At 70.3% G+C, this 911355-nt stretch carries 820 protein-coding genes, 11 tRNA genes, 3 rRNA genes, 1 other RNA gene, 25 pseudogenes and 3 riboswitches (2 of these 863 only partly in view); of the genes and pseudogenes, 477 read left to right on the top strand and 383 right to left on the bottom strand.

Going from position 1 to position 911355, the window contains the following annotated elements; all coding sequences use genetic code 11:
• From N8I87_RS18885 to mshD, 7 genes are all read right to left on the bottom strand, one after another.
• Nucleotides 1–68, bottom strand: partial view of an SCO4651 family lipoprotein gene (locus tag N8I87_RS18885; protein WP_263210299.1) — the 5' end (the start) only. The gene continues 787 nt to the left of window position 1, outside the view; 68 of the gene's 855 nt are visible here — the first part of the coding sequence; its start codon is at nucleotides 66–68; its stop codon lies off the left edge, out of view.
• A 341-nt stretch (nucleotides 69–409) separates the two neighbouring features.
• Nucleotides 410–844, bottom strand: a complete 435-nt coding sequence (locus N8I87_RS18880) for an NUDIX hydrolase (protein WP_411577252.1) — start codon at nucleotides 842–844, stop codon at nucleotides 410–412.
• Between the two features lie 16 nt (nucleotides 845–860).
• A complete protein-coding gene (locus N8I87_RS18875; protein WP_263210298.1) occupies nucleotides 861–1961 on the bottom strand; it encodes a CHAD domain-containing protein in 1101 nt (366 codons plus the stop codon).
• Entirely contained in the window at nucleotides 1942–4296 is a 2355-nt protein-coding gene (locus N8I87_RS18870) for an RNA degradosome polyphosphate kinase (RefSeq protein ID WP_411577251.1), read from the bottom strand. The genes N8I87_RS18875 and N8I87_RS18870 overlap by 20 nt, the downstream gene beginning before the upstream one ends.
• 200 nt (nucleotides 4297–4496) lie before the next feature.
• Entirely contained in the window at nucleotides 4497–4631 is a 135-nt protein-coding gene (locus N8I87_RS18865; protein WP_263210295.1) for a hypothetical protein, read from the bottom strand.
• Nucleotides 4628–4897 carry a hypothetical protein gene (locus N8I87_RS18860; protein WP_263210293.1) on the bottom strand — a complete coding sequence of 90 codons (270 nt, stop codon included), beginning with the start codon at nucleotides 4895–4897 and terminating at the stop codon, nucleotides 4628–4630. The genes N8I87_RS18865 and N8I87_RS18860 overlap by 4 nt, the downstream gene beginning before the upstream one ends.
• Nucleotides 4898–4933: 36 nt before the next feature.
• Nucleotides 4934–5863, bottom strand: a complete 930-nt coding sequence (gene mshD, locus N8I87_RS18855) for a mycothiol synthase (protein ID WP_263210291.1) — start codon at nucleotides 5861–5863, stop codon at nucleotides 4934–4936.
• 156 nt (nucleotides 5864–6019) lie between these two features.
• Between mshD and N8I87_RS18850 the strand changes: the two genes are divergently transcribed.
• On the top strand, nucleotides 6020–7825 hold the full coding sequence (locus N8I87_RS18850) for a bifunctional metallophosphatase/5'-nucleotidase (protein ID WP_263210289.1): 1806 nt from the start codon (nucleotides 6020–6022) through the stop codon (nucleotides 7823–7825).
• Nucleotides 7826–7902: 77 nt separating this feature from the next.
• On the opposite strand, the gene N8I87_RS18845 is transcribed toward N8I87_RS18850, so the two are convergent.
• Entirely contained in the window at nucleotides 7903–9975 is a 2073-nt protein-coding gene (locus tag N8I87_RS18845; protein ID WP_263216538.1) for a pectinesterase family protein, read from the bottom strand.
• Nucleotides 9976–10206: 231 nt separating this feature from the next.
• On the opposite strand from N8I87_RS18845, the gene N8I87_RS18840 reads away from it, so the two are divergent.
• A complete protein-coding gene (locus tag N8I87_RS18840; RefSeq protein WP_263210288.1) occupies nucleotides 10207–10557 on the top strand; it encodes a DUF6247 family protein in 351 nt (116 codons plus the stop codon).
• An 82-nt stretch (nucleotides 10558–10639) separates the two neighbouring features.
• Nucleotides 10640–10906 carry a hypothetical protein gene (locus N8I87_RS18835; RefSeq protein ID WP_263210286.1) on the top strand — a complete coding sequence of 89 codons (267 nt, stop codon included), beginning with the start codon at nucleotides 10640–10642 and terminating at the stop codon, nucleotides 10904–10906.
• Here the strand turns inward: N8I87_RS18835 and N8I87_RS18830 are convergent.
• The 6 genes from N8I87_RS18830 to N8I87_RS18805 all read right to left on the bottom strand — a co-directional run bounded on the left by N8I87_RS18830 (nucleotide 10881) and on the right by N8I87_RS18805 (nucleotide 16669).
• Nucleotides 10881–12350, bottom strand: coding sequence for a sensor histidine kinase (locus N8I87_RS18830; RefSeq protein ID WP_263210285.1), 1470 nt, complete (start codon nucleotides 12348–12350; stop codon nucleotides 10881–10883). The two genes, N8I87_RS18835 and N8I87_RS18830, sit on opposite strands and share 26 nt — an antisense overlap.
• 2 nt (nucleotides 12351–12352) lie before the next feature.
• Nucleotides 12353–13087, bottom strand: coding sequence for a response regulator transcription factor (locus N8I87_RS18825; RefSeq protein WP_263210284.1), 735 nt, complete (start codon nucleotides 13085–13087; stop codon nucleotides 12353–12355).
• Nucleotides 13088–13227: 140 nt separating this feature from the next.
• Nucleotides 13228–13440, bottom strand: coding sequence for a hypothetical protein (locus N8I87_RS18820; protein WP_263210282.1), 213 nt, complete (start codon nucleotides 13438–13440; stop codon nucleotides 13228–13230).
• A gap of 32 nt (nucleotides 13441–13472) precedes the next feature.
• A complete protein-coding gene (locus tag N8I87_RS18815) occupies nucleotides 13473–14624 on the bottom strand; it encodes a S1C family serine protease (RefSeq protein WP_263210281.1) in 1152 nt (383 codons plus the stop codon).
• 156 nt (nucleotides 14625–14780) lie between these two features.
• Nucleotides 14781–15803: a LacI family DNA-binding transcriptional regulator gene (locus N8I87_RS18810; protein ID WP_263210279.1), complete on the bottom strand. Its 1023-nt coding sequence runs from the start codon at nucleotides 15801–15803 to the stop codon at nucleotides 14781–14783.
• Nucleotides 15804–15889: 86 nt separating this feature from the next.
• Nucleotides 15890–16669 carry a winged helix-turn-helix transcriptional regulator gene (locus N8I87_RS18805; protein ID WP_263210277.1) on the bottom strand — a complete coding sequence of 260 codons (780 nt, stop codon included), beginning with the start codon at nucleotides 16667–16669 and terminating at the stop codon, nucleotides 15890–15892.
• Between the two features lie 166 nt (nucleotides 16670–16835).
• Here N8I87_RS18805 and N8I87_RS18800 point away from each other — a divergent pair, with 166 nt between their 5' ends.
• The 8 genes from N8I87_RS18800 to N8I87_RS18770 all read left to right on the top strand — a co-directional run bounded on the left by N8I87_RS18800 (nucleotide 16836) and on the right by N8I87_RS18770 (nucleotide 22015).
• Complete coding sequence (locus tag N8I87_RS18800) at nucleotides 16836–17672, top strand: alpha/beta hydrolase (RefSeq protein WP_263210275.1); 837 nt, start codon at nucleotides 16836–16838, stop codon at nucleotides 17670–17672.
• Between the two features lie 52 nt (nucleotides 17673–17724).
• Nucleotides 17725–17979: a MoaD/ThiS family protein gene (locus tag N8I87_RS18795; protein WP_263210273.1), complete on the top strand. Its 255-nt coding sequence runs from the start codon at nucleotides 17725–17727 to the stop codon at nucleotides 17977–17979.
• Between the two features lie 3 nt (nucleotides 17980–17982).
• Complete coding sequence (locus N8I87_RS18790) at nucleotides 17983–19227, top strand: hypothetical protein (protein WP_263210272.1); 1245 nt, start codon at nucleotides 17983–17985, stop codon at nucleotides 19225–19227.
• A gap of 109 nt (nucleotides 19228–19336) precedes the next feature.
• Nucleotides 19337–20032: an LmeA family phospholipid-binding protein gene (locus N8I87_RS18785; protein ID WP_263210271.1), complete on the top strand. Its 696-nt coding sequence runs from the start codon at nucleotides 19337–19339 to the stop codon at nucleotides 20030–20032.
• Nucleotides 20033–20245: 213 nt separating this feature from the next.
• The gene (locus N8I87_RS44380; protein WP_350751515.1) at nucleotides 20246–20326 is read left to right on the top strand and encodes an Ms5788A family Cys-rich leader peptide; all 81 of its coding nucleotides are present in this window, start codon (nucleotides 20246–20248) and stop codon (nucleotides 20324–20326) included.
• Nucleotides 20327–20459: 133 nt separating this feature from the next.
• Nucleotides 20460–21305 (top strand): sulfurtransferase, encoded by an 846-nt coding sequence (locus tag N8I87_RS18780; RefSeq protein WP_263210270.1) that lies wholly within the window; start codon nucleotides 20460–20462, stop codon nucleotides 21303–21305.
• A 42-nt stretch (nucleotides 21306–21347) separates the two neighbouring features.
• Nucleotides 21348–21635, top strand: coding sequence for a DUF1416 domain-containing protein (locus N8I87_RS18775; RefSeq protein ID WP_150956794.1), 288 nt, complete (start codon nucleotides 21348–21350; stop codon nucleotides 21633–21635).
• Between the two features lie 122 nt (nucleotides 21636–21757).
• On the top strand, nucleotides 21758–22015 hold the full coding sequence (locus tag N8I87_RS18770) for a DUF3099 domain-containing protein (protein ID WP_263210269.1): 258 nt from the start codon (nucleotides 21758–21760) through the stop codon (nucleotides 22013–22015).
• Between the two features lie 43 nt (nucleotides 22016–22058).
• On the opposite strand, the gene N8I87_RS18765 is transcribed toward N8I87_RS18770, so the two are convergent.
• Together N8I87_RS18765 and N8I87_RS18760 are read right to left on the bottom strand one after the other, a co-directional pair.
• Nucleotides 22059–22421, bottom strand: a complete 363-nt coding sequence (locus N8I87_RS18765) for a DsrE family protein (RefSeq protein ID WP_263210268.1) — start codon at nucleotides 22419–22421, stop codon at nucleotides 22059–22061.
• A 217-nt stretch (nucleotides 22422–22638) separates the two neighbouring features.
• Nucleotides 22639–23037 (bottom strand): hypothetical protein, encoded by a 399-nt coding sequence (locus N8I87_RS18760; RefSeq protein WP_263210267.1) that lies wholly within the window; start codon nucleotides 23035–23037, stop codon nucleotides 22639–22641.
• Nucleotides 23038–23215: 178 nt separating this feature from the next.
• Here N8I87_RS18760 and N8I87_RS18755 point away from each other — a divergent pair, with 178 nt between their 5' ends.
• From N8I87_RS18755 to ygfZ, 8 genes are all read left to right on the top strand, one after another.
• Nucleotides 23216–24058: a helix-turn-helix domain-containing protein gene (locus N8I87_RS18755; RefSeq protein ID WP_263210266.1), complete on the top strand. Its 843-nt coding sequence runs from the start codon at nucleotides 23216–23218 to the stop codon at nucleotides 24056–24058.
• On the top strand, nucleotides 24040–24309 hold the full coding sequence (locus tag N8I87_RS18750) for a DUF397 domain-containing protein (RefSeq protein ID WP_263210264.1): 270 nt from the start codon (nucleotides 24040–24042) through the stop codon (nucleotides 24307–24309). The genes N8I87_RS18755 and N8I87_RS18750 overlap by 19 nt, the downstream gene beginning before the upstream one ends.
• A gap of 123 nt (nucleotides 24310–24432) precedes the next feature.
• On the top strand, nucleotides 24433–25137 hold the full coding sequence (locus N8I87_RS18745) for a hypothetical protein (protein ID WP_263210263.1): 705 nt from the start codon (nucleotides 24433–24435) through the stop codon (nucleotides 25135–25137).
• Nucleotides 25138–25169: 32 nt separating this feature from the next.
• Nucleotides 25170–25985: a hypothetical protein gene (locus tag N8I87_RS18740; RefSeq protein ID WP_263210262.1), complete on the top strand. Its 816-nt coding sequence runs from the start codon at nucleotides 25170–25172 to the stop codon at nucleotides 25983–25985.
• Nucleotides 25982–27265 (top strand): hypothetical protein, encoded by a 1284-nt coding sequence (locus tag N8I87_RS18735; protein WP_411577250.1) that lies wholly within the window; start codon nucleotides 25982–25984, stop codon nucleotides 27263–27265. The genes N8I87_RS18740 and N8I87_RS18735 overlap by 4 nt, the downstream gene beginning before the upstream one ends.
• A 230-nt stretch (nucleotides 27266–27495) precedes the next feature.
• A complete protein-coding gene (locus tag N8I87_RS18730) occupies nucleotides 27496–28071 on the top strand; it encodes a heme-binding beta-barrel domain-containing protein (RefSeq protein WP_263210261.1) in 576 nt (191 codons plus the stop codon).
• A gap of 16 nt (nucleotides 28072–28087) precedes the next feature.
• Complete coding sequence (locus N8I87_RS18725) at nucleotides 28088–28525, top strand: Fur family transcriptional regulator (RefSeq protein ID WP_263210260.1); 438 nt, start codon at nucleotides 28088–28090, stop codon at nucleotides 28523–28525.
• A 10-nt stretch (nucleotides 28526–28535) separates the two neighbouring features.
• Nucleotides 28536–29501 (top strand): CAF17-like 4Fe-4S cluster assembly/insertion protein YgfZ, encoded by a 966-nt coding sequence (ygfZ, locus tag N8I87_RS18720; protein ID WP_263210259.1) that lies wholly within the window; start codon nucleotides 28536–28538, stop codon nucleotides 29499–29501.
• A 19-nt stretch (nucleotides 29502–29520) separates the two neighbouring features.
• Here the strand turns inward: ygfZ and dtd are convergent, their stop codons facing one another.
• The gene (gene dtd / locus N8I87_RS18715; RefSeq protein WP_263210258.1) at nucleotides 29521–29946 is read right to left on the bottom strand and encodes a D-aminoacyl-tRNA deacylase; all 426 of its coding nucleotides are present in this window, start codon (nucleotides 29944–29946) and stop codon (nucleotides 29521–29523) included.
• Nucleotides 29947–30103: 157 nt separating this feature from the next.
• Between dtd and N8I87_RS18710 the strand changes: the two genes are divergently transcribed.
• From N8I87_RS18710 to N8I87_RS18700, 3 genes are all read left to right on the top strand, one after another.
• The gene (locus N8I87_RS18710) at nucleotides 30104–30751 is read left to right on the top strand and encodes an RsiG family protein (protein ID WP_263210256.1); all 648 of its coding nucleotides are present in this window, start codon (nucleotides 30104–30106) and stop codon (nucleotides 30749–30751) included.
• 83 nt (nucleotides 30752–30834) lie between these two features.
• Nucleotides 30835–32088 (top strand): GNAT family N-acetyltransferase, encoded by a 1254-nt coding sequence (locus N8I87_RS18705; protein ID WP_263210255.1) that lies wholly within the window; start codon nucleotides 30835–30837, stop codon nucleotides 32086–32088.
• 335 nt (nucleotides 32089–32423) lie between these two features.
• Nucleotides 32424–33341, top strand: a complete 918-nt coding sequence (locus tag N8I87_RS18700) for a winged helix-turn-helix domain-containing protein (protein ID WP_263210253.1) — start codon at nucleotides 32424–32426, stop codon at nucleotides 33339–33341.
• Here N8I87_RS18700 and N8I87_RS18695 read toward each other — a convergent pair.
• Nucleotides 33336–33524 carry a hypothetical protein gene (locus N8I87_RS18695; protein ID WP_263210251.1) on the bottom strand — a complete coding sequence of 63 codons (189 nt, stop codon included), beginning with the start codon at nucleotides 33522–33524 and terminating at the stop codon, nucleotides 33336–33338. The two genes, N8I87_RS18700 and N8I87_RS18695, sit on opposite strands and share 6 nt — an antisense overlap.
• A 163-nt stretch (nucleotides 33525–33687) precedes the next feature.
• Between N8I87_RS18695 and N8I87_RS18690 the strand changes: the two genes are divergently transcribed.
• The 5 genes from N8I87_RS18690 (at nucleotide 33688) to N8I87_RS44860 (ending at nucleotide 37915) form a co-directional block, all read left to right on the top strand.
• Entirely contained in the window at nucleotides 33688–34566 is an 879-nt protein-coding gene (locus tag N8I87_RS18690) for a FadR/GntR family transcriptional regulator (RefSeq protein ID WP_263210250.1), read from the top strand.
• Nucleotides 34567–34595: 29 nt separating this feature from the next.
• Entirely contained in the window at nucleotides 34596–35339 is a 744-nt protein-coding gene (locus N8I87_RS18685) for an HAD family hydrolase (protein WP_263210249.1), read from the top strand.
• Between the two features lie 138 nt (nucleotides 35340–35477).
• On the top strand, nucleotides 35478–36545 hold the full coding sequence (locus tag N8I87_RS18680) for an aminoglycoside phosphotransferase family protein (protein WP_263210247.1): 1068 nt from the start codon (nucleotides 35478–35480) through the stop codon (nucleotides 36543–36545).
• 53 nt (nucleotides 36546–36598) lie between these two features.
• Nucleotides 36599–37210, top strand: coding sequence for a TetR/AcrR family transcriptional regulator (locus N8I87_RS18675; protein ID WP_263210245.1), 612 nt, complete (start codon nucleotides 36599–36601; stop codon nucleotides 37208–37210).
• A gap of 42 nt (nucleotides 37211–37252) precedes the next feature.
• Nucleotides 37253–37915, top strand: a complete 663-nt coding sequence (locus tag N8I87_RS44860) for a hypothetical protein (RefSeq protein ID WP_491743938.1) — start codon at nucleotides 37253–37255, stop codon at nucleotides 37913–37915.
• Between the two features lie 21 nt (nucleotides 37916–37936).
• Here N8I87_RS44860 and N8I87_RS18665 read toward each other — a convergent pair whose 3' ends face one another.
• Nucleotides 37937–38776: a nitroreductase/quinone reductase family protein gene (locus N8I87_RS18665; protein WP_263210243.1), complete on the bottom strand. Its 840-nt coding sequence runs from the start codon at nucleotides 38774–38776 to the stop codon at nucleotides 37937–37939.
• Nucleotides 38777–38938: 162 nt separating this feature from the next.
• Between N8I87_RS18665 and N8I87_RS18660 the strand changes: the two genes are divergently transcribed.
• Together N8I87_RS18660 and N8I87_RS18655 are read left to right on the top strand one after the other, a co-directional pair.
• Nucleotides 38939–39562, top strand: coding sequence for an RraA family protein (locus tag N8I87_RS18660; RefSeq protein ID WP_263210241.1), 624 nt, complete (start codon nucleotides 38939–38941; stop codon nucleotides 39560–39562).
• A gap of 12 nt (nucleotides 39563–39574) precedes the next feature.
• Nucleotides 39575–40072, top strand: coding sequence for an HAD domain-containing protein (locus N8I87_RS18655; protein ID WP_263210239.1), 498 nt, complete (start codon nucleotides 39575–39577; stop codon nucleotides 40070–40072).
• Here the strand turns inward: N8I87_RS18655 and N8I87_RS18650 are convergent.
• From N8I87_RS18650 to N8I87_RS18640, 3 genes and pseudogenes are all read right to left on the bottom strand, one after another.
• Entirely contained in the window at nucleotides 40035–40229 is a 195-nt protein-coding gene (locus tag N8I87_RS18650; RefSeq protein WP_263216984.1) for a hypothetical protein, read from the bottom strand. The two genes, N8I87_RS18655 and N8I87_RS18650, sit on opposite strands and share 38 nt — an antisense overlap.
• A gap of 85 nt (nucleotides 40230–40314) precedes the next feature.
• Nucleotides 40315–40815 carry an NUDIX hydrolase gene (locus tag N8I87_RS18645; RefSeq protein WP_411577249.1) on the bottom strand — a complete coding sequence of 167 codons (501 nt, stop codon included), beginning with the start codon at nucleotides 40813–40815 and terminating at the stop codon, nucleotides 40315–40317.
• 425 nt (nucleotides 40816–41240) lie between these two features.
• Nucleotides 41241–42478: pseudogene (locus tag N8I87_RS18640) on the bottom strand (IS256 family transposase).
• A gap of 296 nt (nucleotides 42479–42774) precedes the next feature.
• Between N8I87_RS18640 and N8I87_RS18635 the strand changes: the two are divergent.
• Together N8I87_RS18635 and N8I87_RS18630 are read left to right on the top strand one after the other, a co-directional pair.
• A complete protein-coding gene (locus tag N8I87_RS18635; RefSeq protein WP_181801051.1) occupies nucleotides 42775–42996 on the top strand; it encodes a type II toxin-antitoxin system VapB family antitoxin in 222 nt (73 codons plus the stop codon).
• Nucleotides 42993–43412, top strand: coding sequence for a PIN domain-containing protein (locus N8I87_RS18630; RefSeq protein WP_263210236.1), 420 nt, complete (start codon nucleotides 42993–42995; stop codon nucleotides 43410–43412). Before N8I87_RS18635 ends, N8I87_RS18630 begins: the two co-directional genes overlap by 4 nt.
• Before the next feature lie 378 nt (nucleotides 43413–43790).
• Here the strand turns inward: N8I87_RS18630 and N8I87_RS18625 are convergent, their stop codons facing one another.
• Nucleotides 43791–44483, bottom strand: coding sequence for a hypothetical protein (locus N8I87_RS18625; RefSeq protein WP_411577381.1), 693 nt, complete (start codon nucleotides 44481–44483; stop codon nucleotides 43791–43793).
• Nucleotides 44484–44750: 267 nt separating this feature from the next.
• Between N8I87_RS18625 and N8I87_RS18620 the strand changes: the two genes are divergently transcribed.
• The 3 genes from N8I87_RS18620 (at nucleotide 44751) to N8I87_RS18610 (ending at nucleotide 46396) form a co-directional block, all read left to right on the top strand.
• Nucleotides 44751–45215 carry a helix-turn-helix domain-containing protein gene (locus N8I87_RS18620; RefSeq protein ID WP_263210232.1) on the top strand — a complete coding sequence of 155 codons (465 nt, stop codon included), beginning with the start codon at nucleotides 44751–44753 and terminating at the stop codon, nucleotides 45213–45215.
• 77 nt (nucleotides 45216–45292) lie between these two features.
• Complete coding sequence (locus N8I87_RS18615) at nucleotides 45293–45940, top strand: hypothetical protein (protein WP_263210230.1); 648 nt, start codon at nucleotides 45293–45295, stop codon at nucleotides 45938–45940.
• Between the two features lie 108 nt (nucleotides 45941–46048).
• The gene (locus N8I87_RS18610) at nucleotides 46049–46396 is read left to right on the top strand and encodes a DUF2516 family protein (protein ID WP_263210228.1); all 348 of its coding nucleotides are present in this window, start codon (nucleotides 46049–46051) and stop codon (nucleotides 46394–46396) included.
• A gap of 143 nt (nucleotides 46397–46539) precedes the next feature.
• Here N8I87_RS18610 and N8I87_RS18605 read toward each other — a convergent pair whose 3' ends face one another.
• The 3 genes from N8I87_RS18605 to N8I87_RS18595 all read right to left on the bottom strand — a co-directional run bounded on the left by N8I87_RS18605 (nucleotide 46540) and on the right by N8I87_RS18595 (nucleotide 50235).
• Nucleotides 46540–47847: a PP2C family protein-serine/threonine phosphatase gene (locus N8I87_RS18605; protein WP_263210226.1), complete on the bottom strand. Its 1308-nt coding sequence runs from the start codon at nucleotides 47845–47847 to the stop codon at nucleotides 46540–46542.
• A 249-nt stretch (nucleotides 47848–48096) separates the two neighbouring features.
• A complete protein-coding gene (locus tag N8I87_RS18600) occupies nucleotides 48097–49194 on the bottom strand; it encodes a C40 family peptidase (RefSeq protein ID WP_263210224.1) in 1098 nt (365 codons plus the stop codon).
• A gap of 192 nt (nucleotides 49195–49386) precedes the next feature.
• Nucleotides 49387–50235 (bottom strand): class I SAM-dependent methyltransferase, encoded by an 849-nt coding sequence (locus N8I87_RS18595; RefSeq protein WP_411577248.1) that lies wholly within the window; start codon nucleotides 50233–50235, stop codon nucleotides 49387–49389.
• 183 nt (nucleotides 50236–50418) lie between these two features.
• Here N8I87_RS18595 and mshA point away from each other — a divergent pair, with 183 nt between their 5' ends.
• From mshA to N8I87_RS18575, 4 genes are all read left to right on the top strand, one after another.
• Entirely contained in the window at nucleotides 50419–51795 is a 1377-nt protein-coding gene (gene mshA / locus N8I87_RS18590) for a D-inositol-3-phosphate glycosyltransferase (protein ID WP_263210223.1), read from the top strand.
• Entirely contained in the window at nucleotides 51788–52300 is a 513-nt protein-coding gene (locus N8I87_RS18585) for a type III secretion system chaperone family protein (RefSeq protein ID WP_263210222.1), read from the top strand. The genes mshA and N8I87_RS18585 overlap by 8 nt, the downstream gene beginning before the upstream one ends.
• Nucleotides 52301–52401: 101 nt before the next feature.
• Nucleotides 52402–54081 carry a glycosyl hydrolase family 28-related protein gene (locus N8I87_RS18580; protein WP_411577247.1) on the top strand — a complete coding sequence of 560 codons (1680 nt, stop codon included), beginning with the start codon at nucleotides 52402–52404 and terminating at the stop codon, nucleotides 54079–54081.
• A gap of 87 nt (nucleotides 54082–54168) precedes the next feature.
• Entirely contained in the window at nucleotides 54169–54972 is an 804-nt protein-coding gene (locus N8I87_RS18575) for a hypothetical protein (RefSeq protein WP_263210220.1), read from the top strand.
• A 62-nt stretch (nucleotides 54973–55034) separates the two neighbouring features.
• On the opposite strand, the gene N8I87_RS18570 is transcribed toward N8I87_RS18575, so the two are convergent.
• Nucleotides 55035–56288 (bottom strand): MDR family MFS transporter, encoded by a 1254-nt coding sequence (locus tag N8I87_RS18570; RefSeq protein WP_263210219.1) that lies wholly within the window; start codon nucleotides 56286–56288, stop codon nucleotides 55035–55037.
• Between the two features lie 189 nt (nucleotides 56289–56477).
• On the opposite strand from N8I87_RS18570, the gene N8I87_RS18565 reads away from it, so the two are divergent.
• On the top strand, nucleotides 56478–57239 hold the full coding sequence (locus N8I87_RS18565; protein WP_263210218.1) for a phosphoglyceromutase: 762 nt from the start codon (nucleotides 56478–56480) through the stop codon (nucleotides 57237–57239).
• A 79-nt stretch (nucleotides 57240–57318) separates the two neighbouring features.
• On the opposite strand, the gene N8I87_RS18560 is transcribed toward N8I87_RS18565, so the two are convergent.
• A complete protein-coding gene (locus tag N8I87_RS18560; RefSeq protein WP_263210217.1) occupies nucleotides 57319–57567 on the bottom strand; it encodes a hypothetical protein in 249 nt (82 codons plus the stop codon).
• Nucleotides 57568–57749: 182 nt separating this feature from the next.
• Between N8I87_RS18560 and N8I87_RS18555 the strand changes: the two genes are divergently transcribed.
• Both N8I87_RS18555 and N8I87_RS18550 read left to right on the top strand, forming a co-directional pair.
• Nucleotides 57750–58097 carry a hypothetical protein gene (locus tag N8I87_RS18555; protein WP_263210215.1) on the top strand — a complete coding sequence of 116 codons (348 nt, stop codon included), beginning with the start codon at nucleotides 57750–57752 and terminating at the stop codon, nucleotides 58095–58097.
• A 118-nt stretch (nucleotides 58098–58215) separates the two neighbouring features.
• Nucleotides 58216–58374, top strand: coding sequence for a hypothetical protein (locus N8I87_RS18550; RefSeq protein WP_263210213.1), 159 nt, complete (start codon nucleotides 58216–58218; stop codon nucleotides 58372–58374).
• 37 nt (nucleotides 58375–58411) lie between these two features.
• On the opposite strand, the gene N8I87_RS18545 is transcribed toward N8I87_RS18550, so the two are convergent.
• The 3 genes from N8I87_RS18545 to phoU form a co-directional block, all read right to left on the bottom strand.
• Nucleotides 58412–58663, bottom strand: a complete 252-nt coding sequence (locus N8I87_RS18545) for an SCO4226 family nickel-binding protein (RefSeq protein WP_263210212.1) — start codon at nucleotides 58661–58663, stop codon at nucleotides 58412–58414.
• Nucleotides 58664–58812: 149 nt separating this feature from the next.
• On the bottom strand, nucleotides 58813–58968 hold the full coding sequence (locus N8I87_RS18540) for a hypothetical protein (protein ID WP_263210210.1): 156 nt from the start codon (nucleotides 58966–58968) through the stop codon (nucleotides 58813–58815).
• A gap of 156 nt (nucleotides 58969–59124) precedes the next feature.
• Nucleotides 59125–59814, bottom strand: a complete 690-nt coding sequence (phoU, locus tag N8I87_RS18535; protein ID WP_263210208.1) for a phosphate signaling complex protein PhoU — start codon at nucleotides 59812–59814, stop codon at nucleotides 59125–59127.
• A 223-nt stretch (nucleotides 59815–60037) separates the two neighbouring features.
• Here phoU and phoR point away from each other — a divergent pair, with 223 nt between their 5' ends.
• Both phoR and phoP read left to right on the top strand, forming a co-directional pair.
• Nucleotides 60038–61339 carry a two-component system sensor histidine kinase PhoR gene (gene phoR / locus N8I87_RS18530; RefSeq protein ID WP_263210206.1) on the top strand — a complete coding sequence of 434 codons (1302 nt, stop codon included), beginning with the start codon at nucleotides 60038–60040 and terminating at the stop codon, nucleotides 61337–61339.
• A 5-nt stretch (nucleotides 61340–61344) separates the two neighbouring features.
• Nucleotides 61345–62016: a two-component system response regulator PhoP gene (gene phoP, locus N8I87_RS18525; RefSeq protein ID WP_018568744.1), complete on the top strand. Its 672-nt coding sequence runs from the start codon at nucleotides 61345–61347 to the stop codon at nucleotides 62014–62016.
• A gap of 115 nt (nucleotides 62017–62131) precedes the next feature.
• Here phoP and N8I87_RS18520 read toward each other — a convergent pair whose 3' ends face one another.
• Nucleotides 62132–62806 (bottom strand): DUF461 domain-containing protein, encoded by a 675-nt coding sequence (locus N8I87_RS18520; protein WP_263210203.1) that lies wholly within the window; start codon nucleotides 62804–62806, stop codon nucleotides 62132–62134.
• A 605-nt stretch (nucleotides 62807–63411) separates the two neighbouring features.
• Between N8I87_RS18520 and N8I87_RS18515 the strand changes: the two genes are divergently transcribed.
• From N8I87_RS18515 to N8I87_RS18490, 6 genes are all read left to right on the top strand, one after another.
• Nucleotides 63412–63894: a CarD family transcriptional regulator gene (locus N8I87_RS18515; protein WP_003953493.1), complete on the top strand. Its 483-nt coding sequence runs from the start codon at nucleotides 63412–63414 to the stop codon at nucleotides 63892–63894.
• Between the two features lie 346 nt (nucleotides 63895–64240).
• The gene (ispD, locus tag N8I87_RS18510; protein ID WP_263210201.1) at nucleotides 64241–64993 is read left to right on the top strand and encodes a 2-C-methyl-D-erythritol 4-phosphate cytidylyltransferase; all 753 of its coding nucleotides are present in this window, start codon (nucleotides 64241–64243) and stop codon (nucleotides 64991–64993) included.
• Nucleotides 64983–65489, top strand: a complete 507-nt coding sequence (gene ispF, locus N8I87_RS18505) for a 2-C-methyl-D-erythritol 2,4-cyclodiphosphate synthase (RefSeq protein WP_263210200.1) — start codon at nucleotides 64983–64985, stop codon at nucleotides 65487–65489. Before ispD ends, ispF begins: the two co-directional genes overlap by 11 nt.
• Before the next feature lie 282 nt (nucleotides 65490–65771).
• Nucleotides 65772–67175 carry a cysteine--tRNA ligase gene (cysS, locus tag N8I87_RS18500; RefSeq protein ID WP_263210198.1) on the top strand — a complete coding sequence of 468 codons (1404 nt, stop codon included), beginning with the start codon at nucleotides 65772–65774 and terminating at the stop codon, nucleotides 67173–67175.
• 98 nt (nucleotides 67176–67273) lie between these two features.
• Nucleotides 67274–68215 carry a 23S rRNA (guanosine(2251)-2'-O)-methyltransferase RlmB gene (rlmB, locus tag N8I87_RS18495; RefSeq protein WP_263210197.1) on the top strand — a complete coding sequence of 314 codons (942 nt, stop codon included), beginning with the start codon at nucleotides 67274–67276 and terminating at the stop codon, nucleotides 68213–68215.
• A 183-nt stretch (nucleotides 68216–68398) separates the two neighbouring features.
• On the top strand, nucleotides 68399–70075 hold the full coding sequence (locus tag N8I87_RS18490) for a DoxX family protein (RefSeq protein WP_263210196.1): 1677 nt from the start codon (nucleotides 68399–68401) through the stop codon (nucleotides 70073–70075).
• An 88-nt stretch (nucleotides 70076–70163) separates the two neighbouring features.
• Here the strand turns inward: N8I87_RS18490 and N8I87_RS18485 are convergent, their stop codons facing one another.
• From N8I87_RS18485 to N8I87_RS18475, 3 genes are all read right to left on the bottom strand, one after another.
• The gene (locus N8I87_RS18485; RefSeq protein WP_263210195.1) at nucleotides 70164–70895 is read right to left on the bottom strand and encodes a nucleotidyltransferase family protein; all 732 of its coding nucleotides are present in this window, start codon (nucleotides 70893–70895) and stop codon (nucleotides 70164–70166) included.
• A gap of 86 nt (nucleotides 70896–70981) precedes the next feature.
• On the bottom strand, nucleotides 70982–71449 hold the full coding sequence (locus N8I87_RS18480) for a hypothetical protein (protein WP_263210194.1): 468 nt from the start codon (nucleotides 71447–71449) through the stop codon (nucleotides 70982–70984).
• Between the two features lie 200 nt (nucleotides 71450–71649).
• On the bottom strand, nucleotides 71650–72786 hold the full coding sequence (locus N8I87_RS18475) for an ABC transporter ATP-binding protein (RefSeq protein WP_263210193.1): 1137 nt from the start codon (nucleotides 72784–72786) through the stop codon (nucleotides 71650–71652).
• A 217-nt stretch (nucleotides 72787–73003) separates the two neighbouring features.
• Here N8I87_RS18475 and N8I87_RS18470 point away from each other — a divergent pair.
• Nucleotides 73004–73077 (top strand) — tRNA-Thr (locus N8I87_RS18470).
• A 63-nt stretch (nucleotides 73078–73140) separates the two neighbouring features.
• Here N8I87_RS18470 and N8I87_RS18465 read toward each other — a convergent pair.
• Nucleotides 73141–74778, bottom strand: a complete 1638-nt coding sequence (locus N8I87_RS18465; RefSeq protein WP_263210191.1) for an FAD-dependent oxidoreductase — start codon at nucleotides 74776–74778, stop codon at nucleotides 73141–73143.
• Between the two features lie 211 nt (nucleotides 74779–74989).
• On the opposite strand from N8I87_RS18465, the gene N8I87_RS18460 reads away from it, so the two are divergent.
• From N8I87_RS18460 to N8I87_RS18430, 7 genes are read left to right on the top strand one after another with little or no spacing between them, the layout of a single operon-like run.
• The gene (locus tag N8I87_RS18460) at nucleotides 74990–76069 is read left to right on the top strand and encodes a SchA/CurD-like domain-containing protein (RefSeq protein WP_263210189.1); all 1080 of its coding nucleotides are present in this window, start codon (nucleotides 74990–74992) and stop codon (nucleotides 76067–76069) included.
• Between the two features lie 51 nt (nucleotides 76070–76120).
• The gene (locus N8I87_RS18455; RefSeq protein WP_263210188.1) at nucleotides 76121–76591 is read left to right on the top strand and encodes a cupin domain-containing protein; all 471 of its coding nucleotides are present in this window, start codon (nucleotides 76121–76123) and stop codon (nucleotides 76589–76591) included.
• Entirely contained in the window at nucleotides 76588–77856 is a 1269-nt protein-coding gene (locus N8I87_RS18450) for a beta-ketoacyl-[acyl-carrier-protein] synthase family protein (RefSeq protein WP_263210187.1), read from the top strand. The genes N8I87_RS18455 and N8I87_RS18450 overlap by 4 nt, the downstream gene beginning before the upstream one ends.
• Nucleotides 77853–79103 carry a ketosynthase chain-length factor gene (locus tag N8I87_RS18445; protein ID WP_263210186.1) on the top strand — a complete coding sequence of 417 codons (1251 nt, stop codon included), beginning with the start codon at nucleotides 77853–77855 and terminating at the stop codon, nucleotides 79101–79103. The genes N8I87_RS18450 and N8I87_RS18445 overlap by 4 nt, the downstream gene beginning before the upstream one ends.
• A gap of 60 nt (nucleotides 79104–79163) precedes the next feature.
• Nucleotides 79164–79421, top strand: coding sequence for an acyl carrier protein (locus tag N8I87_RS18440; RefSeq protein ID WP_263210185.1), 258 nt, complete (start codon nucleotides 79164–79166; stop codon nucleotides 79419–79421).
• A 1-nt stretch (nucleotide 79422) separates the two neighbouring features.
• Nucleotides 79423–79902, top strand: coding sequence for an SRPBCC family protein (locus tag N8I87_RS18435; protein WP_263210184.1), 480 nt, complete (start codon nucleotides 79423–79425; stop codon nucleotides 79900–79902).
• Nucleotides 79903–79924: 22 nt separating this feature from the next.
• Complete coding sequence (locus N8I87_RS18430) at nucleotides 79925–80248, top strand: TcmI family type II polyketide cyclase (protein WP_263210182.1); 324 nt, start codon at nucleotides 79925–79927, stop codon at nucleotides 80246–80248.
• Between the two features lie 85 nt (nucleotides 80249–80333).
• Here the strand turns inward: N8I87_RS18430 and N8I87_RS18425 are convergent, their stop codons facing one another.
• Genes N8I87_RS18425 through N8I87_RS18415 form a run of 3 tightly spaced genes read right to left on the bottom strand, consistent with a single transcriptional unit; the run spans nucleotide 80334 to nucleotide 83450 of the window.
• Nucleotides 80334–81362, bottom strand: a complete 1029-nt coding sequence (locus N8I87_RS18425; RefSeq protein ID WP_263210181.1) for a methyltransferase — start codon at nucleotides 81360–81362, stop codon at nucleotides 80334–80336.
• A 42-nt stretch (nucleotides 81363–81404) separates the two neighbouring features.
• Nucleotides 81405–82463 carry a right-handed parallel beta-helix repeat-containing protein gene (locus tag N8I87_RS18420; RefSeq protein ID WP_263210179.1) on the bottom strand — a complete coding sequence of 353 codons (1059 nt, stop codon included), beginning with the start codon at nucleotides 82461–82463 and terminating at the stop codon, nucleotides 81405–81407.
• A gap of 60 nt (nucleotides 82464–82523) precedes the next feature.
• Entirely contained in the window at nucleotides 82524–83450 is a 927-nt protein-coding gene (locus N8I87_RS18415) for an aminoglycoside phosphotransferase family protein (protein ID WP_411577246.1), read from the bottom strand.
• A 25-nt stretch (nucleotides 83451–83475) separates the two neighbouring features.
• On the opposite strand from N8I87_RS18415, the gene N8I87_RS18410 reads away from it, so the two are divergent.
• From N8I87_RS18410 to N8I87_RS18400, 3 genes are read left to right on the top strand one after another with little or no spacing between them, the layout of a single operon-like run.
• Complete coding sequence (locus N8I87_RS18410; protein WP_263210176.1) at nucleotides 83476–84102, top strand: rhomboid-like protein; 627 nt, start codon at nucleotides 83476–83478, stop codon at nucleotides 84100–84102.
• A 9-nt stretch (nucleotides 84103–84111) separates the two neighbouring features.
• Nucleotides 84112–85518, top strand: coding sequence for an NAD(P)/FAD-dependent oxidoreductase (locus N8I87_RS18405; protein ID WP_263210174.1), 1407 nt, complete (start codon nucleotides 84112–84114; stop codon nucleotides 85516–85518).
• A gap of 2 nt (nucleotides 85519–85520) precedes the next feature.
• Nucleotides 85521–86003, top strand: coding sequence for a GNAT family N-acetyltransferase (locus tag N8I87_RS18400; RefSeq protein ID WP_263210172.1), 483 nt, complete (start codon nucleotides 85521–85523; stop codon nucleotides 86001–86003).
• On the opposite strand, the pseudogene N8I87_RS18395 reads toward N8I87_RS18400, so the two are convergent.
• A pseudogene (locus tag N8I87_RS18395) lies at nucleotides 85992–86459 on the bottom strand (MFS transporter); the annotation flags it as partial. The gene N8I87_RS18400 and the pseudogene N8I87_RS18395 overlap by 12 nt on opposite strands.
• Before the next feature lie 30 nt (nucleotides 86460–86489).
• Nucleotides 86490–87725: an FAD-dependent oxidoreductase gene (locus N8I87_RS18390; RefSeq protein ID WP_411577245.1), complete on the bottom strand. Its 1236-nt coding sequence runs from the start codon at nucleotides 87723–87725 to the stop codon at nucleotides 86490–86492.
• Nucleotides 87726–87781: 56 nt separating this feature from the next.
• Here N8I87_RS18390 and N8I87_RS18385 point away from each other — a divergent pair, with 56 nt between their 5' ends.
• Nucleotides 87782–88456, top strand: a complete 675-nt coding sequence (locus N8I87_RS18385) for a pentapeptide repeat-containing protein (protein ID WP_263210168.1) — start codon at nucleotides 87782–87784, stop codon at nucleotides 88454–88456.
• Between the two features lie 111 nt (nucleotides 88457–88567).
• Here N8I87_RS18385 and N8I87_RS18380 read toward each other — a convergent pair whose 3' ends face one another.
• A complete protein-coding gene (locus N8I87_RS18380; protein WP_263216533.1) occupies nucleotides 88568–89068 on the bottom strand; it encodes a hypothetical protein in 501 nt (166 codons plus the stop codon).
• A gap of 76 nt (nucleotides 89069–89144) precedes the next feature.
• Here N8I87_RS18380 and N8I87_RS18375 point away from each other — a divergent pair, with 76 nt between their 5' ends.
• Nucleotides 89145–90560: a M1 family metallopeptidase gene (locus N8I87_RS18375; protein WP_263210167.1), complete on the top strand. Its 1416-nt coding sequence runs from the start codon at nucleotides 89145–89147 to the stop codon at nucleotides 90558–90560.
• On the opposite strand, the gene N8I87_RS18370 is transcribed toward N8I87_RS18375, so the two are convergent.
• The 3 genes from N8I87_RS18370 to N8I87_RS18360 all read right to left on the bottom strand — a co-directional run bounded on the left by N8I87_RS18370 (nucleotide 90557) and on the right by N8I87_RS18360 (nucleotide 94033).
• The gene (locus N8I87_RS18370; RefSeq protein ID WP_263210165.1) at nucleotides 90557–92191 is read right to left on the bottom strand and encodes an IS200/IS605 family accessory protein TnpB-related protein; all 1635 of its coding nucleotides are present in this window, start codon (nucleotides 92189–92191) and stop codon (nucleotides 90557–90559) included. The genes N8I87_RS18375 and N8I87_RS18370 overlap by 4 nt on opposite strands.
• A gap of 223 nt (nucleotides 92192–92414) precedes the next feature.
• Entirely contained in the window at nucleotides 92415–93377 is a 963-nt protein-coding gene (locus tag N8I87_RS18365) for a bifunctional GNAT family N-acetyltransferase/NUDIX hydrolase (RefSeq protein WP_263210163.1), read from the bottom strand.
• A gap of 80 nt (nucleotides 93378–93457) precedes the next feature.
• A complete protein-coding gene (locus N8I87_RS18360) occupies nucleotides 93458–94033 on the bottom strand; it encodes a TerD family protein (RefSeq protein WP_263210162.1) in 576 nt (191 codons plus the stop codon).
• Between the two features lie 161 nt (nucleotides 94034–94194).
• Between N8I87_RS18360 and arfB the strand changes: the two genes are divergently transcribed.
• Nucleotides 94195–94632, top strand: a complete 438-nt coding sequence (gene arfB, locus N8I87_RS18355) for an alternative ribosome rescue aminoacyl-tRNA hydrolase ArfB (RefSeq protein WP_263210160.1) — start codon at nucleotides 94195–94197, stop codon at nucleotides 94630–94632.
• A gap of 176 nt (nucleotides 94633–94808) precedes the next feature.
• On the opposite strand, the gene N8I87_RS18350 is transcribed toward arfB, so the two are convergent.
• Nucleotides 94809–95393 carry a flavin reductase family protein gene (locus N8I87_RS18350; protein ID WP_263210159.1) on the bottom strand — a complete coding sequence of 195 codons (585 nt, stop codon included), beginning with the start codon at nucleotides 95391–95393 and terminating at the stop codon, nucleotides 94809–94811.
• A gap of 319 nt (nucleotides 95394–95712) precedes the next feature.
• Between N8I87_RS18350 and cdgB the strand changes: the two genes are divergently transcribed.
• Nucleotides 95713–97365 carry a diguanylate cyclase CdgB gene (gene cdgB, locus N8I87_RS18345; protein ID WP_263210157.1) on the top strand — a complete coding sequence of 551 codons (1653 nt, stop codon included), beginning with the start codon at nucleotides 95713–95715 and terminating at the stop codon, nucleotides 97363–97365.
• Between the two features lie 118 nt (nucleotides 97366–97483).
• A complete protein-coding gene (locus N8I87_RS18340; RefSeq protein ID WP_263210155.1) occupies nucleotides 97484–98413 on the top strand; it encodes a carbohydrate-binding protein in 930 nt (309 codons plus the stop codon).
• Between the two features lie 359 nt (nucleotides 98414–98772).
• On the opposite strand, the gene N8I87_RS18335 is transcribed toward N8I87_RS18340, so the two are convergent.
• From N8I87_RS18335 to N8I87_RS18325, 3 genes are all read right to left on the bottom strand, one after another.
• Nucleotides 98773–99702, bottom strand: coding sequence for a 1-phosphofructokinase family hexose kinase (locus N8I87_RS18335; protein WP_263210154.1), 930 nt, complete (start codon nucleotides 99700–99702; stop codon nucleotides 98773–98775).
• 119 nt (nucleotides 99703–99821) lie between these two features.
• Nucleotides 99822–100964 (bottom strand): N-acetylglucosamine-6-phosphate deacetylase, encoded by a 1143-nt coding sequence (gene nagA / locus N8I87_RS18330; RefSeq protein ID WP_263210152.1) that lies wholly within the window; start codon nucleotides 100962–100964, stop codon nucleotides 99822–99824.
• Entirely contained in the window at nucleotides 100964–101905 is a 942-nt protein-coding gene (locus tag N8I87_RS18325; protein ID WP_263210150.1) for an ROK family protein, read from the bottom strand. The genes nagA and N8I87_RS18325 overlap by 1 nt, the downstream gene beginning before the upstream one ends.
• Nucleotides 101906–102025: 120 nt before the next feature.
• Between N8I87_RS18325 and N8I87_RS18320 the strand changes: the two genes are divergently transcribed.
• The 3 genes from N8I87_RS18320 (at nucleotide 102026) to otsB (ending at nucleotide 104517) form a co-directional block, all read left to right on the top strand.
• Nucleotides 102026–103294, top strand: a complete 1269-nt coding sequence (locus N8I87_RS18320; RefSeq protein WP_491743937.1) for an extracellular solute-binding protein — start codon at nucleotides 102026–102028, stop codon at nucleotides 103292–103294.
• A 50-nt stretch (nucleotides 103295–103344) separates the two neighbouring features.
• A complete protein-coding gene (locus N8I87_RS18315; protein WP_263210146.1) occupies nucleotides 103345–103578 on the top strand; it encodes a DUF3263 domain-containing protein in 234 nt (77 codons plus the stop codon).
• A 72-nt stretch (nucleotides 103579–103650) separates the two neighbouring features.
• Nucleotides 103651–104517 carry a trehalose-phosphatase gene (gene otsB / locus N8I87_RS18310; RefSeq protein WP_263210144.1) on the top strand — a complete coding sequence of 289 codons (867 nt, stop codon included), beginning with the start codon at nucleotides 103651–103653 and terminating at the stop codon, nucleotides 104515–104517.
• Here otsB and N8I87_RS18305 read toward each other — a convergent pair.
• Nucleotides 104505–105941, bottom strand: a complete 1437-nt coding sequence (locus N8I87_RS18305; protein ID WP_263210142.1) for an alpha,alpha-trehalose-phosphate synthase (UDP-forming) — start codon at nucleotides 105939–105941, stop codon at nucleotides 104505–104507. The genes otsB and N8I87_RS18305 overlap by 13 nt on opposite strands.
• 83 nt (nucleotides 105942–106024) lie before the next feature.
• Nucleotides 106025–106969, bottom strand: coding sequence for a glucosyl-3-phosphoglycerate synthase (locus N8I87_RS18300; RefSeq protein ID WP_263210141.1), 945 nt, complete (start codon nucleotides 106967–106969; stop codon nucleotides 106025–106027).
• Between the two features lie 130 nt (nucleotides 106970–107099).
• Nucleotides 107100–107251: riboswitch (SAM riboswitch) on the top strand.
• Between the two features lie 17 nt (nucleotides 107252–107268).
• Between N8I87_RS18300 and thrC the strand changes: the two genes are divergently transcribed.
• From thrC to groL, 4 genes are all read left to right on the top strand, one after another.
• The gene (gene thrC / locus N8I87_RS18295; RefSeq protein ID WP_263210139.1) at nucleotides 107269–108552 is read left to right on the top strand and encodes a threonine synthase; all 1284 of its coding nucleotides are present in this window, start codon (nucleotides 107269–107271) and stop codon (nucleotides 108550–108552) included.
• A gap of 175 nt (nucleotides 108553–108727) precedes the next feature.
• Entirely contained in the window at nucleotides 108728–109003 is a 276-nt protein-coding gene (locus N8I87_RS18290; RefSeq protein ID WP_263210138.1) for a MoaD/ThiS family protein, read from the top strand.
• Between the two features lie 431 nt (nucleotides 109004–109434).
• Nucleotides 109435–109641, top strand: a complete 207-nt coding sequence (locus tag N8I87_RS18285; RefSeq protein WP_019057200.1) for a cold-shock protein — start codon at nucleotides 109435–109437, stop codon at nucleotides 109639–109641.
• A gap of 389 nt (nucleotides 109642–110030) precedes the next feature.
• Complete coding sequence (gene groL / locus N8I87_RS18280; protein ID WP_263210135.1) at nucleotides 110031–111653, top strand: chaperonin GroEL; 1623 nt, start codon at nucleotides 110031–110033, stop codon at nucleotides 111651–111653.
• An 88-nt stretch (nucleotides 111654–111741) separates the two neighbouring features.
• Here the strand turns inward: groL and N8I87_RS18275 are convergent, their stop codons facing one another.
• Entirely contained in the window at nucleotides 111742–112452 is a 711-nt protein-coding gene (locus N8I87_RS18275; RefSeq protein WP_263210133.1) for a class I SAM-dependent methyltransferase, read from the bottom strand.
• Between the two features lie 85 nt (nucleotides 112453–112537).
• Nucleotides 112538–112762 (bottom strand): annotated as a pseudogene (locus N8I87_RS18270) (Uma2 family endonuclease); the annotation flags it as partial.
• 512 nt (nucleotides 112763–113274) lie between these two features.
• Between N8I87_RS18270 and N8I87_RS18260 the strand changes: the two are divergent.
• Nucleotides 113275–114402: an NADH:flavin oxidoreductase gene (locus tag N8I87_RS18260; RefSeq protein WP_263210131.1), complete on the top strand. Its 1128-nt coding sequence runs from the start codon at nucleotides 113275–113277 to the stop codon at nucleotides 114400–114402.
• Nucleotides 114403–114442: 40 nt separating this feature from the next.
• Here the strand turns inward: N8I87_RS18260 and N8I87_RS18255 are convergent, their stop codons facing one another.
• The 4 genes from N8I87_RS18255 to N8I87_RS18240 form a co-directional block, all read right to left on the bottom strand.
• A complete protein-coding gene (locus tag N8I87_RS18255) occupies nucleotides 114443–115012 on the bottom strand; it encodes a hypothetical protein (protein WP_263210130.1) in 570 nt (189 codons plus the stop codon).
• Nucleotides 115013–115117: 105 nt separating this feature from the next.
• A complete protein-coding gene (locus N8I87_RS18250) occupies nucleotides 115118–116542 on the bottom strand; it encodes a PTS transporter subunit EIIC (protein ID WP_263210128.1) in 1425 nt (474 codons plus the stop codon).
• Between the two features lie 16 nt (nucleotides 116543–116558).
• Nucleotides 116559–117494 (bottom strand): N-acetylmuramic acid 6-phosphate etherase, encoded by a 936-nt coding sequence (murQ, locus tag N8I87_RS18245; RefSeq protein ID WP_263210127.1) that lies wholly within the window; start codon nucleotides 117492–117494, stop codon nucleotides 116559–116561.
• A 139-nt stretch (nucleotides 117495–117633) separates the two neighbouring features.
• A complete protein-coding gene (locus N8I87_RS18240) occupies nucleotides 117634–118566 on the bottom strand; it encodes a MurR/RpiR family transcriptional regulator (RefSeq protein ID WP_263210125.1) in 933 nt (310 codons plus the stop codon).
• 55 nt (nucleotides 118567–118621) lie between these two features.
• Here N8I87_RS18240 and N8I87_RS18235 point away from each other — a divergent pair, with 55 nt between their 5' ends.
• Both N8I87_RS18235 and N8I87_RS18230 read left to right on the top strand, forming a co-directional pair.
• Nucleotides 118622–119005, top strand: a complete 384-nt coding sequence (locus N8I87_RS18235) for a DUF8819 family protein (RefSeq protein WP_263210123.1) — start codon at nucleotides 118622–118624, stop codon at nucleotides 119003–119005.
• Nucleotides 119002–119295: a DUF4031 domain-containing protein gene (locus N8I87_RS18230; protein WP_263210121.1), complete on the top strand. Its 294-nt coding sequence runs from the start codon at nucleotides 119002–119004 to the stop codon at nucleotides 119293–119295. The genes N8I87_RS18235 and N8I87_RS18230 overlap by 4 nt, the downstream gene beginning before the upstream one ends.
• Before the next feature lie 6 nt (nucleotides 119296–119301).
• Here the strand turns inward: N8I87_RS18230 and N8I87_RS18225 are convergent, their stop codons facing one another.
• The gene (locus N8I87_RS18225; RefSeq protein ID WP_263210119.1) at nucleotides 119302–120375 is read right to left on the bottom strand and encodes a GNAT family N-acetyltransferase; all 1074 of its coding nucleotides are present in this window, start codon (nucleotides 120373–120375) and stop codon (nucleotides 119302–119304) included.
• Between the two features lie 10 nt (nucleotides 120376–120385).
• On the bottom strand, nucleotides 120386–121048 hold the full coding sequence (locus tag N8I87_RS18220) for an HD domain-containing protein (protein WP_263210118.1): 663 nt from the start codon (nucleotides 121046–121048) through the stop codon (nucleotides 120386–120388).
• A gap of 48 nt (nucleotides 121049–121096) precedes the next feature.
• Here N8I87_RS18220 and N8I87_RS18215 point away from each other — a divergent pair, with 48 nt between their 5' ends.
• Nucleotides 121097–121765 (top strand): maleylpyruvate isomerase family mycothiol-dependent enzyme, encoded by a 669-nt coding sequence (locus N8I87_RS18215; RefSeq protein ID WP_263210116.1) that lies wholly within the window; start codon nucleotides 121097–121099, stop codon nucleotides 121763–121765.
• A gap of 95 nt (nucleotides 121766–121860) precedes the next feature.
• Nucleotides 121861–122583: a copper homeostasis protein CutC gene (locus N8I87_RS18210; RefSeq protein ID WP_263210115.1), complete on the top strand. Its 723-nt coding sequence runs from the start codon at nucleotides 121861–121863 to the stop codon at nucleotides 122581–122583.
• Nucleotides 122584–122593: 10 nt separating this feature from the next.
• Here the strand turns inward: N8I87_RS18210 and N8I87_RS18205 are convergent, their stop codons facing one another.
• Together N8I87_RS18205 and N8I87_RS18200 are read right to left on the bottom strand one after the other, a co-directional pair.
• The gene (locus N8I87_RS18205; RefSeq protein WP_263206714.1) at nucleotides 122594–123562 is read right to left on the bottom strand and encodes an IS481 family transposase; all 969 of its coding nucleotides are present in this window, start codon (nucleotides 123560–123562) and stop codon (nucleotides 122594–122596) included.
• A gap of 106 nt (nucleotides 123563–123668) precedes the next feature.
• Nucleotides 123669–125717 carry a HelD family protein gene (locus tag N8I87_RS18200; protein WP_263210114.1) on the bottom strand — a complete coding sequence of 683 codons (2049 nt, stop codon included), beginning with the start codon at nucleotides 125715–125717 and terminating at the stop codon, nucleotides 123669–123671.
• A 346-nt stretch (nucleotides 125718–126063) separates the two neighbouring features.
• Here N8I87_RS18200 and N8I87_RS18195 point away from each other — a divergent pair, with 346 nt between their 5' ends.
• Nucleotides 126064–126243: a hypothetical protein gene (locus N8I87_RS18195; RefSeq protein ID WP_263210113.1), complete on the top strand. Its 180-nt coding sequence runs from the start codon at nucleotides 126064–126066 to the stop codon at nucleotides 126241–126243.
• A gap of 126 nt (nucleotides 126244–126369) precedes the next feature.
• Entirely contained in the window at nucleotides 126370–127455 is a 1086-nt protein-coding gene (locus N8I87_RS18190) for a glycosyltransferase 87 family protein (RefSeq protein ID WP_263216532.1), read from the top strand.
• Here N8I87_RS18190 and N8I87_RS18185 read toward each other — a convergent pair.
• Both N8I87_RS18185 and N8I87_RS18180 read right to left on the bottom strand, forming a co-directional pair.
• Nucleotides 127413–129056: a DNA repair helicase XPB gene (locus N8I87_RS18185; RefSeq protein WP_263210112.1), complete on the bottom strand. Its 1644-nt coding sequence runs from the start codon at nucleotides 129054–129056 to the stop codon at nucleotides 127413–127415. The genes N8I87_RS18190 and N8I87_RS18185 overlap by 43 nt on opposite strands.
• 117 nt (nucleotides 129057–129173) lie before the next feature.
• A complete protein-coding gene (locus N8I87_RS18180; RefSeq protein ID WP_263210110.1) occupies nucleotides 129174–131729 on the bottom strand; it encodes a helicase C-terminal domain-containing protein in 2556 nt (851 codons plus the stop codon).
• Nucleotides 131730–131885: 156 nt separating this feature from the next.
• On the opposite strand from N8I87_RS18180, the pseudogene N8I87_RS18175 reads away from it, so the two are divergent.
• Nucleotides 131886–132891, top strand: a pseudogene (locus N8I87_RS18175) (hypothetical protein).
• A 71-nt stretch (nucleotides 132892–132962) separates the two neighbouring features.
• Nucleotides 132963–133613 carry an HAD family hydrolase gene (locus tag N8I87_RS18170; protein ID WP_411577244.1) on the top strand — a complete coding sequence of 217 codons (651 nt, stop codon included), beginning with the start codon at nucleotides 132963–132965 and terminating at the stop codon, nucleotides 133611–133613.
• Nucleotides 133614–133866: 253 nt separating this feature from the next.
• Here the strand turns inward: N8I87_RS18170 and N8I87_RS18165 are convergent, their stop codons facing one another.
• The gene (locus N8I87_RS18165) at nucleotides 133867–134118 is read right to left on the bottom strand and encodes a hypothetical protein (RefSeq protein ID WP_263210106.1); all 252 of its coding nucleotides are present in this window, start codon (nucleotides 134116–134118) and stop codon (nucleotides 133867–133869) included.
• 165 nt (nucleotides 134119–134283) lie between these two features.
• On the opposite strand from N8I87_RS18165, the gene N8I87_RS44030 reads away from it, so the two are divergent.
• Complete coding sequence (locus N8I87_RS44030) at nucleotides 134284–134667, top strand: cold-shock protein (protein ID WP_317633475.1); 384 nt, start codon at nucleotides 134284–134286, stop codon at nucleotides 134665–134667.
• Nucleotides 134668–134672: 5 nt separating this feature from the next.
• On the opposite strand, the gene N8I87_RS18155 is transcribed toward N8I87_RS44030, so the two are convergent.
• The 4 genes from N8I87_RS18155 to N8I87_RS18140 form a co-directional block, all read right to left on the bottom strand.
• Nucleotides 134673–135527: a 1,4-dihydroxy-6-naphtoate synthase gene (locus N8I87_RS18155; protein WP_263210104.1), complete on the bottom strand. Its 855-nt coding sequence runs from the start codon at nucleotides 135525–135527 to the stop codon at nucleotides 134673–134675.
• Nucleotides 135517–136281, bottom strand: a complete 765-nt coding sequence (locus N8I87_RS18150; protein WP_263210102.1) for a futalosine hydrolase — start codon at nucleotides 136279–136281, stop codon at nucleotides 135517–135519. The genes N8I87_RS18155 and N8I87_RS18150 overlap by 11 nt, the downstream gene beginning before the upstream one ends.
• Nucleotides 136251–136724, bottom strand: a complete 474-nt coding sequence (locus tag N8I87_RS18145; RefSeq protein ID WP_263210100.1) for a DUF2771 domain-containing protein — start codon at nucleotides 136722–136724, stop codon at nucleotides 136251–136253. The genes N8I87_RS18150 and N8I87_RS18145 overlap by 31 nt, the downstream gene beginning before the upstream one ends.
• A 61-nt stretch (nucleotides 136725–136785) precedes the next feature.
• Nucleotides 136786–138129: an MFS transporter gene (locus N8I87_RS18140; protein WP_411577380.1), complete on the bottom strand. Its 1344-nt coding sequence runs from the start codon at nucleotides 138127–138129 to the stop codon at nucleotides 136786–136788.
• A 358-nt stretch (nucleotides 138130–138487) separates the two neighbouring features.
• Here N8I87_RS18140 and N8I87_RS18135 point away from each other — a divergent pair, with 358 nt between their 5' ends.
• The 5 genes from N8I87_RS18135 to N8I87_RS18115 all read left to right on the top strand — a co-directional run bounded on the left by N8I87_RS18135 (nucleotide 138488) and on the right by N8I87_RS18115 (nucleotide 145843).
• Nucleotides 138488–139414 (top strand): DUF3027 domain-containing protein, encoded by a 927-nt coding sequence (locus N8I87_RS18135; RefSeq protein ID WP_263210097.1) that lies wholly within the window; start codon nucleotides 138488–138490, stop codon nucleotides 139412–139414.
• A 428-nt stretch (nucleotides 139415–139842) separates the two neighbouring features.
• Nucleotides 139843–142974, top strand: a complete 3132-nt coding sequence (locus N8I87_RS18130; protein ID WP_263210095.1) for a sacsin N-terminal ATP-binding-like domain-containing protein — start codon at nucleotides 139843–139845, stop codon at nucleotides 142972–142974.
• Nucleotides 142975–143112: 138 nt separating this feature from the next.
• Nucleotides 143113–143871 carry a calcium-binding protein gene (locus N8I87_RS18125; protein WP_263210094.1) on the top strand — a complete coding sequence of 253 codons (759 nt, stop codon included), beginning with the start codon at nucleotides 143113–143115 and terminating at the stop codon, nucleotides 143869–143871.
• Nucleotides 143872–143934: 63 nt separating this feature from the next.
• A complete protein-coding gene (locus N8I87_RS18120) occupies nucleotides 143935–144819 on the top strand; it encodes a hypothetical protein (RefSeq protein WP_263210092.1) in 885 nt (294 codons plus the stop codon).
• Between the two features lie 193 nt (nucleotides 144820–145012).
• Nucleotides 145013–145843 carry a hypothetical protein gene (locus N8I87_RS18115; RefSeq protein ID WP_263210090.1) on the top strand — a complete coding sequence of 277 codons (831 nt, stop codon included), beginning with the start codon at nucleotides 145013–145015 and terminating at the stop codon, nucleotides 145841–145843.
• A 6-nt stretch (nucleotides 145844–145849) separates the two neighbouring features.
• Here the strand turns inward: N8I87_RS18115 and N8I87_RS18110 are convergent, their stop codons facing one another.
• Together N8I87_RS18110 and N8I87_RS18105 are read right to left on the bottom strand one after the other, a co-directional pair.
• Nucleotides 145850–148249 carry an HAD-IC family P-type ATPase gene (locus tag N8I87_RS18110; RefSeq protein WP_263210088.1) on the bottom strand — a complete coding sequence of 800 codons (2400 nt, stop codon included), beginning with the start codon at nucleotides 148247–148249 and terminating at the stop codon, nucleotides 145850–145852.
• A gap of 124 nt (nucleotides 148250–148373) precedes the next feature.
• On the bottom strand, nucleotides 148374–148640 hold the full coding sequence (locus tag N8I87_RS18105; protein ID WP_263210087.1) for a DUF2530 domain-containing protein: 267 nt from the start codon (nucleotides 148638–148640) through the stop codon (nucleotides 148374–148376).
• Between the two features lie 161 nt (nucleotides 148641–148801).
• Here N8I87_RS18105 and N8I87_RS18100 point away from each other — a divergent pair, with 161 nt between their 5' ends.
• On the top strand, nucleotides 148802–150253 hold the full coding sequence (locus tag N8I87_RS18100; protein WP_263210085.1) for an NCS2 family permease: 1452 nt from the start codon (nucleotides 148802–148804) through the stop codon (nucleotides 150251–150253).
• 7 nt (nucleotides 150254–150260) lie between these two features.
• On the opposite strand, the gene N8I87_RS18095 is transcribed toward N8I87_RS18100, so the two are convergent.
• On the bottom strand, nucleotides 150261–150443 hold the full coding sequence (locus N8I87_RS18095; RefSeq protein ID WP_263210083.1) for a ribbon-helix-helix protein, CopG family: 183 nt from the start codon (nucleotides 150441–150443) through the stop codon (nucleotides 150261–150263).
• A 155-nt stretch (nucleotides 150444–150598) separates the two neighbouring features.
• Between N8I87_RS18095 and N8I87_RS18090 the strand changes: the two genes are divergently transcribed.
• Nucleotides 150599–151036 carry a MarR family winged helix-turn-helix transcriptional regulator gene (locus N8I87_RS18090; RefSeq protein ID WP_263210081.1) on the top strand — a complete coding sequence of 146 codons (438 nt, stop codon included), beginning with the start codon at nucleotides 150599–150601 and terminating at the stop codon, nucleotides 151034–151036.
• Nucleotides 151037–151141: 105 nt separating this feature from the next.
• Nucleotides 151142–152410, top strand: coding sequence for an MFS transporter (locus tag N8I87_RS18085; protein ID WP_263210080.1), 1269 nt, complete (start codon nucleotides 151142–151144; stop codon nucleotides 152408–152410).
• Between the two features lie 4 nt (nucleotides 152411–152414).
• Here N8I87_RS18085 and N8I87_RS18080 read toward each other — a convergent pair whose 3' ends face one another.
• Nucleotides 152415–152930: a GNAT family N-acetyltransferase gene (locus N8I87_RS18080; protein ID WP_263210078.1), complete on the bottom strand. Its 516-nt coding sequence runs from the start codon at nucleotides 152928–152930 to the stop codon at nucleotides 152415–152417.
• A 38-nt stretch (nucleotides 152931–152968) separates the two neighbouring features.
• Here N8I87_RS18080 and thpR point away from each other — a divergent pair, with 38 nt between their 5' ends.
• Nucleotides 152969–153541, top strand: coding sequence for an RNA 2',3'-cyclic phosphodiesterase (gene thpR / locus N8I87_RS18075; RefSeq protein ID WP_263210076.1), 573 nt, complete (start codon nucleotides 152969–152971; stop codon nucleotides 153539–153541).
• Nucleotides 153542–153674: 133 nt separating this feature from the next.
• Here thpR and N8I87_RS18070 read toward each other — a convergent pair whose 3' ends face one another.
• Nucleotides 153675–154667, bottom strand: a complete 993-nt coding sequence (locus N8I87_RS18070; protein ID WP_263210074.1) for an aldo/keto reductase — start codon at nucleotides 154665–154667, stop codon at nucleotides 153675–153677.
• Nucleotides 154668–154841: 174 nt separating this feature from the next.
• Between N8I87_RS18070 and N8I87_RS18065 the strand changes: the two genes are divergently transcribed.
• Nucleotides 154842–155459, top strand: coding sequence for a hypothetical protein (locus tag N8I87_RS18065; RefSeq protein ID WP_263210072.1), 618 nt, complete (start codon nucleotides 154842–154844; stop codon nucleotides 155457–155459).
• Nucleotides 155460–155474: 15 nt separating this feature from the next.
• Here N8I87_RS18065 and N8I87_RS18060 read toward each other — a convergent pair whose 3' ends face one another.
• Nucleotides 155475–156062: a Uma2 family endonuclease gene (locus N8I87_RS18060; RefSeq protein ID WP_263210071.1), complete on the bottom strand. Its 588-nt coding sequence runs from the start codon at nucleotides 156060–156062 to the stop codon at nucleotides 155475–155477.
• A gap of 87 nt (nucleotides 156063–156149) precedes the next feature.
• Nucleotides 156150–156833 (bottom strand): SGNH/GDSL hydrolase family protein, encoded by a 684-nt coding sequence (locus N8I87_RS18055; RefSeq protein WP_263210070.1) that lies wholly within the window; start codon nucleotides 156831–156833, stop codon nucleotides 156150–156152.
• A 110-nt stretch (nucleotides 156834–156943) separates the two neighbouring features.
• Between N8I87_RS18055 and N8I87_RS18050 the strand changes: the two genes are divergently transcribed.
• On the top strand, nucleotides 156944–157930 hold the full coding sequence (locus N8I87_RS18050) for a WD40 repeat domain-containing protein (protein ID WP_263210069.1): 987 nt from the start codon (nucleotides 156944–156946) through the stop codon (nucleotides 157928–157930).
• 4 nt (nucleotides 157931–157934) lie between these two features.
• Here N8I87_RS18050 and N8I87_RS18045 read toward each other — a convergent pair whose 3' ends face one another.
• Nucleotides 157935–158684 (bottom strand): hypothetical protein, encoded by a 750-nt coding sequence (locus N8I87_RS18045; protein WP_263210068.1) that lies wholly within the window; start codon nucleotides 158682–158684, stop codon nucleotides 157935–157937.
• A 133-nt stretch (nucleotides 158685–158817) separates the two neighbouring features.
• Nucleotides 158818–159936, bottom strand: a complete 1119-nt coding sequence (serC, locus tag N8I87_RS18040) for a phosphoserine transaminase (protein WP_263210067.1) — start codon at nucleotides 159934–159936, stop codon at nucleotides 158818–158820.
• 143 nt (nucleotides 159937–160079) lie between these two features.
• Here serC and N8I87_RS18035 point away from each other — a divergent pair, with 143 nt between their 5' ends.
• Entirely contained in the window at nucleotides 160080–163016 is a 2937-nt protein-coding gene (locus N8I87_RS18035) for an FAD-binding and (Fe-S)-binding domain-containing protein (RefSeq protein WP_263210066.1), read from the top strand.
• A 17-nt stretch (nucleotides 163017–163033) separates the two neighbouring features.
• Here the strand turns inward: N8I87_RS18035 and N8I87_RS18030 are convergent, their stop codons facing one another.
• The gene (locus N8I87_RS18030; RefSeq protein WP_263210065.1) at nucleotides 163034–163744 is read right to left on the bottom strand and encodes a MerR family transcriptional regulator; all 711 of its coding nucleotides are present in this window, start codon (nucleotides 163742–163744) and stop codon (nucleotides 163034–163036) included.
• Between the two features lie 128 nt (nucleotides 163745–163872).
• Between N8I87_RS18030 and N8I87_RS18025 the strand changes: the two genes are divergently transcribed.
• The 5 genes from N8I87_RS18025 (at nucleotide 163873) to N8I87_RS18005 (ending at nucleotide 168015) form a co-directional block, all read left to right on the top strand.
• Nucleotides 163873–164061, top strand: a complete 189-nt coding sequence (locus N8I87_RS18025) for a hypothetical protein (protein ID WP_263210064.1) — start codon at nucleotides 163873–163875, stop codon at nucleotides 164059–164061.
• Nucleotides 164062–164284: 223 nt separating this feature from the next.
• Entirely contained in the window at nucleotides 164285–164416 is a 132-nt protein-coding gene (locus tag N8I87_RS18020; protein ID WP_263210063.1) for a hypothetical protein, read from the top strand.
• Nucleotides 164417–164525: 109 nt separating this feature from the next.
• The gene (locus N8I87_RS18015) at nucleotides 164526–166547 is read left to right on the top strand and encodes an ABC transporter ATP-binding protein (RefSeq protein ID WP_263210061.1); all 2022 of its coding nucleotides are present in this window, start codon (nucleotides 164526–164528) and stop codon (nucleotides 166545–166547) included.
• Nucleotides 166548–166666: 119 nt separating this feature from the next.
• On the top strand, nucleotides 166667–167632 hold the full coding sequence (locus N8I87_RS18010) for an EamA family transporter (RefSeq protein ID WP_263210059.1): 966 nt from the start codon (nucleotides 166667–166669) through the stop codon (nucleotides 167630–167632).
• 44 nt (nucleotides 167633–167676) lie between these two features.
• The gene (locus N8I87_RS18005; protein ID WP_263210058.1) at nucleotides 167677–168015 is read left to right on the top strand and encodes a DUF6247 family protein; all 339 of its coding nucleotides are present in this window, start codon (nucleotides 167677–167679) and stop codon (nucleotides 168013–168015) included.
• A 101-nt stretch (nucleotides 168016–168116) separates the two neighbouring features.
• Here the strand turns inward: N8I87_RS18005 and N8I87_RS18000 are convergent, their stop codons facing one another.
• The 3 genes from N8I87_RS18000 to N8I87_RS17985 form a co-directional block, all read right to left on the bottom strand.
• Nucleotides 168117–168887 carry an SDR family oxidoreductase gene (locus tag N8I87_RS18000; protein ID WP_263210057.1) on the bottom strand — a complete coding sequence of 257 codons (771 nt, stop codon included), beginning with the start codon at nucleotides 168885–168887 and terminating at the stop codon, nucleotides 168117–168119.
• Nucleotides 168888–170621: 1734 nt separating this feature from the next.
• Complete coding sequence (locus N8I87_RS17990) at nucleotides 170622–170888, bottom strand: DUF397 domain-containing protein (RefSeq protein ID WP_263210056.1); 267 nt, start codon at nucleotides 170886–170888, stop codon at nucleotides 170622–170624.
• Nucleotides 170848–171693, bottom strand: coding sequence for a helix-turn-helix domain-containing protein (locus N8I87_RS17985; RefSeq protein ID WP_263210055.1), 846 nt, complete (start codon nucleotides 171691–171693; stop codon nucleotides 170848–170850). The genes N8I87_RS17990 and N8I87_RS17985 overlap by 41 nt, the downstream gene beginning before the upstream one ends.
• A 126-nt stretch (nucleotides 171694–171819) precedes the next feature.
• Here N8I87_RS17985 and N8I87_RS17980 point away from each other — a divergent pair, with 126 nt between their 5' ends.
• From N8I87_RS17980 to N8I87_RS17940, 9 genes are all read left to right on the top strand, one after another.
• Nucleotides 171820–172614, top strand: a complete 795-nt coding sequence (locus N8I87_RS17980) for a TIGR03084 family metal-binding protein (RefSeq protein WP_263210053.1) — start codon at nucleotides 171820–171822, stop codon at nucleotides 172612–172614.
• Entirely contained in the window at nucleotides 172611–174284 is a 1674-nt protein-coding gene (locus N8I87_RS17975) for an acyclic terpene utilization AtuA family protein (RefSeq protein ID WP_263210052.1), read from the top strand. The genes N8I87_RS17980 and N8I87_RS17975 overlap by 4 nt, the downstream gene beginning before the upstream one ends.
• Nucleotides 174281–175879: an acyl-CoA carboxylase subunit beta gene (locus N8I87_RS17970; RefSeq protein WP_263210050.1), complete on the top strand. Its 1599-nt coding sequence runs from the start codon at nucleotides 174281–174283 to the stop codon at nucleotides 175877–175879. Before N8I87_RS17975 ends, N8I87_RS17970 begins: the two co-directional genes overlap by 4 nt.
• A 5-nt stretch (nucleotides 175880–175884) precedes the next feature.
• A complete protein-coding gene (locus N8I87_RS17965; protein WP_263210049.1) occupies nucleotides 175885–177726 on the top strand; it encodes an acetyl/propionyl/methylcrotonyl-CoA carboxylase subunit alpha in 1842 nt (613 codons plus the stop codon).
• An 80-nt stretch (nucleotides 177727–177806) separates the two neighbouring features.
• Entirely contained in the window at nucleotides 177807–178973 is a 1167-nt protein-coding gene (locus tag N8I87_RS17960; RefSeq protein WP_263210047.1) for an acyl-CoA dehydrogenase family protein, read from the top strand.
• A gap of 36 nt (nucleotides 178974–179009) precedes the next feature.
• Entirely contained in the window at nucleotides 179010–180614 is a 1605-nt protein-coding gene (locus N8I87_RS17955) for a 4-coumarate--CoA ligase family protein (RefSeq protein ID WP_263210045.1), read from the top strand.
• The gene (locus tag N8I87_RS17950) at nucleotides 180611–181345 is read left to right on the top strand and encodes an enoyl-CoA hydratase family protein (protein ID WP_263210043.1); all 735 of its coding nucleotides are present in this window, start codon (nucleotides 180611–180613) and stop codon (nucleotides 181343–181345) included. Before N8I87_RS17955 ends, N8I87_RS17950 begins: the two co-directional genes overlap by 4 nt.
• Nucleotides 181346–181352: 7 nt before the next feature.
• Entirely contained in the window at nucleotides 181353–181955 is a 603-nt protein-coding gene (locus N8I87_RS17945; RefSeq protein WP_263210042.1) for a TetR/AcrR family transcriptional regulator, read from the top strand.
• 423 nt (nucleotides 181956–182378) lie between these two features.
• Nucleotides 182379–183410 carry an isopenicillin N synthase family dioxygenase gene (locus tag N8I87_RS17940; protein WP_263210041.1) on the top strand — a complete coding sequence of 344 codons (1032 nt, stop codon included), beginning with the start codon at nucleotides 182379–182381 and terminating at the stop codon, nucleotides 183408–183410.
• Nucleotides 183411–183432: 22 nt separating this feature from the next.
• Here N8I87_RS17940 and N8I87_RS17935 read toward each other — a convergent pair whose 3' ends face one another.
• Nucleotides 183433–184533, bottom strand: coding sequence for a citrate synthase 2 (locus N8I87_RS17935; protein ID WP_263210040.1), 1101 nt, complete (start codon nucleotides 184531–184533; stop codon nucleotides 183433–183435).
• A gap of 278 nt (nucleotides 184534–184811) precedes the next feature.
• Between N8I87_RS17935 and pdxH the strand changes: the two genes are divergently transcribed.
• The 4 genes from pdxH (at nucleotide 184812) to N8I87_RS17915 (ending at nucleotide 188182) form a co-directional block, all read left to right on the top strand.
• Nucleotides 184812–185450 carry a pyridoxamine 5'-phosphate oxidase gene (pdxH, locus tag N8I87_RS17930; protein ID WP_263216530.1) on the top strand — a complete coding sequence of 213 codons (639 nt, stop codon included), beginning with the start codon at nucleotides 184812–184814 and terminating at the stop codon, nucleotides 185448–185450.
• A gap of 301 nt (nucleotides 185451–185751) precedes the next feature.
• A complete protein-coding gene (locus N8I87_RS17925; protein WP_263210039.1) occupies nucleotides 185752–186156 on the top strand; it encodes a RidA family protein in 405 nt (134 codons plus the stop codon).
• A 9-nt stretch (nucleotides 186157–186165) separates the two neighbouring features.
• Nucleotides 186166–186618: a GNAT family N-acetyltransferase gene (locus tag N8I87_RS17920; RefSeq protein WP_263210038.1), complete on the top strand. Its 453-nt coding sequence runs from the start codon at nucleotides 186166–186168 to the stop codon at nucleotides 186616–186618.
• Between the two features lie 136 nt (nucleotides 186619–186754).
• Entirely contained in the window at nucleotides 186755–188182 is a 1428-nt protein-coding gene (locus N8I87_RS17915) for a PAS domain-containing protein (protein WP_263210036.1), read from the top strand.
• Between the two features lie 36 nt (nucleotides 188183–188218).
• Here N8I87_RS17915 and N8I87_RS17910 read toward each other — a convergent pair whose 3' ends face one another.
• Nucleotides 188219–188974 carry an SIS domain-containing protein gene (locus tag N8I87_RS17910; RefSeq protein WP_263210034.1) on the bottom strand — a complete coding sequence of 252 codons (756 nt, stop codon included), beginning with the start codon at nucleotides 188972–188974 and terminating at the stop codon, nucleotides 188219–188221.
• Nucleotides 188975–189353: 379 nt separating this feature from the next.
• Here N8I87_RS17910 and N8I87_RS17905 point away from each other — a divergent pair, with 379 nt between their 5' ends.
• Complete coding sequence (locus N8I87_RS17905; protein WP_067120881.1) at nucleotides 189354–190046, top strand: iron-dependent transcriptional repressor DtxR; 693 nt, start codon at nucleotides 189354–189356, stop codon at nucleotides 190044–190046.
• Between the two features lie 511 nt (nucleotides 190047–190557).
• Nucleotides 190558–191418 (top strand): alpha/beta fold hydrolase, encoded by an 861-nt coding sequence (locus tag N8I87_RS17900; RefSeq protein ID WP_263210030.1) that lies wholly within the window; start codon nucleotides 190558–190560, stop codon nucleotides 191416–191418.
• 10 nt (nucleotides 191419–191428) lie between these two features.
• Here N8I87_RS17900 and N8I87_RS17895 read toward each other — a convergent pair whose 3' ends face one another.
• The 3 genes from N8I87_RS17895 to N8I87_RS17885 all read right to left on the bottom strand — a co-directional run bounded on the left by N8I87_RS17895 (nucleotide 191429) and on the right by N8I87_RS17885 (nucleotide 194526).
• Nucleotides 191429–193015, bottom strand: a complete 1587-nt coding sequence (locus N8I87_RS17895; protein WP_263210029.1) for a transporter — start codon at nucleotides 193013–193015, stop codon at nucleotides 191429–191431.
• Nucleotides 193012–193806: an ABC transporter ATP-binding protein gene (locus tag N8I87_RS17890; RefSeq protein ID WP_263210028.1), complete on the bottom strand. Its 795-nt coding sequence runs from the start codon at nucleotides 193804–193806 to the stop codon at nucleotides 193012–193014. The genes N8I87_RS17895 and N8I87_RS17890 overlap by 4 nt, the downstream gene beginning before the upstream one ends.
• A 66-nt stretch (nucleotides 193807–193872) precedes the next feature.
• Nucleotides 193873–194526: a bifunctional DNA primase/polymerase gene (locus N8I87_RS17885; protein ID WP_263210027.1), complete on the bottom strand. Its 654-nt coding sequence runs from the start codon at nucleotides 194524–194526 to the stop codon at nucleotides 193873–193875.
• A gap of 264 nt (nucleotides 194527–194790) precedes the next feature.
• On the opposite strand from N8I87_RS17885, the gene N8I87_RS17880 reads away from it, so the two are divergent.
• A complete protein-coding gene (locus N8I87_RS17880; RefSeq protein WP_263210026.1) occupies nucleotides 194791–196176 on the top strand; it encodes an NsdA family TPR-like regulatory protein in 1386 nt (461 codons plus the stop codon).
• Nucleotides 196177–196632: 456 nt separating this feature from the next.
• Entirely contained in the window at nucleotides 196633–198006 is a 1374-nt protein-coding gene (locus N8I87_RS17875; protein WP_411577243.1) for a hypothetical protein, read from the top strand.
• Between the two features lie 54 nt (nucleotides 198007–198060).
• On the opposite strand, the gene N8I87_RS17870 is transcribed toward N8I87_RS17875, so the two are convergent.
• Entirely contained in the window at nucleotides 198061–199377 is a 1317-nt protein-coding gene (locus N8I87_RS17870; protein ID WP_263210024.1) for an ABC transporter substrate-binding protein, read from the bottom strand.
• Nucleotides 199378–199494: 117 nt separating this feature from the next.
• Between N8I87_RS17870 and N8I87_RS17865 the strand changes: the two genes are divergently transcribed.
• Nucleotides 199495–199995 carry an SCO4402 family protein gene (locus N8I87_RS17865; protein WP_263210022.1) on the top strand — a complete coding sequence of 167 codons (501 nt, stop codon included), beginning with the start codon at nucleotides 199495–199497 and terminating at the stop codon, nucleotides 199993–199995.
• A 46-nt stretch (nucleotides 199996–200041) separates the two neighbouring features.
• Complete coding sequence (purU, locus tag N8I87_RS17860) at nucleotides 200042–200923, top strand: formyltetrahydrofolate deformylase (RefSeq protein WP_263210020.1); 882 nt, start codon at nucleotides 200042–200044, stop codon at nucleotides 200921–200923.
• Nucleotides 200924–201105: 182 nt separating this feature from the next.
• Here purU and N8I87_RS17855 read toward each other — a convergent pair whose 3' ends face one another.
• Nucleotides 201106–202536 (bottom strand): maleylpyruvate isomerase N-terminal domain-containing protein, encoded by a 1431-nt coding sequence (locus tag N8I87_RS17855; protein ID WP_263210019.1) that lies wholly within the window; start codon nucleotides 202534–202536, stop codon nucleotides 201106–201108.
• Nucleotides 202533–203105 (bottom strand): sigma-70 family RNA polymerase sigma factor, encoded by a 573-nt coding sequence (locus N8I87_RS17850; protein WP_263210018.1) that lies wholly within the window; start codon nucleotides 203103–203105, stop codon nucleotides 202533–202535. The genes N8I87_RS17855 and N8I87_RS17850 overlap by 4 nt, the downstream gene beginning before the upstream one ends.
• A gap of 322 nt (nucleotides 203106–203427) precedes the next feature.
• Between N8I87_RS17850 and N8I87_RS17845 the strand changes: the two genes are divergently transcribed.
• Both N8I87_RS17845 and N8I87_RS17840 read left to right on the top strand, forming a co-directional pair.
• Complete coding sequence (locus N8I87_RS17845) at nucleotides 203428–203802, top strand: STAS domain-containing protein (protein WP_263210016.1); 375 nt, start codon at nucleotides 203428–203430, stop codon at nucleotides 203800–203802.
• Between the two features lie 155 nt (nucleotides 203803–203957).
• A complete protein-coding gene (locus N8I87_RS17840) occupies nucleotides 203958–204467 on the top strand; it encodes an EF-hand domain-containing protein (RefSeq protein ID WP_263210015.1) in 510 nt (169 codons plus the stop codon).
• Here N8I87_RS17840 and N8I87_RS17835 read toward each other — a convergent pair.
• The gene (locus N8I87_RS17835) at nucleotides 204446–205966 is read right to left on the bottom strand and encodes an AMP-binding protein (RefSeq protein ID WP_263210014.1); all 1521 of its coding nucleotides are present in this window, start codon (nucleotides 205964–205966) and stop codon (nucleotides 204446–204448) included. The genes N8I87_RS17840 and N8I87_RS17835 overlap by 22 nt on opposite strands.
• Nucleotides 205967–206101: 135 nt before the next feature.
• On the opposite strand from N8I87_RS17835, the gene N8I87_RS17830 reads away from it, so the two are divergent.
• The 4 genes from N8I87_RS17830 (at nucleotide 206102) to N8I87_RS17815 (ending at nucleotide 209129) form a co-directional block, all read left to right on the top strand.
• Nucleotides 206102–207235, top strand: a complete 1134-nt coding sequence (locus N8I87_RS17830; RefSeq protein ID WP_263216529.1) for an acyl-CoA dehydrogenase family protein — start codon at nucleotides 206102–206104, stop codon at nucleotides 207233–207235.
• An 8-nt stretch (nucleotides 207236–207243) separates the two neighbouring features.
• Nucleotides 207244–208113, top strand: a complete 870-nt coding sequence (locus N8I87_RS17825; protein ID WP_263216527.1) for an acyl-CoA dehydrogenase family protein — start codon at nucleotides 207244–207246, stop codon at nucleotides 208111–208113.
• 398 nt (nucleotides 208114–208511) lie between these two features.
• Nucleotides 208512–208649, top strand: a complete 138-nt coding sequence (locus N8I87_RS17820; RefSeq protein WP_263210012.1) for a hypothetical protein — start codon at nucleotides 208512–208514, stop codon at nucleotides 208647–208649.
• Nucleotides 208650–208667: 18 nt separating this feature from the next.
• Nucleotides 208668–209129 carry an ATP-binding protein gene (locus N8I87_RS17815; RefSeq protein ID WP_263216526.1) on the top strand — a complete coding sequence of 154 codons (462 nt, stop codon included), beginning with the start codon at nucleotides 208668–208670 and terminating at the stop codon, nucleotides 209127–209129.
• A gap of 282 nt (nucleotides 209130–209411) precedes the next feature.
• Here the strand turns inward: N8I87_RS17815 and N8I87_RS17810 are convergent, their stop codons facing one another.
• Nucleotides 209412–210338, bottom strand: coding sequence for a cyclase family protein (locus N8I87_RS17810; RefSeq protein ID WP_263210010.1), 927 nt, complete (start codon nucleotides 210336–210338; stop codon nucleotides 209412–209414).
• Between the two features lie 85 nt (nucleotides 210339–210423).
• On the opposite strand from N8I87_RS17810, the gene N8I87_RS17805 reads away from it, so the two are divergent.
• From N8I87_RS17805 to N8I87_RS17790, 4 genes are all read left to right on the top strand, one after another.
• Complete coding sequence (locus tag N8I87_RS17805) at nucleotides 210424–211338, top strand: SDR family NAD(P)-dependent oxidoreductase (protein WP_263210008.1); 915 nt, start codon at nucleotides 210424–210426, stop codon at nucleotides 211336–211338.
• Nucleotides 211339–211448: 110 nt separating this feature from the next.
• Nucleotides 211449–212603, top strand: a complete 1155-nt coding sequence (locus tag N8I87_RS17800) for an acyl-CoA dehydrogenase family protein (RefSeq protein WP_263210007.1) — start codon at nucleotides 211449–211451, stop codon at nucleotides 212601–212603.
• Nucleotides 212603–213652 carry a Zn-dependent alcohol dehydrogenase gene (locus N8I87_RS17795; RefSeq protein WP_263210005.1) on the top strand — a complete coding sequence of 350 codons (1050 nt, stop codon included), beginning with the start codon at nucleotides 212603–212605 and terminating at the stop codon, nucleotides 213650–213652. The genes N8I87_RS17800 and N8I87_RS17795 overlap by 1 nt, the downstream gene beginning before the upstream one ends.
• Before the next feature lie 92 nt (nucleotides 213653–213744).
• Complete coding sequence (locus N8I87_RS17790) at nucleotides 213745–215052, top strand: MFS transporter (RefSeq protein ID WP_263210002.1); 1308 nt, start codon at nucleotides 213745–213747, stop codon at nucleotides 215050–215052.
• Here N8I87_RS17790 and N8I87_RS17785 read toward each other — a convergent pair.
• Nucleotides 215049–215669 carry a flavin reductase family protein gene (locus N8I87_RS17785; protein ID WP_263209999.1) on the bottom strand — a complete coding sequence of 207 codons (621 nt, stop codon included), beginning with the start codon at nucleotides 215667–215669 and terminating at the stop codon, nucleotides 215049–215051. The genes N8I87_RS17790 and N8I87_RS17785 overlap by 4 nt on opposite strands.
• Nucleotides 215670–215772: 103 nt before the next feature.
• On the opposite strand from N8I87_RS17785, the gene N8I87_RS17780 reads away from it, so the two are divergent.
• On the top strand, nucleotides 215773–216657 hold the full coding sequence (locus N8I87_RS17780) for a hypothetical protein (RefSeq protein ID WP_263209997.1): 885 nt from the start codon (nucleotides 215773–215775) through the stop codon (nucleotides 216655–216657).
• Between the two features lie 3 nt (nucleotides 216658–216660).
• On the opposite strand, the gene N8I87_RS17775 is transcribed toward N8I87_RS17780, so the two are convergent.
• The 5 genes from N8I87_RS17775 to N8I87_RS17755 all read right to left on the bottom strand — a co-directional run bounded on the left by N8I87_RS17775 (nucleotide 216661) and on the right by N8I87_RS17755 (nucleotide 222965).
• Nucleotides 216661–217452, bottom strand: coding sequence for an enoyl-CoA hydratase/isomerase family protein (locus N8I87_RS17775; protein ID WP_263209995.1), 792 nt, complete (start codon nucleotides 217450–217452; stop codon nucleotides 216661–216663).
• Nucleotides 217449–219677, bottom strand: coding sequence for an acetate--CoA ligase family protein (locus tag N8I87_RS17770; protein ID WP_263209992.1), 2229 nt, complete (start codon nucleotides 219675–219677; stop codon nucleotides 217449–217451). Before N8I87_RS17770 ends, N8I87_RS17775 begins: the two co-directional genes overlap by 4 nt.
• Before the next feature lie 119 nt (nucleotides 219678–219796).
• Nucleotides 219797–220543: a response regulator transcription factor gene (locus tag N8I87_RS17765; RefSeq protein ID WP_263216524.1), complete on the bottom strand. Its 747-nt coding sequence runs from the start codon at nucleotides 220541–220543 to the stop codon at nucleotides 219797–219799.
• Between the two features lie 167 nt (nucleotides 220544–220710).
• The gene (locus N8I87_RS17760; RefSeq protein ID WP_263209989.1) at nucleotides 220711–222198 is read right to left on the bottom strand and encodes a sensor histidine kinase; all 1488 of its coding nucleotides are present in this window, start codon (nucleotides 222196–222198) and stop codon (nucleotides 220711–220713) included.
• On the bottom strand, nucleotides 222195–222965 hold the full coding sequence (locus N8I87_RS17755) for a response regulator transcription factor (protein ID WP_263209986.1): 771 nt from the start codon (nucleotides 222963–222965) through the stop codon (nucleotides 222195–222197). Before N8I87_RS17755 ends, N8I87_RS17760 begins: the two co-directional genes overlap by 4 nt.
• A 401-nt stretch (nucleotides 222966–223366) precedes the next feature.
• On the opposite strand from N8I87_RS17755, the gene N8I87_RS17750 reads away from it, so the two are divergent.
• The 8 genes from N8I87_RS17750 (at nucleotide 223367) to N8I87_RS17715 (ending at nucleotide 232978) form a co-directional block, all read left to right on the top strand.
• Complete coding sequence (locus tag N8I87_RS17750) at nucleotides 223367–224953, top strand: IucA/IucC family protein (RefSeq protein ID WP_263209983.1); 1587 nt, start codon at nucleotides 223367–223369, stop codon at nucleotides 224951–224953.
• A 72-nt stretch (nucleotides 224954–225025) separates the two neighbouring features.
• Entirely contained in the window at nucleotides 225026–226720 is a 1695-nt protein-coding gene (locus N8I87_RS17745; RefSeq protein WP_263209981.1) for an IucA/IucC family protein, read from the top strand.
• Nucleotides 226717–227913, top strand: a complete 1197-nt coding sequence (locus N8I87_RS17740) for a type III PLP-dependent enzyme (protein WP_263209978.1) — start codon at nucleotides 226717–226719, stop codon at nucleotides 227911–227913. Before N8I87_RS17745 ends, N8I87_RS17740 begins: the two co-directional genes overlap by 4 nt.
• 6 nt (nucleotides 227914–227919) lie before the next feature.
• Entirely contained in the window at nucleotides 227920–229389 is a 1470-nt protein-coding gene (locus N8I87_RS17735; protein ID WP_263209976.1) for an MFS transporter, read from the top strand.
• Nucleotides 229390–229583: 194 nt separating this feature from the next.
• Nucleotides 229584–229997, top strand: coding sequence for a peptidase (locus N8I87_RS17730; protein WP_263209974.1), 414 nt, complete (start codon nucleotides 229584–229586; stop codon nucleotides 229995–229997).
• A gap of 41 nt (nucleotides 229998–230038) precedes the next feature.
• Nucleotides 230039–230632, top strand: a complete 594-nt coding sequence (locus N8I87_RS17725) for a hypothetical protein (RefSeq protein WP_263209972.1) — start codon at nucleotides 230039–230041, stop codon at nucleotides 230630–230632.
• A gap of 178 nt (nucleotides 230633–230810) precedes the next feature.
• Entirely contained in the window at nucleotides 230811–231563 is a 753-nt protein-coding gene (locus tag N8I87_RS17720; protein WP_263209970.1) for a response regulator transcription factor, read from the top strand.
• Nucleotides 231560–232978 (top strand): sensor histidine kinase, encoded by a 1419-nt coding sequence (locus N8I87_RS17715; RefSeq protein WP_263209969.1) that lies wholly within the window; start codon nucleotides 231560–231562, stop codon nucleotides 232976–232978. Before N8I87_RS17720 ends, N8I87_RS17715 begins: the two co-directional genes overlap by 4 nt.
• A gap of 25 nt (nucleotides 232979–233003) precedes the next feature.
• On the opposite strand, the gene N8I87_RS17710 is transcribed toward N8I87_RS17715, so the two are convergent.
• A complete protein-coding gene (locus N8I87_RS17710) occupies nucleotides 233004–234530 on the bottom strand; it encodes a flavin monoamine oxidase family protein (RefSeq protein ID WP_263209966.1) in 1527 nt (508 codons plus the stop codon).
• A 151-nt stretch (nucleotides 234531–234681) separates the two neighbouring features.
• The gene (locus N8I87_RS17705; RefSeq protein WP_263209965.1) at nucleotides 234682–235902 is read right to left on the bottom strand and encodes a flavin-containing monooxygenase; all 1221 of its coding nucleotides are present in this window, start codon (nucleotides 235900–235902) and stop codon (nucleotides 234682–234684) included.
• A gap of 218 nt (nucleotides 235903–236120) precedes the next feature.
• Here N8I87_RS17705 and N8I87_RS17700 point away from each other — a divergent pair, with 218 nt between their 5' ends.
• The 4 genes from N8I87_RS17700 (at nucleotide 236121) to N8I87_RS17685 (ending at nucleotide 238656) form a co-directional block, all read left to right on the top strand.
• On the top strand, nucleotides 236121–236567 hold the full coding sequence (locus tag N8I87_RS17700) for a DoxX family membrane protein (RefSeq protein ID WP_263209964.1): 447 nt from the start codon (nucleotides 236121–236123) through the stop codon (nucleotides 236565–236567).
• 71 nt (nucleotides 236568–236638) lie between these two features.
• Complete coding sequence (locus N8I87_RS17695; RefSeq protein WP_263216521.1) at nucleotides 236639–237043, top strand: Zn-ribbon domain-containing OB-fold protein; 405 nt, start codon at nucleotides 236639–236641, stop codon at nucleotides 237041–237043.
• Nucleotides 237044–237131: 88 nt separating this feature from the next.
• Nucleotides 237132–237734: a GNAT family N-acetyltransferase gene (locus N8I87_RS17690; RefSeq protein WP_263209962.1), complete on the top strand. Its 603-nt coding sequence runs from the start codon at nucleotides 237132–237134 to the stop codon at nucleotides 237732–237734.
• Nucleotides 237735–237780: 46 nt separating this feature from the next.
• Nucleotides 237781–238656: a GNAT family N-acetyltransferase gene (locus tag N8I87_RS17685; protein ID WP_263209960.1), complete on the top strand. Its 876-nt coding sequence runs from the start codon at nucleotides 237781–237783 to the stop codon at nucleotides 238654–238656.
• 845 nt (nucleotides 238657–239501) lie between these two features.
• On the opposite strand, the gene N8I87_RS17680 is transcribed toward N8I87_RS17685, so the two are convergent.
• Nucleotides 239502–239987, bottom strand: a complete 486-nt coding sequence (locus tag N8I87_RS17680; protein ID WP_263209957.1) for an HIT family protein — start codon at nucleotides 239985–239987, stop codon at nucleotides 239502–239504.
• Between the two features lie 163 nt (nucleotides 239988–240150).
• Between N8I87_RS17680 and N8I87_RS17675 the strand changes: the two genes are divergently transcribed.
• Nucleotides 240151–240558 carry a hypothetical protein gene (locus N8I87_RS17675; RefSeq protein WP_263209955.1) on the top strand — a complete coding sequence of 136 codons (408 nt, stop codon included), beginning with the start codon at nucleotides 240151–240153 and terminating at the stop codon, nucleotides 240556–240558.
• A gap of 503 nt (nucleotides 240559–241061) precedes the next feature.
• Here N8I87_RS17675 and N8I87_RS17670 read toward each other — a convergent pair.
• The gene (locus N8I87_RS17670; RefSeq protein ID WP_263209953.1) at nucleotides 241062–241730 is read right to left on the bottom strand and encodes a pyridoxine/pyridoxamine 5'-phosphate oxidase; all 669 of its coding nucleotides are present in this window, start codon (nucleotides 241728–241730) and stop codon (nucleotides 241062–241064) included.
• Between the two features lie 229 nt (nucleotides 241731–241959).
• On the opposite strand from N8I87_RS17670, the gene N8I87_RS17665 reads away from it, so the two are divergent.
• Complete coding sequence (locus N8I87_RS17665) at nucleotides 241960–243498, top strand: WD40 repeat domain-containing protein (protein WP_263209951.1); 1539 nt, start codon at nucleotides 241960–241962, stop codon at nucleotides 243496–243498.
• Between the two features lie 48 nt (nucleotides 243499–243546).
• Here the strand turns inward: N8I87_RS17665 and N8I87_RS17660 are convergent, their stop codons facing one another.
• Nucleotides 243547–244722, bottom strand: a complete 1176-nt coding sequence (locus N8I87_RS17660; protein ID WP_263209949.1) for a thiolase C-terminal domain-containing protein — start codon at nucleotides 244720–244722, stop codon at nucleotides 243547–243549.
• A gap of 126 nt (nucleotides 244723–244848) precedes the next feature.
• Between N8I87_RS17660 and N8I87_RS17655 the strand changes: the two genes are divergently transcribed.
• Together N8I87_RS17655 and N8I87_RS17650 are read left to right on the top strand one after the other, a co-directional pair.
• Nucleotides 244849–246039, top strand: coding sequence for an acyl-CoA dehydrogenase family protein (locus N8I87_RS17655; protein ID WP_263209948.1), 1191 nt, complete (start codon nucleotides 244849–244851; stop codon nucleotides 246037–246039).
• A complete protein-coding gene (locus N8I87_RS17650) occupies nucleotides 246039–246515 on the top strand; it encodes a nitroreductase family deazaflavin-dependent oxidoreductase (RefSeq protein WP_263209947.1) in 477 nt (158 codons plus the stop codon). Before N8I87_RS17655 ends, N8I87_RS17650 begins: the two co-directional genes overlap by 1 nt.
• 12 nt (nucleotides 246516–246527) lie before the next feature.
• Here N8I87_RS17650 and N8I87_RS17645 read toward each other — a convergent pair whose 3' ends face one another.
• Nucleotides 246528–247154 carry a LysE family translocator gene (locus tag N8I87_RS17645; RefSeq protein ID WP_263209945.1) on the bottom strand — a complete coding sequence of 209 codons (627 nt, stop codon included), beginning with the start codon at nucleotides 247152–247154 and terminating at the stop codon, nucleotides 246528–246530.
• A gap of 82 nt (nucleotides 247155–247236) precedes the next feature.
• Here N8I87_RS17645 and N8I87_RS17640 point away from each other — a divergent pair, with 82 nt between their 5' ends.
• Nucleotides 247237–247689: an Lrp/AsnC family transcriptional regulator gene (locus N8I87_RS17640; protein ID WP_263209944.1), complete on the top strand. Its 453-nt coding sequence runs from the start codon at nucleotides 247237–247239 to the stop codon at nucleotides 247687–247689.
• Between the two features lie 96 nt (nucleotides 247690–247785).
• On the opposite strand, the gene N8I87_RS17635 is transcribed toward N8I87_RS17640, so the two are convergent.
• A complete protein-coding gene (locus N8I87_RS17635) occupies nucleotides 247786–248421 on the bottom strand; it encodes a TetR/AcrR family transcriptional regulator (RefSeq protein WP_263216520.1) in 636 nt (211 codons plus the stop codon).
• Between the two features lie 134 nt (nucleotides 248422–248555).
• Between N8I87_RS17635 and kbpA the strand changes: the two genes are divergently transcribed.
• The 3 genes from kbpA (at nucleotide 248556) to N8I87_RS17620 (ending at nucleotide 252464) form a co-directional block, all read left to right on the top strand.
• Nucleotides 248556–249287, top strand: coding sequence for an AfsK-binding protein KbpA (gene kbpA / locus N8I87_RS17630; RefSeq protein WP_263209942.1), 732 nt, complete (start codon nucleotides 248556–248558; stop codon nucleotides 249285–249287).
• Nucleotides 249288–249455: 168 nt separating this feature from the next.
• Entirely contained in the window at nucleotides 249456–251837 is a 2382-nt protein-coding gene (afsK, locus tag N8I87_RS17625; RefSeq protein ID WP_491743936.1) for a protein serine/threonine kinase AfsK, read from the top strand.
• A 60-nt stretch (nucleotides 251838–251897) separates the two neighbouring features.
• Nucleotides 251898–252464 carry a hypothetical protein gene (locus N8I87_RS17620; RefSeq protein ID WP_317633474.1) on the top strand — a complete coding sequence of 189 codons (567 nt, stop codon included), beginning with the start codon at nucleotides 251898–251900 and terminating at the stop codon, nucleotides 252462–252464.
• A 12-nt stretch (nucleotides 252465–252476) separates the two neighbouring features.
• Here the strand turns inward: N8I87_RS17620 and N8I87_RS17615 are convergent, their stop codons facing one another.
• The 3 genes from N8I87_RS17615 to N8I87_RS17605 are packed head-to-tail and all read right to left on the bottom strand — an operon-like array spanning nucleotide 252477 to nucleotide 254884.
• Nucleotides 252477–253259: an enoyl-CoA hydratase/isomerase family protein gene (locus tag N8I87_RS17615; protein ID WP_263209937.1), complete on the bottom strand. Its 783-nt coding sequence runs from the start codon at nucleotides 253257–253259 to the stop codon at nucleotides 252477–252479.
• The gene (locus N8I87_RS17610; protein ID WP_263209934.1) at nucleotides 253256–253675 is read right to left on the bottom strand and encodes a Zn-ribbon domain-containing OB-fold protein; all 420 of its coding nucleotides are present in this window, start codon (nucleotides 253673–253675) and stop codon (nucleotides 253256–253258) included. The genes N8I87_RS17615 and N8I87_RS17610 overlap by 4 nt, the downstream gene beginning before the upstream one ends.
• Before the next feature lie 6 nt (nucleotides 253676–253681).
• Nucleotides 253682–254884, bottom strand: coding sequence for a lipid-transfer protein (locus N8I87_RS17605; RefSeq protein ID WP_263209931.1), 1203 nt, complete (start codon nucleotides 254882–254884; stop codon nucleotides 253682–253684).
• A 95-nt stretch (nucleotides 254885–254979) separates the two neighbouring features.
• Between N8I87_RS17605 and N8I87_RS17600 the strand changes: the two genes are divergently transcribed.
• Entirely contained in the window at nucleotides 254980–256587 is a 1608-nt protein-coding gene (locus N8I87_RS17600; RefSeq protein ID WP_263209928.1) for a FadD3 family acyl-CoA ligase, read from the top strand.
• Nucleotides 256588–257424: 837 nt separating this feature from the next.
• Here the strand turns inward: N8I87_RS17600 and N8I87_RS17595 are convergent.
• The 5 genes from N8I87_RS17595 to N8I87_RS17575 all read right to left on the bottom strand — a co-directional run bounded on the left by N8I87_RS17595 (nucleotide 257425) and on the right by N8I87_RS17575 (nucleotide 261131).
• A complete protein-coding gene (locus tag N8I87_RS17595) occupies nucleotides 257425–257946 on the bottom strand; it encodes a hypothetical protein (protein WP_263209926.1) in 522 nt (173 codons plus the stop codon).
• Nucleotides 257947–258003: 57 nt separating this feature from the next.
• Complete coding sequence (locus N8I87_RS17590) at nucleotides 258004–258522, bottom strand: YqxI family protein (protein ID WP_263209924.1); 519 nt, start codon at nucleotides 258520–258522, stop codon at nucleotides 258004–258006.
• Between the two features lie 416 nt (nucleotides 258523–258938).
• Nucleotides 258939–259922, bottom strand: a complete 984-nt coding sequence (locus N8I87_RS17585; protein ID WP_263209921.1) for a hypothetical protein — start codon at nucleotides 259920–259922, stop codon at nucleotides 258939–258941.
• A gap of 170 nt (nucleotides 259923–260092) precedes the next feature.
• The gene (locus N8I87_RS17580; RefSeq protein ID WP_263209919.1) at nucleotides 260093–260299 is read right to left on the bottom strand and encodes a DUF397 domain-containing protein; all 207 of its coding nucleotides are present in this window, start codon (nucleotides 260297–260299) and stop codon (nucleotides 260093–260095) included.
• Complete coding sequence (locus N8I87_RS17575) at nucleotides 260280–261131, bottom strand: helix-turn-helix domain-containing protein (RefSeq protein ID WP_263209916.1); 852 nt, start codon at nucleotides 261129–261131, stop codon at nucleotides 260280–260282. The genes N8I87_RS17580 and N8I87_RS17575 overlap by 20 nt, the downstream gene beginning before the upstream one ends.
• A gap of 119 nt (nucleotides 261132–261250) precedes the next feature.
• Here N8I87_RS17575 and N8I87_RS44025 point away from each other — a divergent pair, with 119 nt between their 5' ends.
• On the top strand, nucleotides 261251–261895 hold the full coding sequence (locus tag N8I87_RS44025; RefSeq protein WP_317633473.1) for an ATP-binding protein: 645 nt from the start codon (nucleotides 261251–261253) through the stop codon (nucleotides 261893–261895).
• Between the two features lie 102 nt (nucleotides 261896–261997).
• Here N8I87_RS44025 and N8I87_RS17565 read toward each other — a convergent pair whose 3' ends face one another.
• Entirely contained in the window at nucleotides 261998–262174 is a 177-nt protein-coding gene (locus N8I87_RS17565) for a hypothetical protein (RefSeq protein WP_263209914.1), read from the bottom strand.
• 253 nt (nucleotides 262175–262427) lie between these two features.
• Nucleotides 262428–265379 (bottom strand): SARP-family global regulator AfsR, encoded by a 2952-nt coding sequence (gene afsR / locus N8I87_RS17560; protein ID WP_263209911.1) that lies wholly within the window; start codon nucleotides 265377–265379, stop codon nucleotides 262428–262430.
• A gap of 208 nt (nucleotides 265380–265587) precedes the next feature.
• Here afsR and N8I87_RS17555 point away from each other — a divergent pair, with 208 nt between their 5' ends.
• The 6 genes from N8I87_RS17555 to N8I87_RS17530 all read left to right on the top strand — a co-directional run bounded on the left by N8I87_RS17555 (nucleotide 265588) and on the right by N8I87_RS17530 (nucleotide 273128).
• The gene (locus tag N8I87_RS17555; RefSeq protein WP_263209909.1) at nucleotides 265588–266820 is read left to right on the top strand and encodes an amidohydrolase family protein; all 1233 of its coding nucleotides are present in this window, start codon (nucleotides 265588–265590) and stop codon (nucleotides 266818–266820) included.
• A complete protein-coding gene (locus tag N8I87_RS17550) occupies nucleotides 266817–267746 on the top strand; it encodes an LLM class F420-dependent oxidoreductase (RefSeq protein WP_263209907.1) in 930 nt (309 codons plus the stop codon). The genes N8I87_RS17555 and N8I87_RS17550 overlap by 4 nt, the downstream gene beginning before the upstream one ends.
• Nucleotides 267747–267755: 9 nt before the next feature.
• Nucleotides 267756–268526, top strand: a complete 771-nt coding sequence (locus N8I87_RS17545) for an SDR family NAD(P)-dependent oxidoreductase (protein ID WP_263209905.1) — start codon at nucleotides 267756–267758, stop codon at nucleotides 268524–268526.
• A 139-nt stretch (nucleotides 268527–268665) separates the two neighbouring features.
• A complete protein-coding gene (locus tag N8I87_RS17540) occupies nucleotides 268666–269784 on the top strand; it encodes an LLM class flavin-dependent oxidoreductase (protein ID WP_411577242.1) in 1119 nt (372 codons plus the stop codon).
• A 126-nt stretch (nucleotides 269785–269910) separates the two neighbouring features.
• Nucleotides 269911–271641: an N-acyl-D-amino-acid deacylase family protein gene (locus tag N8I87_RS17535; RefSeq protein WP_263209901.1), complete on the top strand. Its 1731-nt coding sequence runs from the start codon at nucleotides 269911–269913 to the stop codon at nucleotides 271639–271641.
• Nucleotides 271638–273128 (top strand): aldehyde dehydrogenase family protein, encoded by a 1491-nt coding sequence (locus N8I87_RS17530; RefSeq protein ID WP_263209899.1) that lies wholly within the window; start codon nucleotides 271638–271640, stop codon nucleotides 273126–273128. The genes N8I87_RS17535 and N8I87_RS17530 overlap by 4 nt, the downstream gene beginning before the upstream one ends.
• Before the next feature lie 3 nt (nucleotides 273129–273131).
• Here the strand turns inward: N8I87_RS17530 and N8I87_RS17525 are convergent, their stop codons facing one another.
• The gene (locus N8I87_RS17525) at nucleotides 273132–273527 is read right to left on the bottom strand and encodes a nitroreductase family deazaflavin-dependent oxidoreductase (RefSeq protein ID WP_263209896.1); all 396 of its coding nucleotides are present in this window, start codon (nucleotides 273525–273527) and stop codon (nucleotides 273132–273134) included.
• Between the two features lie 55 nt (nucleotides 273528–273582).
• Here N8I87_RS17525 and N8I87_RS17520 point away from each other — a divergent pair, with 55 nt between their 5' ends.
• Complete coding sequence (locus N8I87_RS17520; RefSeq protein WP_263209894.1) at nucleotides 273583–273759, top strand: hypothetical protein; 177 nt, start codon at nucleotides 273583–273585, stop codon at nucleotides 273757–273759.
• On the opposite strand, the gene N8I87_RS17515 is transcribed toward N8I87_RS17520, so the two are convergent.
• Complete coding sequence (locus N8I87_RS17515) at nucleotides 273728–275233, bottom strand: CehA/McbA family metallohydrolase (protein WP_263209891.1); 1506 nt, start codon at nucleotides 275231–275233, stop codon at nucleotides 273728–273730. The genes N8I87_RS17520 and N8I87_RS17515 overlap by 32 nt on opposite strands.
• Nucleotides 275234–275412: 179 nt before the next feature.
• Between N8I87_RS17515 and N8I87_RS17510 the strand changes: the two genes are divergently transcribed.
• The 3 genes from N8I87_RS17510 (at nucleotide 275413) to N8I87_RS17500 (ending at nucleotide 279609) form a co-directional block, all read left to right on the top strand.
• Nucleotides 275413–276279: an LLM class F420-dependent oxidoreductase gene (locus N8I87_RS17510; protein WP_263209890.1), complete on the top strand. Its 867-nt coding sequence runs from the start codon at nucleotides 275413–275415 to the stop codon at nucleotides 276277–276279.
• Between the two features lie 69 nt (nucleotides 276280–276348).
• Nucleotides 276349–278934 (top strand): bifunctional FO biosynthesis protein CofGH, encoded by a 2586-nt coding sequence (locus tag N8I87_RS17505; protein WP_263209888.1) that lies wholly within the window; start codon nucleotides 276349–276351, stop codon nucleotides 278932–278934.
• 90 nt (nucleotides 278935–279024) lie between these two features.
• Nucleotides 279025–279609, top strand: a complete 585-nt coding sequence (locus tag N8I87_RS17500; RefSeq protein WP_263209887.1) for a hypothetical protein — start codon at nucleotides 279025–279027, stop codon at nucleotides 279607–279609.
• On the opposite strand, the gene N8I87_RS17495 is transcribed toward N8I87_RS17500, so the two are convergent.
• Nucleotides 279602–280105, bottom strand: a complete 504-nt coding sequence (locus tag N8I87_RS17495) for a DUF2165 domain-containing protein (protein ID WP_263209885.1) — start codon at nucleotides 280103–280105, stop codon at nucleotides 279602–279604. The genes N8I87_RS17500 and N8I87_RS17495 overlap by 8 nt on opposite strands.
• A 90-nt stretch (nucleotides 280106–280195) precedes the next feature.
• Here N8I87_RS17495 and N8I87_RS17490 point away from each other — a divergent pair, with 90 nt between their 5' ends.
• On the top strand, nucleotides 280196–282676 hold the full coding sequence (locus N8I87_RS17490; RefSeq protein ID WP_263209883.1) for a tetratricopeptide repeat protein: 2481 nt from the start codon (nucleotides 280196–280198) through the stop codon (nucleotides 282674–282676).
• Between the two features lie 3 nt (nucleotides 282677–282679).
• Here N8I87_RS17490 and N8I87_RS17485 read toward each other — a convergent pair whose 3' ends face one another.
• Complete coding sequence (locus tag N8I87_RS17485; RefSeq protein ID WP_263209881.1) at nucleotides 282680–282868, bottom strand: DUF397 domain-containing protein; 189 nt, start codon at nucleotides 282866–282868, stop codon at nucleotides 282680–282682.
• The gene (locus N8I87_RS17480; protein ID WP_263209878.1) at nucleotides 282865–283677 is read right to left on the bottom strand and encodes a helix-turn-helix domain-containing protein; all 813 of its coding nucleotides are present in this window, start codon (nucleotides 283675–283677) and stop codon (nucleotides 282865–282867) included. The genes N8I87_RS17485 and N8I87_RS17480 overlap by 4 nt, the downstream gene beginning before the upstream one ends.
• Before the next feature lie 111 nt (nucleotides 283678–283788).
• Between N8I87_RS17480 and N8I87_RS17475 the strand changes: the two genes are divergently transcribed.
• From N8I87_RS17475 to N8I87_RS17455, 5 genes are all read left to right on the top strand, one after another.
• On the top strand, nucleotides 283789–284196 hold the full coding sequence (locus tag N8I87_RS17475; RefSeq protein WP_263209876.1) for an ATP-binding protein: 408 nt from the start codon (nucleotides 283789–283791) through the stop codon (nucleotides 284194–284196).
• Between the two features lie 200 nt (nucleotides 284197–284396).
• Entirely contained in the window at nucleotides 284397–285956 is a 1560-nt protein-coding gene (locus tag N8I87_RS17470; RefSeq protein ID WP_411577241.1) for an RNA-guided endonuclease InsQ/TnpB family protein, read from the top strand.
• Nucleotides 285928–286155: a hypothetical protein gene (locus N8I87_RS44375; RefSeq protein ID WP_411577240.1), complete on the top strand. Its 228-nt coding sequence runs from the start codon at nucleotides 285928–285930 to the stop codon at nucleotides 286153–286155. The genes N8I87_RS17470 and N8I87_RS44375 overlap by 29 nt, the downstream gene beginning before the upstream one ends.
• Entirely contained in the window at nucleotides 286143–286334 is a 192-nt protein-coding gene (locus N8I87_RS17460) for a hypothetical protein (protein ID WP_263209874.1), read from the top strand. The genes N8I87_RS44375 and N8I87_RS17460 overlap by 13 nt, the downstream gene beginning before the upstream one ends.
• Nucleotides 286335–286508: 174 nt before the next feature.
• The gene (locus tag N8I87_RS17455; protein ID WP_263209872.1) at nucleotides 286509–287627 is read left to right on the top strand and encodes an ADP-ribosylglycohydrolase family protein; all 1119 of its coding nucleotides are present in this window, start codon (nucleotides 286509–286511) and stop codon (nucleotides 287625–287627) included.
• Nucleotides 287628–287651: 24 nt separating this feature from the next.
• On the opposite strand, the gene N8I87_RS17450 is transcribed toward N8I87_RS17455, so the two are convergent.
• Nucleotides 287652–289199, bottom strand: coding sequence for a sodium:solute symporter family protein (locus N8I87_RS17450; protein ID WP_263209869.1), 1548 nt, complete (start codon nucleotides 289197–289199; stop codon nucleotides 287652–287654).
• 229 nt (nucleotides 289200–289428) lie between these two features.
• The gene (locus N8I87_RS17445; RefSeq protein ID WP_263216518.1) at nucleotides 289429–290214 is read right to left on the bottom strand and encodes an SDR family oxidoreductase; all 786 of its coding nucleotides are present in this window, start codon (nucleotides 290212–290214) and stop codon (nucleotides 289429–289431) included.
• Nucleotides 290215–290311: 97 nt separating this feature from the next.
• On the opposite strand from N8I87_RS17445, the gene N8I87_RS17440 reads away from it, so the two are divergent.
• Nucleotides 290312–291151 carry a hypothetical protein gene (locus tag N8I87_RS17440; RefSeq protein WP_263209867.1) on the top strand — a complete coding sequence of 280 codons (840 nt, stop codon included), beginning with the start codon at nucleotides 290312–290314 and terminating at the stop codon, nucleotides 291149–291151.
• A 142-nt stretch (nucleotides 291152–291293) separates the two neighbouring features.
• Entirely contained in the window at nucleotides 291294–291923 is a 630-nt protein-coding gene (locus tag N8I87_RS17435) for a glycosyltransferase (RefSeq protein WP_263209865.1), read from the top strand.
• Between the two features lie 58 nt (nucleotides 291924–291981).
• On the opposite strand, the gene N8I87_RS17430 is transcribed toward N8I87_RS17435, so the two are convergent.
• Nucleotides 291982–293928, bottom strand: coding sequence for a DUF8823 domain-containing protein (locus N8I87_RS17430; protein ID WP_263209863.1), 1947 nt, complete (start codon nucleotides 293926–293928; stop codon nucleotides 291982–291984).
• 197 nt (nucleotides 293929–294125) lie between these two features.
• Nucleotides 294126–296420 (bottom strand): D-alanyl-D-alanine carboxypeptidase, encoded by a 2295-nt coding sequence (locus tag N8I87_RS44370; RefSeq protein WP_411577379.1) that lies wholly within the window; start codon nucleotides 296418–296420, stop codon nucleotides 294126–294128.
• Between the two features lie 1630 nt (nucleotides 296421–298050).
• Between N8I87_RS44370 and N8I87_RS17420 the strand changes: the two genes are divergently transcribed.
• The 3 genes from N8I87_RS17420 to N8I87_RS17410 all read left to right on the top strand — a co-directional run bounded on the left by N8I87_RS17420 (nucleotide 298051) and on the right by N8I87_RS17410 (nucleotide 300309).
• Entirely contained in the window at nucleotides 298051–298806 is a 756-nt protein-coding gene (locus N8I87_RS17420) for a GOLPH3/VPS74 family protein (RefSeq protein WP_263209861.1), read from the top strand.
• 263 nt (nucleotides 298807–299069) lie between these two features.
• A complete protein-coding gene (locus N8I87_RS17415) occupies nucleotides 299070–299927 on the top strand; it encodes a helix-turn-helix domain-containing protein (protein ID WP_263209858.1) in 858 nt (285 codons plus the stop codon).
• 190 nt (nucleotides 299928–300117) lie between these two features.
• Complete coding sequence (locus tag N8I87_RS17410) at nucleotides 300118–300309, top strand: DUF397 domain-containing protein (protein WP_263209855.1); 192 nt, start codon at nucleotides 300118–300120, stop codon at nucleotides 300307–300309.
• A gap of 334 nt (nucleotides 300310–300643) precedes the next feature.
• On the opposite strand, the pseudogene N8I87_RS17405 reads toward N8I87_RS17410, so the two are convergent.
• From N8I87_RS17405 to N8I87_RS17395, 3 genes and pseudogenes are all read right to left on the bottom strand, one after another.
• Nucleotides 300644–300888: pseudogene (locus N8I87_RS17405) on the bottom strand (GyrI-like domain-containing protein); the annotation flags it as partial.
• Nucleotides 300889–300977: 89 nt separating this feature from the next.
• Nucleotides 300978–301484, bottom strand: a complete 507-nt coding sequence (locus N8I87_RS17400; protein WP_263209852.1) for a glutathione peroxidase — start codon at nucleotides 301482–301484, stop codon at nucleotides 300978–300980.
• A complete protein-coding gene (locus N8I87_RS17395) occupies nucleotides 301471–302511 on the bottom strand; it encodes an ArsR/SmtB family transcription factor (RefSeq protein ID WP_263209851.1) in 1041 nt (346 codons plus the stop codon). Before N8I87_RS17395 ends, N8I87_RS17400 begins: the two co-directional genes overlap by 14 nt.
• A 102-nt stretch (nucleotides 302512–302613) precedes the next feature.
• On the opposite strand from N8I87_RS17395, the gene N8I87_RS17390 reads away from it, so the two are divergent.
• Complete coding sequence (locus N8I87_RS17390) at nucleotides 302614–303825, top strand: MFS transporter (protein WP_263209849.1); 1212 nt, start codon at nucleotides 302614–302616, stop codon at nucleotides 303823–303825.
• Here the strand turns inward: N8I87_RS17390 and N8I87_RS17385 are convergent.
• Nucleotides 303749–304597 (bottom strand): slipin family protein, encoded by an 849-nt coding sequence (locus N8I87_RS17385; protein WP_263209847.1) that lies wholly within the window; start codon nucleotides 304595–304597, stop codon nucleotides 303749–303751. The genes N8I87_RS17390 and N8I87_RS17385 overlap by 77 nt on opposite strands.
• A 150-nt stretch (nucleotides 304598–304747) precedes the next feature.
• On the opposite strand from N8I87_RS17385, the gene N8I87_RS17380 reads away from it, so the two are divergent.
• From N8I87_RS17380 to N8I87_RS17365, 4 genes are all read left to right on the top strand, one after another.
• Nucleotides 304748–305098 (top strand): PadR family transcriptional regulator, encoded by a 351-nt coding sequence (locus N8I87_RS17380; protein WP_263209845.1) that lies wholly within the window; start codon nucleotides 304748–304750, stop codon nucleotides 305096–305098.
• A gap of 8 nt (nucleotides 305099–305106) precedes the next feature.
• Nucleotides 305107–305379, top strand: a complete 273-nt coding sequence (locus N8I87_RS17375; RefSeq protein ID WP_263209843.1) for a DUF8825 domain-containing protein — start codon at nucleotides 305107–305109, stop codon at nucleotides 305377–305379.
• Between the two features lie 396 nt (nucleotides 305380–305775).
• Complete coding sequence (locus tag N8I87_RS17370; protein WP_263209842.1) at nucleotides 305776–306636, top strand: hypothetical protein; 861 nt, start codon at nucleotides 305776–305778, stop codon at nucleotides 306634–306636.
• Nucleotides 306637–306892: 256 nt separating this feature from the next.
• On the top strand, nucleotides 306893–307036 hold the full coding sequence (locus tag N8I87_RS17365; protein WP_263209841.1) for a DUF6233 domain-containing protein: 144 nt from the start codon (nucleotides 306893–306895) through the stop codon (nucleotides 307034–307036).
• A 17-nt stretch (nucleotides 307037–307053) separates the two neighbouring features.
• Here the strand turns inward: N8I87_RS17365 and N8I87_RS17360 are convergent, their stop codons facing one another.
• The 4 genes from N8I87_RS17360 to N8I87_RS17345 form a co-directional block, all read right to left on the bottom strand.
• Entirely contained in the window at nucleotides 307054–308526 is a 1473-nt protein-coding gene (locus tag N8I87_RS17360; protein ID WP_411577378.1) for a sugar transferase, read from the bottom strand.
• A 206-nt stretch (nucleotides 308527–308732) separates the two neighbouring features.
• Nucleotides 308733–309524 carry a glutaminyl-peptide cyclotransferase gene (locus tag N8I87_RS17355; RefSeq protein ID WP_263209837.1) on the bottom strand — a complete coding sequence of 264 codons (792 nt, stop codon included), beginning with the start codon at nucleotides 309522–309524 and terminating at the stop codon, nucleotides 308733–308735.
• On the bottom strand, nucleotides 309517–311394 hold the full coding sequence (locus tag N8I87_RS17350; RefSeq protein WP_263209836.1) for a DUF4012 domain-containing protein: 1878 nt from the start codon (nucleotides 311392–311394) through the stop codon (nucleotides 309517–309519). Before N8I87_RS17350 ends, N8I87_RS17355 begins: the two co-directional genes overlap by 8 nt.
• A 76-nt stretch (nucleotides 311395–311470) precedes the next feature.
• Entirely contained in the window at nucleotides 311471–312043 is a 573-nt protein-coding gene (locus N8I87_RS17345) for a hypothetical protein (RefSeq protein WP_263209834.1), read from the bottom strand.
• Nucleotides 312044–312508: 465 nt separating this feature from the next.
• On the opposite strand from N8I87_RS17345, the gene N8I87_RS17340 reads away from it, so the two are divergent.
• From N8I87_RS17340 to N8I87_RS17330, 3 genes are all read left to right on the top strand, one after another.
• Nucleotides 312509–313960 carry a tyrosine-protein kinase domain-containing protein gene (locus tag N8I87_RS17340; protein ID WP_263209832.1) on the top strand — a complete coding sequence of 484 codons (1452 nt, stop codon included), beginning with the start codon at nucleotides 312509–312511 and terminating at the stop codon, nucleotides 313958–313960.
• Between the two features lies 1 nt (nucleotide 313961).
• Entirely contained in the window at nucleotides 313962–314543 is a 582-nt protein-coding gene (locus N8I87_RS17335) for an arsenate reductase/protein-tyrosine-phosphatase family protein (protein ID WP_263209830.1), read from the top strand.
• A gap of 65 nt (nucleotides 314544–314608) precedes the next feature.
• The gene (locus N8I87_RS17330; RefSeq protein WP_263209829.1) at nucleotides 314609–314818 is read left to right on the top strand and encodes a hypothetical protein; all 210 of its coding nucleotides are present in this window, start codon (nucleotides 314609–314611) and stop codon (nucleotides 314816–314818) included.
• Nucleotides 314819–315176: 358 nt separating this feature from the next.
• Here N8I87_RS17330 and N8I87_RS17325 read toward each other — a convergent pair whose 3' ends face one another.
• Together N8I87_RS17325 and N8I87_RS17320 are read right to left on the bottom strand one after the other, a co-directional pair.
• Nucleotides 315177–316367: a flotillin family protein gene (locus tag N8I87_RS17325; RefSeq protein ID WP_263209828.1), complete on the bottom strand. Its 1191-nt coding sequence runs from the start codon at nucleotides 316365–316367 to the stop codon at nucleotides 315177–315179.
• Between the two features lie 12 nt (nucleotides 316368–316379).
• Complete coding sequence (locus tag N8I87_RS17320; RefSeq protein WP_263209826.1) at nucleotides 316380–316628, bottom strand: NfeD C-terminal domain-containing protein; 249 nt, start codon at nucleotides 316626–316628, stop codon at nucleotides 316380–316382.
• Between the two features lie 331 nt (nucleotides 316629–316959).
• Between N8I87_RS17320 and N8I87_RS17315 the strand changes: the two genes are divergently transcribed.
• Nucleotides 316960–317445 carry a DUF3592 domain-containing protein gene (locus tag N8I87_RS17315; RefSeq protein ID WP_263209825.1) on the top strand — a complete coding sequence of 162 codons (486 nt, stop codon included), beginning with the start codon at nucleotides 316960–316962 and terminating at the stop codon, nucleotides 317443–317445.
• Between the two features lie 88 nt (nucleotides 317446–317533).
• Nucleotides 317534–318220: a hypothetical protein gene (locus tag N8I87_RS17310; RefSeq protein ID WP_317633560.1), complete on the top strand. Its 687-nt coding sequence runs from the start codon at nucleotides 317534–317536 to the stop codon at nucleotides 318218–318220.
• Between the two features lie 317 nt (nucleotides 318221–318537).
• On the opposite strand, the gene N8I87_RS17305 is transcribed toward N8I87_RS17310, so the two are convergent.
• Nucleotides 318538–318759: a CarD family transcriptional regulator gene (locus N8I87_RS17305; protein WP_263209822.1), complete on the bottom strand. Its 222-nt coding sequence runs from the start codon at nucleotides 318757–318759 to the stop codon at nucleotides 318538–318540.
• Between the two features lie 733 nt (nucleotides 318760–319492).
• Here N8I87_RS17305 and N8I87_RS17300 point away from each other — a divergent pair.
• On the top strand, nucleotides 319493–321499 hold the full coding sequence (locus N8I87_RS17300; RefSeq protein ID WP_317633471.1) for a YncE family protein: 2007 nt from the start codon (nucleotides 319493–319495) through the stop codon (nucleotides 321497–321499).
• 526 nt (nucleotides 321500–322025) lie between these two features.
• On the opposite strand, the gene N8I87_RS17295 is transcribed toward N8I87_RS17300, so the two are convergent.
• Complete coding sequence (locus tag N8I87_RS17295) at nucleotides 322026–322427, bottom strand: amidohydrolase family protein (RefSeq protein WP_263209818.1); 402 nt, start codon at nucleotides 322425–322427, stop codon at nucleotides 322026–322028.
• Between the two features lie 855 nt (nucleotides 322428–323282).
• On the opposite strand from N8I87_RS17295, the gene N8I87_RS17290 reads away from it, so the two are divergent.
• A complete protein-coding gene (locus tag N8I87_RS17290) occupies nucleotides 323283–323765 on the top strand; it encodes a DUF5994 family protein (RefSeq protein ID WP_263209816.1) in 483 nt (160 codons plus the stop codon).
• Between the two features lie 47 nt (nucleotides 323766–323812).
• Here the strand turns inward: N8I87_RS17290 and N8I87_RS17285 are convergent.
• The 3 genes and pseudogenes from N8I87_RS17285 to N8I87_RS17275 all read right to left on the bottom strand — a co-directional run.
• A pseudogene (locus tag N8I87_RS17285) lies at nucleotides 323813–324817 on the bottom strand (GAF domain-containing SpoIIE family protein phosphatase); the annotation flags it as partial.
• A 339-nt stretch (nucleotides 324818–325156) separates the two neighbouring features.
• The gene (locus N8I87_RS17280; protein WP_263209814.1) at nucleotides 325157–326248 is read right to left on the bottom strand and encodes a fatty acid desaturase family protein; all 1092 of its coding nucleotides are present in this window, start codon (nucleotides 326246–326248) and stop codon (nucleotides 325157–325159) included.
• 133 nt (nucleotides 326249–326381) lie between these two features.
• Nucleotides 326382–326585 (bottom strand): cold-shock protein, encoded by a 204-nt coding sequence (locus N8I87_RS17275; RefSeq protein ID WP_263209812.1) that lies wholly within the window; start codon nucleotides 326583–326585, stop codon nucleotides 326382–326384.
• 570 nt (nucleotides 326586–327155) lie between these two features.
• Here N8I87_RS17275 and N8I87_RS17270 point away from each other — a divergent pair.
• Complete coding sequence (locus N8I87_RS17270) at nucleotides 327156–327428, top strand: hypothetical protein (protein WP_263209810.1); 273 nt, start codon at nucleotides 327156–327158, stop codon at nucleotides 327426–327428.
• A gap of 65 nt (nucleotides 327429–327493) precedes the next feature.
• Complete coding sequence (locus N8I87_RS17265) at nucleotides 327494–328687, top strand: N(5)-(carboxyethyl)ornithine synthase (RefSeq protein WP_263209808.1); 1194 nt, start codon at nucleotides 327494–327496, stop codon at nucleotides 328685–328687.
• A gap of 6 nt (nucleotides 328688–328693) precedes the next feature.
• Here N8I87_RS17265 and N8I87_RS17260 read toward each other — a convergent pair.
• Nucleotides 328694–329236: pseudogene (locus N8I87_RS17260) on the bottom strand (PP2C family protein-serine/threonine phosphatase); the annotation flags it as partial.
• Between the two features lie 177 nt (nucleotides 329237–329413).
• Between N8I87_RS17260 and N8I87_RS17255 the strand changes: the two are divergent.
• A complete protein-coding gene (locus N8I87_RS17255; protein WP_263216515.1) occupies nucleotides 329414–330334 on the top strand; it encodes an NADP-dependent oxidoreductase in 921 nt (306 codons plus the stop codon).
• Nucleotides 330335–330840: 506 nt separating this feature from the next.
• Here the strand turns inward: N8I87_RS17255 and N8I87_RS17250 are convergent.
• Complete coding sequence (locus N8I87_RS17250) at nucleotides 330841–331548, bottom strand: GAF and ANTAR domain-containing protein (RefSeq protein WP_263209806.1); 708 nt, start codon at nucleotides 331546–331548, stop codon at nucleotides 330841–330843.
• 473 nt (nucleotides 331549–332021) lie between these two features.
• Nucleotides 332022–332474 (bottom strand): STAS domain-containing protein, encoded by a 453-nt coding sequence (locus tag N8I87_RS17245; RefSeq protein WP_263216514.1) that lies wholly within the window; start codon nucleotides 332472–332474, stop codon nucleotides 332022–332024.
• Between the two features lie 782 nt (nucleotides 332475–333256).
• On the opposite strand from N8I87_RS17245, the gene N8I87_RS17240 reads away from it, so the two are divergent.
• Nucleotides 333257–333601 carry a GreA/GreB family elongation factor gene (locus tag N8I87_RS17240; RefSeq protein ID WP_263209804.1) on the top strand — a complete coding sequence of 115 codons (345 nt, stop codon included), beginning with the start codon at nucleotides 333257–333259 and terminating at the stop codon, nucleotides 333599–333601.
• A gap of 722 nt (nucleotides 333602–334323) precedes the next feature.
• On the opposite strand, the gene N8I87_RS17235 is transcribed toward N8I87_RS17240, so the two are convergent.
• From N8I87_RS17235 to N8I87_RS17225, 3 genes are all read right to left on the bottom strand, one after another.
• Complete coding sequence (locus N8I87_RS17235) at nucleotides 334324–336063, bottom strand: SpoIIE family protein phosphatase (RefSeq protein ID WP_263209802.1); 1740 nt, start codon at nucleotides 336061–336063, stop codon at nucleotides 334324–334326.
• A gap of 1142 nt (nucleotides 336064–337205) precedes the next feature.
• Nucleotides 337206–337406 carry a dehydrogenase gene (locus N8I87_RS17230; protein ID WP_263209800.1) on the bottom strand — a complete coding sequence of 67 codons (201 nt, stop codon included), beginning with the start codon at nucleotides 337404–337406 and terminating at the stop codon, nucleotides 337206–337208.
• 20 nt (nucleotides 337407–337426) lie between these two features.
• A complete protein-coding gene (locus N8I87_RS17225) occupies nucleotides 337427–338182 on the bottom strand; it encodes a GntR family transcriptional regulator (RefSeq protein ID WP_263209798.1) in 756 nt (251 codons plus the stop codon).
• A 77-nt stretch (nucleotides 338183–338259) separates the two neighbouring features.
• Here N8I87_RS17225 and N8I87_RS17220 point away from each other — a divergent pair, with 77 nt between their 5' ends.
• From N8I87_RS17220 to N8I87_RS17180, 9 genes are all read left to right on the top strand, one after another.
• The gene (locus N8I87_RS17220; RefSeq protein WP_263209797.1) at nucleotides 338260–338538 is read left to right on the top strand and encodes a hypothetical protein; all 279 of its coding nucleotides are present in this window, start codon (nucleotides 338260–338262) and stop codon (nucleotides 338536–338538) included.
• A gap of 323 nt (nucleotides 338539–338861) precedes the next feature.
• Complete coding sequence (locus tag N8I87_RS17215; RefSeq protein ID WP_263209795.1) at nucleotides 338862–339065, top strand: hypothetical protein; 204 nt, start codon at nucleotides 338862–338864, stop codon at nucleotides 339063–339065.
• Complete coding sequence (locus N8I87_RS17210) at nucleotides 339062–339286, top strand: hypothetical protein (RefSeq protein WP_263209793.1); 225 nt, start codon at nucleotides 339062–339064, stop codon at nucleotides 339284–339286. The genes N8I87_RS17215 and N8I87_RS17210 overlap by 4 nt, the downstream gene beginning before the upstream one ends.
• Nucleotides 339283–340026 carry a GntR family transcriptional regulator gene (locus N8I87_RS17205; protein WP_263209791.1) on the top strand — a complete coding sequence of 248 codons (744 nt, stop codon included), beginning with the start codon at nucleotides 339283–339285 and terminating at the stop codon, nucleotides 340024–340026. Before N8I87_RS17210 ends, N8I87_RS17205 begins: the two co-directional genes overlap by 4 nt.
• A complete protein-coding gene (locus tag N8I87_RS17200) occupies nucleotides 340023–340313 on the top strand; it encodes a hypothetical protein (RefSeq protein ID WP_263209790.1) in 291 nt (96 codons plus the stop codon). The genes N8I87_RS17205 and N8I87_RS17200 overlap by 4 nt, the downstream gene beginning before the upstream one ends.
• Nucleotides 340314–341431: 1118 nt before the next feature.
• A complete protein-coding gene (locus tag N8I87_RS17195; RefSeq protein WP_263209788.1) occupies nucleotides 341432–342736 on the top strand; it encodes an HsdM family class I SAM-dependent methyltransferase in 1305 nt (434 codons plus the stop codon).
• Nucleotides 342733–344355, top strand: a complete 1623-nt coding sequence (locus tag N8I87_RS17190; protein WP_263209786.1) for a restriction endonuclease subunit S — start codon at nucleotides 342733–342735, stop codon at nucleotides 344353–344355. The genes N8I87_RS17195 and N8I87_RS17190 overlap by 4 nt, the downstream gene beginning before the upstream one ends.
• 50 nt (nucleotides 344356–344405) lie before the next feature.
• Entirely contained in the window at nucleotides 344406–345914 is a 1509-nt protein-coding gene (locus N8I87_RS17185) for an AAA family ATPase (RefSeq protein ID WP_263209785.1), read from the top strand.
• Between the two features lies 1 nt (nucleotide 345915).
• Nucleotides 345916–346770: an HNH endonuclease family protein gene (locus N8I87_RS17180; protein WP_263209783.1), complete on the top strand. Its 855-nt coding sequence runs from the start codon at nucleotides 345916–345918 to the stop codon at nucleotides 346768–346770.
• A gap of 367 nt (nucleotides 346771–347137) precedes the next feature.
• Here N8I87_RS17180 and N8I87_RS17175 read toward each other — a convergent pair whose 3' ends face one another.
• The gene (locus tag N8I87_RS17175) at nucleotides 347138–347602 is read right to left on the bottom strand and encodes an NUDIX hydrolase (protein WP_263209781.1); all 465 of its coding nucleotides are present in this window, start codon (nucleotides 347600–347602) and stop codon (nucleotides 347138–347140) included.
• 18 nt (nucleotides 347603–347620) lie between these two features.
• On the opposite strand from N8I87_RS17175, the gene N8I87_RS17170 reads away from it, so the two are divergent.
• The 12 genes from N8I87_RS17170 (at nucleotide 347621) to N8I87_RS17115 (ending at nucleotide 355002) form a co-directional block, all read left to right on the top strand.
• Nucleotides 347621–348400 (top strand): GntR family transcriptional regulator, encoded by a 780-nt coding sequence (locus tag N8I87_RS17170; RefSeq protein ID WP_263209779.1) that lies wholly within the window; start codon nucleotides 347621–347623, stop codon nucleotides 348398–348400.
• Between the two features lie 138 nt (nucleotides 348401–348538).
• The gene (locus N8I87_RS17165; protein ID WP_263209777.1) at nucleotides 348539–348895 is read left to right on the top strand and encodes an SCO3933 family regulatory protein; all 357 of its coding nucleotides are present in this window, start codon (nucleotides 348539–348541) and stop codon (nucleotides 348893–348895) included.
• A gap of 2 nt (nucleotides 348896–348897) precedes the next feature.
• A complete protein-coding gene (locus N8I87_RS17160; protein ID WP_263209775.1) occupies nucleotides 348898–350253 on the top strand; it encodes an FtsK/SpoIIIE domain-containing protein in 1356 nt (451 codons plus the stop codon).
• Nucleotides 350254–350336: 83 nt separating this feature from the next.
• Entirely contained in the window at nucleotides 350337–350540 is a 204-nt protein-coding gene (locus tag N8I87_RS17155; RefSeq protein WP_263209774.1) for a hypothetical protein, read from the top strand.
• Entirely contained in the window at nucleotides 350540–351199 is a 660-nt protein-coding gene (locus tag N8I87_RS17150; RefSeq protein WP_263209772.1) for a DUF2637 domain-containing protein, read from the top strand. The genes N8I87_RS17155 and N8I87_RS17150 overlap by 1 nt, the downstream gene beginning before the upstream one ends.
• A gap of 31 nt (nucleotides 351200–351230) precedes the next feature.
• Complete coding sequence (locus tag N8I87_RS17145; RefSeq protein ID WP_263209770.1) at nucleotides 351231–351425, top strand: hypothetical protein; 195 nt, start codon at nucleotides 351231–351233, stop codon at nucleotides 351423–351425.
• A 1-nt stretch (nucleotide 351426) separates the two neighbouring features.
• Complete coding sequence (locus N8I87_RS17140; RefSeq protein WP_089102147.1) at nucleotides 351427–351618, top strand: mobile element transfer protein; 192 nt, start codon at nucleotides 351427–351429, stop codon at nucleotides 351616–351618.
• Nucleotides 351619–351631: 13 nt separating this feature from the next.
• Nucleotides 351632–351787, top strand: a complete 156-nt coding sequence (locus tag N8I87_RS17135) for a hypothetical protein (RefSeq protein WP_263209767.1) — start codon at nucleotides 351632–351634, stop codon at nucleotides 351785–351787.
• Nucleotides 351788–351811: 24 nt separating this feature from the next.
• Complete coding sequence (locus tag N8I87_RS17130) at nucleotides 351812–352141, top strand: SpdD-like protein (RefSeq protein WP_263209766.1); 330 nt, start codon at nucleotides 351812–351814, stop codon at nucleotides 352139–352141.
• Between the two features lie 91 nt (nucleotides 352142–352232).
• Nucleotides 352233–353657: a replication initiator protein RepSA gene (repSA, locus tag N8I87_RS17125; protein WP_263209764.1), complete on the top strand. Its 1425-nt coding sequence runs from the start codon at nucleotides 352233–352235 to the stop codon at nucleotides 353655–353657.
• Entirely contained in the window at nucleotides 353654–353842 is a 189-nt protein-coding gene (locus tag N8I87_RS17120) for a helix-turn-helix domain-containing protein (protein WP_263209762.1), read from the top strand. Before repSA ends, N8I87_RS17120 begins: the two co-directional genes overlap by 4 nt.
• A complete protein-coding gene (locus N8I87_RS17115) occupies nucleotides 353842–355002 on the top strand; it encodes a tyrosine-type recombinase/integrase (RefSeq protein WP_263209760.1) in 1161 nt (386 codons plus the stop codon). The genes N8I87_RS17120 and N8I87_RS17115 overlap by 1 nt, the downstream gene beginning before the upstream one ends.
• 78 nt (nucleotides 355003–355080) lie before the next feature.
• On the opposite strand, the gene N8I87_RS17110 is transcribed toward N8I87_RS17115, so the two are convergent.
• A tRNA-Arg gene (locus N8I87_RS17110) sits at nucleotides 355081–355156 on the bottom strand.
• A 150-nt stretch (nucleotides 355157–355306) separates the two neighbouring features.
• Entirely contained in the window at nucleotides 355307–356608 is a 1302-nt protein-coding gene (locus tag N8I87_RS17105; RefSeq protein ID WP_263209759.1) for a M6 family metalloprotease domain-containing protein, read from the bottom strand.
• Nucleotides 356609–356955: 347 nt separating this feature from the next.
• Here N8I87_RS17105 and N8I87_RS17100 point away from each other — a divergent pair, with 347 nt between their 5' ends.
• Nucleotides 356956–357609, top strand: coding sequence for a TetR/AcrR family transcriptional regulator (locus tag N8I87_RS17100; RefSeq protein WP_263209758.1), 654 nt, complete (start codon nucleotides 356956–356958; stop codon nucleotides 357607–357609).
• A 234-nt stretch (nucleotides 357610–357843) separates the two neighbouring features.
• Nucleotides 357844–359382: an MFS transporter gene (locus N8I87_RS17095; protein ID WP_263209756.1), complete on the top strand. Its 1539-nt coding sequence runs from the start codon at nucleotides 357844–357846 to the stop codon at nucleotides 359380–359382.
• Nucleotides 359383–359483: 101 nt separating this feature from the next.
• Here the strand turns inward: N8I87_RS17095 and N8I87_RS17090 are convergent, their stop codons facing one another.
• Nucleotides 359484–359993, bottom strand: coding sequence for a MarR family winged helix-turn-helix transcriptional regulator (locus N8I87_RS17090; protein ID WP_263209754.1), 510 nt, complete (start codon nucleotides 359991–359993; stop codon nucleotides 359484–359486).
• A 117-nt stretch (nucleotides 359994–360110) separates the two neighbouring features.
• On the opposite strand from N8I87_RS17090, the gene N8I87_RS17085 reads away from it, so the two are divergent.
• A complete protein-coding gene (locus tag N8I87_RS17085) occupies nucleotides 360111–360902 on the top strand; it encodes a dioxygenase family protein (RefSeq protein WP_263209752.1) in 792 nt (263 codons plus the stop codon).
• 38 nt (nucleotides 360903–360940) lie between these two features.
• Here the strand turns inward: N8I87_RS17085 and N8I87_RS17080 are convergent, their stop codons facing one another.
• Nucleotides 360941–361459, bottom strand: a complete 519-nt coding sequence (locus tag N8I87_RS17080) for a GNAT family N-acetyltransferase (protein ID WP_263209750.1) — start codon at nucleotides 361457–361459, stop codon at nucleotides 360941–360943.
• A 199-nt stretch (nucleotides 361460–361658) separates the two neighbouring features.
• Here N8I87_RS17080 and N8I87_RS17075 point away from each other — a divergent pair, with 199 nt between their 5' ends.
• Both N8I87_RS17075 and N8I87_RS17070 read left to right on the top strand, forming a co-directional pair.
• Nucleotides 361659–362657, top strand: a complete 999-nt coding sequence (locus tag N8I87_RS17075; RefSeq protein WP_263209749.1) for a sigma-70 family RNA polymerase sigma factor — start codon at nucleotides 361659–361661, stop codon at nucleotides 362655–362657.
• Nucleotides 362658–363164: 507 nt separating this feature from the next.
• Entirely contained in the window at nucleotides 363165–363917 is a 753-nt protein-coding gene (locus N8I87_RS17070; RefSeq protein ID WP_317633470.1) for a TetR/AcrR family transcriptional regulator, read from the top strand.
• 39 nt (nucleotides 363918–363956) lie between these two features.
• On the opposite strand, the gene N8I87_RS17065 is transcribed toward N8I87_RS17070, so the two are convergent.
• Entirely contained in the window at nucleotides 363957–364922 is a 966-nt protein-coding gene (locus tag N8I87_RS17065; RefSeq protein WP_263209747.1) for a helix-turn-helix transcriptional regulator, read from the bottom strand.
• A gap of 62 nt (nucleotides 364923–364984) precedes the next feature.
• Here N8I87_RS17065 and N8I87_RS17060 point away from each other — a divergent pair, with 62 nt between their 5' ends.
• The 5 genes from N8I87_RS17060 to N8I87_RS17040 all read left to right on the top strand — a co-directional run bounded on the left by N8I87_RS17060 (nucleotide 364985) and on the right by N8I87_RS17040 (nucleotide 371030).
• The gene (locus tag N8I87_RS17060; RefSeq protein WP_263209745.1) at nucleotides 364985–366529 is read left to right on the top strand and encodes an MFS transporter; all 1545 of its coding nucleotides are present in this window, start codon (nucleotides 364985–364987) and stop codon (nucleotides 366527–366529) included.
• 177 nt (nucleotides 366530–366706) lie between these two features.
• A complete protein-coding gene (locus N8I87_RS17055) occupies nucleotides 366707–367468 on the top strand; it encodes a DeoR/GlpR family DNA-binding transcription regulator (RefSeq protein WP_263209743.1) in 762 nt (253 codons plus the stop codon).
• Entirely contained in the window at nucleotides 367465–368412 is a 948-nt protein-coding gene (pfkB, locus tag N8I87_RS17050) for a 1-phosphofructokinase (RefSeq protein ID WP_263209741.1), read from the top strand. The genes N8I87_RS17055 and pfkB overlap by 4 nt, the downstream gene beginning before the upstream one ends.
• Before the next feature lie 178 nt (nucleotides 368413–368590).
• Entirely contained in the window at nucleotides 368591–370660 is a 2070-nt protein-coding gene (locus tag N8I87_RS17045) for a PTS fructose transporter subunit IIABC (RefSeq protein WP_263209739.1), read from the top strand.
• Nucleotides 370661–370781: 121 nt separating this feature from the next.
• Nucleotides 370782–371030 (top strand): hypothetical protein, encoded by a 249-nt coding sequence (locus tag N8I87_RS17040; RefSeq protein ID WP_263209737.1) that lies wholly within the window; start codon nucleotides 370782–370784, stop codon nucleotides 371028–371030.
• A gap of 35 nt (nucleotides 371031–371065) precedes the next feature.
• On the opposite strand, the gene N8I87_RS17035 is transcribed toward N8I87_RS17040, so the two are convergent.
• The 4 genes from N8I87_RS17035 to N8I87_RS17020 all read right to left on the bottom strand — a co-directional run bounded on the left by N8I87_RS17035 (nucleotide 371066) and on the right by N8I87_RS17020 (nucleotide 375705).
• Complete coding sequence (locus tag N8I87_RS17035) at nucleotides 371066–371812, bottom strand: DUF6227 family protein (protein WP_263209735.1); 747 nt, start codon at nucleotides 371810–371812, stop codon at nucleotides 371066–371068.
• 175 nt (nucleotides 371813–371987) lie between these two features.
• The gene (locus tag N8I87_RS17030) at nucleotides 371988–373208 is read right to left on the bottom strand and encodes a L,D-transpeptidase (protein WP_263209733.1); all 1221 of its coding nucleotides are present in this window, start codon (nucleotides 373206–373208) and stop codon (nucleotides 371988–371990) included.
• Between the two features lie 186 nt (nucleotides 373209–373394).
• Complete coding sequence (locus N8I87_RS17025; RefSeq protein ID WP_263209732.1) at nucleotides 373395–374423, bottom strand: P1 family peptidase; 1029 nt, start codon at nucleotides 374421–374423, stop codon at nucleotides 373395–373397.
• Between the two features lie 40 nt (nucleotides 374424–374463).
• Complete coding sequence (locus tag N8I87_RS17020) at nucleotides 374464–375705, bottom strand: low temperature requirement protein A (RefSeq protein ID WP_263209730.1); 1242 nt, start codon at nucleotides 375703–375705, stop codon at nucleotides 374464–374466.
• A 136-nt stretch (nucleotides 375706–375841) separates the two neighbouring features.
• Here N8I87_RS17020 and N8I87_RS17015 point away from each other — a divergent pair, with 136 nt between their 5' ends.
• A complete protein-coding gene (locus N8I87_RS17015) occupies nucleotides 375842–376018 on the top strand; it encodes a hypothetical protein (protein WP_263209729.1) in 177 nt (58 codons plus the stop codon).
• 28 nt (nucleotides 376019–376046) lie between these two features.
• On the opposite strand, the gene mscL is transcribed toward N8I87_RS17015, so the two are convergent.
• The 6 genes from mscL to N8I87_RS16985 all read right to left on the bottom strand — a co-directional run bounded on the left by mscL (nucleotide 376047) and on the right by N8I87_RS16985 (nucleotide 381780).
• Entirely contained in the window at nucleotides 376047–376508 is a 462-nt protein-coding gene (mscL, locus tag N8I87_RS17010; protein WP_263209727.1) for a large conductance mechanosensitive channel protein MscL, read from the bottom strand.
• A gap of 99 nt (nucleotides 376509–376607) precedes the next feature.
• Nucleotides 376608–377180 (bottom strand): CpaB family protein, encoded by a 573-nt coding sequence (locus N8I87_RS17005; RefSeq protein ID WP_263209725.1) that lies wholly within the window; start codon nucleotides 377178–377180, stop codon nucleotides 376608–376610.
• 155 nt (nucleotides 377181–377335) lie between these two features.
• Nucleotides 377336–378169, bottom strand: a complete 834-nt coding sequence (locus N8I87_RS17000) for an S-methyl-5'-thioadenosine phosphorylase (RefSeq protein ID WP_263209723.1) — start codon at nucleotides 378167–378169, stop codon at nucleotides 377336–377338.
• A 99-nt stretch (nucleotides 378170–378268) separates the two neighbouring features.
• Nucleotides 378269–378574: an FmdB family zinc ribbon protein gene (locus tag N8I87_RS16995; protein WP_263209721.1), complete on the bottom strand. Its 306-nt coding sequence runs from the start codon at nucleotides 378572–378574 to the stop codon at nucleotides 378269–378271.
• Nucleotides 378575–378641: 67 nt separating this feature from the next.
• Nucleotides 378642–379934, bottom strand: a complete 1293-nt coding sequence (locus tag N8I87_RS16990) for an MFS transporter (protein ID WP_263209720.1) — start codon at nucleotides 379932–379934, stop codon at nucleotides 378642–378644.
• 292 nt (nucleotides 379935–380226) lie between these two features.
• Nucleotides 380227–381780, bottom strand: a complete 1554-nt coding sequence (locus tag N8I87_RS16985; protein ID WP_263209718.1) for a potassium/proton antiporter — start codon at nucleotides 381778–381780, stop codon at nucleotides 380227–380229.
• 226 nt (nucleotides 381781–382006) lie between these two features.
• Between N8I87_RS16985 and N8I87_RS16980 the strand changes: the two genes are divergently transcribed.
• On the top strand, nucleotides 382007–384766 hold the full coding sequence (locus tag N8I87_RS16980) for a penicillin acylase family protein (RefSeq protein ID WP_263209716.1): 2760 nt from the start codon (nucleotides 382007–382009) through the stop codon (nucleotides 384764–384766).
• An 85-nt stretch (nucleotides 384767–384851) separates the two neighbouring features.
• Here the strand turns inward: N8I87_RS16980 and N8I87_RS16975 are convergent, their stop codons facing one another.
• Nucleotides 384852–385433 (bottom strand): 5-formyltetrahydrofolate cyclo-ligase, encoded by a 582-nt coding sequence (locus N8I87_RS16975; protein ID WP_411577239.1) that lies wholly within the window; start codon nucleotides 385431–385433, stop codon nucleotides 384852–384854.
• Between the two features lie 133 nt (nucleotides 385434–385566).
• On the opposite strand from N8I87_RS16975, the gene galU reads away from it, so the two are divergent.
• From galU to N8I87_RS16940, 7 genes are all read left to right on the top strand, one after another.
• Nucleotides 385567–386478: a UTP--glucose-1-phosphate uridylyltransferase GalU gene (gene galU, locus N8I87_RS16970; RefSeq protein WP_263209712.1), complete on the top strand. Its 912-nt coding sequence runs from the start codon at nucleotides 385567–385569 to the stop codon at nucleotides 386476–386478.
• The gene (gene glp / locus N8I87_RS16965; protein ID WP_263209710.1) at nucleotides 386475–387797 is read left to right on the top strand and encodes a molybdotransferase-like divisome protein Glp; all 1323 of its coding nucleotides are present in this window, start codon (nucleotides 386475–386477) and stop codon (nucleotides 387795–387797) included. Before galU ends, glp begins: the two co-directional genes overlap by 4 nt.
• A 114-nt stretch (nucleotides 387798–387911) precedes the next feature.
• Entirely contained in the window at nucleotides 387912–388424 is a 513-nt protein-coding gene (gene moaC / locus N8I87_RS16960; RefSeq protein ID WP_263209709.1) for a cyclic pyranopterin monophosphate synthase MoaC, read from the top strand.
• Entirely contained in the window at nucleotides 388421–388921 is a 501-nt protein-coding gene (locus N8I87_RS16955; RefSeq protein ID WP_263209707.1) for a MogA/MoaB family molybdenum cofactor biosynthesis protein, read from the top strand. Before moaC ends, N8I87_RS16955 begins: the two co-directional genes overlap by 4 nt.
• A 20-nt stretch (nucleotides 388922–388941) precedes the next feature.
• A complete protein-coding gene (locus N8I87_RS16950) occupies nucleotides 388942–389592 on the top strand; it encodes a GNAT family N-acetyltransferase (RefSeq protein WP_263209706.1) in 651 nt (216 codons plus the stop codon).
• 185 nt (nucleotides 389593–389777) lie between these two features.
• Entirely contained in the window at nucleotides 389778–391070 is a 1293-nt protein-coding gene (gene sepX / locus N8I87_RS16945; protein ID WP_263209704.1) for a divisome protein SepX/GlpR, read from the top strand.
• A 105-nt stretch (nucleotides 391071–391175) separates the two neighbouring features.
• Nucleotides 391176–391249: transfer RNA gene (locus tag N8I87_RS16940), tRNA-Ala, on the top strand.
• Nucleotides 391250–391298: 49 nt separating this feature from the next.
• Here the strand turns inward: N8I87_RS16940 and N8I87_RS16935 are convergent.
• On the bottom strand, nucleotides 391299–391775 hold the full coding sequence (locus N8I87_RS16935; protein WP_263209703.1) for a GNAT family N-acetyltransferase: 477 nt from the start codon (nucleotides 391773–391775) through the stop codon (nucleotides 391299–391301).
• Between the two features lie 78 nt (nucleotides 391776–391853).
• On the opposite strand from N8I87_RS16935, the gene N8I87_RS16930 reads away from it, so the two are divergent.
• On the top strand, nucleotides 391854–392657 hold the full coding sequence (locus N8I87_RS16930; protein ID WP_263209701.1) for an exodeoxyribonuclease III: 804 nt from the start codon (nucleotides 391854–391856) through the stop codon (nucleotides 392655–392657).
• Nucleotides 392658–392809: 152 nt separating this feature from the next.
• On the opposite strand, the gene N8I87_RS16925 is transcribed toward N8I87_RS16930, so the two are convergent.
• The 3 genes from N8I87_RS16925 to N8I87_RS16920 form a co-directional block, all read right to left on the bottom strand.
• Nucleotides 392810–393202 carry a recombinase family protein gene (locus tag N8I87_RS16925; protein ID WP_263209700.1) on the bottom strand — a complete coding sequence of 131 codons (393 nt, stop codon included), beginning with the start codon at nucleotides 393200–393202 and terminating at the stop codon, nucleotides 392810–392812.
• The gene (locus tag N8I87_RS44365; RefSeq protein ID WP_411577238.1) at nucleotides 393186–393668 is read right to left on the bottom strand and encodes a recombinase family protein; all 483 of its coding nucleotides are present in this window, start codon (nucleotides 393666–393668) and stop codon (nucleotides 393186–393188) included. The genes N8I87_RS16925 and N8I87_RS44365 overlap by 17 nt, the downstream gene beginning before the upstream one ends.
• A gap of 144 nt (nucleotides 393669–393812) precedes the next feature.
• On the bottom strand, nucleotides 393813–394433 hold the full coding sequence (locus tag N8I87_RS16920; RefSeq protein ID WP_263216512.1) for a MerR family transcriptional regulator: 621 nt from the start codon (nucleotides 394431–394433) through the stop codon (nucleotides 393813–393815).
• Between the two features lie 185 nt (nucleotides 394434–394618).
• On the opposite strand from N8I87_RS16920, the gene N8I87_RS16915 reads away from it, so the two are divergent.
• The 4 genes from N8I87_RS16915 to N8I87_RS16900 all read left to right on the top strand — a co-directional run bounded on the left by N8I87_RS16915 (nucleotide 394619) and on the right by N8I87_RS16900 (nucleotide 398303).
• Nucleotides 394619–396151, top strand: coding sequence for a flavin-containing monooxygenase (locus N8I87_RS16915; RefSeq protein WP_263209699.1), 1533 nt, complete (start codon nucleotides 394619–394621; stop codon nucleotides 396149–396151).
• Complete coding sequence (locus N8I87_RS16910; RefSeq protein WP_263209698.1) at nucleotides 396148–397065, top strand: alpha/beta fold hydrolase; 918 nt, start codon at nucleotides 396148–396150, stop codon at nucleotides 397063–397065. Before N8I87_RS16915 ends, N8I87_RS16910 begins: the two co-directional genes overlap by 4 nt.
• Nucleotides 397062–397946 carry an SDR family oxidoreductase gene (locus N8I87_RS16905; RefSeq protein ID WP_263209697.1) on the top strand — a complete coding sequence of 295 codons (885 nt, stop codon included), beginning with the start codon at nucleotides 397062–397064 and terminating at the stop codon, nucleotides 397944–397946. The genes N8I87_RS16910 and N8I87_RS16905 overlap by 4 nt, the downstream gene beginning before the upstream one ends.
• A gap of 135 nt (nucleotides 397947–398081) precedes the next feature.
• Nucleotides 398082–398303, top strand: a complete 222-nt coding sequence (locus tag N8I87_RS16900; protein ID WP_263209696.1) for a hypothetical protein — start codon at nucleotides 398082–398084, stop codon at nucleotides 398301–398303.
• 64 nt (nucleotides 398304–398367) lie between these two features.
• Here the strand turns inward: N8I87_RS16900 and N8I87_RS16895 are convergent, their stop codons facing one another.
• Entirely contained in the window at nucleotides 398368–401670 is a 3303-nt protein-coding gene (locus N8I87_RS16895; protein WP_263209694.1) for a S41 family peptidase, read from the bottom strand.
• A gap of 167 nt (nucleotides 401671–401837) precedes the next feature.
• On the opposite strand from N8I87_RS16895, the gene N8I87_RS16890 reads away from it, so the two are divergent.
• The 8 genes and pseudogenes from N8I87_RS16890 to N8I87_RS16855 all read left to right on the top strand — a co-directional run bounded on the left by N8I87_RS16890 (nucleotide 401838) and on the right by N8I87_RS16855 (nucleotide 408313).
• Nucleotides 401838–402440: a TetR/AcrR family transcriptional regulator gene (locus N8I87_RS16890; RefSeq protein ID WP_263209693.1), complete on the top strand. Its 603-nt coding sequence runs from the start codon at nucleotides 401838–401840 to the stop codon at nucleotides 402438–402440.
• Nucleotides 402441–402560: 120 nt separating this feature from the next.
• Complete coding sequence (locus tag N8I87_RS16885; RefSeq protein WP_263209692.1) at nucleotides 402561–404789, top strand: MMPL family transporter; 2229 nt, start codon at nucleotides 402561–402563, stop codon at nucleotides 404787–404789.
• 161 nt (nucleotides 404790–404950) lie between these two features.
• Nucleotides 404951–405290, top strand: a pseudogene (locus tag N8I87_RS16880) (YbaK/EbsC family protein); the annotation flags it as partial.
• A 270-nt stretch (nucleotides 405291–405560) separates the two neighbouring features.
• Nucleotides 405561–406214 carry a hypothetical protein gene (locus tag N8I87_RS16875; RefSeq protein WP_263209690.1) on the top strand — a complete coding sequence of 218 codons (654 nt, stop codon included), beginning with the start codon at nucleotides 405561–405563 and terminating at the stop codon, nucleotides 406212–406214.
• Between the two features lie 166 nt (nucleotides 406215–406380).
• Complete coding sequence (locus N8I87_RS16870) at nucleotides 406381–406728, top strand: hypothetical protein (protein ID WP_263209689.1); 348 nt, start codon at nucleotides 406381–406383, stop codon at nucleotides 406726–406728.
• 13 nt (nucleotides 406729–406741) lie between these two features.
• Nucleotides 406742–406868 (top strand): annotated as a pseudogene (locus N8I87_RS16865) (EamA family transporter); the annotation flags it as partial.
• Nucleotides 406869–407020: 152 nt separating this feature from the next.
• Nucleotides 407021–407911, top strand: a complete 891-nt coding sequence (locus N8I87_RS16860; RefSeq protein WP_263209687.1) for an NAD(P)-dependent oxidoreductase — start codon at nucleotides 407021–407023, stop codon at nucleotides 407909–407911.
• A gap of 126 nt (nucleotides 407912–408037) precedes the next feature.
• Nucleotides 408038–408313: a DUF1876 domain-containing protein gene (locus tag N8I87_RS16855; protein ID WP_263209685.1), complete on the top strand. Its 276-nt coding sequence runs from the start codon at nucleotides 408038–408040 to the stop codon at nucleotides 408311–408313.
• On the opposite strand, the gene N8I87_RS16850 is transcribed toward N8I87_RS16855, so the two are convergent.
• The 6 genes from N8I87_RS16850 to N8I87_RS16825 all read right to left on the bottom strand — a co-directional run bounded on the left by N8I87_RS16850 (nucleotide 408303) and on the right by N8I87_RS16825 (nucleotide 413314).
• Entirely contained in the window at nucleotides 408303–409475 is a 1173-nt protein-coding gene (locus N8I87_RS16850; RefSeq protein ID WP_263216511.1) for a serine hydrolase domain-containing protein, read from the bottom strand. The two genes, N8I87_RS16855 and N8I87_RS16850, sit on opposite strands and share 11 nt — an antisense overlap.
• Before the next feature lie 141 nt (nucleotides 409476–409616).
• Entirely contained in the window at nucleotides 409617–410081 is a 465-nt protein-coding gene (locus N8I87_RS16845) for an organic hydroperoxide resistance protein (RefSeq protein ID WP_263209683.1), read from the bottom strand.
• Nucleotides 410082–410184: 103 nt separating this feature from the next.
• On the bottom strand, nucleotides 410185–410643 hold the full coding sequence (locus N8I87_RS16840; RefSeq protein ID WP_263209681.1) for a MarR family winged helix-turn-helix transcriptional regulator: 459 nt from the start codon (nucleotides 410641–410643) through the stop codon (nucleotides 410185–410187).
• 46 nt (nucleotides 410644–410689) lie between these two features.
• Nucleotides 410690–411457, bottom strand: a complete 768-nt coding sequence (locus tag N8I87_RS16835) for an energy-coupling factor ABC transporter ATP-binding protein (RefSeq protein ID WP_263209679.1) — start codon at nucleotides 411455–411457, stop codon at nucleotides 410690–410692.
• Nucleotides 411445–412236 carry a cobalt ECF transporter T component CbiQ gene (gene cbiQ, locus N8I87_RS16830; protein ID WP_263209677.1) on the bottom strand — a complete coding sequence of 264 codons (792 nt, stop codon included), beginning with the start codon at nucleotides 412234–412236 and terminating at the stop codon, nucleotides 411445–411447. Before cbiQ ends, N8I87_RS16835 begins: the two co-directional genes overlap by 13 nt.
• A 1-nt stretch (nucleotide 412237) precedes the next feature.
• On the bottom strand, nucleotides 412238–413314 hold the full coding sequence (locus tag N8I87_RS16825; protein ID WP_263209675.1) for an energy-coupling factor ABC transporter permease: 1077 nt from the start codon (nucleotides 413312–413314) through the stop codon (nucleotides 412238–412240).
• Between the two features lie 174 nt (nucleotides 413315–413488).
• Here N8I87_RS16825 and N8I87_RS16820 point away from each other — a divergent pair, with 174 nt between their 5' ends.
• Nucleotides 413489–413842, top strand: coding sequence for an SsgA family sporulation/cell division regulator (locus N8I87_RS16820; RefSeq protein ID WP_263209673.1), 354 nt, complete (start codon nucleotides 413489–413491; stop codon nucleotides 413840–413842).
• Nucleotides 413843–413864: 22 nt separating this feature from the next.
• On the opposite strand, the gene N8I87_RS16815 is transcribed toward N8I87_RS16820, so the two are convergent.
• The 3 genes from N8I87_RS16815 to N8I87_RS16805 form a co-directional block, all read right to left on the bottom strand.
• Entirely contained in the window at nucleotides 413865–415529 is a 1665-nt protein-coding gene (locus N8I87_RS16815; RefSeq protein ID WP_263209671.1) for a penicillin-binding transpeptidase domain-containing protein, read from the bottom strand.
• 105 nt (nucleotides 415530–415634) lie between these two features.
• A complete protein-coding gene (locus N8I87_RS16810; protein ID WP_263209669.1) occupies nucleotides 415635–417254 on the bottom strand; it encodes a penicillin-binding transpeptidase domain-containing protein in 1620 nt (539 codons plus the stop codon).
• A 112-nt stretch (nucleotides 417255–417366) separates the two neighbouring features.
• A complete protein-coding gene (locus tag N8I87_RS16805; RefSeq protein ID WP_263209667.1) occupies nucleotides 417367–419109 on the bottom strand; it encodes a dolichyl-phosphate-mannose--protein mannosyltransferase in 1743 nt (580 codons plus the stop codon).
• Nucleotides 419110–419205: 96 nt separating this feature from the next.
• On the opposite strand from N8I87_RS16805, the gene rsmI reads away from it, so the two are divergent.
• The 6 genes from rsmI to N8I87_RS16775 all read left to right on the top strand — a co-directional run bounded on the left by rsmI (nucleotide 419206) and on the right by N8I87_RS16775 (nucleotide 424858).
• Nucleotides 419206–420057 carry a 16S rRNA (cytidine(1402)-2'-O)-methyltransferase gene (rsmI, locus tag N8I87_RS16800; protein WP_263209665.1) on the top strand — a complete coding sequence of 284 codons (852 nt, stop codon included), beginning with the start codon at nucleotides 419206–419208 and terminating at the stop codon, nucleotides 420055–420057.
• 245 nt (nucleotides 420058–420302) lie between these two features.
• On the top strand, nucleotides 420303–420707 hold the full coding sequence (locus N8I87_RS16795) for a hypothetical protein (RefSeq protein WP_263209663.1): 405 nt from the start codon (nucleotides 420303–420305) through the stop codon (nucleotides 420705–420707).
• A gap of 47 nt (nucleotides 420708–420754) precedes the next feature.
• On the top strand, nucleotides 420755–421633 hold the full coding sequence (locus N8I87_RS16790; RefSeq protein WP_263209661.1) for a TatD family hydrolase: 879 nt from the start codon (nucleotides 420755–420757) through the stop codon (nucleotides 421631–421633).
• A 110-nt stretch (nucleotides 421634–421743) separates the two neighbouring features.
• Nucleotides 421744–423039, top strand: a complete 1296-nt coding sequence (locus tag N8I87_RS16785; RefSeq protein ID WP_263209659.1) for a resuscitation-promoting factor — start codon at nucleotides 421744–421746, stop codon at nucleotides 423037–423039.
• 59 nt (nucleotides 423040–423098) lie between these two features.
• Nucleotides 423099–423968, top strand: coding sequence for a 16S rRNA (adenine(1518)-N(6)/adenine(1519)-N(6))-dimethyltransferase RsmA (rsmA, locus tag N8I87_RS16780; RefSeq protein ID WP_263209658.1), 870 nt, complete (start codon nucleotides 423099–423101; stop codon nucleotides 423966–423968).
• Nucleotides 423965–424858, top strand: a complete 894-nt coding sequence (locus N8I87_RS16775) for a 4-(cytidine 5'-diphospho)-2-C-methyl-D-erythritol kinase (protein WP_263209657.1) — start codon at nucleotides 423965–423967, stop codon at nucleotides 424856–424858. The genes rsmA and N8I87_RS16775 overlap by 4 nt, the downstream gene beginning before the upstream one ends.
• A 13-nt stretch (nucleotides 424859–424871) precedes the next feature.
• Here the strand turns inward: N8I87_RS16775 and N8I87_RS16770 are convergent, their stop codons facing one another.
• Complete coding sequence (locus N8I87_RS16770) at nucleotides 424872–425468, bottom strand: Uma2 family endonuclease (RefSeq protein WP_263209655.1); 597 nt, start codon at nucleotides 425466–425468, stop codon at nucleotides 424872–424874.
• A gap of 157 nt (nucleotides 425469–425625) precedes the next feature.
• On the opposite strand from N8I87_RS16770, the gene N8I87_RS16765 reads away from it, so the two are divergent.
• The 4 genes from N8I87_RS16765 (at nucleotide 425626) to N8I87_RS16750 (ending at nucleotide 432396) form a co-directional block, all read left to right on the top strand.
• Nucleotides 425626–427434, top strand: coding sequence for an ABC-F family ATP-binding cassette domain-containing protein (locus tag N8I87_RS16765; RefSeq protein WP_263209653.1), 1809 nt, complete (start codon nucleotides 425626–425628; stop codon nucleotides 427432–427434).
• 233 nt (nucleotides 427435–427667) lie between these two features.
• The gene (locus N8I87_RS16760) at nucleotides 427668–429479 is read left to right on the top strand and encodes an outer membrane protein assembly factor BamB family protein (RefSeq protein WP_263209651.1); all 1812 of its coding nucleotides are present in this window, start codon (nucleotides 427668–427670) and stop codon (nucleotides 429477–429479) included.
• A gap of 55 nt (nucleotides 429480–429534) precedes the next feature.
• The gene (locus N8I87_RS16755) at nucleotides 429535–431448 is read left to right on the top strand and encodes an outer membrane protein assembly factor BamB family protein (protein WP_263209650.1); all 1914 of its coding nucleotides are present in this window, start codon (nucleotides 429535–429537) and stop codon (nucleotides 431446–431448) included.
• Between the two features lie 249 nt (nucleotides 431449–431697).
• Complete coding sequence (locus N8I87_RS16750) at nucleotides 431698–432396, top strand: helix-turn-helix transcriptional regulator (protein ID WP_263209648.1); 699 nt, start codon at nucleotides 431698–431700, stop codon at nucleotides 432394–432396.
• 60 nt (nucleotides 432397–432456) lie between these two features.
• Here N8I87_RS16750 and N8I87_RS16745 read toward each other — a convergent pair whose 3' ends face one another.
• Both N8I87_RS16745 and N8I87_RS16740 read right to left on the bottom strand, forming a co-directional pair.
• Nucleotides 432457–432786, bottom strand: a complete 330-nt coding sequence (locus N8I87_RS16745; protein ID WP_263209646.1) for a hypothetical protein — start codon at nucleotides 432784–432786, stop codon at nucleotides 432457–432459.
• A gap of 21 nt (nucleotides 432787–432807) precedes the next feature.
• Nucleotides 432808–434511 carry a sodium:solute symporter family protein gene (locus N8I87_RS16740; RefSeq protein WP_263209644.1) on the bottom strand — a complete coding sequence of 568 codons (1704 nt, stop codon included), beginning with the start codon at nucleotides 434509–434511 and terminating at the stop codon, nucleotides 432808–432810.
• A 125-nt stretch (nucleotides 434512–434636) separates the two neighbouring features.
• On the opposite strand from N8I87_RS16740, the gene galT reads away from it, so the two are divergent.
• From galT to galK, 3 genes are read left to right on the top strand one after another with little or no spacing between them, the layout of a single operon-like run.
• Nucleotides 434637–435722 (top strand): galactose-1-phosphate uridylyltransferase, encoded by a 1086-nt coding sequence (galT, locus tag N8I87_RS16735; protein ID WP_263209643.1) that lies wholly within the window; start codon nucleotides 434637–434639, stop codon nucleotides 435720–435722.
• Nucleotides 435719–436687, top strand: a complete 969-nt coding sequence (gene galE / locus N8I87_RS16730) for a UDP-glucose 4-epimerase GalE (protein WP_263209641.1) — start codon at nucleotides 435719–435721, stop codon at nucleotides 436685–436687. The genes galT and galE (N8I87_RS16730) overlap by 4 nt, the downstream gene beginning before the upstream one ends.
• The gene (gene galK, locus N8I87_RS16725; RefSeq protein WP_263209639.1) at nucleotides 436687–437841 is read left to right on the top strand and encodes a galactokinase; all 1155 of its coding nucleotides are present in this window, start codon (nucleotides 436687–436689) and stop codon (nucleotides 437839–437841) included. The genes galE (N8I87_RS16730) and galK overlap by 1 nt, the downstream gene beginning before the upstream one ends.
• Nucleotides 437842–438150: 309 nt before the next feature.
• Here galK and N8I87_RS16720 read toward each other — a convergent pair whose 3' ends face one another.
• On the bottom strand, nucleotides 438151–438606 hold the full coding sequence (locus N8I87_RS16720) for a GNAT family N-acetyltransferase (RefSeq protein WP_263216510.1): 456 nt from the start codon (nucleotides 438604–438606) through the stop codon (nucleotides 438151–438153).
• Between the two features lie 265 nt (nucleotides 438607–438871).
• Here N8I87_RS16720 and N8I87_RS16715 point away from each other — a divergent pair, with 265 nt between their 5' ends.
• Nucleotides 438872–439645 (top strand): LuxR C-terminal-related transcriptional regulator, encoded by a 774-nt coding sequence (locus N8I87_RS16715; protein ID WP_263209638.1) that lies wholly within the window; start codon nucleotides 438872–438874, stop codon nucleotides 439643–439645.
• A gap of 141 nt (nucleotides 439646–439786) precedes the next feature.
• Here N8I87_RS16715 and tamR read toward each other — a convergent pair whose 3' ends face one another.
• On the bottom strand, nucleotides 439787–440284 hold the full coding sequence (gene tamR, locus N8I87_RS16710; protein WP_263209636.1) for a MarR family transcriptional regulator TamR: 498 nt from the start codon (nucleotides 440282–440284) through the stop codon (nucleotides 439787–439789).
• Nucleotides 440285–440373: 89 nt separating this feature from the next.
• Between tamR and N8I87_RS16705 the strand changes: the two genes are divergently transcribed.
• The gene (locus N8I87_RS16705) at nucleotides 440374–441186 is read left to right on the top strand and encodes a trans-aconitate 2-methyltransferase (protein WP_263209634.1); all 813 of its coding nucleotides are present in this window, start codon (nucleotides 440374–440376) and stop codon (nucleotides 441184–441186) included.
• The gene (locus N8I87_RS16700) at nucleotides 441186–441569 is read left to right on the top strand and encodes a VOC family protein (protein ID WP_263209632.1); all 384 of its coding nucleotides are present in this window, start codon (nucleotides 441186–441188) and stop codon (nucleotides 441567–441569) included. Before N8I87_RS16705 ends, N8I87_RS16700 begins: the two co-directional genes overlap by 1 nt.
• On the opposite strand, the gene N8I87_RS16695 is transcribed toward N8I87_RS16700, so the two are convergent.
• From N8I87_RS16695 to N8I87_RS16685, 3 genes are all read right to left on the bottom strand, one after another.
• Entirely contained in the window at nucleotides 441541–442155 is a 615-nt protein-coding gene (locus N8I87_RS16695; protein ID WP_263209631.1) for a Uma2 family endonuclease, read from the bottom strand. The genes N8I87_RS16700 and N8I87_RS16695 overlap by 29 nt on opposite strands.
• Before the next feature lie 98 nt (nucleotides 442156–442253).
• Nucleotides 442254–442928, bottom strand: coding sequence for a TetR/AcrR family transcriptional regulator (locus N8I87_RS16690; RefSeq protein WP_263209629.1), 675 nt, complete (start codon nucleotides 442926–442928; stop codon nucleotides 442254–442256).
• A complete protein-coding gene (locus N8I87_RS16685) occupies nucleotides 442925–443929 on the bottom strand; it encodes an acyl-CoA desaturase (RefSeq protein WP_263209627.1) in 1005 nt (334 codons plus the stop codon). Before N8I87_RS16685 ends, N8I87_RS16690 begins: the two co-directional genes overlap by 4 nt.
• A 300-nt stretch (nucleotides 443930–444229) precedes the next feature.
• Between N8I87_RS16685 and ppc the strand changes: the two genes are divergently transcribed.
• Nucleotides 444230–446962: a phosphoenolpyruvate carboxylase gene (ppc, locus tag N8I87_RS16680; RefSeq protein ID WP_263209626.1), complete on the top strand. Its 2733-nt coding sequence runs from the start codon at nucleotides 444230–444232 to the stop codon at nucleotides 446960–446962.
• A gap of 85 nt (nucleotides 446963–447047) precedes the next feature.
• Here the strand turns inward: ppc and N8I87_RS16675 are convergent, their stop codons facing one another.
• The 8 genes from N8I87_RS16675 to N8I87_RS16640 all read right to left on the bottom strand — a co-directional run bounded on the left by N8I87_RS16675 (nucleotide 447048) and on the right by N8I87_RS16640 (nucleotide 453597).
• Nucleotides 447048–447749 carry an LPXTG cell wall anchor domain-containing protein gene (locus tag N8I87_RS16675; RefSeq protein WP_263209624.1) on the bottom strand — a complete coding sequence of 234 codons (702 nt, stop codon included), beginning with the start codon at nucleotides 447747–447749 and terminating at the stop codon, nucleotides 447048–447050.
• 123 nt (nucleotides 447750–447872) lie between these two features.
• The gene (locus N8I87_RS16670) at nucleotides 447873–448376 is read right to left on the bottom strand and encodes a hypothetical protein (RefSeq protein WP_263209623.1); all 504 of its coding nucleotides are present in this window, start codon (nucleotides 448374–448376) and stop codon (nucleotides 447873–447875) included.
• Between the two features lie 52 nt (nucleotides 448377–448428).
• Complete coding sequence (gene pth, locus N8I87_RS16665) at nucleotides 448429–449031, bottom strand: aminoacyl-tRNA hydrolase (RefSeq protein ID WP_263209621.1); 603 nt, start codon at nucleotides 449029–449031, stop codon at nucleotides 448429–448431.
• 105 nt (nucleotides 449032–449136) lie between these two features.
• Nucleotides 449137–449736 (bottom strand): 50S ribosomal protein L25/general stress protein Ctc, encoded by a 600-nt coding sequence (locus N8I87_RS16660; protein ID WP_263209619.1) that lies wholly within the window; start codon nucleotides 449734–449736, stop codon nucleotides 449137–449139.
• A gap of 233 nt (nucleotides 449737–449969) precedes the next feature.
• Nucleotides 449970–450950, bottom strand: a complete 981-nt coding sequence (locus N8I87_RS16655) for a ribose-phosphate diphosphokinase (RefSeq protein ID WP_263209617.1) — start codon at nucleotides 450948–450950, stop codon at nucleotides 449970–449972.
• Between the two features lie 135 nt (nucleotides 450951–451085).
• Entirely contained in the window at nucleotides 451086–452534 is a 1449-nt protein-coding gene (gene glmU, locus N8I87_RS16650) for a bifunctional UDP-N-acetylglucosamine diphosphorylase/glucosamine-1-phosphate N-acetyltransferase GlmU (RefSeq protein ID WP_263209616.1), read from the bottom strand.
• A gap of 116 nt (nucleotides 452535–452650) precedes the next feature.
• Nucleotides 452651–452722, bottom strand: a tRNA-Gln gene (locus tag N8I87_RS16645).
• Nucleotides 452723–452736: 14 nt separating this feature from the next.
• Entirely contained in the window at nucleotides 452737–453597 is an 861-nt protein-coding gene (locus N8I87_RS16640; protein WP_263209614.1) for a helix-turn-helix domain-containing protein, read from the bottom strand.
• Between the two features lie 166 nt (nucleotides 453598–453763).
• On the opposite strand from N8I87_RS16640, the gene N8I87_RS16635 reads away from it, so the two are divergent.
• Nucleotides 453764–455083 carry a sensor histidine kinase gene (locus N8I87_RS16635; protein WP_263209612.1) on the top strand — a complete coding sequence of 440 codons (1320 nt, stop codon included), beginning with the start codon at nucleotides 453764–453766 and terminating at the stop codon, nucleotides 455081–455083.
• 42 nt (nucleotides 455084–455125) lie between these two features.
• On the opposite strand, the gene N8I87_RS16630 is transcribed toward N8I87_RS16635, so the two are convergent.
• Together N8I87_RS16630 and N8I87_RS16625 are read right to left on the bottom strand one after the other, a co-directional pair.
• On the bottom strand, nucleotides 455126–455620 hold the full coding sequence (locus N8I87_RS16630; protein ID WP_263209610.1) for an SUKH-3 domain-containing protein: 495 nt from the start codon (nucleotides 455618–455620) through the stop codon (nucleotides 455126–455128).
• 95 nt (nucleotides 455621–455715) lie between these two features.
• Nucleotides 455716–456267: a YwqJ-related putative deaminase gene (locus N8I87_RS16625; protein ID WP_263209608.1), complete on the bottom strand. Its 552-nt coding sequence runs from the start codon at nucleotides 456265–456267 to the stop codon at nucleotides 455716–455718.
• Nucleotides 456268–456555: 288 nt separating this feature from the next.
• Here N8I87_RS16625 and N8I87_RS16620 point away from each other — a divergent pair, with 288 nt between their 5' ends.
• The 3 genes and pseudogenes from N8I87_RS16620 to N8I87_RS16610 all read left to right on the top strand — a co-directional run bounded on the left by N8I87_RS16620 (nucleotide 456556) and on the right by N8I87_RS16610 (nucleotide 461422).
• Nucleotides 456556–457545: an SMI1/KNR4 family protein gene (locus N8I87_RS16620; RefSeq protein WP_263209606.1), complete on the top strand. Its 990-nt coding sequence runs from the start codon at nucleotides 456556–456558 to the stop codon at nucleotides 457543–457545.
• A gap of 8 nt (nucleotides 457546–457553) precedes the next feature.
• Nucleotides 457554–460329 (top strand): annotated as a pseudogene (locus tag N8I87_RS16615) (SUKH-4 family immunity protein).
• A 205-nt stretch (nucleotides 460330–460534) separates the two neighbouring features.
• On the top strand, nucleotides 460535–461422 hold the full coding sequence (locus tag N8I87_RS16610) for a cellulose-binding protein (protein WP_263209604.1): 888 nt from the start codon (nucleotides 460535–460537) through the stop codon (nucleotides 461420–461422).
• Nucleotides 461423–461465: 43 nt separating this feature from the next.
• Here the strand turns inward: N8I87_RS16610 and N8I87_RS16605 are convergent, their stop codons facing one another.
• The 3 genes from N8I87_RS16605 to N8I87_RS16595 all read right to left on the bottom strand — a co-directional run bounded on the left by N8I87_RS16605 (nucleotide 461466) and on the right by N8I87_RS16595 (nucleotide 465325).
• The gene (locus N8I87_RS16605; protein ID WP_263209602.1) at nucleotides 461466–463085 is read right to left on the bottom strand and encodes a sodium/solute symporter; all 1620 of its coding nucleotides are present in this window, start codon (nucleotides 463083–463085) and stop codon (nucleotides 461466–461468) included.
• Nucleotides 463086–463088: 3 nt separating this feature from the next.
• Nucleotides 463089–463634 carry a DUF485 domain-containing protein gene (locus N8I87_RS44360; protein ID WP_411577237.1) on the bottom strand — a complete coding sequence of 182 codons (546 nt, stop codon included), beginning with the start codon at nucleotides 463632–463634 and terminating at the stop codon, nucleotides 463089–463091.
• Between the two features lie 197 nt (nucleotides 463635–463831).
• Nucleotides 463832–465325 (bottom strand): MFS transporter, encoded by a 1494-nt coding sequence (locus N8I87_RS16595; RefSeq protein WP_263209600.1) that lies wholly within the window; start codon nucleotides 465323–465325, stop codon nucleotides 463832–463834.
• A 435-nt stretch (nucleotides 465326–465760) separates the two neighbouring features.
• On the opposite strand from N8I87_RS16595, the gene N8I87_RS16590 reads away from it, so the two are divergent.
• Both N8I87_RS16590 and N8I87_RS16585 read left to right on the top strand, forming a co-directional pair.
• Nucleotides 465761–466549: an ABC transporter ATP-binding protein gene (locus N8I87_RS16590; RefSeq protein WP_263209598.1), complete on the top strand. Its 789-nt coding sequence runs from the start codon at nucleotides 465761–465763 to the stop codon at nucleotides 466547–466549.
• The gene (locus N8I87_RS16585; RefSeq protein ID WP_263209596.1) at nucleotides 466546–469122 is read left to right on the top strand and encodes an ABC transporter permease; all 2577 of its coding nucleotides are present in this window, start codon (nucleotides 466546–466548) and stop codon (nucleotides 469120–469122) included. Before N8I87_RS16590 ends, N8I87_RS16585 begins: the two co-directional genes overlap by 4 nt.
• 142 nt (nucleotides 469123–469264) lie before the next feature.
• Here N8I87_RS16585 and N8I87_RS16580 read toward each other — a convergent pair whose 3' ends face one another.
• Nucleotides 469265–469696, bottom strand: coding sequence for a phospholipase (locus N8I87_RS16580; RefSeq protein WP_263209594.1), 432 nt, complete (start codon nucleotides 469694–469696; stop codon nucleotides 469265–469267).
• A 418-nt stretch (nucleotides 469697–470114) separates the two neighbouring features.
• Here N8I87_RS16580 and N8I87_RS16575 point away from each other — a divergent pair, with 418 nt between their 5' ends.
• The 4 genes from N8I87_RS16575 (at nucleotide 470115) to N8I87_RS16560 (ending at nucleotide 475793) form a co-directional block, all read left to right on the top strand.
• A complete protein-coding gene (locus N8I87_RS16575) occupies nucleotides 470115–470525 on the top strand; it encodes a helix-turn-helix domain-containing protein (protein ID WP_317633469.1) in 411 nt (136 codons plus the stop codon).
• A gap of 68 nt (nucleotides 470526–470593) precedes the next feature.
• Nucleotides 470594–474127: a transcription-repair coupling factor gene (mfd, locus tag N8I87_RS16570; protein ID WP_263209592.1), complete on the top strand. Its 3534-nt coding sequence runs from the start codon at nucleotides 470594–470596 to the stop codon at nucleotides 474125–474127.
• A 126-nt stretch (nucleotides 474128–474253) separates the two neighbouring features.
• Entirely contained in the window at nucleotides 474254–474967 is a 714-nt protein-coding gene (locus N8I87_RS16565) for an HNH endonuclease family protein (protein ID WP_411577377.1), read from the top strand.
• 73 nt (nucleotides 474968–475040) lie between these two features.
• Entirely contained in the window at nucleotides 475041–475793 is a 753-nt protein-coding gene (locus N8I87_RS16560; RefSeq protein ID WP_263209588.1) for a GNAT family N-acetyltransferase, read from the top strand.
• Nucleotides 475794–475835: 42 nt separating this feature from the next.
• On the opposite strand, the gene N8I87_RS16555 is transcribed toward N8I87_RS16560, so the two are convergent.
• The 3 genes from N8I87_RS16555 to N8I87_RS16545 form a co-directional block, all read right to left on the bottom strand.
• Complete coding sequence (locus N8I87_RS16555; RefSeq protein WP_263209586.1) at nucleotides 475836–476525, bottom strand: hypothetical protein; 690 nt, start codon at nucleotides 476523–476525, stop codon at nucleotides 475836–475838.
• Nucleotides 476526–476608: 83 nt separating this feature from the next.
• Nucleotides 476609–477358, bottom strand: a complete 750-nt coding sequence (locus N8I87_RS16550) for a hypothetical protein (protein ID WP_263209585.1) — start codon at nucleotides 477356–477358, stop codon at nucleotides 476609–476611.
• A 156-nt stretch (nucleotides 477359–477514) separates the two neighbouring features.
• On the bottom strand, nucleotides 477515–478225 hold the full coding sequence (locus N8I87_RS16545) for an Rv1352/Rv1906c domain-containing protein (protein WP_263209583.1): 711 nt from the start codon (nucleotides 478223–478225) through the stop codon (nucleotides 477515–477517).
• Between the two features lie 151 nt (nucleotides 478226–478376).
• Between N8I87_RS16545 and N8I87_RS16540 the strand changes: the two genes are divergently transcribed.
• The 15 genes from N8I87_RS16540 to N8I87_RS16470 all read left to right on the top strand — a co-directional run bounded on the left by N8I87_RS16540 (nucleotide 478377) and on the right by N8I87_RS16470 (nucleotide 497087).
• Entirely contained in the window at nucleotides 478377–480923 is a 2547-nt protein-coding gene (locus N8I87_RS16540) for an N-6 DNA methylase (RefSeq protein ID WP_411577236.1), read from the top strand.
• A 254-nt stretch (nucleotides 480924–481177) separates the two neighbouring features.
• Nucleotides 481178–481816, top strand: a complete 639-nt coding sequence (locus tag N8I87_RS16535) for a hypothetical protein (RefSeq protein ID WP_263209579.1) — start codon at nucleotides 481178–481180, stop codon at nucleotides 481814–481816.
• Nucleotides 481817–481854: 38 nt separating this feature from the next.
• Complete coding sequence (locus N8I87_RS16530) at nucleotides 481855–483339, top strand: serine/threonine-protein kinase (RefSeq protein ID WP_263216506.1); 1485 nt, start codon at nucleotides 481855–481857, stop codon at nucleotides 483337–483339.
• 140 nt (nucleotides 483340–483479) lie between these two features.
• Nucleotides 483480–484310: a glycoside hydrolase domain-containing protein gene (locus N8I87_RS16525; protein ID WP_263209577.1), complete on the top strand. Its 831-nt coding sequence runs from the start codon at nucleotides 483480–483482 to the stop codon at nucleotides 484308–484310.
• A 144-nt stretch (nucleotides 484311–484454) separates the two neighbouring features.
• On the top strand, nucleotides 484455–485102 hold the full coding sequence (locus tag N8I87_RS16520; protein ID WP_263209575.1) for a SurA N-terminal domain-containing protein: 648 nt from the start codon (nucleotides 484455–484457) through the stop codon (nucleotides 485100–485102).
• A gap of 104 nt (nucleotides 485103–485206) precedes the next feature.
• Nucleotides 485207–486235 carry a nucleoside triphosphate pyrophosphohydrolase gene (locus tag N8I87_RS16515; RefSeq protein ID WP_263209574.1) on the top strand — a complete coding sequence of 343 codons (1029 nt, stop codon included), beginning with the start codon at nucleotides 485207–485209 and terminating at the stop codon, nucleotides 486233–486235.
• Nucleotides 486236–486407: 172 nt separating this feature from the next.
• Nucleotides 486408–487691, top strand: a complete 1284-nt coding sequence (locus tag N8I87_RS16510; protein ID WP_263209573.1) for a cytochrome P450 family protein — start codon at nucleotides 486408–486410, stop codon at nucleotides 487689–487691.
• 181 nt (nucleotides 487692–487872) lie between these two features.
• On the top strand, nucleotides 487873–488889 hold the full coding sequence (locus N8I87_RS16505; protein ID WP_263209571.1) for a LysM peptidoglycan-binding domain-containing protein: 1017 nt from the start codon (nucleotides 487873–487875) through the stop codon (nucleotides 488887–488889).
• 183 nt (nucleotides 488890–489072) lie between these two features.
• Nucleotides 489073–489241, top strand: a riboswitch (cyclic di-AMP (ydaO/yuaA leader).
• 4 nt (nucleotides 489242–489245) lie between these two features.
• Nucleotides 489246–489908, top strand: a complete 663-nt coding sequence (locus tag N8I87_RS16500; RefSeq protein ID WP_263209569.1) for a LysM peptidoglycan-binding domain-containing protein — start codon at nucleotides 489246–489248, stop codon at nucleotides 489906–489908.
• A 302-nt stretch (nucleotides 489909–490210) separates the two neighbouring features.
• Nucleotides 490211–491515, top strand: coding sequence for a phosphopyruvate hydratase (gene eno / locus N8I87_RS16495; RefSeq protein WP_263216505.1), 1305 nt, complete (start codon nucleotides 490211–490213; stop codon nucleotides 491513–491515).
• Between the two features lie 98 nt (nucleotides 491516–491613).
• Nucleotides 491614–492090 (top strand): FtsB family cell division protein, encoded by a 477-nt coding sequence (locus N8I87_RS16490; RefSeq protein ID WP_263209568.1) that lies wholly within the window; start codon nucleotides 491614–491616, stop codon nucleotides 492088–492090.
• Nucleotides 492091–492157: 67 nt separating this feature from the next.
• Entirely contained in the window at nucleotides 492158–492688 is a 531-nt protein-coding gene (locus N8I87_RS16485; protein WP_263209566.1) for a DUF501 domain-containing protein, read from the top strand.
• Nucleotides 492685–493650 carry a Ppx/GppA phosphatase family protein gene (locus N8I87_RS16480; RefSeq protein WP_263209564.1) on the top strand — a complete coding sequence of 322 codons (966 nt, stop codon included), beginning with the start codon at nucleotides 492685–492687 and terminating at the stop codon, nucleotides 493648–493650. The genes N8I87_RS16485 and N8I87_RS16480 overlap by 4 nt, the downstream gene beginning before the upstream one ends.
• A 469-nt stretch (nucleotides 493651–494119) precedes the next feature.
• Complete coding sequence (locus N8I87_RS16475) at nucleotides 494120–495499, top strand: NAD(P)/FAD-dependent oxidoreductase (protein ID WP_263209562.1); 1380 nt, start codon at nucleotides 494120–494122, stop codon at nucleotides 495497–495499.
• Between the two features lie 295 nt (nucleotides 495500–495794).
• Nucleotides 495795–497087 (top strand): SAM-dependent methyltransferase, encoded by a 1293-nt coding sequence (locus N8I87_RS16470; protein ID WP_263209560.1) that lies wholly within the window; start codon nucleotides 495795–495797, stop codon nucleotides 497085–497087.
• Nucleotides 497088–497171: 84 nt separating this feature from the next.
• Here the strand turns inward: N8I87_RS16470 and N8I87_RS16465 are convergent, their stop codons facing one another.
• Nucleotides 497172–499700 carry an ABC transporter permease gene (locus N8I87_RS16465; RefSeq protein ID WP_263209559.1) on the bottom strand — a complete coding sequence of 843 codons (2529 nt, stop codon included), beginning with the start codon at nucleotides 499698–499700 and terminating at the stop codon, nucleotides 497172–497174.
• 32 nt (nucleotides 499701–499732) lie between these two features.
• On the bottom strand, nucleotides 499733–500533 hold the full coding sequence (locus N8I87_RS16460) for an ABC transporter ATP-binding protein (RefSeq protein WP_263209557.1): 801 nt from the start codon (nucleotides 500531–500533) through the stop codon (nucleotides 499733–499735).
• A 398-nt stretch (nucleotides 500534–500931) separates the two neighbouring features.
• On the opposite strand from N8I87_RS16460, the gene N8I87_RS16455 reads away from it, so the two are divergent.
• Nucleotides 500932–501014: transfer RNA gene (locus tag N8I87_RS16455), tRNA-Leu, on the top strand.
• Nucleotides 501015–501349: 335 nt separating this feature from the next.
• Entirely contained in the window at nucleotides 501350–502234 is an 885-nt protein-coding gene (locus N8I87_RS16450; RefSeq protein ID WP_263209555.1) for a Bax inhibitor-1/YccA family protein, read from the top strand.
• Between the two features lie 87 nt (nucleotides 502235–502321).
• Here N8I87_RS16450 and N8I87_RS16445 read toward each other — a convergent pair whose 3' ends face one another.
• Nucleotides 502322–502552, bottom strand: coding sequence for a DUF4287 domain-containing protein (locus N8I87_RS16445; RefSeq protein ID WP_263209554.1), 231 nt, complete (start codon nucleotides 502550–502552; stop codon nucleotides 502322–502324).
• A 101-nt stretch (nucleotides 502553–502653) separates the two neighbouring features.
• Here N8I87_RS16445 and N8I87_RS16440 point away from each other — a divergent pair, with 101 nt between their 5' ends.
• Nucleotides 502654–502965, top strand: a complete 312-nt coding sequence (locus N8I87_RS16440; RefSeq protein ID WP_263209552.1) for a hypothetical protein — start codon at nucleotides 502654–502656, stop codon at nucleotides 502963–502965.
• A gap of 42 nt (nucleotides 502966–503007) precedes the next feature.
• On the opposite strand, the gene N8I87_RS16435 is transcribed toward N8I87_RS16440, so the two are convergent.
• The 3 genes from N8I87_RS16435 to N8I87_RS16425 form a co-directional block, all read right to left on the bottom strand.
• Nucleotides 503008–503811, bottom strand: a complete 804-nt coding sequence (locus tag N8I87_RS16435; RefSeq protein ID WP_263209550.1) for a hypothetical protein — start codon at nucleotides 503809–503811, stop codon at nucleotides 503008–503010.
• Nucleotides 503812–504111: 300 nt separating this feature from the next.
• Nucleotides 504112–505332, bottom strand: a complete 1221-nt coding sequence (locus N8I87_RS16430) for an acetyl-CoA C-acetyltransferase (protein WP_263209549.1) — start codon at nucleotides 505330–505332, stop codon at nucleotides 504112–504114.
• A gap of 170 nt (nucleotides 505333–505502) precedes the next feature.
• Nucleotides 505503–506588 (bottom strand): SGNH/GDSL hydrolase family protein, encoded by a 1086-nt coding sequence (locus N8I87_RS16425; protein WP_263209547.1) that lies wholly within the window; start codon nucleotides 506586–506588, stop codon nucleotides 505503–505505.
• 147 nt (nucleotides 506589–506735) lie between these two features.
• Here N8I87_RS16425 and N8I87_RS16420 point away from each other — a divergent pair, with 147 nt between their 5' ends.
• Nucleotides 506736–508127, top strand: coding sequence for a cystathionine beta-synthase (locus N8I87_RS16420; RefSeq protein WP_263209546.1), 1392 nt, complete (start codon nucleotides 506736–506738; stop codon nucleotides 508125–508127).
• A 504-nt stretch (nucleotides 508128–508631) separates the two neighbouring features.
• On the opposite strand, the gene N8I87_RS16415 is transcribed toward N8I87_RS16420, so the two are convergent.
• Nucleotides 508632–509045, bottom strand: a complete 414-nt coding sequence (locus N8I87_RS16415) for a hypothetical protein (protein WP_263209544.1) — start codon at nucleotides 509043–509045, stop codon at nucleotides 508632–508634.
• Nucleotides 509046–509113: 68 nt separating this feature from the next.
• Complete coding sequence (locus N8I87_RS16410) at nucleotides 509114–509782, bottom strand: carbonic anhydrase (protein WP_263209543.1); 669 nt, start codon at nucleotides 509780–509782, stop codon at nucleotides 509114–509116.
• Between the two features lie 160 nt (nucleotides 509783–509942).
• Between N8I87_RS16410 and N8I87_RS16405 the strand changes: the two genes are divergently transcribed.
• The 3 genes from N8I87_RS16405 to N8I87_RS16395 all read left to right on the top strand — a co-directional run bounded on the left by N8I87_RS16405 (nucleotide 509943) and on the right by N8I87_RS16395 (nucleotide 513017).
• On the top strand, nucleotides 509943–511439 hold the full coding sequence (locus N8I87_RS16405) for an aromatic amino acid ammonia-lyase (RefSeq protein WP_263209540.1): 1497 nt from the start codon (nucleotides 509943–509945) through the stop codon (nucleotides 511437–511439).
• Nucleotides 511436–512296, top strand: coding sequence for a MurR/RpiR family transcriptional regulator (locus N8I87_RS16400; protein WP_263209538.1), 861 nt, complete (start codon nucleotides 511436–511438; stop codon nucleotides 512294–512296). The genes N8I87_RS16405 and N8I87_RS16400 overlap by 4 nt, the downstream gene beginning before the upstream one ends.
• Before the next feature lie 127 nt (nucleotides 512297–512423).
• A complete protein-coding gene (locus N8I87_RS16395) occupies nucleotides 512424–513017 on the top strand; it encodes a hypothetical protein (protein WP_263209536.1) in 594 nt (197 codons plus the stop codon).
• Between the two features lie 130 nt (nucleotides 513018–513147).
• Here the strand turns inward: N8I87_RS16395 and N8I87_RS16390 are convergent, their stop codons facing one another.
• The 5 genes and pseudogenes from N8I87_RS16390 to N8I87_RS16370 form a co-directional block, all read right to left on the bottom strand.
• On the bottom strand, nucleotides 513148–513522 hold the full coding sequence (locus tag N8I87_RS16390) for a roadblock/LC7 domain-containing protein (protein WP_263209534.1): 375 nt from the start codon (nucleotides 513520–513522) through the stop codon (nucleotides 513148–513150).
• Between the two features lie 28 nt (nucleotides 513523–513550).
• Nucleotides 513551–514062: pseudogene (locus N8I87_RS16385) on the bottom strand (roadblock/LC7 domain-containing protein).
• Between the two features lie 31 nt (nucleotides 514063–514093).
• A pseudogene (locus N8I87_RS16380) lies at nucleotides 514094–514902 on the bottom strand (transcriptional regulator).
• Nucleotides 514899–515288 (bottom strand): hypothetical protein, encoded by a 390-nt coding sequence (locus N8I87_RS16375; RefSeq protein WP_263209533.1) that lies wholly within the window; start codon nucleotides 515286–515288, stop codon nucleotides 514899–514901. The pseudogene N8I87_RS16380 and the gene N8I87_RS16375 overlap by 4 nt, the downstream one beginning before the upstream one ends.
• A 170-nt stretch (nucleotides 515289–515458) precedes the next feature.
• On the bottom strand, nucleotides 515459–516853 hold the full coding sequence (locus N8I87_RS16370) for a type III PLP-dependent enzyme domain-containing protein (protein WP_263216503.1): 1395 nt from the start codon (nucleotides 516851–516853) through the stop codon (nucleotides 515459–515461).
• A 162-nt stretch (nucleotides 516854–517015) separates the two neighbouring features.
• On the opposite strand from N8I87_RS16370, the gene hutU reads away from it, so the two are divergent.
• Genes hutU through hutI form a run of 4 tightly spaced genes read left to right on the top strand, consistent with a single transcriptional unit; the run spans nucleotide 517016 to nucleotide 522466 of the window.
• Nucleotides 517016–518680, top strand: coding sequence for a urocanate hydratase (hutU, locus tag N8I87_RS16365; RefSeq protein ID WP_263209531.1), 1665 nt, complete (start codon nucleotides 517016–517018; stop codon nucleotides 518678–518680).
• Entirely contained in the window at nucleotides 518677–519894 is a 1218-nt protein-coding gene (locus N8I87_RS16360; RefSeq protein WP_263209529.1) for an allantoate amidohydrolase, read from the top strand. Before hutU ends, N8I87_RS16360 begins: the two co-directional genes overlap by 4 nt.
• A complete protein-coding gene (locus N8I87_RS16355) occupies nucleotides 519891–521228 on the top strand; it encodes a formimidoylglutamate deiminase (protein ID WP_263209528.1) in 1338 nt (445 codons plus the stop codon). The genes N8I87_RS16360 and N8I87_RS16355 overlap by 4 nt, the downstream gene beginning before the upstream one ends.
• Before the next feature lie 26 nt (nucleotides 521229–521254).
• Entirely contained in the window at nucleotides 521255–522466 is a 1212-nt protein-coding gene (gene hutI / locus N8I87_RS16350) for an imidazolonepropionase (protein ID WP_263209527.1), read from the top strand.
• Between the two features lie 37 nt (nucleotides 522467–522503).
• Here the strand turns inward: hutI and N8I87_RS16345 are convergent, their stop codons facing one another.
• Both N8I87_RS16345 and N8I87_RS16340 read right to left on the bottom strand, forming a co-directional pair.
• A complete protein-coding gene (locus tag N8I87_RS16345; RefSeq protein WP_263209525.1) occupies nucleotides 522504–524054 on the bottom strand; it encodes an RICIN domain-containing protein in 1551 nt (516 codons plus the stop codon).
• 219 nt (nucleotides 524055–524273) lie between these two features.
• Nucleotides 524274–525149, bottom strand: coding sequence for an RNA polymerase sigma factor SigF (locus N8I87_RS16340; protein WP_263209523.1), 876 nt, complete (start codon nucleotides 525147–525149; stop codon nucleotides 524274–524276).
• Nucleotides 525150–525454: 305 nt separating this feature from the next.
• On the opposite strand from N8I87_RS16340, the gene N8I87_RS16335 reads away from it, so the two are divergent.
• The 6 genes from N8I87_RS16335 (at nucleotide 525455) to N8I87_RS16310 (ending at nucleotide 530986) form a co-directional block, all read left to right on the top strand.
• The gene (locus N8I87_RS16335; RefSeq protein WP_263209521.1) at nucleotides 525455–525832 is read left to right on the top strand and encodes an STAS domain-containing protein; all 378 of its coding nucleotides are present in this window, start codon (nucleotides 525455–525457) and stop codon (nucleotides 525830–525832) included.
• Between the two features lie 237 nt (nucleotides 525833–526069).
• Entirely contained in the window at nucleotides 526070–526684 is a 615-nt protein-coding gene (locus N8I87_RS16330; protein WP_263209519.1) for an ATP-binding protein, read from the top strand.
• A gap of 150 nt (nucleotides 526685–526834) precedes the next feature.
• Entirely contained in the window at nucleotides 526835–527527 is a 693-nt protein-coding gene (locus N8I87_RS16325) for an LPXTG cell wall anchor domain-containing protein (RefSeq protein ID WP_263209517.1), read from the top strand.
• A gap of 94 nt (nucleotides 527528–527621) precedes the next feature.
• Nucleotides 527622–528485 (top strand): hypothetical protein, encoded by an 864-nt coding sequence (locus tag N8I87_RS16320; protein ID WP_263209516.1) that lies wholly within the window; start codon nucleotides 527622–527624, stop codon nucleotides 528483–528485.
• Entirely contained in the window at nucleotides 528482–529498 is a 1017-nt protein-coding gene (locus tag N8I87_RS16315; RefSeq protein ID WP_263209514.1) for a hypothetical protein, read from the top strand. Before N8I87_RS16320 ends, N8I87_RS16315 begins: the two co-directional genes overlap by 4 nt.
• A gap of 201 nt (nucleotides 529499–529699) precedes the next feature.
• Entirely contained in the window at nucleotides 529700–530986 is a 1287-nt protein-coding gene (locus tag N8I87_RS16310; protein ID WP_263209512.1) for a hypothetical protein, read from the top strand.
• A 106-nt stretch (nucleotides 530987–531092) separates the two neighbouring features.
• Here N8I87_RS16310 and N8I87_RS16305 read toward each other — a convergent pair whose 3' ends face one another.
• Nucleotides 531093–532631 carry a peptide MFS transporter gene (locus N8I87_RS16305; protein ID WP_263209510.1) on the bottom strand — a complete coding sequence of 513 codons (1539 nt, stop codon included), beginning with the start codon at nucleotides 532629–532631 and terminating at the stop codon, nucleotides 531093–531095.
• 493 nt (nucleotides 532632–533124) lie between these two features.
• On the opposite strand from N8I87_RS16305, the gene N8I87_RS16300 reads away from it, so the two are divergent.
• Nucleotides 533125–533802, top strand: coding sequence for a response regulator transcription factor (locus N8I87_RS16300; protein ID WP_235457590.1), 678 nt, complete (start codon nucleotides 533125–533127; stop codon nucleotides 533800–533802).
• Nucleotides 533803–533911: 109 nt separating this feature from the next.
• On the top strand, nucleotides 533912–535183 hold the full coding sequence (locus N8I87_RS16295; RefSeq protein ID WP_263209506.1) for a sensor histidine kinase: 1272 nt from the start codon (nucleotides 533912–533914) through the stop codon (nucleotides 535181–535183).
• Between the two features lie 18 nt (nucleotides 535184–535201).
• Here the strand turns inward: N8I87_RS16295 and N8I87_RS16290 are convergent, their stop codons facing one another.
• On the bottom strand, nucleotides 535202–535705 hold the full coding sequence (locus N8I87_RS16290; RefSeq protein WP_263209504.1) for a GtrA family protein: 504 nt from the start codon (nucleotides 535703–535705) through the stop codon (nucleotides 535202–535204).
• A gap of 208 nt (nucleotides 535706–535913) precedes the next feature.
• Between N8I87_RS16290 and N8I87_RS16285 the strand changes: the two genes are divergently transcribed.
• The 3 genes from N8I87_RS16285 to N8I87_RS16275 are packed head-to-tail and all read left to right on the top strand — an operon-like array spanning nucleotide 535914 to nucleotide 538761.
• Nucleotides 535914–537053 (top strand): 5-(carboxyamino)imidazole ribonucleotide synthase, encoded by a 1140-nt coding sequence (locus N8I87_RS16285; RefSeq protein WP_263209502.1) that lies wholly within the window; start codon nucleotides 535914–535916, stop codon nucleotides 537051–537053.
• Nucleotides 537050–537577 carry a 5-(carboxyamino)imidazole ribonucleotide mutase gene (gene purE, locus N8I87_RS16280; RefSeq protein ID WP_263209500.1) on the top strand — a complete coding sequence of 176 codons (528 nt, stop codon included), beginning with the start codon at nucleotides 537050–537052 and terminating at the stop codon, nucleotides 537575–537577. The genes N8I87_RS16285 and purE overlap by 4 nt, the downstream gene beginning before the upstream one ends.
• A 5-nt stretch (nucleotides 537578–537582) precedes the next feature.
• Nucleotides 537583–538761 carry a dipeptidase gene (locus tag N8I87_RS16275; protein WP_263209498.1) on the top strand — a complete coding sequence of 393 codons (1179 nt, stop codon included), beginning with the start codon at nucleotides 537583–537585 and terminating at the stop codon, nucleotides 538759–538761.
• Between the two features lie 160 nt (nucleotides 538762–538921).
• Here N8I87_RS16275 and N8I87_RS16265 read toward each other — a convergent pair whose 3' ends face one another.
• Nucleotides 538922–539281, bottom strand: a complete 360-nt coding sequence (locus tag N8I87_RS16265) for a VOC family protein (RefSeq protein ID WP_263209496.1) — start codon at nucleotides 539279–539281, stop codon at nucleotides 538922–538924.
• Nucleotides 539282–539422: 141 nt separating this feature from the next.
• Here N8I87_RS16265 and N8I87_RS16260 point away from each other — a divergent pair, with 141 nt between their 5' ends.
• Nucleotides 539423–539929 carry a CGNR zinc finger domain-containing protein gene (locus N8I87_RS16260; protein WP_263209495.1) on the top strand — a complete coding sequence of 169 codons (507 nt, stop codon included), beginning with the start codon at nucleotides 539423–539425 and terminating at the stop codon, nucleotides 539927–539929.
• A gap of 156 nt (nucleotides 539930–540085) precedes the next feature.
• Here N8I87_RS16260 and N8I87_RS16255 read toward each other — a convergent pair whose 3' ends face one another.
• Entirely contained in the window at nucleotides 540086–541429 is a 1344-nt protein-coding gene (locus N8I87_RS16255) for a UDP-glucose dehydrogenase family protein (protein ID WP_263209493.1), read from the bottom strand.
• A gap of 178 nt (nucleotides 541430–541607) precedes the next feature.
• Here N8I87_RS16255 and N8I87_RS16250 point away from each other — a divergent pair, with 178 nt between their 5' ends.
• Together N8I87_RS16250 and N8I87_RS16245 are read left to right on the top strand one after the other, a co-directional pair.
• Entirely contained in the window at nucleotides 541608–542765 is a 1158-nt protein-coding gene (locus N8I87_RS16250; RefSeq protein WP_263209491.1) for an acyl-CoA dehydrogenase, read from the top strand.
• A 168-nt stretch (nucleotides 542766–542933) separates the two neighbouring features.
• On the top strand, nucleotides 542934–543296 hold the full coding sequence (locus N8I87_RS16245; protein ID WP_263209489.1) for a four-helix bundle copper-binding protein: 363 nt from the start codon (nucleotides 542934–542936) through the stop codon (nucleotides 543294–543296).
• Between the two features lie 81 nt (nucleotides 543297–543377).
• Here N8I87_RS16245 and N8I87_RS16240 read toward each other — a convergent pair whose 3' ends face one another.
• A complete protein-coding gene (locus tag N8I87_RS16240) occupies nucleotides 543378–544658 on the bottom strand; it encodes an LCP family protein (RefSeq protein ID WP_263209487.1) in 1281 nt (426 codons plus the stop codon).
• Between the two features lie 119 nt (nucleotides 544659–544777).
• On the opposite strand from N8I87_RS16240, the gene N8I87_RS16235 reads away from it, so the two are divergent.
• Nucleotides 544778–545335, top strand: a complete 558-nt coding sequence (locus N8I87_RS16235; RefSeq protein ID WP_263209486.1) for an acyl-CoA thioesterase — start codon at nucleotides 544778–544780, stop codon at nucleotides 545333–545335.
• Between the two features lie 18 nt (nucleotides 545336–545353).
• On the opposite strand, the gene N8I87_RS16230 is transcribed toward N8I87_RS16235, so the two are convergent.
• Nucleotides 545354–546835, bottom strand: coding sequence for an LCP family protein (locus N8I87_RS16230; RefSeq protein WP_263209485.1), 1482 nt, complete (start codon nucleotides 546833–546835; stop codon nucleotides 545354–545356).
• 139 nt (nucleotides 546836–546974) lie between these two features.
• Between N8I87_RS16230 and N8I87_RS16225 the strand changes: the two genes are divergently transcribed.
• Nucleotides 546975–548003: a glycosyltransferase family 2 protein gene (locus tag N8I87_RS16225; RefSeq protein WP_263209483.1), complete on the top strand. Its 1029-nt coding sequence runs from the start codon at nucleotides 546975–546977 to the stop codon at nucleotides 548001–548003.
• Nucleotides 548004–548044: 41 nt separating this feature from the next.
• Here the strand turns inward: N8I87_RS16225 and N8I87_RS16220 are convergent, their stop codons facing one another.
• From N8I87_RS16220 to N8I87_RS16200, 5 genes are all read right to left on the bottom strand, one after another.
• Nucleotides 548045–549589, bottom strand: coding sequence for an LCP family protein (locus tag N8I87_RS16220; RefSeq protein WP_263216502.1), 1545 nt, complete (start codon nucleotides 549587–549589; stop codon nucleotides 548045–548047).
• 196 nt (nucleotides 549590–549785) lie between these two features.
• Nucleotides 549786–551387 (bottom strand): LCP family protein, encoded by a 1602-nt coding sequence (locus N8I87_RS16215; RefSeq protein WP_263209481.1) that lies wholly within the window; start codon nucleotides 551385–551387, stop codon nucleotides 549786–549788.
• A 128-nt stretch (nucleotides 551388–551515) separates the two neighbouring features.
• On the bottom strand, nucleotides 551516–553255 hold the full coding sequence (locus N8I87_RS16210) for an LCP family protein (RefSeq protein WP_263209479.1): 1740 nt from the start codon (nucleotides 553253–553255) through the stop codon (nucleotides 551516–551518).
• 232 nt (nucleotides 553256–553487) lie between these two features.
• Entirely contained in the window at nucleotides 553488–554681 is a 1194-nt protein-coding gene (locus N8I87_RS16205) for an LCP family protein (protein ID WP_263209477.1), read from the bottom strand.
• A 505-nt stretch (nucleotides 554682–555186) separates the two neighbouring features.
• Nucleotides 555187–555942, bottom strand: coding sequence for a TIGR03089 family protein (locus tag N8I87_RS16200; RefSeq protein WP_263209475.1), 756 nt, complete (start codon nucleotides 555940–555942; stop codon nucleotides 555187–555189).
• A 129-nt stretch (nucleotides 555943–556071) separates the two neighbouring features.
• On the opposite strand from N8I87_RS16200, the gene N8I87_RS16195 reads away from it, so the two are divergent.
• Entirely contained in the window at nucleotides 556072–557490 is a 1419-nt protein-coding gene (locus N8I87_RS16195; protein ID WP_263209474.1) for a peptidoglycan recognition protein family protein, read from the top strand.
• Between the two features lie 160 nt (nucleotides 557491–557650).
• Entirely contained in the window at nucleotides 557651–558733 is a 1083-nt protein-coding gene (gene manB / locus N8I87_RS16190; protein WP_263209472.1) for a mannose-1-phosphate guanylyltransferase, read from the top strand.
• A gap of 84 nt (nucleotides 558734–558817) precedes the next feature.
• On the opposite strand, the gene N8I87_RS16185 is transcribed toward manB, so the two are convergent.
• The 4 genes from N8I87_RS16185 to N8I87_RS16170 form a co-directional block, all read right to left on the bottom strand.
• The gene (locus N8I87_RS16185) at nucleotides 558818–559828 is read right to left on the bottom strand and encodes a DNA-3-methyladenine glycosylase family protein (protein WP_263209470.1); all 1011 of its coding nucleotides are present in this window, start codon (nucleotides 559826–559828) and stop codon (nucleotides 558818–558820) included.
• Between the two features lie 69 nt (nucleotides 559829–559897).
• A complete protein-coding gene (locus tag N8I87_RS16180) occupies nucleotides 559898–561205 on the bottom strand; it encodes a coenzyme F420-0:L-glutamate ligase (RefSeq protein ID WP_263209468.1) in 1308 nt (435 codons plus the stop codon).
• Complete coding sequence (cofD, locus tag N8I87_RS16175) at nucleotides 561202–562161, bottom strand: 2-phospho-L-lactate transferase (RefSeq protein ID WP_263209466.1); 960 nt, start codon at nucleotides 562159–562161, stop codon at nucleotides 561202–561204. Before cofD ends, N8I87_RS16180 begins: the two co-directional genes overlap by 4 nt.
• A gap of 79 nt (nucleotides 562162–562240) precedes the next feature.
• Entirely contained in the window at nucleotides 562241–562783 is a 543-nt protein-coding gene (locus N8I87_RS16170) for a cysteine dioxygenase (RefSeq protein WP_263209464.1), read from the bottom strand.
• A gap of 673 nt (nucleotides 562784–563456) precedes the next feature.
• Here N8I87_RS16170 and N8I87_RS16165 point away from each other — a divergent pair.
• From N8I87_RS16165 to N8I87_RS16155, 3 genes are all read left to right on the top strand, one after another.
• Nucleotides 563457–563720 (top strand): WhiB family transcriptional regulator, encoded by a 264-nt coding sequence (locus N8I87_RS16165; protein WP_003975777.1) that lies wholly within the window; start codon nucleotides 563457–563459, stop codon nucleotides 563718–563720.
• A gap of 193 nt (nucleotides 563721–563913) precedes the next feature.
• On the top strand, nucleotides 563914–567591 hold the full coding sequence (locus N8I87_RS16160) for a glycosyltransferase family 2 protein (RefSeq protein ID WP_263209439.1): 3678 nt from the start codon (nucleotides 563914–563916) through the stop codon (nucleotides 567589–567591).
• Nucleotides 567588–569093, top strand: a complete 1506-nt coding sequence (locus tag N8I87_RS16155) for a DUF5719 family protein (RefSeq protein ID WP_263209437.1) — start codon at nucleotides 567588–567590, stop codon at nucleotides 569091–569093. Before N8I87_RS16160 ends, N8I87_RS16155 begins: the two co-directional genes overlap by 4 nt.
• Before the next feature lie 62 nt (nucleotides 569094–569155).
• Here N8I87_RS16155 and N8I87_RS16150 read toward each other — a convergent pair whose 3' ends face one another.
• The gene (locus N8I87_RS16150) at nucleotides 569156–569608 is read right to left on the bottom strand and encodes a metallopeptidase family protein (RefSeq protein WP_263216500.1); all 453 of its coding nucleotides are present in this window, start codon (nucleotides 569606–569608) and stop codon (nucleotides 569156–569158) included.
• Between the two features lie 306 nt (nucleotides 569609–569914).
• On the opposite strand from N8I87_RS16150, the gene N8I87_RS16145 reads away from it, so the two are divergent.
• The 6 genes from N8I87_RS16145 to N8I87_RS16120 all read left to right on the top strand — a co-directional run bounded on the left by N8I87_RS16145 (nucleotide 569915) and on the right by N8I87_RS16120 (nucleotide 575803).
• Entirely contained in the window at nucleotides 569915–570340 is a 426-nt protein-coding gene (locus N8I87_RS16145) for a DUF3499 domain-containing protein (protein WP_263209435.1), read from the top strand.
• Between the two features lie 163 nt (nucleotides 570341–570503).
• The gene (locus N8I87_RS16140) at nucleotides 570504–571868 is read left to right on the top strand and encodes a phosphomannomutase/phosphoglucomutase (RefSeq protein WP_263209433.1); all 1365 of its coding nucleotides are present in this window, start codon (nucleotides 570504–570506) and stop codon (nucleotides 571866–571868) included.
• Between the two features lie 132 nt (nucleotides 571869–572000).
• The gene (locus tag N8I87_RS16135) at nucleotides 572001–572171 is read left to right on the top strand and encodes a Trm112 family protein (RefSeq protein ID WP_263209431.1); all 171 of its coding nucleotides are present in this window, start codon (nucleotides 572001–572003) and stop codon (nucleotides 572169–572171) included.
• A 133-nt stretch (nucleotides 572172–572304) separates the two neighbouring features.
• On the top strand, nucleotides 572305–573432 hold the full coding sequence (locus N8I87_RS16130) for an SIS domain-containing protein (RefSeq protein ID WP_263209430.1): 1128 nt from the start codon (nucleotides 572305–572307) through the stop codon (nucleotides 573430–573432).
• 103 nt (nucleotides 573433–573535) lie between these two features.
• A complete protein-coding gene (gene manA / locus N8I87_RS16125; protein WP_263209428.1) occupies nucleotides 573536–574687 on the top strand; it encodes a mannose-6-phosphate isomerase, class I in 1152 nt (383 codons plus the stop codon).
• A gap of 135 nt (nucleotides 574688–574822) precedes the next feature.
• Nucleotides 574823–575803, top strand: a complete 981-nt coding sequence (locus N8I87_RS16120) for a cation diffusion facilitator family transporter (RefSeq protein ID WP_263209426.1) — start codon at nucleotides 574823–574825, stop codon at nucleotides 575801–575803.
• 16 nt (nucleotides 575804–575819) lie between these two features.
• Here N8I87_RS16120 and lepB read toward each other — a convergent pair whose 3' ends face one another.
• Entirely contained in the window at nucleotides 575820–576503 is a 684-nt protein-coding gene (lepB, locus tag N8I87_RS16115; RefSeq protein ID WP_263209424.1) for a signal peptidase I, read from the bottom strand.
• Between the two features lie 342 nt (nucleotides 576504–576845).
• Between lepB and ahcY the strand changes: the two genes are divergently transcribed.
• Both ahcY and N8I87_RS16105 read left to right on the top strand, forming a co-directional pair.
• On the top strand, nucleotides 576846–578303 hold the full coding sequence (gene ahcY / locus N8I87_RS16110) for an adenosylhomocysteinase (RefSeq protein WP_263209422.1): 1458 nt from the start codon (nucleotides 576846–576848) through the stop codon (nucleotides 578301–578303).
• A gap of 189 nt (nucleotides 578304–578492) precedes the next feature.
• The gene (locus N8I87_RS16105) at nucleotides 578493–579107 is read left to right on the top strand and encodes a hypothetical protein (protein WP_263209420.1); all 615 of its coding nucleotides are present in this window, start codon (nucleotides 578493–578495) and stop codon (nucleotides 579105–579107) included.
• A gap of 33 nt (nucleotides 579108–579140) precedes the next feature.
• On the opposite strand, the pseudogene N8I87_RS16100 reads toward N8I87_RS16105, so the two are convergent.
• Nucleotides 579141–580173, bottom strand: a pseudogene (locus N8I87_RS16100) (RDD family protein).
• 131 nt (nucleotides 580174–580304) lie between these two features.
• On the opposite strand from N8I87_RS16100, the gene N8I87_RS16095 reads away from it, so the two are divergent.
• The 4 genes from N8I87_RS16095 (at nucleotide 580305) to rrf (ending at nucleotide 587039) form a co-directional block, all read left to right on the top strand.
• Nucleotides 580305–581312 (top strand): stage II sporulation protein M, encoded by a 1008-nt coding sequence (locus N8I87_RS16095; RefSeq protein WP_263209418.1) that lies wholly within the window; start codon nucleotides 580305–580307, stop codon nucleotides 581310–581312.
• Between the two features lie 573 nt (nucleotides 581313–581885).
• Nucleotides 581886–583412 (top strand): 16S ribosomal RNA (locus N8I87_RS16090).
• Nucleotides 583413–583715: 303 nt separating this feature from the next.
• Nucleotides 583716–586835 (top strand): 23S ribosomal RNA (locus N8I87_RS16085).
• Nucleotides 586836–586922: 87 nt separating this feature from the next.
• Nucleotides 586923–587039: ribosomal RNA gene (rrf, locus tag N8I87_RS16080) — 5S ribosomal RNA — on the top strand.
• The 16S, 23S and 5S rRNA genes sit together here, the layout of an rRNA operon.
• Nucleotides 587040–587162: 123 nt before the next feature.
• On the opposite strand, the gene N8I87_RS16075 is transcribed toward rrf, so the two are convergent.
• From N8I87_RS16075 to N8I87_RS16055, 5 genes and pseudogenes are all read right to left on the bottom strand, one after another.
• A complete protein-coding gene (locus N8I87_RS16075; RefSeq protein ID WP_263209416.1) occupies nucleotides 587163–588473 on the bottom strand; it encodes a DUF58 domain-containing protein in 1311 nt (436 codons plus the stop codon).
• Nucleotides 588473–589462, bottom strand: coding sequence for an AAA family ATPase (locus N8I87_RS16070; protein WP_263209414.1), 990 nt, complete (start codon nucleotides 589460–589462; stop codon nucleotides 588473–588475). Before N8I87_RS16070 ends, N8I87_RS16075 begins: the two co-directional genes overlap by 1 nt.
• Complete coding sequence (locus tag N8I87_RS16065; protein ID WP_263209412.1) at nucleotides 589462–590661, bottom strand: DUF4350 domain-containing protein; 1200 nt, start codon at nucleotides 590659–590661, stop codon at nucleotides 589462–589464. The genes N8I87_RS16070 and N8I87_RS16065 overlap by 1 nt, the downstream gene beginning before the upstream one ends.
• The gene (locus N8I87_RS16060; RefSeq protein WP_263209410.1) at nucleotides 590658–591440 is read right to left on the bottom strand and encodes a DUF4129 domain-containing protein; all 783 of its coding nucleotides are present in this window, start codon (nucleotides 591438–591440) and stop codon (nucleotides 590658–590660) included. The genes N8I87_RS16065 and N8I87_RS16060 overlap by 4 nt, the downstream gene beginning before the upstream one ends.
• A 7-nt stretch (nucleotides 591441–591447) precedes the next feature.
• A pseudogene (locus N8I87_RS16055) lies at nucleotides 591448–592832 on the bottom strand (DUF7847 domain-containing protein).
• Between the two features lie 140 nt (nucleotides 592833–592972).
• Between N8I87_RS16055 and mtnA the strand changes: the two are divergent.
• The 7 genes from mtnA (at nucleotide 592973) to N8I87_RS16020 (ending at nucleotide 602064) form a co-directional block, all read left to right on the top strand.
• Nucleotides 592973–594115, top strand: coding sequence for an S-methyl-5-thioribose-1-phosphate isomerase (mtnA, locus tag N8I87_RS16050; RefSeq protein WP_263209408.1), 1143 nt, complete (start codon nucleotides 592973–592975; stop codon nucleotides 594113–594115).
• A gap of 155 nt (nucleotides 594116–594270) precedes the next feature.
• Nucleotides 594271–594960, top strand: coding sequence for a two-component system response regulator MtrA (gene mtrA, locus N8I87_RS16045; RefSeq protein ID WP_015659998.1), 690 nt, complete (start codon nucleotides 594271–594273; stop codon nucleotides 594958–594960).
• A 1-nt stretch (nucleotide 594961) separates the two neighbouring features.
• Entirely contained in the window at nucleotides 594962–597046 is a 2085-nt protein-coding gene (gene mtrB, locus N8I87_RS16040) for an MtrAB system histidine kinase MtrB (protein ID WP_263209401.1), read from the top strand.
• Nucleotides 597036–598862 (top strand): LpqB family beta-propeller domain-containing protein, encoded by a 1827-nt coding sequence (locus tag N8I87_RS16035; RefSeq protein ID WP_263209399.1) that lies wholly within the window; start codon nucleotides 597036–597038, stop codon nucleotides 598860–598862. The genes mtrB and N8I87_RS16035 overlap by 11 nt, the downstream gene beginning before the upstream one ends.
• Nucleotides 598863–599077: 215 nt before the next feature.
• Nucleotides 599078–600106 carry a ComF family protein gene (locus tag N8I87_RS16030; protein ID WP_263209397.1) on the top strand — a complete coding sequence of 343 codons (1029 nt, stop codon included), beginning with the start codon at nucleotides 599078–599080 and terminating at the stop codon, nucleotides 600104–600106.
• A gap of 314 nt (nucleotides 600107–600420) precedes the next feature.
• Nucleotides 600421–601113 (top strand): ribosome hibernation-promoting factor, HPF/YfiA family, encoded by a 693-nt coding sequence (hpf, locus tag N8I87_RS16025; RefSeq protein WP_390706936.1) that lies wholly within the window; start codon nucleotides 600421–600423, stop codon nucleotides 601111–601113.
• A gap of 204 nt (nucleotides 601114–601317) precedes the next feature.
• On the top strand, nucleotides 601318–602064 hold the full coding sequence (locus N8I87_RS16020; protein ID WP_263209395.1) for a response regulator: 747 nt from the start codon (nucleotides 601318–601320) through the stop codon (nucleotides 602062–602064).
• A gap of 20 nt (nucleotides 602065–602084) precedes the next feature.
• Here the strand turns inward: N8I87_RS16020 and N8I87_RS16015 are convergent, their stop codons facing one another.
• Entirely contained in the window at nucleotides 602085–603287 is a 1203-nt protein-coding gene (locus tag N8I87_RS16015) for a winged helix-turn-helix domain-containing protein (protein ID WP_263209394.1), read from the bottom strand.
• Nucleotides 603288–603350: 63 nt separating this feature from the next.
• Entirely contained in the window at nucleotides 603351–603932 is a 582-nt protein-coding gene (locus N8I87_RS16010; protein ID WP_263209392.1) for a GNAT family N-acetyltransferase, read from the bottom strand.
• Between the two features lie 292 nt (nucleotides 603933–604224).
• Here N8I87_RS16010 and secA point away from each other — a divergent pair, with 292 nt between their 5' ends.
• On the top strand, nucleotides 604225–607041 hold the full coding sequence (secA, locus tag N8I87_RS16005) for a preprotein translocase subunit SecA (RefSeq protein WP_263209390.1): 2817 nt from the start codon (nucleotides 604225–604227) through the stop codon (nucleotides 607039–607041).
• Between the two features lie 304 nt (nucleotides 607042–607345).
• Here secA and N8I87_RS16000 read toward each other — a convergent pair whose 3' ends face one another.
• Nucleotides 607346–607900, bottom strand: a complete 555-nt coding sequence (locus N8I87_RS16000) for an Rv3235 family protein (protein WP_263209389.1) — start codon at nucleotides 607898–607900, stop codon at nucleotides 607346–607348.
• A gap of 331 nt (nucleotides 607901–608231) precedes the next feature.
• Between N8I87_RS16000 and N8I87_RS15995 the strand changes: the two genes are divergently transcribed.
• The 5 genes from N8I87_RS15995 to N8I87_RS15975 all read left to right on the top strand — a co-directional run bounded on the left by N8I87_RS15995 (nucleotide 608232) and on the right by N8I87_RS15975 (nucleotide 617249).
• Entirely contained in the window at nucleotides 608232–608744 is a 513-nt protein-coding gene (locus tag N8I87_RS15995) for a DUF6912 family protein (RefSeq protein WP_263209387.1), read from the top strand.
• 93 nt (nucleotides 608745–608837) lie between these two features.
• Complete coding sequence (locus tag N8I87_RS15990) at nucleotides 608838–609503, top strand: HAD family hydrolase (protein WP_263216497.1); 666 nt, start codon at nucleotides 608838–608840, stop codon at nucleotides 609501–609503.
• A 666-nt stretch (nucleotides 609504–610169) separates the two neighbouring features.
• Nucleotides 610170–615119 carry an NAD-glutamate dehydrogenase gene (locus N8I87_RS15985; protein ID WP_263209385.1) on the top strand — a complete coding sequence of 1650 codons (4950 nt, stop codon included), beginning with the start codon at nucleotides 610170–610172 and terminating at the stop codon, nucleotides 615117–615119.
• 155 nt (nucleotides 615120–615274) lie between these two features.
• Entirely contained in the window at nucleotides 615275–615781 is a 507-nt protein-coding gene (locus N8I87_RS15980) for a GtrA family protein (protein ID WP_263209384.1), read from the top strand.
• Nucleotides 615762–617249, top strand: coding sequence for a hypothetical protein (locus tag N8I87_RS15975; protein ID WP_263209382.1), 1488 nt, complete (start codon nucleotides 615762–615764; stop codon nucleotides 617247–617249). Before N8I87_RS15980 ends, N8I87_RS15975 begins: the two co-directional genes overlap by 20 nt.
• A 50-nt stretch (nucleotides 617250–617299) precedes the next feature.
• Here N8I87_RS15975 and N8I87_RS15970 read toward each other — a convergent pair whose 3' ends face one another.
• The 4 genes from N8I87_RS15970 to N8I87_RS15955 all read right to left on the bottom strand — a co-directional run bounded on the left by N8I87_RS15970 (nucleotide 617300) and on the right by N8I87_RS15955 (nucleotide 623054).
• Nucleotides 617300–618964 (bottom strand): glycosyltransferase family 2 protein, encoded by a 1665-nt coding sequence (locus N8I87_RS15970; RefSeq protein ID WP_263209380.1) that lies wholly within the window; start codon nucleotides 618962–618964, stop codon nucleotides 617300–617302.
• The gene (locus N8I87_RS15965) at nucleotides 618961–621153 is read right to left on the bottom strand and encodes a CDP-glycerol glycerophosphotransferase family protein (protein WP_263209379.1); all 2193 of its coding nucleotides are present in this window, start codon (nucleotides 621151–621153) and stop codon (nucleotides 618961–618963) included. Before N8I87_RS15965 ends, N8I87_RS15970 begins: the two co-directional genes overlap by 4 nt.
• Before the next feature lie 121 nt (nucleotides 621154–621274).
• Nucleotides 621275–622150, bottom strand: coding sequence for an ABC transporter ATP-binding protein (locus N8I87_RS15960; protein ID WP_263209377.1), 876 nt, complete (start codon nucleotides 622148–622150; stop codon nucleotides 621275–621277).
• Entirely contained in the window at nucleotides 622143–623054 is a 912-nt protein-coding gene (locus N8I87_RS15955) for an ABC transporter permease (protein WP_263209375.1), read from the bottom strand. The genes N8I87_RS15960 and N8I87_RS15955 overlap by 8 nt, the downstream gene beginning before the upstream one ends.
• Before the next feature lie 188 nt (nucleotides 623055–623242).
• Between N8I87_RS15955 and N8I87_RS15950 the strand changes: the two genes are divergently transcribed.
• Entirely contained in the window at nucleotides 623243–623869 is a 627-nt protein-coding gene (locus tag N8I87_RS15950) for a TetR/AcrR family transcriptional regulator (RefSeq protein WP_263209373.1), read from the top strand.
• Between the two features lie 453 nt (nucleotides 623870–624322).
• On the opposite strand, the gene N8I87_RS15945 is transcribed toward N8I87_RS15950, so the two are convergent.
• From N8I87_RS15945 to N8I87_RS15930, 4 genes are read right to left on the bottom strand one after another with little or no spacing between them, the layout of a single operon-like run.
• Nucleotides 624323–625261 carry an ADP-ribosylglycohydrolase family protein gene (locus N8I87_RS15945; protein WP_263209371.1) on the bottom strand — a complete coding sequence of 313 codons (939 nt, stop codon included), beginning with the start codon at nucleotides 625259–625261 and terminating at the stop codon, nucleotides 624323–624325.
• A gap of 29 nt (nucleotides 625262–625290) precedes the next feature.
• Nucleotides 625291–626271, bottom strand: a complete 981-nt coding sequence (galE, locus tag N8I87_RS15940) for a UDP-glucose 4-epimerase GalE (protein ID WP_263209369.1) — start codon at nucleotides 626269–626271, stop codon at nucleotides 625291–625293.
• Between the two features lie 37 nt (nucleotides 626272–626308).
• Complete coding sequence (locus tag N8I87_RS15935; RefSeq protein ID WP_263209367.1) at nucleotides 626309–627919, bottom strand: glycosyltransferase family 2 protein; 1611 nt, start codon at nucleotides 627917–627919, stop codon at nucleotides 626309–626311.
• Nucleotides 627920–627934: 15 nt separating this feature from the next.
• The gene (locus N8I87_RS15930) at nucleotides 627935–629197 is read right to left on the bottom strand and encodes a glycosyltransferase family 87 protein (RefSeq protein ID WP_263209365.1); all 1263 of its coding nucleotides are present in this window, start codon (nucleotides 629195–629197) and stop codon (nucleotides 627935–627937) included.
• Nucleotides 629198–629438: 241 nt separating this feature from the next.
• Between N8I87_RS15930 and N8I87_RS15925 the strand changes: the two genes are divergently transcribed.
• A complete protein-coding gene (locus N8I87_RS15925) occupies nucleotides 629439–630935 on the top strand; it encodes a glycosyltransferase family 39 protein (protein WP_263209363.1) in 1497 nt (498 codons plus the stop codon).
• On the opposite strand, the gene N8I87_RS15920 is transcribed toward N8I87_RS15925, so the two are convergent.
• Nucleotides 630883–631368 carry a MarR family winged helix-turn-helix transcriptional regulator gene (locus tag N8I87_RS15920; RefSeq protein WP_263209361.1) on the bottom strand — a complete coding sequence of 162 codons (486 nt, stop codon included), beginning with the start codon at nucleotides 631366–631368 and terminating at the stop codon, nucleotides 630883–630885. The genes N8I87_RS15925 and N8I87_RS15920 overlap by 53 nt on opposite strands.
• A 125-nt stretch (nucleotides 631369–631493) precedes the next feature.
• On the opposite strand from N8I87_RS15920, the gene N8I87_RS15915 reads away from it, so the two are divergent.
• Nucleotides 631494–631907: an organic hydroperoxide resistance protein gene (locus N8I87_RS15915; RefSeq protein ID WP_263209359.1), complete on the top strand. Its 414-nt coding sequence runs from the start codon at nucleotides 631494–631496 to the stop codon at nucleotides 631905–631907.
• A 161-nt stretch (nucleotides 631908–632068) separates the two neighbouring features.
• On the opposite strand, the gene N8I87_RS15910 is transcribed toward N8I87_RS15915, so the two are convergent.
• The 8 genes and pseudogenes from N8I87_RS15910 to N8I87_RS15875 form a co-directional block, all read right to left on the bottom strand.
• Nucleotides 632069–633343 carry a hypothetical protein gene (locus N8I87_RS15910; RefSeq protein ID WP_263209358.1) on the bottom strand — a complete coding sequence of 425 codons (1275 nt, stop codon included), beginning with the start codon at nucleotides 633341–633343 and terminating at the stop codon, nucleotides 632069–632071.
• Complete coding sequence (locus N8I87_RS15905; protein WP_263209357.1) at nucleotides 633340–635556, bottom strand: bifunctional glycosyltransferase/CDP-glycerol:glycerophosphate glycerophosphotransferase; 2217 nt, start codon at nucleotides 635554–635556, stop codon at nucleotides 633340–633342. The genes N8I87_RS15910 and N8I87_RS15905 overlap by 4 nt, the downstream gene beginning before the upstream one ends.
• A 7-nt stretch (nucleotides 635557–635563) precedes the next feature.
• Complete coding sequence (locus N8I87_RS15900) at nucleotides 635564–637765, bottom strand: bifunctional glycosyltransferase/CDP-glycerol:glycerophosphate glycerophosphotransferase (protein WP_263209355.1); 2202 nt, start codon at nucleotides 637763–637765, stop codon at nucleotides 635564–635566.
• 125 nt (nucleotides 637766–637890) lie between these two features.
• Nucleotides 637891–640155 (bottom strand): bifunctional glycosyltransferase/CDP-glycerol:glycerophosphate glycerophosphotransferase, encoded by a 2265-nt coding sequence (locus tag N8I87_RS15895; protein ID WP_263209353.1) that lies wholly within the window; start codon nucleotides 640153–640155, stop codon nucleotides 637891–637893.
• 165 nt (nucleotides 640156–640320) lie between these two features.
• A complete protein-coding gene (locus tag N8I87_RS15890; RefSeq protein WP_263209351.1) occupies nucleotides 640321–641229 on the bottom strand; it encodes a carbohydrate ABC transporter permease in 909 nt (302 codons plus the stop codon).
• Complete coding sequence (locus N8I87_RS15885) at nucleotides 641226–642569, bottom strand: carbohydrate ABC transporter permease (RefSeq protein WP_263209349.1); 1344 nt, start codon at nucleotides 642567–642569, stop codon at nucleotides 641226–641228. Before N8I87_RS15885 ends, N8I87_RS15890 begins: the two co-directional genes overlap by 4 nt.
• Nucleotides 642570–642575: 6 nt before the next feature.
• Entirely contained in the window at nucleotides 642576–643955 is a 1380-nt protein-coding gene (locus tag N8I87_RS15880; protein ID WP_263209347.1) for an ABC transporter substrate-binding protein, read from the bottom strand.
• A 175-nt stretch (nucleotides 643956–644130) separates the two neighbouring features.
• A pseudogene (locus N8I87_RS15875) lies at nucleotides 644131–647488 on the bottom strand (FHA domain-containing protein).
• A 327-nt stretch (nucleotides 647489–647815) separates the two neighbouring features.
• Between N8I87_RS15875 and N8I87_RS15870 the strand changes: the two are divergent.
• The 4 genes and pseudogenes from N8I87_RS15870 to N8I87_RS15855 all read left to right on the top strand — a co-directional run bounded on the left by N8I87_RS15870 (nucleotide 647816) and on the right by N8I87_RS15855 (nucleotide 652969).
• Nucleotides 647816–649473 (top strand): annotated as a pseudogene (locus N8I87_RS15870) (serine/threonine-protein kinase).
• Between the two features lie 111 nt (nucleotides 649474–649584).
• Nucleotides 649585–650817 (top strand): serine/threonine-protein kinase, encoded by a 1233-nt coding sequence (locus N8I87_RS15865; protein ID WP_263209345.1) that lies wholly within the window; start codon nucleotides 649585–649587, stop codon nucleotides 650815–650817.
• 105 nt (nucleotides 650818–650922) lie between these two features.
• Nucleotides 650923–652029: a peptide chain release factor 2 gene (prfB, locus tag N8I87_RS15860; RefSeq protein ID WP_263209344.1), complete on the top strand. Its 1107-nt coding sequence runs from the start codon at nucleotides 650923–650925 to the stop codon at nucleotides 652027–652029.
• Nucleotides 652030–652345: 316 nt separating this feature from the next.
• Nucleotides 652346–652969, top strand: a complete 624-nt coding sequence (locus N8I87_RS15855; protein WP_263209342.1) for a hypothetical protein — start codon at nucleotides 652346–652348, stop codon at nucleotides 652967–652969.
• A 92-nt stretch (nucleotides 652970–653061) separates the two neighbouring features.
• Here N8I87_RS15855 and N8I87_RS15850 read toward each other — a convergent pair whose 3' ends face one another.
• Complete coding sequence (locus tag N8I87_RS15850; protein ID WP_263209340.1) at nucleotides 653062–653253, bottom strand: hypothetical protein; 192 nt, start codon at nucleotides 653251–653253, stop codon at nucleotides 653062–653064.
• A 225-nt stretch (nucleotides 653254–653478) separates the two neighbouring features.
• On the opposite strand from N8I87_RS15850, the gene ftsE reads away from it, so the two are divergent.
• The 5 genes from ftsE (at nucleotide 653479) to ssrA (ending at nucleotide 657493) form a co-directional block, all read left to right on the top strand.
• Nucleotides 653479–654168, top strand: coding sequence for a cell division ATP-binding protein FtsE (gene ftsE / locus N8I87_RS15845; protein WP_194045450.1), 690 nt, complete (start codon nucleotides 653479–653481; stop codon nucleotides 654166–654168).
• A 41-nt stretch (nucleotides 654169–654209) separates the two neighbouring features.
• Nucleotides 654210–655127: a permease-like cell division protein FtsX gene (gene ftsX, locus N8I87_RS15840; RefSeq protein ID WP_263209336.1), complete on the top strand. Its 918-nt coding sequence runs from the start codon at nucleotides 654210–654212 to the stop codon at nucleotides 655125–655127.
• Nucleotides 655128–655194: 67 nt separating this feature from the next.
• Entirely contained in the window at nucleotides 655195–656361 is a 1167-nt protein-coding gene (locus N8I87_RS15835; protein ID WP_263209334.1) for a S41 family peptidase, read from the top strand.
• Between the two features lie 77 nt (nucleotides 656362–656438).
• The gene (gene smpB / locus N8I87_RS15830; protein WP_263216495.1) at nucleotides 656439–656978 is read left to right on the top strand and encodes an SsrA-binding protein SmpB; all 540 of its coding nucleotides are present in this window, start codon (nucleotides 656439–656441) and stop codon (nucleotides 656976–656978) included.
• Nucleotides 656979–657096: 118 nt separating this feature from the next.
• Nucleotides 657097–657493: a transfer-messenger RNA gene (gene ssrA / locus N8I87_RS15825) on the top strand.
• Nucleotides 657494–657563: 70 nt separating this feature from the next.
• Here ssrA and N8I87_RS15820 read toward each other — a convergent pair.
• Nucleotides 657564–657989 (bottom strand): ATP-binding protein, encoded by a 426-nt coding sequence (locus N8I87_RS15820; protein ID WP_263209332.1) that lies wholly within the window; start codon nucleotides 657987–657989, stop codon nucleotides 657564–657566.
• Between the two features lie 135 nt (nucleotides 657990–658124).
• Between N8I87_RS15820 and N8I87_RS15815 the strand changes: the two genes are divergently transcribed.
• Nucleotides 658125–658937: a helix-turn-helix domain-containing protein gene (locus N8I87_RS15815; protein ID WP_263209331.1), complete on the top strand. Its 813-nt coding sequence runs from the start codon at nucleotides 658125–658127 to the stop codon at nucleotides 658935–658937.
• The gene (locus tag N8I87_RS15810; protein WP_263209329.1) at nucleotides 658934–659185 is read left to right on the top strand and encodes a DUF397 domain-containing protein; all 252 of its coding nucleotides are present in this window, start codon (nucleotides 658934–658936) and stop codon (nucleotides 659183–659185) included. The genes N8I87_RS15815 and N8I87_RS15810 overlap by 4 nt, the downstream gene beginning before the upstream one ends.
• On the opposite strand, the gene N8I87_RS15805 is transcribed toward N8I87_RS15810, so the two are convergent.
• Complete coding sequence (locus N8I87_RS15805) at nucleotides 659102–660379, bottom strand: MFS transporter (RefSeq protein ID WP_263209327.1); 1278 nt, start codon at nucleotides 660377–660379, stop codon at nucleotides 659102–659104. The two genes, N8I87_RS15810 and N8I87_RS15805, sit on opposite strands and share 84 nt — an antisense overlap.
• A gap of 83 nt (nucleotides 660380–660462) precedes the next feature.
• Here N8I87_RS15805 and N8I87_RS15800 point away from each other — a divergent pair, with 83 nt between their 5' ends.
• The 5 genes from N8I87_RS15800 to N8I87_RS15780 all read left to right on the top strand — a co-directional run bounded on the left by N8I87_RS15800 (nucleotide 660463) and on the right by N8I87_RS15780 (nucleotide 666504).
• Nucleotides 660463–661434, top strand: a complete 972-nt coding sequence (locus N8I87_RS15800) for a LysR family transcriptional regulator (RefSeq protein WP_263209325.1) — start codon at nucleotides 660463–660465, stop codon at nucleotides 661432–661434.
• Between the two features lie 639 nt (nucleotides 661435–662073).
• On the top strand, nucleotides 662074–662523 hold the full coding sequence (locus N8I87_RS15795) for a hypothetical protein (RefSeq protein WP_317633468.1): 450 nt from the start codon (nucleotides 662074–662076) through the stop codon (nucleotides 662521–662523).
• 225 nt (nucleotides 662524–662748) lie between these two features.
• Entirely contained in the window at nucleotides 662749–663213 is a 465-nt protein-coding gene (locus tag N8I87_RS15790) for a hypothetical protein (protein ID WP_263209323.1), read from the top strand.
• Between the two features lie 604 nt (nucleotides 663214–663817).
• A complete protein-coding gene (locus N8I87_RS15785) occupies nucleotides 663818–665197 on the top strand; it encodes a nitrate/nitrite transporter (RefSeq protein ID WP_263209322.1) in 1380 nt (459 codons plus the stop codon).
• A 155-nt stretch (nucleotides 665198–665352) separates the two neighbouring features.
• Complete coding sequence (locus N8I87_RS15780) at nucleotides 665353–666504, top strand: uroporphyrinogen-III synthase (protein WP_263209321.1); 1152 nt, start codon at nucleotides 665353–665355, stop codon at nucleotides 666502–666504.
• A gap of 95 nt (nucleotides 666505–666599) precedes the next feature.
• On the opposite strand, the gene N8I87_RS15775 is transcribed toward N8I87_RS15780, so the two are convergent.
• Complete coding sequence (locus N8I87_RS15775) at nucleotides 666600–667121, bottom strand: anthrone oxygenase family protein (protein WP_411577376.1); 522 nt, start codon at nucleotides 667119–667121, stop codon at nucleotides 666600–666602.
• A 181-nt stretch (nucleotides 667122–667302) separates the two neighbouring features.
• On the opposite strand from N8I87_RS15775, the gene N8I87_RS15770 reads away from it, so the two are divergent.
• The 6 genes from N8I87_RS15770 to N8I87_RS15745 all read left to right on the top strand — a co-directional run bounded on the left by N8I87_RS15770 (nucleotide 667303) and on the right by N8I87_RS15745 (nucleotide 674395).
• Complete coding sequence (locus N8I87_RS15770) at nucleotides 667303–667896, top strand: CGNR zinc finger domain-containing protein (protein WP_263209320.1); 594 nt, start codon at nucleotides 667303–667305, stop codon at nucleotides 667894–667896.
• 329 nt (nucleotides 667897–668225) lie between these two features.
• Nucleotides 668226–668747 carry a sigma-70 family RNA polymerase sigma factor gene (locus N8I87_RS15765; protein ID WP_010039908.1) on the top strand — a complete coding sequence of 174 codons (522 nt, stop codon included), beginning with the start codon at nucleotides 668226–668228 and terminating at the stop codon, nucleotides 668745–668747.
• A complete protein-coding gene (locus N8I87_RS15760) occupies nucleotides 668747–669580 on the top strand; it encodes an anti-sigma factor family protein (protein ID WP_317633466.1) in 834 nt (277 codons plus the stop codon). The genes N8I87_RS15765 and N8I87_RS15760 overlap by 1 nt, the downstream gene beginning before the upstream one ends.
• 60 nt (nucleotides 669581–669640) lie before the next feature.
• Entirely contained in the window at nucleotides 669641–672049 is a 2409-nt protein-coding gene (locus N8I87_RS15755) for a HelD family protein (protein ID WP_263209298.1), read from the top strand.
• Between the two features lie 357 nt (nucleotides 672050–672406).
• Nucleotides 672407–673837, top strand: coding sequence for an NAD-dependent malic enzyme (locus N8I87_RS15750; RefSeq protein WP_263209296.1), 1431 nt, complete (start codon nucleotides 672407–672409; stop codon nucleotides 673835–673837).
• A gap of 276 nt (nucleotides 673838–674113) precedes the next feature.
• Nucleotides 674114–674395: an HU family DNA-binding protein gene (locus N8I87_RS15745; RefSeq protein WP_263209294.1), complete on the top strand. Its 282-nt coding sequence runs from the start codon at nucleotides 674114–674116 to the stop codon at nucleotides 674393–674395.
• Between the two features lie 852 nt (nucleotides 674396–675247).
• Here the strand turns inward: N8I87_RS15745 and murA are convergent.
• Nucleotides 675248–676588 carry a UDP-N-acetylglucosamine 1-carboxyvinyltransferase gene (gene murA, locus N8I87_RS15740; RefSeq protein ID WP_263209292.1) on the bottom strand — a complete coding sequence of 447 codons (1341 nt, stop codon included), beginning with the start codon at nucleotides 676586–676588 and terminating at the stop codon, nucleotides 675248–675250.
• Between the two features lie 251 nt (nucleotides 676589–676839).
• On the opposite strand from murA, the gene N8I87_RS15735 reads away from it, so the two are divergent.
• From N8I87_RS15735 to N8I87_RS15700, 8 genes and pseudogenes are all read left to right on the top strand, one after another.
• Complete coding sequence (locus tag N8I87_RS15735; RefSeq protein ID WP_263216488.1) at nucleotides 676840–677412, top strand: YqgE/AlgH family protein; 573 nt, start codon at nucleotides 676840–676842, stop codon at nucleotides 677410–677412.
• Nucleotides 677413–677441: 29 nt separating this feature from the next.
• Nucleotides 677442–677723, top strand: a complete 282-nt coding sequence (locus N8I87_RS15730) for a DUF3039 domain-containing protein (protein ID WP_263209290.1) — start codon at nucleotides 677442–677444, stop codon at nucleotides 677721–677723.
• 263 nt (nucleotides 677724–677986) lie between these two features.
• Nucleotides 677987–679630, top strand: a complete 1644-nt coding sequence (locus N8I87_RS15725; protein ID WP_411577235.1) for a beta-N-acetylhexosaminidase — start codon at nucleotides 677987–677989, stop codon at nucleotides 679628–679630.
• Between the two features lie 222 nt (nucleotides 679631–679852).
• A pseudogene (locus tag N8I87_RS15720) lies at nucleotides 679853–680744 on the top strand (FAD binding domain-containing protein).
• The gene (locus N8I87_RS15715; protein WP_263209286.1) at nucleotides 680741–682591 is read left to right on the top strand and encodes a 2Fe-2S iron-sulfur cluster-binding protein; all 1851 of its coding nucleotides are present in this window, start codon (nucleotides 680741–680743) and stop codon (nucleotides 682589–682591) included. The pseudogene N8I87_RS15720 and the gene N8I87_RS15715 overlap by 4 nt, the downstream one beginning before the upstream one ends.
• Nucleotides 682588–684897: a xanthine dehydrogenase family protein molybdopterin-binding subunit gene (locus N8I87_RS15710; RefSeq protein WP_263209284.1), complete on the top strand. Its 2310-nt coding sequence runs from the start codon at nucleotides 682588–682590 to the stop codon at nucleotides 684895–684897. Before N8I87_RS15715 ends, N8I87_RS15710 begins: the two co-directional genes overlap by 4 nt.
• On the top strand, nucleotides 684894–685031 hold the full coding sequence (locus N8I87_RS15705) for a hypothetical protein (protein ID WP_263209282.1): 138 nt from the start codon (nucleotides 684894–684896) through the stop codon (nucleotides 685029–685031). Before N8I87_RS15710 ends, N8I87_RS15705 begins: the two co-directional genes overlap by 4 nt.
• A 128-nt stretch (nucleotides 685032–685159) precedes the next feature.
• Nucleotides 685160–686320 (top strand): SUKH-4 family immunity protein, encoded by a 1161-nt coding sequence (locus N8I87_RS15700; RefSeq protein WP_263209280.1) that lies wholly within the window; start codon nucleotides 685160–685162, stop codon nucleotides 686318–686320.
• Here the strand turns inward: N8I87_RS15700 and N8I87_RS15695 are convergent.
• On the bottom strand, nucleotides 686275–686676 hold the full coding sequence (locus N8I87_RS15695; protein ID WP_263209279.1) for a MerR family transcriptional regulator: 402 nt from the start codon (nucleotides 686674–686676) through the stop codon (nucleotides 686275–686277). The genes N8I87_RS15700 and N8I87_RS15695 overlap by 46 nt on opposite strands.
• A 99-nt stretch (nucleotides 686677–686775) precedes the next feature.
• On the opposite strand from N8I87_RS15695, the gene N8I87_RS15690 reads away from it, so the two are divergent.
• Entirely contained in the window at nucleotides 686776–687240 is a 465-nt protein-coding gene (locus tag N8I87_RS15690) for a hypothetical protein (RefSeq protein WP_263209277.1), read from the top strand.
• Here N8I87_RS15690 and N8I87_RS15685 read toward each other — a convergent pair.
• A tRNA-OTHER gene (locus N8I87_RS15685) sits at nucleotides 687212–687309 on the bottom strand. The genes N8I87_RS15690 and N8I87_RS15685 overlap by 29 nt on opposite strands.
• Before the next feature lie 173 nt (nucleotides 687310–687482).
• On the opposite strand from N8I87_RS15685, the gene N8I87_RS15680 reads away from it, so the two are divergent.
• The 7 genes from N8I87_RS15680 to N8I87_RS15650 all read left to right on the top strand — a co-directional run bounded on the left by N8I87_RS15680 (nucleotide 687483) and on the right by N8I87_RS15650 (nucleotide 694400).
• On the top strand, nucleotides 687483–688931 hold the full coding sequence (locus N8I87_RS15680; protein ID WP_263209275.1) for an MFS transporter: 1449 nt from the start codon (nucleotides 687483–687485) through the stop codon (nucleotides 688929–688931).
• On the top strand, nucleotides 688932–689105 hold the full coding sequence (locus N8I87_RS15675) for a hypothetical protein (RefSeq protein WP_263216982.1): 174 nt from the start codon (nucleotides 688932–688934) through the stop codon (nucleotides 689103–689105).
• Nucleotides 689106–689233: 128 nt separating this feature from the next.
• Complete coding sequence (locus N8I87_RS15670; RefSeq protein WP_263209273.1) at nucleotides 689234–689440, top strand: hypothetical protein; 207 nt, start codon at nucleotides 689234–689236, stop codon at nucleotides 689438–689440.
• Nucleotides 689437–689811 (top strand): type II toxin-antitoxin system death-on-curing family toxin, encoded by a 375-nt coding sequence (locus tag N8I87_RS15665; RefSeq protein ID WP_263209271.1) that lies wholly within the window; start codon nucleotides 689437–689439, stop codon nucleotides 689809–689811. Before N8I87_RS15670 ends, N8I87_RS15665 begins: the two co-directional genes overlap by 4 nt.
• 116 nt (nucleotides 689812–689927) lie before the next feature.
• Entirely contained in the window at nucleotides 689928–691721 is a 1794-nt protein-coding gene (locus N8I87_RS15660) for a DEAD/DEAH box helicase (RefSeq protein WP_263209269.1), read from the top strand.
• A gap of 384 nt (nucleotides 691722–692105) precedes the next feature.
• Nucleotides 692106–692747, top strand: coding sequence for an IclR family transcriptional regulator (locus N8I87_RS15655; protein ID WP_263209267.1), 642 nt, complete (start codon nucleotides 692106–692108; stop codon nucleotides 692745–692747).
• 147 nt (nucleotides 692748–692894) lie between these two features.
• A complete protein-coding gene (locus tag N8I87_RS15650; protein ID WP_263209265.1) occupies nucleotides 692895–694400 on the top strand; it encodes an amino acid permease in 1506 nt (501 codons plus the stop codon).
• On the opposite strand, the pseudogene N8I87_RS15645 reads toward N8I87_RS15650, so the two are convergent.
• Nucleotides 694374–695562, bottom strand: a pseudogene (locus tag N8I87_RS15645) (IS110 family RNA-guided transposase). The gene N8I87_RS15650 and the pseudogene N8I87_RS15645 sit on opposite strands and share 27 nt — an antisense overlap.
• Nucleotides 695563–695798: 236 nt before the next feature.
• On the opposite strand from N8I87_RS15645, the gene dapE reads away from it, so the two are divergent.
• Nucleotides 695799–696854, top strand: coding sequence for a succinyl-diaminopimelate desuccinylase (dapE, locus tag N8I87_RS15640; protein ID WP_263209263.1), 1056 nt, complete (start codon nucleotides 695799–695801; stop codon nucleotides 696852–696854).
• On the opposite strand, the gene N8I87_RS15635 is transcribed toward dapE, so the two are convergent.
• Nucleotides 696835–698496 (bottom strand): PucR family transcriptional regulator, encoded by a 1662-nt coding sequence (locus N8I87_RS15635; RefSeq protein WP_263209261.1) that lies wholly within the window; start codon nucleotides 698494–698496, stop codon nucleotides 696835–696837. The two genes, dapE and N8I87_RS15635, sit on opposite strands and share 20 nt — an antisense overlap.
• Nucleotides 698497–698669: 173 nt before the next feature.
• On the opposite strand from N8I87_RS15635, the gene N8I87_RS15630 reads away from it, so the two are divergent.
• The 3 genes from N8I87_RS15630 to N8I87_RS15620 all read left to right on the top strand — a co-directional run bounded on the left by N8I87_RS15630 (nucleotide 698670) and on the right by N8I87_RS15620 (nucleotide 701444).
• Complete coding sequence (locus tag N8I87_RS15630) at nucleotides 698670–699470, top strand: chorismate synthase (protein WP_263209260.1); 801 nt, start codon at nucleotides 698670–698672, stop codon at nucleotides 699468–699470.
• Complete coding sequence (gene menC, locus N8I87_RS15625) at nucleotides 699467–700585, top strand: o-succinylbenzoate synthase (RefSeq protein ID WP_263209258.1); 1119 nt, start codon at nucleotides 699467–699469, stop codon at nucleotides 700583–700585. The genes N8I87_RS15630 and menC overlap by 4 nt, the downstream gene beginning before the upstream one ends.
• Nucleotides 700586–700652: 67 nt before the next feature.
• Nucleotides 700653–701444, top strand: coding sequence for a S16 family serine protease (locus tag N8I87_RS15620; protein ID WP_263209256.1), 792 nt, complete (start codon nucleotides 700653–700655; stop codon nucleotides 701442–701444).
• 22 nt (nucleotides 701445–701466) lie between these two features.
• Here the strand turns inward: N8I87_RS15620 and N8I87_RS15615 are convergent, their stop codons facing one another.
• Genes N8I87_RS15615 through N8I87_RS15595 form a run of 5 tightly spaced genes read right to left on the bottom strand, consistent with a single transcriptional unit; the run spans nucleotide 701467 to nucleotide 705617 of the window.
• Nucleotides 701467–702426 (bottom strand): glycine betaine ABC transporter substrate-binding protein, encoded by a 960-nt coding sequence (locus tag N8I87_RS15615; protein ID WP_263209254.1) that lies wholly within the window; start codon nucleotides 702424–702426, stop codon nucleotides 701467–701469.
• A complete protein-coding gene (locus N8I87_RS15610) occupies nucleotides 702423–703286 on the bottom strand; it encodes an ABC transporter permease (protein ID WP_411577234.1) in 864 nt (287 codons plus the stop codon). Before N8I87_RS15610 ends, N8I87_RS15615 begins: the two co-directional genes overlap by 4 nt.
• Nucleotides 703283–704470: an ATP-binding cassette domain-containing protein gene (locus N8I87_RS15605; protein ID WP_263209250.1), complete on the bottom strand. Its 1188-nt coding sequence runs from the start codon at nucleotides 704468–704470 to the stop codon at nucleotides 703283–703285. Before N8I87_RS15605 ends, N8I87_RS15610 begins: the two co-directional genes overlap by 4 nt.
• Complete coding sequence (locus tag N8I87_RS15600; protein WP_263209248.1) at nucleotides 704463–705110, bottom strand: ABC transporter permease; 648 nt, start codon at nucleotides 705108–705110, stop codon at nucleotides 704463–704465. The genes N8I87_RS15605 and N8I87_RS15600 overlap by 8 nt, the downstream gene beginning before the upstream one ends.
• Nucleotides 705111–705137: 27 nt before the next feature.
• The gene (locus N8I87_RS15595) at nucleotides 705138–705617 is read right to left on the bottom strand and encodes an Lrp/AsnC family transcriptional regulator (RefSeq protein WP_263209246.1); all 480 of its coding nucleotides are present in this window, start codon (nucleotides 705615–705617) and stop codon (nucleotides 705138–705140) included.
• 121 nt (nucleotides 705618–705738) lie between these two features.
• Between N8I87_RS15595 and hppD the strand changes: the two genes are divergently transcribed.
• Nucleotides 705739–706884 (top strand): 4-hydroxyphenylpyruvate dioxygenase, encoded by a 1146-nt coding sequence (gene hppD / locus N8I87_RS15590; RefSeq protein ID WP_263209244.1) that lies wholly within the window; start codon nucleotides 705739–705741, stop codon nucleotides 706882–706884.
• Between the two features lie 75 nt (nucleotides 706885–706959).
• On the opposite strand, the gene N8I87_RS15585 is transcribed toward hppD, so the two are convergent.
• Nucleotides 706960–708444: a tetratricopeptide repeat protein gene (locus N8I87_RS15585; RefSeq protein ID WP_263209242.1), complete on the bottom strand. Its 1485-nt coding sequence runs from the start codon at nucleotides 708442–708444 to the stop codon at nucleotides 706960–706962.
• Nucleotides 708445–708536: 92 nt separating this feature from the next.
• Between N8I87_RS15585 and N8I87_RS15580 the strand changes: the two genes are divergently transcribed.
• Nucleotides 708537–709943: an FAD-binding oxidoreductase gene (locus tag N8I87_RS15580; RefSeq protein ID WP_263209240.1), complete on the top strand. Its 1407-nt coding sequence runs from the start codon at nucleotides 708537–708539 to the stop codon at nucleotides 709941–709943.
• Between the two features lie 16 nt (nucleotides 709944–709959).
• Here N8I87_RS15580 and N8I87_RS15575 read toward each other — a convergent pair whose 3' ends face one another.
• Nucleotides 709960–710373 carry an SsgA family sporulation/cell division regulator gene (locus N8I87_RS15575; protein WP_263209239.1) on the bottom strand — a complete coding sequence of 138 codons (414 nt, stop codon included), beginning with the start codon at nucleotides 710371–710373 and terminating at the stop codon, nucleotides 709960–709962.
• A 241-nt stretch (nucleotides 710374–710614) separates the two neighbouring features.
• On the opposite strand from N8I87_RS15575, the gene N8I87_RS15570 reads away from it, so the two are divergent.
• Together N8I87_RS15570 and N8I87_RS15565 are read left to right on the top strand one after the other, a co-directional pair.
• Nucleotides 710615–712033, top strand: a complete 1419-nt coding sequence (locus N8I87_RS15570; RefSeq protein WP_263209237.1) for an RDD family protein — start codon at nucleotides 710615–710617, stop codon at nucleotides 712031–712033.
• Nucleotides 712034–712096: 63 nt separating this feature from the next.
• Nucleotides 712097–712849 (top strand): RDD family protein, encoded by a 753-nt coding sequence (locus N8I87_RS15565; RefSeq protein ID WP_263209235.1) that lies wholly within the window; start codon nucleotides 712097–712099, stop codon nucleotides 712847–712849.
• A 60-nt stretch (nucleotides 712850–712909) separates the two neighbouring features.
• Here N8I87_RS15565 and N8I87_RS15560 read toward each other — a convergent pair whose 3' ends face one another.
• Nucleotides 712910–713194, bottom strand: a complete 285-nt coding sequence (locus N8I87_RS15560; RefSeq protein WP_263209233.1) for a hypothetical protein — start codon at nucleotides 713192–713194, stop codon at nucleotides 712910–712912.
• Between the two features lie 400 nt (nucleotides 713195–713594).
• Here N8I87_RS15560 and N8I87_RS15555 point away from each other — a divergent pair, with 400 nt between their 5' ends.
• Nucleotides 713595–713780, top strand: coding sequence for a hypothetical protein (locus tag N8I87_RS15555; protein ID WP_263216981.1), 186 nt, complete (start codon nucleotides 713595–713597; stop codon nucleotides 713778–713780).
• Nucleotides 713735–714432 (top strand): annotated as a pseudogene (locus N8I87_RS15550) (transposase); the annotation flags it as partial. The gene N8I87_RS15555 and the pseudogene N8I87_RS15550, both read left to right, overlap by 46 nt.
• On the opposite strand, the gene N8I87_RS15545 reads toward N8I87_RS15550, so the two are convergent.
• Nucleotides 714356–715621, bottom strand: a complete 1266-nt coding sequence (locus N8I87_RS15545; RefSeq protein WP_263209231.1) for an RNA-guided endonuclease InsQ/TnpB family protein — start codon at nucleotides 715619–715621, stop codon at nucleotides 714356–714358. The pseudogene N8I87_RS15550 and the gene N8I87_RS15545 sit on opposite strands and share 77 nt — an antisense overlap.
• 26 nt (nucleotides 715622–715647) lie before the next feature.
• Here N8I87_RS15545 and tnpA point away from each other — a divergent pair, with 26 nt between their 5' ends.
• The gene (gene tnpA / locus N8I87_RS15540; RefSeq protein WP_263209229.1) at nucleotides 715648–716064 is read left to right on the top strand and encodes an IS200/IS605 family transposase; all 417 of its coding nucleotides are present in this window, start codon (nucleotides 715648–715650) and stop codon (nucleotides 716062–716064) included.
• 266 nt (nucleotides 716065–716330) lie between these two features.
• On the opposite strand, the gene N8I87_RS15535 is transcribed toward tnpA, so the two are convergent.
• The 7 genes from N8I87_RS15535 to clpS all read right to left on the bottom strand — a co-directional run bounded on the left by N8I87_RS15535 (nucleotide 716331) and on the right by clpS (nucleotide 721119).
• A complete protein-coding gene (locus N8I87_RS15535) occupies nucleotides 716331–717281 on the bottom strand; it encodes a PLP-dependent cysteine synthase family protein (protein ID WP_263209227.1) in 951 nt (316 codons plus the stop codon).
• Between the two features lie 17 nt (nucleotides 717282–717298).
• A complete protein-coding gene (locus tag N8I87_RS15530; protein WP_263209226.1) occupies nucleotides 717299–717577 on the bottom strand; it encodes a MoaD/ThiS family protein in 279 nt (92 codons plus the stop codon).
• A 121-nt stretch (nucleotides 717578–717698) separates the two neighbouring features.
• Complete coding sequence (locus N8I87_RS44020) at nucleotides 717699–717794, bottom strand: putative leader peptide (RefSeq protein ID WP_317633465.1); 96 nt, start codon at nucleotides 717792–717794, stop codon at nucleotides 717699–717701.
• A gap of 87 nt (nucleotides 717795–717881) precedes the next feature.
• A complete protein-coding gene (locus N8I87_RS15525; protein ID WP_263209224.1) occupies nucleotides 717882–718304 on the bottom strand; it encodes a M67 family metallopeptidase in 423 nt (140 codons plus the stop codon).
• A 133-nt stretch (nucleotides 718305–718437) separates the two neighbouring features.
• Nucleotides 718438–719862 (bottom strand): amino acid permease, encoded by a 1425-nt coding sequence (locus N8I87_RS15520; RefSeq protein ID WP_263209223.1) that lies wholly within the window; start codon nucleotides 719860–719862, stop codon nucleotides 718438–718440.
• A 321-nt stretch (nucleotides 719863–720183) separates the two neighbouring features.
• Nucleotides 720184–720789, bottom strand: coding sequence for a DUF2017 domain-containing protein (locus tag N8I87_RS15515; RefSeq protein ID WP_263209221.1), 606 nt, complete (start codon nucleotides 720787–720789; stop codon nucleotides 720184–720186).
• Nucleotides 720790–720801: 12 nt separating this feature from the next.
• Nucleotides 720802–721119: an ATP-dependent Clp protease adapter ClpS gene (gene clpS / locus N8I87_RS15510; RefSeq protein ID WP_263216486.1), complete on the bottom strand. Its 318-nt coding sequence runs from the start codon at nucleotides 721117–721119 to the stop codon at nucleotides 720802–720804.
• Nucleotides 721120–721176: 57 nt separating this feature from the next.
• Between clpS and N8I87_RS15505 the strand changes: the two genes are divergently transcribed.
• The gene (locus N8I87_RS15505; RefSeq protein WP_411577233.1) at nucleotides 721177–722571 is read left to right on the top strand and encodes a nicotinate phosphoribosyltransferase; all 1395 of its coding nucleotides are present in this window, start codon (nucleotides 721177–721179) and stop codon (nucleotides 722569–722571) included.
• 103 nt (nucleotides 722572–722674) lie between these two features.
• The gene (locus N8I87_RS15500; RefSeq protein ID WP_263209218.1) at nucleotides 722675–723262 is read left to right on the top strand and encodes an isochorismatase family protein; all 588 of its coding nucleotides are present in this window, start codon (nucleotides 722675–722677) and stop codon (nucleotides 723260–723262) included.
• Here N8I87_RS15500 and N8I87_RS15495 read toward each other — a convergent pair.
• The 3 genes and pseudogenes from N8I87_RS15495 to N8I87_RS15485 form a co-directional block, all read right to left on the bottom strand.
• Nucleotides 723259–723657, bottom strand: coding sequence for a hypothetical protein (locus N8I87_RS15495; protein ID WP_263209216.1), 399 nt, complete (start codon nucleotides 723655–723657; stop codon nucleotides 723259–723261). The genes N8I87_RS15500 and N8I87_RS15495 overlap by 4 nt on opposite strands.
• A gap of 121 nt (nucleotides 723658–723778) precedes the next feature.
• Nucleotides 723779–725986 carry an immune inhibitor A gene (locus N8I87_RS15490; protein WP_263209215.1) on the bottom strand — a complete coding sequence of 736 codons (2208 nt, stop codon included), beginning with the start codon at nucleotides 725984–725986 and terminating at the stop codon, nucleotides 723779–723781.
• Nucleotides 725976–726536, bottom strand: a pseudogene (locus N8I87_RS15485) (IS110 family transposase); the annotation flags it as partial. The gene N8I87_RS15490 and the pseudogene N8I87_RS15485, both read right to left, overlap by 11 nt.
• An 867-nt stretch (nucleotides 726537–727403) precedes the next feature.
• Here N8I87_RS15485 and N8I87_RS15480 point away from each other — a divergent pair.
• Nucleotides 727404–727856 (top strand): hypothetical protein, encoded by a 453-nt coding sequence (locus tag N8I87_RS15480; RefSeq protein WP_263209213.1) that lies wholly within the window; start codon nucleotides 727404–727406, stop codon nucleotides 727854–727856.
• Between the two features lie 8 nt (nucleotides 727857–727864).
• Here N8I87_RS15480 and N8I87_RS15475 read toward each other — a convergent pair whose 3' ends face one another.
• Entirely contained in the window at nucleotides 727865–728323 is a 459-nt protein-coding gene (locus N8I87_RS15475; RefSeq protein ID WP_263209212.1) for a type II toxin-antitoxin system PemK/MazF family toxin, read from the bottom strand.
• Nucleotides 728324–728562: 239 nt separating this feature from the next.
• Between N8I87_RS15475 and N8I87_RS15470 the strand changes: the two genes are divergently transcribed.
• The 3 genes from N8I87_RS15470 to N8I87_RS15460 all read left to right on the top strand — a co-directional run bounded on the left by N8I87_RS15470 (nucleotide 728563) and on the right by N8I87_RS15460 (nucleotide 731378).
• Complete coding sequence (locus N8I87_RS15470) at nucleotides 728563–729225, top strand: hypothetical protein (RefSeq protein WP_263209210.1); 663 nt, start codon at nucleotides 728563–728565, stop codon at nucleotides 729223–729225.
• Nucleotides 729213–730268, top strand: a complete 1056-nt coding sequence (locus N8I87_RS15465; RefSeq protein WP_411577232.1) for a hypothetical protein — start codon at nucleotides 729213–729215, stop codon at nucleotides 730266–730268. The genes N8I87_RS15470 and N8I87_RS15465 overlap by 13 nt, the downstream gene beginning before the upstream one ends.
• 357 nt (nucleotides 730269–730625) lie before the next feature.
• Entirely contained in the window at nucleotides 730626–731378 is a 753-nt protein-coding gene (locus tag N8I87_RS15460; protein ID WP_263209207.1) for an MBL fold metallo-hydrolase, read from the top strand.
• Nucleotides 731379–731449: 71 nt separating this feature from the next.
• On the opposite strand, the gene N8I87_RS15455 is transcribed toward N8I87_RS15460, so the two are convergent.
• Together N8I87_RS15455 and N8I87_RS15450 are read right to left on the bottom strand one after the other, a co-directional pair.
• Nucleotides 731450–732703: a PTS transporter subunit EIIC gene (locus N8I87_RS15455; RefSeq protein ID WP_263209205.1), complete on the bottom strand. Its 1254-nt coding sequence runs from the start codon at nucleotides 732701–732703 to the stop codon at nucleotides 731450–731452.
• A gap of 114 nt (nucleotides 732704–732817) precedes the next feature.
• The gene (locus N8I87_RS15450) at nucleotides 732818–734116 is read right to left on the bottom strand and encodes a PTS transporter subunit EIIC (RefSeq protein WP_263209203.1); all 1299 of its coding nucleotides are present in this window, start codon (nucleotides 734114–734116) and stop codon (nucleotides 732818–732820) included.
• A gap of 186 nt (nucleotides 734117–734302) precedes the next feature.
• Between N8I87_RS15450 and N8I87_RS15445 the strand changes: the two genes are divergently transcribed.
• The 4 genes from N8I87_RS15445 to rdgB all read left to right on the top strand — a co-directional run bounded on the left by N8I87_RS15445 (nucleotide 734303) and on the right by rdgB (nucleotide 736625).
• On the top strand, nucleotides 734303–734536 hold the full coding sequence (locus N8I87_RS15445) for a PTS sugar transporter subunit IIB (RefSeq protein ID WP_263209201.1): 234 nt from the start codon (nucleotides 734303–734305) through the stop codon (nucleotides 734534–734536).
• Nucleotides 734537–734613: 77 nt separating this feature from the next.
• Complete coding sequence (rph, locus tag N8I87_RS15440; RefSeq protein WP_263209199.1) at nucleotides 734614–735354, top strand: ribonuclease PH; 741 nt, start codon at nucleotides 734614–734616, stop codon at nucleotides 735352–735354.
• 176 nt (nucleotides 735355–735530) lie between these two features.
• Nucleotides 735531–735938, top strand: a complete 408-nt coding sequence (locus tag N8I87_RS15435; RefSeq protein ID WP_263209197.1) for a methyl-accepting chemotaxis protein — start codon at nucleotides 735531–735533, stop codon at nucleotides 735936–735938.
• Nucleotides 735939–736019: 81 nt separating this feature from the next.
• Nucleotides 736020–736625, top strand: coding sequence for an RdgB/HAM1 family non-canonical purine NTP pyrophosphatase (gene rdgB, locus N8I87_RS15430; RefSeq protein ID WP_263209195.1), 606 nt, complete (start codon nucleotides 736020–736022; stop codon nucleotides 736623–736625).
• Nucleotides 736626–736630: 5 nt separating this feature from the next.
• On the opposite strand, the gene N8I87_RS15425 is transcribed toward rdgB, so the two are convergent.
• Together N8I87_RS15425 and bcp are read right to left on the bottom strand one after the other, a co-directional pair.
• Nucleotides 736631–736717, bottom strand: a tRNA-Leu gene (locus N8I87_RS15425).
• Nucleotides 736718–736756: 39 nt separating this feature from the next.
• Entirely contained in the window at nucleotides 736757–737224 is a 468-nt protein-coding gene (bcp, locus tag N8I87_RS15420; protein WP_263209193.1) for a thioredoxin-dependent thiol peroxidase, read from the bottom strand.
• Between the two features lie 106 nt (nucleotides 737225–737330).
• Here bcp and N8I87_RS15415 point away from each other — a divergent pair, with 106 nt between their 5' ends.
• The 3 genes from N8I87_RS15415 to N8I87_RS15405 all read left to right on the top strand — a co-directional run bounded on the left by N8I87_RS15415 (nucleotide 737331) and on the right by N8I87_RS15405 (nucleotide 738541).
• On the top strand, nucleotides 737331–737660 hold the full coding sequence (locus tag N8I87_RS15415) for a DUF3618 domain-containing protein (protein ID WP_263209192.1): 330 nt from the start codon (nucleotides 737331–737333) through the stop codon (nucleotides 737658–737660).
• 98 nt (nucleotides 737661–737758) lie between these two features.
• A complete protein-coding gene (locus N8I87_RS15410) occupies nucleotides 737759–738061 on the top strand; it encodes a GroES family chaperonin (RefSeq protein WP_203634995.1) in 303 nt (100 codons plus the stop codon).
• A 45-nt stretch (nucleotides 738062–738106) separates the two neighbouring features.
• Nucleotides 738107–738183: riboswitch (guanidine-III (ykkC-III) riboswitch) on the top strand.
• A gap of 37 nt (nucleotides 738184–738220) precedes the next feature.
• Nucleotides 738221–738541 (top strand): DMT family transporter, encoded by a 321-nt coding sequence (locus N8I87_RS15405; protein ID WP_263209190.1) that lies wholly within the window; start codon nucleotides 738221–738223, stop codon nucleotides 738539–738541.
• A gap of 21 nt (nucleotides 738542–738562) precedes the next feature.
• On the opposite strand, the gene N8I87_RS15400 is transcribed toward N8I87_RS15405, so the two are convergent.
• On the bottom strand, nucleotides 738563–740908 hold the full coding sequence (locus N8I87_RS15400; RefSeq protein WP_263216484.1) for a transglycosylase domain-containing protein: 2346 nt from the start codon (nucleotides 740906–740908) through the stop codon (nucleotides 738563–738565).
• 1494 nt (nucleotides 740909–742402) lie between these two features.
• Here N8I87_RS15400 and N8I87_RS15395 point away from each other — a divergent pair.
• Genes N8I87_RS15395 through N8I87_RS15380 form a run of 4 tightly spaced genes read left to right on the top strand, consistent with a single transcriptional unit; the run spans nucleotide 742403 to nucleotide 745979 of the window.
• On the top strand, nucleotides 742403–743203 hold the full coding sequence (locus tag N8I87_RS15395; RefSeq protein ID WP_263209188.1) for an ABC transporter permease: 801 nt from the start codon (nucleotides 742403–742405) through the stop codon (nucleotides 743201–743203).
• 22 nt (nucleotides 743204–743225) lie between these two features.
• On the top strand, nucleotides 743226–744017 hold the full coding sequence (locus tag N8I87_RS15390; RefSeq protein WP_263216483.1) for an ABC transporter permease: 792 nt from the start codon (nucleotides 743226–743228) through the stop codon (nucleotides 744015–744017).
• Between the two features lie 6 nt (nucleotides 744018–744023).
• A complete protein-coding gene (locus tag N8I87_RS15385) occupies nucleotides 744024–745079 on the top strand; it encodes an ABC transporter ATP-binding protein (RefSeq protein ID WP_263209186.1) in 1056 nt (351 codons plus the stop codon).
• Between the two features lie 33 nt (nucleotides 745080–745112).
• Entirely contained in the window at nucleotides 745113–745979 is an 867-nt protein-coding gene (locus N8I87_RS15380) for a DUF1707 SHOCT-like domain-containing protein (RefSeq protein ID WP_263209184.1), read from the top strand.
• A gap of 91 nt (nucleotides 745980–746070) precedes the next feature.
• On the opposite strand, the gene N8I87_RS15375 is transcribed toward N8I87_RS15380, so the two are convergent.
• Entirely contained in the window at nucleotides 746071–747408 is a 1338-nt protein-coding gene (locus tag N8I87_RS15375) for an SGNH/GDSL hydrolase family protein (RefSeq protein WP_263209182.1), read from the bottom strand.
• Between the two features lie 266 nt (nucleotides 747409–747674).
• Between N8I87_RS15375 and N8I87_RS15370 the strand changes: the two genes are divergently transcribed.
• Nucleotides 747675–748937, top strand: a complete 1263-nt coding sequence (locus N8I87_RS15370; protein WP_411577231.1) for a DUF445 domain-containing protein — start codon at nucleotides 747675–747677, stop codon at nucleotides 748935–748937.
• 254 nt (nucleotides 748938–749191) lie between these two features.
• Here N8I87_RS15370 and N8I87_RS15365 read toward each other — a convergent pair whose 3' ends face one another.
• Both N8I87_RS15365 and N8I87_RS15360 read right to left on the bottom strand, forming a co-directional pair.
• Nucleotides 749192–749494: a hypothetical protein gene (locus N8I87_RS15365; protein WP_263209179.1), complete on the bottom strand. Its 303-nt coding sequence runs from the start codon at nucleotides 749492–749494 to the stop codon at nucleotides 749192–749194.
• Nucleotides 749495–749546: 52 nt separating this feature from the next.
• The gene (locus tag N8I87_RS15360; RefSeq protein WP_263209177.1) at nucleotides 749547–749669 is read right to left on the bottom strand and encodes a hypothetical protein; all 123 of its coding nucleotides are present in this window, start codon (nucleotides 749667–749669) and stop codon (nucleotides 749547–749549) included.
• A 155-nt stretch (nucleotides 749670–749824) separates the two neighbouring features.
• Here N8I87_RS15360 and N8I87_RS15355 point away from each other — a divergent pair, with 155 nt between their 5' ends.
• A complete protein-coding gene (locus tag N8I87_RS15355; RefSeq protein ID WP_263209175.1) occupies nucleotides 749825–750520 on the top strand; it encodes an SMI1/KNR4 family protein in 696 nt (231 codons plus the stop codon).
• Between the two features lie 69 nt (nucleotides 750521–750589).
• Here N8I87_RS15355 and N8I87_RS15350 read toward each other — a convergent pair whose 3' ends face one another.
• From N8I87_RS15350 to N8I87_RS15305, 10 genes are all read right to left on the bottom strand, one after another.
• On the bottom strand, nucleotides 750590–751627 hold the full coding sequence (locus tag N8I87_RS15350) for a NucA/NucB deoxyribonuclease domain-containing protein (RefSeq protein WP_263209173.1): 1038 nt from the start codon (nucleotides 751625–751627) through the stop codon (nucleotides 750590–750592).
• 278 nt (nucleotides 751628–751905) lie between these two features.
• Nucleotides 751906–752061: a hypothetical protein gene (locus N8I87_RS15345; protein ID WP_263209171.1), complete on the bottom strand. Its 156-nt coding sequence runs from the start codon at nucleotides 752059–752061 to the stop codon at nucleotides 751906–751908.
• 29 nt (nucleotides 752062–752090) lie between these two features.
• Nucleotides 752091–752627: a DUF6879 family protein gene (locus N8I87_RS15340; RefSeq protein WP_263209169.1), complete on the bottom strand. Its 537-nt coding sequence runs from the start codon at nucleotides 752625–752627 to the stop codon at nucleotides 752091–752093.
• Nucleotides 752628–752724: 97 nt separating this feature from the next.
• The gene (locus tag N8I87_RS15335; RefSeq protein ID WP_263209167.1) at nucleotides 752725–753345 is read right to left on the bottom strand and encodes a DUF5753 domain-containing protein; all 621 of its coding nucleotides are present in this window, start codon (nucleotides 753343–753345) and stop codon (nucleotides 752725–752727) included.
• 111 nt (nucleotides 753346–753456) lie between these two features.
• Entirely contained in the window at nucleotides 753457–753978 is a 522-nt protein-coding gene (locus N8I87_RS15330) for a DUF6879 family protein (protein ID WP_263216481.1), read from the bottom strand.
• Nucleotides 753979–754046: 68 nt separating this feature from the next.
• Complete coding sequence (locus tag N8I87_RS15325) at nucleotides 754047–754562, bottom strand: DUF6879 family protein (protein ID WP_263209165.1); 516 nt, start codon at nucleotides 754560–754562, stop codon at nucleotides 754047–754049.
• Between the two features lie 27 nt (nucleotides 754563–754589).
• Nucleotides 754590–755057 carry a hypothetical protein gene (locus tag N8I87_RS15320; protein WP_263209164.1) on the bottom strand — a complete coding sequence of 156 codons (468 nt, stop codon included), beginning with the start codon at nucleotides 755055–755057 and terminating at the stop codon, nucleotides 754590–754592.
• Nucleotides 755058–755145: 88 nt separating this feature from the next.
• On the bottom strand, nucleotides 755146–755370 hold the full coding sequence (locus tag N8I87_RS15315) for a DUF397 domain-containing protein (protein WP_263209162.1): 225 nt from the start codon (nucleotides 755368–755370) through the stop codon (nucleotides 755146–755148).
• 410 nt (nucleotides 755371–755780) lie between these two features.
• Nucleotides 755781–756629 carry a helix-turn-helix domain-containing protein gene (locus N8I87_RS15310; RefSeq protein WP_263209160.1) on the bottom strand — a complete coding sequence of 283 codons (849 nt, stop codon included), beginning with the start codon at nucleotides 756627–756629 and terminating at the stop codon, nucleotides 755781–755783.
• Nucleotides 756626–757366: a DUF6879 family protein gene (locus N8I87_RS15305; RefSeq protein ID WP_263209158.1), complete on the bottom strand. Its 741-nt coding sequence runs from the start codon at nucleotides 757364–757366 to the stop codon at nucleotides 756626–756628. The genes N8I87_RS15310 and N8I87_RS15305 overlap by 4 nt, the downstream gene beginning before the upstream one ends.
• Before the next feature lie 201 nt (nucleotides 757367–757567).
• On the opposite strand from N8I87_RS15305, the gene cyaB reads away from it, so the two are divergent.
• Nucleotides 757568–758146, top strand: a complete 579-nt coding sequence (cyaB, locus tag N8I87_RS15300; protein WP_263209156.1) for a class IV adenylate cyclase — start codon at nucleotides 757568–757570, stop codon at nucleotides 758144–758146.
• Between the two features lie 168 nt (nucleotides 758147–758314).
• Here the strand turns inward: cyaB and N8I87_RS15295 are convergent, their stop codons facing one another.
• From N8I87_RS15295 to N8I87_RS15285, 3 genes are read right to left on the bottom strand one after another with little or no spacing between them, the layout of a single operon-like run.
• Complete coding sequence (locus N8I87_RS15295) at nucleotides 758315–758515, bottom strand: DUF397 domain-containing protein (protein ID WP_263209154.1); 201 nt, start codon at nucleotides 758513–758515, stop codon at nucleotides 758315–758317.
• Complete coding sequence (locus N8I87_RS15290) at nucleotides 758515–758721, bottom strand: DUF397 domain-containing protein (protein WP_263209153.1); 207 nt, start codon at nucleotides 758719–758721, stop codon at nucleotides 758515–758517. Before N8I87_RS15290 ends, N8I87_RS15295 begins: the two co-directional genes overlap by 1 nt.
• The gene (locus N8I87_RS15285; protein ID WP_263209151.1) at nucleotides 758722–759567 is read right to left on the bottom strand and encodes a helix-turn-helix domain-containing protein; all 846 of its coding nucleotides are present in this window, start codon (nucleotides 759565–759567) and stop codon (nucleotides 758722–758724) included.
• A 220-nt stretch (nucleotides 759568–759787) separates the two neighbouring features.
• On the opposite strand from N8I87_RS15285, the gene N8I87_RS15280 reads away from it, so the two are divergent.
• Complete coding sequence (locus N8I87_RS15280) at nucleotides 759788–760420, top strand: ATP-binding protein (RefSeq protein ID WP_263209149.1); 633 nt, start codon at nucleotides 759788–759790, stop codon at nucleotides 760418–760420.
• A 317-nt stretch (nucleotides 760421–760737) separates the two neighbouring features.
• Here the strand turns inward: N8I87_RS15280 and N8I87_RS15275 are convergent, their stop codons facing one another.
• The gene (locus N8I87_RS15275; protein ID WP_263209147.1) at nucleotides 760738–761199 is read right to left on the bottom strand and encodes a hypothetical protein; all 462 of its coding nucleotides are present in this window, start codon (nucleotides 761197–761199) and stop codon (nucleotides 760738–760740) included.
• Between the two features lie 75 nt (nucleotides 761200–761274).
• On the opposite strand from N8I87_RS15275, the gene N8I87_RS15270 reads away from it, so the two are divergent.
• A complete protein-coding gene (locus N8I87_RS15270; protein WP_263209146.1) occupies nucleotides 761275–762405 on the top strand; it encodes a DNA cytosine methyltransferase in 1131 nt (376 codons plus the stop codon).
• 57 nt (nucleotides 762406–762462) lie between these two features.
• On the opposite strand, the gene N8I87_RS15265 is transcribed toward N8I87_RS15270, so the two are convergent.
• From N8I87_RS15265 to N8I87_RS15255, 3 genes are read right to left on the bottom strand one after another with little or no spacing between them, the layout of a single operon-like run.
• Nucleotides 762463–764292 (bottom strand): DEAD/DEAH box helicase, encoded by a 1830-nt coding sequence (locus N8I87_RS15265; protein ID WP_263209144.1) that lies wholly within the window; start codon nucleotides 764290–764292, stop codon nucleotides 762463–762465.
• Nucleotides 764289–765704: a ParB/RepB/Spo0J family partition protein gene (locus N8I87_RS15260; RefSeq protein ID WP_263209142.1), complete on the bottom strand. Its 1416-nt coding sequence runs from the start codon at nucleotides 765702–765704 to the stop codon at nucleotides 764289–764291. Before N8I87_RS15260 ends, N8I87_RS15265 begins: the two co-directional genes overlap by 4 nt.
• 57 nt (nucleotides 765705–765761) lie before the next feature.
• The gene (locus N8I87_RS15255) at nucleotides 765762–766439 is read right to left on the bottom strand and encodes a KpnI family restriction enzyme N-terminal domain-containing protein (RefSeq protein WP_263209140.1); all 678 of its coding nucleotides are present in this window, start codon (nucleotides 766437–766439) and stop codon (nucleotides 765762–765764) included.
• A 226-nt stretch (nucleotides 766440–766665) separates the two neighbouring features.
• On the opposite strand from N8I87_RS15255, the gene N8I87_RS15250 reads away from it, so the two are divergent.
• Nucleotides 766666–767355, top strand: a complete 690-nt coding sequence (locus N8I87_RS15250; protein WP_263209138.1) for a hypothetical protein — start codon at nucleotides 766666–766668, stop codon at nucleotides 767353–767355.
• Here the strand turns inward: N8I87_RS15250 and N8I87_RS15245 are convergent.
• From N8I87_RS15245 to N8I87_RS15220, 6 genes are all read right to left on the bottom strand, one after another.
• On the bottom strand, nucleotides 767333–767758 hold the full coding sequence (locus N8I87_RS15245) for a very short patch repair endonuclease (RefSeq protein ID WP_411577230.1): 426 nt from the start codon (nucleotides 767756–767758) through the stop codon (nucleotides 767333–767335). The two genes, N8I87_RS15250 and N8I87_RS15245, sit on opposite strands and share 23 nt — an antisense overlap.
• 106 nt (nucleotides 767759–767864) lie before the next feature.
• Nucleotides 767865–768623: an NgoMIV family type II restriction endonuclease gene (locus tag N8I87_RS15240; protein ID WP_263209135.1), complete on the bottom strand. Its 759-nt coding sequence runs from the start codon at nucleotides 768621–768623 to the stop codon at nucleotides 767865–767867.
• 2 nt (nucleotides 768624–768625) lie between these two features.
• Nucleotides 768626–769636, bottom strand: coding sequence for a NaeI family type II restriction endonuclease (locus N8I87_RS15235; protein WP_411577229.1), 1011 nt, complete (start codon nucleotides 769634–769636; stop codon nucleotides 768626–768628).
• Nucleotides 769637–769654: 18 nt separating this feature from the next.
• Nucleotides 769655–772567, bottom strand: coding sequence for a Z1 domain-containing protein (locus tag N8I87_RS15230; protein ID WP_263216478.1), 2913 nt, complete (start codon nucleotides 772565–772567; stop codon nucleotides 769655–769657).
• 119 nt (nucleotides 772568–772686) lie between these two features.
• Nucleotides 772687–774267 (bottom strand): ATP-binding protein, encoded by a 1581-nt coding sequence (locus tag N8I87_RS15225; protein WP_263216476.1) that lies wholly within the window; start codon nucleotides 774265–774267, stop codon nucleotides 772687–772689.
• A gap of 179 nt (nucleotides 774268–774446) precedes the next feature.
• Nucleotides 774447–775466, bottom strand: coding sequence for an SEC-C domain-containing protein (locus tag N8I87_RS15220; RefSeq protein ID WP_263209134.1), 1020 nt, complete (start codon nucleotides 775464–775466; stop codon nucleotides 774447–774449).
• Nucleotides 775467–775692: 226 nt separating this feature from the next.
• Here N8I87_RS15220 and N8I87_RS15215 point away from each other — a divergent pair, with 226 nt between their 5' ends.
• Nucleotides 775693–776514, top strand: coding sequence for a class E sortase (locus N8I87_RS15215; protein WP_263209132.1), 822 nt, complete (start codon nucleotides 775693–775695; stop codon nucleotides 776512–776514).
• Nucleotides 776515–776563: 49 nt separating this feature from the next.
• Here the strand turns inward: N8I87_RS15215 and N8I87_RS15210 are convergent, their stop codons facing one another.
• Nucleotides 776564–777976: an MFS transporter gene (locus tag N8I87_RS15210; protein WP_263209131.1), complete on the bottom strand. Its 1413-nt coding sequence runs from the start codon at nucleotides 777974–777976 to the stop codon at nucleotides 776564–776566.
• 68 nt (nucleotides 777977–778044) lie between these two features.
• Between N8I87_RS15210 and N8I87_RS15205 the strand changes: the two genes are divergently transcribed.
• From N8I87_RS15205 to N8I87_RS15190, 4 genes are all read left to right on the top strand, one after another.
• Entirely contained in the window at nucleotides 778045–778572 is a 528-nt protein-coding gene (locus tag N8I87_RS15205; RefSeq protein ID WP_263209129.1) for a winged helix-turn-helix transcriptional regulator, read from the top strand.
• Nucleotides 778573–778620: 48 nt separating this feature from the next.
• On the top strand, nucleotides 778621–778932 hold the full coding sequence (locus tag N8I87_RS15200) for a DUF6412 domain-containing protein (RefSeq protein ID WP_263209128.1): 312 nt from the start codon (nucleotides 778621–778623) through the stop codon (nucleotides 778930–778932).
• A 106-nt stretch (nucleotides 778933–779038) separates the two neighbouring features.
• A complete protein-coding gene (locus N8I87_RS15195; protein WP_263209126.1) occupies nucleotides 779039–779755 on the top strand; it encodes a YidC/Oxa1 family membrane protein insertase in 717 nt (238 codons plus the stop codon).
• 129 nt (nucleotides 779756–779884) lie between these two features.
• A complete protein-coding gene (locus tag N8I87_RS15190) occupies nucleotides 779885–780742 on the top strand; it encodes a fumarylacetoacetate hydrolase family protein (RefSeq protein WP_263209125.1) in 858 nt (285 codons plus the stop codon).
• 124 nt (nucleotides 780743–780866) lie between these two features.
• Here the strand turns inward: N8I87_RS15190 and N8I87_RS15185 are convergent, their stop codons facing one another.
• From N8I87_RS15185 to N8I87_RS15175, 3 genes are all read right to left on the bottom strand, one after another.
• Complete coding sequence (locus tag N8I87_RS15185; RefSeq protein WP_263209123.1) at nucleotides 780867–781733, bottom strand: LLM class F420-dependent oxidoreductase; 867 nt, start codon at nucleotides 781731–781733, stop codon at nucleotides 780867–780869.
• A gap of 76 nt (nucleotides 781734–781809) precedes the next feature.
• Nucleotides 781810–782319 (bottom strand): heme-degrading domain-containing protein, encoded by a 510-nt coding sequence (locus N8I87_RS15180; protein ID WP_263209122.1) that lies wholly within the window; start codon nucleotides 782317–782319, stop codon nucleotides 781810–781812.
• Nucleotides 782319–783389, bottom strand: coding sequence for a Gfo/Idh/MocA family protein (locus tag N8I87_RS15175; RefSeq protein ID WP_263209121.1), 1071 nt, complete (start codon nucleotides 783387–783389; stop codon nucleotides 782319–782321). The genes N8I87_RS15180 and N8I87_RS15175 overlap by 1 nt, the downstream gene beginning before the upstream one ends.
• A 48-nt stretch (nucleotides 783390–783437) precedes the next feature.
• Here N8I87_RS15175 and N8I87_RS15170 point away from each other — a divergent pair, with 48 nt between their 5' ends.
• From N8I87_RS15170 to N8I87_RS15140, 7 genes and pseudogenes are all read left to right on the top strand, one after another.
• On the top strand, nucleotides 783438–784586 hold the full coding sequence (locus N8I87_RS15170) for an ROK family transcriptional regulator (protein ID WP_263209119.1): 1149 nt from the start codon (nucleotides 783438–783440) through the stop codon (nucleotides 784584–784586).
• Nucleotides 784587–784662: 76 nt separating this feature from the next.
• On the top strand, nucleotides 784663–785604 hold the full coding sequence (locus N8I87_RS15165; protein ID WP_263209118.1) for a hypothetical protein: 942 nt from the start codon (nucleotides 784663–784665) through the stop codon (nucleotides 785602–785604).
• A gap of 55 nt (nucleotides 785605–785659) precedes the next feature.
• A pseudogene (locus tag N8I87_RS44355) lies at nucleotides 785660–785743 on the top strand (GntR family transcriptional regulator); the annotation flags it as partial.
• Nucleotides 785744–786126: 383 nt separating this feature from the next.
• A complete protein-coding gene (locus N8I87_RS15155) occupies nucleotides 786127–786906 on the top strand; it encodes an HAD-IIA family hydrolase (RefSeq protein ID WP_263209117.1) in 780 nt (259 codons plus the stop codon).
• A 107-nt stretch (nucleotides 786907–787013) separates the two neighbouring features.
• The gene (locus tag N8I87_RS15150) at nucleotides 787014–787562 is read left to right on the top strand and encodes a hypothetical protein (protein WP_263209116.1); all 549 of its coding nucleotides are present in this window, start codon (nucleotides 787014–787016) and stop codon (nucleotides 787560–787562) included.
• 14 nt (nucleotides 787563–787576) lie between these two features.
• Nucleotides 787577–788242, top strand: coding sequence for a class F sortase (locus N8I87_RS15145; RefSeq protein ID WP_263209115.1), 666 nt, complete (start codon nucleotides 787577–787579; stop codon nucleotides 788240–788242).
• A 393-nt stretch (nucleotides 788243–788635) separates the two neighbouring features.
• Nucleotides 788636–789634, top strand: coding sequence for a glycoside hydrolase family 6 protein (locus N8I87_RS15140; protein ID WP_263209114.1), 999 nt, complete (start codon nucleotides 788636–788638; stop codon nucleotides 789632–789634).
• Nucleotides 789635–789693: 59 nt separating this feature from the next.
• Here N8I87_RS15140 and glxA read toward each other — a convergent pair whose 3' ends face one another.
• The 4 genes from glxA to N8I87_RS15120 form a co-directional block, all read right to left on the bottom strand.
• Nucleotides 789694–791631: a radical copper oxidase GlxA gene (glxA, locus tag N8I87_RS15135; protein ID WP_263209112.1), complete on the bottom strand. Its 1938-nt coding sequence runs from the start codon at nucleotides 791629–791631 to the stop codon at nucleotides 789694–789696.
• On the bottom strand, nucleotides 791628–793583 hold the full coding sequence (locus N8I87_RS15130) for a glycosyltransferase family 2 protein (protein WP_263209111.1): 1956 nt from the start codon (nucleotides 793581–793583) through the stop codon (nucleotides 791628–791630). Before N8I87_RS15130 ends, glxA begins: the two co-directional genes overlap by 4 nt.
• A 305-nt stretch (nucleotides 793584–793888) precedes the next feature.
• Entirely contained in the window at nucleotides 793889–794611 is a 723-nt protein-coding gene (locus tag N8I87_RS15125; RefSeq protein ID WP_263209110.1) for a FadR/GntR family transcriptional regulator, read from the bottom strand.
• A gap of 120 nt (nucleotides 794612–794731) precedes the next feature.
• Nucleotides 794732–794805, bottom strand: a tRNA-Lys gene (locus N8I87_RS15120).
• Nucleotides 794806–795010: 205 nt separating this feature from the next.
• Here N8I87_RS15120 and N8I87_RS15115 point away from each other — a divergent pair.
• The 5 genes from N8I87_RS15115 (at nucleotide 795011) to N8I87_RS15095 (ending at nucleotide 800709) form a co-directional block, all read left to right on the top strand.
• Nucleotides 795011–796387: a peptidoglycan-binding protein gene (locus tag N8I87_RS15115; protein WP_263209109.1), complete on the top strand. Its 1377-nt coding sequence runs from the start codon at nucleotides 795011–795013 to the stop codon at nucleotides 796385–796387.
• Nucleotides 796388–796531: 144 nt separating this feature from the next.
• Nucleotides 796532–797653, top strand: coding sequence for an SPFH domain-containing protein (locus N8I87_RS15110; protein WP_263209107.1), 1122 nt, complete (start codon nucleotides 796532–796534; stop codon nucleotides 797651–797653).
• A 97-nt stretch (nucleotides 797654–797750) separates the two neighbouring features.
• Nucleotides 797751–798356 (top strand): lytic polysaccharide monooxygenase auxiliary activity family 9 protein, encoded by a 606-nt coding sequence (locus N8I87_RS15105; RefSeq protein WP_263209106.1) that lies wholly within the window; start codon nucleotides 797751–797753, stop codon nucleotides 798354–798356.
• Between the two features lie 165 nt (nucleotides 798357–798521).
• Nucleotides 798522–798962 carry a DUF3592 domain-containing protein gene (locus tag N8I87_RS15100; protein WP_263209105.1) on the top strand — a complete coding sequence of 147 codons (441 nt, stop codon included), beginning with the start codon at nucleotides 798522–798524 and terminating at the stop codon, nucleotides 798960–798962.
• 40 nt (nucleotides 798963–799002) lie between these two features.
• A complete protein-coding gene (locus N8I87_RS15095; protein WP_263209103.1) occupies nucleotides 799003–800709 on the top strand; it encodes an AMP-binding protein in 1707 nt (568 codons plus the stop codon).
• 56 nt (nucleotides 800710–800765) lie between these two features.
• Here N8I87_RS15095 and N8I87_RS15090 read toward each other — a convergent pair.
• The 7 genes from N8I87_RS15090 to N8I87_RS15060 form a co-directional block, all read right to left on the bottom strand.
• A tRNA-Lys gene (locus tag N8I87_RS15090) sits at nucleotides 800766–800839 on the bottom strand.
• A gap of 88 nt (nucleotides 800840–800927) precedes the next feature.
• Nucleotides 800928–801686 (bottom strand): IclR family transcriptional regulator, encoded by a 759-nt coding sequence (locus N8I87_RS15085; RefSeq protein ID WP_263209101.1) that lies wholly within the window; start codon nucleotides 801684–801686, stop codon nucleotides 800928–800930.
• A 196-nt stretch (nucleotides 801687–801882) separates the two neighbouring features.
• The gene (gene ehuA / locus N8I87_RS15080) at nucleotides 801883–802665 is read right to left on the bottom strand and encodes an ectoine/hydroxyectoine ABC transporter ATP-binding protein EhuA (protein ID WP_263209099.1); all 783 of its coding nucleotides are present in this window, start codon (nucleotides 802663–802665) and stop codon (nucleotides 801883–801885) included.
• Nucleotides 802655–803305, bottom strand: coding sequence for an ectoine/hydroxyectoine ABC transporter permease subunit EhuD (gene ehuD, locus N8I87_RS15075; protein WP_263209097.1), 651 nt, complete (start codon nucleotides 803303–803305; stop codon nucleotides 802655–802657). Before ehuD ends, ehuA begins: the two co-directional genes overlap by 11 nt.
• Nucleotides 803302–804030 carry an ectoine/hydroxyectoine ABC transporter permease subunit EhuC gene (gene ehuC / locus N8I87_RS15070; RefSeq protein WP_263209095.1) on the bottom strand — a complete coding sequence of 243 codons (729 nt, stop codon included), beginning with the start codon at nucleotides 804028–804030 and terminating at the stop codon, nucleotides 803302–803304. The genes ehuD and ehuC overlap by 4 nt, the downstream gene beginning before the upstream one ends.
• Complete coding sequence (ehuB, locus tag N8I87_RS15065) at nucleotides 804027–804950, bottom strand: ectoine/hydroxyectoine ABC transporter substrate-binding protein EhuB (protein ID WP_263209093.1); 924 nt, start codon at nucleotides 804948–804950, stop codon at nucleotides 804027–804029. Before ehuB ends, ehuC begins: the two co-directional genes overlap by 4 nt.
• Before the next feature lie 85 nt (nucleotides 804951–805035).
• A complete protein-coding gene (locus N8I87_RS15060; protein WP_263209091.1) occupies nucleotides 805036–805989 on the bottom strand; it encodes a D-2-hydroxyacid dehydrogenase in 954 nt (317 codons plus the stop codon).
• A 228-nt stretch (nucleotides 805990–806217) separates the two neighbouring features.
• On the opposite strand from N8I87_RS15060, the gene N8I87_RS15055 reads away from it, so the two are divergent.
• Together N8I87_RS15055 and N8I87_RS15050 are read left to right on the top strand one after the other, a co-directional pair.
• Entirely contained in the window at nucleotides 806218–806949 is a 732-nt protein-coding gene (locus tag N8I87_RS15055; RefSeq protein ID WP_263209089.1) for a maleate cis-trans isomerase family protein, read from the top strand.
• Nucleotides 806950–807044: 95 nt separating this feature from the next.
• On the top strand, nucleotides 807045–808133 hold the full coding sequence (locus tag N8I87_RS15050; RefSeq protein WP_263209087.1) for an LLM class flavin-dependent oxidoreductase: 1089 nt from the start codon (nucleotides 807045–807047) through the stop codon (nucleotides 808131–808133).
• On the opposite strand, the gene N8I87_RS15045 is transcribed toward N8I87_RS15050, so the two are convergent.
• Nucleotides 808112–809953 (bottom strand): putative bifunctional diguanylate cyclase/phosphodiesterase, encoded by a 1842-nt coding sequence (locus tag N8I87_RS15045; RefSeq protein WP_263209085.1) that lies wholly within the window; start codon nucleotides 809951–809953, stop codon nucleotides 808112–808114. The two genes, N8I87_RS15050 and N8I87_RS15045, sit on opposite strands and share 22 nt — an antisense overlap.
• Before the next feature lie 361 nt (nucleotides 809954–810314).
• On the opposite strand from N8I87_RS15045, the gene N8I87_RS15040 reads away from it, so the two are divergent.
• Complete coding sequence (locus N8I87_RS15040; RefSeq protein ID WP_263216475.1) at nucleotides 810315–811529, top strand: M6 family metalloprotease domain-containing protein; 1215 nt, start codon at nucleotides 810315–810317, stop codon at nucleotides 811527–811529.
• 105 nt (nucleotides 811530–811634) lie between these two features.
• Here the strand turns inward: N8I87_RS15040 and N8I87_RS15035 are convergent.
• The 7 genes from N8I87_RS15035 to N8I87_RS15005 all read right to left on the bottom strand — a co-directional run bounded on the left by N8I87_RS15035 (nucleotide 811635) and on the right by N8I87_RS15005 (nucleotide 818501).
• Nucleotides 811635–811708: transfer RNA gene (locus N8I87_RS15035), tRNA-Lys, on the bottom strand.
• A complete protein-coding gene (locus N8I87_RS15030) occupies nucleotides 811699–812280 on the bottom strand; it encodes a bifunctional DNA primase/polymerase (RefSeq protein ID WP_263209083.1) in 582 nt (193 codons plus the stop codon). Before N8I87_RS15030 ends, N8I87_RS15035 begins: the two co-directional genes overlap by 10 nt.
• 168 nt (nucleotides 812281–812448) lie before the next feature.
• Nucleotides 812449–812820, bottom strand: a complete 372-nt coding sequence (locus tag N8I87_RS15025) for a DUF8844 domain-containing protein (RefSeq protein ID WP_263209082.1) — start codon at nucleotides 812818–812820, stop codon at nucleotides 812449–812451.
• A gap of 454 nt (nucleotides 812821–813274) precedes the next feature.
• Nucleotides 813275–814636 carry an AAA domain-containing protein gene (locus N8I87_RS15020; protein ID WP_263209080.1) on the bottom strand — a complete coding sequence of 454 codons (1362 nt, stop codon included), beginning with the start codon at nucleotides 814634–814636 and terminating at the stop codon, nucleotides 813275–813277.
• A 184-nt stretch (nucleotides 814637–814820) separates the two neighbouring features.
• Nucleotides 814821–816416: a hypothetical protein gene (locus tag N8I87_RS15015; protein WP_263209078.1), complete on the bottom strand. Its 1596-nt coding sequence runs from the start codon at nucleotides 816414–816416 to the stop codon at nucleotides 814821–814823.
• On the bottom strand, nucleotides 816407–817630 hold the full coding sequence (locus N8I87_RS15010; protein WP_411577228.1) for a hypothetical protein: 1224 nt from the start codon (nucleotides 817628–817630) through the stop codon (nucleotides 816407–816409). The genes N8I87_RS15015 and N8I87_RS15010 overlap by 10 nt, the downstream gene beginning before the upstream one ends.
• Nucleotides 817527–818501 (bottom strand): phosphatase PAP2 family protein, encoded by a 975-nt coding sequence (locus N8I87_RS15005; protein ID WP_263209076.1) that lies wholly within the window; start codon nucleotides 818499–818501, stop codon nucleotides 817527–817529. The genes N8I87_RS15010 and N8I87_RS15005 overlap by 104 nt, the downstream gene beginning before the upstream one ends.
• A 191-nt stretch (nucleotides 818502–818692) precedes the next feature.
• On the opposite strand from N8I87_RS15005, the gene N8I87_RS15000 reads away from it, so the two are divergent.
• Nucleotides 818693–819289, top strand: a complete 597-nt coding sequence (locus tag N8I87_RS15000) for a histidine phosphatase family protein (protein WP_263209074.1) — start codon at nucleotides 818693–818695, stop codon at nucleotides 819287–819289.
• Nucleotides 819290–819515: 226 nt separating this feature from the next.
• Here the strand turns inward: N8I87_RS15000 and N8I87_RS14995 are convergent.
• Nucleotides 819516–820954: pseudogene (locus tag N8I87_RS14995) on the bottom strand (NsdA family TPR-like regulatory protein).
• 249 nt (nucleotides 820955–821203) lie between these two features.
• On the opposite strand from N8I87_RS14995, the gene N8I87_RS14990 reads away from it, so the two are divergent.
• A complete protein-coding gene (locus N8I87_RS14990) occupies nucleotides 821204–821623 on the top strand; it encodes a hypothetical protein (RefSeq protein WP_263209072.1) in 420 nt (139 codons plus the stop codon).
• A gap of 44 nt (nucleotides 821624–821667) precedes the next feature.
• Nucleotides 821668–822537 carry a spermidine synthase gene (locus N8I87_RS14985; RefSeq protein WP_263209071.1) on the top strand — a complete coding sequence of 290 codons (870 nt, stop codon included), beginning with the start codon at nucleotides 821668–821670 and terminating at the stop codon, nucleotides 822535–822537.
• Between the two features lie 49 nt (nucleotides 822538–822586).
• On the opposite strand, the gene N8I87_RS14980 is transcribed toward N8I87_RS14985, so the two are convergent.
• On the bottom strand, nucleotides 822587–823099 hold the full coding sequence (locus N8I87_RS14980; protein WP_263209069.1) for a hypothetical protein: 513 nt from the start codon (nucleotides 823097–823099) through the stop codon (nucleotides 822587–822589).
• Nucleotides 823100–823241: 142 nt separating this feature from the next.
• Between N8I87_RS14980 and N8I87_RS14975 the strand changes: the two genes are divergently transcribed.
• From N8I87_RS14975 to N8I87_RS14960, 4 genes are all read left to right on the top strand, one after another.
• Complete coding sequence (locus N8I87_RS14975; protein ID WP_263209067.1) at nucleotides 823242–823949, top strand: response regulator transcription factor; 708 nt, start codon at nucleotides 823242–823244, stop codon at nucleotides 823947–823949.
• Nucleotides 823946–825349, top strand: coding sequence for a sensor histidine kinase (locus N8I87_RS14970; RefSeq protein ID WP_263209066.1), 1404 nt, complete (start codon nucleotides 823946–823948; stop codon nucleotides 825347–825349). Before N8I87_RS14975 ends, N8I87_RS14970 begins: the two co-directional genes overlap by 4 nt.
• A gap of 109 nt (nucleotides 825350–825458) precedes the next feature.
• Nucleotides 825459–826925 carry a glycoside hydrolase family 18 protein gene (locus tag N8I87_RS14965; protein ID WP_263209064.1) on the top strand — a complete coding sequence of 489 codons (1467 nt, stop codon included), beginning with the start codon at nucleotides 825459–825461 and terminating at the stop codon, nucleotides 826923–826925.
• 184 nt (nucleotides 826926–827109) lie between these two features.
• Nucleotides 827110–828000, top strand: coding sequence for a hypothetical protein (locus N8I87_RS14960; protein WP_263209062.1), 891 nt, complete (start codon nucleotides 827110–827112; stop codon nucleotides 827998–828000).
• A 122-nt stretch (nucleotides 828001–828122) separates the two neighbouring features.
• Here N8I87_RS14960 and N8I87_RS14955 read toward each other — a convergent pair whose 3' ends face one another.
• The 4 genes from N8I87_RS14955 to N8I87_RS14940 form a co-directional block, all read right to left on the bottom strand.
• Complete coding sequence (locus N8I87_RS14955; RefSeq protein ID WP_263209060.1) at nucleotides 828123–829556, bottom strand: GH1 family beta-glucosidase; 1434 nt, start codon at nucleotides 829554–829556, stop codon at nucleotides 828123–828125.
• 147 nt (nucleotides 829557–829703) lie between these two features.
• On the bottom strand, nucleotides 829704–830609 hold the full coding sequence (locus tag N8I87_RS14950) for a carbohydrate ABC transporter permease (protein WP_263209058.1): 906 nt from the start codon (nucleotides 830607–830609) through the stop codon (nucleotides 829704–829706).
• The gene (locus N8I87_RS14945; RefSeq protein ID WP_263209056.1) at nucleotides 830606–831631 is read right to left on the bottom strand and encodes a carbohydrate ABC transporter permease; all 1026 of its coding nucleotides are present in this window, start codon (nucleotides 831629–831631) and stop codon (nucleotides 830606–830608) included. Before N8I87_RS14945 ends, N8I87_RS14950 begins: the two co-directional genes overlap by 4 nt.
• Nucleotides 831628–832956 carry an ABC transporter substrate-binding protein gene (locus tag N8I87_RS14940; protein WP_263209054.1) on the bottom strand — a complete coding sequence of 443 codons (1329 nt, stop codon included), beginning with the start codon at nucleotides 832954–832956 and terminating at the stop codon, nucleotides 831628–831630. The genes N8I87_RS14945 and N8I87_RS14940 overlap by 4 nt, the downstream gene beginning before the upstream one ends.
• A 392-nt stretch (nucleotides 832957–833348) precedes the next feature.
• On the opposite strand from N8I87_RS14940, the gene N8I87_RS14935 reads away from it, so the two are divergent.
• A complete protein-coding gene (locus N8I87_RS14935) occupies nucleotides 833349–834404 on the top strand; it encodes a LacI family DNA-binding transcriptional regulator (protein WP_263209053.1) in 1056 nt (351 codons plus the stop codon).
• 45 nt (nucleotides 834405–834449) lie between these two features.
• Here the strand turns inward: N8I87_RS14935 and N8I87_RS14930 are convergent, their stop codons facing one another.
• From N8I87_RS14930 to N8I87_RS14920, 3 genes are read right to left on the bottom strand one after another with little or no spacing between them, the layout of a single operon-like run.
• Nucleotides 834450–835076, bottom strand: a complete 627-nt coding sequence (locus N8I87_RS14930) for a hypothetical protein (RefSeq protein WP_263209052.1) — start codon at nucleotides 835074–835076, stop codon at nucleotides 834450–834452.
• 30 nt (nucleotides 835077–835106) lie between these two features.
• Nucleotides 835107–835799, bottom strand: coding sequence for a hypothetical protein (locus tag N8I87_RS14925; protein ID WP_263209050.1), 693 nt, complete (start codon nucleotides 835797–835799; stop codon nucleotides 835107–835109).
• The gene (locus N8I87_RS14920) at nucleotides 835796–836317 is read right to left on the bottom strand and encodes a SigE family RNA polymerase sigma factor (protein ID WP_263209048.1); all 522 of its coding nucleotides are present in this window, start codon (nucleotides 836315–836317) and stop codon (nucleotides 835796–835798) included. The genes N8I87_RS14925 and N8I87_RS14920 overlap by 4 nt, the downstream gene beginning before the upstream one ends.
• A gap of 95 nt (nucleotides 836318–836412) precedes the next feature.
• Here N8I87_RS14920 and N8I87_RS14915 point away from each other — a divergent pair.
• Nucleotides 836413–836790, top strand: a pseudogene (locus N8I87_RS14915) (NsdA family TPR-like regulatory protein); the annotation flags it as partial.
• Between the two features lie 168 nt (nucleotides 836791–836958).
• Here N8I87_RS14915 and N8I87_RS14910 read toward each other — a convergent pair.
• On the bottom strand, nucleotides 836959–837477 hold the full coding sequence (locus N8I87_RS14910) for a hypothetical protein (protein WP_263209046.1): 519 nt from the start codon (nucleotides 837475–837477) through the stop codon (nucleotides 836959–836961).
• Here N8I87_RS14910 and N8I87_RS14905 point away from each other — a divergent pair.
• Nucleotides 837439–837945: an HD domain-containing protein gene (locus N8I87_RS14905; RefSeq protein ID WP_263209044.1), complete on the top strand. Its 507-nt coding sequence runs from the start codon at nucleotides 837439–837441 to the stop codon at nucleotides 837943–837945. The genes N8I87_RS14910 and N8I87_RS14905 overlap by 39 nt on opposite strands.
• Here the strand turns inward: N8I87_RS14905 and N8I87_RS14900 are convergent.
• From N8I87_RS14900 to N8I87_RS14880, 5 genes are all read right to left on the bottom strand, one after another.
• Nucleotides 837926–838867, bottom strand: coding sequence for a site-specific integrase (locus tag N8I87_RS14900; protein WP_263209043.1), 942 nt, complete (start codon nucleotides 838865–838867; stop codon nucleotides 837926–837928). The two genes, N8I87_RS14905 and N8I87_RS14900, sit on opposite strands and share 20 nt — an antisense overlap.
• A gap of 98 nt (nucleotides 838868–838965) precedes the next feature.
• Nucleotides 838966–839038, bottom strand: a tRNA-His gene (locus N8I87_RS14895).
• 116 nt (nucleotides 839039–839154) lie between these two features.
• Entirely contained in the window at nucleotides 839155–839757 is a 603-nt protein-coding gene (orn, locus tag N8I87_RS14890; RefSeq protein WP_263209041.1) for an oligoribonuclease, read from the bottom strand.
• Nucleotides 839758–839908: 151 nt separating this feature from the next.
• On the bottom strand, nucleotides 839909–841114 hold the full coding sequence (locus N8I87_RS14885) for a helix-turn-helix domain-containing protein (RefSeq protein ID WP_263209039.1): 1206 nt from the start codon (nucleotides 841112–841114) through the stop codon (nucleotides 839909–839911).
• Between the two features lie 380 nt (nucleotides 841115–841494).
• Nucleotides 841495–841752: a hypothetical protein gene (locus N8I87_RS14880; protein WP_263209037.1), complete on the bottom strand. Its 258-nt coding sequence runs from the start codon at nucleotides 841750–841752 to the stop codon at nucleotides 841495–841497.
• Nucleotides 841753–842105: 353 nt separating this feature from the next.
• On the opposite strand from N8I87_RS14880, the gene N8I87_RS14875 reads away from it, so the two are divergent.
• Nucleotides 842106–842633 carry a universal stress protein gene (locus N8I87_RS14875; RefSeq protein WP_263209035.1) on the top strand — a complete coding sequence of 176 codons (528 nt, stop codon included), beginning with the start codon at nucleotides 842106–842108 and terminating at the stop codon, nucleotides 842631–842633.
• A 128-nt stretch (nucleotides 842634–842761) separates the two neighbouring features.
• Nucleotides 842762–843325: a GPR1/FUN34/YaaH family transporter gene (locus N8I87_RS14870; protein WP_263209033.1), complete on the top strand. Its 564-nt coding sequence runs from the start codon at nucleotides 842762–842764 to the stop codon at nucleotides 843323–843325.
• Between the two features lie 178 nt (nucleotides 843326–843503).
• Here N8I87_RS14870 and glmS read toward each other — a convergent pair whose 3' ends face one another.
• Together glmS and N8I87_RS14860 are read right to left on the bottom strand one after the other, a co-directional pair.
• Nucleotides 843504–845321 (bottom strand): glutamine--fructose-6-phosphate transaminase (isomerizing), encoded by a 1818-nt coding sequence (gene glmS / locus N8I87_RS14865; RefSeq protein ID WP_263209031.1) that lies wholly within the window; start codon nucleotides 845319–845321, stop codon nucleotides 843504–843506.
• A gap of 45 nt (nucleotides 845322–845366) precedes the next feature.
• Nucleotides 845367–845624, bottom strand: a complete 258-nt coding sequence (locus tag N8I87_RS14860; RefSeq protein WP_263209029.1) for a hypothetical protein — start codon at nucleotides 845622–845624, stop codon at nucleotides 845367–845369.
• A 186-nt stretch (nucleotides 845625–845810) separates the two neighbouring features.
• Between N8I87_RS14860 and N8I87_RS14855 the strand changes: the two genes are divergently transcribed.
• On the top strand, nucleotides 845811–847376 hold the full coding sequence (locus N8I87_RS14855; RefSeq protein WP_263209027.1) for a purple acid phosphatase family protein: 1566 nt from the start codon (nucleotides 845811–845813) through the stop codon (nucleotides 847374–847376).
• A gap of 50 nt (nucleotides 847377–847426) precedes the next feature.
• On the opposite strand, the pseudogene N8I87_RS14850 reads toward N8I87_RS14855, so the two are convergent.
• Nucleotides 847427–848313 (bottom strand): annotated as a pseudogene (locus N8I87_RS14850) (DUF4429 domain-containing protein).
• 92 nt (nucleotides 848314–848405) lie between these two features.
• Here N8I87_RS14850 and N8I87_RS14845 point away from each other — a divergent pair.
• Complete coding sequence (locus N8I87_RS14845; RefSeq protein WP_263209025.1) at nucleotides 848406–849974, top strand: beta-N-acetylhexosaminidase; 1569 nt, start codon at nucleotides 848406–848408, stop codon at nucleotides 849972–849974.
• A gap of 69 nt (nucleotides 849975–850043) precedes the next feature.
• Here N8I87_RS14845 and N8I87_RS14840 read toward each other — a convergent pair whose 3' ends face one another.
• The 11 genes from N8I87_RS14840 to N8I87_RS14790 form a co-directional block, all read right to left on the bottom strand.
• Nucleotides 850044–851813: an IucA/IucC family protein gene (locus N8I87_RS14840; RefSeq protein ID WP_263209024.1), complete on the bottom strand. Its 1770-nt coding sequence runs from the start codon at nucleotides 851811–851813 to the stop codon at nucleotides 850044–850046.
• Nucleotides 851810–852334, bottom strand: a complete 525-nt coding sequence (locus tag N8I87_RS14835) for a GNAT family N-acetyltransferase (protein WP_263209022.1) — start codon at nucleotides 852332–852334, stop codon at nucleotides 851810–851812. The genes N8I87_RS14840 and N8I87_RS14835 overlap by 4 nt, the downstream gene beginning before the upstream one ends.
• Complete coding sequence (locus N8I87_RS14830; RefSeq protein ID WP_263209020.1) at nucleotides 852331–853617, bottom strand: lysine N(6)-hydroxylase/L-ornithine N(5)-oxygenase family protein; 1287 nt, start codon at nucleotides 853615–853617, stop codon at nucleotides 852331–852333. Before N8I87_RS14830 ends, N8I87_RS14835 begins: the two co-directional genes overlap by 4 nt.
• Nucleotides 853601–855067: a lysine decarboxylase DesA gene (desA, locus tag N8I87_RS14825; protein ID WP_263209018.1), complete on the bottom strand. Its 1467-nt coding sequence runs from the start codon at nucleotides 855065–855067 to the stop codon at nucleotides 853601–853603. Before desA ends, N8I87_RS14830 begins: the two co-directional genes overlap by 17 nt.
• 110 nt (nucleotides 855068–855177) lie before the next feature.
• On the bottom strand, nucleotides 855178–855999 hold the full coding sequence (locus N8I87_RS14820; protein ID WP_263209016.1) for a siderophore-interacting protein: 822 nt from the start codon (nucleotides 855997–855999) through the stop codon (nucleotides 855178–855180).
• 55 nt (nucleotides 856000–856054) lie between these two features.
• On the bottom strand, nucleotides 856055–857101 hold the full coding sequence (locus N8I87_RS14815; RefSeq protein ID WP_263209014.1) for an ABC transporter substrate-binding protein: 1047 nt from the start codon (nucleotides 857099–857101) through the stop codon (nucleotides 856055–856057).
• A 154-nt stretch (nucleotides 857102–857255) separates the two neighbouring features.
• Complete coding sequence (locus tag N8I87_RS14810) at nucleotides 857256–857702, bottom strand: hypothetical protein (RefSeq protein ID WP_263209013.1); 447 nt, start codon at nucleotides 857700–857702, stop codon at nucleotides 857256–857258.
• Nucleotides 857703–857793: 91 nt separating this feature from the next.
• A complete protein-coding gene (locus N8I87_RS14805) occupies nucleotides 857794–858957 on the bottom strand; it encodes an acyl-CoA dehydrogenase family protein (RefSeq protein WP_263209012.1) in 1164 nt (387 codons plus the stop codon).
• 5 nt (nucleotides 858958–858962) lie between these two features.
• Nucleotides 858963–859913 carry a hydroxymethylglutaryl-CoA lyase gene (locus N8I87_RS14800; protein ID WP_263209010.1) on the bottom strand — a complete coding sequence of 317 codons (951 nt, stop codon included), beginning with the start codon at nucleotides 859911–859913 and terminating at the stop codon, nucleotides 858963–858965.
• Nucleotides 859910–861850, bottom strand: a complete 1941-nt coding sequence (locus tag N8I87_RS14795) for an acetyl/propionyl/methylcrotonyl-CoA carboxylase subunit alpha (RefSeq protein WP_263209009.1) — start codon at nucleotides 861848–861850, stop codon at nucleotides 859910–859912. The genes N8I87_RS14800 and N8I87_RS14795 overlap by 4 nt, the downstream gene beginning before the upstream one ends.
• Nucleotides 861851–861861: 11 nt before the next feature.
• Nucleotides 861862–863478: a carboxyl transferase domain-containing protein gene (locus N8I87_RS14790; protein WP_263209007.1), complete on the bottom strand. Its 1617-nt coding sequence runs from the start codon at nucleotides 863476–863478 to the stop codon at nucleotides 861862–861864.
• Nucleotides 863479–863573: 95 nt separating this feature from the next.
• On the opposite strand from N8I87_RS14790, the gene N8I87_RS14785 reads away from it, so the two are divergent.
• The 5 genes from N8I87_RS14785 (at nucleotide 863574) to N8I87_RS14765 (ending at nucleotide 867675) form a co-directional block, all read left to right on the top strand.
• A complete protein-coding gene (locus N8I87_RS14785; RefSeq protein WP_263209006.1) occupies nucleotides 863574–864176 on the top strand; it encodes an SACE_7040 family transcriptional regulator in 603 nt (200 codons plus the stop codon).
• A 50-nt stretch (nucleotides 864177–864226) separates the two neighbouring features.
• Entirely contained in the window at nucleotides 864227–864802 is a 576-nt protein-coding gene (locus tag N8I87_RS14780; RefSeq protein WP_263216472.1) for a Uma2 family endonuclease, read from the top strand.
• 105 nt (nucleotides 864803–864907) lie between these two features.
• Entirely contained in the window at nucleotides 864908–866065 is a 1158-nt protein-coding gene (locus tag N8I87_RS14775; RefSeq protein ID WP_263209004.1) for an acyl-CoA dehydrogenase family protein, read from the top strand.
• A 36-nt stretch (nucleotides 866066–866101) separates the two neighbouring features.
• The gene (gene tesB / locus N8I87_RS14770) at nucleotides 866102–866968 is read left to right on the top strand and encodes an acyl-CoA thioesterase II (RefSeq protein WP_263209002.1); all 867 of its coding nucleotides are present in this window, start codon (nucleotides 866102–866104) and stop codon (nucleotides 866966–866968) included.
• 350 nt (nucleotides 866969–867318) lie between these two features.
• The gene (locus N8I87_RS14765; protein WP_263209000.1) at nucleotides 867319–867675 is read left to right on the top strand and encodes a hypothetical protein; all 357 of its coding nucleotides are present in this window, start codon (nucleotides 867319–867321) and stop codon (nucleotides 867673–867675) included.
• Between the two features lie 104 nt (nucleotides 867676–867779).
• Here the strand turns inward: N8I87_RS14765 and N8I87_RS14760 are convergent, their stop codons facing one another.
• A complete protein-coding gene (locus N8I87_RS14760; RefSeq protein WP_263208998.1) occupies nucleotides 867780–868568 on the bottom strand; it encodes a phosphatase in 789 nt (262 codons plus the stop codon).
• Nucleotides 868569–868633: 65 nt separating this feature from the next.
• On the bottom strand, nucleotides 868634–870115 hold the full coding sequence (locus N8I87_RS14755; protein WP_263208997.1) for a PucR family transcriptional regulator: 1482 nt from the start codon (nucleotides 870113–870115) through the stop codon (nucleotides 868634–868636).
• Nucleotides 870116–870325: 210 nt separating this feature from the next.
• On the opposite strand from N8I87_RS14755, the gene speB reads away from it, so the two are divergent.
• The 6 genes from speB to N8I87_RS14725 all read left to right on the top strand — a co-directional run bounded on the left by speB (nucleotide 870326) and on the right by N8I87_RS14725 (nucleotide 879010).
• Nucleotides 870326–871297 carry an agmatinase gene (gene speB / locus N8I87_RS14750; RefSeq protein ID WP_263208995.1) on the top strand — a complete coding sequence of 324 codons (972 nt, stop codon included), beginning with the start codon at nucleotides 870326–870328 and terminating at the stop codon, nucleotides 871295–871297.
• A 5-nt stretch (nucleotides 871298–871302) separates the two neighbouring features.
• Nucleotides 871303–872994: a thiamine pyrophosphate-binding protein gene (locus N8I87_RS14745; RefSeq protein ID WP_263208993.1), complete on the top strand. Its 1692-nt coding sequence runs from the start codon at nucleotides 871303–871305 to the stop codon at nucleotides 872992–872994.
• Nucleotides 872995–873111: 117 nt separating this feature from the next.
• Nucleotides 873112–874389, top strand: a complete 1278-nt coding sequence (locus tag N8I87_RS14740) for an AAA family ATPase (RefSeq protein ID WP_263208991.1) — start codon at nucleotides 873112–873114, stop codon at nucleotides 874387–874389.
• On the top strand, nucleotides 874389–875069 hold the full coding sequence (locus N8I87_RS14735) for an RloB family protein (RefSeq protein WP_263208989.1): 681 nt from the start codon (nucleotides 874389–874391) through the stop codon (nucleotides 875067–875069). Before N8I87_RS14740 ends, N8I87_RS14735 begins: the two co-directional genes overlap by 1 nt.
• Before the next feature lie 97 nt (nucleotides 875070–875166).
• On the top strand, nucleotides 875167–877788 hold the full coding sequence (locus tag N8I87_RS14730) for a type I restriction-modification system subunit M (protein WP_263208987.1): 2622 nt from the start codon (nucleotides 875167–875169) through the stop codon (nucleotides 877786–877788).
• Nucleotides 877778–879010 carry a restriction endonuclease subunit S gene (locus N8I87_RS14725; protein ID WP_263208985.1) on the top strand — a complete coding sequence of 411 codons (1233 nt, stop codon included), beginning with the start codon at nucleotides 877778–877780 and terminating at the stop codon, nucleotides 879008–879010. The genes N8I87_RS14730 and N8I87_RS14725 overlap by 11 nt, the downstream gene beginning before the upstream one ends.
• A 59-nt stretch (nucleotides 879011–879069) precedes the next feature.
• On the opposite strand, the gene N8I87_RS14720 is transcribed toward N8I87_RS14725, so the two are convergent.
• Together N8I87_RS14720 and N8I87_RS14715 are read right to left on the bottom strand one after the other, a co-directional pair.
• Nucleotides 879070–879291, bottom strand: a complete 222-nt coding sequence (locus N8I87_RS14720; protein ID WP_263208983.1) for a DUF397 domain-containing protein — start codon at nucleotides 879289–879291, stop codon at nucleotides 879070–879072.
• A 64-nt stretch (nucleotides 879292–879355) separates the two neighbouring features.
• Nucleotides 879356–880705, bottom strand: a complete 1350-nt coding sequence (locus N8I87_RS14715; protein WP_263208982.1) for an NsdA family TPR-like regulatory protein — start codon at nucleotides 880703–880705, stop codon at nucleotides 879356–879358.
• Nucleotides 880706–880912: 207 nt separating this feature from the next.
• Here N8I87_RS14715 and N8I87_RS14710 point away from each other — a divergent pair, with 207 nt between their 5' ends.
• The 5 genes and pseudogenes from N8I87_RS14710 to N8I87_RS14690 all read left to right on the top strand — a co-directional run.
• Nucleotides 880913–881266, top strand: coding sequence for a hypothetical protein (locus tag N8I87_RS14710; protein ID WP_263208980.1), 354 nt, complete (start codon nucleotides 880913–880915; stop codon nucleotides 881264–881266).
• On the top strand, nucleotides 881263–881628 hold the full coding sequence (locus tag N8I87_RS14705; RefSeq protein ID WP_263208978.1) for a hypothetical protein: 366 nt from the start codon (nucleotides 881263–881265) through the stop codon (nucleotides 881626–881628). Before N8I87_RS14710 ends, N8I87_RS14705 begins: the two co-directional genes overlap by 4 nt.
• Nucleotides 881629–881782: 154 nt before the next feature.
• Entirely contained in the window at nucleotides 881783–885367 is a 3585-nt protein-coding gene (locus N8I87_RS14700) for a type I restriction endonuclease subunit R (protein WP_263208976.1), read from the top strand.
• Nucleotides 885368–885371: 4 nt separating this feature from the next.
• Entirely contained in the window at nucleotides 885372–886151 is a 780-nt protein-coding gene (locus N8I87_RS14695) for a M48 family metallopeptidase (protein ID WP_263208975.1), read from the top strand.
• Nucleotides 886135–886586: pseudogene (locus tag N8I87_RS14690) on the top strand (thiamine pyrophosphate-dependent enzyme); the annotation flags it as partial. The gene N8I87_RS14695 and the pseudogene N8I87_RS14690, both read left to right, overlap by 17 nt.
• A 12-nt stretch (nucleotides 886587–886598) precedes the next feature.
• On the opposite strand, the gene N8I87_RS14685 reads toward N8I87_RS14690, so the two are convergent.
• Nucleotides 886599–886952: a peptidase inhibitor family I36 protein gene (locus tag N8I87_RS14685; protein WP_263208973.1), complete on the bottom strand. Its 354-nt coding sequence runs from the start codon at nucleotides 886950–886952 to the stop codon at nucleotides 886599–886601.
• 257 nt (nucleotides 886953–887209) lie between these two features.
• Between N8I87_RS14685 and N8I87_RS14680 the strand changes: the two genes are divergently transcribed.
• The 5 genes from N8I87_RS14680 (at nucleotide 887210) to N8I87_RS14660 (ending at nucleotide 895209) form a co-directional block, all read left to right on the top strand.
• Nucleotides 887210–888133 (top strand): class A beta-lactamase-related serine hydrolase, encoded by a 924-nt coding sequence (locus N8I87_RS14680; RefSeq protein ID WP_263208971.1) that lies wholly within the window; start codon nucleotides 887210–887212, stop codon nucleotides 888131–888133.
• Nucleotides 888134–888186: 53 nt separating this feature from the next.
• Nucleotides 888187–889239, top strand: a complete 1053-nt coding sequence (locus tag N8I87_RS14675) for an esterase-like activity of phytase family protein (RefSeq protein ID WP_263208970.1) — start codon at nucleotides 888187–888189, stop codon at nucleotides 889237–889239.
• Nucleotides 889240–889299: 60 nt separating this feature from the next.
• Nucleotides 889300–893094, top strand: coding sequence for an ABC transporter ATP-binding protein (locus tag N8I87_RS14670; protein ID WP_263208969.1), 3795 nt, complete (start codon nucleotides 889300–889302; stop codon nucleotides 893092–893094).
• 176 nt (nucleotides 893095–893270) lie between these two features.
• On the top strand, nucleotides 893271–893660 hold the full coding sequence (locus N8I87_RS14665; protein WP_263216471.1) for a hypothetical protein: 390 nt from the start codon (nucleotides 893271–893273) through the stop codon (nucleotides 893658–893660).
• Between the two features lie 115 nt (nucleotides 893661–893775).
• Complete coding sequence (locus N8I87_RS14660) at nucleotides 893776–895209, top strand: alpha/beta hydrolase family protein (RefSeq protein ID WP_263208968.1); 1434 nt, start codon at nucleotides 893776–893778, stop codon at nucleotides 895207–895209.
• A 30-nt stretch (nucleotides 895210–895239) separates the two neighbouring features.
• Here the strand turns inward: N8I87_RS14660 and N8I87_RS14655 are convergent, their stop codons facing one another.
• Together N8I87_RS14655 and N8I87_RS14650 are read right to left on the bottom strand one after the other, a co-directional pair.
• On the bottom strand, nucleotides 895240–895881 hold the full coding sequence (locus tag N8I87_RS14655) for a hypothetical protein (RefSeq protein WP_263208967.1): 642 nt from the start codon (nucleotides 895879–895881) through the stop codon (nucleotides 895240–895242).
• A gap of 113 nt (nucleotides 895882–895994) precedes the next feature.
• Nucleotides 895995–897845, bottom strand: a complete 1851-nt coding sequence (locus N8I87_RS14650) for a glycoside hydrolase family 3 protein (RefSeq protein WP_263208965.1) — start codon at nucleotides 897843–897845, stop codon at nucleotides 895995–895997.
• Nucleotides 897846–898280: 435 nt separating this feature from the next.
• On the opposite strand from N8I87_RS14650, the gene aroA reads away from it, so the two are divergent.
• Nucleotides 898281–899531, top strand: a complete 1251-nt coding sequence (gene aroA / locus N8I87_RS14645; protein WP_263208963.1) for a 3-phosphoshikimate 1-carboxyvinyltransferase — start codon at nucleotides 898281–898283, stop codon at nucleotides 899529–899531.
• A 23-nt stretch (nucleotides 899532–899554) separates the two neighbouring features.
• Nucleotides 899555–900157 carry an RBBP9/YdeN family alpha/beta hydrolase gene (locus N8I87_RS14640; RefSeq protein WP_263216470.1) on the top strand — a complete coding sequence of 201 codons (603 nt, stop codon included), beginning with the start codon at nucleotides 899555–899557 and terminating at the stop codon, nucleotides 900155–900157.
• Nucleotides 900158–900187: 30 nt separating this feature from the next.
• Here N8I87_RS14640 and N8I87_RS14635 read toward each other — a convergent pair whose 3' ends face one another.
• From N8I87_RS14635 to N8I87_RS14620, 4 genes are all read right to left on the bottom strand, one after another.
• Nucleotides 900188–901429: an MFS transporter gene (locus N8I87_RS14635; RefSeq protein ID WP_263208962.1), complete on the bottom strand. Its 1242-nt coding sequence runs from the start codon at nucleotides 901427–901429 to the stop codon at nucleotides 900188–900190.
• A 273-nt stretch (nucleotides 901430–901702) separates the two neighbouring features.
• Nucleotides 901703–902503: a sugar phosphate isomerase/epimerase family protein gene (locus tag N8I87_RS14630; protein ID WP_263208960.1), complete on the bottom strand. Its 801-nt coding sequence runs from the start codon at nucleotides 902501–902503 to the stop codon at nucleotides 901703–901705.
• 25 nt (nucleotides 902504–902528) lie between these two features.
• Nucleotides 902529–903488, bottom strand: a complete 960-nt coding sequence (locus N8I87_RS14625) for a bifunctional helix-turn-helix transcriptional regulator/GNAT family N-acetyltransferase (protein ID WP_263208958.1) — start codon at nucleotides 903486–903488, stop codon at nucleotides 902529–902531.
• A gap of 343 nt (nucleotides 903489–903831) precedes the next feature.
• On the bottom strand, nucleotides 903832–904878 hold the full coding sequence (locus N8I87_RS14620; RefSeq protein WP_263208956.1) for a LacI family DNA-binding transcriptional regulator: 1047 nt from the start codon (nucleotides 904876–904878) through the stop codon (nucleotides 903832–903834).
• Between the two features lie 308 nt (nucleotides 904879–905186).
• On the opposite strand from N8I87_RS14620, the gene N8I87_RS14615 reads away from it, so the two are divergent.
• Genes N8I87_RS14615 through N8I87_RS14600 form a run of 4 tightly spaced genes read left to right on the top strand, consistent with a single transcriptional unit; the run spans nucleotide 905187 to nucleotide 908847 of the window.
• A complete protein-coding gene (locus N8I87_RS14615; protein WP_263208955.1) occupies nucleotides 905187–906338 on the top strand; it encodes a Gfo/Idh/MocA family protein in 1152 nt (383 codons plus the stop codon).
• Nucleotides 906335–907495, top strand: coding sequence for a dihydrodipicolinate synthase family protein (locus tag N8I87_RS14610; protein WP_263208954.1), 1161 nt, complete (start codon nucleotides 906335–906337; stop codon nucleotides 907493–907495). The genes N8I87_RS14615 and N8I87_RS14610 overlap by 4 nt, the downstream gene beginning before the upstream one ends.
• 19 nt (nucleotides 907496–907514) lie before the next feature.
• Complete coding sequence (locus tag N8I87_RS14605; protein WP_263208952.1) at nucleotides 907515–908315, top strand: sugar phosphate isomerase/epimerase family protein; 801 nt, start codon at nucleotides 907515–907517, stop codon at nucleotides 908313–908315.
• A gap of 13 nt (nucleotides 908316–908328) precedes the next feature.
• Nucleotides 908329–908847, top strand: coding sequence for a hypothetical protein (locus N8I87_RS14600; protein ID WP_263216469.1), 519 nt, complete (start codon nucleotides 908329–908331; stop codon nucleotides 908845–908847).
• A 76-nt stretch (nucleotides 908848–908923) separates the two neighbouring features.
• On the opposite strand, the gene N8I87_RS14595 is transcribed toward N8I87_RS14600, so the two are convergent.
• Nucleotides 908924–910324, bottom strand: coding sequence for a DUF6177 family protein (locus N8I87_RS14595; protein WP_263208951.1), 1401 nt, complete (start codon nucleotides 910322–910324; stop codon nucleotides 908924–908926).
• Nucleotides 910321–911355, bottom strand: the 3' portion of a protein-coding gene (gene eccCa / locus N8I87_RS14590) for a type VII secretion protein EccCa (protein WP_263208950.1). Its footprint extends 2940 nt past the window's final position; only the last 1035 of its 3975 coding nucleotides appear in the window; its start codon lies off the right edge, out of view; the stop codon is at nucleotides 910321–910323. The genes N8I87_RS14595 and eccCa overlap by 4 nt, the downstream gene beginning before the upstream one ends.

The raw sequence follows: 911355 nt of genomic DNA, 5'->3' as shown, positions 1-911355 counted from the left end.
CCCAGCACGAGTGTGATCCCCGCCGCGACGACCGCGCCTTTCGAGCGCCTGTGCTGCCGCCGATCCATCGCCTGCCTACCCCCAGCCGGTACGTCCGTCACGGGCCCCCTGTCGCTTCGGCTAACGACGAGCAGGGGCCCGCCGTCACGCGCTGCAGAGGGCGTACCGCGGGCATGGGAGCGCTTTACCCTCAGGCCGGTAACGTTGTCGCCGTGACACAGCAGGACGGTCCGGATCGGGTCCGACAGGGGCAGGAACACCACACGACGACCTACGAACAGGGCCGCTTCTGCGTGGCCCGCTGCACCTGCGGCTGGCGTGGCCCGGCCCGCCGGGCCAGAAGCCAGGCCCGGACGGACGCGGAAGGTCACGCAAGGGACCGCTGACCGCTACGGGCTCCAGGCGTGTTCTACGTGTGTTCGAACTGCCGCAGCAGCACATCGACCAGGTCCCGGTCGCGCGGCTGGGTCAGACGGCCGCGGGCCGCGACGGGGGAGAGCCACAGGATGCGGTCCACCTCGTCGTTCGGGACGAAGCGCCCGGAGCCGGCCTCCGCCGCCCAGTAACGGACCTGTTTGGGGCGGCCGTTGGCCAGATAGCGCAGGGTGGGCAGCTCGGCTCCGAGCACGGCGCCGTAGCCGGTCTCCTCCGCGACCTCGCGCAGCGCACCGGCCCTCGGGTCCTCGCCGCGCTTGAGCTTGCCCTTGGGGTGGGACCAGTCGTCGTACTTGGGCCGGTGGACGAGACAGACCTCCAGGTCGCCGTCCACCGGAGAGCGGCGCCACAGAACGCAGCCCGCGGCCTGGACGAGGGTTTCCTTCGCGTGCGTCACCGGTGCTCTCACCGCCTCCTCGGGAGGGTCAGGGTGCGCTGACCACCTGTTTCTGCCACGACTGCTGGAACGCGAACCGCGCCGCCTCCACCTCGTGCCGCTGGTCGGCGTGCAGCACACCGAGGGCGTAGGCCGTCGCCGGGGCGATGCGCGGGGTGCGCGCCGCCTGGGCCGCCGCCGCGGCCGCCTCCGAGGCGTCCCGGTGCCGGTTCAGGGCCTGGCCCGCCGCGAGGAGCCGTACGTCCACGGGCGCACCGGGCCCGAGGAGGACCTCGCGGGCGTAGCGGTGCAGCCGCAGCAGCAGGCGGACCTGGTGCCAGGGGCCGTCCTGGGGGTGCGGGGACAGGTCCGGGGACAGGCCGTGGATCAGGGCCTCCGCGTTGTACGGATGGCCGGCGGTGACCAGGGGCAGACCGGCGATCGCGGCGGTGAGCCGCTCCTCGGCCGCGGCGGCCGCCGGGCGCAGATCGGTGGTGGCCGCCGCGGGGGTGAGCGGGACCTCGCTGGCGAGTACGGCGACCTTGTCGGCGACCGCGTGGAAGCGGGAGGAGCCGAGGGCCTGCAGGGCCGTGGAGTGGGCGCGGGTCCGGGCAAGGGTGAGCTGGCGTTCGAGCAGGGCACCGGCCTTCGCGGCGCCCACGGTGAGGTTGCCGCGTTCCGGGACGGCCGTGCCCGGGACGCCACGGACGCTCGCGCCCGGAGAGGTCGGGGCGACGGTCTGTGCGGGGAACGCCGTCGACCCCGACAGCCGGTGCAGCGCGAGCAGCAGCCGCTCCAGCCGGGCCTCGTAGGCGTGCTCGAGCCCCAACGTCCCCGAGAGCCAGGCCAGTTCGGGGCGCATCTCCTCGGACCAGTCGGAATCGAGGAGCGGGCGGAAGGTGTGCAGGCTGCCGCTGATGCGGCGGGCCGAGCGGCGCAGGGCGCGTGCCGCGTCGACGGTCTCCTCCGCGGTCGCGGCGGCTCCGGTCTCCCGGTGCAGCCGCAGGGCACGCAGGAACTCCGTGGCCCGGGCGCGCAGATAGCTCGCGAGCGCGTCCCCGTTGGGGGCCCCTCCCTGCCCGAGCGCGGTCGAGAGCTTGGGGGACACCCCGGCCGTGGGGTCCGTCGGGTCAAGGTGTTGCTGTGCCACGCCGGCGCCTCCGGGCGTCTATGAGCATCTCCTGGACGTTGCGCAGGGGCTGGCCGTCCGCGTCGGTCGCGTGCCGGGTCCAGTCGCCGTCCGGGCCGAGGTGCCAGGAGGACGTGGTGTCGGACATGCCGGTGTCGAGCAGTCGGTTCAGGGCCGCCCGGTGGGCCGGGTCGGTGACCCGTACCAGGGCCTCTATCCGGCGGTCGAGGTTGCGGTGCATCATGTCCGCGCTGCCGATCCACACTTCGGGCTCGCCGCCATTGCCGAAGGCGAAGATCCTTGAGTGCTCCAGGAAGCGGCCGAGGATGGACCGTACGCGCATGTTCTCGGACAGGCCGGGGACGCCCGGGCGCACCGCGCAGATGCCGCGCACCCACACGTCGACCGGCACACCCGCCTGCGACGCGCGGTAGAGCGAGTCGATGAGCGCCTCGTCGACGATCGAGTTGACCTTGATGCGGATGAACGCCGGACGGCCCGCACGGTGGTGCTGGACCTCCTTGTTGATCCGCGAGATCAGGCCGTCGCGCAGGGACTTGGGCGCGACCAGCAGACGGCGGTACGTCTCCCGGCGCGAGTAGCCCGACAGCCGGTTGAACAGGTCGGACAGGTCCGCGCCGACCTGCGGGTCCGCCGTCAGCACGCCCAGGTCCTCGTAGAGCCGGGCCGTCTTCGGGTGGTAGTTGCCGGTGCCGACATGGCTGTACCGGCGCAGCGTGTCGCCCTCCTGACGGACCACCAGGGACAGCTTGCAGTGGGTCTTCAGACCGACCAGGCCGTACACGACGTGGCAGCCGGCCTCCTCCAGCTTGCGTGCCCACTTGATGTTGGCGTGCTCGTCGAAGCGGGCCTTGATCTCCACCAGGACGAGGACCTGCTTGCCGGACTCGGCGGCGTCGATGAGCGCGTCCACGATCGGGGAGTCGCCGGAGGTCCGGTACAGGGTCTGCTTGATCGCGAGGACGTCCGGGTCGCCGGCCGCCTGCTCCAGGAAGGCCTGCACGGACGTGGAGAAGGAGTCGTACGGGTGGTGCAGCAGGACGTCCCGGCTGCGCAGCGCCGCGAATATGTCGGGCGCCGAGGCCGACTCGACCTCCGCCAGGTCGCGGTGGGTGCCCGCGACGAACTTCGGGTACTTCAGCTCGGGGCGGTCCAGGCCATGGATGCGGAACAGACCCGTGAGGTCCAGCGGGCCGGGCAGCGGATAGACCTCGGCCTCGCTGATCTTCAGCTCGCGCACCAGCAGGTCGAGCACCTCGCGGTCGATGGACTCCTCTACCTCCAGGCGCACCGGCGGCCCGAAGCGGCGCCGCATGAGCTCCTTCTCCAGAGCCTGGAGCAGGTTCTCGGCGTCGTCCTCCTCCACCTCCAGGTCCTCGTTCCGGGTGAGCCGGAAGGCGTGGTGCTCCAGCACCTCCATGCCCGGGAAGAGCTCCTCCAGGTGCGCGGCGATGACGTCCTCGAGGGGGACGTACCGGCCGGGGGCGGCCTCCAGGAAGCGGGACAGCAGCGGCGGCACCTTCACGCGGGCGAAGTGCTTGTGGCCGCTGACCGGGTTCCGTACGACCACGGCCAGGTTCAGCGACAGACCGGAGATGTACGGGAAGGGGTGCGCCGGGTCGACCGCGAGAGGCGTGAGGACCGGGAAGATCTGGTGTCTGAAGAGCGTGAAGAGGCGCGCCTGCTCCTTCTCGGTCAGCTCGTTCCAGCGGACCAGGTGGATGCCCTCCTCCGCGAGGGCGGGGGCGACGTCCTCGTGGTAGCAGGCGGCGTGCCGGGCCATGAGCTCGCGGGAGCGGGCCCAGATCATCTCCAGCACTTCACGGGGCTGGAGCCCGGAGGCGGAGCGGGTGGCGACGCCCGTCGCGATACGACGCTTCAGACCGGCCACCCGGACCATGAAGAACTCGTCCAGGTTGCTGGCGAAGATCGCCAGGAAATTCGCCCGTTCGAGAAGGGGCGTATTCGGGTCCTCGGCCAGTTCGAGGACCCGCTCGTTGAAGGCGAGCCAGCTGCGCTCCCGGTCGAGGAAACGACCCTGCGGCAACTGGGCCCCTTCAACCTTCGACTCCTCGTACGCGTCGAGGTCGGCATCGATGTCGGGTTCCAGGTCGGAGACCGCGCCGGCCACGGCATGCGGGCGGTGCGCGGCTATGGAGCCCACGGAGGGCTGCGCGTGCTGGACCTGTGCCTGGGTGTCTGACTGGCTCATAAACCCATTGTTCCGCGCCACGAGCGAGACGGGCGCGTCGGAACGTGCGAGTGGGAGCGTGACTGCCCCGTTTCCCGCGGACCCCTCGGGAGGCGGGGAAGGCTCTGGCACGGCGGGCTTCATTGGCTGAGCGTCGCAAGTTCGTCTGAACCGATGGTTACGGAGACATGGCGTGCGGGATATGTGGGAGCGGCTCCCGGGCATCTACGCCGACCGGGTTGGCGTACGACGCCGAAGGTGGCGGACGGCCCGGCGGCGCAGCAGCAGCGCGGCGAGTGTGCCGACCGCGAGGGCGTACAGGGCGCACAGGGCGTACGCCACCGTCAGCGGGCCGGGGTGACGCTCTGTGTCCAGGCCGGCCGCGCGGTGCCGGCGACGAACGCGGCCCGGATGAGCAGGGCCGACCGGTGCAGGCGCAGGACGGCCCGGGGCAGGCTCTGCAAGGCGGCGTAGCTCATGCGGTGGCCTCCCTGCGGGTGCGCGCTGTGGCGGTCCGGCGTCTGAGCAGGAGGAACGCGGCCACGGTCAGCAGGGCGGTGACGGCGTGGAGCCGGGCGTACGCGACGTCGCAGCTCGCCTCGTCGACGCAGCCGGGGGCCTTGAGACGGGTGCCGTCGGCGAGGCCCTGACCCGCCGACCAGGCCAGTCGGTGCAGCAGCACCAGAAGGCCGGTACCGGCGGTGACCGGCGCGGCGGGCAGGGCGAGCCGGGCCGTGCGTGCCATCCCTTGATATGCCGAGAATGAGAGATGGAGGGTGTGTCAGGTCTCGGTCCGGTACATCAGGTCGGTCTCGTGCGTCACGAACCCGAGCCGCTCGTACACCGACACCGCGGACTTGTTGTCGGCGTCGACATAGAGCATCGCCGTGGACAGCCCCCGCGCGGCCAGGTGGCGCAGGCCGATCGTGGTGAGGGACTTGCCGAGCCCGCCGCCCTGCGCGCCCGGGGCCACCCCGAGGACGTACACCTCGCCGATGCCCTCCGTGGCGTGCACCTTGGTCCAGTGGAAGCCGACCAGCTCGCCCTCCCGCTCGGCGAGGAAGAAGCCGGCCGGGTCGAACCACGGCTCGGACATACGGTCGTCCAGGTCGCGCTGGGTGAGGGAGCCCTGCTCCGGGTGGTGCGCGAAGGCGGCGGCGTTCACCGTGAGCCAGGCCGCGTCGTCCCGCCCCGGCACGAATGTGCGTACGGTCACGCCGTCCGGCAGCTTCGGCTCGGGCAGCTCCAGATCGGTCAACGGCCGCCGCATCTGCCGTAGTTCACGGAACAGGGTCAGCCCCAGGACCTGCGCGAGATGCCGGGCCGCGGAGTGCCCGCCGTGCGCCCACACCCGCAGCCGCTTGCCGGACGCGGCCAGCAGGGCCGAGCCGAGCGCCCGCCCGTGTCCGTGTCCGCGGTGCGAGGGATGTACGACCAGTTCGGCGGCCGGCGCCTCCACCGGATCGGTGTCCTCCAGTTGGGCGTAGCCGACGAGTTCGCCGTCCACGGTCAGCAGCAGATGGGAGACGCCCTCGCGCGCGCCTCCGCGCAGTCGCAGCCGCCCTTGCTCGGACACCGGATGCTGACCGTCGGACCGGGCAGCCTCCGCGAGCAGCCCGACCACGGCCTCGGCCTGGTCCGGGGAGAGCGCGGAGTAGGTCTCGATGGAACGGGAGTGGAAGGGCCGTACGGTGTCGTCGTCGCTGGTCATGCGTATGAGGGTACGGCGCGGTCCCCGCAAAGTGGCGGCAAGGAACAGGCAAAGGGAAACCTGGACGTAACCCTGAACCCCCTGTCGCGCTACGCGCGTTGACCCTAGGCTGCGCCCGATCGGACACTCACCACAGCCGACCCACAGGGGGGTCCCATGCCGGCCACGTCCCAATCGCCACGCCCTGCCAGACGCCGTACCTACGCGTTGCTGGCGGCCGCGGCGAGCCTCGCCACCGCCGCCGCACTGGCCGCCGCGCTGCCCGCGAACGCCCACGACAACAAGGGCGGCGGACATCATCTGCCGAGCCGTTACCAGGACGTCCAGCTCCTCTCCTTCAACGATCTGCACGGCAACCTCGAACCGCCGGCCGGTTCCTCCGGCCGGGTCGCCGAACTCCAGGAGGACGGCACGACGAAGAACATCGACGCGGGCGGTGTCGAGTACCTCGCCACCCATCTGCGCCGGGCCCGCCAGGGCCACCCGTACTCCATCACCGCGGCCGGCGGCGACATGGTCGGTGCCTCCCCGCTCATCTCCGGCCTGTTCCACGACGAGCCCACCATCGAGGCGCTCAACAAGCTGGACCTGGACGTCACATCCGTCGGCAACCACGAGTTCGACGAGGGCGCCAAGGAACTGGCCCGGCTGCAGAACGGCGGCTGCCACCCGACGGACGGCTGCTACTCGAACGAGGGGTTCTCGGGCGCGGACTTCCCCTACCTCGCCGCGAACGTCCTCGACGAGAAGACCGGCAAGCCGATCCTCAAGCCGTACTGGGTCTGGAAGAAGAAGGACGTCAAGATCGGCTTCATCGGCGTCACGCTGGAGGGCACCCCGGACATCGTCTCCGCCGACGGGGTCAAGGGCCTCAAGTTCAAGGACGAGGTCGAGACGATCAACAAGTACGCCAAGGTGCTCCAGCGCCAGGGCGTGAAGTCGATCGTGGCGCTGATCCACGAGGGCGGCTTCCCGGCCTCCTCCTCGTACAACTACAACTGCGACTCGCCCGGCGCCGGTGACGGCATCTCCGGCCCGATCGTCGACATCGCCAAGAACGTCACCCCGGCCGTGGACGCGCTCGTCACCGGCCACACCCACACGGCGTACGTGTGCACCATCAAGGACCCGTCGGGCAAGCCGCGCATGGTCACCTCGGCCGCGTCCTTCGGCCGCCTGTACACGGACACCACGCTGACGTACGACCGTCGCACGGGTGACATCGCCCGTACGGCCGTGAAGTCGGCGAACCACGTGGTCACCCGGGACGTCCCCAAGGCGCCCGACATGACCGCGCTGATCGGCAGGTGGAACACCCTGGCCGCCCCGATCGGCAACCGTGCCATCGGCTACATCTCCGCCGACATCAACAACACCGGCACCGAGTCCCCGATGGGCGACCTGATCGCGGACGCGCAGCTGGCGTACGGCAAGGAGCTGGACCCTGAGACCGACCTCGCGCTGATGAACCCGGGCGGCGTCCGGGCGGGCCTGACCTACGCGGCCAAGGGCGCCGAGGGCGACGGTGTCGTCACCTACGCCGAGGGCTTCACCGTCCAGCCCTTCTCCAACACGGTGAACCTGCAGAGCTTCACCGGGGCCCAGCTGATCCAGGTGCTCAAGGAGCAGGTGAGCGGCGCGAACACGGCCGCCCCGAAGATCCTCCAGCCCTCCGCCGACCTGACCTACACGCTGGACCTGACGAAGACGGGCGCGGACCGGGTGGTCACCGACTCGATCCGGCTGAACGGCGCCGCCGTCGACCCCGCCGCCACCTACCGCGTCGCCACCAACAGCTTCCTCGCGGGCGGCGGCGACGGCTTCCCCACCCTCGGACAGGGCACGGGCGACCTCGTCGGCACGGACGATCTGACCGCCCTGGAGAAGTACCTGACGGCCAACTCCTCCGCCACCGCGCCGATCGCGCCTCCGGCCGCCGACCGGATCACGATCGTGCAGTAGCGCTCAGCGCTCGCTGAAGGGGCCGTGAGCCGGGGGACACACCCGCGGCTCACGGCCCCCGATCCCGGTAGACGCGTTCAGGAAGCCGTAGGCGTCCAGTCGCCCAGCCAGTCCGCGAGTTCCTGGTTCGCGGCCTGGGCGTCGGTCAGCTGCGGGCGGTTGCTGCTCGCCGCGCCCGCACCGGCGCCGGTGTTCTTGTACTCGGCGAACCGGTCGTCCTTCCAGCTGAAGCCGCCCATGTCCGACCACGGGGTGGACTTGACCGCGGCGCTCAGGGTGCTGTTGCGGACGGTGGCCTGCGGGTCGACGGTCGTGTCGCCGCCGGGGTGCCAGTTGCGGCCGAGGAAGAAGCTCGCGGCGGAGACGTCGCCGCCGACGGTCGAGCGGTTGATGAGGATGCCCTTGCGGCCGGCGGGAGTCGACGGGGCCGTGACATAGCCGGCCGAGGTGCCGTTCCAGCGCTTCTTGAGCGTGATGACGGACTTGTCGATCACGGCCGTCGCCCGGCCGAAGACGAAGTCGACGTTGCCGGTGACGCAGGAGTTGGTGACATAGACGCGGCCGGTCCTGTCCTTGGCGGCCGTCTCCATCTCCAGGGTGTCCTGGTCGCCGTCGATGATCACCGAGTCCAGCATGACCTTGTCGGCCGACGTCAGCAGCGCGACCGCCTGATTGGCGATGTCCTGGTGCCTGGCCTCGTCGAAGTCGTTGGTGACGGTGAGATTGCGCAGCTGCGAGTCGTCGGCCTGGAGGGAGACGGTGGCGCTGCCCGGGGTGCCGTAGGTGCCGGAGCCGTCGGGCTTGGTGGTCCCCGCCGCGTAGTTGTGGACGATCACCGTGTCCTTACGGCTGCCGCCCGTGCCCCGGATGGTGACGTGCGGCTTGTTCGCCGGCACCTTCACGGTCTCCCGGTACGTGCCCGGCTTCACGGAGATGACGACACGGGAGGCGTTGTTCGCGGGTACGGCGTCGACGGCGGCCTGCACGGTCTTGTACTGTCCGCTGCCGTCCCGGGCGACGGTGAGCGTGGTGGCGGCCGCCTTGGTGGTGGCGGTGGCGGTCGTACCGGGGGAAGTACGGGGCCCCGCACCGGACTTGAGCAGGGCGGGCACGTCGCCGGCCTTGTCGAGGGTGTACGGGTAGTAGCGCTTCGGGTCCCAGGCCGCGCCCTTGCCCCCGCTCTCGTTCCTGCCGCTCGTACCGGAGAACTGGTTGCCGCGCTGGACGAGGGTGGCGGTGCTGTCGCGGATGACGGGGTTGTTCATGCCCTGGAAGTAGGAGTTCTCCAGCAGCATGTTGGTCCTGCCGCGCGCGTAGTTGCCGTACGAGGACTTGATGGTGGTCCCCGCCTCGTCCTCCAGGTAGTTCTTGTAGAGGTGCGCGTGGGCCACGTTGTCCGTGGAAGGGCTGCGCTGTTCGGTCTCGCGGATCCAGTTGTGGTGGACGGTGATGTCCGCGGTGACGTGGTCGGTCCAGCCGATGCCGAACGCCTTGTTCTCCTGGCTGAGCTTGTTCCAGGAGACGGTCAGGTACGTCGTGTCCTTGCGGCTGTCGATGAGCCCGTCGGCCATGTGCCGGATGTCGTTGTGATCGATCCACACATGGTGGGCGCCGTCCATCTGGATGCCGTCGTAGTCGTGCTCCTTGTCGTTCCACACCCCTTGGTACGCGTCCCGGATGGTCAGGTTCCGGGTGATCACGTTGTGGACGCCCTGGCCGAGGAAGAAGCCGCCGCCGACGATCTGCCCGGAAGTGCCGGACCCGATGATGGTCTTGTCCGACCGGACCTTGATCTCCTTGCCGACCGGGTCCATGCGGATGGCGGCCGCGACGACGATGACGTACGGGTCACTGGCGGTGGCGTACTGCTCGAGGTCGGCGAGCGTCTTGACGGTGACGACCCGCCCGCCCCGGCCGCCGTAGGTCCCGTTCTGCCCGAGAGCGTTGACGGAGGCGAACCCGTCGGCGCCGGCGGTGGCCCAGGCGGGCACGGTGGTGGCGGCGGAGGCCTGCGGCTGGGTCGCGGCACCGAAGAGGCCGTAGGTCAGGGACTCGGCCGCGGTCAGCGCGAGGGGCAGCCCGACGGCGAGGGCCTTGCAGCGCCGGCGGTGGCGGGGGTGCGGGGGTTCATGGGCGACTCCGGTCCCGATGGTCGTGTGGGGTGAACTGGAGTTGCCGCGAAGGGCGGGAAGGTTGCCGGGAGTGGGCGAAGTCGGTTCTCACACCTTCGGGTGACACTTTCGAGTGTTTCGTTTTCGATGCCGCGCTTACGCCATCGTTGATCTTCCGGCCGAGGGGACGGCCAGGTCACGAACTACTGATGCAAAGGGTGCAAGGCGGTTATGGTCGTAGACACGGCGCGTCGAAGGAGGACATCGGTCATGGCTGCTCACGCTGCGGAATCCGAGTCGGTCGTCCCTCCCATGCCCGAGCGGACGCCGAAGGCGCTGCGCGAGGCCATCGCCCAGTACACGCCCCAGCTCCTCCGCGACTTCGACGAGCACTGGAAGTGGGCGATCGCCGATACGGACGACCTGGGCCCTGTGCCGGCGTTCGTGGCCCTGTGGTGGGGCGAGTACGCCCTTGCTCGCGACCCCAAGCTGGACGCGCACGTGCATGATCTCGAACACCGGGCCGCGTACGAGTGCACCGACATCAATGAGGCCAAGGCCCTCCTCGAAGAGGCAGCGAAGATCCACCATCGCGTGCAAAAACTGGAGCCCGGCGAGTGACCGACGGGTTCATGGGACCGCCCTGGCAGATGGACTGGCGGCTCGATGCTCTTGCTGAGCGCTGCCCGTGCACGTGCGGGAAATGGTCTACGCCGCGCGCGCCGAACTGGTCACTGCCAAGGACCCATATTTCCGCGGCGTCGAGACCGATGGGGGCCTTCCCGATGGCATGACGGTGCGGCCAATCCGGTCCACTGAGCCGAAGGGCCGTCACATCTGCTTGTTCGACAACGGACAGGGCTGGCTGAGGTACGTCTTCGTCCGCCGCATGGAAGATCCCCAGATCGTGGTGGAGCAAATCTTCTGGCTCGGAACCGAACCCCCTACGGAACCTCCGGCGGAGCAGTAGCCGCCCCCGGCAGCCGTACCGTCGCCACCGTGCCGCCGCCGTCCGCCCGGGCGAGGGTGACCTCGCCACCGGCCTGCTGCACCGTGCGGGCCACGATGGACAGGCCCAGGCCCGAGCCCGGCAGGGCCCGCGCGCTGGGGGAGCGCCAGAACCGGTCGAAGACGTATGGGAGTTCGTCGGCGGGGATGCCGGGGCCGTGGTCGCGGACGGTCAGGACGCCGTCGGCCAGCTGGACGTCGATCGTGCCGCCGTCGGGGCTGAACTTCACCGCGTTGTCGAGGATGTTGACGATCGCCCGCTCCAGGGCGGAGGGCTCCGCGCGTACGAACCAGGGCTTCAGGTCTGCCGTGATCGTCAGCTCCGGGCCCCGCAGACGGGCTCGGACCATGGCCGCCTCCACCGTGTCGTGGAAGGCGACCACCTGGACGCGCTCGCCGCGCTGGCCCGCCGAGCGGGACAGCTCCTGAAGGTCGCCGATGAGTGAGGCCAGCTCCGTCATCTGCGCCTTCACCGAGGCCAGCAGCGCCTTGCGGTCCCCCGGCGGGAGGGGACGGCCCGTCTCCTCGCTCCGGGTGAGGAGTTCGATGTTCGTCCGCAGAGAGGTGAGGGGAGTGCGGAGTTCGTGGCCCGCGTCCGCGATCAGCTGCTGTTGCAGCTCGCGGGAGCTGGCCAGGGCCGTGGTCATCGAGTTGAACGAGCGGGACAGGCGGGCGATCTCGTCGTCGCTGTCCTCCTCGACCGGGATGCGGATGCCCAGGTCCTCCGTGCGGGCGACGTGTTCGACCGCCTCGGTGAGCTTGTCGACGGGGCGCAGACCCGCCCGGGCGACGGCAAGACCGGCGGCTCCGGCGCCGATGACTCCGACACCGGAGACCAGGAGCAGGATCAGGGCGAGGTCGTTGAGCGTGGACTCGGTGCTCTTGAGAGGTACGGCCGCCATGATGGCGTAGCTGGTGGTCGTGCCCGTGTTCCGGTCATTGATGGTCAAGGGCACGGTCATCACGCGCACCGCGTTGCCGTCCTGGTCCGTACCGTTGCGGAAGATCCCCTGACGGCTGCTCGCGTTCTTGATCACGTCCAGGTCGGCCTGGGTGACCTTGATCCTGCCCACCGAGGTCAGGAAGAGACAGGGCGTCCCGTCCGGCTGGACCACCTGGGAGTAGGTGTTCCGGTAGCCGCCGTTGAATATGTTCTGCGGAGTCTGCGTGCAGTTGTTGAGCGCGTCCGCGAGCTGGTTGACCTGCTGCTGGCTGATCGGCTGCTCGATGGGCCCCCTCGTGAACTGGGCCTTCTGCAGGTCGTTCTCGAGCTGGTCGTACAGCTTCCCCTGCACGATGAACCAGCAGGTGACCGCCACCGCCGCCACCGCGAACGCCACCGCCGCCGCCACCAGCATGGACAGCCGTGCCCTGATCGGCAGCGCCCGGAACCGGCGCGCGAGCATGTTCACTCCGCCCCACCCTGTCGCAGCACGTACCCCACGCCCCGCACCGTGTGCACCAGTCGCGGCTCGCCGCTCGCCTCGGTCTTGCGGCGCAGGTACATGACGTAGACGTCCAGGGAGTTGGAGGACGGCTCGAAGTCGAAGCCCCACACCGCCTTCAGGATCTGCTCCCGGGTGAGGACCTGGCGCGGGTGTGCCATGAACATCTCCAGCAGGGTGAACTCCGTGCGGGTCAGTTCCACCTGACGCCCGCCACGCGTGACCTCACGCGTCGCGAGGTCCATGCGCAGGTCGGCGAAGGTGAGCGCCTCGTCCTCCTGGGCCGCGCCCATCACGGCCGCCGCGTACGAGCTGCGCCGCAGCAGCGCGCGGATACGGGCGAACAGCTCGTCCAGTTCGAACGGCTTGACCAGGTAGTCGTCGGCGCCCGCGTCGAGCCCGGTGACCCGGTCGCCGACCGTGTCGCGGGCCGTCAGCATCAGGATCGGAGTCGTCTCGCCCGCGCCGCGGATGCGGCGGGCCGCCGTCAGGCCGTCCATCCGGGGCATCTGGATGTCCAGGACCACCAGGTCGGGCTTGTACACGGTCGCCTTCTCCAGGGCGTCCGCGCCGTCGACCGCGACCTCGGTGTCGTACCCCTCGAAGGCAAGGCTGCGCTGGAGGGCTTCGCGCACGGCCGGCTCGTCGTCGACGATCAGGATGCGCTGGGTGTCACGGTCGCCATCGGCGGGGCTCATCGCTCGCGATTCCTCGGGGTGCGGTGGGATGCGGTGGGGGTGCGAATGGGGTGGTCGTCGGTGGGGGCGGTCGCTGGGGCGTCTCTCAGCGTCGCATGTTTCGGGGCTGTGGGGCACGCGCGACCGTGGGCGCGGGATGATCAGCCGCGCATCGTGGTCAGCCGCTTCAGCGGAATCTTGTGGCGGTGCGGGCGGGCCGCGGGCAGCCGCAGGCCCATCATCTGGGGGGCCGCGACCTCCGGGGCCCGGTCCGCCGCGGCCGGTGCGTGCAGCTCGTACGCCACCTGGAGGGCCAGGGCGACGCCGGCCGGGTCCTGGGATACGGCCACGGAGTGCGAAACCTGCTTGATCATGACGTACTCCCTACTGCCCGCGCGAGGGCCTGTCAGCTGGTGGAGCCCGCCCGCAGCTTGGCCAGGTCGGACTTGACGGTGTTGATCGGGATCGCGAAGCCGAGGCCGACGCTGCCCGCGTCCGAGGCCGACGAGCCCGAACCGGACGAGTACATCGCCGAGTTGATGCCGATGATGTGGCCGGCGCCGTCGATCAGCGCGCCGCCCGAGTTGCCGGGGTTGAGGGACGCGTCGGTCTGGATCGCCTTGTAGGTCGTGGTGGCCGAGCCCGTGTCGCCGTTGAACTCCCGGCCGCCGAACTCGAACGGCCACTGGCCGTCGCCGCCCTGGCCCTGGTTCTCACCGGTCGAGACGGTCACGTCACGGTTGAGCGCGGAGACGATGCCGCTGGTGACGGTGCCGGTCAGGCCCTCGGGGGAGCCGATCGCCACGACCGAGTCGCCGACCTGGACCCCGTCGGAGTTGCCGAGGGTCGCGGGTGTGAGACCGGAGGCGTCCTTCAGCTTGATGAGGGCGAGGTCCTTTGAGCTGTCCGTGCCGACGACCTCGGCCGTGTACTGCTTGCCGTCGCTGGTCCGCACCTTGATCGACGAGGCGCCCGAGACGACGTGGTTGTTGGTGACGACCTCGCCACCGGAGGTGATGATCACGCCGGCGCCGGTGGACGAGCCGTTGCTGAGGGTCGCGACGACCTCCACCACGCTCGGGCTGACGGCGGAGGCGATCGCGGCGACGTCGCCCTTCTTGCCGGCCGGCACCACATTGGTGCTGGTGCTGCTGGAGGCGACGGTGTCCTTGCCGGTCAGCTCCTGGAAGGCGTACGCCGTGCCGCCGCCCACGGCCGCCGCGACGATCGCCACCGCGGCGAGCAGCGCCACCGGGCCCCGGGGACGCTTCTTCTTCGGCGTGGGCGGCGCGGGCGGCGCGGGCGGCGCGGCGACGGGGGAGAGGAGAGCGGTGTCGCCACCGTGGCTGCCGTGACCGGCGTGGCCGGTGTAGGCACCGGGAGCGTCGTACGTGCTGTGACCGTCGACGGCGGCCGGCGGTACGGCCTGGTACGCCGGCGGGGGCGGCCACTCGGGGTTCACGGGGGCGGAGGCGTGCTGCTGCTGGGGGTACGCGCCCTGATGGGCGTCACCCGGGGGGTTCTCGTACTCGCCGCTGCGGCGGAAGCTCTCGGTCATGGATAGAGCTTTGCCCGCAACCATGAGAGCTTCCTGAGTGCTCCCTGAGAAGCCCGGCAGAACCTCGTTTGCCCGATGTAAAGAAGCTTCTCGCAGCTCGGCGAGGGTTCTCAGCGATCCTTCATGGACGCCTGAGGCACACCGCCCACGCCCGCGTCACTCACAGCCGCAGGAACTGCGGACCACCAGCCGTGACGGGAAGGTCTTCAGCCGCTCCCGCCGGGACCCCGCCACCCGCAGACCGTCGTCGAGCACGAGGTCCACGGCGGCACGGGCCATCGCGGAGCGGTCCGAAGCAACGGTCGTCAGGGGCGGGTCGGCCAGCGCCGCTTCCTTGATGTCGTCGAAGCCTGCCACGGCCAGCTCCCCGGGAACGTCGATGCGCAGCTCGCGCGCCGCCCGCAGCAGGCCGATCGCCTGGTCGTCGGTGGAGCAGAAGACCGCGGGAGGGCGGTCGGGGCCGGAGAGGAGCTCCAGGGCGACCCGGTACGCGTCGTAGCGGTTGTACGGCGCCTCGAAGAGCCGGCCCTCGGTCGGGATCCCCGCCTCGTCCATCGCGCGCCGCCAGCCCTCGACGTGGTCGGAGACCGGGTCGCCGACGGCCGGGGTCTGTGCGGTGCCGCCCACACAGGCGACGTACTCGTAGCCGTGCTCCAGCAGGTGGCGTACGGCGAGGTGGGCGCCCCCGAGGTCGTCCGTGACGACGGCGACGTCGTCGATCGCCTCGGGCCGCTCGTGCAGCAGGACCACCCGGGCGTCCCAGGCCTCGATCTCGGCGGCGGCGAGGTCGTTGAGCGCGTGGCTGACCAGGATCAGGCCCGAGACGCGCATACCGAGGAAGGCACGCAGATAGTGGACCTCGCGCTCGCCGACGTAGTCGGTGTTGCCGACGAGAACCATCTTTCCGCGCTCGGAGGCGGCCTGCTCGACCGCGTGCGCCATCTCCCCGAAGAAGGGCTGGCGGGCGTCCGGGATGATCAGGCCTATGAGATCGGTGCGCCGTGAGGCCATGGCCTGGGCGACCCGGTCGGGCCGGTACCCCAGTTCCTTGATCGCGGCGAGGACACGCTCGCGCGTGGCCGGGGCGACCGGCCGGGGTCCGTTGTTGATGACATAGCTGACCACGGCGGTGGAAGTTCCCGCCAGCCGCGCCACATCATCCCGAGTCACCTTGGCCACGCGCGGAGTCTACGCGGATGGACCCGCTCTGGGCAGGGCGTATCGAAGCTTCCCTGTGCGGAAGCAATGCCTTGCCCGAGTGCCGGCTAGGCGTCGGCCGGGACCTCCGCGGCGCCCAGGGAGGCCGATGAGTCCGCATTCTCGGGCTTTGACCGGTCCGCCTTGGCCTTCGCCTCGTCCGAGGAGCGGTCGCCCTTCTCAGGAGTAACGAATCGATAACCGACGTTCCGGACGGTTCCGATCAGCGACTCGTGCTCCGGACCCAGCTTGGCGCGCAGCCGTCGTACGTGGACGTCCACGGTCCGGGTGCCGCCGAAGTAGTCGTAGCCCCAGACCTCCTGCAGCAGCTGCGCGCGCGTGAAGACACGGCCCGGGTGCTGGGCGAGGTACTTCAGGAGCTCGAACTCCTTGAAGGTGAGGTCCAGGACCCGGCCCTTGAGCTTGGCGGAGTAGGTCGCCTCGTCCACGGACAGGTCGCCGTTGCGGATCTCCATGGGGGAGTCGTCGTTGACGATCTGCTGCCGGCCCATGGCCAGCCGCAGCCGTGCCTCGACCTCCGCCGGACCCGCGGTGTCGAGCAGTACGTCGTCGATGCCCCAGTCGGCGGTGACGGCGGCGAGACCGCCCTCCGTCACGACGAGGACGAGAGGGCAGCCGGGGCCCGTGGAGCGCAGCAGCTGGCACAGGCTGCGGACCTGGGGGAGGTCACGGCGGCCGTCGATCAGGATGACGTCGGCGCCCGGCGTGTCGACGAGCGCCGGTCCTTCCGCCGGGGCGACCCGCACGTTGTGCAGGAGCAGGCCGAGGGCCGGAAGCACCTCCGTCGACGGCTGGAGGGCGTTGGTCAGGAGTAGCAGAGAACTCATACGTCTTGTTCCTCCTCGGTCCCTGCGAGGACGTTTGCGGTACTGCTCTGCGGTCCCGGGGCCCCGTACACCCGCGGTTTCCCGCTTCGTATACAACGCTTCCGAAAGCACAAAAGGACCCGGGGGCTACGCTGCCCGAGTCCTCATACCCAGCAGAATAGCCCACATGAGCAATGGTCCGGCAGGTCGTACGGCACGTTCCACCGTTCGTCCGAATCCCGAGACGGCTGTACGCGCCCCTATGCGGACGTTTCTGCACACGGCCGACGGGATTCCGATCGATTCCGTATACAACCCGGGCACGGTCGTATACGACGCCTCCGCGTCGCCCTCCCGTGACCTGGTGTTCGTCGTCGCACACGGCTTCACGGGCGACGTCGACCGCCCGCACGTGCGCCGTGTGGCGGCCGCGCTCGCGCGCCACGGCGCCGTCGTCACCTTCTCCTTCCGGGGCCACGGAGCCTCCGGCGGGCGCTCGACGGTGGGCGACCGGGAGGTGCTGGACCTGGCGGCCGCGGTGGAGTGGGCGCGGGAACTGGGCCACGCGCGCGTGGTCACCGTCGGCTTCTCCATGGGCGGCTCGGTGGTGCTGCGGCACGCGGCGCTGCACCGGGGTGTGGACGCGGTGGTCTCGGTCAGCTCGCCGGCCCGCTGGTACTACCGGGGCACGGCACCCATGCGCCGGCTGCACTGGCTGGTGACGCGCCCCGAGGGCCGTCTGGTGGGCCGCTACGGCCTGCGCACCCGCATCCATCACAAGGAGTGGCGTCCGGTCCCGCTGTCACCGGTGCAGGCCGTGCCGAAGATCGCCCCCACCCCACTGCTGATCGTGCACGGCGACCAGGACGGCTACTTCCCCCTGGACCACCCCCGGATGCTGGCCGCGGCCGCCGGTGACCACGGCGAACTCTGGGTGGAGCCGGGGATGGGCCACGCCGAGCACGCGGCGCCCGACGCCCTCCTGACCCGGATCGGGGACTGGGCGGCCGCACAGGCGGGCTAGCCTGAGGTGTTGACGCGCGGATGCCGATCCGCCGAGGGACTTGAGGGACGAGATGGCAAAGGTCACGGTGCGCTATTGGGCCGCCGCGAAGGCCGCGGCCGGGGTCGCCGAGGAGCCGTACGACGCGGCGACCCTCGCCGAGGCGCTGGACGCGGCGCGTGAGCGACACCCCGGCGAACTGGCGCGCGTGCTGCTGCGATGCTCGTTCCTCATCGACGGTGACCCCGTGGGCACCCGCGGACATGAGACGGTACGGCTGGCCGAGGGCGGCACGGTCGAGGTGCTCCCGCCGTTCGCAGGAGGGTGAGCGATGACCGATCAGCCGTACGAGGGCGGGCCCTACGACGGGCAGCACGGGCAGCAGGGATATCAGGGGTACCAGGGGTATCAGGGCTACGGGGGGCACGACCCGTATCAGCAGCAGGCACCGCAGGCGGCGGCTCCGCAGGCGTGGCCCGAGCAGAACGGGTACGACCAGGCGGGTCAGGGCCAGACCGGCCACGGCCAGGCCGGATACGGTCAGACGGGTTACGCCCGGGCCGGTTACGACCAGTCGGGGTACGACCAGCAGCAGTACACGCAGCAGTGGCAGGGCCAGACCTGGGAGACGCAGACGCACGCGCCGGTCCAGCAGCCGGTTCAGCCCCCGCTGTCGGCCGCGGAGACGTCGTACCTGCCGCCGCAGAGCTACGAGCAGCCGCCCGCCGCTCCTTCCGCTCCCGTTCGTCCGGAGCCCACCACCGGCCAGACCGAGGCGGATCCCGCCTACGGTCCCGCCACCCTCGCCGGCAACTCCCGCGTCACGGACGCCCAGCGCGCCCGTATGGAGGGCCGCTCCCCGATCATCGAGCCCGGTATGCAGCCCGCCGCGCTGACGGCGCTGCTCGGGGTGCTCCTCGCCGTCACGGCGCCCGTCGGCCCGTACGCGCTGGTCGTGCCGCTGGTGCTGCTCCAGGCGGTCACGGCGGCGGGCTGGTTCCGGCTGAACGGCATGTGGCCGGCGCGGCAGGGCATCGCCCTGGCGTTCGCGGGGGCGCTGACGGCGGACGTGGCTGTGCTGGCGGCGGGCCGCGACCAGGCGCCGGCCGCGATCCTCGGCCCGCTCGGCGTGTGGGTCCTGCTCTCCCTCGTCCTCCAGCTCCGCTCGCACGCCTCGCCGGACGAGCGGATGTACGGCCTGATGGCGACGGTCGCCTCGTCGGCGCTGGCGATCATCGCGACCGGTTTCCTGGGAGCCGACGCGCACGCGGCCTCGGTGGGCGCGGCCGCGGTGGCGGTGGCCGTCCTGGCCCGAGCGCTCCCGCTGCCCACTCCGGCCTCCGTGGCGGTCTCCGTCCTCGCGGCGGCGGGCGCGGGTATCGCGGTGGGCGGGATGACGGGCATGGGTGCGAAGGGCGCGCTGCTGGGAGCGGCCGCGGCGGCCTGTGCCCTGGTCGGCCACCGTGTGGCGAGCTACGACTACCCGTCCCGCTTCGTCCACTTCACCGCGGGTGTGGCCCTCCCGCTCTCGGCGGCGGCACCGGTCGTGTGGGTACTGGGCCGGGCCCTGACCTGATCCCACGTCACAGGTGATCGACAATTTCGTGGCGCCCGAGCCCCGCAGGGTTAGCGTTGAGGACCGTTCAAGTCCGTTGAAGTCCGTCGACCCGGGGGAAAACCACTCAATGCGAGCCCTGCGAATATTCCTGATCGTCGTCGTGATCCTGGGCGGCCTCTTCGTGATCGCGGACCGGGTCGCCGTGCACTTCGCCGAGGGCGAGGCCGCGGACAAGCTGAAGGCGACGGAGAGCCTCGCCGTCACCCCGGACGTGTCCATCAAGGGCTTCCCCTTCCTCACCCAGGTCGCGGGCGGCTCCCTGGACGACGTCGAGGTCGGCATCAAGGACTACGAGGCGGCCACGGGCAACGGCGCCGAGAAGATCCGTATCGACGACCTGAAGGCTCATATGAAGGGCGTCGACTTCTCCGGCGACTACAGCTCCGCCACGGCGGCCGACGCGTCCGGCACCGCGACGATCGCCTACGACCAGCTCCTGAGCGCGGTCAAGAACGACCCGGTCGACCTGCCCCTGGGCGCCACCGGCAAGGTGACCAGCCTCTCCTACGGGGGCAATGGCAAGGTCCGGGCCACGGTCGTGGTCGCGGGCGTGCCGCTCCCGGTGCTCGGCTCGGTCACGGCCCAGGGCGACACGGTGAAGGTGCATGCCGATGGCCTGCCCAAGTTCGGCAACCAGGCGCTGGACGTCTCCGAGGTGAAGATCGACCAGCTGCCCGGCGGCATCAAGCTGGACAAGGTGCGGGCGGCGAAGGACGGCGTGGAGATCACGGTGAAGGGTTCGAACGTCAAGCTGGCCGGGTAGGACGAACACCGCCCCGGCCCCGAGTCGGACCCCCCTTCCGTCCGAAAGGCGAGACGGCGGCGTCCGTACCGCAGATGTGACGACCGATACAGGCGCCTGCAGACCGTGCAACCACGGCCCGGGCGCTCATCTGTTCCCACATCGTGGACGATCGCGTCTCAAAATACGACACACCGGTGACACGCCCGGCTCTCCGTCCCTACGATCGAGCCCATGAAGCGACAGGCGGATCTCACGAAGCGGCGGGCAGTAGACCTGTGCCGCGTTGCCGCCATGCTCTGTCGCCCCTTCTGAAGCGTGAGTGGCCACCAGGCCCTCCGCATTTCCCAGCCGCCCAGCTCAGGGCACCCGTGCGTCACTCCCCGCCGAGTGCGCACACCCCTCTCACTTGCACGCCCCGCCGCAACTGCCCCGGAGGAGAAAGAGCATGAGCCGCAGCGACGTCCTCGTCGACGCCGACTGGGTCCAGGACCACCTGGACGACCCGAGCGTCGCCATCGTCGAGGTGGACGAGGACACGTCCGCCTACGAGAAGAACCACATCAAGAACGCGATCCGCATCGACTGGACCAAGGACCTGCAGGACCCGGTCCGTCGTGACTTCATCGACCAGGAGGGCTTCGAGAAGCTCCTGTCGAAGAAGGGCATCGCCAACAACACCCTCGTGATCCTCTACGGCGGCAACAACAACTGGTTCGCGTCCTACGCCTACTGGTACTTCAAGCTGTACGGCCACGAGAACGTCAAGCTCCTCGACGGCGGCCGCAAGAAGTGGGAGCTGGACGCCCGCGAGCTGGTCGACGGCTCCGAGGTGCCCGAGCGCGCCACGACCGACTACAAGGCCAAGGCGCAGGACGCCTCGATCCGCGCCTTCCGCGACGACGTGGTCGCCGCGATCGGCGCGCAGAACCTGGTCGACGTCCGCTCGCCCGACGAGTTCTCCGGCAAGCTGCTCGCCCCGGCGCACCTGCCGCAGGAGCAGTCGCAGCGTCCGGGTCACGTCCCGACCGCCCGCAACATCCCGTGGTCGAAGAACGCCAACGACGACGGCACCTTCAAGTCGGACGACGACCTCAAGGAGCTCTACGCCCAGGAGAACGTCGACCTGGCCAAGGACACCATCGCCTACTGCCGCATCGGTGAGCGCTCCGCGCTGACCTGGTTCGTCCTGCACGAGCTGCTCGGTGTCCAGAACGTCAAGAACTACGACGGCTCCTGGACCGAGTACGGCTCCCTCGTCGGCGTGCCGATCGAGCTCGGCGCCAACAAGTAGTCGACCCCGACCGACCTCTCAAGACCTCTTCAGGAGAAAGACATGTGTGGAGCGAAGGCCGGCGGCCCGGACCCCTCGACGATCAAGCCCGGTGAGACCACGATCCAGGGGCAGGTGACCCGCGACGGCGAGCCGGTGGTGGGCTACGTCCGCCTCCTCGACTCGACCGGCGAGTTCACCGCGGAGGTCCCGACCTCCGCCACCGGACAGTTCCGCTTCTACGCGGCCGAGGGCACCTGGACCGTGCGCGCCCTCGTGCCCGGCGCCACCGCAGACCGCACGGTCGTCGCCCAGCAGGGTGGCCTGGCGGAGGTCGCGATCGCGGTCTGACGAGGACCCCGTACGGCCGAGGGCCGCACCCCACCGGGTTGGACGCCCGGGGTGCGGCCCTTTGGCACGCCCGGGCCCGCGACGGCCGTGCCGGGCGGTCGTCTCCGACCTACCCTTGACGTATGTACGCACGGCGACGGCACCTCTACTTCGCCATGATGGGGACCTGTGTGGGGCTCTTCGTCCTGGCGTGGGCCGTCGTGCGCCTCTGGTCGATTCCGGCGGCGGTGGGCATGTGCGTGGTGGCCATGGTCATCCCGCCGCTCGCCGCGATCGTCGCCAACCGCCGAGGGCCCGAGGACCGCTGGTGGGACGATCCGTCGGGCGACCCGCAGTCCGACGAGTGGTGGGACGAGCTGGACGGAAAGAAGCGCCACTAGGGACCACCAGCGACCATCGGGGCCTCGGTGGTCTCACCCCGTCTCAGTAGACGAGCGCCTGCGTCTCGTCCCCGAGCGCCTCCTGCACGAAGACCTGCGCGCCGGCGATCCGTACGCCCTTGAGGACGTCCTTCTCCGTGATCTCCCGGCGGGCCGCGCACTGCGTGCACAGGGTGACGGTGCCGCCCGCCAGGATCGCGTCGAGCAGATCGGGCAGCGGAGCCGCGTGCGGCAGTTCGAACTCGGCCGCCCGCCCCGGCAGCGCGAACCACGAGGACTCACCGGTCAGCCACAGGGAGACATCGACCCCACTGGCCACGGCCACGGAGGCGACCGTGAAGGCCTGGGAGCAGCGTTCGGGAGCGTCGGCCCCGGCGGTCACCTTGATCACGAGCTTCTTCGCCATACCGGGAAGATTAGTAGGCAGGCGAGCAGACAGGCGACGCCGGTCGCGGCGAGCACGGTGCTCCAGACGGCCTCGGCCGTCGTACTGCGGCGGGGCGGGGGCGGGGGCGGGGGTGCGGGCGCCGCGGGCGGCAGCGCGTACGTGGGAAACATCGGGTACCGCCACAGGTCGTTGCCGTCGCCGCCGCAGGTGCAGCGGACGGTCCGTGCCGCCGCGGTCATGCGCGGTGCTCCCGCCGCTGGTGGTGGCGCAGCAGCACGTTCGCGTCGGCCTCCGCGCTGCGGTCGCACACGGCCCGCGCCTCCGCACGCCGGTCGGCGAGCCAGCCGCACGCGGCACAGTCGTCGACCGGCTGTGGCGGACGGTCGAGTTCGGCGGGGTCCACCAGGGCCGCGGCGGTCCGCGTCTGTGCGTACGCCGCGCGCACTCCGGCGCTCATCCGTTCGTCGGGCGTCGCCGCCCGCAGCGACTCCGGGTCGGCCTCCCATTCCCGGCCACCGCCTACGGGACGCAGCATCGCGTGCGTCCCGATGAGGTCCTGGTATTCGCCGACCTTTCGGGTGGCCGGATCGTAGACGAGCGCTCCCCGTACGAGCGGTGTCGGCTCCGTCGTCATCGCGCCATTCCTTTCCGTGAACGCCCGTACAGCACGCGAGCGCTGGATTACGCTGCGTGTTCAGGCGGTACGAGCATGACCGCTGAGCAGGGCCGAAACGCCGATGTCGGGCCGTAGCGAAACGGCACACCGCGTTACTTCAACACCTTCAACAGCCTCATTCCGGAAGGAGAGTTCGATGCCGCCGAGGCGAGTGGTCACGGGACGCAGCCAGGAGCCGAGGAGGCGCTTCGCCGAGGAGTTACGGCTCATGAGGACCGAACGTGGCCTGAGCCTGCGGGAGTTGGCGAAGAAGGTGGGGTGGGGCCCGTCCCAGTTCAGCAAGATGGAGAGCGGCGACACGGTGGGCGGCCCGGAGATCGCACAGGCCCTGGATACGTTCTACGGGACACCGGACCGGCTGCTGACGCTGTGGGAACTGGCGGTGGCGGATCCCGCGCAGTTCAAGGAGCAGTACCGGCGGTACATGCTGCTGGAGGCCGAGGCGGTGGGCTTTTGGCACTACGCCGTGAGCAGGCCGCCAGGGCTTTTGCAAACGGCCGGGTACGCACGCGAAGTTCTCGCGGCGGGCGGCGCCAAGGGCAAGGAGTTGGATCAGCAGGTGGAGGCGCGCACGGGGCGGCGCAAGCTGCTGGAGGGAGAGGACGCGCCGCCGTTCCGCGGCATCCTCTCCGAGGCGGTGCTGCGGACTCCGCTGCGGGATATGCAGGAGTGGCGGGAGCAACTGGAGCACCTGGCCCAGATGTCGCAGCGTCCGAACACCACGCTGCATGTGCTGCCGTTCAGCGCCGGACCTCACGGTCTTGGAAGCACGGCCATGATGTTCCTCCGACTGCTGGATGGCCGTACCGTGGCTTACGCCGAGAACGACGTACGTGGTGAACTCATCGAGGAATCAGGCAGGGTTGAGCACTTCCATCGCATCTATGATGCGATGCGCGACCTGGCCCTCTCCCCGGCCGAGTCAAGGAAGTTCATCCTGCGGATGTTGGAGGAAGCGGCGTGCGAGCCATCGACCTGAGCAAGGCGACATGGCGTAGAAGCAGCTACAGCAACTCGGACGGCGGCGAGTGTGTCGAGGTCTCCGACGACTTCCTGAACGCCGCCGCCTGGCACAGGAGCAGTTACAGCAACTCGGACGGCGGCAATTGCGTCGAGGTCGCCCACAACCTCCCCCTCGTCCCCGTCCGGGACAGCAAAGACACCGCCCGTACCCCCCTCGTCTTCGCCGGGACGGCCTGGGCGGTATTTGTGGAGCACATCAAGTCGTAACCGAACTCCTGTACAACCCCGGACGCCACCCATGAGTCTGCTGTGGGGCGCGGATACGGAATCCGCGCTTCACGCCCTGTGGGGGACGTCTTGGAAGTACCCGATAGACCCGAAACGCACGAAGTGCCCAGCGCGCCGCGCCGCCGCGGGCGTACGGCCCTGCTGCTCGCCTCCGCCGGCGTGCTCGGCCTCGTCGCCGGGGCCTGCACTGGCTATCTGATCCAGGCCGACCGGAAGCCCACCGCCCTGCCCTCGCTCTCGCAGCCGGTGCTCGCGCAGGCGAAGGGTGAGGGGCCCGAGCCGCTGTCCGCCGCCCAGGATCACAAGGTCAAGACGGACGGCGACCTGCGCAAGCTGCTCATCGCGCCGCCGAAGGGAGCGAAGAAGCCCCCCTTCGGGCCCGGCGAGGACGGCTGGCTGAACATGGCCGAGTACGCGTCGCAGCTCAAGAACTCCGACACGGAGTTCGTCTCACTGGCGACGTCCGAGTTCCGGCGGGCGGTCAGCACCACCTGGGCCGAGCACGGCAACCAGTTCATGGACATCCGGCTGGTGCAGTTCCACCAGGAAGAGGACCTTGGCGCCCAGGACCGGGCCAATGGATGGAATGTCGACGGCACCCACAGCTGGTCCATCCCGGGCACCGGCGACGGCATGGTCTACGTCGACACCGAGCCGGAGCGGAAGCCCGGCTACATGCCCCTCTACAAGGCACAGGCGCACGCCTGGCGGGGTGACATCGCCATGGAGATCTGGATCTACGACACGAAGCCGATCTCCAAGTCCAGGATCATGGACCTGGCGAAGCGGCAGATGGAGCGGCTGTGAGCGAGGAACCGAGAGACCAAGAAGAAGCGGTCGTGAGCGAGCAGCCCGAGCCGGAGGCCGCCCCCGCGAAGAAGCCCGTACGACGCGGCCGTATCGCCGCCGTCGTCGCCTTTGCCCTGCTCGCCGTCGCCGTTGTCGGCGGCGCGGGCTACACGGTTGTCACCGTCCAGAACGCCGACCGTGATCCGGGCGCGCCCACATGGAAGTTCCCGAAGCCCGCGAAGGCGAAAGAGGGGGCCGGGGACAAGGGCGCGAAGGGTGCCTCTTCGCTCGCCGCCATGCTCCTGCCGTTCGGCACCGACGGCTGGCGCCGGGGCCCGGACATCGCCGAGTTCGGCTCCGACGCCGCGCTCAGCGGACGAGAGGCCGCGGCCCTGCGCAAGGAGTCGCTCCGCGGTCTGCCCCGCTCCCAGCGGCGAGAGCTGGAGAAGCGGATCGACAAGCAGCACACCAGGGGCATGGCGATGCGCAGCTACATGAGCACCGACGCCTCCGGTGCCGGCGACGCCGACTTCTACAAGGACAGCACCTTCACCGTGAGCGTCGAGCTGGTCCAGATCCAGGACAAGGCGGCGGTGCGGAACATGTCCACGTTCCAGAACGGGTTCCTGGCAGCCCTCAAGATCTTCCGCAAGGGGCCGGAGATCCCGGGCCACAAGAACGCCAAGTGCTTCCTGCCGCCCGCGGAGGCGAAGAAGAAGCTTGACGTGATGCTCTGCTCCGCCTACCGGGGAGACGTCCTGGTCACCGCCACCGCGTACGGGGCCGAGCCACTGCACACCAAGGAGATCGTCGGGCTGCTGCGCGAACAGCTCGACCGCATCGCGGAGCCGGGGGAGGCGGTATGACCGAGCAGACGGAGCCGATGGAGCAGACGGAACCGGTCGAGCCGACCGGACACCCTGTACAGACCGCGGAGCCCGCGCGGACCGCGGAGCCCGCGCGGACCGCGGAGCCCGTGCAGGCCGCGGAGCCCGTGCAGGCCGCGGAGCCCGTGCAGGCCGCGGAGCCCGTGCGGACCGCGGAGCCCGTGCGGACCGCGGAGCCCGTGCGGACCGCGGAGCCCGTGCAGGCCGCGGAGCCCGTGCAGGCCGCGGAGCCCGTGCAGGCCGCGGAGCCCATGGGGACCGCGGACGCCGTGCAGACGGAGCCGATCGCGACCCTGCCGCCCGCGGCGGACGCTGGAGTGCCGATGGAACCCGTGGTGCCGATGGAACCCGTGGTGCCGATGGAACCCGTGGTGCCGGCGGAACCCGGGGTGCCGGCGGAACCCGGAGCGTCGGCCGACCCCGGCGTGCCGGCCGCCCCCGGGGACCTGCCGCCCCTTCTCCCCCCGCCCCCGCCGGAGGCACCCGCGCCGAAGAAGGACCGCCGCGTCCTGCGCGGGGTCCTGCGCTGGACCGCGGCCGTCGCCGTCTTCGCGGTGGCCGGGGCGGGCACGGCGTACGGCATCACCCGCATGGAGCGCACCGACGTACCGGGCCTTCGGACCGAGTCGGACGGACGCTGGGACTACCCGGCGATCGTCAGGGCACCGCTGCCGGCCGGCAGCCCCGCACCGTTCGCCGATGTCAACAAGGCCGGCGCCCACTACGCGGACCTGCGCAGACTGCTCCTGCCCGCGCCCGGGGGCGCCAAGGCCGACGCCGCGCTGCGCGGGACGGACGGCTGGCTGGCGACGAAGACGTTCCTGGCGCAGTACTCCGAGGAGACGGACCGGGACACGATCGCGCAGCTGCTGACCGACTACGGCCTGCGGCACATCGCCGCCCGCGGCTGGACCATGCCGGACGGCACCCGCACCCGGATCTACCTGCTGCAGTTCAACACCGCGGCGGTCGCGGACGAGGTGGCCGGCACGGAGCTGACGGAGTACAACTCCCCGGTCTTCCCGGTGCGCGGTGCCGCCACGTCCGAGCGGGACGAGGACTTCCCCCATCTCGCGGACGTCGACGACGTCGCGAACTCCCCGTACACGGAGAGCAGGCCGTACGGCGCCGAGCAGGTCCGGCAGGCGTACCTCTCGGCCGGTGACACCATCGGCGTGATCGTCCAGTCCCGTAAGGGCACCGCCCCCGCCGTCCCCTTCCAGCAGACCGTGACCCTGCAGAGTCAGCTGCTCGGCTGACCGCTGTCCCGGAGCACCCGTACGGCAGGGCCGGGCCCCGGCCGCGTAAGCTGGGGCCCGGCCCTGTGCATGCCCACCCTCGCTCAAGGAGCACCCCGTGGAGATCTTCTTCGACATCCTGTTGGCCCTGGTCTGCGTCGCAGTCCTCGCCTTCGCCGGGCTGACCGTGAAGAAGCTGTACCAGGGCCAGCACTGACCACCGTCAAGGAACTGGCTAGGAACCGCCGCTCATGATCGAGATTCCGTCCGACCTCCACAAGGACCTGGTCCCGCTCGCCTTCCTGCTGGGCAACTGGGCCGGCGCGGGTGTGCACGACTTCCCGGGCTCGCAGAAGTGCAACTTCGGGCAGGAGGTCACCTTCACCCACGACGGGCGGGACTTCCTGGAGTACCACTCCCACACCTGGGTGCTGGACAACGACGGGAACAAGGTCCGCCCGCTGGAGTCGGAGCACGGCTTCTGGCGGATCGACGCCGGCCGCAAGGTAGAGGTCACGATGACCCGCGACGACGGCGTCATCGAGATCTGGTACGGCGAGATGGCCGCCAAGAAGCCGCAGATCGACCTGGTCACGGACGCGGTGGCGCGCACGGCCGCCGCGCAGCCGTACAGCGGCGGCAAGCGCTTGTACGGCTACGTCAAGAGCGACCTCATGTGGGTCGGCGAGAAGCAGACCCCCGAGGTCGAGCTGCGCCCCTACATGTCGGCCCATCTGAAGAAGGTCGTCACCCCGGAGGACGTCGAGCGCTGGGCCAAGGCCCTGCCCGACGACATGCCGGACGACGGGATCGCTTTCTTCAAGTAGTCCTAGACTCTCTGGTGTGGTGAGCACCGACTGGAAGAGCGACCTCAGGCAGCGCGGCTACCGGCTGACGCCGCAGCGGCAACTCGTGCTCGAAGCCGTGGACACCCTTGAACACGCGACCCCCGACGACATCCTCGTGGAAGTGAGGAAGACGGCGTCGGGGGTCAACATTTCCACGGTGTACCGCACGCTGGAGCTGCTGGAGGAGCTCGGTCTCGTCTCGCACGCCCACCTCGGCCACGGCGCCCCGACCTATCACCTCGCGGACCGCCACCACCACATCCACCTGGTCTGCCGGGACTGCCAGAACGTCATCGAGGCGGATGTCGACGTGGCGGCCGACTTCACGGCCAAGCTCCGTGAGACCTTCGGCTTCGACACGGACATGAAGCACTTCGCGATCTTCGGTCGCTGCAAGGACTGCACCCTCAAGCGTTCAATTACCAAGTCGTAGGCTTACGGATATGAAGAGCCCCCTGCTGTCCCTGCCCGGCGCCGTCCCCGCCGAGGGCGTGGACGAAGGCGTCGCCGCCCACTACGGAGACCTGTTCCGTGAGCAGCGTGCCCTCGCCGACGGCACCGGCTTCGTCGACCTCTCCCACCGCGGTGTCGTCACCGTCACCGGCGAGGACCGGCTGAGCTGGCTGCACCTCCTGCTCACCCAGCACGTCAGCGAGCTGCCCGTGGGCGAGGCGACCGAGGCGCTGATCCTGTCCGCGCACGGCCACATCGAGCACGCGCTGTACCTGGTGGACGACGGCACGACGGTCTGGGCCCATGTGGAGCCCGGCACCCAGGACGAGCTGATCGCATACCTGGAGTCGATGAAGTTCTTCTACCGGGTCGAAGTGGCCGACCGGACCGACGACTTCGCGCTCGTCCACCTGCCGGCCGGTTCCATCGCCGAGGTCCCCGAGGGCGTCGTCGTACGCGAGACGGCGTACGGCCGTGATCTCTTCCTGCCCCGCGCGGACCTGGAGTCGTACGCCGAGAAGGCGGGCCCCGCGGCCGGGATCCTCGCCTACGAGGCGCTGCGCGTGGAGCACCACCGCCCGCGGGTCGGCTTCGAGACCGACCACCGTACGATCCCGCACGAGCTGGGCTGGATCGGCATCGCGGTCCATCTGCAGAAGGGCTGCTACCGCGGGCAGGAGACGGTCGCCCGCGTCCAGAACCTGGGCAAGCCCCCGCGCCGGCTGGTCTTCCTCCACCTGGACGGCAGCGACGTCCATCTGCCGGTGCACGGCACCGAGGTCCGGCGCGCGGACGAGGGCCCCGACGGCCGCAAGATCGGCTTCATCACCACGTCCGTACGCCACCACGAGCTGGGCCCGATCGCCCTGGCCCTGGTCAAGCGGAACGTACCGGTGGACGCCCCGCTGATGGCGGGGGACACGGCGGCCGCCCAGGAGACGGTCGTCGAGCCGTAGCCAGGTGTTGCGGACCGGGCTAGACCTCGATCAGGACCGTGAACGGGCCGTCGTTCGTCAGGGAGACCCGCATCAGCGCGCCGAACCGGCCCGTCGCCACCGTCGCGCCCAGCGAGCGCAGCTGTGCGACCACCTCGTCGACGAGCGGTTCGGCGACCTCGCCGGGGGCGGCCGCGTTCCAGGTGGGGCGGCGGCCCTTGCGAGCGTCTCCGTACAGGGTGAACTGGCTGATCACGAGCAACGGCGCGGCGATGTCGCTGCACGACTTCTCGTCGTGCAGCATGCGGATCGACCACAGCTTTCGGGCGAGCTGGGCCGCCTTCTCCTTGGTGTCCTCGTGGGTCACCCCGACCAGGGCGCACAGCCCCTCGCCCTCGATCGCCCCGACCGTCTCGCCGTCCACGACGACGCTCGCGCCGTCCACCCTCTGCACCACTGCACGCATGCCGACCATCATGCCGGGTGCCGCGTCCGCGTTCGCGGGGGTCGATTTCTGATCCTTAACCCCACATCTGGGGCCGTTCGGGGGCACTCGGTCACATAGCGGCCACTCGGGGTGGCACGATGCTTCCGTACGCCGGTCGAGGGGACGGTTGAGGCACATGAGCACACCGAGCACCGGGCAGCCGCCCGGGGCGGTCGCGGCCGCCCACGCGGGCGACCCGGACACGCACCGGCCGCCCGCGCAGCGCAGCGACAGCACACCGCTGCCCGCGGAGTCCTCCCCGAGTCCGTCGAGCGCGGGATACCCCCAGTCGCACGCCCTGACCCTGCTGAGCCTGCCGGAACTGCGCACCCTGCGCCGGGACGCCCAGCGCGACGAGGCGGATCTCAGTTATGTACGGCGGCTGTTGCAGGGGCGCATCGACATCCTGCGCGCGGAACTGTCCCGCCGCGGAGCGGCCTCGCTGGTGGCCCCCGACGACGCCTCCGTGGTGGCCCGGCTCCCGGAGATCCTCACCGACGCCCCGGCCCGCCACCGCTCCTCGGCCCGCCATGTGACCCTGGGCACGCCGCACAACGAGGAGTACCGGCAGCTGGCCGCCGAGATGCTCGCCGAGGTCGAGCTCTCCGATCTGCAGGCCCGCACCGACCTGGAACTGAACGCCGCGATGGGCCGCCTCGTCCGCTACGAGCAGCAGGTCTCCCGCCGCCGCCAGCACCTCCAGCGCACGACCGACGACTGCAGCGCGGAGATCGCACGGCGGTACCGGGACGGGGAGGCGCAGGTGGACGACCTGCTGACGTGAGGGGGCGTGGGGTGGTGCGGACCGGTGGGCGGGCGGTCGAAATCCCCGCGACACCCCGGCCGCCGTAGACCTACCGTGACCCCATGAGCCGCCCCGCCGCAGACATCGACGTCCGTCCCGTCACCGAAGCCGATTTCGCCGACTGGCACCGCGCGCTGAACACCGGATTCCTGCGGGAGCCGACCGTGACGCAGGAGCAACTGGAGGCCCGCCGGCACCTGTTCGTCCCCGGTCGGCTGCTCGGTGCCTTCGACGGCGACCGGTGTGTCGCGACCTTCCGTTCCTTCGCCCAGGAACTCACGGCCGTGGGCGGCGCGGCCGTCCCCGCCGACGCGATCTCCAACGTCACCGTCAGCCCCACCCACCGCCGCCGGGGCCTGCTCACCCGCATGATGAACCGGGACCTCGCCGCCGCGAAGGACCGCGGGGACGTGGTCGCCACCCTCATCGCCGCCGAGTACCCGATCTACGGCCGCTACGGCTTCGGCCCGGCCACCTCGATGACCGAGTGGACCGTGGACGTGTCACGCACCGGTCTGGACCCCCGCTGGTCGGGACCGCAGGACGGCGGCCGTATCGACCTCGTCGACGGCGAGGAGGTGCGCAAGACCGGCCCGGAACTCCACGAGCGCATACGCCGCACCCAGCCCGGTGCCGTCAGCCGCACCGAGCTGTGGTGGCGGGTGCAGACAGGCACCGTGCGCCCCACGGGCGAGTGGACCGAGCCCTTCTACGCCGCCTACCGCTCCCCGTCCGGTGAGGTCGAGGGCCTGGTGTCGTACAAGTCGGACGACAACTGGGTCGGCAAGCTGCCGAAGAACACGGCCGAGGTGAACTGGCTGCTCGCGGCGACCCCGGCGGCCGGGCGCGCCCTGTGGCACTACCTCTGCTCGATCGACTGGATCACCCGGGTCAAGACCGGCTGGCGGGCCCCCGACGATCTGCTCCCCCTCTTCCTGCCCGACCCGCGCGCGGCCGAGGTCAGCACGCAGGGCGACTGGCTGTGGGTGCGGATCCTGGACGTCGTACGGGCCCTGGAAGCGCGGACGTACGAGGCGACGGGCACGCTGGTGCTGGAGGTCGTGGACCGGCAGGGGCTGGCCGGCGGCCGCTACCGGCTCGCGGTATCGCCCTCGGGCGGATCCTGCGCGCCGAGCACCGAGGAGGCCGAACTGGTGTTGGACGTCGCCGACCTGGCCACGCTGTGGCTCGGCGACGAGTCGGCGGCTCGGCTGGTGGCATTGGGCCGGGTCCGGGAAGTACGAGAGGGCGCCGCCCGGCTGGCCGACGCCCTGCTGCACACGTCCGGGCGACCGTGGTGCCCGGACCTCTTCTGACGCCCCCTTCCTCCCGATGGCGGTGCTGAACTCGTCTCATCCGTAGCGAGCTGTTGAGTTGTGGCTGTGCGGTCGATGTGAAGTTGTCGGTGTTGAGTTGTGGCTGTGCGTTCAGTTGTGGCTGTGCCCGTGGTACCGCTGTGGTTCGTCACCGGCCGGTTCGGTCTTCCGGGCTCCCGGCTCCCCTCCGGAAGGGAGCCCGATCGGCCAACCACCGGGAAGCTTGACCATGTTGCTTAAGTTGGTGACCAACTCAACTGTACTTATCTCCGCTTGGGCGCGACTCATAACCACCTTCGCGTGAACTGCCGAAAGATGGCGGGAAGTTGTAGGGTTTGTGCGTGGACCCGGAACACGCCTCCGTCAATGGGCGGGAGAGGTCACAGCGGCCACAGAAGTCACACCGCGACGTGGCCGACGAGTTGCGCACCCGGATCAGATCCGGCGTGCTGCGGCCGGGTCAGCGCATGCCCACTCAGGCCAAGCTGGCCGACGAGTTCGGCGTGGAGCGCGGGGCCGTACGCCTGGCGCTGCGCATCCTGCAGTCGGAGCACCTGCTCACCGACATGACGAGGGGCAGCCCGGCCACGGTGGCCCCGAATCCGGTCCCGCCCCTGCTCACGGCCGGCCCCGGGGCGCCTCCGCTGCCCACCATGGTGGCCCTGGCCCCGCGGACGGCCGCCGCCTTCGCGGCCCAGCACGTCGAGATCGACGCCCTGTGCCTGACCTCCGTCTCGCTCACGCTGGCGATCGGCGAACCGCTGCGCCAGATCCACGCCGGGCGACTGAAACCGGCCAAGGTCGACGTCCGGGTCCTGCTGCCGAGCCGCGACATCGATCTCGCCTTCCCGGCGCCGGTGGACGACGCCTCGGCCGCCGGCCTGCTGCACCGGCGCTGGCTGGCCCAGCGCAACGCCCAGGGCCAGGTGCTCGAGCACAACCTGCTGGCGCTGCGCGCCACGCACGGCATGGACGTGCGCGTCTCCTTCCGCGCCCTGCCGTTCACGCCGCCGGTGAAGCTGTATCTGCTCAACGGCACGGAGGCCCTCTTCGCGTACTACACGCTGACCCGGCGTGAGCGGGAGATCGAGCACGAGCACCTGGAGATGTACGACGCGGAGGGCACCCGGTCGATGCTGTTCGCCTTCGAGCAGGGTGCCGGCCCGCGGGACGCGACGTTCGTGGAGCAGTCCCACCTGTGGTTCAACGCGCTGTGGGAGACGATCAGCACGGAACTCGTCCTGACGTCATAGGGCCGGCCCCGCGAGCAGGATCGCGAGGAGCACGGCACCGGCGGAGCTGACGGCGGGGCTCTTGGCCTTGATGCCGATACTGAACAGCAACAGGCCGACAATGCCGGTGGCACCGTACTTCCACTGGACGAGTTGCTCGAAGCCGATGACGAAGACGGCGGAGATGAGAGCGAGGGCAGGCACGATGATTCCCCCTTCGGGCTGCCGGTGTGCGGAGACAAGGGAAGCAAAACTTCCGCCAACTCAACCAAGTTGGCAACCAACTCTGATTAAGTTGTCCCCACTTGGTGGCCAGTCATAAACAACTTTCGGACAACTCCCCTTAGATGGATCAGAGTTGTAACGTTTGGTCGTGACTCAGGAGAACGTGGCAGTGAACGGCAGCAGAAGGCTCACTCCCGAGGAGATCGCCGACACCCTGCGGGAGCGCATCCGCGTCGGTGAACTCAAGGCGGGGGACCGCCTGCCCACGCAGGCCGAGCTCGCCGAGGAGTTCGGCGTGGAGCGCGGCGCCGTACGCCAGGCCCTGCGGTCGCTCCAGGCGGACGGCCTCCTCAGCAACGTCAGCAAGGGCAGCCCGCCGCGGATCGCGGAGCCGGCCCCCGCCCTGGACGAGCCCCAGCCCACGATGGTCGGCCTCGGACCCCGCCTGGCGGAGGCCTTCTCGGCACCGCGGGTCCGGGTCGACGCGGTCTGCCTCACGGCCGAGAGCCTGATCCCGGCGCTCGGTGAACCCCTGCGTCAGATCCACGAGGGCCGCATCCACCCGGAGACGATCGACGTCCGCATCCTGCTCCCGTCCCGGGACATCGATCTGGCCTTCCCGGTGCCCGTCGAGGGCCGCGGCGACGACGACCCCGTCCACCAGCGCTGGCTGGCGATGCGCAACGCCCAGGGTCAGGTCCTCCAGTACAACCTCCAGGCCCTGCGCTCCACCCACGACATCGACGTGCACGTCACGTTCCGCGCCCTGCCGTTCACCCCGCCGGTGAAGCTGTACCTGCTCAACGGCGCGGAGGCGCTCTTCGCGTACTACATGGTCACCCGCCGCGAGGAGTCGACGGACGGCGTGACCCTCGACATGTACGACGTGCTGGGCTCCAAGTCCCTCCTCTTCTCCTTCGAGAACCGCAGGGGCCCGAGGGACGAGGCGTTCGTGGAGCAATCCCAGAAGTGGTTCGACGCCCTCTGGGAAACCATCTCGACGGACCTGACACTCTCCTAGTGACTTCTGATACGCGGCAGACTGCACCGATGGTGGCGGGAACGGAGACCGAGGCGGAGATCGAGACGGCGGGGCTCCGGGAACTCGTGGCGCGCGCACGGGTGGTCCTGTGGGACTTCGACGGGCCGATCTGCCGGCTGTTCGCCGGTCACTCGGCCAACCGCGTGGCCCGCGAACTGGTGGAGTGGCTCGAAGGACGCGGCATGCGACGGCTGCTCACGGACGACGAACGCGCGGCCCCGGACCCCCATGTGGTCCTGCGCGCCGTGGACCGGCTGCATCCGCGCAGCGACCTGGTGATCGAGCTGGAGGAACGTCTCACCCAGGAGGAACTGCGCGCCGTTCCGTCCGCGATGCCCACCCCCTACGCGGACCCGCTGATCCGCACCTGGTCGGCCGTGGGCACCCGGCTGGCCGTGACGACCAACAACTCCCCGCGCACCGTCCGCACCTACCTCGCCAGCCGTGGCCTGCTCGGCTGCTTCGCCCCGCACATCTACGGCCGGACCGCGGAGCTGCACCGTCTCAAGCCGCACCCGCACTCCCTCAACCGTGCGCTGAGGGCCACGGGCGCCGATCCCGCCGCGGCCCTGATGATCGGCGACTCCCCCTCGGACCTCACCGCCGCCCAGGAGGCCGGGGTTTCGTTCCTGGGCTACGCGCGCAACGAGCGCAAGGCGAAGCTCCTGGTGGATGCCGGAGCGGAGCACGTCGTCGGATCGCTCCAGCCCGTACTGGACGCGCTCCGGCGACAGCCTCACGCTGCGCCATGACGCGAGTTCCGAAGTTCGCCCGCGGGCTCGGTCCTTCCCGTCGAATGAGCGGTTCTCCGCCACTCCTTGAGTCCCGTGGAGTAACGTGCCTCCACCCTTACCCCACTGGTTCCACCGGAAATGGCCTGAACCCAGAGAATGACTCCGAGAACGGTCTCCGACGTTCGGCTGCGGGCCGACGAGTTGAGTGGCGACGCGACCGTGGTGATCGGCCCGCTGGAGGGCTACCACCACGAGACGTACGTCTTTCCGCTGCCGGACGGGACGCGGATCGTCAAGTGCCGGGAGCCGCGCGCGCACATCCTCTGGTTCGACCGGCGCTGCTTCGTGTCGGAGGAGGAACTGCTGCGCGCCCTGGCAGGCCGCATCGCGCGCGTGCCCGAGATCGTCGACATGGAGGGCGTGGGGCTGCAGCGGTTCATCGAGGGCCGGACCCTCGGCGCATCGCGCCGGCTGTCCCGGCGGGTGCCCGAAGCGTTCTTCGGTCAAATCGTCGACCTGTTCCGGGAGATGACGCGGATCACGCCGGCCGATCTCGTCTCCGTCGAGCGCCGCTGCGCTCCCGAGGACCGTGCCGAGGACAGGGACAGTGACGGATTCCTGGAGCGTCTCGTCGTCTTCGTCGAGGAGCACGTCTACGCGAGGAACGCCGCGGAGTTCGGACCGCTGTTCCATGCCCTCGGTGTCGGCGAGGATGCGTTCACTCGCCTCAGGAAGCATGTCGCGGGACTGAAGGAACGACCCTTCTGCCTGCTGCACGCGGATCTGCACCGCGAGAACTTCATCGTCGACCCGCAGGGCCTGCTGTGGACCATCGACTGGGAACTGGCCATGCTGGGCGACCCCCTCTACGACCTGGCGACCCATCTGCACCTCATGCGCTACCCGGCGGACCAGGAACTCCGTATGACACATGAGTGGTGCCGGGCCGTGGAGCGTGTCCGGCCGGGCAGTTCCTACGGATGGGAACCGGACCTGCGGCGGATCCTCGGCTTCAAGCGGGCGCAGTCCGTCTTCACGGACGTCGTCCGGGTGTCGCTCTCGCTGTCCGGACGGGGTGAGCCCAACTGGTTCGCACTGCACGGAGCCGCGGGCAAGCTCCAGCGGGTCCTGATCGCCGCGGCCGAGCCGCTCGGGCTGGAGGAGGTGCCGAGCCGCTCGGAGATCACGGCCGCGCTCGTCCGGCACCACCGGGACCGACGCTGACCGCTCCGGCTCGACGGTCCGACCCTGGGTGCGGCAGTGCGTAGGCTCGGCGCATGGGTGAGGAGATGGGCCTGCGTGAGCGCAAGAAGATGCGGATGTACCAGGAGGTGTCCGCGGTCGCCGTACGGCTCTTCATGGAGAAGGGGTTCGACGCGGTGTCGGTCGCGGAGGTCGCCGCCGCGGCCGGGATCTCCAAGCCGACCCTCTTCCGGTACTTCCCGGCCAAGGAGGACCTCGTTCTGCAGCAGATCGCCGATCACGAGGGAGAGGCGGCACGGGTGGTGACCGGGCAGGCGCGGCCGGTCGACGCGCTGCGGCGGCACTTTCTCGACGGGCTGGACCGGTGCGATCCGATCACCGGGCTCAACGACGACCCCGGCGTGCTCGCCTTCCACTCCCTTCTGTACGGCACTCCGGCGCTGGTCGCGCGGCTGTACGGGTACCTGGAGCGGTCGGAGGACGCGCTGGCCGGGGCGCTCGGCGGGGGGCTGGACGCACGGCTCGCCGCCGCGCAGATCATCGCCGTGCAGCGGATCCTCGCGCAGGAGAACTGGCGGCGGGTGGCGGCCGGGGAGGGGGTGGAGCGGATCCGGGAGGACGCGGTGGCGGCGGCCGAGCGGGCGTTCGGGCGGCTCGAGGCTCTGATCAATATCGAGACACGGTAAAGAACGTAACTCAGTTACATAATTTCGCGTACGGTGGGGCGTATGACGTCACCCCGCCCCGCCCTCGACGACTCCCGGCACGACTCCCGGCATGACCCCCTTCGCGACTCCCTCCGCGACGAACGCGACTACCACGACGCCTGCCGCACCGCCCTCGCCGCCATGGTCGACGGCGCGGCCGAACGGGTCGTCACCGGCGAGGACGTCTCCGCCTCCGGTGCCGACGCCGAAGTCCTCGGGTACCAGCTGCGCAGCCGGGCCAAGGCGCTCACCGAACTGCCCGAAGGGCCGCTGTTCTTCGGGCGGCTGGACGTCGACGTACCGGCGGCCCGCTCGATGCGGCGGGACGGGGAACTGCGCATCCGGCACACCGACGACGTCCTGGGCGAGACCGTGGCCGCCGTACGGGACGCGCTCACCGGGGAGGGCTCCGTCGGGGTCGTCGCGGCGGACGCGGAGGCGGCCCGGGTGCGGGAGGCGCTCACGGCCGCCGGGATCGGGGCCGCGGACCCGGACGAGCTGGGCGCCCGGGTCGCGGTGGTGCCCGCGTCCCTGGCCAAGGGCCTGGAGTACGACCATGTCGTGGCCGTCGAACCGGCCGCCGTCGCGGAGGCCGAGGAACGGGGGCTGCACCGTCTGTACGTAGTACTGACCCGGGCGGTGTCACGCCTGGACGTGGTGCACGGACGGCCACTGCCCTTCTAGGTCGGCGGCCGCCCGTGAGGCTCAGACGGCGTCGAGCAGCGGGACCAACTGCTCCTCCTCGTAAGCGAGATGGGCCTCCAGCTCGTCCGTCAGCCGCTCCACCTCGGCGCGGGCGGCCGCCGGATCGGTACTCGCGCCGGACACCGCACCGCGCAGCCGCTCGACGAGGTCGGCGATGTGCTCGTGCTCCGTGCGCAGACGTTCCAGGACCGGGGCGAGCTGCGGGTGGAGGCCGGCGAGGTGCGGGAACAGGACGGTGTCCTCGCCGGTGTGGTGGTTGTGCAGGCCCTGGCAGAAGGTCAGGCAGTTGACGCGGAGCTGCGCGCCGAGCGCGGACCCGTTGCCATCCGCCATTTCATCCCGGATCAGGGCGAGTTCGCGCCGGAAGGCGTCGTGCACGAGCCGGATGGCCTCGCCCGGTGACCCGGCGGCGATGTGCGGCGGACCGCCCTTGGCGATCTCGTACAGCGCTACGACGGGAATCACCCGGTCCGTCTTCTCCTGGTACGCGGCCCAGCCCGGGTCGGCCTCGACCGCTCGCGCGAAAGCACGGTCGCGCTCCTCGCCGTCGAGCACGACGGCCCGTGCCTCGTAGGTGAACACGCCGCTCTCGACGGTCACCCGGGGATGCACGCGGAGGTTGTGGAACCAGTCCGGGTGCCTGGGGGAGCCGCCCGCCGAGGCGATGACCAGGACCCGGTCGCCGTCGGGGAGGTAGCCGACGGGGGTGGTGTGCGGGGTGCCGGTACGGGAGCCGGTGGTGGTCAGCAGGAGCAGGCGGGCGCCCTCGAAATGGCCGCCGACACGGCCGTGGTGGGCGCGGAACTCGTCGATTATCTGCTGGTTGAAGTCGTTGGGCACTCTTTCTTCTTTCTTCTTCCTCTGCGGATGGTGTGCGTGTGCGCGGAGGAAGAAGCGGCGGGCCCCTGGCCCGCCCCGGCCTCACTCGGAGGCCGGGTACCCAACTCGCTCGCGGCCCTTGGCCGACCCGGCAGTCATGACGGGGACGCTACTGTCCCTCGCATGACTGACGCCACCGACTTTCAGGGCATCCCCACGACCACCCTCGCCGACCTCCTGGGCCGCGCGCAGGTCATGGACATCGGCATACGGCCGCTGTGGGACCTCGTCCCGCGGGTCGCCGGTCCGGCGTTCACGGTCAGTTGCCCTCCGGGGGACAACCTGATGCTCCACGCGGCGATCCACCGTGCCCGGCCCGGCTCGGTGATCGTCGTGGAGTCGGGGGACCTGGACTACGCGCTGGCGGGCGGAAACGTCTGCGCGGTGGCCCAGCGCCGCGGCATCGCCGCCTTCGTCGCCGACGGGCTGATCCGCGACCTGGCCGAGGTGCGCGACATGTCCTTCCCGGTGTTCGCACGCGGTGTCATCCCGATCCCGGGCGAGAAGAAGGCCGTACGGCCGCTGAACGAGCGCGTCAGGTGCGGGGGTGTGCGCATCGGCGCCGGAGATGTGGTCGTCGCCGACGAGGAGGGTGTGGTGGTCGTGCCGGACGCCCGGCGGACGCAGGTGCTCGCGGACGCCCACGCCAAGCTCGCCGCGGAGGCCGCCGAGACGCTCGACATCTGGGAGGCGAAGCACCGGGCCCGTATCGACATGATTCTCGGCGCGAACGGCTTCGATGGCTGATCCTTACTGCTGATGCTTCTCTTCCTCGACGTCGACGGCCCGCTCATCCCGTTCGGAGCGACCGACCGCCCGTATCCGCGGTACGAGGCGGCCGCCGTCCCTCCGCAGGCCGTCACCGACCACCCGCTCCTGTCCCGGATCGACCCCGCCCTCGGCCCGCGGCTGGCGGCGCTGGGCTGCGAACTGGTGTGGGCCACCACATGGATGGACGACGCGAACGACGTCGTCTCACCCTGGCTCGGCCTGCCCCCGCTGCCGGTCGTGGAGTGGCCGGACGAGGACGAGCCGCCGCCCCTGCTGCACTGGAAGACCCGGCCCCTGGTCGACTGGGCGGGCGACCGCCCGTTCGTGTGGCTCGACGACGAGATCACCGAGGCCGACCGCGCCTGGGTCGCCGCACACCACCGCCGACCCGTGCTCCTGCACCGCGTCGAGCACTCCTACGGCATCACGGACGCCGACCTCACGGCGGTCAGGGAGTGGCTGCGGACGAACAGCCGGTCCATGTGACGTTGGGTGACCAGCGGACGGGGTTGCCGTCGGGGCCGTCGGTGAGCCAGGAGCCGTCGCCCAGGGGCACCAGTTCGTACGGGTTGGTCACCTCGACGGCGATCTCGCCGCCGATCGTGCCGGTGTGGGAGTTGCTCAACGAGCGGGAGTCGACCAAGCATCCGTACTCCCTATCACGATCAGCCGCTCTCACAAGGCGCGTTGGCCGCAAGCAGGCATCCCAGCCCGAGAGGCGAGAGAGGTCAGGACTGCGCGCTCCGGAACGCGAGATACCGGCTGAAGACCTCGTGGCTGTCGGGGGTGAAGCGCCACTCCAACAGGGCCGAGTCGAGCTCCGGCTCGGTCAGCCAGCCATGCCAGGCGACCTCATCGGGATCGGCGGTCACGGTGTCCGGCACCACGGCTTCGTGCACGCCGAGCCAGTGAGGACTCAAACCGCTGCGGTTGAGGAACGTGAACAGCAAGCGCGGCAGCACACGAATGCCCAGCTCTTCGGTCAGCTCCCGCGCGGCGGCCTGTTCATAGGACTCGCCGACATTTGCGGCGCCACCGACCTCGACCTCATAGAGTCCGGGGAAACGCGATACCTGCTCCGACCGTCGGTGGACGAGGATCCGTCCACGCTCATCACCACACACCGTCACGGCGACCCGGTGCAGCCAACCCTCCCGGATGGCCTCGCGACGGCTGACCACCTTCAGCACGCGATCTTGACCGTCGACACGCTCCACCAATTCATCCACGACGCACACCCTGGCAGAGCCCACCGACAGCGCCGTTTCTCGGCGACTCGCGGAGGCTGGCCCAAAAGCACCTGCACCAAGAGGCCGGACCCGGATGACGACAGTTGTCGTGCAAATACGACACCTATTGTCCGTTCCCAAAAGATCTGAATGGATGAGGTGTCTCCGAGCTGGGCTTTGTCAGCTCTGCTGGGACGGGCCGAAGCCGGGCGGCCCAGTGGATCTGAACGGTGTGTGCCTGCTTGTGGGTGGGCTGGTGTGGTCCCAATCGGTGACCACGAGCGGCGGACACGCCTACTGACCGACGAACCATTGAGCGCTTGGCGCCCCACCCTTTTTGGCAACTCTGGGAGGGTGCGGCGTCCGAATGGGTCACGTCCGCTGGAGTGGTGTATCGACGGCCACTCGGTGATCTCGTTTTGAGGCTATGCGGTGAGTTCGGTCGGGAGGACGGTCTCGTCGGTTTCTGACTCGATCGGGTGGAGGCGGGCCTTGGCCAGGAGGTCGAGTCCCATGTAGCGGCGGGCTTCGGTCCACTCGTCGTTCTGCTCGGCCAGCACCGCGCCGACCAGGCGGATCAGGGCGGTGCGGTCGGGGAAGATGCCGACCACATCGGTGCGGCGGCGGATCTCCTTGTTGAGTCGTTCCTGCGGGTTGTTCGACCAGATCTGCCGCCAGCTCTCGCGCGGGAACGCGGTGAACGCCAGCACGTCGCCCTGAGCGGCGTCCAAGTGGGCTGCGGCTTTGGGGAACTTGGCTTCCAGGGCATCGAGGACGTGGCGCATCTGGGCCTGGACGGCTTCGGTGTCGGGCTGTTCGAAGACGGTCCGCAGCAGGGTGGCCACCCACGGCTGGGCCGACTTGGGGACCTGGCTGAGCAGTGCGCGGGCGTAGTGAGTACGGCATCGCTGCCAGCTCGCGCCGGGCAGGGTGGCCCCGATCGCGTTGACCAGGCCCATGTGCGCGTCGGAGATGACCAGTTGGACGCCGGACAGGCCGCGGGCGATCAGTGAGCGCAGGAAGGCCAGCCAGCCGGCGCCGTCTTCGGCGGTGGCCACGTCCAGGCCGAGAATCTCGCGGTGCCCGTCGGCATTGACGCCGACCGCGATCAGCGCGTGGACGTTGATGATCCGGCCGCCCTCGCGGACCTTCTGCGTGAGCGCGTCCACCCAGACGAACGCGTAGGGCTTGCGTCCAGGGGGCGATTACGGAACGCGGCGACCTGCTCGTCGAGGTGCTTGGCCATCGCGCTGACCTGCGACTTCGATAGCTGGGTGACGCCGAGGGTCTCGGCGAGCTTCTCCACTCGGCGGGTCGAGACGCCCAGCAGGTAGGCGGTGGCGACCACCGAGATGAGGGCCTGCTCGGCCCGCCGGCGTCGCTCCAGCAGCCAGTGCGGGAAGTAACTGCCGGACCTGAGCTTGGGGATGGCGAGTTCGACGGTGCCCGCCCGGGTGTCCCACTCGCGTGGGCGGTATCCGTTGCGGTGGTTGACTCGCTCGTCGCTGACCTGCCCGTATTCGGCGTTGCAGAGGGCGTCGGCCTCGGCGGACATGAGCGCGTCGGCGAACGTTTTGACCATCGCGCGCAGCAGATCGGGACTCGCCGCAGCGAGGTTGTCCTCGGCGAGGACATGCAGGGGCAGACTGTCGGGTGCGGTCATCGTGCTGATCTCCTTCGGGCTTCGACACCTCGAAGATCAGCCGGTGGCCGTTCATCTATGCGGGCCTCATCCCAACGCCGGAGCAAACCCCCGGATCAGGTCGAACCCGTACACCATCTCCCTGGACGCAACCTCCGAAAATGAAGGTATGCAGTCCGCCCGGGGCGAAGCCGCGACCTCGTCTGTCGGCGTTCAGCGAACCACGACAGGAGGTCTGGGGGCGGAACGCGCCGGTGACAGACGTGCACCCCGCGGATACATATACTGGATATTGCCCTTGAATAAAGGAGTCCAGTATGAGCGTGACGACGATCGACCTTGATGACGATGCGCTGGAGAAGGCCATGCGTGTCGCCGGTGGTGGCACCAAGAAGGATGTGGTCAATGCCGCACTTCGCGAGTACGCCGAACGCCATGAGCGTGCCGCGCTCGTAGCCAAGCACTTCCACGCCGCCCAGCAGTGGGACTACGAGGGCTGGCAGCAGCGCCGCGTCGAGGACAAGCAGGGTGGCGCGTGATCCACTACCTGCTCGACTCCTCGGGTCTGTGGCGCCTCCTGCGCGAGGAGCAGCTGAGGGACGCGTGGCTGGAGACCACCACCCTCCGGGCCATCGGGTCGTGCGCTGCCCAGCGGGCCGAGTTCCGGCGCTCAGCGCGCAACGCGGTGGAGTACGAGGCCATGGGGGAGATGTTCACGGATCTGTACCCTGACGTACCTCTCCCGAAGAGGTTGTGGGACTGGGTCGACACAGCGCAGTACGCGCTCGCCGAGAAGGGGGCCCTCGGTGCGGCCGGGCCGCTTGACCTGATGATCTGCGCGACCGCCGTGCATCATGGACTGGTTGTACTGCACGACGACGCTGATTTCGTCACTGTGGCCCGCTTCCTGCCCGACGTCAGTGAGCGGAATGTGCGCAACGCTCCAGGCCTCTAGCGCCCTTGGCCGTCGTGGACACGCGAGTACACCGGAGCCCCGCCTTCATCACGCACCCGGCCGAGCCGACAGCGGGGTACGTCGTGGAAGACGTGGGCGACGCTTCTGACAGGCCAGGCGCGGAGTTCGTCTTCGTCGTGCGGCGCCTGCAGGACAACCTGCGAGAGACCTCGCTGCGCAGATCGACCGGGACCCGATCACATCGCCGAGCAGATTCCGTGGGAGTCCGCACAAACACTGGGAACGGACAGGACAGAGGCCGCTGTCCTGTCTCAGATAAGTGTGGGCGGGGCGATGTCCTGACCTGCGGTGCCTACGGTTGTTTGGGATGAGTTGATGGCTGGTGTCCCACTCAACCCGTAGGCAGCTCTTCTGGCGTTAGGCGGCTTCGTCGCCCAGCGGGTAGCCGATCTCGGCAGTGTCCTTTGCCAGGGCGTCCATCGCGACCTCGGGGTTCAAAGCCGCAACCACCTCGCTCGTCAGGGGACGCAGTGCAAATACGTGCTGGATGGCTGCGAGGGACACCGGGATTTCGTAGTAGTCCTCGGCGAAGCGCTGGAAGGCTTCCGGAGACCGATCGGTCAGCAGCTGGAACAAGTGCTCGGAGCCATCCGGATCGCTGGCACCGTCGTCAGGAAACTCGATCGTCCCCACATTCCAAGCTCCGTCGCCCACCTCCCGCCATGCGCAGGCGGTCACGACGGGCATTCCGTCCTCGTTGGCGAACGCGGGCTCCTCGACGCAGGAGCGGAAGGCTTCCGGGACGTCGTCCAGCACGCCGGGCCAGGGTCCGTCATTGGCATAGGGACTCATGTGTGACTCGTGGGCGAAGCCACGAATGTAGGCACCGATGGCCGAGAACACGATGGAAAACTCGTCTCCCGAACCGTCGCGCATCGAGGTCATCTCTTCCCCGGCGGACCAGTGTGTGTCGAAGGAGTAGTGCCGATCGGCCCAGTCCGGGCTGAGTATCGCTTCCAGCATCGCCATCGAGCGGCAGTGGTCGCGAAGCGCGGGAATCTCGGGCAGTCGCCGAGCGACATCGTGGATGGTCACGTCTGCATCCAACATCAGGGGTCTGACAGTCATAGCAGCGCGGAGGGTCGAGCGACTCTGCGCACGAAGGTGCCGATGCGGCTGCCGAGTCCTCCACTGGAACACCCCGGAACTTGCCTACAGATGACCGGGACAGTGGTCCGCTTGCCCACAGAAGAGCGGGACTGCCTACACATCGCTGGGACCGGACAGCCGCCGAGTAGAGCCCCCGCACAAGTGGCGTGACGCACAATTGCAAGCAGGTGCTTGCAATTGTTAGCGGGGGTGGGGCAAGGTGGGGGCATGGCATCGCTCAACGTCGGCAATCTCGGTGAGTATCTGCGCGAGCAGCGTCGCAGTGCGCAGCTGTCGCTCAGGCAGCTCGCCGATGCCGCCGGGGTGTCCAATCCGTACCTGAGCCAGATCGAGCGCGGGCTGCGCAAGCCGAGCGCGGAGGTGTTGCAGCAGGTCGCCAAGGCCCTGCGGATCTCCGCCGAGACGTTGTACGTCCGCGCCGGCATCCTCGACGCCGAGCGGGACCTGGACGAGGTGGAGACGCGCGCCGTCATCCTCGCCGATCCCACGCTCAACGAGCGGCAGAAGCAGGTGCTGCTGCAGATCTACGAGTCCTTTCGCAAGGAGAACGGATTCGCAGGCGTCGCGGACGGCGACGGTACGGAGGAGACCCGGCCCCACGACGACACCACCGTGCGCGGCACCCGCACGGCCGACACGAGCGAAGCCGATCCGCAGCAGACGGCCAGCTGAACCGGACCAGGGCGCCGGCCGCCCGACTGCGGACCACAAGACCCTCAGCCGAATGTGAATCCGGGAGGACCCTCACCATGGCCATCACCGACGATCTGCGCAAGACCTTGAGCGACCCGACCCCGCTCTACTTCGCGGCCGGCACCGCCGACCTGGCGTTCCAGCAGGCCAAGAAGGTGCCCGCGCTGGTCGAGCAGCTGCGCTCCGAGGCCCCGGCCCGTATCGAGGCCGTCCGCAACACCGACCCCAAGGCCGTGCAGGAGAAGGCGGCCGCGCGTGCCAAGGAGGCCGGTGCCAAGGCCAAGGAGGCCCAGGAGACCATCCAGGCCAGGGTCAACGAGTTCATCGGTGCCCTCGACGGTGACCTGAAGAAGCTTGGCAGCACGATCGACGCGGACCTCAAGAAGCTCGGCGAGTCCGCCCAGGACCTCGCCCTGCGCGGTGTCGGCGTCGCCGCCGAGTACGCCGTGAAGGCCCGGGAGACCTACGAGAAGGTCGCCGAGCACGGCGAGCAGACCGTGCGGGCCTGGCGCGGCGAGGCCGCCGAGGAGATCGAGGAGCTCGCCGTCGCCGTCGAGCCCAAGGGTGAGCCGGACCGGGCCAAGTCCGAGCCGAAGCCGGCCGAGGCCGCCGCCGAGGCCGCCCCGGCGAAGAAGCCGGTCGCCAAGAAGGCCCCGGCCCCGCGCAGGGCCACGGCCAAGAAGAGCACGCCGCCCGCCAAGTAAGCCGGGTGCGGGCGACCATGCGCATGGGCCGGGCACCCTTGGGGTGCCCGGCCCGTTGTACGGGTACGGTGGCCGCGTAGGAGTCGGGAGAGAACGGGCGGTGGCGGCATGTTGATGTTGGGCTTCACGGGGTTCCTGGGACTGCTGAAGATCGTCCTGATGGCCCTCGCGGCGTTCGGGCTGTTCGACGCCGCGTTCCGGCGCGAGGACGCCTTCCGCGCGGCCGACAAGCAGAACAAGATGTTCTGGCTGATCATCCTCGGCATCGCGCTCGTGGTGAGCTATCTCTTCTCGATCCTCTCGATCCTGCCCATCGCGGGCGTGATCGCGAGCATCGTCTACATCGTGGATGTGCGCCCCGCGCTGAAGCATGTCTCCGGCGGCGGCCGTGGCTGGGGCCGCCGCGGCGGAAGCAGCAGCGACGGTCCGTACGGGCCGTACAACGGCGGCCGCTGACCGGTTCTCCTACGGCAGCCACTGACCAGATCTCCTACGGCGGCCGCTGACCGGATCCCGTCACACGGGGCACCCGGTCCGGTCCCTCGCGGCCTCCGGTCCGGTGCGGTCCTTCACGGCTCCCGCTCCGGCCGGCCGACCCCTTACGGCACCCGGTCCAGCAGGACCACCGCCACGTCGTCCGTCAGCTCCCCGCCGTTGAGCTCGCGGACCTCGTGGACCGCGGAGCGCAGCAGATCCTCGCCGCGCAGCCCGGCGGCGAGCTGTCGGCGCACCATCCGCACCATGCCCTCCTGGCCCAGACGCTCCCCGCCCGTGCCGACGCGGCCCTCGATCAGGCCGTCGGTGTAGAGCATCAGGCTCCACTCCGCGCCCAGCTCCACCTGCATCCGCGGCCAGCGGGCGCCGCGGAGCAGGCCGAGGGCGGGGCCGTTGTTGTCGTACGGCAGCAGCTGCGCGGGCCGCCCGGGACGGGCGATCAGCGGAGACGGGTGGCCGGCCAGGCACAGGCCCGCGCTGCGGCCGTCGGGGGAGATGTCCACCGTGCAGAGGGTCGCGAAGATCTCCTCGTCGGACCGCTCGTGCTCCAGTACCTCCTGCAGCGTGCTCAGCAGCGCGTCACCGCACAGCCCGGCCAGCGTCAGCGCCCGCCACGCGATGCGCAGCTCCACGCCGAGCGCGGCCTCGTCCGGGCCGTGGCCGCAGACGTCACCGATCATGGCGTGCACGGTGCCGTCGGGCGTGCGCACGGTGTCGTAGAAGTCACCGCCGAGCAGCGCGCGCGAGCGGCCGGGGCGGTAGCGCGCGGCGAACCGCAGCGAGGAGCCCTCCAGCAGGGGCGTGGGCAGCAGACCGCGCTCCAGGCGGCGGTTCTCCTGGGCGCGCACCCGGCCCTCGGCGAGGCGCCGCTCGGCCGAGTCGGACCGCTTGCGCTCCACGGCGTACCGGATGGCGCGGCTGAGCAGCCGTCCGTCCAGTTCGTCCCGGAAGAGGTAGTCCTGGGCGCCCACGCGCACCGCCTCGGCGCCGCGCTCGGCGTCACCGGACGCGGTGAGCGCGAGGACGGCGTGCCGGGGCGCGAGCTCCAGCACGTGCTTGAGCACGGCCAGCTCGTCGTCGCCGGCCCGGCCGGGCGCCGGAAGCGCGAGGTCGAGCAGGATGCAGTGGACGTCGTCGGTGAGCAGCCGCCCGGCCTCGGTGAGGTTGCGGGCGGTACGCACGCGGATGGGCTTGCCGGCCGAGTCGAGCAGTTCGGGCACGATCGGCCAGCCCGCCGGATCGTCCTCGATCAGCAGCAGGGTGAGAGTGGTGCCTGCCGCGGTGCTGCCTGCTGCGGCGGACTCGGTGCGTTTGGCCTCTTCCTTGAGGGGGCCGCCGACTGTGGGCGCGGCCTGCGCCTGACCACTCTCCACGGCCGGGATCGCTCTCTGCCGCGGTACGGGTACGGGCATCTTGTTGGTTCCTTCCCTCCCCCCGAGGGCATGGTGGGTGCGAGGGACTCGACCCACCGACGGGGACCATAGCGGTACTGGCCGCCGCAGCGGAATGGTGTGAGCCCCGTCGCCCCGCCGCAGACCCCTGTCATATGCCGCGTTCCGTACCGCAGTTGGACAGGATGGCGATCAAAAGGGGATGACGAAGGTCACGTCCTGCCAGGGTTTTGAAGGTTGTTGACCGTGAATTGGGTCATATGGTGCACATCACGCATCAGGCCGCACTACGCCCAGAATGGGCATTTCGCCCGCCCCGGCGAGCGTCACCGTCCGTCCGGGGCGCGGGGCATGGATGATCGCGCCGTCGCCCACGTACATCGCCACATGGCTCGCGTCGTCGAAGTAGATGATGAGATCGCCGGGGCGCATGTCCTTGACGTCCACGTGCTTGAGCTGCTTCCACTGCTCCTGCGAGGTGCGCGGGATGGGACGGCCGGCCTTCGCCCAGGCCTGTGAGGTCAGGCCCGAGCAGTCGTACGACTTCGGGCCCGCGGCGCCCCAGACGTACGGCTTTCCGATCTGGGCCGTCGCGAACTCCACGGCCTGCTTGCCCTGCTCGGACGCCTTGCCGTTGACCTCCTTGAGGATGCCGGTGTCCAGCCAGGCGGTCTGCGCCTGGTAGGCGGCCTCCCGCTCCAGCTGGGCGAGGCGCTCCTTCTCCTTCTTCTCCAGCTGGGACTGGAGCTTCTCGGCGGCCGCGATCTGCTGCTTGATCTTCTTCTTGGCGGCGGCCTTCGTCTTCCGGTTGGCCTCCAGCTCGTCCCAGCGGTCGGAGGCGTCCGCCGCGTACCGCTGCAAGTCCTGCTGGGTGCGGGTCATTTCCCCGATCAGGCCCTTGGTCGCCCGCTGGCCCTGAAGCACCCGTCCCGCGCCGTCCAGGAACTGCTGCGGGTCGTCGCTCAGCATCAACTGGGCCGTGGGCGGCAGCCCGCCCGTGCGGTACTGGGCGCGGGCCGCGGCGCCCGCGCGGTCCTTGAGCTCGGCCAGCTTCTTCTGGCCCTCGACGATCTTCTTCGCCAGCTCGACGATCGCGGCGGACTGCTTCTGGGTCTTCTCCTGGGCCGCGTTGTACTCGTCGGTGGCGACGGCCGCGTCGTGGTAGAGCTTGTCGAGCTTCTTGCGGACGGCTTCAAGGTCCTTGTTCGGCGGGAGGGTTGGCGAGGCCGTGGGCGTCGGCGAGGCCGTGGGGGCCGCCGTGGCCGTCGGCTTCGGGGCCGCGAACGCCGTGCCTGGTGCCGCCAGCACGGTCACCGCGCAGACCACGGTCACGGCCGCCGTGATCAGGCCGCGCTTCCCCGTCCCCATACCCGTCCCCCAAACTGATTTACCGTCAGTAACTTACGGTCGCCCGGGGGATCGTGCCACGCCGAGCCGCAAAGCGACAGAGGTGGTACCCGGCGGATCCTCCCCACTTTCCCGCCCGGACATGACGATCCCCCGCCCTTGTGACGAACGCCGCATGAAGATCGTTCCCCGCAGGTCAGGGGCATGGAGAGGTCAGTTCCGGGGTGCCAACGCCCCCCAGGCCACCGTCACTTCGCCCTGCCGCCAGCGCGCCGCCGAGTCCGTCACCGGCCAGTCGGCCCTCAGGTCCCGCACCGCGCGGATCCAGCGCTGACGGGCGCCGTAGGAGGCGTAGGGTGCGGCGGCCGCCCAGGCGCGGTCGAAGTCGCGCAGGAAGGCGTGCACCGGTTCGCCCGGGACATTGCGGTGGATGAGCGCCTTGGGGAGGCGTTCCGCGAGGTCGGAGGGCCGCTCCAGGAAGCCCAGACGGGTGGCGAAGGTGACCGTGCGCGGCCCCTCGGGACCGAGCGCGACCCAGACGTGCCGCCGTCCGATCTCGTCACAGGTCCCCTCGACGAGCAGCCCGCCCCGGGAGCCCGGGCCCGCCGGTGCGAGCCGCGCGCACAGCCGCTCCCACACGGCGGCGACCTCGCCCTCGTCGTACTGTCGCAGCACGTTGGCGGCGCGGATGAGGTACGGCCGCTGGGGGACGGGGATCTCGAAGCCGCCGTGCCGGAAGGTCAGGCCCTCGCGCTCGTACGGCTCGGCCGCCGCGACCCGGGCCGGTTCGATCTCGACGCCGACCACCCGCGCGCGGGGCGCGGCGGTGCGCAGCCTGCCGAGCAGTTCGACCGCCGTCCAGGGCGCGGCCCCGTACCCCAGGTCGATCGCCACGGGGTCGGCGGCCCGGCGCAGTTCGGTGCCGTGCGCGGCCGCGATCCAGCGGTCCATGCGACGCAGGCGGTTGGGGTTGGTCGTCCCGCGCGTCACCGTGCCGACGATGGGGGTGCCCCCGCGCGAGCGAAGCCGAGCGTGGGGGAGGGCGGCTGCGCGGGCTGTCATACGTACGAGGGTATGCGGGCCCCGGCCGACTGACGCACCCCCGTATCGAACGGTTGATCGACTCATGGTAATGATTCGGTAAAGCTCCGTAATCGGGAAATGGAGCCGCCTCCTCCGATGTTGCACCCCCTTGGAGGGCCGAGGTCCTCCCGCCGGCATGCCCGCAGCAAGGAGGAACGCCACGTGAGCCAGTACGTCAGCAGGCTCGGGCGTCGCTCTTCGGCGGCACCCTCGCGGCTCAGGCTGCACCGCAGGCCCCGCCGCGTCGCCATGCTCTCCGTGCACACCTCACCGCTCCACCAGCCCGGCACCGGCGACGCGGGCGGCATGAACGTCTACATCGTGGAGCTGGCGCAGCGGCTGGCCGCCATCAACATCGAGGTCGAGATCTTCACGCGGGCCACGGCGGGCGGCCTTCCCCCCGCCGTCGAGCTCGCCCCCGGCGTCCTCGTCCGGCACGTCGACGCGGGCCCCTACGAGGGCCTGGCCAAGGAAGACCTCCCGGCCCAGCTGTGCGCCTTCACCCACGGCGTGATGCAGGCCTGGGCCGGCCACCGCCCCGGCCACTACGACCTCGTGCACTCCCACTACTGGCTCTCCGGCCACGTCGGCTGGCTCGCCGCCCAGCGCTGGGGCGTCCCCCTGGTGCACGCCATGCACACCATGGCCAAGGTCAAGAACGCCAATCTGGCCGACGGCGACACCCCCGAGCCCGCCGCCAGGGTCATCGGCGAGACCCAGATCGTCGCGGCTGCCGACCGGCTGATCGCCAACACCGCCGAGGAGGCCGACGAGCTCGTACGGCACTACGCCGCCGACCCGGCCAAGGTCGCCGTCGTCCACCCCGGCGTCAATCTCGACCGCTTCCGCCCCTTCCCCAAGGGTGTCGACACGCCTCGCCCCGGGGGACCCACGACCGCCCGCGCCGCCGCCCGCGCCCGCCTCGGCCTCCCGCAGGACGCCCTGATCCCGCTCTTCGCGGGCCGCATCCAGCCCCTCAAGGCACCCGATGTGCTTCTGCGCGCCGTGGCCGTCCTCCTGGACGAGCGTCCGGAGCTGCGCTCGAGGATGCTCGTACCGGTCGTCGGCGGTCCCAGCGGCAGTGGCCTCGCCAAGCCCGAGGGGCTGCAGAAGCTCGCCGCCCGGCTCGGCATCGCCGACGTCGTACGGTTCCGCCCGCCCGTCGGGCAGGAACAGCTCGCGGACTGGTTCCGGGCCGCGTCCGTGCTCGTCATGCCCTCCTACAGCGAGTCGTTCGGCCTGGTGGCCATAGAGGCGCAGGCGGCCGGTACGCCGGTGCTCGCCGCCTCGGTCGGCGGACTTCCGGTGGCCGTGCGCGACGGCGAGACCGGGTTCCTTGTCCGGGGCCACGATCCGGCCGACTACGCGCGCGCGCTGTGCCGCTTCGCCGACGACCCCGTGCTGCCGGACCGTATGGGCGCGGCCGCCGCCCGGCACGCCCAGTCCTTCGGCTGGGACACCGCGGCCGCCGCCACCGCCGACGTGTACACGGCCGCGACCCAGGCCCATCGCCGTCGCGTACGCTCCCACCATGGGTGAGGCTTCACAGCGGCAGCAACGGGCGGCGCAGGTCGTCGAGGGTGTCCTCAAGGACGCCGAACTCGACTGGGAGAGCCCCGAGCCCGGCAACTACATCGCCAAGCTCCCCGGCACCCGCAAGCTCTCGACGACGGTCTCGCTCCTCGTGGGCCGCCACTCCCTCTCCCTGAACGCCTTCGTCATCCGCCACCCCGACGAGAACGAGGCGGGCGTCCACCGCTGGCTCCTGGAGCGCAACCTCAAGCTGTACGGCGTCGGTTACGCCGTCGACCGGCTCGGCGACATCTACGTCACCGCCCGCCTGCCCCTGGCCTCCGTCACCGAGGACGAGATCGACCGCCTCCTCGGCCAGGTCCTCGAGGCGGCGGACGGCAGCTTCAACACCCTCCTGGAGCTCGGCTTCGCCTCAGCGATCCGCAAGGAGTACGCGTGGCGGGTGGCGCGCGGCGAGTCGACGCGGAATCTGGACGCGTTCACGAACCTGATCCAGCGTCCGGCCGACTGAGCAACTGACTCCCGGTACGACCCCTTCCCCGTCAAGGGGATCTGGTGGCATGCTCACCGCCAACGCACATCTGAACGTCGTTCATATCCATGAAAATTCACATGGGAGGGCGGACGGACATGGGCAAGGCGCATCTCACCAGACGGGCTCTGCTCGGCGGAGCCACCGCAGTGGCGCTGGGCGCGGCCACGGGCACCGCTGCGGCCGCGACGGCAGCGACGGCCGCGGAAGTCCCCTCCCTCTGGCGGGAGTTCACCCGCACCCCGTTCACCCACCCGCAGATCCCGTACATCGGCCGGGCTGGCTGCCACGCCGGGGCAACGCGCTTCCCCCGCCGCCCCGTTGTGGCCGATGTGAGGGACTTCGGCGCCGTGGCGGACGGCACCACCGACTGTGCCCCCGCGATCAACCGTGCCATCGCCGCCGCCGGAAGGGCCGGCGGTGGCACGGTCACCATCCCGCCGGGCACCTTCCGCATCGACGGCCTGATCCGGGTCGCCGACTCGAACGTGGTCCTCAGGGGCGCCGGCAGCGACCGTACGAAGCTGTACGCGACCAAGAACCTCACCGAGCTGATCGGCGTCTACGGCTCCCGCTACGGCGGCGACAAGTCGTCCTGGTCCTGGGCGGGAGGGCTCATCTGGCTGGCCCCGCACGCTCGTTGGGACTCCCTGGTCGCCGCGATCGGTGACAGGGCCTGGCCGTTCGAGGGCTGGACCGGCAACCGGCGCGACGAGTGGACGACCCTGACGACCGTCGGACCGGCCCGCCAGGGCTCCTGGACCCTGACCGTCGCGGACCCCCGGCGGCTGAGGCCGGGCCGACTGGTCCTCCTGCGTCTCGCGGACGACCCCGACCACACCCTCCTGGAGCACATGTCGGGCGGCGGCCCCGGTCCGCAGGCGTACTACTGGGCCGACAAGACCAAGCTGACCTCGTACGTCCCCTACGAGTGGCCCGTACGCATCACCCGCGTCCACGGCCGCCGCGTCACCCTCGAACGCCCGCTCCCGCTCGACGTACGCCCCGAGTGGGACCCCCGGCTGACCACCCACGTACCGGAGTTGACCGGTGCGGGCGTCGAAGGCCTGACCCTGGAGGCGGTGGAGACCCCGCAGTCCCCGCACCTCCTCGACAAGGGCTACAACGGGGTCGTCCTGCAGTGCGCCTACGACTGCTGGCTGGACGACGTCACCGTCCGGCACGTCGACAACGGCTTCGGCCTGGTCGCCGCCTCCGCCTGCACCCTGCGCGGCACCCGCGTGTCCGGCCGCGGCTCGCACCACCCGTACTTCTGCCGCGAGGGCTCGCACGACAACCTCGTCGAGGACTTCACGATCGAGGAGCGGACGGTTCCCGCCCCGCCCAACACCCAGCTGCACGGCATCAACGTCGAGGGACTGTCCTCCTACAACGTGTGGTCGTGCGGCGACATGCGTATGGGTACCTTCGACAGCCACCGCGGACTGCCCTTCGCGAACGTCCGCACCGACATCACGGTGAACAACAACGGCCGCCACGGCGGTGACGCCAGCGCCGGCCCGCTGTTCGGCGCCCGCTTCGCCCACTGGAACATCCGGGTCACCAACGGCCGCGCGGGCCTGATGAAGATCGACGGCCTGGCACCGTACTCCGCCACGGTCGGCCTCAACACGGTGACCGAGTTCGACCAGATCGACGTACCCGACTTCACGGGCGAGCTGCACTCCCGGCTGGAGCTGTACGGCACGACGGACGCGGTGCGCCCGCGCAATCTGCACGAGGCGCAGCGGAGCCTGTAGCGAGGCCTATGAGGCACGGCTGTTAACCTGCGGCGATCCGAATTCTTACCGGTCCCTTACCGGTCTCTCACCAGCAAGAGGTTGTGCATGCGCGCAGGCAGATCCGGCTTCGCGGTCGCGCTCACGGGAGCGCTCGCCCTGGGGGCGTTCACGGCGCCGTCCGCGGAGGCGGTGGACACCGGCGTCACGGTGTCGAACCTGGTCGTGAACAAGGGCAAGCCCATCATCGTGGGCACCACCGCGGAGGTGAGGCCCACCTTCACCTTCCACATGTCCCTGCCGTCCGGCGTCGGTGTCGGCGACGTGACCCCGTTCCCGTACCTGTACCACGACACCACGGCCGCCAAGGGCACCGAATCCGGCGGTATCTACACGGGCTTCACCACCTGCAACGAGGCCAGCCCGCGCGCTGCCGACTGCGAGGGTGAGCTGTACATCGATCCACGCTGGACGCTGGACTCCAACAACGACGCGACGACCTGGAAGACGGCTGTCTGGGTGCGCCTGTGGGATTCGAACGAGAAGTTCAAGGGCGAGGAGTACCTGACCGGCTTCAGCTCCGTGCAGGTCAAGCGCGCGGCGAAGGTCACCGTCAACGCCGCGCCCGAGCCGGTCACGAAGGGCAAGACGCTCACCGTGACCGGCCGGATCACCCGCGCGGACTGGGTGAAGCACGCCTACACCGGCTTCGCCGGCAAGTCGGCCAAGCTGCAGTTCCGCAAGGCGGGCACCAGCACCTACGCGACGGTCAAGACCGTGTCGGCGGACTCCGCGGGCTATCTGAAGACCACGGTCACCACGTCCGTGGACGGCTACTGGCGCTGGACCTTCGGCGCGACGACCACGACGGGCGGCGCGACGGCGACGGGTGACTACGTCGACGTGAGGTGACCCGGTGCGTGCGCCCGTCGGGCAACATCCGACGGGGGCACACCCGGTCGCTCTCCCGCGCGCTACGCCGTACGGACCTCGGGCTCGGCGTCCGCCGGGGCGGTGGCCCCCACCGCCCCGACCGTCGGCAGGCGCCGCATGACCACGCCGTACCCGATCGCCGCCGCCGTACCGACCACCGCGCACATGCCCCACAGCCACTCCGCGCCGAACCGGTCGATGACGACGCCGGACATGAGGGGCGCGACCAGGGCGGCGACCGACCAGGACAGGGTGTACACGCCCTGGTAGCGCCCGCGCCCGTGGACGGGCGACAGCCGGACGACAAGGCTGGTCTGGGTCGGGGCGTTGACGATCTCGGCGAGCGTCCACACGCACACGGTGAGCGCGAAGACGCCGACCGACCCGGCGAAGGCGGTGAGCCCGAAGCCGTACCCGGCGAGGACGGAGGAGACGACGAGGAGGCGTCGCGGATCGCGGTGCTCGATGAAGCGGGTGACGGGGATCTGCAGGGCGACGATCAGGATGCCGTTGACGGCGATGGCCATGCCGTAGTCGGCGGGCGAGAACCCTGCCGTACCCATCGCCACCGGCAGTCCGACCGAGCCCTGCTGGAAGACGACCGCGACGAGGAAGGACAGCCCGACGACGGCCATGTACCGGCCGTCCCGCAGCACGGTGCCGAGACTGACCTCGTCCCGCGCCTCCTTGGCGGTCCTCACCGGCCGTGACTCGGGCAGCTTGACGAAGACGACGACCGCGCAGACCGCCGTCATCCCCGCCTCGATCAGGAAGCCGGCGAGATAGCTGACCTCCGCGATGAAACCGGCGGCCATGGAGGAGACGGCGAAGCCGAGGTTGATCGCCCAGTAGTTGAGCGAGAAGGCCCGCACCCGGTCCTCGGGCCGGACGATGTCGGCCATCATCGCCTGTACGGCGGGCCGGGAGGCGTTGGAGGCCATGCCGACGAGGAAGGCGACGGCGGCGATGGCGACGGGGTCGGTCATGAAGCCGAGCAGCGCCACGGACGCGGCGGTGGCGGACTGGGCGACCAGCAGCGTCGGCCGCCGCCCGAGCCGGTCGGCCATCACACCGCCGCCGAGGGAGGACACGACCCCGCCGAGCCCGTGCAACGAGGCGACGAGACCGGCGTACGACGCGCTGTATCCCCGGTCCAGGGTCAGATACAGCGCCATGTACGTGGCGACGAAGGCGCCGAGCCGGTTGACGAGGGTGCTGGTCCACAGCCACCAGAAGTCGCGGGGGAGGCCGGAGACGGATTCCCGGGCGGCACGTCTCAGGGCGGCGAGTGGCATGGGTCCCCCAGGGTCGGACGGTCGGCGAAGCGGAGCCGTAAGCAAGGGGCCGGAAGTAAGTGGCCCTAAGGCTCAGTGCAACTTACTGTCGGGGGCAGTCGCCGAGCCACTCGATTAACAGATGCCGTCAACCGTCCGGCCTTCGGGCACTCGAGCGGGGGTCCGAATGCGTGGATTACGCTCTGAGGCATGGCCGACGCACCGTACAAGCTGATCCTCCTCCGCCACGGCGAGAGCGAGTGGAACGCGAAGAACCTGTTCACCGGCTGGGTGGACGTCAACCTCAACGAGAAGGGCGAGAAGGAGGCAGTCCGCGGTGGCGAGCTCCTGAAGGACGCCGATCTTCTCCCCGACGTGGTCCACACGTCCCTCCAGAAGCGAGCGATCCGCACCGCACAGCTCGCGCTGGAGTCCGCCGACCGCCACTGGATCCCGGTTCACCGCTCGTGGCGCCTGAACGAGCGCCACTACGGCGCCCTCCAGGGCAAGGACAAGGCGGCGACGCTGGCCGAGTTCGGCGAGGAGCAGTTCATGCTCTGGCGCCGCTCGTACGACACCCCGCCGCCCCCGCTCGCGGACGACTCGGAGTTCTCCCAGTCCGCCGACGCCCGCTACGCCTCCATCCCGCCGGAGCTGCGCCCGCGCACGGAGTGCCTGAAGGACGTCGTGGTCCGCATGCTCCCGTACTGGTACGACGGCATCGTCCCCGACCTCCTGGCCGGCCGCACGGTCCTGGTCGCGGCCCACGGCAACAGCCTCCGCGCCCTGGTCAAGCACCTGGACGGCATCTCCGACGCCGACATCGCGGGCCTGAACATCCCGACGGGCATCCCCCTGTACTACGAACTCGACGCCGACTTCAACCCGGTCACCCCCGGCGGCAAGTACCTCGACCCGGAGGCAGCGGCGGCGGCCATCGAGGCGGTCAAGAACCAGGGCAAGAAGAAGTAGCTTTCGTGATCATGCCCCTGAGCTGCGCATACGGCGCGACTCGGGGGCATTTTCCTGCCGTGGAACCTTGTGTGGTGAGTCAGCAGACTTCGTCCACTTTCTCCTGGAGGCTCTTGACTTCCTCCTTGGCCTCGATCCAGAGGGTTCGGGCATTCTCGACATGGATCTTCTGGTCTGCGATCTTCTGCGGGTCCGGTGGCTGGGCCGCTTCCAGCCCGGTGAGCCTTTTCTCGGCGTCATTCAGCTCAGTGAGACGGTGATCCCGTCGCTGCCTGGCCTTGGCGAGGTCCTCACGTGCCTTCTTGCACACCTGAGTGCTGATCGTCATGCGCCCTCCCTTTCCGGATGGGAACTTCAGGCTCACCGACACGCGATCGACCTGCACATCGACGTGGTCCGAACGGATCAGTGCTTTGAGGCGAGTTGCCGTGGTCCGTAGAGTCTCAGCGCCACTCAAGGTCAACATGAGGAGACTCAAGTGCACCCACTGGCAGTCGAGCAGCAGTCAGGATGCGGGCGGGCCGGCTTCAGGGTTGGGGTATCGGGGTTCTGGTCTGCGCATCCCTGTTCTGGGCCTATGCCGCATGGCAGGTGTTCACGCCGTACGACTCCACCTACAACGCGGTGGACTGCCCCGCACCGGTCAACTCCGAACCCAGGGACGTCTACTTCGAGGGCCCCGGGTATGCGCACGAGGATGCGCTGCAATGCGCCTCCGACCGGAACTGGCCGAAACCCCTGGCCGCCCTGGTGCTCTCCGTGCCTCTCTCAGCCATAGGCACCGCGCTGCTGACCGCCGGAACGGTCAGCGTCCGGCTGCGCCGCCACGACGAGATGCTGCTGCGGGCTCAGGAGTGAGGCAGGGGGCCATGCCGGCCACAACACAGAACAGGGAAGCCTGATCCGCCGCCACGACGAGCAGCTACGAGCCGTCGTCGACAGGGCTGACGTTGTCTGTCCCGAATGTGGTCGGCCCATGAAATCCGGCGGCTTCGTGCTCTCCATGCGTGAGGACGACGACCGGCGCGCCTGCCGGACGCTGTGGAGGTGTGCCGATGGGCATGTCTGGTGGTACTGGGCGGACCGGCCCGAAGAACCGCTGGAGGTCTGCCCGTTCCCGGCGCTGTTTCACTGACGGCCGACGGGGACATCGACGACCACGGACGGGGGCTTCACCAGATCGACAGTGGTACCGGGTGGATTTCGTCCGCCCGGTGGCCCGTGCGTTCGTGGATGCGTTGGACCGCTTCGGGCGAGGGGGCCTCGGACAGACAGTAGACCGTGCCGGACTCGGGGTCCGCCCAGGCGCGTTCGAAGTGCACGCCCTCTTCCTTCTCTATGGCCTGGTCGGCATCGTGGGCCTGCTGCAGTTGCTCGGCGGTGATGTCCTTCCACCCGTGGTGGACGTCCATGAACTGGGTCATGGCCCTCGCACTTCCCTCCTGCTCCCTGGTTGTGCTCCCTCCCTCCTTTCTTCCTTCCCCTCCATGCTGCGCCTCAGGGGTGTGCGCGGCGAAGGCCCCCGGTGCTGGTGATCACCGGAGGCCTTCGTCGTCGTATCGGATGTGAGGCGTCAGCCGCACTGGCAGGGATTGCCGGACTGGCATCCGCAACCACAGCCCGAGCCACAGCCGCACGCGCCGAAGAGCGGGAGGCTCCTGGTCTCGGTGGGCTGGTCGGTCTCGCGCTGCTGGGTGGGGTCGGGCGTGGTGCTGGGCGATTCGGCCATGGGTCCCCTCCTGGAGGCTAGGGCCTGGTGCCTTTGCCCATTTCATGCCCGGTCTGCCGGGCGCATCAACGGCGCACAGTGGCGTTCATGCGCCCGGAGTGGGCAACGCGCGCGGCATCGGGTGACCGGCGGGCGCCCGCAGCCCCGCCAGGAGGGCTACGCCCCCTCGACCCCCGTCACCGGCTGGATGTCGGCCTGGATGTCGTCCGCGTGCTCGCCCGTCACCAGGAACACCACGCGCTTGGCGACCGCCACCGCGTGGTCGGCGTAGCGCTCGTAGTAGCGGCCGAGCAGGGTGACGTCGACGGCGGTCTCGATGCCGTGCTTCCAGCGCTCGTCGATCAGGTGCTGGAAGAGGGTGCGGTGCAGCAGGTCCATCTCGTCGTCGTCCGTCTCCAGCTGGAGCGCGAGGTCGACGTCCTTCGTGATGATGACCTCGGCCGCCTTCGCCATCAGGCGCTGGGCGAGCTGGCCCATCTCCAGGATCGTGGCGTGCAGGTCCTGAGGGACCGCGCGCTCCGGGAAGCGGAGGCGGGCGAGCTTCGCCACGTGCTGGGCGAGGTCGCCGGAGCGCTCCAGGTCGGCGGACATACGGAGCGACGTGACGACGATCCGGAGATCGGTCGCCACCGGCTGCTGACGGGCGAGCAGGGCTATGGCCCGGCCCTCGAGGTCGTGCTGGAGCTCGTCGACCTTCTTGTCCGCCTCGATCACGCTCTCGGCCAGCTTGAGGTCGGAGTCCAGGATGGCCGTCGTGGCGCGCCCGATCGCCGACCCGACCAGCCGGGCCATCTCCACCAGTCCGTCGCCGATCGAGTCCAGTTCCTCGTGGTACGCGTCCCGCATCAGGGTTCCCTCTCGTACGTGTTCTTCGGGGGTTCCGGGGGCCGGGGCCCGTGGCGAAACCACCGGTACGAACCCCACGCTCCCACGTTCCGGCCCCCACGCGTCCGTTTCTGCCACCTCAAATGAACCATCACTGGCTCCAAGGTGAACTCTGGGCGACGAGTGTTCGAGCTCGCACCTCGACGGCTGTGGGGATGTCGTACGTCATGCCTAACCTGGATGCATGGACGTGAACGCGGCGGTCGCCGCAGCGGCAGCGATCGCCGGGGTGCTCACCGGCGTCATCGCCATGCTGGCGTTCCGCTGGAGCGAACGCGACCAGAAGCGACCGACCAGGACTTCTCTGCACACCGACCCTGTGCTGCCGCCGGGCGTGGACACCGTGCTGTCCGTGCTCCGGTCCTCGGCGGTCGTCCTCGACGAGGGCGACGCCGTCGTCAAGGCGAGCTCCGCGGCGTACGCCCTCGGGCTGGTGCGCGGCGGCAAGCTCGCCGTCGAGCCCATGCTCCAGATGGCCCGGGACACCCGGCGGGACGGGGAGATACGCCAGGTAGAGCTGGATCTGCCCAGGCGGGGCACCGGACGGGGCGAGGCCCTCGCGGTGTCCGCCCGCGTGGCGCCGCTCGGCTCCCGGCTCGTGCTGCTCCTGGTCGAGGACCTCACCGAGGCCCGCCGGATCGAGGCCGTGCGGCGTGACTTCGTCGCCAATGTCAGTCATGAGCTGAAGACACCGGTCGGCGCGCTCTCCCTGCTGTCCGAGGCCGTCATGGACGCCTCGGACGACCCGGAGGCCGTGCAGCGCTTCGCCGGTCGCATGCAGATCGAGGCCACCCGGCTGACCAACCTGGTGCAGGAGCTCATCGACCTCTCCCGGGTCCAGAACGACGACCCGCTGGAGGACGCCGAGCCCGTCCGGGTGGACGAGCTGGTCGCCGAGGCCATCGACCGCTGCCGCCACCAGGCCGGTGCGAAGCAGATCACCATGGCCGCAGGCGGCACCGCCGACCTGCACGTCTGGGGCAACCGCGGGCAGCTCGCCGCCGCCCTCGGCAACCTCGTCGAGAACGCCGTCAACTACTCCCCGGCCCGTACCCGCGTCGGCATAGCCGCCCGCCGGGTCAGCGCATCCGGCGGCGACATGATCGAGCTCGCCGTCACGGACCAGGGCATCGGCATCACCGACAAGGACAAGGAGCGCATCTTCGAGCGCTTCTACCGCGTCGACCCGGCCCGCTCCCGGGCCACCGGCGGCACCGGTCTGGGTCTCGCGATCGTCAAGCACGTGGTCGCCTCGCACGGCGGGGAGGTCACGGTGTGGAGCGCCGAAGGCCAGGGCTCCACGTTCACCCTGCGGCTACCGGAGGCGGGCGTGGCCCGTGACCGCGCCCTGCAACACCCCGACCTCGACGAAGAGGCCGGACCCACCGCACATCCGTCCCCCGCGTCCTCCCACTCAGCCGCATCCCACGAATCCCCCGACTCAACCGCGTACGAAACGCTTCCCGCCCCGGAGGTCCTTCCGTGACCCGAGTGCTCGTCGTCGAGGACGAGGAGTCCTTCTCCGACGCCCTGTCGTACATGCTCCGCAAGGAGGGCTTCGAGGTCGCCGTGGCGGCCACGGGCCCCGACGGCCTCGACGAGTTCGAGCGCAACGGCGCCGACCTCGTCCTCCTCGACCTGATGCTGCCGGGGCTGCCCGGCACGGAGGTGTGCCGCCAGCTGCGCGGCCGCTCCAACGTCCCGGTGATCATGGTGACCGCCAAGGACAGCGAGATCGACAAGGTCGTCGGCCTGGAGATAGGAGCCGACGACTACGTCACCAAGCCGTTCTCCTCGCGGGAGCTGGTCGCCCGCATCCGCGCCGTGCTGCGCCGCCGCGGTGAGCCGGAGGAAGTCACGCCTGCCGCCCTGGAGGCGGGCCCGGTCCGGATGGACGTCGACCGGCACGTGGTGACGGTCTCCGGCTCGAAGGTGGACCTCCCGCTCAAGGAGTTCGACCTTCTGGAGATGCTGCTGCGCAACGCCGGCCGCGTCCTGACCCGTATGCAGCTCATCGACCGAGTCTGGGGTGCCGACTACGTCGGTGACACCAAGACCCTCGACGTCCACGTCAAGCGCCTGCGCGCGAAGATCGAGCCGGACCCGGGCGCGCCGCGGTACCTGGTGACGGTGCGTGGGCTGGGCTACAAGTTCGAGCCGTAGATCGTCCACCCGGACCGACACGGGTGAGACTGACACGAGTGAAGGGCGGCACCCCCCGAGGGGTGCCGCCCTTCACTCGCGCGGATGGGTCGTACGGCCGGTCAGCGCCGGACGGTCAGTGGCCGGACGGCGTGGCCGACGCCGACGCGGAGTCGCTCGGGGTGGACCCGGTGGCGGACTCCGTCGCGGTCGCGGTGGCCCCCGAGTGCTTGCCCGGCTTGGCGCTCGTGGACGCCGAGGCGCCCGCGGCGGCCGTGGGCGTGGCCGAGGACGTCGGGATCTCGCTCGGGCCCCAGTCGGTGAAGTAGTGCGTGGCCGGGACGACGAACGCGCGCAGGCTCACGTCACCGGTCTTGCTGAAGGTGAAGGTGATCTTCTGGGCGTTGCCGTCCTGGACCGACTCGCGGCTGCTGGCCAGCACGGCGGAGGCGTTGTTCTTGCCGCCGAGGATGAGCCGACCGCCGGCCGGGATGGTGAGCGATCCACCCTTGGCGGGGGAGAGCTGCGCGGTCTTGCCGGTGCCGGGCAGGACCAGCGACTGCAGGGTCTGCGGGGTGGTGCCGGTGTTGAAGATGGTCGCGGAGACCACGGCCGGACCGGTGGACTGCAGATCGGGCTGCGTGATGACGGTCGCGTTCTGCACCTTGATGGTGCCGACGCTGGTCGCCGCGTTGTCCGGCTTGACCTGCAGCGTCTGAGAGTCGTTGCCGGCGGCGCAGGCGGCGAGCGAGGCGATCGAGAAGGCGATGGCGGAGGCGGCGAGGGCGCCGCGTCGAAGGCTGCTGCTCACGGCGGCGGCAACTCCTTGAACGCGCGGGCGGCCTTCTTATAAAGCCACCCTAAGTGTCTGTCAGCGGCCATAGGTTACCGAGCCGTTCCGGAGCGCTCGCACCCGACCCTCCCCCAACCCCGCACGCTTCGCTCGTGCAGGGGGTACGCCGGGTGCCACAAGTGACTCCCGAGCCCCTTTGGCTCAGGTTGACTCCGCGCTCGTACGGCATTCACATAAGGCGTCCCGCAAAATTTCCGTGAAGGAATGCGCGGCCGCCCCGGAATTGATCACCGTACCGCTCAGCCGGGCGCCCGTGATCAATTCCGGAAACGTCTCGTACCCGACTCAGGCCAACCGAACGGAGTAGCGGAAGTCGCACGCTTGCGACCGGACAAATGTGGACGTTCGACCACTTGGAGGGGCCTCCGGATGTGTGTAACGTACGCGTTTCACCTCGCCCGAAGAGCCGCTCCCACCTGCGAATACCTGCTTCCGCCGACCTCCCGAAGCACGTTCCTGTCGCTGTTGTCAAGCCCCGAGATATGCCCTGACCTGCGAAAACGCCATTCAGAAGACGCCGTATCCGTGTTACCCTGGATAGCCACGGAAGGGGTACCTGTCACATGACGTTCAAGGTTGGCGACACCGTGGTCTATCCCCATCACGGGGCCGCGCTGATCGAGGCCATCGAAACTCGCCAGATCAAAGGCGTGGACAAGACCTACTTGGTGCTGAAGGTCGCCCAGGGTGACCTGACGGTGCGTGTGCCAGCGGACAATGCTGAGTTCGTGGGCGTGCGTGATGTGGTCGGTCAGGACGGGCTGGACCGGGTCTTCGAGGTGCTGCGCGCGCCGTACGCCGAGGAGCCCACGAACTGGTCTCGTCGCTACAAGGCAAATCTGGAGAAGCTTGCCTCCGGCGATGTCATCAAGGTCGCGGAAGTCGTGCGTGACCTCTGGCGTCGTGAGCGCGAGCGTGGACTCTCCGCCGGTGAGAAGCGCATGCTCGCCAAGGCCCGCCAGATCCTGGTGAGCGAGCTCGCTCTTGCGGAGAACACGAACGAGGACAAGGCCGAGGCCCTGCTCGACGAGGTCCTCGCGTCCTGACGCGAAGCCGGCTGCGCCCGCTCTGCTCAGCACAGTGAAATGCCGCGGTGCCCGATGACGTGACTTTTGTCGCCGGGCGCTGCGGCATGTTCGTACCCGGATGCCGTACGCCTCTCACATACTCGGATCCCCATACCCGGATACTCGGACCGCCCGCTCGAAATCGAGTATCGGATCGATCGAGTATCAAGTCGAAGGGATTTCCCCCCGATACCCCGACACATGGCGTGCCGGGCCCGGGCAGCTGGCTCGACCGGTGTCACGGAAGGGTCCGGTCGGGGCGTCGCGCCCGGCACTTCCCAGGCCATACCCACGTTGGCCGAGCACACAAACCTGACAGGAACCGATGTCTGACGATTCGCGCCCTTCGCCCGCGGAGTTGCGTACGGCCGCGGTGATTCCGGCCGCCGGCCGGGGCGTACGCCTCGGTCCGGGCGCCCCCAAGGCGCTCCGCACGCTGGGCGGCACTCCCATGCTCATCCACGCCGTACGCGCGCTCGCCGCCTCCCGCGCCGTCTCCCTGGTGGTCGTCGTGGCCCCGCCGGACGGCACCGCCGAGGTCAAGTCGCTGCTCGACGCGCACGCACTGCCCGAGCGGACGGACTTCCTGGTCGTGCCCGGCGGGGACTCCCGCCAGGAGTCGGTGAAGCTGGGCCTCGACGCGCTCCCGCCCGACTACGGCATCGTCCTGGTGCATGACGCGGCCCGTCCGCTCGTGCCCGTGGACACCGTGGACGCGGTGATCGACGCGGTACGTGACGGAGCTCACGCCGTCGTCCCCGCGCTGCCGCTCGCCGACACCGTCAAGGAGGTCGAGCCCGCGGCGGTGCCCGGCGAGCCCGAGCCGGTGCTGGCCACACCCGAACGCGCCCGGCTGCGCGCCGTACAGACACCGCAGGGCTTCGACCGGGCGACGCTCGTACGGGCCCACGAGACCGTCACCGACGACGTCACCGACTGCGCAGGCATGGTCGAGCGGCTCGGCGAGCCGGTCGTGGTGGTCCCCGGCCACGAGGAGGCCTTCAAGGTCACCCGCCCGCTGGACCTGGTCCTCGCGGAGGCGGTCCTGGCCCGCCGGAGGCTGAACGATGGCTTCTGACACGGTGCTTCCCCAGGTCGGCATCGGCACCGACATCCACGCCTTCGAAGAGGGCCGCGAGCTGTGGTGCGCCGGCCTGAAGTGGGAGGGCGAGGGGCCGGGCCTGGCCGGTCACTCCGACGCGGACGTCGTCGCCCACGCCGCGTGCAACGCGCTCTTCTCGGCGGCCGGCCTCGGCGACCTGGGACAGCACTTCGGCACCGGGCGCCCGGAGTGGTCGGGCGCGTCCGGTGTCACCCTGCTCACCGAGGCGGCCCGGATCGTGCGCGAGGCGGGTTTCCGCATCGGCAACATCGCGGTCCAGGTCGTCGGCCCCCGCCCCAAGATCGGAAAGCGCCGTGACGAGGCCCAGAAACTCCTCTCGGAGGCGGCCGGCGCCCCGGTCTCCGTCTCCGGCGCCACGACCGACGGCCTTGGCTTCCCGGGCCGGGACGAGGGCCTGATGGCGGTGGCCACGGCGCTGGTCGTCCGGGTGGACCCAGCCGGCCAGTCCTGATTGAGGACGAGCCGGGGGTCCTGGCCGAGGCCGACCAGCCGGCCCGTGGGGGTACCCCCTGCTCGTAGAGCTTGGGGGAGCTTGAGGACGAGGCCGTCAACGCCGAAGCGGGGGTCTGGGGGCGGCAGCCCCCAGGGCCGTGAGCCAAAACGCACCGGCACGACCACACGCACCGGCACCCGGCGCGAAATGACCGCCGAACCGCCGGAGGCAACGTCACGAATTCGCGGTCCTTCGGCGGCAGGTCGCAAGGCACTACCCGGCGCCCACTACCCTGGAGTGGTGACTATTCGGCTGTACGACACCAACGCCCGGCAGATCCGTGACTTCACCCCGCTCACGCCGGGTTGTGTCTCGATCTACCTGTGTGGTGCCACCGTGCAGTCGGCGCCGCACATCGGGCACATCCGCTCGGGCCTCAACTTCGACATCATGCGCCGATGGTTCGCCCACCGGGGCTACGAGGTGACGTTCATCAGGAACGTCACCGACATCGACGACAAGATCATCAACAAGGCCCACGAGCAGAACCGGCCCTGGTGGTCCATCGGGTACGAGAACGAGCGCGCGTTCGACGACGGCTACACGGCACTCGGCTGCCTGCCGCCGACGTACGAGCCCCGCGCCACCGGCCACATCACCGAGATGATCGAGATGATGCAGGGCCTGATCGAGCGCGGCCACGCCTACGCGGCGGACGGCAACGTCTACTTCGACGTGCGTTCCTTCCCGCGGTACCTGGAGCTGTCCCGGCAGGAGCTCGACAACCTGCTCCAGCCCTCCGGCGAGGGCGAGACCGGCAAGCGGGACCCGCGCGACTTCGCCATGTGGAAGTCCGCCAAGCCCGGCGAGCCGACCTGGCCGACGCCGTGGGGAGACGGGCGCCCGGGCTGGCACCTGGAGTGCTCGGCCATGGCCCACAAGTACCTGGGCTCCGCCTTCGACATCCACGGCGGCGGACTCGACCTGATCTTCCCGCACCACGAGAACGAGATCGCCCAGGCCAAGGCCTACGGCGACGACTTCGCCCAGTACTGGGTGCACAACGCCTGGGTGACCATGGCCGGCGAGAAGATGGCCAAGTCGCTGGGCAACAGCGTCCTGGTCTCCGAGATGGTCAAGGCGTGGCGTCCGATCGTGCTGCGCTACTACCTCGGCACGCCGCACTACCGCTCGATGATCGAGTACAGCGAGGAGGCCCTGCGCGAGGCCGAGTCCGCGTTCGCGCGGATCGAGGGCTTCGTGCAGCGCGTCATCGAGCTGTCCGGGGGCGTCGTCGAGCCGTCCGCCGAGGTACCGCCCGCGTTCGCCGAGGCGATGGACGACGACCTCGGTGTCCCGCAGGCACTGGCCGTCGTGCACACCACGGTCCGGCAGGGCAACTCCGCACTCGCCGCCGACGACAAGGAAGCCGCCGTCGCCCGCCTCGCCGAGGTGCGCGCCATGCTCGGTGTCCTGGGTCTCGACCCGCTCGACCCGCACTGGGCCGGCGCCGGCGCCGACCGCGGCGAGGACCTGCACGGCGTGGTCGACAGCCTCGTACGACTGGTCCTCGACCAGCGCGAGGCGGCCCGCTCCCGCAAGGACTGGGCCACCGCGGACGCCATCCGCGACCAGCTCAACCAGTCCGGTCTGGTCATCGAGGACAGCCCGCAGGGGCCACGCTGGAGCCTCGGCCCACGCTGAGGCCCACCGACGGTCCGATGATCGATTGTGCCGCCCGGGTGTCCGGGCGGCACACTGCATATACACGTACGCACGCTTCCGTAGAGAACAGGTAGGTCATGGCCGCGAACAACCGCCGCATGTCCGGCAAGAAGGGCGCGCAGGTCGGCAGTGGCGGCCAGCGGCGCCGGGGCCTCGAGGGCAAGGGGCCGACCCCGCCCGCCGAGATGCGCAAGGGACACGCCAAGCAGCGCGCCGCGAACGCGAAGGTGCGCCGCGCCCAGGGGCGTCCGCAGCAGCGCCGGGGCGGCGGCAAGACGTCCTCCGAGCTGGTCGTCGGCCGCAACCCGGTCGTCGAGGCGCTGCGCGAGGGCGTGCCCGCGAACACCCTCTACGTCCAGCAGTTCATCGACAACGACGAGCGCGTCCGCGAGGCCCTGCAGCTCGCCGCCGAACGCGGGGGCATCAACCTCATGGAGGCCCCGCGCCCCGAGCTCGACCGTATGACCAACGGGCTCAACCACCAGGGTCTGGTCCTCCAGGTCCCGCCGTACGAGTACGCGCACCCCGAGGACCTCGCCGACGCCGCCTACGACGAGGGTGAGGACCCGCTGATCGTCGCCCTCGACGGGGTGACCGACCCGCGCAACCTCGGCGCCGTCGTCCGCTCCGTCTCCGCCTTCGGCGGCCACGGCGTCGTGGTGCCCGAGCGGCGCGCGGCCGGCATGACCGCCGGTGCCTGGAAGACCTCCGCCGGTACGGCGGCCCGTACGCCCGTCGCCCGCGCCACCAACCTGACGCGCGCCCTGGAGTCGTACAAGAAGGCCGGGATCGTGGTCGTCGGCCTCGCCGCCGACGGAGAGGCCGAACTCGGTGACCTGGCGGCCCTTCAGGGCCCCGTCGTCATCGTCGTCGGCAGCGAGGGCAAGGGCCTGTCCCGACTGGTCGGCGAGACCTGCGACTTCCGGGTACGGATCCCGATGCCGGGTGGCGCGGAGTCGCTCAACGCCGGTGTGGCGGCGGGGATCGTGCTGTACGAGGCCGCTCGGCGCCGGAGCTGACGGCGGGTCGGGGACACGCCGACGGCGAGTTCGCGAGCAGCCGACGACGACTGCGGGCGCGCTTGAACGCGCGTCCGTAAGTTCACCCGTACGGGCTAAATCCGGCGTCCAGGACAAGCTTGACGCGGTCCGGACAGTTCGGACCGGTCAAAGCAGTGTCCTAACACCACGTCACTCGGTTAGATGAGTGTGGACACCAGAACACCCCGCACACCCACGGGGGACCGCTCGTCGGGATTCGACGACGCTCCCGCGCTGAGCATGGTGAAGGTGCCGAGCGATCCGGCGCAGGTCATCGTCAATCACGCGAGCTTCCGCGTGCAACTGGGCGTATCGACGAGGCGTACCCAATCCCCGCGGGTCGCACGGCACTTGAGCGTCACCGAGCACACCGCCCGCGTCCCGGTCGTCGGCACGGCGGGTGGAGCGGCCCCGGCCCCGCGCCGGCGCCGCCCCGTCGTCTGGAGCGGCAGGTCCGCCCCCGACGACACCGGCGCCCACCGGCTGCTCCAGGCCGTGCGGGGCGGCAGCGTCCGCTATGCCGACGACCCGTCCGTCGACGCCGGGGCCACCCGGGTCATCCCGCGCGTCGGTCTCGGGGGCGGCTACGGCGACGTCGGTTACGACGGCTTCGACCGCACCGTCGAGACCCCCGTCGTCGGCCCGCGCGCGCCCGCCGCCGGGGAGAACCGGCTGCTGCCTCCCATGCGGACCGTGGGCAGCGCCTACGACGAACCCGCCTACGGCGAACATCCCTATGGCGACGACGAGTTCGAGGACTACGAGGACTACGAGGAGCCGGCCGAGGCGCCCCCTGCCCCCCGCACCAGGCGTCACGCCGAAGACCCGGCCCGGCACGCGTACTACCCCGGTCGCCGGTTGAACCTCGGTGTGGTCCTGCTCCCGCTGCGGATCTTCCTCGGCTTCATCTCCATCTACGCCGGCATGGGCAAGCTCTGCGACCCCGTCTACTTCGACGGCGGCAAGCGCGGCTCCATGGTGAAGTGGCTCAACACCCTGCACCCCTGGGAAGTCGCCGAGCCACTGCGGCAGTTCGCGCTGCAGCATCCGGTCGGCTCGGGGCTCGTCATCGCCTTCCTCCAGGTCGTCGTGGGCGTCCTCACGATCCTGGGCTGCTGGCAGCGGGTGGCCGCGGTCTTCGGTGCGCTGCTCTCCGCCGCGCTCATCGTCACCGTCAGCTGGAAGACCGTCCCGGCCTACGACGCCCCCGACATCATCTACCTGGCCGCCTGGTCCCCGCTGATCATCGCCGGCGCCCCCGTCTACTCCGTCGACGGCCGCCTCGCGGGCCGTGCCTGGCGCACCCTCGGACCCCGCTCGGACATCTGGGATCTGCGTCGCTACGTCCTGCGCCGCGGTGCCCTGATCACGGCCGTCACCGTCGGCATCACCCTGCTCATCGGCTCCCTGCTGGGCGGCGCCGTCCGCGACTCCAGCCGTGTGGTCGTGCCGGGCCCCGGCGAGGCCCCGCGCAACCAGCTGCCGGGCTCCCCGCTCCCGGGCGGGCCCGCCAAGCAGCGCCAGAAGGCTCCGGCGGCCTCGACCGCGCCGTCCCGGGGCGCCACGGCCTCCACCTCGCCGTCCAGCGCGGCGACGACCCCGGGCGCGGCCCACTCGTCCGGCGCCGCCACCGGCGGTGCCCCCAGCCAGACCCAGGGCACCGTGGGCCAGGCCCCGCCGCGGCACACCTCCCCGGCCGGCCGGGCCCCCAGCACCACCTCGGGCCCCACCTCCGGCGGCGCAGCGACGGGCGGCACCGGCTCGACCGGCGGCACGGGCACCGGCGGCGGCAACACGTCCTCGGGCCAGCCGGGCCTGGTGGGCGGCCTGCTGGGCTAGGAGCAGGAGCGGCATTCGGCGCCGAACGGGCCCCGCACCACGAGGTGCGGGGCCCTTCCGGCCTAGGGGACGACAGCGCGCCCCACTGTCACCGCCCCAGAGCGGCCAGCTCCTTCGCCGCCTCCGTCAGATCCTTCGCCGTGTCGATGGCCCGCCAGTACGCCCCCTGCGGGATCGGGTAGCCCGCCAGCCGCCGCTCGCGTGCCAGATGCGGGAACGTGGTCCGCTCGTGGTCGCCCCGCTCGGGAAGCAGCCCGGCGAACTCGGGCGAGAACACATAGACGCCCGCGTTGATCTCGAAGGTCGACGGCGGGGCCTCGATGAAGTCCGTGATGTGCCCGAAGCCGTCCGTCTGCACGGCGCCCCAGGGAATGCGCGGCCGCGCCAGCGCAAGGGTCGCGACGGCGTCGCGCTCGGTGTGGAAGTCCGCCATCTCGCGCAGCGAGAAACGGGTCCAGATGTCGCCGTTGGTGGCGTACCAGGGCCGGTCCGGGCGGGGCAGATGGGCAGCCGCGTACTTCAGGCCGCCGCCGCGGCCGAGGGGTTCCGTCTCCACGACGGTGGTAACGGTGACCGGCAGGTCGGCCGAGTCCAGCCACTTCTGCAGGACCTCGGCGAGGTGGCCGCAGGAGACCACCACGTCCGTCACGCCCTCCTCGGCGAGCCAGGACAGCTGGTGGCCGACGATCGGGGTGCCGGTGCCGGGGATCTCGACCATCGGCTTGGGCCGGTCGTCGGTGTAGGGACGCAGCCGTGAGCCCTGGCCACCGGCCAGGATGACAGCTTGAGTGGGGCGCGACGCGGCGTTCGGATGGGTCATGACCGAACTGTACGTGGCGCCCCGCTCGTGACTTTCGCCTGCAACCGTTCCTTAATCAGCCATTACCGGACTCTCGAACGCCGCTGTCAGCTGTGCGCGGCCAGGACGCCGGAGGCGAAGGAGGTGTCGCAGACCGGGCGGGCGTACGCCTGGGCGCGCGAGGCGCCGTACATACGGACCGCGGCGCGGCCGAGGGCACGGGCGATGGAGGTGCAGTGCTTCGCGAGCGACGGGTGGCCGTTGACCGCCTGCTGGAGGTGGGTGAGCACCTCGCCGGGGTTCTTGTCCTGCAGCTCGGTCATCAGCTGGTCGCGCAGCACGTCCTGCGGGGCACGGGAGACGGCTCCGGCCCGCGCGGACGACACCTCCGCCGAGGAGATGTCCGAGGCGGTGAGCACCGAGTTCCGGGGGCTCCCCGTCCAGTTGACTCGGGTGACCGCGAGGGTCCCGGAGAGCACCAGGACGACGGGCAGGACAAGGGCGAGGGTGCGGCCGATCCGGCGGGCAGGACCCCGGTGGCCGCGTCGTGTCTGTTGGGTGGTGGAGTGCTTCACGCGTGTGAGGGTAGCGCCCAGTGATGATTTGGCGACATTTGGTCACCGTTTCGAGGGACGAAGTCGTGCCCCCTCAAGGGTGACGGGTTGACGTACGCCGATCGAAATGAACTGTCTTGCCGGGGTATCCGGTGGCGACGCAAAGGGCCCCGCAGCGGTCTGCGGGGCCCTTGTCGTCAACCTGGGTGAATTGTCCGAGGTCAGTCGGAGAGACGCTCGCCCGTGGAGGTCGAGAACACGTGGGTCTCGCCCGGCCGCGGCACGACGTGCAGCTGCGCGCCCTTCTCCGGGACCTGACGGCCGTTGACGCGGACCACCAGGTCCTTCGTCTGGCCGCCGACCTCGGCGGTGCCGTAGACGTAGCCGTCGGCGCCCAGCTCCTCGACGACGTTCACGGAGACCGCGAGACCCGCCGGGGCGTCCTCGGTGTCCTTGGACAGGGCGGAGGCGACGCCGCCGCCCAGCTCGACCACGTCGAAGTGCTCGGGGCGGACGCCGACCGTGACAGTGCGGTCGCCCTTGTCGGAGGCGGCCTTGAGGGCCTCGCGGTTGACCGGGACGACGCTGTTGCCGAACTTCACACCGCCGTCGGTGATCGGGACCTCGACCAGGTTCATGGCGGGGGAGCCGATGAAGCCGGCGACGAAGAGGTTGGCCGGGCGGTCGTACATGTTGCGCGGCGAGTCGACCTGCTGGAGCAGACCGTCCTTGAGGACCGCCACGCGGTCGCCCATCGTCATGGCCTCGACCTGGTCGTGGGTGACGTAGACGGTGGTGATGCCGAGCCGGCGCTGCAGCGACGCGATCTGCGTACGGGTGGAGACACGGAGCTTGGCGTCCAGGTTGGACAGCGGCTCGTCCATGAGGAAGACCTGCGGCTCACGCACGATGGCGCGGCCCATGGCGACACGCTGGCGCTGACCGCCGGACAGGGCCTTCGGCTTGCGGTCCAGGTACTCGGTGAGGTCGAGGATCTTCGCGGCCTCCTCGACCTTCTGCCGGATCTCCGCCTTGTTGACGCCGGCGATCTTGAGCGCGAAGCCCATGTTGTCGGCGACCGACATGTGCGGGTAGAGCGCGTAGTTCTGGAACACCATGGCGATGTCCCGGTCCTTCGGCGGCAGGTGGGTGACGTCGCGGTCGCCGATGCGGATGGCGCCGGCGTTGACGTCCTCGAGCCCCGCGAGCATGCGGAGCGAGGTGGACTTGCCGCAGCCGGACGGACCGACCAGGACGAGGAATTCGCCGTCCTCGATCGAGATGTCGAGACCATCGACGGCGGGCTTGGTGGAACCCGGGTAGATCCGGGTCGCCTTGTCGAACGTGACAGTGGCCATGGTGAATGGACCCCTTCTACCGGCAGGAACGTGCCGGACGATCCGAGTAGGAAGGTGGTTGGTGTAGTCCACAAGAGTGCACTGGGTCAGGACGGTACCTGGCGTTCACCGGTCTGTCAGTAGCCGGAGGACTGTGAACTTCGCCGAAATTTTCGACGAGCCGCCCCGGGGACCTGGGTACACTGCACGGGCACGCACGCACCACGCACACGTGCAGGCCTCCTTAGCTCAGCTGGTCAGAGCGCCGCTCTTGTAAAGCGAAGGTCGTCGGTTCGAATCCGACAGGGGGCTCCCTACGGCGAAGGCCACCCGCGGATTTCCGTGCGGGTGGCCTTCGGTGTGTGTGGGGTGGGGTCAGCCCGTGCGCAGGAGGGTCGCGAGGATCTTGCGCAGGGCCGCCTCCGGGTCCGGTACGGCGCCCGGTGCCCGCCAGGCCACGAATCCGTCCGGGCGTACCAGGACCGCGCCGTCGGCCGTGGTGCCGTGGACCTGTGCCCAGTCGTCGGTGTCGGAGTCGTAGGTCAGGTCGGCGTCGGGGCCCGGTCCGATCCGGTACGCGTCGAGCCGTACGCCGTCCCGGTCGGCGACGCGGCGGGCGGCGGCGTGCCAGCCCGCGTCGTCCGGCGCGTCGGTGAGCAGGACCAGTGAGCGTTCGTAGAGGTCGATCGTGGAGATCCGCTCGCCGCCGCGGTGCAGCCACATGTGGGGCGCCCGGCTGCCGGGCTGCCCGGTGAGGTCCATGACCTCGGGCACCACGGGCTGCGCCGGGTCGGCGTCGATGACGGCGCCCTTCGGGTAGCGGTAGCCGAGGACGACGGGCAGGATGCCGCCCTTCTTGTCGCCCACGCCGGGGCTGGGCGAGAAGCCGGGGTGGCTGTGCTCCACGGAGCGTGCCGAGGCGCGGGCGCTGGTGGCGGCGGCCACCGGGCGGCGCTCGGTGTCGTAGGTCTCCAGCAGGTGCGGACCCGCCCAGCCCTCGAGCACGGCGGCGAGTTTCCAGGCGAGGTTGTGCGCGTCCTGGATGCCGGTGTTGGAGCCGAACGCGCCGGTCGGGGACATCTCGTGGGCGGAGTCCCCGGCGAGGAACACCCGGCCCTCGCGGTAGCGGTCGGCGACGCGTTCGGCGGCCCGCCAGGACGCCTTGCCGGTGAGCTCCACGTCGAGGTCGGGGACGCCGACCGCACGGCGGATGTGCCGGGCGAGCCGGTCCTCGGTGAACTCGTCGAGCGTCTCGCCCCGCTCGGGGTGCCAGGGCGCGTGGAAGACCCAGCGCTCCTTGTTGTCGACGGGCAGCAGGGCGCCGTCGGCCTCGGGGTCGGTGAGATAGCAGCAGATGAAACGCCGGTCGCCGACCACGTCGGCGAGGAGCTTGGACCGGAAGGTGACGCTGACGTTCGCGAACAGCTCGCCCGGCCCGGTCTGGTGGATGCCGAGCCGCTCGCGGACGGGGCTGCGCGGGCCGTCGGCGGCGACGAGGTAGTCCGCGTGGACGGTGTAGCGCTCCTCGGTCCCTCGGTCCCGGACGATCGCCGTCACCCCTTCGGCGTCGTGCTCGAAGGCCTCCATCTCATGGGAGTAGCGCAGATCGCCACCGAGTCTGCGGGCGCTGTCCACCAGCACCGGCTCCAGGTCGTTCTGGCTGCACAGGCACCACCCCGTGGGGCTGAACCTCGCCAGTCCGCCGCTGGGGTCGATGTGCCTGAACAGCCATTCCCCGGCGTCGCCGACCAGCGTCGGGGCCTGCAGGATGCCGTGGTTGACCGAGAGCAGCGAGGCCGCCGTATGGATGTCCGGTTCGATGCCGGCCACCCGGAACAGTTCCATCGTCCGGACGTTGTTGCCGCGTCCGCGTGGGTGATGCGAAGTCCCTGAGTGCCGCTCGACCAGCATGTGCCGCACACCGAGACGGCCCAGGAAAACGGACATGGACAGGCCCACCAGAGACCCGCCCACGATGAGGACGGGGACCCGGTGGTCGGCTTTTCGAAGCATCGAAGCCTCCAGAGGCAGGGGTGCGCGCATGAGGCGCCTGTGAGGTTCCATGCCCTCTTAGGCCTTGTGGGAGCGCCTCGGCGCGCCCAATCACCCACGTGGTTCATACGAGTCGCGCACTGCTGGGGACCGGCACAGGATCAAGGAACGCTGACGTCGCGTCACCCGCGGCCGACGTCCGCCCCTGCCCCGTGAAGGAGATGTGCGCAGGATGACCACAACGTCTGAGCGTGTTTCAGAAACGCTGTCGCGACAGGTGTCGAAAGTCTCCCAGTCCGTGTTCGACGGCTCCCGGCTGCGGGTCGTCCTGCTGGTCGACGTGTACGACGGAGCACAGCAGCAGTTCCTGGAGGCCTACGAGCAGCTGTGCAACCAGGTTGCGTCCGTGCCCGGCCATGTCAGTGACCAACTCTGCCAGTCGATCGAGAATCCATCCCAATGGCTCATCACGAGTGAGTGGGAAAGTGCCCCGCCGTTCCTCGCCTGGGTGAACAGCGAGGAGCACGTGCGGATGGTGCAGCCGCTGCACAGCTGCGTGCGGGACACCCGGTCACTGCGCTTCCACATCGTCCGTGAGACCGGCGGCGAGGCGGCGGGCAGGGCGTCGCAGCGCCGGCTGCAGGCCCAGCCGCGGATCGGTGACGGCGTGATCCGCCACGCCCTGACCTTCACGGTCAAGCCGGGCAGCGAGCCGGAGGTCGCGAAGATCCTCGCGAACTACGCCTCGCCCGAGGCCCGGGTCGATGCCGGCACGCGACTGTGCCGCACCTCCCTGTTCATGCACGGCAACCGGGTCGTACGGGCCATCGAGGTGCGCGGCGATCTGCTCGCGGCGCTGCGCCACGTGGCCCGGCAGCCCGAGATCCGTGCCGTGGAGGAGGCCATCAACCCGTATCTGGAGCAGGAGCGGGACCTCAACGACCAGGAGTCGGCGCGGGTCTTCTTCACCCGGGCGGCGCTGCCCGCCGTACACCATGTGACCGCGGACGAGCCGCACGACGGCCAGCGGCACGCGCTGTACTACCCGGCGAAGCCCGGCAACGGCATGCGGCTGGCCGAACTGCTCGCCCAGCACGACGAGGCGGCGGCGGAGGACCCGGCGAGCCCGGTCCTGCGCAGCACGATCTTCCAGCGCGACGACGTCGTGGTGCGGCTGGTCGATGTGCGTGGCGCCGGCGGTGCCGACCCCGCCCTGCCGGGGTTCGCACAGGCCGCCGAGCTCAAGAAGCTCCTGTACGGCGCCGCGGTCCGCATGGACCTCGTCACCGACCGCCGCTCGCCGGACGCCTGACCCGGTGGCCACTCCCCAATGCCGACGCAGCACACCCATCGGAGGAACGTCGTGATCAAATCCCGTCCGAGAATCGTGGACCTCAGCGAGGTCGAGCCCAATGTCCGGCGCGGCGGTGATCTGCGCGCCATGCTCACCCCGACCACGGTGGGATCGACCAGCGGTTTCATGGGAGTGGCCATCGTGCAGCCCGGCGACCGCATCGCTGAGCACTACCACCCCTACTCCGAGGAGTTCGTGTACGTCGTCTGCGGGCAGCTGGAGGTGGACCTGGACGGCGAGCCGCAGCCGCTGCGACCGGAGCAGGGCCTGATGATCCCCGCCCACATGCGGCACCGCTTCCGCAACGTCGGCAAGGTGGAGGCGCGCATCGTCTTCCACCTGGGTCCGCTGGCGCCGCGTCCGCAGCTGGGTCATGTCGACACCGAGGAGACCGAGGTCATCGGTGCCGCCGCGGTCGTCACGGAGGGAGCCGGGGCGGGCGCCGACCGCACGGCCGACCGAGGCCGGGTCCGGTCATGACCCGGCGCGTGGCGGTCACCGGCATAGGCATCGTGGCTCCGGGCGGGATCGGCGTACCGGCGTTCTGGGATTTGCTCGCCGACGGCCGGACCGCGACGCGGGGCATCACCTTCTTCGACCCGACAGGCCTGCGCTCGCAGATAGCCGCGGAGTGCGACTTCGACCCCGTGGCGCACGGCCTGGACGCCGAGCAGATCGAGCGGGCGGACCGGTACATCCAGTTCGCCCTGGTGGCCGGGGACGAGGCAGTCCGGGACTCCGGACTCGACCTCGCCGGGGAGAACCCCTGGCGGGTCGGGGTCTCCCTGGGGACCGCGGTCGGCGGCACCACCCGCCTGGAGCACGACTACGTCCTGGTCAGCCACCGAGGGCAGCGCTGGGACGTGGACCACCGCGAGGCGGAACCCCAGCTGCACCGGGCGTTCTCGCCCAGCACCCTGGCCTCCGCCGTGGCGGAACGCTTCGGAGCGCAGGGGCCGGTGCAGACCGTCTCCACGGGCTGCACCTCGGGCCTGGACGCGGTCGGATACGCCTTCCATACCGTCGAGGAAGGCCGTGCCGACATCTGCATAACGGGCGCGTCGGACTCGCCGATCTCACCGATCACCATGGCGTGCTTCGACGCGATCAAGGCCACGTCGCCGAACAACGACGACCCGGCACACGCCTCCCGGCCCTTCGACAACAACCGTGACGGGTTCGTCATGGGCGAGGGCGGCGCGGTGCTCGTCCTGGAGGAGCTGGAACACGCGCGGGCCCGAGGCGCGCACGTGTACTGCGAGCTCAGCGGCTACGCCACCTACGGCAACGCCTACCACATGACCGGCCTGACCAGTGAGGGCCTGGAGATGGCCCGGGCGATATCGGTCGCCCTGGACCACTCCCGGCTCGACGGCTCCGCGATCGACTACGTCAACGCGCACGGCTCGGGAACCCGGCAGAACGACCGCCACGAGACGGCGGCCGTGAAGCGGGCGCTCGGTGAGCACGCCTACGACACGCCCATGAGCTCCATCAAGTCCATGGTGGGGCACTCCCTCGGGGCGATCGGCGCGATCGAGGTCGTGGCCTGTGTGCTGGCGCTGGCCAAGCAGGTCGTGCCGCCGACCGCGAACTACGAGACCCCCGACCCCGAGTGCGACCTGGACTACGTCCCGCGCGTCGCCCGCGAACGGAAGCTGGACAGCGTGCTCTCCGTGGGCAGCGGGTTCGGCGGGTTCCAGTCCGCGGTGATCCTGACCCGTCCCAGGGAGAAGGCACGATGAGCGCACCCCATGAACGGCGCGCGGCCATTACCGGCATCGGTGTGGTCGCGCCCAACGGAACCAGCACCGACACCTTCTGGAAGTCCACCCAGGAAGGGCTCAGCGTCCTCGACCGGATCACCCGCGAGGGCTGTGGGCAGCTGCCGCTGAAGGTGGCCGGCGAGGTCCGCGCCTTCGACCCGGCGGCGGCGGTCGAGGAGCGCTACCTCGTCCAGACGGACCGGTTCACGCACTACGCAATGACCGCGGCCGACCTGGCGCTGGACGACGCCCGTCTCGGGTCGGCCGACACCGCCGACGCGCCGTTCTCCATCGGCGTGGTCACCGCGGCCGGCTCCGGCGGCGGCGAGTTCGGCCAGCGGGAGCTGCAGCGACTGTGGGGAAGGGGAAGCCGGTTCGTCGGCCCGTACCAGTCCATCGCCTGGTTCTACGCCGCCAGCACCGGCCAGATCTCCATCCGCCGCGGTTTCAAAGGCCCGTGCTCGGTCGTGGCCGCCGACGAGGCGGGCGGTCTGGACGCGGTCGCCCATGCGGCGCGGGCCGTGCGGCGCGGCACCGATGTGATCGTGGCCGGCTCGACCGAGGCGCCGCTGGCCCCGTACTCGATGGTCTGCCAGCTCGGCTACGAGGAGCTGAGCACCGTCGACGACCCGACCCGTGCCTACCGTCCGTTCACCACCGCGGCCTGCGGATTCGTGCCCGCCGAGGGCGGCGCGATGCTCGTCGTGGAGGCGGCGGACGTGGCGCGTGAGCGGGGCGCGCGAGTGCGGGCGCTCGTCGCGGGGCACGCGGCGACGTTCACCGGGGCCTCCCGCTGGGACGAGTCCCGGCAGGGGCTCGCCCAGGCCGTGCGGGGAGCCCTGGACGAGGCCGGCTGCGCCCCCGAGGAGATCGACGTCGTGTTCGCCGACGCTCTCGGGGTGCCGGCGGCGGACCGCGCCGAGGCGCTGGCCATCGCCGACGTCCTGGGCGGGCACGGCAGGCGGGTGCCGGTCACCGCGCCGAAGACCGGCATCGGCCGGGGCTACTGCGCCGCGCCCGTGCTGGACACCGCTGCGGCCGTGCTCGCGATGGAGCACGGACTGATCCCACCCACCCCCAACGTCTTCGACGTCTGTCACGACCTCGACCTCGTGACCGGCCGTGCCCGCGCCGCCGAACTGCGCACGGCGCTGGTCCTCAGCCGGGGACTCATGGGGTCCAACTCGGCGCTGGTGCTCCGGCACGGCGCCGCCGACGCCTCGTAGCGGGGCGCCTCGTCGCGGGGAGCGCCGCAGCACTGCCTCGCAGTAAAGGAGAGGAACCGCATGACTGCCCAAATCACCGTGGAAGAACTGGCCGGGCTCATGAAGAAGGCGGCCGGGGTCACCGTCGCCCCGCAGGACCTCGAGCAGCAGAGCGACGTGGGCTTCGACGTCCTCGGCATCGACTCGCTCGGCCTGCTCGGCATCGTCGGCGAACTGGAGAACCGTCACGGCACGCCGATGCCGCCCGACGCGGAGCGCTGCAAGACCCCCCGGCAGTTCCTCGACCTCATCAACAGCACTCTCATGGCAGGAGCCTGACATGGCCGGACACACACAGAACGAGATCACCATCGCCGCCCCCCTGGACCTCGTCTGGGACATGACCAACGACCTGGAGAGGTGGCCGCAGCTGTTCAGTGAGTACGCGGCCTGCGAGGTCATCTCCCGGGAGGGCGCGAAGACGACCTTCCGGCTGACCATGCACCCGGACGAGAACGGCACCGTCTGGAGTTGGGTCTCCGAGCGGGAGCCGGACCGCGACACCCTCACGGTCAGGGCCCGTCGTGTCGAGACCGGGCCCTTCGCTTACATGAACATCCACTGGCAGTACGAGGAGGTGACCGCCGGCACCCGGATGGTGTGGACGCAGGACTTCGAGATGAAGCCGGACGCCCCGGTCGACGACGACTGGATGACCGACAACATCAACCGGAACTCCAAGGTCCAGATGGCCCTGATCCGGGACAAGATCGAGAAGGCCGCCGCCGGACACCGGCCCGCGCCGGCCCTGGCCGACTGAGCCGGACGGAGGACACGGTCCGATGCACCAGGCCCTCATCGTCGCCCGCATGGCCCCCGGTTCGGCCCCCGACATCGCCAAGGTGTTCGAGGAGTCCGACCGGGGAGAACTGCCGCACCTCGTCGGCGTCGTACGGCGCAGCCTCTTCCAGTTCGGCGACGTGTACATGCACCTGGTCGAGTCCGAGCGCGAGCCCGGCCCGGCCATCGCCAAGGTGACCGAGCACCCCGAGTTCCGGGACATCAGCGAGCGGCTGTCGGCGTACGTCAGCGCGTACGACCCGCAGACCTGGCGCTCGCCGAAGGACGCCATGGCCCGCCGCTTCTACGTCTGGGAGCGCCCCTGAGCCGTCCGCCCCCCGAACGGCCACCGGTCGCCGGGCCCGCAGCGTCGCGGGCCCGGCGACCGGTGGTCTGCGGAGTGTGGCGCCCTCACCCCGGTACGTGGCAGTCGAACGCGTGCAGATACGGGTTGACCGGACGCATGTCGTCGACGACCAGGCCGGCCGCGGTCAGCCGGCCCACCATGCTGTCGGTGGTGTGCTTCGCCCCGCCTACGTTCAGGAGCAGCAGCAGGTCCATCGCGGTGCTGAACCGCATCGACGGGGTGTCGTCGACCAGGTTCTCGATCACCACGACCCGCGTTCCGGGGCCGCCGGCCCCGATGACGTTGCGCAGCGTCCGCGCCGTGCTCTCGTCGTCCCACTCCAGGATGTTCTTGATGATGTAGACGTCGGCCTTGACCGGGATCGCCGCGCGGACGTCGCCGGGCACGATCCGGGCGCGCCCGGCGAGGTCACCGCCCTTGCGCAGCCGCGGCACGGCGTTCTCCACCACGCGCGGCAGGTCGAGCAGACTGCCGTGCATCGAGGGGTACTTGTCCAGCAGACAGGCCACCACGTGCCCCTGGCCGCCGCCGATGTCCGCGACCGAGTCACTGCCCGACAGGTCCAGCAGGGCCGCCACATCGCGCGCCGACTGCTCGCTGGACGTGGTCATCGCCCGGTTGAAGACGTCGGCCGACTCCGGGGCGTCCTCGTTGAGGTACTGGAAGAACTCCTTGCCGTACAGGTCCTCGACGACGTTGCCGCCGGTGCGTACCGCCTCGTCCAGCTTGGGCCAGGCGTCCCAGGTCCACGGCTCGGTGCACCACAGCGAGATGTAGCGCAGGCTGTTCGGGTCGTCCTCGCGCAGCAGCCGGGACATCTCGGTGTGCGCGAACGTGCCGTCCGGCCGCTCGGCGAAGACGCCGTAGCAGGACAGGGCTCGCAGCAGTCGGCGCAGCGGCTTCGGCTCGGTCTTCACCGCGGCCGCGAGGTCCTCCACGGCCATCGGGGCCTGCCCCAGGGCGTCGGCGACCCCGAGGCGGGCGGCCGCGCGGACGGCGGCGGCACAGGCCGCGCCGAACACGAGCTCTCTGAGCCGCATGGACGGCGGTGGGGCGGTTTCAGCGGTCGTCATGTGCCGCCTTCCTTCCTTGGTGGTACGCGGGGGTACGGCCGTTCAGCACAGCCCCGAGGGCTTGGAGGCCGCGCAGGAGTTGCCCTGGAAGGTGTTGTTGGCCTTGGCGGTCTCCTGGTTCACCAGGTCGGCCGGGGCGTTGCCCTTCAGCGTGTTCTCGCTGATCCGGTTCCGCTCACTGGTGACGCCCACGAAGCTCTTGAACAGCACGATCCCGCCCGACAGCGGGGACTTGCCGGAGTTGCCCGTGACCAGGTTCCGGTTCACCCTGGTGTCCACGACGCCGGTCAGCACGATGCCGGAGCCCTGGAGCTTGGGCAGCCGCGGGGTCTTGGGGCAGGACTTGTTGTTGGTGGCCACCACGTTGTTCGCCACCGTCAGCGCGCCGGCCCGCGGCAGGTTCTCGTCGCCGACGACGAACACGCCCGCGCAGTTGCCGGTGACGTAGTTGCCCGTGACCGAGAGGTTCCGCAGGCGCCGGACGGTCAGGCCGATCCGGTTGCCCTCCATCCGGTTCTGCTGGACGACCGTGCCCCGGGCGTCCGTGGCGCCCTGCTCCTTCGAGATGGTGTTGGCCAGGAACAGGCCCGCGTCACCGTTGTTGCGCACGTAGTTGCTCCGGAACACACCGCGCACCGACTGCTCCTGGGCGATGCCCCAGACCCCGTTCCCGACCGCGTACACCTTGCGCACGGTCAGTGCGTCGGTCGCCCGGCCGAGCACCCCGGTCTTGGTGAAGCCCGTCACGGTCAGGTCGGAGACGGTGACGCCCTCGACGGCGCGGTTCGCTGCGCCCGTCACGCAGATGCCGTTGCCGCCCTTGGCACAGCTGCCGGAGGCCTTGGCGGCGGGCTCGATCACCGTGCTCGGGCCCATGCCGCGCAGGGTCAGCCGGGACGTGCTCACGGTGACGCTCTCGTGGTAGGTGCCGGGGGTCACCAGGACGGTGTCTCCCGACCGTGCGGCGTTCACCGCCTGCTGGATCGATTCGCCTGGGTGGACCAGGAAGGTCCTGGGGACGGCGGTCGCCGGAGTGGCGCCGAGTCCCGTTCCGATGAGCGCGGCGGCGCACGCCAGTGATGCGATATGGCATTTGGTCATATCCGGTACGCTATGGCCGATTAGTCGATAAACGTGGCGCATGGTCCGTCCGGCGGCGTGTCACCCGCGCAGCGCCCGCCCGATCTCCAGCCGCACCGCCTCCAGGGGGCGGCCGTCCACGATCTCCCACAGGCAGTTCTGCAGCACCCGCCCCAGCGTCCACGCCCGAGCCCGCTCCCGGTCCAGCGCCGGCGCGTCGGTCAGAGCGTGGAAGCGCAGGACGGTCTCTTCGGGGGCGTAGCGGTTGTAGATCGCCGGCAGCAATTCGAAGCCCGGATCGCCCGCGAGTGGCTTGGGATCGATGGCCACCCAGTCCGCCACCCAGTCCGCCCGTTCGGCCGCCAGGACGTTGTCGTAGTGCAGGTCCCAGTGCAGCAGCCGGTCCCCGGACTCGCCCACGACCTCCCGCACCGCCGCCGCACAGTCCGCGAGGAGCCGCCGGTCCGCCGGATCGGGCACCCGTTCCAGCGCCCACGGCACCCGCTCCAGCATCGCCGGAGCGATGTCCCCGAGCCGCCGCAGCCCCGGCGGGGCCGCCACGGCGGTCAGCCGGGCCAGCAGCTCGCCGATGACACGCACGGCCTCACGCGTGTCCGGCAGGTCCGTCAGCGCCCGGGTCTCGTCCAGCCGCTCCAGCAGCAGCGTGCAGCTGGGTTCGTCGTGCTCCAGCAGCCGTACGGCCCCGTCGCCGCCCCAGACCCGCAGCGCGAGCGGCTCGCCCTCGGTCTCGGCGTCCAGCGGCTGGAGCTTCAGCGCGGCCGGGCTGCCGTCGGCCCGGACCACCGGAAGGACCAGCGCGCACATCCCGTGCATGGCGGGCCCGTCGAGCCGCAGGTCCCACCGCCTCAGGAACTCCTCCGCCCGCCGGGGCAGGTTCGCGACGAACGCCCGCCCCGCCTCCCCGTTGAATTTCCGCTGTGAAGCCGCCAGCTCGCCGGGCACCTCGATCACTTTCCCGACGATACTGACGGATGTGAACCGGGCCATCGGATTTCGACGTGGGTTCCGGGCGGTGACGGCCTACGTCCGCAGCGCCCCGGGCACCTATGTCTGGCTGCTGATCCTGTTCATCTCCACCGTCGCCCTGCACCACATGTCCCCGGCCTTCGAGCAGGACTTCCTGCGGCAGCGCTCCACCAACATCCACGAGCTGTCGCAGAACCCCGTACGGGTGCTGATCACCAGCGCCATGTGGATCGACGGCGGACACTGGGTGCCGTACGCGATCCTGTACTCGGTCTTCCACGCCCAGGCCGAACGCTGGATCGGCACCGCCCGCTGGCTGGCGGTGTGCGTGGCCGCGCATGTGCTCGCGACGCTGATCAGCGAGGGCGCGCTGCTGAAGGCGGTCCGGGACGGGATCGCCCCGCACTCTGCAATCAACACCCTCGACATCGGCGTGAGTTACGCGCTGGCCGGCGTCATCGGACTGCTCACCTACCGGCTCGCCATTCCCTGGCGGCAGCTGTATCTGCTGGGCGTCCTCGTCTTCTACGGAATCCCGCTCTACACCGACCGCACCTTCACCGACTTCGGGCATTTCGTCGCCGTCCTGATCGGTCTCGCCTGCTATCCGCTGGTCAGGGGCCGGGGAAAAGCATGGAATCCGAAGGAGACACTGGCCGCCCTCAGGGGTTAACGTCCGCCCATGAGCAGCACGGCAAGCAGTGTCGTCAACGGTGGCATCTCCTTCTGGTTCGCGGACGACGGCCTCCCGGAGGTCCGGGAGCCGCTGCCCGGTGACGCGACCGCCGACGTCGTGATCGTCGGCGGTGGCTACACGGGACTGTGGACCGCGTACTACCTCAAGAAGGCCGCCCCCTTCCTCCGTATCACCGTGCTGGAGCAGAAGTTCTGCGGCTACGGCGCCTCCGGGCGCAACGGAGGCTGGCTCTACAACGGCATCGCGGGCCGCGACCGGTACGCGAAACTGCACGGCCACGAGGCCGCGGTGCGGCTGCAGAAGGCGATGAACGACACCGTCGACGAGGTCGTCGCGGTCACCGTGGCCGAAGGCATCGACGCCGACCTGCACAAGGGCGGCGTGCTGGAAGTGGCGACCACGCCCGCGCAGTTGGCGCGGCTGAAGGCGTTCCACGAGCACGAGCTGTCGTACGGCGAGAAGGACCGCGAGCTGTACGGCGCCCGCGAGACGCGCGAGCGGATCCGGGTCGCCGACGCCGTGGGCTCCAGCTGGACCCCGCACGGGGCCCGGCTGCACCCGGTGAAGCTGGTCAAGGGGCTCGCGGCGGCCGCGGAGGCGCTCGGCGTCACCATCCACGAGTCGACCCCGGTGACCGAGATCCGCCCGATGCACGCCGTGACCCCGTACGGCACCGTCCGCGCCCCCTACGTGCTGCGCTGCACCGAGGGCTTCACAGCGAACCTGAAGGGCCACCGGCGCACCTGGCTGCCGATGAACTCCTCGATGATCGCCACCGAGCCGCTCACCGACGAGCAGTGGCAGAGCGTCGGCTGGGACGGCCGGGAGACCCTGGGCGACATGGCGCACGCCTATATGTACGCCCAGCGCACCGCCGACGGCCGGATCGCGCTCGGCGGGCGCGGGGTGCCGTACCGCTTCGGCTCGCGCACGGACAACGACGGGCGGACGCAGGAGACGACGATCGAGGCGCTGCGGGAGATCCTCGTCCGGTTCTTCCCGGCCCTGGCCGGTGTCCGTGTCGAACACGCCTGGTCCGGGGTGCTCGGGGTGCCGCGCGACTGGTGCGCGACGGTCACCCTGGACCGCTCGACCGGCCTCGGCTGGGCGGGCGGATATGTCGGCTCGGGCGTCGCGACCACCCATCTCGCCGGGCGCACCCTGTGCGACCTGGTCCAGCAGGACTCCGGCCAGGGCGGCCGCACCGAGCTGACGGACCTGCCGTGGGTGGGGCACAAGGTGCGCAAATGGGAGCCCGAGCCCTTCCGCTGGCTCGGCGTGCAGGGCATGTACGCCACCTATCGCGCCGCCGACGAGCGCGAGCGCCTGCACCCGGGCTCGGAGTCGTCACGGCTGGCCCGGATCGCCGACCGGGTGGCGGGACGGAACTGACCATGATCCGCACCGCGAACCCCTCGGACATACCTGTCATCCACGCCCTGATCCGCGAGCTCGCCGAGTACGAGAAGGCCCCGCAGGAGGCGAGGGCGACCGAGGAACAGTTGCGCACCGCCCTCTTCGGCGAGCGTCCCGCCGTCTTCGCGCACGTGGCGGTGGACGAGGCGACCGGCACGACGGTCGGGTTCGCCCTGTGGTTCCTGAGCTTCTCCACCTGGCGCGGGGTCCACGGCATCTACCTGGAGGACCTCTACGTCCGCCCCTCGGCCCGCGGCGGCGGCCACGGCCGGGCACTGCTCACCGAGCTGGCCCGGATCTGTGTGGAGCGCGGATACGAGCGCCTGGAGTGGTCGGTCCTCGACTGGAACCGGCCCGCGATCGGCTTCTACGAGGCCCTCGGTGCCCGTCCGCAGGACGAGTGGACGGTGTACCGGCTGACCGACGGGCCGCTGGCCGACCTGGGCGGGTCAGAGCGCTGACTCGGGCACGGGGGCGTGCGCGGGAGCCTCGTGCGTGGGCGGCTTCGAGGTGACCATCAGGCCCGCGACCAGGCCCGCCAGGAGCATGAGGCCCGCGGCCCACCAGATGGCGACCGTGTAGCCGTGCACGACGCCCTCGGGGACCACGGTCGCCCGCCGGGCGGGGCCGTGCAGGTGCGCGGCGATGCAGGCGGCACTGCTGGTGGTGGCGATCGTGTTGAGCAGCGCCGTACCGATCGAACCGCCGACCTGCTGCGAGGTGTTGACGGTCGCCGAGGTGACCCCCGCGTCCTGCGGCGCGACCCCCGCGGTGGCCGTCGCGAAGATCGGCATGAAGGTCAGGCCCATGCCGAGGCCCACCAGGAGCAGGGCGGGCAGGATCTCGGTGTCGTACGAGGAGCCGACGGCCAGCCCGGTCAGGACGACCGGCGAAGACGCCCGGGTCATGGAGCCAGGACCGCCTCCCGCAGGGGGCCGCCCTTGACCTCAAGCACGCCTGAGGTCAAGGGCGTGCCGGCCGAGGGCCAGTGACACGGCGGTGAGGGCGCTGTTGAAGGACACCTCCGACAGCACGCCGGGGGCGGCGACCTGGTCACCGGCGAGATAGACGCCGTCGCCGCGGTCGATGGCGGGCCGGTCGCGCCAGCTGGTGCCCGGCAGGTCCACGGCACCGGTACGGCCGTTGGCGAGCGCCTCGCGCCGCCAGGTGACCCGCTCCCGCCACCCCTCGAAGGCCAGGTCGAGCAGCCGCTCGGCACGGGCGATGCCGTCGGCCCGGGACTCGCCGGGACCGATCGGGATCTGCCCCTGCACGAGCTGCTCACCGGCCGGGGCGAGCGAACGGTCCTGCGCGGTGAACCGCTCCAGCCACCCGGGCGCGTCGAGATCGGACACGGCGAACGCGTCACCGCGCCGGGTGCGCAGGGCCAGGTCGATGAGGGCACTGCGGCCACCGGTCCAGGTCAGCGAGTCGTCCTTCAGCAGGCGCCGGGCCGCGTCCAGGGAGGTGGCGACGACCACGGGTGTGCCGGTGGGCAGGGCGTCGACCCGGGACAGGGTCTCCATCCGCACCCCGAGGTTCCAGGCCCGTGCGGCCATCCGGTCGATGACGTTGGCCCAGCCGCCGCGCGGATAGTGCGCCTCCGGCGGCAACTTGGTGGCGCGGCGCAGACGTTGCTGCACGAAGGCGGCGGACAGGGCGCCCGGGTCGTGGTGGAAGAGGGCGACGGCCGAGTAGTTGGCGGCGGCACGCGCCCCTTCCTCGCCCGCCTGCCGTGTCGCCCAGCTCATGAAGTCCACGTCGACGGGCGCCTGTTGGGCGCTGCGCCGCAGCAGCTTGAGCATCGCGAAGGGCGGGGTGCGGCGCAGCACCCCGTGATGGCGCAGCCGCAGCCGGGCCGCCTCCAGGGGCGGGACCGGAGCGACCGGTCCTATGAGGTCGCGCTGTTTGAGCCAGACCCAGTGCGGGCCGCCGTTGTAGAGGGCGTGCGGGCCTTCGTTCGTGCGGTACGGGCCCTCGGTGGTCCGTGCCCGCCCGCCGAGGGTGTGGTGGGCTTCGTGCACGGTGACCTTGGCGCCCGCCTCGGCGGCGGTGATCGCCGCGGTGAGTCCGGCGAGGCCGCCGCCGACGACGGTGATTCGTTGCATGGGCGGATGTCTCCCTCTGCTCGGGGTCGCCTCTTCTTCGCAGATATGACCGCCGGCGCCGCCGAAATGTGACATCGCCGGTGTTTGTGCAGGTCGGGGCGATTGTCAGTGGCGGGGTGCAGCATAGGGGCATGGCGAGGAGAGCGACGGGTGGGGCAGGGGTGCGGTCGGCGCGGCGGCCGGAGGTGCGGCTGCCGCTGCTGGAGGCGTACACCGGGGGCGGGCTGGAGCCGGACGGGGACTACGACGGGGTGGAGTTCCGGGAGGCGGACTTCGCCGGGCAGGACGGCGGGGGCGCCCGCTTCATGGACTGCGCGCTGACGGGCTGCGCCTTCGACGAGACGCGACTGCACCACGCGCGCATCCTCGACACGGTCCTCACCGGGATAAGAGGGGTCGGCACGTACCTCGCGGAGTCGACGCTGCGTGACGTCGAACTCGTCGACGCGCGACTGGGCGGCACGCAGTTGCACGGTGCCGTGCTGGAACGTGTGCTGATCCGCGGCGGCAAGATCGACTACCTCAACCTCCGCAAGGCGAAGCTCAAGGACGTCGTCTTCGAGGGCTGCGTCCTGGTCGAACCGGACTTCGGGGGCGCACGGCTGGAGCGGGTCGAGTTCGTGGACTGCGCGCTGAAGGGGGTGGACTTCAACGGGGCGACACTGACGGACGTGGACCTGCGCGGGGTCGCTTCGCTGGACATCGCCCGAGGAGTGGGACAATTGTCCGGGGCGGTGATCAGCCCTGGCCAACTGGTGGATCTGGCGCCGGTGTTGGCGGCGGAGCTGGGAATCCGGGTGGAGTGACCGGCCGTGGGGGAACCCCCTGCTCGTAGAGCTTGGGGGAGATTGAGGACGAGGCCGTTCAGGCCGAAGAGGGGGGCTGGGGGCGCCAGCCCCCAGGGCGGTCGGCACAGCTCACGGCACTCGCGGGAAGCGCGCCTGCAGTGTCCAGATCGCCGGATTCTCGGCCAGAGCCTCGTGCAGGTCGGTCAGGTCGGCGAGCAGGTCGTGGAGGAAGTCCCGTGCCTCGCGGCGCAGTTCCGCGTGGGAGAAGGTGAGCGGCGCCTCCTCGGCCGGCATCCAGTCGGACTCGATGTCCACCCACCCGAAGCGCCGCTCGAAGAGCATCCGGTCGGTCGACTCGGTGAAGTCCAGTTCCGCCCGCTGCGGGCGCGCGGCGCGGGAGCCCGCCGGGTCCCGGTCGATCCGCTCCACGATGTCGCACAGCGCCCACGCGAAGTCCAGCACCGGCACCCATCCCCAGGCTGTGGACAGCTCCCGGTCCTTCTCGGTGTCGGCCAGATACACGTCCCCGCAGAACAGATCGTGCCGCAGTGCATGCACGTCCGCGCGCCGGTAGTCCGTCTGCGGCGGGTCGGGGAAACGGTTGGAGAGGGCATAGCCGATGTCGAGCACGTACGTGATGGTGTCACGGCCGCATCCGGTCGCCGGCACGCCCCGACCGCCACCTGCGCCCCGTAGGATCTCTGACATGTCCAGATCCGCGCGCCTTGTCCCGGTCGCCGCCGGTGCCCTCGCCCTCCAGCTCGTCCTGACCGCGTGCGACGGCGGCGTGCACGGCACCCCTGGCGGCTCCGGCGTGCACGACCCGTACTTCCCCAAGGCGGGCAACGGCGGATACGACGTCACCCACTACGACCTCACCCTCTCCTACGCCCCCGACACCCACCGCCTCACTGGCAAGGCCGTGATCACCGCCCGCGCCACGGAGGACCTGTCCGCCTTCGACCTGGACCTGAAGGGCCTGGACGTCGAGGACGTCACCGTGGAGGGCAAGGACGCCCGCGTCAACCGCACCGGCCAGGAGCTGACCGTCCGCCCCCACGACGACCTGGACAAGGGGGAGACCTTCAGCACCACGGTCCGCTACTCCGGCATCCCGAAGAAGATCACCGATCCGGACGGCTCCGAGGAGGGCTGGCTGCGCACGGCGGACGGTGCGCTCGCCCTCGGCGAACCCACCGGCTCCATGGCATGGTTCCCCGGCAACGACCACCCCTCCGACAAGGCGACGTACGACATAGCCGTCACCGTGCCGAAGGGCCTGCAGGCCGTCTCCAACGGGGAGTTGACGAGCGAGCGGACCACCGGCGGGCGTACCACCTTCACCTGGCACACCGCCCAGCCGATGGCGACCTATGTCGCCACGGTCGCCATCGGCCACTACGACATCACCCGCTACAGCACCAAGAGCGGACTGCCCGTCTACGTCGCCGTCGACCCGAAGCAGACCGGGGCGAGCCGCAAGGTGCTCGCGAAGATCCCCGAGATCATGGAGTGGGAGGAGTACAACTTCGGCCCGTACCCCTTCTCCTCCACCGGCGCGATCGTCGACCGCCCCGAGGACGTGGAGTACGCCCTGGAGACCCAGAACCGCCCGGTCTTCCCCGGCGCCCCCGACACCGGGACCCTCGTCCACGAGCTCGCCCACCAGTGGTACGGCGACTCCGTCACGCCGAAGAGCTGGCGGGACATGTGGCTCAACGAGGGCTTCGCGACGTACGCGGAGTGGCTGTGGGAGGAGGACCACGGCGGCGACACCGTGCAGCAGACCTTCGACGCGGTCTACGACGGCGACCACTTCGACAACGCCGACCAGGCCAAGGCCGTCTGGGCCTACCCGCCGGCGAAGCCGTCCGGTGCCGCGCACATCTCCGACAGCCCGGTCTACGAGCGCGGCGCGATGGTCCTGCAGAAGATCCGGCAGAAGGTCGGTGACGACACGTTCTACGACATCATCCAGGGCTGGGCGGCCGCCCACCGGCACGGCAACGCGGACACGGCCCAGTTCACGGCTTACGTCGAGAAGATGGCCCCGGACAAGGACTTCGACGCCATCTGGGAAGACTGGCTGTACGGAAACGGCAAGCCGGACCACCGTTCCTAGAGACTGAGTGGGAGTGAGTCCTGGTGCCAGGACTGCTGCTCAGCCGCGTGTCCCGAGCGGTGTTGGGCACGCTGGTCGCCCGCTTTCGTTCCGCGTCCGGGCGGCGCGCATCTTGTGCGTGGTCCGGGAATGCGGGGGCGGGTTTCCTCACGCCTGCGGGTTTCCGGTCCGGCCTGGGCGGTCCGATGCCCGTATCCATCGCTCTGGTGGGTACGGGGCGGTGTCGTCCGTCGCCGGATCGGGTGCCCGAGGGCGCGTCGTCCGATGGCCACGGCTGCCGCGTCGTGGCGCGTGGTCTGTCGGTTCTTGGCGGTCAGGGGCTGCTGCCAGTGCTGGGCGCCCCACCGGGAGGTGTAGGCCGGGTCGACCGCGACGAGTGCGATGCCCTGTTCCGCGGCCATCGCCGTCAGCCGGGCCTTGAGGCGGGCGGTGGGGAAGCGGGAGATCAGGCGGCGGAAGCGCTTGTTGCGCCCGTACTTCTCCCGGGACCTGCCGTCGGTGAAGTCGAGGTCCTCGATCGCGATCGCGGTGGCGCCGGTGCGGCGGGTGTGGTGGAGCAGCCGGGTCAGTGCGTGGCGGATCTGGGCGTCCCGGTGCGCGGTGGTGCCGGACAGGTCGTAGAAGAAGCGCCGGGGCTCGCCGACCGGGTTGCCGTGCGGGTCCAGTTGCCTGGCGGCGAGGTGGTCGTCGTTCATGTCCACCGCCACCACACCGCGCGCGAGAGCCGCATCCAGCGGCCGCACCGGAATGGGGGCGCGCTGCCAGGACGCGGTGACATACCAGCGGCCACGCACGGTGTCGTGGTGGATGCGGTAGGCCACCGCCCGGTTGGCGGTGATCCGGTCCGCCCATTCCTCGCGCCGGTGCTTGAACTCCGCGGTCGCCTCCAGTACGTACCGGCCGTGCGGGGCGTTGGCCAGACGGGCGAGGGCAGCCGGGAGCCGGATGGAGGCCTGTCCGGTGTCGGTGATGCGGATGGTCTCGTTGCCGAAGCGCTTGCCGGACTCTCCGTCAGCGGCCAGGAACATCCGCGCCGCCCGCCATCGCTCCCGCCAGGCATGCTCGGTGAGCCCCGCCTCGTCGAGATGGCGGCGCAGCCGCGCGAGGTGCTTGCCGCCGCGCACCACGTGCACCCGGCCCGCCGCCCAGTCCGCCTCCAGCCCAGCCAGCCGGTCCTTCAGCACATGCAGGCGGCGGGACTTGGCATGCCACTGCGCCCGCGAGCCGAAACCACGCGGCAGCCCCGCCCGCTTGTCCGCCTTGGCGCCCAGCGGCCGGGCCAGCCGCGCCTCGATGCGCGCGATCTCCCCCCGCAGCGATCCCATCTCGGCCACCTGGCCACGCCGGGCCAGCGCCCACTGGTCGTGCGTGGCCTTGGTGATGCTGCCCGCCCACCGCGCCGACGAGCCTCCGCTCAGCCCCCGTTTCCGCACTGCCCACGAGGCCCCATCGTGGACCAGCCCCTGACGGGAACGCACCGCGAGATCACCGGCGGCCAGCCCACCGAGGAACGTGCCGACCTCGCCGAGCACCGCCGCGTCCGTCTGCGACACCCGCAGCCGGGCCCGGATCGCCACCCCCGCCGGTCCGGGCACCACGAACGACTCCGCCACCTCCCGCAGCCCGCCCACCCCTCACCCCCACCAGCGCCAAAGAACCCGTCACGGCATCCAACGAGCCCCGCCCGCGAAGGTCACGCATTCGGAACACAAACTCCCGTTCGCTCCCGTGAAAAGCCTGACCGCGCGACCCGGGCCGGCAGACAGTAGTCACTCATGCGTGCTACAGCACACCTGAGTCCGGTCGAGCGGCAGCAGCTCCGTACCCCTGAGGGGCAGCCTCAGGCTCGGTCGTTCACGGCCGAGTGGCCGACTCCCGCTCGAACTCGGCCAGCATCCGCCCCAGCCCCGGCGGCCAGACGGGCTCGGACAGCTGGGCCAGCTCCTCCGGTGTCCACCAGCGCCACCCCAGGATCCACTCCTCGGCGTGCGTGGCGGCCAGGTCCGGGCCGGTCGGTTCCCGGCGCGGGCCGCGGGCGACGTACACGTGCTCGTGCTGACGGACGGGGATGCCGGCGCGGATGAAGTCGTGCTCCCACGTGCACAGCAGCGGGCCCAGCTCCAGGTCGGTCCAGCCCGTCTCCTCCCGCAGCTCCCGCAGGGCGCCCTCCCGCGGACCCTCGTCCGCCTCCAGGCCCCCGCCGGGCAGCGCCCAGTGGGCGCCCAGCTCAACGTTGTCGCACCGGAGCAGGAAGACGGCGCCGTCCGGGTCGACGACGGCGATCCGGGCCGCGCGGCGGGGCGTGCGCAGCACCTTGCGCAGTACGGCGCAGGGGCGGCCCAGCTGGAGGTCCTCGCGGTGGCCGATGACCTCGTACCCGAGGGCGGTCCAGAAGGCCAGCCCCTTGGGGTTGTTGTCGAGGACGGCGAGACGTACGGCCGAACGGCCCGCGGCACGGAAACGGTCCTCGACGAGCGTCGCCAGGCGGCGCCCGTATCCGCGGCGCTGCGAGAGCCCGTCGACCATCAGCAGCCCGATCCAGGGATCCGGGTCGGCCGGATCGGGGTGGTGCGCAAGGGTGATCACCAGCCCGACCAGCAGCCCCTCGCCGCGCGCCAGCAGCACCTCGATGTCCGGATTCGCCAACTCCACGGCGAGCGCCGCCGCCACCTGCTCCGGCCGGATGTCGTCCGGGTCCGGGAAGTCGCCGCTCAGGGCCTGGAAGTCGCGGTTGGAGGCGTGCAGCGCGGTGAGTTCGGTGAGCACGGGGCCCGGGATGTCCCGGTCGGGCGTGAGACGGAGAGGCTCAATGATCACAGGGTGAACCTAGCGCGGGAACCCCGGAGCCCCCAGCGGTTTACTTCGGGCTGGGGGCTCCGGTGAGGCAGGGGACCGGCTCAGACGCTGACGCCGAAGTCCTGGGCGATGCCCACCAGGCCCGAGGCGTAGCCCTGGCCGACCGCGCGGAACTTCCACTCCGCGCCGTTGCGGTAGAGCTCGCCGAAGACCATGGCCGTCTCGGTGGCGGCGTCCTCGGACAGGTCGTAGCGGGCGATCTCGGCACCGCCGGCCTGGTTGACGATGCGGATGTAGGCGTTGCGGACCTGGCCGAAGTTCTGGCCGCGGTTCTCGGCGTCGTAGATGGAGACCGGGAAGACGATCTTGTCGATGTCGGCCGGGAGGCCGGCGAGGTTGACGTTGATCGCCTCGTCGTCGCCGGCGCCCTCACCCGTGCGGTTGTCGCCCGTGTGGACGATCGTGTTGTCCGGGGTCTGCTTGTTGTTGAAGAAGACGAAGTGGGCGTCCGAGAAGACCTTGCCCTGCGTGTTGACCGCGATGGCGGAGGCGTCCAGGTCGAAGTCCGTGCCGGTGGTGGTGCGGACGTCCCAGCCGAGGCCCACGGTGACGGCGGTCAGGCCCGGAGCCTCCTTGGTGAGCGAGACGTTGCCACCCTTGGACAGGCTTACAGCCATTGTTGGGAGTCCCTTCCCTAGTTCTGTGTGCACGAAGCTACCGTCACCCCGGAGAACGCCGGGAGGGGTCCCCATGGTTCCGGTTGCCTTTACCTTTTTTACCAAGCGGGGACATTCGAGCCGCGAAATACGGATGACGTGGACCGGACAGAGGCGGGAACATGGGACGCATGTCCGGTCCTCACGTCATCCGCGGCTCCGTCCTCCTGCCCGAGGCGGAGCTCATGTGGCGTTTCTCGCGCTCGTCCGGGCCCGGCGGACAACACGTCAACACCAGTGACTCCCAGGTGGAACTGCGCTTCGACCTGGCGAACACCGAGGCCCTGCCCGAGGTGTGGAAGCGGCGGGCGTTGGAGCGGCTGTCCGGGCGGCTCGTCGACGGTGTCGTCACCGTCCGCGCCTCCGAGCACCGCTCCCAGTGGCGCAACCGCGAAACCGCCGCGGTACGCCTCGCGGCGCTGCTCGCGGAGGCCACCGCACCCCCGCCCAAGCCCCGCAAACCGACCCGCATCCCACGCGGCATCAACGAACGCCGGCTGAGGGAGAAGAAGCAGCGGTCGGAAACGAAGCGGGGGAGGACCGGCCGCGACTGGACGTGAGCCCGCCGAGGGCGGCTTGCGAATTCCCGGCGCGACTTCCGGTGCGCGACTTCTTCGAGGCGGGGTGTCGGACGGGCACCTCGAACGGGCTGTTCGCGAAGGTTCCGGAATTTCCGCGGCTTCTTCCACGGCCCCTTCCGCGCGCTTCCGTACCGCCCGTGTCTTCCGTCCCCCGATTACCCCAACTGCCGGTAGCGGCCCCGGAAATAGAGCAGTGGTCCGCCGTCCGCGCTCCGCACCCCGGCGGTCAGTACGCGGCCGATCACCAGCGTGTGGTCCCCCGCCGTCACCCGCTGCTCGGTCCGGCACTCCAGGGTCGCCAGGGCGCCGCCCATCAAGGGCGCTCCGGAGACCTCGCCGCGGACGTACGCGAGGTCCTCGAACAGGAGCCGGTCGCTGATGCGGCCCTTCATGGCGAACCGGCCCGCGATGTGGCGCTGGCTCTCGGAGAGGACGGAGACCGCCCACAGGGGCTGTTCGTCGAGCAGGTCGTCCATCCGGGAGCCGTTGCGCAGGCTGACCAGGACCAGCGGCGGGTCCAGGGAGACCGACAGGAAGGCAGTGGCGGTCATGCCGACGTCCTCGCCGCCCGGCGCCAGGGGGTCGTCCGGGTCCAGCGGCGGCTCCTGCGCCGTCACCAGGACCACGCCCGCGGCCAGCCGGGACATGGCGGCCCGGAACTCGTCGTTGCTCACCCCCTCAGCATGCCCGGGGGCGGCCGTGGCGGTGGGGGAAGGCGGGGCGGAGGGAGTGTTCAGCACTCTGGAAACGCTAATCTCCGGTCCGCGCGCGTCGCATCGGGCCCCGGTCCGAGGTGGGTCCTAGGACCAGGGTCGTGCATCATGTCCCCACACCCGCAAAGCATGCGTTCAGTAAACCCACAGGGAAAACGCAGAAACTCCACTCAATTGCTCACCTTCTCCTGTGACTTGAGTCACAAGGGCCATTAATTGTTGACCCTGTGTACCGAGTGGGCAGCGCGCTGTGATTCAGTGGCGGGGCAAGATGCAAGGGCACCACTGATAAGAAGCGCCAAAGACAACCCTTGATTCGCTGCGAGGTCTCGGGGGGAGGGCGAGCATGGAGACCGAGTCGGAGCCGTATGTCCGTCTTGCGTCCCTGCGGCAGCTGCACCAGGTCATGGCCGACATGAACACGGCACGCAGCCTGGCGGACACACTGCAGACCGTCGCCGACGGCGCGGTCACCGCCCTCGGGTACGAAATGGCATGCGTCAACCTCGTGCGCCCCGACGGCGACCTCGTCGTCGCCGCCTTCTCCGGCAACCCCGCAGCCGAGGCCCTCATCACCGGACGCGTCGGCTCGCGCGAGTCCTGGGACCGCCGGCTGACCATGGGCGAGGCATGGGGCGACCTGCGGTTCATACCGCACACCGAGGGCTGGGTGCTCGACGAGGACGACGTACCGCAGTGGTACACCGACGGCCCCGCGCCCCGCTTCGAGGACGAGTGGCACCCCTCCGACCGGCTCTTCGCGCCCATGTACACGCCCGGCGTACAGGGCGGCTCCTCCGGTGAGCTGCTCGGCGTGATCTCCGTGGACCGGCCGCGCAACGGACGGCACCCGGGCGCGTGGGGGCGCGAGGCGCTCCAGATGTACGCGTTCCAGGCGGCCATCGCGATCAGCAACGCGCGTCTCCGTTCGAACATGCAGCGCGCCCTGGTCCGCCTGGAGCGGGAGCAGCAGGCGCTGCGGGCCAGCGAGGAAAGCTTCCGGCAGGCGTTCGAGTACGCCCCCTCCGGCATGGCCATAGCCGAGATGGGCGGTGACCAGCACGGACGGATACTGCGCACCAACGACGCGCTGTGCCGGCTGCTCGGCCGCCCCGCCTCCGCGATGCGCCGCTACTCCTTCTCCGACCTCGTCCACCCCGAGGACATAGGCACGCTGCTGCGCACCTCCGCCGAGGGCGGCCGCGCGGAGCTGCGCCTGGGCCGCCGCGACGGCAGCTATGTGTGGGTGTCCCTGCGCAACAGCGTCGTCGCCGACGCGGCCGACGGGCCCCGCTTCCTGCTCACCCACGTCGAGGACATCGAGGAGCGCAAGCGCCGCGAGCTCCAGCTCGCCCACCGCGCCTCCCACGACTCGCTCACCGGCCTGCCGAACTCGGCCGAGCTGCGCTCGCGCCTGGCGTCCCGGCTCTGCCGGCGGGCCGCCCACGCCGGCGAGATCGAGTCCCTGGACGCCGCCTACGGCCATCCCGCCTTCGACGTCAACGGCCACGGCTTCGACTTCGAGGCGGTGGCGCAGTCGTACGACGGTTTCGACCACCATGTGCACACGATCGCGCCCGAGGGGGAGCGGGACGACGGCACCAAGGGCCTCGCGGTCCTTTTCTGCGACCTCGACGGCTTCAAGTCGATCAACGACCGGTTCGGGCACAACGCGGGTGACGCGGTCCTCATCGAGGTCGCCCGGCGGCTCACCCGGGGGGTGCGGGACGGGGACACGGTGGCCCGCCTCGGCGGCGACGAGTTCGTGATCCTGGCCGACGGACTGGGCAAGGCCGACGCGCAGGACCTGGCCGTACGCCTGCGCAACGAGATCATCCAGCCGATCCGGGCCGAGGGCCGGGCGGTGCGGGTGGGTGCCAGTTTCGGCATCGGGTGGGCACACTGCGGCATGACCGCGGACGAAGTGTTGAAATCCGCTGACGAACGGATGTACGTCGAGAAACGATCTCGTCCCAAACAACATCGGCGCGCCGGATGATGCGCAGGTCAGTGGGCTGATGCGGTCGGAGTCACCCGTTTGGGCCACTGGGAGCGGGTAGGCTCGGCTCTCAATACCTGTACCGCATCCGCCCGCACCTGTTGAGGAGTACCAAGGGATGACGCCCGGCGACAACGGCGCGAGCACGCCCGAGGACGAGGACCCGTTCGGCTATCTGTACGCCGACGGCCAGGCCAGAGGGGCCCAGCCGCCGTCCGGTGGCTACGGCTACCCGAACTCGGTCAGCAGGGTGCGCCCGGTCGGCGAGCGCACCTATGGCGGGCAGCAGGGCCAGACCATCCCCCAGCAGGGCACCTACGGCCAGCCGAACGCGCATTACCAGGCTCCGGAGACCCTCCCGGGCGGCGCCCCGACCACCCAGCAGCCCCTCCCGGGCAGCGGTGGCCGCGGCCGCGGCAGCGGCCCGAACACCAAGGGCCTGCTGATCGGCGCCGTCGCGGTGGTCGCCGCGGTCGTGATCGGCATCAGCATCGCCATGATCAACGGCAACGACGACGACAAGAAGGGCAACGCGGCGCAGCCCACCCAGTCCCAGTCGCAGAGCGCCTCGACCGAGCCCTCCAGCACCAGTTCGGTCTCCAGCACGGGCAAGCTCCCGAAGACCGACGCGAAGACGCTGCGCCTGGGCGGCGGAGCCACCACCGCCTCGGACGTCAAGGGAGCCCAGGCCGACGGCGGGGTCTACGTCGCGAACTTCAACAACGTCGGCGCCTCGCTCACCTGGACGGTCAACGGCATCCCGGCCGCCGGTAAGTACACCGTGTTTCTCGGGTACAGCGTCCCGGGCAAGGACGGCACCGCCACGTTGACGATCAACGGCACGCCGTCCAACCAGCCCGTCAAGTTCAGGAACTGGGCAAAGGCACCCGAGGGCAATTACGAGAGGGGCTGGACGAAGACCTACAACTGGGTCCAGCTCACCAAGGGCACGAACACCATCAAGATCTCGTGCGAGCAGGGCAACCAGTGCGACGCCTACCTCGACCAGCTGTCGCTGGCGAAGGGCTGGGTCACGTCCGAAGACTGACGAGCCAAAACAGGCCCCGTCGTCCCATGTGGAGACGACGGGGCTCCCTTCCCGGTGCCAGGCTCTGGCTTTCAGGCCCAGTCGGTACAAGAATCGAGAAGAGTGTCGCCCTCAAATCTGGCGACCTGCACACCGATTTCGAAGAGCCCCTTATCGTCTGACGCGGTGCTACTCCAAGTCTTGGATGTACCTGATCCATCCAGGTTCTTCCGCCAAGGCCAAGAGACCTGGTGACCGTTGTACTGCTTGCTGACCAAAGGGGTGACCCCAGAGGTTGGCTGGAACCTTTGTCCTGTGCGCCGTCCACTGCCTGGAGCATCCTTGCCCGGTCGTCGCATCGGGGCACAGCCGGCTCAGAGTCAGGCCGCGCTGACTTCCCCCGTCACCGCCACTCGCCCCAACAGTTCCTCGTACGTCCCCCGGTCGAACTCCCCAGCCACAGGCGCCAATACGGTCGCCGCGGACAGAGCGACCGCGCGGGACAGGCGGGTCGGCCAGGGGAGGCGTTCCACCAGCCCCGACAGCAGGCCCGCGGTTGCCGAGTCGCCGGCGCCCGTCGGGTTGCCGTGGAAGCGGGCGGGCGGGGTCGCGTGCCAGCGACCCTCGGGGGCCTGCACCAGCAGTCCGTCGGCGCCCAGGGACGCCACCACCGCGTGAGCCCCCCGCCGCCGGGCATCCTGGGTGGCGCGCAATGGCTCGTGGGAGCCGGTGAGTTCGGCCAGTTCGTCGGCGTTCGGTTTGATGATGTCGGGGCGGGCCGCCACACCGCGCCGCAGCGGCTCGCCGCTGGTGTCCAGCAGAACGGGCACGCCGGCGGTGCGTGCCGTCCGTACCAGTCCCGCGTACGCGCCCACCGGCACCCCCGGCGGCAGGCTGCCGCACAGGGCCACCGCCGACGCCTCGCCCAGCAGGTCCTCGTACGCGTCCAGGAAGGCGGACCACTCCACCGGGGTGATCTGCGGGCCCGGCTCGTTCAACTGGGTCGTGTCGCCGGTGAGTTCGTCTACGACGGCGATGGTGCGCCGGGTCGACCCGCCGACGGGGACCAGCGCGTCCACCACGCCGGGTATGGCCGAGAGGCCCTCCCGCACCGCCCGTCCGGTGCCACCTCCCGCGAACCCGGTGACCGTCGCCTCGTGTCCGAGGGCCGCGAGCACCCGGGCCACGTTCAGGCCCTTGCCGCCCGGCCGTTCGGTGACCGCCGAGACGCGGTGCGAGGCGTGCGGGCGCAGGGACCGTATGCGATAGGTGATGTCGAGAGCGGTGTTCAGTGTGACCGTGAGGATCACCCGGGCCGACCTCCCTCGAAGTCTGTGCGCCTGCCATCGGTTCCGGGCCCCGATCATGCCAAAGAGACGGCGACCGGCCCAGTCCGCGGTCGGCCACCGTCTCTCTGCCCGGGGACGGATCAGGGCAGTTGGGGAGGGACCACCCACTCACCCCGGCGCAGCACGCCCTTGAGGTCGAAGCCGGAGTCCAGCAGCACCAGGTCGGCGTCCTTGCCGGGCTCCAGGGAGCCGATGGTGTCGTACCTGCCCAGCAGCCGGGCCGGGTTGACGGACAGGGCCGTGACCACGTCCTGAACGGGGAGCTTGTCGACGGTCACCGCCCGCTTGAACGCCCGGTCCAGGGTGAGCGTGGAGCCGGCGATCGAGCCGCCCTTCACGAGCCGGGCGACGCCCTCGCTGACCTCGACCTCCAGCGGGCCGAGCATGTAGCGGCCGTCGCCGATCCCGGCCGCGTCCATCGCGTCGGTGATGAACGCGACCCGCCCGGCGCCCGCGTGACGGAACGCCAGCTCCAGGGCGGCCGGGTGCAGATGGGTGCCGTCGTTGATGAGCTCGACCGTGACCCGCTCGTCCTCCAGGAGGGCGGCGACCGGGCCGGGTGAGCGGTGCCCGAGGGCGGGCATGGCGTTGAAGAGGTGGGTGGCGACGGTGGCGCCCGCGTCGATCGCCTCGACCGTCTGCTCGTACGTCGCGTCCGTGTGGCCGACCGCCGCGATGACCCCGTGCTCCGCCAGCAGCCGTACGGAGTCGAGGCCGCCCGGCAGTTCGGTGGCGAGGGTGACCATCGCGGCCCGGCCGCGCGCCGCGTCGATCAGCTTGCGGACGTCCGCCGGGTCCGGGTCGCGCAGCAGCTCCTCGGAGTGGGCGCCCTTGCGGCACGGCGAGATGAAGGGGCCCTCGAAGTGGATGCCCGCGAGATCGCCCTGCTCGGTCAGCTCGCTCAGCAGCCCGGCCTGCTTGACCAGGAAGTCCATGTCGTCGGTGACGGTGGAGGCGACGAGGGTCGTGGTGCCATGCAGGCGGTGGGTGCGGATCGCCGTCAGGACGTCGTCGGTCGTGCCGGAGAACGACGCGCCGCCACCGCCGTGGTTGTGGATGTCGACGAAGCCGGGGACCAGCCAGTGGCCCGACACGTCGAGCGTCTCGGCGTCCTGTCCCGCGGCTGCCGCGATCTTCGTACCCTCGACGACCACGCGCCCGTCGTCCACGGTCCCGGTGGGCAGAACCACCCGGGCACCGGCGAGAACCATGCTGGGAGCCATCAGGCGGTTACCTCCGAAGGGTCAGTGGTTTCGAGGAGATCCCGGGCGAGGAGCCCCGCGCCCAGGCATCCGGCGGTGTCCCCGAGGGCGGCGGGGACGATCGACGGCAGCTTCTGGAAGGTGACGCGCCGCTCGACGGCCTCCCGCAGCGGTGTGAACAACGTTTCCCCCGCCTCGGCCAGGCCGCCACCGATGATCAGCGTGCGCGGGTCCAGCAGGGTGAGCGCGGTGACCAGACCGTCGGCCAGCGCGTCCACGGCCTCCCGCCATATCCGGACGGCGTTCGGGTCCCCGGACGCGACGGCCTTCGCGCAGTCCGCGGCGTCCGCGTCCGGGTCCTCGCAGACGGCCGCCCAGGCCTCGCTCACGGCGGCCGCGGACGCGTACCGCTCCAGACAGCCCCGCTGCCCGCACGGACAGGGGGCACCCCCGGGCCGTACGACGATGTGCCCGATCTCGCCCGCGAAGCCGTGCGCGCCCGCCTCCACCCGGCCGTCGAGGCCGATGGCACCCGCGATCCCGGTGCCGAGCGGCACGAACAGGAACCGGTCGGCGCCCTTGCCCGCCCCGATCCGGCCCTCGGCGAGCCCGCCGGTGCGCACGTCGTGGCCGAGGGCGACCGGGACGCCGAGCCGTTCGGTGAGCAGGTCGCGCAGGGGTACGTCGCGCCAGCCCAGGTTGGCCGAGTAGGCGGCGATGCCCCGCTCCTCGTCGACGATGCCGGGGACAGCCACGCCGACGGCGGCCGCGGGCTCGCCGAGGTGCCGTGCGCCGTACGCGTGCAGATCGGCGGCGAAGTCGAGGATGCCCTCGACCACCGCGTCCGGTCCGCGCTCGCGTCCGGTCGCCCGGCGGTCCTGGTGGAGCAGGTCGCCGCCGTCCCCGACCAGGGCGGCCTTCATCCCGGTGCCGCCCACGTCGAGGGCGATGACATGTCTCACGGGAACAGTGTGGACCTCCGACCTGCAAGAGGTCTAGTCCACTCACGTGGTGTAGACCTAGGTTTAGACCTCATGGTCCACATGGTGAAACGACAAGACGACAGAGTTGGGGCAGTAGTAGTGCGGCGGCGTAGGGCAGGAATGATCGCGGTGGTGTCCGCAATGGGCATGACGGCGGTTCTCGGTGGCTGTGGGAGCACGGGTTCCTCGGACGTGACCCTCAGACTGGTCGCGGCCGACTACGGCGACTCCGCCGCCAACAGCTCCACGAAGTACTGGGACAAGCTGGTCAAGGAGTACGAGGGCCGACACCCCGGGGTGAAGGTCGAGGTCAGCGTCTACTCCTGGAACGACGTCGACCGCAAGGTCAAGGAGATGGTCGACGCCGGAAAGGCGCCCGACATGGCCCAGATCGGCGCGTACGCCGACTACGCGGCCGCGGGCAAGCTGTACCAGGTCTCCGACCTGCTCTCCATACCCGTCCAGGCGTCCTTCCTCCCCCAGCTCTCCGAGGCCGGGCAGTGGAGCCACGTCCAGTACGGCATCCCGTTCGCCGCCTCCACCCGCGTGCTCTTCTACAACAAGACCCTCTTCGCCAAGGCCGGCATCTCCGCGCCCACCGACTGGAGCGAGCTCGCGGCCGACGCGAAGGCGCTGAAGGCCGAGGGGGTCAAGTACCCGTACGCGCTGCCCCTCGGGCCCGAGGAGGCGCAGGCCGAGACCATGCAGTGGCTGTTGAGCGGCGGCTCCGGCATCACCGACGACGTCGGCACCTACAGCTTCGACTCCGCCGAGAACGTGGAGACCTTCACCTGGCTCAAGGACCAGCTCGTCGGCAAGGGGCTGACCGGGCCGGTCGCGCCGGGCAAGCTCAACCGGGCCGACGCCTTCGCGGCGTTCGCGGACGGTCAGGTCGGCATGCTCAACGGGCATCCCACGCTGATGAAGCAGGCCGCCGCCAAGGGCGTGAAGTTCGGCACGGTGCCGATGCCGGGGCGGACCGGACAGTCCCGGTCCTCGATGGGCGTGGCCGACTGGATGATGGCCTTCAAACAGAACGGCCACGCCGAGCAGGTCGGCGACTTCCTCGACTTCGTCTACAGCGAGAAGAACGTCCTCGGCTTCTCCCGCGAGTACGGCCTGCTGCCGGTCACCGGCGCCGCGTCGGACGCCATGTCCCAGTCCACCAAGGACGCGAACCTCCACCCCTTCCTCAACCAGCTCCCCACGTCGGCGCTCTACCCGGTCGGCAAGACCTCCTGGGCGGGAGTGAGCGCCGACATCAAAAAGACGATCGGCCAGGCCGTCACCCCCGCAGGCAGCCCGGTGACGATCCTGAACCGCCTCCAGACGACAGCGACGACGGCGGACAGCCGCGACGTGGGGTGAGGCCTCGGCGGGTGGGGCCGCCGTCAGTGGGCCGGGCTACCGTTCCTCGTATGGAGCCGGACGAGCTGGGGGTGCGAGAGCGGGGGATCCTCGCGTTGGAGCGGCGGGGGTTCGTGGGGCCCGGGGCCAAGGAGCGGGCGATACGCGAGGAGCTGGGGCTCGCGCCCGTGCGCTACTACCAGCTGCTGAACGCCCTGCTGGACGACGAGCGGGCGCTGGCGCACGACCCCGTGACGGTGAACCGGCTGCGGCGCGTGCGGGAGGCGCGGCGCTCCGAGCGGTGAACACCGTGGCGCTTCCCTGTGCGCCCCCCTGAGCCATGGGTGCGCCCGCCCTCCCGTGGATAGGGTCGCGGTATGGGCATCCATACGACGGACTCCACCAACCCGATGGACCCGCTGCCGACCCCCGTGACCCAGGCCGGACGGGAAGGGCTCGACGCGCTGCTCGCACGGCCGCGCACCGCGCTCATCGGGCTCGACTTCGACGGCACGCTCGCCCCGATCGTCGCCGACCCCGAACAGGCCCGGGCCCACCCCGATGCCGTACCCGCACTCTCCGAGATCGCCCCCAAGGTGGCCTCCGTCGCCGTGATCACCGGCCGCCCGGCCGGGGTCGCCGTGCGGCACGGCGGCTTCGCGGGCGTACCCGGCCTGGAACACCTCGTCGTCCTCGGCCACTACGGCGCCGAACGCTGGGAGGCCGTGAGCGGGACCGTCAGCGCACCGCCCCCGCACCCCGGCGTCGCCGCCGTCCGTGCCGAACTGCCCGGGTTCCTGGACCGGATCGGCGCCTGGCGCGGAACCTGGATCGAGGAGAAAGGGCGAGCCGTCGCCGTCCACACCCGCCGAGCCGACGATCCGCAGGCCGCCTTCGACGCCCTCCGTGAACCCCTCTCCGACCTCGCCACCCGCCACGGCCTGATCGTCGAGCCCGGCCGGCTGGTCCTCGAACTGCGCCCGCCCGGCATGGACAAGGGCGTCGCCCTCCTGGAATACGTCCGCGACATCGGCGCCGAGACCGTGGTGTACGCCGGCGACGACCTCGGCGACCTCCCCGCCTACGCCGCGGTCGACAAGCTCCGCTCAGACGGCGTCCCCGGCCTGCTGGTGTGCAGCGGCAGCTCGGAGGTGACGGAGCTGGCCGAACGGGCGGACCTGGTGGTGGACGGCCCACAAGGGGTCGTACGACTGCTGCGGACGCTCGCCGCTCAGCTGGACTGACCGGCGTCCAGCGCGTGCAGCTGGTCCAGGAACCACTGGGCAGGGGGCAACGCGGTAGCCGCGGCAGCGAGCCGCTTCGTACGCTCCGCCCGTTCCTCCGGGGGCATGGTCAGCGCCTGGTGCAGGGCGCCGGCCGTGCCCACGATGTCGTACGGGTTCACGGCGATCGCGTCCTCGCCCAGCTCCTCGTACGCCCCGGCCTCCCGCGAGAGCACCAGCACGCACCCCGCGTCGGAGACGACCGGGATCTCCTTGGCGACCAGGTTCATACCGTCCCGGATGGGGTTCACCAGCGCCACGTCCGCCAGCCGGTACGCCGCCAGGGAGCGCGCGAAGTCGTCCTTGACGTGCATCTCGACCGGGGTCCAACCCGGCGTCCCGTACCGGGAGTTGATCTCCTCCGCGAGGCGCCGCACCTCCGCCGTGTAGTCCCGGTACACGGCCAGGTCCTGCCGGGAGGGGTAGGCGAAGGCCACGTGCACGACCCGCTCGCGCCACTCGGGGTGGTCGTCCAGCAGCTGCCGGTACGCCAGCAGCCCGCGCACGATGTTCTTCGACAGCTCGGTGCGGTCCACCCGGACGATCGTCCTGCGGCCCTCGCCGATCTCCGCCCGCAGCGCCGTCATCCGTTCGGCCACGTCCGCCTCGTGCGCCCGCTTGCGCAGGAAGTCCGCGTCCGCGCCGAGCCCGTGCACACCGATGCGCGTGCCGGACGGGATGCCGGGGCCGAGCACCGCATGACAGCAGTCGGTGAACGCGTCCGCCCAGCGCCGGGTGAGGAAGGCCGCGTGGTCGGCGCCGAGGATGCCGCCGAGCAGCTCGGCCGCGATGTCGTCGGGCAGGAGCCGGAAGTAGTCCGGCGGGGCCCACGGGGTGTGCGAGAAATGGCCGATCCGCAGATCGGGGCGGAGCTGCCGGAGCATCCGGGGGGCCAGGGCGAGGTGGTAGTCCTGGATCAGCACCGCGGCGCCCTCGGCGGCCTCCTCCGCCAGCGCCTCGGCGAACGCCCGGTTGTAGGCCTCGTACGACGCCCACTGGCGCCGGAACTCCGCGTCGAACACCGGCTCCAGCGGGGTCTGGTAGAGCATGTGGTGGACGAACCAGAGCACGGAGTTGGCGACGCCGTTGTACGCGTCGGAGAACACCGTCGCGTCGATGTCCAGCATGCGCACCTGCTGGCCGCCGGTCGCGTCCACGGACAGCCGCCGGCCGCCGTGCGAGCGGCGCACCGCCTCCCGGTCGGCGTCGCTCAGCGCGGCGCACACCCACACCGCGTCCGTGTGCGGCCCGATGGCCGACAGCCCCGAGACCAGCCCGCCACCGCCCCGCTTGGCATGCAGCGCACCCCCCTCGCGCACCTCGTACGAAACCGGGCCGCGATTGGACGCGACCAGCACTTCAGCAGCACCGTGCGTGGAAGCCATACGCCTCAACCTAGCCCGGCCCGGAAACGCTCAAACGTACGTTCCACCCTGCGAGGGGGCCGTATACAGCCGTTCTCCAGCGATCAGGCCACTCTGCGCGAGGCATACTCCGCGATCTCCGCCATCGGTGGCCGCTCCTCCGTGTCCACCGAGTAGGTGCGCGGCTCGAAGCCGTCCTCGCCCCGCTCGAACTGGGTGAGGGAAGGACGGATGAGGTGGCCCCGGGCCAGCCGCAGCTGCGCCGTCCGGTAGATCGCCGCCGCCATCCGGCCCAGCGCCTGCCCGTCCTGGTGCCGGTGCTTGCGCACACCCACGTCGACCTGCGCGAGCGCGTCCAGGCCCACCAGGTGCAGGGCGTCGACCAGCATGCCCAGCTCCACGCCGTAGCCGACGGGGAACGGGAGCTGTTCCAGCAGGGAGCGGCGGGCCGCGTACTCGCCGCCGAGCGGCTGCACGAAGCCGGCCAGCTGCGGCCAGTGCATGTTCAGCAGCGGGCGCGCCATCAGCTCGGTGACCCGGCCGCCCTGGCCCGTCGCCCCGCCCAGCGGGCGGTCGTACATGGCCTTGACCAGGTCGACGTCCGGGTCGGTCAGCAGCGGGCCGACGATCCCGGTGACGAAGTCGGAGGAGAACTCCCTCAGGTCGGCGTCGATGAAGCAGACGATGTCCCCGCCCGTGACCAGCAGGGAACGCCACAGCACCTCCCCCTTGCCGGGAACGGCCGGAATACGCGGCAGGATGTCGTCGCGGTGGACGACCCTGGCGCCCGCGGCGGCGGCCACCGCGGAGGTACGGTCGGTGGATCCCGAGTCGACGACCACGATCTCGTCGACGAGCGGGACCTGCTGCATGAGGTCGTGACGGATCACGGCGACGATGTCACCGACCGTCTCCTCCTCGTTGAGCGCGGGCAGCACCACGGACACCGACTGACCCGTCCGCTGCTTGGCGGCGAGGATCTTGTGGAGGGGGCGATCGGTCATGGACCAGGAGCGGGTGGCCAGCCAGCGCTCGACTTCTTCCAGCACAGTCAGCGGCTCCTCACTGTTGTCTCGCGGTTCGGACGACTATCTCAACTGTCCTGGCCTTCGGTTACAGTCTTGAACAACGCCGATGACCATCGCATGTCGAGGGTCGTGGGCGTTTACAACCACATACAGCTCATCCAGAGGGGCAGAGGGACACGGCCCGATGAAGCCCCGGCAACCCTCCAGTCGGCTCTCGTAGATCACTGATCGCTCGCGAGGCTCCCGGCTAGGGAAGGTGCCAAATCCGTCTCACGGCGAGATGCGTCGTGAGGAAGATGAGGAGAAAGGGCCTCGCCTCCATGGCTGTGCAGACAGTTGCAAGCACCAGCAATCCCACCGTAGACCTCGGCCCGGCCGCCGCTCTGAGCTGTCGCGAGTGCGGTCACCGGGTACCGCTCGGACCGGTGTTCGCCTGCGAGGAGTGTTTCGGCCCGCTCGAGATCGCGTACGACTTCTCGGCGTACGAAACCGAGGAACTCCGCAGGCGCATCGAGGCGGGCCCCGCGAACATCTGGCGCTACGCGCCGCTGCTGCCCGTCCCCGCGGACGTGGCCGACAAGCCGAACCTGAACCCCGGCTGGACCAAGCTCGTCAAGGCCGACAACCTGGCGCGCGAGCTCGGTGTGACCGGCGGCCTGTATGTGAAGGACGACTCCGGCAACCCGACGCACTCCTTCAAGGACCGCGTTGTCGCCCAGGCCCTGGAGGCCGCCCGCGCCTTCGGCTTCACCACCCTGTCCTGCTCCTCCACGGGCAACCTCGCCGGTGCCGTCGGCGCCGCGGCCGCCCGCGCCGGCCTCCGCTCCTGCGTGTTCATCCCGCACGACCTGGAGCAGGGCAAGGTCGTCATGGCCGCGATCTACGGTGGCAACCTTGTCGGCATCGAGGGCAACTACGACGACGTGAACCGCTTCTGCTCCGAGCTGATCGGCGACCCGGCCGGCGAGGGCTGGGGCTTCGTCAACGTCAACCTGCGGCCGTACTACGCGGAGGGCTCCAAGACCCTGGCGTACGAGATCTGCGAGCAACTCGGCTGGCGGCTGCCCGACCAGATCGTGGTCCCCATCGCCTCCGGCTCCCAGCTCACCAAGGTCGACAAGGGTCTGCAGGAGCTGATCAAGCTCGGGCTGGTCGAGGACCGGCCCTACAAGATCTTCGGCGCCCAGGCCGAGGGCTGCTCCCCGGTGTCCGTGGCCTTCAAGGGCGGGCACGACGTGGTCCGCCCGCAGAAGCCGAACACCATCGCCAAGTCCCTGGCCATCGGCAACCCGGCCGACGGGCCGTACGTCCTCGACATCGCGCGCCGCACCGGCGGCGCGGTGGAGGATGTGACGGACGAGCAGGTCGTGGACGCCATCAAGCTGCTGGCGCGGACCGAGGGCATCTTCGCCGAGACGGCGGGCGGTGTGACGGTGGGCGTGACACAGAAGCTCATCAAGGACGGCGTCCTCGACCCGTCCAAGACCACGGTCGTCCTCAACACGGGTGACGGCCTCAAGACGTTGGACGCGGTGGCCGGTACGGGGCTCACCGCGACCATTCGTCCCAACCTTGAGTCGTTCCGAGAGGCTGGCCTCGCTTGACCTCCTCCCCGGAGTCCCGAGGAGTCCAGCGGTCGCCCGCTGGGGTTCCTGCTTCACGGCCGACTGCCCCCGGGACGAACCCGAGCCGAGGTCTTACGTCAGCTCCACAGGCCGAAACCGCCGGCCCGGCGGTCGACACGCAACGTAGTCATATCGTCACCGGAGGTCGAATCGTATGAGCGTGACCGTTCGCATCCCCACCATCCTGCGCACCTACACGGGCGGCCAGGCCGAGGTCCAGGCCGAGGGTGCGACCCTCGCCGAGGTCATCGAGAGCCTGGAGAAGAACCACACCGGGATCGCCGCCCGCGTCCTGGACGACCAGGGCAAGCTGCGCCGCTTCGTCAATGTGTACGTCAACGACGACGACGTCCGCTTCGAGCAGGGCCTGGACACGGCGACCCCCGACGGCTCGGGTGTCTCCATCATTCCGGCCGTCGCCGGCGGCTGATTATTACCGTGGGTAACTGCAGTTACCGATTGTTCATCTGATTGCCCCCTCCGTGAGAGAAGCGGAGGGGGCAATTCAGCGTGGTTGAGCACGGTACAGTTGGGGAACTCGCTCCCGATCTCCGGGTCGGAAGCCCCGGATTCATGCCGTAGGCCCGACAAGAAGTAGCCAAAGTATGCGGGCCTTCTGAGGCTTTTACACCTTTTGCGGGGCCCGACTTGCCCTGTATTCAGGCGAATTCTCGCCACATTCCGGACCGGTCGCGTCCAGAATTCTCGTCCGATTGACCTGTTGCAGACGGCAGTTGGACAGATACATTCAGCCGCGGTCGACGCGTTCCGGCGCACGCCCCCAAGCCAATGGGGGGTGAGGTCTGACCCGGATCCGCGAGGTGTGGATCTGTGCAAGGGCCAGTAATAGGGGAGTTAGGCATGGCTCAGGGCACCGTCAAGTGGTTCAACGCGGAGAAGGGGTACGGCTTCATCGCGGTCGACGGTGGTGCGGATGTTTTCGTCCACTACAGCGCGATCCAGATGGACGGCTACCGCACCCTGGAAGAGGGACAGCGGGTCGACTTCGAGATCTCGCAGGGCCAGAAGGGCCCGCAGGCGGACATGGTCCGGCTGGCGACCAGCTGAAGCACGCGTCGACTGACACCGACGTTCTGTTCATCTTCGAAGGGCCCGTACCTCCCGGGGGACGGGCCCTTCGGTCTGCCCGGACCGCCCGCGTTGCCCAGCCGTCGTGACGCCGCCGCCCACCTGCGTATCCCCCCGAGCCGCTTGCGCCCGCCCGTCGCCCGACCACCACCCTTCAAGGAGCCCGCTTCGCGGGCGCTTCTTGCACTCGGACGGGGCGAGTGCTAATCATTGGCGTTAGCACTCTGAAGGTGAGAGTGACAAAGATGGACCGGGTCGGTGAGGCCGCGGAGCGGGTGGGGCAAGGAACCACCGGCCCGTGAGCCGTCCGTCGCGGGCGCGGGCGCGGTCCGAAGGAATCACCCCCAGTCCTGGAGGGACCACTTCACATGGCCAAGATCATCGCGTTCGACGAGGAGGCGCGGCGCGGCCTCGAGCGCGGCATGAACCAGCTCGCGGACGCCGTGAAGGTGACGCTCGGCCCCAAGGGCCGCAACGTCGTCCTCGAGAAGAAGTGGGGCGCCCCCACGATCACCAACGATGGTGTCTCCATCGCCAAGGAGATCGAGCTCGAGGACCCGTACGAGAAGATCGGCGCCGAGCTGGTCAAGGAAGTCGCCAAGAAGACGGACGACGTCGCCGGTGACGGTACGACCACCGCGACCGTGCTCGCCCAGGCCCTGGTCAAGGAAGGCCTGCGCAACGTCGCCGCCGGTGCCAACCCGATGGCCCTCAAGCGCGGTATCGAGAAGGCCGTCGAGGCCGTCTCCGCCGCCCTGCTCGAGCAGGCCAAGGACGTCGAGACCAAGGAGCAGATCGCCTCCACGGCCTCCATCTCCGCCGCCGACACCCAGATCGGCGAGCTCATCGCCGAGGCGATGGACAAGGTCGGCAAGGAAGGCGTCATCACCGTCGAGGAGTCCCAGACCTTCGGTCTGGAGCTGGAGCTCACCGAGGGTATGCGCTTCGACAAGGGCTACATCTCGGCGTACTTCGCCACCGACATGGAGCGGATGGAGGCGTCGCTCGACGACCCGTACATCCTCATCGCCAACTCCAAGATCGGCTCCGTCAAGGACCTGCTCCCGCTCCTGGAGAAGGTCATGCAGTCGGGTAAGCCGCTGCTGATCATCGCCGAGGACGTCGAGGGCGAGGCCCTGTCGACCCTGGTCGTCAACAAGATCCGCGGCACCTTCAAGTCCGTCGCCGTCAAGGCCCCGGGCTTCGGTGACCGCCGCAAGGCCATGCTCGGCGACATCGCCATCCTCACGGGCGGCGAGGTCATCTCCGAGGAGGTCGGCCTCAAGCTGGAGAACGCGACCCTGGACCTCCTGGGCCGCGCCCGCAAGGTCGTCATCACCAAGGACGAGACCACCATCGTCGACGGTGCCGGCTCCTCCGACCAGGTCAACGGCCGGGTCAACCAGATCCGCGCCGAGATCGAGAGCAGCGACTCCGACTACGACCGCGAGAAGCTGCAGGAACGCCTGGCGAAGCTCGCCGGCGGTGTCGCGGTCATCAAGGCCGGTGCCGCCACCGAGGTGGAGCTCAAGGAGCGCAAGCACCGCATCGAGGACGCCGTCCGCAACGCCAAGGCGGCCGTCGAGGAGGGCATCGTCGCCGGTGGTGGCGTGGCGCTCATCCAGGCGTCCTCCGTCTTCGAGAAGCTGGACCTGCAGGGTGACGAGGCGACCGGCGCCCAGGCCGTGAAGCTCGCGCTCGAGGCTCCGCTGAAGCAGATCGCCGTCAACGCCGGCCTCGAGGGCGGTGTCGTGGTGGAGAAGGTGCGCAACCTGACCCCGGGCCACGGCCTGAACGCCGCGACCGGCGAGTACGTCGACCTGGTCAAGGAAGGCATCATCGACCCGGCGAAGGTGACCCGTTCCGCGCTGCAGAACGCCGCCTCCATCGCCGCGCTGTTCCTGACCACCGAGGCCGTCATCGCCGACAAGCCGGAGAAGGCCGCCGCGGCCGCTCCGGGCGGCATGCCGGGCGGTGACATGGACTTCTGATCGACCGGTTCCGGTTGATCGAGCGTCCTGCTTGATCCGAGGGCGGCACTCCCTGTGCGGGGGTGCCGCCCTCGGGCGTTTTCAGGGCTCAGCCGACGCGGGTCTCCGTCAGGGGAACGCCGCTGCTTGCCTGAGAGTAGTGGGAACCCACCGCGGGCTGACCCGTGTAGTTCGGCCCGGCGGAGGGATCGGCACCCGCGTAGTGGAACGGCAGTCGGATGTCGCGGGCGCCATCGAGGGTGAGGCGGTGGTGCCGGGAGCTGTAGCGGAATCCGGCGGCGCGGAGGGTGGAGAGGGCGGCCCGCCCGGCAGGTGAGCCGTCGGCCCAGCGGATGGAGTCGGGGTCGAAGTGGGCGATGAACAGTCCGTCGGGGGTGAGCCAGGAGGCGGCCCGGCAGACAAGCCCCAGCTGATCGCCGATGTAGTGGAGACCGTGTACGCAGGTGATGAGGTCGTACGTCCGTGAGGGCGCCCAAGAGGAGATGGAGGCAATGATCTCCTCCAGGACGGGCGGCGTCGGCGTCCCGGGCACGAGCGGCCCCACGAGGTCTACGGCGGTGAGCACAGCGTCGCTCGACAGGGCACCGGCCGCTTCCCGCAGGGCCCGGCCCTCACCACTGCACAGGTCCAGCCAGGAGGGAGCGGGACGACCGGCCAGCCGGGTAAGGGGATCGAAGCCCAACTCGCGGGCGTAGCTGTTGACTCCGGTGAGCCCGCGTTGCCGGTTCATGGAGTTGTTGGCTACGACGGAGGACCGCTCCAGCTCGTCGCTCGCGGAGATCAGTGGGGGTTTCGGCATACGGTCAGTCTGCGTACTCCTTGAGCTCCTCGGTCTCCAGGGTGATGCTCACCGGCGGTGGGAGCTCGACGGTGGCGCCCCAGAGGTCCGGTAACGGCTTGACCTCTAGCTTTCCGTCGATGAGTTCGAGCTTGACGGCCTCGGGAGCCTTACGGGCCAGCTCCTCGAAGTCCTCGGCCGAGATTCGATCGCCCTTGACGTACAGCCGCCCGTTGATGAGTTCGAGCTGCACATTCTTCGGTGCCCTGCGGGCAAGCTCCTCGAAGTCCTCGACGGACATCTGCGGGCGCTGGGCGGTGCTGGGGGTCATGGCGTCGCCTCCTCCCCTCCATCCTGCCCCGGGGTGGTGTCGTCGGACCGTAGGAGCGGTCATGCGGGTGTCCTCTCTCGTCGCTTCAGGGACATCGCAGCCCGGATCTCACCCGCGCGGGCGTGGGCAGAGGGGGCGGGCAGGGGCGTACGGGGACGCGCGGGAGCGCGTTCGCCTCGGCACCCGCCGCACACGCCCCCCCCGGCAGCGCTTCCGGCCGTCCCGGCACCCCGCACTCGGCGCACTCCAGCACCCGGCGGGGCAGGCGCGGGGCGGGTGGTGGTTCCGGCGGGAGTTTGTCGGTCAACCGGCGGCGGAGCAGGGCCGCCGGACGAGGTGCTACGGGAGCGGGTGCGGCGACTGAACCGGGGCGGTGTGAGCGGCGTCACGTAGAGCTTTCCTCAGGGTCGGAATGTGGGGCAGCGCATAGGCAGTTACTTAAGGAGCTGCAACAATGCATGCTCACGTACCGGCCGGTCGGCATCCGACCCCACTCACGAGGAGCCCCCCACGTGACCGTCACCACGCCCCCCGCCTCCCGCGCGGCCCAGATCCTGTCCCGTCCGATCGCGCTCAACGGCCTCACCGTTCCCAACCGGATCGTGATGGCGCCGATGACCCGGATGTTCTCCCCGGGAGGCATCCCGGGTGAGGACGTGCGCTCGTACTACGCGCGCCGAGCCGCCGCCGGTGTCGGACTGATCGTCACCGAGGGCACGTACGTGGGCCACGAGTCGGCGGGCCAGAGCGACCGCGTCCCCCGGTTCCACGGGGAGGAGCAGCTCGCGGGCTGGGCGAAGGTCGCCGAGGACGTGCACGCGGCGGGCGGCACCATAGTCCCGCAGCTGTGGCACATCGGCATGGTCCGCAACGACGGCGACGCCCCCTTCCCGGACGCTCCCGCGATGGGCCCCTCCGGCCTCGTCACCGAGGGCGCCGAGCCCACCGGCAAGGCCATGACCCAGCAGGACCTGGATGACGTCATCGGCGCGTTCGCCGAGGCCGCGGCCGCCGCCGAGCGCATCGGCTTCGACGGCGTGGAACTGCACGGCGCCCACGGCTACCTCCTGGACCAGTTCCTGTGGGCGGGCACCAACCGCCGTACCGACGCCTACGGCGGCGACCCGGTGGCCCGCACCAAGTTCGCGGCGGAGATCGTCGCCGCGGTCCGCGAGGCCGTCTCCCCCGACTTCCCGGTCCTCTTCCGCTTCTCGCAGTGGAAGCAGCAGGACTACGGCGCCCGCCTCGCCGAGACCCCCGAGGAACTGGAGGCGATCCTCACCCCGCTGGCCGCCGCCGGCGTCGACGTCTTCCATGCCTCCACCCGCCGCTACTGGCTGCCCGAGTTCGACGGCTCCGACCTGAACCTCGCGGGCTGGACGAAGAAGCTCACCGGCAAGCAGGTCATCAGCGTCGGCTCGGTCGGCCTCGACGGCGACTTCATCAAGGCCTTCATGGGCGAGGGCTCCCCGGTCAAGGGCATCGACGACCTGCTCGACCGGCTGGAGCGCGACGAGTTCGACCTGGTCGCCATCGGCCGTGCGCTGCTCCAGGACCCCCAGTGGGCTGCGAAGGTCCTCTCCGGCCGCTTCGACGAGCTGGCGCCGTACGACGCGGCGGCGCTGAAGACGCTGAGCTGATCCCAGGCCCGGGGCCGGGGAAACGCCCTGGCCCCGGGCCCTAGAGGTTGCCCATCGGCTCGATGTCGACCTGCACGGGTGTGCCCCAGATCCGCAGCACCTCGTAGTCCGTGAACTCGTGGACGAGCCGGTAGGCCATGGCGGGCCGGGAGCCGTGCCGCTGGGCGGCGAGATACTGCTCGGCCTCGCGCCGGTCCCGTCGCGGCGTACCGCACAACTGCCACTCCCGCCCGTTCCACAGCTCCGGCAGCCAGCGCTGCTGGGGCTGGGGGCGGTCGGAGCGGACGCCGTAGCGGGAGGGGGCCGGGGCTGCGGGGTCGGACTGCGGGCGGCTGCCGTGCAGCTCGGAGCGGCGCGCGGCCCGTCGCCGTGTCTCGCACAGCAGACACAGGTCCGGCGCGCTCTCGTCGACGGGCCCGTTCGGATGCTCGGGACAACGTGTGGTGACTGCGCCCGTGGTGACGCTCTCGTCCAGCAGGTCCAGGGCCCTGCGCAGATCGGCCTTCACCTCGTGCAGCCGCGCGTCCGGGGTGTCGGTGGTGAGCGCTTCCCCGTGCTCGCCGACCAGCCGCAGGGCCCGGCCCAGGGCGGTCAGTTGGGCGTGGTTCATGAGCGCTCCCGTCTTCCGGCGGCGCGGCGGTACGCCTTCGAGTACGCCTTTGAGTACGCCCTCAGTATGGGTCCGCCAATGGATCAGCAGGGATTCGCCCTCGGATCAGCAGGGATCCGTCATATGTGCGGCCGGGACGTCACGTGGCTCGCCCGCATCTCCGCCGCCGGGCCCGACCACCGCATACGTCGCCAGGAAGCCGACGACGTAACCGGTCAGCAGGCCTCCGCCGTAGATCGCCGCCGTCAGGGCCGGGCTCCTGTTGCCCGCCAGCAACGGGAACAGGGCCCAGCCCGACGGGCCGATCGCCGTCGCCCCCACCTTGTCCCCGAGCATCGCGAAGAACCCGACGAACGCCCCGCCCGCCGCCCCGCCCGCACAGGCCGTCAGAAACGGCCGGCCGAGCGGCAGGGACACCCCGTAGATGAGCGGTTCGCCCACGCCCAGCAGCCCGGCCGGGAGCGCCGACCTGATCGTCGTACGGATGGAGGCGTCGTGGCGCAGACGGACGTACACCGCCATCGCCGCACCCACCTGACCCGCGCCCGCCATGGCCAGCAGGGGCAGCAGGACCGTGTAGCCCTGCTGCTGGATGAGAGTGGTGTGAATGGGGATCAGGGCCTGGTGCAGGCCCAGCATCACCAGCGGCAGGAACAGTCCGCCCAGGACCAGCCCGGCGAACGCGCCCGTCGTCGCCAGCAGCCGGTCCGCCGCCGTGCCGATGGCCGCCGAGACCACCCCGGCCGCGTACATGAGGCCGTACAGCGTCGCCAGACCCGACACCAGGACCGTCACCGTCGGGGTCAGCAGGACGTCCAGCGCGCCCGGCACCCGGCCCCGGCACCACCGCTCCACATACGTCCCCAGCAGCGCCGCCGCCAGCGCGCCCAGCACCCCGCCCTGCCCGGGTGCCAGATGCACGCCGAACACCGTCACCTTGGCGACGCCCGGATAGACGGTCACCGCAGCAACCGCCCCGCCCAGCACCGGTGTGCCGCCGAACTCCTTCGCCGTGGTGTACCCGACGAACACCGCGATCAGCGCCATGAAGGCGGAGGCGATCGCGGCCAGGGCGGGGGTCAGGCCCGGCAGCCAACCGGCGTTGACCAGCAGCCCGTTGAGGCCGGCCAGGATGCCGCAGCCGATCAGCGCGGGGATCAACGGGACGAACACATTGGCGATGCGGCGCAGGGCGGTCTTGACCGGGGTCGCGTTGCGCCGGCGCTGCGCCGCCCGCAACTCGGCCCCCTTCAGCGCGAGCCCGGCGGCGGTGGTCGGCGCCACCAGTGCCTCCACCTCGGCCGTGACCTCCGCCACCACCCCCGGCCCCAGCACCACCTGGTACGAGCCCCCGTCCACGACCACCCCGAGCACCCCGGGCACCGCCCGCAGGGCTTCCCCGTCGACGGCCGACGGGTCGGCGAGGCCGAGCCGCAGCCGGGTCATGCAGTGGGCGACGGAGGTGACGTTCGCGGGGCCGCCCACCAGGGGCAGGATCGCGGCGGCGGCGGAGGCGGGGTCGTTGCGCACCCACCGAGCGTGCGCGTCAGCGCCCCGCGTCCGCCAGCGCGGCACGCAGATGGCCACCGGACTCCTCCAGAAGGCGGGCGGCCGTCGGGCCGTCGACACCGGCCAGGACGGTCAGGATGGCGTTCTTCACCTCGCCGCCCGACTCCGACAGCGCCTTCTCGATCTCCTCGTCCGGCGCGCCCGTGGCCAGGGCGACGATACGGCGGGACCGGGCCCGGAGCTTGTCGTTCGAGGCGCGTACGTCGACCATCAGGTTCCCGAACGTCTTGCCCAGACGGACCATCGTGATCGTCGACAGCATGTTGAGGACCAGCTTCTGGGCCGTACCGGCCTTCAGCCGGGTGGAGCCGGTGATCAGCTCCGGCCCGACGACGACCTCGATGCCGTGCTCGGCGGCCGCCGCCAGCGCGCTGTCCCTGTTGCAGGCCAGACCCACGGTCAGGGCACCCAGGGCGCGGGCGTGTTCGACGGCGCCGATCGCGTACGGCGTCCGGCCGGAGGCGGAGACACCGACCACCGTGTCGTCGGGCGTCAGCACGAGCGCGTCGAGATCCTTGCGGGCCAGCTCCTTCGAGTCCTCGGCGCCCTCGACGGACGTCACCATCGCCTCCGGCCCGCCCGCGATCAGACCGACGACCTGGGAGGGCTCGGTGTTGAAGGTCGGCGGGCACTCGGAGGCGTCCAGCACACCGAGCCGTCCGGCGGTACCCGCGCCGGCATAGACCAGCCGGCCGCCCCGGGACATGCGCGCGGCGATGGCATCGATGGCACCGGCGATCTGCGGAAGACACTCGGCGACGGCACCGGGGACACCCGAGTCCTCATCGTTCATCAGCCGAGCGATCTCGAGGGTGGGCAACCGGTCGATACCGGCGAGTTCCGGCCGAAAGGCTTCGGTGGTCAGGGCCTCCAGCTCGGCACGGAGATCACGGGGGTCGGACGTGGAAGTCATCGGGGGCGGCTCTTTTCAGCGCTGGTCAGTGCAATTCCCAAGGGGCGCGGGGCTGTGTCATTCTGCGGCTCCGCCGCGTGGGCGCGACCAGCCACACTCGGCCCGCGCGTCCCCACAACGATCAAGTCCTACGGTCTGTCTATCGCGGCGAACTCCGATGCCGATGAGCCAACGCCTCGTACGAAGCGGCCAGCGCCGGCGCAGCCGACTCGTACGTCCGTTGCGCAACACCCACGAACAGACAGTCGACCACCAGCAGCTGACCGGTCCGCGAGGACATCGCCGCCGGCCGCAACTCACTCTCCCGGGCGGTCGACGTCGTCAGTACATGGTCCGCGTACTGAGTCACGGAAGAATCAGGCCGCCCCGTGATCGCGACGGTAGTCGCCCCGTGCTCGAACGCCACCCGCAGCGGCTCTATGACGTCCCCCGTGGAGCCCGAGTGCGTGATCGCGATCGCCACGTCCCCGGCCCGCAGTTGGACCGCGTTGGTCACGGCGAGATGCGGATCGCTGTGCGCGTGGGCTATGAGCCCTATCCGCAGCAGCTTCTGGGTGAGGTCCTGGGCGACCAGCCCCGACGCGCCTATGCCGTACACATCGGTGCGCCGTGCCCCGGCCAGCGCGGTCACGGCCGCTCCCAGTTGCGCGGTGTCCAGGCCGGCGGCCGTGTCGGCGAGGGTCTGCTGCTCGTCGTAGGCGAGCTTGGCGACGACATCGGCGATCGGGTCGTCGACCGCGATGTCGGTCGTGATGGCGGGCGCGCGGCCGGACTGCTGCTGCGCGGCGAGGCCGGCCAGCGCCAGGCGCAGGTCGCGGTAGCCCGGATAGCCCAGCAGGCGGGCCGTTCGGACGACCGTCGCCTCGCTGGTGCCGGTGAGTTCGGCCAGACCGGTGACCGTGAGGGCGGCACAGCCCGCCGGGTCACTCGCGACGGCCTCCGCGACGCGCTGCATGGAGCGGGTCATGGAGGGGGCGAGCGTGCGCACCTTGGCGGCGAGGGCGGCCGGGGCCGGTGGCGTGCTGCCGGGTTTTCCCGGGCTGCCGAAAATTTCCTTCACATCCTGGGTCACATATGAAAGATATTTTCGGCTCGGTGTCGGGGTCAAGACTGCGCACAATGGGACCATGGACCCCGTAAGCCCCCTGGAACAGGCGTTGCACGCGGCCCGCGCCCTGGTGCTCGCCGATCTGGTCGCGGGCGAGGTCGCCGAGGCGGACGTCGTCTCCCTGGTCGAGGACTCCGTCGTACAGCGCCGCTGGTGGGTCGAACAGTGGCCGGAGGGCGCGGGCTATCTGCCCGGGCTGGTGGCGCAGGACGTGCAGGACGCGCTGCTGGACCGGTACGGCCGCTGGCCGCTGTGCCCCGTCTGCGGCTCCGGTGACCCGCACGCGCTGGACGTCGAGCCGGAACTCGGGCCCGATCCGCACTGGGTGTGCCACCAGGCCGGGGTGAAGGTCGCGGCGGTCGGTTCGCTGGGGCGGGCGACCGGCGGGGCGTCCTCCTCGTGACGCTGTACATCGACCCGCCGACCTGGCCGGGACACGGGCGCCTGTGGTCGCACCTCGTGAGCGACGTATCGTACGAGGAACTGCATGTGTTCGCCGCGGAACTGGGCGTGCCCCGGCGGGCCTTCGAGCGCGACCACTACGACATTCCGTCGCACCGGTACGCGGACGTGGTGGCCGCCGGGGCGGTGGAGGTGGGCAGTCGTGAGGTGGTGCGGCTGCTGCACGCGTCCGGGCTGCGCAGACGCAAGCGGTGGGCCCCCGTGACCCGTGACATCGGGCGGGCCCGCTGACCGCCCCTACGCGCGCCGCAGTTCGTAGGCCAGCTCCTCCTCCTCGCCCTCGCTCACCTGCTTGAACCCGGCCCGGGTGACCACGCCCTGGGAGGCGGTGTTGGCCAGGTCGACGGTCGCGAACAGGGTGCGTACGTCGTCCCGTGCCAGCGCCCACCGGGACAGCGCGCGCAGGGCCTCGGTGGCGTAGCCCTGGCCGCGGGCGCCCTCGACGAGGTCGTAGCCGATCTCCGCGCGGCCGTCCTCGTCCGGGGCGCCGTGGAAGCCCATGCCGCCGATCGCGCGGCCGTCCTCCCGTCGTACGAGGACGAACAGCCCGAACTCCGGCCGGTGCACGCCCGTCTCGTACGCCTTGACCGCCATCCCGGCGGCCTCCCGTGTGCCCTCGTACGGGCCGCCCTCGATCCAGTCGAAGCCGCCGTCGCCGCCGAGGCGCAGGTCGCGGGCGGCGGCCGGGCGGACGCCGGTCAGTGTGAGGCGCTCGGCCGGAACGACGAGGTTGTTGCACCAGCGCCACTCGGTGACCGGGGCGCGGCCGGGCAGCTCACCGCGGCCGGTCGCCCACAGCAGGGTGGGCCAGGCGGCCGGGCCGGGCTGGACGTGCGGGAAGAGCCAGGTCAGGACGGACTCGGCCAGGTCCTCGGAGGGCTCGTACGGGATGCCGATTCCCTCGGCCATGTCGTGCGTGTGCAGCAGCACTTCGGCGATGCCCATCGCGGCGAAGCCCTCGCGGTCCGCGCTGCGGAAGGGGTAGGGATGCCAGGCGCGGACGTCGGGCGGGGTGACGCGGACCGTGGCGGCGAGCAGAGCGCCGGTCGTCTCGATCACATGCAGCAGGCCCGCGTTGTCGGTGCCCTCGTCGAGGGTGATGTCGAAGGGGACGTAGGCGTCCTGGGCGCGCCCCGCCAGCTGGCCGGCGTACGCGATCAGGTCCGAGGCGATGTGCAGCGCCGTCCTGTGGCAACTCCACTCCAGCCGACCGGCGTTCACCCCCGTCCAGTCCCGGTCCGCCACTGTCCGCAGTGTCGCCGTACAGCCCGCGACGGCCTCTTGCACCTGTTCCCCGCCCCATGCACGCATGGGCCGCAGACTAGGTGGTCGGGCCCGCGGGGGTCGACAGCATTTCCAGCTCGGAGCGGAGGTTGTAGCGGGCGGTGGCCTCCCACTTCGCCTCGCCGTACGGCGTCCTGAACAGGCCGGGCAGCTCCAGGAGTTGGCGCAGGACCGCCGAGCGGCCCGCGCGGAACGCGTCGCTCGGGACGAAGTGGTACTCCTCGCGGACGGCTGCGGTGTAGGCGGCGTACACGGACGGGGCCGCGGCGAGGATCGCCAGGTCGGCGTCGCACAGGACCTGGCCGTCGCGGTCGTCGTCGGCGGGGTCGTGGGTGACGGTGAGCCGGACCAGGCGGGCCACCTCGGCGGTCCGCTCCTCGGGGACCCCGGCCTCGGGCAGCGCGCGCTCGGCGAGACGGGCCGACCGCTCCTCGTTCTCGGAGCGGTCGGGCAGGTAGACGGCGTCGTGGAACCAGGCGGCCAGGCGTACGGCGTCCGGGTCCGCCGCGTACTGCTCCAGCACGTCGATGTGGTCGAGGACCGCAGTGAGGTGGGCGAGCGTGTGGTAGTGACGCTGGGGCTCCTGCCAGCGGGCGAGGAGATTGTCGGCGTACGGCACCGGGTCGGGACCGCCGCCGGGGCCACGGACTCCTTCCAGGGCACGGGTCCAGCGGGAGCGGAGGGCGTCGAGATCGGCCATGGGGTCATTCTTCCGCGTAAGGCCGGTGCGGCGCCTAGCTTGGTCGCCATGACTGACGTTCAGGACGTACGCGACCCCGAACTGCCCGGACTGCTGCTGACCGTCGAGCGCGATGCCCTGATACCCCTGCTGCGGGCCCGGCCCGACGCGGACTTCGCCCTGCCCACCGCCGCGTGTCCGGGGTGGACGGTGCGGGATGTGCTCGCGCACTGTTCCGCCGCACTGATGAGGGTGGTGGAGAGCCGTTTCGAGGAGGGCGTGTTCTCGCCCGAGTCGAACGACCGGGACATCGCCGAGCGGGCCGAGTGGACCAACGCGCTGGTCGTCGACGAGCTGGAGCGCGGGATGACCGAGGCGGGGCCGGTGATCGCCAGGGCGGGCGGGGTGCTGGACTTGATTGCCCTCGGGGAGTGGGTGCATGCCGGTGATGTGCGCGACACCTTCGGCGAGCCCGGTGCCTACTCCGGGGCCGGGGTGCCGTACGCGCTCACGCTGCTGGCCCGGGTGACCCGGGAGAAGGGGCATCTGCCGGTGCACGCCGACCTCGACGACGTGGGCGAGCCGGTGCGGCTGGGGGCGACGAGCGGTGTGCGGACCCCGGCGCGGTTCATCGGCGGCGCCGCCACGCTCGTGCGGCTGTACTCGGGGCGAACGGTCGACGGGGCGTCTTATGAGCTGGTGGGGGCGGAGATCGCGGAGATGAACATCTTCGGCTGACAGGGGGGCCTTCTCGCGGGCCGGTGCCGTCCCACGTACCCTGAGATTGGACTAGACCTGTAGTCGCTCCAGGGAACACCGACGGAAGGGGTCCTATGAGCACGCGTGCAGTCCTGGAGGTGATCGCCCTCGGCCCTGAGGACGCGGTCGCCGCCCAGGCCGGAGGCGCGGACCGCCTCGAACTGGTCACCGACATGGCGGCGGACGGCCTGACCCCGCCACCCCGGACCTACGCCGGCATCCGGGCCGCCGTCGACATCGACCTGCGCGTGATGCTGCGGCTGGCGGACGGATTCGCCGCCGGGGACGTCGAGGGCCTGGTGCGGACGGCCGGGGAGCTGCGCAGCGCCGGAGCCGACCAGTTCGTGCTCGGCTTCCTCGGCGCGGACGGCGAAGTCGACCTGGCCGCGGTGGAGCGGGTCGTCGCCGAGCTGGAGGGCTGCCGGTGGACCTTCCACCGGGCGATCGACCGGGCGGCGGACCGGGACGCGCTGCGCAAACAGCTCGCGGACCTGCCCGGCCTCGACACCTACCTCACCGCGGGCTCCGCGTCCGGAGTGGACGACGGACTCCCCACGCTGTGCGCCGAGGCGTCGCGGCGCGGGGAACCCGGGTACGAGCAGACGCTCCTCGTCGGCGGCGGCCTGCGCCTCGACCATGTGCCGGCCCTCCTCGACGCCGGCATCGACGCCTTCCACATCGGCGGGGCGGCCCGGCCGGAGGGCTGGACGGGACCGGTGTCGCCGTCGGCGGTCGCGGAGTGGCGGCGGGCGCTGGATCTCGCCTCCGCGGAGATCCCCCGGACCGCCCCGTCCTAGCTGTACTCGGTCATGAGGTTGGTGACAGTCGGCTGATCGGTGGCTGGCCGCCGAGCGCGGTGTGTCGGCGGCCAGTGTTGTAGAAGTCGAGCCAGGGCGCGAGTGCTCGCGCGCGTTGGGCATTGCTGGTGAAGACCTTCCGGTAAGCCCATTCGGTCTGCAGGGTGCGGTTGAACCGTTCGACCTTTCCGTTGGTCCACGGGCAGTGCGGGCGGGTGAACTTCTGGCGTGCTCCGAGTGCTTGGCATGCGGTCTGGAAGTCGTGCGAGAGCCGGTAGTTCTTGGCGTTGTCGGTCATGACCCGCTCGATGCGGGTGATGCCGTGAGCGTGGAAGAACGCGGCTGCGCGGGTGAGAAAGCCCGCGCAGGTGGTGCCCTTCTCGTCGGGGAGGATCTCGGCGTAGGCGAGGCGGGAGTGGTCGTCGACGGCAGCGTGGACGTAGTCGTAACCCAGTCCCCGCATCGATCCGGGTCGTTCACCGCGGCCGTGGGCGCGATGGCCGCCGCCGGCGGGGATCCTGCCGAGCTTCTTGACGTCGACATGGATCATGTCGCCGGGCCGGGAGTGTTCGTAGCGGCGGCTGCTGGCCCTGGTGGCGCGGATGACCTGGCCGGTCAGCGGGTCGCAGGCGGACAGCGCCGGCACCTGGTGGCGGCTGAGGATCCGGCTGATGGTGCGGGCGGGGACGCCGGTCTGCTCGGCCAGGGCGTCGGGACCCGTGCGCAGGGTGCGGCGGGCTTTGAGCACGCGCTGTTCGACGGCCGCGGGTGTGCGGGTGGGACGGCGGTGCGGACTGCTGCTGCGGTCCTGCAGCCCGCTCCAGCCCTCCGCGCGGTAGCGGTTCACCCAGCGATGGGCGCACTGGCGGGAGACGCCGAGTTCCTTTGCGACGTGAGCGACCGGACGCCGGTCCAGTACGACACGACGCACCAGCAGGCATCTGCCGTGAAAAGTCAGCCGGGCATTAGCGTGGGCCACCAGGACCTCCGAGGTGAGTGAAGACGGCTATCTCCACTACGCCCGGAGGTCCTTCCTTGATCAACTACCGACGGCTGCGTGTCACCAACGTGACGGCCGAGTACACCTAGCCCAGCTGCTCCGGCAGCGGAGCCGTGTGGGTCACGATCAGGCCGGAGACCGCTCGGGTCAGGGCCACGTACAGGCGGCGCAGGCCGGTGCGTTCGTCCGGTTCGCCGTCGACCACGGCCCGGGGCTCGTCCAGGACGACGTAGTCGTACTCCAGACCCTTGGCGAGCGAGGCCGGGACCAGCGTCAGCCGGGTGTCCCGGGTCGTCTCCTCACCGGGGTTGAGATGGCCGATGCCCGCGGCGGTGAGCGCCTCCGCGAGCGCCGGGACGCGGGCGTCGGCGGCGATGAGGCCGATCGAGCCCTCGTTGCCCAGCAACTCCTCGCAGGCCGCGACCACTTCGGCGGTGCCGGCGATCGTACGGACCTCGAAGAAGCCCGGGTTCTCACGGACCGACGCGACCGGGGTGAGGCCGGGCGCGATGTGCGGCAGCAGCAGGGAGGCGTACGTGATGACGTCCGTCGGCACGCGGAAACCGGCCGTCAGCTCCTCGACGACCCCGTCCGCCTTCCCCAGGTGGGTCAGCGCCTCGTTCCAACTCCGGGTCGCCCACGGGGTGGTGCCCTGCGCCAGATCGCCGAGGACGGTCGCGCTGCCGGTGGTGCAGCGGCGGCCGACGGCACGGTACTGCATGGGCGAGAGGTCCTGCGCCTCGTCGAGCACCACATGCCCGAGCGAGTGCGTGCGCTGCACGAGGTCGGCGGCCTCGTCGATCAGCACCGTGTCCGCGGGCGACCACTTGGCGGACTTGACGCTGCGCACCGGCTTCGCCCACAGGATCGTCTTCTGCTCGTCATCGCCGAGGATCCCCTCGGCGTGCTCGGCGAGGAAGTCCGCCTCGGTCAGCAGCCGCAGCACCAGCTTCGCCGGGTCGACGGGCGGCCAGATCTCCTTGACCGCGGCCTTCACCGCGCTGTTGCGGGCGACGGTGTCCTGCACCCGGTCGTCCGGGGCCTCTCCCGACCGCTCCATCTGCACCAGCACGGCGTGCGCGATGCGCTGCGGCAGGGCCTCGCGGGCGGCGCCGTAGCGGATGTCCCGGGCCAGCAGCTCCCGCACGATCTCCTCCAGCTCGTACGCGGGCACACGCCACCGCCGCGAGCCGCGCACCACCACGACCGGCTCGGTGGGCATGGCCACGTGCGCGTACACGGCCTTCCGCAGGACGTCCGCCATGCGCGCGTCGCCCTTCACGATCGCGGCGGCCGCGTCGTCCGTGCCGCGCACCTCCACATGGGCGACCAGGTCGTCGACGGTGGCCTGGCGCACCGTCAACTCACCGAGCGCGGGCAGCACCTGCTCGATGTAGTGCAGGAAGGACCTGTTCGGGCCGATGACGAGGGTGCCGGTGCGGGCGAGCCGCTCCCGGTGCGCATACAGCAGATACGCGACCCGGTGCAGGCCGACCGCGGTCTTGCCGGTGCCGGGGCCGCCCTGCACACACACGGTGCCGGACAGACCGGACCGTACGATCTCGTCCTGCTCGGGCTGGATGGTGGCCACGATGTCGCGCATCGGACCGACGCGGGGTCGCTCGATCTCCTGCTGGAGCAGCTTGCTGGTGGCCACGGCCCCCGATGGATCGGCCGGGTCGGAGAGGTGCTCGTCCTCGTACGCGGTCAGGTCGCCGCCGGTGTAACCGAAGCGGCGGCGCAGCCCGACGTCCATCGGGTCGTTCTTGGACGCCCGGTAGAACGGCTGCGAGACCGGCGCGCGCCAGTCGATGACCATCGGGTCGCCGCCGCCGTCGTGCACATGCCTGCGCCCGATGTAGAAACGCTCGCCCTCCGCGCCTTCCGCCTGGTCGGCGCCCGGAGCGTGGAGGTAGTCGAGGCGGCCGAAGAACAGCGGGGTGTCGCTGAGGTCGGCCAGCGCCTTGATGCGCTCGTCGATCTGACGGGCAAGGACCTCGGCGTTCACCCAGTTCGCGGTGACGTCGCTGATGTCGAGCGACTCGACGTCCTTGCGCATGGCGCGCAGGGCGGAGCGGGAGGACGCGAGGTGGGAGCGCTCACGCGCGAGGGGGTCGTCGGCGGATGTGGACAAGGGGGTGCCTCCGGTGGGCCTGCTGCGGCTGCTTGGTGTGTGCTGAGGGGGTGCCGTCCGGTTTCCGGCCGGGCGGCGGCACTCCGAGGGGGAGGCGGGCAAGAGCGGAGATTCTAGTGAGCGGGGCCGGGTGGGGGCCAATGGATTTCTGTCGTCCGGATTTCCGTCTCCCGCCTGTCCGCCTGGCTGTCCGTCCCCCGGATGTTGGTCCCCCGGTGTCCGTCCCCTAGGGGGCGGGGGCACCCGGCGTAGGGGGTGGGGTCCGTCTGTGGGTGGACGGGGAGGCGGTGCGGGTTGGCTCTGGAGACCGATGCCGTTCACAGGCCGGCGGAGCCACCATGGAGACATGAGCGCAGCAACCGTCCATTCAGTCCCAGCCCGACCGTCCGGTGCCACGGCCGTCGCGGGCATCCACCATCACCGCCTGGGCAGCGCCCTCCGCGCCATCAAGGTGTTCGCGGAGGCGGCGTTCAGCGTGGTCGTCCTCGGGGAGTACGGCGAGGAAGCGGGCATACGCCGTAAGTGATGGCATAGGTTCACCTCCGTGACGCCTCGGACGGTGAAGCCTGCCCTTCCGCCCTTCCTTCCGCCCCTTCTCCTCACGCTCTCCCTCTGCTCCTTCGCCGCCCTCTGCGTCCTGCAGCGCATCCCGATGGCCGACGTGCTGGTCTACCGGGCCGAGGGCGAGGCCGTCGCCCACGGCGGCGACCTCTACGGCTTCACGGTCACCGAGTGGCAGCTGCCGGCGACGTATCCGCCCTTCGCGGCGGTCCTGTTCGTCCCGACGACCTGGATCCCCGTCCCGGCCCTGAAAGTGGCGTTCCTCGCGGGCAACGCGCTCCTGCTCGCCGGTCTCGTCCACCTCTCCGCCCGCCTCGCGGGAAGAACGGCCCCGGCATCTCTCCTCTGCACCGCCACCGCCCTGTCCCTGTGGTTGGAACCGGTCTTCCAGACACTCCTGTTCGGCCAGATCAACCTGCTGATCGCCTGCCTGGTCCTGTGGGACCTCACGCGTGCTCCGGGCGCCCGGGGCAAGGGCGTGGCCCTGGGGCTGGCGGCCGGGATCAAGCTCACCCCGGCCGTCTTCATCGTCTACCTCTTCCTGACCGGGCGCCGCCGGGAGGCGGCCACGGCGACGGCGGCGTTCGGCGGCACGGCCCTGCTGGGCGCGCTGATGCTCCCCGCCGCCGGCGTGGACTTCTGGACACGGCGCCTGTATGAGACGGGCCGGGTGGGCAAGGGCTGGATCGTCGACAACCAGTCCCTGCAGGGCCTCGTCGCGCGGGTGTCGGGTGACCCGGCGCCGGGTCTCGTCTGGCTGCTCCCGGCGGCCGTGGTCGGGGCGCTGGGCCTGTGGCTGGCGGCACGGGCCGCGGAGGAACGGCACGGGATCCTGCTGACGGCGTTCACCGCCCTGCTCGTCTCGCCGATCAGTTGGTCCCACCACTGGGTGTGGTGCGTCCCGCTGACCGCCGTACTCCTGGCGGAGGGCCGTATCCGCCTGGCGGCGCTGACCGTGACGGTCTTCACCGCCCGCACGATGTGGCTGCTGCCGCACCAGGGCGACCTGGACCTGCGACTGTCCTGGTGGCAGGAGCCGCTGGCAGCGCCCTACCCACTGCTGGCGCTGGCGCTGCTCATGGGATCGGCTGTCCTCGGGCAGAGCCGGCAGAGCAGCCGGGCCCGCCTCGGCTCTCAGCCCTCGGCCAGGATCTCGTCCGCGTCGACGATCCGGTAGGCGTAGCCCTGTTCGGCCAGGAAGCGCTGGCGGTGGGCGGCGAAGTCCTGGTCGATGGTGTCGCGGGCGACCACGGAGTAGAAGTGGGCCTGGTGGCCGTCGGCCTTGGGACGGAGCACCCGGCCCAGGCGCTGGGCCTCCTCCTGGCGGGAGCCGAACGTGCCCGACACCTGGACGGCGACCGTCGCCTCCGGCAGGTCGACGGAGAAGTTGGCGACCTTGGAGACGACGAGCACGCTGATCTCGCCCTCGCGGAAGGCGTCGAAGAGCTTCTCGCGCTGGGCGTTGGACGTCTCGCCCTTGATGACGGGGGCGTTCAGATGCTCGCCCAGTTCGTCGAGCTGGTCGATGTACTGGCCGATGACGAGGATCTGCTGTCCCGCGAAGCGCTGGACGATCGCCTCCGTCACCTTCCGCTTCGTCTCCGTGGTGGCGCAGAAGCGGTACTTCTCCTCCGTCTCGGCGGTGGCGTAGGCCAGCCGCTCGGAGTCGGTGAGATTGACCCGTACCTCGACGCAGTCGGCGGGAGCGATGTACCCCTGCGCCTCGATCTCCTTCCAGGGCGCGTCGAACCGCTTGGGCCCGATGAGGGAGAACACGTCCGACTCGCGCCCGTCCTCACGCACCAGGGTCGCGGTCAGGCCGAGACGCCGGCGCGCCTGGAGGTCGGCGGTGAACTTGAAGACAGGAGCGGGCAGCAGATGCACCTCGTCGTAGACGATGAGCCCCCAGTCACGGGAGTCGAAGAGCTCCAGGTGGGGATAGATCCCCTTCCGCTTGGTGGTCAGCACCTGGTAGGTCGCGATGGTGACCGGCCGGATCTCCTTGCGCGTACCGCTGTACTCGCCGATCTCGTCCTCGGTCAGCGACGTCCGCTTCACCAGCTCGTGCTTCCACTGCCGGGCGGAGACGGTGTTGGTGACGAGGATGAGCGTGGTGGACTTGGCCTGCGCCATGGACCCGGCGCCCACCAGCGTCTTGCCGGCGCCGCAGGGCAGCACGACCACACCGCTGCCGCCGTGCCAGAAGTTCTCCACGGCCTGCTTCTGGTAGGCCCGCAGCGCCCACCCGTCCTCGTGCAGCTCGATCGGGTGCGCCTCGCCGTCCACGTACCCGGCGAGGTCCTCGGCCGGCCAGCCCAGCTTGAGCAGTATCTGCTTGATCTGCCCGCGCTCGGAGGGATGCACCACGACGGTGTCCGGATCGATCCGGGCGCCGACGAGAGGAACGATCCGCTTGGAGCGGAGGATCTCTTCGAGGACCGGGCGGTCGGTGGTCGTCAGGACCAGACCGTGGGCCGGGTGCTTGCTGAGGGTCAGCCGCCCGTACCGGTCCATGGTGTCGGCGATGTCGACGAGCAGGGCGTGCGGCACGGGGTAGCGGCTGTACTGCACGAGCGCGTCGACGACCTGCTCGGCGTCGTGCCCCGCGGCCCGCGCGTTCCACAGCCCCAGCGGCGTCACCCGGTAGGTGTGGATGTGCTCCGGCGCCCGCTCCAGTTCGGCGAACGGCGCGATGGCCCGACGGCAGTCGTCGGCGCGCTCGTGGTCGACTTCCAGGAGCAGGGTCTTGTCGGACTGGACGATCAGCGGACCGTTCACGCGGGCACCCTTTCCGTACGGCCATCGTCATGGCCCAAACGTCCAGTGTGCCCTACCGGCCGACGATCACGGCAGGCCGCAGACGGACCGGTCGGATCATCGCCACCGTGGGCCGGATCAGTCCTCGGCGAGCTCCGCGACCCCCGTCACCCGGTGCAGCGGATACGTCCGGACCTCGTCCGCCGTGTGGTCGTACGCCGTGACGAAGCCGCCCTCGACCCGGATGGGGGCGATCACGCGCTGGCTGGCGGCGCCCTCGGCGTTGACATAGCCGATCCACAGGGCCTCGCCGGTCAGGACGGCGGCCTGCATGGTGGCGAGGGTCTCGGCGGAACCGGTCCGGGGCAGGTCGCCGCCCGCGGCCGGGGCACCGGACGGCTTGCGCGGGGTCGTGGCGGCGAGGTCGCCCGCCCGGATGGCGCGGATCGCGGCCGACAGAAGCGTGGCGTCGGGCGTGGGCGGGCCGTCCGGGACCGGCTCGGGGGCCGTGCGGGGAGGGGTGCGGTGGGCGTGGGCGCGGGTGATCAGGACGTCGCCCTCCGCGGACTCTGCGGCGGGGGCGTAGCCCATCGAGCGCAGGCCGTCGAGGAGCGTCGCCGGGTCGGCCTGGGCCGCCAGCACCGTCGGGGCCAGGCGGCGCAGACGCAGCGCGGACGCCCGCTTGTCGGCGAGGATCTCGTTCAGGACGGTGTCGTCGTCGCAGCGGACATAGGCGGAGGCCGCGCCGACGCGCAGATGGCCGTGCTTGCGGGCCACGTCGTCGATCAGGTAGGCCAGCGGCTGGGGGACCGGCGTGCGGGAGTGCGCGGCCAGGAAGGCGTGCAGGTCGGAGGCGGCGCGGCCGGCGTCCAGGGCACGGCGTACGGAGGCGGGGGTGAAGCGGTAGACCGTCGCGCCGCCCTTCGACTCCACGTCCGCGAGCACACCCAGCATGTCGGCCAGCGGACGCTCCAGCGGACCGGGGGCCACCGCCGTCAGGTCCGCCTGGAGCAGCACATGGTCCAGCGGCTCGGGCAGCAGCGGGGCGAGGAGCCGGGCGGCCGCGGCGGACGCCACCGCCTGCTCCGGCGCGGACAGGGGTTCGTGGGGCGCGGGCGCGTGATGGTGGTGGTGGACGGGGAGTTTGTCGCCGGGCCCGGACGGCTCGGCGGCCGCCGGGCCATGCGCGGGACCGCCGTGCGCCGGTGCCGCTCCCAGCAGCGCCCGGCCCTGGGCGGACAGCGCCCCGCGTCCGGTGACACCCAGCAGTTCCGCCTCCGACAAGGTCCACTCCGCGAGGCGGGAGCGCAGGTCGTCGTCCCTCTGGGGGCCGCGCAGCGGACGCTCCCAGCGCAGCCGGGCCAGCACCGAGCCGGGGGCCGGGGCCGCGCCCTCCGGCAGGGCGGCCAGCAGGGACAGGACGCGATGGCGTACCTCGGGCGCGGCGGACCGGTCGAGCCCCGGCCCCAGTGCCGACAGCGCACGGTCCTTCGCGTCCCGCCCGCCGACCACGCCCGGCGTCCGGGTCGCGGTCAGCCACGCCTCGGCGAGCCGCGCCCAGCGTTCGGCCGGGGGCTGCTCCAGCCACTCGTCGTAGGCGGGGGTGGCCGCGTAACGCTCGTCGGCCTCGCCGTCCGACGCCAGCAGGCCCGCCGCATAGGCGAGTTCGACCCAGAAGGCGGCGACGGGCTCGGGCACGTCGAGTGCGACGGCGGTCCGCTTCAGGTCCCGGACGCTCAGACCGCCCGCGCGCAGCACCGCCGGGCCGCCCTCGTCCCAGTCCTTCAGCAACTCCTCGACGGTCGCGAGGGCGCCGTACGCCTGGCCGGCGGCTGTCGCGTCCACCATCCGCGGAGCGTGCGTCGCGGCCGGTTCGACGGCGGGCGGCAGGGCCTCGGCCGCGCGGTGGGCGCGGCCCTCGCGCAGATGCAGGGCGACCTCACGGGGGAGTACGACCGTGCCGGGCGCCGTCGGCAGCAGCAGGCCGCGGTCGAGCAGCCAGCGCAGCCGGGGCGCGGGGTCGGGGGTGACCTGACCGTACGGCGGGCCCCAGACCAGCCGGGTGAGGACTTCGAGGGACTCCTCGGGTGCCTCATGCAGCAGGGCGGCCATCTTCTTGCGGTGAGTGAACAGGCCGGTCAGCGAGGCCGCGGCGGAGACCGCGTCATGGGTCGAGGGCAGACCGAGGGCGGCGACGATCTCCTGGATGCGGCCCGGCGACATCCCCGCGGTCGCCTCCTGCACGGTCGGGCCCAGGCCCGTCGGGGACGGGTGCTGCGGCGACGGGGCCAGCACCTCACGGGCCGTGCGCACCAGCCGCAGCCGGTCGTCGCCGCCCCAGACCAGGGCCTGCTCGCGGAGGGTGGCCAGGGCGCGGGGAAGGGCCGCGGCCACGGCCGGATCACCCTTCTCACCGGCGTCCCCGGCCATCAGGCCGAGCAGCGCGCCGTACGTCGCCGGGTCCGCCGCCACCGCCAGCGCCTCCGCGGTCTGCAGCGCGAAGCGGTCCAGTCGTTCCAGGGCGCGCAGCACGGAGGCACGGGTGCCCGCGCGGGTGGCGAGCTGGGTGAGGTCGGTGGGGACGGGGGTGATGAGGTCGGGGCGGCTGCGCAGGAGCGCGGCCAGGGAGGTGTCGTCCCTGGCGCGGAGCGCCTCCGCGAGAGAGCGGGGCGCCGGGCGGTCCTCGGTGCTCATCTGACCCACGTTAGCGGGTCGCCCCCGGCGGTTTCGCCGATGAGGTGCGGGCCGGTGGGGGTGCCTTGTCCCCGAATGCCGGATGGAACGGTCGATGCCGACCTGCGCTACCTTCGTCCCGCCGGTTACCAACATGTCAGCCCCGGAGGGGACTTCGTGGGTATCGAAAGCGACCAGGTCGTCTACGAGTATCTGAGCCGCGTCGGCGATGTGGCGCAGCAGCGGCAGCTGTCGTCGGCCGTCCGGATGCGTCTGGTCTCGGAGCTGCGGAACGAGATCGACCGGCGCCGTGCCAAGGCCACCGTCGACAGCCCCGCCGCCGTCCGCCGCATCATCGCCCGCCTGGGCACCCCGGACGAGGTCGTCGCGGCCGCCGGGGACACCATGCCGGCGCGCCGTCGCTGCTACGGCCGCCTCCGTGCCCGTACAGCCGGCGCGCCCGGAGCCGGAGCCGAAGCGGCTGCGCCGGGTCGTACCGCGGCCGCGCCCCGCCGAACCGGAGCCGCCCGCGCGCCCGGACGCGCCGTCCCCGCCGCATCTGGCGGGGGAGCACGAGCTCGGCGACAGCGCGTTGCAGCCGGACTGGTGGCGGGTGGACAGCAGCCCGTTCGGGGAGGGCGACAGCGTGCCGGGGTTCGTCGGCGGTGTGGAGATCCCGGAGCTGCTCAAGCCGCCGCTGAAGGAGAAGCCGCCGGAGCGGGACACCAAGGACACCAAGGAGGAGGCCGCGCCGGTCGAGCAGGACGCGAATGCCGACGCCGACGCCGGGGTCGTCGCCCCCGCGCCGTCCCCGCGCCGTCGGCTCGCCCTGCCCCGGCCGGCCGCCGGCTGGACCAATCCGCTCCTCCTGCTCGCCGCCGGGCTGCTCGTCGCGGGTGCCGTCCTCGGCAACTGGTTCGGGCTCATCCTGGGCTGGCTCATCGCGTACGGCTCACGCCGGCTGACCCAGGCGGAGACCAAGTGGGCGGTCATGGGCGTGCCCGGGCTGTCGCTGGCGGCGGGAGTGGTCTGGCTGTGGGGCAGGAACGAGGGCCGCTGGGGCGCCCCCATCGCCCAGGGCCATATGAACACCGCCGTCGCCGAGACCTGGCCCTGGGTGGTGCGCGGCGCGGCCGTGGCCTCGGCCCTCTACCTGGTCTGGCGCTCCCAGCGCCGAAGCTAGCCGCATCCAGCCCCGGGGCGTCGCCCACCTCACAGTCCCGGGCGGCCTGGCCGGCGTACCGTCTGGGCACAATGGCCCATATGACTGCGGCCCATACGACTGCTCCCGCGCCGACCGTCGGCTTCGACCTCGACATGACCCTGATCGACTCCCGGCCGGGCATCCACGCCTGCTACCTGGCGCTGGCCGAGCGGACCGGGACCTTCATCGACGCCGACCTGGCGATCACCCGGCTCGGGCCGCCGCTCGCCGAGGAGCTGATCAACTGGTTCCCGGCCGAGCAGGTCGGGCCGATGAGCGATCTGTACCGGGAGATGTACCCCGACATAGCCGTGGCCGCCACGCCCGCGATGCCCGGTGCCCGGGAAGCGATCACGGCGGTCCAGGCGGCCGGCGGACGGGCGATCGTGGTCACCGCGAAGTACGAGCCGAACGCCAAGCTGCACCTGAGCCACCTCGGCCTGGAGCCCGACGTGGTCGTCGGCGACCTGTGGGCGGAACAGAAGGCGGAGGCCCTGCGCGAGCACGGGGCCGCCGTGTACGTAGGGGACCATGTCGGCGACGTCCGCGGCGCCCGCACGGCCGGAGCCCTGTCCGTCGCCGTGGCCACCGGCCCCTGCGGCGCGGGTGAGCTGCGCTCGGCGGGGGCGGACGTCGTGCTCGACGACCTGGCCGTGTTCCCGCGTTGGCTGACCGGCTACCGCGTGGCGCCGGGTGCCTGATGCCGGCCCGGTGTGTTGTCGTGGCCACTGGCCCCTGCGGCGCGGGTGAGCTGCGCTCGGCTGGGGTGGACGTCTGCTCGGCGGCCTGGCCGTGTTCCCGCGTTGGCTGACGGGCTACCGCGTGGCGCCGGGTGCCTGATGCCGGCCCGGTGTGTTGTCGTGGCCACTGGCCCCTGCGGCGCGGGTGAGCTGCGCACGGCTGGGGTGGACGTCTGCTCGGCGGCCTGGCCGTGTTCCCGCGTTGGCTGACCGGCTACCGTGAGGCGCCGCGTGCCTGGCGGCGGTCTGCCGCGATCGATCGGAGCACTCCCGCGCCCGCGACGAGGAAGCCGACGGCCATCAGCATGCTCAGGCCGAACATGTACGTCGGAAAAGGCTTCGCACCGAGGAACAGTGGTGCCACGGTGACGAGAGTGGCCACGGCACCGATGAAGAAGACGACGGCACCGGTACGGATCAGTCCGTCACCGGGCCCGGCGGAATTCGTTTGGGTTTTGTCACGCACCGGACCAGGGTAGTTCCCAGCGCGAAGGAACAACCGGGCGACGTCTTGTCACCCGCCCGAAGACCATTAGCCTTGGTACCGGCGGGTCATGGACGACCCGCCCGAGTGCTATCAAGAGCCGTTTTCAGAAGCAGTTTTCCGACGAGAACGAGGACGAGGACAGACGTGCCTACCGGCAAGGTCAAGTGGTTCAACAGCGAGAAGGGCTTCGGCTTTCTCTCCCGCGACGACGGCGGTGACGTCTTCGTCCATTCCTCGGTTCTTCCCGCCGGAGTCGATTCACTCAAGCCGGGACAGCGCGTGGAGTTCGGCGTGGTCGCCGGCCAGCGCGGCGACCAGGCGCTCTCCGTCACCGTCCTCGACCCGACGCCCTCGGTCGCGGCCGCACAGCGCAAGAAGCCGGACGAACTGGCCTCGATCGTGCAGGACCTGACGACCCTCCTGGAGAACATCACTCCGATGCTCGAGAAGGGCCGTTACCCCGACAAGGCCTCCGGCAAGAAGATCGCCGGCCTGCTGCGGGCGGTCGCCGACCAGCTGGACGTGTAGCCCGGTCAGGGGAAGTCGAGTGCGCGGGGGCCGAGGGGCGGGACGAGTCCCTCGGCCGCGGCGCGTGTCAGCAGGCCCCTGACCGCCGCGTAGCCGTCCTCGCCGAGGTCCGACGTGAATTCGTTGACGTACAGCCCGATGTGCTGGTCGGCGACGGCCGGGTCCATCTCCTGGGCGTGCTCCATGACGTACGGCCGGGAGGCCTCGGGGTCGTCCCAGGCCGCGTGCACGGACGTGTGGATGGACGCCGCGAGCCGCCGCAGCGTGTCCGCGCCCAGCGACCGCTTGGCGATGATCGCGCCCAGCGGAATCGGCAGCCCGGTCGTGTTCTCCCAGTGCTCGCCCATGTCCGCGAGCTTGTGCAGCCCGTAGTTCTGGTACGTGAAGCGCGCCTCGTGGATCACCAGCCCGGCGTCGACCTTCCCGTCCCGCACGGCCGGCATGATCTCGTGGAACGGCATGACGACGATCTCACCGACCCCGCCGGGCAGCGTGTCCGCCGCCCACAGCCGGAACAGCAGATAGGCCGTCGACTTCTCGCTCGGTACGGCGACCGTACGACCCGTCAGGTCGGTCCCCGGTTCCCGAGTGAGCACCAGCGGCCCGCAGCCCCGGCCCAGCGCGCCCCCGCAGGGCAGCAGCGCGTACTCGTCGAGGACGTACGGCAGCACCGCGTACGACACCTTCAGCACATCGAACTCGCCGCGCTCGGCCATGCCGTTCGTGATGTCGATGTCCGCGAAGGTCACGTCGAGCGCGGGCGCGCCGGGGACGCGGCCGTGGGCGAGAGCGTCGAAGACGAAGGTGTCGTTGGGGCAGGGGGAGTAGGCGATCTGCAGGGCTCGGCTCTCAGGGCTCATGGGGGTTCCAACTCTCCAGTACGGGCGCGAGCTTCCCGAAGCCCTCGGTGAGGGCCGCCAGGGCGTCGCCGATGCGCCAGGCGGCGCGGTCGCGCGGGCCGACGGGGTTGGAGACCGCGCGCAGCTCCAGGACGGGCACGCCGTGCGCGGCGGCCGCCTCGGCCACCCCGAAGCCCTCCATGGCCTCGGCGAGAGCACGCGGGTGACGGGCGTGGAGTTCGGCGGCGCGGGCGGCCGTGCCGGTCACCGTCGAGACGGTGAGTACGGCTCCCGGGCGCGCTCCGGTCGCGGCGGCGATGTCTCGTACGAGTGCTTCTGGCGGACGGTGGCTGACGGTCCCGAAGCCCAGCTCGGTGACCGGAAGGAAACCGTCGGGCGTGTCGGCGCCCAGATCGGCGGCGGTGATCTCATCGGCCACGACCAGCGAGCCGACCGGCGCCCCGGGCTGGAAACCGCCCGCGATTCCGGCGGAGACGACCAGGGCGTAGGGGGCGCCTTCGAGGGCGGCCGCGGTGAGGGCGGCGGCGGTGGAGGCGGCGGAGCGGGCCGGGCCCACCCCGGCGGCGGCCACATCGAGCCGCGGCAGCCGACGCAGGGTCACCCCCGGAAGCCGCACCTCACGCTCCGGCCCCGCGAAACGCTCCGGCCCCGTGAACGCCCGTGCCACCGCGTCCCGTTCGGCGGGTACCGCGGTGGCTACGAGAACACGTACGGAAGACGTGGTCAGGAGTCCTTCTTGAGCTTGAAGGACCACAGACCCTTGACGTCCTTCTCGCCCTCCTTGATGGAGACCAGGGTCGAATTGCCCTGGGCGCCGTACTGGGCGTTGAAGAACACACTGCCCGGGATGGTGCGGTAGGTCTTGTTGCTGGAGTCGGTGAGCGGCTGACCGTTCATCAGGATCGTCCACCCGCTGTCCGCGACCGCCGGGTCGACGCCGAAGCGCACGGTCTCGTCCGGGTCCACCTTGATCGACTTGATGTCGGTGTCCTTGAGGCAACTGGCCAGGGAGGCCGCGGTCAGGGCCTTGCCGTCGTTGTAGCAGGTGGCCTCTGAGTTGACCGAGCTCGTGCCGACGGTGATCGTCGCGATGGGCGTCGGCTTCTCGCAGGCCGACAGGACGAGCAGTCCGGCGGAAACGGCGCCGGCAGCGGCGACGGCGCGGCGGCGTCGCGAGGCGGATTGCAGCGTGGTCATGGCCGAAGGCTATCGGGCACTCGGGCCGTCGCCCCATGTGGGGTGCGGCGTGCCCGGTTCGTTACGCCACTCGCGGCCGTGTCCTGCCCCCTTGGCGTGCCGAGCCGAGCAGACCGCGCAGGGTGGTCAGCCAGCCGGCGGCCACGATCACGGCGGCCACCGTCAGGCCCAGCGTGCCGTTGAGCGGCATCACGATGCCGACCGCGCCACCGAACACCCACGCCATCTGCAGCAGCGTCTCGGAGCGCGCGAACGCCGACGTACGGACCAGTTCCGGCACGTCCCGCTGGATCAGCGCGTCCAGGGACAGCTTGGCCAGCGCCTGCGCGAACCCGGCGACCGCGGCCAGACAGGCCACCAGGAACGCGCCGAAGAACACCGCCGCGACGATCGCCGTGCCCAGCACCACCGCGACCACGGTCACGATGATGATCTCCGGCGCCCTCGACCGCAGCCACGCCCCGACCGCCGTACCGAGCGCGTTGCCCACGCCCGCCGAGACGGCCACTATCCCCATGGACACCGCCGCGCTCTCCCCGGTCAGCGGGTGCTCGCGCAGCAGGAACGCCAGGAAGAAGATCAGGAAGCCGGACAGACAGCGCAGGGCGGCGTTGGCGCCGAGGGCGTGGGTGACGGCCGGGCCGACCGTGCGCAGCCCCGGACGCTTCACCGGCTTGAGGTGCGGCCCGTGCAGATGCTCCTCGTCGGCCGCGAGCAGCGCGATGTCCTCGCCCTTGGCCGAGTCGACCTTCGGCGGCAGGGAGAAGGACAGGAACGTACCCGCGACGAAGATCACGAAGGCGCCGTACAGCGGCCAGCTCGAACCGACGGCCTGCAGCCCCGCCCCGACGGGCGCGGCGATACCGGTGGCCAGGAGCCCGCCGAGGGTGACCCGGGAGTTCGCCTTCACCAGGGAGAAGCGGGGCGGGAGAAGCCGGGGCACGACGGCGCTGCGCACCACCCCGTACGCCTTCGAGGCGACGAGGACGCCCAGCGCGGCCGGGTACAGCTGGAGACGGCCGCCGGCCACCGCCCCCGAGATGATCAGCGCGAGCAGGGCACGGGCGAACATCGCGCCGGCCATCGCGGCGCGCCGGCCGTGCGGCAGACGGTCGAGCAGGGGGCCGATCACGGGCGCGAGGACCGTGAAGGGGGCCATGGTGATGGCGAGATAGAGGGCGACACGGCCGCGGGCCTCGTCGGTCGGCACCGAGAAGAAGACGGTGGAGGCGAGGGCGACGGTGATCATGACGTCGCCGGCGCCGTTCACCGCGTGCAGCTCGATCAGCTTCCCGAGCCCCGACTCGCCCGCGCCGTGCGCATGCGTCGCCCTCCGGATGCCGCGGGCGGTTCCGGTCACCGGGAAGTGCAGGGCACGGCCGACGGAGCGGACGGCGCCGCGCATCCGGCCCGCACCGCCACCTCGACTGCTCCCTTTGACCCCACCGACCCCGGTGGCGCCCTGGGACGACTTCGCGGCTGCCACGACGTTCATAGTGCCCTGAGATGATGGTCCGTAGTGCGGTTACGGCGCGTCCGGCGGGTCAAACACCGGCTTGAAACGGCGTACTGTCCCGTCGGTGTAGGCCCAGCGCCCACGAACAGGTAGCGTGCGTATCTCAGCCATCCCGCAGAATGGATGGCAGAGGTGCGCCCGAGAGCGATCGGACGCGGACGTCGATGCGGCCCACAGGTCCGCTCCGTCCGCCCCACCGCCAAAGGCAGGCGCACCCGTGAGACGGCGTAGGAGAGAAGCGATACCTGTGAGCGCAGCGAGCACGCGAAGCCGCACCCCCGACCGCCTGTGCGCCGAGGCCGTCGACCTCGCCCGCGCCGCAGCCGAGGAGGCCGCCGCCCCGGGCGTGGTCGGCGAGCACGCCGGCCTGGTGTCCGAGGGCGACCGCGTTGTCACGCACTTCTTCGAGTGCAAGGAGCTCGGCTACCGGGGCTGGCGTTGGGCGGCGACCGTGACCCGGGCGTCCCGCGCGAAGGTTGTGACGCTGGACGAGGTCGTCCTGCTGCCCGGCCCCGACGCGCTCCTCGCCCCGGAGTGGGTGCCCTGGAGCGAGCGGCTGCGGCCCGGCGACATGGGCCCCGGCGACCTCCTTCCCACGGACGCCGAGGACCTCCGGCTGGAGCCCGGCTACTCCGGCGAGGACCAGCCCCTGCCCAGCTCCCCCGTGTCGCACGAGATGGCGGAACTCGCGGAGGCGGAGGACGCGGAGGTCACCCCCGGCGCGCCCGCCACACTGCCCACGGTCCCGTCCCGGGGCTCGATCGCCTCGGTGGCGGAGGAACTCGGCATGCGCCGGGCCCGGGTCCTGTCCCGCTACGGCCTGCACGTCGCCGCCGACCGCTGGGACGAGGCGTTCGGCGCCAAGACCCCGATGGCCCAGGCGGCCCCCGCCTCCTGTCTGACCTGTGGCTTCCTGGTCCCCCTCGGCGGCTCCCTCGGCCAGGCCTTCGGCCTCTGCGCGAACGAGTTCTCCCCGGCTGACGGGCGCGTCGTCTCGCTCACGTACGGCTGCGGCGGCCACTCGGAGGCCGCGGTCATGCCCAAGCCGCCCCAGCCGGCGGCACCGGTCATCGACGAGACGAAGGTGGACCCCTTCCCCCTGCGTCCGGCACCCGACTCGGGCTCGGTCCCGGCACTGGGCGACGAGGAGACGGCAGAACTCGGCCACTCGTAGGAGGGCGGTGCGGGTCCCTCCGGGGCTGAGCCCTGGCGGCAGCGGTGCGTGGGCCGACTCGGAGACCAGCTTCGGCCCCGCGGGTCCTTGGGCAGGGCGCAGGCGCTGGGCCCTGGCGGCAGCGGTGCGTGGGCCGACTCGGGGACGGGTCTCGGTCCCGCCGGTCGTCGGGTGGGGCGCGCAGGGGTTGAACCCGGTGGCAGTGGCACGTGGTCCTCTCGGGGACGACAGCCCACCGGGACGAGTGAGTACGGCGGCGGGTGAGGTCCAGGGGTTGAAACCCTGCCGGCAGCGGCACCCTGTGCCTCTCTGAGGCGAGCTTCGGCCCACCAGGATGAGCGAGCAGGGCTCTGGACGGAGTCCGGGCGCGGAAAGGCACGGGCAGTGGCGCGGTACCTTGCATCGTCACGCCGATGAGGAGAGTGAACGTGAGCAAGTTCGTGCGGCCCGCTGCCGAGGGTGCCGACCCCTTCGGCACCGCCCGTCTGCGCCGCGGTGTTCTCGACGCCTGGGCCACCAGCCCGGCCCGCTTCCGCGAGGACGCCAACGCCGAGGAGGACCTGGTCCTCGGCGGCTACCGGGACCGGCTCGTCGTCGAGCTCGCCCAGAACGCCGCCGACGCCGCCGCCCGGGCGAAGACACCCGGCCGCCTCCGGCTCACCCTCCGCGACGGCGTCCTGTTCGCCGCCAACACCGGCGCCCCCCTGGACACGGCCGGTGTCGAGTCGCTGGCCACCCTGCGCGCCTCCGCCAAGCGTGAGGCCCACGAAGACCAGGGCACCGTCGGCCGCTTCGGCGTCGGCTTCGCCGCCGTACTCGCCGTCACCGACGAGCCCGCGGTCGTAGGGCGCCACGGCGGAGTCCGCTGGTCCCTCGCCGAGGCCCGGGAACACGCCGCCGAAACCGCCCGCCACAGCCCCGGGCTGGGCGACGAGATCCGCCGGCGCGACGGACACGTACCCCTGCTGCGCCTCCCGTTCGCCGCCGAGGGCACCGCCCCCGACCCGTACGACACGGTCGTCATCCTCCCGCTGCGCGACACGGCCGCCACCGATCTGGCCGAACGGCTCCTGCAGGCGGTCGACGACGCCCTCCTGCTGGCCCTCCCCGGCCTGGCGGAAGTCGTCGTCGAGATCAACGGCGAGGCCCCCCGCACGCTCACCCGCCGCACCGACGGCCCCTTCACGATCGTGGAGGACTCGCGCGACGGCGTCACCCACTGGCGCACCTCCGCCACGCACGGCCCGCTCACCCCGGCCCTGCTCGCCGACCGCCCGGTGGAGGAGCGCCTGCGCCCCCACTGGTCCGTCACCTGGGCCGTACCCGTCGACGCCTACGGCAGCCCCGTCCGCCCCCGCACCACCCCCGTCGTCCACGCCCCCACCCCCAGCGACGAGCCCCTCGGCGTGCCCGCCCTGCTCATCGCCTCCTTTCCGCTGGACACCACCCGCCGGCACGCCGCCCCCGGCCCGCTGACCGACTTCCTGGTGCAGCGCGCGGCGGACGCGTACACCGAACTCCTCGCCGAATGGCGCCCGGTGGCCGAGAGCATCATCGACCTCGTGCCCGGCCCCCTCGGCAAGGGCGAGCTCGACGGCGCGCTGCGCCAGGCGATCCTCGACCGCCTCCCGCGCACCGCCTTCCTCCCGCCCGCCGTCGGGCCCGAGCCGCACGCCGAGGACCTCCCCGAGGCCCTGCGCCCCCGGGACGCCGAGGTCGTCGAGGGCGCGGGCGGCGACACCGTCCGTGTCCTGGCCGAGGTCCTGCCCACCCTGCTGCCGGCCGGCCTGGAACGCCGCGTCGAGCTGCGCACGCTGGGCGTCGCCCGCCTCCCGCTGGCCGACGCGGTCGACCGGCTGGCCGGGCTGGAAAAGGACCCGGACTGGTGGCACCGGCTCTACGACAGCCTCGCCGGGGTCGACCCGGACCGGCTCTCCGGCCTGCCCGTACCGCTCGCCGACGGGCGGACCACGATCGGCCCCCGGCAGGTCCTGCTGCCCGCACCGGACACCACCCGCATCGACCCCGAGGTCCTCGCCCGGCTCGGCCTGAAGGTCGCCCATCCTGACGCCGCCCATCCGCTCCTGGAGAAGCTCGGCGCCCTGCCCGCGACCCCCCGGGCCGTCCTCACCACGCCCCAGGTGCGTACCGCCGTCGCCGCCTCCCTGGACGACGAGGGCGGGGCGAGCTGGGAGGAGGACGCGCCGGACGCCGAGGAACTGGCCGACATCGTCCTCGCCCTCGTCCGCGACGCGGGCCTGGAGCCGGGCGACGAGCCCTGGCTGGGCGCCCTCGCCCTCCCCGACGAGGACGGCGAACTCGCCCCCGCCGGTGAGCTGGTCTTCCCCGGCAGCCCCTTCGCCCGCGTCATCCGCGAAGGCGAACTGGCCGCCGTGGATGCCGACCTGGCCGAGAAGTGGGGCGAGAGCCCGCTGGCCGCCTGCGGCGTCCTCGCCGACTTCGCCCTGGTGCGCGCCACGGACGTGGTCCTGGACCCGGACGAACTCGAGCCAAGGGAAGGGGACTTCGCCGAGCCCGACGACGCCGGCCTGCTCGACGCCGTCGACGTGTGGTGCGAGGACATCCTCGACCGCTACCCCGACAGCCCGGTGCCCCCGGTCGCCACCGAACTCGTCGCCGTACGGGACCTCGACCTGGTGGACGACGACCACTGGCCCGAGGCACTCTCCCTGCTCGCCCGGCCGCCGCTGCGCGACGCCCTCACCCAGCCGGTACGGATCCTGCTGCCCGACGGCACCCACGAGGTCGTACGCCCGTACACGGCGTGGTGGCTGCGCGGACACCCCGTCCTCGACGGGCGCCGGCCCGCCGGTCTGCTCGCGGCCGGCGGCGACCCGCTGCTGCGCGGCCTGTACGACGAGGCCGACGCGACCGGCTTCGACGACGAGCAGGTGCTGCGCGCGCTGGGCGTACGGACCTCCGTGGCCGCCCTGCTGGACGAGCCCGGCGGCGCCGCCGAACTGCTGGACCGCCTCGCCGACCCGCAGCGGCCGGTCACCCCGGCCCAACTACACGGGTTGTACGGCGCGTTGGCCGAGCTGGATCCGGAGCAGGTGACCCTGCCGGACGAGCTGCGGGCCGTGACCGACGGGCGGGTGGCGGTGGTGGACGCGGCCGACGCGGTCGTGGTCGACTCGCCCGACCTGCTGCCCTTCACCTCCAGTGTCCCGCTGCTGCCGGTCCGCCCGTCCCGGGCCGCCGAGCTGGCCGAGCTGTTCCAGGTGCGGCGGCTGAGCGAGTCCGTCACCGGCGAGGTGACCTCCGAGGGCACCGAGCACGACGTACCGGACCCGGTGCGGGTGCTGCTCGGCCCGCGCACCCCGGACACCTACGTCGAGCACGAGGAACTGGTCGTGGACGGCGTCGAGATCGACTGGCGGCTGACCGGCGACGGCGTCCTGCACGCGGCCACCCTGGAAGGTGTCGCCGCGGGCCTCGCCTGGGCGGCGGGTCAGTGGCCGCGCCGCTTCGAGGTGGCGGCCCTGCTGGAGGACCCGTCGCGGACGCAGGAGCTGGCGCGGGACCGTTGGTTCGACTGACCTCCGCGACTCCTGGTTCGACTCACCTCCGCAACTCCCACACCGATTTCTTACCAGTCGTACAACCTTTCACTTCCGTCCCCTGTCATGCCTGTGGAGTCGTGCGACTCCACAGGCAATCAAGCGTGGGGAAAACACATGCGCATTCGTGCCTCTGTCGCCGTCGTGAGTGGCGCACTGGCCCTGTCCGCCCTCGCCGTGCCGGCCGCGCACGCCGACGGCGGTTACGGCGACACCAAGATCACCAAGGTGGTCGTGGACGGTGACAACAAGGTGTCCATGGGCACCTCCAGCCCGAAGACCATCAAGGTCAGCGTGACGGCGACGGACGACTCGGGCATCAAGGGCGCCCAGGAGTTCGACCTCTACGGCCCCGGCTACGGTATTGAGTCGACCGGCAAGCCCACCTGCGCCGTGGTCAACGCCACCACCTCCACCTGCACCGCCTCGGTGACCATCGACCCGAAGACGGACTACTACAGCAACAAGAACGCCGGCACCTGGTACGTCTCCGCGTGGATCGACGCCAAGGACGACGACTACATCTGGAAGGAGAAGGCCGGCTCCTTCGCCTTCCAGCGCGCCGCGAAGCTCACCGCCAACGCCACGCCGGAGCCCGTGAAGAAGGGCAGGACCATCACGGTCACCGGCGCCCTCACCCGGGCCAACTGGGAGACGCTGAAGTACAGCGGCTACGGCTCCCAGTCGGTGAAGTTGCAGTTCCGCAAGAAGAGCTCCAGCACCTACACCACGCTGAAGACCGTCACCTCGTCCTCCACGGGCGCCCTGAAGACCACGACCACCGCCACCGCCGACGGCTACTACCGCTTCTCCTTCGCGGGCAACTCGACCACCGCCGCGGTCAGCGCCACGGGTGACTTCGTCGACGTCCAGTAGGCCCGCAGTGCAGTAGTCCGGATCCACCGGAACACCCGCACGACCACTCCTCCAAGGAAACACATGCGCATTCGTGCCACTGTGGCCGCCGCATCCGGCGCCCTGGCCCTGTCCGCCCTCGCCGTGCCGGCCGCGCACGCCGCCGACGGCAGCTCGTCCTACCGCTCCGGGTTCGCGAAGGTCTTCGCCCAGCAGGCGTCCGGCCACAGCGCGTTCAGCGCCGCCTCCAAACCGGTGGGCGACCTGGACGTCTCCTTCTCCGACTTCAAGATCGCCAAGGCGATCAAGGTCGGTACGACCGCCCACGTCTCCTCCGTGGTCAGCTACAAGCTGACCCACGGTGCCGACGTCGACGTCACCTCCGAGAACTTCGTCACCGTGCCCGCGATCTACCGTGGCTCCTCCACCGCCCCGGACAACGACCTGGGCCCCGACGAGCCCGCGACCTGTGCCGAGACCTCGGCGACCACCGCCGTGTGCAAGGCCTCGATCGAGATCTACCCGTCGGGCGCGAGCAGCTCGGAGCTGAAGAACTCCCAGGCCGGCACCTGGCACGGCGCCGCGATCGCCCTGGACTTCAAGGCCGAGAAGAGCTCCGCCCAGTTCGGCCTCGCCACCACCCTCGTCCAGCGGAACTCCAAGCTGACGGTCAACGCCGCGCCCGAGCCGGTGAAGAAGGGCAGGACCATCACGGTCACGGGCAAGCTGTCCCGCGCCAACTGGGAGACCCACAAGTACGCGGGCTACACCAACCAGCCGGTGAAGCTGCAGTTCCGCAAGAAGGGCTCCAGCACCTACACCACGCTGAAGACGATCAAGTCCAACTCCACGGGCAGCCTGAAGACGACGACCACCGCGTCGGCCGACGGCTACTACCGCTTCGCCTTCGCGGGCACCTCGACGACCCCGGCGGTCAACGCCACGGGTGACTTCGTCGACGTGCAGTAGGCGCCGGGTTGCGGCTCCGGGCGCCCGCCGTTCCGGAGCCGCAGCGCTTTCTCTCACTTCCGTCATGAGTCGGCAATGCGAGGCTCAAATCTGGCCGGTAGCCGCTCTTGACGTACAACCAGTTGCGCCCCTCACGGATCTGATCGCTCGAGTCAACCGACTCCACGATCACTTCTCCCCCAGGGGAACGCACATGCGCATTCGTGCCACCGTGGCTGCCGTCTCCGGCGCCCTGGCCCTCTCCGCCCTCGCCGTGCCGGCCGCGCAGGCCGCTCCGACCAGCGGGACGCCGTACACGCTGAACGTGAGCTTCTCGAACGTCACGATCGCCAAGGCGATCAAGGTCGGTACCACCAACAAGGTCAGCACGACCTACTCGTACACGCTGACGCACGGTGCGGACGTGGACATCACCAAGAGCGACTTCTACACGGACGCCTTCCTCTACAAGGGCAGCTACAGCGACTCGTCCCCCGAGTTGTACGGCGACAACCCGGCGACCTGCACGCCCACCTCGTCGACCACCGCCACCTGCACCGGCACGGTCGACATCTACCCGACCGACTCCGATCCGAAGAGCGCGGACGCCGGTACCTGGGGCGTGGCGGCCGAGGCGGTCGCCTTCAACGGCCAGGACCAGAGCAACCCCGACCTGAGCAAGGTCGGCTTCAAGGACCAGAGCGGCCTCGGCAGCACCCTGGTGCAGCGCTACTCCAAGCTCACGGTGAACGCCGGCCCGGAGCCGATCGCCAAGGGCAAGACCCTCACGGTGACGGGCAAGCTGTCCCGCGCCAACTGGGACGACAACCTGTACCACGGCTACACCAACCAGCCGGTCAAGCTGCAGTTCCGCAAGGCGGGCACGAGCACGTACACCACCGTCAAGACGGTGTACACGGACTCCTACGGCAACCTGAAGACCACCACCACAGCGAACTACGACGGATACTGGCGCTTCAGCTTCGCGGGCACCTCGACGACGCCGGCGGTCAACGCCACGGGTGACTTCGTCGACGTGCAGTAATCCGCGTCACGCGGGAAAGCGGCGGTCGACCCATTTCCAGAGGAACTCCAGGGCGACCGCCGCCACCACGGCGATGGCCACCGCCGTCCACGGCATCGTCACCCCGACCAGCTTCAGCGCGAAGAAGCTCTGCAGCGAGGGCACCACGAGCACGAACAGGAACGCCACGCCCATCGAGGCCACCAGGAGCACCCGCCACCAGGTGTAGGGGCGGGCGATGATCGCCAGGATCCACATCGAGATCAGGAAGAGCGTGAGCGTGGCCGCGCTGGTCTCGGCGTCCAGCGAGCCCTCGCCCGTGTAGTAGTGCCGGGCGATCAGATACGTCACGAAGGTCGCCGCCCCGGCCACCACACCGCCCGGGATCGAGTACCGCATCACCCGCCGTACGAAGTGGGGCCGAGCGCGTTCCGTGTTCGGCGCGAGGGCGAGGAAGAAGGCGGGGACGCCGATGGTGAGGGTGGACAGCAGGGTCAGATGCCGCGGCAGGAAGGGGTACTCCACCTGCCAGCACACCACCAGCAGGGCCAGCAGCACCGAGTAGACGGTCTTCACCAGGAACAGCGTGGCCACCCGGGTGATGTTGCCGATGACCCGGCGGCCCTCCGCGACCACCGAGGGCAGGGTGGCGAAGCTGTTGTTGAGCAGCACGATCTGGGCGACCGCGCGGGTGGCCTCGGAACCCGACCCCATGGACACGCCGATGTCGGCGTCCTTCAGGGCCAGCACGTCGTTCACGCCGTCGCCGGTCATCGCGACCGTGTGCCCGCGCGACTGGAGCGCGCCGACCATGTCCCGCTTCTGCTGCGGGGTGACCCGGCCGAACACGGTGCCCTCGTCGAGGGCGGCCGCCATCGCCGCCCGCTCCTCGGGCAGCCGACGCGCGTCCACCGTCGTACCGCTGAGCCCGAGCTTGGCCGCGACCGCGCCGACGGACACCGCGTTGTCGCCGGAGATGACCTTGGCGCGGACGTGCTGGTCGGCGAAGTAACGCAGGGTATCGGCGGCGTCGGGGCGCAGCCGCTGCTCCAGTACGACGAGGGCGGTGGGCCTGGCGCCCTTGGCGACGTCGGTGTCGTCGAGGTCCCGGGTGGCGCGGGCGAGCAGCAGGATGCGCAGCCCCTCCCGGTTGAGTCGTTCGGTTTCGGCCAGGGCCGGGGCGCCGTCGGTGAGGAGCACGTCGGGGGCGCCGAGGAGCCAGGTGCTGGTCTCGCCGTCGCCCTCGCTGAAGGTGGCGCCGCTGTACTTGCGGGCGGAGGAGAAGGGCAGCGACTCGACGCAGCGCCACTCGTCGCTGTCCGGGTAGGCGTCGATGACGGCCTGGAGGGAGGCGTTGGGCCGGGGGTCCGACTCGCCGAGCGCCCCGAGGACCTTGTGCACATACGTCTCGTCGCCGTCGCCCAGCATGCGCAGCTCGGTGACGTCCATCCCGCCCTCGGTCAGCGTGCCCGTCTTGTCCAGGCAGACGGTGTCGACGCGGGCGAGGCCCTCGATGGCGGGGAGCTCCTGGACGAGGCACTGCTGTCGGCCCAGGCGGATGACGCCGATCGCGAAGGCGACGGAGGTGAGGAGGACGAGCCCCTCCGGGACCATGGGGACGATGCCGCCGACGGTGCGGGCGATGGCGTCCTTGAGCTCGTTGTTCTTGACGAAGAGCTGGGTGACGACCAGGCCGATGGCGGCCGGGATCATCATCCAGGTGACGTACTTCAGGATCGTCGAGATGCCGCTGCGGAGCTCGGAGTGGACGAGCGTGAAACGGGAGGCCTCCTCGGCGAGCTGGGCGGCGTACGCCTCGCGGCCGACCCTGGTGGCCTTGAAGGCGCCGCCGCCCGCGACGACGAAGCTGCCGGACCTGACCTCGGCGCCGGGGTGTTTGACGACGGGGTCGGCCTCGCCGGTCAGGAGGGACTCGTCGATCTCCAGCCCGTCGGCCTCCGCGCACACGCCGTCGACGACGATCTTGTCGCCGGGCCCTATCTCGATGAGGTCGTCGAGAACGAGTTCCGAGGTGCTGACCTCGGTCGCGACGCCGTCACGGCGGACGGTGGGCCGGGCCTCCCCGATCACGGCCAACGAGTCGAGGGTCTGCTTCGCCCGCCACTCCTGAACGATGCCGATGCCGGTGTTGGCGAGGATCACGAAGCCGAAGAGGCTGTCCTGGATCGGGGCGACGAACAGCATGATCAGCCAGAGGACGCCGATGATCGCGTTGAAGCGGGTGAAGACGTTCGCACGGACGATCTCGGAGAGCGTGCGGCTACTGCGGACCGGGACGTCGTTCACCTGACCGCGGGCGACGCGCTCCGCGACCTCGGCGGACGTCAGCCCTCTCGACTCGGGCGCCGACGGGGCCGGCACCGGGTGCACAGGGTCCAGTTCCGCTCCCGCGTCGATGTGCGTCATGCATTCGACGGTACGTGCGTATGTACGGCTTCACCTGCCGAGTGGCGGGAAGATCCGACCTGGGGAGGAGGAGGGTCGTGCGCTGGTTGTACGGCCTGCTTGTACGGCCTGCTTGTCGCTCGGCCTACTTGGCCGTTGCCTCCTTGAGCGCCGCCGCCCTCTTGAGCGCCGCGTCACGCTTGCGGACGTACCAGATGCCGATCAGGCCCAGGCCGCCGCCGGCCAGGCAGGTCCACAGCCACCAGGTGTGGTCGTGGTCGTCGAACCAGCCGTAGAACGGCAGCTGGACCAGGAAGAGGACGAACCAGACGATCGTGCCGCCGGTGATGGTGGCGACCACGGGGCCTTCCAGGGGCTCCGGCGCCTCGTGCTTGGGGGTCCACTTCGTCATGCGCACAGCTTACGAGGCTGACAGGAACCCCTGGTGTCTACGCGCGGAGATAGCGCTCAGGTTCTCATACGTTCATACTGAAACCGTTTGTCTCTGGCCGCTTCTGATCGTATGAAAGTCCAAAGGGTCTTGGGGGAGTCCCTTCGGTGATGAGGTCCCGCATGTCCACCCCGGCACCCGCCAAGGTTCCCGCCCCCGAACAGCCGGGGAGCATGCCGTCCTACGGCGCCCTCGACCGCTTCTTCAAGATCTCCGAGCGGGGCAGCACCCTGCCGCGCGAGGTCCGCGGCGGCTTCGCCACGTTCTTCGCGATGGCCTACATCATCGTGCTGAACCCGATCATCCTGGGCAACGCCAAGGACATCTACGGGCACCAGCTCAACAACGGGCAGCTGGTCACGGCCACCGCTCTCACCGCCGCCTTCACGACCCTGCTGATGGGCGTCATCGGCAACGTGCCGATCGCGCTCGCCGCCGGTCTCGGTGTGAACTCCGTGGTCGCCCTGCAGCTCGCGCCGCGCATGTCCTGGCCCGACGCCATGGGCATGGTGGTCCTGGCCGGCTTCGTGGTCATGCTGCTCGTCGCCACCGGGCTGCGCGAACGCGTCATGAACGCGGTGCCCTACGGGCTGCGCAAGGCCATCTCCATCGGAATCGGCCTGTTCATCATGCTGATCGGCCTCGTCGACTCCGGCTTCATCAGCCGCATCCCGGACGTCGCCCACACCACCGTGCCGCTCCAACTCGGCGCCGACGGTCACCTCAACGGCTGGCCGGTCCTCGTCTTCATCCTCGGCGCGCTGCTCACGCTCGCGCTCATCGTGCGCAAGGTCCCCGGCGCGATCCTCATCTCGATCGTCGCCATGACCGTGCTCGCGCTGATCATCGAGGCCGTCGCCCATGTGCCCTCCTGGGGCCTCACCACCCCGAAGTGGCCGGGCAATCCCTTCTCCACCCCCGACTTCGGGCTCATCGGCCAGGTCAGCCTCTTCGGCGGCTTCGGCAAGGTCGGGGTCCTGACGGGCGTCCTCTTCGTCTTCACCGTCCTGCTGTCCTGCTTCTTCGACGCCATGGGCACGATCATGGGCGTCAGTGACGAGGCCAGGCTGACCGACGCCAAGGGCGAGATGCCCGGCATCAACAAGGTGCTCTTCATCGACGGTCTCGCGGTCGCCGCGGGCGGTGCCACCTCCTCCTCGGCGACCACCGCCTTCGTGGAGTCCACGGCCGGCGTCGGCGAGGGCGCCCGCACCGGTTTCGCCAACGTCGTCACCGGCGCACTGTTCGGCGTCGCCCTGTTCCTCACCCCCGTCGCCACGATGGTTCCGTCCCAGGCCGCCACCCCGGCGCTGCTCGCGGTCGGCTTCCTGATCCTGGCCGGCTCGGTCAAGGAGATCGACTGGGCCGACTACACCATCGCGATCCCGGCCTTCATCACGATGGTGATGATGCCGTTCACCTACTCGATCACGAACGGCATCGGCATGGGCTTCATCACCTTCGTGCTGATGCGGCTCGTGGTCGGGCGCGCCCGCGAGATCCCGGGCCCGATGTACGTCGTCGCCGCCGTGTTCACCTTCTACTACCTGATGCCCGCCCTCGGCCTCACGTGAGCCGCGCTCAGGTGACCCCGTAGAACTTCTCCGTCTCCTCGACGGCGGTCTGGAACCGTTCGTCGAAGTCGTCCCGAATGAGCGTCCGGACCACATAGTCCTGGACGCTCATTCCCCTTTTCGCCGCGTGGTGCCGGAGCCGGTCGAGCAGTTCCCGGTCCATCCGCACGCTGAGCACTGTGGTCCCCATGCACATGAGGGTCGCCACATCGGGTCGTCCGCCGCGTCACTTTCCGCGCTCGACTCACTCGTTCGGGTGATGAGACGGTTCAGTGGCCAGGGTCACGGCCATTCGGGCGTGTCGCCGGTGGTATTTAGCGAGAGTAATGAGTTACGCTAAAGAACATGCCGGACCTTACCCATGGCGACGATGTTGCCGCCGTGAACTCCCTGCGCTCCGCCGTGATGCGGTTGTCCCGTCGCCTCAAGCACCAGCGGGTCGACGAGTCGCTGAGCCCCACCGAGATGTCGGTGCTCGGCACCCTGTCCAACTGCGGCCAGGCCACACCGGGCGAACTCGCCCGCAAGGAGCACGTCCAGCCGCCGTCGATGACCCGCATCGTGGCGCTGCTGGAGGCCAAGGGCCTGGTCCGTCTGGAGCCACATCCCGAGGACCGACGCCAGAAGGTCGTCACCAGGACCGAGCAGGCCGAGGCGATGCTCGAGGAGAGCCGCCGCAAGCGCAACGCGTTCCTGGCCGGCCTGGTCGAGGGCCTCGACGAGGACGAGTGGGCGAAACTCCGCGCCGCCGCCCCCGTGCTGGAGAAGCTCGCACACCTGTAAGGAATCAAACAAGGAGGCGAACCCACTTTGAGTACGGGATCCGGAGCACCTTCCGCCCCCGCACCGACCACTCCCACCACCCCTGGCCGTACCCGCGGATCCTCGATGTTCAGCTCGCTGAGGATCCGGAACTACCGGCTCTTCTTCATCGGCCAGGTCGTCTCCAACACCGGCACCTGGATGCAGCGCATCGCCCAGGACTGGCTGGTGCTCAGCCTCACCGGCTCCTCCGCGGCCGTTGGCATCACGACGGCCCTGCAGTTCCTGCCGATGCTGCTGTTCGGCCTCTACGGCGGCGTCCTCGTCGACCGCCTGCCCAAGCGCCCCACGCTGCTCGTCACCCAGGCGTCCATGGCGCTCACGGGCCTCGCGCTCGCCGCGCTGACCCTCACCGGACACGTCCAGGTCTGGCACGTCTACCTCGCCGCCTTCGCCGTCGGCCTCGCCACGGTCGTCGACAACCCGGCACGCCAGTCCTTCGTCTCCGAGATGGTCGGGCCCGAGCAGTTGCAGAACGCGGTCAGCCTCAACTCCGCCAACTTCCAGTCGGCCCGGCTGGTCGGCCCCGCCGTCGCCGGTCTGCTGATCACCGGCGTGGGCACGGGCTGGGCCTTCCTCTTCAACGGCCTGTCGTTCGTCGCCCCCATCGCCGGCCTGCTGCTGATGCGAGCCCGTGAGCTGCACGTGGTCGAGCGCGCCTCGCGCGGCAAGGGCCAGCTGAGGGAAGGCCTGCGCTATGTCGCCGGCCGCCCCGAGCTGATCTGGCCGATCGTCCTGGTCGGCTTCATCGGCACCTTCGGCTTCAACTTCCCGGTGTGGCTGTCGGCCTACGCCGACGACGTCTTCCACGGCGGCGCCGGCGCCTACAGCCTCTTCAACACCCTGATGGCGGTCGGCTCCCTGGTCGGCGCGCTGCTCGCCGCCCGCCGCGGCACGGCCCGCCTCCGCATCCTGATCGCGGCCGCGGTGGCCTTCGGCGCCCTGGAGATCGTGGCCGCGCTGGCGCCCTCGTACTGGCTCTTCGCGCTGCTCATGATCCCGATCGGCATGTTCGGCCTGACGGTCAACGTCACCGCGAACACCGCGGTCCAGATGGGCACCGACCCGGCCATGCGCGGCCGGGTGATGGCCCTGTTCATGATGGTCTTCGTGGGCGGCACGCCGATCGGCGCACCGATCGTCGGCTGGGTCACCGACACCTACGGCCCCCGCATCGGCTTCGCCCTCGGCGGCGCCATCTCGGCCGCCGCGGCGGTCACCGTCGGCCTGATCCTCGCCCGCGTGGGCGGCCTCCGCCTGACGGTGGGCTGGAGCCACGGCCACCCACGGGTCCGGTTCGTCCCGCGCGAGCAGGAACTGGCGACGGCGGCGTGAGGGGCTACACGACCCTTCGGGCCAGTACCTGGCCCGGCCACTCGTCCTTGCCGAAGGTGAAGGCCTCGGTCCGGGTGAAGCCGTTGGTCTCGTAGTAGGCGACCAGCTTGCCGTCGTCGCCCGCGTAGCAGTCCACGCGGAGCAGGGAGATCCCGGCTCGGCGGGTCTCCTCGGCGGCGTGGGTGAGGAGCGCGGCGCCGACGCCCCGACCCTTGAAGCGGCGGTCGGAGGCCAGGAGGTGGATGTAGCGCTCGGGCTCGCCGGCGGGCTCCAGATACGGGCCGGGCGAGTCGGTGAGGGTGAGGGTGGCGGCCGGGACGCCGTCCACCTCTGCTATGTACGGGGAGCCCTCACCGACCGTCCGCTCGATCATGGCCACCGCGCGCGGGTTCTCCGACAACGGCTCGACGCCCCACTGCCGGGTCCTTCCCTGGGCGACCAGCCAGGCCACGGAGCTGTCGAACATGCCGAGGATCAGTGGAACGTCGTCGAGGCTGCCTTCCCGAATGGCGATCACCATGAACCCATCATGCCCGCCGCGTCTGGGAGGGTGACCGTATGAGACTCTTCGCCGCCGTACTGCCCCCGGAGGACGTGACGGACGAACTTGCCGCGGAGGTGGACGAACTGCGTCGGCTGCCCGGTGCCGACGGGCTGCGCTGGACCGGCCGGCCCGGCTGGCACTACACACTCGCCTTCTACGGCGAGGTCGACGACGAACTCGTACCGGAGCTGTCGGAGCGGCTGCAGCGCGCGGCCCACCGCACCGCGTCCTTCCCCCTCGCCGTCGCGGGCGGCGGCCAGTTCGGGCACGGGCGGGCCCTGTGGGCCGGAGCCGAGGGCGACCTGGAGACGCTGCGGCTGCTGGCGGACCGGGCGGAGGCCGCAGCGCGCAGGGCGGGGGTGCCGATGGGGGAGCACCGCCGGTACAAGGCCCATCTGACGGTGGCACGCAGCCGGGACTCGGTGGACGTACGGCCGTACGTCGAGAACCTCCGCGGCTTCACCAGCCGCACCTGGACCGTGGCCGACCTGGCCCTGGTGCGCAGCAACCTGCCCAGGTCCGGGGTGCCCGGGGAGGAGCCCCGGTACGAGGCGGTCGCCCGCTGGCCACTCGGCGGGGCCGGTTAGGCTCGAGTGCGTGGACCCGAAAACCCGGAACCGGATCATGGCCGGTGCGCTTGTGCTGATGTTCGTGGTGGTGGCGCTGGCGGCGGCCCTCGGAAAGTAGACCGCCGCCGCTTCGCCCTGCCGTCGGCAGCGGCTACCAGGCGAACGCCTCGGGGGACGGCCCCGGACCCGGGAAGATCTCGTCCAGCCCCGCCAGCAGCTCCTCCGACAGCTCCAGCTCCACGGCCCTGAGGGCCGACTCCAGCTGCTCGGCGGTGCGCGGACCCACGATCGGGCCAGTCACACCGGGCCGGGTCAGCAGCCAGGCCAGCGCCGCCTCACCCGGCTCCACCCCGTGCTTGTCGAGCAGATCCTCGTACGCCTGGACCTGCCCGCGGATGACGGTGTTGGCGAGCGAGTCGGCGGCCCGGCCGGAGGAGCGCCGCCCACCCTGCGCCTCCTTCTTGATCACGCCGCCCAGCAGTCCGCCGTGCAGCGGCGACCAGGGGATGACCCCGAGGCCGTACTCCCGCGCGGCCGGAATGACCTCCATCTCGGCGCGGCGCTCGGCGAGGTTGTACAGGCACTGCTCGCTGACGAGGCCGATGGTGCCGCCGCGCCGGGCGGCGATCTCATTGGCCTGGGCGATCTTGTAACCGGGGAAGTTGCTGGACCCGGCGTAAAGGATCTTCCCCTGCTGGACCAGGACGTCGATGGCCTGCCAGATCTCCTCGAAGGGAGTGCTGCGGTCGACGTGGTGGAACTGGTACAGATCGATGTGGTCGGTCCGCAGCCGCTTCAGGCTGGCGTCCACCGAGCGCCGGATGTTGAGCGCGGAGAGCTTGTCGTGGTTGGGCCAGGGCTCGCCGTCGGCGGCCATGTTCGCGTACACCTTGGTCGCCAGCACGACCTTGTCGCGCCGCTCGCCGCCCTTGGCGAACCAGTTCCCGATGATCTCCTCGGTACGGCCCTTGTTCTCGCCCCAGCCGTACACATTGGCGGTGTCGAAGAGGTTGATGCCCGCGTCCAGCGCCGCGTCCATGATCGCGTGACTGTCGGCTTCATCGGTCTGCGGACCGAAGTTCATGGTGCCGAGGACGAGTCGGCCGACCTTGAGTCCCGTGCGTCCTAGCTGCGTGTACTTCATGGTCCACAAGCCAACGGCTTGGAGTGCGCTCTATGCAAGCGGCTCGGTGTCAAGTCCCGGGTTCCCGTGCCACGCCATGCAGTGACATGACCCGGCGGGCGGCTCCCGGCCTAATGGACACGAGGCCGTTCGGCCGCGCTCCCCCAACCCCACCACCGCAGGAAGTGCATTCCCATGACCCTTCATACTCCTCGTACTCGATTCCACCGTCATGCGCTGCTCGCCGCTTCGGTCGCCGTCACCGGAGGTGTGCTGCTGCCCGGCAGCGCGTTCGCCGTCACGGAGGCACCGCCGCCCACCGGTGCCGTCACTGCCGATCACTGGGTGGAGGTCACCGACGCCCCGAGCGGCATCAAGGTCGAGCTGCCCGGAAAACCCAAGGTCCAGAAGTTCACCGAGGCCAAGGACGGCATGGACGGCCGCATCTACATGGCGGGCAACGACGACCAGGTCACCGGCTTCGCGGTCTTCGACGTCCACGGCGCGAAGGACCTCAAGGACAACCTTCGGGCCTTCCTGGACGGGTACAACCAGTACTCCCAGTCCCCCCGTGACATGCTCACCAGCACGGTCACCAAGAAGACCGACGTGAACGGCCGTCGTACCCTCGACGCCCGGCTTTCCGCCAAGAACGGAACCGTCGGCTCCACACGCTTCATCGACGACGGCAAGCACTACGTCCAGCTGGTGAGCATCAGCTCCCACAAGCAGGCGGCGACGCTGGCCCCGACCTACCGGCAACTCCTCGACACCCTCCACATGCCGGCCCCCACCGACACCGAGCCCTCCTGACGCCTGTGACAGCGATCAGTCCCGCGGGAACTCGTCGGTTTTGAGGGTCAGGCCGACGACCGAGCCGGTGAGGTCCACGGTGTCGCCGAAGTGGACCTTCGTCTCGGTGGCGTAGTCCCCGTCGTGGGGCTGGGTGTAGACGCGGCACATGCCCTCGTACGGATCGGCGATGAGATACACGGGGACTTCGGCGAGGGCGTAGGTGAGCTTCTTCGGGCTGTAGTCGTTGGCAGCGGTGTCCTTGGAGATGACCTCGGCCACGAACTCGATGTCCTGGTAACGCCAGCGGCCCTTGCCGTCCTTCACCGAGCGTTCGGCCATTGCCGCGACGTCACAGGCGAAACCGTTCAGGTGCCCCGGGAAGTCGATCCGCACGTCAGAGGCGAGGCGGTTGCGCGGGTACTTCGCGCGCAGCTGCTCCAGGATGCCGAAGATGATCTCCCAGTGGGTCTGACGCTGCGGCGACATGAAGATGTTTCCCCCGACGATCTCGACCTTCGTTCCCTCGGGGACGGGCATCTTCTCGAGCCACTCGAACATGACGTCCAGAGTCAGCTCGCCGCTCTCGTCGGCCATCTCGATCCTGTCTTCAAGGACGGTCATCGTGGCGCTCCTCCCCGGCTGCCCACGGACATGTGCAGCCGCGCAGTACAACGATACGCACAGTGACAAGGAGACGCCGGGATCAAGTCAACGCGTTCCAGCCACGTACACCTGTCCGACTCCCCACGCCTCCCACATCGCCCCCGCGAACGCCTCCGCGATCCGGTGCTCGCCGCTCTCGTTGGGGTGGGTCCCGTCGTAGGTGTCGGCGTGGATGTCGTACGACTCCGGTGGTGACGCCAGCAGGATCGGTGAGCGGGGCTCGTCCAGGTCGGCGACCGCCTTCGCGAGCAGGACGTTGAACCGGTCCACCTGCTCGGCGAAGGGCGCGTCCGCCGCGGCGCGGATGTTCGGGATCACCGGGAGCAGGACCATACGGATGCGCGGGTTCGCCGCACGGGCGGCCGTGACGAAGGCCCGTACGTTCCGGGCCGTCTGCTCCGCGTTCGTGTAGAAGCCCAGGTCGATCAGGCCGAGGGAGACCAGCAGGACGTCCGCCCGGCACTTCTTCACCGCGTCGCCGATCAGCGGAGCCATGTGCTGCCAGCCCTCGCCCCAGCCGGCCAGATGGGCGCGGGGGAAGTCGGGGTCGGCGTAGTAGTACGACGTGGGGGCGTCCGCCATCTTGTCGTACAGCGTCTCGCGCGGGCCGACCAGCGTGAACGGGCCGTCGTACGTCGCGCACAGGTGCTGCCACAGCCGGTATCGCCAAGTGTGTTCGCCCGCGCTTCCGATCGTCATGGAGTCACCGACGGGCATGAACCTGAGCATCCGCTCATGATGGACGATCACGGAGGCGGGTGGGGTGTGAGGCCCACCACGTCCCACCACCGGGCCACCTCGTCCGGTGAACCTCCCTGCGGGATGGCAGGCTTGGGGGCATGCGTCGATCCTTCGCCCTGCTCGCCGGAGTTCTGCTCACGGGCGCCCTCGCCCTGCCCGCCTCCGCCGCAGGCGGTGACGGTGACGAAGGGTTCACGATCAAGGACCCGCGGATCGCCGAGTCCAGCGGTCTCGCCGCCTCGCATCTGCACCGGGGCATCTACTGGACGCACAACGACAGCGACGACGGGCCATACATCTACGCCGTGGACAGCACTACCGGCAAGACGGTCGCCACGGTCACCCTCAGCGGTATCGGCTCGCCGCGCGACGTGGAGGCCATCTCCATCGGGCCCGGCAACCAGATCTACGTCGGCGACATCGGCGACAACCTCGACGGCAGCTGGCCGTACGTGTGGATCTACCGGCTGCCCGAGCCCAAGGTCCTCAAGAACCAGACGATCAAGGCCACGCAGTACGTCGTGAAGTACTCCAATGGGGCACGGAACGCCGAGTCGCTCGTCGTCCATCCGAAGACCGGCCGCGTGTACATCATCGACAAGAAGGAGAACGGCGGGCACCTGTACGAGGGCCCGGCCCAGCTGTCGTCCTCCGGCGCCAACGTCTTCAAGCCCGTCGCCGCCGTCGACCTCTGGGCCACGGACGCCGCCTTCTCCCCCGACGGCAAGCAGCTCGCGGTGCGCGGCTACCTCGGTGGCATCTACTACGACTGGAACGGCGGCAAGATCGAGCGCAAGGGGCGGCTGGACGTGCCCCTTCAGGGGCAGGGCGAGTCGATCACCTACTCCGCCGACGGCACCAAGCTCATGTACGGCAGCGAGGGCGCGGACAGCCCGGTGGAGGCGCAGAGCGTGCCGGGCGGCGGCGGGTCCGGTGCCGACAAGTCCACGTCCGGAGGCGGGAGTTCCGCGGCCACCGGGAGCGGTGGCGGCGCTACGGGCGACGGCGTCAAGTTCGGAGCCATCGCCGTGGCCGTCGTCGCGGCCGCCATGTTCGGCCTCCGGCGGCTGCGGCGACGCGGCTGAGGGATCACTTCACACAGCCGGGGGCCGGGAAGGCCGTCGTGCCCGCGGGGTGGCCGCCGCCCTCCATGTTGGTGAGCAGCTTCGGCGCCTTCCCATAGGGGTCGATGATGCGGGCGACGAAGCCCGCGCTCCTCGGCAGCGCGGGATGCGCCCGGTTGACGACACCGCCGACACGCGTGCCGTCACCTTCGTTCTTGAAGAAGGCCGACGGTCCCCCGGGGCCGTTGCTCAGCACGGCGGCGGTCCCGGCCCCGATGGAGGTCTCCTCGATGACCGTGCAGCCCCGGGCGTCGGGGGTGCCGGCCTTCGGGAGCGGGTAGGTGTGCGTTCCGCTCCTGGCGTCGGCCACCGCGCCGGCCACCTTGAGCGCGGGGGCGGAGCCCTCGGCACCGACCAGGCTCAGGGAGAGACCGCGCTGCTCGGCCGTCCCGTGTGACCGGTCGAGCTTGTCCAGTACGCGGTACATGTAGGCGTCGCCCTGCCGCCAGTCCGGCTGCACGGCGCGGATCCAGGCCTCGGGGCCGCCGGCGTCGGGGTCGTTGCGCAGGACGGCCACCATGTCCTGGCCGATGGCGACGGATTTGCCCGCGTAACGGGCGGCCGGGTTCGCGGCTGCCGGGGCGGTGGCAGCCGCGCCGGTGTCGGGGGCGGCCGAGGCGGTCGTCACCGGCAGCAGGGCGGGGGCGATCAGGGCGCCCATGAGTACCGGGGCGGCCAGGAGAGAGCGGCGGTGGCTTGCGTGCAGGACCGGCATGGAAGAGCTCCGCGCGAATCATGGCCCGATTCATGGCCCGATCCCGCAATTGTCCCACGCGCAAAGGAGATTGTCGCACGCGCAAAGGGCGCCCGGCAGGTGCCGGACGCCCTTGGAGCCGTACGAGGAACGACTACAGCTTCTCGATCACGTAGTCGACGCACTTCGTCAGCGCCTCGACGTCGGCCGGGTCGACGGCCGGGAACATCGCGATGCGCAGCTGGTTGCGGCCGAGCTTGCGGTAGGGCTCGGTGTCGACGACGCCGTTGGCGCGCAGCACCTTGGCCACTGCCGCCGCGTCGATCTCGTCCGCGAAGTCGATCGTGCCGATGACCTGGGAGCGCTTGGCCGGGTCGGCGACGAACGGGGTGGCGTACTTGGACTCCTCCGCCCAGCCGTACAGGCGGGTCGAGGAGTCCTTCGTACGGGCCGTGGACCAGGCGAGGCCGCCCTGGCCGTTGATCCACTCCAGCTGCTGGTTCAGCAGGAAGAGCGTGGCGAGGGCCGGGGTGTTGTACGTCTGGTTCTTGCGGGAGTTGTCGATCGCCGTGGGGAGCGAGAAGAACTCCGGGACGTGGCGGCCGGACGCGTGGATCCGCTCGGCGCGCTCGATCGCGGCCGGGGAGAACACGCCGATCCACAGGCCGCCGTCGGAGGCGAAGGACTTCTGCGGGGCGAAGTAGTAGACGTCGGTCTCGGCGACGTCGACCGGGAGGCCGCCGGCGCCGGAGGTGGCGTCGACCAGGACGAGGGCGCCCTCGTCGGCGCCCGCGACCCGCTTGATCGGGGTGGCGACACCGGTGGAGGTCTCGTTGTGGGTGAACGCGTACACGTCGACGCCCGCCTCGGCCTGCGGCTCCGGGTGGGTGCCCGGGTCGGAGGAGATCACGGTCGGCTCGGCGAGCCACGGGGCGAGCTTGGCGGCCTTGGCGAACTTGGAGGAGAACTCGCCGAACGTGAGGTGCTGCGACTTGTTCTCGATCAGGCCGTGGGTCGCGATGTCCCAGAACGCGGTGGACCCGCCGTTGCCCAGGACGACCTCGTAGCCCTCGGGCAGGGAGAACAGTTCGGAGATGCCTTCGCGCACCTTGCCGACCAGGCTCTTGACCGGAGCCTGGCGGTGAGAGGTGCCGAGGAGGGACGTGCCGGTGGCGGCGAGGGCGTCCAGCGCCTCCGTCCGCACCTTGGAGGGACCCGCGCCGAAACGACCGTCCGCGGGCTTGATGTCAGAGGGAATCTGGATCTCAGCCACGAGCCGGAGCGTATCCCCTCGGTGAAACCCCGCGGAAACGTGTCCGTCCGATGAGACGGCCTCCGCCGACCCGTGGACTTGTGAAGACCTACGACGTCATGGCGGGGTCCGTCACTGTCAGTGGTCGGATGCATCCTGGACGCATGACGGAACTGGCGGCGGAGCTGCGGGGAGCCGTCCGGGGCGAGGTGGGTTTCGACATCACGTCCCGGGCGCTGGTCACCATGGACGCGTCGAACTACCGGCGTGTCCCGCTGGGGGTGGTGGCGCCACGCGATGTTGACGACGTGGCGGCGGTCCTCGAGGTGTGCCGGGCGCACGGGGTGCCGGTGGTCGCGCGCGGCGGGGGCACGTCGATCGCGGGACAGGCGACGGGCACGGGCGTGGTGCTGGACTTCACCCGGCACATGAACCGGGTGCTCTCGGTGGACCCCGAGGCGCGCACCGCCGTCGTGCAGCCGGGCCTCGTCCTCGACCGGCTCCAGGAGGCCGCCGCCCCGCACGGCCTGCGCTTCGGCCCGGACCCGGCGACACACAGCCGGTGCACCCTCGGCGGGATGATCGGCAACAACTCGTGCGGCTCCCACTCGGTGGCCTGGGGGACGACCGCGGACAGCGTGCGGGAGCTGGCCGTGGTCACCGTGTGCGGCGAGCGGCTGCGACTCGGGCAGGACTGGGCCGGCGCGCCGCAGGGCCTGCGTGCCCTGGCAGAGGGCGAACTGGCCCGCCTGCGCACGGGCTTCCCCGACCTGCCCCGCCGCATCTCCGGGTACGCGCTGGACGCACTGCTCCCCGAGAAGGGCGCCGATGTCGCCCGCTCCTTCTGCGGCTCGGAGGGCACCCTGGGCATCCTCACGGAGGCGGTCGTACGACTCGTCGAGGCGCCCCGCACGCGCGCCCTGGCCGTGCTGGGGTACGCCGACGAGAGCGCGGCCGCCGAGGCCGCGGCGGGGCTGCTGCCGTACAGCCCGCTGACGGTCGAGGGCATGGCGGCCGACCTGGTGCCGTCCGCGGCCGGACTGCCCGGGGGCGGCGCCTGGCTGTTCGTGGAGACAGGCGGGGAGTCGCCGGGAGAAGCACGCGCGCGTGCGGAGGCGATCGTCCGCGCGGCCGACGTCGTGGACTCCCTGGTGGTGACGGAGGACGCCGCCCAGCGTGCCCTGTGGCGCATCCGGGAGGACGCGAGCGGCACGGCGACCCGAATGCCGGACGGGGCGGAGGCCTGGCCCGGCTGGGAGGACTGCGCGGTGCCGCCCGCGCGACTCGGCGCCTACCTGCGGGACTTCCGGGGGCTGCTGTCCGCGCACGGGCTGCGCGGCACGCCGTACGGGCACTTCGGGGACGGCTGCATCCATGTCCGCATCGACTTCGACCTGATGACCGACGCGGGCGTCGGCCGCTTCCGGCGCTTCTCCGAGGAACTGGCCGACCTCGTGGTGGCCCACGGCGGTTCGCTGTCCGGGGAGCACGGGGACGGACAGGCCCGCGCGGAGCTGCTGCCGCGGATGTACGGCGCGGAGACGGTCGCCCTCTTCGAGCGCGCCAAGGGCGTATGGGACCCGGACGACCTGCTCAACCCCGGCATGCTGGTCCGCCCCGCCCCACTGGACGCCAACCTGCGCTTCTCCGTGCTTCCCCGCCGCCCCGTCGACGTGGCCTTCGGCTACCCCGCCGACGACGGCGACTTCTCGGCCGCGGTGCGCCGGTGCGTAGGAGTCGCCAAGTGCCGTACGACCACGGCGGCCGGCCCCTCCGTCATGTGCCCGTCCTTCCGGGCGACCGGCGAAGAGGCGCACTCCACGCGCGGGCGGGCCCGGCTGCTCCACGAGATGCTCGCGGGCGAGCTGGTGACGGGCGGCTGGCGCTCGACCGAGGTCCGGGACGCCCTGGACCTGTGCCTGTCCTGCAAGGGCTGCCGCTCCGACTGCCCGGTCGAGGTCGACATGGCCACGTACAAGGCGGAGTTCCTGCACCACCACTACGAAGGACGGCGCCGCCCGGCCGCCCACTACACGATGGGGTGGCTGCCGCTCTGGCTGCGCTGGGTGGCCCGCACACGCACCGCGCCGGTGCTCAACGCGCTCGCCACCGTACGGCCGTTGGCGCTGGCGGCGAAGCGGCTGGGCGGGATCGCGCCGGAGCGGGAGATTCCGCGGGTGGCCGGGGAGACGTTCAGCCGCTGGTGGGCGCGACGGTTCGGGGCGCGGCTGCGTGGACGGGTCGCCGCGGGACGGACGGGCGAGCGTGTTGCCGAGGCGGCGCCCCGGACCACCGTCCTGCTGTGGCCGGACACCTTCACGGAGCACTTCTCGCCGTCGGTGGGAAAGGCGGCCGTACGCGTCCTGGAGGCGGCGGGACTGGTCGTGCTGCTCCCGCCGACGAGACGCATGAGGGTGCGGCGGTCGGCGCGGGGCGAGGTGGAGGGGGTGGGCATGAACCTGTGGGCGCCGGGCCGCCGCATGCGCGTGTGCTGCGGTCTGACGTACGTCTCCACCGGCCAACTGGACCGTGCCCGCGCGGTGCTGCGCCGCACGCTCGACCTGATGGAGCCGTATCTGCTGCCGGGACTCGGCGACGACATCCCGCCGGTCGTCGTCCTGGAGCCCAGCTGCGCGGCCGCGCTCCGTACGGACCTGCCCGAGCTGCTGCACGACGACCCGCGCGCGGCACGCCTGGCGTCGGCGGTCGTCACCTTCGCGGAGGCCCTGGCACGGTCCGCGCCCGAGTGGACCCCGCCCCAGGTGGACCGCCCCGTGGCCGGCCAGACCCACTGCCACCAGCACGCGGTCCTGGGCGACGCCCCCGACCGCGGACTGCGCGAGGCGGCGGGTCTCACCGGTGAACTGACCGGCGGCTGCTGCGGCCTCGCGGGCAACTTCGGCTTCGAGAAGGACCACTTCGAGGTGTCGAAGACCTGCGCCGAGGAACAACTGCTGCCCTCGGTACGAGCGGCACCCGAGGGAACGGTGATCCTGGCCGACGGCTTCTCCTGCCGCACACAGCTGGAGCAACTGGCCGGGGTGCGGGGGCGGCACCTGGCGGAGGTGATGGCGGATGCGCTGGAGGAGGACGGGGGTTGAGAAGGCCCGGGTGTGAGTCAGCCGGAGTGGCCGAGGTGGCGCACATAGGCGTGCAGGGCGGCAGAGGCCTTCAGCCGGTGGAGGCTGCGGAGGTGCAGGTCCTTGCCCCGGAGGGCCAGTTCGCCGCGGAGGTGCTCGGGGTTGTCGGTGGTGCGCAGTTCCTCCAGGACCGTGTGGATGGCGTCGAGGGGGTAGTGGCCGCGGCGCAGCAGGGCGACGACGTGGGCCGCCCGGACTTCCGAGCGGGTGTAGCGGCGGTATCCCGTGGACGGCTCCCGGTCCGGCCGTAGCAGCCCCCTGGCTTCCCACAGCCGCAGCACGGGGGGCCGTACGCCCACGGCGCGGGCGACCTCACCGATGCGCAGGGCCTGCCGCGCGGGGCCCGGGGCGACCGGCCCGCCCGCGAGCACCGTCTCCAGTGCCTCGTGCACGGCCGCCAACTCGCCCCGCTCCCGGTCCAGCCGGGCATGACTGGCGTCGAGCTCGGCCAGCGCCGCCTCCAGGTCACCGTCGTGCACGGCCCGCATCACGATCCGCGCGGTCGGCCAGCCGTGCCCGGCAGCCACCTCCCGGGCCGTGGCGAGGGCCTCGGCATGCGCGTCGGTGAAGACGCGGTATCCGCCGGCGGTGCGCGCGACGGGCGGGAGCAGCCCCATGTCCACGTAGTTCCGCACCTGCTGGGCCGAGATCCCGGCCGCCCGCGCGAGGTCGGCGACGCGCAACCTCATCGGCGGTTGAGACTTCTCGGACATATTCATCATCGATTCTGCATCAATCATCGCAAATTTAGCCATTAGCAATTGAATGAAACAATTGATACCGCAGATACCAGCAGCCCCGACAGGAGGAGACAACTGTGAAGTTCCTGCTGGAAGTCGACGTGGATGCCGGACGCGTGACCGAGGACCCCGCCCGGGAACTGGGCCGGATCCTCCGCTACTGGGCCGGCAACCTGCACCACTACCCCCTCCAGCCGGGCGACGGCTCGCCGGTGTACGACTCTGAATACCAGGAGGTCGGGCACTGGCGGATCATGACTTCGTGAATCTCACCAGCTGCCGCACATGGCACTGAACGTCGTCCACATGGCCCGCCGCAGAAGAAACTCTCAGCATGCCGAACCAACTCCCAGCTTTTCCCAGGGTATTCACAGCGCTCCTTTGCCATTTTTGCCGTCACGACACAGGCAAGCCGTGTAGCTTCTTGGTCATCGGGAGCCGGACGCGGAATTCTCGAATCACCTGAACTGCGAAACACTAGGAGTCGGAATGAGCTTCAAGAAGCTTGCCCCGCTGCCCCCCAAGCCCAAGTCGAAGCAGCTCCCTCCGCCGCCGAAGCCGAAGCCGAAGAAGCACGCGCACAAGCCGCTTCCCAAGCCGCTGCCCGGCCAGGACGGCTGATCCGGCGCTGAGCGAATGAGGGGGCCGATGGTGCACCGTCGGCCCCCTTCGTGCATTCCTGAATTCAATCGATCTCGAACTCGGCGACGGAAAGCGGAGGGAATGCGAAATGGGCAAGGATACCGAGAGCGAGAGTGAGGAACTCGAATACGAGGACACTCCGACCATCCCCACCCGTACCGCCTTTCACCGCTTCTGGCCGCTGACCAGAGGACTGCGCCGCTGGCTGCTGGTCGTCTGGCTGTGCACGGTGCTCGCCGCGCTCGCCGAGACCGAGGCCATCCTGCTCTTCAGCGACCTCACCGACCACGCCCTGCAGAAGGGCTCGCTCAGCGCGTTCTGGAGTCCGGCCGTGAAGTGGCTGGGCATCGCCGCGGTCGGCGCGGCCGTCGCGTACGCGGGCAACTCCCTTGCCGCCTGGGTGACGGAGCGCTTCGTGATGCGGCTGCGCGAGCATGTCTTCGACCATGTGCAACAACTGCCCCCGCACTTCTTCCAGCGCCACCGGCAGGGCGATCTGCTCTCCCGGCTGACCAGCGACGTCGAGGCGATCGAGACGATGGTCGTCTCCGGTCTCGTCGGCGCCGCCTCGGCGGCCTTCTCCGCCCTGTTCTACGCGGCCGCCGCGTTCTGGCTGCGCTGGGACCTGGCCGCCGCCACCTTCGTCCTCGCCCCGCTGTTCTGGCTGGCGGCCCGCCGCTTCTCCGGCTCCATCAAGGACGTCTCGCGCGAGGGCCGGGTCGCCGACGGTGCGATCACCTCCGTCGTCGAGGAGTCCCTCGGCAACGTCGTGCTGACGCAGGCGTACGACCGCCGGGACGCGGAGCGGCGCCGGCTGAGCGAGGAGGCGAACGCCTGGTTCCGCGCCTCGGTCCGCGCCACCCGCCTCAACGAGGCCTACGAACAACTCGTCCAGGTCATAGAGACGATCTGCGTCCTGGCGGTGATCGGCATCGGCGCCTGGGAGATCTCCACCGGCCGGATGACCCTGGGCCAACTGCTCGCCTTCGCCGCCTTCCTCGGCTACCTCTACCCGCCCGTCCGGGGCCTGGCCCAGCTCGGCCTCACGGTCACGGCGGCCACGGCGGGCGCGGAACGGCTCATCGAGATCCTGGACGTGAAGCCGTCGGTCACCGACCCCCGGCGGGGCACGGAGACCGGCCGCCCCGACGGCACGGTGGAGCTCCGGGACGTCGGCTTCAGCTACCCCGGCGCCGACGGAACGACCCTGCAGGACCTCTCCTTCACGGTCAGCCCGGGCGAGCTGGTGATCATCACCGGCCCGAGCGGCGCGGGCAAGTCGACGGTGTCGAAACTCCTCCTGCGCTTCTACGACCCCGACGCGGGCCAGATCCTCCTGGACGGCGTACCGCTGCGGGACTTCCCGCTCGCCCGGCTGCGCGAGTACATCACCCTGCTCCCGCAGGAGACCCTCGTCCTGCACGACACGGTCCGCGCGAACATCGCCTGCGGCCGACCCGGCGCCAGCGAGCAGGCCATCGTCGAGGCGGCGAAGGCAGCCGACGCACACGACTTCATCGTCCGGCTCCCCGACGGCTACGACACCAGGGTAGACCCCAACTCGGCCCGCCTGTCCGGCGGCCAGCTCCAGCGCCTTGCCATCGCCCGCGCGATCCTGCGCGACGCACCGGTCCTGGTCCTGGACGAGCCGACGACGGGCCTGGACGCCATGGCCGCACGCCGAGTGGTCAAGCCCTTGCGCCGCCTGACGACGGGCCGTACGACCATCATGATCACCCACGACCTCAACCTCGCCCCCGACGCCGACCGCATCCTGGTCGTCGACCGCGGCCGCGTGGTGGAGACGGGCCGGCACGAGGAATTGCTGGCACGGGGCGGGGCGTACTCCCGCCTGCACCGCTCACAGAACAACGCGGCGATGGACACGGCGGAACTGCGGTTGCCGCTGTTCACGGAGGAGACGCCGGCACCTGTGCAGGAGTACGCACATGGGCAGGGCTACGGCAACGCCTACGACGTGGGATACGACCCGTACGCAGCCGCCGCGGTCTGGGTCCAGCTCCCCTACGAGGCACAGGGAACGGTCCCCACCACACTCCCGGACGGCCGCCCGCTGTTCCGTGACACGGACCCCTGGCCCGGCATCTGATCTCAGCATCCAGGACAGTTGCATAAGCGGTTCACACTCCTGGCGAAGTCTATTACCCTGGACTCGGTAGTACATCGCGATGAACACACCCTGACCCGAGCCAGCCCCCAGGACCGCCCGTGAGCACCCCAAGCGCCACCACCCCGTCGTCCTCACCCACCTCCATGACGGACCACGCGCGCACGCCCGCTGGTGGCGCACCCCGCCGCTTCGGCTCCCTCGGCTCCCTCGGGCCGGTCGGACTGGTGCTGGCCGGCGGGATCTCGGTCCAGTTCGGCGGGGCCCTCGCCGTGACGCTGATGCCCCGGGCCGGCGCGCTCGGGGTGGTCACCCTGCGCCTCCTCGCCGCCGCGGTGATCCTGATGCTGGTCTGCCGCCCCCGGCTGCGCGGCCACTCGCGCACCGACTGGGGCACGGTGATCGTCTTCGGCATCACCATGGGCGCGATGAACGGCCTCTTCTACGAGTCCGTCGCCCGTATCCCGCTCGGCCCAGCCGTGACCCTGGAGGTGCTGGGCCCCCTGGCCCTGTCGGTCCTCGCCTCCCGCCGCGCGATCAACGCGCTCTGGGCGGGCCTGGCCCTGGCAGGCGTCTTCCTCCTGGGCGGCGGGGGCTTCAGCAACCTCGACCCGGTGGGCGTCGCCTTCGCTCTAGGGGCGGGCGCGATGTGGGCGGCGTACATCCTCTTCAGCGCCCGCACGGGCCGCCGCTTCCCCCAGGCCGACGGTCTGGCGCTGGCCATGGCGGTGGCGGCGCTGCTGTTCCTCCCGCTGGGGATCGTCGAATCGGGCACCAAGCTGCTGAACCCGACCACGCTGGCCCTGGGCTCGGCGGTGGCGGTCCTCTCCTCGGTCCTCCCCTACACCCTCGAACTCCTCGCCCTGCGCCGCCTGCCCGCCTCCACCTTCGCCATCCTCATGAGCCTGGAACCGGCCATCGCAGCGACAGCGGGCTTCCTCATCCTGGACCAGACCCTCTCCGCCACCCAGGCGGCCGCGATCGCCCTGGTCATAGGCGCAAGCATGGGAGCGGTACGGACACAGGTGGGCCGGGGGAGGGCGAAGTCACCGTCGGCGGCTTCCTGAGGGCTTGCGCGGCGTGGCCGGGTGCGTGGGGACCAGAGTCGGGCTTGTGCCTTGAACCCCGGATTCCGCGCCCGGACCGCACCCCTGCTGCCCTGCGCGCCGCCTGTGCCGTGGTCGCGCCGCATCTTCTGGCCGCTTACGACCTCGCCAAGGACCAGGCCTTGGCCGAGGCGTTGGAATATGGCTCGCTCAAGCCCGTCCACGCCTGTCTGAATCACTGGGCGGCTCTGATCGAGATCGAGCGTCAACCGGAGACGGCGGAGGCGTACCACCGAGCCGAACACCTCGCCCACATCGCCACCACGCCGGACGAGGCACGCGAGCATCTGACAACCGTCAGCGGCATCTACCGTGCCGTCGCCGAGATGGTGCGCGCGGAGTGACCCGGCACCCGGAACACACCCCGGACGAGGAGACACCGGCAGCCGGAGTGCCACTCGTGACGCCACCGGCTGCCGGTGCGCTCCGCTCTGAGGTCTCCGCCTCAGAAGCCAGCCCCGACCCACTCTTCGAACGTAGGCCCCGCCAGCCGTGCCCCCGCTCCCGGCAGGAGCCCTCCGCTCTCGAACAGGTCCCGCTCCGGGTTGGCCGGGTCGCTCACGGCCACCACCTTCGCCGACGGGTCCCGGTGGGACATCAGCAGTCGGGCAGCATCCTCCAGGCTTTCCTCGCGCGGCCCGGCCACCTCCGGGAACGGTGCCCGCGCCCCCGGCGCCTCGTCGGCCTCCGCCAGGTCCACCAGCGCCTCCGCGACAGCCCGCGCCGCGACCAACTGCGTCCGCATCTTCGGCACGTACACCGTGTCGCCCTGCCGCCCCCACTGCGTCAGCTGCTCCACGAACTCGTGGAACTGCGCCGCCCGCAACACCCGCACCGGCACCGGCCCGGCCAGCACCGCGCGCTCGTGCTCCAGCTTGGCCGCGTTGTAGCCCGCGACCGACTCGTCGATCCCGATGATCGAGACGACGACCATCCGGCCGACCCCGGCCTTCTGCCCGGCCTCGTGCAGATTGCGGGCCGCCGCCGTGAAGAACTCCGTCGCCACCTGCTGGTCCGGCGAGGGCGTGCTGGCCGCGTCGATCACGACGTCCACACCCTCCAACGCCTCGGCCAGCCCCTCCCCGGTCACGATGTCGACCCCGGTGGCCCGGGACATCGACACCACCCGGTGACCACGCTCCGTCAGCACGTCCACCACATGCCGCCCGAGCCGCCCGGTCGCCCCGGCAACCGCAACCTTCTTGGCCTCGCTCATGTCCGTCTCTCCCTCGGTTCCAGTCCCGCGATTGCGTCGTCACCGGTCTGACGGATCAGAGCGAGGGTGTGTGACAGGGGGCCGCCCGCTTCTTTGTCAGTGTCGTGCTTCCACGCCCCGAGTAAAGGGCGCTCCGCTGTCGCTACGCGTCGCCTTCGGCGATGGCCCTGCGTGCCACCCGTGACTAGGGGCGTTCCAGCACGGGTGAGAAGCGAGCGGGCAGCCGGGGGAAAGTGGCCGGCTTGGGTGGGCCGGGCCCTTGGGTGGGCTGCGTTCGTGTCCGGGGTGGAGGGGGTGCGCGGTTGCGCCTCGCCAGCACGCCGGGTGGGTTTAGCGGCTTGCGGCCGGTGGGCGGTGGAGCGCGGAGGCTGGGTGGTGGCACGCCGGGTGGGCTTGCGGCCGGTGGACGGCCGGGCATGCGTCGGCCGGGTGGGCGGTATGCCAGGCGGACTCGGTGTGCCGAGGGTCATGGACGAGGCGGATGAGGGTGGGTGTGGGCTGTTGCTCGTGGCGGCGTTCTCTGACAAGTGGGGGGTGGGGAAGCGGGACTTGGGGGAATGGGTGTGGGCGGAGTTTGTAAGTGGCTGTGGGGCCGCCCGCTTCTTGGTCAGTGTCGTGCTTCCACGCCCCGAGTAAAGGGCGCTCCCTTCGGTCGCGTCGCCTTCGGCGATGCCCCTGCGGGGCACCCTTGACTAGGGGCGTTCCAGCACGGGTGAGAAGCGAGCGGGCAGCCCGGGAAAGTGGCCGGCTTGGGTGGGTCGGGCCCTCGGGTCGGCTGCGGTCGTATCCGGGGTGGAGGGGGCGCGCTCGCGCCTCGCCTGCACGCCGGGTGAGCTAAGCGGCTTGCGGCCGGTGGGCGGTGGAGCGCGGAAGCTGGGTGGCGGCACGCCGGGTCGGAGTGGCGGCCTGCCGCCGGTGGGACAGGGTGCGCATCGGCCGGGTGGTGGCACGCCGGGCCGGGTTCGGCGGCTTGAGGTCGGTCGTTGGGGGCAGGGCCTTGAGGCGGGGCGTGGAAGGGGCTCTGGGCGGTGATTGGTCGGTTTGGGTCAGTGACTGGGTGAGAACAGGCTGGTGGTGAGGTGCTGCGGTGTCCCAGATCGTCCAATTGCCCACTGGATGGCAGGAAGCAATGCCTCGCTTGTCACATCGGCCACTCCGGTCACGCAGGAGTGAGTGATTAGAAGGAATTGGCCAGGGGAACCCCGGCATGGGCTGCAGGGACGCCCGCGTCCGCGTGCCCCACCTGTGCTCCCCTCTCCGTCCTGCGACTGCAGTCCGCCAGGCTGCCAGGTCCCATCGGGATCCCACCCCGGCCCCGCTGCCGTCGTATTGCCCACCGGCCGTGGGCCGCCAAGCCGACCCGGCGTGCCGCCACTCGCCTCTCGCGCCGTATTGCCCACCGGCCGTGGGCCGCCAAGCCGACCCGGCGTGCCGCCACTCGCCTCTCGCGCCGTATTGCCCACCGGCCGTGGGCCGCCAAGCCGACCCGGCGTGCAGGCGAGGCGCGGCTGCGCCCGCGATCCCCGGGCGAGAACGCAGCCGACGGTTGCCCGCGAACTCCGCTGGCCACCCGTCTTTCCGGGCCGCCCGCTCGCTTCTAACCCGTGCTGGAACGCCCCTAGTCAAGGGTGGCCCGCAGGGCCATCGCCGAAGGCGACGCGGAGCGACAGCGGAGCGCCCTTTACTCGGGGCGTGGAAGCACGACACTGACAAAGAAGCGGGCGGCCCCCACGGTCACTTCGCGGCGTACGTGAGGAAGTTGGCCCAGGCGGTGCCGGAGAAGGTCACGTGAGGGCCGACGACGTTCTTGGAGTCGCGGACGGCTATGTGGGGGGTGAGGTCGGCGACCTCGACGCAATCACCGCCAGTGCCGCCGCTGTAGGACGACTTACGCCAGGTGGCGGTGCCCAGAGGGGCGCACTCGACGCATTCGCCTCCGGTCCCTCCGCTGTACGACGACTTATGCCACTGGGCCTTCAGTAGGTTGCGGCTGTTCTGCATAGCGTTCCTCCCGGACACGGGCGATCAGCTTGGCCGAGTCCTCGATGGAGAGGGCAGCGGCCTGAAGATGATCGTAACGATGCGAACAGTCCTTGACGATGCTCGAATTGGCGGTCACGAAACCGGAGTCGTAGTTCTCGGAGTACGTGATGTCGGCATGGTCGTCGAAGCGCATCACCGTGAACCCTCCTGCCGTGGCGGGGTGTTGGCCTACCCCCAGCGGCAGCACCTGCACGCGCACCTCGCGTCGGTTCTGGAACGACAATAGGTGCGCGAGTTGCTCCCGCATTACCTCCTGGCCGCCGAACGGCCTGTGCAGCACGACCTCGTCCAACACCACCCACACCAGCGGCGGCTGCTCCCGGGCAAGGATCCGCTGCCGCTCCAACCGCGCCACCACCTGCTCGTCCAGTCTCTCCGCCAACCCCGCGTCCAGTACCGCTCGTGCATACGCGGGAGTCTGGAGAAGCCCGTACACCACCTGCGCCTGGTACGTGGAGATGTTCGTTGCGTTCGCCTCCATCTCCGCATAAGGCTGAAACCAACTAGGCAACTGGCTCCGCAAAACCAGCCCCACCAACCGTGAGAACAGTCCATCCGTCCCCAGAGCCGCATCCAACCTCTCGGAAAAGTCCCGCTGCGGAACCTTCGCCGCCGTCTCGATCTGCCCGATCAGTGACCCCGTGCAGAAGACGATCGACCCCAGTTGCGCCAGCGTCAGCCCCGCTGCCTCCCGAGCTCGCCGAAGTTCATACCCGTAGTAGTCCAGCGGCGACGCACTTGGGTCGAGTTCGCGGCTTCGCATGGCAACCACCTCCAATCTCCAGTCACCGAGAGTAGCTAGGTAGGTGCAATCAAGTGACGGGTTGTGGAAAAAGAAATTCATGCAAGCACGCTTGATTGTTTCTGGTGGCGCTGCCATGCTCCCCCCATGTCCGATCCGACGCCCGTGTTCGACGATCTGCGTGACGAAAGCGAAGAACTCGACCGGCTCGTGGCCGAGTTGCGCCCGGAACAGTGGGCCCTCCCGACCCCCGCGCCCAAATGGACCGTCGCCCACCAGATCGCCCACCTCGCCTGGACCGACCGCTCCGCCCTCCTCGCCGTCACGGACGCCGATGCCTTCCGCGGCCTGGTCGAGAAGGCCCTCGCGGCGCCTGAGACCTTCGTGGACGAGGGGGCCGAGACCGGCGCCCAACTTCCGCCCCCGGTGCTGCTGTCGACCTGGCGTGAGGGGCGCGCCGCGCTCGACCGGGCCCTGCGCGAGTCCCGGCCCGGCGCCCGCTTCCCCTGGTACGGGCCACCCATGTCCGCCGCCTCCATGGCCACCGGCCGGCTCATGGAGACCTGGGCCCACGGCCAGGACGTCGCCGACACCCTGGGTGTGGTCCCCGCACCCACCGACCGGCTGAAGCATGTGGTCCGCATCGGTGTGCGCGCCCGGGACTTCGCCTTCGGGGCTCATGGGTTGCCCGCACCTGCCGAGGAATTTCGCGTGGAGATCCTCGGTCCCTCCGGGGATACGTGGACCTACGGCCCTGAAGACGCCTCCCAGCGTGTCACCGCGGCCGCCCTCGACTTCTGTCTCCTGGTCACCCAGCGTGCCCACCGCGCCGACCTCGCCGTACGTGCCGAAGGGCCGGACGCCGACCGCTGGCTCGACATCGCCCAGGCCTTCGCGGGCCCGCCCGGCGATGGACGTCCCCCGAAGGGGGACACGGAGTGACCCTGCGCATAGGCAACGCCTCCGGCTTCTACGGCGACCGGTTCGACGCCATGCGCGAGATGCTCACCGGCGGTGAACTGGATGTCCTCACGGGGGACTACCTCGCCGAGCTGACCATGCTGATCCTGGGCCGGGACCGGCTCAAGGATCCCGCCGCCGGGTATGCCCGCACCTTCCTGCGCCAGCTGGAGGAGTGTCTGGGGCTCGCACAAGAGCGCGGCGTCCGCATCGTCACCAACGCCGGCGGCCTCAACCCCGCCGGACTCGCCGACGCCGTACGGAAGTTGGCGAGCCGCCTCGGCATCCCCCTGCGCGTCGCCCACGTCGAGGGTGACGACCTCACCCCCGCCTACCCCGGTAGCCTCGCCGCCCACGCCTACCTCGGCGGCTTCGGTATCGCCGGCTGTCTGCGCGAGGGCGCTGACATCGTGGTCACCGGGCGGGTCACCGACGCGGCCCTCGTCACCGGCCCCGCCGCCGCCCACTTCGGCTGGCAGCCGGGGGAGTACGACCGGCTGGCGGGCGCCGTCGTCGCGGGGCACGTCCTGGAGTGCGGGACGCAGGCCACCGGCGGGAACTACGCCTTCTTCGGGGACGGCGACGTACGGCGGCCCGGCTTCCCGCTCGCCGAGATCCACGAGGACGGCAGCTGCGTCATCACCAAGCATCCCGGCACCGGTGGGTTCGTGGACGTCGGTACCGTCACCGCTCAGCTGCTGTACGAGACGGGCGGTGCCCGGTATGCCGGGCCCGATGTCACCGCCCGCCTCGACACCGTGCGGCTCACCCAGGACGGCCACGACCGCGTCCGTATCGAGGGGGTGCACGGCGAGGCCCCGCCCCCCACCCTCAAGGTCGGCCTCAACAAGCTCGGCGGCTTCCGCAACGAGGTCGTCTTCGTCCTGACCGGGCTCGACATCGAGGGCAAGGCCGCTCTCGTGCGGGAGCAGATGTCCGACGCCCTTGCCAAGTCGCCGCCCAGTGACGTGCGGTGGGAGCTCGTCCGTACCGACCGCCCCGACTCGGACACCGAGGAGACTGCGAGCGCCCTGCTCCGGCTCGTCGTGCGCGATCCCGATCAGGGGGTCGTGGGGCGTGCGCTGAGTGGGGCCGCGATCGAGCTGGCGCTGGCCAGTTACCCCGGGTTCCATGTGGTCGCACCACCGGGGAAGGGGGCGCCCTATGGAGTCTTTGAGAGTGTGTACGTTCCCCATGGTGCCGTCGACCAGGTGGCCGTCCTTGACGATGGACGGCGGGTCCATGTGGCTGCGCCCCATGACACCGCCGTACTCGGTGACGTACCGGCGCCGTCCCTCCCGGATCCCCTGCCAGCAGGGCCCACGCGTCGTGCCTCCCTCGGTCTGATCGCCGGTGCCCGCAGCGGTGACAAGGGCGGGAACGCCAACGTGGGGGTCTGGGCGCGCTCCGACGAGGCATGGCGGTGGCTCGCCCACGAGCTGACCGTCGAACGGTTCCGGGAGTTGATTCCCGAGAGCCGTGGGCTGGTCGTGGTGCGCCACCTCCTGCCCAACCTCCGCGCCCTGAACTTTGTCGTCGAGGGAATCCTCGGCGAGGGCGTCGCCGCCCGGCACCGTTTCGATCCGCAGGCCAAGGCCCTCGGCGAATGGCTGCGCTCCCGTCATCTGGACATCCCGGAGGTCCTCCTTTGACCGTCCTCTCCTCCGCCCTGGACCGCAACGGCCAGGACTACCGGGCGAACCGCGAGGCCATGCTCGCCAAGCTCGCCGACCTCGACGCCGAGCACGCCAAGGCGCTCGCGGGCGGCGGTGAGAAGTACGTCCAGCGGCACCGGGGGCGTGGCAAGCTGCTCGCGCGCGAGCGCATCGAGCTGCTCCTGGACCCGGACACACCGTTCTTGGAGCTGTCGCCGCTGGCCGCCTGGGGCAGCGACTACGCCGTGGGCGCCTCTCTCGTCACCGGTATCGGGGTGGTCGAGGGCGTCGAGTGCCTGATCACCGCAAACGACCCGACCGTGCGCGGCGGCGCCAGCAACCCCTGGAGCCTGAAGAAGGCGCTGCGGGCCAACGACATCGCGCTCGCCAACCGGCTGCCCTGCATCAGCCTGGTCGAGTCCGGGGGCGCCGATCTGCCCTCCCAGAAGGAGATCTTCATCCCCGGAGGCGCCATCTTCCGGGACCTGACCCGGCTGTCCGCCGCCGGAATCCCCACCGTCGCCGTCGTCTTCGGGAACTCGACCGCCGGTGGCGCCTACGTCCCCGGTATGTCCGACCACGTGATCATGGTCAAGGAGCGCGCGAAGGTGTTCCTGGGCGGGCCGCCGCTGGTGAAGATGGCGACCGGCGAGGAGAGCGACGACGAGTCCCTGGGCGGCGCCGAGATGCACGCGCGCGTGTCCGGGCTCGCGGACTACTTCGCCGTGGACGAGCAGGACGCGCTGCGGCAGGCGCGGCGCGTGGTCGCCCGCCTCAACCACCGCAAGGCGTACGACGATCCGGGCCCGGTGGCCCCGCCGAAGTACGACCCGGAGGAGCTGCTCGGCATCGTCCCCGGCGATCTGAAGATCCCCTTCGACCCGCGCGAGGTCATCGCCCGTGTCGTCGACGCCTCCGACTTCGACGAGTTCAAGCCGTTGTACGGGACGAGCCTCGCCACCGGCTGGGCGTCCCTGCACGGCTATCCGGTGGGCATCCTCGCCAATGCGCAGGGCGTCCTGTTCAGCGAGGAGTCGCAGAAGGCCGCCCAGTTCATCCAGCTCGCCAACCAGCGCGACATCCCGCTGCTCTTCCTGCACAACACCACCGGCTACATGGTCGGCAAGGAGTATGAGCAGGGCGGGATCATCAAGCACGGCGCGATGATGATCAACGCGGTCTCCAACTCGCGCGTGCCGCACCTGTCCGTGCTCATGGGCGCCTCCTACGGGGCCGGGCACTACGGCATGTGCGGCCGGGCCTACGACCCGCGCTTCCTGTTCGCCTGGCCCAGCGCCAAGTCCGCCGTCATGGGCCCGCAGCAGCTCGCCGGCGTGCTGTCGATCGTCGCCCGGCAGTCGGCGGTCGCCAAGGGGCAGCCGTACGACGAGGACGCCGACGCGGCCCTGCGCGCCATGGTGGAGCAGCAGATCGAGTCCGAGTCGCTGCCGATGTTCCTGTCCGGGCGGCTGTACGACGACGGCGTCATCGATCCGCGCGACACCCGCACCGTTCTCGGCCTGTGTCTGTCCGCCATCCACACCGCGTCCTACGAGGGCGCGCGGGGTGGCTTCGGCGTCTTCCGGATGTGAGGCTCATGATTTCGACTCTGCTGGTCGCCAACCGGGGCGAGATCGCCTGCCGGATCTTCCGCACCTGCGGTGAGTTGGGAATCCGGACGGTCGCCGTGCACTCCGACGCCGACGAGCACGCCCTCCACGCGCGCGTGGCCGACACGGCGGTACGGCTGCCGGGTGCGACGCCCGCCGAGACGTATCTGCGCGGCGACCTGATCGTGAAGGCGGCCGTCGCGGCCGGCGCGGACGCCGTGCACCCCGGCTACGGCTTCCTCTCCGAGAACCCCGACTTCGCGCGCGCCGTCCTCGACGCGGGACTGGTCTGGATCGGCCCGTCCCCGGAGGCGATCGAGGCGATGGCGTCCAAGACGCGTGCCAAGGAGCTGATGGGGATCGAGCCGTTGCGCGAGGTCACCGCGGCCGATCTGCCCGTGCTGGTGAAGGCGGCCGCGGGCGGTGGCGGGCGCGGGATGCGGATCGTACGCGCCCTGGAGGAGCTCGGCGGCGCGCTGGAGAGCGCACGCGCCGAGGCCGCGAGCGCCTTCGGGGACGGCGAGGTCTTCGTCGAGCCCTATGTGGAGCGCGGCCGCCATGTCGAGGTGCAGGTCCTCGCCGACACCCACGGCACCGTCTGGACGCTCGGCACCCGCGACTGCTCCCTCCAGCGCCGCCACCAGAAGGTGATCGAGGAGGCACCGGCACCGGGTTTGAATCCCGAACTGACTGTCGAGCTGTACGAGATGGCCGGCCACGCCGCCCGCGCGGTCGACTACGTGGGCGCCGGCACCGTCGAGTTCCTCGTCGCCGACGGCAGGGCCCACTTCCTGGAGATGAACACCCGCCTCCAGGTCGAACACCCCGTCACGGAGGCGGTGTTCGGGCTCGACCTGGTCGCCGAGCAGATCCGGATCGCCGAGGGTCATGCCCTCGCCACGGATCCGCCGGGTGCGCGCGGCCACGCGATCGAGGCCCGCCTCTACGCCGAGGACCCGTCCCGCGACTGGGCCCCGCAGACCGGCACCCTGCACCACCTCGCCGTACCGGACGGCGTCCGCCTCGACACCGGCTACACCGGCGGCGACGACATCGGCGTCCACTACGACCCGATGCTCGCCAAGACCGTCGCCCACGCCCCCACACGCGCGGAGGCCCTGCGCAGGCTCTCCGGCGCCCTGGAGCGGGCGCGGATCCACGGCCCCGTCACCAACCGCGAGCTGCTGGTCCGCTCCCTGCGGCACCCGGAGTTCACGGCGGCCCGCATGGACACCGGCTTCTACGACCGCCACCTCGCCGACCTGGCCGAGCCCGCCCCCGACCCGTACGCGCCCCTCGCCGCCGCCCTCGCCGACGCCCACGGCCGCTCCCGCTTCGGCGGCTGGCGCAACCTGTCCTCCCAGCCGCAGATCAAGCGCTATCTGATGGCGGGCGCGGAGCACGAGGCCCGGTACCGGCACACCAGGGACGGCCTCACCGCGGACGGCGTCCGGGTCGTGCACGCCGACGCGTGTCTCGTCGTACTCGAAGCGGACGGCGTGCGGAGGAAGTTCGATGTCGCCCGCCACGGCGACCGGGTGTACGTCAACGCGACCGCCCTCACCGCCCTGCCCCGCTTCCCCGAACCGACCGAACACCACGCCCCCGGCTCGCTGCTCGCCCCCATGCCCGGCACGGTCGTCCGTATCGCCGACGGCCTGGCCGTGGGGGCCGCCGTACGCGCGGGGGACCCCCTGATCTGGCTGGAGGCGATGAAGATGCAGCACCGGATCACCGCACCGGCCTCCGGCACGCTCAGCGCCCTGCACGCGAAACCCGGTCAGCAGGTGGAGCCCGGCATGTTGCTCGCGGTAGTGCAGGAAACCTAGGGGCGCGGGGAACTGCGCGACCAGCCACACACGACCCGCACCCTCCAGACGGCCTGCAGCCCCCTTCTCTTAGGAGACCCATGAGCCCTGTCACCGAATCCGACGAACACAAAGCGCTGCGGGCGGCCGTCGCCGCCCTCGGCAAGCGCTACGGCCGCGAATACCTCGCCCGCGTCGTCGCCGAAGGCGCCCAGCCCACCGAGCTCTGGGCGGAAGCCGCCAAGCTCGGCTACCTCGGCGTGAACCTCCCCGAGGAGTACGGCGGCGGAGGCGGTGGCATCGCCGAGCTCTCCATCGTCCTCGAAGAACTGGGCGCCGCCGGCTGTCCTCTCCTCATGCTCGTCGTCTCGCCCGCCATCTGCGGCACCGTCATCTCCCGCTTCGGCACCGAGGAACAGAAGCGCGCCTGGCTCCCCGGACTCGCCGACGGCACCCGGCTCATGGCCTTCGGCATCACCGAGCCCGACGCCGGCTCCAACTCCCACCGCATCACCACGACGGCACGCAGGGACGGTGACACCGGGGACTGGCTGTTGAGCGGCCGCAAGGTGTTCATCTCCGGCGTCGACCACGCCGACGCCGTCCTGATCGTCGGCCGTACCGAGGACGCCCGCACCGGCAGCCTCAAGCCCTGCCTGTTCATCGTCCCGCGCGACGCCGAAGGCTTCCAGCGGCGGCAGATCGACATGGAACTGCACGGAGCGGAGAAGCAGTTCGAGCTGGTCCTCGACGACGTACGACTGCCCGCCGACGCGCTCGTCGGCGACGAGGACGCGGGGCTGCTCCAGCTCTTCGCCGGGCTCAACCCCGAGCGGATCATGACGGCCGCGTTCGCGATCGGCATGGGGCGCTACGCCCTGTCCAGGGCGATCGAGTACGCCCGCGACCGCACCGTCTGGAAGACCCCGATCGGCGCCCACCAGGCCATCGCCCACCCCCTCGCGCAGGCGCACATCGACCTCGAACTGGCCCGCCTGATGATGCAGAAGGGCGCCCACCTCTACGACGCCGGGGACGACATCGGCGCCGGTGAGGCCGCCAACATGGCCAAGTACGCGGCCGGAGAGGCCTGCGTGAAGGCCGTGGACCAGGCCGTGCACACCCTCGGCGGCAACGGGCTCACGCGCGAGTTCGGACTCGCCTCGTTGATAACGGCGGCGCGCGTGGCTCGTATAGCACCGGTGAGCCGGGAGATGATTCTCAACTACGTTTCCCACCAGTCCCTCGGCCTGCCCAAGTCGTACTAGGCCGCATTGGCGCACCCCGTCGCCCGAGGAGGAACCGTGTTCCGCAGCGAGTACGCAGACGTCCCGGCCGTCGAACTCCCCATCCACGAGGCCGTTCTGGGCCGGGCCGCCGAGTTCGGCGACCATCCCGCCCTGATCGACGGCACCGACGGCACCACCCTCACGTACGGACAACTGGACCGGTTCCACCGGCGCATCGCCGCCGCCCTCGCCGAGGCGGGGGTACGCAAGGGCGACGTCCTCGCCCTGCACAGCCCCAACACCGTCGCCTTCCCGACCGCCTTCTACGCCGCCACGCGCGCGGGTGCCACCGTCACCACCGTGCACCCGCTCGCCACGCCCGAGGAGTTCGCCAAGCAGCTGCGGGACTCGGCCGCCCGCTGGATCGTCACCGTCTCGCCGCTGCTGGAGTCGGCCCGCCGTGCCGCCGAACTCGCGGGCGGCATACGGGAGATATTCGTGTGCGACAACGCGTCCGGACACCGCTCCCTGCTCGACCTGATCGCCTCCGACGCGCCCGAGCCGGACGTCTTCACCGACCCGGTCGAGGACATTGCCGTACTGCCCTACTCCTCGGGCACCACCGGCATCCCCAAGGGCGTGATGCTCACCCACCGGCAGATCGCCACCAACCTCGCCCAGCTCGAACCCGCCGTCACGGCCGGACCCGGCGAACGCATCCTCGCCGTCCTGCCCTTCTTCCACATCTACGGCCTCACCGCGCTCATGAACGCGCCCCTGCGCAATGGCGCCACCGTCGTCGTGCTGCCCCGCTTCGACCTGGAGACGTTCCTCGCGGCCATCGAGAACCACCGCATCACCGGCCTGTACGTCGCCCCGCCGATCGTCCTCGCCCTCGCCAAGCACCCGGCCGTCGCCCGCTACGACCTGTCCTCCCTGCGGTACATCATCAGCGCCGCCGCGCCCCTGGACGCCCAGCTCGCCGCCGCCTGCTCCGAGCGGCTGGGCCTGCCGCCGGTCGGCCAGGCCTACGGCATGACGGAACTCTCGCCCGGCACGCATGTCGTTCCGCTCGACGCCATGCACCAGGCACCTCCCGGCACGGTCGGCAAGCTCATAGCGGGCACCGAGATGCGCGTCGTCTCCCTCGACGACCCCGACAAGGACGTCGCCGGCGGTGAGCCCGGCGAGATCCTCATCCGCGGACCCCAGGTCATGAAGGGCTACCTGGGCCGCCCCGAGGCCACCGCCGACATGATCGACGCCGACGGCTGGCTGCACACCGGTGACGTCGGCCATGTGGACGCCGACGGCTGGCTGTTCGTCGTCGACCGCGTGAAGGAACTCATCAAGTACAAGGGCTTCCAGGTGGCACCAGCCGAGCTGGAGGCGCTGCTCCTCACGCATCCCGGCATCGCCGACGCCGCCGTCATCGGCGTCTACAACGAGGACAACAACGAAGTCCCGCACGCCCACGTCGTGCGCCAGCCCACCGCCGGGGACCTCACCGAGGACGAGGTCATGGCGTACGTCGCCGAACGCGTCGCCCCTTACAAGCGCGTCCGGCAGGTCACCTTCATCGACGGCGTGCCCAGGGCCGCCTCCGGCAAGATCCTCCGCCGGGAACTGCGGGATCTGCGGGGACCGCTGGAACCGCGCGAACTCAGGGAGCGGAAGTGACACTGATCGGACGCACGCGCGCGCGTGGCGTCGAAACCCTCAGCCTGGACTCGGCCGACACCCGCAACGCCCTGTCGGCCGCGCTCGTCGGCGAGCTCGCGGACGCGCTGACCGAGTGCGCCAAGGACGGCGACGTACGGGCCGTCATCCTCACCCACTCCGGCAACACGTTCTGCGCCGGAGCGGACCTGCGCGACCCGCCCCACCCCGACGCCCTGGTCCACGTGCTGCGGCAGATCGTCGAACTGCGCAAACCCGTCGTGGCCAGGGTGACCGGACACGTCCGCGCGGGCGGGCTGGGGCTGCTCACCGCGTGCGACATCGCGGCCGCGTCCGCCGCGTCCAGCTTCGCGTTCACCGAGGTACGGATCGGGGTCGCGCCGGCCGTCATCTCCCTCCCGGTGATCCCGCGCGCCGACCCGCGCGCCCTCGCCCGCTACTACCTCACCGGCGAACGGTTCGACGCGGCCGAGGCCGCCCGCATCGGCCTCGTCACGGCGGCCGGGGACGACGTCGACGCCGTCCTCGCCCCCATCCTCGACGGACTGCGCCGATCGTCCCCGCAGGGCCTGGCCGAGACGAAACAGCTGCTCACGGCTAGGGTGCTGGAAGCCTTCGACCGGGACGCGGCGGATCTCACCGCGCTCTCGGCCCGGCTGTTCTCCTCCGCGCAGGCGCGTGAGGGGATGACGGCTTTCCTGGAACGACGGGACCCCTCGTGGGTGATGTGAGCGCGAGATGAGTGTGAGTACGGCCGAAAGCGACCGCCTGCCGAAACAGGACCGCAGCCGGGCCACCAGGCAGCGGCTCTTGGAGGCCGCCGTGGCCTGCCTGGCCGAACGCGGCTGGGCGGGCTCCACGGTCTCCGTCGTCGCGGAACGCGCCGGAGTCTCCCGCGGCGCCGCCCAGCACCACTTCCGCACCCGTGAGGACCTGTTCACCGCGGCCGTCGAGTACGTCGCCGAGGAACGCTCCACGGCCCTGCGCGCCCTGTTCCCCGAGGGCGCCGCCGACCGCCGCGCCGTCGTCTCCGCGCTCGTCGGCCTCTACACCGGCCCCCTCTTCCGCGCCGCCCTCCACCTGTGGGTCGCCGCCTCCGACGAGGACCAGCTGCGACCCCGGGTCACCGAGCTGGAGGCCCGCGTCGGCCGGGAGACCCACCGCATAGCGGTCGAGCTACTGGGCGCCGACGAGTCCCGCCCCGGCGTACGGGAAGCGGTCCAGGGCCTCCTCGACATGGCCCGTGGCCTGGGCCTGGCCAACCTCCTCACGGACGACACGGGCCGCCGCGAGCGGGTGGTGGCCCAGTGGACGGCGCTGCTGGAGAGCGCGCTGGGCTGAGGGCCGGCGCCCAGGGCGCCGACGCGTGCGGGGCTGTCCGGCGGGCTCCTGGGAGCGGCGGCGCGGGTCGAGGAATCGGCAGCGGGGCCGGAGGCGTCCGCCGGGCCAAAGCGCCAAGGCACACGGGGCTGTCGACGGGTCCGGGGGCTCGGCGGCCGCGCAGGGGCATGACTGGGGGAGATGCTGTCGGGGCGCGAGGGGGTGTCGGCAGCCCCCGGGGTTTGTTGGCGGGGCGCGTTACTCTTGGCGCATGCCTCCGATGCTTGTTCGACGCCGTCACGTGGACTACGTGCGCGTCACAAGCATGGGCTGTCGGCTTTCGGCCTGAATCAGCCCCTTTATTCTCCCCTTTCTTACGGCATCCTGGGCGCCGCCCTACCCTCGGCGGCCTGCCCGTGGCCCACACACCCTGTGGACGCATCCATGACGACGCACACCGCGACGAACCCGTCGTACGCTCAACTCCCGATCATCGACCTGTCTGCCGCCGACCGCGGCCCCCAGGCCCGAGCCCTCCTCCGAGCCCAGTTGCACAGCGCAGCCCACGACGTCGGCTTCTTCCAGCTCGTCGGGCACGGAGTCACCCGCGCCGAGACCGACGCGCTGGTCAGCGCCATGCGCGCCTTCTTCGCGCTTCCGGTGGCCGACCGGCTCGCCCTCGACAACGTGAACTCGCCCCACTTCCGCGGCTACACCCGCACCGGCGACGAACGCACCCGGGGCGCCCGCGACTGGCGCGACCAGCTCGACATAGGCGCCGAACGACCCGCCCACGTCCCCGCACCGGGCGAGCCCGCCTACTGGTGGCTGCAGGGCCCCAACCAGTGGCCCGCCGCCCTCCCCGAACTGCGCACCGCCGCGCTCGCCTGGATCGACCGGCTCAGCGGCGTCGCCGGCCGGCTCCTGCACGAGCTGCTCGCCGCCATCGGCGCCCCCGCCGACTTCTACGACCCGGTCTTCGGCCGGAGCGCCCACCCGCACCTCAAGCTCGTGCGCTACCCCGGCAGCGCAGGCGACGGCATCGACCAGGGCGTCGGCGCCCACAAGGACTACGGCTTCCTGACCCTGCTGCTCCAGGACACGGTCGGCGGACTGCAGGTCCAGCGCGAGGACGGGCTCTTCCACGACGTGCCGCCGCTGGAGGGCGCCTTCGTGGTCAACCTGGGCGAGCTGCTCGAAGTGGCCACCAACGGCTATCTGATCGCCACCAACCACCGCGTCGTCAGCCCGCCCGGCGCCACCGAGCGCTTCTCCGTCCCGTTCTTCTACAACCCGCGGCTGGACGCCCGGGTGGAGCCGCTGCCCTTCCCGCACGCGACCACCGCCCCGGGCATCACCGACGACCCCGCCAACCCGCTCTTCGCCGAGTACGGCTACAACGAGCTCAAGGGCAAGCTCAGGGCCCACCCGCTGGTGGCGGAACGGCACCACGCGGACCTGCTCAGCCCGGCGTGAACGGCGCCTACGCGAATAGCGACTAGTGGGCGATGTCCGCGTAGCCCTCGACCTCCTGCGGGCTGCGCGGCCCCGGCCCCACATAGCGTGCGGACGGCCGGACCAGCCGCCCCGTCCGCTTCTGCTCAAGGATGTGCGCCGACCAGCCCGCCGTACGGGCGCAGGTGAACATCGACGTGAACATGTGCGCCGGAACCTCGGCGAAGTCCAGCATGATCGCCGCCCAGAACTCCACGTTCGTCGCCAGAACCCGGTCCGGACGGCGGTTGTGCAGCTCCTCCAGCGCGGCCTTCTCCAGCGCCTCCGCGATCTCGAAGCGCGGAGCGCCCAGCTCACGGGCCGTACGGCGCAGCACCCGCGCGCGCGGGTCCTCGGCCCGGTACACCCGGTGTCCGAAGCCCATCAGCCGCTCGCCCTGGTCCAGGGCCCGCTTGACGTACGCCTCCGCGTCACCCGTCCGCTCGATCTCCTCGATCATCCCGAGGACCCGGGACGGGGCACCGCCGTGCAGCGGCCCGGACATGGCGCCCACGGCACCGGACAGCGCGGCCGCCACATCGGCGCCGGTCGAGGCGATGACCCGGGCGGTGAAGGTGGAGGCGTTCATGCCGTGCTCGGCGGCCGACGTCCAGTAGGCGTCCACGGCCGCGACGTGCTTGGGGTCGGGCTCGCCCCGCCAGCGGATCATGAACCGCTCGACGACCGAGTGCGCCTTGTCGATCTCCCGCTGCGGCACCATGGGCAGGCCCTGCCCGCGGGCGGACTGGGCGACGTACGAGAGCGCCATCACCGCGGCGCGGGCGAGGTCGTCGCGGGCCTGCTCCTCGTCGATGTCGAGCAGCGGTTTCAGGCCCCACACCGGGGCGAGCATGGCGAGTGCCGACTGTACGTCCACCCGGATGTCACCCGAGTGGACGGGAATGGGGAACGGCTCGGCGGGCGGCAGCCCAGGATTGAAGGCTCCGTCCACCAGGAGCCCCCAGACGTTGCCGAACGAGACATGACCGACGAGGTCCTCGATGTCGACCCCCCGGTAGCGCAGGGCGCCACCCTCCTTGTCCGGTTCGGCGATCTCCGTCTCGAACGCGACGACTCCCTCGAGCCCGGGTACGAAGTCGGACATCAGGCGGCTCCTAGATGCTGTGTGCGGCGCGGCGAAGAATGCCAGGAAGCGGGTGCCGCAGCGGCTCCACGGTCACTCTCAGGACTCGCGGTCCGAAACGGTCACCCCGGTGATGCCCCGAACGGTTGGTGGTCACCCAACCGGAACGGCATCTGAACGATATCTCCGAGTGTCACCTTTGGGGAGCCCAAACGGCACTCAGTGCCACGCGAAGTCGTACGTGCATACGGCAAGATGACCGCGTGACCGACCATGAACCCATCCTCGACCCGGCCGCCATGCGCAAGCACTACCGGGTCGAAGGCTTCGAGGAGAGCGATCTCGCCGCCCACCCCATGGACCAGTTCACCCTCTGGTTCGAACAGGCCGCACGGGCCGCCGCGGGCGGCACGATCTACGAGCCCAACGCCATGGTCGTCTCCACGGCGGACGCCGAGGGCCGTCCCAGCTCACGCACGGTCCTGATGAAGCAGTACGACACGCAGGGCTTCGTCTTCTACACGAACTACGACTCCCGCAAGGCGCGGGACCTCGCCGCGAACCCGTACGTCTCCCTGCTCTTCCCCTGGCATCCCATCGCCCGCCAGGTCATCGTCACCGGCACCGCCCGCCGCACGGGGCGGGACGAGACGGCCGCGTACTTCCGCACCCGCCCCCACGGCTCCCAGCTGGGCGCCTGGGCCAGCGCCCAGTCCTCGGTGATCTCCTCACGGACCGAACTCGACGCCTCCTACGCCGAACTCTCCGCCCGCTACCCCGAGGGCGAACAGGTCCCGGTCCCCCCGCACTGGGGCGGCTTCCGCGTCGCGCCCCGCGTGATGGAGTTCTGGCAGGGCCGGAACAACCGCCTCCACGACCGCCTGCGTTACGTCGCCGAACCGGACGGCTCCTGGAGGGTGGAACGCCTGAGCCCGTGAAACGCAGACGACCCGCGAGCTCGGGTCCTTCGCCTCTCGGGCGAAGAAGCCGGCCGGACGTACCGGCGAGCTCGCGGGTCGGGTGACTGCTGGGATTGGGCCGGCTGCACGCTTCTCTCACGTGCTGGTCCGGCACCGCACTGGGTGTGGTGGCGAGCCGCTAGCCCGCAGTCACCTCACGCGTCCGGTATTCATACATCTGCCGAACCACCTCCCTTCTCGTGTGCATCACACACTAGGAACCGTTCGGCCACCGATCAACCACTTTTTTCTTCACCACGACGGCTCTAGCGTTCCGGCCATGACGGAGCGGCGTGCGGTACTCAGTGGTTCGGTGTTCGAGGAGCAGATCGGGTATGCGCGGGCGGTGATCGACGGCGACTGGGTGCACGTCTCCGGCACCACCGGGTTCGACTACACGACCATGAGGATCTCCGAGGACGTGGTGGAGCAGGCCGAGCAGTGTCTGCGGAACATCGGCGACGCGCTGGCCGAGGCGGGGTGCGGGTTCTCCGATGTCGTACGGGTGCGGTATCTGCTGCCCGAGCGGGAGGACTTCGAGCCGTGCTGGCCGGCGTTGCGGCGGGTGTTCGGCGAGGTACGGCCGGCGGCGACGATGATGGTGTGCGGGCTCGCGGATCCCCGGATGCGGATCGAGATCGAGGTGTATGCGCGACGGCCCTCGCGGGCGGCGGTGGCCTCGTAGCCTGCTCGGGTGACTGATCTTCGGATAGAGGTCGTGGCCGGTGAGGCCATGCTGGAGCAGTGGCGGCACGTCCACAACGTGATCGTGCCGCCCGCCGCGATGGATCTCGACGAGGTCCGCGAGCGGGCGGGGCGCTACCGGTTGGAGAACGCCTACGTGGGGGACGTGCTCGTCGGCTGTTCCACCGTGCGGCCGCCGCAGGGGGAGGACGCGGTGGCGACGGTCATCGCCCGGGTGCTGCCGGAGTACCGGCGGCGCGGGTACGGGGCCGCCCTCTACGAGAACGGTCTCGGCCACGCGCGCGTACTCGGTGCCCGGGCGGTCGAGACATGTGTCCTCGCGGTCAACGAGGACGGGCTGCGCTTCGCCGCGAAGTGCGGGTTCGCCGAGGTCGAGCGGTATGTGCTGGACGGTGAGACCGACCTGTGGGTGGATCTCAGGCTCGCGTCCGACGGGGTCTAGGACGCGGTGGTCTGTTACAACGATTCCTTCAATCTTGCGGGAACCAAGTGTGTGCTGCGTCACGTTCGAGTTGAATGAAGGGGAGTGAGCGAAACTTTCGCGCCGTACGTGCGGACGCAGCCTGCAGGGGGTCCAGGTGAGTGCTTCCCGGCGTAGTGGGACCACCGATGAGCTGGGGCCCGACGAGCCCGAGCCCAGCGGCGGCGGACCCGTGACCGACGACGGCCCGGACGGCACGGGCGGCTCCGATCTGCTGGCCGCCCTGCTGGACGGGATGGACGCGGCCCTGTGCGCCTTCGACGCGGACGGGGTGGTGACGCACTGGAACCGTGAGGCGGAGCGCATCCTCGGCTGGACCGCGGCCGAGGCGGTCGGCCGGCACGGGTTCGCCGGCTGGGCGGTGCGCGAGGCGGACGCCGAGGAGGTCGAGGAGCGGCTGCTGTCCGTGATGCACGCCCCCGGTCGGCAGGTGCACGAGTTCGCGCTGGTCACGAAGGACGGGGGCCGGGTCCTCGTACGGACGCAGTCGGCCGCCGTACGCGGTCCGGACGGGAAGCCCGCCGGTGTGTACTGCGCCTTCAGCGAGGTGCACGCGCAGATAGACCTGGAGCGGTCCATCGCGCTCAGCGAGGCGTTGTTCGAGGACGCGTCGTGGGGTGTCGTGCTGGTCGACGCGGATCTGCGGCCCGCCGTGGTGAACGCGCACGCGGCCCGCGCGCTGGGCATCGGGCGCACGTCCGTGCTGGGGCGGCCGCTCGGCGAACTGCTCGCCCAGGGGGTCGAGGAACTGGAGAGCGCGCTCACCCATGTGCTGGCCGAGGGCGCGCCGCCCGCGCCCGCCGAGATGTGGGTGAGCGTACGGACGCCCGAGGGCGAGAAGCGGCGATGCTGGCGGAGCGGGTTCCTGCGGCTGGCCTCGCCGCTCGCGGAGGAGCCGGTGCCGCTCGGGGTCGGCTGGCTGTTCCAGGACGTGACCGAGGCCAAGCAGGGCGAGCAGGAGACGGCGACGCTGCGCTTCCGCGCCAACCAGTTGCACCGGGCGGCGCGGGCGGCCGCCGAGTGCGAGGACCCGGCGGAGGCGGTCACCGTGCACCTCGACTTCGCGCTCGCCGGTTTCGCCGACCACGCGCTGATCGACCGGGTGGCGGGCCCAGCGCGGGCCGACGGGGAGACCGGGCCGGTACGGCTGGTGCGGGTGGCCGCGACACCCACCGGGGCGCCGGGGCCGAGCGTGCTCACCGGTCACGCCGGGCTGCCCGTGCGCTACGAGCAGGGGCATCCCGCGCTGCAGTGCGTGGAGCGGGCCGGGTCGGTGCGGGCCGATGCCGGGTCCGTCCCGGCGGAGCGGGCCCGGGAGTGGGCGCTGGCCCGGCAGTGGCCGGGTGACGCCGTGCACGCGTTGTGCGCGGTGGTGCGCAGCCGGGGGCGGACGCTGGGCGTCGTGACCTTTCTGCGCGGGGCCGGGCGGAGCCGCTTCGAGCGGACCGACGCGACGTATGCGGAGGACGTGGCGGTGCGGATCGGGGCGGCGCTGGATCTGGCCGGGGCGCTGGGGGAGAAGTAGCCCGCCGCGGTCGTATCCGTACCCGTGTCCGGGGCATCAGTGCCGGTAGAAGATCCGGTCGCGGTACTGCTCCATGATCCGGCTGTTCCACTCATGGCCGCCGTCGACGTTTCCGGAGCGCAGGAGCGGGGGCTCGATGCCGCGGTCGGCCAGTGTGGTGGCCGTCGTGGCCATGACTGCCTGGAGGAGAGCGGCGGTGACGACCGTGGATGCGGGGGCGAAGGGGGCCGGGATGGCCTCGTGGGTGAGTTCCGCGTCGCCGACCGGGATCTTCGAGTCCAGGACGATGTCGCAGTGGTCCTTCAGATACGTCCCCGAGGCGTGCCGGGACTTCGTCTCCGAGGCGTACGCCACCGAGGTCACGCCGACGACCCGGATGCCCAGGGCGCGGGCGCTCATGGCCATCTCCACGGGCAGGGAGTTGCGGCCGGAGAGCGAGATGATCACTAGGGCGTCGCCGGAGCGGATCGGCGCGGTCTCCAGCACGGCGGAGGCGAGCCCGTCCACGCGTTCGAGGGCGGAGCCGAGGGTGGCGGGGGTGACGTCGACGCCCACGACGCCCGGGACGGCCAGCAGGTTCATCAGGGCCAGGCCGCCGGCGCGGTAGACGACGTCCTGGGCGGCCAGGGAGGAGTGGCCGGCGCCGAAGGCGAACAGGCGGCCGCCGGCCTGGACGGTGTCGGCGAGCAGGGTGCCGGCGGCCGCGATGGCCTCGGGCTCCTCGTCGCGGACCCGTTGCAGCAGGCCGATGGCGGCGTCGAAGAACTGGTCGGCCGGCGTGCCGTCGCTCATGCGGTGCCCCTTCGCAGCGTCTGTGTCGCGGATCACCGTGCGGTCTGGACCAGTGCGGTGTCAATACGGCGGGGTCTGGGGGCTGGGGTGCCGGTGTTGGGTGGGTGCCCTGTGCTGGGGCTGGGCGGGGGCGGGGGTGCTTGCCCGCGCGTGCGGGGTACCCCCCCCAAGCTCTCAACTTCGTTCGAGCAGGGGGGACCCCCATCGCCCACCCGTGCCGCCTGGGGGTCCCCCTGCTCGAAGAGCCTGGGGGAGGCACGACTGCCCGCAGCCAGGTCGCTTTTCCCGGTGCGGCACGGTTGTCAGTGGGATCCGGCAGAATTGGTGACAGGGCCAGCGCACGCGCCGGACTTCCGGCAGAGGTAATCGAGGGGCACGTATGTCCGGACTGATCGACACCACGGAGATGTATCTCCGCACCATCCTCGAACTCGAAGAGGAAGGCGTCGTCCCCATGCGCGCCCGCATCGCGGAGCGGCTCGACCAGAGCGGGCCGACGGTCAGCCAGACGGTCGCGCGGATGGAGCGCGACGGTCTCGTGTCCGTCGCGAGCGACCGCCATCTGGAGCTCACCGACGAGGGCCGCCGCCTGGCCACGCGGGTCATGCGCAAGCACCGGCTCGCGGAGTGTCTGCTGGTCGACGTGATCGGCCTGGAGTGGGAGCAGGTGCACGCCGAGGCGTGTCGCTGGGAGCACGTGATGAGCGAGGCCGTCGAGCGGCGCGTGCTGGAGCTGCTGCGGCACCCGACCGAGTCGCCGTACGGCAACCCGATCCCGGGTCTGGAGGAGCTCGGCGAGAAGGACGGTGCCGACCCGTTCCTCGACGAGGGCATGGTGTCGCTGGCCGACCTCGACCCGGGCTCCGACGGCAAGACGGTCGTCGTCCGCCGGATCGGCGAGCCCATCCAGACCGACGCCCAGCTGATGTACACGCTGCGCCGGGCGGGTGTGCAGCCCGGTTCGGTGGTGAGCGTCACCGAGTCGGCGGGCGGTGTGCTCGTGGGCAGCGGCGGCGAGGCGGCCGAGCTGGAGGCGGACGTCGCCTCGCACGTCTTCGTCGCCAAGCGCTGACCGGCTCCGGTCTCCGTCTGTGCCGACTCCCCTTCGTATACATCAACTCCCTTGTTGCGAGGGGAAGTTGTGGCACCTCGCCGAACACGGCCGAATCCAAGATTCAGTGCGCCGAATCGCAGCGCTCGGGCGCTTCGCGTGCAAGGCTGTCGCGAGAGGCATATGACCTGAGGGGGGCGGGGAGGATGTGCCGCAGGCATGTGGATGGCCCCGGCGCCTTGTGGCGCCGGGGCCTGTCCTCCCCTGTGCTGACCCGGAGCCCCGAGCTCTCAGGGTCATCCCCCTCGGACCGTTTTCCCCGAGCGGTCCGCCTCCCGCTGAAGAAATCCCCTCGACGGCGGCGATCATGCCTCGAAAGATGTCACTCGATTGAGGGGTGTTGTCCGCAGAGGCAGGATTTTCGAATGGACATTCGATAATCTGAGGTCGGAACACAGACGGAACACAGGCAACGCAGCGGTACGACGGCATGACGGCAGCGGTCCGAGCGGAGCTAGGGGGGTGCCAGCCCATGGCACGGCGCATCGACGTGACGGGAGCGGGCGGCGTACGCCTCGCGGCCTGGGAGTTCGCCGATCCTCCCAAGACGGACCCGGACCGGGCCCATCCCGGCGTGCTGTTACTGCACGGCCTGATGGGCCGTGCCTCGCACTGGGCCTCCACCGCCCGCTGGCTCTCCGAGCGGCATCTGGCCGTCGCCCTCGACCAGCGCGGCCACGGCCAGAGCGATAAGCCCCCACAGGCCGCGTACACCCGTGAGGCCTATGTCGAGGACGCCGAGGCCGCCCTCGAACAGCTCGGACTCGCCCCGGCCGTCCTCATCGGCCACGCCATGGGCGCGCTCACCGCCTGGCAGCTCGCCGCCAAACGCCCCGACCTGGTGCGGGGCCTGATCATCTGCGACATGCGGGCCTCCGCGCTCGGCGCGGCCTCGCAGCGCGAATGGGCCGACTGGTTCAAGTCCTGGCCCGTTCCCTTCGCCACGCTCGCCGACGTACGCAAGTGGTTCGGCGAGGGCGATCCCTGGGTGGAGCGGCCGAACGCCGCGCGCGGGGAGTTCTATGCCGAAGTCATGCAGGAGTCCCCGGACGGGTGGCGCCCCGTCTTCGAGCCCGAGCAGATGCTCAAGTCCCGCGAGACCTGGGTGTACGACGCGCACTGGGAGGAGCTCGCGCAGGTCCGGTGCCCCGCGCTCGTCGTGCGCGGCCTCGACGGGGAGCTGGGGCGGGCGGAGGCGCAGGAGATGGTGCGGGTGCTGCCGCTCGGCGAATACGCCGAGGTCGTCGATGCCGGACACCTCGTTCACTACGACCAGCCGGTGGCCTGGCGGGCGGCCGTCGAGCCGTTCGTGGATGCGGTGAGCGTGGACTGAGGGGACACCGTCAGCCTTTGCTCACCGCCGTCAGGATCTCCGGCAGATGCGCCGCCGTCCGCGGAGCCGCCAGGCGCAGGCCGATCGCCGTGATCCCCGCCCCGTACGCCGCGCCCACCGGAAGCAGCAGCCAGGTCCAGGCATCCCCGCCCGCGCTCACGTTCAGCCAGATGGTCAGGGTGATGACGGGGGCGCACAGCAGGGCCGCCGCGACCATGCCGCCGAAGATGGAGATCCAGGCGAGGCTCCCCTGGCCGGGCGCCACGTTCTTGTGACCCTCCTGCGGGATCGAGTACGGAAAGCGGGCCGAGGTCCACGCGCCGGTCGCCAGCATCGCCCCGAGCAGCGCGAAGGACAGCCCGAGCACCTCGGGCAGCCGCGCCCAGTCGCCGAGCATCGCCGTCGTCACGACGGTCACCAGCGTCGCGTAGGGCAGGGTGATCACCAGCAGGGCCAGCGCCCGGCCCCGCAGCTCGACGTACGCGTCCCGGGGTGACGCGATGGCCATCGCCACCATCCAGAAGGCGGAGGTGTCCTGGCCGAACTGGTTGTACATCTGGATGCCGAGCATCCCGGCGGCGAAGCACGCGAAGTAGATCGAGCCGGTGCCCTGCAGCGCGTTGAACACGGGCACGATCAGGCCGATGGCGAGCGAGGTCACCCAGGCGGCCTTGGTCTTGGGATCGCGCCAGATGTAGCGCAGGCTGCGGTCCATGACCGTACCGGTGCGGCCCGCGGGCAGCAGTCGCCCCAGGCCGCCGGCCGGACGGTCCCGGGCGCCGGGTTCTGCGGCCTGGAGGGTGGAGCCGTCGGGGGACGTCATCAGCCGGGTCAGACCCCGCGCCCACACCGCCACCAGGAGCCCCAGCGCGGCCGCGCAGAGCAGCAGTTGGGCGGCCGCCGTCCCGTACGACCCCTCGCTCACCGACCGCACCGCGCCCACCGCCGACGCGGGCGGCACCCAGCGCAGCACGTCGGCCACCGGCGCCAGCTCGCCGAGCCCGGCGGAACCGAGGCGCTGGGCGCCGAAGTTGACCAGCTGCGCCCCGATCGCGATGACCAGCCCGCTGAGCACGGCCAGATCGCGGCCCTTGCGGCTGGTCAGCAGCCGTACGTTGGCGGTGGCGACGGTGCGCGCGAGGGCCACGCAGACCAGCAGCGCCATGGAGACCCCGGCGACGGCGGTGACGTACGCGCCCGTCCCGTGCGCCACGGAGAGCGCGCAGCCCGCCAGCAGGAGCAGGGTGAACAGCGGCCCGATGCCGACCAGCGAGGCCGCCAGCAGGGCCCGTACCAGCGGACGCGGCCGCAGCGGCAGCATCACCAGGCGGGTCGGGTCCAGGGTCTCGTCCCCGCCCGGGAAGAACAGCGGCATCACCGCCCAGCCCAGCGCCAGCACCGACGTCCCCAGCAGGGCGACCGCGTCGGCGTGCGCGTGTCCGCGCAGGGCGAGCAGGCCGACCAGCTGCAGGGCCGCGAACAGCAGCGCGACGACGGCCGACGCGACGAACGCGGCCCGCCGCCCGCCCGACTGCCGCAGCCCGTTGCGCAGCAGGGACAGCTTCAGCCGTACGACAGTGGAGGTGACGGCGCTCATCGGGCCCCGCCGCCCAGCCAGTCGAGGTCGGAGGCGGCATCGAGCTGCCGCGCGCCCACGAGCTCCAGGAACGCCCCCTGGAGGGTGGGGTGTTCACCGCGCACCTCGGCCAGCGGGCCGGTCGCGCGGATCCGGCCCGCCGCCAGCACGGCGACCCAGTCGCACAGCGACTCGACGAGCTCCATGACGTGGGAGGAGAAGACGACGGTGGCGCCGGAGGCCGTGTACCGCTCCAGGACGCCCCGGATGGTCTGCGCGGACACCGGGTCGACCCCCTCGAACGGCTCGTCGAGGAAGAGGACCTCGGGGTTGTGGAGGAGAGCGGCCGCGAGCCCGATCTTCTTGCGCATGCCGGTCGAGTAGTCGACGACGAGCTTGTGCTGGGCCCCGGCCAGATCGAGGACGTCGAGGAGCTGGGTGGCCCGCTTGTCGACCTCGCCGCCCGGCAGCCCGCGCAACCGCCCGGAGTATCCGAGCAGTTCCCGGCCCGACAGCCGCTCGAAGAGCCGCAGTCCCTCGGGCAGGACGCCGATCCGCGCCTTGACCGCCACCGGGTCCCGCCACACGTCGTGGCCCACGACCTCGACGGATCCCTGATCGGGCCTGAGCAGCCCGGTCACCATGGAGAGCGTGGTGGTCTTCCCGGCCCCGTTGGGCCCCACCAGTCCGATGAACTTGCCCGCGGGCAGGTCCAGATCGATCCCGGCGACCGCGACCTGCTGCCCGAACCGCTTCCAGAGCCCGCGCACACGTACGGCTGCCGCTGCTGACACCACTGCTCCGTCCGTCATGCTGAAACCCTACGGGGGAGCGGCCCGGCCCGAAGGGGCGCAGGGGACTGTGCGAAAGGCGAACGGCTACCGGTCCCGCCCGCACGCATAGGCGAGCGTCGAGATCAACTCCTCCGCGTCCGGCAGCCACCGGTTCGCGGGCGTGGGCCGGCGGGCCCACTGCACGGCGCCGCCCGACCCGAACCGCGTGGGCGGCGCGGCCACATACGCGCCCTCGCCGAGCGCCACCAGGTCGAGCGAGCCCGGGGACCAGCCGAGCCTGCGCACCGAGTCCGGCACCTTCGAGGACACGCCCGGCAGCACGAAGAAGTGCATCCGCCGGTCCGGGGTGCGCGTCACCGGTCCCTGCGTCAGCCGCATCCGCTCCATCCGGGCCAGCGCGAGGAACCCGGCGGTCTCCGGGACGGACAGCGCGTCGAAGGTCCGGCCGGTCGGCAGCAGGATCGACGCCGCCGGCTGCTTCTGCCACATCCGGCGGGCGACGGTCGCGCTGCCGGTCGCCTGGGTCTGCCAGTCCGCGTGCGCGGGATGCGCCCCCGGCGCCGTGCACGCCACGTGGTCGCAGGAGCAGCGCTGCACCCCGTCGACGGCTTCCAGCCAGGTGCCCGGGAACACGTCCCAGTGGCGCTCCTCGGCGTAGCGTACGGCGGTCTCCAGCAGCGATTCCCCGCGCTGCTTCGGAATCTGGGCGGCTTCGGTGCCTGCGATCGTCTCGTCCACGTTCCACTCAACTCCCGCGCTCACCTGGAGTTACGGGCGTAGCGCGCGCGGGGGAGGAGCATCGGTTCGGCGGCCGGGGCGCATGGGTGCACGTGCGGGGGCGCGCGGGAGGAACCGTGGCTTGGGCTGGGTAGCCACGTGTGGGGGTCGGCAGCAGCCTTTACCCCGGCAATCCTCGTATGTCCCGCATTTTCGGTATGTCCGCGGGGCATCGATCTTCACGGCCGGATCTTTCCGCTTCAGGGGTTCGCAGGGGGTTATGCCATGGCCGCGAGGCCTCTCGTCGCGCGACAGCCGAACGAACGGCTGCAGGCGCTCATCCAGGAGGCGGGGTGCTCGAACGCCGGGCTCGCCCGCCGGGTCAACATGTGCGGTGCCGAGCACGGTCTCGATCTGCGCTACGACAAGACGTCCGTGGCCCGCTGGCTGCGCGGACAGCAGCCACGGGGGCGGGCGCCCGCGATCATCGCCGAGGCGCTCGGCCGCAAGCTGGGCCGTACGGTCACGATCGACGAGATCGGCATGGCCAACGGCAAGAACCTCGCCTCGGGCGTGGGTCTCCAGTTCTCGCCGACGGTACTGGGGGCCATCGAGCAGGTCTGCGAGCTGTGGCGCAGCGACGTGGGCCGGCGGGACTTCCTGTCCGGCTCCTCCGTCGCCGCGTCCGCGCTCGTCGAGCCGAGCCGCGACTGGCTGATCTCGGCGCCGGACTCGCAGGTGGCGCGCCAGGCGGGACCGCGCGTGGGGCACTCCGACGTGGCGGCCGTCCGCGCGATGACGCAGGCGCTGACCGATCTCGACCACCAGTACGGCAGCGGGCATGTGCGCCCGGTCGTCGTGCACTACCTCAACAGCGTGGTCTCCGGGCTGCTCGCCGGCTCCTACCGGGAGGCGGTCGGCCGGGATCTGTTCGCCGCGGTGGCCCGGCTGACCGAGCTGGCCGGGTACATGGCCGTCGACACCGGCCAGCCGGGGCTCGCCCAGCGCTACTACATCCAGTCCCTGCGCCTGGCGCAGGCGGCGGGCGACCGGGGGTACGGCGGCTATGTGCTGGCCGCGTCCATGAGCCACCTCGCCGCCCAGCTCGGAAACCCGCGGGAGATCGCGCAGCTCGCGCGGGCGGCGCAGGAGGGGGCGCGGGGGCGCGTGACCCCGCGCGCGGAGGCGATGTTCTTCGCGGCCGAGGCGCGCGGGCATGCTCTGCTGGGCGATGCGCGGGCCGCTCAGGCGGCGTCCGGGCGGGCGATCACCGCCATGGACTCGGCCGATGCCGACTCCGGGGACGACCCGGCCTGGATCGCGCACTTCGACGAGGCCTACCTGGCCGACGAACTGGCGCACTGCCACCGTGACCTCGGGCAGGCCGAGGCGGCGGCGCGGTGCGCGGAGCAGTCGCTGGCCGGGCATCCCGAGAAGCGGGCGCGCAGGCGGGCTATCGGTTATGTGTTGCTCGCCACGGCACAGGTGCAGCAGCGCGAGATCGAACAGGCGTGCAGTACGGGCATGAAGGCGGTCGAACTCCTGGAGACGCTCCGCTCCAACCGGGGCGCGGAGTACCTGGAGGACTTCCAGCAGCGGCTGGAGCCGTACCGGGACGAGCCCGTGGTGCGGGAGTTCGGAGCGCGGCTGGACGTGCAGCAGGCCGCGTGAACAAGCGCCCTGTGGCTGCGTGAATATGCGGGAAACGGCCCGTTTATGCGCAGGGGGCACACAGGAGGTGCCATTAACAGCGCGCCACGGGGCGGTTTTGTTACTGCTGTCACAGAGAGCTAGATCGCGCATTGAGCTGCGTGGCACCCGGCTCGGGGTACCCGGTAGCGTGAGCCGACGATTCCGAAAGTCCCCCATTCGTAGGAGTCCCGGTGACGCAGAGTGGACAGGGCGAGCCCGCGCGCGAAGGCATCGTGCTGCCCTCCGACGGCGGCGATCCCGTGCTGCCGGGAATGGCTGCCGGACCCGCCCCGCGTCCGGCAGCCCCGACCGGCCCGCCCCCGGCCGCAGCCCCGACCGGCGGCCAGGCCTGGGGTCAGCCCTGGGGTCCCGACCCGCAGCAGGCCCCCAGCCCGGCGAGGGCTGGCCCCCGCGGCGGCCCAGGAGTGGGGCACCTTGGAGCAGCCCGCCCCGTGGAACCCGCAGGACGCCCCGGCCACGCCCGGCGCCGGTCCGCTGCCCCCGGAGGGCGCGCCCGCGACGTACGGCGGCGGCCAGGACCAGGGCTACGGCTCGGCGCAGCCCTACGGCTCGGAGCAGCACCAGCAGTCGTACGGCTCAAAGCAGCACCAGCAGTACGGTTCCGAGCAGCACCAGCAGCCGTACGCGCAGAACGGCCAGGCCGCCCGGCCCCTGCCGCCCGCCGTGCCCGACCCGTACGCCGGGCAGGGCGCCGGAGCGGGTGCGTTCCCGCCGGCCGCCGCTCCCGTCGACGAGGGGGCCACCCAGTACATACCCCCGGTCCCGGCGGCCGGTCCCGCTCCCGCGGACGAGGGAGCGACCCAGTACATACCCCCGGTGGCGGCGGGGGCGATGCCGCCCGAGGCCACCTCCGAGGAGACCCGGTTCCTGGGGCGCGCGCAGCAGCCCGCCGCTCACCCCGATGCCGAGGCCACGCAGTACATCGCGCCGGTGACCGATCCGTACGGCGGCGGGGACCGGCAGCCGCCGTCCGACTTCGACAACCTCTTCCGCAGCGGGCCCGGTGGCGGCGCCCCGGCCGGGGCCACGCAGCAGCTGCCACGCGTCCAGGACGCCCCGGGCGGCTACCCCGGGCAGCCCTCGTACGCCTCGGGGCTCGGTGGCGGGCGGCGCGGGGACTACTCGGACTATGACGACGACGATCGCGTCCGCGGCGGCCGCAGCGGCTCGAAGGTGCCGCTCATCGCGGCCATCGGCGTCGGCCTCGCCGTCCTCGGTGTCGGCGCGGGCGCGATGCTCAGCGGCGGTGGCGGCGACGGCCAGAGCGACGCCAACACGAACGTGGCCGCCTCGGCCCCCGCGACCGGGGGGTCCTCGCCCGCGGCCGCAGACCCGGCCCAGCAGCAGGCCGTCGCGCTGGACAAGCTGCTCGCCGACAGCGGCAGCAGCCGGGCGTCGGTGATCAGGGCCGTGGCCAATGTGAAGGCCTGCAACAACCTGGGCACGGCCGCCTCGGACCTGCGTGCCGCGGCCAAGCAGCGAGGCGAGCTGGTCACCCGGCTGTCGAAGCTGACCGTCGACAAGCTGCCGAACAACGTCGCGCTGACCGGCGCCCTCAACAAGGCCTGGCAGGCGTCCGCGGCGGCCGACAACCACTACGCGGCCTGGGCCGACCAGATCTCCGGCAGACACGGCTGCAAGCACGGCCAGGCCCGCAGCACCCCCCAGACCCAGGCGGGCAACCGCGAGAGCGGCACCGCCAGCACCCAGAAGGTCACGGCGGCGCAGCTGTGGAACGCCATCGCCGGGAAGTACGGCCTCACCCAGCGCCAGCCGACCCAGCTCTGAGCCGCAGGGCCCGGGTCTCCCGGGCCCTGCCGTCGGACTCCCGTAGGCAGGGTCTTAGTCGAGGTCCGCGTTCTCCAGCGTCGTCGTCACGTCGACGACCCCGCTCTTCTGGGCCGACACCAGCCTGCCCTCCCGTACGACCTGGAGGGTCACATGGGCGTTGACCAGGCGGGCGAAGCCGACGCCGGCGAGCTTGCCCGTGTAGCGCTGCCACTGGAGCGTCGGGGTGAGGCCGCCCGTGTTGACCTTGAGGCCGTTGTCGAGGGTCCGGCGCACGGAGTCCGCGCTCACCTCACCGGTGCCGATTTGCTCCAGGACGGCCTTCAGGACGGTGTACGCGATCCACGTGGTCTGCACTCCGGCGTCCGCGGGGTCGATGCGGTTGTCGCCGAAGGCCTCCTCGTTGATCACCTTCTTCATCCGGTTCCAGCGCGCGTCGGAGGTCACCGGGTACCAGCCCGTGATGTAGGACCCCTCGTACGGGCTGTTCGCCCCGCCCGTCGAGTTGATCACCGTCTGGTCGACGCTGCCGAGGACGGTCGCGGTCCGCACCGACGGGAAGCCCTCGCGGGCACGCCGGAAGGAGTCCATGAAGGTGTCCGTGCGCTCCCCGAGCGCGGGGACCACGCACCCCTTCTTCACCGGGTCCTTGGTCGACGCCTGCAGGGCCCGCTCCGCGGGCACGCCGTACTCGGTGGAGTCCTCGGCCGCGAGCAGATCGTCCGCCGGCGTGTGCCGGCCCGACTTCAGGCCCGAGTCGAGCAGCGGGGGCAGCTCGTCGCCCGCGATGCTGTCGGGCCGGACCAGTGTGACCGGGCCGCAGTTCGCGGCGAGCGCCGTGCCGAGGCCGGCCAGGAGCGTCGCCTGGCCGCCGTTGACCGGGTAGGACGTGACGCTGGTGAACTCGTCGTTCGTGACGCCGTACCCGCCGATGTACGGGATGCCCGCGCTCTCCAGCGGGGCCAGGTAGGTGTCGCCGAACTGGCTGTAGGAGCCGACGACCGCGACCACGTTCTCGTCGACCGCGCGCTGGGCGCACTTCGCGGCGTCGACGCTGTCGTTGTGGTCGTTGCAGTACAGGACCTTGAGCCGGCGGCCGTTGATGCCGCCGTGGGCGTTGATCCAGCGGGCGTACGCCGAGGCCATGGCGGGCATGCCCGGCTTGTTGGTGGCGTTGGTGTTCTCGGGCGCCCAGGTCATGACCTTGATCGGGCCGTCCCCGGCGCCCCCCGTGGCACCGGGGATGACCCCGCATCCGGCGGTCAGCGCGGCACACGCCGCCAGAGCGCCCGCGGAAAGTGCGGATGCTCTTCTGACGGGGCGGGTGAAGACGGGGAAGAAGGTGCTGCGCGAGTATCGCCTGCCGGTCATGGACACGCACGATTCCGCCACATCGCTAACCTGAGAGTGACCCTCGGTCAACGAAGGGTGACATCCAGGTGAATTACGGGGGCCGATGAGACGCCTGGGACGAAGAACGTACGATCGGTGACCGTGCAAGGTTCGGAGAACTCTTCCCGTCGCGGCCGTCGCTCATCCACCATGGGCGGCATGCCACTCAACGACATGCCGTGGTGGCGCTGGCGCAGCAATGTGCGCTCCGCGCTGCACATGCTCTCCGATCCGGTCTTCCAGCGCGACGTCTGGCTGGCGGGCGCGGACGGGTACGGCGACGTGACCGACGCCGTGTACCGCCTGGTGGAGGACACCTGGCTGGACAGCTGGTCCGCCGAGAAGTACGTCGGCACGATCTTCCGGGACTCGCAGGAGGCGGCGCTCGTCGACACCGCCGTGCTGCGGGTGCTGCGGATCATGCACCAGGTCGGGCCGGACGCGCCGGTCCAGGCCTACGTCGAGCACCACGCGTGGCCGGAGGCGGTGCGGGCGGCACGGGACGCGCACGTCCGGATGTCGGCGAGCGACGGGGAGGACCCGGACGCGCCGCCGCGGAGCCTTGAGGTACTGCGGATAATGACGCGGTCCGCGTAGCGGACCCCGGTCCGCGGGGCAGGGCCGGTATGGGACCCTGTGCTGCATGAGTGAGCAGTCCGGCCGAGCCGCGGCCCCCGCCGACCAGTACGTCCTCACCCTCTCCTGCCCGGACAAGCAGGGCATCGTGCACGCCGTGTCGAGCTATCTGTTCATGACCGGCTGCAACATCGAGGACAGCCAGCAGTTCGGCGACCACGACACGGGACTGTTCTTCATGCGCGTCCACTTCTCGGCGGAGCCGCCGGTGACGGTGGACAAGCTGCGGGCGAGCTTCGCGGCGATCGGTGACTCCTTCCAGATGGACTGGCAGATCAACCGCGCCGACGAGAAGATGCGCATCGTCCTGATGGTCAGCAAGTTCGGCCACTGCCTGAACGACCTGCTGTTCCGGGCCCGTATCGGTGCACTTCCGGTGGAGATCGCGGCCGTGGTCTCCAACCACACGGACTTTGCCGAGCTGGTGGGGTCGTACAACATTCCCTTCCACCACATTCCGGTCACCAAGGACACCAAGGCGCAGGCCGAGGCGCGGCTGCTGGAGCTCGTCCGCGAGCAGAACGTCGAACTGGTCGTCCTCGCCCGCTATATGCAGGTGCTCTCGGACGACCTGTGCAAGCAGCTCAGCGGCCGGATCATCAACATCCACCACTCCTTCCTGCCGAGCTTCAAGGGCGCCAAGCCGTACCACCAGGCGCATGCGCGGGGCGTGAAGCTGATCGGCGCCACGGCGCACTACGTCACCGCCGACCTCGACGAGGGCCCGATCATCGAGCAGGAGGTCGAGCGCGTCGGCCACGACGTCACTCCGGACCAGCTGGTCGCGATCGGCCGCGACGTGGAGTGCCAGGCGCTGGCGCGGGCCGTCAAGTGGCATGCGGAGCGACGGATTCTGCTCAACGGGCGCCGGACGGTCGTGTTCGCCTAAGAGCTCGGGGAGTTCTGTTTCGTCGGCGGCTGCGGGTCGCCTGTGGCTGATCGCGCCCACGGGCGGAGCCGCATATCGACGGAGCCCCGCGCCCCTCGACGTGCGGCGGCGTCAAAGGGGCGCGGGGAACTGCGCGAACGGCCCCCACGCACCGCAGCCGCCCGCGAAGGAGCAACCACCCCCTACATCCGGCTCAACGAAGCCGCCGCGAACAGGACGTCCCTGATCGCCTCCCGGTCGCCGACCTGACCCGCCGCAGCCTCCGCCGGAGGCACATGGCCCGCGGCCAAGCGGCAGAACTCGGCACCGTCCAGGGCGACATGGGCCACCTCGTGATCGGCGGAGCCCACCGCTCCCGGGGCGTCGAGCGGGATCAGCCACTCGCCGCCGCCCGAACCCTCGATCTCCAGGCGCAGGCTGCGGCCGGGCGCGCCCGCGGTGACCAGATGGCGGGCCGCGCCGGGCGAGGCCAGGCCCGCGCGGCGTCTGGCCGCGAGAACGGCCGGCAGCATGCGGGCCGCCAGGTCGACCATCTGGTTCAGATGGCGCGCCGAGGGCGTCTCGTACGGGTAGTCCACCGCCTCCGCGATGTCGTCCGCGTGCACCCAGCACTCGAAGGCCCGGTCGAGCATCGCGTCGCGCAGCGGCAGCTCGAAGTCGCCGTACGGGACGGTCAGTTGACCGCCGCCGCCGGCGAAGGACACGGTCCTTACGATGCTGTGGCTCTGCTCCCGCCACGGCGCCCCCACGGAGCGCGTCGGCGGGAAGCGCGAGGCCTTCCAGCACGCCTCGGTGCGCGCGGCCGGGGCCAGCGGGGTCTCTCCCTCCGCCTCGCCCAGCGGGTCCTCGAGGCCCAGCGCGACCGCGACCAGCCCGTCGACCGACATCAGGTGCGCGATCACCCCGGCGACCGTCGTACGGCGGCTCGTCGCCACGTCGCGCTCGAACCACCGCAGCCGCACCGGGGCGTGCCACTCGGCGTCGCCGATGTCCTGGAGCAGCGCGTAGAGACGGGCGGTCTCGGCGTCGTACGGTGCCGTCCACTCGGGTACCGGGATGGCAGGTTGCCGGCGCTCCAGGCAGCTCTCCAGGACCCGGTTGCGCAGCGTCGGATCCAGGTCCAGGCTCTCCGGCTGGTGCAGCAGACCGACCGCCGCGCGCAGCCGCTGCGCCTCGTCCGCGCATGTGCCGCACGCGCCGAGGTGCTCCTCGACGGCCGCCGCCTCCGCGGCCGAGCAGGCGGCCAGCGCCCACGCTCCGAGCAGCGACTTCAGGACGTCGTGCGGCAGCACCAGTGGGGCCGCTGTGATACCGGAGGGCTCGGGCAGCGGCAGCCCGCTGTCCTCGACGGAGATCCGGGGCATCGGTATGCGGGGCGGCCGGCTCGGGTCCCTGCCGCCGCCGTCCCCGCCGTTGCCGCCGCCGTTTCCACCGTCGGTGCCGCCGGTGCCGTCCGGCTCCGACGGCCGTGCGTCGCCGCTCACGGCGCCCTGACCGTCGTACTCCGTGCCGCGCTCGTTCTCACCCTCGTTCTCGTCCTCGAAGGGGCCGTCGAACGGGCCGTCGTAGCCCTCGTCCTCGTCGTACGCCTCGAAGCGTCCCGCTCCGCTCACAGCGCACCCCCGTATCCCCGCGGCCGGCCGGCGTCGTGGGCGGTGGACAGCAGCTGCAGGCCCAGGCGGAGCCGGCGGCGGGCCTCGTCCTCGGTGACGCCGAGGTCGACGGCGGTCTGGCGGTAGTCGCGGCGCTGGAAGTAGGCCAGTTCCAGGGCGGCGCGCAGCGGGGTGGGCATGGAGTGGACGATGTAGTCGGCGCGGGCGGCGACCGAGGCGTGGCGCACTTTGCGCTCCAGTGCCTCCATGGAGCCGGTGTCGCCGCGGGTGAGCGCGGCTGTCTCGGTGGCGCGCAGCCGCTGTACGGCGAGCCGGTGGGTCAGCGCGGCGACCCAGGAGCGCAGGGGGCCCTGCTTGGGGTCGTAGGTGTCCGGGTGCTCCCAGACGTGCGCGAAGACGTCACGGGTGATGCCGTCGGCGGCGCGTTCGTCGCCGAGGACGCGGTGGGCGAGGCCGTGCACGAGCGAGGCGAAGCGGTCGTAGAGCTCACCGAGGGCGGCCGCCTCGCCGCGGGCGAGCCGCTGCTGCATCTTGCGGTCCCAGCGGGGCGGTGCGTCCTTCTTCGCCATCCGGCCTCCTCCCCATGTCCGCGTCCAGCCTGTGTCCACCGTCTCCTCGAATGTAGTCGGCACCTATGGGAGCGCACGCCCCTTTGTGCCAATGTGCGCCCCCTGAGAGGCCGCGGGTGGTAAGGGGTCGTCGTGCTGCTGCCCAATTCTCTTCCGATCGAACAGGATCGATAGTGACCGAAACAAGACCCTTGTCGATCGCCCTCGGTTTGTTACCCGGGGTTTCAGGGAACGGCCGCTGGGCAGCCGCGCGGAAAGAAGCGTAGGAGCTGCTTCCATTTCCGGGCGGTTCCATGAGATCCGGCGAGCGGAGGGCTGGGCCGTGGCATTCAAGGTGACCGGCATCGAGCGGGGCGACTGGGCCGTGCTCCGGGTGTCGGGCGAACTGGACCTGGTGACATCGCCGGTGCTGCGGCAGCGGGTGCACGGCGTGGTGGCCGAGGGCCATCACGCCCTGGTCCTCGACCTCTCGGAGGTCTTCTTCTGCGACTCCAGCGGCGTCGGCGTACTGATCGCCGCCCGCCGCCTGATCCGCTCCTGCCGAGGCAGACTACGACTGATCCTCCCGGCCCTGGGCACGGCGGACGGCTCCCACGTCAACCGGGTCTTCGCCGCACTGGGCGTCCGCCGCCTGTTCGACGTCCACCCGGACCTGGAATCGGCGACGACGGAAGACACGGAACCCCTGTCGGCCTGAGGCCGCCCGATCCCGCCACTGCCACACTGTTGTCCCAGAATTCCCCCGGTCTTGGCACAACCGTCGGTTTCCCGTCCACAGGCGGGGTGGAGCGTCGTACGCTCCCCGTCAGAGTCAGACGTACCCCGACGTGACGTGAGGCGGCCCGAAGAGACATGGTCAGCAGCGAGTACGAGCGAAGGATCGCCGCCCGGTTCGCCACCTTCGACCAGGACGGCAACGGCTGGATCGACCGCGAGGACTTCAGCGGAGCGGCCAAGGCGCTGCTCGCCGAGTTCCGGACCGCGGCCAGATCCGTCAAGGGGCAGGCCCTGTACGCGGGCGCGGAGGCGTTCTGGCAGGGCATGGCGGGCATCGCGGACCGCGACGGCGACCAGCGCATCACCCGCGAGGAGTTCGTGAACGGCGCGGTCAAGCGGCTGCATGACAGCCCCGACCGGTTCGCCGAGATCGCCCGCCCCTTCCTGCACGCGGCCCTGGACCTCGCGGCCGCCCCGGACGGCACGGCCAGCGTGGAGGACACCGCGCGTGTGCTCAGGACCCTCGGGGTGCAGGACGACATCGCACGGTCGGCCGCCGGCACACTCGACACCGACGGCGACGGCAGGGTGGTCGAGGCGGAGATCGTGCCCGCAGTCGCCCGCTACTTCACCGTGTCCGAATAGCGCTCCCGCAGCTTGTACTTGAGTACCTTGCGCAGGGTCTCGTTGCGCGGAAGGGCGTCCACCACCTCCAACTGCTCCGGCAGCTTGTGCACCGACAGCCCTTGCGCGCGCAGGTACGAGGTCACCGCTTCCAGGGTCAGTCCGGCGACGGCCTGAGGGGACTGCGCCGCCGCCTCTATCACCGCGCACACCCGCTCCCCGCGCTCGGCGTCCGGCAGGCCGATCACCGCCACGTCCCCGACGGCCGGGTGCCGGTGCAGCAGGTCCTCGATCTCCTTCGCGGAGATGTTCTCGCCCTTGCGGATGATCACGTCCTTGGACCGGCCCGTCAGCACCAGATGACCGCTGCCGGTCAGCTGCCCGAGATCGCCGGTGCGCAGAAAGCCCTCCTCGTCGAAGGCCTCCGCCGTCTGCACCGGGTCCAGATACCCCTGGCAGACCGCCTCCCCGCGCAGCCGCACCTCCCCGTCGACGATCCGGATCTCCATCCCCTCCGGCGGCCGCCCCTCCGTCGTCGCGAGGTTCTCGGTCGTGTCGTCCGGCGACCCCATGGTGATCATCGGGACCTCCGTCATGCCGTACCCGTGCGTGAGCTGCACCCCCATCTCGCGGACCACCGCGTGATACACCTCCGGCGGCTTCGGCGCCCCGCCGCCCGCGAGCAGCCGCAGCGTCGGGATCACCTTCTCGCCCGGCTGCTTGCGCTGCTCGGCGAGGAACATCGAGTAGAACGCCGTCGACCCGCCCGCCACCGTCACCCCGTGCCTGCGGTACCCCTCCAGCGCCCGGTCCAGCGCGAACTGCTCGAACATCACCGCGGGGAAGCCGTAGAGCAGGAGCATCACCGTGTAGTCGGGCCCGGCGATGTGCGCGTACGGGAACGCCATCGAGCCCACGTCCGCCGCCGACAGATGCAGCGCGTGGGCGAGGCAGGAGCCGCCCGCGATCAGTGAGCGGTCGGTGTGCAGGACGCCCTTGGGGTCGGAGGTGGTCCCCGAGGTCCAGTAGATCCAGCGGACCGAGGTGCCCTCGGCGGGCGGGGCGGGGAGCACCCCGGGATCGCCGTCGGGCAGGTCGTCGTACGCCTCGAAGACACCCTTCGCGCCCAGCCGCCGCGCCATCTCCGTGTGGTCGAAGCCCCGCCAGGTGCCCGGTACGGCGAAGAACTCCGCCCTGGACTCCCGCAGGGCGAAGCCGACCTCCCGGTCCCGGTAGAACGGGATGACCGGGGACTGCACGGCGCCGAGCCGGGCCAGCGCGAACGACAGCAGGGCCGTCTCGATCCGGGTGGGCAGCTGCCAGGCGACGACCGTGCCGGGCCGCACCCCCATGCCGTACAGGCCCGCGGCCACCCGCTCGGCGCGCCCGCGCAGCTCCCCGAAGGTCAGCGCCCGGTCGTCCTGGAGGAACACCGGCCGGTCGGGGGTGAGTTCGGCGCGGCGGACGACCAGGTCCCAGAGCGTGCGGGACGTGCTCAGTTCGTGTGCGGTGACGTTCATCCCGGCAGCCTCCATCAAGCTGACGTCACGTCAGATCGTGCGGCAGAGCGTAGGGCCGGGCGCCTTGTCGGTCCAGAGGTGCGGGGCTAGCCTACCCGGAGTATCTGACGAAACATCAGATAAGTGGGGGCCGGAATGGACCTGTCGTACACGCCCGAGGAGGAGGACTTCCGGGCGCGGCTGCGCGAGTGGCTGGCCGAGGTGCTGCCCGGCCTGCCGCCGAAGCCGTCCCCCGACGACTGGCCGGCCCGGCGCGCGTACGACCTCGGGTGGCAGCGGATGCTGTACGACGCCGGGTACGCGGAGGTCTATTGGAATGCGTCCCCCACCGTACGGCTGATCTTCCTGGAGGAGACGGAGCAGGCGGGCGCGCCCTACGTCGGGGCGAACTTCGTCGGGCTGCTGCACGCCGGGCCGACGATCGCCTCCGAGGGGACGCCCGAGCAGCGGGCCCGCTGGCTGCCGCCCGTGCTGCGCGGCGACGAGGTGTGGTGCCAGGGGTTCAGCGAGCCGGACGCCGGTTCCGATCTCGCCGCACTGCGCACGCGCGCGTGGCGGGACGGCGACCACTACGTGGTGAGCGGGTCCAAGATCTGGACCTCCCACGCGGAAGTCGCCGACTGGTGCGAACTGTTGGTACGCACCGATCCCGCGGCTCCCAAGCACCGGGGCATCACCTGGCTGGCCATGCCCATGGACGCGCCGGGCATCACCGTACGACCGCTGCGCACCCTCGCCGGGTCGGCGGAGTTCGCGGAGGTGTTCCTGGACGAGGTGCAGGTGCCGGTGACCAACCGGGTGGGCGCCGAGAACGACGGCTGGCGCGTGACCATGGTGACGCTGTCCTTCGAGCGCGGCACAGCCTTCGTCGGCGAGGTGGTCGCCTGCCGCCGGGTCCTGGGTGAACTGGCCCGTGAGGCCCGCAAGAACGGCCGCTGGGACGATCCGGTGCTCCGGCGCCGGCTGGGCAGGCTGAACGCCGAGTTCCGGGCGCTGTGGCGGCTGACGCAGTGGAACGTGAGCGAGGCGGAGGCCGGCGGCGGGGTGCCGGGCATCGGCGGCTCCGTCTTCAAGCTGAGGTACTCGCACGCCCGCCAGGAGCTGTACGACGCGGCGGCGGCCGTACTCGGCGCCCAGTCCCTCGACCTGGACCGGCTCTGGGTCCTCGACCGCCTCTCCTCCCTCTCGTACACCATCGCCGCGGGCACCTCGCAGATCCAGCGGAACATCGTGGCCGAACGCATCCTCGGACTGCCGAAGGGGCGGTGACACGCACCATGCGCTTCCAACTCACCGAGGACCAGCGCGCGTTGCGCGACGGTGTACGGCAGCTGCTGGCCCGGCGCTTCGACGCGGACGCGCTGCGGGCCGCAGTCGCCGAACCGGGTCTGGACCGTGCGCTGTGGCGCGGGCTGGGCGAGGCGGGCTTCTTCGCGCTGCGGCTGCCGGAGTCTGACGGCGGGGTCGGACTCGGCCTGCCCGAGGCCGTGTTGGCCTTCGAGGAGGCCGGGCGGGCGTTGCTGCCGGGACCGCTGGTGGCCACGCACCTCGCGGCCGGGACCGTGGCCGGCGCGGCGACCGGGGAGACGGTCGTGACCGCCGTCGACAGTGGCCCGGTGGAGTGGCTGACGGAGGCCGACGTGGTGCTCGGGGACGCCTCCGGGGCCGTACCGCTGCGGTCGGTGGATCCGCTGACCCCGCTGCACCGGGTGCCGGACGCCCTCCCGGCCACCGCCGGCCCCGTCGCCGTGCTCCTCACCGCCGCCGAACAGCTCGGTACGGCCACGCGCGCGTGCGAGCTCGCCGTGCGCCACGCCCGGACGCGCGAGCAGTTCGGGCAGCCGATCGGAGCCTTCCAGGCGGTCAAACACCTGTGCGCGGAGATGCTGGTACGCGCCGAGACGGCCCGCGCGGCCGTCTACGCGGCCGCCGTCACCGCCGACCCCGTGGACATCGCGGCGGCCCGGCTGCTCGCCGACGAGGCCGCCGAACGCGGCGCCCGCGACTGCCTCCAGGTGCACGGCGGCATGGGCTTCACCTGGGAGTCCGAGGTGCATCTGCATCTGAAGCGGGCCTGGGTACGGGCGCAGCGTGGCGGAGAAATCACGGAGAGTGAGGAGTTGCTCGCCGCGGATCTGGTGGGCTGAGGGGCCCGGACGGCCTCTGGGCTGCGGCGACCGTGTGGCGGGTGCGGCGGATGTTGCGGATCGTGGCATACCGGAACTACGGAGCGTTGATACCGGGTTGTGTCCAACGCGTGACTCGTCACGGCCTGGAGTCGGCTGTCCGCTCCGGTACCTTCTGTGGGATGCGAGTGGTTCCGAGCACGCGCCATGCCGGTGTCGCCCCTGGGGCGGCCCCGCGTTCGGCGGTGCGCGCCGCTGCTTGCCGGGCAGTAAGGGCTTGCGCCCCCGCCTGTTCGACTCCCCTGAACGAGCGTCGCACAGTATGCCGCACGCGTACTCCTTCGCGCTGGAATATGCCCGAAGCGCTTGTTGGGGTGACTGTACGTCAACCATGCTGTCTCGTAAGGGAATCACGTTCCGTGACCCTTGCTCTGGCCGTTGTTCTGGCCATGCAGAAAATGGCTACGATCGTGGCCTTCGTCGTGCTGCTCGTCGCGACCCTCGTCGTGGCGTTCGCGTGGCGTGGGGTCATGTGTCCGCCGGTTCGGATGGTGTGAGCGGTGCAGGTGCTTCAAGTGCAGCTGGAGATCCGGCCCGACCCCGCGGAGGTGGGACGGGCCAGGAGGTGGGCCCGCTCGCGGCTCGCCGGGTCCGGGATAGCGGCGGACGAGCCGCTGGCGGAGATCCTGATCCTGCTCGTCTCCGAACTGGTCACCAACGCCGTGGTGCACACCGGCTGCCCGGCCGTGCTGCGGCTGTCGCTGCCCTCGGTGGAGGTCGAGTCGGCGACGGTGCGCCTGGAGGTGGCCGACACCAGCAAGCGCGCCCCTGTGCCGCGGTGTGTGGACGGGAACGCGACCGGGGGGCGCGGACTGGCGCTCGTCGACGGCCTCGCCGACCGCTGGGGCTGGAGCCCCGACGGCGCGGGCAAGCGCATCTGGTGCGAACTGGACCGCTGCTCCGAGCGCGGGGAGAGCACGGCGGCGTACGGGGGCGGGGTTGCCGAATTCGAGGGGCTGGCCTTCGAAGCCGTGTAGTTCCGGTGCGCGGTGATGCGCCGGGTGTGCATCCGTGCGCGTCGGTTCCAAACAGGATGTTGAGTAATAAATCGCCGTACCGGTGTTGACGCCTCGTGACCGTTTGATCACGCTTGTGCTCAGCGATTCGCCGCGAGGGGACGGCGAGGGCCTTGGTGACGGAAGCCCTCGCCGAGTGTGGGTCGAACCGGATGGCGGCGCGTGAGACGGTGCCCGCGCCGCCAACCGGAGCAACCGGGGGCGCGGAGAGCGGCTGTCGGAGAGCGGCTGTCGGAGGGTGGCTCAGAGAACGGCCACCGGTGCCACCGGAGTTCCCGTCGCCCCTACGAACGGCTCGGGCATCGCCGACAGCAGGAACGCGTACCGCCCTTCTTCTCCACAGGCTGTGGACAACTCTTCGAGATTCCAGTTCTGGCCCTGGAGCATCCCCATCTCCACCAGATCCAGGGCGTGCACGGGCAGCCACAGATTCTCCATCTCGGGCGGAAATATCTCAAAGGTGAGCGTGTCGTTCGCGACGGCCGCGACATCGCGCGCGTGGAACCACTCCGGGGTGCGCACCGAAAGCCCCGGCGACGGATAGCCGTACCCGTGCTTGTCCCCGGCGAGATACACCTGGACCTGTCCGGTCCGCACCAGCACGATGTCGCCGGCCCGCACCCGTGTACCCGCGAACTCCTCGGCCGCCTCCAGATCCTCCGGGGTGACCGCGTGCCCGCCGTCGAGCCGGTCCACGCCACGCGCGCGTGCCACGTCGAGCAGCACCCCGCGCGAGACGATGTGCCGCGCCTTGTCGATCCCGCTGAACTCGGCGCCGCCGTGCGCGGTGACGGTGTGCGCGGGGCGGCCGTTGTAGAGCTTCCCGGAGTGCGAGACATGGGTCAGCGCGTCCCAGTGGGTCGCCGCCTGAAGGCCCATCGTCACCACGTCGTCGCTGCACGCCACCGTGCCCGGCCCGAAGATCTCCTGGTTGATCTGCACCATCGCGTGCAGCGGATTGACCCGCCCCGGGATCATCCCGGTCTGCACACCGTCCTCGCGCAGCGCCAGCGCGAGCGGCACACGGCGGCCGGTACGGACCGCCGCCGCCGCCCCGTGGACCACCTCGTCGGTGATCAGGTTCAGGGTGCCGATCTCGTCGCCCGCTCCCCAACGCCCCCAGTTGTTCACACGCTTGGCGATGTCGTGGAACTCGTCCGGCAGTGACATCGGGGCCTCCCCGGGGCTTGTCCTTCACGGTCCGACGCGCCATAAAATCTAACGGTCCGTCAGAAACCGCGGGAAGGGGCCGGGCGTGGGGAACTTCTTGGCAGGCAAGGTCGTCGCCGTGACGGGCGCCGGACGGGGCATCGGCCGGGCGGTCGCCCTCGCGGCCGCGGCCGAGGGCGCCCGGGTCGTCGTCAACGACTACGGCGTGTCCACCGACGGCACCGCACCGACCAGCGAGGTCGCCGAGGCGGTGGTCAAGGAGATAGAGGCGGCGGGCGGCAGCGCGGTCGCGGTGGCCGACGACATCTCCACGATGGCGGGCGGGCAGCGGGTCGTCGACGTCGCCCTGTCGTCGTACGGCCGCCTCGACGGAGCCGTCTGCGTGGCCGGGATCCTGCGCGAGCGGATGCTGTTCAACATGACTGAGGAGGAGTGGGACCCCGTCGTCGCCACCCACCTCAAGGGCACCTTCACGGTGTTCCGCGCGGCCTCCGCGGTCATGCGCAAGCAGAAGTCCGGCACCCTCATCGGCTTCACCAGCGGCAACCACCAGGGCTCGGTGTCGCAGGCCAACTACAGCGCGGCGAAGGGCGGGATCATCTCGCTGGTGCGGAGCGCTGCGCTGGGCCTGAACAAGTACGGGGTGAGCGCGAATGCGGTGGCCCCTGTGGCTCGTACGCGGATGTCGGCGGGGGTTCCGATGGAGCTGAAGGAGATCGGGGAGCCGGAGGATGTGGCCGCGCTGGTGGTCTATCTGCTCTCGGAGCGGGCCCGCGAGGCGGGGGTGACGGGGCAGGTGTACACCGTTGCGGGGCCCAAGATCGCGGTGTGGGCGCAGCCGAGGGAACTGCGTTCGGCCTATTGCGAGGGGGCGTGGACGCCGGAGCGGATTGCCGACTTTCTGCCTGGGTCGGTGGGGGTGGATCCCATGCCGATGCTGTCCCAGCTGGAGGCGATGGAGAGGGCAGCGCAGTCAGGCTCTCGGCCCAACGCCCAATAGCTCGGGGTGCGTGGTGGTTTGGCGGCTGCGGGCTGGTTGTGGCTGGTCGCGCAGTTCCCCGCGCCCCTTGGGGAGTGGGTGTTGGCCGGTGATTACAAGGGAGGCTCCCCATGGACTTCGGGTTTACGGCAGCCGACGAGGCGTTCCGCATCGAGGCGCGTGCCTGGCTCGCTGAACACGCCGAACCAGTCCAGGACCGCCGCTCCTGGGAACGTACCCTCGGCGCGGCCGGATGGATTGGGCTCGGGTGGCCTGAGGGCGGTTACGGCAACCGGACCGTCGGCCTCACCCAGCAGGTCGTCTGGTCCGAGGAGTATGCGCGGTCGGCTGCCCCGCCGCGGTCCGGGCACATCGGGGAGAATCTGCTCGCGCCCACGCTCATCGCCCATGGCACCGACGCCCAGAAGTCCCGGTTCCTGCCGCCGATCGCCGCCGGTGCGGAACTGTGGTGCCAGGGCTACAGCGAACCCGGCGCCGGTTCGGACCTGGCCGGGGTGCGTACCTCCGCCGTACGCGAACCGCGGGAGCCGTACTACCGGATCAGCGGTCAGAAGATCTGGACCTCGCTCGCCCATGAGGCCGACTGGTGCTTCGTACTCGCGCGCACCGACCCGGACTCGCGCCGGCACCACGGGCTGAGCTTCCTGCTGGTGCCGATGGACCAGCCGGGCCGTATCGAGGTGCGGCCCATCCGCCAGATGACCGGCACCAGCGACTTCAACGAGGTCTTCTTCGACGGTGCGCGCGCGCACGTGGAGCACGTCGTGGGCGGAGAGGGTGAGGGCTGGCAGGTCGCGATGAGCCTGCTCGGCTTCGAGCGGGGCGTGTCCACCCTCGCCCAGCAGATCGGGTTCGCCCAGGAACTGGAGCGTGTCCTGCGCACGGCCGTCGAGACCGGCGCCGCGGCCGATCCGGTCGTCCGCGACCGGCTCGTGCGCCAGTGGGCCGAGCTGCGCGCCATGCGCTGGAACGCCCTGCGCACCCTGGGCGGTTCGGGCGACCCCGGCACGCCCAGCGTGGCCAAGCTGCTGTGGGCGGGCTGGCACCAGCGGCTCGGGGAGCTGGCGGTGCGGGTGCGCGGCGCGGCGGCGGGCGTGGGGCCCGTGGACTGGTCGCCCTCGGCGCCGTACGAACTCGACGCGGCGCAGCACCTGTTCCTGTTCTCCCGGGCCGACACCATCTACGGCGGCTCGGACCAGGTACAGCGCACGATCATCGCCGAGCGCGTGCTCGGTCTGCCGAGAGAACCCAAGGGGGTCGTGTGATGCGCGGTGTGATGTTCGACGGCAGGCAGGTCCAGGTCGTCGACGACCTGAAGGTGCGGGATCCCGGGCCTGGTGAGGTGCTGGTCTCCATCTCGGCGGCGGGGCTGTGCCACAGCGACCTGTCCGTGGTGGACGGGACCATACCCTTCCCCGTTCCCGTGGTGCTGGGGCACGAGGGGGCCGGGGTGGTGGAGGCGGTCGGTGAGGGTGTCCGTCATGTGTCGCCGGGGGACCATGTGGCGCTTTCCACCCTCGCGAACTGCGGTGCGTGCGCGGACTGCGACCGGGGGCGCCCGACCATGTGCCGGAAGGCGATCGGCCGCCCGGGCAAGCCGTTCAGCAGGGGCGGGCAGCCGGTCCATCAGTTCGCCTCCAACTCCGCGTTCGCGGAACGTACGGTCGTCAAGGCCGTGCAGGCGGTGCGGATTCCCGAGGACATCCCGATGCCGTCCGCCGCGCTGATGGGCTGCGGTGTGCTGACCGGTGTGGGAGCCGTGCTCAACCGGGCCCGGGTGGGCCTCGGAGACACCGTCCTGGTCATCGGGACCGGCGGGATCGGCCTGAACGTCATCCAGGGCGCGCGGATCGCGGGCGCGCGGCGGATCGTGGCGGTGGACGCCAACCCCGCGAAGGAACCGGTGGCCCGGCAGTTCGGTGCCACGGACTTCCTGACCTCGGCGGAGGGCGTGCGGGACATCCTGCCCACCGGCGCCGACCACGCCTTCGAGTGCGTGGGCCGGACCGAGCTGATCCGCCAGGCCGTCGACCTCCTCGACCGGCACGGCCAGGCGATCCTGCTGGGGGTCCCGCCGGCCTCGGCGGAGGCGTCCTTCCTGGTCTCCTCCATGTACCTGGACAAGTCCATCCTGGGCTGCCGTTACGGCTCCTCCCGCCCCCAGCGCGACATCGCCCTGTATGCCGAGCTGTACCGGCAGGGGCGGCTGCTGCTGGACGAACTGGTGACGGAGACGTACCCGGTCGAGGACTTCGAGAAGGCACGGGCGGACGCGGAGGCGGGGAGGGTGGCCAGGGGAGTGCTCACCTTCTGACACGTGGATTCCGACCCGTGTGGCCCGATCCTAATGAATGCTGTCCTTCGGGCCACTCGATGGTAGGGCGCGCGGAATGGACCCTTTATGGCGTGACCCAGACAACCGAGGCCATCGCAGCCGCACAGGAACCGAAGTCCCGCCGATCGCCCCGCATCCACCGGGCGTGGTTCGTCGCCGCCGTCACCTTCGTCACGATCACCGGCGCGGCCGCCTTCCGCTCCCTGCCCGGCCTGCTCATCGACCCGCTGCACCAGGAGTTTGGCTGGTCGCGCGGCACGATCGGCGCCGCGGTCTCCGTCAACCTCGCGCTGTACGGGCTCACCGCGCCCTTCGCCGCCGCGCTGATGGACCGCTTCGGCATCCGCCGGGTGGTCGCCGTCGCGCTGACCGTGATCGCGGTCGGCTCGGGCCTGACGGTGTGGATGACGGCGGCCTGGCAGCTGATGCTGTGCTGGGGTCTGCTGGTCGGCCTGGGCTCCGGCTCGATGGCGCTCGCGTTCGCCGCGACGGTCACCAACCGCTGGTTCACCACGCGCCGCGGCCTGGTGAGCGGCATCCTCACCGCGGCCTCGGCCTCCGGTCAGCTGATCTTCCTGCCGCTGCTGTCCTGGATGGTCGAGACGTACGACTGGCGCCCGGCCGCCGTCACGGTCTCCCTGACCGCTCTCGCGGTCGTCCCGTTCGTCTGGCTGCTGCTGCGGGACCACCCGGCGGACGTGGGCCAGAAGCCGTACGGCGCCGAGGAGTTCGTACCGAAGCCGGAGCCCGTCACCGGCGCCGCCCGCCGCACCGTCACGGTCCTTCTCTCCGCGGTCCGCACCGGCCCCTTCTGGCTGCTGGCGGGCACCTTCGCGATCTGCGGGGCCTCCACCAACGGCCTGATCCAGACGCACTTCGTGCCCGCGGCCCACGACCACGGCATGCCGGTCACGGCGGCGGCCTCGCTGCTCGCGGTCATCGGGGTGTTCGACGTGGCCGGCACGATCGCCTCCGGCTGGTTCACCGACCGCTTCGAACCGCGCCGCCTGCTCGCCGTGTACTACGCGCTGCGCGGGATCTCGCTTCTGTTCCTGCCCATGCTCCTCGCCCCGTCGGTGCACCCGCCGATGATCTTCTTCATCGTCTTCTACGGCCTCGACTGGGTCGCCACCGTCCCGCCCACCCTGGCCCTGTGCCGGGAGCAGTACGGCGAGGACAGCGCGATCGTCTTCGGCTGGGTGCTCGCCTCCCACCAGGTCGGCGCGGCCCTCGTCGCCTTCCTGGGCGGTGTGGCACGGGACGTCTTCGGGTCGTACGACATGGTCTGGTACGCCTCCGGAGCGCTGTGCGCGGCGGCGGCCCTGATGGCGCTGGTGATCCGGCGGCGGGCGGCGGTCCCCGTGGCGGTCGCGGCTTAGAGGAAGCGCCCCTTGTGGAACAGCAGGGGAGCCGGAGCCGTGTCCACGTCGGCCGTGCCGAGCGCGTCCACCCGGCCCACGACGATCAGATGGTCGCCGCCGGTGTGCACGGCGTGGACGGTGCAGTCGATCCAGGCGAGTGTGCCGGCCAGGCGCGGGGAGCCGGAGACGGGGGCCGCGCCGTATGCGACGCCCGCGAACTTGTCCGCGCCGCGTACCGCGAAGCCGCGGCACAGCTCGCCCTGGTGGGCGCCGAGGACGTTCACGCAGAAGACGCCCGTGCGGGCGATCCTCGGCCAGGTCGTCGACGTGCGGCCCACCATGAAGACGACGAGCGGCGGGTCGAGGGAGAGGGAGGAGAAGGACTGGCAGGCGAAGCCCGCGGGGCCGTCCTCGCCGTCGACGGCGGGGGCCGTGACCACGGTCACGCCGGTCGCGAAGTGCCCCAGCACGCGCCGGAACTCGCCCTGGTCGACCGGTGCCCGCTCGTCCTCCCCGACGCACCTGAGCTCCGGGCGCGGCAGTGCCTCGACGGGCCCCGGGGGCGGGGCGTCGACCGACCTGAGGTAGCGGACGGCGGCGGCCGCCATCCCTGCGTGTCCCATCACACCGCCCATTGAAGCTGACGATGCGTCAGATGGGAAGGGGTACGGCGGGTGCCGGGAAGGCCGCCCGTACGCTGCCCCCATGGGGTGGGGAACGACACGCACAGAAGGCCGTATGACCAGGTGGTTCGGCGACCTGAACACGGCCGCGTCGCTCTGCGCGGCGCAGCTTCCGGCGGCCGGTCTGCTGGCGTGGATCGCCAGCTTCGGCCACGACGACTACGGCGTCGGCTACGGCGGCGCCTTCGGCGTGCTCTGTCTGCTCCTCTTCGCGCCGCTGCTGCTGCCGTTCCTGGGGCTGGTGCAGGCGTTCACCCTCACCTTGCCCTCGGTGGCCCTCGCCCGCCTCGCGGCCCGCCGGTTCGGCGGACCCGGCTGGGCCTGGCATCTGGCGGCGCCCGTGGCACCGGCGGCCGCGTGGGGCGGACCGACCGCGCTGCTCTGGGACTGGTCCCCGGTCACCACGGTCGCGTCCCTGACGGCCGTGGGTGTCCTGCCCGCCCTCGGGGTCGGCTACGTCCGCACGCGCGCGTGGCGGCCGTGGGGCGTCTGGTGGCGCTCGGCACTCGCCTCCGTGCCCCTGTTCGTCCTGGCCTTCGGCGGCGGGGTTCTGGCCACCGTCATGGGCCTGGCCCCTGAGTACAAGCCCCCGAAGCTGACCGCCGCCCAGCTCGCCGGAGTCTGGCGCGGCCCGAGCGGGGCGGAGCTGCGGCTGCGTCCCGGTGGGCGGGCCGAGGTCACCAGGCTGCCGACCGAGGCCACCTTCGAAGAGTTCGCCACCAAGGACTTCGTCACGTGTGGCGGTTCCGGCACCTGGGAGCCCGACTCCGACCCGGACGACACAGGGCGCGACGGGGTGCTCCTGCGGCTCGACGGCGACTGCGGTGAGGACACCCACTGGTCGGTCAGCGGCACCGAGGACGCCCCCGAGCTGTTCGTGCTCTTCGGCGACCCGGACGCGGGCGAGCTGTGGATCCTCGAGCGAGCGGCGGCCGGCTGACCCTCACCGCCCTCGGAACTTCGGGCTTCTGCGTTCCACGAAGGCCCTGAGCCCCTCCCGGGCGTCCTCCGTCGTCATGTTGATCTCCTGCGCGGCAGCCTCGGCGGCGAAGGCCGAGGCGCGGCCGGCGTCGAGGGAGGCGTTCACCATCTGCTTGGTCAGGGCGAGCGCCCGGGTGGGACCGGCGGCCAGCCGTGCCGCCCACTCCCTGGCCGTCTTGTCCAACTCCCCGTCCGGCACGACCCGGTTGACCAGGCCGAGCCGCTCGGCGTCCGGCGCGGAGAGCGCGTCGCCGAAGAACATCAGTTCCTTGGCGCGCTGCGGGCCGATCAGCCGGGGCAGGAGATAGGCGCCGCCGGCGTCCGGCACGAGTCCGCGCCGCACGAACACCTCGATGAACCGCGCGGACTCGGCGGCGAGCACGAGATCGCAGGCGAGCGCGAGATGGGCGCCGAGACCGGCTGCCGTGCCGTTCACGGCGGCGATCACCGGCTTCTCGCAGTCCAGTACGGCGGAGACGAGCCGCTGCGCGCCGAGGCGGAGCGTGCGGGACACGTCGCCCGGGACGCGCTCCCCGCCGGGCGCATCGCCGCGCAGGTCCGCGCCCGCGCAGAAGCCGCGGCCGGTGCCGGTGAGGACCACAGCCCGTACGCCCGGGTCCGCCGACGCCTCCCCCAGCAGGCCGATCAGGCGGTTCCGGTCTTCGGGCGTCAGGGCGTTCAGGGTCTCGGGGCGGTCGAGGGTGACGTACGAGACCTGGCCGTGGGCTTCATGGCGTACCGCGTCGCCGCTCATCGGCACACCGCCAGCGCGTCCAGCGCCACCGCGCCCTGCCCGCGGGGCAGCACCATCAGCGGGTTGATGTCGAGCTCGGCGAGTTCGTTTCCGAGTTCAAGGGCCATGCGCTGCACCCGCAGCACGACCTCGACGAGCCCGTCGACATCGGCGGGTGGCCGCCCCCGCACCCCGTCCAGCAGTGCCCGCCCGCGCAGTTCCGCGATCATGTCCTGGGCCTGCTCCTCGCCGAAGGGCGGCACGCGTACGGCCGCGTCCCGCAGCACCTCCACCAGCACCCCGCCGAGACCGACCGTCACCGTCGGCCCGAACAGCGCGTCGTGCGTGACGCCGACGACCATCTCCACGCCCCGCTCGACCATCTGGCACACCAGGACGCCATCCAGCGAGACGCCCTCGTAGCGGGCGATGTCGGTCAGCTCGCGGTAGGCGTCGCGGACCTGGCTGGCGGAGGTCAGACCGATCTTCACCAGGCCCAGCTCGGTCTTGTGGGCGATCTGCGCGCCGGACGCCTTCATGACCACGGGGTAGCCGACCTGCCCGGCGGCGCGTACGGCGGCCGCCGCGCTGGTCACCAGCTGCTCGCGCGGCACCCGGATGCCGTACGCCCGCAGCAGCTGCTTCGCCGCGTGCTCGCTCAGCTGCTGCCCCGGCTGCATCAGGGCCCGTGCCTTCTTGAAGGACGGGGAGGGGGTGCGAGGGGCCTCGTCGAAGGGGGAGCGGTAGGAGCGGACGAAGCGGTGGTGGTCGAGGTAGGCGCGGACGGCGGTGAGGCAGTTGCCGACGGTGCGGAAGGTGGCCACGCGGGAGGAGCCGAGCAGGACCTCGCGGTACGCCGCTTCGGTGCCGACCGGCGAACCCCACACCACGCACACCAGCTTGTCGCTCGCCTCGGCCGCGTCGACCAGGTCCCGTACGAGCCGGTCGCTCAGCGGTGGGAAGGGCCCGGTGACCGGGCAGATCAGCACGCCCACGTCCGGGTCGTCGAGGATCGAGTCGATGATCTTCCGGCCGCGCCGGTCGCCGACCGGATGCCCGCCGTTGTCCACCGGGTTGGCCACGCTCAGGTACTCGGGTATCCACTGGTGCAGCTCGGCCTGCCGCGCCTCGGACAGCACGGGAAGGCTGAGCCCGGCCCCGGCGGCCAGGTCGGCGACGTGCGCGCCGGTGCCGCCCGAGATGGAGTAGACGACGACCCCGTCGGCGAGCGGTGCCCGCGCGCGGGCCAGCAGGGCGGCGGTGTCCTGGAGTTCGTCGAGCCCGTCGACCCGGACGACCCCGAACTGCCGCATGGCCGCGTCCACGACGTCGTCGGCCCCGGTGAGCTTGCCGGTGTGCGAGGCGGCGGTACGGGCCCCGGCCTCCGTGCGCCCCACCTTGACGGCGACGACCGGCACCTTGCGGCGGGCGGCGCGGTCGGCGGCGAGCAGGAAGGCGCGGCCGTCCTTGAGGCCCTCCACGTAGCAGGCGATGGCGCCGACCTCGGGCCGCTCGGCGAAGTAGGAGATGAAGTCGGCGGTCTCCAGGTCGGCCTCGTTGCCGGTCGGGGCCCAGTGGGAGAGCCGGATGCCGAGCTCCTGGAGGGCGAAGACCGGTCGGCCCTGGTGCCCGGACTGGGTGATCAGGGCGATCGCCGGTCCCTCCAGGTCCTGGCGGAACCGCTCAAACGCGTTGAGGTTGGTGTTCGGCCCGAGCAGCCTCAGCCCCGAGCGCCGGACGGCGGCGGCGAGACGCTCCTGGGCCTTGGCCCCCTCCTCGCCCGTCTCCGCGAACCCGGAGGCGAAGGCGACGGCGAACTTCACCTTGGCCTCGGCGAGTTCCTCGACCACCGGGAGCGGATCGGCGACCAGCAGCACGCCGAGGTCGACCTGCTCGGGCAGGTCGGCGACGGAGGCGACGCAGGGGATGCCGAAGACCGAGGGCCGGGTGGGATGCACCGGGTGCACCCGTGCCCCGACCCGCTCGGCCCAGGCCAGCAGTTGTCGGGTGATCCCGGTGTTCGGCCGTCCCTCGGTGTCCGAGGCACCGATCACGGCGACGGACCCGGGCCGGAAGAACCGGTCCAGATCCGGTACGTCCGCATACAGCGGTCGCCCGCTCACATCGAGGTCGTCGACGTCGGCGGCCCGGCCGTGGACTGCGGGCCCGGGACGCGGCTCACCGCAGGCGATGACCCGGGCCCGGCGGGAGTCGGTGGTGAGGGTGCCGTGGGTTGATCCAAGCATCGGTCCGCCCGCTCCTGTGTGACAGCACGATTAACTGACGCAGTGTCAGATTACTGAATTGACGCAACGTCAGGAACGGTCCTGCACGCAAAGGTTGACGAGTGGTACGACGAGTTTGTTCAGGCGTACGTGCCGTCCCCGGGGACCGTCAGCCGGAAGCCGATGCCGCGGACCGTGGCGATCCAGGCCGGGTCGCCGAGCTTGCGGCGCAGCGCCGATACATGCACGTCGAGTGTGCGAGTGGGGCCGAAGTAGTTCGGGTCCCACACCGCGTCGAGGATCTGCTGACGGGAGTGCACGGCGCCGGGATCGCCGGCCAGTTGGGCCAGGAGATCGAATTCCTTCGGAGTGAGGGTGAGCGGGCGGCTGTCGATGGTGACGCCCCTGGTCCGCCGGTCGATGGTCAGCGGGCCGAGGTGCTGGATGCCTCGCCCCTCGGGGAGTTGCGCGTGCAGGGAGCCTTGAGGGGGCACTCCGGTCGTGGCGGTGCCGGTGTGTGGTGGGGCGTGTCGCTCGGGGTGGGTGCGGCGGGTGACGGCTCGGATACGGGCCACCAGCTCCCGTACGCCGAAGGGCTTGGACAGGTAGTCGTCCGCCCCGACTTCCAGGCCGACGACGCGGTCCGTCTCCTCGCTCCGTGCGGTGATCATGATGATGGGCACCGCGGAGCGGGCGCGCAGGGCCCGGCAGACGTCGATGCCGTCCATGTCGGGCAGCCCGAGGTCCAGCAGGACGAGATCGGCGGGGGAGGCCGACAGCGCCGACCCCCCGGATCTCACATGGTCGACGGCGAAGCCGTAGCGGTCCAGCCCCTCCATGATGGGGCCGGCGATCCGGTCGTCGTCCTCGACGAGGAGGAGTCGCATGGTCTCCGGTGCGGGGTCGGCCGGTACGACCTGCTCGCCCCCTGCGGTACACGAGGGATCGGTGTTCGTCGTCATGGGCGTGTCCGTGAATGTCTGTGTGGTGCGGGGAGGGGGGTGGTGCATCCGGGCCTGGAGCGCGGCGAGCGGCACACTCATGCTTCGCCGCCTCACTGCTGCCAGTCGGATACGGCAAGCGGGCGTCCGGTGGGGACGGGCGGCACCCCGTCCTGTCTGCCCCACATCGCCGAGCGGGCACGGCGCGGGTGCGCCGTGCGGTGTGCGTCGGCGGTCCTGAGGCGTACGACGGCATCGAGCCCCCCGCCGGGAGCGGCCCGCAAGGACACCTCGCCGCCTGAGGCACGGGCCAGCTGCTTCACGATGGGCAGGCCGAGCCCGGTGCCCTCGTGGTCGGCGTCGTTCGCCCGCCAGAAGCGGTCGAAGGCGCGTCGCCGCTGGTTCTCGGTCATGCCCGGCCCCTGGTCGATCACATGCAGTTCGACCGTTGCCGGTGCACCGTTCGCCCAGGCGGTGGCCAGGGTGATCGTGGTGTGGGGCGGTGAGACCCGCAGCGCGTTGGAGAGCAGATTGTCGATGATCTGCTCCAGGGCGTCGGGGATGGCCCACACCCGGCCGATCCTCGGCCCGGCCACGACCATGTCCACGTAGTGCTCGCCGGCGAAGGCGGCCCACACGGCCGCGCGGTCGGCGATGACGGAGTCCAGGTCGGTGGCCTCCGCCGTGGTCGCCGCGTTCTCCAGCCGGGCCAGGGCGAGCAGACCGTGCACCATGCGGCTGAGCCGCTCCACCTCGCCCACCGCCGCGTCGAGGCCGGGTTGTGCCCGTGGGTCGAGATGGGGCTCGAAGTTCTCCAGTCGCAGCCGCAGTGCGGTCAGCGGGGTCTTCAGCTGGTGGGACGCCTCCGAGGCGAAGGCGTGCTGGGCCTTGAGCAGATGCTGCAGCCGGGTCGCGGTGCGGACGAAGCTGGCGGCCAGGCGCCGCAGCTCGGGCGGCCCGAGGTCGGTGGCGGGCAGGTCCTTCAGGGTGCCGTCGGCGAGCTGTGTCGTGGCGTGCTCCAGCGCCCGCACCGGGCAGGTGATCCAGCGGGCCAGCGCGAGAGCTATCAGCGCGACGGCCGCCAGCACCCCCAGCCCCACGGCCGCCAACGCCAGCCAGGCGTCATGCACCTTGGCCGCCACCGAGGTCAGGGGAAAGGACGCCCGTACGACGCAGCGGACCGTGCTGCCCGAGGCGCCCGGCACCGTCGCGAAGAAGACGTCCTCGTCCAGGGCCGGATCCTGCCGGGTGCCGGAATCGGACCTGTTGGCGAGAGCGGCCGCGATGTCCGGCTGCGTGGACAGGTCCGTACCGGTGGCCATCGTGTTGCGTGAGTCGGTGAGCAGCTTTCCTTGGGTGTCCACGACGACGACATGGCCGCGGGTGCGCCGCGCGAAGCTCGCCACCACTTCGGGGATGTCGGTGCCCCGCTGCTCGACCTTCTCCTCCAGCACCTCCGCGAGCATGACCGCGGCCTGCTGCCCGTTGCCGGTGAACCGGGACATCTCCCCACGCGCGTAGACGTAGCCGAACGGCACTTCCAGGCACAGCAGCACCAGCAGCGTGAGACTGAGATAGCTGAGCAGGAGGCGGCGGGTCACCCCTCACCTCCTCGGACATTTTCTTCAACCTGCCTGGTGGCGGGGCCGGCGGGTGGCGTGAGCCGGAATCCTACGCCGCGGATGTTGTCGATCCAGGCAGGATCACCGAGCTTGCGGCGCAGTGCGGCGACATGCACGTCCAGGGTCTTGGTGGGGCCGAAGTAGTTCGGTTCCCACACGGCGTCCAGGATCTGCTGTCGTGTGCGGACGGCGCCGGGATCGTCGGCGAGGTAGGCGAGCAGATCGAACTCCTTGGGCGCGAGGGCGACGGAGGTCCGGTGCAGATGGACCTGGCGGCCCCGCCGGTCGATGGCCAGCGGGCCGATCCGCTGGGCACGGGCCACCGGATCGGGACGGTCGCCTCCTGAAGCGGGACCGGCCGCGGGGGGAAGGGCCGCAACCGGCCCGGTCGCGGCGGGTCCGGCACGCCGGAAGACGGCGCGGATCCGTGCGACCAGTTCCCGGATTCCGAACGGTTTGGACAGATAGTCGTCCGCCCCCAGCTCCAGACCGAGAACCCGGTCGACCTCGTCGCTTCTCGCGCTGATCATGATGATGGGCACCTGGGAGCGCAGTCGCAGTGTCCGGCAGACATCGATGCCGTCCATGTCGGGCAGTCCCAGATCCAGCAGCACCATCTCCGCTTCCGCCGCCGCGAGTCCGTCGGCGCCGGTACGGGCGTGCTCGACGGTGAACCCGAAACGGCTCAAGCCTTCCATCAGCGGGCCGGCGACCCGGTCATCGTCCTCGATCAGTAAGAGACGCATGCCGACAGAATCACAAGCCGGCGGTCCGCCGCGTCGGGAAAGCCGCTGAATGTCGCGTGGATTACTCTCGGCAAACCTGAACAACCGTATTCCTTTACCGTCTCCTGTCTGTCGATCGACCCTACGGACCCTGCTACAGCACAACGTCAATGAAATGACAGCGGCAGGCCAGCAGACTGTTAAGAAAGTACAGCGCGGGCTTCATCGCCCCGAATCGTTTCCGATTCAAGGGGACGGAATGCTGGATCGATTCTGATGCCGGCCTTCCTTTGCGCTGGCAATCGGTTAACTAACGATCCCGTAACGTTGTCGGCGGCTGAACGCGGACGGCGCTCGCATTTGCGCTCTCTTTTCGCCTCCGCAGCCTCTCCCTTGCTTTCTATGCCACGGGACGGTGAACCATGCCGTACAGCAGCACGACCGCCGAACTGCGCCAAGTGCGCCCTGATCTGGTCGAGCCCTTCATGGCCGCGCTCCCCGGCGCGCGTGCCACGGTGCTCGGCCGGCTCTGGGGCGCACTCGCCCGCGAACCCCTCCCGGGTGTCGCCGGCCGCGAGCACGACGCGGGCACCCTCAGCATCCGCCTCACGGGCGGCGGGCAGCTCACGGGCCCGGCCTCAGTGGCGGAACGATTCGCCCCGGTCCCCGCCGACTTCACCGTGCGGGGCCCCGACGGCCGGATCGACGAGCCGACCCGGCTCCTGTCCGCCCTCGGAGCCCCCACGCAGGCCGCGTCACGGCTGGCCGCCGAACTCGACAACAGCATCACCAACCTGGCCCTGGCGCGCGCGGCGAACCACGAGCCGCACGAGGTACGGGACTCCGCCGACGCCGAACAGGCCGTGGTCGACGGCCACCCGCAGCACCCCTGCTGCCGTACGCGCACCGGACTGTCCGTCGCCGAAGTCCTCGCCTACGCGCCCGAGCACCACCCCGTCATGGAGCTGGCGCTCGTCGCCGTACCGGCCGACCGCTGGCAGGCCACCGGCGACTGGCCTCGGGAACTGCGCGACGGCGACACCGTCCTGATGCCGATCCACCCCTGGCAGCGCGACCACGTCCTCGCCCACCAGCCCGGCCTCACGGTCGTGGACCGTACGATCGCCGCCCGCCCGCTGCTGTCGATGCGGACCATGTCCCCCCTCGACACCCTGCCCGGCTGCCACATCAAGACGGCGCTGGACGTGCAGGTCACCAACTACCGGCGCACCATCTCCCCGGCCGAGGTGGCCGACGGAGCCCCGCTGTCCGAGCTGGTCACCGCCGTCGTCGACAAGACGGGCCACGGCGAGAACCTGCGCATCCTGCGCGAACTCGCAGGCGGCGCCATCCTCGTGAACGGCGAGCCCTCGTCCAGCCTCGCGGCGATGATCCGTGAGGCCGGCGAACGGCACCTCGGACCGGACGAGATCGCCGTCCCGCTCACCGCCGTCCACGCCACCGGAGCCAGCATGATCAGCGGCGACCCGGTCACCTGGCTGGCGGAGTTCGCCGCACTCGTCCTGCCGCCCGCGCTGACGCTGTTGTCCATGGGCGTCGCCCTGGAGGCCCACGGCCAGAACACCCTCGTCGCGCTGCGCGACGGACGTCCGGTGCGGGTGCTCTACCGCGACCTGGACGGCGTACGCATCCATCCGGGCCGACTCGCCCGCCACGGCTTCTCGCTCCCGCCGCTGCACGGCACCCGGGCCGGGAACGACGAGACCGCACTGCGCACCAAGCTGTTCGGCGGCCTGCTCAGCGGCGTCTTCAGCGAACTCGTCTCCGTGCTGTCGCGCACGCACGGCGCCGACCCCGAGCAGTTGTGGGCAGCCGTGGCCGCCGTCGGCCGCCGCGTCTACGCAGACCTTCCCGACACGGGCGCGGACCGGGAGGTGTTCTTCGGCGACACCCTGCCGCTGAAGGCGACCATCGCGATGCGCCTGGCCGAAGCCTCCGGTGTCGCCCAGTGGACTCCCGTCCCCAACCCCCTGGCCCGCCACCGCTGACACCCCGCTTCCGCCCGCCGGGCCCGGCCGGCCTCCCCGCACCTCTCCTTGCACCGACTGGAGTCCTTCCGCATGACCCTCCCCAGTACCACCGGCGCCGCTCTCGCCACCACCGACAGTCCCGCCCAGGCCGCCGACGCCGTCACCGCCCACACCCTGCTCAACTGCCTGATCCGCGAGGTCTCCGCGCCCGAGCGCCAGGTCACCGTCGACCACGACCACCTGCTGCTGTCGCTGCCCCGCCGCGACATCCTGCTCCGCGTCCCCCTGCGCCGTATCTCCCTGATCGGCGCGCACCGCTTCGACGGCCCGATCGAGCGGCACGACGACGGGGACTGGTCCGCGATCGGATGGCGCGAGCTCGCCGGATACATCCAGGACGAACTGCAACTGCGCACCGGCGTGGCCAACGACGAGTTCCTGGCCCAGGTCGCCGACAGTCGCAACACCGTCCACACCGTCCTGGAGCAGCGTGCCACCGCGGCCCTGCCGCAGGACCCGTACCTGGAGTCCGAGCAGTCCCTGGTCTTCGGCCACCGCTTCCACCCCGCGCCCAAGTCGCGCACCGGCGACCCCGAGGACTGGTTGGACTACGGCCCCGAGACAGGCAGCCGCTTCCCGCTGCGCCACCTCGCCGTCCACCGGCGTCTGGTGCGCGAGGAAGGCGACCTGAGCAGGCTCGACGCGCTGCATCCGTACGGGCGAAGGGACTACGTGACCCTGCCGGTGCACCCATGGCAGTACCGGCTGCTCGGCGACCACCCCGCCCTGCGCCGGGCCCTGGCCGCGGGCTCGATCGTCGACACGGGCGTCGTCGGCCCGGACTTCGCCCCCACCGCCTCGGTGCGCACCCTGTACCAGCCGGACGCCGACACCTTCCTGAAGTTCAGCCTCAACGTCCGCCTGACCAACTGCGTCCGCAAGAACGCCGCTTACGAGCTGTCCGGTGCCGTGGCCCTCAACCGGCTCCTCCACCCCGTCTTCACCGCGATCGGGCAGGCCCATGCCGGAACTTCCCTGCTCGCCGAGCCGGGCTACCGCACCCTCGCCCTCGACGACGACCTCTGCCTCGTGGAGGGCTTCGGCGTCATCGTCCGCACCGGCCTGCGCGAACACCTGCGCCCCGGCGTGACCCCACTGCTGGCCGCCGCGATCGCCGACGAGCACCCCACCAGCTCGGCCCACGTCTCCCGCCTCCTGGCCCGCGGCGACGGCGATGCGCTCGCCTGGTGGGACGCCTATCTCGGCCTGCTGCTGCCCCCCGTCCTGACCGCCTACTTCGAGCACGGCATCGTCCTCGAACCCCACCTCCAGAACGTCGTCGTGGGAGTCGACAACGATGGCATCCCGACCCAGGTGATCTTCCGTGACCTGGAGGGAACCAAGCTCGTCCCCGAACACCACCGCCAGTTCCTCGCCGCCCTGCCCGAGGACGTGCGCACTCCGATGACGTACGACGCCGAGCGCGGCTGGAACCGGGTGGCCTACTGCCTCCTGGTCAACCACACCGCCGAAGTCCTCGCCGCCCTCGCCGACACCGACCCCGCCCTGGAACCCGCCCTGTGGGGCCTGGTCCGCGACCACCTGGACGCCTACTCCCGCGGTGCAGGTGAGCCGCCCCGGCTGCGCGCCCTGCTCTCGGGCGTCCCGCTGCCCGCCAAGGCCAACCTGCTGCTGCGCTGGTCCCGGCAGGCCGACCGGCACGCCGACTACGTCCCGCTGCCCAGCCCGCTGGGCGAGGGCTTCCCCCGCGAGGTGACCCGGTGAGGCAGCAACTTCTCCAGTACGTCGCCGAGTCGGCCGCGGAAGACCTCCCCGCCTACGTCTACGACCTGGGGGACCTGCGCGAGCACGCGGCCGCCGTCCGCGCCGCCCTGCCCGAACGCGTCCAGCTCTTCTACGCCGCCAAGGCCAACGCCGACCCCCGGCTCCTGGACGTCCTGCGCGACCACGTCGACGGCTTCGAGGTCGCCTCCGGCGGCGAACTCCACCACGTCCACTTCACCTGCCCCGATACGCCGATCGCCTTCGGCGGCCCCGGCAAGACCCCAGCCGAACTCGAACACGCCCTCCAGGCCGGAGTGGAGCGCCTGCACATCGAGAGCGAACAAGAGCTCCATCTGCTCACCGGCAGGCTCGGTGAGCGCACCGTGGACGTTCTGCTACGGGTCAACCTCCCCATCGCCCTCGGCCCGGTGGCCCTCGCCATGGGCGGCCGGCCCAGCCCCTTCGGCCTCGACCCGAGCCACCTCGACCGCTGCCTCGCCCTCATTGCCGACGACCCCCGCATCCGGCTGCGCGGCATCCACGTCCATCTCGCCAGCGGCCTCGACGCCGCCGCACACCTCGACCTCGCCCGGCAGGTCCTGACCTGGGTGACGGAACGGTCGGACCGGCACGGCGTGGAGCTGACCGAGGTCAACCTCGGCGGCGGCATGGAGGTCGACTACGCCGACCCCGACCGGCGCTTCGACTGGGCGGCCTTCGGCGCCGGCCTGCGCCGCCTGCTGGAGGGCCATCCCGGCCTCACCCTGCGCATCGAACCGGGCCGCTCGGTCACCGTGTACTGCGGCTGGTACGTCACCGAGGTCCTCGACATCAAACGCAGCCACGGCCGCGCCTTCGCCGTCCTGCGCGGCGGCACCCACCATCTGCGCACGCCGGCCACCAAACAGCACAACCAGCCGTTCACCGTCATCCCCGCCGACAGCTGGGACCGGCCCTGGGAGCGCCCCGAAGCCGAGGATGAACTCATCACGCTGGTGGGGCAGTTGTGCACGCCCAAGGATGTCCTGGCCCGCAATGTGCACGTAGGGCGGCTGCGCGTCGGCGACAAGATCGCCTTCGCCCTGGCCGGGGCGTACGCCTGGAACATCTCCCACCACGAGTTCCTGATGCACCCCGCGCCGCAGTTCCATCACCTCGACCACGCTCCCGTCCCCACCGGACCCCTCCCGTAGAAGGCCATGAGCAAGCACCGCCGTGTCCGCAGCAGTGACAGGACGCGGGCCCTCCGCGCCCGCAGCTTCGACAGGACTCAGGCCCTCCGCGCCCGACTCGCCAGCCTCGACATGGGCGGCAGGCACCGCAGGGTCCGCAAGGGCGGAAGGCGACGGGCCCCGAGCGAAGCACTCGCCACCCTCGGGGCCCGCAACTTCCGCCGCTACCTGATCGGGCAGCTCGTCTCCAACATCGGCACCTGGATGCAGCGCGCCGCCCAGGACCTGCTGGTCCTCCAGCTCACCGGCAACAGCGGCAGCGCCGTCGGCATACTCACCGCCCTGCAGTTCCTGCCGCAGACCCTCTTCGGTCTTTCCGGGGGCGTCTTCGCCGACCGGTTCGCCAAACGCCGCCTGCTGATCGTCACGCAGTCCGCCATGGGAGTGCAGTCGCTGGTCCTGGGCGTCCTGACCGTCACCGGCGCGGTGAACCTGTGGGCCGTATACCTGCTGGCCTTCCTGCTGGGCACGGCCACGGCGCTGGACAGCCCGGCCCGCAACGCCTTCGTCCCCGAACTCGTCGGCAAGGAACGCCTGGCCAACGCCGTCAGCCTGAACTCCGCGCAGTTCAATGCCGCCCGCGCGATCGGCCCGGCCGTGGCGGGCCTGGCGGTCGCCGCCGCGGGTACCGGACCCGTCTTCCTGGTCAACGCGGCCTCGTACCTCGCCGTCCTCTACGGCCTGATCGCCATCCGCGCCGACGCACTCCACGCACCCAAGGAGAAGAACCCGGCGAACACCCGCATGTCGGACGCGTTCCGCGCCATCCGCGCCAACCCCGAACTGCTGCTGCCGATCACGGTCATCGCCTTCGTCGGCACCTTCGGCTTCAACTTCCAGGTCACCATCTCCCTGATCGCCCTGACCGTCTTCAACTCGGGCTCCGCCGCCTACGGTTACCTCTCCGCGGCTTACGCCATCGGCAGCCTCGTCGGCGCACTAAGAGGAGCCGGCAGACGAAAACCTCCCACCGCCCGCCGCCTGGTCACCGCCACGGTCGTCTTCGGAACCCTGGAGGCCCTGGCCGGCCTCATGCCCGGCTACGTCACCTTCCTGCTCGTACTCCTGCCCACGGGGCTGGCCTCGGTGACCGTGATGACCACGGCCAACGCCATGACCCAGCTGAACGCCGACCCGAGCATGCGCGGCCGCGTCGTCTCCGTCTATCTCCTCGTCCTGCTCGGCGGCACCCCGGTCGGCGCCCCTCTGGTCGGCCTGGTCTCCGACTCCCTCGGCGCCCGCTTCAGCCTCGTCCTCGGCGGCGCGATCTCCGCCGTGGCCGCCATCGTCCTGTCGGCCGTGATCACCGCACGCTCCCGCACCACCCGGGAGCGCACCCCGCTCACCGCGGTCGCATCACCGCCGCCGATATCCATCGACGGCCGCTTCCACCCCGAATCCACCCCACAGTCCGTGGCCCGCCGACCGGCGGCCTGATGCGAGACGGATCCGGCGGCACACCCTCTGGCATCGGTGCACTCTCTGGCATCGGTGGCGAAACTTTGGACATCTGCTGGGCTTCCGCTCTCCGTCTGCTGGGCCGGCTCTCGACAGCGTCTTCCTAGGGTCGTTGACATCCCCCGGTGGTCCGGCTCCCGGATCACCGCATCCCCGAAATCTGGAGTCCCTTCATGCGTGCCTTGCCCCGCCGTGCCCTCCTCGCCGCTCCCGCCGCCGTGCTGATGTTCGCCCTCACCGCCTGCGGTGGCGGTTCCGACTCCGGCTCCGGCAGTTCGAAGTCCGACACCCAGCAGGCCGCCCAGGGCACGGGCGGTGCCGACGCGGCGGGCGAGGCCGCCGGTGACACCGACGACAAGAAGGAACCGCCGCTGACCGGCGACATCAAGCAGAAGGCCGAGGCGGCGGCCGTCGCGGCCCACCCGGGCACGGTGATCAAGTCCGAGGAGGACGCGGAGAAGCCCGGCATGTACGCGGTGGAGGTGAAGAAGGCGGACGGCACCTCGGTCGAGGTGTACCTGGACAAGTCCTTCAAGGTGACCGGCACCAAGCAGGAAGGCACCGAGGAGACCGAGAACGACGGCTGAGACGCACGGGTCGACCGGCCGGAAGGAGGAGGGAGAAACAGGTGTCGAGCGAGCACGAGAACGCCACCGCGCCACTGCCGGACGCACAGGTGACGGCGATCCTGGGGCCTTCGGCCCCCGACTCCGCACAGGGAGGCTACGGGAACCGCTTCGAGGAGGATGCCTTCGACTACCCCTCGCCCTCTCCCTCCCACTCCTGGTCCTCCTCCGACGACAGCGTGGTCGGCTCCGCCGAAGTCACGGTTGCCGAGTCGGAGGCGGAGCCGGGGGCCGAGGTGACCGGGAGCCGGTGGCGGGAGACGGCGGTACGGCACCGGTCGGCCGTGACGGCCGTCGCCGCACTCGCCCTCCTCGGCGGCTTCGGCCTCGCGCTGTCCACGGTCAGCGACACGGTCACCTCCGACCCGAACCCCGGCGGCACCGCCCAGGTGTCCGCGCCCAAGTCACCCGGCTCACCGTCCCTCCCGCCGGACGCGACGCTCCCCGCCGAACCGCCCGGCGGCGCTGTGAACACGGCAACCCCGCCCACGCAGACCGCTCTGCCGCCTGTCACCGGTGACCACGGTGACCACGGTGACGACGACCACGGGGAGCAGGAGCAGGGACGCGAGGACGGAGACCACGCCGACGACTGACTCCCCACGGTCGGCGTCGTCCCCGCCCCGCTCCCGCCGCCCGGCCGCTCCCACCTTCCCGTGCAGACCGGCCGGGCGGCACCCCGCGCCCGCTCACCGCCCCGTACACCTCCCAGGTCCCAGGCGGCTTCCCGTGAACAGCCCAACTCTCCTGGCACAGCTGTGCGAGCCTTGCGCCATGCGGCTCCTGCTCATCGAAGACGACGACAGAATCGCCAGCCCGCTCACCGAAGGGCTCGGCCGGTACGGATTCACCGTGGACCATGTCCGCACCGGTGCCGCCGGACTCGCCGGTACCGACGACTCCCCGGACCTGGTCCTGCTCGACCTCGGCCTGCCCGACATGGACGGCCTCGACGTCTGCCGCAGCCTGCGCGCCCGCTCCGCCGTCCCGATCATCATGATCACCGCGAGGGGAGAGGAGGCCGACCGCATCGTCGGCCTGGAACTGGGTGCCGACGACTACCTCGCCAAGCCCTTCGGCGTACGGGAACTGGTGGCCCGTATCCGAGCGGTCACCCGCCGCACCAGTGGCGCGCTGCCCTTCCCCGCGCCCACGCAACAGACGGCGCAGCCCGAGGCTCCCGGACCGCAGCTGCTCGGCACCCTGGAACTCAACCGCCGCACCCGCCAGGTCCACCTGAGCGGAGCCGAAATCTCGCTCACACCCCGTGAGTTCGACCTGCTCGCCTACCTCGCCGAGGACCCCGGCACGGTCCACTCCCGGCAGCAGATCATGGACTCGGTGTGGGACCCGCACTTCTTCGGCCCCACCAAGACCCTCGACGCCCACGTCGCCGCGCTGCGCCGCAAGCTCGGAGACCCGGCCTGGATCACCACGGCCCGCGGTGTCGGCTTCCGCCTCACCGTCCCCGGCCACGACGCGGAGTCCGGGCCGGAGCCTGGGGTGGAGACCGGGGCGGCCGGATGACCCGACGTCTGCTGCTCAGCTACCTCGGCCTGGCGATCCTCGTGCTGGCCGGCCTCGAGATACCGCTCGGCTGGATCTACGCCCGAGGCGAGATCTCCCGCGCCTCCCAAAGCGTCGAACGCGACGCCTCGATGCTCGCCGAGGTCACCGAGGAGAACATCGAGAAGGGCAACCTCGACGCCCTGCCCGACGTCGTCGGCGACTACGCCACCCGCACCGGCGGACACGTCCTCGTCACCGACAAGCAGGGCATCGTCCTGGCCGACTCCGACCCGTCGGGCCGTACGGGCATCAGCATCGCCGCCCAGCCGGACATCGCCCGTGCCCTGCGCAACCGGCCGACCGTGGCCACCGGAGACGACCTGCTGTCGGCCACCATGCCGGGCTCCTCCGGCACCACCATCCGGGGCACCCTGCGCCTGACCTACCCCATGGCCGAGGTCAACTCCCGCGTGCACCGCATCTGGGGCGCCCTCGCCCTGGCCGGAGCCTGCATCCTGGCCGCCGTGGCCATCGTCGCCTTCACCCTCGCCCGCTGGATCACCCGCCCCCTGCGCACCCTGGAGGCCGCCACCGCCCAACTGGCCGACGGCCGGCTCACCGACCCGCCGGACGCCACCACCGGCCCGCCCGAACTCCGCAGCCTCGCCGCCTCCTTCACCCACACGGCGACCCGGCTGCAACAACTCCTCAAGGCCCAGCAGGCGTTCGCCTCCGAAGCCTCCCACCAGCTGAAGACCCCACTGACCGCACTGCGCCTGCGCCTGGAGAACTTCGAGCCCTACCTCGACCCACGCGCCCACGGCAGCCTGGAGGAATCCGTCGGCGAGGTCGAACGCCTCAGCCGCATGGTGCAGGGCCTGCTCGCCCTGGCCCGCCTGGAGAACTCCGCCACCACCCCGGAACCGGTCGACCTGGACACCGTCATCGCCGACCGCGTCGCCATGTGGGAGTCGCTGGCCGCCGAACAGTACGTCGCGCTCGCCGTCACCGGCCGCCCCGCCGGCCGGGTCTGGGCGATCCCGGGGGCGCTGGAGCAGGTCATCGACAACCTGGTCGCCAACGCCCTGCGGGTCTCACCGCCCGGCACGACCATCACGCTCCACCGGTCGCCGGGCACCCCGGCCGGCGTCGAACTCCACGTCGTCGACCAGGGCCCCGGCATGTCCGAGGCCGACCGCGGCCGCGCCTTCGACCGCTTCTGGCGCGCCTCCGACTCCCACCACGACGGCACCGGCCTCGGCCTGCCCATCGTCCGCCATCTGGTGAACGCCTCCGGCGGCGAGATCACCCTCCACCCGGCGCCGGGCACCGGCCTGGACGCCGCCGTGCGGCTGCGCCCGGCGCCGGGCGGCCGGTCACGCGGCGGAAGCGGCTCGCCCCGATCGGCACCGGCAGCCGCGACGGCGTCATGACCGGCCCCGGGCCTGCGCACCCGACCTACAGCGCCTCCAGCACCTCCTTGGCCGCCCGCTCGCCCGAGCGCACCGCTCCGTCCATGTACCCGTTCCAGTACGTGGAGGTCTCGGTCCCGGCCCAGTGGATGCCACCCACCGGCTTGCGCAGCGCGGCGCCGTACTCGGTCAGCACCCCGGGCGGAGCGTAGGCGACCGGTCCGCCCCGCGAGAACCCCTCGTTGTCCCACCGCTGCAGAACGAAAGAGGTCGGGGACTTCGCCTTGTCCCCGAAGTAGTTCGCGTAGTCCTTCAGTACGGCCGCCCTGACGTCGTCCACGCTCGCCGCGTCGTACGCCCGCATCTCGTCGGCCTCGATGAAGCCCATCAGCGCGCCGTACGAAGCGTCGGGCGGCGAGTTGTCGAACGTCGACCGTACGACCCCGGAGTCGCTGACCGCCTGTCCGTTCAGCCCGTCGGCCCGCCAGAACGGGGTGTCGTAGACGGCGATCGCCTTCCCGATCGACCCCATCGGCATCCGCTGGCACAGCTGGTCGCGCTCGGCGGGCAGCAGCGGGTCGTACGAGATGCGCGCGGCCAGCGGCGGCGGCACCGCCACGACCACCCTGGTCGCGGTGACCGTGATCCCGTCCGCGGTGACCACGTACCGGCCGCCCGATTGCGCGATCGAGCGCACCGGCGCGCCCAGCACCACCCGGTCCCCGAGCGTCGCCGCCAGCTTGAGCGGCACCTGCTGGGAGCCGCCCACGAAGCGGGAGTCCTGGGCGCCGTTCGCGGTGTCGGTCAGACGCTCCAGGGTGCCGGCGGTGGAGGCGTTGCCGGCGGCGCCGATGTAGTACAGCACGTACAGCAGGGAGAGCTCGCGCGGCTGCGCCGAGAACACCGACGTACACGCCACGTCGAGGAGGAACTTGGCCGAGGGGATGACGGCGTGGGCGTTCAGCCAGCTCTCGAAGGTCTGCCTGTCCCACTCGGCGGCCCTGGCCGCGGTCCACGGCGCGTCGACCGGCACCTGCTTGGCCATGCTGTCGAGCTCTGACTGCACGATCGCGGCGTTGGCGAGCCCGGCCGCGTCCACCGGCGGGACGGAACCGAGCAGTCCGCTGGTGTCGTACGGGGTCCTCTTGCCGTCCTTGTAGAGGAGGTTGTTCCCGGCGTTGTAGGTGGCGAAGGTCGCCACGCCGAGGGAGTCGGCGAGGGCCTTGATGCGGTCCTGGGTGGGGCCGACGAACTCGCCGCCGCCCTCGGTGAAGCTGCCGTTCGCCAGCTTCAGGTTCACCAGCCGCCCGCCGACCCGGTCCCGGGCTTCGAGGACGACCACGGACCGCCCGCCCGCCACCAGATCACGGGCCGCGGTGAGCCCCGCGAGCCCGCCGCCGACGACGACCACGTCGACGGTACGGGTGGACGCCGCGGACGCCGTACCGGCGGTGGCGGCGGTGAGTCCGACGGCCCCGGCGGCCGCACCGCCGAGCAGTGAGCGCCGGGAGAGCTGGGGGAGCTGGGAGCGCTGGGAGTGCCGGGAGAGCTGTCTTTCGCGTGCCACGTGCATCCTCCGTCAGGGGCGAGAGGGAGTGGAGTGGAGCCGGAAAGTTGAGCAGTGCTCACATTCTGACCCCGTGCGGTGGCGACGTACAGCTCTCCCGTCACATCTGACTCTCAAGTAACGAGGCGCATACGTAAGTGAGTTGAAGACCCCTACGTCAGCTCGAGATCCGGGACAGCTGTCCCGCGGCGGTCCTGGCGACGGCCTTCGCGATCTTCTCCGCGTCGATCGCCATCTCGCGGAACATGCCGCTGATGGGGTTGGTGAAGCCGGTGAAGTAGAGACCGGGGGCGTTCTTCGGGGTGGCGCCGCCGTGGACGACCGGCCGGCCCCGCTCGTCGAGCACATCGAGGTGGCCGACGAGCCCTTCCAGGCCGCGGGCGTACCCGGTGGCCGCGACGACCGCGTCCGGGGAGACCCGGCTGCCGTCGGCCAGGACGACCTTCCCGTCCTCGAACGCCTCGACTGCGGCCACGACCTCGACCTGGCCCTTACGCACGGCGTCGATGAGCCCTACGTCCAGGACAGGCACCGCTCCCTCCTTCGCCCGGGAGTACAACCCCGTGTCCGGGCGCGGCAGTCCCTGCGCCGACAGGTCCGGCACACTGAGCCGGGCCATCGGCCTGGCCAGCCGGTCGACGAGCCCCACGGGCAGGCGCCGGATCAGCACGGACGAGTACTGCGCGGCCCACCCGGCGGTCGACCGGCGCACGATGTGCGGAGCGGTACGGATGCTCAGCCGCACCCGCGACGCGCCCCCCTCGACCAGGTCCACGGCGATCTCGGCACCCGTGTTGCCCACCCCGACGACCAGCACGTCCCGACCGGCGTAAGGTTTGGCGTTCCGGTACTCGCCGGCGTGCAGGAACTCCCCGGCGTACGCGTCCCGCCCCGGCCAGTCGGGCACACGCGGGGTGTGATTGAAGCCGGTGGCGACGACCACCGCGCCCCCGGTCAGCTCGCGCCCGCCGGAGGCGTGCAGCAGCCATCCGGTGCCGTCGGCCGAGCGCTCCACGCGCGAGACCTCGACGCCGGTGACGATCTCCAGCTCATGGTGCTCGGAGTACTTCTCCAGGTACCGCACCACGTCGTCCCGCGACACCCAGCGCCCGAACCGCCGCGGCATCGGCAGCCCCGGCAGGCCCGACAGTCGCCGGGTGGTGTGCAGCCGGAGCCGGTCGTAGTGGCGCCGCCACGAGGCGCCCACCCGGTCGGACTTCTCCAGGACGACGGCCCGTATGCCCCGGGCCCGCAGCGAGTGGGCGACCGCCAGGCCACCGGGGCCGCCGCCTATGACGTAGACGGGGTGGGCGGTGGGGTGGGCGGTGGGCTGAGCGAGGGATCTCGCGGGGGTGCTGGAGTCGCTGGAGTCGGCCATGAGCGCGAGCGTAACCACGTCCCACGTTGATGGGTCTCGGTCAAGGTCGGAATTGGTTGCGGATTGATCACGCCTGTAGGAGGAGTGGGGGGAACCGGTGACGTAGGCGACCTGGTTGTGGGCGGGGTCGGCGGGGTTGTGGGCGCGCGGTTGTAGCCGCCCGGCCAATTCTCGACGAGGTCTCGGCTTTCCTCCAGATCTGACGTACCGTCAGATTCATGGATGCGATCTGGCTCAGTGGCGCGCAGTGGCTGGCGGTGCTGCGTGTCGGCCTCGGCCTGTGGTGGCTGGAGAGCTGGCGGCACAAGGACAAGAAGACCTGGTTCACGGGGAGCGGGATCGCCTGGGCGGCGGACATGGCCGAGAAGCACCGCTGGAACGCGGTGCGCTCCGGTTTCGAGGCCGTGGTCAAGCCGCGCCCGAAGACGATGGCGTACGTCGTCGCGTACGCGGAGCTGGCCCTGGGACTGGGCCTGATCGCGGGCTTCCTGACCCCGGTGGCCCTGGTCGGCGGCCTGCTCCTGAACCTCCTCTACTTCGTCCTCATGATCCACGACTGGGCGGAGCAGGGGCAGAACTCGATGATGGCGCTCATCTCGGTGGTGGGGCTGTTCGGGATGGCGTGGCAGACGTGGTCGGTGGATGCGGCGCTGGGGTGGTTCTGATGGGGGGAGGCAGGGTGGTTCTGATGGAGGGGAGGCAAGGTGGTTCTGAAGGGTGAGGTGGGATGGCTCTGATGGTATCGCCCGGATTCGACGTGCCGGAGGTGGACGCCTTCACCAGGACGTACTGGGAGGCAGCCAAGGAGGGCCGGCTGCTGATACGCCGCTGCCGGGCCCCCGGCTGCGGACGCGCCCACCACTACCCCCGCGAGTTCTGCCCGTTCTGCTGGGGCGAGGACGTGACCTGGGAGGAGGCGAGCGGCCGGGCGACTCTCTACACCTGGTCGGTGGTTTACCGGAACGACCTTCCGCCGTTCGGGGACCGCACACCGTACGTCGCCGCCGTGGTCGACCTGGCGGAGGGACCACGGATGATGACCGAGGTGGTGGGGTGCGAGGCGGAGGAACTGCGGGCGGGGGCCGAACTGGCCGTCGTGTTCCGGGAGGGGATCGCGGTGTTCCGGCCTGAGGGCGACTGAGGTTTCGACCCGCGGGCGAGTGGGGTTCCGGCCCGCGGGCGACTGAGATGGGCTGGGGGATTCAGTGCCGAGGGGATTCAATGGGCCCATGGCTACCGCTCATGAACGCATCCCCGAACGGCAGTGTCCCGAGCTCGATGGCCACGGTCTGTGTCTTCGCCGATGGGACGCGACCGCGGACCTCGACGCGGCGACTTGGCTGCGCGGCAGGTCCGATCCCGAATTCCAGCGCTGGAACACACCCCTGCTGGCGGTCACCGACCTCGACGGAGCACGGGCGTCCCTGCACAAGCAGGCGGAGAACGAGGCGAACGGCAACTGCGCGCACTTCTGCGTCACGGACGCGGACAGCGGTACGGCGCTGGGGCACATCGGCCTCAACATGATCGACCGCGTCATGCGTACCGCCCGTGTCGGCTACTGGGTCCTCCCGGAGGCGCGCGGCCGACGCGTGGCCACGCGGGCGCTGACCCTCGCCTCATCCTGGGCATTCACGGAACTGGGGCTGCACCGGCTGGAGTTGGGGCACGCTGTAGGGCATGACGCTTCGTGCCGGATCGCGCGGAAGTGCGGGTTCTTGTACGAGGGGACACTGCGCGGGGCGATGTTCGAGGCGGGGCGGCTCGACGCGTTCCGGGATGTGCATCTGCACGCACGGATAGCCACGGATCCCGAGGCGCACGAGGGCTAGAGGGTCAATTGCGGGCGTGGCGCACGTTGTGCCGGGATCATGAGGTATGGCCCCTGCATACGACTGGCAGCTCACCGAAGACCTGGACGCCTTCCTCTCCCGAGCGGGCGCCTTCCTGCGCTCCCGGCCGGCTCTGCACACGGTGCAGCTGACGGTGACGGATGTGCTCCGGACGCGTGGACTCAATGTCTATGGCGAGGGGTCACCGCTGTTCGGCACGCTGACGGATGAGAACGGCACGGTCCGGGCGACCCTGCTGCACACGCCTCCGCACCAGCTGAGCTTCACCGCGCTCACGGCCGAGGAGGCCGACGCCCTCGCGGCCAGGCTGCTCGACACCGGCCACCCCGTCCCCGCGGTCGCCGCCGAGCGGGCGTCGGCAGAGGCATTCGTGGAAGCCTGGCAGCGGCGATCGGGCGCGTCCGGCGAACTGCGTATGCGCCAACGGCTCTACAGGCTGGGGGAGCTGGCGGTACCGGAGCCGGTGCCGGAGGGACGGGCGAGGTCCGTCGGCCCCGCCGACCGGAACCTGCTGAGGCGCTGGGTCGTGGAGTTCTCCGAGGCGGTCGGAGAACCCGGCTTCATCGCCCCCGACGAGTGGGCCGACGCGCGCATCGCCTACGGCGGCACCACCCTCTGGGAAACCCCCGACGGCACGCCCGTTTCCCTGGCCGGGGTGACCCGCCAGGTCGCCGGGCAGATCAGGATCGGCCCCGTCTACACCCCCGCACACCTCCGCGGACGCGGATACGCGGGCGCCGCGACAGCCGAGGCGAGCCGCGCCGCGCGGGCGGCCGGGGCGAAGGAGGTACTCCTCTTCACCGACCTGGCAAACCCAACGAGCAACGCGCTGTACCGGCGGATCGGATACCGGGAGGTTGCCGATTTCGCGGCGTACAGGTTTCGGGGGGAGGGGGGTTGAGCGGGCGTGGGGGTTGAGCGGGCGTGAGGTGGGGTGGGGTGGGTGCAGTGCCCCGGTGCTGACGAGTGGCCGTGGGGCCGCCCGCTTCTTTGTCAGTGTCGTGCTTCCGCGCCCCGAGTAAAGGGCGCTCCGCTCCACTGCGTTCCGCTCCGCGTCGCCTTCGGCGATGGCCCTGCGGGCCACCCTTGACTAGGGGCGTTCCAGCACGGGTGAGAAGCGAGCGGGCGGCCCGGGGAAAGTGGCCGGCTTGGGCGCGCCGGGCCCTTGGGTGGGCTGCGTTCTGGGCCGGGGTGACGGGGGGCGCGGTCTCGCCTCGCCAGCACGCCGGGCGGGCTTAGCGGCTTGCGGCCGGTGGGGAGCGGGGCCGCAATCGGCTGGGTGGTGGCACGCCGGGTGGGGTTGGCGGCTTGCGGGTGGTGGGTGGCGGGGGGGGCAATCGGCTGGGTGGTGGCACGCCGGGTGGGGTTGGCGGCTTGCGGGTGGTGGGTGGCGGGGGGGCAATCGGCTGGGTGGTGGCACGCCGGGTGGGGTTGGCGGCTTGCGGGTGGTGGGTGGCGGGGCCGCATCGGCGGAGAGATGGCACGCCGGGTCGGCTCAGCGTCTTGCGGCCGGAGGGGCGTGGCCGGGCGGACCGATGGTTGGCTGGGTGAGTGGGCGGGTGGGGGTGACTCCGGGTACCTCCGCGTGGTCGCACCGGTGCCTAGCCGTGTCTCATCGATCGCTTCCGTCACACCAGTTGTGTTGGCGGGCGTTGTTGGAAGGAATGGGACAGTGAGGGGGCGGAATCAGCAGGTCGTCGGGACTTGGGTGGCCCGAAGGTTCCAATTGCTGTCCCGGGGCCTGCTTCAGGGGGTCTCCCGGCGCCTTCCCTGGGTCAGTTCGTCGGTGATCGCCTTGCGGACGGCGTTGTGCTGGGGGCCCAGCGCGTGCCGTTCGTTGCCCCAACTCCCCCTTGGGTACAGCCAGACCGGGCGGCCCACGAGGTCGGGTGGCTCCCAGTCGTATCGCGGCCACACGTGGACGTGCAGGAACGGGTCGGTGTTTCCCAGGATCTCCAGGTTGACCCGACGGAAGGCCGGGTCCAGGCGCTTGCAGGCGCGCTCGACGGCCTCGCCCAGCTTGTCCATGTCGGAGAGGAACGCCAGTCGTCTGATCTGCGGAAGCTCCGACAGCCGCTGCACCGACGGGTCGTCCACCAGGAGCAGCGAGTACCCCGGCAGAAACTGAACGTCCCCGATCACCGCGAACCCCGACTCCAACCGCGCAAGCACCGAAGGGTTCTCACCCCGCAGCGCGCTCCCAATCCTGTCCTTGCGCCAGCCAACGGTCACGACCCACCACCCCGCCCCGTACTCTCCCACCGACCATCAGGTGGTTTGCCTACAGGTCATCTCCGAGCGCCTACACCCTTAAGCCGTAAGCCGCCAACCCCACCCAGGGTGCCTGCCATCACTTGGCCGATGCGCACCCCGCCCCCACCGGCCGCTCGCCGCTATGCCGACTCGGCGTGCCGCCGCCCGCCTCCCCGCGCTCACCGCCCACTGGCCGCTCGCCGCTATGCCGACTCGGCGTGCCGCCGCCCGCCTCCCCGCGCTCACCGCCCACTGGCCGCTCGCCGCTATGCCGACTCGGCGTGCCGCCGCCCGCCTCCCCGCGCTCACCGCCCACCGGCCGCTCGCCGCTATGCCGACTCGGCGTGCCGCCCCGCCCGCCCCCGCGCTCACCGCCCACCGGCCGCTCGCCGCTATGCCGACTCGGCGTGCCGCCGCCCGCCTCCCCGCGCTCACCGCCCACCGGCCGCAAGTCGCCAAGCCGAGCCAGTGTGCCGCCGCCCGGCTGATGCGCTCCCGTCCCACCGGCCGCAAGTCGCCAAGCCCTCCCGGCGTGCCTTCACCCGGCTGATGCGTGCCCAGCTCCCCACCGGCCGCAAGCCGCTAGCCGACCCGGCGTGCCGCCGCCCAGCCCCCGCGCTCCACTCCCCACCGGCCGCAAGCCGCTAGCCGACCCGGCGTGCCGCCACTCAGCCCCCGCGCGCCACTCCCCACCGGCCGCAAGCCGCTAGCCGACCCGGCGTGCCACCACCCAGCCGATTGCGGCCCCGCTCCCCACCGGCCGCAAGCCGCTAAGCCCGCCCGGCGTGCTGGCGAGGCGAGACCGCGCCCCCCGTCACCCCGGCCCAGAACGCAGCCCACCCAAGGGCCCGGCGCGCCCAAGCCGGCCACTTTCCCCGGGCCGCCCGCTCGCTTCTCACCCGTGCTGGAACGCCCCTAGTCAAGGGTGGCCCGCAGGGCCATCGCCGAAGGCGACGCGGAGCGGAACGCAGTGGAGCGGAGCGCCCTTTACTCGGGGCGTGGAAGCACGACACTGACAAAGAAGCGGGCGGCCCCACGGTGACCCCCCGTGGCTCACGGCCACAGTAGTTCCCTGTTCCAGCCCTCCGTCCCGCGGCGGTACAGCAGGCGTACGTGTCTCCGGTCCGGGTCTCCCTGGAAGAACTCGACCTCCTTCGGGTGGAGTCGGTAGAGCGTCCACGTCGGCGACGGGGCCGTCGGGTTGTTGCGGGCCCGGTCCCACGCGGCCTCCGATGCCTGCCTCAGCTCCTCCACCGACCCCAGGACTTCGCTCTGGCGTCCCGTCAGTGCCGCTGCCAGTGCTCCCGTCGAACGGGCGTGGAGGTCCGCCTGGCTCTCCTCCGACGGCGCCGAGGTGACCGAGCCCCGGACGCGGACCTGGCGGCCCAGCACCGGCCAGTAGAACGCCAGGGCCGCATACGGGTGGGCCCTCAGGTGGCCGCCCTTGCGGCTCGTCGCGTGCGTCGCGAAGGCCCAGCCGTCCTCATCGGCGCCGTGCAGCATCACGATCCGTACGTCCGGGTGGCCCTCCTCGTCCGTCGTCGCCAGCGACATGGTGTGCGGCTCGTACTGGCCCGCCGCCACCGCCTCCGCGAACCAACTCGTGAAGAGCGGGACGGGTGTCGGGGGCGCTGTGTCCGGGTCGAAAGGGGGTAGCTCCGTGACACCGGGCGCCCATACCCGTAGTGACTTCAGGAGTTCGTGGAGATCCGTTGCTGCCATGGGGTGAGTATCACTCCGGTGCCGCACACGGCCGTACAAGCTGGGCCATCAGTACCCCGTGCAGCAACTCAGCGGATACGTGTTGCCCTCCGGCGCAGGCCCCAGACGGACGCGGCCACATCGCCGTTCACGGGGAGGAAGGTGGTTTGCGCCGGCCCTGTACACGGGAGAGCGCCCGGTAAGTTGAACTGGCCTGGTTCAAGTCGAGCTACAGCAACGCAGAGGGCAAGTGCACCTGATCCCCGACACCCCCTTCCCGGAACTCGGTTTCCCCTTCCAGGTCACCGAAAGTGCCGACGGTCGCTGGCTTGCCGTCAGCTGTCACGCCAGCGGCTCGGGCGGTGGCCGCGTCGTCGTGTACCGGCTGAGCGACCTCGGCCTGTGGGAGCAGCTGGAGTTCGAGCACGGTGTGGAGTGCCTGGCCTTCCATCCGAGCCGCCCGGTCCTGGCCCTCGGCACGGAGGAAGGGGACGACGAGTACGAGCGCCAGGGACAGCTGATCCTCTACGAGCCGGAGACCCGCGTCCGCGCGACCCTGGCTTTCGACGACGTCGGTGTCACCGCGCACCGTTGGTCCGATGACGGGGAGAGCCTTGAGCTCACCCTCTCCGTGCCGGACACGGAGGGAGAGCGCGACGGGCTCGATCACTACCTCGCCTGTGTCGTCGACGCCGAGACCCTGACCCCGGGTCCCCGTTCACCCGTCGAGGTCGACTGGAACGCCCCCGAGCGACTTCCCCGTATCCCCGACGCTCGCGCCCACCTCGCCGAGCTGGCCGCCGGCCGCGGCCGTGCCTGGGCCCCGCGCGACGGAGTCACCGTCCTGGAACCCCTGTGTGACGGACGCGTCCTCGCCGTCCTGCGCTCCCGCACCCTTCTGGAGTGCTGGTCCCGGGACGGGGAGCTGCTCTGGTCCGTGTCCGTGCCCGACGAGCACGGTCATGTCGGCCGGCAGGTGTACGTGGCTCCGGACCAGGAGTCCGCCTGGGTCCCCTACTTCGTGGGGGACAGCGCCGACCGCCGTACGCGGCTGCTGCGTCTCTCCCTCACCGACGGGGCTCTGATCGGCAACCGTGAACTGGACTTTCCCGTCGACATCGTCGACAGGGCGGATGGTGCCTGGATCGCCCGTGATTCCCGGGACTTGTTCCCCGGTCCGCAGTGGCCGCCGTACGACAGTGTCGTCTTCACACCCTCGGGCAGACGGCTGGCCGAGGTCCCGCTGGGGGAGTGCGACAGCTCGTACGGCTTTCGTGTGCGCAGGTCGCCGTATCTGCTCTTGCTGCGGGGGCTCGGTGACAGCCCTCGCCGGGAGCTTCTCGACAAGTGGGTCTCGCGGGTTACGCCGGACGGTGTCGAGTCCCTCTTTCCGCTTGCCTGGGACTCATCCGTCACGGGGTATCTGCGCAGTGGGCCCGCTGTGTACGTGGACGGCGACGCAGGGCTCCACGGTCCCGGCCTCCTCCACGCCTGCCACGGCCCGACGGGGCCGCATGTGCTGCTGCGGGCCCTTCCCGGCGGCGAGGTGCTGTGGGCGTACCGGGCCGATGCGGAGGTCGTGGGGCTCGATGTGACTGAGGGGCTGGTGCATGCCGTGACCCGGGCACGCGAGCTGCTCACCCTGCGCATCGGCGACGGCGAGCAGATCCGTCACACCCCGACCGCCGTCGGCGGCCACGTCTTCACGCCCCTGTGCCTGGCGGTCTCGGGAAGCGGTCTCGTGATGATCGGCACCGCTGAAGGTCGCATCCTCGTGCAAGCTCCGTGAGCCGAGCCGCTCCCTGAACCAGGCCGCCCATCAACCGTACCCACGGCCTCATCCCCGCCCCAGCACCACCGTCCCCGACGAGCAGAACCAGCCTCCGGTACCCGAAGCCACCCCGAGCCGTGGCAACTCGCCGCCCGCCCGCCGCACTTGCCGCTCCCCGGCCTCCCCCCGCAGCTGTCGTACCGCCTCCACCAGCAGGAACAGGCCCCGCATCCCTGGGTGCTGGGCCGACAGGCCACCCCCGTCCGTGTTCACCGGCAGTTCCCCTCCCCGCACCAGCAGCCGGCCCTTCTCCACGAACGCCCCGCCCTCTCCCTTTCCGCAGAAGCCCAGGTCCTCCAGGGTCACCAGGGTCATGTACGTGAAGGCGTCGTAGATCTCCGCGAAGTCGATCTCCCCGGGGTTCACCCCCGCCCGCTCGAAGGCGAGCCGGCCGCTCACCGCCGCCGGTGTCACCGTGAAGTCGGGCCACTCGGACATCGCCGCGTGGGAGACGTGCTCTCCGGTGCCGAGCACCCACACCGGCGGGGTTCTGCAGTCCCGTACGTATTCCTCCGCCGCCAGCAGTACCGCCGCGCCTCCGTCGGAGCGTATGCAGCAGTGCAGCTTGGTGAAGGGGTCGGCGATCAGCGGGCCGGTGAGGACGTCGTCGGGGGTGATGGGGGCGCGGAACATGGCGTTCGGGTTCAGGGCCGCGTTGGCCCTGGCCTGTACCGCCACCTCCGCGAGCTGCTCGATCGTCGTGCCGTACTCGATCATGTGGCGGCGGGCCGCCATCGCGTACTTCGCGATCAGCGTGTGGCCGTACGGGACCTCGAACTGGAGTGGTCCACGGGCGCCGAAGGACAGGTTTCCCGTGCGTCTGCCCGCCCGGATGTCCGCGCGGGCCGTCGAGCCGTAGGCCAGCAGGACGGCGTTCGCGTGGCCCGCCGCTATCGCGTCCACCGCGTGCGCCGCCATGACCTCCCAGGTCGAGCCGCCTACGGAGGTGGAGTCGACCCAGGTGGGGCGCAGGCCCAGGTACTCGGCCACCTCCACCGGTGCCAGGGTGCCCAGTCCCGCCGAGGCGAAGCCGTCCACGTGGGCGCGGTCCAGGCCCGCGTCCGCCAGGGCCCGGCGGGCCGCCTGGGCGTGCAGGGCGTAGGGGGTGGCCTCGTCCACTCGGCCGCAGTCGGAGAGGGCTACGCCCACCACGGCCACTTTCCTGCTGCTCCCTGGTGACATGGATCTGACGGTACATCAGATTCGGTCCGGCGTGGCAGGTGTCGTCTCTCTGGGCATCCCGGCCTCCTCGCCCTAACATGACGGCCCGTCAGATCGGGCGGTCAGATCGGGCCGGAGGGAACAGCCATGGACACGCGCCTCACCGCCGAGCAGGACGAGATCCGCCGCACCCTGCGCGAACTGCTCCACAAACGCTGCGGCCCGGAGGAACTGCGCACCGCCCTCGACACCGGCGCCGGGCACGACCCTGTCCTGTGGACGGCCCTCGCCGACCAGCTCGGCCTGCCGGGGCTGGCCCTCCCGGAGGCGTACGGCGGGGTCGGCTGCTCGGTCACCGAGCTCGCCCTCGCCTGCGAGGAGACGGGGCGCGCGCTGGCCCCGACCCCGCTGCTCGCCACCTCCGTGCTCGCCGCGCCGCTGATCCTCGCCCTCGGGACCGATGCCCAGCGCGCCGACCTGCTGCCCCGGCTCGCCTCGGGTGCGCTCACCGCCACCCTCGCCGTGCCCGGCAACGCCCTTGCCTCCGTACTGACTTTGACCGGCGACAACGGAGGGGAGTGGGCCGGCGGTGGCCGTGCGGGGGGTGTGCAGGCCGGCCCGGCGGGGGATGGGTGGCGGCTGTACGGGGAAGTGGGGCAGGTGCTCGACGGGCACAGTGCCGGCCTGTTGGTCGTGGCCGCCCACACCGGGGGGTTCGCCCGGTCGCGGACCCTGCTCTTCCTGGTGGACGGGGACGCGGCGGGGGTGGTGCGGGTACGGCAGACCGCGCTTGACGCCACCCGGCCGCAGGGGCGCGTACAACTGCGCGACGTCGACGCCCGGTTGCTCGGGTCGGCCGATTCCGACGTGCTCGGTGCCCTTTCCGCCCTCGGTGACACCGCCGCCGCGGTGCTTGCCGCCGAGGCCGTCGGGGCCGCCGACCGGGCCCTGGAGCGGACCGTCGATCACGTGAAGCAGCGGGAGCAGTTCGGGCGGCTGATCGGGTCCTTCCAGGCCGTGAAGCACCGGTTGGCCGATGTGTATGTGCAGGTGCAGGCGGCGCGCTCGGCGGCCTACTACGCGGCCTGGGCCACGGCCGTCCGGGGCGGTGAGCGGGTGGGCGGGCTCGCTCTCGCGCAGGCCCTGGAGGCGCTCCGGACGGCCGCCGGTGAGGGGATCCAGCTGCACGGCGGGATCGGGTTCACCTGGGAGCACGAGGCTCATCTGTACTTCAAGCGGGCCGCCGGGGACGAGCTGCTGTTCGGGTCGGTCCACCGGCTGCGTGCCCGCGCGGCCGACTCGGCGCGGCTCTTCGAGCGGGGGGAGGTGGCAGTCTGATGGCCGGTCCGGGTGTGCGTCTGGTGCAGAAGGTGTCCTCCACGCGGGGCTTCGCGAAAGTCGCCCCGCATGTCATTCCCGTGCTCGACCGGGCCGTCCACCGGGTCACCCGGGGCAAGGTGCTGCTCAGCGCACAGTTGCTGCCCGGTGTGGTGCTGACGTCCACCGGTGCCCGCAGTGGGCTGCCGCGCCGTACTCCGCTGGCCTGTATGCCGGAGGAGGGCGGGCGCGGCTGGATCCTCGTCGGGTCCAACTTCGGGCGGACCGACCATCCCGCCTGGACCCACAACCTGCTCGCGCATCCCGATGCCACGGTGAGCTGGAAGGGTGAGGACATCCCCGTCACGGCCCGGCTCCTCGGGGGTGAGGAGCGGGCGGCGGTCTGGAAGGCGCTGCTGGTGTTCTGGCCGCCGTATGCGACGTACCAGGCACGGGTGGAGCGGGAGATCCGGATCTTCAGGATCGTACGGAGGTAGTCCTCACAGCTTTCACAGCGTCGCCAGCCGCTCGACCAGCAGGAACGCGCCGATTCCGAGCATTGCCGCCCCCGAGGTGCGGGTCACCGCGCGGGCGGCCGTGGGGCGGGCGGAGAGCAGGGCGCGGGACAGGGTGCCGACGGTCAGGTACACGACGGCGCAGCAGGCCATGTGGAGGAGGCCCAGGGTGGCCGTCTGAACGGGTACGGGCAGGTGGGCGCCCCTGAGGGTGAGGAACTGGGGGAGGACGGAGAGGTAGAGCAGCAGGCCCTTGGGGTTGAGGCCGCTGATCGTGGTGCCGCGCAGGAAGACGCGGGAGGTGCGGGTGTCCGGCCCGTTCGTTGTCGCCGCTTCGGGCGCCGCCGGCCTGCGCAGTACGTTCCAGCCCAGCCGGACCAGGTATCCGGCGCCGGCCACCGTGAGTGCCGTGAGCAGCTGGGGCGAGCCCGCGACCAGGACGGCGAGGCCCGCCGCGGCCAGTGTCGTGTGCAGCGCGTACCCGGCGACCAGGCCGGACACCGCGCTCAGCACCGAGCGGCCGCGCAGGCCCGCCGCGATCACATAGGCCCAGTCGGCGCCCGGCACGCAGACCAGCAGCAGGTCCAGGGCCAGGAAAGAAATCAACGCTCCCGCATCCATGGTAGGGACATTAGGCGTGAATGGCCCGAAAGTGTTGCCGAAGTTTGCTCATGATCGCGATTTCTGCGCAAATATCTTCTTCATGGATGACGTGGACCAGAAAATCCTTGCCGAGCTCCAGCAGGACGGGCGGCTGACCGTGACCGAGCTGGCCGCGCGGGTGCGGCTGAGCGTCTCGCCGTGCCATCGGCGGCTGCGTGAGCTGGAGCGGTCGGGGGCCATCCAGGGGTACCGGGCGGTCGTGGACCCGGCCGCCCTCGGGCTGAACTTCGAGGCGCTGGTCTTCGTGTCCATGCGGCAGGAGGACCGGGACACGGTCGCCGAGTTCGAGCGGGCGGTGAGCGAGGTGGAGTACGTGCTCGACGCACAGCGGCTGTTCGGCGAGCCGGACTATCTGCTGCGGGTGGCCACCGCCGACCTCGCCGCCTTCCAGCGGCTGTACGACGAGCGGCTGGCGACGCTGCCGGGCGTGCAGCGGCTGACGTCCACGCTGGTGATGAAGCACGTGGTGCGTGACCGGCCGCTGCCCGCTTAGAAGGGCCTAGCGGCGCGGGCGGCAGCTCACCGGTGTGAACTGCCGCCCGCCAGACAGGACGTGGGGCCGTGGAATGTGGTCCGCTGGTGTGCGGGGCTACTTCGTCGGCTTCTTGCCGGTCACGCCCAGGTGCACCAACAGCGCCAGATTCGGCTTTAGTTCGGCCTGTTTGACGCCCCAGGTCTGGAAGCCCTTCTGGTGCGCGGCCACCGCCGCGAGCATCGCGACCAGCGAGCCCGCGACCGCCGCCGGGTTCACGTCCTTGTCGATCCTGCCCTTGGACTGGAGTTCGGCAATGGAGTCCGAAAGGGAGTTGTTCACCGAATTCAGGATCTTCATGCGGATCTTGTAGAACCGCTTGTCCCCTTCGGCCGCGCCGAGGTCGACGACGCGCAGGATCGCGTCGTTCCTGCGCCAGAACTCCAGGAATCCGTCGACCAGTTCCTGGGCGGTCTGCCAGCCTGCCTTGCCGACCCAGGAACGCCCTTCGAGCAGCGCGGTCAACCCGGCGCCCTCGGCGGCCATATGCTCGGCGATCTCCAGGACGGCGCCCTCGACGTCCGGGAAGTACTGGTAGAAGGTCGCGGGCGAAGTGCCCGCCTTCCGGGCGACATCGATGACCTTGACGTCCCGGTAGGGGGAGGAGCTGAGCATCTCGCTGAGGCAGTCGAGCAGCTTCTGCCGGGTCGCCTGCCCACGTCGACCGGCCACGCGGCCGTCGACGGTACGCACTTGTCCTGTCATGCCGTCAGCTTACCGAGGGGTGATGGGAGCGCGATTCGGCCGACTGCAAATGGGGTGCATGGGGGTACGGAGAGTGGTGTGCCTGGTCTGCGGGGTGCGCGCGGCGCCGCTACTTTGGCGGCATGGCCGAAAACAGGGCATCGGTGTACGGAGAGGGCGTCCCGTGCTGGCTGGACGCGCAGCTTCCCGACGTGGAGGCGGGGAAGCGGTTCTACGGTGAGCTCTTCGGGTGGACCTTCGAGGAGGACGCCACGGAGTACGACTCCGCCGTATGGGCCCGCAAGGACGGCTCGCCCGTCGCCGCGCTCGCGCACAAGACGGACGGCCGTATGCCCACCGTCTGGACGGTGTACTTCGCGACGCCGAACGCGCGGGCGCTGTGCCGGCGGATCCTCGCGGCCGGCGGCCAGGTGGTCACGGCGCCGACGCCGGTCGACGACCTGGGCACGGCCGCCCTCGCCACCGACCCCGAGGGCGCCGTCTTCGGGCTGTGGCAGCCGGGCAGCCACAACGGCTTCGGGGAGCGGCACACGCCGGGCACCTTCGGCTGGGCCCAGCTGTACACCCGTGACACCGAGGCGGCCAACGACTTCTACGCCGACCTCTTCCACGACGCCCTGTTCGGCTCGGACACCGAGGCCGACTTCGGCCGCGCCCCCGTCTCCGACGTCTTCCCGGCCGAGATGCCGCCGCACTTCCTCGTCCACTTCGGGGTGGAGGACATGGAGGACTCGGTGGAGGCGGTGCGGCGGCTCGGCGGGCGGGTGCAGGCTCCGCCATTCGAGACGTCGTACGGCACAGTGACTGTCGTCACGGACAATCAGGGGGCGTCGTTCGCGCTGTTGCGGCGCTGAAATGTCTCGCTTATCACGAGACACCCCGATTTATCACCGGGTTCGCAACCTGCGTCCGGGCCAGGAAGAATCGGGGTGCGTGCCGCCACGGCGGTGCGGTGGTGAGACGCTGCACGGGGTCGCGTACATATGTGGGTGACGTGGCCCGTACGGGGAGGTGGCAGGCAAGTGGTGGATCAGCTGACGCAGCACGACCCGCGGCGGATCGGGCCGTTCGAGGTGCTGGGACGGCTGGGTGCCGGCGGTATGGGGCTCGTCTATCTCGCGCGCTCGGCGTCCGGCCGGCGCGTGGCGATCAAGACGGTCCGGACCGAGCTCGCCGAGGACCAGCTGTTCCGCGTCCGCTTCACACGTGAGGTGGAGGCGGCCCGCGCGGTCTCCGGCTTCTACACGGCCGCGGTCGTGGACGCCGACCCGCGCGCCGCCGTGCCCTGGCTGGCCACCGCGTACGTGCCCGCGCCCTCCCTCGAGGAAATAGTGAACGACTGCGGGCCGCTCCCGGCCCAGGCGGTGCGCTGGCTGGCGGCGGGCGTGGCGGAGGCCCTGCAGTCCATCCACGGCGCCGGGCTGGTCCACCGGGACCTCAAACCCTCCAATGTGCTCGTCGTCGAGGACGGTCCCCGCGTCATCGACTTCGGTATCGCGTCCGGCGTCTCGAACACCCGTTTGACGATGACGAACGTGGCCGTCGGTACACCCGCCTATATGTCTCCCGAGCAGGCGAAGGACTCCCGCAGCGTCACCGGCGCGAGCGATGTCTTCTCGCTCGGCTCGATGCTGGTGTTCGCCGCCACCGGACACCCGCCCTTCCACGGCGCCAACCCCGTCGAGACCGTCTTCATGCTGCTGCGCGAGGGCCCCGACCTGGAGGGCCTCCCGGACGAGCTGCGCCCGCTGATCGAGTCCCTGATGCAGATGGAGGCCACCGGCCGGCCCAACCCCGCCGACCTCCAGGCCCAGCTCGCCCCCCACCTCTTCGGCTCCGGCTCCGACGACAGCGGTACGGCGTCGGCGTGGCTGCCCGAGAAGGCCGTCGCCCTGATCGAGTCCCGCCGCGGCGGCCGCCCGGCGGCCAAGCCCGCGCCCGCCGGCCGCGCAGCGGCGGCCGGGGCGCGGCACCCGCACACGGGCCCGGGGTGCCGCCCCCCGCCGCACGACCCGCTGATCGCGGCCCCGCCCGTGCCGGTCGGCGCGCCCGCCGGCGGCCCCGACGCCGGTCCCGTCCAGCTGGCTACGCGCCAAGGTGCCCATCGGCCCCGGCCCGCGCGTCGCCGACGCCCGCGCCGCCGCCGTCAAGGCACCCCGCCGGAGGCCGGCCTGGTCGCCAACTGGTCCCGCCCCCGCCCCGGCGTCAACGGCACAGACCCTGCCGTAGGCCCGGCCGTACCGGCGCCCCCGGCTGTACCCCCAGAGACGGCGTCCGGCTGGCGCCCCTGGCGCTTCCGCATGTCCAACGACGTCTGGGGCACCCCGTCCGTCGACGGCGACCTCGTCTACGTCACCTCCTTCGAGGTGCACGCCCTGGACGTGGCCACCGGCCGGCGCCGCTTCAAGACCCGCGACGTGGCCTGGTCGATGGCGGTCGCGGACGGCCGTATCCACGCCTCCGACGGCCCCACCCTGTTCGCCCTGGAGGCCCGCGAGGGTGCCGATCTGTGGCGGCTGTCCACCGAGGCCTGGGTGTACTCCCTGCACGCCGACCGGGGCACGGTCGTCACCGGCACCCGCGGCGGCGGCGTGCAGGCATGGGAGGCCTCCAACGGGCAGAAGCTCTGGGAGATCACCGGCTGCCAGACCGACTTCGAGTCCCCCGAGGCCGGACCCGCCGTCCACGAAGGCACGGTCTACGTCTGGCAGGACGCCCGGCTGCGCGCCCTGGAGGCCCGCACCGGCGAGGAGCGCTGGTCGTACCCGATCGGCGACGCCGCGTCCTGCGGCGGGGTCCCGGTCCGGCTCACCCAGGCGTCCGACGGCTACCTCTATGTCTCGGCCGGTTCCAGAGTCCTGGCCATCGAGGTGGCGAGCGGCATGGTGCGCTGGCACTTCGAGGCCCCCGCGGTCTTCCTCTGCGCGCCCACCTTCGTCCCCGGCCCCGCGGTCACCGGCGGCGGCATCTACCTCGCCGACTACCTCGGCACCGTGTACGCCCTCGACGCCACCGACGGCCGCGACCGCTGGCGCATCGCCACCGAGTCCCGCGCCTCCATCGAGCCGGTCCTGGTGGCCGCGGGCCATGTCCACGTCGGCAGCGGCAAGGGCCTGTACACGCTCGACGCGGTCACGGGCACGCCCAAGTGGCGCTTCCAGTCGGGCGGCGACATCGTCGGCGCCCCCGCGGTCGCCGAGGGCCGTATCCACTTCGGCTCCACCGACCACCTGCTCTACACCCTCAAGGCCGACGACGGCCGCCTGCGCTGGAAGCTGGCGACCGGCGGCGAGATCACCGGATCGCCCGTCGTGAAGGACGGGGTCGTGTACGCGTGCAGCAAGGACCGCTGTGTCTACGCCCTGGACGCCGAGAAGGGGACGGGCACCGCCCGTACGACGTAGGCCCCCTGTCGGTAGGGTGACGGCATGCAATCACGGGGGCGCATACTCAGGTTCACAGCGGTGTCGACGTTGGTGGTTCTCTCGCTGACCGGTTTCACATCGGGACGCGGGCACGGGCATGGACACGGGTACCACCATTCCGGGAGCGGCGGCGGAGGCGGCTGCAGCAGCTCCAGCCAGGACCACGACGACACGTCGTCGTCCACGTCCGGCGGCGGGGCGTACAAGGACGACGGCGACTACGGCAGCTCGGGCGGCGGCTCCGGCTCCTACCGGGACTCGGATCCGTACGACGACGACTCGGATGACGACTACGGCAGCGGCGGCAGCACCAGTACCACCGCGCCGGCCCTGGACGACGCGACGGTGAAGCTGCTGAGCTGCGCGACGCCGAAGAAGCCGTACGCGACCGTCGAGGTCACCAACCCCAACGCCGACGAGGGCACGTTCGCCGTCACCATCAGCTTCAGGGACTCCCGGAACGCCGAGGTCATCTCCCGGGTGGAGGAGGTCGACGTGCCCGCGAACGGCAAGGAGACCGCGCAGGTCGACGTCGGCTACGACGATGCCCGTGCCGCCCGCGTCGACCACTGCGACCTGGAAGCGGCCGCACCGGCCGTCAGCTGACCGGCTCGCGCGTCACCGCGTCCGGAAACCGCCCGGCCGCCGGGCGGTGAACAGTTCCGCCTGCCGCTCGCCCGGCAGATTCCCCAGCGCGATCAGATGCGGCGCCTGCGCGAACCCACGTTCCCGGGCCGCCTCCTTGGCGGCCCACAGCGCCCGCACCGACCCCTGCACGGCCTCGGTGGGATACCTGGCGATGACGGTCGCGCAGCGCACGGCGGCGGCCAATGCCCCGCCCGGCTCGGTGAGTTCGGACACGAGCCCGACGGCATGCGCCCGCTCGGCCCCGATCCGCTCCGCGTTGCCCATCAGCACCATCCGGGCGACGTCCCCGTACGGCATGCGCTGTGCTATCAGCACGGACTCGTACGCGCTGACCATGCCGTAGGTCGTATGCGGATCGAAGAAGTTGGCAGTGGTGTCGGCGACGACGAAGTCCGACTCCCCGAGCAGATAGAAGGCACCCCCACAGGCCATCCCGCTCACGGCGGCGATGACGGGCTTCCACAGGTCGTTGGCCTTCGGTCCGATGCCGATCAACGGATCGTCCTGCATGTACGGCGACGAGGGCTGCGGCACGACGGCGTCCCGGTCCAGCCCCGTACTGAAGGCCCGCTCCCCGGCACCGGTGAGCACGACCGCCCGCACGGAGTCGTCGAACCGCAACGCCCGCCATGTTTCGCTGAGTTCGGCGGCCATGGTGAGGTCGATGGCATTGAGCTTGCGGGGCCGGTCGAGGGTGACGACGGCGACGCCGGTGTCCTTGTCGGTGCTGACCCGGAGGGTGCCGCCGCTCATGGCCGCTCCAGGACCCACTGGGGGAGCCCGCTGCCGGGATCGAAGACGACCTGCACCCGGGCCCCGACCCGGATCCGGCTCTCCGGAACGGAGTTGATCGAGGCGCCGGCTCCACTGACGAGGTTCCCGACGATCCGTATCCGGGGCAGCTCGTCGAGCTCGACGAGGATGACGTTGTACGGCGCCAGCTCCGCGTAGCCGGCCAGCAGTGGTGGATGAGGACGGACGTACGACCAGATGCGCCCCCGCCCGCTCGTCGGCCGCCACTCGCAGGCGAAGGACCGGCAGTGCGGGCAGCAGGGGCGGGGCGGGAAGCGGGGCTCGCCGCAGTCGGCGCACGCCTGGACGCGCAGCTCGCCTCGGGCGGCGTACTCCCAGAAGGGGGCGCCGTCGGCATCGGTGACGGGAGAGAGCATGGGAGGTCAACTCCTCAGCAGGAGAGCGGACGTGGGAACTCCCTCGCCTGCCGTGACCAGGCAGGTGGAGGCGCCCGGGACCTGGGCGGTGCTGGTCCCGCGCAGTTGCTTCACGCCTTCGTTGATGAGGTTGAAGCCGTGGATGTACGCCTCGGAGAGCCCGCCTCCCCCCGTGTTGAGGGGCAACCGTCCACCGATCTCCAGGGCGCCCCCTTCGGTGAACGCCCCGCCCTCTCCCTTCCCGCAGAAGCCGTAGCCCTCCAGCGACAGCGGTATGAGCGGAGTGAACGCGTCGTATATCTGGGCGACGTCCACGTCCTCGGGGGTGAGGTCGGCGTGCTTCCACAGGTGGCGGGCGGCGGTCCAGGCGGGGCCGGTGAGGGGGTCGTCGTTCCAGTAGTTGACCATGCCGTGGTGCTGGGCGGGCAGCCCCTGGGCGGCGGAGTGGACGTACACGGGCGCCCGCCGGCAGTCCCGCGCCCGCTCGGCGGAGACGACCACGCATGCCAACGCCCCGTCCGTCTCCAGACAGTTGTCGTAGAGGCAGAGCGGCTCGCTGATCCAGCGGGCGGTCATGTACATCTCGCGGGTCAGGGGCCGCTCGTACATGATCGCCGCGGGGTTCTGGTTGGCGCGGTTGCGGCAGGCGAGGGCGACGTTGAAGAGATGGTCCCGGGTCGCGCCGTACTCGTGCATGTAACGGCGGGCGAGCATGGCGATCTCGTCGGCAGGCCTCAGAAGCCCGAAGGGCCGGGTCCACTGGGCGGGCGTGGGCAGTTGCACGGCGGTGTTGGTCCACGGCCGAGGCCCGCTCCCGCGCTTGCGTGAGCGCCAGGCGACGCCGACGGTGGCCTGCCCGGCGGCGATGGCGGCGGCGAGGTGCGCGACGGTGGCACAGGAGCCGCCCCCTCCGTAGCCGACCTTGCTGAAGAAGGTGAGATCCCCGAGCCCGAGGGCCTTGGCGAGCTCGACCTCGTCCGTCTCCTCCATGGTGAAGGAGGCGAGCGCGTCGACCTCTCCGGGGTCGATCCCGGCGTCGTCGAGGGCGGCGAGGACGGCACGACAGGCGAGGGTCCGCTCGTCCTCGGGGAGGCGCTTGGCGAAGGCCGTCTGCCCGATGCCGACGATGGCGGTGGCGTCCTTGATGCCGGCTGCTCCAGATCCTCTGGACCCTCTCGATCCCCCAGACCCTCCCGATCCTCCAGCCATGCTGTGTACACCTCCGGGGCGGTCACTGTCTGCTGACAGGGCGTCAGGCTACAGCTAATCTGACGGACAGTCAGCTATGCGTGGGGAGGGCGGTTGTGCGCGGTGACGTGGAATGGGGCAGCATCCCGGGACTGGTGCGGTCGGCGGCGGAGCAGCACGCCGACGCCGAGGCGGTGGTGGACGGTCGTACGAGGATCACGTACGCGGAGTTGGGCGCGCGGGTGGAACGCGCGGCGGCGGCCTGCATCGCGAGTGGGCTGGAGGTGGGCGACCGGGTGGCCGTCTGGGCCCCCAACTCCCTCGACTGGATCGTCTCGGCACTCGGCGCGGTGTCGGCGGGCGCGGTCCTGGTCCCCCTCAACACCCGCTTCAAGGGAACAGAGGCGGCGGACGTACTGCGGCGCAGCGGCACCCGGCTCCTGTTCGTGACGGGAACGTTCCTGGGGACGTCGTACGTGGCTTCGCTGAGGCGGGCGGCGGAGGAGGGTCCTGGTGTTGCCGGACCGTTGCCGGGGCTGCCGGCCCTGGAACAGGTGGTGGTCCTCTCGGACGACGCGCCGTCCGACTTCCGGACGTGGAAGGACTTCCTGGCGTCGGGGGAGGGCGTGGGCGGGAGGGAGGTCCGGGTCCGGGCGGGTCGGCTGGACGGCTCGTCGCTCTCGGACATCATCTTCACGTCGGGTACGACGGGTCGCCCGAAGGGCGCGATGATCACGCATGCGCAGACCCTGCGGGCGTACGAGGTGTGGGCCGACCTGGCGGGTCTGATCCGCGGTGACCGCTACCTCATCGTGAACCCCTTCTTCCACACCTTCGGCTACAAGGCGGGCGTGATCGCGTGCCTGATGCGGGGCGCGACGATGATCCCGCAGCCGGTGTTCAACGTGGACACGGTGCTGGCGAACATAGCGGCGGAACGGGTGTCGGTCCTGCCCGGCCCACCGACCCTGCACCAGTCCCTCCTGGACCACCCGGCCCGGGACGCCCATGACCTGTCGGCGCTGCGCCTGGTGGTGACGGGCGCGGCGGTGGTGCCGTTGCGGCTGGTGGAGCGGCTGCGGGGCGAACTGGGCGTGGACACGGTGCTGACGGCGTACGGCTTGTCTGAGTCGAGCGGCATCGTGACCATGTGCCGCCGAGGAGACGACCCGACGGTGATCGCGTCGACGTCGGGCCGGGCGATACCGGGAACTGAGGTGAAGGTCGTGGAGGCCGAGGGCACGTGCACGTCGGTGCCTCCCGGCACACCCGGGGAGGTCTTGGTCCGGGGCTTCAACGTCATGCGGGGCTACTACGAGGACGAGGCGGCGACGGCGAAGACGATGACGCCGGACGGCTGGCTGCGCACGGGTGACGTGGGCGTCCTGGACGAGGCGGGGAACCTGCGCATCACGGACCGCATCAAGGACATGTTCATAGTCGGCGGCTTCAACGCGTACCCGGCGGAGATAGAGCAACTCCTGGGCCTGCACCCGGATGTGGCCGACGTGGCGGTGATCGGCACCCCGGACCCCCGCCTGGGCGAGGTCGGCAAGGCGTTCGTGGTGCGGAGGGCGGGGTCCGTACTCACCGGGGACGACCTGATCGCCTGGGCCCGCCGCGAGATGGCCAACTACAAGGTCCCGAGAGCAGTGGAGTTCGTGGCGGAGCTGCCTCGGAACGCGAGCGGGAAGGTGGTCAAGGGGGAATTGCGGGGGCCGTGACTTGGGAAGTGACCGTGGGGCCGCCCACTTCTTTGCCAGTGTCGTGCTTCCACACCCCGAGTAAAGGGCGCTCCGCTCCACTGCGTTCCGCTCCGCGTCGCCTTCGGCGATGGCCCTGCGGGCCACCCTTGACTAGGGGCGTTCCAGCACGGGTTGGAAGCGAGCGGGCAGCCTGGGGAAAGTGGCCGGCTTGGGTGGCTTGGGCCCTTGGGTGGGCTGGGTTCGGGGCCGGGGTGAGGGGGCGCGGTCGCGCCTCGCCTGCACGCCGGGTGGGTTTAGCGGCTTGCGGGTGGTGGGGAGCGGGGGCGCATCGGCTGGGTGGTGGCACGCCGGGTGGGTTTAGCGGCTTGCGGCCGGTGGGCGGTGGGGCGCGCATCGGCTGGGTGGTGGTATGCCGGGTGGGTTTAGCGGCTTGGGGCCGGTGGGCGGTGGTGCGCATCGGCTGGGTGGTGGTATGCCGGGTGGGGTCGGCGGCTTGCGGGTGGTGGGCGGTGGAGCGCGGGGGCTGGGTGGTGGTATGCCGGGTGGGTTTAGCGGCTTGGGGCCGGTGGGCGGTGGGGCGCGCATCGGCTGGGTGGTGGCGCGCCGGATGGGGTCGGCGGCTTGCGGCCGGTGGGTGGGGCGCGGTCGCGTTTCGCCTGCACGCCGGGCCGGTTGAGCGGCTTGCAGGTGGGCGGTGGGCCGGGGGCTGGAGGGCACGGGCACCTCACTGGTCACACCAGTCCCACTGCTTACGCTTGGTGAATCACTTGGAGGATTTGGGTCAGAGGGAGGGGAGAAAGCTCAGGTAGGGCTGATGGGGGTGGCCCGGATCTTCCAAGTGAGCTGTTTCGCTCGCTATTTGTGAACGTCCTTGCCGCTGCCGATGCCCAGTCGTTCGGCAAGCAAGCCGAATACAAGGCCGGCCGTGGCCACGGCAAGTGCCGGGGTCATCGAGTGGGCGTGTACTCCCGGTGTCCAGGCCAACAGCATCAGACCGACGAGAAGGTACGTCACCCAACTGAAAGCAGCCTCTGCTCCCTTGCCGACGGCGGGCGAAGTGTTGAATGCGCCACGCACCAGGTGTCGCACCGGCACCGTGATTGCCATGGCGATGGCCGAGCAGGGAGCCAGGAGCAGCAGCGCCCAGAATATGGGGGCGATGCCGTCGAGTTCGATTGCCCTGGGGAAGATGGCAGCGGTGACGAGCAATATCAGGAGGAATATCAGGCCGACGGGTACAACCGCCAACAGAAGCACCCCACCGAGGGCGGCTCGGGCCAGAAGCTTCTCGCCGGAGGTCATCGACTCGTCGTCACCGGTGTCATCCGCAGGTACGGATCGCTTTTCCATGCAGGATTCCACTTCCGTATTCTCCATGGGTGCCGGGCTGGGAGATGGCCATAGCGCACGGCCATCTCCCAGGCCCTGTACGCGCTAGAACGCAACGAGCATAATGGCGGTGGCGAGGTCCTTCGCCACGTCAGTTGGAACACCTGCCCTGACCAGAGCGATGATCAGTGCATGCTCGCCCCACCCCTCCACGCCCTCGATGGCGTCGGCAACCTTGGACGAGTGCTTGCCCAGGAACTTGGCTGCCTTCGGCGAGAGGCGCTTGAGGATCTTGCTGGCCCATACGCCGCCGTGCCTGATGCCGGCCACGATCAGCTTCCGCATGATGGTTCCCTGGCCGAGGAACGCACTGCCGTGGGCCCCGGATTCCAGAGAATTGGCGTAAGCCTCGAACTGCGCGATATCCGCCGAGTTCGCACCGCCGTTGGCCTTCATCTGCTTGATGAGATCGCGCACGTCGGCTGCGCTGAAGTCCAGGTCTTGCGAATTCGCCACGCCTCCTGCTGAAGCGGCCTGAGACACTGCCGGATTCGCGTCCTGTGACTCCGCTGCCTCCGCGAGCGGAGCCGCAGCCCCCAGCGCCACGGCCACGGTGGCCGTCACGGCGGCTGCACGCAGTCCGCGTGCGCGGCCGGTCGTCAAAGTCGGACGCAGCCTGGCTATAGACAGTCTCATGTTGTTTCCCCTTAGTTCTTTTCGTCTGCCGTTGGTCAGACAGGCAGACGTCAGCGCGGCCTCATTCCTTACGGAGCGCTGGACAGGCGGCACCGGAGCAGAGGTCGCGAAAATCCCCGTGAACAGATTGAGCGGCTCCTGGTCAGGGAGCTGCATGCGCGCACACGCAGCTCTTGTTACAAGCTGGGCGGCGCGACCTCGTTATGTGTACATGCTTCCGATCTTGTGACGCAAGTGAAGTAGGCGTGAATGCGCATTGACGGTCGAATATCTGAGGTCTGCTTGAGCCTTCGCACCGACTCGTAAGTCGCCCGGCTTGCCACCACTCGGCTTCCGCGCCCCGGTTACCCACCACCGGCCGCAAGTCGCTGAGCCAGCCCGGCAAGGGCGTGCCGCTCTTCCCGTGCGGTCAGCGTCGCCAGAACGCTCCGGATCTCCCCGATCATGTGCGCGGGGCGGTGGAAGACATCCTCGGCGCTGTAGCGGAGGAGCCTTCTGATCCCCGGGCACTGGTGGAGTTGGTTGAAGCGGGCGATGTCCCGTCGGTGGGAGTCGCGGGTGCCGTGATAGGCGTACCCCTCGATCTCCACCGCAAGGCCTGCCGCCCGGAAGAGGAAGTCGACGAAGAGGCGGCAGCCGTCCGGGGTGTGTACCTCGGCTTGGCTCTCGGGGTGGAGCCCGGCGTCGTACATCCGTAGACGGGCGATGGTCTCGGCCGGTGAGCCCGCGCGGGGGTCGCACAACGCCAGCCACTCGAGGGCCCTGACCGTACCGCGTGAAGGGACTTCGAGCGCGGCGGTGATCGAGTCGAGCCTCATGAACGGGGCGCGGCGGACACGTCCGACTGTGCGGTAGGCGAGAGCGGAGTCCACGGCGACGATCGCGTCGTCCCTGGGCCCGTCCCGGAGCAGGTCGATGAGGGTACGGCCGGGAACGGTGACCCGTAGGCCCTGCCGTTCGACCACCTCGGTCGCGGCGATGGGGATGCGGTGCACGCGCACGCCCGCCCCTCCCCGGCGGAGGGTGAGAGACGGATCGGTGCACTCGAGCGGTCCCTCGGCAGCCGGGGCGAGGGTCTCGATCCGCCAGAGGGCGGCCGCCGACCTGTGGCTCACGACGAGCCGTGGCCTGACTAACTGTGCAGCCCGGAGCCGGGTGATCAGGTCCGGGGAGCGCCCCGGCTCGATCCAGGTGCCGTTCTGGAGCTGGGTCCACCCCTCGGCTCGGAGGGCCCGGCTGAGCCGACGCGGATGCCAGCCGGCCGCGAGGGCACGCGAGGTGAGGAGGACACCGTCCTCCGCCAACTCCCGTAATCCGATCCGCTCCACCCTGCCAAGATCGCAGATTCGTGCCGGTGAGTGTGGTGCCTGTGGATAACCCCGCCGTCCCCTGGTCGGGTGCGGGGATTGGGTGGTTTGGGACACTTGCGGGGGCGGAATGGCCAGGTTTGAGAGAGTGGGGGTGTCCTGAACTGGCCGATTGCTCTGCCTGGGAAGGGTCAGTGCTTCAGGAAGGTGACGAACGTGGTCCAGGCGGACGGGGGGAAGTGCAGTACGGGGCCCTCCTGCGCCCTCTTCGAGTCACGGACGGGGATCACCACGCCGGGGTGAGTGTCCGAGACTTCGACGCACTCGCCGCCGCTTCCGTTGCTGTAGCTGCTCTTGCGCCACTGGACGGTGCTCAGATCAATCCCGGTGCTTGCCATCTCGGTAGTCCTCTGCCGCTCGTTCGACCATGGCCAGGGACGCCTCTGGCGGGAGTGCCGCGGCCCTGAGCAGATCGTACGACCGTCGGTAGTCCTTCACGAGCGCCGGATAGTCGATGAGTTGGCCATTGTGGAGGCCCTCGGTGTAGGCCACCGGCGGGGCATCCGGGAAGGTCATGACCCTCATCATGCCCATCATGAACGGGTGGGCGTGCGCCGTTTCCGGGAGGATCTGGAGAACGCCCTGCGTGGAGCGGATCACGTGAGCGATGTGTTCCAGTTGTGCGGCCATCTCGGTCGGCGGCAGGAGTGGCTTGCGCACGAGGGACTCATGCAATACCGCCCAGAATGACGGCTGTTCTTCGTGTTTCCAGATCTCCGCGCGCTTCAACCGGGCCTGGACCTGCTTGTCGACCGTCTCGGGCGGCAACCATGGGAGTGATGTGCGAACGACAGCCTTGGCGTAGGCCTGGGTTTGCAGCAGGCCAGGCACGAGCATCGGAGCCCAGTCCTCCACCGTCTCCGCATGCTGCTCCATCTCCGCCACATCCGCGAAGTACTCCGCATGCCCCGACTGCCGTGCCCTGCGGGCGTCTTCACAACGCCTCTCGAAAAAGCCGTCCGTCCCCAGCGCCTTGTCGACGTGACGGGCCAGATCCAGGGGCATGCGCCGCTCGCCCCGTTCGATCTGGCTCAGGAACGGGACGCCTCGGAAGCTACCCTCCGCCAGTTGTTCGAGCGTGAGGCCGGCCAGCTCTCGCTGGTAGCGCAACTCGGCGCCGTAGAAGGAGGGGACGTTCGCCGAGGCGTCGGGGTCCTTGCGTGGGGGCACAACTCATCACCGCCGTTTGCCAGATGCGTTTGCGCAGTCGAAACGGCTTCAACGCTACGCGGCTCGACGCCATGGTGTGACTGTTCCGTCACAGAACGCTCTGGAAGGTGTACGCGATCGTGCCCCCACAGCCGTCCTCCCCTGGTTCCGGCGTCTACGACACGACCCTCTGCGTGCAGGGACTGCGTGGCGCCCTTGCCGGTCATGGCATCACGCTGCCCTCGCTCCGAGTCGACTGGCCGAGTTTTGCGGCGGCGCCTCAGGCTTCCGGGGGCCTGGTCGCGCTCGGCAGTTGCAACACCGCGACCGCGCGCAAGCTCACCGCGGCGTTGTCGCGGGGGGACGACCGGGTGCCGGGTCCGCCGCCTCTCGACCTGGATCTCCTCGCCGTATCCGAGGCGGTGCCGGGCGTGCGCCGTACCGTACGCCGGTATCTCGGTGCCCCCTGTGCCGACGTCCAGCTCTGCGTCACCGAGCTCGTCGCCAATGTCATCCGGCATGTGGGGGAGGGCACCCTCGTCCGCGTACGGGTGGCCCGGATGGACGGTGACCGCATTCGCGTCGAGGTCACGGACCCGGACGCGGGTGTCATCCCGGTGCCTCGGCGCGCCAGGGATGACGCGGAGGCGGGACGGGGGCTTCTGCTGCTCGACGCGGTGGCGTTGCGGTGGGGGGTGGAGCGGGGGAGCGCGGGCAAGACGGTGTGGTGCGAACTGGCAGAGGCGGAGCGTCGGCTCAGCCCTGTATCACGTGACAGCGGGTGAACCACCCGTCAGGGAATGGCCTGGGCCTGCCCCATGACACACCTCGGCCGCGGCGGCCCCCCTCCGCGCCGCCGCGGCCGATCCCGTCCGGGTGTGGTCTGCTCAGGCCGTCTCGCCCGTGGCGTGCGAGTTGTCCGGCTTGGCGGTGGCGTCCTCGTCGGGCGCGGCCGGGGTCGTCAGGTTGAGCGGCGCGATGGTGGCGTGGCTGTTCAGCGTGGTGATCTCGGCGTCCTCGGTGGTTGCCGCGTCGGCCTCGGTGGTCTTCGTCTCGTCGCTCATCGTTCGCTCCCCTGAATGTTCTTGACACTGTGGACAGGAAGGCCCGCCCGGCGACTCCCCCGAAGGGCCGCCGGGCGGACGTTTCCGGGCCGCTACACCTTAAGCCGCGGCCACTGGCCGAACCGTCCACCCCCCGATGCGACGGATCGATACGACAAGGGTGGCGGAATGCGATAAACGAACGATGAACGCCCCGGGCGAGGCGTTGCGCTCCTGAGCCGCCCCATCGGACCGCGGGCCGGTGCTCGCTGTCTCAGGCGACCGCGCTCGCCTCGAGCAGGGCCCGTACCTCCTCGGCCTCGGCGGCCTCAAGCCCTTCGAAGATCGCGAGAGCCTCCCGCCAGCAGACCTGCCCACGGCCGGACTGCCCGATCTCGCTCAGGGCGCGGCCGAGTACGGTGAGCACGTTTCCGCGCCGCCATTCACCGCCGATCCCGCGCAGCAGGGTGAGGGCCGACTCGGCGTTGGTGGCGCCATGCGCGGGCCGCCCGGCCGCCAGGTCGAGTTCCGCGAGCCGGAACAGAGACATCCCTTCCCACAGGCGCATCCTGCTGTCCCGGAACACCTCCAGAGCCTCCTGAAGGCGCTCGGCGGCATGGTCGTACTGCCCGCCCCGAGTGAGCGCGAGGCCCAGCGCGTACCGGCCGTTGGCGCCCTTCAACGCGTGTCCCATGGCGTCGTACATGTCGGTCCCCTGCTGCGCCAGGGAAACCGCGCTCGTGGTCCGTCCCATCGCCAGGTGGATGCGGGAGAGGTTGCACAGCGCGCTGGCCTCGCCGGGGCGGTCCCCACAGGCGCGGAAGCTGTCGATCGCGCGGGTGAGATGTGCCTCGCCGTCTTCGAGCCTGTTGTGGTAAAGCGCGATGATGCCCAGCATGTTGGATGCCCAGCAGCCCGGCAGCGGGTCGCGCGCGGCGTCCGCGAGCCGGACCGCCTCGCTGGCTTGCTCGTTCGCGAGTCCGAAACGGCCGATCAGGTGGTGGCCGTTGGCCAGGGTGACGAGTGCGCGGGCCTCCGTCCGTACGTCCGCCGCGGCGCGCGCGGCGTCCCGCATGGCGGCGGCTGTCGCCTCGTACTCCCTGGAGTTGGCGCCCGATTCCGTCAGGTCGACGGCCGCCCAGAGCAGATCCACGGCGCGCTTCAGCAGACTGGGCGCCGTCGACTGGCGGACGCAGGACAGCAGCGAAATCGCCTCCCCGTAGAGCCAGTCCTGTGCCCGGTGGCGGTCCTGGAACGTCAACCCTGGGTACTCGGTGGCCTCAAGGTGATCCACCAACCGGTCCCCGGGCCGCTCGATCGCGTACACCTCGGCCGCAGTCGCCAGATAGAAGTCCAGCAGCCGTGACATCGCGGCCTCGCGCTCGCCCGGCGGCTGTTCGTCCCGTTCCGCGCACGCACGCGCGTAGAGCCGTACCAGGTCGTGGAAGCGGTAGCGGCCAGGAGCCGCCGACTCCAGCAAGGACGTGTCCACCAGGGACTCCAGCAAGTCCTCCGTCTCCTCCACCGGCAGGTCCAGTACCGCCGCGGCCGCCGCCAGCGACATGTCCGGGCCGTCCGCCAGGCCCAGTAGGCGGAATGCGCGGGCCTGGGCCGGCTCCAGCTGGCCGTAGCCCAGCTCGAACGTCGCCTTGACCGCCAGGTCGCCCGCCTGGAGTTCGTCCAGTCGGCGCCGTTCGTCCGCGAGCTTTGCCGCCAGGACTGAGACCGTCCAGGTGCGGCGGGCCGCCAGGCGGGAGGCCGCGATGCGGATCGCCAGCGGCAGGAAGCCGCATGCCGCGACCACGTCCAGGGCGGCCTCGCGCTCGGACCTCACCCTTTCCTCGCCGACGATTTTTGTGAAGAGGGACAGCGCCTCGTCCGGGGACATCACGTCCAGGTCCACGAGGTGAGCGCCTGCCAGGTCCACCATCCGGACCCGGGAGGTCACCAGTGCCGCGCAGCCCTCCGTGCCGGGCAGCAGTGGCCGTACCTGTGCCGCGTCCTTCGCGTTGTCGAGAAGGACCAGGACCCGGCGGCCGTCCAGTACCGAGCGGTACAGCGCCGCCCGCTCCTCCAGTGAGTCGGGGATGGACGAGTCCGGTGTGCCCAGGGCGCGCAGGAAGGAGCCGAGGACCGTCTCCGGCTCCGCCGCCCGCGGGCCCGCGCCCTGCAGGTCCACGTACAGCTGTCCGTCCGGGAACGCCGCCCGCGCCTGGTGCGCCACGTGCACCGCGAGCGTCGTCTTGCCCACGCCTCCGATCCCGGCCAGCGCCGACACGGCCATCACCCGGCCCTCGGCCGACGCCAGCACCTCGCTCAGCTCGGAGACGAAGGAGGAGCGGCCCGTGAAGTCGGGGACGGTCGCGGGGAGTTGGGCGGGCCGCACCGGGACCGCCGTGGGCTCGGCCACCGGAGCGGAGGGTTCCGCCAGTGCCGGGTCCGCCTGGAGGATCCGCTGCTGGAGTTCCTTCAGGCCGGGGCGCGGGTCGACGCCCAGTTCCTCCGACAGGAGGCGCCGGGTGTCCGCGTAGACCGCCAGTGCCTCCGCCTGGCGGCCGCTGCGGTACAGCGCCAGCATCAGCAGCTCGCGCAGGCGCTCACGGAGCGGGTGCGCGGCCGTCAGCGCCGTCAGCTCCGAGACCGCCTCCGCGTGGCAGCCCTGCTCCAGGTCCATGTCCAGGCGGGACTCCAGGAGTTGGAGTCGCCATTCCTCCAGGCGGACGCGTTGGGCGTCCGCGTAGGGACCGGGGACGCCGGCCAGCGGCTCGCCGTCCCACAGGGCCAGGGCACGGTTCAGTGCGTCCCGCGCATGGCACAGGTCCCCCGCGCTGCGCGCCTTCTCCGCGTCCGCCGCCAGGTCCTGAGCCGCCGCCAGGTCCAGCGCGCCCTCGCCCAGGTCGCGGACCGCGTAGCCGCCGGACTCGCTGACCAGGACCCCGGGGTCCAGTACCTTCCGCAGCCGCGAGGCGTACGTCCGTACCGCCGCCAGTGCCTGCGAGGGCGGCTCGGTGCCCCACAGGGCGTCGATCAGCTCGGCCGCGGTCGCCGTCCTGCCCTCGCGCAGCAACAGGGCTGCGAGCAGCGCCCGCTGCTGGGGGGAGCCGGTGTTGAGCGGCGCCTCGCCGCGCCAGGCGCGCACCGGTCCGAGCACGCTGAAGCGCAGCGCGGCCGGCTCCTCCAAGGAGCCGGGGCGCCGCTGCTCCGGTACCCGCGGTACACCGTCCATGCCCGTCCCCCTAGACATCCCGAACCACTCCGTCAGTTTGCCTTGTTCACGGCGGATGCGTCAGCCGTGCGAGACGCCGATCACAGCCCGGCTCACGGGAGTGCACAAGCCCCTCACAAGCTCTACGCACAGTTCCGCACAGACCTCACCATCACGGACGCCCGCACAATAGCTGACGGACCGTCAGATCGGCGCTACCGTGAGCGGCATGGACACCCGGACAGAACTGCCGGAGATCATCTCCGTCGACGACCACACCGTTGAGCCCGCGCACGTCTGGCAGGACCGGCTGCCGGCCAGGTACCGGGACACCGGGCCGCGTATCGTCCGCGCCCCGCTCAAGGACATGTCCTTCCTCGGCGGGCGGTTCAAGCCCGTGATGGGGAAGCAGGGGGACGACGGGCCCATCGGCGACTGGTGGGTCTATGAAGACCTGCACCGGCCCCTCACCCGCCTCGACACCGCCGTCGGCTACAGCAGGGACGAGATCAAGCTGGAGGTGATCACGTACGAGCAGATGCGGGCCGGGTCGTACGACGTTCCGCAGCGGCTCGCCGACATGGACGTCAACCACGTCCAGTCCGCCCTCTGTTTCCCGACCTTCCCGCGCTTCTGCGGCCAGACCTTCACCGAGGCCAAGGACCGCGAGCTCGCCCTGCTGTGCGTGCGTGCCTACAACGACTGGATGGTGGAGGAGTGGTGCGGGCCCGAGGCGCGCGGGCGGCTCATACCGCTCGGCCTCATACCCCTGTGGGACGCCGACCTGGCCGCCGCCGAGATCCGCCGCAACGCCGCCCGCGGCGTGCGTGCCGTCGCCTTCTCCGAGATACCCCCGCACCTCGGGCTCCCCTCCGTCCACACCGACGACTGGGACCCCTTTCTCGCGGCCTGCGACGAGACCGGCACGGTCGTCGCCATGCACATCGGCTCCAGCAGCCGTATGCCCTCCACCTCCGCCGACGCCCCGCCCGCCGTCGGCTCCACCATCACCTTCGCCAACTGCTGCTTCTCGATGGTCGACTGGCTGATGAGCGGGAAGTTCGAGCGCTTCCCGAACCTCAAGGTCATGTACGCGGAGGGGCAGATCGGCTGGATCCCGTACATCCTGGAGCGCGCCGACGTGGTGTGGGAGGAGAACCGGGGCTGGGGCGGGGTCGCCGACAAGGTCACCCGGCCGCCCTCCGAGCTGTTCGCCGAGCATGTCTACGGCTGTTTCTTCGACGACGCCTTCGGGCTGCGCAACCTCGACTCCATCGGCGTCGGCAATGTGCTGTACGAGACCGACTACCCCCACTCCGACTCCACCTGGCCGAAGTCCAGGGAGGTCGGCGAGGCCCAGATGGGCCACCTCCCGGCGGACGTCGTCGAACGGATCGTCCGCGGGAACGCCATCGAGCTGCTGGGACTCACGCGGGACGGACTGTGGAAGGGGTCCGTGTGAGCCTCGCCTACGGCATCCAGCTCCCCGTCCAGTCACAGAGCACGATCTACGCCGAGGGCTGGGAGGCCGCCGCGGGCCCGGCCGACCTGGTGGCGATCGCGCGGACCGCCGACCGGGCCGGGTTCGACTACATCGCCTGCTGCGACCACGTCGCCATCCCGCGTCGGCTGGCCGCGGCCATGAGCACGGTCTGGTACGACCCCGTCGCCACCCTTGCCCACCTCGCCGCCGTCACCGAGCGGGTACGGCTGCTCAGCCATGTCGCCATCGTGGGCCTGCGGCATCCGCTCCTCACCGCCAAGCAGTACGCCACCCTCGACCACCTCGCGAGCGGCCGCCTGCTCCTCGGGGTCGGCGCCGGGCACGTGGAGGAGGAGTTCACGGCGCTCGGGGTGGACTTCCGGCAGCGCGGGGCCGTGCTCGACGAGACGATCGACGCGCTGAGGGCCGCGCTGGGGCCGGACGAATTCCCCGAGCACCACGGGAAGCTGTACGACTTCGAAGGGCTCGGCCAGCTTCCCCGGCCCGCCCAGGCCCGGGTCCCCCTCTGGGTCGGCGGGTCCTCGCCCGCCGCCGTACGCCGGGCCGCCCTCAAGGGTGACGGCTGGCTGCCGCAGGGGGATCCGCGGGACCGGCTGCCCGCCCAGATCGCCGAGCTCAAGCGGCTGAGGGGCGAGGCGGGTATCGAGGCGCCACTGACCGTCGGAGCCATCACCGAGCCCCTGTACGTCGGCACGCCCACCTGGGACGTCGGCCGCCGTACCCTCTCCGGCCCCCCCGATGCCCTCGCCGAGTCGCTGCGTGCCTACCGGGCCATGGGTGTGCACCAGATCCAGGTGCGCTTCCGCTGCCGCAGCCGCGCGGAGCTCACTGACCAGATGACCGCCTTCGGGGCCGAGGTCGCCCCCGGGCTCGACCCAGGCTGAGGAGTGGACATGGGCAAACTGGACGGACGCGTCGTGATCGTCACCGGAGCGGCGCGCGGGCAGGGCGAGCAGGAGGCGCGCCTGTTCGCCGGGGAGGGCGCGCGGGTCGTCCTGACCGATGTGCTGGACGACCGGGGCGAGGAGCTCGCCAAGGAACTCGGGGCGCCGTACGTCCACCTCGACGTGGGCCAGGAGGCCGACTGGCAGGGCGCCCTCGCGGCCGCCAAGAAGGCGTACGGCCGGGTCGACGGGCTCGTCAACAACGCCGGCATCCTGCGCTTCAACTCCCTCGTGGACACGCCCCTCGAGGAATTCATGCAGGTCATACAGGTCAACCAGGTCGGCTGCTTCCTGGGTATGAAGACCGTGGCGCCGGAGATGGCCGACGGGGGCACGATCGTCAACACCGCCTCGTACACCGCGCTCACCGGGATGGCGGCCGTGGGCACGTACGCGGCGACCAAGCACGCCGTCCTGGGCCTCACCCGGGTCGCCGCCCTGGAGCTGGCCGGCCGCCGGATCCGGGTCAACGCCATCTGTCCGGGCGCCATCGACACCGCGATGTCCAACCCGGCCCGGCTCGACCCGGATGCCGATCCCGAGGAGATGACCCGGGCCCTGGACGAGCTGTACCGCAAGCTCGTGCCGCTCGGCCGGATCGGCAGACCGGAGGAGGTGGCCCGGCTGGCCCTCTTCCTCACCTCGGACGACTCCTCGTACATCACCGGGCAGCCGTTCGTGATCGACGGCGGCTGGCTGGCCGGCGTGAGCGTGATCTGACCGCGTGATCTGACTAATCGTCAGCTATTGACGGTGCAACCCCGTGGTGCCACAGTCAGGCGCTAGTTGAATCTGACGAAGCGTCAGAAACAGGTAAGCGCCAGAAACAGGCGAAGAACAACAGGGACGGTGAACCGCCTTGGAATTCGGGCTCTTTGTACAGGGATACGTGGGCAAGCGCGCCGAGACCGACCCGCTGGCCGAGCACAAGGCACTGATGGAGGAGACCGAGTACGTCATCCAGGCGGACAAGTCCGGCTTCAAGTACGCCTGGGCGTCCGAACACCACTTCCTGGACGAGTACTCGCACCTGTCCGCCAACGACGTCTTCCTCGGCTACCTGGCCCACGCCACTGAGCGCATCCACCTCGGCTCGGGGATCTTCAACCCGCTCGCCCAGGTCAACCACCCGGTGAAGGTGGCCGAGAAGGTCGCCATGCTCGACCACCTCTCCGGCAACCGCTTCGAGTTCGGCAGCGGGCGGGGGGCCGGCAGCCACGAGATCCTCGGCTTCCTGCCGGGCGTGACCGACATGAACTACACCAAGGAGATCTGGGAAGAGACCATCGCCGAGTTCCCCAAGATGTGGCTCCAGGACGAGTACGCCGGCTTCCAGGGCAAGCACTGGCAGCTGCCGCCCAGGAAGGTCCTGCCCAAGCCGTACGGCAAGTCGCATCCGGCGATGTGGTACGCGGCCGGGTCGCCGCCGTCGTATGCCATGGCCGCGCGCAAGGGGCTCGGCGTCCTCGGCTTCAGCATCCAGAAGGTCTCCGACATGGAGTGGGTGCTGGAGCAGTACAAGACGGCGATCGTGAACGCGGAGCCCGTCGGGGACTTCGTGAACGACAACGTGATGGTGACGACCACGGCGATCTGCGCGCCGACGCACGACGAGGCGATCCGGATCGCCGCGTCCGGGGGGCTGCACTATCTGCCCTCGCTGGTGTTCCGGTACCACGACACTTTCCCGCGGCCCGAGGGCTTTCCGGTGTGGCCGGAGACCCTTCCCGAGTACACGCCGGAGTTCGTGGAGCTGCTGGTCGAGGAGGAACTGCTGATCTGCGGCGACCCGGACGAGGTGCTGCGGCAGTGCAAGCGGTGGGAGCAGGCCGGGGCGGATCAGTTGAGCTTCGGGCTGCCGGTGGGGGTGCCGAAGGAGGAGACGCTGCAGACGATTCGGTTGATCGGTGAGCACGTCATTCCGAAGATCGACACGGATCCTGTGCATCGGACAACGCGGTTCCGGGCGGGGGCGTAAACGCCGTTCCGGGGTGCGGGCGGGTAGGGGCTGGTCGTGCTCGCGCGGCGGAACCGCATATCGAAACAGCCCCGCGCCCCTGAAGCAGGTCGGTCACCGCATCGCAGGTTTGAGGAGACCAGGTTCATGCTCGATCACGTCATCAAAGGCGCGACCGTCGTCGACGGGACGGGTGCGCCTGCATTCGTTGCCGACGTCGGTATCCGTGAAGGCCGTATCGCCGTCGTCGGCACCGTCACCGAGGAGTCCCGTACCAGCGAGGACGCCACCGGACTCGTCCTCGCCCCCGGCTTCGTCGACCCGCACACCCACTACGACGCCCAGCTGTTCTGGGACCCGTACGCGACCCCGTCCCTGAACCACGGGGTGACCACGGTCGCGGCCGGGAACTGCGGGTTCACCCTCGCGCCGCTCAACCCGGACCGGCCCGAGGACGCCGACTACACCCGCCGCATGATGTCCAAGGTGGAGGGGATGTCGCTGGTCGCACTGGAGGAGGGCGCGCCCTGGAGCTGGCGCACCTTCGGGGAGTATCTGGACGCTCTCGAAGGGCGGATCGCCGTCAACGCCGGGTTCATGGTCGGGCACTGTGCCCTGCGCCGGTACGTGATGGGGCCGGACGCGGTCGGCGGGCAGCCCGACCAGGAGCAACTCACCCGAATCGTAAGGCTGTTGCACGAGGCCATGGATGCGGGCGCCTGGGGCTTCTCCACGACCCAGTCCTCGACCCACTCCGACGGCGACGGGCAGCCCGTGGCGTCGAGGCACGCGCTGCCCGCCGAGCTGCTGGCCCTGTCCAAGGCCGTCTCAGAGCACGAGGGCACGCAGATCGAGGCGATCGTCGCGGGCTGCCTGGACCAGTTCAGCGACGACGAGATCGACCTGCTCGTGGAGATGAGCGCGGCCGCCGGACGCCCCCTGAACTGGAACGTCCTCACGGTCGACGCGGCGGTCCCGGAGAGGGTGCCCAGGCAGCTGACGGCGAGTGAGCGGGCGCGGAAGGCGGGCGGGCGGATCGTCGCCCTCACCATGCCGATCCTCACGCCGATGAACATGTCGCTCGGCACGTTCTGCGCGCTCAACCTCATCCCCGGATGGGGCCCGATCCTCGGACTTCCTGTACCCGAGCGGATCGCGCGGCTCCGTGACCCGGACGTGCGGGCGGAGTTGCTCCGGCGCGCTCGGTCGAAGGAAGCGGGTGTCTTCCGGCGGCTGGCGAACTTCGGGCGGTACGTCATCGGCGACACCTACAGCGAGGCGAACGCCGGGCTGACCGGCCGGGTGGTCCGCGACATCGCGGCGGAGCGGGGGCAGGACCCCTTCCACTGCCTGGTAGAGATCTGCGCCGCTGATGAGCTCCGTACGGTCCTGTGGCCGATGCCCACCGACAACGACCCGGACTCCTGGGCGCTCAGGGCGGAGACCTGGCGGCACGAGGACGTCATGCTCGGCGGCTCGGACGCGGGCGCGCATCTGGACCGCATGTGCGGGGCGCCGTACACCACCCGTTTCATCGGCGACTGTCTGCGCGGCCGGAAGCTGCTGGGTCTTGAGCAGGCGGTGAGGATGCTGACGGACGATCCCGCACGGCTGTTCGGGCTGCGTGAGCGCGGCCGGATCCGGGAGGGCTGGCATGCGGACCTGGTGCTGTTCGATCCGGAGCGGATCGACGCGGGCCAGGCCACCCTGGTGCACGATCTGCCGGGTGACAGCCCTCGGCTGGACTCCCGGGCGATCGGGGTGCGGGCCGTGTGGGTCAACGGCATCGAGGCGATCCGGGACGACGTGGTGAGCGGGGCCGTGCCCGGGAAGGTGCTGCGCTCCGGGCGGGACACGAGGACGGTGAGCACCCGGTGAGTTCCCCGTCCGAAGGACAGCGGCTGTTCATCGGCGGCGCCTGGGTGGACCCCGACGCGGGTCACCACCCGGTGACCGATCCCGCGACCGAGGAGACCGTCGGCCTGGCGCCGGAGGCCTCGCGGGATCAGGTGCGCGCGGCCTGCGCCGCGGCCCGTGAGGCCTTCGGGTCGTGGTCCCGGACGGCCCCGGAGGAGCGGGCGGCCGTGCTCGGGCGGGCCGCGGACATCATCCGCGGACGATTGCTCCCGTACGCGGATCTGGCCCGGGCGGAGACCGGTGCCACGACCGGGACGGCGCGCGGGATGCAGGTGGGGGTGGCGGTGGCCCGGTTCCGCCGGTACGCGCGGGTCGAACCTGCCGAGTGGGCGATTCCGCCGCAGATCAACGAGGCGGGTGGGGGTACCTCCCACGCCCTTGAGGCAGTGGGGGCGGGGAAGGCGGGCGTGATGGGCGCGCTCGCGATACGCCAGCCCGTCGGCGTCGTCACCTGTGTCACGTCCTACAACAACCCGTGGGCGAACCCGGCCGGAAAGGTCGCCCCGGCGCTGGCCATGGGCAACACGGTGGTGGTGAAGCCGGCGCCGCAGGACCCGCTGTCCGTCTACCGGATGGCGGAGGCGCTGGAGGCGGCGGGGGTCCCGCCCGGGGTGGTGAACGTGGTCTCCGGCCGGGCGGTGGAGGTCGGCGAGGAGGCCGTGGCGTCCCCCGACGTCGACATGGTGAGCTTCACCGGCTCCACGGTGGTGGGGCAGCGCATCGCCGAGGTGTGCGGACGGCAGATGAAGCGGCAGCTGATGGAGCTGGGCGGAAAGGGGGCGGCGGTCGTCTTCGACGACGCGGACATCGGGTCGGCGGTGGCGGGGATCGGGACGACGTTCTCCTTCTACAGCGGCCAGATCTGCACCGCGCCGACGCGGGTGCTGGCGCAGCGGGGCGTGTACGACCGCCTGGTCGGGCAACTCGCCGCCTACGTCGCCCGGTTGAAGGTGGGTGATCCCAGGGAGCCGGACACGGTGGTGGGCCCGGTGATCTCGGCGGAACACCGCGACCGGGTGGAGTCGTACGTCGACCTGGCCCGCAAGGAGGGCGCGACGGTGATGACGGGCGGCGAACGCCCCGCCCTCGACCGTGGCTTCTACGTCTCTCCCACCCTCCTCGCCGACTGCACGAACGACATGCGGGTGGCCCGGGAGGAGATCTTCGGCCCGGTGGTGTCGGTGATCCCCTTCGACGAGGAGGACGAGGGCGTGGCCCTCGCCAACGACTCCGACTACGGCCTGATCGACTACGTCTGGTCGGGTGATGTGGCCAGGGCCTTCCGGGTGGCCCGGCGGCTGCGGGCCGGCGGGGTCGGCGTCAACACCGTCGGCCGCAACATGGAGGCACCGTTCGGGGGCTTCAAGAAGAGCGGGGTGGGCCGGGACGTGGGCGTGTACGCCCTGCACGCGTACAGCGAGGTGCAGGCGATCGTCTGGCCGGGGTGAGGGTCAGCTCGTCAGATCCACCCGTACCGTCAGCAGATCGGTCCCCAGCGCCCACACCGCCGTGCTGTTCAGGCGGGGCAGGGTGCGCAGGCGGGTCAGGGGGTCGTCGTCCGGGAGGAGGTGGGCGGTGCCGGTGTGCCAGCGGCCCCTGATGCGGACGCGGACCGTCGGGTCGGCCTGGATGTTGCGGACGTACTGGGACTTCTCGCCGAACTCCGAGACCAGCCAGAAGGAGTCACCGATACGGCGTCCGCCCACCGGCGTCTGCCGGGGCAGGCCGGACTTGCGGCCCGTGGTCTCCAGGACCGTCTGGAGCGGGATCCGGCATAGGACCGGGTTGCCGATGTGGCGCTGGAACCGGGTGACGGCCTGGTGCTTCAGATCGGTGTAGCGGGACATGCGCTCGGAGCCTCTCGCGGGCGGCGGCTGGATCGGTTGATGCGAAGGTACGCCCATGAGCATCGCGAGAGCCGAAACCATCCGTACGGCGCGGCTGGAGCCGCTGCCGCTGCTCAAACACCGCGCCTCCGCCGCCGTCGCCGGGCTCGTGCCCGGCGGCGACTTGCGGGAGGACGGGGAGGCGCGGTGGGTGCTCGACGTCAGCGGCGGCCGAGGAAGATCGGGTTCGTGAAGGCCGCCAGCGCTCCGGGCAGCGGGCCCGCCGCCGTCTCGTGGCGCAGTTCGGCGCGGACGTAGGCGGCGTACGACGGTGTCGTCCGCCACTCCACCACGCCCGAGCCCGTCACCGGCAGGGGGCCGCTCGTCTTCAGGACGCCCTGGTCCGTGACGAAGTTGACCGTGCAGCGGGGGGTGCCCGACGCCTCCAGGCGGACCGTCACCGGGGTGTCGGGGTCCACGTCGAGGCGCTCGCCGATGCCGACCTGCCGGGCCCGGCCGCCTGTCGCCGTGAAGGCCAGGCGGACGCTCGCGGATTCGGCGACGTACGAGCGGCCCGCGCGGATGCCGTCCTGGATCGCCTCCCGGCTCAGGTCGTCGGCCAGGACGACCGTCTGCGGTGTGCCGACCACGTCGGGGTCACGGTGCGCGTCGCTGTTGCCCATCGCCGGGAGCCAGTCCCGGCCCTCCCGCACCGACGCGACGAGCTGGTTGTCCCACTCGGCCAGCGTGACCTCGTCGTCGGGCGTGTAGGGGCCGTTCCACACCTCGATGGCGTCGGCCTCGCCGAAGCCGAACTTCCAGCCGCAGCCGACGCAGGTGGCGTGCGGATGGGCCGGGACGACCAGGCCGCCGGTGCGGCGGATCTCCCGCGCGAACCGGCCGAAGCGGCTGTCGCGGGCGCGGTATCGCCAGTCGATGAAGGTGCCGGGGTCCGTGCCGAGGGCGAGCACGTGGCCGTTGCGTGTCGTGACCTCCTCGCCCAGCATGATCAGCAGGTCGTCGCCCGCCTCGTCGGCCCAGTGCGCGTGCGCGGAGTGCGTGTTGTGCTCGGAGGTGTTGATGAAGTCCAGGCCCGCCGCCCGCGCCAGCGCCGCGATCTCGGCCGGGGTGCGGCGGCCGTCGGAGTACCAGGAGTGCAGATGGCAGTCGCCCCGGTACCAGGCCCGGCCGCGGCCCTTCGCGCGCTGCGGCGGGTAGACCGGGCGGACGGCCGTGCCGGGTTCGCCGTACGTCAGGGTGGTCGTGAGCTCGTACGTCAGTCCCTGCGGCGCCACCGTGTAGGGGCCGAGGGCGATGTGCCAGGTGCCCGCGCCGACCGGGCCCGGGATGTAGCCGGGCGTGGCGTCGTCCGCGCGGATGAAGAACTCGGTGCGGGCGCCGCCCGACCAGCCCCTAAAGCCCCGGCCGCCCAGGTCGGTGCCGTGCTGGTCGAAGATGCCTATGTCGAGGGCGTTGCCCGCGGTGCCGACCGGGACGGACGGCCTCTCGTAGGTGTAGGAGACCTTGATCTCCCGTACACCGGAGGGGACTTCCACCGGCACGTACACAAAGTCGGGGGAGCCGGGCGGCAGGGTGCCGCTGACCGTCCGGGTCTCCTGGTCCTGGCCGTCCGCCGCTGCGAAGTTCACGCTTCCCAACGTAAGCGCGGCGGCGGTGCCGGTCACGAACAAAGCGCGTCTGCCGAAGCCTTTCCTGTCCTCGTCCATGGCTGTCACTGTCGGGGTCGGGGGTGAACTCCCGTGGACGGGAAGGGAATCGGGGGCGGGCGGTATGTCATGTGGGCGGGCAGCCCCGCGACGCGTCATGTGATGCCGACTGGCCGGTATGAACATCTGAGGTCTGCCTGGGTACAGACATCTGAGGTGTGCCTGGGTACAGATGGGTCATGAGAATCGCCGTCACGATCTTCCTCACCGACGAGACCATCGCCCCCGTCCGGCTCGCCCGTGAGCTGGAACAGCGCGGCTTCGCCGGGCTGTATCTGCCCGAGCACACCCATATGCCCGTCGAGCGGACCACCCCGTACCCGGCAGGCGGTGAGCTGCCGCGCGAGTACGGCCGTACCCTCGACCCCTTCGTCGCCCTCGGGCAGGCCGCCGCGGTGACCGGGCGGCTGGGGCTCGGCACCGGCATCACGCTCGTCGCCCAGCACGACCCGATCGGCCTCGCCAAGCAGATCGCGACCCTGGACCATCTGTCCGACGGGCGGTTCACGCTCGGCCTCGGCTTCGGCTGGAACGTCGAGGAGGCCGCCGACCACGGGGTCGAGTGGCGTACGCGGCGGGAGCTGGTGCGCGACCGGATGGGGCTCATGCGTGCGTTGTGGGGCGAGGAACCGACCGCCTATGTGGGGGAGTTCGGGAGTGTGCGGGCCAGCCGGGCCCATCCCAAGCCGGTGCAGAAGCCCAGGGGCCCGGTCGTCGGCCCCCGGACGCTCGTCGGCGGTGCCGCCGGGCCCAAGTTGTTCGCGCACATCGCCGAGTACGCGGATGGCTGGATGCCGATCGGCGGGCGCGGGCTCGCCGAGTCGCTGCCCGTGCTGCGCTCCGTGTGGGCGGACGCCGGGCGGGATCCAGCCGCCCTCCAGGTGGTGCCGTACGCCGTTCAGCCCACCCCCGGAAAGCTCGCCCACTACACCGAACTCGGCGTCGAGGAGACCGTGGTGCAGCTGCCGCCCGCCGGGGAGCCGGAGGTGCTGCGGGTGCTCGACGAGTACGCCCGATATCTGCCAGGAGCCAGTGACACGGTGTAACGACGAGCGGCCGGGGGTGAATCGGACAGCACCTCTTTGCCCTGATCAACCCGAACGTATGCTCAAACAATGACGACTTCCGCGACCTCCGGAACCGGCCCGACCGAGAACTCCATGCGTCGCGCCCTCAAGCGTGCCCGGGACGGCGTCGCCCTCGACGTCTCCGAGGCGGCGGTGCTGCTCCAGGCGCGCGGCGAGGCCCTCGAGGACCTCGCCGCGTCCGCCGCCCGGGTACGGGACGCGGGCCTCGACGCGGCGGGCAGGCCCGGTGTCATCACGTACTCGAAGAGCGTCTTCATCCCCCTCACCCGGCTGTGCCGGGACAAGTGCCACTACTGCACCTTCGTCACCGTGCCCGGCAAGCTCCGCCGCGCCGGGCACGGGATGTTCATGTCCCCGGACGAGGTCCTCGACATCGCCCGCAAGGGCGCGGCCCTCGGCTGCAAGGAAGCTCTGATCACCCTCGGCGACAAGCCCGAGGACCGCTGGCCGGAGGCCAGGGAATGGCTCGACGCGCACGGCTACGACGACACCGTCGCGTACGTCCGGGCCGTCTCCATCCGCATCCTGGAGGAGACGGGCCTGCTGCCCCACCTCAATCCGGGCGTCATGAGCTGGACGGACTTCCAGCGGCTCAAGCCGGTGGCCCCGTCGATGGGCATGATGCTGGAGACGACGGCGACCCGTCTGTGGTCGGAGCCCGGCGGCCCGCACCACGGCTCCCCGGACAAGGAGCCCGCCGTACGCCTGCGCGTCCTGGAGGACGCCGGCCGCTCCTCCGTGCCCTTCACCTCGGGGCTGCTCATCGGCATCGGCGAGACGTACGAGGAGCGCGCCGACTCCCTGTTCGCGCTGCGCCGTGTCTCCCGCTCCTACCACGGCATCCAGGAGCTGATCATCCAGAACTTCCGCGCCAAGCCGGACACGGCGATGCGCGGGATGCCGGACGCCGAACTGGACGAACTGGTCGCCACGGTGGCGGTGGCCCGGCACATCATGGGCCCGGCCGCCTGCCTCCAGGCCCCGCCCAACCTCGTGGACAGCGAGTACGAGCGGCTGATCGGCGCGGGCATCGACGACTGGGGCGGGGTCTCCCCGCTCACCATCGACCACGTCAACCCCGAACGCCCCTGGCCGCAGATCGAGGAGCTGACCGAGCGGTCCCGGGCGGCCGGCTTCGAGCTGCGTGAACGCCTGTGTGTGTACCCGGAGTTCGTCACGCGCGGGGAGCCCTGGCTGGACCCGCGCCTGCTGCCGCACGTGCGGGCGCTTGCGGACCCGGAGACGGGCCTGGCCCGGCCGGACGCGGTCGTCGAGGGGCACCCCTGGCAGGAGCCGGAGGAGGCCTTCGTCGCCACCGGGCGCACCGATCTGCACCGCACCATCGACACCGACGGCCGTACCGCCGACCGGCGCGACGACTTCGACGAGGTGTACGGCGACTGGGGCGCCCTGCGCGAGGCGGCCGCCCCGGGAATGGCGCCGGAGCGGATCGACGCCGACGTCCGCGCGGCCCTGGCGACCGCCGCCGACGACCCGACGCGACTGACCGACGCCGAGGCGCTGGCCCTCTTCCACGCGGACGGCCCGGCGCTGGACGCGCTGACCCGGATCGCGGACGACGTGCGCAGGTCGGCGGTCGGCGAGGACGTGACGTACGTCGTCACCCGGAACATCAACTTCACCAACGTCTGCTACACCGGCTGCCGCTTCTGCGCCTTCGCCCAGCGCCGCACGGACGCCGACGCCTACACGCTGTCCCTGGAGCAGGTCGCCGACCGCGCCCAGCAGGCGTGGGACGTGGGAGCGGTCGAGGTGTGCATGCAGGGCGGGATCCATCCGGACCTGCCCGGGACGGCGTACTTCGACATCGCCAAGGCGGTCAAGGAGCGGGTCCCCGGTATGCATGTGCACGCCTTCTCGCCGATGGAGGTGGTCAACGGCGCGACCCGTACGGGCATGTCCGTCCGTGAGTGGCTCACGGCGGCCAAGGAGGCGGGCCTCGACACCATCCCGGGCACGGCGGCGGAGATCCTCGACGACGAGGTCCGCTGGGTGCTGACCAAGGGCAAGCTGCCCACGGCCACCTGGATCGAGGTCGTCACGACCGCACACGAGCTGGGCATCCGGTCGAGCTCGACGATGATGTACGGCCATGTGGACCAGCCCCGCCACTGGCTCGGCCATCTGCGCACCCTGGCCGGTATCCAGCAGCGGACGGGCGGCTTCACCGAGTTCGTGACCCTGCCCTTCATCCACACCAACGCCCCCGTCTATCTGGCGGGCATCGCGCGCCCCGGGCCGACGACACGGGACAACCGGGCGGTGACGGCGATGGCCCGGCTGTTGCTGCACCCGTGGATCCCCAATATCCAGACAAGCTGGGTGAAACTGGGCGCGGAGGGTGCGGCGGAGATGCTCCGCTCCGGAGCCAACGACCTGGGCGGCACGCTCATGGAGGAGACGATCTCCCGGATGGCGGGCTCGTCGTACGGCTCGTACAAGTCGGTCAGGGAGCTGATCGCGGTGGCGGAGGCGGCCGGCCGCCCGGCACGGCCGCGGACGACGCTGTACGGGGAGGTGTCGGAGGAGCGGCAGCGGGTGGCGGCGGCGTCGGACGGGCATCTGCCGGAGCTGCTGCCGGTGCTGGACTGAGGTAGCGCTCGGGAGGGCCCGGTAGCGCTCGCAGTACGATGATCCGACCCCTGTGCGATGGGGGACCCGGAGCTGAGGAGATGCGTGCCCGTGCCTGCCCGACTGCCCTCGTGGGCCTGGGTCACCGGCCTTACGGCGGGGGCGACCGCCGCCGTCGTCGTCCTCGCCGTACAGGCGGACAGGGGCCCGCACCCGACGGCCGCGTCCGTCCGGCCGAGCGCCTCGGCGTCGGCAGGCGCGCACGGGTCCGACGCGTCGAAGCAGAAGTCGAAGCCGAAGACGTCCACCGTCCCCGCGGTACCGGCGGACTCGGGCATGGGCCGCCGGGTCGTCTACTCGCTCGGGCAGAAGCGGGTGTGGCTGGTCGACGCGAGCGACAAGGCCGGCCGCTCCTTCACGGTTTGGCCGGGAACGGTGAGCCCCGACCCCGGCACCTACACGATCTCCAAGACCCTCGCGTCCACCACCGGCTCCGACGGCGTGCAGATCGAGCATATTCTGTACTTCGCGGCAAAATCGGGCCTGTCGATCGCCTTCTCCAACGCGGCCGACGGCTCCTCCCCGGCGCCCGCCGAGGGCAAGCAGACCAGCGGCATCCGCATGCCCAAGGCGGACGGCACGGCACTGTGGACCTTCGGCACGGAGCCGAACACCAAGGTGACCGTCGTCAAGTAGCCGACTTCTCCGGCAGCTGTACGACGATCAGACTGATCCCGGTGAGCACGAGGACGCGGGTCGCCGCGTCCAGCCCGTTCCAGGTCTTCGACTGCCACATGGCGAACCACTCACCGCCGATCGCGATGAACCCGGCGCCGAAGAGCAGCATGAGCATCAGCAGCCCGTAGGTGGAGAGCTGCCGGGCGCGGTCGTGCCGGCGTCTCGCCCAGAACCACGTCCCGGCGATCAGCACGAGCGCCGTGACCGTCTCCCACACGATGATGGCGATGTACGCGGCGTCCTGAAGCCCCTTGCTCGTGATCGCCCGCCACATCAGGTCGTCGTCCTTGAACGTGGTGTCCATGGCGAGAACATGCCGCACGAATTGCTGGTTGGTCCCGAAGTCCGTGATGTTCCCGAGGGCGACGAGGGAGATGTAGAGCGCGACGGTGGCGGTGAGCAGGGCCGCGGAGAGGCGAAGGGTGCGTGAGGTGCCTGAGGTGGGGGTGGTCATGGGGATGATCTTTCCCTGCCCGGCCCGCCGCGTGCCGCTCGGATTGAGCCAGAATGGCGGGGTGTTGGCTCCGGATGAGGGGACGGACGGATGGCGCAGGCGCGGCCGTCGATGCAGGAGCTGATCGCACGGCGCAGGCGTGCCGGTTTCGTGGGGCGTGGCGCCGAACGGGCCGCGTTCCGGGCGAACTTCGGAATTCCGCCCGAGGACGAGCGACACCGCTTCCTCTTCCATGTGCACGGTGACGCGGGCGTCGGAAAGACCTTCTTGGTTCGGGAGTTGGAGCAGATCGCCCGGGAACTCGGCGCGCCGACCGTGTATGTCGACGAGGGCGCCGGGAGCGTGCCGGAGACGATGGCCGTGATCGGCCACCAACTCGCCGCTCAGGGGCACCGGTTGAAGGAGCTGGACCGGATGCTGGCCGCGCACCGCGAGCGCCGGCACGAGGCGGAGGCGGCCGCCGTCGCCGTATCGGAACCGGACGAGCCGTCGGCGGGCAGCCTGGCGCTGGCCCGGGCGGGCCTGGTGGGCCTCGGCCTCGTCCCGGTGGCCGGCGCCTTCGCCCCCGCCCTGGACGCGGACCGGATCGCGCAGGGCGCGGACCGGCTGCGGGCCGGACTCAGCGCGCGCTTCCGCAATCAGGAGGACGTACAACTGGTGCTGTCCCCGGAGCGGGTGCTGACGCCGGTGCTGCTGGGCGAGTTGACCGCGGTCGCGTCGGCGGTCCCGTGGCTGGTCCTGTTCTTCGACACCTACGAACGCACCGGGCCGTTCCTCGACGGCTGGCTGCACGAGGTGATGACCACCGACCGGTACGGGGTCCTGCCCGCCGACGTCGTCGTGGTGACCTCCGGCCAGCGCCCCTTCGACACCGCCCGCTGGGGCGGCTTCGCGGACTTCATGACCGACGTGCCGCTCGGGGCGTTCACGGAGGCGGAGGCGCGGGGGCTGCTGGCGGACCGGGGGGTGCGGGACGAGCCGGTGGTCGCCGAGGTGCTGCGGCTGACGGGCGGACTGCCGGTGCTCGTCTCCACGCTCGCGCAGGCCCGGCCCGCCGGTCCGGACGACGTGGGCGATCCGAGCGCGGACGCCGTGGAGCGGTTCCTGAAGTGGGAGCGGGATCCGGTACGGCGCCGGGTCGCCCTGGCCTGCGCGCTGCCCCGGCGGCTGGACGCGGATGTGTTCCGGGCGGTGGTGGACTGCGAGGAGTCCGAACTCGACTCGCTGTACGGGTGGTTGAGGGGACTGCCGTTCGTCGACGGGCGGGGGGAGCGGCTGCGGTACCACGATGTCGTACGGGCGCCGATGCTGCGGTTGCAGCGGACACGGTCGCCGCGGGGGTGGGCCGAGCGGCACGGACGGCTCGCGGAGGTGTTCGGGCGCTGGCGGGAAGAGGCCGAGGCCGGGCTGGACCTCCTGCGCCGGTGGGCGGACGCCGACTGGCGGGAGCTGCGGCTCGCGGAGTCCTACCACTCCTTGTGCGCGGCGCCCCGGGCCGCGCTGCCCGTGGTCCTGGCCGATGTCGTCCACGCCTGCGGGCAGGGCGACGAGGTGGCGCTGCGCTGGGCGCGGGTCCTGGCCGAGGCCGGTGAGGACGCGGACGCGGAGGCCGTGCGGACCTGGGGGAGCGGGCTGGCGGAGACGCTCGCGGGGAGCGGGCCGGCCGAGGCGCTCCGGCTGCTCCTTGATCGCGCGCGGGGCGACGAGCCGTGGCGGGCGGAGGCGATGGCGCTGCGGGGTGACGCCTTCGCGCGGGACGGCGATCACGAGAGGGCGCTGGAGGAGTACGACCGTGCCCTCGCCCTCGACCCAGACCTGGTGCGGGCGCATCGCGCGAAGGCCGCGACCCGGGGCGGACTGGGGGACTACGAGGCCGCGGTCGCCGGTCTCGACCGGGTGGTCGCGCTGGAACCGGACAACCCGTACAACGTCATCCTGCGTGGTGAGTACCACCGCCTTCTGCGCCACCACGACGAGGCGCTGCGGGACCTGACCGAAGGCATCCTCCGTGACCCCGCCAGCGAGTTCGCCCGGGCCTCGCGCGGCGCCGCCCACGAGCGTGCCGGGGATCTCGACGCGGCGCTGGCGGACCTCGACCGCGCGCTGGAGCTCAAGCCGGACTATGCCTGGGCGCTCGGCCGCCGGGCCCGGGTCTGGCGCGGCCTCGGCGACCACGACCGGCAGCTGGCCGACCTCGACCGGGCCCTCACCCTCTGGCCCGACTGGGGCTGGGGGCACTGCGAACGGGGTGACGCGCTGCGCGTGGCCGGTCGCGACGAGGAGGCGCTCGCCGACTACGAGCGCGCGCTCGCCATCGACCCCGAGTACGCGTCGGCATACGCGAGCCGGGGGGTGTCGCTGTCCAGCCTCGGCCGCCACCGCGAGGCCCTCGCCGATCTGGACCGGGCCCTGGAGCTCAACCCCTCCTACCCGTGGGCCCTGTGCCGGCGGGCGGAGGCGCACCTCGGACTCGGGGACACGGAGCGGGCGCTGGCCGACGTGGCCCGCGCGCTGGAGCTCAGCCCCGACTACGCACCGGCCCGCACCCTGCACGACCGCCTCACCGGTTGACGCTCAGCGCCCCGCGAACGTCACGAAGTCCGCCCACGAGGCACCCGTGAACGCGAGCCGCGCGCCGTCCCTGTCCTTGGAGTCGCGGACGTGGACGGTGGGGGCGGCGGGGGCTATGGCGATCTCGACGCAATCAGGGCCGTCGTTGCTGCTGTAGCTGCTCTTGAACCAGTGCAGGGTCGCGGGGGTCATGTCTCTTCTCCCAGTACTTTCCCGATGAAGGCCTGTGACTCCCGGGGCGTGAGAGCCTGCGCCCGGATCATTCCATAACGCATCTCCAGGATCTGGACCTCGCGCGGATTGCTGATCACACGACTGTGCAACTGCGCCTCCGAGTGCCCCAGGGTCTTCCCGTCCCGGAGCTTCAGCAGCCGGATCGGCCCGCCCATGCCCGCGTGGTCCTCGCGGTCCGTCGGCATGATCTGGATCTCGACGTGCCTCAACGCGCTGATCTCCAACAGGTGTTCGAGCTGTTGCCGCAGAATCATTCTGCCCCCGATGGGCCTTCGCAGCGTCACCTCTTCCTGGACAAAGGTGAGGAGCGGCGCGGGCACGCGATCGAAGACGCGCTGCCGCGCCATGCGTGCCGCGACGTGCCGCTCGATCTCGTCCTCCGGGTACGCGGGCCGCCGCATCGCGTACAAGGCCCGTGCGTATTCGGGCGTTTGCAGCAGGCCGTGCATGTTGTGGCCGGCGTAGGCGCCCAGTTCGACGGCGTCGTCCTCCAGCTTCGCCAGATCCCGGACCTTCTTCGGATAACGCGCCTTCTCCACGTCCTCCTTCATCGCGGAGAGTTTCCCGCCCGCCCCGACCACCTCATCGGCCTTGTCCAGGAAGTCGGGCTTGGGAATCCTGCGCCCGCGCTCCACCGACGAGACCATCTCCTCGCCGTAGCCGATGGCCGCCCCGAGTTCCGGCTGCCGCAGTCCGGCGGCCTCCCGCCACATCTTCACCTGGCGCCCGACCGTCTTGAGTACGGCCTCGGCCTCCTCGTCCTCCACGCTTCCCTCCCGATGTACGAGCCGTACGATCACGCGGACCACCCGGACAGCGACGCTACGTACCGGGGTCGCTGCTGTTCAGCGTAGGGACGGATGGCCACTCTGGGTGACATGAACCAGAAATCCCACCTCCGGATCCAACTGTCCGCCACTCGAAGGGGTGCTCGACTCGCCCGGCTGTTCACGGAACGTCAACTGGACGAGTGGGGAGTGCCGTTCGAGGGGGCCGCGCATGTGGTGGCGGAGCTGGCGTCCAACGCCGTACTCCATGGACGCGTCAGCGGACGGGACTTCCGGCTGGGGCTGAAGCTGCACGACGACGGCACCCTGTGTATCGAGGTGACCGATGCCCGGGGTGACCGGATCCCGCGAATCCAGGATCCGGCGGCAGGGGACGCGGAAACCGGCAGGGGGTTACGGATCGTGGCGGTGTACGCGGACCGTTGGGGCGTGGACGAGGCACCCGCGCACGGCAAGACGGTGTGGGCCGAACTCGTACCGGGTCGCGACGAGGCGTGACCCGGCGGTTCCCGACGTCAAAAGACCAAAGAACCGGGGAAAGAACCGAACCCACCCCCACCGCCCCCGTCGATCACCCGCCGGAGTGAATATGCCTAACTCGGCTGGCGTGGCGAGCCGGTTGTGGTGCAGCGTCAGCCGCAACAAGCCCGCATGATCACGCTATGTGCTGCCAGGGGGTCGGCATGTCACGTTTCCGTATGTACCCGACGAGCGAGCAGGCGAGCATCATGCTCGAACACTGCGCGCACGCCCGGTACGCATGGAACCTTGCGGTCGAGCAGCACTCGCACTGGAAGCCAGGCCGGAAGTCCGCGCCTGGCTTCGCCGAGCAGTGCCGCCAGCTCACCGAGGCCCGGCGTGACAACGCATGGCTACGCGCGGGCAACGCCGATGTCCAGCAGCAGGCACTGAAGGACTTCGCCAAGGCCAAGACCGCCCGGTTCACCTCCGGGTTCGGTGAGCCGACCTGGCGTAAGAAGTACGTGCATGAGGGCTTCCGTGTCATCGGGACCGACCGAGTACCGGAGTTCGAGGTGGACGGCTCGCGGAAGCTGAACGCCAGGACCGGCAAGCAGGTCATGGGCCGCTCGGTGGTGGTGCACAAGCTCAACCGCCGGTGGGCTCAGGTGAAAGTGCCAGGATGTGGCTGGGTCCGCTTCCGCCTCACCCGGCAGGAGCTGCCTCAGGCGAAAACGTTCCGCGTCACCTTCAAGAACGACCAGTGGCACATCGCGTTCGCTATCGTCCCCAAGCCGATCCCGACCCCGAAAACGGGCGAGATCATCGGGATCGACAGAGGCGTGAAGATCACCGCCGCCCTGTCCGACGGCCGACGGCTGAACTGCCCCCAGCTCACCGTCAAGGAGCGTGCGCAGATCCGCAAGCACCAGCGTCGGGCGGCGCGCTTCCCGAAGGACAGCGACGCCAAGACCACCGAGTACGCCAAGGTAGCCAAGCTGAAGGCGCGTGAGGCAAACCTGCGCAGGGACTGGTGCGAGAAGACCTCGACGCTGCTCGCACGGTCGTACGACCTGGTGCGGTTCGAGAAGCTGAACATCAAGAATATGACCGCCTCGGCGAAGGGGACCATTGAGCAGCCCGGCACGCGCGTGCAGCAGAAGGCCGGGCTGAACCGGGCCATCCTTGCCCAGGGCTGGGGTCTTCTGCGTCGGCGGACCGGTGAGAAGGCCCCCGGCCGCGTCGAGGACATCCCCGCCCCGTACACGAGTCTGCGCTGCTCCGCATGTGGATGGATCGAGAAAAACTCGCGCAAGAGCCAAGCCGAGTTCGTCTGCGTGTCCTGCGGATTCGCCTGCAACGCCGATGAGAACGCAGCAAACAACGTCGCGGCAGGACAGGGCGGGATTCCCCGCCCCGGCGATCAGCCGGTGCCGGAGGGACAACAGCGGCCACCGGCCGTTCGAGTGTCCGTGAACCTCAACCCACCTAGGTTGGAATCCCCCTCTTTCAAGAGGGGGAGGATGTCAACGGTACCGTACGAGGACCGAGCCACCCGCACCGGAGGTCACCGTGAGCGCCCAGACCGACGGCCCGTACGGACCGCTGATCCCCATGCCCGAGCTCACGCCGGACGCGCTGCGGGTGGCGGTTGCGCGTATCGCCCCGAGCCGTGTCCCGGCCCTGACGCAGCACCTCTTCGAAGCCACGACGAACGCACAGCAGACGCAGAGCCTCGCGCCGCTGCGAGCCTTCGTGCACTCCTGGGCCGTGTTCGTGGCGATCGAGCGGCATCCTGATCGCGCCGCCCGGCTGCGTGAGCTGGAGCACATCGTGGACGCGGGGGAGCAGGACCCGGCAGCGGCCATCACCGAGATCCGCTCGATCCGGGAGGCGGCCGAGGCGGAGGCCGGACTGGGACGGACTGGGCCTGGGACTACAACCCCGGTGCCGAGTACGTCATGGGAGGCCTGCCGACGGGAGTCGTGGCGGAAGTAGAACGGCTGGCTGCCGAACTGGCCGCGCTCGGTCGCGACTCCGTCAAGGTGGGCAGGCCACTCGACCGGGAGGGCGGCCTGCGTGAGTTCGACATCCTGGGTGGGCGCGGCTTCATCAGTTTCCTGCCCGTACCGCGCCATGAGTGCGTCTACGTCTGCAACATCACCTGGTACGGCTGACGCCGGACTCAGCCGCTGACCGCCTCTCCGGGCACGACCGGACGTGCGTCCAGGAACACCCATCGGTGTACGGGAATGACCGGGCCGGGATGATTTGCCCCCGTGAATCGATCGTCCTCGGTCGATTACAGTGCTGAGCGTCGTACGTACGGACGCCGCTGTGGGGAGGTCTCGATGGGGGCGACATCCGGCGCCGTCTGGGGCCGTGCCGAGCAGCAGGACTTCCGCAGCAGGGTGCGCGGCACCCTCCTCGGCGCCGCCGTCGGGGATGCGCTCGGTGCCCCGGTCGACGGGCTCACCATGGAGGAGATCCAGGCGTCGTACGGCGTCGAGGGCCTCGTCGACCTCGCCCTGGCCTACGGCAGACGCGGCGCCGTGACCCATCACACCCAGCTGAACCTGTTCACGGTGGACGGGCTGATACGCGCCCAGGTCCGCCGTGACACCGGCGCCTGGCATCCGCCGACCGATCTGCACCGGGCGTATCTGCGCTGGGCGGCCACCCAGCGGGACTGGGGCCCGGACGAGCGCCGCAAGGACGACGGCTGGCTGGCCCGCGAGGAGTGGCTGTACGCCCGCCGCGATCCGTCGCGTGCGCTGCTGATCGGCTTCGGCGACGAGAACATGGGCACGCTGGAGGCCCCCAAGAACCCGGGCGAGCAGGGCCCGGAGGCCGTCGTCCGCTCGGCACCCTTCGGACTGCTGGTCGGCTGGGAATCACAGCTGGTGCTGCAGCTGGCGGTGGAGTGCGCGACCCAGACCCACGGTCACGCCACCGCGTATCTGTCGGCGGGCGCGTACGCCGTGATCGTGCACGCGCTGGCCCGCGGCGACAGCCTGGACGGCGCCGTGCAGCGCGCGCTCGCCCTGCTCGCCGTCCGCCCCGGCCACCAGCCCGTCTCCGACGCCCTCCAGCACGCGCTGGGCACGGTGCGGCAGGGGATGCCCGGCCCGGCGCGGGTGGAGGAGCTGGCGGGCGACGGGGCCGCGGACGGCCTGCTGGCCGCCGCCGTGTACTGCGCGCTGGTGGGGGAGGACGTACGGCACGGCCTGTGCCTGGCGGTCAACCAGGCCGGCCCCTCCGGCGCCACGGGTGCGCTGACCGGCGGTCTGCTCGGCGCCCTGCACGGCGAGACGGCCCTCCCGCCGGCCTGGCTGGCCGAACTGGAGGGCCGCCCCACGATCCTGGAACTGGCCGACGACTTCGCGATGGAGATGACCCAGGGCCCGGCGCTGCACGGTCCGGCGGGGGCGGCTCCGGGGTGGCTGGCGAGGTATCCGCGAGGGGCGTAAGCCCCACGCGGTGGCCACCTGTGGTTACGCGGGTTCCGTCTCCGCCGTGGCCGGCACCGGGGCCGCCGCCCCGTCTCCGTCCGTGTTGATCCGCTCGATGACCGCGAGCCGCTCCGGGGTGTCCTCCGGCTTCAGGTAGCCGATGAGGATGTACAGGACCAGGGAGACGGCCAGCGGTACGGACACCTGGTACTGGAGCGGGACTCCGCCGTCGACGTTCCAGTTGATCGGGTAGTTGACCAGCCAGAAGGCCAGCAGACCCGCCGCCCAGCTGGTGAGCGCGGCCGTCGGGCCGGAGCGGCGGAACGGGCGGAGCAGGCCCAGCATCATCGGGATCGCGATCGGGCCCATCAGACCGGCGACCCATTTGATGACGACGGTGATGATGTCCTTGAACGTGGGGGAGTTGACCTGTGTCGCCACCGACATCGACAGGGCGAGGAAGACGACCGTGGTCACCCGCGCCGCGATCAGCCCCGACCGCTCGTTCCAGGCCCGGGCCCGTGCCGAGAGCACCGGTGCCACGTCCCGAGTGAACACCGCGGCGATCGCGTTGGCGTCGGAGGAGCACATGGCCATGGTGTGGGAGAAGAAGCCGACGATGACCAGGCCCAGCAGGCCGTGCGGCAGGAGCTGTTCGGTCATCAGGGCGTAGGAGTCGGAGCCGTCGGGCTTGTTCGCGTGCACCAGCAGCGGTGACATCCACATGGGGAAGAAGAGGATCACCGGCCAGACCAGCCAGAGGGCCGCCGACAGGCGTGCGGAGCGGGTGGCCTCCCGTGGGCCGGCCGTCGCCATGTAGCGCTGGGCCTGGTTGAGCATGCCGCCGTTGTACTCGAAGAGCTTGATGAAGAGGAACGCGAGCAGGAAGACGGTGCCGTACGGGCCGACCAGCGGCTTGCCGTGGCCGTGCAGCGCGGGCTCGTCCCAGGCGCCGAGGAAACCGATGTTCTTGTCGTCGAGCTTGGCGACGACCGCGACGAACATCGACAGTCCGGCGAGCAACTGGATGACAAACTGGCCGAGTTCGGTCAGCGCGTCCGCCCACAGGCCGCCGATCGTGCAGTACACGGCCGTGATGGCGCCGGTGATGAGGATGCCCTGGTTCAGCGAGACGCCGGTGAAGACCGACAGGAGCGTCGCGATCGCGGCCCACTTCGCGCCCACGTCCACGATCTTCAGCAGCATGCCGGACCAGGCCAGGGCCTGCTGGGTGGGCAGGTTGTAACGGTTCTTCAGATACTCCAGCGGGGATGCGACATGGAGCCTGGACCGCAGCCGGTTGATGCGCGGCGCGAACATCTTCGAACCGATGGCGATGCCGAGCGCGATCGGGAAGGACCAGGTGACGAAGGAGGTGACGCCGTAGGTGTAGGCGATGCCCGCGTATCCGGTGAACATCACCGCGCTGTAGCCGGACATGTGGTGCGAGATGCCGGACAGCCACCAGGGCATCTTGCCGCCGGCCGTGAAGAAGTCGCTGACGTCGTCCACGCGCTTGTGCGACCAGATGCCGATCGCGACCATCACGCCGAAGTAGGCGATGAGCACGGTCCAGTCGAGAGCGTTCATATGCCCCCCTTCCAGGGTCCGCCTTGTGAACTCCGCCCAGCTGGCTGGCACTTCGCATAAGCGGAGCGGGGACGGGGAAGGCCGCGAAGTGCCCGCTCATCGTGGGTGCGGTTACGCGAGCACGACAAGCAAGCGGAAGGTCAAGAGCAAGCAAAAATGTTCCACTTGCTGACCTTGATTCACCTATATGAACAGCTGCGGGAACGCCTCGACCGGCTGGGAGCACCCCTCAGCGCATCAGCTCCCCGGCGTTGACCAGCAGGGACTGCCCGGTGATGGCCCGTGCGCGGTCCGAGGCGAGGAACACCGCCGCGTCCGCCACGTCGCCGTCCGTCGCCAGTTCGGGAAGGGCCATCCGGGCTGTCAGGCGTTTCAGGACCGTCGCCTCCGGTACGGACTCCGTGTGGGCGGTGAACTGGACGTACGCCTGCACCGGTGGGCCCCACATCCAGCCGGGCAGGACCGTGTTGACGCGGATCCGGTGCGGGCCGAGTTCCTGGGCCAGGGAGTACATCGTGCTGGTCAGGGCGCCCTTCGAGGCGGCGTACGCGGCCTGCTTCACCTGTGTCGGTGCGGCGATGGCCGACTGGGTCCCGATGAAGACGACCGACCCGCCGCGCTCCTTCAGCGCCGGCAGGCAGGCCCGGGTCATGCGCAGCGACCCCAGCAGATTGACGTCGATGACCGACTGCCAGGTCGCGAAGTCCGCGTCCTCGACACCGCCGAAGTAGGAGTCCCAGGCCGCCACATGCACCACGGCATCGATCGCCCCGAACCGCTTTCGCGCCAGCTCCGCAAGCGCCTCGCACTGCCCCTCGTCGGTGATGTCCGTCGTCCGGTACGCCGTGTGCGCCCCGGCCGGATCGATCTCGGCCGCGCTCTTCGCGAGGTTCGCCTCGGTGCGCGCCCCGAGCACCGCGTTCCCCCCGTCCCGTACGACCGCCGCCGCGACCTGGTGGCCGAGACCCGCCCCGACCCCCGAGACGACGACGGTCTTGCCCGCGAGCAGTGACATGGCGACCTCCCGGCCCTGGCGCTTCATCTGACGGTCCGTCAGAGTATGGGCGAGCGCCGGAGGACGGAAGAGAGCGCGGAAGCGGAAGGGGAACGGCATGAGCGAGGAGACCCGCAGCGAGCGGTACGCCGAACTGGCCGCCGTCGGCCCGTACGGCGTCCGCCCCGGCCACGCCCTGATCACCATGGTCGAGCCGCACCCCGGCCATGAGTACGCCTACAACCGCTGGTACGAGGACGACCACTACTACGCCGGCGCGATGGCCATGCCCTGGATGTACGCGGGCCGCCGCTGGGTGGCGACCCGGGACCTGCAGCTCCTGCGCTACCCGGAGAAGTCCGCGATAGCCCGGCCCGTCACCGCCGGCTGCTACATCTCGACGTACTGGATCACCGACGGCCGCTACGACGACCACATGAAGTGGACCGTCGCCATCAACAAGCGCCTCAATCGCGACGCCCGCGTCTACCAGGACCGCACCCACGTCTTCACGGCCTTCCAGGACCACGAGGCGACGGTCTACCGCGACGGCGCGGCGGGACCGAGGGACTTCCACGCCCTCGACCATCCCTATGCGGGACTGGTGGTCGAGGTCATCGACGCCGAGTCCCCCGAGCGGCGTGCCGAACTCCTGGAGTGGCTCCGCACCCGGCACCTCCCGAAGCGGGTGGAGGGCTCCCCGACCGCCATGGTGACCGTCTTCCGCCCGACCCCACTCCCCGGCGATCGCATGACCTATGTGAAGCAGGTCGAGGGCGTCGACACCCGGCTCACCCTGCTGTGGTTCCTCCAGCACGATCCCCGCGAGAACTGGCGCGAGCACTTCGCGGACCTGGACACGGCAGTGGCGGCCTCGGGACTGGGGAGCGTGCAGCTCGTCGCCCCGTTCGTCCCCACGGTGCCCGGGACGGACCGTTACGTGGACGAGCTGCGGTGAACGCTCCGGCGGCGATCAGCCCTTGTGCGGGGTCGAGGACCTCGCGCAAGGGCTCATTCGTGACTGCGTGATCATTCGTCAGGAGTACTTGCCCCACTGACAGTTGTGTCCCGACGGCGGTTTGCGCAGGTGTTCGGCCTCCTTGCACCAGGCACACCATGTGCTCGTCCTCGGCCGCACCGACGACGTGGTCCTGAAGGGCCTGGACATCGCCGCCCGGGCCGTGGCCGTCGTCGCGGACAGGTACAGCACCGCCGGGCTGCTCGTCCGCGGCGCCCTGCGGGACCAGTGCGGCGCGCTGCACGGCGAACAGGCCGGGCTGTCCGGCCTCGCTCGCGAACGCGTCGACGTACGCGCCTACTCCGTCGACCCCGCCGAACTGCACCGCGACCTCGGCCGCTCCGCGGTGTGCGTCATGCCCTCCTGCGTCGAAGGACTCGGGCTGGTCCCCCTTGAGGCGATCGCCGCGGGCACCCCCGTCCTGGTGAGCGCCAAGTGCGGATCCGCCGAGCTGCTGCGCGAGCTCCTCGGGCGCAACGCCGAGCCGATGATCGTCGACGTCCACGATCACCAGCGCCGTGACACGGCGGCATGGGCGGCGGCCATTGACGGCATCCTGGGCGACCTGCCCGCCGCCCTCCACTTCGCCGACCAGGTCCGTGGCCAACTGGCGGGCAGGCTGAAGTGGAGCGACACCGTGGCGACGCTGACACGCGCGCTGCGGAACGCTGACAGGCAGGACCCGGCCCAGGCCGTGTACCGGCCGGCGTAGGCGTCACCGTTCGGCCTTCGGGGGCGGCAGCCCCCAGCGGGCTCGCACCGGCCGACGGTCACCTGAGTTCGTCCGGGCACGGAGTGCCTCGTGGGAGTTGGTAGGGCGCGGCCAAGTGGTACGTACCGGCCTTGGGGGCCAGCAGCATCGTCCACTTGTCCCCCTGCGCGTCCTCCCGCGTCTCCATCAGACAGCCGTTGACGTTGTCGTACGACTTCGGCGTGCCGTCGGCGCGGTGCTTGGAGGCCTCGGTCTCCTGGGGCGGCTTGAGGCTCTTGCCCTGGGCGTCGACGATGCTCAGCCACGGCGAGTACGGGATCCGGATGAGGATGCGGCCGGCCCGGCGGACCTCGATCGTCAGCTCGCCCTGCTCGGCGCGGTCGACCACCGCGTCGGGCTCGGCGAGCGGCGCCGGGTCGGTCACCTTGAACAGCTGCCAGTTGGCGTCGCCCCAGATCTGCTTCAGATATGGCATACCGCGCCGGACCAGGGTCCGCTCGCGCTCGCCGCCGTCCCCGTCCGGATCGTCCTTGGGCAGCACGACGAAGTGGACGGCCCAGCGCTGGAGCCATTCGTGGTAGTTCGCCGAGTTGAGCGTGTCGTCGTAGAAGAGCGGATTGCGCTCCATGTCGGCCTGGCGGTTCCAGCCGCGGGCCAGGTTGACGTACGGCGCGAGCGCGGAGGCCTCGCGGTGGGAGCGGGCCGGGACCACCTCGACGCGGCCCTTCTCGGCGCCGACCTCCTGCAGCTCGTTCACGAGCGGGGCCAGCTCGCGCGCCCAGGACGCCGCCGGGGTCGTATGGATGATGTCGTCGACCGACTTGAAGCCGATCCAGCCGACGGTCCCGAGGAACGCCAGCACGATCGTGTACCACTTGCGCGAGCGCGGCACCGCGAACGGCAGCGCCGCGATCAGCGTCACACCCGCGAACAGCATCGGCAGCCGCGAGATGTTCGACCCGATCTGCGAGCTGACCAGCCAGACCAGCACCACCCCGATGCTGAAGACCCCGGCGGTCAGCCGGACGGTCCGCCACTCCTTGGGGACGAGGAAGAGGCACAGCAGCCCGTACAACAGCGGCAGAATCACCGAGAGGATCGTCATCGGCTGGGTGCCGGAGAAGGGGAACAGCAAGGCCGAGACGGCGACGACCGCCGACGGCGCGAGCCCCAGCGCCCAGGCGCCGGGCCGCCGCTTCTGCAGGAAGAGCGCCGCCGCGATCAGGCCCACGAACAGGCCCGCGACGGGGGAGCCCATGGTGGCGAGCGCGGCGAGCGGCGCGGCGACCAGCGCCTTCGCCCACCGTTTGTGCCGCCAGCGGTACGGCCAGCAGAACACGGCCGCGACCGCGCCGAGCGCGAACATCGTGCCGAGACCGAAGGTCACCCGGCCCGAGACCGCGTTGCATATCAGTGCGAAGACCCCGGCCAGCGCGGCCCACAGCGGGTTCTTCACGACCCGGCTGCGGATGAGGATCAACGTCAGCAGGCCCGCCGAGACCGTCCCGGCGATCATCATCGTCGTACGGACACCGAGGACCGACATCAGATACGGCGACACCACGCTGTACGACACCGGGTGCATCCCGCCGTACCAGGCGAGGTTGTACGCCGAATCGGGGTGCCGGCCGACGAACTCGGCCCACGCGTCCTGCGCCGCGAGGTCGCCGCCGCTGTTGGCGAACGTGAAGAACCAGATGATGTGCAGCACACCGGCCAGCGCGGTCATGGACAGCACCGGATGGAGCAGCAGCCGCTGCCGAAGCGGCTCGGCGGCGGCGAGCAGCCGGGCCCGTCTGCCGGTGGGGCTGGCGCTCGGGCCGCACGCACGACGGTCGCCGCGGCTGTCGTCAGGGCGGTCGTCGTGGCTGTCGCCAGGGCTCTCGTCGGGGCCGTACGACCCGGTGCCGTGACCGTCCGTGTCAGCTTCGGGCAGGCGTATTCGCGGGCCGGATCCCGGGCCCGGATCGGCGTCGTCGGCGCGTGTCGGCTCCGCTGTGGCCACCTGAAGGCACTCCCCGTGTCCCGTCTTCTGTTCTCGGCCGTGTCCCTTGGTGTTCCCGGCCGCTTCTCGTCCAGTTCGCGGCCGGGTCCCGCTCACCGGCGACCTGCCCCGATTCGTGACGCTAGCACGCACCCCGCCGCGGGGCTCCCGGGTGGGGGCTCCGCGACGGGGTGCGGTGACGGACTGTGCCGTATGCGTCAGCCGAGACGGGTCAGCTTGCTGCCGAAGCCGGGCTCGGTCAGGTCCTCCTTCAGGGCCACCGGGACCTGCACCGCGCCGGTCTTGCCGTCACCGACGGTGAGTGTGCCGACCTTGGTCCCGGCCTTCGCGGTGTGCGGGACGGTGTCGGAGGCGAAGGACAGCTTCACCTTCAGGCCGGCCCAGCCGACGGCGGTGACGTCCTCGGTGACGACGACCGGGGTGTGCCCGTCGAGGCCGTCGTCCACATACCCGACCACATCGCCCTTCTTCACGGTCTTCGCCGACGTGAGCGCGTCCTCGGCGGCGAGCAGCGCCGTCTTGCTGACCGCGTTGACCGTGTCGAGGATCGACGGCTTGTGCTGGCCGAGGATCGCGCCGACGACGGTGACCGTCTCGCCGCCGACCTTCTTGCGGGCGGCGAAGAGGAGGTTGCCGCCTGCCGCGGTGGTGCTGCCGGTCTTGATGCCGATCGCGCCCACGAGGTAGGGGAGCTGGTTGTAGTTCGGCCAGTTGTGTCCGGAAGGGTCCTTCCAGCTGGCCGCGCTGGTGATTGCCACGAGGGCCGGGATCTTCACGACCGCGTTGCCGAGCTTCACCTGGTCCCCGGCCGTGGAGACGGTGCTCTCCTTCAGCCCGGAGGGGTCGGTGTACGTCGTCGCCGTCATCCCGAGCTCCTTGGCGGTGGCGTTCATCTTCTTGACGAACGCCGCCTCGGAGCCGCCCGCGTCCCAACGGGCCAGCAGACGGGCGATGTTGTTCGCGGACGGGATCATGACAGCCGACAGGGCCTGCCTCAGCGTGAGCTTGTCACCGGCCTTGATGCTGTTGAGCGTGGACTCGCCGGTCTTGTCGTAGCCGCCCTCCTTCTCGGCGGTGGCGTCGACGGTGATGGTCGGACCCTCCTCGCCCGCCTTGAGCGGGTGGTCCTTCAGCACGATGTACGCCGTCATCGTCTTGGCCACCGAGCCGATGGCGACGGGCGTCTGCTTGCCGAAGCTGTCCATCGTGCCGATGCCGTCGACGTCCATCCAGCCCTGGCCCTCGGAGGGCCAGGGAAGGGTGACCTTGCCACCGTCGAACTGGTACGACTCCTCGGCGGTCAACGCGAGGGCGGGGGCGGGCAGGGGGCGCAGAGCCTGTACGACCGCAAAGATGATCACCAGCAGGATGACCAGCGGGGTCCAGATCTTGACCCGCCGCACGATCGTCCTGACCGGGGTCTCCGGCGGCGGGGGCGTGTTCGTCAGCTCGGCGAGCAGGTCGAGCGGGAGCTTGGGCGGGAGCGGCTGCTGGGTGGTGCGCTCGGGGCCGACCTGGGGGACGGCGGTGGTGACGTCGGCGGGTGCCTGGGCCGGCGGCTTCGGCTTGCGGGTTGCCGGGTCGTCGAGGGGCTTGAGCGCGACGAACTTGCTGGTGCGTTCGGCGTCCGCCGGCTCGGTGGGCTTCGGCTTCGGGGTGCCGCCCAGCTTGAGCATGGTGGTCGGCTGGTCGACCTGGGGCTTGGGCCTGGGCGCCTTGAAGACGGCGGTGGGGTGGTCGACGGGGGGCTTGGGGGTCTTGGTGGATTTGGGGGCGTCGGTGGGCTTGGCGTCGGCCTCGGCTCCGCCTTCGGCCTTGCGGTTCCCACCCGCACCACCCGTGCGGCTCTCGTCCTTGGGTGCGGGTGGCCCCTGCGGGGCGTCCTCGCCGTCGGCGGGTCGCGGGTCGCGGGGGGTTCGGGGGTCGGGCGTCGACTTCGGGGCGGAGCCCTTCGCGTCGGCATCCGCCTTCGGCGCGGAAGCCGACTCGGCGTCAGCGGCCTCGACGGCAGCGTCATCGGCACCGGGACGCTCGTCCTCGCCTTCGACCCCGCCGCCCGCCTCCGGGGCTTCGCCGTCCTCGGGCTCGGACTCGGCGCGTGCCTCGTTGCCGGTCTCCGAAGCCGGGGCGGCGTCGCCGTCCTTGGCCTCTGGGTTTGCCTGCGCCGCGCTGCGGGCGTCCTGGGGCTCGGTGTCGGCCTGTGCCGTGCCGCGGTCGCCCTCGGGCTCGGACTCGGCGTGCGCCTCGTCATCGGCCTCCGAACCGAAGGCGGCCCCGCCGTTGCCCTCGGAGTCGGCCTGGGCCACCGCCTCGTCGTCCTCGGCCTCGGCCGCTGCCGATCCGTCCTCGCCCTTGGCCTCGGTGTCGGCCGCTGACTCGTCCTCGTCGTTCGCCCCGGAGCCGGACTGTGTCGCTCCTTGGTCGTCGTCCTCGCCGTCGGAGTCGGCACTCGCCTCGTCCTCGGTCTCCGAACCGTGGGCAGCCTCGCTCACCTTGGCCTCGGGGTTTGCCTGCGCCGCGCTGCGGGCGTCCTGGGGCTCGGTGTCGGCCTGTGCCGTGCCGCGGTCGCCCTCGGGCTCGGACTCGGCGTGCGCCTCGTCATCGGCCTCCGAACCGAAGGCGGCCCCGCCGTTGCCCTCGGAGTCGGCCTGGGCCACCGCCTCGTCGTCCTCGGCCTCGGCCGCTGCCGATCCGTCCTCGCCCTTGGCCTCGGTGTCGGCCGCTGACTCGTCCTCGTCGTTCGCCCCGGAGCCGGACTGTGTCGCTCCTTGGTCGTCGTCCTCGCCGTCGGAGTCGGCACTCGCCTCGTCCTCGGTCTCCGAACCGTGGGCAGCCTCGCTCACCTCGGTCTCGGGGTTTGCCTGCGCCGCGCTGCGGGCGTCCTGGGGCTCGGTGTCGGCCTGTGCCGTGCCGCGGTCGCCCTCGGGCTCGGACTCGGCGTGCGCCTCGTCATCGGCCTCCGAACCGAAGGCGGCCCCGCCGTTGCCCTCGGAGTCGGCCTGGGCCACCGCCTCGTCGTCCTCGGCCTCGGCCGCTGCCGATCCGTCCTCGCCCTTGGCCTCGGTGTCGGCCGCTGACTCGTCCTCGTCGTTCGCCCCGGAGCCGGACTGTGTCGCTCCTTGGTCGTCGTCCTCGCCGTCGGAGTCGGCACTCGCCTCGTCCTCGGCCTCCGAACCGTGGGCAGCCTCGCCCGCCTCGGTCTCGGGGTTTGCCTGCGCCGCGCTGCGGGCGTCCTCGGGCTCGGTGTCGGCCTGTGCCGTGCCGCGGTCGCCCTCGGGCTCGGACTCGGCGTGCGCCTCGTCATCGGCCTCCGAACCGAAGGCGGCCCCGCCGTTGCCCTCGGAGTCGGCCTGGGCCACCGCCTCGTCGTCCTCGGCCTCGGCCTCGGCCGCTGCCGATCCGTCCTCGCCCTTGGCCTCGGTGTCGGCCGCTGACTCGTCCTCGTCGTTCGCCCCGGAGCCGGACTGTGTCGCTCCTTGGTCGTCGTCCTCGCCGTCGGAGTCGGCACTCGCCTCGTCCTCGGTCTCCGAACCGTGGGCAGCATCGCCCGCCTCGGTCTCCGAAACCGCCGCAGCCTCACCCCCCTTGGCCTCGGAGTTCCGGGCGTCCTCGGGCTCGGAGTCGGCCTGGGCCTCCTCGTCGGGCCCGACGGAGCCGCCCGTGCGGACCCACGTTGCCACCGCCGCGCGCAGGCGGCTGTCCTCGGCCTCCTGCTCGGGGCCTCCCGCGGTAGCGGGCACGTCCCGGACCGACAGGACACGGGTCGCCGTGTCCGCGGTGCGGCGGGACACCGCGAGACGCGGGTCGCGTGCCTCGGGAACCGGGCCCCCGCTCCCCGGCGTCGGTTCTGCCGACGACTCGCGCTGCTTCGACTTGTCGGGGGACTCGCCCGCCACCGATGCCTCCTCCATGTGCCGCACGCCCTCCGTGCCCTAACCGCAGTCCGGACCCCGCCTCCCCGACGCTGTCCGAACCATGTACCAGTGTCCTGTGTGCGGGATTGACCCATGCGGCTAGACGAGAACGACATACCTACCGGTTCCCTCACGAACCGGTCACGCACTCTCGACAGACCAATGTGAGAGGGGTCACCCTGTCATTCATCCACGCGGGGAGGCATGGATGGGCAGGAGCCGCAGAACAATTCCGGAGGAGCTTCTGCTGCTGGCATTGGACCCGGCCACGGGTACCACTGCGCAGCCGCAGTCGCTCGACCTCGGTCTGGCCGGAGCACAGCTAGTGGAGCTGGCGCTGGCCGGACGGATAGCCCCAGACGGGGATCGTATCGCCGTGGTGGTGCCACGGCCGACAGGAGATCCGACTCTGGACTGCGCGTTGGAGTTGCTGCGAAGGCGCGGCGCTCCGGTTCGCGCTGTCCACTGGATCGGCGGGCCGCGTCTCGGGCTCCGCCAGACGTACCTCTCGCATCTGGAGCGGTGCGGCATGGTTGCCGCCGTACCGGGGCAGATGTGCGGGGTACTGCCGACGACTCGTTACCAGGCGACGGACACCGCCATCAGCCGGGAGATCCGTTCCCGGCTGGATTCCGCGATCCGCACCGGCGTACCGCCGGACCCGCGGACCGCGGCGCTCGCCGCCCTGGCACACGCGGTCGGCCTCGGCAAGCACCTGTATCCGGGGAACGAGGGACGCTCGTCCCGCTCCCGGCTGCGGGACCTGATCCGGCACGACCCGATGGGCGGCCTCGTGGCGCACGCCGTGATGGACGTCCAGAACGGCGCGGTGGCCCAGCCACGCCGCAACCCGGCCTCCGCCGGCCGTCAGGCCGGACCGGGAGCCAGGGTCGCAGCGGAACCCGCTCGTGGCGTTCCGATGCAACCGCGCCACGGTTCCATGGCGCGCGCCGTGGTCCACTGAGCCGCAGCACCACGGCATCGCAACCGCACACACCGCACGACAGCCGCACCGTCAGTCCCCACAGACCCGGTTCGGGAGCCGCTGGCCGAGCGGGGCGATGAGACACCGTCTCACCGCCCCGCTCGGCTGCGTGTGCCCGAACTGACGCGTACGCGCCGCATATCCACCGTTTGCCAGCGGTAGTAAGCACCTTGGTGGCAGTCTGCTCAACAGCAGATACGCAAAGTGCCAGGTACAGGCAGGCAGCCGGAGGTGCACGTCCCGTGGCGTCCAATGTCAATCCAACCGTCAGGCGACGCCGGCTGGGCCAGGAGCTGCGCAGGCTCCGCGAGCTCAAGGGCATGACGGCCGAGGAAGTGGCGGAACGACTGCTGGTCTCGCAGTCGAAGATCAGCCGTCTGGAGAACGGCCGGCGCAGCATCAGCCAGCGTGACGTCCGTGATCTGTGCGGGGTGTACGAGGTCGAGGACCAGCGGGTCGTCGACTCGCTGATGGAGATGGCCCGGGACTCCCGGCAACAGGGCTGGTGGCATGCGTTCGGGGACATCCCGTACAGCGTCTACATCGGTCTGGAGACCGACGCCGAGTCGCTGCGGGTGTACGAACCCCAGCTGGTCACCGGGTTGTTGCAGACCCGCGCTTACGCGGAGGCCCTGGTGCAGGGCGCGCTGCCGGAGACCTCGACGACCGACATCGAGAAGCGGGTCCAGGTGCGGCTGCGGCGACAGGAACGTATCGCCGCCGAGAACAACCCGCTCCGGCTGTGGGTCGTACTGGACGAGGCGTCGCTGCGCCGGGTGGTGGGCAGCAAGCTGATCATGCGGGAGCAGTTGGAGCACCTCATCGAGATGTCCCAGCTGCCCCATGTCACCGTGCAGGTCCTGCCGTTCGAGGTGGGCGCGCATCCCGGGCTCAACGGCCAGTACGCGATCCTGGAGTTCGCCGACGCGGCCGACTCCAGCGTGGTGTACCTGGAGGGCGTCACCAGCGACCTCTACCTGGAGAAGGCGCACGATGTCCAGAGATATGCGGTGATGTACGAGCACTTGCGGGCACAGTCCCTGAATGTGGAGCAATCCCGGCAGTACATCGCAGACGTGGCCAAAGAGTACGCCCGTTGAGGGGTCTCCCGCGTGAAGCGCCGGATCGTATACCGGTGTAACGCTCCAGCGGAAGACCCGCCTGGAATATGTCATCCGGTCGAGTGAACGGCCACTCCAGGAAGGGATGTTGCCGAGTAGCGTCGATCACGCCAATCGATCGACATGGTTGGCGTGAATCGCACTACGGCAACTCGCTACAGGAGTGGAAATGGCACTGCTTCAGGGCGCCACGGAGACGTGGACCAAGTCCTCCTATTCCGCAGGGAACGGAGCCTGCGTCGAGGTCAAGTCGGCCGCGGCCGTCGAACTCGCCGTGCGTGACTCCAAGGTCGCACAGGGCCCGGTCCTCGCCTTCCCCGCCGACGCCTGGAACGCCTTCGTGGCCTCGGTCAAGGCTTAGGGGGCTCCCTGACCCTCGCCAACAAGCCCCGGACCGACACACGACAACTGCACAAGCACCACCCAGAGCCCTCTCGACCAGCCCGCCGTCCTTGCCGAGGGGGCTCGACCTCTTTTTTGGGGCTCGGTTCGCCTCCGGGGCGCCTCAGCCGGTGTCGGGGGGCCGATCGTGCTCAGCCCTTCGGGCCTCCGCGCTCCCCCAAGCTCTCAACTCCGTTCGAGCAGGGGGGACCCCCATGCCCCCCGACACCGGCGCGCCCCTTCGGCTCCCTCGCCGTAGGTGGCCGTTGGGCAGCACACCGTCCAAGCTCCTGCTCCTGTCCCAACCCCCGCCGTCACTTCACCGGAAACGCCACATCGCACACCGGGTCCTCCGCCCCCGATGCCTCCAGTCCGCGAAGTACACCTCCCGGCACGGGCCGGCCATCTCCAGGCCCTGACCGGACATCCACTCCTCCACCGCCTCGAAGGCGGCCAGGATCTGCGGATGGGCCACCTGGGCCTTGGTGACGCGGGTGAACGCCAGCTTCTGGGCCGGCTCCACCCTCACCTTCGTCTCCCAGGTCCGCCCGTGCCGGGCAGCGTCCACTGCGCCATCCTCCGTCACCGGGCGCCTTCCGCCCGGTGACAAGGACGCTCACCCTTGCCCCAGGGGCAAGGTCAACCCGGCTAGGAGAGCTGGCCCTCCACCGCGGCCACGAGCTCGGCGGACTCCGGCTCGGTCTGCGGCGAGAAGCGGGCGACGACCTTGCCGTCCCGCCCGATCAGGAACTTCTCGAAGTTCCAGCGGATGTCCCCGTCGTGCCCCTCGGCATCGGCGAAGCCGACCAGACGGTCGTACAGCGGGTGCCGGCCCTCGCCGTTCACCTCGACCTTCTCGGTCAGCGGGAAGGTCACGCCGTACGTCGCGGAGCAGAACTCGGCGATCTCCTCGGCGCTCCCGGGCTCCTGCCCGAGGAACTGGTTGCAGGGCACGCCGAGCACGGTGAAGCCCTGCGCCGCGTACCGCTCCTGGAGCTTCTCCAGGCCGTTGTACTGGGGGGTCAGACCGCACTTGGAGGCCACGTTGACAATGAGCACCGCCTGGCCCGCGTACTGCGGCAGGTCCGCGGAACCGCCCCGGAGGGCGCCGATCTCGACGTCCAGTACGGAGCCGTTGTCGTCAGTAGTCGTCATAGGCGGATGCTAACTCCGGTAAGTGTCCCGGAGGTGACCGGTGTGCCGACGGCTCCCGGCCTCGGCTCCCTGCCTCGACGAGGACCTCGCCGGCCGCGGTGCGCGAGTACAGCACCGAGCGGCCCGCCCGCCGCCGTTCCACCAGCCCCGCGTCCAGCAGCACCTTCAGATGCCGTCCGACGGACCCGAGGCCCTGCCCGGTCACCGCGGTCAACTGGGTGGTGCTGAGCGGGGAGTCGAGCAGTACCAGTACTCCGGCCCGTGCCGTTCCGAGCAGCGCGCCCAGGCTCGCGGGCACGGGCGCGGCGCCGCCGTCGGCGAGCACGCCCGCGCACGGGTAGATCAGCGCGTACCTGTCCCGCTCCTCCCACGACACCCACCCGTGTCGCTGTGGCGTCACCGGGACGAAGACCAGTTCGGCACCGGAGATCTCGCGCGGCGGGTACTCGTGCCGGTTCACCTGGAGCCTGCTGTCCCCGAGCCACCGCGTCCGCCCCGGCCGGATCGAGTCCAGCGCGGCCGCCCAGCCGCCCCGGCTCACCTGTGCCGTCCGCGCGACCACATCGGCCTCCAGGACGCGCCGACGCCGCTGCCAGTACGGTCGTACGGTCTCCTCCCAGACGTACTCCAGGAGCGTGGCCGCCTGCTCCGGCAGGTCGTCCCGGTCCAGGGCGGCCGGCAGCGGTCCGGCCAGGGACACCCGCAGATGGGCGCGGGCGTCGGTGGGGTGGGCCGCACGGACCCGTGCCACGCCCTGCTCGAAGCTCTCGCCGTCCCGGGGTGTGGGCGTGAGGAAGTCGGCGATCCAGTCCGCGCCGAGGCCCGCGCGCACCAGAAGCGCGGTGACCGGGTCTGACGCCAGCCGGGCCCGGTAACCGGGCAGGTGGGCCCGCAGCCAGTCCCGCTCCCCGGGGTGAGCGCCCTCGGCCGCGTGCAGCAGCTTCAGGCACGCGAAGGTCTCGGCGACGGGGGAGAGGACGAACCGGCTGCTCGCGAGCGTGTCCGCGTCCACCTGCCACCAGCCCATCCGCGGCCCTCCCCACGATGTTCCCCGCAGCCTTCCCCGCGACCTTTCGCACCAGGGCGAAACAATAACGACCGCCCGCGCGGCCACCGCAGACTCCCCGGCATGCGCAGCTACCAAGTCCTGTTCCGCACCCCGGAGTTCACCCCGCTCTTCGTCGCCTCCGCCGCCCACACGGTGGCCCAGACGGTCGGCGGTCTGGCCCTCGGCACGCTCGTGTACCGGGCGACCGGGTCGCCGCTGCTGTCCGCGGTGAGCATGTTCGGCCCGTCGCTGGCCCAGGTCCTGGGCGCGGCTTTCCTGCTCTCGGGTGCCGACCGGCTGCCCCCGCGCGCCGCCCTGACCGGGATCTCCCTGGCCTTCGCGGCCGGTACGGCGTCCCTTGCCCTGCCCGGTCTGCCGGTCGGGGCGGTCTTCGCCGTCGTCCTGGTCCTGGGCCTGGTCGCCTCGCTGGGCGGTGGGGTCCGGTGGGGGCTGCTGACCGAGATCCTCCCCAGGGACGGCTATCTGCTGGGGCGCTCGGTGTTCAACATGATGAGCGGGATCATGCAGATCACCGGCTACGCGACCGGCGGCCTGCTGGTCGCCGTCCTCTCCCCGCGCGCCTCGCTGCTGCTGTCGGCGGCGCTGTATCTGGCGGCCGCCCTGGGCCTGCGGCTGGGCCTCACCGCCCGCCCGCCGAGGGCCGGCGGCCGTCCCTCGGTGTCGGCGACGTGGCGCGCCAACGCCGTCCTGTGGTCCGCCCGCCCCCGCCGCCTGACCTACCTGGGCCTGTGGATCCCCAACGGCCTGGTCGTCGGCTGCGAGTCCCTCTTCGTGTCGTACGACCCCGGCGCCGCGGGCACGCTGTTCGCCTGCGCGGCGCTGGGCATGCTGGCCGGGGATGTGACCGTCGGCCGGCTGGTGCCGCCGGCCGTGCGCACCCGGCTGGCGACCCCGCTGCTCCTGCTGCTGGCCGCGCCGTACACCCTCTTCGCGCTGCACCCGGCGGTCCCCGCCGCCGCGGTCTGCGCCGCCCTCGCCTCCGTCGGCTTCGGGGCGAGCCTGGTCCAGCAGGAGCGGCTGATGGCGCTGACTCCGGACGAACTCGGGGGTCACGCCCTGGGGTTGCACTCGGCGGGCATGCTGACCCTGCAGGGCGTGAGTGCCGCGCTGGCGGGTTCGGTGGCCCAGTTCACCTCGCCCGCGACAGCGATGCCGGTGATGGCGACGGCGTCGCTCGCGGTGACGCTCGCGCTGGCTACGGCTGCTCGGTGGCCTCGGGTTCCGGAGCCGGAGCGGGAGCCGGAGTCCGAGCCGGCACCGTCGGCGAGTTGAGGCCCGGGTCGAGCTTCTGCGCGGCCCGGTCGAAGTAGCGCAGCAGCTCCACCGGGAACGGCATCACGAGCGTGGAGTTCTTCTCGGCGGCGACCTCCACCACCGTCTGGAGCAGACGCAGTTGCATGGCCTCCGGGGTGTCCGACATGATCCGCGAGGCGTTGGCGAGCTGCTGCGCGGCCTGGAACTCACCGTCCGCGGTGATGACCCGGGCGCGCCGCTCGCGCTCCGCCTCGGCCTGCCGGGACATGGACCGCTTCAGGGACTCCGGCAGCTGTACGTCCTTGATCTCGACGCGGTCGATGTGGATGCCCCACTCGGCGGCCGGGCTGTCGATCATCAGCGCCAGCCCCTCGTGCAGCCGCTCGCGGTCGGTGAGCAGGTCGTCGAGGTCGCTCTTGCCGATGATGGACCGCAGCGAGGACTGGGCGACCTGGCCGACGGCGAAGACGTAGTCCTGCACCTCGATGGCGGCCCGCAGCGGGTCGGTCACCCGGAAGTAGACGACGGCGTCGACCTTGACGGACACGTTGTCCTTGGTGATGCCCTCCTGGGTGGGCACCGGCATGGTGACCACCTGCACGTTCACCTTCCGCATCCGGTCGGCGAACGGGATCAGGAAGGTGATGCCGGGATGACGGTACGACGGCAGCGCCTTGCCCCAGCGGAACACCACCCCGCGCTCGACCTGGTTGACGACCCGCATCCCACTGCGCAGTACGAGCAGGGCCAGCACGGCCACGAGCACGACTGCGACGACGGTGCCCTCCATGGCACTCCATTCTCCGACGGGACATTGAGACACCGGAGATGACACCGGCCGGGGTCCGGCGGATGCGGTGGGGCGCGTCAGGAGTGCGTAAAGAATCCCGACGCGCGGGCAGGTGGCTGTATATATCGGTAGCCGGTATATGCTCGACGTATGGCAGAGCAACCGTTGCGGGAGCCCACGCTCCTGCTCCTGACCGCGCTGGCGGACGCCCCCCGCCACGGCTACGCCCTGATGCAGGAGGTCGAGAAGATCTCCCGGGGCCGGGTCCGCATGCGGGCCGGCACCCTGTACGGCGCCCTGGACCGCCTGCTGAAGCAGGGGCTCGTCCGCGTCGAGAGCGAGGAGATCGTCGACAGCCGGATGCGCCGCACCTACGCCCTCACCGACGCCGGCTCCGTCCTGCTGGCCGCCGAGGCCGAGCGCCTGCGCGCCACCGCCGACGAAGCGGTACGGCGCCTGGGCGTAGCTCATGATGGCGTGCAAAATCAAACACGTGCTTGAATTTGGTCATGCGACGGTTTCCCGACGACCTCGTCCAGGCGCAGCAGGCGTGGAGCGCCACCTACCACCGACTCGCCGAGCGACCCGGCCGTACGGAGTTGCGCCGGCGCCTGTACCGGCTGTCGAGCGAGGTGCTCTTCCATCCGTACTGGCAGGAGCGGGGCCGGACCGCCGAGGCGTGGTGGGAGCTGCGGAACCTGCGGCGGGGGAGGAAGGAGCGGGAGGTGAGCCGCTTCACCCCTTGCGGCGACGGTGCGGGGCATGTCCGAGCTGCCACCTGACGCACCGCGGCTCCGGGCGATCCTCGCGTACCTCCAGAACAGATCGCACATAGCGACACCGTCGGCATCTACCTGCGTCTCAGCGCGACGTGGTACGGGAAGCGCTGGCCCGCGCCGAGGGCCGGTCGGCGCCGGGGAGTCCGCGGCCGAACGCGCCCGCACGGCATCCCGCCGTACCGCCCTCCTTCGCGCCGAACCGGGGTCGGCGGCGGTCGATGGGGTTGGGGGCTGCTGCCGTTTGACCGTGTACGAGTGCGCTTTGGTGAGCATGAGTGAGCGCCGACGCCTGGCAGCAGGGCGTGCGTACGGGTTTCCGTGGATGGGAATGGCAGTTTGTCCGTCGAATGCGTGACCTTTACGGGTGGGGCTCGTTGGGTTTGGGTGAGGGACTGTGCGATGCCGGGCGGGGGTGACGGGGTGGGTGGGCTGCGGGAGGTGGCGGCGCCGTTCGTGGTGCCCGGCCCTGCCGGGGTGGCGATCCGGGCCCGGCTGCGGGTCTCGGAGACCGACGCGGCGGTGCTGAACCGGGTAGGGGTGTTCCTCGGCTCGCTGGCCGCAAGTGATCTGGCGGTGCGGTCCCGGCAGGGACTGGAGCACGATACGGCCGTGTGGGCGGTACGCAAGCGGGAGCTGACGGGTGACTCCTCGGCCAGGTGGGCGGGCAGCATCACCAAGGCCACGCACGATCAGTGGGCGCTGGCCCGGCGCGGGCAGGCGGCCGAACTGGCCTGGCTGCGGGGGCAGATCACGCGGATCGAGGCCCGGCTGTCCCGGCCGTTGGGCGCGAAGGCGGACAGGCGGGCGGGGCTGGCGCGTGGGTACGGTTCGCGGACGGAGTGGCATGCCAAGTCCCGCCGCCTGCACGCGCTGCGGGACCGGCTGGCGGGGGTGGAGGCGGACCGGGCGGAGGGCCGGGTGCACGTGGTGCGCGGCGGGAAGCAGCTCACGCATCTGCGCCACCACCTCGACGCGGCCGGGCTGAGCCAGGACGCCTGGCGCAAGCGGTGGCGGGCGGCGCGGATGTTCCTGCCGCGGACGAGCACGGCTGGTGGCGATGGCCGCCGAGCAGGCGGTGGCGATCGTCGCGGTCGACCCGGCCTACACCTCCCGGTGGGGTGCCCAGCACTGGCAGCAGCCCCTCACCAGCAGCAACCGCAAGGTTTCCCGGCACGATGCAGCTTGCATCGCGATCGGGCGACGCGCCCTCGGGTACCCGATCCGGCGACGGACGGCACCGCCCCCGCACGACCGGAGTGATCGTGCGGGGCATCGGACCGCCCAGGCCCGACCGGAAACCCGCAGGCGTGAGGAACCCCGCCCCCGCAGCCCCGGACCACGCACCAGATGCGTGCCGCCCGGCAGCGGAGCGAACGCGGGCGACCAGCGTGCCCAACACCGTTCGGAGCACGCGGCTGAGCAACAGCAGTCCTGGAAACAGGACTCACTCCCACTCAGTCCCTAGGAACGGTTCGTCGTCCAGCAGAAGCGCACACCGGGCGGACCCGAGCCTGCCGTGATCCACACGGACGACTGCACGATGATCGAGGGCACCCCACACCCGATCGGGGACCACGAGGCCCGCGTCGCGCTCATGGACCCGAACATCGAGCCGTGCGCGTTCTGCCGCCCGGACACCGAGCTTGGAGTCCTGGACTAGCAGGAGGCCGCCGTCGTTCAGTAGGCCCCGGTGCCGGCCACGACGACGCGCACCGTGCGAGCGAGCACCGCGAGGTCTCCGGCCGGGGACCAGTTGTCCACGTACCGGAGGTCCAGGGCGACCGTCTCGTCCCAGGACAGGTCGGAGCGGCCGCTGACCTGCCACAGGCCGGTGAGCCCCGGCTTGACGGCCAGCCTGCGCAGCTCCACCTCGTCGTACCCGGCGACCTCGTCGGGCAACGGCGGCCGTGGACCGACCAGGGACATGCGGCCCTGCACCACGTTGAACAGCTGCGGCAGTTCGTCCAGGGAGCAGCGGCGCAGTACCCGGCCGGTGCGGGTGATCCGCGGGTCGCGGCGGATCTTGAACATCCGGCCGTCCTGCTCGTTGCCCCCGGCCAGCTGGTGCCGCAGCCGCTCCGCGTCGGCGACCATGGTGCGGAACTTGGCCATGGTGAACGGCTTACCGTTCCGCCCGATGCGCGTCTGCCGGTGCACGACCGGGCCGGGGGAGTCCAGTCGTACGGCGAGGGCCACCGCCGCGAACACCGGGGCGAGCAGCACGATCAGCAGTGCCGCGCCGAGCCGGTCCGTCACCGCCTTGAACAGCATCGCCGGCCCGCGCCGCAGCGGCGGGGCAACGTTCAGCATGGTCAGCCCGGCCACTGAGTGGACGTCCACCCGGCGCCCGGCGACCTCGGTCAGGCCGGGTACGACCACGAGCGGGCGCTCCTCGCCGTGCAGGGCCCACGACAGCCGCCGCAGGCGCATGCCGGACAGATGCGATCCCGGTACGACGACGACCACGTCCACATCGAGCCGCCGGGCCGCCTCCAGCACCGGGGCGGTGTCGGCCGACGCGTGCTGCGGCGCCTGGTTGCCGAGGCGGGTGGCGACCGGGGCCAGTGCGTGCGGGTCCTCGTCGCCGACCGGGCACACCCCGACGACGACGAGTTCGTGGTCGGTCCGCCGCGCGAGGTGGCTCACCAGACCGTCGACGGCGTGCGCCTCCCCGATCACCAGGGCCCGGCGGACGGCCAGGCCGGCGCGGCGCCGGGCGAGAAGATGACGGTGGATCAGCCGGTGTACGACGGCGCTCGTCGGCGCGCAGGGCACCAGGGCGGTGAGCGCGACGAGGAACGGGGACTCCTCGCCCGTCGCGGCCCGCACCACCGCGAGCAGGCCGACCAGGACCAACCAGTCCTGCAGCGCGAGCTCGGTGCTGCTGCCCTCGCCGAGACTGCGTTCGGCGTAGCGGTTCCGTACGACGCGCACGAGCAGCCAGGCCGCGGCCGCCACCGTCGCGTATGCCAGGGCACTGGCCCCGTCGACCAGCGCGAAGGCCAGGTATACCGGCAGGCCCGCACCGGCCGCGTCGCCGACGACGGCGGTGGGCGCGTACCAGGCGGCCTTGCCGGGGCGCCGCCGGGGCGGCGGCAGGTCCCGGATGACCTGTGTCTGCGCGGGTCTTGCCCCGGGCACGTGGGGCATCGTGTCCTCGAACAGCCACATTCCGCCTCCAAGTACATCAAAAAGGACTGTTCGAGTGTGTATGGATATGCAATGCGTGGCGGGGTGCGACGCTGGGGGGCGGGCAACTCTCACCCGATGAGCAGAGTTCCATGCCAATTGCATATGCCAGATGCCCGCGCACAAGTGCGCGACGCCCTGTTCGTCAGGCCGGAACCGATGCCCCGTCAGGCAGGAACCAACGCCACCTTGAACATTTTGGGCCAGAACTTCCCGGTGATCAGGAACTGATCCGTGCCGGGGATCGCCGCGATGCCGTTGAGCGTGGACCCCGGGACGAGTTCGTCGTCGTGCAGCAGTCCGGAGGCGTCGATGCGTGCCGTCACCGCTCCCGTGGCGGGATCGATGCGCACGATGCGGTCGGTGAAGAGCACATTGGCGTACACCGCTCCGCCCACGCACTCCAGCTCGTTCAGCTCCGTCACCGGCCGGCCGTCCTCGGTCACGGTGACCTCGCCCGTCCTCGCGAGCGTGCCGGGGTCGCGGAACGTCAGCCGTGCCGAGCCGTCGCTGGTCACCAGCCGGTTCCGGTCCCGCTGGAGGCACACGCCCCAGCCGTCGTCCGGGTACGGGACGCGGCGCAGCTCCGCGAGCGTCTTCGCGTCGCGCTCGATGGCGATGCGGTCGCGCCAGGTCAGCTGCCACAGGGTCCGGCCGAGCACGGTGATGCCCTCACCGAACAAGGGCGCGGGGAGCGCCACGCGGACCGTGGGCTCCTTGCCCGGCGGCCCCGCCCGCACCGAGGACCCGCCGGACAGGCCGGTGCCTTCGTAGAGCGTGCCGTCGGCCAGCTCGAGTCCCTGGGTGAACGCCTGCGGGTCGTGCGGAAGGGTCTTGAGCACCTTGACCCGCAGCTGCTCGACCCGCAGGTGCTCGACCCGGTGCGCCGGCGGGCGTGCCGCGAGCAGCAGTGCGGCCGCGAGTACGGCCCCCGCCGTGCGGCGCACACGCTCAGACACGGCAGGCGCCGCCCGGCTTGATCGTGGTCCGCTGCGGCAGTACGAGAGACTGCCGCAACAGCGTCGGCAGGCCGTCCGCGTGCGGCTCCCGCAGATGCAGCACCAGGGTGTGGCTGGAGCCCGCGGGCAGCTCCAGGTCCTTCGTGAACACGGAGTGGCCGCGTTCGAGGGCCGGCGCGAGCAGTGCCTGGTGGCCGTCCAGGGTGGCGTCGGTGAGAGTGGCGTCGACCCCGGCGTAGTACGACACCCTCAGGCGGTTGTCCCCCGGCCGGGTGCGGTAGGGAGGGTGGTCCGCCCTGATGGTGACGTAGTCGGGCAGGCCGGAGGCCGGTGCCCGGTTGGTCAGGGTCATGCGTACGGTGACCGCCCGCCCGCCGTCGGAGCAGGCGCCCGCTTCCCAGGTCAGGCCGCGGTCGAGGTAGTAGTCCAGCTTGCCGCCGGCCGCGTTGTTCACCACCATTCCCGCGAAGGGGCCGGGGGCGCTGGGGAGCGCGCCCGAGTAGGGGCGGGACTCCAGGAGGCGCTGCTCCTGCGGGTGGGCGCTCCAGACCTTCAGCCGTCCGTCCCGCTGGGCGTCGTTCAAGGCGACGAGCAGTGCGGGCATCCGGTGCGTGTCGTCGAGCGCCCCCATCAGCCGGGTGGCGGCGGCACGGGCGGCGTCGACGAAGAACGCCTTGCGCCGGGCGACGTCGTCGTACTTCGCGTAGCTGGTCCGCTCGGTCAGGTCCACGACGTTGCCGGGGGTGAGCTCGGTGCCGTCGGCCATCCGGGCCGGGCCGGTGACCTGCAGGAGGCGGCTCAGCGTGACCGGATCGACGGCGATGGCCCCGTCCACGCGCTCGCCGGTGTGCTTGCGCCAGGCCGCCGCCCAGATGCGGGCCGCGTAGGGGAAGTGCGGGCTCATGTTGGAGTTGGGCCATGTATGGGCCGGGTCGCTGCCCGCGTAGCGGGTGTCGAACTCCGCTCCGAGGTCGATGTCCGGCTTTACCTTTTCCATCTCCGTGTTGTTGCCGAACCGCTCGAAGGACAGCCGGCCCTCGTCGGCCCGCAGTACGGCGAAGGCGCCCGGCAGGCCCCCGGTGCCGCGTGACTCGGCGAGGTTCTGGAACGCGAGGAAGTAGCGCCGCTGTCCTTGCGTGCCGAGCATGGGCGGCAGGACGCGAGCGGCCACGGAGGCGTCGGTCATCACCGGGGTGAGGTGGTCCAGTTGCTGCTGCAGTCCGGCACGGGCGCGGTCGGCCGCCGGCAGCCAGGTGGACCGGGGCAGACCGTGCACATCGGTCCGCACCTCGGCCACGACGTCCGCGGCCCGGGTGATGTCCCGCCCGTGCTGTCGCAGCTCCGCGAGGGCCTCGGACATGCCGCCGCCGTTTCCGTCCCGGGTGGAGGGCGGCAGGATGCCGGTCAGCGAGGGAAGCACATCGCCGGCCAGCCGGTCCACGGCGTAGGCGGCGCCGCGCACGGTTCTCACGGGTCCCCCGAAGAAGGGCAGTTCGGCAACGGAGTACCAGGCAGGTCCGGTGGTGAGACGGTGCGCCCGGGCTGCGTGGTCGGCGGCCGAGCGCACGGCCTGTTCCGCTGCCCGTGCGGGCACGGTGCCGGAGGCGGAGCCGGCCGCCATCGAGTGCCGCAGCGCTTCGAGGTCCTGCTGGGCCGCGAGCAGCTCCCGGCGGGCGAACAGCCCGGTGACACCGATCCAGACGGCACCGGCCAGCGGGAGCAGCGCGGCGGCCAGCAATACGGTCCTGACCAGGCGGCGGCGCCCTGGTGAGGTTTCGCCGGAGGAGTCTGCGGAAGGGGCTGCGCAGGAGTCTGCGGAGGAGTCCGCGGAGTCCGCGGAGTCCGCGGAGGAGTTTTCCGCCCCGGGCATGCGGATGGCGTCCCGGCCGGGGCCGGGACGCCGTTCCACTTCACTACGGATGTCTCGCTCCGTCATGAACTGCCCGTCATGAGTTGCGGCGACGGCGTACGGCCAGCGTCGTGCCACCGCCCGCCAGGAGCAGCGCCGCGGCGGTGCCGCCCAGGGTCAGGGCCTTTGCGTTGCCCGTCTCGGCGAGGCTCTGGTCGTTGTGCTGCTGAGCCTGCTGCTCGTAGCTCACCGGGTCGGTGACCAGCTCGCGGTCGTGGGATCCGTTGTTCCCGTCGTCATGGCCGTCGTGCCCACCGGGGTGCTGGGTGGGGCTGTGGGTCGGCTTCGGGGGCTTGGTCGGCTTCGGAGGCTTGGTCGGCCTCGGGGGCTTCGTGTGTGTCGGAGTGGGCGTCGGAGTGGGCGTCGGCGTCGGGGTACCGCCGACCCCGCCCACGACGAAGATGGTGACGCCGATGCTCTGGTCGGGGTTGTCCGCGGTGAGCCGGAGGACGTGCCAGCCGTGGGGGGCGGACGTCGGGATGGTCACCGTCCCGGCCACCGATCCGTCGGCCCCGGCCTGGAAATGACCGAGGACGATCGGCGTCGATTCCAGCAGCACCGTGATGCCCTGGAGGGGTTCGAAGACTCCCGCGGGCGTGTCGAAGCTCAACAGGTCTCCGGCATTCACCGTCGTGGTGCTGACATTCAGGGGCGGAGGTGACCCCGGGTATGGCTGCGCGTAGGCGGCCTGCGCGCCAACCAGGGGTGCCGCGATGAGCATGGCAGCCGATGCCGCCGATGCCAGGACAACCCGCCATCTGGGCGATGTCGTCATCTTTTTCACTCTCCTCGTCTCGACTTCAGTCCGGACTGGGCTGCAGCGTGGTCGTGATCAAGATTTCGGGTACCAAGGATCTTGATACATGGAATAAATGGGACATACCGACAGCTGTTGGTGTGGCGGCACGCAGAAGCCATCGGATGGTGGAGTGCTTGCCCACCGTTGGCCTACGTCGCCGCGTCGGCTCCCCCCGTTTGAGTGCTCGAGTCCCTATGTTTCGGTGTGCCCATAGGGAACAAGGCATTTCATTTCGGATAGATCCCTCGGTCCGCGAGGGGTTATGAGGGGTGCAGCTTGGATCTCCACGGATTCCTTAAAGCTATTGCCAGACGCTGGCCGACCTTCCTGCTCTGTCTGGTTCTCGCGATCGGCGCGGCACTCGCCGTGACGGGCCTGAGTACCCCCGCCTACGAGGCGCGCACCCAGCTCTTCGTCGCCACCCCCAGCAGTGAGGACACCGCCCAGCTGAACCAGGGGCAGAACTTCTCGCAGGCGCGCGTGCAGTCGTACGCCTCGATCGTGACGACACGTCAGGTGACCGTTCCCGTGGTGAAGAAGCTGAGGCTGCGCACCACACCGGAGGAACTGGCGTCCCGGATCACCGCCGTCGCCCCGCTCAACACCGTGCTCATCGACATCACCGTCCGGGACACCGTGCCCAAGCGGGCGGCACGCATCGCCAACGCCGTCGCGGAGCGGTTCAGCGTGGTCGTCGAGGAGTTGGAGACGCCCAAGCGCGTCGTCCAGCCGGCGAAGGGAGCTGCGCATGCCTCGCCCGTCTCACCCGTCTCCCTGGGCGTCACCCAGGAGGCCGTCACCCCCACCCATCCGGTCTCGCCCCGCCCGCTGCTGAACCTGGCCGTGGGCGTGCTCGGCGGGCTGGTGCTCGGTGCCGGACTCGTCGCCCTGCGCGAGACCCTCGACACCACGCTCAAGACGAGCGAGGCGCTGGGCGAGTTCATCGCGCTGCCGGGTCTCGGCACCATCCCGTACGACAGGAACGCCCCCAAGCAGCCGCTCGTCAGCACCGACGGGCGCTCCAACCGCGCCGAGGCCTTCCGCAAGCTGCGTACCAACCTGCAGTTCTCCCAGGTCGACGACCCGCCGCGGATCATCGTGGTGACGAGTTCGCTGCCCGGCGAGGGCAAGACCAACACCGCGGTGAACCTCGCGCTCTCGCTCGCCGAGGCGGGCGTCTCCACCTGCCTGGTCGATGCCGACCTGCGCCGCCCGTGCGTGGCCAGGACCTTCGGCCTCGTCCGGGACGCCGGTCTGACCACGGTGCTGATCGGGCAGGCCCGCGCCGAGGACGTGATGCAGCAGGTGGGCGGCCGGCTCTCGGTGCTCGCCAGCGGCGCCGTACCGCCGAACCCCACGGAACTGCTCGCCTCGACGCGCATGAGGGAGGTGCTGCGCGAGCTGGCGGACACCTACGACGCCGTGATCGTCGACACCGCGCCGCTGCTGCCCGTCGCCGACACCGCCGGCCTCGCCTCGCTCGCCGAGGGCGCGCTGCTCGTCGTACGCGCCGCGAAGACCAGCCGGGACCAGGTCCGTTCCGCCGCGGAATCGCTGGACCGCCTGGGCGTCCGCGTCCTCGGCACCGTCTTCAACATGGCTCCGGTCCCCAGGGGCGACCGCTACGGCGCCTACGGGCCGTACGGCGAGCTGCCCGCACCCCGTGTGTCGGCTCCCCAGGAGGAGACCGCGGTACCCGCGGCGACGCGACTCGCGGGCGAAGGATGACATGACCGGGGTCCTGTTCGTCTGCACGGGCAACGTCCACCGCTCGGTGCTCGCCGAGCGGCTGCTGGCCGCGAAGCTTCCGCGCGGCTCGGCCCTGCGGCCGCAGAGCGCCGGCACGGAGGCATGGCCCCGGCCCGGCATGGAGGGCTCCACCAGGGCGGTGCTGGAGAAGCTGGGCGGCGACGGCTCCGGCTTCGAGGCCCGCCCGCTCACCGCGCGGCTCGTCGCGGAAGCGGGGCTGGTCCTCGGACTCGCGGGCGAACACCGGGAGGCGGCCGTACGGCTCGCTCCGGCGGCGATGCGGCGCTGCTTCACGTTGAAGGAGTTCGTGCGGCTTGCGGCTGCCGTGGACGTCGTAGACGTCGTAGACGTCGTGGACGATGCTGATGCCGATGTGGATGTCGATGCCGTGGTGGCGGCCGCGGCGGGCCGCCGGGGTACCGCCGCCCCGGTCCCGCCGGCCGAGGACGACATCGCGGACCCGTGGGGAAGACCCCACCCCGTGCTGCACGAGTGCGCCCGCGAGATCGACGGTGCGGTGAGCACCCTCGCGCGGCTGCTGGGCGGCGGGGCGAGGGCCTGACACAATGCCGCGACGCGACGCTGGTCGTGAGGTGGGGGAAGGAAGCGGCGTTGATCTTTCGTGGGGTGCTCGCACTGCTTGCGGGCGGCGCGTTCACCGCGGTGGCCTGCGGCTACCGCGGTGTCGACGTGTGGGTCTGGGACTGGGCGGACGTGGTGGCCACGCGGCGCACCCGGTACGGAACGCCCTGGCGGAGCCTGACCACCATGCGGATCTGCTTCGGGATCGCGGGCGCCCTCTTGCTGGTGGCCGGCCCGTACTTCCTGACGCGCTGACCGTGGCCGGGGCCCGGATCGTGACATCCGCGGCAGCCTGGCCCACCCGCGCGGGGGCCAGAGGCCAAGACGCTCCGGTCGCCGTCTGGGCCGGCCGCGTGAGCGACAGGTGGAGGTTGTCTCAACCGGCCCAGGCGGCCGGTGCGTTGCCGAGATGATGAGGATGCCGTGACAGCTTTCTCCGGCGGTGTTCTATTTGCCGAAAAGGAAATAAAGCGGCATTTTTCGGAGCGCTCACTGTCGACCACCACCGCTGATGTCGGAAGCTGATGCCGAAAGGCTCCGGACCAAGACCGGTCCGGAGCCTTTCGGCTGGTGTATCGGCAGGATTCGAACCTGCGACACACCCTGGTCGCCCCTAGTCGACGTCCACCGGACCGTCGTTCGACTTCCTTCCCTTGCTGGTGGGCAGTTGGAGCAGGCCGCTGCTGTCGCTCTCCTCCTCCTCGGACCGTCGTCCGTCGGAGTCCTGGCCGTTCAGGTTGTGCCGGACCGAGTCGAGGATCGTCAGCCCCTGGGACACCAGGCCGGCGGCGATCTCGCCGAGGCCGTCCGCGCCGTTCAGGACGTTGACGTTGGCGCCCGCGAGTCCGCCGGCGGCCTCCTTGACGATCTGCGGGAGCTGGTCGATCAGCATCCGGTCGAGCGCGACACGGTCGTACGAGGCGGCCGCCTCCGCCTGGATCTTCATCCGCTGTGCCTCGGCGGCCGCGAGGATCCTGACCCGCTCGGCCTCGGCCTCCGCGGGCTTCACGACCTCGGCGACCAGTTGCTGCTGGCGCAGCTTGGCCTGGCGCTGGGCCAGCTCCGTCTGGGCGGCCAGCACCTCCTGCTGGGCGTGTGCCTGCGCCAGCGGTCCGGCCTGCCCGGCCTGCGCCTGGGCGCGGTCCACCTCCGCCGAGTACTCGGCCTTGACGATGGCGGTCTGCCGGGCGTACTCGGCCTGCTTGCGGGCCGCCGCCTGTTCCGCCTCGACCGCGGCCTGGGTGGCCTGCGCCTGGGCGATCTGCGCCTGCCGCTGGATGGCCGCCTTGTGCGGCGCGGACATCGCATCGATGTAGCCGGTGTCACCGTCGTCGATCGACTGGATCTGAAGCGAGTCGACGATCAGGCCGATCTTCGCCATCTCCGTCTTCGACGTGTCCAGCACCTCCGCGGCGAGTTTCTGCCGCTCGGTGACGATCTCCTCGACCGTCATCGAACCGATGATGGCCCGCAGGTGACCGGCGAAGATCCGGCCGGTGAGCACCGACATCTGCTCCTGGTCGGAGAGGAAACGCTGGCCTGCGTTGATGATGCTCTCGTGGTCGTTGCCGACCTTGAAGGCGATGACCGCGCGGACGTGCAACGCGATGCCCTGTCTGGTCACACAGGTCTCGGTGACCTCGGACTCACACATGGACAGAGTGAGGAACCGGACCTTCCGGAAGACCGGCAGCACGAACTTCCCGTGCCCCGTGACCACTCGGAACGGCGCGCCCCCCAGTCCCCGCCTGCCCCCCGAGATCAACATCGCCTCGTCGGGAGCGGGTACGCGGTATCCGAACATTCCTGTTACTCCTCAGCCGGCCTCGGCGCTGTCGCCGAGCGCGTCCAATGGATCCACCCACTCGATGACGCCGACTTCGCGGCATCCACGTGATTCGATCACGAGTACCGTCGCGCCCACGGGCAGGGGTTCCTCGGACCAGGCGAGGAACGTCTCGGAGCCGCCTCTGACCCGCACCAGGACTTCGCCGGGGCCTGTGGAACCGCGCGTTCCGATGAGTACCTTCCCCGTGCAGCCGATCACGGCCTCGTCCTGCGGCATCACCGGCCGTCCTCCTCGTTCTGGCCCTGTGATTCCGACGATAGACCCACTCCGGCCGGGACCCAACGGGCGGGAGGCCTCAGGCCGAGCCACCGGGACCGACGGGCCCGGTGGTGCCTCCCGGCCCCTGGACGGCCGGGAAGAGGGAAACGCCGCTGGTCGGTCCGTCGCCAAGCGCTCCGCAGCCCTGTCCGGCTTGGGCGCACGGTGCGCGAAACGAGGTAAACGTGCAGGTCAGACCCGATGCCGCCGGCATGAAGGGATTGATCAGCCGTAGGTGACGGGGCCGCGTCTCCTGGGATTCGATTCTGCGGTGACGTGGGTGCCAGACGTGATCACTGAATTGATGGGATTCACCTTCGACGGCCCACCCGACGACGCGTGGCTTACCGAGGTGCGCTATAGAAGCCCCATGGTGTGGGTGCTGGTGACAGCAGGAGTGCTCATGGCGTCGCTCGTCACCATGGCGCGCGAGCTGCGACAGAACGTGACGCTCCGACAGATTCGCCCTACGGCACTGGAGTTGTCGGGCGAGGTGATCGACAACAGTGCTACCTCGAGCGGGAAGCCGGGCGCGTACTTCCTCACGCCGGTCGTGCGCTACTACATCGACGGAAAACGCTACGAGGCCGAGATCGTCAACGCGACCTTCGGCCGCCCCGCCGACGTCGGCTCCTCGATGACCGTCCTCGTCTCCCCGGAGAGCCCCTACAGCCCGATGGACCCCTACGGCGGCCTGGGCGCCACGCTCCGCGGCGCCATCAGCACAGGCGTGCTGAGCACACTGCTCCTCGTCTGGCAGCTCGTCCTGATGTAAATCCGCCTGGATCAGCGGGCGTTGCGGCCCATGCGACATGGGATCGCGTCGACGTGCCGATCCGGCGATGATCTGTCGCGTGACAGAGATGACAGGCTCGGGCGTCGACGATGACCACGGGTGGACCGAGCGTTTGGCGTGGGCCTACGGCTTGACGGCGCCGGATCCTGCCGAACGTGCCGCTGCCCTTGATCGACTGGCCAGTGCCCGTTGCGAGGCAGAGGCCGCGCTTCTCCGGCTCAACAAGGCTTGGCTCCCGACCCCTCGGTTGCGATTCAAGGCGCGGGACCGGGCAGCTGCTCGGAGGGCTTACGACGAGGCCGCGAGCCGCTGTCTGCCCGAAGCCCTGTGGAGCAGGCATACCTGCGAGGAGATCAACACGTGGGCGGGGCTGCCCTTCGCCCTGCTGTTCCTGGAGTGGGAGGCCCGGTACCCACAGGAGTGGACACAGCACGCGAAGGCATGGGGTACGAAGCAATCTCTGATAAGGGAGCTGGCCACGGCCGACCATGACGACCAGGTGAGAACGAAGCTCGTCGACCTGGTCGATTTCGCGGTCCAGCGGCCCTATCGGTGCAAGGACCGTGAGTACGTACGTGTGGCCCGGGCGGTGGACGGAGACGAGCTGCGCGACAGGCTCCACAGGGCTCATGACTCGGGGAACTCGTGGGCGCAGCTCCACGCGGGCTACGTTCTCTGGCTCTTGGACCATACCGAGGTGCCGAACACCCCACATGTGTGGAGAACGTGGCTTGCCGGCACTCGTACCTGCTGAATCAGGGCGTACCGCGGTCCGGGAGACGGCCCACGGCCAGTTGCCGGAGCCACCGTCGTACGTGGTGCTAAGCGGCCTTGGGCCGTGCCGCACGTATGCCCGAGGCGGGCTCCTGCGCGTCCTCGAGCGGCAAGGTCTCGTCCTCCCCGAAGTCCGGGGCCTGGAACGGGTTGGTCGTCGGAGGCGGTGACGCTGCAGTGGAGCAGCGGGGTTGCGCTTCCAACGCGGAGAACAGCGACGTCAGATCGATGAGAGGACTCTCTTTCGTTGCAGGTCCCTGAGGGGACCTGGGTGTGCCGTGACCGGGCACAGCGGTCCTACAGCTTGGTCATCTTGGCGTACGGGCTCAAGATCCGCATTTGCGCCGAGCCGAAATCCACGAGCGCCGCGATTCCGTCCTCGATACCGACTACCCGGCCGAGGCCGTACATGTCGTGAGTGACCTGGTCCCCCACGGCGAAGTGCTTGGGAACCGGTGTGACAGGGGCCTTGAAGGGGCTGGTAGGCAAGTGACGCTTCGGTGCAGCGGGCTTTGTCATGACTCAGTATGAGCCTACGCGTATCCCATTCGCTGTGGCCATCGGCACAGATCCGGCCGGGGACAACCGCTTCATGCCACTGACCTGGGGTTTCTCGTCGTAATGAGCCGAAACTGGACCGTAGGTCCCCTTCACCGACCGTGGCTGACCCCTGCATCCGGCATGGTTGTGGCACGTCTCGACCGACGACAGTCGGCCACGATGGCCCTGCTTGGATCAGTCCATGACTTCTGTCGACGGATCGGACGAGACACGAGAGAAGGCAGAGCTCGCGGTCTGGTTCGGCGGGGCGTCCCTCGCATGCCGGCTCTGTTGCCCGTTCTGGATACTGGTCTCCTTCGTCACGCTGCCCCTGGCCCTCGTCGGCGTCGTGCGGGCCTGCGTCGAGTACCAGAGAAGGTGCCGGCTCCTGGGCGGCATCCAGTGGCAACTGCGGAGACTTGCGCAGTTGTGCCGTACAACTTTGAAGGATACTGTCCGTGCTCGTGGTGTAGGCGATCAAGGCGCCGGAATCCCCAGGTCAGGGGCAGTGACCCCTCCGGGCCCGGGTTTCAACTCGCCTCAACAGGGCTCCTCGCGGGCTATCGCCTCCGCGGAGATCGTCCAGGGCCTCGTACCGGAACGCGTGACGCTTGATCCCCTACACCACGACGCGGGACACAACCCCCTGAAGGGGCTCCAGGGGTCTTGTGGGCAGTCTTGTCTTCCTAGTGGGGGTTGCATCACTGTGCGTGTGCGCAGCATTTCGGCCGTGACGGCGCTCGCGGTCGCTCTCAGTTCTGTCGCCCTGATCGGGTCGGCCGCGGGCGCTGCTGTCGCCGACAGCAGCGCCGCGCTGCCCATCACGTCCAGCGGCGACATCATCGTGGACGGCGTTCACCAGCGGGTCTTCATCAGTGACCCGTCGGGAGGCAAGGTCGTTGCCACCAACTACAACGGCACCGTCATCGGGACGATCACCTCGCTGCCACAGGCTGATGGCCTGGAGCTTTCCGCCGACTCGGCAACGGTCTACGTCGCCGTGCCGGGAACCGATGAGATCGTGGCCATCGACACGGCGACGGTCACCGAGACTGGACGGTACGCGACGGGTGACGGCACAGATCCGCAGCACCTGGCGCTCGCGGGCGGCAAACTTTGGTTCGGCTATGGCAGCGTCGGTCACGGCAACATCGGCTCTCTCGACCTGTCCGGCGGGCAGACGCAGGTTTCGCTCGCCCAGGAGGCCGACGGAACGTGGAACGACGCTCCCCTGCTGGACTCGGCACCCGGTGCTCCCAACACCCTGGCGGCCGGCTCGCGCCAGTACTACTTCACCCTCGGCATCTATGACGTGTCGTCCGGCACGGCCAGCCGGACCGCGTTCCTCGGCGGGCAGGACGCGGCCATCGGCAACACCGCGGAGGACCTGGCGCTCACCCCGGACGGCACAGAGCTCGTGGTGGCCACGCCAAAAGTCGCCTTCCAGCAGGTCTTTCGGACCTCAGACCTGTCGGAGACCATCAGGTATCCCAGCAGCTACTGGGAACAACGGTCGGTGGATGTCGCGCCGGACGGCCTCGTCGCGGTGGGCACCGACATCTACGCCTCCTTCAACCTCCCCCATGTGTCCGTCTACAAGCCGGGTAGCACGGCCCCGAGGCGGACCGCCAACTTCACCGACTACCAGGGCGGAGTCGCCCAAGAGACCCTGCTCGACCACGGCGACCTCGCCTTCGCGCCCGACAGCAGCCGGCTCTTCGCGGTCACACGCGGCCTCTCCAACAAGTACCGCCTGCGCGTCGTCACCGACCCCGGCAAGGCCGTCACCACCGTCACGGTGAACGCCCCGGCGACGGCCGACCGTGCCAAGTCGCTGACCGTCTCCGGCAAGGTCACGAACTCGCTCGGGCTGCCCGCGGGGACCACCGTCGCGGTCACCCGGACGGACCTGGAGTCCCCGAACGGCAAGGCGCTCCCGACCGCGACGGTGAAGGCGGACGGGACCTTCTCCCTCACCGACATCCCGCCCGCGGGCGGCAAGGTCACGTACAAGGTCTCCTATGCCGGCGACGCCGATCGTGCGCCCGCCTCCGGCTCCGGCACGGTCGAGGTCTCCCGGAACTCCACGGCCCTGACGGTGAACAAGAACGGCAACGTCTACGCCTACGCCAGTAACGTGACGTTCACCGCCCACCTCGGCGCGACGTACAAGAACCGGACGCTCTCGCTCTACGCGGACACCGCGGGCGACGGCAAGGGCAAGTACCTGGTCAGGACCGGCACGGTCAACAGCGAGGGCAACCTGTCGGTCACCTTGACCCTGAAGCGCGACACCACGGTGAGCGCGTACTTCTCCGGCGACGCGCGGACCGCCCCGAAGACGGCCAAGAGCTGGGTGGGCGCGAAGGTCAGGGTGTCGCTGAGCCTGAGCCGCTACTACAAGACGGCCACGGTCAACGGGCACACCAAGTACTACTTCCGGAAGACGACCAATCCGCTCCTCACGACCACGATGACGGCCTATGCCGGCCGCTCGCAGAGGCTGCAGTTCCAGATCTACTACGACGGCGCCTGGCGGTCGGCGGGGTCCCAGTACTTCGAGCTCGACTCCACGGGCAAGTCGGTGGTGGAACTGGGCGGCACGCACCAGACCGGCTACTCGATGCGCGTGCGGTCGTCCTACATCAACAACTCCTCGGGCGACACCGTGAACTCGACCACGCACGGCTCCTGGAAGTACTTCACCTTCACCAACTGAGGCCGCCCGCCCCCCACGGCCCGGCGCATCCGATGACTCGCCGGGCCTTGGGATACATCCCCCTCAGAGGATGCGATACAGCCGAGTGCCACGCTCACGACGGCGCGCGCCGGCCACTTCTCGGAGCGGGCCGCGCTGATGTATCAGCACTCGGATCTTGAGCGGAAGAGGAAAGTGGCGGTCGGGCTGGATCGGATGTCCGAGAGCAGCGCAACGCGACGGCTGACCAGCCGGGCGAGGGGGCATCGGGCGCGAGACACTTGGGCAGGTCTGGACAGCAAAGAAGCCCCGGGCTGCTGGCCTGGGGCTTTGCGCTGGAGCGGGTGATGGGAATCGAACTCGCGCTCTGAGCTTGGGAAGCTTGGGTTCTCTATGGGCGCTTGCTGGGCTGACCTGTGGCGGAGCGGTTTACGGCAGCTGACTGGTCGACGACTTGGTCCCCACCATTCCCCGTGGTCCCCCGCACGACCTGGCACGGTTCTGGGGCTGTACTTCGCTGCTGTACGGCACCCAACCGCCGGCGGGGTCAGGTGAGCCTGAGAAGCTGGGCTGCTGTTCCTCCCCATACCCGGTCGCGTACCTCACCGGAGCGAGTGAGGCGCTCGACAGCGGTGCGGGCGAGTACCGGGTCGCCGTACGGGGCGTCCGAGCCGAACAGGGTGCGGTCCGGTATCTCCCGGATGGCCAGACGAACAGCGAAGATCACGTTGGCCGTGGACAGCTCCAGGAACATGCTGGGCGTGTCTCGGACCAACTGGATGGCGTCCATCCAGTTCAGGCCGCCCAGTTGGCTGATCACCAGCGGTACGGACGGATAGGCAGTCGCCAGTCGGGCCAGGGCTCGCAGCGGCCGACCTGGCCACGGCCCGCGACCTACTGCGCGAAACGATCGCCGTGACAGAAAGTGCAGCCACCGCGGAACAGCCACGCCTGCGGCTGTAAACAGGGAGCCCCTCCTCCTGATCCTTCCCTGTCCTTACTCGGCCTTCCGTTCCCATGACGTTCCCATGAGGGCCCCACGAGGCCCTAGGAACGGGGGCCGGGGAGTCGCCCGAGGTCGGCTGCGGGGGTCGAAGCGGTGAGCACCGCAGACCCTTTGGGGACGCCGAAGGCCCCGTTCCCATCAGGGGTCGGGGCCCTTGGCCGTCTGCGCGGGCCTCTCATGGCCGCTGAGCACGGGCTAGTCGCTCGGGCCCATCTGCGGGACCAGTCCGTACAGGACGCTCGGGCGGATCTCTAGCGCGCCGACGTAGCCGCAGGCGTGCGGTTAGGGCACCCACTTCCAGGGCTGGGCATACGCGGCGCACAGGGCTGGCGGGAGCGGTCGGGGTCGTCGGCCGCGCAGCGGCGCTCGACGCGGCCACGGAGGCCGCAGCTGGTCCACAGGCCGAAGGCGTTGGGGTAGGGGCCACAGCGTTCGGCTTCGAGGGCGGCGATTTCGCGTGGGAGGACGAGGTGCACTTCAGGTGGCCATTCTGAGCACGATGTTCGTGCAGCTCATTGCGACTGGGCACCGCAGTTTGCCACTGAGTGCTCGACGCCGCCCCGAGCGCCTCGCCCGCCGACCGAAGCCACTCGAGATATCCGGCCAGGTCTGGATCGACGACCCGACCAAACGCAGGGAACCCGAACCACAAGGTTCATAGCAACGCGAACGTCTCATTTGACTTGATGCCATGAAGGGGCGGGGCCCTGGAAACATCGACGCCCGTGGCACGAGGAGTAGCGTGGGAAGGCGAGGCGAGTCCCGTGATCGCACCGATTCCCGAAGACGGTGATCCTCATGACCGGCTCCGATACGTCCCCGGCTTCCCGGCATCTGCCGAGTGGCGCTCACGAGGCCGTACGGCCCGGGTGTGCGCTGCTCCGGCTGGAGACCACGGAGTCGCGCGAAGGCGTTCTCGATGGTGCGTGGTGGCCGCGGTCGCGCGACATCGGTGCCGAGCTGCCCGCGCTGCTGAGCGCCCTCACCGGCCACCTCGGCCCCGTCACGCGCGTCGGGCTGGACACCGCGGCCTGGGAAGGGCTCCCGACGCGGATCGTCGTCGAGGACCGGGTGGTGCACATCGACTCCTTCCCGGTGGGCGACGACACCGTCCTGATCACCCGCGGCGATCAGGACGTCTTCTCGCTGCTGGTGGTTCCGCCAGACGCGGCACCGGAGGCCGCCCGCGCCGCGATGGCTCAGGCCGTCCGGGCCGACAACGTCACCCAGGCGGAACGGATTCTCATCGACACCGGGAGCGCGCACGTGCCGCCGGACTGACGAGCGAGCCGTGGCCGGCGGAGCCGTACCGCACGAAGGCGGTGAGGTCAGCCGCGCCACTCCACCAGGAGCAGCGTCGCGTCATCCGTGGTGTGCCCGCCCCGCGCCCGCTTGAACGTGTGGGACAGGGAGCGCGCCACCGCCCGGATCCCGCGGCCGGTTCTGTCCAACTGGTTCACCCAGTCGATCAGCTGGTCCTCCCCGAACTCCTCCTCCCCGGTCGCGTGTTCCTCGATCAGTCCGTCGGTGAAGCAGAGGAGGCGGTCCCCCTGCTCCAGCTTCATCTCGCTCAGCTGAGGCTCCGGACCGCCGAAGCCGACAGGGAGGGTCGTCGGACCGTTGAGCCGGAGCGCGACGTGATGATCACGGACGAGCATCGGTGACGGGTGCCCGGCGTTGACCTACTGAAGATGTCCCGTCGTGGTGTCCAGCTGCAGCATCCGCGCGGTGACGAAGTGCTCGGGGCCGAACTGGTCCGCCATAGCGCGGTCCATGAAGGCGTAGATCTCCGGCAGCCCGGTGCCGGCGCGGCGGGCGTGGCGGTAGGCACCGATGGCCACGGTGGCCATCGTGGCCGCGTCCAGACCGTGGCCCATCGCGTCGATCATGGCCACGTGGAGGACGTCTCCGTTGACGGCGTAGTCGAAGCTGTCACCCGCCATGTCATAGGCGGGTTCCAGGATCCCGGCCACGGCGACCCGAGGCATGATCATCGCCAGCGGCGGCAGCAGGGACCACTGGATCTCCGCGGCGACGCTCATCGGTTCACCGCGTCGGACACCGAAGAACAGGTCGGAGTAGCCGTGCTTGGTCACCAGTAGGTCGGCGACCAGGCCGGCGATCCTGCGCAGCATGCGACGGTCGTGGTCATCGATGCTGTCCAACGTCACTGCCATGACCCCGACCTGGTCGCCGCCGTCCAGCAGCGGGAGGTGGACCTGCACGCCGTCGTCCTCGGGCTGCTCGACGGGGTGAGCGTCGAGAAAGCAGCGGCCCGCCTCGGAGCCGTCGATCACCTGTGGTTCGCCGTCCGTGAGGCCGTCGCCGGGCAGGTGTGAAGGCGGATCCCGTCCTTGAGGGCCGGCCGATCCGACCGACGAGCGGGCTCCTCGGGCGCCCGCGTCCCGGTACTCGTGAGGTCGCCGAGCACGGCGGCCGGCACGGGACCCCCGGGGGCCGCAAGAAGCAGCGGAGCAGATCCGGTGACTGCGAGGAGCTGGGTGATCTGCGCGCACGGGTGGTGCAGCAGCAGGTGCCGGCACGTCGCGCGCATTCTGGAGAAAGACAGGTTCCGGGACAGGGCGCAGGCCGTGATCTCTGAATACGACAGCGGGCTGGTGGTGTCGCGCGGCACCCGGTGGAGGAGATGAGGGGCACGAACGGCGAAGTGATCAGTACTCCAGCTCGGGGCGCAGCGGGCCGCCGACCGTGTGGAGGTACCGCAGTACCTGGGCGTAGGAGTTGAAGAGCCCGGTCTCGTGGTAGGCGATGCCGTGCCGGGCGCAGTACGTGCGCACGAGTTTCTGGGCATGTCGCAGGCTGGGTCGCGGCATGGAGGGGAAGAGGTGGTGTTCGATCTGGTAGTTGAGCCCGCCGAGCACGAAGTCGGTGAACCGGTGGCCGCGGATGTTGCGTGAGGTCAGTACCTGCCGACGCAGGAAATCGATCTTGTCGTCCTTGGCGAACAGGGCCATGCCCTTGTGGTTGGGCGCGAACGAGCATCCCATGTACAGCCCGAACAGCCCTTGGTGCACGAGAAGGAAGCACACGGCCTGGACGGGGGACAGGACCAGGAACAGAGCGGCGAGGTAGCCGCCCAGATGCGCTGCCAGCAGGCCCGCGTCGGCCAGCTTGGTCGTCCGCGAGGTTGTGGTGCCGGTGCGGTCGAGCAGCGCCCGTACGCCGGCGACGTGCAGGGCGAGCCCTTCCAGAAGCAGCATCGGGAAGAACAGCCAGGCCTGGTGACGGGCCAGCCAGGCGTACGCCCCGCTGCGGACGCGCGCATGGTCCCGGGTGAAGGCGATCGCGCCGTCGGCGATGTCGGGATCGCGGTCGACGTGGTTGGGGTGGGAGTGGTGCCGGTTGTGCTTGGCGATCCACCAGCCGTAGCTGAGGCCGATCAGCAGGTCGGCGTGCAGGCGGCCGAGCAGGTCGTTGACGCGCTTGGAGGCGGCGATCTGGTGGTGTCCAGCATCGTGCCCGATGAACCCGGTCTGGGTGAACATCACCGCCAGGAAGGCGGCGGTCAGCAGCTGCCACCACGACTGCCCGATCAGCGCGAACGCGGTCCATCCGCCGGCCAGCAGAAGCAGGTTCGCGCCGACCTTGACGCAGTAGTAGCCCGGACGCCGCGTCAGCAGCCCGCTCTGCCTCACCTCGCGGGACAGCGCGGCGTAGTCGCTGCCCCGGCTGCCGGGTGGGGGCGTGGTCATCTCGGCGGGGCCCGCCGGATCGGGGCTCCGGTCGCTGACGTCAGTGGTCACAGTGTTCCCTTCGGGAGGTACGGCGCTGCCCACGGCGCGAGGGACGGGGCGCAGGATGCCGCACGCGTCGGGAATCCTGCGGAAGCCGCCCGAGGCAGGCCCGCGGTGCGGGCCTGCCTCGGGAAGGGTGCCCTCAAAGCACGTGGACCTGGTCGGCCTGCATGCCCTTGGGGCCCTGGCTGGCGGTGAACTCCACCCGCTGGTTCTCCTTCAGGGAGCGGAAGCCGTCGGTATCGATCGCCGAGTGGTGGACGAAGATGTCGGCACCGGCCTCATCAGGGGCGATGAAACCGAAACCCTTCTCCGCGTTGAACCACTTCACTGTTCCTTGAGCCATGTGCTGTCTCCTTCGAGATGGCGGCTGGGTCGGAATGCGCGCGATCACGCCATCCCCGGGCTGTTGGTCGCCGGCCGTCGAAGAAAACCCCCGAAACGGCGAAACGCCCGCTGTCAGAACTCCGCGGGCGTTTCCACGTTCGCAAACTTCAACTACAACCGCTGCCCATAACGTCCGCAGCGCCGGGAAGGTTCCCGCACAAGCGGGAAGAGCTCGATGACGCCCCGGCGGGACGGCTCCGGGGTCCGGCATCCGGCACGTACGGACTCCGGAAGGGAGTACGGTTGCGGCACCGAGGGCACCTGGCACGCCGTCATCAGTTTCGGCGTCGCCCTCGGACAACGGCACAGGCCGGCGTACGTCGGATCCGGCCGGAAATGAGCCGCGACATGCCTCTTGGCCCGCACCGTCACGCCGCCTTCCATATCCGGTCCCGCGCAGCGCGGTAGCGGATTTCCCGGCTTCCGGGCTGCCCCGGGGCACTAGGACATCTCGCGCACGACCCTGGGCCGCTCAGCACGGCTGGACCGATCAGCACGACTTTGAACCGATCAAGAGGATGCGGGACGCATGTATTCACAGGACTCGATCTCCGGCCGCCGCCGGGACCGTCCCGAACCGACCGCGGAGATGCTCTCCGGACTGGCCTGCCTCATCTGCGGCACCGACTACCGCAACGCACACGACCCGGAGGCGGTGGTGGTTTCCCACCGCGACGACAGGCAGCTCCTCGCCTGCCACGGGACGTGTGCACGCATGGCGAGCGGGTCGATCGACGGTCTGGACGAAACGCCCCTCCCGCTGGCCGAGCGCGTCCGCAGGCACCGGGCCGACGGCTCCTGACCCAGATATCGGGCAGCCACACCAAGCACGCCGAGCGCGAAGCGAACGAAATGATGAGGAAGCGTATGAGCCTGATGAGTCTCGGAGTACTCGCCTCCTCCCGCAAGGAGAACGAGTTCCGCCTGCCGTTGCACCCTGCTCACCTCGACCGGATCGCGGCGGACGTACGCGGGAGGATCTTCCTGGAACAGGGCTACGGCGAACGGTTCGGCGTCGCTGACGACACGCTCGGACCGCTCGTGGCGGGCTTGCGCTCCCGCGAGCAACTCCTCGCCGAGTGCGACGTGTTGCTGCTGCCCAAACCGATGCACGACGACATCACCGCGCTGTGTGAGGGCCAGGTGCTGTGGGGATGGCCGCACTGTGTGCAGGACGAGGAGCTGACCCAGCTCGCCATCGACCGACGGCTGACCCTCATCGCCTGGGAGGCCATGAACCACTGGACGTCCACGGGCGCCTTCAGTGTCCATGTGTTCCACAAGAACAACGAGCTCGCGGGCTACTGCTCGGTGCTGCACGCCCTGCAGCTCGGCGGGCTGACCGGCAGCTACGGGCGACGTCTGCGCGCTGTGGTCATCAGCTTCGGCGCCACGGCGCGCGGCGCGGTCACCGGCCTGGGCTCCATGGGGGTCTCCGACGTCACGGTGCTCACCCAGCGCGCCGCGGCAGCGGTGGCCTCGCCCATGCCCTCGGTCGTGATGGGCCACTTCGCGCAGCAGGAGAGCGATTCGTCGCGCCTGCATGCATTCACCGCGGCCGGTTCCGTGCCGCTGGCGGAGTACCTGGCCGGGTTCGACATCATCGTCAACTGCGTCTTGCAGGACACCGACGCGCCGCTCATGTTCGTCACCGAAGAGGAACTCGCCCTGTTCCGACCGGGGGCCTTCTTCATCGACGTCGCCTGCGACGAGGGCATGGGCTTCGCGTGGGCCCGTCCGACCACCTTCGGCGAGCCGATGCTCACGGTGGGGGCGGGCTGCCACTACTACGCAGTGGATCACAGCCCGTCCCACCTGTGGAACTCGGCCACGTGGGAAATCAGCGAGGCACTCCTGCCCTACCTGCGCAAGGTCATGAGCGGCCCCGCGGCCTGGGAGGCCGACCCCACGGTCAGAAAGGCCATCGAGATCCGCGACGGCGTCGTCCTGAACCCAAAGATTCTCTCCTTCCAGCACCGGACAACCGCTTACCCCCACACCCCCCGAGACCCGGCCCCGGCAGTCACCCCGGTGCTGCACTCCGCCGCGCAGCCGGCTTGACACACCCCGAACCGAGCGTGGAGCCCTGTGCTCTCTGATCCGGGGTACCTCCCCGCCGAAGCCGACGGGCAGTGTCGTCGCGCTCTCCAGTTGCTGCACCACCCGGCCGTCGCGGATCAGCAGTGGCGCGGGGTGGCCCGCGTTGACCAGCTCCATCTCACCGGTGGCGATGTTCCTCTGCATCAGCTGCGCCGTGACGAAGTGGTCGGCGCCGAACTGCCGGGAGATGGCATCGTCCATGAACGCGTACTTCTCGGCCAGGTCGATGAACACGCGCCGAGCATGCCGGTAGGCGCCGATGGCCACGGTCGCCATCGTGGCGGCGTCCAGGCCGTGGCCCATCGCGTCGATCAGGGCGGCGTGCAGGATGTCGTCTTCGAGGGCGTAGTCGAAGCTGTCGCCTGCGACGCGGTAGGCGGGCTCCAGCATGCCCGTCACCTCGACCTGCGGCACGGACATCGGCAGCGGCGGCAGCAGGCTCCACTGGATCTCCGCGGCCACGCTCATCGGCTCCCGGCGCCGGGTCCGGAAGAACTGGTCGTCGGTCGAGATCATGACCACACCAGCGTCCATCGTTTGCCCCGGATACACCGTCTGAAGTGGCTTCGCGGTGGACCAGGCGCTGAGATGGGTCATGGCCCGTCATGGCTCCTCCGCCTGACCACGCCACGCGCAGGCGGGCCGCACGTCTCGGATTCCGGAAACTGCACCGAACAAGGAGTTGCCATGCGAGCCGTCACTGTCCGAGACCCTGACGCCGGCGTCGGTGGCCTCTCCCTGACGGACATGCCCTATCCCCAGGCCGCTGAGAACGACGTCATCGTGCAGGTGCACGCCGCCGGTTTCACCCCCGGAGAGCTCGACTGGCCGGCAACCTGGACGGACCGCGCCGGCCGCGAGCGGACCCCGAGCGTGCCCGGGCACGAAGTGTCGGGTGTCGTCGCCAAGCTGGGGTATGGAACCACCGGCCTCACCGTCGGCCAGCGGGTATTCGGACTGACCGACTGGGCCCGTAACGGGGCACTGGCCGAGTACGTCGCGGTGGAGGCCCGCAACCTCGCTCCGCTTCCGGCGGACGTCGACCACACCGTGGCCGCCGCGCTGCCCATCTCCGGGCTGACCTCATGGCAGGGTCTGTTTGACCATGCGGGCCTCCTGACCGGCCAGACCGTCCTGATCCATGGTGTTGCGGGCGGCGTCGGGTCGATCGCGGTGCAGCTTGCGCGCGAGGCGGGAGCCCGGGTGATCGGTACCGGCCGGGCGGCGGACAGGGAGACGGCTCTCGGTCTGGGCGTGAATGCCTTCCTGGACCTGCAGGCCGATCAACTGGAGGGTGCCGGCGAAGTCGACGTGGTGTTCGACGTGATCGGCGGCGAGATCCTCGACCGCTCGGCCGCGCTGGTGCGCGCCGGCGGCACGCTCGTCACCATCGCTGCGCCCCCCAAGGTCCATCCCAAGGACGGACGGGCCCTCTTCTTCGTCGTCGAACCCGATCGTGCCCAGCTCACGGACCTCGTCCAGCGGCTCCGGGACGGACGGCTCAAACCCGTCGTCGGAGCGGTGCGGCCGCTCTCGGAGGCGCCCGCCGCGTTCGCCCCCGACCGGCGCACCCCTGGCAAGACGATCATCAGGGTCGTGGAGGGCTGAATGGGAGAGCAATCATGATCACAATGCGGCTGTCGCCTTGGCGGCTGTCTTGTGGACCTGGCTGGTCATCGCTGCTCAGAGCCCGCTCCTCTCGCCCGCCCACTACCTGGGTTCACTGCGGAGTAGTGCGCTCCGAGCCCTCCGGGCCGGGGCGAACGTCCACACGCGCGGCCGAATTCAGCAGGCGGGACAGCCTTCAGGATGCCCACGCGGTCGGCGGAGCGGTTTTGGCCGGGAGTTTCAATGCTCCAGTCAAGCGCCGCCGCGCTCGGATCCTGGAGCACTGGTTTGGAAGATCGCGTATGTGGATGCAGTCTGAGCTGGCAAGGCGCTGACCGGGCCATTCTCCGCGCCCTCTCCGTAGTTCCCTGCTCTTCCCCGGTGGTCGCCGTTCGTTCGGGCACGCAGGGGCACGTGTTGTCTTGCTCCCGTTTTACGCCGCTGTGTGGCCTCTTCGAGGCGCACCGCCCATCATCTTTACCCACCGTCCTCCCCAACTCCCTTGGTCAGGGGAGCCGGAAGTCTGGGTCCAGCGTATCGTCGATGACCTGCTGGGCGAGTTCAGTCAGGCGCAGGTGGCGTGGGCGGGCGTAGGCACGCATCGAATCGAAGGTGTCGTCGAGGCTGAGGCTGTGCCGTTCGGAGAGGATGCCCTTGGCTTGCTCGATGGCGACTCGGCTGGTCAGGGCGGTCTGGAGCTGCACTTTCTCGACGTGGCTTTGCTGCAGCGCGCGCTGCTGGAGGATAGCGATGGTGGCCATGTTGGAGAGCCCTTGGCCGGCCTGGGCATCGGACTCGATGAGGGGACCGGGCCGTGAGCAGAAGAGGTTCAGCGAACCGACGACCTGGTGGCGCAGTTTCATCGGCAGTGTGTGGACGGTGACGAAATCACTGCCCTGGGCACGAGTTGCGAACGGGCCGGAGTCCTGTGCGATCGACGTCGAGGTCAGCTCAATGTTCAACTGGGCCTGACCGGTCAGGTAGCAGCGACTGGAGGGTCCGCGGGCGTCCTGGAGGGCAGCGAGCTCCAGAAGCCGGGTGTCTTCGTCGGAGGACGCGACGAGCTGGAGTTCGCCGTGCTGGGTGATGAGCACCACGGCGGCACCTTCGACGGGAAGGAGCTCCACGCAACGGATGGACAGACGGTGCAGGTAACCGGGGAGGTCAAATTCGTCCGTGAGTGTATCCACTGCCTCAACCAGGATCTCCAGCATGCGTTGCTGACTTGCTAGGGCCATCGGGTCCTCCCGGACGCCTTGTCGTCCCGCCTCGATTACTCCGGAAATGCAGCCGCGGCCGCCACCTCCTCGGCCTTGGCGAAGACTGCCTGGTCGCGCTCGCCTCCGTCGTGACACTCACTGTCGAGGGTCGGCGCTCCCGGTTCGGGCCCAGGAGCGCCGACCGCCGAGCGCGGGGACATCGCCCAGCCCCCAACCTGGGGCGGCGTTCTCACGCTGTTCGTCCTCACTCGGCGCCCCGGGAGCGGGGGAGGCCGCCCTGGCGCATGCAAAGGAGGACGCCGACTGGAGCCGCTTTCCGTCGGTGATACGGCTCCGGCCGCTCTTGGTCGGTCACGACACGACCCGGGGGCAAGGGGCCACAGACAGTGGCGTAGCCAGATTTCCGAAAGCCCGACGCAACTGCTGCTTCCAGGTTAGGGCACCTGGCTCCGGCTTGAACCGTGATTTCAGGCCTTGACGCAGTCCGCAATCCGGCCCCAAGCTCGCGCGCCCAGACCGTCCGTGCCGGACACCGGCCGCAGGAAAGAGCTGCCACCCAGCGACGACGACCCTGCGGGAGTGATGCGTCCCAGGCGGGCGTCGAGGGTGGTGGCATATCGGGGAAACTGCTCAGTCAGCCCCATCGCCCACAGCAGGAAGTGGATGCCCCGCTGGTGATACACCAGACGGGTCCAGCCACCGCGGTCCTTGTACCTGGTCTGTGCCGAGCGCAGTCCGTGCACCCCGCTGGAGTCCATGAACGACACTGGGCGCAGGTCCACCACTAGCGACAACGTCTTTGGTACGAGGTCGGGGCCGTGCAGCAGTGCGGCGAATGCCACCATGGTGGATAGGTCGAGCTCTCCGTCTGCCCGGACGACGCGGCATTGCCGCAGCGACACGGGATCGCAGATATCCATGGGCACCAGCTTTCCTACGACACAAGCGCGAACTGCACTGTGCGAAGAAGCCGAGGTCCGGGGCGCATCGCGGAGACCACCGTAGTGGCCTACCCGCCCACCCACCTAAAAGTCCCTTTGAGTACAACAAAAGTGCGTCACTGAGTACGAAAACGACAGGGCATTGACCGTTCGAGCCCCTTTCAGCCCTGAAATGTGTCAGATCACTGTTCGTCGGCAGTCGGACTCTGACCCTTCAACCCCCACTCTGCCCAGCTCCCTTCCCGTACGCCGCTACGGACCCGCAGGCGGGAACGGCGCCCCCGACCGTCTGCGCGAAGGAGTGCTGCGGGGGGACTGGGCTGGGAGCTGCACCGGATCTGGGGCACCGACTGGTACCGCGACCGGTCCGGAGCCGAAACCCGACTCCGTACCGCCGTCGGACGCGCGGTGGCTCTTGTCAGGACGGGCCCCAACCCCGCGTGTGATCGCGGGCGGCACGGCGGGACCTGAAGCACCGTCACTGAAGGCGCCGTCGCCGCGAGCCGAACCGCAGAGAGGGCCCGCGCGGCGGCCTTCTGCGGCTCGGGGTACCGAAACCCGGACCGTCGCCGCTTCCGCTCGCTCCGCGTGGCAGAGCGGAACCGTGCCGACTCCACGACGCGAGGAAGCCGACTCTGCCACCCGATACCCGGTGACAGCATTGGCCGAGACATCTCGCCGCCGTGTCGAGAACGAACTGTCCCAGATCCGCGAGTACCTGCGGCAGCCGGAGCCCTCTGGACACCGCCACCGATTACCGGGTGCGCGCCGACAACCGGCGCCATCGGGAGAAGCGGTGTGCACAGCTCAAGGAGCGCGCCACCTTCCTGGAGAACTTCCTCAGGGCAGTGCCCTCCACTCCTCGCGCGACTGGCGGACGGATGGTCACCCCTGGTCGCCTGGTCGGCCTGACTTTCGGCGAGTCCACAGACATTGAGGAGTACGAGATCACTTCTCAGGGCCCGACGACGGAGGAGGGCCAGGCGCTCAGCCCGTCCTCGCCTCTCGCCGCTGCTCTGCTGTGGTGCATGGTCGGCTCCCCGGTCGAGTACGAAGACGGCTCGGGGAAGCGGCGGACCGCCCACATCCGACACGTTCGCGACTGAAGGGAACGCCGGGCGTACTCGGGGTCGGTGAGCGTGACGAACCCAGTCGATGTCATGACCCGTCACCGCTACCCGGACGTGTTCGGGCTGCTGCCCTTGACCGGCGGCCAGGAGAAAGGGCGACCTCGCGGTCCCAGACGACCACGCCGCCTTCATGGACCGCGATCTCTCGGAGGTCGACTTGGTCTACGTGTGGGCCGACGGCATCCACCTTCCAGCCGATCAGCGAGGACGGATCGGTCGGCTACCTCACCGTTCCGTGGTCCATCGGCGGCATCGGGCGCCTGATCACGATCGACGGCCAGCACCGCGTTGGCGGTTGTCGCCGGGCAGCCTTGCGGCGACAACCGACCGGGCTGAGCGGGTCGCACCGGCCTCGTGCGGCTTGCGGCTCATTGCCGAACCGTTGACCCCTGCGGGACGCAGTTCGCGCGTTCGGCCCGCTCACTAGGCCGGGTGCCACATCCTCGGCCTTCCAACCCGCAAACAGCGCGTGACCTGCCGTCGTACTGGAGAACTTCACCGCCCGAGGGCAGGCTCGTCGGCCTGCGTCCCAGGTCGGCGTGGCCGGGCGTGCGTCGGCAGTTCGTCCCTCCCAGGACCGTGCAGCGGAAGAGCAGCCGGAGACGACCCTTACGGCCACCCTGCCCCGCCCGTTCCGCGTTTTGGTACTGGCTCCGGGAACGTGAGCACCTCCGGCGTCGATCACGCCTCCGCCCGGTTCAGGGCATGGGCAGGCGCAGGGCGAGGAGGGCGATGTCGTCGGTGCTGCCGGGGGGCACCCGGGCGGACAACCGGTCGCAGAGGGCGTCCAGCGGTTCGTGCGCGAGGGCGAGGGCATGGCGGCGCAGTCGGCCGAGCCCGGTGTCCAGGTCGCTGCCGGGAACCTCGATCAGGCCGTCGGTGTAGAGCAGGAGCGTGGACCCCGGCGGCAAGGCGTGGGCGGCGCTCGGCCGATGGATGCCGCCCAGGTGGGTTCCGAGGATCAGTCCCTGCCCGGCTTCGAGGTACTGCGCGTTCCCGTCGGGGGTCAGCAGCAGGGGCGGCGGGTGCCCGGCACTGGTCCAGTGCAGTGTGTAGGGGCCGGTGTCCGGGCCGTCCACCCGGGCGAGGACGAGGGTGGCCATCGACACGGCCGTGATGGCGTGCATGGCATCGTCGAGTCGGTCCACGACAGGACCGGTCGGCCCGGTGTGGTCCCAGGCGAGGGAGCGCAGGATGCCGTGCAACTGCGCCATGCCGGCCGCGGCGGTCAGATCGTGGCCCACGACGTCGCCGATGACCAGGGCGAGCGTGCCGTCCCTCAGCGTGAATGCGTCGTACCAGTCGCCACCGACCTGCGAGCCGGCCGGCGCGGGCTGGTACCGGGCGGCCAGCTGGATGCGGCCGTGCACGGGCAGCGGGGGCAGGAGGTTGCGTTGCATGGCCTCGGCGACCTCGCGCTGTCGGCCGAACCGGCGGGCGTTGTCGATGACCGGGCCGACCCGGCGGCCGATGTCGCTCGCCACGTCCAGGTCGCCGGTGTCGAAGGGCCGTGCCGGGTCGCTGCGCACCAGTGTCAGGGCGCCGGTGACCCGCTGGCCGGCGCTGAGCGGCACCGTGATGACCGATGTCGCGCCGGTCGCTTCGAGGAAGGCGTGGTGGACGGCGGCCAACGGGGAGTCGGGCGGTGCCTCCATGCCGGAACGGTCCCGCAGGACGGGACCGCCTCCGTTCAGCACCTGTACCAGGGCCGAGTGGGCCGCTTCCCCGGCCGGCGGCGGAAGGTGTCCGCGCCAGTCCTCCTGCCCGGCGTCGCGGCCCTCCGGTCCGGTCACCGCCACCCGGTGCACCTGACGGGAGCCGACCCGCAGGTCCACCGCCGCGAAGTCGGCGAAACGGGGGACCAGGAGCCGGCTCAACCGGGCGAGGGCCTCGTCCACCTCCAGGGTCTGACCGAGCACCTCGGTGATCTCCGCGCCGAGCGTCAACCGCTCGGCGCGGCTCTCCAGAGCGGTCGTGCGAGCGGCTCGTTCCGCCCGCTCGGCACGTTCCGCGCGCTCTCGGTGGGCGCGGTGGTCCGCCGCGGTCTCGATGGTGAGCACGACCATGCCCAGGGAGACACCGCCCTGCGTCAGAGGAGTGGCCGACCAGGAGATCGGGATCAGCCGTCCGTCACCCCGCAGGCACCTGTCGTCGTCCCCGCGCGCCGGACGCCCCTCGGCCAGTGCCTGCAGCAGTGGGCAGTGCTCGCGTGGGATCCGGGCGCCTCCCGGATCCCGATGGCACAGGTCGTGCAGGTCTTGCCCGTCCGTCACCGCAGCCGCGCGCCCCAGCAGCCGTTCGGCGGCCGGGTTGACCGCGACGATCCGCCCCGCTGGGTCGATCACGGTCACCGCCGTGCCCAGCTGCTCGACGACCCGCTGCCACAGTCCCGGTTCCGCCGCCGACAGCCGCCACTCGTGCTTTTCGCCGGGCTTCACGTCCTCCACGATGCCGCCATCCCCTTCACGGCGCACTCCACTGGTGCCTCGGCCTTCGAGGTCGCGTAAGACGCCGGTGCCCCTCGGGACCGTGCGAGAACGAGAATCCGGCCGCACGGCCGACGCAACGGCGCCTCCGCGACACCGCTGTACGGCTGCTCTGGTCATGTCCGTCACCGCCGGTAGGGAACGTGTCGGCCTTCGTGGCCCTCGTCGTGTGGGGTTGCCGAAACCGGCTCGGAACTGGGACACGGCAGGAGCGAGCATGTACCGGAGCAAGGCGGCGAGGTCGGCGGGGATGGTGAAGACGCCGATGATGCCGCAGGCGTCGCGGGGCCGGTGCCGTAGAGGTTCTTCAGCTGCGCCCGCAGCGGGACGCCGGCGGTGCGCGTCGGCAGCTGCCGGGCGGCAACGGCGGCGAACGAGTGGCCGACGGCCACGGACCAGAAGCTGTCGAGCGGCTCGGCTACGGGGTCAAAGCTCGTCGTTCGGCGGTCAACCCGGCTGTCGGCGTGCCCCTGCCGAAGTCTGCGCCGGCTGACCACGTGTATCTCGACGACATGCAGGTCGACGCAGCGTTGCCCGCTCAGTGAACTCCCGCGCCTGGTCCCGTTGTTGGCCGTCGGCGGCCTCGCCGACCACCGGCGCTCCCGGGCTGCCTGACGCACGGCGAGCACCAACGCCGCCAGAGTCGCTAAGTCGTCGTCGGCTCGGGTCGTCCGTTGCGGGCGGTGGCCCGCGTGACGTCGGCAGGCGGTCGGAGAGGACGTTTCAGAGGACGACCGCGGGGTCCTGGTCGTGCTCGAGGGCGCCGATGTGGACGGGGTCTACTGACGGCTGTGCGTGAAAGGGGATGAAGGAGGGCAATCGCCCAGGATTCCCGCGCGGGAGGTTGCCCGACGGCCCGTTCCCATTCGTTCCCATGCAACGCCGAAAAGCCCCTCGGAGATCACTTCCGAGGGGCTTCTCTGATGCATCGTGCCTGGTCAGGCATGGTGCCCCCGGCAGGATTCGAACCTGCGACACCCGCTTTAGGAGTTCGATCTACCCCCGCCTCTGGGGCCGTCGACGGCTGGTCCGACGGCCGCTCGGGGGTGCTGCTGTATGCCGCCGTCCGGCCTCGTTGATGTCAGCGTTGGATGTCACGGATACAGCCCCGGAACTGGGCAGACCTCCAACGGGTCGTCCGGCCGGTCCGCCCACTGCCACCACGCGTGCCGGTCCGCGCACCGCCACAACGCCCGGCAGGCCCGTCGGCCGTCGTCGTCCCGCCCGGCGAGCACCAGGCCGCCCGACCTCAGGGGCTGGTTGCACTCGGGACAGCGCGGAGCATCGTCGGTCATATGGAGAACCCTAGACAGGGCTACCGGTTGATCGGGATCTCATAGACGATCTCGCAGTGAGCCGCGGGCACCACGATGTCCGCCGTCTCTACGGGCCGCCCGTCGTCGCTGTAGTACGTCCGCCGGATGTGCGTGACGAGTGCGGCCTTCTGGATCCCGAGCAACGACGCTTCCTCTGCCGTCGCCTGCCTTGGCTCCGGCTGCTCCACGGCATGGCTGACGGTGACCCCGATCTCGGCCATGCGGTTCACGACCCCGGCGCCCGCGTGGGGCCCGCCTTCGGGCAGTACGACGAGAGTGCCGGCCGTGAGGTCGTACGGCTCCCAACTCGTCGACAGCTGCACCGGTCTGCCGTCCGCCAGGAACTCGTATGTCGTCCGGACGCACAACTCGCCCTCGGCAATGCCGAGTCGCGCCGCGATCTCCGTCGGCGCCGGCACCTTGGCGTCCGTCCGGCTCTCCCAATCCCCTTGCCTGCCCACGGCCTTCATGTCGGCCCGGAACGGCGATCCGCTGGGCTGCTCGCGGGCGGTTGACCGGACGACCCGGACCCGCTGCCGGGGCTCGGCGACGTAAGTGCCCGATCCGGCGCGGCCTTCCAGCACACCTTGGGAGATCAGCAACTCCTGCGCCCGGCGGACCACGTTCTCACCTACGCCGCACTCCTGGCCGATCTGGGCGCGGGACGGCAGACGGTCCCCCGGCTCCCATACGTGCTCCGCGATGCGCTGCCGAAGCTCGTCGGCGATGCGGAGATAGGGCGGCTGCTCAGGCATATGGAAAATCTAGTCCACTAGCTCTAATCTAGTTAACTAGCTTCACTCAAAGTGATCGCTGGTGACGGAGGCTGCCTGTGCCCGCTTCGGGAGTTAGCGCGGCGGCCATCGCCGCCCGGCTGTCCGGTCTCGGGCTCCTCGCACGAGTGGAGGAATACCCCCGCCACACCTCGGTGGAAGCGGAGGTACCGGAATCGGTCTCCGCCGAGACATGGCGGGAGGTCCTGGACGTGGTGGCGGAGGCCGATCGGTTCGGGCTCCTCGCCACCAGCTTGAACGGCCGCACCCTTTGGGCGGTCGTACGCAAAACGGTCCCCACGACGGGCGATGTCGGGGGACCGGGCCATCAGCGATAGGAGCTGAACAGCGTGCTCAACCGTATCCGCCGCGCCGTCTCACTCACCAGAGCGCGGCGCTCCCCAAAGGGCAGGCACCGCCGCCCCTTAACGCCCGCGCGGCCGCCGGCCACTTCCGTCTCTGCTGCGTCGGCTGACGCGTCGACCGTCGTCCTGGGTCGGGCTTCCGCGGGCCCGGACCATCGACACCCGCTCAGGGGTGAGGACACCGCGCTCGTCCGCCCTTACGTGCTGGCCTGGGAGGCGCGCGTACGGGCGCGCTCGGTAGTGGTCGCTCCCCATGTGCCGACCGATGCCTGCTCGGCCCTCGTGGGGGTCCACTGATGCCTCCCCGTCAACAGCTTCGTATCGCGGACACCCCCGCCGCCCTCTACCGATCGACCGCCTGCCGCATCGGCACCCATCCCGCCTGCGCGGAGTCCTCCCCGGCCTCGGCGTCGGTCGACCTGCCGCTGATCTACGAAGCGTGCAACTGCCCGTGCCACATGGCGCGTGACCAGTCCGCGCCTGCGGAGGTGGCGCGGTGAGCGAACGGCTCCCCGGTGGCGCTCTGATCTCCAACATCGAGGTCACCTCGACCACTGTGCAGTGCGGCGACATCATCCAACTCGGCGGCTGTGCCTACCGGGTGAGAGACCTCTTCCAACTCCCTCACGGCGCCAAACAACTCGTCTTCGAGTCAGGCGAGTCGCTGACCATACACAGGCGCACCCGGCTAGTCGCCGCGCGAACGCTGAGAAGGCGGTGACCGGAGTCGTGCCCTCTCGCCACCACGACATCGCCGAGGATCTCCGGCGCCAGATCACGACCGGTCGGATCCAGCCTGGCGAGCGTCTTCCTTCCGAAGCCGGCCTGGCCGTCCGGTACAAGGTCAGCACGGTGACTCTGCGGAACGCCCTCGCGGTGCTCCAAAGGGAAGGCCTCGTCGAGAAGATCCACGGCAAGGGCAACTTCGTCCGCCGCCCAGTGCGCAAGATCATGTACGTCGGCGGTTGGGGCACGCTGGACCCCTGGACCGCCGCCGATGCGCCCCTACGCGTCACCGTTCGCAGCGCGACGGTGCAGGCTCACGGGCATCTGACGACCTTGCTGAAGGTGCCCACGGGTAGTCCCCTTGCCGAGTTCACCTGCGTCAGCCTCGAAGGAGACGCACCGCACGGGCTGGCCCGCATCTACATCCCGCATGACCTCGTACCGGCCGGGGTCCTCGACGACGAGTCCACATGTCGGGAGACGGTCACGAGATTCGGCGTACTGGGCCCGTCGCCGACCGCCGTGAGGGAGACGGTGTGCGCCCGTCAGCCAACGCCGGACGAAGTCTCGGCCCTCCGCATCGGTTCTGCTCCACCCATCCTCGCGATCACACGCGTCGCGACCGACCCCACCGGTCGAGTCGTGGAAGCCGCACTACTGGCATTCCCAGGGGAATGCGTCGACGCAGTCTTCACAACCCACCACATGACCGACGAGAGGCAGACGCAAGGATGACGGCACTGAACGAACTGCGGCTCCTCCCGTGGTCGGGGCCGGAGGGCAAGCCCTGCTACCTGAGCACCGACGACCCGGACGGCTCCATGTCCCGCCTGGCGGACAACATCGAGGCAGTCCAACTCGGGACGGCGGGGGAGTTGCTGGAACGAGCCTGCGAAGCCCTCGACGACCAGGACACGGACCCGGAGGTCGTGCGGGGCCTGGCGAAAGAACTGACTGGCGCTCTGCGAGCTGTCCTCCGCGTCGCGACCAGCCGCGGTCACCTCCTGGCGATGAGCGAGTGACAGGGCGAGTGACAGGTAGCGAGCGGAAGGGCGCTTGACGATAACGGCCATTCCTGGCGGGGAGGGAAGCCTGAGCATCAACTCGGGCTCCCCTCCCCGTCGCGTCATGCCGACCTCAGGCGATATGCAGCGCATCGATTCGAGGAGGAATCTCTCTGTGACTGTCTGAGCCTCAGCCGACGACAGTCAGCCACGACGGCGGCTGTGCCGACCGATCACGCGCGCGTATGCCTCGCGGCACCCCCGCCGGTCTTAGCTTCGTTGCCGGCGTCGTCGACCAGAGAAGTTGCGACGGCCGGTCCGACTGCACCGCCTGAGCCATCTGCTTGGGAAGCTAGGGCATTTTAGGAGCATTTGGGGCGCTGACGTGGCCGAATCCTTGTTCCGTCACTGCGTTGGGCTGAGCGCCTTTCCCTGTGATTGCCTGCTGTTCCCACTTGATCTCGGGCAGCCGTGGATTGCGGTTGCTTTATCAACCAGCGCCCTTACCTGTTGGACAGCTGTTGGCGGCTGTCGACGTCGGTCAGCATTGAGGGCCCTCCACAGCTCAGGACGGCGGTCCGGTAGGGCGCTCGCGTGTTCGGATGAGGCCGTGCCGACGCGAACGTCAACGAAGCCGACATTCGTCTCCTCATCCGATCGGGACGGCGCCAGCTGCTTGATGGGGTGAACTGGAGCCACGATGATCAACGCACCAAGCGGTACTGACAACACCGCCTGAATATCGGGATCTCGGCTGCTGAACCGCTGTATACGGCACCAGGCAGACCCTCGCTCGCTACGATGCGCAGGCCAGACACATCTAGGCGGCAGGGACAGGGCGAGGGAGATCACAAGGATCCGAAGCAGCCAGTAGCAGCCGAAGTAGCAGCGGACATCCAGCGGGCCCGAGCACGGGGGACCCAGGTGTGGAGGCCGAGCCGCGAACTGAGAGCCCTGGGCCTCAACTCGACTCACCGTGGGATCATGACCTGCCTACCCTGTGCCGATGCTTTCGCACGACCCGAAGGAACCAGATGAGGGATACGTCAGACGTTACACGGCGGCTTTGGTCGCTCTGTGCGGTTCTTCGTGATGAGGGAGTCACCTATCACGAGTACCTCAATGAGCTTACGTACTTGCTTTTCTTGAAGTTGGCCGCAGAGCTCGGCATGGAGGAACGGCTTCCAGTGAACTGCCGTTGGGCAGTGCTACGAGAAGCAAGATCGGATGAAGTTGCTGGCATTTATAGCGACATATTGGAACGTCTTGGATCATCGCAGGATGAGACGGTAGCAACGATTTACGGCGAGGCGGAGACTCGTCTGACTTCAGGTGATGCGCTGAGGCAGTTGATCAATGGCATCGATGAAATTGACTGGTATCGCGCTCGTCAAAATGGGCTTGGTGATGTCTATGAGGGCCTCATTGAAAAAAATGCCCAGGAGTCGAGGTATGGAACTGGTCAGTACTTCACTCCCCGGGCGGTTGTCGACGCCTTGGTACAAGCGATTAATCCAACGGATAGCGACACCGTTTATGATCCCGCAGCAGGCACCGGAGGTTTTCTGGTAGCGGCTGGCCTACACACGCAAAATCAAGGCGAAGAACAGCCTCGACTACATGGTGTTGAGCTAGTGCATGATGTCCAACGCATGGGACTTATGAACCTGCTACTGCATGACCTGCAGGGAGAAATCGAACTTGGCGATTCCCTTAGTCGAGATCCCAAGGCGCTGCAGGTGTCTGTATGCCTGACGAATCCTCCATTTGGAGTGAAAGGCAACTTGTCGGCGACTCAAAGTCAGTACATGGATTACCGGACATCGAACAAGCAGCTAGGATTTTTCCAACATATTTACAAGAGCCTCAGTGCGGGAGGTAGAGCGGCCGTCGTAGTCCCCGACAACGTCCTTTTTGAGTCGGGGGTCGCATCGTCGATTAGGACCCATCTACTCGACAACTATCGACTGCACACGATCCTCAGGCTGCCGACTGGCATCTTTTATGCAACTGGAATCAGGACGTCAGTTCTCTTCTTCTGTGCAGACGGCCCTACTCATTCGACCTGGATCTATGACCTCAGGTCTTCCTCCAGCTCATTCACTAAGCGTAAGCCGCTAGGTATTTCTGACCTAGGAGACTTCCTTCAGTGCTACGGAAGTGATCCTCTCGGCCGCGCCGAGCGAGAGGAGACCGATCGATTCAGGTGTGTAACCCGCGAGGACTTGAGGTCGGTAGATGACAGGTTGGACCTAGCTGGCACTTCAGGGACACAGAGTGCTGCTGAAAGCGTCCACCGGACACCTCATGATGTCGCAGTAGCCCTTCTCGACTGCATCACGGCTGCTCAGCAGGCTATTGGGGAGGTAGAAGAAATGTTGCGAGACAGCTCGTTGGTAGCCGCCGCACGACGGGAATCGATCGAAGTTGGTGACGAGTGATAAGGAAAGAATTTCCTGACGGCTGGGCAGTTTGCAAGGTGGCCGAAGCCGGGGACGCGATCTCTGGGCAACAGAAGACGCCGGCAGCGTCCTTGGCGCCGGAGCAGTATCCGTACCTCCGAGTGGCGAATGTTTTTGACGACGAGATCGATCTCAGCGATCTAGCCACCATGAACTTTTCCAGTGAAGCGCGGGAGAAGTACCGCCTCAAGGATGGCGACGTGCTTCTGTGCGAAGGGCAGAGCCGAGAGCTAGTAGGGCGAGCCGCCGTGTACCGCGGTGAACTCGAAGAACTATTTTTTCAGAACAGTATCATTAGGTTTCGCCCACATAAGGAGATCCTTCCCGAGTACGCACTACTAGTCTTTCGAGCCTACCAAAAGGAGGGCGTGTTCTCGCAGATCGCGAAAGCAACAACAAATATCGCCCACCTAGGGCTTAATAGATTTAAATCTTTGCCTTTTCCGATTCCACCTCGGGCCATTCAAGAGCTTCTAGCGGACACGGCGCGCGTATTTCAAGAGCGAGTAGACACTGCTCGCCATGTCCTAGCAGAGTCCGTTCCAGACCTGGACTTCTTGGTGCGGAACTTCCGGGATCAAGTGATCATCGGTGATCGTGACCCAGAGGAGGAGTCCTTTCCGAGCGAAGCAGACCCATCATGGGTAACTGCTGCTGAGGCAGTTGCCCCCGATGCTCCGATCGTTTACGGGATCCTGCAACCTGGACCGGATGTGGAGGATGGAACTGGAGTTCCATATGTGCAACAGCAAGACCTGCAGAATGGCGAGGTTACCGAGGGCCAGTTGCGGAACACGTCGGTGGCAGTTCATGAGAAGTTCTCTCGATCAGCTATCGCCTCTGGTGATGTGTTGCTGGGAATTATCCGTAATACACGTGTTGCAGTGGTTCCCCCCGAACTGGATGGCGGGAACATCAACAGGGGAATTGCTCGCCTCCGGCCACGCGAAGACTTGGAAAGCGAGTATCTAGCACATTGGCTCTCAAGCCATTGGGTGCAAGGTTGGCTGTCTGACCGCATGCGAGGAATCGACATGCCGGGCCTAAATCTGCGTGACGTGCGCCAACTACCGGTTCCCATCCCAAAAGTCACCGAACAACGCCGGCAAGTGAACTTGATTAATCAAGTCGTTGATAAGGCCAACGAGGCTAGGGCCGCCCTGGTCGAAAGCCAGCAACATCTGCTAAAGACAGAAGTGCTTACGATTGCGGGACTGGCCTATGGTGATCTGGCGCGCACTATTTCGCAGAGCTTGAGTAACTCCATGACAGGAGTCGAAACGCAAAACCTCGTCAACCGAATGCTTGAGCGACAGTCTTCGGTAAAGGCTCCTGCTAAGAAGAAAACCTCCCAGGTAAGGAAAACGGGCGAAATGAGTGCAGAGGGCGGCGTGGCGAACGCTGATAATTTGCTTCAGATTCTTAAGTCGTCAGGTGGTCGAATTAGCCCCGCAGAGCTATATCGTAGTATGCGTTTGGAAGACGATGCTGTAGACGACTTCTATGCCCTGCTTCGTGATCTATCGAAAGATGGACGCATCGACATTGATCGCCCAGACGATGAACTGGTCTTTGTCACGATCGGCGCCCCTTCATGAGAATACTTGAAGTTGGTGTACGCAGATTCAAAAATCTGAATGATTTCCATGTGTCATTCGACAATACTGCGCCAGTATCAGTTCTTGTCGGGCGTAACGGCGCTGGCAAATCAAACCTGCTGGAAGCACTCACGGTGATCTTCCGGGATCTCGACTTGGGGCTTACTCCGAGATTCGAGTATGACCTAAAGTATGAGATCAGCGGCGACTTGATTCACGTATCAGCGGCGGAGAACGCTGGCTCGATTCATCTCACCTGTTCAGTGAACGGGGATGTTATTCCGAATGGCAAGTTTGTGGGTAATGTAGGGGCGAGTTATCGGCCTCGGCATGTATTCGGTTACTACTCCGGCCCGAGCAATCGGCTGGAGGAGCACTTCAGTGCCCACCAGGAGCGCTTTTATAGGGATCTTCTTCGAGGTGAAGAGAAGCCCTTGCGTCCTCTCTTTTACGCGAGGAATGTTTACTCCAGCTTCGTCCTGCTTGCGTTTTTCTTGGATGACGACCCCACCGTTCAAAGACTCCTCAAGGGGTTACTCGGTATACATGACCTTGAGTCAGTCATGTTTGTCATGCAGAAGCCATCATGGCATAGCCGGTCCGGAGATAAGCGCTTCTGGAATGCAAGAGGCACAGTCAGGAGTTTCCTGGATCGCTTGTATGCGATCGCGCTCGCGCCAATGAGACTCGATAGAAGAGTTCCCGTGGGGCTGGCTAGGTTTAGCCGCTCAGAGCATCTCTTTCTATATCTATCCGGGCTTGCTGAGACTCGGGCACTAGCGAGCGCCTACCCAAGCAATCAGGAGTTCTTCAAGGCGCTCGAAAGTACCTACATGTCGGAATTGATTCACGATGTTCGGATCCGAGTTTCGACGGAACGAGGTTCTTCTTCCCTTACTTTCAGACAACTCAGTGAGGGCGAGCAGCAGCTGCTTTTGGTACTAGGTCTTATGAGATTCACGAGGGAAGAAGAATCGCTCTTCTTGTTGGATGAACCAGACACGCACCTTAATCCGGCCTGGAGTGTTCGATACAGGCAATTCCTGCATGATTTCGGTGCGCTGGACGAGACGTCGCACGTTTTGATGGCCACGCACGATCCTCTAGTAGTGGCCGGCCTCCTGAAGTCGGAAGTCCGCATCCTGGAACGCCATGACGATGGGACGATCTCGGCGTCTGCACCAATCGAGGATCCCCGCGGTATGGGCGTCGGTAATTTGCTGACGAGTGACGTCTATGGATTGAGGTCGCAACTCGACCTCGAAACACTTGAGCTTCTCGATCGGAAAAGAGATCTAGCCTCGCGGGACTACCTATCCTCTGTTGAGGCGGAGGAGTTGCGCGGGCTGAGTGAAAAGCTTCAAGCGCTAGGTCTCCTTATGGAAGATAGGGATCCAGAGTTTCAAGAGTACTTGCGGGCGAAGCTCAGCGAGGAGGGGGGCATCGATGCGCCTCTAGTATTTTCGCGTGAAGAGATCGAGGAAAACCGCGAAGCCGCTCAAGACCTCCTGAGGGAAGTCCTTAGCGAAGGCGATTTCACAGCGCCCGGGGGAGAGTAACGTGATTCTTATTGATCTCTTGGAAGTTGCTTCTCTGCTGCCCGCAGAGTGGAAGAAGGAGTGCGCTTCTGTTACGCGTGAGCTTGAGCAAGCAAGTTCCGATGACGAGAGAGATAAAATCCTCAAGGACCATTCTGACCTTTGGCGTGAAGTCAAAGAGAAATTGTCAGAAGCCTCGCATGGGAAGTGTTGGTACTGCGAGTCAAAGAATACGCGATCGGATAATGCTGTAGACCACTATCGCCCTAAGGGGAAAGTGGCCGAGGATGCGAACCATCCGGGTTACTGGTGGCTGGCCTTCGACTACAAGAATTATCGATACGCGTGCACTTACTGCAACAGTAGGCGAAAGCACGCAGAGTCGGGTAGCGCCGGTGGCAAACAGGACCATTTCCCGCTGGCGGTCGGTTCATACCGAGCTTACGGGCCGAATGACTCCATTGATTGTGAAGAGCCCCTACTCTTGGATCCCTGCTCGGTCCTCGATGTATCAACCGTTTGGTACGACGAGGAAGGAAAGCTGGGACTTAACACCTCGATGGTGCTGACAGACCCTTTGGCGATGAGTCGCATTGATTCTTCGCGCGTGATTTTGCACTTAGATCATCCGTATACCGTCAGAGAGAGGAAGAGGATACATTTGAAGATGATATCGCTCTGCGGGAGGGCTGATCGAATTTATAAATTGATTCTTACGGGTAATTCCGACATGCGGGTTGAATACAAGGAGAGGTTGGCGGAGCTGGCGCAATTTATGACTCGCTCGGCCGAGTACTCGGCCGTGGCGCGATGTGCTATTCGCGGGCATAGGGAAGCCAGTCTTACTGCGAAGATCCTTTGTGAGGCTCCCCTCTGATTGAATACCCGCAGTGCGCCTTTTATCTGAGGTCGGTGTAGCGGCTTTGGGGTGGCGCTGCTTTGGCGCGAGTGATCATGGCCCCGTAAGCTTCCGGCGCGTCGGGCAGTCTGTGGACCTGCCCGGTAAAGCACGACGTTGGGGCCATGATCTTCGAGGCTCGCGCCAAAGTGGCTCCGTAAAGCCGCGGAGCCGACCGCCCCAGCCACGACGTACCCCTTCTCTGGCGTCAGGCGGCTGATTGCTCTGTGCGCGGCACGGGCGCCGGCCGGGCTGGAGCGGGGCGGAGACAGGAGCGCAGGCCCGGCCGGGGGCCGGGCCGCGCGCGGGGAGCGGAGCGAGCCGCCTTGATGATGGAGAGAAGATTTTATCCCGCTGGGATGAGGCGCTTGCCGTCGTGGCTGCGGACGTGGGGGCCGTTGCCGTCCAGGGCGTCCAGGAGTCTGACCGCGTAGACCTCGGACATGCGGTCGCTGACCTCGTCGGGGGTGAGCCAGGAGACGGCCGTGGATTCGCTGGAGGTGCGTTCGGTGCCGCCGGAGGGCTTGCAGCGGAAGACCAGGGCGACGATGCCTCGGGTGGTGTTCTTGTAGACCCCGGTGAGTTCGTCGATCTCGACGTGGATGCCGGTCTCCTCGAGGACCTCGCGGGCGACGCCGGCTTCGGGGGTCTCGTTGAGTTCGAGGATGCCGCCAGGGAGTTCCCAGGTGCCGTTGTCGGCTCGGCGGATCGCCAGGAGGCGGCCGTCCTCGCGCACCACTGCTCCGGCTACGGACACGGAGTGCAGGGGGGAGGGTGTCGCTTCCTGTGGTTGACTCATGTAGAGGAGCATAGGAGGCAGAGAAGGACTATGGGAACTGCGGCGGGAGGGGTCGGTTCCGGGCCTCGGTACGTACAGATCGCGGACGAGATCGTGCAGCAGATTCGGGCGGGGGTTCTGAAGCCTGGTGACATGGTGCCGAGTGAGTCTGAGCTGGTGGATCGCTATGGCGTGTCCGGCGGGACGATTCGTAAGGCCATGGTCGAGGTGCGGGCTAGCGGGCTGGTCGAGACCCGGCACGGCAAGGGCTCGATCGTGAAGAACCGGCCTCCGGTGCGGCACCGCTCCTCCGATCGCTTCCGGCGCTCGCTTCGGCAGGGGGGGCAGGCGGCCTACCTCGCGGAGTCCGCGCAGTCCGGGGCCACGGCCAAGGTGAGCGTCCTCTACATCGGGCCCATGGAGGCGCCCGAGGATGCCGCCGAGCGGCTGGGCGTCCCCGCCGGTACGCAGGTGCTGGCCCGCCGACGCCTGTACTTCCGTAACGGCACGCCGGTCGAGACCGCCACGTCCTACCTGCCCTGGGACGTCGTGAAGGACATCCCCGAGCTGTTCGCCGAGAACCCCGGCGGCGGTGGCATCTACGCCCGACTGGAAGACCACGGGCATCAGTTCGCGGAGTTCGTCGAGACGCTGCAAGCGCGGCCGGCCTCGAAGGCGGAGGCCACGGAGCTGGCGCTGAGCCCGGGTGCTCCGGTGATTCATCTGATCCGGGAGGCGCGTACGGTCGCGGGTCTCGTGGTCGAGGTGTGCGACACGCTCATGGCCGCTGACCAGTTCGTTTTCGAGTACCGGATCCCTGCGGACGACTGACGGCCGCTCAACTTCTCACAGCCCGTCGCGAGTTCTTCTTCGCGGCGGGTTGACTCATGTACAGGAGTGATGCACTCTTCTTCATGCCACTCATGTACATGAGTGGCGGAGTTCAACATCTATAGAGGAGTGATCCCTGTGCGTCAGATTCCCGTCGACACCTCCGGCGCGGTCGTGATGGTCGCCAAGTCCCCGCAGGTCAAGGTGCGCGACCGCCGTACCGGCGAGATCGCCACCGACACCGAGACCGGGGCGAAGCTGATGACGGTGGACGTGATGTTCGCGGCGAACGAGGAGGTGGAGATCCTGTCCATCACCGTTCCGGAGCCGGGTATCTCCGGTGAGCTGGCCATGGGTACGCCGGTCGCGCTCACGGGGCTCATCGCCCGGCCGTGGGAGAACGACTTCAACGGCCAGAAGCGGCACGGCATTGCGTTCCGCGCGGTCGCGGTCACCTCGCTCGCCGGCGCCGCCGCAGGGCCCAAGGCAGCCTGATCATGACCGGGTTCACGGTCGCTCTGGTGCTGGTCGTCGCCGCCGTGGGTCTCCTGCGGTGGCGGCGCCCCGCCTGGTACTGGTTGACCTTCGGGGTCACGCTGGCCGTGGTGCGGGTCCTGGTCCGGTACGGCTCGGTCATGGACGCGTGCGGACTGACCGTCCCGCCCGCCCGGTGGCGACTCGCTCTGGCCCGTGCCACCAACCGGCCGATCCCCGAGCCGCGTCCGCCGCGCATCCTGCGGCTGCGGCCGACCCGTACCGGCCTCGTCCTGCGGCTCAAGCTCCGCCCCGGACAGGACGCCTTCGATATCGCCGCCGCCTCGGACCGGCTCCGGCACTCGTTCTCCATGTACGGCGTCACCTCGCGGGAACTGCGTTCCGGCGTCGTAGAGGTGCGGATGACCGGCTACGACGTGCTCAAGCGGGTGCAGATGCCGGCCGAGACCGACCCGCGGCCGATGCGGGTGCCGGTCGCCCTGCGGCAGGACGGCTCGGTGCACTACCGCGACTACCGGGCGATACCCCACGCCCTCACCCTCGGCGCCACGGAGTCCGGCAAGTCCGTCTACCAACGCAACCTGGTCGCTGGGCTGGCCCCGATGGACGTCGCCCTCGTCGGCATCGACTGCAAACAGGGGGTGGAACTGTTCCCACTGGCCCGGCGGTTCTCCGCGCTGGCCGACGATCCCGACACCGCCGCCGAAGTGCTCGATGCGCTGGTGGCGCGGATGGAGCGTGTCTATCAGGTCATCCGGTCACAGCAGCGGATCACCTCCGACGTGCCGGATGCGGAGATCGCCGCCGACATCTGGGACCTGCCCGACGATCTGCGCCCGGTTCCGGTCGTGGTTCTGGTTGATGAGGTCGCCGAACTCGCCCTGTATGCAAGCAAGAAGGAGGAGAAGCGCCGGGATCGCATCGTCACCGCTTTGGTTCGCCTTGCCCAGCTCGGCCGCGCGGCCGGCATCTACCTCGAAATCTGCGGGCAGCGTTTCGGCTCCGAACTCGGCAAGGGCATCACCATGCTCCGCGCCCAGCTCACGGGCCGTACCGCCCACCGCGTCAACGACGAATCGTCCGCCAACATGGCCTTCGGCGACATCTCCCCGGACGCCGTCCTCGCCGCCATCCAGATCCCGGCCGAGATGCGGGGGCTGGCCATCGCGGGCGACTCGTCGGGCGGATGGCACCGCATCCGCGCCCCGCACACCTCGCTCCGGCAGGCCGTGAACATCTGCAACCGGCACGCCGACCGGACCCCGGACCTGCCCGAGCTGGCACCGTTCCGGCCTGTTCTCCCCGGCTCCGACGTCGAGTCCGTGCCGCTGGTCAAGGCGTCCTCGGCTACCGCCTGATCTCTCACCGCTCCTCACGGTCGGCGTGACCGCCTTCGCGCCGCGTCCCTACCCCGCCAGGCCCAAATGAAGGGAGACCCGCCATGTGCCCGGACTGCGAGGACTTCGCCCGGACCGTGCTCCTGCTCGGCCAACTCGCCCTCTACGCCGACATGGCCGGCGCCGACCTCGACTTCGTGGACGCTGTCAGCCCGTCCCTCGCCGTCTCGCTGCCCGAGCCGCCGTCCGGCACGTTCACGGACGACTACGACCCCGACGGCGGCCCCGCCTCCCCGGGCGATGTCTGATGGGTGCCCGTCACGGTCTCCGGTTCGACGCGGTCCTGATTCAGGCCGTCATCGCCGGTGCCCTGTCCTTCGCCCACCTGCACGACCTGGCCGCCGCTGCCGGACAGAACGGCTGGAAGGCCTGGGCCTACCCGGTCAGCGTCGACCTGCTCCTGGTCGCCGCCTGGCGGCGGCTACGCAGCGAGGGGCCGTCCCGGCTGGCCTGGTGCTGGTTCGTCGTCGCGCTGTTCGCCTCCCTCGGCGCCAACGTCGCCACCGCCGGATTCCTCGACCTGACCGACCCGCCCGCCCTGCTCCGCCTCGGCATCGCCGGATGGCCCGCGCTCGCCTTCCTCGGCGGCACGCTCCTCGCTCACTCGTCGCCCGCCGACCCGCAGGCGGAGCCGGAGCCGATTCCGCCGGCCCCCGTCCCGGACACGCCGGACGCCGAGCAGTCCGCACCGCAAGCCGTGCCCGCGCCTGACGCGGCCCCCGCGCCAGAAGTCACGGCCGCTTCGGCACCGGTGCCCCAGGTCCCCGCCGCCCTCGTCGACCACGCCCGCAAGGTCGCCGACGAGTACCGCGCCCGCACCGGATCCCCGATCGACTCCGACACCCTCCGCTCCCGCCTCGGCGTCCCGCCCCACCTCGCCGACGCCATCGCCGCCCACCTCACCTGACCCGCGAGAGACACCGGAAGGAGGACGACAGATGACCCGCGACCCCGCTGCCCTGACGGCTGCCGACTACCTCGACGGCGCCCGCGAGATGGCCGCAGCCGATCGGCCCTACCTCGCCTACCTGCTCGCCGAGGAGGCCGCCAAGCGCACCCCCGACCCGGCCACCGCCGCCGGTATCCGCGCCGCTTTTCCCGACCCGACGACCATCCGAGAGGAGAGCGACTGACATGCCCGCCCGCGACAACTTCCACTCGCTGATGCGGATCGGCCCCGTGCAGATCGGCACCCACCGCGACCGCAACGGCCGGACCACGCACGCCGCCGTCTGCACCGCCGACCGCTGCGGCTGGTCCGCCGACTACTCCAGCCAGACCGCCGCCCAGCTCGCCGCCCGTACGCATCGCTGCCGCGTCGCCTAGGAGGCCACCGTCCATGCAAGTACCGCTCTGGTTCGCCCTGTTGGCCGTCGGCTACCTCGGCGTCAAGCTCATCCGCCCGCCCTGGTGGCTGATCTGCGTGCTCCTCCTCGGCGGCTACCTCCTCGCCGACAGCGTCTTCGCCCCGCTCATCAACACCGCCGTCAAGTAACCCGCCGCGAAAGGAGAACCGCCCATGTTCCGTCCCAAGCTCCCGACCATGCCCCAGCCCACCGGTCTGACCACCCCGCCCGCCGTCATCCACCCGACCACGATCACCCCGGGAACCCCGACCGCACCGGTCCCGTCGGCACCCGTCGCCGTACCCGCGCCGCCGTCCCGCCCGGTCGTCCAGCTCACCCCCGGCACTGCCCTCGTCCTGGTCGGCGGCGGTACGGCCGTCGTCCTGGTCGTCGGCGCCGTCCTTGTCTCCCTGCTCCTGGCGGTCGCCATCACCGGCGCCTCGGTCGCCGTCTGCGCGGTCGTCCTGCGCTCCCTGCTCGCCTCCGAGGCCAAGCGCCGCTGACCGGCCCCCGGGCGGCCTCGATACCGCCAAGCATCCGCCGCCCGGGAGCCGTCTCCGCCGATCGATCTCGCAACCGGAAGGAACCACCAGCATGGCCCACCGGGCCTCACGCGCGACACGGAAGACGCACACGCCCGCCCCGCCGCCGCTCGACCCGACCACCCTCCGGGACGTCCTCCGGGTCGCCTCGGCCTCCGACTACACCCGCTGGGAAGACCAGATCCGCCGTACCGGCGGCTGCTCCGACCCGATCCACCTCACCGGCTGGACCCTCCACAAGGACAAGACCACCGGCGAGACCCTGCACCACTACTCCACCGCCATCGAACCGGGCGGACGCCTCCGCCTCGCCTGCGGCAACCGCCGCGCCTCCCGCTGCCCCTCCTGCGCCTGGACCTACGCGGGCGACACCTACCACCTGATCCGCGCCGGCCTCGCCGGAGACCACCGCCGCGACATTCCCGCCGCCGTCCGCGACCACCCCCGTGTCTTCGCCACCCTCACCGCGCCATCCTTCGGCCCGGTCCACAACCGCCCCGACCACGGCGGCACCTGCCGCTGCGGCACTCCACACACCCCCGACGCTCCCGAGCTGGGCACCGCTCTCGACCCGAACACCTACGACTACGCGGGCGCCGTCCTCTTCAACAACCACGCCGGTCAGCTCTGGCAGCGCTTCACCACCCGCCTGCGTCGCGAACTCGCCGCCCGCGCCGGCCTGCCCCGCCGCGAACTCGCCGACCACCTCCGCGTCTCGTACGGCAAGGTCGCCGAATTCCAGAAGCGCGGCGCCCTCCACTTCCACGCCGTCATCCGCCTCGACGGCCCCGACGGACCCGGCACACCACCGCCCGCCTGGGCCACGGTCGGCCTCCTCACCGACGCGGCCCGCGCCGCCGCCGCGCACTCGTACACGTCTGTCTCCGTCCCGGCCGCCGCCGACCAACCCGCCCGAACCTTCCGATGGGGTCGGCAACTCGACGTCCGCCCGGTCAAGGCCTTCGGCGACGGCTCCGACATCACCGAACAGGCCGTCGCCTCCTACGTGGCCAAGTACGCCACCAAAGCCGCCGAGAACACCGGCACCCTCGACCGCCGTATCGGCGAACTCGCCGAACTCGACCGCCACCATGTCCCCGACCACACCCGCCGACTCATCACCGCCTGCCGCGACCTGGACGCCCTCTATCCAGACCGACGTCTCTGGGCCTGGGCGCACATGCTCGGCTTCCGCGGCCACTTCTCGTCCAAGTCGCGCACCTACTCCACCACCCTCGGCGCCCTCCGCCAGGAACGCGCCGACTACCGCGCCGCCCAAGAGGCCTCCGCCCTCGGCATCGACGACCGCGAGCCGGACACCGTCCTCGTCCTGACCGACTGGCAATACGCCGGCCACGGCCACACCCCGGGCGAAGCCGCCCTCGCCGCCACCATCGCTCGCGACCTCCAGACCAACCGCGAGACCGCCCGCGACGCCCTGCGCGACAAGCTCACCGAGGAGGGAGCCGCAGCATGACCACCGCCACCGCCGAACTCCTGACCGTGCCGGAGGTCATGGCCCGGCTCAAGCTCGGGCGCTCCAAGGTCTATGACCTCATCCGGTCGCACCGTCTCGTCTCGATCAAGATCGACGGCGCCCGCCGGATCCCGGCCGATGCCGTCCGGGACTTCGTCCTGGGCCAGTTGGAGGAGGCTGCCTGATGGCCCAGCAGCGCAAGCGCAATCCGAACGGCGCCGGCACCATCACCAAGCGCAAGGACGGACGTTTCCAGTGCGCGGTCTACGTGCTCCAGCCGGACGGCACCCGCGCCCGCAAGTTCGCCTACGGCAAGACCTGGGCCGAGTGCGACGCCAAGCGCCGCGAGCTGCTCGACAAGGTGGACCAGGGCGTGCCCGTGCCCACCAAGTCCGCCAAGCTCTCCGAGTGGCTGCCGTACTGGCTGGACAACGTCATCAAGCCCCGACGGAAACTCAGCACCTTCGACAAGTACGAGACGCACGTCCGCCTCTACCTGGTGCCCCTCCTCGGTGCCAAGCGCCTCGAATCCCTCGGCGTCGCCGACGTCCGACGCTTCCTAGTCCGCCTGGAGAAGGAGACCACCGCCGCAACCGCCAAGGAATCGCATCGAGTTCTACGCTCGGCTCTGTCCTCCGCCTGCCGAGAGGAACTCATCACGCGCAACGTCGCCAAGCTCGTCGAGCCGCCTCGCACGGACACGCCCGAGCTGCACCCCTGGACCCTGGACGAGACGCTCGACTTCCTCGCCGTCTCCCGTAAGGACCCGCTCTACGCGGCGTTCGTCCTTGCCATCGCCATGGGGCTCCGCCGGGGAGAGATCGTCGGCCTCCGCTGGTCTGACGTCGACCTCGACAACCGCGTCCTCTACGTCCGCCACCAGGTCCAGCGCCGCCGTGGCGTCCTCTACGACGACGATCCCAAGAGCCGCCGCCGTCGAGCCGTCCCGCTGCCCGCCCTCTGCATCGCACCCTTGCGCTGGCACCGCATGCGGCAAGCAGCCGCCCGGACCAAGGCAGGGGAGAGGTGGCAGGACTCGGACTACGTCTTCGCCACCCGCACCGGCCGCCCCGTCGAGCCGCGCAACCTCTACCGCTCCTTCACCCGCGTCGCCGAGTCCGCCGGCCTCCGCGTCATCCGGCTGCACGATGCCCGGCACGGCACCGCCACCCTCCTCACGGCGGCCGGAGTCGCACCCCGCGTCGTGATGGAGATCCTCGGCCACTCCCAGATCAGCATCACCATGGACGTCTACACCCACGTCGTCCAGGACACCCAGCGCGAAGCCATGAGCCACATGGACCGGCTCCTCAGGAACAGGAAGAAGCGCCCCGGTCGCCAGTGATCAGCGGCGACCGCCCCCGTTGATGTCAAAAGTAGATGTCAAAGGCCCCGGACCATGATCGGTCCGGGGCCTTTTGGCTGGTGCCCCCGGCAGGATTCGAACCTGCGACACCCGCTTTAGGAGAGCGGTGCTCTATCCCCTGAGCTACGAAGGCGGGGTGGATCGTGGCCGCTTGGGTCACAGGCGTCAGCGTACCGGATCTGGTCCGTGGGGGTGTGGGGGTCAGGGCCGTGGTGCGGGATGCCGTGTGCGGGTCCGTCTTGATTCGGGTTGCTGTGGTTGTGAGTCGGGGAGGTCCACCGGCCTATTTCCGCGTCACCCGCACCTTGTAGTCACCGGCCAGGTTCGCCGCCGTCACCGCGACGGTGATTCCTCTGCGTGGATCCTTGAACGTCTCGCCGGGGGCGAAGGTCGCGTCGGAGAGTTCCGCGTGGACGTTGGGGCTGCGGGTGCAGCCGCCGGTGCCGCGGTGGGCGTCGTAGACGGTGATGGGGCCGCGGCCGGTGTCGACGTTCGCGTCGACCCGGTAGATGAGGACGCCCGGGTGGCAGACGGTCTCGTCGTTGCCGCCGCGGGCGCGCAGTTCGACGGCGTAGCCGCTGCGGGCGGTGATCGGCACGAAGATCAGTTTGTGGCCGCCGGTGCGGTACAGCGGTGTCAGCGTGTACTCCTTGCTGCCCCGGGCCGCCGCACAGCTCACCTGCTTCGCGTCCAGCCAGCCCAGCTTCCATTTGTGCCAGCCGAGCAGGTCGTTGTCGGCGCCCCAGTCCTCGCTCATGATGTCCCAGTGGCCGACCGCGCCCCCGCCGTCCTGGGTGTAGAGGTCGGGCAGGCCGAAGACATGGCCGTTCTCGTGCGGGAGCACCCGGTAGCCGGTCCGGTCGTAGGTGCCGGAGCCGTCGTCCTGGCGGGAGTAGACGAAGGACGCGTTGGCCACGGGGACGCCGTCGGCGACGGGTGCCTCGGCGTTGCCGGCGAAGGTCACGGACAGCACGGTGTCCAGGGCGGACGGGCCCGCGTTGGGGGTCACCAGCACGTTCAGCAGGTCGTACGAGCGGAAGTCCACCTCGGGGTCGGCGGCGGCCACGATGTCCTGGACCAGCAGGCGGTAGCCGGGGTCGAAGGGGGCGCCGCGCTCTATGCCGTACGCCGCGAACGACTTGGGCATCCGCAGCCAGTGCGGGATCGGGGTCTCGGGGCGGTAGTCGAGGCGGCCGTAGGAGGCGGTGTGGAACCACTCCTGGGTCTGCGGGAAGAACTCGTGGAAGCGGTCGAGCGCGTCGCCCTCACCGGGCGCGTCGGAGAAGTCGACCATCAGGGTCAGCGCGTGGACGGTGCCGGTGGACCGGGAGTAGCCGCCGGGGGTGGGGACGCCCTCCGTCATCTGGACGTCGACGTTGCCGTTGATCAGGCAGGGGCTGAGGGCCGGGGTGCGGGCGAGGGCGATCGGACCCGCCCCGCGCGAGGTGGGGCCCGCCGTCAGGTGACCCGTCCCGGCCGAGGTGCTGACCGCGAGGATGAGCGCGGTCACGGCTGTGAGGGCCGCCACGCGGTGCGGGCGTATCCGGCGCGGGCGTATCCGGCGGGAGATCGGCGGCGGCTGCATGCATGGACCTCTCGCTCCACGGCAGCCACCGGTTTCCGGCTGCACCCTTTCGATCACCCTGGGTCGCCGCGGCGGTGGGCGCGCGCTGGAGGGGCCGATCGTGGGTTTCCCGCCGGTAGGGGTGTGACCTAGTTCACATCGAATCTGTTCGGGGGTGGGAAATAACCGGGGATCGTTTCCCCGTTTAGACCTGTGTCCGAGCGAAACGGGGATTGTCTCCCCGGATCGTCCTGGATTGACAGCGGCGGCCGGATCAACGCCAGTGGCCGAATCAATGTCAGTAGCCGGATCAACGTCAGCGGAACGACCGCGTCGCCACCCGCGACCCGACCCCCGAGGAGTGCGCCGTGCAGACCGTGACTTCTCCGCACCCCGCAGCGCGCAAGACTGCCCGGCCCCGCGCCGACGCCCTGCGCAACCGGGAGCGGATCGTCACCGCCGCCCGGGAGATGTTCGTCGAGCACGGCCCCGACGCCCCGCTCGACGAGATCGCCCGCCGGGCCGGCGTCGGCAACGCCACGGTGTACCGGAACTTCCCGGACCGCGACGCCCTCGTCCGTGAGGTCGTCTGCTCGGTCATGGACCGTACGGTGCGGGCCGGGCAGGAGGCCCTCGCGGAGAGCGGCGACGCCTTCGAGGCGCTGGAGCGCTTCGTGCACGTCTCCGCCGACGAGCGGATCAGCGCTCTGTGCCCGATGATCGCCGGCACCTTCGACGAGCACCACCCTGATCTGGTGGCCGCTCGGGAACGTGTCGAGCGGATCGTCGGAGATCTCATGGACCGGGCCAGGGAGGCCGGACTGCTCCGCCCGGACGTGGGCGTCGGGGATCTGATGGTCGCCGTGGCCCAGCTCAGCCGGCCCCCGGCGGGCACGGGATGCCTCAGCGCCGACCGGTTCGTACACCGCCATCTGCAGCTGTTCCTGGACGGGCTGCGGGCTCCGGCCCGATCCGTCCTGCCGGGCACGACCGTGACCTTGGAGGACCTGCGCCAAGTCTGATCACAAAGCCCGAGTCCGAGTCCGACCACAGCCTTACGACGCCATGTCCGGCGAAAGCCTGACTCCGACGATCCCTCGCCCGATCGATTAGTTCAGGGCCGTACTCCGGTCATCACCGCAACCAAGCTTCCGGCCGTCCACCAGGGCGGGCCGTCCTTGCGCATCGCCACTCAGCCCATACGCAACGCCCCTCAACGCCTTTTTCCGTCACGAAGTCCCGAAGTGGGTACACCCATGTCTGAAACAGCCGCAAAGGCTCCCGGCGCCGTCGCGCAGTCCGGCGACGCCAACCGCTGGAAAGCGCTCGTCTTCATCGCGCTCGCCCAGCTGATGGTCGTCCTCGACGCCACCATCGTGAACATCGCACTGCCCTCCGCCCAGCAGGACCTGGGCATCTCCGACGGCAACCGGCAGTGGGTCGTCACGGCCTACGCGCTCGCCTTCGGCGGCCTGCTGCTCTTCGGCGGCCGGATAGCCGACCTGTGGGGCCGCAAGCGGGCCTTCGTCGTCGGTCTCGTCGGCTTCGCCGCCGCCTCCGCGCTCGGCGGCGCCGCGACCACCGGAGCGATGATGTTCGGCGCCCGGGCCCTCCAGGGTGCCTTCGGTGCCCTGCTCGCCCCGGCCGCGCTGTCCCTGCTCGCCGTGATGTTCACCGACGCCAAGGAGCGCGCCAAGGCCTTCGGCATCTACGGCGCGATCGCCGGTGGCGGTGGCGCCGTCGGCTTCATCCTCGGCGGTGTGCTCACCGAGTACATGGACTGGCGCTGGACGTTCTTCGTCAACATCCCGTTCGCGATCGTCGCCGCGGCCGGTGCGTACTTCGTCATCCGTGAGCCCGAGGGCGGCCGCAACCGCTCCCCGCTCGACATCCCCGGCGTGATCCTGTCCACCCTGGGCCTGGTCTCCCTGGTCTACGGCTTCACCCGCGCCGAGTCCGACGGCTGGGGCGACTCGGTGACCGTCTCCCTGTTCGTCGCGTCGGCGGTGCTGCTGCTCGCCTTCGTCGTCACCGAGGCCAGGGTCAAGTCCCCGCTGCTGCCGCTGCGCGTGGTCACCGACCGCAACCGCGGCGGCATCTACCTCTCCCTCGGCATCGCGATCATCGCCATGTTCGGCACCTTCCTGTTCCTGACCTACTACCTGCAGGTCGTGAAGGGCTACTCGCCGATCAACACCGGCTTCGCCTTCCTGCCGATGATCTTCGGCATGATGGTCGGCTCGACCCAGATCGGCACTCGTCTGATGACCCGCGTCCCGGCGCGGCAGCTGATGGCCCCCGGCTTCCTGGTCGCGGCGGCCGGCATGTTCCTGCTGACCCGGCTGGAGATCGGTTCCTCGTACGCCTCGACCGTCCTGCCGGCGATGCTGCTGCTCGGTCTCGGCATGGGTACGGCGTTCATGCCCGCCATGTCCCTGGCCACCCTGGGCGTCGAGCCCCGGGACGCCGGTGTCGCCTCCGCGATGGTCAACACCTCGCAGCAGGTGGGCGGCGCGATCGGTACGGCCCTGCTGAACACGATCGCCGCCTCCGCGACGACCTCGTACATCAAGGACCACATCGCCGGCGCCACCTCCAAGTCCCAGCAGCAGCTGGTCCAGCTGGAGGGCATGGTGCACGGCTACACCAACGCGATCTGGTTCGCCGTCGGCATGCTGGTGCTCGCCGCGGTGATCGTCACGGCCTTCGTCAACGCCGGCCGCCCGGACACCATCACGGTGGCCTCCGGTGAGGGCGTCGAGGACGAGGTGGCGGTGCCGGTCGTCGCCCACTGAGGCGTCGGCCCACCATCGCGGGAGCTTCGCGTACGTACGCGGAGGGGGAACCCCGTACGTACGACTCCGAAGGACCTGCCCCGGCTCCGCGAGTGAGCGGCTCAGCGGAGCCAGGGCAGGTCCGCACCCGCTTCGTCCGGCTGAAGACCCTCGGCGACGATCTGCATGATCTCGCCGAGGGTCTTCTGCTGTTCGGGGCTGAGGCGCTCGAACAGCGCCTGGCGTACGGCGGCCACATGGCCCGGCGCGGTGCGTCGCAGCACCTCGGTGCCCTGCTCGGTGAGCACCGCGAACTGGCCCCGCTTGTCGGAGGGGCAGTCCTCCCGCCGAACCCAGCCGTTCTTCTCCAGGCGGGCGATCGCGTGCGAGAGACGGGAGCGGGTGATCTTCGCGTTCATGGCCAGCTCGGTCATCCGCAGCCGCCGTCGCGGGGCTTCGGCGAGCTGGACGAGGAGGCCGTAGTAGATGTGCGGCATGCCCGCGTCACGCTGCAGCTGACGGTCGAGGTGGTCCTCGAGCAGGGTGGTGGCGTGCAGATACGAGCGCCAGACGCGCTGCTCCTCGGCGGTGAGCCAGCGGCTGTCCGCTGCGGATTCGGATGCCGTGTTCATGCGGTCCACTGTACGAGGAATCTCCTTGAAACTTGAACAAGTGGCGCGTAGTGTGTCCGGTAAAGCTTGAGAGTTAAAGCAATGGGTCCGTGGGATCCGCCGAAGGGAGCCGCCGTCATGTCCGCCGCCGCCCAGGAGCGCATGCCCGCCCTCTACCTCAGCCACGGAGCGCCGCCGCTGGCCGACGACCCGATCTGGCCCGGCCAGCTCGCCGCCTGGTCCGCCGGCCTGCCCCGGCCCCGGGCGATCCTCATGGTCTCCGCCCACTGGGAGGAGGCCCCCCTCGCCATCGGCGCCACGCGGACCGTCCCTCTCGTGTACGACTTCTGGGGTTTCCCCGAGCACTACTACCAGGTGAAGTACGGCGCTCCCGGCGCACCGGAGCTCGCCGAGTCCGTACGGAAGCTGCTGCGCGCCCCCGGCACGCCCGTCCAGGACATCCCGGACCGCGGCCTCGACCACGGCGCGTACGTCCCGCTGGCCGAGATGTTCCCCGAGGCCGACATCCCCGTCCTGCAGATCTCCATGCCCACCCTCGACCCGGTGAGGCTGATGGAGATCGGCCGCAGGCTGGCCCCGCTGCGCGACGAGGGCGTGCTGATCGTCGGCTCGGGCTTCTTCACCCACAACCTGGCCGCGCTGCGGTACACGGGCGGTGGAGTGCCCAGCTGGTCCTCCGAGTTCGACGACTGGGGCCGGCGTGCGCTGGAGGCACGTGACTGGGACGCCCTGCTGGACTTCCTCGACAAGGCCCCGGCCGGCCGGTACGCCCACCCGCGCACCGAGCACTTCGCCCCGCTGTTCGTCACCATGGGCGCGGCGGAGGCGGGCGGTGAGCCGGCCGCGCAACAGTCGGTGATCGACGGGTTCTGGATGGGGATGGCGAAGCGGTCGGTGCAGTTCGGCTGATCCCTCCCGGGGCGGGCACTGCTGATGTCTCCCGGGGATCACAGGTCCTTCTCGTACCAGGCCACGTCCCAGTACCTGCCGAACTTGCGGCCCACCTCGCGGTACGTACCGACGTACCGGAACCCGAGGCGCTCGTGCAGTCGCGTGGACGCCTCGTTCGGCTGGGCGATGCCGGCATAGGCGCGGTGCAGGTCCTCTCCCTCCAGGGCCTTGAAGAGGGCTTCGTACAGGAGCGTGCCGATGCCGCGGCGCCCGGCGTGCGGGGCGAGGTAGACCGTTACCTCCACGGAGGTGGAGTACGCGGGCTTCGCCCGGTAAGGGCTGGATGTGGCGTAGCCCAGAATCTCCTGTGAGTCCGGGTCCATGGCAACCATCAGGCGGTACGGGCCGTCTTCCGGGTGGGAGAGCAGCCAGGGACGTCGCTCTTCCGGCGTGAAGACTGCGGTGTCGAAGGTGATCGGTGTCTCACGTACGTAGTGGTTGTAGATGTCCGTGAGGGCTTCGAGGTCGGGCTCGGCTCCTGGTCTGACCTGCACCTCTGTAGGTTCCGACGGCATCTCGCCTCCCTGTGTGGCGCGCAGGGTACTGCATGATCAGAAAAATTGAGGGGTGGGTTGGGAATTCTGTCCGGATTCCAGTCGTTGTTTCCATCGGATGCAGGGCACTCGAGCAGAGTCCCAGGAGTTCTCGTCCCAGGAGTTCTCTGAGCGCCGGGCGTCCAGGACCACCCGCTGACACCATCGCAAGGGAGCACGCATGGCAACCCGTGCCGTCGCCCGTCGTCAGTCCGCCACCGGCGAGACGGCCGACGTGGCAAGCAGTGTTCGCGCCCATGGCGGCGAGATCGCCGACCGCGACCTGGTCGGCATGTATCTCGACGAGATCGCGCGCACACCGCTGCTCGACGCCGCCAAGGAGGTCGAGCTGTCCCAGACCATCGAAGCGGGTGTGTTCGCGCGACAGGTCCTCGACGGATGTGAGGAGTCCGCCACGGACGCCAGCCGCGAGGAACTCGAGGCGCTGGTCGCCGCGGGGGAGCGAGCCAAGGACATCTTCATCCGCTCCAACCTCCGGCTGGTCGTGGCGGTGGCCCGGCGCTATCCGCGCAGCGGCCTGCCCCTGCTGGACCTGATCCAGGAGGGCAACGCCGGCCTGGTGCGCGCGGTGGAGAAGTTCGACTACCGCAAGGGCTTCAAGTTCTCCACGTACGCCACCTGGTGGATCCGCCAGGCGATCACCCGCTCGATAGCCGACCAGTCCCGCACGATCCGACTGCCCGTCCACCTGGTGGAGGAGCTCGGCCGGATCCGCCGCGTGCAGCGCGAGTTCAACCGTGAGCACGGGCGCGAGCCCGAGCCCGCGGAGATCGCCGCCGAGCTCGGCTCCACCCCGGAGCGCGTGACCGACGTGCTGGACTGGGCCCGTGACCCGGTCTCGCTGAACATGGGGGTGGACGACGAGGGCGAGACCCAGTTCGGCGACCTGTTGGAGGACACCTCGGCGGTCTCCCCCGAGCAGTCGGTCCTCACGCTCCTGCGCAGCGAGGAGTTGGACGGGCTGATCGGCCGGCTCGACCAGCGCACGGCCTCCATCATCAAGATGAGGTACGGCATCGAGGACGGCCGGGAGCGCACGCTCACCGAGGTCGGCAAGGAACACGGGCTGACGCGCGAACGCATCCGCCAGATCGAGAAGCACGCGCTGCTCGAGCTGAAGAAGCTGGCGCGCGACACCGGGTTCGACGCGGTGGCGTAGCGGCTTCGACGCGGTGGCCTGGTGTCCAGGACGGACGCCATGGACGGACGGCACCGGCGTTCACCGGAGCGGACATGTGGGGGCGCGTGTGGCTCCATGGGTGCTGAGTGGCGTACGGGCGTACGGCCACCGTCTCCCGCGTACGCCGGGTGGCGGAAGACAGCGCAAACATGGCTCTGTACCGCCGCTTCAACTCTCGGGGCCCAGGGAACAACCCTTCAGGGCCCAGGAGTTCGGGGATCGGGACCGCACTCCCTCCACCCCACGACCACCCTGAGCCACGCGTCCCGACGCATTCCCCCCCGGCGCCGGGACCTTCCCAGAGCCGGGCTTCGGCGCCACTCCCCCCGGGTGCCGGAGCCCGGCTCCTTTTTGTGCCAGGGCCTGCGCCGCGGTCTGTGGCATTGCCTGTGGCCGGGCACGCTGAATCGGCGGGTCACCCCGTACCTGAACCCCGGGGTGGCCCGCCGGATGGCAGATTCTGCCACATGGGCATAGCCTGCCGAAGTGAGCGCCCCCAGCCCCGCCGGCCACTCCCCTGACCAGTCCGTTCCTGCCGCCCCTCCGATATCCCTGACCGAGCGCCGCAAGGCGGAGACCCGGATGGAGATCGCCCGGGCGGCGGCCGCGCTCTTCGTCGGCCAGGGGCTGCGCGCCACGCGCGCCGAGGACATCGCCCAGGCCGCCGGGGTCGCCCCGCGCACCTTCTACCGTTACTTCGCCACCAAGGAGGAGGCGGTGGCCCCCCTCTACGCGGCGGGCGCCCAGCGCTGGGTGGAGACGGTCCGTACGGCCCCCGCCGCGCTGACGGTTCCGGAAGCCCTGGAGCGCGCGGTGCGCCACACCCTGACCCCCGGTGTGGGCGTCTCCGCCGCCTCCTGGGAGTGGGTCCGCACCCTCATCGGTCTGGCCCGCACGAGTCCCGCCCTGGGCAAGGTGTGGGCCGAGGTGTGCCAGGCGTCGGAGCAGACTCTGGCGGAGGTCCTGGCAGCACGGGCGGCTGCCGCCGGGAAGGTAGACAACGTTGCCGTCGGTGTCTCTCCCACCCCCCGACTGCGCTTCACCGCCGCGGTCGTGGGCGCCGCGGTGCGCGTGGCGGTCGAGTCCTGGGCCGCGACGTCCGCCCCGCCTTCGGGCTCGGAGGGACCGGCGGCACTGGCACTGCGGAACCTCGCGGCGTTGCGGGACTTTCCCTGGGAAGCGGGTACGGGTGCGGGCGGGGAGGCGGGAGTTGGGTGCGCGGGGGAGGTCGGCGGGTAGGGCGAGGCCGTACGGCCGCTCGGGCGTCTCCCGCTCCGCTCAGGCGCCTCCCGCTCGACTCAAGCGCGCACCCAACTCCCGTACGCAGCCGATGAGTTCCGCAGGTCCCCGGACTGTGAAGTCGAGGCCCGTCATCGCCAGCCGGACCGCCAGCCACTCCACGGGGTCCCCGGTCGCGCCCCGCACGACGCAGCCCTGCTCGCCGTCCGGCTCCGGTGTGCCGAGCCAGTGGGGCAGACGCGCGGCGACATCGTCCGCCGGCGCGGCGAAGGCGACCGTGAACTCGTAGGTCTCCTGCCGTCGTTGGATCGACCGCCGCAGATATTCCGCCGCGCTCCCGGTCGGCAGCTCCCGCGGTGCGAACCGTGCCCCGGTGGCGAAGGGTTCGCTGACCCGGTCGACCCGGAAGGTGCGCCAGTCGTCCCGGTCGAGGTCGTACGCGACGAGGTACCAGCGGCGCCCGGTCGACACCAGCCGGTACGGCTCCGTCAGCCGCCGTGACCCGGTGCCGTCCTTGGCCCGGTAGGCGAAGCGCAGCCGCTCCCGCCCGGCCACGGTGGACGCCATCACGGTCAGCGTCTCGGGCGCGATGCTCGCCCCGTCCCCACTGGTCAGCGGTGTCGTCGCGGCCTGGAGTGTCGACACCCGGTGGCGCAGCCGCGAGGGCAGTACCTGCTCCAGCTTCGCCAGGGCCCGTACCGATGCCTCGTCCACCCCCTCCACCGCGTGCCCGGCGCCGGCCCGCAGCCCGACCGCGATCGCCACCGCCTCCTCGTCGTCGAGCACGAGCGGCGGCATGGCCTTTCCGGCGACCAGCCGGTAGCCGCCGTCGGCCCCCATGGTCGCCTGCACGGGATACCCGAGCTCCCGCAGCCGGTCGATGTCCCGCCGGACCGTGCGGCGCGACACCCCCAGGCGGTCGGCGAGCTCGCCGCCGGGCCATTCGCGGGGCGTCTGGAGGAGGGAGAGGAGCTGTAGGAGCCGAGCCGGAGTGTCCGTCGTCATGGTGTCGAGGATGCCGCACAACTAGGACACGATCCGACCTACTGGAGTCCTACCTTCATTCCATGACCTCCACCGAAACCCTTGCCGGCAGTACCGGCTCAGCGGCCGACAGGACCGGCTCGGCGGCGGACCGCCGTCGCTGGTTCGCCCTCGCGATCGTGATGACCGCGGCGTTCATGGACCTCGTCGACGTCACGATCGTCAACATCGCGATTCCGTCGATCAAGCAGGACGCCGGCGCCTCCTTCAGCCAGATCCAGTGGATAACCGCCGGTTACGCGCTCGCGTTCGCGGCCGGCCTGATCACCGGTGGTCGTCTCGGCGACATCCACGGCCGCCGCCGTATGTTCCTGATCGGCATCGGTGGCTTCACCCTCGCCTCCGCGCTGTGCGGCTTCGCCGCGAACCCGGAGATGCTGGTCGCCTCCCGCGTCCTGCAGGGCGGCATGGCGGCGATGATGGTGCCGCAGGTCCTGTCGATCGTGCACGCCACCTTCCCGGCGCACGAGCGCGGCAAGGTCTTCGGTCTCTTCGGCGCGATCGTCGGCCTCGGCGCGGTCTCCGGCCCGCTGCTCGGCGCGCTGCTGACGGAGTGGAATCTGTTCGGCCTCGAATGGCGGCCCATCTTCCTCATCAACCTGCCGGTCGGCATCGCGGCCCTGATCCTCGGCAGCCGTTTCATCTCGGAGTCCAAGGCCCCGAAGGCGCTCAAGCTGGACCTGGTCGGTGTCGCGCTGGTGACGCTGGGCCTGCTGATGCTGCTCTACCCGCTCACCCGCGGCCGTGAGCTGGGCTGGCCGCTGTGGGGTCATCTGTCGATGGCCGGCTCGCTCGTCGTCTTCGGGGCGCTGGTGGCCTACGAGCGGCGCAAGAGCGCGCGGGACGGCTCCCCGCTGGTCGAACTGTCGCTGTTCAAGGTGAAGAGCTTCGCGGCGGGCATCGCGGTGCAGACCGTCTTCGGGATCTCGCTCGGCATCTTCTTCCTGGTGTGGACGCTGTACATGCAGGTGGGTCTCGGCTGGAGGCCGCTGCGGGCCGGTCTGACCGGGGTGCCCTTCTCGATCGCGGTCTCCGTGGCGGCCGGGATGTCCGTGCAGAAGCTGGTCCCGCGGTTCGGCCGCAAGGTGCTCCAGGCGGGCGCCCTGCTGATGGCGGCCGGCGTCCTGATCTACCTGGCGGAGTCCGAGCGCTACGGCCTCGGCATCGCCTCCTGGCAGATGGCGCTCCCGCTCGTCGTGATGGGTGCGGGCATGGGGCTGATCGTCGCCCCGCTGACGGACGCGGTGCTCTCGGGGGTGCCGCGCGAGCACGCCGGTTCGGCCTCCGGGCTGATCAACACCGTGCAGCAGATGGGCAATGCGCTCGGACTCGGGCTGGTATCGGTGGTGTTCTACGGCGAGATCGGTGACCGGCTGACCCGGGCCCAGGTGGGACCGGCCTTCGTGAACGCCTTCCAGCACGCGCTGGGCTGGGTCGCCGCGGTGCTGGGCGTGATCTTCCTGCTGATGTTCGCGCTGCCGAAGCGGCCGGCGCAGCATCTGGAAGGCGGCGGGGACGGCGAGGACGAGCAGCACCTGGTGGAGGAGGAGCCCGTGCTCGTGCACTGAGCCCCTGCTGAGGATGGGCCCGGCACCCGAGGAGGGTGCCGGGCTCTTCCACGTGTCCGGGCAGAGTGAGCGTCCGTTCATGCCCGAATCGGGCCCGAACCTGTTTACTTTCCAGAAATCCAGGCGTAGTCTCCAAACGAAACCACAAATTCGGGCATCACTCGGAGGCAAGCGGACATGTACGCACCGGAGCGACAGCAGGAGATCCTCCGGCTCGCCCGTGAGGGCGGCCGGGTGGACGTGGTGTCGCTCGCCGAGGAGTTCCAGGTGACGGCGGAGACGATCCGCCGGGACCTGAAGGCCCTCGACCGCGCCGGCCTCGTCCGCCGGGTGCACGGCGGTGCCATCCCGGCCGGGCGCCTCGACTTCGAACCGGACCTCGCCGAGCGCGAGTCCACCTCGGCCGACGAGAAGGACCGCATCGCCAAGGCGGCCGTCACCGAGCTGCCGACCGAGGGCACGCTGATCCTCGACGCCGGTACGACGGTCGCCCGCCTCGCCGGGGCCATCCCCCTGGAGGCGACGCTCACCGTCGTCACGCACAGCCTGCCGATCGCGGCCCGCCTCGCGGACCATCCCGGCATCCAGCTCCACCTCGTCGGAGGGCGCGTACGACACCGCACGCGCGCGGCCGTCGACGCCTGGGCGCTGCGCGCGTACGGCGAGATCAGGGCGGACGTCCTCTTCGTCGCCGCCAACGGCTTCTCCGTCGAGCACGGCCTGACCACCCCCGACCTCGCCGAGGCCGCGGTGAAGCGGGCGGCGGTCGCCGCGGCCCGCCGCGTGGTCCTCCTCGCCGACTCCGCCAAGCACGGCCAGGAGCACTTCGCCCGCTTCGGTGACCTGAGCGACGTGGACCTGCTGATCACCGACAGCGGGCTGAGCCCCGAAGACACCGCCGCCATCGAGCGCGGCGGCACGGAAGTGGTGCGCGCATGATTCTCACCGTCACCCCCAACCCGTCCCTCGACCGCACCTACGAGGTCCCCTCGCTCGAGCGCGGTGAGGTCATCCGTGCCACCGGTGAGCGCATGGACCCCGGCGGCAAGGGCGTGAACGTGTCGCGCGCCGTCGCGGCCGCCGGTCGCCGCACGGTCGCGGTGCTGCCGCTCGGGGGTGCGCCCGGAGCGCTCGTCGCCGACCTGCTCGACGCGCAGGGCATCGAGGTCGCGCCGGTGCCGGTCACCGGGGCCACCCGCTCGAACATCGCGCTCGCGGAGGCGGACGGGGTGCTCACCAAGATCAACGCGCCGGGGCCGGAACTGTCGGCGGCCGAGCAGGAGCTGCTGTTCGAGACGGTCCGCGAGCACGCGGGTGCCGCCGACTGGATCGCCTGCTGCGGAAGCCTGCCGAGGGGCCTCGCGCCGGCCTGGTACGCCGGTCTGGTCGCCCGCGTGCACGCCGCGGGCGCGCGCATCGCGCTGGACACGTCCGGGCCCGCGCTGATCGAGGCGCTGCGTGAGCGTCCGGACGTGGTGAAGCCGAACGTCGAGGAGCTGGCGCAGGCCGTCGGGCGTCCCCTGGCGACCGTGGGCGACGCGGTGAAGGCGGCCGAGGAGCTGCGCGAGATGGGCGCGCGCGCCGTGCTCGCGAGCCTGGGCGCCGACGGGCAGTTGCTCGTGGACGACGCGGGTACCTGGTTCGCGAGCGCGCGGGTGGACGTCGTACGCAGCAATGTCGGAGCGGGCGACGCCTCCCTCGCCGGTTTCCTGGTCGCGGGCGGCAGCGGGCCCGAGGCACTTGCCTCCGCCGTCGCGCACGGCGCCGCCGCCGTCCAGCTGCCCGGCAGCGTGATGCCCACGCCGGCCGATCTGGACCCGGCGGCGGTGACGGTCACGGCCCAGGTCCCGATGGACCGCGAACTGACGGAGCCGGTGTCATGAACGTACGCACGAGACGTCGTACGACGGCTGTGGTCCGGACGTGGCACCGCTCCCCGTTACTCGCCACCACCCCCACCATCCTCACCGTCCCCGCACTCCCCGCTTTCCCCCGCAGCACCCCCGTCCCCACTCCCGCCCACTGCACTCCACGGGCGATACGCGTGCATAGGAGCCCGCGATGAGCGACATGATCACCGCGGACCTGGTCGACCTCGACCTGTCCGCCGACACCAAGGAAGCGGCGGCGCGTGTCCTCGCCGAGCGCATGGTGGCCCTGGGTCGGGTGACCGACCTGGAGGGCTTCCTCGCCGACGTGGCCGCCCGGGAGGCACAGATGCCGACCGGCCTGGACGGCGGCATCGGCATCCCGCACTGCCGCAGCGGGCACGTGACCGAGCCGACGCTGGCCTTCGGGCGCAGCGCCGCCGGGATCGACTTCGGCGCGGCGGACGGCCCGGCCGACCTCGTGTTCCTGATCGCGGCACCGGCGGGTGCCGACGACGCCCATCTGACGATCCTGTCCTCGCTGGCCCGGCAGTTGATGAACACGGAGTTCACCGACGCGCTGCGCTCGGCGGACGACGCGGGCGCGGCGGCCGCGCTGATCCGAGGGGGCAAGGTGCCTGCGGGCGAGACAGAGGCGGATGCGGGTGAGGGCGCCGCGAGCGCCTCGGAGGACACCGCCGTGGCGCCGGGGGCGGCCTCCGCCGGCGCCACGGCGGGCAGTACGGCACAGGGCGACGCGGGTGCCGCACGCGCGTTCCGCGTCGTCGCCGTCACCTCCTGCCCGACCGGCATCGCCCACACCTACATGGCGGCCGAGTCGCTGGAGCACGCGGGCCGGGAGGCGGGCGTCGAGGTCCTCGTCGAGACACAGGGCTCGGCAGGCTTCACCCGGTTCGACCCGGCCGTGATCGCGGCGGCGGACGCGGTGATCTTCGCGCACGACGTCCCGGTGCGCGACAAGGACCGCTTCGCCGGGAAGCCCACGGTCGACGTCGGCGTGAAGGCGGGCATCAACCGCCCCGCCGAGCTGATCGCCGAGGTGCGGGCCAAGGCCGAGCGCGGCGAGGTGACGGCGGGTTCCGCGCCCGCCACTCCGGTCGAGCGCGCGGGCGACTCCACCGAGGGCTACGGCACCAAGCTCCGCAAGTGGCTGATGTCCGGCGTCAGCTACATGGTCCCGTTCGTCGCGGCGGGCGGTCTGCTGATCGCCCTGGGCTTCGCGATCGGCGGCTGGCAGGTCAACAAGGCGCCGTCGGTCATGGACCACTTCGTATGGACCCAGACGGGCAGCTGGGGTGCCCTGCTGTTCCAGATCGGCGGCGTGGCCTTCAACTTCCTCATCCCGGTCCTCGCCGGCTACATCGCCTACGGCATGGCGGACCGCCCAGGCCTGGTCCCCGGCTTCGTCGGCGGCGCCATAGCCCTCACGATCAACGCGGGCTTCCTCGGCGGTCTGGCGGCCGGTCTGATCGCCGGTGGCGTGGTGATGGCGATCCAGCGGATCGACATCCCGGCGGCGTTGCGCGGCATCATGCCGGTGGTGGTGATCCCGCTGATCTCCTCGGCGATCGTCGGATTCCTGATGTTCGTCGTGATCGGCAAGCCCATCGCCTCCGCCCAGAAGGGCATGACCGACTGGCTGAACGGTCTCACCGGCGCCAACGCCGTCCTGCTCGGTGCTCTGCTCGGCCTGATGATGTGCTTCGACCTCGGCGGCCCGGTCAACAAGGTCGCGTACACCTTCGCCACCGCCGGGATCGCGGTCGCGAGCCCCAGCGACTCGGCGATGAAGATCATGGCGGCGGTCATGGCGGCCGGCATGGTCCCGCCCCTGGCGATGGCCCTGGCCACGACCGTGCGCGGCAGGCTCTTCACCCAGACCGAGCGCGAGAACGGCAAGGCGGCCTGGGTGCTGGGCGCCTCCTTCATCACGGAGGGCGCGATCCCGTTCGCGGCGGTGGACCCGCTGCGCGTCATCCCGTCCGCGATGGTCGGCGGCGCGGTCACCGGCGCCCTGTCGATGGCCTTCGGCGCCACGCTGCGCGCGCCGCACGGCGGCATCTTCGTGGTCCCGCTGATCGGCAACCCGTTCCTCTACCTGCTCGCCATCGCGGCCGGTGTGTGCGTCACGACGGTGCTGGTGGTCATCCTGAAGGGCATGCGCAAGCAGGCCGTCAGCGCCGGACCGACGGCGAACCCGGCCACGGCGAAGTCGGAGGCGCAGCAGCCGGTGGCGGCGTAACGCCCGCCCCCTTCCCGCCTTGTCCCCTTGTCCCTTTGGAGTGCTGTGAGCCGTTCACGGCACCTGCGAGATACGTCACGGTCCGGGATCAAAGTCCCGGGCCGTGGTGTGTACTGGGCGCATGCCTGAGCACGTCTCGATTCTCCAGCTGACCGGCGTGGTCGGCCTTGCCCTGGTGACCGCCACCTGGGTCATCCTTCTGCGCACCCGGCGCCGTGCCCGTGCGGCGGCCGTCGTACGACACTCGGGTCCCGTGCTCCAGGCCCTCCCGCATCAGCGCCAGGCCCCGCCCCACAGGGAGTCCGTGGAACTGACCCCGGCGGAGAGGGACGCGTTCGCGGGCCTGATGCGACGGCTCGACGAGCGTTAGATCTCAGGGGAAGCGCCCTGCACGGGGGAAGCGCCTCAGGCCTGCCGTGCCGCCCGGCGCTCCATGGCGTCGCGGGCCTCGTCCTCCGACATGTACACCTCGCACATGTGCCGCCCGTCGGGCGTCGCCGTGTGCTCGACCTCCCACAGGGAGAGTTCCTCGCCGTCGCGCAGCAGGAACGCGTGCTCGTAGAGCGAGAAGCACAGCCCCGCCCGGCCGGCCCGCCCCGGGCGGCCGAAGGCCTGTGTGATCTGGTGCGCGAACGCCGTCGTCAGCAGCGCGGCCATCTCCGTGCCCGGCCGGTCCGGGTTCTCCGCGCGGCGCAGGAGCCGGCGCGCGTGGTCCGCCGAGTCGTCCGGAACATACACGTGTCGTGGCTCGAGGATCGGCGACAGTTGCGTCAGCACCGGCAGTTCGAAGTCCGGCGCGTCCGGCGGCAGCGGCAGCCGGGCGGTCGCGGCGCGCAGCTCCTCCTCGTCCACATACACCTCGTGCTGGGGCTCGCTGCCGGGCGCGGTGTTGTGGACGAGCTCCCAGAGGGTGACGGCCGAGCCGTCGGAGAGCAGCCAGGTGTGCCGGTACGTCTCGCGGTGCAGCCCCGAGCTGTGGTGCGCGGAGTGCAGCGAACTGTCCTGCGCCAGCGCGCAGTCGAGCTGTCGTATGGCCTCGTCGGGCAGCTCGAAGGAGTTCAGGGCGCGACGGAGGAGCCGCGCGAGGTGCTCCTCCGGAGACTCGGGCGACTCGGCTGGTTCGTACGCTGTCGTCTCGTACGGAACGCTCAAGGTTGCTCCCGGCGTTGCTGCATGTCACCTTGTGGGTGCATACCGTAGCCCCTCGGTCGGACATCATGTCCGGGAACCGAGAAAACGTACGTCGGGAAAACGCGCGGGCCGCGCGGATGGTTCCCGCGCGGCCCGACGACCCGTCAGAACAAGCCAATCAAAAGGCACTTCCCGATCAGGCGGCGCTGCCCGCCTGCCACTCGCTCCACGACATGTTCCAGCCGTTGAGCCCGTTGTCCGGGGACACCGTCTTGTCGGGGGAGTTCTTCACGACCACGAGGTCCCCGATCAGCGAGTTGTCGTAGAACCACTTGGCGGTCGTGCTGCCCTGCGCGCCCCGCACGTCCTGGAGTCCGACGCAGCCGTGGCTGGTGCCCTGGCGGCCGAAGGGCGGGTTGCCCTGGTTGTACCAGTAGTTGCCGTGGACGAAGGTGCCGGACGTCGTCAGGCGCATCGCGTGCGGCACGTCCGAGATGTCGTACTCGCCGCCGTAGCCCACCGTCGATCCGTTCATGCGCGTCTGCACGAACTTCTCGGAGATCACCATCTGCCCGTTGTACGTGGTGTGCTCCGCACTGCCCGACGAGATCGGGATCGACTTGACCGTCCTGCCGTCCCGCACCACCGTCATCGTCTGCGTGTTGACATCGACCGTGGAGACCTGCGAGCGCCCGACGGTGAAGGTCACCGTCTTCTTCTGCACGCCGTAGGCGCCGTTCGCGCCCTTGACCCCGTCCAGGTCGATCTTCATCGTGACCTTGGAGCCGGCCTTCCAGTACTCCTGGGGCCGGAAGTCGAGCCGCTGCGCCCCGAACCAGTGGCCTACCACCTGCTGGCCGCTGCTGGAGGTGACCGTGATGTGCGACTGCACGGCCTTCTTGTCGGTGATGACCTTGTCGAAGTTGAACGACACCGGCATCCCGACACCGACCGTCGTGCCGTTGTCCGGCGTGTACGTGCCGATGAAGCTGTTCGCCGTCGTGACCGTGGTGAAGATGGAATTGGCCGCGGACGTACGCCCGTCGCCGTCCTTCGCGGTCGCCGAGATCTGGTACTTGGTCCCGCGCTCCAGCTGCTCCTTCGGCTTCCAGGCGGCGCCGTCGGCCGAGATCGTGCCCGGTACGGCCTGCCCCGATCCCGCCACGGTCATCTTCACCTCGGTCAGCTTGCCGCCACTGACCTTCACGCCGGTGGCGTTGATGGACGCGCTGGTCGAGCCGTCCTTGGCCGAGATGGCTATCTGCGCCGAGGACGTCTTGGCCGAGTCCTTGCCGCCGTTGGAGTCGTCGCTCTTGGCATTGGCGTCGCCGCCGCAGGCGGTGAGGGTGAGGGCGCCGACCATCAGGGCGGCACAGGCCCCCAGTGCGCGCCGCGCTGCAATGTCCGGCGTTGTCACGGGCTGCTCCAGGTTCGTGTGATGTGGGTGATCCGCTCCAGTGCGTGGAGAAAGAGGGAACCGAAGCCCGCAGGGGTTCCCTCCGACTCCCTTGAACACCACCACGTGACAGAACCGGGACAATCCGCGGACGGCAGAGGACAGCAGAGGACGAGAGAGGCCGGCAGAGGACGACCGCGGCCGGGTTTACCGGGCGCCGTACAACTCCCCGTACGACGGCCACGTTCCGCCCGGCCCGTCCACCGACCCGGCGGCGCGTACGGCGCGGACGATCGCGCGCGTCACGAGATCCGCGCCGGCCGCGAGGATGTCGTTGAGCGCGAGCGGGCGCTCGGCGTCGAGCGGGCGCGCTCCCGTGGCCAGCGCGAACACGGTGTCGCCGTCGTTCAGCAGATGCACCGGGCGCACGGCGCGCGCGATGCCGTCGTGCGCGGTGCCGGCCACCTTCTGCGCCTGCGCCTTGGAGAGTTCCGCGTCGGTGGCGACCACCGCGAGCGTGGTGTTCAGCACCGGAGGGGTGTTCTTGGCAGCGGCCTCGGCAAGGCGCCGGCGTGCGGCCTCGTGCACCCGCGCCTCCGGATACTCCACCCGCCCCTGGAACAACTCCCCGTACAGCACCCCCGTTTCCGGATCCAGCGCCGATCCCACGGCGTTGGCGACCACCAGCGCGGCCACCGTGATCCCCGAGTCCAGGACGGTGCTCGCGCTGCCGACCCCGCCCTTCAGCCACTGCACCGCGGCGCCCGTACCGGCCCCCACACACCCCTGGGGCACCGGCGCGCCCGGTGCGCTCGCCGCGGCCGCCTCGACCGCCGCCCGGCCCATCGACGCGTCCGGCCTGGCCCGGAAGTTCCCGCCCCGGCCGAGGTCGAAGACGCAGGCGGCGGGCACCACCGGGACGACATGCGCCGGGTCGGGCCCGACCGGGACTCCGCGCCCCTGCTCCTCCAGCCAGGCCATCACCCCGGACGCCGCGTCGAGCCCGTACGCGCTGCCGCCGGTCAGCACGACCGCCTCGACCTTCTGCACCACATTGCGCGGGTCGAGGGCGTCGGTCTCCTTGGTGCCGGGGCCACCGCCGCGTACGTCCACCGCGGCGACGGCCCCGCCCTCGGGAGCGAGGACGACCGTGGTGCCGGTGAGCCAGCCGTCGCCGCTGCGCGTCGCGTGCCCCACGCGCAGTCCGGCCACGTCCGTCAATGCGTCAACTGTCATGGCAGCCAGTCTGTACCGGCCCGGGCCGTGTCAGGAGGGCTCACGCGGCGGGCGCGGTCGCCCTCGCCCCGCCCTCGTGGGCGCCCGTCCGCGCCGTCAGGATCACTCCCGTCACCACGGCCAGCGCCGACGCCAGGCTCGCCGTGAGCACCGCCCAGTCGCCCAGGAAGGTGCAGCAGATCACCAGCAGCGCCGTGACCGGCAGCACCAGCTGCTGGGCTGTGCCGATCTTGAAATGGCGTGAGTGCAGCGCCCAGACGGTGAGCAGATACAGCGCCGTCGGCAGGGTGACGGCCGCCGAGGCGGACAGGACGGAGATGTGCGCCTTGCCGACCGCCTGCTCGACCGCCACCTCCAGACCGGCGCCGATCGCGGCGGCCGACGCGAAGATCAGGTAGTGGCCGTAGCCCCACAGGAAGGACTGCTTGTTGGAGCGCAGATGTCCGTGGATCGGCACCGCGAAATAGATCCACCACGCGGAGAAGACGATCAGCAGACCGCCCGCCGCGATAGGCAGCAGCTCGCCCAGCGCGTCGTGCTCGTCCACGGCCGACTTCACGGCGACCGTGGCCGCGGCGATCGTCTCGCCGAGCACGATGATCGTGAACAGCCCGTACCGCTCGGCGATGTGGTGCGGGTGCCAGGACGTGGGGCAGGCCCTCTCCGCGTACACCGGCACACACAGCTCCGCGATCACCATGACCAGGAACAGCCAGGGACGCGCGGGCTGTGGCAGGAGCACCAGGCCGAGCCAGCCCACCTGGCACGCCAGGACCCCGCCGGCGTACCGCAGGGCCATGGTTCTCTCCGCGCCCCGGGCCGATCTTGCGGCTCTGAGCCACTGCGCGGCCATCGCCAGCCGCATGATGACGTAGCCGAGGAACACGACCAGGTAGTTGTGGTCCTGGAACGCCCGGGAGACGCCGGCGGCCAGGACGAGGACGCCGGCGATCTGGACCAGCGTGACGGCCCGGTACAGCACGTCGTCGTTGTCGTACGCCGAGGCGAACCAGGTGAAGTTCATCCAGGCCCACCAGATGGCGAAGAAGACCAGCGCGTAGTTCAGGATGCCGTGGCCCGCGTGCCCCCCGGCCACGGAGTGCACGAGCTGGACGCCGGCCTGCGCGATGGCCACGACGAAGCACAGGTCGAAGAAGAGCTCGAGCGGCGAGGCGACACGGTGTGCCTCGTCGCGCCCGCGTGCGGTGAGCCGGCGCAGGGGTTCAAGAGGCTGCTGCCCGCCCGGGGAGGAGGCGGGCGCCGAAGCGGAACTCGACGTCATGCCTCCCAGCACAGCATGAAACCTCACCGATAGCTTGTGCATGGCTTCACAAGCCGACTGGGGGACGTAAGGCAGGGGTATGTGAGCCAGGGGGACGAAGGGAGGGGAGACGGATGCGGGCCCGTACCCTGGTGGCATGAGCAACGACCCCGCCCCCGAGCCGCGCGACCCGAAGTCCGCGCTGGTCTTCGACGACCCGCTGAACCAGCAGTCCTCGGACGACACGGACCGCGGCTGGGGCGAGCGCGGGGACGGTGACAGCGCCGCCGACCTGAAGCGGTTCCTCGACGAGAAGCCGCCCCACCACCTCTGAGCCCGCCCCGGCGAGACCTCCGCCGCCGCTACCGCTCGCCGCGGCCCGAGGCGCCGCGCTGGGCGATCAGCTCGTCGCGTATCTGCTGGAGCACCTCCAGCTCCGTCACCTCGACGATCTCCTGCGTGCCTTCCCTGGCCTTGCGGCGGGCCTCCACCCGGGCCAGGTACTTCGCCATCGGCAGGACCATCAGGAAGTAGACCACCGTCGCGGTGATCACAAAGCTGAGCGTGGCACCGAGGACGGAGCCCCACAGCAACTGGATGCCATGGGTGCCCTGGCACGACGAGCTCAGGCACGACCTGTAATTGTCGAGGTTCTGTGTGCCGATCGCCCCGACCAACGGGTTGATGATGCCCTTCACCAGCGAGTTCACGATGTTCGTGAAGGCCGCGCCGATGACCACCGCGACCGCCAGATCGACGACGTTGCCGCGCATCAGGAAGGCCTTGAAGCCCTCCCATATGCTCGGTTCCTTCTTCTTGCTCACCTCGGGGACTCTCCTCGCGCGCACAGAGTGTGGAACGAAACGCTCCGCAACCTACGGCACGATGCCGCCGACCTGTCCAGTCCCTTGGCTCGCATCCTGTCAGCACAGCGTCACCGCCAGCCGGGCCGTGGCGCTCGCGCCGACCAGACGCGCCGCAGTGGAACGCGGCACGGAGAGCACGACCAGCGCCCCGCTCTCCGTGGCGCCGTCCAGGGGCTCCGGGAGCCTCGTCACCCGCGCCCCGCGCGCGATCACCCGGGCATCCCCGCCGACGGCCGGATCCCCGGCGGCGATCACGTCGACCCGGTCGCCGGGCCGCAGCAGCCGGACGGTGGCGGCATCCGCGATCCGCACGGGCGCGGTGACCATCGCCACCGCTCGGTGATGTCGTGCGGGCTCCGCCACCGGATGTCCGCGTGCCCGCTCGCCCTGGTCCCGGTCCGTCCCGGTGCGCGGTCCGGCGGCCACGAGTGCGGCCGCGGTGACGGCGAGTCCCGCCGCCACGGCTCGTCGGCGATGCCGCACGAGCCGTTGCAGCCGATACCTCCCGCCGCGCACCCGCACCGGCGCGAAGTGCGGGACCTCGCACGTGGCGGGAGCGTCGGTGCCCAGCGGGCGCGGACAGGGAAGGGGAGAAGGGGAGCGGAAGGACGGGGAGGGAGCGACGGGCACGGGGAACCACCACCTGCGACGAGGAATCGGCTTGCGAAACCACGATGAGGCCTCGCGCCGAAGCTCGCCGGAGCCGGTGGGCTACTGGCGGGTTGTGGACAACTCGCTCACCCGACCGTGGTCAGATCGTGGTCACAGCAGCTCGGATCCCGTCGTCACGGCAGCTCGAACCCAGGATTCATCCCGCCGAGCGCGTTCGCGCACGGGCAGTCCCGCGCCGCGTTGTCCGGCAGTGCCGCCACCGCGTCGAACAGGACGCCCCGCATCCGGTCCACGTTGGCCGCGAACACCCGCAGGACCTCCTCGTGCGAGACTCCCTCGCCGGTCTCGGCGCCGGCGTCGAGGTCGGTGACGAGCGTCAAGGACGTGTAGCAGAGCTCCAGTTCACGGGCGAGCGCCGCCTCCGGGTGGCCGGTCATGCCCACCACGGACCAGCCCTGCGCCTGGTGCCAGAGCGATTCGGCGCGGGTGGAGAAGCGCGGCCCCTCGACCACGACCAGCGCGCCGCCGTCCACGGGCTCCCAGTCCCGGCCACGGGCGGCCTTCAGCGCGGCGGCCCGCCCGGTGGGGCAGTAGGGGTCGGCCAGGGACACGTGCACCACGTTCGGCACGGTGCCGTCGGCCAGCGGCAGCCCGTCGAAGTACGTCCCCATCCGGGACTTCGTGCGGTCCACCAGCTGGTCCGGCACCAGCAGCGTGCCCGGCCCGTACTCGGGGCGCAGACCGCCGACCGCGCAGGGCCCGAGGACCTGGCGGACGCCCAGGGAGCGCAGGGCCCAGAGGTTGGCCCGGTAGTTGATGCGGTGCGGCGGCAGATGGTGTCCGCGCCCGTGCCGGGGCAGGAAGGCGACCCGTCGGCCGGCGATCTCGCCGAGGAAGAGGGAGTCGCTGGGTGTGCCGTAGGGGGTGTCCACCTGGACCTCGGTCACGTCGTCGAGGAACGAGTAGAACCCCGATCCGCCGATCACACCGATCTCTGCGTTCGCCATGACGAGCACATTAGCTGGCTGCGTAAACGCGGGGGAGCCGGTCCCGGGGAACGCCGAAACCCTGCCGTCGGGCGACGGCAGGGTCTGCGGGCAGGAGTCTCAGGCGGCGGAGCTGCTGGCGGAGCTCGACGACGGCTTCGAGTCGGACGCCGAGGAGGTCGAGGACGTCGAGGCCGACGAGGAGGAGCTCGACGAGGACTTCGACGCAGGGCTGCTGCTCGACGAGGAGCCGCGGCTGTCGTTGCGGTAGAAGCCGGAGCCCTTGAAGACGATGCCGACCGCGGAGAACACCTTCTTGAGGCGGCCCTCGCAGGTGGGGCACTCGGTCAGGGCGTCGTCGGTGAACTTCTGCACCGCCTCGAGGCCCTCGCCGCACTCGGTGCACTGGTACTGGTAGGTCGGCACTGTCTTCCTCCTGGCACTCTGACTCGATGAGTGCTAACGACGGTCCATAGTGACCTATTCCCGCGGATCAGTCCACCGTCACCGGTGCGCGGTGACCGACGCCACGTGCGACGGTGCGGGTCCGCGGCCGGGCGGTGAGCAGCGAGCGCAGCGCCACCAGGGTCGCCAGGGCGAGTAGCGTACCCGCCATCGGAACCAGGAATCCGGCACCGTCCCAGAGGCGGTCCTCCAGCTGTCCGGCCACGGTGACCGCGGCCGCCTGGCCCAGGGCGACCGCGCCGGTCAGCCAGGTGAAGGCCTCGGTGCGGGCGCCGGCCGGGACCAGGGCCTCGACCAGGGTGTAGCCGGTGATCAGGGCGGGTGCGATGCACATGCCGACCAGGAGGCCGAGGCCCGCGAGGACGAGCGCCGAGTGGGCGGTCCACAGGGCGGAGGCGGTCAGCGCGAGGGCCGTGTAGCCGAGGACGAGGCGCCGCTGCGGGGCGACCTTCCAGGCGATCGCGCCGCAGGCGATCCCGGAGAGCATGTTGCCCGCCGCGAAGGTGCCGTACAGGACGCCGTTCAGGCCGGGCTCGCCGATCGACTCGGTGAACGCGGCGAGGCCGACCTGCATACCGCCGAAGACCGACCCGATGCCCAGGAAGGTCACGACCAGTACGCGCACCCCGGGGACGCGGAGCGCGGAGGCGTGCTTCACGCGCGCGTGCCCGGCGTCGGTCACCGGCGGCTGGGTGCTCTTCCGCGCGGCGAACAGCAGGCCGCCGAACAGGGTCAGTGCGGCCTCCGTGATCAGGCCGGCGGCCGGGTCCACGGCGGTGCACAGCGCGGTCGCCAGCAGCGGGCCGACGACGAAGGTGAGTTCGTCCGTGACGGACTCGAAGGCGGCCGCGGTGGCCATCAGGGGTGAGTCCTGGAGCTTCACACCCCAGCGGGCGCGCACCATGGGGCCGATCTGCGGCACCGAGGCGCCGGTCGGTACGGCTGCGACGAACAGCGCCCACAGGGGGGCGTGGGCCAGTGCGAGCGCCGTCAGGGTCAGGGCGGACAGCGTGTGCACGAGGACGCCGGGGACCAGGACGGCACGCTGGCCGTAGCGGTCGGCGAGGCGGCCGCTGTAGGGCGCGAACAGTGCCATGGAGACACCGGTGGCGGCCGCGGCCGCGCCCGCGGCGCCGTAGGACCCGGTGGTGTGCTGCACCAGCAGCACGATGGAGAGGGTGAGCATCGCGAACGGCTGGCGCGCCGCGAAGCCGGGGAGCAGGAACGTCCAGGCGCCGCGGGTGCGCAGCAGCTGTCCGTATCCCGGGCGGGACGGTGCCGCGGGGTTCTGCGACGGCTCGGTGGTGACCGTGGATGCCACGGCCGTGCCTTTCTGCCGCCTGGTAGCGCGGCCCCTGGTCCGGCTGGTTCGCCGTGCGGGGTGCGCCGAGAGCTGTCCTCTTGCGCGGAACTGCGGTAGATACCGGTGCCCACGTGCAGAGGAGAGCGTTCCGGCCGCCATACGGTCGCGCCAGCTCTGCGTCAGGCAGAGTTGGTTCGATCAGGGTGCCTTCATCGTACAGGGGGCAACTTGCCGTACACCTGTGAAAACGAGCACCATCAGGCGCGTTCACCTGGGATCGGCAGTGGTGTGAACCGTATGAAACACGCCCTTAACGGGAGCTCGTCCCGTTGCCGCCAAGGCCGAGCCATCCGGCCAGCTTGCCGCCCTGGGCGACCGCGCGCAGCCGGCGCTCCGCGGCGTCCCGGACGGGGTCCGTGGCGACCACGAGCAGTTCGTCCCCGTGCCGCAGCACCGTCGTCGGCAGGGGCACGAACGACTCTCCCTCGCGGACGACCAGGGTGACGGCCGCTCCGGCCGGCAGCCGCAGCTCGTTGACCTCGACGCCGTTCATCCGTGAGCCCTCGGGGATCGCGACGGAGAGCAGATGCCCGCGCAGCCGCTCCAGGGGCGCCGACTCGATGCCGAGGTCGGCGGCCTCGGGGCCGTCACCCAGTCGCAGCTTGCCCGCGAGCCAGGGCAGTGTGGGCCCCTGGACGAGGGTGTAGACGACGACCAGTACGAAGACGATGTTGAAGATGCGGTGGCTGGCGTCGACGCCGTTCACCATGGGGATGGTCGCCAGGATGATGGGCACGGCGCCGCGCAGGCCGGCCCATGACATCAGGGTCTGCTCCTGCCACGGCACCCGGAACGGCACCAGGCTCAGCACCACGCTCAGCGGGCGCGCCACCATGGTCAGCACGAGGCCGATGACGAGGGCGGGCACGATGTCGTCGCCCAGCTCGTGCGGGGTGACCAGCAGGCCGAGCAGGACGAACATGCCGATCTGGGCGATCCAGCCGAGTCCCTCGGCGAAGCCGCGGGTGGCGGGCCAGTGCGGCAGCTTGGCGTTGCCGAGCACCATCGAGGCGAGATAGACCGCGATGAAGCCGCTGCCGTGCGCGAGCGCGCCGCCCGCGTACGCGGTGACCGCGATCGCCATCACGGCGATCGGGTAGAGGCCGGAGGCGGGCAGCGCCACGTGCCGCAGCCCCCAGGCGCCGAGCCAGCCCACGGCGAGCCCGATGGCCATGCCGATGCCCAGCTCCAGAGCTATCTCGCCCAGCAGCACGTACCAGTGCTGGACCGGGCCCGTCTGGGAAAAGGCCACGACCAGGATGACCACGGGGGCGTCGTTGAACCCGGACTCCGCCTCCAGGGTGCCCGCCACGCGCGCGGGGAGGGGGATTCTGCGCAGTACGGAGAACACCGCCGCCGCGTCCGTCGAGGACACCACCGCCCCGATGATCAGCGCCTGCCGCCACCCCAGCCCGATCAGGTAGTGCGCGCCCGCGGCCGTGACCCCGACACTGACCGCGACCCCGACCAGCGCCAGCGTGGAGGCGGCCGGCAGGACCGGTTCGATCTCCTTCCACTTCGTGGTGAGACCGCCCTCGGCCAGGATCACGACCAGGGCCGCGTACCCGATGAGCTGGGTCAGCTCGGCGTTGCTGAACTGGATGTTCCCGATGCCGTCCTGGCCCATGAGGACGCCGATGCCCAGGTAGACGAGCAGGCTGGGGAGCCCGCTGCGCGAGGAGATCCGGACCGCCGCGACCGCGACGAGCAGGACGAGGGAGCAGACGAGCAGGAGCTGGTTGAGGTGGTGAACAGTCAGCGGCGGTTCCCTTCGCTGCCCCGCGCGCGGGGGACACGCGGGCACACGTACACAAGACCCGAGGCTGCGGCATTCCGCACCCAAGTACTTTGTTACCTTACCTAACTCTTGACGTTTTCTTGACACTCCGCGAGGCAAGATCGAACGTCCGTGCGCGCTGGTTCACCGACTCCGCGTCAAGTGGCACGGGGCCCTGCGCCTATGGTTGCTCCAGCGCTCATTCAAAAGGACAGCCCGCCTCGCCGCTCGCGTTAGGACAGCAAGGACAGCGATGCCCCCCAACACCACCGCCTCAACGGGTGACAAGCCCGGCAAGTCCGGCAGGAAGAAGGGGCGCAAAGCCCGACTCATCGTGCTCGTCCTGGTGCTGGCCATCATCGGAGGCGTCGCCTACGGGGCGTACTGGTCCATCAGCACGGTCCGCGCCTCCTTCCCGCAGACCACCGGTTCGATCACGCTCCCGGGCCTCACGGGTCCCGTCGACGTGAAGCGGGACGGCAACGGCATCCCGCAGATCTACGCCTCGTCCGACGAGGACCTGTTCATGGCGCAGGGCTTCGTCCAGGCGCAGGACCGGTTCTACGAGATGGACGTGCGCCGCCACATGACCTCCGGCCGTCTGTCGGAGATGTTCGGCAAGAGCCAGGTCGACAACGACGAGTTCCTGCGCACCCTGGGCTGGGACAAGATCGCCAAGCAGGAGTACGACTCCAAGCTGTCGGCCGCCACGAAGAAGTACCTCCAGGCGTACGCCAAGGGTGTCAACGCCTACCTGGAGGGCAAGGACGGCGAGGACATCTCCCTGGAGTACGCCGCCCTCGGGTTCTCCAACGACTACAAGCCCGAGCAGTGGACCCCGGTCGACTCGGTCTCCTGGCTGAAGGCGATGGCCTGGGACCTGCGCGGCAACATGCGGGACGAGATCGACCGCGCCCTGATGACCAGCCGCCTCGGCCCCCAGCAGATCGCCGACCTGTATCCCGACTACCCGTACAACCGCCACAAGTCGATCGTCCAGACGGGCCGGTACGACGCGGCCACCAAGACGTTCGGGCAGGGCGGCGCCACGAGCGGCACACAGGGCACGACGGGCACCACCGGTACCTCGAACTCGTCGACCGCGGGTTCGGCCCTCACGAGCCAGCTGGCGGGCCTCTACAAGGTCCTGGACGACGTTCCCACGGCGGTCGGCGTGAACGGCCAGGGCATCGGCTCCAACTCCTGGGTCGTCGCCGGGAGTCACACCATCACCGGGCATCCGCTGCTCGCCAACGACCCGCACCTGTCGGCCTCGCTGCCGTCCGTCTGGTACCAGATGGGCCTGCACTGCCGCACGGTCTCCGCCAAGTGCCAGTACGACGTCACCGGCTACACCTTCGCCGGTATGCCGGGCGTCATAATCGGCCACAACGCGGACATCGCGTGGGGCATGACCAACTCCGAGGTCGACGTCACCGACCTCTACCTGGAGAAGCTCAGCGGCGACGGCTACCTGTACGACGGCAAGGTCAAGCCCTTCACCTCCCGCGAGGAGACGATCAAGGTCGCCGGAGGCGAGTCCAAGAAGATCGTCGTCCGCCGGACCGCCGACGGGATGCCGCTGCTGTCCGACCGCGACGACGAGCTCGTCAAGGTCGGCAGGAAGGCCACCGTCGACACCGCCGCTCCCGACCGCGGCGACGGCTACGGCATCGCCCTGAAGTGGACGGCCCTGCAGCCGGGCACCTCCATGGACGCCGTGTTCGCCATGGACCGGGCGGCAGACTGGAACGACTTCCGCTCCGCGGCCGCGCTGTTCGACGTGCCCTCGCAGAACCTGATCTACGCCGACAAGGACAACATCGGCTACACGCTGCCCGGAAAGATCCCCACGCGCGCGCAGGGCGAGGACGGCTCGGTCCCGGTCCCTGGCTGGGACTCCAAGTACCGCTGGACCGGCTACATCAAGCAGGACGAACTGCCCTACGAGTACAACCCCTCGCGCGGCTACATCGTCACCGCCAACCAGGCCGTCGTCGACAAGGACAAGTACCCCTACACGCTCACCACGGACTGGGGCTACGGCGCCCGCAGCCAGCGGATAACCGATCTGATCGAGTCGAAGATCAAGGGCGACGGCAAGATCTCGACCGACGACATGCGCCAGATGCAGCTGGACAACAGCAGCGAGATCGCCAAGCTGCTCGTGCCCAAGCTGCTGAAGATCAACCTCGCCGACAAGGACGTGCGCGACGCCCAGAAGCTGCTGGAGGGCTGGGACTACACCCAGGACGCCGACTCCGCGGCGGCCGCCTACTTCAACGCCGTCTGGCGCAACATCCTCAAGCTCGCCTTCGGCAACAAGATGCCCAAGGAGCTGCGGGTCAAGGGCCAGTGCCTGTGGGTGGACAAGATCGACAGCACCGGCCCGGTGGACGACGACACCAAGGTGCGCGAGTGCGGCGAGCGCGACGCCGACCAGGCGCAGCCGGACGGCGGCGACCGCTGGTTCGAGGTGGTCCGCAAGCTCATGGACAAGCCGGACAGCGACTGGTGGAAGGCGCCGGCCGGAGTGGGCGACCGCCCCAAGGCCGACAACCGCGACGAGCTGTTCAAGCGCGCCCTGATCGACGCCCGCTGGGAGCTGACCGCCAAGCTCGGCAAGGACATCGACACCTGGAGCTGGGGCCGGCTGCACCGTCTGTTCCTGAAGAACCAGACCCTGGGCACCGAGGGCCCGGGCATCCTGCAGTACGCCCTCAACCGCGGCCCCTGGAGGCTCAGCGGCGGCGAGGCGACGGTCAATGCGTCCGGCTGGAACGCGGCCGGCGGCTACGGCGTCGTGTGGGTGCCGTCGATGCGGATGGTGGTCAACCTCGCCGATCTCGACAAGTCCAAGTGGATCAACCTGACCGGCGCCTCCGGGCACGCGTACAGCGCCCACTACACCGACCAGACCGGCAAGTGGGCCAAGGGCGAGCTGCTGCCGTGGTCGTTCTCGGCGAAGGCGGTCGACGCCAGTACGAGCGACACGCTCGTCCTCAAGCCGTGAGCCGCTGACCGCACATCCCCCGAAGTGGCCCTCCACGCGCGCGTGGAGGGCCACTTCGCATCAGGGGGACCACCCGGGCGAGCGGTCAGGAGGCCTTGAAGCGGCGCAGGCCCGACGGGGTCACCACCGCGTCCACCGGCCGGTCGTGCGCCTCCTCGGGGACGCTCTCGACGACCTCCGAGTCGTACAGGAGCACCACGAGCGCGGGATGCGCGTCCGCCCGCTCCAGACGGGCCAGCACGCGGTCGTAGGACCCTCCGCCGCGTCCCAGGCGCATCCCGCGCGCGTCCACCGCGAGCCCGGGCAGCAGGACGACGTCGGCGGACGTCACGGCGTCCGGGCCCAGGCGTTCGCCGGCGGGCTCGAAGAGCGCCATCTTTCCGCCGTGTTGGACACGCGCGAGGGAGCCCTCCCCGGCGTACGCGCCCCAGTCCAGGTCGTTGTCCGGCAGCAGCGCCGGGAGGAGCACGCGCACGCCGCGCGCGTGCAGCGCGTCCAGCAGCGCGAGTGTGCCGGGTTCGTTCTCCACGGAGACGTATGCCGCCACCGTCCGCGCGCGCCTCAGCTCGGGCAGCTCCAGCGCGCGCTCGGCCAGCGCCGTGCCCGCATCCCTGACGACATCCGTCGTCAACCTGTTCCTCACCGCGAGGAACTCTCGCCGCAACATTCGCTTGTCAGGATCCATCGCACGTCCGACGTGTTCCACTGGTCGCTCTTGCGCCTTTCCTAATGTGCTCATATGAGAGCTAATTGACCGGACCCGCGGATTCCCCGCAAAGCCACCGGATAAGGTTGCGGTCATGACTCAGTCGCACCCCAGGATCAGCAAGGCTGTCATTCCCGCAGCAGGCCTCGGCACCCGGTTCCTGCCGGCCACCAAGGCCACTCCCAAGGAGATGCTGCCGGTCGTGGACAAGCCCGCGATCCAGTACGTGGTGGAGGAGGCCGTGTCGGCGGGGCTCGACGACGTGCTCATGATCACGGGACGCAACAAGCGCCCCCTCGAGGACCACTTCGACCGCAACTACGAGCTCGAGTCGGCCCTGGAGAAGAAGGGCGACGCCGAGCGGCTCGCCAAGGTCCAGGAGTCCAGCGACCTCGCCACCATGCACTACGTGCGCCAGGGCGACCCGAGGGGCCTCGGTCACGCCGTCCTGTGCGCCGCCCCGCACGTCGGGCACGAGCCCTTCGCCGTCCTGCTCGGTGACGACCTGATCGACCCGCGCGACCCCCTGCTCCAGCGCATGATCGAGGTCCAGGAGCAGCACGGCGGCAGCGTCATCGCGCTCATGGAGGTCGCGCCCGAGCAGATCCACCTCTACGGCTGCGCGGCCGTGGAGAGCACCACCGACGGCGATGTGGTCAAGGTGAGCGGCCTGGTCGAGAAGCCGGACCCGGCGGACGCCCCGTCGAACTACGCGGTCATCGGCCGCTACGTCCTCGACCCGCACGTCTTCGAGATACTGCGACAGACCGAGCCCGGCCGCGGCGGTGAGATCCAGCTCACCGACGCGCTCCAGCAGCTCGCGCAGGACGAGAAGGTCGGCGGCCCGGTGCACGGCGTCGTCTTCAAGGGCCGCCGCTATGACACCGGTGACCGTGGCGACTATCTGCGTGCCATTGTCAGACTCGCATGCGAACGTGAAGACCTGGGCCCGGACTTCCGGACCTGGCTTCGCAGTTACGTAGCCGAGGAGATGCAGCAACGTTGAGCAGCGCCGCGACCCGCCCCGCCGGGCAGGACCACCTGTGGTCGGTGGACGAGCACCTGGAGGACATCCTCGCCACCGTCCGCCCCCTCGACCCCATCGAGCTGCAACTGCTCGACGCCCAGGGCTGCGTCCTGGTCGACGACGTCACGGTGCCTCTCTCGCTGCCACCGTTCGACAACAGCTCCATGGACGGGTACGCGGTGCGGGTCGCGGACATCGCGGGCGCGAGCGAGGAGTTTCCCGCCGTCCTGGAGGTCGTCGGGGACGTAGCGGCGGGTGCCGCCCAGCTGACCCGGGTAGGTCCGGGCCAGGCGGCCCGCATCATGACCGGTGCCCCGCTGCCGCCCGGCGCCGAGGCCGTCGTCCCCGTGGAGTGGACCGACGGAGGCCTCGGCGAGGGGCCCGTGAGCGGGATGCCCGCCCGCAGTCTGGTCCCCGAGGGGGCCACCGGGCATGTGCGCGTGTACCGGCCGGCCGAGGCACGCGCGCATGTGCGCGCGGTGGGCAGCGATGTGAGGGCCGGCGACCGCGCCCTGGAGGCCGGCACGGTTCTCGGACCGCCGCAGATCGCGCTGCTCGCCGCGATCGGGCGCGGCACGGTGCGCGTGCGCCCGCGGCCGCGCGTGGTCGTGGTGTCCACCGGCAGCGAACTGGTCCAGCCCGGAGAGGAGCTGGGCAGCGGCCAGATCTACGACTCCAACAGCTTCGCCCTGACCGCCGCCGCCCGGGACGCGGGTGCGATCGCCTACCGGGTGGGCGCCGTCGTCGACGACGCCGAGACGCTGCGGTCCACCATCGAGGACCAGCTCATCCGGGCCGACCTGCTGGTCACCACGGGCGGGGTGAGCGTGGGGGCGTACGACGTGGTCAAGGAGGCTCTGTCGCACGTCGGCGACGAGGACGAGGAGGGCGGCGGCGTCGAGTTCCGCAAGCTCGCCATGCAGCCGGGCAAGCCCCAGGGCTTCGGCTCCGTCGGTCCCGATCACACCCCCCTGCTCGCGCTGCCGGGCAACCCCGTGTCGTCGTACGTCTCCTTCGAGCTGTTCGTCCGCCCCGCCATCCGTGCCCTGATGGGTCTCGAGGACGTCCACCGGCCGACGCTCAGGGCGACCCTGAAGGCGGACAAGGCGCTGAGCTCCCCGAAGGGGCGCAGACAGTTCCTGCGGGCGACGCACGCCGAGGGCGAGGTCACGCCCGTGGGCGGTACCGGATCCCATCTGGTCGCGGCCCTGGCCCACGCCGACGCGCTGATCGTCGTACCCGAGGATGTCGAATCCGTCGACCCCGGCACACAGGTCGAGGTCGTCCTGCTGGACTGAGCCCGGCCCCGGGGGTCCCGCGCCGGTGCGCACGCCGACATGGAGGTAGCGTGTCGCGCACAACAGGCCCGTGCGCCGCACCGCGACGGGCCGGGACCGGGAGCACCACACACCATGACTGTGCCTTCCCGGGGGGAGACCCCCGGATCCCCTGTGCAGGACCGACTCACGCACCTCGACGAGGCGGGCGCGGCCCGCATGGTCGACGTGTCCGGGAAGGACGTGACCGCGCGCACCGCCCGTGCCAGCGGCCGCGTCCTCGTCTCGCCCCGCGTGGTCGAGCTGCTGCGCGGCGAAGGGGTTCCCAAGGGAGACGCGCTCGCCACCGCGCGCATCGCCGGGATCATGGGCGCCAAGCGCACCCCGGACCTGATCCCCCTGTGCCACCCGTTGTCGGTCTCCGGTGTGAAACTGGAGCTGTCGGTCGCGGACGACGCCGTCGAGATCCTGGCCACCGTGAAGACCACGGACCGTACGGGCGTCGAGATGGAGGCCCTCACCGCGGTGTCGGTCGCCGCGCTCACCGTGATTGACATGATCAAGGCCGTCGACAAGACGGCGGTCATCACGGACGTACGGGTGGAGGAGAAGACGGGCGGCAAGTCGGGCGATTGGAGCCGGGCATGACATACCGGGCCCTTGTGGTCACCGCCTCCAACAGGGCTGCCGTCGGGATCTACGAGGACAAGGGCGGGCCGCTGATCGCCGAGGGCCTCGCCGGATTCGGCTTCGCCGTGGACGGACCGCAGGTCGTCCCGGACGGTGACCCCGTGGAGGCGGCCCTGCGCGCCGGTGTCGAGGCGGGGTACGACGCCATCGTCACCACCGGCGGCACCGGTGTCTCACCGACCGACCGCACGCCCGAGGCGACGCGCAGGGTGATCGACTACGAGGTGCCGGGCATCGCGGAGGCCGTCAGGGCGTTCGGCATGGGGAAGGTCCCGACCGCGGCGCTGTCCCGGGGCCTGGCCGGAGTGGCGGGGCGGACGCTGATCGTCAATCTGCCGGGTTCCACCGGCGGGGTGAAGGACGGCCTCGCCGTCCTGGAGCCCCTGCTGATCCACGCCGTGGACCAGATCCGCGGCGGCGACCACCCCAGACCCGGAAGCGGGGGTGCGAGCTGAACAGCCCATCCTGGCCCGTCGTGCTGGCGGACGGCGACATCGTCCTCCGGCCGATAAGGCTGCGCGACCAGCGGGCCTGGCGCGAGGTGAACCGGCGCAACCGGGACTGGCTGCGCCCCTGGGAGGCGACCATTCCGCCGCCCACGCCCAGCGGGCCGATAGCGCACCGGCCGACCTACCGGCAGATGGTCCGGCATCTGCGCTCCGAGGCGAACTCGGGCCGGATGCTGCCGTTCGTCATCGAATACCAGGGGCGGCTGGTCGGACAGTTGACGGTCGCCGGAATCACCTGGGGCTCGATGTGCTCGGGGCACGTCGGCTACTGGGTCGACGAGGCGGTGGCCGGCCACGGGGTGATGCCGACGGCCGTCGCGCTCGTGGTGGACCACTGTTTCCGCGCCGTCGGTCTGCACCGCATCGAGGTCTGCATTCGCCCCGAGAACCGGCCGAGCCGCCGGGTCGTGGAGAAACTCGGATTCCGCGAGGAGGGCCTGCGCCCGCGTTATCTCCACATCGACGGAGCCTGGCGCGACCACCTCGTCTTCGCGCTCACCGCGGAAGAGGTGCCCGAAGGGTTGCTGAGCCGCTGGCAGCGGGCACGCTCTCAGGGGACGTCGAACAGTGGGAGCGCGCCGCGGAATCCGCAGAACACCCCGGGGAATCCCGCATAGCCCAGGAAATTGAATATTTGTTCGAAATTGATCGGTCGATGACCGTCTCGGAGTATTGAATTCGCGGTCCCGACGGCCTACTGATCGCATCGGTCACAAAAAAAGTTCGAAATATCAGCCAGATCGTGCGACACACCGGCCCAATTGGCAGATGGCCTCACGCAAACCCCTCTACCGTGTGAGACGTGAGCAGCAGCGGCCTCATCTACGCAGTCATTGTCGGGGCCTGGGCCGCCTACTTGGTGCCGATGTGGCTCCGTAGGCAGGACGAGCTGAACGAGGCCCGTCCGACGGAACGCTTCAGCACCGCCATCCGGCTGCTGTCCGGACGGGCGGGGATGGAGCGCCGGTACGCCAAGGACCTGCGGGCGCGCTCCGTCCAGGAGGGGGAGCCCAGCGCCGTCGACCCGGACGCCGCCACCGACTCGGTGGACGTCCGGGCGTTCGCCATGCCTCCGACCCGCCGTCAGGTACGGGCGGACGTCGAGCCGGAGACACCGGAGCGCCCGGAGACGGCACGCAACCAAGGGGCCGGGCAGGCGCCGAAGCCGGGCTCCGCGCCCGCGCGTCAGCAGGGCTCCGCGCCCAAGTCCCCTTCCGTGTCGGCGCCCAAATCCTCCTCCGTGCCGAAGTCCCCCTCCACATCGGCTTCCACACCGGCGTCCGCGCCCAAGCGCGTGCCCGCCGCGCGGCGTTCGCCCTCGGCCCAGGCGGCCGCGGCACGCGCCCAGCGCTCGAAGGCACTCGCGCGTCGCCGGCGCACCACGGTGATGCTCTTCCTCGCCTTCACGCTCGGCGCCATCGTCGCGGCCGTCGGCGGGCTCGCGTTCCTGTGGGCGCCCGCCGTGCCCGCCGTGCTGCTCAGCTCGTACATCGCGTATCTGCGCAGCCAGGAACGCCGCCGCTTCGCCTACCAGATGGACCGGCGCCAGGCCGAGGCCGCGGCCGCGCGGCTGCGGGAGCGCGCACGCCAGCCGCGGCGCCGCGCACCCCTGGACGCGGACGCGTCCGCCGACGAACCGGACGACGGACCAGCGACCGAGACCGACACCGGCATGTCCGCGCTCGCCGCCGACCGTCGCGCCCTCGTCGAGCAGACCGACCACGCGGAGTGGGTCGACCAGCAGCGCGAACGCCGGCGCGGCCCCGGGCACGGCGACAGCTGGGACCCGGTACCGGTGCCGCTGCCGACATATGTGACCGCGCCGGTCGCGCCGCGGGCCACGTCCGACGTGGACCTGGAGGCGCCCGACGCGTGGAGTTCGGCGCGGTCCAGCTCCGTCGCGCCGGAGCAGGAGGCGAAGCCGGACACCACGGCGCGGGACTCCGCGCCCGCGGACGAGGACAAGCCGGCCGCGGACGAGCGCGGTGACGCACGGCGCCGTGCCGCCTCCGCCCGCCGCGCGCGTGAACGCGGCCGCACGCCGCTCTTCGACCAGTACGAGGACGGCGACCGCCCCCGCGCGGCCAACGAGTGACGCCCGTCGAGTGATGCCTGTCACCCCGTGGGAGCCCGCCCTGACCAGTCAGGGAACGGATTTCCAAGCACCCCGATCGGGGTGCTAAAGTTTCACTCGTTGCAAGGGCCTGTGGCGCAGTCCGGTAGCGCACCTCGTTCGCATCGAGGGGGCCAGGGGTTCAAATCCCCTCAGGTCCACGCAGCATGAAGCCCCGGTCGGTGAAAGCCGACCGGGGCTTCATCGTGTTCACAGTGGCTTCGCGTAGCAGCGGCTCGACTCGTAGTGGCGGTAGTAGCCGAACTTGGTGCAGGGCTCGTAACCGCTGGAGAGGTAGAGGGCGATGGCCTCCGGCTGCTTGGTGCCCGTCTCCAGGACCATGCGGGCGCGGCCGGCCGCACGGGCGTTCTCCTCCAGGGCCGCCAGCATGCGGCGGGCCACGCCGCGGCCGCGCATCTCCTCGACCACGTACATGCGCTTGAGTTCGGCGTCGCCGTCCTCGTGACCCTCGCCGTTCTCGTCCTGGCTGCGCCAGCCGCCGGTGGCCACGGGGCGGCCGCCCTCGTCGTACGCGATCAGGTAGACGCCGCTGGGCGGCTCGAAGTCCGACGTGTTCAGGGTGGTGGCGTCACCGCCGTCGCCGTAGCGCACGTGGTACTCGGCCTGGACCTCGTCGTTGAGCTTGACGGCGTCGGGGTGGTCGAAGGGAACGGGACGTATATTCATGCTGGGCATCGTACATTCATGCAGAGGGAGGCCCGGTGGAGAACCGGACCTCGTCCAGTGTGCCGGTATCGTGCCCGGGTGCTGACTGTGACCTCGGTGAATGTGAACGGGCTGCGGGCCGCCGCGAAGAAGGGCTTCGTCCCGTGGCTCGCGGAGACCTCCGCGGATGTGCTGTGCCTCCAGGAGGTGCGCGCCGAGCCGCAGCAGCTGCCCGAGGACGTGCGCCGGCCCGACGGCTGGCATGTCGTGCACGCCCCGGCCGCCGCCAAGGGCCGCGCGGGCGTCTCCCTCTACACGCGGCGCGAACCCGACCGCGTCCAGGTGGGCTTCGGATCGGCCGAGTTCGACGGCAGCGGCCGCTATGTCGAGGCCGACCTGCCCGGCATCACGGTCGCCTCCCTCTACCTCCCCTCCGGGGAGGTGGGCACCGAGCGGCAGGACGAGAAGGTCCGGTTCATGGACGAATTCCTCGCCCATCTCAAGGGGCTGCGCGAGCGCGCCGCCGCCGGCGGCCGTGAGGTGCTGGTCTGCGGCGACTGGAACATCGCCCACCAGAACGCCGACCTCAAGAACTGGCGCGCCAACACCAAGAACTCGGGCTTCCTGCCTCAGGAGCGCGAGTGGCTCGGCAGGGTCCTCGACCCGGCCGACGGCGGCTACACGGACGTGGTGCGCGCCCTGCACCCGGACGCCGAGGGGCCGTACACATGGTGGTCGTACCGGGGGCGGGCCTTCGACAACGATTCAGGTTGGAGGATCGACCTGGCCGTGGCGACCCCTGGGCTCGCGGCACGGGCCGTCAAGGCAGTCGTGGAGCGGGCCGCCAGTCACGAGGAGCGGTGGTCGGACCACGCTCCTGTGACCGTCGTCTTCGAGATGTGACGGACTAGCTCTCGCCCGGTGCGCCGGAGCGTTCACCGAGCGTGAAGGTCAAGCGTGAGGTGTCCGGTCCGGCCAGCCGGGCCGTGCCGCCGCCGCAGCGGCCCTTGGCGACGGATCGAGAACCGACTGACCTCGGTGCGTTCGGTGCCCCATCAAGGAGGGCTGCGCAATACCTTGGACAAAGTGCCTGAGGTCCAGCGGAACCGACCGAAGTCGCGACCGTGGCGACGGCCGCCGGTGGGACGGCTCTGGAGCTGGGCGTGGCGGTCGCGTGGTACCGGCATGGCCGAGGCGTTCAGCTCGCATGCGATGGCAGTCAGTGACTGTCCTGCGTGCACGTCGTGCACGATCATGCGAATGACGGCGGCGGTCTCGGAATCGGGCGTCAGGCACCACCCGTGGCCCGAGGGGTGCAGCGCCTTCCGACAGCCGAAGGGGATCAACCCTCCGCCGTAGCGACCGGCGGCACGCAGTGCTTCGTGACTGTCACTGAGCCGGGCGGAGATGGTGCGGGCTTCCTGTTCGGCGTCATGAGCGATGTCCATGCACCGTCGGATGGTCGACGTCCATGCACCGTCGGATGGTCGATCCGTTCGCCTGCGGTGTTACGACGAGCGGGCCCTCGGCCTCTGGCGTACCGAACACGAGAGTCCGGGCGTGCTGTCGTCCCCAGGCGATCAACTCCGTCATGTGGGCCACGGAGCGTACGGCGCGATCCACATGGGCCCATACGACGGCGTCGCACTCGTGAGGCCGCCGCAGCCAGAGTGAGAGGGACGGTCTCTCGAACGGGGACGTATCGCGGGCCGAGATGCCGAGGTCCGACGCCTCGGCGACCGGAGTCAAGCCGAGCCTGTCGGCGGCCGACTGGATGGCGGACCGTTGCCTGCCCGGCGAAGTGGTCACACTGGTGAGGCAGCTGAGACGCAGGGCTGCAAGGGCCCTGGGCCGTTCGGTGAAGGGCGAGTCAGGCAAAGGGGGCAGGGCTGGACGAACGCTGTGCTCGGGCATGTCGGCGCTCCTGGAGAGTGTCGGCCGCACCCCGGGGCTGGTCGCACAGCCGCACGGGCCTTTCGATCTCACCCTCGAAGTCCGAAACCTCTTCCGTCTGGGGTTGCGTGGAATTTGCCCCGATGGGGTGAATCCGTCTGACTCTCAGTCCCGCTTGCGCAGCCTTCGGTCCAGGGCCAGGGACAGTTCCGCCTCCACCACGCTGCGGGCCAGGGGGCGCAGGCGTGCCAGGTCCTCCTCGGGGCCGTAACGGAGGATGACCTCGGTGAAGAGTTCGGCCAGGGCGTCCGCGTGTTCGCGTACGCGTTTGGCCGCCGTCAGGACCTCGGCGAGCGGGATGCCCTCGCGGACCAGGGCCGAGGACACGTCCAGCAGGCGGCGGCTGATGTGGACGATCTCGTCGCCGTCGGTGCCGAGGTAGCCGAGGTCCATGGCCGCGGCGAGGTTCTCGCGGGTGACCTCGCCCGCGAAGTGGTCGGCGAGTTCCTCGGGGGTCAGCCGGACCGGCTCCTCCTCGGTGGGGGCGCCGACGCCGAGCAGGTCGGCGACGTCCCGGCCGTGGTCGAAGGCCTCGGCGAGCTCCGCGATGCCGTTCAGGGTGTGGCCGCGTTCCAGCAGGGCCGAGATCGTGTGCAGCCGGGCCAGATGGTGGTCGTCGTACCAGGCGATACGGCCCTCGCGGCGGGGCGGCGGGATCAGCTTGCGCTCGCGGTAGAAGCGCAGGGTGCGCACGGTGATGCCGGCCAGCTTCGCCAGCTCCTCCATGCGGTACTCACGCTGCTCGCCGGGTCGTCCTGCGTCTTCAGCCACGCGAGCAGCCTATGTTGTACCGCGGGTAACTTCCTTCCCCCGACCCCTACCGCTCGGTACGGAGCTGCTCTACCCTCCCATTGCGCCAGTGTTCACTGGCGTGGTTCAACGAGTCCGATGCGATGCCTGGAGGCTTCGGGATGGCCGAACACGAGCATGTACGGGTGGCGGTGATCGGGTCCGGCTTCGGCGGGCTGGGTGCGGCCGTGCGGCTGCGCCGCGAGGGGATCACCGACTTCGTGGTCCTGGAGCGGGCGGACAGCGTCGGCGGCACCTGGCGGGACAACAGCTACCCCGGGTGCGCCTGCGACGTACCGTCCCACCTGTACTCCTTCTCCTTCGCGCCCAACCCCGACTGGCCGCGCACCTTCTCCGGCCAGGAGCACATCCGCGCCTACCTGGAGCATGTCACCGACGTCTTCCGCCTCCGGCCGCACATCCGCTTCGGCGCCGAGGTGAAGCTGATGACCTGGGACCCGGAGCAGCTGCGCTGGGACATCGAGACCACGAACGGCTCGCTCAGCGCCGACATCGTCGTCTCCGCCACCGGGCCGCTGTCCGACCCGAAGGTCCCGGACATCCCGGGCCTCGACTCCTTCCCCGGCAAGGTCTTCCACTCGGCCCGCTGGGACCACGACTACGACCTGAGCGGCAAGCGGGTCGCGATGGTCGGCACGGGGGCGTCCGCCGTCCAGATCGTGCCCGCCATCCAGCCGCGGGTCGACAGGCTCACCCTCTTCCAGCGCACCCCGGCCTGGGTGATGCCCCGCATGGACCGCGCCATCAGCGGCACCGAGCGCCGTCTCCACCGCGCCCTGCCCTTCACCACGCAGCTGCGCCGCGGACTGCTGTGGGGCATCCGGGAGTTGCAGGTCCAGGCCTTCACCAAGCACCCCGACGAGCTGGGCTTCGTCGAGCGGTTGGCACGGCGCAACATCGCCCGCGCCGTCAAGGACCCGGCCCTGCGCGCCGAGCTCACCCCGGACTACCGCATCGGCTGCAAGCGGATCCTGCTGTCCAACGAGTACTACCCGGCGCTCGTGAAACCCAATGTGGACCTCGTCGCCAGTGGGCTGAGCGAGATCCGCGGATCGACCCTCGTCGCCGCCGACGGCAGCGAGGCCGAGGTCGACGCGATCGTCTTCGGCACGGGCTTCCACGTCACCGACATCCCGATCGCCGAGCGGGTCGTCGGGGCGGACGGCAGGACCCTCGCCGAGGCCTGGAAGGACGGGATGCAGGCCCTGCGCGGGGCGTCCGCGGCCGGCTTCCCCAACTGGATGACGATCATCGGGGCCAACACCGGGCTCGGGAACTCCTCCATGATCCTGATGATCGAGTCCCAGCTGAACTACATGGCCGACTATGTACGGCAGCTCGACGTCCTCGGCGGCCGCGCGGCCCTCGACGCCCGCCCCGGCGCCGTGGACGCCTGGAACCGCATGGTGCAGGAGCGGATGAAGCGCACCGTCTGGAACACCGGTGGCTGCACCAGCTGGTACCTGGACGCGAGCGGCCGCAACACCACCATCTGGCCCGGTACGACCACGGAGTTCCGCAAGGCGACCCGTCGGGTGGACCTGGCGGAGTACGAGCTGCTGCGGGCGACGGCCCGCACGGGCGCGGCACAGCGCGCGACGCAGGGTGCGACGCAGGCGGAGGTGGCCCAGTGAGCCGTCTCACCTACGTGGCCACCGGCCCCTACGCCCCGCCCACCCCCGCCCGCGAACTCACCGTAATCTCCGCCGACGGTGCCCGTCTGCACGTCGAGGTGCACGGGCCCGAGGGCGCGCCGCCCGTGGTCCTCGCCCACGGCTGGACCTGCTCGACCGCCTTCTGGGCGGCGCAGATCCGGGACCTGGCCACGGACCACCGGGTCATCGCGTACGACCAGCGGGGGCACGGGCGCAGCCCCGCGAGCCCCGCCTGCACCACCGACGCGCTGGCGGACGACCTGGAGGCGGTGCTCGCGCAGACGCTCGCGCCCGGCGAGAAGGCCGTGATCGCCGGCCACTCCATGGGCGGGATGACGGTGATGGCCGCGTCCGCGCGCCCCCGCTTCCAGGAGCACGCGGCCGCCGTTCTGCTGTGCAGCACGGGCAGTTCGAAACTGGTCGCTCAGGCACGCGTCGTACCGTTGCGCGCCGGGCGCATGCGCACCTGGCTCACGGCGCACATCCTGGGATCGCGCGCCCCGCTCGGTCCGGTCACGCCGGTCGCGAAGCGGATCCTCAAGTACGCGACGATGGGCGCCGGTTCCGCCCCGCACATGGTGGAGGCGTGCGCGCACATCGTGCACGCCTGCCCGCGCGCCGTGCGTCACGCCTGGTCGCAGGTGCTGGAGCGGCTCGACCTCGACCACGGCGTACGGGAGTTGCGGGTCCCGACGGCGGTGGTCGCCGGTACCGAGGACCGGCTCACCCCGCCGGCGCACGCCCGTTTCCTGGCCGCCGAGCTGCCGGACTGCGTCGGCCTCACCGAGCTCCCCGGGCTCGGCCACATGACCCCGGTGGAGGCGCCCGAGCTGGTCACCGGGAAGATCCGGGAACTCGTCACCACCTACGTGCACGTCAAGGAGGGCGCATGAGCAGGGTGAGCCTGGAGGGCCAGGTCGCGGTCGTCACCGGAGCCGCGCGCGGCGTCGGTGAACTGCTCGCGCGCAAGCTCTCGGCGCGCGGCGCCAAGGTGGCACTGGTCGGGCTGGAGGCGGACGCGCTCAAGGAGGTGTCCGGCAGGCTGCACAGCGACAGCGACCACTGGTACGCCGACGTCACCGACCACGAGGCGATGGCGAGGGTGGCCCGGGAGGTCAAGGAGCGCTTCGGCAAGGTCGACATCGTGGTCGCCAACGCCGGGGTCGCCAGCGGCGGGCCGTTCACGGACTCCGACCCCGAGGCCTGGCGGCGGGTGATCGAGGTCAATCTGATCGGCTCGGCGGTGACGGCCCGCGCCTTCTTGCCGGTGCTCACCGAGAGCCGCGGCTATCTGCTGCAGATCGCCTCGCTCGCCGCGGTGACCCCGGCGCCGATGATGACGGCGTACTGCGCGTCCAAGTCCGGCGTGGAGGCGTACGCGCACTGTCTGCGCGCCGAGGTCGGCCACCAGGGCGTGAAGGTCGGTGTCGCGTATCTGTCGTGGACCGACACGGACATGGTGCGCGGAGCCGACCAGGACGACGTCATGCGGGAGCTGCGGCAGCGGCTGCCCTGGCCGTCCAACAAGACGTATCCGCTGGGCCCCGCGGTGGACCGGATCGTCGCCGGCGTCGAGCGGCGCTCGGCCCATGTGTACGGGCAGTGGTGGCTGCGCGGGATGCAGGGCGTGCGCGGTTATCTGCCGGCGCTCATCGGGACCGTGGGACAGCGCGAGATGCGCCGCTTCGCGCCCCGGCTCCAGGGGATGCGCACGGGGCTGGTCGGTGCGGGCGGGGAGGCCGACGAGCGCGAGCGGTCCGCCCGGCACGAATGAGGGAGCCCGCGCCCGGCCAAGTCGGCCGCTACACACCGTGACTGATCGACATGCGCAGTGTGTCCGCCCGTGTGAATCTGGTCGGGGCCCAACGAAAGGGCCCAAACCCCTCACCTTCCACGGGAGTGAACCCACATGGGTATGAAGGACCAGTTCCAGGACAAGTCCCAGGGCAAGCAGAAGGGCGCCCAGCGCGGCCAGCAGCAGCCCCAGCGTGGTCAGCAGCAGCCGCAGCGTGGTCAGCAGCAGCCGCAGCGCGGTCAGCAGCAGCCCGAGCGGGGCCGCCAGAACCCGCGGGACATCGACGAGTCGGAGCACGACATGCGTGACCGCATGGACATGGACTACGACGCCTGACGTCGGCGGTCCGGTGGAAGGGGTGCCCCGCGCGGGGCACCCCTTCTCATGTCCGCACCCCTTCTCATGTCCGCGGCGGTGTCCGCGGCGGCAGCTTCGGCCGTGAGCGGTCCGGTACGTCGCTGTAGTCGGGCGGGACCGCCGCCGGGTTGGTGGTCAGCAGGTCCAGGGCGAGTTGCACCGCGTCGTCCATCTCGACATGGCGGCCCTCCGCCCAGTCCAGCGGGGTGCGCAGGACGTCCAGGTCGGGGGCGACGCCGTGGTTCTCCACGGACCAGCCGTACGCGTCGAACCAGGCCGCGTTCATCGGCACCGTGATCACCGTGCCGTCGCCCAGCCGGTGCCGCCCGGTCATGCCGACCACCCCGCCCCAGGTGCGCTGGCCGACCACCGGCCCGAGCCCCAGCAGTTTGAAGGCCGCCGTGATCATGTCGCCGTCGGAGGAGGTCGCCTCGTCGGCGAGGGCGACGATCGGGCCGCGGGGCGCGTTCGAGGCGTACGACACCGGCTGGGCGTTGCGGGTCAGGTCCCAGCCGAGGATGGTCCGGGTGAGCTTCTCGACGACCAGCTCGCTGATGTGCCCGCCCGCGTTGCCGCGCACGTCCACGATCAGCACGGGCCGGGAGACCTCCATGCGCAGATCGCGGTTGAACTGGGCCCAGCCCGAGCCGCCCAGGTCGGGGATGTGCAGATAGCCGCACTTGCCGCCGCTCAACTCCCGGGTGACCTCGCGGCGTTTGGCCACCCAGTCCTGGTAGCGCAGCGGCCGCTCGTCGATCAGGGGCACGACGGCGACCCGCCGCGGCGGGCCCGTCTCGCCCTCGGCCGGGGCGAACGTCAGCTCCACCGTCGTACCGCCCGAACCCGCGAGCAGCGGATACGGACCGGTCACCGGGTCCACCGGCCGGCCGTCCACATGGGTGAGCACGGCGCCCTCCCGGATGCCCGTGCCGGCCAGCGGGGAGCGGGCCTTGGAGTCGGAGGAGTCGCCGGGCAGGATCCGCTTGACCGTCCAACGGCCGTCCCGGCACACCAGGTTGGCGCCCAGCAGGCCCTGGAAGCGCTGGTAGTGCGGCGGTCCCTCGTTGCGGCGGGCAGGGGTGACATAGGCGTGGGAGGTGCCCAGTTCGCCCAGCACCTCGCGCAACAGGTCGGCGAACTCGTCGGGGGAGGCGACCCGTTCGACCAGCGGCCGGTACTGGTCGAGGATCGCGTCCCAGTCGATGCCGCACATGTGCGGCTCCCAGAAGTAGTCCCGGATGAGCCGGCCGGCCTCCGCGTACGCCTGGCGCCACTCGGCGGGCGGGTCGACCTCGTGCAGGATGCGGCGCAGGTCGATCCAGGTCGTGGAGTCGCTGTCGCCGGGCTCGGTCGCGGGGACGGCCCGCAGGTCGCCCTCGTCCATGAGCACCAGCCGGGTGCCGTCGCCGCTCACCGAGAACCAGTCGAGATGGTCGACGAGTTGGGACTTCTTCGCCTTGGTGACGTTGAAGTACTCCAGCGTGGGCCGCTCACTGGGGTCGTTGGGGTTCGCGAACGTCTCGCCCAGCGCACCCGAGATCGGCCAGCGCAGCCAGACCAGACCGCCGCCGGAGACCGGCAGCAGCCCGGAGTACTTGGAGGCGGAGACCGGGAACGGGGTGACCCTGTTCTCCAGCCCCTCGATCTCCACGGTCACCGCGCCGCCCTCGCCGGTCTCCTCGTCCTCCACGGGGTCCAGGCCCCCGGCGGCCGGCCGGCCCTCGGGGTTCAGGGCGAAGGGGGAGGGGGTGGCCGAGGACAGCGGGACCAGGTACGGGCGGCAGCCGAGCGGGAAGGACAGATCGCCGGTGTGGACGTCGTACACCGGGTCGAAGCCGCGCCAGGACAGGAACGCCAGATAGCGGCCGTCCCGGGTGAAGACCGGGTTCTCGTCCTCGAAGCGGCCGTTGGTCACGTCGACGACCGGCTGGTCCGCCTGCCCGGGACCGGAGATCCGGGCCATCTTGATCTGCCGGAGCGAGCGGCCTATCCCCGGATGCGACCAGGTCAGCCAGGAGCCGTCCGGCGAGAAGGCCAGGTCCCGCACCGGGCCGTTGACGGACCGGATCAGCTCGGTCACCGCGCCGCTCGACTCCTCGCCGTCCGGCTCCTGGCCGGTCGACTCCTCGCCCGTGTCGATCAGCAGCAGCCGTCCGTCGTGCGCGGCGACGGCGAGGCGCTCGCCCAGTGGATCCGAGGCCAGTTCCAGGACCCGGCCCAGCTCGCCGGAGGCCAGCCGGCGCGGCGCACGGTCGCCGCTGGCGCGGGGCAGATGGGAGATCTCGATCGCGTCCTCGCCCGCGGCGTCCGTGACGTAGGCGATCTGCCCGGTCGAGCCCAGCATCTCCGGGAGCCGGACCCGGACGCCGGGCGTGTCCGAGATGGTGCGGGCGGGGCCGTCGCGGTGGGTGAGCCAGTACAGGCTGCCGCGGACCACGACGGCGCTGGCCCGGCCGGTCTCGTCGACCGAGATGCCGTCCACGTGCCGGGCGGCCGGCACCTGGTACCTGCGGCGTCCCGCGCGTGCTCCGGACAGGCGCACCTCGAGCCGGTGCGGCACCGAGTCCGCCGACAGGTCGTCCACCAGCCACAGGTCGCCCGCGCACTGGTACACCACCCGCGTGCCGTCGCTGGAGGCGTGCCGGGCGTAGAAGGCGTCGTGGTCGGTGTGGCGGCGCAGGTCGGAGCCGTCGTAGGCGCACGAGTAGAGATTGCCGATGCCCTCGTGGTCGGAGAGGAACGCGATCCGGCCGCCGACGAACATGGGGCAGTCCAGATGGCCGCCGATGTCGGCGAGCAGCCGCTGCCCGTGCAGCCACAGTCGGCCCATGGCGCCGCCCCGGTACCGCTTCCAGCCGGCCGGTTCATGCGGCGGGGTGCCGGTCAGGAGCAGGGTCCGGTGGCCCTCGTCGAGGTCGGCGACCTGGATGTCGGTGACCGGGCCCCAGGGGAGCTTGCGGCCGGGGTCGCCGTCGGTGGAGACCTTGTAGGCCCAGGTGAAGTACGAGAAGGGCTGGCCGTGGGAGGCGACGGCGAGGATCTCCGGCCCGCCGTTCTCTGGAGGCGTCCAGCCGCACACCCGGGTGTCCGCGCTTCCCCAGTACGTCAGCTGCCGGCCCGGTCCGCCCTCCACGCCGATCACATGGATCTCGGGCACCAGGCTGCGCCAGCTCGTGTACGCGATCGTCCGGCCGTCGGGCGAGAAGCGGGGGTGGCCGGTCTTGGTGCGGTCCACCGTGAGCCGCCAGGCGCGGCCCGGGGAGCCGAGGGGAGCCAGCCAGAGGTCGTCCTCGGCCACGAAGCACAGCAGTTCGCCGCTGAGGTGCGGCAGGCGCAGATAGCTCACCTCCCCATGCTTTTCCGGGGGATGGACCGCAGCAACTTGTGAAAATTCCGGGCGTCCGACCAGGGCGTGACCCAGGACACGTACGAAACGGTTTCGTTTCGTACGGGGGGGTGCGCTACATTCGTCACGTACGAAACCGTGTCGTTCGGAGTGGGAAGGTGGGAACGATGACCGAGGTCGCCACGGCGCGCCGCAGTCGTATCACCCCCGAGCGCGAGGCCGAGTTGTACGAGGCCGTGCTCGACCTGCTCCGCGAAGTCGGCTACGACGCCCTCACCATGGACGCCGTGGCCGCCCGCACCCGGTCCAGCAAGGCGACCCTCTACCGCCAGTGGGGCGGCAAGGCCGAGCTGGTGGCGAAGGCCGTGCGGCACAGCAAGCCGGGCGGCTCGGCCGACGAGGTCGACACCGGGTCGCTCCAGGGCGATCTGCACGCCCTCACGCTGCGCTCGGACGACTGCGAGATGGAACAGAGCTCCGCGCTGATGCGGGGTCTGGCCATGGCGGTGCACGGCAACCCGGACCTCCTGCAGGCGTTCCGGGAGCATCTCATCGAGCCGGAGATGGCGGAGTTCCGTCGCGTGATCCAGCGGGCGGTCGACCGCGGAGAGGTCCGTGCGGACAACCCGGCGATCGGGTTTGTGATGCACATGATGATCGGCGGGTTCGCGGCTCGCGCGATGATCGACGAGCAGCCGCCGACACAGTCGTTCCTCCTCTCGTACATCGACGCCGTGGTCCTCCCCGCCCTCGGCGTTCACACCGACTGACAAGTCCCCTCAGCCCCACCTGACGTCACCGCTCACGTCGTCGGGCCGATCACCCCTGCCACCCGCGGGGTTGGTCACCCCTGCCCTGAACACCCCACGACTGACCGGGAGTACGACCTCGTGGCCACGTTCCTCTACAAACTGGGCCGACTCGCCTTCCGGCGACGGCACTTCGTCGCCCTCATATGGGTGGCGCTGCTGACGCTGGCGGGTGTCGGGGCGGCAAGTGCCCCCGCGGCCGGCAACACCTCCTTCTCCGTCCCCGGCACCGAGGCCCAGAAGGCCTTCGACCTGCTGGAACAGCGCTTCCCCGGGATGAGCGCCGACGGCGCCACCGCGCGCGTCGTCTTCAAGGCGCCGAGCGGCGAGAAGATGACCGCCGCCGCCAACAAGAAGATCGTGAAGAAGACGGTCGCGGAGCTGAAGGACGGCTCCGAGGTCGCCTCCGTCGCCGACCCGTACCAGGCCAGGGCCGTCAGCAAGAACGGCACGGTCGCCTATGCGTCGGTCAAGTACAAGGTCTCCGGCATGGAGCTCGAGGACTCCACGCGCGACGCCCTCAAGGAGGCCGCGCAGGACGCGCGGGACGCCGGGCTGACCGTCGAGGTCGGCGGTGACGCCCTCAACACGACTCCCGAGACCGGCGCCACCGAGGTCATCGGCATCGCGATCGCCGCGGTCGTCCTCGTCATCACCTTCGGCTCGCTGCTCGCGGCCGGACTGCCGCTGGTCACCGCCCTCATCGGCGTCGGCATCGGCGTCTCCACCATCGCCGCGCTCGCCAACGCGCTGGACCTCGGCTCCACCACCTCCACCCTGGCCTCGATGATCGGCCTCGCCGTCGGCATCGACTACGCGCTGTTCATCGTCTCCCGCTACCGCGCCGAACTGGCCGAGGGCCGCGAGCGCGAGGAAGCCGCCGGGCGGGCCGCCGGCACCGCGGGCTCCGCGGTGGTCTTCGCAGGGCTCACCGTGGTGATCGCCCTGGTCGGTCTGTCCGTGGTCAACATCCCGATGCTGACCAAGATGGGCGTCGCCGCCGCGGGCACGGTCGCCGTCGCGGTCCTGATCGCGCTCACCCTGATCCCGGCGCTGCTCGGCTACGCGGGCCGCAAGGTGCGCCCGGCGGGCGAGAAGAGCAAGCTGCTCGGCGGCGGACGGGGGCCCAAGCACCCCCACAAGGCCGGCCGGCCGAACATGGGCACGCGCTGGGCGAGCTTCGTCGTACGGCGCCCGGTCGCCGTCCTCCTGCTGGGCGTCGTCGGCCTCGGCGCCGCGGCCGTCCCCGCCGCCTCGCTGGAACTGGGCCTGCCCGACGACGGCTCCCAGCCGACGTCGACGACACAGCGCCGCGCCTACGACCTGCTCTCCGAGGGCTTCGGCCCCGGCTTCAACGGCCCCCTGATGCTGGTGGTCGACGCCAAGGACAGCGACCACCCCAAGGCCGCCTTCAAGGAGGTCGGCAAGGAGATCAAGGGCCTCAAGGACGTCGTGACGGTGACCCCGGCCGTGCCCAACAAGGCCAGTGACACCGCGACGATCACCGTGATCCCCAACTCCAAGCCGTCCTCGACGACCACCGAGGACCTGGTGCACGCGATCCGTGACAAGGGCACGGAGATCAAGGCGGACACGGACGCGCAGGTCCTGGTCACCGGCTCGACGGCGATGAACATCGACACGTCGCAGAAGCTGAACGATGCGCTCGTCCCGTATCTGGGCCTGGTCGTCGGCCTGGCCTTCCTCCTCCTGATCCTCGTCTTCCGCTCGATCCTGGTCCCCCTGAAGGCGGCCCTCGGCTTCCTGCTGAGCGTGCTGGCGGCCCTCGGCGCCGTCGTCGCGGTCTTCCAGTGGGGCTGGCTGTCCGGCCTGATGGGCGTCGAGCAGACCGGACCGATCATGTCGATGATGCCGATCTTCATGGTGGGCGTGGTCTTCGGTCTCGCCATGGACTACGAGGTGTTCCTGGTGACCCGGATGCGGGAGGCGTACGTCCACGGGGAGAAGCCGAGCCAGGCCGTGGTGACCGGCTTCAGGCACGGCGCCCGCGTGGTGACCGCCGCCGCGGTGATCATGATCGCCGTCTTCTCCGGCTTCATCGGCTCCAGCGAGTCGATGATCAAGATGATCGGCTTCGGCCTGGCCATCGCGGTGTTCTTCGACGCCTTCATCGTCCGGATGGCGATCGTCCCGGCCGTGCTCGCCCTGCTCGGCAAGAAGGCCTGGTGGCTGCCGAAGTGGCTGGACCGCGCCCTGCCCAACGTGGACGTCGAGGGCGAGGGCCTGCGCGCCCACGACAGCGACCGCCCGCGGGACGGTGACGTGGACCGGGAGCTGGTGCACGCCTGACGCACCGCTTCCACCGAAGGACCGGCCGGCGAGAGATCCGTGGGGACGGGGCGCTCTCGCCGGCCTCTTCATGCCGTGAACCCGGTCGGCGGGGAAGCCCGGTCGGGCATGTGGTGAAACCCGGTCGCCTGCCCCGTACACGTACCGCTACCGTGCCCCGCATGACGACGACGGCCGCCACTGACGCCGACGCCGAGGGTTCCGGAGCCCACCCCCGCTTCGCCGCGGCCCTGGAGGAACTGGGTCTCGGGGAACTCCGCTCCTGGATCAGACGCTTCCCGGACTCCACCCGCACCGCCGCCGAGGCCGCCGCGGCCGTCGGATGCGAGCTGAGCCAGATCTGCAAGTCGCTGATCTTCGCCGCATGGGGTCCCCCTGCTCGAGCGAAGCCGAGAGCTTGGGGGAGGCGTGCCTGTCCTCGTCCTCATGGACGGGGCGTCCCGGGTGGACCTCGAGCGGGTCCGCGAGGAACTCGGGGCCGAGGCCGTCACCCGGGCCAGGCCTTGGAGTCGGTGAAGTCCAGTATCTCGTGCCATGTAGACGGCTCCGAGACAGGGCGACGCAAGTACCTCGTCCACTCACCCTGACGGCTCAGTTTCCTGTGGTGCTGTTCCCTGCGATCAGCCGATCTTCACGTCTGAGCCTCACGTCTTGCTCAGAAAATCACTGGAAGCCGGTAGTCCGCACCAGCGCGCTGACATGATCTCGTCAGATGTGGATGAGCTGTTGATCGCACTGCGCCAACCCTCCTCTGACCAAGGAGAACCTTCGATGCGCATGCACAGACTGACTCTGCTCGCTCCTGCCGTCGCTATGGCCGTTCTGGCCGGCGCCAGCCCTGCGCCGGCGGACGACCCAAGCTCGGCGCCGATTGACACCATCGCAACGGCCCCACCCGACCAGCCCGAGGAGCCGGACCTCGTCGAAGGTGCCCCGGACACCCCCGCCCCGGCTCCGTCCGATGCAGCCAACCACACAGGCAATATGCCCGACAGTCGCGGCTGTGAGCAGGGCTGGTACTACCACCCGACGAGCAAGAACAAGGACCACCACAAGGGCGTAGTGGTCGAGCGAGCAAACCACAACGGCACCTCGCGGACCGCGAAGTCGACATTCACCTCGGAGGTATCCGGCACGGTCGGTGTTGCCTTCAGCGGCGAACTCAACGTGAAGGTCACTGTGGCCGTTGTCGAGAGCGGTGTGAAGTTCGGCGTCACTGTGTCCGCATCGCTCACCGCCAAGATCGGCAATTCCATCAGCGTGGATACCCCGCCGCACAAGACCACCTATGCCCGTTACGGCGTCTTCCCTTTGAAGAGCTATGGGTACAGCCAGTACACGTACGTCAACTGTGGCAAGGGAAGCAAGAAGAACGTCACTATCTACACGCCGCACCGTGTCGGCTGGGCCATCTGGGAGAACTGACATGTCGCGCCGAACCCTTGCGGGGCTGAGCACTGTGTGCGCCGCGTTGCTCTTTCCGGTCACTGCCTGCACCTCGGACAACTCCGGTGCCAAGCAACCCTCACAGTCCCCGCACTCCTCCGAGTCGGGTTCGGTGACCATCCCCCCCAGCGCCACGCAGCCCTCCGTGCAGAAGCCGCCGGAGCTGGACGCGGACGAGACGCTTGCCGGCCGTCAGAAGGTCACGGCCGGGAACGCCAGCATCTCGTTCGACAAGGGGAAGAAGGGGGACGCCCTCATCGTCGCGCTGCGCTGTCAGGACAAGGGAACGATCAAGGTAGCAGTGCAGTCCGTGCATGTCTCGTTCCCGCTCGACTGCCTGGCCAACAAGGTCAGCACCACCTACAACCAGGTAGCCGTGTCAGGCGTAGATCGCAGCGGAGTCGTCGCTGTCGAGGCACCCTCATCCGTGCGCTGGTCCTTGACCGTCGGTCGCGGTACCGCGGCACAAGAAGAATCGCCCGGCGTCCGCTGAAACCGGCCTGGGGCGCATGTCGATCATCGTCGGAGCGGCGATCGGCGTGCTGTTTCTTCAAGGAGCGGTTCGGTGCGCCCCGGATCGCCGCCGCGGGACTCCTGGTGGCGGGGATCGGGCTGATGCTGCACACCGGTTAGCCAGGGGCTCGTTGAAGGACTCGTCCACGCCGCCGCCGGGAACGCTCGCGTCTGAACGACCATGGAGGCCGTGCCTGAACGACCATGGAGACCGCGCCTCAGCGACCCCGCTGAAGGCCCGTACTCACCGCACGGAACAGGAAGTTGACGTCATGACAGACAAACTCACCGTGAGCGTCCTGGGCACCGGGATCATGGGGGCCGCGATGGCCCGCAACCTCACCAAGGCCGGGCACACCGTCCGCGTCTGGAACCGCACCCGCGCCAAGGCCGAACCGCTGGCCGCCGACCGCGCCCACGTCGCCGACACCCCCGCCGAGGCCGTCCAGGGCGCCGACGCCGTCCTGACCATGCTGTACGACGGCCACACCGTCCTGGAGGTCATGCGGGAGGCGGCTCCCGCACTGCGCCCCGGCGCGGTCTGGGCGCAGTCGACCACCGCCGGTCTCGACTCGGCCGCCGACCTGGCCGGCTTCGCCCGCGACCACGGCCTCGTCTTCTACGACGCCCCGGTCCTCGGCACCCGCCAGCCCGCGGAGGCCGGACAGCTGACCGTCCTGGCCGCGGGTCCCGAGGAGGGCCGGGCGGCCGTCACGCCCGTGTTCGACGCGGTCGGCGCCCGTACGGTGTGGACCGGCGACGACGGGGCGGCGGGCAGCGCCACCCGGCTCAAGCTGGTCGCCAACAGCTGGGTCCTCGCGGCCACCGCGGCGACCGGCGAGGTCCTCGCCCTGTCCCAGGCGCTCGGCGTCGACCCGCAGAGCTTCTTCGACCTCATCGAGGGCGGGCCGCTCGACATGGGGTACCTGCGGGTCAAGGCGGCCATGGTGCTGGGCGACCGGCTGTCCCCGGCCCAGTTCGCGGTGGGCACGGCCGAGAAGGACGCGCGGCTGATCGTCCGGGCCGGTGCGGACAACGGCGTCCGTCTCGACGTGGCCGAGGCCGCCGCGGAGCGCTTCGCGCGCGCCGCCGCCCAGGGCCATGCCGACGAGGACATGGCTGCCGCGTACTTCGCCAGCTTCGACGGGAAGCCGGCTTCCTGAGGAGAAGCCCGTTTCGGAAGCCCGTCCCGGATGTCTGTTTCCTAACGGAAAGCCAGTTTTCGGGCCGACGTGACGCCGGGGGCGTCGAGGAGCACCCTGGAAGCAGTGACTCCGGAGGTGGTCCTCATGATGCACACCACTGTGGGATGGCATGTCGAGCTGGAGTTCCAGGAGGACGATCTGCACACGCGGGCGGCCGCGCTGGTGCGTCTGCCCGACGGCAGTGAGGTACGGGCGCACGGGAGTGCCAGCAGGCACCACACCGACGCAAATCAGCCACGCGTCGGCGAGGAGATAGCCGGGGCGCGGGCGCTCAACGAACTGGCGATGCAGTTGCTGACCAAGGCACACGGAGAGATCGACTCGGCGTCCGGGCGGACCTCGCACCCGATCAACGTGTGACGCGCTCCAGGGCCGTCCGCACCGCCCGCACCAGCGCCTGCGCCCGCGGGTCCGCCGTCACGCTCTTGCGGAAGCCGTTGGTGACATAGCCGAAGGCGATGCCCGACTCGGGATCGGCGAAGGCGAGGGCACCACCGCGGCCCGGGTGGCCGAAGGAGCCGGGGGACAGCAGCGGCGACGCGCCGCCGTGCAGCATGTAGCCGAGGCCGAACCGGGTGTTCACCACGAGCACGCGGTCCGGCCCGGCCGACTGCTCGCCCCGGGCCGACTCGACCGTCCCGGGGTGGAACAGCCGTGTGCCGCCGTCCACCTCGCCGATCAGCGAGGCGTAGAAGCGGGCCAGACCGTCGGCGGTGGCGATGCCGTTGGAGGCGGGGAGGGCGGCGGTGCGGTAGGCGGGCGCGTTCTCGTCGGCGAGCGGGGTGATCGCGGCGAAGGCACGGCGGGTCAGGGACTCCGGATCGGCGTAGGCCTCGGAGACGGACCGCTTCGGACGGGTCCTCAGCGCGCCGCCCGCCTCGGTGGCCTCGACGGAACCGACCCGGCCCACGCGCGCGGCCTCGGACTCCGGCAGGCCGAGCCAGAGGTAGGCGTCGGCCGGACCGGCGATCTCGGTCGCTATGAACTCCCCGATCGGGCGGCCGGTGACGCGACGCACCAGTTCGCCGGTGAGCCAGCCGTACGTGTGCGCGTGGTAGCCGTGGTCGGTGCCCGGCTCCCACGCCGGTGCCTGGGCCGCGACGGCCTGTGCGCCGAGGTCGGGGTCGGCGGCCTGTTCCGGCGTCAGCGGACGGTCGAGCGCGGGGACGCCGGCGCGGTGCGCGAGCACATGCCGGACCAGCGTGCTCTCCTTGCCCGCCGCCTTGAACTCCGGCCAGTACTCGCCCACCGGCGCGTCCAGGTCCAGCTCACCGCGCTGGTGCAGGAGCAGCAGCGCGGCGGCGGCGACGCCCTTGGTCGCGGAGCGCACGATCTGCGCGGTGCCGTGCTCCCAGGGGGCCGTACCGTCGACGTCCTTCGTCCCGCCCCACAGGTCGACCACGCGGTGCCCGTCCCGGTACACGGCGACGGCCGCGCCCCGGTCGCCGAGCAGCCCGAAGTTGTGCGCGAACGCCGCCCTGACCGGCTCGAAGCCCTCGGCGACTGTGCCGTTCACATCCACATCCACGCCCACGCCCGGTCCCTCCACTTGCCTGCGCCAGCGAGTGAAACACGGGACTGAGGCCTTGGATTCCTCGGCGGGGTGTCGGATCTGGTTACGGTTTGGTGTCCTAGGGTCCGCACTTGTGGCTGGTGCCGGGATTCAGCCCAGCACGATCGTCACGTCGATGTTGCCGCGTGTCGCGTTGGAGTACGGGCACACCTCGTGGGCCGCGTCGACCAGCTTCGTCGCGACGTCCGCGTCGAGGACCGGGAGGGAGACGCTGAGGGCGACGGCCAGGCCGTAGCCGCGGTGCTTGTTCGGGCCGATGCCGACCTTCGCGGCGACGGTGGAGCCGGTCAGGTCGTAGCCCGCGCGGTTGCCGACCAGGATCAGTGCGTTGTGGAAGCAGGAGCTGTAGCCGGCGGCGAACAGCTGCTCCGGGTTGGTGCCGTTGCCGTCCCCGCCCAGCTCCGGCGGCATCGCGACCTTCAGCTCGATCTCGCCGTCCTGACTGGTGACGTACCCGTCCCGGCCGCCGTGCGCGGTGGCTTCGGCGACGTACATGATCTTCGTCGGGCGGGTGTCAACAGCGGTGCCGTCGGTTGCAGCGGTGCCGTCAGTCATGGTCGGCCTTCCCCGGAACAGGTGTGCACAAGTACATCGTGCACAAGATACTGGCCGGTAGGTCGGTTGTCGCCGTCAGGGCTCGGTGACCGCGGGTAGTCCGTCAGGGCCGGGCGGAGGCGTGCTCGACGCGCTCCGCGAGCCGCCACAGCTCCTCGCGCAGCCGCGCGATCTCGGGAGCGCTCAGCCCCGTCGTCGTGAGCAGCGCGCCGGGGACCCGCGCCGCGCGTTCCCGCAGTTCGCCCCCGCGCTCGGTGCAGGCGACCAGCACCGAGCGCTCGTCCCGCGCCGAGCGCTCTCGGCGCACCAGACCCGCCGCCGCCAGCCGCTTCAGCAGCGGCGACACCGTGCCGTAGTCGAGGCGCAGGGCCGCGGCAAGTTCCTTCACCGTGGTCTCGCCGCGCTCCCACAGGACAAGGAGGACGAGGTACTGCGGGTAGGTCAGGCCGAGTTCGTCGAGGAGCGGGCGGTACGCCGCGGTCACGGTGCGCTGGGCCGCGTACAGCGCGAAGCAGAGCTGCTCGTCGAGCAGCAGCGACCCGGCGTCCTCTTCATGCGTCACCCGCCCATTGTCCCGGACGATCCGGGACGGCCGTCACGGAAACGTGTCAGGTCCGCTCGGCGGTGGCCGGAACGGACCTCGGGTCGAAGCCGAACGGCAACTCAAGGCGGTGGGCGCGCATCAGCGTGTCGTTGGACAGGAGCTCGCCCGTCGGGCCGTCCGCGGCGATCACACCGTCGCTCAGGATCAGCGAGCGCGGGCACAGTTCCAGTGCGTAGGGCAGATCGTGCGTGACCATCAGGACCGTGACGTCCAGCGAGCGCAGGATGTCGGCCAGTTCGCGGCGTGAGGCCGGGTCCAGGTTGGAGGACGGCTCGTCGAGGACGAGGATCTCCGGCTCCATCGCAAGGACCGTCGCGACCGCGACCCGGCGGCGCTGGCCGAAGGACAGATGGTGCGGCGGCCGGTCGGCGAAGTCCCGCATACCGACCTGCTCCAGAGCCGTGCGCACCCGCTCCTCCAGCGCGGCCCCCTTCAGACCGGCCGCGGCCGGACCGAACGCCACGTCCTCCCGCACGGTCGGCATGAAGAGCTGGTCGTCCGGGTCCTGGAAGACGATGCCGACCTTCCGCCTGATCTCGGCCATGTGCTCCCGGCCGACCGGCAGCCCGGCCACGGTCACCGTGCCGGTGCCGCCGCCCAGGATGCCGTTGAGGTGCAGCACCAGGGTCGTCTTGCCGGCGCCGTTCGGGCCGAGCAGCGCGACCCGTTCGCCGCGCTCGATCGAGAAGTCCACGCCGAACAGCGCCTGGTGGCCGTCGGGGTACGCGAAGGCCAGCCCGGCCACTTCCAGCGAAGGTTTCACAGGATCCATCCCAGCAGACAGACGACGAGGGCGGCGCAGGGGAGGGCGAGGGCGTACGACCACTGCGCCCGGGACGCGGTCACCTCGTCGATGACCGGCATCGAACTGGGGGCACCGCCCACACGTTTGGTAGTGGGGGAGTATCCCCGGCTCACCATGGACAGATGCACACGCTCGCCGCGCTCGTAGGAGCGGATGAAGAGCGCGCCGGCCGACTTGGCGAGCACTCCCCAGTGGCGTACGCCGCTCGCCTCGAAGCCGCGCGACTCCCGGGCGATCCGCATCCGGCGCATCTCGTCGGTGATGACATCGCCGTAGCGGATCATGAAGGACGCGATCTGGACGAGCAGCGAGGGGAGTCTGAGGCGCTGCAGGCCGAGGATGAGTTCACGCAGCTCGGTGGTGGCGGCCAGCAGCACGGAGGCCGCGACGCCCAGCGTGCCCTTGGCGAGCACGTTCCAGGCGCCCCACAGGCCGTTGACGCTCAGCGACAGGCCGAGGACGTCCACCCGCGCGCCCTCGGCCACGAACGGCATGAGCACCGCGAAGGCGACGAACGGCACCTCGATGAGCAGCCGCTTGAGCAGGAAGCCGGCGGGCACGCGCGCGAGGTATGCGACGTACGCGAGCAGTACGGCGTACAGCCCGAACGCCCACATCGCCTCGCGCGGGGTCGACACCACGACCACCACGAAGGCGAAGACGGCGGCCAGCTTGGTGTGCGGCGGCAGTGTGTGCACGGGGGAGTGCCCGTGCCGGTAGAGCCTGTGCGCGTGTCCGGCCCCCATGTCAGACGCCCGTGCTCGCCGTGCTCGCCGTGCTCGCCGTGCTCGTGGGCGAGACGTCGTTCGTACGGCGCCTGCGCACCACCCAGAACACGGTGCTGCCCGCGACGACCGTGACCCCGACGCCGATCACACCCGCGAGTCCGCCGGAGAGACGGGAGTCGGAGACATCCTTCACGCCGTAGCCGGCGAGCGGGGAGCCGTCGGACGCGTGCTTCTCGGCCTTCTGGTCGATGCCCTTGTCGTGCGCGACCTTCTCCAGGCCGTCGGGGTCGGCGGAGGCGTAGAAGCTGACGAACCCGGCGAGCACCAGGGACGTGACCAGGCCGGTGATCCACAGTGTGCGGTGCGAGCGGGCGGCGGCCGCGACGGGGACCGGCCGGACGGCGGGCGCGTCGACGAGTTCGCCGTTCACCCGCAGCTTCAGGCGCTGCTGGAGTCCGCGGGCGCCGTACACGAGGTCCGGCCGTACGGCGATGACGGCGCCGACCGTGAGCGCGGTGATCGCGGCCTCGCCGATGCCGATGAGGACGTGGACGCCGATCATCGCGGTGGCGACCTTGCCGATGGCGACGTCGGTGGTGCCGCCGACCGCGTAGATCAGCGTGAAGGCGACGGCCGCGGCCGGGACGGAGAGGACGGCGGCGACGAAGGAGGCGACGGTCACCGAGCGCCGCTTGCGGGGGAGCACCTTCACCAGGCCGCGGAAGACCGCGTACGACACGACCGTCGTGACGATCGCCATGTCCGTGATGTTGACGCCGAGCGCGGTGAGGCCGCCGTCCGCGAAGAGGATGCCCTGCATGAGCAGGACGACGGAGACACAGAGCACGCCCGTGTAGGGGCCGACGAGTATCGCCGCGAGGGCGCCGCCGAGCAGATGGCCGCTTGTTCCGGCCGCGACGGGGAAGTTGAGCATCTGTACGGCGAAGATGAACGCCGCCATCAGTCCGGCAAGCGGGGCGGTGCGCTCGTCGAGCTCGCGGCGCGCGCCGCGCAGACTCACGGCGAGGGCGCCGGCTGCGACCACTCCGGCGACCGCGGAGGTGGGGGCGTCGATGAATCCGTCAGGTACGTGCACCGTTTGATTTTAGCGGCTTGTTGCGAACGTCTTGCAAGAGCGAGGAGCTGGTGTGTGCGTATCGACACCAAGATGCGCAGGGTTCAATGAGCACAATATGGGAAATATGCGACATTGAAGTAGGGGCGGAGGCATGACTTCCGCACAGGTGACGCAGCGTGAGAGGGCGATCCGATGTCCGTAGTGGAACAGTACGCCCGTGCCCACATAGTCACGGAAGAGAACGTGAACATGCAGGAGGAACCGGCGGTCCCGGTCGTCCTGCGCTACGACCCCGACGCGGATCCCCGGGCGGTGCGGGTCGGACTTCCCGGGCCGCACGAGTGGACGTTCTCCAGAGCGCTGCTGGAACAAGGGCTGCGGGCGCCGGCCGAGAGCGGGGACGTACGGGTGTGGCCGTGCGGCCGGGTCCAGGCCGTGGTGGAGTTCCACTCCCCGGGCGGGGTCGAGGTGGTGCAGTTCGAGTCGAAGGCTCTGCTGCGGTTCCTGAGGCGGACGTACATGGCCGCCGAGCCCGTGCCCCATTGAGGGCCCGGCCGCCCGCCGGGGCTCAGCTGCCCATCTTCAGCAGTGCCGCCACGATCGGTCCCGCCGTGTCGCCGCCGTGCCCGCCGGCCTGGACCACGCCCGCGGCCGCGAGGTCACCGCGGTACGCGGTGAACCAGCCGTTGGGCTTCTTCTGGCCGTCGACCTCCGCCGAGCCCGTCTTGGCGCCGTAGTCGGGGCCGAGACCGGACATCGCCTCGGCCGCCGTGCCGTACGCGGCCGTGTACCGCATCAGTTCGCGCAGCTGGGAGAGCGTTCCTGCGGACAGGGTGCGGCCGGCGGTGGCCGTCTTGCGGTGGTCCACGCTCGGGGAGACCAGATACGGCTGGTGGAAGACGCCCGCCTTGATGGTCGAGGCGACCGACGCCATGTTCAGCGGGTTCATCCGCACCCCGCCCTGCCCGATCAGCGAGGCCGCCATCTGGGCCGCCGACTGCACCGGCACCGACCCGTCGAAGGTCGGGACGCCGATCGCCCAGTTGTTCATGGAAAGACCGAAGACCTGCTGGGCCTGGTTCGTCAGGTCGGCGTTGCCGAGCTTCTTCGCCTGGCTGATGAAGGCCGTGTTGCAGGAGCGGGCGAAGCTCGCCTTGAACGTGCCGCCCTTGATCTCGAAGTCGTCGTCGTTGTGGAAGGTCCAGCCGCCGTACTTCACCGTCTTCGGACAGGGGTGCTCCTTGTCCACGGACGCCAGATGCTTGTCGATCAGCAGTGACGAGGTGATGACCTTCATCGTGGAGCCGGGGGCCAGCGAGCCCTGGAAGGCCGTGTTGAAGCCGTGGCTGGTGTTGGCCACCGCGAGGATCTCCCCGTTCGACGGGCGCATGACCACGACCGAGGCCCGCTTCTGCTTGGTGACCTGCTTCTCGGCGGCCGCCTGGAGGGCCGGGCTCAGCGTCGTCCTCACCGTGCCCGGGGTGCCCTTGCCGAGTTCCACGAGCGTCTTGTCGGAGAGCTTGTCCGCCGTGGACGCCTTGCCGCGCGCCACGCGCAGCTCGACGCCCGCCTTGCCGCCCGCGGTCTTGCCGAACTTCTCGCGCAGCCCGTCGAGCACCGTCCCCAGGGAGGGGTACTTCGCTGCGGTCAGCTCCCCTCCGTCGCGGTCCAGCGCCTTGATCGGCGGGGTGCCTGACTCGCCGGTGACCAGCTTGTCCCCGTCCTTCAGGTCGGGGTGAACGACGGAGGCGTGCCAGTCGACCAGCGGCTTCCCGTCGCGGGCGCGGCGGACGACGGTGAGCGAGCTGTCGTAGGCCAGGGGCTTGCTGATGCCCTTGTAGGTGACCGTGCCCTTGACGGAGAAGGGGACCTTGGCGCCGGTGCGGGTGCCCGCGGTGAGCGTGACGTCCTTGATGCGGGCGTCCTTGGTGTAACCGGTGAGCTGGGCGGTGGCGGCGGCGGAGTCGTCCGTGGTGGCCGCGGCCAGGTTCACCCTGCCCTGCTGCCAGGCCGTGAGAAAGCGCTCGGCGGTGGTCCGTACCTCGGTCGCGGACAGCGGGCCGGTCTTCACCGTCTTGTGGTCGCCGGTGGCGCCGGCCTGTCCCTCGGCCGCCGCGCCGCCGTAGAGCAGATAGACGCCGAGGCCCGCGCCGCCGACGACCGCGGCGATCATTCCGCCGATGACCGCGGGTCTGGTGTTCCGTCGTTCGACGACGCGCCTTCTCTTGCCCACTGCCTCAGTTCCTCCGCGAATTCCCCAGGGTCCCCGCCGCCCTCGTAGCCCTCACACTCCCCAACGACACCACACACCCTAGAGTCCCTTCCTTTACGGGTGACTTCAGCCTCCCGTCCGTAGCACAGCTGCGACAATCGGCCCGGCCGCGTCGATGCCGTGGCCGCCGTCCTGGGTCATGGCCGCGGCCGCGACGTCATTGCGGTATCCGGTGAACCAGCTGTTGGACCTGGTCTGTCCGTCGACCTCCGCGGAGCCGGTCTTCGCGCCGATGCTGCCGCTCAGGCCGCGCATCACACCGGCCGCGGTGCCGCTGACCGCGGTGCGGTTCATCATCGAGCGCAGCTGCTGGACCGTGCCGGCCGTGAGGCCCCGGGCCGTGGCCAGCTCGCGGTCGTCCAGCTTCCGCGCGACGATCACCGGCTGCCGGAAGGTGCCCGTCATCGCGGTCGCCGTCACCGAGGCCAGGTTCAGCGGGCTCAGCTGCACCTGGCCCTGACCGATCATGTTGGCGGCCGTGTCCGGGCCGCCGGAGGCGGGGACGCGGCCGTCGAAGGAGGGTATGCCGACCTTCCAGTTGCCCTGCCCGAGCCCGAAGCGCTGCTCGGCCTCCTTGGTGAGGGAGTCGACCTTCACCTCGTCCGCGTACTTCACGAACGCCGTGTTGCAGGAGCGGGCGAAGCTGTCGGAGAGCGTGGCGTGCTCGTCCGGGGCCAGGCCCTTGAGGTTGCTGAAGGTCTGGCTCTGCCAGGTGGCGGTCGGCGGGCAGGGCGCCGGGCCGGTCGCCGTCGTGATCCCGTTGTCGATGAGCGTCGCCGCGCTGACGATCTTCATCGTGGAGCCGGGCGCCAGCGTGCCGAGGAACGCCGCGTCGAACCCGTCGTCACGGTGGTTGGCGACCGCCAGCACCTCACCGGTGCTGGGCTTCACGGCCACCACCGAGGACTCGGCGTACTTGGTCACCGCCGTCTCGGCCGCCGCCTGCGCGCTCGCGCTGAGCGTCGTCGGCAGCCGGCCCGCCCTGCCCTTGGCCAGGGTCAGCAGGGTCGTGTCGGCGGCTCCCTCGCCCTGGTGCCGGATGGCCAGCTCGATGCCGGGTGTGCCGCCCGCCTTCTCGCCGTAGCGGCTGCGCAGCTCGTCCAGGATGGGGCCCAGGGACGGGTACTTCTCCTTCGTCAGGACCTTGCCGTCGCGGTCCACGGCCTCGATGGCGGGGCTTGCCGAATCGCCGGTGACCAGCGTGTCGCCCTGCTTCAGCTTCGGATGGACGACGGACGGCTGCCAGTCGACGAGCGGCCGGTGCGTCGTCTCGCCGCGCACCACGGTCAACTCGCTCTCGTAGTCGAGCGGCTTGGACTTCCCGTCGTACGACACCGTCGCCCGGACCGTGAAGGGCACGGTCGCGCCGGTCGCCGTGCCGGGCGTGATGCTCACCTTGGTGATGTGCGCGTCCTCGCCGTAGGCCGTCAGCAGCGTGCCCGCGGCCTCGGCGTTGTTCGTGTACGACGCGGCCGTCGCCGCCTGCCCCTTCTCCCAGGCCGCGAAGAACTTCCGCGTGGTGTCCCGCACCTCGTCACCGGTGGGCGGCCCGGTCCGCACCGAGCTCCCGCCCGCTGCCCCGTCCCCGCTGAGCGTGGACAGAACGTTGTACGCCCCGTACCCGGCCCCGCCCACCAGCGCGGCGAACACCCCGCCCACGACAGTGACCTTGACCCCCTTGCGCATGCCGGAATCCCCTCCCCCGTCCCCCGTTCCAGTCCTCGAACTGTAGGTGGCACAAGAGGGAACTGTGAGGATTGTTTTCGGATATTGTCCGAACGGAGATCAGAAGCGTGACTCAGACCCAGGTATCCAGCCACATACGTGAACGCCAGGAATCGATGGGGAGGGCTGTGCCGGTGTAGAGCGGCCAGAAGTAGATGAAGTTCCAGGCGATCAGCAGGACCAGGACGCCCGCGGCCGCCGTGCCGATCACGCGGCGGGTGTCGCTGGAGCCGGGTGGGCCGATGATCGCGCCGATCAGCATGGCCACCGCCAGACACAGGAACGGGACGAAGACGACCGCGTAGAAGAGGAAGATCGTGCGCTCCTGGTACATGAACCAGGGGAGGTAACCGGCCACGATGCCGCAGGCGATGGCGCCCGCGCGCCAGTCGCGGCGGAAGGCCCAGCGCCACAGGACGTAGAGGATCGCGAAGCAGGCCGCCCACCACAGCACCGGTGTGCCGATGGCGAGGACCTCACGGGCGCACTTCTGGCCCGCGTCCGCCGGGCAGCCGTCCGCGCCGGGCGAGGGCGACTCGTAGAAGTACGAGACCGGGCGGCCCAGGACGATCCAGCTCCACGGGTTCGACTGGTACGTGTGCGGGGACGACAGGCCGATGTGGAACTTGTACACCTCGTGCTCGTAGTGCCACAGGCTGCGCAGCCAGTCGGGCTGGGAGGCCCACATGCCGCCCTTGCCGTCGGTGGCCGCCCAGTTGCGGAAATAGCCGCCGGTGCCGTCGGTCGGGGAGAGGATCCAGCCGATCCAGGAGGTCAGGTAGACGGCGACGGCGACAGTGGACATCGCGCACCACGCGATGAGCGACTCGGCCACGAACACGACGGAGAGCCGGCGGTCGGCACCCGCCACCTTGCGTGCGCCGACGTCCCACAGGATGGTCATCACGATGAACGCGGCCAGGAAGTACAGGCCGTTCCACTTCGTGCCGATCGCGAGCCCCATCGACACGGCCGCCGCCCAGCGCCAGGGGCGCAGCCCCAGCCACGTGGTCCTCGCGATGTACGCGTCGGGCCGGGCCCGGCCGTCCGCGTCGACCGGGAGCGCGGCGGCCAGTCTCGCGCGTGCCCTGTCCCGGTCGATGACCAGGCAGCCGAAGGCAGCGAGCACGAAGAACATCAGCACGCCGTCGAGCAGCGAGGTGCGGCTCATCACGAAGTGCAGCCCGTCCACCGCCATCAGCGCGCCGGCCAGACAGCCGAGGAACGTCGAGCGGAAGATACGGCGCCCGATCCGGCACAGCAGCAGCACGCTCAGCGTGCCCAGCAGCGCCGTCATGAACCGCCAGCCGAACGGGTTGAACCCGAAGATCAGCTCGCCGAGTCCGATGACGTACTTGCCGACCGGCGGATGCACGACATAGGCCGCGTCCGACGGGATGCCGACATGCCCCGCCTTCTGCAGGATCAGGTCGTTGGCGTTCTTGTCCCAGTTGACCTCGAAGCCGCGGTGGACGAGCGCCCAGGCGTCCTTGGCGTAGTACGTCTCGTCGAATATCACCGCTTTCGGGCTGCCCAGGTGCCAGAACCGCATCAGGCCCGCCATCAGCGTCACCAGCAGCGGACCGCCCCAGCCCGACCAGCGGCTGATCCGCTCGGCCAGCGTCCGCGGCACGCCCAGGACCAGCCACAGCCGCGGGCTGGGCTCCACGTACGGCGGCACCAGCCGGTCGAGGACATCGCCGCCTCTGTGCCCCGCCGGGTAGCCGAAACGGCGCAGCCGTTGCTGCCACGACGGTCGCTGATCGTGCGGTGCCTGGCCCTGCCGGGTGTCCGTGGAGGACGCGGTACTGGTCACCGCGCCATCGTAGGGAAACGTTCTGTGTGAGTCCCGCGCATGGGCGTCTCGGTTGGTGTGCGTTGCGTTTCCCCGGGCCCTGGGAGGATGGGGAGCGTGACTGGAACCCTTGTTTTGGCGGGCACCCCCATCGGCGACATCGCGGACGCGCCGCCCCGGCTCGCGCAGGAGCTGGCCGGCGCGGACGTCGTCGCCGCCGAGGACACCCGGCGGCTGCGCCGGCTGACGCAGGCGCTGGGTGTGACGCCCAAGGGCCGTGTGGTGTCGTACTTCGAGGGCAACGAGTCGGCCCGCACGCCCGAGCTGGTCGAGGAGCTGCTCGGCGGGGCGCGTGTGCTCCTCGTCACGGACGCCGGCATGCCGTCGGTCTCCGACCCCGGCTACCGGCTGGTCGCCGCGGCCGTCGAGAAGGAGATCCATGTCACCGCGGTGCCCGGACCGTCCGCCGTGCTCACCGCTCTCGCGCTGTCCGGGCTGCCCGTCGACCGGTTCTGCTTCGAGGGGTTCCTGCCGCGCAAGGCGGGCGAACGGCTCTCCCGGCTGCGCGAGGTCGCCGAGGAGCGGCGCACCCTCGTCTACTTCGAGGCCCCGCACCGCCTCGACGACACCCTCGCCGCGATGACCGAGGTGTTCGGCGTCGAGCGGCGTGCCGCCGTGTGCCGGGAGCTGACCAAGACGTACGAAGAGGTACGGCGCGGACCGCTCGCCGAGCTGGCCGCCTGGGCCGCGGAGGGTGTGCGCGGCGAGATCACCGTCGTCGTCGAGGGCGCCCCCGAGCGCGGCCCCGAGGAGCTCGGCGCCGAGGAACTGGTGCGCCGGGTGCGGGTGCGCGAGGAGGCGGGCGAGCGGCGCAAGGAGGCGATCGCCGCGGTGGCCGCGGAGGCGGGGCTGCCCAAGCGGGAGGTGTTCGACGCGGTCGTCGCGGCGAAGAACGCGCAGGCGTCGTGAAGGGGCTCACACCGGGCTCACATCCCCTCTGAGCAGGCTGCTTCTCCCATGAGCGCGCGCCCCATGTGTGGGCAAAGGGTAGTTGCGGAAGGCAAAGCCCAGACCCGGTACCCAGGGCCGGTATGGCAAGGAAAGTCCAAATCGCCTCCAACACTCGACAGGCCGGGTGCGTTCGCGTCGGTGAAGGCGTCCACTGGTCGAAGGGACGCACCCGTCCCTTTGTCCAGCGGACCCGAGGAGCTGGCATGAGTGAGATCGCAGGGCAGACCGGCCTCCGCGGTACGGCGAGCGCAGTCGTTCACGAGTCGTATTCCTTCGCCTGTATGCGATGCGGGCACGGCTGGGAGCAGTCGTACGCGATAGAGCACCACACGGACGCCGACGGCCATGAGTTCGTCACGTACGTGGCGAACGGCACCGTCGTCCCGTCCCCGCTGAGCCGGCCCAGCTGCCAGAACTGCGACGGCCACGTCGTACGGATCATGCGGCCGGGGCAGGTCTCGTCGGTTCGCAGCGCGGCGCGGCCGCACCCGCACGGGACGCCGCCCGAGGCCGCGGCCGAGACGCCCGAGGCGCCCGCGCAGGCCGAGGAGCACCACCACTGGCATCTGTCCGATCTCCTGCATCCGTTCCACCGCAGGGCGAGCTGAACCCCTCGCCCGGCCGAGGCGGCATGCCCCTTTCGTAGGATCGGGGCATGCCTTCGAACGCCGACAAGAACGCGGCGCCGCCGCTCCCGGAGCCGCTCCGGGTGCCCGTCGCCGACTCCCACACCCACCTCGACATGCAGTCCGGCACCGTCGAGGAAGGCCTCGCCAAGGCCGCGTCGGTGGGAGTGACGACGGTCGTCCAGGTCGGCTGCGACATCAAGGGCTCGCGGTGGGCCGCTCAGACGGCGGAGGCGTACGACAGCGTCCACGCGACCGTCGCCCTGCACCCCAACGAGGCCCCGCGCATCGTCCACGGCGACCCGGACGGCTGGTCGCGGCAGGGCGCGCGCGAGCCCGGCGGCGACGCGGCGCTGGACGAGGCGCTGGCCGAGATCGACCGGCTGGCCGCTCTGCCCCAGGTCAAGGGCGTCGGCGAGACAGGCCTGGACCACTTCCGCACCGGGCCCGAGGGCAAGGCGGCCCAGGAGCGGTCCTTCCGTGCCCACATCGAGATCGCCAAGCGGCACGGCAAGGCGCTGGTCATCCATGACCGCGACGCCCACGCCGACGTCCTGCGCGTCCTCAAGGAGGAGGGCGCGCCCGAGCGCACCGTCTTCCACTGCTACTCGGGCGACGCCGAGATGGCCGAGGTGTGCGCACGCGAGGGCTACTACATGTCCTTCGCCGGGAACGTCACCTTCAAGAACGCCCAGAACCTCCGCGACGCCCTCGTCGTCGCCCCGCTGGAACTGGTCCTCGTGGAGACCGACGCGCCCTTCCTGACGCCTGCGCCGTACCGCGGACGGCCCAACGCCCCGTATCTCGTTCCGGTCACCGTGCGCGCGATGGCCGCCGTGCGCGGTATCGACGAGGACGCGCTGGCGACCGCCCTGGGGGCGAACGCGGCCCGCGCCTTCGGCTACTGATCGTGCGTTCGGTGGGCAACAGTCCGTAATCGAACGACTTTGGAGAGTAACGCCCGCTCCGCTAGGTTCTGGGGGCCCGATCCGGACCCCTCTGGCTCCCTGGAGCGTGCGTGAGCAAGTCGCAGTACGAGACGTACGGCCCCGACCCCTTGGTGCACACCGCGGAGACGCTGCCCTACGGGATGTACGAGGCCCCTCCGTACCAGGCCTCTCCGTACGAGGACACCTACCGGCCCTCCTACGAACGGCAGGTGCTGCCCCGGACGCACGGGCGAGCCGCGCGGCGGCGCCGGGCACGTTCCGCCGCTCGGTCGGAGTCCACCGTGCGCCGACTGGTGCCGCAGGCCCTGGTCGTCGCGTTCCTCGCCGGCGGCACCACCGCGTTCGTCGCCAAGGACAAGGCGGTCGAGCTCACCGTCGACGGCAAGCCGCGCACGCTGCACACCTTCGCCGACGACGTGACCGAACTGCTCGCCCAGGAGGGTGTGCGCGTCGGCGCGCACGACCTGGTGGTGCCCGCTCCCGGCACGGCGCTCGCCAGCGGCGACGGGGTCGAGGTGCACTACGGGCGCCCCCTGTGGCTCACCCTCGACGGCCAACGGCGTGAGGTGTGGACGACGGCGCGCACCGTGGACGAGGTGCTCGCACAGCTGGGCGTGCGCGCCGAGGGCGCGTACCTCTCGGCCTCGCGCTCCCGGCCCATCGGACGCGCCGGGCTCACGCTCGACGTACGCACCGAACGGGCCGTCACGATCATGGCGGACGGCCGGGCCCGGGTCATCCGCACCAACGCGGCGACCGTCCTTGAGGCCGTCGAGGAGGCCGGGGTCACCCTGCGCGGAGAGGACACCACGTCCGTCCCGCCCGACAGCTTCCCGCGGGACGGGCAGACGGTGACCGTGCTGCGGGTGACCGGAGCCCAGGAGGTCCGCGAGGAGGCGATCCCGTTCGACGTGGCACGCACCGTCGACCCCGCGCTGTTCCGGGGCACGGAGGTCGTCGAGCGGGCCGGGCAGCCGGGGCTGCGGCGGGTCGCCTACCTCGTGCGGACCGTCAACGGGGTCCGGCAGAAGCCGCGCCTGGAGCAGTCCGAGGTCGTGCGCGAGCCGCGCACCCAGGTCGTGAAGGTGGGCTCGCGGCCGCATCCGCCGTCCGTGCAGGACGCCGACGACCTGGACTGGGACGGCCTCGCGGAGTGCGAGTCCGGCGGCCGGCCCCACGCGGTGGACCCGTCGGGGACGTACGGCGGCCTCTACCAGTTCGACTCCCGCACCTGGCACAGTCTCGGCGGCAAGGGACGCCCGCAGGACGCGTCGGAGGACGAACAGACGTTCAGAGCGAAGAAGCTGTACGTGCAGCGGGGGACCAGCCCCTGGCCGCACTGCGGGGACCGGCTGCGCGGCTAGGGGCCGTGGCCCGGGGCACCCTGGCGATCCCGGCGGCCGCACCCCCGTACCCTTGTCCCGTGAGCAGCCCCACCCCAGACGCCCTCCTCGGCCCCGCCGACATCCGTGAGCTCGCGGCAGCGCTGGGCGTGCGGCCCACCAAGCAGCGCGGCCAGAACTTCGTGATCGACGCGAACACCGTCCGCCGGATCGTCCGTACCGCCGAGGTCCGCCCCGACGACGTGGTCGTCGAGGTCGGCCCGGGGCTCGGCTCCCTCACCCTCGCGCTGCTGGAGGTCGCCGACCACGTCACCGCCGTCGAGATCGACGACGTCCTGGCCGCCGCGCTGCCCTCGACGATCGCGGCGCGCATGCCGGAGCGCGCGGACCGGTTCGCGCTGGTCCACTCCGACGCGATGCACATCGCCGAACTGCCCGGCCCCGCCCCCACGGCCCTCGTCGCGAACCTGCCCTACAACGTGGCCGTCCCGGTGCTGCTGCACATGCTCGACACCTTCCCCGGCATCGAGCGGACGCTGGTGATGGTGCAGTCGGAGGTCGCCGACCGGCTCGCCGCCGCGCCCGGTTCGAAGGTGTACGGCGTGCCCTCCGTCAAGGCCAACTGGTACGCCGAGGTGAAGCGGGCCGGGGCCATCGGCCGCAATGTCTTCTGGCCCGCGCCCAACGTCGACAGCGGGCTCGTCTCCCTGGTCCGGCGGGCAGAGCCGATCAAGACCACCGCCTCCAAGCGCGAGGTCTTCGCCGTCGTCGACGCGGCGTTCGCACAACGGCGCAAGACCCTGCGGGCCGCGCTCGCCGGCTGGGCGGGCTCCGCCGCGGCCGCCGAGGCCGCCCTCGTCGCCGCCGGCATCTCGCCGCAGGCACGCGGGGAGTCGCTGACGGTCGAGGAGTTCGCGCGGATCGCCGAGCACAAGGAGTCTGCCAAGTGAGCGTCACGGTACGGGTTCCGGCCAAGGTCAACGTCCAGCTCGCCGTGGGTGCCGCGCGGCCGGACGGGTTCCACGACCTGGCCAATGTCTTCCTCGCGGTCGGGCTGTACGACGAGGTCACGGTCACCCCGGCTCAGGAGCTGCGCGTCACCTGCGAGGGACCGGACGCGGACCAGGTCCCCCTGGACCGCACCAACCTCGCGGCGCGCGCGGCGATCGCGCTCGCCGCGCGGCGGGGCATCGAACCGGCCGTGCACATCCACATCGACAAGGACATCCCGGTCGCCGGCGGTATGGCGGGCGGCAGCGCGGACGGCGCGGGCGCGCTGCTCGCCTGCAACGCGCTGTGGGGTACGGGCGCCTCCCGTGCCGAACTCCTCGCCATCTGCGCCGAGTTGGGCAGCGACGTACCCTTCGGCCTGGTGGGCGGCGCGGCCCTGGGCACCGGGCGCGGGGAACAGCTGACGGCCCTGGAGGTCGGCGGCACCTTCCACTGGGTGTTCGCGATGGCCGACCGCGGGCTGTCGACCCCGGCGGTGTTCCGTGAGTTCGACCGGCTCGGCGAGGGACTCGACATCCCCGAGCCCGTGGCCTCGGGGGACCTCCTCGACGCTCTCGCCAAGGGCGACCCCGACGCTCTCGCGGCCACCACCTCCAACGACCTCCAGCCGGCCGCGCTGTCTCTGTTCCCGGAGCTGGCCGACACGCTCGCCGCGGGCCGCGGGGCGGGCGCGCTCACGGCCCTCGTCTCGGGTTCGGGCCCGACCACCGCGTTCCTCGCCCGCGATGCCGAGTCGGCGGAGAAGGTCGCGCAGGCGCTGCGGACGTCGGGGACGTGCAGGTCGGTACGGGTGGCTACGGGGCCTGCGGCGGGGGCGACGGTGCTCTGAGGGCGGGGTCCGCTCAGAGTTCGTCGATGGCGGTCAGGTCGATGTCGATGGTGTAGGGCTTGTCGACCTTGACGCGGTCGCGGTACGTGCCGATCGAGCGGTACAAGCCCGTGCCCCTGGTCTCCGACAGCTCGAAGACCTCGACCGCCGGATGCTTCTCGGCCCCGGCCATTTCCACCAGCCAGTAGTACCGGATGCCCGCCTCTGCGTATTTGTGTGTCTTGGTGAGCCGATCGCGGGCTTCGGATTCCGGGGAGACGACCTCGACGGCGAGTACGACGTCCTTTCCCTCGAAGTACGTCTGTTCCGGCCCGGTCTTGGCGGCGGCCCTGATCACCGAGATGTCCGGCTCGGGTCCGTTGCGCCGGTCCAGCACTACGGTCATTTCGCGGACGACCTTCAATTCGGGAGGCACAGTGCGGCGCAGGCCGCTGGCCAGCAGGTCGATCGCGGCGAAGTGAAAGTAGCGCTGCGGACTCACGAGGACCAGGCTCCCGTCGATCAACTCGGTGTGCGGCGGGAGATCAGGCAGTGTGAGCAGGTCGTCCACGGTGTAGCCGTCCAGCGGGGGCATGCGCCATCCGGACTGCTCTGCGGGCTGGGCTGTCATGGTTCCTCCCATGGACAAGATCCTGGTGCCTGTCCTCCACCGTAGCCGCCGCATCCCGATCACGTCATCACAAAGAGTGACAACCCCCTCGCTCCCCGCCCCCACCCCCGCAGGCCCTAGGCTAGAAGGCTGACCGACCCCCCTGCGCAGGAGTGAAATGGCCGTCAACCTGGTCAATGTCGAGAACGTCAGCAAGGTGTACGGCACCCGTGCGCTGCTGGACGGTGTCTCGCTCGGGGTGTCCGAAGGGGACCGCATCGGGGTCGTCGGGCGCAACGGCGACGGCAAGACCACCCTCATCCGGATGCTCGCCAAGCTGGAGGAGGCCGACACCGGGCGGGTCACCCACTCGGGCGGTCTGCGGCTCGGCGTGCTCACCCAGCACGACTCCCTCGATCCGGCCGCCACCGTCCGCCACGAGGTCATCGGTGACATGGCGGACCACGAGTGGGCCGGGAACGCCAAGGTCAGGGACGTACTGACCGGGCTGTTCGGCGGGCTCGACCTGCCCGGCTTCCCGAAGGGGCTGGACACCGTCATCGGGCCGCTGTCCGGTGGTGAGCGGCGGCGCATCGCGCTCGCCAAGCTGCTCATCGAGGAGCAGGACCTGCTCGTCCTCGACGAGCCCACCAACCACCTCGACGTCGAGGGCATCTCCTGGCTGGCCCGGCATCTGCGAAGCCGCCGCTCCGCGCTCGTGTGCGTGACGCACGACCGGTGGTTCCTCGACCAGGTGTGCACCCGCATGTGGGACGTCCAGCGCGGTGATGTCTACGAGTACGAGGGCGGCTACTCCGACTACGTCTTCGCCCGCGCCGAGCGCGAGCGCATCGCCGCCACCGAGGAGACCAAGCGGCAGAACCTCGTCAGGAAGGAGCTGGCCTGGCTGCGCCGCGGCGCGCCCGCCCGTACCTCCAAGCCGCGCTTCCGCGTCGAGGCCGCCAACGAGCTGATCAAGGACGTGCCGCCGCCGCGCGACACCAGCGAGTTGATGAAGTTCGCCTCCTCGCGGCTCGGCAAGACCGTCTTCGACCTGGAGGACGTGAGCATCCAGGCCGGACCCAAGGTGCTGCTCAAGCACGTCACCTGGCAGCTCGGCCCCGGCGACCGCATCGGCCTGGTCGGCGTGAACGGCGCCGGCAAGACCTCGCTGCTGCGCGCCATGGCCGACGCGGCGTGGACGGAAGGGGAGGCGCAGCCCGCGGGCGGCCGGGTCACCGTCGGCAAGACCGTCAAGCTCGCCTATCTGTCCCAGGAGGTCGGCGAACTCGACCCGAACCTGCGGGTCCTGGAGGCGGTGCAGCGGGTGCGCGAGCGCGTCGATCTCGGCAAGGGGCGCGAGATGACGGCCGGACAGCTGTGCGAGACGTTCGGCTTCAACAAGGAGAAGCAGTGGACGCCGGTGGGGGACCTGTCCGGCGGTGAGCGCCGCCGCCTGCAGCTGCTGCGGCTGCTGATGGACGAGCCGAACGTCCTCTTCCTCGACGAGCCCACCAACGACCTCGACATCGAGACCCTCACCCAGCTCGAGGACGTCCTCGACGGCTGGCCCGGCTCGATGATCGTCATCTCCCACGACCGTTTCTTCGTCGAGCGCACCACCGACCGGGTGTTCGCCCTCCTCGGCGACGCCACCCTGCGGATGCTGCCGCGCGGCATCGACGAGTACCTGGAGCGGCGGCAGCGGATGGAGGAGGCGGTCGCCGCCTCGGCCGCCGCCGCGGCACCCAGGGCCGCCGCCGCGGAGAAGAGCGCCGCCGACCAGCGCGCCGCCAAGAAGGAACTCCAGAAGATCGAGCGCCAGCTGGACAGGATCTCCGAGAAGGAGGCCAAGCTGCACGCGCAAATCGCCGAGAACGCAACAGACTTCGCGAAGGTCGCCGAACTGGATGCGCAGCTGCGGGACTTGGCGGGCGAGCGGGAGGACCTGGAGCTGCGGTGGCTGGAACTGGCGGAGGACGCCTGACCTTTCATCTCTCGGGCGCAGGGGGCGCGTGCGCTGCGTGAAGGGGGCGTGAAGGCGCATAACGACGGCATCACGGGCCGGTCCTCCCTTGGGAACAGGGGTGGGCACGGCCCCGTGTGCTGTCTGTACCGGGTGATAGAAAGAGCCGTCTGAGAACTTTCTGAGTACGACCTTGGGTCCGTCACGAACCTCAGGGCGTGGCTAAAAATCAGTGAACGAGGGGGAGAGCGCTGATGACTCAGCCGCCCAACCAGGCGCCGCAGCAGGGTGGTTTCGGAGTGCCGCAGGACCAGCCGCCACAGGGCGGCGGCTTCGGGCCCCCGCAGACGCCACCCGCGCAGACGCCGCCCGCGCAGGGAGGTTTCGGCGCCCCCCAGGGCACTCCGGCGTCCCCGCCTCCGCCGGCCCAGCCGCCCCAGCAACCGCAGCAGCCGCAGCCGGGCTACGGCTACCCGCAGCAGCCCGGCCCGTACGGGCAGCCCGGTCCCTATGGCGCCCCCGGCGGATACGGGCAGCCGCAGCAGCCGGGGCCGTACGGACAGCAGCCCGGTTACGGCTACCCGCAGCAGCCGCAGTTCCCCGGCGCGCCCGGCACCCCGCCGCCCGGCGGCTCGAAGAACCCGTTCAAGGGGAAGCCCGCCGTGATCACCGCGGCCGCGGTGGCGGCGCTGCTGGTCGTCGGCGTGGGCATCTACGTGGCCAGTGGCGACGACGGCAACAAGAAGAAGCCCATCGCCCAGCAGAGCGGCGACTCCAAGCCCACGGGCACTGCCGACCCGGTCAACCCCGGTGACGGCAGCGGCGACGGCGGCTCGGACCCGGAGAACCTCAACGAGGGCCGTAAGCCCGGCGAGGCCAAAGTGCTCTGGTACAAGACCGCTCCGGACGCGCCCGGTTCCGGCGCCGACGCCCCCGGTATGTGGATCACCGGCAGCACGGCGGTGAAGGCGGCGTACAAGCAGGTCTTCGCCTACCGCGTCGGCAACGGCGACCCGGCCTGGTCCCCGATCACCTTCGCGCAGAAGATCTGCGCCGTCACCCCGGTGAAGTCGGCCGACGACAAGGTCGTCGTGGCGTACATGAGCGGCACCAGCGACCGCGCCAAGTGCAACCAGCTTCAGCAGATCGACCTCGACACCGGCAAGAAGGGCTGGAGCGCCACGGTCGCCGACGGCGCGCTGTTCGACAGCACGCTCAGCCTGGAGCTGACCATCGCGGGCAAGACGCTGATGGTGGGCCGCTCGCAGTCGGGCACGGCGTACGACCTCGCCAGCGGCAAGAAGCTGTTCGACAAGAAGCGGTACGGCACCGACTGCTTCCCGACCGCGTTCGCGGGCGGCACGAATCGGCTGATCTCCGTGGCCTCCTGCGACGCCACCGGCAGCAACGAGCACGACGAGATCCAGGAGCTCGACCCGGTCACCGGCAAGGCCCGGTGGACCCAGCCGGTGAAGAAGGGCTGGACGGTCGCGCGGACCTATTCCGTCGACCCGCTCGTGGTCTATCTGACCAACGAGGACAAGAAGGCCTGGAACATCTCCACCTTCACCAGCGCCGGCAAGTTCCGCTCCGAGGTCAAGGTCGACGAGAAGTTCGCCCCGCAGTGCGGCTGGGCGATCCTCGAACGCGACCTCCAGGGCTGCCAGGGCGTGGCCGCCGACGCGAACAACCTCTATCTGCCCACCGACTCCACCAGCGGCGCCAACGAGATCGTCGCGATCAGCCTGGCCACCGGCAAGGCCGCGTGGCGTGTGAAGTCCCCGGCGGACGAGTCGATGACGCCCGTCAAGGTCGAGGGCGGCCAACTCGTGGCCTACGTCCACCCGTCGTACGACGCGGGCGGCCAGGTCGTGTCGATCCCCACCACCGGCACCGCCCACACCACGACGAAACTGCTGCAGAACCCGCAGGGCACCGCGGAGATCGAGGACGGCTTCTTCGACGGAGCGATCGACTGGGCCGACGGACGCTTCTACATCTCGTCCACCCGGCTCAACGGCAACGACGACACGAAGGAGAAGCTGATGCTTGCCTTCGGCAAGTGAGCCCGGTCCCTACCCCGCTTCTCCTCCGTCCCCGTCCTTCCGAGGTACATCTGTCATGACCCAGCCGCCGCCCCCGCCGCCCAACCAGCCCCCGCAGCAGGGGGGTTTCGGCCCGCCCCAGGACCAAACGCCCGCGACGCCGCCCGCGACGCCCACGCCGCCGCAGGCCACCCCGCAGACCCCTCCGGCCACGCCGCCGGCCACCCCGCCGACTCCGCCGGGTCTCCAGAAGGCGCCGGAGCCGGGCTACGGCTATCCGCAGCAGGCCCCGCAGACGCCGCCTCCGCCGCCGCCCGGCTATGGATACCCCCAGGCCCCGCAGGGCGCCCCCCAGACGCCCCCGGGCTACGGCTACCCCGCCCAGCCGCCGAACCCGTACACCCAGCCCAACGCGTATGGACAGCAGCCCGGTTACGGGCAGCAGCCGGGCTATGGACAGCAGCCCGGTTACGGCTACCCGGGCCAGCCCACCATGCCGCTCCAGCCGCAGCCCGGGGCGCCGGGCGGGGGCGGGCGGAAGGTCAACTCCTCGCTCGTCATCATCGTCTCGGCCCTCGTCGTGATCGCCCTCATCGTCGGCGGCGGCATCTGGTACGCGAAGTCGTCCGGCGACGACGGCAAGAAGCACGACACCGCGAGCTCCGGCGGCACCACCGGCGGCAAGAACGGCAAGGGCGACAACGGCGGCGGCGGGGGCACGACCTCGGGCGGCAAGGAGAAGGTGCCCTCCGACCCCGCCTCCAAGATCAGCTTCAAGGTCCCGCTGCCCGAGGCGGACGACACGGTCGTCACCACCGGCTCCTGGCTCACCGACAAGGTGTACGCCAAGAGCGGCATCGCCCAGATCGTCGGCTACGACCCCGACAGCGGCAGCAAGCTGTGGACGATCGACCTGCCCGGCCCCGTGTGCAACGCGACCACCCACGTCACCTCGGACAATCTGACGGCGATCACCTTCCAGCCGAAGATGCCCGCGAAGAGCTCCTCCGCGGGCTGCAGCCAGGTCGCGGCCATCGACCTCGACGCGGGCAAGAAGCTGTGGACGAAGACGGCCAAGTCCGGTGACTACCCGATCAACTTCGACAATGTGACGGTCGCCCAGCGAACAGTCGCGGTCGGCAGCACCAATGGCGGCGCCGCCTTCGACATCGACTCCGGCAAGGTGCTCTGGCAGCCGAAGCCGACCGACACCTGCTACGACGCCGGGTACGGCGGCGGCGACAAGCTGGTGGCCGTGCGCAAGTGCGGTCAGTACGACAACCGCCAGCTGCACATCCAGACCATCGACCCCAAGTCGGGCAAGGTGATCTCCGAGTACAAGATGACCTCGGGCATCGAGTACGCCAGCATCGTCTCGACGAACCCGCTGGTGGTGGCCGCCGACGTCGGCGACAGCGCGGGCGACGGCAGCGGCATCTCGGACTACTTCTCCATCGACGACAAGACCGGCCGGCTGCGCGCCAGGATCAACGCGCCCGGCGACTCCTACGGCGGCCGCTGCGACGGCATCTCCCGCATCGAGTACTGCAAGGAGATCGTGGTCGGCAACGACAAGCTGTACGTGCCGACCGAGGAACACGACGGCAAGGGCGACTACAGCAAGACCAACGAGGTCGTGGCGTTCGACCTCGGCACCGGCAAGCAGACCGGCCAGCGCGCCGACGCCGGCGACGGCTACACGATCACCCCGCTGCGCATGGACGGCGGCAACCTGATCGCGTACAAGCGCCCGCCCTACGACAAGGGCGGCCAGATCGTCAGCATCGACGGCGGCTCCTTCAAGGAGACCAAGCTGCTGGAGAACCCGGCCGACCGGGACGTGAGGGACGCGGAGACCAGCATGCTGCCGGACTACGCGGAGATCCTCTACTCCCAGGGGCACCTCTACATGTCGGCGGTCTTCGCCCACAAGACGAACTCCGCGTACGGCAAGGAGTACCTGGCGGTCGCGTTCAGCGCGGGCGGCTGATCGCGCGCCCCCCGTTCGACGGCCCCGCCCCTGCTCAGGGGCGGGGCCGTTCACGTACCGCTCATCACCCTCGAATGCCAGAAATTCCGTCGATCCGGGGCACTTCTCATCAGTAGGGGCAGCGCGACGTCGAACAAGCGTGTAGCTTCCGGGGTCATGAAGGGCAGGGGTGCCGGGGGGCCCTCTGTCCATGCGGACCAGTGGGCATCCATAGTGGGGCATCCATTGGGGGGACTGGGGGGTTGCTCTATGGGAGTGCGGCTCATGGTGGTCGACGACCACCGATTGCTCGCGGAGGCGCTGGCCTCGGCGTTGAAGCTGCGCGGGCACCGGGTGCTCGCGGCGGCGGCTCCGGCCGCGGGCGCGGCGGAGCTGGTGATCAGCCGTGCGCCCGAGGTGTGCCTGCTGGGTACGGCGGCGCCGGCCGAGCCGGGGGCCTTCGATCCGGTGGTGCGGATCAAGCGTGAGCGTCCGCAGGTCGCGATGCTGGTCCTGGGCCCGGTGCCGTCCCCGCGAGGGATCGCGGCGGCCTTCGCGGCCGGTGCGTCGGGGTACGTGCGTCACGACGAGCGGATAGAAGGGGTGGAACGGGCGATCATGAAGGCTCGGGCGGGCGAGGCGGCCGTCGCCCCGCAGCTCTTGCAGGGAGCCTTCAGCGAGCTCCTCAACCCCGCCGCCCAGCCCGACGACGAGGGCCAGCGCCTGCTGCAGTTGCTCACCCCGCGGGAGGTGGAGGTCCTGGTCAGGGTCGCCGACGGTGAGGACACCCGGCTGATCGCGGTCGGCATGGGCATCGCCCCGAGTACGGCCCGTACCCATGTGCAGCGGGTCCTGATGAAGCTGGGCGTCGGCTCCCGGCTGGAGGCGGCGGCCCTGGCGGCCCGGACCGGGCTGCTGGACAGGGCGGGACCGGTCACGAACGCGTCGGCTGCGCACCCGAACTCCTAGGGGGTGCCGTCCCCCGCGCCTCGGGGGCCGGAGCGGTACGGACTCCGGCCCCTCGGGGCGTCACTCGTGCGGTTTGTCGTCCGGGGCGGTGTCCGGGAGCGGTGGCGGGGTGGGCCGCAGTTTCAGCCAGGCCAGGAAGAACAGGCCGAGCAGCAGCATCCCGATGCCGGTCCACAGGTTGATGTTGACGCCCTGCGCCTTGGCGATCTCGGCGTCGGAGGCGGTGATGCCGGCGATCGTGACGATGATCCCGTAGACCACGAACAGGACGCCGATGATCCGGCGCAGGTCGAAGATGCGGGCGGCGGTCGTGGACTTGTGCTCCAGATCGAGGACTTCCCGCTGGAGGTCCCGCTCGGAATAGCCGGAGTATCCGTATTCGTCGGACATGGTTTCTCCATTCTCCCGCGGTCAGAACGAGAACGGGATGTAGCAGGCGGCGGCCAGGATCACGGCGCCCCAGCCCAGCAGGGCCGGCCTGCGGTACCAGGCGTCGTCGCCGGCGGCGGGCGGCTCGGCCGTGCCGGGGGAGCGGGTGCCGTAGACGAGGCCCTCCAGGTCCTCGGCCGGCTTCGGCGCGGTGAACAGGGTGACGATGGACATGACGACCGCGCCGGCCACGAAGCCCGCGATCGCGGAGACGAAGTTGGCGCCCTGGTCGGAGGGGATGCCGATGATGCCCCGCTTGTAGATCACGAAGTAGTTGACCATCGCCGTGACGGTGCCGGCGAGCAGCCCCCAGAAGCCGGACTTCGCCGACGCCCGCTTCCAGAACATGCCGACGATGAAGACGACGAACATCGGCACGTTGAAGAAGGAGAACAGCGTCTGCAGGTAGGCCATGATGTTCGAGAACGAGGACGCCAGAAACGCTGTGCCGACGGAGGCCGCCACGCCGATCGCCGTGATCAGGCGGCCGAAGCGGACGTAGTACTCGTCCTCGCGGTGCCGGATCACGTACTTCGACCAGATGTCGTTGGTGAACACCGTGTTGAAGGACGACACGTTGGCCGCCATGCCGGCCATGAACGCCGCCAGCAGACCCGTCACCGCGATGCCCAGCACGCCGTTGGGCAGCAGCTCCTGCATCAGGTAGGGGATGGAGTCGTTGTACTGGAGGCCGGAACTCTTGGTGCCGATGTCCGGCACCAGCGCGGCGGTGACCAGGCCCGGGATCATCACCAGGAAGACGATGAAGATCTTCGGGTAGGCGGCGATCAGCGGGGTGCGCTGGGCGGCGGAGAGGTTCCTCGCGGACAGGGCGCGCTGCACCTCGGCGAAGTTCGTCGTCCAGTAGCCGAAGGACAGCACGAAGCCGAGGCCGAGGACGATGGTCAGCCAGTTCGCGCCGAGCGGGTTGGGACTGCCGATGCCCGTGCCGCCCCATGCGGTGACGAAGTCGGGGCCGCGCAGCGCGGTGAGCCTGTCGCTCAGTCCGCTCCAGCCGCCGACCTTCCTCAGACCGAGCACGGAGATCGGGATGAGGGCCGCCAGGATCACGAAGAACTGCAGCACCTCGTTGTAGATCGCGGAGGAGAGCCCGCCGAGGGTGATGTAGGCGAGCACGAAGAAGCCGGCGACCACGATCGCCACCCACTGCGGCCAGCCCAGCAGGGCCTCGACGACGATCGCGAGGGCGTACAGGTTCACACCGGCGATCAGGATCGCCGCAAAGGCGAACAGGATCGAACTCAGCAGGTGGGCCCACTTGTCGAAGCGCAGCAGCAGGAACTCGGGGACCGAGCGGACCTTGCTGCCGTAGTAGAAGGGCATCATCACCAGGCCGAGGAAGACCATGGCGGGGATGGCGCCGATCCAGTACCAGTGGACGGTGTAGGCACCGTACTGCGCGCTGTTGGCCGCCATGCCGAGGATCTCGGTCGCGGCGAGATTGGCCGAGATGAACGCGAGTCCGGTGATCCAGGCGGGCAGGGAACGCCCGGAGAGGAAGAAGTCGAGGGTGGTCTTCACCGAGCGGCGAGCCGCGAAGCCGATGCCCAGGACGACGGCGAAGTAGATCGCGAGGATCGTGTAGTCCAGCCCGTTCGTGGGGAGCCGCAGCTCGGCTGCCAGATGCTCTGGGGCCTGTGTGAGGGCATATGTGGGGATTTGCACTCCGTTATTGAACACGTCCGCTCATCCACTCTGTTTGATTGCGATGTTGACTGTCGTGGTGAGTTGTGTTTTGGTGTGTTCGTTTCTGTTTGAAGGTTGTAGGTGGCTCGGATAGGGAGTCCGCAGTGAAGAAGACCTCGACTCGACTGGCCGACGGTCGTGAGTTGATCTACTACGACCTGCGGGACGACGCCGTGCGCGACGCGGTCGACCGGCGCCCCCTCGACCCCACCGTGACCACCGCCGAGATCCGCCACGACCCGCTGCTCGGCGACCGCGTCGCGATCGCCTCGCACCGCCAGGGCCGCACCTATCACCCCCCGGCCGACGAGTGCCCCCTGTGCCCGTCGGCAGGCCATCGCCTCAGCGAGATCCCGGACTCGTCGTACGACGTCGTCGTCTTCGAGAACCGCTTCCCGTCACTGGCCGGCGACTCGGGCCGCTGCGAGGTCGTCTGCTTCACCTCCGACCACAACGCGTCCTTCGCCCACCTCACCGAGGAGCAGGCGCGCCTCGTCCTCGACGCGTGGACGGACCGGACCTCTGAGCTGTCCCACCTCCCCTCCGTCGAGCAGGTGTTCTGCTTCGAGAACCGCGGCGAGGAGATCGGCGTGACGCTCGGTCACCCGCACGGCCAGATCTACGCGTACCCCTTCACCACCCCGCGCACCGCCCTGATGCTGAACTCCCTCGCCGCACACAAGGAGGCCACCGGCGGCGCCAACCTCTTCGACACCCTCATAGGGAAGGAGCTCACCGGTGAGCGGATCGTCCTTGAGGGTGAACACTGGGTGGCCTTCGTGCCGTACGCCGCGCACTGGCCCTACGAGGCCCACCTGTACCCCAAGCGCCGCGTCCCCGATCTGCTCGCGCTCGACGAGGCGGCACGCTCAGAGTTCCCCAAGGTTTATCTGGAACTCTTGAGGCGCTTCGACCGGATCTTCGATGGGGGGGATGGAGGGGAAAGCTCTGCGGGTGAGCCTCTGACGCCTTACGTCTCCGCCTGGCACCAGGCGCCGTTCGGCCAACTGGAGGAGTTCGAAGGGGTCAGCCGTGACGACTTCGCGCTCCACCTTGAGCTTTTCACCATCCGCCGCACTTCCGGCAAGCTGAAGTTTCTCGCGGGTTCCGAATCCGGCATGAGTGTGTTCATCAACGACGTGCCGCCGGAACGCGCGGCCCAGCGACTGCGAGAGGTAGCGAGTTCATGAGCGGCAAGTATCTGGTGACCGGTGGCGCGGGCTACGTCGGCGGCGTCGTCGCGCAGCACCTGCTGGAGGCCGGCCACGAGGTCACGGTCCTGGACAACCTCTCCACCGGCTTCCGCGAGGGCGTCCCCGCGGGCGCCGCCTTCATCGAGGGCGACATCCGCGACGCCGCCAAGTGGCTCGACCCCTCCTACGACGGAGTCCTGCACTTCGCCGCCTTCTCCCAGGTCGGCGAGTCGGTCGTGAAGCCCGAGAAGTACTGGGACAACAACGTGGGCGGCACCATGGCGCTGCTCGGCGCGATGCGCGAGGCCGGCGTCCGCAAGCTCGTCTTCTCCTCCACCGCGGCCACCTACGGCGAGCCGGAGCAGGTCCCCATCGTCGAGACCGCCCCCACCCGGCCCACCAACCCCTACGGTGCCTCCAAGCTCGCCGTCGACCACATGATCAGCGGCGAGGCCGCCGCCCACGGTCTGGGCGCGGTGTCGCTGCGCTACTTCAACGTGGCCGGCGCCTACGGCGCACAGGGCGAGCGGCACGACCCCGAGTCGCACCTCATCCCCCTCGTCCTCCAGGTCGCCCAGGGCCGCCGCGACGCGATCTCCGTCTTCGGCGACGACTACCCGACCCCGGACGGCACCTGTGTCCGCGACTACATCCACGTCGCGGACCTGGCCGAGGCCCACCTGCTCGCCCTGGGGGCCGCGCGGCCCGGCGAGCACCTGATCTGCAACCTCGGCAACGGCGAGGGCTTCTCCGTCCGCGAGGTCATCGAGACCGTCCGACAGGTGACCGGCCACCCGATCCCCGAGGCCGTGGCCCCGCGCCGGGGCGGCGACCCCGCCGTCCTGGTCGCCTCGGCCCGGGCCGCCCGCGAGCGCCTCGGCTGGAACCCGTCCCGCGCGGACCTCGCCGCCATCGTCGCGGACGCCTGGGAGTTCGCACAGAAGATCGCAAGGGAGCAGTAGTGGGGGCACAGCAGGTCCGTGAGGCCTTCGCCGAGCTGTACGGCGCCGAACCGGAGGGCGTCTGGTCGGCGCCCGGCCGGGTCAACCTGATCGGCGAGCACACCGACTACAACGACGGCTTCGTGATGCCGTTCGCGCTGCCGCACATGGCGACGGCCGCGGTGTCCCGGCGCACGGACGGGGTACTGCGGCTGCACTCCTCGGACGTCGAAGGCGGCGTCGTCGAGCTCTCTTCGGACACCCTCGCCCCCGAGAGCGACCGCACCTGGACGTCGTACCCGGCCGGCGTGGTCTGGGCACTGCGCGAGGCCGGCCACCCGGTCACCGGAGCCGACATCCACCTCTCCTCGACGGTCCCGACCGGCGCCGGCCTGTCCTCCTCGGCCGCCCTGGAGGTCGTGATCGCCCTGGCCCTGGGCGACCTGTACGAACTCGGCCTGCCGCGCTGGCAGTTGGCCCGCCTGTGCCAGCGCGCCGAGAACGTCTACGTCGGCGCCCCCACCGGGATCATGGACCAGACCGCGTCGGCCTGCTGCGAGCAGGGCCACGCCCTGTTCCTCGACACCCGCGACCTCTCCCAGCGGCAGATCCCCTTCGACCTGGCGGCCGAGGGCCTGCGCCTGCTCGTCGTGGACACCCAGGTCAAGCACGCCCACAGCGGCGGCGAATACGGCAAGCGCAGGGCGGGCTGCGAGAAGGGCGCGGCGCTGCTGGGCGTCGACGCGCTGCGGGACATTCCCTACGCCGACCTGGACGCGGCGCTGGCGCGGCTGGGCGACGAGGACGAGGTGCGCCGCCTGGTGCGCCACGTCGTCACGGAGGATCAGCGCGTCGAACGCGTCGTGGCGCTCCTGGAGTCGGGCGACACCCGGGCGATCGGCCCGGTCCTCACCGAGGGCCACGCCTCGCTCCGCGACGACTTCCGCGTCTCCTGCCCCGAACTGGACCTGGCCGTCGACACGTCCCTGGCCGCAGGCGCCCTCGGCGCCCGCATGACAGGCGGCGGCTTCGGCGGCTCGGCGATCGTCCTCACGGAGACCGCGGACGTCGACACGCTCACCAAGGCGATCGAAGAGTCCTTCGCGACGGCGGCCTTCACGGCTCCGCGCGTGTTCGAGGCGGTGCCATCGGCGGGAGCACGCCGACTGATCTGACAGCCCCGGTTCCAGCGAACCCGCACAACTGCACAACCGCACCGGCTCCGCACGCGATCGACGCGCAGCGAGCCGGTGCGATCGTTCTCGGCGTGCCCTCCTGAGACGCGCAGCTCACGGATCAAGCAAAAATCCCTGGTGCCGCGGGGTACTTGGCAGTGGCCCGGTAATGCACATGCCGCTCAGCGAGGCGCTGCGGCCCTGGCGAGCCGCTGTTGTCTCCCCCGCCACCACCGGCCCCGGCACCGCCCCTCGTTCCCCGGCCGCCGGCGCCTCCGCCCCTGCCGGGTCCGAGCAAGTGAGCCTCCGTCAGGACAGGCGCTTCGTCAGCGTGTACTCCGTGATCCCCGGCGGATAGTCGGGGATCACGCACACCACCTCGTAACCCTGCTTCTTGTAGAACTCCGGTGCCTGGAAGTCCCAGGTTTCCAGGCGTGCCGATCGGCAGCCGCGGTTCTGGTGGGCGATGCGTTCCGCCTCCGCGAGCAACCGGGAGCCGAGGCCCGAGCCGCGGTGGCGTTCGGCGACCCACAGGTATGTCACGTGCAGCCAGGTCGTCCAGGTGTGGCCGACGAGTCCGCCCGCCAGTTCTTCGCTCTCCTCCAGGGCCCATACGTGCAGCGGGAGTTCCCGTTCGGCCGGGGTGCCGCGCAGTGCCGCCAGGACGGGGGACGCGGCCGTGTTGGTGTCCAGCAGCCGGGAACGAAGAAGATCGCGCCTCGCTTTGTCGACTTCCGTCTCAATACGAAACATGCACCACACCATAAACGCGCTGGACAGCCAGTTCTGCAAATAGCCTTCCGCTCCGGGCCCCCGGCCGTACGCTGATGAACAGCACCGGTGGGGGCCGGTGCCGATCAGGGGGCGAGACAGTCGGGTACGACGCCCGCGGTGGGGGTAGCAGTCTCTGCACGGCGGCGGCCGTGCGGTTCGCGTCACCCTACTCGTGGGAGTCGTACCCGCGCCGGTCGGCGTTCTCCGGGCGATGGGGTCTCCCCTGCTCCTGCTGGAGCTTGGGGAAGGGGGTTACATGGTTCGCATCCGAGTCCTGGTCGTCGACGACCACCGCATTTTCGCCGAGTCGCTCGCCGCGGCCCTCGCCGCCGAGCCCGACGTCGACGTCTCCGCGGCCGGCAGCGGTCCGGCCGCACTGCGCTGTCTGGAGCGGGCGGCCACCGAGGGCCGCCGCTACGACGTGCTGCTCCTCGACGCCGACCTGGGCGGCCATGTGCCCGGCGCGCGGCCGGCCGTGCCCGTGCAGGAGGGCAACGAGGAAGGGCTCGTCGACGGCATCTCCTTGGTCGCGGGCGTTCGTTCGGCACAGCCCGGCGTACGGACCGTCGTCCTCGCCGAGAAGGACGACCCCCGGCGCGCGGCCCTGGCCCTGCAGGCCGGTGCCTCGGGTTGGGTCGCCAAGGACTGCTCGCTGTCGCGGCTGCTCAACGTCATCCGGGGCGTCCTGCGCGACGAGACCCACCTCCCGCCCGCCCTGCTCACCGGTGTACTGCGGGAGCTGACGGCCGCCCGCAAGCACCGCACCGAGAGCGAGCGGCTGGTGGAGTCGCTCACCCCGCGGGAGCGGGAGGTGCTGCGCTGCATGGTCGCGGGCCTCGGCCGCAAGGCCGTCGCCGAACGCCTGTTCCTCTCCCCGCACACCGTGCGCACCCATATGCAGAACGTCCTCGGCAAACTGGGCGTCCACTCCACCCTCGCCGCGGTCGCGCTCGCGCGACGGGCCGGGGTGGGGCCGGTGGACCTGGGGTCTGCCGGGCGGATCAGGCCGGAGGAAACCAACAGCGCCTGATCAGTGCCGGTGAGCGGGGTCTGGTGCGTGCAGTTGCAAGGCGGAGGAGGGAGTCGACGCGGCGCGTCGGCGAGTGACGACAACGCGGCAGATGTGCGTGCCAGACCCCGCGTCTCCGGCCTGATCCGCCCGGTAGGTCCCTCAGCCGGGGAAGTTGTCGAACGGGGCGGTCAACTGGCGTAGCAGAGCCGCCAGTTCGCCCCGCTGGGCACGGGAGAGCTCTCCGAGGATCGCCCGCTCCTGGTCCAGCAGCCCCGCCAGCGCCTGGTCGGCGCGGTCGCGGCCCTCCTCCGTCAGGCGCACCAGCACCCCGCGCCGGTCACTGGGGTCGGGCAGCCGCTCCACCAGGCCCTTCTTCGTCAGGCGGTCGATGCGGTTCGTCATCGTGCCCGAGGTGACCAGGGTCTGGGTCAGCAACTGTCCCGGCGAGAGCTGATACGGCGCCCCCGCGCGCCTGAGCGCGGTCAGCACGTCGAACTCCCAGGGCTCCAGCTGGTGCTCGGCGAAGGCCAGCCGACGCGCCCGGTCCAGGTGCCGGGCCAGCCTGCTCACCCGGCTCAGCACTTCGAGCGGCTCCACGTCGAGGTCCGGGCGCTCCCGGCGCCACGCAGCGACCAGCCGATCGACCTCGTCCTCCATGGCGATCAGTGTAGTGGTTGTGTCGACATGAAGTCTCTTGATTTCAAGTCTCTTGACATCGAGATATGTGCCCGGGGAGAGTGGAGGACATGACTAAGCCGACCTGGGACCCCGGCCAGTACCTGCGGCACGCCGGTCACCGCGCCCGCCCCTTCACCGACCTCCTCGCCCGCATCCCCGACCTGCCGGGCACCCGGCCCCGCATCGCCGACCTCGGCTGCGGCCCCGGCAACGTCACCGTCCTGCTCGCAGAACGCTGGCCCGCCGCGTACATCACCGGCTACGACAACTCGCCCGACATGCTCGACAAGGCCCACGTCGACCACGAGGGGCCCACCTGCGGCGGCGGCCGCCTGGACTTCGCCCATGCCGACGTACGGACCTGGACGCCCGGAGAGCCGTACGACCTGATCGTCAGCAACGCCACCCTCCAATGGGTGCCCGGTCACGCCGACCGCTTCGCCGCCTGGATCAGCGCCCTCGAACCGGGTGGCACCTTCGCCTTCCAGGTCCCCGACAACATCGATGCCCCGCTGCACGCCCTGATGCGCGAGCTCGCCGCCACACCCCGCTGGAAGGCCCGCCTCGCCGACGTCCTGCGCCACGAGGACTCCGTCCACGCCCCCGGCGTCTATCTCGACCGGCTCGCCCGCCTCGGCTGCGCCACCGACGTGTGGCAGACGACGTACTTCCACGTCCTGCGGGGCGAGGACCCCGTCCTCGACTGGGTCAAGGGGACGGGACTGCGGCCCGCCCTCACCGTCCTGGCCGACGACCCGGAGGCCCGGGACGCGTTCGTCACCGAATACCGGGACCTGCTGCGGGAGGCGTATCCGAGCCAGGAGTACGGCACCGTGCTCCCGTTCCGCCGGCTGTTCGCCGTCGCCCACAAGGAGGGCTGATGCTCGCCGCCGTCGATCACGTCCAGCTCGCCGCCCCGCCCGGCTCCGAGGACCTGCTGCGGGCGTACTACGTCGACGTCCTCGGTATGACGGAACTCCCCAAACCGCCCGCGCTCGCGGCGCGCGGCGGGTGTTGGTTCCAGGCGGGCTCCGTCCAGCTCCACCTGGGCATCGAGCAGGACTTCCGGCCCGCGAAGAAGGCCCACCCGGGGCTGCGGGTGACGGACATCGAGGCGTACGCGGCCCGGCTGGCCGCGGGTACGGCACCGGTGACCTGGGACGGCAATCTCCCGGGCCACCGCCGCTTCTACTCGGAGGATCCGGTGGGGAACCGGCTGGAGTTCCTGGAGCCGGTCACAGCTCGTCGAGCGCGCCAGAGGTGATGTCGATGTCGATATCGAACGGCGCCGAGAGTTCGAGCTTGTCGTGGTGGATACCAGTGAGCTCGTAGGCCTTGTTGGACGGGTTCAGCTCGAAGGTCCTGACCACCGGGTGCTGATTCCCCTCTGCCATCTCGACCAGCCAGAAGTGCGGGATACCGGCGGCCGCGTATTTCAGGGACTTGTAGTCACGGTCCCGGGCTTCGGAGTCCGGGGAGACGACCTCGACAGCAAGTACCAGGTCCTCGGAGTGATACCGGGTCTGCTCGCGTCCGGTGAAGGCATCGGCACGCACGACACTGATGTCGGGTTCAGGCGCGTTGTGGCGATCGAGGACGACGGTCATCTCGCGACGCACCTTCAGGCCACTCGGGACTGCACGGCGCAGGCCGGCTACCAGCAGGTCGATCACGATGCTGTGGAAATCCCGCTGCGGACTCACGAAGAACAAGCTCCCGTCGATCAACTCGGTGTGCGGCGGGAGGTGCGGCAGTGTGAACAGGTCGTCGACCGTGAAGCCCTCGGGTGGCGGCACGGGCAGGTGGATGCCGGGCTCGAAGTCGTGTGCGCTGCTCGGCTCGGCAGTCATGGTGATTCCTCCCATGAGCGGGATTCTTCGGCCTGAGTACCCACGGTAGTCGCCGGAACCGACAAAGGTCACCACAACGGGTGATCACACACCGCGCGTCAGCTCTTGCGGTGCCCGATCAGCCGCGGCTTCGGCTCCAGCCCGTCCAGCCCGTGCCACGCGAGATTCACCAGGTGGGCGGCGACCTCCGCCTTCTTCGGGCGGCGCACGTCCAGCCACCACTGGCCGGTCAGCGCCACCATCCCGACCAGCGCCTGCGCGTACAGCGGCGCCAGCTTCGGGTCGAAGCCGCGGGACTTGAACTCGCGGCCCAGGATGTCCTCCACCTGGGTGGCGATGTCCGAGATCAGCGACGCGAAGGAACCCGTCGACTGCGGGATCGGAGAGTCACGGACCAGGATGCGGAAACCGTCCGTGTACTCCTCGATGTAGTCCAGCAACGCGAACGCCGCCTGTTCGCACAGCTCGCGGGGATGGCCGGCCGTCAGGCTGCTCGTCACCATGTCGAGCAGCCGACGCATCTCACGGTCCACCACCACCGCGTACAGCCCCTCCTTGCCACCGAAGTGCTCGTACACCACCGGCTTGGAGACCCCGGCCTTCGCCGCGATCTCCTCCACCGACGTGCCCTCGAAGCCCTTCGCCGCGAAGAGGGTGCGACCGATCTCGAGCAACTGCTGGCGGCGCTCGGCACCGGTCATACGGGTCCGGCGCGCTCGCCGCGGCTTTTCGGTACTGGGGGTGCTGGAGTCGGTCGCCACGGCGTCAATCATGCCGCCTTCGCGGCCTTGGCCCCCCGCCCAGAGCCGTCTTCCCCGGTGTTACGGCGAGAATCGATACGCGAGCGTGACGGCCAGCGGACGTCGTACGCCCAGCCGAACATCTCAAACCAGCGGATGATCCGCGCCGACGAGTCCAGCTGACCCCGCTCCACACCGTGCCGCGCCGAGGTCTGGTCGGCGTGGTGCAGGTTGTGCCAGGACTCGCCGCACGACAGCACCGCCAGCCACCACACGTTGCCCGAACGGTCCCGCGACTTGAACGGCCGCTTGCCCACCGCGTGACAGATCGAGTTGATCGACCACGTCACATGGTGCAGCAACGCCACCCGCACGAGTGACCCCCAGAAGAACGCCGTGAACGCGCCCCACCAGGACATCGTCACCAGGCCGCCGATCAGCGGCGGCAGCGCCAGGGAGAGCACCGTCCAGTACACGAACTGGCGGGAGATCGTCCGGATCGCCTGGTCCTTGATCAGATCCGGCGCGTACTTCTCCTGCGACGTCTGCTCCTCGTCGAACATCCAGCCGATGTGCGCCCACCACAGACCCTTGATCAGCGCCGGGACGGTCTCGCCGTACCGCCACGGAGAGTGCGGGTCACCCTCCGCGTCGGAGAACCTGTGGTGCTTGCGATGGTCGGCCACCCAGCGCACCAGGGGACCCTCCACCGCCAGCGACCCCATGATCGCCAGAGCGATCCGCAGAGGCCGCTTGGCCTTGAACGAACCGTGGGTGAAATAGCGGTGGAAACCGATCGTGATGCCGTGGCAGCCCAGGAAGTAGAAGAACACCAGCAGGCTCAGATCCAGCCAGCTCACCCCCCAGCCCCACGCCAGCGGCACCGCGGCCACCAGCGCGAGGAACGGCACGATGATGAACAGCAGCAGCGTGATCTGCTCGATCGAACGCTTCTGCTCACCGCCCAGCGTGGCGGAAGGGATCGGACCGGTCGCCTGCGGGGCGTCATCGATCACATCGGAACTCGTGGTCATGGGCGTCCCCTGTGGGGTCGAGGGTGAAGGGGGGTGCCGGGTCGCGGCGACCTAGTGGGACTGTACCCAGACTTCCCTACGGTTCCGTAACCTACGGCGACGTAAGTATGGCAGCGCGGTGTCCGGCCACAAGAGCCCGTGAGCCAGCGCGTCCCCATGGACACCTATCCTTGGAGTCGGTCGGACAGCGCGGTCCGCTCTGTTTCCTTCCCGGATGTCCGGCCCGTATGCGGCACGCGCCGCGCGGCAGACACCCGGGTTCCCTCCAGATGAGCTTCAACACTGCAAGGAGCCGCACCTGTGAGCAGTGCCGACGACCAGACCACCACGACCAGCAGTGAGCTGCGCGCCGACATCAGGCGACTGGGTGACCTCCTCGGCGAGTCCCTCGTCCGCCAGGAGGGCCCCGAGCTGCTCGAGCTCGTCGAAAAGGTCCGCCGCCTGACCCGCGAGGACGGAGAGGCCGCCGCCGAGCTGCTGCGCGGCACCGAACTGGAGACCGCCGCCAAGCTGGTCCGCGCCTTCTCCACCTACTTCCACCTGGCCAACGTCACCGAGCAGGTCCACCGCGGCCGCGAACTGCGCGCCCGGCGCGCCGCCGAGGGCGGCCTCCTCGCCCGCACCGCCGACCGCCTCAAGGACGCCGACCCCGAACACCTGCGGCAGACCGTCCAGCACCTCAACGTCCGCCCCGTGTTCACCGCACACCCCACCGAGGCCGCCCGCCGCTCGGTCCTCAACAAGCTCCGGCGCATCGCCGCGCTCCTGGAAGCCCCGGTCATCGAGGCCGACCGCCGCCGCCACGACACCCGCCTGGCCGAGAACATCGACCTCGTCTGGCAGACCGACGAGCTCCGCGTCGTACGCCCCGAACCCGCCGACGAGGCCCGCAACGCGATCTACTACCTCGACGAACTCCACGCCAACGCCGTCGGCGACGTCCTGGAAGACCTCACCGCCGAGCTGGAGCGCGTCGGCGTCAGGCTCCCCGACGACACCCGGCCGCTCACCTTCGGCACCTGGATCGGCGGCGACCGCGACGGCAACCCCAATGTCACCCCCGCCGTGACCTGGGAAGTCCTCATCCTCCAGCACGAACACGGCATCAACGACGCCACCGAGATGATCGACGAGCTGCGCGGCCTGCTCTCCCAGTCCATCCGCTACACCGGCGCCACCGACGAACTCCTCGAGTCCCTGCGCACCGACCTCGACCTCCTGCCCGAGATCAGCCCCCGCTACAAGCGCCTGAACGCCGAGGAGCCCTACCGGCTCAAGGCCACCTGCATCCGCCAGAAGCTCACCAACACCAAGCAGCGCCTGGCCAAGGACACCCCCCACCAGCCGGGCCGCGACTACCTCGGCACCGCCGAACTCCTCGCCGACCTGCGCATCCTCCAGACCTCCCTGCGCGCACACCGCGGCGGCCTGTTCGCCGACGGCCGGCTCGCCCGCATCATCCGCACCCTGGCCGCCTTCGGCCTCCAGCTCGCCACCATGGACGTCCGCGAACACGCCGACGCCCACCACCACGCCCTCGGCCAGCTCTTCGACCGCCTCGGCGAGGAATCCTGGCGCTACGCCGACATGCCCCGCGAGTACCGGGCCAGGCTCCTCGCCAAGGAACTGCGCTCCCGCAGGCCCCTCGCCCCCACCCCGGCCCCCGTCGACGCCGCCGGCGAGAAGACCCTCGGCGTGTTCCAGACGGTCAAGAAGGCCCTCGAGGTCTTCGGACCCGAGGTCATCGAGTCCTACATCATCTCCATGTGCCAGGGCGCCGACGACGTCTTCGCCGCCGCCGTCCTCGCCCGCGAGGCCGGCCTCGTCGACCTGCACGCCGGCTGGGCCAAGATCGGCATCGTCCCCCTCCTGGAAACCACCGACGAGCTCAAGGCCGCCGACGCCATCCTCGAGGACATGCTCTCCGACCCGTCCTACCGGCGCCTGGTCGCGCTGCGCGGCGACGTCCAGGAGGTCATGCTCGGCTACTCCGACTCCTCCAAGTTCGGCGGCATCACCACCAGCCAGTGGGAGATCCACCGCGCCCAGCGCCGACTGCGCGACGTCGCCCACCGCTACGGCGTCCGGCTGCGCCTCTTCCACGGCCGCGGCGGCACCGTCGGCCGCGGCGGCGGCCCCTCCCACGACGCCATCCTCGCCCAGCCCTGGGGCACCCTGGAGGGCGAGATCAAGGTGACCGAGCAGGGCGAGGTCATCTCCGACAAGTACCTCATCCCCTCCCTCGCCCGGGAGAACCTGGAACTGACCGTCGCGGCCACCCTGCAGGCCTCCGCCCTGCACACCGCGCCCCGCCAGTCGGTCGAGGCCCTGGCCCGCTGGGACGCCGCCATGGACGTCGTCTCGGACGCCGCCCACGACGCCTACCGCCGGCTCGTCGAGGACCCCGACCTGCCCGCGTACTTCTTCGCCTCCACCCCCGTCGACCAGCTCGCCGACCTCCACCTGGGCTCCCGCCCCTCCCGGCGGCCCGACTCCGGCGCCGGACTGGACGGCCTGCGCGCCATCCCCTGGGTGTTCGGCTGGACCCAGTCCCGGCAGATCGTCCCCGGCTGGTTCGGCGTGGGCTCCGGACTCAAGGCACTGCGGGAGGCGGGCCTGGACACCGTGCTCGACGAGATGCACGGGCAGTGGCACTTCTTCCGCAACTTCATCTCCAACGTGGAGATGACCCTGGCCAAGACCGACCTGCGGATCGCCCAGCACTACGTCGACACCCTCGTCCCCGACCAGCTCCGGCACGTGTTCGACACCATCCGCACCGAACACGAACTGACCGTCTCCGAGGTGCTCCGCATCACCGGCGAGAAGGAACTCCTCGACGCCACACCGGCGCTGAGGCAGACCTTCGGCATCCGTGACGCCTACCTGGACCCGATCTCCTACCTCCAGGTCACCCTGCTCAAGCGCCAGCGCGACGCCGCGGCCGCCGGCGAACAGCCCGACCCGCTGCTGTCGCGGGCCCTGCTCCTCACCGTCAACGGCGTGGCCGCGGGCCTGCGCAACACCGGCTGACGGCTGATGGATATCGGCTGACGGCCGACGACATGGGTGTGCCCCCGTGCTTCACGCGAAGCACGGGGGCACACCCATGCGGGCATCAGCCCCGGACGGCCTTCCGGCGCCGGAACACCAGGTAACCGCCCGCGCCGACCAGTGCGGCCGCCAGACCCGACAACAGACCCACCGGCGCGCCGTTGCCCGTCTCGGCCAGACCGCCCGAGCCACCACCCGGCGCGGACGGCGACGCGGCCGGCGCCGTCGACTCGCCGCCGCCCGTCGACTCGCTGGGGGAAGCGCTCGGGGACGCGGAACCCGACGGGCTCGCCGACTCACTCGCGGAGGAACTCGGGGACGAGGACGGCGTCGTACCGCCACCGCCGCCGCCCTCCGAGTCCGCGCAGTCCGTCCAGAACACCTTGTGCTTGGCCGCGCCCTTCTCGCCGTCGAAGTTCCAGAACAGCTTGTAGTGCCCGTCGGGCAGCGACAGGTCCTCGGTACGGCCGTGTCCCTCGCCGTCCAGAGTGATGGCGCCGGACTTCACGGTCTCGCCCTTCGGGGCGGCCGTCGGAGCCCACGCCTCGATGTGCCAGTCGACCTCCTGCACACCGTCGAAACCGAAGGCGTCCAGGTAGAACGTGCAGACGTGCGGTTCGTTGCGGCGCAACTCCTCGCCCGTCTTCGCATCGTGGATCTTCACAGTGCCGTTGTCACCGGGAGGGGTGGCATGGGCGGAAGGGGCGGCGAACAGCGCGGCCGCCGCGACGGCACACACGGCGCCGGCGCGAGAGAGGGTACGCATGGGGCAGTCCATCTTCGAGTTACGGACGGGAAGATGTGGAGGGGGCGGCTCAGCTTCCAGCCCCGACTGACCCGCGGTCAATCACGAACACACAACACTCGGATTCCACAAGGCCCACAGGGCTCACAGCGCCAGGAAGGCCGCCGTCAGCAGCAGGGCCCCCGACCCCGCCAGCACCCACGCCGCCCGCGTCAGCCGCAACCCGCCCGCCACGACGACCGAGGCGAGCAGCAGAGCCCCGCCCAGCGGAACCCACGCATACAGGATCCCCGCCGGCCCCGACCGTACGACATCATCCGTACCCGGCTTCACGATGACGGCGTACGTCTGCCCCTTGCGCACCGCCACCGGCTCCTGGATGACGACCCGGTCCCGGGCCGTCGCCCCCGACGACACCGGCGTGAACGGCCCCGAACACGCGTCCCGGTCGCACTGGGTCACCCTGATCGTGCCGTGCTCCCGGCCCTTCGTCAGCATCACGTGCTGCGCGGTCCCCCACGAACCCCACACACCCGCGATCAGGATCAGCACGGCGACCGTACCCATCACCGCGAACCGCCCGAACCGCACCGCGGCGGCCGAGGCCTCACGGGAAGAGATGGCAATGGCAGGCATGGCCGGGATCATTGGCCATGCCCGTCCGATCGGTCAACTCCCGCCCGCCCCACCACCGGACAAGTCAGGAGTTGTACGAGCTTTGCGCCCGCTCCAGCCCCTCGATCACCAGACACTCCACCGCGTCCGCCGCCCGGTCCACGAAGTAGTCCAGCTCCTTGCGCTCCGCCGACGAGAAGTCCTTCAGCACGAAGTCGGCCACCGGCATACGACCCGGAGGCCGCCCGATCCCGAACCGCACCCGGTGATAGTCCGCGCCCATCGCCTTCGTCATCGACTTCAGCCCGTTGTGCCCGTTGTCCCCGCCACCCAGCTTCAGCCGCAGGGTCCCGTAGTCGATGTCCAGCTCGTCGTGCACCGCCACGATGTTCGCCACCGGCACCTTGTAGAAGTCCCGCAGCGCGTTCACCGGACCACCCGACAGGTTCATGTACGACATGGGCTTCGCCAGGATCACCCGCCGGCTCGCCAAACCGGGCGGGCCGATCCGCCCCTCCACGGCCTGCGCCTGCGCCTTCCCGGCACGCTTGAACCTCCCCCCGATCCGCTCGGCCAGCAGATCGGCCACCATGAAGCCGACGTTGTGCCGGTTCATGGCGTAGTCGGGACCGGGATTGCCCAGGCCTACGACCAGCCAGGGGGCATTGGCGGGGGTGGTCACGTCCATGTCTCCTTGATACGCGTCGACACGCGTCCTCGATAAGTCCTTGATACACGCGACAGCCGCTGCCCCCGGCCGGGAACAGCGGCTGACACGAACGTACCGCGAGGATCAGGCCTCGGCGGCAGCCTCTTCGCCCTCGCCCTCGCCCTCGGCCGGGGCCTCCTCGGCCTGCGCGGCCAGGACCTGGAGAACGACCGCGTCCTCGTCGACGGCCAGCGTCACACCGGACGGCAGCACGATGTCCTTGGCGAGGACCGAGGCACCGGCCTCCAGACCCTCCACCGACACCGTCACGCCCTCGGGGATGTGCGTGGCCTCGGCCTCGACCGGCAGCGCGTTCAGCACGTGCTCCAGCAGGTTGCCGCCGGCGGCCAGCTCGCCCTCGGCGTGCACCGGGATCTCGACCGTGACCTTCTCGCCACGCTTGACCAGCAGCAGGTCGACGTGCTCCAGGAAGCCCTTGATCGGGTCACGCTGCACGGACTTCGGGATCGCCAGCTCGTTGGACTTGCCGTCGATGTCCAGGGAGATCAGGACGTTCGGCGTACGCAGCGCCAGCAGCAGGTCGTGACCCGGAAGAGTCAGGTGCAGCGGGTCGGAACCGTGGCCGTACAGCACACCGGGAACCTTCGACTCACGGCGGATACGACGGGCGGCACCCTTGCCGAACTCGGTACGGGTCTCGGCGGAGATCTTGACCTCGGACATGATCACTCCTCGTAGAGATAGATCGGACGTGGTCACCCGGCCACGAACGGCCTGCTACGAAGAGCGCGTCGATAACGGACCGCCGTACCCCGTCAGAGAACGGGAACGGCCTCCCTCGCCGAGCAACTGAAGCAGTCTACTCGGCGAGGGAGGCCGCACAAAAATCGATCAACCCCGACGGCGAACAGAGACCACTGCCCACCGAACAGAGATCACAGCTCGTCGATCAGAGATCACTGCTCGTCGAACAGGCTCGTCACCGAACCGTCCTCGAACACCTCACGCACCGCACTCGCGATCGTCGGCGCGATCGACAGCACCGTCAGCTTGTCCAGATCCCGGCTCAGCTCACCCGGCGTCGGCAGCGTATTCGTGAACACGAACTCGCTCACCCGGGAGTTCTTCAGCCGGTCCGCCGCCGGACCCGACAGCACACCGTGCGTAGCCGTCACGATGACATCCTCCGCACCGTGCGCGAACAGCGCGTCCGCCGCCGCACAGATCGTGCCACCGGTGTCGATCATGTCGTCCACCAGCACACACACCCGGCCCCGGACCTCACCCACGACCTCGTGGACCGTCACCTGGTTCGCCACGTCCTTGTCACGCCGCTTGTGCACGATCGCCAGCGGCGCACCCAGACGGTCGCACCACCGGTCCGCCACCCGCACACGGCCCGCGTCCGGGGACACCACCGTCAGCTTGTCCCGGTCCACCTTCCGGCCCACGTAGTCCGCGAGCAGCGGAAGCGCGAACAGGTGGTCCACCGGACCGTCGAAGAAACCCTGGATCTGGTCCGTGTGCAGATCCATGGTCAGAATGCGGTCCGCACCCGCCGTCTTCATCAGATCCGCGATCAGACGCGCCGAGATCGGCTCACGCCCACGGTGCTTCTTGTCCTGCCGCGCATAGCCGTAGAACGGCACGATCACGGTGATCGAACGCGCCGACGCACGCTTCAGCGCGTCGATCATGATCAGCTGTTCCATGATCCACTTGTTGATCGGAGCCGTGTGGCTCTGGATCAGGAAGCAGTCCGCACCACGAGCGGACTCCTGGTAACGGACGTAGATCTCGCCATTGGCGAAGTCGAAGGCCTTCGTCGGGACGACCCCGACACCCAGCTGCTGGGCGACCTCCTCGGCAAGCTCGGGGTGGGCGCGGCCGGAGAAGAACATCAACTTCTTCTCGCCGGTCGTCTTGATCCCGGTCACAGCACTGTCTCCTCAGAGGTGTCACAGCTGGGTGGGTCGAGCAACCTCTCGGCTGGGCGTGAGAGGCCGACTCAGCTGGTGGGGTGCGGGTATGCACTTATCACGGTACGCCGTGTCCGGCGCACCCGTTTCCGGTCAGGCCTCGCCGCCGCCCTGCCGGGAGGCCGCCTCCGCCGCCTTCGCGGCCGCGCTCCCCGGACGCTTCCGGGCCACCCAACCCTCGATATTCCGCTGCTGACCGCGGGCCACGGCCAGCGAACCGGGCGGCACATCCTTGGTGATCACCGAGCCTGCGGCGGTGTACGCACCGTCCCCGACCGTGACAGGAGCCACAAACATATTGTCCGAACCCGTACGGCAGTGCGACCCGATCGTCGTGTGGTGCTTGTCCTGCCCGTCGTAGTTCACGAACACACTCGCGGCCCCGATGTTCGAGTGGTCACCGATCGTCGCGTCCCCGACATACGAGAGATGCGGAACCTTCGTCCCCTCACCGATCGAGGCGTTCTTCGTCTCCACATACGTACCCACCTTGGACTTCGGCCCCAGACGGGTGCCGGGTCGGAGATACGCGAACGGCCCCACACTGGCCTGCGGCCCGATGTGCGCCCGGTCGGCCACCGTGTTGTCCACCCGCGCGCCCGCGCCCACGTGCGTGTCCGCGAGCCGGCTGTTGGGCCCGACCTCCGCGCCCTCACCGAGATGCGTCGAACCCTGGAGCTGGGTGCCCGGGTGGACAAGCACGTCCTGCTCGAACGACACCGTCACATCCACCCACGTCGTCGCCGGGTCCACGACCGTCACACCGGCCAGCATCGCGCGCTCCAGCAACCGGTCGTTGAGGATCCGGCGCGCCTGAGCGAGCTGCACACGGTTGTTGATCCCGGCGATCTCATGGTGATCACCGGCGACCGAGGCCCCCACGCGATGCCCGGCCTCCCGCAGGATCCCGAGGACGTCCGTCAGATACTCCTCGCCCTGACTGTTGTCCGTCCGCACCTTCCCCAGCGCGTCGGCCAGGAGCTGCCCGTCGAAGGCGAAGACCCCGGAGTTGATCTCACGGATCGCGCGCTGCGACTTGCTCGCGTCCTTGTGCTCGACGATCGCGGTCACGGCACCGGAGGCGTCGTCGCGGACGATACGGCCGTAGCCGGTCGCGTCCGGGACCTCGGCGGTCAGCACGGTGACGGCGTTCCCGTCCGCGTGATGCGTCGAGGCGAGTGCCTGCAACGTCCCGCCGCTCAGCAGCGGGGTGTCTCCGCACACGACGACCACGGTTCCGTCGACGGTCCCGCCGAGCTCCTCCAGCGCCATCCGTACGGCGTGTCCGGTGCCGTTCTGCTGGTCCTGTACGGCGGTCCGCACCCGCGGGTCGATGCCGGCGAGGTGCTCGGTGACCTTCTCGCGGGCGTGTCCCACGACGACGACCAGCTCGTGCGGGTTCAACTCGCGGGCGGCGGCGAGCACATGACCCACCAGGGAACGGCCACAGATCTCGTGCAGGACCTTCGGCGTGGCCGACTTCATACGGGTGCCCTCACCCGCTGCGAGAACGACGACGGCTGCCGGGCGAATGGCGCTCACGGGGTTGCCCTTCGGCTGTGGGTGAGTGGGGATGACAGCCGCAGGATACCGGGGTGTTACTTGGGGGAGGTGAGAGCGGGCCCTGACGGTGCAGTCAAGGCTCGAACTGAGCGAGGCTCCCCCGCCAGGACTCGAACCTGAAATACACCGTCCAAAGCGGAGTGTGTTGCCGATTACACCACGGGGGAGTGCGGGAGCCAGCCTACGTGGTTCGCTGTTTCGCTGCTACCACCATCCCGGACCACCACCCCTCGATGCGCCGGTACAGGTCGGCTCCCTGTGAGACTCGGACCGCGAGGCAACCCCGGTAGTTCTCACCGACATTCAGGCGGACCGTCTTGGGGTTGTGCTTCTTGAGGGTGGTCTTGTTGAAGGCCGAGCGGTCGGCGCCGACAAGATCGGCCCAGAACTCCTCGGCGCCGGCAATATCGGTACTCTCGTGGATCATGACGTTGAACCGCAGGCGGTCCCGGGCCACACCCAGCAGGTCCAGCCAGGCCAGGTACAGCTCGATGACGTCAGGGTCGCTGTTGACGAAGATGACGTTCTCGCGTCGGTCGTAGGGCTTGTCCTTCGACCCTTCGGCCCAGTAGAGGGCGACGCCTGCCATGAATAGCTCCCGATTGGACAGCTCGCCGATCTCCTGCTCAGCAGATGCCTTGGTGAGCCGCCGCTCCCCGTCCCTCACTGCCAGCTCGTGCTCCCAGCGCTTCCTGGCCGCCAGCTTGGCCTGCTCTGTCGGATCGCGCCGCTCCGGCCTAGGCAGATCCCGCACCCACAACGAGATCGAACTTTTCGAGCAGCCCAGCTCCACCTGGATCTGGTCGTAAGTCCAGCCCTGGAGTCGCAGCTCCCGCGCCCTGGCCCTCAGGTCGTCCTTCGCGTTCGGGCGTTTCGTCCATTCCGGAGGCGGTTCGCCCTCCAGGAGGCGGTTGAGGATGTCGTTGTTGTCGACGTGCAGCCGGTCGCGGATCTGCCGTCGGCTCAGTCCCGCTCGCCGCAGCGCGACCGCCCGCTCCCGCAGCCCCTCGAAGTCGGCGTACTTGCCGTGTGAATGTGCCATGTGCATACCGTCCGGCCGGAATGAGTGGTTCCGGGGTCGAACGGGCGTGGTTCAGTAGTTCGAGGGATACCGGGGGGTTTCGCTGTTATTCGATTACGGAGTGTGGCGTAGGGCAGTAGGTGAAACTCACCGGAAAAGCTCACGCCACCGCCCGTAGGCTGGACGCATGACCACGACGGGGGAAGAGCGCGCCACGGGCCTGACCGGCCCGTGGTGGTGGGCGAGGTGGCGCAGCGCGGTGCTCGACGGGAGTCTCGCGCTGGTGTCCGCGTTGGAGTGTGCGGCGGAGGGTGTCCCCTTCGCCCGTGACGCGGGTATCCCGGTGTCGGTCGGGATCGTGTTCGGTCTGCTGGCCGGTTCGGTGCTGTTGCTGCGGCGGAAGTGGCCGATCGCGGTCGTGTTGGTGGCCATTGCGATCACGCCGGCCCAGATGGGTTTCCTGATGGGCATCGTCGGCCTGTACACGCTGGCGGCGGCTGAGCTGCCGAGGCGGATCATCGCGGCGCTGGCGGGGATGTCCCTGGTCGGGACGATGATCGTGACGTTCGTGCGGGTGCGGCAGGACATGATGCGGGGTGATCTGACCCTCGGGGACTGGTTCGTGCCGTTCGCCTCGATCACCACGTCGCTCGGGCTCACGGCGCCTCCTGTGCTGCTGGGGCTGTATGTGGGTGCCCGGCGTCGGCTCATGGAGAGTCTGCGGGAGCGGGCGGACAGTCTTGAGCGTGAGTTGCAGTTGCTCGCGGAGCGGGCGGAGGAGCGCGCGGAGTGGGCGCGGAACGAGGAGCGGACGCGTATCGCCCGCGAGATGCATGACGTGGTGGCGCATCGGGTGAGCCTGATGGTGGTGCATGCGGCGGCGTTGCAGGCGGTGGCGCGGAAGGATCCGGAGAAGGCCGTGAGGAACGCGGTGCTGGTGGGGGACATGGGCCGGCAGGCGTTGACGGAGTTGCGGGAGATGCTGGGGGTGTTGCGGTCGGGGGACGGTGCGCAGCGGCGTACGGCGTCGGTGCCGCGGCCCGAGGTCGGGGTGCCGGTGCCGGTGGTGAGGGTGGATTCCTCTGCCGTCGAGGACGAGGCGGCGGTGGAGGGGCCGTATCTGGCGGAGCTGGATGTGCTGATCGGGCAGTCGGCGGCCGCGGGGATGGTGGTGGATCTGTCGGTGGAGGGTGATGCGCGGTCGTATGCGCGGGCGGTCGAGCGGACGGCGTACCGGGTGGTGCAGGAGGCGTTGACGAACGTCCACAAGCATGCGGCGGGTGCGAAGACGCACGTACGGCTGGCGCACCGGGTGTCGGAGATCGCGATGCAGGTGGAGAACGAGCCGCCGCCGGAGCCGTCGTCGGCGTCGGCGGCGCGGTTGCCGTCCGGTGGCAATGGTCTGCTCGGGATGCGGGAGCGGGTCATGGCGCTGGGCGGCGTGTTCGTGTCGGGGCCGACCGATGCGGGGGGTTTCCGGGTGTCGGCGGTGATTCCGGCGGCGTAGGCGCGCGGCGGGGCGGGGGTGCCGGGCGGGGGCCGGTGGGGTTCAGCCGGTTGTGAGCCGTACGGGTTCGATGCCCGCGATGAGTGCCGTCAGGGCGTGGTCGATGTCGGGGCCGAGGTACCAGTCGCCGGTGTGGTCGAGGGTGTAGACGCGGCCTTCGGCGTCGATGGTGAGGAGGGAGTGGGTCTCGGTCTCCTCGCCGAGGGGGCAGAGCTCGGTGTCGAGGGCGCGGCCGAGGTCGCCGAGGGTGCGGGCGAGGTGGAGGCCGTGCAGCGGGTCGAGGTCGAGGACGGCGGGGGCGACCTGGCGGCCGGGGCCGACCGGGGTGATGCTGAGGCCGCCGAATTCGGCCCAGGCCTCGACGGCCGCGGGGAAGACGGTGTGCCGGTGTCCGGCGGGTGAGGTGTGTTCGCGGAGGGTGTCGGCCCAGACCTCGGCCTGCTTGATGTCCCAGCGTCCGGGTTGCCAGCCGGCGGCGCGCAGGGCGGCGTCGATGGGTACCGGGAAGCGGGTGGTTGAGGTGCGGTCGGTGTGCATCTGCCCTTCGATCGTCGAGTTGGTTGCGTGGTGCGCGTGCTTGATGTGCGGGTTCTGTGCCTTTGCGGCGCCGGCGTGATGGGTGTTTTTGGGGGTCAGCCGCCGTCGGTCGCCGGGGCGACGACGCGGACGCCGAAGTGGGCGCTGAGTGCGGTGCAGGCGCGGCAGGGTGCGGCGAAGCCTCCGTGGAGGGGGTCGCCGTCCTCGCGTATCCGGCGGGCGGTGAGTTTGGCCTGCTTGAGGGCTCTGCGGGCCTCGCCGTTGGTCATCGGCTTGCGGGCGGCGCGCTTGCTGCGGGCGGCGTCGGCGGCGGTGATGTGGCGGGATATGAGGAGGGTTTCGGCGCAGCGGCCGGTGAAGCGGTCGCGCTGTGCGCTGGTGAGGGTGTCGAGGAAGTCCTGGACGAGGGGGTGGAGGGGTGGGGGTTCGTCGCCGCGGGCGGCGGTGGCGGTGAGGGTGGCGCCGCGGACGGAGAGGGCGGCGGCGACGGTGGGTGTGATGCCGTCGCGGCGGTGCAGGAGGGCGGGGGCGTGTGGGGTTTCGGCGTGGCTCCAGCCGACGCGGGGGTCGTCCGAGGCGTGGTTGTGTCTGCCGCCGGTGCGGGTGTCCGCGTGTGGTCCCGTCTGCGTCACATTCATGATCATCATCCCTTCCGGGCGTCCCCCGAAGGTCACAGAGTGCCAAATGCCGTGGCTGGTGCGGAAGCTGGGGCGGTGCGACACGCCCGGGTTTGGGCAGGCTGTCACGGCGGGGTGACGGCTGGTCACGGAAGTGGAGGCCCGGTGACCGGTGTCCGTGTACCGCATAGGCTGTCGGCACCGCGATGCGCGCGGTCAACGTGTCGTAGACGTTGCAGAGACAGTCGAATACGGACCGTCGCGTGCCACATATGGTGCGGTTTCGGTTCGTACAGAGTGCCGCAGGGGGCAACCGCCATGACGACAGGTCGGCTCGGGCAGCAAGCCGCGCCGCCGAACGCGGCCTATGCCGGGCAGGTCGTGCATTTCCCGGATCCGGTCCGGGCGGCACGTCACCCGAGAGGGGTACGTATCGATGAGCACGGTTACCCCGACTTCTCGCCCTACGCGCGCGCGGCCGCGGAGATCGCCGAACCGCCCGAGGGTTTCGGTGTCGACGAGTTGCGGCTGACGGACTATGTGTCGGCGAACGCGGCGTTGTCGGCGACGGGGCACGACCTGTGGGACACGGTGCCGGAGGTGGCGACGCCGCACGGCTGGACGTGGCATCACGTGGTCGGTTCGCGGCGGCTGGAGCTGGTTCCGGTCGAGGTGAAGGCGTTGCTGCGGCACCACGCCGGTCTGGCGACGGCGCGGGTGGACCACGGCAAGCGGGGGACGCGGCCGTTGCAGGAGACTCGTCCGGCGCATGTCGGGCTGCCGAAGTCGGGTGTCGCGGTGACCGAGCAGCAGGTGCAGGGGGTCGAGGAGGACCTGGGGTACCGGCTGCCGGGTGCGTACCGCTCCTTCCTCAAGGCGGCGGGCGGCTGCGCGCCGGTGGGCACGGCACTGGACGCGGAGCTGGGGCTGCTGGTGGACCAGCCGTTCTTCACGGTGCGGGACGAGGCTGCGGTCAATGACCTGGTCTATGTGAACAAGTGCCTGCGTGACCATCTGACGAAGGATTACCTGGGTGTGGCCTTCGTGCAGGGCGGGTTGCTCGCGGTGAAGGTGAAGGGCGAGCGGCTCGGTTCGGTGTGGTTCTGCGCGTACGACGATGCGCGGGACGTGGATCCTTCGATGTCTCCGGCGGAGCGTGTGGAGCGGTTGCTGCTGCCGTGCGGTGACGACTTCGACGCGTTCCTGTCCCGGCTGGCGGGCAGTCCGCCGGAGTTGGAGACGGTGGCGAACCTGATGGTGGACGGCGGTTTCGCGCATGCCGTTCCGGTCTCTTCCATGGGGGAGTGAGCTCGGCGATGGTGACGTTCGCGCAGGCGCAGGAGCGCGCGGAAGAGTGGATCAACGGGGACGTTCCGGCGTATCAGCACCGTGAGGTGCGGGTGCGGGAGTTCGACCTCGGTTTTGTGGTGTGGGGCGAGGACCGTGCGGAGGGGCCGCGTTCGGACGCGGGTGCGCAGCGGCTCGTCATCGCGCGGGACAGCGGTGAGGCGACACTGTGGCCGGCGCTGCCGGTGGGTGAGGTGATCCGCCGGTACGAGGAGGAGTACGGCCGTGCGGACGAGGTCGAGGACGCGGTGCCGGCGCCCGCGGCCCGCGTGGATCTGAACCAGACGTCGTTCCTGCTGAGCCCGCCGGAATGGTTGCAGGAGGCGGCGGACAAGCTGGGGATCCCGGATCGGCGCTCGTCGGACGGTGAGCTTCCCCAGACGCAGGCCGGGGTGCCCACGGCCGCGGCCGCGGAGCCCTCTGCCGCGCCGCCTGCCGCGGCGACTCCCGCGCCGGGGACTCCGGTCGGTTCCGGGGGCAGTGGTGCGGGGTGGCCGGCCGCGGGTGGTGCCGAGCCGGGTGACGGGGCGCACGGTGTGCCTGCCGGTGCGACGCCCTGGGCCGGTACGGACACCAACGCGGACGCCGGTGAGGACCGCTCCGTGCCGCTGCCCGCGACGGTGTTCGCGCCGCCGCTGAGCGACTCCGGTGACGGAGCCACGCCGCCGGACGCCAAGACGGCGCTGATGTCGGGTGGCAGCCATCTGCCGCCGACGGCGGTCACTCCGGCGCTCGGCGATCAGGGTGTGCCCGGCGCGCCGCAGGGCAGCACGCCGCCTCCGCCTCCGTACGGCTATCCGCAGGGGCAGGCGGCTCCGGGTACGCCCCCTGCGGGTGCCGCGCCGCCGGCCGCGCCCACGTACGGCTACCCCCAGGGTCCCGGCGCTCCCGCCGGCCGGGCACTCCGCCTCCGGGCGGCCCCGGGTACGGCTACCCGCAGACGCCGGGCGGTGTGCCGGAGGCGCCTCGTCCCCCGGCCGGTCCGGGGCGTCCGCTGGCGCCCAACGCCAGTGACATCGCGGACGCAGCGACCAGCAAGGCCGCGCCGCCGCCGCGTCGGCCGCGGGGCCCGGTGGGCGCGCCGCCTCCGCCGCCGGGTGTTCCGGGTGCGCCGGGCGCGCGGCCGGGGAGCACGCCTCCGCCGCCGCCCGCCCCGGGTGCTCCGGGCGCGTCGGCGGGTGGGTATGTGCCGACCCAGCTCATGTCGCCGCTCGGTCCCGAAGGGCCGGAGGGTCCGGCCGGACCGGGTGCGCCGGGCGCGCCGACTCCGCCGGGTGCCCCCAACCCGCCCGGTGCGCCGGGCGGCACGCCTCCCGGCAATGTGCATCACGCGGCCACGGTGCTGGCCGACCCGTCCCAGATGGGCGGGGGCACGGGCGGGGGCGCGCCGCAGCCGCCCGGCGCCCCGGGCATTCCGGGTGTGCCCGGCGCACCGGTTCCGCCAGGCGCTCCCGGAGCCCCCGGTATGCCTCCGGCGGGCCCCGGCGCTCCCCAGCCTCCGGGCGCTGCGGGGGCGCGCGAGAGGCCGTACATCACGCGGAGACCGTGCTGGCCGCGCCCCCGGTGGCCGGCCCCGGCGCGCCCCCGCCGCCGCAGGCCCCCGGCGTGCCCGGGATGCCGGGCGCTCCCGGCGTGCCCCCGGGCGCCCCGCAGCCGATGCCACCGCACGGCGCGATGCCGCCGCCTGGACAGCCGGTGCCGGGCCAGCCCATGCCGGGTCAGCCCGTGCCCGGGCAGCAGCCTCCTGCGTACGGCTATCCGCCGCAGGGGCAGCCGACGGTCGGCCCGGGGTATCAGGCCGTGCTGCGCTACCGCGCCCAGGACGGTTCCGAGCAGCAGCTGATCCGGCGTTCGGCGCCGGGTACGCCGCACCCGGAGTGGCAGATCTTCCACGAGCTGCGCGCCATGAACGTGCCGCCGGACCAGGTGCTGGAGCTGCACACGGAGCTGGAGTCGTGTGCGCTGCCGGGTGCCTACTGCGCGCGGATGATCCGGGAGCAGTGGCCGCAGGCGCGGATCACGAGCATCGCGCCGTACGGCACCGACCACGCGAGCCGCCAGCAGGGCATGCAGCAACTGCTGGCGCACCAGGGTGAGTTGCACCAGGTGGCGGACGGGCCCGCGCGGCCGGCGCCGGTGCGGATGCCGGTGCCGCAGGTGCCGCCGGCGCAGCCGGTCCCGCCGGAGGCGATCGCTCAGGAGCTGGCGGCTGCGTTCGGGCCGGGGGTGTTCCGGTTCGAGCAGGCGGCGGTGTCGCGGCAGGGTGTGCCGCCGGTCGTGGCGCACACGCTGGTGGCGGCCGGACTGCCGCTGGACATGGGCCCGTTCTTCTGGGCGCAGGCCCAGCCGGGCCGTCCGGTGCCGACGCTGGCGGAGCTGGCGCAGGAGCGGGGCGTGCAGCCGGCTCCGGACGCGGGCTCGTACCTGGTCATGGGCACCGACTTCGGCAAGGCGATCTGTGTGCAGTACGGCACGGCGAACATCGTCGCGGTCCCCGTGGAGGCGGGGCCGGGCGGTGCTCCCGTACCGGCGCAGTTCGTGAACAGCGGGCTGCCGGAGTTCGCGCGCTGTCTGGCGCTGCTGGGCCGGATGTGGCGGCTGAGGTTCGGTCTGAACCAGGAGCAGGCGGGCCGCTGGACCGTCGACTTCCAGGCGCAGCTCGCCTCGCTCGACCCGGCCGCGCTGGGTTCGCCGGAGAGCTGGTGGTCGGTGCTGCTGGAGCAGATGTGGGACGGGCTGCTGTGACCCGTATCCGGCGTAACTGACGCATCGTCAAGGGCAGGGCCCGGTCGTACGAAGTCGTACGGCCGGGCCCTGCCCTTTTCAGGTGGTGTGTCGTCATGTTCGTTGCTTATGCCTGGAGTGTCGCGTTATAAACACTTGCGCCTGTTCCATAAAGATGTGCGCACCATCGTCGGTGCGTGTGGGGCGGGTGGAGAGGGGTTCCACGGTGAGCAGCGCTTCGGAGTCGCCGTACCGCTTCGCGACCGCCCGGGGGCGCGGCTACCGCCCCGAGCAGGTCGACGTGTACGCGTCGGCACTCTCCCGGGACCGCGACGCCGCGTGGGAGCGGGCCGCACGGCTCACCGTGCTCGCCAAGGACATGGGGGCGGAGGCGGAACGGCTGCGCGAGAGGGTCGCGCGGCTCGCGCCGCAGACGTACGAGACGCTCGGGGAGCGCGCACGGCGCGTGTTCCAGCTCGCGGCGGAAGAAGCGGCGGATGTGCGGGAGGGCGCGCGGCGCGAGGCACGGGAACATCTCGCCGAGGCGGAGGCGCACGCCCTGGAGGTGCGCCGCACGGCGCAGGAACAGGCGGACGCGCTGCGTGCGGAGGCCGAGGAACGCTCCCGGCAGCGGCTCCTCGCGGCCCGCGCCGAGGCGGACAACCTGCGTATCGGCGCCCGGCGCGAGGTGAAGGAGGGGCGCAGCGAGGCGCTCGCCGCGTTGCGGGAGGTGCGGCAGCGCACCGAGGCGATGCTCGCCGGGCAGGCCGGGGAGCACGCCGAACGGTGGGCCGAGGCCGACCGGGAGGCCGTAGAACTGGCCGCCGCGCTCGAGAAGCGGCACGTCGAGCAGTTGGCCCGGGCCGAGGCCGCGCTGGCCGAGGCGAAACGGGAGTTCGGGGAGGCGGAGGCGGCGGCACGGCGGTGCCAGGAGGAGGCACACGCGCGTGCCGCCGATCTCGTTGCCGCGGCGCGGGTGCGGGAGGACCGGATCGCGCGGGAGACGGAGCGGATGCTGCGCGAGCACGGGGAACGGTGGGACGACGTGCAGGCACACATGGATCACATGCGCGACAGCCTGACGTCGCTGACCGGGCAGGCCGCGCTCGAGTGAGCCCGGTGCGGCCCGGTTCCCCCGCGCCTCGCCCCGTTGTGCCTCAACTCCCCCTGCGTACGGCCCCCGCCAGGATCCACCCCTCCACCGCCTCGTACTGCCGCCGTTGCTCCTCCGCCTTGCTCCGGCCGGAGGCCATCGTGCCCAGCCAGCCGAAGAGGAAGCCCGCCGGGATCGAGACGATGCCCGTCGTCGTGAACGGGAACCAGTTGAAGTCGGCCTCGGGGAAGGCCGAGATCGGTGAGCCGGAGACCAGGTTGGTGCCCGGCATCAGCAGCAGCACGGCGAGGGAGCCGCCGATCAGGGTGCAGATCAGGCCGGTTCGGGTGTAGCGGCGCCAGAAGAGGCTGTAGACGAGGGCGGGGGCGATGGCGGAGGCGCCGAGGCAGAAGGAGAGGGTCACCAGGGGCTGCAGGCTGCGGTGCTGGACCAGGGTGGCCAGCAGGATGGTCGGGGCGCCGATCGCCAGGGCCGAGAAGCGGGCCAGGGTCATCTCGCGGCGGGCCGACATCTCCCGTACCCGGCCCGAGAACACGTCGTGGGCCAGGGAGTTGGCGCAGGCCAGGATCATTCCGGCGACGGAGGCCAGGAGGGTCAGGAAGATCGCCGTGGTGACCGTGGTGAACAGGAAGGTCTCGGCGCTCGACACGTCCGGTCCGAAGGCCGCCCTGGAGCCCAGCAGATACGCCGTGTTGCCCTGAGGGTCGGCCTGGGCGATCGTCGTACGGCCGATCAGGGCCGTCGCGCCGAGGCCGACGACCGTGATGACCAGGACGAACACGGCCACGCTGGACACCGCCCAGGACATCGAGCGGCGTACCTGACGGGCGCTGGAGGCGGTGTACATGCGCATGGTGATGTGCGGCAGGCAGGCGCCGCCCACGACGATCGTCAGCTCGGACGTGATCATGTCCAGTCGGGGGCTGGTCCCGCCCGTGAACTGGAGCCCCGAGTGCAGGAAGGCGTCCCCGGCCCCGCTCTGCCGGGCCGCGGCGTCGAACAGGGCGCCGGGGTCCCAGGCGAAGCGGTGCAGGATCAGCAGGGCGACCAGGGTGCCCGAGCCGAGGAGCATCACGATCTTCACGATCTGGATGAGGGCGGTGCCCTTCATGCCGCCGATCGCCGCGTAGCTGATCATCAGCGCGCCCAGTCCGATGACGCAGCCCGTCTTCAGTGACTCGCTGGTGAAACCGAGGATGAAGGCCAGCAGTTGTCCGGTGCCGGCGAGTTGCACCAGCATCAGCGGCAGCAGTGCCGCGATGGTCACCGCGCAGGCCGTGACGCGGACGCAGCGTCCGGGCATGCGGCGGGCGAGCGCGTCGCCCATGGTGAACCGGCCCGCGTTGCGCAGGGGTTCGGCCAGCAGGAACATCATCAGCATCAGCGACAGGGTGGTGCTCAGCGCGAGCACGATGCCGTCGTATCCGCACAGGGCGATCACTCCGCCCGTGCCGAGCACGGTGGCCGCGGAGATGTAGTCGCCCGCGATCGCCAGGCCGTTGCGCATGGGGGACAGGGAGCCGTAGCCGGTGTAGAACTCGTCGAGGTCGTCACGGTCGGGGCCGGTCATCACGCACAGCAGGAGCGTGATGGTGGCCACGGCGGAGAACGCGACCAGGGACATCGTCTGCGCCGAATCGCTGAATCCCGTGAACCCGGTCATGGTTCACGCCCCCCGCCTGGCGTCCAGCTCCGCCTGCTTGCGGATGCGGTCCGCGATCGGGTCGACACGGCGGCGCGCGGTGTGTTCGTACAGCGCGATCGCCAGCCAGGTGACGGGGAGTTGGAGGAGCGCGAGGAGCAGTCCGGTGGGGATGCCGTCGGTGAATGTGCTGCTCATGACGTCCGGGGCGAACGCCGACAGGACGAGGAAGAGCGTGAAGTAGCCGAGGGCGGTGAGGGTGGCGGTGCGCCGCTGCCAGCGGTAGGCGGTGCGCAGGACCCGCAGGTCGCTGTGGTGGCCGAGGGGGGTGCGGTGGGGCCGGGGGCGGGGCCTGGGCAGTTCGGTGGGCAGCGGCTGCCACGGGTAGGTGAGATGCGGCGGGGCGGGTGGGTACGGGGAGGAGGCGGAGGGATACGGGGATGGTGGGGGTGGATACGGGGACGGGGCGGAGGGATACGGGGACGGGGAGGGGTACGAAGACGGGACGGATGGATACGGGGACGGGGAGGGGTACGAAGACGGGACGGATGGATACGGGTCGTGGGACATCCCGTGCTCCTTGCCGGCTCGGGTCCGTGGCGGCGGACCGCAGGGAGATTGGGGGTTGCGAGCCACGCACGCTACTCGCAGGCTCCGGGGTGCGCGACGTTTTCACCAAACTGGACGGTCGGTATGCGCTTACTACGCAAAAAGGCTCCTGACCTCGGGTGTTACCCGCGTTAACTCAGATTTTTTCTGTCTCTCCGTCAGTCTTTCCGCACGGGGAAGCGCCGCGGCGCCAGGAACAGCAGCACCAGAAACGCCAGTCCCGCGGCGCACGCGGCCCCCAGATACACCGCGTGCACCGCGTCGGCGATCGCATGCCGCGTGGCCTGCGGCGCCGTACCCGCGTCGAGCCCCCGCGTCACCGAGTCCAGGTCGCCCGTGCCGCCCAGCCGCGCGGCCAGCACCCCGTTGGCGACCGCGCCGAACACGGCGGCGCCGACGGTCTGCCCGGTCTGCCGGCAGAAGAGCACCGACGCCGTGGTCGTACCGCGCTCCGCCCACCCCACCGTCGACTGGACCCCCACGATGAGCGGCAGCTGGAACAGCCCCAGCGCGCCGCCCAGCAGCAGCATCAGCAGCGTCGGCTGCCAGGCCGCTCCCGGGTACGGCAGGAACGGGAACGCGAACAGGATCAGCGCGGCCGTGCCGATGCCGAGCATCGCGGTGTCGCGGAAGCCGATCCGCCGGTACACGTGCTGGCTGAGCGCGGCCGACACCGGCCAGCTGAGCGTCCACACGGACAGCACGAATCCGGCGGCCACGGGGGTGAGCCCGAGCACCGACTGCGCGTACGTGGGCAGGAAGACCGCCGGCGCCACCATCAGCAGACCCAGCGCGCCCAGCGCCAGATTGACCGCCGCGATCGTACGGCGCCGCCACACCCACCCGGGGATGATCGGCTCCGCCGCCCGCCGCTCCACCCACACCACCACGCCGACCAGAGCGAGCCCCGTGGCGAACAGGGCGAGCGACGGCGCGGACAGCCACGGCCAGGCGACCCCGCCCTGCACCAGCGCGGTGAGCAGCACCCCGCCGCACGCGAAGACCGCCAGCGCGCCCGCCCAGTCGACGCGCGCGGACACGGGGCGCTCGCGCTCCGGCTCGTGCAGATGACGGACGACCAGCCAGAGCGCGGCGCCGCCTATGGGCAGATTGACGAGGAAGATCCAGCGCCAGTCCGCGTACGCCGCCAGCACCCCGCCGATCCCCGGTCCCGCGACCGCCGACACCGCCCACACCGTGGACAGCTTGGACTGGATCTTCGGGCGTTCCTCCAGCGGATACAGATCGGCGGCCAGGGTCTGCACCGTGCCCTGCAGCGCCCCGCCGCCCAGGCCCTGCACGATGCGGAACGCGATCAGCGCGCCCATGTTCCACGCGGCCGCGCACAGCAGCGACCCCAGCAGGAACACGGCCGCGCCCGCCACCAGGACGGGCTGGCGGCCGAAGGTGTCGGAGATCTTGCCGTAGACGGGCAGGGTGACCGTGACGGCGAGCAGATAGCCGGAGAACAGCCAGGAGAAGACGGAGAACCCGCCGAGGTCGGCGACGATCTGCGGTACGGCCGTGGAGACCACGGTGGAGTCGAGCGCGGCCAGTGCCATCGCGAGCATCAGGGCCGCGACGACCGCGCCCCGCCGGGCGGGCACGGTGCGCTCGGCGCTGTCCCGAGCCGCCGGTCTCGTACCGCCCACCCGGATCCCCTCCCCGTTCTCTCCTGTTGTGTTCCCCGTGCAACTATCCGACCCGGGACAGCTTCCCACTTGACCATGACGCGACGGGAGGGTGGAGGCTGAGTGGGCTGCCGGGCGGACCCGACCCCTACAGGAACTCCACCCGACGGTGGACGGCCCCTAGGGGTCTCTCCTCACTACGGCTCGGGGAGGGTTCGTACCGCCGGAGGAGGAACGGCCCCCCGGTCGTCCTTAACCTGGCTTTACGCCGCCGGGGGGCGGTTGTCCGAACCGCCAGGGGTGGGGTTTTCCCCCGCACAAGACGGGGCTTCGCACCAGCGCGCCGCACCCCAGCCGGCCACGAGACTCATCCACGTACCGCCTCGACGCATCACCGCGAACGACCGGCGGCGCACCTCGCGCCGCCCATCCGCTCACCGACATAGGAGACTTACCGTGACATCGGCTGTGACCATTCCCAGGCACGGGGGCACTGGAGGGCCTACGGCCGTTGCCGCGCGGGCCCGGCAGGTCGTCAAGGCGTACGGGTCGGGGGAGACCCGTGTCGTCGCGCTCGACCACGTCGACGTGGACATCGCCCGCGGCCAGTTCACCGCGATCATGGGCCCCTCGGGGTCCGGCAAGTCCACCCTGATGCACTGCCTCGCCGGACTCGACACCGTGACGAGCGGCCAGATCTATCTGGACGAGACCGAGATCACCGGCCTGAAGGACAAGAAGCTCACGCAGCTGCGCCGGGACCGGATCGGGTTCATCTTCCAGGCGTTCAACCTGCTGCCGACGCTGAACGCGCTGGAGAACATCACCCTGCCCATGGACATAGCCGGCCGCAAGCCGGACAAGGCCTGGCTGGACCGGGTCGTGGAGACCGTGGGCCTGGCCGGACGGCTCAAGCACCGGCCGACCCAGCTCTCCGGCGGCCAGCAGCAGCGCGTCGCCGTGGCCCGCGCCCTGGCCGCCCGCCCGGAGATCATCTTCGGTGACGAGCCGACCGGAAACCTCGACTCGCGCGCGGGCGCCGAGGTGCTGGGCTTCCTGCGCCGCTCGGTGGACGAGCTGGGCCAGACCATCGTGATGGTCACCCACGACCCGGTGGCTGCCTCCTACGCGGACCGGGTGCTCTACCTCGCCGACGGCCGGATCGTCGACGAGATGTACCAGCCGACGGCCGACCAGGTCCTGGACCGCATGAAGGACTTCGACGCCCGGGGCCGTACGTCATGACCGTCCTGAAGACCTCGATGCGCAACTTCTTCGCGCACAAGGGACGCATGGCGCTGTCGGCGATCGCGGTGCTGCTGTCGGTGGCGTTCGTGTGCGGCACGCTGGTGTTCACCGACACCATGAACACGACGTTCGACAAGCTGTTCCAGGCGACGGCCTCGGACGTCACGGTCACCGCCAAGGACGCGTCCGACACGGGCGAGACCACCTCCCGAACCGGCAGGCCGCCGGTCATGCCTGCCTCCGTGCTCGGCGAGGTCCGCAGAGCCCAGGGCGTCACGAAGGCCGAGGGCACGGTGTTCTCGACCTCGGTGACCGTCGTCGACCACGACCTGGACAAGCTCTCGCCCAAGAGCGGCGCGCCGACCATCGTCGGCAGCTGGAACACCAACGACGCCCGCACCATGAAGATCACCAAGGGTGCGGCGCCCAAGGGCCCCGCCCAGGTCATGGTCGACGCGGACACCGCCGACAAGCACCACCTCAAGCTCGGCGACGAGATCGGCGTGATCACCGTGATCGGCACGCACCACGCGCGCGTGTCCGGCATCGCCACCTTCACCGTCACCAACCCCGGCGCGGCGATCTTCTACCTGGACACGAAGACCGCCCAGCAGAACCTGGTCGGTCGCACCGGCGTGTACACCAACGTCAACGTCACCGCCGCCAAGGGCGTCACCGACGCGCAGCTGAAGAAGAACGTCAGCGCCGAACTCGGTCACCGCTACAAGGTGCAGACCGCCAAGGAGGTCGCCGCCGCCAACCAGAAGGACGTCAAGTCGTTCCTGGACGTCATGAAGTACGCGATGCTCGGCTTCGCCGGAATCGCCTTCCTCGTCGGCATCTTCCTGATCGTCAACACCTTCTCGATGCTGGTCGCCCAGCGCACCCGCGAGATCGGCCTGATGCGCGCCATCGGCTCCTCCCGCAAGCAGGTCAACCGTTCCGTGCTCGTCGAGGCCCTGCTGCTCGGCGCCATCGGGTCCGCCCTCGGTGTCGGCGCGGGGGTCGGCATCGCGGTCGGCCTGATGAAGCTCATGGGCACCATGGGCATGCATCTGTCCACCGACGATCTGACCGTCGCCTGGACCACTCCGGCCCTCGGCCTGCTCCTCGGCGTGGTCGTCACCGTCCTGGCGGCCTATCTGCCGGCCCGGCGCGCCGGCAAGATCTCCCCGATGGCGGCGCTGCGCGAGGCGGGCGCCCCGGCCGACGCCAGGGCAGGTGTCGTACGGGCCCTGATCGGCCTGGTGCTGACCGGTGCCGGCGGCTGGAGCCTGCACGTGGCCGCCACCGCCGACCAGGCCAAGGACGGCTCGGCGTGGCTGGGCCTGGGCGTGGTGCTGACCCTGATCGGGTTTGTCGCAATCGGCCCCCTGCTCGCCGCCGGCCTGGTACGCGTCCTCGGCGCGGTCATGCTGCGGATCTTCGGTCCGGTCGGCCGGATGGCCGAGCGCAACGCGCTGCGCAACCCGCGCCGCACCGGCGCCACCGGCGCGGCGCTGATGATCGGCCTGGCCCTGGTGGCCTGCCTGTCGGTCGTGGGCTCCTCGATGGTGGCCTCGGCCAGCGACGAGTTGGACAAGTCGGTCGGCGCCGACTTCATCATCGAGGCGAGCGGCGGCAGCAAGCCCCTCACGCCGGCCGCGGTGAAGGCCGTCCGGGACACTCCCGGCCTCGCCCAAGTCTCCCGCCTCAAGGAGGTGCCCGCCGAGCTGACCCTGCCGAATGGCACCGCTCACCGGCAGAAACTGTTCGCGACCGACCCCGCCTATCCGCAGGACGTGCGCCGCACGACCCTCTCGGGCCACCTGTCCGCCGTCTACGGGCGCGACGCGATGTCCGTCGGCTCGGACTTCGCCCACGAGAACGGCGTCAAGGTCGGCGACACCCTGAAGGTCGCCTTCGACGGGGGACGCACGGCCCGGCTCCGGGTCGCCGCCGTGACCTCGGACGACACCTCGATCGACAAGGGGAAGATGTACACCGCCGTCACCACGGTCGCCAGGTACATGCCCGCGGACCGGATGCCGTTGGACATCGGGGTGCTCGCCGGGCACAGCGGTGACGAGCATCAGGTCTACGCCGCGCTCAAGAAGGCGGTGGCCGCGGACCCGTCGGTGACGGTCATGGACCGGTCCGACTACAAGAAGGACCTGCGCAAGCAGATCGGGCAGCTGCTCAACCTGGTGTACGGCCTGCTCGCTCTCGCGATCGTGGTCGCGGTCCTGGGCGTGGTGAACACCCTGGCACTGTCGGTGGTGGAGCGGACCCGGGAGATCGGCCTCATGCGGGCCCTCGGCCTCTCCCGGCGCCAGATGCGCCGCATGATCAGGCTGGAGTCGGTGGTCATCGCCGTGTTCGGTGCGCTGCTGGGGCTCGGCCTGGGCATGGGCTGGGGCGCGACCGCGCAGAAGCTCCTCGCTCTGGAGGGCATGAAGGCCCTGGAGATCCCCTGGCCGACGATCACCGGGGTCTTCATCGGCTCGGCCTTCGTGGGCCTGCTCGCGGCCCTGGTGCCGGCGTTCCGGGCGGCGCGGATGAACGTGCTGAACGCCATCGCGACGGACTAGGCGACCACGGCGGGGACACAGGGGAACGGGGGAACGGGGGAACGGGGGAACGGGGGAACGGCGGGGCACGGAGATCGACTCCGTGCCCCGCCGTCCATGTGCTCGCCACCGGTCACGGCCGACGGCGGTGGATCCCGGTGGATCAGCCGGCGGCGCTGACCGCGCCGTAGTACACCCTCGCCTGCTTGCGGCAGGCCTGCTTCAGCTTCGCGCGCATCTCGGGCGTGTAGGGGTCGATCCAGGGACGGTAGTTGCAGGCGGTGTACATGTCGTCGAGGAGCGCCGCGTCCACGCGCTTCTTGTGGTGGTCCTTCTTGAACCAGTAGTTGCCGATGAGCGACTTGTAGTTGCGGTAGCCGAAGTCGTGGCGCCAGCAGGCCATGTGGAAGTCGTAGCCGCCGGCCATCGTGTCCGGAGCGTGGGTGCAGTAATCGGTGTTCCAGTTGAACTTGTACTTGTCGATCGACTGCTTGTGCTGTTTGTGGTCGTTCATCGCCACGTACCACCTCCCGAACGAGCCTTGATCGGCCAGGGTGAGGTTCTTCAGCTTGGCGAGCTTCTGCGCTTTGGACACGGCGGCGGTTACCGCGTGAGTGGAATTTCCGGTCGACGCTGCCGAATCCGCCAGAGCGGGCGCTGCGCCAGTGGCGAGGAGGGTGCCCGAAAGGGCGATTCCGGTCAGTGTGGCACGCAACTTGGTCAAGGCTGCTTTCCCTTTCCGATCGAGGTGGCGGCAACGATGGCATGTCCGCGCCACGGGAGCAATTGACTTCCTGTCGATCGGCCCGTCGAGAAATTCGGAATATATCGCTCCGGGTTGTCTGAGCTGCCCATACGTGTCGGCCGGGCGTCTTTATACCAGTCTCGCTATACATCGGGGCGGGCTGGCCCGGGGCGTCGGTCGACAGGGGTGAGGGAAAGCTCAGATCTTGCTCAAGTGGGCGTTGGTCGAAGTCGCACTTCGGCTACTCTCCGGGCGTACGTATATTCGTATGTTCCGAGGTTCGTCGGTCTCGAGCGATCCGGGAGTGAAGGTGCGTCATCAACGGGGGATGGCTTTGGACTGCGCCGAGCGCAGGAGAATTCCTGACGAAAGACTGGAAGAAACCCTGGGGCGAGCCGTGCGTGAATGGCGCGGAAGAACCGGAATGACACAGACCCGGCTCGCGGAACTCTCCGGTCTGACCCAGGGGGCGATTTCCCGGCTGGAGCACGGAAAATGCATGCCGACATTTCCCTTGCTGGAACGGATCGCGCGGGCCTTCGGCTCGCCCCTGCTCGTCACGGTCGAACCGGGCCGCGGCGTGACCGTCACCTTCACCGGCAGCGGTGACACCGTCTGGGGGCACCCGTCGGGCGGGCTGAGAGGTCCGGGCGCGCCACCGGCGCCCGCGGCGTCGTAGGCTGGCAACCCCGGCCCGTGCGACGTGTCGGGCTGTTTGCGTTGCCCCTCCCTGGGATGGAAGCCCTCATGAGCCTGCACGGTCTGCTCGACGCCGTCGTCAAGGACGCCGCCCTCGCGGAAGCGATCAAGGCGGCCGAGGACGGCAACCGGACGCACGTCGACCTGGTCGGCCCCCCGGCAGCCCGCCCCTTCGCCATCGCCGCCCTGGCCCGCGAGGCCGCCCGCACGGTGCTGGCCGTGACGGCGACGGGACGTGAGGCCGAGGACCTGGCCGCCGCCCTGCGCTCACTGCTGCCCGCCGAGGGCGTCGTCGAGTACCCCTCCTGGGAGACCCTTCCGCACGAGCGGCTCAGCCCCCGCAGCGACACCGTCGGCCGCCGCCTCGCCGTACTGCGCCGCCTCGCCCACCCCAGGCCCGACGACCCCGAGACCGGCCCGGTCTCCGTCGTCGTGGCGCCCGTACGATCCGTGCTCCAGCCGCAGGTCAAGGGCCTCGGCGACCTGGAACCGGTGGCCCTGAAGACCGGGCAGACCGCCGACCTGAACGAGATCGTCGAAGCCCTCGCGGCCGCCGCGTACTCCCGTGTCGAGCTGGTCGAGAAGCGCGGCGAGTTCGCCGTACGCGGCGGCATCCTCGACGTGTTCCCGCCCACCGAGGAGCACCCCCTGCGCATCGAGTTCTGGGGCGACGACGTCGAGGAGATCCGCTACTTCAAGGTCGCCGACCAGCGCTCCCTGGAGGTCGCCGAGCACGGTCTGTGGGCGCCGCCCTGCCGTGAGCTCCTGCTGACGGAGGACGTCCGTGCACGCGCGCGTGCCCTCGCCGAACAGCACCCCGAGCTGGGCGAACTGCTCGGCAGGATCGCCGAGGGCATCGCGGTCGAGGGCATGGAGTCGCTGGCCCCGGTCCTGGTCGACGACATGGAGCTGCTCCTCGACGTACTGCCCGAGGGCGCGATGGCCGTCGTGTGCGACCCGGAGCGGGTACGCACGCGTGCCGCGGATCTGGTCGCCACGAGCCAGGAGTTCCTGCAGGCCTCCTGGGCGGCCACCGCTGGCGGCGGCGAGGCGCCCATCGACGTCGGCGCGGCCTCCCTGTGGTCCATCGCCGACGTCCGCGACCGCGCGCGCGAGCTCGACATGATGTGGTGGTCGGTGTCGCCGTTCGCCGCCGACGAGGAACTGGACGCTGACACCCTCAAGCTCGGTATGCACGCGCCAGAGACCTACCGCGGCGACACCGCGCGCGCCCTCGCCGACACCAAGGGCTGGCTCGCCGACGGCTGGCACACGGTCTTCGTGACCGAGGGCCACGGCCCCGCGGCCCGTACGGTCGAGGTGCTCGGCGGCGAGGGCATCGCCGCCCGCCTCGACGCGGACCTCGCCGAGCTCACCCCCTCGGTCGTCCACGTCTCCTGCGGCTCGATCGACTACGGCTTCGTCGACCCGGCGCTCAAGCTGGCCGTCCTGACCGAGACCGACCTCTCCGGCCAGAAGGCGGCCGGCAAGGACGGCGCCCGGATGCCGGCCCGCCGCCGCAAGACCATCGACCCGCTCACCCTGGAGGCGGGCGACTACATCGTCCACGAGCAGCACGGCGTCGGCCGCTACATCGAGATGGTGCAGCGCACCGTCCAGGGCGCCACCCGCGAGTACCTCGTCGTCGAGTACGCCCCCGCCAAGCGCGGCCAGCCCGGCGACCGCCTCTACATCCCCACCGACCAGCTGGAACAGATCACCAAGTACGTAGGCGGCGAGGCACCCACCCTGCACCGCCTGGGCGGCGCCGACTGGACGAAGACGAAGGCACGCGCGAAGAAGGCCGTCAAGGAGATCGCGGCCGACCTCATCAGGCTGTACAGCGCTCGCATGGCGGCGCCCGGCCACACCTTCGGTCCGGACACCCCTTGGCAGCGCGAGCTGGAGGACGCCTTCCCGTACGCGGAGACGCCCGACCAGCTGACGACGATCGCCGAGGTCAAGGAGGACATGGAGAAGTCGGTCCCGATGGACCGTCTGATCTGCGGCGACGTCGGCTACGGCAAGACGGAGATCGCGGTCCGCGCGGCCTTCAAGGCGGTGCAGGACGGCAAGCAGGTGGCGGTCCTGGTCCCCACCACTCTGCTGGTGCAGCAGCACTTCGGGACGTTCGGCGAGCGCTACTCCCAATTCCCGGTCAACGTAAGGGCGTTGTCGCGCTTCCAGACGGACACCGAGGCGAAGGCGGTCCTGGAGGGGCTGCGGGAGGGCTCGGTGGACGTCGTCATCGGCACCCACCGCCTGTTCTCCTCGGAGACGAAGTTCAAGGACCTCGGCCTGGTCATCGTCGACGAGGAGCAGCGCTTCGGCGTCGAGCACAAGGAGCAGCTGAAGAAGCTGCGCGCGAACGTCGACGTACTGACGATGTCCGCGACCCCGATCCCCAGGACCCTGGAGATGGCGGTGACGGGCATCCGCGAGATGTCGACGATCACGACACCCCCGGAGGAGCGCCACCCGGTCCTGACCTTCGTCGGGCCGTACGAGGAGAAGCAGATCGGCGCGGCCATCCGCCGTGAACTGCTGCGCGAGGGCCAGGTCTTCTACATCCACAACCGGGTCGAGTCGATCGACCGCGCGGCCGCCCGGCTGCGCGAGATCGTCCCCGAGGCGCGCATCGCCACCGCCCACGGCCAGATGTCGGAGTCCACGCTGGAGCAGGTCGTCGTCGACTTCTGGGAGAAGAAGTCCGACGTCCTGGTGTCGACCACGATCGTCGAGTCCGGTATCGACATCTCCAACGCCAACACCCTGATCGTCGAGCGCGGCGACACCTTCGGCCTCTCGCAGCTGCACCAGCTGCGTGGCCGCGTCGGCCGGGGCCGCGAACGCGGCTACGCCTACTTCCTCTACCCGCCGGAGAAGCCCCTGACCGAGACCGCCCACGAGCGGCTCGCGACCATCGCCCAGCACACCGAGATGGGCGCGGGCATGTACGTGGCGATGAAGGACCTGGAGATCCGAGGTGCCGGAAACCTCCTGGGCGGCGAACAGTCCGGACATATCGCGGGCGTCGGCTTCGACCTGTACGTGCGCATGGTCGGCGAGGCGGTCGCGGACTACCGGCGGCAGCTGGAGACCGGCGAGATCGAGGAGGAGCCGCCGCTCGAGGTCAAGATCGAGCTGCCCGTCGACGCGCACGTCCCGCACGACTACGCCCCCGGCGAGCGGCTCCGCCTCCAGGCGTACCGGGCCATCGCCTCGGCCAACACCGAGGAGGACATCAAGGCCGTACGGGAGGAACTCGTCGACCGCTACGGCAAGTTGCCCGAGCCGGTGGAGAACCTGCTCCTGGTGGCGGGCCTGCGCATGCTCGCGCGCGCGTGCGGCGTCGGCGAGATCGTGCTGCAGGGCACCAACATCCGGTTCGCGCCCGTGGACCTGCGGGAGTCGCAGGAGCTGCGGGTCAAGCGGCTGTACCCGGGCACGGTCATCAAGCCGGCGGTGCACCAGGTGCTGGTCCCGCGCCCGAAGACCGCGAAGGTCGGCGGAAAGCCGCTGGTCGGACGGGAGTTGCTGGGCTGGGTCGGGGAGTTCTTGGCATCGATCCTGGGTTCGTGACCGCTCCCGCTCCCCTCGGTCCCCGTCCACCCATCCCCCCGCAACCTCCCGACGGCTACCGTGGGCTCAGGACCGGTCCGCCTGCGTGGAGGCGGTACCGGGGAGGCAAGGGGAGGGCGCGCAGTGATGCGTCTGAGGGGCGGGGCAGTCACCGCTGTCGTCATGATGTTCGCCGTGGCCGGCTGCACGGCAGAGCGGACCGGGGGGTCTTCAGGACCCGAACGCTCGGGCGGCGGGGGCGCCGCCCTGGCCGCCGCGGACTCGCTGACCGTCAAGGGACGCGCGCCGAAGACCGGTTACTCCCGTGCCAGATTCGGCACGGCCTGGGCGGACACCGACTCCAACTCCTGCGACACCCGGGACGACATCCTCAAACGCGACCTGAAGGACGTGAAGTTCACCGGGGGCACCTGCAAGGTCTCCTCCGGCCTGCTGGACCCCGACCCCTACTCCGGCAAGGACGTCACCTACCGGCGCGGCCGCAGCCAGGTCGACATCGACCATGTCGTCGCCCTCTCGGACGCCTGGCGGAAGGGCGCCAAGTACTGGGACCCCAGCAAGCGCATAGCCCTGGCCAACGACCCGCTCAACCTCCTGGCCGTCGACGCGAGCACCAACCGCGGCAAGGGCGACGGCGACACGGCCACCTGGCTTCCGCCCGACCACTCCTACCGCTGTGCCTATGTCGCCGCCCAGGTGGCGGTGAAGAAGAAGTACGGCCTGTGGGTGACCGCCGCCGAGAAGACGGCGATGAAGAAGGTCCTCACGACCTGCCCGGACCAGACCCTCCCTTCGGGAGGCAACCCGACGAAGGCACCGGAGCGGTTCCGGGCGCACTGAGGGAGGGTGGGAGAGGGCCCGGGGGACGTAAAACCGTTTCCCGGCCGTCGGCCCACCGCATACCGTCGCCCACATGGACGTGAAGGTAACGAGCCTCGCCGAGCAGCCCGGCAAGTTGGAGCAGGTTCTCGGTATGACCGACACCTGGCTGGAGTTCACCACCAACGACCCGGTGGGCAACGCCTACTACGGCCGTATTCCGATCGAGCTGCCGGAGTATGTGCTGTTCGCCGAGGACGAGCGGGGCGAAGTCGTCGCGCACGGCTACAGCGTGCCCTTCGCTCTCGGTGCCGAGGGCCGCGGCACCCTGCCCGCCCGCGGCTGGGACCAGGTGCTCGGCTGGGCCTTCGCCGATCTGCGCCGCGGCACCCGCCCCGACACGGTCAGTGCCATCTCCATCGCCGTGGCCCCGCACGTCCAGGGGACCGGTCTGTCCGGCCGGATGCTCTCCGCGATGCGCGACAACGCCCGCGCGCACGGCTTCAGCGAGGTCGTCGCCCCGGTCCGCCCCAGCGCCAAGCACCTCGAGCCCCGCACTCCCATCGAGGAGTACGCGTACCGGGTGCGCCCGGACGGTCTGCCGTACGACCCGTGGCTGCGCGTCCACGCCCGGGCCGGCGCCACCATCGACTCCGTCGCCCCGGCGTCCATGACGGTGGCCGCCTCGCTGGAGGAATGGCGCCGTTGGACCGGGCTGCCCTTCGACACCGAGGGCGACATCGACGTACCCGGCGCACTGGTCCCGGTCCGTTGCGAACCGGAGCGCGGATACGCCGTGTACGTCGAGCCCAACGTGTGGATGCGGCACCGTTGGGCCTTGTCGTAGGCCAGCTACGGGAGTTGTCGGTCGTCGACGGTGTGCCGCGCGTCAGTCATGCCATGCCGTCGGGGGCGGGCCGAACGCGCGACGACCGGCCCGCACAGCCAAAGTGGCCATGGCGGCGTTGGCGCCACCACCGATCACAGCGCCGATACCGAACGGTGCCACTCGACCGAGAACGATGATTCCCTGCTTCGTCCCGTACTTCGTGACGAAGTTCTTCCCCAGGATCTTGTTGATCTGACGCAACGTCTCGACCGGTACCTTGGCGACGACCTGACGTCCCCAGTGCTGCCCCGTCCGCTCGGCGACCTTGGTGATGGTGGTGGAGCCGGACCCGCCGAGCATGATTCCCATCACGATCGTTCGGCGGCGCTCGATCTCGTCGATGGCCACTCCGTGGATTTCCGCGATCGAGAGCGCGAAGAGGGCGGTCAGCTCAAGAGACGACAGAGCCGCGCCCGCAGACAGTGCCAGTGCCACCCCCGTACCGACGCCGGGCGCGGCCGCGGTTCCTCCGACCGCGGCGCCCGTCCCGGTCAAGGCGCTGACGTACATCCGCTCCAGATTGCGGATCACCTGTGCCGGTGTCGCCTCTGGGTTCCGCTGGCGGGCCCGGGCGATGTTCTTGCGCACCAGCGGGCTCTGGCCGCCGATTGCCTTGTCCAGGAGGTCGAGGACTCGCTGCCCACGTATGTCTTGTGCCGGAACCGGTTCTTCATGGGCATCCGTTGCCATGCCGCGCGAACTCCTTAGGTCGTCATGTCCCGACCGAGTCTCCCACCCGGCCGGCCGAAGTGGGGGGGGCGTCGTATGCCGGTTCAGCCGCCCAGCGCGTCCAGGTCGAGGATCTTGCCGGCGGGCTTCTTCGCCGGTACCGGCTGGTTGTAGTCGTCGAGGGTGAGGTGGACCGGGTCCTTGGCGGACGTGCTGTCGATCTTCAGCAGATACGGCTTGCCCTCGGTGGCGACGTACAGCGTGTACTGGTCCTTGCCGTCCTTCTCGTGCAGGACGATCGCCGGCGTACCGTCGACGGTGGTCGTCCTGCCTCGGGTGGCGTCCGAGTTGACGTCCGCGGCGCCGCCGAGCACGGTGTCCAGGTCGCAGAAGCTCGCGATGTCCTTGGCGTCCTGGCCCTTCACGGCCATCTTGGTCCACTTACCGGCCAGCATCGCCACGGCCGCGTCGGTGTCGGCCTTGGACTCGCCCTTGCTCTGGGCGCGCAGGAACGCCTCGTCGTACTTCATGTAGACGGTGTCCCCGGTCTTGATCAGGTCGGCCTTGCCCTGACCGCCCATGCTCATGGTGCCGGCGCATTCGCCCTTCTTGTTCAGGGCCATGTCGAGCTGGATGGTGCCGTTGCTCTCGTCGTCGGCGACATCACCCTTGAGCCGTAGCGACGAGGCCCCGGTGGTGGCCTTCAGCGCCCGGTCGGCGATCTCACCGCCGGTGAGCCCGGCGAACGGACCCTTCGGCTTGCTGTCCGCCTTGTCCTGCCCCGGCAGACAGCCGGAGAGCCCCGCGGTGGCCGCGGCGGCGAGGCAGAGGGCGGCAAGTGCGGTGCGACGCATGGGAGTTCCTTGGTGAGTGTGGTGAGCGGTGTTGGTGTGTGGTGTCGGCGAGTGGTTCGACCGGTGGAGCGGGGAGTCCCCGGTGCCGTACGGCGACAATGACGGCGTACGGCACCGATGGCGCGGCCTCGGCCGGGCGGCCGGGGGCCGGCCGGGTCAGGCCTTCTTCTTCCAGTCGCCGCACCCGGCGGTCTTGAAGTAGGCGTCGGAGGAGCTGATGGTGACGACGGCGGTGCCGGTCACGTTGTTGTTCGCGATGATCGAGTCGAGACCGTGCTCGGCGTCCTTGGTGCGCTCCCAGTAGCAGGAGTCGTCGGCGTTGCCGGAGGACTTGTACGTTCCGGGGGCGATGTCGGTGCCGACCTTGAACATGCCGCCGTCGCCGTCCATCGTCGAGGCGCGTGAACCCTTCGCCTTCGGGTCGACGGCCTCCCAGTCCGCGCAGCCGCTGGACTTGAACAGCTTGTCGGTGGGCTTGATGGTGACGTAGCTGGTTCCGCTGACGTTGTCGTTGGCCAGCAGCGAGTCCATCTCGCCCGAGGCGTCCTTGGCGCGCTCCCAGTAGCACATGTCGTCGGTGTTGCCGCTGGTGCGGTAGGTGCCGGGCTTGACGTCCGAACCGACCTCGAAGTCGCCGTCCCCGTCGAACGCGGCCTTCTTCTTCGTGGCCGCCTCCGACTTCTTCGTGGCCGCCTCCGATCTGCCCGAATCCTTCTTCCCGCCGGTGTTGTGCTCGGCGGACGTCGAAGAGCCCTTGTCGCTGCTGTCGGATCCGCCGCCGCCCTTGCCGCCGGCGTTCGCCGACACGGCACCGATGACGACGATCCCCACGACGGCGCCCAGCGCGACCTTGCCCTTCATGCCCATGGCTGTCCCCTCCCCGAGACGGTGACCGCCTCCCTCCGGCGGCCACTCGTTCGCTGGGTCAATAAGAGCAGAGTCTGTGAACCGAGTCAACAAGGTTCACGCGAGGAGGTTCGTACACGCGCGTGAATGGGTGGATCACATGTTCGCCGGTATGCTCGGTGTCACACACGGGACGAGGGGAGCGGGGCGGGTGCAGGACCACGCGACAGAAGTGACCGCCGCCGGAATCGCACGGCTGGCGGGCGTCGGCCGCGCCGCCGTCAGCAACTGGCGCCGCCGGCATGCCGACTTCCCCAAACCGGTCGGCGGCACCGAGGCCAGCCCGTCCTTCGCCCTCGCCGAGGTCGAGGCCTGGCTGCGCAAGCAGGGCAAGCTCGCCGAGGTCCCCCTGCGCGAACGCGTCTGGCAGCAACTCGCCGGCCACCCGGAGGGCCCGGTCACCGCCCTGGTGCACGCGGGCTGCGCCCTGCTGCTCATCCATGACCGCCCGACCGACTGGCTGGAGATCAGCGCCGGATCCGACGAGCGACTGGCCGCGATGCTGCCCGCCGCGCTGGAGCAGGTGATCGCGCCGCGGTTCGGATTGGCGGGTGGTCGCCGTGTTCACAGCTGGCAGGCCGCGGGCGGCGCGGCGGCTGTGAACACTCCGGCTGGTGTGAACAGGTCCGGGGTGGCTCACGGCTCGGGGGCTGCTCACGCTCCGGGAGCTGTGAACACGCGTGCCGCGGCAGACGCCCCTCACGATGCGAACGCCGTGAACGCCCCGGCCCAGGTGCACACCCCGCCGTCGGGCAACGTCTCGGCCGCGGTTCACACCCCTCCGGCCGCCACAGCCCCGGCCGGTGTGAACACTCCACCCGCCGTGAACACCACACCAGCCGTCACAGCCGCGGTCGGCGTGAACACCACACCAGCCGTCACAGCCGCGGCCGGCGTGAACACCGCACCGGCCGTGAACGCGGCATCGGCCGTCACGGCCCCATCGGCCGTCACGGCCCCGGCCGATGCGAGCACCGCCACGGCCGTGAACACGGCACCCGCCGTTAACACCGCACCCGCCGTGAACGGCACCCCCGCCGTTCACACCCCCACCGCCTCCCAACTCCTCCCCTCCGTCCTCCTCCTGCGCGGCGCCGCCGAGCTGGCGGCCGAGACGGGGGCTCGGCAGACTTTCGAGTTCCTGCTGGGGCGGCACTTGGACGCCAACCCGCGCCAGTACACGCTCACCCCCGCCGAGCTCGCCCGGCTCATGGCCGACCTCGCCGGCCCCGCCCGCACCGTGCTCGACCCCGCCTGCGGCACCGGTGCCCTGCTGCGTGCCGTCGACGCCCGCCCCGGCCAGGAGCTGTACGCCCAGGACAGCGCGCCCGACCTCGCCGCGCTCACCGCGCTCCGGCTCGCGCTGCACGCCCGGGCCACCGTGCGCGGTGCCGCCGGTGACACCCTGCGCGGTGACGCGTACCCGGAGCTGCACGCCGACGCCGTCCTGTGCCACCCGCCGTTCAACGAGCGCAACTGGGGGCATGACGAACTCGCCTACGACCCCCGCTGGGAGTACGGCTTCCCGGCGCGCACCGAGTCCGAGCTCGCCTGGGTCCAGCACGCGCTCGCCCGGCTGAAGGACGGCGGCACCGCCGTGCTGCTCATGCCGCCCGCCGCCGCCTCCCGCCGTTCCGGCCGGCGTATCCGTGCCGACCTGCTGCGGCGCGGTGCGCTGCGGGCCGTCGTCGCGCTGCCGGTGGGTGCGGCGCCGCCGTACAACATCCCGCTGCACGTCTGGGTGCTGCGCCGACCGGAGAAGGCGCCCGCGCAGCCCGAGGTGCTGCTCGCCGACACCGGGCAGTTCGCCACTGAGGGGCGTGGCGGGCCGGACTGGCGCGCGGTGCGGGACGCCGTCCTCGACGCCTGGCGCGCCTTCGAACGTGCCGGGCGGCTGGACGAGCGTCCGGGGCTGGCCCGTTCGGTACCCGTGATCGAGCTTCTCGACGACGACGTGGACCTCGCCCCCGCCCGACACCTCCCGCCGCCCGCCGCGGCCGACGGCGCGGAGCAGCTCACGGCCGTGCGCGAGCGGCTCGGCGAGACCCTGAGCCTGACCACCGCCCTCACCCCGCCGCCCGCCGACTCCGCGCGGCCCGTGCGCTGGACGCTCACCACGATCGGTGAACTCGCGCGCGGGGGCGCCCTGGTGATGCGTACCGGCGGCAACGGCGGCCACGCGCGCGTGCCCGTCCTCACCGACCACGACGTCCTCGCCGGAACCTCGCCCTCTGGGACGCTCCCCGAGAGCGACGAGGAGGCCGTGCTCACCGAGCCGGGCGATGTCGTCGTGCCGGTGCTCGGCGGCGGCTCGGTGGCGCGCGTGATCGACGAGGAGACGGGGGGCTCCGCCCTGGGGCGCAACCTCGCGCTCCTGCGCCCCGATCCCACCGCGCTCGACCCGTGGTTCCTCGCCGGCTTCCTGCGCGGTACCGCCAACAACCGCCAGGCCAGCAGCTATGCGTCCACCGCCACACGCCTCGATGTGCGCCGCCTCCAGCTGCCGCGGCTCCCGCTCGACGAACAGCGCCGCTACGGCGCGCGCTTCCGCGCCCTGGACGAGTTCGAGCGGGCGCTCAGGCACGCGGGCCGACTCGGGGAGCAGCTCGTGCGCGGGATGTACGACGGCCTGACGGACGGCACGGTGGCGCCGGAGTGACCCGGCGGTCGTCGGAGTGACCCGGTGGGGGCGCCGTGTCCCGCGCTCCCGCCCGGAACGTCCGGCTCCGCGTGTCCCTGTCCGTACCTGCGGTGTCGTGGGAAGTGACCGGCACGACAACGGTTCGATACAACCCGGGCCGCTTGTCCGTGTCGGGCCATATGCTCGAAGGGACAAGGGCATGACCGGTGTTGTCCGCGCAGCGGGCGGCACCGGACCGACACGTGCGCACAATTCGGGCAACAGGAGCAACCATGCAGGGCCACGGCTACGCACAGCCGCTGAAGCGGCCGCCGGACACCGCGGTGCTGATCTTCCTGCGTGTGCTGTTCGTGGTGATCGGGTTCACCTGTATCGGCTTCGCGTCCTGGGCGATGATGTTGCGCCTGGCCATCGTGACCCGCAAGTCGCTGGACTGGGGCCTGTTCGTGGCGGTACTGGCGGCCGACGTCCTCAGCATCGTGCTGCTGGGCAGCGAACCCGGCGACGAGATCCACACCGCCGGCGGCTATTTCGGCATCTCCCTGCTGCTGGGCACCCTCGTCGCGGCGACGGCGTACTACCTCGCGGCCGACATACGGCACTTCCAGCGGCTGCGGGACGCCTATCGCGCGCAGCAGCCGATGGCGATGCCGTACGGGTACGCGGGACCGGCGTCCCCGTACACCGCGACGACCGTGCCGAGTTCGCCGGCCGCGCCGCGGTCCCCGCTCGGCCCGCACACCCCGCCCCCGATGACCCACACGCCCCCGCCCCAGCCCCCCGTGCCGGCTCCGCCGCAGCGTCCGGCGCCCGCCCGCATCGACCAGGTGCGCGCCGAGCTCGACGAGCTCAGTGACTACCTGCGCAAGCACGACGGGCATCACGAGGGCAACTACGAGGGCGGACGGTGACCGTGGCGACAGGACGTGTCGTCGCCGGCCGCTACGAACTGTCCACGCTCATCGGGCAGGGCGGCATGGGCCAGGTCTGGACGGCGTACGACAAGCGGCTCGACCGGCGCGTGGCGGTGAAACTGCTGCGCCCCGACAAGGTGGCGGGGCAGGAGGCCGACGAACTGCGCCGCCGGTTCGTGCGCGAGTGCCGGGTGACCGCACAGGTCGACCACCCCGGTCTGGTCACCGTGCACGACGCGGGCAGCGAGGGCGAGGAGCTGTTCCTCGTCATGCAGTACGTCGACGGCGCCGACCTCTCCGACCATCTCGCCGAGCACGATCCGTACCCCTGGCAGTGGGCGGTCGCGGTCGCCGCGCAACTGTGCGCCGTACTGAGCGCCGTGCACGCCGTGCCGATCGTCCACCGCGACCTCAAGCCGCGCAACGTGATGGTGAAGCAGGACGGTACGGTCACCGTCCTCGACCTCGGTGTCGCCTCCGTCATGGACACCGACACCACCCGTCTGACCCACACCGGCTCGCCCATCGGCTCACCCGCCTACATGGCCCCGGAGCAGGCGATGGGTGGCGCGGTCGGCCCGTACACCGACCTGTACGCGCTGGGCGTGCTGATGCACGAGTTGCTCAGCGGGGACGTGCCGTTCGCCGGCTCGACGGCGCTCGGGGTGCTGCACCGGCATCTGTACGAGCCGCCGGTGCCCGTGCGCCGGATCCGCCCCGAGGTGCCGGAGACGCTCGAGGCGCTCGTACTGCGTTTGCTCGCCAAGGACCCGCAGCACCGCCCCGCCTCCGCGCAGGAGGTGTACGAGAACCTGGCACTGCTCCTGCCCGCGCGCGGGATACCCACCGGGGCACCCCTGGACCCCACCCGCCCCTTCCTACGCCCGCACGCCCCCTGGCCGGACCGCGCGCGCACCCCCGCGCCGCAGCCCGCCCCGGTGGCGCCCGTGCCCGACAAGCCCGATGTCGCCGCCGCCGTCGACGAGGTCAAGCGCCTGCTCGGCGAGGGCCGCATCACCCAGGCCGTCGACATCCTCGGCGCGATCCTGCCCACCGCGGCCGAACAGCACGGCGAGCATTCGCCGGTCGTCCGCACCCTGCGCAAGCAGTACGCGGCCACGCTCATGGACGACGGCCAGTACCGGCGCGCGCTGCCCGAACTGCGCCGCCTCGCCGACGAACGCGCCTCCGAGGCGGGCCAGGCCGACCCGCAGTCCCTGCGGTTCCGCTACGACGCCGCCCAGTGCCTGGAGCAGCTGGGCGAGCCGGCGGCGGCGCTCGCGGAGTACCGCGCGCTGCTGCCGTACTACGAGAACCAGTACGTCTCCGGCGACCCGCAGCTCGCCCATGACGTCCGCCGCCGTATCGGCCTTCTGCTGCTGGCCCTCGGCGACCGGGCCTCCGCCCACGACACGCTCGCGCGGCTGGTGCTGGACGTGGAGCGACTGCATGGCCCCGGACACCCGCTGGCCGCGGAGGTCCGGCGGACGCTGCAGTGGCTGGGGCAGGTGCGCGGATAGGTGCGCGGCTGGATTTTACCGTTCCCTGGGGGAAGTTTGTGATCTTGCGGGGGCGGTGTTTCCCAAAAGAGCACGCCGCACCCGATAGGTTGCCGTCCGTTTTAGCTGCACAGTGCACACACAGGGGTGGGGTTCCAGGTATGTCCAGCCATCGGCAGTCGAAGAAGCGCAGGTACCTGACATGGGCGGTCGCCGGTGCCGCCGTCGTTGCCGGGGCCGGCATCGCCGCGCAGACGTCGATGGCCGCCACGACCTGGCCAGCGCAGCGGACGTACACGGGGCGTGCCTTCGACACCTGTGCCGCGCCCTCCCTGGCGGCCATGAAGGCCTGGCACACGGACCGCTTCTACGGGGCCGCCGCCGTCTACGTGGGCGGCAAGAACCGCGGCTGCGCCCAGCCCAACCTCACCGCGTCCTGGGTCAAGTCCGTCAGCGCTGTCGGCTGGAAGCTCATCCCGCTCTACGTCGGCGCCCAGCCGCCCTGCCAGAGCGGCTCCAACCCCGAGAAGCTCACCGCCGCCACCGCCGCCTCCCTCGGCAAGGCCGACGCGGACGACGCCGTGGCCAAGTCCTCCGCCCTGGGTATGAAGGCCGGCAGCCCCATCTATCTCGACATGGAGGCGTACGACACGACGAACACGTCGTGCAACAACGCCGTGCTCACCTATGTGCGCGCCTTCGACAAGGAACTGCGCGCGAAGACGTACCGCGCGGGCTACTACGGCTTCACCAGCTCCAGCGCCAAGGCCGTCGCCAACGCCACGGACAGGACCGATCTGCCGGGCAACCTCTGGTACGCGCTGTGGGACAGGCAGAACACCACGACCGCGGACTGGCCGTTCGGCGCGAGCCAGTACACCGGCCACAGCCGCGCCCACCAGTACATGGTCAACAGCAAGGAGACCCACGGCGGCTACACGATCACCGTGGACCGCGACGCGTGGGACGCCCCGGTGGCCATCACCGGCTGACCTGCGAGCCACGGCGGCGAGGCGCCGGTGCCCGAAGAGTGCGTGAATCGTTGGTCGAATGGGTTGGCCAGAGCCTGCCCACTGCCTACCATCGATCATCGCAAGACTTTGTGCACCGTCGCACAATCTCCTCAGGAGGTCTCCTTGCCCCGCCGCCGTCGCACCGCGCTCGTCCTGTCCGCCGCGATCGCCGCCGCTCCTCTCCTCGCCGCCTGCGGAAACGATGCGCATCCAGGCGCGGCGGCCGTCGTCGGGGGCCGGCGGATCACCGTCGCCCAGCTGGAGGACCGGGTGAACGAGGTGCGCCGGGCTCAGCGGGCCGCGGTGCCGGACGAGGCGCAGTACCAGCAGGTCGTCGCCTCCACCAGCAGCCTCACCCGCGACATCCTGCACAACATGGTCCTCGACCGGGTGCTGCACCGCGCCGCGCAGGACCAGGGCGTCACGGTGACCCGCAAGGAGATCCAGCGGATGCGGGGCGGCCTGGAGCAGCAGTTCGGCGGCGCCAAGGCGCTGGAGACGGACTGGCTGCAGAAGTACGGCGTCGCGCCCGAGCGGCTCGACGACAACCTGCGCCTCCAGGTCGAGGCCCAGAAGCTCGCCCAGAAGCTCGGCACCAGCACCTCCGAGCCCGCGTTCTGGAAGGCGCTGTCCACCGCGTCCGGCGAACTGAACATCGACCTCAACCCGCGCTACGGCTCCTGGGACGTGCAGAAGAGCAGCCGCGTCGACGCGAAGACGCCGTGGGTACGGGATGTCACGACGAGCGGGACGCCGTTGCAGTCGGCGTAGGCCCCGGGGCCTCGTCACCGAAGCGCGGTCATACGATCGCATCGCCCGCCTCCGCCTGTGGACAACTCGCGAGGCCGTCGGCGGGCGTGCGTTACGTTCGATGCGTGAACACCACCAGCCTCGAAGCCGCCCAGGAACCGGGCCCGGCCGCGGCCCCCGGCCGTGTCGTCCTGCTCACCACCAGTCACCGCGTCGCCCCCGGGCTGCTGTCCTGGCCCGCCTGGCAGGCGCTGCGCTCCGCCGACCGTGTGCTGTGCGCGGACGGGGCGCACCCACAGCTGCCCTATCTGCGCGAGGCCGGAATACGGGTGGAGGAGGCGTCGCCCACCGCCCAGGAACTGGTCGACGCCTGCGCCGGCGGACACACCGTGGTGGTCGTGGCGACCGGTGAGGGCGAACCGGACCTCACCGACGGCCTGGCCCGCCTCGCCGGCTCCGGCCGAGTGCGGATGCCGGAGCTGGAGCTGCTCCCCGCCTCCTACGACCTGCCGGGCGCCCGCCTCCTCGACCTCGTCCAGGTCATGGACCGCATCCGTCTCGAGTGCCCCTGGTCGTCCCGGCAGACTCACGAGGGCCTGGCGAAGTACGGCATCGAGGAGGCGTACGAACTCGTCGAGGCGATCGAGGCCGGCGACCGCGACGAGCTCAGGGAGGAACTGGGCGATGTCCTGCTCCAGGTCGTCTTCCACTCCCGCATCGCCGAAGAGGACCCCGAGGCACCGTTCTCCGTCGACGACGTGGCCGGCGGCATAGTCGCCAAGCTGATCCACCGCCACCCGCATGTCTTCGGCGACGAGACGGCCCAGACCCCCGAGGAGGTCAAGGAGCACTGGCGGCGCACCAAGGCCGAGGAGAAGCGGCGCACCTCCGTGACCGAGGGCATCCCGCTCGGCCAGCCCGGTCTCGCCCTCGCGGCGAAGCTCGCCTCCCGTGCGCGCACGGCGGGACTGGAGGTGCCGCTGCCGCACGGCGAGGGCATCGGGTACGAGCTGCTCGCGCTCGCGATACGGGCCGAGGCCGACGGGGTGGACCCGGAGACGGCACTGCGGGCAGCGGCACGGGCGTACCGGGACGCGGTGCGGGCCGCCGAGGGAGTGGACGGAGCGGAGGGCGGGGAGGGCGCGGAGGGCTAGACGCTGCCTGAGGGACGGCCTGAGGGACGGGCATGGGGGCTTGCGCATGGCGGCCTTGCGCTGGGCGAGAGGGCGTGCGGGGCAAGGGAGTTGGAGGAGCCACCGCTTCGGCGGCCGGTGCCCGCACCGCCCTCCGCGCGGCATCCGCCGAAAAGCCGGATACGGTCGAGGAGTGACCAACCAGCCCCACCCCCCGAACCCCACCCCCGCCGCCGCCCCCGAGCTGTTCACCTGGGAGTTCGCCAGTAACCCCTACCCGGCCTACGCCTGGCTCCGCGAGCACGCCCCCGTGCACCGGACGAAACTCCCGAGCGGTGTCGAGGCCTGGCTGGTCACCCGGTACGCCGACGCCAAGCAGGCCCTGGCCGACCCGCGGCTGTCGAAGAACCCCGCGCATCACGACGAGCCCGCGCACGCCAAGGGCAAGACCGGTATTCCCGGTGAGCGCAAGGCGGAGCTGATGACGCATCTGCTCAACATCGACCCGCCGGACCACACCCGGCTGCGCCGGCTGGTCAGCAAGGCGTTCACGCCCCGCCGGGTCGCCGAATTCGGCTCGCGCGTACAGGAACTGACGGACCGGCTCATCGACGGGTTCGCGGCCGAGGGGTCCGCCGACCTCATCCACGAGTTCGCCTTTCCCCTCCCCATCTACGCCATCTGCGACCTGCTCGGCGTTCCGGGCGAGGACCAGGACGACTTCCGGGACTGGGCGGGGATGATGATCCGGCACGGGGGAGGGCCGCGGGGCGGGGTCGCGCGGTCGGTCAAGAAGATGCGGGGCTATCTCGCCGAGCTCATCCACAAGAAGCGCGAGGCCCTGCCCGACGGTGCCGCTCCCGGCGAGGACCTGATCTCCGGGCTGATCCGCGCCTCGGACCACGGTGAGCACCTCACCGAGAACGAGGCCGCAGCGATGGCCTTCATCCTGCTGTTCGCCGGGTTCGAGACGACCGTCAACCTCATCGGCAACGGCACCTACGCCCTCCTCACCCATCCCGAGCAGCGGCACCGTCTCCAGGCGTCCCTCGCCCGCCGGGAACGGGACCTCCTGGAGACCGGCGTCGAGGAACTGCTGCGCTACGACGGCCCGGTCGAACTGGCCACATGGCGGTTTGCCACCGAGCCGCTCGCCGTCGGCGGGCAGGACATCGCGCCCGGCGACCCCGTCCTGGTGGTGCTGGCCGCCGCCGACCGGGACCCGGAGCGGTTCGCCGACCCGGACGTCCTCGACCTCGGCCGACGTGACAACCAACACCTCGGATACGGCCACGGCATCCACTACTGCCTGGGCGCCCCGCTCGCCCGGCTGGAGGGCCAGACCGCGCTCGCCACTCTCCTCACCCGCCTCCCGGACCTCCGACTCGCGGTGGATCCATCCGATTTGCGGTGGCGTGGCGGGCTCATCATGCGCGGACTGCGCACTTTGCCCGTGGAGTTCACTCCCGTCCCGTAAGCGAGGGAAGTGCGGCCTGCCTCGGCGCAAAGCTGATGAATGCTCAACTCTGTAATATTCACGTGATCTGTGCGGCATTAACTTGTGACAAGTGATCGTCAGTGGATACGTTCTCTAGGCAGCGCGGTACCTCGGCTTTCTGTGCCGCGCCGGTCATCGCTGTCGCACGAAAGGCTTCCGCATGCTCTCCGGGAACGGTCGTCACCGTCGCCCCCGTCAGGCTCCGGCCCTCCTCGTCGCGGCCGGAGTGACCGGCTCCGCCATCGCCATCCCGCTCCTCGGCGCCGCGAGCGCCAACGCGGCCGACGGCACCACATGGGACAAGGTGGCCGAGTGCGAGAGCGGCGGCTCCTGGAGCGCCGACTCCGGCAACGGGTACTACGGCGGCCTGCAGATGTCGCAGGACGACTGGGACAAGTACGGCGGCCTCGAGTTCGCCACCAGCCCGGACGAGGCGAGCCGTTCGCAGCAGATAGCCGTCGCGGAGAAGGTCCTCGACGATCAGGGCACGAAGCCCTGGGCCACCTGTGCGGTGCTCTCCGGGCTCACCGAGAACTCCGGGTCGGTCGACGTCGACACCGGCGTCTCGCCGTCCGATTCGCCTGGCTCCTCCGATTCTTCGGACTCCTCCGACTCCTCTGATTCGTCCGGCTCATCCCGTTCGCGCTCGAAGTCGGACTCCTCGGGGAACGTCGACGGCGGCAATGAGGAGAAGGGCGAGGACAAAGGTAAGGAAGAGGACAAGAGCGAGGACAACGGGGCGAAGAGTAATGACAACAGTAAGGGCGAAGATTCCACCAAGTCGGACAAGTCGGGATCCGTAGGCTCGGAAAATTCGCAGGGGGGCGGTAGTGAACCCTCAGAAGCCCCTAAATCGGATGAATCGGACAACTCTTGGCGGGGCGGGGGGTCTTGGAGTCTGGTCGACACCGGTGCGATCGGCGGCGGCCGTCATCGCGGGTGCTGTGCGGACGAAAGCACAGCAATCGGTCAGGACTCCGCCTCGGTGGCCCGTCATGCCTCGCAGACCTACACCGTCCGCGACGGCGACACCCTCGTGTCCATCGCCGACTCCTTTGGCGTCGACGGCGGATGGCGCGCGCTCTATGCCGCGAACAAGGCCGTCATCGGTACCGACCCGAACGACATCACTCCCGGTCAGACCCTGGACGTCGCTGCCGAAAACGGCGGAAAGTAGCGGGAGTTGACGTCCCACTTTCACGCCTAATGTCCGGTTTGGTGAAAGTGTGGGATGAGTCTCAGAAGCCCTGATCGTCTTTGAAATTCCCCGGATCGCGTGTCTACGGTCGAGTCCGCTCGTCACCACGAGCCCCGGCTGTCGCAACGCCGAGTCCTGCCAGCGGCCGTACGGGAACAGTCGTCGCGTCATGCGCCGCAGGCAGGAGCGGGGGACCCAAGGTAAGTGCCGCGCCGGACAGTTGAGCCGGAGCGGCTAGGGGTGGAGCCACGCCTCCTGGTGGAGGTGTGGCCGGGCAACTCAACCGGCCCGAACCCGACAGCTCACCTCGCAGGCGTCGGTGAGGGGATCCATCCATGCTGTTTTCCGCCCAGGGCAAGCACCGCCGTCCCTCGAAGGCCAAGGCCACCCGTGCCATCGCGCTCGCCGGTGTCGCCGGCGCCGCCGTCGTCGCCCCGCTGATGGCCTCCGGCACCGCCTCCGCCGCCACCGCCTCCGAGTGGGACGCCGTCGCCAAGTGCGAGTCCGGCGGCAACTGGTCCATCAACACCGGCAACGGCTACTACGGCGGTCTGCAGTTCTCCGCCTCGACGTGGTCCGCCTACGGCGGCACGAAGTACGCCGGCACCGCCGACAAGGCCACCAAGGCGCAGCAGATAGAGATCGCCGAGAAGGTCCTCGCCGCCCAGGGCAAGGGCGCCTGGCCGGTCTGCGGCACGGGCCTGTCCAGCACCCCCTACAGCGGCGCCGCGGCGAGCACCGCCCCCCGCTCGACCGAGAAGCCCGCCGCCTCCCGCTCCGCCGAGCGCCCGGCCGCGGCCAAGACCGTCACCACCCCGACCGGTAAGAAGGTCAAGAAGGGCGACGGCGAGTACAAGGTCGTCAAGGGCGACACCCTCGGCTCGATCGCCCAGAAGCACAAGGTCAAGGGCGGTTGGCAGAAGCTGTTCAAGCTGAACAAGGACATCGTCCAGGACGCGGACCTCATCTACCCGGGCCAGCGGCTCCACCTGAAGTGATGCGCGGTCGGTAGCCCGGCCGCAAGAACCACAGCCGGCCCCCGTCCCCACGGTCTCCCCGCCCCGGTGCGTATTCCCCCGTACGCGCCGGGGCGGGGCTTGTTCATGGGGTGCTGTGCTCGCGTTCATGGGGCGCTGTGCTCGAGCCGTTCTCCACCCGCCTTTGTTTCGAGCCGGAACAATGGGTACGGTCGGACCCTGTCCACGGGACGGTCGGTCGGTGGCCGATCCCCCCGGGACGGTTAGGCTCTAGTCGCAAGGCACCCCAGCCCCGCACTTCCAGCGTCACATCCATGAAGGAGATGCTCGTGCCGTCCATCGACGTCGTCGTAGCCCGGGAAATCCTGGACTCCCGAGGCAACCCCACGGTCGAGGTCGAGGTCGGCCTCGACGACGGCAGCACGGGTCGTGCCGCCGTTCCGTCCGGCGCCTCCACCGGCGCCTTCGAGGCCATCGAGCTCCGCGACGGCGACCCGAACCGCTACCTGGGCAAGGGCGTCGAGAAGGCCGTCCTCGCCGTGATCGAGCAGATCGGCCCGGAGCTGGTCGGCTACGACGCCACCGAGCAGCGCCTGATCGACCAGGCGATGTTCGACCTGGACGCCACCGACAACAAGGGCTCGCTCGGCGCCAACGCCATCCTCGGCGTCTCCCTGGCCGTCGCCCACGCCGCCTCCGAGGCCAGCGACCTCCCCCTCTTCCGCTACCTGGGCGGCCCGAACGCGCACCTGCTGCCGGTGCCGATGATGAACATCCTGAACGGCGGCTCGCACGCCGACTCCAACGTGGACATCCAGGAGTTCATGATCGCCCCGATCGGCGCGGAGTCCTTCTCCGAGGCGCTGCGCTGGGGTGCCGAGGTCTACCACACCCTGAAGAAGGTCCTGAAGAGCAAGGGCCTGGCCACCGGTCTCGGCGACGAGGGCGGCTTCGCCCCGAACCTGGAGTCCAACCGCGCCGCCCTCGACCTCATCCTCGAGGCCATCAAGCAGGCCGGTTACGTCCCCGGTGAGCAGATCGCGCTCGCGCTCGACGTCGCGGCGTCCGAGTTCTACAAGGACGGCAAGTACGAGTTCGAGGGCAAGTCCCGCTCGGCCGCCGAGATGACCGAGTACTACGAGGAGCTCGTGGCGGCCTACCCGCTCGTCTCCATCGAGGACCCGCTGTTCGAGGACGACTGGGCCGGCTGGAAGGTCCTCACCGACAAGCTCGGCGACAAGGTCCAGATCGTCGGCGACGACCTGTTCGTCACCAACCCGGAGCGCCTGGCCCGCGGCATCGAGGAGGGCACCGCCAACGCCCTGCTGGTGAAGGTGAACCAGATCGGCTCGCTGACCGAGACCCTGGACGCCGTCGAGCTGGCCCAGCGCAACGGCTTCAAGTGCATGATGTCCCACCGCTCCGGCGAGACCGAGGACGTCACCATCGCCGACCTGGCCGTCGCCACCAACTGCGGCCAGATCAAGACCGGCGCCCCGGCCCGCTCCGAGCGCGTCGCCAAGTACAACCAGCTGCTGCGCATCGAGGAGATCCTCGACGACGCGGCGGTGTACGCCGGCCGCAGCGCCTTCCCGCGCTTCCGGGGCACGGAGATCTCCAAGGGCTGAGCCCGGTAAGGGCAAGGCTTAGCCAGTCGTACGTACGTCCCCGTACCCGGTCCCGTACCGTGTCCGGGGACGTACGCACGTAAGAGGGAGGCGGGGACATGGCCGCGAAGGACCGGGACCGGTTCTCCACCGCGACCAGACTGCGACTGCTCGGCGAACAGACGGCGGCCCGGGTCTACCGCTCCCAGACCAAGCGGCAGGCCCGCCGCTCCCGGCTCACCGGCCGGGCCGCGCTGCTCGCCCTGGTGCTGTGCACCATGGTGGTGGCCCTGGCCTATCCGATGCGGCAGTACGTCTCCCAGCGCGCCGAGATCGCCAATCTGGAGCGGCAGAAGCAGCGGGCCCAGGAACGCGTCGAGCAACTGCGCGACCTCAAGGCGCGCTGGCAGGACGACTCCTTCGCCGAGCAGCAGATCCGCCGGCGGCTGCACTATGTGATGCCGGGGGAGACCGGTTACGTCGTGATCGACCCCGGTGCGGCCAAGCAGGCGCACGCTTATCTGGGGGCGGCCGACCGCCCCTGGTACTCCAACGTCTGGGACGGGATCGACAAGTCCGACGCCTTTGACCAGTGAGCCGACGGCGCCCGGACGACCCCGGCCAGTGAACCGACAGCCAGAGAAAGACAGCCTGAAGACAGTCATGGAAACGCCCCCGCCGACCACTCCGCGCACCGAGCCCACCGACGCGGACGTCGAGGCCTTCAAGCAGCAGCTCGGGCGTCCGCCGCGCGGGCTGCGGGCGATCGCGCACCGGTGCCCCTGCGGCCGGCCGGACGTCGTGGAGACGGCGCCGCGCCTGCCCGACGGCACGCCCTTCCCCACGCTGTACTACCTGACGTGCCCGAAGGCCTCCTCGGCCATCGGCACGCTCGAGGCGAACGGCGTCATGAAGGAGATGACCGAGCGGCTGCAGACGGACCCGGAGCTGGCCGCCGCCTACCGCGCCGCGCACGAGGACTACATCCGGCGCCGGGACGAGATCGAGGTACTGGCGGGCTTCCCGAGCGCCGGCGGCATGCCGGACCGGGTGAAGTGCCTGCACGTCCTGGTCGCCCACTCGCTGGCCGCCGGGCCGGGGGTCAACCCCCTCGGTGACGAGGCGCTCGCGATGCTGCCCGAGTGGTGGATGAAGGGGGCCTGTGTGACGGTCCCGAAGGAGGAGGACCAGTGACCCGGGTCGCCGCGATCGACTGCGGTACGAACTCCATCCGTCTGCTGGTCGCCGACGCGACGCTGTCCGATAGCGCCTCCGGTGCGGGGGCGACGGGTGAACTGGTCGACCTGGACCGCCGGATGACCATCGTGCGGCTCGGCCAGGGCGTCGACCGCACCGGACGGCTCGCGCCGGAGGCGCTGGAGCGGACCTTCGCCGCCTGCCGCGAGTACGCGGCGATCATCAAGGAGCACGGTGCCGAGCGGCTGCGGTTCGTGGCCACCTCCGCCTCCCGGGACGCCGAGAACCGGGACGAGTTCGTCCGGGGCGTCCTCGACCTCCTCGGGGTGGAGCCGGAGGTCATCTCGGGCGACCAGGAGGCCGAGTTCTCCTTCATGGGCGCCACGAAGGAGCTCACCGGCCGCGACGACCTCACCAGGCCCTATCTGGTGGTGGACATCGGCGGCGGCTCCACCGAGTTCGTCGTCGGCGACGACCACGTGCGGGCCGCGCGGTCCGTGGACGTGGGCTGTGTGCGGATGACCGAGCGTCACCTGGTGCACGAGGGCGCCGTGAGCGACCCGCCCACCGCGGAGCAGATCGCCGCCATGAGGGCCGACATCGAGGCCGCCCTCGACCTCGCCGAGGAGACGGTCCCGCTGCGCGAGGCGCACACCCTGGTCGGGCTCGCCGGCTCGGTCACGACGGTGTCGGCGATCGCGCAGGAACTGCCCGAGTACGACTCCGCCCGCATCCACCACTCCCGCATCTCGCACGACCGGGTCCGGGAGATCACCGAGTGGCTGCTGCGCTCCACCCACGCCGAGCGGGCCCGGGTCCCGTCCATGCATCCGGGCCGGGTCGACGTGATCGGCGCCGGGGCCCTCGTACTGCTGGCCATCATGGAGCGGATCGGCGCGCGGGAGGTCGTGGTGAGTGAGCACGACATCCTCGACGGCATCGCGTGGTCGGTGGCGTAGGTCCCTCGCGGGAGTGGGCCCAAGGTCCCATTTCTTACTGGCAAGTAGCCCTCTGCTGAGCAGTTCGCGCAGCGTATGAGCGTGTTTTGAGGGCGGTGACCCACCCCTTCGGGGCACGCTCTCGAGAAAGTTCGTGAAGTTCTTCACAAGGAATTCGGCCCTGTCGAGGGGACGAAGGTCCTTCATTGAGCCGCACGAGGGTCCAGCGGCCCTCGGAGGCCGCTCAAGAGGGGCGTCGCGGAGGTGCTCGGTGAGGGTGTCACCGGAGGGTCGCGCGGGGGGCTCACGGACCCTCCGAACGGACAGAGAGGCAGCTCACGCGGCATGGACAACAGGTCGTCAGGCACAGCGGTTCCGGCTTGTCGACATGACCTGTGTCACGTGGGCCGCGGAGTGTAGCACGACCCCTCAAGAAGCTTGTGAAGGGGCGCACGAGCGGGCCCCTAGGGGCGGGTGGATACTCGATGGCATGAGCACCACGGAGCGTCCCAGGATCCTCGTAGTAGGCGGTGGGTACGTAGGCCTGTACGCAGCTCGGCGCATTCTCAAGAAGATGCGCTATGGCGAGGCGACCGTCACGGTCGTCGACCCCCGGTCGTACATGACCTACCAGCCCTTCCTGCCCGAAGCCGCCGCCGGCAACATCTCCCCTCGCCACGTCGTCGTCCCGCTGCGACGAGTGCTGCCGAAGGCGGAGATCCTCACCGGCCGGGTCACCACCATCGACCAGGACCGCAAGGTCGCGACGGTCGCACCCTTGGTCGGCGAGGCGTACGAACTGCCCTTCGACTACCTGGTGATCGCGCTCGGCGCGGTCTCCCGTACCTTCCCGATCCCCGGCCTTGCCGAGCAGGGCATCGGCATGAAGGGCATCGAGGAGTCCATCGGCCTGCGCAACCACGTCCTGGAGCAACTCGACAAGGCCGACTCCACGACCGACGAGGAGATCCGCCGCAAGGCGCTCACCTTCGTCTTCATCGGCGGTGGCTTCGCCGGTGCGGAGACCATCGGTGAGGTCGAGGACATGGCCCGGGACGCGGCCAAGTACTACAAGAACGTGTCCCGTGAGGACATGCGCTTCATCCTCGTCGACGCCGCCGACAAGATCCTTCCCGAGGTCGGGCCGAAGCTCGGCCAGTACGGCAAGGAGCACCTGGAGAGCCGCGGCGTGGAGATCTACCTCTCCACCTCCATGGACTCCTGCGTCGACGGCCATGTGGTCCTGAAGAACGGCCTCGAGGTCGACTCCGACACGATCGTGTGGACGGCCGGCGTCAAGCCGAACCCGGCGCTCGCCCGCTTCGGCCTGCCGCTCGGTCCGCGCGGTCACGTCGACTGCGCGCCGACGCTCCAGGTCCAGGGCACGGACTACATCTGGGCCGCGGGCGACAACGCCCAGGTGCCGGACGTCGCCGCCCGCAAGGCCGGTGTCGAGAACGCCTGGTGCCCGCCCAACGCCCAGCACGCGCTGCGTCAGGCCAAGGCGCTCGGCGACAACGTGATCTCCGGTATGCGGGGCTTCCCGCAGAAGGACTACTCGCACGCCAACAAGGGCGCGGTGGCCGGTCTCGGTCTCCACAAGGGCGTTGCGATGATCGTCATGGGCAAGACGAAGATCAAGCTCAAGGGCCGGCTGGCCTGGTACATGCACCGTGGCTACCACGGTCTGGCCATGCCGACCTGGAACCGCAAGATCCGCATCTTCGCCGACTGGACCCTCGGCATGTTCCTCAAGCGCGAGGTCGTGTCGCTCGGCGCCATGGAGAACCCGCGCGAGGAGTTCTTCGAGGCCGCCAAGCCGGCGCCGGTCGCCGCGGCGAAGACCGGGGAGAAGGCCAAGGCCTCCTGACCCCAGGGGCCTTTTGACCCCAGGTCACCGAACTGCCCGAAGGGGCCGCCTGCCATCCGTGGTGCAGGCGGCCCCTTCGGCATGTACGGCGGCGGATGCCCCGTGCCGCTCTGCGCGCGGATGCCCGTGCCGCGCCCGGCCGTGGCCCTTCGTGGCGTGGCGTCGGTGTGATGGTTCGGGCAGCGTGTCGACACAGGCCGGGTGAGGGGGAATGACGTCGGCGTGGACGGTCGTTTACCGGGAGACCGGGTGGAGACCGGAACCAATGGGCCGATTCCTTTCACGGAGGTGCGCCATGGCCGACGCCGCATCGCGGCTGACGAGTCTCGCCGAGCAGCTGCTGGGAGAACCGCTCCCCGTACGGATCCGCGCCTGGGACGGTTCGCAGTCCGGCCCGCCGGACGCCCCGACCCTGGTCATCCGCAATCGCCGGGCCCTGCGCCGCCTGCTGTGGAAGCCGGGCGAACTGGGCCTGGCCCGCGCCTGGGTGGCCGGCGACCTGGAGATCGAGGGCGATCTCTACACCGCCCTCGACGCGATGTCCGGGCTCGTGTGGGAGCGTGCGGAGGGCTCCAGGACCCTCCTGCAGGCGCTGCGCGACCCGGAGGTCCGGGCGGCCGCCGGCCGGCTGCTGAGGCTCGCCGGACCCCCGCTGCCGCCCGCCCCGCCCCGGGAGGAGGTCCGCCGCACCACCCACCGTCTGCACACCCGGCGCAGCGACAGACGCGCCATCAGCCACCACTACGACGTCGGCAACGACTTCTACGAGCTCGTCCTCGGCCCCTCCATGGTGTACTCCTGCGCCTACTGGGAGGACGCCGGCACCCTGGAGTCCGCCCAGCGCGACAAGCTCGAACTCGTCTCCCGAAAGCTCGGCCTGACATCGGGTCAGCGGCTCCTCGACGTCGGCTGCGGCTGGGGCTCGATGGCCATGCACGCGGCCCGTGAGCACGGCGTGAGCGTCGTCGGCGTCACCCTGTCCCAGGAGCAGGCCGCGTACGCCCGCAAGCGCGTCGCCGACCAGGGCCTCACCGACCGGATCGAGATCCGGGTGCAGGACTACCGGGACGTCGCCGACGGCCCGTACGACGCGATCTCCTCCATCGGCATGGCCGAACACGTCGGCTCGGAGCGCTACTTCGAGTACGCCACCGTTCTGTACGGCCTGCTGAAACCGGGCGGCCTGCTGCTCAACCACCAGATCGCCCGCCGCCCGCAGCGCGACGAGTCGTCGTACCACCCGGACGCGTTCATCGACGCCTATGTCTTCCCCGACGGTGAGCTCGCCCCGCTCGGCTCCACCGTCACGCAGCTGGAGCGCGCCGGGTTCGAGGTGCGCGACGTGGAGTCGATCCGCGAGCACTACGCCCTCACCCTCCGCCGCTGGGTCGCCGCCCTGGAGGCCGGCTGGGACCGCGCGGTACGGCTCACCGGCCCCGGTCGCGCCCGCGTCTGGCGCCTGTACATGGCGGCCTGCGCCCTCGCCTTCGAACGCAACCGCATCGGCGTCAACCAGGTCCTGGCCGTGCGCACACCCGAGTCGGGGGCGTCCGGGATGCCGTTGCGCGCCCGTGTGTGGAGTGCGTAAGGTCCACCCGCGTGCGCTCCACATGAGACAGGGGCCCCGCTCCGTCTCCGGAGGGGGCCCCTCGGCCTGATGAGCGCTACACCGCTACTCCGCCTTGATGGCCGCCAGCATGTTCAGGCGGGCCGCCCGCCGGGCCGGCCACAGCGCGGCCAGGACGCCGACCGTCCCGGCCAGCAGGAGGAACAGGCCCATCCGGGCCCACGGCAGGACCAGCTCGTACGTCGCCATCTTCGTGCCGAGCAGCTCACCGGCCGCCCAGCCGAAGAACACCCCGAGCCCGATGCCCAGCACCCCGCCGAACAGGGAGATGACCAGGGACTCCAGACGGACCATCCGCTTGACTGCCTTGCGGTCCAGGCCGATCGCGCGGAGCATGCCGATCTCCTGGGAGCGTTCGAAGACCGACATAGCCAGGGTGTTGATGACACCGAGGACCGCGACGATCACCGCCATGGCCAGCAGGCCGTAGACCATGTTCAGGATCAGCGTGAACATCTGTGCGATGGAGTTGGACAGGTCCTTCTTGTCCTGGACCTTGATCGCCGGGTTGGTGCCGAGGGCCTTCTCCAGCCTGTCCTTCGTCGCGCTCGACGCACCGTCCGCCGTCTTCAGCATGACCTGCATGTCGGCCGGGTCGCTCTGGTGCGGGGAGAGGGCCGTGTTGTCGAGCATGATCCCGTGGATCATCTCGTTGCCCTCGTAGATCCCGGCGACCGTCAGCTTCTGCTGCTTGCCGTCCTCGTAGTGGACGGTGAAGCTCGAACCGGCCTTCCAGCCGTAGGACTTGGCGCGCTCGTCGTCGACGACGGCCTGGGAGCCGCCCACCTTGAAGCTGCCGCTGTCGACCTTCAGATCGGTCAGCTCGCCGATCGCGGAGCCGTTGACGCCCGTCAGGAACTCGGTCTCGCCGTCGATGCGCGCGGGTGCGTTGCGCAGCGGGCTGATGGCGGTCACACCGTCGGTGGCGGCGAGCTTGCGGGCCACCTCCGGGGAGAGCTCGTTGCCGTTCGCCATCGAGACGACGTAGTCCGCGCGCAGCGCCGAACTGGCCATCTTGTCGATGGACTTCTGCAGGCTGCCCGCCATCACCGTCATACCGGTGATCAGGGTCAGGCCGATCATCAGCGCCGAGGCCGTGGCGGCCGTACGGCGCGGGTTGCGGACCGAGTTCTGGCGGGCGAGCTTGCCCGAGACGCCGAACACGCGCAGCAGCGGGGCGGCCGCGGCGATCAGTGGGCGGGACAGGAGGGGGGTGAGGACGAACACGCCGATGATGAGGAGGACCGCGCCCAGAGCCATGGGCGCCTCACCGTCCGTGCCGTCCATCGTCGTGGCCGCCAGGACCACCGCCACACCGGCCGCCGAGAACAGGGCGCCGATCGTGTTGCGCAGCACCAGCGACTTGGTGGTCGCCTTGGCGTGGACGCTGTTCATCGCGGCCACCGGCGGGATCTTCGCGGCCCGGCGGCCCGGCAGCCACGCCGCCAGCATGGTGATGACGATGCCGACCGCGAGGGCGGCCGCGACCGTGCCCGGCGAGACGACCAGTGGACCGTCCGGGACGGTCGCCCCGATCGAGCCCATCAGGGAGCGCAGTCCGGCGCCGATGCCTATGCCCGCGACCAGACCGGTCACGCCGGCCACCGTGCCCACCACGAAGGCCTCGATCAGCACCGACCGGGTGACCTGCCGGCGCGAGGCGCCGACGGCCCGCATCAGGGCGAGTTCCCTGGTGCGCTGGGCGACCAGCATGGTGAAGGTGTTGGCGATGATGAACGTGCCGACGAACAATGCTATGCCCGCGAACACCAGCAGCATCTGACGCAGGCCGCTCATGCCGTCCGAGATCTGCCGCGCCTGGTCGTCGGCGAGCGTCCTGCCGGTGGTGGTCTCGACGAGCTTGGCCGGCAGCGCCCTGTCCAGCGCGGACTTGAGCGCGCTCTGGCTGGTGCCAGGCTTCGCCCGGACGTCGATCTCGTCGAACGAGCCCTTCTTGCCGAACAGGTGCTGCGCGGTCGCGGTGTCGAAGAGCGCGAGGCTGCCGCCCGCGGCGACATTGCCGTCGTCGGTGGTGAAGATGCCGGTGATCTTCGGCTTGAGCACGGGGCCGTCGACCGAGATGCGCACGGTGTCGCCGACCTTGTAGCCGGCCCGCTCGGCGGTCCTGGAGTCGATCAGCACCTCGCCCTTGCCGCTCGGGGCACGGCCCTCGACGAGCGGGTACCGGGTGTCCTTGGCGCCCCAGTAGTTGCCGCCCTGCGACTGCCAGCCGCCGCCGATCAGCTTGCCGTCCTTGTCGGCCATGGCGGTGAACCCGTTGACGACGCCGATCGCGGAGGCGGCCCCCGGCACCTCGGCGCTCTTGTCGAGCAGCGCCCGGGTGAGCTCGGGGGTCTTGCCGATGGTGTTGCCCTTGTCGTCCTGGGCCTTTGCCGTCACGGCGACGTCGACCTGGTCGAAGCCCTTGGCGGAGCTCTTCTGGTAGGCGTCCGAGATGGTGTTGGTGAAGACCAGGGTCCCCGAGACGAACGCGACGCCGAGCATCACGGCGAGCACGGTCATGAGGAGCCGGGCCTTGTGCGCGAATACGTTGCGCAAGGCGGTGCGGAACATGGGTTCTCTTCGGTCCGTGGTGTGGTCGGCGGTCAGCTGGTGCGGCCCTTGGCGTCGAACCCGGGGGTCTGGGGGTTCCCCCCAGAAGAACGCGGCATGCGGTCCAGCACCGAGTCCGCCGTGGGCGCGTGCAGCTCGTCGACGATCCGGCCGTCCGCGAGGAACACCACCCGGTCCGCGTAGGCCGCGGCCACCGGGTCGTGGGTCACCATCACCACCGTCTGGCCCAGCTCCCGGACGGAGTTGCGCAGGAAGCCGAGGACCTCGGCGCCGGAGCGCGAGTCGAGGTTTCCGGTCGGCTCGTCGCCGAAGATGATGTCGGGCCGGGAGGCGAGGGCGCGGGCTACGGCGACGCGCTGCTGCTGGCCGCCGGACAGCTGGGACGGGCGGTGGCCGAGGCGGTCCGCCAGGCCGACCATCCGGATCACCCGGTCGAGCCACTGCTTGTCCGGCTTACGGCCCGCGATGTCCATCGGCAGGGTGATGTTCTCCGCGGCCGTCAGCGTCGGCAGCAGGTTGAACGCCTGGAAAATGAACCCGATCTTGTCCCGGCGCAGCTTGGTCAGCTGCTTGTCCTTCAGCGAGCCGAGCTCGGTGTCGCCGATGCGCACGGACCCGGAGGAGAACGTGTCCAGACCGGCCACACAGTGCATCAGCGTCGACTTGCCGGACCCGGACGGGCCCATGATGGCGGTGAATTCGGCCTGCCGGAACTCGACGGAGACCCGGTCGAGGGCGACCACCTGGGTCTCGCCCTGTCCGTAGACCTTCGACAGATCCGTGGCGCGCGCGGCCACTGTGGTGGTCCGGTCGGCGATGGGTGTGGTGGTCACGGAAGGGCACTCCTGTCGGGACGGCGGTGTTCGTCGGTACTGATCCATCGTCCCGGCCGTCCACCGCCGAGTAGTCACCCGCTGTTCCCGTTCCGGAGACAGACTCCGGTCGGACCGGAGGGCGTCGTGTCATACCTGGGGATGACGTCCGACCCCGCGTCGGGGACGAGAAGACGTCAAGAACGGGTGGAGCCCCCTCGTTCGGACGGTGAAATTCCGTCATTCCGTGTACGCGCGTACCCACCGCACGTAACGCTATTGGCAAGTGCGGATGGCCCGTACCGCGGGCTGATGCTCCCTCAGACCTCAATAAAATAAGACAACATCGGGTCAGCCCTACCGCTGTTCGGGGGATGTATCCCGATAGGCTCGGGACCTCGTAGCGGAGCCCATGGCCTGCCCGGATGGTGGAATGCAGACACGGCGAGCTTAAACCTCGCTGCCCCTCGCGGGCGTACCGGTTCAAGTCCGGTTCCGGGCACTTCCCGCGCCTGCCCACGGCGCCACGGGATCGCCGTCTCTCCCCGCCGACAGGATCGAGCCGGGATCCGGGTTGCCGACCGGCGCCGTGGGGCATGGCGGCGCTGCGCGCCGGGCCCCCGGGGGCCGCCCGTTCGACCGACGGGTCTCCGGCCGGTTCCGGGCAGGTAGCGGGTTGGTCATGGAATGGGGCCCTCCGTGGCCGGGAATGACGCACCCGCGTAGCGTGTTGGCGTGCACGGCAAGGGAAAGATCCTCCCCAAGAACTAGGGTCAGTCTTTTGCCAACCTATTACTCTTGAGCCAAGGCCACGCAGGGTGGCCATGGAGGAGTGAAATGAGGAGCAGTAACCCGGTCTTCTCGCGACGGGGGTTCAGCCGCGACAACGGCTACGCGGGCTTCAACACCGCGCCGCAGGCCGGGTACGCGCAGGGCAACCCCTATGCCCAGGGCAACCCGTACGCCCAGGGCGGCAACCCCTACGCGCAGAACCCTTACGCCCAGCAGGACCAGCAGTACGGCGCCCCGCCGCAGGCCCCGGTCACCACCGGCCGGATGACGATGGACGACGTCGTCATGCGCTCGGCCATGACGCTCGGCACGGTCGTCGTCGGCGCCGTCCTCGCGTGGGCGGTGCTGCCGGTCTCGGCGACCAGCTACGGCCTGGCGTTCGTCTCCGCCATCATCGCGATGGTGCTGGCGCTCGTGCAGAGCTTCAAGCGCACCGCCTCGCCCGCGCTGATCCTGGGATACGCCGCCTTCGAGGGCGTCTTCCTCGGCGTGATCAGCGAGATGTACAACAGCCAGTGGAGCGGCGCCCCGTTCCAGGCGGTGCTCGGCACCATGGCGGTCACGGCCGCCACCCTGCTGGTCTACAAGGCCGGCTGGATCCGCGTCACGGCGCGATACGCCCGCATCGGCATGTCGATCGCCATCGCGTTCGTCCTGGTCATGGCGGTGAACCTGCTGCTGGTCGCGTTCGGTGTCGCCCCCGACGGCGGTCTGCGCAGCTTCGGCCCGCTGGGCGTGATCGTGGGCGTCATCGCCATCCTGCTCGGTGCCTTCTTCCTGACCCTCGACTTCAAGCAGATCGAGGACGGCATCGCCTACGGCGCGCCGCGCGAGGAGGCCTGGCTGGCCGCGTTCGGCCTGACCCTGACCCTCGTGTGGATCTACGTGGAGATGCTGCGGCTGGTGGCCATCTTCAGCAGCAACGACTAGCACACGGCGCGGCGCCGAGGTGCCGTCGCGGTGACGGAGAAGGGCCCCGGTGCATCCGGGGCCCTTCGTCGTATGCGTGGTGCGCGCCTAGAGCAGTTTGCGCGCGGCCCTCCTCAGGTCGTACTCATGAACGATTGCCTTGGCGTGGCCGTACGCGAGGTTGTGCTCGTGGCGTAGCCAGCTGACCTTCTCCTCGAAGCGGAAGAGAGCGGGGCCATCCTCGACGGCGCGAAGCCAGTCCGAGACTTCACGGCCGGTGCAGTGGGGGATGCGGGCGAGCAGATTGCGATGGGTCTCCTCGGAGAAGACTTGGGACATCGGCGCCTCCGGACGCATTCGATGAAGCCGGTCCTTCACGTCACCGTGCCTGAGCGTTGGCGTATTGGCAACAGTCCAGGTGCGACGCGTAGTCTCGCGGCGTGGTTGACACGACACCTCTGACCCGAGCCGTGGATCACTTCGCCGACCGGCTGCGCGCCGCGCCACAGAGCCGCCTCCAGCGGAGTGCCGCCGCCGAAGCGCTGGCGCTGGCCAGGGACTTGGCATTGCGTGCCCAGCGGATCGAGGATCCCTCGGGGGAGCCTCGGGAGATGCCGGACGCGGGCATGTTCGCGGTCGCCGACCAGATCACCGTGGCCGTACACGACTTGGCACTCGTGCTGAAAACCGACGCCGAGGTGGAGGAGGCGGTGACCTTGGTCGAGGAGGCACAGAAACGCGCCGGGGTCTGAGCGACCTCCGGCGCGGGGCGGCCGGGCCGCCGTGATCGTCGACTACGGGGACGCGATGACCCGGTCGGCGAGGATGTAGACGTTGTCCTCGCCGCACGCGAACGTCAGCGTGTACGCGCCCGAGATACCCGAGCCGCCGAGGAGGTACGGGTGCTCGCCGGCGCGCAGGGCGGCCGCGAGGCGCTCCGCCGTCTCACGGTGGCCCGGCGTCATGCACAGGGTCGTGCCGTCGGCGAAGACATAGACGTCGAGGGTGCCCAGCGGACCCGGACGGACATCGGCCAGCTCGACGCGGCACTCGGCCAGCTGCTCCAGCGCGATGACCGTGCGCTCGTGGTCGTTCATGACGGGCGACTGCACCGGTACGAAGTCGGGGTGCGAGGGGTGGCGGCGGCGGGCCGCGGCCAGCTCAGGGGAGTCGGCCGCGAACTCGTCGGCGTCCGTGGTCGGCTCGGTCACCGGCTCCAGCGGCTCCAGGCCCACGAAGTCGGCCTGCCGGGGCAGGAACATCTCGGTGTCCGCCAGAGTGTCCGCCAGACCGAGCAGGGAAGGCGCGTCGGAGGCGTCACGGGACTCCTGGGCGGCCCAGAACGCACGCGCCTCGGCGAGCTCCCGCTCCCGTTCCTCGGCGAGGGCCTCGGCCACCGCGGCACGTATCTCCTCGGCGTCGGCCGTGGTGCGGGCGGCGGGCAGCAGGGCGCGTGTCGCGGCCGCCTGGTTCGCGGCGAGCTGGGACTGCAGGGCCGCGACCTGGCGGCGCAGCACCAGTACGGTGCGCAGGACGGCGACGCCCACGGCACCGGTGGCGGCCGTGGTGAGCAGCAGGGCGAGGGGCATGGCGCTCACTGACGTACTCCCTGGTTCAAAGTCGACCCCCGACTTCCTACATCAGCTTGAAGGGTGGACTAACCAGCTGTCAGTGCGTAACGTCACGAATCGGACAGGGGCTTGCCCCTGGGTTTTGCCCGTACAACCGCTCTGACCTGCGTTGATATCTCCACTGAGGGAGATAGGTCACATCCTGGGGGAGATTGGATCACAAATCGACCCGACGTTCGGATTTGGAGTGAACGCCGGGCCGAATGGTCACGCTGGGTCCCGCACCGATCACCGTGCGGGACCCGTCCGGCTCACCGGATCACCGGATCAGCTGAGGCGCTCGATCACCATCGCCATGCCCTGGCCGCCGCCGACGCACATCGTCTCCAGACCGAACTGCTTGTCGTGGAACTGGAGGGAATTGATGAGCGTGCCGGTGATGCGGGCGCCGGTCATGCCGAAGGGGTGGCCGACGGCGATGGCGCCGCCGTTGACGTTCAGCTTGTCGAGGTCGATGCCGAGGTCCCGGTAGGAGGGGATCACCTGGGCGGCGAAGGCCTCGTTGATCTCGACCAGGTCGATGTCGTCGATGGTCAGGCCGGCGCGGCGCAGCGCCTGCTGGGAGGCCTCGACCGGGCCGAGGCCCATGATCTCGGGGGACAGGCCGGAGACACCGGTCGACACGATGCGGGCGAGCGGGGTCAGGCCGAGCTCGCGGGCCTTGGTGTCGCTCATGACGACCACCGCGGCGGCGCCGTCGTTCAGCGGGCAGCAGTTGGCGGCGGTGACCATGCCGTCGGGGCGGAAGACCGGCTTGAGGCCCGCCACGCCCTCCAGGGTGACGCCGGCGCGCGGGCCGTCGTCCTTGCTGACCACCGTGCCGTCCGGGAGGGTCACCGGGGTGATCTCGCGCTCCCAGAAGCCGTTCTTGATGGCCTCTTCGGCGAGGTTCTGCGAGCGGACGCCGAACTCGTCCATGTCCTGGCGGGTGACGCCCTTCAGGCGGGCGAGGTTCTCCGCGGTCTGGCCCATGGCGATGTAGGCGTCGGGGACGAGGCCGTCCTCGCGCGGGTCGTGCCAGGTCGTGCCCTCCTGCTGCGCCACGGCGGCGGTGCGGGCCTCGGCCTCGGCGAAGAAGGGGTTGTGGGTGTCCGGGAGTTCGTCGGAGCTGCCCTTGGCGAACCGGGAGACCATCTCGACACCGGCCGAGATGAAGACGTCGCCCTCGCCGGCCTTGATGGCGTGCAGTGCCATGCGGCTCGTCTGGAGGGACGAGGAGCAGTACCGGGTGATCGTGCAGCCGGGCAGGTGGTCCATGCCCATCCGGACGGCGATGATGCGGCCGAGGTTGTAGCCCTGCTCGCCGCCCGGGAGGCCGCAGCCGAGCATCAGGTCGTCGATGTCCTTCGGGTCCAGCTCGGGGATCTTGGCGAGCGCCGCCTGGATGATGGTCGCGGTCAGGTCGTCGGGGCGCAGCTCCTTGAGGGAACCCTTGCCGGCGCGGCCGATCGGGGAACGGGCGGTCGAGACGATGACGGCTTCGGGCATCACGGCTCCATTGACATACGGGGGTTTTGGCGGCTGGTTGGGAAGTTACCCGTACGTATGGCCCTGGTCACGTGTGCGGCGGTGTGACCCTGACCGCAATTGTCTAAGCGCTTGCTTGGCGCCCCGGCCGTCCCGGGGCGCCCACAACGCCCACAACACTCACACTCCGCCTATACCCACCCGCTCCCCGACTCGGTCGGCTGGGACGCGGGTTCCTGGGAGGCGGATTCCGGCACGGAAGGCTCCGCCGGGGCGGGCGCCGCCTCCGGTACGCGCCGCCGCCTGCGGCGCTTGAGCAGTGCCCATGGACCCCGGGGGCCGGTCGGCATCGCCGCCGTGACCTCCGTGCCCGCCTCCGAGGCGGCCTCGGCCGCGGCGCGGGCGACCGGCAGGAAGCCCTCGCGCCGGGAGACGTCCGGCCGCTCCTCCTCCGCCGGCCACAGGCCCAGGGTCGCGCAGACGGTCGGCAGCACCGCCATCGCCGCCGTGGCATAGCCCTCCGCCGAGGGGTGGTAGTTGTCGGGGCCGAAGAGTTCGCGCGGGTTCGCCGCGAACTCGGGGCCCAGCAGATCGCCGAGGGACACCGTGCGGCCCCCCTGTTCCACCACGCCGATCGTCTGGGCCGCCGCCAGCTGCCGTGAGGCCCGGCGGGCCAGCCAGCGCAGCGGCTGCTGCACCGGTTCGATCGTGCCCAGGTCCGGACAGGTGCCGACGACGACCTCGGCGCCGGCCGTGCGCAGCCGTCGTACCGCCGCCGACAGATGGCGCACGGAGCGGGTCGGCGGCATCCGGTGTGTCACGTCGTTCGCGCCGATCATGATCACGCAGACGTCCGGGACCGGAAAGGGCGAGGACAGCACCAGGGCCACCTGGCGGTCCAGGTCGTCGGACTGGGCCCCGGGCAGGGCGACGTTGCGCAGGTCCACCGGCCGCTCCGCCACCGCCGCCAGCCCGTGGGCCAGCAGCGCGCCCGGCGTCTGGCCCGCCCGGTGCACGCCCTGGCCCGCCGCCGTGGAATCGCCGAGCAGCGTCAGCCGCAGCGGCGGTTCACCGGGGATGTCATAGGAGTCGCCGTACAGGCCGTCGGCCGCCGGCACATGGTTGTTCGTGCCGTTGCCCACCCGGCTCCTGGCCATCCGTACCTCGGCCAGCACCAGGCCGACGGCGGCCGCGCCGACCAGCCCGACCCCGCCGCCGCCGTACGCCGCACCGGCCGCGATCCGCCGGGCCACCCTCGCCCTCGACATGCTCGTCATGCGTCGCCGCCACCTCCTCGTAGCCGTACATCCACTCATTGCCCCGTACCGGCCGTCGGCCAATCTCAACCGGGAGTGAACGCACTTCCCGGGCCGTAGGCTGGCGGAACAATCACGACCATTTTTTGAAAGCGACCGGAGACAACGGTGCGATTCCACGACTCGATGATCAGCCTCGTCGGCAACACCCCGCTGCTGAGGCTCAACAGCGTGACCAAGGGCATCCGGGCGACGGTCCTGGCCAAGGTGGAGTACTTCAACCCGGGCGGTTCCGTGAAGGACCGCATCGCCCTGCGCATGATCGAGGCCGCCGAGGAGAGCGGGGAGCTCAAGCCGGGTGGCACGATCGTGGAGCCGACCAGCGGAAACACGGGTGTCGGACTGGCGATCGTGGCCCAGCAGAAGGGCTACAAGTGCATCTTCGTGTGCCCCGACAAGGTGAGCACCGACAAGATCAACGTCCTGCGTGCCTACGGCGCCGAGGTCGTCGTCTGCCCGACCGCGGTGGCCCCCGAGCACCCGGACTCGTACTACAACGTGTCGGACCGGCTGGTGCGCGAGACGCCCGGAGCCTGGAAGCCCGACCAGTACTCCAACCCCAACAACCCCCTCTCTCACTATCACTCGACCGGCCCCGAGCTGTGGGAGCAGACCGAGGGGAAGATCACCCACTTCGTGGCGGGCGTCGGCACCGGCGGCACCATCTCCGGCACCGGCCGCTATCTGAAGGACGTCAGCGACGGCCGGGTGCAGGTCGTCGGCGCCGACCCCGAGGGCTCCGTCTACTCCGGCGGCTCCGGGCGGCCGTACCTGGTCGAGGGCGTCGGTGAGGACTTCTGGCCGACGGCCTACGACCGCACCGTCGCGGACGAGATCGTCGCCGTGTCCGACAAGGACTCCTTCCAGATGACCCGGCGCCTGGCGAAGGAGGAGGGCCTGCTGGTCGGCGGCTCCTGCGGCATGGCCGTGGTCGCCGCCCTGCGGGTCGCCGAGCGGCTGGGCCCGGACGACGTCGTGGTCGTCCTGCTGCCCGACAGCGGCCGCGGCTACCTCAGCAAGATCTTCAACGACGAGTGGATGGCCGACTACGGCTTCCTGGAGGACGAGGGCCCCAGCGCCCGCGTCGCCGACGTCCTCAACGACAAGGAGGGCGGCTCCATCCCGTCCCTCGTGCACATGCACCCGGAGGAGACCGTCGGCCAGGCCATCGAGGTGCTGCGCGAGTACGGCGTCTCGCAGATGCCGGTCGTGAAGCCGGGCGCTGGTCACCCGGACGTGATGGCCGCCGAGGTCGTCGGGTCGGTCGTGGAGCGGGAGCTGCTCGACGCCCTGTTCAACAAGCGGGCCTCGCTCGACGACCCGCTGGAGAAGCACATGGGCGCCCCGCTGCCCCAGGTCGGCTCCGGTGAGCCGGTCGCGGACCTGATGTCCGTGCTCGGTGAGGCGGACGCGGCGATCGTCCTCGTCGAGGGCAAGCCCACCGGTGTGGTCAGCCGGCAGGACCTGCTGGCCTTCCTCGCCAAGGGCGGGAAGCAGTAGGGCGGGAGGGAGCAGGCGGGGGCAGTGGCCAACGTCCGGTGAACTGCCCGTTGCGGCACCGAACTTGGGGTGCCGCGTCCGGATGGTGGACTTCGCGGAAGTGGTACGAGCGCGTCACGTGCGCGCAGCACCCGCTTAACACGGGTCCGGCACATTAGTGGGTGTCGGCAGGGCGGGATCGGCTCCCCGCCCAGGCCGGCCCCGAACGGCGCCAAGGACCTCCGGAGCGGCTCCCGGACCTCCATGGACGCCACGGACGCGCAGCCCGGCCCTGACCCGGCCCGCGTCCCTCGCGGGGACCGCCGTCGTCCCGCCCCCCGGCAACGGGGGTGCGGCGGTCCCCGCGCACCCCCCTTGCGGCTGAACCGCCGCCGCTCTCGCGGAAGTGGTTGCCCGTCTTTTGCGGCTGAACCGCCGCCGCTCTCGCGGAGGTGGTTGCTCGCCGTCGTGGTTCCTCAATTTGATGGTTGCGGCCGTCGTCGCCTTCAACTGTCGAGCAACGACTCAGTCCTCGCGGTCCGGGCGGTGGAACAGGCCGGGATTGAGGCGTACGGCCTGGACCATGTTGACGCCGACGATGCCGATCCAGGTGGCGATGAGGCCGGGCAGGTGTCCGAGGCCGCCGCCGATCGCGGAGAGCGGGATCGCCAGCACCAGCGAGACGATGGCGAAGCCGAAGCGCTCGCCCCATGAGTCCGTTCCCTTCGGGGACCTGGCCCCGCGGGCGACCTGCATCCGCTGCTCGGCGAACTGCCTGCGCAGCCGGCGCTCGACCGCGGCGTCGATCCGCTGGTCGACCTTCTCCAGGAAGGAGTCGACCAGTGCGGGCTCGTACTCCTCGCCGAGTTCCCCGCGGGCCCGCAACGTGGCGTCGAGTTCCTTCTTCAGGTCGGCGTCCTGCGCTTCCATTCCCGTCATACGGGCCACGTTAGGGAGCCGGGGTCCGCGCCGCACTGGGGCTAGCCCCCCTGTCCGTGCCGGGGCTGTCAGGGCAGCAGGGAGACGAGCCCGGTGTCGAGGTCGAAGCGGGCGGCGTCGACCCGGGCCGAGGTGAACGCCGGGTCGGCGCGGATGGCGTCGCGGACCCAGGCGGTGTGGGCCCGCATGGCGTGCTCGGCCCAGTCGCCGGGGACCGCGCGGGTGCGGTGCGCGGCGGGGGCGATCTCGGCAACCAGCAGCTCCAGATGTCCCGGCACGGGCGCCCCGGACCGCAGATGGTCGAGCGTCGCCGCGATCGCCCCGCACCGCTCGTGCCCGAGGACCAGCACCAGGGGGATGCGCAGTTCCTCGACGCCGTACTGGATGGACCCGAGCACCGCCTCGTCGAGGACCTCGCCCGCGGTCCTGGTGCACAGCAGGTCCCCGAGCCCCTGGTCGAAGACCAGCTCCGGCGGTACGCGCGAGTCGACGCAGCCGACGATCACCGCGAACGGCCGCTGCCCGGCCGCGAGTGTCCGGCGCACCCCTCCTGACTCGTGCGGGTGCCGGGGGCGCCCGGAGGCGAAGCGCCGGTTGCCGGCGAGCAGTTGGTCGAGTGCCGCGCGGGCGGTGACCGGGCCGGGGCGGGGGCGGGGGACACCTGCCGTCGGCGGCGGGGCGGCGGCCAGCGTGCCGACGGCCGTGGCGGCCAGAAAGGTCCTGCGGTTGGAGGCCATGGCGCTTCCTCCGGTGTCGTGCCTGCAGCGCACCATCACCGTACGCATCCATCGAGTCACTTTGCGTGGCTATTTAACGACTCTTGGTGTCCCTTGCCCGGCTGCATAGCATCATGCAGAGTTCTTGTTGGGTGAATAGGTCGACCGAACAGAGAGGGGCATGGTGGACGCACCCGCATCCGTGCGCTCCGGACTCGTGGTCCTCGACGGGATCGGCCTCGGCGTCGAGGACGTCGTGCGTCTCGCCGACGGCACCGTGCGGCCCGTTGCGGGGAGCGACGCGATGCGGCGCGCGGAGGAGTCCTGGAACGCCGCCCGGCAGATCGCCGCCACCGGACGCGTGTACGGCCGCTCCACCGGCGTGGGCGCCAACCGCAACGAGGACGTGCCGACCGACGCCGCCGCCGGACACGGGCTGCGCCTGCTGCGCAGCCACGCCGGCGCCATCGGCGCGGAGCTGCCCGCCCGCCAGGTGCGGGCGATGCTCGCCATCCGCGCCAACCAGCTGCTCGCCGGCGGCGCCGGACTGCGGCCCGGCGTGATCACGGCCCTGTGCGAGGCACTGGAGTCGGGCGCGTACCCGGTCGTCAACGAGTTCGGCTCGGTCGGCACCGGCGACATCGCGGCGCTCGCGCAGACCGGGCTCGCGCTGGTCGGGGAGCACCCGTGGCGGGGCGCCGAGCCGCCCGCGCCCCAGCCCCTCGACAACAACGACGCCCTCGCCCTGATCAGCAGCAACGCACTCACTCTCGGCCAGTCCGCGCTCGCCCTGCACGAACTGCGCGGGCTCATCGAGGCCACCCAGGTCGCCGCCGCCCTGTCGCTGCTCGCCGTCGACGGCTCGCACGAGGCGTACGCCGCCCCCGTCCATGCCGCCCGACCGCACCGGGGCAGTGCCGAGGTCGCCCGGCGGATGCGGCGGCTGACCGGCGCCGCGGACCGGCCGGTGCCCCCGCTCGGCCGGATCCAGGACCCCTACGGCTTCCGCTGCCTGCCCCAGATCCACGGCCCCGCCCATGACGCTGCGGACGCGCTGGAGCACGTGCTGAGCGTGGAGATCAACGCGGCCGCGGAGAACCCGCTCATCTCCCCCGAGGACCTGGCCGCCTACCACCACGGCGGCTTCTACCAGGCCCAACTCGCCCTCGCCCTGGACCACTTCAGGCTCGCGGTCACCCAGGTGGCCCGGCTGTCGACCTCCCGCCTGTCCACCCTCAACGAGCCCGCCTACACCCGACTGCGCCCCTTTCTGGCGGACCACGAGCCCGCCTCGTCCGGCGTGATGATCCTGGAGTACGCCGCCGGAGCCGCCCTCGGCGATCTGCGGGCTTTTTCGGCCCCCGCGTCGCTCGGGCACGCTGTACTCTCCCGTGGCGTCGAGGAACAGGCCAGTTTCGCCTCGCTGGCCGCCCGCCAGACGCTGCGCGCCTGTGGTGCGTACCGTCTGGTAATCGGCTGCGAACTCGTGGCCGCCGTACGGGCGCTGCGCCAGCGCGATCTGAAGCCCGACCCGGAACTTCCGGCCGCGCGGGCAATGGCGCTCGCCGAGTCGGTGCTCGACGAGGACCCGGCCGACCGCCCGCTCACGCACGACGTGACGTCGGCGGCCGCACTGCTTGACCGGTTCACGGACATCTGGAGGGGGAGCGGGACATGAGCGTCGACAGGAGTACGGGTGTGACGGACAGCCCTGCCACACGGCTGCAGGCGCTGTTCGAGGGGCACCGGCTCACACCGACCCAGCGGCGCATCGCGCACAGCATGGTGCGGCGGGCCGCCGACGTGCCGTTCCTGTCCAGCGTGGAGCTGGCCGAACTGGCCGGGGTCAGCCAGCCGTCCGTGACCCGCTTCGCGGTCGCCCTCGGCTTCGACGGCTACCCGGCCCTGCGCAGGCATCTGCGCGAGGTCGTGCCGGCCGAACCCGCCGCGGGCCCGGGCTCGTACAACGAGTACCAGCAGGCTGTCGAGGCCGAGATCGAGAACCTGCGGCACCTGGCCGAGGTGCTGGCCGACCCGCGGCCGGTGCAGAAGGCCGGCCGGATCCTCGCCGCCTCCCGCCCGCTGCCCGTGCTCGGACTGCGGGCCGCGGCCTCCCAGGCCTACGGCTTCGCGTACTTCGCCGCCAAGGTCCACCCGGACGTCCGGCTGCTCGACCAGGGCGGCACGATGGTCAACGACCGCATCGACGCGGCCGTGCGCGCGGGCGCCTCGGCCCTTCTGTGCTTCGCGCTGCCGCGGCATCCGCGCGAGGTCGTCGACACCCTGGCGTACGCCAAGGAGTGCGGACTGACGGTCGTCGCGGTCGCCGACTCGGCCTTCGCGCCGGTCGCCAAGTACTCCGACCTGCTGCTGCCGGCCGCCGTCGGCACCGGGCTCGCCTTCGACACCGCGTGCGCGCCCATGCTGCTGGGACGGGTGCTTCTTGAGGCCATGTGCGACGACCTGCCGGACGCGCAGGCCCGGCTGGAGGAGTTCGACGCGCGGGCGACGGCACGCGGGCTGTTCGTGGACTGACCCGGCGACCCCCGCCGCGCCGCTCTCAGACTCGTCTCACCTTCGCTGGTTAGCGTGCCCGCCCGACAGGACTGTGCGGACAGGGCTGTGCGGACAGGACTGTGCCGCGAGGACGAGGAGGCGGAGCGTGGCGCGCGGAGCACGCGGAGGACAGGGACTGGCCCGGGTGGCCGTCGTCGTACGGGCCGGGGCGGCGCCGCTGTGGTGGTGCGGGGTGTTCGCGGCGGGCATCGGCGTCCTGCCGCCCGGGGTGACCGGGCGCCGTATCGGCGTCATGGCCGGGGCCGCACTTTTCATCGTCGGCGCCGCCGTCGTGGCGTACGCGCGCCGACGGCGCTACGCCGCCCTGGCCCGGGGCACGGCCCGTGCGGGCAGGCACGATGTCCTCCAGGACCGTGCGGTGACCGTGCGCAACTGGCGCCGGGGCCACCGCTGGTGGCTGCTGCTCGCCTTCGCCGTCGCGCTCGGCAGCTCCTTCGCCGTGCCCGCGGCGGGCGGCATGCTGCTGGCCGGGACCGGCGCCGGACTGCGGCTGAAGGCCGCCTGGCTGGGCCGCCGCGAGCGGGCCGAGGACACCCTGCTGTGGCTGCGCGTCGACTGGCTCGACGGGCGCGGCGGGCGTCCCGCGGGCAAGGCCGTCAAGGCCTACCGCGGGACCGGCGTCGCGGCGGGCGACGCGGCCCCGGGCGGGGCCCGCCGCCGCACCGCGGCGCTCGTCTGACTCGGATCCGTCGGACCCGTCCGGCTCGGACCCGTCCGGCTCGGACCCGTCCGGCTCGGACCCGTCCGGCTCGGACCCGTCCGGCTCGGACCCGTCCGGCTCGGACCCGTCCGGCTCGGACCCGTCCGGCTCAGACCTCCAGGTCCTCCTCGATCCTCTTGAGCTGGTGCCGGGCCATCGCCAGGTTGGCCCGGGACTGGTCGAGGACCAGGTACAGGAACAGACCGTTGCCGCCGCGACCCTTGAGCAGCCGGATCAGGTGGTACTGGTTGGACAGCGTGATCAGGATGTCCTCGATGTCGCCCTTCAGACCGAGGTGCTCCATGGTGCGCATCTTGGCGCGGATCACGTCCGTGTTGCCGGCGGCGGCCACGTTCAGGTCGAAGCTCTTGCTGCCTCCCATCGTGCCCAGCGCCATGCCGCTGGTGTAGTCGACGAGCGCGACTCCGGTGGCACCTTCGATGGAGGTGAGGGCCTCTTTGAGCGAGGTCTCGGCGTTGGCCATGGTGCTGCCTCTTTTCCTTTGCTGCTTCTCAACTGTCGGTTGCGGTGCGCGCGTCGGTCGCCGGGCGCGCTTCGCCTGCGGTGGTTCGTGGTGTGCGGGTGGCTCTCGTGCGCACGGCGGGGGTCCTGGCCGCGGGGCCCGCTCGCACGGCCCGCTTGGCCGCGGCGGCCTCCGCCGCGTCGACCAGCTCCCCGATCCGGGCGCCGCCCGGCGGCCCTCCAGGTGCAGTCGGCCGACGTTGACCCGGTCCTGGGCGAGCAGGGTCAGCACGGCGCTGCGGCCCGCCGCGTAGGTGGCGACATAGCCGTCCATGCCGCGGACCAGCAGTTCCCGGAAGTCGCCCTGCCCGGTGGCGTCCGCCATCCGCACGGCGACGCCGAGCGCGGCCGCGGTGAGCGCGGCCAGGCTCTCCGGGTCGACGCCGGGGGCGTCCTGGGCGACGACCAGGCCGTCCACACCGGCCGCCAGGGCCCCGGTGAGCTGGGGAACGCGGCTGCGCAGCCGGCGCAGCTCGTCCAGGATGTCGGACTCGGCCGCCATCAGATCTCTCCTCTCGGCGGGTCGTTGCCGTTCAAAGGGCCTCCAGCGCATTCCTGAGCCTCTTCAGCAGCGCGATGTCGGGGTCGGTGACCTGGGGAAGGGGCGGGGGTGCCGGTCCGGGCACCGTGGGACCCGGCGAGACGAGTCCCGCCGCCGCCAGCCGGCGTATGTCCACCAGCGTGTGGAACGCCTTCCGGCCCAGCTCCCTGGCTATGTCCAGGGCCGTACGGACGCCGTTCACCCGCTCCAGGACCGCCTGCTGGCGGGTCGAGACCGGCGGCGCGGCCACCGGGTCGGCCCGGATCAGCGGACCGCTGTCGGTCGCCGGGTCCGGCCAGATGCGGTGCAGCAGGGCGCGGCGGCGCAGCGTCTCCCGCTCCAGGGCGATGACCGGCACCGGGCACAGGGTGGCCGGGCGGGGCGCCGCGCCGTACCGGAAACGGCCCGGGGTGCTGCTGGGCGACAGGGCGAAGTACCCGGCGTCGTACAGCGCGCCCAGGTGGCACAGTTCCAGCGTGCCCGTGGTCAGCCGTAGGCCTCCAGCAGCCGGTGGGCGGTGCCGGGCGCGCCGTCGGCCCGGCCCGCGGCCCGCAGCCAGTCCGCCGCGTCGAGCGTGCCGTGGGCCGTGAGGAGCACGTCGAGGCCGGGGGCGAGGGGGCTTTCGGCGTGCACCACGCGGCCCTCGGCGAGGTGCAGGCTGCCGTGCTCGCGGACGAGGACGCCGGTGGCCCGCTCGTCGGCGAGCCGGGTCAGCATCGGTGAGAGGCCGCCCTGGCCGCGCTCGTGTGCGCCGACCTTGTCCCGTACGGGCAGGGGCGGAGGCGTCCCGACCATGGTCATGCCAGTACCAGCCGATCCGCCATCTCGCCGAGCCGGATGCGGGCGAGCGCGAGGTTGCCGTCCGCCCTGGCCAGCCACAGATGCAGGAACACGGTGCTGTCGAAGGACGTGACCACGAACCGCAGCAGGTGGTAGCTGTCGTGGTTGCTGACGATCAGGTCCTCGACCGGTGGCCGCTCGCCGTCCGGGTCACCGGACGCGAACGCCCCGTGCTCGGCGGCCAGCCGGGCCAGTTCGGCGGCCTCGGCCGCGGTCGTCTCGTGGTCACCGCCGGGAGCCTCCCCGACGGTGCCCAGGGCCAGTCCGCTCGTCCAGTCCACGAGCGCCGCGCCCCGGGCACCGGGCAGTCGCATCGCTTCCAGCAGGCACTCGTCGATTCCGGGCACCGCGGTTCCCCTCCCACCTGGAACTCCGGCTGAGTGACGGAGACACTACGCAACGTGTGCGGGGGGAGTGACTCTTCTGGCATTTTCCGGTGGAACATGCGTCCGTGGGGCTAGGGTGGGTCAACTTGCCTGCATGTCACTCCAGTTGACCGCCGTAACGGTGGGGTGCGTCAACGGCTTCCGGCTGCCCCGAGGGTGGTGAGGGCGGATGCGTGCGCCCCTCCCGAATCGGCCACGATCTGATCGAGCGTCTGCGGCTCGCGCACCGTCGCGAAGGCCACGCCGCCCGACCCGTCGGGCACGAAGCCGTGGATCCCGGGCCGGACGAGGGAGTTGTACGCGTAGTGGTGGGCGAAGTAGTACGCGCCCGTGTCCAGCGCCGCCGCGTAGTCGCCCGGCTCCAGCGGTGGCAGGGCGCGCCCCTCGGCGAGCAGGTCGCCCGAGAAACAGGCGGGACCCGCGACGTCCTGCACCACCTCGGGCCCGGGCTTGGGGCGCCCCTTCGCGTCGTACGCGGCGATCCTGAGCGGCCACGCCCCCGGCACGTACACCGTCCGCGTCGCCACCTGCACACCCGCGTGCGTCACCGCGACCCGTCGTCCGCCGGCGCTCTTGGTGTACTCCACCCGTGCCACCACGGTCCCGTGCTTGGCCAGCAGCGACCGGCCGAACTCGGTCACCAGCCCGTACCGCCCGTCGAACAGCCCCGGCACCGCCTCGCCCAGCAGCCGCGCGTACTCCGCATACGTCGGTGTCGTCGCGTCCGACTCGAAGTTCACCGGCAGCCCGCCCCCGATGTCGAGCGTGTCGATCTGCCGCCGCCCCACGCGCGCGTTGATCTCCTCGGCGAGCGCGTACGTCTCCGCCACGCCCTGCGCCATGAGCGCCAGCGGAATGCCCTGCGAGCCGGTGTGCGCATGCAGCCGGGTCAGCCACGGACGGTCCGCGTACGCCCCCACGACCCACTCCCGGGCCCCCTCGTCGCGCAGTGCCACCCCGAACTTCGAGGTCGCCGTCGCCGTCGAGGTCGCCTCGATCGAACCACCGCCGACCTGCGGATTCACCCGGATTCCCAGCGGGGAGCGGCTGGGGGCCGACCGCATCAGCGCGTCGATGCGGTCCAGTTCCTGCGGGCTGTCCGCGTTGACGGCGATCCCCAGCGCCAGCGCCTCGCGCAGTTCGGCCCGGGTCTTGGCGGGCGAGTCGAGGACGGTGCGGGCCGGCGGGATCCCGGCGGCCCGGGCCAGCGCCAGCTCGCCCGGACTGGCCACCTCCGCGCCCACACCCTCCTGGTCCAGCAGCCGCAGCACCGGTACCAGCGGGGTCGCCTTCACCGCGAAGGCGTGCAGCACCGGCGTCCCCGGTGCCACCACCGCGTCGAACGCCGCCCGCAGCGCCGCCGCCGACTCCCGGATCCCGGTGACGTCCAGCAGCCCGGCGACGGGTGCCGAGGGCCCGACCAGTCCCCGCTCCACGGCGGCCCGCACCGCCTCGTCGCGCCGGGCGACCCGCTCCGCGTCGTCCCCGTACCCGTCGCCCTCGTACCCGGCGTCACCGCCGCCCATGACGCCCCCCGCCCTGCCGCTGTCCGCACCCATGCATCCAGCCAAACACCCGCGACGCGCAGATGCCCGCACGCCGATGTATTGACTAGTTCTATTCAGAGCGCCAGGATGTGAATAGACACAGTAACAATCCACTGGGAGCAATCCGCTAGGAGGCAGACCATGTCAGGACCCCGCCCCGTACGAGCGCCGCGCGGTACGGAACTGAGCGCCCTGGGATGGCAGCAGGAGGCCGCCCTGCGGATGCTCCAGAACAACCTCGACCCCGAGGTCGCCGAACACCCCGACAAGCTCGTCGTCTACGGCGGCACCGGCAAGGCCGCCCGCGACTGGCGCTCCTTCGACGCCATGGTCCGCACGCTGCGCACCCTCAAGCAGGACGAGACCATGCTGGTCCAGTCCGGCCGCCCGGTCGGCGTCATGCAGACCCACGAATGGGCCCCGCGCGTCCTGATCGCCAACTCCAACCTGGTCGGCGACTGGGCCAACTGGGAGGAGTTCCGCCGTCTGGAGGCCCTCGGCCTGACCATGTACGGCCAGATGACCGCCGGCTCCTGGATCTACATCGGCACCCAGGGCATCCTCCAGGGCACCTACGAGACCTTCGCCGCCGTCGCCGCGAAGAAGTTCGACGGCACCCTCGCCGGCACGATCACCCTGACCGCCGGCCTCGGCGGCATGGGCGGCGCCCAGCCGCTCGCCGTGACGATGAACGACGGCGTCGCGATCTGCATCGACTGCGACCCGCGCGCCATCGAGCGGCGCATCGAGCACCGCTACCTGGATGTGAAGGCCGACAGCCTGGACCACGCCCTCCAGCTGGCCACCGAGGCCCGCGACGCCCGCCGCCCGCTGTCCATCGGCGTCCTCGGCAACGCGGCCGAACTGGTCCCGCAGCTGCTGGCCATGAACGCCCCCATCGACATCGTCACCGACCAGACCTCCGCCCACGACCCGCTGTCGTACCTCCCGGTCGGCGTCGACTTCGACGACATGGCCTCCGCCGCCGCCAAGGACCCGGCCGGCTTCACCACCCGCGCCCGTGAGTCCATGGCCAAGCACGTCGAGGCGATGGTCGGCTTCATGGACGCCGGCGCCGAGGTCTTCGACTACGGCAACTCCATCCGCGGCGAGGCCCAGCTGGCCGGCTACGACCGGGCGTTCGCCTTCCCCGGCTTCGTCCCCGCCTACATCCGCCCCCTCTTCTGCGAGGGCAAGGGCCCCTTCCGCTGGGCAGCCCTGTCCGGCGAGGCCTCGGACATCGCCAAGACCGACAAGGCGATCCTGGAGCTCTTCCCCGAGAACGAGTCCCTGCACCGCTGGATCAAGATGGCCGGCGAGCGCGTCCACTTCCAGGGCCTGCCCGCCCGTATCTGCTGGCTCGGCTACGGCGAGCGCGACAAGGCAGGCGAGCGCTTCAACGACATGGTCGCCTCCGGCGAACTGGCGGCCCCCCTCGCCATCGGCCGCGACCACCTCGACTGTGGCTCCGTCGCCTCCCCGTACCGCGAGACCGAGGCCATGCTCGACGGCTCCGACGCGATCGCCGACTGGCCGCTGCTCAACGCCATGGTCAACGTGGCCTCCGGCGCCTCCTGGGTCTCCATCCACCACGGCGGCGGCGTCGGCATGGGCCGCTCCATCCACGCCGGCCAGGTGACCGTCGCCGACGGCACCAAGCTCGGCGGCGAGAAGATCCGCCGCGTCCTCACCAACGACCCGGGCATGGGTGTCATCCGGCACGTGGACGCCGGGTACGACATCGCGGAGTCGGTGGCCGCCGAGCGCGGTGTGCGGGTGCCCATGCGCGAGGGTGACCAGGCGTGACCTTCCACAGCATGTGGGCGGAGCTGCTGCCGATCGGCCGCAGCTCCGCCTCCGGCGGCTACCGCCGCTACGCCTGGACCGGTGCCGACGCCGAGTGCCGGGAGTGGTTCAAGGCGCAGGCCGAGACACGCGGGCTCGCCTACGAGGCCGACCGCAACGGCAACCAGTGGGCCTGGCTCGGCGACCCCGCCGCGGGTGACGCCGTCGTCACCGGGTCGCACCTGGACTCCGTGCCCGACGGCGGGGCCTTCGACGGGCCCCTCGGTGTCGTGTCCTCCTTCGCCGCCCTCGACGAACTCCGCGCCAGGGCCGTGCGCTTCGACAAGCCCCTGGCCATCGTCAACTTCGGCGACGAGGAGGGCGCCCGCTTCGGGCTCGCCTGCGTCGGATCACGGCTCACCGCGGGACAGCTCACCGTCGAGCAGGCGCACCGGCTGACCGACGGCGACGGCATCACGCTGCCCCGGGCGATGGAGGCCGCCGGATACGACCCCGACGCCATCGGACCGGACCCGGAGCGGCTCGCCCGCATCGGCGCCTTCGTCGAACTCCACGTAGAGCAGGGCCGGGCCCTGGACCTGAGCGGCGACCGGGTCGGCATCGCCAGTGCCATCTGGCCGCACGGCCGCTGGCGCTTCGACTTCCGCGGCGAGGCCAACCACGCCGGCACCACCCGGCTCGTCGACCGGCGCGACCCGATGCTGTCGTACGCCGAGACGGTCCTCGCCGCCCGCCGCGAGGCCGAACTCGCCGGTGCCGTCGCCACCTTCGGCAAGATCGCCGTCGAGCCGAACGGCGTCAACGCCATCCCCTCCCTGGTGCGCGGCTGGCTGGACTCCCGCGCCGCCGACCAGGAGACCCTCGACACCGTCGTCACGGGTGTGGAGAAGGCGGCCCGCGAGTACGCCACCGCGCACGGCGTCGACCTCGACGTCGTCCGCGAGTCCTTCACTCCGGTCGTCGAGTTCGACCACGCCCTGCGTGACGAACTGGGCCGCATCCTCGGCAAGGACACCGACCTCAAGGTGCCCGTCCTGGGCACCGGCGCCGGACACGACGCCGGAATCCTCTCCGGGCTCGTCCCGACCGCCATGCTGTTCGTACGCAACCCCACCGGCGTCTCGCACTCCCCGGCCGAGTTCGCGGCCGAGGACGACTGCGAGGCCGGGGTGAGCGCTCTCGCCGACGTACTGGAAGGGCTGGCTTGCAGGTGACCACACGGACCTATTGGCTGGAACACGCCTGGCTCGGCACGCTGGTCGAGCCGGGCGTGGCGGTCGAGGTGGCGGACGGCCGTATCATCGCCGTCCGTACCGGCGTGCCCACCCCGCCGCCCGGCGCCGAGCTCCTGCGCGGTCTCACCCTCCCCGGGCTGGCCAACGCCCACAGCCACGCCTTCCACCGGGCGCTGCGCGGCACCGTCCAGGTCGGTTCCGGCACCTTCTGGACCTGGCGCGAGGTCATGTACTCGGTCGCCGACCGGCTGACCCCGGAGACGTACCACGCCCTCGCCCGCGCCGTGTACGCGGAGATGGCGCTCGCGGGTGTCACGGCGGTCGGCGAGTTCCACTACGTGCACCACGCCCCGGGCGGCACTCCCTACGCCGACCCCAACGCCATGGGTGAGGCGCTCGTCGCGGCCGCCGCCGAAGCCGGTATCCGTATCACCCTCCTCGACACCGCCTATCTGTCCTCCGGCTTCGGACAGCCGCCCGACACCCACCAGTCGCGCTTCTCCGACGGCAGCGCGGAGGCCTGGGCCGAACGCTGTTCAGTTCTCAAGGAACGGGATCACGCACGGATCGGGGCGGCCATCCACTCCGTACGGGCCGTGCCCGCGCGGGAGCTGGCCACGGTGGCGCGGTGGGCCGAGGAGCGGCGGGCCCCGCTCCATGTGCACCTGTCCGAACAGACCGCCGAGAACGACGCCTGCCAGGAGGCCCACGGCTGCACCCCCACCCGGCTCCTCGCCGACCACGGAGTCCTCGGCCCGCGCACCACCGGTGTCCACAACACCCACCTCACCGACGAGGACATCGCCCTGCTCGGCGGCTCCGGCACGGGCACCTGCATGTGCCCCACGACGGAACGCGACCTGGCCGACGGCATCGGCCCCGCCGTGGCACTCCAGCGCGCGGGCTCCCCCCTCTGCCTCGGCTCCGACAGCCACGCGGTCATCGACCTGCTCGAAGAGGCACGCGCGATGGAGCTGAACGAGCGGCTGCGCACCCGCTCCCGGGGCCACTGGACGGCCGCGGCACTGCTGCGCGCGGCTTCGCCGGACGGTCATGCGGCCCTGGGCTGGGACGAGGCAGGCACCATCGAGGCCGGTGCGCTCGCCGACCTGACGACGATCTCCCTCGACTCGGTCAGGACAACGGGGACGCTGCCGCGACTCGGCGCGGAGACAGCCGTATTCGCCGCCTCCGCCGCGGACGTGCGGCACACACTGGTCGGCGGCCGCCATGTCGTACGCGACGGCGCCCACACCCTCGTACCGGATGTGCCGTCAGCTCTGGCAGCGGCCGTCGAAGCCCTGCGCGGCTGAATCCCACCGTCATCCCTGAGGACACCATGAGCAGCAGCACCGCCATCACGAACATCGCCACGCTGGTCACCAACGATCCATCCCTCGGGTGGGGGTCCCCCCGCTCGAGTAAATTCGAGAGTGGGGGAGGCTCCCCTCTCGGTCTGGTCCAGGACGCGGCCGTCGTCATCGACGGCGACCGTGTCGTGTGGACCGGTGAATCCAGCAAAGCACCCGCCACTGACAACCGGGTCGACGCCGGCGGCCGGGCGGTGCTGCCGGGCTTCGTCGACTCCCACTCCCACCTGGTCTTCGCGGGCGACCGGACGCAGGAGTTCAACGCCCGCATGTCCGGGCGGGCCTACAGCGCGGGCGGCATCCGGACGACCGTCGCGGCCACCCGTGCCGCGACCGACGAGGAACTGGAGGCGAACCTCACCCGCTATCTCGCCGAGGCCCTGCGCCAGGGCACGACCACGTTCGAGACGAAGTCCGGCTACGGCCTGACGGTCGCCGACGAGTCCCGCGCCCTGCGCATCGCCTCCGCGCACACCGACGAGGTCACCTACCTCGGCGCCCACATCGTCCCGCCCGACCACGCCGAGGACCCGGCCGCCTACGTCGCCCTGGTCACCGGCGAGATGCTCGACGCCTGCGCCCCGCACGCCCGCTGGATCGACGTCTTCTGCGAGAAGGGCGCCTTCGACGGCGACCAGGCCAGGACGATCCTCACCGCGGGCCTGGCCAAGGGCCTCACGCCCCGCATCCACGCCAACCAGCTCTCCTACGGCCCGGGCGTCCAGCTCGCCGTCGAACTGGACGCGGCCAGCGCCGACCACTGCACCCACCTCACGGACGCGGACGTCGACGCCCTGGCGAGCGGCCGCACGGTCGCCACGCTGCTCCCCGGCGCCGAGTTCTCCACCCGCGCCGAGTGGCCCGACGCCCGCCGCCTCCTGGACGCCGGTGTCACGGTGGCGCTCTCGACGGACTGCAACCCGGGCTCGTCCTTCACCTCCTCGGTGCCCTTCTGCATCGCACTGGCGGTACGGGACATGAGGATGACCCCGGACGAGGCGGTGTGGTCGGCGACGGCGGGCGGGGCCGCGGCCCTGCGCCGTGACGACATCGGCCGCCTCGCCCCGGGCGCGTACGCCGACCTGACCCTGCTGGACGCGCCGAGCCATGTGCACCTGGCCTACCGGCCGGGCGTGCCCCTCGTCAGCGGTGTGTGGCAGCGGGGCGTGCGCGTGGTCTGACCGGAGACAGGAGAGCAGGCCCTCGCACCCGAGGATTTCAGCGGGCTCCGGCCCGCCACCGCTGATCCGCGTCCCCGCTCAGCCAGTCCAGCGACACTCCGTAACCCCTGTCCGGCGTGACCGCCGTCTCGACGGCGATCGCCGGGCGGATGACGCCGTCGGAGTCGACGGTGAAGCGCAGGTTGTCGCCGTTGCGGCCGTAGACCGAGTCGCACCCCCAGATGCCGACGCCCCGGTCGACGTCACCCCGGCTGTCCAGGCAGAAGTCGGGGTCGCCGGCCGACTGGACGACCTGGCGGTCGGTGTCGACGCGCCAGCGCTGCGAGGAGGTGCCGTCGCAGCGGACCGTGACGACGTCCGTGCCGTTCTCGAAGTCGCCGTCCCGGACGTCCAGACAGCGGCCGGTGGCGACGTTCACCACTTCGGCGTAGGCGCTGCCCGGAGCCGACGGGGTGGGGGACGGAGTGGGCTTCGGCTTCGGTTTGGGCCGCGGCTTCGGTGTGGCGGACGGGGTCTTCGGGGGGTGTGAAGTCTTTGTCGGCGAGGGGGACTTGCTGGTCGGTGACGGGGACGGTGCGGAGACCGTCGCAGTCACCGTCACCGGCGGGCTCGAGGGCGGCAGGGTGGTCGCCGTCGGACGCCGGCCGTGCGAGCCGGACTGCGCCAGCGCGAAGACCAGCAGCGGTGCCATGGCCACGCCCAGCGCGACCGAGGTGAGGACCACGCGCCGGGTCGGCGGCCGGCTCCGCTTCTCCTGCGGTTCCTCCTGCGGCCCGTCCGCTTCGGCGGCCGGCGCGGCAGTGCGCGCGTACGCCGTCCCGGCCCAGGGCAGTAGTCCCTCCGCCAGTGCCGCCCGCGGGGCGTCGCGCAGGGCGGTGAGGTCCTCGTACGCCGCCGTGCAGTGGGCGCAGTGCGCCATGTGGGTGTGCAGATCGGAGCTGTAGCGGGGAGTGTCCGGCCGTACCGACTCCTCGATCAGCCGGCGGAAGTCCCCGCACTGCGGGTCGTCGGAGGCGGCCAGCCGGTGCTTGAGACAGGCCTGGGCCATGGCCTGGAGCGCCTGCGGGATGCCGTACCGCACGTCCTCGCGGGTCAGGCCGAGCAGGGCGGCGGTGCTCTCCTCGGCTTCCTGTTCCACGACCCCGTACCAGATCAGGCCCTGGGTGCGGGAGGGGAGGGCGCGGAAGGGCGCCAGCAGGGCAGGGGTCGGGCCGTTCGGGGCGGCGGTCGTGTTCAGGACCAGGAGGAGGCCGGGGTCCAGGCCCGCCGAGCGCTCGTCACCGGCCCAGGACGCGGCCGACCGGCAGGTCAGCAGTAGGAGCTGATGGCGCAGCGGCACCTGCGGCTCCACCCCGCGTGCGGTCTCGCGCGCCAGGGTGGTGAAGGTCTGCGCCGCCAGCTGCCGTGCCGACGAATCGCTCGACGCGCACAGCCGGGCGTAGCCGAGGACCGCGTCGTGGTGGCGCCGACGGATCTCCCGCAACGCCGGGTACGCGGCCGCGGTCCGGGCGCGCAGCAGCTCGGTCAGCCGAGCGTCCGGTACCCCCGCGCTCTCGTCCCGGTCGTCGGCCCGGTCCCCCTGAGCCATCCCTGCGCCTCCTAGCAGCTGGTGCGGCCGAACACCCTGTCTTGCCGTACCGGCCAGTTTGGGGGCCCATAGTGGTGGAGAGGGGGCTTGAGGGAAAGACGTTTCTCCGGGTAACCGGTGAGAGTGCTGTGAGTCCTCCGGTCAGCGCGGTGCCGTCGTCCGAAAAGCGAAGCGGCCCGGCACCAGGCCGGACCGCTCGATGTGTGTGGGGGGAGAGGCTCACTCCTCGACCGTCAGTCCCCTGCGCAGGCGCACCAGCGTCCGGGAGAGCAGCCGTGACACGTGCATCTGCGAGATACCGAGCTCGTCGCCGATCTCCGACTGGGTCATGCCCGCGACGAAGCGCAGGGAGAGGATCTGCCGGTCCCGGGAGGGGAGTTCGGCGATCAGCGGCTTCAGCGACTCGACGTACTCGATGCCTTCGAGCCCGTGGTCCTCGTAGCCGATGCGGTCTGCGAGCGCGCCCTCGGAGTCGTCCTCCTCGGGCTGGGCGTCCAGCGAGGAGGCGGTGTAGGCGTTGGAGGCCGCCATGCCCTCGAGCACCTCGTCGTTCGAGAGGCCCAGGCGCTGGGCGAGTTCCGTGACCGTCGGGGCGCGGTCCAGCCGCTGGGCCAGCTCGTCGCCGGCCTTGGCCAGGTCGATCCGCAGCTCCTGCAGCCGGCGCGGGACGCGCACGGACCACGAGGTGTCCCGGAAGAACCGCTTGATCTCACCGATGATGGTCGGCATCGCGAAGGTCGGGAACTCGACGCCGCGGCACAGCTCGAAGCGGTCGATCGCCTTGATCAGGCCGATGGTGCCGACCTGGATGATGTCCTCCATCGGCTCGCTGCGGGAGCGGAAGCGGGAGGCGGCGAACTTGACCAGCGCGAGGTTGAGTTCGACCAGCGTGTTGCGCACGTACGCGTATTCGTGCGTGCCTTCCTCCAGCGACTCGAGCCGCTCGAAGAGGGTCTTGGACAGGGCCCGTGCGTCCACCGGCCCGACCTCGTCGAACGGGGGGATCTCGGGGAGCCCGTCGATGGGATCCAGCTGTTCCGGTGGGGGTGTCGACGTCGCGGTCCAGGTGTGCGATGCGTCGAGCCGGGGTGACATGGGTGTCCTCCATCGTTCTCGGCATAAGGCTGCCGAAGCCATGCGTGCACTGCGGTGTGCGGCGCCTCCAAAGCCGGCCGTGTCGGTTTCTTGTCCCTACTAGCCCTACCGGCTCCCCCGAGCCCCTGGCAAGTGCGATATGGGACGATATGACCGATAATGAGAGGTTGTTCGGGTGTCGGAGTGTGCGGGGAAGGCGTAATGTTCGAGGGCACCGGCCGGGTGCCGGCAGGGCGTCGGCCGGAGTGCGGACAGCACATCCGCAGGACGTCAGACAGCAGCCACGACCTCGGGAGACAGACGGCATGGACCGCGGGACGGTCGGCAGCGCACAGTCGGGCCGGCTACTGGTGGAGGTGCGGGAAGAGGGCTCCAGCGCCGTCGTGACGCCGGCGGGTGAGCTCGATCACCACACCGCCGATCTCTTGCGCGAGCCCATCGAGGGCCTCCTCGCCAAGGGCTTCTCGCGGCTCGTCGTGGACTGCTCACGGCTCGAGTTCTGCGACTCCACGGGCCTGAACGTGCTGCTCGGGGCCCGTCTGAAGGCGGAGGCCGCCGGTGGTGGGGTGCACCTGGCGGGGATGCTGCCCGTGGTGGCCCGTGTGTTCGAGATCACGGGGGCGGATGCGGTCTTCACCGTTCACGACTCCGTCGAGGCGGCCCTGGCCGACGAGGCCGGCTGAGTCTCGCCGCGGCCGTCCCCCCGCGGTGGCCGATCCCGGTGGTCGCGCCGGTCACACCGCAAAGGGGGTGTTCCGTCGGATCCGCCGGGCAGGAGACAAGCTGGACCTGTTGGCCCCGGGGGCGCCACGGAACCGGCGAACACCCCGTGTACGACTCGCGTACTGACTGGTACCGACCGACCGAGAATTCTGAATCGTGTGAATCGTGAACTGGTGAATCGGTGAGGTGAAGCGCTGATGAGCACCACCCGGCCCTGCTCGCCGGGCGACCGCGGCCCGGAGCCCAGTGGCGCTTCCGGGGCGTCCGAGGGGGGAGCGCCGGCGGCCGGCGCGTCCATGGGGGAAACGGCCGCACCGTCCGCGCCGACGGAGGACCGCCAGGGCGGCCAGGGCCATCGGGGTCAGGGCCCAGGGAGCCCGGGGAGCGGCCAGGACGGCCAAGGCCGTCAGGTCCGCAGGCTGCGCCTGGGCGGCGAGAGCGGGGTCGTCCCGCTCGCCCGTGACTTCACCCGCCAGGCGCTGTACGCGTGGGGCTGGCTGCCCGCCGTCGGCGCCGACCGGCGGGCCGCCGCCGAGGACGTCCTGCTCGTCGTCTCCGAGCTGGTCACCAACGCCTGTCTGCACGCCGAGGGCCCGGAGGAGCTGTTCCTCGCCTGCGACGACAAGGTGATCCGCATCGAGGTCACCGACCGCGGCACCGGCCAGCCGGCCCCCCGTACCCCGCACCGCGCCGGCCGCCCCGGCGGCCACGGGATGTTCATCGTGCAGCGGCTGTGCCTGGACTGGGGGGTCGTCCGCACCCCGGGCGTGTCCGGCAAGACGGTGTGGGCCGAGCTGGGCGCACCGGCCTGACCCCGTTCCTCGCGGCCACTCTCTCCACTCGAGCCCCCTCCCGCGCACGCCGGATCGTCACAACTCCGGCGTGCGCCTTGTCTTCCCTCCTCAAGGCCCCGGGCGTACCTTGACGGCCGATCTGATGTACCGTCAGGAATGGGGTGGACCGTGTCGTACCCGAAACGAACCGCCGCGCTCGTGTCCGCCGCGGCGCTGGCCGGGTCGGCGGTGCTGCTGGCCGCCCCCGCGGCCCACGCCGAGGTCGTCGACGTCAACTACCAGTGCAAGACGCCCATCGGCGACAAGAGCGCCGTCTCGCCCATCGACATCAAGGGCGTCAAGAGCGGCAGCGGCTACAGGATCACCATGTCCTGGCAGAAGGGCGTCTCCTCCAGCCCGGTCGAGCTGGGCAAGGGCGCGATGAACCCGAGCGCCACCATCGTGCTGGGCGGTGCCGACAGCGGCACGCTGTCCGTGTCGGGCCCGGCCAACCAGAGCGCGATCCCGGCCAACACCCCCATCAAGATCAATGACTTGAGCGGCACCTACACACCGAAGAAGACCGGCAAGGTCACCTTCACCGCGGGTGTGCTCACCATCAAGGCGCTCGGTACGACGACGACCTGCACGCCGGCCAACAGCCCCAAGCCGTCCCTGACCCTGGACGTCACCGCGGCAGGCGGCTCCTCCGGCTCCTCCTCCACGACGTCCAACAGCGGCACCGACTCCGGCGGCCAGCTCCCGAAGACCGGCCCCGAGGACTCGGTCGTCGCCCTCGGCACGCTCGGCGGCACCGTTCTCCTCGCCGGGGCGGCGGGCGCGCTGTGGCTGACACGGCGGAATCAGGCCGTACGCCGCTGAACCCCCGGGTCCGACCGCTTGACCTCCCGGATCCGACCGCTTGAACCGCCTGGTCCGACCGCTTGCCTCCCGGGTCCGACCGCTGGAGCCGCCGATGCCGTCCGCCGCCCGTGTCCCGCGTCCGTCCCTCGTGCCCGCCCTCGCAGCGCTGGCTCTCCTGCCCCTGCTCGCCGCCGCCCCGGCCGGGGCGGCGGGCGGCTGGTCCGTCGCGCCCTCGGGCGGCGGACGCCCGTCCTTCTACACCGAGGGCGCGCCCGGGACGGTCCAGCAGGACACGGTGTCCGTGACCAACCGCGGCGCACGGCCGGTCACGGTACGGCTGAGCGGTACCGGCGTCCGGGTCACCTTCGCCCGGGCGCGGCTGAGCGTCCCCGCCCGCACCCGGGCCGACGTCCCCTTCACGGTGGCCGTCCCGGCGGGCGCCGCGCCCGGCGACCGGGCGGGCACGATCACGGCGCGGGACACCGACGGCCGCACGGCGACCGTCCCGGTCCGTCTGTGCGTCGCTGGTCCCGCCCTGTCCGCGCTGACCGTCGAGCACCTGGCCGTGCACGCCGAGCGCATCACGTACGAGCTGGTCAACCGCGGTACGACGGTCCTCGTACCGAGACTCGCGGTGCGCGTGGACGGGGTGTTCGGACCGGTCCTGGAACGCGCCCCGCGCACCCTGCCCGTCCGGCTGCCCCCGGGTCGGCGCCTGCGGCTCGACGAGCCGTGGCCCGACCGGCCGGCGCTGGACGCGGTCGACGTACGGCTGACGGTGACCGCGTCGGGCGGGGCGCGGGACTCGGCGAGCACGTCGGTGCGGTGCGTGCCCTGGGGCGGCGTGGCGACGGGGGCGGCCCTGGCGGCCGGAGCGGCCACGGCATGCGTCGTACGGCGGCGCAGGCGTCGTACGACCGGCAGCGAGGCACAACCGCCGTGCGTGGAAGCCGAGTCGACGGGGGTGCTGACGTGAGCGGGAGAGTGCGGATTCCGGTGCTGGTGGCGGTGCTCGCGCTGCTCCTGCTGCCGCTCGCGGGCGCGGCGACGGCGGCGGACGGACCGAGCGTCGAGCTCTCCGACTCCCAGGCGGGAACGGGCGGTTCGGTCACCGTCAGCGGCAGCGGCTGGCGGCCGCACACGCTGCTGATGATGCTGATCTGCGGCCAGGCCACCCCGTCCCGCGGCGTGATCGGCGGCACCAACTCCTGCGCCAACGGCGACGGCAGGGCCGTCACCACCGACGCCAAGGGCGGTTTCGGCAAGAAGCTGCCGGTCGCCGAGCCGCCGGTGCCGTGCCCGTGCGTGGTGCACGTGGCCACCGTGACCGGGGCGAAGGCCGACGCGGACGCCGTCCTCCAGGTCGCCGGGCACGCCGTCGAGCCGCTGCCCGCCGAGCCGTCCGGCGGCCGCCTGTCGATCCTCACCGACACCCGGCTCGAGGGAGCCGGCGGGCTGCTGACCTGGTTCGGCGCACCGCCGTCGCGCACGCTGGTCCTCACCGTCGGCAACGTCGGCTCCTCCACCGTCAAGAACCCCGTCTTCCAGGTCGGCACCTCGCACGGCGTGTTTGCCCCGCAGTGGGAAGAGCAGCAGTGGCGGGGCACCCTCGGGCCCGGCAAGAAGGCTCGGATCAGACTGCCCGTCGAACTCGCGGCCGGGGCGCACGGCGACTACACCGTCTCCCTCGAATACGGCGGCAAGGTCCTCGCCGAGCAGCCGTGGGGCGTGGGGCGGCCCTGGGGCGTGACCCTCTTCTGGATCCTGGTCTGTCTCGTCGTACCGGCCGCGGTGTTCCGCGTCGGGATGGCGGTGGTGGACCGGGTACGGCCGCGCGGGGCGGGGGGCGTACGGCACGCCGGGCCCCGATTCTTTCTGCGGCTGCCGAGAGGGAGGGCGCCTGCACAGACGCCCTCCACGATCTCGACGCTGCCGTGGTTCACCCCGGATTCCGATCCGGGCACGGCGACCACGAAGGGACCCACTTGAACCCTCCCTCCCTCTCGCGAGCGAGAGGGATTCCTGGCTCACGCCGCTCGTCCGCTCAGCGAGCGATCAAGTCTCACGCGATCAACACCAGCCGGGTTGGAACCAGCCCGGTTTCCCCAAGGATTGGAGGTTGTTGTGCTGGCTTGGCTCTCGCGCAGCACGCCGCAACCGCACCACTCGTCACATCAACGGAGCGGCACGATGAATGAACGGAGGGTGACAGCGGCCGGCGCTGCACTTTTGCTCTGCTCGGCGGCGGTCCTGCTGGGCATGGCCGCGACGCCCGCCCAGGCCGCCGAGGTGTCGTTCGCGACGCACTGCGTGCCGCCCGCGGGCATCGACCCCGTCGACGGCACCACCAAGGTCGAGATCACCGCACCGGCCACCGCGAAGGTCGGCGACACCGTCGACGTGGTGTGGAAGTTCGTACAGGCCGCGTCCAAGAACCCCGACATCATCGACCTGCCCGCCAACTCGGTCCAGCCGTCCGGCGTCCTCAAGGCGGCCGGCGCCCAGACCTCCGACATCGCGATGCAGGGGCCGCGGCAGAACCCGGCGATCCCCAAGGGCGCGGCCATGGTGCTGTCCGACATGAAGGGCACCCTGAAGCTGACGGCACCCGGTGAGGTGACGCTGACGCCGGACGCGTACACCGTCAACGCCATGTCGACCGACACCAAGTGCACACCGAAGGAGACGGTGCAGAAGGCGGCGACCATCGAGGTGACGGCGGGCGGCGGCGGTTCGTCGAGTACGACACCGGGGCCGACGACCTCGACCTCGCAGTCGGCCACGCCCACCCCGTCGAGCAGCGCCAGCGCCACCGCCTCGGCCTCGGCGAGTCCGAGCGACGGCACCGGACAGACCGACTTCACCGGCAAGGAGGTCCAGGTCCCCTACGCCTGCAAGACGCCCATCGGCGACAAGAACGCGACCTCGCCGGTGCAGATCAACGCCAAGAAGAACGGCGGGAGTTTCGACCTCACCGTGCAGTTCAAGAAGTCGGTGATGAACAGCCCGGCCGACATCCCGAAGGACTCCGTGAAGCCGTCGATGGAGGTGGTCCTGGGCGGCGCGGACAAGGGCACGGTGCATGTGGAGGGCCCGACGAACTCCTCCGCCATCAAGTCCGGCGACCCGATCGAGATCCCCGATCTGACGGGCACCTACAAGCCGGGGGCGAGCGGCTCCTCGACCCTGTCCCCGGGTGTCCTGACCATCAAGGCCCTGGGTACGACCACGACCTGTACGCCGGTCAAGTCGGAGGTCTCCCTCACGCTGGACACCTCGCAGCAGGCGAACGGCGCCTCGGGCGGCACGTCGTCGTCCGGCGGTTCGTCGTCGGGCGGGAGCAGCGGCAGCGGTGGCCTGGCCGAGACGGGTTCGGGCGACCACGGCGCCCTGAAGGCCCTCGGTCTGGTGGCGGGTACGGCGATCCTGCTGGGCGCGGCGGTGTTCACGTTCATGCCCCGGAGGAACACCCGCTGACCTGCGGATTCGTGGCTCCTCAAACCTTCCTGACGGCCGACGCGCACAACGGCGAGGGCCGCCGCACATCATGTGCGGCGGCCCTCGCCGTTGGCGGGGCGGTGCGTCAGTGCACGTCGCCCATCAGCGTCTTGACCTTCCGGCGGTACATCCACACCGCGAATCCGGCGAGGGCCGCGAGGGCCGCCTCCCCGAAGACGGCGCCCTTGCCGCTCAGGTCGATCCCGGCTATGGCCGGGTTGGACAGCAGGCTGGTGATGGAGTCGCCCGCGGTGACCGCGAGGAACCACACGCCCATCATCTGGCTGGCGTACTTGGCCGGCGCCATCTTCGTCGTCACCGACAGGCCGACCGGGGACAGGCACAGCTCACCGACGGTCTGGATGAAGTAGATGCCGACCAGCCACATCGGGCTGACCGCGGTGCCGTTGGCCGCCATGCCCAGCGGGATCAGGAAGAAGAAGAACGACACGCCGATCAGGACCAGGCCCATCGCGAACTTCACGATGGTGCTGGGCTCCTTGTCCCGGCGGTTCAGCCACATCCAGATCCAGGCGAACACCGGGGCCAGCGCCATGATGAACAGCGGGTTCAGCGACTGGTACCAGGAGGTCGGGAAGTCGAAGCCCAGCATGTCGTGGGACGCCTTGCCCTCACCGAACGCCTGGACCGTGGACGCGCCCTGGTCGTAGATCATCCAGAACACGGCGGCGGCGACGAAGAACCAGATGTAGGCGCTCATCTTCGACTGCTCGGTGCCCGAGAGTTCCTTGTCCCCCTTGATGCGCAGCAGCACGCCCGCCGGGACGACCAGACCGATGACGGTCAGCGGGATCATCGCCCAGTTCAGGGTGAAGTGGCCGGAGACGCCGACGACGCCGTAGAACACGGTCGCGACGATCAGCCAGGTCAGGCCCTTGCGCAGCCAGGTGGTGCGCTCCTCGACCGTCAGCGGCTTGGGGACGATGTTGCTCTTGGGGCTGAGGGTGCGGGTGCCGATCAGGAACGCGGCGAGGCCGATGGCCATGCCGACCGCGGCCATGCCGAAGCCGAGGTGCCAGCTGACCTTCTGGCCGACGGTGCCGATGGCCAGCGGGGCGAAGAAGGCGCCCGCGTTGATGCCCATGTAGAAGATCGTGAAGCCACCGTCGCGACGCGGGTCGTTAGGACCGTCGTACAGGTGGCCGACCATCGTGGAGATGTTGGCCTTGAGCAGACCCGAACCGGCCGCGACCAGCGCGAGACCCGCGAAGAACGGCGCCTGGCCGCCGGGCAGCGCCAGCACGAGGTGGCCGGACATGATCGTGACGGCGGCGATGGCCACCGTCTTGCGCGGGCCCCAGACGCGGTCGCCGAGCCAGCCGCCGGGCATGGCGAGCAGGTACACCATCGCCGAGTAGACGGAGACGATCACTGTGGTGGTGGCCACGTCCATGGCCAGGCCGCCACCCATGCTGCCCTTGCCGGCGCCGGGGCCGCCGGAGAGCAGATAGACGGTCAGGAGGGCCTTCATGCCGTAGTAGGAGAATCGCTCCCACATCTCGGTCATGAAGAGGGTGGCCAGTCCGCGGGGGTGGCCGAAGAAGGTCTTCTCGGAACCGGGGGTGCCCGGGTGGACCGAGTCCTTCGTCAGGCTGGACGCCATGTCGTTCCTTGCTGGTCTGGACGCGCGGCGGAGCGTTGCGCGCCCGGTGGGGGAGTGGCCGGCACCGGCGGGGTCGGCACGTCCACCCCCACGCCCGAGGGGAGTCCGCTCCGGATCGCGGAGCGGTGGACGGCGACCACCGGGATCCACGCCCACATGACGCGTCATGCGTACGGAGCCCGGCCAGAGGTCATTCCTTTCAAGGCCGGTGGAGGACCGGCCCGCACACAAAAGAGACCTTCAGCGTCAACTGCCCGCCAAAGGTCCCCGGTGTACTACAGGCGTTGCAGGTCACTGTACGTCAGGACAGTGCCTGATATGGAAGGACTTGAGACAGGGATCACAGGTGTCGCAGGAACCTCGCACCCGATTTCGAAGGTCCCTCTTAGGGTCGCACCTCTCGGCCATAGGTTCGTACCACTGTGCCCCAAGGTAAGAATCCGGCCAGCCGATCACACCCCTGCACTACGGGCGGGCGGACTACCATCACCTCATGACCCGTGTACTGCTCGCCGAGGACGACGCGTCCATCTCGGAGCCGCTGGCCCGCGCCCTGCGCCGGGAAGGTTACGAGGTCGAGGTGCGCGAGGACGGACCCACCGCGCTCGACGCCGGAATGCAGGGCGGCGTCGACCTTGTCGTGCTGGATCTGGGCCTGCCCGGCATGGACGGCCTGGAGGTCGCCCGCCGGCTGCGTGCCGAGGGCCACACCGTGCCCATCCTCATCCTTACCGCGCGGGCCGACGAGGTGGACACCGTCGTCGGACTCGACGCGGGCGCCGACGACTACGTCACCAAGCCCTTCCGGCTCGCCGAACTGCTCGCCCGTGTCCGGGCCCTGCTGCGGCGCGGCGCCGCCGAGCCGCAGCAGCCGCCGGCCACGCACGGCGTGCGGATCGACGTCGAGTCGCACCGCGCGTGGATGGGCGAGGAGGAACTCCAGCTCACCGCCAAGGAGTTCGACCTGCTGCGGGTCCTGGTGCGTGACGCGGGCCGGGTCGTCACCCGGGACCAGCTGATGCGCGAGGTGTGGGACACGACGTGGTGGTCCTCGACCAAGACGCTGGACATGCACATCTCGTGGCTGCGCAAGAAACTCGGCGACGACGCGGCCAACCCTCGGTACATCGCGACGGTGCGTGGGGTCGGGTTCCGCTTCGAGAAGAGCTGAGCGCTGCCGCTGAGGTGGGGTGGCTGCCTCTCAGGGCGCTGTACCGAGCCCGGCTGCACAGATGCCCGAGGCACACTGGTCGTCGTAAAGCCACTGCCCGGAGGGCCCCGTGCGTCGTCGTCTCATTCAGTCCACCCTTGCCGTCGTCCTCGTGGTGATCGCGGTCTTCGGCGTGTCCCTGGTGATCGTCGAGACCCGGACCATCAGCAACAGCGCGCAGGAACGGGTGGACTCCGAGGCGGTGCGCCTGGCCAGCATCGTCGACAGCCGGATCCTCGGCGCGGAGAACGTCAACGCCGAGATCCTGCGCGACCAGGTCGCCAAGGAGCAGTACGCGGTGATCCGCCTGCCCGGGCACGCGCCGATCGAGGTGGGCACCAAGCCGCAGGGCGACGTCATCCACTCCACGCAGGCCGGCGAGGAGGGCGAGACGGTCACCGTGCAGGAGCCGCGCTCGTCGGTGACGCGCGAGGTGGGCCGTACGCTGCTGATCATCGGTGCGGTGGCGCTGCTCGCGGTGATCGCCGCGGTCCTGCTGGCCGTACGCCAGGCCAACCGTCTCACCTCCCCGCTGACCGACCTCGCGGAGACCGCCGAGCGCCTCGGCTCCGGTGACCCGCGTCCCCGGCACAAGCGGTACGGCGTGCCCGAGCTGGACCGGGTCGCCGATGTCCTCGACTCCTCAGCCGAGCGCATCGGCCGCATGCTGACGGCCGAGCGGCGGCTCGCGGCCGACGCCTCCCACCAGCTGCGTACGCCCCTCACGGCGCTGTCGATGCGGCTGGAGGAGATCACCCTCACCGACGATCCGGACACGGTGAAGGAGGAGGCGAACGTCGCGCTGACGCAGGTGGAGCGGCTGACGGACGTCGTGGAGCGGCTGCTGACGAACGCCCGCGACCCGCGGACCGGCTCCGCCGTCTCCTTCGACCTGGACGAGGTCATCCAGCAGCAGCTCGCCGAGTGGCGCCCCGCCTACCGCAGCGCGGGCCGCGCGATCGTCAGCTCCGGCAAGCGGCATCTGCGGGCCGTCGGCACTCCGGGCGCCGTCGCCCAGGTGCTGGCGGCGCTGATCGAGAACTCCCTCATGCACGGCGGCGGCACGGTCGCCCTGCGCACCCGGGTCACCGGCAACCAAGCCGTGGTCGAGGTCACCGACGAGGGCACCGGGGTGCCGGCCGACCTCGGCGCCCGTATCTTCGAGCGGACGATCAGCGGGCGGAACTCGACGGGGATCGGCCTCGCCGTCGCCCGCGACCTCGCGGAGGCGGACGGCGGCCGTCTGGAGCTGCTCCAGGCCCAGCCCCCGGTCTTCGGCCTGTTCCTGTCCCGTACGCCCCCGCTCAGGAAACACGACGAGGACCATCCGACGGTCCGATAGACAGGTCCCGCGGGAGGGCTACGGCACCCGCTGGGTGGCGCGGCGGGCGGCGGATCCCTCATCGAGGAACGACTCCGCGCTGGCCACGGCCTCACGGGCCGGAAGCGCCTTGAAGACCCAGCTCCGGTAGGACCAGAAGCGGAACAGCGTCGCGACGCCGATGCCGATGAACTTGAAGACGTTGCTCTGCAGCGGGCTGTCCCAGCCGAAGCCGTACGTCGCCGCGTACAGCACGCCGTTCTCGATCACCAGGCCGACCACGCTGAACAGCAGGAACAGCGTGAGTTCCTTGGTGCGCCCGCTCTTGTCACGGTCCCGGTACGTCCAGTAGCGGAAACCGATGTAGTTGAAGATGATCGCGACGACGGTCGCGATGACGCTCGCCCTGACGACCGGCAGGTCGGTGACGTGCCGTACCAGGTTGAACACACCGAGATTGACAAGAAGCCCCGCGCCTCCGACGGCGCCGAACTTGGCCACCTCGCGCACGAGTCGTTGCAGCCCCGAGGAACGATGTTCCATGGTCGTGCAGGCCCCCGTCCGTAGGATTCGGTCAACCCAGCCATGCTAACCGCCGCTCTCCGGGCTTTCCTGTGGACCGGCTCACGGGTCGGCCACAGATCGGAAAGAGCCGGGGAAAAGCAGGGCAAGAGGTGGCGAAACGCAGGGTAAGAAGCCTGTTCGAAGGCGTGCAATCCGGCCGCGTCGGCACGGCCGATACCCTGGGGGCGTGACGTTCCCGGTAGTCGGCATGGTCGGCGGGGGTCAGCTCGCTCGTATGACACACGAGGCGGGCATCCCGTTGGGCATCAGGTTCAAGCTCCTCAGTGACACCCCTCAGGATTCCGCGGCACAGGTCGTGAGCGATGTCGTCGTCGGCGACTACCGCGACCTGGAGACGCTGCGTGCGTTCGCGCAGGGATGCGATGTGATCACCTTTGATCACGAACATGTACCCACAGAGCATCTGCGGGCCCTGGAGGCGGACGGCATCCCCGTGCGCCCCGGCCCCGACGCGCTCGTGCACGCCCAGGACAAGGGTGTGATGCGCGCGAGGCTCGACGCGATCGGTGTGCCGTGCCCGCGGCACCGGATCGTGACGGATGCCGCGGACGTCGTCCGCTTCGCGGCCGAGGGCGACGGCTTCCCCGTCGTCCTCAAGACCGTCCGCGGCGGCTACGACGGCAAGGGCGTGTGGGTCGTGGAGTCGGCCGAGGAGGCCACCGACCCGTTCCGCGCCGGCGTCCCGGTCCTCGCCGAGGAGAAGGTCGACTACGTCCGCGAGCTCGCCGCCAACGTCGTACGGTCCCCGCACGGCCAGGCCGTCGCCTACCCGGTCGTCGAGTCCCAGCAGGTGAACGGCGTCTGCGACACCGTGATCGCGCCCGCCCCCGGCCTGGACGAGGCCCTCGCCGTGAAGGCCGAGGAGATGGCCCTGACCATCGCCAAGGAACTCGGCGTCGTCGGTCACCTCGCCGTCGAGCTGTTCGAGACCCGCGACGGCCGCGTCCTCGTCAACGAACTGGCGATGCGCCCGCACAACTCGGGCCACTGGACCCAGGACGGCGCGATCACCTCGCAGTTCGCCAACCACGTCCGCGCGGTCCTCGACCTGCCGCTGGGCGACCCGCGTCCGCGCGCCAGGTGGACGGTCATGGCGAACGTCCTCGGCGGCGACTACCCGGACATGTACTCCGCGTACCTGCACTGCATGGCCCGCGACCCCCAGCTCAAGATCCACATGTACGGCAAGGACGTGAAGCCCGGCCGTAAGGTCGGTCATGTCAACACCTACGGCGACGACCTGGACGAGGTGCTGGAGCGCGCCCGTCACGCTGCCGGCTACCTGAGAGGCACCATCACCGAATGAGCCCAGTTGTAGGCATCGTCATGGGGTCGGACTCCGACTGGCCCGTCATGGAGGCCGCCGCCCAGGCGCTCGACGAGTTCGAGATCGCGTACGAGGTCGACGTCGTCTCCGCGCACCGCATGCCGCGCGAGATGATCGCGTACGGCGAGCAGGCGGCGGAGCGCGGCCTGAAGGTGATCATCGCGGGCGCGGGCGGTGCCGCCCATCTGCCCGGCATGCTCGCCTCGGTCACCCCGCTGCCGGTCATCGGTGTCCCGGTCCCGCTGAAGTACCTCGACGGCATGGACTCCCTGATGTCGATCGTGCAGATGCCGGCCGGTGTCCCCGTCGCCACCGTCTCCGTGGGCGGCGCCCGCAACGCCGGTCTGCTCGCGGCCCGCATCCTCGCCACGCACGACGAGGAACTCCTCACCCGTATGAGGGAGTTCCAGCAGGAGCTGAACGACCAGGCGACCGAGAAGGGCAAGCGCCTGCGCGCCAAGGTCGAGGGCGTGAGCGGCTTCGGCTTCGGCTCGGGGAAGTGACGGCGATGGCTTCAGCGGAGGAAGCCCGGGCACTCCTGCGGGAGTTCCCCGTCGTCGACGGCCACAACGACCTGCCCTGGGCGCTGCGCGAACAGGTCCGCTACGACCTCGACGCCCGTGACATCGCCGCCCACCAGAAGGCCCACCTGCACACCGACATCCCGCGGCTGCGCGAGGGCGGGGTCGGGGCGCAGTACTGGTCGGTGTACGTCCGCTCGGACCTGCCCGACGCGGTCCCCGCGACGCTGGAACAGATCGACTGCGTACGGCAGTTGATCGCCCGCTACCCGGACGACCTGGCGCCCGCACTGACCGCCGCCGACATGGAGTCCGCGCGCGCTGAGGGCCGTATAGCGTCGCTCATGGGCGCGGAGGGCGGCCACTCGATCGCCAACTCGCTGGGCACGCTGCGCGGTCTTTACGGCCTCGGCGTCCGCTACATGACCCTCACCCACAACGACAACAACGCGTGGGCGGACTCGGCGACGGACACGCCGAACGTCGGCGGCCTGTCGTCCTTCGGCCGTGAGGTCGTGCGGGAGATGAACCGCCTCGGCATGCTCGTCGACCTCTCCCATGTGGCGGCGACGACGATGCGCGACGCGCTGGACACCTCCGTCGCCCCGGTGATCTTCTCCCACTCCTCGTCCCGTGCCGTCTGCGACCACCCGCGCAACATTCCGGACGACGTGCTGGAGCGGCTGCCGGTCAACGGCGGTGTCGCGATGGTGACGTTCGTACCGAAGTTCGTGCTCCAGGCGGCGGTCGACTGGACGGCCGCGGCGGACGAGAACATGCGTGCCCATGGCTTCCATCACCTCGCCACCACTGCCGAGGCGATGAAGGTGCACCGCGCCTTCGAGGAGAGCAACCCGCGTCCGGTCGCCACGGTGTCGACGGTCGCCGACCACCTCGACCACATGCGCGAGGTCGCCGGCATCGACCACCTCGGCATCGGTGGCGACTACGACGGCACGGCCTTCACACCGGACGGCCTCAGCGATGTCTCCGGCTACCCGAACCTGATCGCGGAACTCCTCGACCGCGGCTGGTCCAAGCCCGACCTCGCCAAGCTGACCTGGCAGAACGCGGTACGGGTCCTGAGCGCGGCGGAGGACGTGGCCCGCGACCTCCAGACCACGCGCGCACCGTCCAACGCGACCATCGCGGAACTGGACGGCTGATCGCCGAGGGGCGGGGGCCCGGACGCACCGGGCCGCCCCGCCCCGAACGACACCCCCCTAGGCAGAGCCAGGGTCGATCCAGGTGGACCCGGCGTCGAGGTCGAGATGGAACTGCTGCGAGTTCCGGTCGGCGCGCGGCCACTCGGGCGGGGTGTACCCGTCAGCTGCTGCACAGACAGAAGGGGTGCCCCGCCGGGTCCGCGTACACACGCCACGTGCGCGAGCGGTCCGCCGCGTCCAGCGGCTTCGCGCCCAGTTCCAGCACCCCCTTCTCCGCCGCGTCCAGATCCTCCACGACCAGGTCCAGATGGAACTGCTGCGAGACGTCGGGCGCAGGCCACTTCGGCGGTACGAACCCGGGCGACTCCTGGAACGCCAGCGCCTGCCCGCCGGGCACCTTGAGGTCCACCCACTCCCCCTGGTCCTCGACGGTGCCGCCGAGCACCCCGGCGTAGAAACCGGCGAGCGCGCGTGGGTCGGGACAGTCCAGGACGACGACGCCCAGCTTGGCGAGAGCCATGACTTCCTCCTCGAAGCGAGTGACCAGGGAAAGCGGATCACCTGAGTTACCTGTAGAAGCGGGTAACCAGTAACCGTTACCTCATGCTCCCGCATCGGAGGTAACGTCGCAAGGGAATTCGTGAGAGGTAGCGTCACGGCCATGAGTGAGAGATCGCCCGCCCCCGGGAGCCTGGCCCTGGTCGAGTCCCTGGTGAACACGCTCGACCTCGAAACCGGCGGCGACTCGCTCGACACGCCGGAGGGCCGGGCCCGCTTCGGGCTCACGCGGGACGAGCTGCCCGACGCGCGCGCACTGCGCGAGTCACTGCGCGCGACACTGCTCGCCCACGCCGGACATCCGCCGCACCGCGAGGTCAGCCCGCTGAGCGAGCTGCTGACTCAAGCCCCGCTGTATGTGGCGGTCGACGAGCGGGACGGCTCCGCGACCCTCGCCCCCGCCGACGGCGCCCCGCTGCTGTCCCGGGTCGCCGCGGCCGTCGCCGAGGCGCTGGTGGCGGGCACCTGGAACCGGCTGAAGGCCTGCGAGGCCGTGACCTGTCACTGGGCGTACTACGACCGCAGTCCGGCCGGCCGCGGCCGCTGGTGCTCGATGCAGGTGTGCGGGGCACGCGCGAAGATGCGCCGCTACCGCGCCAAGGAGCAGTAGCCGAAGGCGCGGTACCCACAGGGCGCATGGCCGAAGGAGCGGTAACCCACAGGTGGTTCGTCGGCCATCCGGTGGCCCCGTGGTGCAGAATGCAACAGGACGCCGGTTCGGCCGACTGAGCCTCGGCCGAACCGGCGTCACCCTGCCGCCGGGATATCAGGCGGTCGGACGCCCCATCGCCCGGTACGTCCATCCGGCCCGCCGCCAGTGCTCCGGGTCGAGGGTGTTGCGCCCGTCGAGGATCACCCGGCCCGCCGCGACCTCGCCCAGCGCCGCCGGGTCCAGCTCACGGAACTCCCGCCACTCCGTGAGGTGCAGCACGACGTCGGCACCCCGGACGGCGGTGAGCGCGGAGTCGGCGTACCCCAGCGTCGGGAAGACGCGGCGGGCGTTGTCCATGCCCTTCGGGTCGTACACCGTGACCTGGCCGCCCTGCAGATGGATCTGGCCCGCCACATTGAGCGCGGGCGAGTCCCGGACGTCGTCCGAGTCGGGCTTGAAGGTGGCGCCGAGGACCGCGACCCGCTTGCCGAGGAAGGAACCCCCGCCGAGCGCCTCCCGGGCCATCTCCACCATCTGCCCGCGCCGGCGCATGTTGATGGAGTCGATCTCCCGCAGGAAGGTCAGCGCCTGGTCCGCGCCCAGCTCACCGGCGCGCGCCATGAACGCCCGGATGTCCTTCGGCAGACAGCCGCCGCCGAACCCGATCCCGGCGCGCAGGAACTTCTTGCCGATCCGGTCGTCGTACCCGATGGCCTCCGCCAGCTTGGCGACGTCGCCGCCGGCCGCCTCGCACACCTCCGCCATGGCGTTGATGAAGGAGATCTTCGTGGCCAGAAAGGAGTTCGCGGAGGTCTTCACCAGCTCGGCGGTCGGGAAGTCGGTCACCACGAACGGCGTGCCCTCGCTCATCGGGGTGGCGTACACCTCGCGCAGCAGCTTCTCGGCCCGCTCGCTGCGCACGCCCACCACGATCCGGTCGGGGTGCAGGGTGTCCTCGACGGCGAAGCCCTCTCGCAGGAACTCCGGGTTCCAGGCCAGCTCGGCGTCGGCACCGGCGGGCGCGTGCTCCTCCAGGTAGGCGGCGAGCCGGTTCGCGGAGCCGACGGGCACGGTGGACTTTCCGACCACGAGCGCGGGGCCGGTCAGATGGGGGGCGAGGGAGGCGATGGCGGCGTCGACGTACGACATGTCCGCCGCGTACTCGCCGTGCTTCTGCGGGGTGTTCACACACACGAAGTGGACATCGCCGAACTCGGCCACCTCGGCCCAGTCCATGGTGAACCGGAGTCTCCCGGAGGAACCCTCGATACCGGCGACATGCCTGCGCAGCAGCTCGTCGAGCCCCGGCTCGTACATCGGGGTCTCGCCGCGCTCCAGCATCGCGATCTTCTCGGGTACGACGTCCAGTCCCAGTACCTCGAAACCGAGCTCGGCCATGGCCGCGGCGTGCGTGGCGCCGAGGTAGCCGGTGCCGATCACGGTGATCTTCAGGCTCATGGAGTGCTCCAGATCGGGTACGTCTCAGTGCGGAGCCGAGCATAGTCGGGCCGCCCACCGGGCATTTTCCCGGCTGTCGCCAAGGTCACGTAGGCGGGCCGCGGGAGGCCCTTTAAAATTTGAGTTACTTAACGGTAATTAGCGTCAGTATCACTGCGTCTTTGGAGCGTGAGAGACCGTGGCCGGATCGGCTGACTTCGACCTGTACCGCCCGTCCGAGGAGCACGACATGCTCCGCGACGCCGTCCGTTCGCTGGTCGAGGCTAAGATCGCGCCGTTCGCCGCCGCGGTCGACGAGGAGGCACGCTTCCCGCAGGAGGCACTGGACGCCCTGGTCGCGGGCGACCTGCACGCCGTGCACGTACCCGAGGAGTACGGCGGTGCGGGCGCGGACGCCCTGGCCACCGTGATCGTGATCGAGGAGGTGGCACGCGCCTGCGTCTCCTCCTCCCTCATCCCCGCGGTGAACAAACTGGGTTCTCTCCCGGTGATCCTCTCCGGGTCCGAGGACCTGAAGAAGAAGTACCTGTCGCCGCTGGCCAAGGGCGACGGGATGTTCTCGTACTGCCTCTCCGAGCCGGAGGCGGGCTCGGACGCGGGCGGCATGACGACGAAGGCGGTCCGCGACGGCGACCACTACGTCCTCAACGGCGTCAAGCGCTGGATCACCAACGCCGGCGTCTCCGAGTACTACACCGTCATGGCGGTGACCGACCCGTCCAAGCGCACCAAGGGCATCTCGGCCTTCGTCGTCGAGAAGTCGGACGAGGGCGTCTCCTTCGGCGCGCCGGAGAAGAAGCTCGGCATCAAGGGCTCGCCGACCCGCGAGGTCTACTTCGACAACGTCCGCATCCCCGCCGACCGCATCATCGGCGAGGAGGGCACCGGCTTCGCCACCGCGATGAAGACCCTGGACCACACCCGCATCACGATCGCCGCCCAGGCGCTCGGCGTGGCGCAGGGCGCCTTCGACTACGCCAAGGGCTATGTCCAGGAGCGCAAGCAGTTCGGCAAGCCGATCGCCGACTTCCAGGGCATCCAGTTCATGCTCGCCGACATGGCCATGAAGATCGAGGCCGCCCGCCAGCTGACCTACGCGGCCGCGGCCAAGTCCGAGCGCGGCGACCGCGACCTCACCTTCCAGGGCGCGGCCGCCAAGTGCTTCGCCTCGGACGTGGCGATGGAGGTCACCACGGACGCGGTCCAGCTCCTCGGCGGCTACGGCTACACGCGGGACTACCCGGTGGAGCGGATGATGCGCGACGCCAAGATCACGCAGATTTATGAGGGCACGAACCAAGTTCAGCGGATCGTGATGGCAAGGAACCTGCCGTAGGCGGCAGTTGCAGGAGTTCGAGGAAGGCGCCCCGCGGGGCGCCTTCCGCTCGTCGGGCGCGGGGAGCCGTCGCGGGAGCCGTCGTACGAATGGCACTACCCGGCGGTCGGGCGTAGGACGGAAGCACGCGGGGCCCGCCCAGGGCCCCTCTCCCTCTCAGGAGGAGCCATGACCCAGCCCGGAACCATGAGCGCCATGAGCAAGGAGATGCAGGACTGCGTCGAGGCCTGCATGTCCTGCCACGCCACGTGCGAGGAGACGATGAGCTCCTGCATGCAGATGGGTGGGCAGGCCCAGATGCAGATCATGCGCGCGCTCATGGACTGCTCCGAGACGACCCGTATGTGCGCGGACATGATGATGCGCCGCTCGCCCATGTCCGCCGAGATGTGCGCGATGTGTGCCAAGGCGTGCGACATGTGCGCCGAGGCGTGTATGTCGATGCCCGACGACCCGCAGATGATGCGTTGCGCGGAGGCGTGTCGTCGCTGTGCCGAGACGTGCCGCACGATGGCGGGCGCGCGCATGTGACCGCGTCGCGGTCCTTCCGGAACACCGATGGGGAAGGGCGCCCGGCCCTTCCCCATGTGGCGATCTCGTGGCCGGTACGGCTCAGTTGCCGGAGACGGTGACCGGGTCGTCGTTCTTCAGTTCGTCCACCAGGGTCTTGACCTTCGCCTTGTCCCAGACGAGGTTGCCGCCCGAGGAGCCGGAGACCGGCATGTTCATCGACTTGCCGGCACCGCCGCTGACGCCCTTCATCGCCCAGAACATGGAGGCCAGGTCCCACAGGCTCATGTCCTTGTCCACCGTGAGGGAGTCGAGGCCCGCGCCCATGGTCGGATAGAACTTGAAGGGGTTCAGGACCGTCGACGGCGTGGCCACCTGGTGGGCCAGGGCCGACAGGAACTTCTGCTGGTTCTTGGTGCGCTGCAGGTCACTGGCCGCGAAGGCGTGCCTGGTGCGCACGAAGGCCAGCGCCTCCTCGCCGTTCAGCGTCTGCTTGCCGGCCTTGAAGTCCGCGCCCGAGTACTTGTCCTTGAAGCCCTTGTCGATGTCGATCTCGACCCCGCCGACGGCGTCGACTATGTTCGCGAAGCCGGCGAAGCCGATCTCCACGTAGTGGTCGATGTGCAGACCGGTGTTGTACTCGATCGTGCGCACGAGAAGCGTCGGGCCGTCGAAGGCGTACGCCGCGTTCAGCTTGTTCGTACCGAGCGGGCCCTTGATCTTGCCGGACTCCGAGCCCTGGAACTTCGGGATCGTGACGTTGGAGTCACGCGGCAGCGAGATCAGCGTGTCGCCGTTGTCGCCGACGTGCAGGATCATCATCGAGTCGGTGCGCTGGCCCTCGGCGGAGCCGGTGTGCAGCTTCTTCTTGTCCGCGGCCGACATGCCCTTGCGGCTGTCGGAGCCGACGATGAGGTAGTTGGTGCCCTCGCCCGTCTCCGGGCGGTCGATGACCTTCGACAGGTCGACGTCGCGGTGGAGCTTGGAGTCGGCCCAGAAGTAGGTCGCCACGGATGTGACGACCAGCACAGTGGTGAGGGTGATCGCCGTCCACTTGAGGCGCTTGCGCCAGTTCGGCCGGGGCCGGTACTGACCGACGTCCGGGTCCATGTCGTTGTCGTTGGGGACGAAGCCGCCGCCACCGCCGCCGTACACCTGGCCGGTGTTGTAGCCGCTGTCGTAGCCGTCGTCGTACCCCTGGCCGTCGACGTACGACGGCTGCTGCGGGACACCGGCGCCGTACCCGCCCTGCCCGGGCGGGGCCGCCGGGCCGCGCCGGACCTGGCGCATCACGCGGGCGCCCTCGGGGTGCGCGCTGGCGCTACCGCGTCCGTACCGGTTGCCGCGGTTTTCGTCGGACCATGCCTCGGGCCAATCGTTCATGCGCCCCAGTGTGCAGGGCGGGGCCGTGTCCCTTACAAGGGTCATCGGAAAATCAGGGCAGTGCTGTTGCGAAGCTGACACAAATTCCCCGAATGTCACTTCGGCATAAGGTGGGGGTCATGACAGACCAGGTTTCCCCCGTGGACGCGGACGGAATGGACATACCGGGCAAGGCCACCTCGGCGTCCCGTACCACCCTCAGCCACATCATGACCCACAACGACACCAACCTGCTGGGCACGGTGCACGGTGGCGTGATCATGAAGTTGGTGGACGACGCGGCGGGCGCCGTGGCCGGGCGCCACTCCGGCGGTCCCGCCGTCACCGCGTCCATGGACGAGATGGCGTTCCTGGAGCCGGTGAGCGTCGGCGATCTGGTCCATGTGAAGGCACAGGTCAACTGGACCGGCCGGACCTCGATGGAGGTCGGCGTACGGGTCCTCGCGGAACGCTGGAACGAGTCGGCCCCGCCCACCCAGGTCGGCTCCGCGTATCTGGTCTTCGCGGCGGTCGACGCGGACGGCAAGCCCCGCCGGGTCCCCCCGGTCCTCCCGGAGACCGAACGCGACAAGCGCCGCTACCAGGAGGCCCAGATCCGCCGCACCCACCGCCTGGCCCGCCGCAAGGAGATCAAGGAACTGCGCGAGAAGCGCGCGGCGCAGGGGTACGAGGACTGACCGGCCCGCACATCGCCACTACGCCCCGCACACCACCTCGTCCCCCCGTACCGCCTGGGACTCCTCCTCGGGCGGGTCCTCCGGCTTCACCTTGCGTACGTCCTTGAAGTCGGACCCGGCGATCACCTTCAGGAGCGGCCCCCGCCCGGGTTCCGGCCGCAGCTCGCTGCCCGGGAGCGCCGCCGCCAGGGATCTGGCCGAGCGGTCCCAGCGGGGGTCGTAGACGATCACCGTCCGTCGTACGGAGTGCTCCCTCGAGGTCGCGGGCCGGTGGGTGGTGGCGAAGCCGGTCGCGGCCAGGGCCGTGTCGACGCGCTTGGCCAGACCGGCGGTACCGGTGCCGTTCTCCACCTGCACACGGATCTGCTGCGGGGCCACGTCCACCGTCTCGGCCCGGATGCCCGGCGGACGGTTCACGGCCAGCGGCTTGTCGTCGCGCAGGGACCGGAACAGCTGGTCCGCCTTGGGCTGGTCCCACTTCAGGGTCGAGCCGATGCCCGGTACGACGTATCCCAGCCGGCCGATCGGGACCGTCATGAACTCGGAGGACGACGGGGAGAAGTTCCGCATCGCACGGCCGAGGTCCAGCAGCTCGTCGGTGCCGAAGCCCTGGTCCGCCCGCACCGACCCCAGCATGGCCCGTGTCACGTCACGGAACTTCAGCGGGTTCAGCAGCACCCCGGACGAGGTCGCCCGCTCGATCAGCGCCGCCAGGAACCGCTGCTGGCGCTTCATCCGGCCCAGGTCGCTCGCCCCGTCGATGTGCCGCGAGCGGACGTACTGCAGGGCCTGTCCGCCCATCAGCGTGTGGGTGCCGGCCGCGAGGTCGAGGCCGGTGTAGGAGTCCTTGAGCGGCTTCGTCGTACAGATCTTGACCCCGCCGAGGACGTCCACGGTCTTCATGAAGGTGGTGAAGTCGACCTCCAGATAGTGGTCGATCTTCACATGGGTCATGTTCTCGACCGTGCGCACGGTCAGCTGCGGCCCGCCCTCCGCGTACGCCGCGTTGATCCTGATCGGGTGGGGGCCGTGGCGGGCGCCGGTGGTCTCGTCGACGTGCTCGGGCAGCTCGGCGTACGAGTCGCGGGGCAGGCTCACCACGCTGGCCCGCTCCCGGTCCTCCGAGATGTGCACGATCATGATCGTGTCGGTGCAGTGGCACGGCGCCCCGCCGAGCCGGTACTTCCGCCGCTCCTGCTCGGTGACCCTGTCGCGGCCGTCCGTGCCCACCAGCAGCACGTTCATGCCGTGCCCCGCCTGCGGGCGGTTCTTCATGTCCCGGAACGGGTCGACCCGGGCGATGTCCGCGTCGAGGCTGGTGACCACCGCGTGCCCGATCCCGGCGGACGCGAGCACCACCACGGACAGGGTCGTCACCGCCCGCATGGCCCAGCGCGGCCGCTTCCGCCGTACGGGCCGCACCGGCGCACGCGCGGGCCGGGGTGGCGGCTGTGGACGGCGCTGCGGCCGTGCCGGGGAGCGTGGCGGCGTGGCGGGCATGGGGAAACCTCCGCTCGGGCCGTGGCCCCGGGGCCGTACGTGGGATCCTGAGCACCGTAGGCCCATACGATCTCCGGCCCGAGGCAGTGGACCGGTGGCGCGCAACGGTGTCCCCCGTTCGCGGTAACGTGAGCCCCCTATGAACGCCAAGCCCGACGTGCGGCTCCCCGCAGTTTCTGTGATCATGCCCGTCCTCAATGAGGAGCGGCATCTGCGCGGGGCCGTCCAAGCGATCCTCGCGCAGGAGTACGCCGGCGAGATGGAGGTCGTGATCGCCCTCGGTCCGTCCACGGACCGCACGGACGAGATCGCCGCCGAGCTCGTTCGTGAAGACCCGCGCGTGCACACCGTTCCGAACCCGACAGGCCGTACGCCCGCCGCACTCAACGCGGCCATCAAGGCATCCAGCCACCCGATCGTGGTACGTGTCGACGGCCACGGCATCCTCTCGCCGAACTACATCGCCACCGCCGTACGACTCCTGGAGGAGACCGGCGCGCAGAACGTCGGCGGCATCATGCACGCCGAGGGCGAGAACGACTGGGAGCACGCGGTCGCGGCCGCGATGACCTCGAAGATCGGCGTCGGCAACGCGGCCTTCCACACCGGTGGCGAGGCGGGCCCGGCCGAGACCGTCTACCTCGGCGTCTTCCGGCGCGAGGCCCTCGAGCGGCAGGGCGGCTACAACGAGGAGTTCGTCCGCGCCCAGGACTGGGAGCTGAACTTCCGCATCCGTGAGGCCGGCGGGCTGATCTGGTTCTCGCCGGAGCTGAGGGTGTCGTACCGGCCGCGCCCCAGCGTGAAGGCGCTGGCCAAGCAGTACAAGGACTACGGCCGCTGGCGGCATGTCGTCGCCCGCTACCACGAGGGCTCCATCAACCTGCGCTACCTCGCCCCGCCGACCGCCGTGTGCGCGATCGCGGCGGGCATCGTGGTCGGCGCTGTCCTGACCCCGCTGGGCTTCGTGATCCCCGGCGGCTATCTCGCGGCGATCGTCGCGGGGTCGGTCCCGGCGGGCAAGGGGCTGCCACTGAAGGCCCGGCTGCAGATCCCCGTGGCCCTCGCCACCATGCACATGTCGTGGGGCTGGGGCTTCCTGACCAGCCCGAAGGCGCTGGCGAAGCGGGTCATCGCGTCCCGCCGTCCGGCGGTGCTCGCCGCCGACTGAGCACCGTCGACCGAGCGTCGCCGTACCTGCTCCAGCCCGGACTACCAGGTGTAGTCCGGGTCGACGTGCATGCACGCCGTGGTGTCCGCGCCGTTGAGGGCGTCGGCCGACTCCGGTGTCCTGTCGTCGTCCTGTGTCGCTGTGTACTTGGTGCCCGAGCGCCAGTCCGCGCCCACCACCAGCGTGACTCCGGACACGTCCGTCGACTTCTTCACCTGACCGGCCGGGATGCCGAGGGCCTTGGCGACCCGCTGGGCGTCGCCCTCCAGGTCGGCGCTCGGGTAGCGGACGACCGTCTCGTCCTCGCCGAGCAGCGTGGAGGTGTCCGCGACCGCCTGGTCGAAGCCCTTGCCGACGAGCAGCTGGGCGATCGTGCCCGCCCGGCTGGTGACCGCGGCCTCGGTGGCGCTCCGCGTGCCGTTCCGCACCTGCACCGCGATCTTGTCGTCCGCCGCGGCGGGGTCGGTGGACGTCTCGGTCTTGGTGCTCTTCCTCTTGTCCTTGCCGTCCAGCGCGATGTCCTCGCGGACCAGCCGGAACAGCTTTGCCGCGTCGGTAGGTTTGGGCAGCACCCGGTTGCCGTCCGAGGAGTACACCCACGGCATCGTCGTCATGGTGATGCGCCGGGTGGGGACCTTCTTCAGCTCGGTGCTCAGGTCGTAGAGCTGCGTCACCGTCCCGAGGCCGGTGTCCACCGTCAGCGCCCTGGTGGCCGTCTCGGCCAGGTCGCGCAGCTTGCCGGGGTTGCTGAGCGTGGCGTTGGCGCGCAGCTGGCGGACCATCGAGTTCATGTACATGTGCTGGGCCTTGGTCCGGGTGATGTCGCTGCCGTCCTCGAAGCCGTACCGCGTGCGCAGCCACTGCAGGGCCTGCTTGCCCTTGATGGAGGTGGTGCCTTTCTTCAGCTTCAGGCCCGAGCCGTGGCCGGAGGAGGTGTGCGAGTAGATGTCGGCGTCGACGCACACCGGGACACCGCCGATCGCGTCCGCCATGGACACCACACCCGCGAAGTCGACCATCATGAAGTGGTCGATGTGGATGTCGGTCAGCTTCTCCCAGGTCGCCACCGTGCAGCCGGGCCCGCCGCGGCCCAGGGAGTCGTTCGTCATGGCCAGTGAGGTGCTCGCCGCGTACACCTTGCCGGTGTCCGGGTCCGTGCACTTGGGCACCTGCAGCAGTGTGTCGCGCGGCATGCTGATCACCGACATGTTGGTGCGGTCCGCCGAGACATGGACCAGCATCTGGACGTCGGCGCGCGGCGCGGTGTTGAAGGTGTCCTTGGCGCCGCCGAGTTTCTGGTTCTCCGTGGTGTTCCGCGCGTCGGAGCCTATGAGCAGGATGTTCAGCGGCTTCTGGCCCGCCGCGTTCGCCTTGGACTCGGCCGCACGGTCCTTGGCGTCGCCGATGTTGAGCGCGTCCTTCTTTATGTTGGCGTTGAGGTGCTGGTAGTAGAGGTATCCGGCGCATGCCGTGCCGGATATCACCACCGCCAGGACCACCGCCGTCCAGCGCAGCACACGCCGTCCGCGCGGCCTGCGGGCACCGTTGCCACCCGGCACGTCCTGGTCCGGCGGTGCGAGGGACATCGCGTCGTCGACCCCCTCGACCGCCTCGACCGGGGGCACCTCCCCGCGCACACCGCTCCGCACCACTGCCCGCCCTCCCACCCGCTCCTGCCACCGGCGCCGGGCCTCAGCACCCGAGCACGCCGCATTGTTCTGCAGACATGTATGAGTCACCTGCGCGCACGAAGACCGCACCGGGTGAGCTACGCGGACGGCACTACCACTGGTAGACCTTGTAGACGTCCATGCACTGCTTGGTGTCCGAGCCGTTGATGGCGTCGGAGTTGCTGGGCAGGTCGCCGGCCTTCGGCGAGGACTGCTTCGGGTACGCCGAGCCCGTACGCCAGTCGGCGCCGACGACGACGGTGACACCCGACACGGCGGTCGACTTCTTCACCGCGCTCAGCGGGATCCCCAGCGACTTGGCGACGGCCTGGGCGTCACCCTCCAGATCCGCGCTCGGGTACTGCACGACCGTCTTGTCCGCGGACAGAGTCGCCGTCGTGTCCGCCGCGGCCCTGGTGAAGCCCTTGCCCGCGAGCACCTGGGCGATCGCGCTCGCCCGCTGCCCGACCGGCAGCTCGGTGGAGGTGCGGGTGGCGTTCTGCACCTGCACGCCGAGGCTGCCCGGGTCGACCGAGGGAGTCTTGGTGGGCGTGCTCGTGCCGGTCTTCTTCTTCGCGCCCGACGCCTTGCCGTTCTTGTCGAGCGGCACGTCGTCACGGAGCATCTGCCACACCTTGTCGGCGTTGGTGGCGTCCGGCACGACGTGGTCGGCGTTCTGCGGGTCCGTGACGTTCGGCATCGTCACCGAGGTGATGCGGTCCGTCGGCACCGACTTGAGCTCCATGCCCAGGTCGTACAGCTTCTTGACCGTGCCGATCTCCTCGGAGACCTGGAGGGACTTCGTGGCCGCCTCGGCCAGGTCCGTCAGCCGCCCGGTGTCGGTGAAGACGTTCTGGTTCTTCAGCGTGCGGATCATCGAGTTCAGGTACATGTGCTGGGCCCTGGCCCGCATGAGGTCACTGCCCCAGGCGTGCCGGGTGCGCAGCCACTGCAGGGCCTGCTTGCCCTTGACCTTGTGCGAGCCCGCCGTCAGCTTCAGGCCGGAGCCTCCCGGCACCGAGGCCGTCGGGTGGTCCCACACGTTCTGCTTCACACAGACGTCGACGCCGCCGATGGCGTCGGCCATCCGCACCACACCCGCGAAGTCGATCGTCATCCAGTGGTCGATGTAGACCCCGGTGAGGTTCTCCCAGGTGGCCAGCGTGCAGCCGGCGCCGCCACGGGCCAGCGACTCGTTGATGATGCCGTTGGTCGCCGGGTACGTCTTGCCGGTGGCGGGGTCCGTGCACTTGGGGATGTCGACCCGGGTGTCCCGCGGGATGCTGACCATCGCGGCGCTCTTGCGGTCGGCGGACAGGTGGATGAGCATCTGCACGTCGCCGAGCGGCGGATTGCCACGGCTGTCCTTGCTGCCGCCGAGCTTCACGTTCTCGTCGGAGTTACGGCTGTCGGAGCCGATCAGCAGGATGTTCAGCGGAGTCTGGCCGGCCGCGTTGGGCTCGGTCCTCTTCGCCTTGGAGTCGCCGCTGCTGCGCTGGCCCTTGCGGATGTTGCCGTTGAGGTGCTCGTAGTACAGGTAGCCGGCGCCGGCCGTGCCGAGTATCACCACCGCGAGGACCGTGGCCGACCAGCGCAGCACGCGCCGTCTGCGGCGCGGCGGGCCGCCGTCCGGACCGCCGCCGCGGCGCCCTCCGCCGTGCCGTCCGCCCCCGTCCGCGCTCGGCTCTCTCGGCTCCCTCGGTGTGAGCGACATGGTGTCTTCCACCGCAGGAACCTCCCCCCGCACACTGCTCTGCGCCAACTGCCTGCCCTCCCCGCCCTGCGCCTGACAACGGGTCCCTCCCGCGTCGGGTTAGACGCACGAGGGACCCGTTGGGTTACCTACTTGGCGCATGTCACCTTGTCTGCCGTGGACTTATCAACATCCGGCGCCTTTGCCGGAGTGGTGAGGGACACACCCGCACCCTTGAAGTCCTTGCCCAGGGTCAGCGTCATCGCGGGCAGCCCCTGGGAGTTGGTCACGCTCTTGCCGGGCTTCATCGCGGATCCGGAGAGCCCCATGATGGCGGCCAGCCTGCGCGCCTGGGCCGCCTGGTCGGGAGCGTACTCGAGTGTCGTCCTGCCCAGCTCCGCCGGAGCGTTGCCCGCGTTCTCCGACTTGAGCACGCCCTCGTCGTTCTGCAGCCACTGCAGGGTCTCCTGCGCGCTGCCGGCCACCGCACCGCCGTTGAGGATGCGCACCCGCACCTCGGAGGCGTCGGCCTTGGTGCCCTTGAGCCGGGCAGCCTGGGCGTCCTTGGCGGCCTTCTGCTTCTTCTTCACGTCGGTGAAGGAGACGTCGCCCTTGATCGCCTGGAAGACCGCGGGGGCCTTGGAGTCGTTGAGGACGACGGTCGCCTTGACCTTCTCGGCCGGGTTGTCCACGACCGGCACCGTCGTGAAGGTCAGGTTCTTCGGGTTGAGTTTGCCCAGCTCCATACCGAGGTCCTTCAGTTTGCCGATGGTGTCCAGCTGGGAGTCGACCGTCAGCGCCTTGGTGCCGGTCTCCGCGAGCTTCAGCATCTTCGTCGGGCTGGAGAGCGTCGAGTTGGAGCTGAGCTTGCGCATCAGCGCGCTCAGGAACTGCTGCTGCAGCCCGATCCGGCTCAGGTCACCGCCGAAGCCGACCGCGTGCCGGGTCCGTACGAAGGCCAGTGCCTGTTCACCGGAGATGTTGTGGGTTCCCTTCGACAGCTTCAGATGCGAGTCCGGGTCGTCGATGTTCTTGCCCAGGCAGACCTCGACGCCGCCGACCGCCTCGGTCAGCGTCTTGACCGCGTTGAAGTCGGCGACCATGAAGTTGTCCGGCTTGATCCCGGTCAGCGCGGTCACGGTGCGCACGGTGCAGCTGGGCGTCCGCCCGTCCTGCCCGAGGCTGGTGTTGAAGCGGACGTTGTCGGTGCCCGGGATGACCTTCTCGGAGCCGTCGGGCTGCTTCGTCGGGCAGTCCGGGATGTTCACGATCAGGTCGCGCGGGATGCTCAGCGCGGTGGCGTTCGACCGGTCCTTGGACAGGTGCAGCAGGATGTTGGTGTCGGCGTGACCGACGCTGCCGGCGTCGCCGTAGCCCTCGTTGCCCTTGCCGGTGCGCTTGTCGGTGCCGATCAGCAGGATGTTGATCGCCCTGTCCTTGCTGAAGCCACCGGTGCTCGCGCCGTCGTCGGAGACCGACGTGATGTTGTCGTTGAGGTGCTGGATGTAGAGGTAGGCGGCGGCCGACCCGGCGACCAGGACGAAGGCCATCACTCCGCCGGTCCACAGCAGTATCTTCTTCGCCTTCGACTTCTTCTTCACCGGCCGCCTGGTGCGCCGCCCCGGCGGCGGCTCGGGCTCGCCCCGGCGCCTGCGCTGCGCCGGAACCTCCCGGCTCGGTGTCTCGGACTCCTCGCGCCTCGGTGCGGGCGTGCGGCCGCGCGCCGCGCCGGCGGGACCGCCGCGACCGCGTGGTCTACGGGGGCCAGGGACCGCCGACTGCGGTGCGGAAGGAGTCAGTCGCAGTTCGTATTCACCGGTGCTCGGATTGAGTACCCACTGGTCTGCGGGGTCGATGTTGTCCGCCCGCCCACGGCCTTGCGCGTCCACGGTTGTCCGAATCCTCCGTTGGGGCCACGCGGCGCCTTCCCCCCTCAAGGCGCTCGGGTCTCGGTCAATCAGTGCACGACCCCAGGTCGGAGCTCGTGGCGTGGTGCACCGGATCGCTCACACTATCCGCCCAGTTCAGCGTTGGGTGACGCCGGTGACAAATTCCACGCCCCTACAACCGGGCAATCCGCCTCATTCCTCTGAACATAAGTTCGTCGTCTTGGCGCATGCTTTACCCGCAGCTGTTCTCGGCGGCCGTGGTCCCGTGGAATGTGGGTTCGGCGGAGGGGTCGCTCTTCTCGTCGCCGCCCCTGCCCGGATTGCCACTCTTCGTTGCTGATTTCGAGGAAACGGTCACCGGTCTGTCGGTGCGCAGCCGCGAGAAGAGCCGCTCGGCCGCCGGCTCCACCAGTTGGTCCCGATTGATGTCGTGGACATACGACTCCCGCGGAACGGTCAGGAACTGCACATGTTCGGTGGGGATGTTCCGCAGCCCGCGCACCAATTGGTACAAACCGCGCAAGCTGGCCAGCTCCGGGTCGGTGGTGAGCGACGAGGTCGCCGCGTCCAGCACGGGGTAGAGCTTCACGGGATTCAGCAGTACGTCATCGCTCCGCACCTTGTTGACCAGCGCGCCGAGGAAGCGCTGCTGGCGGTCCATGCGGTCGGTGTCGCTTCCGTCGCCGAGCGACTTGCGGGCCCGCACATAGCCGAGCGCCTGCTCGCCGTCGAGCGTGACCCTTCCCGCGGGCAGCTTCAGCTTGGCGGCCTTGTCGTCGATGGGCCGCTTCAGACACACCTGCACGCCGTCGACGGCGTCGACCATCTCCTTGAACCCGCTGAAGTCGACGACGACGTGATGGTCGATCCGGATGTCCGTCAGGTTCTCCACGGTACGGATGCTGCAGGCGGAACCGCCCACCGCGAAGGCGTAGTTGAACATCGCCCAGGTGGGCTCGCTGCGGCTGCCGTCCGCCCGCCGACAGCTCGGCACGCGCACCATCAGATCGCGGGGGAGGGACACCGCGGTGGCGCTCTTCCGGTCGGCCGCCAGGTGCAGCAGGATCGCGGTGTCGGACCGCTCCGTCCCCTGATCCCGCCCGTACTTGCGGTTGCCCGCCCCCGAGCGGGTGTCGGACCCGATCAGCAGGATGTTCTGCGCGCCGCGCACCAGCGGGGTGGGCCGCTCCCGCTCATAGCGGGCCAGCTCGGCCGCGGCGGCCTCGTCGGCCGTGATGTTGCCGCTGAGCGTCGCGTACACGGCCCATCCGGCGCCGCCCGCCGCGAGCACCAGGAAGGCACCTCCCAGGGCGGCACCCTGTGTCCAGCGCCGACGGTGCCGCCGTATCAGCCCGTCACCGGTGGCGGAGGCACCCGCACCGGGACCGAGGGTGCCCGAGGAAGGCGTACCTGCGGTGTCGGTCACGGGCAAGCCACCCCCTTATGGCGTACGAACGTGTCGTCCTGCTCCTACGACGATGGCCCGGAGGCAGCGGCGGGGGCGGCCGGTACTACTCCATACGGGTGACTGCGACCCCCTCAGGGGCACGCGGACCTGCGCGCCCGGCCACGACGGACCGGCAGCCGCCGTACAGCAGCGGCATCCCAGCTCAGCATGGGTGACTGCGACCCCCTCAGGGGCGCGGGGAACTGCGCGATCCGCCACGACGGACCGGTAGCCGCCGTACGGCAGCCGTATCCCGGCTCAGTGCGGGTGACCTTCCCGGCACGGGTGACTGCGACTCCTTCGGGGGCGCGGGGAACTGCGCGATCCGCCACGACGGACCGGTAGCCGCCGTACGGCAGCCGTATCCCGGCTCAGTGCGGGTGACCTTCCCGGCACGGGTGACTGCGACCCCCTCAGGGGCGCGGGGAACTGCGCGACCGGCCACAACGGACCCGCACTCGCCCGGAAACCGCCACCACCCCCCTCAGTGACGCGACGCAGTCACCCGCTCGCTCTCGATCCGCTTGGCCAGCGCGTCCTCGTCCAGCCGGTCGAGATGCCGGCACAGCACAACGGACCCCCCGACGGCCAACGGCGCGTACAGCCCCGCGCTCAGCCCCTCCCACGTGTCGTACGACAGCCCCGAGAGCAGCCGGGAGCCGGGTCCGGTCAGGTCCAGCGACGGCGCGTCCGCCCGGGCCCGGTCCACGACCTCGGCCCCGGTGTACTCCGCCCCGGCCACGATCAGCGCCGGCTCCTCGGGGTCCACCGGCGCGAACGGAGCGAACCGGTCCCCCTGGCTCGGCGCCTCGACGGCGTAGTCCATGAAGCCCTCCGGCGGCTGCGGGAAGCGCCCGCCCAGCGGCCGCAGCGCGAGGGCGACCCGCTCCCCGCGGCAGGCGCGTGCCGCCTCCAGCGAGTCCGGGCCACTCACGACGACGTCGGCCGCCGCCGGGTCGCCGGCCACGTCCGCGATCGCGCCCACCGACGAACACGCCAGCAGCCACACCGCCGTCTGCCAGTGCGCGGGCAGCAGCAGCGCGACCCGGTCGCCGGGCCCGGCGGCGAGCTCGCCCTGGAGCAGATTCGCCGTCTTGGCCACCCAATTGGCGAAGGTGGCCACGGACAGTTCGACGCGTTCGCCCGTGGCGTCGTCGTAGAAGGTCACCAGGGGGCGTCCGGGATCCGCGGCGAGCGCGGAACGCAGCAGGTCGGCAGGGGTGCGGTCGGTGGCGTTCACCCGTGCAAGCGTACGCGGCGCCCGGGCGGCGCACCGCGCGGCGGGGCCACCGGTTCGGGGGAACGGAACCCGACGACCCGTCAAGTTCCAAATGGACAAGATTATATGAAGATATCCAGGATGAGGGGCATGCACGGATTTCTCACCTCCTCGCTCGGTGTCTCCTCGGCCGGTGTCACCTGCGCGGCCGCCCTCGCCCTCCCGCCCACCGCTGCCGCCGCACCCATGAGACTCCCGGTGCCGGCCGTCTCCGGCGCCACCCAGTCGCTCCCGCTCGTACCGCTCACCCGCGACCGCGTCCACGGTGTGGCCCCCGAACAGGGCCTGTACCGCCGGAACGTACGTAACTTCTCCCTGGTCGGTGTCATCTGGGACAACCCCGACACCGAACTCCACGGCCTGGTCCGGGTCCGCACCCGTGACGTGGCCGACGGCTCCTGGTCGGGCTGGCAGGACGTCGAGACGCACAGCGAGGACCACGGCGCCGACCCGGGCACGGCGGAGCGCACGTCCGGCCGGGTGCGCGGCGCGACGGCACCACTGTGGGTGGGGGACTCGGACGGCGTGGAGGTGCGCGTGCGCGCGGACGCCGTGGACGCGGCGGGCCCCGGCCGTGACGGGGGCGCCGCCGACCGGCCCCTTCTCCCCTCCGGACTGCGTCTGGAACTCGTCGACCCGGGCGTCGACCCCGGCACGGAGCCCTCGCCCGTGGGCCGCCCCGCCGCCGGGCCCCGCGCCGACTCCCCGGGGACCGACGTCCCCCCGGGCGAGGTCGCCCGCGCCGACAGCCTGGGTGACATCGCCGCCTCAGCCGTCAACACCGACCTGGCGCTGACCCGCCTGGGAGCCGCCGAGATCCCCGCACTGAACAGGCGGGACACCGAGATCGAACTGCTGGCCCTGCGCTCGGGCGAACTGACCCAGGCCCAGAGCGCGAAGCCGTACATCGGACCGCGCCCCCGGATCGTGACGCGGCACGGCTGGGGCGCCGACGAGAGCCTGCGCGAACGGGGCTTCGTCTACACGAAGAAGATCAAGGCCGCCTTCGTGCACCACAGCGCCGGGGGCAACAAGTACACCTGCTCACAGGCCCCGTCCGTCATTCGCGGTATCTACCGCTATCACGTCAAGAGCATGGGCTGGCGGGACATCGGCTACAACTTCCTCGTCGACAAGTGCGGAAACATCTACGAGGGCCGGGCCGGGGGTGCCGCCAAGGCGGTCATGGGCGCCCACACCCGCGGTTTCAACGCGAACACCATGGGCATCGCGGTCCTCGGCAGCTACGACTCGACCAAGCCGGCCTCCGCCGCGGTGAAGGCCATCGCCAGACTCACCGCGTGGAAGCTCGGACTCTACGGGGCCAATCCGCGCGGAAAGACATATCTGACGTCGGGTGGTGGCAATCTCTACCCAAAGGGGAAGAACGTACGACTGAACGTGATCTCCGGCCATCGGGACGGGTTCGCCACGCAGTGCCCAGGAAAGAAGCTCTACTCCAAGCTCGGCACCGCCCGTTCCGACGCGGCGCGCTACCAGGGGCGCTGAGGCCGGGGCGCGCGTGCATCGCCGTCGGGACAGCCGGGGGAAACCGCATGCCGATGTCGCGGGACACCGCGTGGCCGTCGAGGGCGCCGTCGCACGGTCTGCATACACTGGCCGGCCGAAACACACTTCGGCCGGTCCCGGCAGGAAGCAGAGACGACAGGTGACAGAAGCGATCCTCCTGGTCGGCGGCAAAGGCACCCGGCTCCGTCCGCTCACGGTGCACACGCCCAAGCCCATGGTCCCGGCGGCCGGAGTCCCGTTCCTCACACACCAGTTGGCCCGCGCGAGAGCGGCCGGCGTCGAGCACATCGTGCTGGCGACGAGCTATCTGGCAGAGGTGTTCGAGCCGTACTTCGGTGACGGCGCCGCGCTCGGCCTGCACATCGAGTACGTCACCGAGGAGGAGCCCCTCGGCACGGGCGGCGCGATCCGCAACGCGGCCGCGCACCTCCACTCGGGCCCCGACGACCCGGTACTGGTGTTCAACGGCGACATCCTGACGGGCCTGGACATCAGGGCGCTGGTGCGCACGCACGAGTCGACGGGCGCGGACGTGTCCCTGCATCTGACGAAGGTGACCGACCCCCGCGCCTACGGCCTGGTCCCCACGGACGAGACGGGCAGGGTCCTCGCCTTCCTCGAGAAGCCGCAGACACCGGAGGAGATCGTCACCGACCAGATCAACGCGGGGGCGTACGTCTTCCGCCGCTCGGTCATCGACACGATCCCGGCGGGCCGCCCGGTGTCGGTGGAACGGGAGACGTTCCCGGGCCTCCTCTCCGCCGGAGCCCACCTCCAGGGCCTGGTGGACTCCACCTACTGGCTCGACCTGGGCACCCCCGCCGCCTTCGTCCGCGGCTCGGCGGACCTGGTCCTCGGCCGGGCGCCGTCCCCCGCGGTCCCCGGCCGCTGCGGCGACCGGCTGATCCTGCCGACGGCACGGGTGGCGCCGGACGCGAAGCTGACCGGCGGCACGGTGGTGGGCGAGGGCGCGTTCGTCGCGGAGGGCGTGCGGGTCTTCGGCAGCACGATCCTGCCCGGCGCCGTCATCGAACCCGGCGCCGTCATCACCGACTCCCTCATCGGCACCCGCGCCCGCGTCGGCGAACGCTCGGTCCTCACCGGCACGGTCATCGGAGACGGCGCGATCGTGGGCCCGGACAACGAACTCCGCGAGGGGGTACGGGTGTGGTGCGACGCCCAAATCCCACCGGGCGCACTCCGCTTCTCGTCGGACCAGTAGTTCGTGCGGGTGGGCGCAGCGGCACCCCGATAGCGCCGGGCCGCGCGACCCACCCCCGCCCGGCACCAGCACCGGGCGCACACCTCACAACCGACCGATGTCCCCCCGAGGCATCTTCGGAGCCCTCCGCGCGGGCGTCTTCCCGCTCAACAGAATCAACCGAGCCGCCCGATGCCGCTGCCCGGCATACGGCTCCAACAACTCCAGCATCACGGAGTCGTCCGCATACCGATCCCCGGCCAGCGCCCACCCCACGATCCCCGGCAGATGAAGATCCCCGACGGTCACCGCATCCGGCGCCCCATGACTGCGCTGCACGGTCTCCGCCGACGTCCAGGGCCCGATCCCCGGCACTACCTCCAACCGCGCCTGCGCGGCCGTCGGCTCCATCCCGACCGCCTCCTCCAGTCGCGCAGCGACCCGTACGGCACGCAGAATCGTCGACGCCCGCTTGTTGTCGACCCCGGCCCGATGCCACTCCCAGGACGGAATCAGCGCCCATGTCCGGGGCTCGGGCATCACCCACAGCCGTGAGCCCGCCGCGGGCCCCGGCGCCGGCTCCCCGAACTTCCGCACCAGCAGCCGCCACGCCCGGTACGCCTCGTCGGTCGTGACCTTCTGCTCCAGAATCGACGGAATCAGCGACTCCAGCACAAGGCCGGTCCGCGTCAGTCTGAGCCCGGGCCGCCGGTGCCGGGCAAGCGCCACCAGCCGGTGCCGCGGAGCGAAGGCGTCGGGGTCGTCGGCGGCGCCCAGCAGCTCCGGCAACCGCTCCAGCAGCCACTCGGCTCCCGGCCCCCATGCCTCGCCGCGCACCTCACCGCCGTACACCGCCACCCGCAGCGTCCCCGGTCCGAGGGGCGTCCGGCTGGCCCGCCACACGGACCCGTCCGGCAGGGCCCGGAACGTCGGGTCGGCCGGTCCGCGCCGCAGCGGCCCGAGCACCAGCCCGAGATCGAGGGCGCCCTCCGGCACCCATCTGCGTACCCGCCCGGCCCCGCCGGTCTGCCGCGGCACGCCCGTCTTGGCGGGCACGGCGACATGCCCACCGCGCACGGTCGTACGCGTGGGCCGCGGAGCGAAACGTCCTGCCACGAGCGGGATCCCCTGAGCTGCCGGAGCTGTCCTATGAGACTAGTGAGGCCAGGCGGTCGTACGGCACGGTCACCGGACCTCGATGAACGCCCCCGCCTCCCGCTCCGGCCGGGGCCGCGGCACCTCGGCCGGATGCCCGACCGCCACCGCCCCCATGGGATCCCAGTCCCGCGGCAGCCCGAGCACCTCGCGCACCACGTCCCGGCAGAACATCGTCGACGACACCCAGGCCGAACCGAGCCGCTCCCCGGCCAGCGCGACCAGGAGGTTCTGCACGCCCGCGCCCGTGGCGACCACGAACATCTCCCGCTCGGCCGTGTCCCGCCGCACGTCCCCGTAGGTGTGCGAGCCGTCCATGACGAGACACGGCACGACCAGATAGGGCGCGTTGCGCAGCACGTCCCCGCGCCGCACCCGCTTGGCGATCGACTCCTGTGTCTTGCCGTCCCGTGTGAGGTCGGCGATCCACGCGTCGCGCATGGCGTCGAGCAACTGGGTCCGGGACTCCTCTGACTCCAGCAGGACGAAGCGCCACGGCGTGGTGTGGTGCGGGGCCGGCGCGGTCACCGCCGCGGCCACCGCCCGCCGTACCGCCTCCGGGTCGACGGGTTCGTCGGTGAAGGCCCGTACGGTACGGCGCAGGGTCACCGCCTCCCGTACCGCCTCGGAGGTGCCGAGCCGGAACATGTCGTCGCGCGCGTCGCGCACCATCGCCCGTGCCCCTTCCCCGTGCTCCCCGGTCACCATGTGCGGCAGCCCGCGCACCACGGCGACCGGCAGGCCGGCCGCCTTGCCCTTGACGAGGTCGCCCGCGGCGGCGAGTTCGTCCGCCGTGGCCACGACCGTCGCGCTGAGCGGATTGCCGTACCCGTCCGTGCCCCCACGCAGATCGTCCAGTACGCGCACCCCCGCGGCGCCGATCGCGACGTCCGTCAGCCCCGCGCGCCACGGTCGCCCGAACGTGTCGGTGATCACGACTCCGACGTCGACACCGAGGACGTCGCGCAGCCCGTCCCGGATCGCCCGTGCGGACGCGTCCGGATCCTCCGGCAGCAACAGCACCGTCCCCGAAGGGGTGTTGGAGGCGTCGACCCCGGCGGCCGCCATGACCAGGCCCTGCCGGTTCTCGACGATCCGCAGCGGCCCGCGCCGGGCCACGACCCGCACGGTCTCGGCGTCTATCGCCGCCTCCCGGTCGGCCGCCTCGACGATCCGGCCCTCCGCCTTCGACACGATCTTGGAGGTGACGAGGAGCACATCCCCGTCGAGCAGCCCGGGTTCGGCGGCGGCGATCAGCTTGCCGAGGTCGTCGCCCCGCTGGACCTCGGGAATCCCGCCGAGGGCCCAGACCCGGTACTCGGGTGCTTCCTCGCTCAAGCTCCCCGCACCTCCTCGGCCAGCGTCAGCGCCTCTCGGGCCATCCGCGCGGTCGCGTCCGCGTCGGTCATCATCAGCGGTACGGCACGGCAGCGGATGCCGGCCGTCTCGATCCGCTCCACCGAGCCGGCGTCCACGGTGTCGACGAGCCAGCCGTCGAGGAGCCCCGAGCCGTAGTGCTCGGCCACCGCCGCCGCGGTGGACTCCACGCCGACCGCCGCGAGCACCTTGTCGGCCATCCCGCGCACGGGCGCGTCCCCGACGATGGGGGAGAGGCCCACCACCGGCACCCCGGCGTCGGCGATCGCCTCCCGGATGCCGGGCACGGCCAGGATCGTGCCGATGGACACGACGGGGTTGGACGGCGGGAAGAGGATCACGTCCGCCTCCGCGATCGCCTCCAGCACGCCGGGCGCGGGCTTCGCCTGCTCGGCCCCGACCGGCACGACCGCCTCCGCCGGTACCGACGCCCGCAGCCGCACCCAGTACTCCTGGAAGTGGACCGCCTTGCGCTCGCCGTCGACCTCGACCGCGACATGCGTCTCGACGCGGTCGTCGGTCATCGGGATCAGCCGCACGCCCGGCTCCCAGCGGTCGCACAGCGCCTCGGTCACCGCGCTCAGCGGATAACCGGCGCCGAGCATCTGCGTCCGCACGATGTGCGTGGCGAAGTCCCGGTCGCCGAGCCCGAACCAGCCGGGCCCGGCCCCGTACGCCGCGAGCTCCTCCTTGAGGTGGAAGGTCTCCTCGGCCCGTCCCCAGCCCTGCTCCTCGTTGATGCCGCCGCCGAGCGTGTACATCACCGTGTCGAGGTCCGGGCAGACCTTGAGCCCGAAGAGGTGGATGTCGTCGCCGGTGTTGCCGATGACCGTGACGTCCGCGTCCGGCACGGCTCGCTTCAGACCGCGCAGGAACCGGGCACCACCGATGCCGCCTGCCAGAACCACAATGCGCATGGGAGCAAGTCTGGCAGGCGGGTACGACAACGCGTCGGGCAGCCGAGTGTCAGGCCGCCGAGTGCCGGGCGGCCGACCGTCAGGCAGTCACCCGACGGGGCCGCGCGCCCGCCTCGCAGTGCGGGGAGATGGGGGTCCCCCCGGTCGAACGAAGTTGAGACTGGGGGAGCATGGGCATCTCGGTCAGGCCCGGGTGGTAGACGTGCAGGCTGACCGCCGGCTCCAGCGTGTCGTTGACGACCTCGTGCACATACCCCGGCGCGAACACCCGCTGCGCGCCCGCCTCCAACGCGCGCGTGCCCCGCTCGGTCCGCTCGGTCAGCGTGCCCTCCAGGACGGTCAGCACGCCGGAGGACCGGCCGTGGTCGTGCAGCCCGCTGCCCTGTCCCGGCACCCAGGAAAGCAGCCACACCTCGTAGCCGGGTCCGGTGCGCAGCCGGTGGTACCAGCGGGTCGTCGCGTCGTACCGGACGAGGTGCTCCCACTGGGAGCGGTCGGCGGCGATGGCGCGGGCCAGGCCGACGAACTCGGCGACGGTGGCCGGGTGCTCGCGCGGGGGCTGCAGCAGGTGCGGGACTTCGAGGATGTCGCCGGCGATCTGGAGGTCGTTGTCGCTGTTCATGGGCGTGGGGTGGGTCCTCGGCGGAAGAGTGGGGGCTGGGGTCTCGCGTGCCGTCCGCCCGGGTCACGGACGGAAGGGGTGGCCCTGGATCAGGGTCGGGGAAGGGGACAGCAGCCGAGTCGGGATGGACTCAAGGGCAACCGGAGCGCGTTGGGCTCAACAGCTGGAACAGCGACAACAGCTACAGCGACCGTGGGCAGCACCGTGGGACCCGGCGGTGCGGGTCGAGGTGGGAGCCAAGTTCGCGAGCATGCCCCCAAGGACATCGGTTCACACCCGCACTGTCAACTCGGCGACCGGTATGTGGGACATGTTTCACCTCATCCGGTGCATCTCCAGGGTGAAGGGTTTGTTCTGCGGGACACCCGGACACATCGCGCACAACCGGGCGCATGAGTCCCGTCGGAACGCGATCGAACTTCTGGGCGTCCTTCTCCGTACAAGTGTCTGTGTGGGGTCGGCGTCCCTCCCGGGCCATATCTGCGTGTCAAGGTTTATGGCGATTTGAACACTTTCCGCATGGCCTTGGTTCCGCAGAGTGAATAACGGGCCCAATAGCAGATCCCGGCTTGACTCGCCCGGAGCAGCACACTTGTAATTTCACTCGTGTCGTTCAGCCGGGGACCGGTAACGGCTACATCACGGGGACGCGAAAGACAGACGAGGGGCGCACATGACCGAGCTGGTGCAGCAACTGCTGGTCGACGACGCGGACGAGGAACTCGGCTGGCAGGAGCGCGCACTGTGCGCCCAGACCGACCCCGAGTCCTTCTTCCCCGAGAAGGGCGGCTCGACCAGAGAGGCCAAAAAGGTCTGCCTCGCCTGCGAGGTGCGCTCCGAGTGCCTCGAGTACGCCCTGGCCAACGACGAGCGCTTCGGGATCTGGGGCGGTCTGTCCGAACGGGAGCGCCGCCGGCTGAAGAAGGCCGCCGTCTGAGAAGACCGCACAGATTCCTTCACCTGTACACGTCTCGTACGCGTCACGAACGGCCCGTCGCCGGTGGGTTATCCACAGGCGGCGGGCCGTCTTCCTGCCCAGCCGATAGTGTGGTCGCTCGTCCGAGACGCCCCGCCGCCCCCTCGGGGCACAGGCGTCCACCGCAGTCCATCGAACCGGGGCCCGTACCTCGATGTCCGTGCACAGCCAAACGGCAGCCCAACACGACGCTGCCACCGCAGTGTTTGACCCGGCCCACCAGCCCGAGTCTCCGCGTCATGTGGTGACCGCGGTCCTCGTCTCCCACGACGGCGCCCGCTGGCTGCCCGACGCGCTCGCCGGGCTGCTCGGCCAGGAGCGCCCCGTTCAGTACGCCGTCGCGGCCGACACCGGCAGCGCGGACGACTCCGCCCGGCTGGTCACCGACGCCCTCGGCGCCGACCGTGTGCTCCACCTCGCCCGGCGCACCGGCTTCGGCCAGGCCGTCGAGGAGGCCAACCGCAGCGCCCCCGTGCTCACCCCGGACGAGCTGCCGTATCTCAAGCGGCCCAGCGGCTGGGACCCCGTCACGCGCACCTGGCGCGACGACGCCTACGACCTGCCCGAGCTCCCGCACGGCGAGCCGATCCAGTGGCTGTGGCTGCTGCACGACGACTGCGCCCCCGACCCCGACGCCCTCGCCCAGCTGCTGCGCGTCGTCGACAACGAGATGGAGCTCGGCCGCGACGACGTGGCCGTCGTGGGCCCCAAGCTGCGCGGCTGGTACGACCGCCGCCAGCTCCTGGAGGTCGGCGTCACCATCGCCAACTCCGGCCGCCGCTGGACCGGCCTCGACCGCCGCGAACAGGACCAGGGCCAGCACGACCACGTACGGCCCGTGCTGTCGGTGTCCACCGCCGGCATGCTGATCCGGCGCGACGTCTTCGAGGAACTCGGCGGCTTCGACCGTCGGCTGCCCCTGATGCGCGACGACGTCGACCTGTGCTGGCGCGCACACTCGGCCGGCCACCGCGTCCTCATCGCCCCCGATGCCGTCGTACGGCACGCCGAGGCCGCCTCCCGCGAGCGCCGCACCGTCGACTGCCTGGGCCGCACCGCCGCGTCCCCGCACAAGGTCGACAAGGCGGGCGCCGTCTACACCCTCCTCGTCAACACGCGCACGGGGTTGCTGCCCTGGGTGCTGCTGCGCGTGGCGCTCGGCACCTTCATGAGGACCGTCGCCTACCTCGTCGGCAAGGTCCCCGGACAGGCCGTCGACGAGATCCGCGGCCTCCTGGGCACCCTGTTGCGGCCCGAGCGGATCATCGCCGGACGGCGCAGGCGCGGCCGTCCGCAGATCGACAAGGGCGAGCTGCGGGCGCTGTTCCCGCCACCGGGCGCGACCGTGCGGGCCACCGTGGAGCAGGTCGCCGGCGACTTCTTCGGCGGCTCCGACACCGAGGCCTCCTCGGCCGGACGGCACGGCGGCGCGGTCGAGTCCGGGCCCGGCGGCGACGACGCCGACTTCCTGGAGGTCGAGCAGTTCGCCCGCGTCAAGCGCATCGCCCGCAAGCCCGGCCCGGTGCTCTTCCTGGTGCTGCTGCTCGTCTCGCTCATCGCCTGCCGCGCGCTCCTGGGCGGCGGCGCGCTCGCGGGCGGTGCCCTGCTGCCCGCCCCGGGCGACTCCGAGGAGCTGTGGTCCCGCTACCTGGACGCCTGGCACCCGGTGGGCGCGGGCGGCACCCCTGCCGCGCCGCCCTACCTCGCCCTCGTCGCGATGCTGGCCTCCACGCTGTTCGGCTCGACCGGCCTCGCGGTCACGGTCCTGCTCGTCGGCTCGGTGCCGCTGGCCGGGTTCACCGCCTACTTCGCCTCCCGCCCGCTCGTCGAGTCCCGCCTGCTGCGCGCGTGGGCGGCCGTCGCCTACGCCTTCCTGCCCGCCGCCACCGGCGCCCTGGCCGGTGGCCGCATCGGCACCGCCGTCCTCGCCGTCCTGCTGCCGCTCCTCGCCCGCGCGGGCACCGCCGCGGCCGGACTGGCCAACTCCTCGGGTGCACGCGGCAGTTGGCGCGCCACCTGGGCGTACGCGCTGCTGCTGACCCTGGCCACCGCCTTCACACCGATCGTGTGGCCGATCGCACTGGTCCTGGGCATCGGCGTACTGGCCGTGCGCCGCCGCGACCCCATCGCCCACAGCCTGCGCTTCCTGGTCCAGCTGGGCACCCCGCTGCTGGTCCTCGCGCCCTGGTCGCTGACGCTGCTCCCGTTCGGCTTCTTCAAGGAGGCCGGACTGGAGTACGGCTCCTCGGCCGCCTCCGCCCTCGACCTGCTCGGCGCCAGCCCGGGCGGCCCTGGCACCGTGAACGGGCTGATGCTCCTCGGCATCGTCCTGGCCGCGCTGGCCGCCCTGATGCGCTCCGAGCGACAGCTGGGAATCCGCACGGCCTGGACGGTCGCGCTGGTGGGCCTCGTCTTCGCGGCCCTGTCCAACAGCTCCACCTGGGCCGGACCCGCGACCCTCGTCTACGGCATCGCGCTGCTGGCCGCCGCCGCGCTCGGCGCCGACGGGGCACGCGCACGCGTGGCCGAGCAGAACTTCGGCTGGCGCCAGCCGGTCGCCGCGCTGATCGCGCTCGCCTCGGCCGCGGGCCCGCTGCTCGTCGCCGCCGGCTGGATGATCGGCGGCGCCGACGGTCCCGTGCAGCGACGCGACCCGGTGCAGGTGCCCGCGTTCGTCGCCGAGGAGAGCGGCACCCGCGACCAGGCCCGCACCCTGGTCCTCGACAGCGACTCCACCGCCCGCGTCCGCTACACCCTGGTCCGCGGCTCCGGTGCCCGCATGGGTGATGCCGAACTGGCCGCGACCGACGGTGAGAACGGCAGGCTCGACAAGGTCGTCGGCAACCTCGTCGCCGGCTCCGGCGCCGACCAGGCGAACCAGCTCGGCGGCTTCGCCGTGCGCTACGTCCTGGTCCACAACGGCGCGCCCCGCGAGGTCACCCGCGTCCTGGACGCCACGCCCGGCCTGACCCGGCTCAGCCAGCAGAGCGGCAGCGCGCTGTGGCGCGTCGACCAGCAGGTCTCACGGGCCGCGATCGTGCCCGCCTCGGGCTCGGGCACCGCACAGCCGGTCGCCGCCGGACCCGTCGAGATCCACACCACGATCCCGACCGGCGCCGACGGCCGTGTCCTGCGCCTGGCCGACTCCGCCGCCGAGGGCTGGACCGCCACCCTGGACGGCAGGCCGCTCATCCGCACCACGGTCGACGGCTGGGCCCAGGGCTTCGAACTCCCCTCCACCGGGGGACGGCTGGACGTCACCTACGACGCCCCCGTCGGCCACACCGGCTGGCTGTGGGCCCAGGGCTCACTCGCCGTCGTCCTCGTCGTGCTCGCCCTGCCGGGCCGCCGCCGCAACATCGACGACGACCTTCCCGAGGAGGAGACCGCCGTCCCCGCCCAGGCCCCCGCCGGTGAGGGCCGTCGCGCCCGCCGTCTGCGGGCCCAGGCCGAGGCCGCGGAGACCGCCGACGCGGACGAGTCCGACCCCGGCAGCGTGCCTCCTCCTCAGGAGGAGGCTCCCGCCGCCGTCCCGCACCAGCAGTCCTACGGCGACTGGGACGCGTCGGGCTACGCGGGCGACGGCTACCCCGCCTACGGCGACCAGTACCAGGGCGCCGGGCAGTACCAGACGGGTGGCTACGACCAGCAGGCGTACCAGGCCGACCCGTACCAGAGCGGCCAGTACGACCCGTACGCGTACGGCGGACAGGGCGGACAGATGCCGTACGACCCGACGTACCAGCAGGGCTACGACCAGGCCTATGACCCGTCGCAGCCCCACCCCCACGGCACCACCGACAGTGAGCGCCCCGACGGGAGCCAGCAGTGAAGCGCACCACCCTGTCCCTGATCGCCGGCACCGCCGCGCTGGCCGCCGTCACCGGGTTCGCCGCGCTCAAGACGCCGGACGCGCCCGGCGCGCCGACAGTCCAGGCGGCGGCCCAGCTGCCCGTGGAGCGCACGAGCCTGCTGTGCCCGGCCCCGAGCATCTCCGACATCGCCGAGACCTCGTACACGTCCTTCACCCCCGTCACCAAGGGCACGGCGAGCGGCGGCAAGGCCGAACTCCGCTCGGCCACGGAGGAGTCGGCGGACGGGACGAGCGGCTCCGCCAAGGGCAAGGACAAGAAGAAGACCACCAGCGCCGTCCTGACCCCCAAGCAGCCCGGCACCCCGGTCACCGGTGACACCTCCGGCGCCGACTCGCCCGCGCTCATCGGAGCCGCGGACGGGAGGTTCGCGCCGGGCTGGACCGTCCAGGAGACCACCGAGGTCGCGGCGGGCAACGGACGCGGACTCCAGGGCGTCAACTGCACGGCCCCGGACACCGAGTTCTGGTTCCCCGGCGCCAGCACCGCCGCCGAGCGCACCGACTATGTGCACCTCACCAACCCCGACGACGGCCCGGCCGTCGTCGACATCGAGCTCTACGGCAAGGACGGCGCGATCAAGTCCACGGTCGGGGAGGGCATCACGGTCCAGCCGCACTCCAGCGAGCCGGTCCTGCTGTCCACGCTCAGCGACGAGCGGCAGACCAACCTGACGGTGCACGTCAGCGTGCGCAGCGGACGGGTCGCCGCGGCCGTGCAGGCCCTGGACGACAAGATCGGCGGTGACTGGCTGGCCGCGTCCGCCGACCCGGCGGGCACCCTGGTCCTGCCCGGCATCCCGAAGGACGCCACCTCCGTGCGCCTGATCGCCTTCACCCCCGGCGACGCCGACGCCGACCTGAAGGTGCGCCTCGCCTCTCCCGACGGCCTGATCACTCCCGCCGGGAACGAGACCCTGCATGTGAAGTCGGGCATGACGTCGGCGATCGACCTGGGCGACGTCACGCGCGGTGAGGCGGGCTCCGTGGTCCTGACCCCGACGGACAGGTCGGTCCCGGTGGTCGCCGCCCTCCGGGTCACCCGGGGCAAGGGCGACAAGCAGGAGACGGCATTCATCCCCGCCACCAGCCCGGTCGGCACGCGCGCGACGTCCGCCGACAACAGCGGCAAGGGCACGACGCTGTCCCTCATCGCGCCCACCGCCGCCGCGAAGGTCAAGGTCACGGCATCGGCGGGCAGCGGTGGCGGCACGCCGGTGACGAAGACGTACACGATCAAGGCGGGCACCACCCAGGACGTCGACGCCCCGGTCCCGGCCGGCCTGAAGGGCACGTACGCGCTGACGGTGGAGCCCTTGTCCGGCGGTCCGGTCTACGGCGCCCGCACCTTGGCGGCCACGGAGGAGGGCGTCCCCGGCTTCACCGTGCAGACCCTCCCGGACGACCGGGGGACGGTGGCCGTACCGGAGGCGGACCAGGATCTGTCGGTGCTGCAGAAGTAGCGGTCCGACCGGGGGTCGTCGGGTGTCCGGTTCGTCGGGGTGTCCGGCGGGCCCCGGCTCGCTCAGTCCTCGCCGTAGCGGGGGTCCACCGTCTCCGGGGTCAGCCCCAGCAGCTCCGCCACCTGTTCCACGACCACCTCGTGCACCAGCGCGGCCCGCTCGTCCCGCCCCTTGGTCCGGATCTCCACCGGCCGCCGGTAGACCACGACCCGGGCCCGGCGTCCCTCGCGCGCCGGGATCGTCCCGCCGAGCGGCACCGCGTCGTCGCTCCAGCCCTCTCCGGGCCGCCCGTCCAGCCGGGGCACCTCGAGCACCAGAAAATCGATGTCGGCGAGCTGCGGCCACCGCCGCTCGAGTCGCTCCACGGAGTCCTGCACCAGGTCCGCGAACGCCTCGGCACGGCTCGCCGCCAGCGGCACCTGGGGTGGCGCGATCGGCCCGCGCATGCCCCGACCGTGGCGATCACGACGACGGGGCCCGGGGCCGGCGGCACGGGGCGGTACACGGTTGTCCATCACTGGTGAAGCGTAGTCCCCGCACGGTCCGGCCGCCCCGCCTCCACGCGGCAAGAGGGCCGCCGTCCGGACGGCAACCGGCCACCCGTACGGCTTGTCTCCACATGACCATTCCAGCCAAGGTTGGGCTCGTTTCCGTATCTCTCCCAGACCGTCGAGCTCAAGGCATTTGACGCTGTTTGTGCCTACCCATGACCGGATGGGGACCCGTCCATGACGCCGGAGTGGTCCGTCCCCGCAGGTCAGCTGGGCGTCTTCAGAGGGGTGTGTGGGGCGTCTCACAGCACGACACGGTGGAGTGACCTGGTGGAGAGTCGTCGCGGCCCGCTCAAGAGTGCGGTACCGTCCAACGTCGTGAGCCCTGTACGTCGCTGTTCGCGCACCGCTTGCGGCCGACCCGCCGTCGCGACGCTGACGTACGTCTACGCCGACTCGACCGCGGTCCTCGGCCCGCTCGCCACCTACGCCGAACCCCACTGCTACGACCTGTGCGCCGACCACTCCGAGCGCCTCACCGCCCCGCGCGGCTGGGAGGTCGTACGACTCCTCGACGGCTCCGTGCCCGCCCGCCCCACCGGGGACGACCTGGAAGCCCTCGCCAACGCCGTGCGCGAGGCGGCCCGCCCCCAGGAGCGCGCGGCCGAGGCCGGCGGCGCAGGCGCGCGCACGGCGGACCCGATGGAGGTCGCCCGCCGCGGCCATCTGCGGGTGCTGCGCTCCCCGGACAACTGAGCCGTCCTCGCACGCGTGTTGCGCCGACCGGTTTCGGCCCGACGTGAGGTGCGACGGCCTGACCTGAGGTTACGTCTGGGGGTCCCCTGGGCGTTCCCACATCGGAGCCTTACCCGGGACGGGTAGTTTGGGGCGACCGATGGAACTTTCAGGAGGGTTGGCCGTGGCTGCTGATCTGTCGCAGATCGTGAAGGCGTACGACGTACGCGGGGTGGTCCCGGACCAGTGGGACGAGACGCTGGCCGAACTCTTCGGCGCCGCCTTCGTCCAGGTGACCGCCGCGGACGCGATCGTGATCGGCCACGACATGCGCCCGTCGTCGCCCGGCCTGTCCCGCGCCTTCGCGCGCGGCGCGGCCGCCTGCGGCGCGGACGTCACGGAGATCGGCCTCTGCTCGACGGACCAGCTGTACTACGCCTCGGGCGCCCTGAACCTCCCCGGCGCGATGTTCACGGCCTCGCACAACCCGGCGCAGTACAACGGCATCAAGATGTGCCGCGCGGGCGCGGCCCCGGTCGGCCAGGACACGGGCCTCGCCGAGATCCGCGAACTGGCCGAGCGATGGCTCGAGTCGGGCGCCCCGGAAGCGGCCCCGACGCCGGGAACGATCACCCGGCGCGACACGTTGGAGGATTACGCGGCGTACCTCCGCTCCCTCGTCGACCTGACCGCGATCCGCCCCCTGAAGGTCGTCGTCGACGCGGGCAACGGCATGGGCGGCCACACGGTGCCCACGGTCTTCGCCGGCCTGCCCCTGACCCTCGTCCCGATGTACTTCGAACTGGACGGCACGTTCCCGAACCACGAGGCCAACCCCCTCGACCCCGCCAACATCGTCGACCTCCAGAAGCGCGTCCGCGAGGAGGGCGCCGACCTCGGCATCGCCTTCGACGGCGACGCCGACCGCTGCTTCGTCGTCGACGAGAACGGCGACCCGGTGTCCCCGTCGGCGATCACCGCCCTGGTGGCCGCGCGCGAGCTGGCCAAGAACGGCGGCGCGGGCACGATCATCCACAACCTGATCACGTCGTGGTCCGTCCCCGAGGTGGTCCGGGAGAACGGCGGCACACCGGCCCGTACCCGCGTCGGCCACTCCTTCATCAAGGCCGAGATGGCGCGGACGGGCGCGATCTTCGGTGGCGAGCACTCCGCCCACTACTACTTCAAGGACTTCTGGAACGCCGACACGGGCATGCTCGCGGCCCTCCACGTCCTCGCGGCCCTCGGCGGCCAGGACGGCCCCCTTTCCGCGCTGGTCTCCCAGTACGACCGCTACGCCGGCTCCGGGGAGATCAACTCCACGGTCGACGACCAGGCCTCCCGCATCGCCGCGATCCGCTCCGCGTACGAGGGCCGCGACGACATCACCCTCGACGACCTCGACGGCCTCACCGTCTCCGCCGCCGACTGGTGGTTCAACGTCCGCCCCTCCAACACCGAGCCGCTGCTCCGGCTGAATGCCGAGGCCCGCGACGAGGCGACGATGGCCAAGGTGAGGGACGAGGCGCTGGCGATCATCCGGGGCTGACCTCGGCGATCTTCCCGCCGTACGGGCCGGGGAAGTGGGTTGGTGAATCCAACCCACTCCGCCCGGCGCCTCACGGCGGTACCCTGACCAGGCACATCAGTGCACATTCGCACCTGCCCGAAGGGACACCCCATGCCGCTCGAAGCCGGCCTCCTGGAGATCCTCGCCTGCCCGGCCTGTCACGCCCCACTGCGGGAGCAGGACACCGAGCTGATCTGCACCGGTCAGGACTGCGGCCTGGCGTACCCCGTCCGTGACGGGATCCCCGTCCTCCTGGTGGACGAGGCCCGCCGCCCGGCGTGACGCCGGGGGCCCGCCGTAGCCACGGGCCCCGCCACCGCCCACAGCCGGGCCCCGCGCGCAGACACCCGCGCACGCGCCCCTCATACAGACGAGCCGCCCCTCTCAGGACCCCGGCGACCGGAGGCTGCCGCCCATGCTCGACGAATCGCTGCTCGACACCCCGGAGGGCCTCGCCGAGGCCGACCAACGAGGCCTTCTGCGCGGTGCCGCGGAGGCAGGCGCCCGCGTCCGCACCGCGGCCCGGCACGCCGTCGAGGCGGGCATCAACGACCTCAAGCCGGACGGCCGCCCCCGCGCCGTCCTGATCGCCGGCCCCGGCGCCGCCGCCACCCATGCGGCCGACCTCCTCGGCACACTCGCCGGCGCGGGCAGCCCCGTCACCCGTCTGGCCCCCACCGGCGTCGCCCCCGCGGCCGGCGCCCTGCGCTGGGAGCTCCCCGGCTGGGCCGGCTCCGTCGACCTGCTGCTGATTGCGACCCCGGACGGCACCGAACCCAGCCTCTCGCTGCTCGCCGAGCAGGCCTACCGCCGCGGCTGCTCGGTCGCCGCCGTCGCCCCTGGGCACACCCCCCTCCACGAGGCGGTCACCGGCGCGCACGGCATGTTCTTCCCGATGGCCACAGCACCGTACGACCACGACGAACCCCTCGCCGCGTCCTCCCCTGGCGTCCTGTGGGCCCTGCTCACCCCGCTGCTCGCCCTCCTCGACCGCATCGGCCTGCTCAGCGCCCCGCCAGAGGCCCTGGAACACGTCGCCGACCGGCTCGACCAGATCGCCGAGCGCTGCGGCCCGGCCATCGCCACCTACAGCAACCCCGCCAAGACCCTTGCCGCCGAACTCGCCGACGCGCTCCCGGTGATCTGGACGGAGGGCAACTCGGCCGGTCCGGCGGGCCGCCGTTTCTCCGCCGCGCTCGCCGAACTCGCCGGACGCCCCGCCCTGGTCGAGGAACTCCCCGAGGCACTCGCCGCGCACAGCGCCCTGCTCGCCGGACCACTGGCCGCCAGCGCCGACCCCGACGACTTCTTCCGGGACCGGGTGGAGGAGACCCCCGCGCTGCACGCGCGCGTGGTGCTGCTCCGCGACCGCCCGATCGGCGGCCTCACCGCCGCTCCGGCCGCCCGTGACCTGGCGCTCAGCCATGACACGCCGATCAGTGAGCTGGAACCGGAGCCGGGTGACGAAATCGAGGCCCTCGCGGAACTGATCGCCGTCACGGATTTCGCCGCCGTTTACCTGGCGCTCGCTTCAAGGGCCTGATCTTGACCCCGAAGCCCTGACCCGCCGTACGCGCGACGACGACCGGGCCGCGTCGACGACCGAGCGGCGACGACCCCTGAGCAGAGAAGAAACAGAGACGTTGATGGACCGCCTCGACAACACCGTCCGCCCCTACGCCTGGGGTTCCACCACCGCCATCCCGAAGCTGCTCGGCGTGGAGCCGACCGGCGAACCGCAGGCGGAGATGTGGATGGGCGCGCACCCGGGCGCACCCTCGCGCACCGCGCGCGGCACGCTCGTCGAGGTCATCGACGCCAACCCGGAGAACGAGCTCGGCCCGCGCGCGGTCGCGAAGTTCGGCCCGCGCCTGCCCTTCCTGCTGAAGATCCTCGCGGCCGGGGCCCCGCTCTCCCTCCAGGTGCACCCGAACCTGGAGCAGGCCAAGGAGGGGTACGCCGACGAGGAGCGCCGGGGCGTCCCGGTGGACGCCCCGCACCGCAACTACAAGGACGCCAACCACAAGCCCGAACTGATCTGCGCGCTCACCGAGTTCGACGGCCTGTGCGGTTTCCGCGACCCGCTGCGCGCAGCCGAGCTGCTCGACGGCCTCGGCGTCGACTCCCTCAAGCCGTACGTCGACCTGCTGCACGCCCACCCCGAGGAGGCGGCGCTGCGCGAGGTGCTCACCGCGATCCTCACCGCCGACCCCGCGGAGATGGCCCACACGGTCGACGAGACCACGGCCGCCTGCTCCCGCCTCGGCGGCGACCACGCGCCCTACGCCGACCTCGCCCACCACTACCCGGGCGACCCGGGCGTCATCGCCGCGATGCTGCTCAACCATGTCCGGCTCCAGCCCGGCGAGGCCCTCTTCCTCGGCGCCGGCATCCCGCACGCCTACCTGAGCGGCCTCGGCGTCGAGATCATGGCCAACTCCGACAACGTCCTGCGCTGCGGCCTGACCCCCAAGCACGTCGACGTCCCCGAGCTCCTGCGCGTCGTCCGCTTCGAGCCGCGCGACGCCGGCGTCCTGCGCCCGGAGGCGGCCCCCGACGGCGAGGAGGTCTACGAGACCCCCATCGACGAGTTCCGGCTGTCCCGCTACGTCCTCCCCGAGGCCGGCACCGCCCACGACCTCACCCTCCCGACCCCGCAGATCCTGCTCTGCACGGCCGGTGCCGTACGGGTGGGCGAGCACGAACTGGGCCCGGGCCAGTCGGTCTTCGTGGCGGCGGGCGAGGAGGCCGAAGCGTCCGGGGCGGGCACCGTCTTCCGTGCCACTGTGATTGTCTGATCGCGCCTGTGGATACCTGACGCGCTGCCGGTGGGCGGGGCTGCAACAATGGCCCACCGGCAAAGGACGGGCAAAGGCGAAGGGCAGGGCCCTGGCCGGCGCAGACGGACGAAGGCGAAGGGACAACGCGGACACATGAGCGCGTCAGGCGGCACCAAAGCGATCGTGGCGGCACTCGGCGCCAACCTCGCGATCGCGGCATCGAAGTTCGTGGCGTTCGCGTTCAGCGGTTCGTCGTCGATGCTCGCCGAGGGCGTGCACTCGATGGCCGACTCCGGCAACCAGTTCCTGCTGCTCATCGGCGGCAAGAAGGCCCAGCGCGAGGCGACCCCCCAGCACCCCTTCGGCTACGGCCGCGAACGCTACATCTACGCCTTCCTGGTCTCGATCGTTCTCTTCTCCGTCGGCGGCATGTTCGCCATCTACGAGGGCTACGAGAAGATCACCCACCCGCACGAGGTCGAGCACTGGTACTGGCCGGTGGGCGTCCTCGTCTTCGCGATCATCGCCGAGGGCTTCTCCTTCCGCACGGCCATCAAGGAGTCCAACGAGCTGCGCGGCAGGCTCTCCTGGTCGCAGTTCATCCGCCGCGCCAAGGCCCCCGAGCTGCCGGTCGTCCTCCTGGAGGACTTCGGCGCGCTGATCGGCCTGGTCCTCGCCCTCGGCGGTGTCGGCCTGGCGCTGATCACCGGCGACGGCGTCTGGGACGGCATCGGCACCGTCTGCATCGGCGTCCTGCTCGTCCTGATCGCCCTCGTCCTGGCCGCCGAGACCAAGTCCCTGCTGCTCGGCGAGGCCGCGGGTCTCGACGTGGTCAAGCAGATCGAGTCCGCGATGGTCGACGGCGACACGGTCACCGGCATCATCCACATGCGCACGCTCCACCTCGGCCCCGAGGAGCTGCTGATCGCCGCCAAGGTCGCCGTCCGGCACGACGACACGGCCGCCGAGGTCGCGGGCGCGATCGACGCCGCCGAGGCCCGTATCCGCGCGGCCGTGCCGATCGCCCGCGTGATCTACCTCGAGCCCGACATCTACAGCCAGGCCGAGGCGGCCAAGGGCCCGGACCCGGAGGCGACCCCGGGCGGCCCGACACCGCACGCGGCCGGTCACTGAGTTCGTCGCGCAGTCGTCAGACCTGCTGCACCGGCCACGGCGGGCGCGGTGGCACCAGCCTCCGCGCCCTGCGCCGTACCGCCCAGGCCCCGATCCCCAGCCCGACGCCGATCAGGACCAGGACACCCCCGAAGAGCAAGGCCGTACCGAACAGAACGGGGCCCGTACGGTCGTCCGTCACCCGGCCCCGCACCGCGTCCACCGGGATCGTCCCGCCGTGATCCGAGGCGAAGGCGCGCGAGTCCCTAGCGGCCGCCCGGTGGTCCCCCAGCAGGAACAGCCGCCCGTCGGGAACCTTCACGTCGTACGGCACATGCATCCCGTCGGCGTCGCCTTGGTCCACGTACGGCTCCTCGACGGGCCTCCCGTTCACGGTGACCCGCACCTGCGACCCCACGGTCGTGCAGCACACCACGCGGTCGCCGCCCACCCCGATGACCCGCTCCACCACGACCACGCCGGGCCCATAGCGCTCCGGCGCCGAGAACGCGACAACGTCACCGCGCCGTACCTCGCTCCCGCCGACACGCTCCCAGACGATCCGGTCACCCGGTGTGTAGGTCGGCGACATGCTCTCGCCGGACACGGTGGACACCCCGAACATCTTCTTTCCGTACGCGTAGGTGCCCACGGCCAACACCACTCCCAGCACCCCCACCACGAGCGCCGCGACCCCAAGTCCCCGCCCCTTGCCTGCCATCGCATCCTTCCCGTGCGGCCCATCCGCGGCCGGGAGGATAGCGGGCCCTGCGAACACGGCAGGCCGCGGGGGCCGCCGATCACATCCCGTGATCGGCGCGATGTGTTCGAAGGCGGACTGGGGACGTCGGGGCCCTCCGGTGTAGCTTGGGACGGAGCCAGACGTCGCTGCTGATGGCGGTCGGGCGGTCCCACAGCGGACCGACCGAGGGAGAGAGGGCCTCCGACGGACTGCGCTGCGCGCACGTGGGCATGCCTGTGTCCTCCTTTCGGGCACCCTTGTGTCCGCCGTCGCGCAGACCAGCCGTAACCACCTCGACCCAACCCCGAGGAGCAGCTCGCAATGACGACTGTCGAGAACCGACAGGACTTCAAGGTCGCCGACCTCTCCCTGGCCGAGTTCGGCCGCAAGGAGATCACCCTCGCCGAGCACGAGATGCCGGGCCTGATGGCGATTCGCAAGGAGTACGCCGAGGCCCAGCCCCTCGCCGGCGCCCGTGTCACCGGCTCCCTGCACATGACCGTGCAGACAGCCGTGCTCATCGAGACCCTGGTCGCCCTGGGCGCGCGGGTCCGCTGGGCCTCCTGCAACATCTTCTCCACCCAGGACCACGCCGCGGCCGCCATCGCCGTCGGCCCGAACGGCACGCCCGACAACCCCCAGGGCGTCCCGGTCTTCGCCTGGAAGGGCGAGACCTTGGAGGAGTACTGGTGGTGCACGGAGCAGGCGCTGACCTGGCCGGACAGCCCCACCGGCGGCCCGAACATGATCCTGGACGACGGCGGTGACGCCACCCTCCTCGTCCACAAGGGCGTCGAGTACGAGAAGGACGGCAAGGTCCCCGCCCTGGAGACCGCCGAGTCCGACGAGCACCGTGTCATCCTCCAGCTGCTCCACCGCACCCTGGGCGAGAACTCCCAGAAGTGGACCCAGCTGTCCTCCGAGATCCGTGGGGTGACGGAGGAGACCACGACGGGTGTGCACCGCCTGTACGAGATGCAGCGCGACGGTGTCCTGCTGTTCCCGGCGATCAACGTCAACGACGCGGTGACGAAGTCGAAGTTCGACAACAAGTACGGCTGCCGGCACTCCCTGGTCGACGGCATCAACCGCGCCACCGACACCCTGATCGGCGGCAAGACGGCGGTCGTGTGCGGGTACGGCGACGTGGGCAAGGGCTGCGCGGAGTCGCTGCGCGGCCAGGGCGCCCGGGTGATCATCACGGAGATCGACCCGATCTGCGCGCTGCAGGCGGCGATGGACGGCTACCAGGTCACCACCCTGGACGAGGTCGTCGACAAGGCCGACATCTTCGTCACCACGACCGGCAACAAGGACATCATCATGGCCTCCGACATGGCCCAGATGAAGCACCAGGCCATCGTCGGGAACATCGGTCACTTCGACAACGAGATCGACATGGCCGGCCTGGCCAGGGTCCCGGGCATCGTCAAGGACGAGGTCAAGCCGCAGGTCCACACCTGGACCTTCCCCGACGGCAAGGTCATCATCGTGCTGTCCGAGGGCCGGCTGCTCAACCTGGGCAACGCCACCGGCCACCCCTCGTTCGTGATGTCCAACTCCTTCGCGGACCAGACCCTGGCCCAGATCGAGCTGTTCACCAAGCAGTCCGAGTACCCGACCGGCGTCTACACGCTGCCCAAGCACCTCGACGAGAAGGTCGCCCGCCTCCACCTCGACGCCCTCGGCGTCAAACTCACCGTGCTGCGCCCGGAGCAGGCCGCGTACATCGGCGTGGAAGTCGACGGCCCGTACAAGTCGGACCACTACCGCTACTGAGTCGGCAGTCCCGCTCGCCGGAGGAGCCCGTCCGTGCACTGACGCGCTTCTCTCGGCGGCAGGTCCTTCGAGGCAGGCCCCCGCACCCCCGTGCCGGGGGCCTGCCCCTTTGGCCGGCCGGCCGTCACACCGACCGGAGCGGCCCGTCGAGGTGACCGGACCACCAGCCCGTCAAGACCCAGGACCCCCATGCCCCGCGGCCGATATTCGCTTCACGATCCGCACGATCACACCCCCCTCGCGGAAGAACACTTCCAATGCGCGCCCGGCCCCTCCGGCTGGCGCTACGTGTCCCGGCTGACCACCCCGTCGGGTGACCACAGCGGCTCCGTCGACCTCACACTCGACGACCTCGGCCGCCCCATCCGCCTCGAACTCCACGCGGGAGGCTGGCAGGTGCGCGGCGCCGCCCTGGACGGCGTCACCTGGGTCCGAACCGACCCCACCGGCACCGAAGCCACCGAAGGCAATGTGCGCGCCCACGCCTTCACCGGCACGTCCCCCGCGTTCCTGGTCGCCACCACCCGTCTCCTGCGCCTCACCCCTTCCTCCGCCGCGACCCGCGTACGCCTCGTGGCCTTCACGGACCCGGTCCTCGCCCCGCGCACCGTCGACCAGTCCTGGGCCCTGGTGAACAGCGAAACACACGCCACTGACAATGGCCCTCTGACCGTGGACGAATACCAGGTCACAGCCCTGGATACGGGTGAGCGGCATACCGTGCACATCGCGGGCGACGTGGTCCTCGCGGCGCCCGGCATCGAGCTGGAGGACCTGCAGTCGCCACCGTCGGTGTTCGGCTGACGGGGACGCGTCCCCGCCGCGGCTCGGCGCGAGCTAGGCCGGTGGTGCGAACCCGGTGGCCGGGCGGTCGGCCGGCGGCCGGTCCTGCGGGGACGCAGGCCGTGCCGGCAGGAGCCGGAGGGACGGGAGAGGCATCACTGCTGGGAACACCGGCGGCAGGCGGGAATCCGTTGGGCGGGTATCCGTGAGGTGCGGCGCCTCCCACGGCCGCCGCCGCACCCGCGACAGGCGTACCGCCGGGGACGGGTGCCCCACCCGGGAGCGGCACGCCGCCCACGACCGGCATGCCACCAGCAAGCGGCACCCTCGCGGCCGGACCGCCTCCGAACGTCCGACGGGCCTCGCGTGCCTGTCGCTCGTTCATCACCGCCGCCAGATAGGCCGCCGGGGGCACACCCTGCGGCGCCGGAGTCCCCGTGCGAGCCGCAAGGTCGGACGCGAGCCGCTCCGCCATGGTCCAGGAGACCTGCGGATCAAGCTGCCGCATACGCGTCAGGTACTGACGGACGGCAAGCCACAGACCGTCGGGGACCGCCGACAGGTCGACCGCCGAAAAGCGCCCCACCAGCCAGGGCGGCGGCGGAGGAACGAAGCCGGTCTGCCCGACGGGCACCCGCTCCCGTACGACCAGCGTGCCCGCGAACACATCTCCGAGCCGTCGCCCGCGCGCCGACACGAGCGACGCGATGCAGGCGACGACTCCGAAGGTCAGCAGGATCTCGACCACGCCGATGGCGCCCCGCACCAGTGCGTGCCGGAAGCGGATGGGCCCGCCGTCGTCCCGCACCACGCGCAGTCCGCACGCCAGCTTCCCCAGCGACCGACCATGGCTGAGCGTCTCCACCGCGATGGGCCCGCCCACCAGCACCAGCAGGAAGGTCGCGATGGACAGCGCGATCTGGGCCGCCTCGTCCAAGGACGCCGTCGACGCCGCCAGCACCAAGGACACGGCTATATAGGCGACCATGGCCACGACCAGGTCGAGCAATATCGCCAGGGCCCTGCTGGGCAGCCTCGCGGGGCGCAACTCCAGCGCCACCGCCTCGCCCGTCACCAGCTCACTCACGCACGCCGTCCTTCCCCTGGTCTGCCCCGAGAACCGCAAGTCTGCCAAGCTGAGGGCGCATCGCGCCCCAGTACGACAAGCTGACAGCCCTGATCAGCAGTCGACGAGCAGCCGAGGAGCAGGCAGACCCGATGGACCTGGACGTCTTCGTCTCCGCCCACCGAGCCGAGTGGGACCGCCTCGACGCCCTGCTCCGGCGTCGGCGCCGCCTCTCGGGCGTGGAGGCCGACGAACTCGTCGCCCTGTACCAGCGCACCGCGACTCATCTTTCCCTGATCCAGTCGGCCGCCCCCGACCCGCAGCTCACGGGGCGGCTCAGCCAACTCGTGGCACGCGCGCGCAGCGCCGTGACGGGAACCCGCCGCGCTTCTTGGCGCGATGTCACACGTTTTTTGGGATACGGCTTCCCCGCCGCGGTCTATCGGTCGCGCCACTGGTGGGTACCGACCGCGCTGGTGTCCACCGTCATCGCCATTCTCCTGGGCTGGTGGATAGGCACGCACCCCGAGGTGCAGTCGTCCATAGCGGCCCCGAACCAATTGCGTGAGCTCACCCGGCCGGGCGGGGAGTACGAGACGTACTACTCGAGCCATCCGGCCGCCTCCTTCGCGGCCCAGGTGTGGACGAACAACGCCCAGGCCGCGGCGATGTGCCTGGTCCTGGGCGTCTTCCTCGGCCTGCCGGTGCTCTGGATCCTCTTCGAGAACATGCTCAACCTGGGCGTCGGCGTCGGTCTCATGTCGTCGGCCGGCCGCCTCGACACGTTCCTGGGTCTGGTCCTCCCACACGGCTTGCTCGAACTCACGGCGGTGTTCGTGGCGGCCGGTACGGGACTGCGCCTCGGCTGGACCCTGATCGACCCGGGTCCCCGCACTCGTCGCACCGCTCTCGCCGAGGAGGGCCGGGCCGCCGTGGCCATGGCGATCGGCCTGGCCCTGGTCCTCTTCGTCTCCGGTGCCATCGAAGGCTTCGTCACCCCCTCGGGCCTGCCCACCTGGGCCCGCATCGGCATCGGAGTCGTCGCTGAGCTGGCTTTCCTCGCATACGTCTTTGTCCTGGGCGGCCGTGCCGCACGCGCCGGCGAAACGGGCGACCTCGAGGAGACCGAGCGCAGCTCGGCCGTTCCAACGGCCGCCTGATGTGCATGCACGGGTCCTGAGCTGCTAGTCTCCTCTTCGCCCCACAGGAGCCGTTGACACGGAGCATGCGGGGAGGTAGATTCAAACAGTTGCCTAGAGGGCTGCGCAGACAGTCCCGGTGGTGGCTTTGAAACTATATGCTTCTTGTGGAGTCATAATTCCGAGAAGCACCCCTCCGATTATTCAGAAATGAGCAGCCGGTCAGACCGGCCTGAAAGTTCTGATAAAGTCGGAGCCGCCGGAAAGGGAATCGCGAGAGCGAGAACCTGGAAAGCACCGAGGAAATCGGGTCGGAAAAGATCTGATAGAGTCGGAAACGCAAGATCGAAGGGAAGCGCCCGGAGGAAAGCCCGAGAGGGTGAGTACAAAGGAAGCGTCCGTTCCTTGAGAACTCAACAGCGTGCCAAAAGTCAACGCCAGATATGTTGATACCCCGTCTCCGGTCGTCATGACTGGGACGAGGTTCCTTTGAAATAACACAGCGAGGACGCTGTGTGCGAGGGGACTATTCCTCCTCTCGCACCGCTCTCGTGGTGTTCAACCGGCTGTATTAATTTACTGGCCGAGTAAACATTCACGGAGAGTTTGATCCTGGCTCAGGACGAACGCTGGCGGCGTGCTTAACACATGCAAGTCGAACGATGAAGCCCTTCGGGGTGGATTAGTGGCGAACGGGTGAGTAACACGTGGGCAATCTGCCCTTCACTCTGGGACAAGCCCTGGAAACGGGGTCTAATACCGGATACAACCACTGACCGCATGGTCGGGTGGTGGAAAGCTCCGGCGGTGAAGGATGAGCCCGCGGCCTATCAGCTTGTTGGTGAGGTAATGGCTCACCAAGGCGACGACGGGTAGCCGGCCTGAGAGGGCGACCGGCCACACTGGGACTGAGACACGGCCCAGACTCCTACGGGAGGCAGCAGTGGGGAATATTGCACAATGGGCGAAAGCCTGATGCAGCGACGCCGCGTGAGGGATGACGGCCTTCGGGTTGTAAACCTCTTTCAGCAGGGAAGAAGCGAAAGTGACGGTACCTGCAGAAGAAGCGCCGGCTAACTACGTGCCAGCAGCCGCGGTAATACGTAGGGCGCAAGCGTTGTCCGGAATTATTGGGCGTAAAGAGCTCGTAGGCGGCTTGTCACGTCGATTGTGAAAGCCCGAGGCTTAACCTCGGGTCTGCAGTCGATACGGGCTAGCTAGAGTGTGGTAGGGGAGATCGGAATTCCTGGTGTAGCGGTGAAATGCGCAGATATCAGGAGGAACACCGGTGGCGAAGGCGGATCTCTGGGCCATTACTGACGCTGAGGAGCGAAAGCGTGGGGAGCGAACAGGATTAGATACCCTGGTAGTCCACGCCGTAAACGGTGGGAACTAGGTGTTGGCGACATTCCACGTCGTCGGTGCCGCAGCTAACGCATTAAGTTCCCCGCCTGGGGAGTACGGCCGCAAGGCTAAAACTCAAAGGAATTGACGGGGGCCCGCACAAGCGGCGGAGCATGTGGCTTAATTCGACGCAACGCGAAGAACCTTACCAAGGCTTGACATACACCGGAAAACCCTGGAGACAGGGTCCCCCTTGTGGTCGGTGTACAGGTGGTGCATGGCTGTCGTCAGCTCGTGTCGTGAGATGTTGGGTTAAGTCCCGCAACGAGCGCAACCCTTGTTCTGTGTTGCCAGCATGCCCTTCGGGGTGATGGGGACTCACAGGAGACCGCCGGGGTCAACTCGGAGGAAGGTGGGGACGACGTCAAGTCATCATGCCCCTTATGTCTTGGGCTGCACACGTGCTACAATGGCCGGTACAATGAGCTGCGATACCGTGAGGTGGAGCGAATCTCAAAAAGCCGGTCTCAGTTCGGATTGGGGTCTGCAACTCGACCCCATGAAGTCGGAGTCGCTAGTAATCGCAGATCAGCATTGCTGCGGTGAATACGTTCCCGGGCCTTGTACACACCGCCCGTCACGTCACGAAAGTCGGTAACACCCGAAGCCGGTGGCCCAACCCCTTGTGGGAGGGAGCTGTCGAAGGTGGGACTGGCGATTGGGACGAAGTCGTAACAAGGTAGCCGTACCGGAAGGTGCGGCTGGATCACCTCCTTTCTAAGGAGCATCTAGATCTCGTAAGAGATCCAGAGCCACTACGTCGGCAAACGTCCGACGGTGGTCAGCTCATGGGTGGAACGTTGACTACTCGGCACACTTGACCTGCTCTGGTCGCTAGTACTGCTTCGGCGTGGAACGCGAGATGGGGAGGCGAGGGTGTCGGGCACGCTGTTGGGTGTCTGAGGGTGCGAGCGCTGCTCGCCCTTCTCGGATTTAAGCCCCGGTGAAGCATCAGAGTTCTGGTGTGTGACGGGTGGCTGGTCGTTGTTTGAGAACTGCACAGTGGACGCGAGCATCTGTGGCCAAGTTTTTAAGGGCGCACGGTGGATGCCTTGGCACCAGGAACCGATGAAGGACGTGGGAGGCCGCGATAGTCCCCGGGGAGTCGTCAACCAGGCTTTGATCCGGGGGTTTCCGAATGGGGAAACCCGGCAGTCGTCATGGGCTGTCACCCACTGCTGAACACATAGGCAGTGTGGAGGGAACGAGGGGAAGTGAAACATCTCAGTACCCTCAGGAAGAGAAAACAACCGTGATTCCGGGAGTAGTGGCGAGCGAAACCGGATGAGGCCAAACCGTATGCGTGTGAGACCCGGCAGGGGTTGCGCATGCGGGGTTGTGGGATCTCTCTTCCACGGTCTGCTTACCGTGGGACGAGTCAGAAACCGTATGGATAGGCGAAGGACATGCGAAAGGTCCGGCGTAGAGGGTAAGACCCCCGTAGCTGAAATCTGTACGGCTCGTTTGAGAGACACCCAAGTAGCACGGGGCCCGAGAAATCCCGTGTGAATCTGGCGGGACCACCCGCTAAGCCTAAATATTCCCTGGTGACCGATAGCGGATAGTACCGTGAGGGAATGGTGAAAAGTACCCCGGGAGGGGAGTGAAATAGTACCTGAAACCGTGTGCCTACAAGCCGTGGGAGCGTCGGATGCAGCTTGCTGTATCTCGTGACTGCGTGCCTTTTGAAGAATGAGCCTGCGAGTTTGCGGTGTGTTGCGAGGTTAACCCGTGTGGGGAAGCCGTAGCGAAAGCGAGTCCGAACAGGGCGTTTCAGTAGCACGCTCAAGACCCGAAGCGGAGTGATCTAGCCATGGGCAGGTTGAAGCGGAGGTAAGACTTCGTGGAGGACCGAACCCACCAGGGTTGAAAACCTGGGGGATGACCTGTGGTTAGGGGTGAAAGGCCAATCAAACTCCGTGATAGCTGGTTCTCCCCGAAATGCATTTAGGTGCAGCGTCGTGTGTTTCTTGCCGGAGGTAGAGCACTGGATAGGCGATGGGCCCTACCGGGTTACTGACCTTAGCCAAACTCCGAATGCCGGTAAGTGAGAGCACGGCAGTGAGACTGTGGGGGATAAGCTCCATGGTCGAGAGGGAAACAGCCCAGAGCATCGACTAAGGCCCCTAAGCGTACGCTAAGTGGGAAAGGATGTGGAGTCGCACAGACAACCAGGAGGTTGGCTTAGAAGCAGCCACCCTTGAAAGAGTGCGTAATAGCTCACTGGTCTAGTGATTCCGCGCCGACAATGTAGCGGGGCTCAAGCGTACCGCCGAAGTCGTGTCATTGCAGCATATAGGGCCAACGCCTGCTGTGATGGGTAGGGGAGCGTCGTCTGCCGGGTGAAGCAGCACCGGAAGGTAGTTGTGGACGGTTGACGAGTGAGAATGCAGGCATGAGTAGCGATACAAACGTGAGAAACGTTTGCGCCGATTGACTAAGGGTTCCTGGGTCAAGCTGATCTGCCCAGGGTAAGTCGGGACCTAAGGCGAGGCCGACAGGCGTAGTCGATGGATAACCGGTTGATATTCCGGTACCCGCTGTGAAGCGTCAAACATCGAGCATCGTGATGCTAAGGCCGTGAAGCCGCCCTGATCTCTTCGGAGTTGAGGGGAGTGGTGGAGCCGCCGGACCAAGCGGTTAGTAGGTGAGTGATGGGGTGACGCAGGAAGGTAGTCCATCCCGGGCGGTGGTTGTCCCGGGGTAAGGGTGTAGGACGGTGTGCAGGTAAATCCGTGCACCTTGTGTCTGAGACCTGATGCCGAGCCGATTGTGGCGAAGTGGATGATCCTATGCTGTCGAGAAAAGCCTCTAGCGAGTTTCATGGCGGCCCGTACCCTAAACCGACTCAGGTGGTCAGGTAGAGAATACCGAGGCGTTCGGGTGAACTATGGTTAAGGAACTCGGCAAAATGCCCCCGTAACTTCGGGAGAAGGGGGGCCAGCTCCGGTGATCCGATTTACTCGGTGAGCTGGGGGTGGCCGCAGAGACCAGCGAGAAGCGACTGTTTACTAAAAACACAGGTCCGTGCGAAGCCGTAAGGCGATGTATACGGACTGACGCCTGCCCGGTGCTGGAACGTTAAGGGGACCGGTTAGCTCCATTTCGGTGGGGCGAAGCTGAGAACTTAAGCGCCAGTAAACGGCGGTGGTAACTATAACCATCCTAAGGTAGCGAAATTCCTTGTCGGGTAAGTTCCGACCTGCACGAATGGCGTAACGACTTCTCGACTGTCTCAACCATAGGCCCGGTGAAATTGCACTACGAGTAAAGATGCTCGTTTCGCGCAGCAGGACGGAAAGACCCCGGGACCTTTACTACAGTTTGATATTGGTGTTCGGTTCGGCTTGTGTAGGATAGCTGGGAGACTTTGAAACGCGGACGCCAGTTCGCGGTGAGTCGTCGTTGAAATACCAGTCTGGTCGTGCTGGATGTCTAACCTGGGTCCGTGATCCGGATCAGGGACAGTGTCTGATGGGTAGTTTAACTGGGGCGGTTGCCTCCTAAAGAGTAACGGAGGCGCCCAAAGGTTCCCTCAGCCTGGTTGGCAATCAGGTGTTGAGTGTAAGTGCACAAGGGAGCTTGACTGTGAGACCGACGGGTCGAGCAGGGACGAAAGTCGGGACTAGTGATCCGGCGGTGGCTTGTGGAAGCGCCGTCGCTCAACGGATAAAAGGTACCCCGGGGATAACAGGCTGATCTTCCCCAAGAGTCCATATCGACGGGATGGTTTGGCACCTCGATGTCGGCTCGTCGCATCCTGGGGCTGGAGTCGGTCCCAAGGGTTGGGCTGTTCGCCCATTAAAGCGGTACGCGAGCTGGGTTTAGAACGTCGTGAGACAGTTCGGTCCCTATCCGCTGTGCGCGTAGGAGTCTTGAGAAGGGCTGTCCCTAGTACGAGAGGACCGGGACGGACGAACCTCTGGTGTGCCAGTTGTTCTGCCAAGGGCATGGCTGGTTGGCTACGTTCGGGAGGGATAACCGCTGAAAGCATCTAAGCGGGAAGCCTGCTTCGAGATGAGGACTCCCACCCACTTGATGGGGTAAGGCTCCCAGTAGACGACTGGGTTGATAGGCCGGATATGGAAGCCAGGTAACTGGTGGAGTTGACCGGTACTAATAGGCCGAGGGCTTGTCCTCAGTTGCTCGCGTCCACTGTGTTGGTTCTGAAACCACGAACAGCCCCATGCTTTCAGGCATGGTGCGGCGTTCACAGTTTCATAGTGTTTCGGTGGTCATAGCGTGAGGGAAACGCCCGGTTACATTCCGAACCCGGAAGCTAAGCCTCACAGCGCCGATGGTACTGCAGGGGGGACCCTGTGGGAGAGTAGGACACCGCCGAACAAATCTTGGGAAAACCCCCGCACCTTCCGGTGCGGGGGTTTTCTGCGTTCGGGATCATTATCTCCCGCCCTCTCCCGCCACTCCGGCATGGGAGCGGGATTTTGAAGCGAGATCAAAGCGGATTCAGAGCCGGCCGGCTGCTTTCAGGGCCAGATATGCGTCAGCCAGGGCCGGAGCCAGGTCGTCCGGCGTTGCGTCGACGACGGTGACGCCATGACGGCGGAGCTGTTCGGCCGTGCGCTGACGCTCTGCCTGGGCCTGAGCGGCCGCCGCGGCTTCGTACACCGCGTCTGCGCTTCCGCGAGCCGTCGCCATGCGGGTGATGTGCGGATCAGCCACCGAAGCCAGCAGAACTGTGTGGCGTTGGGTGAGCTGTGAGAGCACAGGCAGCAGGCCCTCTTCGACCGGAGCGGCATCAAGGGTGGTGAGCAGCACGATCAAGGAGCGCCGAGGAGCTGTGCGCAGCACCATGGCGGTGAGGCCGCGTGCGTCCGTCTCGACGAGTTCCGGCTCGAGCGTTGCCATGGCGTTGACCAGAGCCGGGAGGACGTCGCCCGCAGCGCGGCCCTGGACCAGGGCGCGGACTCGGCGGTCGTATGCGAGAAGGTCCACCCGGTCGCCGGCGCGGGACGCGAGTGCCGCGACGAGAAGTGCCGCGTCCAGGGAAGCGTCCAGACGCGGGGCGTTGCCGACACGGCCCGCGGAGGTACGGCCGGTGTCCAGCACCAGAAGGATGTGGCGGTCGCGTTCGGGGCGCCAGGTGCGTACGGCCACCGTGGACTGGCGAGCCGTGGCGCGCCAGTCGATGGAGCGGGTGTCGTCACCGGGGACGTACTCCCGCAGGCTGTCGAACTCCGTTCCCTCGCCTCGGGTCAGGACGCTGGTGCGGCCGTCCAGTTCACGCAATCGAGCGAGTTTCGAGGGAAGGTGCTTGCGGCTGGTGAACGGGGGCAGAACCCGTACTGTCCAGGGAATCCTGTGGGCGCCCTGGCGGGAGAACAGCCGGAGGGGGCCGTAGGAGCGGATGGTCACGCGGTCGGCCTGGTGGTCGCCGCGGCGCGTGGGGCGCAGGCGGGTCGTCACGCGTCGGCGTTCGCCCGCCGGCACCGTCAGGTGGTGGCGGGAGGCCGCGACCTCCGTGCCGGGCTGCCAGCTGCTGGGCGGCCAGGCGTCCCTCAGCTGAGCCCGCAGGGGCCGTCGGGACTGATTGGTGACAGTCAGCGTCACGTCGGCGGTCTCGCCCAGGCGTGCGGAGGTGTCGCCGGAACGCGTCAGCACGAGGCGTCGTACGGGCGCCGCGAGCGCGAAGTCGCAGGCGCAGGCCAGGGCCAGCGGGGCGTTCACCGCGAGAATGCCCGCCCAGCTGGGTTCCCAGATGCCGACGGGGATCGAGCCGAGGGCCGCGAGGAGGGCGGCGCGTCCGGTGAGGGCCATCAGCGGGGGACCGGGACGTGGGCGAGGATCGCGTTGATGACGGCGTCGGCCGTCACACCTTCCATCTCGGCCTCCGGGCGCAGCTGCACGCGGTGGCGGAGGGTGGGCAGGGCGAGGGCCTTCACATCGTCGGGGATCACATAGTCGCGGCCGGTCAACCAGGCCCAGGCACGGGAGGTCGCGAGCAGGGCGGTGGCTCCGCGCGGTGACACACCGAGGGTGAGGGACGGTGACTCGCGGGTGGCACGGCAGATGTCCACCACGTATGCGGTGATCTCGGGGGAGACCGTGGTCTTGGCGACCGCGGTGCGGGCGGCCTCCAGATCGGCGGGACCCGCGACCGGGCGCAACCCCGCGGCGCGCAGGTCGCGTGGGTTGAATCCCTCGGCGTGGCGGGTGAGGACGTCGATCTCGTCCTGTCGGGAGGGCAGAGGGATCGTCAGTTTGAGCAGGAAGCGGTCGAGTTGGGCTTCCGGGAGGGGGTACGTGCCCTCGTACTCGACCGGGTTCTGCGTCGCGGCGACCAGGAACGGTTCGGGGAGCGGGCGGGGAGTGCCGTCGACGGTGACCTGGCGTTCCTCCATTGCTTCCAGGAGGGAGGACTGGGTCTTCGGCGGCGTGCGGTTGATCTCGTCCGCGAGGAGGAGGTTGGTGAAGACCGGGCCGGGCTGGAAGGAGAACTTCGCGGTGTGGGTGTCGTAGACCAGGGAGCCCGTCACATCACTGGGCATCAGGTCAGGGGTGAACTGGACTCGTTTGGTCTCGAGTTCGAGCGTGGACGCGAGGGCGCGGACGAGCAACGTTTTGGCCACTCCAGGGACTCCTTCAAGGAGAACGTGTCCGCGGCAGAGGAGGGCGACGACGAGGCCGGTGACGGCGGGGTCCTGGCCGACCACAGCTTTGGCGATCTCGGCGCGCAGGGCTTCCAGGGAGGCACGGGCGCTGCCCGGATCCCCGGCGTACCCGGCGTTGTCAGTGGTCGGGGCCATCATGAGCGGCGTACCTCTCTTTCGAGGGCGTCGAGTTGGTCGGAGAGTGCGATCAGGGCTGCGTCGTCGCCGGGCGGCGGGCCGAAGAGCAGGGAGTGCAAGGTCTGTCCGTCGCCGTGGAGATGGGCGGACAGGGCGGGGAGCAGAGCCTCGGGCGCGTGCGCCTGGGTGACGGGGATGCCGACGAGCGGGGCCAGGCGGGTGCGGGTGGCCGAGCGCAGGGCGGCACAGGCGCGGTCGCGGGCGTTGGCCTTGCGGTAGAGGCGGGCGCGGCCTTCGACGGCTTCGGAGGCGCGGATCGCGACGGGGAGTTTTTCGGGCACGAGCGGGCCGAGCCGGCGTGCCCGCCAGAGGGCGGCCAGGGCGGCGGCGAAGAAGAGTTGCAGCGTGCCCCAGAGCCAGCCGGAGGGCAGGAGGTCGAAGAAGCCCTTGCGGTCGCCCGAGTCGGTGGCCGAGGTGTCGGAGAGCGAGGGGAGGTACCAGACCAGATGGGGGCGGGAGCCGAGGAGTTGGAGCGCGAGCGAGGCGTTGCCCTGCTTGTCGAGGCGGTTGTTGTAGAGGATGTCGGGCGCGCCGAGGACGACGGTGTCGCCGTCCCCGGACGCGTCCGGGACACGCAGCAGAGTGGCCAGACGCTCGCTGGGGTAGCACGAGTCGGCGTCGAGGTGGACGGTCGTGTAGCGGATGCCGCCCGTGTCGGCGGATCCCGCCCGCTGGGCGGCGGGCAGGGTGCAGTCGGCGGAGAGGGTGGTGTCGAGGCTGGTGGCGGGGTCGGCGGTGACGCCGGGGGCGAGCCGTTCGACGGACCAGCTGCCGGCGGCGACGAGGATGGTGCGCCCTGCGGAGTGGGCGGTGGCGGAGTGCAGTCGGCTCTGTTGACGATGCGTCAGCAGGTCGGGGGCGGCGACCAGGAGGGTGGTGTCCGGGCCGACCGCGGCGCGGGCCTCGTCCAGGGTGCCGACCACGCGGGTGGACACGCCGCGCTCGGCGAGGAGTTCGGCGACGGCGCGGCTGCCGTAGGGATCGACGGAGCGCGGATCGAGGGCGCCGTGCCGGACGTCGGAGCGGACGACGGCGATCGCGACGGCACCGACCAGCAGCAGCACGAGGGCGAGGACGACGCCTCGGGAGCGGGTCCACACCTGGCGGGCGGTGGGCGAGGCCGAGGTGGAGGGGAGGGTGGTGGCCCCGGTGGTCATTCGGCGGCCCCCTGGCGGGTGTTGTGGGCCGTGCTGGTGGTGCTGCTCACGAGGACCGGCTTGGTGCCTTCCAGGTCACGGTCGAGTTCGGCGACGCGGTGGTACGACTGCTCGCCCGCCCTGCGTCCGCCGTACGTCACGTCGTCGAACTCCCGGGCGGCGGACCGCAGCCGGTCGGTGTGGGAGGGCAGGCTGCGCCCGGCTTCCGCTGCCGCCTCGTCGGCCGTGCGGCCGGGGCGGATGTCGAGCAGGGCACGCTCTTCGAGGGCGCGGACGATGGCCCGCATCCGTTCCTGGACGGCCTGGTTCCAGTGGCCCTGGGCGGCGTGCGCCTCGGCGGCCGCGCGGTGTTCGGCGGCACTGCGGGGACGTTCGTCGAACAGGGCGGGGGCGGAGCCGGGTTGGCGGTGCGGGGTACCCAGGCGCCACCACAGTGCGGCCAGGACCGCGACGACGGCCAGGACCACGACGAAGAGGCCGACCCCGCCTCCGGGTGTCGCCGCCGACGCGGCGCTGAGCAGCCGGTCGAGCCAGTTCCAGAACGCGTCCAGGGCCCGCTGGAACAGGCCGGGGTCGTTCTCGTGGTACATCCGCTTGGACAACTCGCGCCGTGCCGCCTCGCGTGCCGGATCGCGAGGGATGGTCACCGGCGGCTCGTCGCCCGAGCGTGCCAGTGCGAGCACGGCCGTGTCGCCGACGTGCAGCAGGCTCCGTACGGCCGATGCGGCGGCGCGTGGAAGGACCGGCGCCGTTGTGAGAACTCCCCCCGCCAGACTCACCGCCGCATCAGCTCCCCGGTGTGGTGCCGGGGGTGCCGCCGTAGCCCTGGACACCGGCGGCGCGGGCCAGTTCGAGGTCGAGGGCCTCGCGGCGGATGCGCTGGTCGATGTAGAGGAGCACGGTCACGCCGGCCGTGATCGGGAACGTGATCATGGAGCCGATCACCGAGCCGATCCCGCTGACGACGAGAAACGTCCAGCCCAGGTTGCCGCTGTTGCCGCTGAGGAGGTTGGAGACTCCCTCACCGCTGAGCGCGGCCGCGAGCGCGGCGAAGGGGATGACGATGATCGAGGCGACGATGTTCGCGATGATCCCGGCGAGCAGCTGGATGCCGAAGACCCGCCACCAGGAGCCGCGGACCAGCTTGGCGGAGCGGCTCATCGACTTCACGATGCCCTGCTTCTCCAGCATCAGAGCGGGCGAGGCGAGGGAGAAGCGGATCACGAGCCACAGAGTGACGAGGGCACCGCCGAGGATGCCGAGGGCGGCGAGCGCCGCACCGGCGCTTCCTTCACCGGCCACCGCCACGAGGATGCCGGGCAGCGCGCCGCAGAACACCACGCCGACGGCGATGAGCAGCAGCAGGAAGATCAGCCCGAACAGTCTGGGGACCTGCGGGCGGGCGTCGCGCCAGGCCTCGCCGGTGGTCACCGACTTGCCGAGGACGGCGCGGCTGGTGACGGTCGTGAGCAGCGCGGTCGCGATGATCGTACCGATCATGGAGATCAGGATCACGACGCCCGAGCTGAGCGTGACGTCGCCCAGGGCGCGGGTGACGTCGCGCAGGGGGGCGTTCGGGTCGTTGAGGACTTCGGTGCTCGCGCTGTCGTTCAGGACGAAGCGCTGCAGCAGGATGACAAGGGTCTCCGTGACCACGGCGACGGTCAGCGAGATGCCGAGGACGGTCCGCCAGTAGGTGCGCATGGTGGAGACGGCGCCGTCGAGGATCTCTCCCACGCCGAGCGGGCGCAGCGGGATCACACCGGGCTTGGCCGCGGGCGGCGGTCCGCCCCAGCCACCACCCCAGGCGGCGTATCCGCCGGGGCCGCCGTATCCGCCTGGACCTCCGTAGCCACCGGGGGTGCCGTGTCCGCCGGGGCCCGTGTAGGCTCCGTGGCCGCCGCCGGGGGGCCGCCGCCCCAGCCCGGCCCGGGCGGTGGTGGCGGAGGTGCCTGGCCCGGAGCCGGGGCGCCGGTGGGCGCGGACCACTGGCCGGGTGGCGGTTGCTCCTTGGACCACTTCGAGCCGGCGTCCTGTGGGCCCGCGCCAGGCTGTTCGGCGGGCTGTGCGGGGCCGGGTCGGTCGGCGGGTTCGGCAGGGCCGGTCGCGCCGGGTTCCTGCCCGTCGGACGCGGCGGATCCGGGCGAGGCCCAGCCCGGAGTGTCTTTCATCAAAGCTCCTTCACGGTGCTCGTCCGCGGTCGCGGCGGCAGGTTGGCAGCCATCGTGCCATGGGGTGGTCACCGAGGGACCGGCCGCGGTATGGGCTGCACACCTTCAATTGTCCGCCGGGGACGGGGCAGACTGACCGCATGGCTGATCAGTACGCGCAAACCGGCGAGGACAAGAGGCCGACGGGGATACCGACGATCCGATGGGAGGAACCGCCCGAAGGGCCTGTACTGGTGCTCCTCGACCAGACGAGGCTGCCGGCCGAGGAGGTCGAGCTGGTGTGCACGGACGCGTCGGCGCTGGTCGAGGCGATCCGTTCGCTCGCCGTGCGCGGGGCGCCGGTGCTGGGTATCGCCGGGGCGTACGGTGTCGCGCTCGCCGCCGCGCGGGGCTTCGACGTGGAAGAGGCCGCGAGAGCGCTCGAGGCTGCCCGGCCCACCGCGGTGAACCTCTCCGTCGGCGTGCGCCGGGCCCGCTTCGCCCACCAAGCCGTGCTCGCCAAGGGCGGGGACGCCCGGCAGGCGGCCGCGGCGGCGCTGGCGGCGGCGCGGGTGCTGCACCAGGAGGACGCCGAGGCGAGCGCGCGGATGGCGGGGCACGGCCTGGCTCTGCTCGACGAGCTGCTCCCCGGTGGCGGGCACCGGATCCTCACCCACTGCAACTCCGGATCTCTGGTGTCGGGTGGCGAGGGCACGGCGTTCGCGGTGGCGCTCGCCGCGCACCGGGCGGGACAGCTGCGGCGCCTGTGGGTGGACGAGACGCGTCCGCTGCTGCAGGGCGCTCGGCTGACGGCGTACGAGGCGGCCCGCAGCGGCATGGCGTACACCCTGCTCACCGACAATGCGGCAGGTTCGCTGTTCGCGGCGGGGGAGGTGGACGCGGTGCTGATCGGGGCGGACCGCATCGCGGCCGACGGTTCGGTGGCGAACAAGGTGGGGAGCTATCCGCTCGCGGTGCTGGCGCGGTACCACCATGTGCCGTTCATCGTGGTGGCGCCCGTGACGACGGTGGATCCGGACACTTTGGACGGGGCATCGATCGAGGTCGAGCAGCGCCCCGGGTATGAGGTGACCGAGATCACAGCGCCCCAGGTGCCGGTGACGGGAGCGGGGGGCGGGATTCCGGTGGCACCGCTGGGGACCCAGGCGTACAACCCGGCGTTCGACGTGACGCCGCCCGAGCTGGTGACGGCGATCGTCACCGAGGAGGGCACCGTTTCCCCCGTGACGGCCGGGGCTCTCGTCGAGCTGTGCGCAAGGTCCCGCGGGGTGACACTCGACTGAGGGCAGGAGCCCCGAGAGCGAGGCGGCGCCGTGGCGGGATGCCCTCCGGGCCTCTCTGTCTGGCCCCGTGGGCAGACAGTGACGGTCGCGTACGACTATCGTCACGGGCCAGTGACCCTCCTCACCAGCACGCCTGTCACTGTTACGAGAATGGGATGATGTCGTTTATGAAGGGACGAGTCCTTGTCGTCGACGACGACACCGCACTGGCCGAGATGCTCGGCATCGTGCTGCGTGGTGAAGGTTTTGAGCCGTCTTTCGTAGCCGACGGCGACAAGGCGCTGGCCGCGTTCCGTGAGACCAAGCCCGACCTGGTGCTGCTGGACCTGATGCTGCCCGGCCGGGACGGCATCGAGGTGTGCCGCCTCATCCGCGCGGAGTCCGGCGTGCCGATCGTGATGCTCACGGCGAAGAGCGACACCGTGGACGTCGTCGTGGGCCTGGAGTCGGGCGCGGACGACTACATCGTGAAGCCCTTCAAGCCGAAGGAGCTGGTGGCCCGGATCCGGGCGCGGCTGCGGAGGTCTGAGGAGCCCGCACCCGAGCAGCTCGCCATAGGTGACCTGGTCATCGACGTGGCCGGTCACTCCGTCAAGCGGGACGGTCAGTCGATCGCACTGACGCCGCTGGAGTTCGACCTGCTGGTCGCGCTGGCCCGTAAGCCGTGGCAGGTGTTCACGCGCGAGGTGCTCCTGGAGCAGGTGTGGGGCTACCGCCACGCGGCCGACACCCGTCTCGTGAACGTGCATGTCCAGCGGCTGCGCTCCAAGGTCGAGAAGGACCCGGAGCGGCCGGAGATCGTGGTGACCGTCCGTGGCGTCGGTTACAAGGCCGGACCGAGCTGACATGTCCGGGGACAGTGCCGCTTCGGCCCCCGGCCGGTCCGGGGCCAGGCCGGAGCGGCCTGTCGGCCGGAAGACGACGGGTTCGCGCTGGCGACGCTTCTTCGAGGGCGGGCTGCTGCAGGGCGGGGTCCAGGGCAGCCCGGTCCTTCGCCTGTTCATGCGCTGGGTGCGCCGGCCGCTGCTGCCGGTCATGCGGCTGTGGCGGCGCAACATCCAGCTCAAGGTCGTCGTCACGACGCTGCTGATGTCGTTGGGCGTCGTCCTGCTGCTGGGCTTCGTCGTGATCGGCCAGGTGCGCAACGGTCTGCTGGACGCCAAGGTGAAGGCCTCGCAGAGCCAGGCCACCGGCGGGTTCGCGGTGGCCAAGCAGAAGGCCGACGAGGCGGCGGCCGGGACCGCGGACGACGGCGCCGGTGTGGACGGCCGTCAGTCCCAGAACGTCATCTCCTGGATGAGCGAGCTCGTCTCGTCGCTCTCCAGCGGTGGCCAGGGCGCCTTCGACGTGGTGACGCTGCCCGCGGGCGACGACAGCGGCGGTGGGCGCGGTCCCCGTGCCTCCGGCCAGGTCGATCCGACGTCGAGCGTGCCCGAGGATCTGCGGGCGCGGATCAACAGCGGCATGGTGGCCTCGCAGAGCTACACCCGCATCATCTACAAGGACAGCGACAAGGAGTCGCAGCCCGCCCTGGTCATCGGCAAGAAGCTCAACGACCCCAACGGTGACCCGTACGAGCTGTACTACCTCTTCCCGCTGACGCAGGAGGAGAAGTCCCTCAGCCTGGTCAAGGGCACGCTCGCGACCGCCGGGCTCTTCGTCGTCGTACTTCTCGGAGCCATCGCCTGGCTCGTGGTGCGGCAGGTCGTCACGCCCGTGCGGATGGCGGCCGGGATCGCGGAGCGGCTGTCGGCGGGACGTCTGCAGGAGCGGATGAAGGTCACCGGCGAGGACGACATCGCGCGGCTCGGCGAGGCCTTCAACAAGATGGCGCAGAACCTGCAGCTGAAGATCCAGCAGCTGGAGGACCTGTCGCGGATGCAGCGGCGGTTCGTGTCCGACGTGTCGCACGAGCTGCGCACCCCCTTGACGACCGTACGGATGGCCGCCGACGTCATCCACGAGGCCCGCGAGGACTTCGATCCGGTGACCGCGCGCTCGGCGGAGCTGCTCGCCGACCAGCTGGACCGGTTCGAGTCGCTGCTCGCGGACCTGCTGGAGATCAGCCGCTTCGACGCCGGCGCGGCGGCGCTGGAGGCCGAGCCGATAGACCTCCGCGAGGTCGTACGGCGGGTCGTCAGCGGGGCCGAGCCGCTCGCGGAGCGCAAGGGCACGCAGATACGCGTCGTCGGCGACCAGCAGCCCGTCGTGGCCGAGGCCGACGCCCGCCGCGTGGAGCGGGTGCTGCGCAACCTCGTCGTCAACGCCGTGGAGCACGGCGAGGGCAGGGACGTCGTCGTCAAGCTCGCTGCCGCGGGCGGCGCGGTCGCCGTCGCGGTGCGCGACTACGGCGTCGGGCTCAAGCCCGGCGAGGCGACCCGTGTCTTCAGCCGCTTCTGGCGGGCGGACCCGGCACGCGCGCGTACCACCGGTGGTACGGGCCTGGGGCTGTCCATCGCCCTGGAGGACGCGCGGCTGCACGGCGGCTGGCTGCAGGCCTGGGGCGAGCCGGGCGGTGGCTCACAGTTCCGGCTGACGCTGCCGCGCACCGCGGACGAGCCGCTGCGGGGATCGCCGATACCGCTGGAGCCGAAGGACTCACGGCGCAACCGGGGGCTCGACGACGCCGGGCTGCCGAGCGCAGGCGGGGACAAGCGTGCCACGGTTCCCGTGCAGCAGGCGGGCGGCCAGGCGGGCCTGCCGCCGCGCCCCCAGATCGGCGCGCGGATGGCATCCGTGTCCCCGGCCGCCGACCCCACCGCGCTGCCCGGCAACGGCGCGCGCGTGGTGCCCCGGCCCACCGGAGGCGCACGGCGCCAGGACGACGCACCGTCCTGCGACGCGGCGCGCGAAGAGAACGGCAGCAGGCCCGACCCGGCCGCCGGCACCGAGGAATCGAACAAGCCAGGGGAGGCATTTCGTGGGCGCTGACCGCGAGGGAGGCGCCCGGCGCCGTCCGGTGCGTGCGGTGGCGTACGCCGCCTGCGGTGCCGTCGTGCTGGCGGGGTGCGCCTCCATGCCCGACAGCGGCGACCTGCGGGACGTCGAGTCCACGCCGCGCCAGGACACGCAGGTGCGTGTCTTCGCCATGCCGCCCCAGGACAACGCTGCGCCCGGGGAGATCGTGCAGGGCTTCCTGGAGGCTCTGACCAGCGACGATCCGCACTACGACACGGCGCGCAAGTATCTGACCGCCGGTGCCGCGCGCAAGTGGAAGCCCGAGCAGTCCACCACGGTGCTCGCCAACGGGCCGAGCACCGATCCGGACCACCCGGCGGTCGGCGGGGAGGACACCAACAACGTCACCTACACACTGGCGGGGAGCAGGGTCGCCACCGTCGACGCGCAGCAGGCGTACTCGCCCGCCGCCGGGCCCTACAACAGGAAGGTGCACCTCACCCAGGACGCCAAGACCAAGCAGTGGCGCATCGACGCGCTGCCGGAGGGCGTCGTCATGGGCAAGTCCGACTTCCAGCGGAACTACACGTCCGTCAACAAGTACTACTTCGCGTCCAACACCTCGGACGTGTCGACCGGCCGGCTGGCGGCCGTCGCCGACCCGGTCTTCGTGCGCAAGCGCGTGGACCCGATGACGCAGATGGTGCGCTCGCTGCTCGACGGGCCCACGAGCTGGCTCGGGCCCGTGGTCAGGTCGAGTTTTCCGACCGGTACGGCGCTGAAGAAGGGCGCCAGCTCGCTGACGCCCGACGACCAGAACAAGCTGACAGTGCCGTTGAACGACAAGGCCTCCCGGGTCGGGTCGACCCAGTGCAGCGAGATGGCGACCCAGCTGCTGTTCACGCTGCAGAACCTGTCGCCCACGGTGGACTCGGTGGAACTGCAGGGTGCCGACGGCAAGAGACTGTGCGACCTCGGCCGCGGCGGCGCCGTCGCCTGGCGTGGCTCCGAGAAGCGCCCCGAGTACCTGTACTTCCTCGACAGCAAGCACCGGCTGGTGCGGATAGCCAGCACCAGCACCACCGCCGTTCCGGTACCCGGCGCGCTGGGTCAGGGCGACAGGGGACTGCGGTCGGTGGCGGTCTCGCGCGACGAGCACTCTGCGGCCGGGGTCGCTCTGGACGGCAAGTCGCTGTACGTCACGTCGCTCGCGTCGGGCGGTTCGCTCGGGGATCCCGTCGTCCAGAGCCACGGCGCCACCGCCGACGACCGGCTGACGACGCCCAGCTGGGACGACGTCGGCGACCTCTGGGTGGCCGACCGCAACCCCGCCGATCCCCGGCTGCTCCTGATCGAGGAGGGGGCCGGCCAGCCGGTGGAGGTGCGGACCCCGGAGCTGCCCGGACGCATCAAGGATGTGCGGGTGGCCGCCGACGGGGTGCGGATAGCGCTCGTCGTGGAAAAGGACCGCAAGCAGTCCCTGCTCATCGGGAGGATCGAGCGGGACGAGAAGTCCGGGCAGAAGCCGGTGGTCTCGGTTCTCGAACTGCGCTCCGCGACGCCCGGGTTGGAAGAGGTCACGGCCATGTCGTGGGCCGGGGACGGCCGGCTCGTCGTGGTCGGGCGTGAGCAGGGGGGCGTGCTGCAGCTGCGGTACATCCAGGTCGACGGCTCCACGCCGGACGGTCTGGTGCCCTCGGCCCTGCCGGGAGTCAAGGCGATCGCCGCGTCCGAGGACGACCGGGCTCCGCTCGTGGCGTATTCGGACGACGGGATCGTACGGCTGCCGTCCGGAGGGCAGTGGCAGACGGTCGTCAAGGAAGGGTCGGCGCCGGTCTATCCGGGCTGACATCTCACCTGGAGCGGCCGTCACGGTCCGGGCTCGGCCCGTCCGTGGCGGCCGCTTCCGTTTTCGGCCGGTCGGGCCCGGGCCGCGCGGTCGACCGTTCGGCTGCGCCCGGTCACCCGTACGGGTAGTGGGGCGCTACGACCTGTTCCGAGTTGTCCACAGGGAGTTTTCCACAGGGGTGGTCCGCCGGCCCGGGTATTGGCACAGTGAGGGGCATGCGGGGGTGGTGGCAGGACCTCACGGACCTGGTGCTGCCGGCCGAGTGCGGAGGCTGTGGGACGCCTCGCACGGTGCTCTGCCAGGAGTGCCGTGCCGCCCTGAGCGGGGACGCACCGTGCCGGGTGCGACCGGGGCCCGAGCCGTCCGGGCTCCCGGCGGTGCATGCGGCGGCGCCGTACGCGGACGCGGTGCGGGCGGCGCTCCTCGCCCACAAGGAGCGGGGAGCTCTGGCACTCGCAGGCCCCCTGGGCGCGGCTCTGGCGGGAGCTGTGCGAGCGGGGCTCCACGCGGCCCGGTCGGGGGCCGGCGGGGCGCTGACGGGGCATGCCGGGGTCCTGACAGGGCGCTGCGGCATCCCCACGGAGGGCGGCGGCGGTCCGGCGGGAAAACAGGCGGAGCGCGACGGTTCGGCACAGGGTGTTCCTGTGGGTGCACGCCGGGTGCGGGTCGTGTCGTTCTGGGGCGGCGGTGCACCGGTCGGGCATGGTGACGTGCCTGTGCTGCTCGTGCCGGTGCCGTCCGCGCGCTGGGCCGTGCGGGCCCGGGGTCATGATCCGGTACGGCGGATCGCGCTCGCGGCCGCAAGCGAGCTGAGACGGAGCGGGACGCCGGCCCGGGTGGCGACGGTGCTGCGGCAACGGCGTGCCGTGGCCGACCAGTCGGGGCTCGACACCCGGCAGCGGCTGCGTAATCTCGCGGGCGCCCTGGAGGTGGCCCCGGGCGGCGCACGGCTGCTCCTCGGCGGCCGGGTGGTGCTTGTCGACGACCTGATGACGACGGGCGCATCCCTGACGGAGGCGGCGCGGGCCGTCCGGGAGGCGGTCGACCGCAATGGCGGAACAACGGCCGTGTACGCGCGTGCAGCTCGGGAAGGAAGGGAGGAACAGACGGTGGGATCAAGGGAAGAGAGTGCGATGCGGAGCCACGGCGCGGTGGGAATGGCACGGGCGAACACCGTCGGGCAGCCGATCTGCGCGGCTGTGGTCGCAGCGCCGCCGGATTCCTTCGAAATAAACCGGAACTGACTGCGAAGTTGCATCGTTGCAGGTAGTGAGAGGACCAATTCACCTGAATGGAGGTACGCGGCAGTAGAGGGTGACGACATCCGTCCGGGCGAGATATGTTCGGTTGTGAGGGAAAGCCGCAGGCCATCCCTCTCATATCCGAATGCCGTGCTGCGGGTTTTCCGCAATCACTCGCGGCGCTGGGGTGGAGATCTTGCCCATGGGGGAGGAGGAGGTGGAAGTCACCGAGTCCGAGGTTCCGGACTGACCGGAGCCTGGTGCAAAAGGGAGATGCTCCGCCGCTGGAGCGGAGTGATCCGGGAACGGAGTTCTGCGTGGACATCGTCGTCAAGGGCCGCAAGACCGAGGTGCCCGAGCGGTTCCGCAAGCACGTGGCCGAGAAGCTGAAGCTGGAGAAGATCCAGAAGCTCGATGGCAAGGTGATCAGCCTCGACGTGGAGGTGTCCAAGGAGCCCAACCCCCGGCAGGCCGACCGGTGCGACCGAGTGGAGATCACGCTCCGCTCCCGCGGTCCGGTGATCCGGGCGGAGGCAGCGGCCAGCGATCCGTATGCGGCACTCGACCTGGCGGCGGAGAAGCTGGACGCCCGGCTGCGCAAGCAGCACGACAAGCGTTTCTCGCGGCGCGGCGCACGCCGAATCTCGGCCGCGGAGGTTCCCGACCACGTCCCGGGCGCGGCGACGCTCAACGGGAACGGCCACCCCGTCCACGAGGAAGACAGCGACGGAGTGCCCACCAAGAAGATCGGCTCGCTGGAAGTGAAGGGCGAAGGCCCCCTCATCGTCCGCGAGAAGACCCACGTCGCCTCCCCGATGACCCTCGACCAGGCCCTCTACGAGATGGAACTGGTCGGACACGACTTCTATCTGTTCGTCGACTCCGAGACCAAGGAACCGAGCGTCGTCTACCGGCGGCACGCCTACGACTACGGTGTCATCCACCTCAGCACGGACCCGATGGTCGCCCAGGCGCAACCCCCCGCGGCAGGCGGCACACTGGGCGGCTGACCCGCCCGGCCACAGGCTGAGCCGGTGCCCCTGGAGCGCGTGTGCGCCCCCAGGGGCACCGGCGTGCGACCCTTCGCGCCCCGCTTGGTCGGCGCAGTGTCGGCCGGGCATGAAATCATGGCCGCACCGGCCCAACCGGTGGGCCGCTGCCTTGGGTTGGCGATGGCACAGGACCACAGGCCACAGCCTTCAGGGGGAGGAACGATGGCGGACAGCTTCGGACCGATGCGGAACGGGGATGCCGACGAAGGCGTCGTCGGCATGGGCCCGGACGCGGGCACTCCACGCAAGGAGCCGATCAGAGTCCTTGTCGTGGACGACCACGCCCTCTTCCGCCGCGGCCTGGAGATCGTGCTCGCCGCCGAGGAGGACATCCAGGTCGTCGGCGAGGCGGGCGACGGCGCCGAGGCCGTGGACAAGGCGGCCGACCTGCTGCCCGACATCGTCCTGATGGACGTACGGATGCCCAAGCGCGGCGGGATCGAGGCGTGCACCTCCATCAAGGAGGTCGCCCCCAGCGCCAAGATCATCATGCTGACGATCAGCGATGAAGAGGCCGACCTCTACGACGCGATCAAGGCGGGCGCGACCGGCTATCTCCTCAAGGAGATCTCGACGGACGAGGTGGCCACCGCCATTCGCGCGGTCGCCGACGGGCAGTCGCAGATCAGCCCGTCGATGGCCTCGAAACTGCTCACCGAGTTCAAGTCGATGATCCAGCGGACGGACGAGCGCAGGCTCGTGCCCGCACCCCGGCTGACGGACCGTGAGCTGGAGGTGCTCAAGCTGGTCGCGACGGGAATGAACAACCGTGACATCGCGAAGGAGTTGTTCATCTCCGAGAACACGGTGAAGAACCACGTCCGCAACATCCTGGAGAAGCTGCAACTGCACTCCAGGATGGAGGCGGTGGTGTACGCGATGCGGGAGAAGATCCTCGAAATCCGGTAGGGGCGGGCGACCGGCGCGGATCAGGCGAGGAGCCGGGCGAGTTCCCTGGTGAGGGGCTCGCGCAGTTCCGGTGCGTCCACCCGTTCCACGCGTACGTCCGTGCAGTCCACCCAGCTCGCCGCCTCGACCAGGGCCTGGGCCACGGCCGGGACCGCCTTCGCGCCGTCCAGGGTGGCCTGCCGGGCGACCAGAGTGCGGCCCTCGCGTGCCGGGTCGACACGGCCGACGAGACGGCCGCCGGACAGGACGGGCATTGCGAAGTAGCCGTACACCCGCTTCGCCTTGGGCACATAGGCCTCCAGCCGGTGGGTGAAGCCGAAGATCCGCTCCGTGCGCGCCCGTTCCCAGATCAGCGAGTCGAAAGGGGACAGCAGCGTGGTGCGGTGGCGGCCGCGCGGAGGGGTCTCCAGCGCCGCGGGGTCCGCCCAGGCGGGCTTGCCCCAGCCCGCCACCGTGACCGGTACCAGACCCGAGTCCGCGATCACCCCGTCGACCTGCTCGCCCTTGAGACGGTGGTAGTCGGCGATGTCCGCGCGCGTGCCGACGCCGAGGGACTCGCCCGCCAGGCGGACCAGGCGGCGCACGCACTCGGTGTCGTCGAGTTCGTCGTGCAGCAACGCGTCCGGGACCGCGCGCTCGGCGAGGTCGTACACCCGCTTCCAGCCGCGGCGTTCCACGCAGACCACCTCCCCGTACATCAGCGCACGCTCGACCGCGACCTTCGTGCCGGACCAGTCCCACCACTCGCTGGTGCGTTTCGCGCCGCCCAACTCCGTGGCGGTGAGCGGACCTTCGGCGCGGAGCTGCTTGACGACCTGGTCGTAGGCGCCGTCGGGGAGTTCATGGTTCCAGTGCGGGCGGTTGCGGTAGGCGCGGCGGCGGAACGCGAAGTGCGGCCACTCCTCGACGGGGAGGATGCACGCCGCGTGCGACCAGTACTCGAAGGCGTGCGGTTGGGCCGGGCGCGTGCCCGTGGACGCGGGCGTCCAGTAGGCGGCCTCCACCGTCCCGCGGCCCACGGCGCCCAGGCGGGCGTACGGGATGAGCTCGTGGGAGCGGGCGAGGACCGAGATGGTGTCGAGCTGGACCGCGCCGAGATGACGCAGGACGCCCCGGACACCGGCCCGGCGGTCGGGCGTGCCGAGGAAGCCCTGGGCCCGCAGGGCGATGCGGCGGGCGTCGTCCGCGGAGAGTTCGGTGGCGGGGCGCGGGAGCGTCGTCATGGGTTCGGACGATAGACGGCGGGACTGACAGCACGGGCTGAGCTGCGGCTTTGCGGGCCGGTGCTACGACAGACGCGCCGGCGCCGGCAGATACGGGGCCGTCGACGGCAGGCCCAGGTCCGACGGGAGCAGCGAGCCCACCCAGCAGTCCCGGCGTACCCCCTGGTTGTTGGTCGCCGAGCGCAGGATGCCCTCGACGGTGAAGCCGGCGCGTTCCGCCACCGCGCGGGACGGTCTGTTGCCGACCTCCGCGCGCCACTCCACGCGGTCGATGGACAGCTGGGTGAAGGCCCAGCGGGAGGCGGCGAGGGTGGCCTCGGTCACATAACCGTTGCCACGGTGCTCCTTGGCCGCCCAGTAGCCGATCTCGCCGACCCCCAGGGCACGCATGGTGAGGGCGAGCATGCCGGCGAGCTCCCCTTCGGGGAGGAAGAGGCCGAAGGTGAACATCGCGTTGTCCGCCCAGCCGTCGGGCACCACCTGTTCGGTGAAGCCGCGCGCGTGCTCCCTGAGGTAGGGCGAGGGGAACTGGGAGATCCACCGCTGGACCTCGGGGTCCTGGGCGGCGGCGTACACCGCCTCGGCGTCCTGAGGGCCGGGCGCGCGCAGCAGAAGACGGCTGGTGGTGAGCGTGACGGGGTCCATCGGCCGATTCTGCTGGGGCATCCGGAACGGCGCCATCCCGGGGTGCCGACACGCCCCCGTGCCGTGTGTGAACGCGCGATCACATTGCGCGCAATTCCCCGGAGCGATGCGGCACTATCCGCGCGTCCCGCCCGTTGTCCCCTGTGAAAGCCAGCGGAAGAACAGCCGCGGACGGCCGTCGGACCGCCAGGCCTCCCGGCGTGCCCGGGTCCTCGCATACGATGGCCGTTGCTCAGTACGTGAAATGGAAAACCGACCGTCCCAGGCCCGACCGGCAAGGAGACCAGCCCCCGTGTCCGTCCTCTCGAAGATCATGCGTGCAGGCGAAGGCAAGATCCTGCGCAAGCTGCACCGCATCGCGGACCAGGTCAACTCCATCGAAGAGGACTTCGTCGACCTCTCCGACGCCGAGCTGCGGGCCCTCACCGATGAGTACAAGCAGCGGTACGCAGACGGTGAGAGCCTGGACGACCTGCTCCCCGAGGCGTTCGCCACCGTCCGCGAGGCCGCCAAGCGCGTCCTCGGCCAGCGGCACTACGACGTGCAGATGATGGGTGGCGCCGCCCTCCACCTCGGCTATGTCGCCGAGATGAAGACCGGTGAGGGCAAGACCCTCGTCGGCACCCTCCCCGCCTATCTGAACGCCCTCTCCGGAGACGGCGTCCACCTCATCACGGTCAACGACTACCTGGCCGAGCGCGACTCCGAGATGATGGGCCGCGTCCACAAGTTCCTGGGGCTGACCGTCGGCTGCATCCTGGCCAACATGACGCCGGCCCAGCGCCGCGAGCAGTACGAGTGCGACATCACGTACGGCACGAACAACGAGTTCGGCTTCGACTACCTCCGCGACAACATGGCGTGGTCCAAGGACGAGCTCGTCCAGCGCGGCCACAACTTCGCCATCGTCGACGAGGTCGACTCCATCCTCGTCGACGAGGCCCGTACGCCGCTGATCATCTCCGGCCCGGCCGACCAGGCCACCAAGTGGTACGGCGACTTCGCCAAGCTGGTCACGCGCCTGAAGAAGGGCGAGGCGGGCAACCCGCTCAAGGGCCTCGAGGAGACCGGCGACTACGACGTCGACGAGAAGAAGCGCACCGTCGCCATCCACGAGAACGGTGTCTCCAAGGTCGAGGACTGGCTGGGCATCGACAACCTCTACGAGTCGGTGAACACCCCGCTGGTGGGCTACCTGAACAACGCCATCAAGGCCAAGGAGCTCTTCAAGAAGGACAAGGACTACGTCGTCATCGACGGCGAGGTCATGATCGTCGACGAGCACACCGGCCGTATCCTCGCCGGCCGCCGCTACAACGAGGGCATGCACCAGGCGATCGAGGCGAAGGAAGGGGTGGACATCAAGGACGAGAACCAGACGCTCGCCACGATCACCCTGCAGAACTTCTTCCGCCTCTACAAGAAGCTCTCCGGCATGACCGGTACGGCGATGACCGAGGCCGCCGAGTTCCACCAGATCTACAAGCTCGGCGTGGTCCCGATCCCGACCAACAAGCCGATGATCCGCAAGGACCAGTCGGACCTGATCTACCGCACCGAGGTCGCCAAGTTCGAGGCCGTCGTCGACGACATCGCCGAGAAGCACGAGAAGGGCCAGCCGATCCTGGTCGGCACCACCTCGGTCGAGAAGTCCGAGTACCTCTCGCAGCAGCTCAGCAAGCGCGGCATCCAGCACGAGGTGCTCAACGCCAAGCACCACGAGCGCGAGGCGCAGATCGTTGCCCAGGCCGGCCGCAAGGGCGCCGTCACGGTCGCCACGAACATGGCCGGCCGTGGTACGGACATCAAGCTCGGCGGCAACCCCGAGGACCTCGCCGAGGCCGAGCTGCGCCAGCGCGGTCTCGACCCCGAGGAGCACATCGAGGAGTGGGCCCACGCCCTGCCCGCCGCCCTGGAGCGTGCGGAGCTGGCGGTCAAGGCCGAGAAGGACGAGGTCGAGGAGAGCGGCGGCCTCTACGTGCTGGGCACCGAGCGGCACGAGTCGCGCCGTATCGACAACCAGCTGCGCGGTCGTTCCGGCCGTCAGGGCGACCCGGGCGAGTCCCGTTTCTACCTCTCCCTCGGCGACGACCTGATGCGGCTGTTCAAGGCCCAGATGGTCGAGCGCGTGATGTCCATGGCGAACGTGCCGGACGACGTGCCGATCGAGAACAAGATGGTCACGCGCGCGATCGCCTCCGCCCAGTCGCAGGTCGAGCAGCAGAACTTCGAGACCCGTAAGAACGTCCTGAAGTACGACGAGGTCCTCAACCGCCAGCGCGAGGTCATCTACGGCGAGCGCCGCCGCGTCCTGGAGGGTGAGGACCTGCACGATCAGATCCAGCACTTCACGGACGACACGATCGACGCCTACGTCGGCGCCGAGACCGCCGAGGGCTTCCCGGAGGACTGGGACCTCGACCGTCTGTGGGGCGCGTTCAAGCAGCTCTACCCGGTGAAGGTCACCATCGAGGAGCTGGAGGACGCCGCCGGTGACCGTGCCGGTCTGACCGCGGAGTTCATCTCCGAGTCGATCAAGGACGACATCCACGCGCAGTACGAGGCCCGCGAGGCGCAGCTCGGCTCCGAGATCATGCGCGAGCTGGAGCGCCGGGTCGTGCTGTCGGTCCTCGACCGCAAGTGGCGCGAGCACCTCTACGAGATGGACTACCTCCAGGAGGGCATCGGCCTGCGCGCGATGGCCCAGAAGGACCCGCTGGTCGAGTACCAGCGCGAGGGCTTCGACATGTTCTCCGCGATGATGGACGGCATCAAGGAGGAGTCCGTCGGCTACCTGTTCAACCTGGAGGTCCAGGTCGAGCAGCAGGTCGAGGAGGTCCCCGTCGAGGACGCCCAGCCGGTGGCCGAGGGCGTCCAGGACGCGGTCCCGGCCCAGGCGGGCTCCCGCCCGGAGATCCGGGCCAAGGGCCTGGACGCGCCGCAGCGCCGCGGACTGCACTTCTCCGCCGCGACCGTGGACGGTGAGGGCGGCCTCGTCGAGGGCGACTTCGCCTATGACGACGACGAGCCGGTGCGCTCCGAGGCGGACGGCCTCACGCGCGCGGAGCGCCGCAAGCAGGCCAAGGGCGGCCGTCGCCGCAAGAAGTGACGATGCCCGCGGCCGCCATGGCCGTGGCGTCCTGAAAGGGCCGGGTCACCCGTCGGGTGCCCGGCCCTTCGCCGTTCGCACCGGCCGCGCTGGTCGTCAGGCGCCGGCTGAGCTGGTTGCCAGGCGTCGGCTGTGACGGCTGTGGCGCACGACTCGGGCCGGTTGTCTCGCGTCGGCTGTGCCGGCCGTGATGCATGAGCCGGGCCGGCTGTCACGTGCCGGCCGTGCCGGCCGTGCCGGCCGTGGCGCACGAGCCGGCCGTTGTCTCGCGTCGGCCGCGTCGGCCGTCTCGCGTCCTTCGCGCCTAGTCGTCGTCCGTCCGTGGGGTGCGTGGGCCTCCCAGTTCCACCGCGGTGCACCGCCAGCGGAGGTCCGGGCCCTGTTCCAGGCGGAAGGCCATGGCGCGGAGCCGGTCGCCGGCGCCGATGCGGGCGAAGGCCTCGATGGCGCCGGTCCGCGGGACGTAGTACCCGATGTCGCGGACGACCGGGCGGGCCCCGCGCGTGCGCAGGGGGCCGCGTTCGGCGAGGTGGGCGAGTTCGTCGTAGGCGCGGCCGGCGGTGTGCCGGAGCATCCAGTGGACGGGGCGCTGGCCGCTCAGGACGGCGAGCAGGCGGTCGGCGAAGAGGTCGGTGGGGCGGGGAGCACTGGCGGGCCTGGACCCGGGCGCTGTGGCGGGCGTCGTACCGCCCGTCCCGGTGGCCGGGGCCATATCGGTCGTCCCCGGAGCCCGGGGGCCGCGTGCAGCCCCGCTGACCGGTGTCCTGGGGGCCGTGCCGCCGGGGCGTCGGGGGTCGCGGCGGCTCGGTGGGCGGGTGCCCGGGCGGGGCTTGGCTGTCCTGGTCATGACCTTGTTCATGAGGTCCCCGTTCGGCGGGCCCGGTGGATACCGGGCGGTAACTTGCTGGTGGGGATCTTGTACGGGGCCGCCGACGGCGACGGCAAGGAAGACGGAGCCCGCGTCGCGGGGCCACGGGGTTCACCTATCCGAGTGGTCGCGAGGGTGTGGAACCCGGCGGGCACGGGGCGGCACCGGGTGAGTTCCGGGGCGCCGGGTGGACGCGTCGCGGGTCACGGGCAGGGACCCGAAAGGGGACGCCCGCACGTATCCTGAAGGCCCTCCGGGAGACGCGGGACCGCCCTCCCCGGGGCCTCGAGCGGAGCCTCCGACCACGAAAGAGCGGCCAGCCATGCGCGTCTACGTCCCCCTGACCCTCCCCGGTCTCGCCGAGGCGTACAAGACGGGCGAACTCGGGGCCGGTCCGTTCGTCGCGTACGCCGTCACACCCGCGCTGCGCGAGTGGTACCTCTCGGACGACATCGAGGAACTCGAGTACGCGGCGCTGAGCCGGGCCGCACTGGCCTCGCTGCGGCTGCTGGCGGCGGACCCGGAAGCGGCACGGCGCCGGGTCGTGGTCGCCGTCGACGTGGCTGACTCGGCGGCCACGGCGGACCCGGATCGCGGGTCGGCGCCGGCGGCGCTGGGCGAGGTACGGGTGGCCGGGGCGGTGCGGCTGGCCAAGGCGGCCGCGGTGCACGTCGACGCGGACGACGCCGAGGAGGACGTGGCCGCCGCGGCGGGGGCGCTGGAAGCGGCGGACGGCGGGGACGACGACGCCCAGTTCGTGGTGGACGAGGCCGAGGACCACGAGCTGCTGTGGTACGCGACACAGGAGATCCCCCACCTGGTCGGGCTCGTCTGACGCCCCTTGCCTCATCTGTCCCAGGCGCCTGCGACCTGCGGGCATTCATGATTGTCAGTGGCGGCGGGTACGTTTTTGGGCATGGGGAAGCGCATGGGGAAGCACACGAGCGCGCACATCGTCTGGGACTGGAACGGGACGCTGTTCCACGACAATGACGCGATCATCGGCGCGACGAACGCGGCATCGGCCGAGCTCGGCCTGGAGCCGATCACACTGGAGCAGTACCGGGCGCTGTACTGCGTGCCGGTGCCCAGGTTCTACGAGCGGCTGATGGGGCGGCTGCCGACCCGGGCCGAGTGGGAGGCCATGGACGACGTCTTCCACCGGTACTACGCCGAGCACCGGATCCGCTGCGGGCTCACCGAGGGCGCGGTCGAGCTGCTGGCGGGCTGGCGGACGTCGGGGCACAGCCAGTCGCTGCTGAGCATGTATGTGCACGATGAACTCGTGCCGCTGGTGCGGGGGTTCGGGATCGAGACGCACTTCGTACGCGTCGAGGGCCGGGTCGGACCGTCCGGGGGCAGCAAGGCCGAGCACATGGTCCGGCACCTGGAGGCGCTGACCGGGGTGGAGCCCTCGCGCACGGTGGTGATCGGGGACGCCGCCGACGACGCCGTGGCCGCGCAATACGTGGGCGCGCAGGCCGTGCTGTACACCGGGGGGTCGCACGGACGGGCCAGCCTCGAAGAGGCAGGCGTGCCGGTGGTGGACACCCTGGCGGAGGCCGTGGCGGAGGCGGAGCGACTGGCCGCCTGAGGTGTACGACCGGGCGCCTGAGGTGTACGACCGGCCGCCTGAGGCATACAGGAGGTGTACCGCCGGCCTAGGGCACCGCTGGACTCCTACCGCTGGACCGCGCCCACCCCGCCACCGGAACCCCGGTCCCGCCCGGCCCGTGCCCGGCCGCCCCGCCGCCGTCGCGCGGTTGCCCAGGTCACCCCGGCAGCCGCGCCCGCCACACCCGCCGCCGATACGCCTCTCGCGGCGTCTCCGCCCCTGTGCAGAACGTCAAACTTCCACCCCTGGTTTTGTACACATACGGCTCATGACGGGCCCGGGGTAATGAGCGATAGCCTTGTGGCGTGATCAGCGCGATAGCTCGCGGGGGCACCGTCGCCCCTGCCTTGCGCCCGGTGAACACGGACGACATCCGTGACCGGGCGGCGACCGCTGTTCTTCCCGGGCGGGACGGGGGCGCAAGTGCCCCCGAGGCGCCACACGAACCCCCGGCTCCGACGTCGCGGAGAGCAGCGTCACATCCGGTGGGCGCGTCGAGAATGGCCGAATACCCCCCGCTCATCTCACCTTGCGGCATAGCGTCGGAACGGACCGGAGACCCCGGGCCGTGGCGTCGAGCCGCAGGGGAAGGGACCGTACTTCCTTCTACGTCACGCAACGGCGCGCGACAGGAGCCAGAGGACAATGCAGACCAAGCTGGACGAAGCCAAGGCCGAGTTGCTCGAACGGGCCGCCCGGGTAGCTGAGAACAGCCCGGTCGGGGGGCACCTACCGACTGGGACGACGAGCGAGGGCACCCCGGGCACCCCGGACCAGGCATCCGTGCTCGCGTTCCTCCAGCGTTACTACCTGCACACCGCCCCGGAGGACCTCTCCGACCGCGACCCGGTCGACGTCTTCGGAGCCGCAGTCTCGCACTACCGTCTCGCCGAGAGCCGTCCCCAGGGCACGGCCAATGTGCGGGTCCACACCCCGACCGTCGAAGAGAACGGGTGGACCTGCAGCCACACCGTCGTCGAGGTCGTCACCGACGACATGCCCTTCCTCGTCGACTCCGTGACGAACGAGCTGACCCGCCAGGGCCGCGGCATCCACGTCGTCATCCACCCGCAGTTCATCGTCCGGCGCGACCTCACCGGCAAGCTCATCGAGGTGCTGCCCGCCCCGTCGGCCGGCGACCTCCCGCACGACGCGCACGTGGAGTCCTGGATCCACGTCGAGATCGACCGTGAGACCGACCGCGCCGACCTGAAGCAGATCACCGCCGATCTGCTGCGTGTCCTGTCCGACGCCCGCGAGGCCGTCGAGGACTGGGAGAAGATGCGGGACGCGGCGCTGCGCATCGCCGAGGGACTCGACGGCGAGGCCTTCCCCGCAGACCTCCCCGCCGCCGAGGTCGAAGAGGCCCGCGAGCTGCTGCGCTGGCTGTCCGCCGATCACTTCACCTTCCTCGGATACCGCGAGTACCAGCTGCGCGAGGACGACTCGCTGGCGGCGGTGCCGGCCACCGGGCTCGGCATACTGCGCTCCGACCCGCACCACGCGACCGACGAGAGCCACCCCGTCAGCCCCTCCTTCGAGCGGCTCCCGGCCGACGCCCGCGCCAAGGCCCGCGAGCACAAGCTCCTCGTCCTGACCAAGGCCAACAGCCGGTCGACCGTGCACCGGCCGTCGTACCTCGACTACGTCGGCGTGAAGAAGTTCGACAAGGACGGGAACGTCGTCGGGGAGCGCCGCTTCCTGGGCCTGTTCTCCTCCGCCGCCTACACCGAGTCGGTCCGCCGCGTGCCGGTCATCCGGCGCAAGGTCGACGAGGTGCTCAAGGGCGCCCAGTTCTCGCCCCACAGCCACGACGGGCGCGACCTGCTGCAGATCCTGGAGACCTACCCGCGCGACGAGCTCTTCCAGACGCCCGCGGACGAGTTGCGCGCCATCGCCACCTCCGTCCTGTATCTGCAGGAGCGGCGGCGGCTGCGCCTCTACCTGCGCCAGGACGAGTACGGCCGCTACTACTCCGCCCTCGTCTACCTGCCCCGCGACCGCTACACCACCGCCGTCAGGCTGCGGATCATCGACATCCTGAAGGAGGAGCTCGGCGGCACCAGCGTCGACTTCACCGCCTGGAACACCGAGTCGATCCTCTCCCGGCTGCACTTCGTCATCCGCGTCCCGCAGGGAACCGAGCTGCCCCAGCTCAGCGACGGCGACAAGGAGCGCATCGAGGCGCGACTCGTCGAGGCGGCCCGCTCCTGGGCCGACGGATTCGCCGAGGCGCTCAACGCCGAGCTGGGCGAGGAGCGCGCCGCCGAGCTGCTGCGCCGCTACAACAACGCCTTCCCCGAGGGCTACAAGGCCGACCACACCCCGCGTGGCGCGGTCGCCGACCTCGTCCACCTGGAGCGGATCAGCGAGGCGCAGGGCAACGACTTCGCGTTCAGCCTGTACGAGCCGGTGGGCGCCGCCCCCGACGAGCGCCGCTTCAAGATCTACCGCAAGGGCGCCGCGATCTCCCTGTCCGCCGTGCTGCCGGTCCTCAGCCGGCTCGGCGTAGAGGTGATCGACGAGCGGCCGTACGAGCTGCGCTGCTCGGACCGCACGACCGCCTGGATCTACGACTTCGGCCTGCGCATCCCCAGGTCGCTGGGCGGCGTCAACGGCGACTATCTCGGCGACGACGGCCGCGAGCGCTTCCAGGAGGCCTTCGAGGCGACCTGGACCGGCAAGGCGGAGAACGACGGCTTCAACGCCCTCGTGCTGGGCGCCGGACTGACCTGGCGGCAGGCGACGGTGCTGCGCGCGTACGCCAAGTACCTGCGGCAGGCCGGCTCCACCTTCAGCCAGGACTACATGGAGGACACCCTCCGGACCAACGTCCACACCACCCGGCTCCTCGTCTCCCTCTTCGAGGCGCGGATGTCCCCCGACCGCCAGCGCGCCGGGCTCGAGATCGTCGACGCGCTCCTCGAGGAGCTCGACGCCGCCCTCGACCAGGTGGCGAGCCTGGACGAGGACCGCATCCTGCGCTCCTTCCTCACCGTCATCAAGGCGACGCTGCGCACGAACTTCTTCCAGGAGTCGCGGGGCGGCAAGCCGCACGACTACGTGTCGATGAAGTTCGACCCGCAGGCGATCCCCGACCTTCCGGCGCCGCGCCCGGCGTACGAGATCTGGGTGTACTCGCCGCGCGTCGAGGGTGTGCACCTGCGCTTCGGCAAGGTCGCGCGAGGCGGTCTGCGCTGGTCCGACCGGCGTGAGGACTTCCGCACCGAGATCCTCGGCCTGGTCAAGGCGCAGATGGTGAAGAACACCGTCATCGTGCCGGTCGGCGCCAAGGGCGGCTTCGTCGCCAAGCAGCTGCCGGACCCGAGCGTGGACCGGGACGCGTGGCTGGCCGAGGGCATCGCCAGCTACAAGACCTTCATCTCCGCCCTGCTGGACATCACCGACAACATGGTGGCCGGCGAGGTCGTGCCCCCGGCGGACGTCGTCCGGCACGACGAGGACGACACCTACCTGGTGGTCGCGGCCGACAAGGGCACGGCGACGTTCTCGGACATCGCCAACGAGGTCGCGCAGTCGTACAACTTCTGGCTCGGCGACGCCTTCGCCTCCGGCGGCTCCGCGGGCTACGACCACAAGGGCATGGGCATCACCGCCCGCGGCGCCTGGGAGTCCGTCAAGCGGCACTTCCGCGAGCTCGACGTCGACACGCAGACCGAGGACTTCACGGTCGTCGGCATCGGCGACATGTCCGGTGACGTGTTCGGCAACGGCATGCTGCTGAGCGAGCACATCCGCGTGGTCGCCGCCTTCGACCACCGGCACATCTTCATCGACCCCACCCCGGACGCGGCCACCTCCTACGCCGAGCGCCGCCGCCTGTTCGAGCTGCCCCGCTCCAGCTGGGCCGACTACAACACCGAGCTGCTCTCGGCGGGCGGCGGGATCTTCCCGCGCAGCGCCAAGTCGATCCAGGTCAACTCGCACATCCGCGAGGCCCTCGGCATCGAGGTGAGCGCCACCAAGGTGACACCGGCCGACCTGATGAAGGCGATCCTCAAGGCGCCGGTGGACCTGCTGTGGAACGGCGGCATCGGTACGTACGTCAAGGCCTCCACCGAGTCCAACGCCGACGTCGGCGACAAGGCCAACGACGCGATCCGCGTCGACGGCAAGGACCTCAGGGTCAAGGTCGTCGGCGAGGGCGGCAACCTGGGCCTGACCCAGCTGGGCCGCATCGAGTTCGCGACGCACGGCGGCAAGATCAACACCGACGCGATCGACAACAGCGCCGGTGTGGACACCTCCGACCACGAGGTGAACATCAAGATCCTGCTCAACGGTCTGGTCACGGACGGCGACATGACGGTGAAGCAGCGCAACAAGCTGCTCGCCGAGATGACCGACGAGGTCGGCGCCCTGGTGCTGCGCAACAACTACGCGCAGAACGTGGCGATCGCCAACGCGCTCGCCCAGTCCAAGGACATGCTCCACGCCCAGCAGCGGTTCATCCGCCACCTGGTGCGCGAGGGCCACCTCGACCGGGCCCTGGAGTTCCTGCCCACCGACCGGCAGATCCGCGAGCGGCTCAACCTGGGGCTCGGCCTGACCAGCCCGGAGACCGCCGTCCTGCTGGCGTACACGAAGATCACCGTCGCCGACGAGCTGCTGCACACCTCGCTGCCGGACGACCCGTATCTGCGCACTCTGCTGCACGCGTACTTCCCGACGGCGCTGCGCGAGCGGTTCGCCGACGGGGTCGACAGCCACCCCCTGCGCCGTGAGATCACGACCACCGTCCTGGTCAACGACACGGTCAACACGGGCGGTACGACGTATCTGCACCGGCTGCGCGAGGAGACCGGCGCGTCGCTGGAGGAGATCGTCCGGGCCCAGACCGTGGCCCGCGCGATCTTCCGCTCGGCGCCCGTGTGGGACGCGGTCGAGGGCCTGGACAACAAGGTCGAGGCCGCCGTCCAGACCCGGATCCGGCTGCACTCGCGCCGGCTGGTCGAGCGCGGCACGCGCTGGTTGCTCAACAACCGGCCGCAGCCGCTGGCGCTCGCCGAGACCGTCGAGTTCTTCTCGGAGCGGGTCGAGCAGGTCTGGCAGCAGCTGCCGAAGCTGCTGCGCGGCGCGGACCTGGAGTGGTACCAGCACGTGTACGACGAGCTGTCCGGCGCCGGTGTGCCGGACGAGCTGGCGACGCGCGTGGCCGGTTTCTCCTCCGCCTTCCCGGCGCTGGACATCGTCTCGGTGGCCGACCGCACGGGCACCGAGCCGCTGGACGTCGCCGAGGTCTACTACGACCTCGCCGACCGCCTCGGCATCACCCAGCTCATGGACCGCATCATCGAGCTGCCCCGTGCCGACCGCTGGCAGTCCATGGCCCGCGCCTCCATCCGCGAGGACCTGTACGCGGCCCACGCGGCGCTCACCGCGGACGTCCTCGCCGTCGGCAACGGCAGCTCGACTCCCGAGCAGCGCTTCAAGGCCTGGGAGCAGAAGAACGGCGCGATCCTGGGCCGGGCGCGCACCACCCTGGAGGAGATCCGCAGCTCGGACTCCTTCGACCTGGCCAACTTGTCGGTGGCCATGCGGACGATGCGGACGCTGCTGCGCACGCATTCGTAGGCGATGTCTCCACGGGGGCGCCCCGGGCCGTCACGGCTCGGGGCGCCCCCGTTTCCGTGCGCCGTCACGTCCTCTTCTTGCCGTCGCTTAGGGAAAGGCGGGCGGCGAATTTACCGTTTCCTGCTAATCGTGATGTGTCGGATAAGGTCTGCCGCGTGACAGTGAACCTAACCGAGACCCGTCCGGCAGTGACCGCGTCGGCCCTCGCCCCGGCACCCGCCTCGGCCCCCGTCCCGGATGCCCGGCCGGTCACCCGAGTCGTCCTCGAACTGGTGAAATTCGGGGTCGTCGGCGGCAGCGGCGTGCTCGTCAATTTCCTGGTGTTCAATCTGCTGCTGCACGGTCTGGGCCGGCGGGCGATGGTCGCGACGGTGCTGGCGAGCTGTATTGCCATGGCCACGAATTACGTGGGCTTCCGCTTTTTCGCTTACCGTGACCGGGCTTCCCGAACCCGACGGCAAATCGTACTGTTCTTCGTTTTCAGTGGCTTTGGTGTCGTCATGGAAAGCGGTCTGTTCTACGCCGGATATCACGGCCTCGGCCTGCACGGGCCTTTCGAGTCGAACATGGTCAAGGCGCTGTCGATCGTCCTCGCCTCCGCGTTCCGTTTCCTCGTCTACCGCACCTGGGTCTTCCAGCAGGATGCGCGCCGAGCCGCGTAGCACCGCGGCGACCGCCGGCAGAGCGCTCCCGCAGGCCGCCGCCGCGCTCGTCCTGGTCCTGTTGCTCCTGGTGATCGTCCGCCTCCCCTGGGCGGGCGATCTCGGCATGCACGCGGCCACCGTGGAACGTCTGCGGCACAGCCTCCTGCGCCCCGGCAATCCGCTCGTCGACGCGGACACCCCGAGCCCGTACTACTCGCCGTGGATGCTGGTCCTCGGCGGCGTCGCCCGGATCACCGGACTGTCGGTGTTCGTGGTGCTGCGCATCGGCGCGGTCGCCGGGCTGGCGCTGCTCGTCACGGGGGTGTGGCGGTACGTCCGTACGCTGAGCGCGCATCGGGCCGCGCCCGCGCTCGCCCTCCTGTGCCTGCTGTTCCTGTGGGGGCCGGCGCTGTTCAACTGGAGCGGCTTCCTCGGGCTGAACTCCCTCGCGCTGACGGTCTCGTACCCGAGCGTGTTCGCCCTCGGACTCTCCTTCCACCTGTGGGCATGGCTGACGGGGGCGCTGCGCACCGGCGCGGGCTGGGCTGCGTGGCTGGGACTCGGGGTGCTGTGGGCGGCGATCCTGCTGGTCCACCAGTTCTCCGGGGTCGTGGCCTCGCTCGGCGCCCTCGCGACGGTGGCCGCGGCGCGACCGGACCGGCGGAGGCTGTTGCGGCTGGGTGCCGGGGTGGCACTGGGACTGGTGGTGCTGTGGGCATGGCCGTACTACGACTTCTTCTCGCTCTTCTCGGCCGGCGCGGACCTCGAGGCCATCCACCGCTCGCTGTACCGGCAGCTGCCCGGACGGTTCGGGCTGGTGCTGCTCGGCGTGGTCGCGCTGGCGCTGCGGTGGCGGCGGGACCACCGGGATCCACTGGTGATCTTCTTCGTGCTGGGAGCGGGCGTGTTCGCCCTGGGCGGGGTGAGCGGTCACTACTCGTGGGGGCGCGCGCTGCCCGCCGCGCTGATCCCGGCTCAGCTCGCCGCCGCGCTGGAGGTGTTTTCGGGGGAGGGGTGTACGCGGGCGGTACGGACCGGGTGGGCGGGTGTGCTGGCCGCCGCGCTGGCCGTGGGGGCGTGGACCCAGGTCGGGACGGTGGGGTACGTCGTACCGAGGAAGGCGTTGCCGGGCGTGGTCGCGGCCGAGTACCGGGCTCCATGGGCCGGGTACCGGTGGATCACGCCGTGGGTGAAGTACGGGGACGTCGTCATGGCCCGGACGTTCCCGGCCCGGCAGATCCCCGCCTACGGGCCGTACACCGTCGCTCCCGGCTATCCCGATGTCTTCCTGCCGGACGAAGGGCGGCGCACCGCCGCGGTCCGGCGCTACTTCGACGCGGGGACACCACAGAGCGAACGGCAGCGGATCGCGCGGGAGTACGGGGTGCGGTGGGTGGTGGACACCGGGCACGCCCTTCGGGACAAGGGGCTGCGGGCGGTGGCCCGGGGGCCGGGCGGGCAGGTGCTGTACGCGGTACGGCAGTGAGCCGGGACGCCACTGGCCTGAGTCACGTGGGCCGGAAGCGTCGGCCCGCGTCACCTCAGCGCGCTGGCCACCAGCCGCGCCACGCGCCGCACCCTCGGCCGCGCCACGCGCCGTACGACCGGCCGGATCACCCGTGCCGTCACCCCCACCGGGCACCAGCGGATCTGCAGGCGGCCGGGGCCGCGGCCCTCGGGCTCGACGGTGATCCGGTGCGGGGCCGCACCGGAGTGGTAGTCGATGCGCGCGCTCAGGGAGGGGAAGTCCAGTGGGGCCAGGAGGGGGCCCGTGTGGGCCAGGCCCTGGTGTTCGATGCGGAGCAACGGGTGACGGGTGCCGGCGAAGCCGTGGAGGGGAATGGGAGCCGTCGACAGGTCCAGGCGTGCCCGGCCCTCGAAGACGCCGGGGCGGACGGGCGTCAGCCGGAACGGCACCGTGAGCCGGCGCCGGCCCGTGGCCAGCAGGACGCTTGCGCGGTGCGGGCCCGGCGGGAGGCGCAGGCCGGGGTCGTAGCTGCGGATCGCGAGGTCCAGCGAGGCGCCCCGGCCGCGCGTGATCTCGGTGATCTCATGGCGGAACTGGGCGCTGGGGAAGGGGCGGGTGTCCAGCTCCAGGTCCGTCACGTCCAGTTCGCGGCGAGCCTCGGCCGAGGCGGGGATCCGGTCGCCCCAGTATGTGCCGCCGTCCGTCCCGTCCGTGGTCACCCGCCTCGGTGCCACCCCGTGGCCCAGGCCGAGCGCCGCCAGCTGTGCCTCGGGCAGGCGGCCGTCGCGGACCAGCTGCAGGACCACCCGCTCCAGGCGGGGCAGGCGGGCGTACGCGGCCGGTGCCAGGGTGTCGAGGTACGGGGTCACGATCCCGGCGAAGGACCGCAGCCACTCCTCGTCGCGGTGGGGCAGGTCCCCGGCGTACATACGGAAGTCGTGCTTGAGGAACTTGTAGTCCTTGTCCTCGCGCAGCGACGCGTGCCCGCTCTCGGCCAGGAAGTCGTCGATCAGGCGCTGGACATGGACGCGGTCGCCGACATTGCTCAGCTTGTGCCGCTGGTTGGAGATCGACGCGGCGTCTCCGGTCGCGTACGGCGCTATGTACCAGAGGTACACCGGGTCCGGGATGATCGTGAACGCCCTCGCCAGGCAGTACGCCTGCGCCGAGAACAGCTGGTCCTCGTAGTGGATGCCCTCCGGGAACCGCAGGTCGTGGCGGTCCAGGAAGGCCCGCGCGTACATCTTGCTCGTCGACAGGTGCTCGAAGAGGAGCCGCGGGTCCGCCGCTATGCCCTCCAGCGTCCGGCGCTCGGACACCAGGTGCGGCATCCAGGTCGAGCGGTGGCCGCTGTCCACCCGTATCCGCCGCACCGCGCCCATCGTGAAGTCGACCTCGCGCTCGCGGTGCGCGGCCAGGAGCAGTTCGGCGGCGTTCGCCGGCAGCTCGTCGTCGCTGTCCAGGAACATCAGATACGGCGCCCGTGCCATCTCCAGGGCCCGGTTGCGCGGGGCGCTGCAGCCGCCGCTGTTCTCCGGCAGGCGGATACAGCGGATGCGGGGGTCCTGGGCCGCCAACTGCCGGGCCACCGACGGGGTTTCGTCCGTGGAGTGGTCGTCGCTGATCACGATCTCCAGGTTCCGGTGCGTCTGCCGGCGTACCGAGGCGACCGCCCTGGGCAGGCGTGCCGCGTCGTTGTGGACGATCACCGTCACCGTGACGTCGGGGGTCATGAGTCGGCCTCCTCGGGGGTCGGCGCAGGGGTGCGTTGTTCCACCGGGACGACCGGTGGCAGCGACTCCTCGCTCTCGCCGAGGAAGACCCGCCGTACGACGCGCTCGGCGGCGCGCCCGTCGTCGTACTCGCAGAACCGGCGCCGGAACACCGCCCGCGCCTTGGTCGCGGTCTCGTCGCGCCACGCGCCGGAGGTGAAGATCTCCGCCAGTTCCTCCTGGGTGCGGGCCACCTGACCCGGTGCCTCGGACATCAGATCGAAGTAGACACCGCGGGTCGTCGCGTACGTCTCCCAGTCGTCGGCGTAGATGACGATCGGGCGGTCGAGGTTGGCGTAGTCGAACATGATCGACGAGTAGTCCGTGATCAGGGCGTCGGCGGCCAGGGACAGCTCCTCGACCGGGTCGTACGACGAGACGTCCACGACCCTGCCCGTGCGGCGCAGACCGGCCAGGGGGGAGGCGCCGCCGTAGAAGTAGTGGCCGCGGACCAGCAGCACGGTGTTCTCGCCCAGGCGGTCCGCGAGTGCGGCCAGGTCGAGGCGGGGGGTCCAGCCGGCCTCGTAGTCGCGGTGGGTGGGGGCATACAGGACGGCCGTCGCGCCGGGGGCGATGCCCAGGCGGCCGCGGATCGCGCGGATGTCGGACGCGGTGGCGGAGTAGAAGACGTCGTTGCGCGGATAGCCGTGGTCGAGGGAGACGAAGCGGGAGGGATAGGCGCGCTCCCACATCCGGGTGGAGTGGCTGTTGGCGGAGACGCTGTAGTCCCACTTGTCGATGCGGGCCAGCAGCGCGGCGAAGTCCATGCCCTTGGCGGCGGCCGGGTGCTGCATCTGGTCCAGGCCCATCCGTTTGAGGGGGGTGCCGTGGTGGGTCTGGAGGTGGATCGCGTCGGGGCGTTTGACCACCGCGTTGGGGAAGTTGACGTTGCTCGTCAGGTACTTGGCGGTGGCCAGCACCTCCCAGTAGCGGCGGGTGCCGGGGATCACATGGTCCGTGCCGGGCGGCAGGAGCGGCGCGTTGTCCCGGGTCACCACCCACACCGGGTGGATCCGCGGGGCGAGTTCGGCGAGCTTGGCGGCGATCGCGGCCGGGTTGCAGGCGACGCCGCGGTCCCAGTAGGCGGAGAAGACGGCCAGGCCGGGGTCGACCGGGCGGTCCAGTGCCCGGTGGTAGCGGTGGTCGCGGAGCTTCGCGCCCAGCCGGCGCTTGCGGGTCCGCAGTGCCGACCTCGCCGCCCGGCGGGTGCGGTTGGCGGCCTGGAAGGCGCGGTACTTGGTGTAGGCGCCCTCTTCGAGGAGGCCGCGGCGGACGCCTTCGACGCCTGCCGGACGGCGGTGGCCCTCGGGGCGCCAGCGGACCGCGGCCAGGGAGGAGCGGCGGAAGAACTCCCGGGCCACCGGGTCGGGCATGTCCGCACGGGCGAAGGCGCGCAGCAGGTCGCGGACCATGACGTCGTAGAGGACGGCGCGGGCGGCGGGACGCTCCTTGACCCGGGGCAGCAGGGTCTCGTACCGCTCGATGAGCGCGTAGTGCTGTCCGGGTGTGAGCGGCGGGAGGCTCTCTGGGCGCAACCGGCGGTCCTCGTACGCGACTTGGTTGAGGCAGGCGACCCGGCTCGCCTCCAGGAGGGTGGCGTACGCGACGTACTGCTCGTCGGCGCGGCCGAGTCGCCGCTCGTGCGCCCGCCAGAACTCCGTGCGCAGGGCGCGGTTGCCGAGGAGCGGGGTGATGCGCAGAAGGTCGGCCGCGTCGTCGAGGGCGAGGTCGGCGCGGCCCGCGCGGGCCAGCACGCGGCCGTCGCCGGATGCCGTGCCGGACGTCTGCCAGGTGGTGGCGACATGGTCGAAGAGCAGGACGTCCACCGTGTCGGGCAGCTCGGCGGCGCGCTCGGCGACCATACGGACGGCGCCCGCCGGCAGGCCGTCCTTGGCGTGGACGAAGTGCAGCCAGCGGCCGGTGGCCCGCGCGGCTCCCGCGGCCCGGGCCGCCGCGTCGTCCGTGCCGTCCGGCAGGGGCAGCACCACCGTCTCCGGGGCGTGCCCCTCGGCCGTCTCCCGGGCCCAGTCGCCGACCGCGACCACGATCACCTCGGCGTCCGGGAGAGGCCGGGCGTCGAGCGAGTCGAGGAGCGCGGTCAGCCGGTCCTGCGTGTTCGGGCCGTGGACGACGACGCTGAGTTCGGGCATCGCGCTGGACTCCTTCGCCTCGTCGTCTCCGGCCGCACCTTTCCCGCCATAGTGTCATTGAGCGGATGAAAGGGATAAATGTTCTTGCGCCGCTGGAGGGGTTCGGGACCGCTGGAGGGGTTCAGGAAGGAAGAGGGACCTTCTCCGCCGCCGGTTTCGGCTGAGCCGCCTGCTTCGGCGGTGCCTTCTTGGGGCCCTTGTCGCCGGTGAACGCCTCGTACTCCTTGAGGACGTCCTCCGTCGGCCCGTCCATGCGCAGCTCGCCGCGCTCCAGCCACAGCACCCGGTCGCAGGTGTCCCGGATCGACTTGTTGTTGTGGCTGACCAGGAACACCGTGCCCGCGTGCTTGCGCAGCTCGCGGATCCGTTCCTCGGAGCGCTTCTGGAAGGAGCGGTCGCCGGTGGCGAGGGCCTCGTCGATCAGCAGCACGTCGTGATCCTTGGCGGCGGCGATCGAGAAGCGCAGCCGCGCGCCCATGCCGGAGGAGTACGTCCGCATCGGGAGGGTGATGAAGTCGCCCTTCTCGTTGATGCCGGAGAAGTCGACGATGTCCTGGTAGCGGGACTTGATCTCCTCGCGGGACATGCCCATGGCCAGACCGCCGAGGAAGACGTTCCGCTCGCCGGTCAGATCGCCCATGAGGGCGGCGTTGACGCCGAGGAGGGAGGGCTGGCCGTCGGTGTAGATGTGGCCGTTCTCCACCGGGAGGAGCCCCGCGACCGCCTTCAGCAGCGTCGACTTGCCGGAGCCGTTGGTGCCGATCAGGCCGATCGCCTCGCCCTTGTACGCCACGAAGGAGACCTTCTTGACCGCGTGCACCTTGCGCACGCCCGCCGCCTTCTCCGCCTGCTTGCGGCGCAGCATGCGGTTGAGGGCGGCCGTCGCGGAGCCGCGTCCGGCGCCGGTGCCGTTGACCCGGTAGACGATGTCGACGCCGTCGACGACGACGGTGGGGATCCGGGACTCCGGAATGCGGTCGTTCACGTTGTCAGCCACGGCCGTACGTCTCCTCAGCCTTCCAGAAGTAGATGAAGCCGCCGACCCCGGCGAGCAGGGCCCAGCCGACCGCCGCCGCCCACACGTGCGGGGGGAGCTGACCGGCGTGGAAGCTGTCGATCAGCGCGTACCGCATGAGGTCGATGTAGACGGCGGCCGGGTTGGTCTCCAGGGCGACCGTCAGCAGGTGCGGCAGGTGGTCCTTCTTCGTCAGCTTGTCGATGCTCCACATGACGCCGGAGACATACATCCAGGTCCGCAGGATGAACGGCATCAGCTGGGCGATGTCCGGGGTCTTCGCGCCCATCCGGGCCATGATCATCGAGACGCCGGCGTTGAACGTGAACTGCAGGACCAGCGCCGGGAGCGCCAGCAGCCAGGAGGCCGCGACGGGCACGCCGAAGCAGAGCAGGATGACGATCAGCGCCGCCATCGAGAACAGCAGCTGCTGGAGCTGCTGGAGGCAGAACGAGATCGGCAGCGCGGCCCGCGGGAAGTGCAGCGCCCGCACCAGGCCGAGGTTGCTGGAGATGGCCCGGGTGCCCGCCAGGATCGAGCTCTGGGTGAAGGTCCAGATGAACACGCCCGTCACCAGGAACGGGATGTAGTCCGGCACACCGTGCTTGGTGCCCAGCAGGACACCGAAGATGAAGTAGTACACCGCCGCGTTCAGCAGCGGGTTCATGACCTGCCACAGCTGGCCGAGCTTCGCCTGGCTGTACTGCGCGGTGAGCTTGGCGGTGGCGAAGGCGGTGATGAAGTGACGCCGTTCCCACAGCTGCCGGATGTACTCGGGCAGGGTGGGGCGCGCGCCGCTGACCGAGAGCCCGTGGCGCGCGGCGAGCGCCGCGAGGTCATCGGCCGGGGCCGGTGTCGGGGGCGGTGTGTCGAGGACCTGGCTCACATCCGCTGCTTTCGCTCGGGGGAGTGGGGGTGCGTGCGTCCGGTCGGCGGGTCCGTCCCTCGGTGTTTCGTTACACGTCTCTTCACGTTTTCTTACGTCGGGACGGCACCGTATCGTCGCAACGGGAGCGTAGGCCCAATCGACGTCGGAACGCAACCGTTTCGTCGTAACGCCCTATGCTTGACGCCATGACGACGAACGCCGACGAGCCGCAGACGCGCCCGCGCCGACGGATCCCCGCCGGGGCGGCCGTGCTCAGGGAGGATGTGACCGAGGCCATCCGGGCGGCCGTCTTCGAGGAGCTCGCGTCCGTCGGCTACGCACGGATGTCCATCGAGGGCATCGCGCGCCGCGCGGGTGTCGGCAAGACCGCCGTCTACCGGCGCTGGAAGTCCAAGCTGCATCTGGTCCTCGACGTGGTGTCGGCGCTCGCGGTGCTGGGCCTGCCCGTCCCGGACACCGGCTCCCTGGAGGGCGACCTGCGGCTGCTGTACGAGGTGACGTCCCGCGCGCTGCGGCATCCCGTCGCTTCGCAGATCATCCCGGACCTGCAGGCCGAGGCGGCCCGCAATCCCGAGATCGCCGAGGCCATGCAGAAGGCGCTGCGCGACGGGCAGGAGGGGGTCGCCAGCAAGATCATCGCGGCGGCCGAGCAGCGGGGGGAGCTTCGGCGGGGTGTCGACGAGGAGCTGGCGCTCGATCTGATCTCCGGTCCGCTGTACTGGCGGTCGGTCGTCATCCGTAGTCCGAAGCTGCCGAAGGGGTATCTGGAGGCACTGACGCGGGGCACTGCGGCGGCGCTCAAGGCGTTGTGAGGTTGGGCGGCGTTGTGCGGGCCCGGGTTGGTGCCGGGCGGTGTTGTGGGGGTGCCGGGGTTGGTGCCGGGCGGTGTTGTCTGGGTGCCCGGGGTTGGTGCTGGGCGCGGTGGGTCGCGCAGCCCGGCGCTGACGGGGTGCCTCCCCCAAGCTCTCGGCTTCGCTCGAGCAGGGGGACCCCCATCGCCCAGCCGTGCCGCCTGGGGGTCCCCCCTGCTCGAAGAGCTTGGGGGAGGCACGACTGCCCGCAGCTGGGTGCGCCCGCGGGGCGGTTGCCCGCAGGTACGTGCGGGCGGCGTGATTGCCCGCAGCTGGGTGCGTCGGCGGGGCGGTTGCCCGCAGCTGCGCGCGAGTGGCACGACTGCCCGCAGCTGCGCGCCAGCGGTACAGCTCCCGCAGCTACGCGCGTCGGCGGCGCGACTGTTCGTAGTGCCCGCCCCGGCGCCTGATCCGCTAATCCGCCAAGCGGCGTGCCAGTTCCGCCAGTTCGTCCGCCCGTAGGACCCGCTCGTCGAAGCCCGGGAGGGGGACGTGCAGGGCTTCGGTCCAGCGGGATGGGACGGCGTTGATGCCGTAGACCACGCCGGCCAGGCCCCCGGTGACGGCCGCCACCGTGTCCGTGTCGCCGCCGAGGTCGACGGCCGTGCGTATCGCCTCCTCGTAGGTGGACGTGGTCCGCAGGGCCCAGACGGCGGAGCCGAGGCAGGGCCAGACGGCGCCGTTGAACTCCGTGGCCAGGTCGGGGTGCCAGTCGGGCGCGAGGACGTCCGCGTAGCGGACCCGGTGATCGGGGTGGACCTGCCGCAGCGCCTCCGGTACGGCGTCCAGCGGGTCGCCGCCGTCCAGGCCGACCCGCATCAGCTCGTGGAAGAGCGCGGTTCCCTCCCATGCCGCCCGGTCCCCGTGCGTGAGGGCGGAGATGCGCCGGGCGGCGTCCATGGTGCCGTCCGTGCCGAGGCCCGCGAAGTGCACGGCGGACGGCGCGGCCCGCATCAGCGCCCCGTTTCCGGCGCCGCGCTGACTGCTCTGGAAGTGCACCGCGGCCGCCGTGTCCCACGGGTCGCCGCTGCCCAGCACCGCCTCGGTCTGCAGCCCGATGTCCTTGGGGTCGGCGGCCGCCCACCGCTGGAACCGCCGGAAGAGGTCGGGCGGTCGGAGCCCGCCGCACTCCAGCAGGGACTCGGCGACCAGCACGGCCATCTGCGTGTCGTCGGTCGCCTCGCCGGGGTCCCAGCCGCCGCCCCCGCACATCTCTCCGCCCTGCCCCGGTTTCGGGAAGCGTGCGGAGAAGGCTCCCTCGGGGCCGAACTCGAAGGGCGCGCCCAGGGCGTCGCCGACCGCGGAGCCGATCACTGCGCCGATGGCGCGTTCGATGCGCGGAGACTCGGTCATCCGGGCAGAGTAAGGCCCTCCGGTTACGGTCAGGTGCGCGCCGCCTCCGGATGTGTGCGGACCCAGCCCGCCCACGCCGAGGTGATCATGTCCTCGACGTCGTGCTTGGCCTCCCAGCCCAGCTCGACGGCGATACGGTCGGCGGAAGCGACGACCCGGGCGGGATCGCCGGGGCGGCGCGGGGTGACGGTCGGCGGACGGTGGTAGCCGGTGACCGCGTAGATGTGGTCGATCATCTCCCTGACCGAAACCCCCTCCCCGCGGCCGATGTTGAGGGTCAGATCGTGGCCGGCCGAGGACTGCAGGGCACGGGCCACGGTCACATGGGCCTCGGCCAGGTCCACCACGTGGATGTAGTCCCGTACGCAGGTGCCGTCCGGGGTCGGGTAGTCGTCGCCGAAGATGCGCGGGGCCAGGTTCTCCGTGAGCTTCTCGAACACCATCGGGATGAGGTTGGAGACGCCCACGTCGGCCAGTTCCGGGGCGGCCGCCCCGGCCACGTTGAAGTAGCGCAGCGAGGCCGTGGACAGGCCTGTCGCCCGGCCGGTGGCGCGGACCAGCCACTCGCCCGCCAGCTTCGTCTCACCGTACGGCGACAGGGGCACACACGGCGTCTCCTCCCGTACCAGGTCGACGTCCGGCATGCCGTACACGGCCGCGGAGGACGAGAACACGAACGACGGCACCTCCGCCGCCGTCACCGCCTCCAGGAGGACCCGCAGGCCCTCCACGTTCTCCCGGTAGTACTCCAGCGGGTGGTCCACCGACTCGCCCACCTGCTTCTTCGCCGCGAGATGCACGACACCGGTGACGGAGTGCTCGGCGAGGGCGCGCGCCAGCCGGTCTCCGTCCAGCGTCGACCCCGCCACCAGGGGGACTCCGTCGGGCACGCGCTCGGCGAGACCGGTGGACAGGTCGTCGTACACCACCGTCCGTTCACCCGCCTCGGCCATCGCCCGTACGACATGTGCCCCGATGTAGCCGGCGCCACCGGTGATCAGCCAGGTCATGTGCGGCCGTCCCCTCGTAGATCGGTCCGATCGGATCTCAGTGAAGCAGGCGCCGCAGCCTGCCGCGGGCCACGGCCACGACTCCCCGTGTCCCGGCTGCCACGCGCAGTGCCAGTGCCCCCGAGTGCGTGGCGTACGGCTGTACGAGCAGTAGACCGTGTCGGGCGCTCAAAAAGGCGCGTCGGCGCAGCAGACCGGCGCCCGCGACCGCGTGCGCCGTGACGTCCCGGTGCGCGCCGTGCGCGAAGCGCAGACGCAGCCGCAGATCCCAGGTGCCCGTGCCGAGGGCGTCGAGTTCGAGGGGCACCTCCGCCGACCATGTGCCGTCGCGGGACGGGACGAGCGGGGACGTGCGGGAGAGGGAGGTACGGCCGTCATCCCGCCCCCGCCACTCCGCCTCCACCGCCTCCGGGTGCGCCTGTGCCACCCGTCCGTACAGCTCGTGCAGGCGCAGCCGCAGGCGGGTGGCACGCGCGCGTGGGCGCAGTTCCGCGTCGACCGCCAGCGGGAGGACGCGGACGGGGCGGGTCAGAAGGGGAGTCAGGGTGACCTGGGGGAGGGCGTCGGACCAGACCGGGGTGCCGTCGGAGGAGCGGGCGTAGGGAGGGCGCAGCCGGGCCGGGCGGGCGGCCAGTTCCCTCAGGCGGGCAAGGTCGCGTGGTTCGGGGGACTCCAGGACGACGCGGGCGAGCAGTCGGCCGGGGGCGGTCGGATCGAGCCACCAGTCCGTCGCGTCGTAGCGCGCGAGGTACGCCCGGGTGTGCGCCCACCATGCGCGCCGGTAGTGCGCGTCGCGCAACTCCAGTTCGCGTGCGTATATGCGCAGGTCGTGGTCGAGGAACTTGGCTCGCGCCGCGCGGGCCAGCTCCTTCTGCCCGGCGCCCAGCAGGATGTCGTACGCCAGCGCGCAGGCCTCCGTGCGCGCCCGCCAGTTGTCGATGGCGGAACGGTCCAGGGAGAGCGAGAGCCGGTCGGCCGAGCGGCGCACGTGCCACACGTACACCGGGTCCGGCACCAGGGCGACGCGCGGCCCGGCGGCCAGCACGCGCGCGGTGAAGACGAAATCCTCGTAGAGGAAGCGGCCTTCGGGGAAGCGGATGCCGTGCTCGCGCAGAAAACCGGTGCGGTAGAGCTTGTTGACGCACAGGGTGTCGTGGACGAGACGGAGGCGCAGGGAAGGGCGTGCGAGAACCGAGTGCGCCCGGTACAGCGCCGGCTGCCACGGGCGCTCGCGCCCCGAGGGGAGCTCACGGCGCACGCACAGCCCGCCGGTCACCTCGGCGTGCGTCCCGGTCGCGGCCATGAGCAGGGCGTCCACCGCGCCCGGCGGCAGTACGTCGTCGCTGTCCAGGAACATCACGTACGGCGCCGTCACCGCGTCGAGGCCGGTGTTGCGCGGGCTGCCGCAGCCCCCGCTGTTGACCCGCCGGCGCACCACCGTCAGCCGCGGCTCCACGGCGGCCAGCTCGGCGAGCAGCTCGGCGCTGCCGTCCGTGGAGCAGTCGTCCACGGCGACGACCTCCCGCACTGAAGGCCCCTGCGCGAGCGCCGAGCGCACCGCGTCCCTCACACGCGCCGCGTCGTTGTGGCCGATGACGACGACGCCCGCGTGAGGGGCGCGCAACGAGGCATCCGGAGGGGTGGACATGGACGCGAACTCCCGTCAGGAGGCGCTCAGCGCGCGGTCCGCGAGCCGGCCGGGGCCGGAGCGGGGTTCGGCCACCGGCACGGGCTTCTCGGCCGCGGGCCGTGCGGAGCGCCACAGCCGGACGAAGGACAGCACGGCGGCGGCCGCCAGCAGACCGTTGCGGACGAGCATCAGCAGACAGCCCGTCCAGGTACAGCCCACGACCTCGGCGTACAGCGCGGGGTACGCCACCGCGCTCACCGCGGTCGCCGCCAGCACCAGCACGGCGACCGGCCGCTGGAGGGTGTGCCGCGAGGTCAGACAGACGGCGGCCAGACCGACCAGCCAGATCATGTACTGCGGGCTGATGACCCGGCTGGTGACCGTGAACAGCAGGACGGCGCACAGCGCGGCGTCGAACGGTGTCGCCTCGGTCCAGCGACGGGCCCGCACGCGCCACAGCAGCAGGAGCGCGAAGGCGGCCGCCGTCAGCGCGAGGGAGGCGGTCGCCACGGCGGAGACGTACGGGCCGACGAGCTCGATCGCGCCGTACTGGTAGTGGGCCCTGCCCGGCCAGCCCGCGTGCCGCGCCAGGCTGAGCGCCGTACCGCCGAGCGACTCGATCTGCACGCCCCGGTTGCCCTGTTGCCGCAGAAAGGCCAAAGGATTGTTGAACGACACGACGAAGAGCCCCAGCGAAGCGGCCCCCGTGACGCCCGCCCATGTCCACGCTGAGCGCGTCGCCGGCCCCCTCGGGGTCCCCAGCAGCACCAGCGCGGGCCACACCTTCACCAGGGCGCCCAGCGCCGCGAACGCCCCGCACGCGCGCGTGGAGCGCGACAACGTCAACAGGGAGAGGACGGCGAGGGCGGTCACCTGCACGTCGTACCGGGCGAGCGGGAGGTGCAGCAGCAGCGGCAGCCCGCCGATCCACACGGCGGCCCCGAGCAGGCTGCGCCCGGGGCGCGTGCCCGCGCGGGCCAGCGCCGCCGTGACCAGCGCGTCGGCGGCCAGGGTGAGTACCACGAAGGCCTGGAAGTACGTCAGGTCCGGGAACAGTCCGGGCGACAGCAGCACCGCGCCCGCGCCCGGCGGGTACTGCCACAGCGTGTCGTGCGCCGGGAAGGAGCCGTGGGACAGGGTTCCGTACCAGCGGAAGTACAGCCGCCACACCTCGCGCGCCACCGCGCCCCGGCCGAGCACGGGCTCGGTGTTGTGGGCGAGCAGCCACAGCATCAGGGCGCGGGTGGCGAGCCAGGAGACGGCCAGGGACGCGAGGGGAACGTGACGGTGATTCATCACCCCGGAGCGTAAGCCGCGCGGATGGTGTAATAGTGCTGATACGCCGTCAATACCCGGCAAAGGTTGGCTAATCGCACAAGATCGGGCCGTGGTGAACATGGGGCCCCCGCTCAAACCGCCGTTGGACCCGGCGCGGAATCGGCTGCCGAGAGCACGCTCGGCACCGCCGGCGAGTCCGTCGCCGGGCCGCGCCGTCCGCCGTGCCGAGGCACTGGCCGTGGCCGTCCCCGTGGCCGTGATGACCCTACTCGGGCTGTGGGGGCTCGACCGCGGTGCCATATGGCGCGACGAGGCCGTCACCTTCCAGGTCGCACGGCGCACGGTGCCGCAGATCTGGCGGCTGCTGCACGGCGTCGACGCGGTGCACGGCCTGTACTACCTGCTCATGCACGCCGTCCTCGCCCTGCACCCCGGCGAGGTCATGCTCCGGCTCCCGTCGGTGTGCGGCGCGGCGGCGACCGCGGGCCTGGTCGCCGCGCTCGGCACCCGGCTGGTCCGGCCGCGGGTCGGGCTGTGGGCCGGGCTGCTGTACGCCATCACCCCGATGGCCGGCCACTACGCGCAGGAAGGCCGCTCGTACGCCCTGGTCGCGGCCGGTGCGACGGGCGCGACCCTGCTGCTCGTACGGGCCGTCACGGCGGGCGGCCGGTCCTGGTGGACGTACGGCGCGATCCTCGGCGCCACCTGCTGGCTGCACGAACTCGCGGTCCTGCTGCTCCTCGCCCACGCGGTGACGCTGGCGCTCGCGAGGGTGCCCGTGCGGGTGTGGCGGGGCTGGGGGTGCGCGGCCGGCGCCGTCGCCCTGACGCTGCTCCCCATGGTGGCCGTCTCGCACGCCCAGTCGGCCCAGCTCGCATGGCTCACCGAGCCGACGCTGGAGAGCGCACAGGGCCTGCTGCGGGCGTTCGCCGGGCCGACCTCGCAGGTGTACTGGACCTGCCTGGCGTTCGCCGTGGTCGGGATGACCCGGCTGGCCGGGCGGCGCGGGGAGGTGACCTGCGCGGGTATCGCGCTGCCCCTGGCGGTGGTGCCGCCGGTGACGCTGATGCTCGCCTCGCAGTCCTCGCCGCTGTACGTCGACCGGTATGTGCTCTACGCGCTCGCGGGTGCGCCGCTGCTGATCGCGACCGGCGCCGATCGGGTGGCCGTGGCACTGGCGCGGCTGTGGACCGGTTCACCCTTTCGGGTGCGATCCGGCTCCTCGTTCCTCACCCTCACGGGTGTCCTCGCCATCACCCTCGCCTTCACCCATCAACTGCCCCTCCTGCGCGACGACCGCCTTCCGCGCCACCGCCCCGACAACCTGGCCGCCGTCTCCGTGGCCGCCTCCCATGAACTCCGGCCGGGGGACCCGGTGTTGTTCCTGCCCTCGCACGCGCGCGGCGCGGCACTGACGTATCCGGCGGGATTCAGGGGCACGCGGGACGTGGCGCTGGCGGTGGGGGCGCCCGAGTCGGGGACGCTGTACGGCACCGAGGTGGACGCGCGCGTCCTGCGGCACCGGCTGGCCGGGCTCGACCGGGTGTGGGTGGTCGCCGAGCGGTACATGCTCGACGCGCCCCGTCGGCCGAGCAATCCCGTGGAGCGGGCCAAACTCGACGTCCTGAACGGGCAGTTCGCGGTCGACGCGGAGACGGTACGGAACCGGGTGACCGTCCGGCTGTACGTCCGCCGCCACCTCGCTACGGGGAGTCCGGTGCGCCCTCCAGCGCGGCCGAGTCCAGGGCGTTGGTGAGCCGGTCGAGGCGGTCCCGCAGGTCGTTGATCTCGTCGATCCCGAAACCGGTCGAGGCGGCGATGTGACGCGGCACCTGCAGCGCCCGCTCGCGCAGCGCCGCGCCCTCGTCGGTCAGCCGTACATCCACCGAGCGCTCGTCGCGCATGCTGCGCTCCCGCCGGACCAGACCGGCCCCCTCCAGCCGCTTCACCAGCGGTGACAGCGTGCCGGAGTCCAGGCGCAGGTGTTCGCCGAGCTTCTTGACCGGCAGCTCGCCGTGCTCCCACAGCACCAGCATCACCAGGTACTGCGGATAGGTGAGCCCGAGGTCCTTGAGGACCACGCGGTAGACGCCGTTGAAGGCGCGGGACGCGGCGTGCAGGGAGAAGCAGATCTGGCGGTCCAGGCGGAGCCAGTCGGCCTCGGCGGCGGGAGCGGGCGTGGCGGTCATGGGTCCAGGGTAGCTCTGCCGGGCGTCATTTAGTTGTGCACAACTAAATTGTGTGCTCTACTTGTGGTCGTGAGGGCGGCCGGATCAGAGCCGCCGGAACGTGACTTCGAGAGGGATGGTCTTCCATGGACGCGCTCTACACCGCTGTCGCCACTGCCACCCACGGCCGCGACGGCCGTACCGTCTCCTCCGACGGCAGGGTCGACCTCAAGCTGGCCCCGCCGGTGGAGCTGGGCGGCAACGGCGAGGGCACCAACCCGGAGCAGCTCTTCGCCGCCGGTTACGCCGCCTGCTTCGGCAGCGCCCTGGGCCTGGTCGGCCGCGCGGCCAAGGTGAACGTCAGCGACGCCGCAGTCACCGCCGAGGTCGGCATCGGCAAGCAGGGCGAGGGCTTCGCGCTGAAGGTCGCCCTGCGCGTCGAGCTGCCCGACACCGTGGACGAGGCGACCGGCCGCAAGCTCGTCGAGCAGGCCCACCAGGTCTGCCCCTACTCCAACGCCACCCGCGGCAACATCGAGGTCACCCTCGTCATCGAGTGAACCTCGTCCCTGAACGACCCGCGCCGACGCCTCCCCGTCCGGTCGGCACCAGGCACCGCCCGCCTCCTCGGGCGCACCGCGCCGGCGCGTGAGCGGCCGTCGGCGCACCCGGTGCCGACGGCCGACAGCGGGGCGCTCGGCGCGGGTCGATGCCCCGCCCTTCACCCCACCGGGTGAACCTGGCGCTCGCCCTTCCCCTGCGCCGGCAGTGTCGGCCGGTGTCGTGCGAGCGGCTCCAGCAGGAGCGGCACCCCGACCACGGGCAGCAGCCAGGCCAGCACGATCAGCCGCTCGCCCCAGACGTTGATGTCGGGATGCGCGGCCTGGGTGAGGATCCCGGTGAACGCGGCCGCCAGCAGGAAGCAGCCGGACGCAGGTCGCCGCAGCGCGCCCCACGCCCCGGCCGCCAGCGTCGTCAGGAACAGCGGCGCCATGAACTGCCGCCGCACCCACTCGATCCAGAAGCTCGACTCCAGATGCAGGAACTCCGGCCACGGATGCGCGCGGTCCGGCCGGTGGTAGTGGTCGGTCAGCAGGTCCTGGAGGCTCTCCGACTCGGAGGGGTAGTGCAGCAGCCGCGCCAGCAGGAGCGTGCCGAGCGCCGCGCACCAGCCCGCCACCGCGATCGCCGCGACCCCGCGCCCCACGGCACGCCCCCGCCACCGGCGCCGTACCGCTACCGCCGTGGCCGCCGCGCCCAGGCACAGCCCCAGGAACAGCGACTGCGAGTGCTTCACGGCGAAGAGCGCGAGCAGACAGCCGGCGACCAGTGCCGCCCCGGCCCGGGGACGGCGGTTCAGGGCCAGCGCGCAGCCCCACACCGCCCCCAGGGTCAGCGCCAGCATCAGCCCCTCGGCCATCGGGCGCATGGCCGTCGTACCGCACGGCAGGACGTAGTACAGGGCCTGGCCGCTCAGGGCGAGCGGCAGGGGCACGGCCAGGGTGCGCAGGATCAGGAACGCGAGGACCCCGCCCGCGGCCGTGACGGCCACGCTCGCCAGCCACACGCCCCAGGTCACGCCGAACACCGTGATGAACGGCACCAGGAACAGCGGATATCCGGGCCGCACCTCGAAGATCCGCTTCAGGCGCGGGGCGATGAACGGCGCGATGCGCCCGTCCGTCTGCCCGCCCCGCAGCCGCCGGTCCACCAGCCCCAACTGGTCCGCCTCGCACTGCGCGACCACCCGCCGGGTGGGGCTCGGCCCATGGAAGCGCACCACGTTCACGCTCTGGTTGCGGCGCGCGAGGGACGCCCGGCCGGCGCAGACCCAGTCGACGGTGGCCGTGGCCGCCGACCGCTTGTTCTCGCCCGTCAGGTTCAGCGCGTACGACACGTAGTTCTTGGAGTCGGGCGTGTCCCGGCCGGTGACGTTCGCGAGCTGGAGCACCGCGAAGACGGCGGCCAGGAGCAGGACCCAGCTGCGCGGCCTCATGTGGCGGCCAGCAGATCGTGACCGGCGGCCGGACCCGGCACCCGCGCGGCGTCCGCCCCGGGCACCGTCTCCCCGAGCAGCAGGGTCCGTACGACCCGCTCGGCGGCCCGCCCGTCGTCGAACTCGCAGAACCGCGCCCGGAACTGCGCCCGCAGCCGCGCCGACTCCTCGTCCCGCCAGGCCCCGGAGGTGAACAGCCACGCCAGCTCCCGGTAGGAGCGCGACACATGGCCCGGCGCCTCGGCGGTGATGTCGAGATAGGCGCCCCGGCTCGCCGTGTACGCGTCCCAGTCGTCGGCGTGGACCACGATCGGCCGGTCGAGGTTGGCGTAGTCGAACATCAGGGCCGAATAGTCGGTGACCAGCACGTCGGAGGCGAGCATGACCTCCTCGACGTGCGGCTCGTCCGTCGCGTCGACCACCACACCCCGGCGGTGCAGCTCGGCCAGGCCCATCCCGCGCGCGGGACCCGTCGCGAGAGCGGGATGCAGCCGTACGACGAGGGTGCAGTCCTCGCCCAGGTCCGTGGCGAACCGGGCCAGGTCCACCCGGTCCACATGGCCGCCCCGGCAGTAGTCGCGGCGGGTCGGCGCGTACAGCACGACCCGGTGGTCGTCCGGGATGCCGTACCGGAAGCGGAACGCGGCCCCGGCGTCCTCGGCCGGGTCGACCAGTACGTCGTTACGCGGGCTGCCGGTGCGCACCGAGGTGAAGTGGCAGGGGTAGGCCCGCTCCCACACCAGCTCGGAGTGGCGGTTGGCGACCAGGCTGTAGTCCCAGCGGTCGGCCCGGCGCAGCATGTACGGCACGTCGACGCCGTGCCGGGCGCCGGGCTTGCCCAGCAGGTCAGCGCCCATGTACTTGAGCGGGGTGCCCTGGTGGGTGTGGATGTCGACGCTGCCGGGGCGTTTGGGCAGGGTGGCGGGCCAGATGGTGTTGCTGACGAAGAACTTCGCCCGTGCGGCGACGGCGTGGCAGCGCGGGGTGTCGAGGAGTACGTGCTCGACGTCCGGGGGCAGCTGGGCCGCCTGTTCCTCGTCGCGCACCACCCACACGCCCCGGATGTGCGGGGCGATCTCCCGTGCCTTGCGGTACACGGCCGCCGGATCGCCGAGCACCCCCTGGTGCGAGAACGCCGCGTACATGGCGAGGTCCGGGTCGAGGGGGCGGCGGGAGTGAAGTCCCGACCAGCCCTGCTTGGCCCGGCCGGCCACCACGCGGCGGACCTGGAGCCCCCGCCGCCCGAGCTCCCGGCCCGCCCGTCCGGACTGCCGCCTGACCACATAGGCCGGGTACGAGCCCGTCAGCAGGGCGACCTCGCCGTCGACCCGCGCGTTCGCGGGCCTGTGCCTGCGGAACATCTCCGCCGTACGCCGGAAGAACTCGGCCCGGTCACGGGGCGGCAGCCGGTCCGGCTTGGCGAGGATGTCGAGACAGTGCTCGCCCATCTTGCGGTGCAGATAGGGCCGCCAGCTCCACAGCTCCGGGTGGTCGTCGACGTACGCGAAGACCCGCGCGTACTGGTCGTGGACGTCGAAGTGCTTGCGGCTGGTGGTGGACAGGATGTTGCCCTGGCGGCGCTGGCGGTAGTTCAGACAGATCCGGTCGAGGGCCGCGATGCGCCCGGCGCTGAGCATCACCGGGAAGGTCCAGGGCGTGTCCTCGTAGTAGCCGGGAGGGAAGCGGAAGCCGTTCGGCTCGACGAACTCGCGGCGGTAGACCTTGTTCCACACCACCATCAACAGGTCGAGGATCTCCGGGTGTTCGGCGGCCGTGAAGGTGCCGTCGCCCGCCTCGGTCAGCACATGGGCCAGCACGTTGCGGCGGGTCCCGCCCCACCAGTAGGTGCGCGCGTAGTCGAAGACCAGCACGTCCGGATCGTCGGTCTCCTCCAGCCGGTCGGCCATGGCGCGCAGCGCGCCGGGCGTGAGGGTGTCGTCGCTGTCGAGGAAGAACAGGTAGTCGCCGGTGGCGTGGGGGAGTCCGGCGTTGCGGGCGCGGCCGAGGCCGACGTTCTTCGGCAGGTGCAGGACCTTCACGCGTGGGTCGCGGGCCGCGTACTCGTCGAGGATCGCGCCGCAGCCGTCCGGCGAGCAGTCGTTCACGGCGATCAGCTCGATGTTGTGGAACGACTGCTCCAGGACCGAGTCGAGGCACTCGCGCAGGAAGCCCTGAACCTTGAAGCAGGGGACGATGACGCTGAAGCGGGGCACGGCTCGGTCAGCTCCTCACGAGGGTCGCGGCGGCGGGGGCGGGGATGCGCTCCGCGAGCGGGATCACGGGCGGGATCGCCTCCGGCGGCCGGCCGAGCAGCACCCGCCGTACGACGCGCTCGGCGGCCAGACCGTCGTCGAACTGGCAGAACCGCTCGCGGAACGCGGCCCGCAGCGCCTTGGACTCCGGCCCCGCGTACGAGCCGTCGCGGAAGACGCGGGCGAGTTCCTCGGGCGTCTGGGCGACCGGGCCCGGCGGGGCCTCCATCAGGTCGAAGTAGACGCCGCGCGTCTCCCGGTAGACCTCCCAGTCGTCGGCGTACACGACGATCGGCCGGTCCAGGTTGGCGTAGTCGAACATGATCGACGAGTAGTCCGTGACGAGCGCGTCCGCGGCCAGGCAGACGTCCTCGGAGGAGCGGTGCCCGGTGACGTCGATGATCCGGCCGCCGCTCCGGCCGAGCCCCCGGTCGTAGAAGTAGTGCGCGCGCAGCAGGACGACCACGTCCTCACCGGCCGCCTCGCAGAAGGCCTCCAGATCGAGTCCGGTCTCGAAGCCGGTGTGGTGGTCGCGGTGGGTGGGGGCATACAGCACGGCGGTGCTGCCCTCCGGCACGCCCAGGTCCCGGCGGATGCGCGCCACGTCGTGGGCGGTCGCCGTGTAGTAGACGTCGTTGCGCGGATAGCCGTACTCCAGGGCCTCGTACGAGCCCGGGAAGGCGCGCTCCCACATCTGGGTGGAGTGGCGGTTGGAAGAGAGGTTGAAGTCCCAGCGGTCGACCCGGCCGAGCAGCTTGGCGAAGCTCCCGGTCTGGGCGGCCACCACCGGGTACGTCGACTGGTCCACGCCCATCTTCTTCAGCGGGGTGCCGTGCTGGGTCTGCAGGTGCACGCTGCCCCGTCGCTTGACGACTCCCTCGGCGAAGTTGGCGTTGTTGACCAGGTACTTGGCGCGGGCCAGTACCTCCCAGTAGCGGCGGCTGCCGATCAGCGCGTAGTCGATGCCGTCGGGCATGGCGTGCGCCTGGTCGGGCTCGACCAGGAACACCGAGCGGATGTGCGGGGCGAGTTCACGGGCCTTGGCGTGGATCGCGGCCGGGTTGCAGGCGTAGCCGCGGCCCCAGTACGCGCAGTACACGGCGAGGTCGGGGTCGAGGGGGCGGCGCAGCTGGATCTGGTAACGCAGCCGGGTGCGCAGCATGCGCGGGCGCGGGACCAGCTCGACCGCCTTGGCCGCGGCCTGGTTGGCGGTGCGCAGCGCGTGGAACGCGGTGTACGCCCCCGCCGCGAGGAGCCGGTGCTGAACACCCACGCTTCCGACCGGCATCCGGAAACCGGCCGGGCGGTGGCGGCGGTGCAGATGGCGGGCGCGGCGGAAGAAGGCCCGGTGCCCGGAGGGCAGCCGCTCGGGGTGCGCGGCGGTCTTCAGCACGGTGGCGAACAACTGCTCGAACAGCGGCCGGGTCCGCGCACCGGGCAGCCCCCGCTCGGCGGCCCGGGTCAGCACCAGTTCCACCTGGTCCAGCAGCTCGGCCTGGTGTGCGCCCGGCACATTGAGCCTGCTGCCCTGCCGCCGCAACCGGTGCCGGACGAGCACCGAGCGCAGCACCGCGAGCCGGTCCGCGGCGACCGTCGTCAGCCCGCCCCAGCCGAGGTCGGTGAAGTGGCCCGAAGGGAAGGTGAGTTGCTGCGCGGTGATGAAGGAACGGCGGTAGGCGGCGCTCCAGGCGGGCAGCCGCACGCCGGTGAGCCAGGGCGCCTGGCCCGGGGAGAACGCCCCGGCCGGGGTCCTCGCCAGCGCCGGCCCCGCCGGGTTGCTCGGCTCGCCCTCCCACCACGGCGTCCGCTCGTGCTCGAAGTACAGGACATCGACGTCGCCCGTCTCCCCGAGCCGCGCGGCGAGCGCCGTCAGCGCCCCGGGCATCAGCACGTCGTCGCCGTCGAGGAAGAGCAGATACGTGCCGGTCGCCGCCCACAGCCCGGTGTTGCGCGCCCCGCTCAGACCGGCGGTCGGCGGTGAGTGCACCGGGGTCACCCGGGAGTCCCGCTCGGCGTATCCGGCGGCGACGCCGGCGGCCGGGGACCCGGGCTCGTCGCAGACCGGGATCAGCTCGAGGTCGGCGAAGGACTGTGCGAGGACCGAGTCCAGTGCCTGGGACAGCCGGCCCGCGACCCCATGGGACGGGACGATGATGCTGAAGCGGGGCATTCTGCTCTTTCTGTTGTGGTGCGGACGCGGCCGGGCCGCCCGGTCGGCCGCCAGGTGGACGGCCGGGTGGGGGTGGGCCGCGAAGTGCTGAGGGGCATGGGAACTCCCAGTAGGGGAAACGGCGTTCAGTGGCCCTCGGTGACGGGGAGGGGGCCGGAAGGTTGCGGAAGGGTGGCGAGCGGGGTGCGGGCGAGCGCCGAGGCCGCCGACGGCGCCGGGCGGCGCTCGTCGAGCGGGGTGAACGGCGGCTTTCCCTCGGTCCGGCCCAGTACGACGTGCTGGACGACCCGCTTGGCGGCGCGTCCGTCGTCGTACGGGCAGAAGCGCTCCCGGAACGCCCAGCGCAGCCGGGCCGAGCTGGAGCCGCGCCAGTGGCCGGACGCGAAGATGTCGATCAACTCGTCCTCGCTGCGCGCGATCGCGCCCGGCGGGAAGGCGCGCAGGTCGAAGTAGGTGCCGCGGGCCGCCTCGTACACCTCCCAGTCGGCGGTGTGCACGATGATCGGCCGGTCGAGGTTGGCGTAGTCGAACATGATCGACGAGTAGTCGGTGACCAGCGCGTCCGAGGCGAGGCAGAGTGACTCGACGCTCGGGTGGTCGCTGACGTCGATGATCCGGTCGTGGGCCTCGGCGAGCGGGCCGTCGTGCCAGTAGTGGGCGCGCGTCAGGATCACGAAGCGCGGGCCCAGACAGCGCAGGATGTGGTCCAGGTCGAGGGCGAGGCGCTGGGTACGGCGGTGGTCGCGGTGGGTGGGGGCGTAGAGGATCGCGACCGAGCCGTCGGGGATGCCGAGTTCCTCGCGCAGCCGGGCCACGTCCGCCGGGGTGGCCCGCTGGAAGACGTCGTTGCGCGGGTAGCCGTACTCCAGCGTGGTGTAGCTGCCGGGGTAGACGCGCTCCCAGGTCAGGGTGGTGTGGCGGTTGGCGGACACGACGTAGTCCCACTTGTCGACGCCCCGCAGGAGCTCCGCGAAGTCCGTGTCGCGGGCGGCCGCCGGGCGTTCCTGGAGGTCCAGGCCCATGTGCTTGAGGGGGGTGCCGTGCTGGGTCTGGACGAAGACCTGGCCGGGGCGCTTGCGCAGTCGGCGGTCGAAGTTGACGTTGTTGACCAGGTACTTGGAGCGGGCCAGTGCCGTCCAGTAGGCGGCCGTGCCGGGGCGCAGCCGGTGCGGGCCAGGCGGGATCGTGTGGTGGTGCTCGGGGTGGGCGATCCACGCCGTGCGGATGTGCGGGGCGTGCGTGCGGAACGCGGCCTCCAGCGCGCCCGGGTTGCAGCCGTAGCCGCGTCCCCAGTAGGCGGCGAAGACGGCACGGTCGGCGCGCAGCGGGAGGCGCAGCTGGATGCGGTAGTGCAGCTGGAGGGCGGCGGCCTTCAGGATGCGGGCGAGCCGGGCGGCGAGCCCGAGGGTGCGGCGGCGCGCGGACATCGCCGACTGCAGGGCGCGGTAGGTGCGGTGCAGGCCGAAGCGGACGAGGGTGTGGCGCAGGCGCGAGCGCAGGGGGACACGGGCGCCGGGGGCGCGGTAACGGCGGTAGTGCGCGCGGGCCTTGATCAGGAACTCGGCGTGGGTGCCGCGCGGCAGCCGGTCGGGCTTGGTGAACACCGTCGAGAAGTGGTCGATCATGCGGCGGAACAACACCGGCCGCCAGCGGGCGAGTTCGGGCCGCTCGCCGAGGAACGCGAACACCCGGTCGTACTGCTCGAAGATGTCGAAGTGCTTGCGGCTGGTGGTGGACAGGATGTTGCCCTGGCGGCGCTGCCGGTAGTGCACGCACACCCGGTCGAGGGTCGCGATGGACTCCGCAGCCATCAGGACCGGGTAGGTCCAGGGAGTGTCCTCGTAGTAGCCCGGCGGGAAGCGGAAGCCGTTCGCCTCGACGAACTCCCGTCGGCAGGCCTTGTTCCAGGCCACCATCAGGACCCGCAGCAGCCCCGGGCGGTCGTCGAGTCGGAAGGGGGCCGGGCCCTGTTCGGTCAGCTCGCGTGCGAACTTGTTGCGGGTGGCCTCGCCCGTCCACCGGGTGCGTGCGTAGTCGTAGACCAGGACGTCCGGTTCGCCGGTCTCCTTGATCCGGTCGGCGATGGAGCGCAGCGCGTGCGGGGTGAGGGTGTCGTCGCTGTCGAGGAAGATCAGGTAGTCGCCCTGGGCGTGCTTCATGCCCGCGTTGCGGGCGCCGCCCAGGCCCTGGTTCTCCGCCAGGTGCACGGCTCGTACGCGCGCGTCGCGGGCCGCGTACTCGTTGATGATCGCCCCGCAGGCGTCCGGCGAGCAGTCGTCGACGGCGATCAGTTCGAGATCGGCACAGGACTGCGAGAGCACCGAGTCCAGGCACTCGTGCAGATAGGCCTGGACCTTGTACACGGGGACGATGACACTGAACCTGGGCACAACACATCCATGGGTCGGTCGGCGCGGGCGTTGTGCCCGGGAACGGCCGCTGGAGTGATTTGGTTACGGTTGATACGGCATGTGGGGGATGTCCGATGACCGGCGAAGGGCGAGCCGATAGCCGACCCGCCCTTCGAATGTGGCCTTTTTGCCGGGATTTGACGGCTATTTGACCGCCCCTGCCATCACGCCCGACACGAACTGCCGCTGGAACGCGAAGAAGACGGCCAGCGGGATCACCATGGAGATGAACGCCCCGGGTGCCAGTACGTCGATGTTGTTCCCGAACTGGCGTACCTGCGTCTGCAGTGCCACCGTGATCGGCTGCGTGCCCGACTTGGTGAACACCAGGGCGACCAGCATGTCGTTCCACACCCACAGGAACTGGAAGATGCCCAGGCTCGCGATCGCGGGCCCGCCCAGAGGCATCACCACCCGTGCGAACAGGCGCAGTTCACCGGCGCCGTCGAGCCGGGCGGCCTCCAGCAGTTCGCGGGGGATCTCCGCGAAGAAGTTCCGCAGCAGGAACACCGCGAACGGCAGACCGAAGCCCACATGGAACAGGATCACCCCGAAGATCGTCCCGAACAGGCCGATCTTTCCGAACAGTTCGGCGATCGGGATCAGCGCCACCTGTACGGGCACCACCAGCAGACTGACCACGCCCAGGAACCACCAGTCGCGGCCCGGGAACTCCATCCACGCGAACGCGTAGCCCGCGAGGGAGCCGATGACCACGACCAGGACCGTCGCCGGAACCGTGATCAGGACCGTGTTCCACAGGGAGTCGGTGATGTCGCCGTTCTCCAGCAGCCTCTGATAGCTGTCGAAGGTCAGCTGGGAGGGCTGGGCGAACACCTTCCACCAGCCGCTCGCGCTCATGTCGTCCGGCGAGCGCAGCGAGGAGATGAGCAGACCGATCGTCGGTACCAGCCAGAACAGGCCGACGACCAGCAGGAAGGTACGCACCAGCCCCCCGCTGAGCCGCCCGGCGATCCGCGAGCCCAGTGACTGCCTCGCCTTCACGCTCTCGACGGGGGCCGTCTTGCCGATGCTTCCGGCATGCGTCGTCATCGCCTGCCCTCCTGCCTCAGCCGGCGAATGTTGAACCACATCACAGGGATCACGAGCAGCAGCAGGAACACCGCGATCGCGCTCGCGATGCCCGGCTGGTCCTCCGCGAAGCCCTTCCGGTACAGCTCCAGGGCGAGCACGTTCGCGTCGTCCTGGGAGGAGCCCGGCGCGATGATGAAGACCAGGTCGAAGACCTTCAGCACGTTGATCATCAGTGTCACGGTGACGACCGCGAGGACCGGGGCGAGCAGCGGCACCGTGATCTTCCGGAACACCTGCCACTCGTTCGCCCCGTCGACGCGTGCCGCCTCCAGCAACTCCCGGGGCACGCCCGCGAGTCCAGCCGCGATCAGCACCATCGCGAAGCCCGCCCACATCCAGACGTACGACCCGATGATGGCCGGGGTGACCAGCGACGGGCCGAGCCAGTCGACGCCGTTGTACGGCGCCTTGAAGTTGCTCGCCGGAAGCCGCAGTCGAGCGCCGTCCGCGGCGGCGGGGAGCGTGAAGGTGCCGTCGGCGGCCGCCTTCGCCGAGGCCACCACCTTGCCGTCCTTCACCGCCTCGATCCTCATCCCCGAGTAGCCCAGCTCGGACGGGTCGGGAGCGCCGAGCCTTCCGACGCCCTTGCCGCGCGTGAAGTCCTGCCAGGTCGTACCGGTGATCTTCCCCGGCTCGGGCTTCGCCGCCACGGCCTTCTTCGCGCTGTCGGGCATCTGGTCCGGGGCCACGCCCACCAGGGGCAGCGCGACCGTCTCGCCCGTGTGCACGGTCGCCGAGGTGAGGAATCCGCCCGCGTCGGGCTCGAGCGGCGACTGGCGTCCCGGGTGCGCCTTCGGGAACGCCGACGACTGGGCGAAGGTGTCGTGGACACCGACCCACACGGCGTTGGCGACCCCCTTGTCCGGATCCTGGTCGTACACCAGCCGGAAGATGATCCCGGCGGCCAGCATCGAGATCGCCATCGGCATGAAGACGACCAGCTTGAACGCCGTTCCCCAGCGCACCCGTTCGGTCAGCACCGCGAAGATCAGACCGAGGGCCGTGGAGACCGTGGGCGCGAACACCACCCAGATGATGTTGTTCTTCAGGGCCGTGCGGATGCCGTCATCCGTGAACAGGGCCTTGTAGTTGTCGACTCCGGTGAAGCCGTCGCCCGAGGAGTTGTACAAGCTGCGGACGAGCGAGTACCCGATCGGGTAGACCACGAGCGCGCCGAGCAGCACCAGGGCGGGCAGCAGGAAGAGTGCCGCCACGGTCCTGCGGGTGCCGGTCACGCTCTTGCGACTCTTCGGTGCGGCAGGGGCCGGTGAGGCCCCTGCCGTCGCGGCCGACGACATTCCGGATCAGCTTCCGCTGCCGTACGCCGCCGCCGCGTCCTTCTCCAGCTTCGCCTGGGTGCCCGCCACGTCCTTCGGGTTCTTCAGGAAGTCCTGGAGGTCCTTCCACTCGCCCTTGCCGGGCGTGCCGCCGAAGGCCTGCGGGGCCTGGTCGGACATGTCGAAGCGGAAGTCGTCGCCCGAGGCGATCAGCGCCTTGGCGATGGTCTGCTGCACCGCGTTCGGGTACGCCGAGGCCGGCACGTTCTTGTTCGGGGAGAGATAGCCGCCCAGCTTCGCCTGGATCGTCGCCGCGTCCGGCGAGGCCAGGAAGGTGGCCAGCGCCTGGGCGCCCTTGGAGTCCTTCAGGATGACGGCCGCGTCGCCGCCGGAGACCACCGGCGCGGTGGAACCCACCGCCGGGAACGGGAACACCTTGGCGTCCGTGCCCACCTTCGCCTTGGTCTCACCGATGTTGACCTGCGCGAAGTCGCCCTCGTAGACCATGGCCGCCTTCGGCTGGTCACCGCCCGTGAAGGTCTGGGTGACCGAGGCCGGGAACTCCGTCTGCAGCGCGCCGTCCGCGCCGCCCGCCACATAGTCCTTCTTGCCCCAGATCTGGGCGAGCGTGGTGAGCGCCTGCTTCACCGACGGATCCGTCCACTTGATCTTGTGCTGGGCGAGCTGGTCGTACTTCTCCGGACCCGCCTGGGACAGATAGACGTTCTCGAACCAGTCGGTGAGGGTCCAGCCGTCGGCGCCGCCGACCGAGAACGGGGTGACACCGGAGTCGTACACCGCCTGGGCCGCCGTCAGCAGCTCCTGCCAGGTCTTCGGCCCCTTGGCGCCCGCGTTCTCGAACGCCTTGGCGTTGTACCAGATCAGCGACTTGTTGGCGGCCTTGTAGTAGACGCCGTACTGCTTGCCGTCGACCTTGCCGATGTCCTGCCAGCCCTGCGAGTAGTTCTTGGCGAGCTCCGCCTGCGCCTCGGCGCCCAGCGGCTTGGCCCACTTCTTGTCCACGGCCTGCTTGATGGCGCCGGGCTGCGGGAGCATCGCGACGTCCGGCGGCTGACCGCCGGCGATCTTCGAACCGAGGAAGTTGATGATCGGGTCCTGGGCGGGCACGAAGGTGACCTTCGCCCCCGTGCGCTTCTCGAACTCCCCGAGGACCTGCTTGAAGTTCTTCTGTTCCTGGCCGGTCCAGACGGCGGCGACCTCCAGGTTCACGCCGTCCAGCTTGGGAAGGTCGAGGCCGGAGCCGGTCGCGGTGGTGCTGCTGCTCTCGGTGCCGCCCTTCTTGTCGTCGTTGCTGGAGCAGGCGGTGAGCGCGAGTGCTCCCGCGAGGAGGGTGGCGAGTGTGGTGACGGCCCTGTTTGTCCGGATGGTGTTGCTCTTGCTACGCATCACTGCCCCGTTCTTCGTTCTCCGTTGAACGTCCGAGCGCTGTGCCGTGCGGTCCGGTCTACGCCCGGCTGCTTGAACGCGGCAAGAGCGCCTGCGCTGTCAAGTGGGGGATCGTGACCGCGTCGTGATCAGCGGGCTGGGGTGCCTCCCGTCGCACGGGCCGGTGTGCCGCCCGTCACAGGAGCGAAGGTATCTCCACCGCCGCGACCTCCCGTGCCGCCCGCTCCACCGCGCTGGCCAGCAGCGCCAGGTCGGTCGGGCCGTTGCCGAGCTCGCGCACGGGCCGGCGGGCCGGTGGGTCGCCCATGCGGTGCCAGTCCAGCGGGACGACCGTGGGGCGCTGGGTCGCGGTACGCGGGATACGGCCCGTCACCCGGCCCCCCTGGAACGCGGTCACGCGTCCGGCCGAGGTCAACCGCCCGCGCCCCGGCGCCGGTTCGTCGGGTCCGGAGGCCGGTGCGTCCAGGGCGACGCGCAGGGTGGCCCGGCGGGCCGGTTCCGTCTCCGCCGTACGGCCGCCGGGCCCGGACGCAGCCACCAGATGGACGCCGAGTCGCTCGCCCTCCTTGGCCACCGCCTCCAGCGCCCGCATCACGGACCCCGCCGCGGGCCGCCCCGGCGAACCCAGCGCCGGAGAGACCAGCGCGTCGAGATCGTCGACGACCACCACGAGGCGGGGCAACGGCGGTGCCACCTCGGTCTGCTGACGGGACGCCGCCGCGGGCCGCAGCCGCAGCGTGGAGCTGGGCGGGGTGTCGAGGTCCCCGGCCCCGGACGGGGCGGGGCGTCCGCTCGCCGTGCGCTGCGTGACCATACGGCCCGACAGCGCGCGGTGCGCGTGCCACTCGGCGAAGCCGTCCCGGCCGAGCAGTTCGGCCCGCCGCTTCAGCTCGGCGCTCAGGGACTGGGCGAACTCCCGCATACGCACCGGGTCGTTCGCGGTGAGGTGGGTCGTGACATGCGGGATGTCCGTGCAGACGCGCAGGCCCTCGCCGTGGCCTCCGGCCGTGCCGACGCCGTCCCGGCCGTCGATCAGGACGACGCCCAGCCGGTCGGGGCGCTCGGCGGCGGCGAGCGAGGCGACGACCGCCCGCAGCAGCTCCGTACGGCCGCTGCCGGACGGCCCCTCGATCAGCAGATGCGGTCCGTCGGTCACCAGGTCCGCGCCGAGCGGGCCGCGCGGACCGGCGCCGAGCACGGCCACGGCCCGGCCGGCCGGTGACTCCGTGTCGTCGGCCGCGTCCGCCCAGCGCGCCATCAGCGACGCGGGGGTGGCCCGGGCCAGCCCCAGCTCGTCGAGCAGCCGCGCCGACCGGGGCAGCGGCGCGGCCACGCGCGCGTGCCGCTCGCCGACGGCACCGTCCGTGCGCAACGGCGCCAGCGCCCGTGCGAACCGCTCGGCCCAGGCCGGGGAGACCGCGTCGACCGAGGCGACCGTGCCGGGGCCCACGGGAACGGCCGGGCCGCTGGGGGAGTCCGTGCGCGCCACCCGCATCAGATGCAGCGCCGTGGCCACGTCGCCGCCGAGCAGCGCCACGGCACCGCACTCACGGAACGTCGGCGCCACCGCGCACGCCGCCTCGTACGTCTCCGTCACCGGCGAGGCGGGCGAGGCGGGGTCCGTCTCGGCCAGACACACGACGTGGATCCCGGCCCGGGGCCCCTCCACCGCCAGCCGCGCCACCGCCTCGCGCAGACCGGTTCCGCCCGGGTCGCCGTCCACGACGACCACGGTGTACGGGCCGGCGAAGCCGCCCGTGCCGTCCTCGCCGAAGTCGTCCCGCGCCCAGGAGGGCCGCCGGGCCGGACGCCGCTCACCGTCGACGGGCCGGGGAATCCCACTGAGCGCAGGCCGCGCCGCCGTCCCGTCGGCCACCTGGTCCTCCAGGCGGTGCAGGAGTTCCGCGGTGCGGGCCGCGGCCTGTTCACGGTCGTGGGCGAGCAGCAGCCGGCAGTCCTGGCCGTGGCCCGGGCGCACATGCGGGAGCCAGCCCAGCCAGGACCACTCGGCGGTGCGCTCCTCCAGGGTGCGCGCGCGGTCCGCGCTGATCAGGACGATCTCCAGCGAGTCGGGGGAGTGCAGCGCGGCGAGCTGCGCCAGCACCGCGCGGGCCAGCCCCGACAGCCGCGCGCGCGCGCCCGGCCAGGCCCAGCGCACCCGCCTCGCGCAGATCGGCGGTCACGGGCACGGCGGGCAGCAGGCCCGCGCCGTCCGGCGCCGATCGGTCGGCGGTGCCCAGCCGGACCGTGAGGGTCTCGGGGTGTCCCGGCCCGCGCTCCCACAGCCGCGGCCCGGGGCCCAGCGCCGTCAGCAGCAGGGCTGCCGGATCCGGCCAGGTGTCGGGCTGCTGGGGGACACCGGCCGCCGGGGCGGTGGCCTCACCGGCACCCTGCTCGCCGTACGCCTCGCGCCCGGCGGCCGGTTGCTCCGCGCGGCCGCCGGTGAGCCGCCGCGCCCACGCGCCTATACCGCCGCGCCGACGCAGGCCCTGGGGCACCTCGGTGCCACGCAGGGGAGTGCCCTTGCGCCCGGCGGGAAGTCCGTCCTCACGCGCGCGTGCGTCGGAGTGGGGGGCGTCCGGTGCCGTGTCGTGTCCCGTCGTACCGGAGAAGGCGGCGCCCGTGCCGCCGGCTCCGAAGCGGCCGGCGTGGGTGTCCCCGCCCCGGCTCTCGATCCTGGGCGCGCCGCCCTGTTCCGGGACGACCGGCGGCTCCACGGGGAGGTGCTCCTGGGCGCCCTGGGAGTCCCAGCCGGCCGGGCCGTACGCGTGATGTGTGCGTGCGCCGGGAGCGTCGCCGCCCGCGGTGCCGTCCTCGCGCGCGTGGGGCGCCGGATCGTCGGCAGCGGTCCCCGACCCGCCCGGGGTCACCCGGACGCACCCCTCCCCGTCGGGCACGGTCTCCACCCGCGCTCCCGGTCCCCCGCACGGAGTGAGCCGCAGAGCCGATTCGCCGATCCTCAGCAGGGCCCCCGGAGGGAAGCGCACCGGGCGGGTGTCCACCCGAGTGCCGTCCAGGGCCGTTCCGTTCGTGGAGTCGAGGTCGGCGACCGAGACGCGGCCGTCGGCGGCCACGGTCACCGCACAGTGCAGCCGGGAGACGTCCGGGTCGTCGAGCGGGACGTCGGCGTCGGCGGAGCGGCCGATGGTGACCTGGCCGCCGTGCAGGAGATGGACCCCGCCCGCGTCCGGGCCCGCCACCACGTGCAGCTGGGTCGGGGCGTCGTCCAGCTCGGGATGCGCCTCGGGCTCGACGGGTGCGCCCAGGGACAGTACGGCGCCGTCGACCAGCGGGGGCTCGCCGAGGGTGCGGCGCCGGGCGTCCAGCCGCTCCGCCCCCGCGTACAGCACGACCGCGGCGGCCGCGGACTCGCGGCCCGGGCTGCCGTCTCCGGTGACCGCCGAGCCCAGGGCCGACGCCACCGCCGCCAGGTCCGTGCCGGCGGGCGCCGTGACCAGCACGTCGCGGCTCGCGGCGCGGCCCCGCCCCAGGGACGGGCCCAGCGGGTCTACGACGGTCAGCCGGATCTGCATCGCCGTCAGCGGTCCCTTCTGCACGGGCGCGGACTACCCCCCACCCCACGAGCACGTCGGCCAGTACTGCAGGCATCCTCGCACCTGTCACTGACAATCCGCCCGCGACCCGGTATCAAGTGATCTTGATTGGTCAGCTCTGCCCCTAAAAGTGCCTGACCAGTACCTCGCCGACGATCACTTGAGATCGGTCACGTCCGGGCCTGGCAACCAGGCGGCCAAGGCGAGCGTCTTTCCATCGAACATGCTGGGGAACGCTTACGTAGTGCCCTACGGAGCGGCACTAGAGTGGATCGGAACACCAGCCATCAGCAGGGAGCGCATGACGTGCGGCCGGTAGGCAGCAAGTACCTCCTGGAGGAGCCGCTCGGACGCGGCGCCACCGGGACCGTCTGGCGAGCCCGCCAGCGTGAGACCGCGGGCGCCGAGGCGGCCGTGCCCGGACAGCCCGGTGAGACCGTCGCGATCAAGGTCCTCAAGGAGGAGCTCGCGAGCGACGCGGACATCGTGATGCGGTTCCTGCGGGAACGGTCCGTCCTGCTCCGGCTGACCCACCCGAACATCGTCCGGGTCCGCGACCTGGTGGTCGAGGGCGAACTGCTGGCCCTGGTCATGGACCTCGTCGAGGGCCCCGACCTGCACCGCTACCTGCGCGAGAACGGCCCGCTCACACCCGTCGCCGCGGCCCTGATGACCGCCCAGATCGCCGACGCGCTCGCCGCCAGCCACGCCGACGGCGTCGTCCACCGCGATCTGAAGCCCGCCAACGTGCTGCTCCAGCAGCACGAGGGCCGGATGCACCCGCTGCTGACCGACTTCGGCATCGCGCGCCTCGCCGACTCCCCGGGCCTCACCCGCACCCACGAGTTCGTCGGCACGCCCGCGTACGTCGCGCCGGAGTCCGCCGAGGGCCGCCCGCAGACCTCCGCGGTCGACATCTACGGCGCCGGCATCCTGCTGTACGAGCTGGTCACCGGCCGTCCCCCGTTCGCCGGCGGGAGCGCCCTGGAGGTGCTCCACCAGCACCTCAGCGCCGAGCCGCGCCGCCCGTCCACCGTGCCCGACCCGCTGTGGACGGTCATAGAGCGCTGTCTGCGCAAGAACCCGGACGAACGGCCCAGCGCCGAGAACCTCGCGCGCGGGCTGCGTGTCGTCGCCGAGGGCATCGGTGTGCACGCGAATGCGGCGCAGATCGCCGCCGCGGAGGGCGTGGGCGCCCTGCTGGCCCCCGACCCGGCGCCGACCGCCGTACCGGGTGCGCCCGGGGCCGCCGACCCGACCCAGGTGCTGCCGAGCGGCTCGGCGCCCGGCGCGTTCGACCCGAACGCGGCGACCAGCGTCCTGCCGCACACCGGTGGTCCGGCGGGCGCGGCCGACCCCACCGCCGTACTGCCGAACACCGGGGCGGCGGACCCGACCGCCGTCATGCCGCAGCACCAGCCGGGCGGCGGGCAGCAGCCCGACCAGCCGCACCCCTGGCAGACCCAGCTGCGCGCGGCCCGCGACCGCAACGAGCAGACGCAGATCCAGTACCTCGACCCGAACGAGGACCCGCTGCGCCGCCGGCCCCAGCGGCAGGTGGCCCGCCCCCAGCAGCAGCAGCCGCGACAGCAGCCCCAGCAGCGTCCGCAGCCGCGGCGGCAGCAGCAGGGCCCGCCGCCCGGTTACGGCCTACCGCAGCAGTACGCCCCGCAGCAGCAGCCCCAGCGGTACGCGCCGCTACCGCACCGGCGGAGCCCCGGCGCCCGGCGCGCGAGCCCCGGCAGCGCAGCGCCAACCCGATGAAGATCCCCGGGCTCGGCTGTCTGAAGGGCTGCCTGTTCGTGATCGTCATCGTGGTCGTCGCGGGCTGGCTCATCTGGGACCTGACCCCGCTGCACACCTGGATCGGGCAGGGCAAGGGCTACTGGAACCAGCTGAGTGACCTGGTGAGCACGGTGTCCGGCTGGGTCAAGGACCTGGGCAACGCCACCAGCGGCAACTGATCGCCAGTCTGTGGATTTGTCGACACCTGGCGGGTGATTTCTGTCTCCGTGGTGAAGGTCGGCACGTCGGACGCGTACTTTTAACGACAACACGCGTCTGTAGGAGCAGTCTTGGCACGGAAGATCGGCAGCCGGTACACCGCCAACCAGATCCTGGGGCGGGGCAGCGCCGGCACGGTGTGGCTGGGCGAGGGTCCGGAGGGTCCCGTCGCCATCAAGCTGCTGCGCGAGGATCTCGCGTCCGACCAGGAGCTCGTCGGACGCTTCGTGCAGGAGCGCACGGCGCTGCTCGGGCTCGAGCATCCGAACGTCGTGTCGGTGCGCGACCTGGTCGTGGACGGCAACGACCTGGCGCTCGTCATGGACCTGGTCCGGGGCACGGACCTGCGCACCCGCCTGGAGCGGGAACGCCGGCTGGCGCCCGAGGCGGCGGTGGCGATCGTCGCGGACGTGGCGGACGGGCTGGCCGCGGCGCACGCGGCCGGGGTCGTGCACCGGGACGTGAAGCCGGAGAACGTGCTGCTGGACATGCAGGGGCCGCTGGGCCCCGGCGGTGCGCACCCCGCCCTGCTGACGGACTTCGGCGTCGCCAAGCTGATCGACTCCCCGAAGCGGACCCGTGCCACGAAGATCATCGGTACGCCGGACTATCTGGCCCCGGAGATCGTGGAGGGGCTGCCCCCGCGCGCGGCGGTGGACATCTACGCCCTGGCGACCGTGCTCTACGAGCTGCTGGCCGGATTCACGCCGTTCGGCGGCGGGCACCCCGGGGCGGTGCTGCGGCGGCACGTGACCGAGACGGTCGTACCGCTGCCGGGGATTCCGGAAGAGCTGTGGCAGCTGATCGTGCAGTGCCTCGCGAAGGGGCCGGCCTCGCGGCTGCGGGCGTCCGAGCTGGCGGCGCGACTGCGGGAGCAGCTGCCGCTGCTGGCCGGGATGCCGCCGCTGGACGTGGACGAGCCGGATTCGGAGGCGGCCGAGGAGACGGAGTCCGCGGAGCCGGTTCCCGCGTCGGCGGGCGAGCCGGTACGACGACGGGGAGCGGTGTCCCTCGTCCCCGGCGCACGCCCGGACTCCAACCGGGACACGCATACGTCGATGAGGGTCCCGGGCCCCGACGAGCTCGCCGGCGGCGCGCGGGGCACGGCCAGAGCCCCCCGGGCCTCGGGAGCACCCCGCCCCGGCTCCGCCCGCCACCGTGCCGTCACCCGCCGCCGGAGGATCACCCTGGGCGTGGCCGGCGCGGTACTGGCGGCGGCGGTCGGCGCGGGCGCATGGTGGGCAACCTCGGACGACAACGCGGACGCGCCCCCGAAGGACACACACACATCATCGACACCCTGACCGGACCCGGTCAGGGTGCCCGGTGGTGCCCGCCCCAGGCAGGGCAGGGAGGGTGCCGGGGCACTCTCGGGCGGGGTCGGGCGGCGGAGCCGTTACGCTGGAGGCGTGGCAGTCCTCGATGTATCCGAAGAGCTCAAGTCCCTCTCCTCGACCATGGAGTCGATCGAGGCCGTTCTGGACCTCGACAAGCTGAGGGCAGACATCGCCGTGCTCGAGGAGCAGGCGGCCGCGCCGTCCCTGTGGGACAACCCGGACGAGGCGCAGAAGATCACCAGCAAGCTGAGCCATCTGCAGGCCGAGGTCAGGAAGGCCGAGGCGCTGCGGGGGCGGATCGACGATCTCGCCGTGCTCTTCGAGATGGCCGAGGAGGAGGACGACCCGGACACCCGCGCCGAGGCGGAGTCTGAGCTCGCCGCCGTCCGCAAGGCGCTGGACGAGATGGAGGTCCGGACGCTGCTCAGCGGTGAGTACGACTCCCGTGAGGCGCTCGTCAACATCCGGGCGGAAGCCGGTGGCGTCGACGCCGCCGACTTTGCCGAAAAGCTTCAGCGCATGTATCTGCGCTGGGCCGAGCAGCGCGGCTACAAGACCGAGGTCTACGAGACCTCGTACGCGGAGGAGGCGGGCATCAAGTCCACCACCTTCGCCGTCCAGGTGCCGTACGCCTACGGAACGCTCTCGGTCGAGCAGGGCACGCACCGCCTCGTGCGTATCTCGCCCTTCGACAACCAGGGCCGCCGCCAGACCTCCTTCGCGGGTGTCGAGGTCCTGCCCGTCGTGGAGCAGTCCGACCACGTCGAGATCGACGAGTCCGACCTGCGCATCGACGTCTACCGGTCCTCCGGCCCCGGTGGCCAGGGCGTCAACACCACCGACTCCGCCGTGCGCATCACGCACATTCCCACCGGCATCGTCGTCTCCTGCCAGAACGAGCGGTCGCAGATCCAGAACAAGGCCACCGCCATGAACGTGCTGCAGGCCAAGCTCCTCGAGCGGCGCCGGCAGGAGGAGCAGGCCAAGATGGACGCCCTCAAGGGCGACGGCGGCAACTCCTGGGGCAACCAGATGCGTTCGTACGTGCTCCACCCGTACCAGATGGTCAAGGACCTGCGGACGGAGCACGAAGTCGGCAACCCCGAGGCCGTGTTCAACGGTGAGATCGACGGCTTCCTGGAGGCCGGCATTCGCTGGCGCAAGCAGCAGGAGAAGTAATCGGGAAGAGTTGATTTGTCGACTTGGTAGTCCCTGACAACTGCCGCCCTCGAGGCGGCAGTTGGCATTTGTCTGGGTTTTACGTCACAGTCACAAGTCCCAACCACCGGCAAACGCCCCGCAAGTGGACATCACGCGCGCAACGGCCTTGACGTTGCTATGAAAAATCGGAAGGGTAAAGCGTGGCATGCGTATCTCTGGGGCGCATGTGAACCGGGGGACTTGAGCTACAGCGGATTTCGTCAGCCGCCCCCGTCGATCACCGCCGTCCCCAGGCGCCGCTCATTGACACTCAGCTACTGGGGGTAGCCAAAACATGACCAATAAGACGCGGATCCGGATCGCGCGGATTGCCGCCGGTGCCGTGATCGCCGCCGGTGCCTCGCTGACCGCCGCGGGCGCCGCCTCCGCCACGGAGTCGGACGACTGCGTGCTCGGCGTGCTGTGCGCCGACGAGTCGCCGACCCCGGACCCGACCGACACGGCCGTCCCGACCCAGCTCCCGACGGAGACCACGGTCCCCACCGACGAGCCGACGGACCCCACGGAGGAGCCCACCGAGCCCACCGAGGAGCCGACCACCGACCAGCCCTCCGAGCAGCCCACCTCCAACCCGACGCACGGCAACGGCGGCGGGAACGGTAATGGGAACGGGAACGGGAACGGCCACGGCAACGGCAATGGCCAGGGCAACGGTGGCGGTAACAGCAACACCGACCCCGACGGCGGCTCCGGCACCTCCGCCCAGGAGGAGGGCACCTCCGCCCTCACCGACACGTCCTCCGGCACCCAGGCCCAGGGCAACGGCAAGCAGCTCGCCGAGACCGGTGCCGGCCAGACCGCGTTCCTGATCGTCGGCGCCGCCACCATGATCGCCGGTGGCATCGGCTTCCGCATCCTCCCGCGCCTCGTGGGCGGCCGGGGCGGTGCGGCCGCCTGACGGTGGCCGAGCGATTACGGAACGTACCCACGTCGTACGTAGAAGGGCCCGGAGCCTGTCGCTCCGGGCCCTTCAGCCGTCCTGTGGCCGCTCTACGCGGTCTGGTGCGCCAGCAGCGCCACCGCGGCGATCAGCACCGCCAGCAGCGCGATCAGCGCCATCGGGTTCAGTCCCGCGAGGAAGTGCTCCTGCTGCAGCCGCTCGCGGTTGGCGCGGCACACAGGGCACCGGCCCTCGTTCACGGGCGCCGCGCAGTTCGCGCACACCAACCGGTCGTACGTCATGCGCTCGCCCTCCTTGCACCGGCCTTCACCTACACAACGCTTCCCGGAACGAGAACGTTCCCCCTCCACTGTGCCAGGTTCCAAGACAAAGGGCGCGGTCGTCCGGAGAGAGCCCACCGGCACAAAAGCGCACAACCCACACGCAACCCCTACTGGCGACTGCACTCACGCACCTGGTTCGCGTATGGTCACGCACACCTACCCCCGGCGACCCGTGGTGCATCCGTGATCCGATTCGACAATGTCTCCAAGGTCTACCCCAAGCAGACCCGCCCCGCGCTCAGGGATGTGTCCCTGGAAGTGGAGAAGGGCGAGTTCGTCTTCCTCGTGGGGTCCTCCGGCTCCGGAAAGTCCACCTTCCTGCGGCTGATCCTCCGCGAGGAGCGGTGCAGCCATGGTCAGGTGCACGTCCTGGGCAAGGACCTCGCCCGCCTCTCCAACTGGAAGGTGCCGCAGATGCGCCGCCAGCTGGGGACGGTGTTCCAGGACTTCCGGCTCCTGCCGAACAAGACGGTCGCGGAGAACGTGGCCTTCGCACAGGAGGTGATCGGCAAGTCACGCGGCGAGATCCGCAAGTCCGTGCCGCAGGTGCTCGATCTCGTCGGGCTCGGCGGCAAGGACGACCGGATGCCCGGCGAGCTGTCCGGCGGTGAGCAGCAGCGCGTGGCGATCGCCCGCGCGTTCGTCAACCGGCCAAAGCTGCTGATCGCGGACGAGCCCACCGGCAACCTCGACCCGCAGACCTCCGTCGGCATCATGAAACTGCTCGACCGGATCAACCGGACGGGCACCACCGTGGTGATGGCGACGCACGACCAGAACATCGTGGACCAGATGCGCAAGCGCGTCATCGAGCTGGAAAAGGGCCGCCTCGTCCGCGACCAGGCCCGCGGCGTCTACGGCTACCAGCACTGACCGCCCCGACGCTCCACGACGGAAAGGCTTAACCAGACGCCATGCGCGCCCAGTTCGTTCTGTCGGAGATCGGTGTCGGTCTCCGCCGCAATCTGACGATGACCTTCGCCGTCATCGTCTCCGTCGCCCTGTCCCTGGCCCTGTTCGGCGGTTCGCTGCTGATGAGCGACCAGGTCAGCACCATGAAGGGCTACTGGTACGACAAGGTCAACGTCTCGATCTTCCTCTGCAACAAGAGCGACGCCGATTCCGATCCCAACTGCGCCAAGGGCGCGGTCACCGAGGACCAGAAGAAGCAGATCATCTCCGACCTGAAGAAGATGCCGGTCGTCGAGAAGGTCAGCTACGAGTCGCAGGACGAGGCGTACAAGCACTACAAGGAGCAGTTCGGCGACTCCCCGCTGGCCAGTTCGCTCACGCCGGACCAGATGCAGGAGTCGTACCGGATCAAGCTCAAGAACCCACAGAAATATCAGGTGATCGCAACCGCCTTCGACGGACGTGACGGTGTGCAGTCGGTGCAGGACCAGAAGGGGATCCTGGACAACCTCTTCGGGCTGCTGAACCTGATGAACCGGGCCGCGCTCGGCGTGATGGCGCTGATGCTGATCGTCGCACTGCTGCTGATCGTCAACACGGTGCGTGTCTCCGCGTTCAGCCGTAGGCGCGAGACCGGGATCATGCGACTGGTCGGCGCCTCCGGCTTCTACATCCAGGCGCCGTTCATCATGGAGGCCGCGGTCGCCGGTCTGATCGGCGGCGGACTCGCCTGCTTCTTCCTGGTCGTGGGGCGCTACTTCACCATCGACCACGGCATGGCCCTGTCCTCGAAGCTCAATCTGATCAACTTCGTGGGCTGGGACGCCGTGTTGACCAAGCTCCCGCTGATCCTCGCCACGAGCGTGCTGATGCCCGCCCTTGCCGCATTCTTCGCGCTGCGCAAGTACCTGAAGGTGTGATGCATGCCAAGAGGGCCGTACGGTCAACGAACCGTGCGGCCCTCCGCGTTGTCCTAGACTCACCCGCATGTCAGGCCGTGACCTGTTCTGTCAGCCCCGCCGTATCCGCCGCGGGGCGGCCCTGACGTTGGTCTTCGCCGGCGTGCTGGCCGCCGGCGCCGCGACCGGTGCCTTCGACTTCGATCACGCTGGCCACGGGCCCGCGCCGGACCGGGCCCGTACGGCCCCTCGTCACGACGCCGTCCAGAAGGCCGCCGCCGCGGCCGTGGCCGACGGCACGTCCCCCATGGAGGCCGCCGAGCGTGCCGTCAGCCGCAGCGGGGACCGCTGGGCCGCCGTCTACTCCGAGGGCGAGTACGAGGAGTTCCAGGAGGCCCTCGACGGCGAGTACACCGGCGTCGGCCTGTGGGCACGGCGCGAGCGCGACGGACGGATCGAGGTGACCCGGGTGCAGTCCGGGTCGCCCGCGGCCGAGGCCGGAATCCGCAAGGGCGACCGGCTGCGCAGCGTCGACGGCGAGAAGGTCGACGGGCGGCCCGTCACCGAGGTCGTCTCATCACTGCGCGGTGACGCACAGGACGCCCCCGCGGGTACCACCGTCCGCCTGGGCCTGGAACGCGGCACGCGCGCGTGGAGCCGGACGCTGCGCCGGGCCCGCCTGTCCACCGACTCCGTCACCGTCCGCAGGCTCCCCGGCGATGTCCTCGTCATCAGGATCGCCGCCTTCACCAAGGGCTCCGGCGACGTCGTCCGCAGCGCCGTACGGCAGGCCCCGGCCGGCGCCGGGATCGTCCTCGATCTGCGCGGCAACTCCGGCGGCCTGGTCACCGAGGCCGTCACCACCGCCTCCGCCTTCCTCGACGGCGGCCTGGTCGCCACCTACGACATCGACGGCGAGCAGCGCGCCCTGCACGCCGACGCCGGCGGCGACACCACCAGGCCCCTGGTCGCGCTCGTCGACGGCGGCACGATGAGCGCGGCCGAGATGCTCACCGGCGCCCTCCAGGACCGCGGCCGCGCGGTCGTCGTCGGCTCCCGCACCTTCGGCAAGGGCTCCGTCCAGATGCCCACCCGGCTGCCCGACGGCTCCGTGGCCGAGCTGACCGTGGGCCACTACCGCACCCCCTCGGGCCACTCGGTCGACGGCCGCGGCATCACCCCCGACCTGGACGCCGGGCGCCAGCCACTGCAGCGGGCACAGAGCATCCTCGGCGGTCTGGGCGACCCCTCCTAGACGCGTCGCCCGTTGTTAATCGGCTTCCCCCGCACCCCCTACGTAGTGCGAAAATGGACGGCACTATGAGCAAGGGAATGTACGTACCGAAGGAGTCCCAGCAGAAGCAGGGGACGGCCGCCAAGTCCCGGGACGGCGAGAAGGGCGGCAAGCGCAAGATCGTCGCGCAGAACAAGAAGGCACGCCACGACTACGCGATCATCGACACCTACGAGGCGGGTCTCGTGCTGACCGGCACCGAGGTGAAGTCGCTGCGTCAGGGGCGGGCCTCGCTGGTCGACGGCTTCGTGCAGATCGACGGGAACGAGGCGTGGCTGCACAACGCCCACATCCCCGAGTACAGCCAGGGCACCTGGACCAACCACTCGGTGCGCCGCAAGCGCAAGCTGCTGCTGCACCGGGAGGAGATCGACAAGCTGGAGGTCAAGGCGCAGGAGACGGGCCACACCATCGTGCCCCTCGCCCTGTACTTCAAGGACGGCCGGGCCAAGGCCGAGATCGCCCTCGCGCGAGGCAAGAAGGAGTACGACAAGCGGCAGACGCTGCGTGCCCAGCAGGACCGCCGGGAGGCCGACCGCGCCATCGCGTCGGCGAAGCGCAAGCAGCGCGGCGCCTAGGGGCGGGAATGCGCTGGCACCGACCCGCGTTGTTCACGTACGATGACAACTGCACCGCACAGCAGGTGTGAGGCCCTCTTCGGAGGGGCCCTCTGTGGAGGGTTTGAAAAATCAACATGGGGATGATCGGTTTCGACAGCGGATGTCGAGGCAGGGGAAGCGTGTCGAGAAAGCGGCCATGATCTCGTAAACCACAGGCCGAAAAAAATAATCGCCACTGTTAAGAGCGATTCTCCCGAGCGTTTCGCGCTCGCTGCCTGATAAGTAGCGACCAGCGAAACTCTCCTTAATGGGAGTGTCAGCCCGGGGCTGTTCCCGACCCGGATCCTGGCATCAGCTAGGGGACTAAACCTTGATCCCGGTCACGGGGTGAAGAGGGAAATCTAACAGTGACTGGGCCCGTCGGCGACTTGTTCGCGTGATCGCCGGGGCCGAGAAAATCACAGCGAACTGCACACGGAGAAGCCCTGGTTCTGCACCGTTGGACGCGGGTTCGATTCCCGCCATCTCCACTCATCCCATGTGGACAGAGGCCTCGTCGCTTTCGGGTGACGAGGCCTTCGTCATGCCCGGATTCATAACAACTCACCCGAGTGCGGGCCCCTTGCCGTGCGCGTCCAGGGGATCAGCCTTGAACTCGAACCAGACCGTCTTGCCGATGCCACCAGGACGAGGGCCGGCGCCCCAGTCGTCCGCCAGGGCCGCCACCAGTGTCAGCCCCCGGCCGGACTCGTCGTCGGGCGATGCCTCGCGGGGAGCCGGCAGCATGTCGTACGCGTCGGCCACCGAGATGCGCAGCCGACCTGCCTCCAGGACGCAGCGCGCGCGGATCTCGCGACCGGGTGAGACCTTCGCGTGGCGGTAGGCGTTCGTCATCAGCTCGCTGAGCAGCAGGACCGCCGTCTGCGTCAGGTCGTCCGGGAGTTCCCAGGACGTCGCCTGTTCCCGGAGGAGGGTTCGGGCCCGGCCCACGCTGCGGGCGTGCCGGGGGAGGCGCCACTCGATGTCCATGCTCGCGAGGTTCCTTGCGTGTGATTCTCCGTCTTTGCCGTGATCAGGCTGGTGGTTGCCACCTAGCCTCGGGAGTAGCGGAACGGGTACACAGCGTGCTTGTACACGGTGTGGCAGCGGGAGGCGGGTGAGTGCGTGGCTTCGGGGGAGTCCCGGCAGGCGCAGCAGAACTGGCGGTACTGCGGCGGCCAGATCAAGTTGTGGCGGGAGGAGGCGGGGGTCAGCCGTCAGGCGCTGGCCGAGGAGGCCGGATACGACGGCGAGTACGTCAAGTCGATGGAGTGCGGGAGGCGGCGCCCCACGCTGCGCCTGCTGCAGATTGCGGATCAACTGTGCGGGGCGCGGGGCAAGTTGGTTGCCGCGCATGAGTTTCTGAAGCCGGAGAAATTCCTCTCGTACGCTGAGGGATACGTGCGGTACGAAGCCGAGGCGATCTCTCTCAGCTTCCACCAACCCCTCCACATCCCCGGTTTGCTGCAGACCGAGGAGACGATGCGGGCGTTGCTGGACGCGTACCTGCCTCCGCTCGATGACGAGACCATTGAGGAGCGAGTCGCTGGGCGGCTGGAGAGGCAGGCATTGCTGGGCAAGCAGACCAGGGCGTTCAGCTTTGCGATCGGGGAAGCCGCGCTGAAGAATCCGGTTGGGGGCGTCGAAGCGCACAGGCGGCAGCTTCTCCGACTGGTGGAGGCTGGTGAGGCACGTAACGTGACGATTCAGGTATTGCAGTTCGTAGGCGCTGGTCCGGGTGTGGATGGCCCGTTCGTGTTGGTGGAAGCTCCTGAACACGAGCTACTGGTCTATGAAGAAGGGCAGGAGACCGGAAGTCTGTACGCAGACGCCGATAAGGTCAGCGCCATCGTTCAGCGGCATGCCATGATCCTCCGGCAGGCCCTGAACCCCGGCGAGTCGGCCCGGTTCATCACGAAGTTGGCGGAGGAGCTGTGAGCGCCGAGTTGGTGTGGTTCACGTCCAGCTACAGCAGCAGCGGCGGTGGCGAATGCCTCGAAGTTGCCTACACCTGGCGTAAGTCCAGCCACAGCGACTCTCAGGGTGGCGAATGCATTGAAGTCGCGATACGCCCCGGCACCATCCACATCCGAGACTCCAAGCTAGGCACTCGAAGCCCCCAATTCGCCGTCCGTTCCGATGCCTGGACCGCCTTCCTCGGGTACGCCGACGGCTCGACGAGCTGAACGGAAGGCCGTTGTCGAGGAGTTGATCAGCAGGGCCAGGGCCGCCGCCGTGACCGGTGCCGCGTACGCGGTGGTCGGGGAGGTGTGTTCCGCCAGGTAGCCGCCTGCCGCCGAACCGCAGGCTATGCCGGTCAGCAGGCCGGTGACGACGAGGCTCATGCCCTCGTTCAGACGGTCCTCGGGCGTGAGTCGCTGGACCAGGGTCATCGCCGTGACCATGGTCGGCGCGGTCGCCATGCCCGCGACGAGCAGGGCCGCGGCTGGCGCCCAGAGGGAACCGGTCGTGCGCGCGGCCAGCAGCGGCAGGGACATCAGCGCGGTCATCGCGAGCAGACACCTCGACAGCCGCGGAGCGGTCGGCTTCAGCGCCCCGTACAGCAGCCCCGCCGCGCAGGAACCCGCCGCTTGGAGCGCCAGCACCGCACCCGCCGCCGAACGATGACCCTGCCCGTCCGCGTACGCGATGGTGACGACCTCCATCGAGCCGAACACCGCGCCCGTGGCGACGAAGCAGGCCAGCAGGGGCGGGATACCGGGGGTGCGCAGCGGTGACGCGGCCCGGGTGCGTCCCCGGGGCGGCGGCTCGGTCGCGCGCTGTGCGCTGAACAGCAGCATGCCGACCAGCAGCAGCGCGGCGCCCACGAGCGTGCCCGCCTCCGGGAAGAGCGCTCCGGTCAGGAAGGACGCCAGAACCGGGCCGAGCATGAAGCACAGCTCGTCCGCGGTCTGTTCGAAGGAGTTCGCGGTGTGCAGCGCGTCCGGGTCGTCGTGCAGCACATGGGCCCAGCGGGCGCGGGACAGGCCGCCGATGTTGGGGGTGGTGGCGGTGGCGGCGTACGCCGCGAACAGGGTCCAGTCCGGAGCGCCGAGGCGGACACAGAGCAGCAGCGCGAGGCTGCCCAGCACGGCGGTGACCGTGGCCGGTACGGCGACCCGCGCCTGCCCGTGCCGGTCGACGAGCCGGGCGACCCAGGGCCCGGCCACCGCGGTCGCGGCCAGCCCCGTCGCGGTGACGGCGCCGGCGAGCGCGTACGAGCCCCGCGCACCGGCGATCATGACGACCGCGCTCACCCCGAACATGCCCATGGGGAGCCGGGCGATCAGGTTCCCGGCGGTGAAGGCACGGGTGCCGGGGCGGGCGAAGAGACGCCGGTACGGGGCGAGGCGGAGCCGGGGCACGGAGAGCTGAGGCATGACCCCACCGTCACCCGGAGTGGATCAAGGGGTCCAACACCTGATCCCTGCCGATTGACGCACCCTCGTTGTAAATTCGCCGGATGCCGACCACCTCCCACCTGGACCCCCGCCTCCTGCGCGCCTTCGTCACCGTCGCCGAGGAGCTCCACTTCACCCGCGCCGCGGCCCGCCTGTACGTCGCCCAGCAGGCGCTCAGCCGGGACGTACGGCGGCTGGAGCGGGAGCTGGCCGCCGAGCTGTTCGTACGGACCACCCGGCAGGTCACGCTGACCGCCGACGGCGAGCGGCTGCTGCCGTACGCCCGCCGGGTCCTCGCCGCCCAGGACGAACTGCTCGCCGCGTTCGGGCAGGCCCGCCCCCTGCTGGTGGACCTGAACTCTCCGGGCCTGGCCACCGGCCGCCGTGTGCTGCACCGGGCCCGGGAACTCGCGCCGGACTGCGAGCTGATGGCCCGCTACGAGAGCGGACTGACGGGCGCGGCCGCCGAACTGCTCGCCGGGCGCCTCGACGCGTCCTTCGGGCGGTTCGCGGGCCTGGCCCCCGCGCTACGGGCCGGTCTCGCGCACCAGCCCGTGCGGTACGAGCCGATGGCCGTCGTCCTGCCCGACGACCATCCGCTGGCCCCGCTGGAGGCGGTGCCGCTGGCCGCGCTGGCCGGGGAGACCGTGTACGCCGGTGCCGGGAATCCGCGCACGCCCGAGTGGACCGACCTCGCCCACCACCTCTTCGAGGGACGCGGCATCCGGGTCGCCTCCCCCCTTCCGCTGGCCGTCGGGGACGAGGAGTTCGAGCGGATCATGGCGAAGACACGCAATCCCATCCTCGCCGTGGTGGACTTTCCGGCCATGCATCGGACGGTGCTGCGGCCTCTCGTCGACCCCGTCCCGTTGTCGCCTGTGTCACTCGTGTGGCGAAAGGGGCTGGTCCATCCCGGGTTCGATGCGCTTCGACGGGCAGCGGCGGAGATCACCCGATCCGAGGGCTGGCTGATACGGCCGACCGATGGATGGATTCACGCCATGGATGAGGCACTCATGAATGCCCACAAATGACACACCACGTACATCGGCCCTCGCGTGTGTGCTGCATTCGCGGCCCGAGCACGCTGTGGTACGAGAGGGCGCTCTGACCAGGTGGGGGCCTGGTCCTGTCGACGTGTGCTCGGGATCGTCGGCGCGCCCGGAACTGTCCCGAGGGGGATGTACGCGCGTGAAGAAGTGGCGACCACTGGCCCAGGCGGCTTGGTCGCTCGGATTCGTGGTCATCCTGCTCCAGTACTCCCCGTCCTGGCAGGAACTCCCGGGCCGAAACGAAGCCCGAGGCTGTGGCCGAACGGTTCGAGGGGCCGCGCACACCGCAGGGCGCGTAACCAGCCCCTTCGGAGTACCGGGCGCGGAGCAATTCGCCCTGGTACAGCGACACTCGGGCCCGATACCGTACGGGCTGCTTCTCGGACCCAACCGCCCCCGCCTCACCAGGAGCCCACCGTGCCCCGCCGTTCCCGCCCGCTCACGACTGCCGCCGCCGGTGTGACGGCCGTACTACTGCTAGCCGGCTGCGGCGGAGGCGGAGGCGGGACGAAGTCGAACGACAGGAACTCGGCGGCGGATACGCGGGGCGACGCGTCTGCTTCTCCCAGCGCCTCGGCCTCCGCGAACGGTGACCGCCCGAAGACCGAGATGCCGTCCGACTTGTCGTACACCTTTGACTGGCCCAAGACGGGCGACAAGGACAAGGACGCGGTCCTGTCCGACAGCGAGCAGTCCATCAAGGCGGTGGACCTTGCGATCGTCCACCAGAACGCGCTCGACAAGCCGTACCTCTACTACTACGAGGGTGAAGCTGCCGCCGGCACGCAGAAGTTCATCCAGAACTATGTGGACCTCAAGGCAAGCCTCACCGGCGCGTACCGCTTCTACTCTCCGGTGGTTGCCGTCTCCAAGGACGGAACGGCCTCCCTCAGCTACTGCGAGGACCAGGGCAAGGCGTACGTCAAGTACCTGCCCAACAAGATCAAGAAGACCGAGGTCACCGCAAAGAGCTACGTCAGCTACCACACGTCGCTCAAGAGGAACGGCAAGGGCGTCTGGGTGATCCAGAAGATCATTTCGCAGAGCGGCAGTGCCGAGTGCCAGCCCTGACGCGCCGACCGAATCCCTGATAGGAGCCACAACGTGACCCGCCGACCCCGCCTGCTCACGACAGCCGCCGCCGGTGTGACGGCCGTACTTCTGCTTGCCGGCTGCGGCGGGGGTGGGTCGAAGCCGAAGTCGAACGACATGACCCCTGGGGCGGACACGGGGGGCAGGGCCTCGGCTTCGCCGAGTCCTTCTGGGGCAATTTCGGCTTACCGCCCGAAGATCACGTTGCCGTCGGACGTCACGGACAACTACGACGACTGGAAGACCGGCGACGCGGCCAAGGACGCGGTCCTGGCGGACACCGCGGCACGGATCGATGCCACGAACGACGCCATCCTGCGCGGCGACACGGGCGCGCCGGGCCTCTCGTTCTACTACCGGGACAAGGCCCTGAAAGACGCCGCGGCTTGGGTACAGGCCTACCTGGACGCCAACCTCTCCTTCACGGGCACCACCCGCTACTACGCACCTGAGGTCACGCTTTCCGGGGACACAACAGCGACTGTTGTCTATTGCTCCGACGAGAGCAAGGGATTCAACAAGAACCGCAAGACCGGCAAGGTGGACAAAGGCCCGTCGAAACAGAGCCCGTACGTCGCGTACACCACGCACCTGCGGAAGAACGAGGAGGGCGTGTGGCAGACCACCGACCTGAACTCGAAGCGTGGGGCCAGGACATGCGCCGCGTAAGCGTTCTGGGCGTATAAGGGTGCCCCCCTCCGGCTGGCATCGAGAACGCCGACACTCCGAAGGCGGACGAGATGCCACCCCGTGGAGTGAAATACCTGTGCTCCCCGGGCACCGGCTCGTACCCGTGGTCGTGCAGGAGATGCAGGCCGTCAACCGATGACAGCCCGCAATACAGCCGAGGTCCCGGTACTGAGCCTTCTTCGGGTCCCGAGACCCGACGCGCGACGAGACGGTGCGGGAGCCGTTCGCCACGGACCACTTCGGCACGGGCAGCCGCGTCCTCCGCCTCGTCCGCCTCGACCCTGACTACCCCACAGACCCCGACGCCCTCCTCGGCGTCCTCACCTACCACTGGCGCGCCACCTCCCGCCCCACCGACGTCCAGCTCTTCACCCGTCACCCCGGCGCTGGGCCGCCTGTACGGCGCCCTCCCCGCCCTCGACGCCTTCGCCCGCGGAATCGCCCTCACCGGCACCCCACCCGCCGAGTGAGAGCAAAGTTCCATTCCGGTCACCCACAGCCACAGGTCGGAAACGCGTCCTCCCTACCTTCGGGCTCAGTCACTCGTGGAAAGAACCGAGCCCCTGAGCACCGTGGAGGCGTCATGACAGCCCCTAGTACAGCCCCCGCCCCGAGCAGGGGAGGCCGCTGGATCGAGCACTGGGATCCGGAGGACGAGGCGTTCTGGAACGCGACCGGCGAGAAGGTCGCCCGGCGGAATCTTGTCTTCTCGGTGCTGTCCGAGCACATCGGGTTCTCGATCTGGACCATGTGGTCCGTACTCGTCCTCTTCATGGGCCCGGAGTACGGGCTGACCCCGGCCGACAAGTTCCTGCTGACCTCGATGGTCACGCTGGTCGGCTCCGTCGTCCGCGTCCCCTACACCTTCGCCGTGGCGATCTTCGGCGGGCGGAACTGGACGATCATCTCGGCCGGGCTGCTGCTCGTCCCGACCGCGGCCGCGTTCGCCGTGATGAAGCCGGGGACCTCCTTCGACACCTTCCTGTTGGTCGGCCTGCTGGCGGGCATCGGCGGCGGGAACTTCGCGTCGAGCATGACCAACATCAACGCCTTCTTCCCGCTGCGGAAGAAGGGGTGGGCGCTCGGGCTGAACGCCGGCGGCGGCAACATCGGTGTGCCCGTCATCCAGTTGGCCGCCCTCGCCATCATCGGGGCCAGCGGCGGTCCGCGTGTGCTGCTCTGCATCTACATCCCGCTGATCGTGATCGCCGCCATTCTCGCCGCCCTCTTCATGGACAATCTCGCGACCGTGAAGAACGACACCGGTGCCGCCAAGGACGCCGCGAAGGACGCCCACACCTGGATCATGTCCTTCCTCTACATCGGCACCTTCGGGTCGTTCATCGGCTACGCCTTCGCCTTCGGGCAGGTCCTGCAGGTCCAGTTCGGGCGCACCCCGCTGCAGGCCGCGTACCTCACCTTCATCGGCCCGCTCCTCGGCTCGCTGATCCGGCCCGTGGGTGGCTGGCTCGCCGACCGGTACGGCGGTGCGAAGATCACCCTCTGGAACTACGTGGGCATGGCCGCGGCAACCGGTGGCCTCGTCGTCGCCAGCATGCAGAAGTCGCTGCCGCTGTTCGTCTCCGTCTTCGTCGTCCTGTTCGTGCTCACCGGGCTCGGCAACGGGTCGACGTACAAGATGATCCCCGGCATCTTCCAGGCAAAGGCCCTGGCCAAGGGACTCACCGGTGAGGAGGCGGCCTCCTACGGGCGGCGGCTGTCCGGTGCCTCCATGGGGCTCATCGGGGCGGTCGGCGCGCTCGGCGGCGTCGGCATCAACCTCGCCTTCCGGCAGTCCTACCTCTCCTACGGCTCCGGCACCGGCGCCTTCGTCGCCTTCCTGGCCTTCTACGGCCTCTGCTTCGTGGTGACCTGGGCCGTATACCTTCGCCGCCCGGCCGAAGTGGCGCACGACACTGCCGTCGCCGAGGCAAAGCCGCAGCTCAGCTATGCCGAGGTGTGACGTAACACCGGTGACATCAAGTCGAACCGAGCCTGTCACGCGCCGTTGACAGGCTCGTTCGACATCCAGGTACCCAGCGGGACGAACCGAGCGGGGCGATCTGCCGGAAGTACGGACACAGAGCGGTACGACTACTCGAGTGCGGGACGAGAGCCATGTACGAGGAACAGCAGCGACCAGAACACGGGCCCCTCGCGGGGTTCACCGTGGGCGTGACGGCCGCGCGCCGGGCCGATGAGCTGGGCGCGTTGCTTCAGCGGCGCGGTGCCAGCGTTCTGCACGCGCCTGCGCTGAGAATCGTGCCGCTCGCCGATGACGGTGAACTCCTCGCGGCCACCAAGGAGATCATCGACCAGGCACCGGACGTGGCCGTCGCCACGACCGCCATCGGGTTCCGCGGATGGATCGAGGCCGCGGAGGGGTGGGGGCTCGGCGAGGCGCTGCTCGGGCGGCTGCGCGGGGTGGAGTTGCTGGCCCGCGGGCCCAAGGTCAAGGGCGCCATCCGGGCCGCCGGGCTCACCGAGGAGTGGTCGCCGTCGAGCGAGTCCATGGCCGAGGTGCTGGACCGGCTGCTGGAGGAAGGGGTCGACGGGCGCCGTATCGCCGTACAGCTGCACGGCGAGCCGCTGCCGGGGTTCGTGGAGGCGCTGCGGGCCGGGGGAGCGGAGGTGCTTCCGGTGCCGGTGTACCGGTGGATGCCGCCGGAGGACATCGGGCCGGTGGACCGGCTGATCGACGCGGCCGTCTCGCGCGGGCTGGACGCGCTCACCTTCACCAGTGCCCCGGCCGCCGTGTCCCTGCTGTCCCGGGCCGAGGAGCGGGGGCTGCTCGCCGAACTGCTCACGGCCCTCAACCACGATGTGCTGCCGGCCTGCGTGGGGCCGGTCACCGCGTTGCCGCTCCAGGCGCGGGGCATCGACACGGTCCAGCCGGAGCGGTTCCGGCTCGGGCCCCTCGTACAGCTGCTGTGCCAGGAACTGCCTGGCCGGGCACGGTCGTTGCCGGTCGCCGGGCACCAAATGGAGATCCGGGGGCACGCGGTGCTGGTGGACGGGGCCCTGAAGCCGGTGCCGCCGGCCGGGATGTCGCTGCTGCGGGCGCTGTCCCGGCGGCCGGGGTGGGTCGTCGCGCGGGCCGAGTTGCTGCGGGCGCTGCCGGGGACCGGGCGGGACGAGCACGCGGTGGAGACGGCGATGGCCCGGTTGCGTACGGCACTCGGGGCGCCGAAGCTGATCCAGACCGTGGTGAAGCGGGGGTACCGGCTGGCACTGGATCCTGCGGCGGACACGAAGTATGCGGATGCGTGAGTCGGTGCCCGGTGCTGGTGTGACCGTCTCTGGGGGCTGCCGCCCCCAGCCCCCGCTTCGGCCTGAACGGCCTCGTCCTCAAGCTCCCCCAAGCTCTACGAGCAGGGGGTACCCCCAGACGGGCTGACATTGTCGGCCGCTGCCGAGAAGCGCCCGTACAGCACCAGCGCCCTCGCCAGGCACCCCAGTGCCACCGTCGACAGCAGGGCCCGTACGGCGTTCCACGCCACCCACGCGCTCTCGAACCCATCCCGCAGGTCCGACGCGTTCCCGGTCTTGGCCAGTGCGTCGTTCAACGGGATGTTGAATGCGACCGTGACGAGGAACGTCAGGGCGTACGCGGCGAACCCCGCCCACACCCACCGGGTGCAGGACGCGTGCCGGAGCTGCCATGCCGACACGCCCGTCAGTACCAGTGCCCCCATGAAGCTCAGGAAGAACACGGGGTTCTGGATCACGTCGTTGATGTCGCGCATGACATCGACATAGACGCGGTCGTCGCTGCGGTGCAGGGCGGGCATGACCGCGCAGGCGAAGATGTAGAAGACCCCGGCGATCAGGCCCATGGTGACCGTGGCCGCGCCCAGGACGGCACCGGCGGTCGTCCGCCGTCGCATGCTGATGCTCTCTGTCACTGTCATGTCCTTCAGTCAACCTGCGTGATCACCGACAGGACATGGCCGAGACGCGCGGTCGCATACGTGTGCGTCCAGCGCCGGTACGAGGGGTTCCGGACGTGCGAGCGGGAAGGCACTGTGAGAGAGGGAATGGTTCCCTGCCCTAGGCGGTGACAGGCACATGGCACTGGGTACGGCCTCGGCCCCGTACGAGCTGCGGTTCGACGCCGGGCGGATCTGCCTGGATCTTCTCTCGACGAGCCATCCCGGCGAACGGCTGGACGCGGTCGGGCCGTTGCGTGCCTGGATCGTCGGCTCCGGACTGGTCCCGGCGGGCACCGCGCTGGCGCACGCCGATGCCGGGTGGCTCGCGGGCTTCCGTGAACTGCGCGGGCACGTCGGGCTGTTGGTGCGGGGTGGGCTCGCGGCCGACGGACGGTCGTACGGGCCCGCGCTCGGCCGTCTCAACGAGATCGCCCGGATCGCGCCCCCGGCCCCGCGTGCCGTACGCGGTGAGGACGGCACGCTCAGGCGGGAGTTGGACGGCCCGCCCGGGTGCGGGGCGCTGCTCGGGGCCGTCGCCCGGGACGCCGTGGAGCTGCTCACCGATCCCGTCGTGTGGGCGGCCGTGCGGGAGTGCGAAGGGGACAACTGCCCCATTGTGTACCTGGATACGTCCCGGGGGCGTCGGCGCCGCTGGTGCTCCAGCGAGGTCTGCGGGAACCGTGAACGAGTGGCCCGGCACCGCCGGAGGGCGGCCCTCGCGCGAGCCTAGGTGTCCGCTTGGCGGCTTCTGTAGGTCAGTGACCGCTTCGGTGTTGAAGTGATTTCGGCAACACTGCGTTTGCCTTCGATGTTGCACGGGCAGCCGGCGCGCCGCAGTCAATGTGTCGGAAATGTAAAGATCACGCGGTGGGAATGTGCGCCCATGTCCCTCTCGTCATGGCACCCCGGAGAAAAGTGTCACGTCACGTTGAACACCTCGCGGCCCACCTGCGTACCTGTGGGCGAGCGACCGACTGGGGGAACCCCCGGACATCGGAGGTGGGCGTGCGCAAGGATTCCGTCGTGGCCAATGAACGTGGATCGAGGGCCCGACATCGCATGTCCCAGCCCTCGGAGCCTGATGAGGAGCTGATGCGTGCCCTGTATCGGGAGCACGCCGGACCACTCCTTGCGTATGTCCTTCGGCTGGTCGCCGGTGATCGGCAGCGAGCAGAGGACGTCGTGCAAGAGACGCTCATCCGTGCCTGGAAGAACGCCGGCCAGCTCAATCGAGCGACCGGATCGGTACGCCCCTGGCTGGTGACGGTCGCACGCCGCATCGTCATCGACGGCCACCGCAGCCGGCAGGCCCGGCCGCAGGAGGTCGATCCGTCGCCGCTGGAGGTCATCCCCGCGGAGGACGAGATCGACAAGGCGCTGTGGCTGATGACGCTGTCTGACGCGCTCGACGACCTGACCCCGGCCCACCGGGAGGTCCTCGTCGAGACGTACTTCAAGGGGCGTACCGTCAACGAGGCGGCCGAGACGCTGGGTATACCCAGCGGCACTGTCCGTTCTCGGGTGTTCTACGCCCTTCGGTCGATGAAGCTGGCACTGGAGGAGCGGGGGGTGACGGCGTGATGAGTGGATACGGGGGACACGGCGGATTCAGCACGGGTGGTCCGGGTATGTCAGGACCCATGAGCCCCAATCAGGGATCTGCGGTGCCCAATGAGCACGAGACCGTGGGCGCCTACGCCCTCGGCATTCTGGACGACGCCGAAGCAACCGCTTTCGAGGCCCACCTCGCGGGTTGCGAATGGTGCGCCGGGCAGCTCGACGAGCTCGCCGGGATGGAGCCGATGCTGGCCGCGCTCGCGGACCTGCCGGGCTCCGGCAGCACACCCGCGATCGGCGAATCGCTGTCCGCCAAGCCCAGCCCACGGCTGGCGGAGAAGCTGGTCGTCGAGGTCTCGGACCGCCGCGCGGTCAAGCGCCGCCGGACCATGTTCATGCTCGCGGCATCCGCGGCGCTGATCGTCGGCGGCCCGCTGGCCGTGCTGGCGGCAAGCGGCGGCTCGGACAACAACGGCAACGCCGACATGGCGATGGGACCTGCCCAGGCGGCCTTCCAGACCATGACCGACAAGAAGACGGCCACGGACCCGGCGACCCATGTCACCGCGACCGTCGCCCTGGAGAAGAAGGACTGGGGCACCCACGCGGTCCTCCAGCTCAAGAACGTCACCGGCCCGGAGAAGTGCTCGCTCATCGCCGTCGGCAAGAACGGTGAACGGGAGACGGTGACCTCTTGGTCCGTCCCGAACTGGGGCTACGGCATCGCGAACGCCAAGCACGAAGAGGCCAAGAATCCCCTCTACGTCCACGGCGGCGCCGCCTTCGACCCCAACCAGATCGACCACTTCGAGGTCATGACCTTCGACGGCAAGAAGCTCGTGAACGTAGACGCGTAGCTTCCGCGGGTCCCCTTCGCGTACGGTTGACGGCTGCCCAGCACGTCAGAAGGGGGCCCGGTGGCCGCTCAGGCTCAACAATCTGCGGTCGGCTCGGTTCACGACGAAGTACACGACTCCGTACGGGACCGAGAGATCAGCGTCGAACAGGAACACCTCGACCGGGTGTACCGGCGCCTCGAGGAGAAGATCCACGAGGCCGAGTTCCTGATGAACGACGCGGCCAAGCGCGGCCAGGTCGGCACGCCCGGCGCGCTCGCCGAGCGGGACGCCCAGGTCTTCCGGGCCGGCATCCACCTCAACCGGCTCAACAACGAGTTCGAGGACTTCCTCTTCGGACGCATCGACCTGCTGCTCGGCAAGGACGGCAAGAAGGGGCCCGACGGCGCCTACACCGCGGTCGAGCCGGCGGAGGGCGCGGTGCGCGCCGACAACACCGCCGACATCGCCGAGACGCTGCACGTCGGCCGCATCGGTGTCCTCGACAGTGACTACGCCCCGCTGGTCATCGACTGGCGGGCGCCCGCCGCCGCCCCCTTCTACCGCTCCACCCCGGTCGACCCGGGACGGGTCGTACGGCGCCGGGTCATCCGCTCCAAGGGGCGCCGGGTGCTCGGTGTCGAGGACGACCTGATGCGCCCCGAGCTCACGGCCTTCCTCGACGGCGACGAACTGCCCGCCATCGGCGACGGCGCTCTGATGGCCGCGCTCGGCCAGGCCCGCAGCCACACCATGCGGGACATCGTCGCCTCCATCCAGGCCGAGCAGGACCTGGTCATCCGGGCCCCCGCCGCCTCCGTGACCTACGTCGAGGGCGGCCCGGGGACCGGAAAGACCGCCGTGGCGCTGCACCGGGCGGCCTACCTCCTCTACCAGGACCGGCGCCGGTACTCGGGCGGCATCCTGATCGTCTCGCCGACCCCGCTGCTCGTGGCGTACACCGAGGGCGTGCTGCCCTCCCTCGGCGAGGAGGGCCAGGTAGCCATCCGGGCGATCGGCTCGCTGGTCGACGGCGTCGGGGCCACCTTGTACGACTCCCCGTCCGTGGCCCGGGCCAAGGGCTCGTACCGCATGCTGAAGGTGCTGCGTAAGGCGGCCCGGGGCGCGCTGGAGCTGGGGCCGGGCGGTGCGGGATCCGGTGCCGCGCGTCCGCGCCCCGCCGACTCCGGGCAGCTCGCCTTCGGTGACGAGGGCGCCGACGCGGCGGAAAGTGCTTCCGCCGGCCCGCCCACCCTGCTGCGGGTCGTGGCCTTCGGGCGCCGGCTGGAGCTGGCTGCGGCCGAGCTGGAACGTATCCGCCGTAACGCCCTGGGCGGCACCGCGCCCGTCAATCTGCTCCGCCCGCGCGCCCGCAGGCTGCTCCTCGACGCCCTGTGGGCGCAGTCCGGCGGGGCCGGCCGGCACTCCGACCCGGAGCTGGCCGCCGAGCTGCGCTCGTCCTTCGACGAGGACGTCACCTCCGAGGACAGCTTCATCCGGTTCCTCGACGCGTGGTGGCCCGAGCTCACCCCCAGGGCCGTGCTCTCGGCCATGGCGGACGAGCGGCGGCTGGGCCGCTGGGCCCGCCGCATCCTCAACCCCGGCGAGGTGCGCAGGGTCGCCCGGTCGCTGCGGCGCGACGGCCACTCCGTGCACGACATCGCCATGCTCGACGAGCTCCAGGCCGTCCTCGGCGCACCGGCCCGCCCGAAGAAGAGACGCGAGCTGGACCCGCTCGACCAGCTCACCGGTCTGGAGGAGCTGATGCCCGTACGCGAGGAGTCGCAGCGGGAGCGGGCCGAGCGGCTGGCGCAGGAGCGCACCGAGTACGCGCATGTCATCGTCGACGAGGCCCAGGACCTCACGCCGATGCAGTGGCGCATGGTGGGCCGCCGCGGCCGGCACGCCACCTGGACGGTCGTCGGCGACCCGGCCCAGTCCTCCTGGTCCGACCCCGACGAGGCGGCCGAGGCCCGCGACGAGGCCCTGGGGACCCGCCCCCGCCGCCGCTTCGAGCTCACGGTGAACTACCGCAACCCGGCCGAGATCGCCGAGCTCGCCGCCAAGGTGCTCGCCCTGGCCATGCCCGGCTCGAAGTCCCCGTCGGCCGTACGGTCCACCGGGGTCGAACCGCGCTTCACGGTCGTCCGGGGCTCGCTGGACAAGACCGTACGGGCGGCGGCCGAACGGCTCCTCGACCAGGTCGACGGAACGGTCGGCGTGGTCGTCGCCATGAACCGGCGCGAGGAGGCCGCGCGCTGGCTCGCCGGGCTCGGCGACCGGGTGGTGGCGCTCGGCAGCCTGGAGGCGAAGGGCCTGGAGTACGACGCCACGGTGGTCGTCTCACCCGCGGAGATCGCCGACGAGTCACCGGCGGGCCTGCGGGTGCTCTACGTCGCCCTGACCCGGGCCACCCAGCAGCTGACGGTGGTCTCGGGCGACCGGGACGTGCCGGACGCGTACGGGGTGCCTGATCTGCTCAGGGACTGAATCACGGGACTGAATCACGGGGGAGAATCCCGTGAACTCTCCGTACGGGAATGGTTCCGCGCGATCGGTTTGTTAGCCTGGCTGTGACACCGGCTCGATCCAAGCCCCCGGGCCCAACCTTTGTCGCTACGAGCGACCACTTGCCGCGAGGCGAGCATGGCGGGTCGGTGTCATGAACGGTGAGGGGACCCACGTCATCAGTGACGTGGGTCTCCTTTTTTGGTGGTGCCCCGCGCATTACCGGCAGTGCCCCGAGAACAAAAAGTTCGTAATTCAGGACCGGCTAACGCCTACTCGACGGTAGGTGCGACGATCGGACGGCACATCTTCGCGACACGGTGAAAGAGGAAGTCGGCCATGGCAACGGCGCCCAGCGTCTCCTACTCGATGACGATCCGGCTGGAGGTGCCCGCGAGCGGAACCGCCGTCTCGCAGCTCACCCACGCCGTGGAGTCCTCCGGAGGCTCGGTGACCGGCCTCGACGTCACCGCGTCCGGCCACGAGAAGCTCCGTATCGACGTCACGATCGCGGCCACCTCGACCGCGCACGCCGACGAGATCGTCGAGGAGCTCCGCGGCATCGAGGGCGTCACGCTCGGCAAGGTCTCCGACCGTACGTTCCTGATGCACCTCGGCGGCAAGATCGAGATGCAGTCCAAGCACCCCATCCGCAACCGTGACGACCTCTCCATGATCTACACGCCGGGTGTGGCCCGCGTCTGCATGGCGATCGCCGAGAACCCCGAGGACGCCCGCCGCCTCACCATCAAGCGCAACTCCGTTGCGGTCGTGACGGACGGCTCCGCGGTGCTGGGCCTCGGCAACATCGGCCCGAAGGCCGCACTGCCCGTCATGGAGGGCAAGGCGGCCCTCTTCAAGCGCTTCGCCGGCATCGACGCCTGGCCGATCTGCCTGGACACCCAGGACACCGACGCGATCGTCGAGATCGTCAAGGCGATCGCCCCGGGCTTCGCCGGCATCAACCTGGAGGACATCTCCGCGCCGCGCTGCTTCGAGATCGAGGCCCGGCTGCGCGAGGCCCTCGACATCCCCGTCTTCCACGACGACCAGCACGGCACGGCGATCGTCGTCCTGGCCGCCCTGACGAACGCACTTCGCGTCACGGGCAAGGCGATCGAGAACATCCGCGTCGTGATGTCCGGCGCCGGCGCGGCCGGTACGGCCATCCTCAAGCTGCTGCTCGCGGCGGGCGTCAAGAGCGCCGTCGTCGCCGACATCCACGGTGTCGTGCACGCCGGCCGCGAGGACCTGGTGGACGCCGCGCCGGACTCGCCGCTGCGCTGGATCGCCGACAACACCAACCACGAGGGCCTGACCGGCACGCTGAAGCAGGCCGTGCGCGACGCCGACGTCTTCATCGGCGTCTCCGCCCCGAACGTCCTCGACGGCGACGACGTGGCCGCCATGGCCGAGGGTGCCATCGTGTTCGCGCTCGCGAACCCGGACCCCGAGGTCGACCCGGCAATCGCCCGCCAGACGGCCGCAGTTGTGGCCACCGGCCGCTCCGACTTTCCTAACCAGATCAACAACGTGCTGGTCTTCCCGGGTGTCTTCCGCGGCCTGCTGGACGCTCAGTCCCGTACCGTCAACACGGGCATGATGCTCGCGGCCGCGAAGGCCCTCGCGGACGTGGTGACCGAGGGCGAGCTGAACCCGAACTACATCATCCCGAGCGTCTTCAACGACAAGGTCGCGGGCGCGGTGGCGGGTGCGGTGCGGGACGCGGCGAAGGCGGCCGGGGCGGCGGCGCAGCCCACCGTGCCGTAGTGTGCAAGTGCTGTGAGGATCGCCACGGCGGCTCCTCACAGCGGCGCGTCGCGGAACCCCCTACCGCCGGGCGCCCTCTAGGGTGACGGCCGACAGGCGCTTTTCGTGTGACTCCCTAGGGTGTTCTCACGACTCCTGCGGGTGCCGGATTGGCTTTCCCGCCGCAGGTAGGGGCAGGATGCGTCCACGGGCGCGAGCGCATCGGCTTCGCTGTGCCAGGGTGCGGCACCGCCGCCTGGCACACCCCAACGGCAAGAAGAACACGGGAGTAACAACATGAACCGCAGTGAGCTGGTGGCCGCGCTGGCCGACCGCGCCGAGGTGACCCGCAAGGACGCCGACGCCGTTCTGGCCGCGTTCGCCGAGGTCGTCGGCGACGTCGTCTCCAAGGGCGACGAGAAGGTCACCATCCCCGGCTTCCTGACCTTCGAGCGCACCCACCGTGCCGCTCGCACCGCGCGCAACCCGCAGACCGGTGAGCCCATCAACATCCCGGCCGGCTACAGCGTGAAGGTCTCCGCGGGCTCGAAGCTCAAGGAAGCGGCCAAGGGTAAGTAACCGCTCCGCTCAGAGCGCGGTGGGCAACTGCGAGCCGCACGTGGCTGGTCGCGCAGTTCCCCGCGCCCCTTGCGGGGCGCGTCCGCGGCGGGCGCGGACATATCACGATGGGGCGGCTCCTTTCGCCAGGGGCCGCCCCATCGTCATGGCGCTGAGGGTGTGGTGGGTGGCTGCGCGCTGGTGGTGGCCGGTTGCGCCTGCGCGGCGGAGCCGCAGATTGACACAGTCCCGTGCCCCTTGCGGGGCGCGTCCGCGGCGGGCGCGGACATATCACGATGGGGCGGCTCCTTTCGCCAGGGGCCGCCCCATCGTCATGGCGCTGAGGGTGTGGTGGGTGGCTGCGCGCTGGTGGTGGCCGGTTGCGCCTGCGCGGCGGAGCCGCAGATCGACACAGTCCCGTGCCCCTTGCGGGGCGCGTCCGCGGCGGGCGCGGACATATCACGATGGGGCGGCTCCTTTCGCCAGGGGCCGCCCCATCGTCTTGGTGTTGAGGGGCCGGTGGGTGGCTGCGCGCTGGTGGTGGCCGGTTGCGCCTGCGCGGCGGAGCCGCAGATTGACACAGTCCCGTGCCCCTTGCGGGGCGCGTCCGCGGCGGGCGCGGACATATCACGATGGGGCGGCTCCTTTCGCCAGGGGCCGCCCCATCGTCTTGGTGTTGAGGGGCCGGTGGGTGGTTGCGCGTCGGTCGTGGCTGGTCGCGCCCGCGCGGCGGAGCCGCAGATCGACACAGTCCCGCGCCCCTCGCGGGGCGCGTCCGTGGCGGGCGCGGACAACGACAAACGGGGCGGCCCCCTTTCCACGGGGGCCGCCCCATTGTCGTACCGGAAACCGGCCGAGTTGTCGTACCGGAAACTAGCCGAGCGCCTTGCCCGGCAGTTCCACCTTCGCGCCCAGTTCCACGAGCTTCTCCATGAAGTTCTCGTAGCCGCGGTTGATGAGGTCGATGCCGTGGACCCGGGACGTGCCCTGGGCCGCCAGCGCGGCGATGAGGTACGAGAAGCCGCCCCGGAGGTCCGGGATGACCAGGTCGGCGCCCTGGAGCTTGGTGGGGCCCGACACGACCGCGGAGTGCAGGAAGTTGCGCTGCCCGAAGCGGCAGTCGGAGCTGCCCAGGCACTCGCGGTAGAGCTGGATGTGGGCGCCCATCTGGTTCAGGGCGGAGGTGAAGCCCAGCCGGGACTCGTAGACCGTCTCGTGGATGATCGACAGGCCGGTAGCCTGCGTGAGGGCCACGACGAGCGGCTGCTGCCAGTCGGTCTGGAAGCCCGGGTGCACGTCCGTCTCCAGCGCGATGGACTTCAGTTGGCCGCCGGGGTGCCAGAAGCGGATGCCCTCGTCCTCGATCTCGAAGGCACCGCCCACCTTCCGGTAGGTGTTCAGGAACGTCATCATCGAGCGCTGCTGCGCGCCGCGGACGTAGATGTTGCCCTCGGTCGCCAGCGCCGCCGACGCCCAGGACGCGGCCTCCAGCCGGTCCGCGAGGGCGCGGTGGGTGTAGCCGCCCAGGCTGTCCACACCGGTGATGCGGATCGTCCGGTCGGTGTCCATCGCGATGATCGCGCCCATCTTCTGCAGAACGCAGATCAGGTCCTCGATCTCCGGCTCGACGGCCGCGTTGGACAACTCCGTGACGCCCTCGGCGAGTACGGCCGTCAGCAGCACCTGCTCGGTCGCGCCGACGGACGGGTACGGCAGCCGGATCTTCGTACCGCGCAGCCGGGTCGGCGCCTCCAGGTACTGGCCGTCGGCACGCTTCTCGATCGTCGCGCCGAACTGCCGCAGCACGTCGAAGTGGAAGTCGATGGGCCGGCCGCCGATGTCGCAGCCGCCGAGGCCCGGGATGAACGCGTGGCCGAGGCGGTGCAGCAGCGGACCGCAGAACAGGATCGGGATGCGCGAGGAGCCCGCGTGGGCATCGATGTCAGCGACGTTGGCGCTTTCCACGTGCGTCGGATCGAGCACCAGCTCACCGGGCTCGTCACCCGGACGGACCGTCACCCCGTGCAACTGCAGCAGGCCGCGTACGACACGAACATCACGGATGTCCGGTACATTACGCAGTCGACTCGGCGCACTGCCCAGCAGGGCGGCGACCATCGCCTTCGGCACGAGGTTCTTCGCACCGCGGACACGGATCTCACCCTCCAGCGGGGTTCCGCCGTGGACAAACAGGACATCGTCGTTGACGGTCATGAATCTCGCGTTCCGTGGAGTTGGGCAGGGGCCGGAGAGACAGGGTAATCGCCCACCGCCCCCCTGCCGTAAGCCCAAGTACCACCCAGCATCGCCACAGCTCTGTCACAACACGAACCGTTCACTGCCGGGCACATGGGGTCACCGGCGCGGTGGTGCGCGTGGGGCGCACCGGTGCGCCCTGAGCTGCGTTCACTCCCGTACCCGCATTGGCTCCCCACACGAAGGGAAGATGCGGGATCATGTCTGGCATGACCGAGGTGTCCTCGCTCACAGGGCGGCTGCTCGTGGCCACGCCCGCCCTGGCGGACCCGAACTTCGACCGTGCGGTGGTGCTCCTTCTCGACCACGACGAGGAGGGCTCCCTCGGTGTCGTCCTCAACCGTCCGACGCCGGTGGACGTGGGCGACATCCTGGAGGGCTGGGCGGATCTGGCCGGTGAGCCCGGTGTCGTCTTCCAGGGCGGTCCGGTGTCGCTGGACTCCGCGCTCGGCGTCGCGGTCATCCCCGGCGGCGTGTCCGGCGACCGGGCCCCGCTCGGCTGGCGCCGGGTGCACGGTGCGATCGGGCTGGTGGACCTGGAGGCCCCGCCGGAGCTGCTCGCCTCGGCTCTCGGGTCGCTGCGGATCTTCGCCGGGTACGCCGGCTGGGGCCCCGGTCAGCTGGAGGACGAGCTGGTGGAGGGTGCCTGGTACGTCGTGGAATCGGAGCCGGGTGACGTCTCGTCCCCCTCCCCCGAGAGGCTCTGGCGCGAGGTGCTGCGCCGCCAGCGCAATGAGCTCGCGATGGTGGCCACCTATCCGGACGACCCTACGCTCAACTGATAGGGGTGAGCTTCAGTACCCTTGGCGATATGAGCACTCTCGAGCCCGAGCGCGGGACTGGTACGGGGACCCTCGTAGAGCCGACGCCGCAGGTGTCCCACGGCGACGGCGACCACGAGCGCTTCGCCCACTACGTCCAGAAGGACAAGATCATGGCGAGCGCCCTCGACGGCACGCCCGTCGTGGCGCTGTGCGGCAAGGTGTGGGTGCCGGGCCGCGACCCGAAGAAGTACCCGGTATGTCCCATGTGCAAGGAGATCTACGACTCCATGGGCAGCGCCGGCGACGAAGGCAAGGGCGGCGACAAGTAGCACGCCGGCCCGGCCCGGACGAAGTGTGCCCGCCCGGTCCGGCGCGGTGTGCCGCATGGAGCCGCTGACGGTGCCGCCGGCGCGCACAGGCGCGCCGTAGCGCGCCACGGCGCCGAAGCGTGGCCGCGGTCCCCTGCGGGGGCTGCGGCCGATGCTGTGCGTGGGGGAATCCGAGCGAGGGCGCGCGGCTGGAACGCCGCACGGAAGCTCTCGGACGGGATGCACGCAGGGGTTCGTGAAGGGCGCCGGACGTGTTTACTGGCGTGGTGGATCTGATTCCCGAGCCCGGTCATGTGACTGTCTACGGCGCCAATTGGTTCGAGTTGGGCCCCGAAACCGGACTGGTGGCCGGGGAGGGTACGGAGCGGACGGAACGCTGGCTGCGGGCGACGTTGGGAGCGGCTACTGGTCTGCCGCTCGCGCCGAAAGAGTCGCTTGAGCGCGACGTCATCCGTCTGTACATCCATCCGCTGGTCACCAAGGTCTTCGGCGCCGAGGGCTACCGGCTCGCCGTGATGCCGACCGGCGTGCATCTGGTCGGCGGTGGTCCCGCCGGGCTTTTCTGGGGCGCCCAGACGCTGCGTCAACTGCTCGGTCCCGGCGCATTCCGGCGGGCCCCGATCTCCGGTCCCTGGCGGCTGCCGCTGATCCACGTCCAGGACTCGCCCCGATTCCGCTGGCGTGGCCTGATGCTCGACGTCGCCCGGCATTTCATGCCCAAGGAAGGCGTCCTGCGCTATCTCGACCTGATGGCCGCGCACAAACTGAACGTCTTCCACCTCCATCTGACGGACGACCAGGGCTGGCGCGTCGAGATCAAGCGGTACCCGAAGCTGACCGAGACCGGTTCCTGGCGGGCGCGTACCAAATTCGGACACAGGGCCTCGCCGTTCTGGGAGGAGAAGCCGCACGGGGGGCACTACACCCAGGACGACATCCGGGAGATCGTCGCCTACGCCGCCGAGCGGCATATCACCGTCGTCCCCGAAATCGACGTACCGGGCCACTCGCAGGCGGCCATCGCCGCGTATCCGGAACTCGGCAACACCGACGTCATCGACACCACGGCCCTCTCCGTCTGGGACAACTGGGGGATCTCTCCGAACGTACTCGCCCCCACTGACAACACCCTGCGCTTCTACGAGGGGGTCTTCGAGGAACTCATCGGTCTCTTCCCCGCGGATGCCGCCGAGTTCTCGGCGTTCTTTCACATCGGCGGCGACGAATGCCTCAAGGACCAGTGGAAGCGGTCGCCCACGGCACAGTCCCGTATTGAGGAACTCGGTCTTGCCGACGAGGACGGACTGCAGTCCTGGTTCATCGGCCACTTCGCCAAGTGGCTGTCCGCGCGCGGGCGCAGACTCATCGGCTGGGACGAGATCCTGGAAGGCGGGCTTCCGGACGGCGCGGCCGTGTCGTCCTGGCGCGGCTACGAGGGCGGGGTCGCCGCCGCGCGGGCCGGGCACGACGTCGTGATGTGCCCCGAGCAGCAGGTCTACCTGGATCACCGTCAGGCGGCGGGCGCGGACGAGCCGGTACCGATCGGGTACGTGCGCACCCTGGAGGACGTCTACCGGTTCGAGCCGGTTCCGCCGGAACTGGACAAACAGGAGGCCGGCCGGATCCTGGGGACCCAGGCCAACGTGTGGACCGAGGTGATGGAGGACCACGCACGCGTGGACTACCAGACGTTTCCCCGCCTCGCCGCCTTCGCCGAGGTGGCCTGGAGCCGTCTGCCCGCCCCCGGGGAACGGGACTTCGCCGCCTTCGAACACCGGATGGCCGCCCACTACCGGCGACTTGACGCCCTAGGTGTCGCCTACCGCCCGCCCGCCGGGCCCCGGCCCTGGCAGCGGCGCCCCGGTGTGCCCGGCCGTCCCGTCGACGGGACGCCACCGAACAAGTGATGGAAAACAGCCTCAAGCTTCACCGAAGAGTGTCAATCGGCCCTGAGTGGCGATGAGGTATGAAAACGGACCATCTACCCGATGAAGTGGGCGAACGGCTCCTAGCGAACCCCCGCGCTCGAGTGTTGCGATGATGTGCCAGAGTTGCCACGTCCGCCCTGTGTGCACGTACCGTACGGCCACACAGGTGGGACCAGGGGGCAGCGGGAAGGGGCAGCCGGTTTGACCACGCACGCACCGCAGGCGGCGCAGGCCGTCACGCTGCCCACGACTCTGGACGAGGCCGTGGCAGCGCTTTCCGCCATGCCCGCGGCCGTGCCCGTGGCGGGCGGCACCGACCTCATGGCCGCCGTGAACTCCGGACAGCTCAGGCCCGCCGCCCTGGTGGGCCTCGGTCGGATCAGCGAGATCCGCGGCTGGCAGTACCAGGACGGCCACGCGCTGCTCGGTGCGGGCCTCACCCACGCGCGCATGGGCCGCCCCGACTTCGCCGCCCTGATTCCCGCGCTCGCCGCCGCCGCGCGCGCGCGGGCCGCCGCACATCCGCAACGCGGGCACCCTGGGCGGCAACATCGCCTCGGCCGCGCCCACGGGGGACGCGCTTCCGGTGCTCGCCGCCCTGGAGGCGGCGCTGATCGTCGCGGGCCCGGGCGGGTCCCGGCGGGAGGTCCCGGTGTCGCACCTGCTGGCGGGCATGGAGATGCTGCGCGCCGGTGAGCTCATCGGCTACGTGCGCGTGCCGCTGCTGCACGCCCCGCAGGTCTTCCTGAAGGCGACCGGACGGACCGGACCGGGCCGTGCGACGGCCTCCGTCGCCCTGGTCCTCGACCCCGCCCGGCGCGGGGTGCGATGCGCCGTCGGGGCCATAGCGCCGATGCCGCTCAGGCCTCTGGACGCCGAGCAGTGGGTCTCCCGGCTCATCGACTGGGACAGCGACCGCGCGATCGTCCCCGACGCGCTGAACGCCTTCGGGGAGTACGTCGCCGCGGCCTGCATCCCCGACCCGGCCCCGGAGGAGGACGGCTCCGTACCACCGCTTCCGCCCGCCGTACTGCACCTGCGGCGCACCGTCGCCGCGCTGGCCCGACGAGCACTGGGGAGGGCGCTGTCGTGACCGACGACCAGCACGGAGAGGGCGCGTCCCGGGGCCGTAGCCGCTGGGACCCGCTGCCCCAGGGCGACTACGACGACGGCGCGACCGCCTTCGTGAAACTCCCCGAAGGGGGCATCGACGCCCTCCTGGCCGGCGACACTCCGCTCGCCGCGCCCGGCCACGGCTACGTACCGCCGCAGATAGCGGTGGCCCCCGGCCCGGACGCCGTGACCGACCCGGGGGCGACGGGCACCTGGGCCATGCCGGCCGACGGCGCGCAGTGGCCCGACCCGAACGCCGTGCCCCAGGAGGCGGGCGCGGACGACCGGTTCGCGTACAACCCCATGTCCACGCAGCAGTGGACCTTCGATGATCCCGCCGCGGCTACTGCGCCCGGTCCCGGTTCCGGTCACGACGTGACCGGCCAGTGGTCCATCCCCGTCGCCGGTGGTGATCTTCCGGACGAATCGGGCGAGTTCACCACATCGTCCTTGGTCGAACAGTGGGGCGGCACCCCGCCGGCCACCCTCCCCGGCGGCGCGCCCGCGCCCTGGGCGACGGAGGGCGCCGGGCAGCCCTGGGGCCAGCAGACGGCGGATCCGCGGGCGGGTGAGACCCGGGCGGGCACCGGACAGGCCGTCGTGGACCACCCGGACCGCGCACCCCGCGTCGGACACCCCGAGCCGCCGGCCGACCACGACACCGGAAGCACCGCAACCCGGGCCGTGCACGACGCCGACGGCCCGGCGGCACCCGGCGAGGAGCCCGACGCCGACCACGCGTCCCGGACCGCGCCCGCGTACGCCGCGCACGAGGCCGACGGGACGTCGGAGCCGGCCGAGGACGCCGAACCGGCCGCGGGGATCGGGGCCGAGGACGCCCACGGGGTCGAGGAGGCCCCTGAAGGGGCCACCGGCAGCCCCGCGGGGGACGCCGCCACCGCCGATGCCGAACCCGCCCCGGAGGCCCGGGAAACGGCCGCCACGGGCGACGACGACGCGGCCGCGCGGGACCGGGCGCCCGCACACGACGACCACCCCCTCGCCTCCTTCGTCCTGCGTGTCAACGGCGTCGACCGCCCGGTCACCGACGCCTGGATCGGCGAGTCCCTGCTGTACGTCCTGCGGGAGCGGCTCGGGCTCGCGGGCGCCAAGGACGGCTGCTCGCAGGGCGAGTGCGGGGCGTGCAACGTCCAGGTGGACGGCAGGCTCGTCGCCTCCTGCCTGGTGCCCGCGGTCACCGCGGCCGGCAGCGAGGTCCGCACGGTCGAGGGGCTCGCCGTCGACGGGCAGCCCTCCGACGTCCAGCGGGCGCTCGCCAAGTGCGGTGCGGTGCAGTGCGGTTTCTGCGCGCCCGGCATGGCCATGACCGTGCACGACCTCCTCGAGGGCAACCCGGCCCCGACCGACCTGGAGGCGCGCCAGGCGCTGTGCGGCAACCTGTGCCGCTGCTCCGGCTACCGGGGCGTCCTGGACGCCGTCCAGGACGTCGTCGCCGAACGCGAGGCGCACGCCGCGGCGGACGCCGAGACGGACGCGGGCGAGGCACGTATTCCGCACCAGGCGGGCCCGGGTGCCGGCGGCGTCAACCCGTCGGCGTTCGAGGCGTCCGGACCGCCGGTCCCGCACGACCAGTCCTACGGACAGGGCCAGTCCTATGGACAGGACCAGTCCTTCGGCGGACAGGACCAGTCCTTCGGCGGACAGGACCAGTCCTACGGTGGGCAGGACCAGTCCTACGGTGGGCAGGACCAGTCCTACGGTGGGCAGGACCAGTCCTACGGTGGGCAGGACCAGTCCTACGGTGGGCAGGACCAGTCCTACGGTGGGCAGGACCAGTCCTACGGACAGGACGGAGGCCAGGCGTGAGCAACGAAGCCGCCACCGCGGCCGGCGCCGCGGAGGCCGCCCCCGCCCCCGAGCCGTTGCCGCACGGCCTCGGTTCCTCCCTGCTCCCGGCCGACGCCCGCGCCAAGACCGAGGGCACCTTCCCGTACGCGGCCGACCTGTGGGCCGAGGGCCTGCTGTGGGCGGCCGTGCTGCGCTCCCCGCACCCGCACGCGCGCATCCTGTCCATCGACACCACCCACGCGCGCGAGATGCCCGGCGTACGGGCCGTCGTCACCCACGAGGACGTGCCCGGCACCCCCCGGTACGGCCGGGGCACGCCCGACCGCCCGGTGTTCGCCTCCGAGGTCGTACGCCACCACGGCGAGCCCATCGCGGCCGTCGCCGCCGACCACCCAGACACCGCGCGGATGGCCGCGGCGGCCGTCATCGTCGAGTACGAAGTACTCGATCCGGTGACCGACCCGGAGCAGGCGTTCGAGGCCGAGCCGCTGCACCCCGACGGCAATCTGATCCGGCACATCCCGCTGCGCCACGGCGACCCGGACGCGGCCGCCGAGATCGTCGTCGAGGGCCTGTACCGCATCGGCCGCCAGGACCCCGCCCCCATCGGCGCCGAGGCCGGCCTCGCCGTGCCCCGCCCGGACGGCGGCGTCGAGCTCTACATGGCCTCCACCGACCCGCACACCGACCGCAACACCGCCGCCGCGGTCTACGGGCTGACCCCCGACCAGGTGAAGATCGTCGTCACCGGCGTCCCCGGCGCCACCGCCGACCGCGAGGACCAGGGCTTCCAGCTCCCGCTCGGCCTGCTGGCGCTGAAGACCGGCTGCCCGGTGAAGCTGACGGCGACCCGCGAGGAATCCTTCCTCGGCCACGTCCACCGGCATCCCACCCTCCTGCGCTACCGCCACCACGCCGACGCCGAGGGCAATCTGGTCAAGGTCGAGGCGCAGATCCTGCTCGACGCGGGCGCGTACGCGGACACCTCGTCGGAGGCCCTGGCCGCCGCGGTCTCCTTCGCCTGCGGCCCGTACGTCGTCCCGAACGCCTTCATCGAGGGCTGGGCGGTCCGCACCAACAACCCGCCCTCCGGCCATGTACGCGGCGAGGGCGCCATGCAGGTCTGCGCCGCCTACGAGGCGCAGATGGACAAGCTCGCCAAGAAGCTCGGCCTGGACCCGGCGGAGCTGCGCCTGCGCAACGTGCTCGCCACCGGGGACGTGCTCCCGATCGGCCAGACGGTGACCTGCCCGGCCCCCGTGGCCGAACTCCTCCAGGCGGTACGGGACTTCCCGCTCCCGCCGCTGCCCAAGGACACCCCCGAGGACGAGTGGCTGCTGCCCGGCGGCCCCGAGGGCGCGGGCGAGCCGGGCGCGGTGCGCCGGGGCGTCGGCTACGGCCTGGGCATGGTGCACATGCTCGGCGCGGAGGGCGCCGACGAGGTCTCCACGGCGACGGTGAAGGTCCACGACGGCGTCGCGACCGTGCTGTGCGCGGCGGTGGAGACGGGCCAGGGCTTCACCACGCTGGCCCGCCAGATCGTCCAGGAGACCCTGGGTATCGACGAGGTGCACGTCGCGCCCGTCGACACCGACCAGCCCCCGGCCGGCGCGGGTTGCCGAGGCCGGCACACCTGGGTCTCGGGCGGCGCGGTGGAGCGGGCGGCCAAGATGGTCCGCACCCAGCTGCTCCAGCCCCTGGCACACAAGTTCGGCATGTCCACCGAGCTGCTGCAGATCACCGACGGCAAGATCACGTCGTACGACGGTGTGCTGTCGACCACCGTCACCGAGGCGATGGACGGCAAGGAACTGTGGGCAACGGCACAGTGCCGCCCGCACCCCACCGAGCCGCTGAACGCCGAGGGCCAGGGCGACGCCTTCGTCGGCCTCGCCTTCTGCGCGATCCGCGCGGTGGTGGACGTCGACATCGAACTCGGCTCGGTACGGGTCGTGGAACTGGCCGTCGCCCAGGACGTGGGCCGGGTCCTCAATCCGGCGCAGCTCTCCGCCCGTATCGAGGCGGGCGTCACCCAGGGCATCGGCATCGCCCTCACCGAGAACCTGCGCGCCCCGCGCGGTCTGATCCGCCATCCCGACCTCACCGGATACGCCCTGCCCACCGCTCTGGACGTGCCGGACATCCGGATCGTCAGGCTGGTCGAGGAGCGGGACGTGGTCGCCCCCTTCGGGGCGAAGGCCGTCAGCGCGGTGCCGGTGGTGACCTCACCGGCGGCGGTCGCCTCCGCCGTACGAGCCGCGACCGGCCGCCCGGTGAACCGCCTCCCGATCCGCCCGCAGGCCGCGGTGGTGACGGCCCAGTGAGCGAGTCCGAGAACGGGTCGCACAACGAGCCGCGCTACGAACCGCCGCCCAGCGTCGGCAAGTTGCTGATCTGGATCCTGCTGTTCGTCATCGCGGCGGTGGTGGTCGTGCTGGGCGGCGTGTACCTCACCTGACGTTCTTCGTCCGCGGGCCGTCGTCCGCAGGTCGTTGTCAGTGGTGCGGCGTAGTGTTCTGGGCAGTGGGGGACTGTCGGGCGGACACACCGCCGTACGACGCTGTACTACAAAATCGCGGGGGAGCGATGAGCACGACCGATGCCGCTGTCGCGGCGATCACCTTGACCGAGCACGAACTCGGTCCGTACGTCACGCACGCCCCGACGCGCGGCCTGCTGACCGGCCCCGGACTGCCGTGCGACGGCGACCTGTTGACGTTCGCGCCGCTGCGCACGGCCGGCCTGCGCACGCTCGCCGACGCCACGGACGGTCCGGCGCGGCTGGCGGAGGAACTGCGGGACCGGCTGGTGATAGGGGAACTGCTCGGCCCGGCGGGCATGGAGACGGAGTCGATCCTGCTCGACGGCGGCACCGGCGAGATCACCACCGCGTACCTCGTCGACCCGTCGGACAGCCGCCCGTTCGCGCCCTCCCTGGCGACGCTGCTGCGGTTCGCCGCGGTCACCGAGGAACTGGCCGGTCTGCGCGGCCGTTTCGCCTCCTTCGCGGACCACTACGGCACCGAGACGGCGACCGAGGCGTCCCGCCGACTCCTCGCCCTCTTCGAGGAGGACACCGACGGCGACGTCCCGCCGTACTGGAAGGCGGCCGCGCTGATCCGCCCGCTGTCGCTCGCGGCGGGCCCCGGCAGGGACTCCGGCCTCACCCTGGACGTCCCCGCGCGCCTCCTGGACCAGGAGTTCGGCCACGGCCGGGTGGCCCGCTTCGAGGAGGTCGACTTCCCCGCCACGCTCACCCACGAGCCGACCCGCCGCTTCCTGCGCGAGACGGGCCTGCCCGAGGCCGCGGTCCTCTTCCACCTCGACACGGACGTACCGCTGCCGACGCTGACCGAGTACTACACGGACGAGCGGGCCGGCGAGTACCCGCTCGACGAACTCCCCGCCCACTCCGACCACTTGATACGCCTCGGCTACCTCGTCGAGGACAACAGCCTGGTGGTGGACGGCACGACGGGCGCGGTCCTGAACTTCAGCGAACCCGAGGCGACCCTCTACCCCCTCAACACGGACGTCTCCACCCTCGCCTTCACCCTCTGGCTGCTGCACCGCGAGCGGGCGATCGACGTGGACCTGGGCGGCGAACTGACCACCGATGCGTACGACCAGCTCGCCGCGACGATGATCCAGGTGCTGTCGGCGGTCGACCCGACGGGCACGACGACCGACGCCGACTGGCACTACTGGACGGAACTGTTCCAGGACGAGGCAGGCGGCGTCCTCTGACCGCCGTCTGCCCGCAGAGGGCAGCCGGTACCGACACGTGTGCCCAACTCGACTCGCAGAGCGGCGAGTTCGGCCATCCGTGCGTCGATGACCCGGATCTTCTCCTCCAACAGCGCCGACAGCGCTTCGGCGGAGTCCGGGGCGTCCCGCAACTCCTCGCCGTGCCGGGCGATCTCGGCCAGGGAGAAGCCGAGGGTCTGGGCGGTACGGACGTAGTGCAGCCAGGGCACCGTCTCCGGCGGGAAGTCGCGATAGCCGTTGGCCAGCCGCCGACCCTCGACAAGGCCGATCTTCTCGTAGAAGCGAATGGTGTCCCTGGTCATACCGGCCTGCGCGGCCAGTTCCCCGATACGCACGACCCTCCCCCGGATCCTGGACTGGGCAGGCTGGATGGGCCTGTTCCGGCTTGCTGGGCTTGACCTTGGACAGTACTCCATTGTTTAGCGTCGGACGTCGTGAACCGACACCAACTCCTCTCCCCGTTCCACCCCGCCTATCTGCGTCTCGTACGCGCGAGCGCCTGGTACGACCTCGTCATCACGGCGGGGTTCGCGACACCGTGGACCTACGCCCTGCTGCACCACGCGCTGTCCTCGCTGGGCGAGGCCACGGGCCTGGGCACCCTGCCCGCCCTCGACCCGATGCAGACCCTGTACGCCAACCTGCTGGGCTCGGTCGTGGTCGTCTGGGCCCTCCTGCGGATCACCAGCCCCCTCCCACTGCACGGCCTCCTGGACGGCCTGGCCCGCACCCTGTTCGCCCTGTGGCAGGCCTACGCGGCGACCCACGGTGCCGCCGACCTGCTGTGGATCTTCTTCGCAGCGGAAACGGCATTCGGCGCGGCACAACTGGCGCCCTGGCTCTGGACGCGACTCATGACACCCGATTCAGAGGCCGTGGCGGGAATCGAACCCGCGTAACTCCCCGCGGGCGGAGCCCGCTGATCGATGCGGTGCAGGCGAGTCCCTGAACCACTCGGGCACACGGCCGTGTGCGTGGAATGAACGTAGGACGGGGGTGGCGGGCGGCTCAAGGGAAGGGCCGGGGGTGCAATGCGACTGCCATACGCCGTTCATGAACGGGGGGTCTAGGACCAAGGTCCGAGGTCGGGGGCGGCTTGCGACAGGGGCAAAGCGGGGCTGTGCGGCTTACCCTGGCGACCATGACCGCCCTTGAGCCGCGCGACGCCGAAGTCGCCGAGGAACCCGCCGACAGAGCCCACGAGAGTGTGCTGGGGCGGTCGCACCGTGCGCTCAGTATCGGGATCGTGTCCGTCGTCCTGCTGATCGCCTTCGAGGCGACCGCCGTGGGGACGGCGATGCCGGTCGCCGCGCGGGAGCTGGACGGGCTGGCGCTGTACGCCTTCGCCTTCTCCGGGTACTTCACCACCAGCCTGTTCGGGATGGTGCTGGCGGGGCAGTGGTCGGACCGGCGGGGCCCGCTGGGGCCGCTGACCACGGGCATCGCGGCCTTCGCCGCCGGGCTGGTCGTGGCCGGTACCGCCGGTGCCATGTGGCTGTTCATCCTGGGGCGCGCCGTGCAGGGGCTGGGCGGCGGGCTGGTGATCGTCGCGCTGTACGTCGTCGTGGGGCGGGCCTATCCGGAGCGGCTGCGCCCCGCGATCCTGGCGGCCTTTGCCGCCGGGTGGGTCGTGCCGTCCATCGTCGGGCCGCTCGCGGCCGGGGCCGTGACCGAGCACCTCGGCTGGCGGTGGGTGTTCATCGGGATACCGGTGCTCGTCGTGTTCCCGCTGGCGCTCGCCACGCCGCAGATACGGCAGCGGGCCGGAGGGCCCGTCGAGGCGGGAGCCGCTGGTCTCTCCCTCGACCGGCGGCGCATCCGGCTCGCCCTCGGGATCTCGCTCGGCGCCGGGCTGCTCCAGTACGCCGCGCAGGATCTGCGGTGGGTCTCCGTGCTCCCCGGACTCGCGGGCGCCGCCCTCCTCGTGCCGGCGGTGCTCGGGCTCCTGCCGCGCGGTACCTACCGGGCCGCGCGCGGGCTGCCGTCCGTCGTGCTGTTGCGCGGGGTGGCCGCGGGGTCCTTCATCGCCGCGGAGTCGTTCGTGCCGCTGATGCTGGTGACCCAGCGGGGGCTGTCGCCGACGCTGGCCGGGTTCTCACTCGCGGCGGGCGGGGTGACCTGGGCGCTCGGGTCGTGGGTGCAGTCGCGGCCGCGGGTGGAGCCGTACCGGGAGCGGCTGATGACCGTGGGGATGGTGCTGGTCGCGGCCGCGATCGCCACGGCGCCGAGTGTGCTGATCCACTCGGTGCCCGTGTGGCTCCTCGCCGTCGCCTGGGCCTTCGGCTGCTTCGGCATGGGGCTGGTGATCGCCTCCGCCGGTGTGCTCCTGCTGCACCTCTCCGCCCCGGAGGAGGCCGGCGCCAACTCCGCCGCCCTGCAGATCTCCGACGCCCTCTCCAATGTCGTCCTCCTCGCGGTGGCCGGTGCGGCCTTCGCGACCCTGGGCGGCGGCAGCGCGGCACACGCCACGGCCACGGCGGCGGGCGACGCCTCCGGGTCGCATCCGGCCGCCTTCGCCGCCGTGTTCCTGCCCATGGCCGGGGTGGCCCTGATCGGGGCGTGGGTGACCACACGGCTGCGGGAGCGGTGAGTGAGCGGTTCGCGGCGGGCGCCCCGTAGCGGCGGCAGCGCGGCACACGCCACGGCCACGGCGGCGGGCGACGCCTCCGGGTCGCATCCGGCCGCCTTCGCCGCCGTGTTCCTGCCCATGGCCGGGGTGGCCCTGATCGGGGCGTGGGTGACCACACGGCTGCGGGAGCGGTGAGTGAGCGGTTCGCGGCGGGCGCCCCGTAGTCGTACGCCGTGAGGGGCCGGTAGCCGTACGCGGCGAGCGACCTGGCATCAGCCGTAAACCGATCGCCCGGCCCCGCCCGCCCCGCCTACCCTCCCCGCATGCACCAGCCCGAGCTGACCCTCCCCCTCGACCCCGCCACCCGGCAGGCTCTCGACGACCTCGCGGACGCCCAGGGGCGTGCGCCGGAGGACGTCGCCCTGGACGCCGTACGCAGCCATCTCCACCATGAGGAACTCGCCGTGCGTGCCGTCGCCGAGCGGCTGGCCGGGGCGCACGCCGACCTGTTGAGGAGGCTCGGCGAATGACCCGCCACCTCACCGTCGCCGAGGTCACCGCCCTCGCCGAGGTCGCCTTCGGGGGACGGGCGCCCGAGGCCCGGGAGCCGGGGCTGCTCGCCTCGGCCGTACACCGGCCCCGTGCCCGGATGTTCGGTACGGCGGCCTACCGGGACCGGTACGAACAGGCCGCCGCGCTGCTCCACGCCATCGCCGCCAATCACCCCCTCGTCGACGGCAACAAGCGCACCGCCTGGCTGGCCGCGGCCACCTTCCTCGCCGTCAACGGGGTCGATCTCGACGGCGTGGACCAGGACTCGGCGTACGAACTGGTCATCGACGTGGCCTCCGGTGTGGAGAGCGATGTCGTCGTGATCGCGCGGCGGTTGCGTGCCCTGTGATGTGGATCCCACCCACGGGGGACCAGGCCTCGTCCGGGCGTTGACACCGCCGGGGCGCCGGTAGGGTGGCCCGGTTGTCATACGTAGCCGAGCCGTCCAACCCCCTCACGGAGACCGTGACTACCACCACCGCTTCCCACTCCCACCACCTCTCCCCGGCCTTCCCGGGCCGGGCTCCCTGGGGCACCGCCAGCAAGCTGCGTGCCTGGCAGCAAGGGGCGATGGAGAAGTACGTCCAGGAGCAGCCGCGTGACTTCCTCGCGGTCGCGACCCCGGGCGCGGGCAAGACGACCTTCGCCCTCACCCTCGCCTCCTGGCTGCTGCATCACCACGTCGTGCAGCAGGTGACCGTGGTCGCGCCGACCGAGCACCTGAAGAAGCAGTGGGCGGAGGCGGCCGCGCGGATCGGTATCAAGCTCGACCCCGAGTACAGCGCCGGACCGCTCGGCAAGGACTACGACGGGGTCGCGGTCACCTACGCCGGTGTCGGCGTGCGCCCGATGCTGCACCGCAACCGCGTCGAGCAGCGCAAGACCCTGGTGATCCTCGACGAGATCCACCACGCCGGTGACTCCAAGTCCTGGGGCGAGGCCTGTCTGGAGGCCTTCGAGCCGGCCACGCGACGGCTCGCGCTCACCGGTACGCCGTTCCGGTCCGACACCAACCCCATCCCCTTCGTGACGTACGAGGAAGGGAACGACGGGATCCGGCGGTCCGCCGCCGACTACACCTACGGGTACGGCAACGCGCTCGCCGACCACGTCGTCCGGCCGGTGATCTTCCTCTCCTACAGCGGCAACATGCGCTGGCGGACCAAGGCCGGTGACGAGATCGCCGCCCGGCTCGGCGAGCCCATGACCAAGGACGCCGTCAGCCAGGCCTGGCGCACCGCCCTCGACCCGCGCGGCGAGTGGATGCCCAGCGTGCTGCGCGCCGCCGACCAGCGGCTGACCGAGGTCAGAAAGGGCATCCCGGACGCGGGCGCCCTCGTCATCGCCTCCGACCAGGACTCGGCCCGCGCCTACGCCAAGCTCATCCGCGAGATCACGGGCACGAAGGCCACGCTCGTCCTCTCCGACGACACCGGCGCCTCGAAGAGGATCGACGAGTTCAGCCAGAGCGACGACCGCTGGATGGTCGCCGTCCGCATGGTGTCCGAGGGCGTCGACGTGCCCCGGCTCGCCGTCGGGGTCTACGCCACCACCATCTCCACACCGCTGTTCTTCGCGCAGGCCGTCGGCCGTTTCGTACGGTCCCGGCGGCGCGGCGAGACCGCCTCCGTCTTCCTGCCGACCATCCCCGACCTGCTCACCTTCGCCAACGAGATGGAGGTGGAGCGGGACCACGCCCTCGACAAGCCGAAGAAGGAGGGCGAGGAGGACCCGTACGCCGAGTCCGAGAAGGAGATGGAGGAGGCGAACAAGGAGCAGGACGAGGACACGGGCGAGCCGGACATGCTCCCCTTCGAGGCCCTCGAATCCGATGCCGTCTTCGACCGGGTGCTCTACGACGGCGCCGAGTTCGGTATGCAGGCTCACCCGGGGAGCGAGGAGGAGCAGGACTATCTCGGCATCCCGGGGCTCCTCGAACCCGACCAGGTGCAGCTGCTGCTCCAGAAGCGGCAGGCCCGGCAGATCGCTCACAGCCGCAAGAAGCCCGACTCCGACGCCGACCTGCTCGAACTGCCCGCCGAGCGCCGTCCGGTGGTCAGCCACAAGGAGATGATGGAGCTGCGCAAGCAGCTCAACACGATGGTGAGCGCCTACGTCCACCAGAGCGGCAAGCCGCACGGGGTGATCCACACCGAGCTGCGGCGGGTGTGCGGGGGGCCGCCGAGCGCCGAGGCGACGGCCGGGCAGCTGAGGCAGCGCATCGCCAAGGTGCAGGAGTGGGCCACCCGCATGCGGTGACGCTCCGCTGGGTTCAGCGATTTTTCCCACCCACCCACCCACCCGCCCGTCTCGGTGGGTCAAGAGGTGATCGTCACGGGGCTTCGCCCCGAACCCCTGCCGCGTGGAGCCGTGTGCGTATCCGGACGAATGTAGGCAGGCCGGATCTGGTCTTGCCCGGATTCTGGACGGAGGCTTCCGCTCAGCGAACCGGCTTCGCTAATGTCCCGCTACGCACACGCCCCGTGGCAGCGCCGCCGCGGAGCGCAGCCGTGAAGCGACTTGGCCCGGAGCCTCCGGGCCGCCATGCCGATCGGCGGCCTCTGAAAGCGCGTCGCCGACGGGACTCTGCGACGCATCCGCCGTGAAGGGGTTGCCGACCTCACCATTGAAGGAGTGGGCGTCGTGACCGCGGAGACCTCTCAGACGCTCGACCGGGGACTGCGCGTCCTCAAGCTGCTGGCCGACACGGACCATGGGCTGACCGTCACCGAGCTATCCAACAAACTGGGCGTGAACCGGACCGTCGTGTACCGGTTGCTGGCCACGCTCGAACAGCATGCGCTGGTACGGCGTGATCTGGGCGGCCGAGCCCGGGTCGGGCTGGGAGTGCTGCGCCTGGGCCGGCAGGTGCATCCGCTGGTGCGCGAGGCGGCACTGCCCGCGCTGCGGGCGCTGGCCGAGGACATCGGCGCGACGGCCCATCTCACGCTCGTCGACGGCACGGAGGCACTGGCCGTCGCGGTGGTCGAGCCGTCGTGGACGGACTATCACGTCGCCTACCGGGCGGGCTTCAGGCATCCGCTGGACCGGGGAGCCGCGGGCCGGGCGATCCTCTCGGCACGGCAGTCGCCGCTGACGGAGCCCGGCTACACCCTGACGCACGGTGAGCTGGAGGCGGGTGCCAGCGGGGCGGCGGCGCCCCTGCTCGGCGTCACGGGCGTGGAGGGCAGCGTCGGCGTCGTGATGCTGGCGGACTCCGTGCCCGAGCGGGTCGGACCGCGGGTCATGGACGCGGCCCGGGAGGTTGCCGAAGCGTTGCGCTAGCCGATCCTCCCGGCACGGCAAGCGCGAATTCTTTGGCCGATCCGTAAATCGGCTCGCCCCACCTTTGGTCGATCCCCTCACCCCGGCGTCGTCGTCCCTCCGCATCATCAGGGGCCATAGCAGCCCGACGGTGGAGGGAACGACACGGTGGAGACAGTCGGAACACGGCCCAGAGCCGGACAGGAAACGAGGCCGGCAGGCCGCCTCACCCGGCGGCAGGCCGTCGGCTCGCTCGTCGGTGAGGCCGAGGGCAGCCCGCTCAAGCGGACCATGGGGGTCGCGCAGCTCACGCTGCTGAGCGTGGGCGCGACCCTGGGCACGGGCATCTTCGTCGTGCTCGGGCAGGCCGTCCCCGAAGCGGGCCCGGCCATCGTCGTCTCCTTCGTGCTCGCCGGGGTGACCGCGCTCTTCTCGGCCCTCTCCTACGCCGAGCTGGCCGGCATGATCCCGGGCTCGGGCTCGTCGTACAGCTACGCCTACGCCACCCTCGGGGAGTTCGTCGCCTGGGTGTGCGGCTGGTGTCTGATCCTGGAGTACGGGGTGTCCGTGGCCGCCGTGGCGGTGGGCTGGGGCCAGTACGTCAACGAACTGCTCGACCTCACCCTCGGTGTCACCCTGCCCGAGTCGCTCAGCGCCCCGCCCGGACTCGGCGGCACGCTCAACATCCCGGCCGCCCTCATCGTCGTCCTCGCCATGGTCGTGCTGCTGCGCGGCGCGAAGGAGAGCGCAGTCGCCAACACGATCATGGTCGCGGTGAAGATCGCCGCGCTGGTGATGTTCTGCGCCGTCGCCTTCACCGCGTTCCACGCCGGGAACTTCCAGCCCCTGTTCCCGCTCGGCGCCGCGGGCATGAGCGCCGGTGCCGCCTCCCTGTTCTTCTCCTACATCGGCTTCGACGCCGCCTCCACCGCGGGCGAGGAGGCCAAGAACCCGCAGCGGGACCTGCCGCGCGCCATCATCCTGTCCCTCGTCCTGGTCACCGCCCTGTACGTCCTCGTCGCCGTCGCCGCGCTCGGCGCCATGCCGTGGACGAAGTTCGAGGGCACCGAGGCCACGCTGAGCCAGATGCTGGTGCACGCCGTCGGCGGCGGGAACGTCTGGCCGATCCTGCTCTCCATCGGTGCCGTCGTCGCCACCACCAGCGTCGTGCTGACCGTGCAGTACGGACAGATCCGCATCCTGTTCGCGATGGCCCGGGACGGTCTCGTGCCGCCGCTGTTCGCCAAGGTGCATCCGCGCACCGGGGTGCCGCGCGCCAACACGGTCATCGTCTCCGGCTTCATCGCGGTGCTCGCCGCGCTCGTCCCGCTCGGCAGCCTCGCCGACGCCACCAGCATCGGCACCCTGTTCGCCTTCATGCTGGTCAACCTCGCGGTCGTCATCCTGCGCCGGCGCAGCCCCGAGGCCTCCCGCTCCTTCCGCGTCCCCCTCTCTCCGGTCACGCCCCTGCTCGGCGTCGGCTTCTGCGCCTACATGCTGTTCAGCCTCGGCGCCGACACCTGGATCGCCTTCGGGGTGTGGATGGCGGTCGGCCTCGTCGTCTACGGCCTCTACGGCATCCGGCACTCCAAGCTCAACCAGCTCGACCGTCTCGACCAGCCCCCGCAGGACTTCCCAATCGTGATGTCAAGCCGCAGCCGTGACGGGAGGTGAACCTTGATAGCACTCTCCGTCACGGATCATCGCCCACAAGACGTTGAGCCTGCGGCGAGCGAGGGCCAGCAGGGCCTGCTTGTGTCCTTTCCCCTCGCTGCGCTTGCGCTGGTAGTACGCCTTGGAGGCGGAGCATGTCGTGATGCTGACCATCGCCGAGAGGTACATCGACCGCAGCAGGCCACGGTGGTACCGCTTGGGCCTGCGCAGGTTGCCGCTGACGCGGCCGGAGTCGCGTGGTCTGGGGGCCAAGCCGGCGAAGCCGGCCAGTCGGTCGGCGCTGCCGAAGGCGTCCATGTCACCGCCGGTGGCGGCGATGAACTCGGCACCCAGCTTGGTGCCCATACCGGGGAGGCTGCGGATCACCTCGGCGTGCGGATGCTCGCGAAACCTGGCCTCGATCAGGGCGTCGAGCTCGGCGATCTCCTCATCGAGGGCCATCACCCCCTTCGCGAGGCGGACCACCATGGCGGCGGCCAGCCTCTCGCCGGGCAGCGCAGTCTGCTGGGCTTGCGCGGCTTCCACCGCCTTCTTCGCGAGCGTGGCGGCGCCGCGGACCTTGCGGTGCTTCAGCCAGGTCTCGATCCGCTTGACGCGCGCGGCGGATCGCGGCCGGGGTCTGGTAGCCGGTCAGCAGCGTCACCGGGCCCTTGTTGACCAGGTCCAGCGACCGTTCCAACGCGGGGAAGATCTCCAGCAGTTGAGCCCGCAGACGGTTGATCTGCCGGGTGCGGTCGAAGACCACGTCCAGCCGCCGGGTGGTCAGAGTGCGCAGGTCGACGGCGATCTCGTCACCGGGCCGCAGCAGCCCGAGGTCCCGGCGGACCCGGGCCTGGTCGGCGATGACGAAGGCGTCCTTCGCGTCGGTCTTGCCCTCGCCCTTGTAGGTGGCCGAGGCCCGGTGGACCGCCAGGCCGGTGAGGTAAGCCATCGGCTGGCCGTGATTGAGCAGCAGGCCAATCAGCAAAGCGGCGCCGCCGTGGTTGAGGTCGACGGCCCACAGCACGTCGGTGGATATCGCCAGGACATCGCCGATGAGCTGCAGCAGCTCGGTCTCGTCGTTCAGGACCCGACGGGACAGCAGACGTTCGCCATCCGCGTTGATCACCACGCAATGGTGGTGTTCCTTGCCGATGTCCACTCCGGCCCAGATCTCGGGCACGTTCCCCTCCGCCAGCTCGCCATCACATCGATCCCGCAGACGACCTCGCCGACGTTGTCCTACAGCAGCGATCGAGTCGCGTCTCCCAATTGGCGGTCGAGTCGTCGCGGGGCTCCGGGCGGCCAAGTCCTTTGAGCCGTCGAACCGGCGCTCGCATGACAGCCATACCGAGAACCCCTGGGCCCTCCGATCTTACGAATGACCAGAGCAACCACCCTTGAAAGGTAGGACCTCGCATGACCTCCCTGGACCTCACCGCCGACGTCGTCGACCTCACCCGGGCCCTCGTCGACCTCCCCTCCGAGAGCGGGGAGGAGGCCGCGATCGCGGACGCCGTCCAGGCGGCCCTGGCCGCCCTGCCCCACCTCACCGTGGAGCGCGTCGGGAACTCGGTCGTCGCCCGCACCGGGCTGGGCCGCCCCCGGCGGGCCGTGATCGCCGGGCACCTGGACACCGTCCCGGCCGCCGGCAACCTCCCCTCCCGGCTCGCCGACGACCGCGTCCACGGACTCGGCGCCTGCGACATGAAGGGCGGAGTGGCCGTGGCCCTGCGCCTCGCGGCCACCGTCCCGGACCCGGCGCTCGACCTCACCTTCGTCTTCTACGAGTGCGAGGAGGTCGAGGGCGAGCGCAACGGGCTCGGCCGGATCGCCGCCGAACGGCCCGGCCTCCTCGAACAGGTTGACCTCGCGATCCTCATGGAGCCCTCCGACGCCGGCATCGAGGCGGGCTGCCAGGGCATCCTCAGCGCCGACATCGTCGTACGGGGCGAACGCGCCCACACCGCCCGCGCCTGGAAGGGCGTCAACGCCGCCCACAAGGCCGCCCGCGTCCTCCAGCGGCTCGACGACCACACGCCGGAGCGCGTCGTCATCGACGGACTGGAGTACCGGGAGGGGCTCGGCGCGGTCGCCGTACGGGCCGGGGTCGCCGGGAACGTCGTGCCCGACGAGTGTATCGTCACGGTCAACTCCCGTTTCGCACCGAACCGTTCGGCCGAGGAGGCGGAGGCGTACGTCCGCGGGCTCTTCCCCGAGTACGAAGTGCGGGTCACCGAGGTCGTACCGGGAGCGCTGCCCAGCCTTGAGCAGGTCGGTGACCTCGTCGCCGTGCTCGGCGCCGAGCCCCGGCCCAAGCTCGGCTGGACCGACGTGGCCCGGTTCGCCGCGCTGGGCGTGCCCGCGCTCAACTACGGCCCCGGGGACCCGTCGCTCGCACACACGGCGGGGGAGTACGTCCCCGTGGCACACCTGCGCGAGTGCGAGGACAGCCTCAGGAAGTGGCTCCTCTGAGGCCCGCGAGGACCCTCAACTGGAGCCACAGCACCAGCCGTTCGTCGGGATCGTCCAGGTCGATCCCGACGTGCTGCTGGGCCTGCCTCAGCCGGTAGCGGCAGGTGTTGGGGTGCACGGCGAGCAGCTTCGCCGCGCCCGCCATGTCGCAGCCCGCGTCCAACCAGCAGACCAGGGTGCGGGCGTAGTCCGTGCCCTGGTCCGCGTCGTACTCCAGCACCCGCCGCCACGCGCCCGCGCTCAACTCACGCCGCTCACCGAGCAGTTCCGTCAGCCGCAGCAGGGTGACGCGCGGGCGCACCTCGTCCACCGTCGCCACCGGCAGCTCGGGGCCCAGCACCCGCAGCACCAGGTCCGCGTCGGCCCGCGAGTCGGCCACCCCGCCGACATCCGGCACCAGCTCGCCCAGCGCCGCCCGCACCGGCACCCGCAGCGCCTGCCCGGCCCGCAGCACGATGTCTTCCGCGAGCCTCTTGTGGCTGTGTCCATTTGTTCGCCGCAGAGGCGCTCCAGCCGGTGTCGAGTGACCGACCGTGCTCAGCCCTTCGGACCTGCGCGCGCTCGGCCCCTCGACACCGGCGCGCCCCTGCGGCTCACGGGCTCCGGGTGCCGGAAGCAGCGCGTACACCACCCCGTCGGCCAGCACGCACGCGTGCCGCCCGTAGCGCGCCTCGCACTGCAGGCGTACGACGTCCAGCAGACGCAGCGCGGTCCGCTCGGAGTCCGGCACGCTCGCCGCCGAGTCGAGGACGAACGCGGCCACGCGTACGGCGCCCTCCAGCCCCAGCCGCTGCCCGGCCGTCGACGCGTCGGCCGTGCCCTCCAGCAGCCGGCGCAGCAGATCGCTGTTCTGGTGGCGGGCCAGTTCCTGCGCGGCACGGGCGCGCAGCAGGAGCAGCGCGGCCGTGGAGGCGCCCTGGGCGAGGGTCTCCTCGGCGTCGGGCGCGAGCGTGCCGTCGTCGACCACCCACACCGAGCCGAGCGTCTCGCCGCCCGCCCGGACGGGCATCGCCAGCCGGGGCAGGTCCGCGTCCCGCAGCGCGGGCAGCCGCACCGGCCGGTCGGCCGCGAACAGCACCCGGTACTGCTCGGTGTTCTCCGAGCTGGGCGGCACCTGGAGGCCCAGGATGCCCTGCCGGCGGTCCTCGTCGACGACCTGGCCGGGGACGGTCGAGTAGGCCAGGATCCGCTGCCGGGTGTCCTCGATGGCGGTGGCCCCGCCCGCCGCCGCGGCGATCGCGTCGGCCAGCGCGAACAGATCGCCGAGCCCGCTGCCGGAAGCGGCGGGCCGGGCGCCGATCGCGGACGCCAGCAGCAGATGGATGTGGTGCCAGGCCGCGTCCTCGTCGACCGACAGCAGCGCCACGCCCCGCGCCTCCGCCTCGCCGACCGGGCCGTCCTCCCCCCGCACCACCACCCCGGTCATCCCCGCCTCGGCCGCCGCCCGCACCAGCGGCCCGGCCGCCGCCGCGCGCACCCCGACCGCGAGGAGCAGCGCCCCGGGCAGCCGGGGGAGCGGGGCGTGGGCGTCGTACAGCACCGCCTCGGTGACCGGCACGGTCAGTCCGGCGGGGGCGGTGTGCAGGCGTACGGAGGGACCGCCGATGACGTCCAGGAGGTCGCCGAGCGTGCAGGCGTCCATGGGGTCCTCACCTTCCGGTACCGGCCGAGGGCGTCGGCCTTCGGCCGACAGGATCGGCCCCCAGGATCGGGCGACGGTACTGGCCGCTGTATTGGCCGATCTCGAAACGAACGTACGCATGTGTTGTCCACTCGCACAACACGTGCCCGCCCCCGGCCTCCGAGACTCGGACCATGACAGGAGTCACCATCCGTACCGTCCACGACGTCACCGGGCTCGCGGCCGTGAGCGCCTACTTCAGCGACGTCTGGCAGACACCCCGCAGCGCGCCCCCCTACCCGGCCGAGGTCCTGCACAGCCTCGTCCACGCGGGCGGTGCCGTGCACGCCGCCTACGACGGGCAGCGGCTGGCGGGGGCGTCCGTGGCCGTGTTCGGCCCGGGGCAGGAGACCTACTCGCTGGTGGCGGCCGCCGACCGGGGCCTCGGGTACGCGGTGAAGCAGGCCCAGCGCGCCTGGGCGCTGGACCTCGGCGCCCGCACCATGCGCTGGACCTTCGACCCGCTGGTCGGCCGCAACGCCCGCTTCAACCTGGCCAAGCTGGGCGCGGTCGGCACCGAGTACCTGGTCGACTTCTACGGCCCGATGGCGGACGGCGTGAACGACGGCGACGAGAGCGACCGGCTGACGGTGACCTGGGACCTGACGGCGCCGACCCCGTCGTACGACACGACGGACGACCGTGAGGCGGCGCCCGCCACACTCCCCCAAGCTTTCGACTTCGCTCCAGCAGGGGGGACCCCCATGGCCCCCGACGGCGACGCCCTGGCCCGCCGCGACCTCGCCGGCCGGCAGGTGCACTGCCGGGTCCCGGACGACATCGTGAAGCTGCGCGCCGCCGACCCCGTGCTGGCGCTGCGCTGGCGGCACGCGGTGCGCGAGGTCTTCACCGAGGCCTTCGCCGAGGGATTCACGGCCACGGGCATGTCCCGCGACGGCTGGTACACGCTCACCCGGACGGAGGAAGCGGCATGAAGCTGGAGCGCGTAGAGATCGTCCACGTGGCGATCCCGCTCGTCACCCCCTTCCGCACGTCCTTCGGGACCATGACGGCGAAGGACACCTTTCTGCTGCACGTCGTCACCGACGCGGCCGAGGGCTGGTCGGAGTTCGCCGCCGACCCCGAGCCGCTGTACTGCTCGGAGTTCACCGCAGGCGCCGAGATCGTGCTGCGCGACTTCCTGCTGCCGCGCGTCGCCGCACTCCCGCACCTCACCACGGCCGCGCTGGCCCCCGCGATGGCGAAGATCAAGGGACACGAGCTGGCGAAGGCCGCCCTGGAGACGGCGGTCCTGGACGCGGAGCTGCGTGCGCACGGCATGCCGCTGGCGACCTATCTGGGCGCCGTACGGGACCGGGTCCCCGCCGGAGTCTCGGTCGGCATCAAGAACTCGGTCCCCGAGCTGATGGACGACGTCGAGCGCTATCTCGCCGAGGGGTACGTCCGCATCAAGCTGAAGATAGAGCCCGGCTGGGACATCGAGCCGGTACGGGCGGTGCGCGAGCGCTTCGGCACGGCGCTGCCCCTCCAGGTCGACGCCAACACGGCGTACACCCTCGCCGACGCCGAGCATCTGCGGCGCCTCGACGACTTCGGGCTGCTGCTGATCGAGGAGCCGCTGGAGGAGAACAACCTGTACGCCCACGCGCGCCTCCAGCAGCGCATCAGCACCCCCGTCTGCCTGGACGAGTCCCTGCACAACGCTGCCGACACCGCCTCCGCGATCTCCCTGGACGCCTGCCGGGTCGTGAACGTCAAGCCCGCCCGGGTCGGCGGCTATCTGGAGGCCCGTCGCATCCACGACGTGGCCCACGCGCACGGCGTGCCGGTGTGGTGCGGCGGGATGCTGGAGACGGGCATCGGCCGCGCCCCGAACCTGGCGCTGGCGGCTCTGCCCGGCTTCACCCTCCCCGGTGACACCTCGGCGTCCTCCCGCTACTTCGCCGAGGACATCACCGAGCCCTTCGTGCTCCAGGACGGACATCTGCCCGTCCCGACCGCACCGGGCATCGGCATCGAGCCGCTCCCCGAGGCACTGCGCCGCTACACCCGGGAGCGCCGGGACCTGTACCGGGCCGGCCTGGGCTGACCCATCGCCCGTACTGACCCGCCGCCGTGCCGGTGGCCGGAAGTGCTCGCCACGTTAGATTGACCTCGTGCTCTCTCGTCTCACGCGCCTCCAGGCCGTCGCCGTCTGCGCCCTGCCCGTCGTGGCCCTGCTCGCCACGGCGGTCTTCGCGCCGTTGCCGTTCTCGGTGGCACAGCCCGGGATGACGGCGAACGTGCTGGGCGAGAACCGGGACACCCAGGTGATCACGATCTCCGGGGCGCCGACCCGGAACACGAACGGGCAGCTGCGGATGACGACCATCGAGGCGACCGGCCCGGACGCGCAGGTGCCGCTCGGTGACGTGGTCGACAGCTGGTTCCGTACGGACCGGGCGGTGATGCCGCGCGACGCGGTCTACCCGACCGGCAACAGCGTCAAGGAGATCGAGCAGCACAACGCCGAGCAGATGCGGCAGTCCCAGGACGCGGCGACCCAGGCGGCGCTGAAGTATCTGAAGCTGAGCGACAAGGACGTCAAGGTGTCGCTGAAGCTGGCCGACGTCGGCGGGCCCAGCGCGGGGCTGCTGTTCTCGCTCGGGATCATCGACAAGCTGGACGGCAACGGCAGCGGCGGCGACCTCACGGGCGGCCGCACCATCGCCGGCACCGGGACCATCGACACGAACGGCACCGTCGGCGCGGTCGGGGGCGTGGCCCTTAAGACGCAGGCCGCGCGGCGGGACGGGGCGACCGTCTTCCTGGTGCCGAAGGACGAGTGCCGCGAGGCGAAGTCGGAGCTCCCGAAGGGACTGCGACTGGTTCCGGTGACCACCCTGAAGGGGGCGGTGGACTCCTTGGTGGCCCTGGAGAAGGGGAAGGGCCCGGTACCGAGCTGCTAGACGCTGCCGGGTACGTCTACGCCTACTTCACGAACCCCTGCGCCTTCATCCAGTCCAGAGCCACCTGGTGCGGATCCTCCCCGTCGACGTCCACCTTCGCGTTGAGGGTCTGTGCCACGGAGTTGTCGAGCTTCGCCGTGACGGGGTCGAGTACGCCGGCGATCGCCGGCCACTGCTTCAGAGTCCGGGAGTTGATCTCGGGGGCCGCGTTGTAGTTGGGGAAGAACTTCCGGTCGTCCGCCATCACCTCCAGGCCCATGGCACGGATACGCCCGTCGGTCGTGTAGACCTCCCCGTAGGTGCAACTCCCCTTCGCCGTCTCGGTGTAGATGATCCCGGTGTCCATCTGTGTGATGTCCGACGCCGGGACCTTCATCCCGTACGCCTTCTGCATCCCCCGCAGCCCGTCCGCCCGGTTGGCGAACTCGCCCTCCACGCACAGCGTCACGGCACCGGGGCGCGACCTGGTCAGCGCGGCCAGGTCCGACAGGGTCCGGGTGCCGTACCTCCTGGCACCGGCCCGGTTCACGGCGAGGGCGTAGGTGTTGTCGAGTCGCGAGGGCGCGAGCCAGGTCAGCCCGTTGGCGAGGTCCGCGTCGCGCACCGCCTGCCACTGCTTGCGTGGGTCGGGGATCGGTTCGCTGTTGCCCTGGTACGTGATCCAGGCGGTGCCCGTGTAGTCGTACATGGCGTCCGCGTCCCCGCTCCTGACTGCCTCCCGCGCCCCGATCGAGCCCTGGACACCGGTCCGGTCGACGACGTCCGCGCCCGCCGCCTGGAAGGCGATGCCCATCATCGCGCCGAGGATCAGGCTCTCCGTGTCCGCCTTTGACGTCACCGTCAGATGGGCACCCTTGAGCGGCCGCCCCTGCCCGATGGACCCCGGCCGGACGTCGTCCACCATCGGCGACCCACTGCTCAGCCCACACCCGGCCACCGCCACCAGCACCCCGGCCGGCAGCAGACGGGCGCGGCGGTTCATGTCTCCACCGCCAGGCCGCGTGGCCGTAGCAGCAGCTCGGCCAGTGAGGCCAGCCAGTCGACGAGCAGGGCGAGGGTGACCGTCAGGACGGAGCCGAGGATCAGTACCGGCATGCGGCGGGTGGTGATTCCGGCGGTGATCAGCACGCCGAGGCCGCCGCCTCCGCCGAACGCGGCGAGGGTGGCCGTGCCGACGTTGAGGACCAGCGCCGTGCGCACACCGGCCAGGATCAGTGGGACGGCTAGGGGGAGTTCCACGCGGGCGAGCACGCCGTGCGAGGACATGCCGATGCCGCGGGCGGCTTCGAGCAGGGTCGGGTCGTTCGCCTTCAGGCCCGTGACGGTGTTCGCGAGCACCGGCAGCAGGGCGTAGGCGGTGATGCCGATCAGGGCGGCCTTCATACCGGTGCCGAGCCAGATCACCAGCAGGGCGAGCAGTCCGATCGCGGGTGTCGCCTGGCCCGTGTTGGCCATCGCCATGACGAGCGGGGTGGCCCGCCGGAATGCCGCGCGGGTCAGCAGGATGCCCAGCGGGATCGCGATGACCAGCACGAAGAAGGTCGAGATCACGGTGAGTTCGACGTGCTGCCACAGGGCCTTGGACACCTGGCCGCCGGACAGCGCGTTACGGGAGACCTCGTCCAGGTCGGCCCGCCGGAACCACAGCAGGGTCGCCAGCAGGACCGCGACCAGTACGGCCGGCATGACGGTCAGTTTCTGCCAGGTGAGTCGGCGGCGCGGCCGGGGCGGCGGGGTCCGGGGCCCCTCCACCCTGGCGGCATCCGCGGACCCGGTCCCGGCCGTCGGCTCCTGCGGCCCGGCTGGGCCTTCCCGCGAATCCAGGCGGCCCGGGGTCGTCACGCCGTGCCTGCCCCTCCGCCGTCCGCCGCCCGGTCGGCCGCCAGCAGCTCGTGCACGGAGCGCATCAGCGTCCCCACGTCGACGACACCCGCGTACTCCCCGTCGGCCCCGGTCACCGCGACCCGGCCCGCGCTGTCCGTCAGCAGCGCCTCCAGCGCGTCCCGCAGCGTCGCGTCCCGGGCCACGGTGCGGCCCACCGGTGTGCCCGTACGGACCGGCCGGCTCCCGGCCCGTACGAGGTCGCCGCGCCGGAGCCAGCTGCCGGGGCGGCGCTGTTGGTCGAGGAGGAGGATCTCGTCCGTACCGCTTCTGCGCAGCCGGTCGAGCATCTCGTGCGGCGGGGTGTCCTCGGTGGCCGTGGGACAGTCGGCGATCCCCACGTCCCGTACACGGGTCAGATGGAGCCGCTTCAGCGCCGCCCCCGCGCCCACGAACCCGGACACGAAGTCGTCCGCCGGGCCGGTGAGGATAGCTTCCGGGGTGTCGAACTGGGCGATGTGCGAGCGCTCGCGCAGCACCGCGATCCGGTCGCCCAGTTTGATCGCCTCGTCGAAGTCGTGGGTGACGAAGACGATCGTCTTGTGCAGCTCGCGCTGGAGCCGGATCAGTTCGTCCTGGAGTCGGTCGCGGGTGATCGGGTCCAGCGCGCCGAACGGCTCGTCCATCAGCAGGACAGGCGGATCGGCGGCAAGCGCCCGTGCCACCCCGACGCGCTGCTGCTGGCCGCCGGAGAGCCCGCGCGGATAGCGGTCGTGGAACTCGCCGGGGTCGAGACCCACCAGGACGAGCATCTCCGCCACCCGCCGCCTGATCCGTGGCTTCGGCCAGCCGAGCATCCGCGGTACGAGCGCGATGTTCTGGGCGGCGGTCAGATGCGGGAACAACCCGGACGACTGGATCGCGTACCCGATGTTCCGGCGCAGCCGTACCGGGTCCATGGCGGTGACGTCCGCGCCGTCGATCCGGATACGGCCCCCGGTCGGCTCGATCAGCCGGTTGATCATCTTCAGGGTGGTCGACTTGCCGCACCCGGACGGGCCGACGAGCACGACGGTCTCGCCCGCCCCGATCCCCATGGTCACGTCGTCCACGGAGGGGTCCGCGCTGCCCGGATAGCGCTTGGTGAGGTGCTCCAGCTCGATCGAGGCGCCGTGCGTGGCAGCGCTGCCGTTGGGCTCAGCCACGGATCCCCCTCGAAATCGTCAGCCGTCCGACCAGCACGTACGCGGCGTCGAACAGCAACGCCAGGACGATGATCCCGAGCGTGCCCGCGAGCACCTGGTTGAGCGCGTTCCTGCTGCCCAGGGAGGCGATCCCGCGGAAGATCTCGTTGCCGAGACCTGGCCCGGAGGCATAGGCGGCGACGGCCGCGATGCCCATCAGCATCTGGGTGGAGATCCGGATGCCGGTCAGGATCGGCGGCCAGGCCAGCGGCAGCTCCACCCGCAGCAGCCGGGAGCGACGGGACATGCCGATGCCGCGCGCCGCGTCCAGCAGCACCGGATCGACTCCGCGCAGGCCCACCACCGCGTTCCGCACGATCGGCAGCAGCCCGTACAGCGTCAGTGCGATCACCGTCGGCGGCACGCCGAGGCCCACGGGAGGGATCAGCAGGCCGATCAGGGCGAGGGACGGAATGGTCAAGATGGTGGCGGTGGCCGTGGTGGCGAGGTTCCCGGCCCATTCGCTGCGGTGGGTGACGACTCCGATCAGCACGCCGAGCAGGGTCGCCACGACCATGCACTGGAAGACGACACTGGCGTGTTGACAGGCATCCGTGAGCAGTTGCTGGTGACGGTCGCCCAGGTACTCCCAGAAGCCCACGCCCTGCTCACCCCCGGGTCGGTCGGGTCAGGTTCCGTCCCGGTCCCCCGCCGCCTGCTCCACCAGCGGGATGATCCGCAGCGGGACGGGGTTCTCCATGACGATCGCCGTGGAGGCCCGGACGATGCCATCAAAACCGACAACCCGGTCGATCACCCGCTGGAGATCGGCGTTGGAGCGGGCCACCAGCCGGCACAGCATGTCCCCGGTGCCCGTGGTGGTGTGCAGCTCCAGCACCTCCGGCACAGTCGCCAAGTGGGCCCGGACATCGGGCCCTTGTCCCTGCCGGATCTGGAGCGTGGCGAACGCCGTGACCGGATAGCCGAGGGCCGCCGGATCGACCTGCGGTCCGAATCCGCGGATGACTCCGTTCGACTGAAGCCGGTCCAGGCGCGCCTGCACGGTCCCCCGGGCGACCCCCAGCCGCCGTGACATCTCCAGGACCCCGAGCCGTGGCTCCCGGGCCAGCAGCAGGATGATGCGCCCGTCCAGATGATCGATCGCCACGTCGTCTCCCGGTTGGTCATCCTGTACAGAAGGTCCGCCGATACGGCCGTACTACTGAACATATTGCCCAGTCGATACCGGAACTATTGCGCACCTTGCAGAGCGGAGCCAGTCTTCCGCCATGACGCAGACCACACACCACACTCCCGACACCGCCCGGCAGGCCGACCCCTTCCCGGTCAAGGGAATGGACGCGGTCGTCTTCGCCGTGGGCAACGCCAAGCAGGCGGCGCACTACTACTCCACCGCCTTCGGCATGAAGCTGGTCGCCTACTCCGGACCGGAGACCGGCAGCCGCGAGACCGCGAGCTACGTCCTGGAGAACGGCTCCGCCCGATTCGTGTTCACCTCGGTCGTCAAGCCGAGCACCGAGTGGGGCGCCTTCCTCGCCCGGCACGTGGCCGAGCACGGCGACGGCGTCATCGACCTGGCCATCGAGGTCCCGGACGCGCGCCACGCGTACACCTACGCGATCGAGCACGGCGCCCGCTCGGTGGCCGAGCCGTACGAGCTGAAGGACGAGCACGGCACGGTCGTCCTCGCCGCGATCGCCACGTACGGCGAGACCCGCCACACCCTCGTCGACCGCTCCGGCTACGACGGGCCGTACCTGCCCGGCTACGCTGCGGCCGCCCCGATCGTCGAGCCGCCCGCCCGCCGCACCTTCCAGGCCATCGACCACTGCGTCGGCAACGTCGAACTCGGCCGGATGAACGAGTGGGTCGGCTTCTACAACAAGGTCATGGGCTTCACGAACATGAAGGAGTTCGTGGGCGACGACATCGCGACCGAGTACAGCGCGCTGATGTCGAAGGTCGTCGCGGACGGGACCCTGAAGGTCAAGTTCCCGATCAACGAGCCGGCCATCGCCAAGAAGAAGTCGCAGATCGACGAGTACCTGGAGTTCTACGGCGGCGCGGGCGTCCAGCACATCGCGCTCAACACGAACGACATCGTCGAGACGGTACGGACCATGCGCGCGGCCGGAGTCGAGTTCCTGGACACCCCCGGCTCCTACTACGACACCCTCGGCGAGTGGGTCGGCGACACCCGTGTCCCGGTCGACACCCTGCGCGAGCTGAAGATCCTCGCCGACCGCGACGAGGACGGCTACCTTCTGCAGATCTTCACCAAGCCGGTCCAGGACCGCCCGACGGTCTTCTTCGAGATCATCGAACGGCATGGCTCGATGGGCTTCGGCAAGGGCAACTTCAAAGCCCTGTTCGAGGCGATCGAGCGCGAGCAGGAGCGACGCGGAAACCTGTGACCCGTCCGGGTCCTGCGGGTGCCTCGGGGGCATGCGCAGGACCCGGTACCTTCCTGACTCACCGTGGCGCCCGACTCACCGTCGCGGTGCCTTCGCGTCGTCGAACAACGGCTCCTCGGTCGACGGCTCGCCCAGCTCCCGCAACGCCGCCCTGGCCGCGGGCACTTGCAGGGGCGAGAAGTACGGACTGATCCGCAGTGCCTCCTCCAGGTGCCGCCGGGCCGGTCCGTCCAGCTCCAGCTCCCGCTCGATCATGCCCCGGTGAAACGCGTACAGGGCGCTGCGCACTCCGCCGCCGTTGACCTTGTCCGTGGCGATCTCGGCGTATTCCAGCGCCTTCTCGGCGTCCCCGGCCCGGTTCAGCGCCCACCCCAGCGCGTCCGCCACCTCGATCCCCGGCTGCCGCTCCCACTCGGCCTCCAGCCGCTGTACGGCATCCTGCGGGTTCCCGTGGTCCGCCTCGAACCGCCCGAGCACCAGCTCGTCGTCGACCCCGCCCGCCGTGTCCTGGGCCACCCGCACCCGCAGCAGGTCGTACTGCACCCGGGCCTCCGGCCGCTGCCCCAGCGACTCGTACAACTCGCCCAGTTCCAGGGCGTACTGGGGACTGGGCTGGTTGGCGAGCGCCTCCTGGTAGGCGTTGAGGGCGTCCTGGGTGCGGCCCAGCGCGGCGAACGCCCGGCCCCGCCCGGCCAGGGCGGCCGCCTGGCCGGGGTCGAGACGCAGGGCCGCCTCGAAGTGCCGCAGCGCGTCCTCGCGGTCGCCGCGCTCCCAGGCCAGCTGTCCGGCCTGCTCCAGATAGGCCGCCTGCTCGGTGGGCGTCCGCGCGGCCGCCGAGGCGTCCGCCAGCTGCGCCGCGGCGTCCTCGCGCCAGCCCCGGTCGCGGTAGACGGCGGCCGCCTGCGCCATCACGGCCGGCCGCCGGGCGGCATCGACCTTCAGCCCCATCAGCTTCTCCAGCGTCTCCCGCGCCGCCTTGTAGTCGCCGAGGCCGGTGTACGCGTCGATCAGCAGCGGATAGGTCGACCACCGCTCCGGCTCCGCGTCCAGCGCCTGCTCGCCCCAGCGTTTGGCCTCGGCGAAGTCCCGGCGCGCGTTCGCCAGCGCGGCCATCCCGCCGAGCGCCGGCGCGCTCTGCGGGTTGTCCTCGCCCAGCACCCTGAGCGAGGTGCGCAGCGCCCGCTCGGCCCTCGGGAAGTCCGCGGCGTCGGCGGTCCGCCGCCCCTGTTCCACATAGGACGTGCCCAGCACGGCCCAGGCCGGCGCGTCCTGCGGATGCCTCCGCAGATGTCTCTCCTGCTGTCCGATCAGCGCGGCCAGGTCGGGCAGCGCGGCCGGCACCCCGGCGTTGACAGCCGTCAGCGCGTGCGGCCCGGACCCCGGCACCGGTGGCCTGGCCCGGGGCGACGAGGGGAGCAGCATGAGGACTCCGCCGACCGCGGCACCGGCCGCGACGCCTGCCGCGACCGAGACGATCAGTGCGCGCCGCAGCCTTCGGGAGCGGCGGGGCGGCTGCTCCGCCAGCAGCGACGTACCCGGGCGGGACTGTTCGTTCTCCATGGCGCTCACTGTGCGCTAATACGACAAGCCATACGGTCAGCTCAAGGCGCGTCATGGACGGGGTTCACACCGATGGCCGCGGGTGCGACGCTGTGATCATGAGCCGTATCCAAGCCGCACCCGACGAAGCCCAGGGAAACCTCGGCGACCGGCTCCTCGCGGGCCTGCCGGCCGAGGCGGTCCTCACCGATCCCGACGTCACCGCCTCGTACGCCAATGACATGGCGAGCTTCTGCCCGGCGGGCGCACCGGCCGTGGTCGTCCTGCCGCGCACGGTCGAACAGGTCCAGCACGTCATGCGGGTCGCCACCGAACTGCGCGTCCCGGTCGTCCCGCAGGGCGCCCGCTCCGGTCTGTCCGGCGGCGCCAACGCCTCCGAGGGCTGCATCGTGCTGTCCCTCATCAAGATGGACCGGATCGTGGAGATCAGTCCGGTCGACCGGATCGCGGTGGTCGAGCCGGGGGTCATCAACGCCACCCTCTCCCGCGCGGTCGAGGAGCACGGCCTGTACTACCCGCCGGACCCCTCCAGCTGGGAGATGTGCACCATCGGCGGCAACATCGGGACGGGCTCCGGCGGTCTGTGCTGTGTGAAGTACGGGGTGACGGCCGAGTACGTCCTCGGTCTGGACGTCGTGCTGGCCGACGGCCGTCTGATGTCCACGGGCCGCCGCACGGCGAAGGGCGTCGCGGGCTACGACCTGACCCGTCTGTTCGTCGGCTCCGAGGGCTCGCTCGGCATCGTCGTGCGGGCCGTCCTGGCGCTCAAGCCCAAGCCGCCGCGGCAGCTGGTGCTCGCCGCCGAGTTCGCCTCCGCGGCCGCCGCCTGCGACGCGGTGTGCCGGATCATGGCGGGTGGGCACGTGCCCTCCCTGCTCGAACTCATGGACCGTACGACGGTGAAGGCGGTCAACGACCTCGCCAACATGGGCCTGCCCGAGTCGACCGAGGCCCTGCTCCTCGCCGCCTTCGACACCCCGGACCCGTCCGCCGACCTCGCCGCCGTCGGCGCGCTGTGCGAGGCCGCCGGTGCCACCCAGGTGGTCCCGGCCGAGGACGCCGCCGAGTCCGAACTCCTCCTCCAGGGACGCCGGCTGTCCCTCACCGCCCTGGAGGCGGTCAAGGGCACGACGATGATCGACGACGTGTGCGTGCCCCGCTCGCGGCTGGGCGAGATGCTGGAGGGCATCGAGCGGATCGCCGGGAAGTTCGGGCTGACCATCGGCGTCTGCGCCCACGCCGGGGACGGCAACACACACCCCACCGTGTGCTTCGACGCGCAGGACCCCGACGAGTCCCGGCGGGCCCGGGAGTCCTTCGACGAGATCATGGCCCTCGGCCTGGAACTCGGCGGGACCATCACCGGCGAGCACGGCGTGGGCGTCCTGAAGAAGGAGTGGCTGGCACGGGAGATCGGCCCGGTCGGGGTCGAGATGCAGCGCGCGGTGAAGCAGGTCTTCGACCCGCTGGGCATCCTCAACCCGGGCAAGCTGTTCTGAACCCGCCCTCCCGCCGTCACCGGGCGAGCAGCTGGTCGAGCGCGTCGTCGATCCCGAGCTGCCCGCCCTCCGTCCCCGGGGGCACCACGCGCAGCGTTCGCTCCAGCCACGCGGACACCTGGGCGGCGGGCGCCTCCAGGAGGGCGTCGCCGTCGGGCGAGCTGAGCGCCACGAGGACGACGCTGCGGCCCTCCGTCTTCGTCGGCCACACCCGTACGTCCCCCTGCCCGCACGCCCGGAACACCCCCTCCACGAGGAGTTCGCGGGCGAAGGTCCAGTGCACCGGGTGCTCGGAGTTGATGTGGAAGGTGATGTGGACGGCGTACGGGTCGGTGGTGCGGTAGCCGAGCCGGGCCGGGACCGGGATGCTGCGCTCCGGTGACAGGACGAGCCTGAGCTCCAGTTCGCGCTCCACCACTGTGCGGTGCATGGCGTCGGTTTCCTCTCTCGGTCGGGTGTGCGGGCCCCGCGGCGGGGGCCTCGCACGAGGGGAGAGGACGTAAGGGCGCGATCATTACGCGGGTTCGGAGAATTTCTTTCCGACTCTGTGAAGCGGGTGCACGTCGTTGCCCGGAAAGGGGCGGGTCCGGCGGGACTGGCGGTGGGAGTTGCGCACGTCTGATAGATGTGGAGCCCCTATACGACCCCCGAGCAGATACGGGACGACGGACATGAGCGCCCCAACCCCGGCCCCCGGCGACGACCGGCCCCGCGAAGGGTATTACCCGGACCCGTCCATTCCTGGATATGTCCGGTACTGGAACGGTGCCGCCTGGGTGCCGGGCACCAGCCGGCCCGCGCCGCGGGACGGCGAACCGCTCATGGCACCGTCCGGCGGACACCCGGCCGCTCCCGCCGTGGAGGAGACAGGACCGCACTTCTTCGACGAGGATCCGCAGCCGGAGCCCGGCTGGGGAGCCGACCGGGCCCAGCAGTCCGGCTTCGGCGGCGACCAGGACCGGCGCGTGTCCTGGGGCGCCGATCCCCGGGTCCCCGCGGATCCCCCGGCCCAGCCGGACGGCGCGTCCGCCCACACCGACGGGACGGCGACGATCCCTCCGGCGGACTCGTCCGACGTGCCGTCCGACGGCACCTTCGTCTTCCGCAGGCCGACCGCGTCCTCTTCCTCCGACGCCAACCCCCCGTTCCGCGCGCCCTCCCCGCGCACGGGTCAGCAGGGCGGGGCGCCGGGGGCGCAGGCCGGAAGCACGCCGGGCTTCGCCGCCCGGGGGCCGGTGGCGGTGGGGGACTCCGGGCCCTCTGGTGCCTCCGGTTCCTCCGGCCCGTCAAGTCCTCCCGGTTCTTCGGGCGGCTCCCCTCGCCCCGGGTTCGGTGCCGGCAAGGCCGCCGCGGACCGTGCGGCCGCGGCGCAGGCCGAGGCGGCCCAGGCGGCGGCAGCGACGCCGGTCGCCCAGGCGTCCGCTCCCGCTCCCTCCGTACCCCAGCAGTCGGCCGGCGCAACTCCCATGGCCAGCGGCGCCGGTGGCGGGCAGTCCTCCTGGGCCCAGCAGGTGCACCGGCTCGCCGGGGCCGGGGACGACCAGCCGGTGGTGCCGTGGAAGCCGCCGGTGGAGGACCCGTTCCAGGCGGTTGTCCGGCGGCAGGCGGCGGCGCGGCCCGCGGGACTCGGCAGACGGCTGGCCGCCCGGCTCATCGACAGCCTGGTCGTCGGCACCCTGACGGCCGCGGCCGCCATGCCGTTCGGCGCCAAGGCGATCGACCACATCCAGGGGAAGATCGACGAGGCCAAGCTCTCCGGCCGGACCGTCACCGTCTGGCTGCTCGACGGCACGACGGGGACGTATCTCGGCATCGTCCTCGCCGCCCTCCTCGTCTCCGGCCTCCTCTACGAGGTGCTGCCCACCGCCAAGTGGGGCCGCACCCTGGGCAAGAAGGTGTGCGGTCTCGAGGTCCGGGACATCGAGGCGCACGAGCCGCCCACCTTCGGCCTCGCCCTGCGCCGCTGGCTCGTCTGCACCGTGCCCAGCCTGCTCGGCATCGGACTCGTCGGCCTCGCCTGGTGCGTGTTCGACCGCCCCTGGCGCCAGTGCTGGCACGACAAGGCGGCGCACACCTTCGTCGCGGGCTGAGCGGGTCCCCCGTACGGCGGCCCGCCGGATGCGGTGCCCGGTTCTTCGCGGTCCACTCGGGCCATGAGCACCGAACCGCCCCCCGGCTCAGGACAGCAGCCACCGGAAGAAGACCCGTTCAGGAAGCAGCCCCCACCGGGCCAGGGGGCGGGCTCGCCGTACGACACCCCAGCGGGCGAGGGCGAGGGCCAGGGACCGCCGGGTCCTGGCCCGGGTCCTGGTTCGGGTTCGCCCTATGACACCCCGTCGGGTCAGGGACCGCCGGGTCCCGGTTCGCCCTACGACGTCCCGCCCGGCGGCCAGCCCCCGCCGCCCTACGGCGGTGGCCCCTACGGAAGCGGCGGTGCCCCCGCCGACCCGCTGGCCGGCATGCCCCCGCTCGCGGACAGCGGCAAGCGCACGCTCGCCCGCATCATCGACATGGTCCTGGTGGGCATCGTCGTCTGGCTGGTCACCCTGGTCTTCCGGGTGAACGAGCTCCAGATGAGCAGCGACCGGATCGAGGTGGGCAAGGGGTTCGCGCAGTCGATCATCGTCGCGGTGCTCTACGTGGCCTACGACACGCTCCTGATCGCCAAGACGGGACAGACCCTCGGCAAGAAGTGGCTGGGCATGCGGGTGGCCGACCTGGAGGACGGCTCCACGCCCTCCACCCAGACGTCGCTGACCCGCGCGCTGGTCCTGTGGATCCCGTTCGCCTTCTGCTGCGCGTGCATCTGGACCGCGATCGCCGGCGGCTGGAGCTTCTTCGACAAGCCCTACAAGCAGGGCCTGCACGACAAGGCGGCCAAGACCGTGGTGGTCAGCACCGGCTGAGCGGGCGCCACACAGCAGGCGGCGGGCCCGTACGTCTCACGGACCCGCCGTCTTCGGCTGTCAGGGAGCGCTCGGCTCCCGTATCGGCTCGACCGTGGCGGCCACGGGCTCCCGCGGTGCGGGCACCCGCTGCTGGACGACCGGGGCGGGCTGCGGTGCCGCGACCGTGCGAGTCCTGGGCAGTGGCACCGTCATGGCGACCAGCAGCCCGAGGGCGAGAGCCGAGAACGCGATGACCGCGATCCCCAGACCCGAACTCGTCTGTGACAGCAGCAGCATGGCGAGGGTCGAGAAGATCACGGTGCAGGAACCGTAGGCGAGCTGTGCGGCAGTCGGACGAGGCATGGCAATCGTGTCCTCGGAAGATATTGGGGGTGAGACGGGTAACCGGCCTGGCTTTCCGCCGACTTCCGGGCGTTCCACCATTCGACTCTAATCGCGTGCATGCCCGAGTGGAACCGCCGGTAAGCGTGACCTAACCCACGGTACCGGTGCACAGGGGGCGCACGGAGTCATGGGGTCCGCCAAGTGGACGGACTCGCGCGCCCGTCAAGTCGTATGCGAGGCGTTCGTAAAGCGAACTCCCGCTCCGCATAGTGCACTTGTCCTGTCCAAGTCAAGGTCTGTCTTTTCTTTTAAACCTCTAGTCAAATGTCGTCACTTGACTACACGCGTTGATCAGGCGCGCACGGACCTCCATGACCAGGACCCCCTTCCGTGTGCCCGGACGCGGGGGAGGAAGCAAGTGATCAGCAGACCCTGGACGTTCAGAGCGGCCGCGATCGGTGTGGCACTCGCGGCGGCCACCGCCACGTTCTCGACGTTCGCCGTGGCGGAGGCCGGCACGACGGCCAAGTCCGCTGCCGCGAACCGGCACGACCCGGCGCCGGTGTTGCGGCCGCCCCCACCCCCGGCCAGGCCGCCCAGCTGACCCGCGCCCAGTTGCGGTCGTTGCTGAAGAAGGCCGGTCGCAAGAACACCATCGATGCAGAGGCAGAGCGTCTCCAGACCGCGCTGCGCGCCCCGCAGATGCGCCAGCTCCCGCTGGTCGAAGAGGCCATGGGCCGCCAGACCCTCGCCCTGCTGCGGCAGCTGGATGCCGCCTGCGCCAGCGCCGACGACCTCGCCGAGGCCGCGATGGAGTCTTTAAGCAGCACCCGGACGCCGAGATCATCACCGGCTTCCCAGGGCTCAGCGCGCTCAGCGGCGCCCGGGTGTTCGCCGAGATCGGCGACGACCGATCCCGCTTCGCCGACGCGAAAAGCCTCAAGGCTTACGCCGGTTCGGCCCCGATCACCAGGGCCTCCGGCAAGAGCGTGGCCGTCCTTGCCCGCCGGGTCAAGAACCAGCGACTGGCCGGTGTCGGCTACGTGTGGGCCTTCGCCGCCATGGCCCACTCAGACGGCGCCAGAGCCCACTACGACCGCCGCCGCAAGGCCGGAGACCGCCACACCGCCGCTCAGCGCAACCTTTTCAACCGCATGCTCGGCTGCCTCCACCACTGCCTCACCCACCGCGTCCACTACAGCGAAACGGTGGCCTTCGCCGCCCCATCAGACACTCAACTAGCGGATGCCGCTTGACAGTTCTTCCGCATCGGATGTCTGCTTCACCGCGCTGGGCCGGTACGAGTACCCGTCTTACCTGCGCTCCACAGGCTGACACCGCCAGTCCGGCGGCCTTGGCGACGTTGACCGCCGCGTTGATGTCCCGGTCGAGGACGGCCCCGCAAGCCCCGCATTCCCACACGCGAATGTGCAGGGGTTTGGGGCCGTCCTTGACGCCACACTGCGAGCAGACCTGGGAGGTCGGCTCGAACCGTCCGATGCGGAGGAAGCTGCGGCCGAACTTCGCGGCCTTGTACTCCAGCATCGTCACGAACGCGGACCATCCCGCGTCGTGGACGGACTTGGCCAGGCGCGTACGAGCGAGCCCCTTCACCGCCAGGTCCTCAACGGCAATCGCTTGGTTGTCGCGAATGATCCTCGTTGAGAGCTGGTGGTGGAACTCGCGCCGTGCGTCGGCCACCTGCGCGTGAGCGCGGGCGACCTTGATGCGGGCCTTGTCCCTGTTCTTCGATCCCTTGGCCTTGCGGGACAGGCGGCGCTGTTCCCTCTTGAGTTTCTTCTCGGCCCGGCGCAGGAAGCGCGGGGCGTCGATCTTCGTGCCGTCGGAGAGGACCGCGAAGTGCCCGAGGCCCAGGTCGATGCCGACGGCGGCTGCCACGTCGGGCAGCGTCTCGGGGCCGGTCTCCACGACGAAGGACGCGAAGTATCTCCCGGCAGCGTCTTTGATCACGGTTACCGTGGACGGCACGGAGGGGAGATTGCGGGACCACTTGACCCGCACGTCGCCGATCTTCGGCAGGGACAGGTCCCCGCCGGTCGTGATCTTCCATCGGGCGTTCGCGGTGAACCGTACGGCCTGCCGGTTGTCCTTGCGGGATTTGAACCGGGGCGCTCCCATGCGCGGGCGCTTGCCCTTGAGGCCGTCGAAGAAGTTCCGGTATGCGGTGTCCAGGTCCCGGAGGGACTGCTGGAGGACGACGGCGGACACCTCGCCGAGCCATGCGCGCTCTTCGGTGAGCTTGGCCTCGGTGATCAGCAGTTTGGACAGCTCCCCGGTCTTCGGGAACGCCTCGCCCGCGGCGCGGGCGGTCTCACGGGCGCGAAGCGCATCGTTGTAGACCACCCGCGCACACCCGAACGCCCTGGCCAACGCTGAGCGCTGAAAACCATTCGGATACAGGCGGAAGCTGTACCTCAGCTGCATACCTCTGACCCTACTACGGTTGGTTTATGGCTGAGTATCAGAACATCCGCACCGGCCGACACTGTGTCTTCGTTCTTCACGCACACTTGGTTTTCATGACGAAGTACCGGCACAAGGTCTTCAATGACGCCCACCTGACGCGCATGGAAGAGATCATGCGGGCCGTCTGCGCCGACTTCGAATGCGAGCTGGTCGAGTTCAACGGCGAGAACAACCACGTCCACCTGCTCGTGAACTTCCCGCCGAAAGTTGCCCTGTCCAAGCTGGTCAACAGCCTCAAGGGCGTCAGTTCCCGCAGGCTCCGCCAGGAGTATCCGGAACTGGTCCGACACTACTGGCGGGCACAGCGGCTGTGGTCCGGCTCGTACTTCGCCGGGTCGGTCGGCGGGGCTCCTCTGTCGATCGTGAAACAGTACATCGAGCAGCAGAACCGGCCCGTCTGAGCTGAGGTCGACAGTGCGGACCCATGTGCACAGGCAAGTCAGAGCACTTCTCAGAATCGCTTCACCACCGGGCCAAAGCCCGGTGCACTGCGATTAGACCCGGTAGCGGCGGGGTCCGTGCAGCCATGAGCATGACACTCAGGGGAGTGCGCGAGGACCGTAGCCTCGGCGCGGGGACCCCGGCAGTACCGCGGAAAGATCTTTGCCGCTCCATAGGCAGCGTTTAGCCCCCTCGTGAGAGGGGGCTGGCGGCTGCTTGATGAGCCCTATGCCCAGAGCTGACCCTGGACCGTCTCGATGGCCTCCTCCGTCGTGGCGGCCGTGTAGACGCCCGTCGAGAGGTACTTCCAGCCACCGTCGGCCACGATGAAGACGATGTCGGCGCTTTCGCCCGCCTTGACGGCCTTCTTGCCGACGCCGATCGCGGCGTGCAGCGCGGCGCCCGTCGAGACGCCCGCGAAGATGCCCTCCTGCTGGAGGAGTTCACGGGTACGGGTGACCGCGTCGGCCGAGCCGACCGAGAAGCGGGTGGTGAGGACGGAGGCGTCGTAGAGCTCCGGTACGAAGCCCTCGTCGAGGTTGCGCAGGCCGTAGACCAGGTCGTCGTAGCGCGGCTCGGCGGCGACGATCTTCACGTCCGGCTTGTGCTCGCGCAGATAGCGGCCGACGCCCATCAGAGTGCCGGTGGTGCCGAGGCCCGCCACGAAGTGGGTGATCGAGGGGAGGTCGGCGAGGATCTCCGGGCCGGTGGTGGCGTAGTGGGCGCCCGCGTTGTCCGGGTTGCCGTACTGGTAGAGCATCACCCAGTCGGGGTGCTCGGCCGACAGCTCCTTGGCCACGCGTACGGCCGTGTTGGAGCCGCCCGCTGCCGGGCTGGAGATGATCTCGGCGCCCCACATGCCGAGCAGGTCCCGGCGCTCCTGCGAGGTGTTCTCCGGCATCACGCACACCATGCGGTAGCCCTTGAGCTTGGCCGCCATGGCCAACGAGATGCCGGTGTTGCCGGAGGTGGGCTCCAGGATGGTGCACCCGGGGGTCAGGCGGCCGTCCTTCTCCGCCTGCTCGATCATGTGCAGCGCGGGGCGGTCCTTGACCGAGCCCGTGGGGTTGCGGTCCTCCAGCTTGGCCCAGATCCGGACCTCGGGGGACGGCGACAACCGCGGCAGGCGCACCAGAGGGGTGTTGCCCACCGCGGCCAGCGGGGAGTCGTAGCGCATCGCTGATCAGCGGCCGATCAGGCCATGCCGCCGGCGACAGCGGGGAGGATCGTCACCGCGTCACCGTCGGACAGCTTGGTGTTGATGTTGTCGAGGAAGCGGACGTCCTCGTCGTTCAGGTAGACATTGACGAAGCGGCGCAGCCTGCCTTCGTCGACGATCCGGGCATGGATGCCCGTGTGCCGGGTCTCGAGGTCGGCGAGCAGCTCGGCGAGGGTCTCACCACTGCCCTCCACCGCCTTCTGACCGTCGGTGTACGTGCGGAGGATGGTGGGGATGCGGACCTCGATGGCCATGGGTGCGGGCTCCTGTCGGAAGTAGTCAGGTCGGTGGGGCGCGCGGCGGCGCTGGGGGGGGCGTACTCGTACGCGGTCAAACGTGCCGCGGCTCACGGCCGTACGGCGGCAGTGTTCGGCGTCAACAGATGGCGCTGGCGAGCCTGCACAGGTCGACGTGCAGCCGCGCCACGAGCAGCATGCCCGGCGTCTTTTCGCTCACGTCGTTCAGAACCATGGGCTCATCGTATCGATTCCCGGTCCGGATCCTGGAGTGTGATCTCGCATCGTGGATGAATTCTGACCGAACTGCGGGATCCTCCCCTCAGTAGGCCTCCACGACCTTGACCTCCTCCTCCTTGACCTCGCCGTCCTGGATGCGGAAGGAGCGGAACTGGAACTCGCCGAGGCCGTCGGTGTCGGCCGTGGAGACCAGCACGTAGTGGGCGCCGGGCTCATTGGCGTAGGAGATGTCGGTGCGGGACGGGTAAGCCTCGGTCGCCGTGTGGGAGTGGTAGATCACCACCGGCTCCTCGTCCCGGTCGTCCAGGTCCCGGTAGAGCTTGAGCAGGTCGCCCGAGTCGAACTCGTAGAAGGTGGGCGACATGGCCGCGTTCAGCATCGGGACGAAGCGCTCGGGGCGGTCCGAACCCGCCGGGCCCGCGACGACGCCGCACGCCTCGTCGGGGTGGTCCTTGCGGGCATGGGCGACGATCTGGTCGTGGAGGGCCTGGGTGATGGTCAGCATGTCGGTCAGGATAAGCAGAGGGCCGCCCCGTACCGAAGGCTGGTACGGGGCGGCCCATATGCCGGACGCCCTGAGCGGCGGCCGCTGGGGGCGCCACGAGTGCTCCCCGCGGCCGGACGTCCCTGGGGTGAGGTCAGCCGACCTTCTCGAGCACCGGCTCGCGGCGCTCGGTGACCTGAGGGTTGCGGGCCTTGAGCACGGCCCAGCCGACACCGAGGGCGGCGGCCCAGCCGGCCATCACGTACAGGCAGACGCGGGAGTCGGCGTCGTACGCGATCAGGCCCGTGACGAAGAGCAGGAACACGATGGCGATCCAGCTGCACACCGCGCCGCCCGGCGCCGGGAAGGCGGAGGCGGGCAGCCGGCCCGCGACGACCGCGCGGCGGTACAGGACGTGGCTGATCAGGATCATCAGCCAGGTCCAGATGCCGGCCGCGGTGGCGACGGACATGACGTAGCCGAAGGCCTTCTCCGGGACGATGTAGTTCAGGATCACGCCGATACCCATGAAGAGGACCGAGACCGTGATGCCGAAGGCGGGCGTCTTGGTGGACGACAGCTTGCTGAAGACCCGCGGGGCCTCGCCGTTGTCGGCCAGGGTGCGCAGCATGCGGCCCGTGGAGTACATGCCGGAGTTGCAGGACGACAGGGCGGCGGTGAGCACCACGAAGTTGACGATGCCGGCGCCGGCCGGGATGCCGATCTTGGCGAAGGCGGCGACGAAGGGGCTCACGCCGGGCGCGAACTCGGTCCACTTGACCACGCACAGGATGACGGTGAGGGCGCCGACGTAGAAGAGGGCGATACGCCAGGGCAGGGTGTTGATCGCCTTGGGGAGGGTCTTCTCCGGGTCCTCGGACTCGCCGGCCGTGACACCGACCAACTCGACGGCGAGGTAGGCGAACATGACGCCCTGCAGGGTCATCAGGGACGAGCCGATGCCCTTGGGGAAGAAGCCGTCGAACTGCCAGAGGTTGGACACCGCGGCGGTGTCACCGGCGGAGCTGAAGCCGAAGGTCAGCACGCCCAGGCCGATCACGATCATGCCGATGAGGGCGGTGACCTTGACCATCGAGAACCAGAACTCCAGCTCGCCGAAGACCTTCACGGAGATCAGGTTGACCCCGAAGAGGATCACCAGGAAGACCAGGGCGGTCACCCACTGCGGGATGTGCGGGAACCAGTAGTGGACGTAGATCGCGGCGGCCGTCAGTTCGGCCATGCCGGTCACGACCCACATCAGCCAGTACGTCCAGCCGGTGAAGTAGCCGAAGAACGGGCCGAGGAACTCGCGGGAGTACTCCGCGAAGGAGCCCGAGACCGGGCGGTACAGCAGGAGCTCGCCGAGCGCCCGCATGATGAAGAAGACGATGGCGCCCGCGAGGGCGTACATCAGGATGAGGCTGGGACCGGCCTTGGCGATGTTCGCCCCGGCTCCCAGGAACAGGCCGACGCCGATGGCGCCGCCGATGGCGATCATCTGGACCTGGCGGCTGCCGAGTCCGCGCTCGTAACCCTCTTCGGAGGTCTTCTCCGTGTCGACCTGAGCGGAGGTCATGAGTTGTGTGCGCCTTTCTCCATGCCGAACCGGGCCTCGAGTCGGCCTCGGATCGGGTTTCGATCCCCCCGGATTGATGGAGCTGTTGCCTGGCCGGCGGTCGCCGGCTCGGTGGCGCACCCGGCCGAACATGGGTGGTGTTCGCCGGGCGGTCGTGAAGATCTATCACGGCCGCAACATTGATCGACTCTGCCCGCTGTGGCGCACGGCACAGGAAGAAGCGGACAAAGAGCACCCGTAGGGGGCATACCAGGCCGCACTGGTGACGCGATCGTTATCCGGATTTGAGCGTCCTCTGAGCGAACGCGTGACCGGTTCGAATCAGGGCATAAGGGTGGCGACCAGAGTCTCCTGGAGTCCGCCCAGCCACAGATACGCCATCACCATCGGCTTGCGCGGGTCCTCGTCGGGGAGCCGGTAGAGCAGATCGGTGTCGTCCTCGTCCGTGATCTCCAGCCGGGAGCCGATCGCCAGACGCAGATCGTTGAGCGCGCCCAGCCACCGCCGGGACTCCTCGGGGGAGAGCTTGAGGACCGCGCCCTCCTCCCCCACCGGGGCGAGCGCGTCCAGCGAGCCGATCACCGCGAGCGCGCTCTCGCGCTTGCCGGCCCGCAGGTCGTTCTCGGTGTAGCGGCGGAACTCCGCGGAGTGGGCCCGCTGCTCCTCGGCGTCCTTCGGCGAGTCCGGGGCCAGCTCCGGGTCGCTGTAGGCGTCCGGGAAGAGCCGGCGCAGCACCGGGTCGGCGGGCGGTTCGCTCGGGCCCTCGGCGAACAGTTCGGCGAGCGGGTCCTCGGGGGCCTCCGCGCCGGGGCCGGGACCGATGAGCTCCAGGAGCTGGACGGCCAGCGACCGGATGATGGAGATCTCGACGTCGTCGAGCGCGACGGCCGCGCCGCCGCCGGGGAGCGGTTCGAAGGTTCCGGGCATGGAGGAGATTCGCTACTTCCGGTCCTGCTGGAGGGTGGCCCACAGGCCGTAACCGTGCATCGCCTGCACGTCGCGTTCCATCTCCTCGCGACTGCCGCTGGAGACGACCGCCCGGCCCTTGTGGTGAACGTCGAGCATGAGCTTGGTTGCCTTGTCCTTCGTGTACCCGAAATACGCCTGGAAGACATAGGTCACGTAGCTCATGAGGTTGACCGGGTCGTTGTGGACGATCGTGACCCAGGGGACGTCGGGCTCGGGTACGGCGAAGGTCTCTTCCGCCGATTCGGTGCGTTCGATCTCTACGGGAGCGGGTGACGTCACAGGGCCCATGCTGCCACGCACGCCATAAATCGTCACACTGACGAAATGGGGGTACCATCGGTTGCCATGAACACAGCGGACCTTGGGCTGCCAGAAGAAGGGCGCGAAGCGCTTCCTCACAAGGGCGGTGGTGGGCGACGGGTGGGCGTTCCCTCGACGGCGCTTTTCACGGACCAGTACGAGCTGACGATGCTGCGGGCCGCCCTCAAGGCGGGTACCGCCGAACGGCGCAGCGTGTTCGAGGTCTTCACCCGTCGGCTGCCCGAGGGCCGCCGCTACGGCGTCGTGGCGGGCACCGGGCGCGTCCTGGACGCGGTCGAGAACTTCCGGTTCGACGCGGGCGTCCTCGGCTTCCTGCGCGAGCGGCAGATCGTCGACGAGGAGACCTTGGAGTGGCTGGCCGGCTACCGCTTCAGCGGTGACATCTGGGGCTACCCCGAGGGCGAGGTGTACTTCCCGGGCTCACCGATCATGCGGGTGGAGGGCACCTTCGCCGAGTGCGTGCTCCTGGAGACCGTGATCCTGTCCATCCTCAACCACGACTCCGCGATCGCGGCCGCCGCCTCCCGCATGTCCTCGGCCGCCGGGACCCGGCCGCTGATCGAGATGGGCGCCCGCCGCACCCACGAGCTGGCCGCCGTCGCCGCCTCACGGGCCGCCTACCTCGGCGGTTTCGCGAGCACCTCGGACCTGGCGGCCGGCTTCCGCTACGGCATTCCGACCGTCGGCACCTCCGCGCACGCCTTCACCCTGCTGCACGACCGCGAGCGGGACGCCTTCCGGGCCCAGGTCGACTCCCTGGGCCGGGGCACCACGCTGCTCGTGGACACGTACGACGTGGCGGAAGCCGTCCGTACGGCCGTGGAGGTGGCCGGACCCGAGCTGGGCGCGGTGCGCATCGACTCCGGCGACCTGCTCCTCGTCGCGCACCGGGTGCGGCAGCAGCTGGACGACCTGGGCGCCACCGGCACGAAGATCGTCGTGACCTCGGACCTCGACGAGTACGCCATCGCCTCGCTCGCCGCCGCGCCCGTGGACGCGTACGGCGTCGGTACGCAGCTGGTGACCGGTTCCGGGCATCCGACCTGCTCGATGGTCTACAAGCTGGTCGCCCGCGCCGAGTCCACCGACCCCGGGGCGCCGCTGGTGCCGGTGGCGAAGAAGTCCACCGGCGGCAAGACCTCCATCGGCGGCCGCAAATGGGCCGCGCGGCGGCTGGACGCGGAGGGGGTGGCGGAGGCCGAGGTCGTCGGCACCGGGCCGATGCCCGCCGACCTGGTCGAGAGGCAGCTGCTCGTCGAGCTGGTCAAGGGGGGCGAGGTCGTCGCCCGCGAGCCGCTGGACGTGGTCCGCGACCGGCACACGGCCGCCCGCGCCAACCTGCCGCTGTCCGCGACCCAGCTGTCCAGAGGGGAACCCGTCCTTCAGACGGAGTACGTCCACGGGGAGTCGGGTAGCTAGAGCAGGTGCCCCCTCCCCGACAGCCGCCGAAGTCTCTAGGCTCGTAAGTTCACTCTCCCCCGGGCTCCACGAGCGGGGGGACCCCAGTCGAAGGACACCGACCATGCGCCGCGCCTTGATCGTCGTTGACGTGCAGAACGACTTCTGTGAGGGGGGCAGCCTCGCGGTGGCCGGGGGTGCCGATGTGGCCGCCGCCATCACCGAGCTGATCGGGCAGGCCCCCGCCGGCTACCGGCATGTCGTGGCCACCCGCGACCACCACATCGCGCCCGGCGGCCACTTCGCGGACAACCCCGACTACGTCCGCTCCTGGCCGGCGCACTGCGTCGCGGGGACGGAGGGCGTGGGCTTCCATCCGAACTTCGCCCCGGCGGTCGCCTCCGGCGCGGTCGAGGCCGTCTTCGAGAAGGGGGCGTACGCGGCCGCGTACAGCGGTTTCGAGGGCGTGGACGAGAACGGCGTCTCGCTGGGCGACTGGCTGCGGGCCCGGGACATCGACGAAGTGGACGTGGTCGGCATCGCCACGGACCACTGCGTACGCGCCACCGCGCTGGACGCCGTGCGGGAGGGTTTCCGTACGAACGTCCTGCTCGACCTCACCGCGGGGGTGGCCGAGGACACCACCGAGCGGGCCCTGGAGGAGCTGCGGGAGGCAGGCGTGGACCTGTCGGGCAAGCCCGTCGTCGCCTAGGTCTGCACCGTCGTCCGGACCGTCTGCTGCGGCGTCGGCTGCGGTGTCGGCTGCGGTGTCGGCTGCCGTCTCAGCAGGGCCCTGATCGGGCGCCACAGCTCGGTCACCGGTTCGGGATCGAGTGCCGGGACACCGTTGTCGGGAGCCGTGCGCCATATCAGGCCGTCCGGGTGGTGCAGGACCGCGGTGATCTCGTCCGGGGTCGGCGGGGCCGCGTTGCCCCGCAGGTAGACCGCGCGCATGCCCAGGTTGCGCAGCCGCGTCAGGGCGCGGGCGCGGTTGTGGGCGTGGACGAGAACGCGCACGCTGCCGGAGCCGTCGGCGGTGGGGCGGGGCAGGTTCAGTGCCACCACCACCGTGCCGTTCGGCAGCTTGCAGAAACCTCCTGCGGCCATGCGGTCACACCCCCGTGTGCGTCGGTGTCAATAAGAGGACCACAGGACGCACCTAAACACGATCGGCGGCAACCCGCCAGGGGGTCACCGCCGATACGCTTCTGACCTGCGAAAACGCGGACTACTTCACCGCGGGTCCGACCTGGAGCAAGATCGTGGAGCCGTTCTTGGCCTCCTTGACGATCTTGATCTTGGTGTTGGTGTCAGTGATCTTGACGCCACCGGTCGGGTTCGATTCGTCGTAGTAGGTGCTCGTGTGGTCGTTGAAGACCGGCACGCCCTTCGACGACTTGATCTTGGTCGCCTTGTCCGCCAGATGCAGCGTCATGCCGTCCGTGCCGTACAGGCTGAACGGCGAGTCGTACGCCTGGATGCGGTTGCGCATCAGGGTGCCGTCGGCCCACTTCAGCGCCTGCGGGTGCGAGTCGATCGGCAGGACCAGGCCGGCGCCCGGGTGCTGGCTGGTGTTGTTGTCCGCCTGGGAGGTGTCCCACTTCCAGATCAGCAGACCGTTCTGGTACGGGTAGTGCTCCACCCAGCCCGGACGGGTCGTCGAGAAGCCGAAGTTGTACGGGCCGACCTTGAGGGTCTTGTCGTACGACTCGTACTGGCGGTTCTCCGCGATGTAGTACTGCGCGTAGTCCTTGGTGAAGGACGCGCCGATGCGGGAGAAGCCGTTCGCGGTCCAAGCGGCGTCCGCGGACTCGGCGTTGTCGGAGAACACGGTCGCGCCGTCGGCGGTCAGCGTGATCTCGTCGGCCGCGAAGCCCTTCTGGGCCACGCCGCCGTCGGTCGCGTAGCGGAAGCGGACGTCGATCTTCTTGCCCGCGTAGGCGTCCAGCGAGTACGACAGCTTCTTGTAGCCGTCGACCGTGCCGGTCAGCGCCGGGGCGTTGCTGGCGTCGCGCGGGATGGCCTGGCCGTCCACCGTGCCGTCGATCGCGGTCCAGTTGGCGCCGCCGTCGGTCGACACCTCGGTGTAGAGGTAGTCGTAGTTGGCCTCGATGTCGTACCAGCCGTCCATGCTCAGCGTGGCCGAGGACTTGCCGGTGAGGTCGACGGAACGGGTCAGCGTGTTCTTGAGGTTGTCACCGCTGCCGCTCCACCACTGGGACGCGCCCTCGGCCGGGGTCACGACGGTGGTGGTGACCGCCTTGTCCGGCAGGGAGACCACGAGGGCCTGCTTGTCCCAGGTGTTGTACTCGGCGACGCCCAGCTTGTGGGTGGACTGCTTGCCGGCCTTGGCCGTGTCGTAGTTCAGCCAGCCGAGCTGCATCTTGTCCCAGGCGCTGAAGTCGCCCGGCAGGTCGCCGATGGAGTCCTTGCCCCGGCCGAGCCAGGAACCGGAGGACATCAGCGTCCAGAAACCGGTGGAGTTGTCGCCGCCGGTGGTGTCGTAGTGGTCCGGCAGACCGAGGTCGTGGCCGTACTCGTGGGCGAAGACGCCGAGTCCGCCGTTCTCCGGCTGGATGGTGTAGTCGCCGACCCAGACACCGGTGTCGCCGATCTGCGCGCCGCCCAGCTTGTTGCCCGTGGGGCCGGTGGCGCCGGCGTCGGTGCCGAAGGCGTACCAGCGGTGGGCCCAGATCGCGTCCTTGCCCTGGACGCCGCCGCCCGCGGACTCGTCCTCACCGGCGTGCACGATCTGGAAGTGGTCGATGTAGCCGTCGGGCTCGTTGAAGTTGCCGTCGCCGTCGTAGTCGTAGCGGTCCCACTGGTCGAACTTCGCCACGTCCGTCTTGATCTGGGCGTCGGTACGGCCGGCCGCCTTCTGCTGGGCGACCCAGGAGTTCAGGCCGTCGCTGACGACGTTCCACACGCTCGGGCAGTTGGTGGAGCCGCAGGCGTTGTTGCCGTAACGGGCCTCGTTGTAGGGGACCTTGACCCAGTCGGCGACCTCGCCGTCGACCGAGTAGCGGCCCGAGGACTCCTTCTCGTAGAACTTCTTCATCGACTCGGTCTTCTTGCCGGTGCCGAAGTAGAGGTCCTGGAAGTGCTTCTGGTTGTAGTCCTTCTGCCAGGCCGTCGAGTTGTCCTTGGCCCGGTCCGGCGCGGCTATCTTGTTGTGCAGCGGGCCGGCCGTGCCGCCGTACTTCGGGTCGGTCTGATCGCCGAACTCCACCAGGATCGTGAAGATCTTGTCGGTCTTCTCGCGGCCGAGCTCGACGTACTTGCTGTCGCCCTTCTTGCTCTTGAGCTGGACGACCTGCGAACCGTTGCGGTCCTTGACCTTGGCCTCGCCGGATATGACCTGGTTCAGGGCCTCCTGACGCTGGGCCTCCTGGGTCTTGCTGAGCGGACCGTCGAGGTTGTGCTCCTGCTGCTTCAAGCAGGACGCGGGCGATGGGGTGGCAGACGCCCTCGCGGCGCACGCCGACGGAGGCGAGGAAGCCGGGGAAGTACGCGCGGAGGTGCGAGGTGAGCTTGTTGGCGGCCTGGGTGCGGTCCCACACGGCGTCCTGCTGAGCGCGGGCGAGGACCGCGATTGCCTGGGCGAGCTCGGAGTCGGCCGGCAGCTGGCGGTGGGCGGCGGCGTCGGTGCGCAGGATGTTCGCGAGTACCACGGCGTCGAGGTGGTCGGACTTCTTGCGGGAGACCGCATGCCGGTCGCGGTAGCGTGCTGCGGCCAGCGGGTTGATCGCGTAGATGGGGCGGCCGGTCGCGCGCAGGCAGGCGACCAGCAGCCCGCGGGAGGTCTCGATGGCCACCGGAATGGGAGCTTCGGCGCTGTCGCCGTGCTCGGTAAGCATCTGCAGGAGGTGGGCCAGGCCGTCGGCGTTGTCGTCGATACGGGCCTTGTCCAGTAAGGATCCGGCGTTGTCGACCAGGACGACGTCGTGGTGGTCGCTGGCCCAGTCGATGCCGCAGAACACGCTCAATACGGTTCACGTCCTCTCGGGTGAGTCGCGTATTTTGGCTGGTCACAGCCGTGCGGGGCACGCGTCTCCCTAATGGCAGGGCTCGATGGCCCGTCATCCGATTAGCCGTTCGTGACCCCAGCGACCTGCAGGGTCCTCAGTCTTGAGAAGAGCTCGATGGCTCCTGAACAGGTCAGAGGTGATCCCTGCGAGCGGCTCGGACCATGAACGTCAACGGTCTGATCATGTGATCGGTCACGTTGCCGACCACGAGCGCCAGCACCCGCCGGTCTTTTTCAGGGGCTCAAGCCCGGATCAACGGAGGGCATCGTGCTGACGCCGGTGTCCGGCAACGTGACCGGGACGGCGGGAGAAGCGGCGGCTCGACTCTGCATTCAAGGGGTCCTGGCCCCGGGAACCCACGACGAGTACAACCCGTCCCTCCCGCCATCGATCGGAGTCAGAACCATCGAGCCACTCTCGATTTCAGGGTTCATCCACCTGGGTCAGGACGAGGCTTCTCCGGCTCCAACTGCTGCCCATTAGGAACCCACCGAGACGGTCAGCCGACCGTGGTAGGAATCCCCGGGCTTTAGCCCGGGGAGCGGAAGTCAATCCCAGAAGACCTTCGACCTGTCCTCGTTCGCGGGCTCGACGGTCACGATCAAGTTCAGCGGGGTCGAGGACTCCTCGCTGCAGACCAGCTTCGTCGTGGACGACACCGCCGTGACGACCAGCTGATCCGGTTCCGCTGAGCGGGGGACCCCGGCCGTCGGACTCGGCCGGGGTCCTTCCGGGATCCGCGGACGCAGGTGGAACGTCACATCTGCATCAGCTCCGGTCCCGGCGGAAAGGCGGTCCCCCATGCGCCGTACGACGCTCCACCGCATGACAGTCACCACCGTCGCGGCAGCGACGCTCCTCCTCATGGGCTGCGGCTCGCAGGGAGGGGGCGCGGGCAAGGGAGGCACCGTCTCCCCGACCACGACGCCGTCCCCGACTGTGACCGCGACCGCCGCGGACTGCGCCCGCCACTTCCAGCTCACCGCCGCCGACAACGGTCGCACCATCTGCATGCCGAAGGGCGGCCAGGTCCGGCTCACCCTGGACGGAACCGAGGAGCGGCCCTGGAAGCCGGTCACCGTGACCGGCGACTCGTTGAAGGCCGCGAACCCGGGCATCGTCATCCTGCCGGGTGACGCCGTCGCCGCCTACGACGCGGTGGCCCCCGGAACCGCGAAGCTCTCCTCGTCCCGCCCGCTGTGCGCCGCGAGCCCGAGCCCGGGCCGGGTGTCCTGCAAGGGCATCGAGGAGTGGACGGTCACCGTCCAGGTGCGCTGAGGCCGGCCTCAGCCCGCGAGGTGCCTTACCTGGTCCCACAGGACCGGGTCGACCACGCCCACCCGGCGGCGGAAGTCCCACACCGGGACCTGGCGCAGTTCGTCGGTCTCCAGGAAGCTCGGGCGGCCGTGGGCGTCGCCGACGGAGCCGGGCGGGAGCGGAATGACTCCGGCGCGTTCGTCGTGGTACTTGCTGGTGATCTTCGCGACCGTCGCCCGCTTGCCGCGCACGGCGAGAACGAGACATGGCCGGTCTTTGGTGCCCGGACCGTTCTCGAACGGCACGTTCGCCCACCAGATGTCCCCGGGCCGCGGCCGCTCGGCACGGCCCCGGGGCCCTTCCGGACGGCCCGGCGGCCGCTTCCCGCGCCCCTGCGGACGGTGCCCGCGCCCCCAGCCGTCGACGAGCGTGGCGACCAGCGCGAGCAGCACCACCGCCACCAGCGCGAGCCACCACGACGTGTCCATGTGAACGACGGTACCGGCGCGCGATGCCCATTGCGCGCCCTCCCACTCGACTGCTGGGGGCAACCTTCCGTATCACTTTGGGCCGCTCGCGGGCGGAGTACCCCTCGACGGCACAGCAACTTCTGCCCGGATCGGCCCGGTTGGGGACCGGCCTTGACGTGAACCCGCTTGGTCTCAGCCAGATCCCATCGATAGCGTTGGCACACTCGTGAGAACCCTCGCCCCACCGGGAGCCATCCGTGAACCGCCGCCCCACACTGCTCGCAGTCGCCGCGCTGACCGCCGCCGCGGCCCTGTCGCTGTCCGCCTGCGGGAGCGGCGACGACAATTCCAAGGACAAGGACAAGGACAAGATCGCGGGCGCGGACACCGGGAGCGGAACATCGCCGTCGCCGAGTGCGTCCTCGGCGGATACGGCTGGGCGTCCGACGATCAAGTTCCCGTCCGATGCCCGAAACGTTTTCGAGGGGCAGAAGACAGGGGACGCCAAGAAGGACGCGGTGCTCGCCGACAACGCTCAGCGCATCAACTCCGTGGACGACGCGATCTTCCGCGGGGCCGTGAACACGAAGGCTTTGAGCTTCTACAGCGCCGAAGGCGCGTTGGACAGCGCGAGGACCTTCATCAAGGGCTACTTGGACGACGGTCGTTCCTGGGAGGGGACCACTCGGTACTTCGACCGGCAGGTGACGTTCCGCGACGACGGTAGCGCTGCCGTCGTCTACTGCTCCGACGAGAGCAAGTCCTTCCTCAAGGACCGGAAGACGGGCAAGATCGAGAAGACGCCGACCACGTCCGACAGCTACGTCCTGTACAACACCAAGCTCGTCAAGAACGCCGCCGGTGTGTGGCAGACCACGAAGGTCATTTCAAAGCGAGGTGCTGACCAGTGCCAGCCGTGAAGCGGTCGGTAACCGCATTGGCGTTGATGTCGCTCGTCTGCGTGGGCGTGCTTGCTCCGCAAGCCGCGTACGCCGGTGGCCGCGGTGGAGAGGGCAATGAGAACACCACTCCGACGCCGCACGGCAACGTCACCGACGACGGGACGCTCTCCGCGACCGCGGGCGCGGTGGTCTACGACCGTGGAAACAACGGTTCCGGGCCGTCCGTGGGAGCGGTGACGTCCACGACCACGTGGACCCCGCCCGCGTGTTACTACGCGCCCAAGTACAGCCCGGCCGAGCTGAAGAAATACCTGCAGTCGATCTGGGACCAGGAGTCGACGGGGTATCAGTGGGACCAGGAGCAGCGCGACGAGTACGAGAACGGTGGCGAGACCCCCGGCACGTACAAGGACTTCAACAAGGACAAGACCGGCAAGGGTTACTGGTGGGACTCGTACGTCACGCCGGGACGTGAGGGCGACCCGGGCGCGCTCGACTGTGACAAGTCCATCTTCTGGGTGGACAAGGGTGAGGCTCCGCCGGCGGACATCCCCCAGGCCGTGACGCCGGAGGTCCTCGCTCAGCTCGCGTACGCCGAGATCCGCGTCCCCTCGACCAAGGTCCAGCTCGCTCCGCAGGACACCACGAAGGTGAATCTGCCGACCTGGGCCTGGCTGGATGCCGCCGAGTTCAAGCCGGTCTCCGTCACCGCGTCCGTCCCGGTGCTCGGCATCGAGGCGACCACGACCGCCGAACCGGTGTCGCTGAAGATCGAGCCCGGCACGGACGACGCCACGACGTACCCCGCGTCCGGCGTGTGCCAGAACAATGGTGGCCGCATCGGCGAGGCGTACGCCAAGGGGAAGGCCGACGAGACGCCGCCGTGCGGCGTGAAGTACCTGCGTTCCTCCGGCGAGGGCTCGTACAAGCTCAAGGCCACCATCACCTGGAAGATCCACTGGACCGGTACGGGCGTGAACGGCGAACGGGGCCTGCCGGACGGCACGTTCGGAGCCGAGCAGGACGTCGTCGTCCAGGAGATCCAGGCCGTCAACCGCTAGCCGGACACGGGGGCAGGTTCACACGCCGTACGTGAGGCGCCCGCCTCACGTACGGCGGTCACATGTTCGATTCCGGTGATTTCGCTGCTGCACGCGTGCCCTCGGCATGCCCGCGGATCTTTGTCGAACGGCTGCACGTCAGGTAACTCGGATGGCGGCGCCTGGCAGGTGAGTTCGCCCACAACAGCCCCTGGCGGAGGAGCGACCGGCCCTTTTGCGCCTTACGCTCGACGAATCGCACGACCCCCGTCTGCCCCCTTTCCTGACTCCTTCCTCTCCTTCCGGTCCGCTCCTTTCGGTCCCCTTCTTCCGGTCCGCCGGACTTCCGGATTTCCCGCCAACGGAGGTTTCTGCTTCATGAAGCTCACCGTCGTCGGCTGCTCGGGGTCGTTCCCGTCCGCGGAATCGGCCTGTTCGAGCTACCTCGTCGAGGCCGACGGCTTCCGGCTGCTTCTCGACATGGGCAACGGCGCCCTGGGCGAGCTGCAGCGCCACTGCGGTCTTTACGACCTCGACGCGATCTTCCTGAGCCATCTGCACGCTGATCACTGCATCGACATGCTCGCGTACTTCGTGGCCCGCTACTACCGCCACGAAGGCGGCCGCTGCGACCCGATCCCCGTCTACGGACCCGAGGGCACGGAGCACCGGCTGACCACGGCCTACGCCGACACCCCCACCGCTTCGTCGATGAGCGAGGTCTTCGACTTCCACACGGTCAAGCCGTCGACGTTCGACATCGGCCCGTTCACGGTGCACACCGAGCGGGTCCGCCACCCCGTGGAGGCGTACGCCATCCGTATCGAGCACGGCGGGACGTCGCTGACGTACTCCGGCGACACGGGTGTCACCGAGGTGCTCGACTCGCTGGCCCGGGACACCGACCTGTTCCTGTGCGAGGCCGCGTTCACGCACGGCAAGGAGAACATCCCCGACCTGCACCTCAACGGCCGCGAGGCGGGCGAGACGGCGGCCCGGGCAGGCGCCCGCCGCCTGGTCCTCACCCACATCCCCCCGTGGACCGACCCCATGGTCAACCTCGCCGACGCCCGCGAGGTCTTCGACGGCCCGGTGGAACTGGCGGTGCCCAGGGTGACGTACCAGATCTGAACCCCCCCATACGCATGCGAAGGCCCCGGAACCTGCCCGGTTCCGGGGCCTTCGTCATGCCGTACGGGGACTCACGCCTTCGTGAGGTCCTCGAGCTCCTCCTCGGGCTCACGGCCCGGGGTGGGGAGGTTCCACTTGGTGATGGCGAAGCGGAAGACCGAATAGTAGAGGGCGGCGAAGACCAGGCCGATCGGGATGATCATCCAGGGCTTGGTGGCCAGGCCCCAGTTCAGGAAGTAGTCGATCGCGCCGGCCGAGAAGCTGAAGCCGTGGTGCACGCCCAGGGACCAGGTGACCGCCATCGAGAGGGCGGTGAGCAGCGCGTGGATGACGTAGAGCACCGGGGCGATGAACATGAACGCGAACTCGATCGGCTCGGTGATGCCGGTGACGAACGAGGTCAGCGCGAGCGAGACCATCATGCCGCCGACGGCCTTGCGGCGCTCGGGGCGGGCGCAGTGGGTGATCGCCAGGGCGGCGGCCGGGAGGGCGAACATCATGATCGGGAAGAAGCCCGTCATGAACTGGCCGGCGGTCGGGTCGCCGTGGAAGAAGCGCGGCAGGTCGCCGTGCCAGACGGTGCCGGAGGAGTCCTTGAAGGAGCCGATCTCCTGCCAGGCGACCGTGTTGACGAACTGGTGCATACCGACCGGCAGCAGCGCACGGTTGATGGCGCCGAAGATACCCGCGCCGACGGCGCCGAGGCCGGTCATCCACTGGCCGAAGTCGGTGATGACGTTGCCGATGGGCTCCCAGACCAGACCGAAGACCACACCGACGCCGGTGCCGATGAAGGCCATCAGGATCGGGACCAGCCGACGGCCGTTGAAGAAGCCCAGCCAGTCGGGGAGCTTGGTGCGGTGGAAGCGCTGCCAGGTGACCGCGGCTATCAGGCCCATCAGGATGCCGCCGAGGACCTTGGGGTCGTTGTAGGTGGCGGCGACGTCCGCGCCCTTGGTGACCTTCGCCTCGGTGATCGGGAACGCGGTCAGCACGTTCTTGTAGACCAGGAAGCCGACCAGGGCCGCCAGCGCCGTGGAGCCGTCGGCCTTCTTGGCGAAGCCGATGGCGATGCCCACGCAGAACAGCAGGGGCAGGTTGCTGAAGACGGCGTCGCCGGCGGTGGCGAACACCGCCGCGACCTTGTTCCAGCCGAGGCCGTCCTTGCCGAACACATCGGGCTGGCCCAGCCGAAGCAGAATGCCCGCCGCCGGAAGCACGGCGATCGGAAGCTGCAGACTGCGGCCGACCTTCTGCAGGCCCTGGAACAGACCTGATCCCCGCTTCTTTGCGGGAGCCGCCGAGGACGCGGTGGCGGTGCTCATGGTTCCTCCATCGGGTGGTGGTCTACACCACTCAGTGGTGTAGACCTGTTGTAGCACGATGAAGGCGGCATAAGGAACCCGCGATTCCCGTAACGATTTGGGTTACCGGCCGGGCTAGAGCTTCGTGACGTCCTCGCGTTCTTCCTCCGGCTCCCGTCCCGGTGTCTTCAGGTCGAACTTCGTGATCGCGAAGCGGAAGACCGCGTAGTACACCGCTGCGAAGCACAGGCCGATCGGGATGATGGCCCACGGCTTGGTGGCCAGGTTCCAGTTGATGACGTAGTCGATGAGGCCCGCGGAGAAGCTGAAGCCGTCGTGCACCCCGAGCCCCCAGGTCACCGCCATCGACGCACCGGTGAGCAGCGCGTGCGCCACATACAGAAGGGGCGCCACGAAGAGGAACGAGTACTCGAGGGGCTCGGTGATGCCGGTGACGAACGAGGTCAGCGCCACCGAGAGCATCAGCCCGCCGATCTCCTTGCGGCGGTGCGGCTTGGCGCAGTGGGTGATCGCCAGCGCGGCGGCCGGCAGCGCGAACATCATGATCGGGAAGAAGCCCGAGGTGAACTGGCCCGCGTTCGGGTCGCCCGCCAGGAACATGTTGATGTCGCCGTGCACGACCGTCCCGTCGGGCTTGGTGTAGCTGCCGAACTGGAACCAGATGGGCACGTTCAGGAACTGGTGCAGCCCCACGACCAGCAGCGCCCGGTTCGCCACACCGAAGACCCCCGCACCCCACGCGCCCAAGTCGCTCAGCCAGTCGCTGAAACTCTCCAGCGCGCCGCCGATCGGCGGCCAGACCCACAGGCACAGCGCCGCGAAGACGATGGCGGCGAACGCCATGAGGATCGGCACGAGCCGGCGCCCGTTGAAGAAGCCCAGCCAGTCCACCAGTCGGGTGCGGTGGTAGCGGACCCAGAGGGACGCCGCCATCAGACCGAGGACGATGCCGCCGAAGACCCCGGGGTTCTGGAAGGTGAAGGTCGACACCGTCCCGTCGGACACCTGGCAGCCGATGGAGACCTGCTTCGAGCCCTCCGGGCAGGGCTGGGGGAACTGGTGCAGCACCCCGTAGTAGACGAGGAAGCCCGCGACCGCCGCCAGCGCGGTCGAGCCGTCCGCCTTCTTCGCCATGCCGATGGCGACGCCGACGCAGAACAGCAGCGGAAGACCGAGCGAGCCGTCGAGCAGCGCGCCGCCCGCGCCCGTCATCACCTTCGAGACGGCGGTCCAGCCCAGACCGTCCTTGCCGAACACATCGGGCTGGCCGAGCCGGTTGAGGATGCCGGCGGCCGGCAGCACCGCGATGGGGAGCTGGAGACTGCGGCCCATCTTCTGCAGGCCCTGGAACAGGGCGTTCCAGCGCGCGCGGGCGGAGCCGACCGTGCCTTCGGCGCTGCTTCCGGCACTCATGCGCGTCCTCCGGGCCGCTCGGCGAAGAGGCGGGTTTGGCGACCGTCCCCAGGGTGGTGTAGACCAGTTGTTCGGACGGTTTCGCTGTCGTGAACGCCATCATTCGGGACGTACGACATGACCGCTCGCGAAGATAGGCCAACTGTGGGTTACTGCGACAAGCGGTTCGGATCAGGGAGAAGGATCATGGCCACCAAGGCTGAGAAGATCGTCGCCGGGCTCGGCGGCATCGACAACATCGAGGAGATCGAGGGCTGCATCACCCGCCTGCGGACCGAGGTCTCCGACCCCTCGCTGGTCGACGAGGCCGCCCTGAAGGCCGCCGGCGCCCACGGCGTCGTCAAGATGGGCACGGCCATCCAGGTCGTCATCGGCACCGACGCCGACCCGATCGCCGCGGAGATCGAAGACATGATGTGAGCCGCGCCGCTCACCTCGAAGGGGCTCTTTCCGATGTGGGAGGGGCCCCTTCCTCATGTGCGGCTAGGCTCGTCGCCATGTCTCGAATCGACGGCCGCACCCCCGATCAGCTCCGCCCGGTCACCATCGAACGTGGCTGGAGCAAGCACGCCGAGGGCTCCGTCCTCGTCTCCTTCGGCGACACCAAGGTCTTCTGCACCGCCTCGGTCACCGAAGGCGTCCCGCGCTGGCGCAAGGGCAGCGGCGAGGGCTGGGTCACCGCGGAGTACGCCATGCTGCCCCGCGCCACCAACACCCGCGGCGACCGCGAGTCCGTCAAGGGCCGGATCGGTGGGCGCACGCATGAGATCTCCCGCCTCATCGGCCGCTCCCTGCGGGCGGTCATCGACTACAAGGCCCTCGGCGAGAACACCATCGTCCTGGACTGCGACGTCCTCCAGGCCGACGGCGGCACGCGCACGGCGGCCATCACCGGCGCCTATGTGGCACTGGCCGACGCGGTCACCTGGGCCCAGGGCAAGAAGCTGATCAAGGCCGGCCGCCAGCCGCTGACCGGCACGGTCTCCGCGGTCTCGGTCGGCATCGTCGGCGGAGTCCCCCTCCTCGACCTGTGCTACGACGAGGACGTGAAGGCCGAGACCGACATGAACGTCGTCTGCACCGGCGACGGCCGCTTCGTCGAGGTCCAGGGCACCGCCGAGGCCGAGCCCTTCGCCCGCGAGGAGCTCGACGCCCTGCTCGACCTGGCCGTGACCGGCTGCACGGAGCTCTCCCTCCTCCAGCGCGCGGCACTGGAAGCGACGCTGGAACAGAAGTAAGAAGACGGTGGAACAGAAGTAGAAGAAGTGGCAGAAGTAGAAGAAACATAAGTAAAGGGAGCACCAAAAGACGAGGCGGCGGACGGCAACCCGGTCGGCCTCCCCGGCGTCCCTATCGGTACGGGCGCACGGCATACCGCCGTGCGCCCGGCCGACGAGGGAGAGGGACCAACACCATGGGCGCGAGCCGACACCGACGTCGAGGCCGTATCACCGCCATCGCCGCCACCGTGGCCGCCGTAGCGCTCACCGCGGGCCTCACCACCGGCTGCGACGCCGTCAACAAGGCCCTGGACTGCGTCCAGACCGCCGACTCCATCGCGGACAGCGTGACCGATCTCCAGCAGGCGGTGGAGAACGCGGCCAACGACCCGACGCAGACCGACGAGTCCCTCGACTCGATCCAGAAGAACCTCGACAAGATCGGCGACAAGACGGACAACGCCGATGTCAACAAGGCGGTCGACGACCTCCGTAAGGCGGTCGACAACGTCCGTCAGGCGATCAAGAACGGCGACGAGACCCCGGACATCGGCCCGGTCACGGACGCGGCGGGCGAACTGACCAAGGTCTGCACCCCGTAGCACCACGGATCCGCACCCGTAGCGAGCCCCAGAGGTCCGCACCCCGCGGGGCAGGTCGTGGGGCCAGGGATACTGAACCCCATGACCCGCTTGATCCTCGCCACCCGCAACGCCGGAAAGATCACCGAGCTCCGCTCGATCCTCGCCGACGCAGGCCTGCCGCACGAGCTGGTCGGCGCCGACGCGTTCCCCGAGATCCCCGATGTCCCGGAAACGGGCGTGACGTTCGCCGAGAACGCCCTCCTCAAGGCACACGCCCTGGCCCGGGCCACCGGCCTGCCGGCGGTGGCCGACGACTCCGGCCTCTGCGTGGACGTCCTGGGCGGAGCCCCCGGCATCTTCTCCGCCCGCTGGGCGGGCAACCACGGCGACGACAAGGCCAATCTGGACCTTCTGCTGGCCCAGCTCTCGGACATCGCCGACGAACACCGCGGCGCCCACTTCGCCTGCGCGGCGGCTATCGCGCTGCCGGACGGGACGGAGCGGGTGGTCGAGGGCCGGTTGACCGGCACCCTGCGCCACGCGCCCAGCGGCACCAACGGCTTCGGATACGACCCGATTCTCCAGCCGGAGGGGGAGTCGCGGACGTGCGCCGAGCTGAGCCCCGAGGAGAAGAACGCGATCAGCCATCGGGGCAAGGCGTTCCGCGCCCTGGTGCCCGTCGTAAGGGAGTTGCTCGGTCGGTAAGGAGCTGGTGCGGCCGGAGGGACTCGAACCCTCACGGGAGTTACCCCACTGGGACCTAAACCCAGCGTGACTGCCAATTCCACCACGGCCGCCCGGTGCTGCCCGGCCATGCTAGCGGCCGGGCAGTGCGGTCAGACGCCCAGATCCTTGATGATCTTTGCCACGTGGCCCGTCGCCTTCACGTTGTAGAGGGCGCGTTCGACCTTGCCCTCCTCGTCGACTACGACCGTGGAGCGGATGACACCGACGACCGTCTTGCCGTACAGCTTCTTCTCGCCGAAGGCGCCGTACGACTCCAGGACCTGCTTGTCGGGGTCGGCGAGGAGGGTCACCTTCAGGGACTCCTTCTCGCGGAACTTGGCCAGCTTCTCCGGCTTGTCGGGGGAGATGCCGATCACGTCGTAGCCCGCGCCCGCCAGGACCTCGAGGTTGTCCGTGAAGTCGCAGGCCTGCTTGGTGCAGCCGGGGGTGAGGGCCGCCGGGTAGAAGTACACGATGACCTTGCGGCCCTTGTGGTCGGCCAGGGACACCTCGTTGCCGTCGGCGTCGGGCAGGGTGAAGTCGGGGGCCACGTCCCCGGGCTGGAGTCGCTCGCTCATCGGACCAGAGTAACGGGGGGTCCTGACAGTGCGGCGGCGTGCGAAGCTGACAGACTGTCCAGAACAGCATCGAAGACACAGCATCGAAGACTTCGGAGGCCGTACGGTGGCGGAGACGTCGGACACCAGAACCCCGGCGCAGATCGAGGCGGACATCAAGCGCCGTCGCGAGGTGCTGGCCGAGACGCTGGACGAGATCGGGGTGCGGGTGCATCCGAAGACGATCGTGGGCGACGCCAAGGCGAAGGTCGTCGCCAATGTCGACCACACCCTCGGCCGCGCCTACGTCCAGGTCAACCGCGTGGTGAGCGAGGTGCGGGCGCAGTTCGTGGACGAGGAGGGCGCGCCCCGGGTCGAGCGCATCGTGCCGGTCGCGCTCCTTGCCGTCGGGGTCGTGGGGCTGCTCGCATTCGGCACCCGGCGCCGCAAGAGCTGACCCGGTCGCGTACGCAGGCGTAAAAGGCAGGTAGGTTCGAAGGCGTGAGCGCCAACAGAAATGTCCCCAGCACCCACCACGACAAGCTGCCCATCCGCATGCTGCACGACCGCGTGCTCGTGCGGCAGGACACCAGTGAGGGCGAGCGGCGGTCGGGCGGCGGCATCCTGATCCCCGCCACGGCGGCGGTCGGGCGGCGGCTGGCCTGGGCCGAGGTGGTGGCGGTCGGGCAGAACGTACGGACGGTGGAGCCGGGCGACCGCGTCCTGTACGACCCGGAGGACCGGGCCGAGGTCGAGGTGCGCGGCACCGCGTACGTGCTCATGCGGGAACGCGATCTGCACGCCGTGGCGGCGGACCGGTTCGAGGGGTCGGAGGACTCCACGGGTCTGTATCTCTGAATCAACGGCGAAAAGGGCTGGTGACCATGGTCACCAGCCCTTTTCGTATTCCCTTGCTATCTTCGGGGGAAGCCCGACGAGACGCGCCGTACCGGGATCGATGTACGCAAAGACGACGCACCCCCTGTCCGTCAGCACGTACGTCCCGGAGGTGCCCCCATGGCCTGGGTCCTGCTCGTCGTCGCCGGTCTGCTCGAGGTCGGCTGGTCGGTCGGAATGAAGTACACCGACGGCTTCACCCGGCCCGTCCCCGGTGTCCTCACCGGCGCGGGCATCGTCGCCAGCATGCTGCTGCTGTCCTACGCCGCCCGGTCCCTGCCCATCGGTACCGCCTACGGCGTGTGGGTGGGCATCGGGGCCGCCGGTGCGGCGGTGCTCGGCATGGTGGTGCTGGGGGAGCCGGCGACCGCCGCCCGGATCTTCTTCGTGTGTCTGCTGCTGGTCGCCGTGGTGGGGCTGAAGGCGACCTCCGGTCACTGACGGATCAGCGACCGGTCAGCATCACCATCTCCTAGTAGCGCCCAGCGGGCCCGCGACGGTGCCGCCCGTGGTACCTCCCTGGGTTCCCCCGGTCGTGCCCCCGTCCGTGCCGCCGGTGGTCCCTCCGGTGGTGGTGCCGCCGTCGGCCGTGCCTCCCGTCGCATCGCCGCCGGTGGTGGTCCCGCCGCCGGTCGTGCCTCCGGTCGTGTCGCCGCCGGTCGTGGGGGTGCCGCCGGTGGTCGTCCCGTCCGTGGGGGGCGCGGTCGTGCCGCCGTTGTCCTGGCCCTGGGTCTGCCCCTGGTCCTGACCGCCGTCGGTCGTGCCGCCGTTGTCCTGGCTGCCCGTGGTGCCGGGCTGGGTCGGGGCCTGTGAGCTCGGGGCCTGGATCTCGGCGCCCTGCTGCAGTTCGAGGTCGAACTCGGCGGCGGGCTTCCCCTTCAGGGCGCTCTTCGTGTACTGGGCCCAGATGTCGGTGGGCGCCCCGCCGCCGTTGATGCGCGGCAGGCCCATCACGCCGTACAGCGGCCTGTGGGCGGCCGTCACCGGGTCCTGGCCCATCACGGAGACGACCGTGGCCAGATCGGGCGTGTAGCCCGCGAACCAGGCCGCCGTGTCCTCCTCCGCGGTGCCGGTCTTGCCCGCCGCGGGGCGGCCGGCGTTCTGCGCGGCGGTCGCGGTGCCCGTCTGGACCACGCTCCGCAGGATCGACGTCGTGGTGTCGGCGGCCTCACGGCTGACGGCCTGCTCGGTGTCGTCCCCGGGCAGCTCGACCTCGTCCTTGCCGTCCTTGGTGATCTTCTCGATCATCGTGTACGTGCCGTGCTTGCCGTGGTTGGCGAGCGTGGCGTACGCCTCCGCCATGTCGAGCACGCTCGCGGTGGCGGTGCCGAGGGCGATGGACGGGTAGGGGTTCAGGTCCTTGGTGTCGGACGGGATACCGAGGTCGACCGCGGTCTTCTTCACCTTGGCGGGGCCCACGTCGACGGCCATCTGCGCGTACACCGAGTTGACCGAGAGGTTGGTGGCCTGCCGCGCCGTGATCTGCCCGTACGACTTTGCGTCCTCGTTCTCGGGGGCGTACGTGCCACCGTTCCAGCCCTGTACGGGCCGCTGGTTGGTGCCGTCGTAGTACGTGTTCGGCGTGATCGGCTGGCCGTCCTGGGTGGTGGAGGCGTTCTGCACCGCCGAGGTGAACACGAAGGGCTTGAACGTGGAGCCGACCTGGAAGTCGCCCCGGGTCGCGCCGTTCGTGTACTGCTTCACGTAGTCGACGCCGCCGTACATCGCGACGACCTTGCCGGTCTTCGGGTCGACGGAGGCGCCGCCCGCGCGGACGTAGTTGTCGACCTTGCGGTTCTTCTTGTCCAGCTTGTCCATCAGCTGGTCGTTGACCGCCTTGACGAAGGCGTTCTGCTTGTCCTTCTGCAGGGTCGTGGTGATGCGGTAGCCGCCGCCCTCCAGGGCGTCCGTGTCGATGATCTTGTTCGTGGTGAGGTAGTGCTTGATCGCGTCCACGATGTAGCCGCGCTGGCCCGACAGGCCGGTGGAGACGGTCTGCTCCTTCGGCATCGGGAACTTCATGCCGGCCCGCTCGGACTCGCCGAGCCAGCCCTTCGTGACCATGCCGTCCAGGACGTAGTTCCAGCGGGCCACGGCCGCGGACTTGTTCTCCGGGTGCGCGACGACGTCGTACTCGCTGGGCGCGTTGACCAGCGCGGCGAGGTAGGCGGCGCGGGCCGGGTCCAGGTCGGTGGCGTCCACGCCGTAGTAGGCCTGGGCGGCGGCCTGGATGCCGTAGGCGTTGCGGCCGAAGTAGCTGGTGTTGAGGTAGCCCTCGAGGATGTCGTCCTTCGACTTGTTGCGGTCCAGCTTGATCGAGATGAAGAACTCCTTGGCCTTACGGGTGACCGTCTGTTCCTGCGCCAGGTAGTAGTTCTTCACGTACTGCTGGGTGATCGTCGAGCCGGACTGCTTGCCCTTGCCGGTCGCGGTGTTCCAGGCCGCGCGGATCATCGCCTTGGGGTCGATGGCCGACTCGGTGTAGAAGTCCCGGTCCTCGGCGGCCAGTACGGCGTGCTGGGCGTCCTTGGAGATCTGCGCGAGGGTGACGTTCTCCCGGTTGATGTCGCCGTCACGGGCCAGTTGGGAGCCGTCCGCGTACAGGTAGACGTTGCTCTGCTTGGTGGCGAGCGCGTTGGCCGGCGGGATCTTCACCATGGAGTAGCCGAGGAAGAACAGCCCGATGATCAGCAACACACCGATGAAGAAGGTACCGAGCACCATCCGCCAGGTGGGAATGATCCGCCGCCACCCGGTCCGCTTGGGCCGCTTGGGCTTCTTGCCCTTGCCGGCGGTCTCCGGGGGCACCGGGGTGACCGGGCCGGCGGGGGCGGCGGCACTCCGTGCGTTGGCGGCGTTGGCCGCGGTCGCGGGGTTGGCGGCGGTCCGTGCGTTGGCCGCGGTCGCGGGATGGGCACCGGTCCGTGCGTCGGCGGCGCCCGCGCCACGCGCCGCGCCGACTGCGCCTGCCGCGCCCGCGATACCTGCCGCACCGGCTGCGCCTGCCACGCCGGCTGCACGCGCCGCGCCTGCTGCGCCCACGATGCCTGCGCCCGCCGCGCCTGCCGCGCCCGCGCCGCGCGCCGCGTTACCGGCGTTGCCCGCGGTCCCGGGGGCCTTGCCGGTCGGTGGGTTGTCCTTGATCGGCGTGAGCCGGGTGGTTTCGTCCGTCGCCGCGGGCTTGGCGGCCGGGGCGCTTCCCCTGATCCGCGCGAACTGGGTGGTGTCGGCGGCACCGGGGCTTGCCGCGTCGGCCGCGCCTGCCGTGCCAGTGCCGTGTGCCGCGCCTGCCGTGCCAGTGCCGTGTGCCGCGCCTGCCGTGCCAGTGCCGTGTGCCGCGCCAGTGCCGTGTGCCGCGCCTGCCGTGCCAGTGCCGTGTGCCGCGCCTGCCGTGCCAGTGCCGTGTGCCGCGCCAGTGCCGTGTGCTGCGCCTGCCGCGCCGGCGCCGTGTGCCGCGCCTGCCGCGCCAGTGCCGTGTGCCGCGCCGGCGCCGTGTGCTGCGCCTGCCGCGCCGGCGCCGCGTGCCGCACCCGCCGCGCCGCGCCGCGTGCCGCACCCGCCGCGCCCGGGCGTGCGCCTGCCGCGCCCGCTGAGCCCGAGCCGCTCGCCGCGTCGGCCGTGCCCGCCGCGCGCGCTGCGTTGCCCGCAGCCCCGCGAGCCTTGGCCGTCGGCGGGTCGTCGTCCTTGATCGGCGTCAGCCGGGTCGTCTCGTCCATGAGCGGGGGCTTGGCTGTCGGGGCGTTCTCCTTGATCCGCGTCAGCCTCGTGGTGTCCGCGATCCCGGCACTTGCCGCCCTCGCCCCCGCCTCACCGTCGGCGCTTCCCGCGTCATCCACGTGATCAGCGTCACCCGAGGTCCCAGAGGGCTCGGCGGTTTCGGGGGCCTTGGCCGTCGGGGCGTTCTCCTTGATCCTCGCGAGGCGGCTGGTGTCGACGTTGCCCGGCCCGGAGGGCTCCGCGGTCCGTGCCTTCGGGACCGTACCGGCCTTCTCGGCCGGCCTGCCCCCCTGCTCGGCGGGCTCTTCGGCCGCCGTCGGCTGCGTCGTCGCACCGCCTTCGTTCGGCTGCTGCGGCTGCGGCTGCGGCTCGTCGCTCATCTCGTGCACGGACTCCTGTTATCGCCTCGTACGTTGCCGTACGCCCTCATACGCCATCTGCTCCCCCAGGGTGAAGACTCTCGCACCAAGCGTTCCGTTCCCGGATTCCGGCACGCGTCCGGGACGGAAAATGCGTGGCACGCCGCGTCGGTCCCGGACTAGGCTCCTGCGCTTCGGTGTCGGGCGGTCGGGGAGGTTGACTGGCGTGGGCGCGGGACGGTTGTACGGGGCCGTCGCTGCGGGGGGTTTCAGACGGTACGCGACGTATCGGGCGGCCACTGCGGCAGGGGTGTTCACCAACACGGTCTTCGGCCTGATCCTCGTCTACACCTATCTCGCCCTGTGGGACGAGAAACCCCACCTGGGAGGCTATGACCAGGCGCAGGCGATCACCTACGTGTGGGTGGGCCAGGCGCTGCTGTCGACGCTCGCGATCGGGGGTGGCGGTGTCGAGGACGAGCTCATGGAACGCATTCGTACGGGTGACATCGCGATCGACCTGTACCGCCCCGCCGACCTGCAACTGTGGTGGCTGTCCGCGGACTTGGGCAGGGCCCTGTTCCAGCTCATGGGCCGGGGAGTGATCCCCTTCGTCTTCGGCGCGCTGTTCTTCCCGGTGGCGCTGCCCTCGGACGCGGGAACCTGGGCCGCCTTCCTCGTCGCCGTCCTGCTGGCGATGCTGGTCGGCTTCGGGATCCGCTTCCTGGTGGGGCTGAGCGCGTTCTGGCTGCTGGACGGCACCGGGGTGGCGCATGCGGCGTGGATCACGGGCTTCTTCTGCTCCGGGATGGTGCTGCCGCTGAACGTCTTCCCGGGCGCGATCGGCGACGTCGTACGGACCCTGCCCTGGTCCTCGCTGCTGCAGGCCCCGGCCGACGTACTGCTGGGGCAGGCCGATCCCTGGGGCGTCTTCCTCTTCCAGGCGGCCTGGGCGGCGGCGCTGCTCGCGCTGGGGCGGCTGGTGCAGTCGACGGCGACGCGGCGGGTGGTGGTGCAGGGTGGCTGAGACCAACCGGGTCGCCGACGGTATGCGCGCCTACCGGATGATCGCCGCGATGTGGATCCGCTCCACGATGGCGTACCGGACGTCCTTCGTGATGACGACGGTCGCCAACTTCACCGCGACCGCCCTCGACTTCGTCACGATCCTGCTGATGTTCTCCCGCGTGGACGCGCTCGGCGGCTACTCGCTGCCCGAGATCGCCTTCCTGTACGGCCTGTCCAGTACGGCCTTCGGGCTGGCCGACCTGGTGATCGGCTCGATGGAACGGCTGGGGCGCCGGGTGCGCGACGGCACCTTCGACACCCTCCTGGTCCGTCCGGCGCCGGTCCTTGCGCAGCTGGCCGCCGACCGGTTCGCGCTGCGCCGCCTGGGCCGGGTGACGCAGGGCTCGCTGGTGCTCGGCTACGCGCTGACGGCCGTCGACATCGAGTGGACCCCGCTGAAGCTGCTGCTGATGCCGGTGATGGTGATCAGCGGTGCCGCGATCTTCAGCGCCGTGTTCGTGGCCGGCGCGGCCTTCCAGTTCGCGGCGCAGGACGCGTCCGAGGTGCAGAACGCGTTCACCTACGGCGGCACCACGCTGCTGCAGTACCCGCCCACCGTCTTCGCGAAGGACCTGGTGCGCGGGGTGACCTTCGTGCTCCCGCTGGCCTTCGTCAACTGGCTGCCCGCGACCTACGTCCTGGGCCTGCCGTATCCGCTGCGCCTGCCGCAGTGGACGGCATTCACTTCGCCGCTCGTCGCGGTGGGGTGCTGCGCGCTGGCCGGAGTGGCATGGCGGGCGGGGCTTCGGGCGTATCGGAGTACGGGGAGCTGAGGAACCATGGACAGTGACTTCATCGAGGACTCGACCCAGAACTCGACCCAGAACTTGACGCAGAACTCGACCGAGAACTTCATCGCACTCGACCGCGTCGAAAAGGTCTTCGAGGTGCGGAAGAAGACCGGCTTCCTCAAGCGGGAGCGCCGGGAGGTGCGGGCGGTCGACTCGATCTCCTTCACCGTGGCGCGCGGCGAGATGGTCGGCTACATCGGCCCCAACGGCGCGGGCAAGTCGACGACGATCAAGATGCTCACGGGCATCCTGACCCCGAGCGGCGGCCGCCTGCGCGTGGCCGGCATCGACCCCTCCCGCGAACGCGCCCGCCTGGCGCACCGTATCGGCGTGGTGTTCGGGCAGCGGACCACGCTGTGGTGGGACCTGCCGCTGATCGACTCCTACCGGCTGGTGCACCGCATGTACCGGATCCCGGACCGGCGTTACCGCGAGAACCTCGACCGCTGCGTCGAACTCCTCGAACTCGCCGACCTGTTGGACGTCCCCGTCCGCCAGCTCTCCCTCGGCCAGCGCATGCGCGGCGACATCGCGGCGGCGCTGCTGCACGACCCCGAGGTGCTCTACCTCGACGAGCCGACGATCGGCCTGGACGTCATCTCCAAGGCCAAGGTCCGCGGATTCCTGCGGGAGTTGAACACCGAACGCGGCACCACGGTGCTGCTGACCACGCACGACCTCCAGGACATCGAGCAGCTCTGCTCCCGGGTGATGGTCATCGACCACGGCCGGCTGATGTACGACGGCCCGCTCGCCGGGCTGCACGAGGTCGGGACGAGCGAGCGGACGCTGGTGGTGGACCTGGAGCGGGAGCTGCCGCCCGTCGAGGTGCCGCCGGCGCGCGTGGTGAAGGTGGAGGGCCCGCGGCAGTGGCTGGCCTTCCCGGCGTCCGAGTCGGCCGCGCCGCTGGTGGCGCGCGTGGCGGCGGAGTATCCGCTGGTGGACCTGTCGGTGCGGGAGCCGGACATCGAGGCGGTGATCGCGAAGATGCTGCATTCATTGGGGGACACCCCCAAACCCCCGCCCGACAAGGCCACCGCATAGTGCGCGGCGCGGGGAACTCGTAGGCTGCTCTCCATGACCGACGATGCCCCGGAACTGCGTGCCTCCGACGCCGATCGTGAGCGAGTCGCCGAGGTCCTGCGGGACGCCCTCGCGGAAGGGCGGCTCGACATGGCGGAGTTCGAGGAGCGGCTGGAGGAGACGTACAAGGCGCGGACCTACCGCGAACTGGCACCCATCACCCGGGATCTGCCGGGACCCGACGTGGTGGCCCCTCCCGTGGTGTCCCTGCGCAAGGACCCCGTGGAGAGCGGGAGTTGGGCGGGCCGGATCACCGGCGGCGAGGGTTCGCCCGGCTGGGCGGTCGCCATCATGTCCGGCTTCCAGCGCAAGGGCCGCTGGACCATGCCGAAGCGGCTCAACTGCTTCACCTTCTGGGGCGGCGGTGAGATCGATCTGCGGGAGGCGGACTTCGCGGACCGCGAGGTGGAGATCAACTGCATCGCGATCATGGGTGGTGTGCAGGTCATCGTGCCGCCCGGGGTCGAGGTCGTCGTGCGGGGCATCGGCATCATGGGCGGCTTCGACCACCGCGAGGAAGGTGCCGGGGGCGAGCCGGGCGCCCCGCGGGTGATCGTGAGCGGCTTCGCCTTCTGGGGCGGGGTCGGGGTGGAGCGCAAGGTGACGCGGGCCGAGCGGCAGCGGCTGAAGGAGGAGCGCCGCCAGGAGAAGCTGGACCGCAAGGCGGCGCGCAAGGAACTGGAGGCATCCTTCCGGGACGACGTCCAGGATGCCCACCGCAGGATGCTCGACGGCCACCGCGACCTGCTGCGGGAGCGCCACGAAGAGCGCCACGAAGAGCGCCGCGAGCGGCACGAGGAGCGCCGTGAGCGCCAGCGGGAGCGTCGGGAGGAGCGGCGGCGCAGGCACGGGGACTGGTGAGGCGCGGGCGCGGGGACTACTGAGCGAGGCGGGGCCGTCGTACCAGGCGACGCGGGGCCGTCGTACCAGGCGGGACGGGGCCGCGTACCGGCTACAGCTCCGCCTGGCCCGCACCCTTCAGCTCCCGCAGGTCGAAGACGTCCGCCATCTTCCGGAAGCCCTGGTCGCTGGGGTGGAGATGGTCGCCCGAGTCGTAGTCGGGGCGGAGCCTGCGCGGGTTGTACGGGTCACGCAGGGCCTGGTCGAAGTCGACCACCGCGTCGTAGACCAGCCCGGCCCGGATCCGGGTGTTGACCTGCTGTCGTACCGCTTCCCGGGCCGCCGAGTACCCGCGGTGGCCCTGGAAGGGCATCAGGGTGGCGCCGACGACCTTGAGGCCGCGGGCGTGGGCCTGGCGGACGAGGGTGCGCAGGCCGTCGGTGATCCGGTCGGGGTCGGCGAGCCGCGGGTTCCTGAGGATGTCGTTGACGCCCAGCTCGATGACGACGACCTTGACGTTCGTACGGGAGAGCACGTCCCGGCCGAAACGGCCCAGCCCGCTCTGGTTGTCGGCGGGCCGCCCGAGTCCGCTCGCGAGGACCTGGTTGCCGCTGATGCCCTCGTTGACGACGCTGTAACGGGGCACGTCCCGGCGGCCGTCGGCGAGCCCCGTGCGCAGCCGCTCCGAAAGGACGTCCGTCCAGCGGTGGTTGGCGCCCACGGTGGAGGTGATCCCGTCGGTGATCGAGTCGCCGAACACGACGACCGTGCCGTCGGACTCGTTGCTCAGCACGTCGAGGGCCGTCAGATAGCGCCAGTACGGCGTCTGTTCGGTGTACGGGGCTCCGGCCGGGTCCTCCGTGTGGTCGCCCTGCGCGACGTACGACACCTGCCGCGCGTGCGGATGGTAAGTAACCGGCCCGGACGGGACGGGAGAATACGTGGTGACCAACACATCCGTCTCGCGCGGTATCACGATGCGCACGGCGTCGCTCAGCACCTGCCCACCCGCCGGTATGACCACGTCGGGGCCGCCGCCGAAGGTGAGCCGGCGCATTGTCTGTGCCGCGGCCGCCGCGCTGCCGTCGCCGGCCGCGACCGCGACCGAGGCGTGGCTGATGGTCAGCGGCGCCTGGCCGTAGAGATTGGACAGCGTGATCCGGGCATTCGTACCCCCGGCGCTCGCGTGCACGACGTTGCGCACCGAGCGTCCCGCCAGTCCGTCGGTCTCGGTGCCCGGCTCGGCGCCGACCGGGGAGGTGGACCAGGAGCCGACCCAGGTGCCGGTGGAGGCGGGAGCGGCCGAGGAGTCATGGCGGGGACGACCCCCGCCGGCGCCGTCGAGCGGAACGCCGTCGTCGGCCGCGACCGTGACGAAGATGGCGGCGCACAGGGCCACGACCAGCGCGACGACGGCACTCAGCAGGGCATAGCCATGACGCCTGGTCATGCTGGTGTTGTTCTCCTCGGGCACTGGGAGCCCGGGGCTCCGATCTGTTGTGTCCATGATGCGACATGGGTCCGGGAGAACTGACAGGACCCTGTCCAAACCCCCTTTCTGACAGACGCCGGGAACTCCTGTTCCGTTCCAGGAGTCGGTCAGGAAGGGACAATGTGTGAGGGATCACCGAACGGGTGGAGCAGATGGAACGCATGGAAACGCCGGAAACGGAAGTGGCAACGGCACCGCAGACCAGTGCCCCGTCCTACAAATCCATGAGCGCCTTCACTCCCGCCGACGAGGAGCGGCAGCGCGGGGTACGACGCATGAAACTCACGGCGACCGGGATGCTGCTGTTCGTGGCGGTGGTGTACGCCCTCGCCAAATGGTCTTCCGGCCAGGGCGCCGGCCCCTGGGCGGACTACGTGGCCGCGGCCGCCGAGGCCGGCATGGTCGGCGCCCTGGCGGACTGGTTCGCGGTCACGGCCCTGTTCCGCCACCCCCTCGGCGTGCCCATTCCGCACACCGCGATCATCCCCAACAAGAAGGATCAGCTGGGTGTCTCCCTGGGCGAATTCGTCGGCGAGAACTTCCTCTCCCAGGACGTCGTACGGCAGCGGCTGCGCGCCGTCGGCATCGGCAGCCGCCTCGGCGCCTGGCTGGCCGACCCGGAGCACGCCGACCGGGTCACCGCTGAACTGGCCACGGCCCTGCGCGGCGCCCTCACGGTGATGCGCGACTCCGACGTCCAGGCGGTGGTCGGCGAGGCGATCACCCGCCGTGCCAACGTCCAGGAGATCGCGCCCGGCATAGGGAAGATGCTGGAGAAGATCGTCGCCGACGGCGGCCACAGACGGGCCGTCGACCTCATCGTCACCCGTGCCCACGACTGGCTGGTCCTGCACGACGACCAGGTCATGGACGCCGTCCAGGGCGGGGCCCCCGGCTGGACCCCGCGCTTCGTCGACAAGAAGGTCGGCGAACGCGTCTACAAGGAGCTGCTCCGCTTCTGCGCCGAGATGCGCGACATGCCCTCCCACCCCGCCCGCGGCGCCCTCGACCGCTTCCTCACCGACTTCGCCTCCGACCTCCAGTCCGACACGGACACGCGCGCGCGTGTGGAGCGGCTCAAGGGCGAGGTGCTGGGCCGTGGCGAGGTCCAGGACCTGATCGCGTCCGCATGGACGGCCGTACGCTCCATGATCGTCTCCGCGGCCGAGGACGAGCGCAGCGAGCTGCGCCTACGAGTCCGCGCCTCCCTCCTTTCCCTGGGCGCCCGGATGGCCACGGAACCCAAGGTCCAGAACAAGGTCGACAGCTGGGTCGAGGGCGCCGCCGTACACGTCGTGACGACCTACCGCAAGGAGATCACGTCCCTGATCACCGACACGGTGGCAAGCTGGGACCCCGAACACACCACCCGCAAGATCGAGGCCCACATCGGCCGAGACCTCCAGTTCATCCGAATCAACGGCACGGTGGTGGGCTCGCTGGCGGGCCTGCTGATCTATACGGTGTCGCGGGGGCTGGGCGCATAGTCCGGCCAGGGCCGCCCGGCCGCCACGGCTGCGGGCAGTCGTGCCTCCCCCAAGCCGCGCTCCCGGTGCTCGTGGCCACGGCAGGGGTGGCGGTGCCGCCGGCCCCACCCACGACGGTGGCCCGGCTCCCGTGGCCTTCCGCATGCTCCGGCGGCTGATCTCTCGAGTCAGGTGCATGCCTGGGAGACGGGCCGGGGCGGGAGCCGATAACAGAAACTCAGGCGCCCGTGGTCGCCCCCCGAGTGCGCCTGCCGTCAGGCCCGGCGGTCGGCGACGGCCCAGGAGGCCACCGCGACGGCGCTGGCGACGCCGAGAACGGACGGCCAGGCGCCGACCTTCTTGGCCAGCGGGTGCGACCCGGCGAAGGCGGCGACATACGCGGCGCTCAGCGCCCCCGCGGCCTTCGCACCGGCCTGAGCCCGCCACTGCTGAGCGGCAGCGGCACCGGCAACGGCCAGGACGACCCCGCCCAGCGGCCGCTTCTTGGTCCAGCGGGCAACGCCGTACCCCCCGACAAGCCCGCCCGCGGCAATCACCGAACTGGGAACCCTAGCCATGCCCGCCTCCTCATACCTCTATCCGATACCCAGAGGCTAACGCCGACGTCGCTCAGACGGTGACCGTGACCTCAAGACCAAAGGCCGGCACCAGAGTGGGATCATTGAAGGCCGTGATACGAGCGATCCGAGCCCCGATCAGCGTCAGAACCTGGACGCCGTAAGCCTCGTACACGCCGCCACCCACATGCTTGTGGACGACGAGGGCGGGCTGCCCATTGGCCCGGGCGGGAACCATCCGCCACAGGCCCCCGCGCAGGACCCGCCCCCTCAAGAATGATGTGCTGGGGGCTAGAGTTCCGGCGACAGCCTGGCAATAGGCTCGTCGCCATGACCGATGACCTCCTCATCCGAGTTCTGGAACGGCTCGACGCCTGGCTCGAAGCGAATGCCCCTGCTGACTTCGCGGCGTTGAACCCTCCTGCCGTGCAAGGTGATATCAGCAAGATCGGCGAGTATTTGATCGATCTGCACCACGACGTCGTCACCTGGCTGAAACGGCATGATGGAGCCGCAGCCACGACAGGCCCCTCTCGTGCCGGGTTTCTTCTGCCGGGCGGCTATGCCCCGAACGCGGCGAAAGACATGGCCGTCGGCCAGCGCGACATGGAACGGAAGGTCGCGTGGAGCCTCGACGAGGAGGACGAGGACGAGGTCCACTGGTTCACCGTCGCGGAAGGGTACGAACTCGACATCGTCGGTGACGGAACGACTGTCTACTCGACCGAGGACTTGGGTCTCGTGCCGGCTCCCACTACCTGCCACATCCGGTGGGTCCCCTTCGCATCCTCGACGGAATCGGGACACGACTTGATCGTCGACCACCGACAGGGGGCGACGCACGGGGCTGTCCGCCGGATCGAACCGGACGCCGTGGACCCGAGCGCTGTGGTGTGGCCCAGTGTGACTGCCATGTTCACCTCTCTGGTCGAAGCGCTGGAGACGGCCCGGCCGGTCGCTGTGGGAACGGTTGTCTACGTGCCGAGAGTTCTGGACGGCGCACTCGACTGGGAGATCGTGTGCTAGGTATGGACTGGCGGAAGGGGCCGACGAGTCGAACATCCCCGTCGGCCCCTTCTCATTCCACTGTGTCAGCTACGGGCGGACCTCACACACCTCGCCGATGGTGCACCCCTCCAGCCCCGGTGCCTCGATGTAGAACGCGTCGTCGTCGGCGACCCGCGCCTTCGTGTAGAAGTTTCCGAGCCGGCCGCCGAGTCCCTGGTTCTGCTTGGCCGACATGGACGCGCGACCGCACACCTCCTTCCACGTGGGGTCGGGGTAGCGTTCGTCGAAGTACAGGCGCCACTTGCCGTCGGTGTTCTTCTGGGCGTACAGCTGAACGCATTCATCACCGTTTTTGACGAACTGGCCGCCGCTTTCCTTGGTGGCGGCGAAGGGGAACTCGTCGCAGTCCACGCCCGACGTGCCCGGCTTGGTGGCCTCCGGTGTGGCCTTGCTGTTCGTCTCCCACGACGTGGGGCAGATCGTGTTCCGGTTCCCCTGGCGCACGGAGTCGTTGATCTCCCGGTGCAGCGGCTTTCTCTCCTTCTCGCTGCCCGGATGGGAGGGCAGCTGCTCCCGCAGCAGCCAGTAGTAGGCGGCTGCGACCGGATATTTCGCGGTGTTGAGGGTGAACTTCGGGATGTGCTTTTTGAACACACAGCCCGTCGAGTTGTTCACATATACCGAGTTGTCGCACCTGACCTGGTCGAAGTAGGTGACGGTCGGTTGGGTGATCTTCAGCGACCCGGTTGCGGCGGACGGCTTGAAGTCCAGCCAGAACTTCCGGTCGAAGTTCTGCTCTGTTCCCTCGTCCGGCTTCGTCCACGTGGTCGTCTTGCTCGCCGCTGCCCAGTGGTGGTCGGACAGCCCCGTCCATGTCGTTGCGCCGTCGAAGGAGGACGAGTATTCGACCTTGCAGTTCGGTGCGCAGTCCGAGTTCCAGGAATCCAGCGTTACGGTTCCCAGGGTGGAGTCGATCGTCAGGGCACTGACGGCGAGGACCTCGCGCATCGTGTTCTTGTAACTGTTGGCCAGCTTCGTTTCATGGCGGACGAGGAACGTCGCGTCGCCGATGTGTGTGACCTTGCCGTTGTCGATCCGGTCGACGCTGATCAGCACGGCGAACATCAGGCAGGCCTCACGCCGTTCGAGTGTGTAGCCGCTGACGGACGGCGGACCTATGGCGCGCGATCCGCCGCGCGGAGGGCGTGACAGCGAGAAGGGACGTGAAAGGCCAGACGTTCACCGCCAACTCTGGCGCTCGTAAACCTACTGAGACCGGACGTCATCAAACTCCTGGACTGCTCGTCTGCCGTCGCTTCGACCGGCAGACGAGCAATCCAGGAGGCGGGTTTCTTGTGGAAGACGCCCTGGTCGGTACGTCAGCGCGTCTGACGGCGCGCCCTTTACGGCCACTTCAGCACTGCGCGGATCCGCCACCACAGCTTGCGTGCCGCAGGGGTCTCAGTGGAGTAGGCGACCGGTGTCTTCGACTCGTAGCCGGGGCCGCGGCCCAGGGGCTTGCCCTCGGGCGGGTACTTCTCATGCGGGGTTTGCCCCATTCACCCTCCTATAGGCGATACGTGCTGAATCAGGTTTGATAGTCACGGAACGGAACGCCACTCTCCGAAGCGAGATCGCGCCACGCGAGATACTTGCCGATGTCCGGCTCCCGGATCAGCTCCCGATTGATCTGCGTTCCGTCCGGGCGGTAGTTGAGGTGAACGACCGTCGTCTCGTCGAACATCCAGAAGTCCTGTTCAGGCAGATCCGGATCCGGCTGGTCGGTGAGGTCAACGATTCGGTAGTCCTCCCCAGCTGTGACGTTCCCCGCGATGCCCCACGCGAAGAGATAGCGGCTGTACGGCGTGAGCGGCTGACGAACGATCTTCGCGCGGGTCATAGTGCGCCCTGCCGCCACGTGCCCTTGGATGGTCCGGTGCCAGGTCTCGTTGAAGCCTTCTGGAATCGGCTTTCCGGCGAGGAAGGCCCGGAAGGTCTCGGCCTCGGCGGGCATGGTGTACGTCTGGTGCACTTCGAGCCGGAACGCGGAACGCTTGAAGTCACGGAAATACGACTTCCACTCGTCGCCGTCCAGGTACACGGGGGCAGAGCTGGCCTCGGACATGGGTGTCCTCCTTCAGAATGTCTTCCGGAACCAGCACTTGTCGTCACGGCGGCGCCTGTACGGCCCTCCACTGGCGTTTCGTCCGAAGGCATCCCGGCTACCCCGAGGCGGAATCGCAGTCGCCCCAGAAACCGAGGGCTCTGGTGAGCAGTTTCCGGGCCGCGTCCCCGTAGGACGCGGCATTGCGCAGGGCCTCGAAGGCCTTGTCATGCAAGGCGAGTTCGGCAGACTCGGTGATTTCCACGCCGCAGGACACGAGTTCGTAGTCCACTCGGCCATCGCCGTTCATGTCGAAGGCGGGCATGGGAACGATACCCACCTCCGCGGTAGCGGAGAGGATGCCAAGGGAGAGCGAGGGGAGATCTTGGTCCCGAAGGAGCCGTGCGATCTGCTCCCGCATGACCTCCGGCCCTCCGACGTTCGTGTACAGGGCTTGTTCGCCGAGGATCACCTCATAGTGATGCTCCCCGTCGTACAACACCTGCTGCCGCTCCATCCGCTTGGCCACGCCCACGGGCACATCGTCCGGAACCCCGAGAAAATCGACGACCTGGCGGAGGATGACTGTCGCGTAGGCCTCGGTCTGAAGCGTCCCCCAGATCATGGTGGGGATGTAAGCCCTGCCATGCCGCGCCTGCTGGTACCAGGAGATCACTTCATCCTGGATGTCTTCCGTGCCGGTGGACGGCCGCTGCTGCCATGGAGTCAGGCTGGTCACTCTTTCTCCTTAGTCGAAAGGCGGTTTGACGAGCCAGTGCGCCGTTTCCAGTAGCGGCAGATCCACGATCGAGAGCTCCGCGGCGACCTCGCGGTAGCTGGCTCCTCCAGCTCAAACGGTAAGAGACTTCACGTACTCGTCAAAGGGCACCGACTCAGCCAGCGCGATGCGCTGATACTCCATGAAGGGCGTCACGTCACCCTCGTGAACTTCCCGGCTGATCTGTGTGCCGTCCGCCTCGTAGTGCATGAGGACGACTTCCTTCTTGTCGAACACCCAGAAATCTTGGACGCCCGCCAGAGGGTTTTCGCGGTCGGTCACGTCCATGATCCGGATGTCGTCGCCCGCCCATACATGGGGGCGGTAGTGCATGAACTCGTACTGAAGGTACGTGGTGAGAGGGCGTGTGACGATGTGCACGCGCCCCTTGCTCTTGCCTTCGCGACGCACCCTCCCGAGGTCCTCGGTGTACGCATCCGAGTACGTGTGGGGGTCGATACGTTCGCCGGCCAGATAGGCTCGGATCTCTTCTTCCTCCTGAGGAACCCGGTATTCAGGCAGCGTTTCGAGCCGCCATGCCTCGCTCTGGAAGTCCTGGAACTTCGCCCGCCAGGCTTCACCGTCCAGGTCCACGGGGTCAGAGCCAGAATTGAGCATGAATGGCCTCCTTCAGGATTCTTGTTCGGAACCAGTGATCTAACTCACTGCTCTGCGTACGCGGCGAACGGCACCGAGTGAGCCAGCGCGACACGCTTCCACTCCAAGTACGGGCCGATGTCACCCGCGAACAACTCCCGGCTGATCTGTGTCCCGTCCGGCCGGTAGTTCAGATGCACGACGCGCATCTCGTCGAACAACCACCAGTCGGTCCTTGTCAGAGGAAGCCCGCAGTCCACCTGTGAGACATCCAGAATCCGGATGTCCTCGCCGGCTTCGACGTTGCCGGGAATTCCCCATGCGAACTGGTACCGCTGATAGCCCGTCAATGGCCGCTGCACGACCCGTACCCGCCCGATAGTCCGCCCTGATGTCACATAGTCGCGTACGCGTTCATGCCAGCGTGCGTTGTGGTCCACAGGCTTCGGTTCCCCTCGGAGGAAGCGGGCGACGTTCTCAGCTTCCCTGGGCATGGTGTAGGTCGGCTGAGCCTCGAATCGCCATGCGTCACGTTCGTACGCGTCGAATGTCCTGCGCCACGCGTCGCCATCCAAGAGCACGTTCGGTACTCACTTCCTTGTCTACGACTACGGGACTGGACAGGCAAGTTCAGGGTTGGACCGATTCGGGGAACACGTCACCACTGCGAGCGACAGATACGAGGGGCGTTCGAGGTAGAAGCCCAGCGACACGTCACTCCCCGAACCAAGCCTCCCAGCAACCGAATTGACCAGCAACGCCAGGCCGGTGATCTCGCGCTCCCTCTCGGAAGCGAACCGGGGCGCGTACTCGGCCACGCGCGCCCCGAGCCAGGTTGCTGCTTCCTTGGCGTCATCCCACGTGCCCCGGATCAGGGAACGCGGTTTGACGAGCCAGTACGCCGTTTCCAGCGGCGGCAGCTCCGAGGACGGGAACCCCGCAGCCACCTCGCGGTAGCGCTGAAGAAGTTCCGGTCTGCTTCCGGCCGGCGGGTGACCCGGATGCGGCGGACGTCGCATGGCGTCATCGTCGAAGCGTTCTTTGGGGCCGATCCACAGATAGCCGTGATGGTGCATCGCGGGAACCCGTTCGGTCTTGAGTGCGATGGGCAGCCGGTCCCGATCCGAGGCGGTGTTCGGCCGGGACCGGCTGGAGAGGGGAGGGTCAGACGGACATGCCGAATCGCGCCGGGTCGATGCCGGCCGCGTTCAGTTCCTCCGTTGTGAACCGCAGCGGCTCCGCCTCAGGCCGCTTGCTGTCACCCAGTGCCCAGGCGCCGTCGCCGATCCGCGCCAGGGTCACGCATCCCTCGGTGCAGGGACCTCCGCACGCCTTCACGAAGGAGGCCCCGCTGATGTCGAGCCCGTACAGCTTGGTTCCGTCCAGCATCACTGCACCTTCCTGCTCAGCTGATCACGGCCATGACTGACCGCCGCCACCCGTGACGGGCGGGAGTTCGTGGAGGGGGAAGCAAACCGCTCTCAGCGGTTGGAGGCCCCATCGCGTCGAGCGCAGCGTGCGCACTGGCAAGGCGGCCATTCCGAGGTGACCAAGGGGGCCAGGCCGTCACTCTCGAACACGGCCTGTTCGGGTTCCCAGGTCTGCCCGGAGTCGTGAGAGACACGCAGAGTCATCAATGGCCGGTCAACAAAGAGGGCCCCCGCTGCTTTCGGTTGCGGAGCCTGAGCGAAGGTCGTGTCGGGCATTGCCATGACCAGGACGTTAGGCAGTGCAATTGCTTACCCGCGTAGCGATTGCGCGTGATTGCGCACGCGGATCCTGTGCTTGCGGCTGATTGCCTACGCGCGGTCCAAAGAGGCCCTCGCACGGCCGATCAGACGGCGTCCCATTGCCCCGTACTCGGCGGACTCGGCGAGCCAGTCCCATGCCCGTTCGTACAGCTGGATGTCGTCCTCGTCGGTGAGCCACAGCTCTTCGCTGATGGTCTCGACGATGACCAGCCTGCGGTCGTAGATCCAGAAGGCGTGTGGTGCCGTACGGCGCAGCTGAGCACCGAACGGGAGGATGCCGAGTTCGATCCGACGCTGGCCCACCAGGTTGTACAGCCGATCCAGCTGCTCTGCCATCACGTCCACGGGACACGAACGGTGGTACAGGACGGCCTCGCACAGGAGGAACCTGAACGTCTTCTCGGGGTCGTACAGCGCCTCCTGGCGGCGCATCCGGGCTTCCACGGCGGCCTCTGTGGTGGGCGGGATGCCTCGGAACTCGGCGTTTGCATCGAAGATGACCCGGGCGTACTCAGGCGTCTGAAACAGCCCGGGAACGCGCGACACTTCGAGCCCACGGATCTCCTTCGTGGCCTCGGTCTCGCGTACGGCGATCTCCTGGCGGCCGCGGTGTCCGCCAGCCAGCTGGCGTCGCCAGGAGCGGTGGCGCTGCTTCATCTCCAGCCCGGCTCGAAGTCCTTGAAGCTCGGCCTCGACGTCCGGCCGGCCGCAGGCCTTCGCCCAGGCGGTCAGGTCGACCACCGTGGGGGTCTGCTTGCCGTTTTGGAGTCGGGAGATCTTCGAAGGCTGGCAACCGAGCTTGGCGGCAAGTTCCTTGCCTTCCAGACCGGCCTCGGCGCGCAGCTCGCGAAGGCGCGCACCGAGGGCTTCTCTGGCGGTCTGGTAGTCCGTACTCACATGGTGGAACGTACCCGGAGGGCGAACTCTTCGGTACGCACGGCGTGATGCCAGGCGGCATCACGAGCCTGGCAGGCAGCGAGGACTTCCGCAGGGTCCTCGGTGACGTACACACCCAGGGTGACGTCCTCGTCGTCGAACGCGAAGCGGGCGACGAGCTTTGAGTCGAAGAGCCAGAAGTCGTGCTCCGGCAGCCGCAGTTCCTGCGCCTTCGTGCGGGTCAGATTGCGGATGTCCTCACCGGCCGTGACGTTGCCGGGTGCGCTGGTGAGCAGGAACTGCTGTCCCTGGGTCGGTGGTTCGTCGACGAGGCGGACGCGCTCGAACCGCTTGCCCTGCGCCGTCTGTGCGCGGACGTTCTCACGCCAGGCGTTGTCCGGGTCGCGAGCGATGTCCTCTCCCGCGAGGAAGCGCCGCCATTTGGGGCTGTTGCGGTCGGAGGCGTAGCCGCGCCGCGTTTCCAGGCGCCAAGCGGAGTGCTTGAAGTCCCGGAATAGATGAGAGATCGAGGCGAACGGCTGGAGTTCGGGAGCGTCGCCCCTGGGCGCGTAGCGGGTCAACAGGCTGCGCGGAACACGGACGAATGTCTCGGACTCCTTGACGTCCCGAAGCTGGGTGAGGTGCTCCGGGTCGGTCTCCCGCTCGCCCTGCACGAGGATCTCGTCCGTGCCCTCGATGTCGTAGAGCGTGGGGCAGTCCCCGTCGTCGCTCGTCGTGCCCATGAACCTAAGCGCCATGTTGCCCTCCATCTCGGCTGGTTGGAGATCCAGGATGCGAGTACGTGCCCTGGTTGTGTGCATGGATTGCAGCAGATTGCGCATCCTGCGGTACAGGAACGGATTGCGCGCAATCGAACACGACGAGAGGTGCCCCTGCCCGGCTCAGCTCGTGCTGGAATGCAGCGGATCCGGTGGCCGGAGTGGGAGAAGGGATGACAAGTGATCGAGGCGGAGTTGAAGGCTCGCGTCCGGTCGCCCGAGGCGATCACGCGCCGACTCGACGAGCGAGCCATGGCACGCGTTGAGGTGTACCAGGACACGTACTACGACCGTCCGGACGGCTCACTCGAAAAGGCCGACCGAGAGTTGCGCGTACGGACGGTGCATGGCGCGGAAGGTACACGCACGGTCCTCACCTTCAAGGACGCCCCGATCGACGAGGACTCCCGGTCCAAACCCGAGCACGAGACCCGAGTCGAAGACGAGGCCGCCGCGCACGCCATCCTGCGTGGCCTCGGTTACGTCGAGCACATCGCCCTCGAGAAGCATTGCCGGAACTACGCGTTCGAGGCGCGCGGACGGCAGATGCTGGCCACGCTTGTACGTGTACCTGAGATCGACGGAACGTTTGTCGAGGTGGAGACGCTGGTCGAGGCGGATGAGGTGAGCGCGGCCGTGGAGGACATCCACCATGTCCTCGTCGAACTCGGTGTGGGGCTCGCGGATCTGACCCGGGAGACATATACGGGGGCTGTGGCGGCGCTACGCGGGAGTCTTGGCGCCATTAGGCCCCAGTGACCGGGCGGATGATGCGCGCATGTTCCGACAACTGCCGGCTGGTCCACTCCGCTTCACTACGCTCTCACATCGGCTTCGGCGATCGGATTGCGGCCCACAGTGGGATTGGCTCCGTTGTGGTCGGGGTTGGAGGCGCTGTCAGAGATTGACGGCGACGGACGCCCTCCATCAGCACCCTTGCAGTTCACCTCGACCCAGTGCACCTATGAAGGCTCGCCAGGTGCTTCTTCGAACAGCCATGACGGGCCCCGTGACACGCTTGGAATCACGCACGAGTGTGCGGTCACTGGCATGCGCACACTCGACGCACTCGGTTCCGCTTCCTCCGCTGTAGGAGGACTTGAACCACTGACACGCATCGGGCTTCATTACGAGGAAGCTCTGCACGCGCCCGCCAGGAAGTCGGACCATGCCCCTGGAGAGACCATCAGATGACCAAGCTCTGGCTGCTTGGAGTCCCTTACGAACACACCAAACGGGACGAACGCCGCCTCTATGCACTCGGTCGTGTTGCCGCCGCTGTACGACGACTTGAACCACCTAGGCTCGGACTCGGGCTGGGGACTCCCAGGCATTCACAGCTCCTTGAGGGCGCGAAGGATCAGGGCGGAGGAAGCCTCCATGTCCAACGCTTGTGCCTGAAGGTACTCGAACGCAAGTCTGTATCGGTCCAGTTCCTCGTCCTTCTCCAGGAAGAGGGAGCCTGCATGGAAGTCGACATACACCACGTCGAGGGCCGGCTCGGGGCCGCCGATGATGACGAAGCTTCCGAGCGCGGCGGCATGGGCTCCCTTGGAGAAGGGCAGTACCTGGAGGGTGATGTGAGGGGAGTTGTTCGCTTCGAGCAGCCGATCGAGCTGCTCCTTCATGGTCTGAGGTGACCCGACGACGCGGCGGATGACGGACTCGTCGAGGATCGCCCACAAGCGCGGTGGCTTCGGGCGGGTGAGGATCTCCTGCCGCTTCATGCGGATGTCGACCAGCCGCTCGATCTCCGCCTCTTCCAGCGGAACTTCGTTGGCCCTTTGCAGCGCAGTGCTGTAGGCACGCGTCTGCAAGAGGCCAGGGACGTAGACGCAGGAGAAGTGGCTCTCGCGTACCGCTTCGTCCTCAAGAGTGAGCAGCAGGTTCATGCTTTCGGGAATGGAGTCTGCGAAGGAGCTCCACCAGCCTTGCTGTTTGGCGTCCTTGGCGATTCCAACAACGGCCCTGCGCTCGGCGTCGGTTGCCTCGTACTCACGGCACAACGCATCGATGACGAGCCACTTGACCGGTCCGGCCTGAGTCTCGTACCGGCTGACCGTAGCCTTGGAAACACCGACCAGCCGCCCGGCCTCCTCAAGAGTGAGTCCCTTGCGGGCGCGCAACTTGCGCATCATCGCGCCTAGTTGGCGGCGGCGGGTTGTGGTCCGTTCGGACATGCGACTCCTTCGCCATGATCCGGGCGGTCAGCCCGGAGATCCTCAACAGGCTAGGCAGCCGCGAGGCGACCCCACCATCAGATTCACTCGATGGATTCGCGTGAGAAGTTACATAGCGAGACTTCTCTATGCCATGCTCGTGCCGAGATCGCTACGCAGCGCAGTCGTCTGGACACGACAGGTGCAGCATGTGCGTGGCCTGGGAGGGAGGAGTGGCCACATGCCTGGCTACGAAGTCACCGAACCCCGACTCCGCTGTGTCCTGCCTTTTGAGGCGGCACCAGCAGAAGTGCGCCTGCTTCGGAGAGCCGCGGTATCGCAGCTGAGCCGGTGGGGCATGCCCGTGGCTGCTGACGAAGCGGAACTGCTTGTTACCGAACTGGCAACGAACGTCGTCAAGCACGTCGGCGAAGGCGCCTCAGCAACGCTGATCCTTGAGTGGCGCGGGGAGCGGCTGCGTCTCGAACTGCACGACAAGAGCCGGGCGATGCCGCTACCGAACACGGCGGACTGTGACGCGGAGTGCGGTCGTGGCCTGCACCTGCTCGCGGCGCTGGCACTGGACTGGGGCACAGTGTTGACTGCGGTGGGTAAGGCGGTCTGGTGTGAGATCTCGATCAGCCCAGGCCAGGCGTGCCAACGCATCGTGCGTGCCGGCGAGGTGCTTGAGGGCTATCAGGGGCCCAGCCGTGGTGCTCCGCTTCGGGGGAGCGGGCGAGACATTGGTCTCGAGGAGTCAGCGATCGAGCTGATCGCTGACCTGCTCCACTGGACAGCCGCTCGTGGACTCGACCCAGACGACGTCCTCGACCGTGCTCAAATGCAGTACGAAGCCGAAGTGGACGCGGCCTAGTGGGGCAGCGTCTGAATGGACTTCCGTATCTGCCTCCGGAGGACTGCCGGGGTGCGCCAGGATTCTCCGCGGAAAATCCTGTGGCGCGTGCGGTGGCAGTTCGCGCACAGGAGGGCGAGATCCGCCATCCGGGTCTAGGTGACCTCCGATATGTGGAGAGGCAGGCTGTCGTGGACCTCGATGTAGCCGTCTCCCGGTTTGCCGCAGGCGGCAGTGAAGTCGAACGAGCACACCTCGCACCGCAGAAGGACGCCCTCTTCCAGGACGGCATGGATCTTCCGGTCGCACAGGGGCTTGTTTCGCTCACGGTAGAGGGCTCAGTGTCTGGGGAGCTGCCCCTCGCGTGCCAAGCTCGTCTCGCCTTCCTGGGCGGCGGAGCCCATCACGTCGGTGCGCTCTGTGAAGTCGGCCACCACATCGCGGGACAGCTGGCCGCCCTTCGTGACGACCCCGTGATACCTGGCACGGACTGTCACGGAGTCGCCCGTCTGGCGGCTGGCGCCGCCAGGAGAGCGGAATGTCGGATCTGCCGCCGCGTCATCGTGCCATGGAAGCTTCCTGTGGATCTTGGACAGGTTCCGCACCCGCTTGTCGGCTGGCCGCAGCTCGCGCCGGCCGGTGTCCACAACGAGCGCGCAGGCCAGCAACGGCTCGTCATGCGTCCGGTTGATTCTCGCCAGACCGGTATCGTACGAGCATTCGAAATCGCCATGCTGTTGGTGACCAAGGTGGTACAGAGGATGCCGCACACTGGTGTGTGCCGCCGTGTCGAGTCGCAATGTCAGTGGGTCGTGTCACCCTCTGTGATGGCTGCCGTATGAGGCGTCACTGGAATTCGTGCAAGAGGAGGGGCCATGACGGGGACTGACCAGGGCTACACGTCGATCGAGATCTGTGCCGGTGCTGGCGGACAGGCGATTGGACTGCACTTGGCCGGTTTCAGACACCTTGCTCTCGTCGAGATCGATAAGTACGCGGCGGCCACCTTGCGCGAAAACATCGAGGTACACCCTAAGTGGGACTGGGAGCGCGACAACTGCGATGTCCTCTGCAAAGACGTGGTTGGGTTTGATCCGGAGCATGACCTGAAGAAGAGTGCTGGTCTGTATCGGCGGGGTGAGGTTGACCTACTCGCCGGCGGCGTCCCGTGCCCACCTTTCTCTCACGCTGGCAAGCAGCTCGGCGAGGACGATGAACGTGATCTCTTCCCGCGCATCCTGGAGCTGGCCGAGCTCATCCGCCCCCGGGCAGTGATGATCGAGAACGTCCGTGGCCTCATGGATGCCAAGTTCGACGACTACAGGTCCCGAATCCAGGCCAGCCTCGAGGAGATGGAGCCTGACGACGACGGACTGCCCGGCTATGAGGTTGTGGGGTGGAAGGTTTACGAGGCGGAGAAGTTCGGTGTTCCGCAGCTTCGGCCCCGCTCCATCCTCGTCGCCATCCGGAAGGACGTCCTCAAGGATCTGAAGTATGAAGCTCCGGCACCCAGCGCCCAGAGGGTCACCGTCTTCGATGCGCTTGAGGAAACGATGAAGGAGCGCATCAAGCCGTTTGAGGGAGGGCCTCGGGCCGCCGAGGCACAGCGGGTGTTCGAGAAGTGGAAGGACGACGCTGGCAAGGACGTAGCTCCCACACTTGTCGGCGGCTCCAAGAAACACGGAGGCGCCGACCTCGGCCCTAGCAGGGCTAAGAAGGCATGGCGCGCGCTGGGGGTCTCGGGCATGGGCGTGGCCAACGAGCCAGAGAACGGTGAGCCGACCGGCACTGAAAACCGCGATCTGTTCGGTGCCGACGGTCCGATGCTCACTGTTCGACAGGCCGCGGTCATTCAGGGGTTTCCGACGGAGTGGGACTTTAAGGGGGGCAAGACAGCCCAGTACCGGCAGGTCGGGAACGCGTTTCCGCCTCCCGTCGCGCAGGCCATTGGCGAATCGATCATTGAGGTGCTCAAGGCCGACCGCAAGCGTGACACCAGTCGGTGACTGAGGTCGGCTGAGCAGCGAGAGCGCGCCGGAGCGGTCCCGCATATCAGCCGCCCCTCATGGGAGCCGACTGTCCAAGTGCGTGAGGAGGGCATGGATGTCATCGGCGTCCATGCCCAGACCCGTGGTCTCCTCCTCTTGGAGATCGCCGAGTTGGCGCACCGCAGGGTCGTCGAGCACGCTGCCCAGGAAGTGCAGCTTCTTTTCGAGACGCATGGCGACGATTTCGTCGATCGTGCCCCGGGCCGCCAGGACGGTGACGCGCGTCGCGGTGTCCGGAGGCAGCCCCAGCCGGTGAATGCGGTCAAGGCTCTGGAGGAAGCGGCCAGCCATGAAGTCGCGATCCACGTACACGGCGTCGTGGCAGACCTGGTGAAGGCTGATGCCTTCACCAAGGGTCGCGGGATTGGAGATCAGGACCATGCACGACGGGTCCTCGCGGAAGCGGCTGAGCTCAGCTTCCCGGTCCTGGGTAGGGGTGGCGCCGTAAACGGAAGCTGGGGCATGTGGTGCCAGTAGCTCCTCTAGGGTTTTCTGGCTTCGGATGAAGCCAGACCACACCAGTGTCTTGCGGCCGACCCGCGCGTTTCTTGCGACGATTCGAACGGTTTCCGCGTACTTGGGTGAGAGTTCGTGCTGAGGAAGCCGCTGGAGCAGCGTATGCAGGGAGTCGCCATCGGAGACGTCGAGCGCCGGAAGCTGAAAGGCGAGCGGGTCGTAGGGGGTGTCGCTTGGAGCCAGCAGAGCCGGGCTGATCGCAGCCATCAGCATGCGCATCGCTGCCTTGCCGAGAGAGGCCAGGTCACCTCGGCGAGCGGATGGGTCCCCCTTGAGCGCGTTGTACAAATCGCGGTGCAGTGGGGGAAGTTCGACGTAGCGGACTAGCGGTTCGAATGGAGGGAGACCCAGTTCCTTCTTCGTTGTCCGAGTGAACAGCGGACGCAGAGCCTGGCTCGCGTAAGCGAGATCGCCACCGCTGACAGCTTCGACGACGAGCCGCTTTCCGCGTCCTGGCCAGACGAACGAGAGCAGGCTTTCCAGATCCCGGGCACCGTTGGGGGCCGGCGTCCCAGTGAGAATGAGGCGCCGTCGGGCCAGCGGCCCAAGCGATAGGCAGGCAGAACCGTAGGTGCCGCGGGCTCCGAGTTTCATGCGGTGCGCTTCGTCGAGTACAAACATCGCCGGTGCCGAGCGCAGCCACTCTGCAAGACGGCTGACGGAGCCGGACAGCCGCTCGTAGTTGACCAGGAGGACATCAGCTTCGGGGTCGAGGGATCCGTTGTCCATTACGGAAGTCAGCAGGGGCTCCTTGAAGCAGGCGTCCCCCTCGAATTGCCAGGCTTCGTATGCTGATTTGGGACAGATGACGAGCAGGCGCCTGACTTCGCCTCGCTCACGGAGGGCGCTGAACATTGCCAGCGCCGTGCGGGTCTTTCCGGCTCCTGGAACGCTGAAGTTCGCACCATGGCCCAGGGACAGCAGTCCTCCGATATCCCGGAGCTGGAATGACGTGAGGTCCGCCTGCCAGCCTGCGCCCAGCAGTGCAGGGACATCCTCTGGTGTGATTGGTGCCCGCTGGACGTCGCTAGCTGGTGAGCTCAGCCGGTCCTGGACGGTTTCGGCGTCGTCAAGAACGCCCGTGACCAGGGTGGCCAGCTCAGGTTCCCATTCGACGTCAACGTAGGGCCAGTCCGCCAGTTCGCCAATGGAGGACAGGAAACTGTCCATATCGGCATCCGACGTCAGCGGGCCCCGCTGGCCCCCCGGAGTCACTCGGGTGGCCAACATCCCGAAGTCCGCCTCAAGGCCTGGCCGGGCACGGAGTACAGCCCGCGTCCTTGTGACGTCGAAGGTGATACGGAGAGAGGGGAGGTCAGAGTGGGTCATCGCTGACTTCCCACGGCCTCGCGCAGCCACGACAGGCCCTCACCTGGGAGTTGGATGCTCTTTGACGCCTCGGCGGACACCTTGGCCAGCGCCTGCCGGAGCGCGATCAGAGTGTCATCGAATGCGCCCTCGTCCAGGCTGTTGTTGCCCCGCGCTAGCACCAGGTCCGTAACGCACTGCTGAAGTTCGTCGACTGCCGCGTTGACACGGTCGGGAGCCGCAAGCCGCTTCTTCCGGTCGCGGATCGCCTTGTGAGCGGCGTGGATCGACTCCTCGAAGGCATCCCTCAGCGCGGACACGGAGTTGTTGGCTTCAGTGAGCTCTTCCGCGGTCACTGTGGTCGCGGACTTCCGCGTGGCCTTTGCCCTAAGGAGCATGTCAGTGAGGGCGCGAGCTCCAGCTGTTTCGGAACTTGGTGCCGGCACGGAACGACTAAGACCAGGGATGGAGACCGTCTTCGGCGGCTCCGGGGCCACGGTGTGGGGTCCTTCAGGCAAGTGACGTTCCAGGTATTTCTCCCGGAAGTCGATACGGATGTTACGAATGTCGGTCTTGGCGAAATCGAGGACAATGGCCGCCAGTCGGTATTCGAGAAGTGTGTCGGCCTTCTCCTTGTTCTTGGCCTTCTCCTTGACATAGGTCCGGTACAGCTCGGCGAAGCTCTCCTTAGCGTCCTCGAAGTCCATGAGACGCAGTTTGATCCGGCCGTGCTCGCTGCGCTTGACCAGGTCGCGCAACTGCCCGAGGACCCATGTGTCCCGTTCCAGTGCGGGTGTTGAAGTCTGAAACAGCTTGGCGATGGCCGCGAAAGGAAGCCCCAGGCGGATTTGCTCCTCAATGGCCATCAGCTTGTTGATGTAGGAGTACTCGCGCCGTTGGTCCGGCCTGAGCTGCAACGACAGTTCGACTGAGCAGATATCGTCCCAGTTGCAGCTGGCCGGCAGTACACCCACGCGGATGGACTGGACACCCAGTTCCTTGAGCGCGGCCCGGCGGGTGTTGCCGTTGACGAGAACACCTTCGCGAGAGATGAGTCCCGGCTCGTTCTGGCGGTGTTCGCGAAGACTCTCCATCAGCTTGTCGAAGTCTGGGTCGCGCTGGTGAGGGTCAGACGGCATCGCTGTCAGCAGGTGGTGCAGATAGCCCTGGCCGGCGTCCGACCAGTGATCCTTCGTCAGTTCCTCTTCTTGTACTGGGTCGTGGGCGCGCTGCGCGCTGATCCTGTGCGTTGCGGGGTTGTAATAGAGCCGGTCCACCGGCATGTCGATGACTTCGACGTGAATAGGGCGGCCCCGGAACTCCACGCGGAGTGTTTCAGGCACTGCGTCACCGGCACGCGCGTCCTGGAGCCGCTGCTCGACCAGGGCGCGGTTCTCTTCAGAGATCGGGGGGACGCCGAAGTCCGTCGGCATTGGTACCTCTCGTAGGAGTGAACTGGGGGGACTGTTGGTGGGGGCGTCGGCGGGCGCCTAGTTCAGGCCATCTCGAAAGGCTTCACGTGCCTCGGCCGGCAGTGCCCGGTACTTAGCCCAGACGTCCTCAACGGAGCTGAACGTCCGAGCGTCCTTCTTGATCCAAGACTTCAGGATGTCGAGTTCGAGCGAGGGCAGTGAGGCGGCCTCGGAGAGCAAGGCCGACACGTCGTATGCGGAACCTATGCCACCGACGCGACAGCGGTTGCATTCGACGACGTACTGGAGGGTCTTCGTGCCGTCCGGCAGCAGGACTTCCCGTTTCGCCACGTCGAGTTGAGCCGTGACCTCCGAGTCGGCGTACACGTCCCCCGGGGCAGCGCCGCATGAACCGCATTTGTGGTTGTAGCTAGCAAGCAGCTCCCTGCGCTGAGTCACGGTGATGGCGCTCTTGGGCTTAGTACCGCGGCCCGGCTCCCAGACGGGGGCGCCGCGCTGTACGAAGCGCTGCTCGTTAGCGCCGAGGTCGATGTCCTCGCGGTTGGTGTCGATCTTCCACCCGAAATCCCGGAGGTCACGCATGCGGCGGTCGATCTGGGCCACATCCGGAAACGCCGCACGCAGTTCAGCCTTGGTGAAGATGTTCCCTTCACTGACCACCTGGACGAGCCAGAGTGCGGCGCGCTTCATCGTGCCCAGTTTGCTGTCCTGCCACGAAGGCAAGGTCGTGCTCATCCGCCACCTCGCAGAGCGTGAGTGGGCCAGCCTGACTGCTGCTCAGGATGGTTGATTCCTGACAGTGGCCCGTTGGCACAACCGAACTCTAAGTCCGTCTGAATTGGAAGTGATTGAGTGTCCAGATGTGCATCCGGACATATATGAGGCACCAGTTGTGGATGGGCGGCGGCACACTGTTGTCGAATGCTGCTGATTCCATGCCGTGAGAACACAAGGAGCTGGCGTGCCGCGATCTGGCCACTTCAGAGAACTGGAGGAAGAAATTCCGGATGAGAGAAGGGCCCTGGCCAGGGCCTTGCGCGGTCTCATGCCAGTGATCGGGCTCTCGCTGAGGCATACACATCAGGCACTGGCCGGGCGTAACCGCAGTTGTGACACCTCACCGAGCGCGCTCTCTGACCTGCTCAACGCGCGCATAGGCAAGCCCAAGCGAGATGTGGTCCGTGCCCTGTACGACCTGGCGGAGTCCACCGCGGGGAGGGACCGTGCCCGCATGCCGGTCACCTGGGAAGAACTCGAGAATCTCCGGCTGAAGGCGTGTGAACCGCCGGCTCTCCTCTGCGTGAACTGCCAGTCACCGGTGTTGCCGGTCCCCCCACAGGAGGAGGACCGGCAACACAGCCAAGGGCGGTGGCCCCCGGTGGTGAACTTGTTGGCCTTGAAGCAGACCAGAAGAGCCGAGGATGTCGCCGGCATCCTGAGGCATGTTGGCCTGGTAGCTGGCCCGGCGGAAGTGGCGAACGCGGTGGTCGCGTGCCGAGCGAGCGGGCTGTGTCCTGAGGCAGATTTGATTCTTGAGTATGCGCAAGGCAGCCGAGATGGACGTCAACTTGCAGAGGTTGCCTATGAGTTCATGAGGATCGGCGACAACGTCACGGCTCGGACCGTGCTCAAGGTCTCTCTCGCTCAGTAAGAGTGTCGGGCCTGCTGTTTGGCACCGCTGGGCGCCTTGATGTCACTGCTTGGCAGATTGCCGCACTGCACTCTTCCGCTGACTCGTGCTCCCAGAACCGCAAGACGAGCCAGCCGGCCGCCCGCAGACGTTCATCCGTATCGCGGTCGCGGGTGACGTTCCGGGCCACTTTGTCGGACCAGTAGCCAGGGTTGGTCTTCGGAGGAACGTAATGATCAGGGCAGCCGTGCCAATAGCACCCATCGATGAAGACGGCTACTTTCGTGGGCCGGAAGACCATGTCGGCGGTGCGGCGAAGGTCTGAGAGCGGGCGGGCCGCCACTCGGTATCGCAGACCTTGAGCGTGTACCAGCCGACGGATGAGGCGCTCCGGAGTTGTGTCGCGACTGCGGATCGCCTGCATGTTGCGGCGGCGCGCGGCGGACGAGGCCCATGAGCCCTCGGGGGGCGTCCACGCGGCCTGGGGCTGATTTGGTTCGGAGGCAGGAGTAGTCATCTGTAGTGAGTAGTCACCAGCCGGACAGGGTCGGCAGCAGCATGCCATACGGGAGGAGACGGCCCTGTTCGATGATCTCGCTGAGATCATCCCTTTGCTTGGTGTTGCCGACTTGGGCCACTGCGATTCTCAGGGCGTCGAAGGCTACGTGGTAAATGGCATCGGCTTCTCCCGTCCCGCGGGCGATCGAGGCGAGCCGACTGGGCATGGGCTCTGCGGTGACCACCGTCAGATGAGGGAGTCGGCCGCGCCTGTGCCTGATCATCTGGAGGAACTCATGGCGTACGTTCTGTACGCGATCTGACCTGATTGTCCATTTGCAGGATACCGCCGCATGGAGATGAGGACGGATGCCGGTCTCTGCCGCGAGATGCGTGATGCCTACCGTGACGTCGGGCTTGATGAGGTAATCGCGGCCCAGATCAACACGGAGAGTAGGGTTCTCGCGCACCGCTTTGGCCACTCTGTCCAGGTGCTCATACTGCGCGAAGTCGGCCACGGTCTTCTTGTGGTCAACATGCCATATGCGTTCCGGAGCCTCAGCGGGCAGCGCGGTTTTCAGGTGATCACAGACCGCGTGTTCCAATGCGGGGCCAAGGCTGTCCGGCGCGCTGGGAAGCACGACATCGGGTTCCACTCCGAGCGCCTCGAGAGTGTGTTTCGCGAGCAGCTTGGACGTATCACTGTCGGAGTCCGCATTGTTGGGGACGAGCTTCCCGGTCTTCTCCAGTTTCTTCCAGCCGAGAAGGGAGGCAGCGAACGGCGCGTTCATGGTCAGTCCTGTCTGGTGTGTGAGGGCAGGGCCGGGGCGGGTTCAACGGCATCGTCTGGCCGGGCGAGGACCCATTCCCTCCCATCCAGGGGGACGCGTGCGGCGCCTTCGTGATGAGGTCTTGCCGGGACCACCCGGGCGCTGACGAATTCGCCTTCCTCAGGAAGCGGGAGACCGAGTCGGCCGGCGATCTCGCGATGGCTGGCATAGTCACCCATGATGAGGATTCCCTCGGGCCTCAGCGCTGACCTGCAGCCGCCGTTGCCGCGGACTCGCTTCATGTAGTCCTTCTGCTGGGCCACCGTGCGTACTACGTTGCGGCCGATGCGTCGCCTCTGTACGCGTCGGAAGAGCTCGTTCAAGCGCCGCTGGCCCGAACCTGCGGCGAATACGGCGTCCCGGTCCGCGGCGTCCATGTGGAGGATCACGTTCTCGGGGAGTTCCTCATCGCGCCACAGCCACTGGATCTTGTCCCGCTGGCCGGCCTTGATGGTGAGCTTAAGGTCCCGGTTGTTTCCCGTGTTCAGCCACTCACTGCGTATCCGTATGAGGCCGGCGCTCCACAGCGACTTGTAGTCGTCTGCCCAAGCCAGCAGACAGAGGTGGCCTACCGCCTCCGGGGGAATCATCCAGCCGCCGAACTGCTGCGAGTACTTGCAGTCCACGTCGACACCGGCGATCTGGTAGTCCATCGTGTCGCCGTCCGCGAACTCGAACTCACGCTGCAAATTGATCTCTACCAGAGTCCCCGCATGGGTTTTCTCGGTCTTGAAGAGCGTTTTCCAGTCATAGCGTCCGGTGACCTCCCCGTTGAGCAGCTGGTCGATCGTGTTGCGAAGAACTCTGGCGAACCGTCGGCCTGTGGGGTCGAGCGCCTTGATGTGCTTGTAGACCTTGTCCAGTTCGGAGTCCGGCCCGGACGCCGCCCGCCGTAGAGCCACCGAAGCAGCGGCTCTGATGTCGGCTTCTTCGAAAGGAAGCATGCTGTCCTTCGTCGGTGAGTCATCCGTCACGCGTGGAGCTGTGGTGTCTCAGGATGCATCGACGATAACGGCATCCGGACGACTGGAGTCCCTCGCCTGGAAGCGCACGAGCTGCCGTGCCGAGTCGATGGCGGACTTCGGCGGAATCACGGTGAACGCCATGATGACCCTGTCAGGTGCGGCCGTTCCGTTCGCGATAACCGCACTCACCTCGTCGTCCTCGGTGGCATCGACGACGGGATACAGGATGACGACGCCACGAGTTACCCCCAGGGCTGGGACGTTGCCTCCAGCGGAGTCTGAGTCGGGCCGGTCGATCAGCTGCTGTGCGTACAAGCGGTGCTCCAGACCCGAGATACGACCGAAGGACAGTTTTCCGGACTGGCGGCCCCGGCGGAACAGGGAGAAGGGGCCCTGTCCCAGCACGGTTGCCTCGATCCGATTGCGCAGTGTGCGCTGCGGAGCGATGATCAGCCAGTCGTCGACCTTGGCCAGGCGTCCGTCTAGCTGGGACAGGTAGGTCAGATGTGGGGCGAGGACGTTGCCCTCCTCCCACTCCAGCGAGCTGAGGATAGAAAGGAGCTGGTCGTGGGGGATGACCGCTGTAGCTGCCTGGAAGCTGCGGGGCAGTGGTGAGGTCGTATCCGGTCGCAGAACGCAGGTTGTCGAGGTGCCGCTGACCGCTGCGAGGACGGGCCTCCAGCGCTCGGCGTTCCGTACGGTCATCTGGGCGTCCTGCGGGTACGCCGCCGGCTCGATCGGCCTGCCCGGCGACCGCACCTCCACCAGCTCCGCGTTGAACATCTTGTTGCGGGCCGACGGATTCACCCAGGACAAGTGCTGGGCCACCAGCGGCGGGATCTGGGCGGGGGTGACCTGGGGTCGGCCGTCCACCAAGTGGGCGTAGCGGGCCAGTTCGGCGCGGAAGAGTTCTTCGTCGCGGCAGATTGCCTCGAAGGCCTCGTACAGGTCCACTGTCTTGGTGTTGCGGCCACGGCCGAGAGCCTCTTCGCGGCCGATATAGAGGCGGACGAGGTCCCGGTACCCGGGCCGGAATCCGAACCAGCGGCCCATCTGCATCAGGGTGTCTGCTTGCTGGGTCGTGCGGCGGTAGTACGTGATCGTCAGACCCTCGACCGTGAAGCCCCGGGACAGCTTGGTGCCGCCGACCAGGATCTTCCATACGTTCGGGGTGCGGTCGAAGTCCAGGTCGGGCTGGGCGTAGTCGCGTTCGCTGTCTCCGTTGACCACGATCACCGGCGTGCCGCCCTTGTTGATGAGGCGGCGGGCCTCGGCGACGTAGGGCTTGAGGTCGCCGTATGCCGTGGGTGTGGGCAGAGAGCCTTCGGCGTAGGTGTGGAAGTCCCTCTCGAAGAGGGACGTGAGACGGGCGTGGCCTTCCGGGCCCGTGTACGCCGCGTTGTGCCACATGGTGTTGATACGCAGGGCGAGCGCGGCGTGTTCGGCCATGCGGACCGATTCATGCACGAGCATCGTGTGGTGCCGGAACGGGCCGGAGGGGACACCGTGATCGGCGCGGTAGAGCTTCAGAGCGCCCGTGAGGACGAAGGCGTCCAAGGCCTCTTGGAGGCGGTCGCCCGTGGAGTCGTAGATGCCTCGGACATGCGTCTTCTCGGCCTCGCCCTCGCCGTCGTCGACAGTGTCCAGGTCATGGAAGTCCTGAACGCCCATGTAGCCGGTGGGACGGGGGAGGGAGATCAGGAAGTCGCGCGGGAAGAGGTCCTCCTCGTCGCCCGGGTCGATGAACACGTTGGCGAAGGGGGTCGCCGTGTAGCCCACGTACTGGGCACGAGGCAGGAGCTTGAGGAGTTTGCTGATCTGGCCGTTGATCGCGGTGCGGGTGACCGTGCCGGCCTCCCACTTCTTCGGGTCCGTCGTGTTCACCGAGGCCTGGTCCGACTCGTCGTCGATGATCAGGGCCGGTATCTCGCCGAGGATCGGGCCTATCTTCTTGAGGTCCTTGACCAGCTTCTCCAGTACCGACTTGTTCTTCTTCACGACCATGACGCGGGCTCGGGCCGCATGCAGGTTCGCCGACTCGTACAGGGGACGGGTGCGGTCCGGCTTCTCGAACTCCAGGGCGCTGATGCCGCGCTCCAGTGCCATGTAGTCACGGTCGCGAGAGGTCAGACGCTCGATGTCGAAGGCGCCGAGCGTGGAGGGGCGGGCACCGAACGAGACGAACTTCGCGGGCCAGTCCTCGTCGTCCTGATAGTCGATGCCGACCAGAGCGTCCGGGTCGTTCGGGTCGGCGGCGCCCAGGATGTTCTCCTGGCCGATCAGTTCCATGTCGAGCCGGCGCTGGGTCTGGCCGCGCAGCAGGTTCAGGGTGCCGCCCAGAACGATGACCAGGCGGTAGCCCGCGTCGATGGCCTTGGCGGTGACGCCGGTGAAGTTGGCGGTCTTGCCGGACTGTACGTAGCCGACGACGAGTCCGCGCGCGCCGTAAGGGTCGTCACGGGTGGGGTCGGCGAGCCGCTCCACGACCGCATGGGCGGCCTCGTCCAGACCGGAGACCGCCGCGTCGCTCCAGCCCTTGCGGCGCAGCAGCCGTTCGTACGAAGCCCAGTAGAAGGAGCGGTTCGCCGCCTGCTCCCGGGTGTACCAGGGCTGAAACTCGCGACTGATGGTGACAGGTCCCGGTTCTTCGTGGACCGGCACGGCCGCGTCGAGCGCCTTGCGCAGATCCGCGCCGAACGCGAGCTTGTCGTAGACCTCGGCGCGGCGCTCCCGGGTGCGAGGCGCGGTGGCCGACCACGTGGGGGACTGTTCGAAGTCCCACGCCGTGAGCTTGCGGCGCCAGAGGACGAGCAGTTCGTCGCCGGGTTCCGCGGCCAGGACGCGGTCGCGGAACCGGGACACGTCCGTGTCCGCCGGTTCGTCGGTGTCGGCGAGCACGAAGGCGAGCTTGGCGAAGTGTTTGGGGCCGCGTCGGCTCATCGCGTCGAGGACCTCGCCGTGGAGGTCGGTGAGATGGTCGGGAGTGGGCGTGTTCTCAACGGTCACGGCGGCTGGGTGGCCTCTCTGAGTGTGCGGGAAGATCTGGGGGAGAGGGTGGACTAACCCTCGGCGCGGGCGAGTTCGGCCCGTACCGCGGTGACGAGCACGCTGTTCCACAGAGCGACCTTGTCGGTCTGGTTGGCCCAGACGCGCTCCTTCTGGAAGATCTCGTTGAGCATCAGATAGAGAAGGCTCTTGAGGACCGGGGCGTCGTTGGAGCCCCCGCGTCGGCCGCCGTTGAAGGCGTGCCGGTAGTCCCTGTTGAGGACAACCTGGCGCTCCTTGTGGTCGATCGTGAAGAGCAGTTCGGTGGGGTCGACGCCGGGTGGCACGTCGAGCCTGGCCCAGGTGAAGGTGATGGGCTCATCACCCTCCAGTTGAGGTAGTTCGTCCCGCAGTGTCCGCTTCAGCTTCGGGTCGATGCCCTTGCCGGGTGGGATGACGGCCGTGCGCTTGACCTCGGTGCGCCGCTTGGCGGCTTCGCGGTAGGCCGCCTCGGCATCGTGGACGTACTCGGAGAAGGTGTGGTCGGTGGTCGGGGCTGCCGCCTTCTCCAGTCCTCGGGCGAACGCCGGAGTGACCTGGACGCCGTCCTTCTTGACGGTCAGGGCGAACACGTCGTTGGGCTCGGGCGGCAGATCGACAGCGATGCGGGCGAGGGCGAGGTGGCCCTCCGGGCTCCGGGTGTCGTTCCAGCCGCCGGCCTGGACGAGTCGGTCGTTGCGGTAGAGGTAGAAGCCCTGGCGCTCGGCGAGCGGACCGATGCCGCGGTACGCGACGAGCGGTGACTTGGGCGGCCATATGTGCGCGGTGAGCGCGACGTCGCCGACGCCCTCGACAGGCGCGACGTACGTACGGGGATAACCGGGGCGGCCCGGGACCCGGTAGCCGAACGGGTCGATGTGCTCCACACCCCGGTGGTCCAGTTCCTCCCGGGTGTGGACGTCCTCGACGACGATGTCCACGTGGAAGCCGTCGCGGGCGAGGAACCGGTGGAGGTAGAGACCGAGGTGGGTCTCGAGCCGTTCGATCGCGTCATTGAGGTAGCGGTCGGTCTGACCGGTGGTGATGGTCTCGAACGTGCGCACCTGGTCCCAGCGCACGATCGTGCCGTGCCAGCCGATGATCCCGTCGTAGCGGTCGACCAGGCTCTGGCAGTACGTCGCGTCGACGATGTCACAGGTGAAGTCGGCCTGCGCGCGGGCGGTGAGCCAACGGCGGCCGGCCGACGGGCTGCTCTTGGTCCGGCTGATCACGGTGAGCGCATCGGCGTGCGAGAGGGATGCGGCCTTCAGCCCGGCGCCGAAGTGCCCGAGGGCACCGGTGGCATACGTCTCGCGGCCGCCGACGGTCATCGCCGTGTCGAGGCCCGCCTCGTCCATGCCGTGGCCGTCGTCGATGACGAGCAGGCCGACGAGGCGGTCTCGACCGCCGCGCTCACCGGTGTCCCGCAGGAAGCTCACGACGACGTTGTGGGCTCCGGCGTCGATCGAGTTGTCGATCAGGTCGGCGATGGCCGCCTCGAAGCCGTAGCCCTGGTGCGCGAGCGATTCGAATGACCTGGCCGCCGGGGGGAGCCGCTTGCTGCCGTTCGTGGGTACGTCGAACTGCCACTCCGAAGATGGCTGGTAGGGCGGCATGCAGGTGTTCCTCGCGGGGCGGGACATGCCCGGGATGCGTACGGGCATGCCAGTTCAGCTGGTCATATGTGACGTTATCGTGAGCGAGTTGTGAAGGAGTAACGGGATCAGAACAAATACGCTCGATGTCCTGGATGCGTTCCAGGGTGGCGGGCCCCGGGGGCGTGACGCCTCCGGTCTCAGGCTTCGGGGATCCCGTGGCAATCCTGGTACTGCCGCCCCGCCCCACACCAACACTCCGTTCCCCTCTGCGGAGGCCAAGCCACAGCCCGCCCCCGAGCCGCCAAGGTCGTCGCATACTGCGGCAGCAAGGTCACGTCCCCCGGCGACGACCCCTCCGACGCCGCGAACGCCTCATAAGAAGGCACCGTTCCCGTCACGATCCCCAGGTTCGGTGTCCCGGAGGACGCCAGCTCCCGCAGCGAGGCCTCTATCGTCGTGAGGTGGTCCTCGCGGGACGGGTACTCCGTCGCCAGGGAGGGGTACGCCTCCACCAGTTCTGCCAGTTCGCTCTGGGCCCAGTGCAGGACGGCGACCGGGAAGGGGCGGGACAGGGCCTCGCGGTAGGCGCCGAGTTCCGCTCGGAGGCGGGAGATTTCCGCTTCCAGTTCCGCCGGGTTGTCCGAGCCCAGGGACCACACCCGCTTGGGGTCGTGCAGCTCGTCCAGGGACACCGGTGAGGAGTGCAGGGTGTCGGCCAGGGCGTCCCAGTCGTCGTGGGGCAGGCCCAGCATGCGGCGTACCCGGTGGCGGCCGAACAGGAGGGGGCGGGTCGAGTACGGGGGTTCCGTCACGTCCGTCAGGAGCAGGGTCGTCCCCTCCGTGAACGTGGCCTGCGCCGCCTCCAGCTCGTCGTGGGACTCCAGGGCCTCGGCGACGATCACCCAGGGGGCCGCGTCCCGCGGGGCGGACGCGCGGACTCCGTCGATGATCGCGCGGGCCTCGGCCTCATGGCCGTACTCCCAGAGGTTCGAGGCCTTCAGGGCCCGTACCAGGTGGGGGTTCTCCAGTGTGTCCGGGGTGGACAGCAGGCGGTCGTAGAGCGTGGACGCGGCGGGGCGGTTGCCGGCCAGTTCCAGGTGGGCCGCGGACTGCAGCAGCAGGGCCTCGGCGTCCGCGGGGTACAGGCCGGCGGTCCGCTCCAGGCGTGCCGCTTCGGCGGTGTGGTCGACGTTCTCGGCAGGCGTGTCGGGGCGCATGGGGGACACCGTACTGCCGACCGATGACATGGGGAGAGGTATGCGCTGGTCGGCAGAGCCGCAGAGCTACGGAGTCGTCAGGATTTCCGGATTCCTGTGGGGGCGGGGCCGGGGCGGTGGCTGATGTCGGCCGGCATCCGCCAGGAAGGCTTACGGCTCTGGTGAGTTGGAGTCGTGCGCCTTATCGTGCGGGCGGCGTCCCGGGCCGGGTAGGGGAGGCGTTCGTATGCGGGCTTCCGTCGTTCGCGTGGTGCAGCACAGCAGCCGGCGGAGGCGTGCGCGGCGCCGGCGGGCGGTGTGGGCCGGGGGTGAGGTCCTCGTGACCGTCGGGGTCGTACTCCTGCTGCTGGTCGTGCATCAGTTGTGGTGGACCAACCGGGAGGCCCGGCGGGGAGCCGAGCGGAAGGTGGAGGCGTTGGAGCGGGAGTGGGGGGCGGGGGGTGGTTTCTCCGACTCCTCCGAGGTGTCTGCCGGCGCACAGGAGCCCTCCGCCGAGTCCGCCGCTCCGCCGTCGGGAAGGGGAACCGGTACGGGTACGGGAGCGGCCGGGCGGCAGCGGTCGTACGTCACCGTCGGCTCGTCGCTTCCGCGAAGCTCCCAGGCGTACGCCATCCTGACCATCCCCCGACTCCACCTGCGCGTGCCGGTCGCCGAGGGCGTGAGCAAGCCGGACGTCCTCAACAAGGGGTACGTCGGTCACTACCCCGGCACCCAACAGCCGGGCCAGGCAGGCAACTTCGCGGTCGCGGGGCATCGGAACACCCACGGCGAGCCCTTTCGGTATCTACCGCGGCTGCGGCCGAAGGACCTCGTCGAGGTCAAGACCAGGTCGGCGACGTACACGTACAGCATCGACAAGATCCTTCCGCGGACCTCGTCCCGGGACTCGGGCGTGATACGGCCCGTACCGCGCTCCGTTGTGCGCCCCGCGTACGGCTACGACGATCCCGGCTACTACATCACCCTGACCACCTGTACCCCGGAGTTCACGTCCAGGTACCGGATGGTGGTGTGGGGGAAGCTGACTTCGATGCGGCCCCGGTCGTAGTCAGCCCGACCGAGGAGCCTTCAAGCGTGAGGAGCACAACGACGGTCGATCATCCCCGCTCCCGCAGCGCCACCACACTCCCCGCCCCCACCACGGCCAGCGCCGCCGACACCACGATCGCCGCGTTCGTGCCCTGGCCGAAGCCGCCGGAGGAGGACGTCACCAGGGCGATCGTCAGGGCCACGCCCGCGCAGGAGCCGATGTAGCGGAACGTCTGCTGGGCGCCCGAGCCCATCGCCGCTCGCGCGACCGGTACCGACTCCACCGCCAGCAGCGGCAGCGCGGCGTTCAGCAGGCCGCTGCCGATGCCGCCGAGGATCAGTCCGGGGATCAGGCGGGGCCAGGAACCTGCGGTGATCGCGCCGAGCATCGTCAGGGCGCCGGCGGCGTGCAGGAGGAAGCCGATGGCCAGTTGCAGGCGCGGGGGCACGCGGCCCGCCAGGCGTTTGGCCTGCAGGGCCACCGTGAAGGACAGGCCCGACCAGAGCAGGAACAGCCAGGCCGTGTTCATCGCGGACATGTGCAGCGCCTGCTGCAGCACGGCGGGGAGGAAGCTGAACAGGCCGATCACCGTCAGGCCCGTGAACAGGCCGGCCGCCGACGACGCCAGGAAGCGGCGATGGCGCAGCAGGCCCAGGTCGATCATGGGGGTGCTCACCCGTCGCTCCACCAGCGAGAACAGCGCGAGCAGGAGGACGGCCGCCGCGAACAGCAGCCCCACCGGTGCCCGCAGCCAGCCGTCGCGGCCCAGGGTCAGGGCCGCGACCAGTGCCACCAGCGCCGGACCGAAGGTCAGCGCGCCCAACAGGTCCGGACGGCCGCCCCGAGGGGAGCGGGACTCCGTCAGCGGGCGGACGGCCAGCCCGGCCACGACCAGGGTCGCCGCGCCCAGGACGCCGTACGCCACCCGCCAGCCGGGCAGGGATCCGGCGACCAGAGGGCCGACCGCGATGCCGCCGCTGACGAAGGCACCCCACACGCCCGTCGCGTGCAGTCGGCCCCGCGGGCTCGGGAAGGCGGCCACCAGCAGGCCCAGGCTGCTCGCCAGGATCGCCGCGCTGGCCGCGCCCTGGGCGATGCGGGTCAGGGTGAACACCCAGGTCGTCGTGGACAGGGCGCTGAGAGCCGTGGTCAGGCCGAGGGCCAGCGTGCCCAGCAGGAAGATCCGGCGGCGTCCGTAGTCGTCGGCCAGGCTGCCCGCCACCAGGAGCAGGGCGGCCAGGCCCAGCGGGGTGCCGTTCAGGAGCCAGGCCTGGGCCGAGACGGAGGTGTGCAGGGCGGCCACCGTGCCGGGGAGCGTGACCACCGGGGCCGTGTACGTCATCAGCGACACCGCCGTCGCGGCGCTGGTCAGGGCGAGCGTGGCCCGGGGGTGCGTGGCCCCAGGGTGTGGGGGTGCTTCCGTCTTCGGGGCCGTGTTCGTCGCCGCGTGCTGGAGAGTTCTTTCATTGAACCTGGTCATGGGTGTACCGTAACACCGTCGGTTCGGTCATTGAACCAACATTTCGGAAAGTGGCTAAGGTGGACGCCATGGCACTGGGCAAGGACTACGCGACGCAGGAATGCTCGATCGCCCGCGCGCTGGAGATCGTCGGCGAGCGGTGGACGCTCCTGGTGGTGCGCGACGCGCTCTACGGCGTCCGGCGGTACAACGACTTCCTCGTCCACCTCGGCATCCCGCGTGCCGTCCTCTCGGCCCGCCTGAAGACGCTCACCGAGGAGGGGATCCTCGAAAAGCACCGGTACCAGGAGTCGCCGCCACGGGACGAGTACGTCGTGACCGACCGCGCCATCGCCCTGTGGCCGGCGCTGCGGGCGCTCGCGCTCTGGGGGCGGGAGCACTTCAGCGAGACCCAGCTGCGTTACTTCCGGCACGCGGAGTGCGGTACGGAACTCGGGTCGTACGGCGAATGCCCCGCGTGTGGAACCTTCGTACCCCCCGCGGACGTCCTCATTACGCCGGGACCTGGACTCGATCCCGACCCGGCCGATCCGGTCAGCCGGGCGCTCCTCAAGCCCAAGCGCTTGTTGGAGCCCCTTGAGACCGGACACGCATAAGCAGCGCGAGTACACGCGCGTTCAGGTCGTCGAAAGGAGGAGCAGGCCATGGTTCGCCGCTGGGCATCCCCGCGTCCCGCCGCCGTCCTGCTCCTCCTGGTGCTCGACATCGCGCTCCTCGACACCGGCACCCTCTCCGCCACCGTCGCGCTCGCCGCGACCGCCGCGGCCGGGTCCGCCCTCGCCCTCTGCTCCCTGATCGCCGCCCGCTGCGCGCCCGCCGTGCCGCCCACCCGGGTGCGTACGGCCATCCGCGACCGCGACCGCCGTACGGCCTTCCTGCCGCAACGCGATCCCGACGCCTCGGGGCGGCCACGTCCCCGAGCGCCCGGACAGGCCCTCCCGGCGACCACCGCGTAGGGCGATCACCCCCCGAAACACATAGGTGACCCCGCGCGGGTCGTCATGCCGCCATGCCGCCATCCCGCATCACTCCGGCACGACGAGACCCACGGAGGGCTCACCCATGTCCGTTTTCGCCAACCTGGTCGAGCAACTCGCCGATCTGCTCCAGCCGCTCTTCCACGCCTCCGCGGCCGCGGCCGCGATCGTCGTGTTCACCGCGCTCGTACGGCTGCTCGTGCATCCGTTGTCCCGGGCCGCCGCCCGCGGTCAGCGCGCCCGTGCCGCGCTCCAGCCGAAGGTCGCCGAGCTGCGGAAGAAGCACGCGAAGAATCCGGAGAAGCTCCAGAAGGCGGTGCTGGAGCTGCACGCCGAGGAGAAGGTCTCACCGCTGTCCGGGTGTCTGCCCAGCCTCCTCCAACTGCCCGCCTTCTTCCTCCTCTACCACCTGTTCTCGAACTCGACGATCGGCGGGGAGAGCAACGGGCTGCTGACGCATCAGCTGTTCGCGGCCCCGCTGGGCGGGCGCTGGGCCGACGCCCTCGGTGACGGCGGGGTCTTCGGCGGCGACGGGCTCGTCTACCTCGCCCTCTTCGCCGTCGTCGCCGCCGTCGCCACCTTCAACTACGTCCGTACGAAGCGGATGGCGGGCGTCGGCGCTTCGGTGCCGGTGGGGGACGGGGGCGAGCAGGTGCCGGGGCTCGCCGCGGTCGGCAGGATCATGCCCTTCATGTCGTACCTGACGATCGTCACCGTCGCCGTGGTGCCGCTGGCCGCCGCGCTGTACGTCGTGACCAGCACGACCTGGAGCGCCGTGGAGCGCGCGGTGCTCTATCGCTGAGCACCGCCCGGTTACGGTCCAGTACGTGAACCGGGTGTTGCGGACTGGACCTCGACCTTGGAGGATCGACCAGTCCTCCGATGGCTGCACCCGTCGGCGGGGCGTTCGCGATCGAGGGAGATTGTGACCATGAAGCTGCTGCGAGTCGGTACGGCTGGGGCGGAGCGGCCCGCGCTGCTCGACGCCGAGGGCACCCTGCGGGACCTGTCGGGGATCGTGGACGACATCGACGGGGCGCTGCTCGCCGACGACGCCGCGCTCGGCCGGGTCCGGGCCGCCGCCGAGGCCGGGGAACTGCCCGCGCTCGACGCGACCGGGCTGCGCATCGGGGCGCCGCTGGGCCGGATCGGGAAGATCGTGTGCATCGGGCTGAACTACCACGACCACGCCCGGGAGACGGGGGCCGAGCCGCCCGCCGAGCCGGTCATCTTCTTCAAGGCCGCGGACACCGTCGTCGGGCCGACCGACACGGTGCTGGTGCCGCGCGGGTCCGAGAAGACCGACTGGGAGGTGGAGCTGGCGGTCGTCATCGGGCGTACGGCCCGCTACGTCGAGTCGGCCGAGGAGGCGCTCGCGCATGTCGCGGGGTACGCGGTCGCCCACGACGTGTCCGAGCGGGAGTTCCAGATCGAGCGGGGCGGTACCTGGGACAAGGGGAAGAACTGCGAGACGTTCAATCCGCTGGGGCCTTGGCTGGTGACGGCGGACGAAGTTCCGGATCCGCAGCGTCTGTCGCTGAAGCTGTGGGTCAACGGTGAGCTGAAGCAGGACGGGAACACCGCCGAGCAGATCTTTCCGGTCGCGGAAGTCGTGCGGTACGTCAGTCAGTTCATGACCCTGTACCCCGGTGATGTCATCAACACCGGTACGCCGGCGGGGGTTGCGCTCGGGCAGCCGGAGCCGAAGCCGTTCCTTCGGGGCGGGGATGTCGTCGAGCTGGAGATCGAGGGACTCGGGCGTCAGCGGCAGGAGTTCAAGAACGCGTAGACGCTCCGCTCCGAGGGCCGGGGAACCGCGGGGAGTTCTCTGTCCGCGGGTCGGATGTGACTGGTCGCGCCCACGCGGCGGAGCCGCATATCGATACAGCCCCGCACCCCTGAGGTATCTCCGCTCACGCCAGCAGTGCCGCCAGCCTGCGCCACTCCTCCCTCGGCAGGGCGTCCCTCGTGTCGTCGTTCACCACCTGGAGTGCCACGTGGTCCGCGCCCGCCTCGTGGAAGGCGGTCACGCGGTCCCTGATCCGGTCCTCGCCGCCCCACGCGTACAGCGCGTCGATCAAACGGTCGCTGCCGCCGGAGGCCAGGTCGTCCTCGGTGAAGCCCAGGCGCAGGAAGCTGTTGGTGTAGTTGGGGAGGGTGAGGTACATGGCGAGGCTGTCGCGGGCCAGTGCGCGGGCGCGGGCCGGGTCGGTCTCCAGGACGACCTTGAACTCCGGTGCCAGCAAGGGCGCTTCGCCGAGGATCTCGCGGGCCTGGGCGGTGTGCTCGGGTGTGACCAGGTACGGGACCGCGCCCGCCGCCCGGTCCCGGCTCAGCTCCAGGAGCTTCGGGCCGAGGGCGGCCAGGACCCGGCGGTTCGCGGGGACCCCGGCCGCGTCCAGGGCGTCCAGGTAGGCGACCAGGGCCGAGTACGGGCGCCGGTACTGGTCCGCGAGCTTGGCGTGGCTCACCCCGAGGCCGAGCACGAAGCGGCCGGGGTGGGCCGTCTCGACCTCGGCGAAGGCGGCGGCGCTCGCGTCGGCCTCGTACTGCCAGATGCTCTGGATGCTGGTGCCGACGGCGAGCCGGGAGGTCGACTCCAGCAGTGGTACGGCGTGGTGGGCCGCGCTGCTGCCGCCCAACCAGGCCGCGCCGTAGCCGAGTTCCTCCAGTTCGGCGGCCGCCTCGGCGATCTCGGCGCGGCGGGCCGGGTCCTCAGAGCGGAGCCCGACGCTCCAGATGCCGTACCGGCCGACCGTTTCCTTCAGGGTGCCGCTCATCGGTTCCGTTCCCTCCGGCTGTCAGATGTCTGGACAGTGCCAACCGGAGGGAGCCTCGAGTTAATCCCGCCGGTGACTACTGGGGCGGCCGGCCCAGGAACTGCTCCAGCGCCTCCACCACGAAGCGGTGGTCCTGGAGTTGGGGCAGACCGGAGACGGTGACCGCACCGATGATGCCCACGTTCTCCACGTTGACCGGGAACGACCCGCCGTGCGCCGCGTATGTGTCGGGGTCGAGGCGGGAGGCCTCCTCGAACGTCGTGCCCTTGGCCCGGAAGCGGGCGCCGACGAGGTAGGAGGAGGCGCCGTAGCGCTCCACCACCCGGCGCTTGCGGGCGATCCAGGCGTCGTTGTCGGGGGTGGAGCCGGGCAGCGCCGCGTGGAAGAGCTGCTGGCCCGAGCGGTGGATGTCGATGGCCAGGGGGGCCTGGCGCTCGCGGGCCAGCTCGACGAGGAGGGAGCCCAGCGCCCAGGCGTCGTCGTGGGTGAACCGCGGGAAGACCAGGTGTCGTTCCTGGGTCTCCAGCTCCTCGACGGACGGGGTGATCTCGGGGGTGAACTTCGGGGTGATCTTCGGGTGGTGCATCAGAGGGTCACCGCCACACCGTCACGGGCGGAACGCCGGGCCGCCTCCAGTACGTCGAGGGCGGCGGCCGCCTCCAGGGCGGTCACCGGGTTGGGGCCGGCGCCGGTGAGGGCCGCGGCCACGGCCGCGTAGTAGGCGGGGTAGTCGCCGGGCAGGGTCGGGACGGGATCGCCGCCGCCGGTCAGCGGGGACTGGCCGGAGCCGAGACGGCCCCAGAGCGACTCGGGCTCCGCGCCCCACTGCGGGCCGGGCCGCAGCCCCTCCCGCAGTGCCGCCTCCTGCGGGTCCAGGCCGTACTTCACGTAGCCCGCACGCGAGCCGAGAACCCGGAAACGGGGGCCGAGTTGAGCGGTCGTCGCGGAGACGTAGAGGTGGGAGCGGACACCGCTCGCGTGGGTGACGGCGATGAAGGTGTCGTCGTCGGTCTCCGCGCCAGAACGGCGGTGGTCGGTCTCGGCGTACACCTGGGTGGCGGGGCCGAAGAGGACCAGGGCCTGGTCGACGACATGGCTGCCGAGGTCGTAGAGCAGACCTCCGATCTCTGCGGGGTCGCCGGACTCGCGCCAGCCGCCCTTGGGCTGCGGCCGCCACCGCTCGAAGCGGGACTCGAACCGCCATACGTCACCCAGTTCGCCGTGGCTGATCAGCCTGCGGACGGTCAGGAAGTCGTTGTCCCAGCGGCGGTTCTGGAAGACCGAGAGCAGCAGCCCGCGCTCCTCGGCGAGCGCGGCGAGATCGCGGGCCTCGGCCGCCGTGCCCGCGATCGGCTTGTCCACCACGACCGGGAGACCCGCCTTCAGGGCGGCGGTGGCGAGCGGGACGTGCGTCCTGTTCGGGGACGCGATGACGATCAGGTCCAGCTCGTCGGCGCGGTCGAACAGCTCGTCCGGTGCGGTGGCGAGCCGGACGTCCGGGAACTCGGCGCGGGCCTGCTCCTGCCGCTCGGGGTTCGAGGTGACCACCGTGTCGAGGGCGAGGCCCTCGGTGGCGGCGACCAGGGGGGCGTGGAAGACGGAACCCGCGAGGCCGTAGCCGACCAGGCCCACGCGGAGGGGGGTACCAGCAGTCATGCGTCCCACTTTCGCAACGCTGTTGCCAAAGTGCAAGTGGTGGGGAGAATGGGTGGCGTGAACAGGACGAAGAGCGGCAGCGGCCCCACGGGAGCGAATCTGCTCGCCGTACGCAGTCACAACACCGCGCTGGTGCTGGACCTGCTGCGTACGGCCGGTGCGGAGGGCATCAGCCGGCTCGAGCTCGCCGAGCGGACAGGGCTCACCCCGCAGGCCGTCAGCAAGATCACCGCGCGGCTGCGGGAGCAGGGGTTCGCGGCGGAGGCGGGGCGGCGGGTGTCCACCGGAGGCAAGCCGCGGACCGTGCTGCGGCTGGTGCCGGAGGCGGGGCACGCGGTGGGGGTGCAGCTGGACCGCGACGAATTGCGGGCGGTGCTCTGCGATCTCACCGGGGCGGTCGTCGGCGAGGTCCGGACCGGCCTGGACTTCGGGGCCGGGGCGGAGCCGGTGGTCGAGGCCGCGGCACGGGAGGTGGAGGGGCTGGTGTCCGGGGCGCGGGTGTCCCTCCTGAGAACGCGGGCATCCCTCCCGGGAATGCGGGCGTCCCTCCTGGGAATGGGCGTCGCCTCTCCCGGCCCTCTCGACCACACCAACGGCGTCCTGCACCGCGTCACCGGGTTCCCGGAGTGGGACGGCTTCGCGTTGCGGGACGCGCTCGCCGGGCGGCTCGGGATTCCCGTCGTGGTCGACAAGGACACCAACGCGGCGGCGCTCGGGCTGGCCGTCGCGGGCGAGGGCGGGTCGTTCGCCTATCTGCATCTCGGTACGGGGCTCGGCGCCGGTCTGGTGATCGGCGGGAGTGTGCACCGGGGGGCGCGGACCGGGGCGGGGGAGTTCGGGCACCAGGTCATCCAGCTCGACGGGCCGGTGTGCGGGTGCGGTGGGCGCGGGTGCATCGAGGCGCTGTGCCTGGCGGCCGTGGGACGGGGGGACTTGACGGAGGCGGCCCGAGTGCTGGGGGCGGGGGCGGCGAATCTCGTCGGGCTGCTCGACATCGATCAGGTGCTCCTCGGCGGTCGTACGGTCGCCGCGGCGCCGGAGATCTTCGTGCGGGGCGTTGCCGGGGTGTTGGAGGAGCGCGCTCGGCGGGAGGGGGCGCTCGGCGGGGCGGTTCCCGTGCGGGTCGCCTCCGGCGGGGTGGCGGAGGGGGCGGCGCAGCTGATGCTGGCGCCGGTGTTCGGGCGGGCGGACGGCTGACGTCTGCCTGCCGCAGGGCGTACGCGTCTGCGCCGATCGGGCGGATCCGCGCCGCCGTTCGAGGTGTCCGCCCGGCATGGCACCGTCCGTCGGCCACCCCGCCCGGGATGGTTATGTGTTCATGCGACTGTGCACGCCCCTGTCCCTCTGCCTCGCCGCAGCCGCCGTTCTCGTCCCCCTGCCGTCGGCGGTCGCGTGGGCGGACTCCGCCGCACCCTGCGCGAGCGCCGACAACCAGCGTTTTCCGCTCACCAGCCGGATCCATGACGGTCCCACCACCTATGAGGCCGGCGGCGGGTACGGCACCTGGTACATCGACCTGACCAACACCACCCGCCAGACCTGCGCCGCCGTACACCCCGTCCTCGTGTTCGTCGACGACAAACGTGCCCTCAAGGCCTCGCAGCCCAAGCTGGAGTTCTACGACGGGGCGACGGCCCACGACGTCCGCTTCGAGACCACCGACGCGCACGAGCTCATCGGCGTGTTCGACGCGGACGGCTTCCCCGGCTTCACCGTGGGCCCCGGCAAGACCGTCAGCGTCAAGGTCCGGCTCTCCCTCACCTCCGACGCCGTGACGAACGCGGTCACCGCCAACGCGGCCCTCGTACAGCGCCACAACCAGGACGGCGACTGGATCGGGCAGTCCAACGACTACCGGTTCGGGATCGGCGTCGAACCCGGGCCCATCCCCACCCCCACGGCGACTCCCCGGTCCGCCACACCCAGCGGCTCGGGCACCCCGCTCCCCACGGCCGAGGAATCCACGCCGACGAAGGAGCCGGAACAGACCCCGGTGGCCGAGGAGAGCGCAGATGACGGAGGAGACGGAGGAGACGGCGGAGACGAAGGCGGGGGAGGGGACCGGGACGACATCCGAGCCGGTGAAGGTGCCGGTTCGCGGGCCTGGGAGCTCGCGCGGACCGGGCTGGGCGCCGGGCACGGTGCTCTCGCCGGTGCCGCCGTCCTGCTGGTCGTCGGCGGGGGCGCGTATCTGATGGCACGCAGACGGCGCTGAGCCGCGCGGGCGCAGGGGTCCGCGCTCACCACCGGTCACCCCCGTCCGCTCCGGCATCCCCGAGCACGGGCGCATCCCCAAGTTCTACGCCGTGAAGGCGCGGTACGGATCGGCACTGTTGACCCGCGCCAACGACGGTTATCAAACGGGATGTTGCTGGTGCTCGGTGTACTGGCGTACGACGGTCAGCGGTGCCCGTGCAGGTTGTAGACGACGTGACGACCCGTGCGCACACCGGGATTTGGATTCCGGCGACGTCAACGCCCTCGCGCTCGCCCGGCTGATGGGCGGCGTCGACATCTTCACCCCGGACTGGAACGACATCGACAAGAACCTCACGTCGTACGTCGAGGACTAGAAGTCCGCCACCGGCAGCTGACCGGCTCCCTGGCGGCTGCGTCGCCGGTACCGCGTGATCGACGGGGTCCGTATCACGCGGGGCTGATTAGGCTGGAGGCGTCGGTACGCCGTGGTTCCGGCGCCCCCAGCTCATGACCGTACGCACGCCAGGAGACGCAAGACATGGCAGACCGTAAACCCATCGAGTCGTGGCTCACCGACATGGACGGGGTGCTCATCCACGAGGGTGTCCCCATCCCCGGCGCAGACTCCTTCCTGAAGAAGCTGCGTGAGTCCGGCAGACCGTTCCTCGTGCTCACCAACAACTCCATCTACACCCCGCGCGACCTGCACGCCCGGCTGCGCCGCATGGGGCTGGACGTGCCGGAGGAGAACATCTGGACGTCCGCGCTGGCCACCGCCCAGTTCCTCGCCGACCAGCGGCCCGGCGGCAGCGCGTACGTCATCGGTGAGGCGGGGCTGACCACCGCCCTGCACGACGTCGGCTACATCCTGACGGACCACGAGCCCGACTTCGTGATCCTCGGCGAGACCCGCACGTACTCCTTCGAGGCCATGACGAAGGCCGTGCGGCTCATCAACGACGGCGCCCGGTTCATCGCCACCAACCCCGACAACGTCGGGCCCTCCGTCGAGGGCGCCCTGCCCGCCACCGGCTCGGTCGCGGCCCTGATCACCGCGGCGACCGGCAAGACACCGTACTTCGTCGGCAAGCCCAACCCGCTGATGATGCGGGCCGGACTGAACGCGATCGGCGCCCACTCGGAGACCTCCGCCATGATCGGCGACCGTATGGACACCGATGTCCTCGCGGGCCTGGAGGCCGGGATGCGGACCTTCCTGGTGCTGACCGGTGTCACCCAGCCGGCGGAGGTCGACCGCTTCCCGTTCCGGCCGTCCGAGATCGTGGACTCGATCGCGGAGCTGGTCGACCGGGTCTGAGACGTGGGTTCGAAACCCGGACCAACCCGTTCGGAGTAGCGGAAGGCCCCTGGAGGATGCGTCGGTGGGCCCGTGGGGGGAGTCTCCAGATATCTGGAGGTTTCACGATGGGCTCACTACGCCTCACTCTCTGTACAGGACTCCTGGGTGCCGCCGCTCTCGTTCCGACGGCCCACGCGGCGGAAAGCGGAGTCTCCGTGACCCCGTCGACCCCGGCCCCCGGCGCCGTCGTGGCGCTGCGGGTGAGCGGCTGCGGCGGGACGTCCGGCACTGCCGCCTCACCGGCGTTCGTGTCCGACGCACGGCTGGTCGGCGCCGCCGGCGCGCTGGCCGGCGAGACACAGGTCCGCTCGGCGGCCCGGCCCGGCTCCTACGACGTGAAGGTGAGCTGCGCCGGCTCCGTGGTCAACGGCAGGCTCACCGTCGCCGGGGCGTCGTCGCAGGACGCGTCTCGGCCGGACCCGCTCTCCTCCCTCGCCGCCTCGCCCGTCGCCCCCGTCGACGCGGGCGGCGGTGGTACCGCGCACTTCGCCTCCGTGGACGCCCACGCGGACGGCCCCGGTACCGCCCAGGCGGTCGTCGGTCTCGTCCTCGCCGGACTCGCCGCGGTCGCCGTCGGGCTGCGCAGTGCCCGCCGGAGCCGCGAGGCGGACTGAGGGCGCCGGTCACCATGTCCGACGGTGCGGGATCCACCGGGACCGGGCGGCTCGTGACCTGCGCGGCCTGGGCCGTGCTGCTGTTCGGCCTGTGGCTGTGGGGCCGCGAGCTGACCGGCATACCGCCGGGGACATCCGGTGCCGCGACGGGCGACGTGGCCGGGGTGGGACGGCCGGCCGGGGCGGAACTCCCGCCCGCGGCCGAGCCGTTGGGCGATGCGCTGCCGCAGCGCATCGACATTCCCGAACTGGGTGTGCAGGCGCCGGTCGTCGGCCGAGGCCTGGACCGGCAGGGGGCGATCGAACCGCCGCCCTTCGACCAGCCGGGAGTGGTGGGCTGGTACGCGGCCGGGGTGAAACCCGGGGCGGTCGGCACCGCACTGATGGTGGGGCACGTGGACACCACGACCCGGCCCGCCGTCTTCTACAAGATCAGCACGATGCAGCCCGGCGAGACGGTCCGGGTGGTCCGCGCCGACGGCAGGGTCGCCGACTTCACCGTGGACGACGTACAGGTCCTGCCCCGCGACGACTTCGACGCCCGGCAGGCCTACGGGCCACGGCAGGCGGGCCGCGCCGAGCTGCGGCTGATCACCTGCGGCGGCAGCTTCGACCGAGCCACCCACCGCTATACAGCCAACGTGGTGGTGTCGGCGTACCTCACCGGCACGGAACCGTAGGCACGGAATTGAGCACCTGGCCCGGCCGACGGCTCGCTCCCCCCGAAGCCGCCGACCGGGCCGGTCCTCGACCGCGCTCGCGCGGGCTGCGGGAGTAGCCCGGCGACCGGCGCGGGAGGCCTGGAAACCACGGTGGGTGCACATCCGGCCGGTGGCCGGGACCGGATGGAACGACTCTAGAACGGATGACACCCCTGGGCCTAGAGGAAGTTGACGGGAAGTCCCAACCTGGTGGCTCTCCGTCATCCCCGCAGGTGACACTGCGCCGGAGTGTTTGGCGCAACCGCGGCTGTCCAGGTAACAGGTCTCCGACAAGGCCCGTGCGATCTCGTGACCGGCGCGGTGGGTATGTCACGATTGACCCTTGGAACGGTGCACCCAAGGGGGAGTTGGATGTACGGCAGCAGGGCGGCCGCAGTGATGCTCGGGGCGGGACTGCTGATCGCGGGATGCTCCTCCGGGGACGGAGGGGACGACGCCGGTCAGGGGGCGAAGATCACCCAACAGCCCAAGGGCGTGGACCCGTTCTGGGTGAACCCGGACGGCACCGCGGCCCGGCAGGTCGCCGCCTACGAGAAGAACGGCAAGAAGGACGACGCCGAGCAGATCAGAAAGATCGCCGAGCAGCCGACGGGGGAGTGGATCGGCCCGGAGAACCCCGAGCAGGAGGCCCAGGGCTTCACCGAGGCCGCCGAGAAGTCCGACCGCACGGCACTGCTCGTCCTCTACAACATCCCGCACCGCGACTGCGGCCAGTACTCGCAGGGCGGCGCGGCCGACGGCAACGCCTACCGCGCCTGGATCGACGGCGTGGCCAAGGGCATCGGCGACCGCTCCGCGATGGTCGTCCTGGAGCCGGACGCGATACTGCACCTGGTGGACGGCTGCACCCCGGACGAGTTCCACGAGGAGCGCTACGACCTCCTCAAGGGCGCCATCGCCAAGCTGAAGTCCCTGAAGAACACGAAGGTGTACCTGGACGCGGGGAACGCGGGCTGGGGCCACCCCGACCAGATCTTCCAGCCCCTGAAGTCGGCGGGCATCGACCAGGCCGACGGCTTCGCCCTCAACGTCTCCAACTTCTACTCCACCCAGGACTCCATCGCCTACGGCAAGCAGCTCTCGGCGAAGGTCGGCAACAAGCACTTCGTCATCGACACCAGCCGCAACGGCAACGGCCCCTACACGGCGGGCAGTCCGGACGAGCGCTGGTGCAACCCGCCGGGCCGGGCACTGGGGGAGGCGCCGACGACGAAGACGGCGGATCCGCTGGTGGACGCGTATCTGTGGGTCAAGCGGCCCGGGGAGTCCGACGGCCAGTGCAAGGGAGGCCCGAAGGCGGGAGCCTGGTGGCCGTCGTACGCACTCGAGCTCGCGAACGCCGGCAAATAGCAGGCGAGTGGCCCAAGGGGGCGCCCTCCCGTCGGAGGGTGCCCCCAAGTGCGTCGCTTCTACGGAACCTTGACCCACTGCGCCTTGGACGGCGTGCCCTGATCGTCGTCCACGAACAGCATGTACCAACCGGACTGCACCAGATTCCGGCTCTTCGGCACCGTCACCGTGATCTTGTTTCCGGACGTCTTGAAGTCCAGCGCGACGGAGCGCTGATCGACGTCCGTCACATGCGTGGACGCGCTCGGGCGGATCAGCCGTACCTTCTTGATCGTCGACGCGTGCTGCGAGGTGAACGTCCCCGACGCGCCCCGGGCGATCGTCTGCGGTCCGCCCGACAGGGACGGCCGTGAGTCCCGGTACAGATACGGCGGCGTGTAGATCTCGATGCGCTGCTCGAACGTGCCCGGCTTGGTGTTGGCCTTGTCCCCGTACAGCGAGTCGGACCCGAAGAACATGATCCGTCCGTCGGGCAGCAGGATCGACCCGGAGTGGTAGTTCCGGCCCACCAACGGGTCGGCCACCCTGGTGAAGCTGTTGCTGTCCGGGTGGTAGAGCCGTGTCTGGAGGATGTTGGAGTCGCCGCGGCCCCGGTAGTCCTCCGAGCCGCCCGACACCAGCACGGTGTCGTCGGGCAGGATCGAGGACTGCGGGTAGCGCGTGCCCTTCTCCAGCGTCGGCCCGTCCACGAACCTGGGGTTCGCGGACTTCAGATCGATCAGCCGGGTCTTGTTGCTGGACAGCTTGGACTCGCCGACGCCACCGCCGCCGATGACCATGTACTTCTCGTTCTGCGCCGGAGGCAGCAGCACGGTCCCGGACGTCTCCATCTCGCCCGCGTCACTCAGCCCCGGCAGCTTGCTGAACTTGTTGGTGGTCACGTCCCAGATGCCCGGGTCGCGGCCCACGTTGTCGGGGCCGTAGCCCGCGTTGGAACCGGAGTAGAAGATCTTCCCGTTCTGCATCAGGAACAGCGCCGGGTAGGTCGGGAACTGCCGGATCTTCGGCGTGTACGTCCACTTCCTGGTCTTGGGGTCGAAGATCTCGTTCTTGCCCGGGACCAGCTGGCCGATGTCGTCGAGGCCGGAGACGCTGAGGATCTTGCCGTCGCTCAGGGTGGTGAGCGTCGGGTACCAGCGGGCCTCGTTCATCGGGTCGACCTTGATGTACTTCTCGGCGACCGGGTCGAACTCGTAGGCGTCCCTGATCCCCTGGAAGTCCTTCTTGTCGAGGGCGAGCTTCTGCGCGATGCCGTACGTGTTGCGCGCGTCGGTGCCGGTCAGGCCCTGCACCCGGTAGTTGTCCTGGGTGCCGGTCTCGTACTTGGAGCCGCTCTGCTTCGCCTCCACGTAGATACGGCCCAGGCCCGGGTCGTTGCGCAGGAACGCGCCGGTGTCCGGGTCGAAGACCTTCTTCGCGCGCGGCACGAGGACCGGGTCCTTGGACACGAAGGTCTTGCCGTTCTCCTTGCCGGTGAACTTGGTCCCCGCCGGCAGCGTGATCGGCTTGTCCGGGTTCTCGTTGTGCACCACCATCAGGCCGCCGGCCTTGGTGACATCGCCCTTGAGCTTCTCGTAGCGCCTGGTGCCGCCGGCGATCAGGAGATTGCCGTTGGCCAGCTGGGTGTGGCCGGTGCAGAACAGGTCGGCGGGTGTCGGCACCTTCTTGATGGTGCCCTTGACCGGGTCCCAGATGCGGGTGTCGAACTTCTTCGCGTTGAAGTTGTCCTGGTTGTTGCCCGACCCCGCGATCAACAGCACCTTGCCCGTGTGCAGGAGCGCCGCGTGAATGGTGTCCTGGCGGTACTCCTTGGGGAACTCGATGATGTCCCAGTGGCCGTTCTCGGCCTTGTACTCGGGTCTGTTGATCTTGTACTGGTGGTACTGCTCGGTTCCGAAGCGGTACAGCCACGGACCGTTCATCCCGGCCAGCGCGAGTACCACCGCCGTGCCTATCGCAAGTCTGCGGGCTCGGCGGCGGCCGGCACTGTCGTTCATTCCTTACGTCCCCCAAGTCCACCGAGCGCGATCTGCATGTTCTGGTCGTTGCCCCCGTGCGTGGCGGCCCAGCTCGGCCGCTGCTGCGGAGCGTGCGGCGGCGGGGCCGCCGGGGCCGGGGGCGGAACCGCGTCCTGCGGCTCGGTGACCACAGGTTCGGCGGGCTTCTTCCTGTCCTGGCGCAGTGCGTGGCGCCAGGCGAAGATCGGGGAGGCGGTGATCAGCATGGCGAAGACCGCCCAGGTGATCATCGCGGGGTGGGAGTGCCCGTACAGGAAGCCGGCGGCCAGGGAACCACCGAAGACCAGGATGAAGAACCAGTGGATCCGGAAGGTCCCGAACAGCGTGTCGGGGCTGGCCGAGTCACCCTTGGGCGTCACCACGAACTTGCTCTTGCGGCGCAGTACGGCGTCCATCAGCGAGCGGGCGTAGATCGGCGCGGACAGCGCCGACATCACCATGCCCGCGACACCGCCGGAGCCCTCCGGCTCGTGCGGCGAAACGTTGTGGCGCCGGTTCCAGATGTACAGGCCGATCTGCAGCGCGGACGCGTTGCCGTAGAGCATCAGCCACACGGTCGGGTCGATGTTCACACCCGAGGCGCCCAGACCCAGGAACAGCGCGCAACTCAGCGCCGCCAGGATCCAGTTGAGCGCGGACATCGGGTAGAAGATGATCATCATCGTGTAGTTGAAGAGCTTGCCGGGCGGCAGCGAGAAGAAGCCCTTCCAGTACTGCTTGAGGATCGTCTCGTACGTCCCGCGCGACCAGCGCATCTGCTGGGTGAAGAAGTCCGTCCAGGCGTTCGGGCCCTCGCCGACGGCCAGCACGTCCGGCGTGTAGACGGAGCGCCACTTCCGGCCCGTCGCGGGGTTCTTGGCGCGGTGCATCTCGAAGCCGGTGGCCATGTCCTCGGTGATCGAGTCGTACAGGCCGCCGATCTGCTTGATGGCCTTGATGCGCACGGCGTTGGAGGTGCCGACGAACATCGGGGCGCCGTAGCGGTTGCCGGCCCGCTGGATCAGCGCGTGGAAGAGGAACTGCTGCGACTCGGCGGCCTTGGTGACGAACGTGTCGTAATTGCCGTACACCTGCGGGCCGATGACGAAGCCGACGTCCGGGTCGCGGAAGTAACCGAGCATCCGCTCCAGGTAGTTGGGCAGCGGTACGTGGTCGGTGTCGACCGAGGCGAAGAAGTCGTACTCGTCGCCGTGCGCCTCCAGCCAGGCGTTGTAGTTGCCGTGCTTGGTCTTGGCGCGGTGCGGCCCCTTGGGCTGGTTCCAGTGCGCGACGCCCTTGCGGGTGAAGTGGTGGACGCCGAGGCGGGCGCAGACCTCCTTGACGGCCGGGTCGTCGCCCTCGTCGAGCAACCAGACGTGCAGCACGCCCCGGTGACGCAGCTTCACCGCCGCCTCCAGCGTCTTCGTCACCATCTCCAGCGGCTCCTTGCCGGGTACGAAGGAGGTGAGGAAGGCGACGCGGGTGCCGGTCTCGGGCACGACCGGGACCGGGTCGCGGGCGACCAGGGTGGCGTGCGCGTTGGACAGCACGTTCATGCAGCGGAAGAACTCGATCAGACCGATCGAGACGAGCATGACGACGTCGAGGGCCGGCAGGAAGTCGTAGGCCGGGTAGTCGCGTTCGGTCCAGTGCTCCGGCTGGAGCAGCCAGCCGAGCAGGACCAGTGAGAGCAGTGGCGCCGCGCCCAGCATGAGTGCGGCCCGTACCCGGTGCGGCTCCTGTGAGAGCAGAGAGCGGTACTGCACCTTGTACGGCTTGCTGGGATCCGGCTGGGTGAGGGGGCCCGCCAGCCGGCTGTAATGCTCGTAGTCGTATCTCGGCAGGGTCTTCTTTATCCGGCGGAATTGTCCGGTCCGGTGCGAAGGCATCCTTAGCTGGGTGGTCTGTGACGGGTCGAATTCCCGTCGGGCGCCGGACGGCGTCGACGTCATGAGTCATCCCCCCACACGCGGGTCACCGCGTGTCTGTCGGTTTCCGATCGGCCGTCAGGTCCCCCTTGACCCGCCCGGCCGCGTCAATTGGGCCACAGGCTCTCCACACCTTATAGACATGGACTGCGGTCCTCCGGTTGCAAGATGCCCCCCTCGGCATCCGTTCCTGGACGGGGCCCCTTCTCCCCGCAGACCTGGCAACCGCTTACCTACCCCCCAAGTGCCGCGAAAACGCCGCAGCTTGAACAACCAGGGTTCTACGGTGGTGTTCATGATCGCAAGATGGGAAACACGGTGTTTACCGGTCATACGCGTTCATTGTGGCGCGTGTGGGGATCTTGTGGATGAGTCGTGTCGGTCGTTGACAGGCGGGCACGGATATTGCCGAAGTGGTCTCTTATGGCCTCCTCCGCCCGTATGGAATCACCGGACCGGACCGCGTCCAGGATTTCCCGGTGCTGGCGGCAGGTGACCCTCGGGTCCTGCGGTACGTCCAGCAGATCCCGCTGGACGCGGTGGAAGGCGTCCCAGAATGCCTCCAGCACCTCGCTCAGCAACACGTTGTCCAGCCCTCGGTAGAGGGTGGCGTGAAACGCTCGGTCGGTCTCGGCGAGGCCGGCTCCCTGTGCGGCCTCCTGTTCCATACGGACGACAAGACCTTCCAGTTCAATCAGGTCGGATTCCGGCAGTCGTCCGGCCAGCCGGGCGACCAGTCCGCTCTCCACCGCCTCGCGCAGTTCGAGCAGCTGGAGCAGGGAGTCCTCGCCCCGGTAGTGCCCGGCGACCGTCCGGAAGGCCAGGCCCTCGATCATGGGTGCGAGGGACATCGGGCCGACATATGTGCCGAAGCCGTGCCGGATCTCCACGATGCCCATCGCCTGGAGCGCCTTCAGCGCCTCCCGCACCGAGTTCCGGCTCGCGCCGAGGAACACCATCAGCTCGGGCTCGGTCGGCAGCGGGGCCCCGGGGGGCAGTCGCCGGTCGACGATGAGCTTCTTGATCCGCTCCTGCAGGTCTCGGGCTGCCATGGCCAGAGGGTATCCGGCCAATCGGGAGGAGGCTCTGGTTCCGGCCATACGAAAGAACCCGGCCATGGAACCCGCCATGCGGAAGGCCCCCTCGCGCTGGCGAGGGGGCCTTCCGGTCGGTGCGCCGCCAGGGACTCGAACCCCGGACCCGCTGATTAAGAGTCAGCTGCTCTAACCAACTGAGCTAGCGGCGCCTGCTGACAACGAGAACTCTACCCGACCTCCAGGGGTGCTCCCGACCAGCGGGGAGGTGTGGGCTCCGGCCCTCCCCGCCCCCGAGGGGCGCTCGGGTGGCCGTACATCATTCGGACCGTCAACATGCGCGTCGGGAAGACAGTTGGGAAACTGTGCAATGTGCACATTTGCGGACATTTGAATCAGGAATGTGAGGGGAATCGCATGGTGGCTCCGGTATTCGAGGAATTCGATCCCGTGAGTGACTGCGATTGCCCCGGATGCGTCCACTGGCGGCGGGTGGGCCCGTATCCTCTCGCCGGCCGCTTCGGCGGTCACCCGGCCGCCCGGCGCGCCCTGGTCGTGGCCGCCGCCGCGTCCGCCGCCGTCGGCGCGGGCCAGCCGGCCATGGCCCTCACGGCCTCCCACGCCTCCCATGCCCCCCACCGGCCCGGCGTCCCCGCGGACGGCGGGTCCGACACCCCGCAGGGCGGGGAGTCCGACACCCCCCAGGGCGGCAGAGCGCCGCTGCACGGCCCCCGCGGGAAGCCGGCGGGGCCCGTCTCCCCGGCCGACGCCCCCGCGACCACCCGTACGGACATCATCAACCGGGCCAAGACCTGGATCGCCGCGAAGGTGCCGTACAGCATGGAGGACTACTGGTCCGACGGTTACCGGCAGGACTGCTCGGGCTATGTCTCCATGGCCTGGGGGCTGCCGGGGAACGAATGGACCGGCAGCCTCGGCGAGTACGGGGTGAAGATCGCCAAGGACGCGCTCCAGCCCGGCGACATCCTGCTGTTCCACAATCCCGACAACCCCGAGAAGGGCTCGCACGTCGTGATCTTCGGCGGCTGGACGGACTACACGCACACCTACTACACCGCCTACGAACAGACACCCCCGCACGCCCGCCGCCAGTCGACCCCCTACGCCTACTGGAGCAACTCCGACCGGTACGTCCCCTACCGGTACAAGGGAGTGACCGAGAGCGCGGCGGGAGCGCAACCGGCCAGTACCACCAAGGCGGTGCCGTATCCGGGAGCGGAGTTCTTCGGCCCCGGGGCGAACAACGACTACGTCACCCAGCTCGGCCGGATGCTGATCGCCCGCGGCGCCGGGTCCTACTACACCAAGGGTCCGAGCCCCGTCTGGACGGAGTCGGACCGACGGGCGACCCAGGCGTTCCAGCAGGCCCAGGGGTGGACCGGCACGGCCGCCGACGGCCTGCCCGGACCGGTCACCTGGGACCTGCTGACGACCGGGAAGGGCAAGAACATCCCGGCCGCGGCGGGCGGCACGGCCAAGACACCCGCGGCGACCGGCACCGCCGGCCTGCCGGCCTCGCACGGTGTCCCCGGCTATCCCGGCCGGAACCTGTTCCGTCCGGGGGCGGAGAACGAGTACGTCACCCAGCTGGGGCAGCGGCTGGTCGAGAAGGGGTTCGGCTCCGTCTACGCCACCTACGCCACCAGGCCGGGGCCGCGCTGGGGCGAGGCGGACCGGCGGGCGGTCGAGGCCTTCCAGCGCTCCCAGGGGTGGCGGGGCGGTGCCGCGGACGGCTATCCGGGCCCGGAGACCTGGCGGCGGCTCTTCTCATGACCCGGATGACCCGGAACGACCATGTGCGGCGCCGGTCTGTCCCCATGACCTCGCCCTGCCCGTCCCTGTGACCCGTCCGTACGACCTGACGACCCGTCTGTACCACCTGTTGTGACGCATCTGGCGCGGAGGCTGGAGGCACGCATGAGTACGACCACATCCCACTCGCCCGAGCCGGAGGGACCACCCGAGGGGCCGACCCGTCCCGCCCGGCTGATCCAGAACGAGGCCACCACCGAGATCCCCGTCCATCTGCTGTTCCGTGACGACCCCGACCCGTCACCGGTGCCGATGCGGACCGCGGTGGTGGCCCGCAGACAGGGCACCGGCGAGCAGCCGCGGCTCAGACGTCCGGCCCCCGCCAAGGCCCGGCCGGTCCCGGAGCTCGACCCCGACCTGTCCGAACGCCCGGCGCGGGTGTTGCCCGGGGCGGCCGGGGTGCTCGCCGGCGTCGGCGGTGTGGCCGGGTGTCTGGCCACCTCCTGGTGGGCGGGCGTGCTGCCGTCGCTCGCCGTGGAGGCGCTGCGGCTGCCGGTCTACGTGGGTGCCGGTGTCGGCTCGGCCCAGTGGGCGGCGTACGCCGGGGCGGGGGCGCTCGGTCTGTTCGGCTTCGGCGGGCTGGCCCGGGGCACCACCGGGCGGGCCTGGGTGCTCGGCCTGTTCGGGCGCTACCGCGGGACGGTCCGGCGCACCGGCCTGCTCTGGGTCAATCCGCTGGTGCTGCGCCGCCGGGTCGATGTACGGCTGCGGCACTGGCGCAGCGAGCCGATGCCCGCGGCCGACGGCAACGGGGTCGCGCTGCGGGTGGTGGTGCTGGTGGTGTGGCGGGTGCGGGACACCGCGCGGGCCGCCCTCGGGGTCGAGGACCACGAGTCGTATCTGCGCGAGTGCGTCGAGGCCGCGCTGGCCCGGGTGCCGGTGGAGATGCCGGGTGCGTGGAAGGGCGCCGTGGAGGCGGCGACGGACGCGCTGACCCGGATGGTCGTGGCGGACGCGGCGCCCGTCGGGCTCGAGGTGTTCTCCGTGCAGCCCGTGCGGGTGGAGTACGCCCCGGAGGTGGCCGCCGCCATGCACCGCCGCCGGATCGCCGCGCTGGACGCGCAGCAGCGGGCCACCATGCTCAGCTCGGTCGTGGACTCGGTGGAGGACACGGTGACCCGGCTGACCATGCGCGGTCTCGTCGAACTCGACGACTACGAGCGCAAGGTGCTGGTGCGGGACCTGACCGTGGCGTTCTGTTCGGGGCGTGGGGAGGCGGCGCCGTGATTGGTATGGACATGTTCAACTAACGGCAATAATCTGGGACTTGGTCTAGACCTGCACAGCTCACTGAACTTCCCCCACGTTCTCCAGGAGCGGCAGCATGCGCACAAAGACCAAGTTGTCCGCAGCCGTGCTGGGCGTGGCAACCGCCGGAGCCTTCGTGCTCTCCACCGGCGGTGCCAGCGGGCACGGCTACACCGACCTCCCCATCAGCAGGCAGAAGCTCTGCCAGAACGGCACCGTGACCAACTGCGGCGACATCCAGTGGGAGCCGCAGAGCGTAGAGGGCCCCAAGGGCTTCCCGGCGGGCGGTCCCGCCGACGGACAGCTCTGCAACGGCGGACTGAGCCGGTTCGCCCAGCTCAGTTCGCCGAGGGCACCGTCCGGTGCGGCCTGGCCGACGACCAGGGTGACGGGCGGCCAGAGCTACACCTTCCGCTGGCAGTTCACCGCCATGCACGCCACGACCGACTTCAAGTACTACGTCACCAGGCAGGGCTGGAACCAGAACCACGCCCTGTCCCGCTCGGACCTCAACACCACACCGTTCCTCACGGTCCCCTACAACGGGCAGCGCCCGCCCGCCACGCTCAGCCACAGCGGCACACTGCCGTCCGGCCTGAGCGGTCATCACGTCATCCTCGCGGTCTGGACGATCGCCGACACCGGCAACGCGTTCTACGCCTGCTCGGACGTCACGTTCTGACCCGGTCCGGGCAGGACGATGGAGGAGAGCGGTGGCCCGCGCGAGCGGGCCACCGCGACGAGGCCCCCGCAGTTCTGAGCCTTACTTGAGCGAATCCCGCACTACTCACGGGTACGTTCCCCACACGCCGTCCGACCTGACGGCGTACCGATCCTGGGGGGAACGATGGATGCGATGTTCTACGCGGCTCCTGGCCTCATCATGGCCTGCGCTCTCTTCGTGGCGTACCGGGTGGTGCGCCGGTCGCTGCAGCTCAGCAGTGCCTGGAACAGCGGCCTCACGGCAAAGGCCCGGTGCCTGAGGATGTTCACCACGACCCACGGGGGCGCGAACGACACCTCCGTGCGCACCAGGCTGCACCACGTCTACGAGTTCACGGCACGCGACGGCCGTTCCGTCCGCTTCGAGGAGCAGGACGGCCCGGCGACCGTCGTCGAGGGCGACTTCGTGACCGTGTACTACACCGAGGGCCAGGAGACCGTCGCCACCGCCCGCAGGCCGAGCCCGGTGAAGAACGCGGCCGGAACGCTGGGCATCCTGGCGTTCCTCGGCGTGATCGTCGTGTTCTGCGTCGGCTTCATGGTGTCGTACCACACCTCGGCATGAGCCTCCCCATCTGAGGGTGCGTCATCTAAGGTGCGCCCCCATGGACTCCAGGATGCGCACGGTCGCGGAGCTGGTGGTGGCGCGGTGGGACGACCACCGGCCGGGACTGTGGTTCGAGGACCGGGCGCTGACCCATCACGAGGTGGCCGCCGGCGCGGCCGTCCGGGCGGCGCTCCTGGCCGACCTGCTGCCGCCCGCCGCCGAACCGCACATCGGGGTGCTGCTCGACAACACCCCCGAGTTCCCGCTGTGGCTGAGCGCGGCCGCGCTCGCCGGCGCGGCGGTCGCCGGGATCAACCCCACGCGCCGGGGCCCGGAACTGGCCCGCGACATCCTGCACACCGAGTGCCCGCTCCTCGTCACCGAGAAGGCCCACCTGCCCCTCCTCGACGGCCTCGACCTGCCCGGGGTACGGCTCCTGGTGACCGACACCGATGCGTACGACGACCTCCTCGCCGCATACGCCGGCGCCGTACCCGACCCGGCCCGCGCCCGGCCCGCCGACCGCGTCCTGCTCTACTTCACCTCCGGCTCCACCGGCGCGCCCAAGGCCGCGATCTGTTCCCAGGGCCGGCTGGCCGCCGCCGGACGCTCGCTCGTCGAGCAGTTCGGTGTCCGCGCGGACGACGTGCACTACATCTGCATGCCGATGTTCCACGGCAACGCGGTGATCGCGGACTGGGCGCCCGCGCTGGCGGCCGGGGCGGGGGTGGCGCTGCGGCGGCGGTTCTCGGCGTCCGGGTTCCTGGCGGACGTACGGCGCTACCGGGCGACGTACTTCACCTATGTCGGCCGGGCGGTCCAGTACGTCCTGGCCACCGAGCCGCGTCCGGACGACCGGGACAACCCCCTGCGCCTGGGCTTCGGCACCGAAGCCGGGGCGGTGGACGCGGCCGCGTTCGAGCGGCGGTTCGGGGTGCGGCTGGTGGAGGGATACGGGTCGTCGGAGGGTGGGGCGGCCATCCAGTGGGCGCCGGGGACTCCGGCGGGGGCGGTGGGGCCCGCCGGGCCCGGTCTGGTGGTGCGCGATCCGGATACGGGGCGGGAGTGTCCGGTGGCCGCATTCGATGCCGCCGGGCAGCTCCTCAATGGTGAGGAGGCCATCGGGGAGCTGGTGAATCAGGGGCCCAGTCCCTTCGAGGGGTACTGGCGCAATCCGGCGGCGGAAGCCGAGCGACGGCGATGGGGGTCCCCCCGCTCGAGCGAAGCCGAGAGTGGGGGAGGGGCCTACTGGACCGGGGATCTCTTCTACCGGGATGCCGAGGGGTATCTGTACTTCGCGGGCCGTACCGATGACCGCATCCGGGTCGACGGGGAGAATCTGGCCGCCGCGATGATCGAGAACATCGTCGCCCGCTATGAGGGGGCGGTGGCGGTCGCCGTGTACGGGGTGCCGGATCCGGTGACCGGGGACCAGGTGATGGCGACCGTGGCCGGGCGGTTCGACCCGGGGGCCTTCGCGGAGTTCCTGCGGGTCCAGCCCGACCTCGGGACGAAGATGGCGCCCCGGTTCGTGCGGGTGGTGGAGCGGATGCCGGTGACGGCCACCAACAAGATCGAGCGGGCGCGGCTGCGGCGCGAGGGGTTCCGGTGTGCCGACCCCGTGTGGTGGCGACCGCCCGGCGAGGCCGCGTACCGGAGGCTGACCAGGGAAGATGTCGAAGGGCCCCTCGCAGCTGCGAAGGGCCCGTCAGCGGGGGGTGTGGGTGGCGGAGCCCCCACCGCGCGCGGCGTAGCCGCGCAATAACAGAGATGGCGAGCCGGGTCCGCGCATTTTGCGGACATGGCTCGCCATCGTCATCGTGCGCCGCCAGGGACTCGAACCCCGGACCCGCTGATTAAGAGTCAGCTGCTCTAACCAACTGAGCTAGCGGCGCATGACTCCCGCCATCCGCTCTGCGCGGCTGGCGACGAAGAAAATACTACCTGGTCCGGAGCGGTGCTCGTGACCACCCTGGTCGCGGCCTAGATCGCCAGCGAAAGCAGTACCGGCGCCGCGTTGCGGTTGAGGGCGTCCGCCGCGCGCTTCAGCCGGTGTGCCTGCTCCAGCGGCAGGGACAGTGCCAGACAGCCCACCGAGGAACCCGCCGTGATCGGCACTGCCGCGCACACCGTGCCGACCGCGTACTCCTGGAGGTCCAGGACGGGCACCGTCGCCGGCTGGGACTCCAGACGGGAGAGGAGGAGTCTGTCGCTGGTGATGGTGCGCGAGGTGAGGCGGGCCATCTTGTGACGGGAGAGGTGGTCGCGGCGGGCGTTGTGGTCGAGCTGGGTGAGCAGGCTCTTGCCGATCGCGGTGGCATGGGCGGAGGAGCGGAAGTCCACCCACTCGTTGACCGCGGGCGTGTCCGGGCTGTCGGCGTACGGGCCGATCCGCACCTCGCCGTCCACGTACCGGCTCAGATACACGGCGGCGCCGACCGCGTCGCGCAGCCGGTCCAGGGTCTGCTGGAGCTTCTCGGCGAGCGCCTGCTCATGGCCGTGGGCTGAGCCGAGGCGCCTGAGGGTCTCCCCGGTGACGTACGCGCCGTCGGCGTCCTGCTCCACGTACCCCTCGCGGCGCAGCATGCGCAGCAGCGCGGTCAGGCGCTCGGGGGCCAGGCCGGTGCCGCGGGCCAGTTCCGTGTCGGTGGCGCCGGTCGAGTGTTGTGCCACGGTCTCCAGGACACGCAGGGCGTCCTGGGCGGAGTGGTACGGGGCGGTCGGCTCGTGCATCAGCGCCACGGTGGTCCCCCCTGCGCTCGCTCTTCGGCCGTAGTCCGGACGGCTAATCCTCTCCACGATAACCGGCAAGAGCCGTATGTGGAGGGTGCGTTGGTCAGATTCTGGCGCTCTCAGCTGCGACGCAGGCTCGCTGGCATATGCCTTCGTCATGATCCGGCGTCGAGACCTCGGGTGTTCGTGCGTTCACTTTTCGTAGTCAGAGCACGGCGCTGAGGAATTCCCGGGTCCGCTCCTGCTCCGGATCGCTGAAGATCCGCTCAGGCGGCCCCGCCTCGACGATACGGCCCGCGTCGAACATCAGTACCTGGTCGGAGATGTCCCGGGCGAAATTCATCTCGTGGGTCACACAGAGCATCGTGATGTCGGTGGTGCGGGCGATGTCCCGGAGCAGATCGAGGACGCCCGCGACCAGCTCGGGGTCGAGCGCGGAGGTCACCTCGTCCAGGAGCAGCACCTTGGGCCGCATCGCCAGGGCCCGTGCGATCGCCACCCGCTGCTGCTGGCCGCCGGACAGCTGGGTCGGGCGGGCATCGCACTTGTCGGCGAGCCCCACCAGGTCCAGCAGCTCGCGGGCGCGGGCCTCCGCCTCGTCCTTCGACAGGCCGAGGACGGTGACCGGGGCCTCGGTGATGTTCCGCAGCACGCTCATGTTCGGGAACAGATTGAACTGCTGGAACACCATCCCGATCTTCTTGCGGACCTCCCGGACCTGCTTCTCGGGCGCCGGGAAGAGCGGCTGCCCGTCGACGGTGATCGTGCCCTCGTCCGGCTCGGTGAGGGTCATCAGCAGCCGCAGGATCGTGGTCTTGCCGGAGCCGGACGGGCCGATCAGGGTGACGTGCCGGCCCGCCTGGACGGACAGGTCCAGCCGGTCAAGGACGGTGTTGTCCCCGAACCGCTTGGTCACCCTCGCCAGCCGGATCAACTCGGTGGGACGGGTGTCGGTGGCGACTGGCTGCTTACTGGTCTCAACGGACAAGGCGACGCTCCAGGGTGCGCAGAAGAAGGGAGGCGAGAGCGGAGACGACGATGAAGGCCACGCCGATCACCGTCACCGGCTCGGTGAACTGGAAGTGCTGCTGGGAGAAGAGCCGCGCCCGGCCCAGCATCTCCAGCACGGTGATCGACATCAGGATCGGTGTGTCCTTGAGCATCGCGATGACGTAGTTGCCGAGTGGCGGCACCACCCGGCGCAGGGCCTGCGGCAGGATCACCACCGTCCAGGTCCGCCGCACCGGCAGACTCAGCGCCGTCGCCGCCTCCCACTGCCCGGCGGGCACGGCCTCGATGCCGGCCCGGTAGACCTGCATCGTGTACGTCGAGTAGTGCAGCCCGATCGCGAAGACACCGGTGGTCAGCGCGGAGAAGGTCAGGCCCCACTCGGGCAGCACGTAGAAGAGGAAGAACAGCTGCACCAGCAGCGGGGTGTTGCGGACGAACTCCGTCACCACCCCCACCGGCCAGCGCACGAAGCGGGTCGGCGTCCGCATCAGCAGCGTCCAGACCAGCCCCAGGGTGAACGAGATCAGCGAGCCGAGGACCAGCGCCTGCAGGGTGACCAGCAGACCGTCCCAGAGGTGTGGCATGAACTCGCGTACGGCACTCCAGTCCCACTTCACGCGACACCACCGCCCGCTGCCCCGACCCCGGTGGTCCGCGCGCGCTTCAGCTCACGCGCCGCGGATTCCGTCCCGGGATCCTTGCCGATCCCGGCCTTCAGCCGCTTCTCCAGACCGCGCATCAGCCGGGTGATCACGAACGCGATCGCGAAGTAGATCAGCAGCAGATAGGTGTAGATGTGCGCGCTCTCCTGCAGCGCCAGCCGCACCAGATTGCCGCTGAACGCCAGATCACCCATGCCGGTGATGGACACCAGGGCGGTGCCCTTGAGCAGTTCGACCAGCAGGTTGCAGAAGGACGGGATCATCTCCGGCACCGCCTGCGGCAGCAGGATCAGCCGCAGCCGCTGCCAGGGCGTGAAGCTCAGCGCGACACCGCCCTCGCGCTGCGCCGGGTCGACCGCGGTCAGCGCGCCGCGCACGATCTCCGCGCCGTACGCCCCGTAGGTCAGCCCGAGCGCCAGGGTGCCCGCCCACAGCGGCACCAGCTGCCAGCCGAAGGCGACCGGCAGCACGAAGAACACCCAGAAGATCATCACCAGCGCCGAGGTGCCGCGGAACACCTCGGTGTAGAAGCCGGCGAGGAAGCGGACGGTCCGCAGCCGGTGGGTGCGGGCGATGCCCACGGCGAAGGAGACCGCCGTGGCCAGCAGGGCGCTGAGCACCAGCAGTTGGACGGTGGTCCAGACTCCTTCGAGTACGAGTTTCCACAGGCCCGTGGTCATCCGCCGCACAGCTCCTTCGCGGTGAGGTCGGTCATCTCGGCCTCGGTGAAGCCGAACGGCCGCAGGATCCGGAAGAGTTCGCCGCTCTTCTTCAGCCGGCGCAGCTCCACGTTGAAGGCGTCCCGCAGCCGCGTCTCGGCCGACCGGAACGCGAACGCGCCCCCGTCCACATGGGGTTGGCCCTCGACGAGCGGGGTGAAGGCCTTGGTGGCCTCGGCCTTGGCGGACTTCTTGACGACCTCGCGGGTGGTGAGCGCCGTACCGGCGAACACGTCGGCGCGTCCGGCCTCCACGGCGTTCAGCCCGGCGACCTGGTCGGGGACGATCAGGATGTCGCTCTCCTTGTACCCCGCCTCCACGGCGTACTGGATCTCGGCGTATCCGGTTCCGGTCGCGAACTTCGCCTTCTTCGCCACGACGTCCTTGTAGTCGTGCAGGTCCATCGGATTGCCCTTGCGCACGATGAAGGAGTCGAGCATCTGGTAGTCGGGATCGGCGAAGATCACCTGCTCGCAGCGGTCGGGATTGACGTACATCCCGGCGGCCACGACGTCGAACTGCTGGGAGTTCAGTCCGGGGATGAGCGAGCCGAACTCGGTCGGCACCGGCTGGACCCGGCCGACGCCGAGCCGCTTGAAGACGGCCTTCGCCAACTCCGGTGCTTCGCCCGTGAGATGGCCGTCCCTGTCGATGTACCCGAAGGGGATCTCGCCGGCGATCCCGAGCCGTACGACACCCTGGGCCTTGAGCCGGTCGAGCAGGTCGCCGCCGTTCGCGCCGGCCGCGGTGGCCACCCGCGTGCAGCCCGCGGCTCCCAGGGCGCCGAGCCCGCCGAGCGCGGTGAGCACCGTCCGCCGTGAGTGTCCGGACCCGGGTGGGGGCCCGGCTGTGCGCTGCCGTCTGCCAAGTCGTGGAGCCATGGCGGCGCGGCTACCCGGGACCAGGCACCTTATGCGTCGCAAACCTTGTGCATCGCAAACGGGGGGAGGCCCCGGGGGCTCGCGCTCAGTGGCCCGGCACGTATCCGCGCTGCTTGTCGACCACGTTGACCAGGGGTCTTCCCGCGGACCAACGCTCGAACAGCTCCACGAACTGCGCGCCGAGTTCGTCCCGCCAACCGACCGTGTCGCCGCTCATGTGCGGGGACACGATCAGACCAGGGATCCGCCACAACGGGCTTTCGGGGGTGAGGGGTTCGTCGGCGAACACGTCCAGGGCCGCGCCCGCGATCCAGCGCCTGGACAGCGCCTCGGCGAGCGCGTCCTCGACGACGAGACCGCCGCGGCCTACGTTGATGAAGTGCGCCGAGGGCTGCATCACGCCGAAGCGGCGGAGGTCGAACATGCCCTCGGTCCGCTCGGTCAGCGGCGCCGCCGCGATCACCCAGTCCGCGCGGGACATCAGCCGGTCCAGGTCGTCGGGGCCGTGGATGCCGGTGCGCGGGACGCGTCCGACGAGGGCGGTGGTGACGTCGAGGGCCTTCAGCGTCCGGGCGATCGTACGGCCGATGGGCCCGGAGCCCACCACGCACGCGCGCGTGCCCGCCAGCCGCCGGGTCTCGCGGTGGCACCAGGTCCGCTCCCTCTGGAGGTCCAGGGTGCGGGGCAGGTCCTTGGCGATCGCCAGGACCAGGGCGGCGACGTACTCGGCGACGGGCTGGTCGAAGATCCCGCGGGCATTGGTCACCACGGTGTCGGAGGCGGCGAGCTCCGGGCACATCAGATGGTCGACGCCCGCGCTCGCCGTGTGCACCCAGCGCGGGCGGGGACCGTCACCCGGCCAGGCCTCGCGCACCGCGTGCGAGGTGAAGTCCCAGACCAGCAGGACGTCGGCCGCCGGGAGGCGCTCGGCGAGGGCGGCCGCGTCCGTGTGCACGACGCGGGCGCGACCGGTGAGGCGGCCGAGGCGGGGGAGGGGGTCGGCGTCGAGCACGAGGAGGGTCGGCACGGGCGTCGGCAAGCGGTTCCTCCGGACGGGAGAGAGTTGTCTGAGATGCGCGGATTGACCACGCTCGCACCCGGACCCACCCTCGTCAACACAAGCGTGCCCACGAGTCGTTGTCCTGTCGTCGTTCCCCGGCACTGTCCGCCAACCAGGTCACGCCGCGGGGCGGCGGCGCGGTGACTGGGTACCCGAGCCGTGGGGCCGTATCAGGCGTCGCCGGACGAACACAGCTGGAGGCTGGACATGACCGCACTCGGATTCCTCTACCCGGGCAGTTTCGCCGAGGACGACTATCCGCGCATCGAGCAGCTCCTGAGCGGCGGCATCCGGGTGGACGTGGTCCGTACCGACGTCGGCGAGGGCGCGTACCGGGTGGACGCGCTGCGACGCACGGGCGAGCCGGAGCGGCTGGCGGCGGGGGTGGAGGAGCTGCGGCTGGCGGGGACGGAGACGGTGGTGTGGGCGTCCACCGCCGGCGGCTTCGTGTACGGCTGGGAGGGCGCCCGTGACCAGGTGCGCACCCTGGCCCGGACGGCGGGCATGCCGGCCTCCTCGACGTCCTTCGCCTTCGTGCACGCGGCGCGGGAGATCGGGGTACGGCGGGTGGCGGTCGGCGCGACGTACCCGGCGGACCTGACCTCCCTGTTCACGGACTTCCTGCGGGCCGGGGGCGTGGAGGTGACCGGGGTACGGGCGGCCGGGGCCGCGTCGGCGACGGAGGTCGGCACCTGGCGGGAGGAGGACGTCCTGACGCTGGCGCGCGCCGCCGACGACCCGGAAGCGGAGGCGATCCTGCTCCCGGACACCGCACTGCGCACGGCCGCCCACATCCCCCTCCTGGAGAAGTCCCTCTCCAAACCCGTCCTCACGGCCAACCAGGTCACGGTGTGGGAGGCCCTGCGCCTCACGGACCGCCGGGTGAACGCCCCCGAACTGGGCACGCTGTTCACCCGGGAACCGCTCGTACAGGTGTGACGGCGTGCGGCCCGCGGGACGGGAATAAAACGGAGAGTGCCTCCTGTTAGGTCCCGAAGGACAGCGCACGGCCGAGACCGCAGGAGGCACACACCGTGTCGGCAGATGAGATTCGGGGGGCTACGCACGGGACCGCGCCCGTACCCCTCTCCGTACTGGACCTGGTGACCGTCGGCGTGGGGCGTACTGCCGGTGACGCGCTGCGCACCAGCGTGGCGCTGTCCCGGTTCGCGGAGGCGCGGGGGCTCCACCGGTACTGGGTCGCCGAGCACCACTCCATGCCGGGCGTGGCCTCCTCCTCGCCCGCGGTGATCCTGGCGCATCTGGCCGCCCACACCGAGCGGATCCGGCTCGGGTCGGGCGGGGTCATGCTGCCCAATCACGCCCCCCTGGTCATCGCGGAGCAGTTCGGCACGCTCGAGGCGATGGCCCCGGGCCGGATCGACCTCGGCCTGGGCCGCGCCCCGGGCACGGACGGGGCCACCGCCGCCGCCCTGCGCCGTACGGACACCCTCGGCGAAGGCGCCGACGACTTCCCGCAGCAGCTCGCCGAGCTCACCCGCTTCCTGGACGACGACTTCCCCGACGGCCACCCCTACGCGCGGATCCACGCGATCCCCGGGCCGGTGCAGGGCACCGCTGACGGCGGGGTCCAGTCGCCGCACCGCCCGCCGATCTGGCTGCTCGGCTCCTCCGGCTTCAGCGCCCGCCTGGCCGGCCTGCTGGGCCTGCCGTTCGCCTTCGCCCATCACTTCTCCGCGCAGAACACCGTCCCGGCCCTCGACCTGTACCGGGAGACCTTCCGCCCGTCCGACGTCCTTGACGCGCCCTACGCCCTCATCGGCGTCTCCGCCCTCGCCACCGACGACGAGGAGGAAGCGCGCCGGCAGGTGCGGGCCACCGCGCTGAACATGATCCGGCTGCGCAGCGGACGCCCGGGGCTCTTCCCCGACCCGGACGAGGCCGCCAAGCACGAATTCACCCCGTACGAGGAGGAGTTCGTCCAATCCTGGGGCGGCAACATCGTGCACGGCACCGCCGACGAGGTCCGCTCCGGCCTCGACGCCCTCCAGAAGCGCACGGGCGCCGACGAGTTGATGCTCACCTCGCACGCCCACCGCGGCGAGCTGCGACTGCGCTCGTACGAACTGATCGCGGACGCCTACGGGTTGCCGACCGCATAGGTCTCGGTCCCCAGCAACTCGGAGATACGATCCGGCGACACCGGACGGGAGTACAGCCAGCCCTGGCCGGTGTCGCAGCCGATGTGGCGCAGCCGCGTCGCCTGGGCGGACGTCTCCACGCACTCGGCGGTGACCGTGAGGCCGAGGCGGTGGGCCAGCTGGATCATCGCCTCCACGACGACCTCGTCGGCCGGGTTCGGGCGGTCGCCGGGGTCGTCGTACTGGAAGCCCCGTACGAACGAGCCGTCCAGTTTGAGCACCGACACCGGCAGCCGGCTCAGGTACGCCAGGTTCGAGTAGCCGGTGCCGAAGTCGTCGATGGCGATGCGCACACCCATGTCACTGAGGGCCTGGAGGGCCTGCAGCGGGCGGCCCGCCGAACCCATCACCGCGGACTCGGTCAGTTCCAGCTGCAACAGATGCGGGGCCAGGTCCGTTTCCGCGAGGGTCTGCGCCACGTCCGCCACCAGGTCCGAGTCCCACACCTGACGAACCGCCACATTGACGCTCACGAAGATCGGTGGCTCGTCGGGGTGGTCCAGCTGCCAACGGCGCGCCTGGCGACAGGCGGTGGCCAGGGCCCAGCGGCCGAGCGGCACGATGGAGCCGTCCTCCTCGGCCAGCCCGATGAACCGATTCGGCGTCAGCGTGCCGAACTGAGGATGATTCCAGCGGACCAACGCCTCGACACCGCGCAGCCGGCCGTCCTCCATCGCGACCAACGGCTGGTACTCCAGGGTGAATTCGCCCCGGTCGATCGCGGGGCGCAGCGTCGAGGAGAGCGCCTGGCGGGTCATGCGGTGCGCGTTGCGCTCCGGGTCGAACAGTGTCCAGCGGGCCTTGCCGTCGGCCTTCGCCCAGTACAGGGTCGTATCGGCCGCCTGCATCAGGCCGGTGGCCGTCGTCCCGGCGGCGTGGCGTTCGACGACACCGATCGACGCCGTGAGCGACAGCCGCTGCCCCGCCAGGTCGAAGGGGGCCTGTAGTGCCTCCAGGGCTGCCTCGGCCAGGTCGGCCAGCTGCTCGGTACCCGTCGAGTCCTCGACCAGCAGGGCGAATTCGTCGCCGCCGAGCCTGGCGACCAGGGGCGCGCCGGTGCGCGCGTACCCGGCCTCCTCGGCGACTTGGGTCAGGCGTTCGGCTACGGCGGCCAGCAGCCGGTCGCCGATGCGGTGGCCGAGGGTGTCGTTGACCGCCTTGAAGCCGTCCACGTCCAGGTAGCACAGGCCGATCCGGCCCGTGCCGCTCTGCTCGTACGTCTCCGCCTCCAGGGCGGCCGACAGCCGCTCGAAGAACAGCGTGCGGTTGGGCAGCCGGGTCACCGGGTCGTGCATCTGCAAGTGTCGCAGTCTGGCCTGGAGTTCACGGCTCCCGCTGATGTCGGAGACGGACAGCAGGACACCGGGTGCGGCACCGGCCAGCGGTGCGACCGTGACCTGCGCCCACACCGAGTGGCCGTCGGGGTGCTTGAGCCGGCGGGTACAGCGCAGCTTCGCCTGCCGGCCGCGAAGCACCTCGCGGAAGGCGTGCCAGATACGGGCGTCGGAGGCCAGGTCGACCAGGTCGGCGGCGATACGGCCGCCGAGTGCTTCGGGGGCCGTACCGAGCAGTGTGCCGAACGCGTCGTTGGCGTCGACGACCAGGCCCTCGCGGTCGACCACCGCCATGCCGAGCGGGGCGGTCGCGAAGACAGTGCGATACGCGTCCGCCGGGGGATCGGGGCGGGACTCGGCACAAGCAGGCGCACTGAAGTCACTCTCTGTGACGGCGGACCGGTCGAGGTCTGCCGTGGGCGTCGGCCCTTCGGACGTTCCGCTCACCGCTCGCTCCCGCAGTGCACTCGATGTCTGTCCGTGCAGGAAAGTGTGCCGATCATAGGGGCTGGCCCCGAGGCCTTCCAGCCACTCTCCAGTGTCCCCGACGAACCGGCCGTTCTGACAGATCGTTTCTGCCCGCACCTGGACGGCTTCTTCAGGCCCTCGACCACTTGTGACGTTCCGTGAGTGTTCCGGGGTGTCGCCCACCCGGCCCAATGCGCGGCCCCTCACTCTTCTGGTGCAGACAAACAGGACGAAGGACGGCAAAGTCACACACGCTGGGTGCGGTGTCCCGTGAACCGCAACCGGAGGTCCCTTCGTGCCGCGTCCTCAGCTGCGCAGCACCGCCGCAGTGTTCACCGCGATGTCGGCGCTCGCGGCGACCTCGATCCTGTCCGGCCCCTCGGCCGCCGAGCCGTTCTCCACGGCTCCGTGCGCGCTGCACCGGACCGACGCGCACCACTCGGAGGGCGTGGACACCTGGAACCCCGCCTACACCCGGCCGACCCGCCCGATGTCGGCGGTGCTGGTGTTCCTCTCCTTCCCGGACGCCACCCCGCACACCACTCCCGCGGAGCTGACCGCCGACCACTTCCCGGCCACCAGCCGCTTCTTCGAGCAGGCCTCCTACGGGAAGTTCGCGCTGCGCCCGCATCCACTGACGCACTGGCTCCGCATGCCGCACCCGTCGACGTCGTACGCCATACGGCGTGACTGGAGCCCGGCACGGCGGGCCGCCTATCTGCGCGACGCGTTCGCCGCGGCCGACCGCGAGGTCGACTTCTCGCGCTACGACATCGTCTACTTCGTGGCCGACCCGGACGCGCCCGGCGTGGACTCCGACGCGACGAAGGTCGTCAACCTCGACACCCCGACCCATGTCGACGGCACGGACGTACGGCGGGTCGTCACGGTCTTCGAACACCATCCGCCGGACCGGCTGGTCCTCGCGCACGAGACGGGGCATGTCTTCGACCTGCCGGACCTGTACCACCGTCCGGCGGACGGGAAGGGCGACTGGGACACGTACGTCGGGGACTGGGACCTGATGGGCAGCCAGTTCGGACTGTCCCCGGATCTGTTCGCCTGGCACAAGTGGAAGCTGGGCTGGCTCGATCCCCGGCAGGTGGCCTGCGTCAAGGGGACCGGACCCACGCGGCTGACCCTCGAACCCCTCGCCGCCGGACCGGGGACCCCCGTCACGGCCGCCTCCGGCGCTCCGGGCTTCGGGCTGGGCGACGGCACGAAGCTGGCCGTCGTACGCACCGGAGCCGACAGCGTGCTGGCCTTCGAGGCCCGCGGCCCGGCCGGGAACGACCATGCGACCTGCCGGGAGGGCGTGCTCGTGTACCGGGTGCGCGGCGAGGCGGCGTCCGGGGGCGGGCCTGTCGAGGTCGTGGACGCCCACCCGCACACCGAGGCGTGCTGGGAGGACTCGGTGTACGCGCCGCTGGCCGACGCGCCGGTCGGCCTTGGGGAGAGCTTCACGGTGCCCGGGGAGGGCGTGAAGGTGGAGGTGGATGGGCGCACGGCGTCGGGGGCCTGGACGGTGAAGATCACACCGGGGGTTTCCGGCTGAGTGCGTGCGATGTCGTACGAAGGCGGCTGCGGCGTGCGCGGAAGGTTGAGGGAACAACAATGGCGGACCGAATTCTTCCGAACCCGACCCGCCATCGTGGATGCGTGCGCCGCCAGGGACTCGAACCCCGGACCCGCTGATTAAGAGTCAGCTGCTCTAACCAACTGAGCTAGCGGCGCCTGCTGACGTCGTAGACCTTAGCATCCTGATCGGCGGGAGGAAAAATCGATATCCGCACGCCTGCGCGGGCCGCCCGTACGGCCGCCCAGAGCAGGACCTCGGGGCCCGGCAGCCATGGGTGCCGGGTGTCAGGGGCGACCAGCCAGCGGGAGCCGCCGGAGGCCGGGGCGCCGTCGCCGGTGAGCGCCGGGACGGTCACGGCGTCTCCGGTGCCGTGGCAGATGAGGGGAGGCACGCCCCCCGTCCGGCCGCTGACGCCCTCCCGTGTCCCCCACTCCTCCCAGGCCAGCAGCGAGGGCAGCCGCTGGGCCGTGCCCGGCGCGGCGAACAGGAGCATCCGGCCCCGGAACACCGCGACCGGCCCGGATCCCGGCCCCTCGTCCCACAACCGGTCCAGCATCCGGCGTCCGAAGATCGCCGGCACGTTCACCACGTCGAAGGCGGCACCGCAGGGCAGGGCCACCGGTGCGTCCGGGCGCTCCGCCCAGAACGCGAGTGTGCCGCGCGGATACGTTCCGGCAGAGGCGAGCCAGGCGGCGCCGTCGGAGGTGACATTCCGTGTGCTGCTCATGGGGCTTACATCTACCGGCGGTGAGTGGGCACTTTCGGACGGTTGCGGGAAACGGGGACGGGAGGGGGCGGGGAGGGGTATCTTGCCCGCCCGGCATATGCCATACGCGTTGCCTGCGGCGCCTTCGCCGACCCGCTGACCTGTTCACCCGCTCACGCGTTCACGCGCTCACACGGGATCGGCGGTGCCCCGGCCCTCGGCGCCGGCGCCGCGCATCAGGTCCCGGCCGAACTCGACCATTCGCCTGGCGTAGTCCTCGGTCCACTCCGCGCGCTCCGCGATGTCCGCCGGGGTAAGCCGGTCGAACCGCCGGGGATCGGCCAGCTGTGCCGCGGCGATGGCCTGGTACTCCATCGCCCGGTCGGTGGCCGCGCTGAACGCCTGCATCAGCTCTGTCGCCCGCGCCAGCAGGTCACGCGGATCCTCGATCGACTCCAGGTCGAAGAAGTGCTCAGGGTCGGAGACCGCCTCCACGGGCTCGAAGAGCAGGGGCGCGGGGCGTAGCCGCGGTTCGTTCCGACGCGGCGTGGGCTCCGCCATGTCTTCTCCTCCTCGTACGGATGGGCACCGCCTTCCGGGTGGGCCACCGTCCATTGTCGCGCGCCGGCGCAAGGGGTCCTGAAGAACGCGCTGCGCGGCCGTCGCCAGGGTCAGGGCCGCCACGCCACCTTGTGCTCGGCCAGGTGTGCGAGTACCGCGTGGTTCGCCTCCCAGCCATCCGGGCTGCATCCATTGGCCGCCTCCGGCGGCGTGCCGGACTCCGTCCGGCGGATGGGGCGGCGTCGCGCTGATCGTCTGCCTGGGCAGATGCCGGCGGTGCGGTCAGGGGCGCCACGCCACCTTGTGCTCGGCCAGGTGTGCGAGTACCGCGTGGTTCGCGTCCCAGCCATCCGGGCTGCATCCATTGGCCGCCTCCGGCGGCGTGCCGGACTCCGTCCGGCGGATGGGGCGGCGTCGCGCTGATCGTCTGCCTGGGCAGATGCCGGCGGTGCGGTCAGGGGCGCCACGCCACCTTGTGCTCGGCCAGGTGTGCGAGTACCGCGTGGTTCGCCTCCCAGCCATCCGGGAACTTCACGACCGTCCCCAGCTGGACCGGTTCCGTCGACGGGTAGTCGTCCAGGAGGTCGGTCACGCCTGCCCGGCAGACCACGACGCAGGCCTGGCGGTGCCGGGAGGCGAGGACGCACAGGCGGCCCGTCTCCAGGTGGAAGGCGGTGGCGTCGGGGCGGCCGGAGAGCGGGTGCAGGACCACCGTGACGTCGAACTCCCGGCCCTGCAGTCGGTTCGCGGTGTCGACCGTGACGTCCGGCACGCCCAACTCCGCCAGTGCCGCCCGCACCGCCGCCGCCTGGTCCCGGTGCGCCGTGCCGACCGCGATCCGGTCCGCGGCCAGGGGAGCGGGCTCGGGCGAGCGCTCCGACGTGGCCGCGCCACCCCGGTCCAGCAGCCGTCGTACGACCGTCGCCACCGCACGCACCGCCTCCGGATCGGTCCGCGGAGTGTGCCGCGCGGGCAGCTCCAGCAGGCCCCAGCCGGACTGTGCCGCCTCGTCGATCACCCGGTCCGGGCCCGAGCCGTCCGACGGGACCGCGAAGATGAGACGCCGGTCGCCGTGGTCCGTGCCGCTGCGGAACGGCGTGTAGGGGTAGAAGGCGTCCGAGACCAGCGGGGCCGCCGAGGCGGGGAGCCGCCAGGACACGGGGAGCCGGTGCTGCGGCAGCTTCGGATTGTGCGCCAGCAGCGTCGACACCGCCGAGGCCGAGGGGTCGTACGACAGCCCGGCCCACTGCTCGCTGCCCACGATCGCGAACGGGTCCAGCTGCCCCGGGTCGCCCACGAACAGCGCCCGCTCGAACAGCCCGGCCACGGCGAGCAGCGCGTCCGAGCGCATCTGGTACGCCTCGTCGACGATCGCGTGCCGCCACGGCTCGTCCACCTTGACGTGCGCCCACTTCGCGGCGGTGGACAGGATGACCGGGATGCCGGCCAGGTCCGCCGCCTTCGCCGACTTCCGTACGTTCGGCAGATCGTCCAGCGCCTTGTCGTACGGATCGGCGTCGCTGCTGTGCAGGCGCCCCACCGGCAGCTCGGGGCTCTTCTCGGCGAGCCGCACGACCAGGTCGTCGACCTGGGCATTCGTCTGCGCGACCACCATCAGCGGGCGCCCCGCGTCGGCGAGTTCGAGCGCAGCCCGGACGACGAGCGTGGACTTGCCGGCGCCGGGCGGCGAGTCCACGACCACGCCCCGGTCGATGCCGTGCAGGGTGTCGTGGAGGATCGCTGCGGTGGCCTGCGCGGCGGCTGTACCGGGGTCGAACACCACTCCCTGAACCAGGCCCGTCACTGATTGTGCCATTCGAGTGACGGATGGTAGTGTCGCCATGTGCTGAGCGAGAACCAAGCTGGCACAGCAACCTCCGATCTCTGGGGAAACCGGGCTGGTTCCAACCCGGCTGGTGCTGATCGCAGAAGACTCGGTCGCTCGCTGAGCGATTGAGCGCCGTGAGCCAGGAATCCTCCTCGTTCGCGAGGGGGAGGGTTCAAAGGACGTCCTCCTCGGTCACGGGGTCGGCGAATTCGGGCACGGCGGCCGCCTCGCCCGGCGGCCCGCCGTGCGTCCACGGTGTCTGCTCCGGGTCGGGCAGCTTGGCGCCGCCGCGCTGCTCGTGCTCGAACAGCGTGAAGCAGAGCCGGTCGCCCTTCTCCGGCACCGATCCCTCCTCCGGCTCCTTGCCGCGGCCCATCTTGTCGACGATCCGCAGCACCACCAGCCCCTCGCCCTCGTGTCCGACGAACTCGGCAGCCTGCGGCTTCCCGCCCAGCGAGCGGTACACCTTCGCCCGCTCCCCGAGATACGGCCGGTCGTCCGTGCGGACCGTGACCAGCGGGCGCGGACTGGGCCGCTTGCCCTCGCTGTACGCCATGACCACATCGACCACCTCGCCCGCGAACGCCTCCCCGGACAGCCGGCGCCCAGCCATCACCAGCGAGTCGTCCAGCGCCTCCTGGGCCTCCAGGCGGGCCTGCTCGCGCTCGCGCGTGGCGAGCTTGTTGGCGGCCGTCACCGCGTCGTCGCGGCGCGGCTGCGGGGGCTCCCCGGCGACGACGCGGTCGCGGTGACCGGTGAACGACCAACGGTCGCGGGTCCACCGCTCCTCGACGTGCCCGCCCTCCGGAAGCGCCCGCAGCAGGTCGATGCCGCGCCACACCGCGTCCCAGGTGGGCCGGGTACGGCTCTCCACCAGCGCCCGGATCTCCCGCTCGGCGGCGGTGAGCGCGCCGAGCCGGTCGTCGGCCTGCAGGCCGTCCTCGGCGGCGGCGAGGGCGACACGCGCGCGGTCGTAGCGTTCGAAGGCGGGGGCGAGCAGCTTGTTGTCGAACGCCGGGTCCGTGGCCGGGCCCGCGGGCGGGCACAGCAGCTGGTCGTCGGCGTCCCGCGCATGCCCCGCGCGCAGGGCCGCCTCGGCGCCGCTCTCGCCCTCGGGCGGGTCGATCCAGGCCAGCAGCGCGCCCAGGTGCTGGTCCTCCAGGCCGGACTGCCCGGTCGCCCAGTGCCGGGCCAGCACGTCCGTCGCGGCCAGCAGCAGCGAGGAGCCGGGCACCCGGGCCCGCTCCCCGAAATGCGTCAGCCACCGCCCGAGCAGCGGCACCCGGGGCGGCGCGGGATACGGGGCCTCGGGCTCCTGCTCGGCGGTGCGCCGGAACCGCATGGAGCGGCCCAGCAGCCGTACGAAGTCGACGCCCGCGCGGCCCGGGACGATCAACTGCGGGGCGTCCGCGCACAGTTCGACCTCGACCTTGACCCGCTTGCCGGTCTCCGGGTCGGTCTCGGTGCGCTCGGCGGCCTCGACCGTGTCGGCGTGGTCGTCGATGTACGGCAGGACGACGTCGGCCAGTTCGGCGAGGAACGCGAAGCGCAGGTCGCGGTCGCGCGGCTGCGGTACGACGAGCAGGCGCGGCGCGTCCCGGTCGGTGCCGACCAGCGCCCCGAGCGGGGCACCGGCCTCACCCGCGGTGGTCAGCGGTACGAACACCAGGGGCCGGTCGGACAGATGCCGGTGCCGGACGGTGGCTGCGGGACGGGCGCGGCCGGTGCTGATGGCCTCCAGCCGGGCGAGGGTGGCGATCAGGGACAAGGGGCCACCTCCTGGCCGGTCCGGGCGCCGGGCAGCGCCGCCTGACCGGCGCCCGCCAGTGCCTCGGCCCGCAGGGTGGCCGCCCTGCGCAGTGCCGCGACGGCCGGGTCGTTGGGGTCGCCGCTCTCGCCGCGGGCCGCGGACAGGACCTCGTCGACCGTGGTCAGGCCGCCCAGTTCGGCGCGGACCGGGCGGCCCAGAGTGGTCACGGCGCCGGCCGCGCGGGAGCGTTCCCGGCAGTGGAAGGCCAGTTCGCAGGCGGCCAGGCACTCGGGTGCGTACGTCGCCGGGACCGCGTCGACCGCGGCCGTGAGCTCCTCGGCCGGCAGGCCGGGGGCGAAGCAGGTGCCCTCGGGCAGCGTGTCGGCGATGTCCTGGATGCCGGTGAGCCGGGTCAGCTGGCGGGCGGTGACCGCGCGCTGTTTGCGCACGTCGACGGCGGAGGCGGTAGCGAGGTTGGAGAAGTCCTTCGGGCAGACCAGCAGGATCCGGTGGCGCACGCGCGGGGCGGGCTGCAGGCGCGCGGCGACCTCCTCCAGCGCCAGTACGTACACCGCGGCCTGCCGCGCCGCCGCGCCGACCTTCGCCGGGTCCGCCGAACCGTCCAGCAGCGGGAAGGACTTGATCTCCACGACCGTCCAGCTGCCGTCCGGGTGCACGACCACCGCGTCCGGCTCCAGGAAGGCGAAGGAGCCCGCGACGTCGAGGGCGAGCATGGGGTGGTCGAGCAGCGTCCAGCTGCCGCGCGCCTCGGTGGCCTCGCGCAGCGCCAGCGCCGTACGCGCGGTGCGCCCCTCGGGGCCGATGGCGGACAGGTCCGGCACGGCGGCCTCGTGCGGGGGTTCGGCGCCCGGGTCCAGCCGGGTGTGCGCCAGCCGCATCAGCTCCGCGCCGCCGTCGGCCTTCACCCGCGCCTCGAAGGCGTTGCCCCGGGTGAGGGCGAACTGTGACTGGCCGAAGGCGGACGGCGCGCCCAGCGCGCTCGCCAGCGCCACCTTGTCCACTCCGGCGCCGTCGAGGATCGCGCGCCGTCGGCACCCCGGGTTCGCGGCGAGCGCCGCGAGGGCGCGCGCGTCCAGTGCCTTGGCCGCTACGTCCGGTCCGCGCAGCTCAGCGAGCCGCTGCCGCAGCGCCGTCCCCCGCGTCGGTGGAAGAGGCGTCCGGCTCGGTCGCGGATCCGATCCGCTCCTCGCGCTGCCGTGGAATTCGCTCACCCGCGGAAGTCTGGCATCCGCCACTGACAATCGAGGAACCTGCGCCGACAATCGAGGAGCCCGAGCCGCCGGAGAGTGCCGTGACGACCGGGGTGCGCGAGGACAGCCGGGCCCGGAGCAGGTCCACGGCGCGCATCACATACGGCGCGAGCAGCAGGCCGACGCCCATCACGGCGATGCCCGCGACCGCGTCGAGGGAGTAGTGGTTGGCGGTGCCCATGACCACGATCGCGGTCAGCAGCGGGTAGGCGACGCCGAAGGCCTTCGCCGCGCGTGTGCCGCCGTGACGCCACAGCATCACACCGCACCACAGGGCCCAGCCCACGTGCAGGCTCGGCATGGCCGCGTACTGGTTCGTCATGCCGCCCATGCCCCGCGGGGCGCTGGCCTCGCCGCCCCACCAGCCGTACGAGCTGTACTGGGCCATCGTGTCGACGAAGCCGTGGCCCGACGCGAGGAGCCGGGGCGGGCAGGTCGGCAGCAGCGTGAAGCCGATCAGACCGATGAACGTGGACGTCATCAGCCAGGTGCGGGCGGCGCGGTAGAACTGCGTGCGCTTGCGGAACAGCCAGACCAGGATCACGGGCGTGACCAGGTAGTGCAGCGACGCGTACCAGAAGTCGGCCGGTACGCCGAGCCATGCCTCGCGGGTGAACAGCCGGTTGAGCGGGTGCTCGGCGTTGAGGTACAGGGCCTTCTCGATGCGCAGGATCGCCAGGCCGTGGTCCACGGCGCCGGAGACGTCGCCCCGGGCCAGCAGACGGCCGGCCGAGTAGCAGCCGTACACCAGGAGGATCAGCGGCAGCTCGGTCCACCAGCGCAGCCGTGTCCTCGGGGACACCTCGGTGCCCGGTGTCTCGGTCTGCGGCATCCGATCGCCCTCCCCCTTCTTGTTCCGCGGCGCCCGGTGGGCCGACCGTGACACTTTACGGTGTACGCGCTCGCCCGTCGTGGGGTGCTCCAGCCCTCAAAGACGCAGAGATCGCCCACCGGGTTGCCCCCGCACAGGGTGCGCGATGATGGAGGGGTTCCGCCTCCGATTTCCGCCCGGAAAGGTCACCCATGGCACCGCGCATCCTGCTGGCCAGGCACGGACAGACCGAGTGGTCGCTGTCCGGCAAGCACACCGGCAGGACCGATGTGCCCCTCCTGGACGAGGGGCGGCGGGGTGCCAAGCTCCTCGGCGAGCGGCTGCACCGGGCGCCGTTCGACGGCCTGCCCGGCGTCGAGGTGCGCACCAGCCCGCTGGCACGCGCGCGTGAGACGTGCGAACTCGCCGGGTTCGGCGGGCGCGCAGAGGTCTGGGACACGCTCATGGAGTGGGACTACGGCGCCTACGAGGGCATGACCCCCGAGGACATCCAGGCCGTCCGGCCCGGCTGGCTGATCTGGCGCGACGGTGTCCCCGAGGGCGAGACCCTCGCCGAGGTGACCGCGCGGGCGGACGAGGTGGTCGCCTGGGCCCGCTCCGCCGACCGCGACGTCCTGGTCTTCGCCCACGGGCACATCCTGCGCTCCATAGGCGCGAGATGGCTGGGCCTGCCCCTCGACTTCGCGGCCCGCATCCGCCTCAACCCCACGTCCCTGTCGATACTGGGCTGGGCCTACGGAGCCCCGGCCCTCGAAACCTGGAACGACCTGGGCCACATGACCGCATAGCCCAGCGCGGCCACCCCCGCCTGCCCCGCGCCCAAGTGGCGACCGGCCGCCGTCTCCCGGCCGGTCGTGCTCGCCGTGCCCCGCACCGACCGTCTGCTGTCCGCGGAGCCGGCCGGCCGTGCGGCCTCTGCCGCCGGAGTGCGTCAACACCGGCCGTCGCACGCCGAAGCGACTCCCCGTCCGGCAGAGCCGCCCGCCATGACCCCCGGCGGCCAGCCGCCCCGCTTCACACCGAACGTGGCAGCGAGGTGTGTTTGTCCAGGAACTCCGACACCCCCGACGCGCGTCGGTGCGGCAGCAGGACCCGGGCCGTGCCCGCGAGCATTGTCTGGATGCGGGAGGACTGGACCTGGTCCAGGAGGTCGAGGACCTGCATACCGGCCAGTGCCGCCTCGTCGGGGCGGCCCCCCCGCGCGAGGTCGTCGGCGAGTTCGGCGGTGTACAGGGCGATGTTCCGGGTGAAGTGGGGGTCCTGGAGCTGCGCGGCACGGTGGGCGTGCCGGGCGGCGCGCGGCCAGTCGCCCAGTGTCGACCAGCACTGCGCTTCCAGTCCCTCCAGTTCGGCCTCTCCGTAGAAGCTCATCCACTCGGGGTCGGCGTCCGAGTGGCCCCGCTCGTAGAGGGCCTGCGCGCGGGCCAGCGCCTGTTCGCACCCGGTGCGGTCGGCCAGCCCCGCCCAGCCGCCCGCCTCGCGCAGCGCGAGCAGTGACATCAGGCGCGCGGAGCCAAGTGACCGCCCCGCCCGCTGCGCGGCCTGCGCCGCCCGCACCGCCTCCCGGGGCCGGCCGCGTCCCGCGCGAGAAACGCCGTGTTGCAGAAGGCGTGCGCCTCCAGGGCGTCATCGCCGATCATCCGGGCGGTCGCCAGTGCCTCCGCGTAGTGCGAGCGCGCGTCGTCGAAGCGCCCGGAGTCGTGCGCCAGCCAGCCCACCGAGATGGCGAGTTCACCGGCGCCGGAGTGCAGCCGGTCGGCGGTCGTCTGCCGGGTCGTACCGGCGTCCAGCAGCTCGTACGCGGCGCGCAGCGGAGCCGCCGCGCGCCGGTAGAGGCCGTCCGCGCCGTGCCGGTCGTCGAGCAGCCGGATTCTGCGTACGGCCTCCTCGAGGGCTGCCGCCTCCCCGGACCCGGCGCGGCGGCTCGGCCGGTCGGCGGCCACAGCGTCGATGGTGAGCCCGAACGGGCCCAGCGCGGCGGCCACCGTGGCGCCCCCGCCGGTCATGAATGCGCGACGTAGCACGTCGCTCTCCTCGTGGTTCTCGTGCGTGACGTACGGGTCCTGCGTGTCATACGGCTCGTGGCCCCCGCGCGTCTCACTCGTGGCGAACACCGGGAGCGTGACGCGTGAGGGGGGCTCGTCCTCGGCCGGACGCGCCCCTCGTCCACGGACGGACGAGCGGGGCGCGAAGCCGAGGTCGGCGAGGGTGCGGCCGGGGAACATGTGCAGGAACACCCGTTCGTACGCATAGTTCGGGCAGCGGATCTCGCCCGCCTCGACCCGGCCGATGTAACGAGCATCACAGCTGACCCGCTCGCCGATCTCACGGGCGGCCCGCCGCACCAGAGCCGCGAACTCGGCGGGTGACCGCCGGCCGCGCAGCTGCCGGAAGGCGAGATTCGGCCGTGGTGGCCGCTCGGGCTGTGACGAGGTCACGGTTGACGACGCCATGGCCGGGTCCTCTCGTGCGAACCGTCGAACCGCGCCGGATACGGGGCGAAACGGGCTGAGTCGCCCGTCCGACACCCTGGCTCCGGCGGCAAGAACGTACCTGCTGTGTCCGGTCCGCCACGCAGTGTTTAGCTACAAACCGGATATCTCATCCACGATCTGCCATGAACTGCCATCCTTTGCGGCTGACTTGTGCCGTAGCCGTTGACGCCGTGCCGCGTTGGGCCTCATGGACTGCAAGCGGGCTGCGTGGTGGAGGCCGGGATGGAGACCAGCCAGAGCAACGATCCTTGTACGCACGACGATCCGTGTACGCCGCGGGAACCGGCGTGCGACCTCGTGACGGTGCCGGCCAGACAAGGGCTGGAGGCGGTCGACATCCTGCGGCGGGGGACCGGGGAGGCGGTGGGGCCCGTACTGCACGACGACGGGTGCGACACGCTCGGCTTCCTCGTGCCGCCGGGGACCGCGGCCGCGTGGGACGTCCCCGGGAGCACGTGCACCGAGACCGACGGCCGCGGACTGAGCCTGAATCCCGAGCCCCCGCTGGAGGGTTCGGACTGGCTGCTGCCCCCCGGCGAGGCCGAGCTCGCGACGGATCCGGTGGAGCTGCGAAGAGCCCTCGGGGAAGCGGCGCGACTGATCGAGGCCGCGGACAGCTGCCGCTGAGGCTCCGCGCGGCAGGCCCCTTCGCCACCTGCGAAAATGGTGCAGTGGGCAAGTCCAGGAACCAGCGTCGCAGGTCGGCCGCCGCCGAGGCCGTCACGGAGACCGTCGACGGAGGGCTCGCGCAGCTCATACCCGATCCCGACCGGAGCCGGGCCTGGACCCTGCTGATAGACGGCGCCCCGCAGTCGCACGTCGACCTCGACGACCCTTCCTATCTCTTCTTCGAGTACCAGCGGCGGCTCGGACACGTCATCGACCTGGTCGCCCCGCCCGGCAGACCCGTGCACGCCGTGCACCTCGGCGGAGGCGCCTTCACCCTCGCCCGGTATGTCGCCGCCACCCGCCCCCGCTCCACCCAGCAGGTCGTCGAGCGCGACGCGAGCCTCGTCCAACTGGTCCGCCGAGAGCTCCCGTTGGATCCCGGTGCCCGGATCCGGGTGCGCTCGGTGGACGCCCGCGAGGGCTTGGCCAAGGTGCCGGACGGCTGGGCGGACCTGGTCATAGCCGATGTGTTCAGCGCGGCCCGCACCCCCGCCCACCTCACCTCGACCGAGTTCCTCGACGAGGTCCGCCGCGCACTGAACCCCACCGGCGTCTACGCCGCCAACCTCGCCGACGGACCGCCGCTCGCCCATCTGCGCGGCCAGATCGCCACCGCGGCCGCCCGGTTCACCGAACTCGCCCTGGTCGCCGACCCGGCCGTGCTGCGCGGCAAGCGGTTCGGCAACGCGGTCCTCGTCGCCTCCGACCGCCCGCTGCCGCTCGCCGAACTGACCCGCCGGGCCGCCTCGGACCCGCACCCCGGCCGGGTCGAACACGGCCGACAGCTCACCGACTTCACCGGCGGCGCCGTACCTGTGACGGACGAGGCGGCCGTGGCCTCCCCGGCCCCACCGCCCTCCGTGTTCCGCTGACCCTGTGGCGGCGCCGGCTTGTCCGGTGGCGCCACCGATGGCGGTGCCGTCAGTAGGTGTTCACTTCCACCCGCGGCGGCCCGTCGTGCCAGGTGCAGAACACCGACACGCGGTCCGCGCCACTGCTGTACTCCACCCGGATCCAGGTCTCCGTCTTCCACACCTGCATCGACCAGCCGGTGGCCGGCGTCGCCGACACCAGCGTCGCGTAGGCCCTGCCCAGGTCGAAGACGGCCCGCCCACCGGGGGTGTCATAGCTTTTGACCTCACCGGAGGCGGTGGGGGAGGCGGGGGCGTTCGTCGCCGGCTTCCGCGAGGGCGACGGCGAGCCGGACGCGGACGGCTTGTCCGAGGGTGACGCGGAAGCGGCGGGCGGCCGGGACGTCGCGGACCCCAGCGGCTTCGAGCCCTGCGTCGTCGCGTCCGCCGCCGTGATGGGCAGGGCGCGCGGCGGGTCGTACGCGGTGCCCGCCATCACCGTGTGGACGCCCCACCACGACAGCGTGACCGCCGCGCCCGTGGCGAGCGACCAAGCCAGTACGTGTACGAGTCCTCTGTGCATCGTCGGCCATACTGCCTCAGGCGCCCCATGGTGCGCATCCGGTCGGAGCCGACCCGAGTCGACCCGTGTCGCCCCGAGTTATCCACAGGCGGTTGTCCACAGGGCCGGACCTGTGCCGCTCCCATGGCGTACGGTGCGGCGCATGGCAAGTGTGCTCGTGGTCGAGGACGACCAGTTCGTACGCTCGGCGCTCATCCGGCATCTGACCGACGCCTCGCACACCGTGCGCAGCGTCGGTACGGCACTGGAGGCGCTGCGCGAGGTCGCCCATTTCCATTTCGACGTGGTCATCCTGGACCTCGGACTGCCCGATCTGGACGGCTCCGAGGCCCTGAAGATGCTGCGCGGCATCACCGACGTGCCGGTCATCATCGCCACCGCCCGGGACGACGAGACGGAGGTCGTCCGGCTGCTGAACGCCGGGGCGGACGACTATCTCACCAAGCCGTTCTCCGTCGAGCACCTGTCGGCGCGCATCGCCGCCGTCCTGCGCCGCGCCCGCGCGTCCGCGGCCGACGTCCCGCCGTCGGCCGTCATCCGCGTCGGCGGCCTGAGCGTCGACCCGCTGCGCCGCCAGGCCGAACTCGACGGCATCCGGCTCGATCTGACCCGCCGCGAGTTCGACCTCCTCGCCTTCCTGGCCGGCCGCCCTGGAGTCGTCGTCCCGCGCAAGGAACTGCTCGCCGAGGTCTGGCAGCAGTCCTACGGCGACGACCAGACCATCGACGTCCATCTGTCCTGGCTGCGGCGGAAGCTGGGCGAGACGGCGGCGCGGCCGCGCTATCTGCACACCCTGCGCGGTGTCGGCGTGAAGCTGGAGCCACCCGGGGAAGCGGAGCCGGCGCGATGAGATGGGCACTGGTCAAGGTCTGTCTGGCGGTCACCACGATGGTCGTGGTCGCCTTCGCCGTACCGCTCGGGCTCGTCATCAAGGAGATGGCCCGGGACCGCGCCTTCTCCAACGCCGAGCGGGAGGCCGCGGCGGTCGCTCCCGCGCTGTCCATCACCACCGACCGCGACAAGCTGGAGCGGGTGGTCGCCTCGGCGGGCGCCGACTCCGGGATGGCGGTGCACATACCGGCCGTGGACACGGCGGCCGCCGTCGACATCGGCCGGCAGCGAGCCGCGAACCGGGACATCTCGACCGTGCGCCGGCTGGGCCGCGCCTCCACCACCGAGGTGCCGGGCGGCTCCACGCTGCTCCAGCCGGTCGCGCTGAGCTCCGGCGCGATCGCCGTCGTCGAGGTGTACGTCCCCGAGTCCGAGGTCAGCAATGGCGTCGGCACGGCCTGGGCGGTCCTTGCCGGGGTCGGCATCGCGCTGATCGTCGGCTCGGTCGCGGTCGCCGACCGGCTGGGTGTGCGTATGGTGCAGCCCGCGCAGCGGCTGGTCGAGAGCGCGCACGAGCTGGGGGAGGGGAAGCTCGGGGCGCGGGTGCCGGAGGAGGGGCCGAACGAACTGCGGCTGGCGGCGGTGGCGTTCAACTCCATGGCCGACCAGGTCGTACAACTCCTGGCGAACGAGCGTGAGCTGGCGGCGGACCTGTCCCACCGTCTGCGCACGCCGCTCACCGTCCTGCGGCTGAACACGGCCTCGCTCGGCGAGGGACCAGCCGCGGAGCAGACCCGGGCCGCCGTCGCCCAGCTGGAGCGCGAGGTCGACACGATCATCCGTACGGCACGGGAGGCCAAGCCGCAGACCGCCGCGGCCGGGCCCGGTGCCGGGTGCGACGCGGCCGAAGTGGTCCGGGAGCGGATGGGGTTCTGGTCTGCGCTCGCCGAGGACGAGGGCCGCAAGTGGCGGGTGGCCGGGGTCGAGCGGCCGGTGCGGATACCCGTGGCCCGCGCCGACCTGGCCGCCGCGCTCGACGCGCTGCTCGGCAACGTCTTCCGGCACACCACGGAGGGCACGGCCTTCGCGGTGGACGTGCACAACGGCGAGGACGCGGTGATCGTGCTGGTCTCGGACGCGGGTCCCGGCATACCCGACCCCGAGGCGGCGATGGCCCGCGGCCGCGGCTCCGGCACCGACGGCTCGACCGGCCTCGGCCTGGACATCGTGCGCCGGCTCGCCGAGTCGACGGGCGGGGACGTGCGGATCGGCTCGTCCGTCCTCGGTGGCACCGAGGTGCGCATCTGGATCCAGCTGGGCGGGCGCGAACCGGTGCGCAGGGGACACCGGGGGGCCGTGCGCCGCCGCCGTTCCGGCAAATTGGTCTCTACCTTTAACCGGTCCCGATCCCTTCCTTAAGCGCACCCTAAGATCCCCAACCGCCGTCCCTATCAGGCTGTTTGTCCGATTCCCTACCGCTAGCGTCTGCCGCACCTCACCCCACGGAACAGTGAAGGCAGGCACGAGGATGAGCATCCACCGGCGCAGGATCAGTGGCAGGAACAAGGCGATCGGCGGTCTGGTGGCCGCGGCCGTGGTCGGCGGCGGAGCGGTCATGTTCAGCGGCATCGCGCAGGCCGCGGGTGTCGGTGCCGCGTACACCAAGACCAGCGACTGGTCGACGGGATACACCGCGCAGTACGTCGTCACGAACAACAGCGGCCAGACGGAGAAGAGCTGGACGCTGGAGTTCGACCTGCCGGCCGGCGCGAAGCTCAGCTCGCTGTGGAACGGCGAGTCGAGCGTGAGCGGGCAGCACGTCACCGTGAAGCCCCCCAAGTGGGACACGGACGGCCTGGCGCCCGGCAAGTCGGTCACCGTCGGCTTCGTGGTCAACGGCACCGGCGACCCGAGCGGCTGCCGTATCGACAACGCGAAGTGCTCCGCCGACGACACGGCGACGCCCGAACCCAGCGGCCGCCCGACGCAGTCGGCAACCCCCACCCCGACCCCCACGCACAGCACAACCCCCACCCCCACCCCCACCTCGACTCCGACGGCCACCGCCTCCCCGTCCCAGAGCACCGGCACCGGCACCACCACCTCCGCCGGCTTCGCCCCCTACGTCGACACCTCCCTCTACCCGGCCTTCGACCTGCTGGCGAGCGCCAACGAAACCGGCGTGAAGAACTACAACCTCGCCTTCATCACGGACGGCGGCGGCTGCACGCCCAAGTGGGGCGGGGTCACGGATCTGGCGAGCGACGGCGTCGCCAACCAGATCGGTGCCCTGCGCGCCAAGGGCGGCGACGTCCGCGTCTCCTTCGGCGGCGCCTCCGGCTCCGAACTGGCGACGACCTGCTCCTCGGCGGACGCGCTGGCGACGGCGTACGGCAAGGCCGTGGACGCGTACAAGCTCACCAAGGTCGACTTCGACGTGGAGGGCGGCGCACTGCCCAACACGACGGCGAACACCCAGCGCGCCAAGGCGATAGCGAAGCTCCAGGCGCAGCACCCGAACCTGGACGTCTCCTTCACCCTCCCGGTGATGCCCGAGGGCCTGACCCAGGACGGCGTGAACCTCCTGTCCAACGCCAAGTCCAACGGCGTGAAGATCAGCACGGTCAACATCATGGCGATGGACTACGGCCCCGCCTACAGCGGTGACATGGGCACCTACGCCGAACAGGCCGCCACCGCCACCCAGGCCCAGGTCAAGAGCGTGCTGGGGCTGTCCGACAGCGCGGCCTGGAAGACGGTCGCCGTGACCCCGATGATCGGCGTCAACGACGTCTCCTCCGAGATCTTCAAGGTCGACGACGCCACCCAACTGGTCAACTTCGCCAAGTCCAAGGGCATCGGCTGGCTGTCGATGTGGTCGGCGACCCGCGACAAGCAGTGCGCAGGCGGCACCAAGCCCACCGCGGACGCGACCTGCAGCTCCATCACCCAGGACAAGTCCGCCTTCTCGAAGGCGTTCGGGGCGATCGGCTGACGGACAGTCCACAGCTTCATCGGGATCCTCAAGAAGGGGCCGGAACGACACCGTTCCGGCCCCTGGCCATCCTCGACGAAGCCGCAGGGCTGCCTTGGCATAGGCCATTGGCACACTCACCCATTTGACTGAACCCACCCGGCAACGGTCACTGCGACGCGGTCATCCGCCTACGTTCAGTCACATGGTCAGTTCAGCGCACGAGGCGATGCACCAGATCTTCCGGGAGGATCCAGGCCTGTTGGCCCGAGCCCTCCCCAGGGCGGGCATCCCCTTCCCCGAGCCCACGGCGATCCAGCCCCTGGACACGGATCTCACCGAGATCCGACCGCTGGCGCGCCGTGTGGACACCCTCTTCCGGGTCGACACGGCCGATGACGGCGGCTTCCTGCTCGCCATCGAGTCCCAGGGCAAGCCGGACCCGGACAAGCTGAGCAGTTGGACGTACTACTTGGCGCACCTGTACGCCAAGTACCAACTGCCTCCGGTCCTGCTGGTGGTCTGCCGGGACAAGGCCACCGCGTCCTGGGCGGCGGAACCCGTCCGGGTCGGCCCGCCCGTCCACACCAGCATGGTGGTCTTCCCGCTCGTCCTGGGCCCGGGCAACGTTCCCGCGGTCACCGACCCGGACGAGGCAGCCGATGACCTCGCCCTCGCCGTCTTCTCCGCGCTCGCTCACGCCAAGGATCCGGGCCTTCCTGCGATACTGGACGCGCTGGCTGCGGCAGTGAACGACACCGGCGGCGAGACCGCGCAGGGTTGGGCGGAATTCACCGAACTCGGCCTGGGCGAAACCCCGGCCCGTCAACTGTGGAGGAACCTGATGACCGCATACACCTCACGTTTCCCCGGCCGCGGCACGCTCATCGAGGAAACCCTCATGGAGGGCCTCGTGGCGGGGCGCGCGGAGAGCCGCGCCGAAGACATCCTCCGTATCCTCGACCGGCGTGGCATCGAGGTCCCCGAGGCGGTTCGGGAGCGGGTCACCGCCTGCGCCGACCTGGACATCCTGGGCACATGGTTCGACCGTGCCCTCACCGTCGTAAGTGCCGAAGAACTGTTCGCGGAGGCGTGACCGGCCGTGGCGGAGAGAAGGGCCCCGCGGAGTCGGACTGTCGGACTCCGCGGGGCCCTTGTCGCTGCTCTGTCCGAGCGGGCGCGGCACTCCCCCCGGGTGTCGCGCCCTGTTCATGGGTGTCAGGCCGTGGGCTCCAGCGGCGGCAGTGAGCCCGTTCGGGCCGCTCGGGCGTACCAGCGTGCGCTCGACTTCGGGGTCCGTGCCAGCGTCGCGTAGTCCACGTACACCGCGCCGAAGCGCTTCCCGTAGCCGTACGCCCACTCGAAGTTGTCCATCAGGGACCACAGGTAGTAGCCGCGCACGTCCGCGCCGTCCGTGATGGCGCGGCGGACCGCCGACAGATGGCCGTGCAGATAGGCGATGCGCTCGGGGTCGTGGACGCGGCCGTCCGGGTCGGGCTTGTCGTCGTAGGCCGCGCCGTTCTCGGTGACGTACAGGGGCAGGCCGGGCACCTCCCGCGAGTAGCGCATGATCAGGTCGTGCAGGCCCGTCGGGTCGATCGTCCAGCCCATCTCGGTGCGCTCGCCCGGCGTCTGGAGGAAGGCCACGTCGTCCGCGCCCGGCCAGGGGGAGTGGTCGCTCGCGCCGTGTCCGTCCGCGCGGCGGCCGGACGTGTCCGCCGACTCGATGTCGGAGACCAGCGTCGGGGTGTAGTAGTTCAGGCCCAGCGCGTCCAGCGGCTGGTTGATGGTGCGCAGGTCACCGTCGCGGACGTACGACCAGTCGGTGATCTGTGCCGTCGCCTCGAACAGCGTCCGCGGATAGGCGCCGTGCAGCATCGGGCCGTGGAAGACGCCGTTGGCCAGGTCGTCGATCTTCCGGCCGGCCGCCAGGTCCGCGGGGTCCTGGGAAAGCGTGCGCACCACCGAGGAGTTGAGGCTCACCGCGACCGAGTTACGGGCGGGCATCACCGAGCGGAGTGCCGAAGCGCCCAGCCCGTGGGCCAGATTGAGGTGGTGCGCGGCCTTCAGCGCGGCCGCCGGCTCGGTACGGCCCGGGGCGTGCACACCCGAGCCGTACCCCAGGAAGGCGCTGCACCACGGCTCGTTGAGCGTGATCCACTGCTCCACCCGGTCGCCGAGCGCCTCACCGACGATCTGCGCGTACTCGGCGAAGCGGTGAGCCGTGTCCCGCTCCGGCCAGCCGCCCGCCTCCTCCAGCTCCTGCGGCAGGTCCCAGTGGTAGAGGGTGATCGCGGGCCGGATGCCATGGGCGAGCAGCTCGTCCACCAGACGCCGGTAGAAGTCCAGGCCCACCTGCACCGCCGGCCCCCGGCCCGTCGGCTGCACCCGCGACCAGGAGATGGAGAACCGGTACGCGGTCAGGCCCAGCTCCGCCATCAGCGCCACGTCGTCGCGGTAGCGGTGGTAGTGGTCGACAGCGATGTCACCGGTCTCACCGGCGGCGGTCCTGCCCGGCGTATGACTGAAGGTGTCCCAGATCGAGGGCGTGCGGCCGTCCTCCCGCACCGCCCCCTCGATCTGGTACGCGGAGGTCGCGGCGCCCCAGAGGAAGGCGGGAGGAAAGGTCACGGAGGTAATGGGCTCAGACATGGAAGCGCTCCCATAGGAGGTCGTGGAGACCGAGGGGTCGTGGAGACCGACGGGTGGGTAGGGAGGGGGTGAGAGGGGGGCCGGGGCGGCGGTGGCCCGGCACCCCTCCCGGGCCCCCCGGGGCCTTCGGCGTGGGGCGGGCGGGGCTCAGCCCTTGATCGCGCCCTGCATGATCCCGCCCACGATCTGCTTGCCGAACAGGAGGAAGGCGATGAGCAGCGGCAGGGTGCCGAGCAGCGCGCCCGCCATGATGACCGCCTGGTCCGGGACATAGCCGGTACCGAGCGAGTTGAGCGCGACCTGCACGGTCGGGTTCTGCTGGTTCAGGGCGATGATCGGCCACAGGAAGTCGTTCCAGGCGAACACGAAGGTCAGCAGGCCGAGTACGGCCATCGCCGGCCGTGCCGCGGGGAACACGACGTGCCACACGATCCGGATGCTGCTGGCCCCGTCCACCCGGGCCGCCTCGATCAGCTCGGACGGCAGCGCCTGCACCAGGTACTGCCGCATGAAGAACGTGCCGAACGCGGTCACCAGGCTCGGCAGGATCACCGTCTGCAACTGGTTCGACCACCCCAGGTCCGACATCCACAGATACAGCGGTACGACGGCCAGCTGCGGCGGGATCATCATCGTGCCGATGGTCAGCAGCAACAGGAAGCCCGAGAACCGGAACCGCAGCTTGGCGAAGGCGAAGCCGGCGAGCGTGGAGAACAGCACCGTGGAGACGGTGATCGCGCCCGCGACGAGCGTGGAGTTGAACATCGCGGTGCCGAGCCCCGCCTGGTCCCAGGCGGCCTGGAGGTTCTTGAACAGATTGCCGCCGAACCACAACGGCGGCGGCGTCTCGGCCAGCCTGCGGTCGGTGCGCGAGGCGGCCACCGCCGTCCACACCAGCGGCGCCAGCGAGACGAGCGCGAACACGACCAGCACGACATAGGTGACCGGACCGGCGTGCAGCTGCTTGCCCGCGCCCATCACCCTGCGGCGCCCGGGCCTGCGGTCGGAGGTGCCCTTCGCCGCCTGCGGAATCGTCAGTTCACTGGTCGTCATTGGGTCTTCCTCAGACGTCGGGTGAGCACCAGATTGATCACGGCGATGATCAGCAGGATCAGGAACATCGACCAGGCGATCGCGGACGCCTTGCCGAGGTTGCCGATGATCCAGCCCTGGTCGTACATGTACAGGCCGAGCGTCTGGTACTGGTGCTCGGAGCCGCCCTTCGAACCGCTGACCCCGCCGAACAGCAGCGGCTCACCGAAGAGCTGGGTCGCGCCGATGGTGGAGACGACCACGGTGAACAGGATCGTCGGCCGCAGCTGCGGGACGGTGACGTGCCGGAACTGCTGCCAGCGGTTGGCGCCGTCGATCGCCGCCGACTCGTACAGGTCGGTCGGGATCGCCTGCATCGCCGCCAGATAGATCAGCGCGTTGTAGCCGGTCCACCGCCAGATCACGATCGAGGACACCGCGAACTGCGAACCCCAGTCCGACTCACGCCAGTTGACCGGATCGACCCCGAAGAAGTGCAGCACCCAGTTGACCATGCCGCCGTCCCAGGAGTACAGCAGCGTGAAGACCAGGGTCGCCGCGGCCACCGAGGTGGCGTACGGGGTGAGCATCACGACCCGCCACACGGTCGAGCCGCGCAGCTTGTAGTTGAGCAGATGCGCCAGCCAGATCGCCGCGAGCAGCTGCGGCACCGTGGAGATCAGGCCGATGGAGAAGGTGTTCTGCAGGGCGTTCCAGAAGAAGTCCGAGGACAACAGGTTCTTGTAGTTGTCCAGGCCCGCCCAGGTCTGGTGGTCCAGCGAGGACAGCTGCACGTCGTGCAGCGAGTACCAGGCCGTGTACAGCAGCGGGACCAGCGAGAAGGCCCCGAAGAGGACGAAGAAGGGGGCGACGAACGCGTACGGCGACGCCTTCATGTCCCAGCGGTACAGCCGGCTGCGCCAGGAGTCGGCGCCCGCCGGCCCACCGCGACCGTGAGCGCCCCGGGCCGCGCCCGGCTGGGAGCCGGACGCGGCGTCGGCGCTCGACGCGGGCTGCGCGAGAGCCTGCTTGGGGCTGGTCACTGGCCGAGCACGTCCTTGATCTCCTTGGTGGCGGCGTTCCAGCCCTGGGCCGGGGACTTGCCCTTCTGCTCCACCTGGAGGATGCCGACGTCCGTCAGCGCGGTGTTGATCGGCTGGTCCTTGATGCCGAAGTACTGGACCGGGATGGTCTTGGCCGAGTCGGCGAAGATCTGCGTGATCGGCGCGTCGGAGAAGTACGAGGTCGTGTCCGCGGCCGGCTTCAGGCCGGCGTACGCCGACGGCGTCGACGGGAAGCTGGCCTGCTTGGCGAAGACCTTGGCCTGCTGCTCGGGCGCGGTCAGCCACTTGGCCAGGGCGATGGCCTCCTTCTGGTGCTTGCCCGCCGTCGGCACGCCGAGGAAGGAGCCGCCCCAGTTGGCCGCGGTCGGCGCGGCCGCCACGTCCCAGTTGCCCTTGCCGGAGTCACCGGACTTCTGCTCGATGTAGCCGATCATCCAGGCCGGGCAGGCCACCGTGGCGAAGGTGCCGTTGGCGTAGCCCTGGTCCCACGGCTTGTCGAACTGCTTCAGCTTGGCCGACATGTCGCTGGTCGCCACGGTCATCGCGGCGTCCCAGGCCTTCTTCACGCCGTCGGACTTGTCCCAGATGACGTTGCCGTCCTTGTCGTAGTACCGCTCGCTGCCGCCGCCGAGGGCCGCGTTGTAGACCGAGGAGGCGGAGTCCACGAATTTGGTGCCCTTGGGCGCCTTCTTCATGTACTCCTTGCCCAGGTCGACGTACTTGGCCCAGTCGCCCTTCCACTGCGCGGCGAGCTTGGTCCGGTCCGTCTCCAGCCCGGCCTTCTTGAACAGGTCCTTGCGGTAGCAGATCGCCATCGGACCGACGTCCGTGCCCAGGCCGATCGTCTTGCCGTCCTTGGTGGTGGCCTGGGCCAGCTTCCAGTCCAGCCACTGTGACTTGTCGACCTCCTTGCCGAGGTCCACGAACTTGTTCGCCTGCGTCTGCACGGCCTCGGTGATGTTGCCGACCTCGATCGCCTGGATGTCGTCGGTGCCGGAGCCGGCCTGCAGCCGGGTCAGCACCTTCGGCCAGTACACATCGGTACGGGTGGTGACGTTCTCCTTGATGCTGATGTCCGGGTGGAGCTTCATGTACTCGTCGTAGAGGCCGGCCTGCTTGTAGCCGAAGACGCCGAAGGTCCCGATGGTCAGTGTGGTCTTGCCCTTGCCACTGCCGTTGCCGCCGTCCGAATTGGACGAGCCGTCGTCCGAGTCGTTGGCGCAGCCGGTCAGCAGTCCCGTGGCCAGCGCGGCGACGGCCGCGAAGGCCACCAGCCTGTGGGACCGGCGGGTACTCGTGCGCATTGCGTCCTCCTGTTGCCTGACGTGCCGACCCCCCGGCCAACTGCACTGGTTGGGCCCGTTCATACTCGCTGCGGCTCGGGCGGGGAACGTGCGGGATGTGTATGTGTCAGGTACTGTGGGAGCGCTCCCACAAGTGATGAGTTGAAGAGTCGCCGGTCCGAGGCGGGGTGTCAAGGGAGCGGACGAGGAGCGCTGTGTTCAGTTATCGGGCTGTTAGCTAACTTCGGTTGGCGCCCGAAGGGCAGACGAGGTCAGGACAATTCGGCGCGCGCAGTGTCCGCGGGGGAGGCTGCCGCGGTCGGCGCGGGGCCCGAGCCCGGCGGCGGTCACCCCGGCGCACGGGACTGTTAGATTCCAGGCCAGCGACATGAACGTCGAGGGAGGCGGGGCCCATGGCAAGCCACGGAACACGGGGGCGCAGCGGTGGTCGGCCCACCCTCGAAGAGGTCGCCGCCCGCGCCGGTGTCGGCCGCGGCACGGTCTCCCGGGTGATCAACGGCTCGCCCCGGGTCAGCGAGGCCACCCGCGCGGCCGTCGAGGCGGCGGTCGAGGAGCTCGGATACGTCCCGAACACCGCGGCCCGCGCCCTGGCCGCCAACCGTACGGACGCGATCGCCCTGGTCGTCCCCGAGCCGGAGACCCGGTTCTTCGCGGAGCCGTACTTCTCGGACATGCTGCGCGGTGTCGGCGCCGAACTGGCCGACACCGAGATGCAGTTGCTGCTGATCTTCGCCGGCAGCGACCGGGAGCGGCAGCGGCTCGCCCAGTATCTGGCCGCGCACCGGGTGGACGGCGTGCTGTTGGTCTCGGTCCACGCGGACGACCCGCTCCCGGATCTGCTGTCCCAGCTGGAGATCCCGGCGGTGATCAGCGGCCCCCGCTCGGCGAAGGAGACGCTGACCTCGGTGGACTCGGACAACTACGGCGGCGGCCGCTCGGCCGTCGAGCATCTGCTCGCCGGCGGCCGCCGTACGATCGCCCACATCACCGGCCGCCTGGACGTGTACGGCGCCCAGCGGCGCGTGGACGGCTACCGTGACGCCCTGCGCGACGCGGGCCACACGGTCGACGAGCGGCTCATCGAGCCCGGCGACTTCACCGAGGAGGGCGGCCGCCGTGCGATGACGAAGCTCCTTGAGCGCGCCCCCGGCCTGGACGCGGTCTTCGCCGGCTCGGACGTGACGGCGGCCGGCGCCCGCCAGGTGCTGCGCGAGACGGGCCGCCGCATCCCCGAGGACGTGGCCCTGGTCGGTTACGACGACTCGGCGATCGCCCGCCACATGGACCCGCCCCTCACCAGCGTCCGCCAGCCCATCGTGGAAATGGGCCGCGCGATGCTCAACCTGCTCCTGACCGACATCGCGGACCGCCGCCCCGCCGCGTCCCGCGGGCTGGAGCGCCGGCACCTGGTACTGCCGACGGAACTGGTGACGCGTACGTCGTCATAGGAGGGCACCCGCCCGCACAAACGAATCAGCCGGTGACTGTCGCGTTCACTGGTTCTTCGTGGAGATGTCGCGGGTGGCTTCGAGGAGGGGCAGCGGGTGGACACCGTCTGTCGGCGTGGCGTCGGAGGGTTCTCCCTGCGACTGGACCGACATGACGACGACGACCTGGTAGTCGCCGGGGTGCTTGTCCACGTCGGACCATGTGGTGCCGGGGCAGAGGCTGTCGAGCGTCAGGGGCTTGACGTAGGGGCGCTTGCCGACGGGGTACAGGAGGGCCGACGCGTTGACCGGACCGGTGTCGGCGGCGGGCTTCTGGCGGCCGGCGATGACGCCGTGCTTGAGCAGGAGGGCCGTGGGCGGGACATCGACGATCGGCAGGAGGAGTGCCTCTGTCCGGTCGCTGGAGGTGATCTTGTACGTGGTCCGCAGCGTGGCGCCTTGGCGCCGCAGGGACGCGACGGTCAGCTGCATGGATTCATCGGGGCCGCTGACGCGGACGGGAGGTGCGATGGTGCTGCCGCAGGGCAGGGAGCGGTCCTGGAGCTTCACCGGCGGGGTCGTGGTGGTCGGGGCGGGGTCGGCCGGATGACGGGTCACCGCGTCGGCATTCCCCCCGCATCCGGCGAGGGCGAGCAGCAGGACGGGGACGGCGGGCAGCAGGGCGCCGCGCATGGGTTCCTCCATGAGATGTCGAGAGGCCGTTCATTCGGACAGCGGGGCACGGGCGACGATCAATGAATCAGGGGCCCGGGTACCGGAGGGCACGGTCTGCTGGGCGATGAGGACGACGGCCACTTCGTAGCCGCCCTTCCACACCGAGCTCCAGGCGGTTCCCGCGCAGGGACGGCCCGGCACGGGCGCGAGCCGGGCACGGTGCGGGTGGTCGGGGGTGATGGTCACCTGGTGCGCGGTGTTCTCGGATGCCGGTCCCGAGGGATCCTGACCGGCCACGACCCGGCCGTCCTTCAGGACGAGAACCAGTGGCCCGCCGGACAGGACCGCCGGGGCGGTCGCGTGCACCGCGTAGGTGACCTGCGGGGCTCCGTCCGGGGCCGCGCGCACATCGGAGATGCGTACGGTCACGGCTCCGCGGCCGGAACTCGCCGGGATGCTCGCACCGCAGGTGTGGTCAGGGAGTCCCGGAGCCGCGCTACTCGCCGCCGAGGGCTGCCTGATCGAGGAGTCCGCCGGTGTCTTGGTCTCCGGTGTGGAGGCGGACGGCAGCGTGTTCAGCACCACCGCGGCGGCCACGGCCAGGCCCGCCCCGGCCACGGCGGTGTACCGGGCGGCTCTGCGCCGGCGCACCCGGGTCCGGACCCGCTCGGTGTCGATCTCCGGCGACGGTGTGCGGTGCGCTGCGGCCAGCAACTGTTCGCGCAGGTCCTCGGGCTTCATGTCTCCAGCCTTTCCTCCGCGACGTGATGCCGTGGTGGCCGCAGTTGGGCGCCCAGCCGGGCCATCGCGTCGCTCAGATGACGCTTGACCGTGCCTTCACCGCAGCCGAGCCGCGCCGCGATGTCCGCGGTGGACATGTCCTCGTAGTAACGGAGCACCACGCACGCCCGCTGCCTCGGCGACAGTCCCCGCATGGCGTCCATGAGGTCGATCCGGTGCATGACGTCCGTGCTGGGATCGGCGACCGACGCCGACGGCACGAGCCGTGGCAGCGCGCGGATCCAGCGGGCGCGGCGCCGGTGCTGGTCCAGGTAGCGGTTGAGCATCGTGCGGCGTACGTATGCCTCCGCCTCCCCCAGTTCCCACGCACGGCGGGGCCGGGAGAAGACCCGTACGAGTGCCTCCTGAACCAGGTCGGCGGCCTCCGCGCGATCGCCGCACAGCAGGAAGCCGTACCGGTTCAGCTCCGCGCCGCGCTCCTGCGCGAGCTCGGACAGCAGCCTCGACCATTCGGCCACATTCCCTCCGATCCCCTCACCCGGTATCACGAACAACTCCCCTGTCCGGTTGGGGGCTTGCGGCCAGGAAGTTCGATGGGCCGCCGGGGACGGTGCGGCGCGGCCCGGCATCCGCCGAGTTGCTCGCGTGGCTGGACGCCGTTGAGGCCGGGTGCGAGACGCGCTGCGGACACACCAGGACAGCACTGCACCTGGTCGGGCACGCCGAAGGCGTACTCGAAGCCGGAACCGAGCACCCGTCACCGGAATGGCTCGACTGGTTCAGCCCCGTGCGCCTGGCCGCCTTCACGGGCAACACTCAGCTCAAGGCCGGGCACCTGCCGCAGGCCCGCACCACCCTCCTCGACGTGCTCGACAGGCTGGAGCCCAGCGAGGAGAAGCAGACCACCGTCATCCTCGGCGACCTCGCCGCCGTCGAGGCCGCGGCCGGCAACCCTGAGTCGGCATGCCAGTACGCGATCCGTGCCCTCGACTCGCGCTGACGGCCTCGCGGTCGCCGCGGCGGCGGACCGCCCGGCGGATCCGGGCCCGGAGCGGGCGGCGTGCTGTCTATCCTCATCGGTGTTCCCCTCCTCTCCTAGATGTCGGGAGCCAGACGCCTCGGCCGCTTGACCTTTGCGAGAGTGAGAGAGGTCGGGGCGTCATTCCGCGTAGTGCGGGTAGTAGGTCGGTTTCCGTGAGATCTGCTCCTCGGTGAGTGCAGGCACCGTGACGTTCCCAGTGACCAACACATCCTGGTTGCACCAGGAGGAGCCGAGAGCGATGAATCGACCACCAGGCTCCATCTCCCAGTCGTCATCGGAGAGCCGCACGACAACATCGCTGCCACAGATGAACGCTCGGTTGGCCTGCGTGATGATCCACTCCGCCCTCCGGGTGTCTGAGGCGGTCGGCACGTTGCACCGCTCTGCCATCTGCCAGAGCTTCCGCCAGTCGACTCCGGGCGTAAGCGAGCCGATGTAGGCAATGTTGGATGAAGCCCAACTGTCGCCGCAGACGCAATCCGCCTCGCCGAGGCGTGAGAGGTAGGGGACATCGTGGGTGACCAGGACCTGGCGGACGTGGCCCACTTCCTGTGGGAGGCCGGCACGCTGAAAAACGCCCGCCGAACAGGGTGGTGGATGGCGGGCGTTCGGGACCCTGAGAGTGTCGCCGAGCATGCGTGGCGCACCTCGGTCATCGCCTCGGTCATCGCAACCCTCGAGGGCGCGGATGCCGCGCGCGCCGCGCGCGCCGCGCACCTGGCGGTGTGGCACGACTCGCAGGAGACGCGCACAGGCGACGTGAACCACCTGGGGAAGAAGTACGCGGCCGCGGCCGATCCCGAGGCGGTGACCGAGGACCAGACGGCCGGCATGCCCGAGGTCCTGCGCACCGCTGTGCGCGCCGTCGTCGCCGAGTACGAGGCGAAGGAGACGCCCGAGGCCATCTGTGCGCGCGACGCGGACAAGCTGGAGTGCATGCTGCAGGGCCTGGAGTACAAGGCGCAGGGATACGGCTCGGCGCAGCGGTGGATCGACAACAGTCGGGCCCGGATCGTTACGGAGTCCGGGCAGAGGCTGGCCGATGAGCTGCTGGACCAAGCCCCGCTCGACTGGCTGCGCGCAGTTATGGGCGAGAAGGGCTGACCCGGACGCACGAAAGCGGCCCCGCCCTCCCGGAATCAGCCACGCCACGTGGGTGTGCCGCAGCTTTCCGGGTCTTGGGCGGTCCGAGGTAGAACGCCGCGTCGGATCCCTTCTTCGCGCGCTTCCAGGCCCGCTGGACGTTGGCCGTGGGGACGTCCGCATTGAGGTTCAGGTCGCGCACCTGGAGCGCGGTGGCCTCGCCCAGCGCATGCCGGTGCCGACGAGTCAGTCGGCGAGGTCCCGGGCCGCCGGTCGGTGATCTCCTGCGCAACGCGCACGTATTCGCCGTGCTCGAGGAAGCACATCTCTTCCTCGGTGTGGTCGTCGACGCGGGGGAGTCGTGTGTTCTTGCACGGGTTCGCGGTGCGCAGCTGCGGCGTGGAATCGATGGCGGCCTGGAAGATGCAGAAGAGCAAGCCGTGCCGGTTGCGGATGCTCTTGGGATCACCTCGCGACGGAGCCACTTCTCCGGGTTGCTCGGGTCCCGGTCGCCGTCCTCCTCGTGGCGTACCCAGTCGGTGACGTCGTCCTGGGTCACGTTGCAGACGGTTGCGGGAACGGTCCGGCCGTACGGGTCGGTGTGCTCGACGAGGGACAGGTGGATGCGCACCTCCCTGCGGTAGTCGTCGCGGGTGCGGTCGTCGATCCCGGTGAGTCGGCCCACGTAGCGGGTGGCGTAGTCGACGAAGGGGACGTCGCCGGGTGTGGGCGGTGTCTCGACGAAGCCGTGGCCCTTGACCCAGCCGTGAGGCCACTTGTTGCCGTGTGCCTCGACGAGGGCTTTGAACTGCTCGTCCTGGGCGCTGCCTTGGGTGGGATCCTCGCTGCCGAAGTTCTCCGTCTGCCAGCTGCCGCCCCGGCGCCATTTCACCTGGCAGGTGATGGCGCCGCTCTTCTGGGGTCGTTCCACGATGCTCGCCATGCTGGGACGATACGGCGCACATCACATGTCGTGTTCCCATCAGTTTGGGCATGACGAAGGGCTGACCCGTTTCCGCAGGTCAGCCCTTGATCATTAAGGGTGAGTGACGGGACTCGAACCCGCGACATCCTGGACCACAACCAGGTGCTCTACCAGCTGAGCTACACCCACCACGACCGGCGGTTCACTTGGTGGTTTCTCCGACCGGCCGAGAAAAAGTGTACAGGGTCCGAAGGGGTGCTCGCGCACGGCTTTTCGCGGTGGTCCCCGTCGGCCCCCGTGGGCGCCTACTGCGCAGGCAGGACGTGCTTTCCGGCGATGGCCCTGGCGGTCTCCGTGTCCGGTCCGGGCTGCGGTACGAAGATCGCCTCCCGGTAGTACCTGAGCTCCGCGATGGACTCGCGGATGTCGGCGAGCGCCCGATGGTTGCCGTTCTTCTCCGGGCTGTTGAAGTAGGCGCGCGGGTACCAGCGGCGGGCGAGCTCCTTGATGCTGGAGACGTCCACGATCCGGTAGTGGAGGTAGCCCTCCAGCGTCGGCATGTCCCGCAGCAGGAAGCCGCGGTCCGTACCGACGGAGTTGCCGCACAGCGGGGCCTTGCCCGGTTCCTTGACGTGCTCGCGTACATACGCCAGGACCTGCTCCTCGGCCTCGACCAGCGTCGTGCCGCCGGCCAGCTCGTCGAGCAGACCGGAGGTGGTGTGCATCTGCCGCACCACGTCCGGCATGGTCTCCAGGGCCTTGGCGGGCGGGCGGATCACGATGTCCACCCCCTCGCCGAGTACGTTCAGCTCGGAGTCGGTGACCAGCACGGCCACCTCGATGAGCGCGTCGTCGGACAGCGAGAGACCCGTCATCTCGCAGTCGATCCACACCATGCGATCGTTCATGTGTCTAACCTTACGGCGCGTATGCGCTCCACGGGCCTGCCGTGCAAGGGGTTGCTGTGGCGTGGGGTGGTTCATGGTGCTGGTGTGACGTCCGGGAACGAGAAGAGAGGAAGGGGCCCGGGCTTGTCCGGACCCCTTCTCATCTACTTGCTCAGTTACCGCTTCTCGGCCCCGGCAGGCTCGCCGACAGACCCAGTGTGGCCGTGCGCCGTGTCTGCATCGGTACGGCGCTCTCCGGATGCAGCAGTGCGGGCACCGGTCCCATCGGCCCGGGCGGCAGTACGCCCGTCGGCCCGGTCGGAGGCAGCGCGGGCTCGCCCTCGCCCGGCTTGTCGCCCTGCGGCCGGCGCGCCCGGTACGCGGCGCGGTACGCCGCCGGGGACGAGCCCAGCTGACGGCGGAAGTGGCCGCGCAGGGCCACCGGCGAGCGGAAGCCGCAGCGGCCCGCGACCTCGTCGACCGAGTAGTCCGACGTCTCCAGCAGACGCTGCGCCTGCAGCACCCGCTGGGTGATCAGCCACTGGAGCGGGGCGCTGCCGGTGAGCGAGCGGAAACGTCGGTCGAACGTCCGCCTGCTCATGTACGCGCGTGCCGCCAGCGTCTCCACGTCGAACTGCTCGTGCAGGTGCTCCAGCGCCCAGGCGACGACCTCCGCGAGCGGGTCGGCGCCGATCTCCTCGGGTAAAGACCGATCGAGATAGCGCTCCTGACCGCCGCTCCGGCGCGGTGGGACCACCAGTCGGCGGGCGAGCGCTCCGGCCGCCTCGTTGCCGTGGTCCGACCGCACGATGTGCAGACACAGGTCGATTCCGGCCGCGGTGCCCGCCGACGTGAGGACATCCCCGTCGTCGACGAACAGCTCACGCGGATCGACGTGCACCGACGGATAGCGCTTGGCCAGCGTCGGTGCGTACATCCAGTGCGTGGTCGCCGGGCGGCTGTCCAGCAGGCCGGCGGCGGCCAGCACGAAGGCGCCGGTGCACAGCCCGACGATGCGGGCCCCCTCCTCATGTGCGCGGCGCAGCGAGTCCAGCGCCTCTTCCGGTGGTGGAGAGGTGATCGAGCGCCAGGCCGGCACCACGACGGTGCCCGCCCGTGAGATCGCCTCCAGGCCGTGCGGCGCGGTGAGTTCGAGGCCCCCTGTGGTCCGCAGCGGGCCTTCCTCACCTCCGCACACCAGCAGTCGGTAGCGCGGCACTCCGGCGTCCTGGCGGTCGATACCGAACACCGAAAGCGGTATGGAGCTCTCGAAAATGGGGCCGCCGCTGAACAGCAGCACCGCGACGATCTCCTTGCGGCGTCGCCCGGAAAGCTTCCGGACCGCGGCTTCCGGCGTGGCAGTGGAGTCGTGGCTCATCCTGCTAAGCCCCCCTCGGTGGTCGCGGCTCCTCGGTTGTGTCGCTCCTGCACGTTTCCCCTCGGTCCTGCACGAGTCCCCCGCCGTAAAGAAAGTCAAGATCGAATCTACTGGGTCCCGCACGGTCGCGGTGCCCCAGGTAGACACTCGGCACATTGTCGACATGACAACTTGGCGTGAAGCATTCGATCACGAAGCGTTGCACTCGTGGGCCGTGCGGGGAAGTGCGCCTCGTCGCAGTGGCCAAACCACGTAGGGTGCGCAGGGCCTCCTGGACCCTTTCCGTGCAGGTGGAACGGGGGTTGGGGGGTGGTTGGGGCACCTCTTGCACAGGGTCCAGAAGTTGGCTGAAAAGATACGTCCGTGTGCGCGGAAACCGGTCAGTCGACCGGTGTATTCGGCTTGCTGTGACGTCCGCCTCTGTGGGACGCGCAGCGCTCGGAGTGGCGCAGCAGGAAGCGGCAGGCGCCGGTGAGGGCGGCGAGGCCGAGCGCGGTGCCGGTGGCGCCGGCGAGCGAGGTGCCGTACCAGAGAAGCACCACCGGGACGAGGGTGCAGCTGAAGGCCGCCCAGCGGACCAGTTCGCTCACGGTGTCCGGCGCGGGACGCCGTTCGGTGGTGGCGCGCGGTCCGGACATGTCGCTCTCCCTGCGGCTCCCCGGGACGCTCCCCGGGCGGTGGCTCCATGGAGTCAACGCGCGTTCGATCCGTCGGTCACTGTGTGTACCCGTCGGACGGAGCGCAGTTGTTTGAATCCTGTGCAAACCGCCTGTACGGGGCAGCAACCATTGCGTTACGGGCGCGGCTCGTGCATGCTCCGGTGAACCCCTACCGGGCTTCGAGGGATCCCCTACGGAGCGTGCACTGGCTCTGGGCTAAGGAGGCGTGCCGCCGTACCCTTGGGGGTATGGGGTTGGGAAGATGTTTCCCGGACACGGCTCCGCCGCACACTGTCGTCCCCATCCACGAGGATCCAAACGCCGAGACACTCATGGCCGGTCACGAATTCTTCGAACCCGCGGACCGCAAGCGGAACGTCGCCGACCCCACGGCGGACGAGCCCCTGGCGGCGGAAGAGTCACGCCCATCCTGCGACCCAGCTTTCAAGCACGGCGTGGTCGTCGGCTTCGACGGTTCCACGTCGAGCGAGCGCGCCCTGGCCTATGCGATCGGCATGGCCCATCGCTCCGGGTCGGGCCTGATCATCGTTCATGTCGCCAACCGGCTGCCCACCACGGTGTGGGCCGGCTGCGAGCCACCCGTCTTCGTCGACGTACCGGACCACCGCACCGAGGTGCTGGGGCTGGAACTCGCCTGTGCGGACTATCTGTCCGAGGTGCCGTGGATCCTCGTCGAGCGCGGCGGTGACATCTGCCACGAACTCGAAGAGGTCGGGCGGGAGTACGAGGCCGACGCGATCGTCGTCGGGTCCACCCACGGCATCGTCGGCCGGATCTTCGGCTCCGTCGCCGGACGGCTCGCCAAGCGGGCGAAGCGTCCCGTGGTGGTCATTCCGTAGCCTCTCCACGCGCCGTCAACTCCCTTTGCGCAGTGCCCGAATCTACTCGCGCGTAGATGTTGTTTGTGCCCTTGTGAAGGGCATGTATCGGTCACCGCACAACCGCACATGCATGAAGGGAGCCCGCCGTGGACAACGACGTCTCTGCGGGAAGCACCACCACCGTCGTCGGCCGACTCGCCCTCGGAATCACCCTGTTGGCGTTCGGACTCGGATACACCGATGTGATCGACGGCGTGACGGCGACCGACGCCGTCTCACTGGCCCACTACGTAGGCGGCGTTGCGCTCTTCGTCGCCGGTCTGCTGGCGTTCCGCGACCGCGACAACGCCACCGGTACGGCCTTCTCGGCGCTCGGCGCACTCTGGTTCACCTGGGCCGTCTCGGCCGGGAACCAGATGTCCGACAACGCCGCCGGGCTCTTCCTGCTCCTGTTCGCCCTCGTGGCACTGTCGTTGACCCTCGCGGGCGGTGACATGCTCGGTCAGGGCATGCACGGGCTGCTGTTCCTGTCGATGCTCGTCCTGGCCGTGGCCCGGTTCGCGGACAGTTCGGCTCTCACCAAAGTCGGCGGCTGGGTGGGCGTGGCCGCGGGTGCGGTTGCGTGGTACGCGGCGACCGCGGCGCTTGCCCACTGGCCGACCGCACTTCCTAGGCGCGCTGCCGGCCGGGGAGTGACGGCCACCGGCTAAATGGCAGCCGATGCCGGGGAGTTGGGCGCCCCCGGTGAACATGAGCGGACCCCCCGTGCTTGGTGGCAACACGTGGGGGTCCGTTCCCTCTTTGCGCCTGAACCGGCGCCGCTCTCGCGAACGTGGTGGCTCGCCGTAGGGGTTGCTCGATTGTCGCTGCCGCCGGCGCGGGGATTTCCTACTCCACCGTCACCGACTTGGCGAGGTTCCTCGGCTTGTCGATGTCCCTGCCCAGGACCTTTGCCGTGTGGTAGGCGAGGAGCTGGAGCGGGATGCCCATCAGGATCGGGTCCAGTTCGTCCTCGTTCTTCGGGACGACGATCGTCTTGTCGGCCTTCTCCTGCTGCTGGTGGGCCACCGCGAGGATCTTGCCGCTGCGGGCCTTGATCTCCTCCAGGGCCGCGCGGTTCTTCTCCAGCAGGTCGTCGTCCGGGACGATCGCGACCGTCGGCAGGGCGGGCTCGATCAGGGCGAGCGGGCCGTGCTTCAGCTCGGAGGCCGGGTAGGCCTCGGCGTGGATGTAGGTGATCTCCTTGAGCTTCAGGGAGGCCTCGCGGGCCACCGGGTAACCCCGGACGCGGCCGATGAAGAGCATCGAGCGGGCCTCGGCGTACTCCTCGGCCAGCTGCCTGACCTCCTCCTCCTGCTTGAGAATCTCGGAGATCTGCGCAGGCAGCTTCCGCAGGCCCTCGATGATCCGCTTGCCGTCGCGGACCGAGAGGTCACGGGTGCGGCCGAGGTGCAGGGCGAGCAGGGCGAAGGCGACCGTGGTGTTGGTGAAGCACTTCGTCGAGACCACGCAGACCTCGGGGCCGGCGTGCACGTAGATGCCGCCGTCCGCCTCGCGGGCGATCGCCGAGCCGACCACGTTGACCACGCCGAGCACCCGGGCGCCCTTGCGCTTCAGCTCCTGGACGGCGGCCAGCACGTCGTACGTCTCACCGGACTGCGACACCGCGATGTACAGCGTGTCGGGGTCCACCACGGCGTTGCGGTAGCGGAACTCGGAGGCGGGCTCGGCGTCCGCGGGGATGCGGGCGAGCTCCTCGATCAGCTGGGCGCCGATCATGCCGGCGTGGTACGAGGTGCCGCAGCCGAGGATCTTCACCCGGCGGATCCGGCGCGCCTCGCGGGCGTCCAGGTTCAGGCCACCGAGGTGCACGGTGGAGAAGCGGTCGTCGATACGGCCGCGCAGCACGCGGTCCACGGCGTCGGCCTGCTCGTGGATCTCCTTGTGCATGTAGGTGTCGTGGCCGCCCATGTCGTAGGAGGCGGCCTCCCACTCCACGGTGGTCGGCTCGGCCGTGGTGCGGGTGCCCTCGGTGGTGTACGTGCGGAAGTCGTCGGCCTTGAGGGTGGCCATCTCGCCGTCGTCGAGCGTGACTATCTGGCGGGTGTGGGTGACCAGCGCGGCGATGTCCGATGCGACGAACATCTCCTTCTCGCCGATGCCGAGGACGACCGGGGAGCCGTTTCGAGCCACCACGATGCGGTCCGAGAAGTCGGCGTGCATGACGGCGATGCCGTACGTGCCCTCGACGACCCGGAGCGCGTGGCGGACCTTCTCCTCCAGGGACTCCGCCTGGGAGCGGGCGATCAGATGGACGAGGACCTCGGTGTCGGTCTCGGAGAGGAACTCGACGCCGTCCGCCTCCAGCTTGCGGCGCAGGTCGGCGGCGTTGTCGATGATGCCGTTGTGCACGACGGCGACCTTCTGGTCGGCCGACATGTGCGGGTGGGCGTTCACGTCGGACGGGGCGCCGTGGGTGGCCCAGCGGGTGTGGGCGATACCGGTGGTGCCCTTGAAACGCGCCGGGACCTTGGCCTCCAGGTCACGGACCCGCCCCTTGGCCTTGACCATCTTCAGGCCGGCCGTCTTCGGGGAGGTGACGACGATGCCCGCGGAGTCGTAGCCGCGGTACTCCAGGCGCTGCAGGCCCTCCAGGAGCAGCGGGGCCACATCACGCTTCCCGATGTATCCGACAATTCCGCACATATATAGGTATCCCTCAGCCTGTCGTTCTGTTGTTCCGACTGGTTCTCAGCCGTAGACCATGCGGCGCAGCTGTCTGAGCGTGAGCTCGGGCGGCGCCACCGCCCGGTACCTCAGGTCCGCCTCGATCCGTTCGAAGATCGTCGCGTTCACCAGGCCCTGGGCCTGCAGCTCGCGATGGCGGCGACGGACGAAGTCCTCGGTCGTCTCGTCGAAGTAGGCGAGCACGTCCTGGATCACACGCAGCGCCTCGCCCCGGCTCAGGGGCGTGGACCGCGCGAGATGATCAACAAGTTCGTCGTGCACCCGGTAGATCCTGGGGCACCGGCGCCGGTTTCGCAAGAATCCTGCCCGGTTGCGGGCACGGATGTGTTGAAAATCCTTGGGCGAACATTGAATCTCTCATGGATCCCTGTTCGTGATCTGTCCATCCTGTGTCTTGCGTCTCGTCGCCTCTGGAGACGAGTTTCAGACGCCATGGACATTCCTCGTATGGGAGTACCCGAGAAGCTGGCCGAGCGCATGAGCATGGCCGAGCAGCACGAGTATCTGCGCGCCAGATTCTCGCGGCGCACGATGATGAGAGGCGGGGCCGTCACGCTGGGCGCCGTCACGGGTGGCGCGTTCGTCCCGGGCGGGACCGCCCAGGCCGCCGTTCCGGCCCAGTCCACCGCCCCGGCCGCCGAGATGGTCGACGGCGCCCTTGTCGCCCCCTTCGGCCGCCACCTCGCCTACGGCAACGACCCGCGCACCGAGATGACCATCTCGTGGCAGGTCCCGGTCGCCGTGAAGAAGCCCTTCATCCGCATCGGCGCCCACCCCTGGGACCTCTCCCGCAAGATCGAGGCCGAGGTACGCACCCTCTACACCCCGGCCGGCGTCGGCGCGAGCGGTGACCACACGCAGTACTACCTGCACGCCAGGCTCACCCATCTGCGCCCCGGCAAGACCTACTACTACGGCGTCGGCCACCAGGGCTTCGACCCGGCCGAGCGGCACCTCACCGGCACCCTGGGCACCTTCACCACCGCCCCCGACCGCGAGCAGCCGTTCACCTTCACGGCCTTCGGTGACCAGGGCGTCAGCTACCACGCCCTGGCCAACGACAGCCTGATCCTCGGTCAGAACCCGGCCTTCCATCTGCACGCCGGCGACATCGCCTACGGCGACCCGGCCGGCCAGGGCAAGACCACCGACACCGGCTTCGACTCGCGCACCTGGGACCAGTTCCTGTACCAGACCGAGTCGGTCGCCAAGCAGATCCCGTGGATGGTCAGCTACGGCAACCACGACATGGAGGCCTGGTACTCGCCCAACGGCTACGGCGGCGAGGAGGCCCGCTGGACGCTCCCGGACAACGGTCCGGACCCGAAGAACCTGCCGGGCGTCTACTCCTTCGTCTACGGCAACACGGCGATCATCTCGCTGGACCCCAACGACGTCTCCTTCGAGATCCCGGCCAACCTGGGCATCTCGGGCGGTACTCAGACCACATGGTTCGAGGCGCAGCTGAAGAAGTTCCGCGCCTCGAAGGACATCGACTTCATCATCGTGTTCTTCCACCACTGCGCCTACTGCACCTCCACCGCGCACGCCTCGGAGGGGGGTGTGCGCCAGGAGTGGGTGCCGCTGTTCGACAAGTACCAGGTCGACCTCGTGATCAACGGCCACAACCACCAGTACGAGCGCACGGACGTCATCAAGGGCAACGAGGTCACCAAGAAGCTGCCGATCGGCGGCACGGCGTACTCGGACACCGAGGGCGTGGTCTACGTGACGGCGGGCGCGGCCGGCCGCAGCCTGTACGCCTTCAGCGCCCCGGACTCCTACGAGGGCCACGAGCACGAGGTGGACTCCGTCGCCTCGTTCATCTGCGTCAAGGACGGCAAGCAGAACGAGACCGTCACCTGGTCCCGCGTCCGCTACCTCAACTACTCCTTCCTGCGCGTGGACGTCACCCCCGCGCCGAAGGGCCGCTACACCACCCTGAAGGTCTCGGGCATCGCCGAGACCGGTGACCGGATCGACCACTTCACGGTGGCACGCCGGGCGAAGTGACCGCGGCCGCGCCCCGCAGGCGGGGCGCACCCGGACACGGCGGGCGGTCCTCACATGCGCTTGAGGATCGCCCGCTTGGCCAGGGCGAACTCGTCGTCCGTCAGGACACCCGTGCGGTGCAGCTCGCCCAGCTCACGCAGCCGCCGCAGCAGCGCGTCGTGGTCGTCCTCGATCGTGGGCGCGGTCCGCTGCTGCGGGACCTCGGGCAGCTGCGGCCGCACCTCCGTCGCGGCGGCGGCCGAGGGTGCGGCAGCCGTGCCTGCACGGCCGCCGCGACCAGCGCCATCAGCGGGTCCTTCTTGAAGCCCCACAGCTCCACGGAGTTGGGGTCGTACTTCGGCGGTGCCTTGGTCGGCGCGCCCCGCACCGTGAAGCGCAGATGGCCGTTCTCCAGGCCGGCCGCGGGCTGCCACTCCACCGCGTCGATGTCGGTGACGGCGAGCGTGCGGGCGCCCGCCGCGGCCTTGGCGTCCTCGGTCTTCCAGTTCCACTCCAGGCGCACCTGCTCGCCGTCGAAGCCCGCCGTGCCGTCCCTGGCGGAGACGGAGAGCGGAACCGACGGGCCGGGCAGCAGATACTCGGTCACCGGGTCGGCCGGAACCCCGTCCAGGAGCAGCGCGTTGCGCACCTCGTCCACGAAGTACTCGGCGACGCCGTAGCGGTCGGACTCGACCGTCAGCTGATAGGGGTCGTCGGTCTCGGCGAGGCGGCCGCCGGTCGCGTGCAGCAGCGGGTCGGCGCCGTCGCGCAGCCGCAGTCGCAGCCGCCCCGACTTCTTTCCCTGCTCGAACGAGATGCCGGCCAACGCCCCCAGGGGGACCACGAGTTCCCCCAGGGTCCTGCGCAGCAGACTCACGTTCTTGTCCCGGCCCGGGGTCAGTCGAAGGGCGTCGGCGTCGAAGGCCCACGTGCCGTCCTTCTGGATGATTTCCGCCATGAGGGGATTGTTTCATCGGTTCTGCGAGAGAGTGGTCTCTACCAATTCCGAAGGGAGCGCATGTGAGACGGCACCCCAGAACGACTCCCCGTATGGCCCGCATCCTCGGATCCCTGCTCCTCGTGGCCGCGGCCGGCGCCTTCACCGTCGGCGCGGCACCGTCGCCGAGAGCCACCCCCACCCCGCTCGACCGGGTGGTGCCGGCACCCGCGTCGGTCACCCCGGGCGGATCCCCGTACCGCATCACCCGTGGCACCCGCATCAGCGTCACCGGCTCCGGCGAGGCCCGCCGGGTCGGCGAGTACCTTGCCGCCGTCCTGCGGCCGTCCACCGGCTATCCCGTCCCGGTGACGGCGAACGGGCGCGGCGGCATCCGACTCCGCCTCGCCAAGGGCGTGTTCGGCGCGGAGGGCTACCGCCTCGACAGCGGCCGCGGCGGCGTCACCATCACCGCGAGCGCACCCGCAGGCCTCTTCCACGGCGTCCAGACCCTGCGCCAGCTGCTGCCCGCGGCCGTGGAGAAGAAGTCCGTGCAGCCCGGCCCCTGGCTGGTCGCCGGCGGCACCGTCCAGGACTCACCGCGCTACGCCTACCGGGGCGCCATGCTCGACGTGTCCCGGCACTTCTTCACCGTCGCCCAGGTCAAGCGCTACATCGACGAACTCGCCCTCTACAAGATCAACAAGCTGCATCTGCACCTCAGCGACGACCAGGGCTGGCGCATCGCGATCGACTCCTGGCCGCGCCTTGCCACCTACGGCGGCTCCACCCAGGTCGGCGGCGGCCCCGGCGGCCACTACACCAAGGCCGAGTACCGGGAGATCGTCCGTTACGCAGCCTCCCGCTATCTCGACGTCGTCCCCGAAACAGACCTGCCCGGCCACACCAACGCGGCCCTGGCCTCGTACGCCGACCTGAACTGCGACGGCGTCGCGCCCCCGCTCTACACCGGCACCGACGTCGGCTTCAGCTCGCTGTGCGTGCCGAAGAAGATCACCTACGACTTCGTGGACGACGTCGTCCGCGAACTGGCCGCGCTCACCCCGGGCCGCTATCTCCACATCGGTGGCGACGAGGCGCACTCCACCAGCCATGCCGACTACGTGGCCTTCATGGACAAGGTGCAGCCCGTCGTCGCCAAGTACGGCAAGACGGTGATCGGCTGGCACCAGCTGACCGGAGCGACCCCCGCCCCGGGCGCCCTGGCCCAGTACTGGGGCCTGGACGACACCAGCGCCGAGGAGAAGGCCCAGGTCGCCAAGGCCGCGCGGAACGGGACCGGGCTGATCCTGTCCCCGGCCGACCGGATCTACCTCGACATGAAGTACACCGAGGACACCCCGCTGGGCCAGGACTGGGCCGGCCTGGTCGAGGTGAAGCGGTCGTACGACTGGGACCCGGGCGACTACCTCGCCGGAGTCCCCGCGTCGGCCGTGCGGGGCGTGGAGGCCCCGCTGTGGACCGAGACCATCACCGACTCCGCGGACATCGAGTACATGGCCTTCCCACGGCTCGCGGGCGCCGCCGAGCTGGGCTGGTCACCCGCGGCCACGCACGGCTGGGACGCCTACAAGGTGCGGCTGGCCGCGCAGGGCCCGCGCTGGGACGCACTCGGCATCACGTACTACAAGTCTCCCCAGGTGCCCTGGCCGACGAGTTGAGACAAGCCTGACGGGCACCCCGGAGGACCGTACTCCGGGGTGCCCGCCGGTTCGTGAGGGCCTGCCTTCCTACCGTCCCGCGAGGGGATTGCGCAGAGTGCCGACCAGTTGGAGCGCGCCGGAGGGGTCCGCGAGATCCACCATCTGCCGGTTGTCGCGCAACTGAAGTCGATTGAGGCAGGACAGCGCGAACTCCGGCGCGAACAGGTCGTACTGCCGGAACTTGTCGGCGAGTTCGGGCGCCGATTCCTGATACTCGCGGGTGACCTCCGCGACCGTACGCCAGAAGCCGTCCTCCTCCAGGATCCCCTCGGTGGCGAGGTTCGCCGCGAGGAAGCGGAAGAAGCAGTCGAAGACGTCCGTGAAGACGGACAGCAGCTTCGTGTCCTCCGGCACCTCGACCCGGATCCGCCGCACCTCGGGCGGCAGCACCGCGTCCGGGTCCATCACCACGATCTCCTCGGCGATGTCCTTGTAGATCGCGCGCCGGACCACGCCGTCCTTCAGCACCAGGATCACGTTCTCGCCGTGCGGCATATAGGCCAGGTCGTAGGCGTAGAAGCTGTGCAGCAGGGGCGTGTAGTACGCCCGCAGGTACTGCCGCAGCCATTCGGCGGGCGCCAGCCCGGACCTCTCGATCAGGGCGCCCGCGAAGGACGCGCCCTCGTGGTCCACATGGACGAGGGAGGCCATGGTGGCGAGCGACTCGCCCTCCTGGAGGGAGGGAACCGGGCTCTCGCGCCACAGCGCGGCCAGCATCTTGCGGTACGGCGAGTACCGGTCGGTCGCCGCCTCGTACTCCGGATGCCGGTAGCCGACGGCCGCGCGCTCCTGGATGATCGACAGCCCGGTCGACTTCAGCACCGGGTCGTTGTCGATCAGCCGGGCCAGCCAGTCGTTGATCGCCGGGGTCGCCTCCATGTAGGCGGCGGAGAGCCCGCGCATGAAGCCCATGTTGAGCACGGACAGGGCCGTCTTCACATAGTGCTTCCCGGGGTGGGACCGGTTGAAGAAGGTCCGGATGGACTGCTGGGCCAGATACTCGTCGTCGCCCTCGCCCAGGCAGACGAGATGCCCGCGGGCGACCTCGGCGGCGAAGGTGACGGTGAGCTTGTTCCACCACTGCCAGGGGTGGACGGGTATGAGGAGATGGTCGGCCGGGTCGAGCCCCTGCTCGCGCAGGACACCCTCGAACCGCTCGACCGTCTCCGCGCCCAACTCCTCCCGTACGAAGGTCTCGTACTCGATGCCCGCACCCGCCGTGAACGCCGCCCGTGAGCGGTGCGCGGCGAGCCAGATCAGCCGGACGGGGCTCGCGGTCTCCGGGGCGTACGACAGGTACTCATGGATGCCGAAGCCGAGCCGCCCGTTGTTGGCGACGAAGCAGGGGTGGCCCTCGGTCATCCCGGTCTCGATCGCCTGGAAGCCGCTTCGTGCCAGCTCGGCCACCGGGATCTGCGGCTTGGTGAGCTTGTAGCAGGTGCCGGAGAGGGTGGAGGAGATCTCCTCCAGGTAGACCGGCAGGATCTCGTCGCTCAGGCCCAGCGCCTTCTTGAGCTCGATGAAGAAGTCGAGGGCGGCAAGCGGGAGTTCGGCGCCGTCGCGGGTGCGGGTGATCGAGTCGGCGTCGACCTGCCAGTGGTCGAGGGCGCGGAGGGTGGCCGTGAACCGGTAATGGGTGAGGCCGTCGTCGCTGTGGACCATGTACGCGTCGCCGTCCTGCCGGGGCGTGATCAGCCGCTCGTGGGCGAACTCGGCGAGCGCCTTGCGCACGAGCAGACGGTTGGCCGTCTCCCAGCGCTCGGGGGACAGATGGGCCACGGCGTCGGCGAGGCTCATGCCGCCACCGCCTTCTCGAACCGCTCCCGCGTGCAGAAGCTCAGCAGCGCCTTCTTCTCCGGCTTCTGGATCTCCCGCTCGGGCACGAACCCGACGACGTCGTTCAGGGCGTGCACCGCCGCGTTGCGCACATCCGGCTCGACGACGATCCGGGCGGTCGCCGGATCCTCGAAGAGGCGCGCCACCACGGCGGTGATGACGGCCCTGGTGAACCCGTGCACGGGCGTCTGCGTCGGCGGCACCAGGAAGTGCATGCCGACATCCCCGGGCTCGGGCTCGTACAGCCCCACCAGCTCGCGGTGGGCGGGGTCGTACGTCTCCATGAGGAAGGCGGGCTCCCCGTCGAGCAGCCCGAGGAGGGCGTGTTGGTGCTCGTCGGCCGCGATCTCCATGTAGGCGCGCTCGACGTCCTCCAGCTTCGCGTCCCGCATCATCCAGAAGGCGGCCTTGGGATGTGTGACCCAGGCGTGCAGCAGCTCGGCGTCCTTGAGGGGGTCGAGCGGGCGGAAGGTGAACTTCATACGGCGAACTCCTGGAACGCGATCGTCTTCTCGACCGGGTAGTACTCGGTGCCGAGCAGCTCGCGGATGATGTGGCTGTTGCGGTACGGGCCCATGCCCAGATCGGGGCTGGTGACGCTGTGGGTGTGCAGGCCGGCGTTCTGCAGGAACACCCCGCGGCCCGTCACGTCGATCGCGTAGTTGCGGGCGACGTCGAAGCGGCCGTGGCCGTCGAAGCGGAGGCGGTCGTGGAGCGGGGCGAGGAAGGCGGGCGGCTCGTAGTGGTAGCCGGTGGCCAGCACCAGGCCCTCGGTGCGGATCTCGAAGTCCTTGCCCTGCTCGTCCTGGTGGAAGCCGAGCGTGTACGCGCCGTCCGCGTGAACGGCGGTCGTCAGCGAGGAGTTGGCCAGCAGACGGGTGCGGACCGGGCGGTCGCCGCTCTCGACGTTCTTCTGGTAGAGCAGGTCGAAGATCGAGTCGATCAGGTTCGAGTTGATGCCCTTGAAGAGGCCCTTCTGCTGCTTCTCCAACCGGTAGCGGGTCTCCTCGGGCAGCGCGCGGAAGTAGTCGATGTAGTCCGGGGACGTCATCTCCAGGGTCAGCTTGGTGTACTCCAGCGGGTAGAACCGCGGGGAGCGGGTGACCCAGTTGAGCTCATAGTTGTGGACGTCGATCTCACAGAGGAGTTCGTAGTAGATCTCCGCGGCGCTCTGGCCGCTGCCGACGATCGTGAGGGACTTCTTCGCCTGCAGTTCCGCCTTGCGGGGCAGGTACTGCGCGGTGTGAATGAAGTCGCCGGACAGATCCCGGCAGAAGTCGGGAACGAAGGGGACCGTGCCCGTGCCGAGGACCAGATGACGGGCGCGGAAGGTGTCGCCGGCCTCGGTGCGCACGACGTACAGATCGTCCTCGTACGTCACCTCGGTGACCGTCGTACCGAAGCGGACGCTGCTCAGCTTGCCCGCGGCCCAGCGGCAGTAGTCGTCGTACTCGACCCGGAGCGGATAGAAGTTCTCCCGGATGTAGAACGAGTACAGCCGGCGCTTCTCCTTCAGGTAGTTGAGGAAGGAGTACGGCGAGGTCGGGTCGGCCATCGTGACCAGGTCCGACATGAACGGGGTCTGCAGATGGGCGCCGTCGAGGAACATTCCGGCGTGCCACTCGAAGTCGGGCTTCGAGTCGAGGAACACTCCGTCCAGTTCGGCGATCGGCTCGGTGAGGCACGCGAGGCCGAGGTTGAAGGGGCCGAGCCCGATCCCCACGAGGTCGTAGGTCTTGTTCGGGGCTTCAGGACGCACGGTCAAGAGACTCTCCCAGGTACTGCTCGGCGTGGCCGGCGATCAGGTCGAGGACGGCGGCGATGTCGGTCGCCCGCGTCTCGGGGTTGAGGAGGGTGAACTTCAGGTAGTGGCGGCCGCCCGCCTTGGTGCCCGCGACCACGGCGTCGCCGGAGGTGAACAGGGCCTTGCGGGCATACAGGTTGGCGCGGTCGATCTCGGCCGGATCGGTGACGGCCGCCGGGATGTAGCGGAAGACGAGGGTGGACAGGGACGGCCGCACGACGACGTCGAAGCGCGGGTCGGCGGCGAGCAGTTCCCAGCCCTCGGCGGCCAGGTCGCAGACCTCGTCGAAGAGCTCGCCGATGCCGTCGGCGCCCATCACGCGCAGGGTCATCCACAGTTTGAGGGCGTCGAAACGGCGGGTGGTCTGCAGGGACTTGTCGACCTGGTTGGGGATGCGCTCGCGAACCATGCGGCGCGGGTTGAGGTACTCCGCGTGGTAGGTCGCGTGCCGCAGCGTGGCGGAGTCGCGGACCAGCACGGCGGAGGAACTCACCGGCTGGAAGAAGGACTTGTGGTAGTCGACGGTGACCGAGTCGGCGCGCTCGATGCCGTCGATGCGGTCCCGGTGTCTGCGGGAGGTGAGCAGCCCGCAGCCGTAGGCGGCGTCGACATGCATCCACACGCCGTACTGGGCGCACAGCTCGGCGATCTCGGGCAGCGGGTCGATGGACCCGAAGTCGGTGGTGCCGGCGGTGGCGACGACGGCCATGGGGACCAGGCCGTCGTCCCGGCAGCGCTCCAGCTCGTGGGCGAGCGCGACGGTCTGCATGCGTTTGTCGTGGTCGACGGGGACGGTGACCACCGCGTCCGGGCCGAGGCCGAGGAGTTGCGCGGACTTCGTCACGCTGAAGTGGCCGGCCTCGGAGACGAAGACGCGCAGTGTCGCGGGGGAGGCCGGATGTTCCCACCCTGCCCGCCCGGCCTTGGCCTCCTCGCGGGCCAGCATCAGCGCCTGGAGGTTGGACTGGGTGCCGCCGGAGGTGAACACGCCGTCGGCGGCCGGGCCGAGGCCGATGCGGGCGGCCGTCCAGTCGATGAGCCTGCGCTCGATGAGGGTGCCGCCGGCCGACTGGTCCCAGGTGTCGAGCGAGGAGTTGACCGCGGAGAGGACCGCCTCGCCGAGCACCGCCGGGATGACGACCGGGCAGTTGAGGTGGGCGAGGTAGCGGGGGTGGTGGAAGTAGACCGCGTCGCGGAGGTAGACCTCCTCCAGCTCGTCCAGGGCGGCTGTGGTGTCGTGCAGCGGCCTGTCGAGGTCGATCCGCTCGATGCGGCGGGCCAGGGCGTCGACCGTGACGCCGGTGAACGGACGGTCGGTGGTGGCGAGTTTGGCCGCCACCCGCTCTACTCCTTCGGTCACGGAGCGGCGGTAGTGCTCCGCGGTGAGGTCATTGAGCAGGTGCGAGCGCATGTGGGGGTCCTCCGGGGGACGGTCCGTGCCGGTTTAGCTTAGGTTAGCCTAACCTAAGTAATGCGGGGGAGGTCTCACTCCTCCCATGACTGCCGTCACGTCGAAGGGAGTTACTCCGCCACGCGGAGTTGTTCCTCCGTCAGCCCCCGCCGCCAGTAGCCGACGAAGGTGACACGCCGCCGGTCGATCCCGCGCTCGGCCACGAGATGGCGGCGCAGGTCCTTCACCTGGCCGGACTCGCCCGCGATCCAGGCGTACGGCCGCTGGGCGGGCGGCAGTTGAGCGGTCCGTACGGCGTCGACGGCCATGGGGGAGCCGTCGTCACCCACGAACCAGGCGATGTGGGCGTCCGCCTCGGTCGCCACGCCCTGGATGTCACCCGCGTATGGCACCGTCAGCCAGGCCCGGACGGTCGTGCCGGCCGGAAGCGACTCGAGAATGGCCGAGACGGCGGGTACGGCGGTCTCGTCGCCCCAGATGAGGACGAGGTCGGTGTCCTGTGGGGGCCGGAAGCGGATCGCGCGGTTGTCGGCGATCGCCGGGCCGAGGAGGAGGACGCGGTCACCGGTGGTGGCCCCGGCGGCCCAGCGTGAGGCGGGCCCCGACGGGCTGTGCAGTACGAAGTCGATGTCCACCTCGTCGGGGTCCCGGCGCAGGGCTCGCAGAGTGTACGAGCGCATCACAGCCCGTACCCCGTCCGGGAGTTCACGCCACGCCTGCCACCAGCCGTCACCCAGGTCGACGGGTACGACGGGCTCGGTCTGGCCGGGGTGCGGCAGGAACAGGGACAGGGACTGGTCCCGCCCGTGGGATTGGAACGCGTGCAGGTCGGACCCGGTGAAGGTGACCCGGACCAGGGACGGGCCGAGCCGCCTCGTCCGTGCGACCCGGAGGGAGAAGAAGCGGAACGGGGTGGCCACGGCCGTCGTCATGGGTGCTCCTGGGATTCAGGAAGGTGTGCTCCTGGGGAGGGCAGGGAAGCCGGGGTCAGGTGACCTTCTTGGCCTTCTCCAGTGCCTCGGCGAGGACGGTGAGCAGCGGCACGCACTTGTCGTACGACAGGATCGGCTCGGGGGAGCGGGCGATGACCTGGCCCGCCTTGACCGCGGGCAGCTTCTTCCAGGTCGCCTTGGTGATGTCGGCGGGCTGGATGGTCGAGGAGCGGTCGTCCATCATGATGATGTCGGCCTGGTACTTGTCGACGTTCTCCCAGCTCAGCGACTCGTACCAGCCGCCGCCCTGCTTCTTGGCGCTCTCCGGCGGCTCGACGAAGTTCACGCCGAGGGCCTTGAAGTACTCCAGGTCGATCGAGAGGTTGGTGCCGGAGACGTAGAAGAGGTCGGCGCTCGCGGAACCCGCCATCACCTTGATGCCGGGCTTGGCCTTGGCTGCGGCGCGCAGCCGGGCGGCGGCGTCCTCGAAGCGCTTCTTCGCGTCGGTGACCGCGGCGGCCTTCAGGTCGGCGCCGAGCGAATCGGCGAGCTCCCACATGCGCTGCAGGGACGCGGTGAGTTGGCGGTCGTAGACGGAGATGCCGACGCTCGGGGCGAGCTTGGCGATCTTGTCCTTGGACTCGTCGGGGACGTACCAGAGGGTGCCCGTCGAGTCGAACATGGTGGAGATGAGCACGTCCGGGGCGAGGGCCGCGTACTTCTCGACGTTGAACTGGCCCCAGGTGTTGCCGAGGACCGTGACCTTGCTGACGTCCATGTCGCCGGCCTGGACATCGGCCTTGCCGTCCTTGGTCTTCGTCGGGCCGAACACGCCCTTGACCGGGATGCCGTAGTCGTGGAGGGCGGCGGCGACACCGGTGAACGCGACGATGTCCGCCGGGACCTTGTCCAGCTTCACGGTCGTGCCGCGGTCGTCCTTGAAGGTCCAGGGGCCGGACTCGGCGGCCTTCGCCTGCTCGCCCGAGCCCGCGTCTTCGCCCTTGTCGTCCCCGCAGGCGGTGAGTGCGGCACCGAGTCCGAGGGCGCCGCCCGCGGCGAGGATGCCGCGGCGAGTGAGTTGGGTGGCACGGGCACAGGACATGGGTATGACTGCTTTCGACCGGGGCGAAGCGCCCGCCGGACAAGTTCGAAGCTAGGTTAGCCTAACCTAACTAGTTGTCCAGAGGGCGGGCCGGAGCCGGGCGAGTGAGCCGCCCGTGTCCCGCCGCTCCTCGCCCCGATCGCCAACGCGGCCGTCAGAACTTGTAGTTGGTGATGACGGCGTTGCCGTAGACGTCGTAGACGGACGCGTACCCTTCCTTCGCGTCCTTCCAGGAGGCGAAGGCCCTGGCGATCGCGGTGGCTGCCGCCTCGGGGTCTGCCACCTGTGTCTTCCCGCCGTTGATGTCGGTGGATATGTACGCGTTGCCCGTCTGCTCGTTCCACTCGCCGAGGATGCGGTCGACGCGGGTGGTGGCGGTCTTCTGCTCCGCGGTTCCGTGCTCCTCGACCCAGGACCTGAAGTCCGCGGCGTTCTGCTTCGACCGTGCCTTGTCCGTGTCGTCGGGCAGCTTCTCCGCGACCCCGATCCCGTCCGGCTTCGCGGTGCTCTCGGTGGAGCAGGCGGTGGCTGCGCCGGCGAGGACGGCGCCGAGTGCGAAAACCGTGACGATATGGGGGGTGCGCTTCACAGAGGTCTCCATCGGATGCATCGGACACTGGGTCGGGCGGGAAACGCCACCGTACCGGCACCCCGTGCGGGTGCCGGTACGGCTGGAATCGGGTACGGCGGCCTCAGCCGGCGACCAGTCCCAGCTCCCGGGCGATCAGCATCCGCTGCACCTCGCTGGTCCCCTCGCCGATCTCCAGGATCTTGGAGTCGCGCCACATCCGGGCCACCGGGTACTCGTTCATGAAGCCGTAGCCGCCGTGCACCTGGGTGGCGTCGCGGGCGTTGTCGACCGCGATCGTGGAGGAGTAGAGCTTGGCCAGGGCCGCCTCCTTCTTGAAGGGCTCGCCGGCGACCAGCCGGCTCGCCGCGTCGCGCCAGGCGAGGCGGGCCGTGTGGGCCTTCATCTCCATGTCGGCGATCTTGAACTGGATCGCCTGGTTGGCGCCGATCGGCCGGCCGAAGGCCTGCCGCTCCTTCGCGTACTTCACCGACTCGTCCACACAGCCCTGCGCCAGACCGGTCGCGAGCGCCGCGATGGCGATACGGCCCTCATCGAGGATGCGCAGGAACTGCGCATAGCCGCGGCCCTCCTCGCCCAGCAGATTGGCCGCCGGGACACGGACGTCCGAGAAGGACAGCTCACGGGTGTCGGAGGCGTTCCAGCCCACCTTCGAGTAGGGCGCCGCCACGGTGAAGCCGGGCGTGCCCGACGGGACGATGATCGCGGAGATCCGCGGCCGGCCGTCCGGCTTGCGGCCGGTGACCGCCGTGACCGTCACCAACCCAGTGATGTCCGTGCCGGAGTTGGTGATGAAGCACTTCGAGCCGTTGATCACCCATTCGTCCGTCTCCGGGTCGAGACGGGCCGTCGTACGCGTCGCGCCCGCGTCCGAGCCGCCGTCCGGCTCCGTGAGCCCGAACGCGCCCAGTACCTCGCCGCTGCACAGCCGGGGCAGCCACTCGCGCTTCTGCTCCTCGGTGCCGAAGAGATGGATCGGCATGGCACCGAGCGAGACTCCGGCCTCGAGCGTGATCGCGACCGACGAGTCCACCCGGGCCAGCTCCTCCAGCGCCACGCCGAGCGCCAGATAGTCGCCGCCCATGCCGCCGTACTCCTCCGGGAACGGCAGCCCGAACAGGCCCATGCGGCCCATCTCGCGGACGATCTCGTAAGGGAACTCGTGCCGCTCGTAGAAGTCACCGATCTTCGGCGCCACGACGTCGTGGGCGAACTCCTCCACCGTGCGGCGGAGTTCCTCGAGTTCGGGGGAGAGTCGGTGGTCCATGGTGATCACTGCTCCTTGTGGGACAGGGCGCGTACGGTGCGGGACGGGCTGGGTCGGCCCAGGTGGGCGGCCATCCACACGCTGGTGGCGACGAGACGGCCGAGGTCGACCCCGGTGTCGATGCCGAGGCCCTGCAGCATCCAGACGAGGTCTTCGGTGGCGAGATTGCCGGTCGCGGACTTGGCGTAGGGGCAGCCGCCGAGGCCTCCCGCGGAGGCGTCGATCGTCGTGACCCCGTGTTCCAGTGCCGCATAGGTGTTGGCCAGTGCCTGGCCGTAGGTGTCGTGGAAGTGCACGCCGATCACATTGGTCGGCACGCCCTCCTCGTTGAGCACGGAGAGGAGTTCGAGGACATGACCCGGGGTCGCGACCCCGATCGTGTCGCCGAGGCTCAGCTCGTCGCAGCCCATGTCCATCAGCGCCCTGCACACGCGCACGACCTGGTGGATGGGGACCGCGCCCTCCCAGGGGTCGCCGAAGCACATCGAGACATAGCCGCGCACATGGGCGCCCGTCTCCTTCGCGCGGGCCACCACCGGCGCGAAGACGCCGAGCGACTCGTCCACCGTCCGGTTGAGGTTGGCCTTGGCGAAGGACTCGGTCGCGCTGGCGAAGACGGCCACGCGGTCCGCGCCCAGGGCCAGCGCGCGGTCGAGCCCGCGCCCGTTGGGCACGAGGACCGGCAGGTGCACACCCTTCAGCTCCTGGACGAGCGGGAACAGCTGCTCCGCGTCCGCGAGTTGGGGCACCCACTTGGGGTGCACGAAGCTCGTCGCCTCGATGGTCGTCAGGCCCGCGTCGGCCAGGCGGCGGATGAACTCCGCCTTGATCTCCGTCGGTACGGCCAGCTTCTCGTTCTGCAGGCCGTCGCGTGCGCCCACCTCGTGGATCCGCACCCGCTGGGGCAGGTCCGAGGCCGGTACGACCATGGGGAGTTGCTCGGGCTCGGCTGTCATGACTGAGCCGCTCCTTCTTCCTCGTGCGGCGCGATGACCGCCAGCACCTGGTCCATGGCGACCGTCGTGCCGGGTTTCACGTCCAGCTCGGCGACCGTGCCGGCGTGCGGGGCGGAGACGACGTGCTCCATCTTCATTGCCTCGACCACCAACAGGCTCTGCCCGGCGGTCACTTCGTCACCGACGGCCACCTTCACAACCGTGACCGTGCCCGGCATGGGCGCGGTGAGCGAGTCGGCGCCCGCGTGCCCGGCCCGGGTGAGGGACGCGGCCACCGGGTCGTGGTCGCGCACGTGCCAGGCCTCGCCGTCGCGACCGATCCAGTCGGCGGCGCGCTGGAAGGTGTGGCGGACCCCGTCGAGGGTGACGGCCACCGAGTCCGCGGTGACGGTGTGGGTACCGCGTGGGACGTACTCCACCGGGTCCTGCACCCGCAGGTGGAAGCCGACCGACTTCGGGGTGCCGCCGAGCCGCCAGCCGCTCGGCACCGAGAACGGGTCGGTCCAGCCCTCGCCCCGAGGCTTCAGCCCCTCCAGGCGTACGGCCGCCGCGGCCTCGTACACCTCCTCCGGAACGTCCGTGGAGACGAGTTCGTCCACCACCCGCTCCACCAGCCCCGTGTCCAGCTCGCCCGCGACGACCGCCGGATGGGCGAGGAGCCGCCGCAGGAACGCCGCGTTGGTCTGCACGCCCAGCGTGACCGTCTCCGCCAGCGCGGCCCGCAGCCTGCGCAGCGCGGTCTCCCGGTCGGGGCCGTACGCGATCACCTTGGACAGCATCGGGTCGTACAGGCTGCCCACCTCGGTGCCCTCGCTGAGCCCGGAGTCGGTGCGCAGGCCGTCGTCCTGGGGTTCGCGCAGCCGCAGCACCGTGCCGCCGGACGGCAGGAACCCGCGCGCGGGGTCCTCGGCGCAGATCCGGGCCTCGACCGCGTGGCCGGTCAGCCGGATGTCCTCCTGCGCGAACGGCAGCCGTTCGCCCGCCGCCACCCGCAGCTGCCACTCCACGAGGTCGAGCCCGGTGATGAGTTCCGTGACCGGGTGCTCCACCTGGAGACGGGTGTTCATCTCCATGAAGTAGTACGACGACGGGTCGCCGCCCGGCACGATGAACTCCACCGTGCCCGCGCCCCGGTATCCGCACGAGCGCGCCGCCTGCACGGCGGCCTCGCCCATCCCGGCCCGGGTCTCCTCGTCGAGGAGCACGCTCGGCGCCTCCTCGATGATCTTCTGGTGCCGGCGCTGCAAAGAGCACTCGCGCTCGCCCAGGTGCACCACGTTGCCGTGGCCGTCGGCCAGGACCTGGATCTCGATGTGCCGGGGGCGGTCCACCCAGCGCTCCACCAGGAGCGTGTCGTCACCGAAGGAGGCGCGCGCCTCGCGGCGGGCCGCGGCGATCTCCTCCTTGAGCACCGACAGTTCGCGCACCAGGCGCATGCCCTTGCCGCCACCGCCCGCCGACGGCTTGAGCAGCACGGGCACACCGATCTCCCGGGCCGCGTCGGCCAGCTGGGCGTCGGTCAGCCCGCCCCCGCTGGAGCCGGGCACGACCGGCACCCCGGCCGCCCGCACCGTCTCCTTGGCGCGGATCTTGTCGCCCATGAGGGAGATCGCGTCCGCGGGCGGGCCGATGAAGACCAGCCCCGCCTCGGCGCACGCGCGCGCGAACCCGGTGTTCTCCGCCAGGAAGCCGTACCCCGGGTGGATCGCCTGGGCGCCGGTGCGGGCGGCGGCCTCCAGCAGCCGCTCCACCGACAGATAGCTCTCGGCGGCCGGCGCCGGACCGATCCGTACCGCCGTGTCGGCCTCCCGTACGTGCCGCGCGTCGGCGTCGGCGTCGGAGAAGACGGCCACCGAGCGCACGCCCAGCGAGCGGAGCGTACGGATGACGCGTACGGCGATCTCGCCCCGGTTGGCCACGAGTACTGTGTCGAACACGGTTCCCCTCCTCACATCCGGAAGACGCCGAACTGGGGGTCTCCCAGGGGCGCGTTGGCACAGGCGGTCAGGGCGAGGCCCAGCACCTGACGGGTCTCCAGCGGGTCGATCACGCCGTCGTCCCAGAGCCGGGCCGTGGCGTAGTAGGCGTTGCCCTGCCGCTCGTACTGCGCGCGGATGGGTGCCTTGAAGGTCTCTTCCTCCTGCGCGGGCCACACCTCGCCGCGCGCCTCCAGCTGGTCCCGCTTGACGGTCGCGAGGACGGAGGCGGCCTGCTCGCCGCCCATGACGGAGATCTTGGCGTTGGGCCACATCCACAGGAAGCGCGGGGAGTAGGCCCGGCCGCACATCGAGTAGTTCCCCGCGCCGTACGAACCGCCGACCACCACCGTCAGCTTCGGCACGCGCGTGCAGGCGACCGCCGTCACCATCTTGGCGCCGTGCTTGGCGATGCCGCCGGCCTCGTAGTCCCTGCCGACCATGAAGCCGGAGATGTTCTGCAGGAACACCAGCGGGATACCGCGCTGGTCGCACAGCTCGATGAAGTGGGCGCCCTTCTGGGCCGACTCGGAGAACAGGATGCCGTTGTTGGCGACGATCCCGACCGGGTGGCCGTGGATCCGGGCGAACCCGGTGATCAGCGTCTGCCCGAACTCGGACTTGAACTCCGCGAAACGGGAGCCGTCGACCACACGCGCGATGATTTCGCGTACGTCGTAGGGGGTGCGGGAGTCCACGGGTACGGCGCCGTAGATCCCGTAGGGGTCGACCTTCGGCTCGACGGCGGGCCGGACCTCCCAGGGAAGGGACCCGCGCGCGGGAAGCGTGGCGACGATGTTCCGCACGATCCGCAGGGCGTGGGCGTCGTCCTCGGCGAGGTGGTCGGTGACTCCGGAGATCCGGGAGTGGACCTCGCCGCCGCCCAGCTCCTCGGCGCTCACCACCTCACCGGTGGCGGCCTTCACCAGCGGGGGCCCGCCCAGGAAGATCGTCCCCTGGTTGCGGACGATCACCGCCTCGTCGCTCATCGCCGGGACGTACGCGCCACCGGCGGTGCAGGACCCGAGGACGGCGGCGATCTGGGGGATGCCCGCGCCGGACATCCGGGCCTGGTTGTAGAAGATCCGCCCGAAGTGCTCGCGGTCCGGGAACACCTCGTCCTGCATGGGCAGGAAGGCGCCGCCGGAGTCGACGAGGTAGACACAGGGGAGGCGGTTCTCCAGGGCCACCTCCTGCGCGCGCAGATGTTTCTTGACCGTCATCGGGTAGTACGTCCCGCCCTTGACGGTGGCGTCGTTGGCGACGATCACGCACTCGCGCCCGCTGACCCGCCCGATCCCGGCGATGACGCCCGCGGCCGGGGCCTGGCCGTCGTACATCCCCTCTGCCGCCAGCGGCGCGAGCTCCAGGAACGGTGAGCCCGGGTCCAGCAGCGTGTCCACGCGGTCGCGCGGCAGCAGCTTGCCGCGCGCGGTGTGCCGGGCGCGCGCCTTCTCGCCGCCGCCGAGCGCCGCCGCGGCCAGTTTGCCGCGCAGCTCCCCGACGAGTGCGAGGTGGGCTTCCTCGTTGGCTCGCCAGGCCTCCGACGCGGGATCTGCCGCGCTCGTCAGCTCCGGTGCCTCTTGCATCCTGCGGTCCCCTCACCCAGCGATCGACTGTTAATGAGCGTTAACCATTTCCTTCAGGTTAACGACCGCTAACCTCCCTGTCTAGAATTGCCTGCATGGTCACCAGAACCGACGCCCCCACCCGCCGTGAGCAGATCCTCAGGGAGGCCGCTCGGCTCTTCGCCGAGCGCGGCTTCCACGGCGTCGGAGTCGACGAGATAGGGGCCGCGGTCGGTATCAGCGGCCCCGGTCTCTACCGGCACTTCGCGGGCAAGGACGCGATGCTCGCGGAGCTTCTGGTCGGGATCAGCGGTCAGCTGCTGACCGGGGCGAAGCGGCGCCTGGCGGAGGCCGACGGCGCGGCCGGTCCCTCGGCGGTCCTCGACTCCCTCATCGAGGGCCACATCGACTTCGCCCTCGACGACCGCCCCCTGATCACCCTGCACGACCGCGAGCTGGACCGCCTCCGGGACAGCGACCGCAAGCTGGTGCGCCAGCTCCAGCGGCAGTACGTCGAGCTGTGGGTGGAGGTCGTGCGGGAGGTGTACCCGGGCCTGGCGGAACCGTCGGCCCGGTCGGCGGTGCACTCGGTCTTCGGCCTCCTGAACTCCACACCCCACCTCGGCCGCCCCGGCTCCCTCCCCGGCCGCGGTGACACGGCGGAACTGCTGCACCGGATGGCCCGGGGGGCGTTCGCGGCGGCGGAGGCCACCGACTGAGTCAGGGGCGGGTCGGTGCCGGTTTGTCTCAGTACGCTGGGGGCATGGGCATGGACTACGCGAAGATGCGGGCGATCGCCGTGGAACTCGGGGCTTACGCCGAGCACCTCGAAGGGACTTGGAGCGTCGAGATCGGGCCGTCGGGTCCGATACTGGCCATGATGTGCCCGTCGAAGCGGCACGAGGGCACAACCCACCGCATCCGCGAGCAACTCAACAAGCAATTGCCTGTCACTCATCCGGACTACATCTGCGCCACTGGCCCGGAGATCGAACACCCCGCGATCGGCCGCATGCGCCTCCCCGATGCGGTGGTGATCCCCGAGGCGGTCCTCGACGAGGAGGGCGTCGCCGTCGACGCGACGCAGGTGCTGGCGGTCGTCGAGATCGTCTCGCCCTCCAACCCGAACAACGACTACATCGACAAGCTGTCGGACTACCCGGCCATGGGCATCGCTCATTACCTGATCGTCGACCCTCGCACCGGCACGATCGAGGTGCACTCCGATCCGTGCAAGGGCCGTTACGCCCGCAAGGACGCGTACATCTTCGGCGACTCGGTGCCGTTCGGCCCCTGGATCGTGGACACCTCCGCGTTCCGCCGCTACGGCAAGGCCGGAGGCTGAGCCGAACGGGTGGGGAAGGTCACCCTGGACGTATGAACGTACTCGCCGGTATCTTGGGAGTCTGAGCAAGCGCTTAGACATGCCGAAGTACGTGGAGGTGGCGGAGTGCGCCGTACGCTGTTCAACGAGGATCACGAGGCGTTCCGGGAGACCATTCGCGCCTTCATCGAGGCCGAGGTCGTGCCCGTGTACGACGAGTGGCTCGCCGCCGGCCAGGCGCCCCGCGACTTCTACTACAAGCTCGCCGAGCTCGGCGTCTTCGGCATCCGTGTCGACGAGGAGTTCGGCGGCGCCGGTATCGACTCGTACAAGTTCGAGGCCGTCCTCTACGAGGAGACCGCCCGCGCCGGCATCACCTTCGGCGGCTCCGGCGTGCACGTGCTGCTCGGCCTGCCGTACATCAAGCTGCTCGCCTCCGACGAGCAGAAGAAGCGCTTCCTGCCGAAGTTCGTCTCCGGCGAGGAGATGTGGGCCATCGCGATGACCGAGCCGGGCACCGGCTCCGACCTCGCGGGCATGCGCACCACCGCCAAGCTCTCCGAGGACGGCACGCACTACGTCCTCAACGGCGCCAAGACCTTCATCACCGGCGGTGTGCACGCCGACCGCATGATCGTCTGCGCCCGCACAGCCGCGCCCACCGCCGAGGACCGCCGCCACGGCATCTCCCTCTTCGTGGTGGACACCAAGGCCGAGGGCTACTCCGTCGGCCGCAAGCTCGACAAGCTGGGCCTGAAGACCTCCGACACCGCCGAGCTGGCGTTCGTCGACGTCAAGGTCCCGGTCGAGGACCTGCTCGGCGAGGAGAACCGGGGCTTCTACTACCTCGGCCACAACCTCGCCTCCGAGCGCTGGGGCATCGCCTACGGCGCCTACGCGCAGGCCAAGGCCGCCGTCCGGTTCGCCAAGGACTACGTCCAGCAGCGCACCGTCTTCGGCCAGACCGTCGCGTCCTTCCAGAACACCAAGTTCGAGCTGGCCGCCTGCCAGGCCGAGGTGGACGCGGCCGAGGCCGTCGCCGACCGCGCGACGGAGGCCCTGGACGCCGGTGAGCTGACCCCGGCCGAGGCCGCCTCCGCCAAGCTCTTCTGCACCGAGGTCGCCCACCGCGTGATCGACCGCTGCCTCCAGCTGCACGGCGGCTACGGCTTCATGAACGAGTACCCGATCGCCCGCCTGTACGCGGACAACCGCGTCAACCGCATCTACGGCGGCACCAGCGAGATCATGAAGTCGATCATCGCCAAGGACATGGGTCTGTAAGGCCCACGACATCACTGGCCGGTACAACCTTCTCCCATGAGCCAGGCACTCCAGGAGCTCCTCGATCTGCTCGACCTCGAGCAGATCGAGGAGAACATCTTCCGCGGCCAGTCCCGGTCCGCCGTCGTCCCGCGGGTCTTCGGCGGGCAGGTCGCGGCCCAGGCGCTGGTCGCCGCCGGACGCACGGTCCCGGCCGACCGGCTCGCCCACTCGCTGCACGCGTACTTCCTGCGCATGGGCGACCCGGGCGCGCCCATCGTCTACAACGTCGAGCGGATCCGCGACGGCCGCTCCTTCACCACCCGCCGGGTGGTCGCCGTCCAGCACGGCAGGCCGATCTTCACTCTGTCCGCGTCCTTCCAGGCGTACGAGGACGGCCTCGACCACCAGATCCCCATGCCGCCCGCACCCGCTCCGGAGACGCTGCCCACCTCCCAGGAGCGGCTGCGCGGCTACGAGCACCTCGACCGCACGATCGTCGAGAAGTTCCTTCAGGCGCGCGAGGCGGTCGACCTGCGCTATGTCGACGAGCCGCCGTACGGGAAGTTCGGCGAGCCGCGCGAACCGCACTCCCAGGTGTGGTTCCGCACCAACGGCAAGCTCGACGACGACCCTCTGCTGCATGTCGTGCTCGCCACGTACGTCTCCGACATGACGCTGCTCGACTCGGTGCTGCTCGCGCACGGCCGCGGCGGCTGGGCCGTGGGCGACGTCGTGGGCGCCTCGCTGGACCACGCGATGTGGTTCCACCGCCCGTTCCGCGCCGACGAGTGGCTGCTGTACGACCAGGAGTCACCGTCCGCGCACGGCGGCCGCGGGCTCGGTCAGGCCCGTATCTACACCCAGGACGGACAGCTCGCGATCTCGGTCATCCAGGAGGGCGTGGTCCGGGTCCCGCGTTAGAGGCCCGTGAGCACGTGAGAAGTCCGTAAGCGCGTTAGAAGTCTGTAAGAGTGTGCTTTGTCCGGTACTTCCGCACTGGCCGATATGTGAACGCTGTACTACGCTCTTTGGTTGAAAGCCGCATAACACGGCATGACCGTCCGACCCGGTCCCGATACCGCGGGACCAGGGCCGTGGGCCTCGTAGGCGCAACCGTGCGCGGGTCCGCAGGCGTCGGCGGTCGGGTACGTGTCTCTCCTGAATACGCGGTGACACCTGAGACCGCGCCGTAACCCTTTGCGGCAGCGGCCATCAACCTCGCGCTCCCCTGCGGGAGTTGCGAGAGGCGATGGAACGAAAGGTAATTTCCCATGCGAGCACAACGCGCGAGGCGTCTCGCTGCGGTGTCCGCCGCCGGTCTGCTGATGGCCGGTGGAGCCGCGCTCGGCGCGGCGGGCACGGCAACGGCGTCCGCCCCGTCCCACGAGCACAGCAGCTACAGCAACGACTGCGGCGACTGGTGGGGCGGCAACTGCGACCACGGCGACCACGGTGACCACGGCTTCCGCGGTGACCATGGCGACCACGGTGACCACAACGGCCGTGGCGACCACGGCGATCGTGGCGACCACGGCGGTGACCACGGCGATCACGGCGGTAACGGCGGCGATCACGGTGGTAACGGCGGTGACCACGGTGGTAACGGAGGTGGACACGGCAGCCGCTGAGGATTCGGTTCCGCACGCACACAGAGCACGACGTGCGGCTCCATGGAGGGAGCCGCACGTCGCGGTGTGTCAGGAGAACGGGCCGTGAGCCCTCGTCGAACGCCTTACACCAGGCCCGCTTCCGCCAGCAGATACGCCGTCAGGGGGTCGTAGTGGCGCGGGCTGACCACATGGTCGTCGAGCGGCACCGCCACCTGCAGGGTGTCCTCCGACTCGGCGAGGAACAGGGCCGGGTCGTTGCAGTCCGCGTAACCGACGGAGTCGAGGCCGGCCTGACCGGCGTACCCGGCCCAGCCGTGGTCCGCGACGACCAGGTCGGGCAGCGGGCGGCCCTCGCGCTCAAGTCCCGTGAGAATGGCCCGCATCGGCTCACCGGAGTGGGTGTGCCACAGCGTGGCGCCGTGCTCGAGCACCGCCACGTCCGCGAACTGCATGACGTAACCCTCCTCCGTCTGCAGCCCGTCGGGGATGACCACGATCTCGCAGCCCGCGGTGCGCAGTGCGGCGGCCGTGGCACGGTGCACATCCAGCAGACCGCCCGGGTGGCCGGTGGCGAACAGCACCCGCTGCTGCCCGTCGGCCGCCTTGCGCAGCCGCCCCGCCAGCCGTTCCACGGCGTCGACGGTGAGTTCGGGGTCGATCGTGTCCTGTCCGTAGCGGTACTCGGGGTCGTCGTTCACCCCGACCCGCTCCGCCATCACCGCGAGCACGTCCTGCTCGTCCCGCCAGCGGTCGCCGAGTTCCAGTCCGAGCCAGAAGTTGCGCTCGCCGTTCGCCAGCCTGCGGTAGTGGTTCAGGTTGTTCTCGCGGGGGGTGGCGACGTCGCCCGCGATACGGGTCCTCACAAGGTGGTCGACGAGCTCGGCGCGGCTGGGTGTCCCGGGTATCGGCATGCTCCCATTGTGGGGCAGCGGCCTGCGCAATTTCCCTGCGTATCGTGCGCTGGGACGTGGGTCACTCACACGTGTTTCAGTGCGAACCAGAGTTCCATGCGCACATCGGGATCGTCGAGGTCCGCGTCAAGCAGCGTGGCACAGCGGGCGATCCGCTGCCGCACGGTGTTGCGGTGCACCGCGAGCGCCACCGCCGTGCGGTCCCAACTGCCGTGCAGGGAGAGCCAGGCGCGCAGGGTGTCGGTGAGCGCCGGGTTGGCCGCGACCGGGGCGAGCACGGCACGGGCGTGCGCCTCGGCCTCCGCGCCGGGAACCAGGTCGTCGAGTCCCCGGTGGTCGCCGTGCCGGACCAGCGCGGTGCGGGTGGCACGGGCGCGGGCCAGGGCGCGGGCCGCCCGGGTGTCGGCCGACGGCCACTCGTGCGGGGCGACGGTGGCACTGACGCCGAGGGTCCAGCCGGGCTGCGGGGCCGGTTCGCGGCCGGCCGGCACGAGGACCCGTACGACGTCACCGGCGAGGTCGACCAGCGGCGAGCCCAGGGCGGCGCCCAGCGCCGAGGCGGCCACCGCGTCCGGTACCTGCGTATCCGGCCGCGCGTGCACGACGAACCACCGCTCGCCCCCCACCAGCGGTGCCACGTCCTCCGGCGGCGCCCCCAGCAGCAGCCGTACGAGCGCCGAGGACCGTGCCGCGCCCGCCCCGCTCTGATGCTCCCCGGTCAGCAGGGAGAGCAGTACGGCGGCCACGGAGGCGATGGTGTGGTCACCGGGTCCGCGATGGGCGGTGGCCACCGCGAGGACGAAGCCCTGACCGGTGCCGAGCGCGTAGGCGGCGAGGTGGGCGCCCGCGGCGGTGCCGGCGGCGGAGGTGGGTGCCTGCGCCCGGGTGGGCCGTACCACCCCCGCCAGCTCCTCCAGCGCCTTCCGCACCTCGTCCTCGGGCTCCCGTCCCGCCGCCGCGATCCGGGTGCCGTCCGGCCCGTACAGCACCGCCCAGCCGCCGAGCCGCTGGGCCAGTCTGCGCAGGACCGAGGGGACCGGGTCGGGGCGGGAGGCGGCCGCTGCCAGGCTCTGCTGGGCCTCGGTCGTGCGGCGCAGCTCGGCCAGCCGGGCCTGGGCCATGAGCTGCCAGACCGCGCGGGCCACCCCGGAGAACGTGGTCTGCGGCGGGACCTCCAGAAGGGGCAGCCCGTGGGCGTCGCAGGCGGCCACCAGGGCGAACGGCACCGTGTCGTGGACCGGGGCGAGGCCGAAGCCGAGGGCGGTGCCGCCCGCCGCCACGATCCGGGAGACGTAGTCGTCGAAGTAAGTCCCCGAGCCCGCCGCCTCCGGGACGTGCACGCCCGCCGTCAGCAGCAGCTCACCGCCCAGCAGATACGGATACGGGTCGGCCATCTCCGAGGTGTGCGCCCAGTGGATCACGATGCCCTCGGCCGGCGGCCCGGCGATCTGCCGCAGGGCGAGGTCCTCACGGGCCAGCAGGGCGGAGAGCGGTACCGGTGGGGTCGGCGGTACCGCTGGTGCGGCTGGTGACTGTGGGTCCAGCATGATGGATGGTTCCTCCATCCCTTACGGCATGAATGGATGAAAAGTACACTTCCAGGGTTCTCGTCGGCCACCTAGTGTCCTGCTGTCCTCCCTCGTCGCCCACGTCGCCGTCTTGCCGGTGACGAAGCCCGAACCGGTCCCGGCTCGCCAGTAGAGTCGTATGACAAGCAGTACATGCGCGACCAAGCGCAAGAAAGAAGGCATTTCAGTATGAGCGGCAACGAGACGCCCCGCGGCCCCGTCGACTCCTCCCGCATCCCGCGGTACGCGGGTCCCGCGACCTTCGCCCGGCTGCCCCGCCTCGACGAGGTCGGCACCGCCGACGTCGCCGTCGTGGGCGTGCCGTTCGACTCCGGCGTCTCGTACCGGCCGGGTGCCCGCTTCGGCGGCAACGCCATCCGCGAGGCGTCCCGGCTGCTGCGCCCCTACAACCCGGCGCAGGACGCCTCCCCCTTCGCCCTCGCCCAGGTCGCGGACGGCGGCGACATCGCCGTGAACCCGTTCAACATCAACGAGGCGGTCGACACCATCGAGGCCGCGGCGGACGAGCTGCTCGGCACCGGTGCCCGCCTGATGACCCTGGGCGGCGACCACACCATCGCACTGCCCCTGCTCCGCTCGGTCGCCAAGAAGCACGGCCCGGTCGCCCTGCTCCACTTCGACGCCCACCTCGACACCTGGGACACCTACTTCGGCGCCGAGTACACGCACGGCACCCCGTTCCGCCGCGCGGTGGAGGAGGGCATCCTCGACACCGAGGCGCTCTCCCACGTCGGCACCCGCGGCCCGCTGTACGGCAAGCAGGACCTGACCGACGACGAGAAGATGGGCTTCGGCATCGTCACCTCCGCGGACATCTACCGCCGCGGCGCCGACGAGGTCGCCGACCAGCTGCGCCAGCGCATCGGCGACCGCCCGCTGTACATCTCCATCGACATCGACTGCCTCGACCCGGCGCACGCGCCCGGCACCGGTACGCCGGAGGCCGGCGGCATGACCTCCCGCGAGCTGCTGGAGATCCTGCGCGGGCTGGCTTCGTGCAACCTGGTGTCGGCGGACGTCGTCGAGGTGGCCCCCGCGTACGACCACGCGGAGATCACGTCGGTGGCCGCCTCGCACACCGCGTACGAACTGACCACCATCATGAGCCGCCAGATCGCGGCGGCCCGGAAGGACGCGTAAGCGCAGTGACTCACGACCACGACCTGGTGCTCCGCCCGACGCCCGCGCAGACGGAGGCCGCGCTGAACCCTCCCCCCGGCCGCAACGGTGGAGACCTGGTCGTGGAGACCCTGGCCGGGCTGGGCGCGACGACCGTCTTCGGTCTGCCCGGCCAGCACGCCCTCGGCATGTTCGACGCGCTGCGCCGCTCGGATCTGCGGTACATCGGCCTCCGGGTGGAGAACAACGCGGGCTTCGCGGCGGACGCGTACGGCCGCATCACCGGCGAGGCGGCCCCGCTGCTCCTCTCGACCGGCCCGGGAGCCCTCACCTCCCTGGCCGCGCTCCAGGAGGCGGCGGCGGCCAGCGCCCCCGTCCTGGCGATCAGCAGCCAGATCCCCACCGCGGGGCTCGGCGGCGGCCGGCACGGCTATCTGCATGAACTCCCGGACCAGGCGGCCTCGTTCCGGGGTGTGGTCAAGTCGGTCCACACGGTCCGGACCCAGTCCCAGATCCCGTCCGCGATCGCGGCGGCCTGGAAGTCGGCGCTGACGGCTCCGCACGGCCCGGTGTGGCTGGAGATCCCGCAGGACGTACTGCTCGCATCGACCGCACTGCCGATGGTCACGGCGGTCGACGCGACCCCGGACGAACTGGCTCCGCGCCCCGAACTCACCGCCGTGGCGGCCGACCTGCTGTCGCGTGCGGCCCGTCCGGCGATCATCGCGGGCGGGGGAGTGGTACGGGCGGACGCGTCCGGCAAGCTCAGGCAGCTGGCCGAGCGGCTCGACGCCCCGGTCGTCACCACGTTCGGCGGCAAGGGTGCCTTCCCCTGGACGCACCCGCTGTCCCTCCAGTCCTGGCTGGAGGACCGCCATACGACGGACTTCCTGGAGGACGCCGACGTACTGCTCGTCGTCGGCTCGGGCCTCGGCGAACTCTCCTCCAACTACCACACGTTCAAGCCCCGGGGCCGAGTGATCCAGATCGAGGCGGACCTCGGCAAGCTGGAGTCCAACCACCCGGCGCTGGGCATCCACGCGGACGCGCGCCTCGCGCTGCAGGCGCTCCTCGAGACGGCGCGGGAGCGCACGGACCCGACGGCACCGGAGCGCGTACGTAACCTGCTCACCCGCGTCTCACAGCGCATCGCCGCCCAGGAACTGACCCTGGAACAGGACGTCTTGACGTCCGTCCGCCGGGCCCTGCCGGCCGACTCCCCGTCCTTCTGGGACATGACGATCCTGGCGTACTGGGCGTGGTCGGCCTTCGACCCGCGGAACACGAACCTGATGCACTCCGCCCAGGGCGCCGGCGGCCTCGGCTACGGCTTCCCCGCGGCGCTGGGCGCGGCCGCCGCCGACCCGACCCGCCCGGTGCTGGCAGTGTCCGGTGACGGCGGCGCCCTGTACTCGGTCGCCGAGCTGGCCACGGCACGCCAGTACGGCCTGAACGTCACCTGGCTGATCGTCGACGACGGCGGCTACGGCATCCTGCGCGAGTACATGACCGACGCCTTCGGGCAGGCCACGGCGACGGAACTGACCCGCCCCGACTACGTGGCCCTCGCGGAGTCCTTCGGCGTCCCCGGCGTGCGCACCAGCCCGCGGACCTTGGAGACCGACCTCGCCAAGGCCCTGGCCGAGCCGGGCCCGTCCGTGGTCGTCCTCCCGGCGCTCCTCCGCATGTTCGCGCCGACGCACCTGGGCACGGCCTGATCACCCGATCGGCTGGTCGCGGTGACCTTCAAGGGATATGTTCCGTGAGGTCGCAGGCGTCCCGGCCGGGCCGATGTCAGATGCGGCCACTACCCTGAGCCCGGAGAGGAGGACAGCGTGCTGCTGAGGTTCCGCGTCGCGAACGTACGGTCCCTGCGAGACGAACAGGAGCTGTCCTTCGTCGTGCCCGACGACGCACAGCGCGGATCGGCGAACTTGGTGGAACTCACCGGCGGTGGATCCGTCCCCGTGCTCCCGCTGATCGGCGTTTTCGGGGCCAATGCCTCAGGCAAGTCGAACGTGCTGGCCGCCATGACCGACATGCGCAACGCGGTCCTCAACTCCTATGCGCGTTGGGCCTCTTATGACGGCATCCCGCGGCACGTCTTCGGATTGAGCCCCAAGAGCGAGAGCGAACCCTCCTTCTTCGAGGTCGACGTCGTCATCGACTCGGTCCGCTGGACGTACGGCTTCGAGCTGGGCGCCACCCGTGTCGAGTCCGAATGGCTGCACAGCTACCCGAAGGGCCACCGCCAGGAATGGCTCGACCGCGACGCTTCCCGGCCGGACGTCTTCAAGTGGCCCGGCGGACGTGTCCGGGACCGGTCCCAGCTGGTACGGCGTACGCGGCCCAACGCCCTGCTGCTCTCCACGGCCGGTACGGACAACCACCCGCAGCTCTCTCCGCTCTTCCACTGGTTCCGGCGCAACCTCTGGATGATCAGTCCGGAGGTCGAGCGGCCGGCGCGCGAGCAGTTCACGACGAAGGAGCTGTCAGGGCCGAGGGCTGCTCGGATCCAGGAGTTGTTGCGGGTCGCCGACCTGGGTATCACCGGAGCAAGGGTGGTGCCGGAGGGGCCGGGCGTGGACGCGGTGAAGCTCACGCACCGTTCGGCTGCGGGTGAGGTCCCCTTCGACTGGCAGGAGGAGTCCTACGGCACCCGCTCCTGGTTCGCCCTCCTCGGCCCTCTGCTCCTCGCCCTCGACGAGGGCGCGGTCCTCCTCGTCGACGAACTCGACGCCAGCCTGCACTCCCGCTTCGCGGCTGAGGTGGTCCGGCTCTTCCACGACCCGTACGCGAACCCCAAGGGTGCCCAGCTGGTCTTCACATCGCACGACGCGACGGTGCTCACCACACCGAGCGGCGAGCGGCTGCTCGAGCCCGCCCAGGTGTGGCTGACGCAGAAGGACAAGGACGGCGCGACCGAGCTGTATCCGCTCACCGATGTCGAGCCGGGCAAGGACGAGGACCTCACACAGTCGTACCTCGCGGGCGCTTTCGGTGGGGTTCCGGCCCTTCTGGAGGGTCAGATCGCGCGGCGGTTGCTGGTGGCGCGTGAGGCCGGCGCATACGACGAGACGGGCGACCGAACGGACGGGGCGGGACGCGACTGATGGGGCGGGCGCAGAAGGGCAAGGACTCGTGGGCACGTCCGGCCCGAGGGGGCGGGCAGCGCAGGCGCCAGGTCTTCGTCCTCACCGAGGGCAAGGTGACCGAGCCCTCGTATCTCGACATCCTCAAGGACCAGGGCGTACCCCTCGCCGACGAGGTCCCGGTGGAGATACACATCGCCAACCGCAAGGCGGACAGCGGACGCAAGCCGCTCGACCTCGTCGCGCAGGCGATCAGGCTGAAGCTCGAAGAGGACCGGAAGGCGAAGCGGGCCAAACTGGAGGCGAAGTACCTGCCTCAAGTCTGGTGCCTCTTCGACCACGACAGGTACAAGTACATCCGCGACGCACTGGAGAAGGCGGACGCGGCCGGTATCGGCGTCGCTTTTTCGCATCCATGCTTCGAGGTGTGGCGCCTCGCCCACTACAAGCCGGTCAGCGGCTCGTTCGCCGGGGTGTGCGACGGGGCGGCCGAGCGGCTCCCGTTCCAGCGCGGCTCCCAGGACGCCACGACTCCCAAGGTCGTCCTGCCGCACCAGGTACTGGGCCGCTACAAGACGGCGCGCAAGAACGCTGAGCGGATGAACGGCCAGCACGCGGCGCATGTGGCCAGGTGGGACAGGGACCCGTACACAGATGTGCATGAGTTCGTCGAGAAGGCGCTGCACATCGACACGTACTGATCCCGTCGGCCGCGACTACGCGCTGATTTCGATATGGCCCCGACCTGGCAATAAAGTCTCTCCGTTGTCTCAGGTCGGGTCGTAGGGAGTCGCGTACATGGCCAAGCTCACGCTCGCCCAGCTGGAACGGCATCTGTGGGCCGCCGCCGACATTCTGCGCGGCACGATGGACGCCTCCGAGTACAAGGACTACATCTTCGGACTGCTCTTCCTGAAGCGGGCCAACGACGAGTTCGAGGCGGCCAGGGACCGGCTCAGGGAGTACGCGGTCGAGGAGCTGAAGCTCAGCGACGAGGACGTTCCCGGTTACCTGGAACAGCCAGGCCCCTACCGCAAGCGCGATGTGCTGTACGTGCCGGAGGAAGCGCGTTGGCACAAGGTCTCCGCCGCCACCCACAACATCAACGAGATGACCCTGCGTCCCGCGCTGCAAGCGCTTGAGGGGCAGAACAGCAAGCTCAAGGGCCTCTTCGACCACCTGGACTTCAACCGCATCGGCGGATCGGGCGCCGCGTCCGGCGCGGCCAAGCTCGCCGACCAGCGCCTGCAGCTCCTCATCGCTCACTTCGGGCGGATCCGGCTGCGCACGGAGGACTTCGAGTTCCCCGACCTGATCGGTGCCGCCTACGAGTACCTGATCAAGGAATTCGCGGACACGGCCGGACGCAAGGGCGGCGAGTTCTACACCCCGCGCGCCGTGGTCCGCATGATGGTCGAGCTCCTCGCCCCCACCGAGAACATGAGGATCTACGACCCGTGCGTCGGCTCGGGCGGCATGCTCATCCACGCGGCGGAGTATGTGGAGGAGCACGGCGGCGACACGTCATCGATGTTCTTCGCCGGTCAGGACGCCAACTCCGGCTCCTGGATCATGTCGACCATGAACATGGTCCTGCACGGGGTGCGCCGCTTCGACCTGGCCACCGGGGACACGCTCTCGCAGCCGGCGCACGTACCGCGCTCGGACGAGGACCGGTTCGACGGGGTGCTCAGCAATCCGCCGTTCTCCCTGGACTACACCCTCGCGGACCTGGCGCACCCGGCGGAGCGTGCCAAGTACGGGGCGACCAGCGAGCGCGGCAAGGCCGACCTGATGTTCCTCCAGCACATGCTGTGGGAGGCCAAGCGGGAGGGCCCTCGCGGTGGCATGGTGATCACGGTCATGCCGCACGGGGTGCTGTTCCGCGGTGGCGGTGAGCAGGCCATCCGTACGGAGCTGCTGGAGAAGGACGCCATCGAGGCGGTCATCGGCCTCGCCCCGAACCTCTTCTATGGGACCGGCATCCCGGCCTGCATCCTGGTGCTCCGCCCGCCGGGCCGGAAGGACCGGGCGCGGGAGGGCAAGGTGCTGTTCATCAACGCCGACCGCGAGTTCCACGCGGAGCGGGCCCAGAACATCCTGCTCCCCGAGCACGCCGAGAAGATCGTCTCGACGTTCCACGCGTACGAGGAGGTACCGGGCTTCTCGCGGATCGTGACCCGCGAGGAGCTCGCCGCCAACGACGACAACCTCAACATCCGCCGGTACGTGGACAACACGCCGCCGCCCGAGCCGCAGGACGTGCGGGCGCATCTGGTGGGCGGGGTGCCGCGCGCGGAGATCGAGGCGAAGAAGCCGCTGCTCGACTCGTACGGGATCGGGGTGACCGATCTGTTCGTGGAGCGGGAGCCGGCGGACCCTGCGTACGTCGACTTCCGGGACGAGGCAGCGGGTGGCCGTCCCGAGCTGGGCGAGCTGGCCCGGCCCCGGGAGGAGGCGCTGCGGGCGGAGTTCGGCAAGTGGTGGGAGGAGCAGGCTGCCCGCCGGCTGGAGGCGGTCGCGGCCACGCCTGAAGCTCTGGCCGCGTCCACGTCCTCTGAGCGTAAGGCCGCGCTGATGGCAGTGCGGGGACAGTTGATGTCGTCGTTCGTGGAACGGCTTGGCCGGGTCGGGTTGCTGGACCGGTACGCGCTGTCCGGTGCGGTCGCGGGTTGGTGGTGGGACGCCAAGTACGACCTGCTCGCGCTGTCGGAGAACGGGTTCGCGGGTGTCGTCGACGGGTGGGTCGAGAACGTCGACACGCTGCTTTCCCCCGAACAGGACGCGCGGACGAAGAAGCTGCGCACGAGGACGGCGGCGGAGCGGCGTCAGGCGTACGACCACAAGGTGGTCGCCGCCATCGCTCCCGGGTTCCTGGAGGAGCTGGCGGAGGCGGACGCGCGCAAGGCGGAGGCGGAAGCGCGGTTCAAGGAGCTGAGCGCGCGGCTTACCGGGGGTGGGGAGGAGCCGGAGGCTGACGGCGACCCGTCCGAGGGTGAGGTTGACTCGGAGGAAGTCACCCTGAGTGTCGAGGAGTTGGCCGAGCTTACGGCTGAGCTGGCGAGGGTGAGGAAGGCGCGCACGAAGGCGGGCGCGGACATCAAACGCCTTGAGGCGGACTTCCACCGGTATCCGCATCCGAGCGATCCGCCGACGCTGGGGGAGGAGCCGCCGCGGCTGTTCCGGGCGCGGGCGGAGTTGGACGCGGAGGGGGAGCGCCGGGTGGTGCTTGACCTGCTGCGGGACGACCTTGCGGTGAAGCTGGACGGGCATGTGGTGCGGTGGCAGCGGGAGTTGGCGGCGTCTTATGAGACGTGGGAGCAGAAGTACGCCGTTTCGCTGAGGGAGATTCGGGCGGGGCGGGAGCGGACGGCCGGAGAGCTGGATGGGTTCTTGAAGGAGCTGGGTTATGCGGGATAGCGCCGAGATCCAGTGGACCGAAGTTCGGAACGTTGGTGACGTCCGCATGGGGAAGCAGCTCTCGCCGGCATCCCGGGATGCGCCTGGGCAGTTCCCGTATCTGCGCGTGGCGAACGTTCATCTGGGGCGGATTGACTACGCGGATGTGAACACAATGGGGTTCACTGGCGCGGAGCGTGAAACGTATGGACTCAAGCCCGGTGACATTCTGCTAAATGAGGGGCAGAGTCTAGAACTCGTTGGGCGTAGCGCGATTTACGACGGAGCGGAGGGAAAGTTCTGCTTTCAGAACACCTTGATCCGGTTCCGGCCGGGTGTTGATGTTCTTCCTGCATATGCCCAGGTAGTCTTCGAGCGTTGGCTGGCGACCGGGGTCTTCGCTGCGATTGCCAAACAGACGACCAGTATTGCTCACCTGGGTGGCGACCGGTTCGGGGCGCTATTGTTTCCCTTGATTCCGGTGGCTGCGCAGCGGCGGATCGTTGAGGTGATCGACAGTTTTACCGAGTTGAAGCGCGGAACTGAGGCGTCGATCGCCAAGTTGCGCAGTACCCGGCAGGCGGCTTTGATGTCTGCCATCGAATCTGAGATTCCATCAGGTGAGGAGAGGGCTGTGTCGCTCAGTTCACTCCTGGAGCGGATCGAAGCTGGCTGGAGTCCAGCTTGCGAGGCTGTGCCGCCTGGGCCGGATGAGTGGGGAGTTATTCGAGTAAGTGCTGTGACATCCGGGTACTTCTCCCCAAATGAGTCCAAGCGACTCCCTCACGGCTTGTCTCCACGGATGGATCTTGAAGTTCGGCCCGGCGACCTTCTGATGGCGCGAGCAAATGGAGCCCGAAGCCTTGTCGGCGTGGTATGTCTCGTCGGGCGTACGCGAGCCAAGCTCATGTTGAGCGACAAGACTTTGCGCCTGATTCCTAACGAAGAGCGATCAAATGCGGATTACTTGTTCACCATTCTGAGTGGCGAAGCTGTTCGTGCCCAGGTTGAGGCGTTGCTCAGTGGTAGCACTGGGCAGGGAAACATTTCCCAGACTGCGGTCCGCAGGCTGTTGGTTCCGAACGTTCCACGGGCGGGGCAGCGAAAGGTCGTAGCCCTTGCGCGCTCATTCGACGAGCAAATTAGTAGCGAACTAGAGGAATTGGCTAAGCTGCATCGGATTAGCCAGGGCCTCGCGGACGATCTGCTTTCGGGGAGGGGTACCGCCTCGGTGGCTGCGTAACAGCATCCGGCCCTCGCCGTGGGAGGAGCGACGGCCGGACGGATAGTGGTGTGGAGCGGTCAGGCGGGGAGGCTTCCGACCTTGACCGCTGCAACGAATGCCGTCCACCCAGCTGACAGGAAGACCAACGCAGGCCCCTCGGGGGACTTGGAATCGCGGACCGGCACGCCCGTGGGGTGGCCGTCCAGGACCTCCAGGCAGCTGCCGCCCTGGTCGTTGCTGTAGGAGGACTTCCGCCAGCCGTTCGGCATTGACGCGTTCAGGATGGTTCGGTCAGTCATCGCGTTCGAAGATCCTTCACTGTCCCTCGGCCCATATACCGAACGTTCCTGAGTGCTGAAGACCTCAGGCAGCCTTGGCCGCAGCCACGTCCCGCGCGCGAAGCGCAAGCTCTCGCACAGGGCGCGCGGTTGCGTGCCGACGCAGCTCCGTGCTCATCGTGCGGAAGTGGTCGTCACCACGGTTGGACGACACGTGTTCGTACTCGTCAAGGAACCGTGACCAGCTCTCGCAGGCTGCGTCCAAGTGGCCGACGCGTAGCTGGCGCTGCGCGAGAAGCGCATAGGCGTGCACACGGCCCTGGCGTTCCTGCTTCGGCTGGAGGCGGATCGACTGCTTCAGGGCTTTGATCGAGCCCGTGAAATCCTTCTCCTCGTACAGCACATGGGAGACGTGGAAGAGGTAGGCGGTCTGGTCGTAGCCGCCGATCGCGTCCCGGCGATTGTCCGCCCTCGACAGCGCCATCTCCGCTTCTTTCAGGCGGGTGTGGGCTTGTTGCTTGAGGCCCACCATGGACGAGGAGTGAGCCTGCTGTCCGCGCAGGAACGCCACGAGTCGCGGGCCCGCAGAGGGGGCAGCTTCCGCTGCGGAGTCGGCGAGTTCCAGAGCCTTCTGGCCGTAGCCCAGGTTGGAGGCTTGGAGAGACATGCCCCGCAGCGTCCTGCAGTAGGTGACGTGGTCTTCCGCCTCGCGAGCCAGGCCGAGGGCCTGGATGTAGTAGCGCTGTCCGAGGCCGTGGGCCTTCTCGTACATGGCCATCCATCCGGTCAGGTACGTGAGGTCGGACGCGGCGGCCAGCATGTTCTTGCGGACGGATTCCGTGGCCTGTGCCTGGAGCCAGGGGCCGACGGTGTTGACGAGGAACGCGGACGCCATGGGCATCGCGTGCCCGGCGCCGAGTTCATCGAGGATGTCCGCGATCCGGTCGGTCATTGTGCGGATCGACTGCACCTGTGAAGAGCCGATACGAACGGTCCTTTTGCCGGGAGTCACCGGTTCCTCCGCCGCTCGCGCGGGGAGGGTGAACGCGGGAACTGACAGTGCGGCAGAGAAGACCGTGGCGGCCAGCACGCTGCGGCGGGACGGATCCATGGTTGCCCTTCCGAGGTCGATCAACTCCTCGACAGTGTCGGCGTTTTCGGATCCCGTGAGTGACGGGGCAGGCTCCAGGCCGACTTCCGCATGGGTGACGGGTCGTCCCAGCCGTGCCGAGAGGGATTCGACGATCAGGGCCCTGACCTGGGGCTTTGGTTGGACTCCTGCAATCCAGTGCGCGACTGCGGTGCGGTCGTACGTAAGGTCGAGTCCTGCCTGAGAGCCGAGGCGGTTCACCTGCTGTGCGAGCTGGGTCCTGGTCCATCGTGCCTGGTCAAGCAGCTTGTCCAGGGCGTGGTTGGGGGTGCGCTTCCGTGCCATGTCCTCAACTCCCGACGGCTTGCATGGTGTTCAACGACGGCGTTCACGGCGTTCACGGTCCCACCGTCTTCCAACGGTACCTGCGGAGGGTGTCCGAGCGGTTACCTCTTGCACAGGCGCCGAGTGATCTCGGCCGAGAGAAAGGACCCCCGCGACCGCTTGCGACGGCCCGGGGGCATGGCCCTCAACCACTCTGGAGTTGAGAACGTGTTGCACCATATCGTCCGCCTCGTCGAGCCGCTGCTGCGGCCGCTGTGGCCCGCCTCCGGGCGTCACCGGCACTCCGCCGAGGGAGGGGCACCGCTCACCCCCGTGCCTGCTGCCCCTGTCGCACCCCACCGCCGCCCCTCCCCGCACGAAATCCCCCTCCGCGGCGAGGACTCCCGACTCGTCCGCCCCTACCTCCTCGCCCACGAACAGCGCGAGCAGGCCAGACAGCAGCGCGCCCGCCGTCGGGCCCTCTGGCTCGCCGTGCACGGCGTCGACGTAGGGCCACGGCGTATCCACGGCGTCGACGTCGGCTCGCGCCGAATTCGCGGCACCGAGGTGGCCGCCGCATGATCTACGAGAGCCGCGACATCGCCGCCACCACAGTCAGCCGGCCCCGTCTCCTGCCCTGGTCCAACCTCGACGGCAACCCCTGCTACCTCGTCACCGACATCACCGGCACCAGTCATCTCTCCCGCATCGCCGACAACGTCGAAGCCGTCCAGCTCGACATGGCCGGCGACCTCCTCGGCCACGCCGCCGATCTCCTCGGTGACGGCAAGGCCACAGCGCCCCAACTCCGTTTTCTTGCCGCTCGATTGACCGAATCGTTGCACGATGTGCATCGCATCGCCCGGAGTAGGGGAGCCCGCCTCCTGGCGTTCTGTGACGACGAGGCCTCCGATGCCGCCCCCGAGGAGGGCCCCGGCACTTGACCTGCCCCGCCGAGCGTGCGGACGTACCGTCACAAAGCCTCGTACGTCCGCGCGCTCAGCCATGTCCTCCGTCCGGATCTCTTCCCCTTACCTCCCTCCCAAGGCGCAGAATGGATCTCCGGGGAACAGAGGGACGCATGGAGAGGCGCGGGCCGTGGTGGTGCACGTCGAGCGGGACGAGGTGGAGCGGCCGTTCGTCGCGCAGTTGGAGGCCATGGGGTGGACGCACGTCCCGGGCGTGGAGTTGGACACGCTTGACGCGGCTGTGCCGTTACTCGTCGACCAGCTCGGGCCTGCTTTGAGGCGGATCAACCTCCGGGGCAGTGACGGTCAGCCCTGGATGGGCGAGGACGACATCCGGCGGGCGGTCAGCGAGCTTGCCTCCCTCTCCCTCGGCAAGGGCGTCGTGCAGGCGAATCTCGCCGCCACCGACATGCTGCTCCACGGTTGGACGCTGCCCTCGCCCTCCGCCGCGCACGGTGGTCCGTCCGCCACCGTCCAGTACGTCGAATGGCATCCGGACCTCGTCACGCGCAACACCTTCACCGTCGTCGACCAACTCCGCGTGCGCAGCCGCTCGGGCGAGCTGTCGATACTCGACCTCGTCCTCTTCGTGAACGGCATCCCGCTCGTCGCCGTCGAGTGCAAGAGCGCCGATCTCGCCGAGCCCGTCCGCAGTGCCGTACTCGATCTTCGGCACTACGCCGGGAATCCTGTTCTGGACCTCGACGCCACCGGTACTCCCGTCCCCGCCGGTGTGCCGGAACTGTTCCGGACCGTCCAGCTCCTCGTCGCCGCGACCGGTCAGACCGCCCACCTGGGTACCGTCACCTCCGAGCCCGAGCACTTCCACCCGTGGCGCAGTGTCGAACCGGAGGAAGAGGGCACGTTGCGGCGGGAGTTGCGTACCGCCGGGCTGCTCCCGGCCGACGCCGGACCGTCTGCGCCCGCGCCGCTCGGTGAGCAGCAGAAGCTGGTCGGTGTGGTCCTGCGGCCGGCCGCCCTGCTCAATGTCGTACGGCACTACGTGATCCCGATGGCTGTCGAGTCCGGAGCGGACGGCGGGGCCGTACGCACGGTGAAGGCTGTTGCCCGGCATCAGCAGTACCGGGCCGCCGAGAAGGCCGTACGCAGACTGCTGACCGGGCGGGCTCGTGCCGGGCGGGACACCGATGACGAGCGTGGCGGTGTCATCTGGCACACGCAGGGCTCCGGTAAGTCGCTGACCATGACGTTCCTGGTGCGCCGGGTCCATCTGCACCATCGGCTGAGCGAGTTCATGGTGGTCGTGGTCACCGACCGCACCCAGTTGCAGACCCAGCTCTCGCGGACACTGAAACTCAGCGAGTCCGATGTCGAGACGGCGAAGACCCGGACACAGATGGAAGGGCTGTTGCGGGACGGCGGGCGGCGTGTCGTCTTCGGGATGATCCAGAAGTACGGGACCGGGTTCACCTTCGCCGGGGACGCGGAAGGCAGCGGGGACGACCGGGACCTCGTCGAGGAGAGCGGGGAGAGCGAGGACTCCGGACAGGGACAAGGTGAATCCCAGGGTTCCGTACCGGACTTCCCCGAGTGCAACACCTCGCGGGACATCCTCGTCCTCGTCGACGAGGCACATCGCTCGCACACCAGCGTCCTGCACGCCGCCCTGCGCAAGGCGATTCCGAACGCCGCCAAGATCGGGTTCACGGGTACGCCGATCATCACCGGACGTGAGGAGGACACCCGCCGGATCTTCGGGCGGGGCGACTCGCCCCGGGGCTTCCTCGACGAGTACCGGATGGAGGACGCCGAACACGACGGCGTCGTCGTCCGTATCCGCTACGAGGGGCGGACCGGGGAAGGCGAAGTCCGTGACGGAGAGGTCCTCGACGAGGGATTCGACGACCTCGTCCGGGACCGCACCCCCGAGGAGCGGGCCGCGCTGCTCAAGCGGTGGCCCACCGAGCGGGACGTCGCCGAGTCCGTTCCCATGATCGAGGCAAAGGCCGAGGACATGCTGGAGCACTGGGTGACCACGGTGCTGCCCGGCGGCTTCAAGGCGCAGGTCGCGGCCGTCAGTCGTAAGGCGGCTGTGCAGTACCACCACGCTCTGCGTAAGGCCCGTGACGAGCTACTTGCCGAGCTCGCCGAGTTCGACCCGGAGTCGGTGGCCGGGATTCGGCTGGAGGAGCTGTCCAGCAGGCTGCGCTATCTCCACCAGGCCCACCAGTTCCGGGCGTTGCTGCGCCGGATCGACTTCGTGCCGATCATCTCGCCGGGTTCGGGTCACAAGCGGGGGGAGTGGAGGGAGTGGACCGACGCCGGTCGCCAGGAGGCGTACACCGAGCGCTTCCAGAAGGCGTTCCCCGAGCTGGCGCCCGATCCGGAGTGGGTCGCCGTGACCCCCTTCAATCCACCGCAAGCCCCGATACCGTCGACCGACCCCGCCGACGGCATGAACACCCCGTGGTCCGATGCCGCGAACAGCGAGGCGCCGCTGCCCACCGCGGTGCCCGATCCCGTGCACCCCGACAGCCCCATCGCGTTTCTGATCGTAAAGTCCATGCTGCTCACGGGATTTGATGCCCCACGCGAGCAGGTGCTCTATCTGGACCGGCCGATCCGTGACGCCGAGCTGCTCCAAGCCGTCGCGCGTGTCAACCGCACCTCGACCGGCAAGGAAGTCGGCTACGTCGTGGACTACTACGGCGTCTTCGAGCACCTCTCCAGCGCACTTGCCGGATACCGGAACGCCGATGTCACCGACACCATGCGCAAGTTGTCCGACGAGGTGAGCAATCTCGGTCCCGCTGCCGAAAACGTCCGCGACTTCCTGCGGCGCAACGGCATCGACGACACAGAGCTCGACCAGCTCGCCAAGCTGGGTCCCGCGGCTCTCGCATTGCAACCCGAAGCCTTGCGGTTCGACTTCGACGAGGTGCTGCACGCGTTCCTCGCCACCCTTGAGCGCGTCCTTCCGCACGAGGGTGCCCTCGACTACGTTGCGGACGCCAGGCGCTGGAGCCTGCTCCAGAAGCGGGTGCGGCGTCTGTGCCGGGACGACGAGGGCGGCACGTTCACGCTGCGTCGGTACGGGCGCAAGGTCCGGGCCATGATTGCCGACCATCTCGAGGGCCCGGAGATCGAGCAGGTCATTCCGCCTGTCTCGCTCACCGCACTCACCTTCGACGACGCCGTGCGGCGGCTGCCGCCGCAGGAAGCCGCGGCGGAGATGGGCCATGCGCTCCGCTTCCATCTGGAGGAGCGGACGAAGCGGGAGGACCCCGCGAAGTACGAGCGGCTCTCCAAGCGCCTGGAAGAAATCCTGCGCACGATGCCGGGCCGCTTCGAGGAGCAGATCGAGGAGTTCGGCCCGCTGATCGAGGAGGCCAGGCAAGAGCAGGAGGAGTCCCCGGAACTCGCCGGTCTCACGCCGCTCGAACAGAAGGTGTACCGGCTGGTGGAGCAGATCCTGGAGGACACCCCTGGGATCAGGCTGACAGGAAGCGGAGACATCAGGCAGCTCACGGGCAAGGTCTGCGACGTGGCCACCTGGGCCATGGCCAGGCCGTCGTACCAGGGGCAGCACCAGGACATCAGCATGCTGGCCGGAGACCTCCACGAAGTTCTGCTCGGTGGCGGTGTCCGGCCTGTGGGCGCGGACTGGGCGCCGTTGGAGAACGCGGCTGAGCGCCTGGCGTCCTTCGCGCAGGACAACCTTCGGCAGTTCCGGGGCAGGGCGAGGGGAGAATAGGCGGGTGACCGCGCCAGCCGATCCTTCGACGTACTCCGACCCCGCAGCCCTGCTCACTGTGGACGGGTTGGCTCTGCGGGTGCGCTCCAGCGCCCGCAGGAAACGGTTCGCACTGACTGTCGAGACTGACGCGACCCTCACCCTGCACACCCCTGCCGGGCGTTCGACGGCCGAGGCGGAGCAGTTCGTACGAGCTCACCGGGACTGGTTGCTGACCAAGCGGCGGGAGCGGGAGCGCACTCGCCCGCTCAGCCCCGTCAAACAGCTCGCCGACGGAGAGGTCTTCCGCTATTTGGGGCGGACGTATCGGCTGGCTGTGTCCGGTGAGGAGGGGGCGGCCGTAGGGGTCCGGCTGATTGCGGGGCGCCTTGTCATGGGCCCGGACCTGGCGGCGGAGCCGCGGGCGGGGCGGGCAGCGCTTGTCGACTGGTACTGCCGGGCCGGCCTGAACTGGACGGGACATCGGCTTCAGCCGTGGGCAGCTCGCATGGGTGTGACCGAGCCGGAACTCGAGGTGCGGGACCTGGGGGACCGGTGGGGTTCTTATCGACCGCCGCAGGACGGGGCGGGCGCCAAGGGGCTGATGAGTCTCGGGTGGCCGCTCTTCCAGCTGCCCATGCATCTGATCGACTACGTCATCGCACATGAACTGGCCCACGTGAAAGTGTCCGGGCACCGAGAGGACTTCTGGCGGCTGCTGCGGATTGCGCTGCCCGAGTACGAAGAGCGGCGGGCGGACCTCGACGAGTTGGGGCGACGACTCTGGATGGGCGATATTCGGTAGGTCCTGGCTGAACTCCATGCATGAACAGGGGATTTCAGTGACAGCAATTGCTGCCAGATCGCGTCCACCTACTCCGGCCGCTGCCGACCCGACCCGCCCGGTGCTGGCGGTGTCGGGCGACGGAGGGGCGCTGAACTCGATCGCCGAACTGGCGACGGCGAAGCAGTACGACCTGCCGGTCACCTGACTGATCGTCGACGACGGCGGCTACGGCATCCTGCGCGAGTACATGACCGACGCCTTCGGCCGGGCGACGGCGACGGAACTGACCCGTCCGGACTACGCGGCGCTCGCCGAGTCCTTCGGCGTCCCCGGGGGCCGCACGACCCCCGAGACCCTGGAAGTAGACCTGACGAAGGCCCTGGCGACTCCGGGCCCGTCGGGGTCGTACTCCCGGCGGTGCTGCGGATGTTCGCGCCGACGCACCTGGGCTGAACGGGCTCCGTATCAGCAGGAGCCCGGCCCCACGCCGTCGATGCGGCCGCCGAAGTCTCCGTAGTACTGGGAACGCCAGTCGCCGTTGAACACGTCCCGCTTCTCGACCGGGTCCCAGTTGATGAAGCAGGCGCGGGTGCTCGCGACGAAGGAGCCGACGTTGTCGTGGAGATTGGGCGGCATGTCGCGGTATCCGCTGCGTGCCGTCCACTCCCAGTAGTCGCCGCCGAAGCCCTCACCGCTCCAGAAGCACACGGATCCGTCCGGGCAGGAAGGAGCGGCGACCTCGGCGGAGGCCGCCTGCGCGGGCAGCACGAGGGCGGTCAGGGCGAGTGCGGCGGCGAGGGACCAGGAGCGAAGCTTCACGGGACTCTCCGAGGAAAGGAGTTGGGAAGCCCCGGCTGAACTACCGGGACATCGCCATGCTCCTGTGCGGCGACCGGGACACGCCCGGGTCCAAGATTTAGTTCACCTGTGTGAGCGAAGCACGAGACCGGAGGGGGTGACTCAGCCGGTTCCGGTCACCGACGCGTGCGGGGTGCCCCAACGGCTTGCGAAGGCTTTGCCCAATCACAAGATCCGCACGTACAACCATTCGGGTGAACGCGTGAGTCAACACAGGTATGACTCACCGGACATCCAGACGCGCCAAATTGCTGGCCGCCGCCGTCGGCGCCGCGGTGCTCATACCGGGCATCGCCGCCGCCACGCCCGCCGCAGCGACGGCGCCCGCGGTCAGCTGCACCTCCGCCAAGGCGGGCCTGGCCGACAAGCTGAAGAAGGACATCACGGCGGCTCTCGCCAACCGCAAGGGCACGGTCGCGGTCGGCCTGTACGACCGCTCCACCAAAACCACCTGCACCCTGCGGCCCACCACCGCGTACGACTCGGCCAGCACGGTCAAGGTCACCGTCCTCGCCACGCTGCTGTGGGACGCGAAGAAGCACAACCGGTATCTGACCACCACCGAGCAGTCGCTCGCCACCGCCATGATCACCAAGTCGGACAACACCGCGACCAGCAAGCTGTGGAAGCAGCTGGGCATGACGAAGATCAAGGGCTTCCTGGCCGCCGCCGGCATGACGAAGACCACGCCTGGGGCCGACGGCTACTGGGGCCTGACCCAGGAGAACGTCACCGACGAGCAGAAGCTGCTCAAGCTCATCACCGCCAAGAACACCGTGCTGAGCGACAACTCCCGTGCCTACATCCTTAAGTTGATGGGCAATGTCATCTCGTCGCAGCGCTGGGGCACGCCCGCCGGTGCGCCCTCCTCGGTCGCCGTGCACGTCAAGAACGGCTGGCTGCAGCGCTCCACGCACGGCTGGCGGGTGCACAGCCTGGGCACCTTCAACGGCGCCGGCCACGACTACATGATCACGGTGCTGACGCAGGACAACAGCACCATGGACTACGGCGTCACCACCATCCAGAACGTGGCCAAGGCCATCCACAAGGACCTGGTGCCGACGACGTCCGCCGTCACGCGCTACACCCCGACGAGCGCGCCGAGCGAGGCGTTCGTGGCGGTGCCGCCGCAGGGCTGACGCTTCACGAGGCGGTCTCCCGCCCGTCATCGGGCCGCCCTACGGTGACGCCCATGCGCCTGAGTACCGTACTCGCCACCCTCACCGCGGGCCTGGCGGCGGCCACTTGTCTGTCCGCCGCCGGGCCCGCCAGTGCCGATTCCCCCGCGAACAACGCCTGTTCGCCCTCCGTCTCCATCGACCGCTTCTCCGACGCGCTCGACAAGACGACGTACAACGGCACCTTCGTCGGCAACTTCTCCGCCCTCGCGTTGGACCGCGACGGAACGCTGGCCGCCCTGGAGGACCGCTCCTCCCTCTTCGACCTGGATCCGAAGACCCTCCGGCCGATGTCGGCCGTCCACCTGGCCGACGAGAAGGGCGCCGACCTCGACTCCGAGGGGCTGGTCATCGACCGGGACGGCACCCGGCTCATCACCTCCGAGACCGAGCCCTCCGTCCGCCGCCACTCCCGCGACGGGAAGATCCTCGACCGCCTCCCGGTCCCGTCCTCCCTGCTGGTCGCCCCGGCCGGCCGCGCCACCGGCAACCAGACCTTCGAGGGCCTGACCCTGCTGCCCGGCGGCCGCACCCTCCTCGCCCCCATGGAGTACGCGATCTCCGGGGACTCCGCCGGCATCGTCCGCTTCCAGACCTGGAAGCGTCACCACGGCCGCTTCGAGCTCGCCGCCCAGTACGCCTACCGCACCGACGCCGGCCTCGGCGTCCCCGAGGTCCAGGCCACCCCGGACGGCCGCCTCCTCGTCCTGGAGCGCGGCTTCACCGCGGGCGTCGGCAACACCGTCCGCCTCTACCAGGCCGACCTCCGCCGTGCCACGGACACCGGCGGCATCGAGAACCTGACCGGGCAGCCGGACGTTCACCTGATCAAGAAGACCCTGCTCACGGACATCGCCGACTGCCCCTCCCTCGGCGCCACGGCCAAGCAGCCCCAGCCGAACCCCCTGCTGGACAACATCGAGGGCATGACGATCACGGGACGTGACCACACCGGCCGTCTGAAGGTCCTGCTGGTCAGCGACGACAACCAGAACGCCGCACAGACGACGCGGTTCTACTACCTGCGGATACGCGCCCGACCGTTTCCGTGTGTTGCGGAGGGATGAAATCCGCTTCTGCGTGCGTTGGTGCTTTCCGGGACATCGTTTTCAACGGAGGGCACCGGCGTGGCAGCGCAGCAGGGGGAGACAGAGGGCTGGGCACGGCGACTCGTGGGGTATGCCTGGCGCTACCCGAAGGACGTGGTCCTCGCCCTCGGCTCCTCGCTGGCCGGTATGGCCGTCATGGCGCTGGTCCCGCTGATCACCAAGGTGATCATCGACGACGTGATCGGCGACCACAGCCGTTCCATGGCCCCCTGGGCCGGCGCCCTGATCGGCGCCGCCGTCCTCGTCTACGCCGCCACCTACATCCGCCGCTACTACGGCGGCCGTCTCGCCCTCGACGTCCAGCACGACCTGCGGACCGAGATGTACGGCACGATCACCCGCCTCGACGGCCGCCGCCAGGACGAGCTGTCCACCGGCCAGGTGGTGGGCCGTGCCACCAGCGACCTCCAGCTGATCCAGGGCCTGCTCTTCATGCTGCCGATGACCATCGGCAACGTCCTGCTGTTCCTGATCTCCCTGGTGATCATGGCCTGGCTGTCGCTCCCGCTGACCCTGGTCGCCCTCGCCGTGGCGCCCGCGCTGGGCTGGATAGCCAGGCGCAGCCGCACTCGCCTGCACCCCGCCACCTGGTACGCCCAGGCCCAGGCCGCCGCCGTCGCGGGTGTGGTCGACGGCGCCGTCAGCGGCGTACGCGTGGTGAAGGGCTTCGGGCAGGAGGACCAGGAGACCGGGAAGCTGCGGGAGGTCGGCCGCCGCCTCTTCGCCGGGCGGCTGCGCACCATACGGCTGAACAGCAGGTTCACCCCGGCCCTCCAGGCCGTCCCCGCGCTCGGCCAGGTCGCGATGCTGGCGCTGGGCGGCTGGCTCGCCGTGCGCGGGCACATCACCCTCGGCACCTTCGTCGCCTTCTCCACCTATCTCGCCCAGCTCGTCGGCCCGGTCCGGATGCTCGCCGTGGTCCTCACGGTCGGCCAGCAGGCCCGTGCGAGCACCGAGCGCGTCCTGCAGCTGATCGACACCGAGCCGACGATCAAGGAGGGCACCAAGACCCTCCCCGCGGACGCGCCCGCGACGGTCGAGTTCGACGACGTGTCCTTCGGGTACGGCGATGCCTCCGGCGCATCCGGCCCGGTGCTCGAAGGGCTCAGCTTCGAGATCCGCCCCGGCGAGACCCTCGCGGTCGTCGGCTCCTCCGGCTCCGGCAAGTCCACGGTCTCCCTGCTCCTCCCGCGCTTCTACGACGTCACCCACGGCGCCGTCCTGGTCGGCGGCCACGATGTGCGCGAGCTGACCCTGGACTCCCTCAGGGCCGCGATCGGCCTGGTCCCCGAGGACTCCTTCCTGTTCTCGGACAGCGTGCGCAACAACATCGCGTACGGCCGCCCCGACGCGACGCAGGAGGAGATCGAGAAGGCCGCCCGCGCCGCCCAGGCGGACCGTTTCATCGCCGAGCTGCCCGACGGTTACGACACCAAGGTCGGAGAGCACGGCCTCACCCTCTCCGGAGGCCAGCGCCAGCGCGTCGCGCTCGCCCGCGCCATCCTGACCGACCCGCGCCTGCTGGTCCTCGACGACGCGACCTCCGCGGTGGACGCCCGCGTGGAGCACGAGATCCACGAGGCGCTGAAGCACGTCATGGAGGGTCGTACGGCCCTCCCGTCGCCCGACCACCACCCCTCATCGAGCGCTAACGCGCGCACCACCCTATTGATCGCGCACCGCCGCTCCACCCTCAACCTCGCCGACCGCATCGCCGTCCTCGACGGCGGTCGGCTGGCCGACATCGGCACCCACGAGGAACTGCAGGAACGATCCGCCCTCTACCGTCGCCTGCTCACCGATCCCGACGAGCTGGGTGGCGTCTCCCCGGGCCACGCCGAGCCCGCCCTGCCGCACGAGGACACCAGCGTCCGTGAAGAGCTGGACGCCGAGTTCGACGCCGAACGCGCGGTGACTCCCCATCTGTGGACCGGCGACCGCCGGCCCAAGGACCAGGCGCTGGCCGACTCCCCGGCCACCCCCGAACTCCTCACCCTCGTCGAGGCGCTGCCCCCGGCGAACGACACCCCCGACGTCGACGAGACAAGGGCGGTCCGGCCGGAGGACTCCTACGGGCTGACCCGGCTGCTCCGCGGCTTCGGCCTCCCCCTCCTCGTGGGCCTGCTGCTGGTCGCCGTGGACGCCGGCATGGGCCTGCTGCTGCCGATCCTGATCCGGCACGGCATCGATCAGGGCGTCACCCGGCTCGCCCTGGGCGCGGTCTGGTCGGCGTCCCTGCTCGCCCTGCTCGCCGTACTCGTCCAGTGGACGGCCCAGATCGGCGAGACACGGATCACCGGACGCACCGGCGAACGCGTCCTCTACGCCCTCCGCCTCAAGATCTTCGCCCAGCTCCAGCGTCTGGGTCTCGACTACTACGAGCGTGAGCTGACCGGCCGGATCATGACCCGGATGACGACGGACGTCGACGCGCTGTCGACGTTCCTGCAGACCGGTCTGGTCACGGCGTTCGTGTCGGTCGTCACCTTCTTCGGCATCATGGGCGTCCTGCTGGTGCTCGACGTGCAGCTGGCGCTGGTCGTCTTCGCGACCCTGCCCCCGCTGATCGTCGCCACCTTCTTCTTCCGCCGGGCGAGCGTGAAGGCGTACGAACTCGCCCGTGAACGCGTGTCGGTGGTCAACGCCGACCTCCAGGAGTCCGTCTCCGGGCTGCGGATCGTGCAGGCCTTCCGGCGCGAGCGGGACGGCGGACGGCGGTTCGCGGAGCGCAGCGACGCCTACCGGAGCGCCCGGATCCGCGGTCAGTGGCTGATATCCGTCTACTTCCCCTTCGTCCAGCTGCTGGCGTCGGTCGCGGCCGCCGCGGTCCTCATCGCGGGCGCCGGCCGGATCGAGGCGGCGACGCTCACCACGGGCGCACTGGTCGCCTATCTGCTCTACATCGACCTCTTCTTCGCCCCCGTCCAGCAGCTCTCCCAGGTCTTCGACGGCTACCAGCAGGCCACCGTCTCTCTCGGCCGCATCCAGGAGCTGCTGCGGGAGCCGACCTCCACCAGCCCCGCCGACGAGCCGCTCGAAGTCCGCTCGCTCAGGGGCGAGATCGCCTTCGAGGACGTGCGCTTCTCGTACGGCGCCGACGAAGAGGCGCTCAGCGGCATCGAGTTGACGATCCCGGCCGGCCAGACCGTCGCCTTCGTCGGCGAGACGGGGGCGGGCAAGTCGACCCTGGTCAAGCTGGTGGCGCGGTTCTACGACCCGACGGGCGGCCGGGTGACGGTCGACGGCACGGATCTGCGGGCGCTCGACCTCACGTCGTACCGGCACCGCCTGGGCGTCGTCCCCCAGGAGGCGTACCTCTTCCAGGGCACTGTGCGCGACGCCATCGCCTACGGCCGGCCCGACGCCACCGACGCCCAGGTCGAGGCGGCGGCGCGGGCGGTCGGCGCCCACGACATGATCGCCACGCTCGAGGGCGGCTATCTCCACGAGGTCGCCGAGCGCGGCCGCAACCTCTCGGCCGGCCAGCGCCAGCTGATCGCACTGGCCCGCGCCGAACTGGTCGACCCGGACGTCCTGCTCCTCGACGAGGCGACGGCGGCCCTGGACCTGGCCACGGAAGCCTTGGTCAACCAGGCCACGGACCGCCTCGCAGGCCGCCGTACGACACTGGTCGTCGCCCACCGCCTCACCACCGCCGCCCGCGCGGACCGCGTCGTGATGATGGACCACGGGCAGGTGGTGGAGGACGGGACGCACGAGGAACTGCTGGCGCTGGACGGCCGGTACGCCTCGCTGTGGCGGACCTTCGTGGGTCAGGCCGAACCGGAGGAGCCGGTGGGCGTGTCCCACTGACGGCCGGTGGGGGCGTGTCCTGCTGACGGTTGGTGGGTGGGTACTTCTGATGGTTGGTGGGCGGGCACTTCTGACGGTCGTGCAACCATCCGACATATGTCGTGCGTCCGTACATCAGTACGTACATCGATGGTGCATGACTGATGGTGCATGACTGCGGTACGGGAGGGACGACAGTGGACCGTGGTGCGATACGCCGAAAGCTCGCGCTCGGCGCGGCCGTGCTGGCCGCGTCCGGGGTGCTCGCGCTCGTGGCGCCGGGCAGCGCCCAGGCGGCGGACGGCTCCTGCACCGGGCGCAAGGTGAAGACCCTGCCCTTCTCCACCGGCACCGTGCTCGTCTACCGGAGCAACGGCTACGTCTGCGCCGTCACCGTGCCCGACCATCCGGGGACCAGGCGCTCGATGTCGGTCAGCGTGCAGGCCCGCGGCAACCGCCCGGTCGTCGACAGGGGCCGCTTCGCGTACCACGCGGGCCCGGTGACGGTGCACGCCGGTCACCGCTGCGTGTGGGTGAAGGGTTCGGTGGGCAAGGGCGTCGTGAGTTCCGGCTGGATCCTGTGCTGATACCGTGCCGACTCGATTCCGCCTGAAGCATTCTCCCTGAAGCTCAATTTCCCCTGGTGTGACGGATGTTGCTCCGATAGTTTCCGGCGCACATCTGTCTCACAGGGGAGTGTGCATGCGCAAGGCGCTCAGATGGCTGCTCGCGCTCATGGTGTTGCTAAGCACGCTGAGCACGGCGGGAGCGGCCACCGCCGCCGACGCCACGGGCGGCACGGACGTCGACATCAAGGACCGGCTGCTCGCGATACCGGGCATGAGCCTGATCCAGGAGAAGCCGTACGCCGGCTACCGCTACTTCGTCCTGAACTACACCCAGCCGATCGACCACCGGCACCCGTCGAAGGGCACGTTCCAGCAGCGGATCACCGTGCTGCACAAGGACGTCAGCCGCCCGACGGTCTTCTACACCAGTGGCTACAACGTCTCCACGAACCCCGGCCGCCGCGAGCCGACCCAGATCGTGGACGGCAACCAGGTCTCCCTGGAGTACCGCTTCTTCACCCCGTCCCGCCCCGACCCGGCCGACTGGTCCAAGCTCGACATCTGGCAGGCGGCCAGCGACCAGCACCGCGTCTTCAAGGCCCTGAAGCCGCTCTACACGGGCAACTGGCTGGCCACGGGCGGCTCGAAGGGCGGCATGACCGCCACCTACTACGAGCGCTTCTACCCGCGCGACATGGATGGCGTGGTCGCGTACGTGGCCCCCAACGACGTCGTGAACAAGGAGGATTCGGCCTACGACCGCTTCTTCGAGAAGGTCGGCACCAAGGAGTGCCGGGACCGGCTGAACGCGGTCCAGCGGGAGGCACTGGTGCGCCGTGCGCCCCTGGAGAAGAAGTACGCGGCGTACGCCGCCGAGAACGGCCTCACCTTCACCACCATCGGCGGCCTGGACCGTGCCTACGAGGGGGTCGTCCTCGACTACGTCTGGGGCTTCTGGCAGTACAGCCTGCTGTCCGACTGCGACAAGATCCCCGCGAACGCGGCGAAGGCGACCGACGACGAGATCTGGACCTCCGTCGACACGATCTCCGGCTTCTCCGCCTACGCCGACCAGGGCCTGGAGACGTACACCCCGTACTACTACCAGGCCGGCACCCAGCTCGGCGCGCCCACGATCCGCTTCCCGCACATCGAGAAGCGCCTGATCCGCTACGGCTACCAGCCTCCGCGGAACTTCGTACCGCGCTCGATCCCGATGCGCTGGCAGCCGGGCGTCATGCGCGATGTGGACACCTGGGTCCGCCACCGTGCCCACCACATGCTCTTCGTCTACGGCCAGAACGACCCGTGGGGTTCGGAGCGCTTCCGGCTGGGCGCGGGCGCGCGTGACTCCTACGTCTTCACCGCGCCCGGCCTGAACCACGGCGCCAATGTCGCGGGCCTGGTACCCGACCAGAAGGCCCTGGCCACGGCCCGGATCCTGCAGTGGGCGGGGGTCGCGTCGCCCGCGGTACAGGCGAACCCGTCGGCGGCGAAGCCGCTGGCCCGCTACGACGCGAAGCTGGACAAGGCCGACGTGGAGCGGGAACCCGTGCTGCGGCCGTAGCAGTGTGCCCTTTTGGGGACCGGTGGGATGTCACACGCGCCGTGCGCATCCCACCGGCTCCGGACCCCCGAGCTGCACGTACAGGGCCGTCGACGCGGGGCACTCGGTGCGGTCGGCTGCCGCCTTGACGACCTTGTACTGCGGCTTTCGTCCGCCCGAGCCGTCGCACGCCGTTTCCCGGACCTGGCCGTCGCCGGAGCCGTAGACACAGTCGCCGACGATCGTGCGGGGCCCGCCCCCGCCGCCGGGATCGCCGGGGTGCGGCGCTTCGAGATTGCGCATGCAGGCGTAGCCCCGCGGGATCGTCCCGTCGCCGTCCTCGTCGCTCGACGGGCGCTGCTCGCTGATGTGGAGCACGAAGTCGGTCGTGGCCGGGCAGAGGGGACCGTCGCCCATCCTGCCGTCGTAGCGGGCGACGACCCGGGCGGCCGCACGCTCACTGGTGCAGGGGACCTCGGTGGAGCTCGTCGTGCCGAAGGAGCTGCACTCGTCGACCGCGAGGAACTGGACGCCGTATCCGGGGGTTTCGGCGGGCGTCGGTTGCGCGACGGGCTCACCGGGGCCCTGCGACCGCCGGCAACCCGTCGCCAACAGAGCGACGATCAACGCGGACAGGGCGACGACCAGCGCCGGCAGTGCGCACACCACCCCCACCGACCGTCTCCCACGCATGGCGATCCCCCCAGACACCCCCGCCCAGCGTGGCCCGCGACGGCGGGCACACGCCAGCGGTGTGGGAGGCTTTCCGCCTGTTGGCGGCGTTGCGCCCGGTGTGCGACGTACGTCTAGTACGACAGTCCATGGCCGATCGGGTACAGCACCTGTGCCGGATCGTCCGCCCGCTGCACCGGCACCGGCAGCTTCCCGCGTGGCGCGACCCGTCCGGCGATGACCCGCGCGGCGGCGCGCAGTTCGATGTCGGTCCAGGAGTAGGTGGCCAGAAATCCCTGGACGGAGGGGAGTTGGGCGACGTCGTACGGGTTGCGAACCGCGATCGCCACCGCCGGCCTCCCGGTTCCCACCAGTTGTTCCACCAGCGTCTTCTGGCTACTGCCCGCCGTGACGTTGTACGTGCCGACGACCACCGCGTCCGCGCCCCGCGCCGCCGTGACCGCCTTGGCGATGGTCGCGGCGGAGGGGGCCGTGCCCGTCGGCAGGGCGGTGGCCGTGAAGCCGAGTTCGGTGAGGGCGGTGGCCAGGACCGTGGTGGGCGGGCCCGTGGTGCCGGACGGGGAGGCGGGATCGGCGCCGACGACCAGGATCTTGTTGTGCGTCCGACGGGACAGCGGCAGGACCGCGCCCTCGTTGACCAGGAGGGTCGTCGTCCGCTCGGCGATGCGGTCGGCCACCGCGAGGTGCGCCGCCGTACCGACCACGCAGTCGATGCCGGACGGGCTGACGTACGGCTGTTCGAGGATCCCCAGCCCCGCCTTCAGCCGCAGGATGCGCAGGATCGATTCGTCGAGCCGTGCCTCGGTCAGCTCGCCGTTCTGTACGGCCTTGAGGACGGCGTTCCACGCCACGCTCAGGTTCGGCGGGTTGAGGAGCTGGTCGACGCCCGCCTTCAGGGCGAGCACCGGCACCCGGTCGTCCCCGTACTTCGTCCGTACCCCCTCCATGCCGAGCGAGTCGGTGACGACGACTCCGTCGTAGCCCAGTTCCTCACGGAGGATGCCGGTGAGGATGGGGTGGGAGAGGGTGGCCGGGTCGCCCGAGTCGTCGAGGGCCGGGAACTGGATGTGCGCGGTCATGATCGAGTCGATGCCGGCCCTGATCGCCGCCCGGAAGGGCACCGCGTCCAGCCGCTCCCACAGCTCCCGGCTGTGCGTGATGACCGGGAAGCCGTAGTGGCTGTCCACGGCGGTGTCGCCGTGCCCCGGGAAGTGCTTGGCGGTCGCCGCGACCCGCGCCGACCGATATCCCTTCACCTCGGCCGCCACCAGCCCGGCGACCGCGTCCGGATCGGCGCCGAAGGACCGTACGCCGATGACCGGGTTGGCCGGGTTGACGTTCACGTCGGCGTCGGGGGAGTAGTCCTGGTTGATGCCGATGGCGCGCAGCTCGGCGCCGGAGATCCGGCCGAGGGCGCGGGCGTCGGCGCGGGAGCCGCCGGCCCCGATGGCCATGGCGCCCGGGAAGAGGGTGGCGGGCTTGCCGACCCGGCAGACGATGCCGTGCTCCTGGTCGGTGGCGACGAGGAGGGGGAGCCCGCGGGGCTGTTCCAGCGAGGCACGCTGGATGCCGTTGGACAGATCGGCGATCTGGTGGGGATCGCGGGTGTTGTGGGCCCAGGTGAAGTAGATGATGCCGCCGACGCGGTACTTGGCGATCAGTTCGACGGCCGTGCGTACGCCGATCTCCTTGAGGTTGGCGTCGATGTCGGCCTGGTCGGGGGCGGTGGCGGAGTGGCCGTAGACCCGCATCACGAAGAGCTGGCCGACTTTCTCCTCCAGTGTCATACCGGAGATGAGGGCGCGTAGCTTCTTGTCGCCGGGAGCGGCGGCGTTCGCGGTACCGGCGGCGTTCGCGATACCGCCGACCGTCAGCGAGGCGGTGACGCCGGCGGTGGCGGCGAGGACGGTACGTCTGGACGGACGTGCGGTGCTTCCTGTTCTTCCCGTACTGGTGTCGGGCACGTGCGCTCCTTTCGGAGATCACTGAAGGAAACTTCCGAGAAGTCACCCATATCCGGGAAGTTTCTGCCAGTCAAGGGAATGCACAGTAACCAGACCGGGGCCGCCATCGGCGCAGTTGGAGGGGGGCGCGCCGATGACGGCGTGCTGCCGGCCGCAGTGCGGCGGAGAGGGTGGTCAGCAATCGCAGCCAGCAGCGAGGCCGACACCGCACCGCGGAGACTCGTCCGGCAGCCTGCGGGTTGGACGGAGCGGGGTGGGGCGGGGTTCCGCGGGCCGGGTGGATTGCGGCAAGTCGGTGAAGGGGTGGCGGGGGTGGCGGGGGAGGTGTCGGGGGGAGATGCGTGGAGTGGTGCGTGGGGTGGCGCGTGTGACGGAGCGTGGTCCAGTCGGCGGACGCACCGGCACGCGCCGGGAACTCCGTCGGATCATGTGGGCATGCCCGTAGTCGACATCCCCGGTTCCAAGTCCATCACCGCCCGCGCCCTCTTCCTCGCGGCAGCGGCCGACGGCGTCACCACCCTCGTACGACCGCTTCGTTCGGACGACACCGAGGGCTTCGCCGAGGGCCTGAGCCGGCTCGGCTACCGAGTGGGCCGCACCCCGGACACCTGGCAGATCGACGGCCGGCCCGAGGGTCCCGCGGTGCCCGAGGCCGACGTCTACTGCCGCGACGGCGCGACCACGGCCCGCTTCCTGCCCACCCTGGCGGCGGCCGGCCACGGCAGTTACCGCTTCGACGCCTCGCCCCAGATGCGCCGACGTCCGCTGGCCCCGCTGACCCGGGCCTTGCGCGACCTCGGCGTGGACCTGCGGCACGAGGAGGCGGAGGGGCACCACCCGCTGCGGATCGAGGCGGTGGGCGTCGGGGGCGGTGAGGTGGTCCTGGACGCGGGTCAGTCGTCCCAGTACCTGACTGCCCTGCTCCTGCTGGGCCCGCTGACCCGCGAGGGCCTGCGGATCCGGGTGACGGACCTGGTCTCGGCGCCGTACGTGGAGATCACCACCGCGATGATGCGGGAGTTCGGGGCCGAGGTACGGCGTGAGGGCGACGTCTTCGTGGTCCCGCCGGGCGGCTACCGGGCCACGACCTACGCGGTGGAGCCGGACGCGTCCACGTCGAGCTACTTCTTCGCGGCGGCGGCCGTCACTCCGGGCGCGGAGGTCACGGTTCCCGGGCTGGGGGCCGGTGCCCTGCAGGGGGACCTGGGCTTCGTGGACGTACTGCGCAGGATGGGCGCCGAGGTGGAGATCGGCCCCGACCGCACGACGGTGCGGGGGACGGGGGTGCTGAGGGGTCTGACGGTCAACATGCGGGACATCTCCGACACGATGCCCACGCTGGCCGCGATCGCGCCCTTCGCCTCCGGCCCGGTCCGCATCGAGGACGTGGCCAATACGCGAGTGAAGGAGTGCGACCGGCTGGACGCCTGCGCGGAGAACCTCCGGCGGCTGGGGATCTCCGTGTCCACCGGCCCCGACCGGATCGAGATCGAGCCCGGCGAACCCCTGCCCGACGTGCAGATCAAGTCCTACGGCGACCACCGCATCGTCATGTCCTTCGCGGTGACGGGACTTCGGGTGCCGGGAGTGTCGTACGACGACCCCGGGTGCGTACGGAAGACGTTCCCCGGGTTCCACGAGGCCTTCGGGGAGCTGGGGGCGGCACTGAGATCATCGAACGCGTGACGACCAGACGCGTGACCAGACGCATGACCAAGCACGCTCCCGGCTCCTACCTCATCCTGCACGGCTGGCAGAACCACCGCCCCGAGGACCACTGGCAGCACTGGCTGGCCGACCGGCTCACCGAGCTGGGACACCGGGTCACCTATCCCCAGCTGCCCGACCCCGACGCCCCCGACCTCGACGTCTGGCTCGGCGAACTGGCCCGCCACCTCGATGGGCTCGACCCGGCCGGGGAACGGGTCGTCCTCGCGCACAGCGCCTCCGCCGTGCTCTGGCTGCACGCGGCCGCCCGCGGCATGAAGGAGCAGCGGGCGGCCGACCGGGTGCTGCTCGTCGCGCCCCCGTCCGCCTCCGTGCTCGTACGGCACCCGGAGATCGCCGAGTTCGCGCCGCCCGCCCTGGACTTCGCCCTCCCCGGGCCCACCCGGCTCGTCGCCGGCGACGACGACCCGTACTGCCCCGAGGGCGCGCGCACCGTCTACGGCGACCCGCTCGGCATCCCCACCGAGATCATCCCGGGCGCCGGCCACCTCGACCTCGTCGCGGGCTACGGCTCCTGGCCCGCCGTGCTGGAGTGGTGTCTGGACGCCTCCGCGGCGCTCACGGCTCGTCCGGTGGCGCGGTAGGCCCGTCGCGCGGCTCCGGTGGCGTGGCGCTTACGGCTGGTGTGGTGGTTCGGTAGCCCCGTCGCGCAGCTCCGGTGTCGTGGCGCTCACGGCTCCGACGGCCAGCAGGCACAGCAGGCCGCCGGTGATCAGGGCGGTGGTACCGGAGGTCCAGGTGGCCACCAGACCGCCGCGTACGTTGCCGAGGCTGGGGCCTGCCTGGCCGACGATCGCCTCCGCCGCCGTGACCCGGCCCAGCAGGGCGTCGGGCGTACGGGTCTGCACGATCGTCGAGCGCGAGACGACGGACAGGGCGTCGGCCGCTCCGGCCACGACCAGGAGGCCGAGGCCGGTCCACGGGTCGGTGGACACGCCGAACAGGACGAGTGCGGCACCCCAGGTTCCCGCCCCGCACAGCATCACCCGGCCCGGCCGGCCGAGCCGCGTCACCGCGCCGGACAGGGCCGTCGCCCCGATGCCGCCGACCGCCATCGCGGAGAGGAAGAGGCCCAGCGTGCGCGGGTCGTCGCCGAAGCGCTCGGCGTTGACCAGGGGAAAGAGGCTGGTCGGGAAGGACAGCACGGTCGCGGCCAGATCGGTGATCAGCGCGCCCCGCACCACCCGGTGCACGGCCAGGAAGCGCAGCCCGTCCAGCACGCCGTGCAGGCCCGCCCGCGACGGCTCGCCCTCGGGCCGCAGCGCGGGCAGGCCGAAGGCGCCGTAGAAGGCGACGGCGAAGCTCAGGGCGTCCAGGAGGTAGCAGGCGCCGATGCCCAGCCAGCCCAGCAGGACACCCCCCAGCGCGGGGCCGGCCAGCATCATCGACTTGCCGGTGATCTGGTTGAGGGCCAGTCCCGCGGCCACCTGGTCCTTGGGCAGCAGACGGGGGACGAAGACGCCCGCCGCCGGTGCGCCGAGCGCGCCGAAGGCCGACTGCGTGGCCACCAGGGCGAGGACGGCGGTCACCGGGACGTGCCCGGTGAAGCCCTGCACGGCGAGCAGCAGGGAGCAGGCCGCCTGGCCGACGGTCGCCGTCAGGAAGACGCGGCGCCGGTCGGCCCGGTCCACCCAGGCCCCGGCGAACAGCCCGAACGTCACCAGCGGCAGAGCCTGCGCCAGCCCGACCGCACCGCTCCAGGCCGTGCTGTGGGTCATGTCCCAGACCTGGTACATGACGGTGACCATGGTCATGAAGCCACCGAGCGAGGACACCGTCCGGCCGATCAGCAGCCGCCGGAAGACGGGGGAGGTGCGCAGGGGCCTGACGTCGATGAGCGAACGCGTCAGGCTCATGAGGGCATGACGGAGCGTGACGAGGTGGGTGGGTGAGTCACCGGGGGAGGCTAACCGCGGGGCTGCGGGGCGGGCCAATCAATTACCGGGTCAATTACCGGGCCCAGTTGTGAACGCGTCAGGCTCATGAGGGCATGACGGAGCGTGACGAGGTGGGTGGGTGAGTCACCGGGGGAGGCTAACCGCGGGGCTGCGGGGCGGGCCAATCAATTACCGGGTCAATTACCGGGCCCAGTTGTTCGGGGGAGGGGGGAAGGGGAGAGAGAGGGAGTCTCAGGCGGCGTCGGTGAGCAGTCGCGCGAGATGCTCCCGGCCCCTGCCCAGCAGCTCCGGAAGCGGCGGTGCCGCCTCGTACCACCGCTTCTCGTACTCCCAGCACAGCCAGCCCTCCCAGCTGTGCCGGCAGAGCACGTCCACGCACTCGGTGAGCGGCAGCACCCCGGCGCCGAGCGGCAGCGGGGTCGTGTCGTCAGCCGAGGCGATGTCCTTGACCTGGACGTATCCGAGATACGGGGCGAGCGCCGCGTAGGTCTCCGAGGGCTGCTCGCCGCCCAGCCAGGTGTGCATCACGTCCCACAGCGCGCCGACCTGGCGGTGGCCGACCCGGCCCAGGACGCGGATCGCGTCGGCGCCGGTGCGGTGCGAGTCGTGGGTTTCGAGCAGGATGCGTACGCCGAGGGCGGAGGCGTGCTCGGCGGCGGTGCCCAGGCGCCGGGCGGCCGTGGCGTCGGCCTCCTCCCGGGACTGGTCGGGGGCGGCGCCGGGGAAGACCCGGACGAAGGGGGCGCCCAGGTCATGGGCGAGATCGAGGAGCCCGCGGAGCTCGTCGAGCACGGGCTCGTCGTCACCCGGCGCGGCGACGCGCGTGTACCCGGCGATCCCCATGATCTCGATCCCCGCCGCCTTGAACTCGGCGGCCACGTCGGTCCGTTCGTCCGGTCCGAGGCCCGGGTTCACCGGCTCCTCCGGATGGGCGCGCAGCTCGACGCCGTGATAGCCGTGCGCGGTCGCGAGCGCCAGTACCTCAGGGACGGGCAGACCGGGAACACCGAGGGTGGAGAAGGCGAGCTTCATAATTGGACCCTACTCGCCCCACCCGTCAATCGCCCGATCCGTGCAGATCCAGACGCCAGTCCTGCCCCGTCAGATCCTTGCCGAAGGAGCGGTGGGCCTGCTCGGTGACCAGGGCGAAGCCGTGACGCTGGTAGATACGGCGGGCGGCGGAGAGGACGTCGTTGGTCCACAGGACCAGCTCCCGGTAGCCGACGCCGCGCGCGAAGTCGATGACGGCCTCGACGAGCCGGTCGCCGATGCCGAGCCCGCGCGCGTCGGGCTCGACGAGGAGGAGACGGAGGCGGGCGGTGGCCGGGGCTTCGTCCCGTACGCACATCACACACCCCACGGGCCGCCCGGCGAGCTCGGCGATCCACACCCGCTCCAGATGCGGGTCGTGGTCCTGCGCGAAGTCGGCGACGATGCGTGCGACCAGCCCTTCGTAGTCGGTGTTCCAGTCGTACTCGGCGGCGTACAGTGCGGCGTTGCGCTGCACGATCCAGCCGAGGTCACCGGGGCCGGGCTCGCGCAGTACGACCTCCTCGGGGTTCGGGGAGGGCTGGTCCCCCAGGAGGGTGCGGATGGTCCGCATCGCCTCCGCCAGGCGCGGCCGGTCACCGGGGCGCACGGTCCCGAGCAGCGAGCCGACACTCTCCCGGGCCCGCTCGTCCAGCAGCTCGGCGGCCTCCCGCCCCCGCGGCGTGAGCGAGATGCGCCGCCGCCGCGGATCCGTCTCGGAGGCCGAGCGCTCGACCAGTCCGTCCTGCTCGAACTTGTTCAGGATCCGGCTCAAGTAACCGGCGTCCAGCGAGAGTTCGGTACGGAGATCGGCCGCGTCGATACGAGAGGAGTGCGCCAGCTCGTACAGGACACGGGACTCGGTGAGGGTGTAGGGGGCGTAGAGGTGGCGGCCGTAGTCGAGGGCGCCGATGACGTTCGTGTAGAAGCGGTTGAAGGCACGGATGTCATGGATGGCATGGATGTCATGGGTGTCCTGAACGCTCATGATCGCTCGGCTCCCCGGAGGATCGTTGACTCAGTCAGAGATACCGCCGGTTCGAGGCTAGGGCACGGGGCGGGGGGCGTCCAGGCCGGGGCTGGGAGCGGCGTGGGTGCGGATGGTGGGTGTGTGTGCTGGGTGGTGGCGCGTCCCGACGCCGGCGCCCGCCCGCACTCCCCCGCCTCCCATGTCACATCGGCCCCACCGGTCACGTGCATGAGTGCGAGTGGACGGAATGGGACAGGTGGGGGTGGGGGAGGGGCAGGGTGGTGGGGGTGTGGGTGGCCAAAGCTTCCACTCCGTCTCTGCTGGAGTGGGCAGGGCGGACCGAATGCGGGGTGCGGCGGTGCTAGCCCCGCGGCACTCCGGAGGAGGCGCGGACCATCAGTTCCCCGCGTACCGTTGCGATTCCGCCGGGCGGGGGTTCCTCTCGGCCCATTGCGATGCGGCCCGCTCGGGCTCCGGCCTCGGAGAGGGGGAGGCGTACCGTCGTCAGGGACGGTACCGCGTCGAGGCTGAAGGGCAGGTCGTCGAAGCCCGCCACCGAGACGTCGCCGGGGATGCGGCGGCCGGAGTCCCGCAGGGCCGCGCAGGCGCCCAGGGCTACGGAATCGTTCGCGGCCACTATCGCCGTCAGGGACGGGTCCCTGCGCAGCAGTTCGAGTGTCGCCTCGTAGCCCGACCGGCGGTCGTAGCGGCCGTGGACCGTCCAGCGTGCGTCCTCCTCGATGCCCGCCGCCTCCAGCGCCGCCCGGTGTCCCTCCAGACGGTGGCGGGTCGTGGTCCGCTCCTCGGGGCCGGCGATGTAGCCGAGGCGACGGTGGCCCAGGCCGATCAGGTGCTCGGTCAGCTGCCGGGCACCGCCGCGGTTGTCGAAGGTGAGGGCGATGGCCTGGGTGTCGGGAGCCGGCGGGCGTCCGCACAGGACCACCCGTGTTCCCGCCTCCGTCAACTTGCGGAGCTTGGCCGTCATCGTGGTCGCGTGCGGTTCGTCCTCCACCGCGCCGCCCGTCAGGATCACCGCCGCGGCCCGCTGCCGTTGGAGCAGGGTCAGGTATGTCAGTTCGCGCTCCGGGGAGCCTCCGGTGTTGCAGACGACCGCCAGCCGCTCGCCGCCCGCGCGGCCGCCGGGGCCGCCGATCTCGCCCTGGATCGCGCTCGCCATGATGCCGAAGAAGGGGTCCGCGATGTCGTTGACCAGGATGCCGACCAGGTCCGAGGTCGCCGCCGCGAGGGCGCTCGCCGGGCCGTTGAGGACGTAGTCCAGCTCGTCGACCGCCCGCAGCACCCGCTCCCGCGTGGAGGCGGCCACGGGATAGTTGCCGTTCAGCACGCGCGACACCGTCGCGGGCGAGACCTGGGCGCGGGCCGCCACGTCCGCCAGGGTCACCGTCATCTCGTCGTCCTCCGGTCGCGCTTCTCGTCGTACGTCCACGTGCGGCGTACGTCGTCATACACAGGCCGCGTACAGGTCACGGTTCCACGGCCACGGTTTTGTGCAGTTCGAGCAGACCTTACGGCCCAGGACCCCTCTTGTTCGCCCCCTCGAACAACTCGATGTGGACACGGCCTTGTCCGGACCAGGGGTCAGAGGCTAGCTTCTCCTGTGATAGAAAGCGCTTGCTGTGCGGTCTACCAGTAGTACCGGGGAAGGCAAGAGAGAAGACCGGTATCCAGGCGTCGAACGCCTACGAAGGGAATGACGTGACACGCAAGACCGTGCGTATCGCCATGAACGGCGTGACCGGGCGTATGGGTTACCGCCAGCACCTCGTCCGGTCGATCCTCGCCCTGCGCGACCAGGGCGGCCTCGACCTCGGCGACGGCACCGCGCTGTGGCCGGAACCCATCCTCGTCGGCCGCCGTGAGCACGCCCTGCGCGAGATCGCCGAGCGGCACGGGCTGGAACACTGGTCGACGGACGTGGACGCGGTCCTCACCGACCCGACCGTCGACATCTACTTCGACGCCCAGGTCACCTCCGCCCGCGAGGAGGCCATCGAGCGGGCCGTCGCCGCGGGCAAGCACATCTACACCGAGAAGCCCACCGCCACAGGGCTGGAAGGTGCCCTCGAACTCGCCCGCCTCGCCCATGAGAAGGGGATCAAGCACGGTGTCGTACAGGACAAGATCTTCCTGCCGGGGCTGCTCAAGCTGAAGCGGCTCATCGACGGCGGGTTCTTCGGGCGGATCCTGTCCGTCCGGGGCGAGTTCGGATACTGGGTCTTCGAGGGCGACTGGCAGTCCGCCCAGCGGCCCTCCTGGAACTACCGTGCCGAGGACGGCGGCGGCATCGTCGTCGACATGTTCCCGCACTGGGAGTACGTGCTGCATGAGCTCTTCGGGCGGGTCGTTGCGGTGCAGGCGCTTGCCGCCACGCATGTTCCGCAGCGCTGGGACGAGGACGGCAAGCCCTTCGACGCCACCGCTGACGACGCCGCCTACGGCATCTTCGAGCTGGAGGGCGGTGTCGTCGCCCAGATCAACTCCTCCTGGGCGGTGCGGGTCAACCGGGACGAGCTGGTCGAGTTCCAGGTCGACGGGACGGAGGGGTCGGCCGTCGCCGGGCTGCGCAGGTGCCGCGTCCAGCACCGGTCCGCCACCCCCAAGCCCGTGTGGGACCCGGACGTCCCCGCCACCGAGGTCTTCCGCGACCAGTGGCAGGAGGTGCCGGACAACGCCGAGTTCGACAACGGCTTCAAGGCGCAGTGGGAGCTGTTCCTGAAGCACGTGTACGCCGACGCGCCGTACCACTGGGACCTGCTCGCCGGAGCCCGTGGCGTCCAACTGGCCGGGCTGGGCCTGAAGTCCTCGGCCGAGGGCCGCCGCCTCGAGGTCCCGGAGATCTCGCTGTGACCATTCAACTCCCTGGTCCCGATGGTCGGTTGCGGTCCTACGAGCCGCGTACGGAGCCGCTCGCGCTCGCCCCGGGCGCTCCCTTCACCTCCCGTACGGTCTTCTCTGCCGCGCATGTCGTCGCCGATCCGTTCGCCGACGTGTCGCCCGACTCGCCGGCCGCCGTCGACTGGGACGCCACGCTCGCCTTCCGGCGCCATCTGTGGTCGCACGGGCTGGGCGTCGCCGAGGCCATGGACACCGCGCAGCGCGGGATGGGGCTGGACTGGGCGGGCGCGGCCGACCTGATCCGGCGGTCCGCCGCCGAGGCGAAGGCGGTCGGCGGGCGGATCGCCTGCGGAGTCGGCACCGATCAGATCGCCGGCGGGTCACTCGTGGAGATCCGTGCGGCGTACGAGGAGCAGCTCGCGCTCGTCGAGGAGTCCGGGGCGCAGGCGATCCTGATGGCCTCGCGGGCGCTGGCGGCGGCCGCCGACGGGCCCGAGGAGTACCTGGAGGTGTACGGCCATCTCCTGCGGCAGGCCTCCGAACCGGTGATCCTGCACTGGCTCGGGCCGATGTTCGACCCGGCGCTGGAGGGCTACTGGGGGTCGCCCGACCTCGACGCGGCGACTGACGTCTTCCTGGAGGCCATCACTGCGCACCCGGACAAGGTCGACGGAATCAAGGTCTCCCTGCTGGACGCCCAGCGCGAGATCGATCTGCGCCGTCGGCTTCCGCAGGGGGTGCGCTGCTACACCGGCGACGACTTCAACTACCCCGAACTCATCGCGGGCGACGAGAAGGGCTTCAGCCACGCCCTGCTCGGCATCTTCGACCCGCTCGGTCCCCTGGCGGCGGAGGCGGTCCGGGTCCTCGACACGGGCGACGGGGCCGGTTTCCGTGAACTGCTCGACCCGACCGTCGAGTTGTCCCGCCACCTCTTCCAGGCCCCGACCCGCTACTACAAGACCGGGGTCGTCTTCCTGGCCTGGCTCGCGGGGCACCAGGCGCACTTCTCGATGGTCGGCGGCCTCCAGTCGGCCCGCTCCCTGCCGCACTTCGCCCGCGCCTACGAACTCGCCGACGGCCTGGGCCTGTTCCCCGATCCGAAGCTCGCGGAGGACCGGATGAAGAATCTGCTCGCCCTGTACGGGGGACCCAGTGACCGGTCTTGAGCGTTTCAGCATCAATCAGATGACCGTGAAGAAGCTGTCGATGCCCGAACTGGTAGACGCCTGCCGCGGGCTGGGCATCGGCAACGTCGGCCTCTGGCGGGAGCCGGTCCGGGCGTACGGCCTGGAGGAGACCGCGAAGCTGGTCCGTGACGCGGGCCTGACCGTGACGACGCTGTGCCGGGGCGGCTTCTTCACGGCCATCGACCCGGACGCGCGTGCCGTCGCCCTTGCCGACAACCGACGGGCCGTCGACGAGGCGGCAGCGCTTGGCACGGACACGCTGGTGCTGGTCTCGGGCGGGCTGCCCGCGGGGTCCAGGGACCTGCGCGGGGCCCGTGAGCGCATCGCGGACGCGCTGGCGGAGCTGGGCCCGTACGCGGAGTCGCGTGGTGTACGGCTGGCCATCGAGGCCCTCCATCCGATGTACGCCTCCGACCGCTGTGTGGTCTCCACCCTCGCCCAGGCCCTGGACCTCGCGGAACGCTTCCCCGCGCACCAGGTGGGCGTCACGGTGGACACGTACCACATCTGGTGGGACGACTCGGCGCCCGCACAGATCGAGCGGGCGGGCGCGGGCGGCCGTATCCACAGCTTCCAACTCGCCGACTGGACCATCCCGTTGCCGCAGGGCGTCCTCAATGGACGCGGGCAGCTCGGGGACGGCTCGATCGACATGCGGGAGTGGACGGGGTACGTGACGGCGGCCGGCTACACCGGTCGCATCGAAGTGGAGCTGTTCAACGAGGAGTTGTGGGCGCGGGACGGACGGGAGGTGCTCGCGGAAACCGCGGCGCGATTCATGGAACAAGTGATCAAATGATCATGTGACGGAAATGAGCGCGGCGCTGGGGCCGCTGGAACGCGTCGACGGGAGCTGGGTCGTGGGGGAGATCCGGGGCCCCGCCGGCCGGTGGGTGGAGTTCCGGCCGGACGGCCTGCACCAGCACGCTCCGGACTCCGAGGCGGAACTGATCCCCTGGTCGAGGATCATGCTGGGCATCAGGCTCACCGTAGGCCAAAAATATCCAGATCGCCCGATGGCCTCGATCAATGTGTTCGCCGGGCTGCCCGGCCCCTGGAGGAGACGGAGCGGCGGCTGTCTGCACATGACGCTGCGCCATCCGTACGAGGACTGGACGGCCCGGTTCGACCGTCACGACCGCTGGTACAACCTCACCGAGGTCACGCTGCTCGGGGAACTGCTGTCGCAGACCGTCGCCGCGGGCGAGGCACACCTGCTCGGCGACGCGGACCGGCTCAGCCGCGTGGTCACCCGGCTGGCACTGCAGCGTCCCCGGACGAACGGCGCGTTCCACCGGGCCGTGACGGAGGCACGGGAGGCCGCCGGGTGACGGGGACGGTCGCCGCCCTCCGCCGGCGTGTACGTGCAGGTGGGGCAGGAGTGTGGTGCGGTTCTGACGGAGGTGCCTACGGTGCTCCGGGTACGCCTGCCTTCAGGTGCGTCGCCAGCAACCGCAGCGCCGTCCAGGCCTCGGCGTCCGTGCCTTCTCCGATGGGATAGTGCAGGGCCGGGGCCGAGGGCGGGCCGAGCTGCGCCGGGCTTACGGCGACCGGTGGGCGACGGGCGTGGGTGAGGCCGATGCCTCGCACGTCACGGGCGCCCAGGGTGAAGGCGAGCGGGGTGTGCGGGGCCTGAAGACGTGGGGCCGCGGTGAGGTCGCGGGAGGCTCGGCGCACGGATGTGAGCATGGTGGTCAGGCCATGGTCCGTGACGAGGGCCTCGGCGAGCGACTCGATCCGGTCCGTGGGCGGGATCTCGTCCGCGCCGTAGCCGAGGGTGAGCGTGACCTCCTCCTCGACCCCGCTCTCCGTACGCGTGCATCGGAGCGAGGCCAGCGCGGGGCGGTCGGGTTGCCCGACCGCGATCAGGTACGTGGGCGCGGGCGCCCGGTCGCGCGCCGTGTCGGTCAACTGGCGCGGCGACCAAGGCAGGTTCACAGGTTCCGCGGTGCCCCAGCCGACGGGCGGGGCACCGGTCAGCGTGCGCCAGGCTGCTTCCAGGGACCGTCCCAGAACCAGGTCGTTGTCGGCCGGGCGTACGGTGCGGAACGCGACGACGAGCTGCCGCTCGTCCGTCGGTTCCACCCTTGTGAACGCGTCGGCGACCGTCGCCGTGCCGTGGGCCGCGGGTGCGGGCGCGAACGTGCCGTCCTGCCAGCGCAGCACCGCGCCGGACAGGCCGTCGTAGTAGCCCTGCGCCGGATCCTGCACGACCCAGCGGTTGGGTACCTGCAGCAGGGTCGCGCGGGCGGGGGGACTGACGCGTACGCCTGGTGGGGTGACGATCTGCAGGGCGCGGCCCGTGGCCGTGGTGGTCCGGAACACGTCGGACAGCCACGGGGTCAGGGCCAGCACAGGCCGGTCGGCCAGGACGACGGCCGTGCTCTCGGTGAGCACGTCCACGACCGGCTGTCCGTCGTCCGGCGCCGCGACGGCCGTGATGTCGACGACCTCCGTGGTCACCGCCCCCTCGGGCCATACGCGCCCGTCCAGCAGCAGAGCGAGCCGCCCGCACACCGAACCCGCCAGGCGCTCCGCCTCGGGCACCGCCCCGGAGGCCCGGACCTCGGTCCACCAGAACGGCACGGCAGCCTCCTGCCCCAGCAGCCGTTCGGCCTCACCGGGCACCTTGACCAGAACCGGCGCCTCCACAGAGACGAGTGGCCGGCCCTGTGGCCCGCACAGGCGAAGGACCGCGCCGTCGGCTCCGGCGCTCACGTCGAGCCGGGGTCCACCGGCGTAGAGCCCGGCCAGCAGGGCCCACATGTCGGGCATCCTCGGGGTGAGGGCGATGACGTCCTTGGTCACGGGGTCTCTTCTGTGGTGAGGGCCGTCTGGATCAGCAGGTGAGGCCGGCCGCGGCGGACGAGCGTGCCGCGTCCCGGCGGCTGCTGGGAGGCGTACAGGCCGGGGAAGAGCTGGCCCTCGATGCGGTCGCCGGTCATGACCAGCGCGGCGGTGCTGGTCTCCCGGAGCGTGGTCAGCAGCGGCTCGTACAGCGCGCGCGAGGCGCCGGCGGCGCGGCGGGCCACGACGAAGTGCAGGCCGATGTCCTGGGCCGAGGAGACGTACGGGAGGAAGGGCGTGAGCGGCTGCTGTCCGGCCGTGGTGAGGATGTCGTAGTCATCGATGAGAATGACGATCCGTGGCCCCGAGAAGGCGGGCTCGGCGCCGACGGCGTCGGGGTCGGCCGTCTCCGGCAGGCGCTTCTCCAGTTCGGTGGCGATGCCCGTCGCCAGGGCGTTCGCGAGCTTCGCGTTGTGGGCGTAGCCGCCGCGGTAAGGCTCGGGCACCACACCGCGCAGGCCGCGGCGCGGGTCGAAGACGCCGAAGACGAGTTCCTCGGCGGAGTGCCGCTCGACGAGCTGGGTGGCGACGAGCCGCAGCAGGTTGGTCTTGCCGCACTCGTTGTCGCCCAGGATCAGCAGGTGCTGGTCGGTGCCGAACAGGTCGAGGGGGACCGGGGCGAGGGTCTCCTGGTCGACGCCGAGGGGGATTCGCGTGGGTTCGGCGACCGGGGAAGGGAGCCGGCCGATGGGCAGCCTGGTGGGCAACACTCTTACGGGCGGGGCGAGTTCTCCGTGCCAGGTGGCACGGACGGTGCGCGCTGCCTCCTCCAGTGCGGCGGCCAGGTCGCTCGTCGTGGGCCGGTTGTCGATACGGGGCAGCGCGGCCTGGGCGAACAGCTTGCCGTCGGTCAGCGCCCGGCCCGGGGTGTCGGACGTGAGCGTCTCGGACAGCTTCCGGTCGATCGACGAATCCGCCGGGTCGTTCAGGCGCAGCTCGACACGGGTGCCGAACATCGACTGGGTGGCGATGCGTACGTCGTTCCAGCGCAG

Source organism: Streptomyces sp. HUAS 15-9 (genome assembly GCF_025642155.1).
Lineage (GTDB): Bacteria > Actinomycetota > Actinomycetes > Streptomycetales > Streptomycetaceae > Streptomyces.
This window is presented reverse-complemented; position numbering and strand designations above follow the sequence as displayed.

Excerpts from the sequence above, each read along its gene's own strand:
- N8I87_RS18210 (WP_263210115.1), top strand. The coding sequence starts at position 121,861 with ATGAGCACGCGTGCAGTCCTGGAGGTGATCGCCCTCGGCCCTGAGGAC.
- galU (WP_263209712.1), top strand. The coding sequence starts at position 385,567 with ATGACTCAGTCGCACCCCAGGATCAGCAAGGCTGTCATTCCCGCAGCA.
- N8I87_RS18070 (WP_263210074.1), bottom strand. The coding sequence starts at position 154,667 with ATGAAGTACACGCAGCTAGGACGCACGGGACTCAAGGTCGGCCGACTC.
- N8I87_RS16340 (WP_263209523.1), bottom strand. The coding sequence starts at position 525,149 with ATGTCACCCCGGCTCGACGCATCGCACACCTGGACCGCGACGTCGACA.
- N8I87_RS17115 (WP_263209760.1), top strand. The coding sequence starts at position 353,842 with ATGGCCCAGCAGCGCAAGCGCAATCCGAACGGCGCCGGCACCATCACC.
- N8I87_RS17670 (WP_263209953.1), bottom strand. The coding sequence starts at position 241,730 with ATGGCAGCAACGGATCTCCACGAACTCCTGAAGTCACTACGGGTATGG.
- glxA (WP_263209112.1), bottom strand. The coding sequence starts at position 791,631 with ATGAACGACAGTGCCGGCCGCCGCCGAGCCCGCAGACTTGCGATAGGC.
- N8I87_RS15665 (WP_263209271.1), top strand. The coding sequence starts at position 689,437 with ATGACCCGCCACCTCACCGTCGCCGAGGTCACCGCCCTCGCCGAGGTC.
- N8I87_RS15475 (WP_263209212.1), bottom strand. The coding sequence starts at position 728,323 with ATGGACACGTCGTGGTGGCTCGCGCTGGTGGCGGTGGTGCTGCTCGCG.
- N8I87_RS17775 (WP_263209995.1), bottom strand. The coding sequence starts at position 217,452 with ATGAGCGGCGACGCGGTACGCCATGAAGCCCACGGCCAGGTCTCGTAC.
- N8I87_RS16255 (WP_263209493.1), bottom strand. The coding sequence starts at position 541,429 with ATGAGCCTGAAGATCACCGTGATCGGCACCGGCTACCTCGGCGCCACG.
- N8I87_RS17135 (WP_263209767.1), top strand. The coding sequence starts at position 351,632 with ATGCAAGTACCGCTCTGGTTCGCCCTGTTGGCCGTCGGCTACCTCGGC.
- N8I87_RS18445 (WP_263210186.1), top strand. The coding sequence starts at position 77,853 with ATGAGCGCACCCCATGAACGGCGCGCGGCCATTACCGGCATCGGTGTG.
- N8I87_RS15480 (WP_263209213.1), top strand. The coding sequence starts at position 727,404 with ATGACAGTCACCACCGTCGCGGCAGCGACGCTCCTCCTCATGGGCTGC.
- N8I87_RS16720 (WP_263216510.1), bottom strand. The coding sequence starts at position 438,606 with ATGGTGTGGTGCATGTTTCGTATTGAGACGGAAGTCGACAAAGCGAGG.
- N8I87_RS15995 (WP_263209387.1), top strand. The coding sequence starts at position 608,232 with ATGCGCGTCTACGTCCCCCTGACCCTCCCCGGTCTCGCCGAGGCGTAC.
- N8I87_RS18735 (WP_411577250.1), top strand. The coding sequence starts at position 25,982 with ATGACCGAGCAGACGGAGCCGATGGAGCAGACGGAACCGGTCGAGCCG.
- N8I87_RS18180 (WP_263210110.1), bottom strand. The coding sequence starts at position 131,729 with ATGAGCACCGAGGACCGCCCGGCGCCCCGCTCTCTCGCGGAGGCGCTC.
- N8I87_RS18485 (WP_263210195.1), bottom strand. The coding sequence starts at position 70,895 with ATGACCCATCCGAACGCCGCGTCGCGCCCCACTCAAGCTGTCATCCTG.
- N8I87_RS15350 (WP_263209173.1), bottom strand. The coding sequence starts at position 751,627 with ATGTTCGCCGTGCTGATCAGCGTCGACCGGATCGACAACGGCAAGGTC.
- N8I87_RS14885 (WP_263209039.1), bottom strand. The coding sequence starts at position 841,114 with ATGAGCCACGACTCCACTGCCACGCCGGAAGCCGCGGTCCGGAAGCTT.
- N8I87_RS18340 (WP_263210155.1), top strand. The coding sequence starts at position 97,484 with ATGACGCCCGGCGACAACGGCGCGAGCACGCCCGAGGACGAGGACCCG.
- N8I87_RS16875 (WP_263209690.1), top strand. The coding sequence starts at position 405,561 with ATGCGCATGCACAGACTGACTCTGCTCGCTCCTGCCGTCGCTATGGCC.
- N8I87_RS16450 (WP_263209555.1), top strand. The coding sequence starts at position 501,350 with ATGAGGAGCAGTAACCCGGTCTTCTCGCGACGGGGGTTCAGCCGCGAC.
- N8I87_RS16430 (WP_263209549.1), bottom strand. The coding sequence starts at position 505,332 with ATGCCCGAAGCCGTCATCGTCTCGACCGCCCGTTCCCCGATCGGCCGC.
- N8I87_RS14790 (WP_263209007.1), bottom strand. The coding sequence starts at position 863,478 with ATGCAAGAGGCACCGGAGCTGACGAGCGCGGCAGATCCCGCGTCGGAG.
- dapE (WP_263209263.1), top strand. The coding sequence starts at position 695,799 with ATGACCTCCCTGGACCTCACCGCCGACGTCGTCGACCTCACCCGGGCC.
- N8I87_RS15380 (WP_263209184.1), top strand. The coding sequence starts at position 745,113 with ATGACCGACGATGCCCCGGAACTGCGTGCCTCCGACGCCGATCGTGAG.
- N8I87_RS17505 (WP_263209888.1), top strand. The coding sequence starts at position 276,349 with ATGACGACTTCCGCGACCTCCGGAACCGGCCCGACCGAGAACTCCATG.
- N8I87_RS14760 (WP_263208998.1), bottom strand. The coding sequence starts at position 868,568 with ATGCCGATACCCGGGACACCCAGCCGCGCCGAGCTCGTCGACCACCTT.
- N8I87_RS16195 (WP_263209474.1), top strand. The coding sequence starts at position 556,072 with ATGCACGGATTTCTCACCTCCTCGCTCGGTGTCTCCTCGGCCGGTGTC.
- N8I87_RS14635 (WP_263208962.1), bottom strand. The coding sequence starts at position 901,429 with ATGAGCCTGACGCGTTCGCTCATCGACGTCAGGCCCCTGCGCACCTCC.
- N8I87_RS18080 (WP_263210078.1), bottom strand. The coding sequence starts at position 152,930 with ATGGTGATCGCCATTCGGGAAGGCAGCCTCGACGACGTTCCACTGATC.
- N8I87_RS15975 (WP_263209382.1), top strand. The coding sequence starts at position 615,762 with ATGCGCGCCGAGCCGCGTAGCACCGCGGCGACCGCCGGCAGAGCGCTC.
- N8I87_RS17360 (WP_411577378.1), bottom strand. The coding sequence starts at position 308,526 with ATGCCCCACGTGCCCGGGGCAAGACCCGCGCAGACACAGGTCATCCGG.
- purE (WP_263209500.1), top strand. The coding sequence starts at position 537,050 with ATGAGCCCAGTTGTAGGCATCGTCATGGGGTCGGACTCCGACTGGCCC.
- N8I87_RS14880 (WP_263209037.1), bottom strand. The coding sequence starts at position 841,752 with ATGTCCGGACCGCGCGCCACCACCGAACGGCGTCCCGCGCCGGACACC.
- N8I87_RS17025 (WP_263209732.1), bottom strand. The coding sequence starts at position 374,423 with ATGACAGTTGACGCATTGACGGACGTGGCCGGACTGCGCGTGGGGCAC.
- N8I87_RS17555 (WP_263209909.1), top strand. The coding sequence starts at position 265,588 with ATGGACACCCGGACAGAACTGCCGGAGATCATCTCCGTCGACGACCAC.
- N8I87_RS18100 (WP_263210085.1), top strand. The coding sequence starts at position 148,802 with ATGTCCACCCCGGCACCCGCCAAGGTTCCCGCCCCCGAACAGCCGGGG.
- N8I87_RS17490 (WP_263209883.1), top strand. The coding sequence starts at position 280,196 with ATGGCGCAGGCGCGGCCGTCGATGCAGGAGCTGATCGCACGGCGCAGG.
- mtrB (WP_263209401.1), top strand. The coding sequence starts at position 594,962 with ATGTCCGGGGACAGTGCCGCTTCGGCCCCCGGCCGGTCCGGGGCCAGG.
- rph (WP_263209199.1), top strand. The coding sequence starts at position 734,614 with ATGTCTCGAATCGACGGCCGCACCCCCGATCAGCTCCGCCCGGTCACC.
- N8I87_RS15210 (WP_263209131.1), bottom strand. The coding sequence starts at position 777,976 with ATGACCAGGTTCAATGAAAGAACTCTCCAGCACGCGGCGACGAACACG.
- N8I87_RS18610 (WP_263210228.1), top strand. The coding sequence starts at position 46,049 with ATGTTGATGTTGGGCTTCACGGGGTTCCTGGGACTGCTGAAGATCGTC.
- N8I87_RS17055 (WP_263209743.1), top strand. The coding sequence starts at position 366,707 with ATGTACGCACCGGAGCGACAGCAGGAGATCCTCCGGCTCGCCCGTGAG.
- N8I87_RS18095 (WP_263210083.1), bottom strand. The coding sequence starts at position 150,443 with ATGGGGACCACAGTGCTCAGCGTGCGGATGGACCGGGAACTGCTCGAC.
- kbpA (WP_263209942.1), top strand. The coding sequence starts at position 248,556 with ATGGCCGAAAACAGGGCATCGGTGTACGGAGAGGGCGTCCCGTGCTGG.
- N8I87_RS18375 (WP_263210167.1), top strand. The coding sequence starts at position 89,145 with ATGTCCAGATCCGCGCGCCTTGTCCCGGTCGCCGCCGGTGCCCTCGCC.
- N8I87_RS17795 (WP_263210005.1), top strand. The coding sequence starts at position 212,603 with ATGCGCGGTGTGATGTTCGACGGCAGGCAGGTCCAGGTCGTCGACGAC.
- N8I87_RS14765 (WP_263209000.1), top strand. The coding sequence starts at position 867,319 with ATGCGAGCACAACGCGCGAGGCGTCTCGCTGCGGTGTCCGCCGCCGGT.
- N8I87_RS15930 (WP_263209365.1), bottom strand. The coding sequence starts at position 629,197 with ATGAATCACCGTCACGTTCCCCTCGCGTCCCTGGCCGTCTCCTGGCTC.
- mtnA (WP_263209408.1), top strand. The coding sequence starts at position 592,973 with ATGGCTGATCAGTACGCGCAAACCGGCGAGGACAAGAGGCCGACGGGG.
- N8I87_RS17980 (WP_263210053.1), top strand. The coding sequence starts at position 171,820 with ATGTCCGATCCGACGCCCGTGTTCGACGATCTGCGTGACGAAAGCGAA.
- N8I87_RS14840 (WP_263209024.1), bottom strand. The coding sequence starts at position 851,813 with ATGAGCCTCGCCGACGCCGTGGCCCATCTGTCCCCCGAGCGCTGGGAG.
- N8I87_RS14960 (WP_263209062.1), top strand. The coding sequence starts at position 827,110 with ATGGTCAGTTCAGCGCACGAGGCGATGCACCAGATCTTCCGGGAGGAT.
- hutI (WP_263209527.1), top strand. The coding sequence starts at position 521,255 with ATGAGCAGCAGCACCGCCATCACGAACATCGCCACGCTGGTCACCAAC.
- N8I87_RS17580 (WP_263209919.1), bottom strand. The coding sequence starts at position 260,299 with ATGGCAAGCACCGGGATTGATCTGAGCACCGTCCAGTGGCGCAAGAGC.
- N8I87_RS16265 (WP_263209496.1), bottom strand. The coding sequence starts at position 539,281 with ATGGCTCTCGCCAAGCTGGGCGTCGTCGTCCTGGACTGTCCCGACCCA.
- N8I87_RS14715 (WP_263208982.1), bottom strand. The coding sequence starts at position 880,705 with ATGGCACGGAAGCGCACCCCCAACCACGCCCTGGACAAGCTGCTTGAC.
- N8I87_RS18800 (WP_263210275.1), top strand. The coding sequence starts at position 16,836 with ATGAGCAATGGTCCGGCAGGTCGTACGGCACGTTCCACCGTTCGTCCG.
- N8I87_RS15220 (WP_263209134.1), bottom strand. The coding sequence starts at position 775,466 with ATGCGCCCCGACACGCCTGCCGAGAACGTCGACCACACCGCCGAAGCG.
- N8I87_RS18780 (WP_263210270.1), top strand. The coding sequence starts at position 20,460 with ATGAGCCGCAGCGACGTCCTCGTCGACGCCGACTGGGTCCAGGACCAC.
- N8I87_RS14980 (WP_263209069.1), bottom strand. The coding sequence starts at position 823,099 with ATGCACAGAGGACTCGTACACGTACTGGCTTGGTCGCTCGCCACGGGC.
- N8I87_RS16150 (WP_263216500.1), bottom strand. The coding sequence starts at position 569,608 with ATGGACAACCGTGTACCGCCCCGTGCCGCCGGCCCCGGGCCCCGTCGT.
- pfkB (WP_263209741.1), top strand. The coding sequence starts at position 367,465 with ATGATTCTCACCGTCACCCCCAACCCGTCCCTCGACCGCACCTACGAG.
- N8I87_RS18015 (WP_263210061.1), top strand. The coding sequence starts at position 164,526 with ATGGGCAAGGATACCGAGAGCGAGAGTGAGGAACTCGAATACGAGGAC.
- N8I87_RS15990 (WP_263216497.1), top strand. The coding sequence starts at position 608,838 with ATGGGGAAGCACACGAGCGCGCACATCGTCTGGGACTGGAACGGGACG.
- N8I87_RS15785 (WP_263209322.1), top strand. The coding sequence starts at position 663,818 with ATGACAGCCCCTAGTACAGCCCCCGCCCCGAGCAGGGGAGGCCGCTGG.
- N8I87_RS18195 (WP_263210113.1), top strand. The coding sequence starts at position 126,064 with ATGAGCGCAGCAACCGTCCATTCAGTCCCAGCCCGACCGTCCGGTGCC.
- N8I87_RS18550 (WP_263210213.1), top strand. The coding sequence starts at position 58,216 with ATGAAATCCGGCGGCTTCGTGCTCTCCATGCGTGAGGACGACGACCGG.
- N8I87_RS18760 (WP_263210267.1), bottom strand. The coding sequence starts at position 23,037 with ATGACGACGGAGCCGACACCGCTCGTACGGGGAGCGCTCGTCTACGAT.
- N8I87_RS15105 (WP_263209106.1), top strand. The coding sequence starts at position 797,751 with ATGCGCACAAAGACCAAGTTGTCCGCAGCCGTGCTGGGCGTGGCAACC.
- N8I87_RS16305 (WP_263209510.1), bottom strand. The coding sequence starts at position 532,631 with ATGGCGTCCAGCCTGACGAAGGACTCGGTCCACCCGGGCACCCCCGGT.
- N8I87_RS15750 (WP_263209296.1), top strand. The coding sequence starts at position 672,407 with ATGGCAACGGCGCCCAGCGTCTCCTACTCGATGACGATCCGGCTGGAG.
- dtd (WP_263210258.1), bottom strand. The coding sequence starts at position 29,946 with ATGCGTGCAGTGGTGCAGAGGGTGGACGGCGCGAGCGTCGTCGTGGAC.
- ahcY (WP_263209422.1), top strand. The coding sequence starts at position 576,846 with ATGACGACTGTCGAGAACCGACAGGACTTCAAGGTCGCCGACCTCTCC.
- N8I87_RS16130 (WP_263209430.1), top strand. The coding sequence starts at position 572,305 with ATGCTCGACGAATCGCTGCTCGACACCCCGGAGGGCCTCGCCGAGGCC.
- N8I87_RS17910 (WP_263210034.1), bottom strand. The coding sequence starts at position 188,974 with ATGAGCGACGGCACGCCGGCCGACCAGTTCTTCGACGCCGCCATCGGC.
- N8I87_RS17085 (WP_263209752.1), top strand. The coding sequence starts at position 360,111 with ATGTCCGCCGCCGCCCAGGAGCGCATGCCCGCCCTCTACCTCAGCCAC.
- N8I87_RS18275 (WP_263210133.1), bottom strand. The coding sequence starts at position 112,452 with ATGCCGAAACCCCCACTGATCTCCGCGAGCGACGAGCTGGAGCGGTCC.
- menC (WP_263209258.1), top strand. The coding sequence starts at position 699,467 with ATGAAGCTGGAGCGCGTAGAGATCGTCCACGTGGCGATCCCGCTCGTC.
- N8I87_RS16630 (WP_263209610.1), bottom strand. The coding sequence starts at position 455,620 with ATGCACACCGACCGCACCTCAACCACCCGCTTCCCGGTACCCATCGAC.
- N8I87_RS16010 (WP_263209392.1), bottom strand. The coding sequence starts at position 603,932 with ATGGACCCCGTCACGCTCACCACCAGCCGTCTTCTGCTGCGCGCGCCC.
- N8I87_RS14660 (WP_263208968.1), top strand. The coding sequence starts at position 893,776 with ATGCGCAAGGCGCTCAGATGGCTGCTCGCGCTCATGGTGTTGCTAAGC.
- N8I87_RS16685 (WP_263209627.1), bottom strand. The coding sequence starts at position 443,929 with ATGACCACGAGTTCCGATGTGATCGATGACGCCCCGCAGGCGACCGGT.
- N8I87_RS16790 (WP_263209661.1), top strand. The coding sequence starts at position 420,755 with ATGCCTTCGAACGCCGACAAGAACGCGGCGCCGCCGCTCCCGGAGCCG.
- N8I87_RS16470 (WP_263209560.1), top strand. The coding sequence starts at position 495,795 with ATGGCCGACGCCGCATCGCGGCTGACGAGTCTCGCCGAGCAGCTGCTG.
- N8I87_RS15280 (WP_263209149.1), top strand. The coding sequence starts at position 759,788 with ATGCCTGGCTACGAAGTCACCGAACCCCGACTCCGCTGTGTCCTGCCT.
- hppD (WP_263209244.1), top strand. The coding sequence starts at position 705,739 with ATGACGCAGACCACACACCACACTCCCGACACCGCCCGGCAGGCCGAC.
- N8I87_RS16820 (WP_263209673.1), top strand. The coding sequence starts at position 413,489 with ATGTCCGTAGTGGAACAGTACGCCCGTGCCCACATAGTCACGGAAGAG.
- N8I87_RS18660 (WP_263210241.1), top strand. The coding sequence starts at position 38,939 with ATGACTGACGCCACCGACTTTCAGGGCATCCCCACGACCACCCTCGCC.
- N8I87_RS18680 (WP_263210247.1), top strand. The coding sequence starts at position 35,478 with ATGACTCCGAGAACGGTCTCCGACGTTCGGCTGCGGGCCGACGAGTTG.
- N8I87_RS16755 (WP_263209650.1), top strand. The coding sequence starts at position 429,535 with ATGACCCAGCCGCCGCCCCCGCCGCCCAACCAGCCCCCGCAGCAGGGG.
- N8I87_RS15285 (WP_263209151.1), bottom strand. The coding sequence starts at position 759,567 with ATGTCCGAACGGACCACAACCCGCCGCCGCCAACTAGGCGCGATGATG.
- N8I87_RS18840 (WP_263210288.1), top strand. The coding sequence starts at position 10,207 with ATGGCTGCTCACGCTGCGGAATCCGAGTCGGTCGTCCCTCCCATGCCC.
- N8I87_RS16415 (WP_263209544.1), bottom strand. The coding sequence starts at position 509,045 with ATGACGGGAATGGAAGCGCAGGACGCCGACCTGAAGAAGGAACTCGAC.
- N8I87_RS18460 (WP_263210189.1), top strand. The coding sequence starts at position 74,990 with ATGACCACAACGTCTGAGCGTGTTTCAGAAACGCTGTCGCGACAGGTG.
- N8I87_RS16000 (WP_263209389.1), bottom strand. The coding sequence starts at position 607,900 with ATGAACAAGGTCATGACCAGGACAGCCAAGCCCCGCCCGGGCACCCGC.
- N8I87_RS18000 (WP_263210057.1), bottom strand. The coding sequence starts at position 168,887 with ATGAGCGAGGCCAAGAAGGTTGCGGTTGCCGGGGCGACCGGGCGGCTC.
- N8I87_RS16310 (WP_263209512.1), top strand. The coding sequence starts at position 529,700 with ATGAATGAACGGAGGGTGACAGCGGCCGGCGCTGCACTTTTGCTCTGC.
- N8I87_RS18795 (WP_263210273.1), top strand. The coding sequence starts at position 17,725 with ATGGCAAAGGTCACGGTGCGCTATTGGGCCGCCGCGAAGGCCGCGGCC.
- N8I87_RS18560 (WP_263210217.1), bottom strand. The coding sequence starts at position 57,567 with ATGACGATCAGCACTCAGGTGTGCAAGAAGGCACGTGAGGACCTCGCC.
- N8I87_RS18425 (WP_263210181.1), bottom strand. The coding sequence starts at position 81,362 with ATGACGACCGCTGAAACCGCCCCACCGCCGTCCATGCGGCTCAGAGAG.
- N8I87_RS18235 (WP_263210123.1), top strand. The coding sequence starts at position 118,622 with ATGGACCCCGTAAGCCCCCTGGAACAGGCGTTGCACGCGGCCCGCGCC.
- N8I87_RS16905 (WP_263209697.1), top strand. The coding sequence starts at position 397,062 with ATGAGCAGGGTGAGCCTGGAGGGCCAGGTCGCGGTCGTCACCGGAGCC.
- mshD (WP_263210291.1), bottom strand. The coding sequence starts at position 5,863 with ATGACCAGCGACGACGACACCGTACGGCCCTTCCACTCCCGTTCCATC.
- N8I87_RS14630 (WP_263208960.1), bottom strand. The coding sequence starts at position 902,503 with ATGAAGCTCGCCTTCTCCACCCTCGGTGTTCCCGGTCTGCCCGTCCCT.
- N8I87_RS18060 (WP_263210071.1), bottom strand. The coding sequence starts at position 156,062 with ATGACCGTCCTTGAAGACAGGATCGAGATGGCCGACGAGAGCGGCGAG.
- N8I87_RS17735 (WP_263209976.1), top strand. The coding sequence starts at position 227,920 with ATGAGCAAGCACCGCCGTGTCCGCAGCAGTGACAGGACGCGGGCCCTC.
- N8I87_RS15295 (WP_263209154.1), bottom strand. The coding sequence starts at position 758,515 with ATGAAGCCCGATGCGTGTCAGTGGTTCAAGTCCTCCTACAGCGGAGGA.
- N8I87_RS15850 (WP_263209340.1), bottom strand. The coding sequence starts at position 653,253 with ATGACGTACGACCGGTTGGTGTGCGCGAACTGCGCGGCGCCCGTGAAC.
- N8I87_RS18125 (WP_263210094.1), top strand. The coding sequence starts at position 143,113 with ATGCGCATTCGTGCCTCTGTCGCCGTCGTGAGTGGCGCACTGGCCCTG.
- N8I87_RS17310 (WP_317633560.1), top strand. The coding sequence starts at position 317,534 with ATGACAGGCTCGGGCGTCGACGATGACCACGGGTGGACCGAGCGTTTG.
- N8I87_RS14625 (WP_263208958.1), bottom strand. The coding sequence starts at position 903,488 with ATGAGCGTTCAGGACACCCATGACATCCATGCCATCCATGACATCCGT.
- N8I87_RS15170 (WP_263209119.1), top strand. The coding sequence starts at position 783,438 with ATGGGTGGCGTGAACAGGACGAAGAGCGGCAGCGGCCCCACGGGAGCG.
- N8I87_RS18390 (WP_411577245.1), bottom strand. The coding sequence starts at position 87,725 with ATGTCACATTTCGGCGGCGCCGGCGGTCATATCTGCGAAGAAGAGGCG.
- groL (WP_263210135.1), top strand. The coding sequence starts at position 110,031 with ATGGCCAAGATCATCGCGTTCGACGAGGAGGCGCGGCGCGGCCTCGAG.
- N8I87_RS14970 (WP_263209066.1), top strand. The coding sequence starts at position 823,946 with ATGAGATGGGCACTGGTCAAGGTCTGTCTGGCGGTCACCACGATGGTC.
- N8I87_RS15265 (WP_263209144.1), bottom strand. The coding sequence starts at position 764,292 with ATGACCCACTCTGACCTCCCCTCTCTCCGTATCACCTTCGACGTCACA.
- N8I87_RS17170 (WP_263209779.1), top strand. The coding sequence starts at position 347,621 with ATGGGAACTGCGGCGGGAGGGGTCGGTTCCGGGCCTCGGTACGTACAG.
- N8I87_RS16070 (WP_263209414.1), bottom strand. The coding sequence starts at position 589,462 with ATGGCCCCGACCACTGACAACGCCGGGTACGCCGGGGATCCGGGCAGC.
- N8I87_RS14720 (WP_263208983.1), bottom strand. The coding sequence starts at position 879,291 with ATGACTGACCGAACCATCCTGAACGCGTCAATGCCGAACGGCTGGCGG.
- N8I87_RS16135 (WP_263209431.1), top strand. The coding sequence starts at position 572,001 with ATGCCGCTCGAAGCCGGCCTCCTGGAGATCCTCGCCTGCCCGGCCTGT.
- N8I87_RS17225 (WP_263209798.1), bottom strand. The coding sequence starts at position 338,182 with ATGCCTGAGCAGCCGCCCTATCTCCGCATCGCCGACGAGCTTCGGCAG.
- N8I87_RS16245 (WP_263209489.1), top strand. The coding sequence starts at position 542,934 with ATGACCCAGCCCGGAACCATGAGCGCCATGAGCAAGGAGATGCAGGAC.
- N8I87_RS17275 (WP_263209812.1), bottom strand. The coding sequence starts at position 326,585 with ATGGCTCAAGGAACAGTGAAGTGGTTCAACGCGGAGAAGGGTTTCGGT.
- N8I87_RS17825 (WP_263216527.1), top strand. The coding sequence starts at position 207,244 with ATGCGCTTCCAACTCACCGAGGACCAGCGCGCGTTGCGCGACGGTGTA.
- N8I87_RS16795 (WP_263209663.1), top strand. The coding sequence starts at position 420,303 with ATGAGTGAGATCGCAGGGCAGACCGGCCTCCGCGGTACGGCGAGCGCA.
- N8I87_RS15140 (WP_263209114.1), top strand. The coding sequence starts at position 788,636 with ATGTACGGCAGCAGGGCGGCCGCAGTGATGCTCGGGGCGGGACTGCTG.
- N8I87_RS14925 (WP_263209050.1), bottom strand. The coding sequence starts at position 835,799 with ATGAAGCCCGAGGACCTGCGCGAACAGTTGCTGGCCGCAGCGCACCGC.
- N8I87_RS15365 (WP_263209179.1), bottom strand. The coding sequence starts at position 749,494 with ATGGCTAGGGTTCCCAGTTCGGTGATTGCCGCGGGCGGGCTTGTCGGG.
- N8I87_RS15165 (WP_263209118.1), top strand. The coding sequence starts at position 784,663 with ATGGCACCGTCCGTCGGCCACCCCGCCCGGGATGGTTATGTGTTCATG.
- N8I87_RS17835 (WP_263210014.1), bottom strand. The coding sequence starts at position 205,966 with ATGAACGTCACCGCACACGAACTGAGCACGTCCCGCACGCTCTGGGAC.
- pdxH (WP_263216530.1), top strand. The coding sequence starts at position 184,812 with ATGCGCAAGCACTACCGGGTCGAAGGCTTCGAGGAGAGCGATCTCGCC.
- N8I87_RS15880 (WP_263209347.1), bottom strand. The coding sequence starts at position 643,955 with ATGCGTAGCAAGAGCAACACCATCCGGACAAACAGGGCCGTCACCACA.
- N8I87_RS44365 (WP_411577238.1), bottom strand. The coding sequence starts at position 393,668 with ATGCCCGAGCACAGCGTTCGTCCAGCCCTGCCCCCTTTGCCTGACTCG.
- N8I87_RS18755 (WP_263210266.1), top strand. The coding sequence starts at position 23,216 with ATGCCGCCGAGGCGAGTGGTCACGGGACGCAGCCAGGAGCCGAGGAGG.
- N8I87_RS17440 (WP_263209867.1), top strand. The coding sequence starts at position 290,312 with ATGAGCGAGGAGACCCGCAGCGAGCGGTACGCCGAACTGGCCGCCGTC.
- N8I87_RS18315 (WP_263210146.1), top strand. The coding sequence starts at position 103,345 with ATGGAGCCGGACGAGCTGGGGGTGCGAGAGCGGGGGATCCTCGCGTTG.
- N8I87_RS16700 (WP_263209632.1), top strand. The coding sequence starts at position 441,186 with ATGCTCGCCGCCGTCGATCACGTCCAGCTCGCCGCCCCGCCCGGCTCC.
- N8I87_RS18225 (WP_263210119.1), bottom strand. The coding sequence starts at position 120,375 with ATGCGTGCATGGGGCGGGGAACAGGTGCAAGAGGCCGTCGCGGGCTGT.
- N8I87_RS17840 (WP_263210015.1), top strand. The coding sequence starts at position 203,958 with ATGGTCAGCAGCGAGTACGAGCGAAGGATCGCCGCCCGGTTCGCCACC.
- N8I87_RS17990 (WP_263210056.1), bottom strand. The coding sequence starts at position 170,888 with ATGCAGAACAGCCGCAACCTACTGAAGGCCCAGTGGCATAAGTCGTCG.
- N8I87_RS15375 (WP_263209182.1), bottom strand. The coding sequence starts at position 747,408 with ATGACCAGGCGTCATGGCTATGCCCTGCTGAGTGCCGTCGTCGCGCTG.
- N8I87_RS14875 (WP_263209035.1), top strand. The coding sequence starts at position 842,106 with ATGGCCGGTCACGAATTCTTCGAACCCGCGGACCGCAAGCGGAACGTC.
- N8I87_RS15800 (WP_263209325.1), top strand. The coding sequence starts at position 660,463 with ATGCCGACCACCTCCCACCTGGACCCCCGCCTCCTGCGCGCCTTCGTC.
- N8I87_RS18155 (WP_263210104.1), bottom strand. The coding sequence starts at position 135,527 with ATGAGCCCTGAGAGCCGAGCCCTGCAGATCGCCTACTCCCCCTGCCCC.
- N8I87_RS16065 (WP_263209412.1), bottom strand. The coding sequence starts at position 590,661 with ATGACCACCGGGGCCACCACCCTCCCCTCCACCTCGGCCTCGCCCACC.
- N8I87_RS17765 (WP_263216524.1), bottom strand. The coding sequence starts at position 220,543 with ATGCGACTCCTCCTCGTCGAGGACGACGACCGGATCGCCGGCCCCATC.
- N8I87_RS15145 (WP_263209115.1), top strand. The coding sequence starts at position 787,577 with ATGTCCGACGGTGCGGGATCCACCGGGACCGGGCGGCTCGTGACCTGC.
- N8I87_RS15155 (WP_263209117.1), top strand. The coding sequence starts at position 786,127 with ATGGCAGACCGTAAACCCATCGAGTCGTGGCTCACCGACATGGACGGG.
- N8I87_RS15530 (WP_263209226.1), bottom strand. The coding sequence starts at position 717,577 with ATGGCCATCGAGGTCCGCATCCCCACCATCCTCCGCACGTACACCGAC.
- N8I87_RS17175 (WP_263209781.1), bottom strand. The coding sequence starts at position 347,602 with ATGCTCCTCTACATGAGTCAACCACAGGAAGCGACACCCTCCCCCCTG.
- N8I87_RS17495 (WP_263209885.1), bottom strand. The coding sequence starts at position 280,105 with ATGACCACCCCCACCTCAGGCACCTCACGCACCCTTCGCCTCTCCGCG.
- N8I87_RS15780 (WP_263209321.1), top strand. The coding sequence starts at position 665,353 with ATGTACGAGGAACAGCAGCGACCAGAACACGGGCCCCTCGCGGGGTTC.
- N8I87_RS17380 (WP_263209845.1), top strand. The coding sequence starts at position 304,748 with ATGGCAGAGCAACCGTTGCGGGAGCCCACGCTCCTGCTCCTGACCGCG.
- N8I87_RS14680 (WP_263208971.1), top strand. The coding sequence starts at position 887,210 with ATGACTCACCGGACATCCAGACGCGCCAAATTGCTGGCCGCCGCCGTC.
- N8I87_RS15390 (WP_263216483.1), top strand. The coding sequence starts at position 743,226 with ATGCGCGCCTACCGGATGATCGCCGCGATGTGGATCCGCTCCACGATG.
- N8I87_RS15680 (WP_263209275.1), top strand. The coding sequence starts at position 687,483 with ATGACCGCCCTTGAGCCGCGCGACGCCGAAGTCGCCGAGGAACCCGCC.
- N8I87_RS16330 (WP_263209519.1), top strand. The coding sequence starts at position 526,070 with ATGAGCACCACCCGGCCCTGCTCGCCGGGCGACCGCGGCCCGGAGCCC.
- N8I87_RS17075 (WP_263209749.1), top strand. The coding sequence starts at position 361,659 with ATGGCAACCCGTGCCGTCGCCCGTCGTCAGTCCGCCACCGGCGAGACG.
- N8I87_RS17935 (WP_263210040.1), bottom strand. The coding sequence starts at position 184,533 with ATGTCCGACTTCGTACCCGGGCTCGAGGGAGTCGTCGCGTTCGAGACG.
- N8I87_RS17615 (WP_263209937.1), bottom strand. The coding sequence starts at position 253,259 with ATGAGCGGCGGCACCCTCCGGGTCAGCACCGACAAGGACACCGGCGTC.
- N8I87_RS18285 (WP_019057200.1), top strand. The coding sequence starts at position 109,435 with ATGGCTCAGGGCACCGTCAAGTGGTTCAACGCGGAGAAGGGGTACGGC.
- N8I87_RS15935 (WP_263209367.1), bottom strand. The coding sequence starts at position 627,919 with ATGTCCACCCCTCCGGATGCCTCGTTGCGCGCCCCTCACGCGGGCGTC.
- N8I87_RS15305 (WP_263209158.1), bottom strand. The coding sequence starts at position 757,366 with ATGGCGCTTAGGTTCATGGGCACGACGAGCGACGACGGGGACTGCCCC.
- N8I87_RS14675 (WP_263208970.1), top strand. The coding sequence starts at position 888,187 with ATGCGCCTGAGTACCGTACTCGCCACCCTCACCGCGGGCCTGGCGGCG.
- N8I87_RS17595 (WP_263209926.1), bottom strand. The coding sequence starts at position 257,946 with ATGGAGAATACGGAAGTGGAATCCTGCATGGAAAAGCGATCCGTACCT.
- phoU (WP_263210208.1), bottom strand. The coding sequence starts at position 59,814 with ATGCGGGACGCGTACCACGAGGAACTGGACTCGATCGGCGACGGACTG.
- N8I87_RS17080 (WP_263209750.1), bottom strand. The coding sequence starts at position 361,459 with ATGCCGTCGGAACCTACAGAGGTGCAGGTCAGACCAGGAGCCGAGCCC.
- N8I87_RS15410 (WP_203634995.1), top strand. The coding sequence starts at position 737,759 with ATGCTGCACGACCGCGTGCTCGTGCGGCAGGACACCAGTGAGGGCGAG.
- N8I87_RS16240 (WP_263209487.1), bottom strand. The coding sequence starts at position 544,658 with ATGAACGATTGGCCCGAGGCATGGTCCGACGAAAACCGCGGCAACCGG.
- N8I87_RS15455 (WP_263209205.1), bottom strand. The coding sequence starts at position 732,703 with ATGAGCACCGCCACCGCGTCCTCGGCGGCTCCCGCAAAGAAGCGGGGA.
- N8I87_RS14805 (WP_263209012.1), bottom strand. The coding sequence starts at position 858,957 with ATGGACCACCGACTCTCCCCCGAACTCGAGGAACTCCGCCGCACGGTG.
- N8I87_RS15355 (WP_263209175.1), top strand. The coding sequence starts at position 749,825 with ATGACCGATGACCTCCTCATCCGAGTTCTGGAACGGCTCGACGCCTGG.
- N8I87_RS17900 (WP_263210030.1), top strand. The coding sequence starts at position 190,558 with ATGGCACGGCGCATCGACGTGACGGGAGCGGGCGGCGTACGCCTCGCG.
- N8I87_RS17120 (WP_263209762.1), top strand. The coding sequence starts at position 353,654 with ATGACCACCGCCACCGCCGAACTCCTGACCGTGCCGGAGGTCATGGCC.
- N8I87_RS18575 (WP_263210220.1), top strand. The coding sequence starts at position 54,169 with ATGCGCGCAGGCAGATCCGGCTTCGCGGTCGCGCTCACGGGAGCGCTC.
- cbiQ (WP_263209677.1), bottom strand. The coding sequence starts at position 412,236 with ATGGGGGCCGGACACGCGCACAGGCTCTACCGGCACGGGCACTCCCCC.
- N8I87_RS44020 (WP_317633465.1), bottom strand. The coding sequence starts at position 717,794 with ATGGTTCTGAACGACGTGAGCGAAAAGACGCCGGGCATGCTGCTCGTG.
- N8I87_RS16120 (WP_263209426.1), top strand. The coding sequence starts at position 574,823 with ATGAGCGCGTCAGGCGGCACCAAAGCGATCGTGGCGGCACTCGGCGCC.
- tamR (WP_263209636.1), bottom strand. The coding sequence starts at position 440,284 with ATGGAGGACGAGGTCGATCGGCTGGTCGCTGCGTGGCGCCGGGAGCGC.
- N8I87_RS16235 (WP_263209486.1), top strand. The coding sequence starts at position 544,778 with ATGACAGACCAGGTTTCCCCCGTGGACGCGGACGGAATGGACATACCG.
- N8I87_RS17350 (WP_263209836.1), bottom strand. The coding sequence starts at position 311,394 with ATGCCCGGGGCGGAAAACTCCTCCGCGGACTCCGCGGACTCCGCGGAC.
- N8I87_RS18465 (WP_263210191.1), bottom strand. The coding sequence starts at position 74,778 with ATGCTTCGAAAAGCCGACCACCGGGTCCCCGTCCTCATCGTGGGCGGG.
- N8I87_RS16230 (WP_263209485.1), bottom strand. The coding sequence starts at position 546,835 with ATGCCCGCCACGCCGCCACGCTCCCCGGCACGGCCGCAGCGCCGTCCA.
- N8I87_RS18565 (WP_263210218.1), top strand. The coding sequence starts at position 56,478 with ATGGCCGACGCACCGTACAAGCTGATCCTCCTCCGCCACGGCGAGAGC.
- N8I87_RS17320 (WP_263209826.1), bottom strand. The coding sequence starts at position 316,628 with ATGCCGCAGGACGAGGCCGTGATCGGCTGCACGGGGAAGGTACTCATC.
- N8I87_RS17095 (WP_263209756.1), top strand. The coding sequence starts at position 357,844 with ATGTCTGAAACAGCCGCAAAGGCTCCCGGCGCCGTCGCGCAGTCCGGC.
- N8I87_RS18710 (WP_263210256.1), top strand. The coding sequence starts at position 30,104 with ATGAGCACACCGAGCACCGGGCAGCCGCCCGGGGCGGTCGCGGCCGCC.
- N8I87_RS15760 (WP_317633466.1), top strand. The coding sequence starts at position 668,747 with ATGAGTGGATACGGGGGACACGGCGGATTCAGCACGGGTGGTCCGGGT.
- N8I87_RS14950 (WP_263209058.1), bottom strand. The coding sequence starts at position 830,609 with ATGACGACCAGTGAACTGACGATTCCGCAGGCGGCGAAGGGCACCTCC.
- N8I87_RS15260 (WP_263209142.1), bottom strand. The coding sequence starts at position 765,704 with ATGCCGACGGACTTCGGCGTCCCCCCGATCTCTGAAGAGAACCGCGCC.
- N8I87_RS18765 (WP_263210268.1), bottom strand. The coding sequence starts at position 22,421 with ATGGCGAAGAAGCTCGTGATCAAGGTGACCGCCGGGGCCGACGCTCCC.
- N8I87_RS15560 (WP_263209233.1), bottom strand. The coding sequence starts at position 713,194 with ATGCCTCGTCCGACTGCCGCACAGCTCGCCTACGGTTCCTGCACCGTG.
- N8I87_RS15125 (WP_263209110.1), bottom strand. The coding sequence starts at position 794,611 with ATGGCAGCCCGAGACCTGCAGGAGCGGATCAAGAAGCTCATCGTCGAC.
- N8I87_RS15925 (WP_263209363.1), top strand. The coding sequence starts at position 629,439 with ATGACCCTACTCGGGCTGTGGGGGCTCGACCGCGGTGCCATATGGCGC.
- N8I87_RS18490 (WP_263210196.1), top strand. The coding sequence starts at position 68,399 with ATGAGTGTGGACACCAGAACACCCCGCACACCCACGGGGGACCGCTCG.
- N8I87_RS17410 (WP_263209855.1), top strand. The coding sequence starts at position 300,118 with ATGGCACTGCTTCAGGGCGCCACGGAGACGTGGACCAAGTCCTCCTAT.
- N8I87_RS18145 (WP_263210100.1), bottom strand. The coding sequence starts at position 136,724 with ATGACCACGCTGCAATCCGCCTCGCGACGCCGCCGCGCCGTCGCCGCT.
- N8I87_RS14820 (WP_263209016.1), bottom strand. The coding sequence starts at position 855,999 with ATGACGACGGCCGTGGCCACCCCGTTCCGCTTCTTCTCCCTCCGGGTC.
- N8I87_RS17470 (WP_411577241.1), top strand. The coding sequence starts at position 284,397 with ATGTACCCGACGAGCGAGCAGGCGAGCATCATGCTCGAACACTGCGCG.
- N8I87_RS44860 (WP_491743938.1), top strand. The coding sequence starts at position 37,253 with ATGACGTCACCCCGCCCCGCCCTCGACGACTCCCGGCACGACTCCCGG.
- N8I87_RS16545 (WP_263209583.1), bottom strand. The coding sequence starts at position 478,225 with ATGGGCATGAAGGGCAAGGTCGCGCTGGGCGCCGTCGTGGGGATCGTC.
- N8I87_RS18635 (WP_181801051.1), top strand. The coding sequence starts at position 42,775 with ATGAGCGTGACGACGATCGACCTTGATGACGATGCGCTGGAGAAGGCC.
- N8I87_RS44380 (WP_350751515.1), top strand. The coding sequence starts at position 20,246 with ATGAAGCGACAGGCGGATCTCACGAAGCGGCGGGCAGTAGACCTGTGC.
- N8I87_RS15535 (WP_263209227.1), bottom strand. The coding sequence starts at position 717,281 with ATGCGCTACGACTCCCCGCTGGCCGCGGTGGGCAACACCCCTCTGGTG.
- N8I87_RS17700 (WP_263209964.1), top strand. The coding sequence starts at position 236,121 with ATGGATGCGATCTGGCTCAGTGGCGCGCAGTGGCTGGCGGTGCTGCGT.
- N8I87_RS18420 (WP_263210179.1), bottom strand. The coding sequence starts at position 82,463 with ATGACCAAATGCCATATCGCATCACTGGCGTGCGCCGCCGCGCTCATC.
- N8I87_RS17510 (WP_263209890.1), top strand. The coding sequence starts at position 275,413 with ATGAGAATCGCCGTCACGATCTTCCTCACCGACGAGACCATCGCCCCC.
- N8I87_RS17780 (WP_263209997.1), top strand. The coding sequence starts at position 215,773 with ATGACCAGGTGGTTCGGCGACCTGAACACGGCCGCGTCGCTCTGCGCG.
- N8I87_RS16660 (WP_263209619.1), bottom strand. The coding sequence starts at position 449,736 with ATGTCCGAGGTCAAGATCTCCGCCGAGACCCGTACCGAGTTCGGCAAG.
- N8I87_RS15765 (WP_010039908.1), top strand. The coding sequence starts at position 668,226 with ATGTCCCAGCCCTCGGAGCCTGATGAGGAGCTGATGCGTGCCCTGTAT.
- N8I87_RS17660 (WP_263209949.1), bottom strand. The coding sequence starts at position 244,722 with ATGTCACCAGGGAGCAGCAGGAAAGTGGCCGTGGTGGGCGTAGCCCTC.
- aroA (WP_263208963.1), top strand. The coding sequence starts at position 898,281 with ATGCCCGTAGTCGACATCCCCGGTTCCAAGTCCATCACCGCCCGCGCC.
- N8I87_RS17155 (WP_263209774.1), top strand. The coding sequence starts at position 350,337 with ATGTGCCCGGACTGCGAGGACTTCGCCCGGACCGTGCTCCTGCTCGGC.
- N8I87_RS16095 (WP_263209418.1), top strand. The coding sequence starts at position 580,305 with ATGGACCTGGACGTCTTCGTCTCCGCCCACCGAGCCGAGTGGGACCGC.
- N8I87_RS14755 (WP_263208997.1), bottom strand. The coding sequence starts at position 870,115 with ATGCTGGACCCACAGTCACCAGCCGCACCAGCGGTACCGCCGACCCCA.
- N8I87_RS18440 (WP_263210185.1), top strand. The coding sequence starts at position 79,164 with ATGACTGCCCAAATCACCGTGGAAGAACTGGCCGGGCTCATGAAGAAG.
- N8I87_RS18555 (WP_263210215.1), top strand. The coding sequence starts at position 57,750 with ATGCGGGCGGGCCGGCTTCAGGGTTGGGGTATCGGGGTTCTGGTCTGC.
- N8I87_RS18595 (WP_411577248.1), bottom strand. The coding sequence starts at position 50,235 with ATGACAGCCCGCGCAGCCGCCCTCCCCCACGCTCGGCTTCGCTCGCGC.
- N8I87_RS18580 (WP_411577247.1), top strand. The coding sequence starts at position 52,402 with ATGGGAGGGCGGACGGACATGGGCAAGGCGCATCTCACCAGACGGGCT.
- N8I87_RS16075 (WP_263209416.1), bottom strand. The coding sequence starts at position 588,473 with ATGGCCCTCACCGGACGCGCCGCCCTCCTCGCGGCCCTCGGCTCGATC.
- N8I87_RS17375 (WP_263209843.1), top strand. The coding sequence starts at position 305,107 with ATGCGACGGTTTCCCGACGACCTCGTCCAGGCGCAGCAGGCGTGGAGC.
- N8I87_RS17475 (WP_263209876.1), top strand. The coding sequence starts at position 283,789 with ATGAACCAGAAATCCCACCTCCGGATCCAACTGTCCGCCACTCGAAGG.
- ygfZ (WP_263210259.1), top strand. The coding sequence starts at position 28,536 with ATGAAGAGCCCCCTGCTGTCCCTGCCCGGCGCCGTCCCCGCCGAGGGC.
- N8I87_RS16335 (WP_263209521.1), top strand. The coding sequence starts at position 525,455 with ATGGACCGCGGGACGGTCGGCAGCGCACAGTCGGGCCGGCTACTGGTG.
- N8I87_RS18600 (WP_263210224.1), bottom strand. The coding sequence starts at position 49,194 with ATGGGGACGGGGAAGCGCGGCCTGATCACGGCGGCCGTGACCGTGGTC.
- N8I87_RS15890 (WP_263209351.1), bottom strand. The coding sequence starts at position 641,229 with ATGACGACGCATGCCGGAAGCATCGGCAAGACGGCCCCCGTCGAGAGC.
- N8I87_RS14910 (WP_263209046.1), bottom strand. The coding sequence starts at position 837,477 with ATGCTCGGCGACACTCTCAGGGTCCCGAACGCCCGCCATCCACCACCC.
- N8I87_RS18620 (WP_263210232.1), top strand. The coding sequence starts at position 44,751 with ATGGCATCGCTCAACGTCGGCAATCTCGGTGAGTATCTGCGCGAGCAG.
- N8I87_RS16625 (WP_263209608.1), bottom strand. The coding sequence starts at position 456,267 with ATGATGATCATGAATGTGACGCAGACGGGACCACACGCGGACACCCGC.
- N8I87_RS15195 (WP_263209126.1), top strand. The coding sequence starts at position 779,039 with ATGTCCGTTTTCGCCAACCTGGTCGAGCAACTCGCCGATCTGCTCCAG.
- N8I87_RS15670 (WP_263209273.1), top strand. The coding sequence starts at position 689,234 with ATGCACCAGCCCGAGCTGACCCTCCCCCTCGACCCCGCCACCCGGCAG.
- N8I87_RS15745 (WP_263209294.1), top strand. The coding sequence starts at position 674,114 with ATGAACCGCAGTGAGCTGGTGGCCGCGCTGGCCGACCGCGCCGAGGTG.
- N8I87_RS18540 (WP_263210210.1), bottom strand. The coding sequence starts at position 58,968 with ATGGCCGAATCGCCCAGCACCACGCCCGACCCCACCCAGCAGCGCGAG.
- N8I87_RS15920 (WP_263209361.1), bottom strand. The coding sequence starts at position 631,368 with ATGACCGCCACGCCCGCTCCCGCCGCCGAGGCCGACTGGCTCCGCCTG.
- N8I87_RS16900 (WP_263209696.1), top strand. The coding sequence starts at position 398,082 with ATGGGTATGAAGGACCAGTTCCAGGACAAGTCCCAGGGCAAGCAGAAG.
- N8I87_RS14935 (WP_263209053.1), top strand. The coding sequence starts at position 833,349 with ATGGCAAGCCACGGAACACGGGGGCGCAGCGGTGGTCGGCCCACCCTC.
- N8I87_RS17720 (WP_263209970.1), top strand. The coding sequence starts at position 230,811 with ATGCGGCTCCTGCTCATCGAAGACGACGACAGAATCGCCAGCCCGCTC.
- N8I87_RS18385 (WP_263210168.1), top strand. The coding sequence starts at position 87,782 with ATGGCGAGGAGAGCGACGGGTGGGGCAGGGGTGCGGTCGGCGCGGCGG.
- N8I87_RS17395 (WP_263209851.1), bottom strand. The coding sequence starts at position 302,511 with ATGGGCTGGTGGCAGGTGGACGCGGACACGCTCGCGAGCAGCCGGTTC.
- phoR (WP_263210206.1), top strand. The coding sequence starts at position 60,038 with ATGGACGTGAACGCGGCGGTCGCCGCAGCGGCAGCGATCGCCGGGGTG.
- N8I87_RS15515 (WP_263209221.1), bottom strand. The coding sequence starts at position 720,789 with ATGCCCGGAACCTTCGAACCGCTCCCCGGCGGCGGCGCGGCCGTCGCG.
- eno (WP_263216505.1), top strand. The coding sequence starts at position 490,211 with ATGCTCGTGCCGTCCATCGACGTCGTCGTAGCCCGGGAAATCCTGGAC.
- N8I87_RS17065 (WP_263209747.1), bottom strand. The coding sequence starts at position 364,922 with ATGACGACGGACACTCCGGCTCGGCTCCTACAGCTCCTCTCCCTCCTC.
- N8I87_RS16030 (WP_263209397.1), top strand. The coding sequence starts at position 599,078 with ATGCGGGGGTGGTGGCAGGACCTCACGGACCTGGTGCTGCCGGCCGAG.
- N8I87_RS16560 (WP_263209588.1), top strand. The coding sequence starts at position 475,041 with ATGGACGTGAAGGTAACGAGCCTCGCCGAGCAGCCCGGCAAGTTGGAG.
- N8I87_RS16535 (WP_263209579.1), top strand. The coding sequence starts at position 481,178 with ATGCAGGGCCACGGCTACGCACAGCCGCTGAAGCGGCCGCCGGACACC.
- N8I87_RS16575 (WP_317633469.1), top strand. The coding sequence starts at position 470,115 with ATGTTCCGAGGTTCGTCGGTCTCGAGCGATCCGGGAGTGAAGGTGCGT.
- N8I87_RS15575 (WP_263209239.1), bottom strand. The coding sequence starts at position 710,373 with ATGCACCGCACAGTGGTGGAGCGCGAACTGGAGCTCAGGCTCGTCCTG.
- N8I87_RS16860 (WP_263209687.1), top strand. The coding sequence starts at position 407,021 with ATGACAGACAAACTCACCGTGAGCGTCCTGGGCACCGGGATCATGGGG.
- purU (WP_263210020.1), top strand. The coding sequence starts at position 200,042 with ATGAGTGAGCAGTCCGGCCGAGCCGCGGCCCCCGCCGACCAGTACGTC.
- N8I87_RS18545 (WP_263210212.1), bottom strand. The coding sequence starts at position 58,663 with ATGACCCAGTTCATGGACGTCCACCACGGGTGGAAGGACATCACCGCC.
- N8I87_RS14640 (WP_263216470.1), top strand. The coding sequence starts at position 899,555 with ATGACCAAGCACGCTCCCGGCTCCTACCTCATCCTGCACGGCTGGCAG.
- N8I87_RS17420 (WP_263209861.1), top strand. The coding sequence starts at position 298,051 with ATGGGCAGGAGCCGCAGAACAATTCCGGAGGAGCTTCTGCTGCTGGCA.
- N8I87_RS16475 (WP_263209562.1), top strand. The coding sequence starts at position 494,120 with ATGAGCACCACGGAGCGTCCCAGGATCCTCGTAGTAGGCGGTGGGTAC.
- N8I87_RS16425 (WP_263209547.1), bottom strand. The coding sequence starts at position 506,588 with ATGACGAGCATGTCGAGGGCGAGGGTGGCCCGGCGGATCGCGGCCGGT.
- N8I87_RS17130 (WP_263209766.1), top strand. The coding sequence starts at position 351,812 with ATGTTCCGTCCCAAGCTCCCGACCATGCCCCAGCCCACCGGTCTGACC.
- N8I87_RS17965 (WP_263210049.1), top strand. The coding sequence starts at position 175,885 with ATGATTTCGACTCTGCTGGTCGCCAACCGGGGCGAGATCGCCTGCCGG.
- N8I87_RS16920 (WP_263216512.1), bottom strand. The coding sequence starts at position 394,433 with ATGGAGGAGCTGGCGAAGCTGGCCGGCATCACCGTGCGCACCCTGCGC.
- bcp (WP_263209193.1), bottom strand. The coding sequence starts at position 737,224 with ATGAGCGAGCGACTCCAGCCCGGGGACGTGGCCCCCGACTTCACCCTG.
- N8I87_RS17105 (WP_263209759.1), bottom strand. The coding sequence starts at position 356,608 with ATGCAGCCGCCGCCGATCTCCCGCCGGATACGCCCGCGCCGGATACGC.
- N8I87_RS14905 (WP_263209044.1), top strand. The coding sequence starts at position 837,439 with ATGGCGGGCGTTCGGGACCCTGAGAGTGTCGCCGAGCATGCGTGGCGC.
- N8I87_RS17515 (WP_263209891.1), bottom strand. The coding sequence starts at position 275,233 with ATGGACGAGGACAGGAAAGGCTTCGGCAGACGCGCTTTGTTCGTGACC.
- N8I87_RS16390 (WP_263209534.1), bottom strand. The coding sequence starts at position 513,522 with ATGGCCAACGCCGAGACCTCGCTCAAAGAGGCCCTCACCTCCATCGAA.
- N8I87_RS16465 (WP_263209559.1), bottom strand. The coding sequence starts at position 499,700 with ATGTTCCGCACCGCCTTGCGCAACGTATTCGCGCACAAGGCCCGGCTC.
- nagA (WP_263210152.1), bottom strand. The coding sequence starts at position 100,964 with ATGGCTCCCAGCATGGTTCTCGCCGGTGCCCGGGTGGTTCTGCCCACC.
- N8I87_RS17880 (WP_263210026.1), top strand. The coding sequence starts at position 194,791 with ATGGCCGCGAGGCCTCTCGTCGCGCGACAGCCGAACGAACGGCTGCAG.
- N8I87_RS18430 (WP_263210182.1), top strand. The coding sequence starts at position 79,925 with ATGCACCAGGCCCTCATCGTCGCCCGCATGGCCCCCGGTTCGGCCCCC.
- rlmB (WP_263210197.1), top strand. The coding sequence starts at position 67,274 with ATGGCCGCGAACAACCGCCGCATGTCCGGCAAGAAGGGCGCGCAGGTC.
- N8I87_RS17250 (WP_263209806.1), bottom strand. The coding sequence starts at position 331,548 with ATGCTGGAGATCCTGGTTGAGGCAGTGGATACACTCACGGACGAATTT.
- N8I87_RS16925 (WP_263209700.1), bottom strand. The coding sequence starts at position 393,202 with ATGGACATCGCTCATGACGCCGAACAGGAAGCCCGCACCATCTCCGCC.
- N8I87_RS16290 (WP_263209504.1), bottom strand. The coding sequence starts at position 535,705 with ATGGAACATCGTTCCTCGGGGCTGCAACGACTCGTGCGCGAGGTGGCC.
- cofD (WP_263209466.1), bottom strand. The coding sequence starts at position 562,161 with ATGCGCATTGTGGTTCTGGCAGGCGGCATCGGTGGTGCCCGGTTCCTG.
- N8I87_RS18305 (WP_263210142.1), bottom strand. The coding sequence starts at position 105,941 with ATGGCTTCCACGCACGGTGCTGCTGAAGTGCTGGTCGCGTCCAATCGC.
- N8I87_RS15525 (WP_263209224.1), bottom strand. The coding sequence starts at position 718,304 with ATGCTGACCATCACCCAGGCCCTCCACGACCAGATCGTCGCCCATGCC.
- N8I87_RS18110 (WP_263210088.1), bottom strand. The coding sequence starts at position 148,249 with ATGACGCACATCGACGCGGGAGCGGAACTGGACCCTGTGCACCCGGTG.
- N8I87_RS17770 (WP_263209992.1), bottom strand. The coding sequence starts at position 219,677 with ATGCTTGGATCAACCCACGGCACCCTCACCACCGACTCCCGCCGGGCC.
- N8I87_RS17940 (WP_263210041.1), top strand. The coding sequence starts at position 182,379 with ATGACGACGCACACCGCGACGAACCCGTCGTACGCTCAACTCCCGATC.
- N8I87_RS18770 (WP_263210269.1), top strand. The coding sequence starts at position 21,758 with ATGTACGCACGGCGACGGCACCTCTACTTCGCCATGATGGGGACCTGT.
- N8I87_RS17140 (WP_089102147.1), top strand. The coding sequence starts at position 351,427 with ATGCCCGCCCGCGACAACTTCCACTCGCTGATGCGGATCGGCCCCGTG.
- mtrA (WP_015659998.1), top strand. The coding sequence starts at position 594,271 with ATGATGTCGTTTATGAAGGGACGAGTCCTTGTCGTCGACGACGACACC.
- N8I87_RS16275 (WP_263209498.1), top strand. The coding sequence starts at position 537,583 with ATGGCTTCAGCGGAGGAAGCCCGGGCACTCCTGCGGGAGTTCCCCGTC.
- N8I87_RS17385 (WP_263209847.1), bottom strand. The coding sequence starts at position 304,597 with ATGGAGGGCACCGTCGTCGCAGTCGTGCTCGTGGCCGTGCTGGCCCTG.
- N8I87_RS16215 (WP_263209481.1), bottom strand. The coding sequence starts at position 551,387 with ATGTCGCTCACACCGAGGGAGCCGAGAGAGCCGAGCGCGGACGGGGGC.
- N8I87_RS17255 (WP_263216515.1), top strand. The coding sequence starts at position 329,414 with ATGCGAGCCGTCACTGTCCGAGACCCTGACGCCGGCGTCGGTGGCCTC.
- N8I87_RS17520 (WP_263209894.1), top strand. The coding sequence starts at position 273,583 with ATGAGCATCGCGAGAGCCGAAACCATCCGTACGGCGCGGCTGGAGCCG.
- N8I87_RS14955 (WP_263209060.1), bottom strand. The coding sequence starts at position 829,556 with ATGTCTGAGCCCATTACCTCCGTGACCTTTCCTCCCGCCTTCCTCTGG.
- N8I87_RS15820 (WP_263209332.1), bottom strand. The coding sequence starts at position 657,989 with ATGGACATCGAGTGGCGCCTCCCCCGGCACGCCCGCAGCGTGGGCCGG.
- N8I87_RS15855 (WP_263209342.1), top strand. The coding sequence starts at position 652,346 with ATGACCAATAAGACGCGGATCCGGATCGCGCGGATTGCCGCCGGTGCC.
- N8I87_RS18865 (WP_263210295.1), bottom strand. The coding sequence starts at position 4,631 with ATGAGCTACGCCGCCTTGCAGAGCCTGCCCCGGGCCGTCCTGCGCCTG.
- moaC (WP_263209709.1), top strand. The coding sequence starts at position 387,912 with ATGACTGTGCCTTCCCGGGGGGAGACCCCCGGATCCCCTGTGCAGGAC.
- N8I87_RS15635 (WP_263209261.1), bottom strand. The coding sequence starts at position 698,496 with ATGGACGCCTGCACGCTCGGCGACCTCCTGGACGTCATCGGCGGTCCC.
- N8I87_RS17870 (WP_263210024.1), bottom strand. The coding sequence starts at position 199,377 with ATGACCGGCAGGCGATACTCGCGCAGCACCTTCTTCCCCGTCTTCACC.
- ispD (WP_263210201.1), top strand. The coding sequence starts at position 64,241 with ATGTCTGACGATTCGCGCCCTTCGCCCGCGGAGTTGCGTACGGCCGCG.
- N8I87_RS16400 (WP_263209538.1), top strand. The coding sequence starts at position 511,436 with ATGAGCGTCGACAGGAGTACGGGTGTGACGGACAGCCCTGCCACACGG.
- N8I87_RS15095 (WP_263209103.1), top strand. The coding sequence starts at position 799,003 with ATGGACTCCAGGATGCGCACGGTCGCGGAGCTGGTGGTGGCGCGGTGG.
- N8I87_RS17605 (WP_263209931.1), bottom strand. The coding sequence starts at position 254,884 with ATGGCTGGAGGATCGGGAGGGTCTGGGGGATCGAGAGGGTCCAGAGGA.
- N8I87_RS15735 (WP_263216488.1), top strand. The coding sequence starts at position 676,840 with ATGACCGAGGTGTCCTCGCTCACAGGGCGGCTGCTCGTGGCCACGCCC.
- N8I87_RS17370 (WP_263209842.1), top strand. The coding sequence starts at position 305,776 with ATGCCGGGCGGGGGTGACGGGGTGGGTGGGCTGCGGGAGGTGGCGGCG.
- N8I87_RS15570 (WP_263209237.1), top strand. The coding sequence starts at position 710,615 with ATGAGCGCCCCAACCCCGGCCCCCGGCGACGACCGGCCCCGCGAAGGG.
- N8I87_RS16835 (WP_263209679.1), bottom strand. The coding sequence starts at position 411,457 with ATGGATCCTGTGAAACCTTCGCTGGAAGTGGCCGGGCTGGCCTTCGCG.
- N8I87_RS17715 (WP_263209969.1), top strand. The coding sequence starts at position 231,560 with ATGACCCGACGTCTGCTGCTCAGCTACCTCGGCCTGGCGATCCTCGTG.
- N8I87_RS17685 (WP_263209960.1), top strand. The coding sequence starts at position 237,781 with ATGGCCCCTGCATACGACTGGCAGCTCACCGAAGACCTGGACGCCTTC.
- N8I87_RS15205 (WP_263209129.1), top strand. The coding sequence starts at position 778,045 with ATGGCACTGGGCAAGGACTACGCGACGCAGGAATGCTCGATCGCCCGC.
- N8I87_RS14605 (WP_263208952.1), top strand. The coding sequence starts at position 907,515 with ATGACCGTGAAGAAGCTGTCGATGCCCGAACTGGTAGACGCCTGCCGC.
- N8I87_RS18475 (WP_263210193.1), bottom strand. The coding sequence starts at position 72,786 with ATGGCCACTGTCACGTTCGACAAGGCGACCCGGATCTACCCGGGTTCC.
- N8I87_RS16505 (WP_263209571.1), top strand. The coding sequence starts at position 487,873 with ATGCTCTCCGGGAACGGTCGTCACCGTCGCCCCCGTCAGGCTCCGGCC.
- thpR (WP_263210076.1), top strand. The coding sequence starts at position 152,969 with ATGAGACTCTTCGCCGCCGTACTGCCCCCGGAGGACGTGACGGACGAA.
- orn (WP_263209041.1), bottom strand. The coding sequence starts at position 839,757 with ATGAACGATCGCATGGTGTGGATCGACTGCGAGATGACGGGTCTCTCG.
- N8I87_RS17335 (WP_263209830.1), top strand. The coding sequence starts at position 313,962 with ATGACCGGGGTCCTGTTCGTCTGCACGGGCAACGTCCACCGCTCGGTG.
- N8I87_RS17945 (WP_263210042.1), top strand. The coding sequence starts at position 181,353 with ATGAGTGTGAGTACGGCCGAAAGCGACCGCCTGCCGAAACAGGACCGC.
- N8I87_RS18120 (WP_263210092.1), top strand. The coding sequence starts at position 143,935 with ATGCGCATTCGTGCCACTGTGGCCGCCGCATCCGGCGCCCTGGCCCTG.
- murQ (WP_263210127.1), bottom strand. The coding sequence starts at position 117,494 with ATGACTTCCACGTCCGACCCCCGTGATCTCCGTGCCGAGCTGGAGGCC.
- N8I87_RS15615 (WP_263209254.1), bottom strand. The coding sequence starts at position 702,426 with ATGAACCGCCGCGCCCGTCTGCTGCCGGCCGGGGTGCTGGTGGCGGTG.
- N8I87_RS16605 (WP_263209602.1), bottom strand. The coding sequence starts at position 463,085 with ATGACCGGGTTCACGGGATTCAGCGATTCGGCGCAGACGATGTCCCTG.
- otsB (WP_263210144.1), top strand. The coding sequence starts at position 103,651 with ATGGGCATCCATACGACGGACTCCACCAACCCGATGGACCCGCTGCCG.
- N8I87_RS18790 (WP_263210272.1), top strand. The coding sequence starts at position 17,983 with ATGACCGATCAGCCGTACGAGGGCGGGCCCTACGACGGGCAGCACGGG.
- N8I87_RS17150 (WP_263209772.1), top strand. The coding sequence starts at position 350,540 with ATGGGTGCCCGTCACGGTCTCCGGTTCGACGCGGTCCTGATTCAGGCC.
- N8I87_RS16695 (WP_263209631.1), bottom strand. The coding sequence starts at position 442,155 with ATGACTGCCGAGCCGAGCAGCGCACACGACTTCGAGCCCGGCATCCAC.
- N8I87_RS16500 (WP_263209569.1), top strand. The coding sequence starts at position 489,246 with ATGCTGTTTTCCGCCCAGGGCAAGCACCGCCGTCCCTCGAAGGCCAAG.
- N8I87_RS15915 (WP_263209359.1), top strand. The coding sequence starts at position 631,494 with ATGGACGCGCTCTACACCGCTGTCGCCACTGCCACCCACGGCCGCGAC.
- N8I87_RS16845 (WP_263209683.1), bottom strand. The coding sequence starts at position 410,081 with ATGACTGACGGCACCGCTGCAACCGACGGCACCGCTGTTGACACCCGC.
- N8I87_RS15315 (WP_263209162.1), bottom strand. The coding sequence starts at position 755,370 with ATGCTGGACGGAACCAAGCTGTACGGGCTCGACATCAGCGGGGCCTCC.
- N8I87_RS18085 (WP_263210080.1), top strand. The coding sequence starts at position 151,142 with ATGTTCAGCTCGCTGAGGATCCGGAACTACCGGCTCTTCTTCATCGGC.
- N8I87_RS18045 (WP_263210068.1), bottom strand. The coding sequence starts at position 158,684 with ATGCCGGTCCTGCACGCAAGCCACCGCCGCTCTCTCCTGGCCGCCCCG.
- N8I87_RS16585 (WP_263209596.1), top strand. The coding sequence starts at position 466,546 with ATGACCGTCCTGAAGACCTCGATGCGCAACTTCTTCGCGCACAAGGGA.
- N8I87_RS18055 (WP_263210070.1), bottom strand. The coding sequence starts at position 156,833 with ATGCTCAGGTTCATGCCCGTCGGTGACTCCATGACGATCGGAAGCGCG.
- N8I87_RS17000 (WP_263209723.1), bottom strand. The coding sequence starts at position 378,169 with ATGGCGAACGCAGAGATCGGTGTGATCGGCGGATCGGGGTTCTACTCG.
- N8I87_RS15100 (WP_263209105.1), top strand. The coding sequence starts at position 798,522 with ATGGATGCGATGTTCTACGCGGCTCCTGGCCTCATCATGGCCTGCGCT.
- N8I87_RS15970 (WP_263209380.1), bottom strand. The coding sequence starts at position 618,964 with ATGACCCCCGACGTCACGGTGACGGTGATCGTCCACAACGACGCGGCA.
- N8I87_RS16170 (WP_263209464.1), bottom strand. The coding sequence starts at position 562,783 with ATGAACAGCGACAACGACCTCCAGATCGCCGGCGACATCCTCGAAGTC.
- N8I87_RS17200 (WP_263209790.1), top strand. The coding sequence starts at position 340,023 with ATGACGGCACTGAACGAACTGCGGCTCCTCCCGTGGTCGGGGCCGGAG.
- N8I87_RS18360 (WP_263210162.1), bottom strand. The coding sequence starts at position 94,033 with ATGGCTGTAAGCCTGTCCAAGGGTGGCAACGTCTCGCTCACCAAGGAG.
- N8I87_RS16690 (WP_263209629.1), bottom strand. The coding sequence starts at position 442,928 with ATGATTGACGCCGTGGCGACCGACTCCAGCACCCCCAGTACCGAAAAG.
- N8I87_RS44360 (WP_411577237.1), bottom strand. The coding sequence starts at position 463,634 with ATGTCCCACGACCCGTATCCATCCGTCCCGTCTTCGTACCCCTCCCCG.
- arfB (WP_263210160.1), top strand. The coding sequence starts at position 94,195 with ATGGGACGCATGTCCGGTCCTCACGTCATCCGCGGCTCCGTCCTCCTG.
- N8I87_RS18870 (WP_411577251.1), bottom strand. The coding sequence starts at position 4,296 with ATGAAGCCCGCCGTGCCAGAGCCTTCCCCGCCTCCCGAGGGGTCCGCG.
- N8I87_RS17020 (WP_263209730.1), bottom strand. The coding sequence starts at position 375,705 with ATGACGTCGAGTTCCGCTTCGGCGCCCGCCTCCTCCCCGGGCGGGCAG.
- N8I87_RS16635 (WP_263209612.1), top strand. The coding sequence starts at position 453,764 with ATGACCACGACGGGGGAAGAGCGCGCCACGGGCCTGACCGGCCCGTGG.
- N8I87_RS16760 (WP_263209651.1), top strand. The coding sequence starts at position 427,668 with ATGACTCAGCCGCCCAACCAGGCGCCGCAGCAGGGTGGTTTCGGAGTG.
- N8I87_RS16745 (WP_263209646.1), bottom strand. The coding sequence starts at position 432,786 with ATGTCCGACGAATACGGATACTCCGGCTATTCCGAGCGGGACCTCCAG.
- N8I87_RS16810 (WP_263209669.1), bottom strand. The coding sequence starts at position 417,254 with ATGCGCAAGGGGGTCAAGGTCACTGTCGTGGGCGGGGTGTTCGCCGCG.
- tesB (WP_263209002.1), top strand. The coding sequence starts at position 866,102 with ATGAGCCAGGCACTCCAGGAGCTCCTCGATCTGCTCGACCTCGAGCAG.
- N8I87_RS14815 (WP_263209014.1), bottom strand. The coding sequence starts at position 857,101 with ATGTCCTGTGCCCGTGCCACCCAACTCACTCGCCGCGGCATCCTCGCC.
- N8I87_RS15200 (WP_263209128.1), top strand. The coding sequence starts at position 778,621 with ATGGTTCGCCGCTGGGCATCCCCGCGTCCCGCCGCCGTCCTGCTCCTC.
- N8I87_RS16750 (WP_263209648.1), top strand. The coding sequence starts at position 431,698 with ATGGGAGTGCGGCTCATGGTGGTCGACGACCACCGATTGCTCGCGGAG.
- N8I87_RS15835 (WP_263209334.1), top strand. The coding sequence starts at position 655,195 with ATGTCAGGCCGTGACCTGTTCTGTCAGCCCCGCCGTATCCGCCGCGGG.
- N8I87_RS17160 (WP_263209775.1), top strand. The coding sequence starts at position 348,898 with ATGACCGGGTTCACGGTCGCTCTGGTGCTGGTCGTCGCCGCCGTGGGT.
- N8I87_RS15565 (WP_263209235.1), top strand. The coding sequence starts at position 712,097 with ATGAGCACCGAACCGCCCCCCGGCTCAGGACAGCAGCCACCGGAAGAA.
- N8I87_RS15910 (WP_263209358.1), bottom strand. The coding sequence starts at position 633,343 with ATGAGGCCGCGCAGCTGGGTCCTGCTCCTGGCCGCCGTCTTCGCGGTG.
- N8I87_RS17290 (WP_263209816.1), top strand. The coding sequence starts at position 323,283 with ATGACCGGCTCCGATACGTCCCCGGCTTCCCGGCATCTGCCGAGTGGC.
- N8I87_RS15460 (WP_263209207.1), top strand. The coding sequence starts at position 730,626 with ATGAAGCTCACCGTCGTCGGCTGCTCGGGGTCGTTCCCGTCCGCGGAA.
- N8I87_RS18215 (WP_263210116.1), top strand. The coding sequence starts at position 121,097 with ATGACTGACGTTCAGGACGTACGCGACCCCGAACTGCCCGGACTGCTG.
- N8I87_RS17265 (WP_263209808.1), top strand. The coding sequence starts at position 327,494 with ATGAGCCTGATGAGTCTCGGAGTACTCGCCTCCTCCCGCAAGGAGAAC.
- N8I87_RS18705 (WP_263210255.1), top strand. The coding sequence starts at position 30,835 with ATGAGCCGCCCCGCCGCAGACATCGACGTCCGTCCCGTCACCGAAGCC.
- N8I87_RS16105 (WP_263209420.1), top strand. The coding sequence starts at position 578,493 with ATGCCCCGCGGCCGATATTCGCTTCACGATCCGCACGATCACACCCCC.
- N8I87_RS16320 (WP_263209516.1), top strand. The coding sequence starts at position 527,622 with ATGCCGTCCGCCGCCCGTGTCCCGCGTCCGTCCCTCGTGCCCGCCCTC.
- N8I87_RS17675 (WP_263209955.1), top strand. The coding sequence starts at position 240,151 with ATGCCGACTCGGCGTGCCGCCGCCCGCCTCCCCGCGCTCACCGCCCAC.
- N8I87_RS16410 (WP_263209543.1), bottom strand. The coding sequence starts at position 509,782 with ATGGCCTCCAACCGCAGGACCTTTCTGGCCGCCACGGCCGTCGGCACG.
- N8I87_RS14705 (WP_263208978.1), top strand. The coding sequence starts at position 881,263 with ATGATCTACGAGAGCCGCGACATCGCCGCCACCACAGTCAGCCGGCCC.
- N8I87_RS18775 (WP_150956794.1), top strand. The coding sequence starts at position 21,348 with ATGTGTGGAGCGAAGGCCGGCGGCCCGGACCCCTCGACGATCAAGCCC.
- N8I87_RS15110 (WP_263209107.1), top strand. The coding sequence starts at position 796,532 with ATGAGTACGACCACATCCCACTCGCCCGAGCCGGAGGGACCACCCGAG.
- N8I87_RS15270 (WP_263209146.1), top strand. The coding sequence starts at position 761,275 with ATGACGGGGACTGACCAGGGCTACACGTCGATCGAGATCTGTGCCGGT.
- N8I87_RS18805 (WP_263210277.1), bottom strand. The coding sequence starts at position 16,669 with ATGAGTTCTCTGCTACTCCTGACCAACGCCCTCCAGCCGTCGACGGAG.
- N8I87_RS14620 (WP_263208956.1), bottom strand. The coding sequence starts at position 904,878 with ATGACGGTGACCCTGGCGGACGTGGCGGCCCGCGCCCAGGTCTCGCCC.
- N8I87_RS15115 (WP_263209109.1), top strand. The coding sequence starts at position 795,011 with ATGGTGGCTCCGGTATTCGAGGAATTCGATCCCGTGAGTGACTGCGAT.
- N8I87_RS15730 (WP_263209290.1), top strand. The coding sequence starts at position 677,442 with ATGAGCACTCTCGAGCCCGAGCGCGGGACTGGTACGGGGACCCTCGTA.
- N8I87_RS15450 (WP_263209203.1), bottom strand. The coding sequence starts at position 734,116 with ATGAGTGCCGGAAGCAGCGCCGAAGGCACGGTCGGCTCCGCCCGCGCG.
- N8I87_RS15385 (WP_263209186.1), top strand. The coding sequence starts at position 744,024 with ATGGACAGTGACTTCATCGAGGACTCGACCCAGAACTCGACCCAGAAC.
- N8I87_RS18065 (WP_263210072.1), top strand. The coding sequence starts at position 154,842 with ATGACCCTTCATACTCCTCGTACTCGATTCCACCGTCATGCGCTGCTC.
- N8I87_RS14600 (WP_263216469.1), top strand. The coding sequence starts at position 908,329 with ATGAGCGCGGCGCTGGGGCCGCTGGAACGCGTCGACGGGAGCTGGGTC.
- N8I87_RS15190 (WP_263209125.1), top strand. The coding sequence starts at position 779,885 with ATGAAGCTGCTGCGAGTCGGTACGGCTGGGGCGGAGCGGCCCGCGCTG.
- N8I87_RS16705 (WP_263209634.1), top strand. The coding sequence starts at position 440,374 with ATGACTAAGCCGACCTGGGACCCCGGCCAGTACCTGCGGCACGCCGGT.
- afsR (WP_263209911.1), bottom strand. The coding sequence starts at position 265,379 with ATGGACGGTGTACCGCGGGTACCGGAGCAGCGGCGCCCCGGCTCCTTG.
- N8I87_RS18785 (WP_263210271.1), top strand. The coding sequence starts at position 19,337 with ATGCGAGCCCTGCGAATATTCCTGATCGTCGTCGTGATCCTGGGCGGC.
- N8I87_RS16670 (WP_263209623.1), bottom strand. The coding sequence starts at position 448,376 with ATGATCCCGGCCATGCCTGCCATTGCCATCTCTTCCCGTGAGGCCTCG.
- N8I87_RS15495 (WP_263209216.1), bottom strand. The coding sequence starts at position 723,657 with ATGGCCGCAGGAGGTTTCTGCAAGCTGCCGAACGGCACGGTGGTGGTG.
- N8I87_RS17610 (WP_263209934.1), bottom strand. The coding sequence starts at position 253,675 with ATGCTCTCTCCCGTCACCGATGCCGACGGCGCCCCCTTCTGGGAGTAC.
- N8I87_RS18830 (WP_263210285.1), bottom strand. The coding sequence starts at position 12,350 with ATGCTCGCGCGCCGGTTCCGGGCGCTGCCGATCAGGGCACGGCTGTCC.
- N8I87_RS15030 (WP_263209083.1), bottom strand. The coding sequence starts at position 812,280 with ATGAGCAGCACACGGAATGTCACCTCCGACGGCGCCGCCTGGCTCGCC.
- N8I87_RS17535 (WP_263209901.1), top strand. The coding sequence starts at position 269,911 with ATGCTCGATCACGTCATCAAAGGCGCGACCGTCGTCGACGGGACGGGT.
- N8I87_RS16540 (WP_411577236.1), top strand. The coding sequence starts at position 478,377 with ATGCTCGGTGTCACACACGGGACGAGGGGAGCGGGGCGGGTGCAGGAC.
- N8I87_RS15435 (WP_263209197.1), top strand. The coding sequence starts at position 735,531 with ATGGGCGCGAGCCGACACCGACGTCGAGGCCGTATCACCGCCATCGCC.
- galE (WP_263209641.1), top strand. The coding sequence starts at position 435,719 with ATGAGCGGCAAGTATCTGGTGACCGGTGGCGCGGGCTACGTCGGCGGC.
- N8I87_RS18860 (WP_263210293.1), bottom strand. The coding sequence starts at position 4,897 with ATGGCACGCACGGCCCGGCTCGCCCTGCCCGCCGCGCCGGTCACCGCC.
- N8I87_RS15180 (WP_263209122.1), bottom strand. The coding sequence starts at position 782,319 with ATGCACCACCCGAAGATCACCCCGAAGTTCACCCCCGAGATCACCCCG.
- N8I87_RS16485 (WP_263209566.1), top strand. The coding sequence starts at position 492,158 with ATGGAAACGCCCCCGCCGACCACTCCGCGCACCGAGCCCACCGACGCG.
- desA (WP_263209018.1), bottom strand. The coding sequence starts at position 855,067 with ATGCGCTCGCACCTGCTCAATGACCTCACCGCGGAGCACTACCGCCGC.
- galE (WP_263209369.1), bottom strand. The coding sequence starts at position 626,271 with ATGACCTGGCTGATCACCGGTGGCGCCGGCTACATCGGGGCACATGTC.
- N8I87_RS15020 (WP_263209080.1), bottom strand. The coding sequence starts at position 814,636 with ATGGCACAATCAGTGACGGGCCTGGTTCAGGGAGTGGTGTTCGACCCC.
- N8I87_RS15345 (WP_263209171.1), bottom strand. The coding sequence starts at position 752,061 with ATGGGGCAAACCCCGCATGAGAAGTACCCGCCCGAGGGCAAGCCCCTG.
- N8I87_RS18035 (WP_263210066.1), top strand. The coding sequence starts at position 160,080 with ATGACGGAACTGGCGGCGGAGCTGCGGGGAGCCGTCCGGGGCGAGGTG.
- N8I87_RS16525 (WP_263209577.1), top strand. The coding sequence starts at position 483,480 with ATGTCCAGCCATCGGCAGTCGAAGAAGCGCAGGTACCTGACATGGGCG.
- N8I87_RS14735 (WP_263208989.1), top strand. The coding sequence starts at position 874,389 with ATGGGGCGGGCGCAGAAGGGCAAGGACTCGTGGGCACGTCCGGCCCGA.
- N8I87_RS17745 (WP_263209981.1), top strand. The coding sequence starts at position 225,026 with ATGACCCTCCCCAGTACCACCGGCGCCGCTCTCGCCACCACCGACAGT.
- N8I87_RS16490 (WP_263209568.1), top strand. The coding sequence starts at position 491,614 with ATGGCCGCGAAGGACCGGGACCGGTTCTCCACCGCGACCAGACTGCGA.
- N8I87_RS14855 (WP_263209027.1), top strand. The coding sequence starts at position 845,811 with ATGGGAGTACCCGAGAAGCTGGCCGAGCGCATGAGCATGGCCGAGCAG.
- N8I87_RS15245 (WP_411577230.1), bottom strand. The coding sequence starts at position 767,758 with ATGCAGGCGATCCGCAGTCGCGACACAACTCCGGAGCGCCTCATCCGT.
- N8I87_RS14730 (WP_263208987.1), top strand. The coding sequence starts at position 875,167 with ATGGCCAAGCTCACGCTCGCCCAGCTGGAACGGCATCTGTGGGCCGCC.
- speB (WP_263208995.1), top strand. The coding sequence starts at position 870,326 with ATGAGCGGCAACGAGACGCCCCGCGGCCCCGTCGACTCCTCCCGCATC.
- N8I87_RS18405 (WP_263210174.1), top strand. The coding sequence starts at position 84,112 with ATGAGCAGCACGGCAAGCAGTGTCGTCAACGGTGGCATCTCCTTCTGG.
- N8I87_RS15770 (WP_263209320.1), top strand. The coding sequence starts at position 667,303 with ATGGCACTGGGTACGGCCTCGGCCCCGTACGAGCTGCGGTTCGACGCC.
- N8I87_RS15055 (WP_263209089.1), top strand. The coding sequence starts at position 806,218 with ATGACCGCACTCGGATTCCTCTACCCGGGCAGTTTCGCCGAGGACGAC.
- N8I87_RS14940 (WP_263209054.1), bottom strand. The coding sequence starts at position 832,956 with ATGCGCACGAGTACCCGCCGGTCCCACAGGCTGGTGGCCTTCGCGGCC.
- N8I87_RS17215 (WP_263209795.1), top strand. The coding sequence starts at position 338,862 with ATGCCTCCCCGTCAACAGCTTCGTATCGCGGACACCCCCGCCGCCCTC.
- tnpA (WP_263209229.1), top strand. The coding sequence starts at position 715,648 with ATGGCTGAGTATCAGAACATCCGCACCGGCCGACACTGTGTCTTCGTT.
- N8I87_RS18050 (WP_263210069.1), top strand. The coding sequence starts at position 156,944 with ATGCGTCGATCCTTCGCCCTGCTCGCCGGAGTTCTGCTCACGGGCGCC.
- N8I87_RS15290 (WP_263209153.1), bottom strand. The coding sequence starts at position 758,721 with ATGCCTGGGAGTCCCCAGCCCGAGTCCGAGCCTAGGTGGTTCAAGTCG.
- N8I87_RS14655 (WP_263208967.1), bottom strand. The coding sequence starts at position 895,881 with ATGCGTGGGAGACGGTCGGTGGGGGTGGTGTGCGCACTGCCGGCGCTG.
- N8I87_RS17305 (WP_263209822.1), bottom strand. The coding sequence starts at position 318,759 with ATGACAAAGCCCGCTGCACCGAAGCGTCACTTGCCTACCAGCCCCTTC.
- N8I87_RS18605 (WP_263210226.1), bottom strand. The coding sequence starts at position 47,847 with ATGCCCGTACCCGTACCGCGGCAGAGAGCGATCCCGGCCGTGGAGAGT.
- N8I87_RS17455 (WP_263209872.1), top strand. The coding sequence starts at position 286,509 with ATGGGGGCGACATCCGGCGCCGTCTGGGGCCGTGCCGAGCAGCAGGAC.
- N8I87_RS16165 (WP_003975777.1), top strand. The coding sequence starts at position 563,457 with ATGACCGAGCTGGTGCAGCAACTGCTGGTCGACGACGCGGACGAGGAA.
- N8I87_RS17755 (WP_263209986.1), bottom strand. The coding sequence starts at position 222,965 with ATGCGTCTCTTACTGATCGAGGACGATGACCGGGTCGCCGGCCCGCTG.
- N8I87_RS16555 (WP_263209586.1), bottom strand. The coding sequence starts at position 476,525 with ATGGCAACGGATGCCCATGAAGAACCGGTTCCGGCACAAGACATACGT.
- ispF (WP_263210200.1), top strand. The coding sequence starts at position 64,983 with ATGGCTTCTGACACGGTGCTTCCCCAGGTCGGCATCGGCACCGACATC.
- clpS (WP_263216486.1), bottom strand. The coding sequence starts at position 721,119 with ATGGGCCCTGTGACGTCACCCGCTCCCGTAGAGATCGAACGCACCGAA.
- repSA (WP_263209764.1), top strand. The coding sequence starts at position 352,233 with ATGGCCCACCGGGCCTCACGCGCGACACGGAAGACGCACACGCCCGCC.
- N8I87_RS15545 (WP_263209231.1), bottom strand. The coding sequence starts at position 715,621 with ATGCAGCTGAGGTACAGCTTCCGCCTGTATCCGAATGGTTTTCAGCGC.
- N8I87_RS14845 (WP_263209025.1), top strand. The coding sequence starts at position 848,406 with ATGGCCCGCATCCTCGGATCCCTGCTCCTCGTGGCCGCGGCCGGCGCC.
- N8I87_RS15215 (WP_263209132.1), top strand. The coding sequence starts at position 775,693 with ATGCGGGCTTCCGTCGTTCGCGTGGTGCAGCACAGCAGCCGGCGGAGG.
- N8I87_RS15025 (WP_263209082.1), bottom strand. The coding sequence starts at position 812,820 with ATGGCGGAGCCCACGCCGCGTCGGAACGAACCGCGGCTACGCCCCGCG.
- N8I87_RS17245 (WP_263216514.1), bottom strand. The coding sequence starts at position 332,474 with ATGGATATCTGCGATCCCGTGTCGCTGCGGCAATGCCGCGTCGTCCGG.
- N8I87_RS16715 (WP_263209638.1), top strand. The coding sequence starts at position 438,872 with ATGGTTCGCATCCGAGTCCTGGTCGTCGACGACCACCGCATTTTCGCC.
- N8I87_RS15505 (WP_411577233.1), top strand. The coding sequence starts at position 721,177 with ATGAACACAGCGGACCTTGGGCTGCCAGAAGAAGGGCGCGAAGCGCTT.
- N8I87_RS15225 (WP_263216476.1), bottom strand. The coding sequence starts at position 774,267 with ATGCCGCCCTACCAGCCATCTTCGGAGTGGCAGTTCGACGTACCCACG.
- glmS (WP_263209031.1), bottom strand. The coding sequence starts at position 845,321 with ATGTGCGGAATTGTCGGATACATCGGGAAGCGTGATGTGGCCCCGCTG.
- N8I87_RS15150 (WP_263209116.1), top strand. The coding sequence starts at position 787,014 with ATGGGCTCACTACGCCTCACTCTCTGTACAGGACTCCTGGGTGCCGCC.
- thrC (WP_263210139.1), top strand. The coding sequence starts at position 107,269 with ATGGCTGTGCAGACAGTTGCAAGCACCAGCAATCCCACCGTAGACCTC.
- N8I87_RS16675 (WP_263209624.1), bottom strand. The coding sequence starts at position 447,749 with ATGCGTACCCTCTCTCGCGCCGGCGCCGTGTGTGCCGTCGCGGCGGCC.
- N8I87_RS18515 (WP_003953493.1), top strand. The coding sequence starts at position 63,412 with ATGACGTTCAAGGTTGGCGACACCGTGGTCTATCCCCATCACGGGGCC.
- manA (WP_263209428.1), top strand. The coding sequence starts at position 573,536 with ATGGACCGCCTCGACAACACCGTCCGCCCCTACGCCTGGGGTTCCACC.
- N8I87_RS17640 (WP_263209944.1), top strand. The coding sequence starts at position 247,237 with ATGGATGACGTGGACCAGAAAATCCTTGCCGAGCTCCAGCAGGACGGG.
- N8I87_RS18255 (WP_263210130.1), bottom strand. The coding sequence starts at position 115,012 with ATGAACCACGCCCAACTGACCGCCCTGGGCCGGGCCCTGCGGCTGGTC.
- N8I87_RS18105 (WP_263210087.1), bottom strand. The coding sequence starts at position 148,640 with ATGACGAAGTGGACCCCCAAGCACGAGGCGCCGGAGCCCCTGGAAGGC.
- N8I87_RS15885 (WP_263209349.1), bottom strand. The coding sequence starts at position 642,569 with ATGTCGTCGGCCGCGACGGCAGGGGCCTCACCGGCCCCTGCCGCACCG.
- N8I87_RS17810 (WP_263210010.1), bottom strand. The coding sequence starts at position 210,338 with ATGTCACTGCCGGACGAGTTCCACGACATCGCCAAGCGTGTGAACAAC.
- N8I87_RS18675 (WP_263210245.1), top strand. The coding sequence starts at position 36,599 with ATGGGTGAGGAGATGGGCCTGCGTGAGCGCAAGAAGATGCGGATGTAC.
- N8I87_RS16220 (WP_263216502.1), bottom strand. The coding sequence starts at position 549,589 with ATGTCCCTCGCACCGCCGGACCAGGACGTGCCGGGTGGCAACGGTGCC.
- N8I87_RS18290 (WP_263210138.1), top strand. The coding sequence starts at position 108,728 with ATGAGCGTGACCGTTCGCATCCCCACCATCCTGCGCACCTACACGGGC.
- N8I87_RS17750 (WP_263209983.1), top strand. The coding sequence starts at position 223,367 with ATGCCGTACAGCAGCACGACCGCCGAACTGCGCCAAGTGCGCCCTGAT.
- N8I87_RS18435 (WP_263210184.1), top strand. The coding sequence starts at position 79,423 with ATGGCCGGACACACACAGAACGAGATCACCATCGCCGCCCCCCTGGAC.
- N8I87_RS14785 (WP_263209006.1), top strand. The coding sequence starts at position 863,574 with ATGGTCACCAGAACCGACGCCCCCACCCGCCGTGAGCAGATCCTCAGG.
- N8I87_RS18220 (WP_263210118.1), bottom strand. The coding sequence starts at position 121,048 with ATGGCCGATCTCGACGCCCTCCGCTCCCGCTGGACCCGTGCCCTGGAA.
- ehuC (WP_263209095.1), bottom strand. The coding sequence starts at position 804,030 with ATGACCACGGGCCTGTGGAAACTCGTACTCGAAGGAGTCTGGACCACC.
- hutU (WP_263209531.1), top strand. The coding sequence starts at position 517,016 with ATGTCAGGACCCCGCCCCGTACGAGCGCCGCGCGGTACGGAACTGAGC.
- N8I87_RS14780 (WP_263216472.1), top strand. The coding sequence starts at position 864,227 with ATGGACTACGCGAAGATGCGGGCGATCGCCGTGGAACTCGGGGCTTAC.
- N8I87_RS14810 (WP_263209013.1), bottom strand. The coding sequence starts at position 857,702 with ATGGAGACCTCTGTGAAGCGCACCCCCCATATCGTCACGGTTTTCGCA.
- N8I87_RS15000 (WP_263209074.1), top strand. The coding sequence starts at position 818,693 with ATGGCACCGCGCATCCTGCTGGCCAGGCACGGACAGACCGAGTGGTCG.
- N8I87_RS18400 (WP_263210172.1), top strand. The coding sequence starts at position 85,521 with ATGATCCGCACCGCGAACCCCTCGGACATACCTGTCATCCACGCCCTG.
- N8I87_RS15520 (WP_263209223.1), bottom strand. The coding sequence starts at position 719,862 with ATGACCTCCGCTCAGGTCGACACGGAGAAGACCTCCGAAGAGGGTTAC.
- ftsX (WP_263209336.1), top strand. The coding sequence starts at position 654,210 with ATGCGCGCCCAGTTCGTTCTGTCGGAGATCGGTGTCGGTCTCCGCCGC.
- N8I87_RS17230 (WP_263209800.1), bottom strand. The coding sequence starts at position 337,406 with ATGACCGACGATGCTCCGCGCTGTCCCGAGTGCAACCAGCCCCTGAGG.
- N8I87_RS16300 (WP_235457590.1), top strand. The coding sequence starts at position 533,125 with ATGACCCGTGTACTGCTCGCCGAGGACGACGCGTCCATCTCGGAGCCG.
- N8I87_RS15945 (WP_263209371.1), bottom strand. The coding sequence starts at position 625,261 with ATGACCGAGTCTCCGCGCATCGAACGCGCCATCGGCGCAGTGATCGGC.
- N8I87_RS17090 (WP_263209754.1), bottom strand. The coding sequence starts at position 359,993 with ATGAACACGGCATCCGAATCCGCAGCGGACAGCCGCTGGCTCACCGCC.
- N8I87_RS15320 (WP_263209164.1), bottom strand. The coding sequence starts at position 755,057 with ATGCACCATCACGGCTATCTGTGGATCGGCCCCAAAGAACGCTTCGAC.
- N8I87_RS18615 (WP_263210230.1), top strand. The coding sequence starts at position 45,293 with ATGGCCATCACCGACGATCTGCGCAAGACCTTGAGCGACCCGACCCCG.
- N8I87_RS15965 (WP_263209379.1), bottom strand. The coding sequence starts at position 621,153 with ATGCCCGAACTCAGCGTCGTCGTCCACGGCCCGAACACGCAGGACCGG.
- N8I87_RS18140 (WP_411577380.1), bottom strand. The coding sequence starts at position 138,129 with ATGCGCGGCGCCGTCCGCTCCGTCGGCCGTGCCCTGCACTTCCCGGTG.
- N8I87_RS18625 (WP_411577381.1), bottom strand. The coding sequence starts at position 44,483 with ATGTTGGATGCAGACGTGACCATCCACGATGTCGCTCGGCGACTGCCC.
- N8I87_RS17710 (WP_263209966.1), bottom strand. The coding sequence starts at position 234,530 with ATGCACGTGGCACGCGAAAGACAGCTCTCCCGGCACTCCCAGCGCTCC.
- N8I87_RS18190 (WP_263216532.1), top strand. The coding sequence starts at position 126,370 with ATGGCCGACGTGCTGGTCTACCGGGCCGAGGGCGAGGCCGTCGCCCAC.
- N8I87_RS18020 (WP_263210063.1), top strand. The coding sequence starts at position 164,285 with ATGAGCTTCAAGAAGCTTGCCCCGCTGCCCCCCAAGCCCAAGTCGAAG.
- N8I87_RS15445 (WP_263209201.1), top strand. The coding sequence starts at position 734,303 with ATGGCCACCAAGGCTGAGAAGATCGTCGCCGGGCTCGGCGGCATCGAC.
- N8I87_RS15630 (WP_263209260.1), top strand. The coding sequence starts at position 698,670 with ATGACAGGAGTCACCATCCGTACCGTCCACGACGTCACCGGGCTCGCG.
- N8I87_RS17895 (WP_263210029.1), bottom strand. The coding sequence starts at position 193,015 with ATGAGCGCCGTCACCTCCACTGTCGTACGGCTGAAGCTGTCCCTGCTG.
- N8I87_RS15185 (WP_263209123.1), bottom strand. The coding sequence starts at position 781,733 with ATGAGCGGCACCCTGAAGGAAACGGTCGGCCGGTACGGCATCTGGAGC.
- N8I87_RS14930 (WP_263209052.1), bottom strand. The coding sequence starts at position 835,076 with ATGCGCGGCGCCCTGCTGCCCGCCGTCCCCGTCCTGCTGCTCGCCCTC.
- N8I87_RS17800 (WP_263210007.1), top strand. The coding sequence starts at position 211,449 with ATGGACTTCGGGTTTACGGCAGCCGACGAGGCGTTCCGCATCGAGGCG.
- ehuB (WP_263209093.1), bottom strand. The coding sequence starts at position 804,950 with ATGGCTCCACGACTTGGCAGACGGCAGCGCACAGCCGGGCCCCCACCC.
- N8I87_RS17390 (WP_263209849.1), top strand. The coding sequence starts at position 302,614 with ATGCGCAGCTACCAAGTCCTGTTCCGCACCCCGGAGTTCACCCCGCTC.
- N8I87_RS16225 (WP_263209483.1), top strand. The coding sequence starts at position 546,975 with ATGAACGCCAAGCCCGACGTGCGGCTCCCCGCAGTTTCTGTGATCATG.
- N8I87_RS15985 (WP_263209385.1), top strand. The coding sequence starts at position 610,170 with ATGCAGACCAAGCTGGACGAAGCCAAGGCCGAGTTGCTCGAACGGGCC.
- N8I87_RS18730 (WP_263210261.1), top strand. The coding sequence starts at position 27,496 with ATGATCGAGATTCCGTCCGACCTCCACAAGGACCTGGTCCCGCTCGCC.
- N8I87_RS16975 (WP_411577239.1), bottom strand. The coding sequence starts at position 385,433 with ATGTTGCGGCGAGAGTTCCTCGCGGTGAGGAACAGGTTGACGACGGAT.
- N8I87_RS17985 (WP_263210055.1), bottom strand. The coding sequence starts at position 171,693 with ATGCGAAGCCGCGAACTCGACCCAAGTGCGTCGCCGCTGGACTACTAC.
- N8I87_RS16260 (WP_263209495.1), top strand. The coding sequence starts at position 539,423 with ATGAGTGAGAGATCGCCCGCCCCCGGGAGCCTGGCCCTGGTCGAGTCC.
- N8I87_RS15805 (WP_263209327.1), bottom strand. The coding sequence starts at position 660,379 with ATGCCTCAGCTCTCCGTGCCCCGGCTCCGCCTCGCCCCGTACCGGCGT.
- N8I87_RS17960 (WP_263210047.1), top strand. The coding sequence starts at position 177,807 with ATGAGCCCTGTCACCGAATCCGACGAACACAAAGCGCTGCGGGCGGCC.
- N8I87_RS16020 (WP_263209395.1), top strand. The coding sequence starts at position 601,318 with ATGGCGGACAGCTTCGGACCGATGCGGAACGGGGATGCCGACGAAGGC.
- N8I87_RS17045 (WP_263209739.1), top strand. The coding sequence starts at position 368,591 with ATGAGCGACATGATCACCGCGGACCTGGTCGACCTCGACCTGTCCGCC.
- N8I87_RS18115 (WP_263210090.1), top strand. The coding sequence starts at position 145,013 with ATGCGCATTCGTGCCACCGTGGCTGCCGTCTCCGGCGCCCTGGCCCTC.
- N8I87_RS18030 (WP_263210065.1), bottom strand. The coding sequence starts at position 163,744 with ATGAGGTTGCGCGTCGCCGACCTCGCGCGGGCGGCCGGGATCTCGGCC.
- N8I87_RS16955 (WP_263209707.1), top strand. The coding sequence starts at position 388,421 with ATGACATACCGGGCCCTTGTGGTCACCGCCTCCAACAGGGCTGCCGTC.
- N8I87_RS18585 (WP_263210222.1), top strand. The coding sequence starts at position 51,788 with ATGGGTGAGGCTTCACAGCGGCAGCAACGGGCGGCGCAGGTCGTCGAG.
- N8I87_RS15040 (WP_263216475.1), top strand. The coding sequence starts at position 810,315 with ATGTCGGCGCTCGCGGCGACCTCGATCCTGTCCGGCCCCTCGGCCGCC.
- N8I87_RS15585 (WP_263209242.1), bottom strand. The coding sequence starts at position 708,444 with ATGGAGAACGAACAGTCCCGCCCGGGTACGTCGCTGCTGGCGGAGCAG.
- pth (WP_263209621.1), bottom strand. The coding sequence starts at position 449,031 with ATGGACGTGACCACCCCCGCCAATGCCCCCTGGCTGGTCGTAGGCCTG.
- N8I87_RS14800 (WP_263209010.1), bottom strand. The coding sequence starts at position 859,913 with ATGACAGCCGAGCCCGAGCAACTCCCCATGGTCGTACCGGCCTCGGAC.
- N8I87_RS14725 (WP_263208985.1), top strand. The coding sequence starts at position 877,778 with ATGCGGGATAGCGCCGAGATCCAGTGGACCGAAGTTCGGAACGTTGGT.
- N8I87_RS15240 (WP_263209135.1), bottom strand. The coding sequence starts at position 768,623 with ATGAACGCGCCGTTCGCTGCCTCCCTTCTCGGCTGGAAGAAACTGGAG.
- N8I87_RS16890 (WP_263209693.1), top strand. The coding sequence starts at position 401,838 with ATGACCGAGGTCGCCACGGCGCGCCGCAGTCGTATCACCCCCGAGCGC.
- N8I87_RS17925 (WP_263210039.1), top strand. The coding sequence starts at position 185,752 with ATGACGGAGCGGCGTGCGGTACTCAGTGGTTCGGTGTTCGAGGAGCAG.
- N8I87_RS16370 (WP_263216503.1), bottom strand. The coding sequence starts at position 516,853 with ATGGGCGGCGGTGACGCCGGGTACGAGGGCGACGGGTACGGGGACGAC.
- N8I87_RS14900 (WP_263209043.1), bottom strand. The coding sequence starts at position 838,867 with ATGGCGAGCATCGTGGAACGACCCCAGAAGAGCGGCGCCATCACCTGC.
- N8I87_RS16015 (WP_263209394.1), bottom strand. The coding sequence starts at position 603,287 with ATGACGACGCTCCCGCGCCCCGCCACCGAACTCTCCGCGGACGACGCC.
- N8I87_RS16765 (WP_263209653.1), top strand. The coding sequence starts at position 425,626 with ATGGCCGTCAACCTGGTCAATGTCGAGAACGTCAGCAAGGTGTACGGC.
- N8I87_RS17525 (WP_263209896.1), bottom strand. The coding sequence starts at position 273,527 with ATGTCCCGCTACACCGATCTGAAGCACCAGGCCGTCACCCGGTTCCAG.
- N8I87_RS14975 (WP_263209067.1), top strand. The coding sequence starts at position 823,242 with ATGGCAAGTGTGCTCGTGGTCGAGGACGACCAGTTCGTACGCTCGGCG.
- N8I87_RS15230 (WP_263216478.1), bottom strand. The coding sequence starts at position 772,567 with ATGAGCCGACGCGGCCCCAAACACTTCGCCAAGCTCGCCTTCGTGCTC.
- N8I87_RS18450 (WP_263210187.1), top strand. The coding sequence starts at position 76,588 with ATGACCCGGCGCGTGGCGGTCACCGGCATAGGCATCGTGGCTCCGGGC.
- N8I87_RS17450 (WP_263209869.1), bottom strand. The coding sequence starts at position 289,199 with ATGAACGCTCTCGACTGGACCGTGCTCATCGCCTACTTCGGCGTGATG.
- N8I87_RS18685 (WP_263210249.1), top strand. The coding sequence starts at position 34,596 with ATGGTGGCGGGAACGGAGACCGAGGCGGAGATCGAGACGGCGGGGCTC.
- N8I87_RS16980 (WP_263209716.1), top strand. The coding sequence starts at position 382,007 with ATGCCCCCCAACACCACCGCCTCAACGGGTGACAAGCCCGGCAAGTCC.
- N8I87_RS16640 (WP_263209614.1), bottom strand. The coding sequence starts at position 453,597 with ATGGCACATTCACACGGCAAGTACGCCGACTTCGAGGGGCTGCGGGAG.
- N8I87_RS15340 (WP_263209169.1), bottom strand. The coding sequence starts at position 752,627 with ATGTCCGAGGCCAGCTCTGCCCCCGTGTACCTGGACGGCGACGAGTGG.
- N8I87_RS17325 (WP_263209828.1), bottom strand. The coding sequence starts at position 316,367 with ATGTTCGGATACCGCGTACCCGCTCCCGACGAGGCGATGTTGATCTCG.
- N8I87_RS16915 (WP_263209699.1), top strand. The coding sequence starts at position 394,619 with ATGGCCGAACACGAGCATGTACGGGTGGCGGTGATCGGGTCCGGCTTC.
- N8I87_RS18655 (WP_263210239.1), top strand. The coding sequence starts at position 39,575 with ATGCTTCTCTTCCTCGACGTCGACGGCCCGCTCATCCCGTTCGGAGCG.
- N8I87_RS15130 (WP_263209111.1), bottom strand. The coding sequence starts at position 793,583 with ATGACGTCGACGCCGTCCGGCGCCCGACGGGAATTCGACCCGTCACAG.
- N8I87_RS18825 (WP_263210284.1), bottom strand. The coding sequence starts at position 13,087 with ATGAGCCCCGCCGATGGCGACCGTGACACCCAGCGCATCCTGATCGTC.
- N8I87_RS17545 (WP_263209905.1), top strand. The coding sequence starts at position 267,756 with ATGGGCAAACTGGACGGACGCGTCGTGATCGTCACCGGAGCGGCGCGC.
- N8I87_RS16935 (WP_263209703.1), bottom strand. The coding sequence starts at position 391,775 with ATGAATATACGTCCCGTTCCCTTCGACCACCCCGACGCCGTCAAGCTC.
- N8I87_RS17695 (WP_263216521.1), top strand. The coding sequence starts at position 236,639 with ATGGTATCGCCCGGATTCGACGTGCCGGAGGTGGACGCCTTCACCAGG.
- N8I87_RS17785 (WP_263209999.1), bottom strand. The coding sequence starts at position 215,669 with ATGGGCGGTGTGATGGGACACGCAGGGATGGCGGCCGCCGCCGTCCGC.
- N8I87_RS15775 (WP_411577376.1), bottom strand. The coding sequence starts at position 667,121 with ATGCGACGGCGGACGACCGCCGGTGCCGTCCTGGGCGCGGCCACGGTC.
- N8I87_RS17905 (WP_067120881.1), top strand. The coding sequence starts at position 189,354 with ATGTCCGGACTGATCGACACCACGGAGATGTATCTCCGCACCATCCTC.
- N8I87_RS15700 (WP_263209280.1), top strand. The coding sequence starts at position 685,160 with ATGAGCACGACCGATGCCGCTGTCGCGGCGATCACCTTGACCGAGCAC.
- N8I87_RS15900 (WP_263209355.1), bottom strand. The coding sequence starts at position 637,765 with ATGCCCCGCTTCAGCATCATCGTCCCGTCCCATGGGGTCGCGGGCCGG.
- N8I87_RS17850 (WP_263210018.1), bottom strand. The coding sequence starts at position 203,105 with ATGGCGAAGAAGGACGCACCGCCCCGCTGGGACCGCAAGATGCAGCAG.
- N8I87_RS18570 (WP_263210219.1), bottom strand. The coding sequence starts at position 56,288 with ATGCCACTCGCCGCCCTGAGACGTGCCGCCCGGGAATCCGTCTCCGGC.
- N8I87_RS15950 (WP_263209373.1), top strand. The coding sequence starts at position 623,243 with ATGACGACGAACGCCGACGAGCCGCAGACGCGCCCGCGCCGACGGATC.
- N8I87_RS18820 (WP_263210282.1), bottom strand. The coding sequence starts at position 13,440 with ATGATCAAGCAGGTTTCGCACTCCGTGGCCGTATCCCAGGACCCGGCC.
- N8I87_RS18090 (WP_263210081.1), top strand. The coding sequence starts at position 150,599 with ATGCCGGACCTTACCCATGGCGACGATGTTGCCGCCGTGAACTCCCTG.
- N8I87_RS17705 (WP_263209965.1), bottom strand. The coding sequence starts at position 235,902 with ATGGCCGACTCCAGCGACTCCAGCACCCCCGCGAGATCCCTCGCTCAG.
- rdgB (WP_263209195.1), top strand. The coding sequence starts at position 736,020 with ATGACCCGCTTGATCCTCGCCACCCGCAACGCCGGAAAGATCACCGAG.
- N8I87_RS17145 (WP_263209770.1), top strand. The coding sequence starts at position 351,231 with ATGACCCGCGACCCCGCTGCCCTGACGGCTGCCGACTACCTCGACGGC.
- N8I87_RS16770 (WP_263209655.1), bottom strand. The coding sequence starts at position 425,468 with ATGACAGCCCAGCCCGCAGAGCAGTCCGGATGGCGCATGCCCCCGCTG.
- cdgB (WP_263210157.1), top strand. The coding sequence starts at position 95,713 with ATGGAGACCGAGTCGGAGCCGTATGTCCGTCTTGCGTCCCTGCGGCAG.
- N8I87_RS17830 (WP_263216529.1), top strand. The coding sequence starts at position 206,102 with ATGGACCTGTCGTACACGCCCGAGGAGGAGGACTTCCGGGCGCGGCTG.
- N8I87_RS16550 (WP_263209585.1), bottom strand. The coding sequence starts at position 477,358 with ATGCGTCGCACCGCACTTGCCGCCCTCTGCCTCGCCGCCGCGGCCACC.
- N8I87_RS17890 (WP_263210028.1), bottom strand. The coding sequence starts at position 193,806 with ATGACGGACGGAGCAGTGGTGTCAGCAGCGGCAGCCGTACGTGTGCGC.
- N8I87_RS17565 (WP_263209914.1), bottom strand. The coding sequence starts at position 262,174 with ATGAGCGACGAGACGAAGACCACCGAGGCCGACGCGGCAACCACCGAG.
- N8I87_RS15500 (WP_263209218.1), top strand. The coding sequence starts at position 722,675 with ATGCGCCGCGCCTTGATCGTCGTTGACGTGCAGAACGACTTCTGTGAG.
- N8I87_RS17485 (WP_263209881.1), bottom strand. The coding sequence starts at position 282,868 with ATGACCCCCGCGACCCTGCACTGGTTCAAGAGCAGCTACAGCAGCAAC.
- N8I87_RS16565 (WP_411577377.1), top strand. The coding sequence starts at position 474,254 with ATGCGTCTGAGGGGCGGGGCAGTCACCGCTGTCGTCATGATGTTCGCC.
- N8I87_RS17730 (WP_263209974.1), top strand. The coding sequence starts at position 229,584 with ATGCGTGCCTTGCCCCGCCGTGCCCTCCTCGCCGCTCCCGCCGCCGTG.
- N8I87_RS15405 (WP_263209190.1), top strand. The coding sequence starts at position 738,221 with ATGGCCTGGGTCCTGCTCGTCGTCGCCGGTCTGCTCGAGGTCGGCTGG.
- N8I87_RS16160 (WP_263209439.1), top strand. The coding sequence starts at position 563,914 with ATGTCCGTGCACAGCCAAACGGCAGCCCAACACGACGCTGCCACCGCA.
- N8I87_RS16445 (WP_263209554.1), bottom strand. The coding sequence starts at position 502,552 with ATGTCCCAAGTCTTCTCCGAGGAGACCCATCGCAATCTGCTCGCCCGC.
- smpB (WP_263216495.1), top strand. The coding sequence starts at position 656,439 with ATGTACGTACCGAAGGAGTCCCAGCAGAAGCAGGGGACGGCCGCCAAG.
- N8I87_RS15005 (WP_263209076.1), bottom strand. The coding sequence starts at position 818,501 with ATGCCGCAGACCGAGACACCGGGCACCGAGGTGTCCCCGAGGACACGG.
- N8I87_RS18815 (WP_263210281.1), bottom strand. The coding sequence starts at position 14,624 with ATGACCGAGAGCTTCCGCCGCAGCGGCGAGTACGAGAACCCCCCGGGT.
- N8I87_RS16405 (WP_263209540.1), top strand. The coding sequence starts at position 509,943 with ATGGTGGACGCACCCGCATCCGTGCGCTCCGGACTCGTGGTCCTCGAC.
- N8I87_RS18170 (WP_411577244.1), top strand. The coding sequence starts at position 132,963 with ATGGCCCATATGACTGCGGCCCATACGACTGCTCCCGCGCCGACCGTC.
- N8I87_RS15175 (WP_263209121.1), bottom strand. The coding sequence starts at position 783,389 with ATGACTGCTGGTACCCCCCTCCGCGTGGGCCTGGTCGGCTACGGCCTC.
- N8I87_RS14835 (WP_263209022.1), bottom strand. The coding sequence starts at position 852,334 with ATGAAGTTCACCTTCCGCCCGCTCGACCCCCTCAAGGACGCCGAGCTG.
- N8I87_RS18835 (WP_263210286.1), top strand. The coding sequence starts at position 10,640 with ATGGTCTACGCCGCGCGCGCCGAACTGGTCACTGCCAAGGACCCATAT.
- N8I87_RS17060 (WP_263209745.1), top strand. The coding sequence starts at position 364,985 with ATGACCTCCACCGAAACCCTTGCCGGCAGTACCGGCTCAGCGGCCGAC.
- N8I87_RS16620 (WP_263209606.1), top strand. The coding sequence starts at position 456,556 with ATGACGACAGGTCGGCTCGGGCAGCAAGCCGCGCCGCCGAACGCGGCC.
- N8I87_RS17655 (WP_263209948.1), top strand. The coding sequence starts at position 244,849 with ATGGACACGCGCCTCACCGCCGAGCAGGACGAGATCCGCCGCACCCTG.
- N8I87_RS16345 (WP_263209525.1), bottom strand. The coding sequence starts at position 524,054 with ATGGCTCAGGGGGACCGGGCCGACGACCGGGACGAGAGCGCGGGGGTA.
- N8I87_RS18850 (WP_263210289.1), top strand. The coding sequence starts at position 6,020 with ATGCCGGCCACGTCCCAATCGCCACGCCCTGCCAGACGCCGTACCTAC.
- N8I87_RS17650 (WP_263209947.1), top strand. The coding sequence starts at position 246,039 with ATGGCCGGTCCGGGTGTGCGTCTGGTGCAGAAGGTGTCCTCCACGCGG.
- N8I87_RS15255 (WP_263209140.1), bottom strand. The coding sequence starts at position 766,439 with ATGAGCACGACCTTGCCTTCGTGGCAGGACAGCAAACTGGGCACGATG.
- mfd (WP_263209592.1), top strand. The coding sequence starts at position 470,594 with ATGAGCCTGCACGGTCTGCTCGACGCCGTCGTCAAGGACGCCGCCCTC.
- N8I87_RS18415 (WP_411577246.1), bottom strand. The coding sequence starts at position 83,450 with ATGGCCCGGTTCACATCCGTCAGTATCGTCGGGAAAGTGATCGAGGTG.
- N8I87_RS17015 (WP_263209729.1), top strand. The coding sequence starts at position 375,842 with ATGAGCAACGACCCCGCCCCCGAGCCGCGCGACCCGAAGTCCGCGCTG.
- N8I87_RS16855 (WP_263209685.1), top strand. The coding sequence starts at position 408,038 with ATGATGCACACCACTGTGGGATGGCATGTCGAGCTGGAGTTCCAGGAG.
- N8I87_RS17445 (WP_263216518.1), bottom strand. The coding sequence starts at position 290,214 with ATGTCACTGCTCGCGGGCAAGACCGTCGTCGTCTCGGGGGTCGGGGCG.
- N8I87_RS14965 (WP_263209064.1), top strand. The coding sequence starts at position 825,459 with ATGAGCATCCACCGGCGCAGGATCAGTGGCAGGAACAAGGCGATCGGC.
- N8I87_RS17690 (WP_263209962.1), top strand. The coding sequence starts at position 237,132 with ATGGCTACCGCTCATGAACGCATCCCCGAACGGCAGTGTCCCGAGCTC.
- N8I87_RS17270 (WP_263209810.1), top strand. The coding sequence starts at position 327,156 with ATGTATTCACAGGACTCGATCTCCGGCCGCCGCCGGGACCGTCCCGAA.
- lepB (WP_263209424.1), bottom strand. The coding sequence starts at position 576,503 with ATGGCAGGCAAGGGGCGGGGACTTGGGGTCGCGGCGCTCGTGGTGGGG.
- N8I87_RS17040 (WP_263209737.1), top strand. The coding sequence starts at position 370,782 with ATGCCTGAGCACGTCTCGATTCTCCAGCTGACCGGCGTGGTCGGCCTT.
- N8I87_RS17645 (WP_263209945.1), bottom strand. The coding sequence starts at position 247,154 with ATGGATGCGGGAGCGTTGATTTCTTTCCTGGCCCTGGACCTGCTGCTG.
- N8I87_RS17400 (WP_263209852.1), bottom strand. The coding sequence starts at position 301,484 with ATGACGACTACTGACGACAACGGCTCCGTACTGGACGTCGAGATCGGC.
- N8I87_RS15370 (WP_411577231.1), top strand. The coding sequence starts at position 747,675 with ATGAGCGCCTTCACTCCCGCCGACGAGGAGCGGCAGCGCGGGGTACGA.
- murA (WP_263209292.1), bottom strand. The coding sequence starts at position 676,588 with ATGACCGTCAACGACGATGTCCTGTTTGTCCACGGCGGAACCCCGCTG.